This is a genomic window from Streptomyces sp. JLSY215, from assembly GCF_059682825.1.
In genome coordinates this window covers 3,041,367-3,959,094 of record NZ_CM185022.1, presented here as the reverse complement: position 1 = coordinate 3,959,094, position 917,728 = coordinate 3,041,367, and the positions used below count along the sequence as shown (strand labels likewise).

Below are 917,728 nucleotides of genomic sequence, written 5' to 3'. Positions count from 1 at the left end.
CCTGGATCGACTTCCTGACCGGCATCGTCCCCACCGACATCATCACGCCGTTCACCGAGCTGAACGTCCTGCAGATCGTCTTCATGGCGGCCGTCGCCGGTATCGCGGCCCTCCAGCTCGGCGAGAAGGCCGACCCGGTCCTGAAGATCAGCCGCTCGGCCCTCGAACTGCTCCAGAAGGCCCTGTGGTGGGTCATCCGCCTCGCCCCGATCGGCACCGTCGGCCTCATCGGCAACGCCATCGCCACGTACGGCTGGAACCTCATCGGCAAGTACGCGACCTTCACCGTCGACGTCTACGTCGGCTGCGCGATCGTCCTCTTCGGCGTCTACCCGCTGCTGCTCGCGACCGTCGCCAAGGTCAACCCGCTGCAGTTCTTCCGCGGCGCCTGGCCCGCCATCCAGCTGGCCTTCGTCTCCCGCTCCTCGGTCGGCACCATGCCGGTCACCCAGAAGGTCACCGAGCGCCTCGGCGTGCCGCGCGAGTACACCTCCTTCGCGGTGCCGTTCGGCTCGACGACCAAGATGGACGGCTGCGCCTCCATCTACCCGGCGATCGCCGCGATCTTCATCGCCCAGATCTTCGACGTCCACCTGAGCATCGCCGACTACGTCCTCATCGCCTTCGTCTCCGTCATCGGCTCCGCCGCCACCGCCGGCCTGACCGGCGCGACGGTCATGCTGACGCTGACCCTCTCCACCCTGGGCCTGCCCCTGGAGGGCGTCGGCCTGCTGATGGCCATCGACCCGATCCTGGACATGATGCGCACGGCGACGAACGTGGCCGGCCAGTCGGTGGTCCCCGTGCTCGTGGCCGCGCGTGAGCGCATCCTCGACCGGGACGCGTTCAACAGCGCCAAGAGCATCAGCCTGGACGCGGCCGCTGCCGACGACGCGGAGGCGAAGGTCCCGGCGGCTGCTGCTGCCTGACCCGAGCTACGCCCACGGATGAGCCCCGACCTTCATCACAAGGTCGGGGCTTTCCCGTGCGATCTGCGTGGGGCGCGATCGGATCGGGATCGGTGAGTCGACTGGGCCTGCTCGACGGTGATGTCCGCTACGGTGCGCGGGACCAACCGTGGGGCGGCTCGTGCCGGTCGGTGTCACGGTGCACCATCAGCGGCGTTTCTGACCGGAGTACCGGCCGGGCGCTCCGCGTGCTGGTCGCGCCCGCGCGGCCGAGCCGCACACGGACAGTGCCCTCGCGCCCCGTACGGAGCGCGAGGGCACTGGTCAGGTGGTCAGCACTTCGGCATATGGACCACGGAGTTGAAGTGCTGCGCTTGCGCCCAGATGGGATTCCGGCCCGCGTCGGCGATCTTGTACCACCCGGTCGTGGACATGCAGATGACCGGGGCGCTCTCGCCCTTCCGTATGCCGTTGCCCACCTTCGGGGAATGGGTGGTGGCCTCCTGTAGGTCTGGGCATGCTCGAAGGCGCTCACCCTCTCCCCCTGCACCTTGGGGGCCGGGGAACGGTCGGCCGCGTGGGTCACCGGCGACAGCACCGCCGCCAGCGCGAACCCCGCGCCGGCGGATGTCCCCCCGGGCGCCGTGATCACCTGCGCCCTCCACTCTGTTGCCCCGCCGGATCTTGGGGCATCGACCCCCGGAACGACCGAGGATCCATCGAAGGAAGTGGATCGCCGAGACCGTCTCCTCCGTGGGGTCCAGCCAGGTGTGTGCTGCTCGAGGCGGCGGACCTGCAAAGCACCGTTATCCGGTTGTCGCCAGGGCAGCGGCTCTTGCAGGCTTGCAGCTCAGGTGCGCGCGCAGGGTGCACACAGAGGGCTCTGGAGGGCGCGATCGTGATCCGGCGGATGGGAACAACAGCGGCGGATGGCGACAGCGGGTCGGTGAGCAGGGCGGACGGCCGCGCGCTTGCCGCAGCCTCCGTCACCGTGCTCCTGTGGGCATCCTCGTTCATCGCAATCCGCAGCTCCGGTGCGCATTTCGGGCCGGGCGCGCTCGCCTTCGGCAGGCTCGCGGTGGCGTCTGTCGTGTTGAGCGCGATCCTGCTGGCGAGGCGTGGTGGATTCCCGCCCCGCGAGGCCTGGCCCGGCATCATCGCCTCAGGAGTCCTGTGGTTCGGCGCGTACACGGTCGCGTTGAACTGGGGTGAGCACCATGTGGACGCCGGAACGGCTTCCCTGATCGTCAATGTCGGGCCGATCCTGATGGCGATCCTGGGCGGGTGGCTGCTGAAGGAGGGCTTCCCGCCCAGGCTGATGGCGGGCGTGGCGGTGTCGTTCGCCGGGGCCGTGGTGGTCGGACTGTCCATGTCCGGCGGCGGCGAATCGTCTCTTGCCGGTGTACTGCTGTGCCTGTTCGCGGCGGTGGTGTACGCGGTGGGTGTGGTGGTGCAGAAGCCGACGTTGAAGCACGCCACACCGATGCAGGTCACGACGTTCGGTGCGCTCGCCGGCGCGGTGGCATGCCTGCCGTTCGCCGGCCAGTTGGTGTCGCAGGTGAGCCGGGCTCCGGTGTCGGCGACGTTGCAGATGGTGTACCTGGGCGTCTTTCCGACGGCCCTTGCCTTCACGACGTGGGCCTACGCGCTGTCGCGTACGACCGCCGGGAAGATGGGTGCCACGACCTACGCGGTACCGGTGCTCGTCGTCTTCATGTCGTGGCTGTTCCTGGGTGAGGTACCCGGCTGGCTGACGCTCCTCGGCGGCATCCTCTGCCTGTCCGGGGTCGCGGTGTCGCGGATACGGGGGAAGGCGCAAGGGCAGGCACAGGGGCAGGTCCTGGAGGACCCGCGACGGAGCCGCGCGGCTGCGGAGCCCGACGTGTCGGCGGATTCTGCGGGGTAGGCGGCTGTCGCGCCGGCGCCGCGGCGCGGCGCGGACGACGCTTGTGGGCCACGCTCGGCCTCGGACGCCACGCGGGGAGGTGCCCCGACCTTTCTTTCCGCAAGGTCGGGGCACCTCTGTGTCTGCTGGGCCGGGGCTCAAGCCCTGGGCCGGTCGCCGGGGCGTGCCCGGGGGGTGGGGGCCGTCGTACGTCGTCGTCGACGCGTCCGGCGCCGAGGCGCAGCCGGTCGGATCCCCGGGCGGCGGATGGGACTTCCCCGCGCCAGAACTGACGAATCGCTCGACATCATATGTCGGTCGCCGATATATATAGGTGGCATGAGTGATCGACCGCTTCAGGAGCCGACGCTGCTCCTGCTCACCGCCCTGGCCGACGAGCCCAGGCACGGTTATGGACTGATCCAGGAGATCGACGCGATCTCCCAGGGCCGCGTGCGGATGCGCACCGGCACCCTCTACGGCGCGCTGGACCGGCTGCTTCAGCAGGGCCTGATCCGGGTCGAGCGCGAGGAGATCGTGGACGGCCGGGCGCGAAAGGTCTACGCCCTCGCCGAGGCCGGCCGGTCCGTGCTGGCCGCCGAGACGGAGCGGCTGCGCGCCGTCGTCGCCGAGGCGGAACGCCGGATGGCCGTCCGTCGCTCCCACACCCTCCGTACGAAGGGGGCTCCGGCATGACGCAGCAGGACGGCTCACGGGCCCTCCGCTGGGCGCTGCGCCTGCATCCGGCCGCCTACCGGGCCGAGCACGCAGCCGAGTTGACCGCCATCTACACCCAGGCGACGCAGGACGCCGGCCCGCTCGGTCGGCTGCGCGAGGCACTCGACGTCGCCGGCCACGGCCTGCGCCGGCGTACCGGCCTGGGCTCCGACCGGACCGCGGGCCGAGTCCTGGCGCAGGCGGCCCCGCTCACCGTCGCCGTCGCGACAGGCGTCGGCGTCGCCAACCTGCTGTGGCTTTCCGCGCCCGGCAGCCGGACCCTGCCGGCGTCGTCGCTTCCGGGTGCGCTCGTCCTGGCCAACCAGGTCCTCGTGCCGCTGCTCTGGCTGTTGACGCTCGCGGCCGTCTGGTCCGGGCGCTGGACCGCGGCCCGTGCACTGGTCGTGCCGGCGACGGTGCTGCGGATGGCCGACGTCCCGCTGCTCCTGCTCGCTCGCGACGTCCACGGCACCTACACGGGCGCCGCGTTGAACCTGGCCGTGCCGCTGCTCACCGGCGCCGTCATCCTCGCGGCCCCCAGGGACCTGCTCGGCTCCTCCCCGTCGCAGCGCGCCGCGATCGCGGGCACCACCGTCCTGGCCGTCCTCCTGCTGGGGGCACAGCTCGTCAACATGTACTACCCCCAGCCGCTGGGCGGCCCCCGCACCACCCAGGCGCTCTGGGCCGGGGCCCTCGCGATCGCCCTGCTCTTCAGTACGCGTGGCCGGTTGGTCGCCGCGGGCCTGGCGTTGGCCGTGTTCCCCAGCGCGCTCCAGGCAACGGTGCCGCTGCTGCACCCGCTCACCCCCGCCGGCGCGGTCGCCCTGCTCCTGGTCCTGCTCGGCAGCGCGGCACCCTTCCTCCGCGCGCGCCGGCGCCACCCGGAGAAAGCCCCGCCGAGCGCGGCATAGCCAACTCCGGGGCCCGGGGCGGCACGCCGTATCGGCCCGGGGCCGCTGCCGGCCGGGCTGAGGGGCGCCGTCGACCTGCGCCGCATCGGCATGTTCGGCTGGTCGAAGGGCGGGACGGCGACCACTCTCGTCATGAGCGAGGACCGGCGGGTCCGGGCCGGGCTGAGCCTCGACGGCCCGATGCAACCGGCGGTCACCACCGAGCTGGACCGGCCGTTCATGATGATGACCGCCGAGTTGACGCGGGCCAAGGAGCCGAGCGTCGCCGAGTTCTGGTCGCGTCTTCGGGGATGGCGGCTCAACGTTCAGGCCGAGGGCGCGGTCCACTCGTCGTACGGCGACAACCAGGTGCTGATCCCGCAGCTGGCGAAGGCGGCCGGGATGAGCGACGAGGAGCTTCGGGGCTGGGTCGGCACCCTCGATCCGGTTCGGGCGGTGCGGATCCAACAGGCGTACCCGCGCGCTTTCTTCGACCTGCAACTACGCCACCGGGGCCACCTGCTCGACGGCCCGAGCCCGGCCTTCCCGGAGGTGAAGTTCCTTCCCTGAAGCGATGGACCGGAATGTCGGCGCGATGGACCGGAGCGCCGGAGCGATGGACCGGAGCGCTCAACTCCGGCGCTGCGGTCGGCGCGCTCCGGGCGACGGTGAACGTGGCCGGTCGGTCGCGGATGCGCCCCGACCTGGACGAAACGGTCGGGGCGCATTCGTGCGCTCGGCTTCCATGACGGAAGGGGGAGCGGGGGCAATTCCGCGTCGGCGCCCGTTCGTGGCGGCGGGGCAGGAATCGGCGCGTCGCTAATTGACTGCTGGAGCTTTCATATTACCCTCCCGTAACTGTATGAAGTTGATCTGTTACAGATCGCATCCATCCACTTCAGGGAGAAGAAATGAACAAGCTTCGCAAGGCTGCCGTCGTCGTCGCCGTCCTCGGCAGCGTCGGGCTCCTCGGCGTCGGCCCCGCCTACGCCGGCGGCGGCATGGGTGACGACTACACCCAGCAGAGCAAGTCGAGCGACGACAACTACGGCAAGTCGAGCGACGACAGCTACGGCAAGTCGGACGGCGACAGCTACGGCAAGTCCGGCGGCTACGGCCACGGCAAGTCGGCCGGATCCAAGATCGACATCCGTCAGGGCTCGTCCTGCAGATCCGAGGACGTGAACGTCGACGTGCTCGGCGAGGTCGGCATCGCGAACGGCCTGGCGGGCAACCTGGGCGGCGGCGAGGGTCACCCGGGATCGCAGCACACCGCGATCGGCTCGTCCGTGGGGTGCAACAACAGCATCGGCTAGTGGCGGGAATCGGTCCCGGCGTCCGACTTGCAGGCCCGGCGCCGGGGCCGTCGCGCTGCGGGGCGTCAACTCACCGCATGGCGCGGCCGCTTACTTGACGGGGCCGATGAAGTTGTTGCACCCCATGCTCGAACCCAGCGCGGTGAGCTGCGCACCACTGCCGACCCCGATCGCGCCGAGGGCGTCGACGTTCAGATCGTGCGACCGGCACGAGCTGCCCGATCTGACGTTCCACGTGTCGCCGCCCTTCTCGCCGTAGGCGTGTGCGGTGCCGGCGCCAAGGAGGGCGACGCTGCCGAGAGCGGCGACCGTGACGGCGGTCCTGCCAAACTTGCGCATTTCATCTCCGGTAGATCGATCGGATGCGATCGGTAATTGATCGACTCCGTACAGGTATCAAATATTAAAGCGAAATATCCCATAATCGCTTGGCGGCGCGCCGGGCCCTCCTTCCTCGCGAATTCCTGCTGCCGGGAATCCCCCTGACGGCATGGCGGTGCTGCGCGTATGCGTCACTTCGTCGTCGGGGCAACAGGCTTACCGTGCCAGCGAGTTGACCCTTCCGCGTCGTCGAGTCGACCCGTCCGCTTCGTCCGGTGCGGTGTCACGGCGCCATCGCTCCCGTATGCGCGAGGATCGCGTCGGCCAGTGGGGCGTGGACGGCCGGCGGGAGGGCGTGGCCCATGCCCGGGATCTCGACGAGGCGGGAGTTGCCGACGGTCTGGGCGAGGTGCTGGGGGTGCGGGGGCGGGAAGACCGGCTCGGCGGGCGCGGCGATGACGAGGGCGGGGACCTGGTTCTTGGCGAGCTCGTCGGTGCGGAGCAGGTCGTTGTGGTCGGCGCGGCCGTGTGCGGTGCTGACGCGGTAGTGGCCGGTGTGGTCGATGATGCGTCGCTCAAGGGCGCGGAAGTGGTCGGCGTCGAAGGGGAGCTGGTCACCGGCGAGTACCCGCCAGTGTGCGACACGGCGTTCCACTTCGGCCGTCAACCCGTGGTCCTCGACCGGGCGGGCCCACAGCTCCAGGACCTCCGGCGAAATCCCGGGCAGCTCGTCGACCGGGACCGCGGTGCCGTCGGGGCGGGTGTAGGGGGTGGTGCTGAGGGAGCTGGTGCCCATGAGGGTGGCGCTGATCCATCGGTCGGGGTGGTCGGCGATGGCCAACTGGGCCAGCATGCCGCCGAGGGAGAGCCCGACGATGTGCGCCCGCTCGATGTCGAGTCCGTCCAGGACGGCGACCACGTCCGCGGCGAGGTCGGCGATGCGATACGGCTGCTCCTCGAACGGCCAGCTGGAGCGGCCGGTGTCGCGGTGGTCGTAGCGGATGACCCGGTGGTGTGCGGCAAGCGCGTCCACCAGGGGGTCGGGCCAGCCGACGCCGCTCGCCTGGGCGCCCATGACCAGCAGCAAGGGGGGTGCGTCCGCGGGCCCGCGCTGCTCGGCCCACAGGCGGATGCCGGGGGTGGAGGCGTCGATGAACTGCTGCATGTCGGGTCCTGTTCGTAGGGGGTGGAGGGGAAGGGCGGGGAGGTGAGGGGGCTGATGGGTGAGATGGCGTGATGAAGGAAGTGAGGTGGATGGGGCGCGATGGGTGGGGCGCGGTGAGTGATGCGCGATGAGGCGATCGAAGCGCGACGAGACGTATCGTCTCGTCTTGCGGTGATCGTGTCAAGGAACGGGGAGTGGAGGGCGAAGATCGTAAACTTACTTTGCGGTAAAAGGGGCGGGATGGAAGGGCATTCAGCGTGGGCGCTGTGAAGAGCAAGCGGGTTCCGCGGGCGATCCGGGAGCGGGAGATGCTGGATGCGGCGGTACGCACGTTCGCCCGGCGCGGCTACCGGGCGGCTTCGATGGACGAGATCGCCGAGGCCGCCGGGGTCTCCAAGCCGCTGGTCTATCTCTATCTGCATTCCAAGGACGAGCTGTTCGGCGCGGTCATCCGGCGGGAGTCGGCGGCGCTGGTGGAGGCCGTGACGGCGGCCGTCGAGCCGGAGGCGCCGGCCGACCGGCAGCTGTGGAGCGGGCTGAAGGCGTTCTTCGCGCACACCGCCGCGCATCCGGAGGGGTGGGCGGTGCTGCATCAGCAGGCCCGTATGTACGGTGAGCCGTTCGCGCCGGAAGTGGCCGCGATGCGGGCCGAGATCGTGGCGTTCGTTACGGGACTGATCGGCGCGGCCGCCAAGGAGGCGGGCTGCGTCGGGGAACTGGCCGACCGCGAGGTGGCCGGCCTCGCGCATGCGCTGGTCGGCGCGGCCGAGTCGCTCGCGGAGTGGGCCAACGTCCATACGGATGACGGCGCGCCGGGGGAACGGGAGCGCCCGGCGGCGAAGGACACGGCGGCCACGCTGATGCACTTCGCCTGGGCCGGGCTGGGGCGCATGATGGCCGGCGAGCGCTGGGCTCCGGAGAGCTGACGCGGGCGGCCCGCCGCCGCCTCGCCCGACGGGCGCGTCCGTTGCGGGCGCGCCCCCGACGGGCAGGCGCCAGTTAGACGGTCACCTTCAGGCGATCACCTTTTAGACGGTCACCTTTCCGGAGAGATGGACCCGCCCGGCCGTCCCGTCCCGCAGTTCGAAGGCGCAGCCCGCGCCGTCCCCCGCGGCCTGCTGCGCGTACGAGACGGTGGCGGGCAGCAGCACCGGGGCGTGGAATGTGGCCGTGAGGCGTACGGATTGGGCCCCGGCGGGTACGGCCTCCGCGGCGCAGCGGGCCGCCGTCCACATGCCGTGCGCGATGGCGCGGCGGAAGCCGAGCGGGCGGGCGGTGAGCGGGTGGAGGTGGATGGGGTTGTAGTCCCCTGAGACGGCCGCGTGGCGGCGGCCGAGGTCGGCGGGGAGCGGCCATTCGGTCCGTAGGGGGAGGGGGTGGTCGGCCTCGGGGCGGCCGGACGGGTCCCCTGCTCCTTGGTGTCCGTCTGAAGCCCGGCGTTCGTCTGCGCCCCGCCGCTCGTCTGCGACGCGGTGCCGCGCCAGATAGCCGCTGCGGTCCGCCCACACCAGTCGCCCCGCGCGCCGTACCTCCGTCGTCATCACGACTTCGGTGCCGCGTCGATGGGCGCGCAACCCTTCGGCGTACACGGACAGTTCGAGCACGTCGCCGACATCCAGCGCCGCGTACTGCTCGATCTCAAGGGTCGTATGCACCAGCCCGAGCAGCGGCAACGGGAAGGCGCGGGCGCTCATCAGGCGGGCGGCGAGCGGGAAGCCGAGGATGTGCGGGTAGGTGAGCGGCAGCGGTCCGGTGGTGGGAAACCCGCAGACCTGGGCGTATGCGGCGACCTTTGCCGGGTCGATCCGGGCGGCGGGCAGGATCAGGCGGGTGGGTGGCAGTGCGGCGTCCGGATGCGGGCGTTTGCCGATGCCGGTCAGTACGCCCTTGCCCAGGGCGGGCATCAGGCGCGGGGCCCGGCGCAGCAGGGTGGGCTGCGGCGGGCGGAGGCGACGGGCGAGGTGACGGGCGAGGAGGCGGGCGGGGCCGGAATTGGTGCGGCGAAGGTGGCGATCGGGCATTGGCCAACTCCTGGTCCTCGCGTAAATTTACTTCGAAGTAAGGTTACCGGCGGGTCAGGGGTTGGTCGAGGGTGAACGCTGCCGACGTGCCGAGGGCGGGACCGGCTGCGGGCCGACGTCCGAAGATCCAACTTGCTTACACATCAGGGGTGTTACACCCCTAGGCGGCAGCCGCATCCCCCGTCACCCGCTCACCCGCCCGCCCCCCGGCCTGGCCCGCAACTCTCACCCCTCACCCCTCACCCCTCACCCCTCACGCCCGACCCCTCACGCCCGACCCCTCAGCGCACATCCCTTAGCCCTCAGCTTCGTGAGCCCCCCCACGCGCCCCCTCAGCAAGAACGCGCCGCCAACTCGCCCCGATTTCGCGGAAGAATTGAGGAGCCGCCCGTGTTCAGCCAGGAAAGCGCCGCCCCCGGAACGACCACCGCCGACACCCCCGCCCCCACCCTCACAGCGCCGCAGAAGACCCTCCTCGACGGCACCGTCCGCGAGGTCTTCGTCCCCGCCCTCGCCCCGCCCGTCCCCACCGGCTCCCTGGGCGACATCCCCTTCACCAACGCCGCCGAGGCCCCCGCCGACGTCGTCCTGGCCCGGAAGCAGCCGAGCGGCGCCTGGCGCGACATCACCGCCGCGGAATTCGCCACCGAGGTCCGGGCGGTGGCCAAGGGCCTTATCGCGCACGGCCTTTGCCCCGGCGACCGGCTCGCGATCATGGCCCGTACGACCTACGAGTGGACCCTGATCGACTTCGCCGCCTGGGCCGCCGGCCTGGTCACCGTCCCCCTCTACCCGACCTCCTCCGCCCACCAGGCCCGGTGGATCCTGCACGACTCCGCCGCCCGCGCCTGCGTCGTCGAGAACGTCGACGAAACCCGCCTGATCAGCGGCATCCGCGCCGAACTCCCCACCCTCGACCACCTCTGGCAGTTCAATACGGGTGCCGTCTCCCAGCTCGTCTCCGCCGGGCGCGACCTCCCGGACGAGGTCGTCGACGAGCGGCGCGCCACCGTCGGCCCCGCCTCCCTCGCCACCCTCATCTACACCTCCGGCACCACCGGCCGCCCGAAGGGCTGCGCGCTCACCCACGCCAACTTCTTCGCCGAGGTCGACAACTCCGTCGAACTCCTCCACCCGGTCTTCAAGTCCGTCAGCGCCGAACCCGCCGCCACCCTCCTCTTCCTCCCCCTCTCCCACGTCTTCGGCCGCATGGTCGCCATCGGCTGTCTCCGCGCCCGCGTCCGCCTCGGCCACGCCCCCAGCATCCAGACCGACGACCTGCTGGCGGACCTCGCGGCCTTCCGGCCGACGTTCCTCCTGGCCATCCCCTACGTCCTGGAGAAGGTCTTCAACACCGGCCGCGCCACCGCCGAGAAGATGGGCCGCGCCGCCTCCTTCGACCGCGCGGCCCGCATAGCCCGCTCCTACGGCGAGGCCGTCGAGGCCCAGGAACACGGCACCGGCCCCGGCCCCGGTCTCGCCCTCAAAGCCGCCCGCAAGCTCTACGACCCCCTCGTCTACCGCCGCATCCGGTCCGCCCTGGGCGGCAAGGTCCGCTACGCCATCTGCGGCGGCTCGCCATTGGGCCACCGCCTCGCCGCCTTCTACTCCGGCGCCGGCATCGAGATCTTCGAGGGATACGGCCTGACGGAGACCACCGCCGCCGCGACCGTCACCCCGCCCCTCCGCCCCCGTATCGGCACGGTCGGCTGGCCGCTCCCCGGGGGCGCGGTCCGGATCGCCGACGACGGCGAGATCCTCCTCCGGGGCGGCCATGTCTTCACCGGCTACTGGGACGCGGCCACCGGCACGGCCGTCCCGGTCACCGATCAGGACGGCTGGCTGCCCACCGGCGACCTGGGAGCCCTCGACGCGGACGGCTATCTGACGATCACCGGCCGCAAGAAGGAGATCATCGTGACGACGGGCGGCAAGAACATCGCCCCCGCCCCGCTGGAGGACCGCCTCCGCTCACACCCCCTCATCGGTCAGTGCATCGTCCTCGGCGACAACCGCCCCTACGTCACCGCCCTGATCACCCTCGACCCCGACGGCCTCTCCCACTGGCGCCAGATGACCAAGAAACGGGACACCCCGCTCCCCGAACTCGTCCACGACGAGCGCCTCCTGGCCGACCTCCAGCACGCCGTCGACGACGCGAACAGCCTCGTGTCCCGCGCCGAGTCCATCCGCCGCTTCGCCGTGCTCCCGGTCGAATTCACGGAGCAGACCGGCCATCTCACACCGTCGCTGAAGCTGCGACGGGCGGCGGTCGCCCGCGACTTCGCGCACGAGATCGACGGGCTGTACGAGGCGCGTTGACCTCTGGCTCCGGTCGTCCGACCGGTGGTCCGACCGGTGGATCGGCTCAGCCATCCGGTCGGTCCACCCCGGGGCAAACCTGACGCGCCCTCGACACGCCCCTGACGAATGGCCGACGCGCCCCTGATGAATCCCTGAGCCGTTGCCCCCAGTTGACCCGTTTCTCATCAGGGAGACCTCAGGGTCGAACACCCTCCCTTGTGGTGATCCGCGGCGAGGCTGCGCTCCGCAGCATAGAAACCGCACGAACCGGTCGTTCACCCCACGGAGTACGTCTTGCCCTTCCGCAGCCGCCGCCCCATCCATACGGCCCTCGCCGCCGCCCTCGTCCTCACCCTGTCCGCCGCCGCGTCGGCCCCCGCCCTGGCCGCCACATCCGCCACCAACACCGGCACGACAACGCCCCACACGCAGGCCACACCAGCCGCCGGTCCGAACGTCCCGGCCCTGGAAAAGGCCCTCCGCGGCCTCCCTGACAAGGACGCCACCGCAGCCCTCGTGCGCGTCGGCGGCAAGGGCAGCTGGCACGGAAGCGTCGGCGTCCACGACCTCCGCACCCACCGCAAGGCCGTGGAGAACGCCCGCTTCCGCGCGGGCTCCACCACCAAGGTGGTCACCTCGGCCCTCGTACTCCAACTCGCCGCCGAGGGAAAGATCGACCTCAACGGGACGGTGCAGCACTATCTGCCCGGTCTGCTGACCGACGCCTTCCAGCCCATCACCGTCCGGCAGTTGCTCACCTTCACCAGCGGACTCCAGCCCGGTGCGTCCCTCGGCCCGGAGAACGGCGCGGGTTACGAGAACCGCTTCAAGACCCTGACCCCGGAAGCCGTTGTCGCGTCCTCCGTCGCCAAGGGCCCCTACCGCGGCGACGGGGAAGGGCCGGGCAAGAAGCAGCGCTACGACAACATCGACTACACCGTCCTCGGCATGCTGATCGAGAAGGTCACCGGTGACTCGTACGAGCACCAGGCCGCGGTGCGCATCTTCCGCCCGACCGGCATGCGGCACACCTCGTTCCCCGGCGGCCCCGACCCACGGATCCACGGCCCGCACAACCGCGGCTACCAGAAGCTGGTGGACGGCCGGGTCGCGGACGCGACGGAGTGGAACATGTCCGACCGCTGGGCGGCAGGCGACATGATCTCCACCACCGCCGACCTGGAGAAATTCCTCTTCGCGCTCTTCCGCGGAAAGATCGTCCCACAGCCGCTTCTGGAGCGGGAGATGTTCACGGTCCCGCACATCAAGGGCGCCTCGATGAGCGCCGGACTCCAGCGCTTCGACGCCGGCGGAGGAAAGATCATCTGGGCGAAGTCCGGTGCCCGCCCCGGCTACAACACGCTCATAGCCGCGACCAAGGACCTGTCCCGGACCCTCGTCTACTCGATCAACGCCACCGATGCCAAGGGCGAGGAGATGAACCCCGTCGCCCAGCGCATAGTGACGGCAGCGTTCGCGCTGCCCACGCGCCAGCCGTAGCCGGTGCCGGTGCCGGTGTCGTACGCCGACGGACACGGCATCTGCGCCCCTCGCCCGACCGCCCCTCGCCTCACCGCCGCCCGCCTCCGCCGGACGACCACCGGTTCAGCCGGCGCAGGCTCTCCTGCAACGCCGCGCGCCGCCCGTCACCATCCGGTTCCTGCGGTTCCAGGGGCCTTTTCTCCGGCGCCTTCTCGCTCACCGAGTCGGCACCTCCACCCCGTGGATCCACCGCGGCCCGATCCCGACGCCATCGACACCATCGACGGCGAACCAGGGATCCCGCCGCCCCCGTTGTGCCCGCCGCTGCCGCCACTCCTCGCCGGCCAGCAGGTACGGCCTGACCAGGCAACTGTCCTCGCCGCGCAGCGGGACCTCGGCGGGGCGGCGGAATCTGCGTACCGGGGGCACCGAGGGGGCGGCGTGGCGCGGACCGGTGTACGGGGCGCCGCCGCGTGCTGCCCGGCGCTGTCCACGTGCCGGAAGTAACCAACTCAGTACCATCAGCAACATCATTCGGATAAGGTCAGACATGCTTGTCAGCCTCCAGGGGGTTGATGGCCATGCCCCCGGACCGGTCGCACGGTCGCGGGGGTGATTTCCGGATGTCGCGTGAAAGAAGCGGCCCTGCTCTGGAGCCGGGGCGCTCGGCGCGTCAGACTGGAACCCCCGTGTCACCTCTGTGGGGGAGGTGGCACGGGGCCTTTCATTGCGCGGCCGCCTTACGGAGCGCAGCCGTCAGCTTGCGGGCCGTGGCGGTGTTGCAGTTCCCGAGCGCGATGAGCGAGAGCCGGTAGTTGCCCGCGTAGGCCGGCAGCTCGATCCCGAGTGACGGCAGGGTGATCCCGTTGGCCGCGAGCGCGGCGCGGAGGGCTTCGGTGCAGTCGTCCACGTTGTCGTCGTGGTGGTGGCTGTGGTTGAGCATGGGCGTTAGCTCCCTGTGCGCATCGTGACGATCCGCTTACAGAATGACGTGGTGCGGCGTAGCGTGGAAAGGGATTCAAGGCGACGGCGCGACCTGTGAAACGGTGAAAAATGCCTGCACGCAAAGAAGTTGACGGATCCACCAGCGTCCCGGCCTTCTACGGCTCCGAGCTGCGCTGGAAGCGGGAGAACGCGGGCCTCACCCTCCAGGCGACCGTCGACGGCATCTACTACTCACCGAGCTACCTCAGCGAGATCGAACGCGGGCAGCGGCGCATGCCGTTGGATATGGCTGTCCATGTGGACCGGGTGCTGAAGACCGACGGGTTCTTCGAGCGGCGTTGTGAGGACGTGCGGAAGGCGCGGATGGCCGGCCACGCCAAGTACTTCGAGAAGGTCTTGGAGGCGGAGAAGCACGCGGAGGCCATTGAGGAGTGGTGCCCCACGCTCATTCCCGGTCTGCTGCAGACCGCAGCGTGCGCGCGGACGGTGGTCCTGGCGGCCCATCCACAGGCGTCCGACGAGGAGGTGGCGGAGAAGGTCAACGCACGGCTGGCGCGAGCACGCCTCTTCGAGGACGACCACAAGAAGCCGGAGTACTGGGCGATCCTGCACCAGTCGCTGTTGCGCTACCCCATCCTGCCGTCAGAGGACATGGCCGAACAGCTGGACCGTATCGTGGCGTTGGTGCGACGCCGTCGGATCGTTACGCAGGTCGTTCCGTGGAATGGCGGGCCGTATCCGCTGATGCTCGGCATGGCCAAGATCATGACCTTCCCCGACGCGCCGCCCCTGGTCTACACGGAGTCTTCGTACAGCGGCGTCACCATCGACGATCCAGCGCTCGTGCACCAGTACCACAAGGCATACGATCGGCTCAGGGCCGCCGCACTGCCGCCTGAGGTGTCCCTGGCCATGATCGAGGCAGCGGCAGAGGATTACCGAAATGGCAAGCAACCAGATTGACTTGAGCGCCGCCGTCTGGCGTACGAGCAGCTACACCAACGGAGACGGCGGCGACTGCGTCGAGGTGGCTGACGACCTCCCCGGCCTCGTCCCCGTCCGCGACACCAAGACCGCTCCCCACGGCCCGACCGTCATCATCCCGGCCGCCGCCTGGCGCCGTTTTGTCACGGCCGTCAAGGACGAGACCTTCACTGCCACCGCCTAGCCTCGCGGCATGTCGTACGAGGAGCCCTTCACCTACGCGTGGTAGGAACCGCCGGGGAATCGCGTTTCGACCCTCGGTGTGCTGTACGAGCAGGGTGAGGCCGGGCGACGGTGGCAGCTGTACGCGGCCAGCTCGATGGGCGGCGGCCATGTGGTGTGGTTTGACGACGCCGCGCACGTCAGAGCATTCGTCCAGGCGGTGCTGGACATGCTGACGGCGGCCGAGCCGTACGAGCGGGTGTTGGAGTTCGCGGACCCTGCGGACGACACGTGGTTCGCCGAGCTGACGGTCGGTCGGGACCCGTTCGACGGGCTCACTCCATACCTGCACTTCCAGGTGTGCGTCCACTTTCCTGGTCCGCGGCCCTGGACGGACGTGGGGCTGGAGGTCTGCTGCCCCGAGGTCGACGTCGACCGCCTGCATGCCGAAGCGAGGGCCCTCTCCGCGGCGCTGGACGCCGGCGCCTGAGCCCCGTTCCCGGACCGTTGTCAGACCCTCGCGTTACCGTCGAGAACATCGCGAAGCTCATGAACTTCACGGGGGAAACAGCGAAATGGGCACCAACGCAATCACCACCACCACCGCCAGCCATCACCGCCAACACGCTCCGCATCGTCAGCGGCACGATGGCCGAGGTCCGGTAGGTCTCCTCCGGTGCGGCCGGCCGAACCCTGCCGCTTAAGGTGCCGGAGGGCACGCACGGAATTCCGGGGGTGGGGGAGCGATGGGCGGGACCTGGGCAGGGGTGCGCGAGCGCGTGCTCGCGCTGCGGAAGGCGCCGCGCGGGTGGACGGTGTTCGGCGCCGAATGGGGCAACAGCGGCCACCATTTCGAGCTGCTGCCCGTCCTCACCGAGGAGCAATTGCGCGCGGTGGAGCGGCGGCTCGGGACCGAACTGCCCGAGGAGTACCGCATGTTCCTCCTGGAGGTGGGGGCGGGCGGCGCGGGCCCCGGTTACGGGCTCTTCCCGATGAAGCCGCCCGGCCCCGACACCCCGCCCGCCACCGGTCACTGCGCGCTGCCCTTCCGCCCCGAGCTCACCGCCGAGCACGACGAGCACCAGTGCGCGGAGCCCCGGCGGACCGACCACCCGGACGACGAGGTCTTCGCCGCCGCATACGCGGCCTGGGACGCCCGGGACGACGAGCTGCGCGCCGCCCTGACCGAGGGCACCCTCTGCATCAGCGACCAGGGCTGCTCGTACTACTACGTCCTGGTGGTCACAGGCCCCCATCGCGGCACCGTGTGGGAAGACGTAACGGCCGTCGGCGAGGGCGTGGTCCCGGTCGGACTACGGGGCGAAACGGGACCCCCGCCGTTCGCCGAGTGGTACCTGAACTGGCTCGACCACGCGGAGCGGAAGGCCTGGGACGAGACAACAGAACCCCCACCCCGCCAACGGTTCACCACCGACGGCTGACTGCCGATATCGCCTCGTCGGCCGGCAATCCGCTCTCCGTCCTCACCGACAGCTCCTGTTCTCGCGTTCTCGCGTTCTCCCGTTCATCCGGGATGCCGGATTCCACTTCCTCGTCGCCCGCACCACCGCCGGGGTTTCCCGGGCCCTGTTCGCACCATTCCTCCAGCAGATTGAGGAACTCGGGGCCCAGGGGCTGATTCTCTCGGGCGACCCTCATGAAGACGACATTCCCGGGACCACCCGTGATTCTCGGGACCACCCGCGCCCGGCCCATGCCCACGGGCCGCGGTCGTTTCGTTTCGCGTAAGCGGGGCACGCCGTTGCTGCAGCTGGGATGGCCGCCGGGGGAGTAGTGGCGGGTGGGCGGGGCGATACGCTCCGCGCCGCGACGCGCTGCGCTGCTCCTGGGAAATGCCGACTGGGTGTTTTCCGGTTTGCCGTGGCGTGCGTACGGGTTCCCTTCTTGTTTCCCTTGCCGCCGCCTTCTCGTCCCCTTCTCGTCCCCTTCTCGTCCCCTTCTCTTCCCCTTCCCGCCCCCTTCCCGGGCCCTTCTCGGCCCTCTTCTTCCGGTCCGTTCTTCCGGGCGGCGGGGGAATTCGTGCGGCCGGTGCCCGCAGGGGCGCGGTGGTGCGGCGGCGTCGTGGCGCAGGGGCGCACGGGAAAAGGCAGGAGCCCCTCTCCCCACCGAAGTGGAGGAGCGGGGCTCCTTGGGTTTTGCTAAGTCGACCTAACGATTAAAGGTCGGACCGGGCAACTCAGACCGGCGTAACGTTCTCCGCCTGCGGGCCCTTCGGACCCTGCGTGACGTCGAAGTTGACCTGCTGGTTCTCCTCGAGGGAGCGGAAACCAGAGGCGTTGATCGCCGAGTAGTGGACGAAGACATCCGGGCCGCCGCCGTCCTGGGCGATGAAGCCGAAGCCCTTTTCAGCGTTGAACCACTTGACGGTTCCGGTAGCCATAAGCCCTCCTTGGGCCAAAGGGTTGCCCTGCTCCAGAACCTGCAAACAAGTCTGAAAACTACAAAAGCCTGCGGGTCACATGCTCCGCAGGCTCTGTACTGCAAGGGAAACCAAACTGCAACTTGCGCTGAGCCTAGCACGGTGCGCTCGTGAGGCGGAAGAGCCAAAGATCACGTTTACCGGGGGGCCGTCGCGGCCATACGGAGCCCCCGCCGCGTTGCCCCGAGGGAGGCGGGTCTAGCCTCCGGCATGTGGACAATTCAACCTTTGGAGACGCACCCGCAGGCGCACCGGCCGACTACCGTCGGAGCCGGCCGCGGGTGGGCCACATCCAGTTCCTGAACTGCCTGCCCCTCTACTGGGGCCTTGCCCGTACGGGCACCCTGCTCGACCTGGACCTCACCAAGGACACCCCGGAGAAGCTCAGCGAGCAGCTGGTCCGCGGTGAGCTGGACATCGCGCCGGTGACTCTCGTGGAGTTCCTGCGGGCCGCCGATGATCTTGTCGCGTTCCCCGATCTTGCCGTCGGGTGCGACGGGCCCGTGATGTCCTGCGTGATCGTCTCCCAAAAGCCGCTGGAGAAGCTGGACGGCGCCCGGGTCGCCCTCGGGTCGACCTCGCGGACCTCCGTACGGCTGGCCCAGCTGCTGCTGGCCGAGAAGATCGGCGTGCGGCCCGAGTACTACAGCTGCCCGCCCGACCTCGGCCTGATGATGCAGGAGGCGGACGCCGCGGTGCTGATCGGCGATGCCGCGCTGCGCGCCAATCTGCACGACGCGCCCCGGCTCGGCCTCGAGGTGCACGACCTCGGGCAGATGTGGAAGGACTGGACGGGGCTGCCGTTCGTCTTCGCCGTCTGGGCGACCCGGCGCGACTACCTGGAGCGCGAGCCCCTCGTCGTACAGAAGGTGCACGAGGCGTTCCTGGCCTCGCGCGATCTGTCGCTGGAGGAGGTCGGCAAGGTCGCCGAGCAGGCCGCCCGCTGGGAGACCTTCGACGAGCCGGTGCTGGAGCGCTACTTCACGACGCTGGACTTCCGGTTCGGGGCCGACCAGCTGCGCGGCGTGACGGAATTCGCGCGGCGGGTCGGGCCGACGACCGGATTCGCGGCCGATGTGAAGGTCGAACTGCTGGGGAGCTAGCTCCCGGACGCCGGTGTGGGCCCGCGCAGCACCTTGCTGATCGCCTCCAGGGTGGCTTCCCGCATGCCCTGGACGTAGCTCTTGGCGTCGTGGCCGCCACCCTGGATGACGTGGAGACGGGCCGTGATCGGGCCCGTTCCCTCTCCGTACTTCCGGACGAAGCGTTCGAGAGCGGCGCGGCCGCCTTCCTCGGTGCCGATCTGGAACTCGATACGGACCGGGGGAGCGCCGGGGCGGGCGGCGAGCCGCTCGGCCAGGCGCTCGGGGTCGTTGGCCCGCATCTCCTTCTCGTGGCCGCGCCAGAGGGGGGAGTCCGGGCGGGTGTCCGGGCCGGAGGCGATGACCGCCGCGAAGCGGTCCGGGTGCTGGAGGACCTGCTTGAGGCCGACGAAACCGCCGGACGAGGAGCCCATGAAGGCCCAGCCGGCGCGGTCGGCGTAGGTCCGGAAGTTGGCCCTGACCAGGTCGGGGACGTCGTCGGACATCCAGGTGCCCATTTTCGGCTGCCCGGGTATGTCGCTGCCGTCGTAGTAGTGGTCGGCGTCCGGGTTCAGGACGGGCATGACGACGAGGAAGGGTCTGCTCCGGCCCGCCGTCACCATGTCGCTGATGGTGCTCTGGAGTTTCAGGTCGGTGCCCATCCAGTAGTTCATGGGGTAGCCGGGGCCGCCGGGAAGGGCGATCAGCACCGGGAAGGCGCTGTTGCGGTAGCGGTCCTCGTAGTACTCCTTGGGCGCCCAGACCCAGACCTTGCCGGTGACGCCGGATTTCTTGCCGTGCAGCGTCGTGACGCCGATCTTGGTGCCGTCGTCGAGGGTGTTGGCCGTGCGGAATTCCGACCGGGGGCCGGTGGGCATGCGGACCGTGGGGTCGGCGGGCGCGGATGCCGGGGCGGGCCGGTCGGCGGCGTCGAAGGACAGCGGCTCGCCCTCGTCGGAGAACGCACCGAGGTGGATCAGTACGGGGAGGAGCGCGGCGAGGCCGACGGCCGCGATGACGGCGCCGGTGAGGAGCGGCCGCCTTCGGTGCGGGCGGTGCGAGGGGGGCGAGGGGTGCGAGGGGTGCGGGGAGTGCACGGACGTACTCCGGACGGTCGCGCTGCCGCGTGGGGCAGATGGGGCAGGTGGGGGAGTTGAGGTGACTTACGCCCTGTTTGATGCGGAAAGTGGAGTGGGGGTTTCCGGTGACCACGCATGACATGGGTCATAAGCTGAAGGGCGCCATACGCAGGGGGAGGGCAAGCCATGGAGCCGCTGGCGGCGGACGATCCACGCGTCCTGGGCGGATACCGGCTGCTGGGCCGGCTCGGCGCCGGCGGCATGGGGCGGGTCTACCTCGGGCGCAGCGAGGGCGGCCGGACGGTCGCGGTGAAGGTCGTCCATGCGCAGTTCGCGGTCGACGACCAGTTCCGGGCGCGCTTCCGGCGGGAGATCGAGTCGGCGCGACGGGTGGGCGGCGCCTGGACCCCGCCGGTCCTGGATGCCGACCCGGACGCGTCCGTTCCCTGGATCGCCACCGGATACGTCGCGGGCCCCTCGCTCGCGCAGGCCGTCACCGATGTCGGGCCGCTGGCGGAGCACTCCGTACGGGCCCTGGGGGCGGGGCTGGCCGAGGCGCTCGTCGCCGTCCACGCGCTCGGGCTGGTGCACCGGGACGTCAAGCCGTCCAATGTGCTGCTGACCCTCGACGGGCCGCTGCTGATCGACTTCGGGATCGCCCGCGCCACGGAGGCGACGGCCTCGCTGACCTCCACCGGGGTCTCGGTCGGATCGCCCGGATACATGGCGCCCGAGCAGATCGTGGGGAAGGGCGCGACGGGGGCCGCGGACGTCTTCTCGCTGGGGGCGGTGCTGGCCTACGCGGCGACCGGGGTCAGCCCCTTCTCCGGGGACTCGTCGGCCGCGCTGCTCTACAAGGTGGTGCACGAGGAGCCGGAGCTGGGTTCCCAGCTCACCGGTGAGCTGCGGGAGTTGGTGGCGTCCTGCCTGGTCAAGGACCCCGCGGAGCGGCCCGCCCCGGAGGCGCTCGCGGCCCGGCTCGCGGGGGAGGGGAGCGGCGGGGCCGCCGGACTGGTGCGCGCCGGATGGCTGCCGGGCGCGGTCGTGGAGCAGGTCAGCCGCCGGGCGGTGGAGCTGCTGAATCTGGAGGCCGGCGCGGCCGCTCCGGATGCGGCCGCGCCGAGTGGGGCGTTCGGGCCGCCGGACCCTTCGTACGGGGCGGGGGCGGATCCCTCGTACGGGCAGCCCTCCGGCCTGGTGCCGTTCGAGGCGGTGGCCACCGGCCCCGGTGCCGGTGGCGCGCCCACGCAGGCCCCCGGTGCGCCGGGCCGGCCGCCCGGCCCGCCCGCGGCCCCCTGGCCGGTCGCCGGGGCGGCGGTCGCCGACGCCCCGACCGCGGATCCGTCGCCCACCGCCTCCAAGGAGCGCCGGATCGCGCTGCGCGGGGAGGTCGGCGGCAAGGGGCGGCCGCGCCGGGTGAGCTGCGCGCTGGTGCTGTCGGTGGCCGGTGCGCTGGCCGCCGTGACGACCGCGACGTTCGTGTTCGGTCTGCTGCCGGGCATCTCCGGGAACAGGGACATGGCCGGGGCCGAACCGTCGTCCAAGGGAACGCCGACGGCCGGGCCCTCCACCCCGGGCGACGCATCCGGCGGCCCGGCCGTCGCCAAGGGCTTCCTCGGCACCTGGACCGGCAGTGTGACGACGGCCCGCGGTATGCCCAACGGCAAGATGACCAGCGTCATCAAGCCCGGCGGCAAGGGGGACTACGTCATCCACACCGTGTACGACGTGGTGCTGGTGCAGTGCGACGCCAAGGCGAAGCTGGAGTCGGCCACCAAGGACAAACTGGTCCTCATGGAGCGCCCGGACGGCAAGCAGGGACCGGGCTGTACGGGCAACAAATCCCGTGTCACCTACACGCTCGGCAAGGACGGCCGCACGCTCGAATTCGCCTCGGACGACGACGCGGGCGGGACGCCGGGGGCGACACTGACCCGGGTGTCCGGGCCGTGACGCGGCGGCCGGGGACGACGTGTGGCCGGCTCCCCGTCCGGCCGCCAGCGAGGCTGTCGGACCCCTGACGTACGCTGGGTCAGTCGTGATGCCAGCCCGCGAAAGGAACGCCCGGTGACCGAGAACGCCGACCTCCAGTCCGTACTCGACCGCGCCGCGCAGGGCGGCCGCATCACGCCGGAGGAAGCCCTCGACCTGTACCGCTCCGCGCCGCTGCACGCACTGGGCAAGGCCGCCGACGCCGTGCGCCGCCGCCGCTACGCCGGCACCGAGCACATCGCGACGTACATCATCGAGCGCAACATCAACTACACCAACGTCTGCGTGACGGCCTGCAAGTTCTGCGCCTTCTACGCCGCGCCCAAGGACACCGCCAAGGGCTGGACCCGCGACCTCGACGACATCCTGCGCCGCTGCGCGGAGACCGTCGAACTGGGCGGCACCCAGATCATGTTCCAGGGCGGCCACCACCCCGACTACGGCGTCGAGTACTACGAAGAGCACTTCTCGGCCATCAAGAAGGCCTACCCGCAGCTGGTGATCCACTCCCTCGGCGCGTCCGAGGTCGAGCACATGGCGCGGATCTCCAAGGTGCCCGTCGAGGAGGCGATCTCGCGCATTCACGCCGCGGGGCTGGACTCCTTCGCGGGCGCGGGCGCCGAGCTGCTGCCCGCCCGCCCCCGTAAGGCCATCGCGCCGCTGAAGGAGTCCGGCGAGCGCTGGCTGGAGATCATGGAGGCGGCGCACAACCTGGGCGTGGAGTCGACGTCCACGATGCTGATGGGCACCGGCGAGACCAACGCCGAGCGCATCGAGCACCTGCGGATGATCCGGGACGTCCAGGACCGTACGGGCGGCTTCCGCGCCTTCATCCCGTACACCTACCAGCCCGAGAACAACCACCTCAAGGGCCAGACGCAGGCCACCCTCTTCGAGTACCTGCGGATGATCGCCATCGCCCGGATCTTCCTCGACAACGTCGCCCACATCCAGGGCTCGTGGCTCACCACGGGCAAGGAGATCGGCCAGCTGACCCTGCACTACGGCGCGGACGACCTGGGCTCGATCATGCTGGAGGAGAACGTCGTCTCCTCGGCGGGCGCCAAGCACCGCTCCAACCTGCGCGAGATGATCGACATGATCCGCACGGCGGACCGCGTCCCGGCGCAGCGCACCACGACCTACGAGCACATCGTGGTCCACGACGACCCGGCGAACGACCCGGTCGACGAGCGGGTGGTCTCGCATCTGTCGTCGACGGCCATCGAGGGCGGGACGGCGCACCCGGAGCTGAAGCTCGTCGAGGCCAACTGACGCGCCCGGACCGAGCGTCCTGATCAACTGAGCTTCCGATGCTGACACTTCACCGCGTGCGCGGTGTCCGGCTCGCCCACGACGGAGCGCCGGCCGCCGGGCACGCGGTCGTCGTCGACGGCGCCCGGATCGCCGCCATCGGCCCGTACGAGGAGCTGCTCGCGGCATACGGCGGCGCGCGCGTACGGGAGTGGGACGGCGTCCTGACGCCGGGGCGCTACGAGCCGGACGGGGCCGCGCTGCTGGAGGCCGCCTACCATCCCGATCCCCGCGAGGCCGACGAGCTGGGCGGCGAGCCCCTCACAGGCGAGGCGCTCGCCGCGCTCGGCATGACCGAGACGCGGTGGGGAGCCAGCGCCCGGCGGGGGCTGCAGCGCCTGCTGGCGGCCGGGACGACGGCGCTGACCGGGCCGTTCACCCGGCCCGCGGTCCGTACGGCCGTGCAGCGTTCCGGTCTTGTGGAGCTGCCGGGCCCGGCCCCGCGGGTGCTGGCCGTCGGGGGGCCGGCCCACTTCGCGGTGTTCGCCGAGGACGGGACGTGCCTGGTCACCGTGCTGGCCGGCCGGCTCGTCCACCGGCGGCGCTGACGATCCGCCCGCCCCTGAGCGGCCCGACCCGGGGACCGGGAAACCGGCCTCGGTGATCTTCGTCAAGGAACCGTCAACGCGTCCCCGGTGCACGTCAGGGCGGCGTCAACGGAAACGGAATGGCGAATTCTGCCCGGCAGGATCGCTGACGCGGGGACGGCCGGCGCCCGGCCGCTCACGATGCACTGCGCACCGTTGGACGGCCGGCTGTTCCGAGGGGGTATGCCGGCCGTCCCCGACCAGCGCTCCGGCGCGGGGCGGTGCGCGGTGCGGGCGCCGGCTCCGGCGGGCCGCCGCGGGGAGGCGTGCCCGGTGCACGTGACGGCCCCGGTGGGCTGCCGCAGATAGGCGTGCCCGGTGCACGTGACGGCCCCGGCACGGTGGACAATGGCCGGGTGACCCGAGCATCCCTGGACAAGCAGCCGCACGAAGTCGCCGCGATGTTCGACGACGTGGCGGCGCGGTACGACCTCACCAACGACGTGCTCTCCCTCGGGCAGGCGCGGCTGTGGCGCAAGGAGGTGGACCGCGCGGTGGCCGCCCGGCCCGCCGAGCGGGTGCTCGACCTCGCGGCCGGCACCGGCACCTCCTCACTGCCGTTCGCCCGGACCGGCGCGTACGTCGTGCCGTGCGACTTCTCCGTCGGCATGCTGCAGGAGGGCAAGAAGCGGCACCCGTGGCTGCCCTTCACGGCCGGTGACGGCACCCGGCTGCCGTTCGCGGACGGGGTCTTCGACGCCGTCACCATCTCCTTCGGGCTGCGCAACATCCAGGACACGGACGCCGCGCTGGCCGAGCTGTACCGGGTCACCAAGCCGGGCGGCCGGGTCGTGATCTGCGAGTTCAGCGAGCCGACCTGGGCGCCGTTCCGGACCGTCTACACCGAGTACCTGATGCGCGCGCTGCCGCCGGTCGCCCGCGCGGTCAGCAGCAACCCGGACGCGTACGTCTACCTCGCCGAGTCCATTCGCACCTGGCCCAACCAGCCCGAACTCGCCGCCAAGTTGCAGGGCGCGGGCTGGACGAAGGTCGCCTGGCGCAATCTGACCGGTGGCGTGGTCGCGCTCCACCGGGGGACCAAGCCGGCCGGCTGAGCGGAACCGCTGTGGCCGGGGCCGCGGCTGCGGCCGGGCCCCCGCCGACGGACTCGCTTGGATAACGTCGCTTCACAGGGCGTGAATTGGCGGGAACCATGCGTAGGGCAGCCATGTCCCTACGTTCGCGAGTGGTAGCTGTTCGCGCTGCCCGTGAGTTCCCGGAGTCCGATTTGTCCGAGCGTTCCGCCTCCTGCCCGGAATGTGGTTCCGCCTCGCCGCCCGAGGCGCGCTTTTGTATGGAGTGCGGCCGGGAGCGGCAGGCCGCCGTGCCGCCCGCGCCCGGCGCGCCCCCGCCGCCCCCGGTGCGGCCGCCCGTCCCGGCGGCGCCGCCCGGCCGTCCGCCGTCCGCCGCCCCCGCCGTCCCGTCGACCCTCGGTGCCTTCCTCGGCCGCACGATGAGGGGCGACTGGCTTGCGGCGCTGAAGATCGCGGCCTGGCCGACGCTGATGCTGCTGGTCCTCGCGTGTGTGCTCGGCATCTTCTCGTCGGAGGACACGGACCACGCCGGGCTCGGCTGGGGCACCCGGATGCGGTGCTTCCTCGCCCTGCTGCTCCAGGGTGTGGGCGGCGGGGTCACCCTCTCCGGCAGCGCCACCGGACCCCTGGGCGGGTTCGGCGAGGGCCTCGACGGCGAGATGTCGGTGTCGCTGGTGCCGCTGGTGATCACGGGGCTGTGGGTGACGCTGCTGGCCGTTGCCGCCCGTAAGGCCCGTCGCGCGGCCGCCGTGGCCGGGGCGCCGGGCGCTTCCGTACCGGCCGCGATACCCGGTACGGCCGTCTCGGGGGCGGCCGTACTGGAGGCGGTGCTGCGGATCGCCGTACTGTGCGGCGCCGGCACCCTGGCGCTCGGCCTGCTGGCCCAGCCGTCCTACGACGGACTGGAGTTGTCCTCGTCCGCCTGGCGCGCGCTGCTGTGCTCCTTCCTGCTGGCGGCCGTGGTGAGCGGTTCGGTGCTGGCGCGCGACGAGGCGCGGGGCTGGCTCGCGCTCCGGCCCGGGTGGCGGGTCACCCTCAACGCCCTGCGGACCGCGCTGATCGCGCTGGTCACCGTCGTCCTGGTGGCAGGTCTGGTCGCCTTCGTGACCCTCCTCGCCACGGCGGACGACATCGAGGGCGGCGATGTGGTCGCCCTGCTGGTGATGCTGCCCAACCTCGGCGCGATCGCGCTGGCGATGGCCTGGGGCGCACCGGTGAACGTCGAGTGGAATGTGCCCAACCTTCCGTTCCTGGAGTCCGGCCGGCAGTCGATCGGCTATGCCGAGCTGGGCCGGTTCGGCGGCGACTGGGCGCTGTTCGGCGTCATCGTCGGCGGCCTGGCCTGCGCGCTGCTGGTCGGTTTCCTGACCGTCCGGCGCAGCGCCGACCGGCGCGAACAGCTGCTGGCCGCGGGTTTCTTCGTGGTCGCACTGGTGCTGGTGGTGTGGGCGGCGGGGGCCAACGTGTCGGCGTCCTTCCAGGAGGCGAGCTCCGGCGGCGGCCTCGGTGGCGACTACGGAGGCCGGTACGGCGGCGGTTCCGGGGGCGGCTACGGGGGTGACTACGGCGGCGACGGCGGTGAGTACGGCGGGTACGGCGGCGACGGCGGCTCCCGCTACGCGGCACACGGCGAACTGGCCGCGGGCGGCGCCGAAACGCTGCTGTTCGCGCTGCTGTGGACGTTCGGCGCGGCGCTGATCGCTCCGTATCTCCGGATGATGGTCGGCCGCCGCAACGCGGCCGTGCCCGCCGCCCCGGCCGCCCCGTACGGCGCTCCCGCGGCGCCCACGGCGCCTCCCGGTATGCCGGCCGCGCCGCCCGCCGGGGCCCCGGCGCACGGGCCCGCGGTCCCGCCCGCTCCGGCGGCGACGTCCGCCCCCGAGGCCGCACCCACGCCTCCGTCCACACCTCAGGCCACGCCTGCGGCCACGCCCCAAGCCACCCCCGAGGCCGCGCCCGCCGTCCCCGAGGAGCCCCGCCCCGCCCGGCGGCGCGCCGTGAAGTGGGTGTCGATGGCCCTCATCGCGTTCCTGATCGGCGGCGGAGCCACGGCCGGCGCGCTGTACTACAAGAACCACCAGGCGGGCACCGGCGACCACAAGGCGACCGAGAAGCCCGCCGCCGAGAAGAGCGACGTCCCCACCGCCACCCCTGCCCCCTCCACCACCCCGACCCCCACCGACTCGCCCTCCGCGTCCGCCTCGCCGTCCTCGTCGTCCTCCTCCGACGCGGGCCTGCCCGCCGGCTTCGAGCGGAAGCACGACGAGTACGGCTTCTCCCTCGGCGTGACGAAGGACTGGCAGCGCTCGGTGAAGGGCACCCAGGTCGACTACAAGGCGCCGACCGGCAGGTCGTATCTGCGCATCGGCGTCATCGCCCACGCCCCGCAGTCCTCGTACGACAACTTCCTCAGCATGGAGAAGGGCGCCAAGAAGCGCACGGACTACCAGCGGACGGAGCTGAAGCGGAACACCTTCCGGAACAGCGAGGGTGCCCGCTGGGAGTTCACCTACGTCAACGAGGAGGGTCTCCGCATCCACGCCCTCGACCAGGCGTATGTCGCCGCCGACGGCACCGAGTACAGCATCTATTACGAGTGCCTGGACACCCTCTACGACCCGGCGAACGACAAGGTGTTCAGCACGGCGCTCAGCACCTGGGAGGTGTCCGCAACGGACGTCGACTAGCGGGACGAGGCGGGCCGCCCCGCGCGCTCGTGCCGTCGGGCCCCTCGCCCGGCGGCACACCCGCGCGGGGCGGCAGGCGCACGGCCCCAACCCTTCAGTTTCCGATCGCCGAGGCCCCCATAGACTGCACCTGCCCCGCCGGTCGACACCCAGAGCCCGAGATCCAGAGCCCGAGAGGTCGACCGCATCCATCGACTTCGGGAGACCCCCCGTGACCGAGTCCGCGTCCGTGACCGAGTCCGTGACCGCACCCCGCTCCGAGTACAGCGCGGACGTGATCGTCGTCGGCGCCGGGCCCGCCGGCTCGGCCACCGCCTACCACCTGGCCAAGTCCGGCCTGGACGTGCTCCTCCTGGAGAAGACCGCGTTCCCGCGCGAGAAGGTCTGCGGCGACGGTCTGACCCCGCGCGCGACCAAGCAGCTGGTCGCCATGGGCATCGACATCTCCGAGGAAGCGGGCTGGCTGCGCAACAAGGGCCTGCGCATCATCGGCGGCGGCTCCCGCCTCCAGCTCGACTGGCCGGACCTCGCCTCGTACCCCGACTACGGACTGGTCCGTAAGCGCGACGACTTCGACGAGCAGCTGGCCCGCCAGGCCCAGAAGGCCGGCGCCCGCCTCTACGAGCGCTGCAACGTCGGCGCGCCCATCATCAACGACCTCACCGGCCACATCACCGGCGTGCACGCCAAGCTCGGTGAGGAGAAGACCCCGGTCACCTTCCACGCCCCGCTCGTGGTCGCCGCCGACGGCAACTCCACCCGGCTCTCGCTGGCCATGGGCCTGCACCGCCGCGAGGACCGCCCGATGGGCGTCGCCGTCCGCACGTACTTCACCTCCCCCCGCCACGACGACGACTACCTCGAGTCCTGGCTGGAGCTGTGGGACCGGCGCGGCGCCCAGGACCGGCTGCTGCCCGGCTACGGCTGGATCTTCGGCATGGGCGACGGCACGAGCAACGTCGGCCTCGGCATCCTCAACTCCAGCTCCGCCTTCCGGGAGCTGGACTGGCGCGAGGTCCTCAAGGCCTGGTGCGCGTCGATGCCCGCCGACTGGGGCTACACCCCCGAGAACATGACCGGCCCGATCCGCGGCGCGGCCCTCCCCATGGCCTTCAACCGCCAGCCCCACTACACCAAGGGCCTCCTCCTGGTCGGCGACGCCGGCGGCCTGGTCAACCCCTTCAACGGCGAGGGCATCGCGTACGCCATGGAGTCCGGCTCCATCGCCGCCGAGGTCATCGTCCAGGCCCAGGCCCGCGCCACCTACGCCCAGCGCGAGCTGGCCCTCAACCGCTACCCCAAGATCCTCAAGGAGACCTACGGCGGCTACTACTCCCTGGGCCGCGCCTTTGTGAAGCTCATCGGCAACCCCAAGGTCATGAAGATCGCTACCCAGCGCGGTCTGACCCACCCCCTCCTGATGCGCTTCACCCTGAAGATGCTCGCGAACCTCACGGACCCGACGGGCGGGGACGCGATGGACCGGATCATCAACGGGCTGAGCAAGGTGGCCCCGAAGGCGTGAGCCCGTGCGCGGGTCCGCCGAGCCTCGTGCGGGGCTCGGCGGGCGCGTCGGGCAGGGCGCCGCGCCCCGGCCGGTCGTGCGGGCCCCGCGCCAACTCCCCGCTCTCCGTGGCTCATCGGACCATGACCTCCCACGTAATTGAGCCACCCGCCGTCTCCCGGCAATCTTGAGCACATCGCGAACGGCTCGCGGTGAAGGCACCGCAGCAGACTGCAACGGGAGGAATCGCCATGTTCTTCGAGACCCACGACGGTACCCGCCTCGCCTACGAGGACTACGGCCACGGCGACCCGATCGTCTTTGTCTCGAGTGCGATGCTCAGCACCGAGATGTGGGAGTACCAGCTTCCCTTCTTCGCCGAGAGCGGCTTCCGCTGCATCGCCTTCGACCGGCGCGGGCACGGCCGCTCGGACCGGCCCTCCACCGGCTACGACATCGACTCGACGGCCGACGACCTGGCCGCGCTGCTGGAGCACCTCGATCTGCGGGGCGTGACCCTGGTCGGGCACTCGCTGGGCGGCGCCGAGATCGCGCGCTACCTGGCGCGGCACGGCTCGGGACGGGTGGCGCGGGCGGCGTTCATCGCGGCGATGCTGCCGTTCCTGATGCGTACGGAGGACAACCCGGAGGGTCTGCCGGAGGCCGCCGTCGCCGCGTCGATGGCGGCGCTGCGGGCGGACCGGCCCAAGTGGCTGGCGCGCCAGCAGGAGGCGTTCTTCGCCACCCACCTGGGCAATGACGTCTCGCCCGCCCTCATCGAGCACACCATGGCGCAGTGTCTGTCGGCCTCGCCCTGGGCGACCCTCCAGGCGCAGCAGGCGGCGCTGAGCACCGACAGCCGTGCCGGGCTCCGCGAGATCGACATCCCGACGCTGATCGTCCACGGCGCCGCCGACTTCTCGGCGCCGGTGGACGTCACCGGGCGGCGCACCGCCAAGCTGATCCCGGGCACGACGTACAAGGAGTACCCGACCGCCGGGCACGGGATCTACGCCAGCCACCACGCCCAGCTCAATGCCGACGTGCTGGCGTTCATCGAGGAGGACCGGGCCGCTACGAGGTGACCGGGCCGCTACGAGGTGATCCCGGGGACCCCTGAGGACAGCAGTGCGCCCACCGGGACCGGCAGCCGGCGGACCGGCGCGGTCAGCCGCTCGGCGCCGGCCGGCACCGGCACCGCCGCGAAGATCGCGTTCTGCTGCTCCTGGAGCTCGCGCACCCTCTCGGGCGGGGTGCCGGGCAGCCGCTGCTCCTCGTACAGCTTGTGGGTCTCCAGCTGTGCCGCCTTGCTCTCCGGAGTGTGGAACTGCACCTCGAAGTGCTGGCCGGAGAGGGGCGCGCGCCAGGCGGAGTTGATCGCCTTGTAGCCGGCGGCCCGGTGCCAGGTGTTGGACCAGCGGGTGGAGTCGTTGCCCCAGGAGGACAGCAGCCCGGCGGCGGTGGCGACGCCCCGGGAGTACCGACCGGACGGCCACTGCAGGGTGAAGCGGACCGCGTCATTGATCTGGGCGAGCGAATCGTCGACGGTCTGCCCCGGGGTCTCCTGCATCCGCGTGGCGACCTTCCGCTTGAGCGAGTCCGGGGACTTCAGCCGCTGGTCGAAGCCGATCAGTTCGGCGTGGCTGAGTACGGCCGCGGCGCGCACCTGGGGGCTGATGGAGCGCTCGGCGCGCCGGGCGCGGGCGACGAAGGCGTCGACGGTCTTGTTGTCGGCGGCGTTGAGGGAGAGGCCGTCCTGGTTCCAGCCGCCGGCGGGCGCATCGGCCCGGGTCTGCGTGGCGGACGGCGCCGAGGCGGTCGCGGTGTGGACGGCGCCCAGGGCGAGCGCGGAGGCGAGGGCGGCGGCGGTGGCGGCCCGGGTGACGGTGCCCCGGGCGGTGCGCAGGGCGGAGCGATCGGTGTGCATCGGAGCGCGGTGTCCTCTCTACGGATGCCGCACGGCGCCCAAGTGGCATATGTGCGACATGTGACGAGAGATGCAACGGCGCGCGGAGCTCATCGGTAGCGGTGAGAATCGGCCGCTCTCCGGGGGCCCGTACGGCGAAGGGCCGCCCCTGGGGAGGGGCGGCCCTGCACGGGAACCGTGGATGCGGCGGTCTCAGAGGACGCGCACCGCACCGGTGGGCATGTCGTAGCTGAGCGGGCGCTCGACGATGCCGGTGCTCGGGTTCTGGGCGCCGATGAACTTGCCGTCGCCGACATAGACGGCGACGTGGTAGGCGCTGCCCGCGCTGCCCCAGTACAGGATGTCGCCGACCTGGAGGTTGTCGAGGCCGACCTGGGTGCCCTGGGTGGACTGGTCCTGCGAGACGCGCGGCAGGTCGATACCGATCTGCTTGAACGCGGCCTGGGTCAGGCCGGAGCAGTCGTACGCGGAGGAGCCGGTGGCGCCGAGGACGTACGCCTTGCCGAGCTGCGCCTTGAGGAAGGAGACCAGGGTGGCGGAGGAGCCGGTGGCGGGGGAGACGGACAGCGAGGTGCGGTCGTCGGAGCGCGAGGCGCGGGCCTGGGCCGCTTCCTTGGCCTTACGGGCCTCGGCGGCCTTCTTCTTGGCCTCGGCCTCGGCCTTGGCCTTCTTCACGGCGGCGGCCTTGTGCTTCTCCGCGGCCTCGGCGGCCCGGGCGAGGGCACTGTCCTGGAGGGCCTGGCGCTCGTAGTCGAAGGCGACCTGCTGAGCGGTGTCCGCGCTCTGGGCGGCGCTGGTGGCCAGCGCCGTCGTGATCGTGGGCATCTCCTGCGTTTCGGAGACGGGCTTTTCCGCGGCGTTGGCCGGCACGGTCGCGCCGGTCACCGCGAGGGTGAGGAAGCCACCGGTCACGCCCGCACGCAGTGCCCGCGAGGACGCGGAACGGCGGGGCTTCCGGTGGCTGGGTATGAGTGCGTTCGGGGACATGGCACCACGGCTATCAGGAGCCGCAGGTTGCTGCCAACAAAGGTGGGGTGCGCCACATTTGACGCGTACGCGACGAATAAAACGGACTTTTTTCCGCGCGCCTTACCGGAAGCGCGATGTCCGGATTTCGCGATCATGTTCCTACGCATGGCATTTGCTGCCCGTTGCGGAGGTCGGAAGGGCTTATCACCTCCACATCCGCCACGCCAAGGCTTCCCGGCCGTCAAGGACTTATCGCTTGAAAAGGCGTGGGATAGGTCACTCTTGAGTGTCCGTTATGTTCCCGTGATCTGACGGCGGAGGCCGCTCGGCGATGCCGCCCGGCCGCCCCCCTGTCGCCCCCTCGGCCGACCGCTCGTGAATGCGGGCACGCGCCGACGATCACGAGCGCATCACGGACGGATCACCCAACGGCGTCCGCCTCGTATAGCAGTTGGCCTCGTCCAGCACCAATTTGCTTGCAAAGGGCATCACTTGATAGGGCGACGACGTCCTGACCAGCGGTAACCCCGCTGAATGTCACCTCTCGTGATCACTCGGGCGCTTCGCGTACGAAGATCAACGCTCATCCGGCTTCATGATCCTTCGTCAGGTGGTGAAGATCACAAAGTCGTTGCCGCACCCCGTGTCGCAGATCACAGACCGGCGGGCATAAGATGCAGGCGTTCGGGCTTGTGAACTGCCTCACATATGCACGATCTCTCCGGGGCAGCCCAGCCGGCCCGAGCGGACCGCCATCCAGTCATCGTCGACTGAAGGGAGCGAGGACGGTGAACGCTTACGCGCCCATCCTCGTACTGGGAGCCCTCGGGGCAGGCTTTGCGATCTTCTCTGTCGTGATGGCCACGCTCGTCGGACCCAGGCGCTACAACCGGGCGAAGCTTGAGGCGTACGAATGCGGAATCGAGCCGACCCCGCAGCCGTCCGGCGGCGGTCGCTTTCCGATCAAGTACTACCTGACGGCGATGCTCTTCATCGTTTTCGATATCGAGATCGTCTTCCTCTACCCCTGGGCCGTCACCTTCGACGCCCTCGGGATCTTCGGGCTCGTCGAGATGCTCCTCTTCGCGCTCACCGTCTTCGTCGCCTACGCCTATGTCTGGCGTCGTGGCGGCCTGGAATGGGACTAGGGGTCACCCATGGGACTTGAAGAGAAGCTGCCGAGCGGCTTTCTGCTGACCACTGTCGAACAGGCCGCGGGCTGGGTACGCAAATCATCGGTCTTCCCCGCGACCTTCGGGCTGGCCTGCTGCGCCATCGAGATGATGACGACCGGCGCCGGGCGCTACGACCTGGCCCGCTTCGGCATGGAGGTCTTCCGCGGCTCCCCGCGGCAGGCGGATCTGATGATCGTGGCCGGCCGGGTGAGCCAGAAGATGGCGCCCGTTCTGCGGCAGGTCTACGACCAGATGCCGAACCCGAAATGGGTGATCTCCATGGGCGTGTGCGCCTCATCGGGCGGCATGTTCAACAACTACGCGATTGTGCAGGGCGTTGATCACATCGTTCCCGTTGACATCTATTTGCCGGGCTGCCCGCCGCGTCCCGAAATGCTGATGGACGCCATTCTCAAGCTGCACCGCAAGATCCAGGACACCAAGCTCGGGGTCAACCAGCAGCAGGCGGCCCGCGAGGCGGAGGAAGCGGCGCTCAAGGCACTCCCGCTGATCGAGATGAAGGGACTGCTGCGGTGAGTGAGCCGAAGAACCCCGAGAGCGACCAGGGGAACCACAACGGCAACGGCGTCCCCGTCCAGCGCGACGACACCGGCGAGGTCATCGGCACCCGCCGCGGCATGTTCGGCGCCAACAACGGCGGCGACACCACCGGTTACGGCGGCCTGGTCAGGTCCGTAAGGCTGCCCGGGGCGGCCCAGCGGCCCTACGGAGGATGGTTCGACGAGGTCGCCGACGAGCTGGAGGGCGCACTCGACGAGCAGGGCCTGGTCCCGGAGAACGTGATCTCCAGGACCGTCGTCGACCGCGACGAGCTGACCTTCCACATCGAGCGGGAGTACCTGCCCGCCGTCGCCAGGACGCTGCGCGACGATCCGGCGCTGCGCTTCGAGCTCTGTACGGGCGTGAGCGGGGTGCACTTCCCCGGCGACAAGGGGCGCGAGCTGCACGCCGTCTACCACCTGCGCTCGATCACCCACAACCGGCTCATCCGGCTGGAGGTCTCCGCGCCCGACGCCGACCCACACGTGCCCTCGATCGTCAGCGTCTATCCGACCAACGACTGGCACGAGCGCGAGACCTATGACTTCTTCGGGCTCGTCTTCGACGGCCACCCGGCGCTGACGCGGATCATGATGCCCGACGACTGGCAGGGCTTCCCGCAGCGCAAGGACTACCCGCTCGGCGGCATCCCCGTCGAGTACAAGGGCGCGCAGATCCCGGCTCCCGACCAGCGGAGGTCGTACAGCTGATGACCACTCCTCCTGTAACCCCGCGCGACACGACGGAAGGCACGGTCTACACCGTCACCGGCGGCGACTGGGACGAGATCGCGGCGCGTGCCGTCCAGGCCGACGACGAGCGGATCATCGTCAACATGGGGCCGCAGCACCCCTCCACGCACGGCGTGCTCCGGCTGATCCTGGAGATCGACGGCGAGACCGTCACCGAGGCCCGCTGCGGCATCGGCTATCTGCACACCGGCATCGAGAAGAACCTCGAATACCGGACCTGGACGCAGGGCACCACCTTCGTCACGCGGATGGACTACCTCACCCCCTTCTTCAACGAGACCGCCTACTGCCTGGCCGTCGAGAAGCTGCTGGGCATCACCGACCAGGTCCCCGACCGGGCCTCGGTCATCCGCGTGATGCTGATGGAGCTCAACCGGATGTCCTCCCACCTGGTGGCCATCGCCACCGGCGGCATGGAGCTGGGCGCCACGACGATCATGATCTACGGCTTCCGCGACCGGGAACTCATCCTCGACATCTACGAGCTGATCACCGGCCTGCGGATGAACCACGCCTACATCCGGCCCGGCGGCCTCGCCCAGGACCTGCCCCCCGGCGCCGTCGACCAGGTGCGTGCCTTCGTGAAGAAGATGCGCAAGAACATCCCCGAGTACGACAAGCTCGCCACCGGCAACCCGGTCTTCAAGGGCCGGATGGAGGGCATCGGCTACCTCGACCTGGCCGGCTGCCTGGCCACCGGCGCCACCGGCCCCATCGTGCGGTCCGCCGGACTCCCCCACGACCTGCGTAAATCGCAGCCGTACTGTGGATACGAGAACTACGACTTCGAGGTGCCGACCGCGGACACCTGCGACTCCTACGGCCGCTTCCTGATCCGGCTGGAGGAGATGCGCCAGTCGCTGCGCATCGTCGAGCAGTGCCTGGACCGGCTGGAGCCGGGGCCGGTCATGGTCGAGGACAAGAAGATCGCCTGGCCGGCGCAGCTGGCCCTGGGCCCGGACGGCCTCGGCAACTCCCTGGACCACATCAAGAAGATCATGGGCACCTCGATGGAGGCCCTGATCCACCACTTCAAGCTGGTGACGGAGGGCTTCCGCGTCCCGCCCGGACAGGCCTACGCGGCCGTGGAATCCCCCAAGGGCGAGCTGGGCGTCCACGCCGTCAGCGACGGCGGCACCCGCCCCTACCGCGTGCACTTCCGCGACCCGTCCTTCACCAACCTGCAGGCCATGGCGGCGATGTGCGAAGGCGGCCAGGTCGCCGACGTCATCGTCGCCGTCGCGTCCATCGACCCCGTGATGGGAGGCGTCGACCGGTGAACGACGTCCAGCTGGGCATGCCCCAACTCCCCGCCCCCGACTACCCGGCCGATGTCCGGGCCCGGCTGGCGGCCGACGCCAAGGAGGTGATCGCCCGCTACCCCGGCTCCCGCTCCGCGCTGCTGCCGCTGCTGCACCTCGTACAGGCCGAGGAAGGGCACGTCACCCGCACCGGCATCCGCTTCTGCGCCGAGATGCTCGACCTCACCACCGCCGAGGTCACCGCGGTCTCGACCTTCTACTCCATGTACCGCCGCAAGCCGAGCGGCGACTACCAGGTCGGGGTCTGCACCAACACCCTCTGCGCGGTGATGGGCGGCGACGCCATCTTCGACGAGCTGAAGCGGCACCTCGGCGTCGAGAACGGCGAGACCACCGAGGACGGCGCCGTCACCCTCGAACACATCGAGTGCAACGCCGCCTGCGACTTCGCCCCCGTCGTGATGGTCAACTGGGAGTTCTTCGACAACCAGACGCCCGAGACCGCCAAACGGCTGGTGGACGACCTGAGGGCCGGACGGTCCGTCGAACCCACCCGCGGCGCCCCCCTGTGCACCTACAAGGAGACCGCCCGGATCCTCGCCGGCTTCCCCGACGAGCGGCCGGGCGCCGTCGAGGCCACCGGCGGCGCGGGCCCCGCCTCGCTGATCGGGCTGCGGCTGGCCAAGGGCGAGCCGGCCCCGGGCCGCGGCACGGACCACGTCATCGCACCCCGCACCCCCGCGGCCACGCCCGCGGAAGAACCCCCCAGCGGCCACCCCGACGAACCGCCCCCCTCGGGCCATCCGAGTTCGCACGACGCGCCACAGCAGACCGCGGCCTCCGATCCCCAGCATCCGGCCGGACCGATCGCAGAGGAGGGGGAGTGATGACCGTGGCAGCCGAATACGGGGGCACCCGGCCCGAGGCCGGCAGCGACCCCGAGAAGATCCTCGAGCCCGTTCTGTCCGCCTTCTGGGACGAGCCCGAATCCTGGACGCTGGAGACCTACCGACGCCACCAGGGCTACGAGGGCATGCGCAAGGCCCTCGCCATGGCCCCCGACGACGTCATCGCGTACATCAAGGACTCCGGACTCCGCGGCCGCGGCGGCGCCGGCTTCCCGACCGGCATGAAGTGGCAGTTCATCCCGCAGGGCGACGGCAAACCGCACTATCTAGTTGTCAACGCCGACGAATCGGAGCCCGGGACCTGCAAGGACATCCCGCTCCTCTTCGCGAACCCGCACTCCCTCATCGAGGGGATCGTGATCGCCTGCCATGCGATCCGGTCGAACCACGCCTTCATCTACCTGCGCGGCGAGGTCGTCCCCGTACTGCGCCGGCTGCACGAGGCCGTGCGCGAGGCGCATGCGGCGGGCTTCCTCGGAAAGGACATCCTCGGCTCGGGACTCGACCTGGATGTGATCGTGCACGCGGGCGCCGGCGCGTACATCTGCGGTGAGGAAACCGCGCTGCTCGACTCCTTGGAAGGCCGTCGCGGACAGCCCCGGCTGCGTCCTCCTTTCCCGGCGGTGGCGGGCCTCTACGCCTGCCCCACTGTGGTGAACAACGTCGAATCCATCGCGTCGGTTCCCGCCATCATGAACAAAGGAAAAGACTGGTTCAGGTCGATGGGCAGCGAGAAGTCCCCGGGCTTCACGCTCTACTCGCTCAGCGGCCATGTCACCAACCCCGGCCAGTACGAAGCCCCGTTGGGCATCACCCTGCGCCAGCTGCTCGACATGAGCGGCGGCATCCGCCCCGGCCACCGGCTGAAGTTCTGGACACCGGGCGGATCGTCCACACCGATGTTCACCGACGAGCACCTCGACGTCCCCCTCGACTACGAGGGCGTCGGCGCGGCCGGCTCGATGCTCGGCACCAAGGCGCTCCAGTGCTTCGACGAGACCACCTGCGTCGTACGGGCCGTCACCCGCTGGACCGAGTTCTACGCGCATGAATCCTGCGGCAAGTGCACACCCTGCCGTGAAGGCACCTACTGGCTGGTGCAGTTGCTGCGCGACATCGAGGCCGGCAAGGGCGTGATGGACGACCTCGACAAGCTCAACGACATCGCCGACAACATCAACGGCAAGTCCTTCTGCGCCCTCGGCGACGGCGCCGCCTCGCCGATCTTCTCCTCGCTCAAGTACTTCCGCGAGGAATACGAGCAGCACATCACCGGCAAGGGCTGCCCCTTCGACCCCGCCAAGTCGACCCTGTGGGCCGACAACGACGCTCACCTGGGGGTGAATGCATGACCGTCACCACAAGTGCTCCCTCGGGAGGCGGCGAGGCGGCGATCCCGCCGGAGGACCTCGTCACCCTGACGATCGACGGCATCGAGATCTCCGTCCCCAAGGGGACGCTGGTCATCCGCGCCGCCGAACTCCTCGGCATCGAGATCCCGCGCTTCTGCGACCACCCGCTGCTGGACCCGGCGGGCGCCTGCCGGCAGTGCATCGTCGAGGTCGAGGGCCAGCGCAAGCCGATGGCCTCGTGCACCATCACCTGCACCGACGGCATGGTCGTCAAGTCGCAGCTGACCTCCCCGGTGGCCGAGAAGGCCCAGCGCGGGGTGATGGAGCTGCTGCTGATCAACCACCCGCTGGACTGCCCGGTCTGCGACAAGGGCGGCGAATGCCCGCTGCAGAACCAGGCGATGCAGGTCGGCGACCCGGAATCGCGCTTCGAGGGCAAGAAGCGCACCTTCGCCAAGCCGGTGCCGATCTCCACCCAGGTGCTGCTGGACCGCGAGCGCTGCGTCCTGTGCGCACGCTGCACCCGCTTCAGCAACCAGATCGCCGGCGACCCGATGATCGAGCTCGTCGAACGCGGCGCCCTCCAGCAGGTCGGCACCGGAGAGGGCGACCCCTTCCAGTCGTACTTCTCCGGCAACACCATCCAGATCTGCCCGGTCGGCGCCCTCACCTCCGCCGCCTACCGCTTCCGCTCCCGCCCCTTCGACCTGGTCTCCTCGCCGTCGGTCTGCGAACACTGCGCGGGCGGCTGCGCGACCCGTACGGATCACCGGCGCGGCAAGGTCATGCGGCGGCTGGCCGCCAACGACCCCGAGGTCAACGAGGAGTGGATCTGCGACAAGGGGCGGTTCGGCTTCCGCTACGCCCAGCAGCGGGACCGGCTGGAGCGGCCCCTCGTCCGCAACGCCGAGGGCGAACTGGAACCCGCGAGCTGGCCGGAGGCGCTCGAAGCGGCGGCCCGCGGGCTGGCCGCGGCCAAGGGGCGCACCGGCGTCCTGACCGGCGGCCGGCTGACCGTCGAAGACGCCTACGCCTACGCCAAGTTCGCCCGGATCGCCCTGGACACCAACGACATCGACTTCCGGGCGCGGGCACACAGCGCCGAGGAAGCCGACTTCCTGGCGGCGAAGGTCGCCGGCCGCGGCCGCGACCTGGACGGCACGGGCCTCAGCTACACCGCCCTGGAGAAGGCCCCGGCCGTCCTCCTGGCCGGCATCGAGGCGGAAGAGGAGGCGCCCGGCGTCTTCCTGCGACTGCGCAAGGCGCACCGCAAGAGCGGCCAGCGCACGTACGGGCTCGCCACCCACGCCTCCCGCGGCCTGATCAAGGCGGGCGGCACACTGCTCCCGGCCGCGCCCGGCACCGAGACCGAATGGCTGGACGCCCTTTCGGGCGGCGTCGGCCTGGAGGGCGAGGGGCACACCGCGGCCGAGGCACTGCGCGCCGACGGGGCGGTGATCCTCGTCGGCGAGCGGCTCGCCACGGTGCCCGGCGCCCTGACCGCCGCGGTCCGCGCCGCCGCCGCCACCGGCGCCCAGCTGATGTGGGTCCCGCGGCGGGCCGGCGAACGCGGCGCCCTCGAGGCGGGCGCGCTGCCGGGGCTGCTGCCCGGTGGCCGCCCCGCCACCGACCCCCGGGCCCGCGACGAGGTCGCCGCCGCCTGGGGCGTGGCCGAACTCCCGCACCGGCACGGCCGCGACACCGGTCAGATCATCGAGGCCGCGGCGACCGGCGAACTGGGCGCGCTCCTGGTGGCCGGCGTCGAGGTCGCCGACCTGCCCGACCCGGCCCGCGCACTGACCGCCCTGGACGAGGTCGGCTTCCTGGTCAGCCTGGAACTGCGGCCCTCGCAGGTCACCGACCGGGCCGATGTGGTCCTCCCGGTGGCGGCCGTCGTCGAGAAAGCCGGAACGTTCCTCAACTGGGAGGGCCGGGCCAGGCCGTTCGAGGCCGCGCTCAAGCCCGACCAGATGACCCGCCGGCATCTGCTCCCCGACTCCCGGGTGCTGCACATGCTCGCGGACGCCCTCGACGTCCACCTGGCGCTGCCGGACTTGCGCTCCGTACGCCGTGAACTGGACCGGCTCGGCGGCTGGGACGGACCGTACGCCGGGGAGCCTCTGGGTACCGGGCGCCCGATGCCCCGACCCGACAGCGGCGAGGCCGTACTGGCCGGACACCGGCTCCTCCTGGACCAGGGGCTGCTCCAGGAGGGCGACGACGCGCTGGCCGGCACCCGGCACGCCGCGGTCGCCCGGCTCTCGGCGGCCACCGCCGAGGAGGCCGGCGTCAAGGACGGCGACCTGCTGGCGGTCACCGGACCGGCCGGATCGGTCCGGCTGCCGCTCCAGGTGACGCCGATGCCCGACCGGGTCGTGTGGCTGCCGCTGAATTCGGTGGGCGGCGGAGTCGCCGCCGACACCGGGGCGCACCCCGGTGAGCTGGTGAAGGTCTCCGCCGTACCCGGTACGCCGGAGCCCGCCAAGGAGGAGGCCTGATGCAGCGGCTCGATCAACTGGCAGCCGTGGGAACCACGCTGGCGCAGGAAGACCTGTCGATGTTCGGCCGCGACCCCTGGTGGCTGGTCGTCATCAAGGCGGTCTTCTGCTTCGCGTTCCTCATGCTGACCGTGCTGTTCTCCATCGTCTGGGAGCGCAAGGTCGTCGCGTGGATGCAGCTGCGCATCGGCCCCAACCGGCACGGCCCCTGGGGCATGCTCCAGTCCCTCGCCGACGGCATCAAGCTGATGCTGAAGGAGGACCTGGTCGTCAAGCGGGCCGACAAGGCGGTCTACATCCTCGCGCCGATCGTCGCGGCCATCCCGGCCTTCATGGCGATCGCCGTGATCCCCTTCGGGCCCGCCGACAACGAGGTCTCGATCTTCGGCGTCCGCACCCCGATGCAGCTCACCGACCTCCCGATCGGCATCCTCTACATCCTGGCCACGGCCTCCGTCGGCATCTACGGCATCGTCCTGGCGGGCTGGTCCTCCGGCTCGACCTACCCGCTGCTCGGCGGCCTCCGCTCCTGCGCCCAGATGATCTCGTACGAGATCGCGATGGGCGCCGCCTTCGCGTCGGTCTTCCTCTACTCCGGGTCGATGTCGACCTCCACGATCGTGGAGTCGCAGCAGAGCAAGTGGTACATCCTGCTGCTGCCGGTGTCCTTCCTCATCTACATCGCGACGATGGTCGGCGAGACCAACCGCGCGCCGTTCGACATGCCGGAGTCCGAGGGCGACCTCGTCGGCGGCTTCAACACCGAGTACTCGTCCATCAAGTTCGCGATGTTCATGCTCGCCGAGTACGTGAACATGGTCACGGTCTCGGCGGTCGCGACCACGCTGTTCCTGGGCGGCTGGCGGGCCCCGTACCCCATCTCCAGCTTCTGGGAGGGCGCGAACCACGGCTGGTGGCCGATGCTCTGGTTCACGATCAAGGTGCAGCTGCTGCTGTTCTTCTTCATCTGGCTGCGCGGCACGCTCCCGCGGGTGCGCTACGACCAGCTGATGAAGTTCGGCTGGAAGGTCCTCATCCCGGTCTCGCTGGTCTGGCTGATGCTGGTCGCCACCGTCCGGGCGCTGAAGAACGAGGGCTACAACTTCCAGCAGATCGTGCTCTACGTCGCCGGGGGCGCCATCACCCTGCTGCTGATCTCGCTCGTCGTGGACTTCTTCCGGCGCGGGGAACGGGAGGAAGAGCCGGACGGCGAGACGGAGTTCGACCCGATGGCCGGCGGCTTCCCCGTACCGCCGCTGCCCGGACAGAGCCTGCCGCCGGTGCCGCGGCGGAGCCCTCGATGGGGCGACCGGGAGTTGATTGTCAGTGGTCGGGTGGACACTGTCAGTGACGGAAATGAGACCGACGGAAAGGGGGGCGACGGTGCCTGACTTCCAGAACCCGGTGGCCGGCTTCGGCGTGACCTTCAAGGCCATGTTCAAGAAGCGGCTGACCGAGCAGTACCCGGAGGAAAAGAAGCCGACGGCCCCGCGTTTCCACGGTCGCCATCAGCTCAACCGCCATCCGGACGGCCTGGAGAAGTGCATCGGCTGCGAGCTGTGCGCCTGGGCCTGCCCGGCCGACGCGATCTATGTCGAGGGCGCGGACAACACCGACGAGGAGCGCTACTCCCCGGGCGAGCGGTACGGCCGCGTCTACCAGATCAACTACCTGCGCTGCATTCTGTGCGGCCTGTGCGTGGAGGCTTGCCCCACCCGCGCGCTGACCATGACCAATGAGTACGAACTCGCCGACCGGTCCCGCGAATCGCTCATCTACACGAAAGAAGAGCTGCTCGCCGGCCTGGAAGAGACCATGGTCGATTCGCCGCATGCGATCTACCCCGGCATGACGGAGAAGGACTACTACAACGGGCTGGTGACCGAGGCCGCGCCCGGCGCGGTCCGTCAGGTCGCCGTCTCCAAGGGGGAGCGTCCTCCGTCGGAGTCTCCGGACCCGGCCGAGGGTGCGGACTCCGCCCAGGGGAAGCCCGACGACGCCTCTCAGGGGAAGGAGGCACACGCATGACCGGCCTCGCCGCCGCGGCCTCCACGACGTCCTCCGGGGAGGCCGTGCAGTTCTGGATCCTGGGCATCGTCGCCGTCATCGGCGCCTTGTGCACGATCATGATGAAGCGTGCCGTACACAGCGCCCTTTCACTCGCCGGGACCATGATCGTCCTGGCGATCTTCTATCTGGCCAACGGTGCGTACTTCCTCGGCGTCGTCCAGATCGTCGTCTACACGGGCGCGATCATGATGCTGTTCCTCTTCGTCGTCATGCTGGTCGGCGTCACCGCGGCGGACTCCCTCAAGGAGACCCTCAAGGGCCAGCGCTGGCTCGCCGCGGGCCTCGGCATCGGGTTCGGCATCCTGCTCATCGCCGGCATCGGCAACGCCTCGCTCAAGGAGTTCAACGGCCTGGGCGAGGCCAACGCCGGCGGCAATGTGCAGGGCCTGGCCGCGCTCATCTTCACCAAGTACGTCTTCGCCTTCGAAATCACCGGCGCGCTGCTGATCACGGCGGTCGTCGGCGCGATGGTGCTCACCCACCGGGAGCGTACGGAGCGCGCCAGCAGCCAGCGCGAGCGGTCCATCGCGCGGGTCAAGGAAGGCAAGCAGGTCCCGCCGCTGCCCGCCCCCGGTGTCTACGCCCGGCACAACGCCGTGGACATCCCGGGCCTGCTGCCCGACGGCACCCCGTCCGAACTCACCGTCAACCCGACGCTGCGCGGCCGCGGCCAGATCCGCGATGTCTCCCGCGAGTCGCTCGCCGAGCTCAAGGCGCTGGAGCAGCGCTCGGAGGAATGGCTGGAGCGCGGCTCCGAACATCCCGAGACACCACCGTCCTCGCCGTCCGGTGGCGTCTCGCCGAAGGAGCACAAGGAGGAGGCCAAGAAATGAACCCGGTCTACTACCTCTATCTGGCCGCCCTGTTGTTCACCATCGGCGCGGCCGGGGTGCTGATCAGGCGGAACGCCATCGTGGTGTTCATGTGCATCGAGCTGATGCTCAACGCCTGCAATCTCGCCTTCGTGACCTTCTCGCGGATGCACGGGAATCTCGACGGCCAGATCATCGCCTTCTTCACGATGGTCGTCGCCGCGGCCGAGGTCGTGGTCGGCCTGGCGATCATCGTGTCGATCTTCCGCACCCGTCATACGGCCTCGGTCGACGACGCCAGCCTGATGAAGCTGTAAGGGGTCGCACAAAGTGGAGAACTTGATCGCGCTGCTTGTCGCGGCACCGCTGGTCGGTGCGGCCCTGCTGCTGTGTGGCGGAAAACGACTGGACCGCACCGGCCACTTGATCGGCTCGCTGTTCGCGGTGGCCTCGTTCGCCGTCGCCGTCGCGCTCTTCGCCGACATGCTCGGCAAGAGCCCCGAGCACCGTGCGCTGCATCAGCATCTGTTCAGCTGGATCCCGGTCGGCGGCTTCCGGGCCGACATCGCCTTCCAGCTCGACCAGCTGTCCATGACCTTCGTCCTGCTGATCACCGGTGTCGGATCGCTGATCCACATCTACTCGATCGGCTATATGGAGCACGACGAGCGGCGCCGCCGCTTCTTCGGCTATCTCAATCTCTTCCTGGCGGCGATGCTGCTGCTCGTCCTCGCCGACAACTACCTCCTGCTGTACGTCGGCTGGGAGGGCGTCGGCCTCGCCTCGTACCTCCTGATCGGCTTCTGGCAGCACAAGCCCAGCGCGGCCACCGCCGCCAAGAAGGCGTTCCTGGTCAACCGCGTCGGCGATATGGGCCTGTCGATCGCGATCATGCTGATGTTCACGACGTTCGGGACGTTCGCCTTCGGCCCCGTGCTCGCCGCGACCGGTGAGACCGGCGAAGGCAAGCTGACGGCCATCGGGCTGATGCTGCTCCTGGCCGCCTGCGGCAAGTCGGCACAGGTGCCGCTGCAGTCCTGGCTGGGCGATGCGATGGAGGGCCCGACCCCGGTCTCGGCCCTGATCCACGCCGCCACCATGGTCACCGCCGGCGTGTATCTGATCACCCGCTCCGGGGCGATCTTCAATGCCGCGCCGGATGCCCAGGCCGCCGTCGTCGCGGTCGGCGCGGTCACGCTCCTCTTCGGTGCGATCGTCGGTTGCGCCAAGGACGACATCAAGAAGGCGCTGGCCGGGTCGACGATGTCGCAGATCGGCTACATGATCATGGCCGCCGGTCTCGGCCCGATCGGCTACGCCTTCGCGATCATGCATCTGGTCACCCACGGCTTCTTCAAGGCGGGCCTCTTCCTCGGCGCCGGTTCCGTGATGCACGGCATGAACGACGAGGTGGACATGCGCCGTTACGGCGGTCTGCGGAAGTACATGCCGGTCACCTTCATCACCTTCGGCCTCGGCTATCTGGCGATCATCGGCTTCCCCGGACTGTCCGGTTTCTTCTCCAAGGACAAGATCATCGAGGCGGCGTTCGCCAAGGGCGGCACCGAGGGCTGGATCCTCGGCGGCGCGGCCCTGCTCGGCGCCGCGATCACCGCGTTCTACATGACCCGGGTGATGCTGATGACGTTCTTCGGCGAGAAGCGCTGGGATCCGGAGGAGACCCATCCGCACGAATCCCCGAAGTCCATGACGCTCCCGATGATCGTGCTGGCCTTCGGCTCGGTCTTCGCGGGCGGGCTCTTCAGCCTCAACGAGTCGTTCGTGAAGTGGCTGGAGCCCGTCACCTCCTTCGCACACGGCCACTCACCGCTCAGCGCCACCACCGTCACCGCCGCGACCATGGTCGTCCTGGTCATCGGCGTCGGCATCGCCTGGGCGATGTACGGCCGCCGGCCCGTACCGGTCACCGCCCCGCGCGGCTCGGTGCTCACCCGGGCCGCCCGCCGCGATCTGCTCCAGGACGACTTCAACCACGTTGTCCTGGTGCGCGGCGGCGAACACCTCACCCGCACGCTCGTCTATCTCGACCACTCCCTGGTGGACGGCGCGGTCAATGGCACGGCGGCCTCGATGGGCGGACTCTCCGGCCGGCTACGTCAGTTGCAGAGCGGCTTCGTCCGCTCGTACGCGGTCCAGATGCTGGGCGGGGCCGCCGTTCTCGTCGCCGCGACCCTGCTGATGAGGGGTGTCTGAGCCATGGCGGACTTTTCCTTCCCCCTGCTGACGGCCACCGCCGCGGTCCCGGCGATCGGCGCGATCGCCACCGCCGCGGTGCCCGCCGCCAAGCGCACCGCCGCCAAATGGCTGGCGCTGGCGTTCTCGCTGGTCACTTTCGCCCTGGCCCTGGTGATCGCGTTCCGCTTCGAGCCGGGCGCCAAGGGCCCGTACCAGCTCACCGAATCGCACGCCTGGATCCGGGACTTCGGGGTCCGCTATGAGCTGGGTGTGGACGGCATCGCGGTCGCCCTGATCGCGCTGACCGCCCTGCTGATCCCGTTCGTGATCCTGGCGGGCTGGCACGACGCCGACCCCCTGGAGGACTCCGCCGCGGCCAACCGCCGCTGGCGGCCCACCCAGGGCTTCTTCGCCCTGATCCTGGCCGTCGAGGCCATGGTGGTCATCTCGTTCGAGGCCACCGACGTCTTCCTCTTCTACATCTTCTTCGAAGCCATGCTCATCCCGATGTACTTCCTCATCGGCGGCTTCGGGGACCGTGCCCATGCGCACGGCGAGGAGCAGGCGTCGACCCAGCGCTCCTACGCCGCGGTGAAGTTCCTGCTCTACAACCTCGTCGGCGGCCTGATCATGCTGGCCGCGGTGATCGGGCTGTACGCCGTCACCGCCGACCAGCTCGGCACGGGCACCTTCTCGCTCCAGCAGATCGTCGAGGCACGGGCATCCGGCAAGCTGGACATCGCCACCGGCACGGAACGCCTCCTCTTCCTCGGCTTCTTCTTCGCCTTCGCGGTGAAGGCCCCGCTGTGGCCGCTGCACACCTGGCTGCCCAACGCCATGGGCGAGGCGACCTCCCCGGTGGCGGTGCTGATCACGGCCGTCGTCGACAAGGTCGGCACCTTCGCGATGCTCCGCTTCTGCCTCCAGCTCTTCCCGGAGGCCAGCAGCTGGGCGACCCCGGCCATCGTGGTCCTGGCACTGATCAGCATCGTCTACGGCGCGCTGCTCGCCGTCGGCCAACGCGACATCAAGCGCCTGATCGCCTACGCCTCGATCTCCCACTTCGGCTTCATCATCCTGGGCATCTTCGCCATGACGACCCAGGGCCAGGGCGGCGCGACGCTCTACATGGTCAACCACGGCATCTCGACCGCCGCGCTGATGCTGGTGGCCGGCTTCCTGATCAGCCGCCGCGGCTCGCGCCTGATCGGGGACTACGGCGGCGTCCAGAAGGTCGCCCCGATTCTCGCCGGCACCTTCCTGATCGGCGGTCTGGCGACCCTGTCGCTGCCCGGACTGGCTCCGTTCGTCAGCGAATTCCTGGTGCTGGTCGGCACGTTCAGCCGCTATCCGGTCATCGGCATCATCGCCACCCTCGGCATCGTCCTCGCCGCGCTCTACGTCCTCGTCCTCTACCAGCGGACGATGACCGGCCCGGTGAAGGACGAGGTGCGCGGCATGCCCGACCTGCGGGCCCGGGAGCTGGTCGTGGTCGCGCCGCTCATCGCGCTGCTGCTCTTCCTGGGGGTGTATCCCAAGCCGCTCACCGACATCGTCAACCCCGCGGTGGACCACACCCTGTCCGTCGTGGACAAGAAGGACCCCAAGCCCACTGTGCAGGTGGACGCCGTGCCCGGTGGAGCCCGGCACGGCCACGCCGCGCGTGATCAAGACGTGGAGGCCGCGAAGTGAGTTCCGTGGCAAGTGTCCACAGCCTGTGGACGGTGGCGGCCGAGGTGCCGGGCCGGATCCCGGCGCCGCATATCGAGTACGCCCAGCTGTCGCCGACGCTGATCGTCATCGGTGCCGCGGTGATCGGCGTCCTGATCGAGGCGCTGCTGCCCCGCCGCAGCCGCTACTACGCCCAGCTGGGGCTGTCCGTGGTGGCGCTGGCCGCCGCGTTCGCCGCCGTGATCGGCCTGGCCGCCGGCGGCTTCGGCTCGTCCAAGGCCCGGATCGCCGCGATGGGCGCCATCGCCGTGGACGGCCCCGCCCTGTTCCTCCAGGGCACGATCCTGCTGGTGTCGCTGGTCGCCGTCTTCACCTTCGCCGAACGCCGGCTCGACCCGGCGGCACACGGCAAGAAGGTGGACTCCTTCGCCGCCCAGGCCGCCGCCGTCCCCGGCGGGGCCGCCGAACAGGCCGCGGTCAAGGCCGGGTTCACCACCACCGAGGTCTTCCCGATCGTCCTCTTCGCGATCGGCGGCATGCTGGTCTTCCCGGCGGCCAACGACCTGCTGACCCTCTTCGTCGCCCTGGAGGTCTTCTCCCTCCCCCTCTACATCCTGTGCGCCCTGGCCCGCCGCCAGCGCCTCCTCTCCCAGGAAGCCGCGGTCAAGTACTTCCTCCTCGGCGCCTTCTCCTCCGCCTTCCTCCTGTTCGGCATCGCCCTGCTGTACGGCTACGCGGGCACGGTCACCTACGCCGGTATCGCCGAGGTCATCTCGGACGGCGCCAAGCAGATCGACCCGGCCCTGGCCGGCACGATGGGCAATGACGCCCTGCTGCTGATCGGCGCAGCGCTGGTGCTGATGGGCCTGCTGTTCAAGGTCGGCGCGGTCCCCTTCCACATGTGGACCCCGGACGTCTACCAAGGCGCCCCGACCCCGGTCACCGGCTTCATGGCGGCCGCCACCAAGGTCGCCGCCTTCGGTGCGCTGCTGCGCCTGCTGTATGTCGTTCTCCCGGGCATGCGCTGGGACTGGCGGCCGGTGATGTGGGGCGTAGCGATCATCACGATGCTCGGCGGTGCGATCGTCGCCATCACCCAGACCGACATCAAGCGGCTGCTGGCCTACTCCTCCATCGCGCACGCCGGCTTCATCCTCGCCGGTGTCATCGCCACCAGCGAGGACGGCATCTCTTCGGTGCTCTTCTACCTCGGTGCCTACTCCTTTGTGACGCTCGGCGCGTTCGCCGTCGTCACCCTGGTACGGGACGCGGGCGGGGAGGCCACCCATCTGTCCAAGTGGGCGGGGCTCGGCCGCCGCTCGCCCCTGGTGGCCGCGGTCTTCGCCGTCTTCCTGCTGGCCTTCGCGGGCATCCCGCTGACCTCCGGCTTCGCCGGAAAGTTCGCGGTCTTCAAGGCGGCGGCCCAGAGCGGCGCGGGCTGGCTGGTGGTCGTCGGTGTCATCTCGTCCGCCATCGCCGCCTTCTTCTACATCCGCGTCATCGTGCTGATGTTCTTCAGCGAGCCGAAGGCGGACGGCCCGACCGTCGCGGTCCCCAGCCCGCTGACCACCACCGCCATCGCGATCGGTGTCGCGGTCACGTTGGTACTGGGTCTGGCGCCGCAGTACTTCCTCGACCTGGCGGGCCAAGCGGGGGTATTCATCCGCTGAGCGGACGCCGCAACGCCGTATCTGCCACACGGCCGCCGCCCGGGACCCCAAAAGGGTTCCGGGCGGCGGCCGTTGTGCGGGGAGTGTCAGGGGAACGTCAGCTGCTGGGCATGCTCGGCATATCGGGCAGCTTCGGCATGTCCGGGATCTTCACGCTGCCATCGGTGGACTTGGTGAACTTCTCGGTGGGGCCGTTCTTCCAGTCCACCGTCAGGGTCTTGCCGTCCGAGCCGGGTTTGAGGGTGCCCGTGGTACGGGTGTTGTCGCCCTTGGTGCACTTCAGGGCGGCCACCGTCATCCCGGCCATCTCCTGGACCTTGCCCATACAGGCCGTCTTCTGCCCCTCGGCGAGTGCAACGGTGCCGTGCGCGACGACGAGCACCAGCGGACTGTCGGCCGCCCCGGCCGTCCAGGCTCCCTCGAACGCCTTGGCGTCCGTGGGCTTGTCGCCACCCCCACTCGGCGTCGACGGCCCGCTCTCCGGCGCCTTGCTCGGCGCGCTGTCGCTGCCCTTGTCGCCGCTGCTTCCGCAACCACTGAGCAACATCGCGGCAATCGCGGCCGCCCCGGCGATCTGCGCTGCCTTGCGCACGTACGTCTCCTCCGTTGTGGGACAGGGAGGGGTGAGGGTAGCAGCCGGGGGTTGGTGGGGCGGTGACGCCGCTCTGCGGCCGGCACCGGGGGGCTCCCCCCGCCCCCGCCCCCGCCCCCACCCCACCCCGTCTCTCAGCCGTAAGTCTGCGCGCACACGCACACCGTCGCGCCACGCATACGCACACCGCCACGCACATGTACACCGTCGCGCGCACGCCGTCGAACGCGCTCCGGACCCCACGTGCCAGGGCTTCATGCGCATTGGCCTCACGTGCACTGGCCTTGTGCGCACGTGCCTACGGACGTTGGCGCCAACACCCATCAGCCTCATGTACGCGGGTGTTGCCACCCTGGCGTCACGCGCTTTGCCGCGAAGCGAGTTGGCTGCACAGGCGCAACCTCACGCCCGCAGGTGTCTCGACCTTCGGTCTCGTACCCTTCGGCTTCGTGCCCTCCGGTCTCCCCCCGTTTCTTCCCACGGCTGTCGCTCTCACGGCTGTTGCTCTCCGGACTGTGGTTCTCTCGACCGTGGTTCTCTCGACCGCGGATGCCGCCCCACTCAGACCTGGCCATTCGGCCCGCGGGTATCTCCGGCCCGACCCGGCCCCGCAGACCGCGGTATCTGCCGCTGCCCCGCAGCGCCGACGCGCCGGCGGCTGCTCGGGCGCTGCTCTGTGCCTGTGCTCCCCCCTAAATCGGCTAATTCGCTGCTGAGTTCTTCTCGATCTGTACGGCGCGGTGGGCCGCGCCGGCGGTCCACTCCTGTTTCATGAGGCGTTTGAGGTCACGGCGTTGGGAGCGGAAGGAACTGCCGGGCAGGAGTTTGGTGTCCAGGTCGGTGGCTGAGGCGTAGGCGGCCAGGAGACGGCCGCGCCGGTCAGGAAGGCGGGCGTCGATTGCGGACCGGAAGCGGGCGCGGGCCGGGCCGGTCAGATCGACCGAGCCGACGGGGAATCGGGTGTACGGGAAGAGGCCCAGGGCGCGGCGGGTCTCTCGGCGTACCGCGCCGCGCCCCTCCAGCCGGTGCAGGCACAGCTCCTGCACCGGCCGGGCAGCCGTGCGTACCCAGCGGTGGGCCTTGACGCTCGCGCTGCGGTTCTTGCCCGGGTCGGGCAGCGCGGCGAGTGCGCCGTCCAGCACCGGATCGCCCGTCGGCAGCGGATTGGTCACCGAGACCCGGTCGCCGCGCTCGACGGCGATCCGCCCGGCCGCCTCCAGGTCGGCCAGCGCCGCGCCCGCCAGGCCGTACCGCAGAAACTTGGGGTTGTTCATGGGACGGCCGCGGACCGGATCAAGGGCGAGCAACAGCAGCTCCTCGGGAAGAGTGAGCGCTGCCGCAACGGGCCCTTGCGCGTCGGTCATGGGGCGTCCTGGGGCGTGTCCCCGGGTGTGCCGGCGCCGGCGCTCGCACCTGCCGCGACCGGGACCGCACCCAGCTCCGGTGCGGGCAGGACGCGTCCGGTGACCTCGCCCAGGCCGATCCGGGCGCCATCGGGGCCAGGGGCCCAGGCGGAGAGAGTGACCTCGTCGCCGTCCTGGAGGTAGGGACCCTTGCCCTGGGTGATTTCGAGGAGGCAGCCGAGCTGGTCGGGCTCGGGGCCCGAGACCGTACCGGAGGCGAACAGATCGCCGGTGCGCAGCGAGGCGCCGTTGACCGTCATATGGGCGAGCTGCTGGGCGGCCGTCCAGTACATCGCGGAGAACGGCGGGGAGGAGAGGCGCTCGCCGTTGAGGGTCACCTCGATGCGGATGTCGATGCCGCCCGGCTCCACGTCCGAGTCGTCGAGGTAGGGGAGCAGCGGGAAGTCGCGGGTGGGCGGTGGAGTGCGTGCCTCGTCGAAGGCGTCGACCGAGGTGATCCAGGCGGAGACGGAGGTGGCGAAGGACTTGCCCAGGAAGGGGCCGAGCGGCTGATACTCCCAGGCCTGGATGTCACGTGCGGACCAGTCGTTGACGAGGCAGATGCCGAAGACGTGGTCGCGGAAGGCGTCCTGGCCCACTGGTTCGGCCTGTGCGGAGGGGGCGCCGACGACGAAGCCGACCTCGGCCTCGATGTCCAGGCGGGCGGACGGGCCGAAGGTCGGGACGGCGTCGGTCGGCGTCTTGCGCTGGCCGTTGGGGCGGACCACCGGTGTGCCGGTGACGACAACGGTGCCGGCCCGGCCGTGGTAACCGATCGGCAAATGCTTCCAGTTGGGGGGAAGAGCCGCGCCGTTGGGGCGGAAGATCCGGCCGACGTTGGTGGCGTGGTGCTCGCTGGAGTAGAAGTCGACGTAGTCGGCGACCTCGAAGGGGAGGTGCAGGGTCACCGCGTCCAGAGGGAGAAGGAGCGGCGTCACCGCGGGGCGGTGCTCGGGGACCGTTACGGCGGCGCGGACGGCCGCGCGCACCTCTTGCCAGACGGCGCGTCCGGCGGCCAGCAGGGGGTTGAGGGACGGTGCGGTGAGCAGCTCGGCGTGCGATGCACGGACGAGGGCGGGCAGCGCGCCGGGCAGTGCGCTCAGATCGAGGACATGGCGGCCGAAGCGGACGCCGAGTCTGCGCCGGTCGGGCGCGTCGGCGGTGCTGAAGACGCCGTAGGGGAGGGTGTGCGGGCCGAAGGGATCGCCTTCCGCAAGGTCGAACGGGCTCTGCTCGGGCATGGACAGCTCCTCGCTTCGTCGTCGCCGGTGGGCGGCCGGACCGGCCTGGCATCGGATGGCCGGGCCGGTCGGTCGACGGGCCGTCCGGTCTGTGGCCGGTCGGTCCGAAGATCAGGGTACGGCGGGGCGCATCGCGGCGGGGGAGCCTGTGGATAACCTTCGGTCCGGCGTCACGTCGGTCCGCCGGCCGGTCCTCGGTCTGGGGCCCGCCACCCTCCTCGCGAGCCCATGCGGATGCCGGTTGCCCATTCGCCGATTCGGTCCGCGCCATGTCCCTTCCCCATGACCCTTCCCTATGTCCCTTCCCCCTTCTCCCTGCCCTGCGCACCCGGCGCACGCATGCCCCACCCCGCGCCGTAGAAGCCCCCACTCGCACCGTCCCACCACCCCCCAATGTCCGGAGACTCTTGCCGCACTGCGCAATTCGGGCCTAGCGTCCTTTGCTGGTACGAGCCGGGGGCACCCGGACGGGGCCGTTTCCGTAGGGGGACCGCTGGACGCCCGCCGCGGCGTCCCGGTAGGGCTCCGGCGGGATGTCCGTCGGGCCGCCGGGACGGTCGATGCGGTGCACCGTCCACAGGAGAGGCGGCCGATGTGACTGATTCCAGGACTCCGGTGGCGGTCATAGGGGCGGGCCCGTACGGCCTGTCGACGGCTGCGCATCTCAAGGCGTGTGGCCTGCCGGTGCGGGTGTTCGGGGAGCCCATGGTGAGTTGGCGGGCGCAGATGCCCATGGGCATGCTGCTCCAGTCGGCCCCGAGGGCGTCCGGCATCGATGTCCCGCAGGCCGGGCACGCGCTCGCCGACTTCTGCGCGGCCACGGGGGAGACGCGCTACGCCTCCGACTGGGACGTCATCCCCGTGGAGACGTTCATTCGGTACGGGGAGTGGCTGCAGCGGCGGCTGGTGCCGGAGGTGGAGCGGGTCCGCGTGGTGTCGGTGGACCGGGCGGGCGACGGCTTCGAGCTGAAGCTGGACAGCGGTGAGCAGGTGGGGGCGCGGGCGGTGGTGGTTGCCACTGGGCTGAGCGGCGTCGCCTACCTGCCGCCGGAGTTGGCCGCCGCCGTCCCGGCGGGGCCGTCCGCCGCGGGGCCTGTCTCGCACAGCTCCCAGCACCATGATCTTTCGGCGCTGGCCGGCCGGGACGTGGTGGTGGTCGGCGCCGGGCAGTCGGCCCTGGAGAGCGCGGTGCTTCTGGTGGAGGGTGGCGCTGCGTCCGTACGGGTGGTGGCGCGCGGGCGCGCGGCGGTGGGCTTCGGCGCGCCGCCGGACCATCAGCCCCGGTTGCGGCCGCGGACGCCGTTCGGGAATGCCTGGGGGCTGTACGCGTTCTCGTACCACGCGGGTGCCTTCCGCCATCTGCCGGTTCCCGCGCGGCGGTTCCTGGTGGGTCGGGTCCTGGGACCGCTGGGCGCCTGGTGGCTGCGGGACCGCTTCTTGGGGCGGGTGCCGGTCACCCAGGGGCGGCGGATCGTACGGGCCCGGGTCCGTGACGGACGCCCGGTGCTGGCGCTGCGCGGCGCGGACGGCCACGGCGGCGAAGTCACCGCCGACCATGTGCTGGCCGCCACCGGCTATCGGATGCGGCTGGCGGCGCTGGACTTCCTGGGGCAGGGGCTGCGCACCGAGATCGCGGTGCGCGCGGGCGGCCCCCTCTTGGACCGCGGGTTCGGCTCGTCCGTACCCGGGCTGTACTTCACGGGGCCGCCGGCTGCCGCCTCGTTCGGCCCGGTGATGCGCTTTGTGTGCGGCACGGAATTCGCCTCGCCGCGGCTCGCGCGGGCGGTGGCGCGGGCGTACGGGTGAGAGAGGAACGCGGCCCGCGGCGCAACCGTCTCCCCTTCTCCGGTGTTTCAGTGGAGGAACAGCAGCCTCAGCCGCATGGGAGGCATGGCTTTGGAGGCATGTAGGGGAATTGCCGCACCCGACTCAGTGATCACGTATGCCACACGTCCCGTCGCCGAGAGCGGCCCGCCGTCCGCCTGGCCGGGGCGATGGGCCGGCGGCAGCGCCCGTCCCGCGACTCGGCGGTTCCTGATAGGCGGCGGCTCGTTCTGACCCGGACGGCGTGACGACCCGAGCGAGCAGCACCTCCGCCGGTCGGAGCACGGAGCACTGAGCCGAGCACGGAGTCGCATTGCGGCCGGTGAGCCCGCGCCGCTCTGCATGTACCGGAGCGGACCGAGTGCGCTGCCGAGGGAGGCGGCCGAAAAGCTCAGGTGCAGGTCCGCTTTCCGGCCGGGCCCGCCGGTGACCGGCGGGCCGTAGATGGCCTTGGTGCTGTTGCCCGGGTGGGAGGGGGCGAGGGCGGCGTCCGCGGTGCTTGCGGTCGGTCGCAGAGAGCTTGCCGACCCTCGCGTACGCCTTCGGGCCGGGCGGGTCGCTAGCCGCGGTGATCGGGTCCAGGTCGGGCCGGGGTATGCCCCTGGTGGGCATGGACCTGGGCATGGACCTGGACCTGGACCTGGACGTGGCGCCCGCAGGTACGGGGAATGCCGCCCCACAAGGCCGCGCGGTGGCTGCCGGGGATCCGGTCGGGAAGAGGGGCGCCGGCGACGAGGACGAAGGGGAGCGGCGTGCCGTAGGCGGCGGTCGCCGAGGCGGAAAAATTCCGGGTCGTACACGGCCGTACCCGGCCGTCCCCGGGCCGCCGTGGGTGACCCGGTCAACTGCGTAGTGGACCGGAACGGCCGGTGTGCCGCGGGCGGAGAGCGCTTCCGCAACTCCAGGGAGAAGCGGGCGAGCAGACCACGAGGAGCGGGCGAGCAGACCACGAGGATGGCCGAAGAGCCTAGGGTCCTGGCGAGTATTCGGTTCCGCGGTCGTGGCTGTTGCTCCAGAGGCTTCCGGGAATTCGCTTGCCCCTGCTGTCCCCTGTTTCGCGGCGCAAAACCCGAACAAATGGTGATCCAGGACATACCGGCCGGCGGGTCGGTGTGCTGCCCGGGTGGTTCGAGGGGCGGGCGCTCACAGTGATCGAACTGCGACCGGATACGCTGGCCAGTGGTGGAGACAGCGACAGATCGACATTCCGTTTGATCGTCAGCAGACAGGAGTACCCCTCGTGACCGTCGTCGGGCCTTTTGGGCTGAGCGTGCGGGACCAGGCTCTTGAGGCCGATGTCCAGGCCGGGTTGGCCGCTGTCGAGGAGGGCCTGCTGGAGGCCACCAAAAGCGACGTGCCGTTCATCACCGAGGCCGCGCAGCATCTGGTGCGCGCCGGAGGCAAGCGGTTCCGGCCGCTGCTGGTGATGCTGGCCGCGCAATTCGGCGACCCGTACAGCCCCGGCGTGGTGCCCTCGGCAGTCGTCGTGGAGCTGACGCATCTGGCGACGCTCTACCACGACGACGTGATGGACGAGGCCGATGTGCGCCGCGGCGTGGCCAGCGCGAATACCCGCTGGGGCAACTCCGTCGCCGTACTGACCGGTGACTTCCTCTTCGCGCGCGCCTCGCACATCCTGGCCGACCTGGGCCCGGAGGCGGTGCGGATCCAGGCCGAGGCGTTCGAGCGCCTGGTGACCGGCCAGATCCTGGAAACCGCCGGGCCGCGCGACGGCCGCGACCCCGTCGACCACTATCTGGACGTCCTCGCGGGCAAGACCGGCTCGCTGGTCGCCGTCGCGGGCCGCTTCGGCGCGATGATGTCCGGCGCCGATGAGTCGGTCGTCAACATCCTCACCCAGTACGGCGAGCGGCTCGGCACGGCCTTCCAGCTCGCGGACGACGTCCTGGACATCGCCAGCGACTCCCACGAGTCGGGCAAGACGCCGGGCACGGACCTGCGCGAGGGCATCCCGACGCTGCCGGTGCTGCATCTGCGGGCGCAGGCCGAGGGCGAATCCGGTACGGCCGAGGACCGGGCGCTGTGCGAGCTGCTGGCCGGGGACCTCACCGACGACGCCCGGCATGCCGAGGCGCTGGCCGGGCTGCGCGCCCACCCGGCGCTGGAGCAGGCCCGCCGGGACACCGTGCGCTACGCCGAGCAGGCCCGCGCGACGCTGGCGCCGCTGCCGTCGTGCACGGCCAAGGCGGCGCTGGAGGGGCTGTGCGATGCGGTGGTGCACCGGGCCGGCTGAGGTCCGGGCCCGCCCGGAGGCGGGTCGGCGAGGCCACGGGCGGCCCGAGGCGTTGGGGTCCGTTCGGGGTCCGTTCGCGGCCGGGGCTTCCGGTATGACGCTCTGTGATGCCGTCGGCGGCCGCTCGGCCGCCGCTGGGCGCACCTGAACATCCCCGGCCGTCCCTCTTCCCCGGCCGTCCCCGTCCCCGGCCTTCCCCGGCCGTCCCGGGTCGTCCCCTAGGGACCCATCAGCCTTGCGTCGTACACGAGCCCCCGTGTGGTGGGCCGGTCTCATCCCTCAGCAGTACGACGAGTTGGCCCCGCGGGCTGACGCCATGTCTGCGGCGATTTGGTGGGATGGGAAGCACCACAACACGGCGGACGGGCCACAATGAGCCCCAAGGGGTGGACGAGTGCATCGCGCGGAAACCGCCGTAACGACGGAGGTAGGGCACATGCCACGGAACGAACCGACTGAGGTCACCGACGGATGGGACGGGGGGCGCTCCCCGAAGCGCCGCAAGGCGGTGCGGTACGCCGTACCGGTCGCGGTGGCGGGGGTGGCGGCGGCCACGATCGGGCTGGTCCCGGCGTTCGCCGGCTCCGGTTCTCCCGACCTGCCCAAGATCTCGGCGCAGGACCTGATAGCGAAAATCGCCAAGTCCGATGTCCAGCGGCTGTCCGGCACGGTCCGGGTCACCACCGACCTCGGCCTGCCGTCCCTGCCGGGCGGCGGCAGCGTCGGAGGCTTCGGCGGCGAGCGCGGGAGCGAAGGCGCCAAGGACAACGACGGGGCGTCCGCGTCCCCGCAGAACAAGCTCATGGAGCTGGCGTCCGGTGCGCACACGCTGCGCGTCGCCGCCGACGGCCCCGACAAGCAGCGGGTGTCCATCGTCGACAAGGCCGCCGAGTACAGCATCATCCACAACGGCGACCAGGTCTGGGCGTACGACAGCGGCAGCAACACCGCCGTACACAGCAAGGCCGAGGCGCACGACCGGACCGGCGGTCGGCACCACGAGCCCAAGGACCTGCCCAAGGACCTGCCCAAGGGCCTGAAGAACGCCACTCCTCAGGACCTCGCCAAGGAGGCCTTGAAGGCGGCGGGCGACACCACCTCGGTCACGGTCGACGGCACGGCCAGGGTCGCCGGGCGGGACGCCTACCAGCTCCTCATCAAGCCGAAGCAGTCCGCCTCCACGGTCGGCTCGATCCGGATAGCGGTGGACGCCGCCAACGGCGTCCCGCTGAAGTTCACCCTGACGCCCAAGAGCGGTGGCGCGGCCGCGGTCGACATCGGCTACACCAACGTCGACTTCGCCAAGCCCGCCGCGAGCTCGTTCGCCTTCACACCTCCCAAGGGCGCGAAGGTCGTCGATGCCGACAAGGAGCGCGCAAAGGCGGAGCGGCAGCACGGCAAGGACTTCAAGGGCCGTAAGGGCCTGGAGGACTTCAAGGCCGGCGGCGGGCTGAACGTCATCGGCAAGGGCTGGACGTCCATCGCCACGATCAAGGGCTCCGGCTCCGGCCTGCCCGCGGGCAAGGACAAGGGCGCCGCCGGCGAGGCGGGCAAGTTCCTGGACAGCATCGGCGACAAGGTGACCGGGTCCTTCGGCTCCGGCCGCATCTTCAGCACCCGCCTGGTCAATGCCCTGATCACGGACAACGGCACGGTGTACGTCGGTGCCGTCGACAAGCAGGCCCTGATCGACGCGGCCAACGCCGCCAAGTAACGGGCCACGGAACGCCGCGCCTCCCGCCGGGGGCGCGGCGCAGCCCGTACGCCGCACGACACGCCGTACGTCACGCCGTACGTCACGCCGTACGTCATGAGTTGGGGGAGCCGATGCCACCGCCACCCGCCGCGGATTCTGCGCGCGCGGTCCCGCCCGACGGGGACCGGGTGATCGAGACCCATGGGCTGACCAAGGCGTACCGCGGCGGCCAGCTCGCCGTCGACGGCCTGGATCTGGCCGTGCCGCGCGGCAGCGTCTTCGGCTTCCTCGGCCCCAACGGCTCCGGCAAGACCACCACCATCCGCATGCTGATGGGCCTGATCGAACCGACCGCCGGCAGTGCCCGGTTGCTGGGCGAGCCCATGCCCGGCGCGGGCCGGCGGGTACTGCCCCGTGTCGGCGCCTTGATCGAGGGCCCGGCCCTCTACGGCTTCCTCAGCGGCCGGGACAATCTGCTGCGCTTCGACGCGGCCGATCCGACCGCCGATCCCCGTACGCGTGCCGAGCGGGTCGGGCGCGCGCTGGAGCGGGTGGGGCTGGCCGCCGCGGCCGGCAAGAAGGCGCGCGCCTACTCCCTCGGTATGAAACAGCGCCTCGGGTTGGCCTCGGCCCTTCTCCAGCCCCGCGAGCTGCTGGTTCTCGACGAGCCGACCAATGGCCTCGACCCTCAGGGCATGCGGGAGATCCGTACCCTGGTCCGCGAGCTGGCGGCGGACGGCACCACGGTCTTCCTCTCCTCGCACCTCCTCGACGAGATCGAGCAGGTCTGCACGCATGCCGCGGTCATGGCCCGCGGCCGGCTGATCACCCAGGGCACGGTCGCCGACCTGTCCGCCACGGTCCTCGACTCGCGCGGCCGCGGCCGGCTGACGGTGACGACACCGGATACGGCGGATGCGGCGCGCGTCCTGAAGGAGCGGGGCGTGCTGGATCTCCAGGTCGCCAACGGCCGGGTGACCGGTGAACTGCCCCCGGCGGCCGAGCCCGACAGCCAGGAGCCCTGGGAGCCGGCGGATTTGAACGCCGCGCTCGTCCACGCCGGCATCCGCGTCCGTGGCTTCGGCACCGAGCGCGCTTCGCTGGAGGACGTCTTCGTGCATCTGACCGGGGAGGGCTTCGATGTCGCAGGCTGAGGCGGGGCTGCGTGGTCCCCGGGTGCTGTGGTCGCTGGGGCTGCTGCGCAACGAGATCGGTATGACGTTCCGGCGCTGGCGCACCCTCGCGTTGCTGGCGGTGCTCGCGGGCGTACCGGTCCTGGTCGGTATCGCCGTGAGAATCGAGACCGGCGGCGGACCGTCGGGCGGTCGGGGCGGCGGCGAAGGGGGCCCGGCTTTCATCTCCCAGGTCACCAACAACGGCCTCTTCCTGGTCTTCACCTCGCTCGCCGTGACGCTGCCGTTCTTCCTCCCGATGGCCATCGGTGTGATCGCGGGGGACTCCCTGGCGGGCGAGTCCAGCGCCGGGACGCTGCGCTACCTCCTCGTCGCCCCCGCGGGCCGTACCCGGCTGCTGCTCGTCAAATACGCCACGACCCTGACGTTCTGCCTGGTGGCGACGCTGGTGGTGGCGCTCTCGGCGCTGGTGACCGGTGCGCTGCTCTTCCCTCTCGGCGATGTCACCCTGCTGTCCGGCACGGCGGTCCCGTTCGGGGAGGGGCTGTTGCGCGCGCTGGCCATCGCTTGCGTGGTGGCGCTCTCACTCATCGGCGTGGCGGCCGTCGGCCTGTTCATATCGACGCTCACCTCCAGCGGTATCGCCGCGATGGCGACCACGGTCGGTCTGCTGATCACCGTGCAGATCCTGGACACCATCCCGCAGCTGAGCGCCATCCAGCCGTACCTCTTCCCGCACTACTGGCTGTCCTTCGCGGACCTGCTGCGCGACCCCGTCTACTGGGATCAGCTGCAGAAGAACATAGGCCTGCAGGCGCTGTACGCGGCCGTGTTCGGCTCGGCGGCGTGGGCGCGGTTCACCACACGGGACATCACGGCGTGATGCGGGGGGCCGGGTCGGCGCTGGCCGGCTCCGTCTCCGCCGGTGCGGGCTCGGTCAGTGCCGCCTCGGCCAGCGCCGCCTGCGCGGCCGCGTCGCCCGCCCGTGCCCCCGCGTCGGCCAGCGCGGTCCGCGCCCGCCGCACCGTGCGCAGCGCATCCCACGTCAGGAGGCACAGGGCCAGCCAGACCAGCGCGAAGCCGGCCCAGCGCTCGGGCGGCATCTCCTCGTGGAAGACCGTCAGACCCAGCACGAACTGAAATGTCGGCGCCAGATACTGCATCATCCCGATGGTCACCAGCGGCAGCCGGACCGCCGCCGCGCCGAAGCAGATCAGCGGCACCGCGGTCGCGATCCCGCACCCCGCGAGCAGCAACGCCTGGCCCGGCCCGCCGGTCGTGAAGCTGGATTCGCCGCGGGCGCCGAGAAAGACCAGGAAGCCCAGCGCGGGCAGCAGCTGTATCGCCGTCTCGGCGCTGAAGCCCTCGATGCCATCGAGCTTGATGCCCTTCTTGACCAGGCCGTAGGTCGCGAAGGAGAAGGCCAGCCCGAGCGCGATCCAGGGCATCTTGCCGTAGGCGACCGTCATCACGACGACCGACAGGGCGCCGACGCCCACCGCCGTCCACTGCAACGGCCGCAGCCGCTCGCGCAGCACCAGAACGCCGAAAGCGATGCTGACCAGCGGGTTGATGAAGTAGCCCAAGGAGGCTTCGAGGACGTGCCCGGCGTTGACGGCCCAGATGTAGAGGAACCAGTTCACCGAGATCACCAGGGCACAGACAAAGACCAGTCCGAGCCGCTTGGGCTGCCGCAGCAGCGGGGGTATCCAGGCCCAGCGGCGCAGCACGGCCAGGATGATCACGGCGACGGGCAGCGACCACGCCATGCGGTGGGCCAGGATCTCGGACGGCGTGGCGGCGTCCAGCAGATGCCAGTACAGGGGTAGCAGACCCCACATCGTGTACGCGGCGAGGCCGAAGGCGAGTCCTGTGCGTTGGTCGTTTCGAGGCTGCAAGGACCCTCCCGGTGATGGCGCGCCGACTCAGTGAAGGTAACGCCGCGCGAGGCCCTTGTCATGCCCGTATCGCCATACAGTCATGACAGGGGCAGCTCCTTGAGGGCGTCGGCGATCGCGTCGGCAATGGGGGAGGTCGGGCGGCCGAGGAGACGGGCCAGGTCACCGGGGGTGGAGGCCAGCTCGCCCCGCGCGATCGCGGCGTCCGCGTCGGCGACCAGCCGTGCGCCCGGCGCCGGTACCCCCGCCTCGACCATCAGCGCCACGTACTGCTCCTGCGGCAGATCGCGGTAGGGGATCGGCCGGCCGGTCTGCCGGGACACCTCGGCCGCGTACTCGGCCATCGTCCATGCGGTGTCGCCGCTCAGTTCGTACACGGAGTTCTCGTGGCCGCCGCCGGTCAGGACCTCGGCGGCCGCCTCGGCGTACTCCCGGCGCGCGGCGCTGGCCACCCGGCCGCCGTCCGCGCTGCCGATCACCGCGCCGGTCCTCAGGGCCGTGGCCAGCGCGCCGGTGTAGTTCTCGTGGTACCAGCCGTTGCGCAGCAGGCAGTACGGCACACCGGATGCCAGCAGCGCCTGCTCGGTGCCGATGTGTTCCTCGGCGATGGCGAAGGTGGCGGCGGGTCCGCCCAGCACGCTGGTGTAGGCGAGCAGCGCGACGCCCGCCTCCCGTGCGGCGTCGATGACCGCGCGGTGCTGGGTGAGGCGCCGCCCGGCCTCGTTCCCCGAGACGAACAGCACCCGGTCGCCGGGCGCGAAGACGCCTTCGAGGGTCTCGGGCCGGCCGTAGTCGGCGATCCGCACCTCGATGCCGCGCGCCGCGAGATCCGCCGCCCTGGCCTCGTCGCGGGCCACCGCGACGATCTCGCGCGGTGCGGTACGCGCCAGCAGCGCGTCGATGACGAGCCGGCCGAGCGCTCCGGTGGCGCCGGTGATCACGAAGCTCATGGGCTACCCCCTGTGGGCTGTGGGCGTCGCTGAAGGATGGCATGACCGTACATCCGTCATAAACAAATGTCTATGACGGTTGTATAGATGAGAGGGGCGCGCCGCCGTGGCGGCGGGAGGGCAAACGTATGCCCCCGGGGGCGCCGTAAGGCACCCCCGGGGGCATACGCGGGTCCGGGGCGGTCAGCCGACGACCGTCCAGGTGTCGTTACCGGACAGCAGGGCGGCGAGGTCGCCCTTGCCCTTCTGCTCGATGGCGGCGTCGAGCTGGTCGGCCATCATCGTGTCGTAGACCGGGCGCTCGACATTGCGCAGCACTCCGATGGGGGTGCGGTGCAGCGTGTCCGGGTCGGCGAGCCGGGAGAGCGCGAAGGCCGTGGTGGGCGACGGGCTGTGCGCGTCGTGCACCAGCACGCCGTCGGCGCCCTGCTCGGTGACGTCGATGACCTTGAGGTCGCCGGTGGCCGGGTCGCGGACCACGCCCTTGGAGCCGAGGCCGTCGGGCGCCAGGGCCCCGAACCGGATGGGCTGCCCGTGCTCCAGGCGGATGACCGCCTCCTGGGCCTGCTCCTTGTCCTTGAGGACCTCGAAGGCGCCGTCGTTGAAGATGTTGCAGTTCTGGTAGATCTCCACCAGCGCCGTGCCCGGGTGCGCGGCGGCCTCGCGCAGCACCGAGGTGAGGTGCTTGCGGTCGGAGTCGACCGTGCGGGCCACGAAGGACGCCTCGGCGCCGAGCGCCAGCGAGACCGGGTTGAACGGCGCGTCCAGCGAACCCATCGGCGTCGACTTGGTGATCTTGCCGATCTCGGAGGTGGGGCTGTACTGCCCCTTGGTCAGCCCGTAGATCCGGTTGTTGAACAGCAGGATCTTGAGGTTGACGTTGCGCCGCAGGGCGTGGATGAGGTGGTTGCCGCCGATGGACAGCGCATCGCCGTCACCGGTGACGACCCACACCGACAGGTCGCGCCGCGAGGAGGCCAGGCCCGTGGCGATGGCCGGGGCGCGGCCGTGGATGGAGTGCATCCCGTAGGTGTTCATGTAGTACGGGAAGCGGGAGGAGCAGCCGATGCCGGAGACGAAGACGATGTTTTCCTTCGCCAGGCCGAGCTCGGGCATGAAGCCCTGCACGGCGGCGAGGACCGCGTAGTCACCGCAGCCGGGGCACCAGCGCACTTCCTGATCGGACTTGAAGTCCTTCATGGACTGCTTGGCCTCGGCCTTGGGGACCAGGGAGAGCGCCTCGATCCCTGCGGGCTTCTCCTCCGAGATCGTCTCAGTCATTGATGGCCTCCTTAAAGACCTCCGCGAGTTGCTCGGCCTTGAACGGCATTCCGCTGACCTGGGTGTGCGAGCGCGCGTCGACGAGGTACTTGGCGCGCAGCAGGGTGCTGAGCTGGCCGAGGTTCATCTCCGGCACGATCACGTTGTCGTAATGCCTGAGGATCTCGCCGAGATTCCTCGGGAAGGGGTTGAGATGGCGCAGATGCACCTGCGCGATGTGCTCCCCTGCGCCCCGCACGCGCCGTACCGCCGCGGTGATGGGGCCGAACGTCGAACCCCAGCCCACGACAAGGGTGCGGGCCTCGCCGGACGGGTCGTCGACCTCGAGGTCGGGGACCTCGATGCCGTCGATCTTCGCCTGACGGGTGCGCACCATGAAGTCGTGGTTGGCGGGGTCGTAGGAGATGTTGCCCGTGCCGTCCTGCTTCTCGATGCCGCCGATGCGGTGCTCCAGGCCCGGCGTGCCGGGAATGGCCCAGGGGCGCGCCAGGGTCTGCTCATCGCGCTGGTAGGGCCAGAACACCTCGGTGCCGTCCGCCAGCTGGTGGTTGGGACCGGAGGCGAACTGCACGCGCAGATCGGGGAGTTCATTGACGTCCGGGATCCGCCAGGGCTCGGAGCCGTTGGCCAGATAGCCGTCGGAGAGCAGGAAGACGGGCGTGCGGTAGGTCAGCGCGATACGGGCCGCTTCCAGCGCCGCGTCGAAGCAGTCGGCGGGCGTCTTGGGGGCCACGATCGGCACCGGGGCCTCGCCGTTGCGCCCGTACATCGCCTGCAGCAGGTCGGCCTGCTCGGTTTTGGTGGGCAGGCCCGTCGAGGGGCCGCCGCGCTGGATGTCCACGATCAGCAGCGGGAGTTCCACGCTGACCGCGAGGCCGATGGTCTCCGACTTCAGCGCCACACCGGGGCCCGAGGTCGTGGTCACCGCGAGCGCACCGCCGAACGCCGCGCCCAGCGCCGCGCCGATACCGGCGATCTCGTCCTCCGCCTGGAACGTCCGCACGCCGAAGTTCTTGTGCTTGGACAGCTCGTGCAGGATGTCGGAGGCCGGGGTGATCGGGTACGAGCCCAGGTAGAGCGGCAGATCGGCCTGGCGGCCCGCGGCGATCAGCCCGTAGGAGAGCGCGAGGTTGCCGGAGATGCTGCGGTAGGTGCCGGTCGGGAAGGCCTTGGTGGCCGGGGCGACCTCGTACGACGTCGCGAAGTCCTCGGTGGTCTCGCCGAAGTTCCAGCCCGCCCGGAAGGCCGTGACATTCGCCTCCGCGATATCCGGCTTCTTGGCGAACTTCGACCGCAGGAACTTCTCGGTGCCCTCCGTCGGCCGGTGGTACATCCACGACAGCAGGCCCAGCGCGAACATGTTCTTGCTGCGCTCGGCCTCCTTGCGGGAGAGCCCGAACTCCTTGAGCGCCTCGATCGTCAGCGTCGTCAGCGGCACCGGATGGACGTTGTACGCCTCCAGCGAGCCGTCCTCCAGCGGGCTGGTCGCATAGCCGACCTTGGCCATCGGGCGCTTGGTGAACTCGTCGGTGTTGACGATGATCTCCGCGCCCCGCGGCACATCCGCGAGGTTCGCCTTGAGGGCGGCGGGGTTCATCGCCACCAGGACGTTCGGGGCGTCACCGGGGGTGAGGATGTCGTGGTCGGCGAAGTGCAGCTGGAAGCTGGAGACGCCCGGCAGCGTGCCGGCAGGGGCCCGGATCTCGGCGGGGAAATTCGGCAGCGTCGACAGGTCGTTGCCGAACGACGCCGTCTCGGAGGTGAACCGGTCGCCGGTGAGCTGCATGCCGTCACCGGAGTCGCCGGCGAACCGGATGATCACCCGGTCCAGTCGCTGGACTTCCTTGCCTCCGCCGCCGTCACCGGGCGCGCGCTGTTCCCCGACGAGCGCGCCGTCGGTCTTCTCGGCTGGGCTACTGACCTGGCTGGTCACTGCTTCGGACCTCCCTCGAGGGGTGCGGCGTCCCCGCCTGAGGCAGGGCTCGGGACGTGTCGTACCGACTGGTTGTCCCATATCCATCGTACGTGGGTAAGGGTCGCCTTCCCTGGGTCGATCACATTGTGGACGCCGGGATGAGACACCGTACTGGCATGGTTTGTCATGAAATCACCGCCCCCGTCACCCCTTCTTCATGACGCTCCGGACTTCGTCCAATAGTTCTAGGTCCAAGGTCCTGGGTCTCGGCGGCCGCCTGTCCGGCCTGCGTATCTGACACCCTGTCAGGCGCTCAGGAGTTGAGATAGGTCAGCACCGCCAGCACCCGGCGGTGATCCCCGTCACTCTGCGAGAGGCCCAGCTTCAGAAAGATGTTGCTGACGTGCTTCTCGACCGCGCCGTCGCTGACCACCAGCTGCCGTGCGACCGCCGAGTTCGTCCGGCCCTCGGCCATCAGCCCCAGCACCTCCCGCTCCCTCGGCGTCAGATTGGCCAGGACGTCCTGCTTGCGGCTGCGGCCCAGCAGCTGCGCCACCACCTCCGGGTCCAGCGCCGTGCCGCCCCCGGCGACCCGGACCACGGCGTCGACGAATTCCCGCACCTCGGCCACCCGGTCCTTCAGCAGATAGCCGATGCCCCGGCTGGAGTCGGCCAGCAGCTCCGTCGCGTACTGCTCCTCGACGTACTGCGACAGCACCAGCACGCCCAGCTCCGGGTGGTCCCGGCGCAGCCGGATCGCCGCCCGCACCCCTTCGTCGGTATGCGTCGGAGGCATCCGTACGTCCGCCACCACCACATCCGGCAGCGCTCCCTCGGCCGCCAGCTCGCCGATCACCTTGAGGAGCGCCTCGGCGTCCCCCACCCCCGCCACGACGTCGTGCCCGCGGTCCGTGAGCAACCGCGTCAGCCCCTCCCGCAGCAGCACCGAATCCTCGGCGATGACGACCCGCACCCTGTCCTCCACCGTTCCGCTTCCCCCCACGACTCGTACAACCCCGCCTGCGGTCCCAGCATTCCAGCATCCGGGACGCGGTGCGGCGGGAGCCGCGGATTCGGCGCGGGGGAGGGATCGCGGCGAGGGCGGGGGCGGGAACGCACGGCGGCGGCCGGGGCCACGTCCCGGCCCCGGCCGTCGGTCAACCGGCCGCTACTGGCTTCGCCACGGCAGCTCGGCGGACACGGAGGTCGGGCCACCCTGCGGGGATTTCACGACCAGCAGGCCGTCCACGGAGCCCAGCCGCTCGGCCAGGCCCGCCAGACCGCTGCCCGTGCCGGTGCTCGCGCCGCCCCGGCCGTCGTCCGTCACCTGCAGCATGATCCGGTCCGCCGAGCGCCAGACATCGACCGTGGCGCGGGTGGCACGGGCGTGCTTGGAGACGTTCTGCAGCAGCTCGGACACGGTGAAGTACGCAATGCCCTCGATCGCCGCGGCGGGCCGGCGCTCCAGATCGACGGTCACCGTCACCGGCACCGTGCACCGCGCGGCCAGCGCCGACAGCGCCGGGCCGAGCCCCCGGTCGGTCAGGATCGCCGGATGGATACCGCGGGCCAGATCCCGCAGCTCCTGCAGCGCGATCTTCACCTCGCCGTGCGCCTCGTCCACCATCTGTACGGCCGCGTCCGGGTCCTCCGCCAGCTTCTCCTTGGCCAGGCCCAGGTCCATGGCCAGCGAGACCAGCCGGGCCTGCGCGCCGTCGTGCAGATCCCGCTCGATACGCCGCAGATCGGCCGCCGCGGTGTCGACCACCACCCCGCGGTCCGACTCCAGCTCCGAGACCCGGCCGGCGAGGGAGGACGGGCCCAGCAGCCCGAGGACCATCACCCGGTCCACCTGCGTCAGCCCGTGGATCAGCCACGGCCCGGCCAGCACCAGCAGCAGGCCGACGGCGCCGATGACCCCGATTTCCACGGGAGTGTCGAGGTAGAAGCTGTTGCCGTCGCCGTCGCCCCACATCAGGATGCCCGGCGCGTCGACGTACGCGGGGAACGTCCACCGCCACAGCGGATAGGTCAGCAGGCTCCAGCCGACGGCCCAGAAGGTCGTCGCGAAGATGAAGGAGAACAGCGCCCACGGGAAGTGGAAGAGGGAGTAGAGGAGGTGCCGCCAGGACACCCCGCTCTTCAGAACGGCCCCGATCCACCCCATCAGGCCCGGCTTCGCGGCGCGGACCGGCTCCGGCTCGGCCACCTCCAGCCCCAGCAGCGCGCGGGCCCGCCCGCGCTCGATGATGCCCAGCGCGCGGCAGCCTGCCAGCCCGCCCGCCAGCACCGGGATGCCCAGGAACGTGACCAGCAGGCCGGCGCCGAGCGAGATCACCACGATCGCGTAGCTGAACATCACCGACGCGATCGGGAGGCTGAGGAAGAGATACAGGAATGCGCGCCAGGTGCGCCCGGAGAACGGGGCGCGCAGTCCCACAGGTACCCGGGAGCCGCGGGGCGGGGAGGGTGCGTATGCGGTGTCCATCGTCTCGTCGTCCGTCCGTCCGTCGTGCCGCCGTATGCGGGAGGTCTCGCTCGTTCCGGCTGCGATACCGGCTGCCGTACCGGCCGTTTTCCGCCAGGACAAGCGTCCGCGTCCGGCGCCGCCCGCACCATGAGGCCCAGTGCACTCTTCTCCTGGGGTTTTCCCCACCCCCGGACCGGCGGCCCGCCCCGCGGCGCCGTCAGCGCCTTCCCGTACGCGACGCCCCCGCGCGGGCCCGCCACGGCAGCTCCGCCGTCACCCGCGTCGGCCCGCCGGCCGGCGAATCCAGTACGAACAGCCCGTCCACCGACCCCAGCCGCTCGGCGAGCCCGGCCATCCCGCTGCCGCCGTCCAGCCGGGCCCCGCCCCGGCCGTCGTCCTCCACCTGGATCAGCAGCCGGTCCTTGACCCGCCACACCTCCACGGACGCCCGCCGCGCCGCACTGTGCTTGGAGATGTTCTGCAGCAGCTCGGAGACGGTGAAGTAGACGATGCCCTCGATGGCGGGCGCGGGCCGCTCGGGCAGGTCCACGGAGGTCGAGGCGGGCACCGTGCAGCGCCCGGCCAAAGAGGCCAGCGCCGGCCCCAGCCCGCGGTCCGTCAAGATCGCCGGATGGATGCCCCGGGCCAGATCCCGCAGCTCCTGCAGCGCCAGCTTCACCTCGCCGTGCGCCTCGTCCACCATCGCGGCCGCCGCATCCGGGTCCTCCAACAGCTTCTCCTTCGCCAGCCCGAGCCCCATGGCGAGCGCCACCAGCCGGGCCTGCGCCCCGTCGTGCAGATCCCGCTCGATGCGCCGCAGATCGGCCGCGGCGGTGTCGGTGACCGTCATCCGGTCCGACTCCAGCTCGGCGATCCGCCGCTCCAGCTCGTCGGAGGGCGAGAGCAGCCCGCGCACCATCGCCCGGTCCACGTTCGACAGCCAGCGCGTCAGCCACGGCAGCACCGGCCACGCCGCGAAGAGCGCGGCGAGCGTGACGGCGAACGTGAGGACGGCCCAGGGCAGCCGGATGAACGCGAACAGCGCATGCCGCCAGGCGACCGGATCCTTCAGGCGCGTCCACACCCAGGGGAAGAGCCCCCGCTCCGGGGCGCGCAACGGGCTCGGCTCTTCCACCTTCAGCCCGAGCAGGGCCCGCGCCCGCGCCCGTTCCAACTTCCCGTACTTCCGGCACGCCACCAGGCCCGTCGCCAGCAGCGGCAGCCCGATCACCGTGACGGACAGCGCGATGCCGAGCAACAGCCAGACCATCAGCACCACGAACGCGAGGACGTCCAGCGGGAAATTGGACAGCAGATAGCCGATCTCCCGCCAGGTCCAGCCGCTGAGCGGCGCCCGGGGCGGCGGTGGTGAGGTGCCGTCAACGGCTCCATCGGCGGCACTGGTCAGGGAACTCTCCGTCATACGCCCCAGATTGCCCGGCGGCGGCCTCCGGTGCCATGGGGTTCGCGGGGGAGCGGGGGTGGGGTTTCCCCCACCCCCGCTCCCCGTCTTCCGCCGCATCGGTGCAGGTTGGTGGCTATCTCGTTATCGCCGGTGGTGACACGGCGCGGCGACGGGACCGTATGGTGATGCGGTGCAGAGCGGGAGAGGCGGGGCGATGGCGCGGGGTCATGACAGCCAGGTGCTGGTGCCGGATCCCGTGGGCGGGGACCTCACCGACGAGGCGGCCGGTCCCCTCGACGTCCGCGGCTGGGGCTGGGGGGAACGCACCAGGGCCTGGACGGCGGTGACGGCCGGTGTGCTGCTCGCGGCGCTCGCCGGGGTCTGTGCGGTCATCTGGTACGGCGGCGGTGCCGCCCTTTGGCTCGCGGGTGCCGCCGTGCTCGTCGCGGGCGCCGGAGCGGGAACGTCCCTGGTCGCCGGGCGGCCGGACCACCGCGCACCGGGTGTCGCCCTGTTGCTGCTCGGCGGCGCGCTCGGGGTGGTCGCCTCCTGGTACGCGGTCTCCGGCGGCGCCGCCCGGCTGGCCGCCGTGGGCCTGACCGTCGCCGCGGTGTGCGCGCTCCTCGGGCTCTGTACGCCACTGGGGCGCGGCGGCCTGACCGGCGCCGCCTCGATCGCGCTCGCGGTGGGCGCCTGGGAGCTCGGCCTCGCGCTGACCACCCCCGCCCGCACGGGAGTTGCCCTCGGCTTCGGCTCCGTCCTCGTCCTCGGATATCTGCCCCGGTACGCGCTGACGACCGCCGGACTGACCCGGCTGGACGACCGGCGCTCCGGTGGTACGCCGGTCAGCAGGCACCAGGTCGCGGCCGCGCTGGACGCCACCCATCGGGGACTGGCCCTGGCCACGGTCGCGATGGCGGCCTCGGCCGGCGCGGCGGGGGTGCTGGCGGTGGACACACCCGGCCTGTGGACCGTGCTCGCCGCGCTGCTGCTGTGCGTCGTACTGCTCTCGCGGGCCCGCGCCTACCCGCTGGCGGTGGAGGTCGTCGCGCTGCTGGCGGCCGGAACCGCCGTCTGCGTACGGCTCGTTCTGCTCTGGGCGACGACGGGCGGGGGCGGGCCGGCCGGCGCCCTGGTCCTGCTGGGCGTGCTGGCGGCGCTGCCGGTGGTGATGCTCGCGGTACGGGTGCCCGAGCTCCTCCGCGTGCGGCTGCGGCGATGGCTGGATCTGGTCGAGTCGGCCGGCGTGGTGGCGCTGATCCCGGTGGCCCTGGGGGCCTTCGGGGGCTACACCTTGCTGCTGGGCACGTCCTGACCCGCAAGGCTTCGGAGGGAACATGTCAGCGGAAGCGAGCCCTGGAGTGCAGACGCCCGGGGGAGCGGAACCGGGGCGACCGGGCCCGTCGTTGGTCAAGCGGGCGGGAGGTGTGGGCTCGGTGAGTACGGGTTCGAGTGCGAGTGCGAGTACGAGTACGGGCGCGATGACGCGTACGGGTGAAGGGGCTGGGCCGATGCCTGCGCCGGCTGCGGAGGGAGCGGCTGCTCCGGCCGCTCCGGCTGCTCCGGCTGCTCCGGAGGCTCCGGCGGCGTCCGCTGCTCCGGCTGCTGGGCGCAGGGCGCCCGGCGGTCTGCCTGCCCCCGCCGCTGGGCCTGTTCCTGCTGCTGTCGCTGTCTCTGCGCCCGCCCCTGCCGCTGCGCCTGTGCCTGCTCCTGCGCCCGCCCCTGCCGCTGCGCCTGTCGCTGTTGAGGCTCCCGCCGCGGTGGAGACCCCGGCCACGTCCCTTGCGCAGGCACCCACGTCGGCGTCCGCCGCGCCGAGCTCGACGTCGGTGTCCGCCGCGCCGAGCCCCACGCCGACGCCCCTGCCGTCGCGGGCCACTGACACGCCGCCGGACGCCGCGTCGGCCCCCGCCCCGTCGGCTCCCATGCCGTCGGATCCCGCCCCATCGGCCGCTGCCCCGTCGGCTCCCATGCCGTCGGCTGTTGCTCCGTCGACCGCTGCTCCGTCGGCTCCCGCACCGTCAGCTGCCGCCCCATCGGCCGCCATGCCGTCGGCCCCCGCACCGTCGGCCCCCACACCGTCCGCCCCCATGCCATCCGCTCCCGCCCCGTCGGCCCAGGCCCAGGCCCAGGTCCCGGCCCCTGCCCCAGTCGCGGCCCCGGCCCCCGGAAGCTACGGCCGTTCCGGCCTGCCCGCCCGGACTCCGGTCTCCGTTCCCCTCCTGCCGCCCGAGCTGGCCGGCGGGCAGCCCAAGCCGCGCCGCGGTGACCCGCTGGCCAGGCGGGCCGGACGGGCGCTGCGGCGGGTGTTCGCGTCGTCCCCGGCCGCCGAGACGGCCGCCCTCACCCAGGCCGCGCACGCCATCCAGCAGCCCGTGACCACCGGCCGGCAGATCGCCGTCTCCAGCATCCGCGGCGGTGCGGGCAAGTCCACCGTCGCCGCCCTGCTGGCGCTCACCTACGCGCACTACCGCCCCGACCCGGTGCTCGCCGTGGAGGCCGATCCGGCGCTCGGTACGCTGCCGCACCGCCTCGGCGCGCGCGAGGTGCGCTGGTCGGGCAGCGATCTTGCGGAGATCGTCGATCCCTCGATGCTGATCACCGACCTGACCGGCTATCTCCTGCCGTTCGCGGGCGGCGGCTGGCTGCTGCCCGGCAGCCAGGGGTCCATCGGGACCCGGCTGGACCTCGACACCTACCGGGTCGTGATGACCTCCTTGCGCCGCCACTTCGCCACCACCGTGGTCGACTGCGAGACGCTGCCCGCCGAGGTGGCGCGCACGGCCCTGGTGACGACCCAGGCGCGGGTGCTGGTCAGCCCCGCGACCCCGGAGGGCGTGGCGGCCACCCGCTCCGTACTGAACTGGGTCGGCGGACTGCACCCCGGCCTGCTGCCGACCACGGTCGTCGTGCTCACGCACTCCTCGCCCGATGCCGCCCTCGATGTGCGCAAGGCGGCCGAGCATCTGGGCGCCGGGGGAGCGGCCGTGCTCCCGTTGCCGTACGACCGCCATCTGGCGGCGGGCGGCGCCATCCGGACGGAGCTGCTGGGCGAGCGGACGCGGGAGGCGGCGGCCCGGATCGCGGCCGAGGTGATGGACCGCGCCGTCTCGCGGGGATCCAGCAGGCGAGACGCCCACCCCGAGCAGGCCCAGTCCCTGCACGCAGCCCAGTCCCTGCAGGCCGCGCAGACCCCGCCGGGGTATCCCCAGCAGGCTCATCCGCAGCAGATGCATGCCCAGCAGATGCATCCCCGGCAGGTGCATGCCCAGCAGCCTCATCCCCACCAGACGTATCCCCCGCAGGTGGTTCACGCCCCGGGGCAGGCGCCCTTCATCCCGCAGCCGGCCGCCCCCGGGACCGCACCCGCAGGGTCGTACGCGGGCCAGGGGCCCGCCCCCGTGCCGCCGCAGCCGATGCCGCAGCCGGCCCCGGACCCCCGCCCCGCCCCGCAGCAGACGTCGCAGCCCCTGCCGCAAGCGGAGGCCCAGCCCCGTCCGCAGCCCGCACAGGCGCCCTCCGCGCACCCGCCCCGGCCGCCGGCCGCCACCGACCCCGGCGCCCCCGACAACCGCAGTCCGTTCGACGGAGGCCCCCTGCGCTGATCCGGAGCCGAATCGTCCGGTCTGTGAGACAGATCCTGAGACAACCGTGCGCGCCGTCTACGCTGCCGCCCGCCCAGGTAGGGCGAAGTAGGGACAAGCCCACCGTCCGCGACGACGCGGCTGCTCAGCGCGGCCGGGGCAGGGCCTAGACTCCGGTCCGTACAGATCGTCGAAGTCGTTGAACAAGCGCAGTCAGGGAGCGAGGGGCGGACGTGCCGGACGCGACCGTACGCACCACCATCGCCGCGGAGTATTTCCAGGGCTATTCGGTCGTGGGGCTCATCGCCGTGATCGGCGTGATCTTCGTGGCCGTGGCCTTCGGGGCCGGGCGGTTGCTGCGGCCTGTGGTGCCGACGCCCGAGAAGCTGCTGACGTACGAGTGCGGCGTCGACCCGGTCGGCGAGGGCTGGGCGCACACCCAGGTCCGCTACTACGTCTACGCATTCCTCTATGTCATCTTCGCCGTCGACTCGATCTTCCTGTTCCCTTGGGCGACGGTCTTCGCCGCCCCTGGTTTCGGCGGTGTGACGCTGGTGGAAATGTTCATCTTCCTCGGCTTTCTCACCGTCGGCCTGCTCTACGCATGGAAGAAGGGCGTCCTGGAATGGACGTGAACCCCGTCTCCAACGGACCCGCCGCCGCGGCCGAGGACGCTGCCCCCCAGTTCCTGCCGGCGCCCCGGCGCCTGGGCACGCTGGCCCGGCTCGCGCCCGAGCCGATGAAGGTGGTCCTCAACTGGGGCCGCCGCTACAGCCTGTGGGTCTTCAACTTCGGCCTGGCCTGCTGCGCCATCGAGTTCATCGCCGCGTCCATGGCCCGGCACGACTTCATCCGCCTCGGCGTGATCCCGTTCGCGCCCGGCCCGCGCCAGGCCGACCTGATGGTCGTCTCCGGCACGGTCACCGACAAGATGGCGCCCGCGGTCAAGCGGCTCTACGAGCAGATGCCCGAGCCGAAGTACGTCATCTCCTTCGGCGCTTGCTCCAACTGCGGCGGCCCCTACTGGGACTCGTACTCCGTCACCAAGGGCGTCGACCAGATCATCCCGGTCGATGTGTACGTACCGGGCTGCCCGCCGCGGCCGGAGGCGCTGCTGCAGGGCATCCTCAAGCTCCAGGAGAAGATCGCGCGCGAGTCGCTGGGGGAGCGGTACGGACACGGCGGCGGCGCCCGGCCCTCGGCGGCCGCGCTGCGCAGCGGGCTGGTTGCGCCGCCCGCGCCCAAGACGGCGGGCGAGGAGTCCCGATGAGCGAGCAGCAGCCCGAGCAGGCGGCCGAGCAGCAGACGGCTGAGCAGCCGCCCGAGCAGCCCGCCGAGCCCGTTGCCGAGCCGGTCGTCGGCTGGCTGCCGCGGCCCGCGAGCGAGATCTTCGGCGCCGGTGCCGCGGCGGAGCTGGCGTACGACCTGCTGACGGTCGACGTCCCGGTGGACGCCTGGCTCACCGCCCTGACGGCAGCCCGCGACGACCTCGGCTGCACCTACTTCGACTGGCTGAGCGCCGTCGACGAGCCCGGCACCGGCTTCCGGATCTGTGCGCACCTCGCGGAGGTGGCGCACCCCGGGACCGTCCGCCGGCTGATCGTCCGTACCACCGTGCCGCACGACGCCGCCGTGCTGCCCACCGCCGTGGGCGTGTACGCGGGCGCGGCCTGGCACGAGCGCGAGACCCACGAGATGTTCGGCGTCGACTTCACCGGCCATCCGCACCTCGTACCGCTGCTGCTCCCGGAGACCTTCGAGGGCCATCCGCTGCGCAAGGACTTCGTGCTCGCGGCGCGGGTCGCCAAGGCGTGGCCGGGCGCGAAGGAGCCAGGGGAGCCTGCGGCGGGTGCGGCGCACGGCGGGCCCAAGCGGCGTCAGATGCTGCCGCCGGGCGTGCCCGACCCGAACGACTGGGGCCCGCTGAAGGGCCAGCTGCCGCCTGCACCCGCGCGTCCCGCGCGGGGTGCGCGGGCGGCCGGTGCCGCTGCGGGCGAGCGCCCGGCGCGGCGTACGCGGACGGCGAGCGCGGGCTCGGCGACCCAGCAGACGGCGGGTGCGGCGGGCGAGACCGCCGCGGCTCCGGCGGCGGGGGCGGGCACCGAGCGTCCGGCGCGTCCGGCGCGGCGTACCCGGTCCGTGAGCGAGGGCTCGGCGAGCCAGCAGGCGGCGGAGGCGGCCCCGGCGGAGGCGGCCCCCGCGGAGACGGCTCCGGCGACGGAGGCCCCGGCCAAGGAGGCCCCGGCCAAGGAGGCCCCGGCCAAGGAGGCCGCGCCCCGCTCGTCCGACGCTCCCTGGCACCACGCCCGCCCGGCCTTCGACGAGCCGGCGAAGCAGCCCGCGGCCGCGGACAAGCCCGCAGCGAAGCCCGAGCCCGCAGCGAAGCCCGAGCCCGAAGCGAAGCCCGCGCCCGAAGCGAAGCCCGGCGCCGACCACAGCAACGGCACCGACGACGCCACCGACAACGGCACCGACACCACCCGCAACGAGGCAGGAGGCGACGACACCCCATGAGCGACACCCTGGACATCGCCCTGCGCCTCATCGCCGTCTTCCTCGTCTTCCTCGTCCTTCCCCTGGTCGTCGGGCAGACCGAGCACAAGGTCATGGCCCATATGCAGGGCCGCCTCGGCCCCATGTACGCGGGCGGCTTCCACGGCTGGGCGCAGCTGGTCGCGGACGGCGTCAAGTTCGCGCAGAAGGAGGACGTCGTCCCGGCGGGCGCCGACCGGCGGATCTTCCAGCTCGCGCCGGCCGTCGCGCTGCTCCCGTACCTCCTGGTCCTGGTCGCCATCCCGATCGGCCCGCACAACGCCGTGGGACAGGCCCTGGACGCCGGCATCTTCTTCGTGCTGGCCGTCATGGGCGTCGGTGTGCTCGGCTCGCTGATGGCGGGCTGGGCGTCGGCCAACAAGTTCTCGCTGCTCGGCGGCCTGCGGACGGCCGCGCAGCTGCTCGCGTACGAACTGCCGATGCTGCTCGCCGCCGCGTCCGTGGCGATGGCGGCCGGCACGCTCTCCCTGCCGGGGATCCTGGACGCCTTCCACTGGTGGTGGGTGCCGTGGCAGATCGTCGGCGGGGTGGTCTTCTTCACCGCCGGGCTCGCCGAGCTGCAGCGGCCGCCGTTCGATATGCCGATCGCCGACTCGGAGATCATCTTCGGCGCGTACACCGAGTACACCGGACTGCGCTTCGCGCTCTTCCTCCTGGCCGAGTACGCCGGCATCGTCGTCCTCTGCGCGCTGACCTCCGTCCTTTTCCTCGGCGGCTGGCACGGCCCGTTCGGCCTCGACGGCCTGGGCTGGCTGTGGACGCTGCTGAAGACCGCGATCCTCGCCTTCGGCGTCATCTGGCTGCGGGTCACCTACCCGCGCCTCCGTGAGGACCAGCTGCAGAAGCTCGCGTGGACGGTCCTCATCCCGCTCGCCCTCGCCCAGATCGCCCTCACCGGCGTCGTCAAGGTGGTGATCTCGTCATGAGCTTCCCTGGTTCCGGCCTCGCCAAGGGGCTGGCCGTCACCCTGCGCACGATGACGAGGAAGTCCGTCACCGCTCAGTACCCGGACGTCCAGCCCGACCTCGCGCCGCGCACCCGCGGCGTCATCGGGCTGTTCGAGGAGAACTGCACGGTCTGCATGCTGTGCGCCCGCGAGTGCCCGGACTGGTGCATCTACATCGACTCCCACAAGGAGACGGTGCCGGCCGCCGCGCCCGGCGGCCGCGAGCGCAGCCGCAATGTGCTGGACCGCTTCGCCATCGACTTCGCGCTGTGCATGTACTGCGGTATCTGCATCGAGGTCTGCCCCTTCGACGCGCTCTTCTGGTCACCGGAATTCGAGTACGCCGAGACGGACATCCGCGAGCTCACGCATGAGCGCGACCGGCTCCGCGAATGGATGTGGACGGTGCCCGAGCCGCCCGCGCTCGACCCGGCGGCCGAGGAGCCCAAGGAGATCGCCGCTGCCCGCAAGGCCGCGGACAAGCTCGCCGCCCAGCAGGCCGCCGAAGCCCAGCAGGCAGCGGAGGCCCAGGAACAGGCCCAGGACACCAAGGAGGAGGGAACGTGACGCTCGCCGCCACCGCGCTCGGCCACGGCTTCCTGTCGCCCACCGGCGTCGAGATCGCCTTCCTCCTGGTCGGCATCGCGACCCTCGGCGCGGCCGTCGTCACGGTCACCACCAAGCAGCTGGTGCACGCCGCCCTCTGGCTGGTGGTCGCCCTCGGCGGGGTCGCCGTCGAGTACCTCCTGCTCACCGCCGAGTTCATCGCCTGGGTGCAGGTGCTGATCTACGTCGGTTCCGTGGTCGTCCTCCTTCTCTTCGGGCTGATGCTGACGAAGGCGCCCATCGGCCGTTCCCCGGACGCCGACTCCGGCAACCGCTGGGCCGCGCTCGTGGTGGCCGTCGCCGCGGCCGGCGCACTGGTCTGGGTCGTCGTCGATGCCTTCCGGGCCACCTGGATCAACCTCGGCGGCGCCGTCCAGGGCTCCGCCGAGGCCTCCGGGCGCACCCTCTTCCAGTACTGGGTGCTGCCCTTCGAAGCGCTGTCCGTGCTGCTGCTCGCCGCGCTCGTCGGCGCGATCGTGCTGTCCCGCAGGACCGGCGAGGGCAAGGCCCCGGCCGCGGCCCTCAGGAACAGCGCCTCCCGTGCCCCCGCCCCACGAGAGGACCAGCGCTGATGCATCTCGCCTATCCGGCGGTCCTCGCCGTCCTCCTCTTCTGCACCGGTCTGTACGGCGTGCTCGCCCGCCGCAATGCGATCCTGGTGCTGATGTCCGTCGAGCTGATGCTCAACGCCGTCAACCTCAACCTCGTCGCCTTCGACGTCTGGCTGCGCGACACGCTGCACGCCGGCCAGGCGCTGACCCTGTTCACCATCGCCATCGCCGCCGCCGAGATCGGCATCGGCCTGGCGATCGTGCTGCTCGTCTACCGCAACCGCGGCAGCTCCGACATCGACCGGCTCCGCGACCTCGCGGAGCGGCCGGACGGCGGCGACGCCACGGACCACGGCGCGCAGCCGCAGCCGGAAACCCAGGCGGAGGCCACCGCGTGACGCTCACGACCACCGCCGTCCTCGTCCCCCTCCTGCCCTTCCTCGGGGCCGTCGCCGGCTTCCTCCTGGGGCGGCGCACGCCCGGATTCGTCCGGCCGCTGGCCGTCCTGCCGACGCTCGCCGCGGCCGCGCTCGCGGTGTCCGTCGCCCTCGAGCAGGGCGGCGGCCCGGCCACCGACGTCGCCACCGAACTCACCCCGACCGGCTCGATCCCCATCGACCTGGCCCTGCACATCGACGGCTTCGCCGCGCTGATCGCCGTCCTGGTCGGTGTCGTGGCGACCTGCGTGCAGATCTACTCCACCGGCTATCTGCGCGACGATCCGCGCTACCCCTCCTACGCCGCGCTGGTCTCGCTCTTCACCTCCGCGATGCTGCTCGTCGTCTACACCGGCGACCTGATGGTGCTGCTGGTCGGCTGGGAAGTCATGGGCATCTGCTCCTACTTCCTCGTCGGCCACTACTGGGAGACCGAGGCCGCCCGCGCCGCCTCCCTCAAGGCCTTCCTCGTCACCAAGCTCGGCGATGTCCCCTTCCTCTTCGGCATCTTCGCGCTGGCCGCCGACGCCGGGACCTTCCGGATCACCGGCATCCTCGGCCAGGTCGCCGACGGCGGCCTGGACCACCCGACGCTGATCGCGCTGCTGCTGCTGGGCGGCGTCGCGGGCAAGTCGGCGCAGTTCCCGCTGCACACCTGGCTCCCGGACGCGATGGCCGGCCCGACGCCCGTCTCGGCGCTGATCCACGCCGCGACGATGGTCGCCGCCGGTGTCTATGTCGTGGCCCGGCTCCTCCCCGTCTTCGCCGCCTCCGCGGCGGCCCTGGTCGTGCTCGCCGTCATGGCCGCGATCACCATGGTCGGCTCCGGTCTGGCCGCGCTGGCCCAGGACGACATCAAGCGCGTCCTGGCCTATTCGACGGTCGGCCAGCTCGGCTACATGCTGGGCGCGCTGGCCGTCGGCGACCGCGGCGCCGCCGTCTTCCACCTCCTGACGCACGGTGCGTTCAAGGCCCTGCTCTTCCTCGGCGCGGGCGTGATCATCCACGCCGCCGGTACGAACTCGCTGGCCGCCATGTCCCGGATGAGCGGGCTGTCCCGGCGCATCCCGGACGCCTACTGGACCGTGAGCGTGGCGCTGCTCGCGCTCGCCGCGATCCCGCCGTTCGCCGGCTTCTTCTCCAAGGAAGCCGTCCTCGGTGCCGCCGAGCACGCCGCCACCGGAGGCGCGCACGGAATTCCCGACGCGGCCGGCTGGACCGTACTGATCTCCGGACTGCTCACCGCCCTCCTCACCGCGGCCTACGCCACCCGTCTGTGGCTGCTCGCCTTCAAGGGCAAGGGCGCCGAGGTCCCCGACCACGGCCCCCAGCCGGTCGTCATGAACGCCATGCTCTGGGTGCTGTTCCTCCCCACCGTCGCGCTCGGCCTGGCAGGCCCCTATCTGCCCGAGTGGTTCGACGGGCGCTCGCTCACCCCCACGCTCAACACCTCCGTCCTGGGCACCGGTGTCGCCCTCGTCGGCGGCCTGGTCACCTACGCCGCCTGGCGGCACACCAGCGCCCTCGCCGCCCGCGCCCCCCTCGGCGCCGTCGCCGTGGCACCCGAAGCCGCCCCCGGCCTCGCCGAGGAGCTGGCCATCGAGAGCCACGCCCCCGCCTACGGCGGTGTCGCCGGCGCCCCGGACCCGGCCGACCCCGGCCGTCTCCTCCTCGGCCCGCTCCACCGCCATGCGGCCGTCGGCTTCCATCTCGACGCCGTCTACTCCGCGCTGTTCGTGCGGCCCGTACGCGCCGCCGCCACGCTCGTCGCCTTCCTCGACCGCGAGGTCGTCGACACCTATGTGCGCGGTGCGGGCGCCGCCCCCCGCTGGCTGGGCGCCGCCGTCCGCCGTGCCCAGACCGGCAACGTGCAGACCTACCTCGGCGCTCTGCTGGCGGGCTCGCTCGTCCTGGCCGTCGCCGCCGTCCTCGTCGCTACGGGCACGGGAGCCTGACCGTGCTGCAATCCTCCGGGGGACGACCCCCGCACCCCCAGCCGACAGACCTCGTGGCCTGCCTCGTCGGAGCCGAAACCCTGAGGAGGGCCTGACCCGTGAATCACACCGCCATGCAGATCCTCCTCGCGGGCGTCGTCGTCCTCCCCCTCATCGGTGCGCTCGCCGCACTGCTCCCGGCCCCGCCCGGCCTCCGGGGCCGCAACCCCGACCAGGCCGTACTGCGCCACGGAGTGACCGTCACCGGAGTCGTCCTCGCCGCCACCGTCGCGCTGGCCATCGGCTTCGACCACGACAACCCGGCCCGTATGCAGGCCACCACCGACATCAGCTGGATCCCGGCGCTCGGCATCCGTATCCATCTCGGCGTCGACGGCATCTCGCTCCCCCTCGTCGTCCTGACCGCGCTGCTGACCTTCCTCTGCGCGCTCTACAGCTACTTCAAAATGCCGACGGGCCCGTCACCCAAGGCATTTGTGGCCCTGCTGCTCACCCTCGAGGCCGGCACCCTCGCCACCTTCGCCGTCCTCGACCTGATGCTCTTCTTCCTCGCCTTCGAGATGGTCCTCATCCCGATGTACTTCCTCATCGCCCGCTGGGGCGGTGCCGGAAAGCAGGCGGCGGCCTGGAAGTTCATCCTCTACACGCTGCTCGGCTCGGTCGTCATGCTGCTCGGCCTCCTCCTCATCGGCGTGAAATCCGGCACGTTCGACATGGTCGCACTCGCCACTGACAACGGCCCGAAAGCCCAGCTCAGCCACACAGTTCAGCTTCTGGCCGTGCTCGCGATCGGCATCGGACTGGCCGTCAAGGCCCCCATGTGGCCGCTGCACAGCTGGCTGCCGGACGCGCACACCGCGGCCCCCACCGTCGGCTCCGTGCTGCTGGCCGGCGTCCTGCTGAAGATGGGCACGTACGGGTTCGTCCGCATCGCGCTGCCGATCACGCCCGAGGGCATGCACACCTTCGCGCCGTACCTCGCCGCCCTCGCCGCCATCGGCATCATCTACGGATCCCTCGCCTGCCTCGCCCTCGTCCGCAAGGGCGCCAAGGGCGACCTCAAGCGCCTGATCGCGTACAGCTCCGTCGGCCACATGGGATTCGTCCTGCTCGGCATCGCGAGCATGACCCCCACCGGCGTCAACGGCGCGCTGTTCGCCAACATCGCCCACGGCCTGATCACCGGCCTGCTGTTCTTCCTCGTCGGCGCCCTCAAGGACCGCTACGGCAGCACCGACCTCGACAGCCTCGCAGGCAGCACCGGCGCCGCCCTGTACGGCAGGGCCCCGCGCTTCGGCGGACTGCTCGCCTTCGCGGCCGTCGCCTCGCTGGGCATCCCGGGCCTCGCCGGTTTCTGGGGCGAGATGCTCTCGATGTTCGGCGCCTTCCGCCCGGCCGCGGGCCTCAGCCGCCCCGCCTTCCTGACGTTCATGGTCCTGGCCGGCCTCGGCACCCTGCTGACCGCCGCCTACCTGCTGCTCGTCGTCCGCCGCGTCTGCATGGGCGGCCACCTGGCGGCCGAGGCGGCACCCGGTGAGGAGCCGGTGTCCCTGGACACGCCCGCGCCCGTCATCCCCGACATCGCGCGCTACGAATACGCGTCCTGGACCCCCCTCGCCGTCCTCACCGTCCTCGCCGGACTGTGGCCCGCGGCCCTCCTCGGCCTCACGAACCCGGCCGTCCAGCAGCTCCTCGGAGGCGGTAAGTGATGAGCTCGGTCACCTCTCTGGTCCAGTCGGTCGACTGGCTCGCCGTCGCGCCACCCACCATCGCCGCGGCCGTCGCCCTGGTGGTGCTCGTCGCCGACCTCTTCCTGCCCGCCGCCCGGAAGCCGCTGCTCGGCTGGGTGGCGACCGCGGGCCTCGCCCTGGCCGCGCTCTCCCTGCTGCCCCTCCTGGGCGGCGACCGCCGCACCTTCTGCCTCACCGGCCACCCGGACGTGTGCAGTTACGTGGCCGACCCGTTCGCCCTCGTCATCCAGTTCCTGGTGCTGGCCGGGGCGCTGCTGACCGCCCTGCTGTCCATCGACACCGTCAAGGACCACGACCTGCCCGCCGGCGAGTACTGGTTCCTGCTGCTCTCCTCCGCGGCCGGTGCCGCCCTGCTGCCCGCCTCCCGGGACCTGGCCACCCTGGTCATTGCCCTCGAAGTGGCCTCGCTGCCCGCCTTCGCCCTGGTCGGCCTGCGCCGCGGCGACCGGCTCTCCTCCGAGGCGGCCCTGAAGTTCTTCCTCTCCTCGGTGGCCGCCACCGCCGTGATGCTGATGGGCGTCAGCTTCCTGTACGCCGCCACCGGGAGCCTCCACCTCTCCCGGGTGGCGCACACCCTCACGGACCTCCCCGACCCCCGGCTGGCCACCCTCGCCACCGCGGGCGTCGCGCTCACCCTCGTCGGCTTCGCCTTCAAGACCGCGGCCGTCCCCTTCCACTTCTGGGTGCCCGACACCTACGTCGGCGCGCCGCTGCCCATCGCCGCCTATCTCTCCGTGATCGGCAAGGCCGTCGGCTTCTCCGGCCTGATCCTGGTCACGGTCCAGGGTTTCCCCTCGTACGCGGACGTCTGGGGCCCGGCGCTGGCCGTCCTGGCCGCGCTCACCATGACCGTCGGCAATGTCGCCGCGCTCCGCCAGGACCCGCGCCGCGCGCACAGCGCGGTACGCCTGCTCGCCTGGTCCTCGGTCGGCCAGGCCGGCTACCTCCTGGTCCCCATCGCGGCGGCCGGTTACGCCGACGACCCGGCGCGCGCCATCGGCTCCACCGTCGCCTACGCCCTGATGTACGGCGCGGTGAACCTCGGCGCCTTCGCCATCGCCGCCCTGGTGGCGCGTACCTCCCCGGCCAACCGCATCACCGACTACCGGGGCCTGTACGCCCGGCGCCCCCTGGTGGCGCTCGCCCTCGGCTTCTTCCTGCTCTGCCTCGCCGGTCTGCCCCCGGGCATCATCGGCCTCTTCGCCAAGGTGACGGTGTTCTCGGCGGCCGTCGACGCGGGCCTGGCCTGGCTCGCCGTCGTCATGGCCGTCAATGTCGTGATCGCGCTCTACTACTACCTCCAGTGGACCGCGATCCTCTTCCGGGGCGCCGAGGCCACCGGGACCACAGAGACCACCGAGACCGCTCCCGTGAACCACCCCGCCGCCTCGCGCGCCAAGATCCCGGCCGCCCTGACCGCCGCCATCACCCTCGCCACGGCCCTCGGCATCGCCCTCTCCGGCGCCCCGCAGCTCGTCCTGCGCTTCGCCTCGGAGGCGCTCCTCTAGAGCCTTGTCCGTTCGTGGGGCGCCGCCCGGCGCCCCACCCGAACGGCCGCAAGCCGGACACACCCCGCCGACCGCCGCCCGGCACCGCGCCACGCGAGCCGGGGAACCACCCCTCCCCATCTCGCGTTGACCAGTGAGTAAGGGTCCACTGGAGAAGTGGAGACAAGCAGCAAGGGTTCCCCTGCCGCACCGCTTGGAGGGCGTACCGTGCACCGCCGGCACAACGGGCTCAGGACCGCCGTACTCCTCGGGGGACTGTCCGCACTCATCATCGTCATCGGCAGCCTCTTCGGCCGTACGGGCCTGATCATCGCCGTCCTCGTCGCCCTGGGCACCAACGCCTACGCGTACTGGAACAGCGACAAACTGGCCCTCAGGGCCATGCGGGCCCGCCCCGTCAGCGAATTCGAGGCCCCCGGGCTCTACCGCATGGTCCGCGAGCTCTCCACGGCCGCCCGTCAGCCCATGCCGCGCCTGTACATCTCCCCGACCCAGGCTCCCAACGCCTTCGCCACCGGCCGCAACCCGCGCAACGCCGCGGTCTGCTGCACGGACGGCATCCTCCAGCTCCTCGACGAACGCGAACTGCGCGGCGTCATCGGCCATGAGCTCAGCCATGTCTACAACCGCGACATCCTCATCTCGTCCGTCGCGGGCGCCCTCGCCTCCGTCGTGATGTTCCTCGTCAACTTCGCCTGGCTGATCCCGATAGGCAGAAGCGATGACGACGAGGGCCCCGGCCTCCTGGGCATGCTCCTGATCATGATCCTCGGCCCGGTGGCGGCCGCGCTCATCCAGCTGGCCGTCAGCCGCTCCCGCGAGTACCAGGCGGACGCCTCGGGCGCCCAGCTCACCGGCGACCCACTGGCCCTTGCCTCCGCCCTGCGCAAGCTGGAGGCCGGCACCCAGCAGCTGCCGCTCCCGCCCGAGCCGCGCCTGGAGACCGCCGGCCACATGATGATCGCCAACCCGTTCCGGGCGGGCGACGGCATGTCCAAGCTCTTCTCCACCCACCCCCCGATGCGCGAACGCATCACCCGCTTGGAGGAGATGGCCGGCCACCGGCCCTGACCGTCCCCACCGATTGCGGCGCCATCATCGCAACGGTTCCCGCCGGAAGGCGCGTCTACCGGGTCAGACAGATTCTCCGAAGCGCCCGTGGAAGGCTGCCGATCATGAAGCTCATCCTCAACCTCATCTGGCTCGTCCTCAGCGGCTTCTGGCTGGCGATCGGCTATGTCATCGCAGGCATCATCTGCTGCGTATTGATCATCACGATCCCGTTCGGCATCGCGTCGTTCCGTATCGCCGGCTACGCCCTGTGGCCCTTCGGCCGCACCACCGTGGAGCGCCGGGACGCCGGAGCCGGCTCATTGATCGGCAACATCATCTGGATCATCTTCGCGGGCTGGTGGCTGGCCCTCGGGCACATCATCACCGGTATCGCGCTGTGCGTGACGATCATCGGGATCCCGTTCGGCATCGCCAACTTCAAGATGATCCCGATCTCCCTGATGCCGCTCGGCCGCGAGATCGTCCCCACGGACCAGCCGTTCGCCACCCGGTGACGGCCCTTCCCGCCCTCACGCCCGTACGAGCCCCCGAGGCCCCGCGAACCGCTTGAACCCCAGCGGCTCCACGCCCTCCAGACCCGCGATGAAGCCCATCACCGCCCCGCCGTCCTGCACGGCGGTCTCGACCATGCGGTGATGGGCTTCCGCGGCCGTCCACTCGCTGTGATCGACGACCCGCCGGCCGTCCTCGCCGATGTGGAAGTGCGCGGCGAGCGCGCCCGCGCCGCCGGCCGCCGACCCGTACGACGCAGCCCACGGCCCCCGGAGCGTCCTCGGCCGGCAGACAGACTGCGCTACAGCTCGAAACCGCCGGGGCCGCTATTGCCGACGCCCTCGACGCCCTCGACGCCCGCGACGTCCTCGACGCCCCTGACGCCCTCCAGGGCCGCCGCGATCCGCCCGCGCAGCCCGCCCCGCCCTCGGCGGTCCGTACGCACTCCTGGCGCGCCGCACGGCCCGTCCACTGGCCGTAATGGAGCACACTCCTGCCGTCCGTCCCGGTGAACAGCACCCACGACAGCGGGCTCGCCGGCAGCGGCGCCGCCTCCCACCGGCGGACCACGCCGTCCACGAGCCTCCGCTGCCCCTCGGGACCGCCCGCGTCCCACTCGCTGATCAGTACGGCACCGGCATCCGGCCGCCGGATCTCGGGAAAGACGTCCGCCAGAAGGGCGCCCGTGCGAACCGGAACGGGCGCCCTGCCGAGCTATGTCCGGCTGCGAAGTGCTCCGCTACGAGGCCATGACAACACCGTGGAACCTCGCCCGTCATTGAGGTCAAGCGCCGCCGGAGAAACCCGGAAACACCGGTGGGGCGGCACGCCGAAGCGCGCCGCCCCATCCCTGGCACCCGGAATGCGGGTTCCTACCGGTAGTTCACGAACTGAAGCGCGAAGTCCAGGTCCTTCCCCTTCAGCAGCTGCTGCACCGCCTGCAGGTCGTCCCGGCTCTTCGAGCTGACCCGCAGTTCATCGCCCTGCACCTGCGCCTTGACGCCCTTGGGGCCCTCGTCGCGGATGATCTTGGCGACCTTCTTGGCGTTCTCCTGCGAGATCCCCTCCTCGATCGAGGCGACGATCTTGTACTCCTTGCCCGAGGCCTGCGGCTCGCCGGCGTCCAGCGCCTTCAGCGAGATCCCGCGCTTGACCAGCTTGGTCTCGAAGATGTCGAGTACGGCCTTCACACGCTCCTCGGCGTTCGCCCGCATCTCGATCTTCTCGCCCGACCACTCGATCGAGGCGCCCACGCCCTTGAAGTCGTAGCGCTGCGAGATCTCCTTGGCGGCCTGGTTGAGGGCGTTGTCGACCTCCTGCCGCTCGACCTTCGAGACGATGTCGAAACTGGAGTCGGCCATGTTGAGTTGGCTCCTCATACGTAGATCTGTCAGGGGTGCGGACCGTCCCCGGGCCGCCCGCCAAGCCTAGCCACCCGGCCAAGATCCAGCGCTGTGGAATCGAGTGGCGGACCACCCCCAGCCATCGGGTATGGTTTACGTCGTTGCCACAGAGCACCGCCTCACAGCGGGTCTCCCGGCAGCAAACCCTGGCGGTGTGCCCGAGCGGCCAAAGGGAGCAGACTGTAAATCTGCCGGCTTCGCCTTCCCAGGTTCGAATCCTGGCGCCGCCACAGGTAGTGGAACGGCCCCTGATCTACGGAAACGTCGATCAGGGGCCGTTTCCGTTGCGCTCCGGCAGCGGCGAGGTCCCGCCGCTGCCGTACGCAGGGTGACGCACCTCGTAGGTCGCACCCTGCAGATCGCCATGCCGCTGACGCGGCGCCCAGGGCCTGCCGGCCTTACGGGCCGGTCCGCCGCCCTCCGGTCCGGCCGGCGGTTGAGCCCCGCGTGGCTGCCGCTCGGCCCGAGCTTCCGTGTCACGCTCTGCGCGGTGCCCACGGCGCGCCCCGGCCGCACCGCCACCTGGCAGCGGTACTGCACGACCCTCACCGGCCGGGACCTCGCCGACCGGCCGAGACCTCGCCGACCGGCAGTGACGAGGCCTCAGTGCGCCGCCACGTTCCGCACCGCCTCCGCCACCGGCACATCGCCCCCGATGAGCTCCAACGTCCGGCCCGCGGTGGCCGGTTGGCCGAGCAGCTCCGCCAGGACCGCCGCCACATCGTCGCGGGACACATCGCCGCGGCCGGTCGCATCGGCCAGCGTCACCTGGCCCGTCCCGGGCTCGTTCGTCAGCCGGCCCGGCCGCAGGATCGTCCAGTCGAGCCCGGCCCGCGCCCGTACGTCCGCGTCCGCCGCGCCCTTGGCCCGCAGATACGCCGCGAAGACCGGATCGGTGCCCTCCGGCGGCTCGCGGTCCGCGCCCATCGAGGAGACGACGAGGAGGCGCCGTACGCCCGCCGCCTCGGCCGCGTCCGCGAAGAGCGCCGCGGCGCCGCGGTCCACGGTGTCCTTCCGCTCGGCGCCGCTGCCCGGACCGGCACCCGCCGCGAAGACGGCCGCATCGGCGTCCTGCAGATGCCGCGCCACATCCTCCACCGACGCCGACTCCAGGTCGCAGACCACCGGTTCGGCGCCCGCCGCCAGCAAATCGCCGGCCTGTTCCGGCCGGCGGACGATGCCCGCGACCTCGTCCCCGCGCCCGGCGAGCAACCGCTCCAGCCGCAGCGCGATCTGACCATGTCCACCTGCGATGACAATGCGCATGATCCCGACCGTACGCCGAAGAGCCCCCGCACACCGCGGGACCCGGCGGCGCCACCTCGGTGCTTCAGCGCTGCGACTGCCGCGGCAGCTCCAGCGCCACCTCCGCCGCCGAGTCGCAGTACTCGCGCACCGCGCTGGTACGGGCGACCACCCGGCCGCGGTGCACCACGACCCGGCTGTACGCGAGCGAGAGCACCCCGGCGATCCGCTCGCCCCGCACGGCCAGCAGCTCCGCCGGGAAGCCCGCCTCGACCCGTACCTCCGGCAGTCCCAGCGTCGCCCGCGCCGCCGCGCTCACCGTCTCGTACGCGGCCTCGGGCGTGGCCTCCCCGAGGGACGCCAGCAGATACGCGGCCTCCAGGGGGTCGCCGCGCCCCACCGGGTTCGCCACGTCCCGCAGCGCCCCGCTGCCCGCCGCGACCCGTACCCCGGCCGCGCGCAGCAGCCGTACGGGCGCGGGCCGGGCCACCCGGGAGCCGTGGCGTTCCAGGCCGGTGCAGTCGCCCTGCGGCAGGCAGACGACCGCGACATCCGCGGCGGCGAGCTGTTCGGCGACCCGGGCCGCCACGCTGCGCGGCATCCGCGCCATCCCGGCGCACGGCCCGAGCGCCACGCCCGGCCGCAGCCCGCCGGCCATCGCCGCGAAGCGGGACAGCCGCGCCGGATCGTCACCGTCCGTGTGGAGATCCACCGGGCAGCCGTGCTCGCCCGCCACGTCCAGCACCGTCTCGACGTACCCCGCCGGATCGGGGTCGAGGTCCGGGCAGCCGCCGATGACCGACGCACCCATCTTGACGGCGTCCCGCAGCATCGCCAGCCCGTCCGCACCGGCCACCCCGGTCAGTACGCGCGGCACCGCGACCGCGGCCAGATCGGCCAGCCCGCGCAGCGACCGGCGGGCCCGCAGTACGGCCTGCAGCGAGCGAAGCCCCTGCACATCGCCGATCCGGACATGGCTGCGGGAGGCGGTCGCACCGTGCCCGAGCTGCAGCAGCGCGGCCTCCGTCGTACGCCGCTGGACGTCCTCGGGGGAGTCGGAGGCGGGGCCGTCGGTGTCGGCGGTCAGCGCGGTGTCACAGTGCGCGTGCGGTTCGGCGGGAGCGGGGAGCAGCAGATAGCCCGCGAGATCGACGCGGGAGCCCTGCGGGGCGAGGCTGCCGGCCGTCCCCACGGCCTCGATACGCCCGCCGCCGAGCCGTACGTCCACCGTCCGGCCGTCGGCCAACCGGGCGCCGCACAGGACCAACGCGCCCGCGTCCGACCTGGCGTGCCGGCCGCCGTTCGGCTTTCCCCGCTTACCCGGCTGTGGCTGCTGCGGTGAACTGCTGTCGGACATCGCGCTCCTCGAAGGCACGGGCGTGCAAGATCACGCAGCGGTGTGTCCGAGAGTAGGGCGCCGCCGGGAGAGCGTCGCGCAGGCGCGAAATAGTCGTACCGGTGTGGTGCGGGGGGCGGTTGGTGCGCGGCCCGGATACGGATTTCACCTTTGGCTGCGGGCCGTGTAATGTCTTCATCGCTCGCCCCAATAGCTCAGTCGGCAGAGCGTCTCCATGGTAAGGAGAAGGTCTACGGTTCGATTCCGTATTGGGGCTCTGATGTGTGAGGTACCCGCCTTCGGGCGGGTCCCCCTCGCATCACAGCGGTGTAGCTCAGTCGGTAGAGCAAGCGGCTCATAATCGCTGTGTCACCGGTTCAAGTCCGGTCACCGCTACTGACAGTAGCCGATTGTGGGGTCGGTCCTCCGATCGGCTACTCTTTTATGCGTTCAGTCCGACCATCCGTCCGTCAAGGAGCACTCACGTGGCTGCCACCGACGTCCGCCCGAAGATCACGCTGGCCTGCGTGGAGTGCAAGGAGCGGAACTACATCACCAAGAAGAACCGGCGTAACAACCCGGACCGTCTTGAGATGAAGAAGCACTGCCCTCGTTGCAACTCGCACACCGCGCACCGCGAGACGCGATAACCAAGGCTCGTCCGTGAGGCCGTCCCCAATTCTGGGGGCGGCCTCACGGCGTTGAATCACCGCATCAGTACAGGGAGGTTGCGAGCCATGGCGCTCGATCCGTCTTTTGTCGGACGCACGTACCCGCCCACCGACCCGTACGAGGTCGGCCGGGAAAAGATCCGCGAATTCGCGGAGGCGATCGGGGACACCAACCCGGCATACACCGATACCGAAGCCGCCAAAGCGCTCGGGCATCTCGATGTGATCGCCCCGCCGACATTTGTGTTTGCGATCACATTCAAGGCCGCGGGGCAGGTGATCGAGGACCCGCAACTGGGCCTGGATTACAGCCGGGTGGTGCACGGCGACCAGAAGTTCGCCTACACCCGGCCGGTGCGCAGTGGTGACCGGCTGACCGTCACCTCCACCATCGAGGCCATCAAGTCCATGGCGGGCAACGACATCATCGACATCCGCGGCGAGGTCCACGACGAGGCCGGCGAGCATGTGGTGACGGCCTTCACCAAGCTGGTGGCCCGCGCCGCCCAGGAGGCCTGAGATGACCGCCAAGATTTCCTACGACGACGTCGAGGTCGGCACCGAACTCCCGGCGTGCTCCTTCCCCGTGAGCCGCGCCGCGCTCGTCCAGTACGCGGGCGCCTCCGGCGACTTCAACCCGATCCACTGGAACGAGAAGTTCGCCAAGGAGGTCGGCCTGCCGGACGTCATCGCGCACGGCATGTTCACCATGGCCGAGGCGATCCGGGTGGTCACCGACTGGGCCGGTGACCCGGGAGCGGTCGCCGAGTACGGCGTGCGCTTCACCAAGCCCGTCATCGTCCCCAACGACGAGACCGGCGCGCTCATCGAGGTCAGCGCCAAGGTGGCCGCCAAGCTGGACGACGAGGCCCGTACGGTGCGGGTCGACCTCACCGCGACGAGCGCCGGGCAGAAGGTGCTGGGCATGTCCCGCGCCGTGGTCCGCCTGGCCTGACCCGCACAGGGCACGAGCGGGGGCGGCCGGACAGGCATTGTCGGACCGCCCCCGTACCCTTGGGCGCGTGCAGGAACGACACGTGGCAACCGTAGAAGACAACGCCCCCCTCGCCCCGCTGACCACCTTCCGCCTCGGCGGCCCGGCGAGGCGCCTCGTCACGGCCACCACCGACGACGAGGTGATCGCGGCCGTCCGCGCGGCCGACGACGCCGGCATCCCGCTGCTGATCATCGGCGGCGGCTCCAACCTCGTCATCGGCGACAAGGGCTTCGACGGCACGGCCCTGCGCATCGCCACCAGCGGCTGCACGCTGGACGGCACGGCCCTGGAGCTGGCCGCCGGCGAGAACTGGTCCGACGCGGTCGCCCACACCGTCGAGGCCGGGCTGGCCGGCGTCGAGTGCCTGGCCGGCATCCCCGGCTCGGCGGGCGCGACCCCGATCCAGAACGTCGGCGCGTACGGCCAGGAGGTCTCCGCCACGATCACCGAGGTCGTCGCCTACGACCGCCGGGCCGGCGAGACCGTCACCCTCGCCAACGAGGAGTGCGGCTTCGCCTACCGCCACAGCCGCTTCAAGCAGCACCCCGACCGGTTCGTGGTCCTGCGGGTGCGCTTCGCCTTGGAGAACGCCGGAGGCCTCTCCGCGCCCCTGAAGTACCCCGAGACGGCCCGCGCCCTCGGCGTCGAGGCCGGAGACCGGGTCCCGGTGGCCGTCGCCCGCAAGACCGTGCTGGCCCTGCGCGCGGGCAAGGGCATGGTGCTGGACGCCGACGACCACGACACCTGGTCGGCCGGGTCCTTCTTCACCAACCCGATCCTCACCGAGGCCGAGCACGCCGCCTTCCTGGAGCGCGTCCGCGACCGGCTCGGCCCCGATGTCGCGCCCCCCGCCTTCCCGGCGGGCGACGGCCTGGTGAAGACCTCCGCGGCCTGGCTCATCGACCGGGCCGGCTTCACCAAGGGCTACGGCAGCGGCCCGGCCCGTATCTCCACCAAGCACACCCTCGCGCTCACCAACCGCGGCGAGGCCACCACCGAGGACCTCCTTGCGCTGGCCCGCGAGGTCCGCGACGGCGTACGGGCGGCCTTCGGCGTCACCCTCGTCAATGAGCCGGTGACGGTGGGCGTCAGCCTCTAGAGGGCCGCGTAGGGGCCCCTGGCGGCCGCTACGCCGCCAGCCAGGCGTCGATGCCCGTCAGGAGCCGCTGCCGCTCGTCCGCGGGCGCCTGCGAGCCGCGGACCGACTGACGGGCCAGCTCGGCCAGCTCCGCGTCCGAGAAGCCGTGTGCGGTGCGGGCGATCTCGTACTGGGCGGCCAGTCGCGCGCCGAACAGCAGCGGGTCGTCCGCGCCCAGCGCCATCGGCACCCCGGCCTCGAAGAACGTCCGCAACGGTACGTCCTCCGGCTTCTCGTACACCCCCAGCGCCACATTCGACGCCGGGCAGACCTCGCAGGTCACGCCGCGCTCGGCCAGCCGCCGTAGCAGCGCGGGATCCTCCGCCGCCCGTACGCCGTGCCCGACCCGGCCCGCATGCAGATCGTCGAGGCAGTCCCGCACGCTCGACGGGCCCGACAACTCGCCGCCGTGCGGCGCCGCCAGCAGACCGCCGTCCCGGGCGATGGCGAAGGCCCGGTCGAAGTCCCGGGCGAAACCGCGGCGTTCGTCGTTGGACAGTCCGAAACCCACGACGCCCTGGTCCGCGTAGCGCACCGCGAGGCGCGCCAGCGTCCGGGCGTCCAGGGGGTGCTTCATACGGTTCGCGGCCACCAGGACGCGGATGCCCAGCCCGGTGTCCCGGGAGGCCCGCTGCACCGCGTCCAGGATGATCTCCAGCGCCGGGATCAGCCCGCCCAGCCGCGGCGCGTACGAGGTCGGGTCGACCTGGATCTCCAGCCACCCCGAACCGTCCCGGACGTCCTCCTCGGCGGCCTCGCGCACCAGCCGCTGGATGTCCTCCGGCGAGCGCAGACACGACCGGGCGATGTCGTACAGCCGCTGGAAACGGAACCAGCCCCGCTCGTCGGTGGCCCGCAGCCGGGGCGGCTCGCCGCCCTTGAGCGCGTCCGGCAGATGGACGCCGTACTTGTCGGCGAGCTCCAGCAGGGTCGTGGCCCGCATCGAACCGGTGAAGTGCAGGTGCAGGTGGGCCTTCGGCAATTGATGCAGATCACGAATGCGCTCCATCTGGAGATCCTGCCGCATGCAGCCGGTACGCCGGTAGGCCCCGCCCCGAACGAAGGGACCGCCGCAAAAGCGTGCGGGGTCCGGAACATGTTCCGGACCCCGCACTTTCAGCCGTGGGTGACTACTTCGCCTCGGCCAGCAGCTTCTGGATGCGCGAGACGCCCTCGACCAGGTCCTCGTCGCCCAGCGCGTACGAAAGACGCAGGTAGCCGGGGGTGCCGAAGGCCTCACCCGGGACGACCGCGACCTCGGCCTCCTCCAGGATCAGCTCGGCCAGCTCGACGCTGGACTGCGGGCGCTTGCCGCGGATCTCCTTGCCCAGGAGCTCCTTCACCGACGGGTACGCGTAGAACGCGCCCTCCGGCTCCGGGCAGAGCACGCCGTCGATCTCGTTGAGCATCTGCACGATCTTGCGACGGCGACGGTCGAAGGCGACCTTCATCTCCTCGACGGCCGTCAGATCGCCCGACACGGCGGCGATGGCGGCGGCCTGCGCGACGTTGGAGACGTTGGAGGTGGCGTGCGACTGGAGGTTCGTGGCGGCCTTGATGACGTCCTTGGGGCCGATCGCCCAGCCCACCCGCCAGCCCGTCATGGCGTACGTCTTGGCCACGCCGTTGACGATGATGCACTTCTCGCGCAGCTCGGGCACGACCACCGGCAGCGAGGAGAACTCCGCGTCGCCGTAGACCAGGTGCTCGTAGATCTCGTCGGTCAGCACCCACAGGCCATGCTCGGCGGCCCAGCGGCCGACCGCCTCGACCTGCTCGCGGGTGTAGACCGCGCCGGTCGGGTTCGACGGCGAGACGAACAGCAGGACCTTGGTCTTCTCCGTACGGGCGGCCTCCAGCTGCTCCACGGTCACGCGGTAGCCGGTCGTCTCGTCGGCGATCACATCGACCGGCACACCGCCCGCGAGCCGGATCGACTCGGGGTAGGTGGTCCAGTACGGCGCCGGCACGATGACCTCGTCGCCCGGGTCCAGGATGGCCGCGAACGCCTCGTAGATGGCCTGCTTGCCGCCGTTGGTGATCAGGACGTTGGCGGCCTCGATCTCGTAACCGGAGTCGCGACGGGTCTTCTCGACGATCGCGGACTTCAGCTCCGGGAGGCCGCCGGCCGGGGTGTAGCGGTGGAACTTCGGGTTGCGGCAGGCCTCGACCGCCGCCTCGACGATGTAGCCGGGCGTGGGGAAGTCGGGCTCACCGGCGCCGAAGCCGATCACCGGGCGCCCGGCGGCCTTGAGGGCCTTGGCCTTGGCGTCGACGGCGAGGGTGGCGGACTCGGAGATCGAACCGATGCGGGCGGAGACCCGGCGCTCGGTGGGGGACGATGCGGAAGGAGTGGCAGCGCTCATACAGGCATCGTCGCAGACCGCCCGGGAGCCCGGCACAGCGGTTTGCGGGCACCGCCCCGGGGGTTTCTGTTCGACGCCCGGCGCGGAAGCACGTACACTCGCTGACCGTTGGCCTTCAACGGGCCGCCGCGACTGACGCACATAGTGCAGTCAGTCGTATGCGGTAGGTTGGGGGAACCACAAAGGGTCGTAGCTCAATTGGTAGAGCACTGGTCTCCAAAACCAGCGGTTGGGGGTTCAAGTCCCTCCGGCCCTGCTACACGCACTTCTTCACCACAGTGCGTGCACGCGTACGTATGAAATGCACCGCCGTGCGGCTCAACCGGGCGCGGCACGGCCACGACCCGGATTCAGGTGAGGACGAGTGACGGACGCCCTGGGCTCCATCGACATGCCTGAGCGCGGTCGTTCCGAGGACGAGATCGCGGAATCCCAGAAGAAGCCCCGTCGCGGCGGTAAGCGCGGCAAGAAGGGGCCTTTTGCGCGTCTTGCGCTCTTCTACCGCCAGGTCGTGGCAGAGCTCCGCAAGGTCGTCTGGCCCTCGCGCAGCCAGCTGTCGACGTACACCAGCGTGGTGATCGTCTTCGTAGTCATCATCATTGGTCTCGTAACCGTGATTGACTTGGGAATCAACCGAGTCGTCGGGTACGTCTTCGGCTGATCCCGCGGAGGGTGCCTCAGTGGGCGGCCTTTCGCACGTTCAACCCCTTGAAGCAAGGAAGAAGCAGCCACGTGTCTGACCCGAACCTGAACGACGCCGCCAAGCCCGTCGCGGCTGCAGAGGCCGAGGTTGACGAGGCCGTCTCGGCCGAGGTCGAGGGCGACGACACCGCTCTGGAGATCGTCGCGAACGCCGATGGTGCCGACGAGATCGATGCCGAGGACGCTGCTGCCGGCGAGCCCGCCGAAGAAGCCGCGGTGCACGTCGAGGACGACGCCGAGGCCACCGCCGAGGTCGCCGAGGACGAGTCCGACGAGGAGCAGGAGCCGGTCGACCCGGTGGCCGCCCTCCGCGACGAGCTGCGCACCCTCCCCGGCGAGTGGTACGTCATCCACACCTACGCGGGCTACGAGAACCGCGTGAAGACCAACCTTGAGCAGCGCGCCGTCTCGCTGAACGTCGAGGACTACATCTTCCAGGCCGAGGTGCCGCAGGAAGAGGTCGCCCAGATCAAGAACGGCGAGCGCAAGACCATCCGCCAGAACAAGCTCCCGGGCTATGTGCTGGTGCGGATGGACCTGACGAACGAGTCCTGGGGCGTCGTCCGTAACACCCCGGGTGTCACCGGCTTCGTCGGCAACGCCTACGACCCGTACCCGCTGACCCTGGACGAGATCGTCAAGATGCTCGCCCCGGAGGCCGAGGAGAAGGCTGCCAAGGAGGCCGCCGCGGCCGAGGGCAAGCCGGCGCCGTCCCGCAAGCTCGAGGTCCAGGTGCTGGACTTCGAGGTGGGCGACTCCGTCACCGTCACCGACGGTCCGTTCGCGACGCTGCAGGCGACGATCAACGAGATCAACGCCGACTCGAAGAAGGTCAAGGGCCTGGTCGAGATCTTCGGCCGGGAGACCCCGGTCGAGCTCAGCTTCGACCAGATCCAGAAGAACTAGTTTCTTCCGGAACACCAGCCACCGATCAGGTCAGACGGGCGTTCACCGCCTGTCTGACCTGTCGGTTTTTGGCCGCGCGACCATACCCGTTATCGTTGTGCGGTATGCCTCCATCCGGATGACCGGATTGCGGGGCGAACCACCTCTCACTAGGACCCGGAGAGAGCATGCCTCCCAAGAAGAAGAAGGTCACGGGGCTTATCAAGCTCCAGATCCAGGCCGGTGCCGCCAACCCGGCTCCGCCGGTCGGCCCCGCGCTGGGTCAGCACGGCGTCAACATCATGGAGTTCTGCAAGGCCTACAACGCCGCGACCGAGTCGCAGCGTGGCATGGTCGTGCCGGTGGAGATCACGGTCTACGAAGACCGTTCCTTCACCTTCGTCACCAAGACTCCGCCGGCCGCGAAGCTCATCCTGAAGGCCGCGGGCGTGGAGAAGGGCTCCGGCGAGCCGCACAAGACCAAGGTCGCCAAGATCACCGAGGCGCAGGTCCGCGAGATCGCCACCACCAAGATGCCCGACCTGAACGCCAACGACCTGGACGCCGCGTCGAAGATCATCGCCGGCACCGCCCGTTCCATGGGCATCACGGTCGAGGGCTGATCCCAGCCCTTACAGGCACATCCGTGGCAGGACCAGGCGCTGGTCCGCACCACGACTCCACCCCACTGCATCAGGAGCAGAAGTGAAGCGCAGCAAGACTCTTCGCAACGCGGACGCGAAGATCGACCGGGAGCGTCAGTACGCCCCGCTCGAGGCCGTCCGCCTCGCCAAGGACACCTCGCCCGTCAAGTTCGACGCGACCGTCGAGGTCGCCATGCGTCTGGGTGTCGACCCGCGCAAGGCCGACCAGATGGTCCGTGGCACCGTGAACCTCCCGCACGGCACCGGTAAGACCGCCCGGGTCCTGGTCTTCGCGACCGGTGACCGTGCTGCGGCCGCGGAAGCCGCCGGCGCCGACATCGTCGGCTCCGACGAACTGATCGACGAGGTCTCCAAGGGCCGTCTGGACTTCGACGCCGTCGTCGCCACCCCGGACCTCATGGGCAAGGTCGGCCGCCTCGGCCGCGTGCTCGGTCCGCGTGGTCTGATGCCGAACCCGAAGACCGGCACCGTCACCCCGGATGTCGCCAAGGCTGTCACCGACATCAAGGGCGGCAAGATCGAGTTCCGCGTGGACAAGCACGCGAACCTCCACTTCATCATCGGCAAGGTGTCCTTCGACGACGCCAAGCTGGTGGAGAACTACGCCGCGGCGCTTGAGGAGATCAACCGTCTCAAGCCGTCCGCCGCGAAGGGCCGCTACATCAAGAAGGCCACCATCACCACCACGATGGGCCCCGGCATCCCGCTGGACGCCAACCGCACCCGTAACCTCCTGGTGGAGGACGAGGCTGTCTGAGCCTCGTAGCGAGTGATCCGTCGTAGCGCGTGATCCTTGTCGTCAGGCCCTGCTTTCCCTAGGGAAAGCAGGGCCTGACGCGTTCGGTGTCGGTGCCCTGCACTAAAGTCACCCCGAGGTCCATAAGGAGAACTAAGGGGGAGCCTCAAGTGCGCAGCACGCGTATGACCGCCATCGCGGCGGGGGTTGTCATCATGGTGGCCGGTCTGAGCGCCTGTAACGACAAGGGTGGCGACGGCGACAAGGCCGGCGGCAGCACCGGCGGTAGCAGCAGCACCGGCGGCAGCACCGGTGGCAGCACCGGCGGGAACGACTCGGCCGGTGGCCCGCTGGCCGCGCTGAACGCCGCGAAGACGGCGACCGAGGCCAAGAAGACCGTGCAGATCGACGGCACCACCAAGGCCGCCTCCGGCACCCAGAACACCAAGGGCGGGGTGGACTGGACCGACGGCACGCAGATGCGCGTCGAGGTGTCGTCGCCGAGCGACAAGGCCGGCGCCATGAAGGCGCTGTACACCAAGGACGCGGTGTACATGAACCTCGGTCTGCCCGGCGGCAAGCCCTGGATCAAGTACCCGTACGAGTCCCTGTCGAAGCAGCCGGGCGGCGGCTCCATGCTCAAGGAACTGATCTCGACCGCCAACCCGAGCCAGCCGATCGAGTGGATGACCGCCGCGAAGGACATCAAGGTGGTCGGCAAGGAAGACGTCCGCGGCGTCCAGGCGACCCACTACAGCGGCACGATCACGATCGACGTGCAGGGCAAGAACCTCAGCCCGGCATCCCAGGAAGCACTGAAGAAGCAGCTGGAGAAGTCCAAGACGAAGAGCGAGAAGCTCGACATCTGGATCGACTCGAACAACCTGCTGGTCAAGAAGCGCGAGCAGGTCGGTACCGAGCAGGACGGCACCATCTTCTACACCGGCTACGGCACCAAGGTCGATGTGGCCCCGCCGCCGGCGAGCCAGGTCCAGGAGCGTCCCGGCAGCTGACCGGCACGCCGGAAGTGAGCTGAGGCGGGAGCGGGGGCGTCACCGATGTCCCCGCTCCCGCCGATTTGCCTGACGGCAGGCCGTTCCCGTACCGTACCCAGGAAGCCAAAGACCGCTGGTTGTCTCTGCGCGTCCGATTCCGGGCGTGTGGTGGCCGAAGGATCCGCTAGCTGCGGACGGCCTGCGCAGGTGTGTATGGATGAACTCCCGGACGATTGCTGTTCGGTCGAGTACGCCCCGTGCGCCTGCGCCGGGGCGTTTGTTTTGCCCAGCCCCTTCTGCGCGGTCCTCATCACCCGGAAGGAGGCCGAGGCTCATGGCGACGTCCGACAAGATCGCAGCCGTTGCGGAGATCACGGAGAAGCTCCGTGGTTCCAACGCAGCTGTTGTGACCTCTTACACCGGACTTTCCGTGGCGCAGCTCAAGGAGCTGCGCCGATCGCTCGGTGACAACGCTCAGTACCGTGTGGTGAAGAACACGCTGACCAAGATCGCGGCCGAGGAGGCCGGGATTCAGCTGGACGAGCACCTCAAGGGCTCGACCGCTGTTGCCTTCGTGACCGGTGACCCGGTCACGGCGGCGAAGGGTCTTCGTGACTTCGCCAAGGAGAACCCGAATCTCGTCATCAAGGGCGGTGTCCTTGAGGGTAAGGCGCTGACCGCCGACGAGATCAAGAAGCTTGCGGACCTCGAGTCCCGCGAGGTTCTGCTCGCCAAGCTGGCGGGTGGCATGAAGGCGTCCATGGCCAAGGCCGCGGCGACCTTCCAGGCCCCGCTCACGAAGTTCGTCCGCACCGCGGAGGCGCTTCGCAGCAAGGTCGAGCAGGGCGGTGCCGGTACGCCGGCTCCCGCCGAGGCTGCCGAATAGCCACACACATGCCCCTGCCGGGGCGTGGCACTCGTAGGCCCAGCGGGCCCGTACGCCCGCCATTCATGTACATCCGGCACCAGCCGAATTAGTGGAAGGACCGCCACCATGGCGAAGCTCAGCCAGGAAGACCTGCTCGCGCAGTTCGAGGAGATGACCCTCATCGAGCTCTCCGAGTTCGTGAAGGCGTTCGAGGACAAGTTCGACGTCGAGGCTGCCGCCCCGGCCGCCGTCGCCGTTGCCGGCCCGGGTGCCCCGGCCGCCGAGGCTGCTGAGGAGCAGGACGAGTTCGACGTCATCCTCACCGGCGCCGGCGACAAGAAGATCCAGGTCATCAAGGTCGTGCGTGAGCTGACCTCCCTGGGTCTGAAGGAGGCCAAGGACCTCGTCGACGGCACCCCGAAGCCGGTCCTCGAGAAGGTCGCCAAGGACGCCGCGGAGAAGGCCGCCGAGGCCCTCAAGGGCGCCGGTGCCTCCGTCGAGGTCAAGTGACCCCAGTGAGTCTCTGACTCACGTCCTGAGCACCTGAGGTGTAACGGACACCATGCCAAGGGCGATCACCCATGCGGGTGGTCGCCCTTCGGCGTGCTCGCCACGGCTGCATTGCCTCGCGCCGGAGTGCGAGTATGGTGATCTTCGTTGTCCGGACCTGCCCGCATGTGACGATCTCCCTGGGGTGCGGGGCCTTGACGAACCGCACGCGGCGCGCAATTCTCGGGACGCGACGCAGAAGCGATCCAGGGTTCGAGGCATGGATCGCCGAGGAAGAGGGAAGCATCGGTGTGCGCCACTGGCGCAAGGGCTTTCGGCAGGCGCAGGGCATTGGGCGAAGTGAAGAACAACGAGGGGCCCCTCCGGCGAGGAGGACGCGCCCTCCCGGAGGGAGAAGATCGGTATCACAGCGATGAACCGGTCTCCGGAAACTCGCTCTGGACATCAGTGTGCCAAGTGGCTACACTGACCCTTTGCGCTGCCTGTTAGCTGCTCCCTGCCCGTCACCAGGGGCATACCCGAGCCCGAGCATTGCTGAATGATACGCCCTGACCTGGGCTTTCTCTCACTCTGTTCGTTCGGGACCGGTACGCGCGTAGTGAGTCCGAGCCCTCGGAAGGACCCCCTCTTGGCCGCCTCGCGCAACGCCTCGACTGCCAATACGAACAACGGCGACAGCACTGCCCCGCTGCGCATCTCTTTTGCGAAGATCAAGGAGCCCCTCGGGGTTCCGAACCTCCTTGCGCTGCAGACCGAAAGCTTCGACTGGCTGCTCGGCAATGCCGCATGGAAGGGTCGCGTCGAGGCTGCGCTGGAGAGTGGGCAGGAAGTTCCCACCAAGTCCGGTCTCGAAGAGATCTTTGAAGAGATCTCGCCGATCGAAGACTTCTCCGGGTCGATGTCGCTGACGTTCCGCGACCACCGCTTCGAGCCCCCGAAGAACTCCATCGACGAGTGCAAGGAGCGCGACTTCACGTACGCGGCTCCGCTGTTCGTCACCGCCGAGTTCACCAACAACGAGACCGGCGAGATCAAGTCTCAGACGGTCTTCATGGGCGACTTCCCGCTCATGACGAACAAGGGCACCTTCTGCATCAACGGCACCGAGCGTGTCGTCGTCTCGCAGCTGGTCCGCTCGCCGGGTGTCTACTTCGACAGCTCCATCGACAAGACGTCCGACAAGGACATCTTCTCCGCCAAGATCATCCCGTCCCGGGGTGCCTGGCTGGAGATGGAGATCGACAAGCGCGACATGGTCGGTGTGCGCATCGACCGCAAGCGCAAGCAGTCCGTGACCGTCCTGCTCAAGGCGCTCGGGTGGACCACCGAGCAGATCCTCGAGGAGTTCGGCGAGTACGAGTCCATGCGCGCCACCCTGGAGAAGGACCACACCCAGGGCCAGGACGACGCGCTGCTCGACATCTACCGCAAGCTGCGTCCGGGCGAGCCGCCGACCCGCGAGGCCGCGCAGACGCTGCTCGAGAACCTCTACTTCAACCCCAAGCGCTACGACCTCGCCAAGGTCGGCCGCTACAAGGTCAACAAGAAGCTCGGCGGCGACGAGCCGCTCGACGCCGGGGTGCTGACCACCGACGACGTCATCGCCACCATCAAGTACCTGGTCAAGCTGCACGCGGGCGAGACCGAGACGATGGGCGAGTCCGGCCGTTCGATCGTCGTCGAGACCGACGACATCGACCACTTCGGCAACCGTCGTCTGCGTAACGTCGGCGAGCTCATCCAGAACCAGGTCCGTACGGGTCTGGCGCGTATGGAGCGCGTCGTGCGTGAGCGCATGACCACCCAGGACGTCGAGGCGATCACGCCGCAGACCCTGATCAACATCCGGCCGGTCGTCGCCTCCATCAAGGAGTTCTTCGGCACCAGCCAGCTGTCGCAGTTCATGGACCAGACCAACCCGCTGTCGGGTCTGACCCACAAGCGTCGTCTGTCGGCGCTGGGTCCGGGTGGTCTCTCCCGTGAGCGGGCCGGCCTGGACGTCCGTGACGTGCACCCCTCGCACTACGGCCGCATGTGCCCGATCGAGACCCCTGAAGGTCCCAACATCGGTCTGATCGGCTCGCTGGCCTCCTACGGCCGGGTCAACGTCTTCGGCTTCATCGAGACCCCGTACCGCAAGGTCGTCGACGGCCAGGTCACCGAGGAGGTGGACTACCTCACCGCCGATGAGGAGGACCGCTTCCTGATCGCGCAGGCCAACGCCAAGCTGACCGACGACATGCGCTTCGCCGAGGCGCGTGTGCTGGTCCGCCGCCGTGGCGGCGAGGTCGACCTCGTCCCCGCCGACGAGGTGGACTTCATGGACGTCTCGCCGCGCCAGATGGTGTCGGCCGCGACCGCCATGATCCCGTTCCTCGAGCACGACGACGCCAACCGCGCGCTCATGGGATCGAACATGATGCGCCAGGCCGTTCCGCTGATCAAGGCGGAGTCGCCGCTGGTCGGCACCGGCATGGAGTACCGCTGCGCGGTCGACGCCGGTGACGTCATCAAGGCGGAGAAGGACGGTGTGGTCCAGGAGGTCTCCGCGGACTACATCACCGTCGCCAACGACGACGGCACGTACACCACGTACCGCGTCGCCAAGTTCACCCGCTCCAACCAGGGCACCTCCTTCAACCAGAAGGTCGTCGTGGACGAGGGCGCGCGGGTCATCGAGGGCCAGGTCCTCGCCGACGGTCCGTCCACGGACGAAGGCGAGATGGCGCTCGGCAAGAACCTGCTCGTCGCGTTCATGCCGTGGGAGGGCCACAACTACGAGGACGCGATCATCCTGTCGCAGCGCCTCGTGCAGGACGACGTCCTCTCCTCGATCCACATCGAGGAGCATGAGGTCGACGCCCGTGACACCAAGCTGGGCCCCGAGGAGATCACCCGGGACATCCCGAACGTCTCCGAGGAGGTCCTCTCCGACCTCGACGAGCGCGGCATCATCCGGATCGGTGCCGAGGTCGTCGCCGGCGACATCCTCGTCGGCAAGGTCACGCCCAAGGGTGAGACCGAGCTGACCCCCGAGGAGCGCCTGCTCCGCGCGATCTTCGGTGAGAAGGCGCGCGAGGTGCGCGACACCTCGCTGAAGGTGCCGCACGGTGAGATCGGCAAGGTCATCGGCGTCCGCGTCTTCGACCGCGAAGAGGGCGACGAGCTGCCCCCGGGCGTGAACCAGCTGGTCCGCGTCTACGTTGCCCAGAAGCGCAAGATCACCGACGGTGACAAGCTCGCCGGCCGGCACGGCAACAAGGGTGTCATCTCCAAGATCCTGCCGGTCGAGGACATGCCGTTCCTTGAGGACGGCACCCCGGTCGACATCATCCTCAACCCCCTGGGTGTCCCGTCCCGAATGAACCCGGGACAGGTCCTGGAGATCCACCTCGGCTGGCTCGCCAGCCAGGGCTGGAAGGTCGAGGGTGTGGACGAGGAGTGGAAGAAGCGCCTCCACGCCATCGCCGCCGACGAGGTCGCCCCCGGCTCCAACGTCGCCACCCCGGTGTTCGACGGCGCCCGCGAGGACGAGATCTCCGGTCTCTTCGAGTCGACGATCCCGAACCGCGACGGCGAGCGCATGGTCAAGGGCTCCGGCAAGGCGCGGCTGTTCGACGGCCGCTCCGGTGAGCCGTTCCCGGACCCGATCTCGGTCGGGTACATGTACATCCTCAAGCTGCACCACCTGGTCGACGACAAGCTGCACGCGCGTTCGACCGGTCCGTACTCGATGATCACCCAGCAGCCGCTGGGTGGTAAGGCTCAGTTCGGTGGCCAGCGGTTCGGTGAGATGGAGGTGTGGGCGCTGGAGGCTTACGGCGCCGCGTACGCCCTCCAGGAGCTGCTGACCATCAAGTCCGACGACGTGACCGGCCGCGTGAAGGTCTACGAGGCCATCGTCAAGGGCGAGAACATCCCCGAGCCCGGCATTCCCGAGTCCTTCAAGGTGCTCATCAAGGAAATGCAGTCCCTGTGCCTCAACGTGGAGGTGCTGTCCTCGGACGGCATGTCCATCGAGATGCGCGACACCGACGAGGACGTCTTCCGCGCTGCGGAGGAGCTCGGCATCGACCTGTCCCGGCGCGAGCCGAGCAGCGTCGAAGAGGTCTGACGGGAGTTCGGCCGGGGAGCCAGTGATGGTTTCCCGGCCGGCCCCAGGACCCCCGTTTCAGACCCCAAGACTTACAACCCTGAGAGGGATTGACGCATAGTGCTCGACGTCAACTTCTTCGATGAGCTCCGGATCGGTCTGGCCACCGCTGACGACATCCGTCAGTGGAGCCACGGCGAGGTCAAGAAGCCCGAGACCATCAACTACCGCACCCTCAAGCCCGAAAAGGACGGACTCTTCTGCGAGAAGATCTTCGGTCCGACCCGGGACTGGGAGTGCTACTGCGGTAAGTACAAGCGCGTCCGCTTCAAGGGCATCATCTGCGAGCGCTGCGGCGTCGAGGTCACTCGCGCCAAGGTGCGTCGTGAGCGGATGGGCCACATCGAGCTGGCCGCTCCCGTTACCCACATCTGGTACTTCAAGGGTGTGCCGAGCCGGCTGGGCTACCTGCTGGACCTCGCACCCAAGGACCTCGAGAAGGTCATCTACTTCGCCGCGTACATGATCACGTACGTGGACGAGGAGCGCCGCACGCGCGACCTGCCCTCGCTGGAGGCGCACGTCTCCGTCGAGCGCCAGCAGATCGAGCAGCGCCGTGACTCCGACCTGGAGACCCGCGCCAAGAAGCTCGAGACCGACCTGGCCGAGCTGGAGGCCGAGGGCGCCAAGGCGGACGTCCGCCGCAAGGTGCGCGAGGGTGCCGAGCGCGAGATGAAGCAGCTGCGCGACCGTGCGCAGCGCGAGATCGACCGTCTCGACGAGGTCTGGAACCGCTTCAAGAACCTCAAGGTCCAGGACCTGGAGGGCGACGAGCTCCTCTACCGCGAGCTGCGTGACCGCTTCGGCACGTACTTCGACGGCTCCATGGGTGCCGCTGCCCTGCAGAAGCGCCTGGAGACCTTCGACCTCGACGAGGAGGCCGAGCGCCTCCGCGAGATCATCCGGACCGGCAAGGGCCAGAAGAAGACCCGTGCGCTCAAGCGCCTCAAGGTCGTCTCCGCCTTCCTGCAGACCCGCAACAGCCCCAAGGGCATGGTGCTGGACTGCATCCCGGTGATCCCGCCGGACCTGCGTCCGATGGTGCAGCTGGACGGTGGCCGCTTCGCGACCTCCGACCTGAACGACCTGTACCGCCGTGTGATCAACCGCAACAACCGCCTGAAGCGGCTTCTCGACCTCGGCGCGCCCGAGATCATCGTGAACAACGAGAAGCGCATGCTCCAGGAGGCCGTGGACGCCCTCTTCGACAACGGTCGTCGTGGTCGCCCGGTCACCGGCCCCGGTAACCGTCCCCTGAAGTCCCTCAGCGACATGCTGAAGGGTAAGCAGGGTCGCTTCCGTCAGAACCTGCTCGGTAAGCGAGTCGACTACTCGGCGCGTTCCGTCATCGTCGTCGGCCCGCAGCTGAAGCTGCACCAGTGTGGTCTGCCCAAGGCCATGGCGCTGGAGCTCTTCAAGCCGTTCGTGATGAAGCGCCTGGTGGACCTGAACCACGCGCAGAACATCAAGTCGGCCAAGCGCATGGTCGAGCGCGGCCGCACCGTCGTGTACGACGTCCTCGAAGAGGTCATCGCCGAGCACCCGGTGCTGCTGAACCGTGCGCCCACCCTGCACCGCCTCGGCATCCAGGCCTTCGAGCCGCAGCTGGTCGAGGGCAAGGCCATTCAGATTCACCCGCTCGTCTGCACCGCGTTCAACGCGGACTTCGACGGTGACCAGATGGCCGTCCACCTCCCGCTGTCCGCGGAGGCGCAGGCCGAGGCCCGCATCCTGATGCTGTCCTCGAACAACATCCTCAAGCCGGCCGACGGCCGTCCGGTCACCATGCCGACCCAGGACATGGTGCTCGGCCTCTTCTTCCTCACCACGGATGAAGAGGAGCGCAAGGTCATCGGCGAGGGCCGGGCGTTCGGCTCGACCGCCGAGGCGATCATGGCGTTCGACGCCAAGGAGCTCTCGCTCCAGGCGAAGGTCGACATCCGCTTCCCGATCGGCACGGTCCCGCCCCGCGGCTGGACCCCGCCGGCTCCGGAGGAGGGCGAGCCCGAGTGGCAGCAGGGTGACAGCTTCCGGCTGCGTACGACCCTGGGCCGCGCGCTCTTCAACGAGCTGCTGCCCGAGGACTACCCGTTCGTCGACTACTCGGTGGGCAAGAAGCAGCTCTCCGCGATCGTCAACGACCTGGCCGAGCGCTACCCCAAGGTCATCGTGGCGGCGACGCTCGACAACCTGAAGGCGGCCGGTTTCCACTGGGCGACCCGTTCCGGCGTCACCGTCGCCGTCTCGGACATCGTCGTGCCGGAGGCCAAGAAGGGCATCGTCGCGGGCTACGAGGCCCAGGACGAGAAGGTCCAGAAGCAGTACGAGCGCGGTCTGATCACCAAGGACGAGCGCACTCAGGAACTGATCAACATCTGGACCAAGGCGACCAACGAGGTCGCCGAGGCGATGAACGAGAACTTCCCCAAGACGAACCCCATCTTCATGATGGTTGACTCGGGTGCCCGAGGAAACATGATGCAGATGCGGCAGATCGCCGGTATGCGTGGTCTGGTGTCGAACGCGAAGAACGAGACCATCCCGCGTCCGATCAAGGCGTCCTTCCGCGAGGGTCTGTCCGTGCTGGAGTACTTCATCTCCACGCACGGTGCCCGTAAGGGTCTGGCGGACACCGCCCTTCGTACCGCCGACTCCGGTTACCTCACCCGTCGTCTGGTGGACGTCTCCCAGGACGTCATCATCCGCGAGGAGGACTGCGGCACCGAGCGCGGCCTCAAGCTGCGGATCGCCTCGAAGGACGCTTCCGGTGTCCTGCGCAAGGCGGACGACGTCGAGTCCAGCGTGTACGCGCGGATGCTCGCTGAGGACGTCGTGGTGGACGGCAAGGTCGTCGCCCCGGCCAACGTCGACCTCGGTGACGTGCTCATCGACGCGCTGGTCGCCAACGGCGTCGAGGAGGTCAAGACCCGTTCGGTCCTGACCTGTGAGTCGGCGGTCGGCACCTGTGCCTTCTGCTACGGCCGCTCGCTGGCCACCGGCAAGCTGGTCGACATCGGTGAGGCGGTCGGCATCATCGCCGCCCAGTCCATCGGTGAGCCCGGCACCCAGCTGACGATGCGTACCTTCCACACCGGTGGTGTGGCCGGTGACGACATCACCCTGGGTCTGCCGCGTGTCGTCGAGCTCTTCGAGGCCCGTACGCCCAAGGGTGTCGCCCCGATCTCGGAGGCGGCCGGCCGCGTCCGGATCGAGGAGACCGAGAAGACCAAGAAGGTCGTCGTCACCCCGGACGACGGCAGCGACGAGACCGCCTACGGCGTCTCGAAGCGTGCCCGTCTCCTGGTCGGCGAGGGCGACCACGTCACGGTCGGCCAGCCGCTGACCGTGGGTGCCGTCAACCCGCACGACGTGCTGCGGATCCTCGGCCAGCGTGCCGTCCAGGTCCACCTGGTCGGCGAGGTTCAGAAGGTCTACAACAGCCAGGGCGTGGCGATCCACGACAAGCACATCGAGATCATCATCCGGCAGATGCTGCGCCGTGTGACGATCATCGAGTCCGGCGACGCGGAGCTGCTGCCGGGCGAGCTCGTGGAGCGCACGAAGTTCGAGGGTGAGAACCGTCGGGTCGTGGCGGAGGGTGGCCACCCGGCCTCCGGCCGTCCGCAGCTGATGGGTATCACCAAGGCTTCGCTGGCCACCGAGTCCTGGCTGTCGGCGGCGTCCTTCCAGGAGACGACCCGGGTTCTGACCGACGCGGCGATCAACGCCAAGTCGGACTCCCTGATCGGCCTCAAGGAGAACGTCATCATCGGTAAGCTCATCCCGGCCGGTACGGGCCTGTCCCGCTACCGCAACATCCGGGTCGAGCCCACCGAGGAGGCCAAGGCCGCGATGTACTCGGCCGTCGGTTACGACGACATCGACTACTCGCCCTTCGGCACCGGCTCCGGCCAGGCGGTCCCGCTGGAGGACTACGACTACGGTCCGTACAACCAGTAAGTCCGGGCAACCGGCGAGCCGGGTTGCTGCGACAGCCACAGGGCGGTCACCCCAATGGGGTGGCCGCCCTGCGGCGTTCGGGCGGGACATGCAACGGCGGCGTTCGGCCGTGACGTTCGGCCGGGTGAGGGAACTTGTTCTCCCATTGCTGCGTCTGTGATGAGAGGATGGGGAGAACTGTCGAGCGGGGGGAGGTTCGCGAGTGGCATTCCAACCGTGGCAGGGTGGGCAGCCGGTCCAGCCGGCGCATCAGATGCCGGCGATGCGTGCCTCGCATGCGGATCGTGAGCGTGCGGTCGATGTACTGAAGGCCGGTTTCGCCGAGGGGCGGCTTCAGCAGACCGAGTACGAACAGCGGATTTCCCGCGCCTATCAGGCGCAGACCCACCACGAGCTGCAGATGCTGGTCGCGGACCTGCCGCAGGGTCCGGTGCCGCAGGCACACTTCGCGCCGCGGCCCGTGCCGGCGACGTTCATGCCGATGCCCATGCCGATGCCGGTCCCGGTGCACACCAACGGCGCGGCGACGGGGGCGTTGGTCTGCGGGATCCTGACGCCGATGACCTGGGGCGCGACGGCGATTCCGGCGGTCATTCTCGGCCATAAGGCGCGGGCGGAGATTCGCCGGACGGGCGAGCGGGGCGACGGTCAGGCCATTGCGGGCCTTGTGCTGGGCTGGCTGGGGATCGGCGGCTGGACGCTGTTCCTGCTGCTGATGGTGCTGCTGGGCATCGCCGGGCACTGAGTGCCGTACGGCGGAGCGGCCGGCGGGGGCGTCCGCGGAGGGCGTGACGCCTTCTTCCCCCTCGCCATCGATGCCACTACGGTGGCCGCAACGCCGTGAGGAGTCCGGCGTGTCCTTCGCGTGTGCATTTGTTTTGACCGTAGCCCATGCGGTAGGTACGCTCTGACCTTGTGCCTGGGGTGTCCCTGGGCTGCCGTGCCCGCAATCTCTTCCAGCCTCGGCCGGGGAGTGCACAGGAGCGCGGAAGCCGGGTCTCGACACCGCAATCTGTCGCCACCTTCGTTCGCGAGGGGCCGGTCTACAGCATTCGACACACCCGACCGCGTGGGTCGGTGACGTTCCAGGTTAGTTGTACCGAGACAAGAAACCGGAGAAACGGTGCCTACGATCCAGCAGCTGGTCCGAAAGGGCCGCCAGGACAAGGTCGAGAAGAACAAGACACCCGCACTGGCGGGGTCGCCTCAGCGTCGTGGTACGTGCACGCGTGTCTTCACGACCACCCCGAAGAAGCCGAACTCGGCCCTCCGCAAGGTTGCGCGAGTCAAGCTGAGCAGTGGGATCGAGGTTACTGCCTACGTCCCGGGTGAGGGGCACAACCTGCAGGAGCACTCGATCGTGCTCGTGCGTGGTGGTCGTGTGAAGGACCTGCCGGGTGTTCGCTACAAGATCATCCGCGGCTCCCTCGACACGCAGGGCGTCAAGAACCGCAAGCAGGCTCGCAGCCGCTACGGCGCCAAGAAGGAGAAGTAAGAATGCCTCGTAAGGGCCCCGCCCCGAAGCGCCCGGTCATCATCGACCCGGTCTACGGCTCTCCTCTGGTGACCTCCCTCATCAACAAGGTGCTGCTGAACGGAAAGCGCTCCACCGCCGAGCGCATCGTTTACGGCGCCATGGAGGGTCTGCGCGAGAAGACCGGTAACGACCCGGTCATCACGCTCAAGCGCGCGCTCGAGAACATCAAGCCGACCCTTGAGGTCAAGTCCCGCCGTGTCGGTGGCGCGACCTACCAGGTGCCGGTCGAGGTCAAGCCCGGCCGCGCCGCCACCCTCTCCCTCCGCTGGCTCGTGGGCTACTCCCGCGCCCGCCGTGAGAAGACCATGACCGAGCGCCTCATGAACGAACTGCTCGACGCCTCCAACGGCCTCGGCGCTTCGGTCAAGAAGCGTGAGGACACGCACAAGATGGCCGAGTCCAACAAGGCCTTCGCGCACTACCGCTGGTAGTCGCAACCCACATCGAGACCGAGAGAAGATTGAGCCGATATGGCCACCACTTCGCTTGACCTGGCCAAGGTCCGCAACATCGGGATCATGGCCCACATCGACGCGGGCAAGACGACCACCACCGAGCGGATCCTGTTCTACACCGGTGTCTCTTACAAGATCGGTGAAGTCCACGACGGCGCTGCCACGATGGACTGGATGGAGCAGGAGCAGGAGCGCGGCATCACGATCACGTCTGCCGCGACGACCTGCCACTGGCCGCTGGAAGACGTCGATCACACCATCAACATCATCGACACCCCGGGTCACGTCGACTTCACCGTCGAGGTGGAGCGCTCCCTGCGCGTGCTCGACGGTGCCGTGACGGTGTTCGACGGCGTCGCCGGTGTCGAGCCCCAGTCGGAAACCGTCTGGCGTCAGGCGGACCGCTACGGCGTTCCCCGCATCTGCTTCGTCAACAAGCTCGACCGGACCGGCGCGGAGTTCCACCGCTGCGTCGACATGATCACGGACCGCCTCGGCGCGGTGCCGCTGGTCATGCAGCTGCCGATCGGCACCGAGATGGACTTCAAGGGCGTCGTCGACCTCGTGAAGATGAAGGCCCTGGTCTGGTCCGCCGAGGCCGCCAAGGGTGAGATGTACGACGTCGTCGACATCCCCGACACTCACCTCGAGGCCGCCGACGAGTGGCGCGGCAAGCTGCTCGAGGCCGTCGCGGAGAACGACGAGGCCATGATGGAGCTCTACCTCGAGGGCCAGGAGCCCACCGAGGAGCAGCTCTACGCGGCCATCCGTCGGATCACCCTCGCCTCCGGCAAGGCCGACGTCACCACCGTCACTCCGGTGTTCTGCGGTACCGCGTTCAAGAACAAGGGCGTCCAGCCCCTGCTCGACGCGGTCGTGCGCTACCTCCCCTCCCCGCTTGACGTCGAGGCCATCGAGGGCCACGCCGTCAACAACCCGGACGAGGTCGTCACCCGCAAGCCCTCCGACGACGAGCCCCTGTCGGCTCTGGCGTTCAAGATTGCGAGCGACCCCCACCTGGGCAAGCTCACCTTCATCCGCGTGTACTCGGGTCGCCTTGAGGCCGGCTCGCAGGTGCAGAACTCGGTGAAGGGCAAGAAGGAGCGCATCGGCAAGATCTACCGGATGCACGCGAACAAGCGTGAGGAGATCGAGTCGGTGGGTGCCGGTGACATCGTCGCCGTCATGGGTCTGAAGCAGACCACCACCGGTGAGACCCTCTGCGACGCGGGCAAGCCCGTGATCCTGGAGTCGATGGAGTTCCCGGCCCCGGTCATCCAGGTCGCCATCGAGCCCAAGTCGAAGGGCGACCAGGAGAAGCTGGCGGTCGCGATCCAGCGCCTCGCCGAAGAGGACCCCTCGTTCCAGGTTCACACCGACGAGGAGACCGGTCAGACGATCATCGCGGGTATGGGCGAGCTGCACCTCGACGTGCTGGTCGACCGTATGCGCCGTGAGTTCCGCGTCGAGGCCAACGTCGGCAAGCCGCAGGTCGCCTACCGCGAGACCCTGCGCAAGGCGGTCGAGCGTCTCGACTACACGCACAAGAAGCAGACTGGTGGTTCCGGCCAGTTCGCGAAGGTGCAGATCGCCCTCGCGCCCCTCGAGGGCGACGGGTACGAGTTCGAGAACAAGGTCACCGGTGGCCGTATCCCGCGGGAGTACATCCCGTCCGTGGACGCGGGCTGCCAGGAGGCCATGGAGTTCGGCGTTCTCGCCGGCTACCCGCTGACCGGCGTCAAGGTCACCCTGCTCGACGGTGCCTTCCACGAGGTCGACTCCTCGGAAATGGCCTTCAAGATCGCCGGTTCGATGGCCTTCAAGGAGGCCGCCCGCAAGGCCTCCCCGGCCCTGCTCGAGCCGATGATGAAGGTCGAGGTCACCACGCCCGAGGACTACATGGGCGATGTGATCGGCGACATCAACTCTCGCCGTGGTCAGATCCAGTCCATGGAGGACCGCAGCGGCGCCAAGCTCGTCACGGGCCTGGTCCCCCTGTCGGAGATGTTCGGCTACGTCGGAGACCTCCGCAGCAAGACCTCGGGTCGCGCAAGCTACTCGATGCAGTTCGACTCCTACGCCGAGGTTCCCCGGAACGTCGCCGAGGAGATCATCGCGAAGGCCAAGGGCGAATAGTTCCGTCTCCCGAGAGTCGGAACACGCTTTAGGCTTGACACCGTCTGCCGGGGTAATCCCCGCAATCCGTGAGGAATGCCCCGGCAGCCGGCATCCCAGCAAAGATCACCTGGCGCCGATGAGTAAGGCGTACAGAACCACTTCAGGAGGAACCAGTGGCGAAGGCGAAGTTCGAGCGGACTAAGCCGCACGTCAACATCGGCACCATCGGTCACATTGACCACGGTAAGACGACCCTCACGGCCGCCATTACCAAGGTGCTGCACGACGCGTACCCGGACCTGAACGAGGCCTCGGCCTTCGACCAGATCGACAAGGCTCCTGAGGAGCGCCAGCGCGGTATCACGATCTCCATCGCGCACGTCGAGTACCAGACCGAGTCGCGTCACTACGCGCACGTCGACTGCCCCGGTCACGCGGACTACATCAAGAACATGATCACGGGTGCGGCGCAGATGGACGGCGCCATCCTCGTGGTTGCCGCCACCGACGGCCCGATGCCGCAGACCAAGGAGCACGTGCTCCTGGCCCGCCAGGTCGGCGTTCCCTACATCGTTGTCGCCCTGAACAAGGCCGACATGGTGGACGACGAGGAGATCCTGGAGCTCGTCGAGCTCGAGGTCCGTGAGCTCCTCTCCGAGTACGAGTTCCCCGGCGACGACGTTCCGGTCGTCAAGGTCTCGGCGCTCAAGGCGCTCGAGGGCGACAAGGAGTGGGGCAACTCCGTCCTCGAGCTGATGAAGGCCGTCGACGAGGCCATCCCGCAGCCCGAGCGTGACGTTGACAAGCCGTTCCTGATGCCGATCGAGGACGTCTTCACGATCACCGGCCGTGGCACCGTTGTCACCGGTCGTATCGAGCGTGGTGTCCTCAAGGTCAACGAGACCGTCGACATCATCGGCATCAAGACCGAGAAGACCACCACCACGGTCACCGGCATCGAGATGTTCCGGAAGCTCCTCGACGAGGGCCAGGCCGGTGAGAACGTCGGTCTGCTGCTTCGCGGTATCAAGCGCGAGGACGTCGAGCGCGGCCAGGTCATCATCAAGCCGGGCTCGGTCACCCCGCACACCGAGTTCGAGGCGCAGGCCTACATCCTCTCCAAGGACGAGGGTGGCCGCCACACGCCGTTCTTCAACAACTACCGTCCGCAGTTCTACTTCCGTACGACTGACGTGACCGGTGTTGTGACCCTCCCCGAGGGCACCGAGATGGTCATGCCGGGCGACAACACCGAGATGTCGGTCAGCCTGATCCAGCCGGTCGCCATGGAGGAAGGCCTGAAGTTCGCCATCCGTGAGGGTGGCCGGACCGTCGGCGCCGGCCAGGTCACCAAGATCAACAAGTAATTGTTGATCGGGGAGACCCGGTAGCAGCTCATCAGGGAGCCCCGTCCACCACTAGGTGGGCGGGGCTCCTTGACAGTTGGGCCCCGATTGGCCTTACGCATCCCGGGTATGGCACACTGTCCAGGTTGCTCGGTTGAGTGCCGATGCTGCGCGCCTCCCGCCGGGAGGACCGGAAGCGAGTCCCAGGTATTCGTCGTCCCTTCTCAGGGCCGGAAATACGGGAATCTTCCGGGAAGCGTCAGCGGGGTGCCTCGGCCAGGCGCCCGGTGGGTGTTCTTCCCCCACTTTCTCCTTCTTGAAGGATCTCCCTTGTGGAGATTTACGGGAAGGGGCGCGACACGCCCGACCGCGTGGGTCGGAGAAGAACGCGAACCTGCCGGGTCCCAGAGCGTTACGAGAGACAGGACTACGAAGTAGCCATGGCGGGACAGAAGATCCGCATCCGGCTCAAGGCCTACGACCACGAGGTCATCGACACGTCGGCGAAGAAGATCGTCGAGACGGTGACCCGTACTGGTGCGTCGGTCGCGGGCCCGGTGCCGCTGCCCACTGAGAAGAACGTGTACTGCGTCATCAAGTCGCCGCACAAGTACAAGGACTCGCGCGAGCACTTCGAGATGCGCACGCACAAGCGCCTGATCGACATCCTCGACCCGACGCCCAAGACCGTTGACTCGCTGATGCGCCTGGACCTTCCGGCCGGCGTTGACATCGAGATCAAGCTCTGAGAGGCGCGGAAGAGATGGCTAAGCAGATCAAGGGCATCCTGGGCGAGAAGCTCGGCATGACCCAGGTCTGGGACGAGAACAACCGTGTCGTCCCGGTCACTGTGGTCAAGGCCGGCCCCTGTGTCGTTACCCAGGTGCGCACCAATGACCAGGACGGTTACGACTCCGTCCAGATCGCCTTCGGCGAGATCGACCCGCGCAAGGTGAACAAGCCCCTCAAGGGCCACTTCGCCAAGGCCGACGTCACCCCGCGCCGTCACCTCGTCGAGGTCCGTACCGCTGACGCCAGCGAGTACACCCTCGGCCAGGAGCTGACCGCCGAGACCTTCGAGTCCGGTGTCAAGGTCGACGTGACCGGCAAGAGCAAGGGCAAGGGCTTCGCCGGCGTCATGAAGCGTCACGGCTTCCACGGCGGCAAGGCCTCCCACGGTGCCCACCGCGTGCACCGCAAGCCGGGCTCCATCGGTGGCTGCGCCACCCCGGGCCGCGTGTTCAAGGGCATGCGGATGGCCGGCCGTATGGGCAATGAGCGGGTCACCACCCAGAACCTGACCGTCCACGCCGTTGACGCGGAGAAGGGCCTGCTGCTCATCAAGGGCGCAGTTCCTGGTCCGAACGGCGGCCTCGTCCTGGTCCGTACCGCGGCCAAGGGGGCCTGAGGTAACCGATGAGCACCATTGACATCCTTTCGCCGGCAGGCGACAAGGCCGGGACCGTCGAGCTCCCCACGGAGATCTTCGACGCGAAGGTCAGCGTTCCGCTGATCCACCAGGTCGTTGTCGCGCAGCTGGCCGCGGCCCGTCAGGGCACGCACAAGACCAAGACTCGCGGCGAGGTCCGCGGCGGTGGCAAGAAGCCGTACCGCCAGAAGGGCACCGGCCGCGCGCGCCAGGGTTCGACCCGTGCGCCGCAGTTCGCCGGCGGTGGCGTCGTCCACGGCCCCGTGCCGCGTGACTACTCGCAGCGGACGCCCAAGAAGATGAAGGTTGCCGCCCTGCGCGGTGCCCTCACCGACCGGGCCCGCAACAGCCGCATCCACGTCGTTTCCGGCGTGGTCGAGGGCGCGGTTTCCACCAAGGCCGCCAAGGCGCTCCTCGGCAAGGTCAGCGAGCGCAAGAACGTGCTCCTGGTCGCCGAGCGCAGTGACGAGGCCGCGTGGCTGTCCGCCCGCAACCTGCCCCAGGTTCACATCCTGGAGCCGGGCCAGCTGAACACGTACGACGTGCTCGTCTCCGACGACGTGGTCTTCACCAAGGCCGCCTTCGAGTCCTTCGTGTCTGGCCCCAAGGCCGCTGAGACCGAAGGGAGCGACGCCTGATGTCTGAGGCGACCGTTACCAGCAAGACCTTCTCGGACCCGCGCGACATTCTCGTCAAGCCGGTTGTCTCGGAGAAGAGCTACGCGCTGCTGGACGAGAACAAGTACACGTTCATCGTCGCGCCTGGCGCCAACAAGACTCAGATCAAGCAGGCCGTCGAGGCGGTCTTCTCGGTCAAGGTCACCGGGGTCAACACGATCAACCGCCAGGGCAAGCGCAAGCGCACCCGCACCGGTTTCGGAAAGCGCGCGAACACCAAGCGCGCCATCGTGACCCTCGCCGAGGGCGACCGTATCGACATCTTCGGCGGCCCGACCTCCTGACGGAGGTCGAGTCGTCCGGAATCGGACGAGGACTGAGAAATGGGTATCCGCAAGTACAAGCCGACGACCCCGGGCCGTCGTGGCTCCAGCGTCGCCGACTTTGTCGAGATCACGCGGTCCACGCCGGAGAAGTCGCTGGTCCGCCCCCTGCACAGCAAGGGCGGCCGTAACAACGCCGGTCGTGTGACCGTTCGCCACCAGGGCGGTGGCCACAAGCGCGCCTACCGAGTGATCGACTTCCGTCGTCACGACAAGGACGGCGTGCCGGCCAAGGTCGCGCACATCGAGTACGACCCGAACCGCACCGCGCGCATCGCGCTGCTGCACTACGCAGACGGCGAGAAGCGCTACATCATCGCGCCCCGTGGCCTGGCCCAGGGTGCCCGGATTGAGAACGGCCCTGGCGCCGACATCAAGCCGGGTAACAACCTGCCGCTGCGCCACATCCCCGTGGGTACGACGATCCACGCGATCGAGCTGCGTCCGGGCGGCGGTGCGAAGTTCGCCCGCTCGGCCGGTGCCTCCGTGCAGCTGCTGGCGAAGGAGGGCCGCATGGCTCACCTTCGTATGCCGTCCGGTGAAATCCGCCTGGTCGACGTGCGCTGCCGCGCCACCGTCGGCGAGGTCGGCAACGCCGAGCAGTCGAACATCAACTGGGGTAAGGCCGGCCGTATGCGCTGGAAGGGCGTCCGCCCGACCGTGCGTGGTGTCGTGATGAACCCGGTTGACCACCCGCACGGTGGTGGTGAGGGCAAGACTTCCGGTGGTCGCCACCCGGTCTCGCCCTGGGGCCAGAAGGAGGGTCGTACTCGCTCGCCGAAGAAGGCCAGCAACAAGTACATCGTCCGCCGCCGCAAGACGAACAAGAAGCGCTAGGAGCGGGTTTAGATGCCGCGCAGTCTCAAGAAGGGGCCCTTCGTCGACGACCACCTCGCCAAGAAGGTGGACGTACAGAACGATGCAGGCACCAAGAACGTCATCAAGACCTGGTCCCGCCGCTCCATGATCGTCCCGGCCATGCTCGGCCACACGATCGCGGTGCACGACGGCCGCAAGCACGTCCCGGTGTTCGTCACCGAGTCGATGGTCGGCCACAAGCTCGGCGAGTTTGCGCCGACCCGCACCTTCCGCGGCCACGAGAAGGACGACCGCAAGTCGCGTCGTCGCTGATCGACCGGAGTGCGAAGACTATGACTGACACCGAAGGGACAACCATGGAAGCCAGGGCCCAGGCGCGGTACATCCGCGTCACGCCCATGAAGGCCCGCCGCGTGGTGGACCTTATCCGTGGCATGAATGCCACGGAGGCTCAGGCGGTCCTGCGTTTCGCCCCGCAGGCCGCGAGCGTGCCGGTTGGCAAGGTGCTGGACAGCGCCATTGCCAACGCCGCGCACAACTACGACCACACCGACGCCGGCAGCCTCGTCATTTCCGAGGCGTACGTCGACGAGGGCCCGACCCTGAAGCGGTTCCGTCCGCGCGCCCAGGGCCGTGCCTACCGGATCCGCAAGCGGACCAGCCACATCACCGTGGTCGTCAGCAGCAAGGAAGGAACCCGGTAATGGGCCAGAAGGTAAACCCGCACGGGTTCCGGCTCGGCATTACCACCGACTTCAAGTCGCGTTGGTACGCCGACAAGCTGTACAAGGACTACGTCAAGGAAGACGTCGCCATTCGTCGCATGATGACGAAGGGCATGGAGCGCGCCGGTATCTCCAAGGTGGAGATCGAGCGCACCCGTGAGCGCGTCCGCGTTGACATCCACACCGCTCGTCCGGGCATCGTCATCGGCCGCCGCGGCGCCGAGGCGGACCGCATCCGCGGCGAGCTGGAGAAGCTGACCGGCAAGCAGGTTCAGCTGAACATCCTCGAGGTCAAGAACCCCGAGACCGACGCTCAGCTGGTGGCCCAGGCCGTCGCCGAGCAGCTGTCCTCCCGCGTCTCCTTCCGTCGCGCCATGCGTAAGAGCATGCAGTCGACGATGAAGGCCGGCGCCAAGGGCATCAAGATCCAGTGCGGTGGCCGTCTCGGCGGCGCCGAGATGTCCCGCTCGGAGTTCTACCGCGAGGGCCGTGTGCCCCTGCACACGCTCCGTGCGAACGTCGACTACGGCTTCTTCGAGGCCAAGACCACCTTCGGCCGCATCGGCGTGAAGGTCTGGATCTACAAGGGCGACGTCAAGAACATCGCCGAGGTTCGCGCCGAGAACGCTGCCGCCCGTGCGGGTAACCGCCCGGCTCGTGGTGGCGGCAACGACCGCCCGCGTCGCGGTGGCGAGCGCGGTGGCCGCGGCGGCCGCAAGCCGCAGCAGAGCGCCGCTGCCGAGGCCCCCAAGGCCGAGGCCGCTGCCGCTGCTCCGGCGGAGACCCCCGGAACGGAGGCCTGACCGACATGCTGATCCCTCGCAGGGTCAAGCACCGCAAGCAGCACCACCCGAAGCGCAGTGGTATGGCCAAGGGTGGCACCGAGCTGGCCTTCGGTGAGTACGGAATCCAGGCTGTCACCCCGGCCTACGTGACGAACCGGCAGATCGAGTCCGCTCGTATCGCCATGACCCGTCACATCAAGCGTGGCGGCAAGGTCTGGATCAACATCTACCCGGACCGCCCGCTCACGAAGAAGCCGGCCGAAACCCGCATGGGTTCCGGTAAGGGTTCTCCGGAGTGGTGGGTCGCGAACGTCAAGCCCGGTCGGGTGATGTTCGAGCTGTCCTTCCCGAACGAAAAGGTTGCCAAGGAGGCGCTGACCCGCGCCGCCCACAAGCTTCCGATGAAGTGCCGCATCGTTCGGCGCGAGGCAGGTGAGTCGTGATGTCGGCCGTTACCAAGGCGTCCGAGCTGCGCGAGCTGAACGACGAGGACCTCGTCGCGAAGCTCCGTGAGGCCAAGGAGGAGCTGTTCAACCTCCGCTTCCAGGCGGCGACCGGACAGCTCGAGAACCACGGTCGGCTCAAGTCCGTCCGTAAGGACATCGCCCGGATCTACACCCTGATGCGTGAGCGCGAGCTGGGCATCGAGACGGTGGAGAGCGCCTGATGAGCGAGAAGAATGTGACTGAGACGAACGAGCGCGGTTTCCGCAAGACCCGTGAGGGTCTCGTCGTCAGCGACAAGATGGACAAGACCGTCGTCGTCGCTGTCGAGGACCGCGTCAAGCACGCGCTGTACGGCAAGGTCATCCGCCGTACCAACAAGCTCAAGGCGCACGACGAGCAGAACGCTGCCGGCGTCGGCGACCGCGTCCTCCTGATGGAGACCCGGCCGCTGTCCGCCACCAAGCGCTGGCGCATCGTCGAGATCCTCGAGAAGGCCAAGTAATCCCTCCTGGGGGGACCCCCCAGGAACAGTTCCGCCAGGCTCGGCAGGGGTTTCACGTGAAACCCCTGCCGGGAACCGGCAGACAATCAGGAGATAGACGTGATCCAGCAGGAGTCGCGACTGCGCGTCGCCGACAACACTGGTGCGAAGGAAATCCTTTGCATCCGTGTTCTCGGTGGCTCCGGTCGCCGCTACGCGGGCATCGGTGACGTCATCGTCGCCACCGTCAAGGACGCGATCCCCGGTGGCAACGTGAAGAAGGGTGACGTCGTCAAGGCCGTCATCGTTCGCACCGTCAAGGAGCGCCGCCGTCCGGACGGCTCGTACATCCGCTTCGACGAGAACGCGGCCGTCATCCTCAAGAACGATGGCGACCCCCGCGGCACCCGTATCTTCGGCCCCGTGGGCCGTGAGCTGCGCGAGAAGAAGTTCATGAAGATCATCTCGCTCGCGCCGGAGGTGCTGTAACCGATGAAGATCAAGAAGGGCGACCTGGTCCAGGTCATCACCGGTAAGGACAAGGGCAAGCAGGGCAAGGTCATTCAGGCCTTCCCCCGCGAGGACCGTGTCCTGGTCGAGGGTGTCAACCGGGTCAAGAAGCACACCAAGGCCGGTCAGACGGCTCGTGGTTCGAAGACCGGCGGCATCGTGACGACCGAGGCCCCTGTCCACATCAGCAACGTTCAGCTGGTCGTGGAGAAGGACGGCAAGAAGGTCGTCACCCGCGTCGGATACCGCTTCGACGACGAAGGCAACAAGATCCGCGTTGCCAAGCGGACCGGTGAGGACATCTGATGACTGCCACCACCAACGCGCCGCGTCTGAAGCTGCGCTACCGCGAAGAGATCGCCGGGAAGCTGAAGGACGAGTTCTCGTACGAGAACGTCATGCAGATCCCCGGTCTGACCAAGATCGTGGTCAACATGGGTGTGGGCGACGCCGCCCGCGACTCCAAGCTGATCGAGGGTGCCATCAAGGACCTCACCACGATCACCGGTCAGAAGCCGGCCGTCACCAAGGCCCGTAAGTCCATCGCGCAGTTCAAGCTGCGTGAGGGCCAGCCGATCGGTGCCCACGTCACCCTCCGCGGTGACCGCATGTGGGAGTTCCTGGACCGCCTGCTGTCGCTCGCGCTCCCGCGCATCCGCGACTTCCGTGGTCTGTCCCCCAAGCAGTTCGACGGTCGGGGCAACTACACCTTCGGTCTCACGGAGCAGGTCATGTTCCACGAGATCGACCAGGACAAGATCGACCGTACCCGGGGTATGGACATCACCGTGGTCACCACGGCGACCAACGACGATGAGGGCCGCGCTCTCCTTCGTCACCTCGGCTTCCCGTTCAAGGAGGCGTGAGCGAGATGGCGAAGAAGGCTCTGATTGCCAAGGCTGCTCGCAAGCCGAAGTTCGGTGTGCGCGCGTACACCCGCTGCCAGCGCTGCGGCCGTCCGCACTCCGTGTACCGCAAGTTCGGCCTGTGCCGCGTGTGCCTTCGTGAGATGGCTCACCGTGGCGAGCTGCCGGGCGTGACCAAGAGCTCCTGGTAATCCCTTAGTTGGGAATACCCGGAGACTCTCGGTAAGCACCCGGTCGGCGGGCGCCCGTCCCTTTTTCCCGTAGGGTAGAAGGGTTTGGGCGCCCCGCCGCCCGAGACCGACCGCGGGCAAGGCCCGCATAACGTCGCTTACTACGCCGTAGGTCCCCGCACCGCACCCGTCCCGACTCTGCTCGGGGAGAGGGATGGTGCACATAGGAAACCCCGGCGAGAGAGGCCGAAGGCCAATTCATGACCATGACTGATCCCATCGCAGACATGCTGACCCGTCTGCGTAACGCGAACTCGGCGTACCACGACACCGTCGTGATGCCGCACAGCAAGATCAAGTCGCACATCGCGGAGATCCTCCAGCAGGAGGGTTACATCACCGGCTGGCGCGTCGAGGACGCTGAGGTCGGCAAGAACCTCACCCTCGAGCTGAAGTTCGGCCCGAACCGCGAGCGCTCGATCGCCGGCATCAAGCGGATCTCGAAGCCGGGCCTGCGGGTCTACGCAAAGTCCACCAACCTGCCGAAGGTCCTCGGCGGCCTGGGCGTGGCGATCATCTCCACGTCCCACGGTCTCCTGACCGGTCAGCAGGCCAGCAAGAAGGGCGTGGGTGGGGAAGTCCTCGCCTACGTCTGGTAACCAGGGAACGGAGGAATAGCTAATGTCGCGTATTGGCAAGCTGCCCATCCAGGTTCCTGCTGGTGTGGACGTCACCATCGAGGGCCGCACGGTTTCGGTGAAGGGTCCCAAGGGCTCCCTTTCCCACACCGTCGCCGCGCCCATCGAGGTCGCCAAGGGTGAGGACGGTGTCATCGCCGTCACCCGCCCGAACGACGAGCGTCAGAACAAGGCCCTGCACGGCCTGTCCCGCACGCTGGTGGCGAACATGATCACCGGCGTGACCCAGGGCTACAGCAAGGCGCTCGAGATCAGCGGTGTCGGCTACCGCGTCCAGGCGAAGGGCTCCAACCTGGAGTTCGCGCTGGGCTACAGCCACCCCATCGTCGTCGAGGCTCCTGAGGGCATCTCCTTCAAGGTCGAGTCCCCGACCAAGCTCAGCGTCGAGGGCATCGACAAGCAGAAGGTCGGCGAGGTTGCGGCGAACATCCGCAAGCTGCGCAAGCCTGACCCGTACAAGGCCAAGGGCGTCAAGTACGCCGGCGAGGTCATCCGCCGCAAGGTCGGAAAGGCTGGTAAGTAAGCCATGGCATACGGTGTGAAGATCGCTAAGGGCAACGCCTACAAGCGCGCTGCCGCTAAGCGTCGCCACATCCGCATCCGTAAGCGGATTTCGGGTACGCCGGCGCGTCCGCGCCTGGTCGTGACGCGTTCCAACCGCGGTATCACCGCGCAGGTCATCGACGACATCGCGGGCCACACGCTGGCCTCCGCGTCGACCCTGGACGCGTCCATCCGTGGCGGCGAGGGCGACAAGAGCGCTCAGGCCAAGAAGGTTGGCGCCCTGGTTGCCGAGCGTGCCAAGGCCGCCGGTGTCGAGGCCGTCGTGTTCGACCGTGGTGGCAAGCAGTACGCCGGGCGGATTGCCGCTCTGGCCGACGCCGCCCGCGAAGCCGGGCTGAAGTTCTAAGCCCCGGTTCCGGAGCTAGCGGACGTAACAGAGAGAGGTAAATCCAATGGCTGGACCCCAGCGCCGCGGAAGCGGTGCCGGTGGCGGCGAGCGGCGGGACCGGAAGGGTCGCGACGGTGGCGCTGCCGCCGAGAAGACCGCGTACGTTGAGCGCGTTGTCGCGATCAACCGCGTCGCCAAGGTTGTCAAGGGTGGTCGCCGTTTCAGCTTCACCGCGCTGGTCGTGGTGGGCGACGGTGACGGCACCGTAGGTGTCGGTTACGGCAAGGCCAAGGAAGTTCCGGCTGCCATCGCCAAGGGCGTGGAAGAGGCCAAGAAGAACTTCTTCAAGGTCCCCCGTATCCAGGGCACCATCCCGCACCCCATCCAGGGCGAGAAGGCTGCGGGCGTCGTCCTGCTCAAGCCGGCTTCCCCCGGTACCGGTGTGATCGCCGGTGGTCCCGTGCGCGCCGTCCTGGAGTGCGCGGGCATCCACGACGTGCTGAGCAAGTCGCTCGGTTCGTCGAACCCGATCAACATCGTGCACGCCACGGTGGAGGCCCTCCAGGGACTGCAGCGTCCCGAGGAGATCGCCGCCCGTCGTGGTCTGCCGCTCGAGGACGTTGCTCCCGCCGCTCTGCTGCGGGCGCGTGCCGGGGTGACCGCGTAATGGCGCACCTCAAGATCACGCAGACGAAGTCCTACATCGGCAGCAAGCAGAACCACCGCGACACCCTCCGTTCGCTGGGCCTCAAGCGGCTCAACGACGTGGTTGTCAAGGAGGACCGCCCCGAGTTCCGCGGCATGGTGCACACCGTCCGCCACCTCGTGACGGTCGAGGAGGTCGACTGACATGGCGGAGAACAACCCGCTGAAGGTCCACAACCTCCGGCCCGCCCCGGGTGCCAAGACCGCCAAGACCCGTGTCGGTCGTGGTGAGGCGTCCAAGGGTAAGACCGCCGGTCGTGGTACCAAGGGCACCAAGGCCCGATACCAGGTTCCGGAGCGCTTCGAGGGTGGGCAGATGCCCCTCCACATGCGCCTCCCGAAGCTGAAGGGCTTCAAGAACCCCGCGCACAAGCAGTTCCAGGTCGTGAACCTGGACAAGCTGGCCGAGCTCTACCCGCAGGGTGGCGAGGTCACGGTGGCCGACCTGGTCGCCAAGGGCGCGGTGCGCAAGAACGAGCTCGTCAAGGTCCTGGGCCAGGGCGAGATCTCCGTGGCGCTGCAGGTTTCGGTTGACGCCGTTTCCGGCTCCGCCAAGGAGAAGATTGCCGCCGCCGGCGGCACCGTCACCGAGCTCATCTGAGCTCGTTGATTCAACTGACCGGGGATGCCCATTGATTGGGCATCCCCGGTTGGTCGTTCCACGGGGGTACGGTCGCCGGTAAGGTGGCAGGCACTGTTATTTATCGGGGCATGGCCCCGAAACCCCTCCGTACGGGACCCGTCCGTACGGTTCTGGCCGCCAAGTATTCGTCGATCCTCAAGACCGTCACCTCTCGCACTTGAGGCGGGAGGCGCAGGAGGCACCGTGCTCACCGCGTTCGCCCGAGCGTTCAAGACGCCCGACCTGCGCAAGAAGCTGCTGTTCACGTTGGGCATCGTGGTGCTCTACCGGATCGGGGCGCACGTCCCGGTCCCCGGGGTGAACTACGCGAACGTCGAGACCTGCATGAAGGTTGCCGGCGGCAACAGCGGGTTGTTCGCCCTGGTGAACATGTTCAGCGGTGGTGCGCTGCTGCAGATCACGATCTTCGCGCTGGGGATCATGCCGTACATCACGGCGAGCATCATCCTCCAGCTCCTGACCGTGGTGATTCCCCGGCTGGAGGCCCTCAAGAAAGAGGGACAGACCGGCCAGGCGAAGATCACCCAGTACACCCGCTACCTGACCGTGGCGCTCGCCATCATGCAGGGCACCGGCCTGGTGGCCACGGCCCGCAGCGGTGCGCTCTTCCAGAACTGCCCGGTCGCCAGCGAGATCGTGCCCAGCGACTCCATCTTCACCACCATCACGATGGTCATCACCATGACCGCCGGTACGGGCCTGATCATGTGGCTCGGTGAGCTCGTCACCGACCGCGGTATCGGCAACGGCATGTCCATCCTGATGTTCATCTCGATCGCCGCCGGCTTCCCGGGCGCCCTGTGGCAGATCAAGCTCACCGGCAAGCTGGCCGACGGCTGGATCGAGTTCTTCGGCGTTATCGTGGTGGGCCTGGCGATGGTGGCCCTGGTGGTCTTCGTCGAGCAGGCGCAGCGGCGCATTCCGGTGCAGTACGCGAAGCGGATGATCGGCCGTCGGTCCTATGGCGGTACGTCCACTTACATCCCGCTCAAGGTGAACCAGGCGGGTGTGATTCCCGTCATCTTCGCGTCGTCGCTGCTCTACATTCCCGCGCTGATCGCACAGTTCAGCGGGTCGAAGGCGGGGTGGGCGACCTGGATCGCCACCAACTTCACCAAGGGAAATCACCCCGTTTACATCGTTACGTACTTCCTTCTGATCGTCTTCTTCGCCTTCTTCTACGTGGCCATCAGCTTCAACCCCGAAGAAGTTGCCGACAACATGAAGAAGTATGGTGGCTTCATCCCGGGTATCCGGGCTGGTCGCCCGACGGCCGAGTACCTCAGCTACGTGCTCAACCGGATCACGTGGCCGGGCTCGCTGTACCTGGGGCTGATCGCACTCGTGCCAACAGTGGCGTTGGTGCTGTTCAACGCGAACCAGAACTTCCCGTTCGGCGGGACGAGCATCCTGATCATCGTGGGTGTGGGTCTGGAGACCGTGAAGCAGATCGAGAGTCAGCTTCAGCAGCGCAATTACGAAGGGTTCCTCCGCTGATGCGAATCGTCCTCGTCGGACCTCCGGGGGCCGGTAAGGGTACGCAGGCCGCGTACCTTGCCAAGAACCTCGGTATCCCGCACATTTCCACGGGGGACCTGTTCCGCGCGAACATCAGCCAGGGCACGCCATTGGGTGTCGAGGCGAAGTCGTACATGGACGCGGGAAACCTCGTACCGGATTCGGTGACCATCGGCATGGCCGAGGACCGGATGGCGCAGGACGATGCGGCCGGGGGCTTCCTCCTCGACGGCTTCCCGCGCAACCTGGGCCAGGCCCAGGCGCTGGACGACTACCTCAAGGCCAAGAGCCTGAAGCTGGACGCCGTCCTGGACCTGGAGGTCCCCGAGGACGAGGTCGTCAAGCGGATCGCGGGCCGGCGGATCTGCCGCAAGGACAGCAGCCACGTCTTCCACGCGGAGTACAACAAGCCCAAGACCGAGGGTGTCTGTGACGCCTGCGGCGGCGAGCTGTACCAGCGCGACGACGACCGCGAGGAGACCGTCCGCAAGCGGCTGGAGGTCTACCACACGGAGACCGAGCCGATCATCGACTACTACAAGGCCCAGGATCTGGTCGTCACGATCCCGGCGCTCGGCAAGGTCGCCGAGGTCACGCAGCGGGCGATGGCCGCGCTGCAGGCCGGCGAGTAGCCGACAGCTCTGTACACATACGGCCGCGGTGCCCACTGGGCGCCGCGGCCGTATTGTGTACGGGGCGGTTTCGGCCGCCGGACATCCACGGAACCCGTACTCAGGAAGGCGTCAGCCGCCATGGTGGAGATCAAGAACCCCGAGCAGATCGCGAAGATGCGCGAGGCGGGGCTGGTGGTCGCCGCCATTCACGCGGCGACCCGGAAGGTCGCGGTGCCGGGTGCCACGACCAAGGACCTGGACGACGCGGCGCGCAAGGTGCTGGCCGAGCACGGAGCGAAGTCGAACTTCCTGGGCTACGGCGGATTCCCCGCGACGATCTGCACCTCGGTGAACGACGTCGTGGTGCACGGCATCCCCGACACCGAGACGGTGCTCGCGGACGGGGACATCATCTCCATCGACTGCGGCGCGATCGTCGACGGCTGGCACGGCGACGCGGCGTACACCGCCTTCGTCGGCTCCGGTCACTCCGAGGAGCTGGTCGAGCTCAGCCGGGTCACCGAGGAGTCGATGTGGGCGGGCATCGCGGCCGTCGCCAAGGGCAACCGCCTGGTCGACATCTCCAAGGCGATCGAGGGCTACATCCGCCGCCAGCCGCGCCCGTCGAGCGGGAAGTACGGCATCGTCGAGGACTACGGCGGCCACGGCATCGGCTCCCAGATGCACATGGACCCGCATCTGCTGAACTACGTCGACCGCAAGCGCGGCCGCGGCCCCAAGCTGGTGCCCGGCTTCTGCATCGCGATCGAGCCGATGATCAATCTCGGTACGGCCAAGACGCACGTCCTGGACGACGACTGGACGGTCAAGACCAACGACGGCAGCTGGTCCTCGCACTGGGAGCACTCCGTCGCGCTGACCGAGGACGGTCCGCTGGTGCTGACCGCGCCGGACGCGGGCAAGGCCAAGCTGGCCGAGCTGGGGATCACGGCGGCGCCGGACCCCCTCGCGTAGGCAGCCCCTGGCGGACCCCTCCGGCGTAAGGATCACCGCCGGTGGGCAATAATCCTGGATTCGTCTTTTCACAGGCACTGACGTAGACTGACGCGTCGGCTCTCGTGCATCCGTATGCCTGCCTCCAAGGCGGGAGACATTCCCGGAATGCCGCACGGACACCACGAGAGTTGATCAAGGTAGCCGATTCGAAAGGCGAAGCGTGGCCAAGAAGCAAGGTGCCATCGAGATCGAGGGCACCGTGATCGAGTCTCTGCCGAACGCGATGTTCCGTGTAGAGCTCCAGAACGGTCACAAGGTCCTCGCGCACATCAGCGGCAAGATGCGGATGCACTACATCCGTATCCTCCCGGATGACCGGGTCGTGGTGGAGCTCTCTCCGTACGACCTGACGCGTGGCCGGATCGTCTACCGCTACAAGTAGATCTTGTCGGCGCCCCGCTCCCGTGGGGTGACGGCACTGACCCGGAGAACCTCACATCCCATGAAGGTCAAGCCGAGCGTCAAGAAGATCTGCGACAAGTGCAAGGTGATCCGCCGCCACGGCCGGGTCATGGTCATCTGCGACAACCTGCGCCACAAGCAGCGCCAGGGCTGACGCACGCCGACCACCTGCATTTCGCAGTTTTTCGCGCGACGCACGTAAATACGTACATACGCAGTCACCCGACCCCCGCATTTCTCGCGTGGGACGACACCCCCGGCTCGGAGGCCGGGGACCCGGCTCGTAATTCTGAAGAGTCTTACGGGAACGGTGCTGCGGAAGACCTCCGAATAGCCATCAGGAGCCACATCAATGGCACGCCTCGCAGGCGTTGATCTCCCGCGCGAAAAGCGCGTCGAGGTCGCCCTCACCTACGTCTTCGGTATCGGGCGCACGCTGTCGCAGCAGACCCTCGCCGCCACCGGCGTGAACCCGGACACCCGTGTTCGCGACCTGGCCGAGGAAGACCTGGTCAAGATCCGCGAGTACGTGGACAACAACCTCAAGACCGAGGGTGACCTCCGTCGCGAGATTCAGGCCGACATCCGCCGCAAGGTCGAGATCGGCTGCTACCAGGGTCTGCGTCACCGTCGCGGTCTGCCGGTGCACGGTCAGCGCACCAGCACGAACGCCCGTACCCGCAAGGGTCCGCGTCGCGCGATCGCCGGCAAGAAGAAGCCGGGCAAGAAGTAGTCCTCAGCAGGACGCTTACCAGCGGTCTTCGCTGTAGGACCGACCACCTCCACGGGAGTAATGAATGCCTCCGAAGGGCCGTACGGCCGGCGCCAAGAAGGTGCGCCGCAAGGAGAAGAAGAACGTCGCCCACGGGCACGCTCACATCAAGAGCACGTTCAACAACACGATCGTCTCGATCACGGACCCCACGGGCAACGTGATCTCTTGGGCCTCTGCCGGCCACGTCGGCTTCAAGGGCTCGCGCAAGTCCACCCCCTTCGCCGCGCAGATGGCTGCCGAGTCGGCCGCCCGCCGCGCGCAGGAGCACGGCATGCGCAAGGTCGACGTCTTCGTCAAGGGTCCCGGCTCCGGCCGTGAGACCGCGATCCGCTCCCTCCAGGCCACCGGCCTCGAGGTCGGCTCGATCCAGGACGTCACCCCCACCCCGCACAACGGATGCCGCCCGCCCAAGCGTCGCCGCGTCTGACCACCTGAAGTAGGAGAAAACTAGACAATGGCGCGTTACACCGGGGCCGACTGCAAGCGTTGCCGTCGGGAGAAGCAGAAGCTGTTCCTCAAGGGCAGCAAGTGCGAGAGCGCAAAGTGCCCGATCGAGATCCGTCCTTACCCCCCGGGTGAGCACGGTCGCGGGCGCACCAAGGACAGCGAGTACCTGCTCCAGCTTCGCGAGAAGCAGAAGTGCAGCCGTATCTACGGTGTCCTTGAGAAGCAGTTCGTGAACTACTACAAGGAAGCGAACCAGAAGACCGGCAAGACCGGTGAGAACCTTCTGCGCATCCTTGAGACCCGCCTCGACAACGTGGTCTACCGGGCCGGCTTCGCCAAGTCCCGTGACCACGCCCGTCAGCTGGTCCGTCACGGACACATCAACGTGAACGGCCGCAAGACCGACATCCCGTCGGCTCGCGTCTCCGTGAACGACATCATCGAGGTCCGCGAGGGCTCTCGGAACCTGACCCCCTTCGAGGTGGCCAAGGCCGAGGCCGGCGAGAAGACCGTTCCGGCCTGGCTGGAAGCGATCCCGTCGAACCTCCGGATTCTGGTGCACAGCCTGCCCGAGCGCCAGGTGATCGACACCCAGGTGCAGGAGCAGCTGATCGTTGAGCTCTACTCCAAGTAAGAGCTGAGCGGAACGGTCTGGGCGGTACGGAGCCAATGGCGTCGTACCGCCCGTACCCTTTGAAGTACAGCGGGCGTCAAATAGCGGGCGTCCACGACTGAAGGATCGAACATGCTGATTGCTCAGCGTCCCTCTTTGACCGAAGAGGTCGTCGACGAATACCGCTCCCGGTTCGTGATCGAGCCGCTGGAGCCGGGCTTCGGCTACACCCTCGGTAACTCCCTGCGGCGGACCCTTCTGTCGTCGATCCCGGGTGCGGCGGTCACGTCCATCCGTATCGACGGTGTCCTGCACGAGTTCACCACCGTGCCGGGCGTCAAGGAAGACGTCACCGACCTGATCCTCAACATCAAGCAGCTGGTCGTCAGCAGCGAGCACGACGAGCCCGTCGTGATGTACCTGCGCAAGCAGGGCCCGGGTCTGGTGACCGCCGCCGACATCGCGCCGCCGGCCGGTGTCGAGGTGCACAACCCGGACCTGGTCCTCGCCACGCTCAACGGCAAGGGCAAGCTGGAGATGGAGCTGACCGTCGAGCGCGGTCGCGGCTACGTCTCCGCCGTCCAGAACAAGCAGGTGGGCCAGGAGATCGGCCGTATCCCGGTCGACTCCATCTACTCGCCGGTGCTCAAGGTCACGTACAAGGTCGAGGCGACCCGTGTCGAGCAGCGCACCGACTTCGACAAGCTGATCGTCGACGTCGAGACCAAGCAGGCCATGCGTCCCCGCGACGCCATGGCGTCGGCCGGTAAGACCCTGGTCGAGCTGTTCGGTCTGGCCCGTGAGCTGAACATCGACGCCGAGGGCATCGACATGGGCCCGTCCCCCACGGACGCCGCCCTGGCCGCCGACCTGGCGCTGCCGATCGAGGAGCTCGAGCTCACCGTTCGCTCGTACAACTGCCTCAAGCGTGAGGGCATCCACTCCGTGGGTGAGCTCGTTGCCCGCTCCGAGGCCGACCTGCTCGACATCCGCAACTTCGGTGCGAAGTCGATCGACGAGGTCAAGGCGAAGCTGGCCGGCATGGGCCTGGCGCTCAAGGACAGCCCGCCCGGATTCGACCCGACCGCCGCCGCCGACGCCTTCGGCGCCGACGACGACTCGGACGCCGGGTTCGTGGAGACCGAGCAGTACTGAGTTCGACCGGCAGGGGTCCGGGAAGCGATTCCCGGGCCCTTGCCGTGTGCGTCTTCCGCGGGGCGACCGCCTCGTGGGAACTGACACCGGTACCTGATACGGCCGGTGCAGCAATGAAGGAGATACACCATGCCGAAGCCCACCAAGGGTGCCCGTCTGGGCGGCAGCGCTGCGCACGAGCGTCTGATGCTGCGCAACCTGGCCACCGCGCTCTTCGAGCACGGCCGCATCACGACGACCGAGGCCAAGGCCCGTCGTCTGCGTCCGTACGCGGAGCGTCTGGTGACCAAGGCGAAGAAGGGCGACCTTCACAACCGCCGTCAGGTCATGCAGCTGATCTCGGACAAGAGCGTCGTCCACACGCTCTTCACCGAGATCGCCCCGCGGTTCGAGAACCGCCCGGGTGGCTACACCCGCATCACCAAGATCGGTAACCGCCGTGGCGACAACGCTCCCATGGCCGTCATCGAGCTGGTGGAGGCGCTGACCGTGGCCCAGCAGGCCACCGGTGAGGCCGAGGCGGCGACGAAGCGTGCCGCCAAGGACGCCGAGGCGAAGGCCGCGGAGGCCACCGAGGCTCCGGCCGAGGAGTCGAAGGACGCCTGAGGCTCTGCCTGGCTGTGAGCGGGTCCGTCCCCTTCGGGGGGCGGGCCCGTTCGGCGTTGTGGCGCGGTGAGGGAGGATTGCTGGCGTGAGTGATGAAGTGGAGCCCGGTTTTGTACGGGTGCGGATGGACCTGTCGTACGACGGCCGGGACTTTTCGGGGTGGGCGAAGCAGGCCGGCGGCCGGCGCACCGTGCAGTCGGAGATCGAGGACGCGCTGCGGACCGTGACGCGGTCGGCCGAGACCTATGAGCTGACCGTCGCGGGGCGCACGGACGCGGGCGTGCATGCGCGGGGGCAGGTGGCGCATGTCGATCTCCCGTCCGAGGTGTGGGCCGAGCACGAGGAGAAGCTGCTGCGGCGACTGGCCGGGCGGCTGCCGAAGGACGTCCGGGTGTGGCGGCTCGCGGAGGCGCCGTACGGGTTCAATGCGCGCTTCTCGGCGATCTGGCGGCGGTATGCGTACCGCGTCACGGATCACCACGGCGGCGTCGACCCGCTGCTGCGCGGGCATGTGCTCTGGCACGACTGGGATCTGGACGTCGAGGTGATGAACGCCGCCTCGCGGCCGCTGCTGGGCGAGCACGACTTCGCGGCGTACTGCAAGCGGCGGGAGGGCGCGACGACGATCCGTACGCTCCAGGAGCTGAGCTGGGTACGGGGGGCGGACGGGATCATCACCGCGACCGTCAAGGCCGATGCGTTCTGCCACAACATGGTGCGGTCGCTGGTGGGCGCGATGCTGTTCGTGGGGGACGGGCACCGGCCGGTGGAGTGGCCGGGGAAGGTGCTGGCGGCGGGGGTGCGGGACTCCGCGGTGCATGTGGTGCGGCCGCACGGGCTGACGCTGGAAGAGGTCGGCTATCCGGCGGACGAGCTGCTGATGGCCCGGAACAAAGAGGCGCGGAACAAGCGCTCGCTGCCGGGCGCCGGCTGCTGCTGAGCGCGCGGGACGGTGGCGCCGCCGGGCCGGGGCGGCGCCACCCGGGCGTCAGGACTGCTGCTTCGCCTTCTCGCGGGCTTCCTCGGCCTGCCGCTCGGCCACCTTCGCGGCCTGGTCCTTGCCGCGCTGGGTGATCCGGGTGAAGGCGTACGCGGCGCCGTCCCGGCCGATCTGCTGGGCCTTGGTCTCGGAGACCTCGGTCGCCTTGCCGTTGTTGTAGCCGGCGATGGTGAAGTACGCGTACCGGCCGGTGGCGTTGGTCAGCGTGCGGCACCTGGTGGCCTGGCAGAACGTGGACGGGACGCCGCCGCCGGCGAGCGGTGCGATGTTGCTGCCGTCCTTCAGCTGCTGCAGGACCTTGTTGGCCTTGGCCGGGGAGTCGAAGAGCGCGACGCCGACCGTGACCGAGACGCCGCCCTTGGTGTAGGTGGCGCGCAGCAGCTTGCGGCAGCCGTTGTGCGAGAGCAGCGAGCCGAGCGGGCCCTGGCTGGCGGCGGTGCAGTCGTTGGTGGTGGCGGTGTTCGTCCGCGGGTAGGTGTGCTCGCCGACGACCATGGACTTGTCGGGGAAGAGCGTGGCGGGGGTGAGCGGCGCCCTGTCCTTCTTGGGGTCGGTGATGTAGTCCCGCGGGTTCGGCGGCGGGGGGACCGAGACATCGGGGAAGGACGGCTTGTCGTCCGGCTCGGTGACCTGGCCGGATGCCGTGGGCTGGGCGGTCGGGTTGTCGTCCGGCGAGCCACCGCTGTTGACGACGGCGGCGGTGACGATGCCGGCCACGGCGAGCGCGGCGAGCACGCCGCCGCCGATCAGCATCCAGCGTTTGCGACGGGATGCCGCCTCGCTCTCCTCGGCGAGCGCGTCCCAGTTCGGAGTACCGGATCCCCCGGGGCCGCCGAACGGCCCACCTTGCCCAAAGCTCATGCCGCGCATCCTAACGACCCATGGGGCACGGAAAGGCGGCGCTCCGGTGCCCCTTTCATAAACCCGGTTGGTGGAATACGCGGCGTGCCGTGACAATCCACCCCATGGGACATCTGGAAGCCGGGCACCTGGAGTACGACCTGCCGGACGGGAGGACCCTGCTGGGAGATGTCTCCTTCCGGGTGGGGGAGGGGGCCTCCGTCGCGCTGGTCGGGGCCAACGGCGCGGGCAAGACCACGCTGCTCCGGCTGATCGCGGGGGAGCTGCAGCCACACGGCGGGGCGGTGACGGTCAGCGGGGGGCTGGGCGTGATGCCACAGTTCGTGGGCTCCGTACGGGACGACCGTACGGTGCGTGACCTGCTGGTTTCCGTGGCGCAGCCGCGGATCCGGGAGGCTGCGGCGGCGGTGGACGCCGCCGAGCTGGCCATCATGAGCGCCGAGGACGACGACGAGGCCGCGCAGATGGCGTACGCGCAGGCGCTCAGCGACTGGGCGGAGGCGCGCGGCTACGAGGCCGAGACGGTCTGGGACATCTGCACCATGGCGGCGCTGGGGATGCCGTACGAGAAGGCTCAGTGGCGTCAGGTGCGCACGCTGTCCGGGGGTGAGCAGAAGCGGCTGGTGCTGGAGTCGCTGCTGCGGGGCACGGACGAGGTGCTGCTGCTGGACGAGCCGGACAACTATCTGGACGTGCCGGGCAAGCGGTGGCTGGAGGAGCAGCTGCGGGAGACCCGTAAGACGGTGCTGTTCGTCTCGCACGACCGGGAGCTGCTCGCCTCGGCGGCGGAGAAGATCATCAGCGTCGAGCCGGGTCCGGCGGGCTCCGACGTGTGGGTGCACGGCGGCGGCTTCGGCACGTACCACGCGGCCCGCAAGGAGCGCTTCGCCCGCTTCGAGGAGCTGCGGCGGCGCTGGGACGAGAAGCACGCCCAGCTCAAGAAGCTGGTGATCTCGCTGCGGCAGGCGGCGTCCGTCAGCCATGAGCTGGCCTCGCGGTACGCCGCCGCGCAGACCCGGCTGCGGAAGTTCGAGGAGGCCGGGCCGCCGCCGGAGCCGCCGCGCGAGCAGGAGATCACGATGCGGCTGCGCGGCGGGCGGACCGGCGTACGGGCGGTGACCTGCGAGGGCCTGGAGCTCACGGGGCTGATGAAGCCCTTCTCGCTGGAGATCTTCTACGGCGAGCGGGTGGCCGTCCTGGGCTCGAACGGCTCCGGCAAGTCCCATTTCCTGCGGCTGCTGGCGGGCGACGCCGAGAATCCCGTGCCGCACACCGGCGACTGGAAGCTGGGCGCCCGCGTGGTCCCCGGTCACTTCGCCCAGACCCATGCGCACCCCGAGCTGCTGGGCCGCACGCTGCTCGACATCCTGTGGACCGAGCACGCCAGGGACCGGGGCCAGGCGATGTCCGCGCTGCGCCGCTACGAGCTGGAGCGGCAGGCCGAGCAGCGCTTCGAGCGGCTGTCGGGCGGCCAGCAGGCGCGCTTCCAGATCCTGCTCCTGGAGCTGGCGGGCACCACGGCGCTGCTCCTGGACGAGCCGACCGACAACCTGGACCTGGAGTCGGCGGAGGCGCTTCAGGAGGGGCTGGAGGCGTACGAGGGGACGGTGGTGGCCGTGACGCACGACCGGTGGTTTGCGAAGTCGTTCGACCGGTACCTGGTCTTCGGGTCCGACGGGGTGGTGCGGGAGACCGCGGAGCCGGTGTGGGACGAGCGCCGGGTGGAGCGGAAACGGTAGCCGTGGGGCCGGTTCGCGGGCCGGTTCGGGGCCTGTTTTGACCCGTACGGGGTCAGGTCAGTATTCTGTTGGTTCGTTATGCGTATTGGCTTGCTCTATCTCACGTGAGGGGCCCTTACGCCGGTCCACCGGGCAGATAACCGGCGACGGACGATCGGGTTGCGTCACCCGTAGTGCCGTCCTGCTGTGTGATCAGCCTTGGTGACCAGTACAGGACCCATCACTTTCGAAGCGAAGGCTAAGACGTGCGTACGTTCAGCCCCAAGCCCGGCGATGTCCAGCGCCAGTGGCACATCATTGACGCGCAGGACGTTGTCCTGGGCCGTCTGGCCTCTCAGGCCGCGTCCCTCCTGCGGGGCAAGCACAAGCCGGTTTACGCCCCTCACGTTGACACCGGTGACTTCGTCATCATCATCAACGCCGACAAGGTGCACCTCTCCGGCAACAAGCGGACCCAGAAGCTGGCCTACCGCCACTCGGGCTTCCCGGGTGGTCTGCGCTCGGTCCGCTACGACGACCTGCTCGACAAGAACCCCGAGAAGGCCGTCGAGAAGGCCATCAAGGGCATGCTCCCCAAGAACACCCTGGGCCGTCAGATGCTCTCGAAGCTGAAGGTCTACGCGGGCGCCCAGCACCCGCACGCTGCGCAGCAGCCGGTCCCGTTCGAGATCACCCAGGTCGCGCAGTAAGTCCGGCCACACCCCCAAAGACGAAGAGAATCTGAGGATCATCGTGGCCGAGACCACTCCCGAGACCCCCGTCATCGACGACGAGACGGCCGTCGAGGAATACACCACCGAGACCGAGGTCGTGGAGTCGGAGTACACCTCCGAGTCCCTCGCCTCCCGCTTCGGCGACCCGCAGCCGGCCGCCGGCCTGGGCCGTCGCAAGAACGCCATTGCCCGCGTCCGGATCGTTCCGGGCACCGGCCAGTGGAAGATCAACGGCCGCACCCTCGAGGGTTACTTCCCCAACAAGGTGCACCAGCAGGAAGTCAACGAGCCCTTCAAGGTGCTCGAGCTCGACAACCGCTACGACGTCATCGCCCGCATCGCCGGCGGCGGCATCTCCGGCCAGGCCGGTGCGCTGCGTCTGGGCGTTGCCCGTGCGCTGAACGAGGCGGACGTGGACAACAACCGCGCCCCGCTGAAGAAGGCCGGGTTCCTCAAGCGTGACGACCGTGCGGTCGAGCGCAAGAAGGCCGGTCTCAAGAAGGCCCGTAAGGCGCCGCAGTACAGCAAGCGCTAATCGCGCTCGCTGCACGAGCAGCACCTGGCGAACGCCCCGGTGGCACTTTCCGTGCAGCCGGGGCGTTCGGCTTATCCGGACCGGACGCGTATACCTGCGGCCAGGGCATATACCTGCGGCCAGGGGCGTATACCTGGATTTGAAGCTCTGGTCCAAGCTCAGAAACTCGGAGGACACCAGTGGGACGACTCTTCGGCACGGACGGTGTGCGCGGCGTCGCCAATGCGGACCTGACGGCGGAGCTCGCGCTCGGTCTGTCGGTCGCTGCGGCGCATGTGCTCGCGGAAGCCGGCACCTTCGAGGGGCATCGGCCCGTTGCGGTCGTCGGACGCGATCCACGCGCGTCCGGGGAGTTCCTGGAGGCCGCGGTCGTCGCCGGCCTGGCCAGCGCCGGTGTCGACGTCGTACGGGTAGGGGTCCTGCCGACGCCGGCCGTCGCGCATCTGACCAGCGCGTTCGACGCGGACCTCGGCGTGATGCTCTCCGCCAGCCACAACCCGATGCCCGACAACGGCATCAAGTTCTTCGCGCGCGGCGGCCACAAGCTCGCCGACGAGCTGGAGGACCGGATCGAGCAGACCTACCGCGCGCACCGCACCGGCGAGCCGTGGGAGCGGCCGACCGGCGACGGCGTGGGCCGGGTCACCGTCCACGACGAGGGCCTCGACACCTATGTCGCCCATCTGGTCGGCGTGCTGCCCAACCGCCTCGACGGGCTGAAGGTCGTCATCGACGGGGCGCACGGCGCGGCGGCGCGGGTCTCGCCCGAGGCGTTCGCGCGGGCCGGCGCCGAGGTCGTCACGATCGGCACCGCCCCCGACGGCCTCAACATCAACGACGGCTGCGGCTCCACGCATCTGTCGCTGCTGCGCGCGGCGGTCGTCGAGCACGGCGCCGACCTCGGTGTGGCGCACGACGGCGACGCGGACCGCTGCCTGGCCGTGGACGCCGAGGGCAACGAGGTCGACGGCGACCAGATCCTGGCCGTCCTCGCGCTCGGCATGCGCGAGGCGGGCGTGCTGCGCAAGAACACCGTCGTCGCCACGGTCATGTCCAACCTGGGCTTCAAGCTCGCCATGGAGCGCGAGGGCATCGATTTCGTCCAGACGGCGGTCGGCGACCGTTACGTCCTGGAGGAGATGAAGGCGAACGGCTTCGCGCTGGGCGGCGAGCAGTCCGGGCACGTCATCGTGCTGGACCATGCCACCACCGGCGACGGCACGCTGACCGGTCTGATGCTGGCGGCCCGGGTCGCGGCCACCGGCCGCTCGCTCGCTGACCTGGCCGGCGTCATGGAGCGCCTGCCGCAGATCCTCATCAACGTCCCCGACGTCGACAAGTCGCGGGTGGCCACCTCGCCCGAGCTGACCAGCGCCGTCGCCGAGGCGGAGCGCGACCTGGGCAGCACCGGCCGGGTACTGCTCCGTCCGTCCGGCACCGAGCCGCTCGTACGGGTGATGGTCGAGGCCGCGGACATCGAGCAGGCGCGGGCGGTCGCCGAGCGGCTGGCCGACGTGGTCAAGTCCGCGCTGGGCTAGCCGCTGCGCTGTGCTTGGGCCCCACGTTTTCGGCTGTCTCGCCGTAGGGGTTTCTCCGGGTGCGCCTGCGGCGGGCTGGTTGCCGCTGCGCGGGGCTGGTGGGCAGCGGCGCCGGGCTTACACGGCTCCGCCGCTACAGCCCGGCGCCTCCCCGTTGTGGGGGGAAGACTGGTGGGGGTGGCCGTAAGCCCGTACGCGCGCGCAGTGGGAGTGGGACGCTCGCCCCCACCGGCCTCCTCACCTCCCACCGTCGGGAGGGGACGGACCGCAGGACGGAGTCCGGAGGGCCGGCACCGCGGCCGACAAACCACCCCCGCCCGCCGCAGGCGCAACGAGAAGACACCGCGGCGCCGCAGACGACGACGTGGGGCCAGGCCGAGCGCAGCGTCACAGCTTCCGTAGCGACAGCCGCTGCACCTTGTGGTCCGGGCCCTTGCGCAGCACCAGGTTGGCGCGGCCGCGGGTCGGCGCGACGTTCTGCTGCAGATTGGGCTTGTTGATGGTGCGCCACATCATCCGGGCGTAGTCCAGCGCCTCGTCCTCGGAGACCTGGGTGTACTTGCGGAAGTACGAGAACGGGTTCTGGAACGCCGTCTCGCGCAGCTTCCGGAAGCGGCCCAGGTACCACTGCTCGATGTCCTCCGTCCGGGCGTCCACGTAGACGGAGAAGTCGAAGAAGTCGGCGAGACCGAGGCGGGTGCGGCCGTCCTTGCCGGGGAGGGCGGGCTGAAGGACGTTGAGGCCCTCGACGATGAGGATGTCCGGGCGGTGCACGGTCAGCCGTTCGCCCGGGACGATGTCGTAGATGAGGTGGGAGTAGACCGGGGCGGTGACCTCGCTCTTTCCCGACTTCACATCCGCCACGAAGCGGGTCAGCGCCCGGCGGTCGTACGACTCGGGGAAGCCCTTGCGGGACATCAGCCCGCGCCGGTGCAGCTCGGCGTTCGGGAAGAGGAAGCCGTCCGTGGTTACCAGTTCCACCCGCGGATGCTCCGGCCATCGGGCCAGCAGGGCCTGCAACAGCCGCGCGGTGGTGGACTTGCCGACCGCGACGCTGCCCGCGACCCCTATGACGAACGGGGTGCCCGGCTGGGAACCGTGGCCGTCGCCCGCGTCGCCCAGGAAGGTGTTCAGGGCGCCGCGCAGGTTGCTCGTCGCGCCGACGTAGAGGTTGAGGAGGCGGGAGAGCGGGAGGTAGACGTCGCGGACCTCGTCGAGGTCGATGACGTCGCCCAGGCCGCGCAGCCGTTCGAGCTCGGCGGCGGTCAGGGGCAGCGGGGTTTTCTCCCGTAGAGCACTCCACTGAGCGCGCGTCAGGTCGACGTACGGCGAGCTGTCGGCGCGGCGTCGTTGCTGCGGGTCCGTCGTGAGGGGCACGCGCCCATTGTGCGCAGCCGCGCCCGAGGGCTCCGCCCGGGGGGCCGGGTGGGGGTGTCGCGAAGGGGTTGGGGACGGTTCGTCCTGAGGTTGCCCGGAGCGCCTGTACCCGGCGGATATTCCCGGTACGGTCGCCGAAGGACGAGACGGGTGAGACAGGGGGTGGGCGTGCGCACGCGCCTGTTGGGACTGCTGCTACGGCGAGCCGAGGACAAGCGCCGGGTAGGTGCCGGCGATGTCGCCACACCGGACGGCGCCGCGCCGGACTTCGCCACACCGGATGTCGCGATGCTGGACTTCGCCGCCCGGGTGCGCGCGGAACTGGCCGAGGAACTCCCCGATGAGGACCTGGGCGAGGACCTCGCCGACATCCTGGCGAACTACGAGCGGGGCAGCAGGCCCGGTACGGACGAGGACGAGGACGAGGAGTTCCTGGAGACGGTGCGGGAGGCGCTGGAGCGGATAGAGCGGGGGTATTGAGCCGCGGCGGGGGAGGAGTTGCGCGGGGCGCGGCGAGCGGCAGCGCCCGCCGTGGCGCCTGAGCGTCGTACCGAACGGCCCCCGTCGTAGGCTGCCTCCATGTGCGGAATCGTGGGCTATGTGGGCGGGCAGTCCGCCCTGGACGTTGTGCTGGCCGGGCTGAAGCGGCTGGAGTACCGCGGCTATGACTCCGCGGGGGTTGCCGTGCTGGCCGACGGGGGCCTGGCCGCGGCCAAGAAGGCCGGGAAACTGGCCAATCTGGAGAAGGAACTGGCGGACCGGCCGCTGCCCACGGGGACGACGGGGATCGGGCATACGCGGTGGGCCACGCACGGCGGGCCGACGGACGAGAACGCGCATCCGCATCTGGACAACGCCGGTCGGGTGTCCGTCGTGCACAACGGCATCATCGAGAACTTCGCCGCGCTACGGGCCGAACTCGCGGACCGTGGCCATGAGTTGCTCTCCGAGACGGACACCGAGGTCGTCGCGCATCTGATCGCCGAGGCGTATTCGTCGTGCGGTGAGCTGCCGGAGGCGATGCGGCAGGTGTGCCGGCGGCTGGAGGGGGCGTTCACGCTGGTGGCGGTGCATGCGGATGCGCCGGATCTGGTGGTCGGGGCGCGCCGGAACTCGCCGCTGGTGGTGGGGATCGGGGAGGACGAGGCGTTCCTCGCGTCGGATGTCGCGGCGTTCATCGCGCACACCCGGGAGGCCGTGGAACTCGGCCAGGACCAGGTCGTCGAGCTGCGCCGGGACGGGGTCACGGTGACGGACTTCGAGGGGGCGCCGGCGCCGGTGCGGGCGTATCACGTCGACTGGGATGCGTCGGCGGCCGAGAAGGACGGCTACGACTACTTCATGCTGAAGGAGATCGCCGAGCAGCCGAAGGCCGTGGCCGACACCCTGCTCGGGCGGATCGACGGCTCCGGTGTGCTCTCCCTCGACGAGGTCCGCATTCCCGAGGAAGTGCTGCGGGAGGTCGACAAGGTCGTCATCGTGGCGTGCGGGACGGCCTATCACGCGGGAATGATCGCGAAATACGCCATCGAGCACTGGACCCGAATTCCCTGCGAGACGGAGCTGGCGAGCGAGTTCCGCTACCGCGATCCGATTCTTGACCGGCGGACGCTGGTGATTGCCATCAGCCAGTCCGGCGAGACGATGGACACGCTGATGGCATTGCGGCATGCGCGGGAACAGGGCGCCAAGGTGCTCGCCATCTGCAATACGAACGGCTCGACGATTCCGCGGGAATCGGATGCCGTTCTGTATACGCATGCCGGGCCCGAGGTCGCGGTGGCGTCGACCAAGGCGTTTTTGACGCAATTGGTGGCGTGCTATCTCGTCGCGCTCTATCTCGCGCAGGTGCGGGGGACCAAATGGGGCGACGAGATTCAGGACGTGGTGCGCGAGCTGGCGGCCATGGGGACCCAGGTGCAGAAGGTGCTGGGGACGATGGAGCCGGTGCGGGAGCTGGCGCGTGGCCTCGCCGACAAGAACACCGTGCTTTTCCTGGGGCGGCACGTCGGATATCCGGTGGCGCTGGAGGGCGCGCTGAAGCTCAAGGAACTCGCGTACATGCATGCGGAGGGCTTTGCGGCGGGTGAGCTCAAGCACGGACCGATCGCGCTGATCGAGAAGGATCTGCCGGTGGTCGTCGTCGTGCCGTCGCCGCGCGGACGGTCCGTACTCCACGACAAGATCGTGTCGAACATTCAGGAGATCCGGGCGCGTGGCGCGCGCACGATCGTGATTGCGGAGGAAGGCGACGAGGCGGTGGTTCCGTACGCCGATCACCTCGTGCGGATTCCCCGGACGCCGGTGTTGCTGCAGCCGCTGGTCTCCGCCGTGCCCTTGCAGGTCTTTGCGTGTGAGCTGGCCACCGCGCGCGGCAATGAGGTCGATCAGCCGCGTAATCTCGCCAAGTCGGTGACGGTGGAATGAACGGGCGAGCGAGCGAACAGCGGGTGAGCGGGTGATTATCGGGGTCGGGATCGATGTCGCCGAGATCGATCGGTTCGGGGCGGCGCTGGAGCGTACGCCGGAACTGGCGCAGCGGCTCTTCATCGAGACGGAGTTGATGCTCCCCAGCGGAGAGCGGCGCGGGATCGCCTCCTTGGCGGCACGGTTCGCGGCCAAGGAGGCGGTGGCCAAGGCGCTCGGCGCGCCGGGCGGGCTGCACTGGACGGACGCGGAGGTCTATGTCGAGGACAGCGGGCGGCCGCGGCTGCGGGTGCGCGGCACGGTCGCGGCGTGTGCCGCCGAACTCGGTGTGCGGTCCTGGCATGTGTCGCTCAGTCATGATGCGGGCGTGGCGTCCGCGGTGGTGATCGCCGAGGGGTAGGGCCGCTCCCGGGCCCGGGTGGCGGTCCGGTACGGCGGGGGTCTCGCGTGTGGCGGGGCCCCCGTTGCCGTTGCGGTGTGAGACTGGGCGCCATGAGGACTGCCTACAGCGTGGAGAGCGTACGGGCCGCCGAGCGGGAGCTGATGGCGCGGCTGCCGGAGGGTGCCCTGATGCAGCGGGCGGCGGCCGGACTGGCCGTGGCCTGCGGGGAGTTGCTGGGGCGGGTGTACGGCAGCCGGGTGACGCTGCTCGTCGGCAGCGGCGACAACGGCGGGGACGCGCTGTATGCCGGCGCCCGGCTGGCGCGGCGCGGGGCCGGGGTCGTCGCCGTGCTGCTGTCGCCCGAACGGGCCCATCAGGGGGGTCTGGCCGCGCTGCGGGCGGCCGGCGGGCGGGTCTCGGACGATCCGCGGCGCGATGTGGCGTGGGCCGATCTGGTGGTCGACGGGATCGTCGGGATCGGGGGGAAGGGCGGGCTCCGTCCGGCGGCCGCTCAACTCCTGGGCGCGGTGCGGGAATCGGCGATGGTGGTGGCCGTCGACCTGCCCAGCGGGGTGGACGCGGACAGCGGCGAGGTGGCCGGGGACGCCGTGTACGCCGATGCGACGGTGACGTTCGGGGCGTACAAGCCGGGACTGCTGATCGATCCGGCGCGGGAGCGGGCGGGGGCGCTGCGGCTGGTGGACATCGGGCTGGCGCTGCCGCGTCAGGCCGAGGTGGCGGCGTTGCAGCACGCGGATGTGGCGGAGCTGCTGCCGCGTCCGGGGGCTGAGAGCGACAAGTACCGGCGGGGGGTGGTGGGCGTCGTCGCCGGGTCCGCGCGGTATCCGGGGGCGGCGGTGCTGGCGGTGGCGGGTGCGCTGCGGGGCGGTGCGGGGGCCGTGCGGTACGTCGGGCCGGCCGCGGATGCGGTGCTGGCGCGGTTCCCGGAGACGCTGGTGCACGCCGGGCCGCCGGACAAGGCGGGGCGGGTGCAGGCGTGGGTGGTCGGGCCGGGCATGGGGGACGAGTCGGCGGCGTTGGACGAGGTGCTGGCGGCGGATGTGCCGGTGCTGGTGGACGCGGATGGGCTGCGGTTCCTGACGCCGGAGCGGGTCCGGCGCCGGACGGCCGGCACGCTGCTGACGCCGCACGCCGGGGAGGCCGCGGCGCTCCTGGGGCGCGGCCGCGAGGACATCGAGGCGGCGCGGCTGCGGTCCGTACGGGAGCTGGCCGGGCGCTACGGGGCAACGGTGCTGCTCAAGGGGTCGACGACCCTGGTGGCGGGCGAGACCGGGCCCGTACGGGTCAATCCCACCGGCACGAGCTGGCTCGCGACGGCGGGGAGCGGCGATGTGCTCTCGGGGCTGACGGGCTCGCTGCTGGCCGCCGGGCTGCCGCCGCTCGACGCCGGCTCCGTGGGGGCGTATCTGCACGGCCTGGCGGCCCGGCGCGCGGCCGGACCGCAGGGGGCGCCGATCCATGCCACGGAGGTCGCCGACTGCCTGGGCGAGGCCTGGCGCGACGTCCTGGACTGAGGCGCGGTGCGGTGCACGCCGCGCCGGGGCGGCGCCCCGCCCGGCCCCGCGCCGTTACGCCCCGCGAGGGAACGCCACGGGCCACCAGGGCGAACCTGGCGTGCGGAAGGCCGTGCGGCCGCCCGCTCACGGCATGGGTGAGTGCATGAATCGCACCCTCCCGGCGCTGTTGATCGGCGCCTCGCTGTTCACCTTCGTCGGAGTGCCCGCGGCCGCCGCCGGGCCGATCCCCGTCGTGCACCCGGCCGCCGACCCCCGGCCCGTGGCTTCCCCGGCCCCGGCCGCCGAGCGGGCGTCCGCCGCGCGTCCGGCAGCCCCCGTACCGAACGAGATCGTCGCGGCGGAGGCGGCGCAGCCCCTGCCGCAGCCGCCCGGCACCGAGCGCAAGCCGGGCCCCCATGACGGCGACTCGTCCGGGCTGGTCCCCGGCATCACGCTCCCGACACCCTTCCCGGGGGAGCAGGAGCAGCAGCGGCTGCCCGACCAGGCGCTGCCGCCGAACATCCCGCAGGGCCGCGCCCCCGCGGGCCCGGAGCCGGATCGGCCCATCGGCCCGATCCGGCACATCGAGATGGTGCCGCGGTCCGATGTACAGGGGGAGGGCGAGGCGGCGCCGAAGTGCAGCAAGTCCGCCGGCCCCGCGCAGCGGGCGATCGAGGAGTACCTGGGGCGGGAGGTGGACGGGCGCCAGTCGGCCGGTGACTGTGCCGCGATCCAGAAGTTCCAGCGCGCGCACAAGATCGAGCCCGCCGTCGGGTTCGCGGGGCCGGTCACCGGTGCCGTGGTGCGGCTGCTCCAGGCCCAGAAGGACCCGAACCGCGACGGGCGGTGCCCGAACCGTAACGAGCGCGTGGTCTGCGTCGACCTGTCCCGGCAGCTCGTCTGGGTCCAGCAGGACGGCGAGGTGCTCTACCAGCCGGTGGCGATGCGTTCCGGCCGTCCGACGATGGAGACCCGGACCGGCATGTACAAGGTCTACTGGAAGAACAAGAACCACATCTCTTCGCTGTACCACACACCTATGCCGTTCGCGCAGTTCTTCGACGGTGGCGAGGCGCTGCACGGCGTCTACGACGACGTCTACCAAGGCGCCGGCTCGCACGGCTGCGTCAACCTCCTCTGGGAGGACGCACAGAGGCTGTGGAACGTCCTGCAGAAGAACGACCTCGTGTATGTCTGGGGCCGTAAGACCGGCGTGTGACGGCCGCGTGACAGCTGTTTTCCCGCCGGTGCCCCGGGGTGTCGTGGCCCCGCCTGCGACACTGAGGGGGATGAACGAGACAGCGAAGCGGGCCCGCGCCACGATCGACGTCGCCGCCGTGCGGTCGAATGTGCGCGTGCTGCGAGGCCGCGCACCCCGGGCAGAGCTGATGGCCGTGGTCAAGTCCGACGGCTATGGACACGGTGCCGTGCCCTGCGCCCGCGCCGCCCGCGAGGGCGGCGCGAGCTGGCTGGGCACGGCGCTGCCCGAGGAGGCGTTCGCGCTGCGGGCGGCCGGGGACACCGGGCGGCTGCTGTGCTGGCTGTGGACGCCGGGCGGTCCCTGGCGCAAGGCCGTCGAGCAGAACGTCGACGTCGGGGTGAGCGCCTTGTGGGCGCTGCGCGAGGTGAGCGAGGCGGCGCGGGCGTGCGGGCGCACGGCCCGCGTCCAGCTCAAGATCGACACGGGGCTGGGCCGCAACGGCTGCCAGCCCGCCGACTGGGTGGAGCTGACCGCGGCGGCCGCCAAGGCCGAGGCCGACGGCGTCGTCAAGGTCACCGGCCTGTGGTCGCACTTCGCCTGCGCCGACGAGCCCGGACACCCCTCCATCCCGCTCCAGATGGCGGCCTTCGAAGAGGCGCTGGCGGTCGCCGGGGCCGCCGGGCTGCGCCCCGAGGTACGGCATATCGCCAACACCCCGGCGCTGCTCACCCTCCCCGAGGCCCACTTCGACCTGGTACGTACCGGTATCGGCATCTACGGTGTCTCGCCCAGTCCCGAGCTCGGCACGCCCCAGGACTTCGGGCTGCGGCCCGCGATGACCCTTGAGGCATCGCTGGCGTCCGTGAAACCGGTCCCGGCCGGCCATGGCGTCTCGTACGGGCACCACTACACGACAGCCGCTGACACCACCCTCGCGCTGGTCCCGCTCGGCTACGCCGACGGCATCCCGCGGCACGCCTCCGGCAAGGGACCGGTGCTGGTGGGAGGCAAGTGGCGAACGGTCGCCGGGCGGGTCGCCATGGACCAGTTCGTGGTCGACCTGGACGGGGACAGCGCGCAGCCGGGCGATACGGCGGTGCTGTTCGGGCCGGGCGACCGCGGCGAGCCGATCGCGGAGGACTGGGCCATGGCGGCCGGAACGATCGGGTACGAAATCGTCACGCGGATCGGGGCGAGAGTGCCGCGCGTCTATGTGGACAGCGATATCGCGGACGCGGATGGCGCGCCGGGCGACGTCGTGGATGCGGATGTCGTGGATTCGGGTGTCGTGGGTACCCATGGTGTGGATGCGGCGGAAGTGGTGGGTGCTGGTGCCGTGAGCGCCGGTGCCGCCGATGCGGAAGCCGCGGATGCAGGTTGTGAAGGTGATCCGACGCGTACGGGGGGTGCGGTATGAGCGACAGCCAGGAGGTGGCCGCCAAGGCGGTCGAGACGGCCGCCGACTCGGTGAACAACTGGGCGCGGGCCGGGCGGCACGCGGGGATCGCGAGCGCCGCCATCGGCGTGATCGCGGCGGGCGCGGCGGCCGGCGTGGCGATAGAGCGGATGACGGTCGGCCGCGGAATGCGGCGCCGCGCCCGGCTGGCGCTGGACGCGGAGGGGCCGTACGGCACGCTGCGCGGCACCCCGGGCGCGGCGGTCGCCGAGGACGGCACCACGCTGTACTACGAGGTGGACGAGCCGGGCGTGGCGCCGGGGAAGGCGGCGGCGAACGGCGGGAACGGCGCCAAGGCGGCCAAGGACACCAAGGCGGCCAGGGACGGCAAGGCGGCCAAGGACGGCAAGGCCGCCAGGAGCGGCAAGGACGCCGCCCGCGCCGCGCTGGACGGTCAGGGTGCCCAGGGCGTGCGTAAGCGGCTGCTGGCGGCGCTGGGGCGCCGCTCCGTGGCCCCCACCGTCGTCTTCAGCCACGGCTACTGCCTCAGCCAGGACTCCTGGCACTTCCAGCGCGCGGCGCTGCGCGGCATCGTGCGCACCGTCCACTGGGACCAGCGCAGCCACGGCCGCTCGGCCCGCGGCCACGGCCAGATCGAGGGTACGGATCCGGTCACCATCGATCTGCTGGGCCGGGATCTGAAGGCGGTACTGGACGCCGCCGTGCCGGAGGGGCCGATCGTGCTGGTCGGGCACTCCATGGGCGGGATGACCGTCATGGCGCTGGCCGACCAGTTCCCCGAGTACGTCGCGGAGCGGGTGGTCGGCGTGGCGCTGATCGGCACCTCGGCGGGCAAGCTCAGCGAGGTCGCGTTCGGGCTGCCGTCGATGGGGGTGAAGGCGTTCCACGCCGTCGCGCCGGGGCTGCTCAAGGCGCTGGGGTCGCAGAGCGAGATCGTCGAGCGGGGGCGGCGGGCCACCGCGGATCTGTTCGCTGGGCTGATCAAGCGGTATTCGTTCGGGACGCCGGAGGACGTGGACTCGGGCATCGCGCGTTTCGCGGAGCGGCTGATCGAGGCGACCCCGATCGATGTGGTCGCCGAGTTCTATCCGGCCTTCGCGGTGCATGACAAGGCCGAGGCGGTGGCGGCGTTCGACGCGAAGCCGGCGCTGGTGCTCGCCGGGGAGAAGGACCTGATCACCCCCGCCGATCACAGCCGGACCATCGCCGATCTGCTGCCGCACGCCGATCTGCTGTGCGTCCCGGGCGCCGGGCATCTGGTGATGCTGGAGCGGCCCGAGCTGGTCAATGACCAGCTGGTCTCGCTGGTGGAGCGGGCCAGCGCGGTGGCCCGCGGTGCGCGCTCGGCCAGGGCCTGAAGCGGGGCGGGGCCGGGCGCCGGTCCGGGACCGCGCCCGGCGGTGTGCCGGGTTGCGGTACTCCGTCCACCCCGACCGGCAACGGCTCCTGCCCCGCGTCACCCCGACACAGGGTGCCGTCCGGGCCCGTACCATTTGCGGCATGAGTGAGCGCAGCGAGCGAATCATCCGGAGGTGCGCGCTGAGCGAATGCGAGGCCGAGCGAAGCGAGGTTTCGGCATGAGCACCACCGGCGCGACCGCCCATGTCACCGTCAAATCCCCCGACCACATGCAGGAGTTGGGCCGCAAACTGGCCTCCCTGCTGCGCCCCGGCGACCTGGTGCTGCTCACCGGTGAGCTGGGCGCCGGCAAGACCACTCTCACCCGGGGCCTGGGCGAGGGGCTGGGCGTACGCGGCGCCGTGACCTCGCCCACCTTCGTCATCGCCCGGGTGCACCCGTCCCTGACCGGCGGCCCCGCGCTGGTGCACGTCGATGCCTATCGCCTGGGCGGCGGCCTCGACGAGATGGAGGACCTGGACCTCGATGTCTCGCTGCCGGAGTCGGTGGTGGTCGTGGAGTGGGGCGACGGCAAGGTCGAGGAGCTGTCCGAGGACCGGCTGCACGTCGTGATCGGGCGGGCCGTCGGGGCCGATGCGCCGGGGGGCGCGGACGCCGTCCTGGAGGGTGCGCTGCACGGCGATACGGACGACGTCCGCGAGGTGACGGTCACCGGCCTCGGGCCGCGCTGGACGGCTGCCGGGCTCGACCGGCTGGAGAACCGCTGAGGTCCAGGCGCACCCGCCCGGTTCCGGCCCGTACCGGCCAACCCCGTACCAACCCGCACCAGCGCGTAACTCGCACCGCCCCGTACCGACCGGTGCTCTGATGCCGGTCTCCCGCTCCCGTAGGGGACCGCTGCTCGCGCGCGAGATCACCGCTCTCGTATGCGACTCGTGCTCTCCCGGGAGCCTCCCGCTCTCCCGCGGCCCCGGCGTCCCGTAGTTTCCGACAATGCGTCGGTAAGGTGTTGCGTACGCGGTACCGCGCGTGGTCACATGGGTGAGGAGAGTCCGGGTTAGGTCAGCCTAACTAGGCGGCCTGGCCTCCGTCGCTTGCCCCAGGAGCCCGGGAGGCGTCCATGTCGGCCCAGCAGCCCTCCCCCACGCCTGAAAGGCGCAGGGGCGCCCCCGTCGCGGCGGCCCGGCGCGCCGGACACGATGCGCCCGAGCAGCCACCGACGATGCGCGAACTCCTGGCGGCGTGCGCCGCGGCCAGCGCCGTCTCCACACCGCCGAACGCCATCGCCGAGCCCCGGACGGACAGCCCCGCCGAGGAAGAGGCCCCCGCGTCCACCAAAGGGTGCGACGCCGCGTAACCCATAGGGACGAACGCGGCGGCGCCCGCGCCGGCCGGGCGGACGGGCGAGGAGACCGGGCGTCAGAGGAGACCGGGCGTCAGAGGACCACGACGACCTTGGTGCCGATCAGCGCAAAGTCCCACATTGCCTTGCCGTCGCCGCGCGACTCCCGGATGCCGCCGGTCTTCTTCGTCGCGCCCGGGTCCGGCTGCGGAGTGGAGCCGTCGACCGCGGCGCTGAATCCGACCGGGACGCCATTGACGCTGCCGAACAGCACGACGTGCTCGACCGGGCGGCCATCGGAGCCCGTCAGGCTCACCGAACGCCCGGTGACCTGGTACGCCCCGGCCACCGGGCTGACGGTGCTCGGCACCACCTTGTACGTACGCAGCGCCTTGTCCTGGGCATCGACCAGCCAGACGCGCTTGGCGCCGAGGGAGTAGACGACCCGCTTGCCGGTGCCGGACGCCTGGGGGACGGCGGCGGGGCGCGGCGCCTTGTCCTTCGGTGCAGGGCGGCCGTGGTGCGCGCGGCTCTTGGTGTGGTGGCCCTCGCCACGGGCCGCGAGGTGGTCCGGGGCGGACGCCGAGGCCTGGTAGCCGAGCACGCCGACCGCCACCAGGGCGGCCGCGGTCAGAGCGGTGACGATCGTGCTGCTCTTAGCGGGCACCGCTGTGCCACCTTTCCGCTGCGCCGGATCCGTACAGACTTGTTGACCATGTACCTATGTACCGGGCCGACGGTAGCACCGGAACGGGCACCATCGGCCGAGCCGTAGTCTTGAGGGCGTGCTGCTGCTAGCTCTTGACACCGCCACCCCCGCCGTCACGGTCGCCCTGCACGACGGCTCCCGGATCCTCGCCGAGTCCCGCCAAGTGGACGCCCGCCGGCACGGCGAGCTGCTGCTGCCCGCCGTCGACCGGGTGCTGGCCGAGGCCGGCCGCAAGCTCGACGCGGTCAGCGACATCGTGGTCGGCGTCGGACCGGGCCCGTACACGGGGCTGCGCGTCGGACTGGTCACCGCGGCGACCTTCGGGGCCGTCCTGGGCGTCCCGGTGCACGGCCTGTGCTCGCTGGACGGGATCGCCTACGCCAGCGGCCTGGACGAGCCCTTCGTCGTGGCGACGGACGCCCGCCGCAAGGAGGTCTACTGGGCGCGGTACGACAACGCCCGGACCCGCGTGACCGAGCCCGCCGTCGACCGTCCCGCGGACCTCGCCGACCAGGTGGCCGGGGTCCCTGCCGTCGGCGCGGGCGCGCTGCTGTACGACGAGGTGTTCACCGGCGTACGGCGCGAGGGCCCCGAGCACCAGTCCGCGGCGGCGCTCGCCGCGCTGGCCGCCGAGAAGCTCGCCGCCGGCGAGGAATTCCTGCCCGACCGGCCGCTGTATCTGCGCCGCCCCGACGCGCAGGTCCCGGCCAACTACAAGGTGGTCACCCCCAAGTGACCGCCCGTCCGTCGCCCGGCCACCGCCCCTCGACGACGCCGCCGCCCCGCGGTGCCTCCGAGGCCGTCGTGCTGCGCGAGATGCGCTGGTGGGACATCGAGCCGGTGCTGGCGCTGGAGCACGAGCTGTTCCCCGAGGACGCCTGGTCGGAGGGGATGTTCTGGTCCGAGCTGGCCCATGCGCGCGGCGCCGCCGCCACCCGCCGCTACCTCGTCGCCGAACTGGACGGCCGCCTCGTCGGCTACGGCGGCCTGTGCGCCATCGGAGCCACCGGCGACATCCAGACCATCGCCACCGCCCGCGACCAGTGGGGCACCGGCCTCGGCGCCCGCCTGCTGACCGAACTGCTCTCGGCCGCCACCGCCTTCGAGTGCCGCGAGGTGCTGCTGGAGGTACGGGTCGACAACCTCCGCGCGCAGCGCCTGTACGAGCGCTTCGGCTTCGAGCCGATCGGCTTCCGCCGCGGCTACTACCAGCCGGGCAATGTCGACGCGCTGGTCATGCGCCTGAGCACGGAATCCCCCGCACCCGCATCCCCCGTACCTGGAACCCAAGGAAACCCGACCCATGGCTGACGAACCGCTCGTCCTCGGCATCGAGACCTCCTGCGACGAGACCGGAGTGGGCATCGTCCGCGGCCATACGCTGCTGGCCGACGCGGTCGCCTCCAGCGTCGACGAACACGCCCGCTTCGGCGGCGTCGTCCCGGAGGTCGCCTCGCGGGCGCACCTGGAGGCGATGGTCCCCACCATCCAGCGCGCCCTGAAGGACGCCGGGGTCGCGGCGAGCGACCTCGACGGCATCGCGGTCACCGCGGGCCCCGGTCTCGCGGGCGCGCTGCTGGTCGGTGTCTCGGCCGCGAAGGCGTACGCCTACGCCCTCGGCAAGCCGCTCTACGGCGTCAACCACCTGGCCTCGCACATCTGCGTCGACCAGCTGGAGCACGGCGCGCTGCCGGAGCCGACGATGGCGCTGCTGGTGTCCGGCGGCCACTCCTCGCTCCTCCTCGCGCCCGACATCACCTCCGATGTGCGGCCGCTGGGCTCGACCATCGACGACGCGGCGGGCGAGGCGTTCGACAAGATCGCGCGGGTGCTGCAGCTCGGCTTCCCCGGCGGCCCGGTCATCGACCGCTACGCCCGCGAGGGCAACCCCGACGCGATCCGCTTCCCGCGCGGGCTGACCGGCCCCCGCGACCCGGTCTACGACTTCTCCTTCTCCGGCCTGAAGACGGCGGTCGCACGCTGGATCGAGGCCAAGCGGGCGGCCGGTGAGGACGTCCCGGTGGCGGATGTCTCGGCGTCCTTCCAGGAGGCCGTGGTGGACGTGCTGACCCGTAAGGCCGTACGGGCCTGCAAGGACAACGGCGTCGACCACCTGATGATCGGCGGCGGGGTGGCGGCCAACTCCCGGCTGCGGGCGCTCGCCCAGCAGCGCTGCGAGAAGGCGGGCATCACCCTGCGGGTGCCGCGGCCCAAGCTGTGCACGGACAACGGCGCGATGGTGGCGGCGCTGGGGGCGGAGATGGTGGCGCGTAACCGGCCAGCCTCGAACTGGGCCCTCTCGGCGGATTCGTCGCTGCCGGTGACGGAGCCGCATGTGCCGGATCCGGATCATGTCCATGAGCACGGTCACGGCCACACCCACGATCACGTGCATGAGCTGAGCAAGCGGAACCTGTACGCCTGAGGGTCCGGGCTCAGTCCTCCGGGCCCTCCAGCAGGAAGGCCGTCTCCAGGGCGGGGTAGGGGGCGGGGAGGGGCAGGGGGTGGCCGAGGCTTACCCGGACCTTGGTGGTGTACTCGCCTTCCTCGGGGCGGGAGAAGGCGTACGCCTTGCCTGCCTGACGGTGGATCAGTACGTAGACCGGCACTCCGGCTGCTGCGTAGCTGCGGTACTTGGCGCCGGAGTCCGTGTGGTGGTTCGTTGACGTCACCTCGCCGACGAGGCCGAGCAGATCGGCCGGGTACCAGCCCTCGTGGGCCTGGTAGTGCGCTTCGTCCTCGTCGGTGGGCCTGCGGCTCAGCACGTAGAAGTCGGGGACGACCAACGCACCCGACCGGTCTCCCCGTGATCCGATACGAAAGCCGTTGCCCGCTCCCGCCCGGCCGCCTGCGGCGCGGAGCTGAAACGTCAGCTCCGACGCGCAGTCGTTGTGCCGGTCCTCGCGCGGTGGCATCAGGATCGGGAGCGTTTCGACGTACTCGGCCCGGACCGGAATTCCGTACGCCTTCTCCAGAGCGACCAGCAGATCGGCCGGGTCCTCCCACTCGACGGCCGGCTCGACGAGCGGTTCGCTGCTCATCCTTGGTCTCCTTCGTCGCCTACGGGGGCTACGCCCTGACCGGCCTCCCCAGCAGCATGCTCGGCTTTCCCGCCACCCGCGTGAGGATGATCGTGCAGGAGTTCACCCCTTCGAGGCGGAGCTTCTTGCGCAGCTCCTCGGGGGAGACCGCCGACCCCCGCTTCTTGATCTCCGCGATGCCGATCCCGCGCTCGCGCAGCAGCGCCCGCAGCTTCTTGACGTTGAAGGGCAGGACGTCGGTGATCTCGTAGGCGGTGGCGTACGGGGTCGGGGTCAGCTCGTCGGCGGTGAGGTACGCGATGGTCGGGTCGATGAGCCGGCCGCCGATCTGCCGGGCGACATCGGCCACCAGGTGCGCCCGGATGACGGCGCCGTCCGGCTCGTACAGCCAGCGGCCGACGGGGCCCGGCTCGGGGTCGGGCAGGCCCGCGCCGAGCAGGGTGGCGCCGCCGGGGAGGAGGGTCGCGCGGCGGCCGCCGGGGGCCGCGGTGGTGCCGAACCACACCACCGCCTCCTTCACCTCGCCGCCGTCGGAGATCCACTCCGTCTCGGCGTCCTCCGGCAGCGCCTCGTGCGGTACGCCGGGTGCGATCTTCAGCGCCGCGCGGGGGGCCTTGCGGGCCGCCTCGACGGCCCAGGACAGCGGGGGCGAGTACGCCTCCGGGTCGAAGATCCTGCCGCCCCGCGCCTTCGTCCGCCGCGCCGGGTCCACGAACACCGCGTCGAACCCGGCCGTGTCCACCTCCGCCACATCCGCGCAGCGCACCTCGATCAGACCGGCCAGCCCCAGCGCCTCGGCGTTCGCGCGCGCGGCGGCGCAGGCCAGCGGGTCGCGGTCGACGGCCAGGACGCGGATTCCGGCGCGGGCCAGGGCGATGGCGTCGCCGCCGATACCGGAGCAGAGGTCGGCCAGCGTACGGACGCCCAGCGCGGCGAGCCGGGCGGCGCGGTGGGTGGCGACGGTGGCGCGGGTGGACTGCTCGACGCCGTTCGGGGTGAAGTACATCCGCTGGGCGTCCGCCCCGAACTTCGCTGCCGCGCGCTGCCGCAGCCGGGCCTGCCCGAGGGCGGCGGACACCAGCGGCGCGGGGTGGGTGCGGCGCAGCCGGGTGGCGACGGCCAGGTCGTCGGCCGGATCGTGGTCCCGCAGTGCGGCCAGCAGCTCCTGTCCCTCGGGGGTGAGCAGTGCGCAGAACGTGTCGAGGTCGGTCACCTGCCCCATTGTGGGCCAGTCGGCTGACCGCTTCGGCGTGGTGGGTTGTGTCGCCGTGGCGAGGGGGCGGGGCGCTGCCAGACTCCCGGTTATGAAGATTGTCGGACTTTTCCGAACTGTCCGGGTACGGGATGAGGGCGAGGGCGTGGCCACGGGTGCCGCCGCCAGGGCTCGGGGCCTGGCGGCCCTCTCCGTACTCGGGCTGCTGGCGGCCGGCTGCGGTGTGGTGCGCGGTGAGGACCTGCTCGACAACGCTCCGGCGGCCGGGCCGACCGTCGTCGCGCCGGATGCCGGCGCGCTGCTCTCCCAGGCGCGGATGGTGCACCGGGCGCAGGCGCGCCAGGCGGTGGCGGCCAAGCGGTACGGACTGGCCGGGCTGCCGCTCAGCCCGCCGCGGCCGCCGGCCTTCAAGCCGTTCCTGACGACCGAGCCGCGCCTCTCCAGGGGCCGCGGCACGGGTCTGCCCGCCGTGATCGCCCGGGTGCCGACCCGCGCCAAGGTCGTGTTCCTGACGGTCGACGACGCCGATGCGACGGACGCCGACTTCATCCGGATGATGCGCGAACTCGACGTCCCCTTCAGCGCGTTCCCCATGGCGCACCAGCGCGTGCTGCCACGGCTTCCCGCGGCGGCGCAGCGCGACGCGATCTGCGAGCAGCAGGATCTGCGCAAGCGCCGGAGCGGCCGGTGGCCGGTGCTCTTCAGGCCGCCGCAGGGCGCGTACACGCTGGAGACGCTGCGGATGGCGGCCGCCTGCGGCGTCCGGGCCGTACCGCTCTGGAACGAGGAGGTCTTCCCCGGCCGGATCGCCTACCGCGAGCGGGACCACCGGCTGCACCCCGGCGATATCGTCCTGGCCCGCACCGACCTCCGCCGGGACCGGCACGGGGCGTTGCCGGAGGCCGCGCGCAACCTGCTGCGCACGGCCCGCGAACAGGGCTTCGCCGTCGGGCTGCTGGAGGACTATGTGTGAGCGGGTGCCGGGGCCGGGTGCCGGGTGCCGGGTGCGGGACGGCTCGCCCTACGGCCGCGGCGGCGGGCCCACCGGCTCGCGGCGGCGCTGGGCGGTGTCGCTGATCCGCAGCAGCAGCCCGACCATCACCCAGTTCGCGACGAGTGACGAGCCGCCCTTGGCGAGGAAGGGCAGCGCCTTGCCGGTGAGGGGGATCAGCCCGGTGACGCCGCCGGCGACGACGAAGACCTGGAGGATCAGCGCGCTGGAGAGCCCGACGGCGAGCAGTTTGCCGAACGGGTCGCGGGAGCTGAACGCCACCCGCAGCCCACGCTGCGCCAGGAGGACGTACAGCAGGAGCACGGCCATCACCCCGGCCAGGCCCAGCTCCTCGCCGACGGTGGTCAGGATGAAGTCGCTGTTGCCGGCGAAGCCGATCAGCTCGGGATGGCCCTGCCCCAGCCCGGTACCGCCGATCCCGCCGCTGCCGAAGCTGAAGAGCGCCTCGGCGAGCTGCCGGGACATGCCCTCGGCCTCGCCCTGCTTGGTGTACGCCCGCATGGGGTCCAGCCAGGCGGTGACCCGGCCGTGGACATGCGGCTCCAGGGAGCCGACGACCGCCGCGCCGATGACGGCCATCAGTAGGCCGAACGCCACCCAACTGGTGCGCTGGGTGGCCATGTAGAGCATGATCACAAAGACGCCGAAGAAGATCAGCGAGGTGCCGAGGTCGCGTTCGAAGACCAGCACCAGCAGGCTGATCGCCCAGATCGTGAAGATCGGCCCGAGCTGGCGCGCCACGGGCAGCTGCACCCCGAGGAAGCGCCGTCCGGTCAGCGCCAGCGCATCGCGCTTGACGGTCAGGTAACCCGCGAAGAACACCGCGATCATGACCTTGACGAATTCGCCGGGCTGAACGGACAGCGGACCCAGCAGAATCCAGCGCTTGGCCCCGAACTGGTCGGCGCCGAAGAAGGCCGGTGCCATCAGCAGCACCAGCGCACCCGCCATCGTCAGATAGATATAGCGCTGCAGCGTGCGGTGATCGCGCAGCGTCAGCAGCACGCCCATGCAGACCGCCACCCCGATCGCCGTCCACAGCAGCTGGCCGTCCGCGGCCTGGCCCATCATCCGCAGCAGCAGGGGGCTGGCCTTGTAGGAGATGTCCAGCCGGTGCAGCAGCACCAGGCCGATGCCCGTCAGCAGCGTCGCCAGCGGCAGGATCAGCGGATCGGCGCGCGGTGCGAAGCGGCGTACCAGCAGATGCGGGACCAGTGCGATGGCGGTGAAGACGGCGCTGAAGACGATCAGGCCGCGGGAGACCCCGCCCTTCATCGACAGCTCGGTGCAGACATAGCCGAAGACGGTGATCCCGACGGTGAGGAGCAGCAGCCACGCCTCGGTCCGGCGGCGGTCGGGGGCCTGGGCGAGGGCGGCGAACGTCATCGTGCGTTCGACGTCGCTCTCCTGCCTCTGCCTCCTCCGGGCCGCGCGGGGAGCGCTGGTCGGTCCGTGCACGCGGGTCCTCCGCCTTGGGGTGTCCCCCCTGGTCTTCAAGACCTTGGGGGAGGGTCGTACGCCGGAAGCCCGGTCGTCGGGGTCGGTCGTCGGTTCGGTCGTTGGTTCGGGAGTCGGTTCGGTGGTCGGTTCGGTGGTCGGGAAGGGAGACGAGGAAGCGGTGAGTGTGGTTGCGGCCGATGCGGGAGGTGTGTCCGAATTCAGCTGCCCGGTGGCCGCCGCCGAACCCGCACGGGCGACAGGCCGCGCCTCGATTGGCACTCCGCTTGACCGAGTGCTAACCGCGTCATAGTGTCAGCGTTGGCACTCTCCACCGGGGAGTGCCAAGTATGCGCGACGGGCAGGTCCGGCACCCGCGACGACGGATCCACCTGGTCGCCACCTCAGACAGTTAACCCCGTGAGATCTCCGAAGGGGGAGGTCGGATCGTGACGACCACCAGCTCCAAGGTTGCCATCAAGCCGCTCGAGGACCGCATTGTGGTCCAGCCGCTCGACGCCGAGCAGACCACGGCTTCGGGCCTGGTCATTCCGGACACTGCCAAGGAGAAGCCCCAGGAGGGCGCTGTCCTGGCCGTGGGTCCCGGCCGTTTCGAGAACGGCGAGCGCCTGCCGCTCGACGTCAAGGTCGGCGATGTCGTGCTCTACAGCAAGTACGGCGGCACCGAGGTGAAGTACAGCGGCGACGAGTACCTCGTCCTCTCGGCTCGCGACGTGCTCGCGATCATCGAGAAGTAAGTCACCCACGTTTTGCCTTGATCTGCGCCCCTGGTTCCCGCGTCTAAACAACCCGGGGCAGGGGCGCAGTTTCGTATGAGCGATATGAGCGACAGCGGTCACGGCGGCGAGGCCGAAGATCGCAACGAGAGGACTTGAAGCAACTCATGGCGAAGATCCTGAAGTTCGACGAGGACGCCCGTCGCGCCCTTGAGCGCGGCGTCAACAAGCTTGCCGACACGGTCAAGGTGACGATCGGCCCCAAGGGCCGCAACGTCGTCATCGACAAGAAGTTCGGCGCCCCGACCATCACCAACGACGGTGTCACCATCGCGCGTGAGGTCGAGGTCGAGGACCCGTACGAGAACCTGGGCGCCCAGCTCGTCAAGGAGGTGGCGACCAAGACCAACGACATCGCGGGTGACGGCACCACCACCGCCACCGTGCTGGCCCAGGCGCTGGTCCGCGAGGGTCTGCGCAACGTCGCCGCGGGTGCCTCCCCGGCCGCCCTGAAGAAGGGCATCGACGCGGCGGTCAAGGCCGTCTCCGACGAGCTGCTGGCCACCGCCCGCCCGATCGACGACAAGTCCGACATCGCCGCCGTGGCCGGCCTGTCCGCGCAGGACAAGCAGGTCGGCGAGCTGATCGCCGAGGCGATGGACAAGGTCGGCAAGGACGGTGTGATCACCGTCGAGGAGTCCAACACCTTCGGTCTGGAGCTGGACTTCACCGAGGGCATGGCCTTCGACAAGGGCTACCTCTCGCCGTACATGGTCACCGACCAGGAGCGGATGGAGGCCGTCCTCGACGACCCGTACATCCTCATCCACCAGGGCAAGATCGCCTCGATCCAGGACCTGCTGCCGCTGCTGGAGAAGGTCATCCAGGCCGGTGCCTCCAAGCCGCTGCTGATCATCGCCGAGGATGTCGAGGGCGAGGCGCTCTCCACCCTCGTCGTCAACAAGATCCGTGGCACCTTCAACGCCGTGGCCGTCAAGGCCCCCGGCTTCGGTGACCGCCGCAAGGCGATGCTCGGCGACATGGCCACCCTCACCGGTGCCACCGTCATCGCCGAGGAGGTCGGCCTCAAGCTCGACCAGGCCGGTCTGGACGTGCTGGGCACCGCCCGCCGCGTGACCGTGACCAAGGACGACACCACCATCGTCGACGGCGGCGGCAACAGCGCCGACGTCGAGGGCCGCGTCGCCCAGATCAAGGCCGAGATCGAGACCACCGACTCGGACTGGGACCGCGAGAAGCTCCAGGAGCGCCTCGCCAAGCTCGCCGGTGGCGTCTGCGTCATCCGCGTGGGTGCGGCCACCGAGGTCGAGCTCAAGGAGAAGAAGCACCGTCTGGAGGACGCCATCTCCGCGACCCGCGCCGCGGTCGAGGAGGGCATCGTCTCCGGTGGTGGCTCTGCGCTGGTCCACGCCGTCAAGGTGCTCGAGGGCAACCTCGGCAAGGAGGGCGACGAGGCCACCGGTGTCGCCGTCGTCCGTCGCGCCGCCGTCGAGCCGCTGCGCTGGATCGCCGAGAACGCGGGCCTCGAGGGCTACGTGATCACCGCCAAGGTCGCCGAGCAGGACAAGGGCCAGGGCTTCAACGCCGCCACCGGCGAGTACGGCGACCTGGTCAAGGCCGGCGTCATCGACCCGGTCAAGGTCACCCGCTCCGCCCTGGAGAACGCCGCCTCCATCGCTTCGCTGCTGCTGACGACCGAGACCCTGGTCGTCGAGAAGCCGGCGGAGGAGGAGGCCGAGGCCGGTCACGGTCACGGCCACGGCCACTCGCACTGACCTGTGCAGTAGTCCGGTACGGCTTCGAGGCCCGGTCCCCGCTCATGCGGGGGCCGGGCCTCGGCGTTGGGGCCATGATGCCGTGCGGCTTTCGGGGGCGCCGCCGGGCCTCCTTGGATACGCTTCCCTTCATGTCCATGCCGATCAGCCGCTCTCCGGCGCCCGACGCCACGGTCATCCACACCGGCCGCCGAAATCTCCTGAGGGGCAGCCGCGTCTGCGCCCTCGCCCTCGTGATCGGCCTGCTCGGCCCCCTCGCCGCCCTCGTGAAAGACCACCGCGGACACGGCCTCGTTGCGGATGAACTGGCCGGAGGAATCGTCTGGTTGCTGATCTGCGGCGGCCTCGCCACTCTCCTCTTCCTCGCCCTCTGGAAGGGCCGCCACGCCGAGGTGGCCGTCGACCACACCGGCCTCTGGTACGTCAACGGGCCGGCCCGGAACGTCATCCCTTGGCACACGCTCGCCGGCGTCGGCCTCTACTGGTGCCATGCTGGTGGGCGGCGCTACCGCACCAAGGAGTACTCCCTCGAACTGTGCCCCAACCGGCCCATCGACCGCGACGACCCGGTGCTGTGGCCCCTGGTCCGCGACGAGGAGCCGCTGAGCCCCACGCTCCCCCGCCTGCGCTACCGCCTCGCCCTCAGCAAAGCGACCTATCGCCCGGTGGTGGCTGCCGTCCGGCCGTACGTGCCTCAGCTGTGGCTCGGTGAGTCCGAGCGCGAGCGGGGCTACCGGGGCCTGCCCGATATCAAGGGCCATCGGGAACGCACCGGCGGCCGGACCCGCTGAGCCGGTCCGGCGGGGCCGCGGCAACCCTCGCGGCGACCGGGTGTCTTCCCGCCGACGGCGGCGGACGGGTCAGGCCGAGCGGTCCAGCCCCTCCGGCCGTACGGGATCGCTGAAGGGCAGTCCCCGGGTGTAGCGCTCCAGTTCGTCCAGGGCCAGGTCGGCCAGGCGGTGGAGTTCGCCGCCCAGGGAGCCGGCGATGTGCGGGGTCAGCAGGACGTTGGGGAGGTCGTACAACGGCGAGTCGGGGGGCGGGAGTTCGGGCTCGGTGACGTCGAGGACGGCGTTCAGGCGGCCGGTCAGCAGCTCGGGGAGGAGGGCCGCTTCGTCGACGAGGGAGCCGCGGGCGGTGTTGATCAGGGTGGCGCCGTCGGGCATCAGGGCCAGTTCGCGGGCGCCGAGCATGTGGTGGGTGGCGGGCAGCTGGGGGGCGTGGACGGTGACGACGTCGGCGGCGGCGCAGAGCGTGTCGAGGGGGACGGGGGTGGCGCCCAGGTCGGCGGCCTCGGCGGGGTCGAGGTACGGGTCGTGGAGGAGGACCCGCAGGTCGAAGGGGTGCAGCAGCGCGATCACGCGACGGCCGATGCGGGAGGCGCCGATGATGCCGACGGTGCGGCCGTGGTTGCCGGCGCCGCCGAGTTCGTGCAGCCAGTCGTGCGGGGCGCGCAGCGTGCGGTAGCGGTGGGCGGAATGCAGGACGCGCTTCCCCGCGAACAGGATCGCGGCGAGGGTGTATTCGGCGACCGGCAGCGCGTTGGCGGCGGCGGCCGAGGTGACGGCGAGGCCGCGCTGCCAGCAGGCCTCGGTGATGTGGTGTTTGACGGAGCCGGCGGCGTGGACGACGGCGCGCAGGCGGGGGGCGGCCGCCAGGACCCGGTCGGTGAGCGGCGGGGCGCCCCAGCAGGTGAGGAGCACCTCGGCGCGGGCGAGGGCGGCGGCGACCTGCGGCGTGGGGTCGGCCAGGTCGTGTGCGACGAGCCCGGGATCGGTGCGGGCGAGGGACGCGAGGCGGGTGTGGTGGCGGGCGGTGAGCAGCCGGTCGGCGATGCCGGGGCCCATGGACAGCAGCAGTTCGGGCCGTTGGGGTGGGCTGGACGGCATTTCCGCAGGTCCGGGGGGATTGTCAGCGGTGGGGTGCATAGTGGGGAACGGTCCTCCTTCGCGGTCGCCCGTGTGGTGCCCGTGCGTGGTCCGTGCGTCGCCCGGTGTCGTGCGTTGTCGTCGGTCATCCCCGGCTATCGGACGGTGCCGGCGGTGAGACCGGCCTTCCAGTGCCGCTGGAGGGCGACGAAGGCGACGATCAGGGGGACGACGGCGAGGAGCGAGCCGGTGACGACGAGCGGGTAGTAGGAAGGCTCGGCACGGGTGTTGCTGTTCCATGCGTACAGGCCGAGGCTCAGCGGGAAGAGTCGCTGGTCGGAAAGCATGACCAGGGGGAGGAAGAAGTTGTTCCAGATGGCGGTGAACTGGAAGAGGAAGACGGTCACCAGGCCCGGCATGACCATGCGCAGGCCGATGGACCAGAAGATCCGCAGCTCGCTCGCGCCGTCCATACGGGCCGCCTCGATCGCCTCGCCCGGTATGTAGCCGGCGCTGAAGACCCGGGCCAGATAGACCCCGAAGGGGTGCGCGAGGACGGGGATCAGCACCGCCCAGTAGGTGTTGACCAGGCCGGTCTGCGCGGCGAGCAGATACAGCGGCAGCGCGAGCGCCGTCGTGGGGACGAGCACGCCGAGCAGGACGAGGCCGAACAGCCGCTCCTTGCCGGGGAACGCGTAGGTGTGGAAGGCGTATCCGGCGGCCACGGACACCAGGGCGGAGAGCGCGGCGCCGCCGCCCGCGTAGAGCAGGCTGTTGGCGTACCAGCGGAAGTAGATGCCGTCGTTGAAGGACGCCAGGCGGGAGAGGTTGCCGCCGAGGTCGAAGCCGTCGAAGGAGAGCGCGTCGCCGGCCAGCAGGCCGCCGGCGTCCTTGGTGGCGGCGGTGAGCAGCCAGACGAGGGGGAAGAGCATGTAGAGGGCGGCGAGGACGAGGGCGCCGTTGACGGCCGCCCGGGAGAGCCAGCGGCCGCGGGGCGGCCGGGCGGCGGCGCGGACGATGCCGCGGGGGATCCGGCGGGCCGGTGCACGGTCCGTGGGGGCAGGGGCGGCCGCCGCGGTACGGGCCGTCGGGGTGGGGGCCATTACGCGGTCCTGCCCTTCTGCCGGGTGCCGGGTGCGCGGCGCGCGAAGCGGGTGACGGCGAAGGACAGCGCCGCCGCGGCGAGCGCGAGGAGCACGGAGGCGGCGGCCGCCAGCCCGTAGTCGTTGCGGGTGAAGGCCGCGGCGTAGGCGTACATGTTCGGGGTCCAGGAGGAGTTCAGCGCGGACGCGGAGGCCTGGTTGACGATCAGCGGTTCGGTGAAGAGCTGGAGCGAGCCGATCATGGTGAAGAGCGCGACCATGACGACCGAGGACCGGATCAGCGGGATCTTGATGCCGGTCGCGATGCGCCAGGCGCCCGCGCCGTCCACGGTCGCGGCCTCGATCACCGACCGGTCGATGGCCTGGAGGGCGGCGTAGAAGATCACCATGTTGTAGCCGAGCCACTCCCACAGCGCGATATTGACGACGCCGGGCAGCGCGCCGGAGGGGGAGAGGAAGGCGAAATCCAGGCCGCCGGAGCGCAACGCTCCCACCACCGGGCTGAGTTGCGGGGTGTAGAGGTAAACCCAGACGAGCGCGGCGATGATGCCGGGCACGGCGTGCGGCAGGAAGAGCGCGAGCTGGAAGAAGCGCCGGGCCCGCGCCAGCGCCGAGTCCAGCAGCAGCGCCAGCGCCAGGCCGCCCGCCAGCAGCAGCGGGATGTAGCACGCGCAGTAGCCGGCCAGGACGAGGAAGCCGGCACGGAAGGCGTGGTCGCCCAGCGCGGAGAGGTAGTTACCCAGGCCGGTGAAGACCGTCTGCGTACCGCCGAAGCCGAGCCCGGACTGCCGCTCGGTGAAGAGGCTGAGCCAGAGCGCGTAGCCGATGGGCAGCACCATCGCGACGGTGAACAGCGCGAAGAACGGCGTCAGCAGGACGGAGACGGCGCGGGCCTTGGCGCTCACCGGCCGGCGACCTTCAGACCGCGCCTGTGCAGCTCCCGCACGGTCGCGTCCCGGGCGGCCCGTACGGCGTCGGCGAGGGTGCCGTTGCCGTCGGCGGCCTTGCCGAACGCGTCCTTGAGGGTGGCGTTGGTGGCGCCGCCGGTCGGGCCCCAGACCCAGTGCTGCCCGATCGAGGCGGCGGCGTCGTCGAAGAGCCGGTAGACGTCCTGACCGCCGTAGAAGCCGGTGTCGAAGGCTTTCCTGGCGACGGGGCGGAGCGCCGCGGCGGCCGGATAGGCGCTGGACTCGCCGGAGGAGAGCCGCGCCCGGACGGCCTGGGGCGAGGTGGACATCCAGGTCGCGAACTTCACCGCCGCCGCGGCGTGTTCGCTGTCCTTGGTGACCGCCGAGGTGGAGCCGCCGAGCATGCCGCTGGCCGGCCTGCCGTCCCAGGTGGGCATCGGAGCGGCCGCCCATTTGCCGCTCTGCTCGGGGACGAGTCCCTTCAGTACGCCCGCGCCCCAGGAGGCGCCGAGGTAGCCGACCGTGTCGCCGTTCTTGAGGGCGCTGGTCCAGGCGGGGCTGAAGGAGGTGGCGCTGTTGACCAGCCCGTCGTCGAGCAGGCCCTGCCAGTAGGCGGTGACCTTCTTGGTGCCGGGGTCGTCGGTGTTCACCTTCCAGGCGTCGCCGCGGGTGGCGAACCACCGTCCGCCCGCCTGCCAGGCCATCGCCTCGAACGTCGTCGGGTCGTCCGCGAAGAACGTGCCGATCCGTGCCCGGGGGTCGGCCTTCTTGGCGGCGGCGGCCGTGGCCCGGAACTCCTCCCAGGTCCTGGGCACCTTGAGGTGATGCTCGGCGAAGAAGTCCTTGCGGTAGTAGTACGTCTGCGGCGCGGCGTCGAAGGGCACCGCCCAGGTCCTGCCGCCGAGCGTGGTCAGCTCCACGGCCTGCGGCAGCAGCCGCTTCTTCAGGTCGTCGGTGACGTACCGGCCGATGTCCTGCAGCGCCCCCTGGCTGACGAACTCCGGCAGCGACGGGTATTCGATGCTGACGACGTCGGGGGCGTTGCCGGCCTTGACCGCGTTGGAGATCTTCGCGTAGCCGCCGGCGTTGCCCGAGGGGATCTCCTCGTACCGGACCTTGATGTCCCGGTGGCTCGCGTTGTACGCGTCCACGGTCTGCTGAGTGCCCTTGGTCCAGCCCCAGTACGTGATCGTCACCGGCCCGCCGTCGCCGTCGGCGTGGTCCCCGCCCCCGCCGCCGCAGGCCGCGAGCAGGGCGAGGGCGAGGACGGTGGCGGCGGTCGGGACGGTGTTTCTGCTCCAACTGATGCTCATGGCAAGGCTCCTGAGTGGATGGCCTGACAGGCAGAAGGGAAGCGCGAAGCGATGGCGGCGATCCTTGAGCCCGCCCTGAGCGAAGTCAAGAGCGAATGACCGAACGATCGAAAAACGAACAAACTAGGAGTGGTCGCGGGTGCGGTCCTGCGCGACGACGGTGGCGGCGGTGGCGGTGGTGGCGTCCGGGGCGGTGGTGGCATGCGGGGTGGAGGTGGTGTCCGTGGCGTCCGCGGCCTCCGCGAGCGCCCCGCAGGAGGCCCGTACATGCAGCCGGGGCAGCAGCGTCAGATGCCGCCGCGGCGCGTCCGCCGCCCCGCCGCCGCCCTGCGCCCGGCCCGCCGTCCCGGCCGGCCCCCGCCCCAGCCGCTCCAGCAGCAACTCCGCCGCCAGCCGCCCCACTTCGCGCTTCGGCGGGGCCACCGCCGTCAGCGGGGTGTCCGCCAGCGCCGCCACCTCGTCGTCGTACGCAATCAGCGCCAGCTCCCCGGGGACCCGTATCCCCAGCTCGGCCAGCCGCTGCACCAGCCGGATCGCATCCACGTCGTTGTGCACCAGCGCGGCCGACGCCCGCCCCGACGTCACCGCCGTCCACAGCGCCTGGACGCCGCGCTCGAACCCTTCCGGGTCGCGGTGGGCCGGTGCGTCGATCACCGGATGCGGCCGCTCCAGCCCCAGGGCGCGCAGCCCCCGGTCGTAACCGGCGCGCACCGCCAGCGCCGTCGGACTGTCCGTCCGCGCCACCAGCAGCGGCGCCGGATGCCCCTGTCCGACCAGATGCCGCAGCGCCAGCAGCACCCCGTGCGCATGGTCGGACGACACCCGGTCCAGCCCCGCCAGCGGGCCGCCCGGATCCGCCGCACGCTCCAACAGCACGACGGGCACCGGGAGTTCGGCGAGCCACCCGCCGTGCTCGGACGGGTCCGCGCGCCCGCGCCAGCCCGGCGCGATCAGCAGCCCCTCGGCCCCGGCCGCCAGCAGCCCCTCGGCGCGCGCCCGGTCCTCCTCGGGCCGGTAGTCGGAGATCCGCAGGATCAGCCGCGCCCCGGCCCGCGCCGCCGCCTCGTGCGCACCATGGATGACCTCGGAGAAGTAGTACGTGGCCGACGGCGCGAGCAGCCCGAGCACGGGGCCCGCGCCACCGGAGGCCGCCGCCCCGTTACGCGGCCGGGGCCAGGACACCGCCCCGTGCGCCCGGTCGACCAGCCCCTTGCGGGTGAGCGCCTCGACGTCCCGCCGTACGGTCACCGGGGAGACCCCCAGCCGTGCGGCGAGGTCGCTGATCCGGGCCGTGCCGCCCTCCCGTACGAGCGTCAGCAGGCGGTCGTGGCGTTGCGCTGCACTTTCGCGCACGGCGGCATTCCCCCTCGCGGATGGCGGCCGGGACGGCCGGGTCGGCCCACACGGTCAAGACGCCCGAGCCTCTGGACGGTGCCCGGACGGCGGCCGGGAGGTCCGGATGGCGGCCGAGCCTAGAGGAGCGGCCCCGCACGAGCCACCCCCGTCCGATCGTTCGCACACAACCCGCTCAATCGCTCACTCGATCACGTTCTCGCACCGTTCGGTCCCTTGACGCCCCCGCACCCGCGGCTGAAGGATTCCCGCGTCGCCCGGCACGCCGCCCATCGCCCAGGGGAAGCCCATGCCCGATCCGACGCACTCCGCCGCCGCGCCCGGCCCCCGTTTCCCCCTCCCGCCCGAGGACCGTTTCTCCCTCCCGCCCGGCCCCTGTGTCCCCCTCCCGTCCGAGGACCGCCGCCGCAGCCCGTACACCGGCTGGACCCGCGCCCACTGGGAGGCCACGGCCGACGCCCTGCTCGACGCCACCGTCCCGTACGCCTCCCCGCACCACGCCCTGATCTCCCTCCCCGGCGCCCGCCCCAGCTCGTCCGGCCCCCGGTCGGACGGCCTGGAAGGCTTCGCCCGCACCTTCCTGCTCGCCGCCCTGCGCACGGCCGGCAGCACCGACCACGCCTCCCGGGCCCGCCTCGCCCGCTACGCCGAGGGACTCGCCGCCGGCACCCGAAGCCCCACCACCGAACGGCAGTTGACGCGCGGCGGCCCCGACTCCTGGCCGGAGATCGCAGCCGTCCGCCAGGCCCGCGTCGAAGCCGCCTCCCTCGCCCTGGGCCTCCGCCTGACCCGCCGCCGGCTCTGGGACACCCTCGACGACGGGGTCCGCGCCCGCCTCGCCGACTGGCTGCTGCCCGCGCTCACCCCGTCCCCCGTGGACAACAACTGGTGGCTCTTCGGCCTCACCGTGGGCGGCTTCCTGCTGGACGCGGGCATCGAGCCGCTACGCGCCCAGGCCGCCATCGACCGCGCGCTGACCCGCATCGAGGACTGGTACCTGGGCGACGGCTGGTACTCCGACGGCGACAACCGCGCCTTCGACCACTACAACGCCTGGGCGCTGCACTTCTATCCCGTCCTGCACGCCCACCTGGCCGCCGACGCACCCCTCCTGGCCACCTACGGCGACCGTCTGCGCGCCCATCTGACCCACTACACCCGCCTCTTCGACGCCAACGGCGCGCCGGTCCCCTTCGGCCGCTCCCTCACCTACCGCTTCGCCGCCACCGCCGCCCCCTGGCTGGGCGCCCTCACCGGCCACACCCCGCTCACCCCCGGCGCCACCCGCCGCCTCGCCTCCGGCGCCCTGCGCCACTTCCTCGACCGCGGCGCCATGACCGGGAGCGGCCTGCTGTCCCTCGGCTGGTACGGGCCCTACGCCCCCATGCTCCAGAGCTATTCGGGCCCGGCGTCCCCCTACTGGGCGGCCAAGGGATTCCTCGGCCTGCTGCTGTCCCCCGACCACCCGGCCTGGACGGCCCCCGAGGAACCCCTCCCCGCCGAAACCGAGGACACCGCCCAACCCCTGGGCCCCACCGGGCTGCTCCTGCACTCCACCGCCTCCGACGGCCTGGTCCGCCTCCACAACCACGGCAGCAACGCCGTCCACCCCGGCCCCGACCCCTACTACGCGCGCTACGCCTACTCCACCCGCACCGGCCCCACCGGCGAGCACGCGCCCGACAACCACTTCGCCCTGCTCATCGACGGCCGCCCCACCACCCGCGGCCCCGCCACACCCCACGGCCGGGGGCCCGACTGGGCCGCCTCCACCCACATCCCGCGCACCCCCGACGGCGCCGAACTCCCCGGCGTCCGGGTCCTGTCCGCCACCGCCGTCCACGGCCGTACCGAACTCCGCGCCCACCTGGTCACCGGCGCCCCGCCCGGCACCCCCGTACGCCAGACCGGCTGGGCCGTCCCCCGCCACAGTCCCGACAACCCCGCCCTCAACGGCCCCGCCCCCGAAGGCCCCACCGCCCAGCTCCACCCGGTCCACGGCTACGAGCCGCCCCCCGGTCACACCCCCACGGGAAGCACCCTCGTCGCCCCCGACACCCACGTCGCCGTCCTGGACGGCACCACCACGGCAGACCCCCAAGGCACGCTCTTCGTGGCCCTGGCCTCCCTGACCGGAGACCCGACCCCCGCCCCCGTGAGCGAACTGGCCACAACCGCCATCACAGGCACCACGATCCACATCACCTGGCAGGACGGCACCAGCACCCACCTGCCTCTCACCCCCCACCCACGGGAGGCCCCGGGCCGTAGCGGCGAAGCCGTGCAGGACCGGGGCCGCGGCGGGAAAAGCCACGCCCGCCGCAGGAGGGACGGCGAATAACCCCTACGGCGGGAAGCCGGAAACGTACGGCTATCGGGGCCCGTATTTGCGGCCGGTCCGAGAGGACAGGCCGCCCAGCACGCCCCGAGGCGCCAGCTTCACGGCCCCCATCAGCGCCTTGTACCGCGGGTCCGGAATCGAAAGGGACTTCCCCCGCGTCAGATCCTTCATCGCCGCATCCACCAGCTTGTCCGCGTCCAGCCACATCCACGAGGGGATGTTGTCCGTCCCCATCCCGGCCCGCTGATGGAACTCGGTCCGTACGAACCCGGGGCACAGCGCCATCAACCGCACGCCGCTGCCCGCCAGGTCACGCGCCGCCCCCTGCGTGAACTGCACGACCCACGCCTTGCTCGCCCCGTACGTGCCCCGCGGCACGAACGCCGCCACCGACGCCACATTGACCACCGCGCCCCGCCGCCGGTCCCGCATCCCGCGCACCGCCGCCGAGGTCAGCCGCAGCACCGCCTCGCAGTGCACCTTCAGCATCATCAGCTCGTCGGCCATCGGCACTTCGAGGTACTCGCCCTTGTTGCCGAAGCCGGCGTTGTTCACCAGCACATCCACCGGATGCTTGGACTCCGCGAGCCGCGCCTCGACGGCACCGATGCCGTCCTCGGTGGCCAGATCGGCGACCAGCACCTCGGCCTCGATGCCGTGCCGGTCGTGCAGCTCGGTGGCCTGTTCGCGCAGCCGCTTCTCGTCGCGCGCCACCAGCACCACGTTGTGTCCGTCGCTCGCGAGCCGCCGGGCGAACGCCGCCCCGATGCCCGCCGTCGATCCCGTGATCAATGCAGTCGTCATACGGGCACGCTATCCGCCCGGGTTGGACAACCCCCACCCGGAACGGATGCTCAATTCCCTGCCTGCTCCACCTGCTTCATCCGCTCCACGCGCCGGAGTGCCTTGGCCCGCGCCTCCGGATGCAGCGCGTCGCCCGCATCGAGGATCCGCGGCAGCAGCTCCGGCCGCGTGGTCAGGGACCGGAACATCAGCGCGATGGTGACCTCGTGCTCCGGGCGGTGCACCAGCTCAACGGCGTCGCCCGCGCGGATCTCGCCCGCCTCGAGCACCCGCAGATACGCGCCGGGCGCCGCGGCCCGGGTGAACCGCTTGATCCAACCGGGTTCGCCGAGCCACTCCTGGAACGTCCGGCACGGGATGCGCGGCGAGGTCACCTCCAGCAGCAGCCGCGGGCCGATGCGCCAACGCTCGCCGATCCGGGCGCCGGTGATGTCGGCGCCGCGGGTGGTGAGGTTCTCGCCGAAGGCACCGTTGGCCAGCGCGCGGCCCAGTTCCCGCTCCCAGTCGTCGAGGTCCTCGCGGGCGTAGGCGTACACGGCCTGGTCGTTCCCGCCGTGATGGCGGATGTTGACCACGGCGTCCCCCGCGAGCCCGCTCGCCCCGATGCCCTTGGGCCCCGGGGCGGCGACCGCAACCGGGCCGTCCACCGGACGCTTGTCGATGCCCGTTCCGGCGCCCGCGGCCCCGGACGGCCCGGCCCGTCCCACATTCACGGTCAGCAGCTGCACACCGCGCTCCCTACACCGCACCATCCGTGCTCAATATCGTCACGCTAAGCCCTCGCGCCGTCCCCGGCGCGGCCTGGTACGCCGCCCAGGACGCCGTGCGACACGTCTCCCGATGCACCGCAGGCAGCGTCGCCCCAGCCGCCGCCCGAAGTGCCGGCCCAGCCACCATCCCCAGCGCCACCCACGCCGCCACCCCAAGCGCCGACCGATCCGCCGCGCCAGCCACCACCCCAGGGACAGCCCCCACCGACACCCCTGGCCACCCCTCCGCAATCCACCCAAAGACCACAACCGATTTTTCACGATCTATCCAAGATTCGCTTATGCTTGAACCATGATCGAGGCCCGCCATCTCCGCGTACTGCGCGCCGTCGCCAGGACCGGTTCCTTCTCCGCCGCCGCGCGGGAGCTGGGCTGCACACAGCCCGCCGTCAGCCAGCAGATGAAGGCCCTGGAGCAGGCCACGGGCACCCCGCTCCTGGTCCGTACGGGCCGCGAGACGCGGCTGACACAGGCGGGCGAGGCGCTCGTGCGGCACGCCGTCGGCATCCTGGCGGGGCTGACCGCCGCCGAGGAGGAGGTCGCGGCCATCGCGGGCCTGCGCGCGGGGCGGGTGCGGCTGGTGTCGTTCCCCTCGGGCAGCTCGACGCTGGTGCCGACCGCGCTCGCCAAGATGCGCGCCGCGCACCCCGGCACCCGGGTCTCGCTGGTCGAGGCCGAGCCGCCGCGCTCGATCGAGATGCTGCGCAACGGCGACTGCGAGATCGCGCTGGCCTTCCGTTACCCGGAGGTGCGCGGGGCGGACCCGGCGGCCGGGGCGGAGTGGGACGACCTGGTGGCCCGGCCGATCCTGCAGGATCGGCTGATCGGGTTGGTTCCGGACGGCCACCGGCTGGCGAAGGCCGGGACGGCGGGCTTCGCCGAGCTGGCCGACGAGCCGTGGATCGCGGGCTGCCCGCGCTGCCGCCGGCATCTCGTCGAGGTCTGTGAGAGCGCGGGCTTCACGCCGCGTATCGACTTTGCGACGGACGACTATCCGGCGGTGATCGGGCTGGTCGGCGCGGGCCTCGGGGTCGCCGCGCTGCCGGAGCTCACCTTGGCGTCGGTGCGTCCCAAGGGGGCCACGCCGGTACGGATGGAGCCGGCCGTGCACCGGGAGATCGTTGCGCTGACGCTGCCGGATCTGGCGCGGGTCCCGGCCGTCGAGGCCATGCTCGACCAGCTGGTGGACGCCGCGGGCCGCGGACGGTGAGGGCGCCGGGGCGCCGGGGGCGGGGACGCTGACGGATGCGGGCGCTGCCGGGCCGTACGGAGCGGGAGCGCGCAGACGGGAACGGCGCCGACGGGGCGCCCTGGGGTCCGCCGGTTGAACTGCGGGGTCTCGGGTCGTTCTGCGGGAAAGTGTCCTGGTGGCCGGTCCGCTCCGGATGATCAGGCGCCGCTCATGCCTGCTTGGCCGGTCAGTGAGGTCGCGGGGATCAGCCGGTGGCGGGCCCGGCCCATGAGTTCCTCGCGTTCGTCCTCGGTCAGTCCGCCCCAGACCCCGTAGGGCTCGCGGACAGCCAGGGCATGCGCCGCGCACTCGGCCCGCACCGGGCAGCGCATGCACACCTCCTTCGCCGATGTCTCACGCGCGCTGCGGGCCGCTCCGCGCTCACCTTCGGGGTGGAAGAAGAGCGAGCTGTCCACGCCGCGGCAGGCGGCGAGGAGCTGCCAGTCCCAGAGGTCTGCGTTCGGGCCCGGGAGGCGGGAGAAATCTGCCATTGCTTGTCCCCTCGAAGCGATGCTGATTCGGGCTCGGTGCTCAGAACGTACATCTACCGTCTAAGTAGATGTAAATATGACTCATTGCGAATCTAGTCGCAGACTCCGCGAAAATGGAAGCAAGAGAGCCAAATAGGGCATAGGGTGCACGCGCGGATGCCGGTCGCCCACGATGCCGTCTGCGTATCCGGCTCCTCACGGAGCGTGCTGAAGGCGGTCCTCGAAGCCGTAACTCTTTCGAGTGACCGTCGTTGAGTGTGCGGAGGCGGTTGGCAGAGGTAGCCGTCGGGCAGGTGTCCGAGGGCCGTCAATCGCACAGGTGACGATACGTACCAGCCTGGAGGCTCAAGGTGACGCGCATCAGCTGGGGAGGACGGTCATGACATCCGTCCTCGTCTGCGACGACTCCCCGCTTGCCCGAGAGGCGCTCCGTCGGGCGGTTGCGACCGTGCCCGGCGTCGAGCGTGTGACGACCGCGGCCAACGGCGAGGAAGTCCTCCGCCGCTGGGGTGCCGATCGTTCGGACCTGATTTTGATGGACGTACGGATGCCCGGTCTCGGCGGTGTCGAGACCGTGCGCCGGCTGCTGTCCGCCGACCCCGGCGCCCGGATCATCATGCTCACGGTGGCCGAGGACCTCGACGGCGTCGCGCTCGCGGTCGCCGCCGGGGCCCGCGGCTATCTGCACAAGGACGCCTCGCGCGCCGAGCTGCGGGCGACGGTGACCCAGGCGCTGGCCGACCCGACGTGGCGGCTCGCCCCGCGCCGGCTGCGGTCCGCCGAGATGGGCGCCGCGCCGACGCTCACCGCGCGCGAGATCCAGGTGCTGGAGGGCATGAGTCACGGCCGCTCCAACGCCGAGATCGGCCGCGAGCTGTTCCTGTCCGAGGACACGGTCAAGACCCACGCCCGGCGTCTGTTCAAGAAGCTCGGCGCCTCGGACCGCGCGCATGCGGTGGCGCTCGGTTTCCGCTGGGGACTCGTCCGCTGAATCTGCTGTGCAAACGGGGTTACGGCACCCGCCCGCTGACCGGGTGGCGACCGTCGTAACCCCGCCGCGTCGACGCCCGGCGCCGAAACCTCGCGGGATGCCGCATCCTTGAGGTGTGACTCCTCCCCGGCGGAGGCCGGGGCTTCTCACTCGGCCAGAAGAGACCTCATGACGGACAAGGCCTGCCCGGCGCCGTACGGCTCGCAGACAAGCTACCGGCGAGGGCTCGCGGTCGGTATGGGTACAACCCGAACGGGGGAGGCGTGGAACGTGAGTGCTAGCGCGACGGCTCGTAACGGTTCGGGGCACAACGACGGGGGTGGTGCCACAGATCGTCTGGCATCAAGGCACCATGGACCGATGCGCGATGACGGGAATCAGGAGATCGGCGATCTCGTCGCACGCGCCGTCGAGGGTGACCAGCGGGCCACGCACGACCTCTTGGCCCACGTCCATCCGCTCGCCCTGCGCTACTGCCGCACCCGGCTGTCGCGGCTGCCCGGCGATGCCCGGCATTTCGTCGAAGACCTGGCGCAGGAGGTCTGTGTCGCGGTGCTCTGCGCGCTGCCGCGCTACCGCGACACCGGAAAGCCCTTCGAGGCGTTCGTCTTCGCCATCGCCGGCCACAAGGTCGCCGATCTGCAGCGGGCCGCGATGCGGCATCCGGGCAGTACGGCCGTGCCGTCCGACGAGATGCCCGAGCAGCCGGACAATTCCCTCGGCCCCGAGGAGCGGGCGCTGCTGAGCAGCGATGCCGAGTGGGCCAAGAAGCTGCTGGCCAATCTGCCGGAGAACCAGCGGGAGCTGGTCCTGCTGCGGGTCGCCGTCGGGCTCACCGCCGAGGAGACCGGGCAGATGCTGGGGATGTCGCCCGGCGCGGTACGGGTCGCCCAGCACCGCGCGCTGAGCCGGCTGCGGGCGCTCGCCGAGCAGTAGGCCGTATTCGCCGCCTGGCGCGATACCTCCGTAGGAAGCCACAAGTGACGAGCCCCTCATCCGCCGTGGAATTGGACACCCCTCCAGGCCGTTAGCATGGGAGTCCGCGCTGAGGCAAGAGCATTGGGGAAGGTGTCATGAGTGACAACGTCGACGGTATGCCCGCCAAATTCGCCATGCTCGGGCTGACATACGACGATGTCCTGCTGCTGCCCGGTGCGTCGGAGGTGCTGCCGAACACGGTGAACACCGCCTCCCGGGTCTCGCGGAACGTCTCGGTGAACATCCCGCTGCTGTCGGCCGCGATGGACAAGGTCACCGAGGCGCGGATGGCCATCGCCATGGCGCGCCAGGGCGGCGCCGGTGTGCTGCACCGCAATCTCTCCATCGAGGACCAGGCCAACCAGGTCGATCTGGTCAAGCGCTCCGAGTCCGGCATGGTCACCGACCCGATCACGGTCCGCCCGGACGCCACGCTCGCCGAGGCCGACGCGCTGTGTGCGAAGTTCCGCATCAGCGGCGTCCCGGTGACGGATGCGGCCGGCAAGCTGCTGGGCATCGTCACCAACCGCGACATGGCCTTCGAGATGGACCGCGCCCGTCAGGTCCGCGAGGTCATGACGCCGATGCCGCTGGTCACCGGCAAGGTCGGGATCTCCGGCGACGACGCCATCCAGCTGCTGCGCCGTCACAAGATCGAGAAGCTGCCGCTGGTCGATGACGCGGGCGTGCTCAAGGGCCTGATCACGGTCAAGGACTTCGTCAAGGCGGAGAAGTACCCGAACGCCGCCAAGGACGCCGAGGGCCGCCTGGTCGTCGGCGCGGCGGTGGGCGTCGGCGACGCGGCGTACGACCGGGCGCAGGCGCTGGTCGAGGCCGGTGCGGACTTCCTCGTCATCGACAGCGCGCACGGCCACAGCCGCGGCATCCTCGACATGATCGCCAAGGTCAAGTCCAACATCACCGTCGATGTCGTGGGCGGCAACGTCGCCACCCGGGACGGCGCGCAGGCGCTGATCGACGCGGGTGTGGACGGCATCAAGGTCGGCGTCGGCCCCGGCTCCATCTGCACCACCCGCGTCGTCGCCGGTGTCGGCGTGCCGCAGGTCACCGCGATCTACGAGGCCGCGCAGGCCGCGCACGCCGCGGGCGTCCCGCTGATCGGCGACGGTGGCCTGCAGTTCTCCGGCGACATCGCCAAGGCCATCGCGGCCGGTGCGGACACCGTCATGCTGGGCTCGCTGCTGGCCGGCTGCGAGGAGTCGCCGGGCGAGATGGTCTTCATCAACGGCAAGCAGTTCAAGTCGTACCGCGGCATGGGCTCGCTGGGCGCGATGCAGTCCCGCGGCCAGGCGCGTTCCTTCTCCAAGGACCGCTACTTCCAGGACAACGTCCTGTCCGAGGACAAGCTCGTCCCCGAGGGCATCGAGGGGCAGGTCCCCTACCGCGGGCCGCTGGCCTCGGTCGCCCACCAGCTCGTCGGCGGTCTGCGGGCCTCCATGGGCTACGTCGGCTCCGCCGACATCCCCGAGCTCAAGGAGAAGGGCCGCTTCGTGCGCATCACCACGGCGGGCCTGAAGGAGAGCCACCCGCACGACGTCCAGATGATCACCGAGGCGCCGAACTACGCGCGGGGCTGAGGGCCACCGCGACGAAAGGTTTTCGGGACCCGCGACCGGGGAGGTCGCGGGTCCTGGCGCGTCAGGGATACTGGTGGGCGTATTCCGTAGGAAGGGCCAATCACAGTGACTGAGATCGAGATCGGACGCGGCAAGCGCGGCCGCCGGGCGTATGCCTTCGACGACATTGCCGTCGTACCGAGTCGCCGCACCCGCGACCCGAAGGAGGTCTCGATCGCCTGGCAGATCGACGCCTACCGCTTCGAGCTGCCGTTCCTGGCGGCTCCCATGGACTCGGTGGTCTCCCCGCAGACCGCCATCCGCATCGGTGAACTGGGCGGCCTGGGCGTCCTGAACCTCGAGGGTCTGTGGACCCGGTACGAGGACCCGGAGCCGCTGCTCGCGGAGATCGCGGAGCTGGACGGCGAGGCGGCCACCAAGCGCCTCCAGGAGATCTACGCCGCGCCGATCAAGGAAGAGCTTATCGGGCAGCGGATCAAGGAGGTGCGCGACTCGGGTGTCGTCACCGCCGCCGCGCTCTCTCCGCAGCGCACCGCACAGTTCTCCAAGGCCGTGGTGGACGCGGGTGTGGACATCTTCGTCATCCGCGGGACGACGGTGTCGGCGGAGCACGTCTCCTCCGCCGCCGAGCCGCTGAACCTCAAGCAGTTCATCTACGAGCTGGACGTCCCCGTCATCGTCGGCGGCTGCGCCACCTACACCGCGGCGCTGCACCTGATGCGTACCGGCGCGGCCGGTGTGCTGGTCGGCTTCGGCGGCGGCGCCGCGCACACCACCCGTAACGTCCTCGGCATCCAGGTGCCGATGGCGACCGCGGTGGCCGATGTCGCGGCCGCGCGCCGGGACTACATGGACGAGTCCGGTGGTCGGTATGTGCATGTCATCGCGGATGGCGGCGTCGGCTGGTCCGGCGACCTGCCCAAGGCGATCGCCTGCGGTGCGGACGCGGTGATGATGGGCTCGCCGCTCGCCCGCGCGACGGACGCGCCGGGCCGCGGTCACCACTGGGGCATGGAGGCCGTCCACGAGGACGTGCCGCGCGGCAAGCGGATGGACCTGGGCGCGGTCGGCACCACCGAGGAGATCCTGTGCGGTCCCTCGACCCGTCCCGACGGGTCGATGAACTTCTTCGGCGCGCTGCGCCGGGCGATGGCCACCACCGGGTACTCCGAGCTGAAGGAGTTCCAGCGGGTGGAGGTCACGGTCGCGCCGTCGCAGCACGACAACCGCTGAGGCGAAGCGCACGCAGCACGACGAAGGGCCCGGACCGCGGTGGCGGTCCGGGCCCTTCGGGGTGTACGGCCGAGGGTCAGCGGCCCAGCTTCTTGGCGGTGGAGAAGCCACCGGCCGCGGCCAGGACGAAGAAGAGCACCTCGATCGGCTCGAAGTTCTGCGCGTAGGCCTCGTTGAGTTCGCCGAAGTGCTGGAAGAAGAGCCCGAAGTCGTCGATGACGAAGGCGACGCCGAACATCACGCCGAGGTAGTAGGCGAGCAGGCCGAGCACCGCGGCCAGCACGGGGACGGCGGCGTTGCGCCCGCCGATCTTGCCCATGACGGCGCCGATCGCCGCGCCGAGGGCAAGCGCCGCGTAGCCGATCGAGGCGCCGTCGGTGGCCTTGAGGATCGCGCCGTAGATGGCCGCCACGATCAGCATGACGACGACGCCCACGACGATGGCGAGGCCCGGGTTTCCGCTGGACACCGGCACCGGCGCGTAGCCCCCGGGAGCGGCCGGGTAGCCGCCCGGCGCGGGCGCGCCGTACTGGGGCTGCTGGGGCTGCTGGGGCTGGCCGGGTGGCGGCGGATAGGACTGGCTCATGGTGGTCCCCCGTAAAGGTTCGTAATGGAGAGACCAAAATAACAGCGCAGTCTGACATGCTCACAAAAACTTTAATTCGTGATCCGTTCGATGCCGCCGCGTGCCGCGGGCGTCACAGCCGGTGCGCCGCCCCCGTAGGCGTCGCCCCGCGGGTGTCCAGGAGGAGCTGGGCCTTCACGGCCAGGCCCTGGAGGTCGTAGACGCGGTGGGGCTGGAGCAGCACCGTCAGATCGGCGGCGGCCGCGGCCTCGTAGAGGGAGTCGGCGCGGGGGATGGGGCGGTCGAGGACGTTCCACTGGGGGACGTAGGGGTCGTGGTAGGTGAGGCCGGCGCCCAGTTCCATCAGGCGGGAGGCGATTTCGCGGGCCGGGGCGGCTTCCTGGTCGCCGATGTCCGGCTTGTAGGTGACGCCGAGGAGCAGGATGCGGGCGCCGCGGGCGGACTTGCCGTGTTCGTTGAGGAGGGTGGCGCAGCGCTGGATGACGTAGCGGGGCATCCGGCCGTTGACCTCTTGGGCGAGTTCGACCATGCGGAGCGGGTAGCCCAGCGAACGGCCCTTGTAGGAAAGGTAGTTGGGGTCGATGGGGGTGGCGTGGCCGCCGACCCCCGGGCCGGGGCGGAAGGCCTGGAAGCCGAACGGCTTGGTCTCGGCGCAGCGGATGACGTCCCAGAGGTCGACGCCGATGTCGTGGCAGAAGACCGCCATCTCGTTCATCAGGGCGATGTTGATGTGGCGGTAGTTGGTCTCCAGGAGCTTGGACGCCTCGGCCTCGCGGGGGCCGCGGGCGCGGACGACCTTGTCGGTGATCCGGCCGTAGAACGCCGCGGCGGCCTCGGTGCAGGCGGGGGTGAGGCCGCCGATGACCTTGGGGGTGTTGCGGTAGGGGTGGGTGCGGTTGCCGGGGTCGTGGCGGCTGGGGGAGCAGGCGAGATGGAAGTCGCGGCCCGCGGTCAGTCCGGAGCCCTCTTCGAGGAGGGGGCGCACGAATTCCTCGGTGGTGCCCGGGTAGGCGGTGGATTCGAGGATGACGGTGGTGTGCGGGCGCAGCCGCGCGGCGAGCGCGCGGGCCGCGTCCGCGATGCCGGTCAGGTCCAGGGCGCGGTCCGCGCCGAGCGGGGTGGCCGCGCAGATGACGGCCGTACGGACCTTGCCGAGGGCGGCGGGGTCGGCGGTGGTGCGGAAACCGGCCGCGAGCAGGCGGCGGATCTCGGTTGCCGACAGCGGCCCGTCGGCGCCTGAGGGGGCGGCGGCGTGCGGGTCGGGGTCGTAACCGATGGTGCCGATGCCGGCGGCGGTGGCGGCTTGGGCGAGGGGGAGGCCGAGGTGGCCGAGTCCGATGACGGCGAGGTCCGCGGGCATGTCTGCTGCCGTCCTTCCCGAGCGACTGCGAATAACGCATAAGTAGACTAAGCCGACATTTGACCCAGAATAGGGATTGGTGGATCAAGGGGGCGGGGTGTTGCCGTAACGGGCGGAGCGGGGATACCGGCATGGAGCACGGCCAGAACGACGAACGATTGGTACGGCACCGATCACAGCGGGAGGCAGTGGTGAAAACAGCGACACTGGGACCGGCCCAGCGTGCCGAGGCGCTCGCCCGAATGGCGGAGCAGGAGTTGGACATTCTGGTGGTCGGGGGCGGGGTCGTCGGCGCCGGCACGGCCCTGGACGCGGCGACCCGCGGACTGGCCACCGGTCTGGTCGAGGCCCGCGACTGGGCCTCGGGCACCTCCAGCCGGTCGAGCAAGCTCATCCACGGCGGCCTGCGCTATCTGGAGATGCTGGACTTCGCGCTCGTACGGGAGGCGCTCAAGGAGCGCGGGCTGCTGCTGCAGCGGCTGGCGCCGCATCTGGTCAAACCCGTGCCGTTCCTCTATCCGTTGCAGCACCGCGGCTGGGAGCGCTGGTACGCGGGCTCCGGCGTGGCGCTCTACGACGCGATGTCGGTGTCCTCGGGACACGGCCGCGGGCTCCCCGTACACCGCCACCTCTCCCACAAGCGGGCCCTGAGGGTGGCGCCCTGCCTCAAGGGGGACGCGCTGGTCGGCGCGCTCCAGTATTACGACGCGCAGATGGACGACGCGCGGTATGTGGCGACGATGGTGCGCACCGCCGCCGCCTACGGTGCGCAGACCGCCAACCGGGCGCGGGTGGTGGGCTTTCTGCGCGAGGGCGAGCGGGTGGTCGGCGCGCGGGTGCAGGACGTGGAGACCGGCGGCGAGTACGCGATCCGGGCCCGGCAGATCGTCAATGCCACCGGCGTGTGGACCGACGACACCCAGGCCCTGATCGGCGAGCGCGGGCAGTTCCATGTCCGCGCCTCGAAGGGAATTCACCTGGTTGTCCCAAAGGACCGCATCCATTCGACGACCGGACTCATCCTCCGTACGGAGAAGAGCGTGCTGTTCGTCATCCCGTGGGGACGGCACTGGATCATCGGGACGACGGACACCGACTGGGACCTCGACAAGGCCCACCCCGCGGCCTCCAGCGCGGACATCGACTATCTGCTGGAGCATGTGAACTCCGTCCTCGCCATACCGCTGACCAGGGACGACGTGGAAGGCGTCTACGCCGGTCTGCGGCCGTTGCTGGCCGGGGAGTCGGATGCGACCAGCAAGCTCTCGCGCGAGCACACCGTCGCGCATCCGGTGCCGGGGCTGGTCGTGGTCGCCGGCGGCAAGTACACGACGTACCGGGTGATGGCCAAGGACGCCGTCGACGAGGCCGTCCACGGGCTGGACCGCAGGGTCGCGGAGTGCGTGACGGAGGACGTGCCGCTGGTCGGCGCCGAGGGCTACCGGGCGCTGTGGAACGCGCGGGCCCGGATCGCGGCGCGCACCGGCCTCCATGTCGCCCGGATCGAGCACCTCTTGAACCGCTACGGCTCGCTCACCGAGGAGCTGCTGGAGCTGGTGGTGGCCGATCCTTCACTGGGCGAACCGCTCGCGGCCGCGGACGACTATCTGCGCGCCGAGGCCGTCTACGCCTGCACGCACGAGGGCGCCCGGCATCTCGACGACGTCCTCACCCGCCGTACCCGCATCTCCATCGAGACCTTCGACCGCGGCACCCGCAGCGCCCGCGAGGTCGCCGAACTGATCGCGCCCGCGCTGGGCTGGGACAGCGCCCAGATCGAGAAGGAGGTCGCACACTACGAGAAGCGGGTCGAGGCGGAACGCGAGTCGCAGCGGCAGCCGGACGATCTGACGGCGGACGCGGCCCGTCTGGGCGCGCCCGACATCGTGCCGCTGTAGCCGCCGCTCCCGCCCCTGCCCCTGCCGCTACGAACGGGAACGCCGCTGCGGGCAGAATTCCGCCGTCAGCACGGCCGTCCCGTCCGCCGGCCGGGCCGGTGTGTCGAGGTTCACCCGGTAGCTGACGAGGTGCCGGCCGCCGGCGGTGCCGGCGGCCTCCACGTACGAGCCGTTGATATCGCCGCTGTGGCCCCAGACCGTGATGCCGCACGGCAGCCTGGTCGCGTACAGGCCGAGGCCGTAGGCGCCGCCGGTGTCCCGTTCGTTGCGCAGCTGCGCCATCTGGCGCGGGGCCAGGAACTTGCCGCTGAGCAGGGCGGACAGGAAGCGGTTCAGGTCGCCGAGGGTGGTGACCATCTCGCCCGCGGCACCGGCCCGGCTGGGGTCCAGGAAGGTGGCGTCCACCCGCCGGCCGCCGATCAGGGAGTAGGCGCGGCCGTGCGGCTCCGGCAGCGACGGGTCGGTGCCGGGGAAGGAGGTGTTGCTGAGCCCGGCGGGCACGAGGATGCGCCTGCGGATCTCCGTGGCGTACGAGTGGCCGGTCACCCGCCGGATGATCTGGCCGAGCACCAGGTAGTTGGTGTTGGCGTACGCGTACCGGGCGCCGGGCGCGGCCACCGGACGGTGGCGGAGGGCGATCCGCAGGAGCTGGACCGGAGTGTGGGTGTCATAGCGGTGGGCGGCGAAGCCCCTGCCGTACAGCTGTCCGCCGAGCCGGTGGTCCCGGGGGTAGTCGAATAAACCACTCGTATGGGCCAACAGCTGGCGGATTGTCACCTTTCGTAGATCGCTGCCGTCGCTCTTTCCCGTGGCGGGCCAGCGGACCGGCACCCCCGCGGGAAGGTGCGCGGCCGCGGTGTCGTGCAGGGTCAGTTTCCGCTCGGCGACGAGTTGCAGGATCACCGTCGCGACCAGAGTCTTGGTGAGACTGCCGGCCCGGAAGTGGTCGGACTCCTCCATCGCACGGCCGGTGCGCAGATCGGCGACGCCGGCCGTGGAGAAACGCGAACCCCAGAAACGGCCGTCGCGGGTGATGAGGGAGGCGGCGCCGGGCGCCCCGTCGTCCACCAGGTGGCGCAGCGCCCCGGCCGTCGTGGCGGGCGGTCGGCGGATTTCCGCAGGCGGGACGGGGGCGGTATGCGTCTGACCAGTACACCCCGTCAGAACCGGCACGATCAGCGCGAGCAGGGCGGCCGGCACGGCCCGGCGAGGCGAGCGCATCGTCATGGAGACTCCCGTTCGTCCCGGCCATCATGACGGGTACGCGCCCCCCTCCCGGAACGACCCGGGCCTTCCGCACGGCCGCGGATGAGAGAGAATGAAGGCTCCGCCAGGGTGGGTTGTCCGAGTTGGGTCAGTTTGGCGATCGCCAGGGGATCGTCATGCGGTCGCATGCGGTCTCATGGCATCGCGATGTCAACTCGGCTGGATTGCAGAGGGGTTTCCGTGGGCGACGAGGTCGAGATGGACGGCAAGGAGGGCAGGCTGCTCGCCGGCCGGTACCGGCTCGCCGATGTTCTCGGCCGGGGCGGCATGGGCACCGTCTGGCGGGCACGCGACGAGGTCCTGGGCCGTACGGTCGCAGTCAAGGAACTGCGCTTCCCCGGCGGGGTCGAGGAGGACGAGAAGCGCCGTCTGATCACGCGTACGCTGCGCGAGGCCAAGGCGATCGCCCGGATCCGCAACAACGGCGCGGTGACGGTCTACGACGTGGTCGACGAGGACGACCGGCCGTGGATCGTCATGGAGCTGGTCGAGGGCCGCTCGCTCGCCGAGGTCGTACGGGACGACGGCGCGCTCACCCCGCGCCGCGCCGCCGAGGTCGGCCTCGCCGTCCTGGACGTGTTGCGCGCCGCGCACCGCGAGGGCATTCTGCACCGCGATGTGAAGCCGTCCAATGTGCTGATGTCCGACGACGGCCGCGTCGTGCTCACCGACTTCGGCATCGCCCAGGTCGAGGGCGACCCCTCCGTGACCTCCACGGGCATGCTCGTCGGCGCCCCCTCCTACATCTCCCCGGAACGCGCCCGCGGCCAGAAGCCGGGCCCGCCGGCCGACATGTGGTCCCTGGGCGGCCTGCTCTACGCCTGCGTCGAGGGCCACCCCCCATACGACAAGGGCTCGGCGATCGCCACCCTGACGGCGGTGATGACCGAGCCGGTCGAGCCGCCGAAGAGCGCCGGTGTGCTGGAAGACGTCATCTACGGCCTGCTGGTGAAGGACCCGGCGGCCCGCCTGGACGACGCGGGCGCGCGGGCGCTGCTGCTGGAGATCGTCAACGGCCCCGAGAAGACCGAAGCCGAGCCGCCGATGGACGCCACGCGGGCGATGGCGCTGCCCACGGCGCCCGCCGAGCGCGGCGCCAAGCCGAAAGCAGCCGCGCCCAAGACCAAGCCCGAACCGAAGCCGAAGGCCGCGCCGAAGCCGAAGACCGCGCGGAAGCCGAAGGCGAAGCCCGCGGCCGGGGCCGCCGGTGCCGTCGCCGGGGAAGCGGCGGCGGCCGCCGCCCCGGCGAGCGCACCGGAGAAGACGGACACGCCCGGCACGCCGGCCGCCCCGGACCGCAAGGAATCGGCCGCCGCAAAGAGCGACGCGGCCGACCGGGACGCGGGCGCCACGCCCGCCGCCCGCCCCGCGAACCGCCCCTCTCTCGACACCGACGCAGCCAAGGAGCGGGTGCGCGGCGCCCTGCAGTCCGTACGCAACGCCGCCGCGGCGGCCCGCAGCGAGTCCAGACCCGGCGGCGACGGGAGCCGGCCCGCCCCGCGCGCCTCGCTGACCGATGTCGTGCCGCGCCGCACGCTGATCACCGCGGCCGTGATCGTGGCACTGCTGGTCCTGGGAACGATCCTGGCGTTCGCGCTCAGCGGCGGCGACAAGACGAACGGCGCCTCGGGCGGCAAGGACGGCAAGTCCTCCGGCCACGCCAAGCCCTCGAAGGACGCCAAGGACGACGCGGACTCGCCCGCCGCGAGCAAGCCCTCGGACGGCGGGAGCGACCCGTCGGGCCCGCAGTCACCGGACCCCGGCCAGGGCGACGACGACAAGGGCGGCAAGGACGGCAAGGACGGCAAGGCCCTGCCGGGCGGCTTCGCGCCGGTCTCCAACGGCCGGTTCCACTTCACCGTGGCCATGCCCAAGGGCTTCAAGCAGACCGCCACCGCGGGCCAGGGCTCCGGCGCCATATACAGCGCCTCGGGCGGGTTCCCGCGCATCCAGATCGACTACAACGCCAAGCCGGGCAACGACGCCGCGGCCTCTTGGCGCGACCTGGAGCCGGCGGTCCGCAGCTCCACCCCCGGCTACCACCTCCTCGGCATCAAGACGGTCAGCTGGCGGGACTATCCGACCGTCGCGGACTGGTCGTTCACCCGTCGGCAGGACGGCCAGAAGGTCCGCGTCCTCGACCGCGGCTTCCGGGCCGACGACAACCACGGCTACGCGATCATGATCACGTGCAAGGCCGACGCCTGGTCGGACAAGGAATGCGTCCAGCTGCGCGAGACGGCGTTCCGGACATTCGCCGTGAAGGACTGACGCGTACCGGACTCGCGCCGTGAACGACCGTCGCGGCGCGGGCCGGTACCGGTCCGGGCACGTATCGTGAGAGCCAACAGGTCGTACGCATGAACGCCGTACGCCTGAGCGCGCTGTTGGGGAGGCGTCGTGGACGAGTACGCGGGGAGAGTGCTCGCCGAGCGCTACCGCCTGCCGCTGCGCCCCTCCGGCGAGGAGTACGTCGCCGAGACCCGCGCGTTCGACACGTACAGCGGGCAGGAAGTGCTGCTCCGTCAGGTGCCGCTGCCGGAGGTCGTGGAGGCCGAGGTCGTCGGCGAACCCGGCGTTCCGGACGACGGATACGCCGGCGGCCGCGGCACGGCGACGGCCGACCGCAGCCCCCGGGACCCGGTCGTACGCCGTGCGCTGGAGGCCGTGACGGCGGCCGCGCAGATCCCCGACCACCCCCTCCTCGACCAGGTCTTCGACGTCTTCGCCCAGGACGGCAGCCTCTGGATCGTCGGCGAGGTCATCCCCGCCCGCCCGCTGTCCGCGTTCCTCGCCGAGCGGCCCCTGAGCCCGCATCGCGCCGCGGAAATCGCCGCCGACGTCCTCACCGCACTGCGCGCCCTGCACGCACACGGCCGCCTCCACCGGAACATCACCGCCCGCACGGTCCTGGTCTGCGACGACGGCCGGGCCATCCTCACCGGCCTGGCGGTGGGCGTGGCCCAGGAAGCGCTGTGCGGGGACGCGTCCGCCCCGGGGGAGGGCACGCCGGCGCCGGACTCGCCGGTGCCGGACGCCTCCGCCGCGGCGCGCCCCGAGCCGGCCCGGGTGTCCGGCGCCCGCCAAGAGGAAGCCGCGGGGACGCGGTTCGGCCCGTACGGCGATCACGTCGGCGGGCCTGCCGATGCGCACGGCGGCGTGGACGCCGACCCGCACACCACCGTGGACGCCGATACGGGCGAGCTCCCCGCCCCGCGCCGCGAGCCGGCCCCGGAGGCCGCGCCCGAGCCCCGGGTCCCCCTCACCAAACCGCCCACGACCGCGCCGCCGTCCCCGTACGGGCGCCCCGGCGCCGCCCTCGCCGCCGAGCGCGCATGGCAGGCCCGGCTCCAGATCGTCGGCCCCGTCACCGAACGCTGGGCCCCCGAACAAGCCGAACGGCCCGAGGACGCCACCGAGCTGACGGCCCGGCTCGGCCCGGCCACCGACCTCTGGGCGGTCGGCGCGCTGCTCTTCCGCGCCGTCCAGGGGCATCCCCCCTTCCCGGAGGAGAGCGCCGCCGAACTGACGCAACTGGTCCGCTCGCAGCCGCCCGCCGCGGCCGGCGAGTGCGGCGAGGACCTGGGCGCCCTCATCGCCTCCCTCCTCAGCCAGGACCCCGCCGGCCGGCCGGACTTCGAGGAGCTCCGCGGCCGGCTGCGCGCGCTGATCCGTACGGCACCGGAGCCGCAGGTCGGCCGCCGCCTCGTCGCGATGCCGGCGCTGGAAGGGGGCGCGGACCCCCGCCGGCTGCCGATCGTGCGGCGCCGCGGCGAACTCGTCCGCAAGGAGCGCAGGAAGCGCCAGAAGGACCGGGCCCGCCGGGAGCGCGGCCCGCAGGCGCCGCCCGCCGGCCCGCTGCTGTCCGAGTCCGCGCCGAGGGTGGCGCCCGTACCCCGCCCCGCGCGCCCGCCGCGCCCCCCGAAGCAGCCCAAGCCCCTCCGGCAGCCCCGGTCGGCCCGTTCCCCGCGGGGCTCCGGGCCGTCGGTCGGGGATCTGTACGAGGAGCAGCAGCTGCTGGTACGGGTCGGCCTGGAGACGGCGCCGAAGCAGCCGCGCAGGAGCCGGGACGAGGACGACGCACGGCCCCCGCGCGGCCGCGGCCCGCGCCATCTCGGCCGCCTCCTCCTCGCCCTGATCCTGCTGCTGCTCGTGGGTGCCGTCGCCTACGCCATGGTCTTCCTGCCGAAGTCCGGCGAGGAGGCGCAGGGCGGGGCGGGCGGCGCGGACGGCACGGGCGTATCGGGCGCGGTGTCCGGCGGCAGCCCCGCGCCGCCCACCGGCCAGGGCGGCAGCCAGGACCAGGGCGAGGGCCAGGGCGGCGCCTCGGGCGGCAGTCAGGCCCCGTCGCAGCCCGACCCGCCCGTGAACGTCGCACGGGGCTACGCGCTCCGCACCGACCCCGAGGGCTTCCAGGTCGCGGTCCGCAAGGGCTGGCAGCGCCGCGCCAAGAACGCCCAGGGCCAGATCCGTTACCTCGGCGGCGACTACGAGCTGCTGATCGTGCCCGGCCGCGACACCACCGCTCACTTCGGCACCGACCCGATGGCCTACCAGCAGGACAAGGAGGGCGAACTGGCCCCGTACCGCGGCTCCGGCTGGTCCTCGGCCTCCGGTCTGCGGCGCACCGACGTCGGCGGCACGGCGATGGCCGAGGGCACGTTCACCTGGAAGGACTCCAGCGGCCGCGCGGTCTACGTCCGTAACCTCGCCATGATCCACAACGGCCGCTACCACCTCGTCCTGGTCATCGGCCCCGACAGCGGCCGCCGCCAGGTGGACAGCCTGTACGAGCAGGCGACGAGCACCTACCTGCCGCGCTAGCCCGACCGGCCTCGCCCGCGCCGACTCGGGCCGCTCGCCTGCGTGTTCGTCCGCAGCTTGCCTGTTCGCCCACCCGATGTCAGTGGCCGCCACTACGGTGCGCTCATGACCGACATCTCCTTCTGGGAGCGCCCGCCGGAGACGGCCATCCGCGGTTCGTCTTCCTACGAGTACACCGTCACCCTCCTGGACCCGCCGCTGCCCGGGAGCGCCGCCGAGTTGCCGCCCCACGACCCCGTCCGGGCGCGCGCATTCGCCGCAGCGTTTCCCACGGTCGACGCGGTGCTGGAGGAACTCCCTCCCATGCCCGCGGCCGAGTTCCTGCAGGCGGAGACGCTCGCGGACCTGGACCTGATCACGGTCGGCTGCTGGGGCAGGGCGACCTGCATATCCGATCCGGCGCTCACCACGTACGACGCCGGCAACGATCCGGTCGGGCGTCAGGTCGCCGCACTTCACGCGCGCTACCCCGGCGCGCTCATCGTGGGCTCCGCCCAGGCCGATTTCGGCGAGACCTACACGGACGACGCGATCTGTCTGCCCGACGGCCGGACGTTCTCCGCATCCGGCTTCCCCTGTTACGAGGACTCGTGGCATGCCGACGGTGACCCCCACGCCCTGCTGAACGCTCTCGGCATCGACCTGGCCGACCTGGACGACACCTACCGCGAATGCCTTCACCTGGACGGCGAACCCCACCACACCAACTGGGAAATGCTGGGCGGCCTGGCCCTCAGCCACTGCGGCTTCGGGCCTCCCACCGGCCTGGAGAAGTCCGTCTTCCGCGTCCGCCACACCGAGGAGTACACCTGGGTCATGGAGGAAATGAGCGAATGGTGAACGGCTCGGCGGCCCCGCTGGGGTAGCCGCCCGGTGGAGAGCCGGCCACCCGGTGCCCCGGGGCGTCGCGCCGTCCCCTACTTGCTCAGCTCCCGCTCCAGCGGGGTCCGGAAGCGCGGGGTGATCCGTACGTCGCCCACCCATCCCGCCAGCCGGGCCGCCTCGGCCTCCACCGCCGAGGCGGCCTCGGGTCCTCCCCCAAGCTCTCGGCTCCGCTCGAGCAGGGAGGTACCCCCACCGTCCGTGAGCAGCCGCCAGACGATCTCGCCGTCGGGGCGCTGGGCCCAGCCGCCGATGATGCAGCCGTTCCACCACACCGTCGGGCCGATGTTGCCGCTGCGGTCGAAGAGGTGGGGGAGATGGTCCGGGGCGAGGTACCAGTCGCGGGACTTCCAGCCCATGGCGGTGGGGTCGAGGGCGGGGAGGAGGGCGGCCCAGGGCTCGGGCGGGGCGACCGCTTCGACGTCGTCGGGCAGTGCCCAGGCAGCCACGCCGCCATCGAGTGTCACCTCGACCGCATCGGTCGCGGCCACCGCCCGCCGGGTGTCGGTCAGGGTCCAGCCCGTCCACCACTTGAGGTCCTCGACGGTCGCCGGGCCGTACGCGGCGAGCCAGCGGCGGGCGAGATCGGCGCGTGCTTCGGGGGCCGGTGGGGCGGGCAGGTCGGCGAAGGCGGTGCCGGGGGTCCAGCGGAAGGAACTGCTGGTCCAGCCGCCGCGCGGCCGGCCGCGGCGGATCGTTCCCTCGGCGGCCAGTACGCGCAGGATCCGGCTGGAGACGGCGACGGTGGCCTCGTACGGTTTGCCGGGGGAGACGACGATGGTGTCGCGCAGGTCGGGCACATCGGCGGCGAGTTCGCCGGCCGTCGCCTCGCCGCGGGTGGCCAGCGCGGCGAGGGTCTTCGCCTCCACCTCCGCGAGGCGCCGTTCGTCCCACCCCGGGGCGCCGCCGAGCACCCGCCGGGTCATCTCCCGCCGCTCCTTGGCGGCGATGGCCCGCGCCGTGGAGGAGGCGACGACCGGTGCGAGACCGGCACCGACCGCGAAGAGCGTGCGGCGCATGCACAGCAGCCGGACCAGCGAACGGTCGTCGTAGAGCGCCCGCTCGACGTCCGAGGGGCCGGGCGTGGTCAGCCGGGCGCCGGCCGCCAGGTGGACGGTCGCCGGGTCGGAGGCGTGCAGCCCCAGGACCGCGTCGGCGACCTCTTCGGTACGGGCCGACCGGTACGCGGGCGCCAGCAGATGGCGCCGCCCGAGGCGGGCCCGGCGTCCGGCGGCGTCGATGTGGGGGCGGGGGCGGCTCATGCGGCGTCGATGTGGGTGCGGGGGCGGGCGTGGCTCATGCGGGGACCGTACGCGGTGGGTAGGACGGATCGCGTCCTACACGCCCGTCCCCTTCGCGGCCCCGAAGCGCTCCCGCAGCTCCTGTTTGAGGACCTTGCGCAGGGTCGCGCCCCGTGGCAGCGCCGTCAGCACCTCCAGCTGTTCGGGGAGCTTGTGCGGCGCCAGGCCCTGGGAGCGGAGAAACGCGCACAGCGCGGACAGATCCAACTCCCTTGCTCCTGGCGGCCGTTCGACCACGGCGCAGACCCGCTCGCCCCGTTCCGGGTCCGGCAGGCCGATCACCGCCGCATCGGCCACGTCCGGGTGCCGGTGCAGCAGGTCCTCGATCTCCCGGGCGGAGATGTTCTCGCCCTTGCGGATGATGATGTCCTTGAGGCGCCCGGTGACGACGAGGTGCCCGGTGGGGGTGAGGTGGCCGAGGTCGCCGGTGGGCAGGAAGCCGTCGGCGTCGAAGGGGGCGGGCTCGTCGAGGTAGCCGCGGCAGACGGCCGGGCCGCGCAGCCGTATCTCCCCGCTGTCGGGCGCGATACGGATCTCCATCTCGGCGGGCGGCCGGCCGTCGGTGGCGGCGAGGTGCTCGGGGCTGTCGTACGGGTCGCCCATGGTGACCATCGGGGCCTCGGTCATGGCGTAGCCGTGGGTCAGCTGACAGCCCAGCTCGGCGGTGACCTCGTGGTAGAGCGAGGGGGGTTTGGGCGCGCCGCCGCCCGCCAGCAGCCGGAGGGCGGGCAGGAGCCGGCGGCCGCGCGGCAGCTTGCGCTGTTCGGCGAGGAAGAGGGCGTAGAAGGCGGTCGATCCGCCGGCGAGGGTGACGCGGTGGCGGCGGTAGGCGGCCAGCGAGCCGGGGAGGGCGAAGTGCTCCAGGAGGACGGCGGGGATGCCGTGCCGCAGGAGCATGACGGTGTAGTCGGGGCCGGCGACATGGGCGTACGGGAAGGCCATCGAGCCGATGTCGGACGGGCCGATGCGCAGCGCGTCGGCCAGGCAGCGGCCGGCGGCCAGCAGGCTGCGGTCGGTGTGCAGCACGCCCTTGGGGCCGGCGGTGGTGCCGGACGTCCAGTAGATCCAGCGCGTCTCGTCGGCGTCGGCGGGTGGCGGCGGCAGTACGGCCGGGTTCCCGTCCGGAAGGGTCCGGTACGCCTCGATGACCGCCGGCGGTTCGGGCAGCGAGGCCGCCAGGCGGCGGGCCATCGCGGTGTGATCGAAGCCGCGCCAGGTGCCGGGGACGGCGAAGAAGGCGGCACCGGTGCGGCGCAGCACCTGGCCGACCTCGTGGTCGCGGTAGAGCGGGACGACCGGGCTCTGGACGGCGCCGATCCGGGCCAGCGCGAGACTGAACAGCACGGTCTCGATGCGGGTCGGCAGCTGCCAGACGACGCGGCTGCCGGGCCGTACGCCGCGCTCGTACAGGCCGGCGGCGACCCGTTCGGCGCGCCGGTGCAGCGCTCCGAAGGTGATCCGGCGCTCGTGGCGGGCGGACTCGGCGCCCTGGATGAGGGCGGGCGCATCGGGGCTGCGGTCGGCGCGCCAGGCGACCAGGTCCCAGAACGTGGTGCCGGTCATCGTCATCCGGATCCGCCTCCCCTGCGCCCCAGTTGCCTGACGGCGCGTCAGATTTCTCGGCGAGGGTAGAGGTCGGCGCCTTGTCGGTCCAGAGCGCCGGGGCTAGCCTGATTCTGACGGGTCATCAGATAGCCGCCCGGATGCGGCCGCTTCACGGGGTGAGGGGACACGATGGGGAATCCGGCAGGGCCACCGCGCATCATCGGCATCGACGACCGTGCGACCGGGCCCGCGCAGGGCGGCGAGGCCCGGCCGCCGGGCACGGCGCTCCGCATGCTCCCCTCGGGCCCCGACGCCCGCCCCGGTAAGTAGCCGCCCCATGGACCTCACCTACACAGCGGAAGAGGAAGAGTTCCGGGCGCGGCTGCGGGCGTGGCTCGGCGAGGTACTCCCCAAGCTTCCCGCCAAGCCCGCCGCGACCGACTGGCCCGGCCGCCGGACGTACGACGCGGCCTGGCAGCGGATGCTGTACGACGCCGGATACGCGGGGCTGCACTGGCCCCGGGACGCCGGCGGACAGGGCGCCACCCCCACCCAGCACCTGATCTTCCTGGAGGAGACCGAGCTGGCGGGCGCGCCCTACGTCGGTGCGGGCTTCGTCGGGCTGCTGCACGCCGGGCCCACCATCGCCGCCGAGGGCGCCCCCGAACAGCGCGCCCGCTGGCTGCCGCCGATCCTGCGCGGCGAGGAGATCTGGTGCCAGGGCTTCAGCGAACCGGACGCCGGGTCGGACCTCGCGGCGCTGCGGACGAAGGCGGTGCGCGACGGCGACGCGTATGTCGTTACCGGCGCCAAGATCTGGACCTCGCACGCCGAGGTCGCCGACTGGTGCGAGCTGCTGGTCCGCACCGACCCGCAGGCGCCCAAACACCGCGGCATCAGCTGGCTGGCGATGCCGATGGACGCGCCCGGTGTCACGGTCCGGCCGCTGCGCACGCTCGCCGGGTCGACGGAGTTCGCCGAGATGTTCCTCGACGAGGTACGGGTGCCGGTCGGCAACCGCGTCGGGGCGGAGAACGACGGCTGGCGGGTGACCATGGTGACCCTCTCCTTCGAGCGCGGCACCGCCTTCGTCGGCGAGGTGGTGGCCTGTCGCCGGGTGCTCGGCGCGCTCGCCCGTACGGCGCGGGCCAACGGCCGCTGGGACGATGCGGCGCTGCGCCGCAGGCTCGGCCGGCTGAACGCGGAGTTCGCGGCGCTGTGGCGGCTGACCCAGTGGAACGTCAGCGAGGCGCAGCGCAGCGGAGGCGTCCCCGGGGCCGGCGGTTCGGTCTTCAAACTGCGCTATTCGCACGCCCGGCAGGAGCTGTACGACGCGGCGGCGGAGGTGCTGGGCGCCGGGTCGCTGGACGCGGACCAGGAGTGGATCGCGGACCGGCTGTCCTCCCTCTCGTACACGATCGCGGCGGGCACCTCCCAGATCCAGCAGAACATCGTCGCCGAGCGCATCCTCGGCCTGCCGAAGGGGCGGTGAGCGGGCCGGTGGACTTCCAACTCACCTCGGACCAGAGGGCGTTGAAGGAAGGTACGCGCGAGCTGCTGGCCGGGCGGTTCGGCCGGGACCGGCTGCGGGCGGCCGTGAACGAGCCCGCGCTGGACCGCGCGCTGTGGCGCGAGCTGGCCGAGGCCGGATTCTTTGCCCTGCGGCTGCCGGAGGCGGACGGCGGCGTGGGGCTCGGCCTGCCGGAGGCGGTGCTGGTCTTCGAGGAGGCGGGGCGGGCGTTGCTGCCGGGGCCGCTGGTCGCCTGCCAGCTGCTGGCCGGCGCGGTGGACGGCGTCGCCACCGGCGAACGGATCGTCGCCCTGGCCGATGCGCCGGCCGGTCTGCCGACGGACCCGGCCGCCCCCGTGCTGTGGGAACACCCGGCCGACTGCGACGCGTTGATCTTGCTGGGGGATGCACCGGGGGCGGATCCGGTGCATCAGGGGCGCGAATCCGGGGCGTACCGGAGCGCGGCCACCTCGGTGACCTGCGCCCCTTTCGCCTCAGTTGACCCGCTGACCCCGTTCGCCCGCGTAACGGACATCTCGGACGCGTCCTCCCTCGCTCTCGACGCGCCCCGGCTGCGCCGCGAGGCGGCCCTGCTCACCGCCGCCCAGCAGCTGGGCAGCGCGGTCCGCACGGTCGAGATGGCAGTGACGTATGCGACCGAACGCGAACAATTCGGCGCGCCCATTGGATCCTTTCAAGCCATCAAGCATCTGTGCGCGCAGATGCTCGTGCGAGCCGAAATCGCCCGAAGTGCGGTGTATGCGGCGGCGGTCACGGAGGGTGTTCTCGACGCGACGGGCGCGAAACTGCTCGCCGATACGGCTGCGGTGCGTAACGCCCGGGACTGCCTGCAGGTTCATGGCGGCATGGGGTTCACCTGGGAGGCCGATGTGCATCTGCATCTCAAGCGGGCCTGGCTGCGCGCCGAGTGCTGGGGCCGCGCCGTCGAGGCGGAGGAAGCGCTGGCGGAGGCCTTGCCGGGCTGACGGAGGTGGACGCGATGGGCCGTCCCGAGGGCCGTGATGTCAGACTCTGGCATCCCGTGTGCGGAATGTCGGATAACGCACGCATAAGCGGTCACGGAGGGTCGATATCGGGTTGTGTCCTAGGCGTGACTCGTCACAGGCGGGAGTCGGCGTTCCGCTCGGGTACGCTCCCTTGGGTGCGAGTGGTTCTGTGGCGCAACGTCCACGGTGCCGTCGGAAGGACGGCTCCGGGGTACGGACTGCGCGCCGCTCGCCTCGGGCTGGGGCCCGAGAATCCCCCTTGTTCGACTCCCCGCAAAGTGCGTCGCACAGTATGCAGCACGCATACTCCCTTGCGCTGGAATATGCCCGAAGCGCTTGTTGGGGTGACTGAACGTCAACCATGCTGTGCTTCACCGGGGTCACGCACCGTGATCTCGTGGAGGCGCGAGGCGATGTTTCCGCCGGTTCGGATGGTGTGAGCGGTGCAGGTGCTTCAGGTTCAGTTGGAGGTACGGCCCGACCCCGCAGAGGTGGGGCGGGCCAGGCGATGGGCCCGATCGAGGCTGATGGGGTCCGGCATAGGGGCCGATGAGCCGCTGGCCGAGACGTTGATCTTGCTGATCTCCGAGCTCGTCACCAATGCCGTGGTGCACACCGGCTCGGCGGCGAAGCTGCGGATGTGCTTCTCGGGGTCGGGTGCGGTGGTGGGGACCGTACGCGTCGAAGTGGTGGACGCCAGCGCCCGCCCGCCGCGGCAGCGGCACGCGGACGGCGAGGACACCAATGGGCGCGGCCTGGAGCTGGTCGACGGTCTGGCGGACCGCTGGGGCTGGCAGCAGGAAGGCGCCGGCAAGCGGATCTGGTGCGAGGTGGACCGCGGTCAGTCGCTGTTGATGGCGGCGGGGGGCGAACTGGGGGCGTACGAGGCTCCTTGCGCCGTGACCGCCGTGACCGCTGTGACCCACCGGGCGTAATTACATCGCGCGGGCGCGGGGCGCGGGCCGTTGCTTCGTGTGGCACCGCATCGTGCGTCAGTGCATGGCGCGTCAGTGCATCGCGCCTCAGCAGATCGCGCGGCAGTGCATCGGACCCGAGTAAATCGGGCGCAACGGAATTAGTCCAGACCAGCTGTTGACGTGGCGTGCTGCGCTGATCAACCTTGGGTTGAGCGATTCGCCGCGAGGGGACGCCGAGGCCATGGGGGGAGCCGGCCATCCGGTCCGGGATCTCGGCGAGTGCGGGTCGCGGCCCGGCCCCCTGGCGGTAGCCGGGGGAGGTGGCGGTCCGCGGTGCCGCGCTCGGGGCGCGCATGAGCGCACCGCCACCAGGCCGGGCCGGACAGGGCCGGTCGCTCAGAGGATCGCCACGGGTGCCACCGGCGTCCCGGTCCCGCCGACGAACGGCTCGGCCATCGCCGACAGCAGGAACGTCCAGCGGTCCGCCGCCGCGCACGCCGCGCTCAGCTCCTCCAGATTCCAGTTCTGGCCCTGCAGCATGCCCATCTCCACCAGGTGGAGGGCGTGCACCGGCAGCCACAGGTTTTCGATCTCCGGCGGGAAGATCTCGAAGGTGAGGGTGTCGTTGGCGACGGCGGCGACATCGCGGGCGTGGAACCACTCGGGGGTGCGGACCGACAGCCCGGGGGAGGGGAAGGCGTACGCCTGCCGGTCGCCCGCGAGGTAGTGCTGGATCTGGCCGGTCCGGATGAGGACGATGTCGCCCGCGCGGACCTTGGTGCCCGCCAACTCCTCGGCGGCGTCGAGGTCTTCGGGGGTGACGGCGTGTTCGCCCGGCAGCCGGTCGGTGCCGTGGGCGCGGGCGACGTCCAGGAGGACGCCGCGGGAGACGATCGGGGTGGCCTTCTCGATGCCGAGGCTGGTGGCGCCGTGGTGGGCGGTGATGGAGCCGGCGGGGCGGTTGTTGTAGAGCCGCCCGGAGTGTGAGACATGGGTGAGGCCGTCCCAGTGGGTGGCGGCCTGGAGGCCCATGGTGACCGCGTCGTCGGAGGTGGCGACCGTACCGGGGCCGAAGATCTCCTGGTTGATCGCCACCATGGTGTGCAGCGGATTGACCCGGCCGGGGATCATGCCGGTCTGCACGCCGTCCTGTTGGAGGGGCAGCGCGAGGGGGATGCGGCGGCCGGTGCGGATGCCGGCGGCGGCCGCGCGGACCACCTCGTCGGTGATCAGGTTGAGGGTGCCGATCTCGTCGTCCGCGCCCCAGCGCCCCCAGTTGTTGACGCGTTTGGCGATGTCGTGGAACTCCTGCGGCAGTGCCATGAGGTCTCCTCGGGGCGGTTCGGCTCGGGGTCTTGTGTTCGTACCGCGTCTGCTCAAAAATCTAACGGTCCGTCAGAAAGTGCGGGAAGGGGTGCGGCATGGGGAACTTCTTGACCGGCAAGGTGGTCGCCGTCACGGGCGCCGGACGAGGCATCGGGCGCGCGGTCGCCCTCGCCTGCGCCGAGCACGGCGCCAAGGTGATCGTCAATGACTACGGGGTCTCCATCGCGGGCGGCGAGCCGAGCAGTGAGGTCGCCGAGTCCGTGGTGAAGGAGATCGAGGCGGCGGGGGGCGTGGCGACGGCCGTTGCCGACGACGTTTCCACGATGGCTGGCGGGCAGCGGATCGTGGATACCGCGCTGGCCCAGTACGGGCGTATCGACGGCGTGGTGTGCGTCGCCGGAATTCTGCGGGAGCGAATGCTCTTCAATATGTCCGAGGAGGAGTGGGATCCGGTTGTCGCCACTCATCTCAAGGGGACGTTCACGCTTTTCCGGGCGGCCGCTTCCGTGATGCGGAGGCAAGGGTCGGGCACCCTTGTGGGATTCACCAGCGGGAATCACCAGGGGTCCGTTTCCCAGGCCAATTACTCCGCCGCCAAGGGCGGAATCATTTCGCTGGTGCGGAGTGCCGCGCTCGGCCTGCACAAGTACGGGGTGACCGCCAATGCGGTGGCGCCGGTCGCGCGGACGCGAATGTCGGCGAATGTGCCGATGGAGCTGACGGAGATCGGGGAGCCGGAGGATGTGGCGGCTTTCGTGGTCTATTTGCTGAGCGAACGGGCGCGGGAGATCACCGGGCAGGTTTATACGGTGGCCGGGCCGAAGGTCGCGGTCTGGGCGCAGCCGAGGGAGCTGCGGTCCGCCTATGTCGACGGAGGGTGGACGCCGGAGAAGGCCGCCGAGGTGGTGGCGGGTCCGGTCGGCACGGATCCGATGCCGATGCTGGCGCAGCTGACCGCCATGGCCGATGCGGCGCGGAGCAAGGCGCGGCCCAACCAGTAAGACCCTGCCGTGCATTCCGTGCATTCCGTGCATTCCGTGCGTTGCCGGGTGCGGCGCCCCGTTGTTCGCTCCGCTGCGCGGGGCCTGGGAGGTTGGCGTGGATTTTGAATTCGGGAGTGCGGACGGCGCATTCCGCGATGAGGTGCGGGACTGGCTTTCCCGCCATCTCGTGGATTCCTATGCCGCCTGGGGCGGACGGGGCGGTCCCGGCAGCGAGCACGAGGGATTCCCGGTGCGGCGCGAGTGGGAGCGGGAACTCGGGGCCGCCGGATGGATCGGACTCGGATGGGACCGGGCGCACGGCTCGTACGGAAATCGTTCGGCGACGCTGACCCAGCAGGTGGTGTGGGCCGAGGAATACGCGCGGGCGCGGGCGCCCGGCCGGGTGGGGCACATCGGGGAGAACCTGCTGGCGCCGACGCTGATCGCTTATGGGGACCAGGCGCAGCGGGAGCGGTTTTTGCCGGGTATCGCGCGGGGGGAGGAACTGTGGTGCCAGGGGTACAGCGAGCCGGACGCGGGATCGGATCTGGCGGGGGTGCGGACGGTCGCCGTACGGGACGGGGGAGCGTACCGGGTCAGCGGGCAGAAGGTCTGGACGTCGCTGGCCAGGGAAGCCGACTGGTGTTTTGTGCTGGCGCGGACGGATCCGGAGCAGCGGCGGCACCGGGGGCTGTCCTTTCTGCTGGTGCCGATGGACCAGCCGGGCCGGATCGAGGTGCGGCCGATCCGGCAGATGTCGGGGACCTCGGAATTCAACGAGGTGTTCTTCGACGGGGCGGTGGCGCGGGTCGAGCATGTGGTGGGCGGGGAGGGCGCCGGCTGGCAAGTGGCGATGGGGCTGCTGGGGTGGGAGCGGGGCGTTTCGACGCTGGTCCAGCAGATCGGGTTCGCGGCGGAGCTGAGTGACGTGGTCGGCGAGGCGGTCGCCCGTGGAGCGGTACGGGACCCCGTCCTTCGCGATCAACTCATCGCCCAATGGGCCGAGTTGAAGGTCATGCGGTGGAACGCGCTGCGGACCCTGGGTGCGTCCGGGGACGCGGCGGCGCCCAGCGTGGCGAAGCTGCTGTGGGGCGGCTGGCACCGGCGGCTGGGGGAGCTGGCCATGCGGGTGCGGGGAGCCGCGGCGGCGGTGGCGCCCGGCGACTGGTCCGCGCGGGCGCCGTACGAACTGGATGCACCGCAGCGGCTGTTCCTGTTCAGCCGGGCCGACACCCTGTATGGCGGTTCGGACGAGATTCAGCGCAACATCCTCGCCGAGCGCGTGCTCGGCCTGCCCAGAGGGGAGCGGCGATGAGGGGCGTCATTTTCGACGGTGAGCAGACCCGGGTCGTGGACGATCTGGAGGTGCGGGATCCGGGGCCGGGAGAGGTGCTGGTCGCGATCCGGGCCGCCGGGCTGTGCCACAGCGATCTGTCGGTCGTCGACGGGACCATTCCGTTTCCGGTGCCGGTGGTGCTGGGACACGAAGGGGCCGGGGTGGTCGAGGCCATAGGGGCGGGCGTTGAGCATGTGGCGCCCGGTGATCATGTTGCCCTGTCGACGCTGGCCAACTGCGGGGCCTGCGCGGAGTGTGACCGGGGACGGCCGACGATGTGCCGCAAGGCGATCGGGATGCCGGCGAAGCCGTTCCGGCGGGGCGGCACGGAGCTGTTCAACTTCGCCTCGAACTCGGCGTTCGCGGAGCGTACGGTCGTCAAGGCGGTGCAGGCCGTGAAGATCGCCGAGGATATTCCGATGACGTCCGCCGCACTGATCGGGTGTGGGGTGCTGACGGGCGTCGGGGCCGTGCTCAACCGCGCGAAGGTGGACCGAGGGGATTCGGTCGTGGTCATCGGCGCCGGCGGCATCGGGCTCAATGTGCTGCAGGGGGCCCGGATCGCGGGGGCGTCGACGATCGTCGCGGTGGACGCCAATCCGGCCAAGGAGGCGGTGGCGCGGCAGTTCGGGGCGACCCACTTCATCGATGCGTCGGCGGTGACGGACGGCGTCAAGGCGGTCAAGGAGATCCTGCCGACCGGTGCCGATCACGCCTTTGAGTGTGTGGGCAGTACGCGGTTGATCCGGCAGGCGATCGAGCTGCTGGACCGGCACGGGCAGGCGGTGCTGCTCGGGGTGCCGCCGGCCGGTGCGGAGGCGTCGTTCGTGGTGTCGTCGATGTACCTGGACAAGTCGATCCTGGGATGCCGGTACGGATCGTCCCGGCCGCAGCGGGACATCGCGCTCTACGCCCGGATGTACCGGGAAGGGCGTCTGCTGCTGGACGAGTTGGTCAGCGAGACCTATCCGGTGGAGGACTTCGCCAAGGCGGCGGACGATGCGCACCATGGGCGGGTGGCCCGGGGGGTGCTGACCTTCGGGTAGGGGCGCGAGGCCGATGGCCGGATCCTGGTGACACGAGGCCGGTGGCCGGATCCTGGTGACACGAGGCCGGTGGCCCGATCCTGGTGGCACGAGGCCGGTGGCCCGATCCTGGTGAAGCGTGACCCTTCGGCCACTCGTTCCCCGGCGTCCGGGCGAGGATGCTGCTCCGGTGAGCCAGATATCCGACCTGTCCCCGGCGGTTACGGACCCCGCCCCCGCACCCGGCCGCCGCCGGCGGCCCCACCGGGCGTGGTCCGTCGCCGCCGTCACCTTCCTCACCATCATCGGCGCGGCCGGCTTCGCTTCGCTGCCCGGCCTGCTCATCGATCCGCTGCACACCGAGTTCCACTGGTCGCGCGCCACCATCGGATTCGCGGTGTCCGTCAATCTCGCGCTGTACGGGCTGACGGCGCCGTTCGCCGCCGCACTGATGGACCGCTTCGGGATCCGCCGGGTGGTCGCCGCCGCCCTGACGCTGATCGCGGTCGGCGCCGGACTGACCGTCTTCATGACCAGCAGCTGGCAACTCGTCCTCCTGTGGGGCGTGTTGGTGGGCCTGGGCAGCGGCTCGATGGCGCTGGCGTTCGCCGCCACGGTCACCGGGCGCTGGTTCGTCGCGCGCCGCGGGCTGGTCACCGGCATCCTCACCGCGGCCGGCGCCTCCGGGCAGCTGGTCTTTCTCCCGCTGCTGTCCTGGATCGTGGACCGGCACGGCTGGCGGCCCGCCACCGTCACCGTGGCGCTCGCCGCGCTCGCGGTCGTCCCCCTGGTGTGGCTGCTGCTGCGCGACCACCCGGCGGACGTGGGCCTGGCCCCCTACGGGGCGACGGAGTTCGTGGCCAAGCCGCCGCCGCAGCGGGGCGCGGCCCGGCGCGCGGTGCGGGCCCTGGTCTCGGCGGCCTCCACGGGCCCGTTCTGGCTGCTGGCGGGCACCTTCGCGATCTGCGGCGCCACGACGAACGGCCTGGTCAAGACGCACTTCGTGCCCGCCGCGCACGACCACGGGATGCCGATGACGGCCGCCGCTTCGCTGCTCGCGGTGATCGGTGTCTTCGACATCGTCGGGACCGTCGCCTCGGGCTGGTTCACCGACCGCTTCGACACCCGACGGCTGCTCGCCGTGTACTACGGCCTGCGCGGCGTCTCGCTGATGTTCCTGCCGCTGCTGCTCGCGGACACCGTCCACCCGCCCATGGTCTTCTTCATCGTCTTCTACGGCCTGGACTGGGTCGCGACCGTGCCGCCGACCATCGCGCTGTGCCGGGAGTACTACGGCGAGGACGGCGCGATCGTCTTCGGCTGGGTGCTGGCCGCCCACCAGGTGGGTGCCGCGCTGATCGCCTTCCTGGGCGGCCTGGCGCGGGACGCCTTCGGTACGTACAACCCGGTCTGGTACGCCTCCGGGGCGCTGTGCGCGGTCGCGGCGCTGATGGCGCTGGTCATCCGGCGGCGGAAGGCGGCTTAGGGGGACCTGAAGGCGGGGGCGGGGTGCGCCGGGTGCATGATCCCGGTGGGGAGAGGTGATGCGGGATGAGCATGGCCGGAAGCGGGCGTACCGGCGGGGTGTTCTGGAGCTGGCCGGCGGTGGTGGTCTCGATGGCCGCGCTGCTGGGCGAGGTGCTGGTGGTGGGCGCCGCGCTGGTGATGTACGGCTTCACACAGGAGGGGACGATCGGCAACGTCTTCCTGTCGCTGTTCGTCCTGCCCTTCGCGTTCCTGGCCGGTGCGGTACCCGGCTTCGTGGTGACGGTCACGCTGACCCTGCCGACCCTCTGGCTGGCGGGATGGGCGACCCGGTGGGCAGGCATGCAGGGGCGGCCAGCCTGGTGGTGGACGGCGGCCGCGGCGCCCTTCTCGACGGCCGGCGCGATCCTGGTGTACGGGGCGATCACCACGATGCTCACCCGTGACGTGGCGCCGCCGGTGTATCTGGTGCTCTGGCTGATGCTCACGGTGGCCACCGTCCCCGCCGCGCTGGTGGCCGCGCACGCCGCCCGGGACACCGATGCCCGGCGCGCCCTGCGGCTGACCCTCACCGTCGTGAGCGGCGCCGTCGCGGCCGCCGTCGTGGTGTGCCTGCTGTTCGTGATGGCCTTCGCCACGGGGCTGCTGCACCCGTACGAGCCCCCGCGCCTGGCGCGTTCCGCCCTCGTCGGCGTCTGGGAGGACGGCTCCGGCGGCACACTGCGGCTGGGCTCCGACGGGGTGGCGGCCACGTCGGGTCTGGGCGAACCGGGCGCACGCTGCTACGGCGCCGGAGTGTGGGAGCTGGACGAGACCATGCCGTCCGAACAGGCGGTGGACGTGCGCGATGCCTGCGCGCACCGGTGGTCCATCGGCGGTACCGAGGAGCAGCCGACCCTGTACTACTTCGTGGGCGATCCGGACGAGGGCAATCGCCAGTTGCTGACGCGACGGGGCGGGGCCGGGCGGTGAACCGGACGTCCGCCGTCAGCCGCTGAAACGCCCGAACGCGCCCCGGTGGAAGAGCAGCGGTCCGGCCTCGGCGGCGGCCGGGTCCGCGGCGAGGGCGTCCACCCGGCCGACCACGATCAGATGGTCGCCACCGGTGTGCACCGCGTGGATGGTGCAGTCGATCCAGGCGGGCACGTCCGCCAGCCGCGGCGAGCCGCTCGCCGGAGCCGCCGTGTACCGGACGCCCGCGAACTTGTCGGCGCCGCTGACCGCGAACCCGCGGCACAGTTCGCCCTGTTCGGCGCCGAGGATGTTGACGCAGAAGACCCCGGCGCGGGCGATCACCGGCCAGGTGGTCGACGTACGCGCCACCATGAAGGTGACCAGCGGCGGGTCGAGGGAGAGCGACGCGAACGACTGACAGGCGAAGCCGGCCGGACCGGCCTCGCCCGGTGCCGTGATGACCGTGACGCCACTGGCGAAGTTCCCCAGGACGGAACGGAATTCGGCCGGGTCCAGAGGGGCGCGCTCATCCTCCCGTACGGCGCGCAGTGCGGGGCGCCGGTGGGGGTGTGGGGCGGGGGCGGCCGTGGCCCCTGTGTCCGGTGGGGAGGCCGTGGTCGGCGCGCCGACCGAGCGGAGATATCGCACGGCCGTGGCTGCCATTCCCGCGTGTCCCATCATGCATTCATTGAATCTGATGCTGCGTCAGATGGGAAGTCCCCGGAAGGGTGCCGGAAGGGTGCCGGAAGGGTGCCGGAAGGGTGCCCGATGGGTGCCGGGTCGATGGCGGGCCGCCGTCGGGTGGGTGCCGGGGACTGCCACTCGCGGGGGTGGTTTGGGGCAACTCAGGGGTGATGTAGCCGGTATTCGGGGGAGATCGGAAGGTGGCGCCTGGTTGGCTACGGACTGCACGGGTAGCTTCCGCCTCGGTCGTCACCCGTACCCGGCACGGGGGAGTTCCACCACATGGCAGATGCGACGTCGTCGTCACCTTCGTCTGCCGTGTCAGCCACCTTCGACGAGGTCTTCTGCGGGTTGCTGCCCCGGCTCTACCGGCGCGCGGTGCTGCTGGCCGGATCGAGACAGTCCGCGGAGGACGTGGTGCATGAGGCCTACCTCAAGCTCGCCGCCCGGCCTCAGCGCTTCCTCGCCCATCCGGAGCCGTACGCCTACGCCTTCACCGTGGTGCTCAACATCGCCCGCGACGCCCACCGCAAGGACCGCCGCCAGGTGCTGCTCGATGCGGTGGAGGGACTCGATGAGGTAGGTGCGGCGGGCACGGGCGGCGCGGCCGGGCCCGGCGGCTTCGGGGCGGGGGCCGGCGGGGCGGCCGGGGGCTGGGACGGCGGGGTGGAGTGGCGGAATGCCGAGCTCGACGCGGTGCGTCTGCTGGGGCGGTTGTCGCAGCGCCAGGCCGGCATCGTCATCCTCGTCGACCTCGACGGCTACACCATCGACCAGGCCGCGCGGATCATGAAGGTGCACCGCGGTACGGCCGCCCGGCACCGCGCCCGTGCGCTGGACAGGCTGCGTGCGCACCTCGTTGCCTCGCAGCACGGACGGGCCGGGAGGTGAGCGGCGCGGTGGAGGCGGGGGACGGCGCCGAGGCGCTGCTGCGCGAGCGGCTGCGGCGCGCGGACGAGCGGATCGAGGTACCGGCCGGGCTGTGGTCCCGCATCAAGGGGCCCGGCCCCGGATCCGCCCGTGGGCCTCGTGGTGCGCATGAGGTGCCCGTGTCGCCGCTGCCGCCGCGCCGGAGGACGTACGCCCTCGCGCTCGCCGTCGCTGCCACGGTGGCTGCCGTGGCGCTGGGGGCGTGGTGGCTGGTGCGTCCGGGCGCCGTCGGGCGGCAGCCGGCCGCCGGCGTCCGCGCGGTGCCGGTCACCGTCTACAACAGCGAGTCGGCCTGCCGCCACATCCGCTCCCTGGAGTGCGGGCTGCGGCTGGCCAAGGACCCGCACGTCAGATACGCCGCGCGGGACAACTCCGCGGGCCGGGTGTGGCACGGCGATGTGCTGGCCGCGCACTGCGTGGTCGCCGATGGGCAGCTGGTCCGCGACGAGGCGGGGGTGACGTCCACCCGCTGGTATCTGGTGACCGGCAAGCGGGGTGTGACGGGCTGGCTGCCGGGCGCGCGGACCCGTAATACGCGTGAGGTGCCGTACTGCTAGGGCGATGCGCCGTGGCGTTGTCAGAGGTGATGCGGCGTGATACGCCGTGAAGTGGCGTGATGCGCCGTGAGGTGACGTGAGGCGACGGGGCGTGGCGGGAGACGACGAGACGTGGCGTCAGGCGACGCGATGACGTGGCACGGCCTGGCATTGCGTGATGCAGATCACGTCGAGGTGTGTCATACGGGGCGGGGGTGCCGCGCGTGTGCCAAGTGGGGGGCCGGCCGCGGGGCCGGCCCTACGGGCTTACAGGGAGTCGGCGATGGTGGCGGCGGCAGGAGGCAGGCTCGGTGGTGCCGTATGGGCCGGGATGCTCGCGGCCGGTCTGCTGTGGGTGGCGGGCGCGGTCACCGGGGGATCGGGCCGGACGGCGGATGCCGGGGGTGCGGCGGGGCGCGATCCGGACGTCAGCGTGGACGACCGCCCCGGGCCGGTGCGGCGGGCGGCGTCCGTGCCGCCCGCCGTCCTGTCACCGGCCCCGGTACGTCGGCTTGCGGCGCGCCACGAAGGACGCGACCCCTTCCTGGGCGTCGGCGGTGGTCATGTTGATCTCCTGGGCGGTGGCCTCGGCGGCGAAGGCCGCGGCCCGGTCGGCGTCGAGCGAGGCGTTGACCAGCTGTTTGGTGAGGGCCAGCGCCCGGGTCGGGCCGGCCGCCAGCCGCTCGGCCCACTCCCGCGCCACCTTCGCCAGCTCGCCGTCCGGGACGACCCGGTTGACCAGGCCCAGCCGCTCGGCCTCGGCGGCCGGGACGGCGTCGCCGAAGAACATCAGCTCCTTGGCGCGCTGTGGGCCGATCAGCCGTGGCAGGAGGTAGGCGCCACCGCCGTCGGGGACCAGTCCGCGGCGTACGAACACCTCGATGAAACGGGCCGATTCGGCGGCCAGGACCAGGTCGCAGGCGAGCGCGAGATGCGCGCCGATGCCGGCCGCGGTGCCGTTGACGGCGGCGATCACGGGCTTCTCGCAGTCCAGCACGGCGCCGATGAAGCGCTGCGCGCCGCGCCGGATCATCCGCGCGACATCGCCCGCGACCCGCTCGTCGCCCGCTGACGGCGCACCACGCAGATCCGCCCCGGCGCAGAAACCCTTGCCGGTCGCGGTGATCACCACGGCCCGTACGTCGGGGTCGGCCGAGGCGTCCGCGAGCAGCTCGATGAGGCGTTCGCGCTGGTCCCAGGTGAGGGCGTTCATCGCGGCGGGGCGGTTGAGGGTGATCCACGAGACGCCGTTGTCAGTGGCGTGGAGTATCAAGGAGTCAACGGAAAGTGAGGGGTCGTCGTGAGACGCGGCGGATCCGGCGGATTCGGCCGGCGGGGCGGAATCGGCTGATCCGGCGGAGGCGGTGGCGCCGGGGGATGCGGGGGAGGGCGTCATGAGGGAGCGGCTCCAGGGGGTGCGGTGGGGGTGCCTGCGGTCCAGGTGCGTGCCGCCGGGGTGGCGGTCGCGGATCCGGTGGTGGGGCAGGTGGCGGGGCCGGTGGTGGTGTCGGCGCTCACGAGGCGTGGACCCCGTGGGGGCCATGACACACGGCGAGCGCATCGAGGGCCACGGCCCCCTGTCCCCGCGGCAGGACGACCAGCGGATTGATGTCCAACTCGGCCAGGTCGTCGCCCAGTTCGAGCGCCATCCGCTGCACGCGCAGGACGACCTCGACCAGCGCGTCGACATCCGCGGGCGGCGCGCCCCGCACGCCGTCGAGGAGGGCGTGGCCGCGCAGCTCGCCGAGCATGGCGCGCGCCTGGTCCTCGCCGAACGGCGGCACACCCACCGCGACATCCCGCAGCACCTCGACGAGGACCCCGCCCAGGCCGACCGTCACCGTCGGCCCGAAGAGGCTGTCGTGGGTGACCCCGACGACCATCTCCACGCCCCGCTCGATCATCTGGCAGACCAGCACCCCGTCGAGGGGGACGTCCTCGTAGCGGGCGATGTCCGTGAGCTCGCGGTAGGCGTCCCGCACCTGGCTGGCGGAGGTCAGCCCGACCTTCACCAGGCCGAGTTCGGTCTTATGGGCAAGTTGCGGCCCGGAGGCCTTCATGACCACGGGATAGCCGACCTGGCTCGCCGCCCGTACGGCCGCCGCCGCGCTGGTCACCAGCTGTTCGCGCGGCACGCGGATGCCGTAGGCGCGCAGCAGCTGCTTGGCCGCGTGTTCGCTGAGCTGCTGGCCCGGACGGATCAGCGCCTGCGCCTTGCGGGCGGAGGGGGAGAGTACGCGCGGGGCGTCGTCGAAGGGCGAGCGGTAGTCGGCGGCGAACCGATGGTGGTCGAGATAGGCGCGTACGGCGGTGATGCAGTTGGCGAAGGTGCGGAACGTCGCCACGCGGGAGGAGCCGAGGAGGGTGTGCCGATAGGCGTCCTCGGTGCCGACCGGCGACCCCCACACCACACACACCAGCTTGTCCGTCTGCTCCGCCGCGTCCACCAGATCCTGCGCGAGCTTGTCGCTCATGGGCGGGAAGGGCCCGGTGATCGGGCAGATGAGAACGCCGATCGACGGGTCGGCGAGGATCGCGTCGATGATCTTGCGGCCGCGCCAGTCCCCGACCGGATGCCCGCCGTTGTCGATCGGATTGGCGACGTTCAGATAGTCCGGTATCCATTGGTGCAGCTCGGACTGCTTCGCGGCGTCGAGGGTGGGCAGTCGCAGTCCCGCCGCGGTCGCCAGGTCCGAGAAGTGCGCGCCGGTGCCGCCGGAGATCGAATACACCGCGATGCCCTCGGCCGTGGGCCGTTTGGCGCGGGCCAGCAGCGCGGCGGTGTCCTGCAGTTCGTCGAGCCCGTCCACCCGGATCACGCCGAACTGCCGCATCGCGGCGTCCACGACCTCGTCCGCGCCGGTGAGCTTGCCGGTGTGCGAGGCGGCCATCCGGGCGCCGGTCTCGGTACGGCCGACCTTGACGGCGACGACCGGCACCTTGTTGCGGGCGGCGCGGTCGGCGGCGAGCAGGAAGCTGCGGCCGTCCTTGAGGCCTTCCACATAGGCGGCGATCGCGCCGACCTCGGGGCGGGAGGCGAAGTAGGAGACGAAGTCGGCGGTCTCCAGATCGGCCTCGTTGCCGGTGGGGGCCCAGTGGGAGAGGCGGATGCCCAGCTCCTGGAGGGTGAAGACGGGGCGGCCCTGGTGGCCCGACTGCGTGATGAGCGCGATGGCCGGGCCGTCGAGGTCCTCGCGGAAGTGCTCGAAGGCGTTGAGGTTGGTGTTCGGGCCGAGCAGCCGCAGGCCGGAGCGTTCGACGGCCTCGGCCAGCCGGGCCTGCGCCGCCGCGCCGTCCGCGCCCGTCTCGGCGAACCCGGAGGCGAACGCCACCGCGAACTTCACCTTGGCATCGCCCAGTTGCTCGATGACCGGGACCGGGTCGGCGACCAGCAGGACGGCGAGGTCGACGCGTTCGGGGAGGTCGGCGACGGAGGCGTGGCAGAGACGTCCGAAGACCCGCTCGCGCCCCGGGTTGACGGGATGGAGCCGCGCGCCGACCCGCTCGGCCCAGGCGATCAGCTGGCGGGTGATGCCGGTGTTCGGGCGGCCCTCGCTGTCCGAGGCGCCGATCACCGCCACGGCCTCCGGCCGGAAGAACCGGTCCAGGTCGGGGACCGGAGCGTGCAGCGGCCGCCCGCTGACGTCCAGGTCGACCGCCCCGCCGGAGCGTGGCCCGACGCCGCCCTCGCATGCCTCGGGCACGCCGTGGACGGTGTGCGGTGGTTGCTCCCCGCAGGCCACGACGCGGGCCGGCCGGGAGTGAGTGGTGAGGGTGCCGTGAGTCGATCCAAGCATCGCAGACGCCCGCTCCTGTGTGACGGCTCTCATTACCTGACGCATAGTCAGATTACTGAACTGACGTCGTGTCAGGAATGGGGCTGCACGGTAAAGCTTCGCCGCGGCGCCCCCGTGGGGCAATGGCGCCGCGCGCGGGGCGGCGGCTCCATGTGCGGGGCCGGCGGCTCCGCGCGCGGCGGCCCATGGCGTACGACCCCTTGCGCACCCCGCCCGCATCCGCTGAACTGACGTATCGGATACACCTGACGTACCGTCAGATCAGTCCGTCGGAAACATACCCCGCACCCACCAGGAGGGCATCCGGAATGCACACGATCTGGCTCGGCGGGGCCGAGCGGCCGGTCGCGCGTCGTGGCGGCGCCCCGATATCCCTGGCTGCCCCGTTCGCGAGGAGCCGGCGGATGCGGTCGCTCGACGAGGCGACGGGGGTGTTGCGGTGAGGGCCGGAGCCGGGGCGGCGCGCAGTGCGCCGCGCAGCGATCTGCCGGAGGTGGACGCCTTCACCCGGCCGTACTGGGACGCCGCCGCGGAGGGGCGGCTGCTGCTGCGGCGCTGCCGGACCGAAGGCGGCGGGTGCGGGGCCGCCCATCACTACCCGCGCGAGTTCTGCCCGTACTGCTGGGGCGAGGACGTCGTGTGGGAGCCGGCCGGCGGCCGCGCCACCCTGTACACGTGGTCCGTCGTGCACCGCAATGACCTCCCGCCCTTCGGTGCCCGGGTGCCGTATGTGGCGGCCGTGGTCGACCTCGCCGAGGGGCCCCGGATGATGACCGAGGTCATCGGCTGTGCGGAAGGTGACCTGCGGATCGGGATGCCGCTGGTGGTGGACTTCCGGCAGGAAACGATCTCCGTGGACGGCGCAGGCGCAGGCGCAGGCGCAGGCGGTGGCGGGGACGGTGGCGGGGACGGCGGCGGGGCCACGATCGCGGTACCCGTCTTCCGGCCCGCTTGACGTCGCCGCCGCGACGGAATCGGGTGGCGCGCCGTACGCCCCCGAGTCATCCTTCCCTTGTGCTGATTCGCGAAGCGACCGCGGCCGACTGGCCCGCCATCTGGCCGTTCTTCCATGCCATCGTCGAGGCCGGGGAGACCTATCCGTACCCCGCCGACCTCGATGAAGCGGCCGGCCGGGAGACGTGGCTGCTCCGGCCGCCGGGCCGTACGGTCGTGGCCGTCGACGCGGACGGCGCGGTGCTGGGCACGGCCAAGATGAACCCCAACCAGACGGGCGGCGGCGCGCATATCGCCAGCGCCAGCTTCATGGTCGATCCGCGGTACGGCCGCCGTGGTGTCGGGCGGGCGCTGGGGGAGCATGTGCTGGACTGGGCTCGCGCCGAGGGCTATCGCGGCATCCAGTTCAACTCGGTCGTCGAGACCAATACCGTCGCCGTCGCTCTCTGGCAGTCCCTCGGCTTCGCCATCATGACCACCATCCCGGAGGGTTTCCGGCACCCCACCCGGGGCTATGTGGGGTTCCACATCATGTATCGGCCGCTCTGAGGGCGTCGCCTATCGGCCGCCCTGAAGGTGTCGCCCGCGCCACCGCACCCCACATCCGTGTCCGGCGGCCGGTCCGTGCGCCTGTAACACCGTTACGGCCAGAGCAGTTCCTGTTCCCAATGCCCCGCCTCGTAGCGGTAGTTGAGCCGCAGATGGCGGCGCTGCGCATCGCCCTGGAAGAACTCGACCTCCTCGGCCCGGAGCACATACAGCGTCCAGCTCGGGACCGGGGCGTCCGGCTCGCGCCGGGCTCGTTCCCAGGCGGCCTCCGAGGCGCGGGCCAGCTCCTCGACGGAGCCGAGAACCTCGCTCTGCCGGCCGACCAGCGCGGCGGCCAGTGCGCCCGGGGAGCGGCGGTGCAGATCGGCCGCGCTCTCCTCGGGATCCGCCGCCGTCACCGGCCCGCTGACCCGGACCTGACGGCCGACCGCCGGCCAGTAGAACCCGAGCGCCGCCCGCGGCCGGGCGGCCAGCTCGCGGCCCTTGCGGCTGCCGCGGTGCGAGCCGAAGTGCCAGCCGCGCTCGTCGGCGTCGTGCAGCATCACCGTCCGCAGGGAAGGGGTGCCCGCCGCGTCCGCCGTGGCCAGCGTCATGGTGTGCGGCTCGGGCACACCGGCCTCGGCGGCCTCGCGCAGCCACTGCCGGAAGAGCGGCAGCGGTTCGGCCGGGGCGCGCGCCGGGTCGAAGGAGGGCAGTTCGCTCTCCCAGACCCGCAGCCCGCGCAGCAGCTCGCGGAACGCGCGGGCCGCCGCGTCCTCCGAGGAGTGGCGTCCGGCGGCGCCGGTGGCGTGGTCGTCCGGGGAGTCCTGGTGGGCAGCGAGTTCGGCCATGTCAGGCAGCGTACGGGGGAAGGGCCGCGGCCGCCGGGCCGGCCGCGCGCCGTCCGTACCGTCGGGCCGCCGAGACGGGGCGGACCGCGCCGTAGTCCTTGAGCGTGAGGGCGTTGGCCCCTCGCTGCACATCCTCGGCGACCTTCTTCGCGACCAGGTTCTTCCACGGCATGTGCGGCAGGATCCGCAGCATCAGGTGCCGCAACCGGATCGCCCGCCGCGTCGCCGGAGTCATCTCCGTCACGAACTTCTTCGCCAGCCGGTGGTTGACCTCGACGTAGCCGCGCATCTCCCGCTCGTAGCCGGCGAAGGCCACCGCCGGATCGCCGCCCGCGGCCGCGAGCTCCCCGGCCAGGACGTACGCGCCGACCAGCGCCATCCCCGTCCCCTGCCCCGACGCCGGCGAGGCGCAGTGCGCGGCATCGCCGAGCAGCACCACCCGGCCGCTCGACCAGCGGTCCATCTCGATCAGATGCATCCCGTCGAAGTAGAGGTCGGACGCCTCGCGGGCCGCCCGGAGCAGCCGTGGGGTGCGCCCGCCATCACCCTCGAACGCGGCTTCCAGCAGGGAGAGTTGCTGCTCGGTGTCCCGGTGGCCGTAGGTCAGCCGGGGGGAGCGGAAGGTCAGCATGCCCTTGGCCGCCGGGTCCCCGGCCGAGCTGTATTCGCAGAGCAGCTTGTTGGGCAGCGCGTAGTACAGCTCCTCGCGGTCCAGGTTCAGTTCATTGGGCATGGAGAAGACGGCGACGTAGGACCCGAGATGGCGTGCGAACCGCTCCTCCGGGCCGAAGGCCAGCCGCCGTACGGTCGAGTGCACCCCGTCCGCGCCGACGACGATGTCGAAGCGGCGCGGCGCGCCCCGCTCGAAGGTGACCTCGACGCCCTCGTCGACCGTGGTGAGAGTGGCGATGGATTCGCCGAAGACGTACTCGACGTCCGCGCGGGTGCGGTCGTGGAGGATGCGGGCCAGGTCGCCGCGCATGATCTCGTCGTCGCGGCCGATCCGGGCGCCGAAGATCGCGGCGGGGAGCGTGGCGACGCGCTTGCCGTCGTCATCGACGTAGGCGCCGGTCTGCATGTCCGTACTCGCGCGCTGGATGTCCTCCAGGATTCCCATCCGCTCGGCGACCTCGATCGCCACGCCCCGGATGTCGACCTTGTAGCCGCCGGTCCGCAGCTCGGGGGCGCGCTCGACGACGGTGACGGCGAAGCCGTAGCGGTGCAGCCAGTAGGCGAGCGCCGGTCCGGCGATGCTCGCGCCGGAGATCAGCACGGTCGGGGTGGGGCGGGGGCGCGATCCGGTGCCGGGCATGGCGGGGTTTCCCTTCGGGGCCGTGGTGCGGTGGGCGAGCGGTGCGCTCGATTGCGTACGGCCACGACTATACGAGCGTCTTAAACAGTTGTCTATGACGTTTGTTTAAGACGCTTGTCAGGTGAGCTTGTCCGGCGAGCCTGGCTGGCGAGCTCTCCGGGGCGGTCCGCCCTACCCCCTCCCCAGCACCACCGTCCCCGACGAGCAGAACCAGCCGCCCGTACCGGAAGCGACCGCGAGCTGTGGGAGCCGGCCGTCCGGTTTGTGGACCTGGCGACCGGGGCCGGCCTCGCCACGGAGTTGCCGTACGGCCTCGACCAGCAGGAACAGGCCGCGCATGCCCGGGTGACAGGCGGCCAGACCGCCGCCGTCGGTGTTGACCGGCAGCCCGCCGTCCCGCAGCAGCCGGCCCTTCTCCACGAACGCGCCGCCCTCGCCCTTGGCGCAGAAGCCCAGGTCCTCCAGCGTCACCAGGGTCATGTAGGTGAAGGCGTCGTAGATCTCGGCGAGATCGATCTCGTCGGGGCGGACACCGGCCCGCTCGAAGGCCAGGCGGCCGGAGACCGCGGCCGGTGAGACGGTGAAGTCCGCCCACTCCGACATGGTGGTGTGGGAGACGGAAGTGCCGGAACCGAGCACCCAGACAGGGGGTTTGGCCAGGTCGGCGACGTAGTCCTCGGCGACCAGCAGGACCGCGCAGCCGCCGTCGGAGCGGATGCAGCAGTGCAGTTTGGTGAACGGGTCGGCGATCATCGGGCCGGAGAGGACGTCGTCGACGGTGATCGGGTCGCGGTACATGGCGTCCGGGTTGGCCGCCGCGTTGGCCCGCGCCTGGACGGCGACCTCGGCCAGCTGCTCCAGCGTGGTGCCGTACTGGTGCATGTGCCGGCGGGCGGCCATGGCGTATTTGGCTATCAGGGTGTGCCCGTAGGGGACCTCGAACTGGAGCGGGCCGCGGGCTCCGAAGGACAGGTTGGAGGTGCGGCGCCGGGCCTTGATGTCGGCGCGCGCGGTGGAGCCGTAGACGAGGAGCACGGCGCGGGCGTGACCCGCGGCGATCGCATCGGCGGCGTGGGCGGCCAGGACCTCCCAGGTGGCGCCCCCGACGGAGGTGGAGTCGACCCAGGTGGGCCGCAGGCCCAGATATTCGGCGACCTCCACGGGCGCCAGGGTGCCCAGGCCGGCCGAGGCGAAGCCGTCGATCACTGACCGGTCCAGCCCGCTGTCGGCGAGCGCCCGGCGGGCGGCCTGGGCGTGCAGGGCGTAAGGGGTGGCCTCGTCCACGCGTCCGCAGTCGGACAGGGCGACTCCGGCGACGGCGACCTTGCGATGGCGATTCCCGGAAGGGGTCCCTGAAGTCATGAATCTGACGGTACATCAGATATCTCGGGGTGGGCAGGGTGGCGGGTGGCATGACAGGTGGTGCGGTGCGCGGGGGGCGCCCCAGGCCGTGACGGGGCACGACCCTAGGAAAGTCCGCCCCCCGTCCCTACTATGACGGCCCGTCAGATCGGATGCCGGGGCCCGTCGTACCCCGATGGGCGTTGTCGCACGGCCGGGAGGAGCCCGCCGATGGATGCCGCGTTCACCGAGGAGCAGGACGAGATCCGCCGCACTCTGCGCGAACTGCTGCACAAGCGCTGCGGACCGGACGAGGTCAAATCGGCGGTGCGCACCCCACCCGGGTACGACCAGGCGCTGTGGCGGCAGCTCGCCCGGCAGCTCGGGCTGCCGGGCCTCGCGCTGCCCGCGGCCTACGGCGGCGCGGACTGCGGGCCCACCGAACTCGCCCTGGCCTGCGAGGAGACCGGCCGGGTGCTGCTCCCCTCGCCGCTGATCGCCACCGCCGCGCTCGCCGCGCCGCTGATCCTGTCCCTGGGCAGCGAGCCGCAGCGCGCCGAGCTGCTGCCGGCCCTCGCCGCCGGGGAGCTGACCGCGACCCTCGCCGTACCGGGCGGACGGCTGGCCACCGCGCTGGCGCTGACCGGGCCGAACGCCGGGGACTGGGCGGGCGGCGGCCGCGCGGGCGGCATCCAGGCGCGGCAGCTGTCACCGCAGCGCGAAGCGCTTCCGGCGAAGGGTGGTGGGCCACGGGCGGGCGGGTGGCGGCTGTACGGGGAGGCCGCGCAGGTTCTCGACGGCCATACCGCGGAGGTACTCCTGGTGGCCGCGCACACCGGCGGCTTCGCGCGCAGCCGCACCCTGCTCTTTCTCGTCCGGGCCGACGCCCCCGGCCTGGTGCGGACCCGGCAGACCGCGATGGACGAGACCCGGCCGCAGGCGCGCATCGAACTGCGCGATGTGGCGGCCGAGTTGCTGGGGGAGGGCGACGGCGACGAGGCGGCCGTCGCGGGCGCGCTCGCCGCCGCCGGGGTCGAGGCGGCCGCGGTACTGGCCGCCGAGGCGGTCGGTGCGGCCGATGCGGCGCTCGCCCGTACCGTCGAATACGTCCGCACCCGCGAGCAGTTCGGCCGGCCCATCGGCTCCTTCCAGGCGGTGCAGCACCGCCTCGCCGACCTGTACGTGGCGGTGCAGGCGGCGCGCTCGGCGGCGTACTACGCGGCCTGGTCGGCGGGCGGTGCCCGGACCGGGGACCGGCGCGCGGCCGAGTCGGGGGTGGCCGGGCTGGCGCTCGCGCAGGCGCTGGAGGCGCTGCGCAAGGTGGCGGCCGAGGCGGTGCAGCTGCACGGCGGCATCGGCTTCACCTGGGAGCACGATGCGCACCTCTACTTCAAGCGCGCCGCCTGCGACGAACTGCTGCTGGGGCCCGTGCACCGGCTGCGGGCGCGGGCCGCGGAGGAGGCCGGGCTGTTCGCGGGAGGGGACGAGGGGACGGCGGCCGGGGCGGCCGGGGCGGCCGATGCGCGAGAGGCGGTCGATGCGTGATGCCACCTGGCGAGCGGCTGGTGCAGAAGGTCTCCTCGACCCGTGCGTTCGCGCGGATCGCCCCGCATGTCATCCCCGCGCTGGACCGCGCCGTACACCGGGTGACCCGAGGAAAGGTGCTGCTCAGCGCGCGGATGCTGCCCGGAGTGATCCTCACCGTGACCGGGGCGAAAAGCGGGGTGCCGCGGCGTACCCCGCTGGCGTGCATGCCGGAGGAGGGCGGCAGCTGGCTGCTGATCGGCAGCAACTTCGGGCGGCCGGGACACCCCGCCTGGACCGGGAATCTGCTCAAGCATCCGGACGCGGAGGTGAGTTGGCGCGGCCGGGACATTCCCGTGCGGGCCCGGCTGCTCAAGGGGGCGGAGCGGGAGCGGGCCTGGCAGGCGGCGCTCGCCTTCTGGCCGCCGTATGCGACGTATCAGGCGCGGGTGGAGCGGGAGATCCGGCTGTTCCGGATCGAACGGCGCTGAGTGCACAGACAGCGGGTGCCGTATGAACCCCTCGGGGTCCTACGGCACCCGCTGCGTGTGCAGCTGTGCTGCTATGGCAGGACGGATACAGGACGGATGCGGGTCGTATGCAGGGCCGGTCGCGAACCGGTCCGGCGGCTGCGGTGCCGACCGCTTGCGCGCACTGCGCGGGCCGCGCGACATCACGACTGCGCAGACGGCGCCGGCTGCTTCATCGGCTACTTCGTCGGCTTCTTGCCGGTGATGCCGAAGTGGACCAGCAGCGCCAGATTGGGCTTGAGCTCGGCCTGCTTGACGCCCCAGCTCTGGAAACCCTTCTGGTGCCCGGCGACCGCCGCCAGCATCGCGACGATGGAGCCTGCCATGGCCGGCGCGCTCACGTCCTTGTCGACCTTGTTCTTGCTCTGGAGCTCCTGGATGGAGTCCGTAAGGGAGTTGGTGACGGCATTGAGGATCTTCATGCGGATCTTGTAGAACCGCTTGTCGCCCTCGGCCGCGCCCAGATCCACGACGCGCAGAATCGCATCGTTCTTGCGCCAGAAGGAGAGAAAGCCGTCGACGAGCTCCTCTGCCGTTGCCCAGCCGGACTTGCCCACCCAGGAGCGTCCGGCGACAAGATCGGTCAGACTTGCGCCTTCTTTGGCCATCTCCTCGGCGATTTCGAGGACGGCGCCCTCTACGTCCGGGAAGTACTGATAGAACGTTGCGGGTGAAGTCCCCGCTTTTCGGGCCACATCGATGACTTTGACGTCCCGGTAGGGGGACGAACTGAGCATTTCGCTGAGGCAGTCGAGCAGCTTCTGCCGCGTTGCCTGCCCGCGGCGGCCGGCAACTCTGCCGTCGACGGTTCGCACTTGTCCTGTCATGCCGTCAGCTTACCGAGGGGTGATCGGAGCGCGATTTGGCTGCCTGCAAATGGGGATGGGGGAGTTAGTGGCCCTTGGGGCCGGTTGCCGCCCTTGTCGCGGCCTCCCGCGTGGCCGGGGATCCGTTTGGCGGCGCTTGATCCAAACCGGTGAATGGTCTTATCAACAGGCTGTGGACAACTTTGGTGGACAAGTGCGCGAGGCGATGAGGGCAAGTGCGGCCAGCGGGTGGCCTGTTGTGCGCCGGTCCGGGGATGACCTGCGTCAACCCCGAAATGAATCGACCACACGTTCGAGTGCTCGCCGGGCGGGGCGCCCGTACCGCCGCTAGCGTTGACACATGACTGCACTCGCGGACGGCGCCCCCTGCTGGGCGGACGTGATGCTGCCCGACCCCGAGCGGGGCAAGCGCTTCTACGGTGACCTCCTGGGCTGGACGTTCTCCGGGGGCGCCGCCGAGTCCGGCGGGTACGTCCAGGCCTTCCGCGGCGGCAAGAAGGCCGCCGGGCTGATGCCCCGGCGGGATGGGGCGGCCCCCACCGCCTGGGGGCTCTACTTCGCGACCGGCGACATCCAGCGCACCGAATCCCTGATCCGGGACGCCGGCGGGCGGATCCTCGCGGCGCCCAGGGAAGTCGGCGTGCTGGGCTCCATGCTGATCGCCGTCGACCCGACCGGCGCGGTGTTCGGCGCCTGGCAGGCCGGTACGCACCAGGGCTTCGAGACGGGTCAGGAGCCCGGCGGTTACATCTGGATGGGGCTGCACACGCGCGACGCCGAGGCGGCCGACGCCTTCTACGGAAAGGTCTTCGGCTTCCAGGGCGTCGCCGACAGCCCGATGGCGCGCCCCGGCTTCCTGCCGTGGCGGCTGCCCGGCCGGTCCCGCGAGATCGGCTGCCGGATCGCGATGGACGCGACGTTCCCGCCGCAGGCGCCGGCGCACTTCCTCGTCTGCTTCCTCGTCGACGAGATGGACACCGCGGTGCGCACCGCCACCGCCCTCGGCGGCAGTGTCGTCGTCCGCCCGAAACAGACCCCCGGCGGTCCGTTCGCGGTCTTCAGTGACAACCAAGGTGCCACCTTTGGCGTCATAGGGCTGAAGTAACAGCCGGGGCCGGAGAATTGAGTCCACGGGAGAGCGGCGGAGAACTGCTGAGAGGGTGGCGGAGCGGGTCGTGCGGAGGGCGGAAAAAGTGCGGGACCGGGGGAATGGGCGGGATGCGGGCGGTGCTGCACGAGGTACGGGACAGCAGCGGCACGGGCGGGGCGGGGATGGCATGACCTTCAGGGAATGCGCGCGTGGGCGGACGGCGGCGCGGCGGTGGACGGGCGTCGGCGGTGGCGTGCTGCGCCGCGGCGGGCCGGAGAGCCGAATACCGGAGACCGGCGTGCCGAATAGCGGAATACCCGAGTCCGGCATACGGCCAACCGGCCGGTAACCCCACGGCAACCCTTCTTCGCCGGACGTATCGGAGCACGTCAGACGGACGTGGATGACGCCTGGTAACGGCCGCACGGGGTGTGACGGGGCGTGATCCGTGACACGACGCATGGCCCCGGGTTCGCAACCATCGGCCGGGCCAGGAAGAATCACCACGCGTACGGCCGTTTCGACAGTCCTCGCCGAAGGCGGGGAGACGCTGCACGGGGCAGTGGCTCTCGGCGGCTCGTGGCTTTTGAGAGTCTCTTTTTTCAGCCCCACGGGGAGGTGGCAGGCAAGTGGTGGAGCAGCTGACGCAGCTGACGCAGCACGATCCCCGGCGGATCGGGCCGTTCGAGGTGCTCGGCCGTCTCGGGGCCGGCGGCATGGGACTGGTCTATCTGGCGCGTTCGGCGTCCGGCCGTCGCGTGGCGATCAAGACCGTGCGTACCGAGCTCGCCGAGGACCAGCTGTTCCGGGTCCGCTTCACACGCGAGGTCGAGGCGGCCCGCGCGGTCAGCGGCTTCTACACCGCGGCGGTGGTGGACGCCGATCCGCGGGCGGCGGTGCCGTGGCTGGCGACGGCCTACGTCCCCGCCCCCTCCCTCGAGGAAATAGTCAATGAGTGCGGGCCGCTGCCGGCCCAGGCGGTGCGCTGGCTGGCGGCCGGTATCGCCGAGGCGCTGCAGTCCATCCACGGCGCGGGCCTGGTGCACCGCGACCTGAAGCCGTCGAACGTCCTGGTGGTCGAGGACGGCCCCCGGGTCATCGACTTCGGCATCGCCTCCGGCGTGTCCAACACCCGCCTGACGATGACCAACGTGGCCGTGGGGACCCCGGCCTACATGTCGCCCGAGCAGGCCCGCGACTCGCGCAGCGTGACGGGCGCCAGCGATGTCTTCTCCCTCGGCTCGACGCTGGTCTTCGCCGCCACCGGGCACGCCCCCTTCCACGGCGCCAACCCCGTCGAGACCGTCTTCATGCTGCTGCGCGAGGGCCCCGACCTGGCCGGGCTGCCGGACGAGCTGCGCCCGCTGATGGAGTCCTGTATGCAGATGGAGGCGGCCCACCGGCCGTCCCCCGCCGATCTGCAGTCCCAGCTGGCGCCGCATCTGTTCGGCTCCGGCAGCGACGACAGCGGTACGGCCTCGGCCTGGCTGCCGCCCGGCGCGGTGGCGCTCATCGAGCAGCGCCGCGGCGGCCGCTCCACCGTGCCCAAGAGCGCACAGCGCGCCTCCACCGGTCGCAGCTCCGGCCGCCAGGCGCCCGCCGCGCCGCCGGCCCCGCCGCAGCCCGTACAGGCGCCGCCGCGTCCCGAGAGCGCCCCCGCGGCCGAGACGGGCTGGCCCGGCCAGATCGGCGCGGGCCCCGGCGCGCACCGCGGCGGCGACCCGCGTTCCGCCGGCCCCGGCCCGATGCCGCAGCCCGCGGCGCTCGGCCCGGACGCCTCGACGGCCCGCGTGACCCCGGTGTCCGCGGCGCCGCCGCCCGCCGCGCCCCCGGAGGCCGGCCCGGTGCGCCTCGGTGGCTCGCCCGCCGCCATAGGGCCGGGGCTGCGTGCCGCCGATGCGCGCGATCCGCAGCCGCGCGGGCAGGCCGGTGCCGCGACGAACTGGGTACGGCCGCCCGGTGGCGGACCGGCCGCCGGTGTGCCGCAGCAGGGCGCGGCCCATGGCGGCCCCGCACAGGCCGCGCCGCCCCCGCCGCCCGAGCAGCCGCCCGCCGAGCCGGGCCGCTGGCGCCCCTGGCGGTTCCGGATGTCGAACGACGTGTGGGGCACCCCCACCGTCTCCGGCGACCTGCTCTACGTCACCTCCTTCGAGGTGCACGCCCTCGATGTGGCCAGCGGACGGCGGAAGTTCAAGACCCGCGATGTGGCGTGGGCGATGGCCGTCGCCGACGGCCGTATACACGCCTCGGACGGCCCGAGCCTGTACGCCCTGGACTCCGATGACGGCACCGAGCTGTGGCGGCTGAACACCGAGGGGTGGGTCTACGCCCTGAAGGCGGACCGCGGCACGGTCGTCACCAGCACGCGTGGCGGCGGCGTCCAGGCGTGGGAGGCCGCCAATGGCGAGCTGCTGTGGGAGATCAGCGGCGTCCAGACCGACTTCGAGACCGATGAGACCGGTCCGGTGGTGCACGACGGCACGGTCTTCGTCTGGGCCGACGCGCGGCTGAAGGCGCTGGAGGCACGTACCGGCGCCGAGCGCTGGTCGTACCCGGTGGGCGACACGGCGTCCTGCGGCGGAGTGCCGATGCGGCTGCTGCCCGCGTCCGACGGCGTGGTCTATGTCGTGGCCGGGACGCGGGTGCTGGCGCTCGACATCGCGCGCGGCGATGTGCGCTGGCACTTCGAGGCGCCCGCGGTGTTCGTCAGCCCGCCCGCCTTCGCCCCCGGCCCCGCGGTCACCGGCGGTGGCGTCTATCTGGCGGACTACCTCGGCACGGTCTACGCCCTGGACGCGGCGGACGGCCGCGACCGCTGGCGGATCGCCACCGAAGCGCGCCAGTCCACCCAGCCGGTGCTGGTCGCGCACGGTGCGGTCCACCTGGGCAGCGGCAAGGCGCTCTACACCCTGGACGCGGTCACCGGCACGCCGCGCTGGCGGTTCCAGGCCGGCGCGGACGTGGTCGGCGCACCGGTCGCCGCCGAGGGCCGGGTGCACTTCGGCTCCGCCGACCACTGCCTCTACACCCTGGATGCGATGGGCGGCCAGCTGCGCTGGAAGCTGGAGACCGGCGGCGAGATCACGGGGTCGCCGGTGGCGGTCGGCGGCGTGGTCTATGCGTGCAGCAAGGACCGCTGTGTGTACGCGCTGGACGCGGCGAAGGGGACGGGCCAGGCCCGGCGCTCGTAACGGCACACGGCGCACGGCACACGGCACACGGCCGTCGCGCCGGGCCGCCGGGGTGGCTACTCCCCTTCCTCCGGCGGGCGTTGGGGGCTTTGCCGCCGTTCCTTGCCCCACTCCACCGGGGGCGTGGGCGGCTGCTGGTGCCCCGGTTGGGTCGGCGGCGGAGGAGGAGGGGGCGGCGGTGCCGCCGGGCGGGGCCAGGGCTCGGCGTACGGCTCGTGGGGCGGGCGCCGGCCGCCTTCGGTGCCGACGCCGTCCGGGTCGAAACCGGGACGGGTCAGCGGACGGGTGGCGGGCCCCTCGTCCGGCAGCTCACCCTCATTGCCGTACTGCTCCGGCGTCCACTCCTGGGTCGCCGGGTCGTGCGTCACCGGGCGGCCCGGGTCCCATGGTTCGGGCGCCATCGGGGGCGGTGCCGCGCGCTCGTCGTAACGGCCGTACCCGTCGTCATACCGCTCCTCGTCCCGACGGCGGGCCACCCGGGGCTCGCGGCCGCTCATCACCAGGGCGCCGAACACCATCAGCGCACCGCCACCGAGGGCATTGGCCACGCCCACACCGAGGCCGTGGGCGCCCGCCGTGAGCTCGCCGGCCGACTGCCCCTGGCGGACCATCCACAAGATGGTGAAGCCCAGCACGATCACGCCCGCGAACGCGACGAGCACCCGGGAGCGCAGCACGACGCCGATCAGGGTCATCGCCCCCGCGACCGCCAGCGGCAGAAAGACCGAGCCGTAGACGGAGGCCCTGCTGTCGGTGATGCCGTTGAAGAGGTCTTCGATACGGAAGTCGCTTCCGTGACGGCCGTCGTACCAGGGACGGAAGGGGCTCCAGACGGCGGCCGTCGCTCCGATGAGGGCAATCAGGGATCCGATGACGTTGCGCACCACTGGCGTCGCCTCGCTTCGGGTCGTCCTGACGTCCTCCGTGACCGACGCTACGCCTGACCGTCCTCACCCGCTATTTCTCCGGGGTTTCCGGGCCCCGTCCGGGTTGTCATTGGTGCTTGCTAGGGTGCCGTGCACGCGTCAGCCAACGCATGACGCGGTTCGGACGTCTTCAGGGGGATGGGCAGCGGCATGAAGCAGGGCACGCGCACACGTATAGGCCGGCGCAGGGGCACCCGGGCGGTTGCGGCGGCGGGGCTCGCGCTGGGGGTCATGACGACGGTCGGCGGCTGCGGCGCCCTGCTCCCCGGCTCCGCGCCGAGCATCTCCGCAAGCCCGTCGTCGAGCGGCTACAACCCGAACGACCCGACCCCGTCCGGGGACGCGACGCCCGAGGACACGTACACCCCCGAGGACACCTACTCTCCCTCGCCGACCGAGGAGACGTTCAACCCGGACGGGATCGCCGATGTCGACGGCACCAACTGCAACTTCTCCGCGCCGCGCCGCACGCTCACGTACACGGTCAGCGTCACCAACCCGTCGATGAGCGACACCTACTCCTACGACATCAGCGTCGTCTGGCTGAAGGACAAGCCAGCCGACGGGAACAACTACGGCTCGCACCGGCGCTCCGTCACCGTGGGGCCCGGCGACACCAAGACCTATGACGCCGAGTACACCATCAATATGTCCAGCTGGAAGCAGTTCTGGTTCAAGTGCCACTTCTACTCGGTCGTCAAGTCCCGGGCGTGACCGCATCCGGTCCGTTTCCGGTCACCGCACCCGGTGGTCCCGTTTCCGGGCCGCGAACAGCTCCGTCTGGAGTTCCGGCGCCGCGTTGCCGAGCGTGATCAGATGCGGCGCGCCCGCCATTGCCTGCGTACGCGCCGCCTCGCGCGCCGACCAGACCGCCCGTACGGTCCCCTGTACGGCCGCCGTCGGGTACGACGCGATCACCGCGGCCGCCCGCAGCGCCGCCGCGACCGCCTCCCCGTCCGGTACGACCTCCGACAGCAGTCCGGTCTCGTACGCCCGCGCGGCCGAGAGCCGCTCCGCCGTCCCCATCAGCGCCATCCGCGCGATCTCGCCGAACGGCATCCGCTGCGCCATCCCGATCGCCTCGTACGCGCTGACCATGCCGTACGTCGTGTGCGGGTCGAAGAAGGTGGCCGATGCGGCGCCGATGAGGAATTCGCACTCGCCCAGCAGGTAGAACGCGCCGCCGCAGGCCATGCCGTTGACGGCCCCGATGACCGGCTTCCACAGGTCGTTCGCCTTCGGGCCGATGGTCAGCAGCGGATCGTCCATCGAGTACGGGGAGGAGGGCTGCGGGACGCTGACGGACCGGTCGATGCCGGTGCAGAAGGCGCGGTCGCCCGTTCCGGTGAGGACCACGGCCCGGATCCGGTCGTCGCCGCGGATCGCCCGCCAGGTGGCCGCCAGTTCCGCGGCCGTCTCCAGGTCGATCGCGTTGTGCCGCGCGGGCCGGTCGATCGTGACCAGCGCGACGCCGTCGTCGCCGGGGCGCTCGACGCGGATCGTACGGCCGGTCGCGGTGTCCGTGGCGGTCGCGGTGTCCGTGCCGGTCATGGCCGCTCCAGGAGCCAGCGGGGTACGGTCACGCCTCCGGGCATGGTGTGGAAGGCGACCTTCACCGGCGCGCCGATGCGCAGCCGGGCCGGGTCGACGGAGTTGAGCGGGGCGTCGGCGGCGGTGACGAGGTTGCCGACGAGGCGGATGTGCGGGGCCTCCGCCAGCTCCACGATGACGGCGTTGTAGCCGGGCTGGGCGGCGTACGCGGGCAGCAGCGGCGGATGCGGCAGCACATACGACCAGATGCGGCCGCGGCCGCTCATCTTCCGCCAGTGGGCGGCGAAGGACTGGCAGTGCGGGCAGCAGGGGCGGGGCGGGAAGCGCAGCTCGTCGCAGTCGGTGCAGGCCTGGATGCGCAGCTCGCCGCGCGCGGTGTGGTCCCAGAACGGGGCGCCGTCGTCGTCCGGGACCGGAAGCAGCAGGCCGGCGCCGGGATCGGGCCGATTGTCAGTGGGGGGTGTCACGCTTGAGGACATGACGTCACGAACCGGCTCGGATGCACGAGCGGACTCGGATGTGCGAACGGACTCACGCGAACTCATTGACCGTCAACTCCTCAGCAGCAGGGCCGAAGTAGGGACTCCCTCGCCCGCGGTGACCAGGCAGGTGGCGGCGTCCGGGACCTGTGCGGTGCTGGTGCCGCGCAGCTGCTTGACGCCTTCGTTGATGAGGTTGAAACCGTGCACGTACGCCTCGGAGAGACCGCCGCCGCCGGTGTTGAGGGGGAGCCGGCCGCCGATCTCCAGCGCGCCGCCCTCGGTGAAGGCCGCGCCCTCGCCGCGTCCGCAGAAGCCGTAGCCCTCCAGGGAGAGGGGGATCAGGGGGGTGAACGCGTCATAGATCTGTGCCACGTCGACGTCCTGCGGTCCGAGGTCGGCGCCCTTCCACAGGTGGCGGGCGGCGGTCCAGGCGGGCCCGGTGAGCGGGTCGTCGTTCCAGTAGTTGACCATGCCGTGGTGCTGGGCGGGCAGGCCCTGCGCGGCGGAGTGCACATACACGGGCCGCTGCCGGCAGTCGCGGGCCCGCTCGGCGGAGACCACGACGCAGGCCAGCGCGCCGTCCGTCTCCAGGCAGTTGTCGAAGAGGCAGAGCGGTTCGCTGATCCAGCGTGCGGTCATGTACATCTCGCGGGTCAGCGGGCGGTCGTACATGATCGCGGCCGGGTTCTGGTTGGCCCGGTTGCGGCAGGCGAGCGCGACATTGAAGAGGTGATCGCGGGTGGCGCCGTACTCGTGCATATAGCGGCGGGCCAGCATGCCGATCTCGTCGGCGGGGCGCAGCAGTCCGAAGGGGCGGGTCCACTGCCCGGGGGTCGGCAGCTGGACCTGGGTGTTCTTCCAGGGCCGCGGTCCCGAGCCGCGTTTGCGCGAGCGCCAGGCGACGCCGACGTTCGCCTGCCCGGTGGCGATGGCGGCCGCCAGATGGGCCACCGTCGCGCACGAACCCCCGCCGCCGTAGCCGACTTTGGAGAAGTGGGTGACATCGCCCGCGCCGATCGCCTTGGCTATCTCGACCTCGTCCGTCTCCTCCATGGTGTACGAGGCGAAGGCGTCCACCTCCGACGGCGCGATCCCGGCGTCGTCCAGCGCCGCCACGATCGCCCGGCAGGCCAAGGTCTTTTCGGATTCGGGGAGTTGTTTGGCAAAAGGAGTCTGCCCGATGCCGGCAATCGCCGTAGCGTCCTTGAGGGTCGCCCCCATCGCCACCTCCGTGGTCGGCCGTCAGTACTGACAGCCGAGGAGGCTACCGCTAATCTGACGGACAGTCAGCTATGAAGTCATGCTCTTGTTTCGGCCGGCTCTTTCGCGGGAGGCAGTGCGATGCGCGATGATCTGGAACTGCGGGCGGACCTGGAGTACGGCTCCATCCCCCGGCTGGTGCGCGTGGCCGCGGAGCGGTACGGCCCCCAGGAGGCCGTGGTCGAGGGCCGCACCCGGCTCTCGTACGCCGAGCTGGGCGAGCGGGTGGAGCGGGCCGCCGCCGCCTGTATCGCCTCCGGCGTCGCGCCCGGCGACCGCGTCGCCGTCTGGGCGCCCAACACCCTCGACTGGATCGTCTCCGCCCTCGGTGCGGTGACGGCCGGCGCCGTCCTCGTCCCCGTCAACACCCGCTTCAAGGGCGCCGAGACCGCCTATGTCCTGCGCCGCACCCGCGCCAAGCTCCTCTTCATCACCGGCACCTTCCTCGGCACGTCCTACGTCGCCTCGCTCCGCCGCGCCGCCCAGGAGGGCACCGGCCCGGGACCGCTCCCCGGCCTGCCCCACCTGGAAAAGGTCGTGGTGCTGTCCGACGACGCCCCCGCCGACTTCACCACCTGGAAGGACTTCCTCGCCGCCGGCGCCTCCGTCGACGCCGCGACGGTCACCACCCGCGCCGACAGCCTCCGCCCGGACGTCCCCTCCGACATCGTCTTCACCTCGGGCACCACCGGCCACCCCAAAGGCGCGGTCATCACCCACGCCCAGACCCTGCGCGCCTACGCCGTCTGGAGCGAACTGGCCGGCCTCCAGCAAGGCGACCGCTACCTGATCGTCAACCCGTTCTTCCATACCTTCGGCTACAAGGCCGGCATCATCGCCTGCCTGCTGCGCGGCGCGACGATGATCCCCCAGCCGGTCTTCAGCGTGGAGACCGCCCTCGCCAACATCGCCGCCGAACGGATCTCCGTACTCCCCGGCCCGCCCACCCTCCACCAGCAGATCCTCGACCACCCGGCCCGTGGCCTGCACGATCTCTCCGCGCTCCGCCTCGTCGTCACGGGCGCGGCGGTCGTCCCCCTGGAGCTCGTCGAGCGGCTGCGCAGCGAGTTGAAGATCTCCACGGTCCTGACGGCATACGGCCTTTCGGAGAGCTCCGGCATCGTCACGATGTGCCGCCGCGGCGATCCGCCCGACGTCATCGCCGCGACCTCGGGCCGCGCCATACCCGGCACCGAGGTCCGCGTCGTCGACGCGGCGGGCCGCCCGCTGCCGCCCGGCGCCCCCGGCGAGGTCCTGGTCCGCGGCTACCACGTCATGTCCGGCTATTTCGAGGACCCGGCCGGTACGGCCCGCGCCCGCACCCCCGACGGCTGGCTGCGCACGGGCGACGTCGGCATCCTCGACGCCGACGGCAACCTCCGTATCACCGACCGCATCAAGGACATGTTCATCGTCGGCGGGTTCAACGCCTACCCCGCCGAAATAGAGCAGCTCCTGGTCCGCCATCCGGATGTCGCCGACATCGCCGTCGTAGGCATCCCCGACCCCCGCCTCGGTGAGGTCGGCAAGGCCTTTGCGGTCCGCCGTCCCGGCTCGTCCCTCACCGCCGATGACCTGATCGCCTGGTCGCGCCGCGAGATGGCCAATTACAAGGTGCCGCGCGAGGTCGAGTTCGTCGCGGAGCTGCCGCGCAATGCGAGCGGCAAGGTGATCAAACGGCGACTGCGGGAGGGGGAAGGCGCGGCGGCCGGGTGACGAGGCGGGGGTTCCGGCTCCCGGGGTTTCTTGCGTCTGGGCGGGGTTCCGGCTTCCGGGGGGCGTGCGGCCGGGCAACGCGACCGGGTACGCCCCCGGGGTGCCGGGGCCGCGGAGGCGCATGCCCACGTGACGCCCCGCAGCTACCGAGCCGCCGTCACCCTGCCACCGGCCACCCCCACCCCCTCCGCCAACGCCCGCATCCGTTCCCCGAACCCGTCCTCCACCGGCCCGAACCACACCGCCAGATCCTCCGCGCCCGCCGCCTCCCAGGCGGCCACCTCGGCCCGGACGTCCGCGAGCGGGCGGTCCGCCGAGGACCACTCCGTACGGCTCCCCGCCACGACACGAGGCGCACCCCCGGCCCCCTCGGAGCCGCCTGCGAGGACCTTCCGCCGCGCCGCGAACTCCTGCGGCGAAAGCCCCACCGCCTGCCAGTACCCGCCGAATTCCGCCGCCCGCCGCAGCGCCGCGCCCGAATTCCCGCCGATCAGGAACGGCACCGGCACCTCGGGTACGGGCTCGAACACCGCCCGCTCGTCGAACGCCACCGCCCCGTCCCGGTACGGCCCCCCGAGCCCCGAGTGCAGCCGCCGGATCAGCCGCAGCGTGTCGTCCGTCCGGGCACCCCGCGTCCCGAAGTCCACACCCGCCGCCTCGAACTCGTACCGCTGCCACCCGACCCCGACGCCGAGCACGAACCGCCCGCCGCTGAGCCGCGCCAGGGTCGCCGTCTGCCGGGCGAGGATCAGCGGATCGCGCAGCGGGGCGATGAGCACGGACGTGCCGAGGGTGATCCGTTCCGTGAGCGCCGCGATATAGCCGAGCGTGGTCAGGGCCTCGTACACCCCGCCGTATCCCGGCAGCGGCGTCCCGTACGGGCCCGGCGGCAGCACATGATCAGGCAGCCAGACCCCGGCGTACCCCAGTGCCTCCGCCTCCTGCGCCAGCTCCGCGACGGTCCGGACGTCCATCGCCGCGGACTCGTCCGGCAGGACGACATGCAGCCGCATCCGGGCGCCCGCACCCTCGGTCCCCGGCCCCGTGTCCGGCTTCCTCTCCCTCTCCCTCTGCGTCATGTCCTGTCCCCTTCTCCCCTGGACGCCTCGTTCCCGAGGCATGCGGCCGAGGCGCCGTCGCAGGCCGCGTGGCTCCGGCGCGGCTCCTGCGGCACCTTCGGCGGCACTTCGCTACGGCATTTCTACGGCCTCACACCGGTGTGAAGGTCAAGCGCCGCAGGACAGGGGCGCGGCAGGGACAGGGGCAGGGACAGGGGGGCAGGAGCGGGGCGTGGCAGGCGGCAGAAGAGGCAGCAGCACAGGCCGCACCCAGGAGCTGCTTCGCCGGCGTCCAGTCCGGTCGGCGGCCGCTGTGGCGGCCCGCTCAGGGCTTGGCGCCTCTCACGGTGTGCCGCCCGCCCCGTCCTCCGCACCCCGCTCCGCCTCGGCGTAGCGCTCCCGCAGCGCGGACTTGAGCACCTTGTTCAGCGGCCCCCCGCGCGGCAGTTCCTCCGCGATCTCCAGCTGCTCCGGCAGCTTCTGCGTCATCAGCCCGGCGGCCCGCAGATGCGAGGTCAGGGCGGAGAGCGTCAGCGGGACGGAAGGCGGCCCGGCGGCGGAAGCGGGGGCGGGCTCCGCAAGCGTGACGACCGCGCACACCCGCTCCCCCCGCTCCCGGTCCGGCAGCCCGATGACCGCGACATCGGCCACCGCCGGATGCGTGCGCACCAGGTCCTCGACCTCCTGGGCGGAGATGTTCTCGCCCTTGCGGATGATGATGTCCTTGAGCCGCCCGGTGAGCACGAGATGCCCGTCGGGCCGCAGATGTCCCAGGTCGCCGGTGTGGAAATAGCCGTCCGCGTCGAACGCCTCCGCCGTCAGCGCCGGATCGGTGTACCGCCGGAAGAGCATCGTCCCCTTGAGCGTGACCTCCCCCGACTCCTCGGCGCCGGCGGCGCTCCCGTCCGCCCGTACGATCCGCACCTCGGCGCCCACCACGGGACGGCCCGCCGTCCGCGCCAGCTGTTCATCGTTGTCGTACGGCGTCCCCATCGCGATCATCGGGCACTCCGTCATCCCGTACCCGTGCACGATCGCGCAGTCCAGCTCCCGCCCGGCCGCCGCGTACAGCTCCGGCGGCAGCGGCGCCCCGCCGCCGGACAGCAGCCGCAGCGACGGAATCAGCCGGTCCGCCCCCGGTGACCCTCCCCGGTACCGCCGCGACTCGTCCAGGAACGCCTGGTAGAAGGCCGTGCTCCCGCCCGCCATCGTCACCCCGCGCCGCCGGTAGACGGCCGCCGCCCGCCCCGCCTCGAACGTTTCGAGCACCACCGCGGGAAAGCCGCTGACCAGCATCGCGATGACGTAATCCGGCCCGGCGATATGCGCGTACGGGAACGCGATCGAGCCGATGTCCTCCCCCGACATCCCCAGCGCGGTGGCCAGTCCCACGCCGCCGGCGATCAGCGAGGCATCCGTGTGTTCAACGCCCTTGGGGGACGCGGTCGTCCCGGAGGTGTAGTAGATCCAGGTGGTACGCCCGTCCCCGCCGTCGGCCACGGGACCGGCCGCATCGCCCGGGTCACCCACCGGCAACCCGTCCGCCACCGAAACGACCCGCACCCCGTCCCCGGCCAGCTTCCGCGCCATTGCCCCGTAGTCGAACCCCCGCCATACGCCGGGTACGAGCACGAACTCCGCCGCCGACTCGGCCAGGATGAACCCGACCTCGCGCTCCCGGTGCAGAGGGATGATCGGGGTCTGTACGGCCCCGATCCGCGCCAGCGCCAGCGACGCCACCACCGTCTCCACCCGCGTCGGCAACTGCCAGGCCACGCGCGTCCCGGCCCCGATCCCCAGCTCCCGGAAACCGGCGGCCACGCGCACCGCCTCGTCCCGCACCTCGTCGAAGGTGACGGTCCGCCCGTCCTCGTCGAAGAACATGGGCGCCCCGGCGGAGGCCCGCGCTCGGTACTCGACCAAGTCCCAGAGGTTGTGGATGCGGGCGGGGTCGAACATGTCGCCTCCTCGCGGCTCGCGGGTGGCGTGACTGTAGCAGCGAATCTGACGATGCGTCAGCAGCCGTGCGGGGTGCGCTGCCTCAGCGACGGCGCCCGCTCACGGCTGGTGCCGGTCCAGGGCTCCGAGGGCCGCGGTGAGAGGCATATGGCGGTCGATGGGAGCGATCTGCGCCGAGGAGCGCCGGGGCTGGGCAGCGGTTGCGGCAGGCGCGGCGACGGTGCCGACGATCGCGACGGCCAGCGCGACGGAGGCTATGACGTGTTTGGTGCGGTGCATGTCGTCTCCTCGGTGAAGGCGGATGAGTGGTTGTCGGATTAGTTCGGTCACAGCCATACAACCGTCCCGATCATGTACAGGAAAGCCACATGGGAAGTTTGGCCGGATGCGGCGCGAACAAGCCGCAGGGGCCGGTTTCGATGGCTCCCCCTCCAAGCCATCGAAACCGGCCCCTGCGATCCCCCGGGTACGGCGCCTTACTTCGGCTCGCCGATGGGCATGTGCTTGTCCCCGGCGCTCACCGCAGGCGCGCTTCCCTCTGCGGTAGTTGGATTGGTGGGCTTCTTCTTGGGGACGCCGGGTGCACCGATGGGCATGTGCTTGTCCAGCGGCTTGATGATGTCGCGGTCGCTTGCCGGCGGTACCTGCTCGTTGCTCATGCTGATCAACTCCTGAGTGTGGGCGCTGTGGGAAGCCCGGCCAGCGACTCCCCCGTGGGTCGCCGGACGGGCGTTCCAGAGCCGCTCACCCTAGCGGTGGGGCCTGGCTGCCGAGCCGCTTGCCCCCCGAGGCGACGGTTCGGCAATAGAGAGACTGGACTCCCGCGATGAACGATCGATAAACGCCGACGGTTCGGGCTGTGACCTGCGCGAACGTGGCGGCTGTTGGCTCAGGACACATGCACCGGGCTGAGCAGGGCCTGCACTGCGCGGCCCTCCGGCGAGCCCAGCTGCTCATAGATGGGCAGGGCTTCCTGCCAGCACACCCGTGCGCGGCCGGTGTGCCCGATGGCGTGGAGCGCGCGTCCCAGCAGCGTCAAGGTGTCTGCTCGCCACCGCTCGCCCCCGACGACGCGGAGGGCCTTGAGCGCCTGCTCCGCGTGTTCGGCGGCCTGGGCCGGGCGGCCGTCACCGAGTTCGATCTCGCCCAGCCTGAGCAACGTCATCCCTTCCCAGAATCCCTGGCGGTTCTCCTGGAAAATGACCAGGGCCTCGGTCAGTTGCTGACGGGCGTCGTTGAGCCGTCCGGCGCGAGTGAGGGCCAGCCCGAGCGAGTACATGCCGTTGGCGAGACGGCGTGTGGCGCCGAGCCTCCGGTAGATGCCGATGCCCTCCTGGGCGAGCTTGATGGCGCTCTCGACGCGTCCCGTGCCCAGGTGGACGCGGGCCAGGTTGCAGAGCGCGCTGGCCTCGGACTGCTCGTTCCGGTCGTCGCGGAAGGCGGCGCGGGCCTGACTCAGGTACAGCTCGGCGTCCTCGTAGCGCTGCTGGATGCCGGCGATGATGCCCCGGTCGTTGGGCGCGTTCGACGACGCGAACGCGTCCTCCGTCGCCAGCCCCAGCAGCATCGCCGACTGCGCGTGGGTGTCCGCCTCGTCGAGCCGGCCCGCCAGCGTGTGGACGTTCGTCAGTGAGGTGTGCAACCGCGCCTCGGCGCGCTGGTCGCTCAGTTCGCGGGCGGCCGCCAGCAGGCTCATATTGGCCTGCTCGTACTGGTGCGAGTCGGCGCTCGACTCGGCGAGGTCCAGGGTGAGCAGGAGCAGATCGACGGCCCGGCGGAGGGTCTGTGGCGTGGTGGACTGCTGGGCGCAGGCGAGGAGGCAGCGGGCCTCCCCGAAGAGCCACTGCAGGGCCTCCGGGCGGTCGGTGAACTGCAGGCCCGGGTAGCCGGTGGGCTCCATGTGATCGACGAGGCGGTCGCCGGGCCGTTCCAGCGCGTACATGCGGGCCGCCGTCGCCAGATAGAAGTCCAGCAGCCGCGACAGCGCGGTCTCCCGCTCGGACGGCGGTTGTTCGTCGCGTTCGGCGCAATCGCGGGCGTAGAGGCGGACCAGGTCGTGGAAGCGGTAGCGGCCCGGGGCGGCGGATTCCAGGAGAGAGGCGTCCACGAGGGACTCGATGAGCTCCTCCGCCGACTCGATGTCCAGATCCAGCATCGCCGCGGCCGCCGCCAGGGAGATGTCCGGGCCGTCGGCCAGGCCCAGGAGGCGGAAGGCGCGGGCCTGTAGCGGCTCCAACTGGCCGTATCCCAGCTCGAAGGTCGCTTTGACGGCCAGGTCGCCGGCCCGCAGTTCGTCCAGGCGGCGGCGTTCGTCGGCGAGTTTGCGGGCCAGGGTGGAGACGGTCCAGGTGCGGCGGGCGGCCAGGCGGGAGGCGGCGATGCGGATGGCGAGGGGCAGGAAGCCGCAGGCGCCGACGACGGCCATGGCGGCCTGGCGTTCGGAGGTGACGCGTTCCTCGCCGACGATGCGGGTGAAGAGGGCCAGCGCCTCCTCCGGGCTCATCACGTCCAGGTCGATGAGGTGCGCGCCCGCCAGGTCGATCATCCGGGCGCGGCTGGTGATGAGGGCGGCGCAGCCCTCCGTGCCGGGCAGCAGCGGCCGGACCTGCGCGGCGTCACGTGCGTTGTCCAGCAGGGCCAGGACGCGGCGGCCGGCGAGCGTGGAGCGGTAGAGGGCGGAGCGCTCGGCCAGGCCGTCGGGGATGGCGGAGTCCGGTGTGCCCAGCGAGCGCAGGAAGGCGCCGAGGACGGCCTCGGGCTCGGAGGGGGTGTGGCCGGCGCCCTGGAGGTCGACGTAGAGCTGTCCGTCGGGGAAGTGCTCGCGGGCGGCGTGCGCGACATGGACGGCGAGGGTCGTCTTGCCGACGCCGCCGATGCCGGTGAGCGCGGAGACCGCCATCACGCTGCCCTCGGCGGTGGCGAGCTGATCGCCCAGCTCGTCGACGAATGAGGCGCGGCCGGTGAAGTCCGCGACGGTGGCGGGGAGTTGCTGGGGCCGTACGGCGACCCGCCCGGTGGCGTCCCGGCCGTCGCCGGCGACGGGCGGCGCGTCCAGGTCGGCGTCGGCACGCAGGATGCGCTGCTGGAGCTCGGAGAGCGAGGCGCAGGGATCGACGCCCAGTTCGTCGTCCAGCAATTTGCGGGTGTCGGTGTAGACCGCCAGCGCTTCCGCCTGCCGCCCGCTTCGGTACAGCGCCAGCATCAGCAGTTCGCGCAGCCGTTCGCGCAGCGGGTGAGCGGCGGTGAGGGCGGTCAGTTCGGAGACGGCTTCGGCATGGCTGCCGAGTTCCAGGTCGAGTTCGAGCAGGGTCTCCATCAGGGACAGCCGCCACTCGTTGAGGCGGGTGCGCTGGGTTTCGGCGTACGGGCCGGGGAGGCCGGCCAGTGGTTCGCCGTCCCATAGGTCGAGCGCCCGGTCGAGGAGTTCGCGGGCGCGGCTGAGGTCGCCGGCGGTCCTGGCCTTCTCGGCCTCGGCGGCGTACTGCTCGGCGTGATCGTGGTCGAGGTCGAGCGGCCGACCATCGGTCGACCGGATCGCATACCCACCGGACTCGCTGACCAGCGCATCGGCATCCGGGCCGAGCGCCTTGCGGAATCGGGAGGCATAGGTGCGCAGCGCGGCGAGCGCGGCGTGCGGCGGTTCGTCGCCCCACAGGGCGTCGACCAGCTCGGCCGCGGTGGCGGTGCGGCCGCCGCGCAGCAGCAGTGCGGCGAGCAGCGCCCGTTGCTGCGGGGAGCCCGCTGCCAGCGCCGTCTCCCCGCGCCATGCCCGTACGGGACCGAGCACGGTGAAGCGGAGCCGCTCCTGCCCCTGCCCCGTACCGTCGTCCATCATCTCTCCCTGCCCCGTCCCGGTCGTATACGCGCTGTTCGCACGTATCCGCTGTGCGCAACGGTCAGTCTGCCTTGTCGAGCCCCTTTACGTCAGTAGGGGTCTGGAGCGTCCACAAAGCCTCCTCGGCTGCCGGGTGGGCGTTGTGGGGCAGGCGCACGGAGGGGCGCGGACGCGCGGGTTCCGTGCGCCCCCTGTGCATCTCCCCTGGGTCTGGTACGCGAAGAGGCCCCCGGTCGGTTCCCGTATTGCGCGGGTCGGTGGCCGCGCGGTTACTGACGGACCGTCAGATCGGCGCTACCGTAGCGATATGGAGACCATGGAGACCAAGGGCACCTTTCCCAAGATCATCTCGGTGGACGACCACACGGTGGAACCGCCCACCGTCTGGCGGGACCGGCTCCCGTCGAAGTACCACGACATCGGCCCGCGCATCGTCCGCGCACCCCTGAAGGAAATGACCTTCGTGGGCGGCAAGTTCGCCCCCACGATGGGCGCCCCGGGCGACGACGGCCCGATAGCCGACTGGTGGGTGTACGAGGATCTGCACCGGCCGCTGACCCGGCTCGACACCGCCGTCGGCTACGCCCGCGACGACATCAAGCTGGAGGGGATCACCTACGAGCAGATGCGCCCCGGGTCCTTCAGCGTCCCCGAACGCTTGGCCGATATGGACGTCAACCATGTCCAGTCGGCGCTCTGCTTCCCCACCTTCCCCCGCTTCTGCGGCCAGACCTTCACCGAGGCCAAGGACCGCGACCTGGGGCTGCTGGGGGTGCGCGCGTACAACGACTGGATGGTGGAGGAGTGGTGCGGCCCCCAGGCGCAGGGGCGGCTCATCCCGCTCACCCTCATCCCCCTCTGGGACGCCGAACTCGCCGCCGCGGAGGTGCGGCGCAACGCGGCCCGCGGCGTCCGAGCCGTCTGCTTCAGCGAGATCCCGCCGCATCTGGGCCTGCCCAGCATCCACACCGACTACTGGGACCCCTTCCTGCGCGCCTGCGACGAGACCGGCACCGTCATCGCCATGCACATCGGCTCGTCCAGCAAAATGCCGTCCACCTCGGCCGACGCACCGCCCGCCGTCGGCTCCACCATCACCTTCGCCAACTGCTGTTTCTCGATGGTCGACTGGCTGATGAGCGGCAAGTTCGACCGCTTCCCCGACCTCAAGATCATGTATGCCGAGGGCCAGATCGGCTGGATCCCGTACATCCTGGAGCGCGCCGATGTCGTCTGGGAGGAGAACCGCGGGTGGGGAGGCGTCGCCGACAAGGTCCTGCGGCCGCCGAGCGAACTCTTTGCGGAGCATGTGTACGGATGCTTCTTCGACGACGCCTTCGGCCTGAAGAATCTTGAGGCGATCGGGGCGGGAAACGTGCTCTACGAGACCGACTATCCGCACTCCGACTCGACCTGGCCCAAGTCGCGGGAGGTCGGGGAGGCGCAGATGGGGCATCTGGCGCCGGATGTGGTGGAGCGGATCGTGCGGGGGAACGCGATCGAGCTGCTGGGACTGACGGCGGACGGGCTCTGGGAGGCGGGAACGTCCGCCGCCCGGTAGGCGGTCACCCCGTAACGGCCGGCCGGCGGCTGCCCGAAGGCGACCGGAGCCGACCGGAGCCGACCGGACGTACCGCCGGCCGCGTCGTACAGTCGTGCCGACGTCATGGCTGTACGGGGGCGGCAGCTGACCGGCCGTTCCCGTTTCGGGGAGAGGCTGGTCGGTTCGTTGAGGTACGCGACGGCGGCGATGGCCGCGGCGACGGTGGCGGCGCTGCTGACACTCACGGGCTGCGGGGGTGACGCGGGCGGCGGCGATGACGCGGGGGACGCCGCCCCGGGCGGCAGCGGCCGGCCGGCGCTGACGGTGAAGGCACCGGTTCCGCCGGCGTTCGACAACACCAAGGGCTGGCAGGACGCCCTTCCCTGGGTGCCGGAGGACGCCACCAGCCGGCCCTTCGCCGCCGCGCCCCGGGCCGGGATCGTCGCGCTCCTCAAGAAGAAGGGCGGCTCGTACGTCCTGGAGGCCCGCGACGAGGCGACCGGCGCGCTGCGCTTCAGCAGCAGGCCCTGGCAGCCGCCGGAGCCGCAGCAGGTCGCGGGCGGGCACGTCGAGACACCGGGTGTGGAGGCCGTCGAGCGGGGCGGCCGGGAATACCTTGCCGTCTGGGCGCACGGCCTGGACGGCAAGGACGCGCTCGGCAAGGGCAAGGAGGTCGTCGCGGTGGCCCTCTACCCGGCCGGGACCTCGGGCACGTCCGCCGCCCCCGCCCGGGTGGTGAAGGTACCGGTCGACAGCGTCTCCGGCGCGGCGTGGGTGCGCGACGCCGGAGCGGGACTGCTGATCACCACGAAGGGCGGCGACGAGTCCGTCTCCCTCGACCCCCGGACCGGCCGGACCAAGCGCTACCCGCACAGCATGCAGCTCGGCGAACCCACGTGCGGGGCGATCGGCTGTGTCAGCAGCGAGGTCGAGGCGCTGACCCGGCGCGGGCCGGTGCTGGCCGGTTCCGTGGGCGGTTTCGGCGTCCCCGGGGTCTGGAACTCCAGCCGTGCCGTGCCGTCCGGTGCCAAGACGGAGGACTTCGAGAAGTACAAGAGCAGGGCCCAGCTGGCCGTATCGGGCCATGTCCTCGCGTCCTGGACGGCCAAGGACGACGGGGACGACATATGGGCGGTGCACAACGCCGAGACCGGCAAGGTCGAGGCCACCGTGCGCTGCGCGCTGGACAGCCTGACGGACCAGGGGTCGGGGCAGGACTACCCGAGCGCCCTGTCGCTGAACGGCCGCTATCTCACCGCCGGGCCGCTCGCGTTCGACCTCAAGGAGCGCAAGGGCTACTGCTTCGCGGAGGGCGAGGAACAGCGGCAGATCCTGCTGCTGTCCGTCGGCGACGACGGGCAGGCGTACGGCATGACCCAGGGCGACACCGCCGGAACCGTCGGAACCGCCGTGGCCGTACCGCTGACCACGGGCCGCCCGAAGGCCCTGCCCAGGGGGACGCAGCCGCCGCTCCTCTCGCTCCGTACGGCCGGGGCCTTCGCGCCGCCCGCGGACGGACCCGGCGTGCTGTTCGCCTTCTATCGCCGTCGCTGAGGCGGGGTGGCCGGGTGGGGCGGGCGGACCGCGTTCAGTCGCGGTGCGCGGTGTCGCCGGCGCCGCGGCCGGTTCCGCCCAGCATCCCGACCGCCGTCGCCACCAGCTCCGCGTCGGTCTCCTCCGAGCGGTGATCCGCGATGCCGGAGCGGAACAGCGCCGCCCCCTCGATGAGCATCGTGAACACCCCCGCCCGTGCCCGGCACTGCGCGGTGGTCAGGCCGGGCCGCTGCGCGTGGAGGAAGGCGGCGACCTGGTCCCGGTAGTCGCGGTAGAAGGCGCGTACGGCGGCCGCGACGGCCTCGTCCAGTGCGGCCATGGCCCAGAGTTCGGCGTACAGCCGGACCAGGCGTGGATCGTCCTGTTCGGCCAGCAGGGCGCGGACGACCCGCTCCGGATCGGGGGCCGCGGGGGATCCGGGGGATTCAGGGGATTCGGGCGAGGACAGGAGCGGACGGAGGCGTTCCAGGGAGTGGGACAGGGCGCGGTCGAGGACGGCGGCCACCAGGTCGGCGCGGGTGGGGAAGTAGTACTGGAGGTTGCCCAGGCGGATGCCGGCGGCCGTGGCGACGGCGCGCATGGAGAGTTCGGCGTGCCCGGAGGCGAGCAGGAGCTCCTCGGCGGTGTCGAGGAGCTGGGCGCGTTTGCGGGCGCCCTTGGTGGTGGGGGTGTCGGTCATGCGGCTCTCGTGACGGGTGGGGTGACGGGGACGGTGGCGTCGGAGATCTCCAGTGTCACCCCGTACTCCGCGAGCAGGTCCGGGACCCGGGCCGGGATCGGGGTCATCTCCGGGAAGAGCACGCCGCGCGGCGCCTCGGCGCCGTCCGCGCCCAGGACCCGGCGCAGCCCCAGGGCCGCGCCGACGGCCGTGAGGTGGGCCTGACCCGCCTCGTCGGTGACGGTCGCGGTACGGGTGCGGCCGGCGTGCGTGACGTCGATACGGAGCTGCGCGAGGCCGCCCTCGCCGGGGGCGTACAGCAGTGCGCGCCGGGCGGAGGCGAAGCGTTCACCGCGCCCCCAGCGGAAGAAGCCGAGCCGCTTGACGGCCAGCAGCGAGGAGGTGGAGGCCGCGGAGCTGAAGCCGATGCGAGTGGTGGCGGTGGCGGTGCCCAGGGCGAGGGGCAGGGTGAACTGTTCCGGGGTGTCGATCCGGGCCACCTTGGTGGTGTGGGCCCCGATGCGGACCCGGCGGACATCGCTGAGCGGCATGACCGTGTGCCGCCGCCCGTCCTCGGTGATCTCGTAGTCCAGGCCGAGCCGGTCCATGAACTCCACGGAATCCGCGCCGGCGCGGTCCTTGAGGTCCCAGCGGATGGCGACGTCGACGCCGTCCGCGCCGCCCAGGCCGTCGGCCAGGGCCGCCGCCACCAGGCTGGTCACGCCGCCCATCCAGGCCGAGGACAGCAGAACGGGCGCGGTCGGGCCGTACAGCGCGGCGACGGTCGCGGCCCGTTGGAGGCGTGCGGTCCAGCGGGTGATGTCCACATACGGCACCCGGCCGCGCAGCGCCGCCCGCAGCACCCGGTCGTCGGGATCGTTCACCACCCCGACCACCGCCCGCACTTCGGCCCGGAACGGCGCGGGACCGGCCAGGTCCCAGCGCTCGACCCGCGCCCCGGTCTCCTCGGCCACCGCCTCGCCCCGCGCCACGGTGCGCCCGGTCAGCAGCAGCGGCCAGCTCGGCGCCACCAGCCGGGCCAGCTCGGCGCCGACCGTTCCGTAACCGCCCACCAGCAGGACCGGACCGGCCGCGTCGTACCGGAGTTCGTCGGATATCCCCGTCGTGTGGTTCATGACAGCAATATAGGTCAGGTGACCTAATTTTGGGAGGCGTGGGTCCGATGGCGGTGGTCGTGCACTGGGCCGTCGGCGTCGACCGGTCGCCGGTCCTGCCGCGCCTCTTGTCTGATGGTCCGTCAGCCGTGACGATGGCCTCCGCGTTGCATGACGGCCCGTCAGATCGGGCGTCGGGTGAGGCCGTCCAGTTGGTCGTCGGATCGGCCGCCGGATCCGTCGTCGGATCCGACGACGGGCGGTCGTCGGACGACCGTGTTCAGAGGCATGCCGGATATCGACCGCATATCCACCAAGAGGAGCCATCCAGATGGTGCGGATACTGCCCGAGGGGCAACTGGCGTACGGAATGCAGCTTCCGGTGCAGTCGCAGAGCACCCTGTACGCGGAGAGCTGGGAGGCGGCGGCCGGTCCGGCCGATCTGGTGGAGATCGCGCGGGACGCCGACCGGCACGGCTTTGCGTACATCGCCTGCTGCGAGCACCTCGCGATTCCGCGGCGGCTGGCCGGGGCGATGGGCACGACCTGGTACGACCCGGTGGCCACCCTCGCCCATCTGGCGGCCGTGACGGAGCGGGTGCGGCTGCTCAGCCACGTTGCGGTGGTGGGACTCAAACATCCGCTGGTGAGCGCCAAGCAGTACGCGACGCTGGACCACCTCTCCGGCGGACGGCTGATTCTGGGCGTCGGCGCGGGACATGTGCCCGAGGAGTTCGAGGCGCTGGGGGTGGACTTCGCGCGGCGGGGCGCGGTGCTGGACGAGACCGTCGATGCGCTGAAGGCGGCGCTCGGGCCGGAGGAATTCCCCGAGTTCAAGGGGGCGCGGTACGCGTTCTCGGGGCTGGGGCAGGCGCCGCGGCCCGCGCAGACGCCGCGGCCGCCGATCTGGGTGGGCGGCTCCTCGCCCGCCGCCGTCCGCCGGGCCGCGGTCCGCGGTGACGGATGGCTGCCGCAGGGCGACCGCAGGGATCAGCTGCCCGGCCAGATAGCCATGTTGCTGGCCCTCAGGGAAGCGGCCGGGATCGCGGAGCCGATCGCGATCGGGACCATCGCCGAGCCGCTGTATGTGGGCGAGCCGGGGTGGGAGGTCGGGCGGTGGACGCTGTCGGGGGCGCCGGAGCGGATCGCGGCGTCGCTGCGCGAGTACCGGGCGATGGGTGTGGCCCAGATACAGGTGCGGTTCCGCAGCCGGAGCCGCAGTGAACTGACGGATCAGATGGCCGCGTTCGCCACGGAGGTCGCGACGCAGCTCAACGACTGAACGAGTGGGGCCGAGGCGGGTGCGGCGCCGATCGCCGCACTCCACGGGAACGCTGGGAGGCGGGCATGGGAAAGCTGGCAGACCGGGTTGTCCTCATCACGGGCGCGGCGCGTGGGCAGGGGGAGCAGGAGGCGCGGCTCTTTGTGGCGGAAGGGGCGCGGGTGGTCCTTGGTGATGTGCTGGACGGACCGGGGGAGGCGCTCGCCAAGGAACTGGGGGAGGAGCGGGCCCGGTACGTCCATCTGGACGTGAGCCAGGAGGCGGACTGGGAGGCGGCGGTCGCGGCGGCCAAGGCGGCGTTCGGGAAGATCGACGGGCTGGTCAACAACGCCGGGATACTGCGCTTCAACGAGCTGGTGAACACGCCGCTGGCGGAGTTCCAGCAGGTGGTGCAGGTCAATCAGGTCGGCGCGTTCCTGGGGATGAAGGCGGTGACGCCCGAGCTGGCGGCGGCCGGCGGCGGGACGATCGTGAACACCGCCTCGTACACGGCGCTGACCGGGATGGCGTTCCTGACCTCGTACGCCGCCACCAAGGCGGCCATCGTCGGGATGACGCGGGTGGCGGCGATGGAGCTGGCGGGCAAGGGGATCCGGGTCAATGCGATGTGCCCGGGGGCGGTCGATACGCCGATGACCAACCCGGACCGGGTGGCGGCGGACGGCGGGCCGAAGGCGGCCGACGAGACGGGCAGTGCGGCGTTGGACGAGTTCTACGGGAAGGTCGTCCCGATGGGGCGGATCGGGCAGCCGGAGGAGGTGGCCCGGCTCGCCCTCTTCCTTTCGTGCGAGGACTCGTCGTACATCACCGGACAGCCGTTCGTCATCGACGGGGGGTGGCTGGCGGGGGTCTCGGTGTTCTGACGCCCTCGGCCTGCCCGGTGACCGGCCCTGCGGTCAGCCCCTGCGACCGGCCCTCATGCGCCTGGCCGTGCCTGGTGGTCGCCGTGCGTCCGCGGGCGGGCACGAGCGCGCCGCGGGCCTCCCGCGAGCGTTGACTGACGATGCATCAGCTATTGACGATGGCTGCGGGCGATGCCAGAGTCTGCCTCGATCGTCATCTGACGGTCCGTCAGTTAGAGCCGTGGGCCCCGGGCTCCGGGTCGCCGGGGCGGTCGGGCGGGTCTCGTCGGCTCGGCCGGGCGGATTGTCAGAGGGGCCGGGTACCGTCGAAGGCGTGACGGAATGTGTGATGAGCATCGACGGAAAGTAAGCAAACGAACGTCATCTTCCGGGGGGCGACCCCCGCACCCCGAAGGAGTGAACTCCCTTGGAATTCGGGCTCTTTGTGCAGGGATATGTGCCGGCGGCGAGGGCGAAGGTCGACCCCGAGGCCGAGCATCACGCGCTGATGGAGGAGACCGAGTACGTCATCCAGGCGGACAGGTCCGGCTTCAAATACGCCTGGGCCTCCGAGCACCACTTCCTGGAGGAGTACTCCCACATCTCCGCGAACGACGTGTTCCTCGGCTACCTCGCACACGCCACCGAACGCATCCACCTCGGCTCCGGAATCTTCAACCCGCTCGCCCCCGTCAACCACCCGGTGAAGGTCGCCGAGAAGGTCGCCATGCTCGACCATCTCTCCGGCGGACGCTTCGAGTTCGGCTCCGGGCGGGGCGCCGGCAGCCACGAAATACTCGGCTTCATGCCGGGCGTGACCGACATGAACCACACCAAGGAAATCTGGGAAGAGACCATCGCGGAATTCCCCAAGATGTGGCTCCAGGACGAGTACGTCGGCTTCCAGGGCAAGCACTGGCAGCTGCCGCCGCGCAAGGTCCTGCCCAAGCCGTACGGAAAGTCGCATCCGGCGATGTGGTACGCCGCCGGCTCCCCGTCCTCGTACGCGATGGCGGGCAAGAAGGGGCTGGGAGTGCTCGGCTTCAGCGTGCAGAAGGTCTCCGACATGGAGTGGGTCGTCGAGTCGTACAAGACGGCCGTGAAGGAGGCGGAGGCGGTCGGCGACTTCGTCAACGACAACGTCATGGTGACCTCGACGGCGATCTGTGCGGAGACCCACCAGAAGGCGGTGGAGATCGCGGTCAGCGGCGGGCTCAACTACCTCCAGTCGCTGCTCTTCCGCTACCACGACACCTTCCCGCGGCCCGAAGGCATACCGGAGTGGCCCGAGCTCCTGCCCGAGTACACCGAGGAGATCATCGAGCTGCTGATCGCCGAGGAGCTGATGATCTGCGGTGACCCGGACGAGGTGCTGCGACAGTGCAAGAGGTGGGAGCAGGCCGGCGCCGACCAGCTCTCCTTCGGGCTGCCCATCGGGGTGAGCTCCGAGGACACCCTCAACACCATCAAGCTGATCGGCGAGCACGTCATCCCCAAGATCGACACCGATCCGGTGCACCGGACCACACGATTCCGTCAGGCGGCGGGCAGCTAGGGCCGTCCGGCCGGTCCGGACGGTCCGTCTGCGCTGGAAGGAGCGGCGCCTTGGCCGGGCGCCGCCCCGCAAACCGCACCGAGAAAGGGATCCCCGCCATGCTCGACCACCTGATCAAGGGCGCGACCGTCGTGGACGGGACCGGCGCGCCCTCCTACACCGCCGACCTCGGCATCCGGGACGGGCGGATCGCGATCATCGCGGAGCCCGGGACGGTCACCGAGGAGGCCCGTACGAGCGAGGACGCCCAGGGCCTCGTCCTCGCGCCCGGCTTCGTCGACCCCCATACCCACTACGACGCCCAGCTGTTCTGGGACCCGTACGCCACGCCCTCGCTCAACCACGGCGTGACCACCGTCGCCGGCGGCAACTGCGGATTCACCCTTGCCCCGCTGCACCCCGACCGCCCCGAGGACGCCGACTACACCCGGCGGATGATGAGCAAGGTCGAGGGCATGTCGCTGGTGGCGCTGGAGGAGGGCGCGCCCTGGAACTGGCACACGTTCGGGGAGTATCTGGACGCGCTGGAGGGCCGGATCGCGGTCAACGCGGGCTTCATGGTGGGCCATTGCGCGCTCCGGCGGCATGTGATGGGCGCGGACGCGGTGGGCGGGCAACCGACGCCCGACCAGATGCGCGAGATGCTGCGGCTGTTCCATGACGCGATGGACGCCGGCGCCTGGGGGCTGTCCACGACCCAGTCGTCCACGCACTCCGACGGCGACGGCAAACCGGTCGCCTCGCGGCACGCCCGCCCCGACGAACTCCTCGCCCTCTCCCGCGCGGTGGCCGACCACGAAGGCACCCAGCTCGAAGCCATCGTCGCGGGCTGCCTCGACCAGTTCGACGACGACGAGATCGATCTGTTCGTGGAGATGTCCGCGGCCGCCGGGCGCCCGCTCAACTGGAACGTGCTCACCATCGACGCCGCGGTGCCCGAGCGGGTGCCCCGCCAGCTGGTCCCCAGCGAACGGGCCCGCAAGGCGGGCGGCCGGATCGTGGCGCTGACCATGCCCATCCTCACCCCCATGAACATGTCGCTGGGCACCTTCTGCGCCCTGAACCTCATCCCCGGCTGGGGCGAGATCCTCGGCCTGCCGGTGCCCGAGCGAATGGCCAGGCTCCGGGACGCCGACGTACGCGCCGAGATGCTGCGCCGGGCGGACAGCAAGGAGGCCGGGGTCTTCCGCCGGCTGGCCCGCTTCGACCGCTACGTCATCGGGGACACCTACTCCGCGGCGAACGAAGGGCTCAGCGGCCGGGTGGTCCGCGACATCGCCGCCGAGCGCGGTCAGGACGCCTTCCACTGCCTGGTGGAGATCTGCGCCAACGACGATCTCCGTACGGTCCTGTGGCCGATGCCCACCGACAACGACCCCGACAGCTGGGCGCTGCGGCAGGAGACCTGGCAGCACGAGGACGTGCTCCTGGGCGGCTCGGACGCCGGCGCCCACCTGGACCGGATGTGCGGCGCCCCGTACACCACCCGCTTCATCGGGGACTGTCTGCGCGGCCGCAAGCTCGTCGGGCTGGAGCGGGCCGTGCAGATGCTGACCGATGACCCGGCGCGGCTGTTCGGGCTGCGCGAGCGGGGCCGGATAGCCGAGGGCTACTACGCGGACCTGGTGCTGTTCGACCCGGAGCGGATCGACGCGGGGCCCGCGACCCTGGTGCACGACCTGCCGGGCGACAGCCCGCGGCTGGATTCGAAGGCGCTCGGGGTGGTGAGCGTACGGGTCAACGGCGTGGAGACGATCCGCGACGACGTGGTGACCGGGGCGGTGCCGGGGACGGTGCTGCGGTCGGGCCGGGACACGAGGACGGTGAGCACCAGGTGAGCGGACCGGATGCGGCGTCGGGTGCGGGGCGGCTGTTCATCGGCGGGGGGTGGGTCGAGCCGGATGGCGGTCATTACGACGTGATCAACCCGGCGACCGAGGACGTCGTCGGGCGCGCCCCGGAGGCGAGCCGGGCGCAGGTGGAGGCGGCGGTCGAGGCGGCCCGCGAGGCGTTCGGGGGCTGGTCGCGCACCGCGCCCGAGGAGCGCTCGGCGATCTTGGACCGAGCCGCGGAGGTGATGCGCCGCGAGCTCGTTCCGTACGCGGAGCTGGCGCGGGCGGAGAGCGGCGCGACGGTCGGCACGGCGCGCGCGATGCAGGTCGGGGTGTCCGTGGCCCGCTTCAAGCGCTATGCGCGCGGCGCCCTGGAGCCGGTCGAGACGGGCCTGCCGCCGCAGGTCACCGAAGCCGGGCCGATGGGGAGGGCGGGCGTCGTCGGCGCGCTCGCGGTGCGCCGCCCGGTCGGCGTCGTCACCTGCATCACCTCGTACAACAACCCCTGGGCGAACGCCGCGGGCAAGGTGGCGCCGGCGCTGGCGATGGGCAATACGGTCGTGGTCAAACCGGCGCCGCAGGATCCGCTGTCGGTGTACCGGATGGCCGAGGCGCTGGCGGAGGCCGGGGTGCCGCCGGGCGTGGTCAATGTTGTCACCGGGGCGCGGCCGGCCGTAGGCGAGGCGGCGGTCGCCGCGGCCGGCGTGGACATGGTCAGCTTCACGGGCTCCACGGCCGTCGGCCAGAAGATCGCCGAGGAGTGCGGCCGCGGCATGAAGCGCCAGCTGATGGAGCTGGGCGGCAAGGGCGCGGCGCTGGTCTTCGACGACGCCGACCTGGAGAGCGCGGTGGCCGGGATCGGCACGACCTTCTCCTTCTACAGCGGCCAGATCTGCACGGCGCCGACGCGGGTGCTGGCACAGCGCGGCATCTACGAGCGCCTGGTGGCCGGGCTCGCCCGGTACGCGGAACGTCTGCCGCTGGGCGATCCGGGCGACCCCGGCACGGTCGTCGGCCCGGTGATCTCCGCCGCGCACCGGGACCGTATCGAGTCGTACATCGAGCTGGCCGGGAAGGAGGGCGCGCGGCTGGTCGCCGGCGGCGAGCGTCCCGCGCGGGAACGCGGCTTCTATGTGGCGCCGACGCTCTTCGCGGACTGCACGAACGAGATGCGGGTGGTGCGCGAGGAGATCTTCGGCCCCGTTGTCGTGGTGGTCCCCTTCGACGACGAGGAGGAGGGCATCGCGCTGGCCAACGACAGCGATTACGGGTTGCTGGACTACGTCTGGTCCGGCGATGTGGCCCGCGCCTTCCGGGTGGCGGGCAGGCTGCGGGCGGGCGGGGTCGGCATCAATACGGTCGGCCGCAACATGGAGGCGCCGTTCGGCGGCTTCAAGCACAGCGGGGTCGGCCGCGATGTCGGTTCCTATGCCCTGCACGCCTACAGCGAGCTGCAATCGATCGTGTGGCCGGGCTGAGAGGCCGGTCACACCGCCGGGGCGGGGGGCCGGTCGTGGAGCGGCGGACGCGGCCCCCTTGCACGAGCGGGCGAAAATTTCCAGACACCGGATGGGAAAATTTTGAACTACCCCAAAACGGACACTGCTGCGGTTCCCGCATCGCGGAAGACCTGAGTCAATGCCGTGAAGTCAAAGGTGAAGTGCACGTTTTCCTTGCGATCACGCGGGCGTCACGTCTGATTTACCTACATAGGGAAGGCATCCGCGACGGAAGATCATCTTCCGGATACGGAAACAGCAGGCCTTAACGTCCTGTTCATGGTTCAGGTAGACCCCCGGCCGAAGACCGGAGACACGGTAACGAGCGTCGGCGGAAGCGGCAGTGACACCCGCAGCAAAGGCCTCAGCGGCAACTCCGTCGGCCTGCTCGGCAGCGCGGTCATCGGCATATCGACCGTCGCACCGGTCTACTGCCTCACCTCCACGCTCGGCCCGACCGTGGGTGAGGTCGGGGTGCAGATGCCCGCGGTCTTCCTCGCGGGCTTCCTGCCGATGCTGCTCGTCGCCTTCGCGTACCGCGAGCTCAACAAGGCCGTCCCGGACTGCGGCACGTCCTTCACCTGGACGGTCAAGGCCTTCGGCCCTCGCGTCGGCTGGATGTGCGGCTGGGGCCTGGTGATCGCGACGATCATCGTGCTCTCCAACCTCGCCGGCGTCGCCACCTCGTTCTTCTATCTGCTGCTCGGCGAACTCACCGGCAGCCAGACCATCGCCGACCTGGACGGAAACAAATTCGCCCACGTCGCGACCTGCCTGATCTTCATCGCCGCCGCCACGGCCATCAGCTACCGCGGGATGACCGCCACCAAGGGCGTCCAGTACACCCTGGTCGGCCTGCAGCTGGCCGTACTGGCCGTCTTCGTCGCGATGGCCATCACCAAGGCGCAGTCCGGCGACCTCGCCGGCTCCCTCCACTTCTCCCTGACCTGGCTCGACCCCTTCGCGGTCCGGTCCTTCTCCGCCTTCACGGCCGGCCTCTCCCTCTCGATCTTCATGTTCTGGGGCTGGGACACCTGCCTGACCGTGAACGAGGAGACCGCCGGCAGCGAGAAGACGCCCGGCCGTGCCGCCCTGCTGGCCATGGTCGTGCTGATCGGCTCCTACCTGCTGACCGCCGTCGCCGCGCAGATGTTCTCCGGCGTAGGCCACAAGGGCCTGGGCCTCGGCAACCCCGGCACCGCCGACAATGTCTTCGCCGCCCTCGCCAACCCCGTCATGGGCACCGTGCTCGGCGTACTGCTCTTCGTCGCGGTCCTCGCCTCGGCCGCGGCCAGCCTCCAGACCACCTTCATCCCGGTGGCCCGGACGGTCCTCGCGATGAGCACCTACGAGGCCCTCCCGGCCTCCTTCGCCAAGATCCACCCGCGCTTCCGCTCCCCGGGCAAGGCGACCGTCGCGGCGGGCACGGCGACCGGCGTCTTCTACGCGGTCATGAGCTTCCTGAGCGAGAACGTCCTTATCGACACCATCTACGCGCTCGGCCTCATGATCTGCTTCTACTATTCGATCACCGCCTTCGCCTGCGCCTGGTTCTTCCGCCGCGATCTGCGCAACTCCGTCCGCGATCTGCTGTTCAAGGGCGTCTTCCCGGTCCTGGGCGGCGTCCTGCTCGCGGCCGTCTTCTTCAAGACCCTGATCGACATGTGGAACCCCCACTACGGTTCCGGCAGCTCGGTCTTCGGTGTCGGCTCGGTCTTCGTCATCGGCGTGGGCCTGCTGCTGATCGGAGTGGTCATCATGCTGGTGATGCAGCGGCGCAGCCCGGCGTTCTTCCGGGGTGACGTACTGACCCGCAGCACGCCGGCCATGGTCGTGGAGGACTGACCCGGTAGGGAGCGGAGCCCGGCCCGCTGTCGGCGGGCGAGGCTCGCCGTCGTCCGTCGGCCGGGCCCCGCATCCTCCGGGGTCCGGCCTGGCCTGTCCGCGGGTGGGCGCCGTACCGCGCCGTACCGCGCCGTACCGCGCCGCGCCGCGCCGGGCCGGGCGACGGAGCCCCTCACCCCCTCCCCAGGAACACCGGATTGGTCATCGCCGCCATCGGCCCCGGAAGCCCCGCCGTGGTGGACGGATGGCGGACCTCGGCGCGTATGTAGGCGGCGTGGTCGGGGGTGGTCTGCCAGGTCACGGTCCCTGCGCCGGAGGGCGGGAGAGGGGCCGTGAACAGGCGTCCCTGGTCGGTGACGAAGGAGACCGTGCAGCCCGGGGCGCCGGAGACCTTCAGCTCGGCGGTGGCCTTGGCCGTACGGGAGACGTCGAGGCGTTCGGCGATACCGGCGTGTTCGCCGCGCTCGCCGGTGACCGCGAAGGCGAGGTCGATCTTCGCGGACTCGGCGATCCAGACCCGGCCGGCCCGGATGCCGTCCTGGACGGCCTGCCGTGAGAGGTCCTCGGCCAGTACGACGGTCTGTGGCAGGCCCACGACATCGGGGTCGCGGTGTGCGTCGCTGTGCCCGACGGCCGGCAGCCAGGCCGTGCGGCCGCGGGTGTGCGCGACCAGGGTGTTGTCCCATTCGGCGAGGGTGACCTCGTCATCCGGGGTGTACGGGCCGTTCCAGACCTCCACCGCATCGGCGTCGTTCAGGCCGAACTTCCAGTTGCAGCCGATGCAGGTGGCGTGCGGATGCGCGGGAATGACCAGTCCGCCGGCCTCGCGGATGGCGCGTGCGTACTTGCCGAAGGCGTTGTCGCGGGCCCGGTAGCGCCAGTCGATGAAGACGCCGGGGTCGGTGCCCATCGCCACCACGTGGCCGTTGCGGGTGGTGACCTCCTCGCCGGTCAGGATGAGCAGGTCATCGCCCCACAGCCCGTCCCATGCGTGATGCGACGAGGTGGTGTTGTGCTCGGAGGTGGTGATGAAGTCCAGCCCGGCGGCGCGGGCCAGCGCCGCGATCTGGGCGGGCGTGCGCTTGCCGTCGGAGTGGACCGAGTGCAGATGGTTGTCGCCCCGGTACCAGGCGCGGCCGCGGCCCCGGGCACGTTCGGGCGGGTGGACCGGGGTGGGGGTGCGCCCCGGCGGGCCGTACCGGAGGGTGATGGTGACGTCGTAGGTCAGGCCTTGGGGTGCGACGGTGTACGGGCCGAGGGCGATATGCCAGGTCCCGGCGTTGACGGGGCCCGGGAGGTAGCCGGGGGTGGCATCGTCGGCGCGCAGGAAAAACTCCGTGCGGGCGCCGCCCGACCAGCCGCGGAATCCGGCGCCGCCGAGGGCCGTACCCCGCTCATCGAAGATGCCGATGTCGCAGGCGTTGCCGGCCGTGCCCTCGGGGACGGTGGGCCGGTCATAGCTGTACGCGACGGCGATCTCCCGTACGCCGTGGGGTACTTCGACCGGAAGGTAGACGAAATCCGGCGCACCGGTGGGCAGATGGCCGGTGACTCTGCGCGTCTGTTCGGAACCTTCGGCCCGCGCGGCCCCTTCGCCGCCCCCGGTCCCGGGCGCGGCGTCGGCGAAGCTCACCGTGCCCAGTGTCAGCGCGCCCGCCGCGCCCGCAGCCGCCGAAAGCCTCAGAACACTGCGTCGTTCCATCCTCGCCCCCGTGTCGTCCCGTCGGTTACCGCTTCACATTCCGCCACTCGTACCGCTGTGTATCGCCGCGCTGTCGCCTCGTGTCGCGCCGTGTCGCGCCGTGTCGTCTCGTGTCGCCTCATGTCGCCGTGTGAAAACTGTTGTACGCGGGTGTGACACGGAGGGAAAGGCCTGTGGATAACCCGCGGACGGTAGGGCAACATGCGGTCACCACACGCCTGACGGAGGTGTCCTCAGCATGCGGATCGCGACCACGATCTTCCTGACCGACGAGACGATCCGGCCGGACCGGCTGGCCCGTGAGCTGGAACAACGCGGGTTCGCGGGGCTCTACCTGCCCGAGCACACGCACATCCCCGCCAGCCGGGACACCCCGGCGCCCATGGGGGAACCGCTGCCCCGCGAGTACGGCCGCACCCTCGACCCGTTCGTCGCGCTCGGCCAGGCCGCCGCCGTCACCGAGCGGCTGGGCCTGGGCACCGGCATCACCCTGGTCGCCCAGCACGACCCGGTCGGCCTCGCCAAGCAGATCGCGACCCTCGACTTCCTCTCCGGCGGCCGTTTCACCTTCGGCGTCGGCTACGGCTGGAACGTCGAGGAGGCCGCCGACCACGGGGTGGAATGGTCGACGCGGCGCGAGCTGACGCGCGACCGGGTGGCGCTGATGCGGGCGCTGTGGGCCGAGGAACCGACCGCCTACAAGGGTGAGTTCGCCTCCGTACGGGCGTCCCTGGCGTATCCCAAGCCGGCGCACGGCGCGCCGCGCACCCTGATCGGCGGGGCGGCCGGACCCAAGCTCTTCGAGCAGATCGCGGAGTACGCGGACGGCTGGCTGCCGATCGGCGGGCGGGGGCTGACCGAAGCCGTTCCGGTGCTGCGGCAGGCCTGGGCGGACGCCGGGCGTGCGGGCGAGCCCGTGGTGGTGCCGTATGCGGTCCGCCCCTCGGCCGGGAAGCTGGCGCACTACCGCGAGCTGGGCCTCCAGGAGGTGGTGCTGCAACTGCCGCCGGCCGGGGAGGCGGAGGTGCTGCGCACGCTGGACGACTTCGCACAGTATTTGTGAGGGCAGCGCAGCGTGACCCCGCACGCCGCGGGGCGCGACCGGTGCGGCATGGCGCGGCTGCCTAGGACCATCGGCCTACGGCCGGCGGGCGCGGGACGGTACCGGGGACCGATCCGTTTCCGCCCCCGAAGGTCCTAGCGTGGAAAGCGACGGACCCGCCGCGCGCCGCGGGCCGGTGGCGATACCCCGTGCCCGCGGCGTTCACGGGAGGGCCCGCCGCAGAGCCGTATTCGCAGATCAACGGTCCAAGGAGAGTCAGATGCCCAGCCTCGACCACACGATCGTGCACAGCACCGACCGCTTCGCCTCCGCGCAGTTCCTGGCCGACCTCCTGGACGCCCCCGCGCCCAAGGCCTTCGGTCCGTTCGCCGTCGTCAAGATGGACAACGGCGTGAGCCTCGACTACGCCGAGCACGTCGCCGCCGACCGGAAGTTCGTTCCGACGCACTACGCGATCCTGGTGACGGAGGAGGAGTTCGACGGGATCCTGGCGCGGATAGAGGGGCGGCAGCTGCCCTACTGGGCCGACCCCATGCACCACCAGGCCCAGCAGATCAACCACCACGACGGCGGCCGGGGCCTGTATCTCGACGACCCGGACGGACACAACTTGGAGTTCCTGACCCGGACGTACTCGGACGAGCTGCTGGCCGGCCTGTAGGCGGGCCTCGCCGGTGTGGTTCGCGCGCCCCCGGGAAGTGCCCCGCGGGCGCACGGAGGGAACCTCCGCCTGACGTGATCAGGGGCACACCGGCGGCCGGTTGTCCGGCGGCGGCAGTGTCGGTGGGCGCTCGTATCCTCGGAGGATGACTTCCAGCGCGCAGGGACCTGACCAGGGATCTGAACGGCGACACGACCAGGGATCCGACCAGGGCTTCGACCAGGGATCCGACCGGGGGCCCGGCCAGGGGGACGGCCAGGATTCCGGCGGGTCGGCGGGCCGGGCGGCCGACGGGGAGACGGGCGCAGCCGGCCGCCCGGAGCGCCCGACGGCGAACGCCATGCGTCGCGCGCTCAAGCGGGCCCGCGACGGCGTGGCGCTGGATGCCGCCGAGGCCGCGGTGCTGCTGCAGGCCCGCGGCGAGGACCTGCGGGATCTGTGTGCCTCGGCGGCCCGGGTGCGGGACGCGGGCCTGGAGGCCGCCGGGCGCCCCGGGATCATCACGTACTCGCGCGGCGTGTTCATCCCCCTCACCCGCCTGTGCCGGGACAAATGCCACTACTGCACCTTCGTCACCGTCCCCGGCAAGCTGCGCCGCGCCGGCCACGGGATGTTCATGTCGCCCGACGAGGTGCTCGACATCGCCCGCCGCGGCGCCGAACTGGGCTGCAAGGAAGCCCTGTTCACACTCGGCGACAAGCCGGAGGACCGCTGGCCCGAGGCCCGCGAATGGCTGGAGGCGCACGGCTACGACGACACGCTCTCCTACGTACGGGCCATGGCCATCCGCGTCCTGGAAGAGACCGGGCTGCTGCCGCACCTCAACCCAGGGGTGCTGTCCTGGACGGACTTCCAGCGCCTCAAGCCCGTCGCCCCGTCCCTGGGGATGATGTTGGAGACCACCGCCGAGCGGCTGTGGAGCGAGCCCGGCGGCCCGCACCACGGCTCGCCCGACAAGGAGCCCGCCGTCCGGCTGCGCGTCCTGGAGGACGCCGGCCGCTCCAACGTCCCCTTCACCACCGGGCTGCTCATCGGGATCGGCGAGACCTACGAGGAGCGCGCCGATTCCCTCTTCGCGCTGCGCCGCATCCAGCGGACCTACCACGGCATCCAGGAACTGATCATGCAGAACTTCCGCGCCAAGCCGGACACGGCCATGCGCGGAATGCCGGACGCCGAACTGGAAGAGCTGGCCGCCACGATCGCGGTGGCCCGGCACATCATGGGCCCGTCCACCCGTATCCAGGCGCCGCCCAACCTGGTCGACGGGGAGTACGCGCTGCTCATCGACGCCGGGATCGACGACTGGGGCGGCGTCTCGCCGCTGACCCTCGATCACGTCAACCCCGAGCGCCCCTGGCCGCAGATCGAGGAGCTGACCGAGCGCTGCGCGGCCGCCGGCTTCCAGCTGCGCGAACGGCTGCCCATCTACCCGGAGTTCCTCCAGCGCGGCGAGCCCTGGCTCGACCCCCGGCTGCTGCCGCACGTCCGCGCGCTCGCCGACCCGGAGACGGGCCTGGCGATCGAGGACGCCCCCGTGGTGGGCCGCCCCTGGCAGGAGCCCGACGAGGGCTTCTCGCTGCACTCCACGGGCCGTACGGACCTGCACCACACCATCGACACCGAAGGCCGCACGGCCGACCGGCGCGACGACTTCGACGAGGTCTACGGCGACTGGGAGGCGCTGCGCGAGGCCGCCGCCCCGGGGATGGTCCCCGAGCGCATCGACACGGACGTACGCCAGGCCCTCTCGCAGGCCGCCGACGACCCCACCAAGCTCACCGACGCCGAGGCGCTGTCACTGCTGCACGCCGACGGCCCCGCCCTCGACGCCCTCTGCGGCATCGCCGACGACCTGCGCCGCGCCACGGTGGGCGACGACGTCACCTACATCGTCACCAGGAACATCAACTTCACCAACGTCTGCTACACCGGCTGCCGCTTCTGCGCCTTCGCCCAGCGCCGCACCGACGCCGACGCCTACACCCTCTCCCTCTCCCAGGTGGCCGACCGCGCCCAACAGGCCTGGGACGTCGGCGCGGTGGAGGTCTGCATGCAGGGCGGCATCCACCCCGACCTGCCCGGCACGGCGTACTTCGACATCGCGCGCGCCGTCAAGGAACGCGTCCCCGGCATGCATGTCCACGCCTTCTCCCCGATGGAGGTCGTCAACGGCGCGACCCGTACCGGCCTGTCCATCAGGGAGTGGCTCACCGAGGCCAAGGCCGCCGGTCTGGACACCATCCCCGGCACCGCCGCCGAGATCCTCGACGACGAGGTCCGCTGGGTCCTGACCAAGGGCAAGCTCCCCACGGCCACCTGGGTCGAGGTCATCAAGACCGCCCACGACCTGGGCATCCGCTCCTCGTCGACGATGATGTACGGCCATGTCGACCAGCCCCGCCACTGGCTCGGCCACCTCCGCCTGCTGGCCGAGATCCAGCAGGAGACGGGCGGCTTCACCGAATTCGTCACCCTCCCCTTCATCCACACCAACGCCCCCGTCTATCTCGCCGGCATCGCCCGCCCCGGCCCCACCACCCGCGACAACCGCGCGGTGACGGCCATGGCCCGGGTCCTGCTCCACCCGGGCATCACGAACATCCAGACCAGCTGGGTCAAGCTGGGGGCGGAGGGCGCCGCCGAGATGCTCCGCTCGGGCGCCAACGACCTGGGCGGCACCCTGATGGAGGAGACCATCTCCCGGATGGCGGGCTCCAGCTACGGCTCGTACCGCTCCATCCAGGACCTGGTCGCCATAGCCGACGCCGCCGGCCGCCCGTCCCGGCCCCGTACGACGACCTATGGCCCCGTGCCGGAGGAACGGCAGGCCGCCGCGCTGGCGTCGGACGGGCATCTGCCGGAGCTGCTGCCGGTGGTGGAGTAGCGGCGGGGGCCCTGGCCGGGCCCCGCTCGCTCCCCACCCGCCCGGGTCAGTCCCCGTCGTACTCCCACTCGTGCTGCAGGATGCACTGCTGCCACTGCGACAGGGCTTCCTCGCGGTCGCCTCCGGTGTCCTGGGCGGCGGCGATCAGCGCATCGGCGGCCATGGCGGCCAGCCGTACGGCGATATGGCAGACGTCGCGCTGGGGGAGCGGCCGGAGGAGTTCCACCGCGCCGTCGCTGTCGCCGGAGAGTGCGGAGGCGACGACGGCCATGGTGGTGCGATCCCACTCGTACTCGGACATGGGGGGAGCATGCCCAGCAAGCGCCGCAGCCATGGTCGAACGGGTGAGCGTGACGGGGCGGGCAGGCGACCTCCCCTCACGTCAGCTCCCGCACCACCTTCCCGTCGAGGAAGCCCACGATGTTCTCCACCGCGTGCCGGAAGTAGACCTCGTAGTTCCGGCGGGTGACATAGCCGAGATGGGGCACGGCGAGGACGTTGGGGAGGGTGCGCAGGGGGTGGTCGGCGGGCAGCGGCTCCTGGTCGAAGACGTCGAGGCCGGCGCCGGCGATGCGTTCCTCGCGCAGCGCCTCGATCAGGGCGGGCTGGTCGACGATGGCGGCGCGCGAGGTGTTGACGAGGTAGGCGGTGGGCCGCATCCGGCGGAGTTCGGCGGCGCCGAGCAGGCCGCGGGTGCGGTCGCCGAGGACGAGGTGGACGGAGACGAAGTCGCTGGTCTCCAGGAGCTCTTCCTTGGTGGCGAGGCGGCCCACCCCCGCCTCCGCGGCGCGCTCGGCGGTCAGGTTCTGGCTCCAGGCGACGACGTCCATGCCGAAGGCCTGGCCGACCCGGGCGACCCGCGTCCCGATCTTGCCCAGGCCGAGCAGGCCCAGCCGGCGGCCGTGCAGATCGGCGCCGAGCGTGCTCAGCCAGGGGCCGCCTGCGCGCATCGCGGTGCTCTCGGTGACCACGTTGCGGGCCAGGCCCAGGATCAGCGCCCAGGTCAGCTCGACGGGCGGTTCGATGTTGCTGGCCGTACCGCAGACCGTGACGCCGTGCCGGGCGGCGGCCGCCAGGTCGATGGACGCGTTGCGCATACCGGAGGTGATCAGGAGCCGCAGGCGCGGCAGCCGGGCGAGGAGCGAGGCGGGGAACGGGGTGCGTTCGCGCATCGCGACGACGATCTCGCAGTCGCCGATCGCCTCGACCACCTCGTCCTCGGAGGCGAAGGGCTGCCGCAGGACGCGGACGTCCACCGCGCCCTCCAAGGGGGACCAGTCGGCCATGGAGAGGGCGACGCCCTGGTAGTCGTCGAGTACGGCACAGCGCGGAGTCATCGGGGGCATCTCCTGGCGTGGTCGGGAGCGGTCGAGGAGCGGTCGAGGAGTGGTCGGGGTGCGGTCGGGGAGTGGTCGGGCAGGCACGACGGCGCGGCCGGGGGCGCGGACGACGGTGACGATCGAGGTCGCGATCGACACACGACCGGCACATCATCTGCACATGTCCGGGGGCCAATCCCGGCAATCGTCACGAGCGGCCACAGCGGTCATGGGTGACAGCTCACATTACGATCCTGGGCTCAAAGTGATCATTCCTGGTCGATTACAGTGCTGCGCCGGGGAGCCTGCAAGGCCCCGGGATGCGGTGAGTTTCTGGAGGCGCGCAGTGAGTCAGCGCAGCGTGGGGGCACCCCCGGCCGATGGCCGGGCGAGAGCCGTCGAGAGGTGCGCGCCGCGCCGATGCAAGGCCGGGCGGAACGAGGTTTCGGCATGAGTGCAGGGGTAGGCGGCGCCCCCATCTGGGGCCGCACCGAGCAGCAGGACTTCCGCAGCCGGGTGCGCGGCTGTCTGCTCGGCGGAGCCATCGGGGATGCGCTCGGCGCCGGCATCGAATTCGACGCACTGGACGCGATCCGCGCGGCGCACGGGCAGGAAGGCGTGACGGACTTCGTGCCCGCCTACGGGCGGCGCGGCGCGGTCACCGACGACACCCAGATGACGCTCTTCACCGTGGACGGCCTGATACGGGCCCAGGTGCGCCGCGACACCGGGGCCTGGCATCCGCCCACCGACGTCCACCGCGCCTATCTGCGCTGGGCCGCCACCCAGCGCGACTGGGGCCCCGACGAGCGCAAGAAGGACGACGGCTGGCTCGCCCGCGAGGAGTGGCTCTACGCCCGGCGGGCACCCGGCCGGGCCTGCCTGAGCGGCCTGGGCGACGAGGTGATGGGCACCGTGGACAAGCCCAAGAACCCCGACTCCAAGGGCTGCGGCGCGGTGATGCGCTCCGCGCCGTTCGGGCTGCTGGTCGGCTGGGAGCCGCAGCTGGTCTTCCAGCTGGCAGTCGAGTGCGCGGCGCAGACCCACGGCCACCCCACCGGCTATCTGGCGGCCGGCGCGTTCGCCGTCATCAGCCATTCCCTGGCCCGCGGCGAGGACCTCGACGGCGCCGTCCAGAAGGCGCTGGCCCATCTGGCCACCCGCCCCGGCCACGAGGAGACCACCGACGCCCTCAAGCGTGCGCTCGGCGCCGTACGGCAGGGCATGCCGACGCCCGCCCGGGTGGAGTCGCTCGGCGAGGGCTGGACCGGCGAGGAGGCGCTGGCGATCGGCGTGTACTGCGCGCTGGTCGCCGAGGACATCCGGCACGGGCTGCTGCTCGCCGTCAACCACGGCGGCGACAGCGACTCGACCGGCGCCATCTGCGGAAACCTGCTGGGAACCCTGCACGGCGAGACGGCGCTGCCGCCGGACTGGCTGGTCGAGCTGGAGGGCCGGGAGACGATCCTGCAGCTCGCCGACGACTTCTCGATGGAGATGACGCAGGGCCCCGCGCTGCACGGACCGGGCGGCTCGGCGCCGGGCTGGCTCGCCCGCTACCCGCGCGCCTGATCCGCCCCGGCAGCCGCCGCCTCGGCGGTGGTGATGGTCCGCCGCAGGTCATCCCGGGCCGCGGTGCGATCCCGTGCTCGCCCGCCTCACCGTCGAACGGGCCACCCCTCCCGGTGAGGTACGTGACCGAGTGCTCGGCGGGACCCTGGGACAGCTGCTGGGCATCCTGTGACACGCCACCCCGAAGGCGACCGCCCGGCGCGGCCGGAACACTGCCTCAGCTCCTCTTGGACGCATCCCCCTCCTCCGCGACCGGCGCCCCTTGCCCCGGGACCGACGGCGCCCCGGCTCCGGCCCCGTCCCCCTCACCCCCGGCATTGATCCGCGCCAGCAGCGCATCCCGCGCCGCCGTCCGCTCCGGCCTGATGAGCCCCACCAGAAGGAACAACACCAGCGAGGTGGCGACCGGCGACACGATCCGTACCTGCAACTGCACCTCGCCCAGCCCGTAGTTGGTCAGCCAGAAGGCGAACAGACCCGCCGCCCACGCGGTCAGCGCCGCGGTCGGCCCCGACCTGCGGCAGGCCGGCAGCATGCCGAGCAGGAACGGGATCGAGACCGGCCCGACGAGCCCGGCCACCCATTGGATGACGACGGTGATGATGTCCTTGAACGTCGGCGAATTGATCTGCGTGGCGATCGCCATCGACAGGGCGAGGAACGACACCGTGGACAGCCGCGCCGCCAGCAGCCCGGCCCGGTGGCTCCAGCCCCGTGCCCTGGCCGACAGCGCCGGGGCGATATCGCGGGTGAAGACCGCGGAGATGGCATTGGCGTCCGAGGAGCACATGGCCATCGTGTGCGAGAAGAAGCCCACGATGACGAGCCCCAGCAGGCCGTGCGGCAGGAGGCGCTCGGTCAGCAGCGCATAGGCGTCCGACGCATCCGGTTTCCGGGCCTTGACCAGCAGCGGCGCGACCCACATCGGGAAGAAGAGGACGGCGGGCCAGACGAACCACAGCGCCGCCGACAGCCGCGCCGAGCGCCGGGCCTGCCGGGCGCTGCCGGTGGCCATGAAGCGCTGGGCCTGGTTCCACATCCCGCCGCTGTACTCGAAGGTCTTGATGAAGAGATAGGCGAGCAGGAAGGTGAGGGTGTACGGGCCGGCGGTCGGCCGGGTGTGGCCGTCGGGCAGTCGGTCCCATACGTCCCACAGCGCGCTGACGCCGCCCAGTTCACCCAGGACGGTGACCAGCATGGCGACACCGGCCAGCAGCTGGATGACGAATTGCCCCAGCTCGGTGAGCGCGTCCGCCCACAGCCCGCCGACCGTGCAGTAGATGCCGGTGATCACACCCGTGAGGAGGATCCCCTGGTTGAGCGAGATACCGGTGAAAACGGACAACAGGGTGGCGATCGCGGCCCATTTGGCGCCCACGTCCACGATCTTCAGCAGCACCCCGGACCAGGCGAGCGCCTGTTGCGTCGGCAGGTTGTAGCGGCTCTTGAGGTACTCCAGCGGCGAGGCGACCCCGAGCCGCGACCGCAGCCGGTTGAGCCGCCCCGCGAACAGCCGGGCCCCGATGGCGATACCGATGGCGATGGGGAAGGACCAGGTGACGTAGGACGTGATGCCGTACTGGTACGCGATACCGGCGTACCCGGTGAACATCACGGCGCTGTAGCCGGACATGTGGTGGGAGATGCCGGACAGCCACCACGGCATCCTGCCGCCCGCGGTGAAGAAGTCCCCGACGTCCGCCACCCGTTTGTGGGACCAGACACCGATCGCGACCATCACGCCGAAGTAGCCGATGAGCACGGCCCGGTCGAGACTGTTCATGCCCCCTCCAGGGGTCCGCCTTGTGAACGTTGGTCACTTCGCCGTGACGTCCTACGGGGCGGTGTCCCCGTGCGGGAGCGGGGACTGGAGGGGATTGAACCGTCCCCCGAGAGGGCCGGTCAAGACCACAAGCGGTCACGGATATGAACGGCGGTCACCAAAACGAACGTCTTTACCTCTCCTTGACCCTCGCGGGCGTTGTCCGTACCGGGGCGCCGAACCCACGATGAACGGACACTTCGCCGGGCTCCACGGGCCCGTACACGCCGGCGCGCGGGAGCGGGATCCCGCACGTCCGCAGCCGACCGACAGGAGGGGAAGAGGGGGAGGGTGAGCCGGGACGGCCGGCTACCGCATCAGCTCGCCCGCGTTGACCAGCAGCGACTGGCCCGTGATGGCGCGGGCGCGGTCGGAGGCGAGGAAGACCGCGGTGTCGGCCACATCGGCGTCCGTCGCCAGGTCGGGCAGCGCCATCCGGTCGGTGAGCCGGGCCAGCACCTCGGACTCCGGTACGCCCTCGGTGTGCGCCGTGAACCGTACGTACGCCTGAACCGGCGGGCCCCACATCCAGCCGGGCTGCACGGTGTTGACCCGTATCCGGTCCGGCCCCAGCTCGCGCGCCAGCGAGTACATCGCCGAGACCAGCCCGCCCTTGGACGCCGCGTACGCGGCCTGCTGCACCTGCGAGGGCGCGGCCACCGACGACTGCGTGCCGATCATCACCACCGACCCGCCGCCGCGCGCCGTGAGCGAGGGCAGGCAGGCGCGGGTCATCCGCAGGGTGCCGAAGAGGTTGACGTCGACGACATCGCGCCAGGACGCGAAATCGGCGTCGCGCAGGCCGCCGAAGAGCGAGTCGAGGGCCGCGACGTGGATCACCGCGTCGATGCCCCCGAACCGCTCCACGGCGAGCGCCGCCAGCGCCTCGCACTGCGCCTCGTCGCCGATGTCCGTCGCCCGCCAGGCCGTTCGCTCCCCCGAAGGGTCGATGGCCGCGGCCGACGCCGCCAGATTCTTCTCCGTACGGGCACCCAGGACCACCGAGGCGCCGTCCCGTACGCAGGCCGCCGCGACCTGATGGCCGAGCCCGGCCCCGACGCCGGAGACGATCACGGTCTTGTCGCGGAGCAGCATGGGCGCGCCTCCCGGGCCGGATTCTGACGATGTGTCAGGTGAGCCGTCAGGGTAGGGCCGGGGGGCCGCGATGACCAGAGGGGAGCGGCAGACGGTTGGCCGGAGGGGGCCGCCGACGCCGCTCCGGGGGCTCGGTCAGTCCCACTCCGCGCGTTCGGTCGCCTCGAAGCAGTACTTCACCCAGGTGCCCGTGTGGCCCGGGGTGCTGCCGGGCACCGCGCAGAACCGGACCCGGAAGGTATCGCCGACCCATGCCATGGTCGTGTACTTGTCGTGGTTGGTGTCGATGGAGGCGCTGTGGGACGAGCCGCCCGCCACGCTGACCGTCACCGTGTCGCCGGGCTCGCCGTTGACGATCCGGCCCCACACGACGCCGCACCTCTTGCTGTAACGCAGCTGTACACGCGCCACGTTGCCCTCCACGGGCTCCCACGTGACGAGGTCCGCGGCGCACCCGCTGTCCTTGGGGCTCTTGCCGTCGCAGCCGGGGCCGGGGCAGGGCGGCGGCGGGGGCGGCGGGTCCTCGAAGAGCTTCGGCACCAGGTAGGTGGCGAGCGGGCCCAGGACCGCCGTGACGACACCCACGACCAGGGCGTGCCGGGCGTGCGCGCGCAGCCAGCGGCCGACGGCCCGCATCCGGGCGCCGCCGCGTTGCAGGAGGGAGGAGGGGCCGCCGGTGTTCCGATCGGGGGCGGGTTCGGGACCGGGATCCGGCTCGGGGTCAGGCTCTGGATCTGGATCTGTACGGGGATCGGGATCGGGGTGGGTGCCGCCGCCAGGGCCCGTCGGCGCATCCGGCTCATCCGGCGCATCGGGCTCGTCCACGTGATTGCTCAATCCGGCCTCCTGGGAGGTCCACGTGTCGTAGACATTCCAGTTTCCGGCACCGCAACGCGCCTCCGGTAGCGCATTTTCCGCCCTTGACGGCGACGAGGGGCGCGCGTACCGCCGCGCGCCCGCCGCCCGTCATCGCGCTCCTCAGGCGGCCCGGTGCGCGCCCTCCAGCGCCTTCTTCAGCCGGTCCAGGCCGGTACGGATCTCGTCCGGCGCATGCGTGACGAAGGACAGCCGCATGGCCGCGGGGTCCGGTGTCCCGGCGAAGAACGGCGCCCCGGGGACATACGCCACGTCATGCCGTACGACCTCCGGCAGCAGCGCCGTCGCGTCGTACCCGGCGGGCAGTGTCGCCCACACGAACATCCCGCCCGCCGGACGGTTCCACCGCGACCCCGCCGGCAGCGCGTCGGAGAGCCCGTCCACCAGCGCGTTCCGCCGCTCACGGTAGGCGCCGCGGACCCGCTCCAGATGCGCGTCGAGGTCGGCGTCCGCCAAGTACCGTGCGGCGGCGGCCTGATCGATGGTCGAGGTGTGCAGATCGGCGGCCTGCTTGGCGATGGTGCAGGCCCGCCGCAGCGCCGCCGGCGCGCGGAGCCAGCCCAGCCGCAGACCCGGCGCCATCACCTTGGAGAACGAGCCGAGCAGCGCCGTACGGTCCTCGGCGCCCGGGAAGGACGCGACCCACGCCTGCGGCGCGCCCTCGAAACGCAGCTCGCTGTACGGGTCGTCCTCGGCGATCCACAGCCCGCGCCGGGCGGCGACCCGCGCGACCGCGGCCCGCCGCTCGGCGGACAGGGTGCGGCCGGTCGGGTTCTGGAACGTCGGGATGACGTAGAGCAGCTTGGGGTTCTCGCGGGCGGCGATCTCGTCGAGCGCGGCCGGGTCCAGGCCCCCCTCGTCGGTCGGCACGGGCACCACCCGGGCGCCGGCGAAGGAGAAGATCTGCAGCGCCGCGAGATAGCAGGGATCCTCGACGAGCACCACATCACCCGGCTCCAGAAGGGCCGTGGCCAGCAGCGACAGGCCCTGCTGGGAACCGGTGGTCACCAGCACGTCGTCGGCGTCGGTGGGCAGCCCGCGCGCGGTGGTGCGCGCCGCGACGGCCGCCCGCAGCGCCGGGTCGCCCTCGCTGGTGGAGTACTGCAACGCCCGCCGGGGCGTCTCGCCGAGCACCTGCCGGAAGGCCGCCGCTATGCCCTCCGCGTCGAACAGCTCCGGTGCGGGCAGCCCGCCGGCGAACGAGACGACCTCGGGGCGGGCGGTGAGCGCCAGGATGTCGCGTACGGGAGAGCTGCCGGTCCGCGCCGCGCGGGCCGCGAGCTCGGGGACGGGGGTGACGGTGGCGGTATCGGCAAGGATCGCGTCCGACATGACGGCTCCAATCGCTCGGTTCGCGGGCACCGCCGGGCACGCACGGGGCGTTAACCGGCGTTAGCTGCACAGGGCAGCGAGCTTAGGCGGCTGGGGGACTTGTGCGCAGATCTGCCCGCATGGTGGGCGGCCCGGCCGCGCGGCGCCGCGTTCCGCCACCCGCCGCCGTCCGTACCGTTCCGCCCCCGCACCCTCCCCTTCTGACGGCATGTCAGCTACACCTGTCTGTCATGACCGAGGACACGGAACGCACCACCACGGACTCCGCCCCCTCCAGCGCCGCCTATGCCGAACTGGCCGCCACCGGCCCCTATGGCGTGCACCCCGGGCATGCGCTGATCACCATGGTCGAGCCGCATCCGGGCCATGAGTACGCCTACAACCGCTGGTACGAGGACGACCACTACATCGCGGGCGCGATGGCGATGCCCTGGATGTTCGCCGGCCGCCGCTGGGTCGCCACCCGCGAGCTGCAACTGCTGCGCCGCCCCGAGAAGTCCGCCGTCGCCCAGCCGGTCACCGCGGGCTGCTACCTCTCCACGTACTGGCTCACCGAGGGCCGCTACGACGAGCACATGAAGTGGACCGTCGGCATCAACAAGCGCCTCAACCGGGACGGCCGCGTCTATCAGGACCGTACGCATGTCTTCACGGCCTTCCAGGACCATGCGGCGACGGTCTACCGGGACGGGGCCGCGGGCCCGCGTGACTTCCATGCGCTGGACCACCCGTACGCGGGGCTGGTGCTGGAAGTGATCGACGCGGACGGCCCGGAGCGGCGGGCCGAGCTGCTGGAGTGGCTGCGCGCCCGGCATCTGCCGCGGCGGCTGGCGGGCTCACCGGCCGCGATGGTCACGATCTTCCGGCCGACGCCGCTGCCGGGGGACCGGATGGCGTATGTGAAGCAGGTCGAGGGCGTCGACACCCGGCTGACGCTGCTGTGGTTCCTCCAGCGGGACCCGCGCGAGGTCTGGGCGGAGCACTTCGCCGAGCGGGAGGCAGCGGTCGCGGAGTCGGGGCTGGGGCGGGTGGAGCTGGTCGCGCCGTTCCTGCCGACCGTGCCCGGGACCGACCGGTACGTGGCCGAACTGCGCTGAAGGGAAGCGGGGCCCGTGCCCGAGGGGGTGTGGCGGAGGGGCCTGGTGGAGGGGGCTTGCCGGGGAGGCATGGCCGAGCCCCCTCGGCCGGGACGGCGATCCAGTCGAGAGGGCTCACTGTCCGCGCGCGGCCGCGCGAACCGGGGTGGGTGACGCTCAGTTCACGCCAGGTCGAACGAGCCGCCGGCCACGTCCGACACGAAGGTGCTCCAGGCGGCGTTGTCGAACGTGAGGCGCGGGCCCTCGGGGTCCTTGGAGTCGCGTACGGCGATGGCCTCCGAGGTCGGCACGGCCATCTCGACGCAGGCGCCGTTGCCGCCGGAGTACGAGGACTTCGTCCAGGAGAACGCGGAATTGGGCTGGAAAGCCATTTTCACTCCAACTCACTCTGTGTTACCGGGGATTCGGTACTGCTGACGCTACGCGCCAACATCACGAGCCGCAGGAGTCGTTCACCCTTCCGAATGTCATATTCCTTGATCTCTTTTCATGTCGCCGGGCGCCGGTGTACCGTGCGATCCCGCTTTTCGGAAGACGCTATTCCGTACCGCACTGTCCCATTTCTCCCATGACTTCCCCGCGCCCCATTCATCCCATGGCGTCCGCGTGCCCCTTGGCCGCCTTGGCGATGAACTCCCGGCTCTGATCGGCGTTCAGCGCCTGTGCGCGCAGATGCTCATACATGATCGTGTATTTGTGCACATCGTTGGTCTTCTCCAGATACAGATCGCTGGTGACGCCTTCGATGTACACCACGCTCGAATCCGAGGCGTCGTCGAATTCCAGGATCGAAAACGTCCCCGACATTCCGGCGTGCGCACCCGTGTCGTACGGCAGCACCTGCACCGTCACATGCGGCAGATTGCTCATCTCGACGAGATGGTCCAGCTGCTCGCGCATGATCAGATGGCTGCCGACCACCCGGCGCAGCGCGCTCTCGTCCAGCACCACCCACAGCCGCAGCGGGCGCTTGGGGTCGTTGACCCGCTCCTGTCGGCGCATCCGTACCTGGATGCGCTTCTCCAGATTCTCGGGTGCGAGCTCGGGGACCGCGCCGGGAATGACCGCCTCGGCGTAACCGGGGGTCTGCAGCAGGCCCGGCACCAGCAGGGACTCATAGACCCGCAGCGAGGCCGCCTCGGTCTCCAGGCCGATGTAGACGCTGTACGGGATGTCGCCGAAGGCGTGCCACCAGCCTTGCTGGCGCGAATCCTTGGCCATCTGCATCAGCGAATCCACTATGCGGTGATCGTCCACTTCGTAGACCCCGCACAGGTCGCGGACATCACGCTGGCTGATGCTGCGGCGGCCGTTCTCGAGTCTGCTGATCTTCGATTGGGAGACCAGCAGCCGCTCGGCCACCTGTTCCGCCGTCATGCCCTTGTCCTCGCGGAGCCTGCGCAGCTCCTGGCCCAACCGGCGTCGTCTGACGGTGGGGTTGATGTTGGACGCCACGGGTAGTGCACCTCCGGCTCCGTACAGCTGTCGTGTTCTGTCCAGAAGGGTGCCACTCCCGGACCACGCCGCGCAGTCGAATGGACACAGAAGGCGAGCGGACATGCGCGTGGGGTGGCGGTCCGGCCGTCGTCCAGAACGGCCGGACCGCCACCCCACGCCTTCTTGCTGCGGCTCCCGAACGGATCTGCGGGATATGGGAAGTCGGTGTTGAGGGGTAGTGGTGCGCGAGTGGTGAGGGTGTCCTGCTGCCTACCGCGTCAGCGGGCGCCGACGCGGGCCATGCTGCCGTGACCGTGCCGCGACTGCACCGGCACGCCGGCCGGCTCCGTGGCGCGGGCCGCGGTCTGCCGTACCGGTCCCGCTCCCGCGGGCTGGGCCCGCCGGGGCTGCGCCGCGGCGCCGTTCTGCACATCCATCACGGCGTGTGCGACCAGGCCGCCCATCGGGTCGTGCCGGATCAGATCCCGGAGACGGGAGCGTGATGAGCGCCCTTCGTTCCCTGGATAGAGATGCTTGCCGAGACCGACCGCGTGGGCCAGCGCGGCGAGCGCCGCGGTCCGCGGGTCCGGGGGTACGCCGGTGCGGATCGCGTTGTCCAGCCGGGCCCTGATTTCCCGGCTGATGGCCGTCTCCGTCGCCTGGTAGCGCGTCGTCGGCAGCACCCCGCACATCTGGCCCGCCACGGCATGGACCATGCCGCACCGTTCGAGATGCGTGAGATACGTCTGGCGCAGCCCCAGCCGGGGCCCGCCGATCCAGTGGACCGCACGCACCGGACTGCCGCGTCGGCGCAGCAGTTCGAGCGCGGAGTCCAGAGTCGGATCTCCTGTCGGCCGTGCCATCACCACGGCGATACGATCCCCATCTGGGGCTATCCGTCCTGCCAGAGCCAGCTCTACTAGCTGGGCCCCGGCCAGGCCGAGGTCGAGCGACTGCGGCTGCGCTGTGGTGCCCGTGGTCGGGTCCAAAGCGAGCAGCAGAAGCTCCTCCGGAATTGTTCTGCGGCTCCTGCCCATCCATGCCTCCCCGCGTGGATGAATGACAGGGTGACCCCTCTCACATTCATCTGTCGAGGGTGCCTGGTGGGTTCGGTAGGGAACCGGTAGGTATGTCGTTCTCGTCTTGCGCGTCGGCGACATCTTCGGCGGGGTGCGGCGCGTACTGGTTCGCGTGGCGGCGGGAAGGTGCCGTGCGGACACAGGACACTGGGAAACACTGGCGTGGTGGAGCGGGCGACGTGGTGAAGGAGACATCGGTGGCGGGCGAGTCCCCCGACAAGTCGGACACGAAGAAGTCGGACAAGGAGCGGTCGTCGGGGGAGGCGGCGCGGAGCGAACGCGATCCGCGCCTGACGGTCTTCCGCGGGGAATCGGATGTGAAGGCGGCGGAGGCGTCCGAGGAGTCTTCGGGGGAGTCGGCGGGGGAGCCGTCGGCGAAGTCTTCGGGGAAGTCTTCGGGGAAGTCGGCGGAGGGTTCGTCGGGGAAGCCTTCGGAGAAGCCGTCGGGGGAGTCGGGCGAGCCGGAGGCGTCCGGGGAGCCCGACGCGTCGGATGAGCCCGATACGTCGGATGAGCCGGAGGGGGACGCGGCGGAGGCCGAGCCCGTCGCCGAGGTTGCGCCCGAGAAGGGCTCTGAGGCGTCGCAGGACGCCGAGGTGGACGAGGAAGGCGCCGGGGGCGGCGGGGACCGCCTGCGGGCCGCTGTGGCCGCCTGGGTCGCCGGTGCGGACGGTGAGGGCGGTGAGGGCGGGGACGGCGCCGGGGATGCGGCGGCGGACTCGGGCGACGATGCCGATGGCGACGTCGATGACGCGGATGCCCGTGATGCCGGCGATGGCGCCGATGATGACGACAGCGACGCTGATGGCGATGGCGCGAAGGCGGCGGTGAAGCCGGCGGCGAAGGCCGGGGCGAAAGCTGAGGCGAAGGCTGAGGCGAAGGCTGAGGTGGCCTCGGAGCCTGACGCCGACGGTGACTCGAAGTCCGGAGCCAAGGACGCAAAGGGCGCCAAGGGCGCGAAGGGCGTAAAGAGCGCCGACGTGTCCGAGTCCGAAGCGGACGCCGGGTCCAAGGCTGACTCCGACCCCGACTCCGAGCCCAAGGTCGACCAGGCCACGGCCGTGTTCAAGACGGTCGGCCTCCAGAAGGGCAAGGGCAAGGGCAAGGGCGACGACGAGGCGGCCGACGAGGCGTCGGCCGATGACGCGACCCGCGTGTTTGCCATCGCGAAGCCCAAGGCGGGGGCGGACAGCCGACCCGTCGACCAGCCGACCACGGCTTTCAAGATCACGCCGCCCAGCGACGCCAAGGCCAAGGGCAAGGACAAGGCCAAGGACAAGGCCAAGGAAGAAGAGGCCGAGGGCAAGGCCGAGGAGAAGGCCGAGGGCAAGGCGAAGGGCGACGCAAAGAACGAGGCCAAGCCCGACGGCAAGGACGGCAAGGACGGCAAGGACAACGCCAAGGCGGCCGGCAAGGCCCGGCCCGCCGAGCGTGACCCCGAGCGGACCAGCCAGTTCGTGGCGCTGAAGTCGACGGACGACGGTGCGGCGGAGAAGTCCCTCGGCAAGACGGCGGACCGTACTCCCACCCGCGCGCCCGGCAAGGCCCTCGACAAGGCGGCTGCCGCGAAGGGTCCCGGCGCGCTGCCCCCCGAGGCACCCGCGGCGCCGCCCGCCCCCGCCCCGGCCGCCGCCGAGTCCGCTCCGCCGCGGCAGGAGCCCGAGGCGCTGCCCGAGTCCGAGCGGACCCGGCAGCAGCCGCTGCCGCCGCTCGACCTCCTGGCGCGGCTCACCAACACCCCGCCGCCGCCCGAGACCACGCTGCGCACGATCGTCCGCCGGTTCAAGATCTGGACCCCGCTGGTGATCCTGCTGGCGATCATCTTTGTGATCGTCCAGTCGGTCCGGTCGCTGCCCACGCCCACGCTCGCCGTCGACTCCTCGACCGCGTTCACGTTCAAGGGCGGCAAGCTCTCCGTGCCGTGGCCGGCGCAGGGCCAGTCCGCGGCGGAGGTCGTCGGCGTCGGCAGCCTCGGCGCGTCGGGCCGGGCCAAGCCGGTGCCGACCGCGAGCGTCGCCAAGGTGATGACCGCGTATGTGATCCTGCGTGACCACCCGCTCAAGAAGGGCGGGAAGGGGGACACGATCACGATCGACGCGCAGGGCGAGGCGGACTCGAAGAAGAAGGACGAGTCCCGGGTGCCCCTGAAGGAGGGGCAGAAGTTCACCGAGTACCAGATGCTGCAAATGCTGATGATCCCCTCGGGGAACAACGCCGCGCGCCAGCTGGCCCGTTGGGACTCCCAGTCCGAGGCGGCGTTCGCGAAGAAGATGCAGGCCGCCGCCAAGAAGCTGGGGATGTCGCAGACCACGTACACGGACCCCAGCGGGCTGGACAAGTCGACCGTCAGCACGGCCGTCGACCAGCTGAAGCTGGCCGAAGAGGTCATGAAGAACGACGCGTTCCGCGAGATTGTGGCCATGGAGAACGCCCAGATCCCGGGTCTGCCGGAGCGGATCTACGCGAACAACACGCTGCTCACGACGATGGCCGGCCAGGTCAGCGGCATCAAGACCGGGTCGAGCTCGGCGGCCGGCGGCGCCTTCATGTGGGCGAGCTACCGCATCGTCGACGGCAAGCAGCAGCTGCTGCTGGGCGTCACGATGGATCAGCACACCAGCAGCCCCGACCCCAACGCCCACCTCCAGTTCGCCCTGGAGAACAGCGCCAAGGTCATCACGGCGGCCCGGGACGCGCTGGTCTCCGACACCGTGGTGAAGAAGGGCCAGGTCGTCGGGTATGTGGACGACGGTCTCGGCGGTCAGACCCCGGTGGTCGCGACCAAGGACCTGACGGCGATCGGCTGGTCCGGGCTGAAGGCGACGTTCTCGATCGACGGCGGCGGCAAGTCCGTACCGCACGCCGCCAAGGCCGGGACGACGGTCGGCATGCTGACGGTCGGCAACGGCGCGAGCGAGCAGAAGGTTCCGGTGGCCCTGCAGAAGGACCTCGTCGAGCCGACGTTCGGGGCGAAGCTGACGCGCCTGGGCTGAGCGCGTAACGGGGCCGACGGGGCTCCCGGATCCGGCGTTGCGGATCCGGGAGCCCCGCGCGTCGTGCGGGCCCCGCCGCTGCCGTCTCCTTACGATCCGGTGCGTCCGTACCAACGACCGGAGCCCGTCATCGACGCAGCGCAAGCACAGAAGACGACGTTCGCGTCCTCCCTGGCCGCCCGCGGTACCCGGGTGGCACAGGGGGCGGTGGTGGCGACGCCCGCCGGGCTGATGCTGCTCCTGGGGGCCTGGGGCATCCGCCGCCAGGAGGCCATATGGCGCGACGAGGCGGTCACCTACGACATGGCGCACCGCGCCCTGGCCGACCTCTGGCCGACGCTGTGGCACGTCGATGTCGTCCACGGCCTCTACTACGCGCTGATACACCTCTGGTTCGCCGGCTACGACGCCGTCCTCGGTCCCGCCCTCGGTGAGGTGATCGGCCTGCGGCTGCCGTCCGTCGTCGCCATGACCGCCGCCGCTGCCGGTGTCGCCCTGCTGGGGGAGCGCCTGGTGGGGCGGCGCGCGGGCCTGTTCGCCGGCGTGGTCTTCGCGCTGGTCCCCGTCGTGCAGCAGTACGCGCAGGAGGGCCGCTCGTACGCGATGGTCTGCGCGCTGGTCGTCTGGGCGACCTACGCCCTGGTGGCCGCCGCCGCCCGCCCGCGCCGCGGGCTGTGGTGCGGCTATGCGGCCCTGATGCTGGTCGCCTGCCTGCTGCACGAGTTCGCCGCGCTGGCGCTGCCCGCGCACGGCGCCGCCGTCGTCCTGACGCACCGGCCCCGCCGGGTGCGGCGGGCCTGGGCGCTGGCCGCCGCGTCCGTCCTCGCCGGCCTCGCCCCCCTCGCGGTCTTCAGCACCCGGCAGTCGGCCCAGATCGGCTGGCTCATGTGGCCGGACCCCGTCCAGCTGCTGACGTTCGGGGTGCTGGCGGTGCTGGGCGGCGGCTGCGCCCGCATCCGGGTGCCCTCCCGCGGCCCGATCGGCGTGCGCGCCCTCGCGCTCCCGCTGCTCCTGCTGCCCACCGTCTTCCTCTTCCTCCTGTCCTACGCGGAGCCGGCCTATGTCGACCGCTACGTCCTGTACTACGTCGCCGGCTTCGCCCTGCTCGCCGGCGCCGCGCTGGCCCGGCTGCTGCGGCCGGCCGGCGAAGGCGGCCAGACCCGGGCGCGAGGGCGGCGCCGGGCGGCGGCCCTGGTGCTCGTGGCGGTGGCGCTGCTGCCCGTCGACATCCATCTGCGCAGCCCGGACAGCCGGGTCGACGACGCCACCGGGGTCGCCCGTGCGGTACGCGAGTTGGCCGCCCCTGGTGACGGGCTGCTGTTCCTGCCCGCCCGGCGCCGTATCTGGATGGCGCCGCATCCGCACGACTTCCGTGGCCTGACCGATCTCGCGCTGGCCAAGAGCCCGGTGGCCTCGCACACCCTCTACGGCACCGAACGCTCCGGTGACGCGATCACCGGCCGGATGCTGGCCACCCGCCGGATCGTCGTCGCGGGCGACCCGCCCGGCCAGCCGGTCGACGTCAGCGACCAGGAAACCGCCAAACGCACCACCCTGCGCGACGCGTTCGAGGTCTGCGCCAGTACCGACGTCCGCGGCGCCCGGACGACGCTCTATGCGCGACCGGGGGAGTGCGCGCGGTAGCCGGGGGCGGCGCGGCCGGGCGCCGGAACGGCAAGCGGCCGGGGACGGGCCTGCGCCGCCCTGGGGGACGGGCCTGCGTCGCCCTACCCGTGGCGCAGGAAGCGGCGGTCGCCGTCGACGACCCGCTCGTACGGGCCCGCCGCGCGCAGCACGACATCCAGTACGCCGTCCGGATCGGCGGCGTAACTGTGCGCGAACCACGGCATGTTGGCCTCCACGACCGCCCACCGGCCGTCGTCCAGCAGGCCCACATCGACCGCCGCCGCGCTGGGCAGCGGGGCGAGGGCGGACAGCCGCGCGGCGAAGGCGCGGACGGCGGGCGCGTGCGGATCCCCGGCGAGCGGCGCGGGGTCCAGACGGCCGTGGACGGCGTAGCGGGTGGCGGCGGCGAGGGCGCCGTCCAGGAGGAACAGCCGGTACTCGGCGGCGAAGGAGACGACGTCCGAGATCAGGACGGGGGTCTGCGGGGCGGCCTTCGGCAGCCGCCGGCCGTCGGCATACACGCCCGGCGGGAAGGACTTGTCGCTCGGCGGCTTGGCGAAGAACGGACGGCCGCGGCGGCGGACCGCTTCGGCGTGCGTCGTCAGCTCGATGTCCCGGCGGATGAGCGGGCGGGGCAGCTCGGCCAGCCAGCGGTCGGGCGGTTCCAGCAGGCCCAGCCGCAGCGGTGCGGCGATGCGGTCGGCGAGGCGCGGGCCGCCGTGCCAGTGGACGGCCCGCCCGGCCAGGGCGCGCACGGTGTCCGGGCCGGTCAGCGTCGCCGTCTCCAGGCCGCGCCGGGCGGCCGCCCCGGTCAGCAGCAGGGCGGTGCTGGTGCGCTGCGCCGAGATCAGCAGGACCGGGGCGGGGCCGGGGGCGTTCACGGCCGGGGTGCCGGCTGCGGACGGAAGGTGTGGACGAGGGAGATACGGCCGACGATGTGCCGGTTGAACTCCGTCAGCTCCTCGGCGGGCACCCAGAGTTCGAGGATCGTCTCGCCGCCCGCCTGGCGCACCGGATAGCGCGCGACGAACGCCGCCTCGACCTCGAAGCGGGTGACGTGGCCGATCCCGGAGGCCGGGACGTTCCAGTCGCGGGCGATCCGTATCGCGTAGTCCTCGTTGAGCACCGGATAGAAGATCGGCTGGTCGGGCAGCCGCGGCGGCCAGGCGCGCCATCCGGAGGCCTCCACCAGGGCCAGCTCCTCGGGGCCGGTGGGGCGCCAGAGGGTACGGGTGGGCGGCGGCACGGGTATGGCGGTCATGGCCGTACGGTACGGGGCGGGTGGTGCGGGCGCGCGGGGTTATCGGCCGGGCGGCCCGCTTCACCTGATTCCTCCGAGGGTGCCTCGGCCCCCAGGCGGGGGTGGGGGTACCTCCCGCAGGCGGGGGAGAACCGGACTCCTGCGGGGCAGGGCAAGGAGGGCCGCACCGCTGAACATCCTCTTCGCCCCCGGCCGGCACACCGTCAGCCGTCTGGCGGATCTCGGCGTACGGCGCATCAGCACCGGCTCGCTGCTCTTCCGTACGGCGCTGGGGGCCGCGCTGGCGTCGGCGGACGGCATCCGTACGGGGCGGCCGCCGGGCGGCGAGGGCGTCCCGGGGTATGCGGAGGTGCAGCGGCTGATGGGTTAGGGCGCGTCAGGAACCGTGCGCGGCGGGCTCGGGCGTCGCGCTCAGGCGCGCTGTGCGCGGCGGCTTCGGCGCGGGCCGGCGGTCCGCGCCGGGTGGCCTCCGTGGCGCCGGCGGAGCGCGGCGATGCCCTCGCCCGCGACGCCGAGCGCACCCGCGGCGCCGATGAGCGCGGCCTGGGGCAGATTGCCGACCTTCTCGGCCACTCCGGCCAGACCGCCGTCCGGCAGCACGACCTCGGCCCGGTGTCCCGCGGACGCGGTGGCGTCGGCGGCGAAGGCGGTCCCGGCGGGAAGCAGCAGGACGGCCAGCGCGCCGGTCGCGACGGCGGCGGTACGGAACACGGAGCGGCGCTGGGCCGGCATGGGTACTCCTCGTCGTGGGCGGCTCGGGCCGCCATGGGCGTAAGGCGTGAGTCAGCAGACTACGGAGCGTCCTTAACGGTGACCCATACGTTGTGTAACAGTCACCAAGATCTCTGCTGTAGTTCGTGTGACGGAGCGGCCGACAGATGGCCCTCCTGGGAAGTCCCCGCCTCGCCGCGTTGGGTAGTTTGATCTAGATGTGCCCCGATATCTACCGAATTCGAGGTGTCTGAGGTGTCCGATTTCGGGGAATCCGGCCGTCCGGAGCATCTGGACGTGCATGCCGGTGCGTTCGGTCGTACATAAAGACGAAGGGTGGTGGTGACATGCCGTGGTTGCCGTGCCGGACCCGCGTCGCCCTGGCCGCCCTCGCCGTGCAGGTCCCGCTGCTCGCCCTGCTCGCCGGCTGTGCGGGGCTCGAAGGGCTCCAGAGCGAGGGCAAGGCGCGGGACGTGAAGGCGCCGCTCGCGCTGTGGCCGGAGTATTCGCCCGCCCCGCTCCGCCGCGAGGAGAATCCGACCGCGCGCCGGCCCGTACCGGGTGTCGCCCGCATCCCCGGCGGCAGCATGGCGGCCGCGGACCCGCTCACCGTCCTCGACGCCGACATCACGTCCGGCGGTGCCGCCGCGCCCGCCCCGAAGGCCGTCCGCCGTCCCGTCCTGCGCGACCTCACCGGCGACGGCAAACCCGACCTGATCATGGTCGTCGACCTCGACCGCCGCACCAGCGAGCTGCGCGTCTACACCGTCCGGAAGCGGATCGTCACCCGCGTCCTGGTGCTGCGCGGGGTGCTGGCCGGGGTCGAGCTGGCGGCCGGACATCTCGTCATCCGCGAGCCCACCAAGGACCCGCGCTATGTCAGCGTCACCGACTACACCTGGGGCAACGGCGAGATGGAGCTGTGGGACCTCACCCTCGACGACGCCCGTACGCCGCAGACGCCCTCGCAGACCCCGGCTCCGCTGCCGATCCCGACGCCGACGGCCGGGGACGTGCTGTGAGGCGTCCCGCGGTCTCCCTCCGCTGGAAGATCGCGCTGACCGTGACGGCGGTGTGCTGTGCGGTCGCCGCCGTCCTGGGCGTACTCGTCCACAACGCGGTGGCGCATCAGACCGTCGGGCAGGTCCGCAAGGAGACGCGTGCGGACCTCGACACCGCCCTGGTCCTCTTCGAGTACGGCACCTCGCGCGAAGGCATCAACTCCGTGATCGACCCGCCCGAACTCCCCGCGGAACTCCGTGCGTTGGCGCGCGGCGGCGACCGCGGCAGCATGGTCGGGACGTATCGCGGGCGGCCGGTGATGTGGGCGGCGGCGCCCGCGGGCGCCCACATCATGGCGGTGTGGTCGCCGTACGGGAGCACCCGGCACTCGCTGGAGGACTTCGATACGGCGATCCTCGGCTCGGCCGTCCTCGCCGCCGCGGCCGTCGCGCTCGCCGGACTGTTCGTCGCCCACCGCATCAGCCGCCGGCTCGGCACCACCGCGGCGGTCGCCCGCCGGATCACCGCGGGCGATCTCGATGCGCGGGTCGGCAACGGCGACGACGGCACGCCCGGCGGGGGCCGGGCCGGGCACGACGAGGTGGCGGCAGTGGCCGCGGCGCTGGATTCCGTGGCCGGTTCCCTGCAGAGCCGCCTCCAGGCCGAACAGCGCTTCACCGCCGATGTCGCCCATGAACTCCGTACGCCGCTGACCGGCATCCTCGCCTCGGCCGATCTGCTCCCGGAGGGCCGCCCCAAGGAGATGATCAACGACCGGTTGCGGGCGCTGCACCGGCTCACCGAGGACCTGCTGGAGATCTCCCGGCTGGACTCCGGCGCCGAGCACGCCGACCTCGCCGCGTACGCCCTCGGCCCGCTGGTCGAACGCTCGGTGCAGGCCACCCGGACCGACACCGAGGTGCGAATCATCGCGGACACGGTCGTCGAGACCGACCGGCGCCGCCTCGACCGCATCGTCGGCAACCTCGTCATCAACGCCCACCGGCACGGCCGGCCCCCGGTCCGGGTCACCGTCGACGCACCCCCCGACGGCGTCCCGACCGTGGAGGTACGCGACCGCGGTCCGGGCTATCCCGACGAGCTGCTGCGCCACGGTCCGCAGCGCTTCCGCACCGACGCGCCCGGCCGCGGCAAGGGCCACGGGCTCGGCCTGACCATCGCGGTCGGCCAGGCCGCCGTCCTCGGCATCGACCTACGCTTCGGCAACGCACCCGACGGCGGCGCCCGCGCAAAACTCCGGCTGCCGCGATATCCGGAGGACGGCCACTGACGCCCGCTCCGGCACCCTCCTGTGCACGGCTCCCCCTCGCTCCCTCACCGGGAGCCCCCGACGGACGGGTCCCTCGCGGGCCGCGCTCTCGTCGGGCGCTCGCTTGCCGGCCGTTCTCTCGCCGGCCGCCCTCCGGCTCGCCCGCTCACCAATCGATCTCGGCGTACTCGTCGGCGTCCGGCGCCGGGGCCTCCCGGTCCTCCGCGGACGGCTCCTCCGCCGGCGCGTCCTCCGGCGGCACCTCCGCCTGCGCCGCCCCGCCCGCGCCCGCGCCCGCACCCGCCGGACCGTCCCCGGCCGGCTCCGCGCCGTCCCGGCCCGCCAGCACATCGAGAATCTGCGCGCCGTACTTCGCGAGCTTGTTCTCGCCGACTCCGTTGACCGCGCCCAGCGCGGAGGTCGTCGCCGGGCGGGCGGTGGCGATCTCCCGCAGCGTGGCGTCGTGGAAGATCACATACGCGGGCACGCCCTGCTCCTTGGCCGTACGGCCCCGCCAGGCGCGCAGCGCCTCGAACACCGGCAGCGCCTCCGCGGGCAGATCCACCGGCGCCCGCTTGCCCTTGGGCTTGGCCTTCGCCGCCGCCCGCGCCTTCTCCGGCTCCCGGCGCATCGGCACCTCGCGCTGCCCGCGCAGCACCTCGCCGCTCGCGTCCGTCAGCACCAGCGTGCCGTAGTCCCCCTCGACGGCCAGCAGCCCCTGCGCCAGCAACTGCCGTACGACGCCCCGCCATTCGGCCTCGCGGAGGTCGGCGCCCACCCCGAAGACGCTCAGCCCGTCATGGTCGAACTGAATCACCTTGGCGGTCTTGCGCCCCATCAGGATGTCGATGATCTGCCCCGCCCCGAACTTCTGCCGCCGCTCGCGCTGCAACCGCACGATCGTCGACATCAGCTTCTGCGCCGGCACCGTGCCGTCCCAGGTCTCCGGCGGGGTGAGGCAGGTGTCGCAGTTGCCGCACGCCGTGCTCTCCTGCCCGAAGTACGCCAGCAGCCGGACCCGACGGCACTGCACCGACTCGCAGAGCGCGAGCATCGCATCGAGATGGACGGACAGCCGGCGCCGGTGGGCGTCGTCGCCCTCCGACCCGTCGATCATCTTGCGCTGCTGCACCACATCCTGCAGCCCGTACGCCAGCCAGGCCGTCGACGGCTGCCCGTCCCGCCCGGCACGCCCCGTCTCCTGGTAGTAGCCCTCCACCGACTTCGGCAGATCCAGATGCGCCACGAACCGCACGTCCGGCTTGTCGATGCCCATGCCGAACGCGATGGTGGCGACGACCACCAGCCCGTCCTCCCGCAGGAACCGCGCCTGATTCGCCGCACGCGTACGGGCGTCCAGCCCCGCGTGGTACGGCACCGCCTCGATGCCGTTGTCCACCAGGAACTGCGCCGTCTTCTCCACCGAGGCCCGCGAGAGGCAGTACACGATGCCCGCGTCCCCGGCGTGCTCGCTGCGCAGCAGCTCCAGCAGCTGCCGCTTCGGCTCGCTCTTCGCCGCGATCCGGTACTGGATGTTGGGCCGGTCGAAGCTCGCGACGAAGTGCCGGGCGCCCTCCATCCGCAGCCGTGACGTGATCTCCTGGTGGGTGGCTTCGGTGGCCGTCGCCGTCAGCGCGATCCGCGGTACCTCGGGCCACCGCTCGTGCAGCATCGACAGCGCCAGGTAGTCCGGCCGGAAGTCGTGTCCCCACTGCGCGACACAGTGCGCCTCATCGATCGCGAAGAGCGAGATCTTCCCCCGGTCCAGCAGATTCAGCGTCTGCTCCACCCGCAGCCGCTCCGGCGCCAGGTACAGCAGATCCAGCTGCCCGGCGAGGAACTCCGCCTCGACCAGCCGCCGCTCCTCCAGATCCTGTGTGGAATTGAGGAACCCGGCCCGTACGCCCAGCGCCCGCAGCGCATCGACCTGGTCCTGCATCAAGGCGATCAGCGGCGAGACGACGACCCCCACCCCGCTCCTGACCAGCGAGGGAATCTGATAGCAGAGCGACTTTCCGCCGCCGGTCGGCATCAGGACAACCGCGTCCCCGCCCCCTATGACGTGCTCGATGATCTCCTGCTGACTGCCGCGGAACGCGTCATAGCCGAACACGCGGCGCAGCACCTGCACCGCCTCGCTCACGTCCGAAACGCCTTCCGCATCCATGTCCACGACCACTTCCACGTCCGCCAGTGCCATCCCTGAAGCGTACGAGTTCGGCGGGCGCGGCCGCTGAGCCTGTGGATAACTCGGACCGACGGGGCCCCGGCGCCCGCCGTCCCGGCCCGCCCGCCCCACGTCAGGGCAGGGTCACGACCTGCGCCGCGTACGACAGCCCGGCCCCGAAGCCGACCAGCAGCGCATGGCCGCCGCCGGTCACCGAGCCCTGTGCCAGCAGGCTGTCCAGGGCGAGCGGAATGGATGCCGCCGAGGCATTGCCCGATTCCACGATGTCCCTGGCCACGACGGTGCCCGGCGGCAGCTCCAGCGCTCTGGCCGCCGCGTCGACGATCCGGGCGTTGGCCTGGTGGGGGATGAACGCCGCGAGGTCCCCGGCCGTGATGCCCGCCGCGTCCAGCGCCTGCCGGGCGATCTCCGGCACCGCCCGGGTCGCCCAGCGGAACACCTCGGGCCCGGACATCCGCATGGCGGGCCGGGCCTCGGCTCGCCCGCGGGTGGTCGGCCACGGGTGGTCGTGCGCGATGAGCCCGTGGCGGGCGCCTTCGGCCCCCCAGACCACCGGTCCGATGCCGGCGGTCCGGCTCGGGCCGACGACGACGGCACCGGCCCCGTCGCCGAACAGGAACGCCGTGCCCCGGTCCGCCGGGTCGATGATGTCGCTCATCCGCTCGGAGCCGATCACCACGACATGGCGGGCCGTCCCGGACCGTACGAGGGAGTCGGCGAGCGCCAGCGCATGGCTGAAGCCCGCGCAGGCCGCGCCGATGTCCACGGCCGCGGCCGCCCGCGCGCCGATCAGGTCGGCGACCTGCGGGGCCGCCGGAGGGGACTGCTCGAGGTGCGACATCGATGCGAGCAGCACCATGCCGACGTCCGAGGGGGCGACGCCCGCCTGTGCGAGGGCCTTGGACCCCGCTGCCGCCGCCATGCCGATGACCGTTTCCCCGTCACCGGCGAACCGGCGCGTGACGATCCCGGAGCGCTTGCGGATCCATTCGTCGCTCGAATCGATCGGGCCGGACACTTCCTCGTTGCCGACCACCCGGGCCGGCCGGTGCGCGCCGACACCGAGGATGCGGGCGCCGCCGGGACCGACCGGGGAGCGCAGGTCCTTCATGGCCCGGTTGACGGCCGCGTTCGTGGCCTCGTTCATGGGCTCGCTCATCGCCCCTCCCTCAGCCTTCCTGGGCGGGCGCCGCCGAGCCCACCGTCAGGGCCGAGAGCTCGCCGTCCTCGTAGCGCTTACGGCACGCACGGCGCTGGACCTTGCCGCTGGAGGTCTTGGACAGCGCGCCCCTGCGGACGAGGAGGACCGTGTCGGCGCTCAGCCGGTGGTTGGCGTGGATCGCCTCCGCTATGCGCCGGCGCAGCCCCTCCGCCCCATGGGCCTTGAGCACCCGCCCGTCCGCCTCCACCGCGACCACGAGCCGCTCCGCGCCGCCGTCGTCGACGGAGAACGCCGCCGCGCAGTTGGGGTGCAGGCCCGGTACGGCGGATTCCGCGGACAGCTCGATGTCCTGGGGGTAGTGGTTGCGGCCCTGGTGGATGATCACGTCCTTGAGGCGGCCGGTGACGTGGAGTTCGCCGTTGTGCAGGAAGCCCAGATCGCCGGTGCGCAGATAGACCTTCCCGGTCTCCGGTTCGCCGTCGGCGCCGCGGACCCGGGCGCGGAACGTCTCCTCGCTCGCTTCCGGCCTGCCCCGGTAACCGGCGGCCACACAGGGGCCGTTGATCCAGATCTCGCCGACCCCGCCGGGTGCGCAGGCCCGCAGCGAACCGGGGTCCACGATCCGCACCTCGGTACCGGGGACGGTGACTCCGCTGCCGGCGATCGGTATCGCGCCGTCCACGGTCTCGCCCCAGGGGGCCTCACCGACGACCTCGACCCGGTCCTCGCGCAGGGCACCGGCGGACAGCCACAGCGCGGTGGGCTCCCGGTCCTGCCGGCTGCCGGTGGCCTTGAGGGTGTTCTCCGCGAGGCCGTACCCGGGGCACATCGCCCGGGGGGCGAAGCCGTACGGCGCGAAGGCCTCGGTGAAGGCCAGGACGGTCCCCCAGCGGACCGGCTCGGCACCGTTGGCCGCGACCCGCCAGGAGGACAGGTCGCCGACGTCGCCGGCCTTGCCCTCGGCGGCGGCGCGGGCGCACAGCTCGTACGCGAAGCTGGGCGCGGCGGCGTGGGTGCCGCGGAAGCGGGAGATCGCCTCCAGCCAGCGCGCGGGACGGCGGATGAAGGCGTCCGGGGCCATCAGGTACGACGGAATGCCCGCCCACAGGGGCATCACGACGCCGAACAGCATGCCCATGTCGTGGAAGAGGGGGAGCCAGTTCACGACCGTGCCGTCGGGTTCGCACGGCCACAGCTCATCGGTTTCCGCCACATTGGCCAGAAAGTTGGCGTGGGTGACGACGACGCCCTTGGGGTCGCCGGTGGAGCCCGAGGTGTACTGGAGCAGGGCGATGTCGTCGGGGCCCGGTTCCTCTTCGGGCGCCCCCGCGGCCGGGCCGAGCGTCTCGGTGTCGATCAGCGTGAGCCCGGCGAGCGCCGCCGTGTCACCGAACCGTTCCTCCAGGTCCTGCTTCACCGCGGCCGTGGTGAGCACCGTGGCGGTGCCCGCGTCGTCGGCGATCCGGCGCAGCCGCTCCACGCCCTGCAGACGCCGCGGCACCTGCACGGGGGCGCCGGCGACCCGCCCGTATATGCAGCCCAGCAGCGTGCGGATGAACTCCAGGCCGGACGGATAGAGCAGTACCGCGGTCCCTCCGGCGAGGCCGCGGGCGGCGAGCGCGTCCGCCCGGTCGCGCGCGGCGTCGTGGAGCTCGCGGTAGGTCACGGTCTCCGCCGGCTCCTCGCCGTTGCGGAGAAAGACATAGGCGGTCTCGTCGGGCTGCTTCTCGCTGCGCAGCCGCAGGGCATCGGGAAGAGTGCGGACGAGTCCCACAGGCCGTCGCGATTCGATGGTGCCGGACATGTTTCCACGCTCCTTGCGCAACTGGCTTTTCACAGCGACCTCGCGCTGCAGGGAATGTCGGGGCAGGCTCCCGGCCGTACCCGTGCTGCGGGCATCGGAATGCGGCGCCGGCGGAATTGCGCGGTGCGGCGTGTGGTATTTCGGGTCGCGGTCGCGTCGATTGACGGATTCCTCGACGGCCCTGCCGGAAGTCCCCTAATGGCCGAAAAGCTACCCGCCGAACCCCGGTGGAGGAACTACTCAAACGGGTAGGGCGGCGGCTGCCGGTGCCTACTCGATTGAGTAGTTCCGCAGGTGAGCCGGTGCGAACTAGCATCGACGGACGTGGGCCGACCGCCGGGGAGCATCCACAAGTCCCTTGCCGCAGAGTCGTCTTTACGTCATCGAAGAATCACCTTTCATTCGGCGGCAACGGTCATGGAAAGTCGCATTCCGCTTCCTGGGCCGCCGTTCCGCCGCGGCCGGCGCAGCCGGTCGCATCGCCGGAGTGGCCGCTTCATGAACAGTCACCGCAGGAAAGGAAAGGAAAGGGGGACATCCGTGATCGCCGATGCGTTCTACGAGCGCCTGGACAAGGCGACGTTCGCCAGCAGTCCGTCGACGGCGGGCCCTTGGGGACCGCAGGCGCAACACGCCGGGCCGCCCTCGGCGTTGCTGTCGATGCAGATGCTGAACGACCACCCTCGTCCGGGCTTTCATCCGGCGCGTATGACATTCGAAATACTGGGCCAGATCCCGGTGGACGAGCTGACGCTGCAGACGTCGGTGGTGCATACGACCCAGCGGACCGATCTGCTGTCCGGGACGCTGCTGTACCGCGACCATCCCGTGGCGCTGGCCCGCATGTGGAGATACAGATCCGCGGCCGACTCATTGGACACCGTTCGCGCACCCGAACCCCGGCGCCGGCCGCTGGACTTCGAGAATTCCACGGCTCCGGACGGCCCCTTGATCCTGGCCTTCGACGACTCCGTCACCCCGCCCGTCCCGCTGCAACTGACCAGCCATACGGACGGATATCTCGCCGCCGTCGAATGGCGATTCGCCGAGGAACGGCCCTTCGCCAAGTACGGCCCCGGGCAGGCCTGGGCCCGGCCCCGTATTCCGCTCGTCCTGAATGAGCCCGACACGCCTTTCGGCCGCCTGATGCTCATCGCCGACAGCTGCTGGTCGGTAGGACGCCGGATCGACATGATGAAGCATTTCGCGATCAATACGGAGATCACCGTGCACTGCCACCGCCTGCCCGAAGGCGACTGGCTGCGGCTGGACGGAACAACGGTGACGACACCGGGCGGGGCCGCGGTGAGCCATTCGACCATGGGCGACCGCGAGGACGACTGCGCCTATGTGCTCCAGTCCATGTTTGTTGCATGACGTACTACCGCAATCTCCTGGGAGGAGCGGGGATATTCCATGACCACAGGTGACAGGGGTCGAGGCTTTTCCTTCGCGGTGATCCTGGTCAGCGTCGTCGCCATCATGGTGCACACCGCCATGCCCACCCCGATCTACGCCATCTACAGCAGAGAGCTGGGGCTGACGACACTTCAGGTGACCGAGGTGTACGCGATCTATGCCCTGGGTGTGATTGCGGCGCTGGTGATGTTCAACTCGCTTTCCAATACGCTCGGCAGACGTCCGCTGCTGCTGATCGGACTGCTCTGCAGCGTCGCCTCGAACGTCGTCTACCTCAATGCCGACTCGATCGCCCATCTCTTCGCCGCCCGGCTGCTGACCGGACTCGCGGCGGGCGCATTCATGGGCACGGCCACCGTGGCGGCCGTGGAGGTGGCACCCGGGAAGTTCACCAAGCATGCCGCGGTATGGGCCACGGCCGGCAACATTCTGGGCCTGGGGCTCGGTCCGGTGATCGGGGGACTCGGTACGCAATTCCTCGGGGAGCCCGAACACGAGCTGTTCCTGGCCCACTTGGCCGTGACGGGCATCCTCATCGTTCTCCTGCTGACCACCCAGGAACCACTGGACAGGTCCGACCGCGTCCCCTTTTCCTGGTCGGCGCCGAAACCGCCGTCCGCCAGTCGGCGTTCCTATGCCGGGCTGACGCTGATCGGCGTCTCCGGGATGGCCACGCTGGGCATGCTGGCGGGCCTCACGCCGCATTTCCTGACCGATTTCTCGCCGGATGCGAGCGGTCTTTCCGCCGGGCTCATCGTCGGCGCCGGCTTCGGCGGATCCGCACTGGCCCAACTGGCGTTCCGGCGGGTCACCATCACCCGCGGCCTGGCGTCCGGAGCCGCCGTCATGGGCCTGGGCCTGCTGATTCTGATCGCCGCCATTTACTTCGGCAGCATCCTTCTCTACACCGCCGCCGCCGTATTCAGCGGACTCGGCCAGGGCCTGGCCATCGGAAGGTCCATCCAGGAGATATCGGCCCGCACCTCGCTGTCGGAGCGGGTGAGCGCGGTGAATCTGTACTACGTGGCGCTCTACACCGGCGCGGCGATACCCGTCATAGCCCTGGCCTTCATCGAAAAATCCTTCGGCCTGTCGGTCGCCGGTTTCGCGTTCTGCCTCTTTGCGCTGGTATTCGCCGCGATCGGCATCGTCCAGCTGATCAGGGCCGGCACATGGCGCACGGAACCGGCCGCCGACCACCCCGAGGCCGTGCCGTCAGAAGCCTGAGACCTCCGGACACGCCGGGACCTCCGGGACCTCCGGAAACCACGAACACGCAATACGACGGGGAAGAACACATGAGAGGCGACGAGATGTCGAATTCTGAGCGACCCGGCCACCTTCTCGGTGGCACCAGCATCCTGGTCCAGGACGACCGGGCGTTCGCATCGGAAGTTTCGGACTGGTTCCGCCATATCGGACGGGACAAGGTGCTGCGGCAGGAGATCGACCGGGAATTTCCGGCTGAGTATCTGTACTTCCTGGAATCCACCAGGCTGCTCGAACGGTCCCTGGTCCCGGCCTGGCTCGGCGACACCTCGGCCGGCTGGACGCCGTACCGCGTCACGGGGCTGAGCGAGCACCTCGCATTCCACAGTTTCACCCACTGGCTGATGTGGCACGTGAGTTCCCTGTCGGCCACCCCGGTGTGGATGTCGAAGAACACCACGGTCCAGCGCACCTACCGGGAGCAGTTCCGCTCCGGCATGGTCGGATCCTTCGGCATGTCCGAGCGCGGGGCCGGCGCGGACTGGCGCACCACCGCAACGTCCGTGAAGCAGATCGCCGACCGGTACGTGGCGAGCGGTGGCAAGGACTACACCGGCAACGGCAATGTGTCGAGCCTGATCACGACCTTCGCCCGCAGGCCCGACGGCGGCGACCGGGACTATCTGCTGTTCCGGGTCGACTCGCATCGCAACGGCTTCGAACTGGTCCGTAACGCGGTTCCGGAGCAGATGTACGTCAGCGAGTTCCGGCTCTCGGACTACGAATTCGACGAGGACGACGTCATCTCGGCCGGGCCCCAGGCATTCGCCGACGCGGTCAACACCATCAACGTCGGCAAGTTCAATCTGGCGACGGCGGCCACCGGTCTGGTGTCCCGGGCGCTGGTGGAGACCTTCCACCACACCTCGAACCGCTCGATATTCGGGCGGACGGCGAGCTCGTTCGGCCAGAACCAGGATGCGCTGTGCCGCGCGACGCTGCGGCTGATCGGTATGAAGGCGTTCACCGCACGGTGCGTCGACCATATGCATGCGGCCGGCGAGGACGACAACCGCTATGTCGTCCTGAATGCCGTGGCCAAGGCCAAGGTGACCCATGACGCGACGGAGGTCATCCACTCGCTCTGCGATGTCATCTCCGCCAAGGCCTTCGAGGCGGATTCGGCATTCCGGCCGCTCCAGAAGTACGTCGAGTACCTGCCCCGGCTGGAGGGGACGAAGTACGTCAATCTGATGCAGGCGATCCGCGCGGCCCCGAATTTCTTCGATTTCGCGGGCAACACCGCGCAGTCGCCGGACACCGCGGGCGATTCCTCGGAAGCGCCGCGCTATCTGATGTCCCAGCGCAGGCTCGGCGGCCTGGAAAAGCTGGTGTTCAGCGACCGCGCCCCGGCGAAGGAACAGCTGGGACATCTCCCCTCCGCCGCGCTGTTCTTCGATGCGGTCGAGCGCCTGGGGGCGTCGGTCTTCACCAGCCCGCTGGACCAGGGCGATCAGCGGAAGGTCCTGGCCGTCGGTGAGCTCTTCGCGATCGCGGTCTACGGCACCGTCGTTGCCGAGTACGCCCGGCAGCGGCCCGACGACGAGGTCTGGGAATCCGTCTTCAGCCTGATACTCGAAGATCTGGCGCTGACCCTCGTGCGCTCGCGGCTGGATCTGACGGACCACCGCGAGGTGGCGGACGCGCTTCTCACGTCCGTCCAGTCCACCGCCACCGAATGGCCCGTCGCCCGGATTCTCGACCACCTTCAGGCGGCCACCGCGCATTCGCAGGGACTTCTGTGAGGTGACGGCCGATCCGGCCCGGCCCGCACCCGGACATTGCGGGTGCGCCGGTCCGGAACGGCCGGGGCGGGCGGCCGCGCCGGCGAAAGGCCGGCCGTGGCCGTCCCCCGAATCACCACCGCAACACCCACCAATCCATAACCGAAACGGGGGTTGAGCAATGCTGAACATCGCCATCATCGGCGGGGGTGTCGGCGGTCTGACGGCTGCCATCGCACTGCGGGAAAAGGGCCATCGGGTCAGCGTCTACGAGCAGACGGCCGAGCTGAAGGCGATCGGTGCGGGCTTCGGGGTCCTGCCGAACGCCATGCATCTGCTGGCCACCGTCGGCCTGGACGACGAGGTGAAAAGGATCGGCTATTCGGCCGACGATTCGATCGTCCGGGATTCCGACGGCAACACGCTCCCGGTAGCGGACTGGCCGCAGAAGCGCAGCCCGCTCGGCAGCACCTACGCCGTGCACCGCGGCGAGTTCCAGCAGGTACTCGTGTCGAAACTCCCCGCGGAGGTCCTGCACCTGGGCAAGAAGGCGGTGAAGGTCCGCCAGCGCGACGGTTACGCCGGCGTCCGGTTCGCCGACGGCTCGACGGTCTCGGCCGATCTGGTGATCGGCGCGGACGGAATCCGTACCGCGGTCCAGGAAGCGCTGGGCCTGGAAGTGCGCGCCACCGGTGAGGGCATCATGGCGTACCGGGCCCTGGTCCCGATCGAAAAGCTGAGCTGGGCGCTGGAGGACAAAAGGCTCGCCATTTGGTTCGGCGAGGGACGCACGTTCCTGTGCTACCTGGTCTCGGCCGGCCGGATCATGAATGTGGTCGGCTATGTGCCGAGCGACCGCGATGCGGCCGAATCGTGGTCTGCGGCAGGAGACCTCGACGAACTGCGGACCGCATTCAAAGGCTGGGAACCGAGGGTCCTCGAAACCATCGACGCCGCCGAATCGACCTTCAAATGGGGCGTGTTCGACCGTCCGGCGCTCGCCAAGTGGTCGACGGAATCGATCACGCTGCTGGGCGACGCCGCGCATGCGATGGTTCCGCACCTCGGCCAGGGCGCGAACCAGGCGATCGAGGACGCTTTCTCCCTGGCCACCCTTCTCGACGGCGCGGACCGGGACTCACTCGCCCGCCTGCTGAAAATCTACGAGCGCCTGCGGATCGACCGTACGTCGCTGGTGCAGAGCGTTTCCCGCGAGGCGGGCCGCCTCTACCGGGATTTCAGCAACGACGACATGACCAAGAAGGCGGAGGCGATATCCGATCTCATCGCCAGAAACCGCATTTCCGGCTATGACGCCATCGCCGAGGCGAAACTCGCCGTCACCCAGGGATAGCGCCGGACCGCCGCGACGCCCGACGGTCACCCGCCCGCGCCCGGCCGGGCGTCGCGGTCCGGGGCCTCGTCCCCTCCGGCATGAAAGCGCCGGGCCAGCTCCACCCGGGAGCTGACCTGGAGCTTTCGGAAGATCTGCCGTAAGTGGTAGTTGACGGTGTGAGGGGAGCGGGAAATCCACCGGGCCACCTGCTGATTGGTCATGCCCTCCGCCACCAGGAGCGCGACACGGTGTTCCGCCTCGGTGAGCGCGGCGGCGGGCGCCTCGGGGGCCTCCGCCGCCGCAGAAGCCGTAGGGGCGGCAGGCGCGGCAGGTGGGACGGGTTCGGCAGGTGCGGCAGGTGTGACGGGCGAGCCGGCGGCAAGGGGCGACGCCGACGCCACCCGCGGCACCTCCGCCACCTGTGTCACCACACGCGAAGGCCCCACAGACCCCGCAGGCCCTACGGACCCCACCGCACCCCCGCCCCCCTCCCGCCCACCATCCATCTCCCGCAACCACCCCTCCACCCGAGCGGCTTCGGCCCGCGCCCCGATGGCGGCGTACCGCTCCCTCGCGTCCCGCAGATGCCGGTGCGCCAGGTCGCGGTCCCGGCCCTGCCGGCTCAGCAGCACCCCCAGGTCCTCCCCGGCCGCCGCGGCGGCCCACGGTTCGCGGTGCTCCCGGGCCGCATACGCCAGCGCCTCCGCGTCGTCACGCAGCAGGCCCCGGGCGTGCTCCGCCGTCGCCGCCAGGGCCGGCTGCGCCGCGTTGTGTGCCACGAGCCGCTCCAGCGTCCGTACCACCGCCCCCGCGATCGACGGCTCACCGGCCGTCCGCGCCAGCCGCACCAGCCGGGCCGCCGCGCCGTTGTCCCGTACGAACAGCAAGGGGGCGGTCAGCAGATCGGCGTAGCGCCCGGCGAGCAGCGCCACGGCGCTGCGCGGATCCATCGGGGCCGACGCCACGAGGAAGTCGACCCACCGCTGCCCGATCCACGGAAACGCGGACTGCTCCACGGCGTTCTCCCGGCGCGCGCGCCACATGAGTCCGGCCGCCTTCTCCCGCTCGCCGCGTCGCAGCGCCGTCACCGCGAGCAGTGAAGTCCCTTGCGCCACCGTGGTGTTGGCGCCGATCCGGTCGGCCAGGGACACCCCCGCCGCCAGCTCCGCATCGGCCTCCGCCGTACGGCCCGCACCGATCAGCAGGCGGCCGTGCGCGACCATGGCGTCGGCGATCGCCCGCCGATGGCCCAGCCGCTGTGCCTCCTCGTGTATCCGGGCGAGCTCCGCGCCGCCCTCGGCGAGGTCCCCCAGGTGGATCAGCTTGTGGGCCAGCGCGAGCGCCGGATACGGCCGCCACGCCTCCGGCAGCGAACCATCGGCCCTGCGCAGCGCCTCGCGTCCCCACTGCAGGCCTTCGTCGAGATGCCCCGCCGCCCATTCGAGGTTGGACAGCACCACGGCCGCAACCACGGCCGGGGGCCCGGCGTCCCCCGCCGCGACAAGGGCGCAGGCCCGGTCCCGCTGCCCCCGCTCGTCATCCCGGAAGAGCCCGAGCACCCGAACCGCCGCCGCCTCGGCCTCCGTGTCGCCGCCCGCCGCCAGGACGCCCACCAGGGCGCTCCGCAACATCCCCAGCGCCTGCCCGGACAGCGGCCGGCGGAGACCGCCCTGCGCCAGAAGGAGCGAGGCCATCATGTGTTCGGCGATGGCCCTGGGCCCGGCGCCCGGCGCCGTCCCCCGCCGGGCGCCCACCACGCCGTGCCGCAGCATCCGCCGCACCGGTGCGGGAATGTTCTCCCCGAGCGCCTGACGGACCTGCGGCGAGCGAAAGGTCAGCCGGTCCTCGTGGAACCGGATCAGCGAGGCCGCGACGACCTCGTCGAGCGCGGGCAGCAGCGACATGGTCGTGACCGACTGGACCTGCGCCACGTCCTGCAGCACGAAGGTCTCCCCGAGAACGGCTGCCGCCTGCACGAACTGCCGTGCCTGCTCGGACAGTTCGCTCAGCCGTGCCTGTACGCCGGCTCGGGCGTGCGCGGGCGCCGGTCTCGCCGCCCCCTCCGAGCAGCCGCGCACGCGCGACAGCGGCGCCGGCCCTCCTCCGTCCGTGCAGCGCGTTTCCTCGTCAAACATAAGCACCCATCAGCGTCGACCGTCTGACAGCGGGACCGGGGCCGGGGCGTCCGGGGCCGGGATCCGGCCCCCGATATCCCGGCGTGCGGACATCGCGCGGAGGGCGGGACCGCACGCCGCACCTCCGGGCGGTCCCGGCGTGACGGTCTGCCCTCCGGAGTGTGGCGCCATCCCGGGCGCCGGCGATGTCGCGGGCGCCGAACCGACCGAGCGCGGGGACAGGGGGCGGTTGCGCGGGGATGCGGAGCGGCTCCGGCCCGGGTTCCCGGGCTCCGCCGCGCCACACTGGCAACATCCGTCACAGGTCCCCCTCCCGTCTCTGGCTTAACGCGCCCAGTGAAAGGAGTGTTCCCCCGTACCGAGGAATGCGTCAAGAATTTTTCGAATGATGGAATTGAACTTTCGAGATGCAAGAAAACTGCCAGGTGAACGGCCATGGAGGGAGTCGTGGAGCCGAACCGGCACCCGTACCGACGCGCGTCTGACCAGGTGTCAATTCAGCTCCCTTCCCACGCCGTCGGGCGCTCGTGCCCCGGCGCGCCCCGGCAACAGACGGCGCTCAGCCGCGCGGGCGGACGTGTATCTCCAGTCCGCTCGTCCCCGGTTCCTCCACGCCCGGCAGCAGCCGCATGCCGTGGTCGTAGTCGCCGCCGACGAGCGTCCGGAACGCGACCGGCTCGTCCGTGAAGAGCCCGTCGAGCCGTCGCCCGTACTCCCGCTGCGCCGCCGCGAACCGTTCCTGAGGCAGCTCGTTCGAGCCGTACACCGCGAACGGATCGAGCGGCGCCATGCCGGTGAACCAGAACAGGCCGTGCTGCAACGGGTGGAGGACGTCCGCCAGCCGCCCGTGGATGCCCCGGTCGGAGAAGGCCGACTCCCGGGCGCCGATCGTCACCGACACCAGCGCACGCCGCCCCGCCAGGGTGCCCTCGCTGTAGGGCGGAGGGACTTTGGGGCCGTAGCCGAATCCGGCGGTGAACACCCGGTCGATCCAGCCCTTCAGGATCGCGGGCACCGAGAACCACCACATCGGGAACTGCAGGATCACCGCGTCCGACCAGCGCACCTTCTCCTGCTCCGCCGCGATGTCCGGCGACAGCCGCCCGGCCAGCGTGGCCCGTTCCGAGGCGGCCATCACGCCCAGCCGCCGGTCCGCGGCGTGTTCGGGGAAGTCGTCGGCGTCCACCGTCGCCTTCCACTTCATCGCGTAGAGGTCGGACACCCGCACCTCGTGCCCTGCCGCGCGCAAGCGCTCGACCGCGAAGGCGGTCAGGGCGGCGTTGAGCGAACGGGGTTCCGGGTGGGCGCTGACGACGAGGATGTTCTTCTTCTGCTGCTGCGGCGTGGCTTCGGTCATGCCACCACGCTCTCCCGGGCGCGGCCGGGCAGCCAGCACCCTGTCAACCGGAGGAACGAAGATCCTGGTACTGCGAGGGCCACGCATACTTGAACGCATGGACGGGGTGGACCACATCGAGCGCACCGACGACATCGAGCGCACGGACAACATCGAGCGCACGGACGACGCAGAGACCCGCATCGAGCACGGCATCGGCGACACCCGACGGGCCCTCGGCGGCTTTCTGCGCGCCCGCCGGGGGCGCGTCGCGCCGGAGCAGGTCGGGCTCGCCGGCGGCCGTCGCCGCAGGGTGCGAGGGCTGCGCCGCGAGGAGCTGGCCCAGCTCGCCGGGATCAGCGTGGACTACTACGTACGTCTTGAGCAGGGCCGGGCCACCCAGCCGTCCCCCGAGGTGCTCGATGCGCTCGCGCGGGCGCTCGGCCTCGACGGCGCGGAGCGCAGCCACCTCACCACCCTGGCGGCCGCCCGGCGCGGCCCCGCGCCCACGGCCCGGGTCAGCCCCGTGCTCCAGCGGACCCTGGACGTCATGGCCCCCCACCTTCCGGCCTTCGCGACGGATCACCGCCTGGACGTGGTGGCCTGGAACGGCCTGGGCGCCGAACTGATCGGCGGCGCGGCCGACCCGAGCCGGCGCGAGCGGAACAACGCCCGGTACCTCTTCCTCGACCCCGCCGCCCGGCTCGTCCACCCCGAGTGGGAGGACCGGGCGGCGGAGACCGTCGGCCAGCTGAGGGTCGCCGCGGGGCGTTACCCCGACGACGCCGAACTGACCGCGCTCATCGGCGAACTCTCCGCGCACAGCCCCGAGTTCCGGCGGATCTGGGCCACCGGCGAGGTCGTGATGTGCGCGGCGGGACGCAAGCGGCTGCGACACCCGTCGGAGGGCCTGCTGACCTTGGACTACGAGACGCTGCACGTACCGGCCGCGCCCGGCGAAACGGGCCTGGTGGTGCATGTGTTCAGCGCCGCGGAGGGCAGCCAGGAGGCCGCCGCCCTCGCCCGCCTGGCCGCGACCGTAACGAAGGCGCCCGACCCTCGGCGGCCGGGCGACCGCCAACCCGCCGGCCCGCCCCGCGTCGACTCAGCGCCACCCACGTCCTGAGACCTCACGGCCGGGTACCACTCCGGAAAGGGCGCCCCGGCCCCCGAACTCCCTCGACGTCCGCCCGTCGCCCTCACCGCCGACCGGGCCCGGGGACGACGGCCTCGCCGCCCTGCCCCACGGCCCGTACGACGGCGGCATGCAGAACGTCCAGGCCGCCTGGCGCCACGGGGACCGGGCTGCCGCTGAGCGTGTACCACTCCTCGGCGCCGGTGTACTGGATGTGCACCACCGCCCGGCCGTCGGGCCGGAGGGCGGTGACGACGGTGAGGTCGCCGGTGATGACGCCGACCTCATCGGTCATCGCCCCGCCCGGTCCGGCGGTCACGGTGCCGAGGCAGCGCCGGGGTGCGTCGGGCATCAGGCGCAGGTGTTGAGCATCGTCACGAGCTGGTCCGCCTCGGGCTGCGTCACCGTCAGCTGATAGAGGTGCTTGACGTCCGTCCAGGCCCGCGCGTACGTGCACCAGTAGTCGTGATCCGGCGGGCTCCACTGGTCGGGCGACTGATCGCCCTTGCTCCTGTTGGAGCCGGCGGACACCGCGATCAGCTGCGAGTGCTGCAGGTCATTGGCGAACTCCTTGCGCCGCTCCGTCGTCCAGCTGTCGGCCCCCGACCGCCAGGCGTTGGCCAGCGGCACCATGTGGTCGATGTCCACCTGCGACGCCGACGTCAGGGTCTTGTCGTCGTAATGGCTGTGCCACGTGCCGGAGACGGCCCGGCACTGGGCGTCCTGGGTGACGTCCTGACCGTCCCGCTTCAGCACGACCTCGCGGGTGTCGCAGTTGTTGCCCTGCTGGATCCAGTGCGGGAACTTCGCGCGCGAGTAACCGTCCATCGAGTGCGGTGCCTCAACGGTCAGGTCCGCGAGCTCGGTACGGGCGGCATCCGCCGAAGGCGGCTCCGGCATCTCGACGGGCGCCGCAGCGGCGGGAGTGGTGGCGACCGGCCCGAGAACTGCAGCCAGAGCAAGAGCGGCGACAGCAGTCAACCGCCGGGCACGTGTACGGATCATGCGCCAGAAATAACGGAAATAACGCATGAAACTGCGCATCATCGTCCGGACGGTGGCGTGTCCCCCGGCGGTCGTCCCCAACCAAGACTGCGACCTGCACAAATACAGGCCTCGATACGCAGCTGCGCGCTGTGCGCGCTGTGCGCGCTGTGCGCCCTGTGCCCCGCGCCGCGAGCCGCTCATGCGGTCATCCAGCGATGAGGGCGCGCTGAAGCCCTCCCGGGAGCGGATGCGCCGCACACGGGTTGGGCCATCAAGTGGCCGGGAAGGGCGCGGCATTGTCGATCCACAGCACTCCGGACAGCAGAGCGGACGGCCGCCAGGGCGCGCGTTCTCGTGGCTCATGACGCGGCGCGTCGGCATAGAAGTCGGTCACATCGAGGTTGACGACAAGACTCGGTGCACCGGACAGCAGGCCGCCCAGATGCCCGAAGCTCACGCCCGTCCACGGATGCGCCGCGACGGCCACGACGAAGGGCACCTTTGCCGCGATGTCCTTGTAGGAGCTGACCTTGGCGTCGGTGATCCCGGGCAAGCGGCTGTTGTCGACGGGGCCGGCGCAAGGGCGAGGGATCTTCAGATGCGCCCTGACGTCTCCTCCCCAGCGCCCGTCGCCGCCGTGGTCGAGGAGCAGGAACCGATGTCCACCAGCGGTGAACTCGGGGCCGCGGTGCAGGGGGGACGACACCTGCCGATGCAGCTCCCCGGCGATGCTCTTGGCCGTTCCTTCATCGGCCGGCGGCGGTGGCGCTCCCGCAACCCGTAGCGGTGCGAGCAGAACCGGATGCGGGATCTCCCTGGCGATCGCTTCCGCCAGCTGCGTCCACAGTCGTTGGGCTTCCAGTTCCCCATCGTGAGGCATGAGGCAGGCCGCATCGAGAACGAGGGCGGCGCTCCCGTCGGGGTAGCGGCAGGTCCAGTCCGGCGTCACCCGTTTACCGCCCGACCGCTCCCACTCCTCGTCATAGACCGAACGGAGCCCCGTGGTCCGCAACGCCTGCCCGGCGGCGAGCTCGGTGATCCGCGGCCGGTACTCGCTCTCGTCCGCCAAAAGGTTGGCCAGCGGCGCGGCCTTGCCCTCCGGAAGGAGCGCCAGCTGAACGGCCAGCCAGTCCCGCCAAGCCGACCATTCGTCGTCCGTCTCCGGACCGTACAGAGTCGTGCGCCTGTGCCACGGCCGGTGCCCAACCTTCTCTTTGACGGCACGCACGCGCTCCGGGCCGTAGTACGGCGGCCCTGCGTGTTTCGGCAGCTTCAACGGATTGCCCTCCCGCGCAAGGCCGGGCCCACTGCCACACCGGCCGCGCCCTTTGCGAGCATCCCCCGCTGCCTCCCCGCCCTTCGCGCGCCCGTCATGTCCGCCAGATGTACGCCGCGACACCGGAGGCCCTGCCGCCCACTTGGGCGACAGGGCCTCTGACCTGGTGTTTCTCTGTGCCCCCGGCAGGATTCGAACCTGCGACACCCGCTTTAGGAGAGCGGTGCTCTATCCCCTGAGCTACGGAGGCCGGGCCTTGCGCAGAACGTGGATGAATGCTCTGAGCGATGATCCATCTGGTTCCCGCCAAGGAAGCGGACCGTCGCGAACGGCGGTCCCAGACAGGGTAGCGGATGGGGCTGGGGTGCTGTTGGCGCCTCTGCTCGGTTCATGATCGTGAGGGCTGTCGGCGTCGGTCGTTGCTGAGGTCTGTTGGCTCGGTGGGAGCGTCGGAGGCACAGCCGTTGTGCGACGCGCGGCACGGCCTGGGCGGGGCGGTCAGTTGCTGCCGCAGGCGCAACCGGAAGCGGAAGCGGGCTCGGCGGGCTCGGCGGGATCGGCGGTGGTGGATTGGCTGCTGTGGCAGGGGGCGACGGTGAGGACTTCACTCTTGCCCATCTCGTCGGCGTCGGCCTTGACGACGTAGACCTCCCAGGGCTCCGCGCCGGGGCCGTGGATCCAGACCTTGTCCTGGAGGGCGTAGCAGCAGGACGTGTCGTTCTCCTCGAAGGTCGCGAGTCCCGCTTTCTTGAGGCGGTCGGTGGCGGCGGTGACCTGTTCGGTGGAGGCGACCTCGATGCCTAGGTGGTCGAGGCGGGTTTCCCGGCCTGCCTCGCCTTCGATGAGGACGAGCTTCAGCGGCGGCTCGGTAAGGGCGAAGTTCGCGTATCCAGGGCGGCGCTTGGCCGGCTGGACGCCGAACAGCTTGGAGTAGAACTCCACCGATTTTTCGAGGTCGGCGACGTTGAGGGCGAGCTGAACGCGGGACATGGCGGTCTCCCGTCGCGTTGTATTGATGTCTTTCGATGCAAGCTTGCGACTTGGATCGAGGTTCGTCAATATAGATATGTGTCGAAACAAGAGCTTGAGGTGATCGGCCGGACCGACGCCTGCTGTCCGGGGCTGCTGGCTGCGCCGCTGGACGAAGGTCAGGCCACCGAGCTGGCGAAGGTCTTCAAGGCCCTGGGCGATCCGGTGCGGCTACGGCTGCTGTCGATGATCGCGTCCCGGGCCGGCGGCGAGGTGTGCGTGTGTGACCTGACGCCGGCCTTCGACCTGTCCCAGCCGACGATCTCCCACCACCTCAAGCTCTTGAAGCAGGCCGGGCTGATCGATTCCGAACGCCGCGGGACATGGGTGTATTACCGGCTGCTGCCGGAGATGACCGACCGGTTGGCCGGCATCCTGACCCGGCCCGCCGGACCGCCTCTCCCCCTGCCTGTCGGGACGCCCGCGGGGGATGCCTCATGACCACCGATGCATCGGCTGAGCCTGAGGCCGAGCTTGCGGCTGCGGGGCCGGTCGCGGCTCGCTTGTCGTTCCTGGACCGCTTCCTTGCCGTGTGGATCCTGCTGGCCATGGGCGCCGGTCTCGGCCTGGGGCGACTGGTGCCCGGCCTGGGGGACGCGCTGGCGAAGGTGACCGTCACCGGTGTCTCGCTGCCGATCGCGCTCGGGCTGCTGGTGATGATGTATCCGGTGCTGGCCAAGGTCCGCTACGACCGCCTGGACACCGTCACCCGGGACCGGCGCCTGCTGATCCCCTCGCTGGTGATCAACTGGATCCTCGGCCCGGCCGTGATGTTCGCGCTCGCGTGGCTCTTCCTGCCCGACCTGCCGGAGTACCGGACCGGGCTGATCATCGTCGGGCTGGCCCGCTGCATCGCCATGGTCATCATCTGGAACGACCTGGCCTGCGGCGACCGCGAAGCCGCCGCCGTCCTGGTCGCCCTGAACTCCGTCTTCCAGGTCCTCGCCTTCAGCCTGCTGGGCTGGTTCTACCTCTCCGTCCTGCCCGGCTGGCTGGGCCTGCAACAGGCCGGGCTGAATGTCTCGGTGTGGGAGATCGCCCGCAGCGTGCTGATCTTCCTCGGCATCCCCCTGGCCGCAGGCTTCCTCACCCGCCGCCTGGGCGAGAAGGCCAAGGGCCGCACCTGGTACGAGACGGAGCTGATCCCCCGCATCGGTCCGTTCGCCCTGTGGGGGCTGCTGTTCACCATCGTCGTGCTCTTCGCCCTCCAGGGCGACGCCATCACCTCCAAGCCTCTCGACGTCGCCCGGATCGCGCTGCCCCTGCTGGTGTACTTCGCTCTCCTGTGGGTCGGCTCCATGGCCCTGGGCAAGGCGGTCGGCCTGAACTACCCACGGACCACGACGCTGGCCTTCACCGCGGCCGGCAACAACTTCGAACTCGCCATCGCCGTCGCCATCGCGACCTTCGGCGCGACATCCGGACAGGCCCTGGCCGGCGTCGTCGGCCCCCTCATCGAGGTGCCGGTGCTGATCGGCCTGGTCTACGTCGCCCTCGCCGCCCGCCGCCTCTTCCCCGACAGCGCCCCGACCGCCGAGCCGGCCGGCCTCCAGGAGCCCGCCCGTGACTGACCCCCGCAAACCGTCGGTGCTGTTCGTCTGCGTCCACAACGCCGGACGCTCCCAGATGGCCGCCGCCTTCCTCGCTCACCTCGCTCACGACAAGGTGGAGGTCCGCTCGGCGGGTTCCGCCCCCGCTGACGCCGTGAACCCGGCAGTCGTGGAGGCGATGGCCGAAGCCGGCGTCGACATCTCCGCCCGGACCCCGAAGGTCCTGACCACCGAGGCCGTCCAGGCGTCCGACTACGTCATCACCATGGGCTGCGGCGACGCCTGCCCGGTCTTCCCCGGCAAGAAGTACCTCGACTGGGCCCTGGAAGACCCCGCGGGCAAGGGTGTCGAGGCCGTCCGCCCGATCCGCGACCAGATCAAGATCCGCATCGAAGCCCTGATCGCCGAAATCGACGCCAACGCATAGCAGGATCAGCCGCGTTCCCGATCGGAGCGGCCGCGGAACTTGTGCCGCACGCCCACAGCGTTGCATCGCCTCATGCCTCGTGGTCAACGGCTCTTCGCCCCGGCCCGCCGCCCCTCCGCTCTGCGCTGCGGGTCTACCGGGGCGGCGACAGGACCTGGATCACGGCGCGCAGCGGCTCCGGCGACGTCGAGAACTCGCCCAGGAAGGGATACGACAGTTCCGTGACCAGGAACAGGTTGGCGGCCACGAGGACGCTCACCGCCCCGACCATCCCGTAGTGGATCAGGGCACGCTCGGAGCCGAAAACGACGGAGAACCCGAGGATCAGTCCACTGGTCAAAAGGACCGCCATCCACAAGGACGGGGGCGGACCGCTGTCGGTGCGCGCCTCCAGCAGCCGTTCCGTGCGTGCGCTGCCCAATTCCCTCAACGACGACAGCGAGCTGGCGAGAAAGGCGCGCTGGGCGTCATTGCGGGGCCTGAGGGTCCCGTAGGTGTTGTGCAGGCGGTCCAGTGCCCGCTCGGCCTCGGGCGCGGTACGGCCGGCCGCGGCGCCGTACCACTCGGCCTCCGCCGCGCGTCCGTAGGCCAACAGGCCCTGCCGGATCCGTGCACCCTCTTCCTTGCCGAACACATCGAGGCCCCTGGCCATCTGCACCGCCGTGGCACCCTCGGTCCGCGTCGTCTGATCCGCCGTGTTCACCTGGCCCCAGAGCGCCAGGACGATGAAGCCGATGAGGAACCCGTAGACGACCGCGACAACGGGGAACAGGAACGTTGCGACCTCGTTCTGCTCGCCCCGCACAACGCTGGGGAAACGGCGCCGCACCAACGCCTGGACGGTTGCCGTCCCGCCGGCGACACCGATGACGAGCCCTGCCAGCAGCAACCAGGAAGGGACGTGGATCACGATCCAACGGGTCACGGTCACTGACTCACGGTAACAGTGATGATGCCGAGCGTAGCGGGAGGCCCGAGTGCCCGATCCGCGTCCCTCGGTCGTCGGAGCGTGGAGGTACGCGCCCTGCGTGGGGAGCCGGGGCTCTGCGTGATCAAGGGGATCCGGGCGTACGGAGGAGGTCAGGGGCGCCTCGGCCCGTCACGCAGACACGCCGACGGCCCGCGCGCCCGCTCCGCAGGGAGGAGGGATTCTCTGGGAGGGGGCGGCGGGCCGTCGTCCGGTGGGGGTGGAGGCTACTGGGGGGTGCGGATCGCGCGCTCCGGCGCGGGGGTGTGCCGGGCGGTGTTCCGCTGGTGCTGGGGGTTGAGGAACCACTTGCGGGCGGAGACGAGCCACCACGTGCCGGCGAAGAGCAGCACCACGCCCACGGTGATGGGGGCGTAGTTGAACGTCTCAATGGTCACCGGGGCGGCCTGGGGCAGCATGAACAGGACGGTGATGATCGCGACCCACGCCACCGCGATGACACCCACCGGCGCCGACCAGCGTCCCAGATGCCAGGGGCCGCGCCGGAAGTTCTCTCCCTGGCGCAGGCGCAGCAGGGTGGGGACGACGTAGGCGATGTAGAGGCCGATCGTCGCGATGGAGGTGACGGCGGCGTACGCGGTCGTGTTGAACAGGTAGGGCAGGCCCAGGACGAAGGCGCCGCCGGCGGCGAGCCATACGGCGTTGGTCGGCGTGCGGGTTCCCGGGTGGAGCTTGTGCCACACGTGGGAGAAGGGGAGCGCGCCGTCGCGCGAGAAGGCGTAGATCATGCGGGAGTTGGCGGTGACGGATGCCATGCCGCAGAACAGCTGGGCGCCGATGATGATGAGCAGCATCAGCTTGCCCGTGCTCTCGCCGAGCGCGTCCATGAAGATCTGCGCCGGCGGAACGCCGGTCCCGGACTCCAGGGCGCCGCTGTAGGACTGGATGGCGAAGGTCAGGCCGAAGAGCAGCACGAAGCCGGCCACCCAGGACACGACGATCGACCGGACGATGCCCTTGGGCCCTTCGACGGACGCGTTCTTGGTCTCCTCGGTCATATGGGCGGACGCGTCGTAGCCGGTGAAGGTGTACTGCGCCATCAGAAGGCCGATGAGCGCGACGTAAACGGCGGAGCCCCAGCCGGTGTTGTTGACGAACTCGGTGAAGACGTATCCGGGCGACTGGTGCTTGTCGGGGACGATGAGCAGAGCGCCGACGATCACCACGACGCCGATCAGATGCCACCACACCGAGACGGTGTTGAAGAAGCCGACGATGCGTACGCGGAAGGTGTTGACCACGGCGTGCAGCAGGAGGATGAGGCCGAACAGCGTGATCGTGTGGCCGGGGGTGGCGGCGTAGCCGAACTCGAGCTTCAGATAGGCGTTGAGGAACGATGCCGCGCCGAAGTCGATGCCCGCGGTGACGGCCACCTGCCCGAGCGTGTTGAACCAGCCCGTGAACCAGGCCCAGGCCGCGGCGGACTTCTCAGGGGCGAGCTTGTGCGCCCAGAAGTAGAGGCCGGCGGAGGTCGGGTAGGAGGAGCAGACCTCGGCCATGGCCAGGCCGACGAACAGGGTCATCAGGCCGACGAGGACCCAGCCCCACATGATCAGGGCGGGCCCGCCCGTGTTCATGCCGAACCCGTACATCGTCAGGCAGCCGGACAGGATGCTGATGATCGTGAAGGAGACGGCGAAGTTCTGCCGCCCGGACATGGAGCGGTCCAGTGTCTGGGTGATGCCGAGCTCGGCGAGCCGCTCCTCTTCCGACTGCGTGACGCTTGGTATGTCCAACGGCATAGCGAGAGCCTCTCCTGTTGATTGCAGGGTGAATTGCGGAACAACATGGCGCTGGTCGGTCTCGAAGAGGCGTTAGGGTGCGGACGCCTTGACCGCCCAGGTTCGATGGCGGGTGAACAGCTGTTGGGCGTCTCCGCAGTAGCTCCACGGCACATCCGTGGCGTACGGGCCGATGGCGTCGAACACCTCGGCCGCTGTCCGGTGCTGATTCGCGAAGGACAGCGCGTGGGCGAGGTAGTTGGCGTCCTCGTGGAAGGAGGCATGGGGGTGGCCGGGGGCCCGGTACGTCCACCAGTTGTCCCAGGCCTGCCGGGTCGACGGATTGTCCGTCCACGGATGCACCGTGAGTCCGTACCGGTGGCCTTCTTTTTCCATCCGCCGGCGGTGCGACTCGGCGAGCGCGACCAGGGGCAGGGTGTGCAGCGGCATCCCGAGGGGGACATGGGCGCAACGCTCCTGCGCCCAGTGGAACATCTCGCCCGCCACCCCGTGCCAGTCGGGGAACATGTAGGTGAGGATCTCGTGGTGCGCCTCCCTGTTCCACGGGTCGCGCTCCTCCACCTCCTGCCACACCTTCTGCACCGTGTCGCGCCACTGCCGGTCGCGGTCCGGGGAGTGGTAGCGCAGCAGGGCGAGCATGACGACGTACGGCGTCGGGTCCTCCGGCAGGGCGTCACCCGTGGCATGGCACAGGTCCCATGCCTGCTCCATCTCCGCGCCGCTGCCCTGACCCCGCGGGCCCGCCATCGACCGCAGGGCCTGGACCGTGGCAAGGAGCGCCAGGGCATGCGGGGAACGGGGTTCGGCCTGCGCCCAGGTGTCGGCGAAGGTGAGCCGGGCCCCGGCGCGGGCGAGCACCTGGAGGCGGAAGATGCGGCGGTCCCAGTCGGTGCCGGTCGCGGCCAGCAGTTCGCGGACCCCTTCCCATCTGCCCATCGCGGCGTCCTCCAGCACCGCCCGCAGCGGGGTGTCGTCACGCGCCGGATGTCGGTCGAATGCCGGTTGGCGTCTCACAGCCATCCCGCTACGGCCGGCTCGGACGAGCGGAGCAGTTCCTCGTGTTGCGCCGGGGCGGCGTCAACGGGCACCTTTCAGGCCTCCGGGGGTGCGTCCGCCGCGGCGGAGTCTGCGTCTGGCGTACGGGCGGGCGTGACGTGCCGGCCGGGTGGCGGCCGTGCGGGAGATGCGGCTCGTCGCGAGCCGGTAAGCCTGGGGTGGGGCGCGCGCGCAGGGCACATCGGTCGCGTGGGTCGCGAAGGCCTCGGGGATCGTGCCGGTCGCGTCGAACGTGCAGGTCACGTCCGTCGCGTCGGATGCCGCCCGTGGGTCCGGGTACCGGAGTGTGCTGTGGTGATCCCTCTTGCGAAGGCGAGAGCCCGACTCGACATGGAAGGGCTATCACCGGAATCTCCTGTACGTCTGGACGCATGCACTGTGCGACTCGAACCGTCAACTTCCTGCACCAAGTGGTGACTTGCGAAAGCAGACTATTCACAGATGCGCGGTTCCGCACATTCCTTTGGTGATAAAGCTCTCACGATTCGTCGTCAGAGAGCGCGAGTTGAGGTTGCATGCGCTACTGACCTGCGTACATAACGCGAGGTGGCGCCGGGTGCCAAGAGGCACTCGACGCCTTCCCTTCGCTCCGTACGGGGCGCGGCGATCTTCTTCGTTGGACTCGCGCATGCGCCGGTGTCCTGCGTCGCAGGGAGCGGCGGGGCCGCCGTCAGCCTCCGATGTGCCAGCTGACCGTGCCGTCGGTGGTGACGAGGGTGGCGAGGAGGATCAGGTCGGCGGCGCCGAGGGCCAGGCCGAGGAGGGCGCGGCCGCGGCGGTTGGTGCGGCGGACGAGGGCCAGGCCGCCGAGGATCAGGGCGCAGGGGCCGAGGACCACGTTGAGGACCAGGGTGCCGAGCAGGCCGAGGACGAAGGAGGCCACGGCCATGCCGTCGGCGTGCGACCGCGGCGCGGTGTTCCGGGCGGCCTTCGGTGCGCTCTTCGGGGCGGCTTCGGTGAGCGTGGTCATCGGGGGGTCCCCTCGTGGTGGCGGCGTTCGCGGAGCGTGAAGACGAGCAGCCAGCCGGCGATGACGGCGGCCGCGACGAGGGTGACGGGGAGGGGGAGGTGTGCCGCGGTGCCCAGCATGATCCCCATCAGGAGAAGGGCTGCGACGAGGAAGAGCATGTTCCTGCCTTTCCGGCTCGGACGTCGGACGCGGGGTGCGCCGGACGTGAAGTCTGCACTCAGAGGACAGTTGTTCACTGAGTTCCTTCAGTCTAGGGGCACCTCCGGGTGGAGGAGTTCGGAGAACGGTTGTTTACTGGATGACATGAGTCACACCGTTGGGGTCCGGCAGGCCCAGAAGCAGAAGACCCGCCAGGCGCTGCTCGACGCGGCGCTCGGTCTGCTGACCGAGCAGAGCCTGAGCAGCCTGGGGTTGCGGGAGGTCACGCGGGTGGTGGGGATCGCCCCGACCGCGTTCTACCGGCACTTCAAGGACCTGGGGGAGCTGGGCGTCGCCCTGGTGGAGGAGGCGCTGGGGAGCCTGCATGCGATGGTCCGGGCGATCCTCGCCGAGCAGGCCGCGGCGGAGGAGCGGATCGACAGCACGATCGCGGTGGTCGAGCGGCATGTGCGCGAACACCCCGCACACGTACGGTTCGTGGCGCGCGAACGGCACGGCGGCGTACGGGCCGTGCGGCAGGCCATCGCCGGTGAACTGGACCGGTTCGCCCAGGAGGTCGCGGAGGCGCTCGCCTCCCAGCCGGTGTCCGAGGGGTGGCGTACCGAGGACGTGCGGATGGTGGCGGAGCTGTACGTGGACCGGCTGGTGACCACGGCCGCGGAGCTGATCGACGCCGAGGACGGCGGGCCGGACGAGGCCGCGCGGGTGGTGCGCACCGCACGGTGCCAGCTGCGGCTCATCGCCATCGGGCGGCGCCACTGGGTGGCGGAGGGCGGAATGGGCTAGGGCGTGTCCCGTCGGACAGGCCCCGGGCGGGCGCGGGCCGCGGCTATCCCCGCTGCGCCGGTGTGGCCCGGATCCGGTACGTGCCGTCCCGGTTCTCGCCGAGGACGGTGACCGCGGCGCCGCTCCGGCGGTCGGTGTAGGTGGCGCCGGGGCGGAGGGTGGCGTCGGTCAGTTCCGGTTCGACGTACTTGTCGGCATTGAAGCAGCCGCCGCTGTCAGGGGTGGCATCGACGACGCGCAGCGGCCCGCGGCCCGAGGTCACATGGGTGGTGACGCGGTAGACCAGGACGCCGGGGCGGCAGAGCGTGGGGTCGAGCGGGCCGCGGGTGCGGGCCTCGGCCACCAGGGCGGTGCGGGGGGAGGTGGGTATGACGACGATCTTGGTGCCGCCGCGGGCCGGGACCGGGGTCAGGGTGTGTTCGGCGGGCGTCCCGTGGCGCGGCGCGCAGTGCACCTGTCCGGCGGCCAGCCAGCCGAGCTTCCATTTGTGCCAGCCGAGGAAATCGCTGCGCGGCCCCCAGTCCTCGTCCATCGGATCCCAGTGGCCGACCGGGGTCACCGCGCGGCGGCCGTCGGTGTAGTAGAGGTCCGGGAGCCCGAAGGCATGGCCGTTCTCGTGATTGAGGACGCGGTAGGCGCTGTCGCCGGTCTGCCGGCTCCATATGAACGAGGCATTCCGGAACGGCACCCGGTCCGCCGTCGACAGCCCCATGTCCCCGCCGCTGAAGGTGACCGACAGGACCTTACGGGCCGCGGGCGGGCCCGCGTTGGGGGCGGCCAGGACGTTGATGACGTCGTACGCGCGGAAGTCGACCGCATCGTCGACGGCGCGGACGATCTCCCTGGAGAGCGCGTGATAGCCGGTCTTCGACCGCGGGTCGAAGGTGGCGTCGCGCTCGATGCGGTACGCCGCCAGCGGCCGCGACATATGTATCCACTTCAGCAGCGGCACCGGACGGTAGTCGAGCCTGCCGTACGAGCTGGCGCGGAAGAAGCGCGTGGCGGCCGGGAAGAACTCGGCGAACCGGGCCCGCGGGGTGATCGTGGCGCGGGCGTCGGGAAAGTCGATGAAGAGGGTCAGCGCCCGGACCGTGCCGTGGGAGCGGGCGTATCCCGCGGGGGTGGTCGCGGATTCGGCGACGTCGTCCGTGCTGCCGCGCAGCGCGCACGGGCCGCTCGGCGGAGCGCCGGCCGGGGCGACGAGGGCCGCGGCGGTGGGGGAGGCGTCCATGCTCACGGCGACGGCCGCGGTGGCCGCGCCCGCGATCAGGACCGCGGATATTTTCTGCCTCATGGTGATCACCCTGAGCGGCGGGGCGGTTGCCCGCGCGCCGGATTACGTCATCCGGAGTGCGGGCGATGCCGTGCGTGTGGGTGACACGGCGCGGATGGCTCGATGTGTGTGACCCAGGTCATGTCCCGGCGCGAAATATCCGGGGAGGGGGTCCCCGTTTAACCAGGCGTACGGGTGAAACGGGGAGTGCTTCCCCGGTTCGTCGCTCCGGCAGCCGGGGCGATTCGTCTCGTGAAGGTGAATCGAACACCTAACACCGAAGACAACCGAACACGGAACACCGAAGACCGAAGGCCGGCAAGCGACGGCCGGAACCGAGAGCGAAGAGAGGAGTGTGCCGCTGTGACCGCCATGGGTTGCGCCGCCGGTGCCGGGACCGGCACTGCCACTGCCACTGTCCCTGCCACCGCCGGCCGCGCGCAGTCGGCGCGGCCGCGCCTGCGGGCCGATGCGCTGCGCAACCGCGAACGGATCATCGCGGCCGCCCGCGAAACCATGGTCGAGTTCGGGGACGAGGTCCCGCTCGATGAAATCGCTCGACGCGCAGGGGTCGGCAATGCGACGCTTTATCGTCACTTTGCGGATCGGCAGGAGTTGATCCACCACGTCACGCTCTCCGTCATGGCCCGTACCGCGGACCGCGCCGAGAGCGCCCTTGCCGAGGAGTCCGATGCTTTCCAGGCGCTGCGGCGCTTTGTCCACGCTGCGGTGGAGGAGCGGATCGGGGCGCTGTGCCCGCTGCTCTCGGACAGCATCGATCTGAACCACCCCGATCTGCTCGCCGCGCGCGAGCGCCTGGAGGCGGCCGTCGAGGCCGTCATGGGTGCCGCGCGCGACAGCGGCCAGCTGCGCACCGACATCGCCGTCGGTGACCTGATGGTCGCGATCACCCAGCTCACCCGGCCGTTGCCCGGCAGTGGGTGTATCGACTTCGACCACTTCGTGCACCGGCATCTGCAGCTGTTCCTGGACGGTCTGCTGGCGCCCGCACGGTCCGAACTTCCCGGCACCGCCGCCACGCTGGATGACCTGAGGCGGCGCCGGCCATAAACGCGGGGTGTCGGCGCGGACGCCCGCCCGCCGATGTGCAGTACGCGTCCCGCATCCGCCCGAACACGCCCTGACCCGAACACGCCCCGAACACGTACGGACCCCTCCGGAACACGTCCTGAGCACGTCGTCCCGAGCACGTCCCACGTCCTGAACACATCCCGAACACGCCCCGAACACGTCCCGTTATTCGCTCACCGCACCACTAGGTGGACCTCTCCATGCCTGAAACGCCCGCAACCGTCGATCCCCGGCGCTGGAAAGCGCTGATATTCATCGCTCTCGCCCAGCTGATGGTCGTCCTCGACGCGACCATCGTGAACATCGCGCTGCCCTCCGCCCAGGCGGACCTCGGCATCACCGACGCCAACCGGCAGTGGGTGATCACCGCCTACGCGCTGGCCTTCGGCGGCCTGCTGCTCTTCGGCGGACGGGTCGCGGACCTGTGGGGCCGCCGGCGGACCTTCGTCATCGGACTCGTCGGCTTCGCGCTCGCCTCGGCGCTCGGCGGGGCCGCGGCCAACCAGGGGATGCTGCTGGGCGCGCGGGCGCTGCAGGGTGTCTTCGGTGCGCTGCTGGCGCCGGCCGCGCTGTCGCTGCTGGCGGTGACGTTCACCGAGGCCAGGGAGCGGGCCAAGGCGTTCGGCATCTTCGGTGCGATCGCCGGTGGCGGTGGCGCCGTGGGCCTGATCCTCGGCGGCGTGCTGACCGAGTACATGAACTGGCGCTGGACCTTCTTCGTCAACATCCCGTTCGCCGTGGTCGCCGCGACCGGCGCCATCCTGGTCATCCGTGAGCCCGCGGAGGGCCGTAACCCCTCGCGACTGGACATCCCCGGCGTCTTCCTGGCCACGCTCGGCCTGGTCTCGCTGGTGTACGGGTTCACCCGCGCCGAGTCGGACGGCTGGCTGGCCGGCCCGACGCTGGGCCTGTTCGGCGCGGCCGCCGTGCTGCTGCTGGCGTTCGTGCTGGTCGAGTCCAAGGTGAAGGCCCCGCTGCTGCCGCTGCGGGTGGTCGCCGAGCGGAACCGCGGCGGGGTCTACGCCTCGCTCGGTCTGGCCGTCATCGGCATGTTCGGTCTCTTCCTCTTCCTGACCTACTACCTGCAGATCGTCAAGGGATACAGCCCGGTCACGACCGGTCTGGCCTTCCTGCCGATGATCGTCGGCATGATCACCGGCTCGACGCAGATCGGCGCCCGGCTGATGACCCGGGTCCGGCCGCGGCTGCTGATGGCGCCCGGCTTCGTGGTCGCCGCCACCGGCATGCTGGTGCTGACCCAGATCGATCTGGACACGTCCTACCCGGCACTGATCCTGCCCGCGTTCCTGCTGCTGGGGCTCGGCATGGGGACGGCGTTCATGCCGGCCATGTCGCTGGCCACGCACGGTGTCCAGCCGCGCGACGCCGGTGTCGCCTCCGCGATGGTCAACACCTCGCAGCAGGTGGGCGGCGCGATCGGTACGGCGCTGCTGAACACCATCGCGGCCAGCGCCACCACCGCGTACGCCACCTCGCACGCGGCCGGTGCGACCTCGCGGAAGCTGCTGAAGCTGGAGTCGATGGTGCACGGCTACACCGCCGCGATCTGGTGGGCGGTCGGCATCCTGCTGCTGGCGGCGGCGATCGCTCTGATCTTCGTCAACACCGGGCATCAGGGCGGCGCTTCGCCGGCGGCCTCGTCCGATGAGGACGCCGCCGCGGGCGAGGGCGCGGACGCGGATGTCCAGGTTCCGGTCATGGTGCACTGAGGGACCTCGGTGCTGAGGGTCTTGGTGCACTGAGGGTCTTGGTGCACCGAGGATCCTCGGCGCACTGAGGATCATGGTGCGCCGAGAGACGTCTCGTCCGGCCGGTGAAGGCGCCGGCCTCCCCCGCCCGTCAGCGGAGCCAGGGGAGGTCGGCGCCTTCCGGCTGCAGTCCGTCGGCCATCACGCGGCAGATGTCGGCGAGTTGGGCGATCTGCTCGGGGGAGAGCCGGTCGAAGATCGCGGCGCGGACGGCGGCGACATGTCCGGGCGCGGCCTTCTCCAGGACCCGCATGCCCTCGTCCGTGAGGTAGGCGTTCTGGCCTCGTTTGTCGGACGGGCAGTCCTCGCGGTGCACCCAGCCGTACTTCTCCAGGCGGGCGATGGCGTGCGAGAGGCGGGATCGGGTGATCTTGGCGTTCTGGGCCAGCTCGGTCATCCGCAACCGGCGCCGGGGCGCACGGGAGAGCTGGACGAGCAGGCCGTAATAGACGTGCGGCATCCCGGCGTCACGCTGCAGCTGGCGGTCCAGGTGATCCTCCAGGAGCGTGGTGGCATGGAGGTAGCACTGCCAGGCGTATTGCTCCTCGTCGGTGAGCCAGTGCGGCTCGGCTGCGGATTCCGTGCTCATACCATCCACTGTCTCACCACTGAGCATGTTATTGAAGATTTAACAATGGAAAGTTAGGCCGGAAAGCGATGGGCGTCGATCCCTCATCCGCCGGAGAGCGCCGAGCGCGTCGATGACGGCCCGATGAGCGGGCCCGGTCGGCGGTGTGCGTGACCCGCGGCCACCGCCCCGTCCCCCGGGGTGAGCACGGGGCGCGACCCCCGGGGTTGTGGCCCCCGGGGGTGCGGCGCGACTCAGATTCCCGGCGGGATCAGTTCCAGCGCGCGCAGGGCCGCGGACAGGGCGCGGTCGTCGCCGGACGGGGTCCAGGAGGCCACGTCCAGGGCCGTGTCGGTCAGCTTGATCACGTGCTCGTCGCCGTGTGCGGTGGCGCGGGCGAAGACCTCCTCCGGGGTGAGCGGTCCGGTCGCCAGCGGCGGCAGCGGCTCGGCGGGCGAATAGAGGGAGGTCAGCGCGGCGCTGGCGGCCCAGGCGGCGCGCAGGGAAGGGGCCCAGAGGTCGCGGGGGAGGGCGGGCAGCGTGCGCAGGACGGCGTTCGGTGCGGTGGCGGCGTGGACGAGGAGAACCGCGTCGCCGTGCCCGTAGCCGAGATAGCGGTGGGTGGCCGCCCGGACGACGGCGGCCAGCTGGTCGCGGGCGGCTTCGGCCTCCTGGGGGGCGTGCACCGCCTCGGCGGCCGCCAGCCAGCCGTCCGTGCCGGGCAGTTGGGCCAGTCCGTCGAGCGGGCGGACCTGCTGGTCGGCGATGCGGGGGAGGGCGGCCAGCGCGTCGGCGGGGGAGACGGTGCCGCCGGGCCGGACGGTCACGGGCAAAGGGGTGTGACGGGCCGCCCAATAGCCGATGGCATGCGCCAACTCGGCGATCCGCGGCGCCTGTTCCCCCTCCTCCAGAAGGGCGCGTACGGCGTGGCCGACGCGGATCACGGGATGTGTCGCGGCGCCCGCGATGCCCGGGAGCAGCCGCGGCCACCACTCGGCCAGGACCTCGCGCCAGGGGCGTTCGCCGATCTGGCGGGTCAGGTAGGTGGTCCAGTCGGTGACCCGGCGCGGATCGCCCAGCGCCTCCTGCCAGTTGGTGTCGTCGAGGGGGGTCTGCGGGCTCGGGATGTCCTCCAGCTTGGCGGTATAGCCGTCGAGCCAGCGGTGGACGGTGCCGGCCTGCCCGTGCCGGACCAGGGCCTCGACGGCCATCGGGCCGTGATTGGACAGGAAGCCACGGAATTCGGGTCCGGTGGCGTGCAGGCGTTCCAGGGCTTCGTCGAGTGTGCCGCTCGTCGTATCCATGGCCCGAGGCTAGGTCGGCGCGGCGGGCCGGGGTAACGGGCAAAAGCCTTACACCGCTGGTCGTAAGGCCGTGGCTGCGGGCGGGGGAAGGGCCGTGCGGAGGGGGATTGTCAGTGGCGCATGGGACGGTGAAGTCGTGGGTGCGGACGGGGTGGTGGGGCGAGGAGGAGGTGGAGCGAGGAGGAGGTGGGGCGGGGGCGGCGGGCTGAGTGGCGGTACGGCGCGGGTGTGTGAGCGTGGAAGGTGGGGCCGATCGCGAGGAGTCCGTGATGTCGTCCGTGATGTCGCTGTCTGTGGAAGAGCGCGAGCAGTTTCTCGCCGAGCCGCTGGTCGCCGTGCTGTCCGTCGCGGCGGGGAGCGAGCGCGGACCGGTGACGGCGCCGGTCTGGTACGCGTACCGCCCGGGAGGCGAGGTCTTCCTCTTCACGGGCCGTACGTCGCGAAAGGCGCGGCTGATCGAGGCGACCGGCCGGTTCACGCTGACGGTGCAGACCACATCGCCGACGTACCGCTACGCCGCCGTCGAGGGCCCGGCCGCGTTCGTCACGGTGACGCCGGAGCTGGTCGACGAGATCGCGGGCCGCTATCTGCCCGCCGAGAAGGTGTCGGAGTACGCGGCGGGGGTGCTGGAGCACGGCGAGGAGCTGATCGGCGTGCGGCTGCGGCCGGAGCGGTGGAATGCGGCGGATCTGGGCCCGTCGGAATGACGGCGGGTGAGGGACGGCGGACGGCGGAAGTCGGTCGATAAACCGGACAGGGGGTGTCGGGTATTGGGGGGAGGGTCGTCGCATGACGAATACGGGTACGGGCGCGGGCGCGCGGACGGGTACGGGAGCACGCACCACTACGGCGGCGGGTGCGGCGACGGATGCGGCAATGAGTGCGGCAGTGAGCGGGGCCTCGACGTCGACCTCCACCGGGGCGGCGGTCGGCTGGTCGGTGGTCGAGGGGGCCGTGCCGGAGTTCGCCGGGTGGGTGCGGGAGCGCTTCGGGGCGTTCCGGCACCACGTTCTGGCCACGCTCCGCAAGGACGGTGCGCCACGGCTGACCGGCCTGGAGGCGGATTTCCGCTTCGGCGAGCTGTGGCTGGGCATGATGGCGAACTCCCGCAAGGCGCTCGACCTGCGGCGCGACCCCCGCTTCTCGCTGCACGCCAATCCGGGCGAGGGCACGGACATGGCCGATGGCGATGCCCGGCTGTCCGGCCGCGCGATCGAGGTCACCGACCCCGAGCTGATCGCGCGCTACGCGGCAGCGGTGCGGCCTCCGGAGCCGTTCCATCTGTTCCGGGCCGGGCTGACGGAGGTGGTGCGGACGTCCGTCGACGACCCGTGGATGGTGGTGCAGATCTGGCGGCCGGACCGGCCGCTGCGCACGATCCGGCGGCGGAGCGACGACTCGCCGCCGGTGGTCGGCTGAGGTCGGGGGTGGTCGGCTGAGGTCGAGCCGAGGGGGACGGGCTGAGGGGGGCCGGGCCTCGGCCGACGTCACGGGACCGGGCGCGGCCGTCGCCCGGTTCCGGGTGCCGGCTGAAGCTGCGGCGCGGGTGTCAGCGGGCGGCGGGCGCGGGCGCCGGGTCAGCGCGCCGCGTGGGCATGGCGCGGCATGTGGTGAGCGGCGTGGGGACGGTGCAGGCCGTGCGGCTCGCGGGCGCTGTGGCCCCGGAAGATGTACAGCGAGACGACGAACATCACGGCGCCCATGCCCAGCCCGAAGCCGGAGGATTTGAGGACGGACTCCCCGCCGAGGCTGTAGACCCAGCCCATCGAGACCCCGAAGAGCGCGCCGTAGCTCACCGCCCGGGTCTCGGTGATCATGGTCCGCTGGAAGTGCACCAGATACAGCCCCAGCGCCCCGCTGACCACGAACGCGCACAGCCCGTACAGGACCGCCTGGCCGCCCTTGATGCCGGCGGTGTGCGTGCGGAAGATCGTGAAGCAGCCGAAGGCGAGCGCCACGATGATGGGCATCGTCACGGTCGCCGGCACCCGGCGCGTGGTGCCCGGGATCCGGAAGCCCGTGTCCGGGGAGACGGCGCTCGCGCCGCGTTCCGGATCGACGGAGCCGTGTGAGCGGGCCGCCCTTGCGGGTGCCTCGCGCCGCTGGGGGTGCGTTTCCATGACGGGCTCCTCTCGCTTGCCCCGCCCTCCGGGGAGGCAGTCGAAATCGCTCTCCGTCCAGGCGACACCCGCGTAGGGCGTGCGTCAACTGGAGCAGCCGGCGGCGGGCGCCGGCGATCGGCCCGCGGTTCGGTCCGGACCCTTCAGCCCAGGTCCTTCTGGTACCAGGCGACGTCCCAGTAGCGGTCGAACTTGCGGCCCACCTCGGTGTACGTCCCGACGGGCCGGAAGCCGAAGCGGGTGTGCAGCCGGTGCGACGCCTCGTTCGGCTGGGTGATGCCCGCGAAGGCGCGGTGCACGTCCTCGGTGGCCAGCGCCTCGAACAGGGCCCGGTAGAGCAGCGTGCCGATGCCGCGGCCGGCGGCGTGCGGGGCGCAGTAGACGGTGACCTCGACGGACGGGGCGTAGGCGGCCTTCGGCCGGAAGGCGCTGCTGGTCGCGTAACCGAGCAGCGGACCGGCCACGCCGGGAGACCCGCCCGCCGCCCGCGCAACCAGAAGCCGGTGCGGGCCGTCTTTGGGGTGGGAGAGCAACCACGGGCGACGCTGTTCGGGAGTGAAGGGCTCCGTGTCGAACGTGATGGACGTCTCGCGAATGTAGTGGTTGTAGAGCTCCGTGAGCGCCGGGAGATCGGCCTCGACGCCCGCTCTGACCTGCACGTCCCCGCTCGCTGACAGCATCCGGCCCCCTTCGTGGACGGGCAGGGTACTGCATGATCACAAAAATAGGGTCGCGGCATGGGAATTCTGTCCGGATTCCAGCCGTTGTTTCCTTCGGACGGGTCGCTCGATGAATGTCGAGTCTCCCGCCCCACCGTCCCGCGACCGACTCATCGCAAAGGGAGCACACGCATGGCAACCCGTGCCGTCGCCCGTCGTCAGGAAAGCAGCAGCGGTTCCGACGGGGCCAGCAGCGTTCGCGCCGTAGGCGGGGAGATCGCCGACCGCGACCTGGTCGGCATGTACCTCGACGAGATCGCGCGCACGCCTCTGCTCGACGCGGCCAAGGAGGTCGAGCTGTCCCAGACCATCGAGGCGGGCGTCTACGCCCAGCAGATCCTGGACGGCGTGGTCACCGACGGCAATGCCGCAGGTGCCGGCCGCGAGGAGCTCGAGGCGCTGGCCGCCGAGAGTGCCAAGGCCAAGGACATCTTCATCCGTTCCAACCTGCGGCTGGTCGTCGCCGTGGCGCGCCGCTACCCACGCGCCGGTCTGCCGCTGCTGGACCTCATCCAGGAGGGCAACGCCGGCCTGGTGCGCGCCGTGGAGAAGTTCGACTACGCCAAGGGCTTCAAGTTCTCGACGTATGCGACGTGGTGGATCCGTCAGGCCATCACCCGCTCCATAGCCGACCAGTCGCGCACGATCCGGCTGCCCGTCCACCTCGTCGAGGAGCTCGGCCGTATCCGCCGGGTGCAGCGCGAGTTCAACCGCGAGAACGGCCGTGACCCGGAGCCCGAGGAGGTCGCCGGCGAGCTGGGCTCCACGCCCGCCCGTGTCACCGATGTGCTCGACTGGGCGCGCGACCCGGTCAGCCTCAACATGTCGGTGGACGACGACGGCGACACCCAGTTCGGTGATCTGCTGGAGGACACCTCCGCGGCCTCGCCCGAGCAGTCGGTCCTCACGCTGCTGCGCAGCGAGGAGCTGGAGGATCTGATCGACCGCCTCGACCAGCGCACCGCCTCCATCATCAAGGCGCGCTACGGCATCGAGGACGGCCGCGAGCGCACGCTGACCGAGGTCGGCAAGCAGCACGGCCTGACCCGCGAGCGGATCCGCCAGATCGAGAAGCATGCGCTGCTGGAGTTGAAGCGGATGGCGCGGGACACGGGGTTCGACGCGGCGGCGTAGGCCGCGGCGGCGGGTGCGGTCCGGCGGTCCGTGACGCCTGCAACCCCTCCGGTCCCTGCTCCGGATTCCCGAACGACGAGCCCCGGTGCCATGGATGTGGCGTCGGGGCTCTCTGTGTCCGGCGGCGTCCGGCGGCGGCCGGCGGCCACCACGGTCGATGTCCGTTTGAGTCTGCTTGCCGTCCGAGCGCGCGGGCACGGAAGTCGTACGCGCATGACCCCCGAGGCAGCGTCCGGGCGCTGGCGGCGGCGGTGGCGCACGGCGCGGCCGCCGGAGGTGTCCAGCGCGATCCTCAGGCGCCGAACGCGCCTGATGGTGTCCACCCGTAAGCAAGGGAGTCGCGCGATGAGTGAGCTGATCACCGCGGAACTGGTCGACCTCGACCTGTCCGCGGAAACGAAGGACGCGGCCGCACGGGCGCTCGCCGAGCGCATGGTGGCGGCCGGCCGCGTCACCGATCTGGACGGCTTCCTCGCGGATGTGGCCGCCCGCGAGGCCCAGGCTGCCGACCGGTCTGGACGGCGGCATCGGGATTCCGCACTGCCGCAGCGCGCATGTCACCGAGCCGACGCTGGCCTTCGGACGCAGCGCCCGCGGGATCGACTTCGGTGCGGCTGATGGGCCGGCCGACCTGATCTTCCTCATCGCGGCCCCGGCGGGCGGCGACGCCGACCATCTGTCGATCCTCTCCACCCTCGCCCGCCGTCTGATGGACGAGGCGTTCACCGGCGCGCTGCGGTCCGCCGTCGAGCCGGGCCGGGCGGCGGCGCTCATACGGGGGGACGAGCCACCGCGCCCGGACGCCGGCGAAGCGCCGGCCCCGGAACCCGAGCCGGAACCGGCCCGCGCACCTGAACCCGAGCCCGAGCCCGCGTCCGAACCGGAAGCCGCCCCCGAGCCCGAACCGGCGGCCGCCCCGCCCCCTTCCGTATCGTCGCCGTCACCTCCTGCCCCACCGGCATCGCCCACAGCTACATGGCCGCCGAGTCGCTGGAGAAGGCCGGCCGGGCCGCCGGCGTCGAGGTGTTCGTCGAGACGCAGGGCTCGGCCGGATTCCAGCGGCTGGACCCGCGGCTGGTCGCGGCCGCGGACGGCGTGATCCTCGCGCATGACGTCGAGGTACGGGACAAGGACCGCTTCGCCGGGAAGCCGACCGTCGACGTCGGGGTGAAGGCGGGCATCAACCGCCCCGCCGAACTCATCGCCGAGGTACGGGAGAAGGCCGCGCGCGGGGAGACCGGCGCCCCGGCGCCGGCCGCCGCCCCCATGGACAAGAACGCCGACCGGGCCGACGGCTTCGCCACCCGCCTGCGCAAGTGGCTGATGACCGGCGTCAGGAACTTGCGTCAAGACACTTGGAGAAAGTGCAGGTCAGAGCCATCATGGATGAAATTCTGGAGCGCTGGGCGGCTGAACATGCGGCCAAAGCGCCTGCCATCCCCGTTGAAGATCTCCGAGACCTGGCGGACAGCTTGGGCATCGAATTGCCCGAGTGATCGCCTTCCTGAGCGCATACGCCCCCGGTTCCATGTCGGAATCGGGGGCGTTCCGACCACCGGAACGTTGGCCGGTGTGCGCCGTCAACTGATGGTCAGTGGGGCGCGGGTCGAGCCGTTACCCCCGGACCGGGCACCTGAGCCTAAGGCCCCGCTCCCGCGAGAGTGCGGAGGGCGCACGCCCGCCGGTTTCCCGTACGGCCGTACGGGAAGGTCAGGCGCGGAGGAATTCGAGGACGGAGTCGGTGCGGCCGAGCACTGCGTGCCCCGCCCCGGGCAGTACGTGCACCTCTGCATGCGGCAGGCAGTGCCGTACGCGTCGGGCGGTCTCCTGCGAGTCGAACATGGCGTCGCGGGCGCCGACCGTCACCTGCACCGGGAGCGTCAGGCCCCGCAACGCCACGTCGGAAAAAACGGGCAACTGTTCCCTGCGCGGCTTGAAGTGCGCGAATGTCAGCATCACGCTTTCCAGGACGGATTCGTCCTGCGGTGAGTCCAGACCGGTGAGGGAGCGGACTGAACGGCGCGCGCCCCAGTGGCCGAAGGGCCGCACCAGCAGAGCCCGGAGCACGCTTCCCGTCCGCTGTTTGCCCAGGCCACCGGGGCACAGCAGGGCCAGCCGCATCACCCTGGCCGGGCGGCGAACCGCGTAGTCGACCGCGAGCCAGCCGCCGAACGAGGCCGCGACCACGGCGACGTTCGCGAGGCCGAGGCCGTCCAGTACATCGTCCAGCCACTGGGTCGGGGCTGCGGAGTTCAGGGCGGGCCGGGACGGTGCGCTCAATCCCGGTTCCCCGACGATGTCGACGGCGTAGGTGCGGAAGTGGTCGGCCCAGGAGGTGATGTCCTCGCGCCACATCGACGCGTTCGCGCCCGAGCCGTGCAGCAGGACGAGCGGTGGCGCGTCCGGCGGTCCTGAGACGAGGACGAAGGTTTCCCCCTCGCGGGTCGGCACCCGCACCTGCTGGGCGGGCACGGGCCAATCGTCCAGCGCCCCCTGATACTGCCGGCGGACCTCCGCCGCGCCCTCCTCGGACCTGTAGATCGTGACGCTCATGAGGCCAGCACCTGCTCGATGTGCTCCAGTACCTGGGCCGTGTCCTTCAGGCTGCCCAGGATGACGATCTTCACTCGAGCCCTCTCCTCGTCGTAGACGGTCTGGATCCGCAACTGCCTGCCGCCGTCCCGCTCGCGGCCGGCGACTCCGATGGTGAGCAGTGTCGTCAGGCGGTCGGCCGTCCGACGGGAGACCGCGTCGATCTCCACGATGCTCGACACTTCCGCATGCTGTCGGCCCTGGGGGGACTCGTCCGGAGGCCCGGACAACGGGCGGCCGGTGAAGGCCTCCAGGTCAGAGTGTGCGATCCGGTACTGCTTGCCGATACGCACCGCGGCGAGTCGGCCGTCGCGTACGTAGTTGCGGATGGTTCTCACATGCAGCCCGAGGCGTTCGGCGACCTGCTCTACCGAGTACAGACCTTCACTCATGAAAACTACTCTACTTTCCCATTTTCATGAAGGCAATAGAGCAGTTTGAGGAATTATAGGGAAGGTCAAGAAGTAAGGCCGGACTGCCGCTGGTAACGGGCTGACCCGCGACTGATGATCTCGGTCGCGAGTGGGTGTCCTGCGCCAACTTGGCGCGATGCGAGGGAAGTTGGAGGACGTCGCGCGCGTTGCTGCGAAGGCCGGCGGCGACGTTCATACAGTCACACCAAGGAGCCTCGGTCGGCATGGTCACACCACATGCGGTTGCAGTATTAAGTGCTCCGCTGCACACGCTCGGGGACGCTCACCGTGTGCCCGTGCCCCCGTCTGGGATGCTGTACCGACGTGAGAGGGGCGGCGAGCACGCAGTGGAAGACCTGCGGCGAGCGGCAGATCTACACCAATCCATGGGTGAATCTGTGCCTTGTCGATGTTGAGCAGCCGGACGGCCGGCGCTGGGAGCACCACGTCGTGCGGCTGCGGCACCTCGCCGTGGCGGCCGTGGTGAATGATCAGCGAGAAGTCCTCATGATGTGGCGGCATCGCTTCATCGCCGACTCGTGGGCCTGGGAACTTCCTATGGGGCTGATAGAGGAGGGCGAATCACCCGAGGCGGCTGCGGCCCGTGAGGCGGAGGAAGAGACCCCGGCTGGCGTCCTGGTCCGATGAAGCCGTTGATCTACGCCGAGCCTGCGAACGGCATCACGGATTCGCAGCACTACATTTTCCGGGCGGACGTGCCACCCACATCGGCGCGCCGACCGAGAAGAACGAGTCCGACCGCATCGAGTGGATCCCGCTGGATCGCGTGCGAGCCACGATCGACCGCCGGGAGGTCGTCAGCAGTGGCTCCCTTGTCGGCCTGCTGTACGTGCCTGGCCGACGCCTTGGGCATCGACTTGCCGGAGTGACAGCAGCGTTGAGAGGCCCCCGTCCAGGCTGGCGGGGCCTTTGTGTATGCGGTCACAGCTCTAGCCTGGGTGTCCGGTGGATCACGGCTGCGAGTTTCGGCGGCTTTGTCCAATACCGGACACGGCCAGGGAGTAGCACGGCCGCCCCCGTAGGGGAGTGCACGCGTTGAAGGGGTGGACGTAGCGCCCCTGGGCAACCGCACCCTTGCCTGACGGGCTGCCGGTCAGATAGCCACGTCCTTACTCGAAAGCACATTGAAGATTTACTTTGGAAGGGGTCCGAGCACGGAATGTGCGATGGCGGTGTCGTCGCCGTCTTTCCAGGCCATGTGGAGGAGGCCGCCAAAGCTTGCGATCGCGGGGCTGGCGGTGGTGAGGCCGGGTGCGGGAATCTGGCCTGAGAATTTCTGGCCGTCGAAGAAGGTGAACCACAGGCCGCTGTCGTCGTCCGCCCCCTTCCAGGCCAGCGCGATGAGGTCGCCGTGCCCGGTGGCGGTTGGTCCATGACTGGACCTGATGAGCTGCGGTTCGCTTTTTGGTCCCTCGGTGAACTGGACGGGTTGCTGCTCGCTGAAGGTGCTGGCGATCACGCTGCCGAGCGAGCTGAAGAAGACATTGCTGTGTCCGAGATCGGTGAAAGGTGTGGGCGGTCCGGGGAGTGGGTTGGGGGGTGGCGCCTCTCGCCAGAACAGGAAGAGGCGGTCGCCGAATGTGAGCAGGTAGGGGCTGTCGACGGTTTGGAATGGCAGGGGTTCCTGCTTCTCCCATCCTCCCGGACCGAGTGTGGTGTGCCAGATGATTGCGTCATCGACGCCTTTCCAGGCCAGGTGGACGCGGTCGTTGAAGTAGGCGATGGTGGGACCGCAACTGGTGCCGACATCCGGCACCAGGCTCTGGCTTCGCCATTCAGGGTCATCAGGGAGCTTGACGGTGTAGAAGATTTCGGAACCCGTCGCTCCCTTCCAGGCCATGTAGAGGCCTTCCGCGCCGTCTTTGTGAGGGAACGCTGTGATAGCTGGCCGGTGGGTGGAGCCGAAGTTTGGAGAGTGATTCTGAGGAAAGCCCTGCCCGTCGAACTCGGACGACCAGAGACTGTCTTCGTCGCTTCCCCGCCAGGCCATGAAGAGCCGTTCGGTGGAGGTTGTGAAACCTAGCCTCCTCGTCACAGCTAGGCTTGGCCGGTCGGCTGTGCGGCCAACGACGTGAACGGGCGCGCTCCAGCCGTAGAGGCCGATAAGTGCCCGCTTTGACTCGTCATCGAGCTCAGTCACGGGGACGCTGCGATCCGCGAACATCACGGATTCTTCGGTCGATGAATGGCTCAGGCCGAGTGCGTGGCCGATTTCATGGAGAGCTATGTCAAATAGCTGACCCTCGCTCCAGTGCTCAAGGCTGTCGAAAGAGACGCGGCCCGTCTCAGGTTCCCCGGCGGAACCCAGGATGTCTGCGGCGGGACCGATCGTGTCCAGTGGCTCACCGAACCTCTTGTCGAGTCTTGTGCCGCCGAAGCGAAGCTGGAAGTTGCCGCCGCTCCCCACCTGGCTAAAGTGGAAGAAACGCGATGGTAGTGCCTGCTCCCACTGGGTGAAGGCTCCCGCGATGATGTCCGTCACCTTCTTGTGGTCGTCCAGCAGCGAAACCTCGCCCGAGACCACCGGGTCTGATTCCTCGGGGAAGGAGACCGACCAAGTGAGGTTGCCGCGTGTCCATCGGCCCTTGGTCGGGCCGAACCCCTGAGGAAACAGGCGTCCTTGGCCGTCCAGGTCGTCAGGGACCCCGCAGAATCGACCCTTCAGACTCTCTGCGACCGCGGCCAGTTGATCGGAGAAGGGACGTCCGTCGAGCGGAAGGTTCCAGGCGACCCCGTACCGGCGCAGCAGGGCCGTGATCGTCATGCCATCTGAACCTCCGTACCCGAGGCTTTCCAGGAGAGACGGCACCGTGCGGAGCGCGTCGGCTCGATGGCCCACGGTGCGGGCCTCCGCGGCGGCCGTGGCGGCCTCGTCCGGGCGGTCGGCGGCCTGCAGAAATCGTGTCAGCGACTGAAGTGTGGAGGCGAGCTGGACCTGGTAGTCGAGGTTGGTGGGGTCGGTGTCGGCCAGGCGCCGCACTAGCGTGACAGCGTCCTGGGTCGGTGCCACCGCCTCCGATGCCGGGAGATGATCTGCCAGCCGCACCACGCGGGAGAGAAACGCCGCTGAGTTCAGCTCCCCGGGTCTCGCCGCCAGCCGAAGAAAGACCTGGATGCTTTCGCGGGCGGCCGTGGGCGCCTCGTCTGGCCGGCCACCGGACTCCAGCCGCAAGGTCAGAGCGAAGAGCGCGAGGGCGAGGTCGATCTGGTGGTCTCGGTTGGCGGGGTCGGCAGCGATCAGGCGCCGCTGGATCGTGACAGCGTCCTGGGTCGGTGCCACCGCCTCCGATGCCGGGAGATGCTCCGCCAACTCCACCACGCGAACAAGGTACGACGCCGGGCTCAGGTTCCCAGGGCTCGTCGCCAGCCGAAGAAGGACTCGGATACTTTCACGAGCCGCTGTCAGCGCCTCGTCCCGTCGGCCAACAGCCTCCAGCCGCGACGTCAGGTCGAAGAGCGCGTAGGCGAACTTGATGAGCGCGTCATAGTCAGCGGGCCTGGGAACCTCGCCGGCCTGAGGGGGCAACAGAGCCCAGTCCGGTAGACCGGAGGACGGACGCACCCGCACCATACGGTCGCTGGGGCGCCAGATGGCGAGGTCCATCTTGCCGTCGCGGTCGAAGTCGCTCGGCACCGGGATATCGCCATCCTGACCGAACTGAACCACGCGCTGCTGCCCACCGGAACTGGGCTGAATAAACCAGTTTCCTTCGGCGGTGCGCCAGAACGCAGTGTCGAGGGTGCCGTCTCCGTCATAGTCGCCGGGGACTGGAACATCGGTCATGGCGATGCACCTCGCTGTGGGACGGGTCGACAGCCTCAATCGACACTGACGTAGCGGAACGCACAGCGCCTCACTGGCCAGCAAGGGGCTCAGCCGTTGCTCTTGGGTTGTGGGCATAAGAGAGCATCGACGCCTTCAACGGCTTCGTGACGCTCAGTCGGAGGCGATATCCGCCTCTGGCGGGCCCCAAGGGTCGCGTCGCATGTCCGCAAGCCTTCTGTTTCAGGCTAGCCGCCTGACGCACTACGTGCTATTTGGGCGACTTGCTGGCCCTGTAGGAGATCCGCGACGGCGAGAGCGGCAAGGAGGTCGACCGCGCGTCAGCAGGGCGGCCCAAAGGGACTGAACCTGACCTCCCGCAACAACCTCGCTTCCGCCTACCGGTCGGCGGGGACCTGCAGCGCGCCATTCGCCTCTCGGCGCCGTCGTGCCCTGGCAGCAAAGGTGGTGATGCTGAAATGTCCCCTGAGATCTCAAGCAACTTAGGGAACCACCTGCGGCGCGTGGGCATGAGCCAAGAGCAACTGGCGGAAGCTGGAGGCGTGTCCGCCGGCACGGTGGCTGAGGCCGAACAAGACGGCAGCGTCCTAATGGAAACGGTCAGCTACATGGTTCCCTTCGTCGCCGCGGGCGGCCTCCTCATCGCCCTCGCCTTCGCCCTCGGCGGCTACACCGTCGACAAGGCGCCGTCCGTCGCCCACCACTTCGTCTGGACCGAGTCCGCCGGCTGGGCGGCCCTGCTCTTCCAGACCGGCAGCGTCGCCTTCGGCTTCCTCGTCCCGGTCCTGGCCGGCTTCATCGCGTACGGAATGGCGGACCGGCCCGGACTCGTCCCCGGCTTCGTCGGCGGCGCGATCGCCCTCACCGTCAACGCGGGCTTCCTCGGCGGGCTGATCGCCGGGCTCCTCGCGGGCGCGGTGGCCGGGGCGGTCCAGCGGAACACCATCCCGCCCGTGCTGCGCGGCATCATGCCGGTCGTCGTCATCCCGCTGCTGTCCTCCGCGGTCGTCGGCTTCCTGATGTTCCTGGTCGTCGGCAAGCCGGTCGCCGCGCTGCAAAAGGGCCTGACCGACTGGCTGTCCGGCCTCACCGGCGCCAATGCCGTCGTCCTGGGCGCCCTGCTGGGCCTGATGATGTGCTTCGACCTCGGCGGCCCGCTGAACAAGGTCGCCTACGCCTTCGCGGTCGGCGGCCTGGCCAACCCCAACGAGGGCAGCCTGAAGGTGATGGCCGCGGTGATGGCGGCCGGGATGGTCCCGCCGCTGGCGATGGCGCTGGCCACGACCGTACGGGGCCGGCTCTTCACCGCGGCCGAGCGGGAGAACGGCAAGGCGGCCTGGGTGCTGGGCGCCTCCTTCATCACCGAGGGCGCCATCCCCTTCGCCGCCGCCGATCCGCTGCGCGTCATCCCCTCCGCGATGGCCGGCGGCGCCGTCACCGGCGCCCTCTCGATGGCCTTCGGCTGCGCCCTCCGCGCCCCGCACGGCGGCATCTTCGTCGTCCCCCTGATCGGGCAGCCACTGCTCTACCTGGTGGCCGTCGCGGCCGGTACGGGCGTCGGCGCGGGCCTGGTGATGCTGCTCAAGGGCCTTCGCAGGTCGCCGGGTGTGGAGGCCTCGGCTACGGTGAGCGCTCCCGACGAACGTGACGTCCGGGCTGCGGCCTGAGCCGTAGCGGGACGCTTGACGGAGGCGTACATGGACCGCGGACGAGGACTTCCCCCACTCGAGCTCGAGGGGGAGCAGCCCAGTCCCGGGGAGGCCTGCCTGCAACGGGAGGTACAGGGCTGGGCGATGGCTCTGCGCGCCTTGCCGGTAGGTCTTCCCTGGGCATGGCTCTATACGGCGTTCACCCACGACGGGCCCAGGATTCCCCCGATACTCGCCGTGGTCCTGACGCACGCCGCGCTGGCGCTGGTCTGGTTCGGCCGCCATCGCTCGCGCCGCGTCCTCACCTGGGTCGGCATCGGCTGCTACGTGCTCGCCATCGCCCTCTGCGTGCTGCTGGCAAAGGTCCTCTGAGGCCCTACTCGGATATCCCGAACCGGCGGTGCAGCGCCCGCAGCGGCCCCGGCGCCCACCAATTCGCCTTTCCGGCGAGCCGCATGAACACCGGTACCAGCACCGCCCGGATCAGCGTGGCGTCGAGGAGAATCACCACCACCATGCCGATGCCCAGCATCTTCAGAAAGACGATTCCGGAGGAGGCATAGGTGGCGAACGAGGCCGCGAGAATGACCGCCGCTGAGGTGATCAGTGGCCCGCTGCGCTCCAGGCCCGCGACCACCGCGCCGGTGGTGTCGCCGCTGCGGTCGTACTGCTCCTTGATCCGCGCCAGCATGAAGACCTCGTAGTCCATGGACAGGCCGAAGGCCGTGCAGAACATCAGGATCGGGATGCTGGGCTCGATGGAGCCGCTCGGGGTGAAGCCCAGCAGCCCGGACAGATGGCCCTCCTGGAACACCCACACCAGGACGCCGGACATCACCGCCATGCTGAGGGTGTTGAGCACCATCGCCTTCGCCGGGAGCAGCACACTGCCGGTCATCAGGAAGAGCAGGACGAAGGTGACGGTCAGGATGAGCCCGAGGACGAGGGGCAGCCGGTCGGTCAACGTGCGGCGGAAGTCGCTCAGTTCGGCCGGATAGCCGCCCAGCCGGACCGTGGCCTCCCCGGCTGCGGTGCCGCCGCCCGCCGTCCTGCGTACGTCCGCGAGGACCCGGTCGGTGTCCCGGTCCAGACCCCGGTGCGTGGCGACGACCGAATACCAGGTGTCGCCGCCTTCGCCGGTGAACCTCCCCGCCGGGCCGTCCGCTGCGGAGATCTTGCGGCCGTCGGCGTAGGAACCGGTGAGCGTGTCCACCTGCAGCACCTCACGGACACGGGAGAGGGCCACGGCCGTCGCCTCGATCGACCGCCGCCCGCCGGCACCGGCTTCTTCCCTGCGCAGGACCTGGATCGCATCCATCTCCTCCCCGGCGAAGTTGTCGCGGATCTGCTGCTGCACCACCCGGCTGGACGCGCTCGCGGGCAGCACCCGCTCGTCCGGCGTACCGAAGGTCAGGCCCAGCGTCGGCGACGCCAGCCCCAGCAGGACGGCCACCGCCGGGATGCCGTACAGCAGGGGCCGGCGCATCATCCGCAGCGCGGTGGCGCGCCACCAGCCGCCGCCACCACTGCCGGCGCCGATGCCCCACCGCCCCGCCGCGCCCCCGCGAACGACCCGCCCGCCCAGCCGGGCCAGCGCCGCGGGCAGCAGCACCAGCGCCGCGAACACCGAGGTCAGTACGGTGCCGATACCGGCGTACGCGAACGACCGGAGGAAGGGGAACGGGAAGAGAAGCAGGCAGGAGAGGGACACCAGTACCGTCAGGCCGCTGAAGGCGACGGTGCGCCCGGCGCGGGCGACCGCGTGCTCGACGGACTCGACGACCGTCCGCCCGGCCGACAGCTCCTCCCCGAAGCGGTTGATGACGAACAGGCTGTAGTCCACGCCGAGCCCGATGCCCATCACGAGCGCCAGATTGGCGGCAAAGGTCGAGACATCGGTGACGTAGGTGACGCCGCGCAGCAGCGCCAGCGTGGTGATCACCGAGAACAGGCCCATGACGAGGGTGAGCACGGCGGCCGAGAACCGGCGGAAGAGGGCGAACAGAAGCACCAGCACCAGCGGGACGGCGATCAGCTCGGCGCGCAGGAAGTCCTGCCGGGACTGCTGCGCCGCCTGCCGGAACACCTCGTCCCCGCCGCCCACCGCGACCGACACCCGCGCCCCTTCCCGGGTGAAGTCCGGGGAGAGAGTGGCGAGCCGGTTACGGGCCTCGGTCACCGTGCCCGCCATCCGCGCGATGATCAGGGCCTGTTTGCCGTCGGCGCCGCGCATGGCGGGCGAGTTGCCCCGCGACCAGTACGAGGCGACCTCCGCCACGCCGTCCCGCCCGGCCAGCTCCCGTTCCACCTTGCGGCCCTCGGCGGCCACCGCGGCGCCGTCCACGGTGCCGTGCCGGGCGGTGACCATCAGCAGAACGCTGGGCGTGCCCGTACCGAACTCCTTCGCCAGAACGGCCCGGGTGCGCACCGATTCGGACCCCGGGCTCTCGAAGCGGCTGAGCACCAGACGGTCCATGACACCTGCGGCGAGCACCAGCCCCACCACGGCCAGCAGGACGCCGACCCAGATCACCGGCCGTGGCCGCCGCGCGACCACCCGCCCCCACCGTCGTATCACTGTCGTTCTCCGCTCTCGTTCAGCTCGCACCCCGGGTGACGGGGATCCGTTCCACCCTGGAGCAGGCCACTTGACGGACCGCTGGTGAAGTCGCTGGCGAATGCGCTGGAGCCGACGCCGGACGAAGGACCGCGGCGGCGCTCTGTAGCCTTACCGCGGGCGTATCCGGGGGGAATCGATGTCAGGTGTGCTGTTGCGCGAACGTGGCTTCGAGGGCGACGGCGAGGACGGCGGGACGCGGCTGCGCTGCCGGCTCTTCGGGCCGCTGCATGTCACCCTCGGCTCGACGGTGCTCGATCTGGGGCCGCCCAAGCAGCGCGCCCTGCTGGCCGTCCTGCTGCTGCGGCCCGGCCTGGAGACCGGCGTACAGCAGCTGACCGAGGCGCTGTGGGGCCAGAACTACCCGGCGTACGCCAAGAACCTGATCCAGAAGTCCGTCTCCGGGCTGCGCGGCCAGGGCGTGTCGGTGGACTGGTCCGGCGCCGGCTACCGGCTGGACATCGGTGCCGCCGAGGTCGATCTGTATGTGTACGAACGGCTGGCGTCGGCGGGTATCACCGCGGCCCGCAAGGGCGACATCCGCGAGGCGGCGCGGCTGCTGGAGAAGGCGCGCACGATGTCCACCGGGCCGCTCGCCGAAGGCCTCGAAGGGCCCATGCTGGAGCGCGAACGGCTCTACCGGCAGGAGCGGTTCCTGACGGACATGGAGATACGCGCCGAGCTGGAACTGGAGCTGGGCGGACACCGCAACGCCATCCCGTATCTGCACTACGCGGTGCACAAGTACCCACTGCGGGAGCGGTTCGTGTGGCTGCTGATGCTGGCGCTCTACCGCTCCGACCGCGGCAACGAGGCGCTGGCAGTGTATGCCGCCCACCGCCGCAGCGTCGTCGACGAACTGGGCGCGGAGCCCGGCCCGGCGCTACGGGCGCTCCACGAGCGGCTGCTGCTCCAGGACCCGCAGCTGATGACGGCGCCGACGCTCCGCCGGGACGAGGGACTGATGGGCGCTCGACTGCTGACCTAGATACGGGGCCACCGGCTCTCACCTGGCCGTAACACGACGGTGGCCGGCCCCCGGGAGGGACCGGCCACCGTCAGTGCCGCTCAGTGCTCGTTCGTTCGTCCTGGTCGGCGATCAGACCGCGCTGCCCGCCTGCCACTCCGACCACGACAGGTTCCAGCCGTTGAGGCCGTTGTCCGGCTTGACGGTCTGGTCGTGGGAGTTCTTCACGATGACGACATCGCCGACCAGCGACTCGTTGAAGAACCACTTGCCCGGGGTGTCGCCACCGCCGCCCTTCTGGTCGCGCAGGCCGACGCAGCCGTGGCTGGTGCCGGAGTTGCCGAAGACGGAGGAGTTGCCCCAGTAGTTGCCGTGGATGAAGGTGCCGGAGGACGACAGGCGCATGGCGTGCGGGACGTCCTTGATGTCGTACTCACCGCCGAAGCCGACCGTGGAGCCGTCCATCCGGGTCTGCTCGAACTTCTCCGAGATCACCATCTGGCCGTTGTAGGTCGGGTGGTCGGGGCTGCCGCCGGAGATCGGGATGTCCTTGAAGGTCTTGCCGTCCCGCTTGACCGTCATGTGCTGGGTGTTCATGTCGACGGTGGAGACCTGCGAGCGGCCGATGGTGAACGTGACCGTCTTGGACTGGACGCCCGTGATGCCCTGGCCGCCCTTCACACCGTCCAGGTCGATCTTCATGGTGACCTTGGAGCCGGCCTTCCAGTAGTCCTGCGGCCGGAAGTCCAGGCGCTGGGTGCCGAACCAGTGGCCGACGACCTGCTGGCCGCTGCTGGAGGTGACCTTGATGTGGGACTGGACGTCCTTCTTGTTCGTGATCACCTTGTCGAAGTTGAAGGACACCGGCATGCCGACGCCGACGGTCTTGCCGTTGTCGGGGGTGTAGGTGCCGATGAAGCTGTTGGCCGAGGAGACGGTGGTGAAGGTCGCGTTCTCGGTGGCCGAGCGGCCCTTGGCGTCCTTGGCGTTCGCCGTGAGCTTGTACTTGGTCCCGCGCTCCAGCTGGACGCCGGGCTTCCAGGAGGCCTTGTCGGGCGATATGGCGCCGGCGACCGGGGCGCCGGTGTCGGCCACGGTGAGCTTCACATCGGTCAACTTGCCGCCGGTGACCGTCACCCCGGTGTCGTTGATGCTGGCGTCGGTGGCGCCGTCCTTCGATGTCACCTTGATCTTGGCGTCCGAGGCGTCCTTGGCGGCCGCGGCGTCCGCGCCGGCCTGGCCGTTCTTGGCGTCATGGCCGCCGGCCTCGGCGTCGCCGCCACAGGCCGACAGGGCCAGCGCGCCCGCCGCGATCAGCGCGGTCACGGCCAGCGTGCGGCGGGTCCGGCGGGCGCGGCGGGAGGTGCCCGCGGCGGACTGCTCGGCCGGATGGAGCGGCTGCTGCGGGGTGCGGGACCAGGCGGGCGCGGGGTTGTCCGGCGATGTCACGAGCTGCTCCATACAGGGGTGTTGTGATTCCGTGCTGGTAAACAGCACCTACGGGCGGATTTGGTTGCGGGTACGGCCATGTTGTGACGAAGGTCACACCCGCGGAGGGAGGGGTCTGTCGGCGGGCCCCGACAACCAGGTTCGCAGCGGGGTGCCGTGTTCGTCCAGGCGGGGTGGCGCCAGGGGGTGGGTCACCGGGGTCTCCGAAAGGCGGAGCGGGCTGGCGACTTGAGGTATCCGGCCCTCGCCGACCGGGGTGACCGGGGCGAGCCCGAGCCGGGCCGCCAGTTCCAGGGCCTCGGAGACCGTATTGACCGGCCCGCACGGCACGGACACGGCGTTCAGCCGCTCGGTCCAGCCGCGTGGGGTGTCCGCCGCCAGCAGCTCCTCCAGTACGGCGACGAGATCCGAGCGGTGGCGCACCCGGTCCTGATTGCGGGCGAACCGCGCGTCCTCGGCCAGTCCCGGCGCCCCCAGCGCCCGCACCAGCGCCCGGAACTGCCGGTCGTTGCCCACCGCCACCGCGAGCAGCCCGCCCCGGCAGGCCAGCGTCTCGTACGGGGCGATGCTCGGGTGACGGTTGCCCATCGGCCCCGGATCGCGCCCGGTGGCCAGATAGCCGGACGCCTGGTTGACCAGCGAGCCGAGCAGCGAGGACAGCAGATTGACCTCCACCAACTGACCCCGGCCGGTGCGGTCGCGGTGCCGCAGCGCCGCGAGGATGCCGGTGGTGGCGTCCTTGGCGGTCAGTACGTCCACCAGCGCGACGCCCGCCTTCAGGGGCGTACCGCCGGCCTCCCCGGTGATGCTCATCAGGCCGCCGACGGCCTGCACCACGAAGTCGTAGCCCGGCAGATGGGCGCCCTCGCCGGAGCCGAAGCCGGTGAGGGTGCAGTGCACCAGGCCCGGGTTGGCGGCCAGGGTGGCCGTGTGGTCCAGGCCGTATTTGGCCAGCGAGCCGGGGCGGAAGTTCTCGATCAGTACGTCGGCCCGGCGCGCGAGTTCGCGGGCGGCGGCCGCATCGTCCGGGTCGGCGAGATCCAGGGCCAGGCCGCGCTTGGAGCGGTTGGCGGCATCGAAGTACGCGGCGGTCCGGCTCCGCTGCGCTCCGCCGTCGCTCATTTCCGATTCCCCGGATGCGAAATCCGGGGCGAACGGCGGGCCCCAGGCGCGGGTGTCGTCGCCGGTTCCGGGCCGCTCCACCTTGATCACCTCGGCGCCCAGGTCCGCGAGCGTGGCGGCGGCCAGCGGCCCGGCCAGCACCCGGCTGAAGTCGGCCACCACAATGCCGTCGAGGGCGGTGGGGGAGGGGGACCGGGGCGGCGGGGGCTGCTGCGGCACGGGCGTACTCCTCACGTCGCGGACAGGGTGCGGCCATGGTCGGGGGCGGTCTTCGGCGGGCGGAAGGCTCCGCGGTGTCCAACGGGAAGGGGCGCACCCTGCCGCGCCGGAGGGTGGCGGCGGGACGCGCCCCGGAGTCGCCACCGGTAAAGGGCCGAAATGTCATAGGAGATACATCACTTAGCGAATTACGGCGCTAGATCCCCTGTTGGAAGCCCGCGGCCGTGGTGTCCAATGGAACGGGCCGGTCCAGTTCTGCCCCCGTCCGGCCCGGTTCCGACCGGCGCCCGCCCGTCCTGGAGGTCCGTATGCTCCCCTCCGTTTCGATTCTGCAGCACGTCATCCTCGCCGTGCTGCTCGTCGCGACCGTCGCCTGGTTCGTCGCACTGGCCAGACTGGTAGGACGGGCTCGTGGCCAGGCACCGGCCGGGCGCGGAGGGCCGCGGCGGCTCGGCTCCGTACCGCGGCAGACGGGGCCCGGCGGGCCGCCGTCGGAGAGCGTGGAGCTGAGCGCCGCGGAGCGGGAGGCGTTCGCGCACCTCGTACGGCAGTTCACCGGCCGCGGCCAGGGCCTGTCCGACGGGCCGGGGCCGGGCAGGCCCTAGCGGACACGCCCCAGCGGACCGCCCTAGCGCACCGGCCCCAGCCGCAGCAGCGCCAGCGCGGCGAGCATCTGCACGGACACCGCGGCCGCCGACTTCAGTGTCGGCAGGTGGTGCTGACCGCGGATCAGCAGCACCGCGAGGACATAGCCGAAGCCCCAGGTCGCATAGGTCGCGGCCTGGACGAAGGTGGCATCGGTCGGCAGCCAGGCCACGATGGCCAGCCGCGGCAGATCCGTCACCCAGAACAGCACGATGAACAGGCTCGCGGTCGGCGCGAAGCGGCCGTTGCCGCCGAGCGTGCGGGCTATGGCGTGGGTGACCGAACCCAGCGCGAGGCTGGCCACCAGGACACCCGCCTCGGCCAGCCCGGCCAGTTGGAGCGCCATGATCCGGCTGACCGACCACTGCTGCCGGAAGGCCTCCACCGACAGCACCCCGATAGCGCCGCTGACCAGCGACAGAAATACCGCCGCACCCCACGCGCCACGGTCCCGCGCCTCGTCCAGCGTCTCCACCGGCCGGTACCAGAGCCCGAAGATCAGCCGGTGCCACCAAAGACGGCGGCGTGGCGCGGGCTGCGGGGGCTCCGGCCGGACGAGCGTGGGGGGAGGCGTGGGGGGAGGTGGTGATGCGGACATACGGCCGTTTCTACCACCGGCGATTTCGCGACGACGCGGGGGCGTCGGGCGCCGGCACCGCGTGACAGATGAGACGCTCGGCAGGTGAGCCCTCAGACACCCGAGCACGACGAGGCCCACGGCGGCGGACTCGGCAGCCGGCTCAACTGGCTCCGGGCCGCGGTTCTCGGCGCCAACGACGGCATCGTCTCCACCGCCGGACTCGTCGTCGGCGTGGCCGGCGCCACCGAGAACCGCGGCGCCCTGCTGACCGCGGGCCTGGCCGGACTGCTGGCCGGATCGATGTCGATGGCCGCGGGCGAATACGTCTCGGTCTCCACCCAGCGCGACTCCGAAAAGGCCGCCCTGGCCCAGGAGAAACGCGAGCTGGCCACCGAACCGCAGGCCGAACTCATCGAACTGACCGAGCTGCTGAAGGGCAAGGGACTCAGCGAGGAGCTGGCCGGGGAGGTCGCCGAACAGCTCACCGAGCACGATGCGCTGCGCGCCCACGCGGAGGTCGAGCTGGGCATCGACCCCGACGAGCTCACCAACCCCTGGCACGCCGCCGGCGCCAGCTTCCTCGCCTTCACCGCGGGCGCGCTGCTGCCGCTGCTGGCGATCGTGCTGCCGCCCGCCGTGCTGCGGCTGCCCGTCACCGTGGTCTCGGTGCTCGCCGCGCTCGCGCTGTGCGGCTGGGGCAGCGCCCGGATGGGTGCTCCGGCCGGTTTTCGAAGTTTGTCCACAGACAGCGACCACCATCGGCTCCTGCCCCGGATCATCAGGCGGCTGGGTGCCGCTCCAGCCTCCCGCGCCGTGCTGCGCAACGCCGGCGGCGGCGCGCTGGCCATGGCGGTGACCTACGCGGCGGGCACGCTGCTCGGGGCCGCGGGGGTGTGACCCGGCCCGCGGCTGCCGCCCCGTCAGCCCCCGTACAGATCCCGGTACGAGGGAAAGCGGCCCCCCGGACCGTCCACCGTCTCCGCCGCCAGCGCCGCCTTGACCACGGCCCGCATCAGCACGTCGGCCCCGGCGGCGAGGATCTCGTTCAGCACCCCGGCCTGCGCATGCACTCCGAACACCGGGTCGGTGTGGGCCTCTTCCGGTACGAGCGGGCGGACGGCGGTGGACAGCGCGAAGACCGTGTCGCCGTCGGAGAGCAGATGCACGGGGCGGACCGCGCGGGCCAGGCCGTCGTGGGCGGTGCCCGCCAGCTTGTGGGCCTGGGAGCCGGTGAGGACCGCGTCGGTGGCCACGACCGCGAGCGTGGTGTTGAGCGGCGGGCGCACCGAGGCCGCCGCCCGGTCCCGTGTGATGCCCCTGGCCTCGGCCAGCCGGCGCTGGGCGGCGGCGTGGACGTCGGGGGAGGGGAAGGCGGCCGGGCCGCCCGCCAGCCGCCCGTAGAGCGCGCCGGTGTCGGGATCGGCGAAGCCGCCCGCAGCGTTCACGGCGGCCAGCGCGGCGACCGTGACGCCCGAGGGCAGCACCACGCTCGCGGTCCCGATGCCGCCCTTGAGACCGCCGGCCACCGCACCCGTACCGGCGCCCGTATTGCCCTGCACCACCGGCGAGAGGGGGTCCGCATGCCCCGCGGCCTCGGCCGCCGCCCGCCCCAGCGCCGCATCCGGCCGGGCCCGCCAGTCGCCGCCGCGCCCCAGGTCGAACAGGGCGGCGGCCGGGACCACCGGGACGACCTGCGCGGGATCGGGGCCGACGCGGAAGCCGCGGCCCCGCTCCTCCAGCCAGGCCGCCACACCGGACGCGGCATCCAGCCCGAAGGCGCTGCCGCCGGTCAGCACCACCGCCTCCACCCGCTGCACGAGATTGCGCGGATCCAGCGCATCCGTCTCGCGGGTGCCGGGCCCGCCGCCCCGTACGTCGACGGCCGCGATCGCGCCGCCCTCGGGGGCGAGCACCACGGTGGTGCCGGTCAGATATCCCTCGCCGGTCCGCTCGGCGTGGCCCACCCGCAGCCCGGTGACATCGGTCAGCGCGTCGTGCGGGCCCGGCAGATGCGGTACGTCCCGTCCTTGCTGTGCGTCAGCCATGGGTCATGGGTACCACGCCCGTGGCCGGCCGGACGGGAGTCAGTAGCCGGCCGGGCCCATCACGACGACCGGGTGCTGGCCGGGGTCCAGGGTGCGCAGCAGCTCCCGCATCGCGTCCGGCTTGAGGCTCACACAGCCCTGGGTGGGGCCGTCGTGGTCGACGTGCAGCCAGACGCCGCCGCCCTTGTACGCGCCGTCCGGCCGCTGCTGGTCCAGCGGGGAAGTGCCCGGCACGCGGTTGTAGTTGATCGCGATGACGTAGTCGAAGGCACCGGCCAGCGGCTCGCCCTCGACGCCGGTGCCGTTGGCGACGAAGCTGCGGTTGTGGTCGTAGGGGAGCTTGGTGCCGTCCGGTGCGGGGAGGCGGCCGCCCGCGTCGGTGAGGGTGTAGACGCCCTGCGGGGAGCGGAGGTCGCCGTAGTGGTGGTCGTCGGTCCAGCCGTGGGCGGCGTTGTGCGCGGCCCAGGTGCGGCCGGGCTGCCAGTCGTCGGAGCCCTTGGCGCGGGTGTAGAGGATGACCCGGGACTCGTAGGAGTCGCCGCCCGCGCCGGTGACGACCAGCACCTGGCGGGTGCCGGACGGTATCTGCTTGCGGACGGCGTCGCTCAGCCCGGGGATCGACCGGGCGGTGCGGCCGGCGCGGCTGACGTTCGGCTCGGTCTCGGGCGCGGGGCGGTTGTGGGGAGTGTCCGGGCCGGCGGCCGTCTTCGCCGCGCCGTTCTTGCCGTCGGCCAGGCTGTTGTGGTCGTCGCCCGAGGCGGGCCAGGCCCACAGGGCCGTGCCGACCAGGGTGGTGAGGGCCAGGCCGCCGACGGCCTTGCTGCGCCGGGAAAGGCTCATGCGCGCGCGGTTCTGTGCGTGGCGGGCCATCGCTGGCGTCTCCTCAGGTGCGGACGGAAGGGTCAGGTTACGGACGGGCGGGCGGCCCCGGAAATGCGGTAACCGGTCTGTTGATACGGAAACCCGCAGGCATAAAAAGGGCAATCTGCACCCTACCGCGTTCCCGTCGCGGCCCCTCCCCCGCCCCCGGTGAAGGGTGGGGAACCAGGGGAAGACGGTAGGAGAAGTGCTTCCCGTTCGCGGCGAATTGGTGGGGAATGAAGCGGCCGTGGCGAGGCCGGAGCGAGGACGGGGCCGAGCGCTCCGCGCGGCCGAAAATGGCCGGATCCGGCAGCAAGTCGACATGGCGTGCGAAGAGTTGGGCGCTCCGGTCGCCGTCCGTACGGGATTCGCCCGGATCGGCGCCCGCGCACGGCCGTTCGGCACGCTTACGGGCGAAGCGGAACCCGGGACCGTAACCACCGGGCCGGCTTCCCGGGCGCCGGACTACGCCTCCAGCGCGGCGCCCTGCCGCGCCGTCAGCGTGGCCCCCACCGCCACCGTGACGGACGCCACCAGCCCGGCCGACAGCACCGCGAACCGCCCCCCGAACGTGCAGGCCAGGATCAGCACCGACGACACCGGCAGCACCAGCTGCTGCGCCGGGCCGCGCTTTTGATGACGCGAATGGATCAGCCACACCGTGAACATGAACAGCGCGGCGGGCACCGTGAAACAGGCCGACGCCGCCACCGGCGACAGATGCGCCTTGCCCACCGACTGCTCCACCGCGATCTCGACCCCGGCGCCGATCGCCGCCGCCGAGGCATACACCAGGTAGTGGCCGTAGCCCCACAGGAACGCCTGGCTGCTGGAGCGCAGATGCAGATGGATGGGGACCGCGAAATAGATCCAGTACGCGGCGAAGACCAGCAGCAGGCCGCCGCCCGCAATTGGCAGCAGGCTGCCCAGCTCGTCGTTCTCGTCGAGCGCCGACTGCACGGCGACGGTGGCCGCCGCGATCGTCTCGCCGAGCACGATGATCGTGAACAGGCCGTAGCGCTCGGCGATGTGATGCGGATGCCAGGCCGTCCGGCAGACCCGCTCGGCGAAGGCGGGCACCGACAGCTCCAGCAGCCCCATCACGACGAACACCCAGGGCGCGGCGGCCGCGGGCACGAAAAGCAGCGCGATCCACCCCACCTGGCAGCAGGACACGCCCAGCGCATAGCGCAGCGCCATGCGCCGCTCGTCCCCCTGACCGCCGTGCGCGGCCCGCAGCCACTGGGAGACCAGGGCCAGCCGCATCACCACATACCCGAACCAGACCACCCCGAAGTCGGCGGCGGTGAAGGCGCGCGGCACCCCCGCGGCCAGGATCAGCACCCCGGCGATCTGGACGAGGGTCACGACCCGGAAGAGCGCATCGTCGGTGTCGTACGCCGAGGCGAACCAGCTGAAGTTGACCCACGCCCACCAGATCGCGAAGAACAGCATCAGGTAGCCGATGACGCCGTGGCCCGGGTGGCCCTCGGCCAGGGCGTGCACCAGCTGGCGGCCGGCCTGCGCGATGGCCACCACGAAGCACAGGTCGAAGAAGAGCTCCAGCGGGGTCGCGGTGCGGTGCGCCTCATCGCGGCTGCGCGCCCGCATGGGGACCGTCACGGGGATCGTCGCCTCGGCCTGAGGTCAGCCGGTGATCCGCATCAGCGCGATGCGGTCGCCCTCGACGGTGAAGGCGAAGTCGGAGGGGCCGGTGTAGCCGTTGCCGCCGACCTGGAGGCTGACCGTGGTGATGTTGCCCTGCGTCCGGACGGCCGTCACTTCGAGGGTGACCTGCCGGCCGATGAACTCGGCGTCGCTCCAGTCGCGGATCGCTTCCTCGCCCCGGAACTCGCGGCCCCAGTCGTTGACCGCCCCGTCGTCGGCGAAGGCGGCGAGGAAGCCGTCGATGTCACCGCCGTTGGCGGCACGCAGGGCACGGTCGACGGGCGCGGGGAGAGGCGGGGTGGGCATGGGGGCTCCTTGGCTCCGGGCGCGGCTTCCGGCCCCGGGCGGGGCGGGGTGGTATCAGTACATCCCGGGCGGGCCGTGGCACCGGCGAGGGAGGCGGGGGCGCGGCGTGTCGTGTCGCGGGAGCCGGGGCGGTCAGGGCCTCTCCGGCCCTGACCCGGCGGACGGGCCCTAGTCCGCCACCGCCTCCACGATCGACGGAAACGCCGCCGTCGGCAGCACCCGCGTCAGCCGGAAGCCGCCGTCCGAGAGCAGCGTCGCGAACTCCTGGGCGGTGCGCTCCTGGCCGTCCATGATGGCCATCATCGCGACGTCCAGCGTCTTGCCGAAGTGCGGCGCATTGCCCTGTGGCAGGACGCTGTCGACGACCAGCAGCCGGCTGCCGCGGGTCATCGCGGCATGGCAGGTGCGCAGGATGCGGCGGCAGTCCGCGTCCGGCCAGTCGTGCAGCACATGCTTGAGGACGTAGACGTCCCCGCCCGTCGGCACGGCCGCGAAGAAATCGCCTTCCTCGGTGCGCCAGCGGCCCTTGACCTCGTCGCCGTCCAGCAGATGGCGGGCCAGCGGGGGCGCCTGGTCGAAGAGGACGCCGGCCAGCTGGGGGTGGCGGCGCAGCACGGCGCGCAGCAGGCCGCCGCGGCCGCCGCCGACGTCCACGATTGTGCCGGTCTCCGGGAACGGATAGGCCGCGACCACCGCCTCGTCCACCGGCCCGGACAGCGCCGACATCCCGCTGTCGAAGAGGTCGCGCCGCTCCGGGGCGGACGACAGATGCGTGAAGAACGGCGCCCCGAAGAGCCGCTCGAAAGCCGCGCCGCCCTCCCGTACCGCCTCCGGCATCAGCGCCGAGGTCCGCAGGAACAGCTCGTCGGTGATCAGCATGATCGCGGGGTGCAGCGAGTCGGGCACGTCGGTGCGCAGCGGTCTGGCGGCCGGGGTCAGCTGGTAGGCGCCGGCGGCGTCCTCGTGGAAGATGCCGCGGGCGGCCAGATAGCGCAGCACCCGGCGCAGATGCGGGGCGTGGGTGTCGGTGGCGACGGCCAGCTGCTCGGCGGTGCGCGGGCCCTCAGCTAGGTGGTCGGCGATGCGGTAGTGGGCCGCGGTGCGCAGCGCGGCGGAGAAGAGGTGGCCCATGGCCTGCTCCGCCAGGTGGGCCGCGAGGTCGTCGGGCGCGCCGTTCGGTGGGGTGGATGCGATCGCCAATGTCAGCCTCCAGTCAACGGCTCGGGCAGGCGGATTCACGGTCGCAGTCGGCGGCCCGGGTGTCACGGGCGGCCGCGGACGACCCGCGAAGTCCGGCCAGCCCGGGGCGCGTACGGACCCATGCCGTCCGGTACGTCCGACGGGGGGTGCGGGCACCGCCGTTCATGGTCGAATGCCCGTATGAGCGACAGTGACCACTCCCGCCCCGTCATCGACTCCGTCCTGGCCCCGCTCGACAACCGTCTCGCGGACCTGGTGGCGCTCTACGAAGATCTGCACCGCCACCCCGAACTCGGCTTCCAGGAAACCCGTACGGCGGCCGAGGCCGCCCGCCGGCTGACCGCGTACGGCTATGACGTCACCACCGGCATCGGCGGCACCGGCGTCACGGGCGTCCTGCGCAACGGCCCCGGCCCGGTGGTCCTCCTGCGCGCCGACATGGACGCCCTCCCCGTCACCGAACGCTCCGGCCTCGACTACGCCTCCACCACTCCCGGCCGGATGCACGCCTGCGGCCACGACGTGCATGTCACCTGCCTGCTGGGCGCCGCCGACCTGCTCGCCGCGGCCCGCGAGCACTGGTCCGGCACCCTGATCGCGCTGTTCCAGCCCGCCGAGGAGGTCGGCAACGGCGCCCAGGCGATGCTGGACGACGGCCTCTACAGCAAGGGCCTGGTGCCCGTCCCCGATGTGGTGCTGGCCCAGCATGTCGCCCCGTTCGGCGCCGGGCTGATCGCCTACTGCCCCGGCGCCTGCATGGCCGCCGCCGACAGCCTGGAGATCACCTTCCACGGCAGCGGCGGACACGGCTCCCGCCCGGAGACCACCGTCGACCCCATCCTGATGGCGGCCGCGTTCGTCCAGCGGGTGCAGTCCGTCGTGGCCCGCGAGGTGGCGCCCAAGGACCAGGCCGTCATCAGCGTCGGCTCCTTCCACGCCGGGGACAGCGCGAACGTCATCCCCGACCAGGCCGTCGTACGGCTCAGCGTCCGCAGCTTCGACGAGACCGTACGGGCCCGCGTCCTGGCCGCCATCGACCGCATCGCCGGCGCCGAGGCCACCGCCTCCGGTGCCGACCGCGCCCCGCAGACGAAGATCCTCGACTCGTTCCCGGTCACCGTCAACGACTCCCGGACCCTGCGCAAGGTCAACGAGGAATTCACCCGGCTCTTCGGCGAACAGCGGCTGTTCGCCTACGACCCGGCATCGGGATCCGAGGACGCCGGAGTGCTGGCGACCGCGGCCGAGGCGCCCCTCTACTACTGGTGGCTGGGCGGCTGGGATCCGGAGGAGTTCCGTACCGCGCTGGCGGCGGGGCGGCTCGCGCAGGACATCCCGTCCAACCACTCGCCGTACTTCGTGCCGGTGGTGCGGCCGACGCTGACGATGGGCGTACAGGCGCTGACGGCCGCGGCGATGAACCGGCTGGAGACGAGCGGCAACTGAGGACCCGGCACGGCCCGCGTCCCGTCCGTTGACCTTTCCCTTGGGGGAAGGCCCAGCATCGGCCGTACCGGGCGAAGGACCCGGTACGAGGAGGGCAGCGGGATGGACGGGAACGGCGCCGGAACCGGCGGCCTGCTGGGCATCGGGGCGTTCGCACGGGCCGCCCGGCTCTCGCCCAAGGCGCTGCGCCTGTACGACGACCTGGGCCTGCTCACCCCGGCCCGGGTCGACCCGTACAACGGCTACCGCCGCTACGCCCCGGCCCAGCTGGAGCGGGCGCACCTGGTCGCTTGGCTGCGCCGGCTCGGCATGCCGCTGGCCCGCATACGCGAGGTGTGCGAGCTGGCGCCCGGCGCGGCGGCCGAGGCGGTCGCCGCGTACTGGGCGACGGTCGAAACCGACACCGCCGCCCGCCGGGACCTGGCCGCCTTCCTCGTCGACCAGCTGAAGAGGAAGGACGACACCGTCATGACCACATCAGACACTCCCGTATCCCCTCACCTGACGATGCGCTGCGCCGCCGGGACCGACCGGGGGCTGATCCGCCCGGCCAACCAGGACGCGGCGTACGCGGGCCCCCGGCTGCTCGCGGTGGCCGACGGCTGCGGCGAGCTGGGCGGCCCGGCCGCGGCCGCCGCGATCGAGGAGCTGAAGCCCCTGGAGGACGCCGATCCCCCGTCCGGTGATCTGCTCGCCGCCCTGGAGGAGGCGGCCCGCCGCGCCAACCGGGCGGCCGCGATGGCCGATGCGGACACCGGCTGCACCCTGACCGCACTGCTCCGTTCCGGCTCGCGGCTGGGGCTGCTGCACGTAGGGGACTCGCGCGCCTACGTCCTGCGCGACTCCGGCCTCTTCCGCATCACCCACGACCACAGCGTGGTGCAGTCCCTGATCGACGAGGGCCGGCTCACCCCGGAGGAGGCGCCGTCGCACCCCGACCGCACGCTGCTGCTGCAGGCCCTCGGCGGCGGCCCGGAATTCACCCCCAGCCTCCAGATCCTGGAGGCCCGGCCCGGTGAGCGCTATCTGCTGTGCACCGACGGACTGTCGGGGGTGGTGGCACCCGAGGCGATGCGGGACGCGCTGACCGCGGCCGACACCCCTGAGGACGCCGTACGGAGCCTGATCGCCCTGGCCCATGAGGCGGGCGCACCCGACAACGTGGGATGCGCGGTGGGGGAGGTGAGGGTGGCGCGGGCGGCTTGACCGAGCGCCCTCGTGGGGGTGCTTGCTCCCGTTGGGGGGCTTGCCCACGAGGGTGGGCGGTTGCTCGCTCCCGTGGGGGGGTGCTTGCCCCCGAGGGCGGGCGGTTGCTTGACCCTGCACGAGGGTGGGCGGTTGCTTGACTCTCCACGAGGGCGGGCCGTTGCTTGATCCTCCACGAGGGTGGGCGGTTGCTTGATCCTCCACGAGGGCGGGCAGGGATACCGCAAGGGGCGCTCACCACCCTTAGGGGCCCACCCCTACGGGAAAGGGGCGCAGCTCGCGAGCTGCGCCCTCTCCCTCATACGCGGCGATCGCCGGCATCGGTCGCCGCGTATGCATCCGCAGGGTCAGCCGATGGTCTTGGCCACCCAGTCCTTGAAGTGGTGGATCTCGGTGTAGACGTCCGGGGATTCACCGCAGACGTGACCCACGCCGCGGCTGTCGACGCCGACGATCTGCCAGCGGCCGGCGACCTTCTTCAGCAGCGGGGAACCGGAGTCGCCGCCGCACGGGCCGAACGTGCCCGAGGGGTTGTCGGCGCACACATCGCCCTTGTGGATGCCCCAGGAGTCGTCGCCGTCCGAGCCCTTGACGCACGCGGGCGTGTCGGCCGGGATGGTCTTGGTGTCGAGCTGCTGGAGGGCCGTGGGGAGCTTGTCCTGTCCCTTGTCGCCCGGCTTGGTGTAGCCCCAGCCGATCTCCCGGACGGCGGTGCCGGCCGGGGTCGCGTCGGAGGACATCGCGACCGGCGCCTGCGACACCTTCTTGCTCAGGTGCAGCAGCGCGAGGTCGTTGCCGGTGTTGCGGTCGTCCGAGGCGACGTAGTCAGGGTGCACCGTGACGCTCTTGACGCCCACGACCGTGCCGCCGGTGGTCCGGTCCTTGGACCCGATGCGTACCGTGAATTCCTTGGCCGGGATGACCTCGGTCTTCCCGTCCGTACCCGGCTTGGAGACGCAGTGTGCCGCGGTGACCACCCAGTCGCCGCGGATCAGCCCGCCGCCGCAGGTGAAGGCCTTGGCGTCGCTCCAGCCGCCGTGGATCGCGGCCATGAACGAGTAGGCGGGCGCGTCGCTGCCGCCGATTATCTTCGGTGAGTTGTCACCGGGCCCGGGGGCGGGAGCCGCACCGGCCGTGCCCGCCATCGCTCCGGCGAGCATGGCCGCGGCGACTGCGACCGGCGCGTAACGCGCGTGCTTGACGGCGCTCTTCAACTTGGTACCGCGTGTCACGTATGAACTGCCCTTTCGAACGTAAGTTCAACTTCAACTTCGGTCCTTCGCCGGCCGCTTGGCTTGGCTTTTGCGCGCGGCCTGAACGGTAGGTGGCCGAGTGGCCGAGTGGCTGAGTAGTCGAGTAGCCGACTGGCTCAGTGGATCGGTGGCCTCAGAAGCAACAGCAGTACCAACAGTCACAGAGAGCACATGAGTTGCGGTATCCGTACTCGTACTCAGATGGCGGATCAGAAGAACTAGGCATCTCCGGCGCGGAGTTGAGGCGAACGGCGGCAGCCTGGAGACCCGTTACGGCGTCCCGCCCTGCCCTACGCCAGCCCCTTCAGCATCCCCTTGAAGTACAGCTGCGGCAGTCCGTAGCGCTTGAGGAACCACATGTCGGTGCGCTCCCGGGTGGTGTCCAGGAAGGGGAAGGAGGGGGCGGGCCGCAGGTCGTAGTCGAATTCGGCGAGGAGCATCTTGTGGCGGGCGGTGACCAAGGGGCAGGAGGTGTAGCCGTCGTAGCGGGCGGTGGCGGGGCGGCCGCGGAGGCCGGCGAGCAGGTTGGCGACGACGACGGGGGCCTGCTTGCGGATGGCCGCGCCGGTCTTCGACGTCGGCAGGTTGGCGATGTCGCCCAGCGCGAACACCTCGGGGAAATCAGGGTGCTGGAGGGTATGCCGGTCCGCCTTGACGTACCCGTAGGGGGAATCGGGGTCGGCGAGCGGGCCGCCCGCCAGCCACTCGGGGGCGCGCTGCGGCGGCACGGCGTGCAGGAAGTCGTAGCGGAGGGTCTCGGTGGCGCCGGTGGTGTGGTCGGTGATCACGGCCTCGCGGGCGGCGCCGTCCAGGGCCGTCATCTCGGACTGGAAACGCACCTCGATGCCGTAGCGCCGGACCGTCTCCTCCAGCGCCCGGGAGAACACCGGCACCTTGAACATCGCGGACTCCGGGAGCACCAGGACCGTGCGGATCGCGCCAAGAACGCCGCGTTTGCGCCAGTGATCGGCCGCCAGGTACGCGATCTTCTGCGGGGCGCCGCCGCACTTCACCGGGCCGGACGGCATGGTGAACACCGCCGTGCCGCGCCGCATCCGGCGGATCAGCTCCCAGGTGTGCGGGGCGAGATCGGGCCGGTAATTGCTGCTGACGCCGCCGTGTCCGAGGGCCGTGGCCAGGCCGGGGATGCCGTCCCAGTCGAGGTGCAGGCCGGGCGCGAGGACCAGCCGCCCGTAGGTGAGGGTCCGGCCGGATGCGGTGGTGACCGTGCGCGTGGCCGGATCGACGGCCGTCGCGCGCTCGCGCAGCCAGCGCACGCCGGGCGGGATCACCTCCGCCTCGGTGCGCAGCGCGGTGCGCAGCGGCGCCTGCCCGCCGCCGACCAGCGTCCACAGCGGCTGGTACCAGTGTGTGTCCGAGGGCTCCAGCAGTGCGATGTCCCGCACACCGGCACGGCGTAACCGGGCGGCGACGGTGATGCCCGCGGTGCCGCCTCCGATGATCAGGATCTGGTGGTGGGGGGTGGCAAGGGGCGTCATGGGGTTCCTCCAGTAGGGGGTCGGTGGTGCGGACCGCGCCGCCACGGGCGCGGGACGGCCGTCACAGGCGGGGCAGGGCGGTGGCCGCCATGGTTATCGCGAGGACGGCGACGAGAGAGGCGAATGACCTGGTCAGGGTCGGTGCCGACAGATGGGCCGCGAGGCGGTTGCCAAGGTAGCTGCCGACCGCCGCACAGGCCGCGAAACCGGCCAGCAGCGGCCAGTCCAGGGCGCCGGTACCGGCCCTGATGGCCAGCGCCGTGGTCGAGTTGATGAGAATGACGAGAAGCGAGGTGCCGATGGCGACCGGCATCTCCAGGCCCAGGACGAGCGTGAGGGCCGGGACGACGACGAAGCCGCCGCCGACGCCGAAGAAGCCGGTGAGCAGGCCGACGGCCGAGGCGGTGACGGCGATGTGGGCGGGGCGGCGACGGGTACCTGACGGCTGCGGCTCCCGCTGTTCCTGCCGCTCCTGCTGTTCCCGCCGCTTCTGCGCCTGCTGCGGTGTCTGCGTCTGCTGTGGTGTCTGCGGCGTCTGCGGCTCCTGGGCCTTCGGTGGCTCCTCGGCCTTTCGCCGTCCTCGCCTGCCCTGTAACAGCAGTGCCGCCGCCACCGCCAGCATCAGCCCCGCGAACGCCGCCATCAGCGCCGTCGGGTCCAGCGCCGCGCTCCACCGGGTGCCGAGAAAGCTGCCCGCCGTGCCCAGCGCCCCGAAGGCCGCCCCGGCCGCCCAGCGGATCCGGCCCGCGCGGGCATGGCAGACCAGTCCCGTCACCGCGCCGACCGCGACCACGACCAGCGCGCCCGCCGTGGCCTCGTGCGGCGACTGGCCGAGCAGATAGACCAGCGCCGGAACGGCCAGGATCGAACCACCGCCGCCGAGCGCACCCAGCAGCACCCCGATCAGCAACCCGCACGGCAGCGCCGCAACGGCTAAGACGACGGACACGCTACGCGGACGGAGCGGAGGCCGACGACGGCTCGGAGACCGATGACGGCTCGGAGACCGATGACGGCTCGGAGACCGACGACGGAGCCGAGTCCGGGGCCGAGTCCGAGTCCGGGTCCGAGGCCGGAACCGCGGCCCGCGGCTCCAGCGCCACGGCCCCGCTCGCGTCGGACCACTCCGCGACAAACGCGAACCGGTCGCCGCGCACCACCGTCTCGCGCCACTCCACCGGCCGCTCCCCGGCCCGTCCCAGCCGCTCGATCGCGAACGCCGCCTCCCGGTCGGCCAGCCCCAGCAGCCACGCCTGCCGGATGTCCGGCAGGAACGGCTGGATCCGCTCGCGGCCGCCGGTGACCTTCACCCCGCAGCGCCGCGACAGCTCGGCGTAGAGCGAGGTGTGCCCGAAGCCGGCCTCCAGCAGCGGTTCGGCGATCTCCGCGGGCAGATACGCGGTGTCGTGCGCCAGCGGCTCACCGTCCGCCAGCCGCAGCCGCTCCAGTACGACCAGCGGTGCGTCCGGCAGCATCCCCAGCTGCCGCGCGACCGTCGCGTCCACCGTCCGTTCCAGCCGCAGTACCTCGCTGCGCTGCTCCACGCCCTGGCCCTCCAGCTCGCGGAAGAGGCTGTAGAGCGAGCCGAGCGGCTGCTGTATGCGGCGGGTGTCCAGGCGGCTGGCGCGGCCGCGTTCGGCGATCACCAGGCCGTCGGCGCGCAGCGTGCGCAGCGCCTCGCGAACGGTGTGCCGACTGACCTCGTACTCCCCGGTGAGCCGGTGCTCGGCCGGGAACTCCCGGGTGAACGCGCCGGCTTCCATCCGCCGCCGCAGATCCGCGGAGAGCTGCGCCCACAGAGGGAGCGGTGAACTCCGGTCCAGCGGGCGCGGGCCGGGGTCGGGGGAGTCCGGCTGGTGGGTCGTCATGGAGTCCTCCGCGGGCGGGCGTACGGGGATGTGCGTGGCCGGGGGCGGACTTGTTGCCGTCCACCGCGCTGCTTAATGTACGTACATCCGTGCATCCGCACAACGGACCCTGCCCGAGCGGGCCTTGGGCACACCCCCTGGAGGCCAGCGTGCATTTCGCGCAGTACTACCTCGACTGCCTCTCCCAGGCGTCGTACCTCATCGGCGACCAGCGCACCGGACGCGCCGTCCTGGTCGACCCCCGCCGCGACATCGACGACTACCTGCGTGACGCGGACGAGGTCGGCCTGCGCATCGAACTCGTCATTGAGACGCACATTCACGCCGACTTCCTCTCCGGCCATCTCGAACTGGCGCGCGCGACCGGCGCCACCATCGCCTTCGGCGAGGCCGCCGCGACCGGCTTCCCCATCCGGCGGTTACGGGACGGCGAACGGATACCACTGGGGCCCTCCGACGACGAGGGCGTCACCCTCACCGTCCTCGCCACCCCCGGCCACACCCTCGAGTCCATCTGCCTGGTCATCCATGAAAACCCGCACGACGACGTGCCGTTCGGCGTCCTGACCGGCGACACCCTCTTCGTCGGCGACGTCGGCCGCCCCGACCTGCTCTCCGCCGCCGGGCACTCCCCGCACGAGATGGCCGTACGACTGCATCGCTCCCTGCACACCAAACTCATGGCACTCCCGGACGCGACCCGGGTCTTTCCCGCACACGGCGCCGGCTCGGCCTGCGGCCGCAACCTCTCGACCGAGACCAGCTCCACCATCGGCGACCAGCGGCGCCTGAATTACGCCCTGCAGCCCATGCGGGAGAGCGAATTCGTCCGGCTGGTCACCGCGAGCCAGCCCGCCACACCCGGCTACTTCGCGCACGACGCCGCCCTCAACCGCGACGGACATCCCCTCCTGGACGCCGCGCCCCTGGCGGCCCTCACCCTGGACGAGGCCCGCACCGCCCGCGACGAGCACGGCGCCGCCCTCCTGGACTGCCGCCCCCTCGCCGCCTACACCCACGCCCACCTCACCGGCTCCCTGCACGCCGGCCTCGACACCCGCTTCGCCGAGTACGCCGGCAGTGTGGTGGCGCCCGGCACTCCCATCGTGCTGCTCGCCGACCCCGGCACGGAGGACGAGGCCCGCCTCCGCCTCGCCCGCATCGGCTATGACCGCGTCCTCGGCCATGTCCCCGACCCGGCGGCCGCCCTCGCCCAACGGCCGGCCCTGGCCACCCGCAGCCATCGGATCGACGGGGGCCAGCTCCCTGCCGTGCGAGTCCCCGCCAACCAACTCCCCTCCGAGCAACACCAGTTGATCGACGTCCGCAATGCGGCCGAATTCGAGGCGGGTGCGCTTCCCGGCGCCCGCAACATCCCCCTGGCCGCCCTCCGCGACCAGAGCGACCACCTCGACCGCGACCGGCCGGTCGTCCTCTACTGCCAGAGCGGCAACCGGTCGGTGATCGCAGCGGCACTGCTGGAGGAGCGGGGGTTCGGGGATGTGCGGGATGTGGTGGGGGGATACCAGGCGGCGGTGAAGGAGGCGGCGGCCAAGGCGGGGTGAGCGGATCGGCCGGTTCCGGGCAAGGCCCCGGCTCCGGCCCCGGACAAGGGGGGCCTCGTACACGCACGCAAGAAATCGGGGAAACCTCAGAGGCGCGAGGGGATTGGAGGCGCCCGAGGCCGGGCAGAAAGGGCCGGGTGGCCGCAGGAAGGCGGCGACGGGCGTGCGAGACGGCCGGCGCAGGGGCGTCAGGGACCGTCGGGTACCGAACACCCGTACAACGGACGTTCAGCGATCGTTGATCGCTCATCTTCATGCTGAATCGCATGTTGCGCCGTGTGACGACAGAGCATGCAGATGACGCCCGGGAAGAACGCGAGCCGCAGGCGTCGCGGATCGCCCTCACCTGGACCGGGGAGCCGGGCCGGATGGAGGAGCTGACGCATGGCATGCTCCTCGACCAGGCCGACCGCGCCGCGGCGGCGCTCGCACGGCTCGGTGTGCGGGCCGGCGACAAGGTGGCCGTGCATCTGCCGCTGGTGCCCGAATCGGTGATCGCCACCCTCGCCTGCGGGCGCCTTGACGCGCTGCGCACCACGCTGCCCGTCTCGCTCACCGTGCCCGAACTGGCCGCGCGGACCCGGGAGTCGGGGGCGCGGGTGCTGATCACCGCGGACGCGGCGTTCTGGGACGGGGCCATACGGCCGGTGAAGGCGGTACTCGACCATGCGCTGGCGCGGGCCTGTGCCGTGGAGGGCGGCCGTACCGTCCTGGTGGTGAACCGGTGCGCGCGGCCGGTCTCCTGGACACCGGGGCGCGACCGGTGGTGGCACGAGGTCCTCGACGAGGCATGACCCGCGGGCCGGCCGGGCCCGGCGGCAACCGCACCCGCGTCGACCTGGGCCTGCGGTCGCCCGACGAGAAGGACCGCCGCCCCGCGCCTCAGCCCGAGGGAACGGCCGGGGCGTCGACCGGACGCCTTTTGCTGCGCACCACGTCGAGGTACTCGGCCACCGCGTCCCTGTTCCGGATCAGGCACTCTATGCGCTCCGTCATACGGTCGCGTTCGAGCTCCAGTGTGGCGAGCATCTCCGATGTCGCATCGGCGAAGTGGATGATCCGCGGCTTGTCCAGGCAGGGCAGGATCTGCTTGATGATCCTTGTGGGCAGTCCGGCATCGAGCAGCCCTCTGATCTGCATGACCCGGTCCACGAAGCGCTCGTCGTACTCGCGATAGCCGTTCGCGGAGCGATCGGCGGCGATCAGGCCCTGCTCCTCGTAATAGCGCAACAGCCGACGGGGCGTGCCGGTCCGCTCCGAGAGCTCTCCGATCCGCATGTGCTCCCCTCCCCTTTGCCCCATCGAACCATCGCAGCGACGGCAGCGACGGCAGCGACCGCATCAAGGCGACGGTCCGACGGTACGCGGCGCCGTACGCGGCGCCCACCCCCTCACGCACGCCCCCACCAGGCTCCGGGCCCTCGCCCCCGTACCCTGAAGAGGTGAGCACCATCCCCGAACCCGAACCGGCCGACGAGGCGCCCGCCGCCCGGCCCGCCGCGAGTGGGACCCCCGAGACGGCCCGGCCCGCCGCCCGGCCCGCCGCGCTGATCTTCGACGATCCGCTGGACCGGCAGTCCTCGGACGACACCGACCGCGGCTGGGGCGAGCGGCCCACGGCCTCCGGCAGCGCCGCCGATCTCGCCCGCTTCCTCGACGAAAAGCCGCCCCACCACCTCTGAGCGAGGCGATGAGGCGGCGGGCGCCGGTCGCGGGGGCGCGCTCCGGCTACTGCTGCGTCTTCTGCGTGATGACGGTGGCCGACGTGCCGGACATCGGGAGCGAGCCATTGCGCTGCGCGATGAGCGCGTCGCGGATCTCGGTGAGCAGCTCGATCTCGGTCGGGTCGGCGGGGGCGTCGTCGACCGGCTTCTTCGCGTCCTGGCGGGCCTTCCACTTGTTCATCGGAAGGATCATGAGGAAGTAGACGACCGCGGCGGTGATCAGGAACGTCAGCGCGGCGCTGAGCACCGAGCCCCACAGGATGTAGATCCCGTCGGTGAACTCGCCCGTCTTCTTGTCCGGGTGGCAGCTGGTGCTCAGGCAGGCCTTGTAGTTGTCGAGGTTCTGCGAGCCGAGGGCGCCGATGATCGGGTTGATCACGCCCTTGACCACGGCATTGACGATGTTGGTGAATGCCGCACCGACGACGACCGCGACCGCGAGCTCGATGACGTTTCCGCGCATCAGGAATTCCTTGAATCCCTGCAGGACGCCCTTGTTCTCGCTCACCTGACAGCCTCTTTCCACGCTCGGTACGGATGGTGCAGCAACAATCAGCACCGCAACTTACGGCAGGGCGGGGCGGCGGTGTCCAGTCGTCCGACACGAACCGGCGATCGACCAGAGCGTCAGTGCGGATCTGGCGGACCGGCCTCTCCCAAGCCCTTGAAGGGCAGGGGGCACCCCCACCCGGAGAAGCTTTGCGTGCGAGCGGAGCGGACGCCACTCGATCTTGGGGCATGACTACCGCCCTCCGGAGAGCGCCGCCGCCGGGCATCCGGTCGCCGGAGCCGTTCGTACGGCGCCGTACGAGACGCCCGTGGCCAGTGCTGCGGCGGTCATCGCCAGTGCGGCGGCGATCAGGCGCCGTCGCGTCGTCCGCCGCCATCGGTGTCGTCCACCACCGGCCCGTACCGGTGCGAAGTGGGGCACTTCACACGTTGGCGGAGTCGGGAGCGGCGGGTCGGGGAGCGGATCCGGCGGGAGCCGTAAGGCGGCGGGAAGGCCGAGGGAGGCGTCGGGAGGGGAGTCGAGGGAGGGACGGGGCATCGTCGTCACCGCCTGTCGCGGGATTGCGGAACGGGTCACCGGCGGTCACCGGCGATCACCACCGTGCCGGAATTCCCCACGGCCCGCTTCGGCCTGTGGATGAACCCGCACCTGTGGACAACTCGCTCACCCGCAGAAGCCCCTGGCGGCCCTGGCGCCCCTGATCTCCCCGAGATCCTGCCGGCCCCGGCAAACCGCGCCGCCGAGCCCGCGATGCCCCGCGACGCCCGGCACCGCCGCTACGGCAGCTCGATCCCCAGATCCCAGCCCTCGAGGGAACTGGCGCAGGGACAGTCGCGCGCCGCGGAGTCGGGGAGGGCGGCCACCGCGTCGAAAAGGACCTCGCGCAGTCGGCCGACGTTCTGGCCGAAGACCTTGAGGACCTCCTCGTGGGAGACACCGTCGCCCGTCTCGGTGCCCGCGTCCAGGTCGGTGACCAGGGTCAATGAGGTGTAGCAGAGGCCGAGTTCCCGGGCGAGTACGGCCTCGGGGTGGCCGGTCATGCCGACCACCGACCAGCCCTGCGCGGCGTGCCAGCGGGACTCGGCGCGGGTGGAGAAGCGGGGGCCTTCGATGACGACGAGGGTGCCGCCGTCGACCGGCTCCCAGTTGCGGCCGCGGGCCGCCGCCACCGCGGTCCGGCGCCCGGTGGGGCAGTAGGGGTCGGCGAAGGAGACGTGGACGATGTTCGGGACGGCGCCGCCCGGCAGCGGTTCGCCGTCGAAATACGACTGGGCGCGGGACTTGGTGCGGTCGACGAGCTGGTCGGGGACGAGCAGCGTGCCGGGGCCGTACTCGGGGCGCAGGCCGCCGACGGCACACGGCCCGAGGACCTGGCGCACGCCGACCGAGCGCAGCGCCCACAGGTTGGCGCGGTAGTTGATGCGGTGCGGCGCGAGGTGGTGCCCCCGGCCGTGCCGGGGCAGGAAGGCGACCCGGCGGCCGGCCACCTCGCCCAGGAAGAGGGAGTCGCTGGGCGGCCCGTAGGGGGTGTCCACTGTGATCTCGGTCACGTCGTCGAGGAAGGAATAGAACCCCGAGCCGCCGATAACGCCAATCTCCGCGTCAGACATGCCGGTCACACTATCGGGGCGGCCCGCCGCGCCGCGGGGCCGGGCCGGAAAAGCCGCGGACCCCGCCGTCGGCGACGGCGGGGTCCGGGGGAAGCGTGGGTCAGGCGGCGGAGCTGCTGCTCGTGGACGACGAGGACGTCGAGGACGACGCCGTCGAGGACGAGGAGGAGGCCGTGGACGACGAGGTCGTCGACTTGGCGTCCGAGCTGCCGGCCGAGTCCGAGGAGGACGAGCCGCTCGTGCTGGAGGAGCTCTTCGCCGGGCTGCTGCTGGACGACGAGCCGCGGCTGTCGTTGCGGTAGAACCCGGAGCCCTTGAAGACGATGCCGACCGCGGAGAACACCTTCTTGAGGCGTCCGTTGCAGCTGGGGCACTCGGTGAGCGCGTCGTCGGTGAACTTCTGCACGGCCTCAAGGCCCTCGCCGCACGCGGTGCACTGGTACTGGTAGGTCGGCACTTGACTTCCTCCTGGCACTCTCACTCGATGAGTGCTAACGACGATCCATAGTGCAGTATTCCGGCCCGTCAGTCCACTGTGACCGGCGTACGGTGACCGACTCCACGTTCGGCAGGGCGCGCGTCCCGCGTCCTGTCAGGCGTTCGCCAGCGCCCGCTCCCGGCCCTCGGAAACGGCGTCGACCTGCTGGTTCGCAGCGTCCGTGCCGTCCGTGCTGTCCGTACCGTCCGTACCGTTCGTGGCGTCCGTGCCGTGCGCGGCGCCGCCGGCGACCACGGTCGACGACCGCGGCAGCAGATGCGCGCGCAGCGTCAGCAGCACCGTCAGCGCCAGCGCCGTACCGGCCAGCGGCACCAGGAAGCCGGCGCTCGGGCCGAAGCGGTCCGTGAGCTGGCCGGCCGAGGAGGCTGCGGCCGCCTGGCCCAGTGCCACCGCACCGGTCAGCCAGGTGAAGGCCTCCGTACGGGCGGCGGCCGGCACCAGCGTCTCGACCAGGGTGTAGCCGGAGATCAGGGCCGGGGCGATGCACAGGCCGATCACCAGGCCGACGGCGGCCAGCAGCGGCACCGCGGTCACGGACCACAGCGGGGTGGTGGCCAGGGCCAGCAGACCGTAGGCGACCAGCAGGCGGCGGCGCGGGCCGACCTTCCAGCTGATGGCGCCGCAGGCGATACCCGCGAGCATGTTGCCGGCCGCGAAGATCCCGTAGAGGACGCCGTTGATGCCCGGGTGCCCGATGTGCTCGGTGAAGGCGGTCAGCGAGACCTGCATACCGCCGAAGACGGTGCCGATGCCCAGGAACGCCACGATCAGGACGCGTACGCCGGGCACGGACAGCGCCGAGACGCGCGGGCGGCCGAGGTCCTGCGCCCGGTGGACGGGCGGCTGGGTGCGCCGCTGCGCGGCGAACAGCAGACCGCCGGCCAGGCTGAGGACGGCCTCGGTGATCAGGCCGGCGGCCGGGTGGATGCCGGTGCACAGGGCGGTCGCCAGCACCGGGCCGACGACGAAGGTGAACTCGTCGGTCACCGACTCGAACGCGGCGGCCGTCGGCATCAGCGGGCTGCCGCCGAGCGTCGCCGCCCAGCGGGCCCGGACCATCGGGCCGACCTGCGGCGTCGAGGCGCCGGTGGGAACGGCCACCGCGAGCAGCGCCCACAGGGGGGCGTGCGCGAGGGCGAGGGTGATCAGCGCGGCGACGCCGGCGACATGCACCGCGACACCGGGGAGCAGCACCGCGCGCTGACCGAAGCGGTCGGCGAGCTTGCCGCTCTGGGGGGCGAACAGCGCCATCGAGACGCCGGTGGCGGCGGTGACCGCGCCGGCGGTGCCGAAGGAGCCGGTGGTGGACTGGACGAGCAGGGTGATGCCGATCGTCAGCATCGCGAACGGCTGCCGGGCCAGAAAGCCGGGCAGTACGAATGTCCATGCACCAGGGGTGCGCAGCAGTTGTCCGTATCCGGGACGGGAGTCCTTGACCGCGGGTGCCACGGCCGGGCCTTTCTGCTGCCTGGTAGCGCGTGGCCGCGAGGTCGTCACGGAACGCGCCGAGAGCTGTCCTCTCGCGCAGGACCGAGTGATACCGCGTGGTCCGCACCGGAGAAGTGGCTGCGCTTGTGGCAGAGGACCGCGGCCGCCGAGCGGTCGCGCCAGCTCTGCTTCAGGCAGAGTTGGTTCGTTTATTGCCTCTTCATACTACAGGTTGAAGCGCGTGAAGCCCTGGGATTAACCAGGGCTTCACGTGAAATTCCTTGGGATCCGTGGAGAGATGCGGCACATACCGGCCGGTCGGAGTCGCAAGGGCCCGCTCGGTGCCGTACGGGCCTCCAAGGGGGCGCATGCCCCTCGGCTCAGCCGGCTCCTCGGCTCACCCGGCCCCGCGCCGCCTGCCCCGTCGCTCCCTGGACTCGCCGTGCCGCGGCTCGCCGTGTCCGCCCGTTCCCAGCCAGCCGGCCAGCTTGCCGCCCTGGGAGACGGCCTGCAGCCGTCGCTCGGCGGCGTCCCGTACCGGGTCCGTGGCCACCACCAGCAGCTCGTCGCCGTGCCGCAGCACGGTCGTGGGCGACGGCACGAAGCTGGAGCCGTCCCGGACGACGAGGGTGACCGCGGCGCCGGCGGGCATCCGCAGCTCGCCGACCTCGACGCCGTGCATCCGCGAGCCGGGCCCGATGGACGTGGACAGCAGATGGCCGCGCAGCCGCTCCAGCGGGGCCGACTCGATGCCCAGGTCGGCGGCCTCCTCGCCGTCGCCGAGCTGCAGCCGCCGCGCCAGCCAGGGCAGCGTCGGGCCCTGGATGAGGGTGTAGACCACGACGAGCACGAAGACGATGTTGAAGACGCGTTCGCTGCCGGGGATGTCGGTGACCATCGGGATGGTGGCCAGGACGATGGGCACCGCGCCGCGCAGGCCGGCCCACGACAGCAGGGTCTTCTCCTGCCAGGGCATGCGGAACGGCAGCAGGCTCACGAACACCGACAGCGGGCGGGCCACGATCGTCAGGATCATGCCGATGACCAGCGCCGGGACGATGTCGTCGAGGAGGTTGTGCGGGGTGACCAGCAGGCCCAGCAGGACGAACATGCCGATCTGGCCGATCCAGCCGAGCCCCTCGGCGAAGCCGCGGGTGGCCGGGGCGTGCGGGAGTTTGGCGTTACCGAGGATCACCGCGGCCAGATAGACGGCGAGGAATCCGGAGCCGTGTGCCAGGGCGCCGGCCGCGTAGGCGGAGACCGCGATGGCCATGACGGCGATCGGGTAGAGGCCGGAGGCGGGCAGCGCCACATGCCGCATGCCGTAGGAGCCGAGCCAGCCGATCGCCAGCCCGATCGCGGCGCCGATGGCCAGCTCCAGGGCTATCTCGCCGAGCAGGGCGTACCAGTGCTCGACCGGCCCGGCCGTGGAGAAGGCGACGACGAGGATGACCACCGGGGCGTCGTTGAAGCCCGATTCGGCCTCCAGAACACCCGTCAGGCGGGCGGGCAGCGGGACGTTGCGCAGTACGGAGAAGACCGCGGCCGCGTCCGTCGAGGAGACCACGGCGCCGATCAGCAGCGCCTGGCGCCATTCGAGCCCGGCCAGATAGTGCGCTCCGGCCGCGGTGACCCCCACGCTCACCGCGACGCCGACCGTCGAAAGCAGTGCCGCCCGGGGCAGCGCCGGCCTGATTTCCTTCCACTTCGTGCCCAGTCCGCCCTCCGCGAGGATCACGACCAGGGCCGCATAGCCGAGGAGTTGGGTCAGCCCGGCGTTGTCGAAGACAACGCCGCCGAGGCCGTCCTGCCCTATGGCGACGCCTATCCCCAGGTAGATGAGCAGGCTGGGGAGTCCGCTGCGCGAGGAGAGTCGTACCGCGGCCACGGCGATGAGCAGCACGAGCGAGCAGACCAGCAGGAGTTCGTTGAGGTAGTCGACAGTCAGGAGCTGGTCCTTTCTCGCACGCGGGCCGGAGGGGGCGGGTTCCCTGGGGCCCTTTACAGGCCGTTCGGGACCTACGATCCTTACCGTATCTAGTTACTAAGTCTAACAATTTACCATTACTTGAAAGTTCGATGTGCTGGCGGTGACTCCGCGTAGGGCTCGCCGGACCCGTGCGCCTATGGTTGCTCCCAGCACTCCCACCCTGCCCCTCGAAGGACAGAGATGCCCGCCAACAAGTCCGGCCCTGCCCCAAAGAAGAAAAAGGGGCGGCGCGGCCGCCTCGTCGCCATCACGGTCGTGCTGCTGCTCGTGGCGGGCATCGGCTTCGGCGCGTACTGGAGCGTCAGTACCGTGCGCGCCTCGTTCCCGGAGACGACCGGATCGCTCAACCTCCCGGGGCTGACGAACCCGGTGACCGTCGCGCGCGACGGCAACGGCATCCCGCAGATCTACGCCGACACCGACGCGGACCTCTTCCGCGCCCAGGGCTACGTCCAGGCGCAGGACCGCTTCTGGGAGATGGACGTCCGCCGCCACATGACGGCCGGCCGCCTGTCGGAAATGTTCGGCAAGAGCCAGGTCAAGTCCGATGAATTCCTGCGCACGCTGGGCTGGCACCACGTGGCGCAGAAGGAGTACGACACCAAGCTGTCGCCGGAGACCAAGAAATATCTCCAGGCCTACTCCGACGGCGTCAACGCCTACCTCAAGGAACACCAGGGCTCGGCGCTGTCCCTGGAGTACGCGGCGCTGGACCTCGAGAACGACTACACGCCCCAGAAGTGGACGCCGGTCGACTCGGTCGCCTGGCTCAAGGCGATGGCCTGGGACCTGCGCGGCAACATGCAGGAAGAGATCGACCGCTCCCTGATGACCAGCCGCTTCACCCCGGAGCAGATCGCCCAGCTGTACCCGAAGTACCCGTACCAGCGGAACAAGCCGATCGTCGAGGGCGGTTCGGTCGACCCGGCCACCAAGACCTACCGGCCCAAGGGCTCGGCCAACGCCGCCCCGGCCGGCACCGCCACCGTGGGCCTGCAGTCGCAGCTCTCCGCGCTGTCCAAGACCCTCGACAAGGTCCCCGCGCTGCTCGGCCCCAACGGCAACGGCATCGGCTCCAACTCCTGGGTCGTCTCCGGTGAGCACACCGCCACCGGCAAGCCGCTGCTGGCCAACGACCCGCACCTGGCGCCGCAGATGCCCTCGCTCTGGTACCAGATGGGCCTGCACTGCCGCACCACCGGCCCCAAGTGCAACTACGACGTCTCCGGCTTCACCTTCTCCGGCATGCCCGGCGTCGTCATCGGCCACAACCAGAACATCGCCTGGGGCATGACCAACCTGGGCGCCGACGTCTCCGACCTCTACCTGGAGAAGATCAGCGCCGACGGGTACCTCTACGACAACAAGCAGCGCCCGTTCGTCACGCGCAAGGAGATCATCAAGGTCGCCGGCGGCGAGAGCCACAAGATCACCGTCCGGTCCACCAACAACGGACCGATCGTCTCCGACCGCGACGACGAACTGACCGGCGTCGGCAAGGACGCACCCGTACGCAACGCCGCCCCCGACCGCGGCGACGGCTACGCCGTATCGCTGCGCTGGACCGCCCTGGACCCCGGCAAGTCCATGGACGCCGTCTTCGAGCTCGACCGCGCCAAGGACTGGAGCGGCTTCCGCAAGGCCGCCGCACACTTCGAGGTCCCCTCGCAGAACCTCATCTACGCCGACACCAAGGGCAACATCGGCTACCAGGCGCCCGGCCGGATCCCGGTCCGCGGCGCCGGCGACGGCACCTACCCGGCGCCCGGCTGGGACCCGAAGTACGGCTGGAAGAGCTACATCCCGCAGCAGGCCCTGCCGTACGAGTACAACCCCAAGCGCGGCTACATCGTCACCGCCAACCAGGCCGTCATCGACGAGGGCAAGTACCCCTACCTCCTCACCAAGGACTGGGGCTACGGCGCCCGGAGCCAGCGGATCAACGACCTCATCGAGTCGAAGATCAAGGGCGGCGGCAAGGTCTCCACGGACGACATGCAGGCCTTCCAGAAGGACAACAGCAGCGAGATCGCCCGGCTGCTGACCCCGTACCTCACGAAGATCGACATCAAGGACAAGTACGTCCGCGACGCCCAGCAGCTGCTGGAGGGCTGGGACTTCACCCAGGAGCCCGACTCCGCCGCGGCCGCCTACTTCAACGCCGTCTGGCGCAACACCCTCAAGCTCGCCTTCGGCAACAAGATGCCCAAGGAACTGCGGCTCGAAGGACAGTGCCTCAACGTCCGCCCGGCCGATGAGACCGGCCCCGACGACGACCTGAACAAGCTGGTCCGCGAATGCGGCGAGCGGGCGGCCGACTCGGCGCAGCCCGACGGCGGCGACCGCTGGTACGAGGTCGTCCGCAAGATCCTGGACGACCCCCACAACGCCTGGTGGAAGACCGAGGACCGGCCCGGCCACCCCGGCGACAAGAACCGCGACCAGCTCCTCGCCGAGGCCATGAAGGACGCCCGCTACGAGCTGACCGCCAAGCTCGGCAAGAACATCGACAACTGGAGCTGGGGCCGCCTGCACCAGCTGTACCTGAACAACCAGACCCTGGGCACCGACGGCCCCGGCTTCCTGCAGGGCCTGTTCAACCGCGGCCCGTGGAACGTCGGCGGCGGCGAGGCCGCGGTCGACGCCACCGGCTGGAACGCCGCCGGCGGCTACAAGGTCACCTGGGTCCCGTCGATGCGGATGATCGTCAACCTCGGGGACCTCGACAAGTCCCGCTGGATCAACCTCACCGGCGCCTCCGGGCACGCCTTCAACGCGCACTACTACGACCAGACCGACAAATGGGCCAAGGGTGAACTGCTGCCCTGGGCGTCCGGCGAGGCGGCCGTCAAGAAGAGCACGAAGGAGACGCTGACGCTGTCGCCGTAAGGCCGCGGGCAGCACCGTCACCACCGCCGTCGGGCGGGCCGGGGATCCTCCGGCCCGCCCGACGGCGTTCCCGGCTCATGGCGGCCTCAGGCGGGGCCCCGGAAGCGGTGCACCCCCGACGGCGTCACCGCCGCATGCACCGGCCGGTCGTGCGCCTCGGCCGGTACGGCCTCCAGCACCTCCGAGTCGTACAGCAGCACCACCAGCGACGCGTTCGCCCCGGCCCGTTCCAGCCGCTCCAGCACCCGGTCGTAGGACCCGCCGCCGCGACCCAGCCGCAGCCCCCGCCCGTCCACCGCGAGCCCCGGCAGCAGCACCACACCGGCCTCCGTGACGGCCTCCGGCCCGAGCCGCCCGCCGGCCGGCTCCAGCAGCCCCCAGCCGGCCCGGACGAGCCGCTCGGCGCCCTCGTACACCGCCCAGTCGAGATCGTTGTCCGGCAGCAGCACGGGCAGCAGCACCCGCACGCCCGCCGCCCGCAGCCGGTCCAGCAGCGGCAGCGTGGCGGGCTCGTTACCGATGGACACATACGCGGCAACGGTCGGCCGGACGGCCGGGCCGGAGGACGTGTCCGCCCCCGCGGCCCCCGCCACCGCCCGCAATTCCGTCAGTTCCAGCGTCCTCCGGGCGAGCGCGGTACCCGATGCCGCCACGACATCGGGCGGCAACGCTCTCCTCACCTCCAGGAGGTCTCGCCGCAACCTGCGCTTCCTATCGTGATCGGATTCGTGACCAGAGTTCATTTGTGGCCCCTTGCTCCGCTCTCATGCTCTATTCACCAGACCCTCATCATCGTTCCGATAGGGCCGGTTATGGTGTCGCGCATGACTCCATCGCACACGCGGATCAGCAAGGCTGTCATTCCGGCAGCCGGCCTCGGCACCCGGTTTCTCCCCGCCACGAAGGCCACACCCAAGGAGATGCTCCCGGTCGTCGACAAGCCCGCCATCCAGTACGTGGTGGAGGAGGCCGCCGCCGCCGGACTCTCGGACGTACTCATGGTCACCGGCCGCAACAAGCGCCCCCTCGAGGACCATTTCGACCGCAACTACGAACTCGAAGAGGCGCTGCACCGCAAGGGTGACGAATCCCGGCTGGCGAAGGTCCAGGAATCCAGCGACCTGGCGACCATGCACTACGTACGGCAGGGCGACCCCAGGGGCCTGGGCCACGCCGTCCTGTGCGCCGCCCCGCACGTCGGCGACGAGCCCTTCGCGGTCCTCCTCGGCGACGACCTCATCGACCCCCGCGACCCGCTGCTGCAGCGCATGATCGAGATACAGGCACAGCACGGCGGCTCCGTCATCGCCCTGATGGAGGTCGACCCGGCGCAGATCCACCTCTACGGCTGCGCGGCCGCCACGCCCACCGGCGACGACGACGTGGTCGTGGTCTCCGACCTGGTGGAGAAGCCGGACCCCGCCGAGGCCCCCAGCAACCTCGCCATCATCGGCCGCTATGTCCTCGACCCGGCCGTCTTCGAGGTGCTGCGCAAGACCGAACCGGGCCGCGGCGGCGAGATCCAGCTGACCGACGCCCTCCAGGCACTGGCCGCCGACCCGGCCCTCGGGGGCCCCGTACACGGCGTCGTCTTCAAGGGCCGGCGGTATGACACCGGCGACCGTGGCGATTACCTGCGTGCCATTGTCAGACTGGCATGCGAACGTGAAGACCTGGGCCCGGACTTCAGGGCCTGGCTGCGCAGTTACGTCACCGAGGAGATGTAGGACGTTGAACGGCACCACCGACCAGACCCGCCACCAGGACCGCGTCTGGTCGGTGGCCGAACACCTCGACGACGTCCTGTCGAAAATCCCGCCACTGGAGCCGATCGAGCTGCAACTCCTCGACGCCCAGGGCTGCGTCCTGGTCGAGGACATCACGGTCCCCGTCGCCCTGCCGCCCTTCGACAACAGCTCCATGGACGGCTATGCCGTCCGGGTCGCCGATGTCGCGGGCGCCACCGACGACTTCCCCGCGACCCTCACCGTCATCGGCGATGTCGCGGCGGGCAGCGGCGACCTCCCCGCGGTCGGCCCCGGCGAGGCGGCCCGCATCATGACCGGCGCCCCCGTGCCGCCCGGCGCCGAGGCCGTCGTCCCCGTCGAATGGACCGACGGCGGCAGCGGCCAGGGCCCGGCCGCCGGCATGCGCGCCCACAGCGCCGCCCCCCAGGACGCGACCGGCGAGGTCCGCGTCCACCGCCCCGTGGCGGCCGGCGCCCATATCCGCGCCCAGGGCAGCGACGTCTCCGCGGGCGAGCCGGCCCTGCGCGCCGGTACGGTCCTCGGTCCGTCCCAGATCGGCCTGCTCGCCGCCATCGGCCGCGGCACGGTACGGGTCCGGCCCCGCCCCCGGGTCGTGGTGATGTCCACCGGCAGCGAACTGGTCCAGCCCGGCGAGGCGTTGGGCCCCGGCCAGATCCACGACTCCAACAGCTTCCAGCTCACCGCCGCCGCCCGCGCCGCCGGCGCCATCGCCTACCGCGTCGGCGCCGTCGCCGACGACGCCGAGTCCCTCCGCGCGGCCCTGGAGGACCAGCTCATCCGCGCCGACATCCTCGTCACCAGCGGCGGCGTCAGCGTCGGCGCGTACGACGTGGTCAAGGAGACGCTGACCGACTTCTCCGCCGAGGAGGGCATGGTCGAATTCCGCAAGCTGGCCATGCAGCCCGGCAAGCCCCAGGGCTTCGGCCTCATCGGCCCCGACCGCACCCCCCTCATGGCGCTCCCCGGCAACCCCGTCAGCTCCTACGTCTCCTTCGAACTCTTCGTCCGCCCCGCCATCCGCACCCTGATGGGCCTGCCGGACGTCCACCGCCCCACCGCCCGGGCCGAGTGCACCGAGCCCATCGCCTCCTCGCCCAAGGGAAAGCGGCAGTTCCTGCGCGGCTCCTATGACCCGGAGGCCGGCAAGGTGACCCCGGTGGGCGGCACGGGCTCCCACCTGATCAAGGCCCTCGCCCACGCCAACGCCCTGATCATCGTCCCGGAGGACACCACCGAGGTGGCCGCCGGCGGGGAGGTGGAGGTCGTCCTGCTCGGGTAGCCGCCGACCGGTGCGGGTACGGTGTCGTCCCACAGGCGCGGCACGGCACGGTCCGGACCAGGAGAACGATGAGCAGCGGCCAGCAACACCTCACCCACATCGACGCCGCGGGCGCGGCCCGGATGGTCGACGTATCGGAGAAGGACGTCACCGCCCGCACCGCCCGTGCCCGCGGCCGGGTCCTGGTATCGCCGCGCGTCATCGAACTGCTGCGGGGCGAGGGCATGCCCAAGGGCGACGCCCTCGCCACGGCCCGGATCGCCGGCATCATGGGCGCCAAGCGCACCCCCGACCTGATCCCGCTGTGCCACCCCCTCGCCGTCTCCGGCGTGAAGCTGGATCTGACCGTCACCGACGAAGCGGTCGAGATCGCCGCAACGGTCAAGACCACCGACCGCACCGGCGTCGAGATGGAGGCGCTGACCGCCGTCTCCGTCGCCGCCCTCACCGTCGTCGACATGATCAAGGCCGTCGACAAGGCAGCGGTGATCTCCGACATCCGCGTCGAGGAGAAGACCGGCGGCAAGTCCGGCGACTGGAGCCGGCCGTGAGCTCCCCCCACCCGGATCCGCACCCCGCCGCGGCGCCCCGCCGCGCCCTGGTCGTCACGGCCTCCAACCGCGCCGCCGCCGGCGTCTACCCCGACAAGGGCGGCCCGCTCCTCGCCGAGGGCCTGACCGCCATGGGCTTCGCCGTCGACGGCCCCCAGATCGTCCCCGACGGCGACCCGGTGGAAGCCGCGCTGCGCGCCGCCGTGGACGCCGGTTACGCCGTCGTGCTGACCACCGGCGGTACGGGCATCTCGCCCACCGACCGCACCCCCGAGGCCACCCGCCGGGTCCTTGACCACGAGATCCCCGGCATCCCCGAGGCCATCCGCGCGGCCGGCCGCGAAAAGGTCCCCACCGCGGCGCTCTCCCGAGGCCTGGCGGGCGTGGCCCGCACCACCGTGATCGTCAACCTCCCCGGCTCCACGGGCGGCGTCCGCGACGGCCTGGCCGTCCTCGCCGACCTCCTCCCGCACGCCGTCGACCAGGTCCACGGCGGCGACCACCCCAGACCCACCGGGAGCCCGAGCTGAACGCGTTCTGGCCGGTGGTCCTCGCCGAGGGCGAGGTCACCCTCCGCCCGATAAAGCTGCGCGACCAGCGCCCGTGGCGTGAGGTCAACCGCCGCAACCGCGACTGGCTGCGCCCCTGGGAAGCCACCATCCCGCCGCCCCCGCCCGGCACACCGCCGCCGCACCGCCCCACGTACCGCCAAATGGTGCGCCATCTGCGCGCCGAGGCACAGGCCGGGCGGATGCTGCCGTTCGTCATCGAATACCAGGGCCGCCTCGCCGGACAGCTCACCGTTGCCGGTATTACCTGGGGCTCGATGTGCTCGGGCCATATCGGCTACTGGGTGGACCAGGAAGTCGCCGGCCGCGGTGTCATGCCGACCGCCGTGGCGCTCGCCGTCGACCACTGCTTCCGCGCCGTAGGGCTGCATCGCATCGAGGTCTGTATTCGGCCGGAAAACATCCCCAGCCGGCGCGTGGTGGAAAAGCTCGGCTTCCGCGAGGAGGGCATCCGCCCGCGCTATCTGCACATCGACGGCGCCTGGCGTGACCACGCGGTATTCGCGCTGACCGCGGAAGAAGTACCGGAAGGCATGCTGAACCGCTGGCGGCAGCACCGGCCCAGCACACCCGGCACATCCCATAAATAAAATAAATGTTCGAATAGCATGTCCGGCCTGACCTGATTCACGACCTGGTCGTCCTTACCATCACAAAAAAAGTTCGAGATATCAGCCAGATCGTGCGACACACCGGCCCAATTGGCGGATGGCCCCGCGCAAACCCCTCTACCGTGTGAGTTGTGAGAAGCAGCGGCCTCATCTACGCAGTCATCGTCGGGGCCTGGGCTGCCTATTTGGTGCCGATGTGGCTCCGTAGGCAGGACGAGCTGAATGAGGCCCGTCCGACCGAACGCTTCAGCACTGCCATCCGGCTGCTGTCCGGACGTGCGGCCATGCAACGCCGTTACGACAAGGGGCAGGAGGAGCGTCCCGCCGACGATGCCGGCGACGAGCAGCACCCGGACGCCCCGGCCGAGGAGCCGGACCCCGGGCCCTTCGTCGATCCCGAACCGGCGGCCGAGGCCCCGCTCACCCGGGTGCAGCCGACGCCGCCCCGCCCCTCCCTCTCCGAACGCACCAAGCGCGCCAAGGTCCTCGCCCGGCGCCGGCGCACCATCACCATCCTCTTCCTCGCCTTCACCGTCGGCGCCGTCGCCGCCGCGGTCGGCGGCCTCCCCTTCCTCTGGGCCCCCGCCGCCCCCGCCGCCCTCCTCACCGCGTACATCGTCTACCTCCGCGTCCAGGAGCGGCGCCGCTTCACCTTCACCATGGACCAGCGCAAGGCAGAAGCGGCGGCGCAACGGCTGCGGGAGGGCCGGCCCCGCCCTCAGCAGGCGGCCGACCAGCCGCCCGCCGACGACCACCAGCCCGACGCCCGCGCTGACGCCCCGGCCGAGGCCGCCCCGGAGCCGCCCCGCCCGGCCGCTCCCACGCCCCCGCACACCGCGGGCCGGCGCGCCCTCGTCGAGGAGACCGACCACGCCGAGTGGGTCGACCAGCAGCGCGAGCGCGAGCGTCCCCGCCCCGCCTCCGGCAGCTGGGAGCCGGTCCCGGTACCCCTCCCCACCTACGTCACCGCCCCGGTGGCCCCCCGCGCCACCAGTCACGTCGACCTCGACGCCGACGACGCCTGGAGCTCCGCCCGCTCCAGCGCCGCCCCCGACCACACCCAGACCGACACCCCCACCCGCCGCCCCCGCGGCCGCACCCCCCTCTTCGACCAGTACGAGGACGAGGACCGACCCCGCGCGGCGAACGAGTGACGGCCCTCCGCTGACCAGCACCGGAAGCGATTTCCGAGCACCGCGACCGAGATGCTAGAGTTTCACTCGTCGCAAGGGCCTGTGGCGCAGCTGGTAGCGCACCTCGTTCGCAACGAGGGGGTCAGGGGTTCGAGTCCCCTCAGGTCCACCGCACGTCAAAGCCCCCACCGGGAAGATCCGGTGGGGGCTTTTTCGTGCTGTGCGGCGGCGGGGCACAGCAACCGGGCGGCGCTGCCGCGGGACGGGTCCGTAGGGGGTCGGGTGCGCCGTACGTGCCGTGCGGGCGGGGCGGGCGAGGGGCGGCTGGGGCCGGTTCGATCGCGCTCAACTCGGGTGTCCGGTATGGGGCGGTGACGGTGCCGTGGGTGACGTGCGTGGTCCGAAGGCCCGGAGCGTGGCGGTCGCGGGGTCCGGCCTAACCGGCCAGGCGGTCGACGGTCTTGGTGACCGCGCCGGCGCCGTCCTCGCGGGCGAGGCGCCGGGCGGCGTGGGTGGCACGTTCGCGGAGGGCGGGGTCCGTGGTGGCCCGGGTGAGGGCTTCGGCGAGGCGGCTGACGGCGTTGTCCGCGGCGAGGTCCTGGAAGGGGATCGGGGCGGTGGCGGCGCCGAGGGCGGCCAGACGGGCGGCCCAGAAGGGCTGGTCGGCGGTGACGGGGACGGGGACGGTCGGGGCCCCGGCGCGCAGGCCCGCGGCGGCGGTGCCGGCGCCGCAGTGGTGGACGACGGCGGACACATGGGGGTGGAGGAGGGCGTGGGGGACCTCGCCGATGGTGAGGATGTCGGGGGTGGGGTGGGGCCCGGGGGCGGCGTCGGCGGCGTCGGCGGACAGGTTCGCCCAGCCGGACTGGAGGATGCCGCGGACCTTGGCGCGGCGTAGCGCCCGTACGGCCAGGGCGCTCAGCCGTTCGCCTTCGCCGGCCGCCATGCTGCCGAAGCCGATGAGGACCGGGGGCGGGCCCGAAGCGAGGAAGTCCCGTATCTCGGAAGGGAGTTGGGCGTCCGGGGCGTGCCAGGGCCACCAGTTCCCGACGACGTCCAGGCCGGCGCGCCAGTCGGCGGGGCGGGGTACCAGGACCTCGCTGAAGCCGTACAGAACGGGTGCGTTGGCCGCTTCGGCGCGGCGGCGGACGGTACGGGGTGTGGCGGGCGGCAGGCCGAGGCGGGTGCGCAGGTCGCGGGTGGCGTCGGCGTAGAGGCGGTCGATGACGCGGAGGGAGAGGCGGCCCGCGGCGCGGTTGCCCCAGCGGCCCAGGGAGCGGCCGCCGCTGATGACGGGGGCGAAGTCGCCGGTGGGGGCGTTGGGGACGAGGGGCAGGTCCAGGCAGGGGATGTCCCTCGCCTCGGCGAGGTGCCGGCCGAGGGGGGCCGTGGTGGTGGAGAGCAGGAGGAGTTCGGTGTCCTCGCGCGCGGCTTCGGCGAGGCCGCCGCCCAATTGCCGGATGAAGGCGGTGGCCTGGCGCATCAGGGCCCGGTTGCCGCCGGTCGCGGCGGGCCGCTCCGGCTCGGCGGAAGCGGCGGCGGAAGCGGCGGCCGAAGCGGAAGCGGCGGCGCGGACGGTGCGGGGGTCGGCCGGGAGGCGCCGGAATTCCAGGCCGGCGGCCCGTGCGAGAGGGGCGTAGGCGTCGTGGGTGGCGAGCGCGACCTCGTGGCCGGCGTCCCGGAGACGGGCGCCGACTCCGGTGTACGGGGCGACGTCGCCGTAGGAGCCGGCGGCGGCGATCAGGATCTTCATGGGGTGCAACCCTCGGGTGCTGGTGGGTAGTTGGCGGTTGGCGGGGAGGGTGCGGGGGCGTGCCCGGAGCTCAGGCGTCCCGCTGGGTGTCCGCCTGGCGTACCGCGTTCGCGTGGATGGCCGTGCGCAGGTACGAGGCCAGGCCGGGGCGCTGTTCGCTCGGCGGGACGAGCAGGGCGAAGGCGCGGGGATCGGCGGCGAAGTCGTCGGCGATCCGGCCGTGCATATCGGTGGGGCACGGGGTGAACCAGCGGCTGATGTGCCGGCGGTGTTCCTCGGCGAGGTCCATGGCCCGTTCGCCGTCCGCCGGTTCCTCGGTGTCAAAGGCGGCGGTGAGGCGTTCTCGCCACGCGGCGGCCTCGGCCATGATCTGCGCCCAGTCCTCCTTGGAGTGCGCGTCGGCCCGTGCCATGGAGCGCCGGTGTCCCTCGCTGTCCCGCCACTTCAGCTGCGCCTCGGTGGCGTAACTGAGGTCGAAGGAGACCTCGCCGAAGACCTCGAACCGCTCCTCGGGCGTCAGCCGCACACCGGTCTGCTGGACCTCCATGGCCTGCTCGGCGACCTCGACCAGCCGCTGCAGCTTGGTGATCTCCTCGTTGAGGAGCCGGTGCCGGGCGCGGAGCTGGTCGAGGGCGTTGGCCTGGGGGTCCTCCAGGATGGTGGCGATCTCGTCGAGGGGGAAGCCGAGTTCCCGGTAGAAGAGGATCTGCTGGAGCCGGGCCAGGTCGGCGTCGCCGTAAAGGCGGTAGCCGGCGGGGCTGCGGTCGCTGGGGGAGAGCAGCCCGGTCTTGTCGTAGTGGTGCAGGGTGCGCACCGTCACCCCCGCCAAGCGGGAGACCTGCCCGACCGAGTAGCCCATTCCAGCGCCTTCCGTCCCCTGTGTCTCCGCGTGCCCCGGTGGTGGTCACCCGGTGGCCCGTGCCGTCGATCAGAGTGCGGCCTGACGTCGGGTGAGGGTCAAGCGGGGAGGAGCGAGAGGAGAGGAGGGGAGGGGGACGGGAGGCGGGCCGGGAGGCGGGGCGATGCGTCGGGCCGCTCACTCGTCCGGGTAGCACTCCTGCAGCACGGAGTTCAGCAGCGCCCGTACGTCTTCCCGTTCCAGCCCCTCCGCCCGCGCCCGGTCCATCCAGGCGCGCAGTTCCGCGCGGAGCCGGGCGTCCGCCGCGGAGTCGGGGCGGGCGAGGGTGCGGCTGACGAAGGTGCCGAGGCCGGGGCGGGGTTCGACCAGGCCCTCGCGTTCCAGTTCGCGGTACGCCTTGAGCGTCGTATTGGGATTCACCTTGGTCGTGGCGGCGACCTGCGCGGCCGTCGGCAGGCGGTCGCCCTCCACCAGGATGCCCAGCCGTAGCGCCTGCTGGACCTGCTGGACGATCTGGAGATAGGTGGCGACGCCGCTACGGCGGTCGATCCGGAACTCCACGACGTTCACCGCCTCTCTGCTGCTTCCACCGGGGCCGGCGTCCCCGGCCGCGGACCGGCCCCGCACCGCTTGATGATCGGGTCGCCCGTGCCGGGTGTCAAAGCGCCGCCCGGCGGGTGACCGGCCCCGCCTGACGGCCGCTCACCCCAGGTGCCGTTCAGAGCGGCCGCCTACGGGCCCGCCACACGATCAGCGCGAGCACGATCACGGCCGCGGCCAGCAGGATTCCCGCGCCGAGCCACTGCATCCCCGCCATCTGGCCGTAGTCGAAGTACTGCACGACGCGGTTGACGATGCCCAGCTTCGCCCGGCAGGCCTCGGAATCGTGGGCGCCCGAGCAGGTGCCGAAGCCGTAGAGCCTGCCGTTCGCGGTGGCCACCCACTGGTCGATCTCGACGGCGCCGCGCGGCAGGCCGGGGGAGTGCTCGGACCCCTCGGGGTAGGTCATGCTGCGCAGCGGGGCGAGCCGGTCGCGTACCTTCTGCGACCAGACCATGAGGGTGACGAAGGAGAAGACGGCGGTGGCCGCCATCGCGGGCACCACCCGCTTGATCAGCATGCCGAAGCCGATGCCGCAGGCGGTCAGGAACAGGGTCATGGCCGGCAGGACGGGGCCCGCGCCTTCGAACGCCCCACCGTGGAGCCAGTCGCCGAACGAGGCCAGTTCATGGGCCGGGGACCACAGCCAGTGGAAGACGGCCGCCAGCACGGTGGTGCTCAGCGTCGCGGCGGCCAGCGGCAGACCGAGTGTGGCGGCGAACCAGCGGCCGCGGCCGACCGACTGGGTGGTGACCAGCTTGAGGGTGCCCTGCTCCTGCTCGCTCGCGATGAGCGGTGCGCCCAGGAAGACGGCGACGAGGGCGGGCAGGTACTCCAGGAACCCGGTGTCGCGGTTGAACATCGAGTTGAACTCGTTCTGGAACGTGTTGAGCAGGTCGCCCTCGCTGTCGGGCGTCGCGCCGTGTGCGTGCAGGAAGTCCATCACGCCCGTCCGCTCGTAGGCGAAGAGCGCGCAGGCGCCGATGGTGATCAGCACGCCGGCGATCAGCAGGTTGCGGTGGCGCCGGTAGACCACCCAGGGCAGTCCGCGCAGCAGGCGGCGGCGCGGTGCGCCGGCTTCTGTCGTGCCGTTCGCCGGAGCGGCCGGGGAAGCTGTGCTCGTCGTGCTCATGCCGCAACCTCCTGCGGGTCGTCGATGCGTGCCTCGTCCGCGATCAGGGTCGGCGCGTCGGGCGAGCGGAGATACCCCAGCAGGACCTCCTCCATGCTCGGCGGTACGGCGTCCCAGCTGTCGGCGAGCGGGCCGTTCGGCCGCACCAGGGCGGTGAACTGGCGCCCGCTGACGCGGGATTCGATGACGGTGTGCTCCCAGAACAGCTCCTCGGGAACCCCGCCCCGCCCGCCGTCGGCCACGGTCACGCCGGTCACCAGCAGATGCGCCGGCACCAGCTCCTCGCTCTGCCCCGCCATCCGCAGCCGGCCCTCCGCCAGCACGACGAGGTAGTCACACATGTCCTCGATCTCGGCGAGCATGTGGGACGACATCAGGACGGACGTTCCCTGCTCGGCGGCCTCGGCCATCAGCAGGCCGGACAGCTCGTGCCGGGCGAGCGGGTCGAGGTCGGACATCGGCTCGTCGAGGAGCAGCAGGTCGGGCCGCTTGCCGAAGGCGAGCGCGAAGGCGATACGGGTGCGCTGGCCGCCCGAGAGGGTGCCGACGCGGGCATCGAGGGGCACGTTCCCGGACCGCACGATCCGCTCGGCCAGCGCCTGGTCCCAGCGTGGATTCAGCTCGCGGCCCAGGCGCAGGGTCTCGGCCACCGTGAAGCGCGGGTAGAGGGGCTTGTCCTGGGAGAGGAAGGCGACGCGCTCCAGTACGGCGGGATCGGAGACCGGCACGCCGAACAGCTTCAGGCTCCCGGCCGTCGGCTGCACCAGCCGGGTCGCGACCCCCAGGAGGGTGCTCTTGCCCGCTCCGTTCGGGCCGACCAGGGCGCAGATGCGACCGGCCGGGAGGCGGAAGGAGCAGTCCCGCAGGGCCCAGCCGCGACGGTATTTCTTCCCCAGGCCCGTCGCCTCGATCGCCCATGGGTTCGGCTCGCGCACCCGGATCCCCCCTTTAGCTAGTTGATTAGTGGAATGAGTATGGAGAGCGGCCCGGAGGTGTGTCAACCAAGTGCGGGCGCGCCCCGTGCCGCCTACGGTGCCGTCGCCCTACGGCCCCGTCGTTCCACCGACCCGTCGCCCTACAGCGCCTTCACCAGGCACCGGCTCGTCTCGTACGTCCGGTAGTAGCCGAACTTCTCCCGCTTCTCCACCAGGCGGTAGCCGCTGGAGGCATACAGCGCGAGCGCTTCCTGCTGCTCGGTGCCGGTCTCCAGGACCATGCGGATACGGCCCGCGGCGCGCGCATCCTCCTCCAGGTCGGCGAGGATCCGCCGGGCGAGCCCCCGCCCGCGCGCCTCCGGGATCACGAACATCCGCTTGATCTCGGCGTCGCCCGCCCGGTAGCCCTCCGCGACGTCTTCCTGGAGCCGCCAGCCCCCGGTGGCCAGCGGGCGCCCGTCCTCGTACGCGAGGAGGTAGATGCCGTGCGGCGGGGCGAACATCTTGGGGTCCAGCCGGGTGCGGTCGACGTCGCCGTACCGGCGGATGTATTCCTGCTGGACCTGCTCCTCGAGCGCGACCGCGTCGGGGTGGTCGTAGCGGGTGAGGCGTATCTCCATTTCGCGCATCGTACGGGTGTCCGAGTGGCCGGGGCGAGAAGCCCAGGCGAGCGGCCCGGACGCCCTTCGCGTAGGCTGCGCTGCCGCCAGCGCGATGAGGGAGTTTGTGTTGCTGACTGTGACGACGGTGAATGTGAACGGGCTGCGCGCCGCGGCCAAGAAGGGCTTCGTGCCGTGGCTGGCGGAGACCGCGGCCGATGTGCTGTGCCTCCAGGAGGTGCGCGCCGAGGCCGGCCAGCTGCCGGACGAGGTACGTGACCCCGAGGGCTGGTTCGCCGTGCACGCCCCGGCCGCCGCCAAGGGCCGGGCCGGTGTCGCGCTGTACACGCGGCGGGAGCCGGAGCGGGTGCAGGTGGGCTTCGGTTCGGCGGAATTCGACGACAGCGGCCGCTACATCGAGGCCGATCTCCCCGGCGTGACCGTCGCCAGCCTCTACCTCCCCTCCGGCGAGGTCGGCACCGAGCGCCAGGACGAGAAGGAACGCTTCCTGGCGGAGTTCCTCCCCTACCTCGTCGACCTGCGGGAACGCTCCGCGGCGGACGGCCGCGAGGTCGTGGTCTGCGGCGACTGGAACATCGCCCACCAGGAGGCGGACCTCAAGAACTGGAAGGCCAACCAGAAGAAGTCCGGCTTCCTCCCGGAGGAGCGCGCCTGGCTCACCGACGTCCTGGACGAGACCCGCGGCGGCTACGTGGACGTCGTCCGCAGCCTGCACCCGGACACCGAGGGCCCGTACTCGTGGTGGTCGTACCGGGGCCGCGCCTTCGACAACGACTCGGGCTGGCGGATCGACTACCAGATGGCCACGCCCGGCCTGGCGCGGCGGGCGGCGAAGGCGTATGTGGAGCGGGCGGCCAGCTATGACCAGCGGTGGAGCGATCACGCTCCGGTGACGGTGGCGTACGAGGGCTGAGCGGCGGCCGAGGAGCGGCGGCCGCCGGCCGGCCGCTCGGGCGCCGCTGCTCGGCGCCCCGCTCGCGGCAGGAGCCCCACGGTGAACGACTCCCCACCCAACCCGCCGGGCCTGCGTCCGTAGGGCGCCGGCCACGCGTACCCCGGCCAGGAGGAGTCGCTGAGACCCTGTCCCATCACGTCCAGCACGTACGGATTGCGGCGTTCACTGGCGTTGGCGGGCGGCGTAGCGGCGGGCTTTGGTCCGGTTGCCACACAGGCGCATGGAGCACCAGCGGCGACTGTGGTTCTTGGACGAGTCCCAGAAGGCGCCGCGGCAGGTGTGCTCGGCGCATCTCTTGAGCCGGTGAATCTGGCCCGTGAGGACGAGGGTGGTCCAGGCGATGGCCTGGTTGTTGCCGGGTTGCTCGCCCTGGCCGCCGGTAACGCCGTCACCATCCCGGCCCTCTATGCCGCGGGCCTCGCGCTCGGTGTCGCCGAGGTGGTCGCGCTGACCTCGGCGGCCACGCTCGTCCCGTCCGCCGTCGCTCCGGCGGGCCGGGAGCGGGCCAATGCCTGGCTGGCGGGAGCCGAAACCGTCTGCAACGAGTTCTGCGGCCCCTTTGTGGGCGGACTTCTCATCGCCGCCGGTGTCGGTGCCGCGCTGGGCTGGACCGGTGCCGGCTATCTGCTCGGCACGCTGATCCTGGTCTTCCTCGTGGGCCGCTTCGACCCGGCCCCCGGGACCACCCGTCCTTCTGGCTCGGTCAACCAGAGCATCGCCGAGGGACTCCGCTGCCTGTGGCAGCAGCCCCTGCTCCGCCTGATGGCGCTCGCCCTGACCGTTCTGTGCGCCTGCTGGGGCGCTTGGCTCGCCCTCATCCCCCTGGTCGCCACCCACCTGATGGGTCTGAAACCCGGCCAGTACGGCATCCTGCTGAGCGCGCTCGGCGCCGGTGGCCTGGTCGGCGCGCTCACCGTCACCACCGTCAACCGCCTGCTTGGCCGCCGCTGGTCGATGCTCGCCGACCTCATCGGCACGGCCGCCATGGTCGCCGCACCCGTGTTCACCACCAACCTGTGGATCGTAGGCACCGGCGCCTTCCTCGGCGGCATGGGCGGCATCCTGTGGACCGTCAACTCCCGCACCATCAGCCAACGCCTCGTCCACCCAGGCATGCTCGGCCGCTACAACGCCGCCGCACGCCTGTTCAGTTGGGGCGCCATGCCCCTGGGAGCTGCCCTCGTCGGCGTCCTCGCCCAATGGAGGGGAATGCGCACCGCCTTCGCGCTCTTCGCCGTCGCGGCCCTGGTCACCGTCGTGCCGTTCCTCAAAACAGCGACCCCCGCCGCCCTGGCGGCAGCCGACCCACCCGAAACGACCGCCTGACCACGGCCTGTCGGCAAACGATGGCGAGCCCTTGTGCCCCCAGGGGCGGATTGCCGGGCGGGTTTGCCCGGGACGGCCGTGACGAGCCCGAGGCCGCCGCGGGCCGCGCCGTCTGCCGCAACAGCAGGCAGCGCGGCATCCGCGGGGCGCGGGTTCATCGGGTGATCGGCGTGGCGCCGGTCGCGGCAAGAGACAGGTCCCAGAGGCGGGCTGCCTCGTCGGGGTCGACGGCGTAGGCGCGGACGCCACCGTCGTCCATGGGGGTGCCGGGGGCGGAGACGCGGGCGACGTCGCAGTCTTCCAGGTAGAGCCCGCCGCGGCCGCCGAGGAGCGGGGACGTGGCGGCCCACAGGCCGGTAGCGGCCCCCTGGGAGGCGGTCTTGAAACCCTCGCCGATGACGTTGCCGTGCTCGTCCACCCAGCCGCGGTCGATCTGCTCCTGCAGCGCCATCTCCCGCTGGAGCCCGGTGATGATCTTGCCGGGGTGGAGGGTGAACGCGCGGACGCCGTCGCCTTGCCCAAGGGCGTCGAGATGTACCGCGAACAGGGCGTTGGCAGTCTTGGCCTGGCCGTAGGCCAGCCACTTGTCGTAGCCGGTGCGGAAGTGCGGATCGTGCCAGCGGATGCCGGTCAGAGTGTGTCCGGCGGAGCTGTTGACGACGACGCGCGCGCCGTCTGCGGCGGCCAGGAGCGGGTAGAGCTCGCAGGCGAGGGCGAAGTGCCCGAAGTGGTTGGCGGTGAGCTGGCCTTCCCAGCCGGGCCCGACGCGCCGCTCCGGAGTGGCCATGACTCCGGCGACGGCCATCAGGAGCTCGAGCCGGTCGAGACGGTCGCTGATGTGCGCGGCGGCCGTGCGCACGCTGTCGAGGTCGGCCAGGTCCATGGGGATGACCTCGCAGTTCTTCACCTCCTTCAGAGCGGCACGAGCGACGTCGGGGCGGCGGGCGGGAACGATGACCCGGGCTCCGGCGGCCGTCAGAGCCCGAGTCGTCGCCAGGCCGAGCCCGGAGTAGCCCCCGGTCACCACGGCAGTCCTGCCGAAAAGGTCATGACCCGCCACGACGTCCTCGGCGGTGGTGGCAGCGGAGAAGGGAGAACCGAGCGGCTGCTGATCAGTAATGGTCATGCCGCTGACGCTACGATCTAGAGCGAGGTCTAGATCAAGTCCAGGAGTGAGCGGCATGACGACCACCGAGGATGCCGTGCAGTCGCTGAGCATCGGCGAGGTGGCCGGGCGGACCGGGCTGAGCGTGCATGCCCTGCGTTTCTACGAGCGCGAGGGCCTGCTCGTCGGACCGGTCCAGCGCACGTCGGGCGGCCGACGGCGCTACACCTCCTTCGATGTCGAATGGCTGCTGATCTGCGTCAAGCTCCGCGAATCCGGCATGCCGCTCGCCGACCTCAAGCGCTTCGCCGAACTGGTACGCCACGGACCGGGCAACGAGGCGGAACGCCTACGGCTGCTCGATGCCCATCGACAGCGCGTCGACGCACAGATCCAGGCGCTGGAGGAGTGCCGGTCCGTCATCGCCTGGAAGGTCGGCGTCTACGCCGAGCACCTCGCCCGCGGGGAAGCCGGCGGACTCTGGGACCCGACACCCTGACGCAAGCCCGGACAGCCGCATCGTGTGCGCTGCGCCGGCGGATGGGACCACGACCAGGCGGATGGGTCAGGCGTCGATTGCCTGGTAGAGGGTGGTCCAGAAGTCCTGCATGGCCCGCGCCGAATCCGGGGTGGACATCCCGGTCTGGGTGAGCAGGATGCCGACGAGCTGGTTGTCCGGGTCGGCGTAGGTCGTGGTGCCGGCTCCGCCGTCCCAGCCGAACTGGCCGATGGGCGCGTAGTCGCCGCGGTAGGTGCGCACCGTCATCCCGAAGCCCCAGCCGCCGGTCTGTCCCTGACCGTGTGACAGGTGGACGACGCTGCGCGCCCAGGCCTGCAGGGCGGCTGTCTGCTCGGGCGTGAGGCGGTTGGTGGTCATCAGCTCGACGGCGGGCCGGGACAGGATCCGCTGGGTGCCGTGCATCCCGTGGTGGAGCAGCATCCGGAAGTAGGCGTGGTAGTCGTCGACGGTGGAGTCGAGTCCGCCGCCGCCGGACTGGAACGCCGGAGGCTTGCTGTGGTGTCCCCCCTCGGCCGGGTCCTCCACGGTGAACTCTCCGGTCCCCGGATCGGGGGCGTACAGGGGCGGCAGCCGGTCGATCTTGTCGGCGGGCACGTGGAAACCGGTGTCCTTCATGCCCAGCGGATCGAAGATGCGCTCGCGCAGGAACGCCTCGAACGACCGGCCGGTGACCCTGGCGACGAGCACGCCGAGCACGTCGTCGCTGACGTTGTACAGCCACCGCTCCCCGGGCTGGTACATCAGCGGAAGCGTGCCCAGGCGGCGCATCCACTCATCCGGCTCCACCGCCGGCAGCAGCCATCCGTTTTCGCCGTAGACCCTCTGCGCGAAGAACGCGCCCATCATCGGGGAGCCCGTCGCCGTCATGTCCAGCCCGAGTCCGCAGGTGGAGCTGAGCAGGTCCCGTACGGTGATCGGGCGCCGCGCCGGCACGGTGTCGTCCAGCGGGCCGTCGGGCCTCTTCAGCACCTGTCGGTCGGCCAGTTCCGGCAGCCACTGATCTATCGGGTCGTCAAGTCGCAGTCGGCACTCGTCCAACAGGACCATCGTCGCCGCGACCGCGACCGGCTTGGTCGTCGAGGCCATCCGGAAGATGGTGTCCCGGCGCATCGGCGCGCCGCCGTCATGGCGCATCGTCCCGATCGCTTCGACATGCGTCTCCTCGCCCCGGCCGACCAGGGCGACGAGTCCGGGGAGCTTCTTGGACTCGACATGCGCTTCCAGTACCTCGCGCAGTCGGCGCAGCCCTGCTTCGGACAAGCCGTTGTTGCCGTTTCTCATCGTGAATCTCCTTGTGCGCAGTGGTCGGTCCCGACGGTGCCGCGGGCATGCGGCGAGAGGCGGCCGGCCGGGGACGGTCCCGCGGTCGCGTGGTGCGGACAGGCGATGAAATGGGTGCTCGTCCCCTGGGGGGCGATGTGCTGAGGCGCGATCAGACCGTCTTGTCTTCGTTTCCGGTCTCGCTACCGGCGGCGCGCTCGATGTCGTCGGTCAGCCGCTTCCGCGCACGCGCGGGGACGTAGCCACCCTCCGAGTAGTTCTGGGCGAACGCCTCGGCGAACTCCACCGGGTCCTCCCCGACGATCTCGCGGATCGGCGTTCCGTCCGCCGCGCCCTGTTCAAGCAGGTCGGCGAGGTCTTCGAACATCGACGCATTGCTGTCGCCGTCGATCGGCACGAAGTTCATCAGGTACCGCTCGATGGCTTCGGCCGCCGTGCGGTAGTTCTCGGGAAGCTCCTTGACGCGCGCCCTGTACGCCCGCCAGCGCTTCTTGGGGCCGATCACCTTCGAGAGGATGCCGCTCTTTTCGCCATCGGACATGGCTACTTTCCCCCTTCGCGGAGCTGGTCCAGTCGTTCCGCGAGGAAGCTCCACGTCCTCCAGAACTCTTCGAGGTACTCCCGCCCCTGAGCGTTGAGGGAGTGCACCTTGCGTGGTGGTCCCTTCTCGGAGGGGACCTTCTCCACGTCGACGAGGCCGCGCTTCTCCATCCTGATGAGCAGCGCGTAGATGGTTCCTTCGGCGATGTCCGAGAAGCCCTGCTCCCGCAGCCGTGCCGTGATCTCGTAGCCGTAGGCGGGCCGGCCGGACAGGGACGCGAGGATGATGCCCTCCAGCGTGCCCTTGAGCATCTCCGTCAGCAGCTTGGCCATGGAACACCTCCTCCCTGTGCTAGTCAGCGTCATTGAGTACCGGTATACCGTAACGCTGACTACCGGTACTTAGCAAGACGGATTAGCGGGAGGGGGTGGTGCCGCGAGCGCTCGGTTCGGCGGCGCACCCGGAGAACTTCATGATCCTGAAGGCGGCGGGATGAGCGGGCGGGGCATCCTCACGCCCGCCCGGCCTCCGGTCCGTCCCCCTCGCCCCCGCCGCATGCCCGCAGCCACTGCTCGATCTCGGCGCGTACGCGGCGGTCCATGGCCATGGACAGTTCGGCCTCGACGACGCCCTTGGTGAGGGGGCGGAGTTTGTCGATGAGTTCGGCGATGCCGTCGACCTCCTGGGCGGTGGGGGTGTGGTCCAGGACGTCGGCGAGGAGGTGGGTGCGGATGAGGTTGCTGAAGAGGAGGGCCAGGGCGTCGGCGTGGACGCGGACCTGGCGGGCGGATTCCAGGACGGCGGCCAGCGGGATGCCCTTGTCGACGAGCTCGGTGGAGGCGTCCAGGAGGCGGCGGCTGATGTGGACGAACTCGTCGCCGTCGACGGCGAGATAGCCCATGTCGAGGGAGGTGGTGAGGTTCTCGGGGGTGACGTCGTCGCTGAAGTGGTCGGCCAGTTCCTCGGGGGTCAGCCGGACCGGGGTCTCCTCGGACCACGGGGTGACGAGCGTGGCGTCCAGGCCGAGGAGTTCGCCGACGTCGCGGCCGCTTTCGAAGGCGGTGAGGAGTTCGCCGATGCCGCCGAGGGTGTGGCCGCGTTCCAGGAGTGCGCCGATGGTGCGCAGGCGGGCGAGGTGGTGTTCGTTGTACCAGGCGATCCGGCCCTCGCGGCGCGGTGCGGGGATGAGCTTGCGCTCGCGGTAGAAGCGCAGCGTGCGGACCGTGATGCCGGCTTCCTTGGCGAGGTCGGCCATGCGGAATTCGCGGGAAGGGGACGGCGCGCGGGGCGGCGAGGGGGACGGCGCGGAGGGAGCGCCGTGCCCGGTTGCGTCGGCGTCCGGGCGTGCCGGCCCGTTCCCGTGCCCCTTCGCGGTCTCGTTCTCGTTCGCTGCCACCCGTTCACCCTATGCCGGGGCCGGTCCCGCCGGGGCGGAGTGCAACCGGCGGTAACTTCCTGGCGCCCGACCCCTACCGCTCGGTACGGAGCTGCCTTACGCTCCCCTCAGTCAATCGTGCCAGTGATTGCTGGCACGGTTGGGCGAAGGCTGGTGAAGGTGGCGTCGAACTCGGGAGGCGGCGGGATGGCCGAGCACGAGCAGGAGCGGGAGCACGTGCGGGTGGCGGTGATCGGATCGGGATTCGGTGGCCTGGGCGCGGCCGTACGGCTGCGCCGGCAGGGAATCACCGACTTCGTGGTCCTGGAACGGGCCGATGCGGTGGGCGGCACCTGGCGGGACAACAGCTACCCGGGGTGCGCCTGCGATGTGCCCTCGCATCTGTACTCGTTCTCCTTCGCGCCGAACCCGGAGTGGCCGCGGAACTTCTCCGGGCAGGCACACATCCGCGCGTACCTGGAGCGGGTGACGGACACCTTCGGCCTGCGCCCGCACATCCGCTTCAACTCCGAGGTGCGCAGCCTGCGGTGGAGCAACGAGGAACTGCACTGGGAGATCGACACGCCCCAGGGGGCGCTCACCGCGGACGTGGTGGTCTCGGCCACCGGGCCGCTGTCCGACCCCAAGCTGCCGGACGTGCCGGGGCTGGACTCCTTCCCGGGCAAGGTCTTCCACTCCGCGCGCTGGGACCACGACTACGACCTGCGCGGCAAGCGGGTCGCGATGATCGGCACCGGGGCGTCGGCGATCCAGATCGTGCCGGCCATCCAGCCCGAGGTCGGCCGGCTCACCGTCTTCCAGCGCACGCCCCCCTGGGTCATGCCGCGCGCCGACCGCAGGATCACCGGAGTGGAGCGCTGGCTGCACACCAAGGTCCCCGCGACCCGGGCGCTGCGCCGCCGGCTGCTGTGGGGCATCCGCGAACTGCAGGTCAGCGCGTTCACCAAGCGGCCCAACGAGCTCGGCCTGATCGAGAACCTCGCCGCGGCCCATATGCGCAAGGTCATCAAGGACCCGGCGATGCGCGCCCGGCTCACCCCCGACTACCGCATCGGCTGCAAGCGCATCCTGCTGTCCAACAGCTGGTACCCGGCGCTGGCCAAGCCCAATGTCGACCTGGTGTCGTCCGGGCTCAAGGAAATCCGCGGCAACACGCTCGTCGCCGCCGACGGTACGGAGACCGAGGCCGACGCGATCATCTTCGGCACCGGCTTCCACGTCACCGATATGCCGATCGCCCAGCGGGTCACCGGCGCCTACGGCACCACCCTCGCCGAGGAGTGGAAGGACGGCATGGAGGCGCTGCGCGGCTCCAGCGCCGCCGGCTTCCCCAACTTCCTCACCATCATCGGGCCCAACACCGGCCTCGGGAACAGCTCGATGATCCTGATGATCGAGGCCCAGCTGAACTACATGGCCGACTTCCTGCGCCAGCTCGACATCCTCGGCGGCCGGATCGCGCTCGGCGCCCGGCCGTCCGCGGTGCAGGAGTGGACCCGGACCATCCAGCAGCGCATGCAGCGCACGGTGTGGAACACCGGCGGCTGCGACAGCTGGTACCTGGACGCCAGCGGGCGCAACACGACCGCATGGCCGGGGACGACGGCGGAGTTCCGGCGGGTGACCCAGCAGGTGGATCTCGCGGAGTACGAGGTGCTGCGGCCCCCGGCCGCACCGTCCGGGGACGCGGAACCGGCCGCGCCGCTCACCAAGGAGGTGGCCGCATGAGCCGCCCCGCGCACCTGACCACCGGTCCGTACGCGCCGCCCGTGCCGCGCGGCACGACCACCGTCACCTCCGCCGACGGAGCCCGCCTCTACGCCGAGGTCCACGGGCCCGAGGACGCCCCCGCCGTCGTCCTCGCCCACGGCTGGACCTGCTCGACCGCCTTCTGGGCCCCGGTCGTCCGCGACCTCGCCGCCGACCACAAGGTGGTCGTCTACGACCAGCGCGGGCACGGGCGCAGCCCTGCGGTGAGCGCCGCGGGGTACAGCACCCGGGCCCTCGCCGACGACCTCGTCGCCGTACTGGAGGCGACGCTGGAGACGGGCGAACGCGCCGTCGTCGGCGGGCACTCCATGGGCGGCATGACGATCATGGCCGCCGCGGAGCGCCCGGAGCTGCGCGAGCGGGCCGCCGCGGCCCTGCTGTGCAGCACCGGAAGCGCCGGACTGCCCACGGAATCGCGGGTGTTCCCGCTGCGCACCCCGCAGGGCCGGCGCCGCGCACACCGGCTGCTGCTGCACTCGCGCGCCCCGCTCGGCCCCGTCTCGCCGCCCGCCAAATGGGCCCTGCGGTACGCCACCATGGGCGCCGGCGCCACCGCCGAGCAGATCGAGGCCTGCGCGCGGATCGTGCACGCCTGCCCGCCGCGCGTACGGGCCCGCTGGGGCAAGGTGCTGGCCGGGCTCGAACTGACCGGCGGGGTGGCCCGGCTGGAGATGCCGACCACCGTCCTCGCCGGCACCGCCGACCGCCTCACCCCCTTCGTGCACGCCCGCCGGCTGGCCTCCGTGCTCCCCGACTGCCGGGGCGTGACCGAGCTGCCCGGCCTGGGCCATATGACCCCCATCGAGGACCCCGGCGCGGTCGGCGGCCGCCTCCGGGAACTCGTACGCGATCACCTGACCACCACCGATGCCGAGGCCGGGCGGGCCGCGGCGGCCACCGCCCCCCGCGGCAAGCGGCAGAAGAAGGAGAAGACGGCGTGAGCACGAGCAGGAGCAGGAGCCTGGACGGGCAGGTCGTGGTGGTGACCGGCGCGGCGCGGGGCGTCGGCGCGCTGCTGGCACGCAAGCTGTCGGCCCGCGGGGCGACGCTGGCGCTGGTCGGCCTGGAGCCGGAGGAGCTGCAGAAGGTGGCCGCCTCGCTGCACGGCGCGGCGCACCACTGGTACGCCGATGTCACCGACCACGAGGCGATGGCCCGGGTCGCGGACGAGGTCAAGGACCGCTTCGGCAAGGTCGACGTGGTCGTCGCCAACGCCGGAGTGGCCACCGGCGGGCCGTTCGTCGACTCCGACCCGGTGGCGTGGAAGCGGGTCATCGAGGTCAACCTGATAGGCGGCGCGGTCACCGGCCGGGCCTTCCTGCCCGTACTGATGGCGTCCCGCGGCTACTTCCTTCAAATTGCCTCGCTCGCCGCGATCACCCCGGCGCCGATGATGACCGCGTACTGCGCCTCCAAGTCGGGCGTCGAGGCGTTCGCGCACAGCCTGCGCGCGGAGGTCGGCCACAAGGGCGTACGGGTCGGCGTCGGCTATCTGAGCTGGACCGACACCGACATGGTGCGCGGCGCCGACCGGGACGACATCATGCGCGAGCTGCGCTCCCGGCTGCCCTGGCCGTCGAACAAGACCTATCCGCTGGGCCCCGCCGTCGACCGGATCGTGGCGGGCATCGAGCGCCGCTCGCCGCATGTCTACGGGCAGTGGTGGCTGCGCGGGATGCAGTCGCTGCGCGGCTATCTGCCGTCGGTCATCGGGTCGGTGGGCCAGCGGGAGGTACGCCGCTTCGGGGACCGGCTGGACGGGATGCGGATCGGGCTGGTCGGCGCGGGCGGGGAGGCGGACGAGAAGGCGCGCGCGGACCGGTAGGAAAGGGTGCGGGCGGGGGCGCGCGTCGCGGCCGAAATGCGGTGAATGTCCCCTCGTGCAAGGCTGGTCGGACCCTATTCCCCCGCACTCACCCAGGAGTGACCAGCATGGGTCTCAAGGAGCAGTTCCAGGCCAAGGCCGAGCGGCTCGAGAAGCAGGCGCAGAAGGCGAAGGAGGCCGCCGGGCACGAGGCCGCCGAACGCGGCGGGCCGGACCGGCAGCCCACACCGGAAGCGGTGGAGGACACTCGCGACGGCTTCCAGGACTGACGCCGCAGCACCACGCGCAGGGGCGCACCCGAAGCACCGGGTGCGCCCCGCTCGTCATGCCGCGGTCAGTTCACGACCTTGAGCCTCTTCGGCCAGCCGTAGTGCCCGGCCTTGGCGAAGAGGTTCTTGATGTGCGCCGGCGTCAGCTTGATGCAGCCCAGCGAGTAGTAGTCGCGGGTGCCGTCCCAGCGGTAGGGGTTGTCGCGGCCCGGCTGCCGGGCGCCCTGGGTGCCGTTGGACTTCATCTCGCTGTGCACGAACAGGGCGGTGCGCTTGGTGTGGCGGTTCTTGCACACCTTGTCCTGGACCTGAATGGCTTGACCTCCTCCCTCACGTGAACGTGGGGGATTCTCTCCCTGGCGTCCGTGGCTACGGTTCGCCTTGAGTCGGGTTCCTGGTTCCTCCCCACTTCAGGTGGGGGTTGTGCGCTCTGCCGGGACGGACCCTGGTCTTACGTGCGCTCCGCAGGCGTTTACCTTGCTCGTTGCCGGGCGAGGGCCCCCGGTCCGGGGGTGGGTGGTGCTGTCTCAGGAGGCCGCCGCTCGTATGCGGCGGCCTTCGCGTTTGATGTTCTTGCCTGCGTTGTGGTCGCGGTCGTGGCGGGTGCCGCACGCATTGCAGGTCCAGGTGCGGATGTGCAGGGGTTTGGGTCCGTCACGGTGTCCGCAGGCGGAGCAGATCTGGGAGGACGGGAAGGACCGGTCCACTCTGGTCAGCCTACGGCCGTACCGTTCGGCCTTGTACTCCAGCATGCTGACGAAGGCTGACCATCCGGCGTCATGAATGGACTTGGCGAGGGAGGTGCGGGCGAGGCCCCTCACGCTCAAGCTCTCCACGCTGATGGCTTGGTTCTCGCGGATCAGCTTCGTGGACAGCTTGTGGTGAAAGTCCTTACGAGCGTCGGCCACCCTGGCATGCGCGCGGGCGACTTTGACCCGCTGCTTGCCACGGTTCCTCGACCCCTTGGCCTTGTGGGAGAGGCGGCGCTGCTCACGGCGGAGTTTCTTCTCGGCCCTGCGCAGGAAACGCGGGGACCTGACGCGGGAGCCGTCCGCCATGACAGCGAAGTGGGTGAGGCCCAGGTCGATGCCCTGGTCGGTGTCGAGCGGGGGCAGAAATTCGTTCGTCGGGTCGGTCTCCACGACGAAGCTGGCGAAGTACCTCCCCGCCGCATCTTTGATCACGGTCACTGTGGAAGGCACCGAGGGCAGGGGCCGCGACCAGCGCACCCGCACCGGGCCGATCTTGGGAAGGTGTAGTTTCCCGTCGGGCGTGATCGACCAGCGGGCATTGGCAGTGAAGCGCACGGCCTGGCGGGTGCCGCGCTTCGACCTCATCCGCGGCTCGCCGATCTTCGTCCCCTTGCGGGTGCCCTTGAGGCTGGCGAAGAAGTTGGTGTACGCGGTGTCCAGGTCCCTTAGGGCTTGCTGCAACACGACGGCGGACACCTCACCCAGCCATGCCCGCTCGGGGGTCTTCTTCGCCTCAGTGATGAACCGCTTCGACAGCTCAATCGACCGCGGAAACGGGAGACCCGCCGCGTGTGCGTCCCGCCGCGCCCGCAGGCAGTCGTTGAACACCACCCGCGCACACCCGAACGCCCGCCCCAGCGCAAGACGCTGACCGGGCCCCGGCTCGATGCGGAAGGCGTAACGAAGCTGCATAGTGCGACTGTACGATCGTTCGCGCAGGTCACCTGCGCGCAGACCAGAACCGACAATTATCCGACTCCGGCTGTTCACATCGGTGGCTTTCTTGACGAATAACGTCACAGCGTGCTCCTTGATGCCCAACTGAGGCACAGGGAAGAGAACGTGCGCATCTACCAATGAACCTCCGACCGTTCGCCGGTCCGCAGGCGCAGCCACCAGCCGATCCCCCACCAGTGCGTCAGACGACAAACCGTCTGCTCCGGAACACCGTCAGGCCACTTCTCACGCCACTGGGCTGAAGCCAGGCGCCCTACGATGAATTCCCGGCAGCGCGGGGCTCAGTCCCCCCGGGGCGGCAGCGGCGGCCGCGCCCGGTCCGGCACCTCCGACAGATCCGGCGGCGTCGCGGCCGGATGCCGCTCCAGCAGCTCCAGCGCCGTCCGCACCGCGACGCCCAGCTGCGGATGCCGTCCCTCCGCCCAGTGCACCGGGGACCGCAGGGCCTCGATATCGACCTCTACGCCGTGGTTCTCCACGCCCCACCCGTGCAGCTGGAACCACGCGGCATTCATCGGCACGGTGATCGTGGTGCCATCGGCGAGCCGGTGCCGGCCGGTCATGCCGACCACCCCGCCCCAGGTGCGCATGCCCACCACCGGACCGATGCCCATGAGCTTGAAGGCCGCGGTGATCATGTCGCCGTCGGACGAGGTCATCTCGTCGGCGACCGCGACCACCGGGCCGCGCGGCGCGTTGCCGGTGTACGACACGGGCTGCGCGCCGCGGGTCAGGTCCCAGCCGATGATGGTGCGGGTCAGCTTCTCGACGACCAGCTCGGAGATGTTGCCGCCCGCGTTGCCCCGTACGTCCACGATCAGCGCGGGCATCGACATCTCCCGCCGCAGATCGCGGTTGAACTGCGCCCAGCCGGAGCCGCCCATGTCGGGGATGTGGAGATAGCCGCACCGGTCGCCGCTCAGCTTCCGGACGACGGCGCGGCGTTTGGCGACCCAGTCCTGGTAGCGCAGCGGCCGCTCGTCGATCAGCGGGACGACGGCGATACGGCGCGCGGGCCCCGCACCCTCGGCATCCGAGGCGCCCTGTGGGCCTTCCTCTGAAGGGGGGTGGGCGACGGGTTGGGAGAAGGTCAGCTCGACGGTGGTGCCCCCGGCCGCCGCGAGCAGCGGATACGGGCCGGCCACCGCGTCGACCGGGCGGCCGTCGACATGGGTGAGCGCGGCGCCCTCGCGGATGCCCGTACCGGCCAGCGGGGAACGCGCCTTGGGGTCGGAGGACTCGCCGGGCAGGATCCGCTGCACCACCCAACGCCCGTCCCGCGGATAGAAGTTGGCGCCCAGCAGGCCGATGGGGCGCTGGTAGTGCGGCGGCCCCTCATTGCGCCGGGCACCGGCGACATAGGCGTGCGAGGTGCCCAGTTCCCCCAGCACCTCCCGCAGCAGATCGGCGAACTCGTCGGGGGAGGCGACACGTTCGACCAGCGGCCGGTACTGCGCCAGCACCGCGTCCCAGTCGATGCCGCACATCCCCGGATCCCAGAAGTACGACCGGATGATCCGGCCCGCCTCGTCGAAGGCCTGGCGCCACTCCCACTCCGGTTCGACGTCGTGCAGGATGCGCCGCAGATCCAGGAAGACCGTCGAATCGGGGTCGGGCGGCTCGGTCGCGGGGACGGCCCGCAGATCGCCCTCGTCGTTGAGGACCAGCCGGGTGCCGTCGCCGCTGAGCGCGAACGAGTCCAGGGAACCGGAGAGTTCGGTGCGCCGCGCCTTGGTGAGATCGAAGTGTTCGAGGGTGGGCCGCCCCGACGTCTCGGCCGGGTTGGCGAAGGTCTCGCCCAGCGCCCCGGAGATCGGCCAGCGCAGCCACACCAGCCCGCCCCCGGCGACCGGCTCCAGCGCCGAGTACTTGGACGCGGCGACGGGGAACGGCGTGACCCGGTTCTCCAGCCCCTCCACCTCCACCATCACCGGACCCTCACCCGGCGGCGGGTTCTCCGCCGGGTCCAGCCCGCCCGCCGCGGGCCGCCCCTCCGGGGACAGCGCGAAGGGGGAGGGGGTGGCGGAGGACAGCGGGACGAGGTGGGGCCGGCAGCCCAGGGGGAAGGACAGGTCGCCGGTGTGCACGTCGTAGACCGGGTCGAAGCCGCGCCACGACAGAAACGCGAGATAGCGCCCGTCGCGGGTGAACACCGGCTGCTCGTCCTCGAAGCGGCCGTTGGTGACGTCCACGACGGTACGGTCGGCCAGCCGGGCCATCTTGATCAGCCGCAGCGAACGGCCGATGCCGGGATGCGACCAGGTCAGCCAGCGGGAGTCAGGGGAGAAGGAGAGGTCGCGCACGGGACCGTTGTCGGAGGCGATCAGCTCGGTGACCTCGCCGGGCCGGCCCGGCTCGTCCTCGGCCGTCTCCTCCGGCGCACGCGTGTCCACCAGCAGCAGCCGGCCGTCGTGCGAGGCCACCGCCACCCGTTCGCCGTCCGGGGACGAGACCATCTCGTGCACCCGGCCCAGCCGGCCCGCCGCCAGCCGCAGCGGAGTGTGCGCGGCGCTGGCCCGCGGCAGATCGGCGATCTCGATGGCGTCGTCGCCCTCGGCGTCGGTGACATACGCGATCCGGCCGGTCGAACCCAGCATCTCGGGCAGCCGGACCCGTACGCCCGGCACGTCGTGGATCGTCCGGGCCGGGCCGTCGCGGTGGGTGAGCCAGTACAGGCTGCCGCGGACACCGACCGCACTGGCCCGCCCGGTGGCGTCCACCGCGAGTGAGGTCACATGCGAGGCGGCCGGGACCTGGTACGGACGCCGGCCGGTCCGCGGCCCGCCCAGCTTGACCGCCAGTTTGCGCGGTACGGCGCCCTCGGTGAGGTCATCGATCAGCCAGATGTCGCCCGCGCATTGGTAGACGATGCGCGAACCGTCCGTCGAGGCGTGCCGGGCGTAGAAGTCCGCATGGTCCGTGTGCCGCCGCAGATCCGTACCGTCCGGCAGGCAGGAGTAGACGTTGGCGATGCCTTCGTGGTCGGAGAGGAACGCGATCCGGCCGCCGGTGAACATCACCGAGTCCAGATGCCCGTACAGCTCCGGCAGCAGCCGCTGCCCGTGCAGCCACAGGCGGCCCATCGCGCCGCCCCGGTAGCGCTTCCAGGAGGCGGGCTCGTGCGGGGGCTTGCCGGTCAGCAGCAGCGTGCGGTGTTCCCCGTCGACATCGGCGACCGCGATGTCGGAGACCGGCCCCCACGGCAGCTGACCACCGGGGCTGCCGTCCGTGGGCAGGCTGTACGACCACGAGTAGTACGAGAACGGCTGACCGTGCGAGGAGACGGCCAGGACGTGCGGGTTGCCGTCCTGGTCGGGCGGCGTCCAGCCGCAGACCCGGGCGTCCGTGCTGCCCCAGTACGTCAGCCGCCGGGCGGGGCCGCCGTCGACCGGCGCGAGATGCACCTCCGGGTCGAGGCTGCGCCAGGTGGTGAACGCGATCTGGCGGCCGTCGGGGGAGAACCGGGGGTGGCCGACGCGGGTGCGGTCGGCGGTCAGCCGCCAGGCGCGGCCGGGCTCCTCGCCCGCCGGTGCGATCGGGGCCACCCACAGGTCGTCCTCGGCGGTGAAGCACATCAGATCGCCGTGCAGATGGGGATACCGCAGGTAGGAGGCGGCGGGCGGATCCGGTGCGGCCGGTGTGTGGCGCAGCCGGCCGCGAGGCTTGGCGGGGTGCGTCTCCGGGGGCGGCCCGACGGACTCGCGTGCGTCGCTCACGCCACCATGGTTTCGGGGGAGTGGGAGGGCGGCAACTCGGCGCCGGACGCGCGGGCGTCACCGGCGGCCGTCCGACGGGTGCGTCACGACGGGAAGGTGCCGGGCGAAGAAGGAGTGCACACACCCCCGGACCATCGGCACCGAACGGGCCGGGTCGACCGCGCCGACCAGGGCGTTCCGGTCGTGCGCCGGCATCAGCCCGGCGGCCTGGAGCTGCGGCGCCAGAGCGGCGTAGTCCGTGAAGACCCAGTGGCCGGCGCGGTCGATCCCGCGGCGCTGTACGCGGCCCCGGGAGCGGGCGAGCAGGGCCGACCAGGAACGGTCCCGCTCCTTGCCGCCGGGGAAGTCCGCGCTCGCCACCAGGAGCAGCGGCCGGTCCACGCCGTACCGGGCGACCGGGTACCGCTCGCCCTCCGCGCCGGGCCGCTCCGGCGGATGGTCCAGATAGCCCTCCAGGTTGACCGCCGCGCCGATGCGCCGGTCCTCGTACAGCGCCTGGGCCGCCGCGGTGCCGCCCGCGCTGTGGCCGTAGACGCCGACCCGCCGCAGGTCCAGCGCACGCCCCAGATCCCGGGGCAGCGCCCGACCGGTCGGGTCCGGGTTCCGCCCGGCGGCCAGCACCGCCAGCCGGTCCAGCACGAAGCGGAGGTCCGCGATCCGGGTGTCGATCAGCGTGCGGAACCGCCGCGGATCGGCCCGGGGATCTCCCCGCAGGACGGTCGCCCGGACCCTTTCCCGCCCCGCCCGCGCCACCGGGAAGCCGACTTCACCGGCGTCACCCGGATGGTCGACCGCCACCACCACGTACCCGCGGCTCGCCAGCTCCTCGGCGACCCCGGTGCCCAGGGTCCGCGCATCACCGCCGCCCGGACTGTAGAGCAGCACCGGCCGCCGTACGGGCTGCGCGGGCGCACCCGTGCGGGAGTGGGTCCGGGTCGCCGCCCAGTCCACTCCCTTCGCCGGAAGGCGGTGCACGCGGACGTCGATCACCTCGAACAACTCCACGGCATCCCCGGTCATCTGCGGTGCGAGCGGGTACCCGCGGACGGCACGGGCCGGATAGAACACCGTGACCATCACCTCCCGTACCGCGATCTCCGGCTCCCAGGGATCGCGCCTCGACCGGTCGACCAGGTAGAGCGTGGTGGACCCGATCGGGTGCGGGCCGGTGGGCGCGGGGAGACGGAGGGTGAGAGCGGTCGCGCCGCTCCCGGATCGGTTGCTCCCGGATCCGTTGCTCCCGGATCCATTGCTCCCGGATCCGTTGCTCCCCGCCCCCGCCCCGTGTCCCGCCGCCGGTTTGCCCGCCGTCGGCTCGCCGGCCGCCGCACCGCAGCCGGTGAGCAGCGCCCCGGCGCCCAGCGCGGCGGCGGCCGCCGCCGCTGACCTGGTGACCGTCCGGCGGTCCAGCTCGCCGCGGCCGATCGCTCCTGCCAACATCGTTCCCCCTCGGGCCTCTTGGGCCTTCCCATGACGCCCCATGGCGCCCTACGGCGACTTGTGACGTCCCGTGACATCGGTCCCGACATCGGTCCTGACGCCGGTCCTGACACCGGTCCTGACGTCGGTCCTGACGCCGGTCCTGACGTCGGTCCTTGCGCTCTCCGGCGTCCCCCTGAGTGAATGAAATGAAGGGGGCCGACCGATGCCCCGAATGCTCGCCCCGGTGAGGATGACGGGCGAACGTTCAGGCCCTGCCCGAAACGCTGGCGCGGCGCCGGGAGGGGGGAGTAAGGGGGAGTAGTGGCCATCCGGATCCACTTCACGGCCGAGGACTTCGGCCGCGTCCGCTTCGCGCCCCGGCCGGCCCCGCTGCAAGAGCTGAACGTGACCCTGATGAAGATGTGCCTCCCCGATCAGGAGCTCCTCTTCGGCCACTGGCGGCGCCGGCTGCTCCACTCCCTGCCGGCCGCCGTCCGCCCGCTGCGCGACGTGGTTCCCGCGGGCGTGGCCCCGCTCTTCCTCGACGTCTTCAGTGACAGCCTGCGGGACGGGCTGGACACCGTACGGGCCTCGCCCCCCGGCCTGGTGCGCTCCGAAATCGAGCGCGCCTACGCACCCCACCCGGCCCCGGCACCCCTGTGGATCCGCGGCCTGCACCGCGGCGACGCCGACGCCTGGCTGCTTCTCCGCCGCGCCCAGCGAGCCGCCTTCGATACGGCACTGCGCCCCGTCTGGCCCCTGATCCAGGACCTGCACCGGACGGAGTTCACCCGCCATGCCCTGACGGCGGCCGAGCACGGCATCGCTGCCGCGCTGACCGAACTCGCCCCCACCTCCCAACTCCTTGGCAACACATGGGAGTTCGCGTCCCCCTCCGGCGACCGTGACATCGCCCTGGAGGGCCGCGGCCTGGTCCTCGTCCCCACCTTCCACTGGACCGCCCACCCCCTCCTCTCCGACCTGCCCGGCCGCCCCGTGTACCTGACCTACCCGGCCGGTACGGGCCTGCCCCCCACCCCGGCGGCGACCGGCGGCACGGATGACGCGCTCTCCGCCGTCCTCGGCCGCACCCGCCTCGACATCCTCGACCGCCTCGCCGACGAGCACACCACCAGCCGGCTCGCCCGCCGCCTGGGTGTCAGCAACGCCACCGTCTCCGCCCATACGGCCGCGCTGCGCGGCGCGGGCCTGATCACGACGGTCCGCGCGGGGCGGGCGGTCCTGCACCGGCGCACGGCCCTGGGGAGCCTGCTGGTTCAGCGGGAGGGCCGGATGCGCGGGTGACCGAAGGCGTGGGTGAGCGGGCGGCGGGCGCCCGCACCGCATGCAACCCGCCCCGCCCTCGCGGTGTTCTTATCTCTGCAAGGGCGAGGTGGACGAGCTGACCGAGCCGGCCGAGCTGACTGCGCCGGCCGAGCTGACCGAGCTGACCGAGCCGGCCGAGCTGGACTCTTCGCGGAGCGGAGCACGAGGGAGGTCTCGACATGACACAGGGCATCACCCGGCGGAAGTCCCGTCCCTCCGGCGGCGGACACCCCTCCGGCTGCGCCGAACTCACCGCGCCCATACGTCACATACGGGCCACGGCACCCGGCCGCGCCTGACCGCACGCCCTTACGCCGACCCTCCCGTTTCCGTTCCCGTAACAGAGCAGGAGGCAGCAGACGATGCGCATCGTCATCTTCCGCAAGGGCGTCTACCGCGACAAGTTCCACCATGACGGGGAGTGCCCGTACCTGGTCGGCAAGCAGGAGACCTGCGACGAGTGGGAGGCGACGCCGGAGGAGAAGGCGCGGGAGTTGGGCCTCACGCCGTGTTCGCGATGCTGCGCCTGACCGTGGACGACTCATCCGGCGACCGCTGAACGGTCGGCCCGCCGGGCGCGGAAGTAGGCATGGGCGGCGGGGAGGAACATCAGGGCCGTGGCGGTGAGCACGGCGGCCACGTGCAGCACCCGGCTGGCCCCGAAGACGAGGTCCATGGCGTCGGCCGCCTCGAATGCCGCAACGGGGGAGCGGCCCTGCGCCAGGTCCCGCACGGGCTCGATCACCATCGACGCCGTACCTCCGATGCCGAGGCCGACTGCCAGCGTGATCCGGGCCCAGCCGCGCCCGCGGCGCATCCGGAGGGCGATCAGCAGCGCGGCGGCGAAGACGGCGATCCGGACCGTCAGGCCCATGGCGATCTCGGGGGCGGAGCCCGAGCCGTCGGCGACCATCCCGCCGACGGCCAGCACGGTCTCGAACGCGCCGGCGGCGACGGCCGTCACCCAAAGGGCGAATGCGGCACGTACGGCCGCGGGGGGTGAGGGCTCAGGGCGGGCCGGAGCGGCGGACGGGGGTTGCTGCGCGGTGCGTGTCATGGAGGTCTCGATTCGGGATGGAGGCCGGGGACCAGGCGCGGCATACGAGGCCGGGGCGCGGCGTGGGCGTTGGGGCAGTGCCGATCCTTCCGACGGTGCGCGCTCATGGCCCGCCCGCTACCTGGTGGATCTCTGCGCGGGTTAACCCCACCGCGCCCCACCGCCCTGCGCCCTGCCCCAGGGCACCGCGCCCCACCGCCTCGCGTCGCCCCGCGCCCCGCCCCACCGCCTCGCGCCGCACCCCACCCCACCGCGCCCCATCGCACCCCACCGCGCCGCCGCGCCGCCCTACCCCCAACCCACCCCCGTCGACCAGCCAGGCGTGCGCTGCGTTACGGCGTGACAACAGCACGCTGTGGCGTTTCGCACTGTGGGCGCTCTTGCAACAACTTTGCAGGAGGCCTCACCATTGGCAGGTTGCAGAGCCCGAAGCGGAGACAGCCTGAGATGCACGTACCTGATGGATTCATCAATGCGCCGGTGTCGGTGGCGACCGGTGTGGTCGCCGCGGTCGCGGTAGCGGTCAGCCTGCGCGGTGCCCGGCGTGAGCTGGCGGGTGCGGTGCCGGGCGGCAGCGGGGCGGGGGCGGAGCGTACGGCGCCGCTCGCCGGGCTGGTGGCGGCCTTCATCTTCGCGGTGCAGATGCTGAATTTCCCGGTCGCGGCCGGGACCAGCGGGCATCTGCTGGGCGGTGCGCTCGCCGCGATACTCGTGGGGCCGTACACGGGCGTGCTGTGCGTGTCGGTGGTGCTGCTGATGCAGGGGGTGCTGTTCGCCGATGGCGGGCTGACGGCGCTGGGCGTGAACATCAGCGATATGGCGATCGTGACGACGGTCGTCGCCTATGCCGTTTTCCGCGGCCTGGTGAAGGTGCTGCCGCGGAAGCGGCGTTCGGTCACGATCGCCTCGTTCGTATCGGCCCTGCTCTCGGTGCCGGCCGCGGCGGTCGCCTTCACCGGCATCTACGCGCTGGGCGGGACGACGGATGTGCCGATCGGCAAGGTGTTCACCGCCATGGTCGGGGTGCATGCGCTGATCGGCCTGGGTGAGGCCGCCATCACGGCGCTGACGGTGGGCGCGGTGATCGCCGTACGGCCGGACCTGGTGTACGGGGCGCGCGGGCTGACCAAGCCGCTGGAGCTGCGCACGTCGCCGCTCGATGCCCCGGCCCCGGCGGCCGACGACGTCACGACGGCCGCCCGCGAGACCGCACCCGCCGCGTCGGCCCCGTCCGCACCGGCCCCCCGCCGCTCCGTTCGCCGGGTCTGGTGGGCCGGGCTGGCCGCCGCGCTGCTGTGCGCGGGCGGTATCAGCTACTACGCGTCCGCCAGCCCGGACGGCCTGGAGAAGGTCGCCCACGATCAGGGGATCGACGCGAAGACCAAGGACCACGCCACCAAGGACTCGCCGCTCGCCGACTACAGCGTCAAGGACATCGGCAATGCGCGGCTGTCGGGCGGGCTCGCCGGAGTCATCGGGGTGGGCGCCACGCTGGCCGTCGGCACCGGGGTCTTCGTGGTGCTGCGGCGGCGCAAGGCCATCGAGCCCGCCGGGCAGGCCGGGACCGCCGCGGCCGCCGGGGCTTCGGGCGAGCGTCTCTGATGGGAGCCGGGCACGCCCATAAGCTCTACCGGCACGGGCATTCGCCGGTGCACGCGCTGCCCCCGCACTGCAAAATCGCCGCCGTTTTCTGCTTCGTGCTCATCGTGGTGTCCACGCCCCGGGAGTCGATCTGGGCATTCGCGCTGTACGCGGTACTGATCGCGGCGGTTGCGGCGGTGGCCCGGATTCCGGCCGGGTTCCTGCTCAAGCGGCTGCTGATCGAGGTGCCGTTCGTGGCGTTCGCGGTGCTGATGCCCTTTGTGGCGGAGGGGCCACGGGTCCATGTGGGGTGGCTGAGCCTGAGCGTGTCCGGGCTGTGGGGGGCCTGGAACATTCTGGCCAAGGGCACGCTGGGAGTGGCGGCTTCCGTGCTGCTCGCCTCGACGACCGAGCTGCGGGAACTCCTGCTGGGGCTGCAGCGGCTGCGGATGCCGCCGATGCTCGTACAGATCGCCTCGTTCATGATCCGCTACGGCGATGTGATCACCGATGAGATGCGGCGGATGCGGATCGCCCGGCTCTCGCGCGGCTTCGAGGCCCGCGGCGTACGGCACTGGGGCGTGCTCGCCAAGTCCGCCGGCGCGCTGTTCATCCGCTCCTACGAGCGAGGGGAGCGCGTGCACCTCGCCATGGTCAGCCGCGGCTACACCGGCACCATGCCCGTCCTGACCGACACCGCCGCCACCCGCACACAATGGACCCACGCCGCCGCGCTGCCGACGGCCGCCCTTGCCGTATGCCTTCTGGGATGGACGCTGTGAGTACGACGACGCCGACCACCACGCCCCCCTCGCTCGAGGTGTCCGGGCTCGCCTACGCCTACCCCGACGGCCATCAGGCGCTCTTCGGGGTCAATCTGTCCGTCGGCCGCGGTGAGCGCGTGGCGCTGCTCGGGCCCAACGGCGCCGGCAAGACCACGCTCGTCCTGCATCTGAACGGCATCCTCGAAGCGGGGGCCGGATCCGTGGCCGTCGCCGGGCTGCCGGTGGGCAAGACGCACCTGGCCGAGATCCGGCGGCGGGTGGGGATCGTCTTCCAGGATCCCGATGACCAGCTGTTCATGCCGACCGTCCGGGAGGATGTCGCCTTCGGCCCGGCCGCGGCGGGGCTGCGCGGGGCCGAGCTGGAGGAGCGGGTGACGGAGGCGCTCGAACGGGTCGGCATGGCCGGGTTCGCGGACCGGCCGCCGCATCATCTGTCGTTCGGGCAGCGGCGGCGGGTTGCCGTGGCCACGGTGCTCGCCATGCGGCCGGAGATTCTCGTACTGGACGAGCCGTCGTCGAATCTCGATCCGGCCTCGCGGCGTGAACTCGCGGATATTCTGCGTTCGTTGGATGTGACCGTATTGATGGTCACCCATGATTTGCCCTATGCGCTGGAGCTGTGTCCGCGTTCCGTTGTCCTGTCGGGCGGCGTGATGGTCGCGGACGGGACCACCCAGGAATTGCTGTGTGACGACGAGCTGATGCGGACCCATCGGCTGGAATTGCCGTTCGGGTTCGACCCCCGGTCGGTGACGCTGCCCGTGTGAACCAACCCCCGGCCGGCATCCTGTGACGAATCCCACTGGCCCGTGACCTGGTCATCAGCACTGATCTGCGCGTTGCACCATTGATGGGTCACCAATGCGGCGGATGAATGGGAAGCGGGAATCAGTGGTGGACGTCCAGGGCACGGTCGAGGACGGCTTCGAGCCGGTCCGGGACGCCTTCGCGGACAACTTTGCGCGGCGCGGGGAGCGGGGGGCGGCGGTCGCCGTCTACCTGCACGGGCGCAAGGTCGTGGACCTGTGGGGCGGCGCCAAGGACGCGGACGGCGCCTCGCCGGAGCCCTGGGAGGCGGGGACGGCGCAGGTCGTCCGGTCCGCGACCAAGGGCGTGGCGGCGATCGTCCCGCTGCTGCTGCATCAGCGGGGGCTGCTGGATCTGGACGCGCCCGTCGGCACGTACTGGCCCGAATTCAAGGCGGCGGGCAAGGAGCGGGTGCTCGTACGGCATCTGCTGTCGCATCGGGCCGGGCTGCCGGTGCTGGATACGCCGCTGACGCCGGCGCAGGCCGTCGACGGGGTCAGCGGGCCGGCGGCGCTGGCCGCGCAGGCGCCCGTCTGGGAGCCGGGGACCGAGCACGGCTACCACGCCCAGACCTACAGCTGGCTGCTGGCCGAGCTGGTGCTGCGGGTGACGGGGCGGTCGCTCGGCAGCTGGGTGGCGGAGGAGATAGCGGGGCCGCTGGGGCTGGATCTGTGGATAGGGCTGCCGGCCGGGATGCAGTCCCGGGTGGGGCGGCTCGCCGACATCGAGGCGCCGGCCGGGACCGGGGCCGCCGGGCTGCGGGTGCGGCCCAAGCGGGCGGTCGCCGAGGCGTATGCGGATCCTTCGTCGCTCACCCGGCGGGCATTCGGCGCGATAGCGCCCGCCGCCGACGAGAATTCCGCGGAATACCGGGCCGCCGAGCTTCCGGCATCGGCCGGAATTGCCACGGCGCGTGCCCTGGCGCGGTGTTATGCCGCGTTGATAGGGCCCGTTGACGGACATCAGCGGATGTTTGCGCCGGCCACCTTGACGCTTGCCCGTACCGAGGAATCCGCCGGACTCGACCGTACGTTGCTGGTCCATACGCGATTCGGTCTCGGCTTTATGCTGCACGGCGCGGCTTCGCCGCTTTTGGGGCCGGGTTCATTCGGCCACCCGGGGCGGGGCGGCGCCCTTGCCTTCGCGGATCCCGAAAGCGGCCTCGCATTCGGCTACATCACGAATGGAATGCAGCAGAACGTCACGGCGGACCCGCGAGCCCAGGCCCTGGTGCGCGCCGTCGCTTCCCGCATCGCCGGATGACCCGGCCCCGCCGCGCCGGCTGACCGGCCGACAGCGGCCGCTCGCCCGACGGCTCCCGACCGCCTCGCACCCGACGGCCGCTCACCCCGAGTGCAGCATCAGCCCGATGCCCACCACCATCAGGCCCGCCGCCGCGATGCGGGGCGCGCCGAAGCGTTCCTTGAAGAACAGGGCGCCGATGGCGGCGCCGACGATGATCGAGGACTCGCGCAGGGCGGCGATGGGCGCCAGGGGCGCGCGGGTCTGGGCCCAGAGGACGAGGCCGTAGGCGGCGACGGAGAGGAAGCCGCCGGCCAGGCCGCGCAGGGCCAGCGGGCGGAGCTCGGTGAGCAGTTCGCCGCGGCGGGTGGCGAGGGCGTAGGCGGGGATGGCCAGGCCTTCGAGGATCATCAGCCAGGCGATATAGCCGAGGGGCGTGCCGGAGGCGCGTACGCCCAGGCCGTCGACGGTGGTGTAGGAGGCGATGGACAGGCCGGTGGCGAGGGCGGCGATGATGGCCGGCCAGTGGGGCTTGGTCTCCGCGCCGCGGATGCCCCAGAGCGCCACCCCCACCAGCCCGGCGGAGGCTATGGCGACGCCTGCCAGGGCCCAGGCGTCGGGGATCTCGTGGACGAAGACGGCGGCGAGGACGGTGACCACCAGGGGAGCCGTGCCGCGCGCTATCGGGTACATCTGCCCGAAGTCGCCCAGCCGGAACGACTGCATCAGCAGGAGCTGGTAGACGACGTGCAGGACGGCGGACACCAGGAGGTAGGGCCAGGCGGCCGCCGCGGGAAGCGGGGTGAAGGCCGCCATGGCGAGGCCGCACAGGGCGCCGCCGCCACCGACCAGGGTGAAGGCGAGGAGCTGGTCGCGGATGCCGTGGGCGATGGCGTTCCAGCTGGCGTGCGTGACGGCGGCTATCAGGACGGCCGCGACGACGAGCGGGGTCACGCGGTGCGCTCGCGCACGTCCGTGAGGGCCGGGGCGACGCCGCCGGCCTCACGGGCCGGGCCCGGTGCGGTGAGCGCCCCGGCGAAGCGGGCGCGCGCCCGGGAGCTGCGGTTTCGGTACGTGGGGAGGCTGGGCGCGGAATCGCTCATGGCCCGCACGCTAGCGAAAGCTGTACGGGCCATGCGAACGAAATCCGGCCGGTGAGACGAGGAGCACGGGGCGGCGCCCCGCCGCCTCAGCCCGCGGTGAGGATGGCGCGGACCACCGGGCCCGCGTTGGCGCCGCCGTGGCCGCTCGCCGGGACGACAGCCGCCGCGGCGAGGTCGTCACGGTAGGCGGTGAACCAGGCGTTGGGCTTCTTCTGGTTGTCGACCTCGGCCGAGCCCGTCTTGGCGCCGATGTCACCGCTGACCCCGGCCATCGCCTCGGCGGCCGTACCGCCGGTCGCGGTCGCCTTCATCAGGTACTTCAGGCCGGACTGGGTGGACGGCTTCATGGCGCGGGGGGCCTTGGCGAGGGTCCGGTTGTCCAGCGACGGCGAGACGATGTACGGCTGGTGGAATCCACCGGCGTGGACCGTGGCGGCGAACGTGGCGACGTTGAGCGGGTTCATCCGCACCCCGCCCTGTCCGATCAGCGACGCCGCCATCTGCGCGTCCGACTGCACCGGCACCGCGCCGTCGAAGGTGGGGATGCCGGTCTGCCAGTTCAGGCCGATGCCGAAGACGTCCCGGGCCTCGTTCGTCAGGTCGTCGTCCTTCAGCTTCGGCGCCAGCGAGATGAAGGCGTTGTTGCAGGACGCGGCGAAGCTCTGCGCGAAGGTGCCGTCCTTGATCTCGGACTTGCCGTCGTTCTGGAACTTCCAGCCGCCGACCGTGAAGTACTTGGGGCACGGGTGCTTCTTGGTCGGCGAGGTCAGGCCCTTGTCCAGGAACATCGCCGAGGTGACGATCTTCATCGTCGAGCCGGGGGCCAGCGAGCCCTGGGTGGCCAGGTTGAAGCCCTTGGCCGGGGAGTTGGCGAGCGCCAGGATCTCACCGGTGCTGGGCTTGACGGCCGCCGCCGAGGCGGACTTCTTGCCCGCGATCGCCTTCTCGGCCGCCGCCTGGAGCTTGGCGTCCAAGGTGGTCTTCAGGGTGCCCGGGGTGCCCTTGGAGAGCACCTTCAGCGTCTTGTCCGGCAGCTGGTCGGCGGGCTTGGCGGCGGTGGCCCGCTTGATGAACAGCTCCACACCGGGCTTGCCGTCGGTCTTGTCGCCGTACCTGTCGCGCAGGCTGTCGAGGATGCCGGCCAGCGACGGGTGCGCCTCGGCGGTCAGCTCGTGGCCGTCGCGGTCCACGGCCTTGATCGGCGGTGCCTCGGCCTCGCCGGTCCGCAGCTCGTCGCCCTTGGCCAGGCCCGGGTGCAGCACCGAGGGCTGCCAGGCGACCCGCGGCTTTCCGGTGGTCTTGTCCCGGTGCAGGGTGGCGGTCGCGCGGTAGGAGTACGGGACCTTGGTGCCCTGGTAGTCGATCTGCGTGGTGACCGTGTACGGCACCTTGTCCCCGGTGGGTGTGCCCGGGGTCACCGTCACCTTGGAGAACCGCGCCCGCTTGCTGAAGGAGGTCAGCGCGGTCTGCGCGGCGGCGGGGTCGTCGGTCATCCCGGCGGCCTTGGCGGCGTCACCGCCTTGCCAGGCGTCCAGGAACTGCTGCGACGTCGTGCGCACCTCCGCCGCGCTGAGCGGGCCGGTCTTCACGCCGGGCGCGTTGCCGCCCGGCTTGCCGTCGGCGGCGGTCACCTGCTGCGGCGACTTGTCGTCGTCCGAGTCGCCGAACAGCGTGAAGCCGCCGACGATTCCCGCCACCAGCGCCACCGATCCGCCGATCAGTCCGTACTTCACCTCGCGGCGCATGCCACCGATCCCCTCCCAGAGAGCTTGTCCTTGGATACGCACACAAGAACGTGCGTCGCACTCTAAGGGACACGGGGAAGCGATCGCGTCCCGATCAGTCTCGATCAGGGCACGGTCCGGTGACGCGCTGTGGTGCAGCTGTCATGAACCTGTGATCCGGCTGGCCGGTGCCCGGGGCCGGACGGCCGCCGCCCCGGCCTCACACCCAGCTGTCCAGCCACATCCGCGCGTGCCAGGCCGACTTCGGGATCGTCATGCCCGTGTACAGCGGATAGAAGTAGATGAAGTTCCAGATGATGAGGAGGACGAGGACCCCGGCGCCCACCGCCCCGATCGTGTGACGGCGTTCGCTCGCGCCCGGCGGCCCGATGATCGCGCCGATCATCATGGCCAGCGCCAGGCACAGGAACGGCACGAAGACGACGGCGTAGAAGAGGAAGATCGTCCGCTCCTGGTAGAGGAACCAGGGCAGATAGCCGGCCGCGACGCCGCAGGCGATGGCGCCCGCCCGCCAGTCACGCTTGAAGAGCCAGCGGTAGAGGGCGTAGAGCAGGGCGAAACAGGCGGCCCACCACAGGAGCGGGGTGCCCAGGGCCAGGACCTCGCGGGCGCAGCCCTCGGCCGCCGTGCAGCCCTGTTCGCCGGCGGCGGGGTCCTTGTAGAAGTACGAGACGGGGCGGCCCAGGACCAGCCAGCTCCAGGGGTTGGACTGGTAGGTGTGCGGGGTGGTCAGGCCGGTGTGGAAGGCATACACCTCGGTCTGGTAGTGCCACAGGCTGCGCAGCCAGTCGGGCAGCCAGGTCCAGGAGCCGGTGCGGCCCTCGGGGGAGGTGGCCCAGTCGCGGTAGTAGCCGCCCTTGGTGGCGATCCAGCCGGACCAGGACGCGAGGTAGGCGGCGAGCGCGACGACGACGGTGGCGCCGAAGGCGGGCAGGACGTCGCGGCGCAGGGCGGCGCGGAAGGGGCGACGGGCGCCGGCGGTGCGGCGGGCCGCGACGTCCCACAGGACGGCCATCAGCGCGAACGCGGCGAGGTAGTAGAGGCCGTTCCATTTCGTGGCGGAGGCCAGGCCCAGGCAGAGGCCGGCCGCGATCCGCCAGGGGCGCCATCCCAGCCGGAGCCGGTCGCCGACCGTGTCGTCGGGGCGGGCCACCCCGTCCGGCCCCACGGGCAGCGCCGCCGCCAGCCGGGCCCTGGTGCGGTCGCGGTCCACCAGGAGGCAGCCGAACGCGGCGACCACCCAGAACATCACGATCAGGTCGAGCAGGGCGGTGCGGCTCATGACGAAGTGCAGGCCGTCGACCGCCAGCAGGGCCCCGGCGAGGCAGCCCAGGGCGGTGGAGCGCATCAGGCGGCGGCCGATGCGGCAGATCAGCAGGACGGACAGGGTGCCCAGCAGGGCGACCATGAACCGCCAGCCGAAGGGGTTCATGCCGAACGCCCACTCGCCGAGCGCGATCAGCCATTTGCCCATCGGCGGATGCACGACGTACGAGGCCTGCGGCGAGAGCAGGATGTGCGGGTGCTTCCCGACGAGCGCCGCGTTGGCGTCCTTGTCCCAGGTGCCCTCGTAGCCGTACTGGAGCAGCGACCAGGCGTCCTTGGGGTAGTACGTCTCGTCGAATATCACGTCGTGCGGGCTGCCCAGGTGCCAGAAGCGCAGGACTCCCGCGACCAGCGCCACCAGCAGCGGACCGCCCCAGGCCGCCCAGCGCGACAGCCGCACGGCGGCGTCCGGGCCCACGCCGAACACCGCCCACAGCCGGATGCCCGGCGGCGGGAAGGCGGGCACCAGCCGCGCGCGGACGTCGCCTTGCGGGCGGGCCGGGTAACCGAAGCGGCGCAGCCGCTGCTGCCACACGGGGGGCTGCCGGTCCGGATACCCGACACGGTGCGCGCCGGTCTCGGTCGCGGTGGTGTCACTCGTCACCCGGCCCATCGTAGGGAAGCAGTCTGTGGAGCGGCGTTCAGCGCCGCGGACCGGGGCGCCGCGCCGTCGAGGTCGTGGCCAAACGGTTCTGCGCAACCGGCGACGGCTGCTGCCTCGCCCCCGCCCGCCGCGGGGCCCCGTGCGGTCCTGGGAGGATGGGGGCGTGACTGGAACGCTGGTACTTGCAGGGACGCCCATCGGCGAGATCGCGGACGCGCCGCCGCGGCTGGCCACCGAGCTCGCGGCCGCCGATGTGATCGCCGCCGAGGACACCCGTCGGCTGCGCCGGCTGACCCAGGCGCTGGAGGTGCAGCCGGCCGGGCGGATCGTGTCGTACTTCGAGGGGAACGAAGCGGCGCGGACGCCGGAGCTGGCGGAGGCGCTGGTGGGCGGTGCGCGGGTGCTGCTGGTCACCGACGCCGGGATGCCGTCCGTCTCCGACCCCGGCTACCGGCTGGTGGCGGCGGCGGTGGAGCGCGGGGTGAAGGTGACGGCCGTACCGGGCCCGTCCGCCGTCCTCACCGCCCTCGCGGTGTCCGGTCTGCCGGTGGACCGCTTCTGCTTCGAGGGGTTCTTGCCCCGCAAGGCCGGCGAGCGGCTCTCGCGGCTGCGCGACGTGGCGGGCGAGCGCCGGACCCTGGTCTATTTCGAGGCGCCCCACCGGCTGGACGACACCCTCGCCGCGATGGCCGAGGCGTTCGGCGCCGAGCGGCGGGCGGCCGTCTGCCGCGAGCTGACCAAGACCTACGAGGAGGTCAAGCGGGGCGCGCTGGGGGAGCTGGCGGCCTGGGCGGCGGAGGGCGTACGGGGTGAGATCACCATCGTCGTCGAGGGCGCGCCGGAGAGCGGTCCGGCGGAGCTGGGGCCCGAGGAGCTGGTGCGCCGGGTGCGGGTGCGCGAGGAGGCGGGGGAGCGGCGCAAGGAGGCCATTGCGGCGGTTGCGGCGGATGCGGGGCTGCCCAAGCGCCAGGTCTTCGACGCCGTGGTCGCCGACAAGAACGCCTCTCGGCCAGAACCGACCCACGGGAAGGTAAATGGCTAGCCTGGAAGGTAAAGGCAGAGGTCGCGCAGTGGGGTGTTTTCCCTGCCACCTGTCAAATCTGGGCCAATAGGCAGCAGCTCAGCTGCGCATCCGGCCGAAAAAGGCGTCCACTGGGGGTGGGACGTACGGTCCCGGAAACCTTGCCTTGTCCTGTGGACAAGAGGGAGCGCACATGAGCGACATCGCCAAGACCAGCCGCACGACTTCCCCACGCGGAGTTTCCCCTTTTCCCCGATCCGCCGAGCCCGCGGCGCATGAGGCCTACGCCTTCGCCTGCATGAGGTGCGGGCACGGCTGGGAGCAGGCGTACGAGATAGACCACCAGGTGGACGCCAAGGGCGACCTGCACGTCATCTACTACGCGGACGGCGAGCGTGTGCCGTCCCCGTTGACCCGGCCCACGTGCCTGAACTGCGGCAGTAACGTCGTCAGGATCATGCGCTCGGGCCAGGTCTCGATGGTCTCCGACGCGATAGCGAACATGCACCAGCGTCCGGGAAACAACGCGAAGAAGAAGGCTGCGGCCCCCAAGGCGGCCGAGGACCGTACGGACAGCGGCGCCGAGCGCCACCACTGGCACCTCTCCGACCTGCTGCATCCTTTCCAGCATCACCGTAAGTGACCTCTGCGGGTGAGGCCCTGGCCGCGGTCCTCATAGGATCGCGGCCATGGCACCGCAGGACGACAAGAACACTCCGCCGCCGCTGCCCGAACCCCTTCGGGTACCGGTCGCGGACTCCCACACCCACCTCGACATGCAGGAAACCACCGTCGAAGAGGCGCTCGCCAAGGCCGCCTCGGTCGGGGTGACCACCCTGGTGCAGGTGGGCTGCGACCTGGCCGGTTCGCGCTGGGCCGCGGACACCGCCGCCGCGTACGAGCACGTGCACGCCGCCGTCGCGCTGCATCCGAACGAAGCACCGCGCATCGTGCTCGGCGATCCCGACGGATGGTCCCGGCAGGGCGCGCGGGAGCCCGGCGGCGACGCCGCCCTGGACGCGGCGCTCGCCGAGATCGACGCGCTCGCCGCCCGCCCCGAGGTCCGCGGCGTCGGCGAGACCGGCCTGGACTACTTCCGTACCGGCCCCGACGGCATGGCCGCCCAGCAGCGGTCCTTCCGCGCCCATATCGAGATCGCCAAACGGCACGGCAAGGCCCTGGTCATCCACGACCGTGAGGCCCACGAGGACGTCCTGCGGATCCTGCGCGAGGAGGGCGCGCCCGAGCGCACCGTCTTCCACTGCTACTCCGGCGACGCCGCGATGGCCAAGATCTGTGCCGAGGCCGGCTACTTCATGTCCTTCGCTGGCAACGTCACCTTCAAGAACGCCCAGCCGCTGCGCGACGCCCTCGCCGTCGCCCCGCCCGAACTGGTGCTCGTCGAGACCGACGCCCCCTTCCTCACCCCCGCGCCGTACCGCGGACGAGCGAACGCGCCCTATCTGATTCCGCACACCCTGCGCGCGATGGCCGAGGTCAAGGGGATGACCGAGGACGCGCTGGCCTCGGCCGTCGCGGCGAACACGGCGCGCGCCTTCGCCTACTGACCCACATCGCACGCTCCATCGCGGGCACGCTGCGTAGCGGTTCGACTTTGGAGAGTGACCGTCGCTCCGCTACCCTCCGGCCGTCAACCGGATCTGTGGCATCTGGAGCGTCGTGAGTCCTTCGCAGAGCAGCCACCGCGCCGCGCGCGGCCGTCGCAGGCGCGTCCCCCAGCGCCCGGAAACCCTGCGGCGGCTGCTGCCCCGGGCCCTGGTCGTGGCCTTCCTGGCCGGTGGCACCACCGCCTTCATCGCGCACGACAAGGCCATCCGGCTCAGCGTCGACGGCAAACCGCGCACCCTGCACACCTTCGCCGAAGGCGTCGACGACCTCCTCGCCGACGAGCACCTGGACATCGCCCGGCACGACATCGTCGCCCCCGCCCCCGGCGCCGAACTCCGCAGCGGCGACGAGGTCGTCGTCCGGCACGGCCGCCCGGTCGTCCTCACCCTCGACGGACAGCGCCGCCAGGTGTGGACCACCGCCGACACCGTGGACGGCGCGCTGCACCAGCTCGGCGTGCGCGCCGAGGGCGCCGCCCTCTCCAGCTCCCGCTCCCGCCGCATCGAACGGCACGGCCTGGAGCTGGCGGTCCGCACCGAACGCTCCGTGGTCTTCGTCGCCGACGGCCGCGACCACCACATCCGCACCAACGCCGCCACGGTCCGCGAGGCCCTCGCCGACGCCGGGCTCACGCTGCGCGACGAGGACACCGCCTCGGTGCCGCTGGAGAGCTTCCCCCGCGAGGGCCAGACCATCTCGGTGCTGCGGATCACCGGCTCGAAGGAGGTACGGGAGGAGCCGATTCCGTTCCGTACCGTCAAGCGGCACAACGCCCAGCTGGCCCGCGGCACCGAGTCCGTCGTCCAGCAGGGACGCCCCGGCGTGCGGCGGGTCACCTACCGCCTGCGCACCGTCAACGGCGTCCGGCAGAAGCCGCAGCGGGTGCACACCCACGTGCTGCACGCGCCGCGCCCGCAGATCGTGCACATCGGCACCAGGGCGCTGCCCACCTCCGTCGCGGGCGCCGACCACCTCGCCTGGGACGCGCTGGCGCAGTGCGAGGCGGGCGGGCGGCCGGACGCGGTCGATGCGTCGGGCGCGTACGGCGGGCTCTACCAGTTCGACGTCGGCACCTGGCACGCCCTGGGCGGCCGCGGCCGCCCGCAGGACGCTCCCGCCCAGGAGCAGACCTTCCGCGCCAAGAAGCTGTATCTGACCCGGGGGGCGAGCCCCTGGCCGGTCTGCGGCGGCCGGCTCCACGGGTGACGGCGACGGGCTTCACGAGCGCGGGCCGTAAGCTTCACGGGTGAGCAAGAGCAGCAGTAGCAGCGACGATTCCGGTGCCCTCCTCGGGCCCGCCGACATCCGGGAGCTGGCCGCCGCGCTGGGCGTACGTCCCACCAAGCAGCGCGGCCAGAACTTCGTCATCGACGCCAATACGGTCCGCCGCATCGTGCGGACCGCCGGAGTGCGTCCCGACGACGTGGTGGTCGAGGTCGGGCCCGGCCTCGGGTCGCTGACCCTGGCGCTGCTGGAGGCCGCCGACCGGGTCACCGCCGTGGAGATCGACGAGGTGCTGGCGGCCGCGCTGCCGGACACCGTCGCCGCCCGGCTGCCCGAGCGCGCCGACCGCTTCGCGCTGGTGCACAGCGACGCCATGCACGTCACCGAGCTGCCCGGCGCCGCGCCCACCGCCCTGGTCGCCAACCTCCCCTACAACGTCGCGGTCCCCGTACTGCTGCACATGCTCGCGACCTTCCCCACCATCGACCGCACCCTGGTCATGGTCCAGGCCGAGGTCGCCGACCGCCTCGCGGCCCGCCCCGGCAACAAGGTCTACGGCGTGCCGTCGGTCAAGGCCAACTGGTACGCCGAGGTCAAGCGGGCCGGCGCCATCGGCCGCAACGTCTTCTGGCCCGCGCCGAACGTCGACTCCGGGCTGGTCTCTCTCGTACGGCGGGAGAAGCCGCTGGAGACGACCGCCAGCCGGGAAGAGGTCTTCGCGGTCGTGGACGCCGCCTTCGCACAGCGGCGCAAGACGCTGCGGGCGGCGCTGGCGGGCTGGGCCGGGTCGGCCGCCGCGGCGGAGGACGCGCTGGTCGCGGCGGGTATTTCCCCCAAGGCGCGCGGTGAGGCGCTTACCGTCGAGGAGTTCGCGCGGATCGCCGAGCACAAGGGGCAGAAAGAGGGAGATGCGGCATGAGGGCATGCGGGACGAGCGGCGCATCGGTCACCGTACGGGTACCGGCCAAGGTCAATGTCCAGCTGGCGGTCGGCGCCGCCCGGCCCGACGGCTTCCACGACCTGGCCAACGTCTTCCTCGCCGTCGGCCTCTACGACGAGGTCACCGCCGTCCCCGCCGACTCCCTGCGGATCACCGCCGAGGGGCATGACGTCGACCAGATCCCGCTGGACCGCACGAACCTGGCGGCCCGCGCCGCCGAGCTCCTGGCGGCCCGGCACGGCATCGAGCCGAACGTCCACCTCCACATCACCAAGGACATCCCCGTCGCGGGCGGTATGGCGGGCGGCAGCGCGGACGCCGCGGGCGCCCTGCTCGCCTGCGACACCCTCTGGGCCACCGGCGCCGACCGCACCGAACTCCTCGACATCTGCGCCGAGTTGGGCAGCGATGTGCCCTTCAGTCTCGTCGGCGGCGCGGCGCTGGGCCGCGGCCGGGGCGAACTGCTGACGCCGCTGCCCGTCGGCGACGCCTTCCACTGGGTCTTCGCGGTCGCCGACGGCGGACTGTCCACCCCGGCCGTCTACCGCGAATTCGACCGCCTGACGCAGGACACCCACGTCCCCGAGCCGGAGGCCGCCCCCGAACTCCTGGCCGCCCTGGAGGCCGGTGACGCCACCGCCCTCGCCGCGGCCCTCGCCAACGACCTCCAGCCCGCCGCGCTCTCCCTGCGGCCCGCCCTGGCCGACACCCTGGCCGCCGGCACCGCCGCCGGTGCGCTGGCCGCGCTGGTCTCCGGCTCCGGACCCACCACCGCCTTCCTGGTCAAGGACGCACCGGCGGCCCAGCAGGTCGCGGCGGCGCTGGCGGAGTCGGGCACCTGCCGCGAGGTACGGGTGGCGGATTCGCCCGCCCCGGGCGCGACCCTGCGCTGACCGGGCGCCTCAGAACGCCGGGGCGCCGTCCGCCAGCACCTCGGCCACCAGGCGCCCGGCCCGTACGGCGTGCTCCGCCGTCGTCGGGAGGCAGCGGTTCGCGGCGGGATCGAACGCGGTCATGATGACGCCCGCATGATCGGTCGCCGGCTCCTGGAGCGTCACCGGCCGGCCCGCGGAACGCAGCGCGGCGGCCAGATCCCGGGAGTGCCGCGCCTGAACGACCGTGTCGCGGGCGCCGTGCACGAGGTGCACCGGCACCGCCGGGTCCAGGCCCGCGGCGAGGTCGGCCAGCGGCACCGTGCCGGTGGTGCGGGCCGGCAGGTCGTAGCGGCCGGCTACTCCGACCACCGCCGCCGGCCGCGGCCCGTCCGCCCCCTGCGGCCGCAGCGCGACGCCCAGCGCCGCCGGGGCGCCGGCCGACCACCCGGCGAGGACGCACGACTCCCCGTCGCCGCCCAGCCCGGCCGCCTCCTCGCCCACGAACGCCAGCGACTCCAGCAGCTGCGCCCGGCCGCCGTCCGCGGCGTCCGACCGCCAGTCCGGCACCAGGACCAGCAGGCCGCGCGCCGCCGCGGCCCGCGCCAGCGGCGCAAGGACGTCCCGCTCGTCCGGCCCGATCCCGTGCCAGAGCAGCACGGTCGGCACCGGCCCGCTCACCCCCGCCGGACGGTGGACGTCCAGCAGCTTGCCGCTCGGGCCGTACACCGCCCCGCGTTCCGTCTCCACTGCCCACTCCGTTCGCATGACGGGCACGCTATCCAACGGGGGACCCGGGGCCATTCGGGCGGCGACTAGGCTGGGGAGATCGATCCACGCGAAGCGCAGGAGTGAGATGGCCGTCAACCTCGTCAATCTGGAAGCCGTCGGCAAGGTCTACGGAACCCGTGCCCTGCTCGACGGTGTCTCCCTCGGTGTCAACGAGGGGGACCGGATCGGCGTCGTCGGACGCAACGGTGACGGCAAGACCACCCTGATCCGCATCCTCGCCAAGCTGGAGGACGCGGACGACGGCCGGGTCACCCACAGCGGCGGCCTGCGGCTGGGCGTCCTGACCCAGCACGACTCCCTCGACCCGGCCGCCACCATCCGGCACGAGGTCATCGGGGATCTGGCCGACCACGAATGGGCCGGCAACGCCAAGATCCGCGACGTACTGACCGGACTCTTCGGCGATCTGCACCTGCCCGGCTTCGACAAGGGCCTGGACACCGTCATCGGCCCGCTCTCCGGCGGCGAGCGCCGCCGCATCGCCCTGGCCAAGCTGCTGATCGCCGAACAGGACCTGATCGTCCTGGACGAGCCCACCAACCACCTCGACGTGGAAGGCATTTCCTGGCTCGCCGGCCATCTGCGGGCGCGCCGCAGCGCCCTGGTCGTCGTCACCCACGACCGCTGGTTCCTCGACCAGGTCTGCACGCGGATGTGGGACGTCCAGCGCGGCGCGATCCACGAGTACGAGGGCGGCTACAGCGACTACGTCTTCGCGCGGGCCGAGCGCGAGCGCATCGCGGCCACCGAAGAGGCCAAGCGGCAGAACCTCATGCGCAAGGAGCTGGCGTGGCTGCGGCGCGGCGCCCCCGCCCGCACCAGCAAGCCCCGCTTCCGCATCGAGGCCGCCAACGAGCTGATCGCCGACGTCCCCCCGCCGCGCGACACCGCCGAGCTGATGAAGTTCGCCAACTCCCGCCTCGGCAGGACCGTCTTCGAGCTGGAGAACGTCACCGTCCAGGCGGGGCCGAAGGAACTCCTCAAGCATCTGACCTGGCAGCTCGGCCCCGGCGACCGGATCGGCCTGGTCGGCGTGAACGGCGCCGGCAAGACCTCGCTGCTGCGGGCGCTGGCCGTGGCGGCCCGTACGCAGGGCGAGACGCAGCCCGCGGCCGGCACGATCACCGTCGGCAAGACCGTCAAGCTGGCGTACCTCTCGCAGGAGGTCGCCGAGCTGGACCCGTCCTGGCGGGTGCTGGAGGCCGTACAGAAGGTGCGCGAGCGCGTCGACCTCGGCAAGGGCCGGGAAATGACCGCCGGGCAGCTCTGCGAGAAGTTCGGCTTCACCAAGGAGAAGCAGTGGACGCCGGTCGGCGACCTCTCCGGTGGTGAGCGGCGGCGCCTGCAGATCCTCCGCCTCCTCATGGACGAGCCCAATGTCCTCTTCCTCGACGAGCCGACCAACGACCTCGACATCCAGACCCTGACCCAGCTGGAGGACCTGCTCGACGGCTGGCCCGGCTCGCTGATCGTCATCAGCCACGACCGGTACTTCATAGAGCGCACGACGGACCGGGTCTTCGCGCTCCTCGGCGACGCCGCGCTGCGGATGCTGCCGCGCGGTATCGACGAGTACCTGGAGCGCCGCCGGAAGGTCATCGAGGCCGCGGTGCCCGCCCCCGCGCCGGCGGCCGCCGCGCCCAAGAAGGCCGCCGCCGTCAACCGCGCGGCACAGAAGGAACTCCAGAAGATCGAGCGGCAGCTGGACAAGATCGGCGACAAGGAGAGCACGCTGCACGCGCAGATCGCCGAACACGCCACCGACTTCGAGAAGGTCGCCGGCCTCGACGCCCAGCTGCGTGAACTGATCGGCGAGCGCGAGGAGTTGGAAATGCGCTGGCTGGAGCTGGCCGAGGACGCGTAGCGGCGGCGGGCGGCCGGTGCGACGGAGGTCCCCCCGGACGGAGTCCGGGGGAGGCTATCGGCCCCGATTGGCCAAGAAGGCCGCTTTCCGGCGGTCTTCTCCCCGGTAGGGGGCGCGCGAGACCGGCCGAGCGTGTAGCTTCCCGGGGACACATTCCGGGCACCATTTCCGGGCACACCACCCGGGCTCAAGGCGCCCGGTGGGGGGTCGGGGGCGGGGGCCCGCCGGGAGGTGAGGGGGTTCTCGATGGTCGTGCGGCTCATGGTGGTCGACGATCACCGTCTGCTCGCCGAGGCGCTCGCCTCGGCCCTGAAACTACGCGGACACCGCGTCCTGGCGGCGGCCGCGCCGAGCGCCGGGGCCGCGGACCTGGTGGTGAGCCGGGCGCCCGAGGTGTGCCTGCTGGGCACCGCCGCACCCGCCGCGCCGGGCGTCTTCGACCCGGTCGTACGGATCAAGAAGGAGCGGCCCCAGATCGCGGTGGTGGTCATGGGCCCGGTGCCCAGCCCCCGCGGGATCGCGGCGGCCTTCGCCGCCGGGGCGTCCGGCTACGTCCGCAACGACGAGCGCATCGAGGGCGTCGAGCGCGCCATGATGAAGGCCCGCGCGGGCGAGTCCGCCATCGCGCCGCAGCTGCTCCAGCAGGCCTTCGAGGAACTGCTGCACCCGGCGGCCCAGCCCGACGACGAGGGCGCCCGGCTGCACCAACTCCTCACCCCCCGCGAGGTCGAGGTCCTGATGCGGGTCGCCGACGGCGAGGACACCCGCCGCATCGCCGCCGGCATGGACATCGCCCCCAGCACCGCCCGTACCCACGTCCAGCGGGTACTGATGAAGCTGGAGGTCGGCTCCCGCCTGGAGGCCGCCGCACTGGCGGCCCGCACGGGCCTGCTGGAACGGGCCTCGCGCGGCGGGGCCGTACGCACCAGGGACGCGGGGGAGCCGGAACCGGGGCGCGAGTAGCGGGGGTACGCGGCCCTTCCGCGGAAAGGGGACAGCCGACCGGCTGTCCCCTTCCCCCACGCCAGGTGGTGTCTGCTCCCTCCCGGGTCAGACGGTCAGCCGATCGAGGATCCCCGCCACCTCCGCCGCCCTGAGCAGGAACCCGACGTGGCTGGTGGCCAGGGTGTGCACGTCGTACGGATTGCCGGGCGTCAAGGCGTCACCTTCGGCGATCAGGCGGTCCTGCATGGCCACCGGAAGCGTCCGGTCGTCGGTGAGACGGATGTAGGTGCGGGCGATGGTGCCCCAGGTGTCGGCGTGGCCGCGGGCGTCGGACATCATCACCGCCAGGGACTCGTCCGGCTGCAGGGTGTTGAGGAAGGCCCGGAACTGGTCATCGGTGCCGTCCGCCATCATCGCCGCCTTGAGCGCGGCCAGCATGACCGGGTCGGCGGTGCGGTAGTTGGCCCGGCCGACACCGAGTGCGGCGGGGTCGCCGACGTTCAGCGCGTACAGCGGGGCCAGCAGGTTGTCGCCGAACTCGGGCTCCTGCATGTACTCGACGGGGTTGGCGCGTTGCACGCACGACCAGGCGGAGATGTAGACGAGCCGGCTCACCAGATCGGGGATCGTGTTGCCCACCCCGGTGATGGTGGTGCCGCCGAGACTGGCGCCCACCAGGACCACCGGCCCGTGCTCGGCCACCCGCCGGACGACGTCGACTACCGCGTCGATGTTGTCCTGCAAGGTGACCCCGGCCAGTTCGGACGGTTCGGCCGCCCACGCGTCGAGGTCCTGCGGGGCCAGGTACGCGGCGGAGTACTGCGCGTCGAAGCCGTGCCCCGGCAGGTCCACGGCGAAGCTGCGGTGGCCGAGCAGCGCCAGCTCGCGCTGGACGGGAGCCCACATCAACGAACTGGAGCAGGAGCCGTGCACGAGCACGAACGTCGGGTTCGCGTCACGGGCCGGGCGCGGACGGGGGGAGTTGCCGGGTACGGATGTCATAGATCGGTCCAATGTTCAATGTCCGGTGGGCGGCGCGGTCGGGCCTGCCGGAGAGGCCGGTGCCCGCGCGGCGCGCCGCCGCAGCTGAAGGGAATCGGGCGCGCCCGTCACCAGGCGCGACGCGGTTCGGTCGCCGGGCGCACACAAGCCGATGGCAGCGCTCAACCAGCGCGTACCGGCCCGCTCGGGGCAGCACACGACATAGAGGTGCTCACCGGCGACGGTGCACGTCGACGGTCAATGCCGAGTCAGACCCGCAGGGCAGTGCCGTGAGACCACCGTGGTCTCCTGCGGGTTCCTCGGTCTGCGCCGGTCGCTGAGCGACTGCGGCGGCAGAGTGACTCAGGCGGTCCGCTGGCGGACGAACATGTAGGACATGACGGGGACCCTAGCTGATCATGGATCACCGCCGAAACCGATTTATGCCGGCGGCGCAGACCGGCCTCGGGCGGGGGCAACTGCGGCGTCTTCGGCACCGCTGCCTCGGAAGATGCGGTCCAAGTGGTGGTCCAGCACCGCGACGGCCGCCTCCGGGCCGCGCTGGCCGACGAGAATGCTGGTGCCGAGTCCCGCGGAGAGGGCGAGCAGGCTGACGGCTTCCAGCCTCGCGTCCACGCCCGGCCGCATGAGATCGCTCTCCTCCGCCTGCCGGAGGAGTTCGACGAGGGCGCTCTCGGCGGCATCCGGGTTCGTGATGAAGGGCTGGGCGGCGAGCGCCTGGTCCGTGACGGACAGCACGGCGTACGAGGTGTAGACGAGGTGGAAGACGCGGCCCTCCTCGTCGACCGGCAAGGCCGCCATCAGCATCGCCTCGATCATCGCGCGCGGTCCCGCATCTTGGCCGGCGGCCCGGACCCGGGCGGTGACCCGCTCCCCGAATCGCTCGGCCAGCTGCTGCAGCCCGTAGAGCAGCAGTTTCTCCTTGGTCTCGAAGTAGTACTGCACCAGTCGCAGCGAGACGCCCGCCTCCGCTGCGACATCGCGCATGCCCACGGCGTGCAGTCCGCGCCGCGCCGCCACCCGAAGGAGCGCCTCGGCGATCTCGGTACGCCGCTCCGCATGGTCCACGCGCTTGGGCATCGACCGCTCCTCCACTCGCCGTTTTCCGCCGGACGGGTTCGCCCGTATCACCTTGATGATACAGCCGTACCATCAAGGTGATACGTTCGTACCATAAAAATCGACACCCGGAGGTGGCCATGTCTCAGACTGCGACCCGAACCCAGGCCGATGTCGGCCGCTATGCGAGCGATGCCTGGCGCGACCGCTACTTCGCGGCCTGCGATGCGGTCTATGCGCTGGGAGCACCCACGCACGCGGAAACGGACGTGGAGACGTCCTTCGGCACCACGCACGTCTACACGTACGACCCCATCGACCCGGCCGCCCGGTCACGCACCCCCGTCGTCCTGGTGCACGGAGCGGGCTCCTGCGCCGCCATGTGGTACCCGAACACCCCCGCCCTCAGTGCCGCCCGCCCGGTCTACGCGATCGACACCCCGGGTGATCCCGGACGCAGCGTCCAGAGCGAACCCATCCATCAACCCGAACGCGCCGCACAGTGGCTGGACGAGACACTCGCCCAGCTCGGGCTCGAACGCGTGCACCTGGTCGGATCCTCGTACGGCGGATGGCTCTCGCTGAACCAGGCGCACCGCAGGCCCGACCGCCTCGCCTCGGTCACCCTCCTCGACCCCGGCGGCCTGGAGAAAGTGGGCCTGCGCTTCTTCGTCTGGATCTTCGTCAGCCTGTTCGCGACTTCCGCGCCCAAGGCTCTCCGCCCACGACTGGCGGCGTGGCTGGAACAGCCGGTCCTCATCGAGCCGGAGCTACGCACCATGATCAGGCTGGGCGTCCGCGCCTACCGCATACGCCGCCCCGCCCCGCTGCCGCTGTCCGAGGGTGAACTGTCCACCATCCGCACCCCGCTCTACCTGGCGCTCGGTAAGCGAAGCCTGCTCGTGCACCCGCGCAGGCAGGTCGAGCGCGTCCCACGCCTGATCCCAGGGGCCCGGGCCGAAATCATCTCCGACACCGGCCACGGACCCCAGATCGACCATGCGGACGAGCTCAACCGCCGGATGCTGAGCTTCATGGACTCCACCGACTGACGCGCCACGGCGGGTGGTCACCCGGGGCCGCCGTTGCCTGCGGCCCCTTCGGCCTTCCCGGCCCGAGCCTGGGCCCGCCTCGACGTCACTGCTCGCCGACCGGTGGCTGTCGGGCAAGGAACTCTTCGAACGCCGCTGCCTGCTTGGGATCCATGTATCCCTGGCGGTTGTGCATGGCTTTGTTCTCAAGCCACGCCGCCTCGTCGGCGGTCAGCTGCACGGCCACCACCATCCCGCCCCGGGCGAAGCTCACGCGCCTGCCATCGGCGCGCACGTACCGCGTGTAGGGCCCGTACTCCTGCGGCCTGGCCAACGGCTCGATCCGAAGCCGGCCGACGTCCCACGTCATCTCGTCCGCGTGGCCCTCTCCCTCTTCCGCTTCCTCGCCCTGCGGTATCGGTGCGGGCGCGGGCGTGGGGCCGTCGACACGGGCCCAGTGCTCCAGCTGGACCACCACCTCCGCCGGGAACAGCACACTCACCGGCACGTCGCCCTCGGCGAGCACCACGCGTTCGCCGGTGGACTCGGCCAGCGAGACGAGGCGCTCGTAGTCGATCGGGTCAGGGGCGTACCGACGCTCAACAACGATCTTCACGGCATCATCCATGGAGCCGGACGCTACCGGCGGGGTCGGCAGGAGGGTCTGGATGAGCACTATCACCTGGGGCGTGCTGGGGCATTGGCCAACTGTGGAGCCACGAGCCGAGCACGTTCGTAGAGTTCCCGTGCCGCATGATTCTTGAGATGGGGGCGGATGAGCTTGAACATTGTTTGCATGCGTTGATCCGCCCGCCCTGACTGGATCAACGGGTAGTCATCCAGAGCGAGATTCCACGTTGCGCATGCCGCTTCGAGGTGGCCGATTGTGAATTGGCGCTCGGCGAGCATGGAACGTTCTTTTACGCGCGTTCGCCGGTAAACGTCATGGCGTAGCTTGTCCGACTGCTGCATCGCTTCAACGGCGCCGCGCATGTCGCCCAATTCGTAACGCACTTGACTGGTGTGGTAATTCAGGGACGCCGGGTCGTAGGAGCCGAATGCCTTCTCCCTGGACTCGGCTTTGTCCATCGCTACTTCGGCTTCTCGTAGGTACATCAACGCAGTGCTGCGGTCGCCGATTTGCGCGGCGGAGTGCGCCTGCTGACCGACGAGGAACGCGCGCATCCGCGGACCGGCTTGGGGGGACGCGGCTGCAGCGGCATCAGCAAGCCGCATGGCCTGCCTCCCGTGCCCCAGGTCGGCGGCTTGAAGGCTCATTCCCCGCAGCGTCGTGCAGTACGTCAGGTGGTCCTCCGCCGCTCCGGCAAGCTCCAACGCCTTGAGGTAATACTGCTGCGCGAGTCCGTGACCGCATTCGTCCACCGCCATGTACCCGGTGAGATAGCACAGATCGGCGGCAGCCGACGTCATCGCTTTGCGCACCGACTCGGAGGCATCCGCCCGCAGGTACGGGGCCACTGTGTTCACCAAGAAAGCCGCCGCCATAGGTCGGGCGTGGCGCCCTCCGAATTGGTCATCGAGTTCCGATACTCGTTCGGTCATGGCAATGACCATGTCGACTTCCGACATTCCGATGCGCTGAGTACGTCCGGTCTGAGCGGCTTCCATTCGGCCTACCACGTCCGGCCAATTGGGCACGGTCAGCGCAACGGAGAAGAGGCTTATACCTAGGATGCTGCGGCGCGACGGGTCCATGTCTCCGCTACCGAGATCGATCAGCCCTTCGACCGTGCTCGGAGCGGCGCCCGAGCTACCGTCAGGGGCCGGGAACCCGGCCTCGGCATGCGTGACCGGACGTCCCAGCTTCCGTGTCAGGGCCTCCAGGATCAGCGGTCTGGCCGTCTCCTTGGGCAGGTGCCCGTGACGCCACTGATGGGCCGATGGTTCGCGGTACTTGAGCGGGGTTCCTCGTTCGGTGCCGATGCGGTTCACGGCCTGGACGAACTGCCGCAGCGTCCAGCCGGTCTCCCGGTAGAGGCGTTCAAGGCGCCGGTTCGGTTCCCGAGTGGCCACTTAGCTCTCAACTCCCCGGTGTGCACGAGCGCTTAAAGCTTTTAAAAGCCGCTGCTGCCGCAACGGTACCGCCGGCTGTAGTCAAGCGGTTGCCTAGAGCGAGGACAGATCCTCCTCTCGCGATCGACTCTGCGACATCGCCAAGACGACGAGAGGACCCCCGCGACCGTGGTGGACGGCCCGGGGGCATGGCCATCAACTACAAGGGAGTTGACAACATGACCCACGCTACAGCGAGGCTCTTAATTACGCTGCTGCGGCTGATGCTTCCCGCGCGGGGCCGCCACCGACAGGCGGGCGCACTGCCCGTTGCGCGGTGCGCGGGTGTGGCGACGCGCGTGTCTCCCTGCGCGCCCGTTCGGCAGGAGCGGCGGGAACGCCGGGCTCAGCGTGGTCGGCGGCAGGCGTTGTGGCTTGCCGTGCACGGGTACGACGCGGGGCCACGCTGGATTCACGGTGTGGAGGTGCGGACCTGATGGCCCGCATGTGCCGCCCCGTTCAGCTGAGGGAACCGGTGCCGGAGCCGGTGCCGGTTGCGGGGTGTGACGTGTGCGGCGCGCTGGCCGAGCAGCGCGCGAGGGCGTACGCGGCGGGGGACAGGTCGAAGGTGACGGACTGCAACGTCGAGATGCGTCGCCACGCCCATCCGCAGGTGGTGCGGGGATGAGCGAGGGCAGCGGTGGTGCGCGCCGCAGGAACAGGAACGTGTCGTATCAGGATCCGCTCGCCGTGCCGCGTTCCGGACTCGCGGATCCCAGTTGCTGCCCGGGGTGCGCTCTGCTGAAAGAGCAACTGCGCGAAGTCCTTTGGACGCAGAACGGCCTGGCCCTGTGGGAGGTGCTCGACAACATGACGCGGCACAAGGAATACGGGCATCCGGACGAGTCAGCGCCGTCCCCGTAGACCGGAGCACCAACTAGAGACTCCCGCCCGTTCCGGCGGGGCACGGTGGCACCGAAGTCAGCGAAGGAAGAGTGAGGAAGAGACATGATGAATCAGGCATCGCGCATCGGCGGAGGGGACGGCGAAGGCGGCGACAAGGTGCCGGGCGAGCCCTGGCCGGTACCCGACGAGAAGCCGTATCCCGACGGTGGCCCGCGTGTGGGCGCCTGACCGATGACCACAAGTGAGCATGAGGGGGACCGGTCCGCGCTGGGCCGGTCCCTGCTCGCATCGGAGGCGCTTTCCACGGATTGGGTGCCGGCATTCGAGCGGGTGCCCCGTTCCGCGTTTCTGCCCGACCTGATGTGGCCGTTCGACATGCGGGCAGGGCGGAGCCGCGCTGTCTCCAAGACGGACGATCCGGCTGCGTGGCAGAGGTACGCGGATGCGGACGTGCCCGTCGTCACGCAGTGGGACGAGGGGAATCACCGTGGCAGGGAACCGGGCACGGAATCCACCAGCTCGGCCTCCATGCCCAGTGTGGTGTCGCGCATGCTCCGGGACCTGGGGGTGCGGCCCGGGGCGCGGGTAATGGAGATCGGGACCGGTACGGGCTGGAATGCCGCCTTGCTGGCGTACCGGTTGGGTGCCGGGAACGTCGTCACGGTGGAAGTGGACGACGCCGTTGCGGCTGCCGCGCGGGCGGCTCTCAAGCGGTTCGGGCTGCCGGTCCGTGTCGTTCGTGGTGATGGGTTCCTGGGGCATCCCCAGGGCGCGCCGTACGACCGGATCATCGCGACCTGCGGTCTGCGGACCGTTCCGTTCGCCTGGGTGCAGCAGAGCCGGCCGGGCGGGGTCATCGTGGTCCCCTGGGGGACGCACTACGGCAACGGGGACGCGGTCGCTCGGCTGGTCGTTGCGGAGGACGGACAGAGCGCGTCGGGTGCCTTCACCGGGCCCGTGGAGTTCATGAAGCTACGGGCGCAGCGCGGCGCGCCCGTGGTGCACTCCGAGTACGTCACGGGCAGCGTGGCCGAGGGCGACGAATCCTCGACGGTGATCACGGAAGCCGAGTTCGTAGGGGAGAGATTCGGTGCGGGACGCTTCGCCGTGGGGCTTCGGGTCCGCGACTGCCGGCACGCCGTTGCCGGCAAACGCGACGGGGCCCGGCCCGTGTGGTTCTACGGGCTGAAGGACCGCTCATGGGCGTGCGTCATGTTCCGCGACGGGGCCACGGCGCGCGTATGGCAATCGGGCCCCCGTCGGCTCTGGAACGAGGCGGAGACCGCATACCGGTGGTGGGCGGCCCACGGGCATCCCGGCTTCACGCGCTTCGGTCTGACCGTGGACAGGGACAGCCAACGCGCATGGCTGGACGATCCGGAGGACTCCTGGTGCGTCTAGGTGCCGGGTCTCGGATTCCGTAACCGGCTGCATTCAGCCAGGTTGGAAGAATGCGAGCATTTTCCGGGCGGCGTCCGGCGACGTCAGCAATTCCTGCATGTCCGTGGACATCCGGGCGGCAGCGCCGGTGCGTTCGAACATTTCGCGTTCGTATTCCTTGACGGCGGTGGGAAAGTCGTCCGGGTGCGCGGCCAGCGCGAGACCGAGCAGGGCGCCGTCCAGCAGCGCCATGTTGGCGCCCTCGCCCACCGGCGGCATCAGGTGCGCGGCATCGCCGAGCAGGGTGACGCCCGGCGTCGACGGCCAGGTCAGGCCGACCGGGAGAGTGGTGATCGACCGCGGCACGACCGTGTCGTCGCAGGCCGCGATCAGCGCGGTGAACCGCGAGTCCCAGCCGGGGAGCAGGTCGATCAGCCGCGCCCGGGCGGCGGCCGGGTCGTCGAACGGGATGCCGCTGGTGGCGAACCAGTCCTCGGCGGTGTTGTAGAAGCTGAGGCCGATGCGGACGCGGCCGTCGCCGTTGCGCTGCGCCGCCAGGGATATTCCGTTGCCGAGCACCCAGTAGGTGCCGCGCCCGACCATTGCCGCGAGGTCGGGGTGCGTGCGGTCGATATCGGGAATGCCGATCTCGACGACGTTATGGCCGGTATGCGCCGGGCGGGCGTCGGTGAGCAGCGCGCGGACCCGGGAGTTCGCGCCGTCCGCGCCGACCAGCAGGTCGTATGTCGCACTGCTGCCGTCGGCGAAGTGCAGCAGGCCGTTGTCGGCGGATGTGAACGCGTGCCCCCAGCGCACCGCGTCTTCGGGGAGGGAATCCAGCAGCAGGTTGCGCAGATCGGCGCGGTCGACCTCGGGTCGATCGAGCGGGGCGTCGTCGGGCGTGTCCTCCTGGAGCAGCAGGGTGCCGTCCGGCTCGAGGAGACGCATGTCCTGGCCTTCACCTCGGGCGATCGCGAGGAACCGGTCGAACAGGCCGGCCTCGTGCAGCGCCCGCTGGCCGGAGTGGATGTCCAGCATGCCGCCCTGACCGCGCGCGCCGCGTGACGATTCACGTTCGTACACGACGGCGTCGATGCCGTGCACGTGCAGCACGCGGGCGAGGGCCAGGCCGCCGAGGCCGGCTCCGACGATGGCGATGGTCATGGTTGCCTCCGCTTCGATACACCGTACTGGTCGATACACTGTATCGCGATGCGATGTACTGTGAGCGGCATGTTGGTGTGGGAGAGGCCGGAGCCGCCGAATCGACCGGTGCCGGCCCCGCTGAACCGGGAGCGGATCGTGCAAGCGGCGATCCAGCTGGCCGACGCGGACGGCCTGGAGGCGGTGTCGCTACGCAAGGTCGCCGCCGCGCTGGGCGTCGGGCCGATGCGGCTGTACGGCTACATCGCCAGTAAGGAGGAGTTGCTCGACCTGATGGTCGACGCCATCCACGCCGAGATCCGGCCGGTCGGAGACGGCTGGCGGGAGGTGCTGCGGTCTCTTGCCGAAACCACGCGGCAGGCCGCTCACGAGCACGAATGGCTCGCCGATCTGCTCGGTGGGCGACCGCAGCTCGGGCCGCACGCGCTGGCCAGGGGGGAGGCCGTGGTGGCCGCGCTGGACGGCGTTGATGTGGACGCCGTCATGCCGGTGGTCGCCGCGGTCGACGCGTACGTGATCGGTGCGGTGCGCCGGGAGATCGCCGAGCGGCGTGCCGAGCGGGCCACCGGGATGGACGAGAAGCGGTGGCAGGCCTCACTCGGGCCCTATCTGGAGCGGACCTTCGCCACCGGCCGATTCCCCGCGCTGGCCACGGTGGTGCGCGACGCCGCCCATCTGGACGCCGACCACACCTTCCGGATCGGCCTCGACTGCCTGCTCGACGGCATCGGAGCCCGCATTTCGAGGTGACGCGCGGACATGTCACGCGAGCTTCGCCGCGTGACGGGCGCGCAAGAGGGGCACCGCGCCCGCGGTGCCCCTCGGTTCAGTGCGCCGGCGGGCCGTCGGCCGCCTCGATCTCCTCCGCCGTGGGCGGTACCACCGGCCGCAGCTTCAGCCACACCAGGAAGAAAAGCCCCAGGACGAGCATGCCCAGGCCCGTCCAGAGGTTGATGTTGATGTGCTCGGCCTTCTTCAGGTCGGCGTCGGAGGCGGTGACGCCGGCCACGGTGACGATCACGCCGTAGACGACGAACAGGCCGCCGATGATGCGCCGGATGTCGAAGAGCCGGGCCGCGGTCGCGGATGTGCGCTCCAGCTCGGAGACTTCGTTCTGCAGGTCGGACATGGGAGTTCGCGCCTCCGATCAGAGGGAGTAGGGCAGGTAGCAGGCGGCGGCGAGCACGATCGCACCCCAGCCGAGCAGCGCCGGCCTGCGGTACCAGGCGTCGTCGCCCTCGGCGGGCGGCTCCTCCAGGCCGGGCGCGGTCGTCCCGTAGACCAGGCCCGCCAGCTCGGCCTCCGGCTTGGGCGCGGTGAAGAGCGTGACGACGACCATGACGACGGCGCCGGCGACGAAGCCGACGATCGCGGAGACGAAGTTGGCGCCCTGGTCGGTGGGGATCGAGATGATGCCCTGCTTGTAGATCCAGAAGTAGTTGACCATCGCGGCCGTGGTGCCCGCGACGAGGCCCCATACGCCGGACTTCATCGAGGCGCGCTTCCAGAACATGCCGATGATGAAGACCACGAACATCGGGACGTTGAAGAAGGAGAACAACGTCTGGAGGTAGCCCATGACGTTCGAGAAGGAGGAGGCGATGAACGCCGTGCCGATGGAGGCGAGGACGCCGAGCGCGGTGATGAGGCGACCGAACTTCAGGTAGTGGCCGTCGGGCTTGCCGGGCTTCACGTACTTGGCCCAGATGTCGTACGTGAAGACGGTGTTGAAGGACGAGACGTTGGCCGCCATGCCCGCCATGAAGGCCGCGAGCAGGCCGGTGACGGCGATGCCGAGTACGCCGTTGGGCAGCAGCTCCTGCATGAGGTACGGGATCGCGTCGTTGTAGGTGAGGCCGGAGCCGCCGGTGCCGATCTTCGGGACGAGGACGGCGGCGACCAGGCCCGGGATCATCACCAGGAAGACGATGAACATCTTCGGGAAGGCGCCGATCAGCGGGGTGCGCCGGGCGGCGGAGAGGTTCTTCGCGGACAGGGCGCGCTGCACCTCGGCGAAGTTCGTCGTCCAGTAGCCGAAGGAGAGCACGAAGCCCAGGCCGAGGACGATCGTCAGCCAGTTCGCGCCGAGCGGGTTGGCGTCGCCGATGCCCGTACCGCCCCAGGCGGTGAGGAAGTTGTGGCCGTGCGAGGACTCCAGGGAGTCGGTCAGACCGCCCCAGCCGCCGACGCGCTTGAGGCCGATGATGCAGATGGGTATCAGCGCGGCGAGGATGACGAAGAACTGGAGCACTTCGTTGTAGATCGCCGAGGACAGGCCGCCGATGGTGATGTACGCGAGGACGAACAGGCCCGCGACGACGATCGCCACCCACTGCGGCCAGCCCAGCAGCGCCTCGACGACGATCGACAGGGCGTAGAGGTTCACGCCGGCGATCAATATCGCGGCGAACGCGAACAGCACCGAGCTGAGCAGATGCGCGGACCTGTCGAACCGCTGGAGCAGGAACTCCGGCACCGAGCGGACCTTGGAGCGGTAGTAGAACGGCATCATGACCAGGCCCAGGAAGACCATGGCCGGGATGGCGCCGATCCAGTACCAGTGCACCACCGCGACGCCGTACTGGGCGCCGGTCGCCGCCATCCCGAGGATCTCGGTGGCGCCGAGGTTGGCGGCGACGAACGCGAGGCCGGTCACCCAGGCGGGCAGCGACCGGCCGGAGAGAAAGAAGTCCAGGCTCGTCTTCACGCTGCGCCTGGCCGCGAATCCGATGCCTAGGACGATGACGAAGTAGATGGCCAGGATCGTGTAGTCGAGCCCGTTGGTGGGCAGCCGGAGGCCTTCGGCCAGGGTGGTCATGGGGGCACTCGCTTCTTCGGGAGCGATCTGAACGCACAGAAAGCTACGCGCGAGCCTTCAGAAACTGAACACTTTTGTTGGTTTTATTTGTTGGATCGTGATCGACCTGGGGTGTTTCGGTCGGTATGTCGGGGTGCGTGCCCCGCTGTGATCACGTCTTGTCCCCGCTCTGCCCCCGCTCTGTCCCTGCCGTGACCCCGCCTTGTCCGGCGTTGACGCGACTGTTTAGTTGTGCTTCATTGTGTTTGTTTGTGTTTGATCGACGTGATGATGCGGTGAGGAGCCCCCGGTGAAGAAGACGACGACCCGGCTCGCGGACGGCCGGGAGTTGATCTACTACGACTCACGCGACGACGCCGTACGCGACGCAAGCGACCCCCGCCCCCTCGACCCGGTCGCCACCGCCTCCCGAATCCGCCACGACCGCCTCCTGGGCGACCACGTCGCCATCGCCTCGCACCGCCAGGGCCGCACCTACCACCCCCCGGCCGACGAATGCCCGCTGTGCCCCTCCCGCGAAGGCCGGCACTCCGAGATCCCCGCCGCCGACTACGACGTCGCCGTCTTCGAGAACCGCTTCCCCTCCCTCGCCGGGGACAGCGGCCGCTGCGAGGTCGTCTGCTTCACCTCCGACCACGACGCCTCCTTCGCCGACCTCACCGAAGAACAGGCCGCCCTGGTCCTCGAAGCCTGGACCGACCGCACCGCCGAACTGTCCCAACTCCCGGGCGTGGAGCAGGTGTTCTGCTTCGAGAACCGCGGCGCCGAGATCGGCGTCACCCTCGCCCACCCGCACGGTCAGATCTACGCCTACCCCTTCACCACCCCCCGCACCGAGCGGATGCTGCGCTCCCTCGCCGCCCACCGCGAGGCCACCGGCGGCGGCAACCTCTTCGACGACGTCCTGGCCGACGAGATCGCCGACGGCAGCCGCATCGTCCTGGAGGGCGAGCACTGGCTGGCCTTCGTCCCCTACGCCGCCCACTGGCCCTACGAGGTGCACCTCTACCCCCGGCGCCGGGTCCCCGACCTGCTCGCCCTCGACGAGGCGGCCCGCACAGAGTTCCCACAGCTCTATCTGGAAGTCTTGCGGCGGTTCGACCGGATCTTCGGGCCGGACGCGCCCCCGACGCCGTACATCGCCGCCTGGCACCAGGCGCCGCTGCACGCCGCGGACCGCTCCGAATTCGCACTTCACCTCGAGCTTTTCACCATTCGCCGGACTTCCGGCAAGCTGAAGTTCCTCGCGGGTTCCGAATCCGGCATGAACGTGTTCATCAACGATGTGCCGCCGGAGGCCGCGGCCGAGCGACTGCGAGAGGTAGCGAGCGAGTGAGCAAGCCTGTGACTGCGAAATACCTGGTGACCGGCGGGGCCGGATACGTGGGCAGTGTCGTCGCCCAGCACCTCCTGGAGGCGGGCCACGAGGTCACCGTCCTCGACAACCTCTCGACCGGCTTCCGTGCGGGCGTCCCGGCCGGCGCCGAATTCATCGAGGGCGACATCCGCGACGCCGGCAAGTGGCTGGACCCCTCGTACGACGCAGTCCTGCACTTCGCCGCGTTCTCGCAGGTCGGCGAGTCCGTCGTCAAGCCCGAGAAGTACTGGGACAACAACGTCGGCGGCACCATGGAGCTGCTGGCCGCCATGCGCACGGCGGGCGTCCGCAAGCTCGTCTTCTCCTCCACCGCGGCGACCTACGGCGAGCCCGAGCAGATCCCGATCGTGGAGTCCGCGCCGACCGCGCCGACCAACCCCTACGGCGCCAGCAAGCTCGCCGTCGACCACATGATCAGCGGCGAGGCCGCCGCCCACGGCCTGGCCGCCGTCTCGCTGCGCTACTTCAACGTCGCCGGCGCCTACGGCAGCTGCGGCGAGCGTCACCAGCCCGAATCGCACCTGATCCCGCTGGTCCTCCAGGTCGCCCAGGGCAAGCGCGAGGCGATCTCCGTCTTCGGCGACGACTACCCCACCGCCGACGGCACCTGCGTCCGCGACTACATCCACGTCGCCGACCTCGCCGAGGCCCACCTCCTCGCCCTCGACGCGGCGACCGCGGGCGAGCACCTGATCTGCAACCTCGGCAACGGCAACGGCTTCTCCGTCCGCGAGGTCATCGAGACCGTCCGCAAGGTCACCGGGCACCCGATCCCCGAGGTCGTCGCCCCGCGCCGCGGCGGCGACCCCGCCGTCCTGGTGGCGTCCGCCCGGACCGCCATCGACCGGCTCGGCTGGCGCCCCGCCCGCGCCGACCTCGCCGGCATCGTCGCCGACGCCTGGGAGTTCGCCCAGCGACTCGACGGCCGGCAGTCCGACGGCCCGCAGTCCGACGGCCGGCAGCCACAGGGGACGAAGGAGTCCTGATGCGCGATCACGAAGCCGCGACCCGGACGGCCGAGGCGTTCGGCGCCGTCTACGGGGCCGCCCCCACCGGGATCTGGGCAGCCCCGGGCCGGGTCAACCTGATCGGTGAACACACCGACTACAACGACGGCTTCGTGATGCCGCTGGCCCTCCCGCACACCACCGTCGCCGCCGCCTCGGCCCGCCCGGACGGCGTGCTGCGCCTGCACTCCGCCGGCGCCGACGGCGGCACCGTCGAGCTGGTCATCGACGAGCTGCGGCCGGCACCCGAGGGAGGGTGGGCCGCCTACCCCGCGGGCATCGTCTGGGCGATGCGGGAGGCCGGACTGCCGGTGGGCGGCGCCGATCTGCACTACGAGAGCACCGTGCCCACCGGCGCCGGACTCTCCTCCTCCGCCGCCCTGGAGGTCGTCACCGCGCTCGCCCTCAACGACCTCTACGGCCTCGGCCTCGCCCCCCAGCGCCTGGCCCGGCTCGCCCAGCGCGCCGAGAACGCCTTCGTCGGCGTGCCCTGCGGAATCATGGACCAGACCGCCGCCGCCTGCTGCACCGACGGCCACGCCCTGTTCCTGGACACCCGCGACCTCACCCGGCGTCAAGTACCGTTCGATTTGGCGGCGGAGGGGCTGCAACTCCTCGTCGTCGACACCCGCGTGCAGCACGAACTCGGCGACGGCGCATACGCACAGCGGCGCGCCGGCTGCGAGCGCGGCGCGCGGGCGCTCGGCGTACGCGCCCTGCGCGATGTGCCCTATGCGCATCTGCCCGAAGCGCTCGACAAGCTTGCCGACCAGCCCGACGTCCGCGACCTCGTACGGCACATCGTCACCGAGAACCACCGGGTCGAAGAGGTCATCGCCCGCCTCGACGCCGGCGAGACCCGCGCGATCGGCCCGCTGCTGACCGCCGGACACGCCTCGCTCCGCGACGACTTCAAGATCTCCTGTGCCGAGCTGGACCTCGCCGTCGACACCGCCGTCGCGGCGGGCGCGGTCGGGGCCCGGATGACCGGCGGCGGCTTCGGCGGCTCGGCCGTCGTCCTCGTCGAGGAAGCCGACGCGAAGGCGGTCACCACCGCCGTCACCGACGCCTTCGCGGCGGCCGGATTCGTTCCCCCGCGCGTCTTCACCGTCGTGCCCGGCGCCGGAGCCCGCCGCCTGCTGTAACGGGAGACGTCCCGCGGCGGCGCGGACGGAACAGCCACGGAGCCGCCGCACATCGTCCACCGGACCGTCGCAAAAGCGCCCCGAGGTACGGACCAGTTCGGCCATTCGGCTTCACTTGCCGCTCCCCGTCCGTACTCTGAGATCAGCACCGGTGGGGGCCGGTGCGCATCAGGGGGCGAGACCGTCGGGTACGGCGCCCGGGGCGGGGTAGTCATTGCGGCACGGCGGCGGCCGTGCGGTCGAGGCGATCTTCAATCCGGGCGTCGTGCCCGCTATGGTCCGTTCACCGAGACAGGGGGTCTCCGTGCAACGCATCCGGGTTCTGGTGGTCGACGACCACCGCATCTTCGCCGAATCCCTGGCGGCCGCGCTCGCGGCGGAACAGGACGTGGACGTGGCGGCGGCGGGCAGCGCCCCGGCCGCGCTGCGCAGCCTGGAGCGGGCGGCCGCCGAGGGCCGTCGCTTCGATGTGCTGCTCGCCGACGCCGAGCTGGCCGCCGTCGCGCCGCTGGCAGCGGTGCCGCCGCAGCCGTCCGCCGCGCAGCAGGGCGCGCCGCGCGCCGCCGCCTCGGCCGGTATCGCGCTCGTCTCCGGCCTGCGCACCAGCCACCCGTATCTGCGGACGGTCGTCCTCGCCGAGCGCGACGACCCGCGCCGCGCGGCCGTCGCCCTCCAGGCCGGCGCCTCGGGCTGGGTCGCCAAGGACTGTTCGCTGTCCCGGCTGCTCGCCGTCATCCGCGGCGTACTGCGTGATGAAACGCATCTGCCGCCCGCCCTGCTGACCGGTGTGCTGCGCGAGCTGACGGCGGCCCGCAAGCACCGCAGCGAGAGCGAGCGGCTGGTGGAGTCGCTGACGCCGCGCGAGCGTGAGGTGCTGCGCTGCATGGTCGCGGGCCTGGGCCGCAAGGCGGTCGCCGAGCGGCTGTTCCTCTCCCCGCACACCGTCCGTACCCATATGCAGAACGTCCTGGGCAAGCTCGGGGTGCACTCCACCCTCGCGGCGGTGGCGCTGGCCCGCCGGGCCGGGGTGGGCCCGGCGGAGGTCGGGACGACGGCGGCCGCGGCCGCCCCGGTGGGCGCCGGCTAGGGCCTGTCCCATCGGACAGGCCCTAGGCGCGCGCCCCGGCCCCGGTCAGCACGGCCACGCCCCGTCCCGGCAGGGTGATCCGGTCCGTGGGCGCGGCCGCCTCCGGCGTCGCCGCCAGCGCGTCCGTCATCGGCTCGGGAAGCGCCACCTCGACCGGCTCGGCGCGGTGGTTGAGCAGGAACGTGAACTGCCCGTAGCGCCCCTCGGGGTCCTCGCGCACGGTCGCCTGGACCCCGTCCGGCAGCCCCGGCAGCACGGGCGCCACCCCGGCCGCCTCCCGTACGTCGTCCACCAGCGCCCGCATCAGGCCCGCCTCCAGGCGGGTACCGACGTACCAGACGGTGCCGCGCCCGTAGGCGTGCCGGGTCACCGCGGGCCGCCCCGCCAGCTCCCCGTCCGCGAAGTACGCCAGCGCCTCGGCCCCTTCGAGGTCGATCGCCTCCGACCACAGGTCCGCCGACCCCGTGTACGTCCCCTCGTCGCCGCCGATCGCGACCGCATGGCCCGCGTCCAGCGGCCAGAACTCCTCCACCCGCAGCCCCAGAAGCTCCCGCAGCGGCGCCGGATAGCCGCCCGGATGCACCCGGTCGTGCTCGTCGACGATCCCCGAGAAGAACGACACCAGCAGCCGCCCGCCGCCGCGCACATAGGCCGCCAGCCGCGCCGCGTCCCGCTCGGTGAGCAGATAGAGGTTGGGGACGACCACGAGGCGGTAGCCCGTCAGCTCGCGCTGCGGCGGCACCACGTCGCACGCCACGCTCGCCTCGAAGAACGGCCGGTAGTGGTCGAGCGCGAGCCGCGAATGGTCCAGCGCGGTCGACGGTTTGGAGTCCACCTCCAGCGCCCACCAGCTGTGCCAGTCCGCCAGCAGCGCCACCGAGGCCCGCGACCGCGACCCCGCGATCTCCGGGACCGATGCCAACTCCCGCCCCAGCTCCTGCACTTCACGGAAGATCCGGGTGTCCGTCCCGCCGTGCGGCAGCATCGCGGAGTGGAACTTCTCCGCCCCGCCCAGCGACTGCCGCCACTGGAAGTACAGCACCGCATCCGCCCCCTGGGCGACGGCCTGCCAGCTCCACAGCCGCATCGCGCCCGGCGGCTTGGGTCCGTTGCGCGGCCGCCAGTTGACCGCACTCGGCGCCTGCTCCAGCAGCAGCCAGGGCTGCCCGGAACGGGCGGAGCGCATCAGGTCGAAGACGTACCCGGCCCGGATGTGGTCGTCGGCCGCGTAGGGATCCTGGTACATGTCCAGCGCCATGGCGTCCATGTGCGGCGACCAGGCGAACGCGTCCACGGGCTTGTGCTGCGGCATCAGATTGGTGGTGACCGGCACCGCGGGCGTGAGCCGCGTCAGCACCTCCTTCTCGGCCAGATAGCAGGCCCGTAGCGCCGCATCGCCGAACCGCAGATAGTCCAGCTGCTGGGCGGGGTTGGGGAAGGTGGGCGCGGTGCGCGGTGGCAGCACCTCGTCGAAATCCCCGTACGCCTGCGACCAGAACGCCGTCGACCAGGCGTCGTTCAGCGCCTCGACGCTCTCGTACCGCTCCCGCAGCCAGCCCCGGAAGTCCTCGGCCGACACCTCGCAGAAGCACTGCCGGGTGTGGCACCCGTACTCATTGCCCACATGCCACATCGCCAGCGCCGGATGGCCGGCGTAGCGGGTGGCGAGCTGCTCGACGAGGCGTACGGCGTGGGCGCGGTAGACGGGGCTGGAGGGGCAGTAGTGCTGCCGGCCGCCGGGCCAGCGGCGTTGCCCGTCGGGGCCCTCGGGAAGGATCTCGGGGTGCGCGCGGGAGAGCCAGGGCGGGGGAGAGGCGGTCATCGTCGCCAGACAGACCGCGATATCCGCCCCCGCGAGGCCGTCCATCACCTTGTCGAACCAACCGAAGTCCCATTCCCCGGGCCGGGGTTCGACCTTGGCCCAGGAGAAGATCCCGGCCGTGACCATGGTGACATGGGCCGCTTTCATCAGCTTCAGATCCTCGGCCCACACCTCCTCGGGCCACTGCTCGGGGTTGTAGTCGCCGCCGAAGTGAATGCCGCCCATCGGACCCCCAGGGTCGAAGTTCAGATTCTCGCTGTCCCGCTTCAACTCGAGTTCTTGTACACGCTCCAGCCGCCGTCGACGACGAGGCTCGCCCCCGTGACGAAGGATGCCTCCGGAGAGAGCAGAAAGGCGATGGCCGCGGCGACCTCCTCGGGCCGCCCCAGCCGCCGCGCCACGGTCTCCTCGGCGCTGGCCTGCCGCTCCGCCTCGCCGATGCCGTCCCAGGCGGCGGTCAGCACCGGCCCCGGCAGCACGCTGTTGACCCGCACCTCGGGCCCGTACTCCACGGCCAGCTGCCGCCCCAGCCCTGTCAGTCCGGCCTTGGCCGCGGCGTACGCGGGGCGCCCCGGCAGCCCGATCAGTGCATGGACGGACGAGGTCAGCACCACGGCGCCGTGCCGCCGCCGCAGATCCTCCAGCGCGGCGCGCACGCCGAGGAAGGAGCCGGTGAGGTTGACCGCGATCTGCCGCTCCCAGTCGGCGAGCGAGGTGCGGTCGGCGGCCGCCACATAGGGCAGGAAGGCGTTGCTGACCAGCCCGTCGACCGGCCCGTAACGCCGCCGCGCCGCCTCGACCGCCCGCCGCCAGTCGTCCTCCGACGCCACATCGCACGGCTCGTACGAGGCCTGGCCGCCGGCCGCCCGGATGCGCCGCGCGGTGTGCTCGCCGCGTTCGACATCGATGTCCAGCAGGAGTACGGCGGCCCCTTCGGCCGCCAGCCGGTCGGCGGTCGCCGCCCCGATCCCGGCCGCGGCGCCGGTCACCAGCACCGTACGGCCCGCGAACCGCCTGCCGTACGGGCCGCCGTCGCCGCCGTTCGCCGAGTGCGGTGCGCGCTGCTGGCTCATGGCGCGATCCAAGCCGACGGGACGGCTGCGGGGCAAGGGGACGTACGCAGGGAGCCGCGGCCGTCACCCCGCGGAGGGCGTGCCGACCCGGCCGGACGCGCCGGTCCGGCGCGCCGGCCCCGTCAGCCCGGAATATTGTCGAAAGGACCCGTCAACCTGCGCAGCAGACCGGCCAATTCATGGCGCTGCTGGCGGGACAGCTCGGCGAGGATGGCGCGCTCCTGGGCCAGCAGCCCGGCCAGCGACTGATCCGCCTTGTCGCGGCCCTCGGCGGTCAGCCGGACGAGGACTCCGCGCCGGTCGCTGGGGTCGGGCAGCCGCTCGACGAGGTCCTTCTTGGCGAGCCGGTCGATGCGGTTGGTCATCGTGCCGGAGGTGACCAGTGTCTGCGTCAGCAGGGCGCCGGGTGAGAGCTGATACGGCGCGCCGGCCCGCCGCAGGGCGGTCAGCACATCGAATTCCCAGGGCTCGAGCCCCACCTCGGCGAACGCGATCCGCCGGGCCCGGTCGAGGTGTCTGGCCAGTCTGGACACCCGGCTGAGGACCTCCAGCGGTTCCACGTCGAGGTCCGGGCGCTCGCGGCGCCATGCTGCAACCAGTCGGTCGACCTCGTCCTCCATGACGATCAGTGTAAAGGGTCCCTCGACATGAAGTCTCTTGACGTCGAGATATATTTCGATGGACTATTGGGCATCGTCGGCGGGAAGCTCGCTTCACCAGCGTTGGCCAAAACCAACCGGTTCGTGAGCCCAGATCAGCCCTGTATCAGCGAAGGGGTTTCGAACATGCACGACGCACCAACCTGGGATCCGCAGCAGTATCTCCACCACTCCGGGCACCGCACCCGGCCGTTCCACGACCTGCTCAACCGCATACCCGAGCTGCCCCGGCACGCGGCCCCCACCCGCATCGCCGACCTCGGATGCGGTCCCGGGAACGTCACCGTCCAGCTCGCCGACCGCTGGCCCGACGCCCACATCACCGGCCTCGACAACTCCCCCGAGATGCTCAGCGAGGCCAAGACCTACGCCGGCCCCACACCCGGCGGCGGCCTCCTCGACTTCGCGCCCGCCGACGCCGCCGACTGGACCCCCGACGAGCAGTACGACCTGATCGTCTCCAACGCGGCGCTCCAATGGGTCCCCAACCACCCGGAGTCGTTCCCCCGCTGGATCGACGCCCTCACCCCCGGCGGCACCCTCGCCTTCCAGGTCCCCGGCAACTTCACCTCACCCAGCCACGCCCTCCTCGGCGAGCTGTGCGACGCCCCCCAATGGCGCGAGCGCCTCACCACCCACGGCCGCCGCTTCATCCACATCCTCGAACCGGCCGGATACCTCGAACGCCTCACCGACCTCGGCTGCACCGCAGACGTATGGGAAACCACCTACGTCCAGCTCCTCCAGGGCGACGACCCCGTCCTGGACTGGGTCAAGGGCACCGCCCTGCGCCCCGTCCTGACCGCCCTGGGGGACGACCCCGCAGCACGCGACGCCTTCCTCGCCGAATTCCGCGACCTCCTCCGGCAGGCCTACCCCACCGGCCCCCACGGCACGGTCTTCCCCTTCCGCCGCATCTTCGCCGTCGCCCACAAACCCCCGCACTGACCGAACCCCGGAGGCACCCCGCCGTGATCACCGGCCTCGACCACATCCAGCTCGCCGCACCCCCCGGCACCGAGGACACCCTGCGCGCCTTCTACGCGGACACCCTCGGCATGACGGAAGTCCCCAAACCCCCGTCGCTCGCCACCCGCGGCGGATGCTGGTTCGAGGCCGGCACGGCCCGTCTCCACCTGGGCATCACCGCGGACCACCACCCCTCACCCAAGTCCCACCCCGGCATCCGGGTCAGCGGCATCGACACCGTCGCCGCCCGCCTCACCGCCGCCGGCGCCCCCGTCACCTGGGACGACAAGCTGCCGGGCCACCGGCGCTTCTACTCGGCCGACCCGGTCGGCAACCGGCTGGAGTTCCTGGAGCCGACGCCCTGAAGCCGGCCCGCCGAGCGCCCGCCGACACAGGGCGAGCCGCACCTCGCCGGCCCCGCGCTCACGCCTTCCGGTGCCCGATCAGCCGCGGCTTCGCCTCCAGGCCGTCCAGGCCGTGCCACGCCAGATTCACCAGATGGGCCGCCACCTCGGCCTTCTTCGGCTTGCGGACGTTCAGCCACCACTGCCCGGTCAGCGCGACCATGCCGACCAGCGCCTGGGCATACAGCGGGGCCAGCTTGGCGTCGAAGCCGCGGGCCTTGAACTCCAGGCCGAGGATGTCTTCCACCTGGGTGGCGATATCGCTGATCAGGGACGCGAACGTGCCCGTGGACTGGGCGACGGGCGAATCCCTCACGAGGATGCGGAAGCCGTCCGTGAACGTCTCGATGTAATCGAGCAGCGCGAACGCGGCCTGTTCGAGGAGCTCGCGGGGATGGCCGGCGGTCAGCGCACCGGTCACCATGTCGAGCAGCTGGCGCATCTCGCGGTCCACGACCACCGCGTACAGGCCTTCCTTGCCGCCGAAGTGCTCGTAGACCACCGGCTTGGACACGCCCGCCTTCGCCGCGATCTCCTCGACCGACGTGCCCTCGAAACCGCGCTCCGCGAAGAGCGTGCGACCGATGTCCAGCAGCTGCTCACGGCGCTCGGCGCCGGTCATCCGGACCCTGCGGGTCCGCCGGGTACCCGCACCGGGAGGAGTCTTGTCCTTGCCGTTGTTCACGCTGCTGCCGTCGATCGCCACCCGTCAATCATGCCTCCCCCGGCTACCGCTGGGAGGTACCCCCATCGCGCCCTTCCTCACTCACCCGCCGGGCGTCGATCCGCGAGGCGTTCGGCCAGCGGACGTCATACGCCCAGCCCGCCCTCTCGAACCAGCGGATGAGGCGGGCGCTGGAGTCCAGCTGCCCCTTCAGCACACCGTGCCGGGCGCACGTCGGGTCCGCGTGGTGGAGGTTGTGCCAGGACTCACCGCAGGACAGCACCGCCAGCCACCACACGTTCCCGGAGCGGTCACGGGACTTGAAGGGGCGCTTGCCGACCGCATGACAGATGGAGTTGATCGACCACGTGACGTGGTGCAGCAGCGCCACACGGACCAGCGAGCCCCAGAAGAACGCCGTCAAAGCCCCCTGCCACGACCAGGTCACCAGGCCGCCGACCAGCGGCGGGATCAGCAGCGACACCGTCGTCCAGAGGATGAACTGGCGGGAGACCGCGCGGATCGCACCGTCCTTGATCAGGTCCGGGGCGTACTTGTGCTGCGGGGTCTGCTCCTCGTCGAACATCCAGCCGACATGCGCCCACCACAGGCCCTTCATCAGCGCGGGCACCGATTCGCCGTAACGCCACGGCGAGTGCGGGTCGCCCTCGGCGTCGGAGAACTTGTGGTGCTTACGGTGATCGGCGACCCAGCGCACCAGCGGGCCCTCCACCGCCAGCGACCCCATGATCGCCAAGGCGATGCGCAGCGGACGCCGCGCCTTGAAGGCGCCGTGCGTGAAGTAACGGTGGAAGCCGATGGTGATGCCGTGGCAGCCGATGAAGTACATCGCCGTCATCAACGCAAGATCCAGCCAGCTCACCCCCCAGCCCCACGCCAGCGGCACCGCGGCCAGCAGTGCCACGAACGGAACGGTGATGAAGGCCAGCAACGTGATCTGCTCGAGCGAACGCTTGCTGTCACCGCCCAGCGTCGCCGACGGCAGCGGCGAATCGGTAGAAATCGGTGACTCTTCGATGGCTTCTGGACCAGCGGTCATGTGATGTCCCTCGGGCGGGGGTCTCGGGGGTATCGAACCCGGGGAGCAAGATCACTCCCGGGTGCGGCGCCGCAGCGGCTACGGGACCGTAACCTACGGTTTCGTAAGTATGGCAGTGCCGCCGTCCCCGGCAAGGCCGTGACAGGCGCCACACCCCCACTCACCGCACTGCCCAGCAGTCGGACGGTGTGATCCGCCGATTTCGGGGAGACCTATCCTGGGGACGTCGGACAGCGCGGTCCGCAACCCGCCACAAGCCCAGACGGCACCCGTCGCCCCGCCACCGCCTACCGGACACCCCGCGGTGCGACACCCCTCCGAGAACGTTGCAAGGAGCCGCACCTGTGAGCAGTGCCGACAACACCGCCGAGACCACGCCCGCCGTGACCACGGACACCACCGAGGGCGCGGCCCGCGACAACACCGCCCTGCGCGCCGACATCCGCCGCCTCGGCGACCTCCTCGGCGAAACCCTCGTCCGCCAGGAAGGCCAGGAGCTCCTCGACCTCGTCGAGCGCGTACGAGCCCTGACCCGCTCCGACGGCGAAGCGGCCGCCCGGCTCCTGGGCGACACCGACCTGGCCACCGCCGCCAAGCTGGTCCGCGCCTTCTCCACCTACTTCCACCTCGCCAACGTCACCGAGCAGGTCCACCGCGGCCGCGAGCTGCGCGCCCGGCGCGCCGCCGAAGGCGGCATCCTCGCCCGCACCGCCGACATGCTCAAGGACGCCGACCCCGAGCACCTGCGCGAGACCGCCCGCAACCTCGGCGTACGCCCCGTCTTCACCGCACACCCCACCGAGGCCGCCCGCCGCTCCGTCCTCACCAAGCTCCGCAGGGTCGCCGAGCTCCTGGACCACCCGGACACCACCGAACGCCGCCGCACCGACCTCCGCCTCGCCGAGAACATCGACCTCATCTGGCAGACCGACGAGCTGCGAGTGGCCCGGCCCGAGCCGACGGACGAGGCCCGCAACGCCATCTACTACCTCGACGAACTGAGCCGTGGCGCCGTCGGCGACGTCCTCGAAGACCTCGCCGCCGAACTGGAGCGGGCCGGCACCGAACTGCCCGCCGGCACCCGCCCCCTCACCTTCGGCACCTGGATCGGCGGCGACCGCGACGGCAACCCCAACGTCACCCCCCAGGTCACCTGGGACGTCCTGATCCTCCAGCACGAACACGGCATCACCGACGCCCTGGAACACGTCGACGAGCTGCGCAACGCCCTGTCGAACTCCATCCGCAACTGCGGAGCCACCGACGAACTGCTGGACTCCCTCAAGCGCGACCTGGAACTCCTCCCCGAATTCAGCCCCCGCTACAAGCGGCTGAACGCCGAGGAGCCCTACCGCCTCAAGGCCACCTGCATCCGCCAGAAGCTCCTCAACACCCGCGACCGGCTCGCCGCCGACACCACCCACGTCCCCGGCCGCGACTACCTCGGCACCGCCGAACTCCTCGACGACCTCGCCCTCATCCAGACCTCACTGCGCGCACACCGCGGCGGCCTGGTCGCCGACGGCCGCCTGGAACGCGCCCTGCGCACCATCGCCGCGTTCGGCCTCCAGCTCGCCACCATGGACATCCGCGAGCACGCCGACGCCCACCACCAGGCCCTCGGCCAGCTCTTCGACCGCCTCGGCGAAGAATCCTGGCGCTACGTCGACATGCCACGCGACTACCGCCGCAAGCTCCTCGCCAAGGAACTGCGCTCCCGCCGCCCCCTGGCCCCCCACCCCGCCCCCCTCGACGAGGCCGGCGCCAAGACCCTCGGCGTCTTCCGCACGATCCTCAAGGCCAAGGACACCTTCGGCCCCGAGGTCATCGAGTCCTACATCATCTCCATGTGCCAGGGCTCCGACGACGTCTTCGCCGCCGCCGTACTCGCCCGCGAAGCCGGCCTCATCGACCTCCACGCCGGCTGGGCCAAGATCGGCATCGTCCCCCTCCTCGAAACCACCGACGAGCTGAAGATCGCCGACCAGCTCCTCGACGAGATGCTCTCCGACCCCTCCTACCGACGCCTCGTCGCCCTGCGCGGCGACGTCCAGGAGGTCATGCTCGGCTACTCCGACTCCTCGAAGTTCGGCGGCATCACCACCAGCCAGTGGGAAATCCACCGCGCCCAGCGCCTGCTGCGCGACGTCGCCCACCGGCACGGCGTACGCCTGCGCCTCTTCCACGGCCGCGGCGGCACCGTCGGCCGCGGCGGCGGCCCCTCCCACGACGCCATCCTCGCCCAGCCCTACGGCACCCTCGAAGGCGAAATCAAGGTCACCGAACAGGGCGAGGTCATCTCCGACAAGTACCTCGTGCCGTCCCTGGCCCGGGAAAACCTCGAACTGACCGTCGCGGCAACCCTGCAGGCCTCCGCCCTGCACACCGCACCCCGCCAGTCCGACGAAGCCCTCGCCCGCTGGGACGCCGCCATGGAGACCGTCTCCGAGGCCGCCCACGGCTCCTACCGCCGGCTCGTCGAAGACCCCGACCTGCCGACGTACTTCCTCGCCTCCACGCCGGTCGACCAGCTCGCCGACCTGCACCTGGGCTCGCGGCCCTCCCGCCGCCCCGGCTCGGGCGTCTCGCTCGACGGACTGCGTGCCATCCCCTGGGTCTTCGGCTGGACCCAGTCCCGCCAGATCGTCCCCGGCTGGTTCGGCGTCGGCACCGGCCTCAAGGCCGCCCGCGAAGCCGGACTCGGCGCCGTCCTCGACGAAATGCACGAACACTGGCACTTCTTCCGCAACTTCCTCTCCAACGTCGAAATGACGCTGGCCAAGACCGACCTGCGGATCGCCCAGCACTACGTCGACACCCTCGTCCCCGACGAGCTCAAGCACGTCTTCGACGTCATCAAGGCCGAACACGAACTCACCGTCGCCGAAGTCCTGCGCATCACCGGAGAAACCGAACTCCTCGACTCCAACCCGGCCCTCAAGCAGACCTTCCACATCCGCGACGCCTACCTCGACCCGATCTCCTACCTCCAGGTCTCCCTGCTGCACCGCCAGCGCGCGGCCGCGGAACGCGGAGAAGAGGCCGACCCGGTACTCGCCCGCGCACTCCTGCTCACCGTCAACGGCGTCGCGGCCGGCCTGCGCAACACCGGCTGACCCACCCCGCCCCGGCCGGTCGATCCGGGGCCCGATGTGACGCAGTGCTTCCGCTTCAAGACGCGGTGTGTACAGCACGTGAAGGGAGGGGCGTTCTTCTCACCACGCCCCTCCCGAGCGGGCAATCTGACGCATGGCGGGAGCCGGCCAAGAGGCTCCCGCTCCAGTGCGTCACGCATTGCGACACACCACTAGTGGAAAAGGACGCTCACCACCATGAGCAACACCTCCCGCATCGAGACCCGCGAGATAGCCGACGACGACCTCGACAACGTCGCCGGTGGCCTCTCCGTCAGCGGCTCCCTGAACGGCCTGACCGCCCACTTCGCCCCGGGCCCGAACGGCATCCCCGTCCTGACCGGCGGCTCCATCAAGTCCGTCAGCCTCACCGTCTCGGACATCCCGCTGGGCCCGATCGGCGGCTGACACACCGCCTCGCCACGGCGCTCAACCACCGAGCCCCAGAGCCACCCGGGCCCGCCGTGGAACAAACGGAGCCCCGTGCGACGCCGGCCTTCACGACCCCGTCATGGTCCTGAAGGCCGGCGTTTTCCGCTGCACAGGCGGGCCGCGTCACACCCGCCTACAACGCGGCGAACGCCGCCCCCAACAACACCGCCCCGAACAACCCCATCACCCACGCCGTACGCCGCAACCGCATACCCCCGGCCACCACCAACGCCGCCAGCAACAACGACCCCGCAAACGGCACCCACGCATGCAACATCCCAGCCGGCCCCGTCCGCACCGCACGCGTCGTACCCGGCTTCACCGTCACATCGATCCGCTCGCCCAGATCCGGCGCCGCCGCCTGCGCAACCGACACCTTCGGCCGCGCCCGGCCCGCCCCCTCCGTCGGCACATACGGCCCCGTACACCGCTTGTCCTGGCACGACTTCACCACCATCGTGCCGCGCTCCCGCGCCTTGACGAGCATCGCGTACTGCGCCGTATCCCACGACGTCCACACACCCGCCACCAACAACAGCAACGCCAGCAGACCCATCAACCCCGTCCGGGCGACGAGCAACGCCCCATAGGCGCTCTCACCCGCCCGACGGGCGCGACTACGTCTGACCGAACTGGTGCGCGTACTGCTTCTGGGCATGGCGGCGATCCTTGGCCATCAACCGCCCCCGGTCAACCTCGGACAACCGGTTCGTCAGACCATGCCCCACGCTGTCCCCTTCACGAACCGGCTCACGAGTTGTACGAACTCTGCGCCCGCTCCAAACCATCCGCCATCAACGACTCCACCGCATCCGCCGCACGGTCCACGAAGTAATCCAGCTCCTTACGCTCCGCCGACGAAAAGTCCTTCAGCACAAAATCCGCCACCGGCATACGACCCGGCGGACGACCGATCCCGAACCGCACCCGGTGATACTCCGCACCCAACGACTTCGTGATCGACTTCAAACCGTTATGGCCGTTGTCCCCGCCACCCAACTTCACCCGCAGCGCACCGTAATCAATATCCAACTCATCGTGAATCGCGACGACATTGGCCACCGGCACCTTGTAGAAATCCCGCAACGCGGTCGTCGGACCACCCGACAGATTCATGAACGACATCGGCTTCGCCACCACCACACGGCGACTCCCCGGCCCCGGCGCACCCAGCCGCCCCTCCACCACCTGCGCCCGCGCCTTGTGCGCCTTGAAACGGCCACCCATACGCTCCGCCAACAGGTCGGCCACCATGAAACCGACATTGTGCCGATTCGCGGCGTACTCGGGGCCAGGATTACCCAGACCCACGATCAGCCAAGGACTGCCCGCATCCGTCATCTGCATACTCCTTCAACGACGCGACCGCCGCCCCGCGCCAGCGGCACGGAACGACGGTCACAAAAACAATGCCCGGGGCACGCCGACACCGGCGCCCTCCCCGGAAGGGGATCAGGCCTCGGCGGACCCTTCGCCCTCACCCTCGGCGGCCTCCTCGGCCGGCGCCTCGGCCTGCGCCGCGACGACCTGCAGCACCACGGCGTCGTCCTCGACGGCCAGCGAAGCACCCGACGGCAGCGTGATGTCCTTGGCCAGCACCGAGGAACCGGCGTCCAGACCCGCGATGGAGACGGTCACCGACTCCGGAAGGTGGGTCGCCTCGGCCTCGATCGGCAGCGTGTTCAGCACGTGCTCGAGCAGGTTGCCGCCCGGCGCCAGGTCACCCTCGGTCTGGATCGGCACCTCGACGGTGACCTTCTCGCCCTTCTTCACGGCCAGGAAGTCCACGTGCACCAGGAAGCCACGGATGGCCTCACGCTGCACCGCCTTGGGGATGACCAGCGCGCTCTTGCCGTCCACGTCCAGGTTCAGCAGAACGTTCGGGGTCTTGAGGGCCATCATCAGCGCGTGGCTGTCGACCGCAACGTGCTGCGGCTCGGCACCGTGACCGTAAATGACGCCCGGAACCTTGTTCTCACGACGGGTACGGCGCGCGGCACCCTTACCAAAGTCGGAACGAACCTCAGCGGCGAGCTTGACCTCAGCCATGACTGCACTCCTCGTATCTCAGAAAACGTCTGACGGGCGTCACCCGGCCCACGACAGACCTGCTACGAAGAGCGCGTCGATAACGGACAGCCACCACAAAAAGGCGGCCTCCCTCGCCGAGCAACTCGTTGAGTCTACCCGGCGCGGAGGCCGCCCCAAAATGGATCTATAGCGTCCACCGGACGCGAGCGATCCACCACGTCCCTGCGAACGCGGAGGATCTACCGCATCACACTCACTGCTCCTCGAAGAGGCTCGTCACCGAACCGTCCTCGAACACCTCACGGAGCGCCCGCGCAATCGTCGGCGCCATCGACAGCACCGTGATCTTGTCCAGCTCCAGCTCCGAAGGCGTCGGCAGCGTATTCGTGAACACGAACTCGCTCACCTTCGAATTCTTCAGCCGGTCCGCGGCCGGACCCGACAGCACACCATGCGTCGCCGTCACGATCACATCCGCCGCACCATTCGCGAACAGCGCATCCGCCGCCGCGCAAATCGTGCCACCGGTGTCGATCATGTCGTCGACCAGGACACACACCCGGCCCTTCACATCACCGACGACCTCATGCACCGTGACCTGATTCGCCACGTCCTTGTCACGCCGCTTGTGCACAATCGCCAGCGGCGCACCCAGACGGTCACACCAACGGTCGGCAACCCGCACCCGGCCCGCATCCGGCGAAACCACCGTCAGCTTGTCCCGGTCCACCTTCGCACCGACATAATCCGCCAGCACCGGCAGCGCAAAAAGGTGATCCACCGGACCGTCGAAGAAGCCCATGATCTGATCCGTGTGCAGATCCACCGTCACCACACGGTCCGCACCCGCGGTCTTCATCAAATCCGCGATCAGACGGGCCGAAATCGGCTCCCGCCCACGGTGCTTCTTGTCCTGACGCGCATACCCATAGAACGGCACCACCACAGTGATGCTCCGGGCCGAAGCCCGCTTCAGCGCATCAATCATGATCAGCTGTTCCATGATCCACTTATTGATCGGAGCCGTGTGGCTCTGAATCAAAAAGCAGTCCGCGCCACGCGCCGACTCCTGATAGCGCACATAGATCTCACCATTGGCGAAGTCGAACGCCTTCGTCGGGACCAGGCCCACACCCAGCTGGTGCGCGACCTCCTCGGCCAGCTCGGGGTGGGCGCGGCCGGAGAAGAGCATCAGTTTCTTCTCGCCGGTCGTCTTGATCCCGGTCACAGCAAATCTCCTCGAATTCCTGTTTGCGTGCGCTCAACACGGTACGCCCCGCACGGCGCACCCCTGTGCACGATCACCGCTCGCCCTCGGACTCCTGGCGAGCGGCCGAAGCGGCCTGCGCGGCGGCGCTTCCGGGCCGCTTACGCGCGACCCAACCCTCGATATTCCGCTGCTGGCCACGCGCGACCGCCAGCGAACCCGGGGGCACATCCTTGGTAATGACCGAGCCGGCCGCCGTATAAGCGCCGTCCCCGATCGTGACGGGAGCCACAAACATGTTGTCCGAACCCGTCTTGCAATGTGAACCCACCGTGGTGTGGTGCTTCGCCTCACCGTCGTAATTCACAAAAACACTCGCCGCGCCGATGTTGGTGTACTCACCAATGGTCGCATCCCCCACGTACGACAGATGCGGCACCTTCGTGCCCTCACCGATCGACGCGTTCTTCATCTCCACGTACGTACCGGCCTTGGCCTTCGTACCAAGATCCGTCCCCGGCCGCAGATACGCATAAGGACCGACACTCGCCCCGTCCCCGATACGCGCACCCTCCGCCACCGTGAAAGACGCCACAGCGCCCTCCCCGACAACCGTGTCGGTGAGCCGGGAATTCGGCCCGACCTCCGCACCGCCCCCGATACGCGTCGCCCCCAGCAACTGCGTACCCGGATGCACCACCGAATCCGGCGCGAACTCCACCATCACATCGACCCACGTCGACGCCGGATCCACCACCGTCACACCGGCCAGCATCGCCCGCTCCAGCAACCGCTCGTTCAGCAGCCGACGGGCCTGGGCCAGCTGCACCCGGTTGTTGATCCCCAGGATCTCGCGGTGATCACCCGCCACCGCCGCACCGACCCGGTGCCCCGCCTCGCGCACGATCCCCAGCACATCCGTCAGGTACTCCTCGCCCTGACTGTTGTCCGTACGCACCTTGCCCAGCGCATCCACGAGCAGCCGCCCGTCGAAGGCGAACACCCCGGAATTGATCTCCCGGATCGCGCGCTGCTGCTCGCTGGCGTCCTTGTGCTCGACGATCGCGGTGACGGCGCCGGTGGACTCGTCCCGCACGATCCGGCCGTAGCCCGTCGAATCCGGAACCTCCGCCGACAGGACGGTGACGGCGTTCTTGTCGGCGGCGTGGGTGTCGCTGAGCCGCTTGAGGGTCTCGCCGGTCAGCAGCGGAGTGTCACCGCAGACCACGATCACGGTGCCGTCGAGGGCGACACCGTCGTTGCTCAGCTCCTCCAGGGCCGTACGGACGGCGTGGCCGGTGCCGTTCTGCTCGTGCTGCACGGCGGTGCGCACGGCCGGGTCGGCCTCGGCGAGATGGGCCCGTACCTGCTCCCGGGCATGGCCGACGACCACGACGAGGTGTTCGGGGTCCAGCTCACGGGAGGCGGCGACGACGTGTCCTACGAGGGAGCGACCACAGATCGCGTGCAGGACCTTGGGGGTCGCCGACTTCATGCGGGTGCCCTCACCCGCTGCGAGAACGACGACGGCTGCCGGGCGGTTGGCGCTCACGGGGATGCCCTTCGGCTTCTTGGCTACTTCGGGTGGTGGTCATCCGAAGGATACCGGGGCGTATGACAGATGAAACGACAGCGGGTCCTGACCCGCGTGGTCAGGACCCGAACTGTGCTTCGTTGTAGCAGTCGCTCCCCCACGAGGATTCGAACCTCGACCGACGACACCAAAAGACGTTGTGCTGCCCTTACACCATGGGGGAGGGTACTGTCAAGCGGGCTGGTCGTTTCCGCCCGCCCGCTTGGCACCCAACACTATGCCGTACCACCAGCCCTCAATGCGACGGTATAGCTCTGCACTTTGTAGCACTCGGACCACTAGGCAGCCGTGGTAGGCATCTCCGACGTTCTTGCGGATGGTCTTGGGGTTGTGTTTTTTGATGGTGGGCTTCTGGAACGTGGCGACGTCGACGCCAACGAGGTCGGCCCAGTAGCGCTCGGCCGCAGCCACGTCGGCCGTTTCGTGGATCATCACGCGGTAGCCCACTCGCTCCGGTTCCACCTCGAGCAGGCGCAGCCATGCGAGATAGAGCTGGATGATGCCTGGGTCGCTATTGACGAAGAGGGCGTACTCCCGCCGGTCGTAGGGCTTGTCCTTCGAGCCCTCGGCCCAGTAGAGAGCGGCTCCGACGAGGAGGAGCTCTCGGTCGGACAGTGCGCCGACTTCTTGGGCTGCTGCGGTCTTTGTCCGCTGGCGTTCCTCGTCTCGCACCGCCAGTTCGTGCTCCCACCGCTTTCGGACGGCGAGCCGCGCCTGCTCCGAAGGTGTACGGCGCGGCGCCGGCTTCGGCAGATCCCGTACCCAGAGCGAGATCGAGCTCTTCGAGCAGCCCAGCTCGACCTGGATCTGGTCGTAGGTCATGCCCTGGGTGCGCAGCTCGCGGGCCTTGGCGCGCAGGTCGTCCTTGGCGTTGGGGCGCTTGGTCCACTCCGGTACCGGTACGCCCTCCAGGAGGCGGTTGAGGATGTCGTTGTTGTGGACGTGGAGGCGGTCGCGGATCTGCCGCCGGCTGAGCCCTGCGCGGCGCAGGGCCACGGCCTGTGGTCGTAAGGCTTCGAAGTCGGGGTGGTCCCGACGTGTGTGCGTCATGGGAACAGGGTGTCGTCGCTCACACCTGCCATGAGTCGAAAATGCGGGCGATTCGCCAGTTCGAGCGATATATGGCGGTAGTGGCACGTAATGGGCCTGGGGTGTGCTGGCGCACGCGTCGGGAGGTCCGGGCCGGACGCCCGTACGCTGGTCGGTATGAGCGTGACGGGGGCAAGGGAAAGTGCGGGGGCGCGGGGCGCGCCGAGAGGTGGGCCGTGGTGGTGGGCGCGGCGGCGTAGTGCCGTGCTGGATGTGGCGCTGGCGCTGGCTTCGACGGTGGAGTGTGTCTTCGAGGGCATTCCGTTTGCGCACGAGGCGGGGCTGCCGGTGCCGGTCGGCATGTTGCTGGGGCTGGTGGTGGGGCCGGTGCTGCTGTTGCGGCGGCGGTGGCCGGTCGTGGTGGTGCTGGTGTCGATCGCGGTGATGCCGGCGGAGATGGGTGCGCTGCTGGGGATCGTGGGGCTGTACACGCTGGCGGCGTCGGATGTGCCGCGGCGGATCACGGCGTTGCTGGCCGGTATGACGGTGGTCGGGACGCTGACCACGACGTACTTCAGCATGCAGCAGGACGTGGTGTCGGAGAACGACTTCAATCCGCCGGTGTGGTTCGTGCCGGTGATGGCGGTCGCGGTGGGGCTGGTGATGACGGCGCCGCCGGTGTTGTGGGGTTTGTATGTGGGGGCGCGTCGGCGGCTCGTGGAGAGTTTGCGGGAGCGGGCGGACGGGCTGGAGCGTGAGCTGTCGCTGTTGGCGGACCGTGCCGAGGAGCGGGCGGAGTGGGCCCGTAATGAGGAGCGGACGCGGATTGCGCGGGAGATGCACGATGTGGTCGCGCATCGGGTGAGTCTGATGGTGGTGCATGCGGCGGCGTTGCAGGCGGTGGCGCTGAAGGATCCGGAGAAGGCGTCGAAGAATGCCGCGCTGGTGGGGGACATGGGGCGGCAGGCGCTGACGGAGCTGCGGGAGATGCTGGGGGTGTTGCGTACGGCTGAGGGGGCGGCGGTGCGGGGTGCCGAGGGGGCGGCGCCGACGGCGTCGGAGCGGTTGGCGGAGGTGGCGTCGCAGGCGAGTGTGCCGGCGGCGGACGGGCCGTCCGTGGAGGTGGATGAGGGTCCTTCGCTGGCGGAGCTGGGGGATCTGGTGGGGCAGTCCCGGGCGGCCGGGATGGTGGTGGAGCTTTCGGTGCAGGGAGCCCACGATGGCGCCGGTGCTGCCGGGCGTCGGTATGCGGCGCGGGTGGAGCAGGCCGTGTACCGGGTGGTCCAGGAGGCGCTGACGAATGTGCACAAGCATGCGCCGGGGGCGCGGGCGCGGGTGCGGCTGGCGCATCGGGGCGATGAGGTGGCGGTGCAGGTGGAGAACGGTCCGTCGGAGCGGGGGGCGACGGATGCGGGGTTGCCCAGTGGGGGCAATGGTCTGGTGGGGATGCGGGAGCGGGTGACGGCTCTGGGGGGCGTTTTTGTGTCGGGGCCTACGGAGGCAGGGGGCTTCCGGGTGTCGGCGGTGGTGCCGGTGGGGGTGGCCGGAGCCGGCGGGTGAGGCGGCGCCGGTCCCGGGGGGTGGTGTGGTGGTGGGGGGAAGGGCCGGTTCGCGTGGCGTCCCGGCGCTACGGTCATGGTCATGACCGAACTTTCGTTCCTGGCCGACACCCGGGCGGGCTATGACGCCATCGCCGCGGAGTACATCGAGAATTTCCGCGGTGAGCTCGAGAGCAACACGCTGGGGCTGGCGATGCTCGGTGCGTTTGCCGCGTATGTGCGGGCGGACGGCGGGGGGCGGGTGCTCGATGTCGGGGCCGGGCCGGGGTGGGTGACGGCGCATCTGGCCGGGCTGGGGCTGGAGGTGTCCGGGGTCGATCTGTCGGCCGAGATGGTGGCGCGGGCGCGTCGGATGCATCCGGGGGTGCGGTTCGAGGAGGGGTCGATGACCGCTCTGGAGGTGCCGGACGGTGCGCTCGGTGGTGTCAGTGCCTGGTATTCGCTGATCCACATTGCGCCGGAGGCGGTTGCGGGGGTGCTGGCCGAGTTCTACCGGGTGCTGGCGCCGGGTGGTCGTCTGTTGCTCGGGTTTCAGGTGGGCGAGGAGCCGTCGCGTTATACGGAGGCGTTCGGGCATCGGGTGTCGCTGGTGTTCCACCGGCTGTTGCCCGACCGTGTTGCCGGGCAGCTGCGCGCGGCCGGGTTCGATGTGGTGGCCCGGCTGGAGCGGGAGGCGGCGGTGGGGGAGCTGACGCCGCAGGCGTATCTGCTGGCCACGAAGCCCGGTGCGCCGGCTGGGCCGGGTGAGTCCGGTGAGCCCGGTGAGTCCGCGCGGTAAGGCCCGTCGTGTCCGTGGGCCCGTCCCCTGGGGCGGTCTACGGCTGAGGTCCGACCTCCAGCCTCGGCGGCCGTGTGCCCAGGACGAGGGTGCCGAGGGCGTGGTCGATGCCGGGGCCGAGGTACCAGTCGCCGGTGTGGTCGAGGCTGTAGATGCGGCCCTGGGCGTCGATGGCGAGGACGGCCTGGCCGGTGGGGGTGCCGTTGGCGTCGGGGATTTCTTCCTGGCCGAGGGGGGCGACGTCGGTGTCGAGGGCGCGGCCGAGGTCGCCGAGGGTGCGGGCGAGGTGGAGGCCGTGGAGGGGGTTGACGGTGAAGGGGGTGGGGGCGATGTGGCGGCCGGGGCCGTTGCCGGTGATGGTCAGGCCGCCGAATTCGGCCCAGGCTTCGACGGCGGCGGGGAAGACGCTGTGGCGGTGGCCGGCGGGGGAGGCGTGGGCGCGGAGGGTGTCGGCCCAGTGTTCGGCCTGCTTTATGTCCCAGCGGCCGGGCTGCCAGCCGGCCTGTTGGAGGGCGACGTCGACGGCGGGGGGAAAGCGGGTGGAGTCGGCGTGTTCGCGGGCCGGGGGTACGGCGGTGCGAGGGGTGATGGGTGGCATGGTGGCGGTCAGCTCCCGTTGGGCGTGGTGCCCTCGATGGGCATGACGCCGAAGTGGGCGAGGAGTGCGTCGCAGGAGCGGCAGGGCGGGGCGTAGCCGCCGTGCCGGGGGTCGCCGTCCTCGCGGATGTGGCGTGCGGTGATCTTGGAGTGTCTCAGGGAGCGGCGGGCTTCGCCGTTGGTGAGGGGTTTGCGGGCGGCGCGCTTGCTGCGGCCCGCCTCGACCGCGGTGAGGTGGCGGGAGAGCAGGACGGCTTCGGGGCAGCGTCCGGTGAAGCGTTCGCGTTGTGCGGTGCCGAGGGTGTCGAGGAAGTCCTGGACTAGGGGGTGCAGGGCGGGGGGCTGTTCCGCCTTGCTTGCCGTGCAGGTGAGGGTTTGTCCGCGTACGGACAAGGCGGCGCCGACGGTGGGGAGGATGCCGTCGCGGCGGAAGGCAAGGGCGGGCGCGCGGTCGGTGTCGGCGGTGGCGCTCCAGCCGATGCGGGGGTCGCCGGTGGCGGCGGTGTGCTGGTGTGCGGTGGTGCTCATTGTCGGTGCTTTCCCTCCCTGCAAACCCCCCGGTTGCGGGGTCAGCCTGCCAAATGTGCTGGGTGTTGCGGTAGTCGGGCGGGCTGTCGGTGATGTCACTGGAGCCTGACGGTCCGTCGGCCGGAGGGAATCAGGGCTGGTGGGCGGGGTGGCTTACGGCGGTCGGGGGACATCGCTGAAGGGGGTGTGGGTGGCGTATCGGCGGGCTGACGTGGGGTGGCCGGGGGCGGCGGGAGGGTGTTGCGGCACGGCATAGGCTGTGCCTCAAACCCAGATCCAGCCAGGGGGCAACCGCGATGACGACAGGTCGGCTCGGGCAGCAGCATGCCGCGCCACCGAACACGGCCTATGCCGGGCAGGTCGTGCATTTCCCGGATCCGGTGCGGGCCGCCCGGTATCCCGCGGGGGTGCGGGTGGATGCGCATGGTTTCCCGGAGTTCTCGCCGTATGCGCGGGCGGCGGCGGAGATCGCCGAGCCGCCGGAGGGCTTCGGGGTCGATGAGCTGCGGTTGACGGACTATGTGTCGGCGAATGCGGCGCTGCATGCGCAGGGGCACGAGCTGTGGATAGATGTGCCGGCGGTGGCGACGCCGCACGGCTGGACCTGGCATCACGTCCCCGGTACGCGGCGGATGGAGCTGATCCCCGTCGAGGTGAAGGCGCTGCTGCGGCATCACGGGGGGCTGGCGACGGCGGCGGTGGAGCACGGGAAGCGGGGTACCCGCCCGTTGCAGGAGACCCGGCCGGCGCATTTCGGGCTGCCGCGGCGGGAGCTGGCGGTGGCCGAGGAGCAGGTGGCGCAGGCGGAGGAGACGCTGGGCTATCGGCTGCCGGGCGCGTACCGGTCGTTCCTGAAGGCGGCGGGCGGGTGTGCGCCGGTGGGGGTGGCGCTGGATGCGGAGCTGGGGCTGCTGGTGGACCAGCCGTTCTTCACGGTGCGGGACGATGCGGCGGTCAATGACCTGGTCTATGTGAACAAGTGCCTGCGGGACCACTTCACCAAGGACTATCTGGGTGTGGCGTTCGTGCAGGGCGGTGTGGTCGCGGTGAAGGTGCGCGGCGAGGCGCTGGGCACGGTGTGGTTCTGTCCGTACGACGATGCCCGGGACCGGGACGGTCTGTCGGTGCAGGAGCGGGTGGCGCAGCTGCTGCTGCCGTGCGGTGCGGATTTCGACGATTTCCTGCAGCGGCTGGCGGGGAATCCGCCGGAGCTGGAGACCGTGGCGAACCTGATGGTGGACGGCGGCTTTGCGCATGCCGTTCCGGTGGAGGGGTGAGCGCGCGATGGTGACGTTCGCGCAGGCACAGGAGCGTGCGGAGCGCTGGGTCAATGGCGATCTGCCGGCGATGCAGCAGCGTGAGGTGCGGGTGCGGGAGTTCGACCTGGGCTTTGTGGCCTGGGCGGAGGACCGTGAGGGTGGTCCGGTGACGGACGGTGGCCGGGCCCGGCTGGTGATCGCTCGGGACAGCGGGGAGACGACGCTGTGGCCGGGGCTGCCGGTGGGTGAGGTGATCCGGCGGTACGAGGAGGAGTACGGCGCTCCGGTGGACGGCGGGCAGGGGGCCGCGGAGTCGCCGCCGCAGCGGGTGGATCTGGAGGCGACGTCGTTTTTGCTGACGCCGCCGGAGTGGCTGCAGGAGGCGGCGGACGCGATCGGGATTCCGGACCGGCGGCGGGACGGCGGGGGCGGGAGCGCGGCTTCGGCGCCCGCTGCGCCGCCTGCGGCGGCCCCGGCTCCTTCGGCTCCCGCGGCCCCCTCGGCTCCCGCGACCCCTTCGACCCCCCCGACCCCGTGGGCCGATGCGGACACGACGGGCGGGCAGGGCTCCGAGGACCTGTCGGTGGGGCTGCCCGACACGGTGTTCTCGGCGCCGCTGACCGAGCACGACGAGTCGGAGGACACCCCGCCGTCGACGCCGCGGGCCCGGCCCGAGGCCAAGACGGAGCTGCTGCAGGGCGGCAGTCAGCTGCCGCCGACGCAGGTGGCGCAGCCGGCGCTGTCGGCGCCGGAGGGCGGTCGGCCCGGCGGGCTGCCCACGCCGCCGCCGATGCCGCCCGCGGCGCCGGCGCTGGCGGACATGCCGCCGCCGGCCGGGCCGCCGGTCGCCGATGTACCGCCGCCGCCGGGTATGGGGACGCCCGGCCCGGGGGCGCCGCCGCCCCCGCCGCCCGTGGGGGGTGGGGTGCATGCGGCGGCGACGATGCTCGCCGACGGCTCCTCGCTGCCCGGAAGCGCCGGAAACAGGGGCAACGCCGGGAACACCGGTAACGCCGGTGGCCCGCCGCCGCCCGGCGCGCCCGGTACGCCCGGTGCGGGCCGGAACGGTGCCGGGGCGGACCCGGCGAAGGGCGCGGATGCCGAGACCGGCAAGGCCGAGGCGCGGCCGCGCGGCGGCGCCGCGCCGGCCGGCGGCTATGTGCCGACGCAGCTGGTCTCGCAGCTGGATGCGGCGGATCTGGACCTGAGCGCGGTGGACGGACCGTCCGGTGCGGCGTCCGGTGGCGGAGCGGAAGGGCCCGGCCAGGGGACGCCGCCCGCTCCGCCCGCGGCCGGCGGGGTGCATGCCGCCGCGACGATGCTCGCCGACGGTGCGTCCTTGCAGGCCGCCATGGGGGGCGCGGGCGGACCCGGCGTGCCGCCGCCGCCCTCGCCGCCCGGTGCGCCGAAGCCGCCCGGCCCGCCCGGCCCGCCCGGCGCCCCGAAGCCGCCGGGCCCGCCCGGTAAGCCGGGTGCGGGTGGCCGTGGCGCGAGTGGCCAGGGAAGTCAGGGCGGCCAGGGCAGTCAGGGCGGCCAGGGCAGTCAGGGCGGTCAGGGCGGTCAGGGCGGCCCGCCCCCGCCGCCGCCCGCCCCGCCCGCCCCGGGCGGTGGGGTGCACGCCGCGGCGACGATGCTCGCCGGTGGCGCGGCTCTCGGTGGACCCGGTGGCCCCGGCGGCCCGCTGCCCGCACCGGGGATGCCTCCGGCGGCGCCGCCGTCGGGCGGCCCCGCCATGCCTCCGCCCGCCGGCCCCACCGCCCCGCCTCCCGGCGTCCCCGCGGCCCCGCCCGGCCCCGGTGCGTACGGCTACCCCCAGGCGCCGGGCGGCGTGCCGACCGTGGGCCCCGGCTACATGGCGGTGCTCAGCTATCGCGCACCGGACGGCTCCGAGCAGAAGATCGTGCGCCGTTCCGCGCCCGGTACCCCGCATCCGGAGTGGCAGCTGCTGCACGAGCTGCGCGGGATGAACATTCCGCCGCAGCAGGTGCTGGAGCTGCACACCGAGCTGGAGTGCTGCGATCTGCCGGGCGGCTACTGCGCGCGGATGATCCGCGACAACTGGCCGCAGGTGCGCATCAGCCACACCGCCGCCTACGGCAGGGACCATGCCTCGCGGCAGCAGGGCGTACGGCATCTCGTCGAGCATCAGGGCGAGTTGCACCAGGTGGCGGACGGTCCGGCGCGGCCGGCGCCGGTCCGGGTGCCGTTGCCGCATCCCTCGCAGGTGCCCCCGGCGCCGCCGGTGCCGCCGCAGGCGATCGGGCAGGAGCTGGAGCAGGCCTTCGGGCCGCAGGGCATCTTCCGGTTCGATCAGCGGGCGGTGTCCCGGCAGGGCGTGCCCGACGCGGTGGCGCAGACGCTGGTGTGGGCCGGGCTGCCGGTGGACTTCGGGCCGTTCTTCTGGGCGCAGGCGCAGCCGGGCCGTCCGGTGCCGACGCTGGCGGAGCTGGCGGCGGAGCGGATGGTGCAGCCGGCGCCGGATGCCGGTTCGTATCTCGTCATGGGCAATGACTTCGGCCGTCAGCTGTGTGTCCAGTTCGGGACGGCGAACATCGTGGCGGTTCCGGTGGAGGCCGGTCCGGGCGGGCAGGCGGCCGTGCCGCAGTTCGTCAACAGCGGGCTGCCGGAGTTTGTGCGCTGTCTGGCGATGCTGGGGCGGATGTGGCGGCTGCGGTTCGGGCTGACGCCGGAGCAGGCGGGCCGCTGGACCGTCGACTTCCAGGCGCAGCTGGTCGCGCTGGACCCGCCGGCGCTGGGGTCGCCGGAGACCTGGTGGTCGGTGCTGCTGGAGCAGATGTGGGACGGGCTCCTGTAGCAGGTGTGGGACGGGCTCCTGTAGCGGGAGTGCGGTAGTCGGCGATACGCCGGGACATGGCGCTCGACCTGCGGAACGGGTCGGGCGCCATGACCATGCCTGTATGGGTCAGTTGTTCTCGTCGTCGGCGTCCGTCCACCGGGGGCGCCGGGCGTCCCGTGGGCGCCGCGGGCCGTGGCGCCGCCGGATCCTGGTGGTGCTGCTGACGTTGCTCGTGCTGGTGGTGGCGTGCGGCGCCGCCCTGTACGGGTTCGCGAGTGAACGGGTGCGGCATGTGGGCGCGCTGGCGGACTATGCCGGGCGGCCGCCCGCGGGCAAGGGGACGAACTGGCTGCTGGTCGGCTCCGACAGCCGCGCCGGGCTGACGTCCCGGCAGCGCGAGGACCTGCATGTCGGTCATGACGAGGTGCGCAACACCGACACGATCATGGTGCTGCACTCCGGCCGGCACGGCCCGTATCTGGTCAGTCTGCCCCGCGACAGTTATGTCCCGGTGCCGGGGCACGGCCGGGCGAAGATCAATGAGGCGTATGCGGACGGTGGGCCGCGGCTGTTGACCCGGACGGTCGAGCGGGCGACGGGTTTGCGTATCGACCGTTATGCCGAGGTCAGTTTCCTGGGTGTGGTGCGGCTCGTGGACGAGCTGGGCGGGGTGCGACTGTGCCTGCGCGGGCCGCTGCGGGACGCACGGTCGGGGGCGGATTTCGCGGCGGGGTGTCATCGGATGGACGGGCGGCGGGCGCTGGCGTTCGTACGGGCCCGTTACGCCGACCCGCAGGGTGACCTCGGACGGGTGAAGCGGCAGCGTCAGCTGATCGGTGCGGTCGCGGACAAGATGCTGGGGCCCGGGGTGCTGTTCGATCCGTTCCGGCTGCTGCCGGTGACCGGCGCCGGGCTGGCCGCGCTCGCCGTGGACAACGGGTCGGGGACGCCGGAACTGCTGGCCATGGCGCGGTCGATGAAGGAGATCGCCGGGGGCGGCGGCGCGACGGTCACGGTTCCGGTGGCCGATCCCGGTGTGTCGATGGGCGAGGCCGGTGACGTGCTGCTGTGGGACGCAAATGGGGCACAACGATTGTTCGGCGCTTTGCGCGTCGATGCGGTGATTCAGACTTCTGGGACCGATTGACGCATCCTTGTGCGGGAGAGGGGTGAAGTGTCGCAATAGGGCGGCTTCGGACTGATCCAGAAAAGGGGCTTTAAGGGATGAGTGCACCGGTTTCGCCGCACGGGTTCGAGACCGTACGGGGACGCGGTTACCGGCCGGACGACGTCGATCGGCGCGTCGAGGAGGTCTCGGCAGATCGCGATGCCTGCTGGGAGCGGGCGGCGCGGCTGACCGTGCTCGCCAACGAGATGGACGCGGAGCTGGCGGAACTGCAGGAACATGTGGCGCAGCTGCCGCCGCAGACGTATGAGTCCCTGGGCGAGCCGGCCCGGCTGATCCTGACGACCGCTCAGTCGGAGGCGGAGCGGCTGTGGATCGCGGCGCAGGAGGCGGCCGAGCAGATCCGCGAGGAGGCGATGGGGCACGCCGACCAGATCCGCGATGCGGCGGACGCGGCGGCGCGGGAGCTGCGGGCCGAGGTGGAGGAGTGGGCGCGGCGCGCCGAGGAGGCGGCGCGGGCGGAGGCCACCGAGGTGGTGGCGGCGGCGTCCGCGGAGGCGGAGCAGTGGCGCGGCGAGGCGGCCACGGTGCTGACCGAGACCCGGCAGCGCGCCGATGAGATGTGGCGTGACCAGGAGCAGCGGCAGGCCGAGGAGTGGGATGCGGCCGGGCGTGAGCTGGCGGATCTGGAGGCGGAGACGGACCGGCTGGTCGCCGAGCGGGAGGCGCACGGCCATGCGGTGCTCGCCGAACCGCGCCGCAAACACGCGGAGGCCGAGGAGGCCGCCCGGCACAGCGACGAGGACGCGGCCGACCGTGCCACGGCGATCGTGGCACGGGCCAGGGTGGAGGCGGAGCGCATCGAACGCAGTACGGCGCGGGTGCTGCGGGAGCACGAGGAGGAGCGCGCGGAGGTGCAGGCGCACATGTCCCATGTGCGCAACAGCCTGGCGGCGCTGACGGGCAAGGATCCGGACGAGCTGGAGGAGCTGACGGGCGAGCCGGAGCCGGAGGCCGGAGCCGCCGCCGAGGCCGAGGGGGCGGGCCGCGACCCCGAAGGCCGCCATCCGGACGGCCTCATTCCGGGCGACCGCAATCCTGAGGACGGCAGTCCCGACACCCGTCATCCCGACGCCCGCCAACCGGACGCGCGTCATCCAGGCGGCCATATCCCGGGCGACCGCCATCCCGACGGCCTCGTTCCCGGCATTCCCGGCGACCGCGATCCCGACGGCTGCGACCCCGACAACGAGGACACCCTGGAGACCGAGCTGCCCCGGCTGGACGACGGGAAGGACGGCTGAGCCCGGCGCCGCCGCGGACCCTGACCCATCGGACAGGCCCTAGTCCGCGGCGGCCCCGGCGTCGCCCGCCTCTCGCGGTGTACGGGCATCCGTGTGCACCGGGAAGCGCCGGGGCGCCAGCAGGAGCAGGGCGAGCAGGGCGAGGGCCGCGGCCGCGGCGGCGCCGAGGTAGACGTGTTCGACGCTGGTGTCGACGGCGCGCCGCAGGTAGTCGGTGGCGCGGGCGGTGAGGGCGCCGGCGTGTTCCAGGGCGTGGGAGACGGCGTCGAGGTCGTCGGGCAGGCCGGGGCGGATATCGGCCGGGGCGTGCGCGAGGCGGTCGTTGAGGGTGGCGTTGGCGATGGCGCCGAAGAGGGCCGCGCCGAGGGACTGGCCGACCTGGCGGCAGAAGAGGACGGAGGCGGTGGTGGTGCCGCGCTCGGCGTAGCCGACGGACGACTGGACGCCGATGATCAGCGGCAGCTGGAAGAGGCCGAGGGCCGCGCCGAGCGCCAGCATGATCAGGGCGGGCTGCCAGGCCGCGCCCGGATAGGGCAGCAGTGGGAAGGACAGCAGGACCAGGGCGGCCGCGCCGATGCCGACGAGGGCGCAGTTGCGGATGCCGATGCGGTTGTAGACGTGGCTGCTGAAGGCCGCCGAGACCGGCCAGCTCAGGGTCATCATGGACAGGACGAAGCCGGCGGCGGTCGGGCTCAGGCCCAAGACCGCCTGCGCGTAGGTGGGCAGGAAGACGGTCGGGGCGACCATCAGCAGGCCCAGCGCGCCGAGGGCGAGGTTGACGGCGGAGATCGTGCGGCGGCGCCAGACCCAGCCGGGGATGACCGGCTCGGCGGCGCGCCGCTCGATCAGTACGGTGGCCGCCGCGCACACCGCCGTCCCCGCGAAGAGCAGCAGCGACGGGGCGGAGAGCCAGGGCCAGGCGACGCCGCCCTGGACGAGCGCGGTCAGCAGCAGCCCGCCGGTGGCGAAGACGGCGAGCGCGCCGGGCCAGTCGATGCGGCGGCGGGCGGGGGCGGGGTCTGCGGGGCCACGGGCGCCCTTGTCCTCGAAGAAGTGCCTGATGATCAGCCACAGCGCGATCGCCCCGACCGGCACGTTGACCAGGAAGATCCACCGCCAGTCGGCGTAGGTGGCGAGCAGCCCGCCGGCCGCGGGCCCGGCGACCGAGGAGGTGGCCCACACCGAGGAGAGCTTCGCCTGGATCTTGGGGCGTTCCTTCATCGGGTAGAGGTCGGCGGCGATGGTCTGGACGGTGCCCTGGAGGGCGCCGCCGCCCAGGCCCTGGAGCACCCGGAAGGCGATCAGGGAGGCCATGTTCCAGGCGCCGGCGCAGGCCAGCGAGCCGACGAGGAAGAGCACGATCCCGGCGATCAGGATGGGCTTGCGGCCGAAGGTGTCGGAGAGCTTGCCGTAGACGGGCAGGGTGACGGTGACGGCCAGCAGATAGCCGGAGAAGAGCCAGGAGAAGACCGCGAAGCCGCCGAGGTCGCCGACGATCTGCGGGATGGCGGTGGCGATGATCGTGGAGTCGAGGGCGGCCAGCGCCATGGCGAGCATCAGGGCGGCGACGACGGGGCCGCGCCGGGAGCCGGGAGCGCGGCCCGAGGCTATGTCCGTGTCGTCGGCGCTGCCACGGTCGCTGTCCCTCGTGGTGCCGCTCACCGGGCCCCCGCCTCTCCTCCGGTCCGTTGCATGTAGCGCACACCATTCCATGCGGGGCCGGTATGCGGAACGGGGCTCTCGCGTGCTGGACGGCCGGGGGCGGGGGAGCCGGGGTACCGGCTCGGGCGGTCGGTTGTCGGCGGGCGGGCGTATCGTGGGCAGCCCGGCCCGTCCGGGCCCCTTGGGCTGCGAGGGGAGTGTCGGGCCGCTCGCGTTGTTCACCGCGCGTTGATCTTCCGCGATCTCCTGCGCTGTCGCCTTCTGGGACGGAAGCCTTTCATGAGCCTGACTGGTCTGCTCGACGCCGTCGTACGGGACCCGGCGCTCGCCGAAGCGGTCAAGGCCGCGGCCGATGGCCACCGGCCGCATGTGGACCTGGTGGGGCCGCCGGCCGCCCGTCCGTTCACGGTGGCGGCGCTGGCCCGGTCCGGCCGCCCGGTCCTCGCGGTGACCGCGACGGGGCGCGAGGCCGAGGACCTGGCCGCGGCGGTGCGCACGCTGATGCCGGCCGACGAGGCCCACTCCGTCGTCGAGTTCCCCTCCTGGGAGACGCTGCCGCACGAGCGGCTCTCGCCGCGCTCGGACACCGTCGGCCGCCGCCTCGCCGTACTGCGCCGGCTGGCCCACCCGCGGCCGGACGACCCGACGGCCGGCCCCGTCTCGGTCGTCGTCGCGCCCATCCGCTCCGTGCTCCAGCCGCAGGTCAAGGGGCTGGGCGACCTGGAGCCGGTGAGCCTGCGCACGGGCTCGACCGCCGACCTGGAAGAGGTCGTCGAGGGGCTGGCGGCGGCCGCGTACGCGCGCGTCGAACTGGTCGAGAAGCGCGGCGAGTTCGCGGTCCGCGGCGGCATCCTGGACGTCTTCCCGCCCACCGAGGAGCACCCCCTGCGGGTCGAGTTCTGGGGCGACGACGTCGAGGAGATCCGCTACTTCAAGGTGGCCGACCAGCGGTCCCTGGAGGTGGCCGAGCACGGCCTGTGGGCGCCGCCGTGCCGTGAGCTGCTGCTGACCGACGAGGTGCGGGAGCGGGCCGCGGTGCTCGCCGAGCGCCACCCGGAGCTGGGCGAACTCCTCGGCAAGATCGCCGAGGGGATCGCCGTCGAGGGCATGGAGTCCCTGGCTCCCGTCCTGGTCGACGACATGGAACTGCTGCTGGACGTGCTGCCGAAGGGCTCCATGGCCGTGGTCTGCGACCCGGAGCGGGTGCGTACCCGGGCCGCGGACCTGGTGGCGACCAGCCAGGAGTTCCTTCAGGCGTCGTGGGCGGCCAGTGCGATGTCCAGCGCGGGCGAAGCCCGCTCCGGCGAGGGTGGTGGTGGGCGACGGGTGGGCGAGGCCCCGATCGACGTCGGTGCGGCGTCCCTGTGGGGCATCGCGGACGTCCGCGACCGGGCCCGCGAGCTGGGCATGCCGTGGTGGTCGGTCAGTCCGTTCGCGGCCGACGAGGAACTGGTGCTGAACGGCGACACCCTCAAGCTCGGGATGCACGCGCCGGAGACCTACCGCGGCGACACCCAGCGGGCGCTGTCCGACACCAAGCAGTGGCTCGCCGACGGCTGGCGCACGGTGTTCGTCACCGAGGCGCACGGCCCCGCGGCCCGTACGGTCGAGGTGCTCGGCGGCGAGGGCATCCCGGCCCGCCTGACCGGGCTGGACGGTGCGCCGGGCGCCGCGCCGGAGATCTCCGCCGCCCTCGTCCACGTCGCGTGCGGCTCCCTCGACAACGGCTTCATCGCCCCGGACCTCAAGCTGGCCGTCCTGACGGAGACCGACCTCTCCGGCCAGAAGGCCGCCGGCAAGGACGCGGCCCGGATGCCGGCCCGCCGCCGCAAGACCATCGACCCGCTGACCCTGCAGGCCGGCGACTTCATCGTCCACGAACAGCACGGCGTCGGCCGCTACATCGAGATGGTGCAGCGCACGGTCCAGGGCGCCACCCGCGAGTACCTCCTCGTCGAGTACGCCCCCGCCAAGCGCGGCCAGCCCGGCGACCGCCTCTACATCCCCACCGACCAGCTGGAGCAGGTCACCAAGTACGTGGGCGGCGAGGCCCCGACCCTGCACCGCCTCGGCGGCGCCGACTGGACGAAGACCAAGGCGCGCGCCAAGAAGGCCGTCAAGGAGATCGCCGCCGACCTGATCAAGCTGTACTCGGCCCGGATGGCGGCGCCCGGCCACACCTTCGGCCCGGACACGCCCTGGCAGCGCGAACTGGAGGACGCCTTCCCGTACGCGGAGACGCCCGACCAGCTCACGACCATCGCCGAGGTCAAGGAGGACATGGAGAAGTCGGTCCCGATGGACCGCCTGATCTGCGGCGATGTCGGCTACGGCAAAACCGAGATCGCCGTCCGCGCCGCCTTCAAGGCCGTCCAGGACGGTAAGCAGGTCGCCGTCCTGGTCCCGACCACCCTCCTCGTCCAGCAGCACTACGGCACCTTCACCGAGCGGTACGGGCAGTTCCCCGTCAACGTCAAGGCGCTGTCCCGCTTCCAGACCGACACCGAGGCCAAGGCGACGCTGGAGGGCCTCAAGGACGGCTCCGTCGACCTCGTCATCGGCACCCACCGGCTCTTCTCCGCCGAGACCAAGTTCAAGGACCTGGGCCTGGTCATCGTCGACGAGGAGCAGCGCTTCGGCGTCGAGCACAAGGAGCAGCTGAAGAAGCTGCGCGCCAACGTCGACGTGCTGACCATGTCCGCGACGCCCATCCCCCGCACGCTCGAAATGGCGGTCACGGGCATCCGCGAGATGTCCACGATCACCACCCCGCCCGAGGAGCGGCACCCGGTCCTGACCTTCGTCGGCCCCTACGAGCAGAAGCAGATCGGCGCCGCCATCCGCCGTGAACTCCTGCGCGAGGGCCAGGTCTTCTACATCCACAACCGCGTCGAGTCCATCGACCGCGCGGCCGCCCGCCTGCGCGAGATCGTCCCCGAGGCCCGTATCCAGACCGCGCACGGCCAGATGGGCGAGTCCCAGCTGGAGCAGGTCGTCGTCGACTTCTGGGAGAAGAAGTTCGACGTCCTGGTCTCCACCACCATCGTCGAATCGGGCATCGACATCTCCAACGCCAACACCCTCATCGTCGAGCGCGGCGACAACTTCGGCCTCTCCCAGCTCCATCAGCTGCGCGGCCGCGTCGGCCGGGGCCGCGACCGCGGCTACGCCTACTTCCTCTACCCGCCGGAGAAGCCGCTCACGGAGACCGCGCACGAGCGGCTGGCGACCATCGCCCAGCACACCGAGATGGGCGCGGGCATGTACGTCGCCATGAAGGACCTGGAGATCCGCGGCGCCGGAAACCTCCTCGGCGGCGAGCAGTCCGGCCATATCGCGGGCGTCGGCTTCGACCTCTACGTACGGATGGTGGGTGAGGCGGTCGCCGACTATCGGGCGTCTCTGGAGGGCGGTGTCGAGGAGGAGCCGCCGCTGGAGGTCAAGATCGAGCTCCCCGTCGACGCGCATGTCCCGCACGACTACGCGCCCGGCGAGCGGCTGCGGCTGGCGGCCTACCGCGCCATCGCCTCCGCCGCCACGGAGGAGGACATCGCCGCGGTCCGCGAGGAGCTGACCGACCGCTACGGCAAGCTGCCCGAGCCCGTCGAGAACCTCCTCCTGGTCGCCGGTCTGCGCATGCTGGCCCGCGCCTGCGGCGTCTCGGACATCACGCTCCAGGGCTCCAACGTCCGCTTCGGACCGGTGGAGTTGCGGGAGTCGCAGGAGCTGCGGCTGAAGCGGCTGTATCCGCGTACGGTCCTCAAGCCGGCCACCAAGCAGGTGCTGGTGCCACGGCCCACCACCGGCAAGATCGGCGGGAAGCCGCTGGTGGGGCGGGAGCTGCTGGCGTGGGTGGGGGAGTTCCTGACGACGGTCCTGGGGTCTTAGGCGGCAAGGCGTGGCCCACGGCGGGGGTCGCCCCCGCCGTGGGCGTCAGCGCGCGGAAGTCCGCTGGAAGACGAGGAGGTTGCCGGCGTCGCCCAGGACGGCGTAGGTGGACCCGGGGTGGCGGGCGGACGCGTCGGCGAGCGCCTGGCTCGGGCTGCGGTCGTCGGGCCGCTGGACGGCGATGTAGTCGGGGGACAGCCCACGGGTGTCGCCGGTCCAGAAGACCCGGGTGCGGCCCGTCAGGCGGGACAGCGGGCGGATGTCGGACTCGACGGTCGCGCCGTCGGGTATCCGCTCCAACAGCCGCTCGGCGGCGGTGACATCCGGCGGTATGCGATAGGTGCCGGCCTCGGTGAGCCGGGACAGCGGAAGCGTGGTGCTCAGCGCGAGCGCGGTGGCCAGTGCGGCGGCCGGCAGGTGATGGGCGTAGGAGCGCAGCCAGGGGCGGGCGGAGACGCGGGCGCGTGGCAGGGCGTCGACGAGTGCGAGCAGGGCCACCGGCATCAGAACGGCGTTGTAGTGCCAGTCGATGCCCCAGTAGTGCGGCTCGTGGGAGAGGAACCGCCAGCCGAGGGTCGGCAGCGCCACCAGGAGGACGGGGGAGCGCAGGGCGAGCAGCCCGGTGGTGGGCAGCAGCACCCACAGCGTGGTGCGGACGGCGGTGTCGAGGGGAATGGTGGGGTCCGCCCCGCCGTCGGCGCCGAGCTTGCTCCAGTAGTCGTACGAGCCGGAGGTGTTGAAGCTGGGAATGATGACGCCGAGGGTGAGGGCGGTGGCGGTGAGTCCGAAGACGACCAGGGCGATGGGCAGCGGCGCCGCCCGCCGCGTCCGGATCAGGATGAGCGCCCCGATCGCGGCGGCGGTGACGCCCAGGTCCTCCTTGACCAGCACCAGCGGCGCGGCCCAGCACACCGCCGCGGTCCAGCGTTCGCGCAGCACGGCCTCCAGCGCGAAGGCGATCAACGGCAGCGCGAAGGCTATTTCGTGGAAGTCGAAGTCGACGGCCTTCTGCACCCCCCAGGACGCGCCGTACGCGATGCCGATGGCCAGCCCCGGGAGGCGTCCCAGGTGACGGGCGGCGGCGCGGGTCACCGGGATCGCGGACAGCGCGAACAACGCCGCCTGCGCCAGGAGCAGGGTGAGCGGCGAGGGGAGGAGCCGGTAGAGCGGGGCGAGCACGATCAGGACGGGGCTGAAGTGGTCGCCGAGGATGTTGGTGCCGGGGCCCTTGAGGTCGACTATCGGCGCCCCGAGGTGGGCGTAGCCGCGGACGGCCTGCTCGAAGATGCCCAGGTCCCAGGACGAGTTGCCCATCGTCCGGAAGCGGCAGAGGGACAGCGTGGCGAACGCGACGAAGAAGAACGCGCCCGTCCAGTACGGGTCGAGGCGGGGCGCGCGCAGCGGGGCGCTCGCCTCGCGCAGCCGGTGCGTGGCGCGTCGCAGGCGGCCGGGGGCGGCGGGCGGTGCGTCGGCGGTCGCGGGGCCGGTGCCGGCGACCTGCGGCGGGGGCCCGCTGCCGCCCGCGGCCGTTGCTGCGGCCGTGTCCATGGGGGTCCTCACTCTCGATTTCCGAAAAGATACTCGAAACGGCGGACCGGACCGTCCCGGGCGCCCGCCCCCGCCCGCACCCCCGGATTGGACCGCCGTGATACCCACCACCCGCCGCGCACTGCCGTCTCCCGCCCGCCCGGCCGTGCCGTCTCCCGCCCGCCCGGCCGCGCCGTCTCCCGCCCGCCGCGCACTGCCGTCTCCCGCCCGCCCAGCCCTGTTTCCCCTTGCCACCACCGCCACCGCCACCGCCACCGCCACCGCACTGGCCGCCCTGCTGACCCTCACCGGCTGCACCCCGGACAAAACACGCGACGGGCGGGATACGGACACCACGGCGGGCCCGGCGGCGGCGGGCAGCGCGCTGCGGGCGGTGGCCGCCCTGGACGTCAAGGGCCGCGCCCCGAAGACCGGTTACGCCCGCGGCCGCTTCGGCTCCGCCTGGGCGGACACCGACGGCAACGGCTGCGACACCCGGGACGACATCCTCCGGCGCGATCTGCGGGCCACGGCCTTCCGCGACGGCGACTGCATCGTCGTCTCGGGCACGCTGGCCAAGGATCCGTACACCGGCGGGACGATTCGCTATACGCGCGGCCGCAGCAAGGTCGACATCGACCATGTGGTCGCGCTGTCCGACGCCTGGCAGAAGGGAGCGGGGCAGTGGCCGGCCCGTAAGCGGATCGCGCTGGCCAACGATCCGCTGAATCTGATCGCGGTCGACGCCTCGGCGAACCGGCGCAAGAGCGACGGGGACGCGGCGACCTGGCTTCCCGCCTACCGGCCGTACCGCTGCACCTATGTCGCCCACCAGGTGGCGGTGAAGAAGAAGTACGGGCTGTGGGTGACCCGGGCGGAGAAGGACGCGATGGTGCGGGTGCTGCGCTCCTGCCCCCAGGAGCGGCTGCCGGGCGGCGGCAATCCCACCCAGGCGCCGGCCCGTTTCTCGGCGAACTAGCGAAGAGGTGAAGTAGCGGGCCCGGCACCGTACATACGGCCGTCGGCCCGGGACCGCGTGGGTGCGGTTCCGGGCCGACGGCTTGTGCGGGGGAGGGGGAAGGGGGTCAGAGGGCCAGCTTCCAGTTCGCCGGGTCGAGCATGATGTCCGGCGTGATCTCGACGTTGAGCTCCTTGGCGGCCGGCGGCGTGTCGAACACGATCTCCGCGGTGTCGGACTCACCGGGGCCGAGGTTGGTCTCCCAGTCGTGGTGGAGGATGCCGACCTTGTCGTCGGCGAACTCCTCGGTCTTCTTGCCGTCGGCCTCCGCCTCGATCAGCATGGCGGGATTCTTGATGGCCTGCTTGCCGGTGTTCTTGATCGTGACGGTGAACTTGTACGCCTTGTCGCCGTCCTTGTGCGTGATGACGGTGCTCGGGTCGATGGTGTACGGGCTCGCCTTCGTGACGGTGACCTGGAGACCGTTGTTGTACTTCGCGGTGGCGCTGGGGGCGAGGTCCTTGATCGAGGAGTCGCTGCCGTAATCCTTGTCGAGCTGCTTCTGGGCCTCGTCGACCGCACCCTTGACCACCAGCACGGAGACGATGACGCCGACGATCGCCAGGATGATCGAGAGGGCGCCCAGGATCGTGCCGGTCACCGCCACGCCCTTGTTCGTGGCCTGACCCTTCTTGGCGCGGCCCATGCCCACGATGCCGAAGATCAGGGCCAGGATGCCGAGCGGCCCGGCGAGCCAGAACAAGAACATCGGGATGCCGCTGAGCGCGCCGATGATGCCGAGGATCAGGGCGGCGACGCCGAGGCCGTTACGGGCCGCCTGGGGCGCCGGAGCCTGCGGTGCCGACGGGTAGTGCATCTGCTGAGACATGCGGGAGTGGCCCCTTCCGGGCGCTGAATCGAGTCCGCTGAAGCGATGGGTCAATAACAACAGAGGCTGTGAATCGAGTCAACACGAATGCATCGGATTCAAGGATTCACGATGTGAAGGGGGTGAGTCACGAGGGGATGGGTATGCTGCTGACACAGTGGTCACGCATCGGGACAGGAGCCAGCCAGGTGCCGGACATCGCACCAACGGAGAACGCGACGGACGACGGCGCCGCAGGTGAGGGCGTGGTGGACGGCGGCGTGGCCGTCGGTATTTCCCCCGCAGACCGCCCCGTCGGTCAGGTCGCGGACCGCCCCACGGACCGTCCCACCGAAGTGACCGCCGCCGGTATCGCGCGGCTCGCCGGGGTCGGCCGGGCCGCCGTCAGCAACTGGCGCCGCCGGCATGCCGACTTCCCCAAACCGGTCGGCGGCACGGAGACCAGCCCCGCCTTCGCCCTCCGCGACATCGAGCAGTGGCTGCGCGACCAGGGCAAGCTCGCCGAGGTGCCACTGCGTGAACGCGTCTGGCAGCGGCTCGTCGGGCATCCGGCCGGCGCCGCGGCCGCGCTCCGGCAGGCCGGCGCCGTGCTGCTCCTCGTCCGCGACCGCCCCGCGGCCTGGAAGCAGCTGCGCGGCGCCTCCGACGACGCCGATCTCACCGGCGTACTGCCCCTGATGCTCGACTCCGTCCTCACCGCCCGGCTCGGCGACGGCCACCCCGTACACGGCCTGACCAGGGAGGCGCTCGCCCCCTCCGCCGCGCTGGTCCGCGCCACCGCCGACCTCGCGGCCCTGGACGGCGCCGCCGAGGCGTATGCGTTCCTGCTCGGCCGCCATCTGGACGCCAACCCGCGCCAGTACACCCTCACGCCGCCCGGCCCGGCCGCCCTGATGGCCGAACTCGCCGCTCCCGACGGCCCGTTGCGCTCCGTACTCGACCCGGCCTGTGGCGCCGGCGGTCTGCTGACCGCCGCCCAGGAACGGGCCGCCGCGCAGCCGGACGCGGCCCCCCTCGCCCTCCACGCCCAGGAGGCCGACCCCGACCTCGCCGCGCTCACCGCGCTCCGCCTCGCCCTCAGCGTCCCCGACGCCGAGGTCCGGGTGCGGGCCGCCGACACCCTGCGCGCCGACGCCTTCCCGGAGCTGGCCGTCGACGCCGTCCTCGTCCACCCGCCGTTCAACGAACGCAACTGGGGCCACGACGAACTGGCCTACGACCCCCGCTGGGAGTACGGCTTCCCGGCCCGCACCGAATCCGAACTCGCCTGGGTCCAGCACGCACTGGCCCGGCTGCGCCCCGGCGGCACCGCCGTGCTCCTCATGCCGCCCGCCGCCGCCTCCCGCCGCTCCGGCCGCCGGATCCGCGCCGATCTGCTGCGCCGCGGCGCCCTGCGCGCCGTCATCGCGCTGCCCGCCGGCGCCGCCCCGCCCAACGGCATCCCCCTGCACCTGTGGGTGCTGCGCAAGCCCGACGGCAGCGCACAGCTCACCCCGCAGCTCCTCGTCGTCGACACCGCGGGCCTGGCCCCCGCCGCCCCCGGCGGCCGCGACAAGCTCGACTGGGCGGCCGTCCGCGCCACCGCCGTCGACGCCTGGCGGTCCTTCGACCGCGAGGGCGGCGTCGAGGAGATGCCCGGCGTACGGCGCTCGCTGGCCGCCATCGACCTCCTCGGCGACGATGTCGACCTCGCCCCGGCCCGCCATCTCCCGCCGCCCGCGGCGGCCGGCGGCCCCGCCGAACTGGCCCAGGTGCGCGACCGGCTGACCGACACCCTCGCCCGCACCACCGCGCTCACCCCCCGCACCGCACCCCAGGACACCGCCGCGGACACCGTCCCGGCCCGCTGGCCGCTGACCACCATCGGCGAACTCGCCCGCTCCGGCGCCCTCACCCTGCGCGCCGGGGGCCCCGGCGCCGCGGCCCCCGGCGCACCGCTCGCGGTCCTCACCGACCACGACGTCATCGCCGCCACCGAACCCACCGGCACCCTCCCCGAAGCCGCCCCCTCCGGCCCCGTGGAGGAACCGGTCCTCGTCCAGGAAGGCGATGTGGTCGTGCCCGTCCTCGGCGGCGGCGCCATCGCCCGGGTCGTCGACGCCGCCACCGCCGGCGCCGCCCTCGGCCGCAACCTCACCCTGCTGCGCCCCGACCCGGCCGCCCTCGACCCGTGGTTCCTCGCCGGCTTCCTGCGGGGCACCGCCAACAACCGCCAGGCCAGCAGCTACGCCTCCACGGCCACCCGCCTCGACGTCCGCCGCCTCCAGCTGCCCCGCCTGCCCCTCGCCGAACAGCGGCGCTACGGCGCGCGCTTCCGCGACCTGGCCGCCTTCGAGGAGGCCCTGCGCCTGGCCTCCCGGCTCGGCGAACAGCTGGTGCAGGGGATGTACGACGGCTTCACCGACGGGTCGGTCGCGCCGGACTGACGGGCAGGGCAGGGTAGTTGGGGAGAAACGGCCGAAGCGGGGTGGTCGGGGAGAAACGGCCGGGGCGGGGCAGTTGGGGAGAAGCGGGGCGGTGCTTCGTTCAAAGGAACACCGCCGCCGCCCCCGCGGTTGCACACGCACGGGAGAACGCCCGCCGCTTTCCGTACAACTCCGGACGCGGCGGCGCCGTCATATATACGCTCGCAGATCCCTGCGCGTCACAGCGAGCACCGCCCATGCGCCCGACCAACCACCCGTGATCCCCCGCGGCCCACCCGTGGTCCCCGTGATCCATCAGGAGCAGCAATGCACGGCCCCGCCCCGGCACTCCCGCCGCACCGTCCCCCGGCGAGGGGAGTGGTGGTCCTGCTGCGGGTGGTCTTCGTGGCCACCACGGTAGGCAGCCTGGGCCTGCTGGCCTGGGTGGCGATGCTGCGGGCCGCGATCGTGCAGCGGCGGCCGCTGGGCTGGTGGCTGTTCGGTGCCGACCTGATCGCGATGATCGGCGCCTGCGTGCTGATCGTCTCCTTTCCCGAGACGGACTGGCGCCCGAACATCGGGGTGGCGCTGCTGCTGCTCCAGATAGCCGGCGCGATCGCGTACTACCTCGTCGTCGACATCCGCGCGGCCGCGAAGCCCGGCTACGGCCCCGCCGCGGCCGCCTTCCCCCCGGCCTCCCCGAGCGCCCATCCCTACGCCCCGCCGCGCCCGCCCGCCCCGGAGACCCTCCCGTACGCCCACGGCGCCCACCCGAACCCGTACCCCTACCCGTACGCGACCCCGACCCCAACCCCCAACCCGTACAGCGCACCCGTGCCGCCGGCCGGCCCGCCCCAGGACCGCCCGCAGCCCCAGCGCATCAGCCGGGTCCGGGCCGAACTCGACGAACTCAGCGACTACCTCCGTCAGGAGGACCAACGTTGAACGGCCGGGTCATCGCCGGACGCTACGAACTCTCCGCGCTGCTCGGCCAGGGCGGTATGGGCCAGGTCTGGATCGGCTACGACCGCCGCCTGGACCGCCGGGTCGGCGTCAAACTGCTGCGCCCGGACAAGGTGGCGGGCACCCCCGGCGGCGAGGAGATGCGCCGCCGCTTCGTGCGCGAGTGCCGGGTCACCGCGCAGGTCGACCACCCCGGACTGGTCACGGTCCACGACGCGGGCAGCGACGGCGAGGACCTCTTCCTGGTGATGCAGTACGTCGAGGGCGCCGACCTCGCCGACCACCTCGCCGAACACGACCCCTACCCATGGCAGTGGGCGGCCAGCGCCGCCGCCCAGCTCTGCGCCGTACTGGCGTCCGTCCACGCGGTGCCGATCGTCCACCGCGACCTCAAGCCCCGCAACGTCATGGTCCGCCCGGACGGCACCCTGCTCGTCCTCGACCTCGGCATCGCCTCGGCCCTCGACACGGACACCACCCGCCTCACCCACACCGGATCCCCCATCGGCAGCCCCGCCTATATGGCACCCGAACAGGCCATGGGCGGCACCGTCGGCCCGCACACCGACCTCTACGCCCTCGGGATCCTGCTGCACGAACTCCTCAGCGGCCAGGTCCCGTTCGCCGGTTCCACGGCGCTCGGCGTACTGCACCGCCATCTCTACGAGGACCCGGTCCCGGTGCGCCGCCTGCGCCCCGACGTCCCGGAGGCCCTCGAAGCGCTGGTTCTCCGCCTGCTGCGCAAGGACCCGGCGGACCGCCCCGCCGACGCCCAGGAGGTCTACCGGGCGCTGGCCCCCCTCCTCCCGGCCTCCGAATCCGGCGCCCCCGCGGCCCACCACCCGCCCACTCCGATCGCCCCGATGGACCCCACCCGCCCCTTCCGCCAGCCACTCGCCCCCTGGCCCATCCGCACCACGTCCCCCGCGCCTGCCTCGTCCACCCCCTCTCCCCCCTCCGGCCCTTCCGCTCCCTCCCTCCCTCCCATCCCTTCCATCCCCTCGGTCCCTTCCGGCCCGGAACCCGCGCTCGCCCGCGCCGCAGCCGACAGCGCCCCGCCGGCCCCCGACCCCCGCTCCTCCCTCGCCGCACCGTCCGCCCCATCCGCCCCATCCGCGCCGCCCGTCCCGTCCCGTCCGGCAGAGCCGTCCCGTTCAACCGGCCCGTCCTCCTCGGGACCTGACGTCGCGGCCGCCGTCGACGAGGTCAAAAGCCTCCTCGACCAGGGCCGGATCACCCGCGCCGTGGACATCCTCGGCGGCATCCTCCCGGCCGCCTCCGCCCGGCACGGCCAGAACTCCCCGGTGGTCCGCACCCTGCGCAAGCAGTACGCCGCCACCCTCATGGACGACGGCCAGTACCGCCGCGCCCTGCCCGAACTCCGCCTCCTGGCCGAGGAGTTCGGCAAGGAATCGGGCCCGGGGGCCACCCGTCAGGCCCTCCAGTTCCACTACGAGGCGGCCCAGTGCCTGGAGCAGCTCGGCGAGGTCACCCAGGCGCTGGAGGAGTACCGGGCCCTCCTCCCGTACTTCGAGCGCTACCCGGACGATCCCGCCCGCCCCCTCGAAATCCGCCGCTCCATAGGCCACCTGCTCCTCGCCCAGGGCGAACGCGGCGCCGCCCAGGACTGCCTGGCGCGCCTCCTCTACGACGCGGAGCGGCTGCACGGCCCGCATCACGCCTTCCCTCAGGAGGTACGTCGGACGTTGCAGTGGCTGGGGCAGATGCGGGGGTGAGGGCCCCGCCGGGTGCGGGGCGGCGCTCGCGTTGCCGCCCGCCCCGGCCTACTCCCAGCCGAGGGAATCCGAATCCGACGTGTACGCCGTCGCTGCCGTCGCCTCGGGCGCCGTCGTGTCTGCGTTCCACCCCATGTTCCGCCGCATGAGACCTCCCCGTTCCGTGTGTCCGCGTCCGACTGTGACCCTCAGTCTTGCCTGCCGACGGGGCGGCGCCAAGCAGTTGGCGCTGGCAGCATCTTGCTTCTGGCCTAAGGCGGCCAGGACCCCCGTGCCTGGCACTCTCCTGCCAATGTCAGCAACCTGAACTCGAAGCTTCTCGACAGGGTTCCGAGGAGTCCGGCAGAGTCATCGCCGAACCGAATTCCGGGCAAAGCGTTTGTGGTCACGACCGCCTCGATCGAGGCGAGCCGTACACATTGTCGCGCCTCGATTCGGTCGAAATGGTGGGTCCTCCATTGATGAATGGATGCCTTAGTTGACTCAGTCCGACAAGAACCCGAAGCTGATCTCCCAGGCGCAGGTCTGTGAGGACGGAAAGGCGTGGCACCGTGCCGCTTTCGCCGATATTGAATCCCGGCTCGTCGACCCAGGCTTTCCGTGTGTCTTCTCGAAGAATGCCGTGCGGAAGCAGCTGCTGAAGTTCATTTTCGTGGAAAACGGCGAGAGCGACGGCATCCGGCACCTGGCGGCCGGCCTCGAGGAGTACGTCGAGCTCTCCAGGGACTGGGACGGGCGGCTGGACACGGCGTACCCGCTGGTCGTGGCGTTCTCGCTGGATGCCGTGGGCGCGCACTCCGTCGAGGACTATCACGCGTTCGGCTGGCAGGTCCTCCAGGGCCTGCACGAGATCGATCCCGCGCCGTGGCCGGAGGACGTGGGCAAGGATCCCGACACCGAGGGCTGGTCCATGTGTTTCAACGGTATGCCGCTCTTCTGCAATATGAGCACGCCGGCTCACCGGAACCGCCGCAGTCGCAATCTTGGTGAGCATTTCGTTCTTGTCATCAACCCGCGCGAACGGTTCGATGTGTTCGCCGGTGACACGCCCAGCGGCCGTAAAGTCCGCTCGAACATCCGCAACCGGATCGGTCACTATGACGGCATATCGCACGCCGTGCAGCTGGGCTCTTATGGCGCCGGTGCGCTCGAATGGTTTCAGTACGGCCTGGTGGAAGACAACGTGGACCGAACGGACAGCTGTCCTTTCGCGTTCCGAAATCTCTAGAACCGGGAAAGAACCGGGAAAGGGCTTGACCCAATGATTGATCTTATTGTTTCCCAGGGGCGGGTGGCCGACCGGGAGGCGCGCATGATCGAGGGCGCGGCGCGCGTCGCACGGGCGCTGGAACGGCGTCACGGCGTCACGGGCAATTTCATCGGAGAGCCCGCGCCGCCCGCCGATGACGACTGGAGCGTCAGCCTTCCCCAGGCCAAGGAGACGCTCGTCGGGCTCGGGCAGGCACTCACCGCGAGCTTCCAGGGCGGCAATCTCCCGGTCATGGTCGCCAACACCTGTTCGGCGAGTCTCGCCACGCTCCCCGTGGTGGCGCGGGAACATCCGGACGCCGTCGTGCTCTACATCGACGCGCACGGCGATTTCCACACACCGGAGACGACCGACAGCGGCTATCTCGGCGGCATGGTGCTGTCGGGCGCGTGCGGCCTCTGGGACAGCGGTCATGGCGCCGGTCTCCGGCCCGAGCAGGCCGTTCTCGTCGGGGCGCGCGACATCGACGCGGCCGAGGGCGAGCTGGTGCAGGCGGCCGGCGTCCGGGTCATCCCGCCGAGGGAGGCGACGGCGGAAAACATCCTGAAGGCCGTCGGCGGATCTCCCGTGTGGATCCACATCGATTGGGATGTGCTGGACCCGGGGTCCGTACCGGCCGATTACACGGTCCCGGACGGAATGCTGCCGGCGCAGATCCGGGCGATATTCGAGGCGATTCCCGCGGAGCAGCTGCTCGGCGTCGAGGTGGCGGAGTTCAACGCGCCGACGGACGAGGAAAGCACCGAGGCGGCGGTCTCCGTCATTCTCGACATGGTGGCCCCCGTGTTCGAGGGCGTACGGGCCGCATAGCGCGATCGAGTGCGCGGCCGGCCCGGGCGACGGACCTCGTCCCCGCCGCCCGGGTCGCCGGCCGCACGGAACCCGGATCTCCGGCTGCATTCGCTCACGGCGCGCACGCCAGTCACGCCACTCACCACGCTCACGGCGCTCACGAAGGACAGATCCGTCATGCCTCTCTACGACAGCATTCTCGACACCATCGGTCGTACGCCCATCGTCAAACTGCACCGGCTGGCGCCCGAGCACGTCTCGGTCTACGTCAAGGTGGAGTCGTTCAACCCCGGTGGCTCGGTCAAGGACCGCCTCGCGCTCTCCGTCATCCTCGACGCCGAGGCGAAGGGCCTGCTCAAGCCCGGTGACACCATCGCGGAATGCACCTCGGGCAATGTCGGCATCGCGTTGGCGATGGTGGCCGCCGCCCGCGGCTACAAATTCGTGGCGGTGATGGGCGACACCTATTCGCTGGAGCGACGCAAGCTGATCCGTGCCTACGGCGGCAAGGTCATCCTCTTCCCCGGAGCCCTGGGCAGCAGCGGCGGCAACCGCATAGCCGACGAACTGGCCGCGAAGCACGGATGGTTCCGGGCCCACCAGTTCGACAATCCGGCCAATCCCGCATACCACCGCGAGACCACGGCGTCGGAAATCCTCGGCGACTTCGCCGGAAAGCGGCTGGATTACTTCGTCACCGGATTCGGCACCAGCGGCACCCTCACCGGCGTCGGCCAGATGCTGAAGCGCGCGCGTCCCGAGGTACGCATCGTCGCCGCCGAACCGGACAACGCCGCCGTACTGGCCGGCCAGGAGTGGAACGTCCATCGCATCCAGGGCTGGTCCCCCAATTTCATACCCGGCGTGCTCGACGAGAGCGTCATCGACGAGCTCGTGACCATCGATGAAGTGGTGGGGCGCGACACCGCCCGCCGGCTCGCCGCCGAAGAAGGCATCTTCACGGGGATTTCTGCGGGCGCCACCCTGGCGACGGCGCTGCGCGTCGCGGAAGACGCACCGGCGGGTTCGGTACTGCTGGCAATGCTGCCGGACACCGGCGAGCGCTATCTCTCCACCTTCCTGCTCGACGGTATGAACGAAGGCTCGGACGACGACTGGCTGGCCTCGCTGGACGCCGGCCCCTCCGACGCCGAACGGGGGTAGGCGGATGAGGGAATTCATCCGCACGGCAACGCGCTTCATCGAGCTGCCGGCCGGCTTCGCGATGAAACGCGGCGGTGTGCTGAACGGCGCACGCATCGCCTACGAAACCTTCGGCCGGCCGAACACGGCGCGCGATAACGTCATCCTGCTCCTCACCGGCCTTTCCCCCGACGCGCATGCCGCCGCGCACGCGGACGATCCCACTCCCGGTTGGTGGGAGGCCATGCTGGGGCCGGGGAAGCCCATCGACACCGATCGCTGGCATGTGATCTGCGTGAATGCGCTGGGCAGTTGCAAAGGCTCGACCGGGCCGGCCTCCATCGATCCGCGAAGCGGCGAACCCTATCGGCTGGAATTTCCGGATCTGTCCATGGAGGACATCGCCGACGCGGCGGCCTTCACCGTACGCGAGTTGGGCTTTGCGCGGCTGGCCTGTGTGATCGGCGCGTCCATGGGCGGAATGAGTGCGCTGGCCCTGCTGGCTCGCCACCCCGACCTGGCGCGGAGTCACATCAATATCTCCGGAGCGGTGCACTCGCTGCCGTTCTCGATCGCCGTCCGTTCGTTGCAGCGCGAGGCGATCCGGTGCGATCCGCAGTGGAACCAGGGCCGGTACGACACGGAGCATTATCCGCGACGCGGCATGCTCACGGCACGCAAGCTGGGCATGATGACCTATCGCTCGGCACAGGAATGGGAAAACCGCTTCGGCCGGACATCCTTGCCGTCGGATCGTCGCACGGAGGAGAATCCCTTCGGCATCGAATTCGCGGTGGAGGGCTATCTGGAAGCCCATGCCCACCGCTTCCTGCGCTGCTTCGACCCCAACAGCTATCTCTACCTCAGCCGCTGCATAGACCGTTTCGACCTCGGCGAATCCTGCCGCAACACCGCCGACGAGGCTCTGTCCCGGCTGTGCCTGGAGAAGGCGCTCGTGCTGGGCGCGCAGACCGACATCCTCTTCCCCCTGCACCAGCAGCGGCAGATCGCCGAGGGGTTGAGTGCCGGCGGCACCGACGTCGAGTTCCTGTCACTGGAATCTCCGGAGGGGCACGACGCCTTCCTGGTCGACATCGACCGATTCGGGCCGCCGGTGGCGAAGTTCTTGTCGGTGGGTTGGTGAAGAGAACCCGGAACCGGCACGGCAACTGAACGTGCAACTGCACTGCAATCCATTATCCTCACTGTTCGAGACGGCGGGTTTTGCTTTGCCTACACATCCCTTCAGAACAGCCCTGGTCACCGGCGCCAATCGCGGTATCGGCTTTGAAATAGCACGCCAGCTCGCCGAAAAAGGCGTGCGTGTCCTGCTCACCGGCCGCAGGCGTGCGGCGGCCGTCGAAGCGGCGCAGACGCTGCGGAGCGCGGGGCTCGACGTCGAAGCCCTGGAACTCGACGTCACAAACACCGGCAGCATTGCCGCTGCCGCCACCGAAGTCGAAAGCAGGTACGGCCACCTCGACATCCTGGTCAACAACGCAGGCATCCGCACCGAGGAATACGGCAAACAGCCGTCGGAGCAGCCGCTGCGGCAATGGCGCGCGACATTCGACACCAACCTGTTCGGCGTCGTGGAGGTGACCACGGCTTTCCTGCCGCTGATCCGTCGGTCCCCGGCCGGCCGCATCGTCAACGTCTCCAGCCTGCTCGGTTCGCTCGGCACGCACAGCGACCCGGACTCGTACGCCTACAGCCCCATGTTCAAATCCCTCCCGGCCTACAGCGCCTCCAAGAGCGCGGTGAATTCCTGGACCGTGCACCTGGCGTACGAATTGCGCGATACGCCGGTCAAGGTGAACGCCGTGCACCCGGGCTACACCAAGACCGATTTGAACGACGGCGCCGGCGAGCTCGACATCGCGGACGGCGCCACCACAAGCGTCGGCATGGCCCTGCTCGGCAGCGACGGCCCCAGCGGCAGCTACGTGCACAGGGGCGAGGTCGTGCCGTGGTAACGCCTCTCACTCCGCCTCGCATTAGGGGATTCGCGCCATGAGCATTCTCGCCCTGGTCACCGATGAAGCCAGCCTGCCCATCGATTTCGACATGCCGCTGCTGATTGACGCCTGCGAAGCGGTCGGCCTCCCCGTCGAGGTGTGTTCCTGGGAAGACCCGGCCATTGACTGGTCGCGTTTCGACGCCGTCCTGCTGCGGTCGCCCTGGACCTATGTCGAGCGATTTCCGGAATTCCTCGCCTGGTGCGAGCACATCACCGCCGTGTCGATCCTATTCAACCCTTTGCCGGCGGTGCGCTGGAGTCTCAACAAGACGTATCTGGGGGACCTCGCCGCCCGCGGCGTGCCGGTCGTGCCGAGCACATTCGTCGCACCCGGAGCCGATCCCCTGCTGACCGTGCGGGAATTTCTCGCGACGCATCCACAGGCCACGGAAATAGTGGTGAAGCCGACAGTTGGTGCCTACTCCAAGGATGTGCAACGCTACGCCCGGCCACTGGAGGCGGAGGCGGCTGAACACATCTCCCGACTGCTCGCAAAAGGTTGCCATGTCATAGTGCAGCCCTATATGGAGTCAGTGGACAGTGCCGGCGAAACCGACTTGATCTATTTTGACGGTGTTTATAGCCATGCCATCCGCAAGAGCGCGTTGCTCGCGCCGGATGGCACGGTAAATGTCCCCACGCAGGAATGCCGCACGGCGCGGGACGCCGACGAGGACGAGCGCGCGGTCGCGTCGTCGGTGCTCGAAGCCGCCGCCTCGTACCTGGGCCTCGAACGTCCTCTGCTCTACGGGCGCGTCGATCTGATCCGTGACAACGACGACAAACCGATGGTGCTGGAAATGGAAGTGTGTGAACCCTCGCTGAGCCTACCTTTTGCCGAGGGCGGTGCGCTGCGTTTCGCGCAGGCGCTCGCCAGACGGCTGCCGACCCACGACAAAGGGACGGAAATGCTGAACACCACACCCGCGGTTATCGGAGAGTAAGTCATGGCTACAGAACGCACCGCCGTCGCCCCCACGCGAATATCGTTCCTGTCGAACGGCACCATTTTCGCCGCACTCGGCGTCATGAGTTTCTCCCTCAGCTTCCCGGGAACCGAGTGGGCACTCGACGGATTCGGCCCGTGGAGCGCCACCGGCGTCCGCGGCGTCCTGGCCGCCGTCATCGCGCTCACCGCCCTCCTGGTGACCCGGGCACCGCTCCCGGCCCGCGCCGACTGGCCCGCACTCGCCGTCGTCGCCGGCGGCTGTGCGCTCGGGTTCCCGTTGCTGACGACGTTCGCCCTGCAGACCTCGTCCACGGCGCATTCGGCGGTCGTCATCGGGGCGTTGCCGATGGCCACGGCGACGATCTCCGCGTTCCTCACAAAGCGTCATCCCTCGAAGCTGTTCTGGGCCGCGGCCGGCACCGGTGCCATCACCGTCATCGCGTTCACCCTTCTGCAGAACCACGGTCAGCCGACCGTCGCGGACCTCTACCTCTTCGGCGCCCTGCTCGTCTGCGCGGCCGGCTACGCCGAGGGCGGCCGGCTCTCGGCGCACATGCCGGGGTGGCGCGTCATCGCCTGGGGTGTCGTGCTCGCCGCACCCGTCAACATCCTCGTGACGGCCCTGGCGCTGCCGCAGGAGCCCGTACACCTCACGGCCAAGGCCGTCGTCGGCATGGCGTACATCGCCGGCATCTCGCAGTTCGGCGGGTTCGTCGTCTGGTACCGCGGCATGGGCCTCATCGGGGTGGCGAGGGCCAGTCAGCTCCAGCTCGCCCAGCCGCTGCTGACGCTCGTGTGGGCGGTGTTCCTGCTCGGCGAACACCTCAGCCCCGCCGTCCCGCTCACGGCCGTCGTCGTGATCGCCTGCATCGTCGTCACCCAACGCGCCAGGGCCTCGTAACCCTCGGCACCCCGGGAGGTGCCGACTCGACGGCCGGTGCACGTACGCGGGGCGTACGTGCACCGGCGCGGCTCCGAGCGCACCGCACCCCGCCCCCGGACGCCCGACGCCTCGAAGAGGGACCACACCCCTGAGGACCGCACCCATGAAGACCGCAAGGAACGGAAGACCACAAGGAACGAGGGGGCCACTCATGACAACCGCACGGATGGCAACCGCACCCCTCACGACCGCACGCATCGGATAGCCCCGTGTACCTGATCCACGCCCGGCTGCGACGCCGCCCGGGCCCCGCCGACCCGGCCGACGTGGGCCGGGCCGCCGCCCGTCACGCCGGCCAGATGTCCGGCGTCGAGCACACCTGTGTGCACCTCACCCGCGACGTCGATTCGGTCGTCCTCAGCGTCTTCGTCCGCTCCCCCACCATCGAGACCGCCGAGTCGCGTACCCGCGAGCTGTGCGCGCGCCTGCTGCGGGACGGGGCGGTCGGCGACGGCTGGGAAGCCGCCACCTGCTGGGCGGGCATGGTGGATGAGTACTACGAGCGCCTTGCATCACCGGAGTGATCCGTTCCATCGCCGGAAGGTATGGGTTGGCCGCCGCCACCTTGCCGCTCTGGCGCATAGGCAGTGGCCGCCACTCCGGGATACAAGATCGTTTACGGCTGACCACAGGGAGTGTGCGTGCTCAAAGCGCTAGGGCTGGACGAACTGGCGGAAAACACGTATCGGTTGATGCTGAGAACGCCGGACCTCGGAGTGGACGGGATGGCGGCCACGCTGGGGGCGGAGCCGGACGACGTGCGGGCGGCCATGGACCGCCTCGCCGAGCTGTCCCTGCTGCGCAGGCAGGCGGACCCCGGTCCCGCCCGGGCCGTCAGCCCGGACATCGGGATGGAGATCCTGCTGGCGCGCCAGCAGGCCGAACTGCTGGAGCGTCAGCAGGGAGTCGAGCGCAGCCGCGCCGCCGCCGCGGCCCTCATCGCCGAGTACGCGCACGTCCACACGGCCCGGAGCCATCCGCACTTCGAACACCTCGCGGGCCTGGACGCGGTGCGCGCCCGACTCCGTCAGCTCACCGAGGAAGTACGCGAGGAAGTGCTGGCCCTGTGCCCCGGAGGCGGCCAGAGTCCGGAGAACCTCGCGGCCAGCAAACCGCTCGACCAGCGGTTGCTCGACAGGGGCGTACGGATGCGCACCCTCTACGTGGACAGCATCCGCCACGACCCGGCGACGGTCGCCTACGCCAACTGGCTCGCCTCACGGGGCGGTCAGGCCCGCACCGTCCCGGCTCTTCCGCTGCGCCTGATCGTCGTCGACCGGGAGGCCGCGATGGTGCCGATCGATCCCGACCGCAGCGACGAGGGCGCCGTCCTGCTGCGCGGACCGGGGACGGTGGCGGCGCTGTCCGCGCTCTTCGACCACATGTGGGCCGCCGGGATCCCCCTGGGTGAGCCCGCCCAGTCCGCGGAGGAGGACCTCGGCCGCCAGGAGCAGGCCGTCCTCAAGCTCCTCGCCCAGGGGCTCACCGACGAGGCCGTCGCCAAGAGACTGGGCGTATCCATCCGCACCTCCAGGCGCATCACCGCCAAGCTGCTGGAGCGCCTGGACGCCAAGAGCCGCTTCCAGGCCGGCGTGCGGGCCCGCGAACGGGGCTGGCTCTGAGGCGACGCTCGGCGTGGGACGGCGCCCGCCGCCCACCGGCACGGCGCCCACCCGCCGTTGCCCCGCTGGCCGACGCCGAGCGTGAGCCGGAGCGCGTCGAGCACGGAGGCCGCCGCGCGCTGCGGACACGGCGTGCGCCTGCCCGAAGCCGGCGCCCAGCAAAGCGAGACACGCCGGGAACGGTCCGGCGCCGAACTCGCCGAGCGTCTCGGCGTAACCGGCCGCACCGGCCGCCGCGACGTGGACCGGCTCCATGAGCGGGGCCACCCCAGCCAGGGCACCACCGGTCACGCGGGCGGCTACCGGAGTACCGCGCCCTCCTCCCGCACTTCGTGCGCTACCCGGACGATGCCGCCCGCCCCGTTGAAATCCGCCGCTCCATAGGCCACCTGCTCCTCGCCCAGGGCGACCGCGCCGCCGCCCAGGACTCCCTTGCCAGGCTGCTCTACGACGCGGAGCGGCGACACCACCCACCCGCCACCGCCTGTGGTCCCGTCATCACGCGGGGCCAGGGCTTGCGAACTCCTTTTCCGGGGTGGGCAGAACGAGGGCGGACGGGTGGTGGAGCGTGACGTTGGACGGTATGAGTCGGGTGGCCGTCGCCAGGGGCTCATCGGTGCCGGTGTTGCGGGCGAAGCGCGGGTGGGCGCCACCGCTGACCTGCAGGCGGATCCGGTGTCCGGCGGGGAAACAGTAGGCGGCGGAGCTCATCGTCACCGTGACGGCGGCCGGGGAGGTTCCGGTGGCGTCGGTGGGGTGCAGTCGTCGCAGCCCGTCGCAGACATTGGTCGAACGGCCCCGGTCGTCGACGTCGCAGAGCCGGGCGAAGACGTCGGCGTGTCCGGTGTCCGTGCTGACCCGCAGGTCCGCGCTGACCGGTCCGAGGATCTGGACCGGCTCGGTCAGTGGTGCGGTGGTGAAGGTCAGCACGTCGTCCCTGGCCTCCAGGGCGGCGTTGTCCTGATATCCGGACTTGCTGGACAGCAGGGGACCGCCGATCGAGGGGGTCGGATCGGCCGGGTCGTAGCGGAAGGAGAGCGGTGCCGATGTGAGCTCGGGGGCCTGGGTGCTCAGTGTGCCGTCGCCATCGAGGTACCAGCGGTGGCTTGCCGCGGCGGGGGACCAGTCCGGAAGGTCGCGCCATGGGTCGTGGCGCGTCTGCCGGCCGCCGACGTGGACGCGCACCCTGGCCTCACGCAGGCCGGAGGGATCGTCGCACAGATGGGCCCGCAGCCAGGCGAGGCTTTCGGCGAAGACCTCCGGCCAGCCTTGCTGCATCGCGGAATTGTGCGTCCAGGGGCCGACGAGCAGGGCGGTGTCGCAGCCGGCGCGCCGCAGTCTGTCGTACTGCTCCAAGGTCTGGTCGAGGGCCACGTCCATCCAGCCGGTGATCAGGCTGGTCGGGACGGTCAGGTGGTCGGCCGCGTACCCCACGTCCTTGCCTGTCCAGTGCGGGTTCTGCGGGTCGGGGTGGGCCATCGCCTCCTCCAGGAGCGGCACGCGTTCGCCCATGCCGGGCACGTATGCCTCGCCGAGGGGGAGGGCTCGCGCGATCTTCCGGGCGTGGCGTTGCAGCCGCAGAACGGCCCGCATGAAGCTCGGCAGGCCTCGGTGCTGATATGTCATTCCCATGGTGCTGGCCAGGGCGTTCTCCAGGGCGAACGTGCCTGCGGGGTAGAAGTAGCCCTGCAGGTTGTGCAGGCCCATGTGGACCACCATCGCGCGCAGTTCCGGGGGCGGGTCCAGGGCGAGCGCCCACTGGACGTAGCCGAGGTAGCTGGCGCCGATCGTCCCCAGTACGCCGGAGAACCACGGCTGTTGGCGCAGCCAGGCGACGGTGGCCTGGCCGTCGACGTCCTCGTTGTGCCACGGGGTGGCCTCGCCGCCGGATCCTCCGGTGCCTCGGCAGCTCTGGAGGGCGACGTGGAAGCCCTGTTCGGCGAAGAGGACGCCGTACATCGGTGACCAGGGGAAGCCCCGGCCGTAGGGCGAGCGGACCAGGAGCGTGGGGAAGTCTCCGTCGGCCAGGGGGAAGTAATGGTCGGTCAGTAGCGTGCTGCCGTCGGCGCCGGGTACCGCGAGTCCGGGCTCGTAGCCGACGTCGTGGAGCTTGGGAGGCAGGCCCCGGAAGGTGCGTCGCATGGCCCGGGAGAACAGGGGTGGCTTCTTCACGGATGCGTGGTGCGTCGCCGTGGTCATGGTGCCTCGATTCCTGGAGCAGGATCAGCAGGATCCGTCGCTATTCTCGTACGTAGTACGAGAATAGCGGGTGATTGGATGGGGCCGGAGTAAGGAGAGGTTGCCGTGACCCGTACAGGCCCGTCCGGCCGCAGTGCCGGTGTGGATCCAGAGCTGCTCTGGTCGCCGGCCGAACGCCCGCGCCGTGGGCGGCCACCGGCGCACAGTCGCTCCGCGATTACCGCCGAGGCCGTCGCCATCGCCGACGCCGAAGGGCTCGCCGCGGTCACCATGCGCGCGGTCGCGGCCCGGGTCGGGGCCGGAACGATGTCCCTCTACAGCTACGTCCCCAACAAGGAGACGCTGCTGGAGCTCATGATCGACCAGGTGAGCGGCGACCACCGACTGCCGCCAGAGCCCTCCGGTGACTGGCATGCCAACCTTCGGCGGCTCGCTCACGAGCAACGTGCGATCATGCGGCGCCACCCTTGGCTGCCTGCGGCACTGCCCGCACGGCAGACGCTCGGGCCGAACACCCTCGCAGTTTTGGAGTACGCGCTCGCCGTACTCGAATCCGCCGGCTTGGATGCCCAAGACGGTCTGGAGACCTTCAGTCTGCTCACCGGTTTCGTGACCAGCCACGTTTCGTACGAACTCGCCCAGGAGCAGGCGACCGAGGCCGTCGGCCGCACCTCCGCCGAGATCCTCGACGCACAGGCCCGCTACCTTCGGTCCATTGCCGCCGGAGGCACGTATCCCAAGCTTGCTCAAGCCCTGACGGTGCCGAGCGGCGACCCGGCACCCCACGCCGTTTTCGACCGTCTTCTCGACCGCATGATCAACGGGCTGACCGCAGCGGTGTGACTGGGGCGGATGTAGGGCTGAGGTCGCATCGAAGAGTTATCTAATCAAGTTTGACTAATAGCCCCGCAGGGTCTACTTTCCCCTGTGGCGCAAGGTGGTCAAATTTGATGAGTATCTGCGTGTGCGCTCGAAGACCTCGAAGATCCCGAAGACCGTGAGGAGCCCGCGTGACCGTTCTGCCCGACACCGGATACGTCCCGACCGACGAGGACCGCGAGAGCCTGGACCGCTGGTTCGCGGAGTACGACGCGCAGAGCGCGCAGCGCAACGTTGCGCGCATGGCCGATATGGCGGTGTTCCCCCTCAACCTCGTCAGCGACGACGCGGCCGGCAACGGCCGTTCGGCGCAGTGGGACCGCGAACGGTTCCTCGCGACGATGACGCAGGTGATGGGCGAAGGGAGCGAGGACATCACGTTCACGTCCACGCGGACGCCCGTCTTCCTCTCGCCCGCCATGGCCGTGGTCTTCACGGACTCGGCCATGACGGCGGAGGGACGGACCCGGCAGCTGCGCTATGCCGACATCCTGGTGCGGCGGGACGGGGAGTGGGCGTTCCAGACCATGATCCAGAGCGGCTGGGGTGACAGCCTCTAGCCCGTCCCCGTGAGGGGAAACCGTCCCTCCGGTAGATCGTTGGCCGAAGCAGTGGCCTGGGCCACGTCGACTCCTTAGCATCGGTCTCGATCACGCAAGGTCGAGACTCCGTCGCACGATCTGCCGGGAGGCCAAGTGTTCCGCCGTAGGACAGCGCTCTCCGTTTCCGCCACCGCCGCCGTGCTGGCCGCGGCCCCCCTACTGGCCGCCTGCGGCAGCGGCGCGCATCCCGGTGCCGCGGCCGTCGTGGACGGGAAGCGGATCACCGTCGCGCAGCTGCAGGCGAAGGTGAAGGATGTGCGTGAGGCGCAGGGCAAGTCCCCGCAGGGCGCCCAGCTGATCATGAACACCGGCCGGCTGAGCCTGGCCACCCTCAACGGCATGATCTTCGACGAGGTGCTGGCGCGCAGCGCCGCCGACGCCGGGGTCACGATCACCCGGGACGACATCCAGAAGTGGCGGTCGACGGCGGAGCAGCGGGCCGGCGGCGCCGAGCGGCTGAAGGCGATGTGGCTCCAGCAGGGCATCGCCCCCGACGAGATCGACGCCATGGTGCGCAACCAGCTGCTGCTGGACGGGCTGGCCAAGCACCTCGGCGCGGACCGCGGTCAGCCGCAGGGCCAGCAGCAGCTGGCCAAGGCGCTGTCCAGCACCTCGCGGTCGATGGGGATCGACGTCAATCCGCGCTTCGGCAAGTGGGACGACAAGCAGGTCATCCTGGGGGAGACCAAGGAGCCGTGGATCACCGGCGCCGCCGCGAAGCAGCAGGCCTGAGCGGGTCCCGGAAGACCGGCGCCGGGCGTTGTCAGTGCGGTGCGTTACGTTCGATGCGTGAACGCTGACGCCTCTGCTGCCGACACCGGCGCCGACGCCCGCCCCGAGGGCGGCGGCACCGGACGCCTGATCCTGCTCACCACCAGCCATCGGGTCGCCCCCGGCCTGCTGTCCTGGCCCGCCTGGCAGGCCCTGCGCGCGGCCGACCGGGTGCTGTGCGCCGACGCGGAGCATCCGCAGCTGCCGTATCTGAGGGAGGCGGGCATCGTCCTGGAGGCCGCCGCCCCCACCGCCCGCGAGCTGGTCGACTTCTGCCGGGACGGCTCCCGTACGGCCGTCGTCCTGACCTCCGCCGACGGCGAGAGCGCGCTCACCGACGGCCTGGCCCGGCTGGCCGGATCCGGCCGCGAGTCGATGCCGGACCTGGAGTTGCTGCCCGGCTCCTACGACCTCCCCGGCGCCCGGCTGCTCGACCTCGTCCAGGTGATGGACCGGATCCGCGCCGAATGCCCCTGGAGCAGCATCCGTACGCACGAGGACCTCGCCAAGTACGGCCTGGAGGAGGCGTACGAAATGGTCGAGGCGATCGAGGCGGGCGACCGCGAGGAGCTGCGGGAGGAGCTGGGCGACGTCCTGCTGCAGGTCGTCTTCCACGCCCGCATCGCGCAGGACGACCCTGAGGAACCGTTCTCGATCGACGACGTCGCGGGCACGATCGTCGAAAAGCTCCTCCACCGCCACCCGCACGTCTTCGGGGACGAGTCCGCCGAGACCCCCGAGGAGGTCAAGGCGCACTGGATGCGCACGAAGGCGGAGGAGAAGCAGCGGGAGTCCGTGACGGAGGGCGTCCCCCTGGGCCAGCCGGGCCTGGCCCTGGCGGCCAAGCTCGGCTCGCGGGTGCGGACGGCGGGCCTGGACGTCCCCCTGCCGACGGGCGAGGGCATCGGCTACGAACTCCTGGCGCTGGCCGTACGCGCCGAGGCGGACGGCACCGACCCGGAGGCGGCGCTGCGGGCGGCGGCGCGGGCGTATCGCGATGCGGTGATAGCGGCCGAGCGGCGGTAGGCCGGGGCGGTTCGAGGTTCACCCCGGCCTGGGGGCGAGGGGCAGGGCAGGCGGTCTGCCTTGCCTGCCTACGCGTCGCACACCATGGCCATGGCGATTCGGTCAGCGTTGCGCACGTTGTCGATGAACGCCGCGAATGCCGTCGTGCTGAAGGCCGGCGCCGGGCCGTCCGGGTTCTTCGAGTCGCGGACGGCGATCCGGCCGGGGAGGTCCGCGACCTCCACGCACGCGTTGCCTTCGCCGCCGCTGTAGCTGCTCTTGAACCAGACGGCATCGTCCTGGGAGGTCTTCGCGGTCACGGTTTCTCCTCGATGAGGTGGCCGGTGCTGGTTACAGCAGGTGGTCTGCCTTGCCTGCCTTGACGTCACGGATGAGGGTGCGGAGGGCTTCTATGGAGTCGGTGAGGTAGTGGTCTTCTTGGCCGTTGATGGCGATGTAGGCGTTTCCGTCGGCGTCGGCTCCGACGCGGAAGCAGTTGTTGCCTTCCGCGCAGAACGGTGCTTCCCAGGTGATGTCTGGCATCCGGTCTCCTGGATTTGGCGCGCGATCTTGCGGATGCCGCTGCGGGGGCGACGTCACGTGGCGCTCATTCATCCAGTCAGTGTGAGCGCCCCTGATGCCTCACGCACCGTGGCAATTCAGTCAGCGTTGCGTACGTTGTAGATGAACGCCGCGAACGCCGTGGCCGGGAAGGCCAGCACCGGTCCGTCCGGGTTCTTCGAGTCCCGGATGGCGATCCGGCCGGGGAGGTCTGCGACCTCGACGCACTCGTTGCCTTCGCCGCCGCTGTAGCTGCTCTTGAACCAAACGGTGAGCGGCACGTCGATCCCGGACAGCGGGCGGCGATCGGTCATGGGGACAGCTCCTGTCGTGCTTTGGCCAGCAGGCGCAACGACACCGAGGTGTCGGCTGCCTGCGAACGAAGGTAGTCGAAGGTGAGCTTATAAGCGGACACGTCTTCGGCTTCGTCGAGATACAGCCCGCGACGACGCATTTCGATGTAGACCACAGCCATAGAGTTGAGCGGATTGCGTTCATCGTTCCTGCCGACGATGACGAAGTGGCCGGCGCCCGCGGCATGAGCGCCCGCGCTGAACGGCAGGATCTGGATCTCGACCGAAGGGCTCTGCGCCATCTCGTGCAGGTGCTCCAACTGTCGTGACATCACCGCAGAGTTTCCGATGGTGCGGCGAATCACGGCTTCGTCCAGCACCGCCCACAAATGGAGCGGGGGTTCCCGCCGAAGGATGCTTTGGCGCTGGATTCGGGCCTCCACCATCTGCTCGATCACGTCGTTCGGGCTGCGGACTTCGCGCGCCTGATGAATGGCGAGGGCGTACTCCCGTGTCTGGAGCAGGCCCGGAATCACGGTGTTGGCATAGAGGTGCTCGTACTCGGCCTCGTGCTCGAAGGACACCAATGGATCCATCCACTCCGGGACCGCGCCGTTCCCGACCCACCATCCGTCGGCCTGCGTCCGCGCCACTCGCACCAGAGCCTCACGTTCACTCGCGGAAGCGTCACACGCGTCGGCGATCGCTTTGACGGTTGCCCACCGGATGCGGGCCCGGTCCTGCCACATCTCGTAGCGGCTCACCGTCGTTTTGCTGACGCCAGCGCGCTCGGCAACCTGTGACTGGGTCAGCCCGCACCGCTCGCGCAACGCGACCAAGCCACGTGCGATCTGCATGCGCCCCGCAGGTCCCGTGAGTGTCGCTGTCATCCCCGCCTCTTTCTTCCGACGTCGTCGCCGATTGGCCAACAGCGCGAGAGTACGGAGCAATTGACCGGCGCCTGGGGCTCTCGGCTATAGGTCACCCACACTAGTGAAGTTCATTCATCGTTGAGCCCGTCATGGGAATCCCATGGAATGCTTCCCGTGTAGCTGAGTCCGGCACCACAAACGGGAGTTGAGACGTGACCGACCTCTTCAGCCGCACCCGCGCCCGCCTCCGCGCGCTCTTCGCGCCGTGCGGTCGTCATCGCGCCAAATCGTCCACTCATCCGCCCGGTTCGGGCGGCGGTGCCCCGACGCGCAGTGCTGTCACCGCGCCGTCCAGGCGGCGCCGCCCCGGCCCCTACGCCGCTGACGCGCCCCTCGACGGGTGGGCGACGCCCCTGGTCCGGCCCTATCTGCTCACCCGTCAGGAGTGGCGGGCGCGGTGCCTTCAAGTGACGGGGGCAGCGCGGTGAACAGCGACGACCCGGGGATGCGATTGCTGCCGCGGACGTGTGCGGACGGTCGGCCCGCGTACGTCTCGACGGACGGGAGTGGTCCGGTGTCCCGGATTGCGGATCGGATCGAGGCCATTCAACTGGCGCTCGCCGGGCGGCTGTTGGGGCAGGTGCGGGGCATGTTGGAGGAGGGGGGTCCAGGGGTGCGGTCGGGGTTCGGGCTGCTGGCCGGGCAGTTGGCGGATGCGTTGGGTGACGCGTTGGTCATTGCCGAGAGCCGGGGGGTCCGCCTCGCCCCGGCGGACGGTGACGATGAGCGCGAGGGTGCGGGCGTTACCAGAGGGGTGAGCGTGCTGTCCGTTCCCGGGAATGACCTCGCCTCTGGGGGTGTCGCCCGGCGGTTCGTGCGGGAGGTGGCGCGGGCGTGGGGGTTGCCCGCGGAGGCGGCGGAGGCGCTGGAGGCGGTCGCGGGGGAGCTGGTGGCCAATGCGTTGGAGCACACCGTGAGCCGGTTCGTCGTCGTGGGGTTGACGCGGTCCGACGATGGCCGGACGGCCGGGGTCAGGGTGACGGATGAGGGCCGGGGCGAGGCGGCCGTTCAGGCGAAGCCGGACGAGGAGTGCGGGCGGGGGCTGGTGATGGTGGAGGCGCTGACGAAGCGGTGGGGGTGGTTGCGGTCCGGCAAGGGGTACACCGTGTGGGGCCAGGTCACTGCTCGGTGACCGGGTCGGCGGTCGTCGCCGGTGCGGCCGCGGAACCGGCCACCACACCCCCGTCAGCCGACGGGCGCCCGGCGCGCATCCACATCCGCTCGCCGACCCACACCAGCACAAGGGCCCCCGCCAGCCCGGCGCCCAGGATGCACACCGTGTCCCAGCCTCCGGCCGCCCACACCACCGACGTCAGCGCCGACCCCGCCGCACCGCCCGCGAAGTAGCTGGTCATATAGGCCGAGTTGAGGCGGTTACGGGCCTCGGGCCGCACCCCGTACACCACGTTCTGGTTGCTGACGTGGAGCCCCTGCGCGGCCAGGTCCAGGACGACGACCCCGGCCAGCAGCGCCGCCAGCGACCACGCTCCGCCCGCTCCGCCGGCCGCCAGCAGCCCCCACGATCCCAGGAGCAGAACGGCCATCGCGCCCGTGACCCGGTGCACCAGCCCGCGGTCCGCCAGCCGACCCGCTATCGACGCCGACAGCGAACCGGCCGCCCCGACCAGCCCCAGCAGTCCGATGGCCGACTCCTGCCAGCCGTAGGCCGGGCCGGACATCAGGAAGGCCATGGCGGTCCACAGGACGGAGAAGCCCGCGAAGGCCAGCGCCCCCAGCGCGGCCCGCCACCGCAGGACCGGCTCGCGGGCGAAGAGCCCCAGCGTCGAGCCGAGCAGGGCGGGATAGCGGAGTCCGGACGGCGTGCGCAGGGTGGGCAGCCGGAACCGCAGCAGTACGGCCATCAAGAGCATCAGGGCGGCGTTGACCCAGTAGACGGTGCGCCACCCGCCGAGTTCGGCCAGCAGCCCGGCGGCGGTACGGGCGAGGAGAATGCCCAGGAGGATTCCGGTCATCACGGTGCCGACGGTGCGGCCGCGTTCGGCGGGGGCGGCCAGGGTTGCGGCGAACGGGGTGATGACCTGCGCGGCGGCGGAGGTCAGGCCGGTCAGCGCGGTGCCCGCCAACAGGACGGCGGCGTTGGGGGCGCTCGCCGTCACGGTGAGGAAGACGGCGGTGAGCGCGCACAGGATGACCGCGAGCCGGCGCCGTTCCAGCAGGTCGCCCAGGGGGACGAGGAGCAGCAGGCCCAGGCCGTAGCCGACCTGGGCGACGGTCACCACCAGGGCGGCGGTGGACGAGGACAGCTGGAGATTGCGGCCGATGAGGTCCAGCAGCGGCTGGGCGAAGTAGTTACCGGCGACGGACAGGCCGGCGACGGTGGACATCAGCAGCAGCGTGCCGTGCCCCAGTCCGGCTCGGGGTTCGGGTGTTGGCTTTCCTGCGGGTCCTGGCTTCATTGCGGGTCCTCCCCCTGACGTACCGGAAACCGCCCGAGGCCATGGAAGCGGCGGGCAGGACCCACCCTCCGCCCTCGCACATCAATCAGTCCAACGCATAGTTTTCATCCCATCCATCGTGGAATGCGATCGATGGGGCCTACCATCGGGCCCATGGAGCTCCAGCAGATGCGCTATGTCGTCGCCGTCGCCGAGACGGGCGGCTTCACCCGCGCCGCCGAGCGCTGCCATGTCGTCCAGTCCGCCCTCAGTCATCAGGTCGCCCGGCTGGAGAAGGAACTCGGCGCGCGGCTCTTCGACCGGACCAGCCGGAGCGTCCGGCTGACCGCCGCGGGCGAGGCGTTCGTGCCCGTCGCCCGGCAGGCGCTGCAGGCGGCCGAGCGGGCCCGCGCGGAGGTGGAGGCGGCGACCGGGGAGGTGCGCGGGCGGCTGGCGGTGGGCGCGATCTCGACCGTCGCGGCCGTCGACCTCGCGCAGGAACTGGGCGCCTTCCGGGCCCGCTACCCCCAGGTGCGGATCAGCCTCCAGATGGAGATCAGCGACCGGCTCATCGAGATGGTGCGGGACGGGGCGCTGGACGTCGCCTTCGTCGGGCTGGTGCCCGGCGCCCGTATCGCGGGGGTACGGGAGAAGGAACTGGCCCGCGGCGAACTGGTCGCGATGGTGCCGCCGGGGCATCCGCTGGCCGAGCAGGAGTGGACCACCTTGTCGCGGCTGGCCCGGGAGTCGTTCGTCGACTACGCGGCGGGGTCGCAGGCCCGGCGCCAGCGGGAGGACGCGTTCCGGGCGGCGGGGTTGACGTCGGAGGTGGCGTTCGAGGTGACCACCGTCGAATTCCAGGCCAAGCTGGTGCGGGCGGGGCTGGGCGTCGGCATGGTTCCCGAGGCGATCGCCTCCGGGCTGCCGGGGCTGGCCATGGTGCGCGTACGGCCGGCGCCGGAGCGTAGCGAGCGGGTGGTGTGGAGCGGCCTGGGGCCGTCGCCGGCGGCCGCGGCGTTCCTGGAGGGGCTGGGTGTGCCGCCGGGGTGAAACCGGGGGCTTACGGGACGGCATCCGCCGTATGGGGCACGGGTTACGGTCGGGATGTGCACGACACGCCAGACACCACCGCCCCCGTCACCCCGGCCACCGGCTGCCCCGCCGCCCGGCCCGAGCTGTTCACCTGGGAGTTCGCCGCCGACCCGTACCCCGCGTACGCCTGGCTGCGCGAGCATGCGCCGGTGCACCGGACCGCGCTCCCCAGCGGCGTCGAGGCCTGGCTGGTGACCCGCTACGGGGACGCGCGCCAGGCGCTGGCCGATGCCCGGCTCTCCAAGAACCCGGTCCACCACAGCGAGTCGGCACACGGCAAGGGCAAGGTCGGCATCCCCGGCGAGCGCAGCGCCAACCTCATGACGCATCTGCTCAACATCGATCCTCCGGACCACACCCGCCTGCGCCGTCTCGTCTCCAAGGCGTTCACCCCGCGCCGGGTCGCGGCCTTCGCCCCGCGCGTACAGGAGCTGACCGACCGCCTCATCGATGCCATGGTCGAAAAACAGCACGGCGCCGAGCGCGGGGCGGCGGACCTGATCCATGAATTCGCGTTCCCGCTCCCCATCTACGCGATCTGCGATCTGCTGGGCGTACCGCGTGAGGACCAGGACGACTTCCGCGACTGGGCGGGCATGATGATCCGGCACGGCGGGGGACCGCGGGGCGGAGTCGCGCGTTCCGTGAAGAAGATGCGGGGCTATCTCGCCGAGCTGATCCATCGCAAGCGCGAGGTCCTCGGGGAGCGGCCGGACCCGGACGAGGACCTGATCTCCGCGCTGATCCGGGCCTCCGACCACGGCGAGCACCTCACCGAGAACGAGGTCGCCGCGATGGCGTTCATCCTGCTCTTCGCCGGTTTCGAGACGACCGTGAACCTCATCGGCAACGGCATCTACCAGCTGCTGCGCCACCCCGCCCAGCGCGAGCTGCTGCAGAAGTCGATCGCGGCGGGCGACAGCGATCTGCTCGCCACCGGCATCGAGGAACTGCTGCGGTACGACGGTCCGGTGGAGCTGGCGACCTGGCGGTTCGCGACCGAGGAGCTGACGCTGGGCGGGCAGCGGATCGCCGAGGGGGACCCGGTCCTGGTGGTGCTGGCCGCCGCCGACCGCGATCCCGCCCGCTTCGCCGACCCGGACGTCCTCGACCTCACCCGGCGCGACAACCAGCACCTCGGCTACGGGCACGGCATCCACTACTGCCTGGGCGCGCCGCTCGCCCGGCTGGAGGGGCAGACCGCCCTCGCGACGCTGCTGACCCGGCTGCCGGACATCCGGCTCGCCGCGGAACCGGACGATCTGCGCTGGCGCGGCGGGCTCATCATGCGCGGACTGCGGTCGCTGCCGGTGGAGTTCACGCCGGAGGGATCCGCGGACCGGTCCTGACCGGGGGAGCCGGGGCGGCGGGCGGGACCGGAGGCCCTTGGCGACGGACCCCAGGCCGGTCCGTGCGGAACCGGCGGCTCCGGCCTGCGATGACCGCGAAGTGACGGAACGTCAGGCACGTGACCTCTGCGTGATCTCGACTACACCGACTTGTGACTACCCGTGACCCCGGCTACCTTTCGACCCACCGAATCGGCCACGGGTTCGACTGGCCGCACGGGTTCGACGCGCCACTGGGCTGCGTCGCCTCCGTTCGCCTCACCGGGCCGGCTCGGCAGACAACTCCAGCACGTCCACCGCCGCTCGAAAGGCAACCGCATGCGCTCCGGGAACGGCCGACACCGTCGCCCCCGTCAGGCACCGGCCATCTTTGTCACGGCGGGAGTGACCGGCGCCGGGCTCGCACTGCCGCTGTTCGCCGCGAGCGGTGCGCAGGCCGCCGACACCGCGACCTGGGACAAGGTCGCGCAGTGCGAGAGCGGCGGAATGTGGAGCGCGGCCTCCGGCAACGGCTTCTACGGCGGCCTCCAGCTGACCCAGGAGATGTGGGAGCAGTACGGCGGCACCTCGTACGCCTCGCGCCCCGACCTCGCCAGCCGCTCCGAGCAGATCGCCGTCGCCGAATCCATCCTCGACGACCGCGGCCCGGACGCCTGGCCGAGCTGCGCGGTGAACGCCGGGCTGACCAAGGACGGCCGCGCGCCGGAGGTCGACCCGGGCAGTACGAGCACCCCGCGGCCCGGCCCGTCGCACACCGCGGACCCGGCCGATCCGTCCGGCCCGGCCGACGACTCCTCCGACGGTCCCGAGGACGGGCCCTTCGGTGACGACGGCCCCTTCGGCGGCTCCTCCGACGAGGCGACGCCGACGCCGTCCCCGTCGGCCCCCGACGCCTCGGACCCCGCGGACCCGTCCGCCCCCTCCCACGAGGGCGAGGACGGCAGCGGTGCGGACGACCGCGGTGCCCCCGCGACGCCGGAGACCCCCGCCAAGGGCAAGCACCGCGGCGGCGCCGACGAGGGCCAGGGGGGCGGGGGCGGCAAGGACGGCAAGAGCGGCAGGAGCGGCGCCGACGACGGCAAGGGCGCGGACCGTGACGACCGGCCCGCCGGCCGCCACGCCTCCCGCGGCGGCGAGGAGCAGCGTACGGACCCCGGTACGCGCCCCGGAGCCGACCCGTCCGCCCCCGCCGACGGCTACACGGTGCGCTCCGGTGACACCCTGTCAGGCATCGCGGAGGCCCATGATCTGCCGGGCGGCTGGCCCGCGCTCTACGACCGCAACGAGAAGGTCGTGGGGGCCGACGCGGACCTGATCCACCCAGGTCAGCTGCTCGATCTCGGGCACGCGGCAGGGTAGTTACCGCCAGTTCGTCCCTTTTGGCGAAAGTGAGACAAGCGTCTCGTTCCGGGGTGTGGCGTCCGGCTCGTCGGCCGGATTCCGCACCCCGGCCCACCTGCGGAAATATGAGCCGCCGATGATCAAAAACGGTCAACTTGGTTCAGATAGTGGGGTTTGAACACCAAGGGGATTACTGATTACGGTCTGGACCGCTCGCCAAAGCGGGCCCTTCGATCACATGCCGAATCCTGCCGGTGATCGCAGGCAGTCGACGCGCAAGCGCCGAAGGCAGGAGCGGGGGACCCAAGGTAAGTGCCGGCCCCGCCCGTGAAAGCGGGTCAACCGGCTTGGGGTGAAGCCGCGTGTCCAGTGCACGCGGCCGGGTACTCACACGGCCCGAACCCGACAGCTCACCTCGTAGGCATCGGTGAGGAAACGAACGAACCATGCTGAACAAGGGCAAGCACCGTCGTCCGTCCAAGGCCGTCCGCATCGCCACCCTCGCCGGTGTCGCCGGTGCCGCCGTCGCCGTCCCGCTGATGGGCGCCACCTCCGCCTCCGCCGCGTCCGTCGCCACCTGGGACAAGGTCGCCCAGTGCGAGTCCGGCGGCAACTGGTCGATCAACACCGGTAACGGCTACTACGGCGGCCTCCAGTTCTCGAACTCCAGCTGGGCCGCCGCCGGTGGCACCCAGTACGCGGCCCGCGCCGACCTGGCCACCAAGGCCCAGCAGATCGCCGCCGCCGAGAAGCTCCTCGCCATCCAGGGTCCGGGCGCCTGGTCCTGCGCCGGTGCCGGCAACCTGACCGCCGGTGGCCCGTCCCCCGACCTCGACACCTCCGCCAAGGCCGAGGTCAAGAAGGCCCAGCCCGCGCCGAAGAAGGCTGCCCCGCAGCAGGCCGCCCCGAAGCAGAAGCAGGCCCAGCCGGCCCCGCAGAAGCCGCAGGGCAAGGGCAACTACACCGTCAAGGCCGGTGACACCCTCGCCAAGATCGCCAAGGCGCACGGCACCACCTGGAAGACGGTCTACGCCCACAACAAGTCCGTCATCGGCGGCAACCCGAACCTGATCTTCCCGGGCCAGAAGCTCAGCATCTGAGCCGTCCCCGCACCGGGACTCCCGCGGGCCTGAGTCATGGGCCCGCATCCTCCCCGAGCAGGCCCCGCCCGGCGCGCTACTCCCCCCAGCGCGCCGCGGCGGGGCTTCTCCATTCCATGTGCCGCCGCGTACGCCATTCCGCGCACCCCGCCGTACGCCAGCCCACCGGCACCCCGCCACCAGTGGCTTCCCGCGATTTTCCCCGTTCAGCGAACAATGCGCCCAAACCTCCCGGGAAATGGGCATCTGGGCCTCTTTTCGTCCCACGGAGCGGGCCAACGGCGAGCGGATCTCCCCGGGGCCGTTAGGCTCGTGCTGCAGAACTCCAGACACCCATGAAGGAGACAACGTGCCGTCCATCGACGTCGTCGTAGCCCGCGAAATTCTCGACTCGCGAGGTAATCCCACGGTCGAGGTCGAGGTCGGCCTCGACGATGGCAGCACGGGCCGTGCCGCCGTGCCGTCCGGCGCCTCCACCGGAGCCTTCGAGGCCATCGAGCTTCGCGACGGCGACCCGAACCGCTACCTGGGCAAGGGCGTGGAGAAGGCCGTCCTGGCCGTCATCGAGCAGATCGGCCCGGAGCTCGTCGGCTACGACGCGACCGAGCAGCGGCTGATCGACCAGGCGATGTTCGACCTGGACGCCACCGACAACAAGGGCTCGCTCGGCGCCAACGCCATCCTCGGCGTCTCCCTCGCCGTCGCGCACGCCGCCTCCGAGGCCAGCGACCTGCCGCTGTTCCGCTACCTCGGTGGCCCGAACGCGCACGTCCTGCCCGTCCCGATGATGAACATCCTGAACGGCGGCTCGCACGCCGACTCCAACGTGGACATCCAGGAGTTCATGATCGCCCCGATCGGCGCGGAGTCCTTCTCCGAGGCGCTGCGCTGGGGCGCCGAGGTCTACCACACCCTCAAGAAGGTCCTGAAGGCCAAGGGCCTGGCCACCGGCCTCGGCGACGAGGGCGGCTTCGCCCCGAACCTGGGCTCCAACCGCGAGGCCCTGGACCTCATCCTCGAGGCCATCAAGGAAGCCGGTTACGCCCCCGGCCAGGACATCGCGCTGGCGCTGGACGTCGCCGCCTCCGAGTTCTACAAGGACGGCAAGTACCAGTTCGAGGGCAAGGACCGCTCGGCCGCCGAGATGACCGAGTACTACGAGGAGCTGGTGGCGGCCTACCCGCTGGTCTCCATCGAGGACCCGCTGTTCGAGGACGACTGGGCCGGCTGGAACGTCATCACCGAGAAGCTCGGCTCCAAGGTCCAGCTCGTCGGCGACGACCTCTTCGTCACCAACCCCGAGCGCCTCGCCCGCGGCATCGAGGAGAACTCCGCCAACGCCCTCCTGGTCAAGGTCAACCAGATCGGCTCGCTGACCGAGACCCTCGACGCCGTCGAGCTGGCCCAGCGCAACGGCTTCAAGTGCATGATGTCGCACCGCTCCGGTGAGACCGAGGACGTCACCATCGCCGACCTCGCCGTCGCCACCAACTGCGGCCAGATCAAGACCGGCGCCCCGGCCCGCTCCGAGCGCGTCGCCAAGTACAACCAGCTGCTGCGCATCGAGGAGATCCTCGACGACGCCGCGGTGTACGCGGGCCGCTCGGCCTTCCCGCGTTTCAAGGGCTAGGGCTCGGGCGCCCGGCCAACGGCCGAGTGCCGCACTCTTCCCCGCGTCCCCGGCGACGGTCCCGTACCGTTGCCGGGGACGTACGTGGTTACGGCGTCCGGACGACGGAAGGGGAGGCGACGTGCCCGCGGACCGGTTCTCGACCGCGACCCGGCTCAAGGCGCTCGGCACTGCACTTGTCGAGTCCGGGGCGGCCGCCCGCGTCTACCGCGCCCGCCGGCCCCGCCGCAACCGCCTCACCGGCCGCGCCGCGCTGCTGGCCCTCGTGATGTGCTCGCTGGTCGTCGCGCTCGCCTACCCGATACGGCAGTACGTCTCCCAGCGCTCGGACATCGCCGATCAGCGCCGCAAGGCCGACCACGCGGCCCGGACGCTCGACGGCCTGCGCGACCAGAAGGCCCGCTGGCAGGACCCGGCCTACGTCGAACAGCAGGCCCGCCGCCATCTGCACTTCGTCATGCCCGGCGAAACCGGCTACATCGTGCAGGACGGCTCCGGCGCCGGCCCGGCCAAGAAGGCGCCCCGGGCGGACCGGCGCCCCTGGTACGAGAACCTGTGGGCCGCCGTCGATGCCGCGGACAGGCGGTAGCCGGTACGGTCACGGAGCCCTGGCCCGTACGGCCGGGCGGCGGCAGCCCGTACTGTCATAAGGGGGAGTCCACACCCCCTTGCCGCCCGCCCCACTCGCCCCACCCACCTCACTTTCTCCCCACCGAAAGCGCACATGGACACCGCCCCGCCCCAGACCGAGCCCACCGAGCCCACCGCCGCGGACATCGCCGCCTTCAAGGAGCAGCTCGGCCGCCCGCCGCGCGGCCTGCGCACCATCGCGCACCGCTGTCCCTGCGGGCAGCCGGACGTCGTCGAGACGGCGCCCCGCCTGGAGGACGGCACGCCCTTCCCCACGCTCTACTACCTCACCTGCCCGCGCGCGGCCTCCGCGATCGGCACGCTGGAGGCCAACGGCGTGATGAAGGAGATGAGCGAGCGGCTGAAGACCGACCCGGAGCTGGCCGCCGCCTACCGCGCCGCCCACGAGGACTACATCCGGCGCCGGGACGCCATCGAGGTGCTGCAGGGGTTCCCGAGCGCGGGCGGCATGCCCGACCGGGTCAAGTGCCTGCACGTCCTCGTCGGCCACTCGCTCGCGGCCGGTCCCGGGGTCAATCCGCTGGGCGACGAGGCCATCGCCATGCTGCCGGAATGGTGGAAGAAGGGCCCGTGCGTCAGCCCGTGCCAGGACACCCCCGAAGCCCAGGACGCCCCTGAAGGAGACGCCAAGTGAAGCGGGTCGCCGCCATCGACTGCGGTACGAACTCCATCCGGCTCCTGGTCGCCGACCTGGACCCCGCCACCGGCGAGCTGACCGACCTGGACCGCCGGATGCAGATCGTCCGGCTGGGCCAGGGCGTCGACCGGACCGGCCGGCTGGCCCCGGAGGCGCTGGAGCGCACCTTCGCCGCCTGCCGCGAATACGCCGCGGTGATCAAGGAGCTGGGCGCCGAGCGCCTCCGCTTCGTCGCCACCTCCGCCTCCCGCGACGCCGAGAACCGCGATGACTTCGTCCGCGGCGTGGTCGACATCCTGGGCGTCGAGCCCGAGGTGATCACCGGCGACCAGGAAGCCGAGTTCTCCTACAACGGCGCGACGAAGGAACTGGCGGGCCGCGACGATGTGCCGCCGCCCTACCTCGTCGTGGACATCGGCGGCGGCTCCACCGAATTCGTCCTCGGCAACGACGAGGTACGCGCCGCCCGCTCCGTCGACATCGGCTGCGTCCGCATGACCGAGCGCCACCTCGTCCACGAGGGCACGATCAGCGACCCGCCGACCCCCGACGAGACCGCCGCCATCAAGGCCGACATCGCCAAGGCCCTCGACCACGCCGAGGAAGCGGTCCCCCTCACCGAGGCCGCCACCCTCGTCGGCCTGGCCGGCTCCGTCACCACCGTCGCCGCCATCGCCCTGGGCCTCGACGACTACGACTCCGCGGCCATCCACCACTCCCGGATCCCCCTCGCCAAGGTCCGCGAGATCACCGGCGACCTGCTGACCTCCACCCACGCGGAGCGCGCGGCGAACCCCGTCATCCACCCGGGCCGGGTCGATGTGATCGCCGCGGGCGCGCTCGTGCTGCTCTCGATCATGGAACGGGTGGGCGCCAAGGAGGTCGTGGTCAGCGAGCACGACATTCTGGACGGCATCGCCTGGAAGGTGGCAGAGGAGCTGGGGTAGCACCTTCGGTGCAGTGACCGACCCGCTACCGGACGCCCTCGGTGGGAGCCTTCCCGCCGAGGGCGTCGGCGTGCCGCCGCCTGCCGCCGGAGCTTCCCTTACCGACGGGCCGCGGCCCCAAGCGTTCCGGCCGTTGCCGAAACACCGCAGGATCAGCCCTGGCAGAGCATGGCCGCCAGGCCGCACTCGGTGTCCAGGAAGACCGTGAAGTAGCAGGACCCGTAGTCGTAGGCGTCGAGATCGCCCAGGTCGAGCTGGGCGATATACGTCATGACCTTGGCGCACCTGGGACACGTCGGGTATTTGGAGTCGTCCCGCCACCGGGGGTGGCCGCCGATCGCGGAGTTGTGAGGGTGGCGGTCCGCGTGGTCGGTGGGGACCAGTCGCACGGTGGGCACCTCGTCCATCTCCGGTGTGCGGCTGCCGGGCTGCGGGGGATCCGTCAGACGGTTGCTGCCGTCGGGGCCGACCTCGATGAAGGTGGGGTGGGCGTCGATGTCGCAGGCGTAACAGAAGACCAGCCGCAGCCGGCCCGACCAGCCCGTATGCGCCAGCGCCTCGGCGACCCGCGCATCGGCCGTGTCCAGATCCAGCGCGACCCACAGCGCGCTGCCGCATCCCTGGCAGCGGCCCTGCGGCGGTTCGTCCGCCGCGTCCCGGGGCTGTTCCCCGGCCGTCGCCGCTGCCTCCGCCGGCTCCTCGGGATCCTCCTCCGGCTCCTCGGGATCCAGGGAATAGCCGACGGGCCCGCACAGCTCCCGGACCCGGTCCCCCTCCAGCATCCAGCCGCCCTCCGGCATGTAGTCGGCCGGGCCGATGCGCAGCTCCTCCGCGCCCGGCGGCGGCTGATCCCGCCAGCGCCGGAAGGCGGCCTCGGGGACGGGGCCGCGGGTCCGGGCCAGGGCGAGCAAAAGGTGGTTGAGATTGCCGCCGCCCGCGTCCACCTTCGCCACCAGGGCGCGCTGTATCTCGCTGCCGGCCGCGCGGTACATCTCCGTCGGGTACACGATGTCCGCGGCGAGCAGCCGGGGGAGGTAGGGAGCCAGCCTCTCCGGCTCGTCCTCCGCCAGGCTTTCCAGCTCGTAGTCGTCGACCTCGCCCTTGGCGATGGCGCGGTCGATGAGCGCTTCGAGGTCCCCCGTCGTGTCCGTCATTCCGATGACGCTAGCAACCGCCTCTGACAACGCGGCTTTTGAGCGGGTCGGACGTCGTCTGAGGGCGGTTCGGGGCCTTTGGGAGGGGGTGCCGAGAGGGTCCGCGAAAAAAGTTCGTGAAATCCTTCACATGAAAAAACCGCCCGAGGGCTGAAGATTTTGGCCGCATGGCCCTCATTCGAAGGTCCTAGGACCCGTCGACCCGGACGATGCGCGGTTTCGAGGGCGTTGCGGTCATGCTTCGTCGGGGTGTGCTCATCCCTGGTCGAGAGCCCGCAATCCCTGATCAGCAGGGGTCTCAACGCCTCGCCGTACACGGTGGTTCCCCACTCACGCTATGGCGTCGGTCACGAAGCCGGCGGAGTGTAGCAGATACCCCGTAGGTGCTTGTGAAGGGGCTCACGAGCGACCCCCCATGTGGGGGTGGATACTCGATTGCATGAGCACCACGGAGCGTCCCAGGATCCTCGTAGTAGGCGGTGGGTACGTAGGCCTGTACGCAGCTCGGCGCATCCTCAAGAAGATGCGCTACGGCGAGGCGACCGTCACGGTCGTCGACCCGCGGTCGTACATGACCTATCAGCCCTTCCTCCCCGAAGCCGCCGCCGGCAGCATCTCCCCTCGGCACGTCGTCGTCCCGCTGCGACGCGTCCTGCCCAAGGCGGAGGTCCTCACCGGCCGGGTCACCACCATCGATCAGGACCGCAAGGTCGCCACGATCGCCCCGCTGGTCGGCGAGGCGTACGAGCTGCCCTTCGACTACCTGGTCATCGCGATGGGTGCGGTCTCCCGCACCTTCCCGATTCCCGGTCTGGCCGAGAACGGCATCGGCATGAAGGGCGTGGAAGAGGCCATCGGCCTGCGCAACCACGTTCTGGAGCAGCTGGACAAGGCCGACTCCACGACCGACGAGGATGTCCGCCGCAAGGCGCTGACCTTCGTCTTCGTCGGCGGTGGCTTCGCGGGTGCGGAGTCCATCGGTGAGGTCGAGGACATGGCCCGCGATGCCGCGAAGTACTACAAGAACGTCAAGCGCGAAGACATGCGCTTCCTGCTGGTCGACGTCGCCGACAAGATCCTCCCCGAGGTGGGCCCCAAGCTCGGCGCCTACGGCAAGGAGCACCTTGAGGGCCGCGGTGTCGAGATCTACCTCAAGACCGGTATGGACTCCTGCGTCGACGGTCACGTCGTGCTGAACAACGGGCTCGAGGTCGACTCCAACACCATCGTGTGGACCGCCGGCGTCAAGCCGAACCCGGCGCTGGCCCGCTTCGGCCTGCCGCTGGGCCCGCGCGGCCACGTCGACACCCAGGCGACGCTCCAGGTGCAGGGCACCGACTACATCTGGGCCGCGGGCGACAACGCCCAGGTTCCGGACATGGTCGGCCGCCGGGCCGGCAACGAGAACGCCTGGTGCCCGCCGAACGCGCAGCACGCGCTGCGGCAGTCCAAGGTCCTCGGCGACAACGTGATCTCCGGTATGCGGGGCTTCCCGCAGAAGGAGTACAGCCACGCCAACAAGGGTGCGGTCGCCGGTCTGGGCCTGCACAAGGGCGTCGCGATGATCGTCATGGGCAAGATGAAGATCAAGCTCAAGGGCCGTCTCGCCTGGTACATGCACCGCGCGTACCACGGCATGGCGATGCCGACGTTCAACCGCAAGATCCGGGTCTTCGCCGACTGGACGCTGGCCATGTTCCTCAAGCGCGAGGTCGTCTCGCTCGGCGCCATGGAGAACCCCCGCGAGGAGTTCTACGAGGCTGCCAAGCCGGCCCCCGCCCCGGCGGCCGCCGACTCCGGCGACAAGCCGAAGGCCAAGGCCTCCTAGCACCCCGGTCGGTACTCCGACCAGCCCGAAGGGCGTCCGCCATCCGTGGGGCGGGCGCCCTTTGGCGTGCTCCGGGGCGTGCCACCCTGGCGAAAAGCGGGCCGTTTGCGGTTCTCTTGCGTGTGAACGGGACTAACTGGGCGCCCACTTGGCGTTTACGTGGTGGGTGAATCTTCTTTGCCCGACTCGTCAACACGGAGGTGTGCGACATGGCCGACGCCGCTGGACGGCTCACCCGGCTCGCCGAGGAGGTGCTGGGGGCCCCGCTCCCGGTCCGCATCCGCGCCTGGGACCGTAGCGAGTCGGGCCCGCCGGGGGCACCCACGCTCGTCATCCGTAACCGCCGGGCGCTGCGCCGCCTGCTGTTCAAGCCGGGCGAGCTGGGCCTGGCCCGCGCCTGGGTGGCGGGCGACATAGACGTCGAGGGCGACCTCTACCAGGCGCTGGACCTGCTCGCCGGGATGATCTGGGAGCGGCCCGCTCCCGCCGACAAACCGCAGCGGGCCGCCGCCCTGCGGGCCCTGGCCCGCCCGGAGGTCCGCGCCGCCGCCAAGGAGCTGCTGTCCCTGGCCGGCGCCCCCGTACCGCCCGCGCCGCCCGCCGAGGAGGCCCGACGCCGCCGCGGCCCGCTGCACACCCTGCTCAGCGACCGGGCCGCCATCAGCCATCACTACGACGTCGGCAACGACTTCTACGAGCTGGTGCTGGGCCCCTCGATGGTCTACTCCTGCGCCTACTGGGGGACCGCCGACGAGGCCGTCGGCAGTCTGGAGGACGCGCAGCGCGACAAGCTCGACCTGATCTGCCGCAAACTCGGCCTGAAGGAGGGGCAGCGGCTGCTGGACGTGGGCTGCGGCTGGGGCTCGATGGTGCTGCACGCCGCCCGCGAGTACGGCGTCCGGGCGGTCGGGATCACGCTCTCCGAGGAGCAGGCGGCCTACGCCCGTAAGCGGGTCGCCGATGCCGGGCTCGCCGACCGGGTCGAGATCCGGGTGCAGGACTACCGGGAGATCCACGACGAGCCGTTCGACGCGATCTCCTCGATCGGGATGGCCGAGCATGTCGGCCAGGCCCGGTACGCGGAGTATGCGAGCGCCCTGTACGCGCTGCTGCGGCCCGGTGGACGGCTGCTGAACCACCAGATCGCGCGGCGGCCGCTGCCCGATGAGGAGGCGTATCGCGTCGATGAGTTCATCGACCGGTACGTGTTCCCGGACGGCGAGCTGGCGCCCGTGGGCCGGACCACCGGTGCGCTGGAGGACGCGGGCTTCGAGGTACGCGATGTGGAGGCGATCCGGGAGCACTACGCGCTGACGCTCCGCGAGTGGGTCGCCAATCTGGAGCGGCACTGGGGCGAGGCGGTGCGGCTCACGTCGCCGGGGCGGGCGCGGGTGTGGCGGCTGTACATGGCCGCCTGCGCGTTGTCGTTCGAGCGCAACCGCATAGGGGTCAACCAGGTGCTGGCGGTGCGGACGCCGGAGTCCGGGGCGTCCGGGATGCCGTTGCGGGCGCGCGTCTGGCGGGGCTGAGGCGGCGCGCCGCAGGACGTCCGAGGGCCCCGGGGACCATGTCCCCGGGGCCCTCGGACGTCCGGCTGCCACCGGGCGGAACCATCAACGGCTCCTGCCCCGGCCCACCCCGCCGTACGGGATCATGAGGCCTTGATCGCCGTGAGCATGTTCAGCTTCGCCGCCCGCCGCGCCGGCCACAGCGCGGCCAGGACGCCGACCAGTGCGGCCAGGCCGAGGAAGAGGCCCATCCGGCCCCACGGCAGCACCAGTTGGTAGGTCGCCAGCGAGCCGGCGATCAGCTCACCGGCCGCCCAGCCGAAGAACACGCCCAGGCCGATGCCGAGCACCCCGCCGAAGAGGGAGATCACCAGCGACTCCAGGCGCACCATGCGCTTGATGCCGCGGCGGTCCAGGCCGATGGCGCGCAGCATGCCGATCTCCTGCTGCCGTTCGAAGACCGACATCGCCAGGGTGTTGATCACGCCCAGCACGGCGACGATCACGGCCATGGCCAGCAGGCCGTAGAGCATGTTCAGCATCAGGCTGAACATCTGGGCGATGCCGTCGGAGACGTCCTTCTTGTCCGCGACCGAGATCGCCGGGTTCTTGCCGAGCGCCTCGACCAGCGCGTCCTTGGTCGCGTCGGTCGCGCCGTCCTGCGTCTTGACCATCACCTGCATATCGGTGATCTGACGCTGGTGCGGGGCGAGCGTGGCGTTGTCCAGGACGATGCCGTTGATCATCTCGTTGCCCTGGTAGACACCCGAGACGGTCAGCGTGCCCTTCTTGCCGTCCTCGTACGTCACCGGGATCCGCGCGCCGGCCCGCCAGCCCTTCTCCTTGGCGAGGGCGTCGTCCACGATCGCCTTGCCGCCGCGCAGCTCGCCGAGCGAGCCCTGGGTGAAGTCGAGCCGGGTGAGCTTGCCGAAGTCCTTGCCGTTGACGCCGGTCAGGTACGTGGTGGTGGCGCCGGAGCCGCTGCCGGTCCGGGCCGGGGAGTTGCGCATCGGGCTGGCGGCGGTGACCTCGTCCAGGCCGCTCAGCTTCTTCGCCACGTCGGGGGAGAGGGGCGACCGGCTGGCCATGGAGACGACGTAGTCGGCCCGGAGCGAGTCGGTGGCCATCTTGTCGATGCCCTTCTGCACGCTGCCCGCGATGACCGTCAGGCCGGTGATCAGGGTGAGCCCGACCATCAGGGCGGAGGCGGTGGCGGCCGTACGGCGCGGATTGCGGACGGCGTTCTGCCGGGCGAGCTTGCCGGAGATGCTGAACATCCGCAGTACCGGCGCGGCCAGCGCGATCAGCGGGCGGGACAGCAGCGGCGTCAGGATGAACACGCCGATCAGCAGCAGGGCCGCCCCGCCGCCCATCATGGCCTTGCCGTCGTCCATGCCGGTGGCGACCAGGACGGCGGCCGCACCGGCGCCCCCGAAGAGCGCGCCTATGGAGTTGCGGACCACCAGCGACTTGGTGGTGGCGGCGGCGTGCACGCTGTTCATCGCGGCGACCGGCGGGATCTTCGCGGCGCGACGGCCCGGCAGCCAGGCGGCCAGCACGGTCACGACGATGCCGACGGCGAGGGAGGCCAGGACCGTGGACGGCGAGATGACCAGCGGGCCGTCGGGGACCGTGGCGCCGAAGCCGCCCATCAGCGCGCGCAGTCCGGCGCCGATGCCGACACCGGCCGCCAGGCCCGCGACCGCGGCGACCGCGCCCACCAGGAGGGCCTCGGTCAGCACCGCGCGGGTCACCTGGCGGCGGCTGGCGCCGACCGCGCGCAGCAGCGCCAGCTCCTTGGTGCGCTGGGCGACGAGCATGGTGAAGGTGTTGGCGATGATGAAGATGCCGACGAAGAGCGCGATCCCGGCGAAGGCCAGCAGGCCGGTCTTCATGCCGTCCATGCTCTCGGCGATCGTCCTGGCCTGGTCGTCGGCGAGCTTCTTGCCGGTGGTGGCCTCGGCGGCGTCCCGGGGCAGCACCTTGTCGAGGGCGGCCTTCAGGGCGGTCTGGGACGTGCCCGGCGCGGCCTTGACGTCGATCTCGCTGAATGCGCCGGGCGTGCCGAACAGCTTCTGCGCGGTCGCGGTGTCGAACAGCGCGAGACTGCCGCCGGCCGCGACGGTGCCGTCGTCGGTGGTGTAGATGCCGGTCAGCCGCTGCCGGCGGACCGGTCCGTCGACGGAGATCCGGACGGTGTCGCCGACCTTGTAGCCGGCCTTGTCGGCGGTGCCCGCGTCCAGCGCGAACTCGTGCGGGCCCTTGGGGGCGGCGCCGTCCCGCAGGGGGTAGCGGGCGTCCTTGCCGTCCTTGCCGGGGAAGTAGTTGCCGCCGCGGGTGGAGAACCCGTTGCCGAGCAGCTCGCCCTTCTTGTCGGCGATGGCGGTGAAGCCGGAGACGGTGCCGGTGGCGGAGGCGGCGCCGGGCACCCGGGCGGCGGCGTCGAGGAGCCGCTGATCGAGCCTGGGGGTGTCGCCGGGCTTGCCGGTGGGGTGGTCGCCCCGCTTCGGCTCGATCGCGACGTCGACGTTGCGGTAGCCCTTCTGGGAGCTGTTCTGGAAGGCGTCGGAGAGGGTCGAGGTGAAGACCAGGGTGCCGGAGACGAAGGCCACGCCGAGCATCACGGCGAGGACGGTCATCAGCAGCCGGGCCTTGTGCGCAAGCACATTGCGCAAGGCGGTACGGAACATGAGTGGGTCAGTCCTGAGGACGAGGCCCGAAGGGGCCGGGAGGTCTGGAGGGCGGGTGGCGGCTGCCGGGCGTCGTCAGGTCGTACGGCCCTTGGCGTCGAAGCCGGAGGTCCGGGGGGAACCCCCGGAGAAGCGCAGCATCCGTTCCAGCACCATGTCGGCGGTCGGATCGGGCATGTCGTCGACTATCCGGCCGTCGGCCAGGAAGACCACGCGGTCCGCGTAGGAGGCGGCGACCGGGTCGTGGGTCACCATCACCACGGTCTGGCCCAGTTCGCGTACGGAGTTGCGGAGGAAGCCCAGGACCTCGGCGCCGGAGCGGGAGTCGAGGTTGCCGGTGGGCTCGTCGGCGAAGATGATCTCGGGCCGGGAGGCGAGCGCGCGGGCCACCGCGACGCGCTGCTGCTGGCCGCCGGAGAGCTGGCTGGGGCGGTGCTTGAGGCGGCCGCCCAGGCCGACGGTCTCCACCACACGGTCGAGCCAGGCGCGGTCCGGCTTACGGCCCGCGATGTCCATCGGAAGGGTGATGTTCTCCAGGGCGGTCAGCGTGGGCAGCAGATTGAACGCCTGGAAGACGAAGCCGATCTTGTCGCGCCGCAGCTGGGTGAGCTTCTTGTCCTTCAGACCGGTCAGCTCCACCTCGCCGATCCGGGCGGAACCGCCGGAGATCGCGTCGAGGCCGGCCATGCAGTGCATCAGGGTCGACTTGCCGGACCCCGAGGGGCCCATGATCGCCGTGAACTGGGCCTGGTGGAAGTCGACGGAGACGGCGTCCAGGGCGACCACCTGGGTCTCGCCCTGCCCGTAGACCTTGGTCAGATCCGTGGCGCGGGCGGCCACCGCGGTGGCGCGGAGGGCGGTGGAGACGCCGGAGTGGGTGGTGGTCACGGGGTGGAGCTCCTGTCGGGACGAGGGACCTTCTGATCCGCGGCGGCCGGGCGGGCGGGCCTTCCGGCGTGGGCTGCGGACCTTTCCATCGTGGGACAGGAAAAGGGGTCGGGGCGTCAGCCCCTGTGACCGTCCTGAGCGACCCCTCGGGCGTATCTGCCGGCCCTGCCGGTCATACCTGGGGAGGAGACGGACCCTGATGCCGTCGAGCGGCCGGCCGCGATGCGGCGGCCCTCTCACGCGCCTCCGGCGGGCCGGTGACGCGGGCATGACCGGTGCCGCGGGGCAGACGTCGAGTTTCCGTCAATTCGGGCGTGAATTCCGTTGCGCCGGTACATCGGCAAAGCTGGCCTTCAGGCATGTGCCGAAGGCCTGTACCGGTCGCTGATGCACCCTCAGTTGCCAATAAAATAAGACAACCTCGGGGTGAGCGGCCGAACTGTCAGGTGCGCTGCGGGCTACGCTCGTGCTGCCCTCTTTGAGGTGGCATGGGGGATCCCAGGCCCGGATGGTGGAATGCAGACACGGCGAGCTTAAACCTCGCTGGCCTACGGGCCGTGCCGGTTCAAGTCCGGCTCCGGGCACGAAATGGTATTGATTCCGGCCGAAAGCCTGGATGCCGCGCAAATTCCCGCGGACGCAGCCGACTTCGGGCCGATGGCGTGGCCGTGTGGCGGCGCGGCCGCGAAGGGGCGGAACTTCCCGCGTACATGCCAGTCTACCGTGCAGTCTTCAACTACCTTGCCGGAGTGCGGCACTGAGCCGTTCGGCGTCAATGGGCGGGCCCCACCGGTCACCACCGGCGGGGCCCGCCCATTGAGCGCCGCGCCGGATCACCGTTCGATGAGCGCGAACAGGCTCTCCCAGCGGCCGATGACCTCCTCGGCCGAGAAACGCTGGATGTTCTCGCGGCCGGATTCGCCCATCGTGTCCCGGAGTTCCCGGTCGGACATCAGGGTGTCGAGATGGCGGGCGAATTCGGTGATGTTTCCCGGAGGCGCGAGGAGCCCGTCCTCGCCGTCCGTGATGATCTCGCGCACGCCCGGGGCGACGTCGAATGCCACACACGGCACGCCGGTGGCCATCGCCTCCATCGGTGCCAGCGGGAATCCCTCACCGCGCGAACTCAGCGCGAACACCGAGCTCTCCCGCAGCGCCCCGGGCACATCGGCGGTCCGCCCCATCCACATGACGGAGGCGGCCACCCCGAGCTCGGCGGCCAGCTTGCGCAGCTCTTCCTCCTCCTCGCCCGAGCCGTAGATCCGCAGCGCCCAGTCCGGGTGCTGCGGCGCGACCCGCGCCCAGGCCTCCAGGAGGAGGTCGACGCCCTTTTCCTCGTGCAGCCGGCCGATGCTCACCACGCACTTGGCGGTGCGGTCGGAGGGCACTTCGGGGAAGAAGGGGAGCGGGTTCGGCATGAAGCCGACGTTGTCCATGTGCTGGCGGATCCAGCGGTCGGCGTCCTCGCGGGTGAGGGTGAGCATCCGGTCGACGTTCTTGTAGAACCGCTTCACCCGGCCGAAACGGGACGACTTGCGGCAGGTCGCGAACGACTCATGGCTCATTCCGATCACCGTCAGCCCGGTGGTATCGGCCAGCGCCACCCACTCCATCGCCCACACCTGGGTGACGATCACCACCCCGCCCGGCCGGGCCGCCCGGAACAGTGCGCTCATCTTGGCCGCCTGCTCCTGCATCGCGGCGTCCCGGGCGGCCCGGCGGCGCTGCTCGGCGACGTTCAGCTTGCCCTTGATGCCGCGTGCCGGGCGCACGGTCGGCGGGTGCTCGTCGTAGAGCGTGGTGGTCGCGAACGGCAGGTCCTCGGCCAGCTCGTGCACCCGCCCCTCGGGCGGCGGAACGACACCGATGATGTGCACCCGATGGCCCCGTTCACTGAACAGGGACGCCATCTGGTGCGACCAACTCGTGATGCCGCCCATCTCATTGACGCTGTTGGAGACGAAGAAGATGTCCCGCGGCCGGGCGGCGGACGACCCGGCGACGGACCGTCCGGCAGCGGACGGCTCGTCCGCGCGCGGCGTGTCTGGATACGGATTGTTCATCAACGGCTCCACTAACGAATCCACTGCGCGAAGAACTGGTCGACGATGCTCTTGGCGGCGTCGCCGCGGTCGTATTCGCCGAACTCGGCGACGAAATCCGCACGGGCCGCCGCATATTCCAGGGCCTGCGTGTCGAACGATTTGAGGGTTTCGAAGAACTCGTCCTCGGTGCGGACCACGGGACCCGGCGCGTGCTCCAGCAGATCGAAGTAGGTGCCGCGGCCCTCGTGCACATACTCGTCGTAGTCGTAGGTGAAGAACACCAGCGGCCGGTCGAGCAGCGCATAGTCGAACATCACCGAGGAGTAGTCGGTGATCAGCCCGTCGGCCAGCTCCAGTACCGGCGTCACATCGTGGCGTGCGGAGACGTCGATGACCCGGCCCTCCACGGTCGGCGGCAGCACCACGTGATTGAGATAGTGCGAGCGGACCAGAAGGACATAGCGGTCGCCGAACTGCTCCGCGAAGCGCTCCACGTCGAAGGGGAGGGTGAAGCGGCCGTGCCGGCCCCCCGCCTTGCGGAACGTCGGCGCGTACAGCAGCACGGTCTTGTCGCTCGGAATTCCCAACTCCGCGGCCAGCGCACCGCGTTCGCGGCGCCCCAGCTCCGCCTCCCGCTGCCGGGACCTGACCAGCGCGTCATTGCGCGGATATCCCACCCGCAGCAGCGTCTTCTCCTTGAGCCGGAACGCCTTGGCCAGGGTCCGCACATCGTGCTCGGACCGGCACAGAAAACGGTCGAAACGGTCCAGGGAGCGCTGCTGTTCGGCCTGCTGCCGCCGGGTCTGCGCCTTCAGTGCCGGCTGGTCGAAGCCCATGTTCTTGAGCGCCGAGCCGTGCCAGGTCTGGAGGTAGGTGGTCTCCGGGCGCTTGACGAGCTTGAGCGGGTAACTCTGGTTGTCCACCCAGAATTCGGCCTGCGCCAGCGCCTTGAGATAGGGCAGCGACCAGCGCCGTACGAGGGTGACGTCCTGCGGGAATTCCTTCGGGGACCCGGTGTAGGACCAGATCGCCTCGAAGTCCAGGCCCTGCCGGCGCATCTCCTCGTAGATGGCGCGCGGGCTGTCGCTGTACTGCTTGCCCAGATGGCTTTCGAAGACGACGGTGCGCTTCTTGATGGGCAGCCGGCTGAACACCTCGTGATAGGCGCGGAGTTTGTTGTCGCCGGAGGTGACCTTCTTGCGCAGCGCCTTCGCCTTGCGATAGCCGTTCTTGGCCAGCGCCCCCGGCCTTCCGCGCACCCCGCGCGCGATCAGTTCCTGCACCCGCTCGCTGTTGTGGTTCTCGCTGACCAGCTGGAAGGCGAGATGCCCGCGGGCCGAGATGTGCGGCTCGATGTGGTCGGCGACCATCCGCGTCAGCCACGGGCGCACCGGCAGCGGCGCCCCGGACAGCTCGGTGTCGGCGACGGTGAGGCGGGTCGTGGTGCGTACGCCGTCCACGTCCAGGGCCAGCCGTACGTCCCAGATGGTGTCGACGATGCCCAGCGGGCGCAGCTTCGCGGTGAGGTCCGCGGTGGCCTCCCAGTGGATGGCGTCGCCCTCGTGGCGCAGCTCCTGCACCGGGAAGCGGAAGGACTGCAGGCTGCGGCGGCGGGCGCTGAACTCCAGCCGGCCGGCCAGCCGCGCGCCCGCGGGGATGATCCCGAGCGGATTGGTGATCCGGCCGGCCAGCGATACGGCCCGGCCGGACTCATGGAAGCGGGTGAGCTGATTGCGCAGGAAGAGCTTGTCGACCGGCTTCTCGTGGTATCCGGCGTCGGTCACGTCCAGGACGCCGCGGCCGAGCTCGTCGTCGGCGTACCCCTCGCACCAGTAGATCCGCCCGTCGCGCTCGGCGAGCGGCGAGGAGAGCTTGTCGCGGTTGATGAGGGTGTCGACCGCGGGGATCAGGTTGTCCCAGTCGCCCTGCTGGAGCAGATAGGCGCAGATGGCCTGTATCGGCTGCACCCGCTCATAGGCCTCGGGGGCGATGCCGGCGAGGTATTCCCGGGAGAGTTCGGCGAATTCCCGGCGGTAGGACTCGTCCCGGAAGGGCAGGTCCCGCAGATGCAGGACGAGGTCGTGCTTGAGGAATTTGACGTCCTTGGCGAGCTTCATTTCGGTCAGCCCGCGCTCGGCCAGCAACGCGTCGATACGGCGGTGGATCTCCAGCCGGTGCGCGTAGTTGGTCATTTCGTGCCGCCGGTTCGTCACCGACTTCACGGCGGCCCGCTCGTAGACGTGCCAGAAGTAGACCTGATTGGGGATCAGCGTGATGCGGTCGGCCTTGAGGTAGGCCTCCGCGATGAACATCAGGTCCTCGTAGAACATCCCCTTGGGGAACCGGAGGTCGTTGTCGACGAGGAAGCCGCGGCGATAGCACTTGTTGGTGGACAGGGTGTCCCACACGAAAAGGTCGGGTAGCTCGGTGACCGACTCCAGGGTCCGCGTGGTGGAATACATCCAGGCGTACCACTCGTCGCGCTTTTGATTGCGAGTGTCCTTGTGGAGCCTTACGCACAGCCCGGAAACAATGTCCGAACCCGTTTCTTCGGCGGCTTCCAGCATATTCCGGCAGGCATTCGGCTCCAGTACGTCGTCACTGTCCAGGAACATGACGTACTTACCGGTGGTGTGCTGGATTCCGGCGTTACGCGGTTCGCCTCCGGCACCGCTGTTCTCGGGCAGCTGAAAGGCTCTTACCCGCTCGGGGTGTGTGGCCGCGAGATTCCGCGCCACATCGAAAGAACGGTCGGTGCTGCAATCGTCGACGATCACCACCTCGACGTCCCGGAGCGTTTGATCCAGTACGGACTGGACAGCGGTCGGCAACCGGTCGGCGTCGTTGTAGACGATGACGACTACTGAGACGTCAGGCACAGGCACCTCAACCCTCTTTCACTACTGTTTCCCGCCAGAATAGACCTATTTGCACCCTGGATCCGCAGACTTTCCGCACCTGGCCGGATACGGACAGTGATCACTACGACGCGCGACTGATCCACCTGTCAGGGCAGGTCCTGGCTGCCAGGGAAGACGGTCGCCTCCGCGAATCGGTTGCCTCTCAAGGCGTAACGCTCGTCTCATCGAGTCGTCACTTCGCCCCGCTGATCGGGCCGTTCATCGACCGTTCATCGGGTGGCTCATTGGGCCGTTCGGATCAGACATCCATCGGATTCCATGGAGGTGTCGGGCGGAATTTATCCCCGGCATATGTGGACCGTTCGTGTGGCCGTCCACATGGCTACTCGACATGGCTCCTCGGATCACTGCTCGACATGGCTCCTCGGCATACCTGACCGCGTACCTGATCGAGATACCGGATCGACCTGCCCGGTCGGCATGTCAGGTCGACATGCCCGCCCGGCATCCTTGCGTGACGAACCTGACCGGTACCTGAACACCGATATCCGAACAGCGGAGCCGAGTGGCGTGGAGCACAGACGACCGGTCCCCGGAACCGGGCACCCCGGCGGGCTCCCGTACGTCATCCCTGCAGAAGGCGTCGCAGTCGATGTCACCGGAGGATGTCTCAGGCCAAGTTCAGGGAAAGATCCTGCTCAAGAACTAGCGACGTTCCTTTGCCAGACCATTACGCTTGCCGTCAAGGCCGCGCAGGGCGGCCATGAAGGAGTGAGATGAGGAGCAGCAACCCGGTCTTCTCGCGACGGGGGTTCAGCCGCGACACCGGCTACGCGGGCTTCAACGCACCGCCGCAGGCCGGGGGCGCCGCCAACCCGTACGCCGGAACGAACCCTTACGCGCAGAACGCCACCCAGGCGCCACCGCAGTACGTTCCCCAGACCCGCCCGATGACGATGGACGACGTCGTCACGCGCACCGGCATGACGCTCGGCACGGTCGTCGCCGGCGCCACGGTCGGCTGGCTCTTCCTGACCGAGCAGCTCGGCTTCGCCATCGGCGCCGGCCTGGTCGCGATGGTGCTGGGCTTCGCCCAGTCGTTCATGCGCAAGCCCGTCCCCGCGCTGATCCTGGCGTACGCGGCCCTCGAGGGCGTCTTCCTCGGCGCGCTCAGCGGCTTCATCAACGACCTGCCGAAGATGAACGGCGCCCCCATGCAGGCGGTGCTGGGCACGATGGCGGTGTTCGTCGCCATGCTGGTCGCCTACAAGACGCGGATCGTGCGGGTCACCGCCCGCTTCACCCGTTTCGTGATCATCGCGGCGCTGGGCTTCGTCCTGCTGTCGCTGGTCAACACCCTGTTCATGGTGTTCGGTGGGGGTGACGGCCTCGGCTTCCGCAGCGGCGGCCTGGGCATCCTCTTCGGCGTGGTGGGCGTGGTCCTCGGCGCGCTGTTCCTCGCCCTGGACTTCAAGCAGGTCGAGGACGGCATCCAGTACGGCGCGCCGCGCGAGGAGTCCTGGCTGGCCGCGTTCGGCCTGACCCTGACGCTGGTGTGGATCTACATGGAGATGCTGCGGCTGATCTCGATCCTCCGGGGCGACTGACGCCGCACGGCGCGGGTGTCCGCGCCGAGGCGTACGAAGGGCCCGCAGGCGACTGCCTGCGGGCCCTTCGTGTCGCTGATCGGTCGTCCGCGGGGGCAGACGGGGGCAACGTGGGTCATACGGGGGCTGCCGTGATCCCGTCATGCCGGGGCCGCTGCACAGGTTCCGCCGCGCAGGTTCCGCTGCACAGCGTCCGCCGTGCGGCTTCCGCTCACAGCTTCCGTGCGGCGCGCCTGAGGTCGTGTTCGTGGACGATCGCTTTGGCGTGCCCGTAGGCGAGGTTGTGCTCGCCGCGGAGCCAGCTGACTTTTTCCTCGAAGCGGAAGAGGGACGGGCCTTCGTCAACGGTACGGAGCCAGTCGGAGATTTCCCGGCCGGTGCAGTGCGGGATACGGGAGAGCAGATTCCGGTGGGTCTCTTCGGAGAAGAGCTGAGACATCGGCGCCTCCGGACGCGGTCGATGCTGGTTCTTCAGCACACCGTGCCTGAGCGTTCGGGTGTTGGCAACCACCCGGGAGTGGCGCATAGGCTCACCGCGTGCTTGACGTGATGCCTTTGCAGACTGCCGTGGACGCCTTCGCCGACCGCCTCAGGTCGCTGCCGCAGACCGCCCTGGGCCGCGGTGCCGCGGCCGAAGGGCTCGCGCTGGCCCGGGAATTGGCGCTGCGTGCGCAGCGGATCGAGGCCCCCGGGCGGGTGCCGCACGCGCTGCCGGACGCCGGGATGTTCGCGGCCGGCGACCAGCTGGCGGTGGCCGGCCACGATCTTGTCGAAGCGCTGCGGGGCGCGGCGGCGGATCCCGCCCCTGACGCGAATGTGGCCCCCGCCGAAGAGCTGGCGGAGGCCGTGCGATTGGTCAAGGAGGCGGCGGGCCGCAGTTAGCGGCCGCCCCGCCCCGTGCGGCGTCGGGTCACAGGGAGGCGATGACCCGGTCGGCCAGGATGTAGACGCTCTCCTGGCGGTGCTCGCCCCAGGAGAAGGTCAGGGCGTACGCGCCGGAGATACCGGAGCCGCCCAGCAGCACCGGGGTGTGGCCCTCGGCCAGCGCGCCCGCGATGCGTTCGGCGGTGGCGCGGTCGCCGGGGGTCAGGCAGAGCGTGGTGCCGTCGGCGAAGACATAGACGTCCAGGGTGCCCAGCGGGCCGGGGCGTACGTCCGCGAGCGGGACGGACTGCTGCGCCAGCTCCTCCAGGTGCGCGACCGTGCGCTCGTGATCGCTGATCACCGGGGAGGGCGAGAAGTCCGGGTGCGAGGGGTGCCGTCGGCGGGCTGCGGCCAGCTCGGCCGACTCGGCCTCCTCGACGTGCTCCAACTCGGGTGCGTCGAGCGCCTCCACGGACTCCAGCGCGTCGAACGGCTCCAGGACGTCCGGGCCGAGCAGCGGCTCCAGCCCGGCCAGATCCGCCTGGCGCGGCAGGAAGGGCTGTACGTCGAGCCGCTCCCGCTCGATCCGCTCGGCCGGTTCGCGCTGCCCGGCGCGGGCGTCGGCCGGGCCCTCGTCACCGAGACCGGACGGCCCGCCCAGCAGCGGCGGGGCGTCGGCGGCGTCCCGGGCCTCCTGGGCGGCCCAGAAGGCGCGGGCCTCGGCCAGCTCCCGCTCGCGCTCCTCGGCCAGCGCATCGGCGACCGCGGCGCGTATGTCCGCGAGCGGCGTCTCGCCGGCCGAGGTGGTACGGGCGGCCGGGATGCCCGCGCGGCCCGCCGCGGCGGCGTCCGTACGGGCGGCCGCGAGCTCGGCGTGCAGTGCGGCGACCTGGCGGCGCAGGCCCCGGGCGGTGTGCAGGGCCGCGGCGCCCAGCACCACGGCCGCGGCCGCGCCCGGCAGCACGATGAGGGTGATGACGCTCATGCCGAATCCTCGCTTCGCTCGGCCTCGCATTCGCGAGGCGCGCACCTCCTGATGATTCGCTCGCTGCGCTCGCTCATGCCGAATCCTCGCTTCGCTCGGTTCCGCCTTCGCGAGGCGCGCACCTCTCGATGATTCGCTCGCTCATGCGTACTCCCGATAGCAGAATGTCCCCCGACTTCCTACATCAGGGTGCCGGGGGACGGCGACCGCTCCCAGTGCACTATGTCCCGAAATGCAGGGGGCTTTGGGCTTCGTGCATTCGGGTACCCCCGGGGTGACCTGCAAGAACTCTCTGGCGAGGGGGCGTTGGTCACAATCCTGGCGGCTATTGGGTCGCGATCTTGTTAACGGGTGACGCAGGCCACGCCCCATCGCCGTAGGTGCCCGTGTGACAACGAAGGGTGCGCGGGAAGCGGGAGTTGATCCCTGCTCCGCGCGCACCCTTGGCGAAGCGCCGCCCCGGCGGGCCCGAAAGCCCGCCGGGGCGGCGCCGTCCGGCCCGGCTCAGCCGCTCGTGCCGGCGGTTGTGCTGTGCTGCGCTTCCGCTGCGGGCAGGTGCCGGGCCACTCGTTCCTCGCGCCCGACTCCTACCCTCCGCTGCAGCTCAGCTCAGCTCAGCCGCTCGATGACCATCGCCATGCCCTGGCCGCCGCCGACGCACATGGTCTCCAGGCCGAACTGCTTGTCGTGGAACTGGAGGCTGTTGATCAGCGTGCCGGTGATCCGGGCGCCGGTCATGCCGAAGGGGTGGCCGACGGCGATGGCGCCACCGTTCACGTTCAGCTTGTCCTCGTCGATGCCGAGGTCGCGGGCCGACGGGATGACCTGCGCGGCGAACGCCTCGTTGATCTCGAACAGGTCGATGTCGCCGACGCCCAGACCCGCGCGCTTGAGGGCCTGCTTGCTGGCCTCCACCGGGCCGAGGCCCATGATCTCCGGGGACAGGCCGGAGACGCCGGTCGAGACGACGCGGGCGAGCGGGGTCAGGCCCAGCTCACGGGCCTTCGTGTCGGACATGATCACGAGGGCGGCGGCGCCGTCATTCAGCGGGCAGCAGTTGCCGGCCGTGACCAGGCCGTCGGGGCGGAAGACGGGCTTGAGGCCCGAGACGCCCTCCAGGGTGACGCCGGCGCGCGGGCCGTCGTCCTGGCTCACGACCGTGCCGTCGGGGGTCGTCACCGGGGTGATCTCGCGCGCCCAGAAGCCGTTCTTGATGGCTTCCTCGGCGCGGTTCTGCGAGCGCACGCCGAAGGCGTCCATGTCCGCGCGGGTGACGCCCTTCAGGCGTGCCAGGTTCTCGGCGGTCTGGCCCATCGCGATGTACGCATCGGGGACCAGGCCGTCCTCGCGCGGGTCGTGCCAGGTGGTGTTCTCCTGCGTGGCGACCTCGGCGGTGCGGGCCTCGGCCTCGGCGAAGAACGGGTTGTGCGTGTCGGGCAGCGAGTCCGAGTTGCCCTTGGCGAAGCGGGAGACCATCTCGACGCCGGCCGAGATGAAGACGTCGCCCTCGCCCGCCTTGATGGCGTGCAGGGCCATCCGCGTCGTCTGCAGCGAGCTGGAGCAGTAGCGGGTGATGGTGCAGCCGGGCAGGTGGTCCATGCCCATCTCCACGGCCACGATGCGGCCGAGGTTGTTGCCCTGCTCGCCGCCGGGCAGGCCGCAGCCGAGCATCAGGTCGTCGATGTCGCGTGGGTCCAGCTCGGGGACCTTGGCGAGCGCGGCCTCGATGATCCTCGCGGTCAGGTCGTCGGGGCGCAGATCCTTGAGCGAGCCCTTGAAGGCGCGGCCGATCGGGGAGCGGGCGGCTGAGACGATCACGGCTTCGGGCATCACACGGCTCCAAGTAACTAGAAATGCGGCGCCCGGCGCCTCGTTGAGGGTTGGTGGTCGGGCGACGGGCGGGCAAAGGGGCGGACTGTGTGGGAAGTTACCTGCACGTAGTGCCGAGGTCACGGGGTGCGTGCTGTGATGCGGGCCTCTTTTCTAAGCGGCCGCTTATGGCGCGGTGTCCGGGGAACGGCGAAGGACCGCGGGGTATTCCCCCCCGTACGGACGCCGGGCAGTCCCGTACGGACGCCGGGCAGCCGTGTACGACCGCCCGGCACTCCCGTACGACCGCAGGGCTTCCCGTACGGACCCTTCGCGCGGGCCGGCCGTCACCACCCGATGCCCGGTACCTCCGACGACTCCGGGGCCGGCAGCTGCCGCCGCCTGCGGTGCTTGAGCAGGGCCCAGGGTGCGCGCCGGCCGCTGACCTCCGTGCCGCCCTCGGCCGCCGCCTCGGCCGCCGCCTGCGCGACCGGCAGAATCCCCTCGCCGCGGCCCGGCTCCGGCCGCTCCTCCTCCGGCCACAGCCCCAGCGAGGCGCACAGCGTCGGCAGGACGGCCATCGCGGCCGTGGCGTACCCCTCCGCCGACGGGTGGTAGTTGTCCGGCCCGAACAGCTCCCGCGGATGCGCCTCGAACTCCGGGCCGAGGAGGTCGCCGAGCGAGACCGTACGCCCGCCGTTCTCGACCACGCCGATGGTCTGGGCCGCGGCGAGCTGCCGGGAGAGCCGCCGGGCCACCCAGCGCAGCGGCTGGTAGACCGGCTCGATGGTGCCCAGATCAGGGCAGGTGCCGACGACCACCTCGCAGCCCGCGGCGCGCAGCCGGCGCACCGCCTCGGACAGATGCCGTACGGAGTGGGACAGCGGCATCCGGTGGGTGACATCGTTGGCGCCGATCATGATGACGCAGACGTCCGGGGGCTCGGCGCCGTCCGCCAGCAGCAGCTCCACCTGGCGTTCGAGGTCGTCGGACTGGGCGCCGGGCAGTGCCACATTGCGGAAGTCGACGGGAAGTTCGGAGAACGCGGCAAGGCCCGAGGCGAGCAGCGCGCCCGGGGTCTGGCGGGCGCGGTGCACGCCCTGCCCGGCGGCGGTGGAGTCGCCCAGGAAGCCGAGCCGCAGCGGCGGCCGGCGGTCGTCGCTGTGCCGGAACGGGGCGCCGTAGCGGCCGTCCGCGCAGGGCGGGGTGTCGCTGGAGCCGCCGACCGTACGACGGGCCAGCCGGACCTCGGTCAGCAGCACCCCGACGGCGGCGACCCCCAGCAGGCCGATCCCGCCGCCGCCGACCGCCGCGGCGGTCGCGATCCGGCGCGCCACGCGCGCCCTGGACATCGTCATCGGCATAGGCCGGGCACCTCCCCGTGCAAGTGCGTGCGCGCCGCGGCCCCGGGGGCCGGACGCGCTTCCTGGGCGAGACTTCCGTAGCAGTAACAACTTCGTACACCAGGTTGTTGCCCGTTCCCGCGCGGAACGCAACGCACCTGCCCGCCAACGGAACGCAGTCGATCCCGCCGCGCGGCGCCGCGCGGGTCGTGATCGTGGACCGGGGCGTTCGTGGCCGGGTGCCGGGTGCCGGGTGCCGGGTGCCGGGTGCCGGTGGCCGGGCCGCCGACGCCGGATCCTGTCGGGAAGCCGGGGCGGTATGGCGCCCGCCCCGGACGACAGCGCAGGCCCCGCAGAAAGCCGAGGTCAGGGCGGTCGAGGGCGGCCGGGGACAGCGGAGAGCGGCGATTCCCTTACCGGCTGCGGCCGGTGGCCCCTGTGCGGGACCCCGCTCGGGCCGGACCCCGGAAGGCCCCGGCGCATAGGCTGGCCGTACGGGCGCAGGAGAGCGTGCCCCCGACCGCGGAGACCACCGTGCAGTTTTACGATTCGATGATTGAGCTCGTCGGCAACACCCCGCTTGTACGGCTCAACAGCGTGACCAAGGGAATCCAGGCCACCGTCCTGGCGAAGGTCGAGTACTTCAACCCCGGCGGCTCGGTCAAGGACCGGATCGCGGTGCGGATGATCGAGGCCGCGGAGGAGTCCGGCGCATTGCAGCCGGGCGGCACGATCGTCGAGCCGACCTCCGGGAACACCGGCGTCGGCCTGGCGATCGTGGCCCAGCAAAAGGGCTACAAGTGCATCTTCGTCTGCCCGGACAAGGTGTCGACGGACAAGATCAATGTGCTGCGGGCGTACGGCGCGGAGGTGGTCGTCTGCCCGACCGCGGTCGACCCCGAGCACCCGGACTCGTACTACAACGTCTCCGACCGGCTGGTGCGCGAGACGCCCGGCGCCTGGAAGCCCGACCAGTACAGCAACCCCAACAACCCGCGGTCGCACTACGAGAGCACCGGCCCGGAGCTGTGGGCGCAGACCGACGGGCGGATCACCCACTTCGTGGCGGGCGTCGGCACCGGCGGCACGATCAGCGGCACCGGCCGCTATCTGAAGGACGCCAGCGAGGGCCGGGTCAAGGTCATCGGCGCGGACCCGGAGGGCTCCGTCTACAGCGGGGGTTCGGGGCGGCCGTATCTGATCGAGGGCGTCGGTGAGGACTTCTGGCCGACCGCCTACGACCGCACCGTCGCGGACGAGATCGTGGCGGTCTCGGACAAGGACGCCTTCCAGATGACCCGCCGGCTCGCCAAGGAGGAGGGCCTGCTGGTCGGCGGCTCCTGCGGGATGGCCGTGGTGGCCGCGCTGGAGGTCGCCTCGCGGCTCGGGCCGGACGATGTCGTCGTCGTGCTCCTTCCGGACAGCGGCCGCGGCTATCTCTCCAAGATCTTCAACGACGAGTGGATGGCCGACTACGGCTTCCTGGAGGAGAGCGGCACCGCGGCGCGGGTCGGCGAGGTCCTCGCGCACAAGGAGGGCGCCCTGCCCTCGCTCGTCCACATGCACCCCGAGGAGACCGTCGGCGAGGCGATCGACGTGCTGCGCGAGTACGGCGTCTCGCAGATGCCGATCGTCAAGCCGGGCGCCGGGCACCCGGACGTGATGGCGGCGGAGGTCATCGGCTCGGTCGTGGAGCGGGAGCTGCTGGACGCGCTGTTCAGCCAGCGGGCCTCGCTCTCGGACCCGCTGGAGAAGCACATGTGCCCGCCGCTGCCGCAGGTCGGTTCCGGCGAGGCCGTCGCCGATCTGATGGCGGTCCTGGAGAACGCGGACGCGGCGATCGTCCTCGTCGAGGGCAAGCCGAAGGGTGTGGTGAGCCGGCAGGACCTGCTGGCCTATCTGGCGCGCGGGGTCGCCAAGTAGTCCTTCTCAGGGTGCCGGTTCCCCTACGGGTGCTCCGCTTCGCTCCGCCTCCGCTCATCGTCGAGTTCCCGGAAGCGGAGCTAAGTGGCCGTTAGGAAACGGGCCGGCACCGCAAGGAGTACGTATGCGTCACGTGTTCGCAGCACGGACTTAACACTCGTCAGGCACATTGATGACTACGGCGATACGGACCTCCGGAGCGGCTCCCGGACCTCCACGATCGCCGCGACGCGAAGCCCGGCCCTGACCCGGTCCGCGTCCCTTGCGGGGACCGCCGTCGTCCCGCCCCCGGCTCGGCCGGGGTGCGGCGGTCCCCGCAACAGTCTTTTCGCGGTGCGCTATCCGGCCAGTCCGGCCGGGGTCCCCTCGTCGTCGTGCGCCTCCGGGGCCACGACGCGGGCGGTGTCGCGGCGGGCGACGGCCGCGTACAGGACGGCGGGTACGGCGAGTCCGACGAGCCAGGAGATGTCGGCGCCGCCGAGGGGTGCCACGAGGGGCCCCGTGTAGAAGTGCGTGGCGAGGAAGGGCAGCTGGGCGAGCACGCCGAGGGCGTACACCGTCAGCGCCCGGACGTTCCAGGCGCCGTAGCGGCCATCAGGATCGCTGAGTGCCGGAATGTCGTACCGCTCCTTCGAGATCAGGTAGTAGTCGACCAGGTTGATCGCCGACCACGGCGTGAAGAAGGTCAGCAGGAAGAGCAGGAAGTCCTTGAAGGAGGTCAGGAAGGAGTCCTTGCCCAGGAGGGCGACGGCGGTGCCGGCCACCATGATTCCGGCGATATAGGCGGCGCGGCCGCGCGGCGAGAGGGTCCGCTGCCCGCGGAAGCCGCTCACGCTGGTCACCAACGACATGAAGCCGCCATAGGTGTTGAGGATGTTGATGGTGAGCTTGCCGAGGGCGATGACGAAGTAGAGCAACGACGCGATCAGCCCCGCGCCGCCCAGGCCCACGATGTAGGTGACCTCGTGCCCCACGAATGCGGCCGGCGCCGCGGCCGCGGCCAGCGCCCCGAAGGTCATCGACCACTGCGATCCGAGGACCGAGCCCGACAGCGTCCACCAGAACGTGGCGCGCGCCGAGGTGTGCCGGGGCAGATAGCGCGAGTAGTCCGCGACATACGGCCCGAACGCCAGCTGCCAGGAGGCCGACAGCGAGACGGCTAGCAGGAAGAGCGGCAGCGAGAAGCGGTGGTCGTGGAGGAGGGCGGCGAGGTCGGCGCGCTGGAGGAGCCGCACGCCCAGATAGACGAAGGCCAGCGCGCAGACCAGACCGGCGATCCGCCCGAGGGCGTGGATCAGCCGGTAGCCGACGGCCGCGGCGACGGCGGTGACCGCGGCGAAGATCACGATGCCGGGCGTGCCGCCCAGATGCGTCAGCTCACCCACCGCCTGCCCCGCCAGTACGCTCCCGCTCGCGAAGAACCCGATGTACATCACGATCACCAGCGCCAGCGGCACCACCGCGCCCCGCACCCCGAACTGCGCCCGCGAGGTGATCATTTGCGGCAGTCCCAGCTTCGGCCCCTGCGCGGAGTGCAGCGCCATCACCGCGCCGCCCAGCAGGTTGCCCAGCAGCAGCCCGATCAGCGACCAGAAGGCATTGGCCCCGAAGACGACGGCCAGCGCACCGGTGATCACGGCGGTGATCTGAAGGTTCGCACCCAGCCAGAGGGTGAACTGGCTGACCGCGCTGCCGTGCCGTTCGTCGTCGGGGACGACGTCGATCGAGCGCTGTTCCACCACGCCTGCCATGTGCGCCTCCCGCGCCGTGCCTGAATAGATTCATGCAGCATCCAGGTAGGTGAATGGCAGGTCAATAGGTGGGAGGGAATTACCGCTGCCCGCGGCTCCGGGTGCGGGGGATTTCCGGCTCTTTGGGGGCACTGGCCCTTTGTGGCCGCTGGCGCTGTGCGGCTACCGGGTCCGCGCGGCTGCCGGGTCCGCGTGGCTACACGGGCCCGCGTGACGGCTGGGCCCCTGCGACTGCTGGGTCACTGCGACTACTGGGCCACTGCGACTGCTGGGGCCGCGCGATTACCGGCCGCCGGTGATCACCGGCGACCGCCGGCGACCACCGGCCGTTCGCGCCGACGGGCCGGGGCTCAGGCGGCCGGCGCGTCCAGGGGCGGCCCGGCCGGTGCGTCCATCGGCCGCAGCTCATCCGCGTACGAGACCGACACCCGCCGCATCAGGCCGTCCTCGGTGATGTCGTACTGGCCCAGGCGCCACAGCGGCGGCGAGTAGGCGTGCACCGACACCGCGTCGTCGGTGGCCCCGGTGAGCCGGTGGATGTGGTCCGGCCCAAAGCAGAACGACTCCCCGGCGCCGACGGCGGTGGCCAGGTGCTCCCCGCCGATCCGGGGGTTGGACTCGGTCAGTACGCCCTGGACGACGCGGACCGCCCCCGAGGAGATGTCGTGGTCGTGCCAGCCGGTGTCGTTCTGCCGGGTCCAGCACAGCAGCCAGACGTCGACGAACTCGTCGCGGTGCAGGGACGCGTAGTGCCGCTCGCTGTCGGAGAAGGCGACCTGCTCGCGCCACAGGTCCGGGCGGGCCGCGAGCTCGTCGACCAGGGCCCGCAGCTCGCGCCTGTCGAGATTACGCTCGGGCAGTGCGGTGAACGGCCGGTCGCCGTCGGGGACCTCACGGGCGGCGTCGGCCTGGGAGGCGGTGTGCGTCATGGACGGACTCCTCGTGTCGGGCCCAGCAGGCGGGCCGGGTTGGTGGTGCGCAGGGCGTGTACGGCCGCCGCCGCGCCCAGGTCGGGGATGGCGGGTTCGGCATAGGGGCGGTCGCTGCCGCTGACGATCACGTCGATGCCGACGGCCCGTACGAGCGCGTCCACGGCGCGGGTCCCGTACGAGGACGTCTCGTAGAAGGCGTCGTGGTCCACCCGTCCGCGCTCCTGGCCGCCGCCGCGCGCCACCAGCCGCTCGCCGTGCAGCGGCGCGAGGCCGGCCAGCGCGGCGAAGCAGACCCGCAGGCCGGGGTGGCGGGCCCGGCCGAAGGCGCGGAAGGCGAACCAGGAGGCGTGCATCTGCTGGAGGTAGGGGACCATGGCCGGCCACCAGGCGGGCGCGCCGTCGGGGGCGGGAGGCGCGGCACCGGGGTGGACGAACACCGGCTTGCCGCTCTCCGCGGCGACGTCCAGCAGGGGTGCGCACCGGGCCCACCCGGCCGCGTCCAGCAGTGCGGTGGCCGGAAGCTGGAGCCCCGCGCAGCCGCGCGCCAGCTCCCGCCGCAGCGCCCTGGGGTCCGGCTCCGGCGCGGACAGGCACGGGGAGGCCCAGACGCCGAAGGGGGCGGGCAGCTCCAGCGCGCCGTCATGGAAGGCGGCGAGCAGCGGTGCGGCCTCCTCGGGCGGCAGATATTCGATGCCGAGCGGGCTGGAGAGCGACACCAGCGCCAGATCGAGGCCGTCGGCGCGGGCGAGCCGGGCGCGGGCGGCGAGGTCGTGGTCGGCGGGGTCGACCGCGTACGGCGGCTCGCCGGGCAGGTGCAGCGTCCAGCCGTCCAGCCGCGGCGGCGCCGTACGGGCGCGCAGCAGCGCGATGAACTCCCGCGGCCAGATGTGCTGGTGCACGTCGGTGGGCACGGCGCCCCTCCCGTCTCCCTCTTCCGCAGCCGGTCCGGTCACGTCCCTGGAAACCGCACGTCGCAGATCCCCCGGAAACCGGACCGGCGACCGGCCCCATCCCTCAACCGGTTCACTTAACCGCTTAACTGATGCGCTTAAGTGAACCGGTTAACACGGGAGCCTGTCAAGGGCGGGCCGGTTCGCCGGAGGGGGCGGGTGCTTCCCGGTAGGCTTCTCGGCATGGCCAGGCCCAATAAGCGCACCACCCTCCGCGAGGTGGCCGAGGCCACCGGACTCTCCACCGCGGCCGTCTCCTACGCGCTGCGCGGCAAGCACGTCTCCAAGGAGACCGAGGAGCGGGTGCGCAAGGCGGCCGCCGAGCTCGGCTACGAGGCCGACCCCATCGCCCGCGCCCTGGCCAGCGGCCGCACGAGCATGGTCGGCGTGCTGGCCGGCGACCTCCAGGACCTGTGGCAGCAGCAGCTGATGGCGGCGATAGGGCGCGAGCTCCTGGCCGGCGACCGCTACGCCCTCATCCTCGACGCCGGCGGCGACCCGGCCCGCGAGCTGACCCTCGCCAAACAACTCCGCGACCAGCGCGTCGACGGCCTTCTCGTCTCGCCCGTCGACCCCTCGGCCGAGGGCTGGGAGAAGATCGCCGATGCGGTCCCCGTCGTCTCCATCGGCGACGCCCTCAGCCGCGCCCGTACGGTCGGCGAGGTCCTCTTCGACAACCGCGCCGGGATCGACGCCGTCCTCGACTACCTCCGCGGCCTGGGGCATCGCCAGGTCACGGTCCTCACTCCCACCGGCCCCTCCACCCCCGACCGTCCCGCCGACGTCTATGTCCGCGAAGCCGCCGACCGCCTCGGCATCGAGGTGGAGGTCCTGCCCTGCGCCCAGGAGCTGAGCGAGGCCACGGCCGTCGCCCGCCGCGTGCTGACCAACACCCCCAACGGCCGCCCCCGCACCGACTCTCCCGGCCTCACCCCGACCACCGCCGTCTTCTGCTTCTCCGACTCCATCGCCTACGGCGTCTACGCGGCCGCCGCCGAGGCCTCCCTCACGGTGGGCCGCGACCTCTCCGTGGTCGGCTTCGACGACCACCCCGTCTCCCGGGTCCTCACCCCGCCCCTGACCACCGTCGACTGGGGCCTCACGGACATCGCCAAGGAAGCCGCCCGCCTCGCGGTGGCCGCCATCGAGGGCCGCCGGGTCCGCCGGAAGCGCATCCTGTGCGCGCCCCGGCTGTCGGAACGCGGTTCGGCGGCGGCCGTGCGCCCCTGACGGCGGCCCCCGCGACCGCCGCCCGGAGCGCGCGGCCCCGCGCTGCGCCCCCGGCGTCCGGGGAGCAGACTGGTGCCCGGTGCTCCGGTACCGTCGTCGCACGCGTGCCGGTGGTCGGCCGATGGGTGAATGGCGGTCCTCATGGAACCCTCGATCAATTCCACGACGAGCGACGTCGCACCGGATGCGAAGTACCGACAGGCCGACTCGCAAGGTGAGTTGGCGGACCGGCTGGAGGCGCACCGCACCGAGCTGACCGGCTACTGCTACCGCATGCTGGGGTCCGCGTTCGAGGCCGAGGACGCCGTGCAGGAGACCATGGTGCGGGCCTGGCGGAGCTATGAGCGGTTCGAGGGGCGGTCCTCGCTGCGGTCCTGGCTCTACCGGATCGCGACGAACGTATGCCTCGACCTGCTCAAGGGGAGTCAGCGGCGGGCGCGGCCGATGGATCTCGCGTCGCCGTCGAGTGTGGACACCCCGGTGGGGAACGGGCTGGCCGAGGCCACCTGGATCGGGCCGGTGCCGGACGGGCGGGTGCTGGCGCAGGTCGCGGATCCGGCGGAGGCCGCTCTCGCCCGGGAATCGATCCGGCTCGCCTTCATCTCCGCGCTGCAGCGGCTGGCGCCCCGGCAGCGCGCGGTGCTGATGCTGCGGGAGGTGCTGAGCTGGTCGGCGAGCGAGGTGGCGGAGCTGCTCGGAAGCTCCGTGGCCGCGGTCAACAGCGCGCTCCAGCGGGCGCGGGCGACACTTGACGCGGCCCGGGGCGCGGACCAGGACATGGACCGGGCCCCGGCCGCCCAGCCGTTGGACGACGATCAGCAGGCGCTGCTGAAGCGATACGTCGACGCCTTTGAAAGCTTCGACATGGACGCGCTGACGGCCCTGTTGCACGAGGACTCGACGCTGTCGATGCCGCCGTACGAGCTGTGGCTGCGCGGCCGCGCGGACATCATCCGCTGGATGCTCGGGCCGGGCTGCGGCTGCGAAGGCTCGCATCTGGTGCCGCTGACGGCCAACGGACGGCCGGCGTTCGGGCAGTACCGCGCGGACGGCCGGCCGTGGGCGATCCAGGTGATAGAGACGGCCGACGGACGGATCACCGGGCTCAACTCCTTCCTGGACACCGAACGGCTGTTTCCGCTGTTCGGGCTGCCGATGCGGTACGCGGGGCAGCCGGGGCGGCACGCCTAGGGAATCTCCGGCGGCCGGCACCCGGGCGAGGACGGCCCGGAAGGCTCAGACCTGCGGCCCGGATGCCGACGGAGGGAGTGTCCGGCGTGTCAGAGCGGGACGCCGAGGAGGCGCCAGTCAACCGGCAGGGCGCCGCGGTCCGTGAGGAGGCCGCTCAGGGGAACCTTGATGTGGGGCGTGACCGGGGTGTCGTCCTTGGGGGCGGCCACCGCCTGGGCCGACACGGGGCCGAAAAGCACAGTCGCCAGCGCGAGACAGGCGAGCGTACGACGCGTGTTTGTCATGTCGTGCCAACGAGTGGGCGGCAGCGGCGTCACCGCACGGTGGCCGCCGTTGGGCCGGTTGGACGGCCCCGGAAGAAATTCCGAGGGATTTCGGCGTCGGCCGATGAGTTCCCGCCGGGCGGCAGGTCTGATCCCGTGAAGGGCCGTCGCAGTGGCGGCCGCCGCCACGAATACCGGAGGACCGGAGTCATGAGGAAGATCACCGCGGGCATTTTTCTGTCGCTGGACGGCGTCGCCGAGGCGCCGGACACCTGGCACTTCCCCTATTTCAACGACGAGATGGGGGCCGTGGTGCAGCAGCAGATGGACGCCGCGGACACCATGCTGCTGGGGCGGCACACCTACGAGATGTTCGCCGCGTACTGGCCCGAGAGCGACGAGGAGATCGCGGACCACATGAACGGCACGCCCAAGCTCGTGGTCTCGCGGACGCTGGAGCGGGCGGAGTGGGAGAACTCCACGGTGGTGGGCGGGCCGGACCCGCTCGCCGAGCTGGCCCGGATCAAGGAGGGGCCGGGGAAGAACCTCGGGGTGGTCGGAAGCATCGGGCTGGTGCGGTCGCTGCTGCGGGCGGGGCTGCTGGACGAGCTCCATCTGCTGGTCCATCCGATCGTGGTCGGCAAGGGCGAGCGGCTGTTCGACGAAGGCGAGAGCATCCCGCTCCGGCTGGCCGAGTCGACGACCCTGAGCACCGGCGTGCTGTCGCTCGTCTACACACCGGACGCGAAGTAGCCGACGGCCGCCCCGCCGCCTCAGCTTCCGAGCTTGTGCTTGGCCAGCCAGGCGGCGGCCACCCGGTCCGGGTCCTGCTTCTCCTTGTCGACGAGGCGGTTGAGCTCGGTGAGCTGCGTGGTGGTGAGGGTGTTGCCGAGGCGGGCGAGGGCCTTGCGGACCTTGGAGTCGGCCTTGCGGGAGGCGATCAGCGGGACGATGTGCTGGGCCGGGATGAGGTGCTTGGGGTCGGCGAGGAGGACCCAGCCGTTCGCGGCGGTGTCGACGTCGGTGGTGAAGACGTTGGCGATGTCGATGTCGCCCTTCTTCAGGGCGCCCTTGACGAGCGGGCCGGAGGAGTCGAGGGCCTTGAACTCCTTGAATTCGACGCCGTACTGGTCCTTGAGGCCGACGACCCCGACCACCCGCTTCTTCATCTCTGCGGCCGCGCCGAACACCAGCTTGCCGTTCACCTTGCGCAGATCCGCGAGGGACTTCAGGCCGTAGCGGTCGGCGGTCTCCCGGGTGACGGCGAAGGTGTCGCGGTCCTCGGCGGCGGCGTAGGGGAGGACTTCGAGGCCGTCGGGCAGGACCGTGGCCAGGGCGTTCTGCATGGCGCCCGCCTCGGTCTCGGTGGCCTTCTTGTCGAGGTAGAGCAGGAGGCTGCCCTGGTATTCGGGGAGCAGGTCGATATCGCCGGAGCGCAGCGCGGGGACGACGATCTCGCGGGAGCCGAGGTTGGGCTTGACGGTGGTCCTGACGCCGGCGGCGTTCAGGACGCCCGCGTAGAGGTAGCCGAGGATCTGGTTCTCGGTGAAGTTGGCCGTGCCGATGACGAGGCCGCCGCTGCTGCTGCCGCTGTCGCCGCCGGCGCCGTCGCCCTTGAGCGAGGTGATGCCGGAGGAACAGGCGGCCAGCAGCGGGGCCGAGGCGCCGGCGAGCAGGGTGGTCAGGACGGTCCGACGGTTCATGAGCGGGGCTCCTCGGTGCGTGCGTACGGAGGCAGGCAGGGGCGGCGGGCAGGGGCGGCGGGGCGCTCAGCGGGCGGCGGCCGGGCGGCCGCGGAACAGCAGCCGCTGCACGCCGCCCAGCGCCAGGTCGGCGGCGACGGCGAGGACGGCGACCAGGGCCGCGCCGCCCAGCACCTGCACCAGGTCGCGCTGCGCCAGCCCGTCGAAGACATAGCGGCCCAGCCCGCCGAAGCTGACGTAGGCGGCGATGGTGGCGGTGGCGACGACCTGCACGGTCGCGAGCCGTACGCCGGTCATGATCAGCGGCAGCGCGAGGGGGAGTTCGACCTGCCAGAGGATCTGGTGGCCGCGCAGCCCCACGCCCTTGGCGGCGTCCTTGACCTCGGGGTCGACCGCGGCCATCCCCGCGTAGGTGTTGGTGATGATGACGGGGACGGCGAGGGCGACCAGCGATACATACACCGGCCAGACGCTGAGCCCGCCGGCGAGGAAGACCAGGGTGACGAGTCCGACGGTGGGCAGCGCCCGGCCGAACGAGGAGAGGTTGACGGCGAGGAAGGCGCCGCGGCCGGTGTGCCCGATGAGCAGGCCGATCGGCAGCGCGATCACGGCCGCGGCGAGGGTGGCGAGCACCGAGTATTCGAGGTGCTCCAGGATGCGGGTGGCGATGCCCTCGGGGCCGGACCACTGGGCCGGACTGGTCAGCCAGGAGGCGAGGTTCTTCAGGAGTTCGAGCATCGTCGGGTCACGCTCGCTTCCACAGCTTGAGGGCGGACGGCCGGGAGGCGCGGCCGCGCCGCCAGGGGGTGCACAGCCACTGGACGGTCACCAGCAGCGCGTCGGCCACCAGGGCGAGCAGCAGGGTCAGGGCGACCCCGGCGATGACCGGGGTGGGGTAGTTGCGCTGGAAGCCGTCGGTGAAGAGCTGGCCGAGGCCGCCGTAGCCGATGTAACTCGCCACGCTGACAAGGGAGATGGACATGACGGTGGCGACCCGTACACCCGCCATGATCACGGGGAGGGCGAGCGGCAGCTCGACGGTGAGCAGGGTGCGCAGGGGCTTGGTCCCCATCGCCTTGGATGCCTCGCGGGCCTTGGCGGGGACGGCGTCCAGGCCCTCGACCGTATTCCGTACGAGCACCACCAGGGTGTACGCGGTGAGGCCGACGACGGCCGTGGTGCGGGTGAGGCCGGTGACCGGCAGGAGGAGGACGAAGAAGGCGAGGGAGGGGATGGTGTAGAGGATGTTGGAGGCGCCGAGGACGAAGCCGCGCAGCGGGCGCACGCGGTGCGCGAGGACCGCCAGCGGCAGCGCGATCAGCAGGCCGAACAGGACGGCGGGGACGGCGGTGGCGAGGTGGTCCGCGGTCAGGCGGGCCATCTCGTCGGCGTGGTCGGGGAACCAGCCCCATTCGATGGTCATGCGGGGCGCTCCGAGGTGGCGGCGGCCTCGGTGTCCTGGCGCGCGGCGGCCTGCTGCGGGGCCGCGGGCCGCCGTCCCGCCTCCGCGTGGCTGCGGCCCGCCCGCTCGTGGATCGCCTCGCGGGAGGTGAGCCCCACCAGCACGCCGTCGGCGTCGACCCGGGCGACCGCGCCGGCCGGTGCGGACACCGCCTCGTTGAGCGCCGAGAGCAGCGAGTCCTCGTCGCGCAGCGGCCGTACGGCCTCCAGCGCGGCCTCGCCCGCCGTACCGCCGCCCGGCAGTCCGTCGGTGTCCAGCCAGCCCAGCGGTTCGCCGCCCGGGGAGGTCACCAGCCGCCAGCGGTCCCCGTCGCGGGCTATCTTGCCGACCGGCTCGTCCGCCCGTATCGCCCGGCCGGGCGCGTACGGAACGTCCGCGAGCGTGGTGAGCGAGAGCAGCTTGAGCCCGCGCTCGGCGCCCAGGAAGTCGGCGACGAAGCCGTCGGCGGGGCGGGCGAGCAGTTCGGCGGGCGGGGCGCACTGGACGAGCCGGCCGCCGGTGCGGAAGACCGCGATCCGGTCGCCCAGGCGGACCGCCTCGTCGATGTCGTGGGTGACGAAGACGACGGTCTTGCGCAGCTCACCCTGGAGGCGCAGCAGCTCGTTCTGGAGCTGGGTGCGCACGACCGGGTCGACCGCGCCGAACGGCTCGTCCATCAGCAGGACGGGCGGGTCGGCGGCGAGCGCGCGGGCCACGCCGACGCGCTGCTGCTGGCCGCCGGAGAGCTGGTGCGGATAGCGCTTGCCGGCGTCGGCGGGCAGGCCCACCAGCTCCAGCAGCTCGGCGGCGCGGGCGCGGGCCTTGCGCCGGCCCCAGCCGAGCAGGAGCGGCACGGTCGCGATGTTGTCGAGGATCGTACGGTGGGGGAAGAGGCCGGACTGCTGGATGACGTATCCGATGCCGCGGCGCAGCTCGGCCGCGTCCGCCTCCAGGATGTCGCGGCCGCCGACGCTGATGGTGCCGGCGGTGGGTTCGACCATCCGGTTGATCATCCGCAGGGTGGTGGTCTTTCCGCACCCGGAGGAACCGACGAGGACGGTGACGCCGCCTTCGGGGAATTCCAGCGACAGATCGTCCACCGCTGTTGTGCCGTTCGGGTATCGCTTGCTGACTGCGTCGAACTTGATCATCCGCTGCCCCTTGCCCGGCCTGCATAGTGTCATGCAGAGTCTTAGGCACGTGAATAGAAGTCAATAGGCGGGCGTAAATCCCTCGTTACATCGCGGACCGGGTGACCGGACCGCGCCGCCGATATGCCGCCTGTTTGCTTCGGTTCACCGTACGGAACGAGGTGTCGGACTTCCGTCCACAAAAGGCCTTATAAGAGGGAGTTGAGCCCCTTGGTTTCCCACATGCTGGACAATGGCCGACGGGCCGGCCGGCGCATCACGCTCGACGGCAGCGCGCTGGGCACCGCCGATATCGCCGCCCTCGCGGAGCGCACCGCACACACCACGACCCCCGACCCCAAGGCCCTCGCACGCGCCGAGGAATCCTGGGACACCGCCCGCCGCCTCGCCGCCACCGGCCGGGTCTACGGACGCAGCACCGGCGTCGGCGCCAACCGCACGGAAGAGGTCGGGGCCGACGCCGAACACGGGCTGCGCCTGCTGCGCAGCCACGCCGGCGCGATCGGCGACCCGCTGCCGGCCGGCGAGGTACGCGCCATGCTCGCCGTACGGGCCAACCAGCTGCTGGCGGGCGGCGCCGGACTGAACCCCGCCGTGATCACCTCCCTGCTCGCCGCCCTGGAGTCCGGCGCGCACCCCGTCATCAACGAACACGGCGCCGTCGGCACCGGCGACCTCGCCGCCCTCGCCCAGACGGGCCTCGCACTGGCCGGCGAGCACCCCTGGCACTGCACGCCGGGAGCCCGGCCCCCGGCCCCCATCGCCCTCGACAACAACGACGCCCTCGCCCTGATCAGCAGCAACGCCCTCACCCTGGGCCAGTCCGCGCTCGCCCTCGACGAACTGCGCCGCCTGCTGGCCGCCTCCCTGCCCGTCGCCGCGCTCTCCCTCCTCGCGGTCGGCGGCTCCTACGAACCCTTCGCCGACCCCGTGATGCGGGCCCGCCCGCACCCCGGCTCCGCGGCCGCCGCGGCCCGGCTGCGCGGCCTCTCCGGCGTCCCGGACCGCCCCGCCCCACCCCTGGGCCGCATCCAGGACCCGTACGGCTTCCGCTGCCTCCCCCAGATCCACGGTCCGGCACTCGACGCCGCCGACGCCCTGGACGCGGTCCTGGCCGTCGAGGTGAACGCCGCCTCCGAAAACCCCCTCATCAGCATCGAGGACCAGGCCGCCTACCACCACGGCAACTTCTACGCCGCGCACACCGTCCTCGCCCTCGACGCCTTCCGCCTCGCCGTCCTCCAGACCGCCCGGCTCTCCACCGCCCGCCTCGCCGCCCTCTCCGAGCCTGACTTCACCCGGCTGCGGCCCTTCCTGGGCGACGCCGCCCCCGCCAGCTCCGGCGTCATGATCCTCGAATACGCGGCCGGCGCGGCCCTCGGCGAAATGCGCGCCGTCTCCCACCCGGCCTCCCTCGGCCACGCCGTCCTCTCCCGCGGCGTGGAGGAACAGGCCAGCTTCGCCTCCCTCGGCGCCCGCCAGACCCTGCGCGCCGCCACGTACTACCGTCAGGTCCTGGCCTGCGAACTGGTCGCCGCCGTACGGGCCTTGCGGATGCGCTCGCTGGAACCGGAGCCCGGTCTGCCGCTCGCCACCGCCTATGCGCTCGCCGCCGAGGCGCTCGACCCGCGCATGGAGGACCGCCCGCTGACCGATGATGTGGCGGTGGCGGCGGGGCTGCTGGACGGGCTGGCGGGAATGTGAGGCGTAGCGGCGGCCGGGGCGGGCCAGGGATTACCTGCCGTCCGCCGGTCCGTACCGCCGGCCCGTTCCGTACAGTCGGTCAGCCTGTGCGCGGGCCGGCAACGGTTCCTCCGACACATGACACGCACGCACATGACACGCACGCACATGACACGCACGCACATGACACGCACGCACACGACACGCACGCACACGACGCGGCACACGCGACACGGCACAAGTCACAAGGCCCCTCCCGGGGCGGGAAGAAGAGGCGATGAGCGGGGACGGGGACAACGGCGGCGCGGCCGAGGGCACGCGTACGGGCACGGGCACGGCCGACGCGGGCACCGCCGCCCGCCTGCAGAAGCTCTTCGAGGGCCATCGGCTGACGCCCACCCAGCGGCGGATCGCGCACTGCATGGTGCGGCAGGCCGCCGAGGCGCCCTTCCTCTCCAGCGTCGAGCTGGCCGAACTGGCCGGCGTCAGCCAGCCCTCCGTCACCCGCTTCGCCGTCGCGCTCGGCTTCGACGGCTACCCGGCGCTCCGCCGCCACCTCCGCGAGGTCGCACCCGCCGAAAAGCCCGACGACACCGGCTCGTACAACGAGTACCAGCAGGCCGTCCAGGCGGAGATCGACAACCTCCGCCACCTGGCCGCCGCCCTCGCCGACCCGTCCCCGGTGATCGAGGCCGGCCGCGTCCTCGCCACCTCCCGCCCGCTGCCCGTCCTCGGCCTGCGCGCGGCCGGCGCCCAGGCCGCCGGCTTCACCTACTTCGCCCGCAAGGTCCACCCCGACGTCCGGCTCCTGGACGAGGGCGGCACCATGCTCACCGACCGCATCGACGCCGCCGTCCGCGCCGGCGCGAGCGCCCTGCTCTGCTTCGCCCTGCCCCGCCACCCCCGCGAGGTCGTCGACGCCCTGGAATACGCCCGCACCGCCGGCCTGACCGTCGTCACCGTCGCCGACAGCGCCTTCGCCCCCGTCGCCCACCACACCGACCTCCTCCTCCCCGCCGCCGTCGGCACCGGCCTCGCCTTCGACACGGCCTGCGCCCCCATGCTGCTGGGCCGCGTCCTCCTGGAGGCGATGTGCGACGCCCTGCCGGACGCGCAGGCGCGGCTGGAGGAGTTCGACGCCAAGGCGGTGGCCAGGGGGTTGTTCGTGGAGTGAGGGGGCCATCCGTTCGGAGGATGATGTGCGGAGTGGCTCGTCGGGGGGTGGCGGGCCGCCCTAGTCTCGGCCCATGACCGCAACGTACGACTATGAGCATCTGCACCATCTCGTCGACCAGATGCCCCCTGAAAAGGCGCGACACCTGGAGCTGCTCCTGGAGTCGGACTCGCCGTTACCCCCGTTCGCGACCGAGCCGGACGATGCTCAGGCCGCGGAGGCGGAGCAGTCCCGGGGCCGCGGCCTGTCGTTCGCCGGGATCGGCGACTCCGGCCGCTCCGATCTCTCCGAGCGGCACCGTGAGCTGATCCAGGACGCAATGAGGGCGGGCGAATGAGGGAGGCCCTGCTCGACACCGGCGTACTGGTGGCCATCGCCGACCGGAGGGACGCGCATCACTCCGAGTGCATCCGGTTCGCCGAGCAGTACCGGGGCCGCCTTCGGGTGCCGCCGACGGTGGTGACCGAGACCGCGTGGATACTGGAGAAGTATCTGGGGCCCGAAGCGGAAGCCGCCTTCGTCTCGTCGATCGCGCGGGGTGAACTCGAGCTGGTCCGGATGGAGCGCCAGGATTTCGGCCGGACGGCCGAGCTGGTGCGCAAATACGCCGACTTCCCCCTCGGAACCGTCGACGCCTCGCTCGTCGCCGTCGCCGAACGGCTGAAGCTGACCGAGATCGCCACCATCGACCGCCGCCACTTCACCGCCGTCCGCCCCGAGCACGTCACCTCCTTCGCCCTCTTCCCCTGACGGGCGGCACGGGCAGGCCAGAGGGCTGGTCCGGTCTCAGGGAATCCTCATCCGCGCTGGCTACGATCCGCCGCCGGAACACATGTGACGGGCATGAGGAGGTCTGCCGTGGGGCGCGGGGCGTATGCGCTGGCGCGGGTGGCGGTGATCGTGCGGGCGCCGGCCGGGTGGCTGTGGTGGCCCGGACTGCTGGCCGCGGGGATCGGTGCGCTGGTACCGGGGCTGACCGGGCGGAGGATCGGCGTGCTGACGGGGGTCGCGCTGGGGGTGATCGCGGCGTTCGTGGTGTTCGCCGTGCGGCGCGGGCGGTATACGGCCCTGGCCGGTGGGGCCTCCCGCGCCGGCAAGGCCGTCATCCTCCAGGACCGGGCGGTCACCCTCCGCGTCTGGCGCCGGGCGCATCGCTGGTGGCTGCTGCTCGCCTTCCTGACGGCGGTCGGGTCGTCGTTCGTGCTGCCCGCCGCCGGTGGGCTGCTGATGGCCGGGGCCGCACTGGGGCTGTGGGGCAAGGCGCTGTGGCTGGGCCGTTGGGAGCGGGAGCGGGACGCGTTGCTGTGGGTGCGTACGGAGGCGGCCGGGCGCGGCGGCGCCGCGGGCAAGGCCGTGCGGGGGTATCTGACGACGGGTACGGCGGCGGGGGACGCGGCGCCGGGCGGGGCGCGCGGCGGACGTGGTGCCGCCCGGTCGGCGGGGGCAGGTGCCGGGACCGGGCGGCGGTAGGCGCGAGCTGCGGACCGCCCGCTAGCCGAGGCCGCGGAGCGCGTGGGGGTGGGCCCCGCCGCTCTCCGCGGTGAGCTCGTCCAGGGTCTGCGGGGCGCGTACGGTCGCGAAGCGGACGGTGCCGTCGGGGGCGGCCGCATAGCCGTGAACGCCGGGGCGGGGGAGGGAGTTGTAGGCGAAGTGGGTGGAGAAGTAGTAGGCGCCGGTGTCCAGGAGGGCGACGTGGTCGCCGGACTGCAGGAGGGGGAGCGGGCGGTTCTCGGCGACCAGGTCGCCGGCGAAGCAGCACGGCCCCGCGATGTCCTGGGCGACCGCCGGGCCGGACTTGGGCAGGCCCTGCTCGTCGTAGGCGGCGACCCGGATCGGCCAGGCGTCGGGGACGAAGACCGTACGGGTGGCGACCTGGGCGCCGGCGTGGGTGACCGCGATGGGACGGCCGCCCGCCGACTTCGCGTATTCGACGCGGGCGACGACCGTGCCGTGCTTGGCCAGCAGCGAGCGGCCGAATTCCGTGACGAGCCCGTAGCGTCCGGACAGCAGGCCCGGGACGGTCGAGCGGAGCAGCGCGGCGTACTCCCGGAAGGTGGGGGTGGTCTCGTCCGAGGTGAAGTTGACCGGGAGGCCGCCGCCGATGTCGAGGGTGTCGATCTGCCGCCGGCCGGCCCTCTCGTTGATCTCCTCGGCCAGGTGGAACAGCGCCGCCACCCCCGAGGCCATCAGCTCCAGCGGCATGCCCTGGGAGCCGACGTGGGCGTGCAGCCGGGTCAGCCACGGGCGCTCCAGGCAGGCCCGTACGACCCAGTCGCGGGCGCCCTCGTCGCGTAGCCCCACACCGAATTTGGAGGTGTCGGTTGCGGTGCTCATCGCGCCGATGCTGCCGCCGCCGATCTGCGGATTGATGCGGAGGCCTATCGGCGCGGAGGACGGCGCGGACGCCATCAGGGCATCGATACGGGACAGCTCTTCGGGGTTGTCGGCGTTGACCGCGATGCCGAGCGCCAGCGCCTCGCGCAGCTCGGCGCGGGTCTTGGCGGGGGAGTCGAGCACCGTACGCGTGGCCGGTACCCGTGCGGCGCGGGCCAGCGCCAGCTCTCCGGGGCTGGCCACCTCGCAGCCGAGCCCTTCCTCGGCGAGCAGCCGCAGCACCGGCACCAGCGAGGCGGCCTTCACCGCGAAGGCGTGCAGCACCGGCGTGCCGGGTGCGGTGAACTCCTCGAAGGCGGCGCGGAGTTCGGCCGCCGAACGGCGGATCCCGGCGATGTCGAGCAGCCCGGCGACGGGCTCCGCGGGACCGACCAGCCCTTGGGCGACGGCCGCCTGTACGGCACGGTCCCGGCCGGTGGGGTACGCACCACCGGTGAAGCCGGTGTCCTGCGTCGGACCCGTGCGGTCCCTGAAGCCGTTGCCGCCCGTCGGACCCGTGCGGGCCCTGAGGGCGGAGACGTCCGTGCCGTGTGCCGGGCCGGGAACGGGCCCGGTCACGGGGCTGGTCGCGGAGCCGGGCAGGTGTCCTGGCACGGGGCCGTGGAGGGGGCCTGCCGCGGGCTCGTCCTTGGGGCCAATCATGAGGCAACTTCACCATTGGGTGGGGCGTCGCGCCATCGGATACGGCCCGACGCCCCGGACCTTTACACCCCTCGTACCGTCACACCCCCGGACCGTCACACCCTGGTGCCATTACCCCGTCCGTGCCGTTACGCCGCCGCCCCGCTCAGCCCCGCCTTGCGGTGCCGCTCGGTCATCCGGGAGCCGGACTCGCGGCGGGCGGCGCGGCGCAGCAGGGGTATGGCGAGGAGGAAGCCGAGGACGGCCCAGGCGGTCAGGACCAGGGCGACCGTCGGCAGCTCCCAGGAGCCGGCCGGTTCCGCGAGGCGGGCGGCGTCCGGCAGCAGCGCCGAGCGCACTCCCTGCGCCATCCACTTGAGCGGGAACACGGACGCTATGTTCTGGACCACCACCGGAAGCGAGGCGAACGGGAACATCGCTCCCGAGGTGAACAGCAGCGCCATCACCGGCAGCATGATCAACGCCAGGGCCTCGCGCGGATTGGGCAGTACGGCCCCGATGGCCGCACCCAGCGGCACCACGGCGAACAGCCCGAGCCCGGCGACCCACAGCAGCGTCAGCCAGCTGCCGGGATCGCGCGGCAGCGGTCCGTCCACCAGCAGCGCACCGGCCCCCAGCAGGACGACGAGGGTGCCGAGTGCCATGGCGACCACGAGCAGCGACTTGGCGACGAGGTAGGCGGGTATGCCGCCGGGCGTGGCCCGCAGGCGCAGCAGGGCGCCCTCCTCCCGTTCGGTCACCAGGATCTGCGGGAGATTGACCAGCCCGATCTGGAACAGCAGATAGGCGGCGAAACCCGCCAGGGTCAGATGGGCCATCGGGATGTGGGTGCCGGGCACGCTCTTGCCGAGGTTGCCCGCCACCACCAGCGCGACAACCACGTTCGCCAGCTGGCCGGACACTTCTTTGGGGTTGCGGAGGAAGTGGCGCAGCTCGATGCCGCCGCGCAGGAAGCCGGCGCGCCAGAAGCGGCGGCGGTGGTTCTCGGTCATGCGGCGTGCTTCTCCCCGTTGTCGTTCCGGTCCTCGGACCTCTCGGCCTCGGCGTGCACCATGTGCAGATAGGTGTCCTCCAGCGTCGGGCGGCGGACCTCCAGGCTGGGGATCGGCCCGCCGGCGTCCTGGTGGAGGTCCCAGACCAGCCGGGAGGGGTCTTCGGTGCGCTCGTGGCGAGCCGTGCCGTCGGCGGCAGTCCAGCGCACCTCGGCCCGCGCGGCGGCCTGGCGGGCAAGCTCCGCAGGCGTGCCGGAGGCCCGGATCCGGCCGCCGACCAGCACGGCTATGCGGTCGGCCAGCCGCTCGGCCTCCACCAGGTCGTGGGTGGTGAGCAGGACCGTGACGCCCTCCTCGCGGGCGAGCCGTTCGACCAGTACGTGGAAGTCGTGCCGCGCCTCGGGGTCGAAGCCGGTGGTCGGCTCGTCCAGGAAGAGGAGTTCGGGGCGGCCGATGATGGCGAGCGCGACGTCCAGGCGGCGGCGCTGGCCGCCGGACAGCTGGTCCACCTGCCGGCCGGCCCGGTCCGTGAGGCCGACCAGCGCCAGGGCCTCGTCCGGGTCGCGCGGGTGGGGGTAGTACGTGGCGAAGTGGCTCAGGAGCTCCGCGACCCGCCAGCGGCGGTGGTCGCGCCAGGACTGCAGGACCAGTCCGATCCGGCCGCGCCAGGCGTCGCCGCCGCGCGCCGGGTCCGTACCCAGGACCTGGACCTCACCCGCGGAGCGCTGCCGGAAGCCCTCCAGGATTTCCACGGTGGTGGTCTTCCCGGCGCCGTTGGGTCCGAGCAGGGCGAAGATCTCGCCGCGGCCGATGTCCAGGTCGATGCCGTGCAGGACGTCGGCGCTGCCGTACGCCATGCGCAGATCGCGCACCTCGATGACGGGCCGGGCGCCGGCGGCGGGGCCGGCCGGCCGGATGGATGCTTCCGGGCCCGTGGGGCGTGCGGTCGTGTGCTCGGTCGTTGTCATCGTCCCGCCTCCGCGTGGTGCTGCTGCCGCTCCTGCGCCACCGTGGCGGGTCCCGCGCCGTCGACGATCGCCCGCAGCGCCGCCACATGTCCCTCGAAGGCGGTCCGCCCGCGCGCCGTCAGCCGTACCTTCGTGCGCCGCTTGCGGCCGCCGCCCTCCTTGTGGATCTCCAGATATCCGGCCTCTTCCAGGGTGTGCAGCTGCTTGGAGAGCGCGGAGTCGCTGAGCGAGAGGCTTTCGCGGATGAACGAGAAGTCGGCCCATTCGGTGGCAGCGAGCAGCGCGACCACCGACAGCCGGGTGGCCGGGTGGATCAGTTCGTCGAAACCGGAGGGGGTGCTCATTGCTGCGCCCCCAGACGGCCTCGGACCGAGCAGGCCGCCCAGCGGTTGGCCGGGCGCATGAACAGGACGAAGGCGGCCGCCGAGATCGTGGCCTGGATGACGCTGCCGAGGGGCAGCTGGAGCCACTCGACGAGCCAACCGGAGAGCAGGATCGTCCCGCCGGTCACCAGCGCGCCCCCGAAGAAGGGGAGGCAGGACCGCCAGTCGTAGACGGAGCGGTGCGCCCGCAGACGGGTCTTGCGGTGGGAGGCGAAGGCCAGCGTCAGCAGCACGCCGACGTATGCGGCGAGTATCAGGTAGAAGGCCCACTCGGGTGGCTTCAGCCCGAGGCTGGCGAGGAACACCCACATGATCGCGGCTGTGGTGTAGGCCGCGCCGTCCCCGCCGAACGCGTGCCGCTCCATCTCGTCGTAGACCCGCTCCTGCGGTACTCGGATGCGCTGTAGATCTGCCCAGGCCTGCTCGGCATCCACCGGTGTGCTCATGGTCATCGCCTCCCCGTGACGGTTCCGTGCGCACACGGCCGGCTCGGCCGTGCACCCACTTTTACTTGCCCACCAGGAAAGTTAGCGCTGACTTTCCGAGTAGGCAAGTCGTATTCGGCGCCTGTGGATAACTCTGTGTGTGCGTGCGCGCATGCGTGGGTGCGGCTGCGGATGCGGGCGCGATGGCCGGTTCACGCGCCTCGCGGCGCCCGGCTGCCGCGCCCTGTTGACTGACGCTATTCAGCGACTCCAATATGTGAATAGCTCGATCCATTCGACGACGTCAGGGAGGCACGGCCCATGTCGGGACCGCGACCCGTGCGGGCAGCGCGCGGTACGGAGCTCAGTGCTCGGGGATGGCAGCAGGAAGCCGCGCTGCGCATGCTGCAGAACAACCTCGATCCGGAGGTGGCCGAGCATCCGGACAAGCTCGTCGTCTACGGCGGTACGGGCAAGGCCGCCCGTGACTGGCGCTCCTTCGACGCGATGGTGCGCACGCTCACCACGCTCAAGCAGGACGAGACGATGCTCGTTCAGTCCGGCAAGCCGGTCGGCGTGATGCAGACGCACGAATGGGCGCCGCGGGTGCTCATCGCCAACTCCAACCTCGTCGGCGACTGGGCCAACTGGGAGGAGTTCCGCCGCCTGGAGGCCCTCGGGCTGACCATGTACGGGCAGATGACGGCCGGTTCGTGGATCTACATCGGGACGCAGGGGATCCTGCAGGGCACGTACGAGACCTTCGCGGCCGTCGCGGCGAAGAAGTTCAACGGCACCCTGGCCGGGACGATCACGCTCACCGCCGGTCTCGGCGGCATGGGCGGCGCCCAGCCGCTCGCCGTCACCATGAACGACGGCGTCGCCATCTGCATCGACTGCGACCCGCGGGCCATCGAGCGGCGGATCGAGCACCGCTACCTGGACGTGAAGGCGGACAGCCTCAAGCACGCCCTCGAACTCGCCGTGGAGGCCCGTGACCAGCGCAAGCCGCTGTCCATCGGGCTGCTCGGCAACGCCGCGGAACTCCTGCCGCAGATGCTCGCCGAGGGCGCGCCGATCGACATCGTCACCGACCAGACCAGCGCCCACGACCCGCTGGCCTACCTTCCCGTCGGCATCGACTTCGCCGATATGGCCGCCTACGCGGCGGAGAAGCCCGCCGACTTCACCCAGCGGGCGCGCGAGTCGATGGCCCGCCACGTCGAGGCCATGGTCGGCTTCATGGACGCCGGCGCCGAGGTCTTCGACTACGGCAACTCCATCCGCGGCGAGGCCCAACTCGCCGGATATGAGCGGGCGTTCGCCTTCCCCGGCTTCGTTCCGGCCTACATCCGGCCGCTGTTCGCCGAGGGCAAGGGGCCGTTCCGCTGGGCCGCGCTCTCCGGTGACGCCCGCGACATCGCCGCCACCGACAAGGCGATCCTGGACCTCTTCCCGGAGAACGAGTCGCTGGCCCGCTGGATCAAGATGGCGGGGGAGCGGGTCCACTTCCAGGGGCTGCCCGCCCGCATCTGCTGGCTCGGCTACGGCGAGCGCGACAAGGCCGGTGAGCGCTTCAACGAGATGGTCGCCGACGGCACCCTGCGCGCGCCGCTGGCCATCGGCCGCGACCACCTCGACTGCGGCTCCGTCGCCTCGCCGTACCGCGAGACCGAGGCGATGAAGGACGGCTCGGACGCCATCGCCGACTGGCCGCTGCTCAACGCCATGGTCAATGTCGCCTCCGGCGCCTCCTGGGTCTCGCTGCACCACGGTGGCGGCGTCGGCATGGGCCGCTCGATCCACGCGGGCCAGGTCACGGTCGCCGACGGCACCCCGCTGGCGGGCGAGAAGATCCGCCGGGTGCTGACCAACGACCCGGGCATGGGCGTCATCCGGCACGTCGACGCGGGCTATGAGCGCGCCGACGAGGTCGCCGCCGAGCGCGGCGTCCGTATCCCGATGCGCGAGGGCGAAGGCGAGGGAGCGTGACCGCCTCGTTCCACGAGATGTGGGAGGAGCTGCGGCCGATCGGGCGCAACTCCTCCTCCGGGGGCTACCGCCGCTACGCCTGGACCGCCGCCGACGCCGACTGCCGCGCGTGGTTCCAGGCGCAGGCCGAGGCCCGCGGGCTCGCCTACGAGCTGGACCGCAACGGCAACCAGTGGGCATGGCTGGGGGCGGCGACCTACCAGGACGTGGCCCCCGGCGACGCCGTCGTCACCGGCTCGCACCTGGACTCCGTACCGGACGGCGGCGCCTTCGACGGGCCGCTGGGCGTGGTCTCCTCCTTCGCCGCGCTGGACGAACTCCGGCGGCGCGGCGCGCGGCTCGACAAGCCGCTGGCCCTCGTCAACTTCGGCGACGAGGAAGGCGCCCGCTTCGGCCTGGCCTGCGTCGGCTCCCGGCTCACCGCCGGCGCACTGGGCGTCGAGGCCGCGCACCAGCTGCGCGACGGCGACGGCGTCACCCTGCCGCAGGCCATGGAGCGCGCCGGATACGACCCGGACGCCATCGGCCCGGACCCCGAACGGCTCGCCAGGATCGGCGCATTCGTCGAGCTCCACGTCGAGCAGGGCCGCGCCCTCGACCTCTCCGGCGACCCGGTCGGCATCGCCTCGGCCATCTGGCCGCACGGCCGCTGGCGGTTCGACTTCCACGGCGAGGCCAACCACGCCGGCACGACCCGCCTCGAGGACCGCCGTGACCCGATGCTCACCTACGCCGCGACCGTGCTCGCCGCCCGCGAGCAGGCGAGACTGGCCGGCGCCCTGGCCACCTTCGGGAAGATCAGCGTGGAGCCGAACGGCGTCAACGCCATTCCCTCGCTGGTCAGAGGCTGGCTGGACTCCCGCGCCGCCGATCAGGACACCCTGGACACCGTGATCGACGGGATCGAGCGGGCGGCCGCCGAACGCGCCGAGCGCGACGGAGTGGACCTGACCGTCGTCCGGGAATCCTTCACCCCCGTAGTGGAGTTCCAGCACGCCCTGCGCGACGAGCTGGGCGCGATCCTCGGCAAGGCGGGGGAGCGGGCCGTGCCCGTCCTGGGCACCGGCGCGGGACACGACGCCGGTATTTTGTCCGGAACCATCCCCACGGCCATGCTATTCGTACGCAACCCCACCGGCGTCTCGCACTCGCCCGCCGAAACGGCGTCCGAGGACGACTGCGTCGCCGGGGTCACCGCACTCGCCGACGTACTGGAGGGGCTGGCGTGCCGCTGACACCGCAGGCAGCACCGGTCACGTATTGGCTCGAACACGCCTGGCTGGGCACCCATGTCGAGCCCGGCGTCGCCGTGGACGTGGCGGACGGGCGGATCGCGGCCGTCCGGACCGGGGCCGGGAGCCCGCCGCCCGGCGCCGTCGCGCTGCGCGGCCTGACCCTCCCCGGCCTCGCCAACGCCCACTCGCACGCCTTCCACCGCGCCCTGCGCGGCACCGTCCAGGTGGGCAGCGGCACCTTCTGGACCTGGCGCGAGGTGATGTACAGCGTCGCCGACCGGCTCACCCCCGACACCTATTACGCCCTCGCCACCGCCGTCTACGCCGAGATGGCGCTGGCCGGCATCACCTGCGTCGGCGAATTCCACTACCTGCACCACGCGCCCGGCGGCGCCCGCTACAACGACCCCAACGCCATGGGCGAGGCGCTGATCGCGGCCGCCGCCGACGCCGGCATCCGCATCACCCTGCTCGACACCGCCTACCTCTCGGCCGGCTTCGGCGCCCTGCCCGACCAGCACCAGCTGCGTTTCTCCGACGGCACGGCCGAGCACTGGGCACAGCGCGCCGACGCGCTCAAGGACGGCAACGAGCACGCCCGGATCGGCGCCGCCATCCACTCCGTGCGCGCCGTGCCCGCCGGACAGCTGGGCACCGTCGCCGAATGGGCCCGCGCCCGGCAGGCCCCCCTGCACCTCCACCTCTCCGAGCAGACCGCCGAGAACGACGCCTGCCGCGACGCACACGGCCGCACCCCCACCCAGCTGCTGTCCGACCACGGCGTCCTGGGCCCGCGTACCACCGCCGTGCACGCCACCCACCTCACCCCCGAGGACATCGGCCTGCTCGGCGGCACCAGCACCGGCGTATGCATGTGCCCGACCACCGAACGCGACCTCGCCGACGGCATCGGCCCGGCCGTCCAGCTCCAGTCCCACGGCAGCCCGCTGTCCCTCGGCAGCGACAGCCACGCCGTCATCGACCTGCTCGAAGAGGCCCGCGCCATGGAACTCGACGAGCGGCTGCGCACCCGCACCCGCGGGCACTGGACGGCCGCCGCGCTGCTGCGCGCCGCGACCGCCGACGGTCACGCCGCCCTGGGCTGGGACGACGCCGGCGCCATCGAGACCGGCGCGCTCGCCGACCTCACCACGATCGCGCTGGATTCCGTACGCACCGCAGGGCCCCAGCCCCGGCTGGGCGCCGAGACGGCCGTATTCGCCGCCTCCGCGGCGGATGTGCGGCACACGGTCGTGGGCGGCCGCCAGATCGTCCGGGACGGCGCCCACACCCTGGTGCCGGATGTGCCCGGCGCGCTAGCCGCATCCATCGCCGCCGTACGCGGCTGACCACCGCCCGCCCGATGCCCGTCCCGCGGCCGAAGGAGAACACCCCCGCGATGACCACCGACACCACGGCCTCCGCGCCCAGCACCGCCATCACCCACATCGGCCAGCTCGTCACCAACGACCCCTCCCTCGGCGAAGGCCCCCTCGGTCTGATCCAGGACGCGGCGGTCGTCTTCGACGGCGACCGCATCGCCTGGGTCGGTGAATCAAGCAAAGCACCCGCCACTGACAACGCCGTCGACGCGGCCGGCCGCGCCGGTATCCCCGGCTTCGTGGACTCCCACTCCCACCTCGTCTTCGCCGGCGACCGCACCGCAGAGTTCAACGCCCGGATGTCCGGCCGCGCTTACTCCGCCGGCGGCATCCGCACCACCGTCGCCGCCACCCGCGCAGCCACCGACGAGGCGCTGCACGCCAACGTCGCCCGCTACCTCGCCGAGGCCCTCCGCCAGGGCACCACCACCCAGGAGACCAAGTCCGGCTACGGCCTCACCGTCGAGGACGAGGCCCGTGCGCTGCGCATCGCGGCCGAGCACACCGACGAGGTCACCTTCCTCGGCGCCCATATCGTCTCGCCCGACTACGCCGACGACCCGGCCGGCTACGTCGACCTCGTCACCGGCCCGATGCTGGACGCCTGCGCCCCGCACGCCCGCTGGGTCGACGTCTTCTGCGAGAAGGGCGCCTTCGACGGCGACCAGGCCCGCGCCATCCTCACCGCCGGCAAGGCCAAGGGCCTGATGCCGCGCGTGCACGCCAACCAGCTCGGCCACGGCCCCGGAGTCCAGCTCGCCGTCGAGCTCGGCGCCGCCTCCGCCGACCACTGCACCCACCTCAGCTACGCCGACATCGACGCCCTCGCCCAGTCCGACACCGTCGCCACCCTCCTCCCGGGCGCCGAGTTCTCCACCCGCGCCCAGTGGCCCGACGCCCGCCCGCTGCTCGACGCCGGCGCCACCGTCGCCCTGTCCACCGACTGCAACCCCGGCTCGTCCTTCACCAGTTCCATGCCGTTCTGCATCGCACTGGCCGTCCGCGACATGGGCATGACCCCCGACGAGGCCGTCTGGTCCGCCACCGAGGGCGGCGCCCGCGCCCTGCGCCGCACGGACGTCGGCCGGATCACCCCCGGCGCCCGCGCCGACCTCGCCCTGCTCGACGCGCCCTCGCACGTCCACCTCGCCTACCGGCCGGGCGTGCCGCTGGTATCTGCCGTGTGGCACAAGGGAGTTCTCGTCTGAACGGCCCGGGGAGCCGTACGCCGGGACCGCGATTGTCAGACCCCGCTGCCACCATGGATGCATGAGCACGGGGACCGGTGAGCTGACGGATGACCTGCTGGACGACCCGGCGCGGCTGCCGGCCGCCGACCGGGCCGCGGTACGGGCGCACATCGAGGGCATGAGCGCCGCCCCGCATATCGGCCGCGAGGTCTTCCAGCAGGCCGAGGCCATATTCGGCGGTGCGGAGGTGCCGCGCGCCGAGTTCGCGTCGTGGCTGCGGTTCGTCCCCGGCATCACCCACCTGAACGAGGACGGCTTCTGGCCCCGCAAGAGAACGGGCCCAGCAGAGGAGGGCCCGTCCCGAAAACCTCCGGGGCAGGCCCTCCTCTGCGCGGGCGGCTACCGGTCACGGCGGACCGGCGGTGCGACCGCGGGCAGTCACTCCTCGACCATCAGCCCCTTGCGGAGCCGGCCGAGTGTGCGCGAGAGCAGCCGGGAGACGTGCATCTGGGAGATGTTCAGCTCCTCGCCGATCTCGGACTGCGTCATATTGGCCACGAAACGCAGCGAAAGGATCTTGCGGTCGCGCGGCGGGAGTTCGGCGATCAGCGGCTTGAGCGATTCGACGTACTCAATGCCTTCGAGGCCGTTGTCCTCGTAGCCGATGCGGTCCGCCAGCGCACCTTCGCTGTCGTCCTCCTCGGGCTGGGCGTCCAGCGAGCTCGCGGTGTAGGCGTTGCTCGCGGCCATCCCTTCCACGACCTCGTCCTTGGTGATGCCGAGGCGTTCGGCGAGCTCGCTCACCGTGGGGGCGCGGTCCAGCTTCTGCGCCAGTTCGTCGCCGGCCTTGGCGAGATCCAGCCGCAGTTCCTGCAGACGCCTCGGTACGCGCACCGACCAGCTGGTGTCGCGGAAGAAGCGCTTGATCTCGCCGACAATGGTCGGCATCGCAAACGTCGGGAACTCGACGCCGCGGCTCAGCTCGAAGCGGTCTATCGCCTTGATCAGGCCAATCGTGCCGACCTGGACGATGTCCTCCATGGGCTCGCTGCGGGAGCGGAACCGGGAGGCCGCGAACTTCACCAGGGCGAGATTGAGCTCGACCAGAGTGTTACGGACGTATGCGAATTCATGCGTGCCTTCCTCGAGCGTTTCCAGCCGCTCGAAGAGGGTCTTGGACAGCGCCCGCGCATCTACCGGACCCACCTCGTCGAACGGGGGGATCTCCGGCAGGCCGTCGATCTCGGGAATGCCCGCCGTGTCGGATTCGGCAGGGATCGACTGGGCAGGGGGCGTCTGGGAAGGGATGTGCCCCGTCGGGTCGGACAGGGGTGTCGACGAGGTGTGCTGCCGGGTGTCGTCGGTGCGCAGTTCGTCGAGCCGGGGTGACATGTGTCCTCCATCGTTCTCGGCATATGGCTGCCGAAGCCTCTACGTGAAGCTGCGGTGTGCGGCGCCTCCAAAGCCGGTCGTTTCGAATGTCTGCCTCTACGCCTACCTGGCTTTGCATGAAGATGGCAAGTGCGTGTTGTCCATATCTCGGGCTATATGGCGATTGTTCGGCTACCCCTGTGGGGAGTGAGGGCGTAGTGTTCGACAAGCGCAGTCATAAGCAATGAGTAGCCGAGACAGCAAGAGGGGTGCGCGCGCATGGACCGCGGGACGGTCGGCAGTGCAAGCCGGGGCCGGTTGCATATCGCGATCCGGCATCACGGTGCCAGCGCGGTCGTGACCGCTGCCGGTGAGCTCGATCACCACACCGCCGATCTGTTGCGTGAGTCACTGGAGGGGTGCGTGGACGATGGATATGCACGCCTGGTGGTGGACTGCTCACCCCTTGAATTCATGGACTCCACCGGACTCAATGTGCTGCTCGGTGCCCGCCTGAAAGCGGAGGCCGCAGGGGGCGGGGTCCATCTGGCCGGAATGCAGCCGGTCGTTGCCCGGGTCTTCGAGATCACCGGTGCGGAAGCGGTCTTCACCGTGCATGACTCGCTCGACGCGGCACTGGCCGACTGACGTGACGACGGTGCCCGGATGGTGGCAATCCCGGCACGTAGTACGAGTCACAACTTCCGTACCAAAGAAGTGGGTGTTCTCGCGGCCCGGTCGGGCAGGAGACATCTGAATCCGTAACCAGTCAGTTATCTGTTGTCCGCAAGAAGGCGAATCGGTGAGGTGAAGCGCTGATGAGCACCACCCGGCCGTACCCGCCGGGCGATCTTGGCCCGGAGCCGGGAGGCGCCGGTGCTTCCGCCGCCCAGACCACCGCGCAGACCGCCGCCCCGGTGGGTCAGGTGCGTCGGCTGCGCCTGGCGGGCACCCGGGGCGCCGTGGCGCGCGGCCGTGACTTCGCCCGGGAGGCCCTGCACGACTGGGGCTGGCTGCCGGCCGCCAACGCCGACCAGCGGGCCGCCGCGGAGGACGTGCTGCTCGTCGTCTCCGAGCTGGTCACCAACGCCTGTCTGCACGCCGAGGGGCCGGAGGAGCTGCGGCTGCGGTGCACGCGCAAGGTGCTGCGCCTGGAGGTCACCGACCTCGGTGCCGGTTCGCCCGCGCCGCGCAGTCCGCACCGTCCGGGCCGCCCCGGCGGGCACGGCATGTTCATCGTGCAGCGCCTGTGCCTGGACTGGGGCGTGGTACGCAACGCCGACGGTGCGGGTAAGACCGTCTGGGCGGAGCTCGCCGCGCCGTCCTGAAGGGCGGCCGTGACACGAAGAGTTGAGCGCGGGCCCACGGGTCCGCGCTTTGTCGTATACCCGTCGTATGCCCACCCCTCCGCTCCGATCGGGGCTGCGCTGTGCCTTCCCTCGGCAGGGCCCCGGGCGTACCTTGAGCGCCCAATCTGATGTGCCGTCAGTAACATTCGGCGGTGCGCTACCCGGGAGAAGGGGAGTTCGAGGTGGCCCGCTTCTGTGAACCACACGCCAGGCGACCACGCCGTACGGCCGCTCTGGCCGCAGCCGTGGCGATGACGGCGGGATCCGCGGTGCTGCTCGCCGCGCCGGCCGCACACGCCGAGGTCGTCGACGTCAACTACCAGTGCAAGACCCCGATCGGCAACAAGGGCGCGGTATCGCCCATCGACATCAAGTCCACCCCCAGTGGCAGTGCGTACAAGCTCGTGATGTCCTTCCAGAAGGGCGTCTCCTCCAGCCCCGTCGAGCTGGGCAAGGGCGCCATGAAGCCGAGCGCGCTGATCAAGCTGGGTGGCGCGGACAGCGGCACGGTGCCGGTCGCCGGGCCGGCCAACGACCAGGCGATACCGGCCAACACCCCCATCAAGATCAGCGACCTCAGCGGTACGTATACCCCCAAGGCCAGCGGCAAGGTCACCTTCACGGCCTCCACCCTCACCATCAAGGCCCTGGGCACCACGACCACCTGCACCCCCAGCAACAACCCCAAGCCCTCGCTCTCCCTGGACGTCAAGGGCTCCGGCGGTTCGGGCGGTGCATCGGGCGGCTCCTCGGGCGGCACCGGCGGCTCCTCCGGCGGGCAGCTGCCGCAAACCGGTCCCGCGGACTCCGCGATCGCCTTGGGCACCCTCGGCGGCACGGTCCTGCTGGCCGGGGCGGCCGGTGCGCTCTGGCTGACCCGGCGCAACCAGCGGGCGTGACACGGGGCGCGCCCCCGCCTTCTGCACGAGTGCGAGCACGAGCAGCAGTACCAGTACGAGCAGCAGTACGAGCCTGAGCACGAGCCTGAGCACGAGCACCAGGAGCCGCCGATGCCGTTCCGTCCTCGCGCAGCGGTCGGTGGTGTGGTCCTTTCGACCGCCGCCGTACTGCTGTGCCCCGCCGCGGCCGTGGCCCGGCCCGCCGCACCGGGCTGGTCCGCCGCGCCCGCGCCGGGCGGCGGCGCCCGGCCGAGCGCGCAGGACCGCCCGTACTTCTATCTGGAGGGCGCCCCCGGCACCGTGATGACGGACCGGCTGTCCCTCGGCAACCCTTCCGGCCGGGCCGTCACCGTGCGGCTGCGTGCCGTCGGCACCGGCTCGGGCCCCGGCGTCGGATCCTGGCTCGCGCTCGCGGCGAAGGAGGTGACGATTCCGCCCCGTACGCGCGCCGCCGTGCCGTTCGCGGTGACCGTGCCGCGCGGCACGGGGCCCGGCAGCCACTCCGGCACGATCGTCGCGACCGGCGGCGGCAAGGCCGGCGGGCAGGCCAAGGTGCCGGTTCACCTCCGGGTGACCGGGCCGGCGCTGTCCGCGCTGACCGTCGAGAACGTGTCCGTGCGCGGGGCAGGCGACGGACGCGACTCGGCGGTCATCCGGTATGCGCTGGTCAATAGAGGAAACACCGCGCTCCGGCCGCGGGTTGCCGTGCGCGCCGAAGGCGTCCTCGGCGGGGTGCTGCGGCGTACGGCCGGCTCCCTGCCGCGCGAACTGCTGCCCGGCCGACGTATCGACCGCACCGAGGAATGGCCGGATCCGCCCGGCCTGGACTCGGTGGACGTCCGGGTGACGGCGACGGCGGAGGGCGGGGCGCGGGGGACCGCGACGGCGACGTATACGGCGGTGCCCTGGGGCGGGGCAGTGGGGGCGGCCCTCGTCCTGGCGGCGGGAGCGGGCGGCTGGGTGGTCGTCCGCAGACGGCGCACCGGACGGACGGGCGGCGCGGAAACGGCTGCCGGGAGCGGCCGTGACGTCCATCAAGTGGCCGACGAGGAAAGGGAATTGGCGAGGAGCGGAGCGGGGACGGCGGCAGGTGCGGGAACGGCGACAGGCACGGGATCGGTGACCCGAGCGGGATCGGTAACAGGCGCGGGATCGGGATCGGTACCGGGATCAGGAGCGAGAACGTGAACGGCGAGACGGATACGGCCACGGCCCCCACCCCTACGCCCCCAACCACAGCCACCACAACCGCCACCGGCGCAGCCACCCTCCTCCGGCGGGCCGCGGCCGCGCTCGCCCTCGGTGCCGCCCTCGCGCTGGCCCTGCTCCCCGCCGCCTCCGCGAACGCCGGGCCCACCGCCGCGGCCGACGCCCGGCCGTCCGTACACGTCTCCAAGAAGGAGGCGGGCAAGGGCGGCACCATCACCGTCACCGGCCGCGGTTGGCGCCCCAAGGCGCTGCTCACGCTGCTGATCTGCGGGCAGAACATGATCGGCGGCACCAACGCCTGCGCCAACGGCGACGGGCGGGCCGTCACCACCGACGCACACGGTGCCTTCCGCCGGAGCCTCCCGGTCGCCGAACCGCCCAAACCGTGCCCTTGTGTGGTGCATGTGGCGACGGTGACCGGTGCGGCGGCCGCAGCGGACGCCGCGTTCAAAGTGGCGGGCCACCCCGTGGCGCCGCTGCCCAAGGAGAGCACCGGTGGACGGCTGACCGTGCTGGCCGCGCCGCGGCTGTCGGGCAGCAGCGGACTGCTGACCTGGTTCGGCGCCCCGCCGCAGCGCGACCTGGTTCTCACCGTCGGCAACGTGGGCTCGACGCCGGCCCGGAACCCCGTCTTCCAGATCGGCACCTCGCACGGCGTCTTCGCGCCCAAGTGGGAGGACCAGCAGTGGCGGGGAACCGTACCCGCCGGGAAGAAGGCCGAGGTCAAGCTGCCGGTGGAGCTGGCCGCCGGCGCGCATGGGGACTATCTGGTCTCCCTCAAGTACGGCGGCAAGGTCCTGGTGGAGCAGCCGTGGGGGGTGGGCCGGCCGTGGGGCGTGACGCTGTTCTGGGTGCTGCTGTGCCTGGTGATCCCGACCGCGGTGTTCCGCATCGGGATGGCGATCGTGGACCGGGTACGCCCCCGCCGGCCGGCCGCCGCCCGTCGCCACCGACGCAGGACCGCCCCACCACACGTGACCAGGGACGCCGGCGAGAGCGCCGCGCTGCCGTGGTTCACCTCGGACACCGCACCGTCCACCACCACATCAACCGAACGACCGACGTCGAAAGGTTCCGCGTGATGACGCTGATGAGGCCGATGACGCTGATGAGGCAACGGAGGAGAGCGGGCGTGGCCTCGGCGGCCGCTCTGGTGCTCGCCGGGGCGGGTGTCCTGGCCGTGGCCGGTCCCGCCCAGGCGGCGGAGGTGTCGTACAAGACGGAGTGTCTGCCGCCGCCGATATCCGGGCTGCCGCCGATCGAGGGCACCACGAAGGTGGAGGTCAGCGCGCCCGCCACGGCCAAGGTGGGCGAGGAGATCGAGGTGGTCTGGAAGACCGTCGAGGGGGCGTCCAAGAACCCCGACATCCTCGACCTGGGGGAGAACACCGTCCAGCCGACCGGCACGATCAAGGTGGCGGGGGCGCAGACCGGCGATCTGCCGATGGAGGGGCCGCGGCAGAATCCGCCGATCCCCAAGGGCGCCCCGATGAAGCTGTCGGACATGAAGGGCAAGCTGAAGCTGGAGAAGCCGGGTGAGGTGACCTTGTCGCCCGGCTTCTACAACATCAACGTCAACAAGCCGATCTCCACGGACACCAAGTGCTCGCCCAAGGAGACGGTGCCGCCCGCGGTCACCATCAAGGTGACGGACGGCGGGGGCGGCTCCGGCGGGACGACGAGCGGCGGCACGACCAGCGGCGGCACGGCGAACGGCGGCAGCGACAACGGCGGCACCTCCGCCGGTACGGACTCCGGCGGCAGCACCAGCGGCGGTACCAGCGCCGGAACCTCCGGGACGACCTCCGGATCCTCCGGCTCCACCGGCTCGTCCGGCGCCACCGGAGGCTCCGGCGGAGACCCCGACGGCACCGCGTACCAGGGCAAGGAAATACAGGTCCCCTACGCCTGCAAGACCCCCATCGGGGACAAGAAGGCGACCTCGCCGGTGCAGATCAACGCCGTGAAGAAAGGCGGCAGTTACGACCTGACGGTGCAGTTCAAGAAGTCCGTCATGGACAGCCCGGCGGACATCCCCAAGGACTCGGTCAAGCCGTCGATGGACGTCAAGGTGGGCGGCGCGGACAAGGGGTCGGTCAAGGTGGAGGGCCCGACCAACGCCCAGCCCATCAAGTCGGGCGAACCGATCGAGATCCCCGATCTGAAGGGCACCTACAAGCCGGGCGCCACCGGCAAGACGACGCTGACGCCGGGCGTGCTCACCGTCAACGCCCTGGGGACGACCACGACCTGCACCCCGGAGAAGGACCCGGGCGCCTCGCTCACGCTGGACACCTCGGCGCAGCCGGGCGGTACGTCCGGCGGTAGCTCCGGCGGCACGTCGGGCGGTGCCTCGGGCGGCGCGTCGAGCGGCGCGGACGGATCCGCCACCGCCTCCGGCGGCAGCGGCAGCGCCGGCGGCCTCGCCAACACCGGCGCCGCCGACCACGACAGCCTGACCGCCCTCGGGCTGGTCGCCGGCACCGCCATCCTGCTCGGCGGTGCGGTCTTCACCTTCACCCCGTGGCGGCGACTGCGCCGCTAGTCCTGGCACGGCCGGGGGCCGGTCCACGGTGGTTCAACACCGTGGACCGGCCCCCTTGTCGTGGCCGCCGTGCCTGCTGTGGCCGTCGTAGCCGCTGTAGCCGTTGTGGCTGCTGTGCCCATGGGTCGTCATGACACCTGGGGTGAACGCAGGTTGGGCGCGCGTGGAGAGGCGTGCGCCCCCTCCGTGCCCCGATGCCTCGTTGCGTAATGGATGACTACGAAGTAACTCAGAGATAGTTTGTAATGGCTCGTTACTCGTAGCAGATCGTAAGGAGTGCTGCCCCATGGGATTGATCAACCTGGAGCGCCAGTCCGGGCGCCCCGTAGAGCCGGATCTCGTGTTCTTCCTGATGCCGTACGACAAGAAGCCCGTCCCCGACGGCGCCGAGCTGGACTTCGACTTCGTCTACCAGAGGCTGAAGAAGGTGGTGACCGGTCTGGGGATGCGGGGGGACCGGGCCGACGAGAACGCCGACACCAGGCTGGGGGTGCTCGAGGCCGCCTGGGACGGTGTGGACCGGGCCGGCGTCGTGGTCGTGGACCTGTCCGTCCCGTCGACGTCCGTGGCCATGGAGCTGGGCTGGGCGATGTGCCTGCACAAGCGGATGGTCGTGATCGCATACGAGGGGGCGGAGGTGCCGACCAACCTGCGCGGGCAGCTCCGGCCGCTGTTCTACACCCGGGATCTGGAGAGCTTCGCCCAGCTCGAGATCGACCTCGAGGCACGCATCGAGGCCGAGCGGGCGCGGACCGACCCGGAGATGGACCTGACGGAACGCACCACCGATTCCGGGGCCTTCGCGGCCACCGCGGTCGTGGAGGTCGCGTACCCGGACCGGGTCTTCGTACGGGACGTCCAGGACCCGCTGCGCTGCGCGGAGATGCGCCGGGAGGACGTGGGGTACGAGGAAATGGTCCCGGACGACATGGCCGCCGCCAAGAACTACCGTCAGGGCAGCATGGTGTCCGGTCACTTCGTGGTGGACCAGGGGCGGGTGACCTTCACCCGGCGCCACCGTCAGGACAACCCCTGGCCGCGACGGGTGGCCGGCTATCCACCGCGGCAGAACTGCGCCGCCCGGGTCACCAGCGTCAGCCACGCGGGGGCCTTCATCGAGCTGCTCGCGTTCGGCGGAAAATCCTTCATCCCGCCGTACCAGGCACGGGCTGTGGGTCTGAGCGAAGGCGACGAGATCCAGGTCCGGGTCTCCAAGGTCGATCCGCAGCAGCGGCGCATCGAAGTGACACTGACCGAGGCGCCGCAGGCGAATCCGGCGGAACCGCCCGAGGGGGAATACCCGAAGGTGGGGGAGCGGTTCGTCGGAACGCTCTTCGATGTGAATCTGAAGGGCGGCTATGTACGGGTGCGGCTCGCCGGATATCGCAGGCTGGGACTTTTGCACGTATCGAACATGCGCGAGGAGCTCTGGCAGGACATTCGCGCAGGTGCGGTGACCACCGGCGGCGAACTACAGGTCGCTGTCACCAAGGTCGTGCCGTCGCGGGGGCGGATCGCGCAGTGGGACATCGGCCTGGAGCAGGTGGCCGATCCGGCCGGGTTGCTGGTGGTGGGCGAGCCGGATGCGGTGGTTCTGCCCGAGCAGGTACAGCCGGCGGCCGGGGCCGGCGAGGTGGCGAGGACCGAGGGAGATCCGGTCGCATGACCGGTCTCCCAGGCGGCTCTCCGGGCACCGCCCCTCGCCTGTGGAACGGCGCGGTCACCCCGCAGGACTACGCCACGGCCGGTGGCGAGAAATACCGGACGGCCGTGATGGAGCAGTACAAGCTCTATGTGGAGATGGCGGACCGGATCAGCGCGCGCCGCAGCCTGACGAACACCTTCTTCCTCACGGTGAATGCCGCGCTGCTCACCACCGCGGGTGCCGTCAGCCGCTCGTTCCTCAAGGAACTGCCGGTCTGGGGACTGCTGCTCGCCGCGCTGGTCGCGTGCTGCCAGTGCGCGGTGTGGCTGCTGCTGATCCGCTCGTACAAGCAGCTCAACGCGGCGAAGTACCGGGTCATCGGTGAGCTGGAGAAGCGGCTGCCCGCGCGGCTCTACCTGGAGGCCGAGTGGTCGGAGCTGGGCGAAGGGAAGTCGTGGAAGGAGTATGTGCCGCTCACCCGGGTGGAGTTGGCGGTACCCGTCACCTTCGCGGTGCTCTATGCGGTGGCGTTGGGGGTGGCGCTGATCGCGCGATGACGGAATGACGGATGCGGCGGCGGCCGCGAACGGGGCCGGGACCACAGCGTGTTCCCGGCCCCGCCGCTCCGCGCCTGCTCAGGACGGCCTACAGTCGGCACGGGGCCACCGCAAGACCGGGAAAGGGCTGGGCAGAGTGAGTGCAGCAACCCGACGTGACCGCCTGCGCATCCAGATGTCGCAGGAGGTCCGGGCCAGCGCGCGGGACATCATCACCAGCCAGGGTGTGGAAGCGCTCACCCTGGCGGAGATCGCCCGCCGGGTCGGCGTCACCCCCGCCGCGCTGTACCGGCATTTCCCGGCCGGCCTGGAAGACATCGTCCGGCACACCGCCCGGGACATCGTCGACGAGCTGGCGGATGCGATGAGGGGCGCGGTCGAGGGGGAGCGGGAAGCGGACTACGCGGCCCGCCTGATTGCCCCGACCCGGGTGTTCCGGAAGTGGGCCCTGGCCCATCGCCAGGAGTTCAGCCTGCTGTTCGGCACGCCGACCAAGGCGGCCGGTGACGCACAGGCGGAACTGACCAGCCAGTGGGTGCGGGAGCTCGCCGGGGTCTGGGGCGTGGTGTTCATGCAGCTCTGGGCCGACCGCCCCTATGCCATCCGTGCCGATGAGGAGCTCGATCCGCGGCTGGCGGCGCAGATGGCGCAGTATCGCGAGGCCACCGGTGTGACCATGCCGCTCGGTGCGCTCGTCGTCATGCTCTCCTGCTGGCGGGCGATCTACGGCCAGGTGGCGCTGGAGGTCTTCGACCACTTCACGCCGCTGATGGACGCCGATCAGGAGCCGATGTTCGAGATGCTGATGCTGGAGCTGATGACCGGCATGGGGCTGGCCGAGGAGTACCGGCCCCCGGAGTCGGGCTCCTGACGCACCGGACCGTACGGACATCCTCCGCCACGGCCGCCGCAGCACGCAGCCACACAACCGGAAGGGCCCGGCACGCAGTCGCGTACCGGGCCCTTCCGTAACGGCGATGACGTCAGCGGACGTCGCCCATGAGCGCGATGATCTTCTTGCGGCTCAGCCACACCGCGACGCCGGCCAGCACCGCCATGCCGGCCTCGACGGCCAGCACCGGGGGACCGCTCAGGTCCGCGCCGCCGGTGGACAGCAGGGTGACGATGCAGTCGCCCGCGGTAACGGCCAGGAACCACACGCCCAGCATCTGGCTGGCGTACTTCTGCGGTGCCATCTTGGTGGTCACCGACAGGCCGACCGGGGACAGGCACAGCTCGCCGATGGTCTGGATCATGTAGATGGACAGCAGCCACATCGGGCTGACCTTCGAGCCGTCCGAGGCCATCAACATCGGGATGATGAAGACGACGAACGAGGCGCCGATGAGGAACATCGCCATGGAGAACTTCACCGTGGTGCTCGGCTCGCGGTCGCGGCGCGCCAGCCGCAGCCACAGCCAGGCCATGACCGGGGCGAGGGCCATGACCCACAGCGGGTTCACGGACTGGAACCACGAGGACGGGAAGTCCAGCCCGAAGACCTGGCCGTTCGTCTTCTTCTCCGCGAAGACGGACATCGTCGAGCCCGCCTGGTCGAAGATCATCCAGAAGAGCGCGGCGGCCACGAAGAACCAGATGTAGCCGCTGACCTTGGTCTGCTCGGTGTCGGTCAGCTCCTTGTCGCGCTTGATGCGCGCCAGGACCGTGATCGGAATGATCAGGCCGAGCAGTGCGAGCGGGACCACCGCCCAGTTCAGGGTGAAGTGACCGGTGAAGGCGACCACGCCGTAGAAGACCGCGGCGACGGCGACCCAGATCAGGCCCTTGCGCAGCCACATGGTGCGCTCCTCCGCCTGGAGCGGGCTCGGCACGACGCTGGACTGCGGGCTGAGGTGGCGGGTGCCGATCAGGAACGACACCAGGCCCAGGCCCATACCGAGCGCGGCGAGCGCGAAGCCCAGGTGCCAGTTGACGCTCTGGCCGACGGTGCCGATGACCAGCGGAGCCGCGAAGGCACCGATGTTGATGCCCATGTAGAAGAGGGTGAAGCCGCCGTCCCGGCGCGGGTCCTGAGGACCGTCGTAGAGGTGGCCGACCATCGTCGAGATATTGGCCTTCAGCAGACCCGAGCCCACCGCGACCAGCGCCAGACCCGCGAAGAACCCGCCCTGGCCCGGTATGGCCAGCGCCAGGTGGCCGGTCATGATGACTCCCGCCGCGATGGCGACGGTCTTGCGCGGGCCCCAGATCCGGTCGCCGATCCAGCCGCCGGGCATGGCCAGCAGATAGACCATCGCGACATAGATGGAGTAGATGGCCGAGGCGGTGGCCACGTTCATGGCCAGACCGCCGCCCTGGGCGCCCTTTTCGGCGTCCGGACCACCGGAGATCAGGTAGACCACGAGCAGGGCGCGCATGCCGTAATAGCTGAAGCGCTCCCACATCTCGGTCATGAAGAGCGGGGCCAGTCCGCGCGGGTGGCCGAAGAAGGTTTTGCCGCCGTCTGCAGGGTTTGCCTGCCGGGCGGCGTCCTTCGTCTGGCTGGACGCCATGATGAGTCCTTGGTCTGCTCGGGACGCGCTCGAGGATTCGTTGCGCGCCCGGGTGGGGGGTGACCGGCACCGGTGCAGACATACCCGCCCCCACGTCCGGGGGTTCGGCGCCACCCAAGGCGGCGTCGGCAGGACGGTCTAGCACCGGGATCCACGCCCCCCGTGCTGCTGCGCGGTGGACCCGGTCGACAGGTCAGTCACTGTGTACCGGGGCTGGTGGTTCCAACCCCGCACACAACAGGGACCGATGACACCAGTTGAGCGTCAGCGGCCCGAAGGTTGTGCGATGTGCGTCCCGACACCATACGTCTCGTTCCGCCACCATTGGGAGTCGTTGAGATAACGGTCACACTGCCGCCGGGAACCGTCCGGCGGCGCCCCGCCGCGGGTGCCCAGGTCACGGCCGTCGCCCGGCGGGAATCGGCCGCTCGTCGCCCGTCCGTGCTGGTCCGCCCCTCGGCCCCCGCACCTCGGACTACCATCGGCCCATGACCCGTGTACTGCTCGCCGAGGATGACGCGTCCATCTCGGAGCCGCTCGCCCGCGCACTGCGCCGCGAGGGTTACGAAGTCGAAGTGCGCGAGGACGGCCCCACGGCGCTCGACGCCGGTCTCCAGGGCAATATCGACCTGCTCGTGCTCGACCTGGGGCTGCCCGGTATGGACGGCCTCGAGGTCGCCCGCCGGCTCCGCAACGAAGGCCACTCCTTCCCGATCCTGGTGCTGACCGCCCGCGCCGACGAGGTGGACACCGTCGTCGGCCTGGACGCCGGCGCCGACGACTACGTCACCAAGCCGTTCCGGCTCGCCGAACTCCTGGCCCGGGTGCGGGCCCTGCTGCGCCGCGGCTCCACCGCCGAGCCCCAGCAGCCGCCCGCCACCCACGGCGTACGGATCGATGTCGAGTCGCACCGCGCGTGGATGGGCGACGATGAACTCCAGCTGACGGCAAAGGAGTTCGACCTGCTGCGGGTCCTGGTACGGGACGCCGGCCGGGTCGTCACCCGTGACCAGCTGATGCGCGAGGTCTGGGACACCACCTGGTGGTCGTCCACCAAGACGCTGGACATGCACATCTCCTGGCTCCGCAAGAAGCTCGGTGACGACGCCGCCAACCCGCGCTACATCGCCACCGTCCGCGGTGTCGGCTTCCGGTTCGAGAAAAGCTGAAAAGGGCCAGGAGTCTGTGCGCCGCCGCCTGATCAACTCCACGCTCGCCGTGGTGCTCGTCGTCATCGCCGTCTTCGGCGTCTCGCTGGTCATCGTCGAGACCCGCACGATCCAGTCGGGTGCGCAGGAGAGCGTGGCGTCCGAGGCGGTCCGGCTGGTGGGGATAGTCGAGAGCCGGCTGGGCAGCGGCGAGAAGATCACCCCGGACGTCCTCTCCGAGCAGATCACGGCCAAGCGGTACGCCGAGATCCGGGTGCCGGGCAAGGCCGCCCCGATCCAGATCGGGCACCGCCCGTCGGGCGATGTGATCGAGTCGGAGGTCAAGGGCGACCGCGGCGAATCCGTCATGGTCCAGGAGTCCCGCTCGACGGTCAGCGCGGAGATCGGCCGGACCCTGCTGGTCATCGCGGCCGTCGCGCTGCTGGCGATCATCGCCGCCGTCATCCTGGCCGTACGCCAGGCCCGCCGGCTGACCGCGCCGCTCACCGACCTCGCGGAGACCGCCGAGCGCCTGGGCTCCGGCGACCCCCGCCCCCGTCACCGCCGCTACGGCGTCCAGGAGCTCGACCGGGTCGCCGATGTGCTGGACGCCAGCGCCGAACGCATCGCCCGGATGCTGACCGCCGAACGCCGGCTCGCCGCCGACGCCTCCCACCAGCTGCGCACCCCGCTGACCGCGCTGTCCATGCGGCTGGAGGAGATCACCGTCACCGACGACCCGGACACCGTGAAGGAAGAGGCCACCATCGCGCTGGCCCAGGTGGAGCGGCTGACCGATGTCGTCCAGCGGCTGCTGACCAATTCCCGCGATCCGCGCACCGGCTCGGCGGTGGCCTTCGATCTGGACGAGGTGGTCAAGCAGCAGATCGAGGAGTGGCGCCCGGCCTACCGCAGCGCCGGACGGGCCATCGTCCGCTCCGGCAAGAAGGGGCTGCGGGCCGTGGGCACCCCGGGCGCGGTCGCCCAGGTGCTGGCCACGCTGATCGAGAACTCCCTGATGCACGGTGCCGGAACGGTCGCGCTGCGTACCCGCGTCACCGGCAACCAGGCGGTCGTCGAGGTCACCGACGCCGGTCCCGGAGTCCCGCCCGACCTCGGTTCGCGGGTCTTCGAGCGGACCGTCTCCGGCCGTAACTCCACGGGGCTGGGCCTGGCCGTCGCCCGCGATCTGGCGGAGGCGGACGGCGGGCGGCTGGAGCTGCTCCAGCAGCATCCGCCGGTGTTCGCGCTCTTCCTGGCCCGGGAGGCGGAGCCCGCCGAGGAGTGAGCGGCGACGGCCCCGCCGCCCTTGTGGGCGCCGCTACTTGTGGGCGCCGCTGCGGGCGGCCCGCGCCGGGCCGCCGACGCTCTCCGGGCCGCCGACGCCGTCGGTGAGGAAGGACTCCGCGGTCTCCACGGCCTCCCTGGCGGGCAGCGTCCGGAACACCCAGGTGCGGTACGACCAGAAGCGGAAGAGCGTCGCGACGCCGATGCCGACGAACTTGAAGATGTTGCTCTGCAGCGGGCTGTCCCAGCCGAAGCCGTACGTCGCGGCGTAGAGCAGGCCGTTCTCGATGACCAGACCGACCACGCTGAACAGCAGGAAGAGCGTGAGCTCCTTGGTGCGGCCCTGCTTGTCCCGGTCGCGGTAGGTGAAGTAGCGGTAACCGAGGTAGTTGGTGCCGGTGGCCACGACCGTGGCGACGATGCTGGCCCGGACGACGGGGATCTCGGTCAGTTGCCGTACGAGGTTGAACACCACGAAGTTCACGACGACACCGGCGCCGCCGACCGCCCCGAACTTCACCACTTCCCGGGTGAGCGCCTGAAGCCTCGACCGCAGCGCGCTCCGTTCACTCATGGTGATCGTTCAGCTCCCGTCGTGGGCGGATGTCGGCGGCCGTCAACCCTGGTCCGCTCCCTCATGCTAACCACGGGTACCAGGCGATGCCCGCCGCCTGTCGACTCCGGCACCCAACGCCCGCGGGCCCGGTGCACTTCAGCCGACCGTGATACGGAAATCGATGCTGCGGCCGCCGTCCGCGCCGCCCGCGCCGGCGTCCCCGCCGGTGCACCGCCGGCAGTGCACCAGCCGCAGATCCGTGCGGCCCGCGCCGACCGCCTCGAAGTCGAAGTAGCGGGTGCCGCCCTTGCCGGAGGGCGCCGGCTCGTCCGTTTCGAGGTGATTTCCGGCGGGCTTGAGAACGGCCGGATCGGGACGCGGGGCGGCGATGACCCAGCGGAAGCCGTCGGCGGCGCCGTCCGCGACCCGTATCTCGAAGCGCTCGCCGGCCTCGACGGATATCTCGGTGCTGTCCGGGCCGTAGACCTTCGGCCCGGACAGCTGGCTGATGACGGAATGGACCGCGATCAGCAGTGTGACGATCGCGACGCCGATCACCAGCAGCCGGGAGTTCCTCGCTATGCCACCGGTCCCCATCCGGACTCTCCTTCTTCTCGCCGCTCGCGGCCCCGGCAGGTCTCCGGGCCCGTCCGGCCCCAGCCTCGCCGATCCCGGCACCGCCGTCCCGCGACCGGGCCGATCTTCGCCGGCCGGTCTTCCGAGGTGATTCTCGGACGTCTGTATTCGGAGGATCATCCAAGAAGGGGTCGGGGCAGAGCTGATGTGCGGATACCCTGGGGAGCGTGACGTTCCCGGTAGTCGGCATGGTCGGCGGCGGTCAGCTCGCCCGTATGACCCACGAGGCGGGTATCCCCCTCGGCATCAAGTTCAAGCTCCTCAGTGACACTCCGCAGGACTCGGCGGCCCAGGTGGTGAGCGACGTCGTCATCGGCGACTACCGCGACCTGGAGACCCTGCGCGCCTTCGCCCGCGGCTGCGATGTGATCACGTTCGATCATGAGCATGTGCCCACGGAGCACTTGCGGGCACTGGAGGCCGACGGCATTCCCGTACGCCCCGGACCCGAGGCGCTGGTGCACGCCCAGGACAAGGGGGTGATGCGCGCGAAGCTGGACGCGATCGGTGCGCCCTGTCCGCGTCACCGCATCGTCTCCGGTCCCGAGGACGTGGTGCGGTTCGCCGAGGAGGGCGAGGGCTTTCCGGTGATCCTCAAGACGGTCCGAGGGGGGTATGACGGCAAGGGAGTCTGGCTCGTGCGATCCTCCAAGGAGGCGGCCGAGCCGTTCCGCGCGGGAGTGCCCGTTCTGGCCGAGGAGAAGGTCGATTTCGTCCGGGAACTGGCCGCCAACGTCGTCCGCTCGCCGCACGGCCAGGCCGTCGCCTACCCCGTCGTGGAGTCGATCCAGGTCGACGGCGTCTGCGACACCGTGATCGCCCCGGCGCCCGGACTGTCCGCCTCCCTCGCGGCGCGCGCCCAGCAGCTCGCCCTGCGCATCGCCGACGAGCTCGATGTCACCGGCCATCTCGCGGTCGAGCTGTTCGAGGTCAGGGACGCCGACGGCGAGCCCGCGATCCTCGTCAACGAACTCGCGATGCGCCCGCACAACTCCGGCCACTGGACCCAGGACGGCGCGATCACCTCGCAGTTCGCCAACCACGTCCGTGCCGTACTCGACCTCCCGCTGGGTGATCCGCGCCCGCGCGCCACCTGGACGGTGATGGCCAATGTCCTCGGCGGCGACTATCCCGACATGTATGCGGCGTATCTGCATTGCATGGCACGCGATCCCCAGCTGAAGATCCATATGTACGGCAAGGACGTGAAGCCCGGCCGCAAGGTCGGTCACGTCAACACCTACGGCGACGATCTGGCCGACGTGCGCGAGCGCGCCGCGCACGCCGCCGGCTATCTGCGAGGAACGATCACCGAATGACCTCCAGCTCTTCAGCACCCCAGGTCGGCGTCGTCATGGGCTCCGACTCCGACTGGCCCGTCATGGAGGCCGCCGCCCAGGCCCTCGCCGAGTTCGAGATCCCCTACGAGGTCGATGTCGTCTCGGCGCACCGGATGCCGCGCGAGATGATCGCGTACGGCGAGGAGGCCGCCGAGCGCGGTCTGAAGGCGATCATCGCGGGCGCCGGGGGAGCCGCCCACCTCCCGGGGATGCTCGCTTCGGTCACCCCGCTGCCGGTCATCGGCGTCCCCGTCCCGCTGAAGTACCTGGACGGCATGGACTCCCTCCTGTCCATCGTCCAGATGCCCGCCGGGGTGCCGGTCGCCACGGTCTCGGTCGGCGGCGCCCGTAACGCCGGACTGCTCGCCGCCCGGATCCTCGCCGCCCACGACCCCGAACTCCTCGGCCGTATGCGGGAGTTCCAGCAGGAGCTGAACGACCAGGCCACCGAGAAGGGCAAGCGGCTGCGCAACAAGGTCGCGACCCCCAACGGCTTCGGCTTCGGCGGCGGCAAGTGACCACGTCCCGGGACGACGTACGGGACCTGCTCGCCCGGTGGCCCGTCGTCGACGGCCACAACGACCTGCCCTGGGCGCTGCGCGAACAGGTCCGCTACGACCTCGACCGCCGCGATATCGCCGGTGACCAGTCCGCCCATCTGCACACGGACATCCCGCGGCTGCGGGCCGGCGGCGTCGGCGCCCAGTTCTGGTCCGTCTACGTACGGTCCGACTACGCGGGCGACAACGCCGTCAGCGCCACCCTCGAACAGATCGACGTCGTACGGCAGCTGATCGCCCGCTACCCCGACGACCTGCGGGCGGCGCACACCTCCGGCGATATGGAGGCGGCCCGCGCACAGGGCCGGATCGCGTCCCTGATGGGCGCCGAGGGCGGCCACTCCATCAACAACTCCCTCGCCACGCTGCGCGCGCTCCATGAGCTGGGCGTGCGCTATATGACGCTCACCCACAACGACTCGCTGGCATGGGCCGACTCGGCGACCGACGAACCGCGGGCCGGCGGGCTCAGCGCCTTCGGCGAGGAGGTGGTGCGCGAGATGAACCGCCTCGGCATGCTCGTCGACCTCTCCCATGTCGCCGCCACGACCATGCGCGACGCGCTGCGGGTCAGCCGGGCGCCGGTGATCTTCTCGCACTCCTCCGCGCGTGCCGTCTGCGACCACCCGCGCAACATCCCCGACGACGTCCTGGCCCAGCTGCCCGCCAACGGCGGCGTCGCGATGGCCACCTTCGTGCCGAAGTTCGTGCTGCCGGCCGCGGTGGAATGGACCCGGCGCGCCGACGAGAACATGCGCGCGCACGGTCTGCACCACCTCGACACCACCGAGGCGGGCATGACGGTCCAGCGGGCCTTCGAGGCCGCCCACCCGCGCCCGATGGCCACCGCCGCCACCATCGCCGACCACCTCGACCATATGCGTGAGGTCGCGGGCATCGACCACCTCGGCATCGGCGGCGACTACGACGGCACCGCCTTCACCCCCGCCGACCTGGCCGATGTCGCCGGCTACCCGAACCTCCTCGCCGAGCTGCTGGACCGCAAGTGGTCCACGGCCGACCTCGCCAAGCTCACCTGGCAGAACGCGGTGCGGGTGCTGCGCGCCGCCGAGGACGTGGCGCGCGAGGAGCAGGGCCGGCGCGGTCCCTCCCACGCGACGATCGAGCAACTGGACGGCTGACCGGCCCGGCCCGGCCGGCGCCGAGCGGGCAACCAGGGCACCCCCTTCCGCAACCCACAACGGCTCCTGCCCCGGTCGACCACGACGCGGGGTGCATAACCCGTACGCATCGCTCACCGCGAACCGTACGGGGCCGCGTGCGACGGTGGCGTCACCACCGTCCGCCCGCCGCCCGCCTGCCGCTCCGCAAGGAGGGCCGGCGCGCGGCCCTCCCTCCAGGAAGAACGCCATGGCCGATCTCGCCCCTGCCGAGCTGACCGACCCCACCGGCGTCCCGGAGATATCCGACGTCCTGGACCCCGACGCCGACCCCGATGCCGTCCCCGACCCCGATGCCGGGGCCGAGTCCGGCGGCCCGCTGCCGCTCGCTCTGCGCGGCCCGCTGGCCCGCGCCCGCGCCCTGCTCGCCACGCACCCCGTCGTCGACGGCTGCAACGGCCTGCCCTGGGAACTGCGCCAGCGCACCGGCCACGACCTGACCCCCGGCCACCGCTTCGACCTCGACTACGGCGAGACCGGCGTCCGCACCGACATCCCGCGGCTGCGGGCCGGCGGCGTCGGCGGCCAGTTCTGGTCCCTGCAGGTGCCGACCGAGCTGACCGGCGACGCGGCCGTCGGCGCGACGCTCGAACAGATCGACTTCGTGCACGCACTGGTCCGCACCTACCCCGACGCGCTGCACCTCGCGCTGTCCGCGGACGATATGACCGAGGCCCGCAACCACGGCCGGATAGCCTCGCTGCTCGGCTCCGCCGGCGGTCACGCCATCGACAGCTCGCTGGGCATCCTGCGGTCCTTCTACCAGCTCGGCGTACGCTCCCTGGCGCTCACCGCCGACCGCAACACCCCCTGGGCGGACTCCGCCACCGACGCGCCGCAGGCCCGCGGGCTGACGCTGTTCGGCGAGGAGGTGGTGCGCGAGATGAACCGCCTCGGCATGCTCATCGACCTCTCCTGGTGCTCCGCCGACACCATGCGGCACACCCTTGAGATCACCAAGTCCCCGGTGCTGCTGTGCCATACGGCGGCCCGCGCGGTCGCCTGCCACGCCCGGAACGTCCCCGACGAGGTGCTCACGCTGCTGCCCCACAACGGCGGGGTCTGCATGGTCACCTTCACCCCGGAACACCTCACGCAGGGCAGCGTCCCCGCCTCCGTCCAGGACGTCGCCGACCACCTCGACCACATCCGGACGGTGGCCGGACCCGATCACGTCGGCCTCGGCGCCGGCTTCGACACCGATCCGGCCAGTACGCACCGCAGCCCGGTCCCGGACGTCGCGGGCTATCCGCTGGTGCTCGCCGAACTCATCGACCGGGGCTGGTCGTTCCGCGATCTGGCCGCTCTGACCTGGGGCAATGCGCTACGGGCGGTGCGCGGCGCGGAGCTCGTCGCGCGCGCGGTACGGGGCCGCCGGGTGCCGTCCACCGCCACCATCGAGCGGCTGGACGGGCCACGGAGGTGACCGCGCCGGGCGGCCGCGCCACTCACTTCATGCAGAGGCAGAAGGGGTGCCCCGCCGGATCCAGATAGACCCGGAAGTCCCGCTTGCCGTCATCGGGCTGGACCAGCGTCGCGCCCAGCCTGATGACCTTGGCCTCCGCCTCGTCGATATCGGCGAGGCGGACATCGAAGTCGAGATGGAGCTGCTGCGGCTGCTCCTGGCCGGGCCAGCGCGGTGCCCGGTAGCCGCTCGCCACCTCCTGGAAGGCGAGCGTCCGGCCGCCGGGGCCCGCGACCTCGACCCAGTCCGGTGCGTCCGGGTCCTCGATCACCCGCCAGCCGAGCATCTCGGCGTAGAAGTCGGCGAGCGCCCGCGGGTCGGGACAGTCCAGCACCGTGACGCCGAGTTCGATCAGAGCCATGGCGTTACCTCCTCATCGCATCAACCGGTAACTTCGTTACTGCATCATGGCGGTCCACCGGTAACGTGGCAAGGGTGAGCGACCGAACGGCCCCGGATGCCCTGCTTCTGGTGCAGGACCTGGTGAACACCCTCGACGTCGAAACGGGCGAGGACGCGCTGGCGGCGGAAGGCGGCACGGCGGCCTTCCTGCGCGCCCATGGCGTGCCAGAGAACGCCCTGGGGCGGAGGGATGTGGCGGCCGCTCCGGACCAGCTGCGGGAGCTGCGGGAGGCGCTGCGCGCGGTCTGCACGGCCCATACGACCCGCGCCGAGGTGGCCGCCGGCACCACCGCGACGCTGGACCGGCTGCTGGCCGGCGCGCCGCTGGTCCTGTCCGTCGGCGCCGACGGCGGCGCGGCGCTGCGCCCGGCCGCCGCGCTCCGCGGCGCCGCCCACCTGACCGCCCGGATAGCCGCCGGTATCGCCACCGCGGCCGCCGACGGCACCTGGACCCGGCTCAAGGCCTGTGAGGCCCATGACTGCCGCTGGGTCTTCTACGACAAGAGCCCGGCCGGCCGCAGCCGCTGGTGCACCATGGCGGTCTGCGGCAGCCGGGCGAAGATGCGGACCTACCGCGCCCGACGCGCGGAGTCCTCGTAAGGGAGTCCTTGTAGAGGGAGTTCTTGTAGGGCGAGGGCCAGGCCTGGGGGAGGGCTACGCCTGGGGGCGGCCCAGCGCCCGGTACGTCCAGCCGGCCTTCCGCCACAGCTCCGGGTCGAGGGCGTTGCGCCCGTCCAGAATGCGGCGCTCGGACGCCACATCCCCCAGCGCCGCCGGATCCAGCTCGCGGAACTCGCTCCACTCCGTCAGGTGCAGCACCACATCGGCGCCCCGCACCGCCTCCAGCGCGCTGTCCGCATACGCCAGGGTCGGGAAGAGCCGCCGCGCGTTCTCCATCCCCTTCGGGTCGTACACCGTCACCTGGCCGCCCTGGAGATGGATCTGCCCCGCGACATTCAGCGCCGGCGAATCCCGTACGTCGTCCGAGTCCGGCTTGAAGGTGGCCCCCAGCACGGCGACCCGCTTGCCCAGGAAGCCGCCGCCCACCGCGTCCCGGGTCAGCTCGACCATATGGCCGCGGCGCCGCATGTTGATCGAGTCGACCTCGCGCAGGAAGGTCAGCGCCTGGTCCGCGCCCAGCTCACCCGCGCGTGCCATGAACGCCCGGATGTCCTTCGGCAGACACCCGCCGCCGAAGCCGATCCCGGCCCGCAGGAACTTCTTCCCGATCCGCTCGTCGTACCCGATGGCCTCGGCCAGCTTCACCACATCGCCGTCGGCCGCCTCGCACACCTCCGCCATGGCGTTGATGAACGAGATCTTCGTCGCCAGGAACGAATTCGCGGAGGTCTTCACCAGCTCGGCGGTCGGGTAGTCCATCACCACGAACGGCGACCCCTCGCCGATGGGCGTGGCGTACACCTGCCGCAGCAGCTCCTCGGCCCGCTCGCTGGCCACGCCCGCCACGATCCGGTCCGGGTGCAGGGTGTCCTGGACGGCGAACCCCTCGCGCAGGAACTCCGGGTTCCAGGCCAGCTCGGCGGCCTCCCCGGCCGGGGCCCGCTCCGCAAGCCGCACCGCGAGCCGGGCCGCGCTGCCCACCGGCACCGTCGACTTGCCGACGACGAGCGCGGGCCGGGTCAGATGCGGCGCCAGCGCATCGAAGGCGCTCTCCACATACGACATGTCGCACGCGTACTCACCGTGCTTCTGCGGAGTGTTCACGCACACGAAGTGCACATCACCGAAGGCCGCGGCCTCTTCGTACGAGGTCGTGAAGCGCAGCCGCCCGCTGGCCCCCTCGATCCCGGCGACATGCCGGCGCAGCAGCTCCTCCAGCCCCGGCTCGTACATCGGGACCCGGCCGCGCTGGAGCATCTCGATCTTCTCCGGCACCACGTCCAGGCCCAGCACCTCGAAACCCAGCTCGGCCATGGCGGCGGCGTGGGTGGCACCGAGGTATCCGGTGCCGATCACGGTGATCTTGAGGGCCATGGATGCTGCTCCAGACGCTTCCGGGGGAAATGGTGCTGACCGAGCATAGTCGCGACCCCCGCGCCCGGACCCGGTCGTGCGCCCTCACCAGGAAGCTGTCGGGAACCTCACGTATCCGTAGCCCCGACGGAGGCCTAGAATCCGAAGATGTAACGGGTTACTTAACGGTAGTTAGCATCAGCTCACAGGGGAGTGAGAAACCTTGGCGGGAACCGCTGATTTCGATCTGTACCGGCCCTCGGAGGAGCACGACATGCTCCGCGAGTCGGTCCGTGCGCTCGCCGAGGCGAAGATCGCGCCGTTCGCGGCCGCGGTGGACGAGGAAGCGCGCTTCCCCCAGGAGGCGCTGGACGCGCTGGTCGCCAACGACCTGCACGCCGTGCACGTACCGGAGGCCTACGGCGGTGCCGGTGCCGACGCGCTGGCCACCGTCATCGTCATCGAAGAGGTCGCGCGGGTCTGCGCCTCCTCCTCCCTCATCCCGGCCGTCAACAAGCTCGGCTCCCTCCCGGTGATCCTCTCCGGCTCCGAGGAGCTGAAGAAGAAGTACCTGGGCCCGCTCGCCAAGGGCGACGCGATGTTCTCGTACTGCCTGAGCGAGCCGGACGCGGGCTCGGACGCGGCCGGTATGAAGACCAAGGCCGTACGCGACGGTGACTTCTGGGTGCTCAACGGCGTCAAGCGCTGGATCACCAACGCCGGCGTCTCCGAGTACTACACGGTCATGGCCGTCACCGACCCCGAGAAGCGCTCCAAGGGCATCTCGGCCTTCGTCGTCGAGAAGGGCGACGAGGGCGTCTCCTTCGGCGCCCCGGAGAAGAAGCTCGGCATCAAGGGCTCGCCGACCCGCGAGGTCTACCTCGACAACGTCCGCATCCCCGCCGACCGCATGATCGGCGCCGAGGGCACCGGCTTCGCCACCGCCATGAAGACCCTGGACCACACCCGCATCACCATCGCGGCCCAGGCGCTCGGCATCGCCCAGGGCGCCCTGGACTACGCCAAGGGCTACGTCCAGGAGCGCAAGCAGTTCGGCAAGCCGATCGGTGACTTCCAGGGCGTGCAGTTCATGCTGGCCGACATGGCCATGAAGGTGGAGGCGGCCCGCCAGCTGACCTACGCCGCGGCCGCCAAGTCCGAGCGCATCTCGGCCGGCGGCAAGGACGAGGACCTCACCTTCTTCGGCGCCGCCGCCAAGTGCTACGCCTCGGACGCCGCCATGGAGATCACCACGGACGCCGTCCAGCTCCTCGGCGGCTACGGCTACACCCGCGACTACCCGGTCGAGCGGATGATGCGCGACGCCAAGATCACGCAGATCTATGAGGGCACGAACCAGGTCCAGCGGATCGTGATGGCGAGGAACCTTCCGTAGGACGCGTCACACGCCCGCCATCGGGCAGCGCAACGCCGAAGGGCCCGTACCGCAGCGGTACGGGCCCTTCGGCGTTCGGTTGCCGCCGCCGGTCAGTTGCCGCTGACCGTGACCTTCTCGTCGTTGTTCAGCTGCTGCACCAGCTGCTGCAGCTTGGCCTTGTCCCAGACCAGGTTGCCGCCGGTGGAGCCGTTGATCGGCATGTTCAGCGACTTGCCGTCACCGCCCATGACGCCCTTCATCGCGAAGAACATCTGGCCCAGGTCCCACAGGCTCATGTCCTTGTCGACGATGAGGGTGTCCAGGCCGGCGCTCATGGTCGGGTAGAGCTTGAAGGGGTTGAGGACCGTGCTCGGGGTCGCGACCTGACCGGCCAGCGTGCCCAGGAACTTCTGCTGGTTCTTCGTACGGTCCAGGTCGCTGCCGGCGAAGGCGTGCCGGGTGCGGACGAAGGCGAGGGCCTGCTGGCCGTTGAGGGTCTGCTTGCCCGCGGGGAAGTCGGCGCCCGACCACTTGTCCTTGAACGCCTTGGGGATGTCCATCTCGACCCCGCCGATCGAGTCGACGATGTTGGCGAAGCCGGCGAAGCCGATCTCGACGTAGTGGTCGATGTGCAGCTTGGTGTTGTACTCGACGGTGCGCACCAGCAGCTCGGGGCCGTCCTCGGCGTAGGCCGCGTTCAGCTTGGTGTGCCGGCCGGTGCCCGGGTACTTCTTGCCGGAGTCCGAGCCGACGAAGGTGGGTATCTCGACGTCCGAGTCGCGCGGAAGGGAGATCAGCGTCGGGCCGTTGGAGCCGTCGTGCAGGATCATCATCGAGTCGGTGCGCTTGCCCTCGGCGGAGCCCGTGTGCAGTTTCTTCTTCTGCTCGGAGGTCATGCCCTCGCGGCTGTCCGAGCCCACGATCAGGTAGTTCGTGCCGTCCCCGGCCTCCGGCCGGTCGATGACCTTGCTCAGGTCCACCTTGCGGCGCAGCTTGCCGTCGGCCCAGAAGTAGGTGGCGACGGAGGTGACGGCCAGCACCACGACCAGGGTCAGGACGGTCCACTTGATGCGGCGGCCCCAGTTGGCGCGCGGCCGGGCGCCGCCGTGGTCGTACGGGCCGTCGTCATAGCCGTCGCCGCCGCGGCCGCCACCGCCGCCGTAGACCTGGCCGGTGTTGTAGCCGCTGTCGTAGTCGTCGTAGCCGTCGTAGCCCTGGGACTGCTGCGGCACGGAGCCGCGGCGCGGGGGCGTCTGCGGGGGTTCGCTGCGGGGGTAGCCGGACCCTGTACCGGGCCGCACCTGCCGCATGGCACGCGCACCCTCCGGATCGGCGCTGTTGCTGCCGCGTCCGTACCGGTTGCCGTTCTGGTCCCCGGACCACCCATTGGGCCACTCATTCATACCCGGCAGTGTGCACGCCAAGAGGGACCGCCCAATAGGGCGGGTGCCGGATCGGGCCAGGGCTGTTGCAGACCTGATGCAAAGCGACAGGGCCCTTCCGGCCCATACCGCACGGGGCCGTGACCATTCCGGCGCGGCTAGCGGAGGCAACCATTCCGGATGGTTTCCGGCGGCGCCCGGGAGACGAGCGTCACGTACCGAGAGAGCCGTCACGAGACGGGCGTCACGTACGGCCCCGGGCCCGTGCGGCGGCCCCCCGCTTAGGCTGGCCCCATGACCGAACTCGTCACCAACAGCCAGGAGGGCGAGCTCGCGGGCAAGCCCACTTCCGTCTCCCGTACGACGCTGTCGCACATCATGACCGCGGCCGACACCAATCTCCTGGGGACGGTGCACGGTGGCGTGATCATGAAACTCGTCGACGACGCGGCGGGCGCGGTGGCCGGCCGGCACTCCGGCGGCCCCGCGGTGACGGCCTCGATGGACGAGATGGCCTTTCTGGAGCCGGTCCGGGTGGGCGACCTGGTGCATGTGAAGGCCCAGGTGAACTGGACCGGCCGCTCCTCCATCGAGGTCGGCGTACGGGTCCTGGCCGAGCGCTGGAACGAATCCACCCCGGCCCAGCAGGTCGGCTCCGCCTACCTCGTCTTCGCCGCCGTCGACGAACAGGGCAAGCCGCGCCGGGTGCCGCCGGTGCTCCCGGAGACCGAGCGCGACAAGCGCCGCTATCAGGAGGCCCAGATCCGCCGCACCCACCGCCTCGCCCGGCGCCGGGCGATCATGGAGCTGCGGGAGCGGCGGGCGGCCTCGGGCCTGGACGAGGGGTAGGGCCGGGTCCCGGCAAAGGGAGCCGTGGCGCCCTTGCCGGGCGGGGCGGTAACGGCCAGTCTGGTCGGGAATGGCCGCCGGTGGCCGGCCGTACGCGTTCCGTCACACCTCTTGGAGTGAGCGTGGCTTCCTTCGTCCTGCCCCATGCCCTGCACGGCCGGGGAACGCACAAGGTCATCGCGGTGCACGGCTGGTTCGCCGACCGCTCCGCCTTCGATCCGGTGCTGCCGGACCTCGACCGGGACACCTTCCAGTATGCGCTGGTCGACCTCCGCGGCTACGGCGAGGCGAAGACGACGGCCGGCGACTACTCGACGGGCGAGGGCGCGGCCGATGTGCTGGCGCTCGCCGACCGGCTGGGCTGGGACCGGTTCTCGCTGATCGGCCACTCGATGGGCGGCAGCGTCATCCAGCGGGTGCTGGCCGCGGCGCCGCAGCGGGTACGCCGCCTCGTCGGCATCTCCCCGGTCCCCGCCTCGGGGCTGCCGCTGCCGCCGGAGCAGTGGGAGCTGTTCGCCGGCGCGGCCCACACCCCGGACAACCGGCGGGTCATCCTCGACCTCACGACGGGCGGGCAGCGCCCCGCGGCCTGGCTGGACCGGATGGTGCGCCGCTCCCTGGAGTGCAGCGACCCCAAGGCCTTCCGCGCCTGGCTGGACTCCTGGGCCACCGAGGGCTTCGCCGCCGAGGTCGAGGGCTCGGCGGTGCCGGCGCTGGCGGTGACCGGGACGCTGGACCCCGCGCTGAACGCCGAACTGGCGCGGCAGACGTGGCTGCGCTGGTACGCCAACAGCGAGCTGGTCGAGCTGCCGTCGGCCGGGCACTACGCCATGGACGAGACGCCGCTGGAGCTGATCCGGGCCGTGGAGGACTTTCTGCGCGCCGACGGTGACGGCGACCGGCCGCACGCTTGATGGCCGTACCGGAGATACCGGACGTGCCGGATGCGATGGACGCGGCGGATGTGCTGGATGTACCGGATGTGCCGGACGTCTTCGATCCGCGGCGTTACACGGACGGCCTGCCGCACACCGCCTACCGGCTGCTGCGCGACCGGCACCCGGTCGCCTGGCAGGAAGAGACCGAGGTGCTCGGCTGGCCCGCCGGCCCCGGCTTCTGGGCGGTCACCCGGCACGAGGACGTCGTACGGGTCCTCAAGGACGCCCGCACCTTCTCCTCCCATCTGGGCGCCACCCAGATCCGCGACCCCGACCCCGCCGACCTGCCGTTCATCCGCCGCATGATGCTCAACCAGGACGTTCCGCATCACGGCCGGCTGCGCCGTCTGGTCAGCCGCGCCTTCACCCCGCGCCGGGTCGACCGCTTCGAGGGCGCGGTGCGCGAGCGGGCCCGCTCCCTGCTGACCTCGGCGGTCGCGGCGGCGCGGGCCGCGGACGGCACCTGCGACCTCGTCACCCACGTCACCGACGACTACGCCCTGCTCAACCTCTCCGACCTCCTCGGCATCCCGCCCGGCGAGCGCGGGCTGCTCCTCGACTGGACCCGGCGCGTCATCGGCTACCAGGACCCGGACGAAGCGGGCCCGGCCGCGGCCGGCGCGGACGGCCGCCCCGCCGACCCGCGCTCCCCGGCCATGCTCCAGGACATGTTCGCCTTCGCGCGGAAGCTGGCCGCCCACAAACGCCGCCACCCGGGCGACGACGTCATGACCGTCCTCGCCACCGACCCCGAACTGACCACGCCCGAGCTGGAGATGTTCTTCTTCCTGCTGACCATCGCGGGCAACGACACCGTCCGCAGCGCGGCCCCCGGCGGGCTGCTGGCCCTGGCCACGCACCCGGACGCGTACCGCGCGCTGCGCACCGGCACGGTGGCGACGGCGGCCTGTGCGGAGGAGCTGCTGCGCTGGCATCCGCCCGTGCTCAGCTTCCGCCGCACCGCCGCACACGACACCGAACTGGCCGGCCGCCCGATCCGCGCCGGCGACAAGGTCGTCGTCTTCCACGGCTCCGCCAACTACGACGAACGCGTCTTCGCCGCCCCGCACCGCCTGGACCCGGCCCGCACCCCCAACCCCCACGTCTCCTTCGGCGACGGCCCGCACGTCTGCCTCGGCGCCCATCTCGCCCGCCTGCAGCTCCGCGTCCTGTACGAGGAGACCCGCGACCTGCTGCCCGCGCTGTCCCTCGCGGCGCCCCCGCGGCGGCTGGTGTCCAACTTCATCCACGGTCTGAAGTCGCTGCATCTGCGGCTGGAGGACGCGCCGGCTGCCTAGCGGCGGCGCCGCCCACCCTGGCCACCACCGGCCGGGCCAGCAGGCCCAGGCCCGCCCCGATCACCGTTCCGGCCGCCGCGCACAGGACGTCGTCGACATCGGCGATCCGCCCGGCCCGCATCAGCAGCTGGGCCGTCTCGACCGCCACGCACAGGCCCACCCCGAGCAGGAACGCGGCGGCGGCCGACCAGCGGGGCGCCGCGAAGCGCAGCAGCAACGGGCCCGGCACATAGAGGGCGGCATAGGCGATGTGCTGGCGGATCAGCATCGCCAGCTCCTCGGGCGGCGGCTGGGCGCCGGGGCTGAAGAGGCCCTCGCCCGGCCGCCACCACACGGTCGCGTCGGCGGAACCGATGGGCTGGGTGGGGGACAGGGTCGTGACGAGGAGCAGGAGGAGCCAACCGGCCAGCAGGGCGGCGGCCGTGGTGCGGGGGGCGGCGGGGGCGCGGGCGGCCCAGGTGGCGAGGGACAGGGCCAGCGCCGTCATGGCCGTCAGGAAGAGCGCGACGCTGGTGGGGGAGACGGCCAGTACTGCTGTCTGCCACATGGTGTGCTCCTTGCGCGGGTGGTGCGAGGGGCTCTGGACCGGGGGGACCGCCACCGGGGGACCGCCACCGGGGGACCGCCACCGGCGGTCAGGCGCAGCTCCACTTGGTGACGAACACGGTCTTGGCGTGCTCCATGACGCCCCGGATACATTCGCCCGCCGGCATCTCCACCCGGCCGCCGAGGGCCGCGGAGCCGTGCCGCAGGCGGCGGGTGCCGAACCAGCCGGGGAAGGCGGTGATCCTCGCGTTCTTGCGCTGGTAGCCCAGGCGTACGGGGAAAGGGGACGCGGGCCCGGCGTCCTGCCGCCGGTAGGCCGTGGTGTATCTGCCCGTCGCGCCCACGGGGCCGTGCAGGCACAGCCGGCCCTGGGACAGATCGCCGCAGCCGGTCGGCGCGGCGGGCGCCGGCGGGGCGGCGGCCGCGCTGGCGGCGACCAGACACAGGGCGGCGAGGGTGGCGCCGGCCCGGGGGCCGTAGCGGTGACCGGCCGGCCGGCCGGCGGCCGGCCGGGGCTCGGTGCGGCGGGGCGCGGGCACCGTCATGGGCACACCGCCTCGTCGCCGGTGATCGCCCCCACGCCGCCCGGCGTCTGCGGCGGCTGCTCCGCCTTGACCGGCGTCACCGCCTTGAAGTCGTCGCCGACCGTCAGCTGGAGCACCGGGCCGCGCCCCGGCATCGGCCGCAGCTGGGCACCGGGCAGCGCGGCGGCCAGCGAGCGGGCCGAACGGTTCCAGCGGGGGTCGTAGTCGATGACCGTGCGGGGGGCCGCGCCGTGTGCCGTGGTGCCGGGCACTCCGGCGGTGACGAAGCCGGTGGCGCGCAGCGCCTTGGCGACGGTGTCGCCGAGGCCGGGCCGGGCGGTGCCGTTGTCGACATGGACCTTGACCGCCGACGGCGGCACGTCGACGACCGTGGCCCGCGGCTGCTTCTTGTCCTTGCCCGGATGCTTGGCGATCGGCTGGTCGTCGCGGATGGCCTGGAAGAGCTGCTGGGACGCCGCCGGGTCCCAGCGGACGGCCTCGCCGCCGCCCGGCAGCCGCAGATTCTCCTTGGTCAGGGGGACGGAGACGAACTCCGACGAGGACGGGGTGAAGCCCCGCATGGCCTGGCCGAGGTCGACCAGGTCGTTGGCCTCGAAGCCGGAGTCGGCGCGGACGGACTCCAGCATCGTCTCGGCGACGTCCTTGAAGCGGATGGGGTTCATCAGGACGCCGGAGGAGGTGATCTTGTGGATGAGGGAGGCCAGGAAGCGCTGCTGGCGGTGCATGCGGCCGAGGTCGGCGGAGGCGTCGATATGGCGGGAGCGGACGTACTGGAGGGCCTGCCCGCCGCCGAGCAGCGTCTTGCCGGCGGGCAGGTCGAGGCCGGTGAAGCTGTCCTTGAGCGGGCGCGGGGTGCAGATCTCCACCCCGCCGACCGCGTCCACGCTCCGCATGAAGCTGGTGAAGTCGACCTCCAGGTAGTGGTCGATGTGCACGCCGGTCATGTGCTCGACGGTCCGTACGGTGAGGTTGGGGCCGCCCTCCGCGTAGGCGGCGTTCAGCTTCACGGCGTGCTTGCGGTGCCGGCGGCCGGTCGCGGCGTCCTGGTGGTCGGGGACCTCGGCGTAGGAGTCGCGCGGCAGGCTGACGATGCTGGCGCGGTCCCGCTCGGCGGACAGGTGCACCAGCATCAGGGTGTCGGTGCAGTGACAGGGCGCCCCGCCCAGGTGGTACGTCCGCTTCTCGTCCTTGGTGAGGTTGTCGCGGCCGTCCGTGCCGACGACCAGGAAGTTCAGGCCGCTGCCGCCGCCGGGCCGCTCGTCGGTCGGCATGCCCCGGAAGGCGTCCACCCGGCCGATCCGCGTCTCCACGCCGGTGACCATGGCGTGGCCCACACCGCTGGCGCCCAGCAGCAGCGCGGCGGCGACGGTGCTGGTCCGCAGCCCCCAGCGCTTGCGCGGCGGGTGCCGGCGCCCCGTGGGCCCGGTGGTCCGGCGCTGCGTGGGGCGGGTCGAGCGGGACGGGGCGGTCACGGGGACACCTCCGCGGCAGGACGGACGGCGAGTCGGGTGAAGCCGGCGGGAACACCGTAGGCCTATACGATCGGATGCAAAGCGTCACACGCCGGGCACCGGCCGTCCGGCCACCCGTCCGACGTCCGCCGCTGTCCCCCGTTCGCGGTAACGTGAGGCGCGATACCGCAGTCTCCCGGCGGGCGCTGCCGCCCCATGGCGGCTCGCCGCGGGCCGTACCCCCGAGGAACCATGCCGCAGCAGCAGCCCCCGGCCGTCTCCGTGATCATGCCGGTGCTCAATGAGGAACGTCACCTGCGCAATTCGGTCCGGCACATCCTGGAGCAGGAGTACGCCGGCGAAATGGAGGTGGTGATCGCTCTCGGCCCGTCCACGGACCGTACGGACGAGATCGCCGCCGAGCTGGTCGCCGAAGACGCCCGGGTGCACACCGTCCCCAATCCGACCGGCCGCACCCCCGCCGCGCTCAATGCCGCGATCAAGGCCTCCCGGCATCCCGTCGTGGTGCGCGTCGACGGGCACGGCATGCTCTCGCCGAACTACATCGCCACCGCCGTGCGCCTCCTGGAGGAGACCGGCGCGCAGAACGTCGGCGGCATCATGCACGCCGAGGGCGAGAACGCCTGGGAGGACGCGGTCGCCGCCGCGATGACCTCCAAGATCGGCGTGGGCAACGCCGCCTTCCACACCGGCGGCCAGGCGGGGCCCGCCGACACCGTCTACCTCGGGGTGTTCCGGCGCGAGGCACTGGAGCAACAGGGCGGCTACAACGAGGAGTTCATCCGCGCGCAGGACTGGGAGCTGAACTTCCGGATCCGCGAGGCGGGCGGCGCGATCTGGTTCTCGCCGGAGCTGAAGGTGCAGTACCGGCCGCGGCCGAGCATCAAGGCGCTGGCCAAGCAGTACAAGGACTACGGCAAGTGGCGCCATGTCGTGGCGCGCTACCACGCCGGGTCGATCAACCTGCGCTATCTGGCGCCGCCGACCGCGGTGTGCGCCATCGCGGCGGGCGTCGTCGTCGGTGCGGCCGTCACGCCCTGGGGCTTCGTCGTCCCGGCCGGCTATCTGGCGGCCATCGCGGCGGGCTCGCTCCCGGCCGGCAAGGGGCTGCCGCTCAAGGCCCGCGCCCAGATCCCCGTCGCGCTCGCCACGATGCACATGTCGTGGGGCTACGGCTTCCTCACCAGCCCGCGCGCACTGGCGCGGAAGGTCATCGCCAGCCGGCGGCCGGCGGTGCTCGCGCCCGCGGCCGACTAGTCCCCGCCCCAACTGCCGTACGCGATACGGCAGTTCATCCGCCGGCCGCGGCGCCCAGCAGTACGTGCCTGGGCGCCGGGCCCGGCGCCGCGGCTCAGAAGGTGTAGTCCGGGTTCACCTTCATGCAGCCCTTGTCGGTCCCGTGGAGCGCGTCCGCGCTGTCCGGTGCCTTGTCCGGGGCCTCGTCCCCGCCCTGCTTCTTCGGGTAGTCCGTCCCCGTACGCCAGTCGTTGCCGACCACCAGCCGCATCTCCGTGGCCGAGCTGGACTCCTTCACCGCGCCCTTGGGCAGGCCGAGCGCCTTGGCCAGCGCCAGCGCGTCGCCGCGCTGGGCCTTGTCCTTGTACGTGATGGTGGTGTCGGCCTGGGTGGTGAGGGAGGAGTCGGTCCCGGCGGCGGCGTAGCCGAGCTGCGCGAGCCGCTGCTGGACGACGCCGGCGCGGCCGGAGACCGGGCCCGTCACCGTGCTGTTGGTGCCGTTCTGCACGACAACCTTCAGCTCTTCCTTGGGAGTTGACGGCTTGGGGTCGGGCGTCGGCTTCTTCTTGGCGCCCTTGCCGTCCAGCGCGGTGTCATTGCGCATCATCGCGAAGGTCTGGTCCGCGTCGCCGGGCTTGGGCAGCACATACGCCTCGCCGGGGCCGTACACCCAGGGCATGGTGACCATCGTGATGCGTTTGGTCGGCACCCGGTTGAGGTCGCCGCCCAGGTCGTAGAGCTTCTTGACGGTGTCGAGCCCGTCGTCGACGGTCAGTGCCTTGGTGGCGGCCTCGGCCAGGTCGCGCAGCTGGCCGGGGTTGGTGAGCTTGGCGCCCTTCTTGAGCTGGCGCACCATGGAGTTCATGTACATGTGCTGGGCCTTGGCCCGGCCGATGTCGGTGTTGTCCTCGAAGCCGTAGCGGGTGCGCAGCCACTGCAGGGCCTGGACGCCCTTGACGGAGTGGGTGCCCTTGGTGAGCTTGAGCCCGCTGCCGTGGCCCTTGCTGTCGTGCGAGTAGACGTTGGCGTTGACGCAGACCGGGACCCCGCCGATGGCGTCGGCCATGTCCACCACGCCGGAGAAGTCGACCATCATGAAGTGGTCGATGTAGATGCCGGTCAGCTCCTGCCAGGTGGCGAGCGTGCAGCCCGGACCGCCGTGCTGGAGCGACTGGTTGATGGCGGCGGTGGTCTGCGGGTAGTTCTCGTGGGTCTTGGGGTCCGTGCACTTGGGGATGGTGACGCGGGTGTCCCGGGGTATGGAGATCACCGACATGTTGCTGCGGTCGGCGGAGACGTGCAGCAGCATCTGGACGTCGGCCAGCGGCTTGCGGTCCGCGTCCTGGCGGGCGCCGCCCAGCTCGATGTTCTTCTTGCTGTTGCGGCCGTCGGAGCCCAGCAGCAGGATGTTGAGCGGCGTCTGCCCGAACGCATTGGGATCGGGCTTCTTCAGATCGCCGCCGCCCAGCATCCGCGGCGCCTTGCGGAGGTTGGCATTGAGGTGCTCGTAGTACCAGTAGCCGGCCCCCGCCCCCGCGACCAGCAGGAAGCCGAGGCCGAGCGCCGTCCATTTCAGCGCCCGGCGGCCCTTGCCGCCCTTCGTGCCGTTCTGGCGCCGTCCGCGGCGACCGCCCTCGTCGGGCGCGGACGGCGGCTCGCCGTCGCCGTCCTCCGGCGTCCAGCCGGGCGCGTCCGGTGGCAGCCCGCCCGAGGCCTCCTCGTCGAGGCCGGCATCGAAGCCCAGCCTCTGTGGTGCTCCGGGCTCCCGACGCCCGGGTGATCGCTCACCGCGCACACTGCTCTGCCGCATTGGGCCCTCTCCCCGTTGTCAATTCGGTGGTGCGCTCGGCGCCTTCGCAGGCGGCCGGACCCCGCTCAGGTCACTTGGCGCAGATGTTCTTGTCATCCGCATTGACGTTCTGGACCCCGTCGGGGGTTTCGGTCGGCGCGTCGATCGGTTCGCCCGCCGCCTGGAAGTCGTGACCGAGGGTCAGCTTCATCGGTACGCGGTCGCCCGCGTCCTGCGCGGACTTCTTCAGCGCGCTCTTGGGCAAGCCCATCCAGTCCGCCAGCGTGGCGGCCTGGTCGGCCTGGTTGGGGCCGTACTCCAGGACGGTCTTGGCCATCTTCTGCGGGGCGTTGCCGGCGTTGGTGGACAGCCGGGCGGCCTTGGTGTTCTGCAGCCAGTCGACGGTCTCCTGGGCGGAGCCGATCGGCCCGCCGCCGTTGAAGACATCGACCCGTACGAGCTCCGGCGGGGCCTTCTTGACCGGCGCCTTCTTGCCCTTGGACTTCTTTCCCTTGGCCAAGGTGTGGTCCGCCTGCACCATCCGGAACAGCGGATCGGCCTTGGCCTTGTCAAGTATGACGGTGGCCGGGTCCTTGGGGTTGTCCAGCACCGGCACCGTCGCGAAGGTGATCTTGTTGATGTTCACCTTCTTCATGTCGGTGCCGAAGTCCATGAGCTTGCTCGCGCTGCCGATACCGGTGTCGACGGTCAGCGCCTTGGTCGCCGCCTGGGCGACATCCAGCAGCTTGCTCGGGCTGCTGAACGCGCTGGACTTCAGCTTGCGGATCAGCGAGCCGAGGAACTGCTGCTGGAGCTGGATCCGGCTCAGGTCGCTGCCGGTGCCGACGGCGTGCCGGGTACGCACGAACGCCAGCGCCTGCTCGCCCTTGACGATGTGCCGGCCGGCCTTCAGATGCAGATGCGACCCGGGGTCGTTGATGTCCTTGCCGGCGCACACCTCGACGCCGTCCACCGCGTTGGACAGCTCCTTGACCGCGTTGAAGTCGGCCATCATGAAGTGGTTGATCTTCAGGCCGGTCAGCTTCTCGACGGTGCGCCAGGTGCAGCCGGGGTCGCGGCCCTCCTGGCCGAGGCTGGTGTTGAAGCGCACCTGCTGCTCGCCGGGAATGTTCTTGACCGAGCCGTCCTCGCGCTTGGTCCGGCAGTTGGGGATGTCGGTGATCAGGTCGCGCGGAATGCTCAGCGCGGTCGCGTTCGACCGGTCCTTGGAGATGTGCATCAGGAGCGTGGTGTCCGCGTGCCCGACGCTGCCGGCATCGCCGTAGCCCGAGTTGCCCTTGCCGGAGCGGGCGTCCGTCCCGATGATCAGGAGGTTGACCGGGCCGTCGGAGACCGCGTCGTTCTCGACGCCGACGTCGACCTTTCTGATGTTGCCGTCCAGCTGCTGGTAGATGACGTACGCCGTGGTGGCGGCGGCCACCAGGACGAACCCCAGCACACCCGACGTCCAGTACAGCGCCTTCTTCTTCCCGGACTTCTTCGGCTTGGGCCGGCGGCGGCTCGCGGCGCCCGAGGCCATCGCGCTCGCCGTGCCCCGGGAGGCGGCGCGGCGCTCCGCCCGGCCACCGGTACGCCGCTCCTGCGCACCGCCGTCGCGCGCATCGCCGCGGCGGTCGCGCTGGGTCGGCAGCGGACGGGTGTCGCTGTCGCCGCCGCGGTCCACCGGATTCCTCCGGTCGCGTCTGGAGCCGGGGGCCTTGCGGCCGGAGGGCCGGTCCGCCGCTTGACCGGAAGGGTCGAGCCGCAGCTCGTAGCTTCCGGTGTCCGGATCGAACACCCACTGATCGGCGGGGTCGACGTTGTCGTCGCCCGCCCGCCCACGGCCTTGCGCGTCCACGGTGCCTTGAATCCTCCGTCGGTGGCGCGGCGCCTCCCCCTCAAGGCGCTCGATCGGTCGATCGTGCACATAGCTGACCTACATGGTCATCGGCCCGCTGGTCGGGCGGGCCGGGTCGCTCACACTATCCGCCCAGTTCAGCGCCCGGCGACGCCGGTGACAAATTCCACTTCCCTACAACTGGGCAATCCGCCCAATCCATTCGCGACGCCGCGGGTTCCTTTGCGGCATCTTTATTCGCAGCTACCGCGTTCCGCCGTGGTTCCGGGAAAGGCCGGGTGCGGATCGGCGGGCGGGGAGGGCGGGTCCGCGGGTTTTCCGCCGGCGGCGGTGGTGGGCTCATCGGGGCCGCCGGCCGGCGTCACCACCACCGAGCGGTCCCTGCGCAGCTCAGCGAAGAGACGGTCCGCGTCGGGCTGCACCAGCTCGTCGCGATTGGCGTCGTAGCGGTACTCCTGGCGCGGCACCGTCAGGAACTGCACCCGGCCCGTCGGAATGCTGCGCATGCTGCGCACCAATTCGTACAGCCCGGTGAGGGAAGCCAGATCCCCATCGGTGGTCAGGGAACTCGTCGCGGCATCCAACACCGGATACAGACGGGTGGGATTGAGCAGCACACCATTGCTTTGCACTTTCTTCACGAGCGCGCCAAGAAATTGCTGTTGGCGTTCCATACGCTGCGTGTCGCTGCCGTCACCCAGGCTTTTCCGCACCCGGACAAAGCCGAGAGCTTCCTCCCCGCGCAGCGTCTGCCGCCCGGCGGGCAGCACCAGATGCGCCTTGTCGTCGTTGATGGGCCGGCGCAGACAGACCTCGACGCCGTCCACCGCGTCCACCATCTTCTTGAACCCGACGAAATCGATGATCATGTGGTGGGTGATCCGGATCCCGGTCATCTTCTCGACCGTGCGGATCGTGCAGGCGGCGCCGGCGAACTGGAACGCCCAGTTGAACTGCGCCGTCTGCTCGGCGATCTCCTTGCCGTCGGAGCGCTTGCAGTGCGGCACCGTCACCATCAGGTCGCGCGGGATGCTGACCGCGGTGGCGCTCTTCCGGTCCGCCGCCAGGTGCAGCAGGATCGTGGTGTCCGAGCGCTGGGTGCCGTTGTCGGTGCCGTACTCCTCGTTGCCGTTGCCGCGGTTGTCGGAGCCGACCAGCAGGATGTTCTCGGCGTTCGGCGGGCCCGGGTCGGGCCGCTCCGACTCGTACTTCTCCAGCTCGTTCTGGGTGTCGCTGTCGAACCGGATATTGCCGTTGAGCTTGGTGTACAGACCCCAGCCGGTGCCGGCCGTCACCAGGACGGCGGCGGCGGTACCGAGCGCGGCGCGGCGCATCCAGTGCAGCGGGGAGGGCGGGGTGCGCGCCGGGCCCGGCCCGTCGCCCGCGGCGCCCGAGCGCAGCGGCCGCGGGCCCCAGCCGGGAAACCTCGCCGCGCGACCGGGCCCCGCCCTCGCCCGGCCGGTGCCCGCGGCGGGGCCCTGGCGGCCGGACGGGGTCCCGGGGCTCTCGGTCACGTGTGCGTCCCTCCCTGGCGGAGTCGGCGTCGCGCCCGCACACGGCGCCCGGCCGGCGGTGGGACGGACGGGCCCGCGCATGGTTGTCCGTACGCAAATTTCTGGTGTACGTACGAAAAATCCTGGACCACAACGGACGGACCGGCCCGCCCCGAGGCGGGTCCGGTCCGCCGGACGGGGGAGGCGGGCGTCAGGAACGCGGGTCCGGCGCCCGGAACGTGATCTTCTCGGCCGCCTCCCGGGCGGCGATGCCGTCCGCGCCCAGCCGATCCAGATGGCGGCACAGCACCACCGAGCCGCCGGCGGCCAGCGGCGCGTAGAGCCCGTACGAGAGCCCCTGCCAGGTGTCGTACGGCAGACCCGACAGGATGCGCGGCCGGCCCGGCATCTGGTCGGAGTCGGCATCGGCCAGGGCCTTCATGCCGACCTGGAAGCCGGTGAACTCGCGGCCGTCGACGACCAGCGCGGGCGCCCGCGGGGCGACCGGCGCGAACGGCACGAAGCGGTCGCCCTGGCCCGGCACCTCGACGGCGTAGTCCGCGAAACCCGCCGGCGGCTGCGGGAAGCGGCCGCCCAGCGGACGCAGCGCCAGCGCCACCCGCTCCCCGGAACAGGCGCGCGCCGCCTCCAGGGTGTCCGGACCGCTGACGACGAGGTCGGCCGCGGCGGGATCGCCGCCCACGTCCGCGACCACGCCCACCGACGAGCAGGCCAGCAGCCAGACGGCGGTCTGCCAGTGGGCGGGCAGCAGCAGCGCGAGCCGGTCGCCGGGCTCGGCGGCCAGATCGCCCTGGAGATAGTTGGCGGTCTTCGCCACCCAATTGGCGAAGGTGGCGACGGACAGTTCCACGCGTTCGCCGGTGGCGTCGTCGTAGAAGGTCACCAGCGGGCGGGCCGGGTCCGCGGCGAGCGCGGAACCCAGCAGGTTGGCGGGGGTGCGGTCGGTGGCGTTCATCGCCGCCAGAGTACGCGCGGCGGTGGCCGGCGGTCGGCCGGGCGGGGAGGTCCCGGCCACCGGTTCGGCCCAGGCGCCGCCCACCGTTCGGCCGATGCCCCGTCAGATCAGCGATGGCGCCCGCCACGGACCGCGCCAACGATGGGGGCCATGCGCCTTTTTCCCGCTTCCGCCCGCTCCTTCCGCACGACGTCCCGCACGATGCCCCTCGGCGTCCTCTGCGCGGCCGGCCTGGTGCTGTCGCTCTCCTCGCTCCCGCCACCGGCCGCCGCGGCCCCCGCCGAACGCCCCCCTGCCGTCCCCTCGCCCGCCGATGACGCCTCGGGCAGCACCCAGTCCCTGCCGCTGGCCGACCTCGGCGCGCCCGCCCCGCGCGCCACCGAGCCCGAGGCCGAGACCGCACCCGTCCCCGGTACGCGGGTCATGCCGGTCCGGGAGGTGCGGCCGTTCTCGCTCCTGGGGGTGGTGTGGGACGACCCCGCCGTCGAGCTGCCCGGCCAGGTCCAGGTCCGCACCCGCGCCACCGGCTCGCACACCTGGTCCGGCTGGCAGGACGTCCAGACCCACAACGACGACCTGCCCGACCAGGAGTCCGCCGAACGCCGCAACAGCCGGGTGCGCGGTAGCACCGCGCCCCTGTGGGTCGGCGCCTCCGACGCCGTACAGCTGCGCATCGCCCCCGAGAACGCCGACCGCGCCCCGGCCCCCTTCCCGGGCGGGCTGCGGCTGGAACTCGTCGACCCGGGTGCCGGGCAACGCACCCAGAGCGGCACGCCCGCCGAACTCCGGCCGCTCGGCCGGTCCGAGGCGCAGGCCGAAGCCCTGGCCGAGGCCCGGACGCAGCCCCCGGACCCTGGAGGCGACCGCACCGCCGGCAAGACGTACATCGGGCCCCGCCCGCGGATCGTCACCCGGGCCGGCTGGGGCGCCGACGAAACGCTGCGCGAGCCCATCGGCCCCTACACCGGCCCCGTCCGCGCCGCGTTCGTCCACCACACCGCGACCGGCAACAACTACAGCTGCACAGAGGCCCCTTCGGTGATCCGCGGCATCTACCGCTACCACGTCAAGAGCAGCGGCTGGCGGGACATCGGCTACAACTTCCTGATCGACAAGTGCGGCGTCATCTACGAAGGCCGCGCGGGCGGCGCCTCCAAGGCGGTGCTGGGCGCCCACACCCTCGGCTTCAACACCGACACCACCGGCATCGCCGTCCTCGGCAGCTTCAACGACACCGAACCGTCGAGGGCCGCCGTCGAGGGCGTCGCCGCCCTGACGGCCTGGAAACTCGGCCTGTCCGGTGCCGATCCGCGCGGCATGGTCAGCCTCATCTCCGACGGCAGCAACCTCTTCGAGCGGGACGAGATCGCCCATCTGCACGTCATCTCCGGCCACCGGGACGGCTACCGGTCCGCCTGTCCCGGCGACCGCCTCTACGACCAGCTCGACGCCGTCGCCGACGCCGCGGCCAAGCTTCAGGGGCGCTGACCGGCCCCCGACAGTTACCGTCCGGTACCGTCCGGTTGTGCCACCAATGAACCATCCCCGCGCTCGCCGCGTCCTACCGGCCGCGGCAGCGCACCCACCCGTACCCGCGCACGTCCCGAGGAGCACGACCGCGCAGCCCGTCTGCCTAGACTGGTCGGCCGTTCGCCGACCCCAGCAGGAAGCAGAGAAGACAAGGTGACCGAAGCGATCCTCCTGGTCGGCGGCAAGGGCAGCAGGCTGCGCCCGCTGACGGTGCATACGCCCAAGCCCATGGTCCCGGCGGCCGGTGTGCCCTTTCTCACCCACCAGCTGGCGCGGGCCCGCGCCGCGGGTGTGACCCACATCGTCATGGCCACCTCCTACCTCGCCGAGGTCTTCGAGCCGTACTTCGGCGACGGGTCGGAGCTCGGCCTGCACTTGGAGTACGTCACCGAGGACGAGCCGCTGGGGACCGGCGGCGCCATCCGCAATGTCGCCGGGCGGCTGCACTCCGCCCCCGGCGACCCGGTGCTGATCTTCAACGGCGACATCCTCACCGGCCTCGACATCAAGGCCCTGGTGGCCACCCACCGCACCTCCGGGGCGGACGTCTCCCTGCACCTCACCCGCGTCGAGGACCCCCGCGCCTTCGGCCTGGTCCCCACCGACGGCACCGGACGGGTCACCGCCTTCCTGGAGAAGCCGCAGACCCCCGAGGAGATCGTCACCGACCAGATCAACGCGGGCGCCTACGTCTTCAACCGCTCCGTCATCGACACCATCCCCACCGGCCGCCCGGTCTCCGTCGAACGCGAGACCTTCCCCGGACTGCTCGCCGACGGCGCCCACCTCCAGGGCATGGTCGACTCCACCTACTGGCTCGACCTCGGCACCCCGCAGGCCTTCGTCCGCGGCTCCGCCGACCTGGTCCTGGGCCGCGCCCCGTCCCCGGCCGTGCCCGGCCGCTGCGGCGACCGCCTCGTCCTGGAGACCGCCGAGGTCGCCCCGGACGCCAAGCTCACCGGCGGCACGGTCGTCGGCCCGCGCGCCGTCATCGGCGCCGGCGCCCGGATCGAGGGCAGCGCCGTCCTCGACGGCGCGGTGGTCGAAGCGGGCGCCCAGATCCAGGACTCGCTGATCGGCGCCGGCGCGCGCATCGGGGCCCGTACGGTCCTGGACGGCGCGGTCATCGGCGACGGCGCCCGGATCGGCGCCGACAACGAGCTGCGCGACGGGATCCGCATCTGGTGCGGCGCCGACATCCCGGCGGGATCGGTGCGCTTCTCCTCCGACCAGTAACGGCGGACCGTTCCCCGAGCTCCCGGCCCCGCTCGATCAGGGGAGAACCCAATCCGCGGCGTCGCCTAACCTGGCGGTATGCCCGCCCGCAGCTGGGTCCCGCCCGGCCCGTACGACCTGCACCGCACCCTGTGCGTCCTGCAACGCGGCCCCGGCGACCCCGCCTTCGCACTGCGCGGCCAGGAGGTGTGGCGGGCCTGCCGTACGCCCCAGGGCCCCGGCACGCTGCGCCTCGCGGCCCGCCCCGCCGCGGGCACGGTCGACGCGGAGGCCTGGGGCCCCGGCGCCGACTGGCTGCTGGAGCGGCTGCCCGAGCTGCTGGGGGAGTCCGACGAACCGGACCGGCTCACCGCCCGGCACCGCATCGTCCACGAAGCGCGCCGCCGCCATCCCGGCGTCCGGCTCGCCCGGACCGGCCTGGTCCTGGAGTCGCTGATCCCCTCGGTCCTGGAGCAGAAGGTCACCGCCGACGAGGCCTACCGCGCCTGGCGGCTCCTCCTCCAGCGGCACGGCGAGCCCGCCCCCGGCCCGTGGGAGCGGATGCGGGTGATGCCGGACGCCCGTACCTGGGCGCTGATCCCCTCCTGGGAGTGGCACCGCGCCGGCGTCGATGGCAAGCGCTCCGCGGCGATCCTGCGCGCCGTACGCGCCGCCCGCCGCATGGAGGAGGCCGCGGGCATGGAGCTGGCCGACGCCACCCGCCGCCTGACGGCGATCCCCGGCATCGGCCCCTGGACCGCCGCCGAGACGCTCCAGCGCGCCCTCGGCGCCCCGGACGCCCTGACCGTCGGCGACCTCCACCTGCCGAAGATCATCGGCTATGCCCTCACCGGCCGCCGCGGCACCACCGACGAGCAGATGCTCGAACTCCTCGCCCCCTACGAGGGCCAGCGGCACCGCGCGGCCCGGCTGATCCTGCTGTCCGGCATCACCCCGCCCCGCCGCGCGCCGCGCTTCCCCGTGGGCGACATCGCCCGCCTGTGAGCGGGCCCGGCCCGGTGAGCGGGCTCAGCGCACGACGATGAAGTCCGCACCGTCCCGCGCCGGCCGCTCCTTCGGCGCCTGCGCGGGACGCCCGATGGCGACGGTCCCCATCGGCTCCCAGTCGTCGGGCAGCCCGAGCACCTCCCGTACGACATCCCGGCAGAACATCGTCGACGAGATCCAGGCCGAGCCCAGCCGCTCGCCCGCCAGCGCCACCAGGAAGTTCTGGATCCCGGCGCCATGGGCGATCACGAACATCTCCCGCTCGGCGGCGTTGCGCCGGGCGTCGGGATAGGTGTGCGAGCCGTCCGTCACCATGCACGGGACCGCCAGATACGGCGCGTTGCGCAGCACGTCGCCGCGCCGCACCCGCTTGGCGATCGACTCCTCCGACTTCCCGTCGCCGCGCAGATCCGCGATCCAGGCGTCCCGCATCGCATCCAGCAGCCGCGTCCGGGACTCCGGCGACTCCAGCAGCACGAACCGCCAGGGCGTGGTGTGGTGGGGGGCGGGCGCCGTCAGCGCCGCGGCCACCGCACGGCGCACCGCGCCGCCGTCCACCGGTTCGTCCGTGAAGGCGCGGACCGTACGCCGCCCCGTCATCGCCTCCCGCACGGCCTCCGACGTCCCCAGCCGGAACATGTCGCTCTCGGCGTCACGCACCAGGGCCCGCGCCCCGTCGCCGTCGCCCGCCGCCTCGACGACGTGGGGGAGCCCGCGCACCACCGCGACCGGCAGCGCGGCCGCCTTGCCCTTGACGAGGTCACCGGCGGCGGCCAGTTCATCGGCGGTGGCCACGACCGTGGCGCTGAGCGGATTGCCGTACGCGTCCGTGCCGCCGCGCAGATCGTCCAGTACGCGCACCCCGGCCGCCCCGATGGCGACGTCGGTGAGCCCGGCGCGCCACGGCCGCCCGAAGGTGTCGCTGATGACGACGCCGACGTCGACGCCCAGCTCGGTGCGGATGCCCGCCCGGATGGCGCGGGCCGAGGCATCCGGGTCCTCCGGCAGCAGCAGCACCGTCCCCGCGGGGGTGTTGGAGGCGTCGACCCCGGCCGCGGCCATCACCAGGCCCTGCCGGTTCTGCACGATCCGCAGCGTTCCGCGGCGCGCCACCACCCGTACGGTCTCCTGGTCGATCGCCGCCTCGCGGTCGGTGGCCTCGATCACCCGGCCCTCGGCCTTGCTGACGATCTTCGAGGTCACCAACAGGACGTCCCCGTCGGCCAGTTGGGGTATCCCGTCGCCCGACACCGCCGCGGCGATCAGCTTGACGAGGTTGTCCCCGGGCCGCACCTCCGGAATCCCCGGCAGCGCCCACACCCGGTACGCGGGTACCTCGCCGCCGGTCACGCCCGTACCGCCTCGGCCAGCGCCAGCGCCTCGCGCACCATCGCGGCCGTCGCGTCCACGTCCGTCATCATCAGCGGTACGGCCCGGCAGCGGATCCCGGCCGCCTCGACCTCGGCCACCGCACCCTCGTCGACGGAGTCGACCAGCCACCCGTCCAGCAGCCCCGAGCCGTAATGCCGGGCCACGGCCGCGGCGGTCGCCTCGACGCCCACCGCAGCGAGCACCTTGTCGGCCATCCCGCGGACGGGCGCGTCCCCGACGATCGGCGAGAGGCCGACGACCGGCACCCCGGCGTCCGCGATGGCCTCCCGGATGCCGGGCACGGCCAGGATCGTGCCGATGCTGACGACCGGGTTGGACGGCGGGAAGAGCACCACATCCGCCTCGGCGATGGCCTCCAGGACGCCCGGCGCGGGCTTGGCCTGGTCGGCGCCGACCGGCACCACGGCGTGCGCGGGCACCGAGGCGCGCAGCCGCACCCAGTACTCCTGGAAATGCACCGCCTTGCGCTCGCCGTCCTCGTCGATGGCGACATGGGTCTCGATGCGGTCGTCGGACATCGGCAGCAGCCGCACGCCGGGCTGCCAGCGGGCGCACAGCGCCTCGGTGACGGCGCTGAGCGGATAGCCGGCGCCCAGCATCTGGGTGCGCACGATGTGCGTGGCGAAGTCCCGGTCACCGAGGCCGAACCACTCGGGCCCGACGCCGTAGGCCGCCAACTCCTCCTTCACCCGGAAGGTTTCGTCGGTGCGGCCCCAGCCCTGCTCCTCGTTGATGCCGCCGCCGAGCGTGTACATCACGGTGTCGAGGTCGGGACACACCTTGAGCCCGAACAGATGGATGTCGTCGCCGGTGTTCCCGATGACGGTGATCTCCGCGTCCGGAACCGCTGCCTTCAGTCCCCGCAGAAAGCGGGCGCCGCCGATACCGCCGGCCAGAACCACAATGCGCATAGAGACAGTCTGTCAGCCGCAGGCTGTCGGTGAGGGGTGGTGGTCGGGAGACGGGTGGGACTGTCAGGGGTGGGGGCGTCAGTGGGCCACGGTCTCCTGGGCCGACGGCGCGCACCGGGCGCTGTGCATCGGCATCTCGGTCAGGCCGGGGAAGTAGACGTGCAGGCTGACCGCGGGGGCGAGCGAGTCGTTGACGACCTCATGGACGTACCCGGGAGCGAAGACCCGCTGGTCCCCGGCCCGGAGCGTGTGCGGGACGTCCCCGCCGCGTTCGGTCAACTCGCCCTCCAGGAGCGTCAGCACACCGGAGGAGCGCCCGTGGTCGTGCCGGCCGCTGCCCTGGCCGGGCACCCAGCTCAGCAGCCACACCTCGTAGCCGGGGCCGGTGCGCAGCCGGTGGTACCAGCGGGTGGTGGCGTCGTAGCGCACGAGCGGGGCCCAGCTGTCGCGGTCGGCGGCGATGGAGCGGGCCAGGCCCACGAAGCCGGCGACGGTGGCGGGGTGGGCGGGGACGGGCGGCAGCAGGTGGGGGATGGCGAGCGGGTCGCCGGCGATCTGGACGTCGCTGTTCATGGGGTTACGGGTTCCTCGGCGCAAGAGCTGGGAGAGGGTGCGGCGCGGCGCCGGCATGCCCTGTGGGGAGCACGGCGCGGGCTCGCGGGAGAGGCAGGGGCGCTGCGGGGTGTGCGAGCGGGGCGGCTGGAGCTCAGTGGCTACGACAGCTGGAACAGCGACAGCGAGCCTGCGCAGCGCAGAGCGACCCGTAAGCACGGGTCAGTCGGGGCGCGGGAGTCACTGGCATGCGGTCAAGGAGACCGGGTTCCCGGCGCGATGTCAACCGGATGTCGGGTTTGCCACGGATGTTTCACCTCATCCGGTTGCAGGGCCCGGCGAAAGGTTTGTGCACATGCCGACCAGGAGATGTCGCCCATCAACCGCGCATCCAAACGCCGTTGTGATCTCGTGATCCGTCTGTGATCTTCCATGCTTCGGTGTGCGAGGTGCAACGCGAATGCCGTCCGATCACGTCTCAGGTAGCGAGAGGGGAGATCCGGGCGGCACGCCTTGGGGAAGTGTCCGGGTTTTTGATGATTTGAACACTTTCTGCACACGCTTGGTTCCACAGAGTGAATAAGAGGCCCAATAGCAGATCTCGGCTTGACTGGCCCGGATCAGCACACTTGTAATTTCACTCGTGTCGTTCAGCCAAAAACGATCACGGCTGGATCACGGGGACGTAAAGACAGACGAGGGGCGCACATGACCGAGCTGTTCCAGGAATTGCTGGTCGAGGAGGCGGACGAGGAGCTCGGCTGGCAGGAGCGCGCACTGTGCGCCCAGACCGACCCCGAATCCTTCTTCCCGGAGAAGGGGGGCTCCACCCGCGAGGCCAAGAAGGTCTGCCTCGCCTGTGAGGTCCGCTCCGAGTGCCTTGAATACGCGCTTGCCAACGACGAACGCTTCGGCATCTGGGGCGGTCTGTCCGAGCGCGAGAGGCGCCGGCTGAAGAAGGCCGCCGTCTGACGATGTCACGGCAGCCCGTAACGCCCAGGGCGCGCGGCTGCACCACGCCCGCCGCCGTGCCGCGCCAACTCCCCATATCCCCCTATAGCGAACCCTCCGCCTCCCGCGCACCGGCCGCCGGAGGCGGACTGCTGTCTCCCACAGCACACGGGCCCGGTCGGGACTCCGGCGCGAACCATTAGTGTGGGGCACCGTCCGAGATGCGCCGCCGCCCCACGGGTCGCGCGCGTCGCCTCGTAGTCCGTCGCAGTGTCTGCCGGGGGCGGGGGCCTTGAGCGACTTCGCCGCGGGCCCCGGACTCCCGGGTCCGGAGGGCCCGTACCTCGATGTCCGTGCACAGTCAGTCGGCGGCCCAGGCCGCCCCATACGCAGCTGACACCCCAGAGTTCCCGCGGCATGTCGTCACCGCCGTGATCGTCTCCCATGACGGCGCCCGCTGGCTGCCCGACGCGCTCGCCGGGCTGCTCGGCCAGGAGCGCCCGGTGCAGAACGTCATCGGCGCCGACACCGGCAGCGCGGACGAATCCGCCAAGCTGCTCGCCGACGCCATCGGGGACGAGCGGGTGCTGCACCTCGCCCGCCGCTCCGGATTCGGCACCGCGGTGGACGAGGCGGTCCGAACGGCCCCCGTGCTCACCCCGGACGATCTGGCCTATCTGCGCCGCCCCAGCGGCTGGGACCCCGTCAGCAGGACGTGGCGTGACGAGGCCTACGACATGCCCGAACTCCCGCACGGCGAGCCGGTCCAGTGGCTGTGGCTGCTGCACGACGACTGCGCCCCCGCGCCCACCGCGCTCGCCGAACTGCTGCGGGTCGCCGACGCCAGCCCCTCCACCGCCATCGTCGGCCCCAAGCTGCGCAGCTGGTACGACCGGCGGCAGCTGCTCGAAGCCGGCGTCAGCATCGCCCGCAGCGGCCGCCGTTGGACCGGCCTGGACCGCCGCGAACAGGACCAGGGCCAGCACGACCAGATCCGTCCCGTGCTCTCCGTCTCCACCGCCGGCATGCTCATCCGCCGCGACGTCTACGAGCAGTTGGGCGGCTTCGACCGCCGGCTGCCGCTGATGCGCGACGACGTCGATCTGTGCTGGCGCGCCCAGGCGGCCGGCCACCAGGTGCTCATCGCGCCGGACGCGGTCCTGCGGCACGCCGAGGCCGCCGCCCGCGAACGCCGCCCCATCGACTGCGTCGGCCGCTTCGTCGCCAACCCGCACCGCGTCGACAAGTCCGGCGCCGTCTACACCCTGCTCGCCAACACCCGCGGCGGGCTGCTCCCGTACGTGCTGCTGCGGCTGGTGCTCGGTACCTTCCTGCGCGTTCTGGCCTACCTCGTCGGCAAGGTCCCCGGCCAGGCGCTCGACGAACTCGCCGGGCTCTTCGGCACCCTGCTGCGGCCCGGCAAGATCCTCGCCGCCCGCAAACGCAGAGGCCGGCCGGCGGTGGACGCGAGCGAGCTGCGGCCGCTCTTCCCGCCGCCCGGCGCGACCGTGCGCGCCACCGTCGAACAGGTCGCGGGCAACCTCGCGGGCCGCGCCGCGCCCGATGTCGCCTCGGCCGGCCGGCACGGCGCCGTGGAATCCGGGCCCGGCGGCGACGACGCCGACTTCCTGGAGGTCGAGCAGTTCGCGCGGCTCAAGCGGATCGCCCGCAAGCCGGGTCCGTTGCTCTTCCTGCTGCTGCTGGTGGTCTCGCTGATCGCCTGCCGCGGGCTGCTCGGCACCGGCGCGCTCACCGGCGGTGCGATGCTCCCCGCACCGGGCAGCGTCTCCGACCTGTGGTCGGCGTACCTCGACAGCTGGCACGCCGTCGGCACCGGCGACGCCGCATCCGCGCCGCCCTACCTGGCGGTCGTCGCCCTGGTCTCCACGATCTTCGTCGGCAGCACCGGCTTCACCCTCACCCTGCTGCTGGTGTGCTCCGTCCCGCTGGCCGGACTCACCGCCTACTTCGCCTCCCGCCCGCTGGTCACCTCCCGGCTGCTGCGGGCCTGGGGGAGCATCGCGTACGCCTTCCTGCCCGCCGCCACCGGCGCGCTGGCAGGCGGCCGCCTGGGCACCGCCGTACTCGCCATCCTGCTGCCGCTGATGGCCCGCGCCGCGGTCGCCGCCGCCGGACTGCGCCTGAGCCCCGGCACCCGCCCCAGCTGGCGCGCCACCTGGGCGTACACCCTGCTGGTCACCTTCACCATGGCCTTCACCCCCGTCGTCTGGCCGATGGCGGTGCTGCTCGGCATCGGGCTGCTGGTGCGGAGTGCCCTGACGAGCCGTGACCTGCTGGTCGGCCACGTCCTGCGCTTCCTGGCCGTGGCCGTCGTGCCGGTCGTGGTGCTCGCCCCCTGGTCGCTGTCGCTCTTCGGCAACCCCGCCCGCTTCTTCCAGGAGGCCGGGCTCGACTACGGCACCGGATCGGCCTCCGTACTGGACCTGATCGGCCTGAGCCCCGGCGGCCCCAAGGCGGCCGGCGGGCTGCTGCTGATCGGTATCGTCCTGGCCGCACTGGCGGCGACGCTGCGCGACGAGCGGCAGACCGCGATCCGCACCGCCTGGGTGGTGGCGGTGGCCGGGCTGCTGTGCGCGGCGCTGGGCAACGCCTCCGGCTGGACCGGGCCCGCGATGCTCGTCTACGGCCTGGCCCTGCTGTGCGCCGCGGCGATCGGCGCCGAGGGCATCCGCACCCGGATGACCGCCATGGGCTTCGGCTGGAAGCAGCCGGTCGCCGTGCTGATCGCGCTGGCATCCGTCCTCGCCCCGCTCTACGCCGCCGTCAGCTGGATGATCACCGGCGCGGCCGGCCCCCTGGAACGGCGCGACCCCGCGCAGGTCCCGGCGTTCGTCGCCGAGGAGTCAGGCACCGACGACCGCGCCCGCACCCTCGTCCTCGACGGCCGCACCGGCCATGTCGACTACACCCTGGTCCGCGGCTCCGGCGCCCGGCTCGGCGACGCCGACCTGGCCGCCACGGCCGGCGAGGACAAGCGTTTCGGCGGCATCGTCGCCAACCTCGTGGCCGGCTCCGGCGCCGACCAGACCAGCCAGCTCGGCGGCTACGCCGTCCGCTACATCCTGGTGCGCAACGGCGCGCCCCGCACGATGGGCCGGGTGCTGGACGCGACGCCGGGGCTGACCCGGCTCAGCCAGGACGACGGCAGCGCCCTGTGGCGGGTCGACCGCCGGGTCTCGCGGGTCTCCATCGTCCAGGGCGGGACGACCGACGGCACCCGCGCCGGCGAGGCCGCCGCGCCGGTCCCCGTACCGTCCGGCCCCGTCGAGGCGCACACCGGCAAGGTGCCCGCCGGCCCCGCCGGCCGGGTGCTGCGCATCGCGGACACCGCCGACCCGGGCTGGCAGGCCACCCTGAACGGCAAGCCGCTCAAGCCCGTGACGGTCGACGGCTGGGCGCAGGGCTTCACGCTCCCCTCGGACGGCGGCCGGCTCGACCTCACCTACGAGAACCCGACCGGCCACACCGTCTGGCTGTGGACCCAGGGATTCCTCGCCGTCGTCCTGGTGGTGATGGCGCTGCCGGGCCGCCGCCGGGAGATCGACGACGACCTGCCCGAGGACGACGCCGTGCTGGCCGCCGCCCAGGCGGCCACCGGCGACGGCCGCCGGGCGCGCAGGCTGCGGGCCGCCGCGGAGGCGGCCGGGCACCAGGCCGCGCCGGAGCCGGCCGGGGAGGAGCCCGCCGCCGTTCCGGTCCAGGAGGCCGAGGCGACCGGCGACCCGTACGCGGCGGTGCCGCAACAGCAGTCGTACGAGCAGTGGGCAACGGCCCAGCAGGCGGACCCGGCCGCGCCGGGACAGCCCGCCGACCAGCCCTACGCTCCCGCCGACCAGCCCTACGCTCCCGCCGACCAGTCCTACGCTCCCGCCGACCCGTACCAGGCAGGCGACGGCGGTCAGTACGCGCAGGCCGGTCCGTACGCGCCGCAGCAGCCGCCCTACCCCCAGGCCGACCCGTACCAGGCCACCGACCCCTACGCGGCGGACCCCTACCAGGCGGGCACCTACGACCCGTACGGCTACGCCCAGCAGCCCCAGCAGCCCCAGCAGCCCTACGACGACGGCACGACGTACCCCGGCTCCTTCCCCGAGCAGCCGCGCCGTGACGGGAGCGACCAGCAGTGAAGCGCACGATGATGTCCCTGATCGGCGCGGCGGCCGGGCTGGCCGCCGTCACCGGTGTCGCCGCCGTCGCCGCCCCGGACGGCGCGGCCAAGGCGGCGCCACAGGGCGGCACCCGGCTGCCCGTCCAGCGCTCCGCGCTGCTCTGCCCGGCCCCGACGTCCTCGGAGGTCGGCGACACCACGTACACGTCCTTCGTCCCCAAGGGCGCGGCGGCCGGTGCGGACGCGAAGAAGGGCACCGCGAAGCTGGTGCCCGCCGGGACCGTCGAGGACGGCAGCGGGGCCGGCGACACGTCGAAGAAGGGCGGCAAGGGCAAGAGCAAGGGCAAGGACAGCGGCGCGGACACCGGCAGCACGGTCGTGCCGCCGCGCGACACCAAGCCCGTGGCGCCCCTCGACCAGGCGGGCCGGCCGGTCACCGCGCGGACCGACGCGGCCGATGCGCCCGCCCTGGTGGGCGACGCCGACGGCACTCTCGCCCCCGGCTGGACCGCTCAGCAGACCACCTCCGTCGCCGCCGGCAACGGCCGCGGACTGTTCGGGCTGAGCTGCACCGCCCCGGACACGACGTTCTGGTTCCCCGGTGTCAGCACCGACAAGGACCGCCAGGACTTCGTCCATCTGACCAACCCCGGGCCGACCGACGCCGAGGTCGACCTCGAACTGCGGGGCAAGGACGGGGCGTTGAGCGGCGCCACGGCCGAGGGCATCACCGTTCCAGCGCACACCACGGTCTCGCGGCTGCTGTCCACCCTGACCGGCAGCCCGGCCACCAACGCCGCGCTGCATGTCGTCGTCCGCCAGGGCCGGGTCGGCGCCGCCGTCCAGGCCTCCGACGCCAAGCTGGGCGGCGACTGGCTGCCGCCCGCCGCCGACCCGGCCGACAGCCTGGTGCTGCCCGGCATCCCCAAGGACGCCACCTCCGTGCGCCTGGTGGCCGTCGCACCCGGTGCGGCGGACGCCGACCTCAAGGTGCAGCTGGCCACCCCGAGCGGCCTGATCACCCCGGCTGGAGCGGAGACGCTGCACGTCAAGAGCGGGATGACGACGGCGATCGACCTCCGGGACCTGACCAAGGGCGAGGCCGGATCGCTGGTGCTCACGCCCGCCGACGGCGGCTCCAAGGCCCCGGTCACGGCCGCGCTGCGGGTGACCCGGGGCAAGGGCGCCGACCAGGAGATGGCCTTCATCCCGGCGACCCTCCCGGTGGACAAGCGCGCCACGGTCGCCGACAACCGCTCCAAGGGCAGCACCCTGTCCCTCGTCGCGCCGGAGAAGGGCAAGGACGCGAAGGTCAAGGTCACCGCGTCGGCGGGCAGCGACGGCGGCACGCCGGTCTCCAAGACGTACACGGTCAAGGGCGGCAGCACCCTCGCCATCGACCCCCCGCGCCCCTCGGGCCTCAAGGGCACCTACGCGCTGACGGTGGAGCCCCAGCCGGGCAGCGGCCCGGTCTACGCGGCGCGCACGCTGGTGCAGCCGCTGGGCGGCATCCCGGCCTTCACCGTGCAGACCCTGCCCGACGACCGGGGCACGGTCGTCGTCCCCACGGCGGGCCAGGACCTGTCGCTGCTGAACGACTGAGCGCTCCCGTACCGACCCGCGCCAGGACCTGCCCCACGGGACAGGTCCTGGCGCCACCGCACGTTTCCGTCGGCGTCCCACCGCCGCCACGACGTGAACCGCAACCGGCAACGGCTCCCGCCCCGGGCCGCCACGCCGTACGGCTCATTCCTGGCGCCACCGCACGTTTCCGTCGGCGTCCCACCGCCGCCACGACGTGAACCGCAACCGGCAACGGCTCCCGCCCCGGGCCGCCACGCCGTACGGCTCATTCCTGGCGCCACCCCACGTTTCCGTCGGCGTCCCACCGCCACCACGACGTGAACCGCAACCGGCAACGGCTCCCGCCCCGGGTGACCACGCCGTACGGCCTACTCCTGGCCATAGCGCGGGTCCACCGACTCCGGGGCCAGCCCCAGCAGTTCGGCGACCTGCTCGACGACCACCTCGTGGACCAGCAGCGCGCGCTCGTCGCGGCTCTTGGTGCGGATCTCCACCGGCCTGCGGTAGATCACGATCCGGTCGCGATGTCCGCCGCCGGCCGGTACCACCCTGCCCAGCGGTACGGTCTCGCCGTCCGCCTCCGCGTCCGGCCAGGCGTCGGGGCCGGAACCGGGCACGTCCAGGACCATGAAGTCGACCTCCGCGAGCTGCGGCCAGCGCCGCTCCAGGCGGTCGCGGGAGTCATAGACGAGGTCCACGAAGGCGTCGGCGCGGCTCACCGACAGCGGCACCTGAGGAGGCGCGATCGGGCCGCGCATACCGCGGCCGTGCCGGTCGCGGCGGCGGAGTCGCGGCTCCGACGGTCGGGGAGGTACGGGGCTGTCCATCAGCATCGAGCGTAACCGTCGCGGGGCGGGCGGTACCGCGAAGCGCGACAAGACGCATGATGTCGCCGAGTGACCGGTCCGCTCCGCGTTCCGTTCGTTTCCATCCCCCTATGAGATCGCGGATCCCCCGCGGAATGACATGAATTGCGCCGACTGGTGACGGCTTTCCGTGCGCCGCGCCGTCCGCTCCGAGCTGCCCGGACCGGCGATGCCGCGGCGGCGCGCACCGTTTCCATCTGGAGCGGTGGCGGACGACGGGAGGGTGGGTGCAGGTCAGACGCATCGGGCGAAGCGGGACGACACGGTCGGGTGAGCCGGGGGAGAGTCGTCGCGGCCCGCTCAAGAGTGCGGTACCGTCCAACGTCGTGAGCCCTGTACGTCGCTGTTCGCGCACTGCGTGCGGCCGCCCCGCCGTCGCAACGCTGACGTACGTCTATGCGGATTCGACCGCCGTGCTCGGACCGCTCGCCACCTACGCCGAGCCACACTGCTACGACCTGTGCGCCGAGCACTCCGAGCGCCTGACCGCGCCCCGTGGCTGGGAAGTCGTCCGCCTCGCCATCGACGCGGGCCCCGCCCGGCCCAGCGGCGACGACCTCGAAGCGCTCGCCAATGCCGTACGCGAGGCGGCCCGCCCGCAGGAGCGTGCCGCGGGCGGCGACGGAAGCCAGGCGGGCGACGGGCCCGCCGGCCGCGACGGCCGGCCCATGGAGGTGGCCCGCCGCGGCCATCTGCGGGTCCTGCGGTCCCCCGACTCCTGACCGGCTGACCCGGCGCGCCCGCTCCTCCCTCTGCCCGGAAACCCCGGAATGCCCCGGAAGCTCCTTCCTGCCTGCCGGGAATCTCCTCACGATCAATCGACCGCCGACCATTGACGCCAACTTGGCCGAGACCTGAGCATGATTTTCCGCTCTCGCGTAATTTAATTTCGCAGTACGGAATTACGGCGAGAGGTCGCTCACGTCGGAGGTCCCGTGTACGTCCAACAGCTGGAGCCCATAGCCGACTCGCTCGCCCTGTCCGCCTTAGTTGCCGCACTGCCCCTGCTCACCGTCCTCGTCCTGCTCGGGGCCGTGCGCATGCGCGCCCACTTAGCCGGCCTGATCGGCCTCGGCGTCGCGTTCGTCGTCGCCGCCCTCGGCTACGGCATGCCCGTCGGCCAGACCCTCTCCGGCGCCGCCCAAGGCGCCCTTTTCGGCCTCTTTCCCATCATCTGGATCGTCGCCAACGCCCTCTGGGTCTACCGGATGACGGTCCGCACCCAGCACTTCGACGTGCTGCGCCGCTCCTTCTCCCGGCTCTCCGCCGACCCCCGCATCCAGGCCCTGGTCATCGCCTTCTGCTTCGGCGGCCTCCTGGAGGCACTGGCCGGATTCGGCGCCCCGGTCGCCATCAGCGCGGTGATGCTCGTCGCGCTCGGCTTCGCCCCGGCCAAGGCCGCGATCGTCGCCCTGGTCGCCAACACCGCCCCCGTCGCCTTCGGCGGCATGGGCACCCCCGTCGCCACCCTCGCCCAGGTCACCGGCCTGCCGTTGACCTCCGTCGCCTCCGTGGTGGGCCGTCAGACCCCGCTGCTGGCGCTGGTCGTACCGCTGCTGCTGGTCGTCCTCGTCGACGGCCGGCGCGGCCTGCGCGAGACCTGGGTGCCCGCGCTCGCCTGCGGATCCGCCTTCGCCGTCGTCCAGTTCGCCGCCTCCAACTTCGTCTCGGTGCAGCTCGCGGACATCGGCGCGGCGCTGGCCGGCACCATCGCCCTGGTGGCCGTCCCCAGCGCCCGCAAACCCGCCGCGGAGCCGGTACGCGACGCGATCCTCACCGGCGTCCGCAACCAGGACCTCGACGTACGCGACGAGCGCCGCGAGGTCGTCCGCGCCTACGCGCCCTACGTCCTGATCATCGTGATCTTCTCGGCCGCCCAACTCCCGCCGGTCAAGGACCTGCTGGCCAGGGCGAACCAGACCTTCGACTGGCCGTTCCTGAACGTCGCGGGCCCGGACGGCAGGCCCGTCGGCGGCAATGTCTTCTCCCTGCCGCTGATCGAGGCCGGCGGCACACTGGTGCTGCTGGCCGGCCTCATCACCGCCGCGATCCTCGGCGTCACGGCGAAGGACGCCGCACGGGAATGGCTCGCCACCGTCCACGAACTGCGCCGCACCATCGTCACCGTCACCTCCGTACTCGCCCTCGCCTACGTCATGAACCTCTCCGGACAGGCAGGCACCATCGGCCACTTCGTCGCCGCGGCCGGCGCCGGACTGGCCTTCCTCTCGCCCGTCCTGGGCTGGTTCGGCGTCGCCGTCTCCGGCTCCGACACCTCCGCCAACGCCCTCTTCGGCGCCCTCCAGGTCACCGCCGCCCGGCAGTCCGGCCTCTCGCCCGAACTCCTCGCCGCCGCCAACAGCTCCGGCGGGGTCCTCGGCAAGATGATCTCGCCGCAGAACCTGACCATCGCCTGCGCCGCCGTCGGCCTCGCCGGAAAGGAGGGGGACCTGCTGCGCAAGCTGCTGTGGTGGAGCCTGGGCCTCCTGCTGGTGATGTGCCTGCTCGTGGTCGCCCAGAGCAGCGCCGTACTCGGCTGGATGCTGCCCTAGCTGGACCGGCCGCACCGTCCACCGGACACGCAGGTCCGCCGCCCGTGCGGGGACCGGGACCGGCGCCGTGGCGCGCACGGCCGGTTCACGGCCCCCGCACAGGGCGGGCGGGTAGGTTTGGGGCTCCGTAGCGACTCAGCGACTCCAGGAGGCCCGGCAGTGACCGATCTGTCGCAGCTCGTCAAGGCGTACGACGTGCGCGGTGTGGTCCCCGACCAGTGGGACGAGACGCTCGCCGAGCTGTTCGGCGCGGCCTTCGTCCAGATCACCGACGCGGACGCGATCGTGACCGGGCACGACATGCGGCCCTCCTCACCCGGCCTGTCCAGGGCCTTCGCCCGGGGCGCGGCGGCCCGCGGCGCCGACGTCACCGAGATCGGGCTCTGCTCGACCGACGAGCTCTACTACGCCAGCGGCGCGCTCGGCCTGCCCGGCGCGATGTTCACCGCCTCGCACAACCCCGCCCAGTACAACGGCATCAAGATGTGCCGGGCGGGCGCCTCCCCGGTCGGCCAGGACACCGGCCTCGCCGAGATCCGTGCCCTCGTCGAGGACTGGTCCGAAGGCGGCGCCCCCGAACCGGTCGCCGCCACCGGCTCCGTCACCCAGCGCGATGTGCTCGAGGACTACGCCGACCACCTGCGCAACCTCGTGGACCTGACTGGCATCCGCCCCCTGAAGGTCGTCGTCGACGCGGGCAACGGCATGGGCGGCTACACCGTGCCCACCGTCTTCGAGGGCCTGCCCCTCCAACTCGACGCCATGTACTTCGACCTGGACGGCTCCTTCCCGAACCACGAGGCCAACCCCCTCGACCCCAAGAACATCGTCGACCTCCAGGCCCGGGTCCGCGAGACCGGCGCCGACCTCGGCCTCGCCTTCGACGGCGACGCCGACCGCTGCTTCGTCGTCGACGAGAACGGCGACCCGGTCTCCCCCTCCGCGATCACCGCACTGGTCGCCGCCCGCGAACTCGCCAAGCACCCCGGCGGAACGATCATCCACAACTGCATCACCTCCTGGTCGGTCCCCGAGGTCGTCAAGGAGAACGGCGGCAAGGCGGTCCGCACCCGCGTCGGCCACTCCTTCATCAAGGCGGAGATGGCCGAGAGCGGCGCCATCTTCGGCGGCGAGCACTCCGCGCACTACTACTTCCGCGACTTCTGGAACGCCGACACCGGCATGCTCGCCGCCCTGCACGTCCTCGCCGCCCTCGGCGGCCAGCAGGGCCCGCTCTCGCAGCTCGTCGCCCAGTACGACCGCTACGCCGCCTCCGGCGAGATCAACAGCACCGTCGACGACCAGAACGGCCGCCTCGCCGCCATCAAGGCCGCCTACCAGGGCCGCGAAGGCGTCACCATCGACGAACTGGACGGCCTGACCGTCACCGCCGCCGACTGGTGGTTCAACGTCCGCCCCTCCAACACCGAGCCCCTGCTCCGGCTGAACGCCGAGGCCCGCGACACGGCCACCGTCGACCGGGTACGGGACGAGGCGCTCGCCATCATCCGCGGCTAGCCGCCCGGGAGGGGCGGCGGCCCCCGGCAGCCACCCCTCCCACCTCCGCACATCCCCTCCGAGCAGGACCCGGCCCCCGGTACGGCGGTACGCTGGCCAAGCCGCAATCACCCCGAAGGAGCAGCCTCCATGCCGGTCGAAGCCAGCTTGATCGAGATCCTCGCCTGCCCGGCGTGCCACGCCCCGCTCGAGGACCACACCGCGGCTGACCCCGCCACGCTGGCCTGCACCTCCGCCGACTGCGGTCTCGCCTACCCCGTCCGGGACGGCATCCCCGTACTCCTCGTCGACGAGGCCAGCCGCCCCGCCTGACCGGGCAGCGCCGGGCCCGACCCGGCGCCACCCGGTGATCCCCCGCCCGTACCGGCGAACGGAGGCCGCGCCCACCATGCTCGACGAGTCACTCCTCGATGCCCCTGAGGCGCTGGCCGGCGCCGACCGATACGGACTGCTGCGCGGCGTGGCCGAATCCGGCGCCCGGGTGCGCTCAGCCGCCCGCAGCGCCGCCGAGGCCGGCATCCCCGACCTCACGCCCGATGGACGGCCACGCGCCGTCCTCGTCGCGGGTCCCGGCCCCGCCGCACCGGCGATCGCCGAACTCCTCGCCGCCCTGGGCGGCGGCAGCTGCCCGGTCACCCACATCCCGCCCACCGGCGTCGCCCCGCTGCCCGGTGCCATGCGCTGGACACTGCCCGGCTGGACCGGCCCCCTGGACCTGCTGCTGCTCGCCGGACCCGACGGTTCCGACTCCGGCCTGGCCGAGCTGGTCGAGCAGGCCTACCGCCGCGGCTGCGCGGTCGTCGCCGTCACCCCGGCCGGCGGCGCGCTCGCCGACGCCGTCGTCCAGGCCCGCGGCCTCACCGTCCCGCTGCCGACCACGTCCTACGACGCCGAATTCGACGTCGAAGGCGCGCCCCCGGCCGCCCCCGGCACCCTCTGGTCGCTGCTCATCCCGCTGCTCGCGCTCGCCGACCGCATCGGCCTGCTCACCGCGCCGCCGGAGGCGCTCGGCCACCTCGCCGACCACCTCGACCAGCTCGCCGAGCGCTGCGGCCCGGCCGTCGCCACCTACACCAACCCGGCCAAGACCCTGGCCGCCGACCTCGCCGACGCCCTGCCGCTCATCTGGACCGAGGGCACCATCGCCGGCGCCGTCGGCCGGCACTTCGCCACCACACTCGCCGGGCTCGCCGGCCGCCCCGCGCTCGCCGCCGCGCTGCCCGAGGCGCTCACCACCCACCGCCCGCTGCTGGCCGGCACGCTGGCCGCCGGCGCCGACCCGGACGACTTCTTCCGTGACCGCGTCGAGGACCAGGCCGCACTGCGCGCCCGGGTCCTGCTGCTGCGCGAGGGGGAGCCGGGGCCGCACTCCGCCGCCCGCGCCGCCAACGCACTCGCCGACGAGTGCGAGACGGCCCTCAGCGAGCTCGAACCGCAGAGCGGCAGCGAGCTGGAGAGCGCCACGGAACTGCTTGCCATCACGGATTTCGCCGCCGTTTACCTGGCGCTCACCGACACCGAGTGATCATTGGGCGGGCCCACCCGGGACGCACGTGGGTCGCATGCGGGTCGCACGTGGCTCGCATGCGGATTCTCTCCGGCCCACGCCGCCCCACGCGGACCCGCCCGCTCACCGGACGTACGACGCCGACCGGACGTACGACGCCCAACGGTACGAACGACGACGACCACCCCGCAGGAAGCAGCTGCCCCATGGACCGCCTCGCCAACACCGTGCGCCCCTACGCCTGGGGCTCCACCACCGCCATCCCGGAGCTCCTCGGGGTCGAGCCGACCGGCGCACCGCAGGCCGAGCTGTGGATGGGCGCCCATCCCGGCACCCCCTCCCGGATAGACCGCGGCGCGGGCCCCGTCTCGCTGGCCGAGGTGATCGACGCCGCCCCCGAGGCCGAACTCGGCGAGCCCACCGTCCGTGCCTTCGGACTCCGGCTGCCGTTCCTCCTCAAGCTGCTCGCGGCCGGCTCCCCGCTCTCCCTCCAGGTCCACCCCGACCTGACCCAGGCGAAGGAAGGTTTCGCCGACGAGGAGCGACGCGGCATCCCGCTGGACGCCGCCCACCGCAACTACAAGGACGCCAACCACAAGCCCGAGCTGATCTGCGCGCTCACCCCCTTCGACGGCCTGTGCGGCTTCCGGCACCCGGACCGGTCCGCCGACCTCCTGGAAGGCCTCGGCGTCGACGACCTCAAGCCGTATGTCGACATCCTGCGCGCCAGCCCCGAGGAATCCGCCCTGCGCGAGGTGCTGACCGCCGTCCTGAGCGCCGAGCCCGACGCGATGGCCGACACCGTCGCACGCGCCGCCGCCGCGGCCGGCCGGCTGGCCGCCCAGCCGGGGGAGTACGCCGACGACTACGCCGCGTACGCCGCCATCGCCCACCACTACCCGGGCGACCCCGGCGTGATCGCCGCCATGCTCCTCAACCACGTCCGGCTCCAGCCCGGCGAGGCGCTCTTCCTCGGCGCCGGCATCCCGCACGCCTACCTCAGCGGCCTCGGCGTCGAGCTGATGGCCAACTCCGACAACGTCCTGCGCTGCGGCCTCACCCCCAAGCACGTCGACGTCCCCGAGCTGCTGCGCATCGTCCGCTTCGAGGCCGGCGACCCCGGCGTGATGCGCCCCGAGGCGGTCGACGGCGAGGAGATCTACGAGACCCCCATCGACGAATTCCGGCTCTCCCGCTTCGCCCTCGCCCCGGGGGCCGCGCCGCACCCGCTGGATGCCCGTACGCCGCAGGTCCTGCTGTGCACGGCAGGCACGGTCCGGCTGACGGGCGACGTCCCGGCCGCCCTGACCCTCACCCCCGGCGAATCGGCCTTCGTCCCGGCCGGCGAACGGATCACCCTCTCCGGAGACGGCACCCTCTTCCGCGCCACGGTCGTCGCGTAGGCGAGGGCTCGCCGATCACCTGGTGACCGCCGGGGGCACCGCTCCGGCCCTGCCGGGACACTGCCGTGTTCCTGCCGTGTCTACCATTCCGCCCCTGCCAGGAGCACCGGCCCACCCCCACCGGGGACACTCCCGAATCCCCGCCGTGTCCACCGCTCCGCCCTGCCGAGAGCACCGTCCCGCCCCTGCCGAGAGCACCGTCCCGCCCCTGCCAGGGACACCGTCCCGCCCCCGCCGGGGGTACTGCTCCGCCCCTGCCGTGTCTACCGCCCCGGCCCGTTGGGAGCACCGTCCCGCCCCCGCCGGGACACTGCCGTGTCCTCGCCGTGTCCACCGCTCCGCCCTGCCGGGAACACCGTCCCGCCCCGCCGGGGGTACTGCTCCGCCCCTCCCGGGGACACGCTGTGCCCCTGCCGCGTCTGCCGCCTCGCCCCTGCCGGGGACACCGCCCCACCCTCACCGGGAATACCGCCCGCCCCCACCGGGGACACCGCCCCACCCCCACCGGGAATACCGCCCGCCCCCGCCGCGTTACGGCCCGCAAGGGGCGCTCACAACCCCTACGGGATCTGTTCCCCCACCCCCTAAGGCCCCCCACCCAGATGGCCGCATGCTGGCCTCATGCCGCCGCCCCGGCGCCGGGCTGCAACAATGACCGCCGCACGGCATTAAAGGGGCGGTAAAGCCCGGTCGAGGGAAGGGACATGCGGCACACATGAGCGCATCAGGCGGGACAAAGGCCATCGTCGCGGCGCTGGGCGCCAACCTGGCGATCGCCGCAGCGAAGTTCGTGGCCTTCGCCTTCAGCGGCTCGTCCTCGATGCTGGCCGAGGGGGTGCACTCCGTCGCGGACTCCGGCAACCAGGGCCTGCTGCTGCTCGGCGGCAAGAAGGCCAAGCGCGAGGCGACCGCCGAACACCCCTTCGGTTACGGCCGCGAGCGGTACATCTACGGCTTCCTGGTCTCCATCGTCCTGTTCACCATCGGCGGCGTCTTCGCGCTCTACGAGGGCTACGAGAAGATCCACGACCCGCATCCGCTGGACAACTGGTTCTGGCCGGTCGGCGTCCTGGTCTTCGCGATCATTGCCGAGGGCTTCTCGTTCCGTACGGCCATCAAGGAGTCCAACGAGCTGCGCGGCAAGCAGACCTGGGGCCAGTTCATCCGCCGCGCCAAGGCACCCGAGCTGCCGGTCGTCCTCCTGGAGGACTTCGGCGCGCTGATCGGCCTGGTCCTCGCCCTGGGCGGCGTCGGCCTCACCCTCCTGACCGGCGACGGCATCTGGGACGGCATCGGCACCATGTGCATCGGCACGCTGCTGGTGGTGATCGCCCTGGTCCTGGCCGCCGAGACCAAGTCGCTGCTGCTGGGCGAGGCGGCGGGCCCCGAGGAGGTCGCCAAGATCCGCGAGGCGATCGTCGACGGTGATGTCGTCACCCGCGTCATCCACATGCGCACCCTCCACCTCGGCCCCGAGGAACTGCTGGTCGCCGCCAAGATCGCGGTCGAGCACGACGACACGGCCGCCCAGGTCGCAAAGGCCATCGACGCTGCCGAGGTACGCATCCGCGAGGCCGTGCCGATCGCCCGGGTCATCTACCTCGAGCCCGACATCTACAACGAGGCCGCGGCGGCCGCTGGCAACGACCCGGAGGCGACGCCGGGCGGCCGCTGAGCCGTCGTCCCGCAGGCGTGACGGCCCCCGCACTCACCGAGTGCGGGGGCCGTCGCCATGTGCGCCCGACCGGCACCCGGCAACGACAACCGGTGCCCAGCAACGCCCGTCAAGGGCCGACACCCGCTGCACGAGAACACCCGCTGCACGACAGCACCCGCCCCGCGACAGCACCCGCCCCGCGACAGCGCTCACCATGCGCGACGCGACAGCGCCGACCGCCGACCACCGCCCCTGACCTCAGCTACCCCAGCTACCCGATCTCCCCGAGCACCCGCAGCACCCCCGCCGCATCCTCCGCGCCCTGCAACCGCGCCCGGAAGTCCGTATCCATCAGCTTCCGCGACAGCAGCGCCAGAATCCGCAGATGCTCATCCCCGGCCGCCGCCTCCGGCACCGCGATCATGAACACCAGCTTGGCGAGCGTCCCGTCCAGCGACCCCCACTCGATGCCCTCCGGCGACCGCGCGAAGGCGACTACCGGCGCGGTCACCGCATCCGTCTTGGCATGCGGAATGGCGATCTCCTCGCCGAGCCCGGTGGTGCCCTGCGCCTCCCGGGCCAGCGCCACCCGTACGAGTTCCGCGACGTCCGCCACCTTGCCGCCGGCCGCCGCCAACTCGGCCAGCTCACGGATGGCCGCCTCCTTGCCGTCGGCCGTGAGGCGCGTCGTCACGGTCTGCGGGGTGAGATAGCCGGAGAGCACCTCGGGAAGCTCACCGTCCCCTGTACGGGAGCCCGCCCCTGTACGGGAGACCGCCCCCTCACCCGAAGCCCCGGCGACACCGACCGCCCCGCCCCCTACCGGCTCCAGCTCCGCCTCCGGCACGGCCTCCAGCCCCGGCACGACCTCCGGCACCGGCGCGCCCGGGACCCCCGCCATGGCCCGCCCCTTCCGCCGCTCCGCGACATCCACCAGCGTCACCGTCGACAGCGCCGTGACCACCGCCCCGGCCACCACCGCGACAAAGAACATCGGCACCCCGCCGACCGCCCCCAGCACCGCCACGATCGGCCCGCCGTGCGGCACCGCGTCCGACACCCCGGCCATCCCCGCGACCGCCCCGGCCACCGCCCCACCCAGCATGTTCGCCGGAATGACCTGCGCCGGCCGCGCCGCCGCGAACGGAATCGCCCCCTCGGAGATCCCGAACAACCCCATGAACAGCGAGGCCATCCCGGTCTCCCGCTCCTGCTCGGAGTACAGCCGTCGGCGCACCAGCGTGGCCAGCCCCTGCCCCAGCGGCATGACCGGAATGGCTGCGGCGCACATCCCCATCACGGTCTGATTGCCGGACGCGATCAGCCCCGAGCCGAACAGGAACGCCGTCTTGTTGACCGGCCCGCCCATATCGAACGCGATCATCAGCCCGAGGATCGCCCCGAGTGCGATCGCGCTGGTCCCGGTCATCCCGCTGAGCCAGCCCGTGAGATGCGTGAAGACCCACGAGATCGGTTTGCCGAGTACGGAGATGAAGAACAGCCCGAGCGCCGTCGTCGCCACGATCGGGATCACGATGATCGGCATGATCGGCCGGACGAAGCGGGGGACCCTGACCTTCTTGATCCACACGACCAGATAGCCGGCGAGGAACCCGGTGACGATCCCGCCGATGAAGCCGGCGCTCGCGTCCTTCATGCCGTACAGCTCGCCGTGGGTGGCGATCCAGCCGCCGATCACGCCGGGAACGAGGGCCGGCCGGTCCCCGATCGCGTACGCGATATAGCCGGACAGCATCGGGACCATCAGCTGGAACCCGATGGTCCCGATGCTGTTGACGTCCGCCCAGAACGACCCCGCCGGGATCTTCAGCCCCTCCGGCGTCGCATGGCCCCCGAGCGCCAGCGATATCGCGATCAGCAGCCCCCCGACCACCACGAACGGGATCATGTAGCTGACACCGTTCATCAGCGCCTTGTACCCGGCACTCCGCTCCTTGCCGCCCCCGATCCCCGGGGCCGCCGCGCCCCCGCTGCCCTCGTGCACCGGCGCGCTCCGCACCCGCTCGATCAGCCGCTCAGGATGATGGATGCCCTCCGCGACCCCGACGGCCAGCACCTTCTTGCCGGCGAACCGCCCGAGGTCGACATCCTTGTCCGCGGCGATGATCACCCCGTCCGCGTCCCTGACATCGTTGTCAGACAGTACGTTCTCGGCCCCGATGGAGCCCTGCGTCTCCACCTTGATCTCATGCCCGAGCGACCGGGCGGCCTGCGTCAGCTTCTCCGCGGCCATGTACGTGTGGGCGATACCGGTGGGGCAGGCGGTCACTGCGAGCAGTTTCAGCCCCCGCCCCGCGCCCTTGCGGGGATCGGCTGGACTCGTTGTCACGTGGTTCTCCTCACGACCCTGCGCGCGGCCGGACAGATGTTCTGGTGCTCCCGCGCTCCGGGCATCCTGCAGCACCCGGCACCGCAGTCAAAGCCCCCAGGTCCCGCCGCCCCACCGCGGGACACCCCGCCCGACATCCGCGCCGGCATCCGTTTGCGCCCTCCGTCGACGGCCGTCCATGGCCGGGACCGTACGGAATCGGCCCATCCGGACTGGGGCTCGCTGGGCCGATCGGTGTAGATTCGTGCCCAGTGCCAGACGTCGCTGCTGATGGCGGTCGGGCGGCCCGCCCCGCGGACCGGCCGAGGGAGAGAGGGCCTCCGACGGACTGCGCTGCGGCCAGGGGAGAGGTGTGTCCGCTTCCGCGTACGCCCCTGCTTCCCAGCTACGACTGGGGACACCCCCAGCCCGCGCCGCAGACTGCCCAGCCCTGAACACCACGCGACGCTCGAGGAGCAGCCCGCATGACGACAGCAGCCACCGGCCAGGACTTCAAGGTCGCCGACCTGTCCCTCGCCGCCTTCGGCCGCAAGGAGATCACCCTCGCCGAGCACGAGATGCCCGGCCTGATGGCGATCCGCAAGGAGTACGCCGCCGCCCAGCCGCTGGCCGGCGCCCGGGTGACCGGCTCGCTGCACATGACCGTGCAGACCGCCGTCCTGATCGAGACCCTCGTCGCGCTCGGCGCCGAGGTCCGCTGGGCGTCCTGCAACATCTTCTCCACCCAGGACCACGCCGCCGCGGCCATCGCCGTCGGCCCCAACGGCACCCCGGACAACCCCCAGGGCGTCCCGGTCTTCGCCTGGAAGGGCGAGAGCCTGGAGGAGTACTGGTGGTGCACCGAGCAGGCCCTGACCTGGCCGAACTCGCCCACCGGCGGCCCGAACATGATCCTCGACGACGGTGGTGACGCCACCCTCCTCGTCCACAAGGGCGTCGAGTACGAGAAGGCCGGCAAGGTCCCCGCCATCGAGACCGCCGAGAGCGACGAGCACCGCGCCATCCTCGAACTGCTCACCCGCACGGTCGCCGAGGCCCCCCAGAAGTGGACGAACCTGGCCTCCGAGATCCGCGGTGTCACCGAGGAGACCACCACCGGCGTGCACCGTCTCTACGAGATGCACCGCGACGGCGACCTCCTCTTCCCGGCGATCAACGTCAACGACGCCGTCACCAAGTCGAAGTTCGACAACAAGTACGGCTGCCGCCACTCCCTGATCGACGGCATCAACCGCGCCACCGACGTCCTCATCGGCGGCAAGACCGCCGTGGTCTGCGGCTACGGCGATGTCGGCAAGGGCTGCGCGGAGTCCCTGCGCGGCCAGGGCGCCCGAGTGATCATCACCGAGATCGACCCGATCTGCGCCCTGCAGGCGGCGATGGACGGCTACCAGGTCACCACCCTCGACGAGGTCGTCGAGACCGCCGACATCTTCGTCACCACCACGGGCAACAAGGACATCATCATGGCCTCGGACATGGCCCGGATGAAGCACCAGGCGATCGTCGGCAACATCGGTCACTTCGACAACGAGATCGACATGGCCGGCCTCGCCAAGCTCCCCGGCATCGTCAAGGACGAGGTCAAGCCCCAGGTCCACACCTGGACCCACCCGGACGGCAAGGTCCTGATCGTCCTGTCCGAGGGCCGCCTCCTGAACCTGGGCAACGCCACCGGCCACCCCAGCTTCGTGATGTCCAACTCCTTCGCGGACCAGACCCTGGCCCAGATCGAGCTGTTCACCAAGCCCGAGGAGTACCCGACCGACGTCTACGTGCTCCCCAAGCACCTCGACGAGAAGGTCGCCCGCCTCCACCTCGACTCCCTCGGCGTCAAGCTCACCGAGCTGCGCCCGGAGCAGGCCGCCTACATCGGCGTCCAGGTCGAGGGCCCGTACAAGCCCGACCACTACCGCTACTGAGCCACCCCTGATCCCGGCGCCCCTGCCGGCTCCGGCGATCAGCAACCGGCAACCACCAGCAGCCGGTGAACCCGGAAAGCCAGGCCCTCGCCCCTCACGGCGGGGGCCTGGCCCATGAGGCCCCACCCCGGGGCCCACCGAGCTCATCCCCACCGGCCCGCCCGAAGGACGGCAAGCCCCATGCCCCGCGGCCACTACTCGCTCCACGACCCGCACGATCACACCCCCCTCGGTGAAGAGCACTTCCACTGCGCCACCGGCCCCTCCGGCTGGCGCTACGTCTCGCAGATCACCACCCCCTCCGGCGATCACGCCGGCTCCGTCGACCTCACCCTCGACGAACTCGGCCGCCCCATCCGCCTGGAACTCCACGCCTCCGCCTGGCAGGTCCGCGGCGCCGCCCTCGACGGCGTCACCTGGGTACGCACCGACCCGACCGGCGAGCACGCCACCGAAGGCAACGTCCCCGCCCACGCCTTCACCGGCGCGTCCCCCGCCTTCCTCATCGCCACCGCCCGGCTGCTGCGCCCCACCCTCGGCGCCGGCGCCGTCCGCACCCGCCTCGTGGCCTTCACACCCCCCGTCCTCGCCCCCCGCACGCTCGACCAGTCCTGGGCCCTGGTCTCCAGCACACCACACGCCACTGACAACGCCCCGCTGATCGCGGACGAATACCAGGTCAACGACCTGGAAACCGGCGAACAGCACGCCGTCCACATCGCCGGCGACGTCGTCCTGTCCGCCCCCGGCATCGAACTCGAATCCCTCGAATCCCCTCCGTCGACGTTCACATAAGGCCGCCGTACGTCCCTCCGCGCACCCCGCGCCGACGCGTCGCCCCGCCCGCCCCGGCCCTGTCTCAGGCAGGCGGCGCAAACCCCGTACGCGACTCCCCACCGGCCGCGCCGTCGCCCTGCCGCTCCGCCACCGCCCCCGTGGCCCGGAACCCATCCCCGGCCACCGAAGGCCCCCCGGCCACCGGCGCGCTCCCTCCGGGCGCCGCCCACCGCCCACCGGCACCAGGACTCACCACACCCGCACCCGCATCCACGCCCCCCGGCCCCGACGGAACCCGCGCCGCGCCCTCCGCCGCAGCCCCCGGAGCCACAGGAGCCACAGGAGCGACCGAGACCACCGGGGCACCACCCGAGGCCGCCCCCGGCCCCCCGAATGCCCGCCGCGCCTCGCGCGCCTGCCGCTCACCCACCACAGCGGCCAGATAGGCCGCCGGATGCACCCCCGCAGGCGCCATCGCGCCCGTGAACCCCCGCAAGTCCGCCGCGAACCGCCCTGCCATCGCCTCGCCGACCTGCGGATCCAGCTGCTGCATCCGCCCGAAGAACTGCCGCACGGTCAGCCACCACCGGTCCGGCACCCGCGACAGGTCCAGCCCCGCGACCTCCGCCGCCAGCCAAGGATCCGGAGCCGGCCACTCCGCCGCAGCCTCCTCCACCGGAATCCGCTCCCGGACGACGAGCGTCCCGGCGAACACATCCCCCACCCGCCGCCCCCTCGCCGACACCAGCGACGCAATGGATGCCACGACCCCCATCGTCAGCACGATCTCCATCGCACCGATGGCACCCCGCACCAGCGCATGCCGGAACCGGATCGGCCCCCCGTCTTCCCGCACCACCCGCAGCCCGCAGATCACCTTCCCCAGCGACCGCCCCTGGCTCAGCGTCTCGACCACGATCGGTATCCCGACCTGCACCAGCACGAACGCCGCCACCGAAGCCGCCGCCAGCGCGGCGCTGTCCATCGATGACATCGTGCTCGCCAGCACCAGCGACACCGCGAGATACGTCCCCCAGGCGACGGCCAGATCCACCAGCACCGCCAGCCCCCGGCTCGGCAGCCGCGCCGGCCGCAGTCCCAGCACCACCGCTTCACCCGTGACGAGCTCACTCACCGCGCCCACTCCGCTCCACTCCCGCTCCCTCAACTCCCGACCACCCCACCCGGATCGTCCCCAGTCTGCCAAGCTGACCCGGAACCACCCCCCGGCGCTACGAGGAGCGACCCCGCATGGACCTCGATGTCTTCGTCACGGCCCACAGCGCCGAATGGGACCGCCTCGAGTCCCTCCTCCGCCGCAAACGCCGCCTCACCGGCGCCGAGGCCGACGAACTCGTGGCCCTCTACCAACGCACCACCACCCACCTCTCCCTCGTCGTCTCCAGCGCCCCCGACCCCGCGCTGACCGGCCGCCTCACCTCCCTGGTGGCCCGAGCCCGCAGCGCGGTAACAGGCGCCCGCAAGGCCTCCTGGCGCGACGCGGCCCGCTTCTTCACCACGTCCTTCCCCGCGGCGGTCTACCGCCTCCGCCACTGGTGGATCCCCACCGCGATCCTCTCCACCGCCGTCGCAGCCGTCCTCGGCTGGTGGATCGCCGCCCACCCCGAGGTGCAGGCCACCATCGGCGCCCCGGAGGACCTCCGCGCCATGACCCGCCCCGGCGGCGAGTACGAGACGTATTACTCCAGCCATCCCGCCGCGTCCTTCGCCGCGCAGGTGTGGACGAACAACGCCCAGGCCGTCGCTCTCTGCCTGGTCCTCGGCGCTTTCGCCGCCGTCCCCGTCCTCTGGGTCCTCTTCCAGAACATGCTCAACCTGGGCATCGGCATCGGCCTGATGTCCTCGGCAGGCCGCCTCGACACCTTCCTCGGCCTGATCCTCCCGCACGGCCTCCTGGAACTGACCGCCGTCTTCGTCGCAGCGGGCATCGGCCTCCGCCTCGGCTGGACCCTCATCGACCCGGGCCCCCGCACCCGCCGCACGGCCCTGGCCCAGGAAGGCCGATCCGCCCTCGGCGTCGCCATCGGCCTTGCCGCCGTCCTCTTCATATCCGGCGCCCTGGAAGGCTTCGTCACCCCCTCCGGCCTGCCCACCTGGGCCCGAATCACCATCGGCGCCGCCGCCGAGCTGGCGTTCCTCCTGTACGTCTACGTACTGGGCGGCCGCGCCGTACGCGCAGGTGAAGCGGGCGACATCGCCCTCGCCGACCGCGAGGCCCTCCTCCCGACCGCCGCCTGATGTGCATCCGACCCCGCTGACCTGCTAGTCTCCTCACCTCCCAGCAAACCCATTGACACGGGTGGCGTGGGGAGGTAGATTCAAACGGTTGCGGCGAGTTAGACAGACTCGATCGCGACGGTTAGTCTCTTCTCCGCTTCGGCCGGAAATTCAATTCGGCGAGGCACATCCGACCACTTACCGGAAGCCCGGTCGATTAATTCGACCGTCCAACTTCTGATAAAGTCGGAAACAGCCGAAAGGCAAACCCCTCCGACAGGGAAAGCTGAATCCCGTACGAGCCGGTAACGGCAGGCCGCGGATCTGCTAAAGTCGGAAAGGCCGAAAAGCGAAAGCGAAGCGGCCGACCCCGCTCCAACAGGGGGCCGGAGACGGAAACGGATCTGGTAAGGTTGGAAACGCGAAGAAGCCGAAAGGCGGAAACGCACCGGCGAAAATCGGAGCCGCAAGGATCTGATAGAGTCGGAAACGCAAGACCGAAGGGAAGCGCCCGGAGAGCCTGGTGAAACAGGCACAAAGGAAGCGTCCGTTCCTTGAGAACTCAACAGCGTGCCAAAAGTCAACGCCAGATATGTTGATACCCCGTCGACCGGAAACATCCGGGAGATGAGGTTCCTTTGAAAGTCCTGCCGACACCTTGTGTGACGGTAGGCAATACACAGCGAGGACGCTGTGAACGAGCAGGCTTATTCCGCCCGCTCGTTCCGCTCAACGCGAGTGTCACCCGATTACGGGTAAACATTCACGGAGAGTTTGATCCTGGCTCAGGACGAACGCTGGCGGCGTGCTTAACACATGCAAGTCGAACGATGAAGCCGCTTCGGTGGTGGATTAGTGGCGAACGGGTGAGTAACACGTGGGCAATCTGCCCTTCACTCTGGGACAAGCCCTGGAAACGGGGTCTAATACCGGATACGACACGGGGTCGCATGACCTCCGTGTGGAAAGCTCCGGCGGTGAAGGATGAGCCCGCGGCCTATCAGCTTGTTGGTGGGGTGATGGCCTACCAAGGCGACGACGGGTAGCCGGCCTGAGAGGGCGACCGGCCACACTGGGACTGAGACACGGCCCAGACTCCTACGGGAGGCAGCAGTGGGGAATATTGCACAATGGGCGAAAGCCTGATGCAGCGACGCCGCGTGAGGGATGACGGCCTTCGGGTTGTAAACCTCTTTCAGCAGGGAAGAAGCGAGAGTGACGGTACCTGCAGAAGAAGCGCCGGCTAACTACGTGCCAGCAGCCGCGGTAATACGTAGGGCGCAAGCGTTGTCCGGAATTATTGGGCGTAAAGAGCTCGTAGGCGGCTTGTCGCGTCGGATGTGAAAGCCCGGGGCTTAACCCCGGGTCTGCATTCGATACGGGCAGGCTAGAGTTCGGTAGGGGAGATCGGAATTCCTGGTGTAGCGGTGAAATGCGCAGATATCAGGAGGAACACCGGTGGCGAAGGCGGATCTCTGGGCCGATACTGACGCTGAGGAGCGAAAGCGTGGGGAGCGAACAGGATTAGATACCCTGGTAGTCCACGCCGTAAACGTTGGGAACTAGGTGTGGGCGACATTCCACGTCGTCCGTGCCGCAGCTAACGCATTAAGTTCCCCGCCTGGGGAGTACGGCCGCAAGGCTAAAACTCAAAGGAATTGACGGGGGCCCGCACAAGCAGCGGAGCATGTGGCTTAATTCGACGCAACGCGAAGAACCTTACCAAGGCTTGACATACACCGGAAAACCCTGGAGACAGGGTCCCCCTTGTGGTCGGTGTACAGGTGGTGCATGGCTGTCGTCAGCTCGTGTCGTGAGATGTTGGGTTAAGTCCCGCAACGAGCGCAACCCTTGTTCTGTGTTGCCAGCATGCCTTTCGGGGTGATGGGGACTCACAGGAGACTGCCGGGGTCAACTCGGAGGAAGGTGGGGACGACGTCAAGTCATCATGCCCCTTATGTCTTGGGCTGCACACGTGCTACAATGGCCGGTACAATGAGCTGCGATACCGCGAGGTGGAGCGAATCTCAAAAAGCCGGTCTCAGTTCGGATTGGGGTCTGCAACTCGACCCCATGAAGTCGGAGTTGCTAGTAATCGCAGATCAGCATTGCTGCGGTGAATACGTTCCCGGGCCTTGTACACACCGCCCGTCACGTCACGAAAGTCGGTAACACCCGAAGCCGGTGGCCCAACCCCTTGTGGGAGGGAATCGTCGAAGGTGGGACTGGCGATTGGGACGAAGTCGTAACAAGGTAGCCGTACCGGAAGGTGCGGCTGGATCACCTCCTTTCTAAGGAGCACTTCTTACCGGGCTTTGCCTGGTCAGAGGCCAGTACATCAGCGAATGTCTGATGCTGGTTGCTCATGGGTGGAACGTTGACTATTCGGCACGGTTTCTGAGGGTTCATTAGTACTGCTTCGGCGTGGAACGTGAGCTTGATGGGGTCGTGTCGGGCACGTTGTTGGGTATCTGAGGGTACGGACTGTGAGTCTGGACCTTCGCGATGCCGGCCCCAGTGAACTCAGCCTTCGGGTTGGGGTGGTGGGTGGCTGGTCGTTGCTTGAGAACTGCACAGTGGACGCGAGCATCTGTGGCCAAGTTTTTAAGGGCGCACGGTGGATGCCTTGGCACCAGGAACCGATGAAGGACGTGGGAGGCCGCGATAGGCCCCGGGGAGCTGTCAACCGAGCTTTGATCCGGGGGTGTCCGAATGGGGAAACCCGGCAGTCGTCATGGGCTGTCACCCGCTGCTGAACACATAGGCAGTGTGGAGGGAACGCGGGGAAGTGAAACATCTCAGTACCCGCAGGAAGAGAAAACAACCGTGATTCCGGGAGTAGTGGCGAGCGAAACCGGATGAGGCCAAACCAGTCACGTGTGATACCCGGCAGGGGTTGCGTGGTTGGGGTTGTGGGATCTCTCTTTCACAGTCTGCCGGCTGTGAGACGAGTCAGAAACCGTTGATGTAGGCGAAGGACATGCGAAAGGTCCGGCGTAGAGGGTAAGACCCCCGTAGCTGAAACATTGACGGCTCGTTTGAGAGACACCCAAGTAGCACGGGGCCCGAGAAATCCCGTGTGAATCTGGCGGGACCACCCGTTAAGCCTAAATATTCCCTGGTGACCGATAGCGGATAGTACCGTGAGGGAATGGTGAAAAGTACCGCGGGAGCGGAGTGAAATAGTACCTGAAACCGTGTGCCTACAAGCCGTGGGAGCGTCGCACAAGGAACTTGTTCCTTGTGTCGTGACTGCGTGCCTTTTGAAGAATGAGCCTGCGAGTTTGCGGTATGTTGCGAGGTTAACCCGTGTGGGGAAGCCGTAGCGAAAGCGAGTCCGAATAGGGCGTTGAGTAGCGTGCCCAAGACCCGAAGCGGAGTGATCTAGCCATGGGCAGGTTGAAGCGGAGGTAAGACTTCGTGGAGGACCGAACCCACCAGGGTTGAAAACCTGGGGGATGACCTGTGGTTAGGGGTGAAAGGCCAATCAAACTCCGTGATAGCTGGTTCTCCCCGAAATGCATTTAGGTGCAGCGTCGTGTGTTTCTTGCCGGAGGTAGAGCACTGGATAGGCGATGGGCCCTACCGGGTTACTGACCTTAGCCAAACTCCGAATGCCGGTAAGTGAGAGCGCGGCAGTGAGACTGTGGGGGATAAGCTCCATGGTCGAGAGGGAAACAGCCCAGAGCATCGACTAAGGCCCCTAAGCGTGTGCTAAGTGGGAAAGGATGTGGAGTCGCAGAGACAACCAGGAGGTTGGCTTAGAAGCAGCCACCCTTGAAAGAGTGCGTAATAGCTCACTGGTCAAGTGATTCCGCGCCGACAATGTAGCGGGGCTCAAGCACACCGCCGAAGTCGTGTCATTGCGATATTACCTCTAACGGGGATCGTGATGGGTAGGGGAGCGTCGTGTGCCGGGTGAAGCAGCCGTGGAAACGAGTTGTGGACGGTTCACGAGTGAGAATGCAGGCATGAGTAGCGATACACACGTGGGAAACGTGTGCGCCGATTGACTAAGGGTTCCTGGGTCAAGCTGATCTGCCCAGGGTAAGTCGGGACCTAAGGCGAGGCCGACAGGCGTAGTCGATGGACAACCGGTTGATATTCCGGTACCCGCTTTGAAACGCCCAATATCGAATCCATTAATGCTAAGGCCGTGAAGCCGGCCTGGAGTCTTCGGACGAAGGGACGTGGTGGAGCCGCTGACCCAAGGTGGTAGTAGGTAAGCGATGGGGTGACGCAGGAAGGTAGTCCAGCCCGGGCGGTGGTTGTCCCGGGGTAAGGGTGTAGGCCGTGTGGTAGGCAAATCCGTCACACGTTAAGGCTGAGACCTGATGCCGAGCCGATTGTGGTGAAGTGGATGATCCTATGCTGTCGAGAAAAGCCTCTAGCGAGTTTCATGGCGGCCCGTACCCTAAACCGACTCAGGTGGTCAGGTAGAGAATACCGAGGCGTTCGGGTGAACTATGGTTAAGGAACTCGGCAAAATGCCCCCGTAACTTCGGGAGAAGGGGGGCCATTGCTGGTGATCCGATTTACTCGGTGAGCTGGTGGTGGCCGCAGAGACCAGCGAGAAGCGACTGTTTACTAAAAACACAGGTCCGTGCGAAGCCGTAAGGCGATGTATACGGACTGACGCCTGCCCGGTGCTGGAACGTTAAGGGGACCGGTTAGTCACATTTCGGTGTGGCGAAGCTGAGAACTTAAGCGCCAGTAAACGGCGGTGGTAACTATAACCATCCTAAGGTAGCGAAATTCCTTGTCGGGTAAGTTCCGACCTGCACGAATGGCGTAACGACTTCTCGACTGTCTCAACCATAGGCCCGGTGAAATTGCATTACGAGTAAAGATGCTCGTTTCGCGCAGCAGGACGGAAAGACCCCGGGACCTTTACTATAGCTTGATATTGGTGTTCGGTTCGGCTTGTGTAGGATAGGTGGGAGACTTTGAAGCAGCCACGCCAGTGGTTGTGGAGTCATTGTTGAAATACCACTCTGGTCGTGCTGGATGTCTAACCTGGGTCCGTGATCCGGATCAGGGACAGTGTCTGGTGGGTAGTTTAACTGGGGCGGTTGCCTCCTAAAGAGTAACGGAGGCGCCCAAAGGTTCCCTCAGCCTGGTTGGCAATCAGGTGTTGAGTGTAAGTGCACAAGGGAGCTTGACTGTGAGACTGACGGGTCGAGCAGGTACGAAAGTAGGGACTAGTGATCCGGCGGTGGCTTGTGGAAGCGCCGTCGCTCAACGGATAAAAGGTACCCCGGGGATAACAGGCTGATCTTCCCCAAGAGTCCATATCGACGGGATGGTTTGGCACCTCGATGTCGGCTCGTCGCATCCTGGGGCTGGAGTCGGTCCCAAGGGTTGGGCTGTTCGCCCATTAAAGCGGTACGCGAGCTGGGTTTAGAACGTCGTGAGACAGTTCGGTCCCTATCCGCTGTGCGCGTAGGAGTCTTGAGAAGGGCTGTCCCTAGTACGAGAGGACCGGGACGGACGAACCTCTGGTGTGCCAGTTGTCCTGCCAAGGGCATGGCTGGTTGGCTACGTTCGGAAAGGATAACCGCTGAAAGCATCTAAGCGGGAAGCCTGCTTCGAGATGAGGGCTCCCACCCCCTTGAGGGGTTAAGGCTCCCAGTAGACGACTGGGTTGATAGGCCAGATATGGAAGCGCCGTAAGGTGTGGAGTTGACTGGTACTAATAGGCCGAGGGCTTGTCCTCAGTTGCTCGCGTCCACTGTGTAGGTTCTGAAGTAACGAACTCGCCTTGTCGGCTGGAGTTCAACTTCATAGTGTTTCGGTGGTCATTGCGTTAGGGAAACGCCCGGTTACATTCCGAACCCGGAAGCTAAGCCTTTCAGCGCCGATGGTACTGCAGGGGGGACCCTGTGGGAGAGTAGGACGCCGCCGAACAAATTTTGTGGGAAGCCCCGCACCGTATGGTGCGGGGCTTTTCTGCGTTCACCGCGTCGGGGCAGATGTTGGTGGACGATAGGGCGCGGATCCGGGGCGAGCCGTTAACGCGCCGCTTGGACCGGTGAAGTCTTTTGGTGTGGGGGAGTCGAGACGGCAAGGCCGCGCCCTGGCTCTTGGGATGGGGCAGCAAGAGCTGTCGGGGGATCCGAAAGGTGCTCCTTGCCCAGTGTGTGTTCTGGGCGTGTTCTGGGTGGGCTCTCTCAGAGGCGACCGGAGGACTTCAGGGTGAGGTAGGCGTCGGCCAGGTCAGGGGCGAGCTGCGCGGGCGTGGAGTCGATGACCGTGATGCCCTGGTGGCGGAGACGGTCTGCGGTGTTGCGGCGGGCGGCGCGGGTTTGTTCTGCGGCAGCGGCCGCGTAAACGGCCTCGGGTGTGTGTCGGCCGGCGGCCATTTCTTCTATGCGGGGGTCGGCGACGGCGGCGACGATGAGTTCGTTGCGCTGGGTGAGGCTGGGGAGGACCGGCAGTAGGGCCTCCTCCACGGGAGCCGTGTCGAGGCCGGTGAAGAGCACGATGAGGGACCGTCGCTGGGTGCGTTGGTGGATTGCGGCGGCCAGGCCGCGCGCGTCCGCCTCGACGAGTTCGGATTCGAGGGGGGCCAGGGCATCGGTCAGGGCCGGAAGCAGATCCAGTGCGGTTCGGCCTTGTACGGAAGCCCGTACGCGGCGGTCGTACGCGAGGAGGTCCACGCGGTCGCCGGCTCGGGATGCGAGCGCGGCGAGGAGGAGGGCGGCGTCCATGGAGGCGTCGAGGCGGGGAATGTCGCCGACGCGGCCGGCTGAGGTGCGGCCGGTTTCCAGGGCGAGCAGGATGCGGCGGTCGCGTTCGGGGCGCCAGGTGCGGACGGCGAGGGTTTGCTGGCGGGCGGTGGCGCGCCAGTCGATGGAGCGGGTGTCGTCGCCGGGGGTGTAGTCGCGGAGGCTGTCGAATTCGGTGCCCTCGCCGCGGGTCAGGATGCTCGTGCGGCCGTCGAGTTCGCGGAGTCTGGCGAGCTTGGCGGGGAGGTGCTTGCGGCTGGCGAAGGGCGGCATGACGCGCAGGGTCCAGGGGACATGGTGCGTCCCTTGGCGGGCTGCCAGGCCCAGTGGGCCGTAAGAGCGGACCGTGACGCGGACCGCGTGGTGGTCGCCGCGGCGCGTGGGGTGAAGCGTGGTGGTGAGGCGCCTGCGTTCGGCGCCGGGGATGTGCGCGGTGTGGCGTGACGCGGGGATGTCCGTGCCCGGCTGGAAGGAGCTCGGGGGCCAGGCGTCGCGGATCTGCGCGCGCAGGGTGCGGCGGTCCGGGTTGGTGAGGGTGAGGTGTGTGTGGGCTTCGCCTGTTAGTCGAACTGTTGTGTCACCGGTACGGGTGAAATGGAGCTTTCGCACTGGCGCGGCGAGCGCGAGATCGCACAAGATTGCTATCGGCAGGGCGAGTTGGAAGGTGACGATACCGAGCCAGCTAGGGAGCACGAAGCCGACGAAGAGAGCTCCGACTGCGGCGATGAGGGCAGTGCGTCCGGTGAGGGCCACGGTGTCGCCTCAGCGGGGGACGGGGAGGTGGGCGAGGACGGCGTTGATCACGGAGTCTGCGGAGACTCCCTCCATCTCCGCCTCGGGGCGGAGCCGGATGCGGTGGCGGAGGGTGGGGAGAGCAAGGGCCTTGACGTCGTCCGGGGTGACATAGTCGCGGCCGGTGAGCCAGGCCCAGGCTCGGGAAGTGGAGAGCAGGGCGGTGGCGCCTCGGGGGGATACACCGAGGGAGAGCGAGGGGGATTCACGAGTGGCACGGCAGATATCGACGATATAGCCGGCGACTTCGGGGGAGACGGCGGTCTTGGCGACCGCGGCTCGGGCTGCTTCGAGGTCGGCGGCGGAGGCTACGGGGCGTAGGCCGGCGGCGTCGAGGTCGTGGGGACTGAAGCCGTCCGCGTGGCGGGTGAGGATGTCTATCTCGTCCTGGCGGGCGGGCAGCGGGACCGTCAGTTTCAGCAAGAACCGGTCGAGTTGGGCCTCGGGGAGCGGGTAGGTGCCCTCGTATTCCACGGGGTTCTGGGTGGCGGCCACGAGGAACGGTTCAGGGAGGGGCCGGGCGGTGCCGTCGACGGTGACCTGGCGCTCCTCCATGGCTTCGAGGAGGGACGCCTGGGACTTGGGAGGGGTGCGGTTGATCTCGTCGGCGATCAGGAGGTTGGTGAAGACGGGGCCGGGCTGGAAGGAGAACTCGGCGCTGCGGGCGTCGTAGACCAGGGAGCCGGTGACGTCGCTCGGCATCAGGTCGGGGGTGAACTGGACGCGCTTGGTGTCGAGTTCGAGGGTGGCCGACAGGGCTCGTACGAGCAGGGTCTTGGCGACGCCGGGGACGCCTTCGAGGAGCACATGGCCGCGGCAGAGCAGCGCGACGACCAAGCCGGTGACGGCGGGGTCCTGGCCGACGACGGCCTTGGCTATCTCGGTGCGGACAGCTTCTAGGGAGGCTCGGGCGCTGTCAGCGGTCGGGGTGCTCACGGGGGGCGTGCCTCTCTTGGGAAACGATCGAGATTTCGAGTTCATCGAGTTGGTCGGCCAGCTGCACCAGGGCCTTGTCATCCGCGGGTGCGGGGCCGAAGAGCACGGTGTGAAGCGCGGCTTCGGCTGCGGGTGCAGCGGCCAAGTGGGCGTGGACGGCCGGGAGAAGGATGTCGGGGGTGTGGGCGTGCGTGGGGGGCACGCCAATGAGGGGGGCGAGCCGGGTGCGGGTGGCGGCGCGTAGGACGGCTGCGGCGCGGTCGCGGGCGTTGGCCTGCTCGTAGAGGCGGGCGTGGCCTTCGGTGGTCTCGGCGGCCGGAACGGTGACCGGAAGCCGTTCGGGAATCAGGGGGCCGAGTCGGCGGGCGCGCCAGAGGGCCGCGAAGACGCCGGCGAAGGCGAGTTGGAGCAGGCCCCAGCTCCAGCCGGAGGGGATGAGGTCGAGGAAACCGCGTTGGTCGTCCTGGGTGGACGACAGGTCGCTCACGGAGGGGAGGTACCAGATCAGATGCTTGTGCGCGCCGAGGAGTTGAAGGGCCAGCGAGGCGTTGCCGCGCTCGGCGAGGTGGTGGTTGTAGAGGAAGTCGGGGGAACCGAGGAGCACGGTGTCGCGGCCGGTGTCGTGGGCCGGCAAACGCAGCAGGGTGGGCAGGCCGCCGCTGGGGTAGCAGCGGTCGGCGGTGCCGTCGGGGGCGATGTAGCGCACACCGCCCAGGAGGGCATCGCCCGCGCGGTGGGCGGCGGGCAGCGAACAGACAGGCCGGCGCGCCGTGTTAGCGGCCTCGGCGGCCGCCTTGATGCGGGGAGTGAAGACATCGAGGGCGGTCTGGCCGGGGGCGAGCAGGACGATGCGGCCGGAGGTGTGCGCGATTGCGGTGCGCAGGCCGGTCAGCTGCCGTGTGGTGAGAACGTCGGGGTCGGTGACGAGGAGCGTGGTGCCGGGACCGGCCGCGGCGGCGGCCTCCTCGGAGGTGGTCACGACCTGGGTGGTGACGCCTTGGGCGGCCAGGAGTTGGGCGAGGGCCCGGCTTCCGGCGCGGTCCGCCGAGCGGGGATCGAGTTTGCCGTGCTGTTCACCGGACTGCAGGGCCGCCAGTATCACCCCGGTGACGACGAGCAGGAGGAGCGCGACCAGCAGCCCTCGCGTCCGTCGCCACAGGTGGCGGGCGAGGGCGGGGGACGGCGTGACGGTGTCCGTTGTGGCCGTGGTCATCCGTGGCTCCCGGCCGGGGCGGCGAGCTGGGGCTTGGCGTGCCGCAGGTCGCTGTCGAGGGCGGTCAAGAGGGCGTACTCCCGCTCCGTTCCGGGGCGGCCGCCGTATGTGACGTCGTCAAAGGTACGGGCCGCGGCGCTCAGTTGGCCGGTGTGTGCGGGGAAGGCACGGCCGGCTGCGGCGGCGGCCTCGTCGGCGGTGCGGCCCGGACCGGGTGTGAGCAGCGCGCGCTCCTCGAGGGAGAGGACGATGGCGCGCATGCGTTCCTGGATCGCCTGGCTCCAGTGGCTCTGGGCGGCGTGCCGGTCGGCGGCCGAACGGTGCTCGGCGGCGGTCCGCAGGGTGTCGGCGAAGAGTGCGCCGCCGGTGGTCGGGGTGCGGCGCAGCGCGCCGAGCCGCAGTCGAAGCGCGACGAGCAGCAGCAGAACTGCCGCGAGGACGGTGAGCAACCCGATCCAGCCGCCAGGGGTGGCGCCGGCGGCCGTCTTGAACAGGTCGTCGATGCCGTTCCCCAACCAAGTCAGGAACTGTTGGACCGGGTTGGGGTCGTTCTGGTGGTACCGGGGATCGGACAGCTCGCGCTCAGCCGCTTCGCGTGCGGGCATGCGCGGAGTCCGGACCGGTATGTCATCGCCGGCGCGCGCCATGAGCTGTCCCAGCGCGGCCGTCATCCCCCCTGTTGTCACCGCATCAGCTTCCCGGAGTGGGGCCGGTGGGGGCATCTGCGGGGACGGCGGCGTCGGCCGTACCCGCGGCGGCGGTGTCGTAGCCGGGGAGGCCCGCGGCGCGGGCGAGTTCGAGGTCGAGCGCCTCGCGGCGGATGCGCTGGTCCATGTAGAGGAGTGCGGTCACGCCCGCGCTGAGCGGGAAGGTGATGGTGGAGCTGATGACGGCTCCGACTCCCATCACGGTGAGGAAGGTCCAACCGGTGGTGTCGTTGGTGCCGGCCGCCCAGTCCATCAGGCTCTCGCCGCCGGCGACGAAAGCGATGAGGGTGGTCGGGATCTGGATGATGAACTCGACGAGGGCGACCATGAGGTAGGCGAGGAGCTGGATGCCCAGCACCCGCCACCACGAGCCCCGTACGAGCTTGGCGGAGCGGCGCATGGAGGCGATGACGCCCTGCTTCTCCAGCATCAGCGCGGGCGAGGCGAGGCTGTAGCGGACCGCCAGCCAGACGCTCACGACGGTGACGGCCAGTCCGCCGAACAGGATGAGTGCCAGGCCCACCCCCGGCGCTCCTGTGGAGACGAGGAGGATGCCGGGGGCCAGGCCGGCCGCCGCGATGGCCAAGAGGATGACGGGGAGCAGGAGCAGCAGGCCGAGCAGGCGCGGGAGTTGTCCGCGGGCGTCCTGCCAGGCCTGCGCGGTGGTGACCGAGCGGCCGAGGACGGCGCGGCTGGTGACCATGGTCAGCAGGCCCGTGGCGATGAGGGTGGCGAGGAGACCGATCACTGCGGTGGCGCCGCTCGCGGCGAGCGACTTGAGGATGTCGCGCATGGTCTCCACCAGGGCCGAGCGCGAGCCTTGGCCGAGGGCGGGCGTCCGGCCGGGGCTCTGGAACCACAGCCCGGTGACGACCGTGATCAGGGTCTGCGAGACAACCGCGACGATCAGCGATATGCCAAGGACGGTGCGCCAGTGGGCGCGCATCGTCGAGACTGCGCCGTCGAGTATTTCGCCGACACCGAGTGGGCGCAGCGGAATGACGCCCGGCTTGGCGGCCGGTGGCGGCGGGGCCCAGCCGGCCACCCATCCGGGCCCGCCGGCCGGCGGGCCGTTCCAGCTGCCTTGGGTGGGGAGGGGGGTGCCGGCGCGGGCGCGGGTGCCGGTCGCGGTGTTCTGGTCGGCGGGGCCGCCCTGGGCGGGGATCCCGGTGGGCGAGGACCATTGGCCGGCGGGCGGCTGCTGCTTGGACCAGTTCGGCGGGGATGGCTGCTCGGCGGCGGGTTCGTCCGTGGCGGATTGCTCGGCGGATTGCTGGGCGGGCTCCTGGGTGCCGCGGTCCGGCTCGTCGGAGGGGGCGGATCCGGGCGAGGCCCAGCCCGGAGAGTCGTTCATCTTCGCTCCTTCTTGCTGCCCGTAATCCGCCGGGGCGGCCGGGGTCCGGGGTCCGCGGTGTCAGTCATCGTGTCATGGCGGACGGCTCTGTGTACCGGAGCCCTGAGCAGTGAAGGACCTTCTGTTCGGAGCGGTGTCGGCGGCAGACTGAACCAATGGCCGATCAGTACGAGGTATCCGAGGCGGGCGCTCAGGCGCTCGCAATCCCGTCGTTGCGCTGGGAGGAGCCGCCTGAGGGGCCCGTTGTGGTCCTCCTTGATCAGACCCGCTTGCCCGGGGAGGAGGCCGAGCTGGTCTGCACGGACGTACCGGCGCTGGTTCAGGCGATCCGGACGCTGGCGGTGCGCGGTGCGCCGCTGCTGGGCATTGCGGGTGCGTACGGTGTCGCGCTGGCCGCGGCGCGTGGGTTCGATGTGGACGAAGCCGCGGAGATGCTGGCGCACGCCCGCCCGACCGCGGTCAATCTTGGGTACGGCGTGCGGCGGGCGGCCGCCGCCTACCGTGCGGCCGCCGGTCGCGGGGCCGGTCCGGAGGCGGCCGGGGCGGCGGCGCTGGCCGAGGCGCGGGCCGTACACGCGGAGGACATCGAGGCCAGCGCGCGGATGGCCGAGCACGGGCTGGCGCTGCTGGGAGAGCTGCTCCCGGGCGGCGGCCACCGGATACTCACCCACTGCAATTCGGGCGCGCTGGTGTCCGGAGGGGAGGGGACCGCCCTGGCGGTGGCGCGCGCGGCGCACCGGGCGGGTGAGCTGCAACGGCTGTGGGTGGACGAGACGCGGCCGCTGTTGCAGGGGGCGCGGCTGACGGCCTACGAGGCGGCGCGCGCGGGCATGGCGTACAGCGTGCTGGTGGACGGGGCGGCAGGGTCGCTGTTCGCTGCCGGCGAGGTGGACGCGGTGCTGATCGGGGCGGACCGTATTGCGGCGGACGGCTCGGTGGCCAACAAGGTCGGCAGCTATCCGCTGGCGGTGCTGGCCCGCTATCACCACGTTCCGTTCGTGGTGGTGGCGCCGACCAGCACGGTGGATCTTCGGACGGAGCAGGGGGCGGATATCGAGGTGGAGCAGCGGCCGGGCAGTGAGGTGACGGAGCTCTCGTTGGCGCCCGGACAGGGTGCCGGGGCGGGAGCCGGCGCCGGAATCGCGGTGGCGCCGGTGGGCGCGCAGGCCTACAACCCGGCGTTCGATGTGACTCCTCCGGAGCTGGTGACGGCGATCGTGACGGAGTCCGGAGTGGTGTCGCCGGTCACTCGGGACGGGCTCGCCGAGGTGTGTTCCACATCACGATGGAGTAAGTCACGATCAGGTAATGGGATGATGGCCGAATGAAGGGACGCGTCCTGGTCGTCGACGACGACACCGCACTGGCAGAGATGCTCGGCATCGTGCTGCGTGGCGAAGGCTTTGAACCGTCGTTCGTGTCGGACGGTGACAAGGCCCTTGCCGCCTTCCGCGAGACCAAGCCCGATCTTGTGCTGCTCGACCTGATGCTGCCCGGACGGGACGGTATCGAGGTGTGCCGGCTGATCCGGGCCGAGTCCGGGGTGCCGATCGTCATGCTGACCGCCAAGAGCGACACCGTGGATGTGGTGGTCGGGCTCGAGTCGGGTGCGGACGACTACATCGTCAAGCCGTTCAAGCCCAAGGAGCTGGTGGCCCGGATCCGGGCGCGGCTGCGGCGCTCGGAGGAGCCCGCGCCCGAGCAGCTGGCGATCGGTGACCTGGTCATCGATGTGGCGGGCCACTCGGTGAAGCGGGACGGGCAGTCGATCGCGCTGACCCCGTTGGAGTTCGATCTGCTGGTGGCGCTGGCGCGTAAGCCGTGGCAGGTGTTCACGCGTGAGGTGCTGCTGGAGCAGGTCTGGGGCTATCGGCACGCCGCCGATACCCGGCTGGTCAATGTCCATGTGCAGCGGCTGCGTTCCAAGGTCGAGCGGGATCCGGAGCGTCCGGAGATCGTGGTGACCGTGCGTGGGGTCGGCTACAAGGCCGGGCCCAGCTGAGATGACCCGGGACGGTGCGGCCCCGGAGGGAAAGCGGGGGCGTTCCGTCGACCCGTCGGGTGAAATGTCCTTTTCGGGAAAGTTGTCCTCCTGGTTGCTGCGCGGCGGGCAGCTGCTGCCCGACGGCGCGGTGAGTGGGCCGGTCCACCCGCTGCTGAGACTCTTCAGCCGGTGGGTGCGGAGGCCGCTGCTGCCCGCCCTGCGGCTGTGGCGGCGCAACATCCAGCTGCGCGTGGTGGCGACCACCTTGCTGATGTCGCTCGCGGTGGTGCTGCTGCTCGGTGTCGTGGTCGTGGGACAGGTCCGTAACGGCCTGCTCACCGCCAAGGCACAGGCCGCGCAGAGCCAGGCCGTGGGCGGCTTCAGCGTCGCTCAGAAAATGGCCGACGGCGCCGACGACACCCGGCCCGACGACGCCGCCCGCACCGGCAACCGCGGCACGCAGGACTCCGCGACCTGGCTGACCGGCCTGGTCGAGCAGCTCGCCAGCGGCGGTCAGGGCGTCTTCTCCGTCGTGGCGCTCAGCTCCGACTCCGAGGAACCGTTCGGCGACTCCAGCCCCGGCACCCGCGGACCGCGCGCCTCCGGGGACGTCGACCCCGAGCGCAGCGTGCCCGCCGAGCTGCGGCGGAAGCTGGACACCAAGTCCGGGACGTTCCGCCAGTACACCCAGATCAAACGCATCGGGTCGGACGACGGCGTGCCGGCGCTGATCATCGGCAAGCGCCTCAACGACATCAACAGCAACCAGTACCAGCTCTACTACCTCTTTCCGTTCAGCCAGGAAGAGGAGTCGCTGAAGCTGGTGACGGGGACGCTCGCGACGGCCGGAGTGTTCGTCGTGATCCTGCTCGGCGCCATTGCCTGGCTTGTGGTGCGGCAGGTCGTCACGCCCGTACGGATGGCCGCGGGGATCTCCGAGCGGCTGGCCGCGGGCCTGCTCCAGGAGCGGATGAAGGTCACCGGCGAGGACGACATCGCCCGGCTCGGCGAGTCCTTCAACAAGATGGCGCAGAACCTCCAGGTCAAGATCCAGCAGCTGGAGGAGCTGTCCCGGATGCAGCGCCGGTTCGTCTCCGATGTCTCGCACGAGCTGCGGACGCCGCTGACGACCGTACGGATGGCCGCGGATGTCATCCATGAGGTGCGGGACGAGTTCGACCCCGCCACCGCCCGCTCCGCGGAGCTGCTGCGCGGACAGCTCGACCGCTTCGAGTCGCTGCTCGCGGAGCTGCTGGAGATCAGCCGGTTCGACGCGGGCGCGGCCGCGCTGGAGGCCGAGCCGATCGATCTGCGCGATGTCGTCCACCGTGTCCTCGAGGGCGCCGAGCCGCTCGCCGAGGCCAAGGGCACACGTTTCGTGGTGCGCGGTGCCGAGCGTCCCGTGATCGCCGAGGCGGACACCCGACGGGTGGAACGGGTCCTGCGCAACCTCGTCGTCAATGCTGTCGAGCACGGCGAGGGCCGGGACGTCGTGGTGCGGCTGGCGTCCGGCGGCGGCCGGAGCGGTGGCGCGGTGGCCGTCGCGGTGCGTGACTACGGCGTCGGTCTCAAGCCCGGCGAGGCGACCCGGGTCTTCAACCGCTTCTGGCGCGCGGATCCGGCGCGGGCGCGGACGACGGGCGGTACGGGCCTGGGGCTGTCCATCGCCGTCGAGGACGCCAGGCTGCACGGCGGCTGGCTGCAGGCCTGGGGCGAGCCGGGCGGCGGCTCGCAGTTCCGTCTGACGCTGCCCCGTACGGCCGGGGAGTCGCTGCGTGGCTCCCCGATACCGCTGGAACCGGAGGACTCGCGACGCAACCGCGGCCCGGCCGAGGCGGCGCAGCCGAGCGCCGGTGCGAGCCGCAAGGCATCCACGATCCCGGTGCAGCCGGGCGCCGCGGAGTCGCGCGCCGGGGCACGCCCCGCGGCCGATCCGGCGGCGCTGCCGGGCGACGGCACCCGCGTGGTGCCGGGTGCCGGGGGCGCACGGAGCGGGGCGACGGCGCACGACACGCCGGCCGTCGACGGGCGGGAGCGGGAAGCCGGGCGTGACGTGGAGCGGGAGGGCGGGCTGCGTGGACACTGAGCGCGGAGACGAGGGTCAGGTGGTGCGGACGTCCCGCCCCCGTAGGAGAGCCGGGCGGGCGCGGAAGGCGGCGCTGCTCGGCTGCGCCGGCGTGCTGCTCGCCGGGTGCGCCTCGATGCCGGACAGCGGCGATGTCAAGGCCGTCGATCAGTCGCCGCGCGCCGACGGGGACTCCCAGGTGCGGGTCTACGGCGTGCCCCCGCAGGACGGCGCACAGCCGACGAACATCGTCCGCAGCTTCCTCGACGCGACGACCAGCGACGAGGCGGATTTCCGTACGGCAGGCCAGTATCTGGCCAAGTCGGCCAGGCGGAAGTGGCAGCCCTTCCGGGTCACCGATGTGCTCCAGGAGCGCCCCAAGCCCGAGCCGCAGGCGCAGCACAACCGCGAGGACGGCAACGGCTACACGGTCGTGCTCTCCGGCAGCCAGGTGGCGAAGGTGGACGCCAATCACGCCTACACGCCGGAGGAGAAGAAGTACCGCCAGACCATCCACCTCATCAAGGAGGACGGGCAGTGGCGCATCGACCGGCTGCCCAACGGCCTGGTGCTCGGGCAGTCCGATTTTCAGCGGATCTACCGTTCCGTCAACAAGTACTACTTCGCGTCCTACGAGTCGGAGTCGGCGGATCCGAAGGCGAGCCGGAACGTCCTGGTCGCCGACCCGGTGTATCTGCGTCAGCGGATAGAACCGATCACGGCCAGCGTGGAGGCGCTGCTGTCCGGGCCCACGGACTGGCTGAGCCAGGTGACGTCGTCGGAGTTCCCGCCCGGTACGCGCCTCGCCGCGCGTGATCTGTCGCTGGACGACTCCAACGCGCTGCGGGTCAAGCTGAGCAAGCAGGCCGTCAGCACCGACACCGGCCAGTGCAAGCGGATGGCGGCCCAACTCTTCTTCACCGTCCAGGACATGACGCGCGCATCGAAGGTCAGTGAGGTGCAGCTGGAGGACGGCGCCGGCAACTCCCTGTGCGCACTGACCCAGGAGCAGGCCGAACGCGACTTCTCGCCCACCCGGCTCGCCGGGCACTCCGCGCAGGAGTACTTCATCGACGCCGACCACAAGGTCGTCGCCATGTCCGACGCGGCCAACGAACCGACGCCGGTGCGCGGGCCGTTGGGCACGGGCAAGACCTCGCTGCGCTCGGTCGCCATCTCGCGCGATGAGTCCACCGCGGCCGCGGTGTCGAGCGATGGCCGGTCGTTGTACGTGGCCGGCCTGGAGGACGGCGTCCAGCGCGGTGCCCCGCTGCTGACCAGCATGGGCTCGGCGAAGGACCCGGACGAGGGGCTGACCGCGCCGAGCTGGGACGGCCTCGGCGACCTGTGGATCGCCGACCGCAACTCCCACGGCTCGCGGCTGCTGCGGCTGCGCGAGGGCAAGGGGGCCCCCGAAGAGGTCGCGGTGCCGGGCCTGGGGGAGCGGCGGATCAAGGCGATCCGGGTGGCCTCGGACGGCATCCGGATCGCGGTGCTGGTGGAGGACAAGGGCCGTACGACGCTCCAGCTGGGCCGGGTGGAGCGCGGCGGTTCGTCGGCGCACCCGGTGCTCTCGGTGCAGGAACTGCGGCCGATCGCTCCGCAGTTGGAGGATGTGGTGGCCGCATCGTGGGCGGGCGGCAGCCGCCTGGTGGTCGTCGGACGGGAGTCCGGCGGGGTGCAGCAGATGCAGTTCATGGAGACCGACGGCTCGGCGTCCAACGCGCAGACGCTGCCCGGCGTCAACGGCGTCAAGGCGGTGGCGGCCTCGGAGGACGAGACCCGGCCGTTGATCGCCGACGCCACCGAGGGCATTGTGCGGCTGCCTCCGGACGCGAACTGGAAAACGGTGGCCAAGGAAGGGACCGCGCCGGTCTATCCGGGGTGACGTCCCAGGTCACGGCGCTGGGCGCCGCGGTTTTCCACAGGGGTGGTGGCCGGGCGCCGTCGGCGCGACCCTGGAGTTATGCAGGGTATGTGGCGGGAGCTGGCCGGTCTGGTACTGCCGGTCGACTGTGCGGGGTGCGGCCGGCCGCGTACGGAACTGTGTGCGCGGTGCCGCCGCGCGCTGTCGGGCGACGGGCGCGGTGCGCGACGGGTGACACCGCGGCCGGGGCCGGCCGGGCTGCCCCGGGTGTGGGCGGGTGCGCCGTACGCCGATGAGGTGCGGGCCGTACTGCTGGCGCACAAGGAGCGCGGCGCGCTGCGGCTGGCGCCGCCACTGGGCGCGGCGCTGGCCGGGGCGGTGCGACGGGTGCAGGCCGGTTGCGGACCGGCGGGTGAGCGGCAGGCCGGGGGCGTGGCGCCGGTGCTGGTGCCGGTGCCGTCGGCCCGAAGATCGGTGGCCGGCCGGGGCCATGATCCGGTACGCAGAATCGCGCTGGCGGCGGCGGCCGACCTGCGGCGCGGCGGCGCCGGTGCGCGGGTGCTCGCGGTGTTGCGGCAGCGCCGTGCGGTGGCCGACCAGGCGGGGCTGAGCGCTCCGCAGCGGCTGACGAATGTGGCCGGTGCACTGGAGGTGCCGGGCGGGGCCGGGAGGCTCCTGACGGGGGCGCCAGTGGTGCTGGTGGACGACCTGGTGACAACGGGGGCCACGCTCGCCGAGGCGGCGCGGGCGATCGGCGCGGCGGGCGGCCGGGTAGCCGGCGCGGCGGTCGTCGCGGCGCCCCGCAGGGCCTTCGAAAGGAACTGGAACTGACCAAGGAAATTCATCGGTGCAGGTAATGGGGGACAAATTTCACCCAAACGGAGCTGGTGGTCGCAAGGGGGTGCCGACACGCATCCAGGAGAGCTATGTTCGGTTGTGAGGACTTGGTGGCCGCTTTGCCTTGGTTGTCCCGATGGGTGCGCTTGGGGGCTATTGAGGCGAACCTGAAAACGTTGGAGTGGAGAGCTCGCCCTTGGGGGAGGAGGAGGTGAAAGTCGCCAAGTCCGAGGCTTCGGCACTTACCGGAGCCTGGTGCAAGAAGGAGTCGCTCCCTCTGCGTAGTGGAGCGATCCGGGAACGGAGTTCTGCGTGGACATCGTCGTCAAGGGCCGCAAGACCGAGGTGCCCGAGCGGTTCCGCAAGCACGTGGCCGAGAAGCTGAAGCTGGACAAAGTCCAGAAGCTCGACGGCAAGGTGATCAGCCTGGACGTCGAGGTGTCCAAGGAGCCCAACCCGCGGCAGGCCGACCGTTCCGACCGAGTGGAGATCACCCTCCGCTCCCGTGGCCCGGTGGTCCGGGCCGAGGCGGCCGCAGCCGACCCGTACGCCGCGCTGGACCTGGCTACCGCCAAGCTGGAGGCGCGGCTGCGGAAGCAGCACGACAAGCGCTTCTCGCGTCGCGGCAACGGCCGCATCCCGGCGAGTGATGTCGCCGTCAGCGTCCCCGACGCCGCGCGCCTGAACACCAATGGCGAGCTCGCCGCCGCGAGCGAGACCGAGCCGACGGTTCCGACCACGAAGATGGGTTCGGTGGACGTCCTGGGTGAAGGTCCCCTGGTCGTCCGCGAGAAGACCCACTCGGCAGCGCCGATGACGCTCACCCAGGCGCTGTACGAGATGGAGTTGGTCGGCCATGACTTCTATCTCTTCGTCGACGCCGAGACCAAGCAGCCGAGTGTCGTCTACCGGAGGCATGCGTACGACTACGGCGTCATCCACTTGAACCCCGACTCGTTCGGGGAGGAAGAGCCGGGGGGCGCGGGCGGCGCGCTCGGCGGCTGACACTCACCCGCTCGGTGCCCCCGGCGTACGCCGGGGGCACCATCGTGCCCGAAGAAAGCAGGAGTTGAAGCCGTATAGTGTTTGTGCCAGCCAGGGAGTATGTGGACACGAAACGGCTACTCGCCGGGGAGACGGTCGTATGGCATTGATCAGGCTGGCCGCGCGGGGCTGTTGTCAACCAGCCTTATATCGAAGCTCTGGCCCTTCGGCCGAGTAGTTGACGGGGAGGAACAATGGGGGACAGTTTCGGGCCCGTGAGTGACGGCGCGGACGACGAGGGAAGCGGTATCGGGGACGGCGCCGCCGCGGGTATTGCCGCGAGCGTGCCGCGTAAGGAGCCGATCCGGGTCCTGGTTGTGGACGATCACGCGCTTTTCCGGCGGGGTCTGGAGATCGTTCTGGCCCAGGAAGAGGACATCCAGGTCATCGGCGAGGCCGGGGACGGCGCAGAGGCCTGCGACAAGGCCGCGGATCTGCTGCCCGACATCGTGCTGATGGACGTACGGATGCCCAAGCGGGGCGGTATCGAGGCCTGCACCTCCATTAAGGAGGTGGCCCCCAGCGCGAAGATCATCATGCTGACGATCAGCGACGAAGAGGCCGACCTCTACGACGCGATCAAGGCCGGTGCCACCGGATATCTCCTCAAGGAGATCTCCACGGACGAGGTGGCCACCGCAATCCGTGCCGTCGCGGACGGTCAGTCGCAGATCAGCCCGTCGATGGCGTCCAAGCTCCTGACGGAGTTCAAGTCGATGATCCAGCGCACGGACGAGCGCCGACTGGTGCCCGCACCGCGGCTCACCGACCGCGAGCTCGAGGTCCTCAAGCTCGTTGCCACCGGCATGAACAATCGCGATATCGCCAAAGAGCTCTTCATTTCCGAAAACACCGTGAAAAACCATGTGCGGAACATCTTGGAGAAGCTGCAGTTGCACTCCCGGATGGAGGCAGTGGTGTATGCGATGCGGGAGAAGATTCTCGAGATCCGCTGACCGTACGGTCGCGCCCGTCGGTCCGGGGGCCGCACAAGCCCCCGGAGAAGCCGGACCGGGGTGACGGACTCAGCCGGGCTGCTCACTCATGTGAGTGAGTTCCGCGCGGAGGGCTCCGGCCAGTACGGGGTCGGCGCAGCGCTCCAGGCGTACGGAATCGCAGCCGACCCAGGCGGCGGCCTCATGGAGGGCCTGGGCCATGGGGCGGACGGCCTTGGGGCCCTGCAGTGAGACCTGACGGGCGATGAGGGTGGCGCCCTCACGAGCCGGATCGGCGCGGCCCACCAGGCGGCCGCCGGACAGCAGGGGCATCGCGAAGTAGCCGTGTATCCGCTTGGGGCGCGGGACGTATGCCTCCAGGCGGTGGGTGAAGCCGAAGATCCGCTCCGTACGCGGGCGGTCCCAGATGAGGGAGTCGAACGGCGAGAGCAGGGTCGTGCGGTGCCGGCCACGGGGCGGGGCGGCCAGGGCGGCGGGATCGGCCCAGGCGGGCTTCCCCCAGCCCTCGACCTCGACCGGCACCAGCCCCGAGCCCTCGATCGCGGCGTCCACCTGCTCGCCCTTGAGGCGGTGGTAGTCGGCGAGATCCGCGCGGGTGGCCACGCCCATCGCGGCGCCCGCCTGGGCGACCAGGCGGCGGATGCACTCGGCGTCGTCCAGATCGTCATGCAGCAGGGCATCGGGGACGGCGCGCTCGGCGAGGTCGTACACCCGCTTCCAGCCGCGGCGCTCCGTGCAGACCACCTGGCCGGTGTCCAGCAGCCACTCCACCGCGATCTTGGTCTCGGACCAGTCCCACCACTCCCCTCCCTTCCGGCCGCCGCCCAGCTCGGACGTGGTCAGCGGGCCGTCCGCGATGAGGCGCTCGAGGACCGCGGCACAGGAGCGCTCGGAGTCCTTCATGATGTGCCAGCGGTGGCCCCTGGCGCGGTAGGCCCGGCGGCGGAAGGCGAAGTGCGGCCATTCCTCGATGGGCAGGATGCAGGCGGCGTGCGACCAGTACTCGAAGCTGCGGGTGCCGCTCCAGTAGGCCGCCTCGACGGCGCTGCGGCCCACCGCGCCGAGGCGGGCGTACGGCACCAGCTCGTGCGAGCGCGCCAGCACCGAGATCGTGTCCAGCTGCACCGCGCCCAGATGCCGCAGCACCCCGGGCACCCCGGCCCGCCGGTCCGGTGCGCCCAGCAGGCCCTGGGCCCGCAGCGCCAGACGCCGGGCGTCGTCCCGGGAGAGCGCGGTCACGGGCGGAGGCTGGGTCTGTGTCGCTGCGGTCATGCGGAAAAGGGTAGGGGCGGGCACTGACAACGGGCATCGGCCGCGGCCCGGCGTTCAGTCCTGGTACGGGAGGTAGGGCGTGGTGTCCGGGACCGGGACGCCGGTGGAGCCGGGCGGCTCCGGGGCCCGGGGCAGGTCCGACGGGAGCAGGGAGCCGATCCAGACGTCCCGCCGGGTGGCCTCGTGGATGAGCTTGGCGCGCAGGGTGCCCTCCAATTGGAAGCCGACCTTGCGGGCCACCGCCCGGGAGCCTTCGTTGCCCGCCTCGGCGAGCCACTCCATCCGCTCCACCCCGAGATCGTCGAAGGCCCAGCGCACCACCGCGCGGGCCGCCTCGGCGGTGTACCCCTTGCCGCGGTGCTCCTTGGCCGTCCAGTAGCCGAGCTCCGCCTGTCGCTCCGGGGTGCGCAGCAGGTCGAGCCGTACCAGGCCGATGGAGCCGATCAGGGAGCCGTCGGCCCGGGAGAGCACCGCGAAGGCGTAGCTGGTGTCGGTGCGCCAGCCCTCCGGGGCGGTGGTGCCGGTGAACAGTTCCGCGTCCTGAAGGCTGTACGGCGAGGGGACGCTCGTCCAGCGCGGAATGTCGGGTTCCTGACAGGCGGCGTGCACGGCGTCGGCGTCCGACGGCTCGAAGGGACGCAGGAAAAGACGCTCGGTGGTGAGAATGACGGGCTCCATGGTGCGAGTCTGCGGCGTGGCGGGGGCGGCCGCGAAGGGATTTCGCGGTGATTCCCGGCACCTTCTCGCCCGCTCACGCGTTCACCTGAGGAGGGCAGGCCTGCCGTTGCTGCGGCGGACCTCCCCTGCCCGACAGCGTCCTCCCTTACGATGGCCGTTGCGGCGGGGCCTGCCCCTGGATAAATGCCGCGCCCCGCGCACCCGACCGTGCCAGGCCCGACCGGCAAGGAGACCAGCCCAAGTGTCCGTCTTCAACAAGCTCATGCGTGCAGGCGAAGGAAAGATCCTGCGCAAACTGCACCGCATCGCGGGCCAGGTCAACTCCATCGAAGAGGACTTCGCGGCCCTCTCCGACGCCGAGCTGCGGGCGCTCACCGATGAGTACAAAGAGCGGTTCGCGGACGGTGAGAGCCTGGACGATCTGCTGCCCGAGGCGTTCGCCACGGTCCGTGAGGCCGCCAAGCGCGTGCTCGGCCAGCGCCACTACGACGTCCAGCTGATGGGTGGCGCGGCCCTTCACCTCGGATACGTTGCCGAGATGAAGACCGGTGAGGGGAAGACCCTCGTCGGTACCCTCCCGGCGTATCTCAATGCCCTCTCCGGCGAGGGCGTCCATCTGATCACGGTCAACGACTATCTGGCCGAGCGTGACTCCGAGATGATGGGCCGGGTCCACAAGTTCCTCGGGCTGACGGTCGGTTGCATTCTCGCCGACATGACGCCCGCGCAGCGCCGCGAGCAGTACGGCTGCGACATCACCTACGGCACGAACAATGAGTTCGGCTTCGACTATCTGCGCGACAACATGGCCTGGTCGCAGGACGAACTCGTCCAGCGTGGCCACAACTTCGCGATCGTCGACGAGGTCGACTCCATCCTCGTGGACGAGGCCCGTACGCCGCTGATCATCTCCGGCCCGGCGGACTCCGCGACCAAGTGGTACGGCGACTTCGCCAAGTTGGTGGTGCGCCTCAAGAGGGGCGAGGCCGCCAACCCGCAGCGCGGCATCGAGGAGACCGGCGACTACGACGTCGACGAGAAGAAGCGCACGGTCGGTATCCACGAGTCCGGTGTCAGCAAGGTCGAGGACTGGCTGGGCATCGACAACCTCTACGAGTCGGTGAACACCCCGCTCGTCGGGTACCTCAACAACGCGATCAAGGCCAAGGAGCTGTTCAAGAACGACAAGGACTACGTCGTCATCGACGGCGAAGTCATGATCGTCGACGAGCACACCGGCCGTATCCTCGCAGGCCGCCGCTACAACGAGGGCATGCACCAGGCCATCGAGGCGAAGGAAGGGGTGGAGATCAAGGACGAGAACCAGACGCTCGCCACGATCACCCTCCAGAACTTCTTCCGCCTCTACGACAAGCTCTCCGGCATGACCGGTACGGCCATGACCGAGGCCGCCGAATTCCACCAGATCTACAAGCTCGGCGTCGTCCCGATCCCGACGAACCGCCCGATGGTCCGGATGGACCAGGCCGACCTGATCTACCGCACCGAGCCCGCGAAGTTCGACGCGGTCGTCGAGGACATCGTCGAGAAGCACGAGAAGGGCCAGCCGATCCTGGTCGGCACCACCTCGGTCGAGAAGTCCGAGTACCTCTCGCAGCAGCTCAACAAGCGCGGCGTGGCCCATGAGGTGCTCAACGCCAAGCAGCACGACCGGGAGGCGTCGATCGTCGCCCAGGCGGGCCGCAAGGGCGCCGTGACGGTCGCCACCAACATGGCCGGCCGTGGTACGGACATCAAGCTCGGCGGCAACCCCGACGACCTCGCCGAGGCGGAGCTGCGCCAGCACGGCCTGGACCCGGTCGAGCACGCCGAGGAGTGGGCGGCCGCGCTGCCCGCCGCCCTGGAGCGGGCCGAGGCCGCGGTCAAGGCGGAGTTCGAGGAGGTCAAGCAGCTCGGCGGGCTGTATGTGCTGGGCACCGAGCGGCATGAGTCGCGCCGTATCGACAACCAGCTGCGCGGTCGCTCTGGCCGTCAGGGCGACCCGGGCGAATCGCGGTTCTACCTCTCCCTCGGTGACGACCTGATGCGGCTGTTCAAGGCCCAGATGGTCGAGCGGGTCATGGCGATGGCCAACGTGCCCGACGACGTGCCGATCGAGAACAAGATGGTGACGCGGGCGATCGCGTCCGCGCAGTCGCAGGTCGAGCAGCAGAACTTCGAGACCCGCAAGAACGTCCTGAAGTACGACGAGGTCCTCAACCGCCAGCGCGAGGTCATCTACGGCGAGCGCCGCCGTGTCCTGGAGGGCGAGGACCTCCAGGACCAGATCAAGCACTTCATGGAAGACACCATCGACGCCTACATCCAGGCGGAGACGGTCGAGGGCTTCGCCGAGGAGTGGGACCTGGACCGGCTGTGGGGTGCCTTCAAGCAGCTCTACCCGGTCAAGGTGACCGTCGAGGAGCTCGAGGAGGAGGCCGGTGACCGCGCCGGCATGACCGCCGAGTTCATCGCCGACGCGATCAAGGACGACGTCCACGAGCAGTACGCCGCCCGCGAGGAGCAGCTGGGCTCGGACATCATGCGTGAGCTGGAGCGCCGGGTCGTGCTGTCCGTCCTGGACCGCAAGTGGCGTGAGCACCTCTACGAGATGGACTACCTCCAGGAGGGCATCGGCCTGCGGGCGATGGCCCAGAAGGACCCGCTGGTCGAGTACCAGCGCGAGGGCTTCGACATGTTCACCGCGATGATGGAGGGCATCAAGGAGGAGTCCGTCGGCTATCTGTTCAACCTGGAGGTCCAGGTGGAGCAGCAGGTCGAGGAGGTCCCGGTCCAGGAGGCGGCCGAGCAGCCCTCGCTCGAGAAGGTTGCGCAGGACGTCGTCCCGGCCGGTGCGGGCCGTCCCGAGATCCACGCCAAGGGCCTGGAGGCCCCGCAGCGTCCGGACCGGCTGCACTTCACCGCGCCCAAGGTGGACGGCGACGGCAGCGTCATCGAGGGCGACTTCGTCAGCGACGAGGACGGCGAGGGCCCGGCCCGGTCCGAGGCCGACGGGCTGACGCGGGCGGAGCGCCGCAAGGCGCAGAAGGGCGGCGGACGCCGCCGTAAGAAGTAAGCGCGCAGGACCAGGCGCCCCGGCCGTGATGACGGCCGGGGCGCTTCTGCGTGCCGGGGCGCCTTTGCCCGGACGCGGTGCCGGGCGGCGCCGGCTCAGGAGCGGGGTGCCGGAAGCCATGGAGCGGGTGTCGGGCCGATGTCGAAGGTGGCGCAGCGCCAGCGGGTGTCGGCGCCGAGTTCCAGGCGGAAGGCGAGGGCCCGGAGGCGGTCGCCGGACGCGATGCGGGCGAAGGCCTCGATGACGCCCGTGCGCGGCCGGCACAGCCCGCATTCGCGGAGGGCGGGGAGGGGCGCGCGGCGGCCTCCGGGCGTGAGGGGCCGCAGGGGGGCCTGTGGGGCGAGTTCGACCAGCCGGTCGTAGGCGACGGGCAGGGCGTGGCCGAGCAGGGCGTGTACGGGGCTCTGGCCGCTGAGCGTGAGCAGCAGCTGACGGGCGAACCAGTGGTGCGGCCGCCGCTCGCGCGCGCGGTGCTGGGCGCCGGCGGTCGGCAGGCGGGCGGCGAGGGTGGCCGCGGCGGTGGAGCCGCTCAGGGAGGGGCCGGTGGGGAGCGGGCGCCCCGGGGTGGTGCGCGTGGCGGTCGAGGGGGCGCCGGGGCGGGTGCGGGCGGTGCCGCGGCCGGGTCCGGTACCCGGGCCGCGGGTGGTGCCTCCGGGGCGGCGGGGGGAGGGGGCGCGGCGAGCGGCGGGCGGGGGCGGAACGGGCTCGGCGGGCCGGGCGGCGGGGGTGGCGGGTTCGGGGCGGGAGCGAGGCCGGGGGACGCGGCCGCCGGGTGCAGGGGGTGCAGGGGGTGCAGGAGGTGCAGGGGGTGTGGCGTGGGTGGTGGCGGCGTCGTGGGGTGTGCGGCCGCGGACCGGCTCGGTCGTGGCGTCGGAGGAGGTTCGGTTCCGGTGGGTGTCCTTCATGGTGGTGCCCCCCTTGTGCTTCGGTCGGTCGATTACCGGGCGGTAGCTTCGGGGGATCTTCTATCGGCGGGCCGGGGCGGGCGGCAAGGCGGGAGCGGGCGGGTGAGCGGGCGTCGCAGAGTTCACCCGTCCGTGGTGCCGCCTTGGGAAATGGCCTCGGGAAAGCGGTCCGGCGGGGGTGTGCGGCGGGCGGCGCGGGGGTGCCGCGGACGCCCCGATGGGGGACTCTCGCCCGTATGCTGGCTGGACAATCTTCAGAGTCGAGCGAATTGAGCGGAAGCGGCTGCCATGCGCGTCTATGTCCCCCTGACCCTTTCCGGTCTCGCAGAGGCGCACAAGAACGGTGAGCTGGGCCCCGGCCCCCTGGACGCGTACGCCGTCACGCCCGCGCTGCGCGAGTGGTACGTCTCGGACGACATCGAGGAGCTGGAGTACGCGGCGCTGAACCGTGCGGCCCAGGCCTCGCTGCGGCAGCTCGCCGGGAATCCGCAGGTCGCGCGCCGACGGGTCGTGGTGGCCGTGGACGTGCCGGACGGCGCGGCGGTGGCGGATCCGGACCGGGGGCTCGACGAGTCGGCGCTGGGCGAGGTGCGGCTGGCCGGCCCGGTGCCGCTGACGAAGGCGGCGGCGGTGCATGTGGATGCCGCCGACGCGGAGGCGGACGTCACGGCGGCCGCGGCGGCGCTCGGCGCGGCGGACCAGGGCGATGACGACGCCCGGTTCGTGGTGGACGGGGTGCAGGACCACGACCTGATGTGGTTCGGGGTGCAGGAGATTCCGCAGGTGATCGGCTGAGGCGGCGGGCGGTCGCCGCGGTCCGTTCTGCGGCGTTGTCAGTGGGTGCGGGTACTTTTTCTTCATGGGTCGTGCAAGGGGGCGTACATGAAGATCGACGGGGCACACCGCGCATCGCACATCGTGTGGGACTGGAACGGCACGCTGTTCCACGACACCGACGCGGTGATCGGGGCGACCAATTCCGCGTTCGCGGAGATCGGGCTCGAACCGATTTCGCTCGAGCGGTATCGGGAGCTGTACTGCGTGCCCATTCCGCGGTTCTACGAGCGACTGCTGGGGCGGCTGCCGACCGAGGCCGAGTGGCTGACGATGGACGATGCCTTCCACCGGCATTACAGCGAGCACCGGCTGCGGTGCGGGCTGGCCGAGGGCGTGGATCTGCTGCTGGAGGGGTGGCAGGCGGCCGGGCACAGCCAGTCGATTCTCAGCATGTACGGGCATGACGAGCTGATACCGCTGGTGCGCGGCTTCGGGATCGAGGCGCGCTTCGTCCGGGTCGACGGCAGGACCGGCCCCTCGGGCGGCGGCAAGAGCACGCACATGGTGCGGCATCTGGCGGCGCTGAAGGGCGTGGATCCGGGACGGACGGTCGTGATCGGTGACGCGGTGGACGATGCGGTGGCCGCGCGGGACGCCGGGGCGCATGCGGTGCTCTACACCGGCGGCTCGCACAGCCGGGCCAGTCTGCAGGCCGCCGGGGTGCCGGTCGTGGACTCGCTCGCCGAGGCGGTCGAGGTGGCCGGGCAGATGGCGCGGGACGCGGCCGCCGGGTAGCCGGCAGGGCGGCCGGGCGCCGCGCTCCGCGCGTCGTGCCATCGCACATCCGAACCGGCCGGACGTTGTCCGGATGGTCTAAGTTCGTAGTGGGGTTTTGTACGTAGACGGCCCATGACGACACCCCTGCCGGGAGCGATAGCCTTGCACCGTGATCAGCGCGATAACCCGCGGGGGCATCGAGGCCCCCGCCGTGCGCCCGGGACACCACCGTGACCGGGCGGTCGCTGGTCTTTGCGGCCAAGGGCCCATGTCGACTACGTCAAAACTCGTCGAACACGGCACGGCCATCTCCCATCGCGGCATAGCGTCGACATCGACAGGACACCCCGCGTCACGGCGGCGTTGTGCGGCTTCCACAAAGTTCTTCCACGACGTCACGCAATGGCGCGCGACAGGAGCCAGAGGACATGCAGACCAAGCTGGACGAAGCCAAGACCGAGCTGCTCGCCAGGGCCGCCCGGGTCGCTGAAAACAGCCCTGCCGGGGGGCATCTCCCGGTACGCGGCCTCGACCCGGAGACCCTGACGGGGTACCTCCAGCGCTACTACCTGCACACCGCCCCCGAGGACCTCGCCGACCGCGACCCGGTGGACGTCTTCGGTGCCGCGCTCTCGCACTACCGCCTCGCGGAGATGCGCCCGCAGGGCACCGCGAACGTCCGGGTACACACCCCGACCGTCGAGGAGAACGGCTGGACCTGCAGCCACTCCGTCGTCGAGGTCGTGACGGACGACATGCCGTTCCTGGTCGACTCGGTGACCAACGAGCTCTCGCGGCAGGGGCGGGGCATCCATGTCGTGATCCACCCGCAGGTGATCGTCCGCCGGGACGTCACGGGCAAGCTCATCGAGGTCATCGACGCCAACGGCGACAAGCGTGGCAACGGCGCCAACGGCAAGCGCGCCGCGCTGCCGCACGACGCCGTGACCGAGTCCTGGATCCATGTCGAGATGGACCGCGAGACCGACCGCGAGGACCTCAAGCAGATCACCGCCGATCTGCTGCGGGTGCTGTCCGACGTCCGCGAGGCCGTCGAGGACTGGGACAAGATGCGCGCCGCCGCGCTGCGTATCGGCACGGAGCTGCCCGACGAGCCGGTCGCCGACGACCTGCGGGAAGAGGAGATCGAGGAGGCCCAGGAGCTGCTGCGCTGGCTGGCCGACGATCACTTCACCTTCCTTGGCTACCGCGAGTACGAGCTGGCCTCCGCGCCCGGTGAGGGCGGCGCCGACGAGGACGTCCTGACCGCCGTGCCCGGCACGGGCCTGGGCATTCTGCGCGCCGACCCCAAGCACCGCGAGAGCGACATCGGCCACCCCGTCTCGCCGTCCTTCAACCGGCTTCCCGCCGACGCCCGCGCCAAGGCGCGTGAGCACAAGCTGCTGATCCTGACCAAGGCCAACAGCCGGGCCACCGTCCACCGCCCCTCGTACCTGGACTACGTCGGCGTCAAGAAGTTCGACAAGGACGGCAACGTCGTCGGCGAGCGGCGCTTCCTGGGCCTGTTCTCGTCGGCCGCCTACACCGAGTCCGTGCGCCGGGTCCCGGTCATCCGCCGGAAGGTCACCGAGGTCCTCGAGGGCGCCGGGTTCACCCCGAACAGCCACGACGGCCGCGACCTGCTCCAGATCCTGGAGACCTACCCGCGCGACGAGCTCTTCCAGACCCCGGTCGACCAGCTCCGGGCCATCGCCACCAGCGTGCTCTACCTCCAAGAGCGCCGCCGGCTGCGGCTCTACCTCCGCCAGGACGAGTACGGCCGCTACTACTCCGCGCTGGTCTACCTCCCGCGCGACCGCTACACCACCGGCGTCCGGCTGCGCCTGATCGACATCCTCAAGGAGGAGCTGGGCGGCACCAGCGTCGACTTCACGGCCTGGAACACCGAGTCGATCCTCTCCCGGCTGCACTTCGTCATCCGCGTCGAGCCGGGCGCCAGCCTGCCCGACCTCACCGATGCCGATGCGGACCGCATCGAGGGCCGCCTGGTGGAGGCCGCCCGCTCCTGGGCCGACGGCTTCGCCGAGGCGCTGACCGCCGAATGCGGTGAGGAGCGCGCCGCCGAGCTGCTGCGCCGCTACCCCGGCCACGCCTTCCCCGAGGGCTACAAGGCCGACAACTCCCCGCGCAGCGCGGTCGCCGACCTCCAGCACCTGGAAAAGCTCACCGGCGAGCCCGGCCACGACTTCTCGGTCAGCCTGTACGAGCCGGTCGGCGCCGGCCCCGGCGAGCGCCGCTTCAAGATCTACCGCACGGGCGAGCCGGTCTCGCTGTCGCGGGTGCTGCCGGGCCTGAACCGCCTGGGCGTCGAGGTCATCGACGAGCGCCCGCACGAGCTGCGCCGCGCCGACGGCACCGTCGCCTGGATCTACGACTTCGGTCTGCGGATGCCGGAGCACGTCTCCGGTGACGACGCCCGCGAGCGCTTCCAGGAAGCGTTCACCGCGGTGTGGACGGGCGCCGCCGAGAGCGACAACTTCAACAAGCTGGTGCTCCAGGCCGGCCTCAACTGGCGCCAGGCGATGGTGCTGCGCGCGTACGCCAAGTACCTGCGGCAGGCCGGGGCGACCTTCAGCCAGACGTACATGGAGGACACCCTCTCCAACAACGTCCACACCACCCGGCTGCTGGTCTCGCTCTTCGAGGCGCGGATGTCCCCGGAGCGCCAGCGGGCCGGCACGGAGCTGACCGACGCCCTGCTGGAGGAGCTGGAGGCCGCGCTCGACGAGGTCGCCTCCCTGGACGAGGACCGCATCCTGCGTTCCTTCCTCACCGTCATCAAGGCGACGCTGCGCACCAACCACTACCAGAAGGACAGCACGGGCACGCCGCACGCCTACCTGTCCATGAAGCTGGACCCGCAGGCGATCCCCGATCTGCCGGCGCCCCGCCCGGCCTACGAGATCTGGGTGTACTCGCCGCGCGTCGAGGGCGTCCACCTGCGCTTCGGCAAGGTCGCCCGCGGTGGTCTGCGCTGGTCGGACCGCCGTGAGGACTTCCGTACGGAGATCCTCGGCCTGGTCAAGGCGCAGATGGTCAAGAACACCGTCATCGTGCCGGTCGGCGCCAAGGGCGGCTTCGTCGGCAAGCAGCTGCCGGACCCGTCCGTGGACCGGGACGCCTGGCTGGCCGAGGGCATCGCCAGCTACAAGACCTTCATCTCCGGTCTGCTGGACATCACCGACAACCTCGTCGGCGGCGAGGTCGTGCCGCCGAAGAACGTCGTGCGCCACGACGAGGACGACACCTACCTGGTGGTCGCGGCCGACAAGGGCACGGCGACGTTCTCGGACATCGCCAACGAGGTCGCCGAGTCGTACGGCTTCTGGCTCGGTGACGCCTTCGCCTCCGGCGGCAGCGCCGGCTACGACCACAAGGGCATGGGCATCACCGCCCGTGGCGCCTGGGAGTCGGTCAAGCGGCACTTCCGCGAGCTGGGCCACGACACCCAGACCCAGGACTTCACCGTGGTCGGCGTCGGCGACATGTCCGGTGACGTCTTCGGCAACGGCATGCTGCTCAGCGAGCACATCCGCCTGGTCGCCGCCTTCGACCACCGGCACATCTTCCTCGACCCGAACCCGGACGCGGCGACCTCGTACGCCGAGCGCCGCCGGCTCTTCGAGCTGCCCCGCTCGTCCTGGGCGGACTACAACACCGAGCTGCTCTCGCAGGGCGGCGGCATCCACCCGCGCTCGGCCAAGTCCATCCCGATCAACGCGCAGGTGCGGGCCGCCCTCGGCATCGAGGCCGGCGTGAAGAAGATGACGCCGGCCGATCTGATGCGGGCCATCCTCAAGGCGCCGGTCGATCTGCTGTGGAACGGCGGCATCGGCACGTATGTGAAGTCCTCCGCGGAGTCCAACGCCGAGGTGGGCGACAAGGCCAACGACGCCATCCGCGTCAACGGCGAGGACCTGCGGGTCAAGGTCGTGGGCGAGGGCGGCAACCTCGGCCTGACCCAGCTGGGCCGGATCGAGTTCGCCGCGGACGGCGGGAAGATCAACACCGATGCGATCGACAACAGCGCCGGTGTGGACACCTCCGACCACGAGGTCAACATCAAGATCCTGCTCAACGCCGTCGTCGCCGAAGGCGATATGACGGTCAAGCAGCGCAACAAGCTGCTGGCCGAAATGACCGACGAGGTCGGCGAGCTGGTGCTGCGCAACAACTACGCGCAGAACACCGCGCTGGCGCTGGCGCTGGCCCAGTCCTCCAGCATGCTGCACGCCCAGCAGCGCTTCATGCGCCGCCTGGTGCGCGACGGCGACCTCGACCGGGCGCTGGAGTTCCTGCCCACCGACCGGCAGATCCGCGAGCGGCTGAACGCCGGGCGCGGCCTGACCCAGCCCGAGACCGCCGTGCTCCTGGCCTACACCAAGATCACGGTGGCCGAGGCGCTGATCCAGACCGGGCTGCCGGACGACGCCTACCTCCAGCGGCTGCTGCACGCCTACTTCCCCTCGGCGCTCTACGACCGCTTCCCCGAGCAGGTCGACGGCCACGCGCTGCGCCGCGAGATCGTGACGACGGTGCTGGTCAACGACACCGTCAACACCGGCGGTACGAGCTTCCTGCACCGCATGCGGGAAGAGACCGGCGCCTCCCTCGAAGAGGTCGTGCGGGCACACACCGCGGCTCGCGCGATCTTCCGGCTCAACCAGGTCTGGGACGACGTCGAGGCCCTCGACAACACCGTCGCGGCCGATGTCCAGACCCGGATCCGGCTGCACTCCCGGCGGCTGGTCGAGCGCGGCACCCGCTGGCTGCTCAACAACCGCCCGCAGCCGCTGGAGCTGTCCGGGACCATCGACTTCTTCAGCGAGCGGGTCGCCCAGGTGTGGGCAGAGCTGCCGAAGCTGCTCCAGGGCAGCGACGTCGAGTGGTACCAGACGATCCTGGAGGAGCTGACGGGCAGCGGAGTGCCCGAGGCGCTGGCCGTCCAGGTGGCCGGTTTCTCCTCGGTCTTCCCGGCGCTGGACATCGTCGCGATCGCCGACCGTACGGGCAAGGAGCCGCTGGACGTCGCCGAGGCCTACTACGACCTGGGCGACCGGCTGCGGATCAACCAGCTCCTGGACCGCATCCTGGAGCTGCCGCGCAACGACCGCTGGCAGTCGATGGCCCGCGCCTCCATCCGCGAGGACCTCTTCGCGGCGCATGCGGCGCTGACCTCGGACGTGCTGTCGGTGGGCAACGGCACCTCGACGCCCGAGCAGCGCTTCAAGGCCTGGGAGGAGGCCAACGCGGCGATCCTCAGCCGGGCCCGCGCCACGCTGGAGGAGATCTACGGGTCGGAGGGCTTCGACCTGGCGAATCTGTCGGTGGCCATGCGGACCATGCGTACGCTGCTGCGCACGCACAGCTGACGCCCGTCATCACGCGGACGGCCCCGGAGCGGATGCTCCGGGGCCGTCCCCGTTTCCGTGTGCCGCCGGGCACGGCGTCCTAGCGGTGCGCCTCGTACGCCTTGATCACTTCGTCCGTCGGGCCGTCCATCAGCAGCTCGCCGTGCTCCAGCCACAGCACCCGGTCACAGGTGTCCCGGATCGACTTGTTGTTGTGGCTGACCAGGAAGACCGTGCCGGCCTCCTTGCGCAGCTCGCGGATGCGGGCCTCGGAGCGCTTCTGGAACTTCCGGTCGCCGGTGGCCAGCGCCTCGTCGATCATCAGCACGTCGTGGTCCTTGGCCGCCGCGATGGAGAACCGCAGCCGCGCCGCCATGCCGGAGGAGTAGGTGCGCATCGGCAGCGAGATGAAGTCGCCCTTCTCGTTGATGCCGGAGAAGTCGACGATGCCGTCGTAGCGCTCGCGTACCTGCTCGCGGGACATGCCCATGGCCAGGCCGCCGAGGAGGACGTTCTTCTCGCCGGTCAGGTCGTTCATCAGCGCCGCGTTCACGCCCAGCAGCGAGGGCTGGCCGTGCGTGTAGACCTTGCCGCGCTCGGCCGGCAGCAGGCCCGCCACCGCCTTGAGCAGCGTCGACTTGCCCGAGCCGTTGGAGCCGATCAGACCGATCGACTCGCCCCGGTAGGCGGTGAAGGAGACGCCCTTGACCGCGTGCACCTCGCGCACACCCGTGGAGGGCTTGCGGCGGATGATGCGGTTGAGCGCCGCGGTGGCGCTGCCCTTGCCCGCCCCGGTGCCGTAGACCCGGTAGACGATGTGCAGATCGTCCGCGATCACCGTCGGCACGCGCTCCTGCGCCGCCGCCGTCGGCCGAACGCCGTTGTTGTCCTCAGCCACGTCAGCCACGTCCGTACCGCTCCTCAGCCTTCCAGAAGTACACAAAGCCGATCACGCCGGCCAGCAGCGCCCAGCCTCCTGCGAACGCCCACACATGCGGCGGCAGCTGCTTCGAGGTGAAGCTGTCGATCAGCGCGAAGCGCATCAGGTCGATGTAGACGGCGGCCGGGTTGGCGTTGAGCAGGATCACCACGATCTGCGGGAGGTGCTTGCCCTGGAGGATCACGCTGATGCTGAACATCACGCCGGACGCGTACATCCAGGTCCGCATGATGAAGGGCATCAGCTGCGCCAGGTCCGGGGTGCGCGCGCCGAGCCGCGCCATGATCATCGCGAGGCCGGTGTTGAAGACGAACTGCAGCGTCAGCGCCGGGAAGACCAGCAGCCACGACCAGGTCGGCAGCTGTCCGAAGCACAGCAGGATGACGACCAGCACGCCCATGGAGTAGAGCAGCTGCTGGAGCTGTGCCAGACAGAACGAGATCGGCAGGCAGGCCCGCGGGAAGTGCAGCGCCCGCACCAGGCCCAGGTTGCCGGAGATCGCCCGCGTTCCCGCCATCACCGAGTTCTGGAGGAACGTGAAGATGAAGACGCCGGTGACCAGGAACGGGATGTAGTCGTCGACGCCCCGCTTCGTGTTGAGCAGCACGCCGAAGATCAAGTAGTAGACACCGGCGTTGAGCAGCGGGGTGATCACCTGCCACAGCTGGCCGAGCTTGGCGGTGGTGTACATCGCGGTGAGCTTGGCGGTGGCGAACGAGGTGATGAAGTGCCGCCGGCGCCACAGCTGGCGGGTGTACTCCGGCAGCGAGGGGCGGACGCCGCTCACCGAGAGGCCGTGGAGTTCGGCCAGGGCGCGCAGCTCGGGATCGGGGGAGGCGCCGGATCCGGACTTCCGGGCGGGAGCCGGGGGAGCGAGGGTCTGAGGCATGGAGGCGCTTTCGCTTGCGTACGGGGGCGGCGGAACGAGTCCTCCGACGACGGAACGGGTCCGTATCGTCGCGACGCTGTCGACATTAAAGGGATTTCACGTCGAGACGCAACCGTAGCGTCGTGACGCTATGCTCAAGCCATGGCAAAAGACGGGGCACAGGAGACCAACGGGACGGAGCCGGCGGCGGCTCGCCGGGTACCGGCCGGCGCCGCCGTACTGAGGGAGGACAAGACGGCGGCGATCCGCGCCGCGGTCTTCGCGGAGCTGGCCGCGGTCGGATTCGCCCGGATGTCCATCGAGGGCATCGCGCGGCGCGCGGGCGTCGGCAAGACCGCGGTCTACCGGCGGTGGCGCTCCAAGCTGCATCTCGTCCTGGACGTGGTCTCCGCGGTGGCCGCCGCGGGCCTGCCGTCGCCGGACACCGGCTCGCTGCGCGGCGATGTCCGGATGCTGCTGGAGGTCGCGGCCCGCGCGCTGCGGCATCCGATGGCCTCGCAGATCCTCCCGGACCTGCTGGCCGAGGCGGCCCGCAGCCCGGAGCTGGCCGAGGCGCTCAAGGCGGCCCTGCACGACAGCCAGGAGGGCGTCGCCGCGGCCATGGTGGCGCGGGCCGTCGAGCGCGGGGAGATCCCCGCCGGTGTCGACGGCGGACTGGCGCTGGATCTGCTGACCGGGCCGCTGTACTGGCGGCTGGTGGTCGTCCGTGACGACCTGCCCGAGGGGTACCTCGACGCGCTGGCGCAGTCGGTGGCGGCCGCCCTCGGGGCGGAGTGAGGACGTACGGCCGGGAGGCGGGCGCCCCGGGCGTCCGCCATGTCGTCGTACCGGTCCGCTACTTCTTCCGGACCGTCAGCTTCGTGGCGTGAACGAGGAATTGGCTCTGGTCGCCGGGCGTCGACCCCGTGATCTCCGGCGGCGGGCGCAGCGCGTCCGGGGCCGCCGAGGCCGGCGGGCCGGCGCTCGGTGCCGGTGATCCGCGCGGCCGCCTCCCGCGGGTCCTCGGCCCGCAGCGGCAGGGAAGCATCCGCTTGACGAGGGAGACCGATCCCCCGGTCGTGTGCCGACCGGGGGATCGTATGCGTCTGCGGATCAACGACCGCCGTCAGCCGGCCAGTTCGACGCCGGAGGCGTCCGCGGCGTCCGTGCCCGTCCGGTCGTCCCCCGCCTTCCGCGGCGCGGGCAGCTTGATCAGCCCCGCCGCGGCCGCCGCCGCACGGGGCCGGGGCGCCACGGTCCGCTCGTCCATCGGCTCAGGCTCGGGGCCCGCCTCCTGGCCGAGGAAGACCTGCCGCACCACGCGCTCCGCGGCGTGCCCGTCGTCCCACTGGCAGAACCGCTCGCGGAAGGCGGCTCGCAGCGCGGTGGCCTTCTCGTCGTTCCAGCGGCCGCTGCGGAACGCCTCGATCAGCTCGTCCTCGGTCGTGGCGATCACGCCCGGGGTGTCGCCCGGCTTGCCCGAGAGCAGGTCGAAGGTGACGCCGCGGGAGCGGACGTAGGTGTCCCAGTCGTCGGCGTAGTTGATGATCGGCCGGTCGAGGTTGGCGTAGTCGAACATGATCGACGAGTAGTCCGTGATCAGCGCGTCGGCGGCCAGGCACAGCTCCTCGACGACCGGGTGGTCCGAGACGTCGATCAGCGCGCCGCGCTCCTGGAGCTCCTGCAGGACCGGGTCCTGGTCGTAGAAGTAGTGGGTGCGCACCAGCAGCACGAAGTCCTGGCCGTCCGAGCCCAGCTCGCGGGAGATCTTCTCCAGGTCCAGCCGGGGGACATAGCCGACCTGGTAGTCGCGCATGGTGGGCGCGTACAGGACGGCGGTCTTGTCGGGGGCGATGCCCAGGCGCTCGCGGATGGCGAGGACGTCCTCCGCGGTGGCGCGGTAGTAGACGTCGTTACGGGGGTAGCCGGCGTCCAGCGACTGGAAGTTGCAGGGGTAGACGCGCTCCCACTGCTCGGTGGTGTGCTGGTTGGCGGAGACCGAGAAGTCCCAGCGGTCGGCGCGGGCGAGCAGCTTGCGGAAGCTCATGCCCTTGGCGGCGGCCGGGTAGCGCTTCTGGTCGACGCCCATCGACTTCAGCGGGGTGCCGTGGTGGGTCTGGACGTGGACCTGGCCCTCGCGCTTGACCACGTTGTCCGCGAAGTTGACGTTGTTGACCAGGTACTTGGCGCGGGCCATGACCTCCCAGTAGCGCGGGGAGTTCAGGACGACATGATCGACGCCGGCCGGGACCTGGTCGGCCAGGGACTGCTTGACCACCCAGACGCCGTGCACCTGCGGCGCCAGCTCCTTGGCCTTCTCGTAGATCGCGAGGGGATTGCAGGCGGGCAGGCGGTTCCAGTACGCGGAGTAGACCGCGAGATTCTCGTCCAGCGGCTGCCGCAGCAGCGCCTGGTAGCGCAGGTCCATGGCCTTCTTCTTGGCCTGCTTGACGCGCTTGCCCGCGTGCTTGCGGACCGTGCGCTGCACCTTGCCGGCGACCTTGAGGCCGGCCAGCGCCGGGTAGGCGTCCTTGGCGAGCAGCGCGTACTTGCCGCCGATGACGCCCGTGGGGCGCAGGAAACCGGCCGGTATGCGCCTGCGGTAGTCGCGGGAGGCGCGGTGGAAGAACTCGGCCGTGGCGTTCTGCGGGAGGCGGCCGGGCTTGTCCAGGATGGTCAGGTAGTGGTCGACCATCTTGCGGAACATGTGCGGGCGCCAGCGGGAGAGCTCGGGGTGCGCGTCGAGATAGGCGAAGACCCGGCCGTACTGATCGAAGACATCGAAGTGCTTACGGCTGGTGGTGCGCAGGATGTTGCCGCCCTGGCGGCGCTGACGGTAGTGCAGGCACACCCGGTCCAGAACGGCGATCCGCTCGGCGGTGATCAGTGTGCAGAACGTCCAGGGGGCGTCCTCGTAATAGCCGACCGGGAATTCGAATCCGTGTTCTTCGATGAAGTCGCGGCGGTAGGCCTTGTTCCAGACGATCTGCAGCAGATCGAGGATCTCGGGACGCTGGGCGAGCGAGAAGGAAGGCGCGCCGGATTCGCTGAGCAGCTCGGCGAGCGCATTGCGCCGGGCCGAGCCGTCCCAATAGGTCCGCGCGTAATCGAAGATCAGGATCTCCGGTTCCTCGGTGGCGGTCAGCCGCTCGGCCAGGGCGCTCAGCGCGCCCGGCACGAGGGTGTCGTCGCTGTCGAGGAAGAGGACGTAGTCGCCGGTGACCTTCTCCAGACCGGCGTTGCGGGCCAGGCCCAGGCCGACGTTCTCCGGCAGGTGCAGGACCTGGACGCGGTCGTCGAGCGCGGCGTACTCGTCCAGGATGGCGCCGCTGGCGTCGGGCGAGCAGTCATCGACGGCGATCAGTTCGAAGTCCGGGAAGTCCTGTGTCAGCACGGAGTCCAGGCATTCACGCAGATACCCCTGGACTCTGAAGCACGGGACGATGACGCTGAAGCGCGGTGCGGCGGCGTCGTGGACTATCTCGGACATGCGGTGCTACTCCTCGTGACGAGCCGAGTACAGAACGCAAAAAAGCCCTAAAGGGCGTGTTCCATTGTCAGCCATCCGACTCGCGTTCACCCGAAAAGGTTGGTCTTCGTAACCTGAAAGTTCTGTAGAACACATCACGGCCCAAGGAAAGTGACGATTTTCCGAACGCGCGGGATTTTCGAGGCAACCAAATACTGGGTGAGTGCCATCTTCCCTAGATGGGGTTCGATGAGGAGACCGGATATTGCCCGACCACCTGCCCGTCGTTTCCCGCCGCCGGCTGCTCCGTGCGACCGGCGGTGGAGTGCTGGCGGTGACGGCCGGTGCGGGCGTCTGGGCCCGGCTCTCCTCCGAGGAGCCACCCACCCGAGCGGCCGCACCCGCCCGCCCCGCACGCTCCCCCGTGGCCGTCGCGGACCAGACATTTCTCCACGTCATCGCCCATGCGGACGATGCGCTCTATTTCATGAACCCGAACCTGGAGCAGTCCATCCGCAGCGGGGCGCGCTCGGTCACCGTCTGCCTCACCGGCGGCGAGTCCGACGGGCGCAACGCCGGCCGGGACACCCCCGACCCCGACCGCATCCCGCACGACCGGGCGGCCTTCGCGCGCGCCCGCACCAACGGGCTGCGCGCCGCGCACGCCCTGATGGCCACCGGGGACGCCGCCAGCCCCTGGGACCTCGCGGCGCTGTCGCTCCTCCCCGGCTTCGAGGTGGAGCTGCACACCCTGCGCGCGGCCCCGCAGAACCAGCTGATCTTCCTGGAACTCGTCGAGGCCAGGACCGTCTCGGCGCCCCGCGCGCGCAGCCTGCGCGGCCTCTGGCTGGGGGCGGCCGACGTCCTGCCCACCCTGCGCCCCGCGGGCACGCCCGTACCGGCGGTCTACCGCTACACCCGTGACCAGGTCGTCCGCACCCTGAGCGCGGCACTCGACCGGGTGCGGCCCACGGTGGTGCGCACCCTGGACCCGAACGCCGTGCACTGCTCCACGACCCCGCTCGGCGCCCGGAACCCCCGGCTGGCCGGGCTGCGCTACTTCGACCACCAGGACCACACGGCCGCCGCCTACTTCGCGCAGGCGGCGCTGGCCGACCACTGGCGCCGCGCCCATGGCCCCCCGGCCGTGGTGGAGAACTACCTGGGCTACGAGCTCGAAGTGCTGCCCAACAACCTCGACCCCGGTGCCGCCCGCCGCAAGGCCCTGCTGCTCTCCGTCTACGGCTGGTCCGGCGGCCGCCGCTGCGGCGATCCCGCGGGCTGCGGCGACCGCAAGGTGGGCGACAGCGCCTACCGCGGCGGCTCCCGGAACTGGATCCGCAGCACCCGGCTGCGCGCGCCCGGCTCCAACGCCTGGCTCCGGCCCCTGGCGGACGGCCGGCTCGCCGCCTTCGCGGTCCTGGCCGGCCGGGCGTACTGCTGGACGGAGACCCGGCCGGGCAGCGGCCGCTTCACCGCCCCCGCGGTGCTCGGCGGCGATCTGCTGCAGGGCCAGATCCACGCCGTACGGCATCCCGACGGCACCCTCCAGCTGTTCGCCGCCCGCACCCTGCTGCCCGGCCGCGGCACCGCGCACCGCCGCGAGCTGCTGACCGCCCGCCAGGCCGGTACCGCCCGCGGCGGCACGCCCCTCTTCCCGCACTGGGAGCGGCTGGGGTCCCCCGACCCGGACCCGGTCCGCTCGCTGGAGACCGGTTTCCCGGCGGCGGTGGCGGCCCCGGACGGCACGGTGCATGTCTTCGTCCGGACCTGGGACGGCTCGCTCGCGCACCGCGGCGGCCGCCGCGGCGGGCCGTGGACGCCGTGGCGGCGGCTGGAGGGCCCGGTCGGCGCCCTCCAGGCCTCGCCGCGCATCGTCGACGGCATCGACGCCTGCGTGGACTCCGCGGGCATGGTCCATGTGGCCGCGCCGAGCGGCCGGACCGTCCATCACTGGGTGTCCAAGGAGGCCGGGCAACCGCCGCAGCCGGGCGCCGCCACCGGGCTGCCGGAGGCGGCCGGGCCGGTCAGCCTCGTCCCCCTGGCGGACGGCGCGGTGCGGATGCTCTTTCGCCGGGCGGGCACCGCGCAGGTGCTGATCGCCGAGCGGCGGCGGCCGATCGGCAGCTGGCGGGTGGCGGCGCAGTGCGCGCCGGTCGGCGGCTACGGGCGGGTGGCCGCGGCGCCGGCCGGCTCCGGCGCGTGGATGGTGCTCGCGGCGCGGGACGAGGCGGGCGGGGTTCGGGCCGCGATCGCGCAGGACGTCCCGGGGCCCTGGCACACGGGGTGGGTGCCGCATTCAGGGGCGGCCGGGGTCGCCGAGGACGCCGCGGGCCGCGCGGTGGTGGCGGCGCTCGGCAACGACGGCCGGCTGTACACGGCCCGGCAGCTGGCGGCCGGGCCGGGTGCGCCGTTCGGGGCCTGGGCTCAGGCCGGTTCGCGGGGGCGCGGCGCGGGCTGACCGGACCGGCGGCCCGGAAGCAGTATCCGCCGCGAGACCAGGAAGGTGAACGGGATCGCCAGCCCCGCCGCCGCCAGCGGCGCCACCTTGCTGTTCACCCCGCACCAGCTCACCAGCACCACCAGCCCCACGCTCTGCGTCACGTAATTGGTGACCTGGGTCAGTGGGAAGAGCAGGAACTTCTTCCAGGTCGGCCGGGTGCGGTAGGTGAAGGAGGTGTTGAGGAAGAACGAGCAGGTCATGGCGGCCAGGAAGCCGATGGTGTAGGCCGCGAAGTACGGCAGCACCCGGTGCAGTGGCAGATAACAGGCGTAGAAGGTGACGGTGTTGACCCCGCCGACGACGGTGAAGCGGACTATCTGGCCCCATTCGGGGAGCGTCGGGAGCAGCCGTCGCCGGCGCGGCGGCATCAGCCGGCCTGGGAGGGGGCGGCGACGGTGGCGGCGTCCGGCGGGGTGCGGGGGTGCGCCGTGCCGTGGGCCCGGATGCGCGGGCGCGCCGCCCCGTTGGCCTCCTTGACCAGGAAGTGCGGCCGCCGCTTGGTCTCGTAGTAGATCCGCCCGATGTACTCGCCGATCAGCCCGAGCATCACCATCTGCAGTCCGCCCAGGCCCACGATGATCGCCACCAGCGTCACATAGCCCGGTGCGGTGATGCCGCCGACGACGGCGGCGCCGATCACCCACAGCGTGTAGAGCGTGGCGAGCGAGGCCAGGCTCAGGCCGGTGTAGATGGCCGCGCGCAGCGGACGGCAGTTGAACGACAGCATGCCGTCGATGCCGTAGTTGACCAGGCTGCCCAGACGCCACTTGGTCTCCCCGGCCTCCCGGGCGGCATTGCGGTAGTCGAAGGTGACGGTGTCGAAGCCGATCCAGGAGAACAGGCCCTTGGAGAAGCGGTTGTACTCCGGCAGCGAGACCAGCGCGTCCACGGCGGTGCGCGACAGCAGCCGGAAGTCGCCCACGCCGTCGGCGAGTTCGACGTCCACCCAGGTGTTGACGGCGCGGTAGTAGAAGCGGCTGAGCGCGGTCCGCAGCCGCTTGTCGCCGTCCCGGCTGCGCCGGGCGATGACCTGGTCGTGGCCCAGCTGGTAGAGGTCGAGCATCTTCTCGATCAGCTCGGGCGGATGCTGGAGGTCGGCATCCATGATGATCACCGCGTCGCCGGTGGCCTCCTTGAGGCCTGCCAGCATGGCGGGTTCCTTGCCGAAGTTACGGCTGAAGGAGAGGTAGCGGGTGGTGCTGGGGTGCCGCTGGGCGAGGTCGCGGAGCCGGGGCAGGGTGCCGTCCACGCTGCCGTCGTCCACGTAGCACAGCTCGTACTCGACGGCGAGTCCACCGAGGACCGAGCGGACCTGCTCGTCGAACCGGCTTATGACGGCCTCTTCGTTGTAGCAGGGGACGACGAGGGAGAGCTTCATGGTCGCGCCTTTTCGCCGGTGTTCCGCCGGGGGTCAGGGGACGACTCGGTCACCGTCCCCCGAGGGGCAATTCTGGCAAATTTGGTGGAATGTCACGATTTGGGGCGACGCGGCGAACGAGGGGTTGCGGCGTCGGAACAGGGGAGTGCCGAGGGCCACCGAGGCCAGCGCCAGCGCGCCCGCACCACTCGCCGCCAGCCCCGGTACCAGGCCCGGAGGGGCGTACGCACACGACAGCCGCGCGGCGCCGGAGCCCAGCGGCACGGCCAGCAGACCGGCGAACGAACCCGCGGCGCGCGACGGCCCGCCGTCCACCGAACAGCCCCACCCGGGCACCGCCGGAAGAGCGAACAGCGCGCTGCCGGAGCTGCCCGGCGGCAGCTCGGCAACCAGTTCATGGCCGCCGGTGTTCCACTTGACGGGACCGCCCGCGCGCCGGGCGGCCACCGCGACGGAAAGCGCCCGAGGGGGGAGGCAGCCGATGGGGTGTGCGGGGATATGTTGCCGGCCGGGTCCGGCGAAGCGGACCGACAGTGTGCCGTCGGCGGGTACGGCGCCCAGTGTGCGGACGGGGTTCGCGGTGGTGCCGTCGCGCCGCCCGATCGCCCAGCTCCACTCGCCCAGGGCGCTGACCTTTCCGTAGAACCGCGGGGCGTACCAGACGGCGGTTCCGCCCGGGGTGCAGCGAGCGGTGAAGGTGGTGCCGGGGCCGTAGGGGTCTTCGCCGTCATCGGGGTCGTCGCCGTCGTGCTCGTTGCGCATGTCGTGTTCGCCGCGCTCGCCGGGGCCGGCGGGATCCCCGGGTTCGCCGGGACCGGCGACGACGGCGTCCGTGGCGGGGTGGTCGTCGGCGGGCAGCGTCCAGCCGTCGGCGGTGCGCACGGGGGCGGGGCCGGCGGCCGGGGTCAGGGTGGGGACCTCGTAGACCCTGGCGCCCAGGGCACGCTCCTGGCGGGCGAAGACGGTCGCCGCGCGGGGCGTTGGGGGCCGGGTGCCGGGTGCGGCCGTCCGGCGCGCGCCCGCCCCGGTGGTCCCCAGGTCGCGGCGCACGGTCACCAGCGGGCCCGCGGCGGCCGGCCGCACGGCGAACCGTCCGCCGCCGCGCGGCTCCAGCGAGCTGCTGACGCCCATCAGGGCGCGCCCCACCGGGTCCTCGAGGCTGAGCGTGTGCCGCCCGTTGATGTACCAGCCGGCGCCCAGGCCGTGCAGCGTCCGGGCGGTCGCGGCCGGCACGAAGCTGCTGTAGTACGAGCCGCCCTGGCCGCCGATCAGCAGCGGATCGTTGTTGGCGAATTCGTGCGGGCCGGGATCGGTGCGCGAACGGGGCCAGTCGTCGCGGGCCGCGAGCCCCTGCTGGGCGGCGAGCGCCCGCGGGCTCAGTGTGGTCTTCGGCCGGAACCACGCGATGTCGTCCCGCTGGGCCGCGGCGGAGTACGCCGAGTAGGCCGAGCCGAGCAGAACGGCACCGGCCAGCACGGCGGTACGCACGCCCCGCACCGTGCCCGAGGCGGCGCGGCGGCGGGCGCCCGCCGGGGTGAGCAGCGCGCCCAGGACGACGCCCCCGCCGCCCGCCAGCAGGATCCAGGTGGTGTCACCGACCGCGGTCCGGTCCCGGCACACCCAGGCCAGCAGTGCCACCAGCGCCGCGCCCCCGGCCAGTTCACGGGCCCGCGGCCGGTGTGCCAGCGCCAGCCAGGCGATCATGACGAGGATCCCGCTGAGGACGAACGCGGCCCGGAACGGACTCCCGTTCGGCAGCGCGAAGCCGTGCCACAGCAAGATCGTCGGCTCCCACGCGAACGAACCGGCCACCGCAGCCGCCAGGACGCACCACCCCACCCGCACCCTGACCGGCACGGCCCGCACCATCGGGAACGCCGCCACCAGCAGCAGCCCCAGCATCCCGACGAAAATGTCCGGGGCCTCCGCCGTGCCCCGCCCGCCCGGCAGCAGCTGCGCCAACTGATCGAGCAGCGGCGGCGGTCCGGGGTAGGGCACCGCGGGCGCGGGCTGCGCCGCCCGGCTCGCTTCGAGGGTGACGGTCAGTGTGGGGGCCGCCAGTGCGATGCCCACCGCCATCATCGAGGCGGCCCGCCCCAGCGACCGCAGCCGGTCCCGGACCGGCATCCCGGAGGCAAGCGCCAGCCGCAGCAGCAGCACCAGCGCCGTCGCCAGGCTCGCCATCGCCGCCGTATAGAAGTTCCCCGCCCAGGCGAGCGCGATGAGCAGCGTGCCGGTCACCCACCGCCGTCGGCGCAGACACCAGTCCGCAGCGATCCCGGTCAGCGGCAGGGAGACCAGGCCCCACATCCACATCGGATCGGCGAACCCGTCGCGCAGCACCCAGGCGCACAGCCCATAGCCCGCCGCGAGCAGCGCCCGCAGCGGCGCGGGGCCCGGCCGCAGCCGCCCCAGGAAGACGGTCATCAGCGCCGCGCCGAGCCCGATGCTCAGCAACGTCACCAAAAAGACCGGGAATTCGACCAGCCGGCGGGGGAAGAGCCCCACCAGCCACGAAAAGGGGTTCATCAGATACGCGAAGAAGTCGGCCAGGAAGGGGACGCCGTACCCGCTGCTCCAGTTGAAGAACAGGTCGCCGCTGGTGGCGCCGTGCAGCAGATCCCACAGCCGGGCGTGGAAGGGGATGAACTGATTGCCCAGGTCGTTGACGGCGCGCGAGCGCCCCCCGAACGGGTAGCCGCCGTGGACCGCCAGCGCCAGGGAGTACGCCCCCATCGACAGCAGCGCCGCGAGCCCGGGGGCGGCCGCGCGCCTGATGATCGGTCTCACGGTTCCCGCGGTCTCCAGCTTCAAGATCAAGATCGCCGGGGACTCACTGTAGGGGATATGACGTAAATGGTCGTTTTGCTATGCCGAAGTGCGGGATAGTTTCCCCTGATTCCCGTGGGTGCGGGTGGATCCCCGGGCGCCATGAGAGAAGAAACGGAGTGCAGGTGGCCGCAACAGACAGTCCCCCGCCCGGTCGCGCCGTGCCGTCGGCCCCCTCCGCGGCCGTCTCGGTGATCGTCCCCGTCCACAACACCCGCCGCTACCTGGACCGCAGCCTCGGCTCGGTCTTCGCCCAGACCCTGCCCCAGCACCGCATCGAGGTGATCGCCGTCGACGACGGCTCCACCGACGGCAGCGGCCGGTGGCTCTCCGAAGCCGCCCGCCGCCACCCCAACCTGACGGTCCTTCACCGCCCCGCATCGGGCGGCGCCGGCCGCCCCCGCAACACCGGCCTGGCCCACGCCACCGGCGACTACGTCTTCTTCCTCGACTCCGACGACCGCCTCGGCCCCGAAGCCCTGGCCCGCCTCCTCCACATGGCCCAGGCCCACGGCTCGGACATCGTCTACGGCCGCATAGTCGGCGCCGACGGCCGCGCCGCCCCCGTGGACCTGCGCACCACCAGCCCTCGCGTCTCCCCGTTCGACTCCCCGGTCTACTGGAGCCTGGCCGCCTACAAACTCTTCCGCCGCTCCTTCCTCGACCGCCACCGCCTCCGCTTCGTCGAAGGCCGCCTCCTGGCCGAGGACCTCCCGTTCGGCATCGCGGCGCTGCTGCGCGCCGAGACCGTCTCCGTCCTCGCCGACTACGACTGCTACTACCTCCACGGCCGCGACGACGACAGCAACGCCACCCGCCAGGACGCCGACTGGCCCGAATACCTCGCCTATATCGCCACCGTCCTCGCCGCCGTCGCGGCTGAGGTCCCGCCCGGCGAGGAGCGCGACACCCTCATGGTCCGGCACTTCCACGGCGAGATCCTCATGCCCTTCGCCGCCCCCTACCTCGCCCGCGCCCCGGCCGGCCGCCGCGACATGGCGAACGCCGCCCGCCCCCTCGTCGCCCGCTACCTCACCGACCGCGTCCTGGCGGCCCTGCCGCCCCGCCTCCGGCTGCGCGCCCACTGCCTGCGCGCCGGCCTCGACGACGAGCTGACCGCCATCGTCCGCGCCGATACGGACGCCCGCCCCGGACCGCCCCATGTGGACCCCGACGGCCGCGTCTACGCCGCCTACCCCTACTTCCGCGACCCCGTCCGCCCGCTGCCCGACGCCTGCTACGACCTCACCCACCGCCTTGCCCTCCGCCAGCGTCTGACCGGCTACCACTGGAGGGACGGCGCCCTCCACCTCCACGGCGCGGCGGAGCTGCCCGGCCTCATCGCCCACGCCGCCGAGCTGGTACTCCGCGGCCGGGGCGCCGAATACCGCCTCCCCGCCCGCCACGCCGGCGGCATCTGGCACGCCACCCTCGACCCGGCGACCGCCGCGGACGGCGCGCCCCTGGCCGACGGCGTCTGGGGCCTGAAGGTCGCGGTCACCGCGCGCGGTGCCACGGGCCCGGCGGTCCGCCGCGCCGCCTGGCTGCAACCGGAGACCGAAGACCCCACGGCCCTCGCCCCGCGCATCCTCGGCCGCGGCCCGGCCACCCCCACCGTCGCCGCCCTCTTCCTCTCCCACCCCCACGGCCATCTCCACCTCGACCTCGACGGCCGCGGCGCCCGCCGGCCTGTGGGCGGCGACCTGCGGGGGAGGATCACCGGCAGGCCCACCGGCCGCACCGTCAGCGCCGGTCGTGCCGGTCGTGCCGGTCGTGCCGGTCTCACCGGCCGCACCGGCCGAACGGGCCTCACCGCATGCCTCACCCTCCCGGGGTGCCCCGCCGACGCCGAGCTCCAGCTGATCCTCGTGGACGCGACCCGTATGGCGGGACTGCGTACGACGGTGGAGCGGGGCGCGGGGGACCGGCTCACGCTGCGCGCCCGGCTGCGCGGCGCGCCACGGGGGACATGGCAGGTGGCGGTCCGGTTCGCCGACGGGGCGCTGCGGCTCCGCCTGCCGGTGGATTCCTCCGAGGGGCGGGGACCGTTGACGGTCACGGTGCCGCCGCGCCGTCCCCTGGGGGGCTGAACGACGGCGACCCAGAGGAGGGGTCGAACGGCGGCGACGCCCTGCACTCAGGGAATGTGCAGGGCGCCGCCGGTACGTACGCCGGGAGCCCGGCGCAGGTGCGTCAAAGGCGCCGCACCCACGCCGCGGCGCCGTGGCCCACCGCCAGGTAGATCAGCGCGGGCAGGCCGAAGTTGAAGAAGACGCGCAGCCCTTCCGTGTCCATCGTGAAGATGTCCTGCGACCAGCCGGCGAGCCAGCCGGCCAGGCCGTGCACGAAGTCGACGAAGACATTCGCCTGATTCGCGTCGAGCAGGTACAGGAGGATCCACAGGCCGAGAAAGCCCGCGGCGATGTCCGCGACGGTGTGGATGATCAGGGCGGTTCTGTCCGCCCCGAGGCCCCTCCCGCTGCTCGCGGGCCTCGGGTTGGGTGCGTACGGGGCGTTTCTCCCGTCGTCGTACGGAGGGTTGGCGTTGCCGTTGTATGGGTCGTTTTCAGCCGGGCGGCCGTGGGTATAAGTCACGGCCGACGCTTTGCCTGCGGCATCCCTTTGAAACGTTCTCCACGCCCCATTCACAGAGGCTTCCGCGACTCGCCACCCCGCCTCGACCGGCCGTCCACACCCGCGCGGCCGCCGGGGAGCAATGGCGGCGCATGCCGTCCCATGGCGGCCGATACCGCGTTATTCCGGCCTCTTGCGGCGCATGCCGCCCCGCGCAGAGCGCGGCCGTAACGGAGCGGTACCCCGCCGCCGCAGTGCCCCGGCCGCTACTCCCCGCGGAGCCGCTCCCACCCAGCCCAGGCCGACGCGATCATGTCGCGGACGTCATGGCGGGCCTTCCACCCCAGCTCCGAGGCGATCCGGTCGGCGGCCGCGACCACCCGCGCGGGATCGCCGGGCCGGCGCGGCGTGACCTTGGGGGTGACGCCCTCATGCCCGGTGACCTCGCAGATCAGGTCGATCAGCTCCCGTACGGAGACGCCTTCGCCGCGGCCGATGTTGAGGGTCAGCGCGCGCACCGGGCCGGGCTCGGCGAGCTTGCGGGCGGCGGCGAGGTGGGCGTCGGCGAGGTCGGCGACGTGAATGTAGTCGCGGATGCACGTGCCGTCGGGCGTGTCGTAGTCGTCGCCGAAGATGCGGGGAGCGGCGCCCTCGGTGAGCTTCTCGAACACCATCGGGACGATGTTGAAGACGCCGGTGTCGGCCAGTTCGGGGGTGGCCGCGCCGGCGACGTTGAAGTAGCGCAGGCAGGCGGTGCTGATGCCGTGCGCCTTGCCCACCGCGCGGGCCATCCACTCACCGGCGAGCTTGGTCTCGCCGTACGGGTTGATCGGCGCGCACGGCGTGTCCTCGGTGACCAGATCGACGTCCGGCATGCCGTAGACGGCGGCCGAGGAGGAGAAGACGAAGCGGCCGACGCCGGCGGCGGCCATGGCCTCCAGGAGGGTCTGCAGGCCGTGGATGTTCTCGCGGTAGTAGACGAGCGGCATCTCCACCGATTCACCGACCTGCTTCTTGGCGGCCAGGTGGATCACATCGGTGATGTCGTGGGCGGCGAAGGTGCGGTCCAGCAGCGCCCGGTCGAGGGTCGAACCGACGACCAGGGGGACGTCCTTGGGGAGCCGGTCGACGATGCCGGTCGTCAGATTGTCGAGCACGACGACCGGCTCGCCCGCCTGACGCAAGGCCCGTACGACATGGGCGCCGATGTAGCCGGCACCACCCGTGATCAAGTAAGACATAGCGCCAATCCTAGGACGGGGGCGGAACAGGGAGAGGGAACGGCTCAGCGGCGGAGCTTGCCCGCCGCGATCCGCCATACGCTGCGCAGTCCGGCGGCGACCCGCAGCGAGAGCGCGCCGCCGGTCGTCGCGTACGGCTGGGCCAGGAGCAGGCCGTGGCGGCGGCTGGGCAGTGCGCGGCGGCGCAGCCCGGGACCGGTCGCGCGGAGCGAGGCGCGGAAGCTGGAGGCATCGGCGCAGCGGACCTCGGCCATCAGGTCCCACGGCTCGGGGTCGGCCGCGTGGCCGTTGCCCCGGTCGACCAGGGTCGCCAGGTCCAGGACCACCTCGGCGGTCCAGCAGGCCTCGCTCCCGGTGGCGGCGGGGGCGGGGGTGAGCGCGGCGGTGTGGACCGGGCCGCGCCGGTCGTCCCGGCGGCGGCGCAGCTCTATGTCGATGCTGACCGGGCCCGCCGCGGCCAGCCGCCCGTACAGGTCATGGACGCGCAGGCGGAGCCGGCTGCGGGCGCCGATGACGGGTTCCGCGTCGATGGTCACCGGGAGGCGGTGCATCGGCTTGGTGCCCAGCGCGTCCAGTTCGACCTGGGGCAGATCGGGGGACCACACGGCGTGGCCGTCGGCCTCGGCGTACGGGGGCAGCAGCCGCCCCGGACGGGCCGCCAGCTGGGTGAGGCGCTCCAGGTCGCGCGGGGCCGGGGAGGCCAGGACGACGCGGGCCAGCCAGCGGGCCGGGGCGCGGGCGGCGCGCAGATCCGCCTCGTCGAAACCGGCCAGATACTCGCGGGTCAGCCGCCACCACTCGGTGCGGTAGTCGGCCCCACGGGTGTGCAGCTCGCGGAGGTACAGGCGCAGATCGTGGTCGAGGAACTTGGTGTCCGCGGCATGGGCGAGGGCCTTGTGCCCGGCGTCCTGGAAGATCTGCACGCTGGCGCGGTGGGCGTCGATCCGGGCCTGCCAGTTGGCGACGCTCTTGCGGTCGAGGGAGATCGACTGCTTGGCGGCGCCGCGGCGGACATGCCAGATGTAGACGCGGTCGGGGATGGTGGCGATGCGGGGCGCGGCGGCCAGCACCCGGGCGGTGAAGACGAAGTCCTCGTAGGTGTAGCGGCCCTCCGGGAAGGTGATGCCGTGCGCGGAGAGGAACGTTCGCTCATAGAGCTTGTTGACGCAGAGGGTGTCGCGGACCAGATGGGGGCCGGCGGCGGACTCGTGCACGGCCGGCTCGCGGTAGAGGGCGGGCTGCCAGGGGACGTCGCGCTTCGCGGGGAGCTCGCGGCGCACGCAGGCGCCCGCCGCCACCGGGACGTCGTGGCGCAGCGCGGCGGTCAGCAGCGCCTGGGCCGCACCCGGGGGCAGCACATCGTCACTGTCCAGGAACATCACGAAGCGGCCGGTGGCGGCCCGCAGCCCGTCGTTGCGCGGGGTGCCGCAGCCGCCGCTGTTCTCGGTGCGGTGCAGCACCCGCAGCCGGGGATCGGTTCGGGCGAGGGCGTCCAGGACGTCGCCGGTGCCGTCGGTGGAGGCGTCGTTCACCGCGATCACCTCGGCGACGGTTTCCCCGGGCGCCCCCTGAGCGAGGGCCGAGCGCACGGCATCGCCGACATGGGCGGCATCGTTGAAGGCGATGACGACGATGCTGACCTGCGCGGTTGGCGTGATGGTGGGCCCAGGCAGCGGCTCGAGGGCTTCTTTCACAGTCACTACATCTACATTTCGTGTCGACAGCATCTTCGGGTGCGAGCGGGATCCGGTCCTTTTGTCTGATGGGTCAGAGGAGGATTCCCGCCACACGGTTGCACCCGTCGCCGCGGATTTCCCGCCTTCTTGCCGTCTTCTTACTGGCTGCAAAACCGGGCTGGGGTGCGCAAAGGTCCGTAAGGGCTTCTGCACATGCTGTAACGACGAGAAGCCCGCACGATGCCGACATGGGCGCCATCACCTTCCCGCCGCGCCCCGCCCGCCGCCGCTTCCACGGCTCACCCCCCAAGCAGATCGGCCACCCGGGCCGCCGCACCCCCGTCGTCCCGGTGGCAGAAGGACCGCCGGAAGTCCGCATACGCCTCCGCGCCGGCCCGCGTGATGGCCGCCAGGTCACCCAGCGCATCGATCAGCTCACCGGTGGAGGTGAGCAGCGGACCGGGCACCCGCGCCTCGAAGTCCAGGGTGAAACCGCGCAGGGTGTCGCGGTAGTGCGGCAGATCGGGGGTCAGGAACAGCATCGGGCGGCCGGTGTTGGCGAAGTCGACGGCCAGCGACGAGTAGTCGGTGACCAGCACATCGGCGGCCAGAAGGAGCTCGGTGGCGTCGGGGTGGTCGGAGACATCGCGCGCGAAGGGGGCGAGGGCCGGCAGCCGGTCGGCCACCAGGGGATGGCTGCGCACCAGCAGGACGTGATCGTCGGCGAGGGCGCGGCGGGCCAGGCCGAGGTCGAGGGGGAGATGCAGGCGGTGGTGCGCGGCGTCGTAGGCGAGATCGTCGCGGAGGGTCGGGGCGTAGAGCACGACCGTGCGGCCCGGCTCGATACCCAGGCGCTCGCGTACGGCGGCGGCCCTTCGGTCGCGGTCCGGCGCCACCAGGGCGTCCGTCCGCGGCAGGCCGGACTCCAGGAGCTCGCCGCGGTAGCCGAGGGCGGAGCGCAGCACGGCGGTGCTGTGGGCGTTGGGGGACAGCAGAACGCTCCACTGGCGGCCCAGGCGCGGACGGGGCGCCAGATGGGCGAGCCCGCCGCAGACGGTGCCCGCCAGCCCCGCGCCGATCTGCTTGAGCGGGGTGCCGTGCCAGGTCTGGATGACGCGCTGGCCGTCGCGGCGCAGGAACCACCGCGGCAGATGGGTGTTGGTGACGATCCAGCGGCTGTGGGCCAGCGCACCGTGCCATTCGGCGCTGCCGACGACCACGGCGCGGGCCGAGTCCGGCACCGCGGCCTGCGCATCGCGCACCGCCCACAGATGCCGGACGTCCGCTCCCCGGCGCACCAGCTCCTCGTGCACCGCCCGCGGCGAGTCCCCGTACGCCCGGCCCCCGAAGCTGCTGTAGAGGACGGCCTCGCGCAGCGGGCGGCCCCGGTGCAGCGGGTAGTGCAGCTCGCGCAGCACCCGGCGGCGGTAGGGGCCGCGGTCGGTGGCGGGCAGCGCCGGACCCGCGGTCACGATCGCCTCGTCGTGGCGGTGCCGGTCGAGGGCGAGCGGCTTGCCGGCGACCGTACGGGAGGCGGGCAGACCCTCGAAGACCGAGGGCGCGAGGCGGACCGGGGCATCCAGCGGCGCGCCCTCCCCCGAACGGGACGGACCCCCCTCGCCCGGCTCGCGCAGATGCAGCGTCCAGCGGCCCTCGCGCAGCGGCCGCACGCCCGCGAGGGACGGCAGGGCGCCCAGCGGCAGCGCGCAGTGGAAGCGGTCCCCGTCGCGGGCGGCGGGGAACGCCGCCTCCCGCGCATGCGCCTCGTGCTTGAGGACCACCTCGGTGGCCGGCGGCGCGGCATCCGGCATCCGGCCCGCCACCAGCAGGGTGCCGTCCGCCCGCCACAGGACACGGTCCACATACGGCTGCGGGGTGCGGTCGTGGAGGACGAGGTTGCCGGCGGCGGTGGCCGCGACGACCAGCTCGCGGCCCTGCGGCAGCGGATGGCTCACCGGGGACAGGCAGGGCGAGCAGGCGATCGCGTCGGTGGTGCCGTCCGGCAGCACCAGCTCCGGGATCCAGGTCTCGGTGTGTACGGGCGCGACCGCCCGCGGCGCACCGTCCCGTCCCGGACGCGCGGCGGCCAGCGCATCGAGGTGTACGCGCAGGGTCAGGACGTCCTCGGACCGCGGCGCCTCCGACGGAGCCGCCTCATCCGACCGCGCATCCTCCGACCGCGCCGCCTCCACCGCCATGTCCGGCTCCCCGGCCCGGCCCGGCTCCACCGGAAACGTCACCACCGTGCCCGTCACCTGGTGCGTCAGCCGCAGCGCCACCGGCCGCGGACCGGGCGCCGACACGGTCAGGTCCAGGGCCTTGGCCGACGCGGCGGGCTGTCCGGCGAGCCGGCGCGTCCGGCGTTCGACCGACAGCCGCAGCCGCTCGCCGGCGTAGCGGGGAGCCACCCATACGCCGTCGGCGCCCGCCTCGTACGCGAGCGGCGCGGCACCCGAGCCGGTCTCCGCCGCCCGCAGCGCCGCCGCCCGCACCACACCCGCCGACGCGACGATCACCCCGACCGACCAGTCCCCCTCCTCCCAGCGCCCGCCCCGGCGCAGCCGGGCCGGATCGAGCGTGACCTCGAACCCCGCCCAGTCGTAACAGTGCTGCTCCTGGCCGGATTCGGCGGTCGCCTGCGGCATCGCCACCTGCCGCAGCGGCAGCAGGATCCGGCGCCGCCCCTGAGCGAGCACCATCGTCCGGAGATAGCTGCCCCGGGCGGCCGCCTCCAGGTTGCGGATGTACGCATAGCCGCGCAGCACCAGCGACCCCGCCCGCCACACCGCCTCCTGGACCCGGGCCCGTACGGGAAGATCCGTGCGGTCCAGCCGGGTCACGCCCGGCGGCAGCTCCAGCGGCGGGGTGAACGGCAGCACCGCCCGCTTGCGCAGCGGCGGGCCCGCCACCTCGAACCCGGCCGGATTACGGACCTCGTGCGCGAGCAGCGCCAGCAGATCCGCCAGCCGGCCGGCGCGGACCAGATACCAGCGCATCCGCAGCTCCACCGGGAGCGTGGGGAACAGCCGGGGATCGACCTGGGAGAGAAGGTCCCGGGCATCCTCCAGAAACGCGGTACGGCACTCCGGCGCGGCCGCCGGCAACGCCGCCACGAGGTCGAGCAGACCGTCCGTCAGCATCCACCGGTCGTACTCGCCCCGGTAGCCGTGCCGGCGGGGATGCGCCGGATCGGCGAGGAAGCGCCGGATTCCGGCCACCGCCGCGAACCGGTCTCGCACCTCCGCCACATCGAGCCGCCGGTGCCGCTGCGGACCCTCCGCGAGACGGTGGTGGACGACGTGTTCGCGACGGACGTCCACCGCCTCGGCCAGGAAATGCGCGGGCAGCGTCACCGCGGCGTCCTCGCACAACTCCCCTTCCGGGAAAGCGAAGGCATGGCGGTCCCAGAAGCTGCGACGGAAGACCTTGTTCCGGGCCAGGTGGTCGAAGAGCAGGGTGCGGTCCTCGGTGATGTGGGTGCGCAGCGCCGTGTCCCGCGCGGCCGGGTGAAGCCGGCACTGACTGCGGCCCGCCGCGCCCAGCCGGTAGACATTGCCGGTCGAGAAGTCGGCGCCGGACGTCTCCAGCACACCGGTCAGATCCTCGTACGCACGCGGCAGCAGCACATCGTCGGCGTCGACGAACGCCAGGTACTCGGTGCCCGGAAAGGCGTGCCGGGCACCGGCGTTGCGCGCCGCGCCGAGCGTGAGGACACCCCCCGGACGACGGACGGGAGGGCGGACGATCCGGAATCTGGGGTCCCGGTCGGCAATGGCACGGGCGACGGCGACGGGCTCCGCGGCGGTCTCCTCCACCAGCACCACATCCAGCTCGGTCAGCGTCTGGGCCGCCACCGACTCCAGGCACTCCTCCACATTCCGCTCCGGCCCCTCACTGCAAAGGACCGGGACGACCACGGTGAGCCGAGGCTTCATACGCGCGGACCTGCCTTTCCGAACACGTGCCGATCAGGCGAATCACGGGATTGCGGCGTTCAACTCGCCCGTCGGCGGCACGGTCACCGGATCTGCGCTGAAAGGGTGAGACGGCCGGGGCCCGCGCAGGGGCGGCGCGCCGCGCGGCACCCCGCAGCCTCCATGCCGTAGACCGTTGGGCAGCGTCATGGCGCCCCACGCGCCGTGTCCCCAGGGAAAGGTGACCGCGACCCGATGCCCGGCCGAACCGACAGCTCCGCCGCCACCGGCACGCCCGATGTACCCGCTCCCCAGGCGCGCGGTACCCGGCCCGCCAAAGGCGCCGGCACCGCACCACACGCCTCCACCGCACGCTTCCCGGCCGGGGAACGCACCGGCGCCGTACGGCCGTTGCCCTCCCCCGCTCATGGGCGACCCCCATGGCCCCGCTACCGTTGGCGGCTGCGCCGGACCGGCACCGGGCGGGTGCTGGACATCGGCTGCGGCGCGGGCGACACGCTCGCCGACTGTGCGCCCGGCAGCGTCGGCATCGACCACGACCCGCGCTCCGTCCACAAGTGCCGGGCCCGCGGGCTCACCGCCTACACGGCCGACACCTTCCTCGCGAGCCCGCACGCCCGACTCGGCTCCTTCGACGCGCTGCTGTGCGCACATGTGCTGGAGCATCTGGACGACGAGCAGGTCGAGGGCCTGCTGCGGGCCTACCTCCCCTACGTACGGCCGGGCGGCGGCGTCCTGTTGATCACCCCGCAGGAGGCCGGTCACCGCGCCGAGCCGGCCCCGGTCCGCTTCACCGACTTCACGCTGCTGCGCGCCTTCGCCGAGACGGCGGGGCTGGCCGTACGGCGCACGTACTCCTACCCGCTGCCGCGCGCCGCCGGGAAGCTGCTGCGGCGCAATGTGTTCGCGCTGGTGGGGCAGGTGCCGCGGTAGGGCGTACGGGCCGGGGCGGGGTGCTGCGCGGCACCCCGCCCCGGCCCGTACGCCCGTCGCTCAGCGGGTACGGGCCTTCCGGCGGGCGGAGACGATCGCCCGGGTGACGATCGGCGGCAGCACATCCAGCGCGACCTGGCGCAGCGCGCTGCGCCGCGGCCGGGGCGCCGGGCGGCTCGCGGACGCCTTCGGCGCCTGGGCGGCCGGACGCTCGGCCGGGCGCGGCACGGCCTTCGCCCGGTGCCGGGAGGCCGGCTGCGCGGGCTCCTTGGCGCCCTTGGCGCTCAGCCGGATCAGCGGGGCGTCATTGACGTACTGCACCTCGTGCCAGATGTCCTTACGGGACTGCAGCCACTCCAGCAGCGCCTTCTGCAGCGGCTCCGGGTCGCCCCACGTCCCGTAGAACTTGGTGCCGGTGATGCAGATGGGGCGCAGCCCCTCGTTCGCGACGGCCTGCCAGGTGGCGGCGGCCACCCCCGGGCAGTGCTCGGCGCGGTAGTCGTCCATGACGACCACGCCCTCCTCGGTGAGCAGCGACCGGACCGACAGGATGTCGCCGTGCACATGCTCGTACAGATGCGAGGCGTCGATATGGGCGAAGCGCACCGACTCGTCGGCGACATGGTCGCGGACGACGGAGCTGAGGCCCTGCACGATGGTGGGCAGCTCGTCATGGAACGAGAGGTAGTTGGCCTCGAAGGCACGGCGGGTCAAGGTCGCGTAGGACTTCTTCATCTCCTTGGAGTTGGAGGTGTCCTCGGCGGGTGAATCGAAGAGGTCGCAGACCGTGAAGCGCTCGTCGGCGCGCATCCGAGCGCCGATGAAAATGGCGCTCTTGCCCATGTACGCTCCCAGCTCGAGCAGGTCGCCCGAGACCGACCGGTCCCGCTGATGTGCGAGGAACCAGTCGAAGAGCAGCTGGTCGGCGGTGAAGAACCAGCCCTTCACGTCGGACAGCCGGGTGGGGCAGGGGAGTTGTTCGGCGCTCTTGTCTGCGGTGGGGGCAGTCATGTGCGGTCCGTCTCCAGACGGTCGGGAATCGATGGCGATGTGCGACACGTATGTGGATGTGCTTGGGGAGTATGTGCCGGCTTGTTCTGCCGTGGATGTGATGCCGGTGTGACGTCGATCTCAGCAAATCTGAACGAATTTGAACAGATCTGAGCGAATTTTGCTGGATCTTGGATCTTGCTTGACCTGGGCGGATCTGGGCTGATCGAGGCGGATCTGATGTGGGAGATGTCTGTTGTTATCGAAACGTCGGCCGCGGCCGCCGCTTCTCCTGTTGTAGATGCGGTCGGCGTGGGGGCCGGTTCCGCCTGGCACAACCCGAGCAGGGGTCGGGGCGCCGCCGCCCGGTACGCAAACCGCCCGAGCACGTCTACGCAGTGTCCACGACAAGGCCCCGGCACACCATGCGTTTCGCGGCACCGGCCGTCATCGGCCGTCATCCGCCGTCATGGTAGGGGGAAGGAAATGAACGGAAGATGGCGCGGGCCGCCCCGGCGCCGGACCGCCTATTTCACCGCGCCGGCCATCACACCGGAGACGAACTGCCGCTGGAAGGCGAAGAAGACGATCAGCGGCACCACCATCGACACGAACGCGCCCGGAGCGAGCACATCGATGTTGTTGCCGAACTGCCGCACCTCCTGCTGCAGCGCGACGGTGACCGGCGGATTCCCGCTGTCCGCGAAGATCAGCGCGATCAGCATGTCGTTCCACACCCACAGGAACTGAAAGATCCCCAACGAGGCGATCGCCGGCCCGCCCAGCGGCATCACGACCCGGGTGAACAGCCGCAGCTCGCCCGCCCCGTCCAGCCGCGCCGCCTCCAGCAGCTCGCGCGGGATCTCCGCGAAGAAATTCCGCAGCAGGAACACCGCGAACGGCAGCCCGAAGGCCGTATGGAAGAGGATCACCCCGGCCGTGGTCTCGAACAGCCCCACCGCGCCGAAGAGTTCGGCCACCGGAATCAGCGCCACCTGCACGGGCACGACCAGCAGCCCGACGACCACCATGAACCAGCCGTCCCGCCCGCGGAAGTCCATCCACGCGAAGGCATAACCGGCCAGCGACCCGATCACCACCACCAGCACCGTGGCCGGCACGGTGATCGCCGCGGTGGTCAGCAGCGAGCCCATCACCTTCTCGTTGCCCAGCAGCCGGCTGTAGTTGTCGAAGGTGATCTGGGCAGGCTTGGCGAAGACCTCCCACCACCCGGACTCGGCGATCTGCTGCGGGCTGCGCAGCGAGGACAGCAGCAGCCCGACGGTCGGCATCAGCCAGAACAGCGCGACCAGGATCAAGAAGATGCGCAGCGCGCCGCCACCGGTCCGGGCCGCGATACGGGTCGCCAGCGGCGCTTTGGCCGGTACGCGGCCGGCGCGGACCGGACGCTCGGCGGGGAGGGCCCCCTGCGTGGTCGTCATCGGCGACGCTCCTTCCGGATGCGCCGGAGATTGACGTACATCACCGGCAGCACGAGCAGCAGCAGGAATACGGCGATCGCGCTGCCCAGCCCCTCGTCGACGTCCGTACCGAACGACGACTGGAAGAGCTGAAGGGCAAGCACATTGGCGGACCGGATGCTGGAGCCCGGCGCAATGATGTAGACCAGGTCGAAGATCTTCAGCACATTGATCATGAGGGTGACCAGCACCACCACCAGGACGGGCGCCAGCAGCGGCACGGTGATCCGGCGGAAGACCTGCCATTCGCCCGCGCCGTCCACCCGCGCCGCCTCCAGCAGCTCGCGCGGCACCGCCGCCAGCCCCGCCGCGATCAGCACCATCGCGAAACCGGCCCACATCCAGACGTAGGAGCCGATGATGGCGGGGGTGACCAGCGTCGGGCCGAGCCAGTCGACGCCGCCGTAGGCCTCCGCGAAATTGGCCGCGGGCAGCCGCAGCCGGGCGCCGTCGGCCGCCTCCGCGGGCAGCGCGTACGTCCCGTCGGCGGCCGTCGTCGCCGAGGCGACCACCCTGCCGCCCTTGACCGCCTCGACCGTCAGGCCCGCCAGCGCCCGCTCCCGGCCGTCGATGACATTCGGCCGCCCGCCGCCACCGCGGGTGAAATCCAGCCAGACCGTGCCGGTGACCTTGCCCGGCCGCGGCTTCGCTGCGACGGCCGGTTTCGCGTCCCGCACATCGGCCTGCTGCACGGCCACCAGCGGCAGATCCACCGGCGCCGCGCCCGCCCCGGCGCGGACCACCGACCTGGTGGTGAACGCGCCGCCGCCGGACGGCCGCAGATCCGCGTTCGGCCGGGGCTTGGCGCCCGGGAACGGCGCGGGCTCGGCAAAGGTGTCATGCACCCCCACCCACACCGCATTGGCCACCCCGCGCTCCGGGTTCTGGTCGTAGACCAGCCGGAAGATGATGCCCGCCGCCAGCATGGAGATCGCCATCGGCATGAAGACGACCAGCTTGAAGGCGGTGCCCCAGCGGATCCGCTCGGTGAGCACCGCGAAGATCAGCCCCAGCGCCGTGGAGACGGTCGGCGCGACCACGACCCAGATGACGTTGTTCCGCAGCGCGGTACGGATCCCGTCGTCCGAGAACATCTCGCCGTAATTGCCCAGCCCCACAAAGCCGTTGCCGGACGCGTCGAAGAGGCTGCGGTAGACGGAGAAAACGATGGGATAGACGACCAGCGCGCCGAGCAGCACCAGCGCCGGCAGCAGAAAGGCGACCGCCATCCAGGAACGCGTCCCCGTGACGCTCCTCCGCTTACCGCCCGGCTTTTGCGCACTGCCAGGCGTACGTGTACCGGCAGGCGTATGCGTACTGCCCGAGGCCGCGGTGGCTGGTAACTCGCTCATCGTGACGGTCCCCCCGTCCGGTCGAGGCGGTCGGCGTCAGTGCCCGGACGGCGATCAGCGCCCGAACGATTTCGCGGCGTCCTTCTCCAGCTGCGCCTGCGTCCCCGCGACGTCCCCGGGATTCTTGAGGAAGTCCTGCAGGTCCTTCCACTCGCCCTGGCCCGGCTTGCCGCCGAAGGAGGCCGGCGCCTGGTCCGACATGTCGAACCGGAAGTCGTCGCCCGCCGCGATCAGCGCGCCCGCGATCTTGCGCATCACGCCATTGGCGTACGCCGCCTGGTCGAGCTCCTTGTTGGGCGAGATGAACCCGCCCGCCTGCGCCCAGATCTTGGCCGCGTCCGTCGACGCCAGGAACGTCAGCAGCGCCTGCGAGGCCTTGCTGTCCTTGAGCGCCACCGCCACATCGCCGCCGGTCACCACCGGGGACTTCGCGCCCACCGCAGGGAACGCGAAGACCTTGGCGTCGGTGCCGACCTTGGACTTGGTCTGGGAGATATTGGCCGCGGCGAAGTCGGCCGAGGAGACCATCGCGGCCTTGGGGGCGTCGCCGCCGCTGAACGTCTGCGTCACCGACGTCGGGAAGTCGGTCGCCAGGGCGCCGGAGCTGCCGCCCGCCAGCAGGTCCTTACGTCCGAAGAGCTGGCCCAGGGTGGTCAGCGCCTGCTTGACCGAGGGGTCCGTCCACTTGAGCTTGTGCTGTGCCAGCCGGTCGTACTTCTCGGGCCCCGCCTGCGAGAGATAGACGTTCTCGAACCAGTCGGTCAGCGTCCAGCCGTCCGCACCTCCCACCGAGACCGGCTCCACACCCGACTCGGAAAGCGTCTGCGCGGCCTTGAGGAAGCCCTTCCAGTCCTTGGGCTCCGCGACCCCCGCATTGTCGAACGCCTTGGCGTTGTACCAGACCAGCGACTTGTTGCTGGCCTTGAAATAGACGCCGTACGGGGTGCCCTTGTGGGCGCCCAGATCCCGCCAGCCCTTGGTGTAGTTCTTCGCGAGCTGCGCCCTGGCGGTGGCGCCGAGCGGCTTGAGCCAGCCCTTCTGCGCGAACTCGTTGAGCACGCCGACCTGCTGGAGCATCGCAATGTCCGGCGGACCGCCACCGGCGATCTTGGAACCGATGAAACCGGCCATGTCGTCGCCGCTCGGCACGAAGTCGACCTTGGCGCCGGTGCGCTTTTCGAACTCGTCCAGCACCTTGACGAAATTCTCCCGCTCCGGGCCCGTCCAGACCGCGGTGACCTGGAGTTTCTGGCCGTTGAGCCGGGGGAGCCGGACCGTGGGGGCAGTGCTTTTGCCCGTGCCGCCGCCGCCCGCGTCGTCCTTCGTCCCGCCGCTGCAGCCGGCCAGTGCGAGGGCGAGGGCCGCGGCCGCCGCCAGGGCGGTCGTGGCGCGTCCGGCCGTGCCGTCGAATCGTCTGCGCATCCCCGTAGCCCCTTATCGCTGCGCCTGCCGTGCGTGCGGTGGTGCCGTGCGGTGGTGGTGCGTGGTGCGGTGGTGCCGGTGCGCTGCCGCTCTCGCGGTGTGCCCGCGGCGTGCGACAGGTCTACGCCCGGATCTCCGGCGCCGCAATACCGCATCCGGCCTCAACTGACCTTTTGTGATGGGGCCGTTACGGGCGGGAGCGCCGGCGGGGGGCGTTACGGGCGGTGGGGCGGCCGCCCGTGCCGCCCACCGGCGGCGTGCCTCACACCAGGGGCGGCGCGGCGGGCGCCCCCAGGGACTGCCCGGCCCGCTGCAGCGCGCTGGCCAACAGGGCCAGGTCCGTGGGGCCGTTGCCCAGCTCGCGCAGCGGACGCCGGGCCGGCGGGTCTCCCATCCGCTGCCACTCCAGCGGGACGACCGTCGGCCGCAGGGTGGACGTACGGGGTATCCGGCCGGTCACCCGGCCCGCCTGGAACGGCGTCGAGGAGCCGTCCTCCGCCCGGTCCAGCCACCCGCGGCCCGGCGGCACCGGCTCGGACGGATCGGCCGGGACGCCCAGCCGGATGCGCAGACCGGCGCGTTCGCCGGTCGCGGTCTCCGCCGTGCGGTCCGGATGGCCGCTCGCGGCTATCAGATGGACGCCCAGCGCCGCACCGTCCCGGGCGACCGCCTCCAGGGCGCGCACCACGGAACCGGCGGCCGGCCGGCCCGTACTGCCCAGCGCCGGGGCCACCAGCGCATCGAAGTCGTCGACCAGCACGAACAGCCGCGGCATCGGCGGCACCTGCGGCTCGGTGTCCGGCGCCCCGCCGCGCGCCCGCAGGCGCAGGGTGCCCGTGCCGGACGGATCCGCCGGAGTGCCGCCGCCTCCTTCTTCCTTGCCGCGGCCGCGATTGCGGAGGGAGATCAGCTCCGGTGGTGTGTGACCGGGGGTGTCGCCGCCCTCGGCCGAGCGGCGCGGAGCGATGATCCGCGGCGCCGGGAGGTGCTTGGCGCGCCACTCGGCGAACGGCGTGCCGGCCAGTATTTCCGCGCGCCGTTTCAGCTCCGAGGACAGCGCCTGCGCGAACTCCCGCATCCGGACCGGGTCCGAGGCGGCCAGATACGTCGTGACATGCGGCAGGTCCGTACACATCCGCAGCCCCTCGCCGCGCTCGCTGCCGCCGCCGTCCACCAGGACCAGCGACAGCAGATCCGGGCGGTCCGCGGCGGCCAGCGAGGCGGCCAGCGAACGCATCAGCTCGGTCTTGCCGCTGGCCGCCGCGCCCTCCAGGAGGAGATGCGTGCCATCGGCGGCGAGGTCGGCGGCCAGCGGGCCGTGCGGGCCCGCGCCCAGCACCGCCGGGGCGGTGGGCCGGTCGGTGTCCAGGGCGGCGGCCCAGCGCGCCATCAGCGACGCGGGTGTGGCGCGGGCCAGCCCCAGCTCGTCCAGCAGCCGGGTCGCCTCGGGCAGCGGAACGGCCGCGCGGTGCACCTGGTGGCCGCCGGCCGTGGCCGTCGCCTCGGCCTCGCGCAGCGGCGCCAGCGCGCGGGCGAACCGCTCGGCCCAGGCGGCGGAGACCGCGTCCACCGCCGCCACCGTGCCGTTCGGTCCCGTACCGGGCTGCACGACCCGCAGCGCCGTGGCCACATCGCCGCTGAGCACCGCGACCGCCCCGCACTCGCCGAAGGCGGGCGACGCCTTCCGGGCGGCGTCGTACGTCGCGGCCAGCGGGAAGGCGGGGGACGCGGCGGGCGTCTCGGCCAGGCAGATCAGATGGATGCCGGCCGCCGGGCCGCCCGCCGCGAGCCGGGCCGCACTCTCGCGCAGCTCCGACGAGCCGAGATCGCCGTCCACGATCACGACGGTGAACGGGCCCTGGTGGCGGGCCGCGGCCGCGGCCACCTCGGCGCGGTCGGCGCTGGCCCAGTTGGGTCCGAGCGGGCCGTCGTCCAGGCGGCGCACCAGCTCGGCCGTACGGGCCGCGGCCTGCTCCTTGTCATAGGCGAGCAGCAGCCGGCAGTCCTGGCCGTGGGCCGGGCGGACATGCGGCAGCCAGCCGAGCCAGGACCAGTCGGCCACCCGCTCCTCGGCGCCGCGCCCCCGGTCCGTGGAGATCAGCACGATCTCGAGGGTGCCGGGGGAGTGCAGGGCGGCGAGCTGGGCGACGGCGGCGCGGGCCAGCCCGGCCAGCCGCTCGCGCGGCCCGGCCAGGCCCAGGGACCCCGCCCGGCGCAGCGCGACGGTGACCGGCACGGCGATCCGGCCGCCGCCCCTGCTGGTCGTGCCCAGCCGGACGGTCAGCGCATCGGCGTGCTCCTGGCCGCGCTCCCACAGGCGGGGGCCCGGCCCGAGCGCCGTCAAGAGGACGGCGGCGGCATCCGGCCAGCGTTCATGGGCGTCGGGCCCCTCCGCGCCCGACGGGCCCGGCCCGTACGCCGCGTCCGCCGCCTCGTCCGCCGGCTCCGGCGCCGCCTCGGCGTCGTCCGGCAGCTCGACGGCGGAGCGGCCGCCGGCCAGCCGTCGCGCCCAGGCGCCGATGCCGCCGCGGCGACCCGCCCTGGCGGTGTCGGCGGGCGCCAGCTGCTGCTGGCCGGCGTGCGTGCCGTCCGGTCCGTACTCCTGGTGGCCGTAGGCATCCGGGGCGGGCGCCTGCGCCGCGGCGGCCCACGGCCCGTCATCGGGTGCCGTACCGCGCAGCGGTGTGTCCCGGCGGTCCGGTCCGCTCTGCGGAGCGCGGGCCGCGGCGGGCGGAGCCGGGAAGGGCACGGCGACCGGGCTCTGGGCGCCGTACGGGACCTCCCGTGCGCCCGCCTCCCCGGACGGGCCCGGCGAGAACCGCGCCGCCGCCGTGACGGCCGCCGCCGCGTCCCTCGGGAGCCCCGCCGACGGCCCCGCCGCCACCCGCAGATGCCCCTCGCCGTCGGGGGTGGCGGGCAGCGCCGGATCCGGGGTGCCGGGGGAGGACTGCAGCCGCAGGGCGGACTCGCCGACCCGCAGCAGGGCGCCGGGGCGCAGCGGGGCGGGCCGTTCGCCGAGGTCGGTGCCGTCGACGGCGGTGCCGTTGGTGGAACGCAGGTCGGCGACGTACACCGAACCGTCCGGCTCGACCGTCACCGCGCAGTGCAGCCGGGAGACGTCCGGGTCGTCGAGGGGGACGTCCGCGTCGGCGGAGCGGCCGATGCGGATCTGGCCGCCGTGCAGCAGATGGACGCCGCCGGCATCCGGCCCCGAGACCACGCGCAGCCGGGCCGGGCCGTGCGGCAGGCCGTGCGCCGGGGCGGGGCCGGGGCCCTGGAGGGCGAGCACCGCGCCGTCGATCAGCGGCGGCTCGCCGATCGCCGCACGCTGCGGATCGAGGCGTTCGTTGCCCGCGTAGAGCACAACGGGGCCGCCGCCCGCGCCGCCGCCCACATCCGCGCCCGAGCCGGCCACGGACGCCGCGAGGGAGCCCGCCACCGAGGCCAGCGCGGTCCCGGCGGGAGCCGTCACGAGCACGTCGCAGGCGCGTGTGGTGTGGCCGCTGCGCGGCCCGAGGACGGTCAGCCGGATCTGCATCGCCGTCAACGGTCCCTTCTGCCGGGAATCCGGCAGGGGCTCGTTCACCCCCCGCCGCGCCCGAGCACGTCGGCACGTACAAGTCCCAAGCGCACGTCGCGACGGAGAGCGCGCGCCCCCACCACAATGCGTGCTGGGGGCATCCTCGCACCTGCCACTGACAACACGCCCGCCGACCGCCGCTTGGTGATCTTGATTGGTCTTCTAAGGGCGAAAAAGTGCCGGCTTGCGCGCGCTGAACGGCCTGAATTCGACCGCCGTGGTCAGCCTCCGCAGCCGCCGGGACGGCCGTGACAGGGCCGCCGCGCACCTCCGCGGACGGCCGGTGGCAACCATCCGGCCGGATCCCGCGTCTTCCCCACAAGCCTCCACCGGCCTGGTCCGGCGCCGGGCCGCGGATTTTGCCCGACGGCCTACAGTGGGTCGGACGGCCGTGAGGTTGGCCATGATCGCCCACAAGCGCCTGACCCGGCGGGCCAGGCAGAAGATCCACGACAGGGAGCGCATGACGTGCGGCCGGTAGGCAGCAAGTACCTGCTCGAGGAGCCGCTGGGACGCGGCGCCACGGGCACCGTCTGGCGTGCCCGCCAGCGGGAGACGGCGGGCGCGGAAGCCGCCGTGGCCGGCGAGCCCGGCGAGACCGTCGCGATCAAGGTCCTCAAGGAGGAGCTGGCGAACGACGCGGACGTGGTGATGCGCTTCCTGCGGGAGCGCTCCGTCCTGCTGCGGCTCACCCACCCCAACATCGTCCGCACCCGCGACCTCGTTGTGGAGGGCGATCTGCTCGCCCTGGTCATGGACCTGGTCGACGGCCCCGACCTGCACCGCTACCTCCGCGACAACGGCCCCTTCAGCCCGGTCGCGGCCTCCCTGCTCACCGCGCAGATCGCCGACGCCCTGGCGGCCAGCCATGCCGACGGCGTCGTCCACCGCGACCTCAAGCCCGCCAACGTCCTGCTCGCCGGCTCCGACGGCAGCAGCGAGATGCACCCGATGCTGACCGACTTCGGCATCGCCCGCCTCGCCGACTCCCCGGGCCTGACCCGCACCCATGAATTCGTCGGCACCCCCGCCTATGTGGCGCCGGAGTCAGCCGAGGGCCGCCCGCAGACCTCCGCCGTGGACATCTACGGCGCCGGAATCCTGCTCTACGAGCTGGTCACCGGCCGCCCGCCGTTCGCCGGGCAGACCGCCCTGGAGGTGCTGCACCGCCACCTGAGCGAGGAGCCGCGCCGCCCCAGCACGGTGCCCGAGCCGCTGTGGACGGTGATAGAGCGCTGTCTGCGCAAGCGCCCGGAGGAGCGCCCCAGCGCCGAGAACCTCGCCCGCGCGCTGCGCACCGTCGCGGCCGGCGTCGGCGTGCACGCCACCCCGGCGGAGGCCGAGGCCGCCCTCGGTGTCGCCGCGCTGCTCGCCCCCGACCCGGCGCCCGCCCCCGTCCCCGGTACGGCCCCCGACGGCGGCCAGGGCACCGGCGACGCCGACCCCACCCAGGTGCTGCCCTCCAACGCCGCCTCGTACGACCCGGCCGCCGCCACCAGCGTGCTGCCCTCCACTGGCGCACCCGGCGCCCAGGGCTACGGCCAGGGAGGCGCCGACCCCACGCGGGCGATGCCCCCGATGCCCATGGGCGCCCCCGGCGGCCCCCAGGAGCCCGAGGGTCCGCACCCTTGGGAGTCCCAGCTGCGCGCCGCCCGCGACCGCAACGAACAGACCCAGGTGCAGTACCTGGACCCGAACGACGACCCGCTGCGCCGACGCCCCCAGCGCCGCCCGGCGGGCCCCCAGCAGCCCCCGCCGCCGCAGTACCGCCAGCAGCAGCCGCCGCCGTACGAGCGGCAGCAGCGCCAGGCACCGCAGCGCCGGCAGGAGCCGCCGCCGCAGCGCTACGAGCCGCAGCGCCCGCCCGCCCCGGAGCCCCGGCCCCGCCGCGAGCCCCGCCCGCGCAGCGCCAACCCCATGAAGATCCCGGGCCTGGGCTGCCTCAAGGGCTGCCTGTTCACCCTGCTCATCCTGTTCGTGGCGAGCTGGCTGATCTGGGAGCTGACCCCGCTCCAGGAGTGGATCGGCACGACCAAGGGCTTCTTCGCCCAGATCGGGGAAATCTTCACCACCGTGAAGGACTTCGTCGACGGGCTGGGCGGCAACGGCAGCGGGGCCTGACCCCGGCCGGGCCGCCGCGCCCGCCGGCGCCCCCGCTGCCGATCATGTTGTTGATTTGTCGATTTCTGATGGGCGATTTCGCGCACATAGGTGAAGGATGCGGCTGTCGGGGGCACTGAACCCCTCGGCATCCGCGTAGCTTTGACGCCAACTTCAGCCCCCGCGGGACGCTCGGGGGCCCGACACGTCGGAGCAGTCTTGGCACGGAAGATCGGCAGCCGGTACACCGCTCACCAGATCCTGGGGCGCGGCAGTGCGGGCACGGTATGGCTGGGCGAGGGTCCCGAAGGGGCCGTGGCCATCAAGCTGTTGCGTGAGGATCTCGCCTCCGACCAGGAGCTCGTCGGCCGCTTCGTGCAGGAGCGTACGGCGCTGCTGAGCCTGGAGCACCCGCATGTCGTCGGAGTCCGCGATCTCGTCGTCGACGGCAACGACCTGGCACTGGTCATGGACCTCGTACGGGGCACGGACCTGCGCACCCGCCTGGAGCGCGAGCGACGGCTGGCCCCGGAGGCCGCCGTCGCCATCGTCGCCGACGTCGCCGACGGCCTCGCCGCCGCGCACGCCGAACGCATCGTGCACCGCGACGTCAAGCCCGAGAACGTCCTCCTGGACATGCAGGGCCCGCTCGGCCCCGGTGGTGCGCACCCCGCGCTGCTCACCGACTTCGGCATCGCCCGCCTGGTGGACTCGCCGCGCACCACCCGCACCACCAAGGTCATCGGCACCCCCGACTACCTCGCCCCCGAAATCATCGAGGGCCTGCCGCCGCGCGCCTCCGTGGACGTCTACGCGCTGGCCACCGTCCTGTACGAGCTGCTCGCCGGCTTCACCCCCTTCGGCGGCGGGCACCCCGGCGCCGTACTGCGCCGCCATGTCACCGAGAGCGTCGCCCCGCTGCCCGGCATCCCCGACGAACTGTGGCAGCTGCTGCTCCAGTGCCTGGCCAAGGCCCCCGCCTCCCGGCTGCGCGCCCCCGAGCTCGCCGCCCGGCTGCGCGAGCTGCTCCCGGGCCTGGCCGGCATCCCGCCGCTGGACATCGACGAGCCCGAGGGCGAGCAGCCGGAGCACGACCCGGAGGGCGCCCCCGCCACCGCGTCCCGCGACTATCCGCCGCCGGCCCAGGCCGAGGACACCCCGCCGCGCGGCGCGGTCCCGCTGGTCCAGGGCGCGGCGCCGGACTCCAACCGCGACACGCACACCAGCATGCGCGTCCCCGGCCCCGACGAGCTCGCGGGCGGCGCGCACGGCACCGCCCGTACGCCCAGGGTCGCCGGCCAGCGCCGGGCCGGCTCGGCGCGGAACCGCTCGGCCCCGGAGGCGGTGCGCCGCCGCCGGATCAGGCTCGGCGCGGCGGCCGCGGCGGTGCTCGCCGCGGCCGGCCTCGGCGGCTGGCTGGCCTCGGGCGACGACGACCCGGGCGACGCCCGGCCCGGCGTCCACCAGCCCGACGCGCCCTGAGCGCCCCATGATCGCCACCGGACCCTCCGGGCCCCGCGACCGCGGGCCCGGAGGTCCGACCGCCCCGGCCGGGACACACTGTCGGCGGTAGCCGTTAGGCTGGGTGCGTGGCAGTCGTCGATGTATCCGAAGAGCTGAAGTCCCTCTCCTCGACCATGGGGTCGATCGAGGCCGTCCTGGACCTCGACAAGATGAGGGCCGATATCGCCGTGCTCGAGGAGCAGGCCGCGGCGCCGTCCCTGTGGGACGACGTGGAGAACGCACAGAAGATCACCAGCCAGCTGTCCTACCTCCAGGGCCAGCTGCGCCGGGCCGATGAGCTGCGGACCCGGGTCGACGATCTCGAGGTGCTCTTCGAGCTGGCCGAGGCCGAGGACGACGAGGACGCCCGCGGCGAGGCCGAGGCGGAGCTCGAGGCCGTCCGCAAGGCGGTCGACGAGCTCGAGGTCCGCACGCTGCTGTCGGGCGAGTACGACGCCCGCGAGGCGCTGGTCAACATCCGCGCCGAGGCCGGTGGCGTGGACGCCGCCGACTTCGCCGAGAAGCTCCAGCGGATGTATCTGCGCTGGGCCGAGCGCCACGGCTACAAGACCGAGCTGTACGAGACCTCGTACGCGGAAGAGGCCGGCATCAAGTCGACCACCTTCGCCGTCCAGGTTCCCTACGCCTACGGCACCCTCTCCGTCGAGCAGGGCACGCACCGCCTGGTGCGGATCTCGCCGTTCGACAACCAGGGCCGCCGCCAGACCTCCTTCGCGGGCGTCGAGGTGCTGCCCGTCGTCGAGAAGACCGACCACGTCGAAATCGACGAGTCCGATCTACGGGTGGACGTCTACCGTTCCTCCGGCCCCGGCGGCCAGGGCGTGAACACCACGGACTCCGCGGTCCGGCTGACGCACCTTCCCACCGGCATCGTCGTCTCCTGCCAGAACGAACGCTCGCAGATCCAGAACAAGGCCTCGGCGATGAACGTCCTCCAGGCCAAGCTGCTGGAGCGCCGCCGCCAGGAGGAGCAGGCCAAGATGGACGCCCTCAAGGGCGACGGCGGCAACTCCTGGGGCAACCAGATGCGTTCGTACGTCCTGCACCCCTACCAGATGGTCAAGGACCTGCGCACGGAGTTCGAGGTCGGCAACCCCTCCGCGGTTCTGGACGGCGACATCGACGGGTTCCTGGAAGCCGGCATCCGCTGGCGCAAGCAGCAGGAGAAGTAGCCGCCCGGCCCCCAGGTGCCGGATCCGAGCCCGGATACACGGCGGACCTGATGCCCGGACAACTGTCTTCCTCGGGGAGGCAGTTGTTTCGCTTCGGCGGTTTGGTCACAGTCGTATGTCCATGTACCACCCAACACCCAGCAATTCGGGCATCCGGACTTTATTCGACCTTGACGATGTTGGCCGAACTGGGAAGGCTGGACGCGGCATGCGTATGTCTGGGGCGCGTGTATGAACGGGGAGATGAGTGGCCCGCCCACTGTGCGGGGCCGTGACTCGCGTACCCCCATCGGAACTCGCCCCGTACAGCGGTGCTCCAATGACGAGTTCAGCTACTGGGGGTAGCAGTACATGACGAAGAAGACGCGGCTGCGCGTAGCGCGCATTGCAGCCGGTGCGGTGATCGCGGCGGGTGCGTCGCTCACCGCGGCCGGCGTCGCCTCCGCGGCGCCGACGGACCAGAGCCAGAGCGCTGGCGACAACTGCAGCCCGCTCGACCCGCTGCACTGGTTCTGCGACGACACCGGCGGCGGTGACTCCACCGGCGGTGACACCGGCGGCGACACCGGTGGTGACACGGGCGGCTCCGACGACGGCGGCCTGATCACCGGCGGCACCGACACCGGCGGCACGGACGACGGCGGCACCGACAACGGTGGCACCATCGACGGCGGCACCGACAACGGCGGCCAGGACAACGGCGGCCAGGACGGCGGCCAGGACAACGGCGGCCAGGACAACGGTGGCCAGACCGGCGGTCACGACAACGGCGGTCAGAACGGCGGCCAGGACAACGGCGGCCAGGACGGCGGCCACGACAACGGCGGCCAGAACGGCGGCCAGACCGGCGGTCACAGCACCGGTGGTCAGAACGGCGGCCAGGACGGCGGTCAGAACGGCGGTCAGAACGGCGGCCAGAACGGCGGCCAGACCGGCGGTCACAGCACCGGCGGCGGCGACAACGGTGGTGGCGACAGCACCGGCACCGGCACCGACAACGAGGGCTCCAAGCCCATCGAGCAGCCGGGCCAGGGCAAGGAGGGGATGTCCAACACCCCCGGCCAGGCCAAGCAGCAGGCCAAGGGCGGCGAGCTGGCGGAGACCGGTTCCTCCGGTACCACCTTCCTGCTCATCGGCGCGGCGACGATGATCGCGGGCGGTGTCGGCTTCCGTATGCTGCCCCGTCTGATCAACAAGAACGACGGCGGCGCGGCCGCGGCCTGACGCTGACAGGCGCACAACGAAGGGCCCGGGGTGCATCGGCACCCCGGGCCCTTCCGTGTCCACCCCGGCATACCCGCCGGTACGTATGCAACTCGTCGCACTGGGTGACGTCACGCGATCCGCCCGACGCCCCCGGCGACCCGCCGCCCTTGCCGCGTACCGGCCCCGGCGGGTCCGGACGGATCAGACGGCCTGGTGGAGCAGCACCGCGACCGCGATCAGCGCGATCAGCAGGGCCACCAGCGCCACGGGGCTGAGCTGGCCGAATATGCCCTCTTGCTGCTGGAGCCGTTCCCTGCTGGCCCGGCACACAGGGCAGCGGCCCTCGCTCACAGGGGCCGCGCAATTGGCGCACACCAATCGGTCGTACGTCATGCGACCTCCTTCTTCACTGCGTCAACGCACCGGAGGGCGCATTGGTTCCCTCTACCACTGTGCCAGCTTCCGGCCGGAACGGCGCGCCCCGCGAAATTGTGCGCCTTTTGCCCGCTCCCGTTACCGCGGCGGGCCACCCGGATGCCGAGATTGTCCGGCTAGATGCCGTGAATAAACGCACCAACCCCCGGCGGCGACTACGCCGCAACACCAGGTTCGCGTATGGTCACGCACACCGACGGGAGCCGCAACACGGCAAACCGTGCCCCTACCCAGTCGACCGTGGTGCATCAGTGATCCGATTCGACAACGTCTCCAAGACCTACCCGAAGCAGAGTCGCCCCGCCCTCAGGGATGTCTCCCTGGAGATCGAACGTGGCGAGTTCGTCTTCCTGGTGGGTTCCTCGGGCTCCGGTAAGTCCACCTTCCTGCGGCTGCTCCTGCGCGAGGAGCGCGCCAGCCATGGCGCCGTGCACGTACTGGGGAAGGACCTCGCGAAGCTGTCCAACTGGAAGGTCCCGCAGATGCGGCGCCAGGTGGGCACCGTCTTCCAGGACTTCCGGCTGCTCCCCAACAAGACGGTGGGGCAGAACGTTGCCTTCGCCCTCGAGGTCATCGGCAAGCCGCGCGGCCAGATCCGCAAGACGGTGCCCGAGGTCCTCGAACTCGTCGGCCTCGGCGGCAAAGAGGACCGGATGCCCGGTGAACTCTCCGGCGGTGAGCAGCAGCGCGTCGCCATCGCGCGGGCCTTCGTCAACCGCCCGATGCTGCTCATCGCGGACGAGCCCACCGGCAACCTCGACCCGCAGACCTCGGTCGGCATCATGAAGCTGCTGGACCGGATCAACCGGACCGGTACGACGGTGGTCATGGCCACCCACGACCAGCAGATCGTCGACCAGATGCGCAAGCGGGTCATGGAACTCGAAAAGGGCCGGCTCGTACGCGACCAGTCGCGTGGCGTGTACGGCTACCAGCACTAAGCGTGTACGGCCCCCAGCACTGAAAGGACGCCATGCGCGCCCAGTTCGTCCTGTCGGAGATCGGAGTCGGTCTCCGCAGAAACCTCACGATGACCTTTGCCGTCATTGTCTCCGTGGCCCTCTCGCTGGGCCTGTTCGGCGCCTCCCTGCTGATGCGCGACCAGGTCAGCACGATGAAGGGCTACTGGTACGACAAGGTCAACGTCTCCATCTTCTTCTGCAACAAGAACGACGCCGAGACCGGCGCCAACTGCGCCAAGGGCGCGGCCACCCAGCAGCAGAAGAATGACATCCTGACCGAACTGAACAATCTGACGATCGTGCAGAAGGTGCAGCACGAGACCAGCGACCAGGCGTACAAGCACTACAAGGAGCAGTTCGGCGACACGCCCGTCGCCGGACTGGTCACGCCCGACCAGCTGCCGGAGTCCTACCGGGTCAAGCTCAAGGACCCCACGAAGTACGACGTCATCAAGTCGGCGTTCTCCGAGCGGCCCGGCGTCCAGGAGGTGCAGGACCAACGCGACACCGTTGAGCCGCTGTTCAACCTCCTCAACGGCATGAACATCGCCGCGCTGTGTGTGATGGGCCTGATGCTCGTCGTTGCGCTGATGCTGATCGTCAACACCGTCCGGGTGTCGGCGTTCAGCAGGCGGCGGGAGACCGGGATCATGCGGCTGGTGGGCGCCTCCAGCTTCTACATCCAGATGCCGTTCATCCTGGAGGCCGCCATCGCGGGCCTGCTCGGCGCCGCCTTCGCGTGTGTGCTGATCGTCGGCGGCAAGGCCATCCTCATCAACAACTGGCTGGCCCAGAAGATTCAGGTGATCAACTTCATCGGCTGGGACTCGGTGGTGCAGGTGCTGCCGCTGGTCCTGCTGATCGGGCTGCTGATGCCCGCGCTCGCCGCGTTCTTCGCGCTGCGCAAGTACCTCAAGGTGTGAGGTTTGCCAAGGGGCGCCGTACGGTCAACTCACCGTACGGCGCCTCTTTGTCCCCTAGACTCACCGGCATGTCGGGCCCGTGTTCGTACGACCGGCCCCGCCGCATTTGCCGCGGGGCGGCCCTGACGTTGATCTTCGCGAGTGTGCTCGCCACGGGTGTGGCGACCGGCACTTGGGGCGACCGGGCCGAAGGCGCGCCGGGATCCGCCGGTGCGGTGCCCGCCGCGGCGGCCGCCGGCAAGAGCCGCACCGCCGACCGCGCGGCCGTCGAACGCGCCGCGGCCGAGGCCATGGCGGACGGCAAGTCCGGCTCACAGGCCGCCGCCGAGGTGGTCAGCCGCAGCGGCGACCGCTGGTCGACGATCTACACCCCCGGCGAGTTCAAGGACTTCCAGCAGCAGTTGGGCGGCTCCTACGTCGGCGTCGGCCTGTGGGTACGCCAGGCCGACGGTGGCCGGATCAAGGTGGGGCGGGTCCAGCCGGGCAGTCCCGCGGAGCGCGCCGGGATCGCCGTCGGCGACGGTCTGCGCGCCATCGACGGCCGGGCCGTCAGGGGCCGGCCGGTCACCGAGATCGTCGCCCGGCTGCGCGGCGAACCCACCGAGGGCGCCGGCACCCCCGTGGAGCTGGACCTCGAGCGCGGCCTCCGCCACTGGCGTACGACCCTGCACCGCACCCGTCTGAGCAGCCAGAACGTCACCGTTGTGCGTCCCGCCGGGCCACATGGCCCCACGCGTGTCAAGGTCGCCGCGTTCTCCCAGGGCACCGGCGAGGCGGTCCGCCGGGCGGTGCGCGGTGCCGCGCCGCGCGGCGGCCTGATCCTCGATCTGCGGGGCAACACCGGCGGCCTGGTCACCGAGGCCGTCTCCGCCGCCTCCGCTTTTCTGGACGGCGGACTGGTCGCCACCTACGACGTCCGCGGCAGCCAGCGCGCCCTGTACGCCGACGGCGGCGGCAACACCCGCATCCCCCTGGTCGTGCTCGTCGACGGCGGCACGATGAGCGCCGGCGAACTGCTGGCCGGTGCCCTCCAGGACCGCGGCCGGGCGATCGTCGTCGGTTCCCCGACCTTCGGCAAGGGGTCGGTCCAGATGCCCAGCCGCCTCCCCGACGGCTCGGTCGCCGAGCTCACCGTCGGCCATTACCGCACCCCGTCGGGCCGGGCCGTCGACGGCCGGGGCATCAGCCCCGACCTGATCGCCGAGGACGGTGCCGAGAGTCGGGCCAAGACAGTATTGACTGGCCTCGGACCCCCCTCGTAGTGCGAAAATGGCCGCACTATGGCGAAGGAAAAGGTAAAGCGCAAGGCCGCCAAGGCCAACGAGAAGGCCCCGGCCCGGAAGATGGTCGCGCAGAACAAGAAGGCGCGGCACGACTACCACATCCTGGACACGTACGAGTGCGGCCTGGTGCTGATGGGCACCGAGGTCAAGTCGCTGCGTCTGGGCAGGGCCTCCCTGGTGGACGGCTTCGTGCACATCGACCACGGCGAGGCGTGGCTGCACAACATCCACGTCCCCGAGTACGTGCAGGGCACCTGGACCAACCACTCGGCCACGCGGAAGCGCAAGCTCCTGCTGCACCGGGCCGAGATCGACAAGCTGGAGTCGAAGTCCCAGGAGACGGGTCACACGATCGTGCCCCTCTCCCTGTACTTCAAGGACAGCCGGGTCAAGGTCGAGATCGCCCTGGCCAAGGGCAAGAAGGAGTACGACAAGAGGCAGACGCTGCGCGAGAAGCAGGACACGCGTGAGACGAACCGCGCGATCTCGGCGGCACGACGGCGGCAGCGGATCGCCTAGGTCGCGTGGCCCCCAGCTCGCGCGGCCGCCGGAATAGGCTGGCACCCTCGTGCGTTGGTCACGTACGATGGGTCGTGCTCCTCACAGCAGGGGCATATGGGCCGAAAGGCCCGGCTTGAAAAATCAACATGGGGATGATCGGTTTCGACAGCGGATGTCGAAGCAGGGGAAGCGTGTCGAGGAAGCGGCAATGATCTCGTAAACCATATGTCGCAACCAATAATCGCCAACACCAAGCGCGATTCCTTCGCCCTCGCTGCCTAAGTAGCGACTTTGCGAAGTGTCAGCCCGGGGGTGTTCCCGACCCGGATCCTGGCATCATTTAGGGAACTAAACTTCTAGACCCGGTCACGGGGCCTAGGAGGAAATCAAACAGTGACTGGGCCCGTCGGAGACTTGTTCGCGAGATCACCGGGGCCGAGAAAAGCGCAGCGAACTGCACACGGAGAAGCCCTGATTCTGCACCGTTGGACGCGGGTTCGATTCCCGCCATCTCCACTCATCCCATGTAAGCCGCTGCCCCGCGAGGATCCTCGCGGGGCAGCGGCTTTTTGTCTGCCTGCCCGCCCGTCATCGCCGGGGCCGGTCACGTCGGGTCCGCGGACGGGACGGACCGGCCGGTGCGGGCGGTGATCACGGTGATGACCAGGGCCAGGGCGGCGGCCGCCGCGGGAACGGCGTAGGCGGCAGCGGTGCCCGGGGCCGGTGCGGCGAGGTGGTCCACGGCCCAGCCGCCCGCCGCGGAGCCGGTGGCGATGCCGCTCAGCAGGGCGGTCACGGACAGCGTCATGCCCTCGTTCAACCGGTCCGCGGGGGTGCGGGACTGGATCAGGCCCATGCCGGTGACCATGGTCGGGGCGGTGGCCATCCCGGCCAGCAGCAGCGCGCAGGCCAGCGCCGTCAGGCTCCCGGTCGAGGCGGCGAGGAGCGGCAGCAGCATCAGGGCGGCCATGGCGCCCACGCACCGACGGAAGCGGTGCGGCGGGTGCCCGGCCCGGCCGGCCGGGCGCAGCAGGCCGTAGAGGAGACCGGCGGCGCAGGAGCCGGCTGCCTGGAGGGCGAGCAGGGCGCCCGCGGCCGGGCGTACGCCGTGGTCTTCGGCGTACGCGAGGGTGACGACCTCGAGGGAGCCGAAGATCGCGCCGGTGGCGAGGAAGGTGAGCAGGAGGGGCGGCAGTCCGGGCAGGCGCAGCGGTGAGCGGGGGCGGGAGGAGGCGGGGGACGGGGCGCGGGGCGCGACGGGCGGTTCGGTGTCGCGCCGGGCGGCGAAGAGGAGGACGCCGGTGAGCAGGAGCGTGAGCGCCACGGCGGTGCCCGCCTCGGGGAAGAGGGCGGTGCACAGGAAGGTGGCGAGGACGGGGCCGAGCATGAAGCAGAGCTCGTCCGCGGACTGTTCGAAGGAGTTGGCGGTGTGCAGGGCGGCGGGGTCGTCGCGGAAGAGGTGGGCCCAGCGGGCGCGGGACATACCGCCGGTGTTGGGGGTGGTGGCGGTGGCGGCGTAGGAGGCGAAGAGGGTCCAGTCGGGGGCGTCGAAGTGGACGCACAGGAGGAGGGAGAGGGAACCCAGGACGGCGAGGGCGGTGGCCGGGACGGCGATCCGGGCCTGGCCGTGCCGGTCGACGAGGCGGGCGGTCAGCGGGCCGGCCACCGCCGTCGCGGCCAGGCCGGTTGCGGTGACCGCCCCGGCCAGCGCGTAGGAGCCGCGGGTGCCGGCGATCATCAGGACCGCGCTGACGCTGAGCATGCCCATGGGAAGGCGGGCCAGCAGGTTGGCGGCGGTGAAGGCGCGGGTGCCGGGGAGGGAGAAGATCCGGCGGTACGGGGCGAGGGCGCGGAGGCCGGGCCTGCGGCGGCGGGCGCGGGGCCGTGCGCCGGGCGCGGGGGCCGTCGGCCGAACCGGAGGGGCGGTCACGGGGCGGGCGGCGAGGAAGAGGATCATGCCTCTACCGTGGCGGAGGGCGCCGAGGGCGTCCAACACCTGGTGAGAGCCTATTCACGCACCTGGGTTGTGAGTTGGCGGAGCGGCTGGGAGGCTGACGCGATGGCGTACGACGTGGAGCCCCGGCTGTTGCGGGCGTTCGCTGCCGTTGCCGATGAGCTCCACTTCACCCGGGCCGCGGCCCGCCTCTACGTCGCCCAGCAGGCGCTGAGCCGCGATATCCGGCGCCTGGAGCGGGAGTTGGGGACCGATCTGTTCGTGCGGACCACGCGGCAGGTGGCGTTGACGGCGGAGGGGGAGCGGCTGCTCCCCTATGCGCGGCGGGTGTTGAGCGCGCAGGACGAGCTGGCCGCCGCGTTCCGGGGCGCCGCCGAGCGGCCGTTGCTGGTGGATGTCGGGGCGCCGGTGGGGACCGCGCACCGGGTGCTGACGGAGGCGCGGGAGCGGGTGCCGGACAGCTGTGAGCTGGTCGCCCGCTTCCACAGCGGGCTGACCGGGGCGGCGGGGGAGCTGGCGGCGGGGCGGCTGGATGTGTCGTTCGGCCGGTTCGCGGGGCTCCCGCCGGGGGTACGCGCCGAGCTGGTCCATCAGCCGGTACGGCTGGAGCCGATGGCGGTGCTGCTGCGGGCGGGCCATCCGCTGGCCGCGCGGTCCGCGGTACCGCTCGCGGAGCTTGCCGGCGAGACGCTCTACGCGGGCGCCGGGAACGCGGGGACCGCCGAATGGACGGGCCTGGCGGCGCGGCTGTTCGAGGGGCGGGGCATCGCGATGGCCGAGCCGTTCCCGGAGATCGAGGGGCCCGAGGAGTTCGTGCGGGTGGTGCGCAAGCGGGGGTGGTCGGTCCTGGCGAGCGTGGAGTTCCTGGAGGTGCCGGGGATGGTGTTGCGGCCGGTGGTGGATCCGGTCCCGTTGTCGCCGGTGTCGATGGTGTGGCGGCGGGGGCTGCGCCATCCGGGGCTGGAGGCGTTGCGGGCCGTGGCGCGGGAGCTGGGGGAGCGGGACGGGTGGCTGTCGCCTCCGGGGCGGGCGTGGTGGCTCCCGGAGGAGGATGTTGCTGCGATGGGGCGTTTCTCCGGTACGTCCGCGGGCTGACCCGCCCTCACGGGCTGCCGCCCCGCCCCGTGAGTGCAAGGTTTCGCCGGTGTCACCGGGCGGCATCGGGGGGAAACCCGCCGTCCCTAGCTTCGGATGCAGAAGCCAGGGACATGGGAGGCGGGATGACGGCCGAGGTTGGCACGGACGCGGCGGGCGGTGCCCTCAGCGGGAGCCGTGGTCGTACACGGCAGGGGCGGCGCTGGATCGAGCGGTGGGAGCCGGAGGACGCACGGTTCTGGGCGGAGACCGGGGAGCGGGTGGCGCGCCGGAATCTGATTTTCTCCGTCTTCTCCGAGCACATCGGTTTCTCCATTTGGAGCCTGTGGTCGGTGATGGTGCTGTTCATGGGGCCGGAATACGGGGTGGATCCGGCCGGGAAATTCTTCCTCGTGGCGGTGCCGACGCTGGTGGGCGGTGTGCTGCGGGTGCCGTACACCTTTGCGGTGGCGCGGTTCGGGGGGCGTAACTGGACGGTGGTCAGCGCGCTGTTGTTGCTGGTGCCGACGGGTGCGACGGCGCTGGCGATGACGCCGGGGACGTCGTACGGCACCTTCCTCGCGGTGGCGGCGCTGGCGGGTGTGGGCGGGGGGAATTTCGCCTCGTCGATGACGAACATCAACTCTTTCTATCCGCTGCGGAAGAAAGGGTGGGCGCTGGGGCTGAATGCCGGCGGCGGGAATATCGGGGTGCCGGTGATCCAGTTGCTGGGGCTGCTGGTGATCGGTACGGCGGGGGCCGCCCAGCCCCGGCTGGTGCTGGGGGTGTATGTGCCGCTGATCGTGGCCGCGGCGGTTCTGGCGGCGCTGTTCATGGACAATCTGGCGCCGGTCACCAACGACACCGGGGCCGTGGTGGAGGCGGCCAAGGAGCGGCACACCTGGGTGATGGCGCTGCTGTACGTCGGCAGCTTCGGGTCGTTCATCGGCTACAGCTTCGCGTTCGGGCTCGTGCTGCAGAGTCAGTTCGCGCGCACGCCCCTGCAGGCGGCGTCGCTGACGTTCATCGGGCCGCTGCTGGGGTCGCTGATGCGGCCGGTCGGCGGGCGGCTGGCGGACCGGTTCGGGGGCGCGCGGATCACGCTCGGGAATTTCGCCGCCATGGGTGCGGCCACCGGCGTGGTGATCCATGCGTCGGCGCAGCGGTCGCTGCCGGTGTTTCTCGTCGGGTTCATCACGCTGTTCGTGCTGACGGGGCTCGGCAACGGGTCGACGTACAAGATGATCCCGGGGATCTTCCAGGCCCAGGCGCTGCGGCGGGGGCTGGCGGGGGAGGCGGCCGCGGCCTACGGGCGGCGGCTGTCGGGGGCCGCGATGGGGCTGATCGGGGCGGTGGGGGCGCTCGGCGGGCTGGGCATCAATCTCGCCTTCCGGCAGTCGTTCCTGGCGACGGGCTCGGGGACGCCGGCCTTCGTGGCGTTCCTGGCCTGTTACGTGGTGTGCGGCGCGGTGACCTGGGCCGTATACCTGCGGCCGGTGGCGCGGGGGCGGGCCGCGGCGCAGCCGGAAGCGGGCGAGGGGGCCGCGCGGCCGGTGTACGCCGAGGTCTGAGCCGTCCCGCCGGCCACCGGAGCCCAGGGGTCACGGTGGCCGGCGGGTGGGGTCTGAGGGGCGGCCGTAACAGACGGGAAATACTGGGGGACCGGGCCTGTCATCAGCCGTTGGCAGGCTTGCCAGGCATCCCGTGCCGCCCGAGCCGCGGCGGCAGGGCGACGACGCAGCACACCTTCGCGTGCGGAGCGGGACGGACGACCATGCACGAGCAGCAGCAAGACCATGAGGGCCAGGCCGCCGTGCGGGCGCTGGAGGGGTTCACGGTAGGGGTCACCGCAGCCCGGCGGGCGCAGGAGCTGGGCGCCCTGCTGGAGCGGCGCGGCGCCCAGGTCGTGCACGCGCCCGCGCTGCGCATCGTCCCGCTGCCGGACGACACCGAACTGCTCGCCGCGACCCGGGACCTGATCGACAGCGCGCCGGATGTGGTCGTGGCCACCACCGCCATCGGATTCCGCGGCTGGGTGGAGGCCGCCGAGGGCTGGGGGCTGGGCGAGGCGCTGCTGGACCGGCTGGCCGGCGTGGAGCTGCTGGCCCGCGGTCCCAAGGTGCGCGGCGCGATCCGGGCCGCCGGGCTGCGCGAGAAGTGGTCACCGGCCTCCGAGTCGATGGCGGAAGTCCTCGACCGGCTGCTGGCGGAGGGCGTCTCGGGCCGCCGGGTGGCCATCCAGCTGCACGGGGAGCTGCTGCCGGGGTTCGTCGAGGCGCTGCGGGACGGCGGCGCCGAGGTCGTCGGCGTCCCCGTGTACCGCTGGATGCCGCCGGAGGACATCGGCCCGGTGGACCGCCTGCTGGACGCGGTCATCGGCCACGGCGTGGACGCGGTGACCTTCACCAGCGCCCCGGCCGCCGCCTCCCTGCTGCGCCGCGCCGGGGAGCGCGGCATCCAGGAGGAGGTGCTGGCGGCGCTGCGGCAGGAGGTGCCGGCGGTGTGCGTGGGGCCGGTCACCGCGCTGCCGCTCCAGGCGCAGGACGTCCCCACCCTCCAGCCCGAGCGGTTCCGGCTGGGGCCGCTGGTGCAGCTGCTGTGCCAGGAACTGCCGGGCCGGGTGCGGCCGTTGCGGATCGCCGGTCACCGCGTCGAGATCCGCGGGCACGCCGTCGTGGTGGACGGCGTGCTGCGCCCGGTGCCGCCCGCCGGGATGGCGCTGCTGCGCGCCCTGGCCCGCCGCCCCGGCTGGGTGGTCTCCCGCGCGGATCTGCTGCGGGCGCTGCCGGGCGCGGGCCGGGACGAGCATGCGGTGGAGACGGCGATGGCCCGGCTGCGGGTGGCGCTGGGGGCGCCCCAGCTGATCCAGACGGTGGTCAAGCGCGGGTACCGGCTGTCGCTCGATCCGCATGCGGAGACCGGGAAGTACGACGGGAGCTGACGCGGCGGGGCGGGGGACCGGGCGGGTCCGGGCGAGGCCGGGCGGTGGGCCTCAGACCGGGTTGTTGACGCGGATCTTGGACTGGCCGTGCTTGCGGGTCTCCCAGTCCTCCATGAAGCGCGCCTGAAGACCGTGCTTGCGGGCCAGCCGCAGCAGCGTCTCGGTGCGGTAGTAGAAGTCCTCGCGCAGCACCTGGTGCTCGGTGCCCTCGGTGCGGTCGAAGGTGAAGTCGAAGAAGCCGCCGGGCGCGAGGATCCGGCCGACGTGCGCGAGGCACTCGTCGATGACGTCGACCGGGGAGTGCGAGAAGACGCTGTGCGCGTGGACGACGTCGAAGTGGGCGGCCGGAAGGAAGTCCAGCGTGAGGTTCCGGGTGATCGTCAAGTGCGGGAGTTTGGCCTGGAGTTCGTAGGTCGTCAGGGTCTGCTTCGCGGATATCAGGATGTCCGGGGAGATGTCGATGCCGTAGTAGTTGCCGGTGTCGAGGTGGTCGATGAAGCGCCAGCCGGCCCGTAGGTTGCCGCAGCCGATGTCGAGCATCCGGTGGCCGGGCCGCAGACCGTGCTCCATCAGGTAGTCGAACTGCATCTCGCCCAGCGCCAGCCAGCGTTCATGGGTGCGGCTGCCGACCGCGGCCTCCGGGTTGCGGCCGGTGTCCGAGGCCATCACCGCGCGGTAGTAGTCCACGTGCTGCGGGTGCTTGAGGCGCAGCCAGGTGTCACGGGCGGTGCGTTTGACGTACGGGGCGATGCGGGCCGGGTTCCGTACCGCGTAACCGATCTTGTGCGTGAGGCTGGCACGGTTCTTGCGCAGGGATGTGGGCGACATGCCGACGGACTATACATGAGATGTATACGCGCGATGTCTACATGAAGTGTCTACGTGGAGCGTCTTCGGGAACGCCTCCGTCGCGGGCCTCCCCGCGGTGCCTGCGCACCGGCCGTGACCGTCCCGACCGCAGCCTTCCGGCGGCCGCCCCCGCCGGGCACTCTGGGAGTCCACGCGTGTGTTCCGCGGTGGTTCTCTAAGGAGTGACAGGCACATGGCGGCGCGTTACGACCTGCGGTTCGACTGCGGGCGGATCTGCCTGGATCTGGTGGCCACGACCGGCGAGGACGCCGAACGGCTCACCGGCCCCGAGCATCTGACGGCCTGGCTGACCGGCACCGGAGTGGTGCCCCGCGGCGTCCCGCTGGACGGCGTCGACGGGCAGTGGGTCGCCCGCTTCCGGGCGCTGCGCGAGCTGCTGCGCCGGGTCGTGCACGACGAACTGCGCGGCGCGGCGGCCGACGCCGACCTGGCGCTGCTCAACGCCGCGGCCGCGGCCGCCGGCCCGCCCGCCGTCCACGCCGTACGGACCGAGGACGGCACGCTGGCCCGCACCTTCCCCGGGCCGCCGGACTGCACCGGGCTGCTGGCCGCGGTGGCCCGCGACGCCGTGGGCCTGCTGACCGACGCCCCGGCCCGCGGGCAGCTGCGGCAGTGCGCCGGCGAGGGCTGCTCGCTGGTCTATCTGGACACCTCCCGCGGGCGGCGCCGCCGCTGGTGCTCCAGCGAGGTGTGCGGCAACCGGGAGCGGGTGGCGCGGCACCGCAGGCGGACGACGGCCCGCAGCGGGGCCGTCACCCAGGACGCCGGGCCGGGCGGGCGGTAACGCCGGGGCGGGCCCCGTACTTGGCCGATTTTTTTCGCCAACCTCTGAGTGCACCGCCCGTCCCGTCCGTATCCCTCCCCACAAGGCCGATTCATGGCATGGTCCCGGGCGCCCTCCGGTGATCCGCGCTATCGACCCGGGAGTTGGAGTGCGCAAGGATGCCGCCGTGGCAGACCGGACGACACCTGACGAGGTGCTCATGAGAGCCCTCTACGACGAGCATGCGGGGCCGCTTCTCGCCTTCGTCCTGCGCCTGGTGGCGGGCGACCGACACCGCGCGGAGGACGTGGTGCAGGAGACGCTGGTGCGCGCCTGGCGCAACGCCGAGCAGCTGCAGAGCGCGACCGGCTCCATCCGGCCATGGCTGGTGACCGTCGCCCGGCGGATCGTCATCGATGGCCACCGCAGCCGCCAGGCCCGGCCCCAGGAGGTCGATCCGACGCCCCTGGAGACGATGCCGGCGGTCGATGTGATCGACCGGGCGCTGCGCACGATGACGATCTCCGAGGCGCTGCGCGATCTGAGCCCGGCCCACCGGGACGTCCTTGTCGAGACGTACTTCAAGGAGCGCACGGTCAGCGAGGCGGCGGAGGTGCTGCGCGTACCGGCGGGGACCGTACGGTCCCGGGTCTTCTACGCGCTGCGCTCCCTGAAGCTCTCGCTGGAAGAAAGAGGAGTGACGGAGTGACCCCGCCCACGCAGCCGGACCGGCACACCGACGTCGGCGCCTATGCGCTGGGCGTCCTGGACGCGGCCGACGCGGAACGGTTCGAGTGGCATCTGGCCGGCTGCGACCGGTGTGCGGCCGAACTCGAGGAACTGCTCGCGCTGTCCCCGCTGCTGGCCGAGTTCAAGGAGACCGCGCCCACGCCCGACACGGTCACCGCCGTACCGGGGCCCGGCGTCCTGGACGGTCTGCTCGACGAGGTGGCGGCGGCCCGGCGCGGCCGCGGCCGGCGCCGGCTGTACCTCGTCGCCGCGGCCGCCGCGCTGATCATCGGCGGACCGCTCGCCACCCTCGCCCTGACCGGCGCGGGACCGGAGCGGGAGCCCGCCGCGCCGCCGCTCGCCCGTGCCGTCCGCGCGCAGTACGCCGCGGGCGAGAAGGCGACCGCCGTCGATCCCGTCACCAAGGTCTCGGCGGGCGTCTCGATGACCGCCAAGCCCTGGGGAACCCAGGTCGTCCTCCAGCTCGCCGGCGTCAAAGGGCCGCTGACCTGCGACCTCGTCGCCGTCGGCAAGGACGGGAGCCGCCAGACCGTCACCACCTGGGCGGTCCCCAGGAGCGGCTACGGCATCAAGGGCAGCACCGCCAAATGGAACAGCGAGCCGCTGTTCGCCACCGGCGGGGCGGCCCTCAACCGCGCCGACATCGACCGCTTCGAAATCCGTACGCTCGACGGCGACCGGCTGGCCAGCGTGGATGTCTGAAACCCGCTGGAGCCGCCCGCCGGGCCCCCGCGGAGGCCGCCGGACGGGCGGCGGATAGGGTCCCGGAGCGATCCGGGACCCTCATCGGCCACCACCACGACTTCTGCCGAAGTTAAGGTCTAGGTCAACATCCGACCGGACACGCCCTTTTTTGTCCGTATGGCCAGATGCGTACGGTGCCCTGTTCGCGTACGGTTGACGGCTGCCCTACGCACAGCAGAAGGGGGCCTGGGTGGCCGCGCAGAACGCCACGCACGCACCGGATCACGCATCGGACGCCGTCCGTCACGCAGCGGATTCCGTTCGCGACCGCGAGATCGAGGCCGAGCAGACGCATCTCGACAGCGTCTACCGGCGCCTTGAGGAGAAGATCCACGAGGCAGAGTTCCTGATGGACGACGCCGCCAAACGTGGCCAGGTCGGCACGCCCGGCGCACTCGCCGAACGCGACGCCCAGGTCTTCCAGGCCGGCGTCCATCTCCACCGCCTGAACTCCGAGTACGAGGACTTCCTCTTCGGCCGGATCGACCTGCTCCTCGGCAAGGACGGCAAGAAGGGCCCGGACGGCGCCTACACCTCCGTCGAGCCCGCCGACGGCGCCATCGTGGACAACCGAGCCGAGATCGCCGAGACGCTGCACATCGGCCGCCTCGGCGTGCTCGACGCCGACTACACCCCGCTGGTCATCGACTGGCGGGCACCGGCCGCCGCGCCCTTCTACCGCGCCACCCCGGTCGCCCCCGGCCGGGTCGTCCGCCGCCGCGTCATCCGCTCCAAGGGCCGCAAGGTCCTCGGCGTCGAGGACGACCTGATGCGCCCGGAGGTCACCGCCACCCTGGACGGCGTGGAGCTGCCCGCGATCGGCGACGGCGCGCTGATGGCCGCGCTGGGCCGGGCCCGCAGCCACACCATGCGCGACATCGTCGCCTCCATCCAGGCCGAGCAGGACATGGTCATCCGGGCCCCCGCCGCCTCCGTCACCGAGGTCGAGGGCGGCCCCGGCACGGGCAAGACCGCGGTGGCGCTGCACCGCGCCGCCTACCTCCTCTACCAGGACCGCCGCCGCTACGCCGGCGGCATCCTGGTCGTCTCCCCGACCCCGCTGCTGGTCGCCTACACCGAAGGCGTACTGCCCTCGCTCGGCGAGGAGGGCCAGGTCGCCATCCGCGCGCTCGGCTCGCTGGTGGACGGCGCCGAGGCGACCGCGTACGACCCGCCGGCCGTCTCCCGCATCAAGGGCTCCTCGCGCATGCAGAAACTGCTGCGCAAGGCCGCCCGCGGCGCGCTGGACCTGCCGCGGGACCGCCGGCGGGACACCACCCGGCTGCGCGTCGTCGCCTTCGGCGGACGCCTGGAGCTGGACGCCGACGAGCTGCGCGGCATCCGGCTGGCCGCGCTCGGCGGGACCGCCCCGGTCAACCTGCTGCGCCCGCGCGCCCGCAGGCTGATCCTCGACGCCCTGTGGACCCGGTCGGGCGCCGCCCGCCGCTACACGGACCCCGAGCTGGCCGCCGAGGTCCGCCAGGGCTTCGACGAGGACCTCAGCACCGAGCCGGACTTCCAGGAGTTCCTGGACGCCTGGTGGCCCGAACTCACCCCGCGCGGGGTGCTCGCCGCAATGGCCGACGAGCGCCTGCTGGGCCGCTGGGCCCGCCGGATCCTCAACCCGCGCGAGGCCCGGCAGCTGGCCCGCTCGCTGCGCCGGGTGGGCCCGGACGGCCGCGGCCCGCTGTCGGTGCACGATGTCGCGCTGCTGGACGAGCTCCAGCAGATCCTGGGCGCCCCGGCGCGCCCGGCCCGCCCGCGCGAGGCCGACCCGCTGGACCAGCTGACCGGTCTGGAGGAGCTGTCGACCTTTGCGGACCGCAACTCCGGCGGCCGCAGCCGGCGCGAGCGCCTGGAGGAGGAACGCACCGACTACGCCCATGTCATCGTCGACGAGGCACAGGACCTGACGCCGATGCAGTGGCGCATGGTCGGCCGCCGCGGCCGGCACGCCACCTGGACGGTGGTCGGCGACCCGGCGCAGTCGTCCTGGTCCGACCCGGACGAGGCCGCGCTCGCCCGCGACGAGGCCCTCGGCACCCGCCCGCGCCGCCGCTTCACGCTCACCGTGAACTACCGCAACCCGGCGGAGATCGCCGAGCTGGCGGCGAAGGTGCTGGCGCTGGCGATGCCCGGGAAGCGCTCGCCGGACGCGGTCCGCTCGACGGGCCTGGAGCCGCGCTTCGCGGTGACGTCACCGGAGGGGGCCGGCGGCCCCGACGGCGCCACCGACGAGGAGCTGGCGGCGGCCACGGTCGCCGAGGCCACGCGCCTGCTGGGCGAGGTGGACGGCACGGTCGGCGTCGTGGTGGCCATGAACCGCCGCGAGCAGGCCCGCCGTTGGCTGGCCGGGCTCGGCGACCGGGTGGTGGCGCTGGGCTCGCTGGAGGCCAAGGGGCTGGAGTACGACGCGACCTTGGTGGTCTCGCCCGCCGAGATCGCCGACGAGTCCCCGGCCGGGCTGCGGGTGCTCTATGTCGCACTGACCCGCGCCACCCAGCAGCTGACGGTGCTCTCCACCGGACGCGACGAGCCGGACGCGGTGGGGGTGCCCGACCTGCTGCGCGACTGACCGCCGCCGTATGCGTGGCCGGCCGCCGCCGTACGAGGGAGGGCACCGGCCGCCGTACGAGGGGTCTTGAAAATCGGCTGCCCGGGACGGGATTCGCTTCCGGGGATGGTTTGTTAGCCTGGGTGACGGCACCGGCTCGATCCAAGCCCCCGGGCCCAACCATCGTCGCTACGAGCGACCACTTGCCGCGAGGCGAGCATGGCGGGCCGGTGTCATCAAGCAGTCTGCGGGCGTCTCTCCTCCGGGAGGGGCGCCCGCAGTCGTTTCGCCGCCGAGGCTTCTCGGCCGCCGGGTCCTTGCCGAAAAGTGCCTTGCCGCGATCGGGGAGGGGGGTTCCGCTCACCCCATGCTCTCTCGTATGGTGGAAATGTCTTTCCGAATTTTGTAGCTGGTTACCGTGTACCGGCTGGTAGGTGGGACGATCGGACAACGCGCTCCGTACTTGGGCATCCCCGGGTCACGGAGCCGCATAGAGAGAAAACAAGGGAAAGCAGAGGAAGTCGGCCATGGCAACGGCGCCCAGCGTCTCGTACTCGATGACGGTTCGGCTGGAGGTCCCGGCCAGCGGGACCGCGGTCAGCCAGCTCACCACGGCCGTGGAGTCCTCCGGCGGGTCCGTCATCGGCCTCGACGTGACCGCCTCGGGTCACGAAAAGCTCCGGATCGACGTCACCATCGCCGCCACCTCGACGGCGCACGCGGACGAGATCGTCTCCCAGCTGCGCGAGATCGTCGGCGTCACGCTCGGCAAGGTCTCCGACCGTACGTTCCTGATGCACCTCGGCGGCAAGATCGAGATGTCGTCGAAGCACCCCATCCGCAGCCGTGACGACCTCTCGATGATCTACACCCCCGGGGTCGCCCGGGTCTGCCAGGCGATCGCCGACAACCCCGAGGACGCCCGCCGCCTGACCATCAAGCGCAACAGCGTCGCGGTCGTCACCGACGGCTCCGCCGTCCTCGGCCTCGGCAACATCGGCCCCAAGGCCGCCCTGCCCGTCATGGAGGGCAAGGCGGCCCTCTTCAAGCGCTTCGCGGGCATCGACGCCTGGCCGCTGTGCCTGGACACCCAGGACACCGACGCCATCGTCGAGATCGTCAAGGCCATCGCCCCCGGCTTCGCCGGCATCAACCTCGAGGACATCTCCGCCCCCCGCTGCTTCGAGATCGAGGCCCGGCTGCGCGAGGCCCTGGACATCCCCGTCTTCCACGACGACCAGCACGGCACCGCCATCGTCGTGCTCGCCGCCCTCACCAACGCGCTGCGCGTCGTCGGCAAGAAGATCGAGGACGTACGGGTCGTGATGTCCGGTGCGGGCGCCGCCGGCACGGCCATCCTCAAGCTGCTGATCGCGGCCGGCGTCCAGCACGCCGTCGTCGCCGACATCCACGGTGTGGTGCACGCCGGCCGCCCCGACCTGGTCGACGCCGACCCGGACTCGCCGCTGCGCTGGATCGCCGACAACACCAACCCCGAGGGCATCACCGGCACCCTCAAGGAGGCCGTGGTCGGCGCGGACGTCTTCATCGGCGTCTCCGCCCCCAACGTCCTGGACGGCGACGACGTCGCGAAGATGGCCGAGGGCGCGATCGTGTTCGCACTCGCCAACCCCGACCCGGAGGTCGACCCGGCCATCGCCCGGCAGACCGCCGCCGTCGTGGCCACCGGCCGCTCCGACTTCCCGAACCAGATCAACAACGTCCTGGTCTTCCCCGGCGTCTTCCGCGGCCTGCTCGACGCGCAGTCCCGCACGGTCAACACCGAGATGATGCTGGCCGCGGCCGGCGCCCTCGCGGACGTCGTCCTGGACGACGAGGTCAACCCGAACTACATCATCCCCAGCGTCTTCAACGACAAGGTTGCGGGCGCGGTGGCCGGTGCGGTACGGGAAGCGGCCAAGGCCGCCGACCCCGATGTGACAGCCGCCACGGCCCTCTGAGTACGGCGCGTCGCGTGACTTGCCGTCCCTGGGCCCCCCATAGGCTGGCGGTCGGCAAATGACCGCCACCCTGTGGGGCGGCCCGGAGCGGCGCGCTACGGAGCGTCACCATGACGCGGCAGTGGGGCTTTCGTGTGACCCTCCAGGGTTCCGGATTGGCTTTAGTCCCGCAGGTAGGGGCAGGATGCGTAATCGGGCGCGAGGGTCTGGCAGCAGACCCGGGTCCGGGGACTGTCCGAGGGCCCTGGCAGCATCGGCTTCGCTGTGCCTGATACGCGGCACGCCGCAGGGCACGCCCATTGGCAAGAAGAACACGGGAGTACAAACATGAACCGCAGTGAGCTGGTGGCCGCTCTGGCCGATCGCGCCGAGGTGACCCGCAAGGACGCCGACGCCGTTCTGGCCGCCCTCGCCGAGGTGACCGGCGAGATCGTCGCCAAGGGCGACGAGAAGGTCACCATCCCCGGCTTCCTCACCTTCGAGCGCACCCACCGTGCCGCTCGCACCGCGCGGAACCCGCAGACCGGCGACCCGATCCAGATCCCGGCCGGCTACAGCGTGAAGGTCTCCGCGGGCTCCAAGCTCAAGGAAGCCGCCAAGGGTAAGTAAGACCCTCGGCAGCACCGCACGAAGCCATGAAGGGCGGCCATCCCACTCCGGGGTGGCCGCCCTTTTGGCTGCGGTGGCCGGCCGTCGGACCGCGTCACGTTCTCCCAGGGGCCGGGCCGTAGGCCGGACACCGCCCGTACGGGCCCTGTGGCCGCCTCTGCGGCGCCTCCTCAGGCCGCCGGGGTGAACGGGAAGTCCGACAGGTCAATGTCCTCCAGAGAGGCCACCACGGCCGCACGGGGACCGGGCACGATGCCCGGCATGCTCGGTACGGCCGGCAGCCGGCAGCCCGCGGTTGGGGCGGCGGCCGCGCCGGTGGGGGTGTCCTCGACGGCCAGGCAGTGCGCCGGATCGACGCCGAGGCGGGCCGCCGCGGCCGGACAGGGGTCGGGGTACGGCTTGCCGCGCGGCCAAGGCTCGTCACCCGTTCCCCGCCGCCGCCCCGGGAATACCTCTCCGCGCCCCCGAGTTGTGGCCCCGCAGGGGGCCCTCGCACCCCCTAGGGGGTCTGTTCGACCACACCGTAGGGGCCCGCAACGGCCGGTGACGCACCGTCAGACCACGGGCGGGCGGGTGCGGTTCTGCGGAGGGGGCGCGGGGGAGTTGCGTACGTGCCGGGGACGCGCAGCGGCGGGCCGTTCCGTCGCACTCGCAACTCCCGGCGCTCCTCGGCCTGGCGACGGCGCCGCCGCTGCGTGCAGCCGGGCCACCGGCCGTTCGCCGTCCGGCGAGGGCGGCCGTCGGTGCCGTCGCCGCGCCGTCCGGACCGTACGGCTGTGGGCCGGGCCCCCGGCGGCGGCCCGGCCCACAGTGCGGCCTCGGTGTGGTGCGGGGCTCAGCCCGCCGCACGGGCGGGCTCGGCCCGCGGCGCTCCGTTCGGCAGTTCCACATGGGCGCCCAGCTCGACGAGCTTCTCCATGAAGTTCTCGTAGCCGCGGTTGATCAGGTCGATGCCGTGGACGCGGGACGTGCCCTGCGCCGCCAGCGCGGCGATGAGGTACGAGAAGCCGCCACGCAGGTCGGGGATGACCAGGTCGGAGCCCTGGAGCTTGGTGGGCCCGGAGACGACCGCGGAGTGCAGGAAGTTGCGCTGCCCGAAGCGGCAGGCGGAGCCGCCCAGGCACTCGCGGTAGAGCTGGATGTGCGCGCCCATCTGGTTGAGGGCGGAGGTGAAGCCGAGGCGGGACTCGTACACGGTCTCGTGGACGATCGACAGGCCCGACGCCTGCGTCAGCGCGACGACCAGCGGCTGCTGCCAGTCGGTCTGGAAACCGGGGTGGACGTCGGTCTCCAGGGCGATGGCGTTGAGCGAGCCGCCCGGGTGCCAGAAGCGGATGCCCTCGTCGTCGATCTCGAAGGCGCCGCCGACCCTGCGGAAGGTGTTCAGGAACGTCATCATGGAGCGCTGCTGGGCGCCCCGGACGTAGATGTTGCCCTCGGTGGCCAGCGCGGCGGACGCCCAGGAGGCGGCCTCCAGGCGGTCCGGGAGGGCGCGGTGGGTGTAGCCGTCGAGCTTGTCGACACCGGTGATCCGGATCGTCCGGTCGGTGTCCATGGAGATGATCGCGCCCATCTTCTGCAGTACGCAGATGAGGTCCTCGATCTCCGGCTCCACGGCGGCGTTCGACAGCTCGGTGACGCCCTCGGCCAGAACGGCGGTCAGCAGCACCTGCTCGGTCGAGCCGACCGACGGGTACGGCAGCCGGATCTTGGTGCCGCGCAGCCGCTGCGGGGCCTCCAGGTACTGGCCGTCGGCGCGCTTCTCGATCGTCGCACCGAACTGGCGCAGCACGTCGAAGTGGAAGTCGACCGGGCGGCCGCCGATGTCGCAGCCGCCCAGGCCCGGGATGAAGGCGTGGCCGAGGCGGTGCAGCAGCGGGCCGCAGAAGAGGATCGGGATCCGCGAGGAGCCGGCGTGCGCGTCGATGTCCGCGACGTTGGCGCTCTCCACGTGCGACGGGTCGAGGATCAGCTCGCCGGCCTCGTCACCCGGCCGGACCGTGACGCCGTGCAGCTGCAGCAGGCCGCGCACGACGCGGACGTCGCGGATGTCGGGCACATTGCGCAGCCGGCTCGGGCCGCTGCCCAGGAGGGCGGCGACCATGGCCTTCGGCACGAGGTTCTTCGCACCGCGAACCCGGATCTCGCCCTCGAGCGGGGTGCCGCCGTGGACAAGCAGTACGTCGTCAGTAGAGACGGTCATGGATCTCGCGTTCCTGGAGACGGGCAGGGCCAAGCAGAAATGGTAAGGGCGCCGGAGGGCGGGTCCGTAGGGCCGTGCACCGATTAGGCAGGTAATGGCCTTGTCACAACACGCTCCGCCACGATCCGGCTTTGATGCGTAATCGCCTTTTGGCCGAAAATGCCGCCGAATGTCTCGAATGGGCCATCTGTTCTTTGCCTCGTGCGCCGGGGCTGCCGCCGTACGCCCTGCCCTGCTCTGTCGCCGTTCGGGCCGTTGACTCCCCGCTCCGGGCCGAATTGCGGGATCATGTGGCCATGACCGAGGTGTCCTCGCTCACAGGGCGGCTGCTCGTCGCCACACCCGCGCTCGCCGACCCCAACTTCGACCGCGCGGTCGTGCTGCTCCTCGACCACGACGAGGAGGGGTCCCTCGGCGTGGTCCTGAACCGCCCCACACCGGTCGGTGTGGCGGACATCCTTGCACCCTGGGCCGAGCTCGCCGGTGAGCCGGGGGTGGTCTTCCAGGGCGGCCCGGTCTCGCTGGACTCGGCGCTGGGCGTCGCGGTGGTGCCCGGCGGGCCGTCCAGTGAGGGCGGCGTCGCCTCCGCGCAGAGCGGTGCGCGGGCCGGCGGCGGCGATGCGGAGGTCGGGGGCGCGGCCGCCGCGGACACGGACGACCTGCCGCCCGGCGACGAGCCGCTGGGATGGCGCAGGGTGCACGGCGCGATCGGCCTGGTCGATCTGGAGGCCCCGCCGGAGCTGCTCGCGGCCGTCCTCGGCAGCCTGCGGATCTTCGCCGGATACGCGGGCTGGGGCCCCGGCCAGCTGGAGGACGAGCTGGTGGAGGGCGCGTGGTACGTCGTCGAATCCGAGCCGGGCGACGTCTCCTCGCCCGATCCGGAGCATCTGTGGCGCGCGGTGCTGCGGCGCCAGCGCAATGAACTGGCGATGGTCGCCACCTATCCGGACGACCCCTCGCTGAACTGAGCCCGGCCCTGGGTCCGGTCCCCGGGGCCGGTCCCCGCCCGGCCCGTCGCCCGCGCCGTCCGCGCCGGACGGGGCATCCGCAGCCTTGTTACGGGTTCGTCATGGGGAATTGTCGGACCCCGTCGCTATGGTTCGGGATACAGGGGACGGTGCGCGGGCGCGACGGCGCGGCCGCGCGGAGACGAACGGGGGAGCGCCATGCACAGGCCGAGCGTGCCCGAGGATCTGGACCATCCGGAGCGGCTGTGGGCGCGCGCCGCGACGCTGTCCGTGGTGGCCGCGGCCATGGACGACTGGGACGACTTCTCCTGGGGACCGCTGGGGCTGGAGTGCACGAACGGCGGCGGTGCCTACTGGTGGCGCCTGAAGCTGTACGACGGCGGGCGCGCCCTGCTGTGCGGCCAGGATGCGGACGGCAGCTACACGCACAACGGCAAGCGGCAGATCGACTTTCTGGCCGGCGGCCCCCAGTGGCTGCCCTGGAAGCGGATGCGCTACGACGCCGAGGGCAATCTCTTCGGCTTCGTCTACTGGTGGCAGGACGGCGCCTGGTCCCGCGCCCCGTACCCCGAGTCGATGCCGGACGACGGTCTGGAGATGGCCCTGAGCTGGGCCGGGACGGGTGACGACGCGATCGAGCGGATCGTCGAGGACCTGGTGGCCGTCACGGAGACCGAGGTCGATCCGGTGGCCGCGGTCCGCGCGTTCATAGCGGCCGCCGAGGCCCGTACGGTCGGTGCGGCGGACATCGCCGCGCTGCTGGACGCGGTCTGCGATCAGGATTCCTGGTACGCGGTGCGTCCGGAGGCGGCGCTGGCGTTCGCGGTGGAGCTGGGCCTGACGGCGGGGGACCGCGGCGGGGTGCCGGTGGCGTTCTAGGGCTTGCCCGATGGGTCATGGCCGGGCCCGCGGCCCCATCGGCCTTAGGGCTTGCCCTGGGCCGCGGGCCGTGGCGCCGGTGGCCGTCGCGCCACGGCGAGGAAGCGCTCGGCCAGCGGATGGGCGTCGCGGCCGGGCAGGACCAGATGCACGGGCACCGGCGGCGCGTTCTTCAGCCGTACGTACCGGATCCCGGGGTGGGTGTGCCGCCGGGCCACGGGCTCCGGGGCCACCCCGATGCCGTGCCCGGCGGCCACCGCCTCCAGCCATTCGTCGAAGTTCCCAGCGGTGCAGGCGAGTCGGGGGCGCCGTCCCTCGGGCCACAGCTGGGGCCGGGTGCTGCCGGTGACGGTGTTGACCACCAGTGGCAGCCCGGCCAGCTCGGACCAGTCCAGCACCCGGCGACGGGCCACGGCGCGCACGGCGTCCGCCGACGCTGTCCGCAGCGGCGTACGCGCCAGGGCGGCCACCCGCGGCTCGCGCAACAGGACCGTGGCGCGCAGCCCGGCGTCCTGGGGGACCTCGCCGCGCAGTACCGCGACATCGCACTCCCCGCTCTCCAGGCCGGCCAGCGGGGTGTCCCGGCGCACCAGCCGCACGCCGGCGCCGGTCGCCGCCGTGAAGTCCGCGGTGAGCGCCGTGCAGACGTCGGGCAGCAGCGAGGTGAAGCCCAGCCGCAGGGTCGCCTGTCCGGCGGGCGAGCGGAGCGCGGCGGCCAGCCGGGGGAGCAGCGGGGCGAGATCGGCGTAGAGCCGGCGGCCCGCGTCGGTGAGCTCGACGCGCCGGGTCGTACGGTCCAGCAGCCGGACGCCGAGTGCGCCCTCCAGCGCCCGGACGGCCCGGGTCAGCGTGGGCTGGCCGGTCCGCAGCCGGTCGGCGGCATGGGTGAAGCTGCGCTCCTCTGCGACGGCCAGAAAGCCACGCAGATGGCGTAGCTCGATGCCGTCGAGGTCGTGCCCGTACCAGCTGTCGAGGGGGCTGCCGGCATTCATGCTGCCCCAGCATAAATGCACCCCACGGGCATTTCACCGACCATCCGGAGACTTCCTACGTTTCCCGTGTTCGGTTCACCCCGGGGCCGGGGCTTCCCCGCCGCCCCGGACGATCAGGGGAGTTGAGTGCGGTGCGCAAGGTGTGGCTGCTGACGCTGGGGGCTTTCACCCTCGGCCTGGACGCGTATGTGATGGCGGGGTTGCTGCCGGCCATCGCGCACGACATCGGCACCCGGGTCGCGTCGGCGGGCCAGCTGGTCACGGCCTTCACCCTGGCGTATGCGATCGCCGCACCGCTGGTCGCCGGGCTGCTGTCGGCCGCCCGGCCCCGCGCGCTGCTCCTGGCCGCGCTCGCGGTCTTCACCCTCGGCAACGCCGTCACCGCTCTCGCGCCCTCGTTGGCGGCGCTGCTGGCCGCCCGGGTGATCGCCGGCGCCGGGGCCGGCGTCTACTCGGCCCTGTCCACGGCGGCCGCCGCCGCGCTCGCCCCGGACGGGCGGCGCGGGCGGGCGCTGGCCCTGGTGATGGGCGGGATGAGTGCGGGCACCGTACTGGGCGTGCCGATCGGGGTGCTGCTGGCCGAGCACACCGGCTGGCGCGCCACGCTGTGGCTGGTGACCGCGCTGGGCGCCCTCGCGCTCGGCGGACTCGCGGCCCTGCTGCCGCAGATACCCGCCGCCCCCGCCGTGCCGCTCCGCGCCCGGCTGGCGGCCGTCACGGACCGCGCCGTGGCCCCCGTGGTCGTGGTGTCCTTCCTGGCCGCCGTCGCCAGCCTCGGCCTGTACACCTACCTCGCGCCCGTACTGTCCGCCGCGGGCGGCGTCGGCGAGGTGACCCCGTATCTGTGGGCCTGGGGCGCCGGCGGGGTGCTGGGCAGTGTGCTGGCCGGGCCGCTGGTGGACCGTACGGGCCGGGTCCGGGCGCTGGTCGGCGGGGTGCTCGTGGTGATCGTCGCGGCACAGGCGCTGCTGCCCACGCTGGCCGCCGCGGCGCTGCCCGGTGCGGTGGTCGCGCTGGTGGCGTGGGGTGCGGCGGGCTGGGCGTTGCAGGTGCCCCAGCAGCACCGGCTGCTGGCGCTGAGCGCGGACCGCGGCACCATCGCGCTCGCCCTGAACAATTCGGCGCTCTATCTGGGCAGCGCCGTCGGCTCGGCGCTGGGCGGACTCGCGCTGGCCACGGGCATGCCGCCGTCCGTGCTCCCCTGGGCGACGGCCGGCGTGGCGGCCCTCGGATGCGTCCTCCATACGGGGACAGGCCGACGCTCCCGGGTTGCGGCGGGCGTGGGTACCCTTGGCAGTTATGAGCACTCTTGAGCCCGAGCGCGGGGCAGGTACGGGGACCCTCGTAGAGCCGACACCGCAGGTGTCGCACGGCGACGGCGACCACGAGCGCTTCGCCCACTACGTCCAGAAGGACAAGATCATGGCGAGCGCGCTCGACGGCACGCCCGTCGTCGCGCTGTGCGGGAAGGTCTGGGTGCCGGGGCGCGACCCCAAGAAGTACCCGGTCTGCCCGATGTGCAAGGAGATCTTCGAGTCCATGGGCGCCGGTGGCGACAAGGACAAGGGCGGCAAGGACGGCGGCAAGAAGTAGCCGGTCCGCTCCCGCGGTCCTGCCATACGGCTCCGGTGCGCACATCCGCGCATACCGGGGCCGTAGGCGTCTGTGTCATGGCAGGTTCGGAGCCATGACACAGAGCGCCACGCCAGACGGAGCCACGTCACATCGAGCCACATCGCATCGAGCCACGTCACATCGAGCCACGCCCGATACGGCACACACGGCAGACCCGGCACACCCGCCACGCACGGCACCTGCGGACCTGCTTCCCGCGCCGCGGCGCCTGAACTGGACGCCGCCCGCCCGGCAGCTCTTCCCCCTCGACCACGAGACGCTGCTCGATGCCCGGCCCGGCACCGAGGGCACCGCACGCTGGATGCGGTCCACGATCGGCGCGGCCACCGGGCTGCCGCTCGCGCCGGGCGCGGACGACGACAACCGCATCGTGCTCGCCATCGACCGGACACTGGCGCCCGAGGGTTACCGCATCACCGTGGACGGCCTGGCGGTCCGGATCGACGGCGGCGGCGCGGCCGGGGTCTTCTGGGGCGCGCAGACCTTCCGGCAGCTGCTGGGACCCGAGGCGTTCCGCAGGGCGCCGGTCGTGGAGCGGGACGCGTGGTACCTGCCGATGGTCGTCGTCGAGGACGCGCCGCGGTTCGCCTGGCGCGGCATGATGCTCGACGTCGCCCGCCACTTCCTGCCCAAGGACGGCGTGCTGCGCTACCTCGACCTGCTCGCCGCCCACAAGCTCAACGTCCTGCACCTCCACCTCACCGACGACCAGGGCTGGCGCATCGAGATCCGGCGCTACCCCGAACTCACCCGGACCGGCGGCTGGCGCGCACGCACCAAACTCGGGCACCGGGCCTCACCGCTGTGGGACGACCGCCCGCACGGCGGTTACTACACCCAGGACGACCTCCGCGAGATCGTCGCCTACGCCGCCGCGCGGCATATCACCGTCGTCCCCGAGATCGATATCCCCGGGCACTCGCAGGCCGCCATCGCCGCGTATCCGGAACTCGGCAACGCCGACGTCATCGACACCACCTCCCTGCAGGTCTGGGACACCTGGGGCGTCAATCCCAACGTACTGGCCCCCACTGACAACGCCCTGCGCTTCTACGAGCATGTGCTGGAGGAGGTCCTGGACCTCTTCCCCTCCCCGTTCGTCCACATCGGCGGCGACGAGTGCCCCAAGGACCAGTGGCGGGCCTCGGCCACCGCACAGGCCCGCATCGCCCAACTGGGCCTGTCCGGCGAGGACGCGCTGCAGAGCTGGTTCATCCGGCACTTCGACCGCTGGCTCGCCGACCGCGGCAGGCGGCTGATCGGATGGGACGAGATCCTCGAGGGCGGCCTCGCCGAGGGAGCCGCCGTCTCCTCCTGGCGCGGCTACGCGGGCGGGATCGCCGCCGCCCGCGCCGGCCACGACGTCGTCATGTGCCCCGAGCAGCAGGTGTACCTGGACCACCGTCAGCATGCCTGCCCCGACGAGCCGGTGCCGATCGGCTACGTCCGCACCCTGGAGGACGTCTACCGCTTCGAGCCGGTACCACCGGAGCTGACGGACGAGGAGGCCGCCCGCATCCTGGGCACTCAGGCCAACGTCTGGACCGAGGTCATGGACAGTCAGCAGCGCCTCGACTACCAGGTCTTCCCGCGGCTCGCGGCGTTCGCCGAGGTCGCCTGGGCGCGGCTGCCGCGGCCCGCCGACCGCGACTACCAGGACTTCAGCCGCCGGATGACCGCCCATTACGCCCGCCTCGACGCCCTCGGCGTCGACTACCGCCCGCCCGGCGGCCCGCACCCCTGGCAGCGGCGCCCCGGTGTGCTCGGACGCCCGATCGACGGGGCGCCCCCAAACGTGTGAGCCCGCGCCCGAGAAGGCGACCGCGCGGCCGGGGCCTGGGAGCGTGGTTGCCCCGCACCGCCGTACGGGCGATGGGCGCCCGCAAGGCGCGCACCGTACCCCGTGCGCCGCCCGCCGCACCCCGAGTGGCGGACGAATCGGACCACCGCGCCGCATGGGGACGGAACGCCGCTTCGCGGACCCTCCCGCCGTGGGGCCGGGAAGATGTGCCAGAGTTGCCACGTCCGGGCCGTGAGCACGTACCGTACGGCGGAGCGGAACTGCCGGGACACCGGGGAAGGGGCAGCTGGCTTGACCACCCATGCACCGCAGGCGTCACCAACGGTGACATTGCCGGCCTCGCTCGACGAGGCGGTGGCGGCGCTCACCGCCATGCCCGCCGCCGTTCCGGTCGCGGGCGGTACGGACCTCATGGCGGCCGTCAACGCCGGACTCCTCAGACCCGCAGCCCTGGTGGGCCTCGGCCGGATCAGCGAGATCCGCGGCTGGCAGTACCAGGACGGCCATGCGCTGCTCGGCGCCGGCCTCACCCTCGCCCGTATGGGGCGCCCCGACTTCGCCGCGCTGATCCCCGGCCTGGCCGCCGCCGCCCGCGCCGCCGGACCCCCGCAGATCCGCAACGCCGGGACGCTCGGCGGCAATATCGTCACCTCCGCACCCACCGGCGACACGCTGCCGGTGCTCGCCGCCCTCGAGGCGACCGTGATCATCGCCGGACCGGGCGGTGCGCGCCGCGAGATGCCCGTCAGCCACCTCCTGGCGGGCCGGGAGATGCTGCATCCCGGTGAACTCGTCGGCTTCGTACGGGTGCCGCTGCTGCACGCCCCGCAGACCTTCCTCAAGGCCACCGGCCGGACGGGCCCCGGGCGGGCCACCGCCTCGGTGGCGCTGGTCCTGGACCCGGCCCGGCGCGGCGTGCGCTGCGCCGTGGGCGCGGTCGCCGCGATGCCGCTGCGTCCCCTGGAGGCCGAGCAGTGGGTGGCCTCGCTCATCGACTGGGACGGCGAACGCGGCCTGGTGCCCGAGGCCCTGGCGGCCTTCGGCGACTACGTGGCAGCTGCATGTATTCCCGACCCGGTGCCGCCGCAGGACGGTTCGGAACCCGTGCCCCTGCCGCCCGCCGCGCTGCACCTGCGCCGTACGGTGGCGGCCCTGGCCCGCCGCGCACTTGGGAGGGCGCTCTCGTGAGCGAGCGTAGTGAGCGAACCATCAGGAGGTGCGCGCCTCGCGAATGCGGGGCCGCGCGAAGCGAGGTCTCGGCATGAGTGACGACAACCGCCCCCCGCAGCAGCCGCACCCCGAACAGGGCTGGCAACCACTCCCGCAGGGCGGCGAGTACGAGTCGGAGGCCACCGCCTTCGTCCAGCTCCCGGAAGGCTTCACCACCGGCGTCTACGGCGGCGTGCCCGGCCGCTACGGAAATGGTTACGGCAACCCGGGCGCCGACCCGCTCGCCGCGCCCGGCCACGGCTACACCCCGCCGTCCTCCTTCACCCAGCACGCCGCCACGCCACCGGTCCCGGACGCGGGCACCGACCCGTCGTCCACCGGCCAGTGGACGATGCCGTTCGCGGACCCCTCGGCCGGATACGTCGACCCGTCCGCCGGATACCCGGCCCACTCCGGTCACTCGGGCCACTCCGGTCAGTCCGGCCACCAGGATTCCGCCGCGATCTATCAGGGCGGCGCGCCCTCGGCGGCGGAGTCGTGGGGCGGCGACCACGTGGACTGGCCGGTCGCGGGCAGCGCGGAGGCCGCCGGAGCATGGTCGGTTCCGGCCGCGGCGGACGACGGCCTGGAGGAGTCCGGCGAGTATCTGGTCGGCGATGACGGCCTCACGGGCTACCAGGGGCTGCAGGGGCAGCCGGGGCACCACCCGGAGCCCCCGGGCGCCGCCGCCTACCAGGGCGGCTACCAGGACACCTACGGCGGCCACGAGGCCCCGGCGGACGCCGGCGAGACCGGCCGCACCGGCCACTGGAACTTCTCGGCCGGGCTGAGCGCCACGACCGGCGTGCCCGCGCAGGGCGAGACCGCCGCGGACGGCCCGTTCCACGCCCCCGCCGACGATCCCTACGCGGCGGAGGGCGCCCCGGCCGACGGCCTGACGGGCGGCGGTGAAGCGGTTGACGGCGGTCCGTACGGGACGGACGCGGGCCGGGTGGACGCGCCGGCAGCTGGTGCGACCGGTCACTGGTCGCTGCCCGCCGACGCGCTGGCCCAGTGGCCGCCCGCGCAGCAGCAGGAGGCGGCTCCCCGGCCGGAGGAGGCGGCGCCGAGCATAGGTGCCGGTTCCGACGCCGATCGCTGGTCGGTCCCGGCCGCCGAAGGGGAACAGCCCGACCACTCCGGGGAATTCGCGGTCGGCCCGGCGACCGCTCCCGACGAGGGAACCGGCACCGGGGATGCGTACGGGGCCTACGAGCCCTACGGGACATACGAGGAGCCCCGGGCGGCGGCCGGCGAGGACCGCCTCGCCGAACCGGACGAGCGGACGGCCGGTGAGGCCGGCCCAAGCGCCGCCACGGAGCCGGAGCCGACGCCCGGCCCGGTGCCCGCCGAGCCCCGGCCCGAGGCCGTCACCGCACCCGCCGAAGGCCACGACGCGCCCCTGGAGGCGTCCGCACCGGCCGAACCGGCGGACATGGCCGGCCCCGCCGAGCCGGCCGACCTCACCGGCGATCCCACCGCCCCCGCCGCTCCCGCCCACGACGCTGCCGTCCCCGACACCCCCGTCCCCGACGGCGCCGCCACCCCCGACGAGCACCACCACCCCCACGACGAACACCCCGCCGCCTCCTACGTCCTGCGCGTGAACGGCACCGACCGGCCCGTCACGGACTCCTGGATCGGCGAGTCGCTGCTCTACGTGCTGCGCGAGCGGCTCGGCCTCGCCGGGGCCAAGGACGGCTGCTCACAGGGCGAGTGCGGGGCCTGTTCCGTCCAGGTGGACGGGCGGCTCGTCGCGTCCTGCCTGGTGCCCGCCGCCACCGCGGCGGGCAGCGAGGTCCGTACCGTCGAGGGGCTCGCGCAGGACGGCGTCCCTTCCGACGTGCAGCAGGCGCTGGCCGCGTCCGGCGCCGTGCAGTGCGGCTTCTGCATCCCGGGCATGGCGATGACCGTGCACGACCTCCTGGAGGGCAACCACGCCCCCAGCGAGCTGGAGACCCGTAAGGCGCTGTGCGGCAACCTCTGCCGCTGCTCCGGCTACCGCGGTGTGCTGGACGCCGTCGAGGAGGTCGTCAAGTCCCGTGCGGAGGCCGCCGAGGCCGCGCACGCCGCGGCGGAGACCGCGGCCGACGCCCCGGCGGACAAGCCCCGGATCCCCCACCAGGCGGGCCCCTCGGACCCCACCGATCCGCAGACGGGAGGCGCCGCATGAGCGGGCGCAGCACGGGGATCCCCCCGGCCGAAGTCGCCCGGCAGCAGCCGGGTGCGGGTGCCCCCGGCGTCAGCTGGAGGAATGCCCTCAGGGGCACAGTCATCGAGAGGTGCGCGCCGAGCGAGGGCGAGGCCGGGCGGAGCGAGGTTTCGGCATGAGTGGCACGACAGACGGCGCCGGCGCCGCCACCGCGACCCCCGCGGCGAGCGTCCCGATCCCGCCGGTGGAGCCGCCGCCGCGCGGCCTGGGCGTCTCGCTGCCGCCCGCGGACGCGCCGGCCAAGACCGAGGGCACCTTCCCGTACGCCGCCGATCTGTGGGCCGAGGGGCTGCTGTGGGCCGCGGTGCTGCGCTCGCCGCACCCCCGCGCGCGGATCCTGTCGATCGACACCAAGCACGCGGCCGAGATGCCGGGCGTCCGCGCCGTCGTCACCCATGAGGACGTCCCCGGTGACGCGGGGCACGGCCGGGGCGTCGCCGACCGCCCGGTCTTCGCCAAGGATGAGGTCCGCCACCACGGCGAGCCGATCGCCGCGGTGGCCGCCGACCACCCCGACACCGCCCGTCTGGCCGCCGCCGCCATCACCGTCGAGTACGAGCTCCTGGACGCCGTCACCGACCCCCAGCTGGCCTTCGAGGCCGAGCCGCTGCACCCCGACGGCAACCTCATCCGGCACATCCCGCTCCACTTCGGCGACGCCGAAGCGGTCGGCGAGGTGATGGTCGAGGGGCTCTACCGGATCGGCCGCCAGGACCCCGCCCCCATCGGGGCCGAGGCCGGACTCGCGGTGCCGCGCCCCGACGGCGGTGTGGAGATCTACACGGCCTCCACCGACCCGCACACCGACCGCGATCTGGCCGCCGCCTCCTTCGGCCTCGAACCGGACCGCGTCAAGGTGGTGGTCACCGGCGTCCCCGGTGCCACCGCCGACCGCGAGGACCCCGGCATCCAGCTCTCGCTCGGCCTGCTGGCGCTGCGTACGGGCTGCCCGGTCAAGCTCGCCGCCACCCGCGAGGAGTCCTTCCTCGCGCACGCCCACCGCCACCCCACGCTGCTGCGCTACCGCCACCACGCCGACGCCGACGGCAAGCTCGTCAAGGTGGAGGCGCAGATCCTGATGGACGCCGGTGCCTACGCGGACACCTCCGCCGAGGCCCTGGCCGCCGCCGTGTCCTTCTCCTGCGGCCCGTACGTCGTCCCGCACGCCGTGATCGAGGGCTGGGCGGTACGAACCAACAACCCGCCCTCCGGCCATATGCGCGGCGAGGGCGCCATGCAGGTCTGCGCGGCCTACGAGGGCCAGATGGACAAGCTGGCCGCGCAGCTGGGGCTGGAACCGGACGAGATCCGGATGCGCAATGTGATGGCCACCGGCGATCTGCTGCCGACCGGCCAGACCGTCACCTGCCCGGCCCCGGTCGCCGAGCTGCTGCACGCCGTCAAGGACGCACCGCTGCCCGAACTCCCCAAGGACGCCCCCGAAGCGGAATGGCTGCTGCCGGGCGGACCCGAGGGCGCGGGCGAGCCGGGCGCGGTACGCCGCGGCGTCGGCTATGCGCTGGGCATGGTGCACATGCTCGGCGCCGAGGGCACCGACGAGGTCTCCACGGCCACCGTCAAGGTCAGCGGCTCGGTCGCCACCGTCATCTGCGCGGCCGTCGAGACCGGTTCCGGCTTCTCCACCCTGGCGCGGCAGATCGTCCAGGAGACCCTCGGGGTCGACGAGGTCCATGTCGCGGGCGTCGACACCGACCAGCCCCCGGCCGGACCCGCCTGCCACGGCCGGCACACCTGGGTCTCCGGCGGCGCCGTCGAACGCGCCGCCAAGATGGTCCGTACCCAGCTCCTGCAGCCGCTGGCCCACAAGTTCGGGATGTCCACCGAGCTGCTCAGCATCACCGACGGCAAGATCACCTCCTACGACGGGGTGCTCAGCACGACCGTCGCGGAGGCGCTGGACGGCAAGGAACTGTGGGCCACCGCCCAGTGCCGGCCGCACCCCACGGAACCGCTCGACGACAACGGTCAGGGCGACGCCTTCGTCGGCCTCGCCTTCTGCGCCATCCGCTGCGTCGCCGACGTCGACATCGAGCTCGGCACGATCCGGGTCGTGGAGATGACGGTCGCCCAGGATGTGGGCCGGGTGCTCAATCCGGCCCAGCTGCGGGCCCGTATCGAGGCCGGCGTCACGCAGGGGCTGGGCGCCGCCCTGATGGAGAACCTGCGTACCACCCGGGGCCAGGTCCGCCACCCCGACTTCACCGGATACTCCCTGCCGACCGCCCTCGACGCCCCCGACATCCGCATCGTCGAACTCGTCGAGGAACGCGATGTGGTCGCCCCCTTCGGCGCCAAGCCCGCCAGCGCCGTCCCGGTCGTCACCTCCCCGGCCGCCGTCGCCTCCGCCGTCCGCGCCGCCACCGGCCGCCCCATCGGCCGGCTCCCGATCCGCCCGCAGGCGGCGGTGGCACAGGCCGTGCAGATGTAGCGCGGGGGAGCGGCCGCCCCTTGATCACCCCCTCCGCACCCCCTTCGGGGGATCGGGGAGGGGGTATTCGTGATCTGCCCGCCTTTGTGCGGAGGATTTCTGAGCGGCGGCGGCCCGTGGAAACCCGATGACCTGCAACGCAATTCGGTTTTCCCGTGACCGTGCGATACTTGAGACCGCGTTTCACGGGAGCGGCACGGTAATTCCGTGATGCGGCGCCGACTTCACCGGCCGGAGTGGCGGGCCCTTCGGGCGAGGTAACTCTGCCTACATCGCCGTCGGTTGATTTACCTCTTGTTTTCCCGAAGTGGAAGATTGACGCTGGATCCATGGTCTGCGTGGGGTCGCTGATACCCGACGCTGTTCGCTATTCAGGGGTGCGGCTCCAGATCAGGGGGCGGAGGCATTACGCGCAGTTGCTGCCGTTTCTGTCGTTGCGTCAGCGTTACGCCCTGCTTTTGGCCAGCTGCTCACGATCGCACGCGGGCGACATCGTAAGCACTGTGCTGAAAGGGGAATCCCGTGAGAAAGAAAATCGCGCTGAGCTTCGCCGCGGCGATTGCGCTGGCCGGAGGGGTGTCCGCCATTTCCACTACGCCGGCTTCTGCCGCTGCCCCGGAACAGAGTTGCCGGGTGTCAGGAAATACTCTGACGGGCTCGAACTTTGCACCCAATGGATCGTTCACCGTTTCTCCCGGTGGGGCGGCCGCGAAATCCTCCGCCAACGGCAGCCTCGGGCCCGCCACAGTTTCGGGCACAGGGCCGTTCTCCGTAGGTGGCACGGCCTGCACCGGTGGGGCGTCATCGGGATCGTCCGGAAGTGGCGGAGCTGCTGCCGCCGTAGCTGCCGGAGCGAGTGCGGCGCAAGCGGCGCGGAGCAAAGGCGCCTCCCCGGCGGCGGCGAAGGCGCAGGGCGTAGCGGCGTCGCAGGCCAAGGCGGCCAGCCTCGGACTGTCGCAGACAGTGATAAACCAAGTGACCAATCAGACGAATGCCACTTTGAATCAGATTGTTAATTCGCCCGGTTCGAGCATTACCAGCGCTACGGGCCAGTCGTCCGCCAGCTCGGGCACCACTCCCAGCAAGCCGACGACGCCGACTTCGCCGACCACACCGACGACGCCGACCACGCCGACCACACCGACGACGCCGACGACGCCGACGACGCCGACCACTCCGGGCACCACACCCACCACACCCACCACCCCAGGCACCACGCCGACCACGCCGACCACGCCGACGACCACGGGCACCACGCCCACGACGACGGGTACGACCGGAAACCCTCCTACAACAACGGGGAACCCGCCCACCACCACGGGCACCACGAGCACCACGCCCACCACCACGAGCACCACGCCCACCACAGGTAAGGAGTCCACGACGACGGGCACCACGGGCACCACCACGCCCACCACCACGGGCACGACCACGCCCACCACGACGACCAAGCCGGCCGGCGAGTAGTGGGCTCGTCCGAAACGGAAACCGGGACGCGAACGGCCGAGGGGCCGGCTTCCCCAGGGGAAGCCGGCCCCTCACACGCTCCTGCTCTCAGTCGCTCCTGATCGAAGCCATGGAGGCCGTGGCGGGATTCGAACCCACGTAACTCGCTTTGCAGGCGAGCCCCTGAACCACTCGGGCACACGGCCGGGTTGATGCGGTGTGTCATGACAGTACGGCGGGAGACCGGGGGTGGAGCAAGGGTTTCGGGCCGGCTGCCATGAGGCTGCAACACGGGGTTCATGAAGGGGGGGACGGCCCCTCCATGAGGCGGGGGGCTCAGGATTCCGGCGGGGTGTCCCGGACCGCGACCAGGCCGTTGAAGACGCCGACATAGGCGGTGCCGTCGGGGCCGAGGGTGATCGGGGCCCAGTTGTTGTCGTAGAGCGGCCCGGTGCCGGTCAGGCGCTTGAAGCGGGTGTGGCCGGTGCGGAAGTCGACGGCGGTCAGGTACCAGGCGTCGATGCCCAGGCGGTTGGGGTCCTTTGTGTAGAAGTAGAGGAGGCCGTTGGCGGTGGAGAGCTTGGCGACGCTGGAGGGAGCGCGTTCCTTGCTCTCCCAGACGGTGTCGCAGCCGCTGCCGTCCGGCCGGATGTCGACCCTGGTGATGCCGCCGACCACCGACTTGCCCAGGAGGAGCGAGGTGACGTTCTCGTAGCCGTAGTTGTTCTCGACGACCAGGCTGTTGCCGTAGCCGATGAGGGAGTTGTCGGTGGTGGAGGCGCCGGCGCCGAAGACCGGAACGGTGCAGACCAGACGGCCGGCGTCGGGGCCGGTGCGGCCGTAGACCAGGACGTTCATCCGGTCGTCGGCGTTGTCGGTGATGGCCACGTAGGGGTGGGCGGCGTCGCCGAGGAGGGTGGGGGTGGTGCCGGAGCCCTGGTTGATGGAGCCCGGTTTGCCGCCCGTGCCGCGGTCGTAGGTCCGGCGCCACTGGACGCGCGGGGTGCCGTCGGCGTCCGCGCGCAGGCTGTAGAGGGCGTGGTCGGAGACGATGGAGACCCCGTCCTCGGCCGCCGAGAAGCTGTTCTGGATCTCCTCGCCGGGCAGCTGGGTGGTGCGTACCGCGCCGCTGTCCGGAGCGATGGTGCCGATCCGGCCCTTACGGGTCACCCACCAGATCCGGCCGTCCCAGTCGGGCTGGACGGAGGTGACCGGATCGCATTCCCCGCGCGGGTAGAGGTTGGTCCAGCCGACGCAGTCGTGCGGGACGTACGGGGTGAGGTCCCAGTCGTCGTCGAGGGTGAAGTGCCAGGATCCGTCGGCCGCCCGGGAGTGGGACAGGCGCAGGACGTGCTGGCGGGAGTCGGCGAGAACGACCCGGTCCTTGTTGTCGAGGTAGAAGTAGGCGCCGCCCGAGGTGTCCTTGAAGATCTTGGAGAAGTCGAGGCGGGTGATGGCCTCGATGGTGGACGGGCGCTGCGGCAGTTTGTACTCGGCGAGGGTGGCCAGGCTCGTCGGGTCCAGCAGCTTGAGCCGGAAGCCCTGGAAGGTGCCGCAGACGGTCAGTATCCGGCCCGCGGAGTCGAAGGTGACGGTGGCGCACTCACCGCCCAGCGCCGCCATCTTCTCGCTGGTCACGGCCGGGTTGGCGCCGAGCGGCCCGGGGAAGGGGTGGGTGTCGCTGCTCGCACCGTCGCCGTGCATCCCGGCCCGCCCGTTGGGCGCCAGGTAGGGGTGCTGCGGCAGGGCCTGGCCGGCCGGGAGCGGGTCGGCGGTGGCCGGGGCGCCCTCGTACTGCGGGACCAGCCGGTGGCCGGGGGCGGGCGGTATCGGCGCCGCCTGCGCGGCGGGCGCGAGCGCCAGGGAGGCGGGGAGGGCGAGGAGCAGGGCGGTCAGGCCCGCACCGGCGCGCGCCCCGAGCCGCCGTCCGCGGCGTCCGCCGCGCGGTCTGCCGGGCGCCCCAAAGAGCCTTGTCTGCACAGGAGTTACCTCGTCTTCCTTCGATTGTCGGCAACGGCGGACGAGGCTAAGGCGGGCGGGCCGAGGAGTCCATGACTTCCCGGGCCCTGGCATGGAGCGTTCACACGGCTGTCATCGGCGGCCGTACGGTTTCGAGCCATCGCGCGGGAGGCCCGCCGCGCACCCCATGACCGACCGGCCGCGACTACGACCAAAGCCCGACCTCATCCCCGCCCCCGGACAGGGGCGCAGCCGGTCTACGGCTCTTACGCTTGCCCGATGACCGCTGACCACCCCCACCCGGGCGACCGCGCGGACCCCCACCCGGGCGACACCGACGTCGCCGCCCCCGGCGACCGCCCCGCCCTGCCCCGCCCCCGCCGGGACCGGGACCGTGCCGAGGACGGCGGGGTCCTGTCCCGCCCCTACCGCGCGCTGACCCTCGGCATCATCTCCGTCATCTCGCTCGTCGCCTTCGAGGCGAGCGCGGTGAACACCGCGATGCCGGTCGCCGCCCGCGCCCTCGACGGCATCGGCCTCTACGCCTTCGGCTTCTCCGCCTTCTTCACGGCGAGCCTTTTCGCCATGGCGCTGTCGGGCGAGTGGAGCGACCGGCGCGGGCCGCTCGCCCCCCTGTTCACCGGGATCGCCGCGTTCGGCGCGGGGCTGCTGATCGCGGGCGGCGCGGGAACCATGGGGATGTTCATCGCGGGCCGCGGCGTGCAGGGCATCGGCGGCGGACTGGTGATCGTCTCGCTGTACGTCGTGGTCGGCCGCGCCTACCCCGAACGGCTGCGCCCCGCGGTCATGGCCTCGTTCTCGGCCGCCTGGGTGGTGCCGGTGATCGTCGGCCCGCTGGTCTCCGGCACCGTCACCGAACACCTCGGCTGGCGCTGGGTCTTCCTCTCCATCCCCGTCCTGATACTGCTGCCGCTCGCGGTGATGCTCCCGGCGCTGCGCAAGCTGCCCCGTACGGAGCCGGGCGCGGGCCACGGCGCGCGGCAGATCCTGGGCAGCCGGCGCTGTCTGCTCGCGCTGGCCGTCGCGGCCGGCGCCTGTCTGCTCCAGTACGCGGGCCAGCACCCGTCCTGGCCCGCGCTGCTGCCCGCCGCCGCGGGGGCGGCGCTGCTGGTGCCGGCCATCGTCCGCCTGCTGCCGCGCGGCACCTTCCGGGCGGCGCGCGGTCTGCCGTCCGTGATCCTGCTGCGCGGCCTGGCCGCCGGGTCGCTGGTGGCGGCCGAGAGCTTCATCCCGCTGATGCTGGTCACCCAGCGCGGCCTGTCCGCCACCCTCGCCGGCCTCTCCCTCACCGGCGGCGGCCTGACCTGGGCACTCGGCTCGTACGTACAGAGCCGCCCCCGCCTGGAACCGCACCGCGAGCGACTGATGGCCCTGGGCATGGCCTTCCTGGCCGCCGCCATCCTCATGGTTCCCCTGGCGCTGCTCGACGGGGTCCCGGTCTGGATCGTCGCGGTGGCCTGGACGCTCGGCGGCTTCGGCATGGGGCTCAACATCTCCAGCGGCGGCGTCCTGCTGCTGAAGCTGTCCCGCCCCGAGGACGCGGGCAGCCATTCCGCTTCGCTGCAGATGGCCGACGCGCTGGGCAACGTCACGTTCGTCGGCGTGAGCGGCGTGCTGTTCGTGGCGTGCGGCGGCGGCCACATCGCGACGAGTGCGGCCCAGGCCTCGGCCGCCGCCCCGGGACACCCGGTGGCCTTCGTCGCCGTGTTCGCGGCGATGGCCGTGGTCGCGACGGTGGGTGCCTTCGCTGCGCTTCGTCTGCGCCCCACGTAGTCGGCTTGCCCGCCGTGGGGGTTTCTCTGGGTTCGCCTGCGGCGGGCTGTGGTCGCTGCGCGAGGCTGTTCGGCTGCGGGGCCGGGCCTCCGGACTCCGTCCTGCGGCCCGGCCCCTCCCCGTTGGGGGTGGGGGGAAGACGGTGGGGGTGGATGTCGATGGTCAGGTGCGGCCTGTGGATTCCGTCACAGTGAGCCGACGCGAAAGGGCCGCCCCCACCGGCCTTTTCCACCCACTCACGGGAGGGGCCACCCCGCAGGACGAAGTCCGGAGGGGTGGCACCGCACCCGACAAACCCACGCCCGCCGCAGGCGCAACGGCGACCAACCACCACGGCGGGAAAGCCAAAACTTCGGCCCAAGCAAAGCGCAGCGGAGCGGCGGGACGGCCGACAACGTGGGAGAGACCAGCCGCTAGGCTGGGCCGGTTGCCGATCGCCGACTGAGCCCGACGGAGACCGTGACTACCACCACCAGCGCCACCAACAGCCACCACCTGTCCCCGGCCTTCCCGGGGCGGGCACCCTGGGGTACCGCGAACAAGCTGCGCGCATGGCAGCAGGCGGCCATGGACCGGTACATCCAGACGCAGCCCAGAGATTTCCTCGCCGTCGCGACGCCCGGCGCCGGTAAGACGACCTTCGCGCTCACCCTCGCGTCGTGGCTGCTGCACCACCACGTCGTACAGCAGGTGACGGTCGTCGCGCCGACCGAACACCTCAAGAAGCAGTGGGCGGAGGCGGCGGCCCGGATCGGCATCAAGCTCGATCCGGAGTACAGCGCGGGCCCGTTGGGCCGCGAGTACCACGGCATCGCGATCACCTACGCCGGTGTCGGCGTCCGCCCGATGCTGCACCGCAACCGCATCGAGCAGCGCAAGACCCTGGTCATCCTGGACGAGATCCACCACGCCGGTGACTCGAAGTCCTGGGGTGAGGCGTGTCTGGAGGCGTTCGAGCCGGCCACCCGGCGCCTGGCGCTGACCGGTACGCCGTTCCGTTCCGACACCAACCCGATCCCGTTCGTGACGTACGAGGAGGGGAACGACGGCATCCGCCGTTCCTCCGCCGACTACACCTACGGCTACGGGAACGCGCTGGGCGACGGCGTCGTCCGGCCGGTCATCTTCCTCTCCTACAGCGGCAACATGCGCTGGCGGACGAAGGCCGGTGACGAGATAGCGGCCCGGCTCGGCGAGCCGATGACCAAGGACGCCATCTCGCAGGCATGGCGTACCGCCCTCGACCCGCGCGGCGACTGGATGCCCAATGTGCTGCGCGCCGCCGACCAGCGGCTGACCGAGGTCCGTAAGTCCATTCCGGACGCGGGTGCCCTCGTCATCGCCTCCGACCAGGAGCAGGCCCGCGCCTACGCCAAGCTGATCCGGGAGATCACCGGGCAGGGCGCCACCCTGGTGCTGTCCGACGACTCCGGCGCCTCGCAGCGCATCGACGACTTCTCGGGGTCCGAGGACCGGTGGATGGTCGCGGTGCGGATGGTGTCGGAGGGCGTCGACGTACCGCGGCTGGCGGTCGGGGTGTATGCGACGACCATCTCCACGCCGCTGTTCTTCGCGCAGGCCGTGGGCCGTTTCGTACGGTCGAGGCGGCGCGGCGAGACCGCCTCCGTCTTCCTGCCGACCGTCCCGATGCTGCTCGGCTTCGCCAACGAGATGGAGGTCGAGCGCGATCATGTGCTCGACAAGCCCAAGAAGGACGGGGAGGAAGACCCCTACGCCGAGTCCGAGAAGGAAATGGACGAGGCGAACAAGGAGCAGGACGAGGACACCGGGGAGCAGGAGCAGTTCTCGTTCGAGGCGCTGGAGTCGGAGGCGGTCTTCGACCGGGTCCTCTACGACGGCGCCGAATTCGGCATGCAGGCGCACGCCGGCAGCGAGGAGGAGCAGGACTACCTCGGCATTCCGGGGCTCCTGGAGCCCGACCAGGTGCAGATGCTGCTGCAGAAGCGGCAGGCCCGGCAGATCGCGCACAGCCGGAAGAAGCCGGACGCCGAGGCCGATCTGCTGGAGCTGCCCGCCGAGCGGCGGCCGGTGGTCAGCCACAAGGAGATGCTGGAGCTCAGGAAGCAGCTGAACACGCTGGTCGGGGCGTATGTGCACCAGAGCGGTAAGCCGCACGGCGTGATCCACACCGAGCTGCGGCGGGTGTGCGGCGGGCCGCCGAGCGCGGAGGCCACCGCCGGGCAGCTGAACGAGCGGATCAAGAAGGTACGGGAGTGGGCCACGCGGATGCGGTGAGCCGGCCGCTCCTCGTCTCACCCAGTGGGCGGTGCACCTGAAGACGGTGCGCCGCCCTCCGTCATTCCCGGGATCATCCGGGATGTTCCGGGCGCCCGAGCCCGGATTCTGGACGGACTCTTCCGCTGACCGGACTTGCTCGCTACTGTCCCGGTCACGCACACGCCCCGTGGCAGCGCCGCCGCGGAGCGCAGCCGGTGCCATGCGGCCGGCGGCCTCTGGGCGCACTGCATCGGGACATGCAGCGCGTCGCGCAGGAGCGCCGCCACTGAAACCAGGAGGGGGCGTCGTGACCGCGGAGACCTCCCAGACGCTTGACCGGGGACTGCGGGTCCTCAAACTTCTCGCCGACACCGACCACGGGCTGACCGTCACCGAGCTGTCCAACAAGCTCGGCGTCAACCGCACCGTCGTCTACCGGCTGCTGGCGACCCTGGAGCAGCACGCTCTGGTGCGCCGCGACATCGGTGGCCGGGCCAGAGTCGGCCTGGGAGTGCTGCGCCTGGGCCGCCAGGTGCATCCGCTGGTCAGAGAGGCGGCGCTGCCCGCCCTGCGCTCGCTCGCCGAGGACATAGGGGCCACCGCGCACCTCACCCTCGTCGACGGCACCGAGGCGCTGGCCGTCGCCGTGGTCGAGCCCACCTGGACGGACTACCACGTCGCCTACCGCGCCGGCTTCCGTCATCCGCTGGACCGCGGCGCGGCCGGCCGGGCCATCCTCAAGGCCCGCCAGGGTCACACCCAGGACGCCGGACTCGCCCTGACCCACGGGGAGCTGGAGGCCGGTGCGAGCGGGGCGGCGGCGCCGCTGCTCGGGGTGAGCGGCATCGAGGGCAGCGTGGGCGTGGTGATGCTCGCCGACACCGTCTCGGAGCGGATCGGGCCACGGGTGGTCGAGGCGGCCCGGGAGGTGTCCGAGGCCCTGCGGTGACGCCGGGGTGCCCGGGACTGCGCCGACCTGTGAAGGCGCCGTGGCCGAGTGGTGAGGCCGTAGCGCCGTAAGGGGCCGGTGGGGCTGGGGTCATTTAGGCTGGCGGGGTGTCTGCACGCGTCCGGGCCCTGGTGCTCTGCACCGCCCTCGTTCTCGCCCTCCTCCTCACCGCGGCCCTCGCCCCGCTGCCGTATTCGGTCGCCTATCCGGGAATGACGGCCGATGTGCTCGGCGCGGACAAGGGCAAACCGGTGATCACCGTCACGGGTGCCGGCACCCGCAGCACGAAGGGGCAGCTGCGGATGACCACCATCGTCGCCACCGGCCCGGACGCCTCCGTCCATCTCTCGGACGTCCTGCGCGCATGGTGGCGTCCGGACGAGGCGGCGATGCCGCGCGAGGCGGTCTATCCGGTGGGCAGCAACACCGAGGAGATCGCGGAGCACAACGCCCGGCAGATGCGGCAGTCGCAGGACACCGCCACCGCCGCGGCGCTGGGCCGGCTGGGCAAATCGCCCAAGGACATCAAGGTCAAGCTGAGCCTGGCGGACGTCGGCGGGCCCAGCGCCGGGCTGATGTTCGCCCTCGGCATCGTCGACAAGCTGGCCGGCGACGGCAAGGGCGGCGATCTGACCGGCGGCCGGATCATCGCGGGCACCGGCACCATCACCAAGGGCGGCAAGGTCGGCGCGGTCGGCGGCGTCCCGCTCAAGACCCAGGCGGCGCACCGCGACGGCGCCACCGTCTTCCTGGTCCCCCGGCAGGAGTGCGCGGACGCCCGCGCCGAGCTGCCCCGGGGCATGCGGCTGATTCCCGTCACCACTCTGGGGGGCGCGCTCGACGCCCTGAAGGCCCTCAACTCCGGGGTCAGCGTGCCGAGTTGCCCCACATAGCGGAGTTGAGGGCCCGGGTGGCGGGCGCGGTGCCCGCAGGGCCGCCGCTCAGAGAACCGCGGTGGCTTCCTCGCTGGCGCTGAAGGCCCCGTTGTTGTCGAAGTAGAAGACGGTGACCTTCACCTTGTCGCCCTTCACGAAGCCCTTGTCGACCGGGTTCAGCTTCAGCTGCACCTTGCGGCTGTCGTAATCGCAGGTGAGCGTGCCGGCCTTGAGGGCTCCCGTGGCGTTGCGCTGCTGGGGAGCCGACGTGGTGACCTTGGAGGCGTAGCCGACCATCTGCAGGTCGACGCCCGTGTCGCAGGAGTACGTGAGGTTCAGCTGCAGGCCCGGCTTGGCGAGCGAGACCTTGTCGATGGCCAGCAGATTGGCCTTGGCCGAGGCCGTGGGTGCGGCGGCCAGGGTGCCGGCGACGGCCAGCGCGGCGACGGTGGCGGCACCGGCGAGGCGGCGCCGGACTATCCGGGATGCCTTCATGGAGTTTTCCTTCCCCCTGTGTGGTCACTGCTGCGGTCTTTGCTGTGGCGATGCCACAGATGTTCGTTTTGAGCAGCATGAACCATACGTGATCTTGGGGGTGCCCGGACTCTTTTGGTGTTATCCGCCGCCTTCCTTGATGAACCCCTCCCTGATCAGCCAGTCCTTGGCGACCTCGTGCGGATCCTCGCCGTCCACATCCACCTTGCGGTTGAGCTCCTGGGCGACGCGGTTGTTCAGCGCCTTGGTGACCGGCGCCAACAGCCGGGCGATCTGGGGGTACTTCTTCATCGTTCCGGCGTTCATCTCGGGTGCCGCGTTGTAGTTCGGGAAGAAGTGCTTGTCGTCCGCGAGGACCTTCAGGCCCATCGCCCCGATCCGTCCGTCGGTGGTGAAGACCTCGCCGAAGATGCAGGACGTGCCCTGTGCGGTCTCGGTGTAGACGACGCCGCCGGTCATCTTGCGGATGTTGCCGGAGGGGATGTTCATGCCGTAGGTCTTCGCCATACCGGGCAGCCCGTCGTTGCGGGTGGCGAATTCGTTCTCGACGCACAGCCGGACCGCGCCGGGGTCCTTCTTCAGCAGCGCCGCGACGTCCGAGAGGTTCTTGACCGGGTACTTCTTGAGGTTGGCGGCGTTCAGCGCCAGCGCGTAGGTGTTGTTGAGGCTGGACTGCGGCAGCCACACGATGCCGTTCTGGCGGTCCGCGTCGCGCACCGCCACCCACTGCCGGTGGATGTCGGGGATCGGTTTGGTGTGGCCGAGGTGGGTGATCCAGCCCGTGCCGGTGTATTCGTACATGCCGTCCGCGGTGCCGGTGCGTACGGCCTCGCGGGCGCCGATGGTGCCCTGGATGTTGGTCTTGTCGATGACGGTGGCGCCGGCCGCCTTGAAAACCAGGCCCATGATCTGGCCGAGGATGATGTTCTCGGTGAACTCCTTGGACGTCACGGTGAGGGTGGCGCCCTTGAGCGGCAGGCCCCGGCCGACCGTGCCGGGCTTGACGTCGTCGGTCATCGGGCTGCCGCTGACCAGCCCGCAGCCGCTCAGCGCGGCCGCGCAGAGCAGCAGACCGGCCAGCGCGACGGCGGCCGTACGGGCGCGCGGGCCGGGGGCACCGCCCAGCGGTGGCTGGGGGAGGGTCGTTCGGCGCAGCGCCATCAGTTCGTCCCCTCCAGGCCGCGCGGCCGCAGCAGCAGTTCGGCCAGCGAGGCCAGCCATTCGACGAGCAGCGCCAGCGCCACGGTCAGCACCGAGCCCAGGATCAGTACGGGCATCCGCTGGGTGATGATGCCCGCCGAGATCAGGTCGCCCAGGCCGCCGCCACCGCCGAAGGTGGCCAGCGTCGCGGTGCCGACGTTCAGGACGAGCGCGGTGCGCACACCCGCCAGGATCAGCGGTACGGCCAGGGGGAGTTCGACCTTGGTCAGGACGCCGGTGGGGGACATGCCGATGCCGCGGGCCGCCTCCGTCAGCGTCGGGTCGATACCGCGCAGCCCGGTGATGGTGTTGGCCAGCACCGGCAGCACGGCGTAGATCACCATGCCGACGATGGCGGAGCGCGCGCCGATGCCGAGCCAGATGACCAGCAGGATCAGCAGACCCAGCGCGGGAATGGCCTGGCCGAGGTTGGCGAAGGCCATCGCGAGGGGGGCGAGCCGGCGCAGTTTGGCGCGGGTCAGCGCGATGCCCAGCGGGATGGCGATGATCAGTACGAAGAAGGTGGAGATGACGGTCAGCTGGATGTGCTGGCGCAGCGCCAGCCACACCTTGCCGTTGTCCACCGCCTGGTGGGCGATGGAGTCCAGCCGGGCGCCGCGGAACCACAGCCAGGTGGTGAGCAGCGCGGCCACCAGGAACACCGGCATGAAGGTCCACTTCTGCCAGCTGATCCGGCGGGCTCCGGTGGCCGGGGCCCGTACGGGGGCCTCCCCGGTGGCCGTCTCCCGCTCCTGCATGTCGGTGTCGTCGAGGTGGGCGAGCCCGTCCACGTCGTGCCGGCCCGGCGGCCGCTCGGGTCCGCCGCCCGGCGAGCCGGCGCTGCCGCGGGAGGTCATGCCTTGACCCCCGAGGCGCCGTCCGCACCGCCGTCCAGGCCTTCCTGGGCCAGCTGCGTCTCGTGGTGGCGGCGTTCCTGGAGTTCGTGCTGGTGCTCCAGGGCCTCCAGCCGGTCCGCCTCCAGCAGTTCATGGACGTTGTTCATCAGCGTCTCCATGTCGACCACGCCGGTGTACTCCCCGCGCCGCCCGGTGACCGCGACCCGCCCGGCGTTGTCGGTGAGCACCGCCTCCAGGGCGTCGCGCAGCGTGGCGTCCCGGGTGACGGTGTCGGTGACCAGCGTCCCGGCCCGCGCCAGCGACTGCTTGGCGCGGGCGAGGTCGCCGCGGCGCAGCCATTTGTACGGGCGGCGGCTGCGGTCGAGCAGCAGCAGTTCGTTGGTGGAGCCGTTGCGCAGCAGGTCGAAGATGTCCTGGAGGGGGTCGTCGACGGAGGCGGTCGGGAAGTCGACCACGCCCACGTCCCGGACGCGGGTGAGATTGAGGCGCTTGAGTGCGGCGCCGGCGCCGACGAAACCGGAGACGAAATCGTCCGCGGGGTTGGTGAGGATCGCTTCGGGGGTGTCGAACTGCGCGATGTGCGAGCGCTCGCGCAGCACCGCGATGCGGTCGCCGAGCTTGATGGCCTCGTCGAAGTCGTGGGTGACGAAGCAGATGGTCTTGTGGAGCTCGTGCTGGAGCCGGATCAGCTCGTCCTGGAGGTGGTCGCGGGTGATCGGGTCGACCGCGCCGAACGGCTCGTCCATCAGCAGGACCGGCGGATCGGCGGCGAGCGCGCGGGCCACGCCGACGCGCTGCTGCTGGCCGCCGGAGAGCTGGCGGGGGTAGCGGCCGTGGAATTCGCCGGGGTCCAGGCCGACCAGGTCGAGCATCTCCTCGACCCGGGCGTCGACCTTGCTTCTGGACCAGCCGATCATCTTCGGTACGAGGGCGATGTTCTGGGCCACCGTCATGTGCGGGAAGAGGCCGGAGGCCTGGATGGCGTAGCCGACCTTGCGGCGCAGTTTGACCGGGTCGATGTCGGTGACGTCCTCGTCGCCGATCCGGATCCGTCCGGACGTCGGCTCGATCAGCCGGTTGATCATCTTCAGGGTGGTGGACTTGCCGCATCCGGAGGGCCCGACGAAGACCACGATCTCGCCGGCCTTGATCTCCATGTCGACGTTGTCGACCGCGGGGCCGGGGGTGCCCGGATAGATCTTCGTCAGGCTCTCCAGCTGGATGCGGGCGCCGGTGGTGGTCGCCTCCGCGGTGTTCTTCGCGCTGGGCCGGCCCCTCTCCCGACCACCACCCCTCAACGAGCCGCTTCGCGGCGTCTCATTCCCGGACGGTTCAGGCACGGATCCCCCTGGAAATGGTCAGACGTCCGAGCAGGACGTATGCGGCGTCGAAGAGGAGGGCGAGGATGACGATCCCGACGGTGCCGGCGAGCACCTGGTTGAGGGAGTTGGCGCTGCCCAGTGAGGCGATGCCGCGGAAGATCTCGTTGCCCAGGCCGGGGCCGGAGGCGAAGGCGGCGATGGCGGCGATGCCCATCAGCATCTGGGTGGCGACCCGGATGCCGGTCAGGATCGGCGGCCAGGCCAGCGGCAGTTCGACGCGGACGAGCCGGGCGAGGCGCGACATCCCGATCCCCTTGGCCGCGTCCACCAGCGCCGGATCCACCCCGCGCAGCCCGACGATGGCGTTGCGGACCACCGGCAGCAGGCCGTACAGGGTCAGCGCGATCACCGTCGGGGGGACGCCGAGGCCGACGACGGGGATCAGCAGACCGATCAGGGCGAGGGACGGGATCGTCAGGATGGTGGCGGTCGATGTGGTGGCGAGACTGCCCGCCCATTCGCTGCGGTACGTGACGACGCCGATGAACACTCCCAGCAGGGTGGCGAGCACCATGCACTGGAAGACCGCGCTGGCGTGCTGATACGTATCCGTCAGCAGCTGGGCGTGCCGGGTGCCGACATACTCCCAGAAGCTCACTCGGCGCTCTCCTCGGTCAGTCCCCCGATGCTTGCTTCACCAGGGGGATGATGCGCAACGGAACCGGGTTTTCCATAACAATTGCCGTCGAAGCCCGCACAATGCCATCAAAACCCACAACGAGGTCGATCACACGCTGCAGATCCGCGTTCGAACGCGCAACGAGCCTGCAGAGCATGTCCCCATGTCCCGTCGTTGTATGCAGCTCCAGCACCTCGGGAACGGTCGCCAAATGGGCGCGGATGGCGCTTCCTTGCCCTTGTTTGATCTCCAGCGTGGCGAATGCGGTCACCGGATAGCCCAGCGCGGCCGGGTCCACATCCGGACCGAAGCCCCTGATCACTCCATTCGACTGAAGCCGGTCCAGGCGCGCCTGCACCGTCCCGCGCGCCACCCCCAGCCGCCGCGACGCCTCCAGGACCCCGATCCGCGGTTCGAGCGCCAGCAGCTCCAGCAGCGCCCCGTCCAAATGATCGATCGCCATCGCCGGCTCCTCCGATTTCGATGGTCATCATGTACAGATAGCCCGGCAAAACCGCCCGGCCGCTATACGTAATGCCCAGTAGATACGGAAACTATTGCGCACCTTGTGGATCGGAGGGACTCTTCCGCCATGGCAGACACCACGATGCACACAAAGCCCACCATCCCCGCCGCGGCCCGAAAGGCGGACCCCTTCCCGGTCAAGGGGATGGACGCGGTCGTCTTCGCCGTGGGCAATGCCAAGCAGGCCGCCCACTACTACTCCACCGCCTTCGGCATGACCCGCGTCGCCTACAGCGGCCCGGAGAACGGCAGCCGCGAGACCGCCAGTTACGTCCTCGAATCCGGCGGCGCCCGCTTCGTGTTCACCTCTGTCATCAAGCCCGCCACCGACTGGGGCCGCTTCCTCGCCGACCATGTCGCCGCCCACGGCGACGGCGTCATCGACCTGGCCATCGAGGTCCCCGACGCCCGCGCCGCCTACGCCTACGCCGTCGAACACGGCGCCACCGGCCTCACGGAGCCCTACGAGGAGAAGGACGAGCACGGCACCGTCGTCCGCGCCGTCATCGCCACCTACGGCCAGACCCGCCACACCCTCGTCGAGCGCACCGGCTACGACGGCCCCTACCTGCCCGGCTTCGTCGCCGCCGAGCCGATCATCGACCCCGTGCCCCGCCGCTTCCAGGCCATCGACCACTGCGTCGGCAACGTCGAACTCGGCAAGATGGACGAGTGGGTCGCCTTCTACAACAACGTCATGGGCTTCACCAACATGAAGGAGTTCGTCGGCGACGACATCGCCACCGAATACTCCGCCCTGATGTCGAAGGTCGTCGCCGACGGCACCCGCAAGGTGAAGTTCCCGCTCAACGAGCCTGCCATCGCCAAGAAGAAGTCGCAGATCGACGAGTACCTGGAGTTCTACGGCGGCCCCGGCGTCCAGCACATCGCCCTGGCCACCAACGACATCGTCGCCACCGTACGGGCCATGCGCGCGGCCGGCGTCCAGTTCCTCGACACCCCCGACTCCTACTACGACACCCTCGGCGACTGGGCCGGCGAGACCCGCGTCCCCGTCGAGACGCTGCGCGAACTGAAGATCCTGGTCGACCGCGACGAGGACGGCTACCTGCTCCAGATCTTCACCAAGCCGGTCCAGGACCGCCCGACCGTCTTCTTCGAGATGATCGAACGGCACGGCTCCATGGGCTTCGGCAAGGGCAACTTCAAGGCCCTCTTCGAAGCCATCGAGCGCGAGCAGGAGCGCCGCGGAAACCTCTGAGGCACCCCAAGGCCGTGGGGGCCGTCGGCGGCCCCCACGGCCCCAACGACGGCCCCCGACGGGCCCCGCTACGGCGTCAGCCCGTACAGCCGCGCGGCCGTCCGCCGCGCCTCCTCCCGCGACGGCCCGCGCTCGCGCCCCGCGAAACCGTGCGCGCCCCAGTCGCCGGTCAGCAGCGAGACCGCCACCTCGTTACGGGCCAGCGCCGCGGTGTCCGCATCCGGCACGCTCTCCGGCGCCTGCGGGTCCAGGCCCAGCCGCACCTTGTAGCAGGTCGGGCAACTCGCCGGGTCCGGGTCGTAGTTGGCCGTGACGGTGCGCGCCCGGCCCATATTGGTGAACGCCACCTTGCCGCCCGGATGCGCCGGATAGTTGATGTTCAGCGCGGTGCCCTCCGGCAGCAGCGGCCCGCCCCGCGCCGTCGCCGCCAGCCGCTCGACCGTCCGCACCGTGAACGCCGCCGCCTGCGCCACGGACGGGAACGGATTCCGCGGATCGCTCAGGTCGTAGCCCGCGCTCACCGCGATGGCCGGCACCTCCGCGTCGGCGGCCGCCAGCGTCGCCCCCACCGTCCCCGAATGCCCCGCCGTCGGACCCGCGTTGGGCCCCGCATTGACCCCGGAGACCACCAGGTCCGGCGGCCGGTCCGTGAAGACGCGCTGCAACCCGAACGCCACCGTATCGCCCGGCGAACCGCTCACCGCCCACACATCCGGCGCGGTCCGCTCGGCGCGCAGCGTCGCCCCCGGCGAGAACGTCATGCCGGTCCCGCGCCCCGACATGTCCTCCGCCGGCGCCACCACCACCGCACGATGCCCCGCCTTGACCAGCGCGGCCCGCAGCGCCTCCAGATACGGATGCCGGTAGCCGTCGTCATTGCTGATCAGAATGGTGAGCGACCGCCCCGCCGTGCCGCGCCCGCCGTCCGCCGCGGGCTGCCCCAGCGCCGTCGGGCCGCCGCCCGCGACCAGCAACCCCGCCGCGAGCACCGCACCGCACAGCCCCGCCCGCCTCCTTCCGCTCCCCGACGTCCGCGAGGGACCTGAGCGCATACGCATGGGCCGCCTTTCCCGTGCTTCCTCGTACGGATCGCCGACGTCCTCATACGGACCGCCGACCTCCGCGTACGGACCGCCGACCTCCGCGTACGGACCGCTGACCTCCGCATACGGACCACCGGCCCGCGTTCACCGGCTGCGGAGGCGCGCACCGTAGCCGCCCCGCCCGCACAAGGGAAGAGACGCGCCGCCACCGCCACCCGGCGTGATCTTCCGCCCGGCGCCCGCGGATGCGACGCTGGCCGTATGGACCTCAAGGACCTCACCGCGCGACTGCGCGCCGGCCTCCCCGCGGACGCCGTGCTCACCGACCCCGATGTCACCGGCTCCTACGCCCACGACATGGCGAGCTTCTGCGAAGCCGGCACGCCCGCCGTCGTCGTCCTGCCGCGCACCGTGGAACAGGTCCAGCACGTCATGCGCACCGCCACCGCGCTGCGCGTCCCCGTCGTCCCCCAGGGAGCCCGTACGGGCCTGTCGGGCGCCGCCAACGCCTCCGACGGCTGCATCGTGCTCTCCCTGGTCAAGATGGACCGCATCCTCGAGATCAACCCGGTCGACCGGATAGCGGTGGTCGAGCCCGGCGTCGTCAACGCCACCCTCTCCCGCGCCGTCAACGAACACGGCCTCTACTACCCGCCGGACCCCTCCAGTTGGGAGGAATGCTCCATCGGCGGCAACATCGGCACCGCCTCCGGCGGCCTGTGCTGCGTCAAATACGGGGTCACCGCCGAATACGTCCTCGGCCTCGACGTCGTCCTCGCCGACGGACGGCTGCTGACCTGCGGCCGCCGCACCGCCAAGGGCGTCGCCGGCTACGACCTCACCCGCCTCTTCGTCGGCTCCGAGGGCAGCCTCGGCATCGTCGTACGCGCCGTCCTCGCCCTCAAGCCCGAACCGCCCCAACAGCTCGCACTGGCCGCCGAGTTCCCCTCCGTCGCCGCCGCCTGCGAGGCCGTCTGCGAGATCATGGCCCGCGGCCACGCCCCCTCCCTGCTGGAGCTCATGGACCGTACGAGCATCCGCGCGGTCAACGCCATGGCCCGGATGGGCCTCCCGGACACCACCGAAGCGCTCCTGCTGGCCGCCTTCGACACCCCCGAGCCCGCCGCCGACCTCGCCGCCGTCGGCGCCCTGTGCACGGCCGCCGGCGCCACCGACGTCGTCCCGGCCCAGACCGCCGCCGAATCCGACCTGCTGCTGCAGGCCCGGCGCCTGACCCTCACCGCACTGGAACGGGTCAAATCCGCCACCATGATCGACGACGTCTGCGTACCGCGCTCCCGGCTCGCGGAAATGCTCGACGGCACCGCCGCCATCGCCGCGAAATACGACCTCACCATCGGCGTCTGTGCCCACGCCGGCGACGGCAACACCCACCCCACCGTCTGCTTCGACGCCGCCGACCCCGACGAATCCCGCCGCGCCCGCGAATCGTTCGACGAGATCATGGCCCTCGGCCTCCAACTGGGCGGCACCATCACCGGCGAACACGGCGTGGGCCTCCTGAAGAAGGACTGGCTGGCCCGCGAACTGGGCCCGGTCGGCCTGGAGTTGCAGCGCGGCATCAAGGACGTCTTCGACCCCCTGGGCATCCTCAACCCGGGCAAGCTGTTCTGAGGGCGCGTCCGATGCGGTCCGGGCCGCCCCGGCGATCATGACCCGCCCGCCGCCGTAGACTTTCCTGCATGGAAACTCTGATTCCCGGGATAGCCCTCGCCGTCATCGCCATCACCAGCACCGTCGGCATGGCCACCTCCCGCAACGACCGCCGCGTCAAGGCCATGGACCGCAGGCTCCAGCTGCTGGAGCGGAAGGTGGACCTCCTGCTGGCGCACCACGGCGTCGAGGGGCCGCCCGAGGACCCCGCCTTCCAGGAGATCGACGCGCTGCTGGCACAGGGCAAGACCATCCAGGCGATCAAGGTGCACCGCGAAGCGACCGGCTCCGGGCTCGCCGAGGCCAAGGAAGCGGTCGAACGCCGGATGCGCTGACGGCTCCCGGGGCCGAGGATGTCCCCAAGGGCCCGCCGGGCCACCCCGCCCACGCAGGGAGAGCGACGAGCCGATGGCAGCCACCGAAGCCCCCCGGGCGTCCGAAGCCGCAGCTGACACGTACGACGTCCTGGTGCTGGGTGCCGGGCCCACCGGCGAGAACCTCGCCGACCGCGCCCACGCCGCCGGACTGAGCGTGGCGATCATGGAGAGCGAACTGGTCGGCGGTGAATGCTCCTACTGGGCCTGCATGCCCAGCAAGGCCCTGCTGCGCCCGGTCACCGCCCGCTCCGAGGCGAGCCGCGTCCCCGGCCTCGCGGACGCCGCGGCCGGCCCCCTCCACGCACCCGACGTCCTCGCCCACCGCAACGCCATCGCCGCGCACTGGAAGGACGACGGGCAGGTCCGCTGGCTCGACTCGGTCGGCATCGACCTCGTACGGGGGCACGCCCGGCTGGCCGGGCCCCGCCGGGTGTCCGTCGACGGCAGGATCCTCACCGCCCGGCACGCGGTCGCGGTGTGCACCGGCAGCCGCGCCGTCGTCCCGGACATCCCCGGCCTGGCCGAAGCCAAGCCCTGGACCAGCCGCGACGCCACCAGCGCACAGAGCGTCCCGGGCCGCCTCGTGGTCGTCGGCGGCGGCGTCGTCGGCGTCGAAATGGCCACCGCCTGGCGCGCCCTGGGCGCCTCGGTGACCCTCCTCGTCCGCGGCGACGGACTGCTGCCCCGCATGGAGCCGTTCGCCGGACACCTCGTCGCCGAATCCCTCGCCGAGGCCGGAGTGTTCCTGCGCACCGGCGTCGAGGTGCGCGAGGTCCGCCGCGAGGCACCGGGCGGCCCGGTCACCATCGTCCTGGACGCCGACGACGAGATCATCGCCGACGAGCTGCTGATCGCCACCGGCCGCGGCCCGCGCACCGACGACCTGGGCCTGGAGACCGTCGGCCTCGTACCCGGCTCCTGGCTGCAGGTCGACGAGACCTGCCGGGTGACCGACGTACCGGGCGACTGGCTCTACGCCGCCGGCGACGTCAACCGCCGCGCCCTCCTGACCCATCAGGGCAAATACCAGGCCCGCATCGCGGGCGCCGCCCTCGCCGCCCGTGCCCGCCAGGTCCCCCTCCTCGACAACGGCCCCTGGGGCGCCCACGCCGCCACCGCCGACACCGCCGCCGTCCCCCAGGTCGTCTTCAGCGACCCCGAAGCCGCGTCCGTCGGCCTGACCGCCGTCGCGGCCGAACGCGCCGGCCACCGCATCCGCGTCGTCGACCACGACCTCGGCGCGGTCGCCGGCGCCTCCCTGTACGCCGACGGCTACCGCGGCCGCGCCCGCATGATCGTCGACCTGGACCGCGAGGTCCTGCTCGGCGTCACCTTCGTCGGCCCCGGCGTCGGCGAACTCCTGCACTCGGCGACGATCGCGGTCGCCGCCGAGGTCCCCATCGAGCGGCTCTGGCACGCGGTGCCCGCATACCCGACCATCAGCGAGGTGTGGCTGCGGCTGCTGGAGACGTACCGGGGTTGAGGGCCTGTCCGGTGGGTCGTGGCCGGGCCCGCCCCTGACCCACCGGACCGACCCCAGGGCCCGTCCTAAGGCCGCCACCGCCGCGCCCACCGGCCCTACGCCCCGGCCTCGGGAAACTCCTCCGGCGACCAGGAATCACCCGTCCGCCCCTCGTCCCGCGGCGCCATTGCCAGCAGCTCGCTCAGCCCTTTGTCGATGCCCAGATGCCCCTGCTCCGAGCCCGGAGGCACGACCCGCAGCGTGCGCTCCAGCCAGGCCGAGACCGCCGCGGCCGACGCCTCCAGCAGCGCGTCCCCGTCCGGGGAGGACAGCGCCATGCAGACCACGCTGCGCCCCGCGGCCTTCGTCGGCCACACCCGCACGTCCCCCTCGCCGCACGGCCGGAAGACGCCCTCGACCAGCAGCTCCCGGGCGAAGGTCCAGTGCACGGGGGCATCCGAACCGACGTGAAAGGTGACATGGACGGCGTACGGGTCATCCGTCCGGTACGTCAGCCTGGCCGGCACCGGAATACTGCGCTCCGGCGACAGCACCAGGCCCAGTTCGAGTTCTCGTTCCACCACGGTCTGCATCGCGTCCGCCTCTCTTCGCTTCCTGCTTCTGTACGGCACCCATGACGGGCCCGTACAAGGAGAGAGGCGCCACCCGCCGGACTCTTACACGACTTCGCACAACTTTTTTCCCGGGCCTCTTCCAGGTGTTCGTGGCCGGGCATCCGCACAGATGCAACCCGGGGTCTGATAGATGTGGACGCTGCGTTGCGGCAGACTGCACCCCAACACCCACCAGGCCGAGTACAGATACGGGACTTCGGACATGAGCGCCCCTACCTCAGGATCCGCCGGCGACAGCCCCACGCCAGGCTTCTACCCGGACCCGTCGATTCCCGGCTACATCCGGTACTGGAACGGTGCCGCATGGGTGCCGGGCACCAGCCGGCCCGCCCCGGCCGAGGGCGAGGCGATGCCCGCCCCACCGCCCGGCGCGGCCCCGGCACCCGCTCTTGAGGAGACCGGTCCGGTCTTCCTGGACGAGGACACCGGCGGCGCCCAGCTGCCCGCCGTGCGCCAGGGCGGCGAGGTCGGGGCGCAGCCCGCCGTCGCGAGCTGGGACGATCCGGCCCGGCTGCACGGCACCAGCCCGGAACCGGCCTCCGCCTGGCAGGCCGACGCCTCCCGGCAGGGCGGCTTCGGCGCCGAGAGCGACCACCGGGTCTCCTGGGGTTCGCCCGAGTCCGGCCAGGCACCCGCCGGTACGCCGTCCGGCGCGCCCTCCTGGGGCGCGGTGCCGGGGCAGCGCGAGGAGCAGACCGCCGCGGAGTCCGGCGATCCGGCCGGTACGCCGTCGTCCACCGGGCCCTCGCTCAGCAAGCCCGGGGTACCCGCCGACGGGACGGTCGCCATCCGCGCGGTCAAGCCGGGCCGTGACGCCGGGCGGGGGTCCGCCCCCGACCAGGGCACCACCGCGATCCGCGCCGTCAAGCCCAACCGCGGGGCCCCCGCCGACCACGGCACCACCGCGATCCGCGCGGTCCGTCCGGGCCCCGGCGGCACCGCCGAACCCGGCGGCTCCGACGCGCCCGCCAAGGGCAACCAGACGATGGCGTTCCGTCTGCCGCGGGGCGGCGCCGCCCCGCAGTCCGCCCAGCAGCCCGCGCCGCAGCAGGCCCCGCCCGGGAACGCCGCTCCGCAGTCCCTGCCGTCCGTCGGCGCCCCGCAGCAGGCCGCCCCGCAGCAGGCCGCCCCACAGCAGGGTCCGCCGCAGCACGGCGGCCCGGCCCAGCAGCCCCCCGGTATGCAGGGCTTCCCGGGCCGGGCCGGACAGCCCCCGCAGGCGTCCGCCCCGCCCGCCGGCTTCCCGGCGCAGGGCGGTGCCGCCCCCGGGGCCGACGGCGTCATCCCCTGGAAGCCGCCGTCCGCCGATGTCTTCTTCGCGGCCGCGCAGGCCGCCCAGGGCCATCCGGCCGGTCTCGGCCGGCGCCTCGCGGCCCGCCTGATCGACTCCGCGGTGCTCGGTGCGATCACGGCCGCGGTCGCCGTCCCGCAGTGGGGCACGGTCACGGACCACATCGACGCCAAGGTGGAGGCGGCCAAGCAGTCCGGCCGTCAGGTGACGGTCTATCTGCTCGACGGTACGACCACCCCGATCTTCGCCATCGTGCTGGCCGTCCTGCTGATCGGCGGCGGCCTCTACGAGGTCCTGCCGACCCTCAAGTGGGGCCGTACGCTCGGCAAGAAGCTGTGCGGGGTACGGGTGCTGGACATCGAGGGCCATGACACCCCGGCCCTCGGCGCGGCCCTCAAGCGCTGGTTCTGCTACAGCGTGCTGGGGGTCCTGGCCATCGGGATCGTCAACGTCGTGTGGTGCGTGTTCGACCAGCCGTGGCGGCAGTGCTGGCACGACAAGCTCGCGCGGACCTTCGTGGCCTCGGACGCGGCGAGCGCCTCGGACTGACGGAGCCTCACCTGAGGCGAACGCGGGGGCGTGTCCGGCGAACGGACGCGCCCCCGTGGCCCGTTTGAGGTCTGTTCGCCGAGGGCGTCCCCCGAACGGACTTCGCCGGATGCGGCGGGCCGCCCGAGGCGTTCGACTCGGGCCATGAGCAGCGATCAGCCTCCGGGCCCCGGCTCCGGTGAACCGCCGGAGAACGATCCGTTCCGGAAGAATCCACCTCCGCCGGCGTCGTCGGCGGCCGGCGGCGGTCCCGCCAACGGCTCCCCGCAGGCCGGTGGCCCCCCGCAGGGCGGTACGGGTGACGAGGGCGGCGGCCGGCAGTCCGGGCGGCCGTACTCCGAGAGCCCCTACGCCCAGAACCCCTACGGCGGCGATTACGGTGCGGCCGATCCGCTGGCCGGGATGCCGCCGCTGGCCAACCGCGGCCGCCGGCTGGTCGCGCGGATCATCGACGCGATCATCATCGGCGTACCGGTCACCGTGATCATGAACCTGATCGTCGGCTGGGTGAACTACACCAGCACCAGCAGCGTCGAGACCAGCAAGCAGGCCACCGTCTCGGGTGTGACGATGCTGGTGTATCTCCTCTACGAGGGGCTGATGCTCACCAGCCGCGGGCAGACCGTCGGCAAGATGGCGATGAAGATCCGGGTCGCGATGCTCTCGAACGGCGCGGTACCGGCCGGGCAGGCGGGCTGGATCCGGGCCGCGGTCTATACGCTGCCGGAGATCGTGCCGTGCTGCGGCTTCATCTTCTGGCTGGTCAACGTCCTGTGGTGCACCTGGGACAAGCCGTATCAGCAGTGTCTGCACGACAAGGCCGCCAAGACGGTGGTCGTCTCGACGGCCTGAGGAACGAACCGCCCGGGGCCGAGGGGCCCGCGGCTCGCGCGGCCTCAGCCCGAGTGCTCGTGGACCCGGGACTCGAAGGGGGCCGGCACCGCCCGCAACGGAGCGGGCGCGGCGGGCGACTTGCCCCGCCGGGCGGGGCGGCGGACCACCCGGGCGAACCCCGGCATCGGGACCGTCATGGCCACCAGGAGCCCGAGCCCGAGCCCGGCGATGGCGATGACCGCGACCCCGATACCCGTCTCCGTCTGCGAGAGCAGCAGCATCGCGAGGGTGGAGAGAAAAACGGTGGCCGAACCGTAGACGAGCTGGGTGGCGGTCGGACGAGGCATGGCGGAATCCGTCCTCGGAGGGTCGGCGGAGGGTGGAGGTCAAGGGCGCGCCATCACACGAGCCTACGGTCCTTATTGCCCGAGCGGAACGCGAGGTAAGCGTGACCTAACCCACGGGCCAGGAGCACGGGGGCGCACACAGGGGGTGGGAGTGCGACCGGGGAGGGACGGGAACAAGTGTCCGGCCTGACCGGGGCGGGGGCGCATGCCTGAGAGGCATATGCATCGACGAGTGGAGGGAGGCGGAAATGGCCGGAACGGCTCCCCGTACGGCGATACGGCCCGGCCGCCGCTCTGCGTCCGATAACCGCAACTCGCAAGCCGGTTAACGTACTTCCCTGAACATGACAAAGTCAAGATCTGTCTTTTTCACCGCGCTTCCGGTCGAATGCCGTCGAACAGTGACCGCTCGAAGGGGAGGAGAGCGCCAAGTGAGAGACCACAGAACGGTGTTCAGACCGGCCGCCCTGGCCACGGCAATCGCCGCGATCGGGGCGGCCGTTCTGTCGTCGGGGGTCGCCACGGCCGGCACACCGGCACCGTCACCCCGCGCCATCAGCCACGACCCGGCCCCCGAACGGGCCGTCGACCACGACCTCAAGGGCCCGTTCAGCGACAAGCAGGCGGCGCAGCGCAAGGACGCGCTGGAACAGGTCATCGCCGGCTCCGCGCACCTGACCGACCGCGGCGGCTCGAAGGTCGTCCGGCTCGACCGCGGCAAGTACGTGGAGCTGGCCCGGCAGAAGACCGACAAGATCTTCACGATCCTGGTGGACTTCGGTGACACGGTCGACAACACCACGATGTTCGACCCGGACGGCGACGGCCCCCTGCCGCCGGTGAAGAAATACGGCGGCGACCCCGGCCCGGCACACAACCGCATAGCCGAACCGGACCGCCGCAAGGACAACAGCACGGCCTGGCAGAAGGACTTCAGCCGCGGGCACTTCCAGGACCTCTACTTCTCGCACGACAAGAAGAAGCCGTCGCTGGCCCAGTACTACGAGAAGCAGTCCTCGGGCCGCTACTCCGTCGAGGGCGAGGTCTCCGACTGGGTCAAGGTCGACGCGAACGAGGCCCGATACGGCTCCAACTACTGCGGCCAGACCAACTGCTCCAACGCCTGGGACCTGATCCGCGACGGCGTCAACCAGTGGGTCAAGGACCAGCGCGCCAAGGGCCGTACCGACGCCGAGATCCGGACCGACCTGGCCAAGTACGACCAGTGGGACCGCTACGACCACGACCACGACGGCAACTTCAACGAGCCCGACGGCTATATCGACCACTTCCAGATCGTGCACGCCGGCGAGGACGAGTCGGCGGGCGGCGGCGCCCAGAAGACCAACGCCATCTGGGCGCACCGCTGGTACGCCTACGGCACCGACGCCGGCAAGAGCGGCCCGGACGGCAACAAGGCGGGCGGCACCCAGATCGGCGACACCGGCGTCTGGGTCGGCGACTACACCATGCAGCCGGAGAACGGCGGACTCGGCGTCTTCGCCCATGAGTACGGCCATGACCTGGGCCTGCCGGACGAGTACGACACCACCGGCACCGGCGAGTCCTCCGTGGACTTCTGGTCGCTGATGTCGGGCGGCTCCTGGCTGGGCACGGGCAAGAACGCCATCGGCAACCTGCCCGGCGACATGAGCGCCTGGGACAAGCTCCAGCTGGGCTGGCTCAACTACGACAAGGCCAAGGCCGCGACCAAGTCGTACCACCGGCTGGGCGTCGCCGAATACAACACCCGGCACAAGCAGGCGGTGGTCGTCGAACTGCCCGCCAAACCGGTCACGACCGAGATCGTCCAGCCCGTCGAAGGCACCCGCCAGTGGTGGAGCGGCATGGGCAACGACCTCAAGAACACCCTGACCCGGTCCGTGGACCTCACCGGCAAGTCCAAGGCGTTCTTCCACCTCAAGGGCTGGTGGGACATCGAAAAGGACTACGACTACCTCTACGCCGAGGTCTCCACCGACGGCGGCACCGACTGGACGCCCCTCGACGGCACCGCGAACGGCAAGCCCATCCCCCGCGACGGCAGCGACAAGCCCGCCCTGACCGGCACCGTCGGCGCCTACCAGGACCTCTTCTACCCGCTGGACGCCTACGCGGGGAAGAAGATCGACCTCCGCTTCCGCTACCAGACCGACGGCGGCGCGGCCCAGAAGGGCTTCGCGGCCGACACGCTCAGCGTGGTCGCCGACGGCGCGCCGCTGTTCACCGACAACGCCGAGGACGGCGACAACGGCTGGAGCGCCACCGGCTTTTCGCACGTCGGCGCGTCCTTCACCAAGGACTACCCGCAGTACTACATCGCCGAGAACCGCCAGTACGTGTCGTACGACAAGACCCTCAAGTCCGGCCCGTACAACTTCGGTTGGCTCACGGAGAAGCCGGGCTGGGTGGAGCACTTCCCGTACCAGAACGGCGTGCTGATCTGGCTCTGGGACACCTCGCAGCCCGACAACAACGTCGGCAAGCACCCCGGTTACGGGCAGATCCTTCCCGTCGACGCCCATCCCAAGGCCGAGAAGTGGGCCGACGGCAAGCTGATGCGCAACCGCTTCCAGTCCTACGACTCGACCTTCACCCGCTACCGCACGGATGCCCTCACCCTCCACAAGGACGGCAAGGTCACCAAGATCAAGTCCAAGCACGGAGTGACGGTCTTCGACGACCGGCACGGCGTCTACTACGACAAAGCGAACCCGACCGGCGGGGTCATCGTTCCTGACACCAACACCCGGATCCGGATCGCCAAGGAGGCCCACAACGGCTCCGTGGTGATCGTTGTGGTCGGCCCCGCAGGTAAGTAAACAATAAAACCGCAGGTCAGAGGCGAATCGGCCGTTACCCCTTGGCGGGTGGCGGCCGTTCGCGTTTAGATGCGTCTACGAGTTCCTTGTTGACGAGAAGTCTCACGGGGGAGATATGACATTGACCGGCGGCGGCTTCATCAGGCTTCCTGGCGGAAGCGTGGTGGTCGCCCTCTCGCTGCCCAGACCGCCCCACGGCGCGCGCTCGGGCCCCTACGACTGCGGCTGCCGCGTCCGGGTCCTGGTCCACGCCGCCAACCGCCAGCGCGCCCTGACCAGGCTGCGCAACCACGGACTGCGGGCCGTCTACCTGCGCGGCAATTCCGAACCACCGACGCCGGACGAGGTGACGGCCGTACTGCACCACCCGGATGGCCTGGTCTGGCGCGAGACGCCGGACGACGACACCGAGTCCTGGCACCCGATACGGGCCCTCCTGAGGGCCCCGGTGGCCCCAGTGGCGCCGGCGGCGCCGGTGCGGGCGGCCGGCTGAGCTCTCCGGGCGGCGCGGCCGGCACCGGCCCCGCCGCCCGCGGCGCTCAGCCGCCGACGACCACCGGCTTCCCGGTCAGCTCCGCGCCCGCCGCCCGCAGCTCCTCCAGCGCCCGCTCGGTGGTCGTCGCGGCCACCCCCGCGGTCAGATCCAGCAGGACACGGGTGCGCAGCCCGGCGCGCAGCGCGTCCAGGGCGGTGGCCCGGACGCAGTGGTCGGTGGCGATGCCGACCACATCGACCTCGGTGACCGCGCGCTCGCGCAGCCAGTCCGCCAGCGAGGTGCCGTTCTCGTCCGAGCCCTCGAAGCCGCTGTACGCGCCGGAATAGGCGCCCTTGTCGAAGACCGCGTCGACCGCGCCCGAGGCGACGGCCGGCGCGAAGTTCGGGTGGAAACTGCTGCCCTCGGTGCCCGCGACGCAGTGCACCGGCCAGGTGTGCTCGTAATCCGGGGTCCGGGAGAAATGGTCCCCCGGGTCTATGTGGTGGTCCCGGCTCGCCACCACATGGCGGTAGCAGCCGCCGGCCGCCTGGCCCACCAGATCGGTGATGGCCGCCGCGACGTCCGCACCTCCCGCCACCGCGAGGCTGCCGCCCTCACAGAAGTCGTTCTGTATGTCGACGACGATCAATGCCCGGTGCATGGTGCGTGCCTTCCGGCTGGGAATCGGGGAGGGGCGCGGAACGGTGATGTGACCGAGGGTAGCCACTCGACGCCGAATGCGGGAGTGGCTGACCGCGACCCTGTGGGTCAGACGTACTCGGTGGGCAGCACGGGTTCGCCGCGGGAGAGCTGCATCGCCGAGAGCGGCAGTGCGGCGCGGGCGGCGATATGCCGTGCGCGGGCGGCGTCCAGCGGCTCCCGGGCCACCACCTCGCCCCCACGCACCAGCGGCACCAGCAGCTCGTGCCCGCCGAGCTCGTCCGGCACCGGCCCGGTGCCGATGACCTCCGCCTCCGCCACCCCCTCCTCGTCCGGCCGCCGGGCCGCCCACTTCCGGCCGCCCACGGAGGTCTTGCCGCCCATCGACTTCTTCGCCACCGGCCGCAGCGGGGCATCGGGCGCATCGCTGTCGGCGCGCGCGACGAGCTTGTAGACCATCGAACAGGTCGGGTGGCCGCTGCCGGTCACCAGCTGGGTGCCGACGCCGTACGCGTCCACCGGCGCGGCGGCCAGCGAGGCGATGGCGTACTCGTCCAGATCGCTGGTCACCACGATCTTGGTCTCCTTGGCGCCCAGCTCGTCCAGCTGGTGGCGCACCCGGTGGGCGACCAGCAGCAGGTCCCCGGAGTCGATGCGTACGGCGCCGAGGCCGGGCCCCGCCACCTCCACGGCCGTACGGACCGCCTCGGCGACGTCGAAGGTGTCCACCAGCAGCGTCGTGCCCTGGCCCAGGGTGTCCACCTGGGCGGTGAAGGCGTCGCGTTCGGTGTCGTGCAGCAGGGTGAAGGCGTGCGCGCTGGTGCCGACGGTGGGGATGTTGTAGCGGAAGCCGGCCGCCAGGTCGGAGGTGGCGTGGAAGCCGCCGATGTACGCGGCGCGGGAGGCGGCCACCGCCGACAGCTCGTGCGTGCGGCGGGCACCCATCTCCATCAGCGGCCGGTCGCCGGCCGCCACCGCCATCCGGGACGCCGCCGCGGCCACCGCCGAGTCGTGGTTGAGGATCGAGAGGATCACCGTCTCCAGCAGCACCGCCTCGGCGAAGGTGCCCTCGACCCGCATGATCGGGGAGCCGGGGAAGTAGACCTCGCCCTCCGGGTAGCCCCAGATGTCGCCGCGGAAGCGGTAGTCGGCCAGCCAGGCGAGTGTCGGCTCGTCCAGGATGCGGCGGTCGCGCAGAAAGCCGAGGATGGTCTCGTCGAAGCGGAAATTCTCCACCGCGTCCAGTACGCGGCCGGTGCCGGCGACCACGCCGTAGCGGCGGCCCTCGGGCAGCCGGCGGGTGAAGACCTCGAAGACGGAGCGCCGGTCCCCGGTCCCGGACCGCAACGCCGCCTGCAGCATGGTGAGTTCGTACTGGTCGGTGAAGAGCGCAGTCGACGGCACGGCCACCGGCAGCCCCAGGTCTGCTGTGTTCATGGGAGCGATGCTACCCCCAATACTCGTCACATTGACGATTTCGGTGGCGGGCTCCCATCGCGACCCGCGCGAGGGGCGTTTGTGCGCCGGGAGCCCTCGGGTGGCAGCATGGGGCGTGTGAGTGTCCCAGTGGAGATCGAGCGTCCCGAGTCGAGCGAGGCACCGTTCGAGGTTCCCGAACCCGATGTCCCGTGGGTGACGATCGTTCACAACGATCCCGTGAACCTCATGAGCTACGTCTCCTACGTCTTCCAGTCGTACTTCGGCTACTCCAAGGACAAGGCCCATCAGCTGATGCTCGACGTTCACCACAAGGGCCGCGCGGTCGTCTCCAGCGGCAGCCGCGAGGAAATGGAGCGCGACGTGCAGGCCATGCACGGCTACGGCCTGTGGGCGACCCTTCAGCAGGACCGCTGATGGCCGGCCACTTCGAGCCCCTGCCCGACGGCGGAGCCGCCGTCGCCCTCGACGAGGTCGAGATCTCCATCCTGCGCAGCCTCGCCGTCCAGCTGATGGAACTGATCGGCCCGGGGGAGGAGAGCGGCGAGGCCGACGACCCGCTCGCCGCCATCTTCAACGACGGCCCCAGCGAACCGCCCGCCGATCCGGTCCTGGCCCGCCTCTTCCCCGACGCCTACGGCGGCCCCGACCTCGTCCCCGACGACGACGTCCGCGCCGCGGCCGCCGAATTCCGCCGCTACACCGAGAACGACCTGCGCGCCCGCAAGCGCGAGGACGCCCTCGCGCTGGTCCGCGCGCTGGACGCGCTGAGCCCCGGCATCGACCAGGGCGCCGTGCTGCGCCTGAAGCCCGACGAGTGCCGCCAGTGGCTCGGCGCCCTCAACGACCTCCGGCTCGCCATCGGCACCCGCCTGGAGGTCACCGACGAGGAGGACGGCGGCGAACTGCTCCGGCTGCCCGACACCGATCCGCGCAAGCCGATGGTGATGGCCTACCTCTGGCTCGGCGGTCTGCAGGAGACCCTCGTCGAGTCCTTGATGGGCTGACGGGCGTCGAAGGGGCGTCGGCGGGAGCGTCCCCGGCGCTCTCCCGGCGTTCTTCGTACCCTCTCCGGACCTTCTTCGGGCCTTCTTCGGGCCTTCTTCGCGGGGGCGGCGGACGTTCGCCGAGTGTTCGCTCAGCGGAACCTCAAGTCCGGATAACGATCGCGTCACCGCACCCACATGCTTTGTTGATTCACGTGACCTTTGTCCTAGTTTTCCTGTGGTATGGCTCTCCGTGCCTCTAGTTGATCTCCGTACGACCGTGATAAATCTTCACGACCTGCCGTGAGTGACGCCACCCCTGTCGCTGCGGGAGCGCTTAGCCGGCCGACCGTCGGCGTGCAGGAACTCCATCCGGGGGGTCGGGACCCGACCCGGACAGACCGGGTCGGAATGGAGAAAGGCGCACCACTCATGACCTCTGTGCAGGTCGACACGCAGCACGACGGCAACGAGGCCGCTGGAACCGAACCCGAAGAGGGCTATCAGCGGGGTCTGGGAAACCGCCAGATCCAGATGATCGCCATTGGTGGCGCCATCGGTACCGGCCTGTTCCTCGGCGCGGGCAAGGCCATCTCCATGGCCGGGCCGAGCATCATCCTGGCCTACGCCATCGTCGGGCTGGTCATCTTCTTCATCATGCGGGCCCTGGGCGAACTGCTCATGTACCGGCCCGTCTCCGGTTCCTTCTCCGAGTACGGCCGCGAATTCCTCGGCCCGTTCATCGGCTTCGTGACGGGCTGGACGTACTGGCTTTTCTGGGTCGTCACCGGCATCACGGAAGTGACCGCCGCGGCCACCTATGTGCAGTACTGGAACGAGGGCATACCGCAATGGGCCTCGGCACTCGTCTTCACGTGTGCGCTCTTCGGTATCAACCTGATCTCCGTGAAGATCTTCGGTGAGCTGGAATTCTGGTTCTCGATGGTCAAGGTCACCGCGATCATCGGCATGATCCTGATCGGCCTCGGCGTGATCACCCTCGGCTTCTCCAACGCCGGTGACACCGCCTCCTTCACCAACCTGTGGTCCCACGGCGGCTTCTTCCCCAAGGGCATCGGCGGCACGCTGATGACGCTGCAGATCGTGATGTTCGCCTTCCTCGCCGTCGAGCTCGTCGGCGTCACCGCGGGCGAGGCGACCAACCCCAAGAAGGTCCTGCCCCAGGCGATCAACACCGTGCCGTGGCGGATCGGCCTCTTCTACATCGGCGCGCTGATCATCATCCTGTCCGTCGTCAGCTGGACGGTCTTCAAGCCGGGCGTCAGCCCCTTCGTCGCCGCCTTCCAGCAGATCGGCCTGCCCGCCGGTGCCGGCATCGTCAACTTCGTCGTGCTGACCGCCGCGCTCTCCTCGGCCAACTCCGGCATGTACTCCACCGGCCGGATGCTGCGCGACCTCGCGCTCAACGGCCAGGGCCCGAAGTTCTTCACCAAGCTGAGCAAGAACGGCCTGCCCACCTGGGGCACCGGCGTCTCGGTCGCGATGATGCTGTTCGGCGTCTACATCAACTACCAGTGGCCCGGTGAAGCGTTCAACTACGTCGTCTCCTTCGCCACCATCTCCGGTATGTGGGCCTGGATCGTCATCCTGCTCTCGCAGCTGCGCTACCGCGCCAAGGCCAATCGCGGCGAGCTGCCGGAGTCCGGGTTCAAGGCGCCCGGCAGCCCCTACACCTCGGTCTTCGCCCTGGCCTTCATCGCCATGGTGATCGTGATGATGGGCGTCGACCCGGACGCCCGGGTCTCGCTCTACGCGGCGCCCGTCTGGGCGCTCATCCTGGGCGTCGGCTACCTGAGCATCAAGCGCCGGGAGTCGGCGGCCGGCCTCGCCAAGAAGGACTGACCTCCCAGCCGGTCCAGCATGCGGGCCCGTGCGTACCACCCCTCGGTACGCGCGGGCCCGCATGCCTATTCTTGGCCCCATGCTGACCCTCACCAAGGCCCTTTTCGACCAGATCGTCGAGCACGCCCGCCAGGATCACCCCGACGAGGCCTGCGGCGTCGTCGCGGGCCCGGCCGGCAGCGGCCGCCCCGAGCGGTTCATCCCGATGCTGAACGCCGCCCGCTCGCCCACCTTCTACGAATTCGACTCCTCCGACCTGCTCAAGCTCTACCGCGAGATGGACGACCGGGACGAGGAGCCGGTGATCATCTACCACTCGCACACCGCCACCGAGGCCTACCCGTCCCGGACGGACATCTCGTACGCCAACGAGCCCGGCGCCCACTACGTCCTGGTCTCCACCGCCGACACCGACGACGCCGGACCCTTCCAGTTCCGCTCCTTCCGGATCGTCGACGGCCAGGTCACCGAGGAAGAGGTCGAGGTCGTCGCGGCGTACTCCTGACCGTCCGACCGGCCCCGCTCATGATCGCGTCCCACCTGGCGTACACCGACCGTCCGCATCATGGGACGAGGTTCCAATACCCGGACCGGGAATCGATACGATGACCGCATGGTTGACCACGACGTGAGCGAGAAGAAGAGGCCGGGCATGCTGCTGCTCGCTCCGCTCGCCACGCGTCGCTCCGCATCCGCCCTGCTGGGCGCGTTCGGCTGCGGAGCCGCACGGCTGCACGTCGATCTGTGCCGCCTTTCCAGCGCCATCTGTCCGCGCTGCGCCGCCGCCTGACCCGGCCCCGCCGGGCGCGCGGCGCGCACCGCCCGCCGCTCCCGCACCTCCCGCGTCACCCGACGCCCCCGGCACGCCGTACGGCCCCAGCGCCGCCCTGCATCCGGACGCACCGCACCCGCCACTCCACTCCCACAGGAGCACTCCCATGGCCATCGAGGTCCGAATCCCGACCATCCTGCGCACCTACACCGACGGCGAGAAGGCCGTCGAGGGCAGCGGCGCGACCCTCGCCGACCTCTTCACCGACCTGGAGACCCGGCACGCCGGCATCCGCGAGCGCCTGGTCGACGGCGAGCAGCTGCGCCGCTTCGTGAACGTCTACCTCAACGACGAGGACGTCCGCTTCCTCGAAGGCATCTCCACCAAGCTGGCCGACGGCGACAGCGTCACGATCCTCCCGGCCGTGGCCGGCGGAATGGTCTGAGACGTGCGGTACGACTCCCCGCTGGCGGCGGTCGGGAACACCCCTCTCGTCCGCCTGCCGCGCCTCTCGCCCTCCGACGACGTCCGCATCTGGGCCAAGCTGGAGGACCGCAACCCCACGGGCTCGGTCAAGGACCGCCCCGCGCTGCACATGATCGAACAGGCCGAGAAGGACGGCCGGCTCACCCCCGGCTGCACGATCCTCGAGCCCACCAGCGGCAACACCGGCATCTCGCTCGCCATGGCGGCCAAGCTCAAGGGCTACCGCATGGTGTGCGTCATGCCGGAGAACACCTCCTCCGAGCGCCGCGAACTGCTCGCCATGTGGGGAGCCGAGATCATCTCCTCGCCCGCGGCCGGCGGCTCCAACACCGCCGTCCGCGTCGCCAAGGAACTCGCCGCCGAGCACCCCGACTGGGTGATGCTCTACCAGTACGGCAACCCCGACAACGCCGGTGCGCACTACGCCACCACCGGCCCCGAGATCCTCGCCGACCTGCCCTCCGTCACCCACTTCGTGGCGGGCCTGGGCACCACCGGCACCCTGATGGGCGTCGGCCGCTATCTGCGCGAGCAGGTCCCCGGCGTCCAGATCGTCGCCGCCGAGCCCCGCTACGACGACGTCGTCTACGGTCTGCGCAACCTCGACGAGGGCTTCATCCCCGAGCTCTACGACGAGACCGTCCTGACCACCCGCTTCTCGGTCGGCTCCGAGGACGCGGTCCGCCGCACCCGCGAACTCCTCGCCGAGGAAGGCATCTTCGCGGGCATCTCCACGGGCGCGGCGCTGCATGCCGCGATCGGCGTCGCCAAGAAGGCGGTGAAGGCGGGGGAGAGCGCCGACATCGTCTTCGTCGTCGCCGACGGCGGCTGGAAGTACCTCTCGACCGGCGTCTACACCGCCGAGTCGACGGAGGCGGCGATCGCCACCCTGCACGGCCAGCTCTGGGCCTAGGCCCGCACGTACGACCGGTTCCGGCCGGACCCCGCCGCCGTGGCCCCGCGCCACGGCGGCGACGCATTTCCGGGGCCGCGCCGCAACGGCTGCCGACCCCCGCGGTGGTGGAGGGGCGGCCTCCCCGACGGGCGCCCCGCGCCCCCGCGCCCCACGGCACCGCACATACGTTCCGGCACCGCACCGCGAGCCACCGCACGCCCCGCGCGTCCGGCGGAATCGAAGACGGGGAAAAGCCGGACGTACGGCCCCACCCGGACTGGTGATTCCGCCCACAGCTCGCCCCGCTGGAGGCGCCACAGGACCTTTTGCGCCTTACGCTCGTGGGCACCGCACAGACCGTTCAAGACCTGTCAGGCACCGGCAAGGACCCGCCGAGACACCCCGCATGGAGCCTTCCCCACGCTCTCAACGGCTCCCCCAAGCTCTCGACCTCGTGTGAGCAGGGGGAACCCCATGAGGAGGGGGGACCTCCATCCCGCCGCCCTCAGCCCACGGAGGTTCACGCCCGCATGAAGCTCACTGTCGTCGGATGCTCGGGGTCGTTCCCTTCCACGGAATCGGCCTGCTCGAGCTACCTCGTGGAGGCCGACGGCTTCAGGCTGCTCATCGACATGGGCAATGGCGCCCTCGGCGAGATGCAGCGCCACATCGGTCTCTACGACCTGGACGCCATACTCCTGTCGCATCTGCACGCGGACCACTGCATCGACCTCTGCGGCTATTTCGTGGTGCGCTACTACCGTCCGGACGGCGGCCGTTGCGCGCCGCTCCCGGTCTACGGCCCGGTCGGCACCGAGCGCCGGCTGACCGTCGCCCACGCCGATCTGCCGTACGACGGGGCGATGAGCGAGGTCTTCGACTTCCGCACGCTCGAGCCCGGCACGCAGACCATCGGGCCGTTCATGATCCGTACGGAACGGGTCAGCCACCCCGTGGAGGCGTTCGGCTTCCGTATCGAACACGAGGGCCGGTCCCTGACGTACTCCGGCGACACCGGGCCCTGCGAGGCGCTGGACACCCTCGCCGCGGGCACCGACTTCTTCCTGTGCGAGGCGTCCTTCACGCACGGCAAGGAAGACATTCCGAACCTGCACCTCAACGGCCGGGAGGCCGGCGAACACGCCCGCCGGGCCGGCGCCGGCCGCCTGGTGCTGACCCATATCCCGCCGTGGACCGACCCGGACATCAGCATCCGCGACGCGCAGAAGGTCTACGACGGCCCGGTCGAGGTGGCCAAGGCGGGCGCGACGTACGAGATCTGAAGGCGCGCGGCCGGGGCTGGTAGCTCTACGGCCCACCGCGTCCCGGGAACGCCGACGGCCTCCCCGCTGCTGTGCGGGGAGGCCGTCGCGCTGTCCGTGGTCCGGGGCTACTTGGCCACGGCCGGCTGGTCCTTGGCTGCCGGGTCCTTGGTCTGCTGGTCCTTGGCCGGCTCGGGCTCGGCCTGCTCGGCCTTGAACTTGGTCCTGGACTTGGCCCGCTCGGGCTCGGGCAGCTCCTCGTCGGGTTCGCGGCCCGGTGTGGGGAGGTTGAACTTGGTGATGGCGAAGCGGAAGACCGCGTAGTAGAGGGCGCCGAAGCAGAGCCCCACCAGCGCCAGCATCCAGGGCTTGGACGCGATGCCCAGGTTGAGCAGGAAGTCGATGGCGCCGGCCGAGAAGCCGAAGCCGTCCTTCATGCCCAGGGCCCAGGTCAGCGCCATCGACACACCGGTGAGCACCGCATGGATCGCGTACAGCACCGGCGCGATGAACATGAAGGTGAACTCGATCGGCTCGGTGACGCCGGTGACGAAGGCCGTCATGGCGAGGGAGAGCATCATGCCGCCGACGACCTTGCGGCGTTCCGGGCGGGCGCAGTGCGTGATCGCGAGGCAGGCCGCGGGCAGCGCGAACATCATGATCGGGAAGAAGCCGGTGGTGAACTGCCCGGCGCTCGGGTCGCCGGCCAGGAAGCGGGCGATGTCGCCGTGCTTGCCGTGGAAGTCGCCGGCCTGGAGCCAGGGGAAGGAGTTCAGCAGGTGGTGCATGCCGACCGGGATCAGCGCGCGGTTGGCGACACCGAAGATGCCGGCGCCCACGGCGCCCGAGCCGACCAGCCACTCGCCGAAGTTGTGCAGTCCGGCGCCGAGCACCGGCCAGATGTAGCCGAAGACGATGCCGATGACCAGGCCGGCGAACGAGGCGAGGATCGGGACGAGCCTGCGGCCGCTGAAGAAGCCGAGCCAGTCGGGGAGCTTCTTGCGGCTGTAACGCTGATACAGGAGGGCGACCACGATGCCGATCACGACGCCGCCGAGCACACCCGCGTTCACCGGCGGTGCGACATGGACTATCTTCCCGTCGACCACCTGGTCGACCTTGGGCAGATTGCCGTCGGTGAAGGTGCCCAGCACCTTGCTGAAGACCAGGTAGCCGACCACGGCGGCCAGCGCGGTGGAGCCGTCCGCCTTCTTGGCGAACCCGATGGCGATACCCACGGCGAACAGCAGCGGCATGTTGTCGAGCAGGGCGCCGCCGCCCGCCGCCATGAATCCCGCGAGCTTGTTCAGGAAGCCCGGGAACGACTCCCGGCCGAGCATGTCGGGCTGGCCCAGGCGGACCATCAGCGCGGCGGCGGGCAGCGTGGCGATCGGCAGCATGAGGCTGCGGCCGATCCGCTGCCCCACTGCCATGACGCTGGAGCCGCGCCCCTTCTTGCCGGGGGCCGCCTTCGCGGCAGTGTCCGAACTCATCGGATTCCTCCTGGTGAGGCGGGCACTCGGAAGAGGGGGACGGCCCGCTGAAAATGTGGTCTACCCTTGGCTTTTGACCCCACCCTGGTCTACACCACTGGTGGTTTAGACCATTCTTAGCACGCCGTCCCGGCACAACGGAATCCGTCGTTCCCAGTGGTGTGGACCACAAGGCGACGGCCCCCGGGTCCGAAGACCCGAGGACCGCCTCGTACGGCGCGTTCCGCCGCCTACTTGATGTTCTCCGCCTCCATGGCGTCCCCCACCTCGTCCGGCTCGCGGCCCGGCGTCGGCAGATCGAATTTCGTGATCACGAAGCGGAAGACGACGTAATACACGACCGCGAAACACGCCCCGATCGGAATGATCAGCCAGGGCTTGGTCGCCAGCCCCCAGTTGATGACGTAATCGATCAGCCCCGCCGAGAAACTGAAGCTGTCGTGCACGCCCAGCGCCCAGCTCACCGCCATCGACACACCGGTCAGCAGCGCATGGAGCACGTACAGCACCGGCGCGACGAAGAGGAACGAATACTCGATGGGCTCGGTGATGCCGGTCACGAAAGAGGTCAGCCCGACCGACAGCATCATTCCGGCGATCTCTTTACGGCGATGCGGCTTGGCGCAGTGCGCGATGGCCAGCCCCGCCGCCGGCAGCGCGAACATCATGATCGGGAAAAACCCCGTGGTGAACTGACCCGCGGTCGGATCGCCCGCGAAGAACCGGCCGATGTCACCATGCACGACCGTGCCGTCCGGCTCCGTATAACTGCCGAACTGGAACCACATGAAGGTGTTCAGGAACTGGTGCAGCCCGATCACCAGCAGCGCACGGTTGGCGACACCGAAAAGCCCCGAGCCCAGCCAGTCCAGATCCGTCAGCCATTTGCTGAAGCCGGTCAGCGCGTCACCGATCGGCGGCCAGATCCACAGGCACACCACCGCGAAGGCCAGGCCGATGAAGGCCATCACGATCGGCACCAGCCGGCGCCCGTTGAAGAAGCCCAGCCAGTCGACCAGCCTCACCCGGTGCAGCCGCTGCCAGAACCAGGCGGCGAGAAAGCCCATGACGATGCCGCCGAAAACCCCCGGATTCTGGAACGTCGCCTGCGTGGCGGTCCCGCCCTTCTCGACGCACACCCCGCCCCACGGCCCCGCCTGCGCAAAGGTCTGCCCCGGGGCGCAGATCACCGGGAACTGGTGCAGCACCGAGAAATAGACGAGAAAGCCCGCCACCGCGGCCAGCGCCGTCGAGCCGTCCGCCTTCTTCGCCATACCGATCGCGACGCCGATGCAGAACAGCAGCGGCAGCCCCAGCCCCGAATCCAGCAGCGCACCGCCCGCCCCCGCGAACACCTTGGCGACGTTGTCCCAGCCCAGGCCCTTGTCGCCGAAGACATCCGGCTGGCCGAGCCGGTTGAGGATGCCCGCGGCGGGCAGCACGGCAATCGGCAACTGGAGGCTGCGGCCCAGCTTCTGCATGCCCTGGAAGACGGCCGACGCCCGCGATTTCGCCGGTCTCTTCCTCGGCGCCGCCGCCGCTGCGTCCGAACTCATCCGCTTCCTCCCTTCGGCCCGTCCACCACCGCCGGGCGCTTGCCGCATACTGGTGGTGTAGACCACTTGGGGTACGCGTCGGTGCCGCCCGCACGCACTCCGGTGATCGCCATCCTTCGCCAGATGGCACACAACCGCCCACAGAGTTGGGCTGAACGTGCACAGCTGCACACAGACGCCTCATCTGCGTGCATTACGGTGGAAAAACCGCTCGGCGGAGCCGCCGGCGGCCGAGACAAGCAGGAGTGGACATGGCCAGCAAGGCTGAGAAGATCGTCGCCGGGCTCGGCGGACTCGACAACATCGAAGAGGTCGAGGGCTGCATCACCCGCCTCCGCACCGAAGTCGTCGACGCCGACCTGGTCGACGAGGCCGCCCTCAAGGCCGCCGGCGCCCACGGCGTCGTCAAGATGGGCACCGCGATCCAGGTCGTCATCGGCACCGACGCCGACCCCATCGCCGCCGAGATCGAAGACATGATGTGAGCTGAGCCCACGGCTCACCACGGCTCACCACCGCGCACCGGCGCGCGACGCAGGGCCCCGTACCGGCCGCCTCACCGCCACCGGAACGGGGCCCCGCGCACAACCGCTAGGCTCATCGCCATGTCTCGCATCGACGGCCGCACCCCCGAACAGCTCCGCCCGGTCACCATCGAACGCGGCTGGAGCAAGCACGCCGAAGGATCCGTCCTGATCTCCTTCGGCGACACCAAGGTCTTCTGCACCGCCTCCGTCACCGAAGGCGTCCCGCGCTGGCGCAAGGGCAGCGGCGAAGGCTGGGTCACCGCCGAGTACTCGATGCTGCCCCGCTCCACCAACACCCGCGGCGACCGCGAATCCGTACGCGGCAAGATCGGCGGCCGCACCCACGAGATCTCCCGCCTCATCGGCCGCTCCCTCCGCGCGGTCATCGACTTCAAGGCCCTCGGCGAGAACACCATCGTCCTCGACTGCGACGTCCTCCAGGCCGACGGCGGCACCCGCACCGCCGCCATCACCGGCGCCTACGTCGCCCTCGCCGACGCCATCACCTGGGCCCAGGGCAAGAAGCTCATCAAGCACGGCCGCCAGCCCCTGACCGGCACCGTCTCCGCCGTCAGCGTCGGCATCGTGGGCGGCCTCCCCCTCCTCGACCTCTGCTATGAGGAAGACGTCCGCGCCGACACCGACATGAACGTCGTCTGCACCGGCGACGGCCGCTTCGTCGAGGTCCAGGGCACCGCCGAGGCCGAACCCTTCGCCCGCGACGAACTCAACGCCCTCCTCGACCTCGCCGTCACCGGCTGCAAGGACCTGGACGCCGCACAGCGGGAGGCGCTGGCGCGGACCCTCTGAACGGGACCGCTGCCGGGCTGCAACGGGGCACCCCTCGCCCTCGCCCGCCCTTCCCACCCATTTCCGGACGTTCCTGGCGCCCCGTCAACCAAAGCGGGGCGCCAAGCGTTTCTCCCATTACCCGCTCATGACTCAAGGGAGGACCCGTCCCATGTCCCCGCGCACGCCCCGCCGCCCCCGCCCCGCCCTCACCGCCCTCGCCGCGCTGACCGTCGCCACCCTCGCGATACCGCTGCTCTCCGCCTGCGACGCGGTCAACAAGGCCATGGACTGCGGCCGCACCGCCACCGCCGTCGTCGACGCCGTCGACAAGCTCCAGCAGGCCGTGGGGAACTCCCTCGACGACCCCCAGAAGGCCGAGCAGGCCCTCGACGACATCGACCAGAACCTCAAGAAGGTCAGGGACTCGTCGAGCGACCCCGACCTCTCCGCCGCCATCGACAAGATGAACACCGGCATCAAGAACGCCCGCAAGGACATCAAGAACACCAAGGCCCCGGACATCCAGCCCATCACCGACGCGGCGGGCGACATGACCAAGATCTGCACACCGGGCTGACCACCCCACCACCCCGGGACAACCACACCCGCACCCCGGGATAATCACTCCCCATGCAGCCTCAAACCGGCGGGCACCCCGCATCCCGCACCCGCCTCATCCTCGCCACCCGCAACGCCGGCAAGATCACCGAACTCCGGGCCATCCTGGCCGCCGCCGACCTCGACGTGGAACTCGTCGGGGCCGACGCGTACCCCGACGTCCCCGACGTCAAGGAAACCGGCGTCACCTTCGCCGAGAACGCCCTCCTCAAGGCCCACGCCCTGGCCCAGGCCACCGGCCACCCGGCCGTCGCCGACGACTCCGGCCTCTGCGTCGACGTCCTCGGCGGCGCCCCGGGCATCTTCTCCGCCCGCTGGGCCGGCCGCCACGGCGACGACCAGGCCAACCTCGACCTCCTGCTGGCCCAGCTCGGCGACATCTCCGACGCCCACCGCGCCGCCCACTTCGCCTGCGCCGCGGCCCTCGCCCTCCCCGACGGCACCGAACGAGTCGTCGAGGGCACCCTCGAAGGCACCCTCCGCCACGCCCCCTCGGGCACCGGCGGCTTCGGCTACGACCCCGTCCTCCAGCCGCTGGGCGAGACCCGCACCTGCGCCGAACTGACCGCCGACGAGAAGAACGCGATCAGCCATCGGGGGAAGGCGTTCCGGGCGTTGGTGCCGGTGGTTCGGGAGTTGTTGGGCTGACGTTGTGGCCGCGCCGTAGGCACGGAAACGGCCTCCCTCGTCCGATGACGGGGAGGCCGTACGCAGAGGTGGGCCCGGTCGGACTCGAACCGACGACACACCGGACCTAAACCGGCGCCCTCTAGCCAGCTGGGGTACGGGCCCGCGCGCCGCCTACTTTACTGTGCCCGAACGCGCCCCTGCGGGGGGATGGACGGACGTGCTGACCGGCCGGAGAAATTCCCGGTCTGGCTGTGACAAGAGGGGCACAGATAACGCAGATTCTCCCGCCTGTTGTCGAGCCGGTCGCCATTGATGTGATCGATCTCCAGGACGAGTCGTTTGCCCTGCCAGGAGTCCCCGAGGCCGCACTCTGCGCACTGATGAGGCACGCCCTTCTCATGGAGAGCGCGGCGCAGCAGTGCGGTCTTTTCCCGCCGAGCGCCGGGCGGCAGCCGTCGCAGGATGTCGTCGGCCGACTTGCGGTGCGGAGAGGGCAGACCGCGCCCGTGCCCCTGGCCGGTGAAATGCGTGGTGGACAGCCCGTAGGCCGCGATGCTGCGCTGCACGGCGCTCCGGGACGTGCTCGTCCCGGCTTGCCCGAGGCGCCGGAGGACTTCGGCGACGCTCCGCGAGGTGGCGACGAGGGGCGCCAATTCCGCGTGCGCGAGCAACTGAGCGCCGTTTCTGTGGCCTGTGAAGTGTGAGGTGTCGATGCCGAATTGGCGAAGTCTCTTGCTGAGGTGGCTGTAGGCGCTGTCGTACGGCGGAACCTCCATGTAGTCCAGCATGTCGCGAATGCTGTGGGACTGGGCGGCGGCTTCTCTCAGCAGCGCTTCGGTATAGGAACGCGGCCGGCTTTGCGGTAGCGGCTCGTCCGCGAAATGCGTGGTGTCGATGCCGTAGTGCTTCAGCCGGGCGCCTACATACCGATAGGGACCGCTGCCCAGCGGCGCGTCGAGTCGGCGCAGCAGGTCGACCAGACTGCTGGATGCGGCTGCTGCACGGGTGAGCAGATCACGGGGGTAGGAGGCGCGCCGGACCATATCGGACCCGTCACCTCCGCCGCGGCCTGCGGCCGCGGTACGTGTCCGTGACGGCGTGGCAGTTGGGGCACAGCAGTCGTAAGTTGTCGGGGCGGTTGTCCCACCACTCGCCATTGCGATGGTCGACTTCGAGGCGTAGCGGTCTGCCGTTCCATTCCGTGCCCGTGTGACACATCGCGCACCGCTCTGGAACCCCTCGCCGCAGTAATTCCCGGCACAAGCGCTCTCCTCCGACACGGCCATCGGCCGGTGACCCCAGAACAAGTCGATGCTGCGTGGCGACCTTGGGCCGCAGGCTGGGCGTGGCGGTGAAATGGGAGGTGTCCAGGTCCAGTTTGGCGATCCGTCGGCCGACGTGCGCCTGATTCCCGCCCACCGGGCTGATGCCGAGACGCCGCACGACCTCGGCGACGCTGTATGAGCAGGCGACCAGTTCACGGAGCCTGGCATTCGTATGGCGTACGCCGCACGGCTCGAAGTGAGAGGTGTCGATTCCTTCCGCGGCCATCCTGGCGCGTACATACCGCCGCCGCCCCGGCGTCGCCGCCCCGCCGAGCCACCGCACCGCTTCGTCGTACGACGATGATGCGCGCGCGGCCTCCGTGAGCTGCGCGCGGGTGTATTTGACCGGCATGATTCCCCCGTTCCGTGAACCGAGCCCACCCCCGCGGGCTCCCGAACACATCAACGATCGAACATCGAGCCGGTTACGCCGGTTACGCCAGAAACTGGGAAAGGGGACGGGGCCCCGGGGCGGAAAACCCCAGGGCCCCCTCAGCCCCAGCCGTCTCTCAGAACCGCGGTTCCGCCGACTGGGCCTCGATCATTTCGACGGCCTCTTCCTTGGTGGCCACCGAAGGCGGCGAGCCCTCCAGGGGCTGCTGGGCCGTTTCCTTCATGCAGGCCACGGCGATGACGCCCACCAGGGCGGCGCCCATCGTGTAGTAGGCGGGGACCATGACGTTCTTGTCGAAGGCGTCCATCAGCGCGGTGATCACCAGGGGGGTGGTGCCGCCGAAGAGGGATACGGCGAGGTTGTAGCCGATGGAGAGGGAGCCGTAGCGGACGTTGGTGGGGAAGAGGGCCGGGAGGGCGGCGGACATGGTGCCCAGGAGGCAGACGAGGGAGAGGCCGAGGAGGGCCATGCCGCCGATGACCGAGGGGACGCTGCCCTGTTTGACCAGGAGGAACGCGGGGATGGCGGTGATGAAGAAGCCGAGCATGCCGGTCATGAGGAGGGGCTTGCGGCCGTAGCGGTCGTTGAGTTTGCCGATGGTGCTGAGGATGCACATCAGCACGATCATCGTGCCGAGGAGGATCAGCAGGCCGTGCGATTCCTTGTATTTGAGGGTTTCGGTCAAATACGTCGGCATGTAGGAGAGCAGCATGTAGTCGGTGATGTTGTAGGCACCGACCAGGGCGATACAGAGGATGAGCGTGGGCCACTGCTCGGCGAAGATTTCGCTCAGCTTTTTCTTCGGGGCGTTTTCGGAGAGGTGGGAGAATTCCGATTCCGCCTCGACGACGGAGCCCGTTGCGGAGTGGGTCTGGGAGGCCTCCAGCTTCTGGAAGGCCGGGGTCTCGTCGAGCTTGACCCGGAGGTAGAGGCCGACCAGGCCCAGCGGGCCGGCGATCAGGAACGGCAGGCGCCAGCCCCAGGAGGACATGGCGTCGGAGCCCAGGACGGTGTTCAGGAGCAGAACGATGCCGGCCGCTCCCGTGTAGCCGATGAGGGTGCCCATTTCCAGGAAGCTGCCGAAATAGCCGCGCTTTTTGTCGGGGGCGTATTCGGCGATGAAGGTGGAGGCGCCGCCGTATTCGCCGCCGGTGGAGAAGCCCTGGACGAGGCGGAAGAGGATGAGCAGGGCCGGGGACCAGAAGCCGATGGTGGCGTAGGAGGGGATGAGGCCGATGCAGAGGGTGCCCAGCGCCATCATGATCATGGTGAGGGCCAGGACCTTCTTGCGGCCGATGCGGTCGCCGAGCGGGCCGAAGTAGGCGCCGCCGAGGGGTCGTACGAGAAAGGCCACGGCGAAGGTCGCGAAGGAGGACAGCAGGCTCGTCGTGTCGCTGCCGCCGGGGAAGAAGACCTTGCCGATGGTGACCGCGAGATAGCTGTAGATCCCGAAGTCGAACCATTCCATGGCGTTACCGAGCGCGGCCGCCTTCACGGCGCGCTTGACCACCTTTTCGTCGGTGATGGTGATATCGGTGCGCCGCAGCTTGGGGTTCTTGCGCCGGGCGATGGCGCGGAAGAGGACGCGGTGCCGGCGGAGCGCCTCTTTGTCCTCGAATGGTTGTTCCGCTGCGGTGCTCCCGTTGGCCACGAGGCGGTCCTCTCGGTCGGTCGGCGCGTGATGCGCGGTGGGGAATGACGACAGATACGACAGGTGCGCCTGCGCAGTGGAGCGCGGGTCCAAACCACTCTGGCCGAAATCAGTGGGATTCGCGATGCGGGTCAGATGGGTCAGGTGGGTCAGGAGCGTCGGACGGGTCGGGTGGGCCGGGTGCACGGTCGGTGGGGTCGTTGGAGCGTTCGAGTCATCAGGTTGTGCGGGGGTGAGGGGAACGTGGCGGTCCGGAAACCGCTCTTCCGTAGCGTGAGGCGCTTATCTGTGGGGTCGGATCGGGTCGGGCTTCCGGCGCGCCGCGTGTTTGCTGGTGGGGGTACGGGGCGCGAGCCCCGGGAGGAGAACGTGATGACCGAGCGCGCAGGGTCCCTCTGGGCTCGTGGGCGTACCGCTGTGCCGGCGTTCGTCCTGGTGACGGCGCTGGCGGCCGCCGGGGTGTGGTGCAGCCGGTCCGCCGGCCACGCGTCGGCGGTGGACACGGCGCCGAAGACCGCGGCGGTGCAGGACGTCAAGGAGGACGTCCAGGAGTCCGGCGGTCTGCCGGGGGTGCGGGACTGCGGGATCGGGTCTCCGGCGGTCAAGCCGCCGGTCATCACGCTGGCCTGCGCGGATGCGGGGATGGTGGCGACCGCGATCACCTGGGACCGGTACGGCCCCGGTGAGGCGGAGGGCACCGGTGTGGTGCAGGTGGGGGAGAAGGCCGCGAGGGTAGCGACGGATTCCGGGTTCCCGGCGACCTTCCGGCTCTACGGCGTCAAGACCATCCACGGGGCGCGGGCCTTCACGGAGCTCGAGGTGACGTACGAGGGCTCGACGCCGTTCGGCGACATGACGGAGAAGTACGACCTCGCGTGATGGGCATTCGAGGCCGGATCGCTCTGGCCATTTCCTGTGTGACGGCGCTGGCTGTGGTGGTGCTCGGGTTCGCCGTGCACCACATAGCGGAGGCGGAGCGGGAACGGTCCGCGCGGGCCTTTCAGGACGCCCGGCTCAGTTCGGCGCTGCAGCTCTACGAGCGGGACGGGACGCTGGCGCTCGGCGCGCGGCTGGACGATGCGAACGTGCCGTTGCCGCTGCGCGAGGCGGTGTTCAAGAACCGGTCGGGGACGTATGTCAGCGGCGGTGAGGATCCGCGGGTGTGGGCGGCGACCGGCGTCGGTGACGGCGGCGGGAACCGTCCGGCGCGGTCGTTGTCGGTGTCGGCGGTGTTTCCGGACGACGATCCGGTGCTGCTGGCGCTGGACCGGGCGCTGCTGATCGCGGGGTGCGGCACGGTCACGCTGATGGCGGTGGTGTCGTGGTTCGTGGCGCAGCGGCTGTCGCGGCGGCTGCGGCTGAGCGCGGCGGCGGCGCGGCGGATCGCGGCGGGTGCGCCGCCGGATGCGGATGCGCTGGCCAGCAAGGGCCGGGACGAGGTGGCGGAACTGGGCCGCAGCGTTCATCACATGGCGATGTCGTTGGCGGCGCGGGTGGAGGCGGAGCGGGAGTTCACCGCGGATGTGGCGCATGAGCTGCGCACTCCGGTGGCCGGGCTGGTGGCGGCGGCGGGGTTGCTGCCGCAGCCGCGGGCGGTGGAGTTGGTGCAGGACCGGGCGCAGGCGATGCGGCGGCTGGTCGAGGACCTGCTGGAGGTGTCGCGGCTGGACTCGGGGGTGGAGCGGGCGGATCTGGACGCCTGTGAGTTGCCGTCACTGGTGCGCGGGATCGTCCGGCGGGCGCAGCGGCAGTGGGGTGTCGACGAGGTGTCGGTGGCCGTCGAGGGCGAACCGCGGATCGTGGAGACGGACCGGCGTCGGGTGGAGCGGGTGCTGGTGAATCTGCTGGCGAACGCGGCGAAGCACGGGAAGCCGCCGATCGAGGTGGTGGTGGAGGGCACGCGGATCGTGGTGCGGGATCACGGTCCCGGGTATCCGGCGGAGTTGTGCGCGGAGGGGCCGCGGCGGTTCCGTACGGCGGCGCCGGAGCGGGGCACGGGGCACGGTCTGGGGCTGACGATCGCGGCGGGGCAGGCGGATGTGCTGGGGGCGCGGCTGGACTTCGGCGCCGCCGCGGAGGGCGGCGCCGAAGCGGTGCTGGAGTTGCCGGACCGTACGGCGGCGGTGCCCGGTGTCGGTGTTCCGCATGCGGCAACCGGCGACGGCTCCTGCCCCGGGCGACCGTGATGCGGGGTGTCGGCGGTGCCGGGCGGGGTGCCCGGACCGGGCCGGCGGGTGGAGCCGGGGAGGTTACAGCCCCAGGTCCTTGATGATCTTGGCGACGTGGCCGGTGGCCTTGACGTTGTAGAGGGCCCGCTCGACCTTGCCGTCCTCGTCGAGGATGACGGTGGAGCGGATGACGCCCGTGACGACCTTGCCGTAGAGCTTCTTCTCGCCGAAGGCGCCGTAGGCCTCCAGGACCTTCTTGTCGGGGTCGCCGAGCAGCGTGACCTTGAGGTCTTCCTTCTCGCGGAACTTGGCGAGCTTCTCCGGCTTGTCGGGGGAGATGCCGATGACGTCGTAGCCGTGGCCGGCGAGGAAGTCGAGGTTGTCGGTGAAGTCGCAGGCCTGCTTGGTGCAGCCGGGGGTCAGGGCTGCGGGGTAAAAGTAGACGATGACTTTGCGGCCCTTGCGGTCGGCGAGCGAGACCTGCTTGCCGTCGGCGTCGGGCAGGGTGAAGGCGGGGGCGGTGTCGCCGGGCTGCAGTCGCTCGCTCATGGTTCTCCTCGGGCTGGTTCGGATGCCCCCGACATTAGCCAGCTGGGCCGGGCGATGGGTGCGGGGGCGCCTCGGCTGCGCGAAACGGGGGTGCTGTGGGGCGGGTACGGGTGTGAGCTGACAGACTGTCCATCACGGATGGCGCGAGACGACGGAGGCAGCGCGGTGGCGGAGGCCAGGACCCCGGCGCAGATCGAGGCGGACATCGTCCGCAGGCGGCAGGAGCTCGCCGTGACGCTCGATGAGATCGGTGTGCGGCTGCACCCGAAGACGATCATCGGCGATGCCAAGGCGGCGACCGCGGCGGCGGTGGACCGTACGGCGGGGCGGGCGTATGTGGCCGCGCACCGCGCGGTGTCGGATGTGCGGGCCCAGCTGGTGTCGGAGGACGGGGCGCCGCGGCTGGAGCGGATCGTTCCGGTGGCCCTGATCGGCGTCGCGGTGGTGGGTCTGCTGGCGCTGGGCGCCAGGCGGCGCCGCGGCTGATGTGTTTTCACTGACCGCAACCGATCTCGGCCCCCGCCCTGGCCCACCACGACGCGGGGTGCCGCGCGGGGCATGTACGGTCATGCCGTGAGCCCGAATAACACCAAGGACACCCACGACAAGCTGCCGATCCGGATGCTGCACGACCGTGTGCTGGTCCGGACGGACATCCCCGAGGGCGAGCGGCGCTCGACCGGGGGCATCGTCATTCCGGCGACCGCGGCGGTCGGCCGCCGCCTGGCCTGGGCCGAGGTGGTCGCGGTCGGGCAGAACGTGCGGACCGTCGAGGTGGGGGACCGGGTGCTGTACGACCCGGAGGACCGCGCCGAGGTCGAGGTGCGCGGCGTGGCGTACGTGCTGATGCGGGAGCGCGATCTGCATGCGGTGGCCGCGGAGCGGCTGGAGGGCGCGGACGATTCGACGGGCCTGTACCTGTAGGCGATCGGGCCGTAGCCGTAAGCGAGCGGCCGGTGCCCGTGGCTGACGGGCCGGTGCCCGTGGCCTTCTCCTGTAGTCCCTGGCGGGCGGTGACCGAGGTCACCGCCCGTTCCGTCTGTCGCTTGCTAGCCTCGTAAGCACCCGACGAGACGCGCCGTACCGGGTCACGACAAGACGACGCACCCCTGTTGAAGCTGTTGCAGCGTGTTCACGGAGGTGCCGTCATGGCATGGGTCCTGCTTGTCGTCGCCGGTCTGCTGGAGGTCGGCTGGTCGATCGGGATGAAGTTCACCGAGGGTTTCACCCGGCTGTGGCCGAGTGTGTTCACCGGCGCGGGCATCGTCGTCAGCATGCTGCTGCTCTCGTACGCGGCCCGGACGCTGCCGATCGGTACGGCGTACGGCGTCTGGGTCGGTATCGGTGCGGCCGGTGCGGCGGTGGTGGGGATGCTGGTGCTCGGGGAGCCGATGACCGCGGCCCGGATCTTCTTCATCGCTCTGCTGCTGGTGGCGGTGGTGGGGCTCAAGGCGACGTCGGGTCACTGAGCGGGCCGCGGCCCGGCGGTCATGGCCCGGCCGCGAGGCCTTCCCACAGGGCCCGCCGCCCCGTGTACGCCTCCGCGCCCTCCCCGCCCTCCGGGCCCACGGTCGGCCAGTCCTCCGTGGGCTCGGTGGTGGGCGGCTCGGTCGGGAAGGTGGGGGTGGGCGGTTCGACGGTCGGCGCGGTGGGGACGCCGGTGGTCGGGAGGCCGGAGGAGGTGCCGGGCGCGGTCGGTTCGCTGCTGGTGGGCGGGGCGGATTCGCCGGGCGGTGCGGGGGGCGTGGTCGTCGGCGCGGGGGGCGGGGAACCGGCGCCCTCTTCCAGCTGGAGGTCGAACTCGCTGATGGGCTGCCCTTCGAGGGCGGCGGCGGTGTAGTCGGCCCAGATCTCTGCGGGGAAGCCGCCGCCGTTGATGCGGGGCAGGCCCGCCGCGCCGTAGAGCGGCTCCTGGACGGCGCTCTCCGGGTTCTGGCCCAACACGGAGACCACGGTGGCGAGTTCGGGGGTGTAGCCGGCGAACCAGGCGGCCTTGTCCTTCTCCGCGGTGCCGGTCTTGCCGGCCGCTGGGCGGCCGGCGGCCTGCGCGGCGGTGCCGGTGCCGCCGTCGACGACGCTCTGCAGGATCGAGGTGGTGGTGTCGGCGGCGCCGCGGTCGATGGCCTGGCGCTCGGGGCGTGCGGGCAGCGGGAGCTCCTCGCCGCTCTTGGCGACCTTGTCGACGAGGGTGTACGGGCGCTGCGTGCCGTGGTGGGCGAAGCCCGCGTAGACCTGCGCCATCTCCAGGGCGCTGGGGGTGGCGGTGCCCAGCGAGATGGCGCCCTGGGACGAGGCGAGGCTGGGGGTGTCGGCGGGGATGCCCAGGGCCTCGGCGGTCTTCCTGACCTTGGCGGGGCCGACGTCGATGCCCATCTGGGCGTAGACGGCGTTGACGGACTTGTCGGTGGCTTCGGTGACGGTGATCGGGCCGTAGGAGCGGTCGTCCTCGTTGGCCGGGGCGAAGCCGGTGGGGGAGCCGTTGCTGAGGGTCATGCGTTTGTTGGTGCCGTCGTAGAGGGTGTCGGGGGTGATGGGGACGCCGTCCTGGGTGGTGGAGCGGTTCTGTACGGCGGAGGCGAAGACGATCGGCTTGAAGGTGGAGCCGACCTGGTAGTCGCGGCGGGTGGCGCTGTTGACGTACTGCTTGGCGTAGTCGATGCCGCCGTACATGGCGACGACCCGGCCGGTGGCGGGGTCGATGGAGGCGCCGCCGGCCCGGACGTAGGTGTCGACCTTGCGGGAGCGGTCGAGATTGTCCATCAGGCGGTTGTCGACGGCGTCGACGAAGGCGTTCTGGCGTTTCTTGGAGAGGGTGGTGGTGATGCGGTAGCCGCCGGCCCGCAGGGTGGCCTCGTCGAGGATTTTGTTTCCGATCAGGTAGTCCTTGACCGCTTCGACGAGATAGCCGCGCTGGCCGGAGAGGCCGGCGGAGGCCTTGACGGGGCCCGGTTCGGGGAATTTCATGGCGTCGCGCTCGGCGCGGCTCAGCCACTTCTTCTTGACCATGCCGTCCAGGACGTAGTTCCAGCGTGCCAGGGCCCGTTGCCTGTTCTCGGGGTGGGCGGTGATGTCGTAGGCGCTGGGGGCGTTGAGGAGGGTGGCGAGATAGGCGCCCTCGGCGGTGGTGAGCCGTTCGGAGTTCTTGCCGTAGTAGGCCTGGGCGGCGGCCTGGATGCCGTAGGCGTTGCGGCCGTAGTAGCTGGAGTTGAGGTAGCCCTCCAGGATTTCGGCCTTGGTCTCCTCACGGTCGAGCTTGATGGCGATGAAGAATTCCTTGGCCTTGCGGGTGAGGGTCTGTTCCTGGCCGAGGTAGTAGTTCTTGACGTACTGCTGGGTGATGGTCGAACCGGACTGCTTGCCCTTGCCGGTGACGGTGTTCCAGGCGGCGCGGACCATGGCGGCGGGGTCGACGGCGGACTCGGAGTAGAAGTCGCGGTCCTCGGCGGCCAGTACGGCCTGCTGGGTGGATCTGGGGATCTGGCTGAGCCTGACGTTCTCGCGGTTGATGTCGCCGTCGCGGGCCAGGAACGTGCCGTCGGAGTAGAGATAGACGCTGCTCTGGGCCTGGGCGGCGCTGTTGGCCGGGGGGATGTCCACGAGGAGATATCCGGCGACGAGGCCGCCCACGATCACCAGCAGGAACAGCAGCACGGAGCCCAGCGCCATCCGCCAGGTGGGGACGGCGCGGCGCCAGCCGGTGCGCCGGGGGCGTGAGGTGGAGTCCCGGGCGGGCGTCCTGTCCTCCGGATCGTCACTCATGTCTGTATGGACTCCTCGGCGGCCGCCGAAGGTTGTGCTGCGGCGGATCGGTATGACGTCGGGGAATCGCGCGCGATGCCCAGAAAGGTGCGCTCGCCCGATAAGGAACTGAAAGCCCTGTTGGAGAACTGTCGCATCATGTGTCCCGGTCGCGTGGGGTGGCGCGCACCGTTGACCGCTCCGTGACCGGCCGGATGGCGTCCCGGACTCACCCGAACCGGTGATAAAGCGTTGGTGCGGTCCGCGTCTGCCCAACTAGGCTCCGATGCTTTGCCGCGCGCTGACAAGAGGCACGGCACGAGGGTGTACGAGGGACAACCCCAGGGGGCGCGCGGAGGTGTGGTACACGGCCGTGGCGGCCGGCGGCTTCCGCCGGTACGCCACCTATCGGGTCGCGACGGTGGCGGGCGTCTTCACCAACACCGTCTTCGGTTTCATCGTCGCCTACACCTACCTCGCCCTGTGGACCGAGCGCCCGCATCTGGGCGGCTACGACCAGGCGCAGGCGCTGACGTTCGTCTGGACCGCGCAGGCCCTGCTGGCGGCGTCGGCGCTGCTGCTGGGCGGCGGACTGGACGAGCTCCAGGCCCGGATCCGCAGCGGCGACATCGCGGTCGACCTCTACCGCCCCGCCGACCTCCAGCTGTGGTGGCTGTCCGCGGATCTGGGACGGGCCGCGTTCCAGCTGATCGGGCGCGGGGTGGTGCCGATGGCGGTGGGCGCCGTCTTCTTTCCGCTGGCGCTGCCCCACGAGGCGCTGACCTGGCTGACGTTCCTGCTCTCGGTGCTGCTCGGGCTGCTGGTCAGCTTCGCGCTGCGCTATCTCGTCTCCCTGGCGTCCTTCTGGCTGCTCGACGGCGCGGGCCTGGCCCTGATCAGCGGTCTGGCGTGCATGTTCTTCTCGGGGATGGTGCTGCCGCTGCGGGCCTTTCCCGGTGCCTTCGCCGAGGTGGCGCAGCTGCTGCCGTGGGCGGCGATCCTCCAGGTGCCGGTCGATGTGCTGATCGGCGCGCGGACCGGCGGATCGCTGCTGCAGGGGCTGGTGTTCCAGGCGGCGTGGGGCGTGGCGCTGCTGGCGCTGGGGCGGCTGGTGCAGCGGGCCGCCACGCGCAAGGTGGTGGTGCAGGGTGGCTAGCGGGGCCGTCGGGGAACGCACCGGACGGGCGGCGGCATGGGCGTACGGCCTGCGCGCGTACGCCCTGATCGTCGGGATGTGGATCCGCTCCACCCTCGCCTACCGCACCTCGTTCGTGCTGATGGCCGTCGGCAACTTCGCCGCCAGCGGCCTCGACTTCCTCGCCATCATGCTGATGTTCGCCCAGATCGACGCCCTGGGCGGCTTCTCGCTGCCCGAAGTCGCCTTCCTCTACGGCACCTCCTGTCTCTCGCTGGGCCTGGCGGACATGGCGCTCGGCAGCATGGACCGGCTCGGGGCGCGGGTGCGCGACGGCACCATGGACATCCTGCTGCTGCGTCCCGTGCCGGTCTTCGCGCAGGTCGCCGCCGACCGTTTCGCGCTGCGCCGGCTGGGCCGGATCGCGCAGTCACTGCTGGTGCTGGGCTGGTCTCTGAGTCGGCTGGAGGTGGACTGGACGGCGGGCCGGGTGCTGCTGGTGCCGGTGATGGCGGTGTGCGGTGCGGTCATCTTCGCGGCGGTGTTCACGGCCGGCGCGGCCTTCCAGTTCTGGGCGCAGGACGCGGCCGAGGTGCAGAACTCCTTCACCTACGGCGGCAGCACGATGCTCCAGTACCCGCCCACCGTCTTCGCCAAGGACCTGGTGCGCGGGGTCACCTTCATCGTCCCGCTGGCCTTTGTGAACTGGCTGCCCGCGCTGCGCCTGCTGGGCCGTCCCGACCCGCTGGGGCTGCCGGGCTGGGTGGATTTCCTGGGGCCCGCGGTGGCCGCGCTGATGGCCGCGGGCGCGGGGCTGGCGTGGCGCTGCGGGCTGCGTGCGTACCGGAGTACGGGGAGCTGAGGAGGCGTGATGGAGGACGGGGCGACGGAGCCGCTCATCGAGGTGGACGGCGTCGAGAAGGTCTTCTCGGTACGGCGCAGGGCGGGCCGGCTGCGGAGGGTACGGCACGAGGTACGGGCCGTGGACGGCATCACCTTCCAGGTGCCGCGCGGCGAAATGGTGGGCTACATCGGGCCGAACGGCGCCGGCAAGTCCACCACCATCAAGATGCTGACGGGCATTCTGACCCCCAGCGGCGGCCGGCTGCGGGTCGCCGGCATCGACCCCGCGCGCGAACGGACCCGGCTGGCCCGCCGGATCGGGGTGGTCTTCGGCCAGCGCACCACCTTGTGGTGGGACCTGCCGCTGAAGGACTCCTACGAACTGGTCCGCCGCATGTACCGGGTCCCCGGGCCGGTCTACCGCGCCAACTTCGCCCGCTGCGTCGAACTTCTCGACCTGGGCCCCCTGCTGGACGTCCCGGTACGCCAGCTGTCGCTCGGCCAGCGGATGCGCGGCGACATCGCGGCGGCGCTGCTGCACGACCCCGAGGTGCTCTATCTGGACGAGCCGACCATCGGCCTCGACGTCATCAGCAAGGCGAAGGTCCGGCAGTTCCTGCGCGAGATCAACGCCGAGCGGGGCACCACCGTGCTGCTGACCACCCATGACCTGACCGACATCGAGCAGCTGTGCCGCCGGGTGATGGTCATCGACCACGGGCATCTGGTGTACGACGGCGGGCTGGCGGGGCTGCGGGCGGCCGGGGACGGCGAGCGGACGCTGGTGGTGGATCTGGAGCGGGAACTGCCGCCGATCGAGGGCGTGCCCGGGGCCCGTACGGTCAAGGTGGACGGGCCGCGGCAGTGGCTGGCGTTCCCGGCGGCGCAGAGCGCGGCGCCGCTGGTCGCGGCCATCGCCGCACGCTGTCCGCTGGTGGATCTGTCGGTGCGGGAGCCGGACATCGAGGAAGTGATCGCGAAGCTGTACGCGGGCGGCGGCGGGCGCGCCGATCGCGCCGTCACGGCCGCGGACACGCCGTAATCTGTCCATATGACAGACAGACTCCCCGAGTTGCGCGCCGCCGACAGCGACCGCGAGCGGGTCGCCGAGATCCTCCGGGACGCCCTCGCCGAGGGGCGGCTCGACATGCCGGAGTTCGAGGAGCGGCTGGATGCCGCGTACAAGGCGCGTACGTATGGGGAGTTGGCGCCGCTGACCGCCGATCTGCCGGTGACGCCGCAGGGTTCGGCGACCGCGCGGCCCGCCGCGGCGCAGGTGCCGGCCGGCTGGGCGCAGCGGATCGGCGGCACGGTCACCTCGCGGCGCGCGTTCGCGATGTGGAGCGGGTTCCGGCGCAAGGGGCGGTGGACCGTGCCGCGGCGGTTCACGGCGATCACCTTCCAGGGCGGCGGCAAGATCGATCTGCGCGAGGCGGACTTCGAGGCGCCGGAGATCACCATCCGCTGCATAGCCGTGCAGGGCGGCATCGAGGTCGTGGTGCCGCCCGGCGTCCAGGTACGCGTCAAGGGCTTCGCCCTGATGGGCGGCTTCGACCGTAAGGAGGACGGCACCGGCGACCCGGGCGCCCCGGTGGTGAACGTCACCGGGTTCGCCTTCCAGGGAGCTGTGGACACCCAGCGCAAGGTCACCAAGGCCGAGCGGCAGCGGCTCGAGGAGGGCGAGCGGCGCGCGACGCCGGAGAAGCAGCCGCGCAAGGAGCTGGGCTGACGGTCCCGGCCTCAGAGCTGGGCCGGCGCCGACCGCTTGAGGTGGTCCAGGTTCAGCGCATTGGCCATCGCCCGGTATCCCTCGTCGCTCGGGTGCAGATGATCGCCGGAGTCGTAGACGGGCCGCAGCCGCACCGGCGACGCCGGGTCGCGCAGCGTCTTGTCCCAGTCCACGACCTCGTCGTAGACCGAACCGGACCGGATGATGCGGTTGACCTGTTCGCGTACCTGGTTCATCCGCGTGGAGTAGCCGCGGTGCCCGCCGAACGGCGTCAGGGTCGAGCCGGTCACCCGCAGACCGCGGGCGTGCGCCTCGCGCACCAGTGACCGCATGCCCGCGACGATCTTCTGCGGGTCCCACTGCCGCGGCGACTTGAACAGGTCGTTCAGCCCTATCTCGACCACGACCGCCTTCACGCCGGTCCGCGAGAGCGCATCGCGGTCCAGGCGGGACAGCACGCTGGGTCCGTTGTTGGGGGAGAAGCGGCTGCCGTTGACCAGCAGGCGGTTGCCGCTGATGCCCTGGTTGATGATGCCGTAGCGGGGCGCACCGCGCTCGTAGCGCAGCCGCTCGGCCAGGAAGTCCGTCCAGCGGTGGTTGGCGCCCGCCGTTGAGGTGATGCCGTCGGTGATCGAGTCGCCGATGGCCACGATCGTCCCCTCGGCCTCGGTGCTCCATACGTCCACGCCGGTCAGATAGCGCCAGTACGGGCTCTGCTCCGTATAGGCGGCACCGGTGGCGTCCTCGGCCCGGTCGCCGCGCGCAAGGTAGGAGGTCTGGCGGGCGTAGGGGTGGTACGTGGCCGGGCCCGAGGGGGACGGGGAGTAGGTGGTGACCAGGAGGTCCGCATTGTCGGGGACCGTGAGCCGTGCGGGGTCGCTGGTGACCGCGCCGCCCGCCGGGATGGTGACGGCGGGCTTGCCGGCGAACGTCAGCCGCCGCATGGTGCCGGCCGCGGCCGTCGGGTTGCTGGGGGCGCCGGCCACCGCCAGTGAGGCATGGCTGACGACCAGGGGCCGGGTGCCGTAGAGGTTGGAGAGCTGGATGCGGGCGCCGGAGCCGCCGACGCTGGTGTGCACGACGTTGCGTATGGACATCCCGGCGTAGCCGTCCAGGGTGCCGGGCTCCGCGGCCGCGGCCGCCGCCGACCAGCTGCCGACCCACTGCCCCGAGACCGCAGGGGCCGCCGGATCGCGCGGCTTGCGCCCGTCGCCGCCCAGGCCGCCGTGCCCGCCCCGTCCGCCGAAGCCGACGAATATGGCGGTCGAGACCAGCACCACCACTGCCGCCAGACCGGCGAGCAGGGCGTAACCCACACTTTTGTTCATGCGGGGGGTGTCTCCTGTGGAAGGCGGAGCGCGGCGCTCCGGGCGGGCAAAGGGCAGCGAGTGACCAGCGGCACCGTTGCGGTCCGATCGTTTCTTCATGATCCCACGGACCTCCCGGACGCCGCCCGGCGCCCTGTCGATGCCCCCTCATGACGTGGACGCAGGGAACTCGTGGTTCGTTCCGGGAGTAGGTCACAGTTGGACATACAGGCCGGAGATCCGGACCGGGCACCCGGTCCGGGCGGACGGGCGTACGGATGGGGGCGGGGGCACGGTGGGAACGGTGGAGCGGATGGCACACTCAAAGGCGGATACGGTGCAGGCGGACCCGATGACGGGCGCGGCGCCGGCCGGCCGGGTCGCACCCCTGGGCGGCTTCGGCAGCAGCGCCGCCGACGAGGAGAAGCGGCGCGGCGTACGGCGGATGAAGACGCTGGCCACCGGCCTGCTGCTGACCGTGGCGCTGGTCTACGTCCTGGCGAAATGGGCTCAGTCCTCCGGGGCGGGTGGCTGGGCCGGCTTCGTCGCCGCGGCGGCCGAGGCCGGCATGGTCGGTGCGCTGGCCGACTGGTTCGCGGTCACTGCGCTGTTCAAGCGTCCGATGGGCCTGCCGATCCCGCACACCGCCATCATTCCTACCAAAAAGGATCAGCTGGGTCAGAGTCTGGGTGATTTCGTCGGTGAGAACTTTCTCTCCAGCGACGTCGTCCGCCGCCGGCTGCGCTCCGTCGGCATCGGCAGCCGGCTCGGCGGCTGGCTCGGCGAACCCAAGAACGCCGACCGGGTCACCGCCGAGCTGTCCACCGCGCTGCGCGGCGCGCTGACCGTGCTGCGCGACTCCGACGTCCAGGCCGTCGTCGGCGAGGCCATCACCCGCCGGGCGGACGCCCAGGAGATCGCGCCCGGCATCGGCACCATGCTCGAGAAGATCGTCGCGGAGGGCGGCCACACCCGGGTGGTGGACCTGGTGTGCGTCCGCGCCCACGACTGGCTGGTCGAGCACGGCGACTCCGTCATGGAGGCGGTCTCCGGCGGCGCCCCCGGCTGGACCCCCCGCTTCGTCGACCGCAAGGTGGGCGACCGCGTCTACAAGGAACTGCTCCGTTTCGTCACGGAGATGCGCGATATGCCCGGACATCCCGCCCGCGGCGCCGTCGACCGCTTCCTGGCCGACTTCGCGGCCGATCTGCAGTCCGACCCGGAGACCCGCGCCAAGGTGGAACGCCTCAAGTCCGAGGTGCTGGGCCGCGGCGAGGTGCAGGACCTGATCGCCTCGGCCTGGGGTTCGGTACGCGCCATGATCGTGGCCGCCGCCGAGGACGAACGCAGCCAGCTGCGGCTGCGGGTACGCGCCTCCCTGCTCTCCCTGGGCCGCCGGATGGCCACCGACGAGCGCCTACGGGGCAAGGTGGACGGCTGGCTGGAGGGCGCGGCCGTCTATGTGGTGACGACGTATCAGGGCGAGATCACCTCCCTGATCACCGACACCATCGCCGGCTGGGACGCGGAGCACACCTCGAAGAAGATCGAGGCGCACATCGGCCGTGACCTGCAGTTCATTCGCATCAACGGCACGGTGGTCGGTGCGTTGGCGGGGCTGTGCATTTATGCGGTGACGCAGGCGCTTGGCTAAGCCCCACGTTTTCGGCTTTCCCGCCGCTCCGCTGCGCTTTGCCTGGGCCGACGTTTTCGGCTTGCCCGCCGCTCCGCTGCGCTTTGCCTGGGCCGACGTTTTCGGCTTGCCCGCCGCTCCGCTGCGCTTTGCCTGGGCCGACGTTTTCGGCTTGCCCGCCGCGGGGGTTCTTCGCCGTTGCGCCTGCGGCGGGCTGTGGTCGCTGCGCGGGGCTGTTCGGCTGCGGGACCGGGCCTCCGGACTCCGTCCTGCGGCCCGGCCCCTCCCCGTTGGGGAGGGGAGAAGACGGTGGGGGTGTGCGTCGGCGGTCAGGTGCGGCCTGTGGATCCCGTCACAGTGAGCCGACGTGAAAGGCCCGCCCCCACCGGCCTTTCCCACCCACCCACGGGAGGGGCCACCCCGCAGGACGAAGTCCGGAGGGGTGGCACCGCACCCGACAAACCCACGCCCGCCGCGCAGGCGCAACGGCGACAAACCCCCATGGCGGGACAGCCGAAAACGTACGGCCAAAGCCAAGCGCAGCGTAGTGTCGGGCGACGTGCGAATTCAGAAAAGACGCCCGGCATTGCTATGGCTATTGCTGCCCTACGTGCTGTTCCTCGTGGTGCTGCCGCTGGTGAACCGGGTGACGCCGACCGTGGCCGGGCTGCCGTTCCTGTTCTTCTGGATGCTGCTGGCGACGCTCGCCACTCCGCTCGCGGTGTGGCTGGCGCGGCGCGGTGACCGTGAGCGGGGACGGTCATGAACGCCACCGTCGCCACCGCCGTGTTCGGCGGTTTCATGGCGCTGACCGTGGCGCTGGGGCTGCTCGCGGTGCGGGGCCGCGGCTCCGGTGGGGGGCTCACGGAGTGGTCCGTCGGCGGCCGCAGCCTGGGCACGGCCTTCATCTGGGTGCTGATGGCCGGCGAGAGCTACACCAGCTTCAGCTACCTCGGCGCGGCCGGCTGGGGCTACAACTTCGGTGCCCCGGTCCTCTATGTCGTGGCCTATATGTCCTGCGGCTATGCGCTCGGCTACGTCGTCGGCCCGATGCTGTGGGCCTACGCCCGCCGGCACGGCCTGGTGGGCATCACCGACATCGTCGCCCACCGCTACCGGCGGCCCTGGCTCGGCGCCGCCGTCGCCGTTCTCGCCACCGTCTGTCTGCTGCCGTACATCCAGCTCCAGATCACCGGCATGGGCGTGGTCGTCTCCACCATCTCCTACGGTGCCATCAGCCTCAACTGGGCCTATTTCCTGGCGTTCGCGGTCAGTACCGGCTTCGTCGTGGTCAGCGGACTGCGCGGCAGCGCCTGGGTGTCCGTGCTGAAGGACATCCTGGTCATCGGGACTCTGGGCTTCCTCGCGATCTACGTCCCGGTGCACTACTTCGACGGCTACGGCCCGCTCCTGCACCGCCTCGTCGCCGAGAAGCCGCAGTGGCTGACCTTCCCCGGACACGAGTCCGGCGGCCTCGGCCAGGTCTGGTTCACCACCACCACGGTCATCAACTCCCTCACGGTGGTGATCTTCCCGACGACCGTCGCCGGCTACCTCGGCGCCCGCAACGCCGAAGCGCTGCGCCGCAACGCCATGTACCTCCCCTTCTACAACGTGCTGTTGTTCGTACCGATGCTGCTCGGACTCGCGGCGCTGTTCGTGGTGCCGGGGCTGGCCGGCGCGGACTCCAACCTCGCGCTGTTCAAGATGGTCGTGGACTCCCTCCCGGCCTGGGCCGTGGGGCTGATCGGGGCCGCCGCCGCGCTCTCCTCCATCGTGCCGATGGCCGTGTTCATGCTGGTCATCGGCACGATGTGGGGGAGGAGCGTACTGGGCGCGCTACCGCGGCTGGCGGGCCGGCAGAAGCTGTCGTCCCAGCTGGTCGTGGTGGCCGCCGGAACGCTCGCGCTGCTGCTGACCTACACCGCCCCCAACACCCTCGTCCGGCTGTCCCTGATTTCGTACGAGGGCATGGCGCAGCTCGTGCCGATGCTGCTGCTGGGGCTGGTGTGGCGGCGGCTGACGGTGCACGCCGCGGTGAGCGGCCTGGTGGTGGGCTTCACGCTGGTGTGTGCGCTGGTGTTCACCGGGCACGACCCGCTGTGGGGGATGAATGCGGGGATCATCGGGCTCGCCGTGAATACGGCGGTGGCGCTGGCGGTCGCCTGGCTGGGGCCGCGGGACGAGCGGGCGGACGCCGAAGTACCGGCGCCGGACGACGCGTTCCCCAGGGAGGAAGCGGTCAGCCGGCCGGAGCCGTCGTGATCTTCTTGCCGTTCTCGGAGACCGCGAACCACAGGCCCATCTTGCCCTGGCCGTTGATGTCGCCGGGCTGCTTGTCGCCGGTGAACCAGTAGACCGGCCAGCAGTCGACGGCCAGCTGGCGGGTGCCGTCGGGGCGGGTGACGGTGGAGATCAGCTTGGGGGCGATGCCGTTCAGCTTGGAGCGGTCGGCGGGCTTGGCGGGCTTCCAGGTCTCCAGGCAGGCGTCGTTGCAGCCGAACTTCATCGGCCAGGCGCTGTCCTTGTTGAAGCGGTAGAGGGTCATGCCCTTGCCGTTGACGAGGATCTTCCCGAGCGCGGGCTGGTTGAGGACCGAGACATCGCCGGTCTGCTGGGCGGCGGCCTTCGTGCCGTCGGCGGCCAGCGCGTTCCAGGTGCCGCCGACGCCCTGGCCCTTGGTGTCGCCGGCCTTGGTGTCCTTGGCGTAGCGGTAGGCGGGCCAGCCGCCGATGGTGAGCTGCTTGGTGCCGTCGGCGCGGGTGACCGAGCCGAGCGCGTTCTTGTCGATCCCGGCGGGCGCCTCGGCGCCGTCGGCGGGGACCGGCGGCCAGGTGGTGGCGCAGGAGCCGGAGCAGTTGGACTTGGGCGGCTTCGCGGTGTCGTTATCGAAGCGGTAGAGGGTCATGCCCTTGGAGTCGGTGACGACGGGGCCGAGTTCGGCGGCCTCGCGCAGCGCGAGCTTGCCCGCGCTCGGCCACTCCTTCGCCGCCTTGCCGTCGTCCCCGCCCGCCTGCCCGCCGTAGCCGTCGTCGCCCTGGCCGGAGCCGCTGGAGCCGTAGCCGTAGTCGGTGGTGCCCTGGCCCGCGGGCTGGACGGTATCGGTGGTGGGGGTGCCGGCGCCCTGGTTGTTGCTGCTGCCGCAGGCGGCGGTGAGGGCCAGGGTGGCGAGCGCGGTGGCGGCAAGTCCGGCACGACGTCGGGTGATGGTCATGGTCTCTCCTCTGTCGGTGGTGGCTTGGCTCGGTTGAAGGGGAAGCGGCTGTTGTGTGGGGGGATACGCGGCGGTGGGGGCGCCGCGTTCAGCGGCCGGGAAAATTGCTCCCGGCTGACAAAAACGGAACGGGCGCGGTCAGTTGCCGTCCTGGACGCGCAGCGCCAGCGCCGGGCAGCGCCGTACCGCCAGCTGCGCCCGGCGCCGCATCCGGGCCGGCATCGGCATGCTGGCCTGCTGCGGATAGCCGTCCGGGCCGAGCTTGACGATGCCGGGTACGACATCGGCGCACAGGCCGTGGCCGCGGCACAGCGTCCAGTCGACCAGCAGCCGTTCCTGCGGCGGTGCCGGTGACCGCGACGGGACGGGTGTGGTGGCGGGCAGCGGCTGGTGCCCGGTGACCGGCAGCGCCCCGGTCACCGGGCGGCCGCACCCGAACCCCCGCGCATGGCGCTCGAACTCCTCGGGGAAGGCGGCGAGGGCCGAGGCCACGAAGCGCGCGGTGCCGTCCGGGTGGCTGCAGGCGCCGCGTTTCTCCACGGCGCGCATCCGGGCCTGCACGGCTTCCAGGGCGGCGTCCCCGCCGCCCCGCACGGCGCGGTCGAGCTGGTCGGCGAGCGCGGGCAGGCCCAGGACGCACGGCCCGCACTGCCCCGCCGATTCGGCGGCCATCCAGCGCGCGACCCGTACGGTCTCGCCCGCCGGGCAGGTGTCGTGCGGCAGCGGCAGCACGGCCCCGGCGCCCAGCACCGCGTCATGGGCGGCCAGCGCATCCCGAGACAGGGTCGCGGTCGCCGCGTCGGCCGGGGAGATGAACGTGCCGTGGTAGCCGCCGATCAGCACGCCCTGCCCCTGGTCCAGCCCGCACAGCGCGAGGACCCGGGCGAGCGGGACGCCGTAGGGGGCCTCCACGACCCGGTTGCCGGCGACGGTGAGCATCAGCGTCCCGGGCTCGGCGGGCAGGCCGGTGGTGCGGTAGCCGAGCGCGCCGAGCCGGGCGGCGACCGCGAGCTGGGCGTAGGTCTCGGTGTTGGACAGCAGGGTCGGCAGGCCGTTGAGGCCGCGTTCGCTGGAGCGGATCTTGCGGCCCGACGGCAGGCCGGGCCCGCCGCCCAGTCCGTTCGTCATGGCGGACCCCTCGCCGGTGACGAACCGCTCCGTCAGCAGGGTGACCCGTAACGCCGGGCGCACCGGGCCGCGTTCGTCGATGGCGCGCTGCACCGAATCGGCCACGTCCGCCCGGGTCACCCCGATCGCGACCTCCTGTGCGCCGAGCGCCTCGGCGGCGAGCAGGGCGCCGTCCAGCACCAGATGCGGTACGTGCAGCAGCAGCGCGGTGTCCTTGAGGCAACTGGGCTCGCCCTCGCTGCCGTTGACGACCACCGCGGCCCTGCCGTCGGAGCGTCGCATCCCGTCCAGGACGGCGGTCAGCTTGCGGGCGAAGGGGAAGCCGGCGCCGCCGCGGCCGCGCAGATCGGTGTCCTCGGCCAGCGCCACCAGCTCCTGCGAGGTGAGGGTGGGCAGTCCGCCGTGCCGGGAAAGGTGTGCCACCCGGTCCAGGCGCGGCGCCTCGTCGAGCCCGGCCAGCAGCCGCGGCGGCCCCAAGGAGGCCAGCGTCGGCAGGGGTTCGGGCGTGGGGACGACGGGCAGCGGGCGGGTGGGGGCGGGGGCGGTCATGGGGTTCTCCTGAGTTTCCTGCTCTTGGTGCCTGTGTGTCCCGGGCGGTCAGCCGCGGCGTGCGGCGCGCAGCCGCAGGGCGAGCCGTACGGCCACCGCGGCCAGGCACAGGGCGTATCCGGCGGTCGCCCAGCCGGCGGCCTGACGGCCGGACTTGAGGCCGTGGACCAGGGCCAGCGCCCAGGCGGCGTAGGCGCTCATGTGCAGCGCCCGCCACCAGCGGGAGCCGGCGATGCCGGTGAACGCGCCGCGCACCGCGCCCGTCACCGCGACCGCGATGAAGACATACGCGGCGAGGGTGCCCAGGCCGATGAGGAAGGGCCGGGCGCCGTCGGTGAAGGGCACCGCGGCGGACAGTGCGCCGGTGTGGCCCTCGGCGATCTTCACCCAGATGTGCAGGCCGAGAAAGCCGAGGCCGGCGATGCCGGTGCCGCGGTGCACGGCCTGGGCGAGCAGCCGGTGGCCCGAGTGCAGCACCATCCGGTCGGTGGCGGCCAGTCCCCACAGCACCGTGACGGACAGCGAGACCAGGGCGAGCACCCCGGCGCCGAAGTCCAGGAACCGCACCGCGGTGTCCATCGCACCGGAGTGCACGGTGACGGCGAGGAAGAGCAGCAGCGCGGCCGGAAGTGCGGGGCGCAGTACGGCCGTTGTGGCGGCGGTGGTGGCGAAGTTGCCGCCGGCCGCGGCGCCGCGCCGCCGCGGCGGCGCGGGTTCTCCGGGCGGCCGCCGGGGGCGGGGTGGAGCCGGCGAGGAACGCGGACGGCGCGCATGACGGCTCGTAAGTCCGTCTGGGATCTGCTGACTTGATCCGCTCCGGCGACTTGACCGGCTCTGCCGGCTCTGCAGACGAGGCGCGGGCATCGGACCTCCCGGTGGCGAGGCAGGGTTGCGGGCGCAAATGTTGACGAAATCTCCTGACGGCGGTATTGCGCGGGCATTTGCGCCGTGGCTTTTGTTCCGGTGACCCCCGGTAACACTTTTACGTAACCCCCGGTAACACTGAACATTCAGTGATCGGGTGAATACACAGGGCCGTAATCCGGATGTGCAAAAGCATCTCCGAACGGCGTTGGGCTTTCGTAAGCTTTATCGTGCTGTGACAAATTCCGGCACCGGCATCGCGGTCGCGCGCGCAGAGTCCCGATGATGCCGACTCAGGCGTACGGGGGAGTTCAGCGCCTGCCCCAGCCGCATCCCCGCCAGGATCGAGGTAGCGATGTGTGATCTCCTCAACCACATCTGGTCACGCCCCCAGGGCGAGTGGACCCACGTGGTGAGAAGGGAAATCCCGGACTTTGCGGAGAAGGTCGTCGCGGAGCTGCAGCGAGGATTTCCCGCAATGGCGGCACTTCTCGGTAATACGCCCGTAGAAGACGCACAATGGGCACTTGAACAGGCCCTGCTGACATGTCTCGGGTACCAAAAAGAGTCGCGAAGTAAACCTCCGGCCGTATCGTCGGTGGTCACACCGATGCCTGTCGCAAAGGCCCGGCAGGACCTGTTCGACGTCCTCGCCGGGCGACGAGAGGTACCGGAAGGGGGCCTGGACGACCTTGCCCGCGCGGCCGGTTGGCCGGTTCCGGACACCGTCCAGGCCGTCGTCCTCGCGACGCCGGCCGAGGCGCCCCAGCTGGCCGCCGCCCTGGGCCATGCGCTCATCGGCACCGTGGCGGGCGACACCTGCCTCTTCGTCCCCGACCCGGCCACCCAGACCCGGGCCCGCCTCGAGGCGGCACTCAAGGGCCGGGCCGCATCCGTCGGGCACGTCGTACCGGCCACCGAGGCCGCGTCGTCGCTGCGTTGGGCCCGCTATCTGCTGACCCTGGCCCCGAGCCGGGTCGGCCCCGAGTCGCGGGCGGCCTTCGTCGACGACCACCTGTCCGCGCTGCTCCTCCTCCAGGACGAGTCCCTCGCCGACGCCCTGACCTCCCGTTGGCTCGGCCCGCTGGAGGAACTCACACCGCGTCAGAGCGAACGCCTGGAAGTGACGTTGCTGGCCTGGCTGGAGGGGGGCGGCGCGCCCGAAGCCGCCAAACTCCTCCATGTGCACCCGCAGACGGTCCGCTACCGCCTGCGCCAGATCGAGAAGCTCTTCGGCCCGGTCCTCCGCGACCCCCGCTCCCGCTTCGAGCTGGAAATGGCGCTCCGCAGCCGCCGCCTGATGGCCCATGTCCGCAGCTACCGCGCCCGCGTCGGCCGCCGCGCCCGTACCGTGGCCTCAGCCATCCGACCATTGGGAATGGCGAGGGAGGCCCGGGTGAACGGCCTTTGACGGGCGGCGGGTAATCGGTTCCACGGCTGGTACGGCCGGCGTAACCGATACGGGCGGCCCAACCGGCGCAGGCGAGACGGCCCGCGCATCCGGCGCAAGCGAGACGGCCCGCGCATCCGGCACAACCGGCACGGTCAGCGCAACCGGCACGGTCGGCACAACCGACACAGCCGGCGCAGGCGATACGGCCCGCACCACCTGAGCGGCTCGCACCACCTCAGCGGCCCCCACAACCTGAGCGGCCCCCACGACCTGAGCGGCTCGCACCACCTCAGCGGCCCCCACGACCTGAGCGGCCCGCACCACCGACAAGCCAACGGCGGCCCCGAGCCCGGGAATACCGGCTCGGGGCCGCCGCGTTGTGGCCCAGCAGGGGGCCCGCGCAGCCCCTACGGGATCTGTTCCCCTCTCCCGTAGGGGCTGCGGAGCGTACGGTCAGCGGTTCAGCGGTTCAGCGGTTCAGCGCCTCACGCGTCCGTCCGGCCTCACGTGCACTTCTGCCCCCGGTTGATGCAGTCGACGGCCTTGTTCATCAGGTCGTCCGGCATCACATTGATGAAGTCGCCGTGGTCGGTCACCGGCTTGTGCAGCTGCTCGGGGAAGCTGTCCACCGCGAAGCTGTTGCCCTGCGGCACGTCGTAGGTGAGGCGTTCCACCAGCTGGGGTATGGCCGTGAAGCCTTGCGGGCAGTTGCCGTTGCGGTCCGAGAAGGTCACGTGGGTGCGATGGTTGGCGCTGTCGGTGCTACGGCCGTCCCAGCAGTTCTGGAAGGCGAAGGTACGGACCACCTGCGAACCCTGGGGGCAGAGCGGGTACTTGTCCTTCAGCTGCCGGTCCTCGAAACCGGTGCAGCTCCAGGAGGCGTTGGCGTTGGCCGTCCCGTTGGTGAAGGCCTTGGCGTCGCCGGTGATGATGCGCAGGAAGCGCGGCATCGCCCGGACCTGGCCGGCCTGGCTGCCGCGGTAGGTGAGGGTGACGGTGGCCGGGGTCAGCACCGAGCCGACGTTGGCGTCCTGTGCGGCGCCCGGCTTCTGCTCCGCCTGGCCGTCGAGCTTGCGCAGCACCGGCCAGTAGTAGGTGGACAGATCACCGTTGTTGCAGGTGGTGTCGGAGGCCGCGAGGGACTCGTCGGTGGAGGAGCCGTCGGTGGATTTGTTCCCGACGTAGTCGTGGGTGTGGTGGGCGCCGTTGCTGACGCCCGGGGTGACGATGACGTTGTCGGGGTTGAAATGGCCGTCCTCATTGCGGCCGCATTCGGTGGTGAACGTACCGGTCGTCGCGTTGCCCCCGTTGGGGGCGGCGAACGGCGGGGCGTCCGCGTTCGGCTGGACGTTGTTGATGTCGACGAAGTCGTCGGGGGAGGGGCCGCCGGGCTGGCCCTGCTGCTGCCCCTGGCCCTGCTGCTGGCCCTGGTCCTGGCCCTGCTGGCCTTGGTTCTGGCCCTGCTGGCTTTGGTCCTGGCCCTGTTGCGGCTGCTGGCCCTGCTGCGGACTCTGCCCCTGGTACCAGCCGTTCGCGGTGGATTTCGTGGAGTCGAAACCGCCGGCGCCCGCACCCTCGTCGACCGGCTTGGTGGTGCAGCCGCTCATCTTCATCAGGTAGTCCGGTCGTTGTGCCCTCTTGTCGATCGCGCTGACCATCGTGCCGATGGTGTGCCACCGCTGCCGCTTGAGCGTGACGAGGACGGTGTTGTCGCCGCCCGCCATCCACTTGTGGTACGCGTCGTGGACCTGGCGGTCGAGGGTGGCCAGGCCCCTGGAGACCTGGAGCTGGGCGCTGTGCGGTACCTGCCGCAGCTTCTCGCCGACGTCGGGACACGAGATGGTCGTGGCCACGACGGTGTGCTGATGGCCGGCGGCCGAGTCGGGCTCGGCGTTGCCGGCCAGCGCCGTGGTGGCGACCGCCGCCAGCCCGCCGCCGCCCAGCAGGAGCGCGGCGGCCCCCACCATCATTCTGGTCGTCAGGCGTGAGCGTTTGTGGCCCTGTTGGCCTTGACGTTGCTTCATGAGATCACTTCGCTTCGTCCGGTGTGAGGGGGGTAACGGGCGGCTCAGCTGCTGTGCAGCGTGTTGAAGTCGACCTGGCCGGTCTTCTCCAGAACCGTGATGTGGTCCAGCACGGTGGAGTTGGTCTTGTCCGCCAGGGCGCGCACCATCGAGTTGCGGGTCTGGTCGCGGACCAGCGCGATCAGCCCGAAGACCTTGCCGTGGGACCGGCGCAGCAGCTCGGCGAAGAGGGCGGGGTACTCCGCATCCGAGGCGGAGTTGAGCTGCGCGAGCCAGCCCTGCTGCTCGGGGGTGGGCTGGTTGGGCAGCGCGATGCCCAGCGCCCGCCCGGCCTCCACCGACCGTCGGTCGAGTTCGGTGTGGCCGGCCACGAGGTGGTTGCCCGCGGTACGTATCGCGGCGGTCTTTCCGCGTTCCTGGGCCTGCCGGCCCGCGGGCATCTCCCACAGCCCGGCCAGCCTGACCTTGCGCACGAAGTCCCGGTCCATGGGGCTGAGCGGCCCGAAGCGGGTGGTGACCGTGCCGCCGCCGTCGTCGTCGTACGAGACGGTGTTGGTGGCCGCGGCGGCCGTCTCACCGAAGAGCTGTACGGGCAGCAGCAGCGCCGCGAGCGTGGCCACGAGCGCCGCTACGACCAGTCCGGTGGCGATGGTCCGCCCGGATGCTGCGGAGTTGCTGATGATCGACCGCACATGGCCTCCCGGTTTCGTCTCCGTGGTGGGCCCCCGGCTGGGGCCCACCGGAATGCCACCGGACGCTAAGTGCCGGGCCGGGCCCATGGCCCGGGGTCCTCACCCCTGGACAAATAACGGCCGGGCCCGGCGCGGCGCTGCTACGGTCCGCGTGCGGGCCCGGTCATCGGAGCGGCGGGGGCTTCAGCGTGCGTACGGTCCCGCGGCCGCCGCCCGGCGCCGCTGCGCGCGCGAGGTGCGCACCTCGCGCTCGCCCTGCAGGCGCGCTGCGCGCACCTCGCGCTCCCCCTGCGCGTACATGGCGTCGATCTCCGCCGCATACGCCCGGACGATCGCCGCCCGGCGCAGCTTCAGCGACGGGGTCATCAGCCCGTCCTCCTCGCTGAACTCGCCCGGCAGGATGCGGAACGCGCGGATCGACTCGCCGCGCGAGACCGCGCTGTTCGCCCGCGCCACCGCCCGCCGGACCTCGGCCCGTACCTGCGCCTCCGGCGACGGGTCCGGGCCGTCCGGGGCCCGGCCGCCGGCGCCCCGGCCGTACGCGCCGTCGCCGTACGCATCCCCCTGGCCGTACGCATCGCCCAGGCCGTACGCGTCGTCCGGACCCTGCGCGTCGTCCGCGCCCTGCGCCGCGTCCCGTCCGGCGTCGAGCCGCCGCCAGTGCGCCAGCGCCTCCGGATCCAGGGTGATCAGCGCCGTCACATACGGCCGGTTGTCGCCCACCACCACGCACTGCGAGATCAGCGGATGGCTGCGCAGCCGCTCCTCCAGTCCCTGCGGGGCCACGCTGTTGCCGCCGCTGGTGATGATCATGTCCTTCTTACGGCCGGTGATGACCAGATAGCCGTCGTCGTCCAGATGGCCGAGGTCACCGGTCGGCAGCCAGCCGTCGTACAGCCCGCCGCCCGGCGCGTCCCCCTCGTCCAGATAGCCCGCGAACACCACCGGGCCGCGCACCCACACCTCGCCGTCCAGCGCCAGATGCACCGCGCTCCCCGGCAGCGGCAGCCCCACCGTCCCGAACCGCACCCGTCCCGGCGGCTGCACGGTGATCGCCCCGGTGGTCTCCGTCAGGCCGTATCCGTCGTAGACGGTGATCCCGGCGCCCGCGTAGCACAGACCCAGCTCCCGCAGCAGCGGCGAGCCCCCGGAGACCCCGGTGCGCACCCGCCCGCCCAGCAGCTCCCGGATACGGGAGTACACCAGCCGGTCGTAGACCGCGTGCCGCGCCCGCAGGAACGGGTCGGGGCCGCGCCCGCCCTGCGCCTGCGCCGCGACCGCCTCCGCGTACCGCACCGCCACCGCCATCGCCGCGTCGAACATCCGCCGCCGTCCGGCCTGTTCGGCGGCCATACGGGCGCGGTCGCAGATCTTCTCGTAGATGTACGGCACCGCGAACAGGAACGTCGGCCGGAACGACGCCAGCGCCGCCAGCAGCGCGTCCGACGTCAGATCCGGCTGGTGGCCGAGCAGCACCCCGCCGCGCAGACAGGCCACCTGGACCATCAGCCCGTAGATGTGCGCCAGGGGCAGGAACGCCAGCAGCGAGGGGCGTTTCCCCGGGGCGGCGAGGAGGCCGCCCCAGCCCGCGTAGAGGGTGTCGCACTCGGCGGCGAGGTTCGCGTGGGTGATCACGCAGCCGCGGGGGATCCCCGTGGTCCCCGAGGTGTGCACGATCGCGGCGACGGAGCCGGGGGTGACCGCGCGGCGCAGCCGGTGCACATCCGCGTCGGTCAGCCGGGTGCCCTCCTCCGTCAGCCGCCGGACGCAGTCCCGGTCCAGCTGCCACAGCCGCCGCAGCCCCGACGTCTCGTCGCAGGCCGCGGCCACGGTCATGGCCCCCACCTCGTTCTCGACGACGATCGCGGAGACCCGCGCGCCCGCGAGGATGCAGCGCAACTGCTCGGCGGAGGCGGTCGCATAGACCGGTACGAGCTCCGCGCCGATCGCCCAGAGGGCATAGCTGAACAGCGTCCACTCGTAGCGGGTACGGGACATCACCGCGACCCGGGCGCCCGGCCGGACCCCGTCCGTCAGCAGCCCCTTGGCCAGCGCCATGACCTCGTCGCGGAATTGTGCCGCCGTCACATCCCGCCAGATCCCGGGGGCTCTGGCGTCGCGGCGGGCGAGTTGCACGAAGTCCGGCTGATAGGCGGCGGTGTCGAAGACGGAGTCGGCCAGGCCGCCGGTCCGGAGCGGCGCCGCCAGGGCCGGAACGCTGATGTCGCGCACAGCACCTCCTAGGTGTTCCCCCTTGATTCCCCCTGCTCCGCCGCCCGTCCCTGGCGGCAGGGAGGGCAAGTTACCGGCCGGTCTCCCGGCTGCCCAGATCCCGGGCTACTCTTGAGCGGAAGACGACAAGGACCGTGCGCGAGGAGGGGCAGGGATGTACCGCATCGCCGACGCCTGGCGCCTGTACACCACTGCCCTCTTCTTCCTGCTCGCCGGACTCCTGCTGGCCCAGACGGGCCTGACGTCGGCTCTGACGGCCGCCGCCACCACCGCCGCGGTCCTGCTGCTGTGCAGCGCCTTCCTGCTCGCCGTGTGCGCCCGGCCGTTGCCGCCGGGCCGGATCCGTACGGCCATCCGCGACCGCGAGCGCCGTACGGCATTCCTGCCGCAACGCGATCCCGACGCGGCCGGCCGCCCGCGTCCCCGGGCACCGGGCCGTTCCCTCCCGACGGCCGCGTAGACGCCGGGTTCGTACCGCGCCTCCCGCAGTTCCCCCTGCGTCCACGCCGCTCGTCACGCCGCTTCCGCACCATCTCCCGGCACGACGAGACCCGTGGAGGGCTCATCCATGTCCGTTTTCGACTTCCTCGGTGAGGGGCTGGCGCGCGGCGCCGACGCCCTCACCCCGCTGTTCGGTACCGCGGCCACGGCCGCCGCCATCGTTCTGTTCACCCTCGCCGTACGCGCCGCGCTGCACCCGCTCGCCCGCGCCGCGGCCCGCGGCGAGAAGGCCCGCGCCGCCCTCGCCCCGCAGCTTGCCGCCCTCCAGCGCAAGCACAAGGGCAACCCGGAGCGCCTGCAGAAGGCGATGGCCGACCTCTATGCCAAGACCGGCGCCTCACCCCTCGCCGGCTGCCTGCCCACCCTCCTCCAGCTCCCCGTCTTCTTCGTCATGTACCACCTCTTCTCCACCGGGGGCGGCGCCCTGCTCGGCCACACCCTGCTGGGCGCCCCGCTCGGCGGGCACTGGAGCGACGCGCTCGCCGACGGCGGGCCGTTCGGGCCGCACGGCCGGGTCTATCTCGCGCTGTTCGTCCTGATCGCCGCGGTCGCCACCTGGAACTTCCGCCGCGCACGGGCCGCGACGGCCGCCGCCCCAGCACCGGTCCCCGGAGGCGCCCCCGCGCTGCCCGGCCTGGGCGGGATGGCGAAGGTGATGCCGCTGCTGTCGTTCGGCACGCTGATCACCGTGGCCGTGGTGCCGCTGGCCGCCGGGCTCTACATGGTGACGACGACGACCTGGACGGCCTGTGAGCGGGCGCTGCTGCACCGGAAGCGGGACCCGAAGCGGGCCGACGGCGAGAAGCCGGAGCCGGCGGACGCCGCGGCCCGGACCAAGACCGGCGCCCTCCCCGCCAAGGATGCCGCCACCCCCGGCACGGACCGGAAGACACCGCCGCACAACGGCCCGGCGAAGCGGCGCACCCCCAAGACCCGCGCCGCACGGAAGCGGGCGGCCGGCGCCCAGCACCACGCCAAGCGGGCGGAGAACGGCACCCGGACCGCGGAACCCACCCCACCGGAAACCGTTACTACCCCTCAGTAACGGTCCACTCCCTGAACGGGGTCTTGCGGACTGGACCCCGTTCTTGGACGATCGACCAAATCGCCCGATGGCCGTCCCCCATCGGCCGGCCCAGGAAGACCTTTCCCGGGCCGACCCTTCGACCACGGGAGTTGTACCGATGAAGCTGCTGCGTGTCGGAACGGTGGGGGCGGAACGCCCGGCGCTGCTCGACGAGGCCGGGGTCCTGCGGGACCTTTCCGGCCTGGTCCCGGACATCAACGGGGCACTGCTCGCGGACGACGGGGCGCTGGCGCGGATCCGCGCCGCCGCCGCGTCCGGCGAGCTGCCCGCACTCGACGCCGCCGGGCTGCGCACCGGCGCCCCGGTGGCCGGGATCGGCAAGGTCGTGTGCATCGGGCTGAACTACCACGACCACGCCCGGGAGACGGGGGCCGCGACCCCCGAGGAGCCGATCATCTTCATGAAGGCCCCGGACACGGTCGTCGGCCCCGATGACACGGTGCTCGTACCCCGGGGCAGCGAGAAGACCGACTGGGAGGTCGAGCTGGCGGTCGTCATCGGCCGCACCGCCCGCTACCTGGAGAGCGACGAGGAGGCGCTCGCCGCGGTCGCCGGATACGCGGTGGCGCACGATGTCTCCGAGCGCGCGTTCCAGATAGAGCGCGGCGGCCAGTGGGACAAGGGCAAGAACTGCGAGACGTTCAACCCGCTGGGCCCCTGGCTGGTGACCGCCGACGAGGTCCCCGACCCGCAGGCGCTCGGCATCCGCCTCTGGGTCAACGGCGAACTCAAACAGGACGGCACCACCGCCGAGCAGATCTTCCCGGTGGCGGAGGTGGTCCGCTACGTCAGCCAGTTCATGACCCTCTACCCCGGCGACGTCATCAACACCGGCACCCCGGCGGGCGTCGCCATGGGCCAGCCCGAACCCAAGCCGTATCTGCGGGCCGGCGACGTGGTGGAACTGGAAATCGACGGCTTGGGCCGCCAGCGGCAGGCGCTGCGCTCGGCCTGATTCCCACGTTGTCGGCTGCGGCGCCGCGGTGGTTGTTCGCCGTTGCGCCTGCGGCGGGCGTGGGTTTGTCGGGTGCGGTGCCACCCCTCCGGACTTCGTCCTGCGGGGTGGCCCCTCCCGTGGGTGGGTGGGAAGAGCCGGTGGGGGCGGGCGTTCCGTGTCGGGTGCAGGTGGTCGTGTCCACCAGGCACACCTGACCACCGACGTCCGCCCCCGCCGTCCTTCTCTCCACCCCCAACGGGGAGGGGGCGGGCCGCAGGACGGAGTCCGGAGGCCCGGTCCCGCGGCCGAACAGCCCCGCGCAAGCGGCACCGCCCGCCGCAGGCGCAACGGCGAGACAGCCCCACGGCGGGCAAGCTGGAAACGTCGGCCCAGGCAAAGCGCAGCGGAGGGGCCGAAAACGTGGGGCGCAGGCTACGCGCAGCGCACCGTACGGCCCTCGGCCGCCGACAACTTCGCCGCCTCCAACACCCGCAGCGCGGCCGCAGCTTCCAGGGCGGTGACCGGCGGATCACCGCCCTCCCGCAGGGCGCGCGCGATCGCGGCGTAGTACGCGGGGTAGTCGCCGGGCAGGGTCGGTACGGGCTCGCCGCCGCCGGACCGCGGGGAGGCCCCCGCGCCGAGCCGGCCCCAGCCGGACTTCGGCTCCACGCCCCACTCCACGCCCTCGGTGCCGGGCCGCAGCCCCTCGCGCAGCGCGGCCTCCTGCGGGTCCAGGCCGTGCTTGGTGTAGCCCGCCTTGCTGCCCAGCACCCGGAAACGGGGCCCCAGCAGGGGGGTGGTGGCGCTCACCCACAGATGGGAGCGGACGCCGTTGGCGTGGGTGAGCGCGATGAACGTGTCGTCGTCGGCCTCCGCGCCCGGACGGCGGATGTCGGCCTCGGCGTATACGGAGACGACCGGGCCGAAGAGGGTCAGCGCCTGGTCGGCGAGGTGGCTGCCGAGGTCGTAGAGCAGCCCGCCGATCTCCGCCGGGTCGCCGGACTCGCGCCAGCCGCCCTTGGGCTGCGGCCGCCAGCGTTCGAAACGGGACTCGAAGCGCCGGATGTCGCCGAGCGCGCCGTCCTCGATGAGCTTGCGGACGGTGCGGAAGTCGTTGTCCCAGCGGCGGTTCTGGAAGACCGAGAGCAGCAGGCCGCGGTCGGCGGCGAGCGCGGCGAGCTCCTCGGCCTCGGCGGCGGTCGCGGCGAGCGGCTTGTCGACGACCACCGGGAGCCCGGCCTTCAGGGCGGCGGTGGCGAGCGGGACATGCGTCTTGTTCGGGCTGGCCAGGACGATCAGGTCGAGGTCGGCGGCGCGGCCGAGGACGGCCTCGGGGCTGTCGACCGTACGGACCTGCGGGTGTTCGGCGCGGGCCTGCGCCTGGCGCTCCGGGTTGGAGGTCGAGACGGTGTCGAGGACCAGGCCGTCGGTGGCGGCGATCAGGGGGGCATGGAAGACCGAGCCGGCCAGGCCGTAGCCGATGAGGCCGACGCGGAGCGGTGGGTGGGGGGCGCCGTGGGGGTCCCCGGCGGCTCGCGGCTCGCTCATCTCACTCATTTCGCTCAAGTCGCTCAACTTGCTCATGGGACTCCACTTAAGCAACGCTGTTGCCAAAGCGCAAGTGGTGGGGACAATGGGTGGGTGACGAGTAACGAAACGGTGGGCCACCCGGGCGCCAACCTCCCCGCGCTGCGCGGGCACAACGCCGCGCTGGTGCTCGGGCTGCTGCGGGCGGCGGGGGAGCAGGGCGTGAGCCGTCTGGAGCTTGCCGCGGCCACGGGGCTGACCCCGCAGGCCGTCAGCAAGATCACCGCGCGGCTGCGGGACGACGGCCTGGCGGGCGAGGCGGGCCGCCGCGCCTCCACGGGCGGCAAGCCCCGCACGGTCCTGCGGCTGGTCCCCGGTGCCCGGCACGCCATCGGGCTCCACCTGGATCGCGATGAGCTCACCACCGTGCTCGCCGATCTCGCGGGCGAGCCGGTCGCCGTGCGCCGCGCCCCGCTCGCCTTCGAGGCGGGCGCCGAGCAGGTGTTGACCGCCGTCGAACGAGAGGTCGCCGCGCTACGGGCCGGGGCCGGCGACCCGCTCGTCCTGGGGGTGGGCGTCGCCTGCCCCGGCCCGCTGGACCACACCGCCGGGGTGCTGCACCGGGTCACCGGCGCGCCCCAGTGGGACGGCTTTCCCCTGCGGGACGCGCTCGCCGAACGGCTCGGCCTGCCCGTCGTGCTCGACAAGGACACCAATGCGGCGGCCCTCGGCCTGGCGCAGGGGATATCGGAGGGGGCCGGGTCGTTCGCGTATCTGCATCTGGGGACCGGGCTGGGCGCCGGGCTGGTGCTGGGCGGCGGGCTGTACCGCGGGACGCGCACCGGGGCCGGGGAATTCGGTCACCAGGTGGTGCAGTTGGACGGCCCGGTGTGCGGGTGCGGTAAGCGCGGCTGTGTGGAGGCGCTGTGCCTGGCGGCGGTGGCGTGCGGCGATCTGGCGGAGGCCGCGCGGGTGCTGGGAGTGGGCGCGGCCAATCTGGTGGAACTGCTCGACGTGGACCGCGTGCTGCTCGGCGGGCGCACCGTATGGGAAAAGCCGGAGGGGTTCGTGGCGGGCGTGGCCGAAGTGCTCGGCGAGCGGGCCCGTACCCGGGGCGGGGCCGCGGCCGCGGTGCCGGTCGCGCTCGCCCGGGGCGGCGCACGGACGGTCGTGGACGGGGCGGCGCAGCTGGTGCTGGCGCCGCTGTTCGGGCCGCGGCATCCCGCCCTCGCGGCGAGCCGGGATCTCGTATAGCGGGAGCTCGTGCAGCGGGATATTCGCGCGTCCGCTTCCCGCGTCCGCTTTCCGCGACCTCTTCCCGCGTCCTCTTCCCGCGTCCTCGTCCGGGAGGCGTCGGGGTCCGCCTGACGGCGGCCAACCGTGATCGACGGAAAGTCAGCTGATAAGGCGGGATCCGTCGGCCGGTCGGGCGCAAGCGCCGTCGCGCTCGTCCGGTGCCGCGGGGCGGGCATGGCAGCCTCTTGTGAGGGGCCCGGCCTCGGCCCCGAGCCCCGCGCCCCCGAGCCCCTGGAGCACCCGCGGCCCCGAGCCCTTCGAGCAGCGGAGGAACGCCATGCACCCGCCCGGCGCACGACGTCCGCGCACCGTACGCCAGATGCTCGTCTCCGGTACGGCGCACCGCACCGCCCGTACCGCGCTCGCGGCGGGTCTGCTCTCGGGCGTACTGGGCACCACCACCGCCCTCGCCAGCGCCCAGCCGGCCGGGCCCGTCCCCACCCTCTCCTGCGGCCGCCCGGACAGCCCGAGCTTCCCCATCGACTCCCGGGTCCAGGGCGGCCCGTCCGTCTACACGGCGGGCGGCGCCTGGGGGACCTGGCAGCTGGAACTGCGCAACACGACGGACGCGGTCTGCGAGGACGTCCACCCCATCGTCGTCCTGAGCGCGGCCCGTCACGGCCTGCGGCCCGAGCGGATCCGGCTGGAGTACCGCGACCCGGCCGGCGGCGACTGGCGCCCGGTCCCCTTCGAGGCCACCGATCACGAGGAACAGATCGGGGTGTTCGCCAAGTCCGCCGAGTCCGCCAAGTCCGCCAAGTCCGCCAAGACTGGCCAGTCCGCGGAGAGCGGCGAGCCGGGCAGCGGAGGGCGGGGCCGCGCCCCCGGTGGCGGGCTGACGGTACCGGCCATGGGGAGGGTGACCGTCCCGATCCGGCTGCGGTTCGCCGCCGACACCGTCCCGGGCCCGGTCACCGCCAACGTCACCACCGTCCAGCGCCGCGGCAGCGACGGCGAATGGATCGGCCAGTCCGGCGACTACCGCTTCGCCGTCCGGCCGGGCGCCTCCGCGGCACCCGGCTCCCCGGAGTCCGCCGCGCCCGATGACTCCGCCGCGCCCCCGGAATCCCTCCCGCCCCCGGAATCCCTCCCGCCCGGGGAATCCGCCCCGCTCCCGGAAGCGGCCCCACCCCCGGATTCCGCCCCGCCGCCCGAACTCGCCGCCACCGCCCAGGGGCCGGTGCGGGCGCTCGCCGTGGCGGCCGGCGGCCTGTTCGTCGCCGGGGCCCTCCTGCTGGCCGGGGCCCGCCGCCTGCGCCGTTGATCCTTCGTGATGCGAGGATCACGAGGTGGAGTACCAGTACGGCCAGGAACCTGGCGCACCCATCCGGTCCGGCATCCCCGAGCACGGACGCATTCCCAAGTACTACGCGGCAAAGGTCGAAATCGCCGCGCTGCTCAAGGAGTTGGGGGAGGGAGAGCCGCTGCCGGCCGAGCGGGATCTGGCGCTGCGCTTCGAGGTGTCCCGCGAGACCCTGCGCCAGGCCCTGCGGGAACTGATCCTGGAGGGACGGCTGCGGCGCCTGGGGCGCGGCACGGTCGTCGCGGGCCCCAAGATGGAGCAGCCCCTCTCGCTGGCCAGTTACACCGAGGGCGTACGCCGCCAGGGCCGCACGCCCGGCCGTCATCTCGTCGGCCTCGACCGCTTCCCGTGCCCGGCGCCGCTCGCCGAGGACCTCGGGCTCCAAGTGGGCGATTTCGTATGGCACATGGAGCGGGTGCTGCTCGCCGACGAGGAGCGGGTCGGCCTGGAGAGCACCTACGTCGCGGCCGACCGGGTCCCGCACCTGGATACCGACTTCACCCCCGACTCCTCCTTCTACGCCTACCTCCACGACCGGCTCGGCATCGGCTTCGGCGACGCGGACGAGCGGCTGGAGACCGTACTGGCCACCCCGCGCGAGGCGCTACTGATCGGTACGCCGGGCGCGCTGCCGATGCTGCTGATCCACCGGCTGTCCCGGGACACGGAAGGCCGCCCGCTGGAACGGGTGCGCTCGCTCTTCCGAGGCGACCGCTTCTCGTTCACCACGCATTTGGGGACGGCGGCGCCGACGCCGCACTGAGGCGCACGGCGGCGGGGGGAGGGAGGGACGGGGGAGGGGGCGGGGACGGGCCGCGGCACCCCTGAACTCCCGACCCCCCTGAACTCCCGACCCCCCCCTGAACTCCCGACCCCCCCTGATCACGAAAAGATAACGGGTCTAGGCCAAACTTGAGGCCTTGTTCACCGTCGCGTCGCCGAACGTCCCCCGACGGGTCACCCTCCGCCACGACCGTCTGGGGCATGCGAGTCATAGTTGTCGGAGCCGGTGTGCTGGGGACCATGCACGCCTGGCACGCAGTCGAACGGGGCCATGAAGTCCTGCACATCGAGCGGGAGGCCGAGGCCCGCGGCGCCTCGGTGCGTAACTTCGGGCAGATCTGGGTCAGCGGCCGGGCGGGCGGCGCGGAGCTGGACACCGCGCTGCGGGCCCGCGAACTCTGGGAGGGCATCGGCGCCCAGGTCCCCGAGCTGGGCTTCCGTGCCATCGGCTCGCTGACCGTCGTCAAGAACGCGGCGGAGAAGGCCGTGGCCGAGGCCGCCACCCGCCGCCCCGACGCCGCCGCCCGCGGCTACAAGCTGCTCTCCGCCGACGAGGCCCGCGAGCTCAACCCCGCACTGCGCGGCGAGTTCACCGGCGCCCTGTGGTGCGAGCGGGACGGCGCCGTCGAGCCACGCATCGCCCAGCGCGCCCTGAAGGCCAAGCTGCTGGAGTCCGGCCGGTACACCTACTTGGGCGGCCGCGAGGTCCGCGCGGTGGTGGGCGAGCGCGCCGTACGCGACGACCACGGCGACACTCACCACGGCGACGCCGTCATCCTGTGCACCGGCGCCTGGCTCGGCGGCCTGGTCCGCGAGCTGATCCCGGACCTGCCGGTGCGCCGCGTACGCCTCCAGATGATGCAGACCGACCCGCTCGGCGAGCCGCTGACCACCTCCGTCGCCGACGCCGACAGCTTCCGCTACTACCCGGCGTACCGCGGCGACGCCCTGGACGCGCTCAACACCGGCCAGGCGCAGGCGCCGACCGCTGCCGCACACAAGATGCAGCTGCTGATGGTGCAGCGCGCCGACGGCGGACTGACCATCGGCGACACCCATGAGTACGAGTCGCCGTTCGCCTTCGACACCGTCGAGGAGCCGTACGAGCACCTGACCGGCGTCGTCGAATCGATCCTGGGCCGCCCACTGCCGCGCATCCGCCACCGCTGGGCCGGGGTGTACGCGCAGTGCACCGACACCAGCCGGGTGGTCCACCGCCAGCAGGTCCGGGACGGCGTCTGGCTGGTCACCGGCCCCGGCGGGCGCGGGATGACCTGCTCCCCGGCGATCGCCGAAACCACGGCGAACGACCTGGGCTGGTGAGCGAGTTGACCGAGGCAAGCGAACGGAACGAAATGAACGAGAACACCGCACGGGACGCGAACACCGCAGCCAACGAGAAGATCTCCCTGATGGTGCTCGACATGGCCGGCACCACCGTCGCCGACGGCGGCCTCGTCGAGCGGGCTTTTGATGCGGCGGCGCAGCGCCTGGGCGTCGAGCCGGGCAGTGCCGACCACGCCGAGAAGCTGGCCTATGTCCGCGCCACCATGGGCGAGTCCAAGATCTCCGTCTTCCGGCACCTGTTCGGCGACGAGGACGCGGCCCAGCGCGCGAACAAGGCCTTCGAGGAGGCGTACGGGGAGCTGGTGGACGGCGGGCTGATCGCGCCGGTCCCCGGTGCCCGCGAGGCGATCGAGGCGCTCCAGGACGCCGGCCGCACGGTCGTGCTCACCACCGGTTTCGCACGCGTCACCCAGAACGCGATCCTCGACGCGCTCGGCTGGCGCGACCTCGTCGGCCTGACGCTGTGCCCGGCCGACGCGGGCGGCCGGGGGCGCCCCTACCCCGACATGGTGCTGGCCGCGCTGCTGCGCACCGGCGCCGCCGATGACGTACGCCAGGTCGCGGTCGCCGGCGACACCTCGTACGACATGCTCAGCGGGCGGCGGGCGGGCGCAGGGATCGTGGCCGGGGTGCTCACCGGGGCACACGACGCGGCACAGCTGACCGCGGCGGGCGCCACCCACATCCTCGGCTCGGTCGCCGAACTGCCCGCCCTGGCAGGGGTGATCTGACATGGCCGCCGCCCCGGAGGCCGGGATCCGCTTCGACAACGTGTCCGTCGTCTACGGCAGGAACGCCAAGAACGGCAGGAACGGCAAGAACGGAAACAAGGGCAGCGACGGAAGCAGCGACGGAAGAAACGGCACCAGCGGCAAGGCAGGCGGGGCCGGCGGCGCGAACACCGTCCTGGACTCCTTCTCGCTGACCGTCGAACCGGGCGAGGTGATGGCCCTGCTCGGCCCGTCCGGCTCCGGCAAGACCACCGCATTGCGAACGGTCGCCGGTTTCGTCCAGCCGTCCTCGGGGCGGGTGCTGATCGGCGGCCGGGACGTCACCGGGCTGCCGCCGTACAAGCGCGGGATCGGCATGGTCGTCCAGCAGTACGCGCTGTTCCCGCACATGAAGGTCGCCGAGAACGTCGCCTTCGGCCTCAAGGCGCAGAAGGTACCGCGCGCCGAGATCGCCGGCCGGGTCGCCGAGGCGCTGGAGATGACCGGCATGGCCGCCTACGCCGCCCGGCATCCCAGGGAGCTGTCCGGCGGCCAGCAGCAGCGTGTCGCCATCGCCCGCGCACTGGCCATCCGCCCCGGTGTCCTCCTGCTGGACGAACCGCTCTCCGCCCTCGACGCCCAGCTCCGCTCCGGCATGCTCGCCGAACTCGCGCGCCTGCACCGGGAGCTGCCGGACGTCACCATCCTGTACGTCACCCATGACCAGGTCGAGGCGCTGACGCTGGCCGACCGGATCGCCGTACTGGACCAGGCCCGGCTGCGCGACTGCGGCACCCCGCAGCAGCTCTACCGGCGACCACGCACCGAATTCACCGCGTCGTTCGTCGGCACCGCGAATCTGCTGCCGGTCACGGTGGCCGGCGACGGCGTCCACTTCGCCGGCCGCAGGCTGACCGTGCCCGTGGACGGCGTGGCCGCGGGCGCCGCCGCCACCTTGTGCGTACGCCCCCATCTCGTCGGACTCGGCGAGAGCCCGGACAAGGGCGGCAACACCCTCCGCGGCACGATCACCGAGGTGCAGTGGCGCGGCTCGACGCACCGCCTGTACGCGGACGTCGACGGCCACCGCATCACGGCCGACCTGCGGGAACTGCGCGAGACCCCGGCCTTGGGGGAGCGGATCGCACTGCACTTCGCCCCCGAGGACGCCGTCCTCGTCCCGGCGGGGATCGGCGCGGACGGAGGCCAGGATGGCTAGCGCACCGGCCCGTCCGGCGGCGCCCCCGGCAACGGCCGCCGCACCGGCCCGGCCGCCCCGCATCCCCGCGGCCCTCTGGGCCCTCCCGCCCCTCACCGCCCTCGGCCTGGCCTTCCTCTACCCCCTCTCGCTGGTGGTGTGGCAGTCCTTCACCCCCGACGAGGGCGGCCACTCCCTGGCCCCCTACACCGCGGTCCTCGCCGAGGCCTCCTTCCGCGAGGCCCTCACCAACACCGTCCTGATAGCCGTCGGTGCGACCGTCGGTGCTCTCCTCCTCGGCCTGGTGCTCGCCCTGGTGATCGCCTTTGTGCCGTTCCCCGGCGGCAAGGCCCTCGCCCGCTTCATCGACATCTTCCTCGCCTTCCCCTCCTTCCTGATCACCCTCGCCCTGCTGTTCCTCTACGGCACCATGGGCGTGGCCAACGGCCTGTGGACGGACGCCACGGGCGCCGCCGCCGGCCCGCTGAACTTCCTGCACACCCCCTGGGGCGTACTGCTGGCCGAGGTCACCTACTTCACCCCGTTCGTGATGCGGCCCCTGCTGGCCGCCTTCTCGCAGGTGGAGACCGGGCAGCTGGAGGCCGCCGCGTCCCTGGGCGCCCGGCCGTGGCGGATCGTGCGGAGGGTGATCCTGCCCGAGGCGCTGCCCTCGCTGGCCGCGGGCGGCGCGCTCGTTCTCGTCCTGTGCCTCAACGAGTTCGGCATCGTGCTGTTCACCGGCGCCAAGGACGTCGTCACGCTGCCGATGCTCGTCTACACCAAGGCCATCCTCGACGGCGATTACACCGGCGCCTGCGTCGTAGCCGTCATCAACATCGCACTGTCCGTCGCTCTCTACGCCCTCTACCGGACCGTGGCGTCCCGCACGGGCCTGCGGCCCGGATCCCGCTCAGGAGGTGCGCCGCGTCATGCTGGTGCATAGCAAGGCCGCCCGCCGGGCCGCCCACACCCTCTTCTTCCTCCTCTTCGTCCCCGTCTTCGCGCTGCCGCTGCTGGTCATCGTCGCGGCGTCCTTCGCCACCAGCTGGAGCGGCGCCCTTCCCTCCGGCGCGACCCTGACCCACTATCAGGACATCGCGCGGGGAGACTCGGTGGCCGCCCTGACCACCAGCGTCCTGACCGCACTGGCCGCCAGCGCGGCCGCCCTCACCGTCGGCACCTGGGCCGCCCTGGCGGCGGAAAGGCTCGGCCGCCGCACGCGCCGCCTCCTCGACGCCCTGTTCGTCCTCCCGGTGGCCGTCCCCTCCGTCGTGGTCGGCCTCTCCCTCCTCGTCGCCTTCTCCCGGCCCCCGTTCCTCCTCAACGGCACCCCGGCGATCGTGATCACCGCCCATACGGTCCTGGTCACCGCGTTCGCCTATCAGTCCGTCACGGCCGCCCTCGCCCGCCTCGACCCGGCCTACGAACAGAGCGCCGCCGGCCTCGGTGCCCGCCCCGCCTACGTCCTGTGGCGGGTCAAGCTCCCCCTGCTGCTGCCGTCGCTGACCGCCGCCGTGGGCCTGTGCTTCGCGCTCTCGATGGGGGAGCTGAGCGCCACGATGATGATCTACCCCCCGGACTGGCTGCCCCTCCCGGTCCAGATCTTCGCCGCCACCGACCGAGGCTCCCTCTTCACCGGCGCCGCGCTGGCCGTGGCCTTGATGGCCACCACGCTCCTCGTCCTCCTCGCCGTCTCCCGCATCCGCACCAGGGCCTCCTACCGCTAGCCCGCTCCCGCTCCCGCCGTCCCCTTCCCGCTCCCGTCGTCCCTCTCCACCGCCTCTGCCTCGGCCTTCCCTCCACCGTCTCCGCCGTCCCCCGTCTCCACCGTCCCCCTCCACCCTTTTGAACACCATGAACGTCTGAGGAGTTGCACCGACATGTCCCGCCCCCTCCGCGTACCGCTCACCGCCGGTCTCGGCGCCCTCACCCTCGCCGCCGCCCTCACCGCCTGCGGCACCTCCTCCGCCGACCCCAACGCCAAGGAGATCACCGTCTACAGCGCCGACGGCCTCAAGAGCGAGAAGGGCGACGGCTTCTACGACAAGGTCTTCAAGGACTTCGAGAAGAAGACCGGCATCAAGGTCAACTACGTCGAGTCCGGCTCCGGGGCCGCCGTCCAGCGCCTGGCCCGCGAACGCGCCAACACCAAGGCCGACATCGTGGTCACCCTCCCGCCCTTCATCCAGCAGGCCGACGGCAAGGGTCTGCTGGACACCTACCGCCCCAAGGGCTCGGACCGGGTCGCCGCCGCCGACAAGGACCCGAACGGCAAGTGGACCTCCGTGGTCAACAACTACTTCTGCTTCATCTACAACAAGAAGGAGCTGAAGGAAGCGCCCAAGACCTGGGCCGATCTGACGGACGGCAGGTTCAAGGACAAGCTCCAGTACTCCACCCCCGGTGTCGCCGGCGACGGCACCGCCGTACTCATCAAGGCCATGCACGACTTCGGCGGCCAGGGCCCCGCCATGGCGTTCCTCAAGAAACTGCAGGCCAACAACGTCGGCCCGTCCTCCTCCACCGGCCAGCTCGCCCCCAAGACCGACAAGGGCGAACTCCTGGTCGCCAACGGCGACGTGCAAATGAACTACGCCAACATGAAGTCGATGCCCGACCAGGGCATCTTCTTCCCCGCCGCGAAGCCCGGCGGCAAGCCCTCCACCTTCGCCCTCCCCTACGCCGCGGGCCTGGTCAAGAACGCCCCGCACAGCGCCAACGCCAAGAAGTTCCTGGACTACCTGCTGTCCGAGGACGTCCAGAAGGAGGTCTCCTCGATCGGCGGCGGCTTCACCGCCCGCCAGGACATCAAGGCCACCGACACCAACGCCACCGCCCTCGCCAAGATCATGGACGGGGTAGAGGTCTTCCGCCCCGACTGGAGCGACATCGACAAGAACCTCGACACCTACGTCACCGCCTGGAAGACGGCCACCGGCAGCTGACAAGGACCACCATCAGCTGACCGCTCCCAGGACCACCGACAGCTGTCCGCTCCCCAATCCGCCATCAGCTGACCGCTCCCAGGGCCACCGGCAGCTGTCCGCTTCCCAATCCGCCATCAGCTGCCCGCTCCCAGGACCACCGACAGCTGTCCGCTCCCCAATCCGCCATCAGCTGACCGCTCCCAGGACCACCGACAGCCGCCCACTCCCCAATCCGCCAACATCTGACCCCGCCCAGGCCACCGAATCCCCGCCGAATCCCCTACGCGCCAACTCCCCTCCCTGGCAGGGGAGTTGGCCGCCCCGCCATCGCACGAACAGCGCAGCCCTCCCCACCCCACCCCCAGAGGACTCCCATGTCGTCAGCGATATCCCGCAGGGCCTGGCTCACCGGCGCAACCGGTGGCCTGGCGCTCGCCGCCCTCGCCACCGGGCCCCTCGCCGGCCTCTCCCGAGCCGCCGCCCGACGCTCGGGCACCCCGAAGGTCCTGGTCATCGGCCTGGACGGAGCCGGCCGCCTGGATCGCGTCCAGGACGCCGACACCCCCACCCTCGACCGCCTGATGGCCGCCGGTGTCACCGCCCCCACCAGCCTCTACGCCGCCCCCATGGCCCGTACGGAATCCGCCCCCGGCTGGTCGACGATCATCACTGGCGTCTGGCCCGACAAACACGGCGTCAAGGACAACAGCTTCACCGGCGCCGACTACACCACCTACCCCGACTTCCTCACCCGCATCGAGCGAGCCCGCCCGGCGCTGCGCACCTACGCCATCGCCTCCTGGGCCCCCATCCCCGACCGGATCTTCTCCGCCGAGGTCGACACCCGCATCGCCACCCCCGAGGCGGAGTACGACAAGGGCACCACCGCACGCGCCGTGGCCCAGCTGAGGGACGGCGACCCCGACGCGGTCTTCGTCCAGCTCGACAACGTCGACCACGCGGGCCACTCCTCGGGCGCCGCCTCCCAGGCCTACCTGGACGCCCTCCACACCGTCGACGCCCAGGTCGGCGAACTGCTCGCGGCCCTCGCGTCCCGCCCCGACCACGCCGCCGAGGACTGGCTCGTCCTCATCACCGCCGACCACGGCCACACCGACCCCGGCGGACACGGCGGCGCCACCTGGAACGAACGCCGCACCTTCGTCATCGCCACCGGATCCGGCCTCCCCGCCGGCACCCTCCGCCACGACGTCAAGATCGTCGACATCGCCGCCACCGCCCTGCACCACCTGGGCATCCCCGCAGACCCCGCCTGGCATCTGGACGGCCACCCCCTCCAGGCCCCTTCCGGCGACGACTTCGACGCCCTGCGCCCGGAACTGGGCACCGCCGTGGACGAGACCGGTGTGGGCGGTTCCGTACGGGGCTTCACCCACACCCCGCCCGCCGGCTGGTCGGTCGACAACCGCACCATGGGCGGCGGAGGCGTCACCGAATGGCGCGGCTGGTCCTTCACCACCGACGAGTTCTGGACCAAGGCCGCCCCCGGCCAGCAACGCGAGTCCAACGTCCGCGCCCGCGGCGTCTTCGCGGTCGCCGACGGCGACGAATGGTCCGACAAGGCCGTTACCGGCACCTTCGACTCCACCCTCAGCACCCCGGCCTGGCCGCTCGCCGACGCCACCACGGCCACCCTCACCTACGCCACCCACTACCTCCAGGAAGGCACCCAGAAAGCCGAGGTCCTGGTCTCCTACGACGACGGCCCCGCAACCTCCGTCAAGACCTACACCGCCGACGCCGTCGCCCGGACCGAGACGCTCGCCCTCACGGTCCCGGCCGGAGCGCGCCACGCCCGGTTCCACTTCCGCTACACCGGCGGCAACGACTGGTACTGGGCGCTCGACGGCATCACGCTCACCACGGGCCGATCCGGATCCTGACCCCGCTCCTGCCCCCTGCCCCTGCCCCGATCCGGATTCCCCCTGATCGGCAGGGGCAACGCGGTGCCCCCTGACTTAGGGTGGGCACGTCGGCCGCATGTACGAACCGCGGGTCACCCGGCTGACCCGCGGTGGGCGGCGGACGAATCGGGTCTACACGTACGGCAGGAGTCCGGCAGTGGCAGAGCGCAAGCCGATCGAGTCATGGCTCACCGACATGGACGGCGTCCTGATGCACGAGGGGGTCCCGGTCCCCGGGGCGGACGCCTTCATCAAGCGGCTGCGCGAATCGGGCAAGCCCTTCCTCGTCCTGACCAACAACTCCATCTACACGCCGCGTGACCTGCACGCCCGGCTGAGCCGGATCGGGCTCGACGTGCCCTGGGAGTCGATCTGGACGTCCGCGCTGGCCACCGCGAAGTTCCTGGACGAGCAGCGGCCCGGCGGCACGGCCTACGTCATCGGGGAGGCGGGTCTGACCACCGCCCTGCACGACATCGGCTACGTCCTGACCGACCACGCCCCCGATTACGTGGTGCTGGGCGAAACGCGCACGTACTCCTTCGAGGCGCTGACCAAGGCGATCCGGCTGATCGACGGCGGCGCCCGTTTCATCGCCACCAACCCCGACGAGACGGGCCCCTCGCCCCAGGGGGCGCTGCCCGCGACCGGATCGGTTGCCGCGTTGATCACCAAGGCGACGGGCGTCGAACCGTACTTCGTGGGCAAGCCCAACCCGCTGATGATGCGGCACGGGCTGAACGTCATCGGCGCGCACTCCGAGACCTCCGCCATGATCGGCGACCGGATGGACACCGATGTGCTGGCCGGTCTGGAGGCGGGGATGGAAACGTTCCTGGTGCTGACCGGGCTGACCCGCCCCGAGGAAGTCGAACGGCACCCGTTCCGCCCCTCCCGGGTCGTCGACTCCATCGCGGACCTGGTCGAACTCGTCTGATCGGCCCGCCGCGACGGGAGCCGAGCCGGTCCGACCGGCCCGCCGCGACGGGATCCGCCCGGCACTCACCGGAACGGTGCAGCGCCGGGCCGTACCGGATGCGGACTGCTCCGCGCGGGTGGACCTTCGAAGTATTCGGAGGTTCACCATGGGCTCACCGCACCTGACTCTCTGCGCGGCCGTCGCGGCGTGCGTGGTGACGACCGCACCCGCGTACGCCGCCGACGACCGCGGCGCCGCAACCGTCTCCGTCACTCCCGCCGCGGCCGCCCCCGGAGCCGCGGTCACCCTGCACCTCACCGGCTGCGACGCCACGCGGGCCACCGCCGAGTCCTCGGTGTTCGCCGGTACGGTGCCGCTGGCCCGCAGCGCCAAGAGGGACGGCCATGCGCTGACCGGCGGCGCCCGGATCCGTCATGCGGCCGCCCCGGGGGCGTATCCCGTCACCGTCACCTGTCCGGCGCCGGCCGGCCGGGCGGTGTCCCCCCGCGTCACCGGGACGGTCCGGGTCACCATGGCCGCCTCCCACCGGCCCGCACCGGCCGACGACGGAGCCGGCGGCGACCACCGCGCACCACGGCCGACCTCCTCCGAACAGGCCGAAGCCAACCGCGAACTGAGCAGCACCTCGGCCGTCGGCCTGGTCCTGTCCGGGGGCGCGCTCCTGGTCGTCGCCGGGCAGCTGCTGCGGCTACGGCTGCGGATCCGGCGCGAACGGGACGGAGGCGGGAGCGGGGACGCGAGCTGACGGGGGAGGGGCGGCGGACGGCTGCCGCCGTGTTCGTAAAGGACCGTGTTCGTCAGGGACCGCGTTCGTCAGGGACTGAGGGCACACGACAGAGGCCCCTCGCTCAGGCGAGGGGCCTCTGTCCTACGTGCGCCGCCAGGGACTCGAACCCCGGACCCGCTGATTAAGAGTCAGCTGCTCTAACCAACTGAGCTAGCGGCGCGCGCTGACCTGAAGAACTTTACACGAACTTCGAGGGTGGTCCGTACCCACGTCCGAACCACCCACACGCACGACCCATGTGATCCGCGTCACTTGCTCGGTCGTGTCCCGCCCCCGCCGGGCCGAAAGTCCCGTCATCCCGGGACCTCCGGCCAGTGGGCCGCCCGCCTTGGCCGGGGGAAACCGCGCCCATGGCCGTACATCGCCACTTGTCCGTCAACATGCGCCGTGCACCGCCCGTTGAGAGGCTGAGGCCGACGCCGGGACGAGCGTTCCCCGGCCCGACCGAGAGCGGTACGCAAAGCCCGAACGAAGCCGGAGGGAACTGGTGATGGCAGCGTTGGGAAGTGCCACGGACGGCCGCGGACGCGGCTGCCGGGACGTGTGCCGGCCGCACTCCTCGGCGGCCGGCGCCACGCCCACTTCCGGCGGAATCACCGGTCACGAATCTCCCGGACCGCACGGCACGGGCCCGCGCCCCGCTCTCCCGCGGCCGCCCCGAACGCCGCCCGCGGATGGCGTCCGTCACTCCTTCCCCCTCTCCAGCAACCCCACCGCGCGCGTCGGCGTCTGCCAGGACGCGCGCCCCGGAAACGGGTCTCCCGGGACTCGCCCCTCCTCGGAAAGGTTGATCGTCGTGGTGTCGACAGCCAAGCGCACCCTTGAGATGCAGCTCCTCATAGGACCGCACGACGCGGTCCCGGTGGCCGGCCGGTTCAGCTACCGCAGTGACCGGCCCTATGAGGTCGAGGTCGACTTCATAACCCGCGGCCGGTCGGTCGCCACCTGGCTGTTCGCCCGCGATCTGCTGCTGGGCGGCCTGCGCGACGAGACCGGAGAAGGAGACGTACGGGTGTGGCCGTTCCGGGAGCCGGGCGGGCAGCGCCTCATCCACATCGAACTGTCCACCGACGACAGCGTCTGCGAGCTGTCGGTACGCGCAACGGAGCTGACCGCATGGCTGGAGCAGACGGCGGCCATCGTGCCGCCCGGCCGGGAGGACGAATACCTCGACATGGACACCCATCTGGCCCGGCTCCTCGCGGGAAAGCACTGATGACGACCACGCCGACCACCACCCACCCCGACGCGATGACGCCGGCCGCTCCCGACGGCAGGACCGCCCCCGGCCCCCGCCTCGGATCCCCGCCCGCGCCGCGCACCCCGCTGTGCCACCCCGCGGACGCCGCCACCGTCCCGGACCCCGGCGCCGCCCCCTCCCTGCCGTCCCCCTCGCCCTCTCCTTCCCCGTGCGGGTCGGCACCGTACGAGGCCCGGGTGCACGGCTTCCTCCCCGAGCGCCCCCCGGTCCGTTCCATGATCGGAACCTGGACCCGGCTGGACGCCATGGCCCATGACGCGGCCGCCGCCCCCTGCCGGGAGGCCGCCATCGCCGTCGTGGGACGCGCCCACCACGCCGACGAGTTGAGCGCCCTGCGGCAACGCGTCTCCCGTCTCTCGCCACGCAACGCGGAGGCCGCGGCGACACGGATCGCGGTGATCGCCGTCTCCTGCGGCTGGAACGGCCTCGACCCGCAGGCCCCCGCCGCCCGCCGGATCGCCGACGAGGCGTTCCTCGACCTGTGGGCGGCCGTCGGCCACCGCATCGACCACGACCAGTTCGTCGCGCTGCCCACCCTCGCGCTGCGCAACTGGGCCCCCGAACGCAAACCGCGCAAGCACATCCCCATCGATCAACTGGCCCGCACGGAACCGCTCGTACCCATCGTGCGCTGGGCCCCGCAGGGCCAGCCGCTCAGCCGCCTCGACCGCCTGATGCTGGCCGCGACCCGTCTGGAGGCCCACGGCATCTGGCTCTTCCGGCTCGCCGAGACCCTCGCGGGCCGCGCCCCCGACGACTCCTCCACCCCGACGGCCCTGCGCCGCCTGGTCCGCGTCCAGCTCGCCCTGCGCGCCCAACTCCGTTCCGAGGCCGTGGCACTGACCGCCGCCCCGACCACCCCGCAACAGCGCGCGGTCCTCGCCGCCCTCGCCGAGCAGGGCGCCCTGGAGCCACCCGTCCTCCAGGCCGCGGACGCGGTCCTCGGCGTCGGCGGCCGCCGGCCGGGCGACGGCCGGCGGCAGCTCCTGCGCCGCCACCTTCCCGCACCCCAGCGCGCCTGGCTGAACGCGATGGAACGTCACTGCGCCCCGGTGCGCACCCTCGCCCACCGCGGCGGCCCCGACGCCGCCGTCTACCGCGAGGCCCAGGAGTCCCTCATCGCCCTCCGCCGCGCCTACACCTCCCTGGTCCACGCCGCCGCCGACCCCGCAGCGTCCCCCGTGCCGGTGGCGGCCTGACCCCACGGCCCAACTCCCGTGAGGGGCGGGGGCGTCATCGTCGCGCCGCCGGGCCCGGCGGCGGCGCACGGCCGGGGAAGCGGATGCCATGGGATCTCGGGATGTCGGGGCATGTCATTGGTCTGGACATGCCCCGCCTCCCTGATTAGTCTGCCGTTTGGTCTAGACCGCACAGCACCAGCTCATGGAACTCCCCCCACGTTCTTCAGGAGCGAAGCATGCGCAAACGGATCAGTGCTGCCGTGATCGGCCTCGGCGTCCTCGGTGTCTCCTTCCTCGCGACCGGCAGCGCCTCCAGTCACGGCTACAGCGATGCACCGCCCAGCCGTCAGGCCCTCTGCGCCAACGGAACGGTCAAGGACTGCGGTGCGATTCAGTACGAACCACAGAGCGTCGAGGCGCCCAAGGGCTTCCCGGCCGCCGGGCCCGCCGACGGGAAGATCTGCTCCGGCGGGCACGACAACTTCGCCGAACTCGACGACCCCCGCGGCGGAAAGTGGCCCGCCACCTCACTCACCCCGGGCCAGGGCTACACCTTCACCTGGCGGCTGACCGCACGTCACGCCACCACGGACTTCGAGTACTTCATCACCAAGGACGGCTACGACCCCACCAAGCCGCTCACCCGCGCCGACCTCGAACCCGAACCGTTCATGACCGTCCCGATGGGCGGCGCGCAACCGGGCGAAACGGTGCAGCACCAGGGCACCGTGCCCACCCAGAAGTCGGGGCGCCACATCATCCTGGGCGTCTGGAACATCGCCGACACGGGCAATGCGTTCTACGCCTGCTCGGACGTCGACCTCTCCTGATCCCGCACCGTCGGCCTCCCCGCCTTCCCCCGGGGAGGCCCCGGCGCGCCCGCCGCCCGCACGGGCGGCGAAGGACTCCACATCTGACGAGGCGTCAACTACCCTCCGGCGCCATGGCAGCCCACCGCACCAGCGACCGGAACACCCCCGGCGCGCACGTCGGCCCCCCGACCGTCGCGGAACTCGTACGAGCACAGTGGGGGGACCACCGCACCGGCGTGAAGTCCGACGCGGGCGCGCTCACACACCACGAGACGGCCGCCGGGGCGGCCGCACGGGCGGCGCTGTTCCAGGAGCTGCTGCCACGCGGGGCCGAGCCGCACATCGGGGTGCTGCTCGACAACGTCCCCGACTACCCGCTGTGGCTCGGCGCCGCGGCGCTCGCCGGAGCCGCCGTCGCCGGCATCAACCCCACCCGCCGCGGCCCCGAGCTCGCCCGCGACATCGCCCACACCGACTGCGCGCTGCTGATCACCGAACGCACCCACCTGCCCCTGCTGGCGGACCTGGAACTGCCGATCCCGCCCGAGCGCGTCCTCGTCGTGGACGACCCGGCCTACCGCGAGCTGCTCACGCCGTACGAGAACGTCCACCCCGACGAGATCACCGGCAGCCGCGCCCCCACCCCCGCCTCCCGGATGCTCCTCTACTTCACCTCCGGCTCCACCGGCGCGCCCAAGGCGGCCATCTGCACCCAGGGACGGCTGGCGGCGGCCGGGCACTCGCTCGTCGGGTACTTCGGAGTGCGGCCGGACGATGTGCACTACCTCTGTATGCCGATGTTCCACGGGAACGCCGTGATCGCCGGCTGGGCACCGGCGCTGGCCGGCGGCGCGGCCGTCGCGCTGCGCCGTCGCTTTTCGGCCTCCGCCTTCCTCCCGGACGTCCGCCGCTACGGCGCCACGTACTTCACCTATGTCGGCCGCGCCGTGCAGTATCTGCTCGCCACCCCGCCCGCCCCCGACGACCGCGACAACCCGCTGCGTACGGGATTCGGCACCGAGGCGGGAACGGTCGACGCCGCCCGTTTCGCCGACCGGTTCGGCGTGCGCCTGATAGAGGGCTACGGCTCCTCCGAGGGCGGCGCCGCCCTCCAGCGCTCACCGGACACCCCGCCCGGCGCCATCGGGCGGCCCGCACCCGGCGACGATCTCGCCGTCGTTGACCCGGAAACCGGCGCCGAGCTGCCCCGCGCCCGCCTCGACGCCGACGGCCGGCTGCTGAACGGCGACGAGTCCATCGGCGAGCTGGTCAACCGCGGCCGCAGCTCCTTCGAGGGCTACTGGCGCAACCCCGAGGCCACCGCCGCGCGCACCCGCGGCCCGGCCGGCGCCGGCTGGTACTGGACCGGCGATCTGTTCTTCCGGGACACCGAGGGGTTCTTCCACTTCGCCGGCCGTACGGACGACCGGCTGCGGGTCGACAGCGAGAATCTCGCCGCCGCGATGATCGAGAACATCCTCGCCCGCTTCCCCGTGGCCGCCGCCGTCGCCGTGTACGCCGTGCCCGACCCGGTCGCCGGCGACCAGGTCATGGCGACCCTTGCGGTGCGGGACGGCGCGGCATTCGACCCCGAGGACTTCGTGGCCTTCCTCGCGGCGCAGCCCGATCTCGGCACGAAGATGGCGCCCCGCTTCGTACGGACCGTGGCCGCGCTCCCGGTGACCGCGACCAACAAGGTGCACCGGGTCGCCCTGCGCCGGACCGGATTCCGCTGTCCCGAACCGGTCTGGTGGACGCCCATGGGGGCGGGGCAGCCCGGCGCACCGGGACCGGCCGCCCCGGCCGGGAGCGCGTACCGGCGCTTCACCGACGAGGACCGCGCCGCGCTGCTGGCCCACTACCGCGATCACGACCGCGGGCATCTGCTGGAGCGGTGAGAACGCCGAAGTGGGCGTCCCCGGAAAACCGGGAACGCCCACTTCACAGGTGCGCCGCCAGGGACTCGAACCCCGGACCCGCTGATTAAGAGTCAGCTGCTCTAACCAACTGAGCTAGCGGCGCGCGCTGACAAAAGAAATACTACCTGGTCCGAAGGGGTGCTTCCGACCACGCCCGTACGGCCCGGCGGAGGGCCGGGGGCCGGCCGCCCCGCGCCCGCTCAGATCGCCAGCGACAGCAGGACCGGAGCGGCCTTGCGGTTGAGGGCATCGGCGGCCTGGCGCAGACGGTGGGCGTGCTCCAGCGGCATGGACAGCGCGAGGCAGCCGACCGCCGAACCGGCCGTGATCGGTACGGCCGCGCAGACCGTGCCGACGGCGTACTCCTGGAGGTCGAGCACCGGGACCGTCGGCGGCTGACTGTCGAGCTTGTGGAAGAGGACCTTCTCGTTGGTGATCGTCCGGGAGGTGAGCCGGGCGGTCTTGTGGCGCGAGAGGTGGTCTTTTCGGCCATCGTGGTCGAGCTGCGCCAGGAGACACTTGCCCACCGCACTGGCGTGGGCGGTGCGGCGGAATTCGGCCCACTCGTTGACCTTCGGCGCCAGCGGCCCGTCGGCGTAGTGCAGGATCTTGACCTCGCCGTCGATGTACCGGCTGATGTAGACCGCCGCACCCACGGAATCACGCAGTTCATCGAGGGTGACCTGCAGCTTGTCCCGCAGGGCGTGGTGCCGGTCGCCGCCGGAGCCCAGTAGGAGCAGCGATTCACCGACGACATACGCACCGTCCGAGACCTGCTCCACATAGCCCTCGCGCCGCAGCATCGACAGCATGTGGGCGAGGTGGCCCGTGGGCAGGCCGGTTTCGCGTGCGATCTGGACATCGGTCACGCCGCCGGCGTGCCTGGAGATCGTTTCGAGCACGCGAAGGGCGTATTGCACCGAATGGAACGGCGCGGTCGGCTCGGGCTTCAGCGCCACGGTGTCCCCCTAGCAGGTTGTTACCGCTTGCGTCGTCACCTCGTTGGCGGTTGCGGCAGCGCCTGATGCATACCGCTCCCGGACAACGGGGCTCGTATCACGATAGCGGTCAACGGCCCTCGATGGAGGGGGTCTTGACCGAAAGACGATGCCGTTCACGCGTCTACGCAGGAGAGAGTTTCCCTGGCATATGCCGATGGAATGATATGGAGCCGCCGGTGCGCCGGGTCGGTACCCCATGACGTGCCGAAGCCCGGCCCTTCGGTGAGGGCCGGGCTCCGTTTTACGTGGCACGGGGGCGCATATGAAGGCGCTTGGGCGTGCGCCGGGGGCGCATCGGTGGCAACGGCGGGGGCAGTGGTCACGCGTGTCGCACGAGTCCCAGTTGCCCCATCCCGCCATCTGCGCGCAGCACCGCGGCCGCTAGGACATCGCTACGGCACCCGCCGCCACGGCACCGCTCTACAGCACCGCGCTCAGGAACTCCCGCGTCCGCTCGTGCTCCGGGTCCGTGAAGATCTGCTCCGGCGGGCCGAACTCGATGACCCGGCCGGCGTCGAACATCATCACGCAGTCGGAGATGTCCCGGGCGAAGTTCATCTCGTGCGTGACGCAGAGCATCGTGATGTCCGTGGTGTGCGCGATGTCCCGCAGGACGTCCAGCACACCGGCCACCAGCTCCGGGTCGAGCGCGGACGTCACCTCGTCCAGCAGCAGCACCTGCGGCCGCATCGCCAGTGCCCGCGCGATGGCGACCCGCTGCTGCTGGCCGCCGGAGAGCTGGGTGGGGTACTTGTCGAGGTGCTCGGTCAGGCCCACCAGGTCCAGCAGTTCGCGGGCCCGCTCCTCCGCGGCGTCCTTGTCCAGCCCCAGGACATGGACCGGCGCCTCGGTGATGTTCCGCAGCACCTTCATGTTGGGGAAGAGGTTGAACTGCTGGAAGACCATGCCGATGTTCTTGCGCACCTGGCGGCTGTACTTGTCGCTCGCCGGGACGAGCTTGTCGCCCTTCTTCTCGTGCGTGAGGTATTCACCGTTGAGCGTGATGGTGCCCTCGTCCGGCTTCAGCAGCGTCATCATCAGCCGCAGGATCGTGGTCTTGCCGGAGCCGGAGGGGCCGATCAGCGTGACGTGCTTGCCGGAGTAGACCTTCATGTCCAGCGAGTCGAGGACGGTGTGTGAACCGAAGCGCTTGGTGACCTTGTCGAAGCGGATCAGCTCGCTGCCGTCGACCGCCGGGTTGGCGCTCTCGCCCGAGGTGGCTCCGGAAGCGGCCGTGGACGCAACGTCCTGTCCGCTCGCGGTGTTCTTGGGAGTGGGGGAAGTGCTGTCAGCGGACAAGGCGACGCTCCAGGGCTCGCAGGAGAAGAGAAGCGGGGTAGGCGATGAGGATGAAGGCGATACCGACGACGGTGTAGGGCTCGGTGGTCTGGAAGGTCTGGGCGGAGAACTGCTTTGCCTCGCCCAGCATTTCCAGCACACCGATGCCGATGAGCATCGGTGAGTCCTTCAGCATCGCGATGACGTAATTGCCCAGCGCCGGAGCGACCCGGCGGACCGCCTGCGGCAGGATCACCGCGATCCAGGTGCGGCTGCGCGGCAGGCTCAGCGCGGTCGCGGCCTCCCACTGGCCGACCGGCACGCCGTCGATGCCGGCGCGGTAGACCTCGGCGGTGTACGTCGAGTAGTGCAGGCCCAGCCCGATCACGCCGGTGACCATGGCGGTCAGCGTGATGCCCCACTCGGGCATGACGTAGTAGAGGAAGAACAGCTGCACCAGCAGCGGGGTGTTGCGGACGAACTCGGTGATCGCGACCACCGGGAGGCGTACCGCCTTGAGAGAGGAGCGCTGCGCCAGTGCCCATACGAGACCGAGCGCGAAGGCCATCAGCGACCCGAGCGCCAGCACCTCAAGGGTGACCAGTACGCCCTTCCAGAACATCGGCATGAAGTCGCCGACCGCGGACCAGTCGAACTTCATCGGACGTCACCCTCCGCTGCGGTACCGGTCGCCGGGCTGGTGGCCGTACGGGCCACCGGGCCGATCGGGCTCGACTGCTTGCCGACGCTCAACTTCGATGTCAGACCGGCCCGCTTCGGCGGGGCCTGGCCGATACCTGCCTTGGCGTGCCGCTCCACCACGCGCATGCCCCGGGTCAGCACAAAGGCCAGGACGAAGTACATGACGAGGATGATCGTGTAGACGGGCGCGCTCTGCGCGGTCGCATTGCGCACCAGCTGCGCGCCGAAGGTGATGTCCGGGACGCCCAGGAGTGACACCAGCGCGGTGCCCTTGAGCAGCTCGATCAGGAGGTTGTTGAACGGCGGGACCATCTCCGGCCAGGCCTGCGGCAGGATGATCTTCCGCAGCTGCTGAGTCGGCGAGAAGCTGAGCGCGATGCCTGCCTCGCGCTGTCCGGGGGAGACCGCCGCAATGGCTCCGCGGACGATCTCGGAGCCGTACGCGCCGTAGGTCAGGCCCAGCGTCAGGACCGCCGCCCACATCTGGACGAGCTGCCAGCCGAAGGCCACCGGCACCACGAAGAACACCCAGAACATCAGGATCAACGCGGAGGTACCACGGAAGATCTCGAAATAGGCGCCGGAGAGGAACCGCACGATCCGCAGCCGGTGGGTGCGCGCGATACCGATCACGAAGGCCACCACCACGCCGAGTGCCGCGCTGTAGACGGTCAACTGGACGGTGACCCATACGCCGTTGAGGAGGAGTTTCCACAAACCCCAGGTGATATCGCTCATGGCCGGCACTTCTCCTTGGCGGTGATCTTCGTCATCTGTTCCTTCGTGAAACCGAAGGGCCGCATGAGCTCCAGGAGTTCGCCGGACTTCTTCATCTTGTGCAGCTCGCGGTTGAACGCATCGCGCAGATTCGTCTCCGGCGTGCGGAACGCGAAGGCGCCGACATCGATGATCGGCTTGCCCTTCACGTACGGGGTGACCTCGGGGGTCGCCTCCGCCTTGGTGGTCTTCGAGTCCCGCACGACGTTCCGCACGGTCACGGCCGTACCGACGAACACATCCACCCGGCCCTGCTCCACGGCGAGCAGACCCGCCAGCTGGTCCGGCAGCGTGGTGATGTTCTTGACGCCGGCTTCCTTGGCGTATTCGATTTCGGCGTATCCGACGCCCGTGGCCATCTTTGCCCCGGTCCGGGCGATGTCCTTGTAGGTGCGGAGCTTGAGCGGATTTCCCTTGCGGACGATGAACGCGTCCAGCATCTGGTATTCGGGATCGGCGAAGATGACCTGTTCGCAGCGGTCCGGTTTGATGTACATCCCGGCCGCGACCACATCGAACTGCTGGGAACGCAACCCGGCGATCAGCGAGCCGAAATCGGTCGGAAAAGGCTCGACCTTGGGCACACCGAGCCGTTTGAAGATTGTCTTGGCGATAACGGGTGCCGAACCGGTCATCTTGCCGTCCGTGCCGATGTAGCCGTACGGTTTCTCGCCCGCCAGCCCCAGCGTCACCGAGCCCTTCGCGCGCAGCCGCTCCAGCAGATGCCCGCCGTCGCTGGCCTGGGTCGTCGACACCCGACTGCAGGCACTGGTCGCCCCTATCGCACCCACTGCGCCGAGCGCCGCTACCCCCGCGAGCAGCGAGCGGCGACGGATGCCGCTTGTTGATCGTTCTTCGGTTTTTGAGGTCTTCCCCTGTGGTGGAGCCATGGGCGCGCGACTACCCGAAACCCTTTGCATATATGCCGATCGTTTCCGGCCCTTGATGTAAGCGGGGCAATACAAGTACTGCTGATACGAGCGGTGAGAGTTGTTCCGTTGGCCGGTATTGCCCCCCTACGATCGGGGCATGACCGATCGCTTCATCGAAGTCTCCCTGGACAAGCGCGGCGTCAGCTGCACGGCCAAGTTGCTCGACGACCGCGCGCCGATCACCTGCAACGCCGTCTGGGACGCGCTCCCGCTCGGCGGCGACGTCTACCACGCCAAGTACGCCCGGAACGAGATCTACACCCTCGTTCCGCCCTTCGCTCCGCAGGAGCCGCCGCTGGAGAATCCGACGATCACCCCGATCCCCGGCGATCTGTGCTATTTCACCTTCAGCGACACCCAATTGGGCACCGCTTCCTACGGCTACGAGCAGGAAGCCAAACACCAGGGCCGCGCCACCGTCGTGGACCTCGCACTCTTCTACGAGCGCAACAACCTGCTGATCAACGGCGACGCGGGCTGGGTGCCGGGCATCGTCTGGGGCGCGGTCGTCGACGGCCTGGACCGGATGGCCGACGCCTGCCAGGACCTGTGGCGGGCCGGAGCCCTGGGCGAGACCCTCAACTTCCGCCGGGCGTAGGGCGCGCCCTAGGGGCGCGGCGAACGGATCCCCTAGGGGACGCGCGCGCCCCTTGCGGGCCTCAACGTGGCGGGGGCGGGGCGGTATTCCCGGGGTGCATCACGGGAGGGGGGGGCGACCCCGTCCGCCATGGAGCCGACTCGGTTTCGCCACGAGATCGACCCGTTCGCCACGAGGTCGCTCCGTTCGCCACGGAGCACCCCGCTCCGCCACGGGACCGACCCGTCCGCCATGGGACCGATCGGCCCACCGCGGGACCGAGTGCCCCACCGCGGGACCGAGCGGTGCGTCAGTGATCGACCCGGCGCATCACGCGATCGACCCGGCGCGCCGGGCGAGAGCCGGCGCGCCGCGGTTGACCGGTGCGTCACGTAGTCGGCCGGTGCGCCACGCAATCGAGCGGCTCACCGCATGCTCGAGCAGGTCATTCACCGCGGGCCCGGCCGGCCCACCGGGTGATCGCACGGCGCGCCACGCCATCGGCTCGCGCACCGCGGGATCGGCCGGTCCATCAGGTGGTCAGTCGTTGCCCCACGCTGATCGGCTCGCTCCCCCCCCGTGACCGACGAGCCGCCACCTAGGAAGCAGAGCCCGGTCCAGGGGGCGCAGGGATCGCGGCGGCCCCCGCCTCGTAGAGCGCGTGGGCGGCGCGCAACACCAGCGCGTCCGCGTGTCGCGCGCCCACCAGCTGCACGCCGATCGGCAGTCCGTCGCCGTCCACCCCGCAGGGCAGGGTCGCGGCGGGTTGCTGCGTCATGTTGAACGGATAGGTGAACGGCGTCCAGCCGGTCCAGCGGGCATGGCCGGATCCCTTCGGTACCTCCGCGCCCGCCTCGAAGGCCGTGATCGGCTCGGTCGGCGTCACCAGCAGGTCGTACGCGCTGTGGAAGCGCCCCATCGCCTGGCCGAGCGCCATCCGCGCGTCGACCGCCGCCAGATAGTCCAGCGCGCTGTAGCCCGCGCCCTGCTCGCAGATCTCCCGCAGCCCCGGGTCCAGCAGCTCGCGCCCGGCGTCGTCCAGGTGCTGCACGACCCGCGCCGCCCCGCTGAACCACAGCGTGTGGAACGCCGCCACGGGGTCCGCGATGCCCGGGTCGATCTCCTCGATCACCGCGCCCAGCCCGGCGAGCGTCCCGACGGCCGTACGGACCGCCGCCGCGACCTCCGGGGCCACCGGCACATCCCAGCCCAGCGACGGACTGAACGCCACCCGCAGCCCCGCGATCGGCTCGTCCAGCGCCGCGCGGAAGGACCCGGCCACCGGCCCCAGCTGCGACCAGTCCCGCCAGTCCGGCCCGCAGATCACATCCATCATCAGCGCCGCGTCCGCCGCGTCCCGGGTCATCGGCCCGACATGGGCCAGCGTCCCGAAGGGGCTTGCCGGGTAGTGCGGGACCCGCCCGTACGTGGCCTTGAGGGCGAAGATCCCGCAGAAGGAGGCCGGGATCCGGACCGAGCCGCCGCCGTCCGTCCCCAGGCTCAGTGGGCCCGCGCCCAGCGCCACCGCCGCCGCACTGCCGCCGCTGGAGCCGCCCGCGGTGCGCTCCGGGTCGTAGGGATTGCCCGTCACCCCGTGCCGCGGGCTGTCCGTGACGCCCTTCCAGCCGAACTCCGGGGTGGTGGTCTTGCCCACGAACACCGCGCCGGCCTCCCGCAGCCGGGCCACCGACGGCGCGTCCTCGTCCCACGCCGCGCCCTCCTCGTCCACCGTCCGCGACCCGCGCAGCGTCGGCGTACCGCGGGTCAGCAGGACGTCCTTGACGGTGACCGGCACCCCGTCCACCGGACCCGCGGGCGTCCCCGACCGCCAGCGCTCCGCCGACTCCGCGGCCTCGGCCAGCGCCGCATCGGCGGTGATCCGGGTGAAGCAGTTCGTGCGGGAGTGGGCGGCCGCGGCGCGCTCCAGGACGGCCCGGGTGGCCTCGACGGGGGAGAACTCACCGGCCGCGTACCCGGCGGTGAGCTGTGCGGCGGTGAGGTCGGCGAGGTGGGTGGGGGCCGGTCCGTTCGTCATGCGTCCTCCGAGCGTTGGCCGCCCCGGGACGAGGCGGCGGGCGGGGCGGAACCGACGGCCGCGCCGTCAGCGGTACGTCACTGCGATCCGGGCCGGTCCCCCTCCGGCCCGTGGTGATCGCGTAGGGCCCGGCGGCCCGCTGGGTCACCGGGCGGCGTGCGTCGGAAATCCCCCTTGCCGACGAGGGGGAGGGGCGTCGCGGGGGTCACCGCACCGGTACGTACCCCAGCCGCTTGTCGACGACGTTGCGGAGCGGCCGGCCGGCCGCCCACAGATCGAAGTTGTCCTGGAACTGCTCGGCGAGCGCGTCCCGCCAGCCCAGCGTGTCCCCGCTCATGTGCGGCGAGACGATCAGGTGCGGGACGTCCCACAGGGAGCTGTCGGCGGCCAGCGGCTCCTGCTCGAAGACGTCCAGCGCGGCGGCCGCGATCCGCCAGCCGCGCAGCGCCGCCACCAGCTCGTCCTCGACGACCAGGGGGCCGCGCCCGATGTTGATGAACCGCGCCCGCGGCGGCATCAGGGCGAACGCCTCCTTGCCGAACATCCCGCGGGTGGCCTCCGTCAGGGGCGCCGCGCAGACCACCCAATCGGCGTGGGGCAGCAGGCCGTTCAGCGCCTCACCCGGGTGGACGAGGCCGAATTCCGGATCGTCCGGGCGCGCCCGGCGGCCGACCAGGTCGACCTTGACACCCAGTGCCATCAGGGTGCTGCCGATGGCCCGGCCGATCGGTCCGGAGCCCACCACGACCGCTCGGGTGCCCGCCACCCGGATGGTTTCGCGGTGCTGCCACCGCCGCTGCCGCTGGAGCTCCCAACTTCCATAGAAATCTTTGGCCATGGCGATCACCAGGCCGGCGACGTACTCGGCGATCGGCTGCTCGAAGACGCCCCGCGCATTGGTCACCAGCGTGTCGTCGGCGATCAGCGCCGGGCACAGCAGCTGGTCCACGCCGGCGCTGGCGGTGTGCACCCACCCGGGCCTGGGGCCCTCCTCCGGCCAGGCCTCGCGGATCGCGTCGGAGGTGAAATCCCAGGCCAACAGCACATCGGCGGAGGGGAGTAGGCCGGCGAGCGAGGCCTCGTCGGTATAGATCACCCGGGTCCGGCCGGTCAGGCGGTCCAGCTTCGGCGCCGGGTCGGAACCAAGGACAAGTACGGTGCTTTCGGACATAGGCCAGAAACCGTTCTGAAACGTGTGCCCAGTATTAAGGAAAAGGGCGCCGACAGATGCCTGAGATGCGAGGATTGACCACGCTAAGAAGTCGTATCTACCGTGTCAACAACGGCTCTGTCCCGACGTCCCGGCACGCACCGGCTGCACCACTTCCCCCGGCCACTGGCCTGGCCACTCCACCCCCTTCGTTTCTAGGGGCCTTCATGGACGTCTCTTTTCTCGGAGGCCCACAGCCGCAGCTCGGCGTGGGCGTCGTCGCACCCTTCGACTTCGCGCTCGACCGCGAGCTCTGGCGTTGGGTGCCCGACGATGTGTCCCTCCACCTCACCCGGACTCCCTTCGTGCCCGTCGAGGTCAGCCTCGATCTGGCCCGTATGGTCAGCGAGCACGAAACCCTGCAGGCCGCCGTGCAGGCACTCTGCGCGATCTCCCCGCAGGTCATCTCCTATGCCTGCACCTCCGGCAGCTTCGTCGGAGGTGTGGCGGGCGAGCGGGCCATGTGTGCCGCCATGGCCCAGGCGGGGGAGGTGCCCTCCCTCACCACATCGGGCGCCCTCCTCGAAGCGCTGCGCGAGATCGACGCACGGCGCATCGCGGTGGTGACCCCGTACACCAAATCGGTCACCGACTCCCTGGAGGACTATCTCGGCGAGGCGGGCATCACGGTCACCGGCCGCGCCTACCTCGGACTGACCCGGCACATCTGGAAGGTTCCCTACCGCGACGTCGTCGACATGGCCCGCACCGCCGTGGTCGGCGCGGCCGACGCGCTGTTCATCAGCTGCACGAACCTGCCGACCTACGACGTCATCCCGCAGCTGGAGGCCGAGCTGCGGATGCCCGTACTGTCCGCCAACCAGGTCACGATGTGGGCCGCGCTGCGCGCCATCGGCGCCTATGCGGTGGGCCCGTATCAGGCGCTGCTCGACCCGGTGGCGCGGCGCGGCCCCGCCGCGATGACCGGGTCGGGGGCCGCCGTCCCGGAGAGCAGGCCCGGGGCGACGCCCGAGGCCGCGTTCGCCGTGCCGGTCGCGCCTCTTGACGGGGAGGTGGGTGACGGCGCCGAGCCGCCGCCCTTCCTGCCCGAGGACCCCGGACCCCAGCCTCCGGTCTGAGGCCGGTCCGGACCGGTCCCCTCCCCGCACCCGCCCCGGGCTGCCGGCGGCCCCACCGCCGGCAGCCCTCATCCGGACACCCGCACCCACCGCCCTACACGAAAGAGAGACCTGAATGGCATCGGTCGGCTTCCTCTACCCGGGTCACTCCGCGGAGGACGACTACCCCCGGCTGGAAGCGCTGCTCGGCGGCGCGGTCCGGCTCCCGCTCGTCCACACCGATATCGGCGAGGACGCCCACCGGGTCGACGCGCTCCTGGAGATGGGCACCGCCGCCCGGCTCGCGGCCGGCGTCGACGAGCTCCGCGAACGCGGCGCCGAAGCCGTCGTCTGGGCCTGTACGAGCGCCAGCTTCGTCTTCGGCTGGGAAGGCGCCCACGAACAGGTGCGGGAGCTGTCGGCCACCGCCGGCCTGCCCGCCTCCAGTACGTCCTTCGCCTTCGCGCACGCCGTCCAGGCGCTCGGCGCGCACCGGGTCGCGATCGCCGCCACGTACCCCGAGGACGTGGCCGAGCACTTCCGCGCGTTCCTGAAGTCCGCCGGCACGGAGGTCGTCTCGACCCGCGGCAGCGGCATCATCACCGCAGCCGAGGTCGGCACCTGGGGCCGCGCGGAGGTGCTGGCGCTCGCGCGGGCCGGCGATCATCCCGATGCCGAGGCGGTGCTGCTCCCGGACACCGCCCTGCACACCGCGGCGTATCTGCCCGACCTCGAAGCCGAGCTGGGCAAACCGGTCCTCACCGCCAATCAGGTCACGGTCTGGGAAGGGCTGCGGCTGCTCGACCGCGAGATCTCCTGCCCGCCACTGGGCACGCTCTTCGCACGGGCCGCGCACGCCTAGCCGTACGGAACCCCGGCCCGGCGCCGGAATAATCGGAGAAGCGCTCCGGTTGACCCCCTCGCAGACCAGCACGACGCGAGGAGGACCAGACCGTGAGTGGCGCAGCGGACCGCACCCCGGGCAGCGACGACGGCATCCGGGGCACCGCCCGGGGCACCGCCCCCGTCCCCCTGTCCGTACTCGACCTGGTGACCGTCGGCGCCGGCAACACCGCCACCGGCGCCGTACACACCGCCGTCGACATTGCCCGTACGGCAGAGCGCCGCGGCTTCCACCGCTACTGGGTCGCCGAGCACCACTCCATGCCCGGCGTCGCGTCCTCCTCGCCCGCCGTGCTGCTCGCCCACCTCGCCGCGCACACCTCCGCCATCCGGCTCGGCTCCGGCGGCGTCATGCTCCCCAACCACGCGCCGCTGGTCATCGCCGAGCAGTTCGGCACCCTGGAGGCGATGGCCCCCGGCCGGATCGACCTGGGCCTGGGCCGGGCGCCGGGCACGGACGGCGCCACCGCGGCCGCACTCCGGCGGACCGAGCGGCTGCACGAAGGCGCCGATGAGTTCCCCCAGCAGCTCCTGGAGTTGACCCGCTTCCTGGACGACTCCTTCCCCGACGGCCATCCGTACGCCAAGATCCACGCCGTCCCCGGCCCGGTGCAGGCCACCTCGCCCGGCGGCGTCCAGTCCCCGCACCGCCCGCCGCTGTGGCTGCTCGGCTCCTCCGGCTTCAGCGCCCAGCTCGCCGGCGCCCTCGGCCTGCCGTTCGCCTTCGCGCACCACTTCTCCGCTGCCAACACCGTCCCCGCCCTCGACCTCTACCGCTCCTCCTTCCGCCCCTCCGAGGTGCTCGCCGAGCCGTACGCCCTCATCGGCGTCGCGGCCCTGGCCGCCGAGGACGAGCGCGAGGCCCGCCGCCAGGTCATGACCGGCGCCCTGTCGATGCTCCGCCTCCGCACGGGCCGCCCGGGGCTGGTCCCCACCCCCGAGGAAGCCGCCGCCCACGACTTCAGCGACCGCGAGCGCGACTTCGTCGACAGCTGGCTCGGCAACGTCATCCACGGCACCCCCGACACCGTCCGCCAGGGCCTGGACGACCTCGCCAAGCGCACCGGCGCGGACGAGCTGATGATCACCGCCAATGCGCACAGCGGCGCGGCCCGGCTGAGGTCGTACGACCTGATAGCGGATGCGTACGGGCTGCCGCAGGGCTGAGCCGGGCGGCCGCCGCGCTCAGCTCCCCGGCCGCCGCCCCGCGTCCAGCAGGGCCTCCACCCGGTCCGGGGCCACCGGCCGGGAGTAGAGCCAGCCCTGCCCGGTGTCGCAGCCGATCCGCCGCAGCCGCTCCGCCTGTTCGGCGCTCTCCACGCATTCGGCGGTGACGGTGAGGCCGAGGCGGTGGGCGAGGGCGACGAGCGCCTCGACGATCATCTCGTCGGCCGGGTTGGGATGCTCCCGGGAGCGGAAGCCGTGGACGAAGGAGCCGTCCAGTTTGAGGACGGAGACGGGGAGGCGGCTGAGGTAGGCGAGGTTGGAGTAGCCGGTGCCGAAGTCGTCGATGGCGATCCGCACGCCCATGTCGCTGAGCGCCTGAAGGGCCTGCAGGGGCCGTCCGGCCGAGCCCATCACCGCGGACTCGGTCAGCTCCAGCTGGAGCAGATGCGGCGGCAGGCCCGTCTCGGCCAGGATCCCGGCCACGTCCGCGACCAGGTCGGAGTCCCACACCTGACGTACGGCCACATTGACGCTGACGAACAGCGGCTCGCCGCCGGGGTGCGCCAGCTGCCAGGCGCGGGCCTGGTGGCAGGCCCGCTCCAGGACCCAGCGGCCCAGTTCGACGATCGCGCCGTTCTCCTCCGCCAGGGCGATGAACCGATTCGGCGACAGCATCCCGAACTGCGGATGCCGCCAGCGCACCAGCGCCTCGACGCCCTGCGCCCGGCCGTCACCGAGTCCGACCAGCGGCTGGTACTCCAGGGTGAATTCGCCGCGGTCGACGGCCGGGCGGAGCGTGCTGGACAGCGCCTGGCGGGTCATGCGGTGGGCGTTGCGCTCGGGGTCGAAGAGGGTCCAGCGGGCCTTGCCGTCCTCCTTGGCCCAGAACAGCGTGGTGTCCGCGGCCTGCATCAGACCGGTGGCGGTGGTGCCGGCGGCGGCCCGCTCGACGACGCCGATGCTCGCCGAGACCGACAGCCGCTGCCCGGCCAGGTCGAACGGCCGCTGCAGCGCGTCCAGCACACACCGGGCCAGCTCGGCCAGCTGGTCGGTGCCGGTGGAGTCCTCCACCAGAAGGGCGAATTCATCGCCGCCGAGCCGGGCCACCAGATGGCCGCCGTGGCCCGGACCGCGGTCGCCGACCGTCTCCGCGCAGCGGGTCAGCCGCTGGGCGACCGCGCTCAGCAGCCGGTCCCCGACCCGGTGCCCGAGGGTGTCGTTGACGGCCTTGAAACCGTCCAGGTCGAGGTAGCACAGCCCGATCCGCCCGGTGCCGGCCGGCTCGAAGGCGGCCGCCTCCAGGGCGGCGGAGAGCCGTTCGAAGAAGAGCGCGCGGTTGGGCAGCCGGGTCACCGGGTCGTGCATCTGCAGGTGCCGCAGCCGGGCCAGCAGATCGTGCCGGTCGCTGATGTCGGCCACCGACAGCAGCACCCGGTCCTCACCCATCTGCGGTTCGACCGTCACCTCCACCCAGACGGAGTGCCCGTCGCGGTGTTTGAGGCGGCGGGTGCAGCGCATCCGGTCGCTGCGGCCGCACAGCACCTCGCGGTAGGCGGTCCACACCCGCGGGTCCGCCCCGAGGTCGGTGAGGTCCGCGGCGGTGGCGGCGACCAGCTCGTCCGGGTCGGCGCCGACCAGTTCGCCGAAGGCGGGGTTGGCGGCGAGGACCAGGCCGTCGCGGTTGAGGACGGCCATCGGGAGGCGGGCGGCGCGGAAGGCGGCGCGGTAGTCGCCGAGTGCGGCGGCGGTGTCGTTGCAGCGGCCGAGGGGGCCCTGTCGCGTACCGCCGGATCCTTTGGTCCGACCGTCACGTTCCGTCACGGATGGCAGCGTCGCTCCGGGCGTGCGGCCCGTACTGTCGGGGTGTCCGCTCACTGCTCGCTCCCGCATGGCGCTTGTCTCGTGATGGAGGGTGGATCTCGCGCTGGAAAGTGTGGCGATCATAGAGGCTGGTGCAACGGCCGATCCAGCGACGCAGCCGTGATCATCGGCACGCATGACGGAAGTTCAGCCATTTCTGAACGACTCTGTTCGTGCTGCTTGCGCGCTTGGTCGCTTGTCACTTTCCGTTACGGAGTGGTGGAGGCCCGGCCGGTCACTCGTCTGGGCCCCCGAACAGGACGAACGACCGGCGAACGGCACAGGGTGGGTGGCGTCTTCCGATTCCGTCCCTGGAGGTCGATGTGGTGCGCGACCGGACACCCGACGGGGTGGAGCGCCGTCGCCTTCGGCGCCTTGCCGCCGTCGCCACCTCGCTGAGCGCGCTGATCGCGACCTCCATCATCGCGGGGCCCGCCACCGCCTCCGAGGCCGCCGCCGCCTGCGCGCTGGGACGCACCGACGCCCACCACTCCGAGGGCCTGGACAGCTGGAACGGCTCCTACCCCCGCCCCGCCGGCTCCCTCGACGCCGTGATGATCTTTCTGTCCTTCCCGGACTCACGCCCCACCGCCCGGCCGGGCGAGCTGTCCAAGGACTACTTCCCGGCCACTTCCCACTTCTTCGACCGCGCCTCGTACGGCAAGTTCCGGCTGCGTTCGCACCTCCACGGGAAGTGGGTGCAGATGCCGCACCGGTCCTCGGCCTACGGAATACAGCGCGACTGGGCCGCCGGCCGCCGTCTGGCGTATCTGCGCGACGCGGTCGCCGCCGCGGACTCCTCGGTGGACTTCAGCCGCTACGACCTGGTCTATTTCGTCGCGGACCCGGACGCCCCGGGCGTCGACTCGGACGCCACCAAGGTCGTCAATCTGGATGAGCCGATGCACGCCGACCACACCGATCTGCGCCGCTTCGTGACCGTCTTCGAAAAGAGCCCGCCGGACCGCAACGTCCTCGCCCACGAGACCGGCCACGTCTTCGACCTGCCGGACCTCTACCACCGGCCGGGCAACGGCAAGGGCGACTGGGACACCTACGTCGGCGACTGGGACCTCATGGGCAGCCAGTTCGGCCTGGCGCCCGACCCCTTCGCCTGGCACAAGTGGAAACTCGGCTGGCTCGGCGAAGGGCAGGTCGACTGCACGCCGCTGACCCGTGCGCCGTCGCTGCACTCGCTGCGGACCCTGTCCGCCCCCATGGAGCCGGGCGATGACCGCCGCTCGCGGCTGCTGGTGATCCGCACGGGCCCGGAGAGCGCGCTCGCCATCGAGGCCCGCGGCGCCGTCGGCAACGACCGTTCGGTTTGCAGCCAGGGCGTCCTGGTCTACCGCGTGCAGGGCGATAGGGCCTCCGGGTCGGGGCCGGTCCACGTACTGGACGGGCACCCGGGCACCGCGGCCTGCTGGGGCACCTCCGTCTACCCGCCGCTCGCGGACGCGCCGCTGGACGTGGGGGAGAGCCTGCACGACGTGGACGACGGGGTACGGATCCAGGTCGAGGGGCGCGGCGCGGACGGCGACTGGACGGTCAAAGTGGCCCGCGACTGAACGGCGCCCGCGCACGATGCCCGGCCATGACGAAGGCCCCCACCGAGGTGGGGGCCTTCGACTGTCGGTGCGCCGCCAGGGACTCGAACCCCGGACCCGCTGATTAAGAGTCAGCTGCTCTAACCAACTGAGCTAGCGGCGCCTGCTGACGGAGGAAACATTAGCATCCGGTCCGGGGAGGGCAAAAATCGGTTTCCCTCAGCCCGGGGTCAGCGCCGGAACCGGGCCCTGAGGTGCGGCTTCGCGCTCCTCGTCGGCCGCCCAGCGGGCCGCCCGGACGCAGGCCCACAGCAGTACGTCGGGACCGGGCAGCCACGGGGCGCGGACGTCCGGGGCGACCAGCCACCGCGAGGCGGCCGGGGCGGCCATGCTCTCGGCGTCCTCGGCATCCTCGGCGTCCGCACCGGCAGGGGTGACGGGGGTGAGCGGGGCGTGACACGGGTGCAGCGGCGGGACCGTCACCGCGTCCCCGCTGCCGTGGCACAGCAGCGGCGGCACGGCGCGCGCCCATTCCTCCCAGCCGAGCAGCGACGGCAGCCGCTGGGCGGTGCCGGGGGCGGCGAACAGCAGGATGCGGCCGCGGTGCGCCGCCACCGGCCCCGAGCCGGGGCCCGCGGACCATAACCGGTCCACCATGTGGCGGCCGAACAGCGCGGGGGCGTTGATCACATCGAAGACGGTGCCGCACGGCAGCACGCTGGGGGCGGCGGGCTGGGTGGCCCACAGGGCCTGGACGGTGTCCGGATGAGGGCTGGCGGAGGCGAGCCAGTCGGCGCCCGCCAGGGTGACGTACGCCGCTGTGGGGAACGTAAGGGTCCGGGGGGTGTCGGGCAGCCAGTCGCTCATGCCGAGACTCCCCCAGCCTGCGGCCGGGGGTACCCCCACGCTTCGCTCGCCTCGCATTGGCGAGGCGCGCACCTCCTGGTTGTCCGCTCGCTTCGCTCGCTCATGGGACAGGTCTACCCATTTCCCGCGTTGCGGTGACGTGGATTGCCGGAATCCGGGACAGGGTGGCGCGAGGCCGAGTATCTTGCCCGCTTTGCATATGCCAGCGGCCCATGATCATGGACCATGAGCCGTCCTGGGGCGGGTGTGACGAACGGTACGTGCGGGACGTGCCGGCCGGCGCTCAGTCGGCGTCGCCGATGTGGGTGCCGCCGTCCCGCAGCAGACCGCGGCCGAACTCGATCATCTTCTGCGCGTAGTCCTCGGACCAGTCCGCCTGCTCGGCGAGCACGGGCAGCGGCGTCCGGTCGAAACGCCGCGGGTCGGCCAGCTGGGCCGCCGCCATCGCCTGATACTCCGTGGCGCGGTCGGCCGCCACGCGGAAGGCCAGCGCCAGCTCCGTGGAGCGGCGCAGCAGCTCGTGCGGGTCCTCCATCGACTCCAGGTCGAAGAAGTGCTCGGGGTCGGCGACTGCCTCGGGCGGCTCGAAGATCAGCGACGAGGGCCTCCTGCGCCGGGGTGCCGGCGCTGTACCGCGGGAGTCGGCAGCCGGGTGGGGCTCGGGCATGTGTATGAACCTCCAGGATTGTCTGCCGCGTTCCAACAGCCATTGTCTCGCGGGACTCACCCTTTCGGGCAAGGGTGCACGCGAACCACCAGTCGGGCTGTGCCGAGCGCCCTAGAGTCGGACTGTCCCGTAAGGGGATCGGTTCGGGCTGGACCGCAACCCCACAGGTTGGAAGCCCCCTCCCAGGCGTGAGGGGAGCGGAGTCACTGTCCCGCCTTGCGTAAGGCGCAGGCGCCGGGACTTGGCAGTTGAGTTGGTCTGGCGGCCCTCAGGGCCGCCACACCACCCGGTGCTCCGACAGATGCGCCAGCACGGCGTGGTTGGCCTCCCAGCCGTCCGGGAACTTGACCGTGACGCCCAGCTGCACCGGCTCGGTGGAGGGATGCTCGTCCAGCAGCTCGGCGACGCCCTCCCGGCACACCACGATGCAGGCGTGGCGGTGGCGGGAGGCGAGGACGCACAGCCGGCCGGTCTCCAGATGGAAGGCCGTGGCGTCGGGGCGGCCGGAGAGCGGGTGCAGGACGACCGTGACATCGAACTCGCGGCCCTGGAGGCGGTTGGCGGTGTCCACCGTGACGCCGTGCACGCCGAGCTCGGCGAGCGCGGCGCGGACCGCCGCAGCCTGGTCGCGATGGGCCGTGCCGACCGCGATCCGGTCGGCCGTCAGTGGCACCGGACCGGGGGAGTTCTCGCTGGTCGCGGCGCCCCCGCGGTCGAGCAGCCGGCGCGCCACCAGGGCCACCGCGCGCACCGCCTCCGGGTCCGTGCGGGGCGTATGGCGGGCGGGTAGTTCGAGCAGCCCCCAGCCGGACTCGGCGGCCTCGTCCAGCACCCGGTCCACCCCCGAGCCGTCCCCGGCCACCCCGAAGGCCAGCCGGCGGTCGCCGTGGTCCGTGCCGCTGCGGAAGGGGGTGTACGGGTAGAACGCGTCGGAGACCAGGGGCGCGGCGGAGGCGGGCAGCCGCCAGGACACCGGCAGGCGGTGCTGCGGCAGATCGGGGTTGTGGGCCAGGAGCGTGGCGACGGCGCTGGCGGACGGGTCGTACGCCAGCCCCGCCCACTGGTCGGCGCCCACCACGCTGAACGGGTCCAGCTGCCCCGGGTCGCCGACGAACAGGGCCCGCTCGAACAGTCCCGCGACGCTCAGCAGCGCATCGGAGCGCATCTGGTACGCCTCGTCCACGATGGCGTGCTGCCAGGGCGTCTCGACCTTGGTGTAGGCCCACTTGGCGGCCGTCGAGACGACGATGTCCATGCCCGCCAGGTCCGCGACCTTCGCGGACGTACGGACCGAGGGGAGCTCGGCCAGCGCCGGGTCGAAGGCGTTGGCATCGCTGCTGTGGAGGCGGCCGACGGGGAGCTGGGGATCCTTGTCGGCCAGGCGGAGGACGAGGTCGTCCACCTGGGCGTTGGTCTGCGCGACGACCATCAACGGGCGTCCTGCAGCGGCCAGTTCGCGGGCCGCGCGGACCACCAGGGTGGACTTGCCCGCGCCGGGCGGGGAGTCGACGACCACCCCGCGCCGGGTGCCGTGGAGCGTGTTGTGCAAGATCGCGTCCGTCGCGGCGGCGGCCGCGGCCGAGGGGTCGAAGGAGTGGTCGCCCGCGTTCTTGAGGAACAGGGACGCACCCCCGTCGGGCCGGGTCACAGGAAGTCCTCCGGGGTCACGGGGTCGGGGGCGTCCGCGGGCGCCCCCGCGGCGGCGGTGGCCGGCGGCCCGCCGTGCGTCCAGGGGGTGTCCTCGGGATCGGGCAACTCCGGGCCGCCGCGCGGGGAATGCTCGAACAGCGTCCAGGACACCGTCTCGTCCACCTCCGGCACCGAACCGGGCTCCGGCTCCTTGCCGCGCCCCATGCCACCCGTCAGCCGCACCACCAGCGCACCGTGCTCCCCGGCCACGTACGAGACGAACTCGGCCGGCTGGCTCCGTCCGTCGGGCAGCGGACGGTAGAGCTTGGCGTTCTCGGACAGCTGCGGGCGGTCCTCGGTGTGCAGCGTGACCAGCGGGCGCGGCATCGGCCGCCGGCCCTCGGAGAACGCCATCTCGACATGCCGGACCGTGCCGCGCATCGCCTCGCCGGACAGTCGCCGCCCCGCCATCACCAGCGGGTCGTCCAGGGCCTCCTGGGCGTCCAGCTGGGCCTGTGCGGTCTCCCGGGAAGCCAGCTTCTGGGCGGCGGTGATGGCGTCGTCCCGCCTCGGCTGCGGCGGCTCCCCGGCGCGCACCCGGTCGCGGTGCGCGGTGTAGGACCAGCGGTCGCGCTTCCAGCGGTCGGCGACCCGGGTGCCCGGCGGCAGCGCGCGCAGCAGTCCGATGCCCCGCCAGACGGCGTCCCAGGTCGGCCGCAACTGGCCTTCCACCAGCGCGCGGATCTCGTCCTCGGCGCCGGGCAGACCGGCGTCGTAGCGGGCCATCGCGGGGGAGAGCAGGCGGTTGTCGAACGCCGGGTCCGTGGCCGGTCCGGCCGGCGGGCACAGCAGCTGGCCGTCCGCGTCGCGCCCCGTCTCCGCGCGCTCGGCCGCCGCCTGGCCCGACTCGCCCGGCGGCGGGTCGATCCAGGCGAGCAGCGCGCCCAGGTGCTGGTCCTCCAGCATGCTCTGCCCGGTGGCCCAGTGGGCGCTCAGCAGCCCCGTCATGGCCAGCAGCAGACTGGCGCCCGGGACCCGGGCCCGCTCACCGAAATGAGTGAACCAGCGGCCCAGCAGCGGGACATGGGGCGGCGCGGGATACGGCGTCTCCGGCTCCTGCTCGGCCGTCCGCCGAAAGCGCATCGAGCGCCCCAGCAGCCGGACGAAATCGATGCCGGAGGCGCTCGGCACGATCAACTGCGGGGCATCCGCGCACAGTTCGACCTGTACGGGGACCCGCTTGCCGGTCTCCGGGTCGGTCTCCTTGCGCTCCTCCCACTCCACCGCGTCCGCGAAGCCGTCCACGTACGGCAGCACCGACTCGGCCAGCTCCGCCAGGAACGCGAACCGCAACTCGCGGTCGCGAGGCTGCGGTACGAGCAGCAGCTGCGGCTTCTCGTGGTCCGTGCCGACCAGCATGCCCAGCGGGGCACCGGCCTCACCCGCGGTCGTGAGCGGGACGAGGACCAGCGGCCGTTCGGACAGATGGCGGTGGCGCACCGTGGTCAGCGGCGCGGCGCGGCCCGACGCCACCGCCTCCATCCGGGCCAGCGTCCGGATCAGGGACATGCCCGCACCTCCGCCCGTTCGGCGGCCCGCTCCGCCGCCTCGGCCAGCGCCTGGGCGCGCAGCGCGGCCGCCCGGCGCAGGGCGAGCACGGCCGGGTCGTCGGGGCCCTTGGCGGCCTGCGTGCCACCGGGGGCGGCCGCCTCGAGGACGGCCTCGATGGTGCGCAGCCCGCCCAGCTCGCCGCGCACCCCGCGGCCGAGCGTCTCCACGGCCCCCAGCTCACGGGACCGCTTACGGCAGTGGAACGCCAGCTCACAGGAGGCCAGGCACTCCGGGGAGTAGGCCGCGTCGACCGTCTCGACGGCCTCGGACAGCTCCTCGGCCGGTCGCGTCGGCGTCCTGCCGTCCTCCGCGAGCCGCAGATCGAAGGTGGTCCCCGGCGGCAGCGCGGCGGCGATCTCCTCGACGCGGGTGAGGCGGGTCAGCTGCCGGCGGGTCGTCGCCAGCTGCTTGCGGACGTCGACGGCGGCGGCGGTGGGCAGGTTGGAGAAGTCCTTCGGGCACACCAGCAGCACCCGGTCGCGCACCCGCACCGCGCGCCCGGTCCGCGCGGCGACATGCCCGGCGACGGTCTCGAGCGCGAGCACATACACCGCCGCCTGGCGGGCCGCCTCGCCCACCTTGGAGGCGTCCGCGGCCCCGTCGATCATCGGGAAGGACTTGATCTCCACGACCGTCCAGCTGCCGTCCGGATGCACCACCACCGCATCCGGCTCCACATAGACCGGCGAGCCGGCCACCTCGACGGCCAGCATCGGATGATCGAGCAGCGCCCAGCCCCCGGCCGCGGTCGCCTCGCGCAGCGCCAGCGCCGTACGGGCCGCCCGGCCCTCGGGCCCGGCGGCGGACAGATCGGGGACGGATACCTCCTCGGCCTCCGGCGGGGCGGTGTCCGTCCGCAGCCGCTCGTGCAGCAGCCGCATCAGGGCCGCGCCGCCGTCGGCCTTCACCCGCGACTCGAAGGTGATGCCACGCATGATCGCGAACTGGGACTGGCCGTATGTCGAGGGCGAGCCCAGCGCCTGCGCCAGCGCCCCCTTGTCGATCCCCGCGCCGTCCAGCAGGGCACGGCGCCGGCAGCCGGGATTGGCGGCCAGCGCGGCGAGCGCACGGGCGTCGAGCGAACGGGGCCGCACACCGGGTCCGCGCAGCTCGGTGAGCCGGCGGCGCAGGCTCGGTGTCGGCGTCTGCTGCCCTGCCGGCGGTGCGGCCGCCGCGGGTCGACTGTCGCGGGAAACGTTCACCCGCGAAAGTCTCGCATCCGCCACTGACATGCGGGGCAACCACCCGAAGATCCGTGCTCCGGACCGCAATCGGCTGCGGCTCCTGCCCCGGTTGGCCACGGCGGGGCGTGCCATGCGGGGGAACCACCCGAAGATCGCCGCCCGATGAACGGCGTCCCCGGCGGCCCCGGCGGCCCCGGCGGCGAGGTCGTCCCCGGTTACGGACAAATCCACCCCGTGCGCGATGATGGAACCACGTCCCGCGGTCAACGCCGCCCGCGCCGAGAACCCCAGCGACCAGCGATCAACGTCAGTGATCAGCGTTCAAGGATCAACGTCAGCGATCAATGGTCGACGAACGACGATCAACGCACCACCGAGCAATTCGGCGAGAGGCGAGAGGTACGACCATGGCAGCGCGCATACTCCTGGCCAGGCACGGACAGACGGAGTGGTCCCTGTCCGGCAAGCACACCGGACGCACCGACATCCCCCTCCTCGACGAGGGCCGCCGCGGCGCCAAGCTCCTCGGGGAACGCCTGCACCACGCCCCCTGGAACGGCCTGCCCGACGTCGAGGTCCGCACCAGCCCCCTCGTCCGCGCGAAGGAAACCTGCGAACTGGCCGGCTTCGGCGACCGGGCCCAGGACTGGGACGCGCTGATGGAGTTCGACTACGGCGCGTACGAGGGCCTGACCCCGGCCGAGATCAAGGCCACCCGGCCGGACTGGCTCATCTGGCGCGACGGTGTCCCCGAGGGCGAGACCCTCGCCGACGTCACCGCGCGGGCCGACGAGGTCATCGACTGGGCCCGCTCCGCCGACCGCGACGTCCTGGTCTTCGCGCACGGCCACATCCTGCGCGCCCTCGGCGCCCGCTGGCTGGGCCTGGACATCTCCTTCGGCGCCCGCATCCGCCTGGAGCCCACCTCCCTGTCGGTGCTCGGCTGGGCCTACGGGGAACCGGCGATCGAGCGGTGGAACGACACGGGCCATCTGGGCTGACCCGCGCCCGGCAGTGGCTGGGGCGGAGGCCAAGCGCGGCACCGTGCACGTCAGTTGAGACGACGGCGGTCGGCGGACGCATCGAGGTCCATGCGACGGCGAAGCCCCCTGCCCCCGCGCCTGGTTCGCGCCGACCGCGGCGGGCGCCCGCTCAGTGGGCGGGCGCCGCGGCGTCCGCCCTGGCGCCCCCCGATGCCGCGTGCCGCCCCAGGAAGTCCGCGACCGCGCCGATGTCCCGGTGTTCGTGCAGTTTCCGTGCGGTGCGGTCGAGCATGGCGCGGATACGGGCCGAGCGGACCTGGTCCAGCAGGGCCAGGACCCGGGTGCCGGCGGCCGCGGCCTCCTCGGGTGCGCCGCTGTCCGCCAGATCGCCCGCCAGTTCCGCGGTGAACAGGGCGATATTGCGGGTGAAGTGAGGATCCTGCATGCTCACCGCCCGGCGCGCGAGGTCCGCGGCGCGCTCTCCCTCGCCCAGCGCCGCCCAGCACTGCGCCTCCAGGCCCGCCAGCTCGGCCTCGCCGTAAAAGGTCATCCATTCGGGGTCGTTGTCCCGCGACCCGGCCGCGAACAGCCGCTCGGCGCGCGCCAGCGCCTGCTCGCAGCCCGTACGGTCCCCCAGTACCGCCCAGCCGCCCGCCTCCCGCAGCGCCAGCAGCGAGAGCAGCCGGGGCGAGGCGAGATGCCGGGCGGCCTGCTGCGCGGCCTGCGCGGCGCGCACCGCCTCGCGGGGCCGGCCGGCGTCGCGGGCCAGGAAGGCGGTGTTGCAGAAGGCATGCGCCTCCAGGGCGGCGTCGCCGCAGACCCGGGCGGTGGCCAGCGCCTCGGCGTAGTGCGAGCGGGCGTCGTCGAAGCGGCCGGAGTCGTGCGCCAACCAGCCGACGGTGATGGCGAGTTCGCCCGCCCCGGTGTGCAGCCGGTCGGCGACCGAGCGGCGCTGGACGCCCGCGTCCAGCAGTTCGTAGGCGGCCCGCAGCGGCTGGGTGGCGCGGCGGTAGATGTCCTCCGCGCCGTGCCGGTCGTCCAGCAGACGGATCCGGCGGACGGCCTCCTCGACGGCGGTGGCCTCGGCCGCACCGGCCCGGCCGGCGGGCGCCCGTTGGGCGGGCACGGCAGCGGCGGCTTCGGTGGGGTGCAGGGCGGTGATGCCCAGGGCGGCCGCCGGGCCGCCGGTGATGAACGCGCGACGCAGCACGTCGCTCTCCTCGGGGATCTGGATACAGGTATCGCGGTGGGCGGGGTCGGTTGCCAGGGGCGCGGCGATCACCGCCGTACGCGCCCCCCGTCCGCGTACCGTCTCGCGTGGCGCGAAGCCCATGTCCGGCAGCGCCAGCCCGGGAAACATGTGCCGGAACACGCGCTCATAGGCGTAGTTCGGGCAACGGATCTCCCCGGACTCGACGCGGCCCACATAGCGGGCGTCGCACGAGACCTGCTCTCCGATCTCACGGGCGGACCGTCGGACCGCTGCCGCGAACTCGCCCGGGGACAGCCGGCCGCGCAGCTGTCGGAAGGCGGTGTTCGGGCGGGCGGGTACGGTGCGGGACGACGCTGATTTTGCTGCTGGCGACGCCATGGCGGACCCTCTCCGTGGCCTTTCCGTGCCATCTTGTGGCGGTGCCGCTTCCTGGCGGTGCGGCGGGACGACCGTACCGGCTGCCAGGGGCGCGATACCCAGCGTTTGGCAACAAACCACCCATCTCGCCCGCGATCTGCCATGAAGTGCCATCCTTTGCAGCGTTACGCCGCCGTAGCTGTTGACATGCGAAGCCGTTGAACTCGGTGTAAAGGGCGCGGCGCGTGCATGAGGAGGGGTTCTCCGTGTGGGAAACCGGCGTGAGCAGAGGCGTGGGCGGAACCGGAGCGAACGCGCCGCAGGGGGCCGCGGCGCCCTGTGACCTCGTGACGGTGCCCGCCCGGCAGGGGCTGGAGGCCGTCGACATCCTGCGGCTGCGGGACGGCGTCGGGCCGGTCCTGCACGACGGCGCCTGCGACACCCTCGGCTTCCTGGTGCCGCCGGGGACGGCCGACGGCTGGGACGTACCGGGCAGCGCGTGTACCCAGACGTACGGGCGCGGGCTCGCGCTGGGGGCGGTGTCCGGCGAGGACGTCACGGAGCCGCCGGTTTCGGGCACCGGCTGGCTGGTGCCGCCGGAGGGCGCGTACGCCGATGCCACCGACCCCGTCGTACTGCGCGCGGCGCTCGGCGAGGCGGCCCGCACGATCGAGGCCGTCGACCGCTGTCAGTGAATCCGGCCGGACGCGCTCGGGCTCACCGCTTCGAGAGCGAGTGGCCGCCCGGGGACGGCGCGGGCGACCGGGACGGCTCGGGCAGGGAGACCTGCGGCGGGGCCGGCTGCGGTTCGGGTGCGCGCGGCGCGGGGGCTTCCGGCGCGGGCGGCTGCATGGGGGGACCGGCCGGCCGGGGCGTCGGCCGGCCCGGTGCGGCGGCGACGGCCGCCTCGTACACGGACATCAGCGACTCGGCGCTGCGCGCGATGTCATAGCGCGCCACCACCGGCGGGACCGGCAGCCGGCCTGGTCCGCTGCGCCGCAGCTCCCTCAGTGCGGTGGCGAGTTCGTAGACGACGGGACTGATGCGGCGGGCGCCGGGAGTCTGGTCGGCGGGCAGTTCGTCGATGGCCGGGCAGCTTCCGTACAGAACGTGCAGCCCGGCGGCGAGCGCCTCCAGGACGGCCAGCCCGAACGCCTCGTCCTGGGAGGGGGACACGAAGACGTCCATCGCCGCCAGCAGTCCGGGAATGTCCGGCACCTTGTCCGGCCCCCGGTCCGGCTGCCTTTCCGGCCTCCCGGCCGGCGCGGCGGCGCGAGCGCGGTCCGCGCGCCCCACTGCGCCCAGCAGATGGATCCGGTCGCCCGACCCGAACTGCTCGGCCATTTTCCGCAGCATCTCGCGCTCCGGCCCGTCACCCGCCAGCAGCAGATGTACGCCGGACAGCTGGGTGACCGCCCGGACCAGAACCTCGAACCGCTTGGCGGGGACGAGGCGGCCCACCCCGCCCACCACGAAGGCATCGACGGGGATACCGAGCCGGGTGCGGACGGCGGAGCGGACGATCGGGTCGTGCCGGAAGCGGTGCGCCTCGATGCCGTTGGGCACCACGTGGATACGCGGTTCCGGGACGCCCCAGCGGCGCAGCCGGGCGGCGACGGTGTCCGAGACGGCGACGGTGGCCGAGCCGAGCCGCTCGGTGGCCCGGTAGAGGGTGCGCACGCCGCGGGTCAGCCGGCGGCCCTCGATCACCGCGTCCCCCAGGGAGTGTTCGGTGGCGACCACCGCCCGCACGCCGGCCATCCGCGCGGCGATCCGGCCGTAGACGCAGGCGCGGTAGAGGTGGGTGTGCACCAGGTCGTAGCCGCCGTCGCGGATGAGGCGGGTGAGGCGGGGCAGCGCCCGCAGATCGCGCTTGCCGGTCATGCCCAGGTGGATGACGGGGGTGCCGTCGGCCCGGATGCCGTCGGCGACCGGGCCGGATCCGGTGAGCGTGACGACCTCGCACCGGGCCGGCAGCCGCCGCAGCATCAGCCGCAGCTGCTGCTCGGCGCCGCCCGCCTCCAAGCCGGTGATGACATGCAGGACCTTCAACACCTACTGCTCCCCTGATATCCGAGCTGACAGAAATCTCCGCGGGAATTTCCGGGCGACGGTCAGCGCCCGGTGTCGGCCTGGACGAACAGTGCGCCGAGCAGATATCCCGCGTCCTGGGTGGTGAACCGGAAAGCGAGACGGTCGCCGCCGGACCGCAGCGCGGACTTGAGGTCGAATACGTCGGAATCGAATCCGAGAGTATTGCGATAAGCGGGCCGCCGGAAGGTGTCCCGGCCGAAATCGGCGATGGTGGAATTCATCACATCATTAGCCGGGTTGGCGGCATCCCAGAGCGCAATCGGGATCCCTTTGTCGACCGCTGCGGAGAGCGAGTCATTTCCGGTGCCGCGGTCGCCGTTGTATGCCAGCACCCCCGCACTGCCGCGTGCATTCGGTGGAATCCGTAGCCCTTTCAGGTTCACCGAAAGGGCGCGGCGGTTTGCGTTCAGCGGCTGAAATCCGTCCCAGAGAGCGAGTCCGCGCAACGGCTCCCGGGGATTCTCGTACGCGACGACGAGACTCCAGCCGCCCCAGCCGCCGGCCGCGGAATTCCCCCGGGCCGCATTGACCTGGCCCACCGTGTAGGTGCCGGCGCCGCCCTCCCGCACCGCCCCGGTGACGTCCGTCGACGCCTGGAAACCGTCCGTCCTGGTGGTGGTGCGGTGGCCGGTCAGGGTGTCGGCGCGCACCTCCTTGTACGACCCGCCGGGTGCGGCAAGCAGGACCCGGCCGCTGTCGTCGGCCTGTTTCTGCTCGCCGGCCCGCAGATTGCCGCCCCAGTACAGCCGGGCGTAGCTGACGCGGGAGCCGGGCGGCAGCGGGAGCTCCGCCCGGCTGGAGTTGTCGGTCCGGGCGTCGGCGTCGATGTCGATATAGGCCATCTGGTAGCGGCCGTTGGCGCCGGCGCCGCCCTCCTGGACCGCCGCGCACCGTCCGGCGGCGCGGTCGGCCGGTGCACCGCAGGTGACCGAGGAGTTGGCGGCGCGGATGATGCCGCCGTGCTGCGTTGCGTGATAGCGCTCGGTGAACGGAATTCGGGCGGATTCCCCGGGGGACGGTGTGGCCGCGGCCGAGGACAACACCGAGGACAACGCGGTCGGCAATGCCAAAGCCGCCAGAGCGCATACGGCGCCGCGCCCGCTGCGGTCCATCGACTTCCGCATGCCGTCCTCTCCCGACTCAAGTGATCGTGCCGGACTTCAATCAGTCAAACAGGAGAGCACTCTGACAGAAATCATGTTGGAAATCGCGGCAGGCACGCCGGGCACCGGTCCGGCTGTGCCGATCAGCGGAATACCGTGACGTGTCCGGCCGCGAGAAAAGGCCCGTACGGGCGAACGTTTTCCCGAAAGGGCGAACGGCCGCATCCCTGCCGTAATTCGCTCGTTGTGACCGATGCCCCATTAGCGAACTGAAAGGAGAAAGGTGATGAAGCGGTTCGTCAAGACCGCCGTCATGGCCACGGCCAGCTGCGCCATGGTGCTGAGCAGCGCGGGAATCTCCGCTGCGCACTGCGATGGCAGCCACGCTCGCAAGGCTCGCGTCGGCCATGCCGAAAGCTATGTCGTCCAGGCCCGAATGGGCCACCACTACGGCAAGCGCGTCAAGGGCGGCAAGGGCGGCCACCGTGGTCGCGGCGGAGCGACGGCCATCGGTTACGCCAAGCGCTCCCCCGGCGTCCTCAGCGGCAACGTCGTCCAGGTGCCGATCGACATTCCGATCAATGTGTGCGGTAACTCGGTCGGCATCTTCCAGCTGCTGAGCCCGGCCTTCCGGAACATCTGCGTCAACAAGTGACCTGAGCGCCGGCCCGGAAGGCATCGGGGCGGCTCGGTTCACGGTGCGCTGTGGCGGGTCGTCCGGGACGGCTGTCCTGGGTGACCCGCCGCTGCGCTCTCCCGCGGGTGGGGGCCCACGGCCCGGCTGCGGGCCACCCGCCCGATACTTGTGGCATGGCAAAGAGCAGGCGCGGGCGCGGCGGCCCGGAGTCCGTCACCGAGAAGGTGGACGGCGGGGTCGCGGAGCTGCGCCCCGACCGGGACCGGCCGCGCGGCTGGACGCTGCTGATCGACGGCGCCCCGCAGTCGCATGTGGACCTCGACGATCCGGCGTACCTGGAGTTCTCCTACCAGCGCCGTCTCGGCCACATCGCCGATCTGGCCGCGCCGCCCGGCAAGCCGCTCCAGGCCGTCCATCTCGGCGGCGGCGCGCTGACCATGGCGCGCTATGTCGCCGCGACCCGCCCGCGCTCCACCCAGCAGGTCGTCGAGATCGACGCCCCGCTCGTCCAGCTCGTCCGCAGCCGGCTCCCGTGGGAGAGCGGCTGGCGCATCCGGGTGCGCGGCGGGGACGCCCGCGCGGGGCTGGCGAAGATCCCGGACGGCTGGGCGGACCTGATCATCGCGGATGTCTTCGGCGGCGCCCGCACGCCCGCGCATCTGACCAGCACCGAGTTCGTGGGGGAGGTGCGCCGGGCGCTGCGGCCCGGCGGCTGCTACGCGGCCAACCTCGCCGACGGGCCGCCGCTGCGCTTTCTGCGCGGCCAGATCGCCACCGTCCGTACGGTCTTCCCCGAGCTGTGTCTGACCGCCGACCCGGCCGTGCTGCGGGGCAAGCGGTTCGGCAACGCCGTACTGCTCGCCTCCGACCGCGCGCTGCCGGTCGCCGAGCTGACCCGGCGGGCGGCGGGCGACCCGCACGCCGGACGGGTCGAACACGGCCGGGCGCTGCTGGACTTCACCGGCGGCGCGGCGCCGGTCACCGACGCCACGGCGGTGGCGTCACCGGCCCCGCCCGCCGAGGCCTTCGACTGACGGCCCGTCGGCCGGTCCGAACGGGCCCGCCGCCGGTCCGGTGGCGGCGGCTCCGGTGCGCCGGGCGGCCGCGCGCCCGCGTGTGGTAGCACTGCGTACATGACGGGCAAGCCCACCGAACGTGCTGGTTATCACCATGGCGACCTCCCCGCCGCGCTCACCGCGGCGGCGCTGGAGATCCTGGACGAGCGCGGAACGGAGCAGGTGACCGTACGCGAAGTCGCGCGCCGGGCAGGGGTGTCGCCGGGAGCGCCGTTCCGGCATTTCGCCGACCGCCAGGCGCTGCTGACCGCGGTCGCGGACCGCATCCTGGTCGACTTCAGGGAATGGCAGCTCGGCATGCTCGCGGACACCGGCGGTTCCGCGATGCGCGCCTTCGGCCTGGGCTTCGTCCGCTACGCGATCCGCCACCCGCGCCGTTTCGAGCTGATGCGGGGCAGGGTGTTCGGCGAGCGCCGGCCCGACGAACTGCACCAGCGGCTGTCCGACATCGAGCGGCTCCTCGCCGACATCATCGACGCCGAGCAGAAGGCCGGTGTGCTGCGTCCGGGCGATCCCGCGGTCGTGGGGCTCGCGGGTCAGGCGGTGGTCTACGGGCTGTCGCAGATGATCGTCGACGGGTATCTGCCGCCGGACGGGGCGGAGCGGCTGGCCGAGCAGGTGCTGGACACCTTCGGCGCGGGGATCCGCAACTTCCCCGATTCCAAGGGGTCTTGACCGCCCCTCCGCACGCTGATGTAATCACTGATTACATCAGTCGAGGGGGTCCGATGCCCGCACCGCGCCCGTCACGTCTCTCGCCCCTGCCGCGGATACCGCGCTTCCCGGACCCCGCGGCCATCGGCACGGTGGCCGTCAAGGCGACCCCGGCCGAGGCCTACCGGGTCGTCAGCGATCCGCTCGTCATGATCCGTCTCGGCGAAGAGGCCCACCGGGCCCGCTGGCTGGGCGGCGCCACGGCCCCGGCGGTCGGCGCCCGCTTCCGCGGGTACAACCGCAACGGCCTCCGCCGCTGGGTCACCAACTGCCGTATCACGGACGCCGATCCGGGCCGGCGCTTCGCCTACGAGGTCACGGCGCCGCTCAACGTCCCCATCTCCCGCTGGCAGTACGACATCGCGCACGCGGCGGAGGGCTGCACCGTCACCGAGACGAACTGGCTGCGGGTGCCGCTGTGGTTCCTCCCCTTCGCCGTCCTGATCACCGGCGTCTTCGACCGCATCGGCGCCAACCACACCCATATCGGCACCACGCTGGGGCGCCTGAAACGCCATCTGGAGTCACCCCCGCCCGGCGCGACGCCGGACGGCACGCCGGGCGGCCCGGAGCGCGGCGTCCGGCGAGCGGGGTGACGGGGCGGCCCGGACCCCCCGCCCCGGCCGGATCGATCCCGGCAGGTCGAACGGCAGAGGCGGGCGCCAGTGACCACACACCAGGAAAGGAAGGCACGCAGATGCACGAGGCACACGGCACACACGGCATAGGCGATCTCCGCGAGGTGCGCGGCCTGCTCGCTCCCGATGCGTACCGGGGCGTCGTCGCCACGGTCATGGACAACAACCCCGGTATGGACGAGCCCACGGCCGGCCGCGTCGTGGCCGAAGCCCTGAAGTTCGTGGTGACCGCAGTGAAGTTCCCGACGGCGCCCCTCCGGCCTTCGCGCCTGGTCGACGAGGGCTGGCACGCCCTCATCCTGCACACGGCGCTCTACGCCGACCTGTGCGCCCGGCTCGGACAGTTCGTCCACCACCACCCCGACGGACCGGACGCCTCCCGCCGCGGCCCGGACGCGCACCTGGCCACCGTCGCCCTGATCGAAGAGGCGGGATTCAGCGCGGACAAGGACCTGTGGACGGCGCCGGCGGGCGTACCGGTGGCGGCGGGGGCGAACTGCAGGCGGCGCCCCGGCCATCCCGGTGGCGGCTGTTCCACGTCGTCCTGCGGCTCGTCCTGTGGCTCGTCGTGCGGCTCCTCCTGCGGCGGGGGCGGGGGCGACTAGGGAGCCTGGCGGGGCGTCCGTCACCGCACTGAAAAGCGTCAACTCCCCGGCCGGGCACGCCTCGTGTGCCCGGCGTACCACCGCTCCCGCAAGGAAAAGGGCAGCTGGAAGCGGTGCGTGCCCGTCGGGGAAGCCCCGTCGGGGACACCCCGTCGGGCCGGCCCTAGGTGGCGCTGTTGCTGGACACCACCGTCGGCGGATGCCCGTTCCAGGTGCAGATGACCGACGTGTGCGCCGCGCCGCCGGTGAAGTCCACCCGGATCCACTGATTCTGCTTCCACACCTGCATTTCCCACCCCGCGTTCGGCGTCGCCGATACCAGCTCGGCGGACCCGGAGCCCATGGCGAAGACGACCCGCCCGCCCGCCGTCGCATAGCTCTTGATCCGGCCGTCGGCGGTGGCGGAGGGGCCGGCCGGCGGGGCGGGGGAGTGGGAGGTCCCGGCGTTGCCGGAGCGGGCGGGGGCCGACGGGGTGGCGGGCTTCTCGTCCGACGGCGACGGGGTCGGCCCGGCCGGTTTCGGTCGGTGCGTGGAGGAGACGCGGGGCGTGACGGCCACCTGGTCGGAGAGCGGCAGCGCGCGCGGCGCGTCGTAGGCCGTACCGGACAGCACCGTATGCACGCCGAACCACGACAAGGTGACCGCGGCGCCGGTCGCCAGCGTCCAGGCCAGCGCGTGAACCAGTCCTCGTTGCATTTGGCTCATACTGCACCACCGGCCCGCCCTGTTGCAGCCCGTCCCCGACCCCCGCCATGCCCGCCCGGCGTCAACCTCGGACAGGGCACCGCCCCGAATGGCGTACGGTGCCGCCCATGGCACGTGTGCTCGTCGTCGAGGACGATCAGTTCGTACGCTCGGCCCTCATCCGGCATCTGACCGACGCCTCCCACACGGTACGCAGCGTCGGTACCGCCCTGGAGGCGCTGCGCGAGGTCGCGCACGTCGGCTTCGACGTGGTCATCCTCGACCTGGGGCTGCCGGACCTGGACGGATCCGAGGCGCTGAAGATGCTCCGCGGCATCACCGACGTCCCCGTGATCATCGCCACCGCCCGGGACGACGAGGCCGAAATCGTACGGCTGCTGAACGACGGCGCCGACGACTACCTCACCAAGCCGTTCTCCGTGGAACATCTCTCGGCCCGGATGTCGGCCGTACTGCGCCGCTCCCGCGCGAGCGCCACCGGCACGGAACCGCCCTCCCGAGTGATGCGGGTAGGCGGCCTGTCCATCGACCCCCTGCGCCGCCAGGCCGAACTGGACGGCGTCGCCCTCGACCTGACCCGCCGGGAATTCGACCTGCTCGCCTTCCTCGCGGAGCGGCCGGGCGTCGTCGTGGCCCGCAAGGAACTGCTCGCCGAGGTCTGGCAACAGGCGTACGGGGACGACCAGACCATCGACGTCCATCTCTCCTGGCTCCGCCGCAAACTGGGCGAAACCGCGGCGAAGCCCCGGTATCTGCACACCCTGCGGGGTGTCGGCGTGAAGCTGGAGCCACCGCTGTGAGCGACGCACGCGAGGCCGCCGGGCCGCGGACGACGGCGACCGCCGCACCTCCGCGCCTCGCGGGCGGAGCGGCGAAGGATGAGACGCCGTGAGATGGGCGCTGGTCAAGGTGGCACTCGCGGTCACCGTGATGGTCGTGGTCGCCTTCGCGATACCGCTGGGGCTCGTCGTCAAGGAGATGGCCCGCGACCGCGCCTTCTCCAACGCCGAGCGGCAGGCCGCCACCATCGGCCCGGTCCTGGCCATCACCACCGACCGCACCCAGCTCGAACGGGCCGTCGCCAGCGCCGAAACCGGCCCCGGCGGCGGGATCGGCGTCCATGTACCGGCGAGCGGCAGACGGGGCCAACCCGCCCAGATCGGCACGAGGCGGGCCGCGCCCGAGGATGTGGCCGCCGCCGCCAAACTCGGCCGGGCCTCCATCTCACCGGTCCCCGGCGGCTCCTGCCTGCTCCAGCCCACCGCCGTCGCCTCCGGCATCGCCGTCGTCGAGGTCTTCGTCCCCGACGCCGCGCTCACCAACGGGGTCACCACCTCCTGGGTGGTGCTGGCCGGCGTCGGCCTGGCGCTCATCATCGGCTCGGTCGCGGTCGCCGACCGCCTCGGCACCCGGATGGTGCGCCCCGCCGAGCGACTGGCGGGCGCCGCGCACGACCTGGGCAAGGGCAAACTCGGCGTGCGCGTCCCCGAGGACGGCCCCAAGGAACTCCGCTCCGCGGCCAGCGCCTTCAACGCCATGGCCGACCAGGTCGTCCAACTCCTCGCCAACGAACGCGAACTGGCCGCCGACCTCTCGCACCGCCTGCGCACCCCGCTCACCGTCCTGCGCCTCAACGCCGCCTCGCTCGGCGACACCCCCGCAGCCGAACAGACCCGCGCCGCCGTCGCCCAGCTGGAGCGCGAGGTCGACCAGATCATCCGCACCGCCCGCGAGCAGCAGGCACACGCCCAGCAGACGGCCGCCGCGGCGGGCTGCGACGCGGCCGAGGTGATCACCGAACGGATGGCCTTCTGGTCGGCGCTCGCCGAGGACGAGGGCCGAACGGTCCGCATCGCGGGCGCCGACCGCCCCGTACGCATCCCCGTCGCCCGCCCCGAACTCGCCGCCGCCCTGGACGCGATGCTCGGCAACGTCTTCCGTCACACCCCCGAGGGCACCGCCTTCGCGGTCGATGTCCACAACGCCGAGGAGGCGGTGATCGTGCTGGTCTCGGACGCCGGACCGGGGATCGCCGACCCGGACGCGGCGCTGCGCCGCGGTCACTCGGGCGGTGGGGACGGCTCCACCGGGCTCGGCCTGGACATCGTGCGCAGGCTGGCCGAATCCACCGGCGGCGACGTCCGGATCGGCCGCTCGGTCCTGGGCGGCACCGAGGTACGCGTCTGGCTGGCCCTGGCCGACGAACGCGCCGAGCGCGGCGCCCGGCGCGGCCACCGGCTGCGGCGCAGCCTCGGCGCCCGGCGCCGACGGGCCGCCCGTACCGGCTCCTGAGCGCCGCCATCCTGGGAGGCCCCGGGGCTCTTAACCGCCCCCTTCCCCTTCCTTAAGGGACCCATAATTCCGCCAACTGCCGCCCCGATCCCGGCATTTGTCCGTTTCCCGGCCGCTAGCGTGCGGGACGTACCCAAGGCACCCCCCGTGCATGACGGTGCACCCCCTCAGTGCGCCCGGCCCCCCACGCAACGAACAGGCAGGCACCCATGACCCCCTCGGCACACCGCCGCCGCAAGAGCCGCACCACCACCCTCCTCGTGACCGGCGCGGCCGCCGCGGTCGCGGCCGGCGGCGCCTTCGCCATCGCCGGCTCCGCCATGGCCACCAAGACACCGGGGACCGCCAAGGCACCCGCGACCACCAAGGCCGGCGCGGGCTTCGCCCCGTACGTCGACACTTCCCTCACCCCCGCCTACGACCTGGTGGACACCGCCAAGAAGACCGGGGTGAAGACCTTCAACCTCGCCTTTGTCACCTCCGGCGGTGGCTGCGACCCCAAGTGGGGCGGCTCCGGCGAGCTGGGCAACGACCCGGTGGCCAAGCAGATACCCGCTCTGCGGAAGGCCGGCGGCGACGTCCGGGTCTCCTTCGGCGGCGCCAACGGCTCCGAACTCGGCCTGGCCTGCAACTCCGCGGCCGAGCTGGCCGCCGCCTACGGCAAGGTCATCGACCAGTTCCACCTCACCAAGGCCGACTTCGACATCGAGGGCGGCGCGCTGCCCAACACCGAGGCCAACACCCGCCGCGCCCAGGCCATCGCCCAGCTCCAGAAGAAGCACCCGGACCTGAACGTCTCCTTCACCCTCCCCGTCATGCCCGAGGGGCTGACCCAGGACGGCGTGAACCTCCTCGCCAATGCCAAGAAGAACGGCGCCAAGATCTCCGCCGTCAACATCATGGCGATGGACTACGGCGCCTCCTACAACGGCGACATGGGCACCTACGCCACCCAGGCCGCCACCGCCACCAAGGGCCAGATCGAAAAGGCCCTCGGGCTCGGCGACGCGGCCGCCTGGAAGACCGTCGCCGTCACCCCGATGATCGGCGTCAACGACGTCCAGAACGAGGTCTTCAAGGTCGACGACGCCACCGAGCTGGTGAAGTTCGCCCGGGAAAAGCACCTGGGCCAGCTGTCGATGTGGTCCGCCACCCGCGACAAGGCCTGCCCCGGCGGCGGCAACTCCGCCCAGCCCACCTGCAGTTCCATCGACCAGGCCCCGCTGGCCTTCACCAAGGCCTTCGCCGCCTACACCGGCTGACCTCCCCCGGGCGGGGCGCGGCGACCTTCCCCCACTCGCTGCGCCCCGCCGCCTTCTGTGCGTTCCGCAGGACCGAGGCGCGCACCGCCCGCGGCTCCCCTCTACACGGTGACGTCCGGGGCGCCCCGTACGGCCGCCCGGAAGGCGATCGGCGTCGTGCCGGCCCGTCGCTGGAAGAACTTGCTGAAGTTGGTGGCGTCGGCGAAGCCCAGCCGGTCCGCGATCCGGGCCGCCGGCTGATCGCCGTGCGCCAGCAGCCGCTTGGCCTCCAGCACCACCCGGCGGTCGATGAACTCCTTCGCCCCCACCCCGGCCCCGGCCTCGGTGGCCCGGGAGAGCGTACGGGGCGCATAGCCCAGCGACCGGGCGTAGTCGGCGACCCGGCGGCTGCGGGTGAAGTCCCGCTCCACCGCGTCCCGGAAGCGCAGATAGGTCTCGCTCGCCTCGCACGTCCCGTCGTCGCCCGACGGCCCGCCCGGATGCGCGGCCCGCAGCACCAACACGGCCAGCAGATGCCGCAGCACCTCGACGTGCACCTCCAGCGGCAGCCCGCCCAGCTCGCCGAATTCCTCGCTCAGCGCGCTCAGCGCGGCATCCAGGCCCCGGGCCGCCGCGCCCTCCGGATGCCGTACGGCGGGCCCGTACCAGTCCTCGACCCGGGCCGCCGCCGCGGTCGCCGGGTCCAGGAAACCGGCCTCGAAGAGCACCAGCCGCCCCTCGGCCCCGCGCAGATCACCGAAGTGCTGCACCTGCCCCGGGCGCGACCACAGCAGATCGCCCGGGGCCAGGACGTGCTCGCGGAAGTCGACGCTGTGCACCAGCCGGCCGGCGTCCAGGAGCAGCAGATGGTGGAACCCCGGGCGGTGCGGCGTCGACAGCTGACAGGCGTCCGCGCGCCCGCGCAGCTCGTCCAGGGTCAGTACCTCCACCCCCGCGGGCCGCCCGGCCGGGGCGGAGAACGCCACCTCGCGGATCTCCGGGACGCCCTCCGCGTCGTACCGCCGCTCCTCCCGATCCTGTCTCTTTTTGACCATGCCCGGTCCCCTTGCTACCCCGAAATATGCCGCTCTTGCCTCTAGCGTAGAAGGTGTCGGCGCAACCGCTGACGGAAAACGGAAGTCCACAGCGCCCTCCGCAAGGCCGGACTCCACCCCGCACACCACGACAGCTGGGAGACCCCCATGTCCACCACGATCGCTCTCTTCGGGGCCAACGGCACCATCGGCAGCCGCATCCTCCGGGAGGCCCTGAACCGCGGCCACCAGGTCACCGCGGTCGTCCGCGACCCCGCGAAGATCACCGTGAGCGACCCGGGCCTGACCGTGACCACCGGCGACGTCCTCGACCCGGCGTCCGTCGCCGCGGTGGCCAAGGGCCACGACGTGGTGATCAGCGCGGTCGGCGGCGGGGGCGCCGAGGGCCACCTCGCCACCATCGAGCCCGCCGCCAGGTCCCTCGTCGCCGGTCTGCGCACGCTCGGCGCCGAGGCCCCCCGCCTGATCTCCGTCGGCGGCGCCGGCTCGCTGCGTACCCCCGACGGCAAGCAGGTCTGGGACGCCGAGGGCCTGCCCGACTTCCTGCTCCAGATCATGCACGCGCACGGCGATGCGCTGGACTACTACCGCACCGTCTCCGACGTCCGCTGGACGAACCTCAGCCCGGCCGCCACCATCGAGCCCGGCGAGCGCACCGGCAGCTACCGCACCGCCCTCGAGGACCTGATCACCGACGCCGAGGGCAGCAGCCGGATCTCCGCCGAGGACTACGCCGTCGCCGTCCTCGACGAGATCGAGCGGCCGCAGCACATCGGCGAACGCTTCACCATCGGCTACTGAGCGACCGGCTGCCGAGCGCCCGCCCCGAAAACACTCAAGGCCCCCGATCCGAAGATCGGGGGCCTTGACAGTGGGGTGAGTAACGGGACTTGAACCCGCGACATCCTGGACCACAACCAGGTGCTCTACCAGCTGAGCTATACCCACCATGACCGGTGCTGTGTGGTTCTTTTTCCCCACCGGCTGAGAAAAAGTGTACAGGGTCTTGAGGGGTGCTCGCTCCCGGGTTTCGCGGCCCCGGGAGCGAGCTGCGTCACTCCGCCGAGGTCTGCGGTTCGGCGGGCAGGACGTGCTTCGCCGCGATCGCCTTGGCGGTGTCGGAGTCCGGGCCCGGCTGCGGCACGAAGACCGCCTCCCGGTAGTAGCGCAATTCCGCGATGGATTCGCGGATGTCGGCCAGCGCCCGGTGATTGCCGCTCTTGTCGGGACTGTTGAAGTAGGCCCGCGGATACCAGCGCCGGGCCAGCTCCTTCACGGACGACACATCGACGATCCGGTAGTGGAGATAACTCTCCAGCGTCGGCATGTCGCGCAGCAGAAAGCCCCGGTCGGTGCCGACGGAGTTCCCGCACAGCGGGGCCTTCCCCGGCTCCGGGACATGCTGCTTGATGTACGCGAGCACCTGCGCCTCGGCGTCCTCCAGTGTCGTACCGCGGTCGAGCTCCTCCAGCAGCCCGGAGGCGGTGTGCATGGTGCGCACCACCTCCGGCATGGTGGTCAGCGCCTCCGCCGGGGGGCGGATCACCACATCCACCCCGTCGCCCAGCACATTCAGCTCCGAGTCGGTGACCAGCGCGGCCACCTCGATGAGCGCGTCATTCGCCAGCGAGAGTCCGGTCATCTCGCAGTCGATCCACACCATGCGATCGTTCATACGTCTCACCCTACGGGGCGCTCCCGCTGGCTGGGCAGCACGGGACGTCCCGCGCCACGGGAGACGGGTGCCTCCGGGATCCGGGCGGCGAACGCGTCCGACGTCGGTTTCCCGGCCTCGCCCGCCTCCGTCACGGCCAGCGCGGCCGCCGGGCCGTGACCGGCCACCGCCGCGGCGGAGAACCGCTCCGCACCCCCGGGACCCAGCGGCCCCCGCTCCGCCCGCTCCGGCCGCAGCGCGGTCTCGGGCGCGCCGCCTTGCGGACGGCGCGCGCGATAGGCCGCGCGGTAGGCCGCGGGCGAGGCGCCCAGCTGTCGCCGGAAGTGCCCCCGCAGCGCGACCGGCGAACGGAATCCGCAGCGCCCGGCGACCTCGTCCACCGAATAGTCGGAGGTCTCCAGCAGCCGCTGGGCCTGCAGCACCCGCTGGGTGATCAGCCACTGCAGCGGAGCGCTCCCCGTGAGGGAACGGAAGCGCCGGTCGAAGGTGCGACGGCTCATATAGGCGCGCGCGGCCAGCGTCTCCACGTCGAACTGCTCGTGGAGGTGCTCCAGCGCCCAGGCGACGACCTCGGCAAGCGGGTCGGCGCCGATCTCCTCTGGTAACGACCGATCGAGGTAGCGCTGGTGCCCCATGTCGGAGGCGGTGCGGCGGGGCGGTACGACCAGCCGGCGGGCCAGCGCGTTGGCGGCGTCGGCGCCGTGGTCGGTCCGCACGATGTGCAGACACAGGTCGATGCCGGCGGCCGTCCCCGCGGACGTGAGCACATCGCCGTCGTCGACGAAGAGCTCGCGGGGGTCCACATGGACGGACGGATAACGCTTGGCGAGCGTCGGTGCGTACATCCAATGGGTCGTGGCGGGGCGGCCGTCGAGCAGCCCGGCCGCGGCGAGGACGAACGCCCCCGTGCACAACCCGACGATTCTGGCCCCCTCTTCATGCGCGCGGCGCAGCGCATCGAGCGCGGCGGGCGGCGGGGCCTGGGTGATGGAACGCCAGGCCGGAACGACGACCGTCCCGGCACGGGAGATCGCCTCCAGCCCGTAGGGGGCGGAAAGCTCCAGCCCCCCGGTCGTGCGCAAAGGCGCATCTTCGCCCGCGCACACAAGTAGCCGGTACCTCGGAACGCCTGCGTCTTGGCGGTCGATGCCGAAGACCGAGAGCGGAATAGAGCTCTCGAAAATGGGGCCGCCGCTGAAGAGGAGCACCGCGACTATTTCGCGGCGTCGTCGGGCGGCGAGCTTGCGTGCGGCATCTGGTACGGCAGCGGAGTCCTGGCTCATGGCACTTAAGCCCCCCTCGGTCGTCTCGCCCTCTCGGTCCTGCACAGTTCCCCCGCCATCACTACCAAGATCGAATCTACTGTGTCCCGTGAGGATGGATGGCCAAGTTCACCACCCGCTGGTATGTCGATATGGCAACTTGGCGCGAAGCATTCGATCACGAAGCGTTCCACTCGTCGGCCCTGCATGGGAAGTACGCGTCTCGGCTCTGCCCGTTTGCAGTAGGGCACAACCATGCCCAGCGGTCCTTTCCGCCCTGCTCACACCCAGGTTGGGGGGTGCTCCCGGCAAGGGTCGGATCCCGGCTGGAAGTTGGCTGAAAACGTTCGTGCGCAGACTTGCGGGCGCCTTAATCGACCGGCGTACGCCGGTCACAATGCAGGCCGCCCCCGTGCGCTCCCGTCCCGATGTGTCCGCTTCTGTACCGGTGCTGCCCGGCCTGGCGGACCCGGACCCTGGCCGCGGTCCGTTCGGATTGCCGCAGCAGCGCGCGGCAGGCGCAGGTCACCGCCGCCAGGCCGGCGGCGGCGCCGGCCGCGCCGCCGACCGGGGTGCCGCTCACGATCAGCACGAAGGGCACCAGGGCGCAGCTGAATGCGCCCCAGCGCACAACGTCGCTCACTGAGTCGGGTGATCTCTTGGGGCGTGCGGGCATCGGGGGCTCCCTTCCGGCGGGCAGCTACTACAACGCCGCCGACGATCATGGGTCACCGCGATGGGTACGTACGGGGGCAGGCCGGGGCATTGCCATCGGCGCCACGCTCCGGCATGCTCCGGGGAACGTTCGAGGCCCTTGACCCCTCGGTGGGCGTCCCGCGTCCACTGCGGGATCTGGGCAGCGGAGGAGTGGCGCCGTACTCTTGGGGTATCGGGTTGGGAAGATGATTCCCAGTCGTATCGTTCCTCTTTGAACTATGGCTCCCGCTCCGCGATCGAGCCAGCTCAGTCAACTGCCGGATCAAGTCAATCGCCGTTCCCCGTTCGCCCCTCCATAAGAGGACGTCCTCGCCGAGACACCGATGGCCGGTCACGAATTCCCCGAACCCGCGGACCGCAAGCAGGTCGCCGATCCCCTGGCGGACCTGGAAGCGGCGGAAGACACACGCCACTCCTGCGACCCCGCCTTCCAGCACGGCGTGGTGGTCGGCTTCGACGGCTCCATGTCGAGCGAACGCGCATTGGCGTATGCAATCGGTATGGCCCGGCGCTTCGGCTCCGGGCTGATCATCGTCCATGTGGCCAACCGGCTGCCGACGACCGTCTGGGCGGGCTGTGAGCCCCCGGTCTTCGTGGACGTCCCCGATCACCGCACGGAAGTGCTGGGCCTGGAGCTGGCCTGCGCCGACCACCTCACGGAGGTCCCCTGGATCCTCGTCGAGCGCGGCGGCGACATCTGCCATGAGCTGGAGGAGGTCGGCCGGGAGTACGAGGCCGACGCCATCGTGGTCGGGTCCACCCATGGCCTCGTCGGCCGGATCTTCGGGTCGGTGGCGGGGCGGCTGGCGCGGCGCGCGCAGCGGCCGGTGATCGTCATCCCCTGAGGGCCGTCGCGCCTTCCCGTGCCCCGGCGCGCGATCAGTTCTCCCCGGTTTGCGCACAGTTGAGGGGGCGTCATGGGGATTGTGGGCAGCCCGCGCGCACATCGGTCCGCAGAGGTGGATTGTGCCCTTGTGAGGGGTAAAACACCGTCACCTGTTTCGCTGCACCGACGTGCTGCCCACCGGGAGGTGACGGTCTCCGGGCTGGCGGCATCCTGCCGGCGTATGGGCGACGCCGGCACAGGGGAAGCGGCCGTTTCGCGCGTATGGTGGCGCGCGCGAAACGGCCGCTTTTACCTGTTCTACCTGTCACTCCGGTGACGCCGGAGCGGAGCGGACTACTCCACGGTGACCGACTTGGCCAGGTTCCGCGGCTTGTCGATGTCGCGGCCCAGGGCCAGCGCCGTGTGGTACGCGAGGAGCTGGAGCGGAATGCCCATCAGGATCGGGTCCAGCTCGGGCTCGTTCTTCGGTACGACGATGGTGTGGTCGGCCTTCTCCTGCTCCTGGTGGGCGACGGCCAGGATGCGGCCGCTGCGGGCCTTGATCTCCTCCAGCGCGGCGCGGTTCTTCTCCAGCAGGTCGTCGTCCGGGACGATCGCGACCGTCGGCATCGCGGGCTCGATGAGCGCCAGCGGGCCGTGCTTGAGCTCGGAGGCGGGGTAGGCCTCGGCGTGGATGTAGGAGACCTCCTTGAGCTTCAGGGAGGCCTCGCGCGCCACCGGGTAGCCGCGCACCCGGCCGATGAACATCATCGACTTGGCGTCCGCGTACTGGGCCGCCAGCTTCTTGACCTCGTCCTCGGTCTTGAGGATCTCGTCGATCTGGCCGGGCAGCCTGCGCAGGCCCTCGATGATCCGCTTGCCGTCCGCGACGGACAGGTCGCGGATGCGGCCCAGGTGCAGGGCGAGCAGCGCGAAGGAGACCACCATGTTGGTGAAGCACTTGGTGGAGACGACGCAGACCTCGGGGCCGGCGTGGACGTAGATACCGCCGTCGGTCTCGCGGGCGATCGCCGAGCCGACGACGTTCACCAGGCCCAGGACCCGGGCGCCCTTGCGCTTGAGCTCCTGGACGGCCGCCAGCACGTCGTAGGTCTCACCGGACTGGGAGACCGCGACGTACAGGGTGTCGGGGTCCACGACCGGGTTGCGGTAGCGGAACTCGGAGGCCGGCTCGGCGTCCGAGGGGATACGGGCCAGCTCCTCGATCATCTGGGCGCCGATCTGACCGGCGTGGTACGAGGTGCCGCAGCCGAGGATCTTGACCCGGCGCACCCCGCGCGCCTCGCGGGCGTCCAGGTTCAGGCCGCCCAGGTGGACGGTCGAGAAGCGGTCGTCGATCCGGCCGCGCAGCGCCCGGTCCACCGCCTCCGCCTGCTCGGAGATCTCCTTGTGCATGTACGTGTCGTGGCCGCCCATGTCGTACGACTCGGCCGCGTACTCGACGGTCTCCGGCGTCGCCGTCGTACGGGAGCCCTCGGTGGTGTACGTGCGGTAGTCGTCGGCCTTCAGGGTGGCCATCTCGCCGTCGTCCAGGGTGACGACCTGGCGGGTGTGCGAGACCAGGGCCGCGACGTCGGAGGAGACGAACATCTCGTGCTCGCCGATGCCGAGGACGACCGGGGAGCCGTTGCGGGCGACCACGATCCGGTCGGCGAAGTCGGCGTGCAGCACGGCGATGCCGTAGGTGCCCTCGACGTGCCGCAGCGCCTCGCGGACCTTCTCCTCCAGCGTCTCGGCCCCGGAGCGGCCGATGAGGTGGGCGAGGACCTCGGTGTCGGTCTCGGAGGCGAAGTCGACGCCGTCGGCGATCAGCCGGGCGCGCAGCTCGGCGGCGTTGTCGATGATGCCGTTGTGGACCACCGCGACCTTGCCCTCGGCGTCCCGGTGCGGGTGGGCGTTCTCGTCGGTGGGCGCGCCGTGGGTGGCCCAGCGGGTGTGCGCGATACCGGTGGTGCCCGCGAACCGCTTGGGCAGCCGGGACTCCAGCTCCCGCACCCGGCCCTTGGCCTTGGCGGTCTTCAGGCCCCCGGTCCTGCCGCTGCCGCCGGCGTGGATGGCGATGCCCGCCGAGTCGTAGCCGCGGTACTCCAGCCGCTGCAGGCCCTCAAGGAGCAGCGGAGCAACATCGCGCTTGCCGATATATCCGACGATCCCGCACATACAGCGACCTCCGAGTCAATCGTGGTGACGGACGTTCTTGGGTTCTCTTGCGTTCTTGCGTTCTTCTGCGTTCTTGATCTGTTCCGGTGCGATCCGCTCCGGTGAGGTCCGCTCCGGGTGCGCCCGGCGTCGTGCCGGGCGGCTCAGCCGTAGACGAGGCGACGCAGCTGGCGTATCGAGAGCGGCGGCGGGGTCACGGCGCGGTGCGGCAGCTCGTGCGAGATCCGCTCGAAGATCGCTTCGTTCCGCAGCCCCTGGGACTGCAGCTCGCGGTGTCTGCGGCGGACGAACCCCTCGGTGGTCTCGTCGAAGTACGCGAGCACATCCAGGACCACCCGGGCTGCCTCGCCGCGCTGTAGCGGCGTGCTGCGTACCAGGTGGTCGACGAGGTCCTCATGGGACGGGCGGCGATCGAGCACCCGTTGATACTGCGTGGCGGCGCCGGGATTCGCAAGAAATCTGCCCGGTATCGGGCAAGTCCCTGCAATGGCGCTCGGAAACTGGTCTAAACCTTGACCGCGTACGAGGCTCACGGTACGCATGGTCACCGTTCGGTCGCTCCATGCCATGCAGGACATGCCAGGCACATCATGACGATCACACCTGCCATGCACGATGTTCGCGAAGGGACCGTCGATGAGACGACGCAGACTCCTCTTTTCGCTGCTGCTGGTCGCGGCGGCGGGCCTGGGCACCGCCGCCGCGCCGTCCCAGCCGTCCGCCGCCGCCCCCGAGCCGCTCGGCGGGATCATTCCCGCACCCGCCTCCGTACGGCCCGGCGGGGACGCCTACACGCTCGGCGAGGGCACCCGCATCCGCGTCCCCGGCGGATCGGACGAGACCAGACGGATCGCCGACTACCTGGCGGGCATGCTGCGCCCGGCCACCGGCTACCGCCTGCCGGTCACCACCAAGGACGGCCGGGACGGCCTCGTGCTGCGGCTCGGCGGCGCCGATACCAAGTCGCTGGGCGCGGAGGGCTACCGGCTCACCTCCAGCGGCCGCGCGGTGACCATCAGCGCCGGACGGCCCGCCGGCCTCTTCCACGGCATCCAGACGCTGCGCCAGCTGCTCCCCGGAAGGCTGGAGAGGCGTACCGCGCAGCCCGGCCCGTGGACCGTCGCCGGCGGCACCATCGCCGACACGCCGCGCTACGCCTACCGCGGCGCGATGCTCGACGTCTCCCGGCACTTCTTCACCGTCGAGCAGGTCAAGCGCTATATCGACCAGCTGGCGATGTACAAGATCAACAAGCTGCATCTGCATCTCTCGGACGACCAGGGCTGGCGGATCGCCATCGCGTCATGGCCGAAGCTGGCCACGTACGGCGGCTCCACCCAGGTCGGCGGCGGTAAGGGCGGCTACTACACCAAGGACGACTACCGCGAGATCCTGCGGTACGCCGCGAGCCGCTATCTGACCGTCGTCCCCGAGATCGACATGCCCGGCCACACCAACGCCGCGCTGGCCTCGTACGCCGACCTCAACTGCAACGGCCAGGCGCCCCCGCTCTACACCGGCACCAACGTCGGCTTCAGCTCGCTGTGTGTGCCCAAGAAGGTGACCTACGACTTCATCGACGACGTCATCCGCGAGCTCGCGGCGCTCACCCCCGGCCGCTACCTCCACATCGGCGGCGACGAGGCGCACTCCACCAGCCATGAGGACTACGTGACCTTCATGGACAAGGTGCAGCCGGTGGTCGCCAAGTACGGCAAGACCGCGATCGGCTGGCACCAGCTGACCGGCGCCCACCCGGCCAAGGGCACGGTCGCCCAGTACTGGGGCTACGACGCCACCGGTGCGGACGAACGCCGGCAGGTCGCCGACGCCGCCCGGAACGGCACCGGGCTCATCCTCTCGCCCGCCGACCGCGCCTACCTCGACATGAAGTACGACAAGGACACGCCGCTGGGCCTGCACTGGGCCGGCTATGTGGGCGTCCAGCGGTCGTACGCGTGGGATCCGGGGACGTACCTGGACGGCGCGCCCGAGGGCTCGATCCTGGGCGTCGAGGCGCCCCTGTGGTCCGAGACGCTCTCCACCTCCGCGCACATCGAGTACATGGCGTTCCCGCGGCTGCCGGGGATCGCGGAGCTGGGCTGGTCGCCGGCGGACACGCACGACTGGCCGGCGTACCGCGAGCGGCTGGCGGCCCAGGGGCCCCGGTGGGACGCGCTGGACATCAACTACTACCGGTCGCCGGAAGTGCCCTGGCCGGCGAAGTGAGCGCACCGGCCGGGCGTCCGCGGACGCCCGGCCGGACCCGCTGTCAGAACCCCAGCTCGCGCGCGATCAGCATCCGCTGGACCTCGCTGGTGCCCTCGCCGATCTCCAGGATCTTGGCGTCCCGCCACATCCGGGCGACCGGGTACTCGTTCATGAAGCCGTAGCCGCCGTGGATCTGGGTGGCCTCGCGGGCGTTGTCCACCGCGATCTCGGACGAGTAGAGCTTGGCGAGCGCGGCCTCCTTCTTGAAGGGTTCGCCGTGGACGAGGCGGGAGGCGGCGTCGCGCCACGCCAGCCGGGAGGTGTGGGCGCGCATCTCCATGTCGGCGAGCTTGAACTGAATGGCCTGGTTGGTGCCGATCGGGCGGCCGAAGGCGCGGCGCTCCTTGGCGTAGCCGACCGATTCGTCCACACAGCCCTGCGCCAGGCCGGTGGCCAGCGCCGCGATGGCGATCCGGCCCTCGTCGAGGATGCGCAGGAACTGGGCGTAGCCGCGGCCCTCCTCGCCGAGGAGGTTGGCGGCGGGCACCCGGACGTCGGAGAAGGACAGCTCGCGGGTGTCGGAGGCGTTCCAGCCGACCTTGGAGTACGGGGCGCCGACGGTGAAGCCGGGGGTGCCGGACGGCACGATGATCGCGGAGATCAGCGGGGAGCCGTCGGCCTTGCGGCCGGTGACGGCCGTGACCGTGACCAGGCCGGTGATGTCGGTACCGGAGTTGGTGATGAAGCACTTGCTGCCGTTGATCACCCAGGAGTCGCCGTCGCGCACCGCGGTCGTCCGCGTCGCGCCCGCGTCCGAGCCGCCGTCCGGCTCGGTCAGGCCGAAGGCGCCGAGCATCTCGCCGCTGCACAGCTTGGGCAGCCACGCGCGCTTCTGCTCCTCCGTGCCGAAGCGGTAGAGGGGCATGGCGCCGAGCGAGACGCCCGCCTCCAGGGTGATGGCCACCGAGGAGTCGACCCGGGCGAGCTCCTCCAGGGCGATGCCGAGCGCGAGGTAGTCGCCGCCCATCCCGCCGTACTCCTCCGGGAACGGCAGGCCGAACAGGCCCATCTCGCCCATCTGGCGGACGATTTCGTAGGGGAACTCGTGCCGCTCGTAGTAGTCGCCGATCTTGGGGGCGACGACGTCGTGCGCGAACGCCTCGACCGTGCGCCGGAGTTCTTCCAGCTCGGCGGTCAGACGGTGATCCAGGGTCATGGTCACTCCTTGTGGGAGAGGGCGCGAACGGTGCGGGAGGGGCTGGGACGGCCCAGGACCTCGGCCAGCCAGACGCTGGTGGCGGCCAGCCGGCCGAGGTCGACGCCGGTCTCGATGCCGAGGCCGTGCAGCATCCACACGAGGTCTTCGGTGGCGAGGTTGCCGGTGGCGCTCTTGGCGTACGGGCAGCCGCCCAGGCCGCCCGCCGAGGCGTCGACGGTGGTGACGCCGTGCTGGAGCGCGGCGAAGGTGTTGGCGAGCGCCTGTCCGTAGGTGTCGTGGAAGTGGACGCCCAGGCGGGAGGTGGGCACGCCCGCCTCGTTCAGCGCGGCGAGCAGATGCTGGACATGGCCCGGGGTGGCGACGCCGATGGTGTCGCCCAGGCTCAGTTCGTCGCAGCCCATGTCGAGCAGCGCCCGGCAGACCCGAACGGTCCGGGCGACCGGCACCGGGCCCTCCCAGGGGTCGCCGAAGCACATCGAGAGGTAGCCGCGCACCTGCACCTTGGCGTCCTTGGCGCGCGCGATGACCGGCGCGAACATCGCCAGCGCCTCGTCGACGGTGCGGTTGAGGTTGGCCTTGGCGAACGACTCGGTGGCGCTGCCGAACACCGCGATCCGGCGGGCCCCCAGGGCGAGCGCCCGGTCCAGGCCGCGCTCGTTGGGGACCAGCACCGGGAGGCGGTGCGGGTCGAGATCGCCCAGGAGCGGGAACAGGGCTTCCGCATCGGCGAGTTGGGGGACCCATTTGGGGTGGACGAAGCTGGTGGCCTCGACGAGCGGCAGGCCCGCGGCGGCGAGCCGGTGGATGAATTCCGCCTTGATCTCGGTGGGGACGACCGCGCTCTCGTTCTGCAGGCCGTCGCGGGCGCCGACCTCGTGGATCGTCACGCGGGTGGGCAGCCCCTCCGACCGCACCTCCATCGGCAGGCCGGCGGGAAGTCCGGGGGCGGGCGGGCCGGCTGTGGTCATGACGCGGTCTCCTCGGCGGGCTCGTGTGGGGCGACGACGGCCAGGATCTGGTCCATGGCGACGGTCGTGCCCGCGGTGACGTCCAGTTCGGTGACGGTCCCGGCGTGCGGCGCGGCGATGACGTGTTCCATCTTCATCGCCTCCACCACCAGCAGGCCCTGCCCGGCGGTGACCTCGTCGCCGACGGCCACCTTCACGACCGTGACGGTGCCGGGCATCGGGGCGGCGAGGGTGTCCACGCCGTGCCCGCGGGCCGCGCCGCTCAGCGTCGCCGCCACCGGGTCGTAGTCCTGGACGTGCCAGGAGTCGCCGTCCCTGCCGAGCCAGTCGCCGCTGCGGTGGAAGGTGTGCAGGACGCCGTCGACGGTGATCCGTACGAGGTCCGGTGTGACGTCCCCGGGCGCACCGGGCCGGACGTCGTACGCCACCGGGTCATGGCCGGGCACCCGCAGCCAGTGGCGGACCGGAGCCGTCTCGCCGCCCAGCCGGAAACCGTTCGGCACGCCGAACGGGTCGCGCCAGCCACCCGCGGGCGCCTGCGGCTCCAGGGCCGCCTGCCGCACCGCCGCGGCCGCCGCATACACCTCCTCGGGCACCGTGCCGTCCACCAGGGCGGCGGCCTCCCGCTCCACCAGCCCGGTGTCCAGCTCGCCGGAGACCACATCGGGGTGGGCGAGCAGCCGGCGCAGGAAGCCGGCGTTGGTCGTCACGCCCAGGGTGACGGTCTCCGCCAGCGCGGCGCGCAGGCTGCGCAGCGCCGCCGGGCGGTCCGGTCCGTAGGCGATGACCTTGGAGAGCATCGGGTCGTAGCGGCTGCCGACCTCCGCGCCCTGGGAGAGCCCGGAGTCGGTCCGCACTCCGTTGCCCCGCACCTCGCGCAGCGCGAGGACCGTGCCGCCGGTGGGCAGGAAGTCGCGGGACGGGTCCTCGGCGCAGATACGGGCCTCGACGGCGTGCCCGGTGAGGGCGATGTCCTCCTGGGCGAAGCCGAGCCGCTCGCCGGCCGCGATCCGCAGCTGCCACTCCACCAGGTCGTACCCGGTGACGAGTTCGGTGACCGGGTGCTCGACCTGGAGGCGGGTGTTCATCTCCATGAAGAAGTACGCGGCGGGGTCCTTGCCGGGGACGATGAACTCGACCGTGCCCGCGCCGCGGTAGCCGCAGGAGCGGGCCGCCTGGACGGCCGCCTCGCCCATCGCCGCGCGGGTGGCGTCGTCCAGCAGGACCGACGGGGCCTCCTCGATGACCTTCTGGTGGCGCCGCTGGAGGGAGCATTCGCGCTCGCCGAGGTGGACGACGTGTCCGTGGCCGTCCGCCAGCACCTGGATCTCGATGTGCCGGGGGCGGTCGATCCAGCGCTCGACCAGCAGCGTGTCATCGCCGAAGGCGCCCAGGGCCGCGCGCCGGGCGGCGGCGATCTCGTCGCCGAGCAGCGCCTCGTCGCGCACCAGCCGCATGCCCTTGCCGCCGCCGCCCGCGGACGGCTTGAGCAGCACCGGCATGCCGATCTCGCGTGCCGCGGCGGCCAGTTGGGCGTCGTTCAGGCCGCTGCCGGAGGAGCCGGGCACGACCGGTACACCGGCCGCCCGTACCGTCTCCTTGGCGCGGATCTTGTCGCCCATCAGGTCGATGGCCTCGGCGGACGGGCCGATGAAGACCAGCCCGGCGTCCGTGCAGGCGCGGGCGAAGCGGGCGTTCTCGGCGAGGAAGCCGTAGCCGGGGTGGACGGCCTGCGCGCCGGTGCGCGCGGCGGCCTCCAGGATGCGGTCGATGGACAGATAGCTCTCGGCGGCCGGCGCGGGGCCGATCCGTACCGCCGTATCGGCCTCGTGGACGTGCCGGGCGCCGGCGTCCGCATCGCTGAAGACGGCGACCGAGCGGATGCCGAGGGCGCGCAGCGTACGGATGACGCGGACGGCGATCTCGCCGCGGTTGGCGACCAGAACCGTGTCGAACATTCTCTTGGCCATCCCTTTCACATCCGGAAGACGCCGTAGCCGGGCGCCGCGCTGTCCCGGGCGGGAAGCGGTGCGTTGGCACAGGCCGTCAGGGCGAGTCCCAGCACCTGGCGGGTCTCCATGGGGTCGATGACGCCGTCGTCCCACAGCCGCGCGGTCGCGTAGTAGGCGTTGCCCTGCGTCTCGTACTGCTCGCGGATCGGCGCCTTGAAGGCGTCCTCGTCCTCGGCGCTCCACTCCTCGCCGTGCGCCTCCAGCTGATCGCGTTTGACGGTGGCGAGGACCGACGCGGCCTGTTCGCCGCCCATCACGGAGATCTTGGCGTTGGGCCACATCCACAGGAAGCGGGGGGAGTACGCCCGGCCGCACATCGAGTAGTTGCCCGCGCCGTAGGAGCCGCCGATGACGACGGTGAGCTTGGGCACCCTCGTGCAGGCCACCGCCGTCACCATCTTCGCGCCGTGCTTGGCGATCCCGCCCGCCTCGTACGAACGCCCCACCATGAAGCCGGAGATGTTCTGGAGGAACAGCAGCGGAATGCCGCGCTGGTCGCACAGCTCGATGAAGTGGGCGCCCTTCTGGGCGGATTCGGAGAAGAGGATGCCGTTGTTGGCGACGATGCCGACCGGATGGCCGTGGAGGTGCGCGAAGCCGGTGACCAGCGTCGTGCCGTACTCGGCCTTGAACTCCGCGAAGCGGGAGCCGTCGACGATCCGGCCGATCACCTCCCGCACGTCATAGGGCGTACGGGAATCCGCGGGCACCACGCCGTAGAGGCCGGCCGGATCGAGCGTGGGCTCCTCGACGGGCCGCACCGGCCAGGGCAGCGGGGCGCGGTCGCCGAGGGTGGAGACGATGGTCCGCACGATGCGCAGCGCATGGGCGTCGTCCTCGGCGAGGTGGTCGGTGACCCCGGAGGTCCGCGCATGCACCTCGCCGCCGCCCAGCTCCTCGGCGGTGACGACCTCGCCGGTGGCGGCCTTCACCAGCGGCGGCCCGCCCAGGAAGATCGTGCCCTGATTGCGGACGATCACGGCCTCGTCGCTCATCGCCGGGACGTAGGCGCCGCCCGCCGTGCACGATCCGAGGACGGCGGCGATCTGCGGGATGCCCGCTCCCGACATCCGCGCCTGGTTGTAGAAGATCCGCCCGAAGTGCTCCCGGTCGGGGAAGACCTCGTCCTGCATCGGCAGGAAGGCGCCGCCGGAGTCGACGAGGTACAGGCACGGGAGGCGGTTCTCCAGGGCGATCTCCTGGGCCCGCAGATGCTTCTTGACCGTCATCGGGTAGTACGTGCCGCCCTTGACCGTGGCGTCATTGGCGACGATCACCGTCTCGCGGCCGGAGACCCGGCCGATGCCGGCGATCACCCCGGCGGCCGGTGCCGCCCCGCCGTACATCCCGTCGGCGGCCAGCGGCGCCAGCTCCAGGAACGGCGAGCCGGGGTCCAGCAGGGCGTCCACCCGGTCGCGGGGCAGCAGCTTGCCGCGCGCGGTGTGCCGCGCCCTGGCCTTCTCGCCGCCGCCCAGCCGCGCCGCCGCGAGCTTCTCGCGCAGCCGGGCGGTCAGTTCGCGGTGCGCGGCCTCGTTGGCCCGCCAGGAGTCGGACGCGGGATCGTCCGCCGCGCCCGACCGTGTGTGCGCGGGGGGACCCCCGACGCTCCCCAGCACCGGTGCCTGCTCCATCTGTACGAGCCCCCTTGCCCGACGGTGGTGACCGTGGTTAGTGACCGTTAACCTCGTTTCTCCCAGGTTAACGAGCACTAACCCGGCTGTCTACAATTGGCCGTATGAGTAATGCGCATGCGCCCGCCACGCCCAGCCGCCGCGAGCAGATCCTCAAGGAGGCGGCCCGGCTCTTCGCGGAGCGCGGGTTCCACGGCGTCGGGGTGGACGAGATAGGGGCCGCCGTGGGCATCTCCGGCCCCGGCCTCTACCGCCATTTCGCCGGCAAGGACGCGATGCTGGCCGAGCTGCTGGTCGGGATCAGCGAGCGGCTGCTCGACGGCGGCCGGATGCGGATCGCGGAGGGCGGCGAGAGCCCCGAGGCGGTGCTCGACGCGCTGATCGACGGCCATATCGACTTCGCGCTCGACGACCGGCCGCTGATCACCGTGCACGACCGCGAGCTGGACCGGCTGCGCGAGGCCGACCGCAAGCGGGTGCGGCAGCTCCAGCGGCAGTACGTCGAGCTGTGGGTGACGGTCGTCCGCCAGGTGCACCCCGGCCCCTCCGAGTCCCAGGCCCGCGCCGCGGTGCACGCCGTCTTCGGGCTGCTCAACTCCACCCCGCACCTCGGCCGCCCCGGCGCGCTCCCGGGCCGTACGGAGATGGCGGAGCTGCTGCACCGGCTGGCGCTGGGGGCCTTCGGCGCGGTGGCGGCGGTGGAACCGGCGGAGCCGGTGGTGGCGTCGTAGGTCTCGTCGAACTCCTCTGGACAGTTCCGGTGACCGGCCGGTAGCTTTCGCCGGGTACAGAGGCTGAGCAAGCGCTTAGCCAGTGGCGGCGGTCAAGGAGGCGACGTAGCAATGCGCCGTACGGTGTTCAGCGAAGATCACGAGGCGTTCCGCGAGACCATACGCGCCTTCATCGAGGGCGAGGTCGTCCCCGTCTACGACGACTGGTTCGCCGCCGGCCAGGCCCCCCGCGACTTCTACTACAAGCTCGCCGAGCTGGGCGTCTTCGGCATCCGCGTCGACGAGGAGTACGGCGGCGCCGGCATCGACTCGCACAAGTTCGAGGCCGTGATGTACGAGGAGACCGCCCGCGCGGGCGTCACCTTCGGCGGCTCCGGCGTGCATGTGCTGCTCGGCCTGCCCTACATCCAGATGCTCGCCACCGACGAGCAGAAGAAGCGCTACCTGCCGAAGTTCGTCAGCGGCGAGGAGATGTGGGCGCTCGCCATGACCGAGCCGGGCACCGGTTCCGACGTCGCCGGCATGAAGACCACCGCCAAGCTCTCCGAGGACGGCACGCACTACGTCCTCAACGGCGCCAAGACCTTCATCACCGGCGGCGTGCACGCCGACCGCGTCATCGTCTGCGCCCGCACCGCCGCCCCCCGCGAGGACGACCGCCGCTTCGGCATCTCCCTCTTCGCCGTCGACACCACCTCCGCGGGCTACTCCATCGGCCGCAAGCTGGACAAGCTCGGCCTGAAGGTCTCCGACACCGCCGAGCTGGCCTTCGTCGACGTCGAGGTCCCGGTCGAGGACCTGCTCGGCGAGGAGAACAAGGGCTTCGCCTACCTGGGCCACAACCTCGCCTCCGAGCGCTGGGGCATCGCCTTCGGTGCCTACGCGCAGGCCAAGGCCGCCGTCCGGTTCGCCAAGGAGTACGTGCAGGAGCGCACCGTCTTCGGCAAGCCCGTCGCCGCCTTCCAGAACACCAAGTTCGAACTGGCCGCCTGCCAGGCCGAGGTGGACGCCGCCGAGGCCGTCGCCGACCGTGCGCTCGAGGCCCTGGACGCCGGCGAGCTGACCCCGGCCGAGGCCGCCTCCGCCAAGCTGTTCTGCACCGAGGTCGCGCACCGCGTGATCGACCGCTGCCTCCAGCTGCACGGCGGCTACGGCTACATGAACGAGTACCCCATCGCCCGCCTGTACGCCGACAACCGCGTCAACCGCATCTACGGCGGCACCAGCGAGGTCATGAAGTCCATCATCGCCAAGTCCATGGGCCTCTAGGCCGCCGGGCACCACGCACGTGAACGACGCCCTGCAGTCCCTGCTCGATCTGCTCTCCCTGGAGCGGATCGAGCAGGACATCTTCCGCGGCCAGAGCCGCGCCTCGGTCGTCCCCCGGGTCTTCGGCGGACAGGTCGCCGCCCAGGCCCTGGTCGCGGCCGGGCGGACGGTCCCCGCAGATCGCCCGCCCCACTCCCTGCACGCGTACTTCCTGCGCCCCGGCGACCCCGGCGCGCCCATCGTCTACACCGTCGACCGGATCCGCGACGGCCGGTCCTTCACCACCCGCCGCGTCGTCGCCGTCCAGCACGGCCAGCCGATCTTCCACCTCTCCGCGTCCTTCCAGGTCCACGAGGAGGGCCTGGAACACCAGGAGCCGATGCCGCCCGCGCCCGACCCGCTGACCCTGCCCACGGCGGCCGAGATGCTGCCGCGTCACGCCGAACGCTTCCTCACCCCGGACGTCGCCGAGCGGCTGCTGGAGGCCCGTGCCGCGATCGACCTGCGGTACGTGGACGAGCCGCCCTACGTCACCGTCGGCGAACCGCGCGAACCACGCTCCCAGGTCTGGTTCCGCACCCAGGGCAAGCTCGACGACGACGGCGCGATCCCCCGCCCGCTGCTGGACATCTGCCTGGTCACCTACGTCTCCGACATGACCCTGCTGGACTCGATCCTGCTGGCACACGGCCGGGGCGGCTGGGCGGTCGGCGATGTGGTCGGCGCGAGCCTGGACCACGCGATGTGGTTCCACCGGCCGCTGCGCGCCGACGAATGGCTGCTGTACGACCAGGAGTCCCCCACCGCACAGGGCGGCCGGGGCCTGGGCAAGGGCCGCATCTTCACGGAGGACGGGCGGCTGGCGGTGTCGGTGATCCAGGAGGGGGTCATCCGGGTGCCGCGGACGTAGGCAAAGTGCCGCGGCGTGGGCAAGGCGCTGAGGACGTGGGCAAGGCGCCGAGGGCGCGCAGAAAAGGGAAAGCCCCTCATGTATCGCGATCACGAGGGGCTTCTTCTCTTCCGGGGACGGGGTGCGGGCTCTTCTCCGTGCCGTGAGCCTGCTCAGACGTCGTAGTTCGCGTCGAAGGTGTCGCGCCGGTCCTGTTCCTCCTGCTGCTGGCGCAACTTCTCCTTGAACGCCTGGTCGGCGGCGGCAACGCGGTCGGAACGCCGTGCCGTCTTCTCCCTCTCCTCGCGCAGCTTTGCCTCGGCCTGTTCGCGGGCGTCTTGCGCTTTGGAACTGCTACCCATGGTGCTCATCCCCAAGGGCGGGGTGGTGGATCGCTTCGCCCTCAGCCTCGCACGTCCGCGAAAAGCTCGCACAACGGTCGGTTCGGCCGGGGGGAGCCGGGGAAACCCTCAGGCCACCCCGGCGGTGTTCAGCAGGTAGGCGGTCAGCGGGTCGTAGTAGCGCGGGCTGAGGACGTGGTCGTCCAGCGGGATCGTCACCTGGAGCGTGCCCTCGGCCTCGCCCAGGAACAACGCCGGGTCGTTGCAGTCCGCGAAGCCGATGGTGTCGATGCCGCGCTGCGCGGCGCAGCCGGCCCAGCCGTGGTCCGCCATGACCAGGTCGGGGAGCGGGCTGCCGTCCCGCTCCAGCTGGTCCAGGATCGCCGACATCGGCGCGGGGGAGTGGGTGTGCCACAGGCTCGCGCCGCGCTCCAGCACCGCCACGTCCGCGAACTGCACCACCAGGCCGTCCTCCACGGCCACGATGCCCGGCACCGTCATGATCTCGCAGCCCTTGGCGCGCAGCGCCTGCGCCGTCGCGCGGTGCACATCCAGCAGCCCGCCCGGGTGGCCGGTCGCGAACAGCACCCGGTGCCGGCCGGCCGCCGCCTTGCGCAGTACCGCCGCCGCCCGCTCCAGCGCGTCCACCGTCAGCTCGGGGTCGATGGTGTCCTGGCCCTGGCGGTGGTGGGGATCGTCGTTCACTCCGCAGCGCTCCGCCATCACGGCGAGCACATCCTGCTCGTCCGTCCATCGTTCGCCGAGCTCCAGCCCGAGCCAGTAGTGGCGGTCACCGTTGGCGAGCTTGCGGTAGTGGGAGAGGTTGTTCTCGCGGGGGGTGGCGACGTCTCCGGCGATCCGGGTGCGCACCAGATGATCGACAAGCTCGGCGCGCGAGGGGGCGGAGGCTTCTGCGGCTATCGGCATAGCGCCCATTGTGCCCGTACGGATCCTGCGCGGCGGGGGAGTTTCGTACCCCGGACGCCCGCGTCGGCCGCCCCCACCCCTGGCCAAAACGTCCAACGCCCTCGCCCCGTCTTCCGCAAATGTCCATGGGCCGCGCGCGTGGAGGTCCCTAGCCTCACCCTCATGACCACCGCAGCCAGCGCATCGAACGAGCCCGTGGGCCCCGTCGACTCCTCCCGTATCCCGCGTTACGCCGGTCCGGCGACCTTCGCCCGCCTGCCCCGCCTCGACGAGGTGTCCCGGGCCGATGTGGCGGTCGTCGGCGTCCCCTTCGACTCCGGCGTCTCCTACCGCCCCGGCGCCCGCTTCGGCGGCAACGCCATCCGCGAGGCCTCCCGCCTGCTGCGCCCCTACAACCCGGCCCAGGACGCGTCCCCCTTCGCGCTCGCCCAGGTCGCGGACGCCGGCGACATCGCCGCCAACCCCTTCAACATCAACGAGGCCGTCGAGACGGTCGAGGCCGCGGCCGACGACCTGCTGGGCACCGGCGCCCGTCTGATGACCCTCGGCGGCGACCACACCATCGCCCTGCCCCTTCTCCGCTCGGTCGCCAAGAAGCACGGCCCGGTGGCGCTGCTCCACTTCGACGCCCACCTGGACACCTGGGACACCTACTTCGGCGCCGAATACACCCACGGCACCCCCTTCCGCCGCGCCGTCGAGGAAGGCATCCTCGACACCTCCGCGCTCTCCCACGTCGGCACCCGCGGTCCGCTCTACGGCAAGAAGGACCTCACCGACGACGAGAAGATGGGCTTCGGCATCGTCACCTCCGCGGACGTCTACCGCCGCGGCGCCGACGAGGTCGCCGACCAGCTGCGCCAGCGCATCGGCGACCGCCCGCTCTACATCTCCATCGACATCGACGTCCTGGACCCGGCCCACGCACCCGGCACCGGCACCCCCGAGGCCGGCGGTATGACCTCCCGCGAGCTCCTGGAGATCCTGCGCGGGCTGTCCTCGTGCAACCTGGTCTCCGCCGACGTCGTCGAGGTCGCCCCGGCGTACGACCACGCGGAGATCACCGCCGTCGCCGCCTCGCACACCGCGTACGAGCTGACGACGATCATGTCGCGCCAGATCGCGGCGGGGCGGCAGGGCTGACGGTCACCGTGCCGCCGCGTGCGGACACGCATGAGCGCGGCATGACGACGACGGCCCGCCACGGAACCACCGTGGCGGGCCGTCCGCACGGACCGGGCGAGCGCCGTGTCCCCGCGGGCGGTCGCCATCAGGTGCAGCCAGGCCACCCACTCGCCCTGACCGGCCGGCGCCCCCCGCTCAGGTGCGCGAAGAAGGCGTCGGCGGCGAGGCTGCCGTGGGACGGCGGCACGGGCAGGTAGCTCGCCGCGTCGCGCGGTGTGTCCGGGCCGACGGCCCGTCAGTCGTTCTCGAAGACGTACATCCAGGCCTCGGACTCGGAACCGTCCTCGTCGAGCATCCACAGCTCACCGCTGACGTGCTGGCGCAGTGCGTACCGCTCGTCCCTGTTGTCCACGGTCGCGGAGATGCGCAGACCGATCAGCCACTGGCCGACCATGGCGAGGAAGGCCTCCAGCGAGGACGCCACGAGCGCCCCGCCGACCGGATCGCCCTCGTCCCCGGAGACCCGGAACACCTCTCCGCCGGTCCCGTCCAGGACCACGTCCGCGCCCATCCACCGGCCGAGCCGGAGGAACGGGCCCTCGCTCTCCGGTTCTTCGGCCGCGTCCTCCGGCCAGTCGAACTCGGTCAGGAAGTCCTCGTCGTCCGGGGCGAGCCGCAGTCCGCCCTCGTCGAGCACGGGCACGCCGACGTCGGTCAGCACCTGGCGCGCCCCGTCCTCGGCGACAGCCTCCGGCAGTTGCTCCTCCTTGAAGGGGCGGAAGGCGCGCTCGCCCACGACAGCACGCAGGTCCGCGGTCCCGGGCGGTGCCGCCCGCCGCGGGGTGGTCGGGCCCGCCGCCGCGTACGGGCCGGAGAGCGGCGCGCGGTACGGCATGCCGGCCGCCTCCTGCCAGCCCTCGGCGGGTGCCAGGGCGAAGAGCCCGCCGGGGCCGCCCAGGATCGCCAGCTCGCCGACGCTCAGCACCGGGGCGAAGAGCAGGCTCGGATGTGCCGCCGCGGTGCCCGGGACGGCGGCTTCGAGTGCGTCGAGCGTGGTGATCGGACCGTCGGATCCGGAGCCCTCCGGCCGGCTGAGGACGGCGTGGAACTCCTCCGGGACGACGGTGTCCTCCGGCCAGGGCCCGGCCAGCGGATCTCCGGTCCGCGCGTCCCAGATGCTGACGTCCACGTCCGGCGTGCCGAGCGCGGCCACCGCCGGCCGGCCCTGCCAGCGCACCTCGACCGTCTCGCCGACCACGCCCGGCGCCAGGAACGACGCGTGGAACCCGCCCGGCGGGCGCCAGCGGGTCCACACCGCCTTCCAGGGAAGGCCGATCCCCGAGGCGAGGAGCCCGGCCACGAAGTCCTCGTCGCCGCGTGCGGTCGCCATGAGGTGCAGCCACGCGGCCCAGGCTGCCTGCGACTCCGGCACGACCCCGTAGTCCCAGAGGTACGCGGCGTCCGCCGCCGCGGAGTTGCCGCCGATGCCTCCGTAGTGAGCGCAGCGCGCGGCGTCGAGGAGGGCGGTCTGCGGGAGGTGGGCGACCAACTCGCCGCGGGCGGCCAGGTCGTCGAGGGTCTGCGCGGTCCACTTCTGCTCGTGGTCGGCCTGCGCCGCGTGCATGGCCAGGCCGCCGGCTGCGTACCTCCCCAAAGGGCCGCTCGCCACCCACCCGTCGGGGTGGGCCAGTTCCCCTTCGGCGGCGAGGGCCCGCAGCCAGGCCGTCATGTGGCGGTTGACGAGGGTCACGGTCTCCGCGGCGGTCTCCTGCCGCAGCGCCTCGGCCAGCCCCTCGTCGACGAAGCCGACGCCGTCGCCGCGCTCCTCCAGCCACGGGGAGTGCTCCGCCAGCACCGCCCGGAGCGCGTTCTCGTCGACCGGGCGGCCGTCCTCCGTGCCCCCGGTACGCCAGCCCGACACGAGAGCCGCCCAGGCGCGCAGCGGCACCGTGCGGGGCTCGGCGAGCGCCAGGGCCCGCACCGCGTCGGGCCAGGCGGACGGTGTCGCGCCCCCGTCCGCTCCCGCCGGGGTCTCCAGCCGGAGGCCGGCGTCGCCTGAGCGCAACAAGGCCGGCGCGTCGAGGTGGGCGATCACGTGCAGCCCGGTGCGTGCGCACAGCGCCTTCAAGGCGCCGGTCAGCAGCCGTTCCGCCTCGTACGAGCGGCGGGTGCGGCCCATCCGGTGCACGTGCGTGAGCAGCACCAACCGCCGCTCGGGGAGGGCGCGTACCTCGGAGATCCACTGCAGACCGCCGTGGCGCCAGGACTCCAGCCCCAGGGCCGCCAACACCTCGCGCAGCAGGTCCTCAGCGGTGCGCTCCGTGGCGTCGACCACCACGCTCGACGCCACCTGCGCGCCCACGTCCCGCAGCACCCGCCCGCCATCGGCCGCGCCCCCGCCGCCGACCAGGTTCAGCCAGCCCCCCGGCGCCAGCGGATCCGACGAGTCCTGCCACCAACGCAGCAGCCGATCCGTGGCCTCCTGCGCGGGAACGGTCTCCAGCGCCGGGGTGTTACTGGTCATCTGGCTGCTCTCCCTCGACTACTTCTTGGGCAGCATATGGGTGCGGGTGGTCGCCCACAGCTGGCCCACCTTCCGCAGGTGACGGTCCATCTCCTCGTCCATGATCTGCTCCCGCGGCTGCCGGTGGTCCTTGACCCGCTCGTCGATCTTGGAGTCGGACAGCTGGGCCTTGCGGAGCGCTGCCTTCTTGGCGGCGTCAGACTGGCCTTCCATGCTGTCCAGGAGGTCTTGGCGCTCCTTCTGGAGGCGCGCACGTTCCTCATCGCGGCCCGGCTGGCCGTCCGGATCGGTCCGGTAGGTCGTGCTGTAGTAGACGGGGAAGGGCGCACGCTTCTGGATCTCCGTGGTGCAGTGGGCGTGCCCCAGGCCCTCACCGCACGGCTCGCGTTCCGTGTACAAGCCCGCGATCCGGTACGTGCCCTGGCCGCTCGCCTCCTGGCTCGTGTTGAGCCGCTCGACCCATTCCAGCAGGTGCCGCTCGGAATGCCGCGGGGTGTAGCCGGAGGTTCCGGCCGGGACGGAGGAGTCGACCACGTAGGTGCTGTTCCCGTTGCTGTCGACGACCTCGACGACCGCATAGTTCCGGCCCGAGAAGTCAGGCCTGGTGGAACCCGCCTCACGCAGGAGCCGGTTGACGTGTGCGGTCGTCAGAGGGCGGTCGGCCAGGTTCGGGTGTCGGGTGTCGCGAAGGTCCGTCAGCGCCTGGCGCTCCGGTGTGCCGGGCTCCCGGTACGTCTCCGGCCACGACCCCGAGGGCTTCGACTGTTCGCGGGAGTGGGCGGCTGCGGAGACCACGTTCTGCTCGATGGGGTCGGGTTTGCCGTCCTTCTTGCGGGGTGGGGTGCCGTGGTACGGGTTCTCGCCATCGGTGGCCCGCTGCGGGCTCTGGCCGACGCCTTGGTCCTCGTGGAACGCCTGGCTCATCCGGGCGAGAGTGGCTACGACGGCGCCCCGTTGGCCGTCGTTCATGTCGGCGAAGTCCTTGCCGAGCACCTCGCGCAGTTCCCGCTCGGTGAAGGCCGTCGGCGGGACCTCGACGGTGTCGTTGCCGTCCTTGGCGTTGTGCTGCCTGGCGGCGTCGGCCGCGGCCTTGCGGTCGGCGGCCCGCTGGAGCAGATCGGCGAGGCTTCCGTCGTTCGCCCAGTCCTGCATGCGGTCGTGGACCGGATCGAGCCCGATCCGGTGGACGGGATGGTGCTGGGGCGCGTCGGGGTGATTCGGGTCGATCCGGATCCCCTGCTGCTCCGAGTCCGGGGGCAGGGAAGCGTGGTGATCCAGGGCCTTCTCGGGCTCGGGCAGGTCGGAGTTGCGGTGTTCCCGGGTGTTCTCCGCCGACTCGGGGTCGGCGTCCTCCATGTCCACGTCAGAGGATTCGTCGGACGGGTCGTGGTCGGCGTCCTCCATGTCCACGTCCGAGGATCCGTCGTAGCCGGCGGGTTCGGCTGCGGGGCGGCGGTCGCCTTGGGTGTTGCGGTCGTGTTGTGGGGTGTTGTCGTTGACGGGGCGGCGGTTGGGGTCGAGGGGGATGGCGTGGACGCCGTTGGTGCCGTCGTGGAGGGGTTTGTTGCTGCGTTGGCCGGTTTGGGCGTCGACGTAGGTGATTTTGCCGTTGTGGTTGACGGCGTTCCAGGCGTGGGCGCGGCCGTTGGAGTCCTGGGTGATGATGACGGCTTGTGAGCCGTGGCCGGATTCGCGGAGGGTGTTTTCGAGGCGGTTGAAGGCGTCTTTGCCGTTGCCGTAGTCGTTGAAGCGGGCGCCGAGGGTGTTTTCGATGCGGTCGCGGCCGCCTGTTTCGCCGCGGTCGGAGGGGGTGCCGTCGGGGTTGGTGTCGGGGGTGCGGTGGGCGGCGGCGGTGGGGTTGCCGGAGAAGGTGTCGGTGGTGGCGAGGGCGGTGTCGACGCAGTTGTTGTTGCGGCCGGGGGCGTCGGGGCCGGGGTCGTTGATGGAGTTGACCCAGTTGCCGTCGTCGGGGTCGGGGTGGCGCTGCGGCTCGCCGTTGTCGTCCTTGGGGACGCTGTTCTCGACGTTGTTCTGGTGCTCGTCGGTGGGGCCTTCGAGGCCGCCGGGGCGTTCGCGGTTGCGGGTCTCCGAGGCGGGGGTGGGGTCGGAGTCCGGCCGGTGCTCGGGGGCGTGGTCGTCGGGGGAGCGGTCGTCCGGGGAGTGACCCTCGGGGGTGTGATCCGGGGTGTTGTCGTGCTTGGGGGGTGGATCGTCGTTGGAGGGGTGGTCGTCGGTGGTGGGGTGGTCGCCGGTGGGCTGGTCGTTGGTGGGGCGGTCGTTGGCGGGTCCGTCGGTGGTGGGGTGGTCGTCGGTGGGTCGGTTGTCGGTGGGGCGGTCCGTGGTGCCGGGCTGGTTCGACGGGGTGGGACGGTCTGTGCTGGTGGGCCGGTCCGAAGGGTTGGGGCTCGTGTCCGTGGGGCGGTCCGACGGGGTGGGGCGGTCCGTGGCGGTGGGGCGGTTCGTATCCGTGGGTCGGCCCGTGTCCGTGGGCCGGTGCGACGGGTTCGGGCGGTCCGAGCCGGTCGGGCGGTCGGTGGGGCGTGACGGGTCCGCGGGGGTCCCCGGCCGCTGAGCGTCCGGTCGGGGCGTGGTGCGGCCGGGGTCCGGGCGCGTGGCGTCGGGACGAGCCGTGTCGGGGCGCGCCGCGTCAGGGCGTGTGCTGCCGGGGCGCGGCGGTGCGGTGGCGGGCCGCTGCTGCTGGAAGGGCCGGTCGCTTCGGGGGTCGTTCCGCGGGCTGCGCGGGCCCTCCGGGCGACGCGATCCACCGGTGTCGCGGGACGGCTGCGAACCGTCCGGACGGCCCGACGGCGCGGCCCCGGGACGGCCGGTGGGCGACGGGGTGCCGCCGCGTGGCGAACCGGACGGGGACGTCGCCGGGCCGCCCTGCGGGGGCATGGCGCCGGGCATGCCCATCACCGGGCCGGTGGCCTGCGGGGTGCTCTGGGGCGACTGTTGTGGTGTGGAGGGCGTGCCGCTGCCGGGGTCCGCCGTGTGCTGGGTCGGCGGGGGCGCGGTCATGGTGTCCGCGGACTGGAGGTTGGTGCCTTCCTCGTTACCGCGGTCGTGCGGCATGGGGTCGCCGGGCGAGGGGTCGCGCTGGCCGATGGGCGGGCCGGAGGACGTGTGAGGTGCGGGGGCGCCCTGGGACGGCATGCTCATATGCGGTGTGGCGGGCCGGCCGCCACCTGCGCCGGCGTTGTCGCCGTGCTGCGAGCCGTTGCCGTTGCCATTGCCGTCACCGTAGGGCGAACTGTCCGTGTTGCTGGGCGGGTTGCCGGCTATCGGCCCGGGTGACGACTGCTGCGGCTGCCCCCCGACCTCGTGGGACGGGCCGTCGGACGGCGGGGCGGTGTGCTGGCTCGGGGGCGACTGGTCCGGCGACGCATGGTCCGGGGCAGGGCCGGCGTCGGGCACCGGGGACGGGCCCGGGACGGGCGACGGCGCCGAGTCCGGGTGCGCGGACGGGCCCGGGGACGGCTGGGCACTGCCCGAGTCGGAGCCGGGGTCGGGGCGTGCTGCGTCGGGTGTGGTGTCGGGTGTGGGGTGGGTGCTGACTTGGTCGGGGTCGGGGCGTGCTGCGTCGGGTGTGGTGTCGGGTGTGGGGTGGGTGCTGACTTGGTCGGGGTCGGGGTCGGGGCGCGCCGCGTCGGGGGTGGTGTCGGGTGTGGGGTGGGTGCTGACCTGGTCGGAGTCCGGGCGCGCTGCGTCGGGTGTGGTGTCCGGTGTCGGGTGCGTGCTGACTGGGTCCGGGGTGGGGCCACCCTCGTGGGGCGAGCCAGAGTCCGGCGTCGACCCGGAGTCGGGCGTGGAGCCGGAGTCCGGCGTCGAGCCTGAGTCCGGCGTCGAGCCCGAGCCCGGAGTGGATCCCGAGTCGCCGTACGGATTGTGGTTGTTGCCGCCCGTGTAGCCCTCGTCGAAGGCGGTCCGCTGGTCCGGGGGCGGCAGAGGCTGCGCCCGGGGGCCGCTGCGGTCGCCGTCCGGGCCGGAGTTGGCGCCGCCGTCCGAGTTGCCACCGCCGTCGGAGGTGGAACCGGAGCCGGACGAGGGGTTGCTGCCGGAGCCGCCGTCCGCGCCGGTGTCGCTCTGCGGGCGTGGTGTGTGCGAGGGGCCGCCGCCCGATCCGGTGCCTGCGCCGCCGGAGCCGCCGCTCGACTCCCCGGAACCGCTGCCGGACCCCGCGCCGCCGCCGTCGGAACCGCTCCCCGAGCCGCTGCCGTTGGCGCCGTCCCCGGACCCGCTGCCGGTGCCCGTTCCGGAGCCGGTACCGCCACCCGCGGAATCGCTTCCGGAACCGTTCCCCGAGCCGGTCCCGGACCCACCACTGCCCGACCCCGACCCCGACCCGCTGCCGCTCCCGGAACCGCTGCCGCTCCCGGACCCGCTGGTCTCGTTCGACCCACTGCTCTCGTTGGAGCCGCTGCTCTCGTTCGAGCCGCCGCCGTCCCCACCGCCGTCCTCGCCCCCGCCACGTCCCGCGGCGTGGTCCAGCCCGTTGCGGGCGTGGTGTCCCGCCTTGGCGCCGGCGCCGTCGCGCAGCGACTCGGCGAACGTCTGGCCGGAGTTCTTGAGCGCGTCCACGCCCGCGTCGGCGCCGGTCTTGAGGCTACGGTTGACGTCGAAGCCCTGCTGGGCACCGAAGTTCATGTTCATGCCCTGCGCGATGGCGTCGGAGATCATCGCCTCCAGAGCGGAGATCGCCGGCTCCTTGAGCGTCTCCGTGATCGCTTCGACCAGCGCCTCGCGGGCCTCCTTCAGGAGGCGGCGCACGATCAGACGGGTGGCCTGGGTGGCGCCCGCCGCGCCGATCTCGGAGAGTCCCAGGGTGAACGGGGCCGCAGCCTGGGCCGCGATGATTTCCGCCGCGAGGATCGCCAATTGGGCGATCACCGCGACTTTCATCCCGATGATGATTCCCGCGCCCACGTCCATGGCGACGGCGATCATCTCGGCGGCCGTGCGGGCGTCATTGAAATAGCCCGAGCCGTCGGCGAACTTGTCCCAGGTCTTGCTGAAGCCGTCGATGCTGTCGCCGGAGTTGGCGGAGAGGACGTTGCCCGCGGCACTGACGCCGTCCGCCTGGAGCTGTTCGACGGTGGCCGCGAAGTCCCGCCAGTGCTGGGCGGACTCCATCATCTTGTCCTCGTCGCCGGTCGGCCAGTCGTAGCCGAGCATCTCGAGGACCCATTCGAGCCAGTCCGGCAGCATGAGCGACATGGCGGAAATCCCCCCGGATTGCGACGCATTGATGATGGCGGGCGGTGCGGAAAGGAAAAGCGGGTGGTCCCTCAGGTGTTGGGCGACTTGAGGGCGATGATCTGCTGGCTGTTCGCCTCGGCGTTGGCGACGTGCTGCTTCATCAGGGAGTCGTTGAAGTCCTCGTCGGCCTGATGGTTGTCGGCCATGGTGTTCAGGGCGCCGCCGATCTCCTGGAGCTTGGCGGCCAGATGCCCCATGGACTCGTACATGCCGTCGCGCAGACCCTCGTAGACCACACCGAACTTCTCGCCGATGTCGTCATCGCCCCACGGCGGGGTGTCCTGGCCCTCCAGGCCCGTCAGGGCGTTCTTCAGTTTCCCGACCGCGGATTGATACCGCTGCCCGACGCTGGTGAAGTCCTTTCCCCCGGCCTTCAGTGACGGTATGTCGGCCTGTAGTCCGTCTCCGGCCACGGCGCCTCCCCCGGTCCCCTTGTGCGTCGCCACATACAGCAAAATGTTGGGCAAATCTTAGCTCTAGAGGGTCCACTTTGCTCAAGAGGTGGTCTGTCACAACGGTGTTACTGATGCAGGGATGACCGATCCGTCCATACGGCGATGCGCACGGACGGCGTTGTGGAATCTGTTATGCCGGGGCGTCGGTCGCGTCGGTCGCGTCAGTCGTCGTTTCGCGCCGTGCCCTGACCGCCCCTGCCGTGACCGTCTCCCGGCTCCTCGTCCCGGTCCAGGCAGCGCAGCGCGAACCACAGTTCCATCCGGACGTCGGCGTCGGCGAGGTCGGTGTCGAGGAGGGTGGCGATCCGGGCGATGCGCTGGCGGACGGTGTTGCGGTGGATGCCCAGGGCGCTCGCGGTGCGGTCCCAGCTGCCGTGCAGCGAAATCCAGTGGTGGAGGGTGACGAGGAGGGAGGGGGCGTCGGCCAGCGGGGCGAGCAGGGCCTCGGCGTGCTGTCGGGCGTCGTCGGGGGCGATCAGCGAGGTGACGCTGTGCGGGCCGGGGCCGCGGTGGCGTACGAGGGAGGCGCGCTGGGCGAGGGCGCGGCGCAGGGCGGTGGCGGCGTGCCGGTCGGCGGCCGGGAGTTCCTCGACGGGGACGGGGGCGCTGACGCCGAGCGTCCAGCCGGGGTGCGCGGTGATCTCGCGGTCCCCGGGGACCAGGGCCCTCAGCGCGGCGGGACCCGTCGCCTCCTTGCCTGGCGAACCATCCGTGTCCGGGGTGTCCGGGGCCACGAGGGAGGTGCCCAGCGCCGCGGCCAGCGCGGTCGCCGGCTCCGTCGTGTCGCGGCGGCGCCGGGCGTGGACGACGGTCCACCGGGGGTGGCCGAGGAGCGGGGCGACCTCGGCCGGACGGGCGCCGAGGAGGAGTTGGACCAGGGCCGCGGAGTGCCCGGCGGCGACCGGGCCGGTACCGGCGGCGGGGCCGGTGATCAGGGACAGGAGGACGGCGGCGACCCCGGCGATGGTGTGCGCGGGCGGGTCGTGCGGATCGGCGGCGACCACCAGCGCGAGCGGAACGGAGCCTCCCCTGTTCGAGCAGAGCCGAGAACTTGCGGAAGCGTCCGTGGAGCGGCCGGTCAGCGCGTATGCGGACAGGTGGGTGCCCGGCAGGGTGTCGGTGGCCGAGGACGGGCCGGTGGTGGCGGAGCCGGTACGGATTCCGGGCCCGCCGCCCGCAGCACTGCCGGATCCCGCACGACCGCCGCCGCCCGCACGACCGACGGCTCCCGACCCGCCGCCCGGCCCCGCCCCGGCCCCGCCGACGACCCGTGCGAGCCGGTCCGCCGCGGCCCGTACGGCCGGGGTGGGGGCGGGCCCGGCGGTGCCGTGCACCGTGCCGTCCGGCGCCAGCAGCGCGGTCCAGCCGTGGACGTGGCGGGCCAGCGCGCGCAGCACGGCGGGCGCCGGGTCCGGCCGGGCGGCGGCCGCGGCGAGCGCGCGCTGGGCCTCGCTGAGCCGGGTCAGCTCGCGGTGCCTGGCCTCCGTCACGGCCTGCCATACGGCGCTCTCCACGGCGGTGAACGGCGTACCCGCCGGGACCTCGACGAGCGGCAGCCCGTGCCGGTCGCAGGCCGCCACCAGGGCGCGCGGGACCGCATCGTGCACCGGCGCGATCCCGAAGCCGAGCGCGGCGGCGCCGGCGGCCACCGTGCGGGCCGCATAGCCGTCGAGGTACGCCTCCAGCGCGGCGTCGGGGTCCTCGCCCGCGCCCCCGGCCACCTCGGCCAGATGCACCCCCGCCGTCAGCAGCATCTCGCCGCCCAGGAGGTACGGCACCGGGTCGGCCATCTCGGAGGTGTGCACCCAGTGGATCGCGACGCCCTCACGGGGACCGGCGATCTGGCGCAGCCCCAGATCCGTGCGGGCGAGGAGATCCGCCAGCGGGACCGGCGGGGTGGACGGTGCGGGCATGGGGTGCGATGGGTGCGGCATGTACGGACCATCCACATCGGAGGGTTGTGGCAGTCGGAAACGTACACTTCAGCGCCGCTTTCCCGCCTCCTAGGGTCAACCCCGAAGACGAGGCGCCCGGCCGGCTCCCCCCGCTCGCCGGGCGCCCGTCACCCCCACGCCACACACCCCTCTCCCCCTCGGCGCAGCTGGAAGGGATGGCCCATGGCTGTCGACTATGCGGTGATCGTGCTCTATCTGGCCGGAATGCTCGCCATGGGGTGGTGGGGCATGCGACGCGCCACCTCCAAGAGCGACTTCCTGGTCGCCGGGCGCCGCCTCGGCCCCGCGATGTACTCCGGAACCATGGCGGCGATCGTGCTCGGCGGCGCCTCCACCATCGGCGGCGTCGGACTCGGCTACCAGTACGGACTCTCCGGCGCATGGATGGTCTTCACCATCGGCCTCGGACTGCTGGCACTGAGCGTCTTCTTCTCGGCGCGGATCGCGCGGCTGAAGGTCTACACCGTCTCCGAGATGCTGGATCTGCGCTACGGCGGCTCCGCCGGGCTGATCTCCGGCGTGGTCATGTGGGCCTACACGCTGATGCTGGCGGTGACCTCGACGCTCGCCTACGCGACCATCTTCGACGTCCTCTTCGGCCTCGACCGCACCGTGTCGATCGTGCTCGGCGGCGCGATCGTGGTGGCCTACTCGACGCTCGGCGGGATGTGGTCGATCACCCTCACCGACATGGTCCAGTTCGTCGTCAAGACGATCGGCGTGCTGCTGCTCCTGCTGCCCATCGCCGTCATCAAGGCGGGCGGCTTCGCCGAGATGAAGGCGCGGCTGCCGCACGACTACTTCGCGCCGCTGGGCATCGGCGGCCAGACGGTCTTCACCTACGTCCTGATCTACTCCTTCGGCATGCTGATCGGGCAGGACATCTGGCAGCGGGTGTTCACCGCGCGCAACGACAAGGTGGCGCGCCTGGGCGGCGTCGCGGCCGGTACGTACTGTCTGGCGTACGCGCTCGCCGGCGCCGTCATCGGCACCGCGGCGAAGGTCCTCTACCCCCATCTGGGCAGCCCGGACGACGCGTTCGCGACGATCGTCAAGGACGCGCTGCCGGTGGGCGTCCGCGGGCTGGTGCTGGCGGCGGCGCTGTCCGCGGTGATGTCCACCTCCTCGGGCGCGCTGATCGCCTGCGCCACGGTCGCCAACAACGACATCTGGGCGCGCCGGCGCCCCGCGGGCCGACGGACCGGGCATGACGAGGTGGCCGGGAACCGGGCGTTCATCCTGCTGATGGGCGTCCTGGTCATGGGCATCGCGATCTCCCTCAACGATGTCGTCGCGGCGCTCACCGTCGCCTACAACCTGCTGGTCGGCGGGCTGCTGGTGCCGATCCTGGGCGGGCTGCTGTGGAAGCGCGGCACGGGGGCGGGCGCGCTGGCCTCGGTCGCGGCGGGCGGCGTGACCGTCGTCGCCCTGATGCTCTCCCTCGGCGTCCTCGCCAACGAGCCCATCTATTACGGGCTGCTCGCCTCGCTGCTCGCCTACGTGGTCGTCAGCCTGCTCACCAAGCCCACGGACGCGGCGGTCCTGGAGGCCTGGCGGGCTCGGCTGGCCGGGCGGGCGGACGCCGCGCCGCAGCTGTCCGGCGTCTGAGGCGCCGGGGCCGCGCCGCGCCCGAGCGGCGATCGAGAACGGGCGGCCGGCAGGCCGCGTACACGCACCACGGGACGGAGAGTCACCCACCGATGAGCACCACCCCCGACCCGGCGCAGCCGCGGCGCAGCGGCGGCGACCTGGTCGTCGAATCCCTGGCCGCCCTCGGCGCCTGCACCGTCTTCGGGCTCCCCGGACAGCACGCGCTGGGGATCTTCGACGCGCTGCGCCGCTCCCCGTTGCGTTATGTGGGGCTGCGGGTGGAGAACAACGCCGGGTTCGCCGCCGACGCCTACGCCCGCACCACGCACGGTGTCGCGCCGCTGCTGGTCTCCACCGGCCCCGGTGCGCTGATGGCGCTGGCCGCCCTCCAGGAGGCGGCCGCCGCCTCGGCCGCCGTACTGGCCATCGGCAGCCAGGTCCCGCTGGCCGGGATGGGCGGCGGCCGGCACGGCTATCTGCATGAACTCACCGACCAGAGCGCCGCGTTCCGGGGCGTGGTCAAGTCCGTCCACACGGCCCGTACGGCCTCGCAGATCCCCTCCGCGGTGGCCGCCGCCTGGGAGTCGGCGCTGAGCGTCCCGCACGGGCCGGTGTGGCTGGAGATTCCGCAGGACGTGCTGCTGGCCGCCGTCGACGTGCCGCCGGTGACCGCGCCGGAGGTACGGCCCCGGGAGCTGCCGCCGCGCCCGGAGCTGATCGAGGCGGCCGCGGAGCGGCTGACCGGTGCCGGGCGGCCGGTGATCCTGGCCGGTGGCGGCGTCGTGCGCGCCGGAGCCGAGGCGGAGCTGCTGGCGCTCGCCGAGCACCTCCGGGCGCCGGTCGCCACCACCTTCGGCGGCAAGGGGGCCTTCCCCTGGGAGCATCCGCTCTCGCTCCGCTCCTGGCTGGAGGACCGGCACACCACCGACTTCCTGGAGGACGCCGACACCCTCCTGGTCGTCGGCTCCGGGCTGGGCGAACTCTCCTCGAACTACCACACCTTCCGGCCACGCGGCCGGGTCGTGCAGATCGAGGCGGACCTCGGCAAACTGGAGTCCAACCACGCCGCGCTGGGCATCCACGCGGACGCCCGGCTCGCGCTGGGCGCGCTGCTGACGGCGGTGGCCGCGCGGCCGCCCCGCGCGGTGCCCGAAGGCGCCGACCCCGAAGCGGCCGCCGCCGGCCTCCTGGCCCGCGTCCGCGACCGTATCGACGGGCAGGACCTCGAGTTCGAGCAGCGGATCCTCGCCGCTGTCCGGGAGGCGCTCCCCGATGACGCGGTCAGCTGCTGGGACATGACGATCCTGGCCTACTGGGCCTGGTCCGCCTTCGATCCCCGGCGCACGAACGCGCTGCACTCCGCCCAGGGCGCCGGCGGCCTGGGCTATGGCTTCCCGGCGGCGCTCGGTGTGGCCGTCGCCGACCCCGGCCGGCCGGTGCTCGCCGTCTCCGGCGACGGCGGCGCCATGTACTCCGTCGCCGAACTGGCCACCGCCCGGCAGTACGACCTGCCGGTCACCTGGCTCATCGTGGACGACGGCGGCTACGGCATCCTCCGCGAGTACATGACCGACGCGTTCGGCGAGGCCACCGCCACGGAGCTGGCGCGGCCGGATTTCGTCGCCCTCGCGCAGTCCTTCGGGGTGCCGGCGGTGCGTACGAGCCCCGCGCGGCTGCGGACGGACCTGGCGGCGGCGCTGGCCGCGCCCGGCCCCTCCGTGGTCGTCCTCCCGGCCCGGCTGCGGATGTTCGCGCCGACCCATACGGGCGGCAACTAGGGCCTGTCCGATGGGTCAGGGTCGGAAAGGCCCTGGAGGGCCGGCCCCTGCGGGCGGCAACGGGAAGGGGGGCGGCGCCAGGTGTGGCGCCGCCCCCCTCCTGCCGGATGCGGGACGCGGGGCGTCCCGGACACGGCTACCCGGCTACAGGCTGAGCTCCGGGTGCAGGTCCTTCATCCGTACGACCTGCCGGCCGCGCGCCGTCAGCGCGGTGAGCGCCAGCGCGCCGAGGGTGAAGGCGGCAAGCACCGCCGAGCCCTGCCAGACGATGCCGAGGTCGCCGCCGGTGATCAGCCGGCGCAGACCGTCCACGACGTAACTCATCGGCAGGAACGGGTGGATGGCGGCGAAGAAACCGGGGCTGGTCTGCACCGGGTAGGTGCCGCCCGCCGAGGTCAGCTGCAGCATCAGCACGACCAGGGTCAGCACCCGGCCCGCCGGGCCGAACTGCGCGCCGAGGAACTGGATGATCGCGGTGAACGCGGCCGTCGCCAGCAGCAGGAAGCCGATGGTGGCGGCCGAGCGCGCCATCTCCAGGCCGAGACCCCAGTGGAGCACGGCCATCAGGGCCAGCACCTGGACGACGCCGATGGCGAAGGCGGGCAGCCAGGACCCGAGCGCGATCCGCCAGCCCGGCGCACCGGCCGCCAGCGCGCGCTTGCCCAGCGGCTGGAGCAGCATGAACGCGACCATCGCGCCGACCCAGAGGGACAGCGGGATGAAGTACGGCGCCAGACCGGTGCCGTAGTTGGGCGCCTTGTGCATCGACTTGGCGGCCAGCTCCACCGGGTCGGCCATCACCTCGGTGCGGGCGTCGCGGTCCTTCTTGTCGTAGTCCGGGATCTTGGCGACACCGGTGTGCAGCCCGTCGGCCAGCTGGTTGGCGCCGTCCTTGAGCTTGAAGAGGCCGCCGCTGAGCTTGTCGGCGCCTTCCTTGGCGTCACCGAGCCCGCTGTGGACCTTGCCGGCGCCGTCGGCGACCTTGCCGGCCCCGTCCGACAGCTTGCCGGCGCCGTCGGCCAGGTCACCGCTGCCGTTGGCGAGCGCGACGATGCCGTCGGCGAACTGTCCGGCGCCCTGGGAGACCTTGTGGGCACCGTCGTTGAGCCGGTTGATCTGCGCGATCGCGGTGTCCGCGCGGCCGGCGATGCCCGGTGCCTGGTCGGCGACCATCTCGGCACCCCGGTGCAGCTCCCGCAGCTTGGTGCGCAGCTGCCCGAAGTCCGTGTGGGCGATGGTGTCGTTGACCTTCTCCGCCGCGTCGGCGGCCAGCGCGGTGCCGTCCGCGATGCCCTTCAGCTTGGTGCAGTCGGGGTCGGTGCTGAGGGCGCCGCAGCGCTCCTGGTACAGCTTCGCGGCATCGTCGGCGTTCTGCCGTGCCTGGGTGGCGGCCCTGGCGGAGTTGTCCGGCAGCGTGTCCAGGTCATCGTCGAGAGCCTGGGTGAGGTCGGCGACGATGCGTGCCTTGCGGCCGATCTCCGCGCCGTGCTCCCTGAGGAAGGGGAGGTCCTTCCGGGCGATCCCCTGGACCTTCTCGGCCAGCTGCTGGGTTCCGTCCGCGACCTGGCCCGCGCCCTGGCTGAGCTGTCGGGCCTTGCCGACGGCCTGCGAGGCGCCCTTGTTGAGCTTGTCCGCGCCGTTGCTCAGGTCACCGGCGCCCTTGCTGACGTCGCCCGCGCCCTTGCTGACCGCGCCGGAGCCCTGGTCCAGCTTGCCCAGCCCGTCCGCGAGGTCGCCGGACCCCTTCCTGGCCTTCCCCAGGTTCTTGTCGATCTTCCCGGCGCCGTCCGCCGCCTTGGCCGTCTCGTCGTGCAGATCGGAGAACGACACGAAGATCTTGTCGAGGAAGGCCCGCGACGACTTCGCCGAGGTCTTGGCCCGTATCTCGGAGAACACCGTCTTCGAGATGGAGCCGACGATGTAGCTGTTGGCGTCGTTCGTCCGGACCTGGAGCGCGCCGGTCTCCGGGGAGTCGCCGGAACTGGAGGCGATCCGCTCGCTGAAGTTTTTCGGGACGGTCAGCGACAGGTAGTACGTGCCGTTCTCGACGCCCTTGGCGGCGTCCGCGGAGCTGACCTCCTCCCAGTCGAAGGTCTTGCTGTCCTTGACGTTCTCCGCCAGATCGGCGCCCGCGGTGATCTTCTTGCCGTCGGCGGTGGCCCCCCGGTCGTCATTGACGAGGGCCACCGGGATCTTGTCGAGGCGGCTGTAGGGGTCCCAGAAGGAGCACAGGTACAGGGCTCCGTACAGCAGGGGGATCAGCATCAGGGCGACGAGGCCCAGCCGGGGGAGCTTTCCCCTGCCGAAACGCCTGAGTTCAAGCGCGGCCAGTTTCGGCGAACGCATGCGGTGCTTCCTCCTTGTCCTCGTTACCGGAGTTCTGGGGCCGGTCGGCGGCGGCCGGTTCGGCGGCGGTCCGCTCGGCGGGGGCGGTCCGCTCGGCCGCGGTCCTTCCGGTGCCGGTGGCCTGCCCGGTGCCGGTGGTCCGCCCCGTGTCCAGGGGCGCCGTACGGACGATCAGCGCGTCCGCGGGGGCGTCGCTGCCCGCGGCGACGACGGTGGTGCCCGCCCGCGCGAGATCCCGCAACAGCTCCCAGGCCTGGGCGCGTTCGGCCGCCGACAGCTTCAGATCGACGTCATCGACGGCCAGCAGCTGCGGGCCGTGCATCACCGCGAGCGCGAGGGACAGCCGCAGCGCCTCGAGCCGCTCCAGATCGCGGACCGTCGTCCGCAGGCCCTTGGGCAGGGTGTCGGCATCGAGCCCGGCCGCCGCCAGTGCGGCGTCCATCCTGGTCCGGGCGGCCTCCTTGCGGCGCCGTCCCCAGGGCAGCGAGCCCTTGACGCGGTGGCCCAACAGGGCCTGTTCCTGCAGGTGTTCACCGACGGTGAGAGCCGGTTCGAGATCGGCAACGCCGGGTACGTGCGCGATCGCCGTACGGCCGCGCACCGCCCCCATCCGCTTGGGCAGCGGAAACCCGGCGACCGTCGCCTGCCCTTCGGTGATCCGCATCCGCCCGGTGAGCGCGAGCAGCAGACACGTACGGCCGGATCCCGAGGGGCCCAGGACGGCGATCAGCGCGCCCGGGTCCGCGGAGATGTCGACACCTCTGAATGCCCACCCCCGTGGGCCCTCCACTCCGATTCCCCTGGCGTTGACCGCCGCCCCCTGACGGGTGGTGTCCACAACCCCTCCTTTGTTCTGACTGGTCAGTCTAAAAGTGTGCCGTACGTGTGGCCCTATTGACCAATCGGGGTGCTTTGGCGGGTGCGATTCCGGACGAGGGACGGCGTGACCCGGATGGGGGTGAGGTCCTAAGGTGCTCTGAACGTTCGCGAGGTCCGCGGAGCGGCCTGCGTGCCCACGGCCGTGCCGCGGTGGTACCGCGGTGCCGGCGCGGTCGTGCGGTGGCCGTGCCGCGGTCGTGCCGGGGGGCTTTCCGCCCGGCACTCGCGAGATCCGAGGCGGTGTTCAGGGCGTCTGTGCCGGAACATGGGTACGGGCGGCCGCGCACGTACGACGGAGAACCATGGATCACTCCCCCCACCCCGTGAAGGCGTCACCGCAGGCCCCGGTACGGCGGCGGCAGCCCCGGTCCGCGGCCCGACGGACGCGCCACCTGGCCGCTCCGCTGCTCGCCGCAGCGATGGTCGCCGTACTCGCGCCGGCCTCGGCGCCGGCAACGCCACCCACCGCGGCATCGGCCGGGCCGCCGGCACCGTCCCCGGGCTGCACGGACACCGGCTGGACGGCGACCGCCACCCGGATCGACCCCCGGGACACCCACCACGCCTTCCTCGGCAACGGCTACCTCGGGCAGCGGGTGCCGCCCAACGGCACCGGATACGCGGCCCCGGGCGGCGAAACCGGCTGGCCGCTCAAGACCCCCGCATACGACGGATCCTTCGTCTCCGGCCTCTACGCCAAAGGGCCGAAAAGCGTCGCAGGGCGCCAGGCCATCGCCGCGATCCCCACCTGGACGACGCTCGATGTGACCACCGGCGGCCCCCGCCCCGAGACCTTCTCGGCCGCCACCGCACCCGGCCGGATCTCCCACTACCGCCAGACGCTCTCCCTCCGCTGCGGCTTCCTGCGCACCTCGCTGACCTGGAAGGCCGCCGACGGCCGCACCACCGACCTGGTCTACGACGTCCTTGCCGACCGCGACGACCCCCACACCGGCGCCGTACGGCTGACGATGACACCCCACTGGACCGGCGCCGCCACCGTCACCGACATCCTCGACGGCCGGGGGGCCCGCCGGATGACCCGGACCGGCGCCGGCACCGCCGACGGCACCATGGACGTCGCCTTCCGCACCAACGGCACAGGAACCGACGGCGCCGTGGCATCCACGCTGCGCCCCGGCCCCGGCATCCACGCCGCCAGGGCCCCACGGACCTCCCGGCCGGCCCCGCTGAGCAACCGGCAAGGCCTCACCTTCCCCGTGCGCAGCGGCCACTCGTACGAGCTGACCAAGTACGTCGGCGTGGACACCGCGCTCACCGCCCGCTCCCCGCGCGCCGCCGCGCGCGCCGCCTCCCGCCACGTCGCGGACCGCGGCTGGGACGCCCTGTTCGCGCGGCACACCGCGGCCTGGCGGCGGCTGTGGCGCACCGACATCGAGGTGAAGGGGCACCGCGACCTGCAGTCCTGGGTGCGTTCCGCGCAGTACGGCCTCCTCTCCAGCACCCGCGCCGGCAACCGCAACAGCATCGGCCCCACCGGCCTGACCAGCGACAACTACGCCGGCGAGATCTTCTGGGACGCCGAGACCTGGATGTACCCCGGCCTCCTCGCCGGCCACCCCCGGCTCGCCAGGTCGATCGTCGACTACCGCTACCGGACCATGGCCGGCGCCCGCGCCAACGCCCGGAAGCTCGGCTACGACGGCCTCTTCTATTCCTGGACCAGCGGCAGCAAGGGCGATCTGTGGAACGAGTGCCACAGCTGGGACCCGCCGCACTGCAAGACCCAGAACCACCTCATGGGCGACATCTCCCTCGCCACCTGGCAGTACTACTTGGCCACCAAGGACACCGCCTGGCTGCGCTCGCGCGGCTGGCCGGTACTCAAGGGCATCGCCGCCTTCTGGGCCTCGCGCGCCACCCGCAACGCCGACGGCAGCTACTCCGTCAAGAACGTCGCCGGACCCGACGAGTACAGCAACGGCGTCACCGACGGCGTCTTCACTAACGCCGGCGCCGCCACCGCGCTGCGCCACGCCCGCCGCGCCGCCGCACTGCTCGGCGAACACGCCCCGGCCTCCTGGAAGACCATTGCCGACGGGCTCCGCATCCCCTACGACGCCCGCAACAAGGTCTTCCAGCAGTACGCCGGCTACCGCGGCACCACCATCAAACAGGCCGACACCGTGCTGCTGATGTACCCGCTGCACTGGCCCATGTCGCGCCAGCAGGCCGCCGACACCCTCGACTTCTACGCCGCCCACACCGACCCGGACGGCCCGGCCATGACGGACTCGGTGCACGCCATCGACGCCGCCGGCATCGGCGAGGCCGGCTGTTCGACCTACACCTACCTGCTGCGCGCCATCAAACCGTTCGTCCGCGGCCCGTTCGCGCAGTTCTCCGAGGCCCGCGGCAGCAAGGCAGGCGCCGACGACCCGCACGCGGGGCGGCCCGCGCAGGACTTCCTCACCGGCAAGGGCGGCTTCCTGCAGACCTTCACCCACGGATTCACCGGCCTGCGGATGGCGGAGGACCAGCTGCACCTGGACCCGATGCTGCCGCCCCAGCTGTCCGACGGCGTCATCCTGCACGGCCTGCGCTGGCAGGGGCGGACGTACGAGATCGCGATCGGCGCACACCACACCACCGTGCGGCTGACCGCCGGAGCGCCGATGCGGATCGCCACCCCCGAGGGCGAGAAGGTCGTGAGCCGGGGCCTGCCCGCGGTACTCAAGACCCGCCGCCCCGACCTGGCCGCGACCTCCGACGCCGCCCGCTGCGCACCCGCCAGGGCGACCTCCGAGGAACCCGGCCTGTACGCGGCCGCAGCCGTCGACGGCAACGCCGCCACCGCCTGGACCCCGAGCACCCCCACCGCGACCCTCACCGTCGACCTCGGCCGGACCACCACCATCGGCCAGATCACCCCGCACTGGACCGCGACCCGCCCGAAGTCCTACGTCGCACAGGTCTCGGCGGACGGCCGGCACTGGACGGGAACGGGCTATGGAGGACGGACCCCGGCCCGCTACGTGCGGATCGTGCTGCACGCCGGGAAGACCGGATCGGGCGGCGCGCACGCGTCACCCCACCCGGGCATCACGGAGCTGACCGTCCACCGTGCCCCCGTGGGCGACCCGTAGGCCACAGCCCGTGGTCTCATCCGGCCCTCCGGACGGACCGACCTGGCCCGGGAAGACCTAGCCCACCGGCTGCTTCGCGTACGAGCGGAAGGTGTAGACCGCGGTCGCGGATATCTCGTTGCTGCCGGAGGGCGCCGGCAGGCCGAGCCGTCTGTCGAGCGCCGTGCCGAGCGGACCGCAGCCGTGGGTGCGTGGTGCAGCGAACGTGTTGTCGTGGATCGAGAACTTCAGGACCGGCGGCTCCTTGGAGACCCACTCCGTGCTGCCTTCCTGCAGGAACCGGAGCGCCATCGGGTCGGTGTCCGCACCTATCGTGCAGTGCTCGCCGAGCAGCGGGTGCAGCACGCGGAATTTCATGTCGAGCGCGCCTCTGTGCACCCCGTCGGAGTAGAAGTCGGAGAACCCGGCGTACCGCGGCTGTATGCGCAGCTGCCCGCCGGCCCGCGTCGCCGCGGAGCGTATCCCGCCGAAGACCTGGCCCCGGCTGCCGTCCGGCATCGGGCCTTCGGCGTTCGTGGCGGTCATGGGGGCGAGCTCCGGCACGTGGAGCGCGCCGACCGTGAGGCTGCTCTTCATGACGAAGACCTCGCACCGCCACTTCGCGGCGTCGACACCGGGCGGCAGCGCGGGGCAGTCCCGGAAGTCGAAGGGGTCGGAGGAGTGGGAGGAGTGGGAGGAGTGGGAAGAATCGGAGGAGCCGGACGGGGTGGCGGGGCGCGGGGTGGGCGGCGCGGCGGCCGCCGCGGGCGTGGCCGCCGCGCCGGCGATCAGGGCCATGGCGGCGGCGCCGCCTGCGAGTGCCGCCGCGAGCCGGCGACGAATCCGTTGCTTCATGTCACTCAGCGTGACCGACGCGCGGTCGCCGGACCATCAGGGATGACCCGCATCCGACCCTGAGCCGCCCCCGACACCGGATCAGGGACATCCCCCATTCCCGGCCCGGATTGTTGCAGCGGGATGAAATTCGCTGCTTGCGCTGTTGGTGACTGTTGGCAGAGGTCGAGATGCGGGAGGCATCGGTGGCGGGGACGGAAGAGCGACGACAGGGCTGGGCGCGGCGGCTGACGCGCGACTGCTGGCAGTACAAAAAAGACGTGCTGCTCGCGCTGGGCGCCTCCCTCGCGGGGATGGCGGTCATGGCGCTGGTACCGCTCGTGCCGAAGCTGATCATCGACGATGTGATCGTCAAGCACGACCGGTCCATCGGGCCCTGGGCCACCCTGCTCGTCATCGCCGCGGTCGTCGTCTACGTCCTCACCTATGTCCGCCGCTTCTACGGCGGCCGCCTCGCGCTCGATGCCCAGCACGATCTGCGGACCAGGATGTTCGCCGCCATCGCACGGCTCGACGGCCGACGGCAGGACGAGCTGAGCACCGGGCAGGTCGTCGGCCGTGCCACCAGCGACCTTCAGCTGATCCAGGGCCTGCTCTTCATGATCCCGATGATGATCGGGAACGTCTTGCTCTTCCTGATCTCTCTCGTCGTGATGACGATCCTTTCGCCGCTGCTCACCGTCGTCGCGCTGGCCGTCGCCCCGGCCCTGTGGTTCATCGCCAAGCGCAGCCGTGCCCGCCTTTTTCCCGCCACCTGGTACGCCCAGGGCCAGGCGGCCGCGGTGGCCGGCGTGGTGGACGGCGCGGTCACCGGCGTCCGTGTGGTGAAGGGCTTCGGGCAGGAGGAACAGGAGACCGGCAAGCTGCGCGAGGTCAGCCGTCGGCTGTTCGCCGGACGGCTGCGGACGGTCCGCCTCAACGCCCGCTACACCCCCGCCCTGCAGGCCGTACCGGCGCTCGGTCAGGTCGCGATGCTGGCCCTGGGCGGCTGGATGGCCACGCAGGGGCAGGTCACCCTGGGTACCTTCGTCGCCTTCTCCACCTATCTCGCTCAGCTCGTCGGACCGGTCCGGATGCTGGCGATGATGCTGACCATCGGCCAGCAGGCCCGCGCCGGCGTGGAGCGGGTCTACGAACTGATCGACACCGAGCCGTCGATCAAGGAGCGGACGGACGCATACGAGCTGCCCGCCGACGCCCCGGCGACCGTCGAATTCGACGCGGTGACGTTCGGTTACGCACCGGCGCAGTCCGAGAACACCAAGGCGGCGGAGAGCGCCGAGAGCGAGGAAACCGCCGAGAGCGCGGACAAGGCCGTGGCCCCCGCCGCCCTCCGTCCCGTCCTCGACGGCTTCTCGCTGCGGATCGAAGCCGGTGAGACGGTCGCCGTCGTCGGCACCTCCGGCAGCGGCAAGTCCACGGTCTCGCTGCTGCTGCCCCGCTTCTACGACGTTTCCGCGGGCCGGGTCCTGGTCGGCGGCCACGACGTGCGCGATCTGACCCTGGAATCGCTGCGGGCCGCCATCGGCCTCGTCCCCGAGAGCAGCTTCCTGTTCTCCGATTCCGTACGCGACAACATCGCCTACGGCCACCCGGACGCCACCGACGAGCAGGTGCGCGCCGCCGCCCGCGCCGCGCAGGCCGACGGCTTCATCTCCGAGCTGCCCGAGGGGTACGACACCAAGGTCGGCGAGCAGGGGCTGACCCTCTCCGGCGGCCAGCGGCAGCGCGTCGCCCTGGCCCGTGCCATCCTCACCGACCCCCGGCTGCTGGTCCTGGACGATGCCACCTCTGCGGTCGACGCCCGCGTCGAGCACGAGATCCACGAGGCGCTGCACAGCGTCATGCAGGGCCGTACGACCCTGCTCATCGCGCACCGCGTCTCCACCCTGGCGCTCGCCGACCGGGTCGCCGTTCTCGACGGCGGCCGGCTGGTCGACATCGGCACCCAGGAGGAGCTGGAGCTCCGCTGTCCGCTCTACCGCAGGCTGCTGACCGATCCGGATGAGCTGGGTGGCATCGAGGCCGATCCGGCGGGCGAGCTGGCCGGCGCCTTCGGCGGCGAGTACGTGGCCACCGGCCTGCTGAAGTTCGAGGCGGACGCGCTGGGCGTCGACGAGCTCGAGGCCGACGCGGTCGCGGCGGACCCGGCCGAGCGCGCCGCGGCCGACCGTGCGTCCGCCGGCACCATAACCCCCGAGCTGTGGGTCCGCCGCGCGCCGGTCACCGCGGCGCACACCGCCGGACAGGGCCCCGCGGCACCCCCGGCAGGCGGCCCCGGCTTCGGGGCCGTGCTGGCCGGTCTGCCCGCCACACCCGAGCTGCTCGCCAAGGTCGAGGCGCTGCCGCCGGCCACCGACGAACCGGACATCGATGAGCACCTGGCCGTGCGCCCCGAGCGCTCCTACGGGCTGCGCCGGCTGCTGCACGGCTTCGGCGGGCCACTGCTCATCGCCCTCACCCTGGTCGGGGTGGACGCCCTCGCGGGTCTGCTCGTCCCGATCCTCATCCGGCAGGGCATCGACGAGGGCGTCCGCCGTGGTGCGCTGGCCGGTGTCTGGACGGCCGCGGTGCTCGCACTGATCGTCGTGGTCGCCCAGTGGGCGGCCCAGATCGGCTCCAACCGCATGACCGGACGCACCGGCGAGCGGGTCCTCTACTCCCTCCGCCTCAAGATCTTCGCCCAGCTCCAGCGCCTCGGGCTCGACTACTACGAGCGCGAGCTGAGCGGCAAGATCATGACCCGGATGACCACGGACGTGGACGCCCTGTCCACCTTCCTCCAGACCGGCCTGGTCACCGCAGTGGTGTCGCTGCTCACCTTCTTCGGGATACTCGTCGCCCTGCTCGCCATCGACATCCAGCTGGCCCTGGTCGTCTTCGCCACCCTCCCGCCGCTGATCATCGGCACGTACTTCTTCCGCAGGCAGAGCGTCAAGGCCTACGAACTCGCCCGCGAGCGGATCAGCGTCGTCAACGGCGACCTCCAGGAGAGCGTCGCCGGACTGCGGATCGTCCAGGCGTTCCGGCGCGAGAGGCGCGGCGCCGAGCGGTTCGCCTCCCGCAGTGCCGCCTACCGCCAGGCCCGGATACGCGGGCAGTTCCTGATATCCCTTTACTTCCCGTTCGTCCAGCTGCTGTCGTCCGTCGCCGCGGCCCTGGTGCTGATCGTGGGCGCCGACCGGGTGGGCTCCCACACGCTCACCGCCGGAGCCCTCGTCGCCTACCTGCTCTACATCGACCTGTTCTTCGCCCCCGTACAGCAGCTCTCCCAGGTCTTCGACGGCTACCAGCAGGCGTCCGTCTCCCTCGGCCGCATACAGGAACTGCTGCGCGAGCCGACCACCACCCCGGCCGCCGAGCGGCCGCGCGAGGTGCCGGCGCTGCGCGGCGACATCACCTTCGACGCCGTGCACTTCCACTACGGCACGCACGACGACCAGGCCGAGCAGGCGCTGGCCGGTATAGACCTGGCCATCCCCGCAGGTCAGACGGTGGCCTTCGTCGGTGAGACGGGCGCGGGGAAATCCACCCTGGTCAAACTGGTCGCGCGGTTCTACGACCCGTCCTCGGGCGCCGTCCGCGTCGACGGCACCGATCTGCGCGACCTGGACCTGACCGACTACCGCCGTCGGCTCGGCGTCGTGCCCCAGGAGTCGTATCTCTTCGCCGGGACGGTCCGCGACGCCATCGCCTACGGCCGCCCGGACGCCACCGACGCCGAGGTGGAGGCCGCCGCCCGCGCCGTCGGCGCGCACGCCATGATCGCCACCCTCGACGGCGGCTACCTCCACGAGGTCGCCGAGCGCGGCCGCAACCTCTCCGCGGGCCAGCGCCAGCTGCTCGCCCTGGCCCGCGCCGAACTCGTCGACCCCGACGTGCTGTTGCTGGACGAGGCCACCGCCGCCCTCGACCTCGCCACGGAAGCCGTCGTCAACCACGCCACCGACCGCCTCGTCGGCCGCCGTACGACGCTCGTCGTCGCCCACCGTCTGACCACCGCGGCCCGCGCCGACCGCGTCGTGGTCATGGACCAGGGCCGGGTCGCCGAGGACGGCACCCACGCCCAACTCCTCGACCGGGACGGCCGGTACGCCGAGCTGTGGCGCGCCTTCACCGGCGGGGCCGGGGCGCCCCCGTCGAAGGCAGGGGAAGAATCGGTCGCTGTCTGACCGCGTCCGCCACCGGCCCCCCATGAGCAGACAAAGGGGGCTGGTGGTGGCCCCGTTGCGCCGATAAGTTCAGCCCGACCTTTGCTATCCCAAGGGGAGGGTGTATGCGCAAGGCCTTCAGATGGGTGCTGTCACTCGTCGTGCTCATAGGCACGGCAGGAGCCGGCAGCGCCACGGCAGGGGCGGCCACCGCCGCCGAGCCGAAGAGCGCAACCGTCAATGAAGACAAGGACATCAAGGACCGGATCCTTGCGATTCCGGGGATGAGCCTCATCGAGGAGAAGCCGGTCGACGGCTATCGCTATTTCGTCCTGAACTACACCCAGTGGACCGACCACCGGGACCACTCCAAGGGCACGTTCCAGCAGCGACTGACCCTGCTGCACAAGTCCGTGGACCGCCCGACGGTCTTCTTCACCTCCGGCTACAACGTCAGCACCACGCCGACCCGTAGCGAGCCGACGAAAATCATCGACGGCAATCAGATATCCCTGGAATACCGCTACTTCACACCGTCCCGACCGCAGCCCACGGACTGGAAGAAGCTGGACATCCGGCAGGCGGCCACCGATCAGCACCGCCTTTTCACCGCGCTGCACCGCATTTACCGCAAGAACTGGATCGCCACCGGCGGCAGCAAGGGCGGTATGACCGCCACGTATTACCGCCGTTTCTTCCCGCACGACATGAACGGCACCGTCGCCTATGTCGCGCCCAATGACGTGAACAACGACGAGGACTCGGCGTACGACCGGTTCTTCACGACCGTCGGGACCGCGCAGTGCCGCACGGACCTCGCCGCCATCGAGCGCGAGGCGCTGGTACGGCGGACGGAGATGGTCAAGCGGTTCGAGGCGTGGGCGGCGAAGGAGAAGCAGACCTTCAAGACCGTCGGCAGCGCCGACCGGGCCTATGAGGTCATGGTCACGGACCTGGTGTTCGGGTTCTGGCAGTACCAGCCGGCCGAGACCGCCTGCGCCAAGGTTCCCAAGCCGACCGTTTCCACGGACGAGCTGTGGAAGTGGATGGACGAGGTCGGCGGCTTCGGCAGCTACACGGACCAGGGCATGGAGCCGTACCTCCCGTACTACTACCAGGCGGGCACCCAGCTCGGAGAGCCCGGTTACGGCTATCCGCAGCTCAAGGATCTGCTGAAGTACCCGGGGATCAACAATTCCCGGACGTTTGTGCCGAAGGACATTCCGATGCGTTTCGACGGTCGCGCGATGCCCGATGTCGACCGCTGGGTGCGTCATCACGCGACGCGCATGATGTTCGTCAACGGCCAGTACGACCCGTGGAGTTCGGAGCACTTCCGGCTCGGCAAGGGCGCCCGGGATTCCTATGTCTTCACCGTGCCCGGCGGAAACCACGGCTCGAACATCGCCAAGCTGAAGGACGCCGACCGGACGAAGGCCACCGCCGAACTCCTCGACTGGGCGGGCGTGGGGACCCCGGGCGCAAAGCCCACCGCACAGGCTCCCTACGACAGGAAGCTGGACCGGCAGGAAATCCGCCGGATGCCGATGCTGCAGCCGTAAGCGCGTAAGCGCATCGGCGGCACGGCCCGGAATTTCGGTCCGGAATTACGGCCCGGAATTCTGGCCCGTCGGTACGGACCGACAGTACGGACAGGGCGCGCTCCCGCGTGGGGCGCGCCCTTTCCGTATCGCCACACCTCGCTAGCCGCGCATCAGTACGTCAGCCCATGCCCTATCGGGTACAGCACCGTGCCCGGGGCATCCGCCCGCATCACCGGAACCGGGAGCTTCCCCGTCGGCTTCTGCCGGCCGGAGATCACCCGCGCCGCGGCCCGTAGCTCCACATCCGTCCACGAATAGCTCGCCAGGGCCGCCGTGATGCCGTCCAGCTGCGCGATGTCGTACGGATTACGGACCGCCAGCTGCACCACCGGCTTCCCGGTCTCCAGCAGCGCCGTGACCAGCTGCCGCTGGGGCGAGTCCGCGGTGACGTTGTAGGTGGCGACCACGGCCGCGTCCCGGTCGCGCAGCTCCGCCACCGCCTGGTCGATCAGCGTCTGCGTCGGCGTCAGCCCCGTGGAGAGCGCGGTGGCCGTGAAGCCGAGCCCGCCGAGCGTGTTCGCCAGGACCGTCGTCGGGGGTCCTCCGGTGCCCGAGGGCGGGGCCGCGTCCACGCCCACCACCAGCACCTTGTTCTCGCGGAGCCGGGACAGCGGGAGCACCCCGCCCTCGTTGCGCAGCAGGGTGGTGGTGTGGTCCGCGATACGGTCCGCGGTTTCGAGATGACGGCGTATCCCGACGGCCCGGTCCACCGCCTCGTGCGTGGTGAACGGGTTGGTGAACAGGCCGCGCCGGTCCTTCAGCAGCAGGATGCGCAGCAGCTTGGCGTCGATATCGGGCCAGGACAGCTCGCCCTCCTCCAGCGCCTTGAGGACGGCGCCGTGCGCGACGGAGAGGTCCGGTGGGTTGAGGAGCTGGTCGACGCCGGCCTTGAGGGCCAGAACCGGCGCGCGGGCATCGCCGTATTTCACCCGTACGCCCTCCATGCCGAGCGAGTCCGTCACCACCACACCGTTGTAGCCGAGGTGTTCGCGCAGGATGCCCGTGAGGATCGGGCGGGAGAGCGTCGCCGGGTCCTCGTCGGCGTCGAAGGCGGGGACGACGATATGCGCCGTCATGATCGAATCGATGCCGGCGGCGATCGCGGCCCTGAACGGCGGCGCGTCCAGCCGCTCCCATTCCTCGGCGGTGTGGCGGATGTACGGCAGCCCCACATGGCTGTCGGTGTCGGTGTCGCCGTGCCCGGGGAAATGCTTGGCGCAGGCCGCGATCCCGGCGCTCTGATAGCCCCTCACCTCCGCGGCGACCATCCGCGCCACGGCCTGCGGGTCGGCGCCGAAGGAACGCACCCCGATGACCGGGTTGGCGGCATTGACATTGACGTCCGCGTCCGGCGCGTAGTCCTGCCGGATGCCCATCGCGTACAGCTCCTCGCCGGCGATCCGCGCCGCCGTACGGGCATCGTCGCGGGACCCGGCCGCGCCCAGTGCCATCGCCCCGGGGAAGAGCGTGGCGGGCGCGCCGATCCGGGCCACTATGCCGTGTTCCTGGTCCGTGGAGATCAGCAGCGGTACGGGCACGGGCTGGTCGGCGCCGGCCTTCTGGATGCCGTTGGAGAGGTCGGCGATCTGGTGCGGCTCGCGGGTGTTGTGCGCCCAGCCGAAGTAGATGATGCCGCCGACGTGGTACTTGGCGATCAGCTCGGCGGCGTTGGCGACCCCGATCTCCTGCTGGTTCAGGGCGACGTCGGCCGGGTCGGGGTCGGTCGCGGAGTGCCCGTAGACGCGCATCACGAAGAGCTGGCCGACCTTTTCCTCCGGCGTCATACGGGAGATGAGCCGGCGCAGCCGGGCCTCGGTGGCCGTGGCGGGTGTGCCGGAGGCGGGGGAGTCCGGCTGGCGTCCGATGCCGGCGCCGGCGGCCGTGGCGGGGGCGGCACCGGTGGCACAGGCGGCGGCCGCGGCGGCCGCGGCGGTGGTCAGGACGGTACGTCTGGAGTGCATGTGCGCTCCTTCCGGAGGGCTTCCTCGGCGAAGTGAAGGAAACTTCCAAGGAGACACGGATAGCCGGAAAACTATTGCCGGTCAATGACTGGGGTATGTGGTGGCGCCCAGGGTTTGCGGGGCGGCGGGGGATATGTGAGGGGTGCCCATGGGGCGGCCGGGCGGGTGAAGGCGGTCGGGGGCGTGCGGACCGGGCGGGTGATGGCGGTCGGGGCCGAGCGGACCGGGCGGCGGGCCGGGTCAGCGGGCCGGTGCGGCGTCGAGGAGGCCCTGGAGGTGGGCGCGGCCCGGGGCCAGGAGGGCGGGCAGCTCGGCCGCCTCGGGGTACCAGCGCTTTTCGTACTCCCAGCAGAGCCAGCCGCCGGCGCGGCCGCGGCCGACGCCGGGCCCGAGCGCGGCCAGGGCGTCCGCGAGCGGCAGCCGGCCGGCGCCGAGGGGCAGGGGAGTGGTGTCCTGGGCCGAGGCGACGTCCTTGACCTGGACATAGCCCAGATGCGGGGCGAGCGCGGCACAGGAGTCGGCGGGCCGCTCGCCGCCGAGCCAGCTGTGCAGCACATCCCACAGCGCGCCGATCCCGGGATGCCGCACCCGGTCCAGGATGCGGGCGGCGGCCGCGCCCGTACGGTGCGAGTCATGGGTCTCCAGCAGGACGCGGACACCCCGGCCGGCGGCGAGCGGCGCCACCGCGGCCAGCCGGCGCGCGGCATCCGCCTCCGCCGCGGCCGCCGGACGGTCGCCGCCACCGGGGAAGACCCGGACGTACGGCGCCCCCAGGTCGGCGGCGAGCAGCACCAGCCCGGTCAGCTCCCGGGCCAGCTCCTCCTCGCCCGCCCCGTCCCGCTCGGCGGCGACCTTCGGGTATCCGGCGACGCCCAGAATCTCCACGCCCGCCGCCGCGAACTGCCGCCGCACCGCGAACCGTTCCGGCACTCCGAGGCGCGGATGCACCGGCTCCTCGGGATGGGCGCGAAGCTCCACGCCCTGATACCCGGAGCCGGTGGCCAGCCGCAGTACCTCGGCCACCGGCATCCCCGGTACCCCGAGCGTCGAGAACGCGAATCGCACCGCGGTGCCCGTCTCACCCATCGCGCTTGCCCGCCGTCCCTTGTGTCGTCCCACGGGCCCGCCCCCGCCGGTCCCGGGCATCAGAGCGTCAGACGCCAGTCCTGGCCTATCAGGTCCTGCCCGAAGCTGTGGTGCTCCGACTCGCCGACCAGCTCGAAGCCGACCCGCTGATAGATGCTCCGGGCCGCGCCGAGCACGGAGTTGGTCCACAGCACCATGTCGTCGTACCCGGCGTCACGGGCGAACGCCACACAGGTGTCGACGAGCATGCGGCCCACGCCGTGCCCCCGCGCACCGGGCTCGACCAGCAGCAGCCGCAGCCGCGCCGTCCCGGGCCGCGTGTCCCGTACACACATCACGGCGCCCACCCGCTCGCCCCCCAGCTCCGCTGTCCAGGTGCGGTCCCATCGGGGGTCGAAGCCCTCGGCGTACTCCGCGACGATCCGGGCCACCAGCGCCTCGTAACTCAGATCGAAGCCGTACTCGGCGGCGTAGAGAGCGGCGTTGCGCTCCACCATCCAGCCCAGGTCGCCCGGCCCGGCGGTGCGCAGCGTGACCTCGGGAGCCGGGTCGCCGCCCGGCGTGCCCTCCTCCAGCAGCTCACGGATCGTTCGCATGGCGGCCACCAGACGCGCCCGGTCCGCCGCCGGGAGCCCCCGCAGCAGCGACGCCGCGGCGTCCTGGGAACGCACCTCCAGCAGCCCGGCCGCCTCCTGGCCGTCCTCGGTCAGGGTGATCCGCTGGCGCCGCGGATCCCGCTCCGACCTGCCGCGGGTGATCAGCTCACGGTCCTCGAACTTGCCGAGCAGCCGGCTCAGATACCCCGCGTCCAGCGACAGCGACACGCGGAGATCGGCGGCATCCACCCGCTCCTGATGCGCGAGCTCGTAGAGCACCCGGGCCTCGGTGAGGGTGTACGGGGTGTAGAGATGGCGGCCGTAGTCCAGCGCGCCGATGAGATTGGTGTAGAAGCGGTTGAATCCGCGCAGCTCGCGGACGGCAGGATCGCCCGGCGCCGGCTGTGATGTCTGTGCGGCCGCGCCCTCGGACGCGCTCTGCGCCGTCGTCGTGGTCCCGGTCCTGGTCGTGCTTCCGGCCGTCATCGGCAACCCCCGCTCACCCTTGACTGAGTCAAGGATACGCGGAGACGTGGATCCGCGCACCATCGATTTCGCGTGCCGCCCCGCCCCGCCCGCGGGCCGCATTCCGCGGCTTCCCGCCCCCTGTTGGTGCGCCGCCACGCGGGCTAGCGTCCCTCGCGGTAGAAAGCGCTTGCCAGGCCATCGCGGACGCTCCAGCACGCAGCACGCAGCACGCAGCACGCAGCACGCAGCACGCAGCACCCCCGCACCCCGTCCCGCACCGCGCGAGAGAGGCCGGACCGTGACACGCACGACCGTACGCATCGCCATGAACGGCGTGACCGGACGCATGGGCCACCGCCAGCATCTGGTCCGCTCCCTCCTCGCCCTGCGCGAACAGGGCGGCCTCGACCTCGGGGACGGGACGGTCATCTGGCCCGAACCCGTGCTCGTCGGCCGCTCCGAACACAAGCTGCGGGCCCTGGCCGAACGGCACGGCCTGCCGGACTTCACCTGCGACCTCGACGCAGTCCTGGCCGACGACGGCATCGACATCTACTTCGACGCCCAGGTCACCGCCGCCCGCGCGGAGGCGGTGAAGAAAGCGATCGCCGCCGGAAAGCACGTGTACGTCGAAAAGCCCACCGCCACCGGCCTGTCCGGCGCCCTGGAACTGGCCCGGATGGCCCGCGAGGCGGGCATCAAGCACGGCGTCGTCCAGGACAAGCTCTTCCTGCCCGGACTGCGCAAACTCCGCCGCCTGGTGGAGGGCGGCTTCTTCGGCCGCATCCTGTCCGTACGGGGCGAGTTCGGCTACTGGGTCTTCGAGGGCGACCGGCAGTCCGCGCAGCGCCCCTCCTGGAACTACCGCGCCGAGGACGGCGGCGGCATCGCGGCCGATATGTTCCCGCACTGGGAATACGTCCTGCACGAGCTGTTCGGGCCGGTCAGGACCGTACAGGCGCAGATCACCACGCACATCCCGCGCCGCTGGGACGAGTCCGGCGCGCCCTATGACGCCACCGCCGACGACGCCGCCTACGGTATCTTCGAGCTGGCCGACGGGATCGTCGCGCAGATCAACTCCTCCTGGGCGGTGCGGGTGCACCGCGACGAACTGGTCGAGTTCCAGGTGGACGGCACCGAGGGCTCGGCCGTCGCCGGGCTGCGCGGCTGCCGCGTCCAGCACCGCTCCACCACCCCCAAACCGGTCTGGAATCCGGACATCGCGGCGGACGGAGGCTTCCGCGAGCAGTGGCAGGAGGTCCCCGACAACGCGGAGTTCGACAACGCCTTCAAGGCGCAGTGGGAGCTTTTCCTGCGGCATGTCGTACGCGATGAGCCCTGGCACTGGGACCTGGCGGCGGGCGCCCGCGGCGTCCAGCTCGCCGAACTCGGCCTGAAATCGTCGGCCGAGGGCCGCCGCCTGAACGTTCCGGAATTGGCGCTGTGACGCCGCCCGCCGCCTCCCGCACCGTCTTCGCCGCCGCCCATGTGGTGCCCGACCCGCACGCCGACACCACCCCCGACGGCCCGGCCGCCCTCGACTGGGACGCCACCCTCGCCTTCCGCCACCACCTCTGGTCGCACGGCCTGGGAGTGGCCGAGGCCATGGACACCGCACAGCGCGGTATGGGCCTGGACTGGCCGGCCGCCGCCGAGCTGATCCGCCGTACCGCCGCCGAGGCCCGCACCGTCGGCGGCCTGCTGGCCTGCGGCGTCGGCACCGACCAACTTCCGCCGCACGGCGCCTCGCTGGCGGATGTCCGGACCGCCTACGAGGAACAGCTCGGCCTCGTCGAGGACGCCGGCGGGCGCCCGGTCCTGATGGCGTCCCGGCAGCTCGCCGCGGCCGCCACGGGCCCCGACGACTACCTGGACCTCTACGGCCACCTGCTGCGCCAGGCCACCGGACCGGTCATCCTGCACTGGCTCGGCCCGATGTTCGACCCGGCGCTGGAGGGCTACTGGGGCGGCACGGATCTCGACACCGCCACCGAGACGTTCCTGGAGATCACCGCCGGGCACCCCGGCAAGGTGGACGGCGTCAAGGTCTCCCTCCTGGACGCCGGCCGGGAGGTGCGGCTGCGCCGTCGGCTGCCGAAGGGAGTGCGCTGCTACACCGGCGACGACTTCCACTACCCCGAGCTGATCGCGGGCGACGAACACGGCTTCAGCGACGCCCTGCTGGGCGTCTTCGACCCGCTGGCCCCTCTGGCCGCCGACGCCGTACGCCTCCTGGATGCCGGGGACCGGGCCGGTTTCCGGGCCGTCCTGGACCCGACCGTCGCCCTCGCCCGGCACCTCTTCCGGGCACCCACCCGCTACTACAAGACAGGCGTGGTCCTGCTGGCCTGGCTCGCCGGGCACCAGTCCCACTTCAGCATGGTCGGCGGCCTCCAGTCGGCCCGCTCGCTGCCACACCTTCGCCGCGCCCATCAACTGGCCGTCGGACTGGGCCTGTTCCCCGACCCGGAGCTCGCCGCTGCCCGGATGCGCAAGCTGCTCGCGGTGTACGGGACGGAGGGCGCATGACGGACGAGAAAGCCCCTTCCCTCCCGCAGCCCGGCCTGCTCTCCCGGCTGAGCCTCAATCAGGAGACCCTCAGGCAGTGGTCCCTTCCGGAGCTGGCGGACGGGTGTGCGCGGGCGGGCGTGCCGGGCGTGGGCCTGTGGCGCGCGCCGGTGCAGCACTACGGGGTGGCGGCGGCCGCCCGGCTGGTCCGGGATGCCGGGCTGGAGGTGACGAGCCTGTGCCGGGGCGGCTTCTTCACCGCCGAGGACCCCGGGGAGCGCGCGGCCGCCCTGAAGGACAACCGGGCCGCCATCGAGGAGGCCGCGACGCTCGGCACCGGCACCCTGGTCCTGGTCTCCGGCGGGCTGCCGCCCGGCAGCCGCGATCTGCCCGGCGCCCGGGAGCGGATCGCGGACGCGCTCGGGGAGCTGGCGCCGTACGCCGCGGAGCGGGGCGTACGGCTGGCCGTCGAACCGCTGCACCCGATGTACGCGGCGGACCGCTGTGTGGTCTCCACGCTCGCCCAGGCCCTCGACCTCGCCGAGCGGTTCCCCGCTGACCAGGTAGGGGTCGTGGTCGACACCTACCACCTCTGGTGGGACGACACGGTCGGCGCGGCGATCGCCCGCGCGGGCGGGACCGGCGGGGGCGGATCGCGGATCGCCGCCTTCCAACTGGCCGACTGGGTCACCCCGTTGCCCGAGGGAGTCCTCCTGGGACGCGGGCAGCTCGGCGACGGGTCGGTGGATCTGCGGTGGTTCCGGGAGCGGGTGGACGCGGCCGGCTACCAGGGACCCATCGAGGTGGAGATCTTCAGCCCGGCCCTGTGGGCACGGGACGGGACTCAGGTGCTGGCCGAGATCGTGGACCGCTTCGTCGCGCATGTCGGATGACCCGCCGCGCAAGTCGGAGGGGCTCGGGCCGCCTTCGACGGCACCACCACCGCCCGCCGCCCGCCCATGTCACCCAGGGCAGCCGGAAAACAACTCGGCGGATGCACAACCGTTGACGGCCCACAGAGGTCATAGCGGGCGTCGGCCTCGACGGGGGAGGAACCGGGGGGATCCGGAGGCCGACGAGAAGGGGAGGGAGCCGAGGGGCCCGGCCATCGGACGGGCCCCTCGGCCGCGCCCGGCGGAGCGGCCGGGCCGAACGCGTTGTCAGACCCCGGCGGTACGGTCGGGACATGGTCAACGCATCGGTGGTGGAAGGGGTCCTCGAGCGGATCACCTACGCCAATGAGGAGAACGGCTACACGGTCGCGCGGGTCGACACCGGCCGCGGCGCGGGCGATCTCCTCACGGTGGTCGGGGCGTTGCTGGGCGCGCAGCCGGGGGAGTCGCTGCGGATGGAGGGGCGCTGGGGCTCCCATCCGCAGTACGGCAAGCAGTTCACCGTCGAGAACTACACCACCATCCTCCCGGCCACGATCCAGGGCATTCGCCGCTATCTGGGCTCCGGCCTGATCAAGGGCATCGGCCCGCGGATCGCCGACCGCATCGTCGAGCACTTCGGCACCGACACCCTGGACGTCATCGAGGAGAGTCCCGGGCGGCTGATCGAGGTGCCGGGCCTGGGCCCCAAGCGGACGAAGATGATCGGCGCGGCATGGGAGGAGCAGAAGGCCATCAAGGAGGTGATGGTCTTCCTCCAGGGCGTCGGCGTCTCGACGTCCATCGCCGTGCGGATCTACAAGAAGTACGGCGACGCCTCCATCTCCGTCGTCCGCAACGAGCCCTACCGCCTGGCCGCCGACGTCTGGGGCATCGGCTTCCTGACGGCCGACCGCATCGCGCAGTCCGTGGGCATTCCGCACGACAGCCCGGAGCGGGTCAAGGCCGGCCTGCAGTACGCGCTGTCGCAGTCGACGGACCAGGGGCACTGCTTCCTGCCCGAGGAGCGCCTCATCGCGGACGCGGTCAAGCTGCTCCAGGTGGACACCGGCCTGGTCATCGACTGCCTGGGGGAGCTGGCCGACGACCCCGAGGGGGTGGTGCGCGAGCAGGTCCCGGACAAGGACGGCGAGCCGGTCACCGCCGTCTATCTGGTCCCGTTCCACCGCGCGGAGCTCTCGCTGGCCGGGCGGCTGACCAGGTTGCTGCGCACCGACGAGGACCGGATGCCGGCGTTCGGGGACGTGGACTGGGACAAGGCGCTGGCCTGGCTCGCCCGGCGTACGGGGGCCGAGCTGGCGCCGGAGCAGCAGGCGGCGGTGCGGCTGGCGCTGACGCGGAAGGTGGCGGTGCTGACCGGCGGGCCCGGCTGCGGCAAGTCCTTCACGGTCCGCTCCGTGGTGGAGCTGGCCCGCGCCAAGAAGGCCAAGGTGGTGCTGGCGGCGCCCACCGGCCGCGCGGCCAAGCGGCTCTCGGTGCTGACCGGCGCGGAGGCCTCCACGGTCCACCGCCTCCTGGAGCTCAAGCCGGGCGGGGACGCCGCCTATGACGCCGAGCGGCCGCTGGACGCCGATCTGGTGGTCGTCGACGAGGCATCGATGCTCGATCTGCTGCTGGCCAACAAGCTCATCAAGGCGGTGCCGCCGGGCGCCCATCTGCTGCTTGTCGGGGATGTGGACCAGCTGCCGTCGGTGGGCGCGGGTGAGGTACTGCGGGATCTGCTCGCCGAGTCGGGCCCAGTGCCGTGCGTGCGCCTGACCAGGATTTTCCGTCAGGCGCAGCAGTCCGGGGTGGTGACCAATGCGCACCGCATCAACTCCGGCGTCCCGCCGCTGACGACCGGCCTGAAGGACTTCTTCCTGTTCGCGGAGGAGGACACCGAGGCGGCCGGCCGGCTGACCGTCGAGGTGGTGGCCCAGCGGATCCCGCAGAAGTTCGGCCTCGACCCCCGCCGGGACGTCCAGGTGCTGGCTCCGATGCACCGTGGCCCGGCCGGTGCGGGCGCGCTGAACGCCCTGCTCCAGCAGGCCGTCACGCCCGCCCGGCCCGATCTGCCCGAGCGCCGGTTCGGCGGCCGGGTCTTCCGGGTGGGCGACAAGGTAACCCAGATCAGGAACAACTACGACAAGGGCCGCAACGGCGTCTTCAACGGCACGGTGGGGGTGGTCACGGACCTCAGTCTCGACGACCAGCGGCTGACCGTGCGCACCGACGAGGACGAGGAGGTCCCCTACGATTTCGATGAATTGGACGAATTGGCACACGCCTATGCCGTGACGATCCACCGTTCGCAGGGTAGTGAGTATCCAGCGGTGGTGATTCCGGTCACGACCGGAGCGTGGATGATGCTCCAGCGCAATCTGCTGTATACCGCCGTGACCCGGGCGAAACGCCTGGTGGTGCTGGTCGGCTCCCGGAAGGCCCTGGGGCAGGCCGTGCGCACCGTATCCGCCGGTCGGCGCTGTACAGCGCTTGATCACCGCCTCGCCGGTGCGAGGTGAGGTCACCCCTCTTTCCCAATCGGGGCGAAGGGGAGCAGGATGGACAGCGGCGCGGCACTGAGTGCCGCGATAGGGCCCTATGGCCGACCCCGAGTGCACATCCAAGGTCCAAATGGGGGAAGGTATAGGCAGTCAGGGCACCTCGAAGAAGAGGCACAACGTCGGTGAGGGATGACGTGAGCGACAACTCTGTAGTACTGCGTTACGGGGACGGCGAATACAGCTACCCGGTCGTCGACAGCAGTGTCGGCGACAAGGGCTTCGACATCTCGAAGCTGCGCGCCCAGACCGGTCTGGTGACCCTGGATTCCGGTTACGGCAACACCGCGGCATACAAATCCGCGATCACCTATCTCGATGGTGAACAGGGAATTCTTCGTTACCGTGGGTACCCGATCGAGCAGCTCGCAGAGCGCAGCACGTTCGTCGAGACCGCGTATCTCCTGATCAACGGCGAGTTGCCCACCGTCGATGAGCTGGCGGGCTTCAAGCAGGACATCACGTACCACACCCTGCTCCACGAGGACGTCAAGCGTTTCTACGACGGCTTCCCCCGGGACGCCCACCCGATGGCGATGCTGTCGTCGGTCGTCAGCGCGCTGTCGACCTTCTACCAGGACAGCCACAACCCGTTCGACGAGCGGCAGCGGCACATCTCCACGATCCGCCTGCTGGCCAAGCTCCCGACGATTGCGGCGTACGCCTACAAGAAGTCGGTCGGCCACCCGGTCGTCTACCCGAGCAACGACCTCGGTTATGTCGAGAACTTCCTCCGGATGACCTTCTCGGTGCCCGCCGCCGACTATGAACTCGACCCGGTTGTGGTCAGCGCCCTGGACAAGCTGCTGATCCTGCACGCGGACCACGAGCAGAACTGCTCGACCTCGACGGTCCGCCTGGTCGGCTCCTCGCAGGCGAACCTCTTCGCCTCGATCTCGGCGGGCATCAATGCCCTGTGGGGTCCCCTGCACGGCGGCGCCAACCAGTCCGTGCTGGAGATGCTCGAGGGCATCCAGCGCGACGGCGGCGACGTCGACTCCTTCATCCGCAAGGTGAAGAACAAGGAAGACGGCGTGAAGCTCATGGGCTTCGGGCACCGCGTCTACAAGAACTTCGACCCCCGGGCGAAGATCATCAAGGCGGCGGCGCACGACGTCCTCTCGGCGCTCGGCAAGTCCGACGAGCTGCTGGACATCGCCCTCAAGCTGGAGGAGCACGCGCTCTCCGACGACTACTTCGTCTCGCGCAAGCTCTACCCGAACGTCGACTTCTACACCGGCCTGATCTACCGGGCCATGGGCTTCCCGACCGAGATGTTCACGGTGCTCTTCGCGCTCGGCCGGCTGCCCGGCTGGATCGCCCAGTGGCACGAGATGATCAAGGAGCCCGGCTCCCGCATCGGTCGCCCGCGGCAGATCTACACCGGAGTCGTCGAGCGCGACTTCGTGCCGGTCGAGCAGCGCTGACGGTCGCGCCCTGACGGCAGGCCGCTGAGCGCCCTGACGGCCGCTGAGCGCAGAAAAGCGCCCCGCCTCCAGATCCCCCCACGGGTCCGGAGTGCGGGGCGCTTCCCATATCCCGGGTCGGATTCCCCCCACGGGATCCGTCCGGGCGTTTCGGGTTGCACCGCGATCTGCCGGGACGCGCACATTCGGGAGGGCCGCTCAAGCTCCCCGGGCGCGTCGCCCCGGCCACGCGTAGCCGGGCACGATCCCCCAAGATCTGCACGGCTTGTGCGGTGCAAGCGCCGCCGGGGTGCTTGCACTGCACGGTTAGACTCACGACCCCCCTCAATGGTTACGTTCCCCTCGGTGTGATCTGGGTCTCTTGCCATAAAGGGCGAATGTGGTCAAGGGGAATGAGTTGGGGATCGATGCGCTGACGTATGGGTGTTGTGTGAGTTGTGAGCGCTATGTGAAAGTTCGTGGCCCCGGGCTGCTGGTGGCCATGAAAGCCGACGCGAAGGCCGTCGCGGCGGAGCGGATTCCCCGTGATCGTCGCGGGCGTGGCGCGGGTCGACCGGGCGGCATCCGCGGCCGCATCCGCTCGCTGGTGTGCGCGCGACGCACGAAGCGCAGGCCATCCCGCCGATGGCGAGTTCGACCTGCGCTGTGCGGTGGAGCGGCTGTCAGGGTCAGGCCTGGCCCACGAGTTCGTAGCCGGCCTCGTCTACGGCCGCGCGCACGGCCTCCTCGTCGAGCGGGGCGGCGGAGGTGACGGTCACCAGTCCGGTGGCCGCGACCGCCTCCACCGAGCTCACCCCGGCGATCTCGGCGATCTCGGACCGGACGGCGCCCTCGCAATGCCCACAGGTCATGCCGGTGACCTTGTACGTGGTGGTCACCTCGCCGGCCTGGGTGGCGCCGGAGTCCGAGTGGCAGGAGCCCTCGGGGGTGCAGCAGGAGCCGTTCGTCGACGTGGCGGCTGCGGCGGAGGTGGCAGACGTGGCGGTCATGGGTTTCTCCTCGTGGTGCCGGTGTGTGCGGTGTGTTCTGCGTGTTCCGTGTGTTCCGTGTGTTCTGTTATGTGCTGCGTGTCCGCGCGGTCCGTGCGGTTCGCGCGGCACGGGTGGTGCCGGAATGCCGGGAGGGGCGTCGATGGTGACCGGCGCCTTCCCGTGCCCTCACTGTATACCCCTAGGGGGTATCAATCCAACCTCGATGCGCCACGCGTTGCCGTGCGCCCCGCCACGCGTCAGCCTTGGGGTACGGACTCGGGGCGGATCCGAGGAGGCGGCCGGATGGACGTATTCGCCTACGGCCTGCTGGCGCTGACCAGCCTGCCACCGCTGGTCCCCAATTCCGCGCTGCTTGTCACGGCCGGAGTACTCGCCTCGCAGGGCGATGCGTTCCTGCCCCTGATCCTGCTGGTCGTCGCCGGCAGCGCGCTGCTGGGGGACGTCCTGATGTATCTCGTCGCGCGGCGGTTCGGCGGCCCCGTACGGAAGTGGATGCAGCGCCGGCCGCGCCGACGGGCGCTGCTGGAGTGGACCTCCGCCCATATCCAGCGCTACGGCCTGCCCTTTGTGATCGGCGTGCGGTTCCTGCCCAGCGGACGGATCGCCGGTGCGCTGGCGTCCGGGGTCGTGCGCTACCCCCGGCGCACATACGTGATCGGCGCGGCCTGCGCCGAGGCGCTGTGGGCGACGTATTCGGTCGGCCTCGGCTACATGGGCAGCGCCGCGGCAGGCGACCCGTTCTACGCCGTGGGCATCGGCATCGGCGTCTCCTGTGCGATCGCCGCGGTGGGTTCGGGCATCCAGTGGGCCGCCCGCCGCCGCGCCCTGCGGGTGCCGGCGGACGGCGGCGGAGGGGCGGAGCCAGGCGGGGCGCACAAGCGTGCCGGGGAAGGCGAAGGGGGCGGGACCGGGACGACCGGGCCCGGCCGTCGGAACCCCTCAAGTACCGCGCTGACCAGGGATTTCGACACACCCGAAGGGCACGGAGGGCGGACTCGCAGCCCGCTGTCCTAGTGGCGGCCGATTGTCAGTGGCAGGTCCTACCGTTGACTGCATGACGAGGGGAACAGGCGCACCTCGGGTGCGGATCGAGGAGTGGACGGCGCACGACATCGACCTACTGCACAGGCTCAACACGCCGGAGATGACCGAGCACCTCGGCGGTCCGGAAACCGAGGCGCAGGTGGCCGCCCGGCACGGGCGGTATCTCGGGCTCGACGGGGCGGGGCAGATGTTCCGGGTGGTGCTGACGGCTGGGGGCGAGACGCAGGGCGACGGGCGCAAGGGCCACTCCGGGGAGGTGGTGGTGGGTTCGGTCGGCTACTGGGAGCTCACCTGGCGGGGCGCGCGGGCGTATGAGACGGGGTGGGGAGTGCTGCCGGAGTTCCAGGGGCGCGGTATCGCGGCGGCCGCGGCACGGGAGGTCATAGCGGCGGCCGGAGCCGCGGGGCGGCATCGGTATCTGCATGCCTTCCCCTCGGTGGAGCAATACGCGTCCAACGCCGTATGCCGGAAAGCGGGATTCGGCTTCCGAGGGGAATGCGAAATCGAATTCCCCAAGGGGCGCCGGATGCGGGCCAACAACTGGCGGGTCAAGCTGAATCGGTGACGGGTGACGGGTGACGGGTGACGGGTGACGCGGTGCGTACGGGTGCCGTCCCGCAACTGCCCTATTGAAGAAGCAGGTTGAGGCTGGAAAGGGTGGTGAACGCCAGCACCAGCCGTTCGAAGAGGGCCTGGTCGATGCGGTGCACGCACGCGCGCCCGATGAGGGCGCCGACGAGCACGGCCAGGGCGAGCGCCGCGTCCAGTGCCAGGGCGCGGGGCGTGAGCAGTCCCAGCGCGACGCTGAACGGCAGCTTGAAGAGATTGACGATCAGGAAGAACCAGGCACCGGTGCCCAGGAACCCGAGCACGGACAGGCCGGAGGTGAGCAGATAGAGGGACATGGCGGGGCCGCCGGCGTTGGCGACCATGGTGGCGAAACCTGCGACCAGACCAAAGAACAGCGCCTGCACATGCCGTTGGCGACGGGCGGGCGCGGGCTGCGCGCCCTCCGTCGGCGTGACCGCGCGCCGCTCCCGCGTCCGCCGCCACAGGTGATGCAGCACGATCGTCAGCAGCAGCCCACCGATGGTGCGGCGGACGACGGCGTCATCGGTGCCGGCGACGAAGGCGGCGCCCATCAGGACGCCGGCCGCGACCGAGGGCAACAGCCGCAGCAGAGCGGGCCGGTCGGCATGCCGGCGGTAGGCGCGGACCGCCACCACATCGCCGACGAGGAGCAGCGGCAGCAGCGCGCCGGTGGACTCCTTGGCGGGCAGTACGGCGGCGAACAGCGCGACGCTGAGCGCTCCCACGCCGCTGACGGCGGTCTTGGAGACCCCCACCAGCAGCGCGGCGAGCATCAGCACGCCCAGGCCCGTCAGCCCGAGATCGGTCACGCGCCGGGCGCCGTACCGCCGTTGCCGTCCGCGGCCGCGCGGGCCGGCCCGCCGGTGGTGGCGCGGATGTCCGCGAGGGTGACCGGTTCGCCGGTCCGGCGCGAGCGCTCGCACGCCTCGGCGATATACAGCGCCTCCAGCGCCTCGGCGGGCGAGCACGGGTTCGCCGCCCGGCCCGCCGCGACCTCGGTGAAGACGCCCAGCTCCGTGACGTACGCATCGTGGAAGCGCTCCATGAAGGTGGCGTACGGGGTGGCCGACCGCTGCCAGGACAGCTTCGCCTCCGCCGACGGCAGCGGCGCGCGGTCGTCCAACCCGACGAAGCGCGCGTCCTCGGAGCCGCAGACCTCCAACCGGACGTCGTGCCCCGCGCCGTTGTAACGGGTCGCGGTGACGGTGGCCAGGGTGTCGTCGTCGAACCGCAGCAGCGCCGCGCAGGTATCGACGTCATCGCCGTCGATGAAGAAGGCCGCGCCGCGAGCGGACCCCTGGGCGTAGACGGAGACCACCTCGCGGCCGGTCAGCCAGCGCAGGATGTCGAAGTCATGGATGCTGCAGTCCCGGAACAGCCCGCCGGAGGTGGGGATGTAACCGGCCGGCGGCGGCGACTGATCGCTGGTGCAGGCGCGCAGGGTGTGCAGCCGGCCCAGCGCGCCGGAGCGCAGTGCCTCGCGGGCGGCGCGGTAGCCCGCGTCGAAGCGCCGCTGGAAACCGATCTGCACGGGCACGGACCCGGCCTGCGCCCGTTCCACGACGCCGATGGTGCCGGGCACGTCCGGCGCCACCGGCTTCTCGCAGAACACCGGCACCCCCACGTCCAGCGCCTGATGGATGAGCTGGGCGTGCGCGCTGGTCGCGGCGGCGATCACCACGCCGTCCAGACCGTCCGCGTACATCTCCTCGATGCCCGCGGCGGCCCGCACGCCGAGCGATGCCGCCAGCGATGCGGCGCGAGCGGTGTCCACGTCCGCGACCACGAGTTCGGTGACGCCGGGGACGTTCTGGAGGGTCGCGGCGTGGAACGCGCCGATGCGCCCGGTGCCGATCAGCCCGATCTTCATGCGTCGGTTCCTTTCCAGGGAGCTTTCGGGAGGCAGGGATTCAGGGGCCAGGAGGGGAGGGGGAGAAGGGAGGGGGAGGCGCAGAGGTTCAGGGCGTTCGAGGTCATGGCCACCGATGCGGGGGCATTCGGCGCTGAGCACTGAGTACTGGGCACTGGGCGCGAGGCACGGGGCGTGCGGCACCGCCCGTATCCATTCGGCACCGGCCGTCATCGGGCATCGAGTACGAGCGATCGGCACACGATTGGAACGGTCCAATACCTGACCGCCCTGGCACCCTGCATGTCCGGTTGTCCGCATGTCAACCCTTGCGGGCCGAGTCGACGAGGCAATCGGCGCTGGGGCACTGCAGTACCCGGGCGCCGGGGCGCCGAGGCACACGGAGCCGATGCGGCGACCGAAACGGCGGCCGTTGACGTCGACGTGGCCCGATGGAAGGATCCCGCTCATGGAACGGTCCAATCCCCACCCCGTGGACCGGCCCCCGACCATCCGCGGCGTGGCCGAGCGCGCCGGTGTCTCCAAATCCCTGGTCTCCCTCGTCCTGCAGGGGTCGCCCCGGGTCAGTGACGTCAAGCGGCGGGCCGTCCTCGACGCGATCGAGGAGCTCGGCTACCGGCCCAACGCCGCCGCGCGCAGCCTGGTCGCGCGCCGTACCCACACCGTGGGCGTGCTGCTGAACGACATGCGCAACCCCTGGTTCGTCGAGCTGCTTGACGGCCTGAACTCCGTACTGCACGCGCATGGCCTGCGGATGCTGATGGCCGACAGCAGGCTGGGCCGCCGAACCGGTGAGGACTTCACCCGCGCGTTCCTGGAACTGCGGGTGGACGGGCTGGTCGCGGTGGGCACGCTGCCCGACACCGCCGCGCTCGCCGAGGTGGCCGAGCGGCTGCCGACGGTTGTCGCGGGCAGCCACGATCCGCGGCTGCCGCGGGTGGACACCGTCGCCAACGACGACGAGCGCGGTGCCCGGCTCGCCACCGAGCACCTCATCGGCCTCGGCCATCGCCGGATCGCCCATATCGCCGGCCCCGGAAGCGTCGGCGAGCTGCGGCGACGTGGCTTCGAGGCGGCGATGCGCGCGCACGGCCTCGGCGCGGAGCCGGCGGTCGAACCGAGCGATGCCACCGAAGAGGGCGGCTACCGGGCGGCCGTCCGGATGCTGGGCGGTCAGGCAGCCGGGGACCGCGAACGCCCCACCGCCGTCTTCGCCTTCAACGACATCTGCGCCGTGGGCGCGCTCTCGGCGGCGCAGGAGCTGGGCCTGGAAGTGCCCCGCGACCTCTCCCTCATCGGCTGCGACAACACCTACCTCGCCCGCATCCGGCACCTGTGGCTGAGCACCGTCGACAATGCCAGTTACGACGTCGGACGCCGGGCCGCGCAGTGCCTGCTGGACCGAATGGAGCGCCCCGACCGGCCCGCCGAGCGCCGGCTGGTCGTCCCGTCCTTGGAGATCCGCGGCTCCGCGGCACCGCTCCCTGAGCGGCGCTGACGGAACGGACCAGGCTCCCGCTCGGCACGGAACGGCGCGAGAAGAGGGGAGAACGGGCAGGTCATCGGCGCACGCGGGTGCTGTCGTACGACGGGTCGCCCCGCCGGAGCGAGGGTGCCCAGCGGGCCCCGGAGGAGTGGCATACCGGAACGTCATGCCGGAGCGTCATACCGTGATCGTGGGCCCCGCGCCGGACGGGGCCCACGCGTTGCGGTTCCGTGGCGGACCCGCCGTCACCGCAGATGGTGGCAGGGGCGGTTCACTACGCCCGTTCGCGTCGTCCCCGGTGGCCGGGCCGGCGCGCCACCCAGGCTCTGACCGTATCGGCGAACCAGTAGGGCTTGCCGCCCTCCACCAGATCCGGTTCCGGCAGCAGTCCGTGCTTGCGGTACGAGCGCACGGTGTCCGGCTGCACCTGGATATGTGCGGCGATCTCCTTGTACGACCAGAGCCTTCGGTCGGTCATCTCTGCGCACCTCCTTGGCGCCGTGTGCAGGGTCGGCCCGGAAGCCGGCGAGGGGCTGCGTACGGCGTGAAGAACACTCAGCCTGTGCCCGGTCAACGACGCTCGGTGAGCGGCGGGGAGGGGCTGTTGAACGGCTGTGACGGAAGACCTGCGGAACGGTGACAGCCGTGACGGTGGCGGAACGCCTGTGACACGGGTGTGGTGGGGCGCACGTGTGGTGCGGCACAAGGTCAGCGGGCCGTCGCGGCCTTCCGCAGCTCCTCCTCCAGGTCCTCCAGGGCCAGCCCCTTGGTCTCCGGCGCGTACCGCTTGCAGAAGAGCAGGGACAGTACGCACAGCGCCCCGAAGCACCAGAACGTGGTGCCCGCGCCGACCGCGTCGAGCAGCACCGGGAAGGCCAGCGCGACCGCGAAGTTGACCAGCCACATCATGAACACCGCGCTGCCCATGGCCAGTCCGCGTACCTTCAGCGGGAACATCTCGGCGAGCAGCAGCCAGACGCCGGTGTTCAAGGTGGCCTGCATGAAGGCCATGTAGAGGATCATCAGGGCGAGGACGAGCCAGCTGACGGCGGGGGAAGGCGGGAGCCGGAAGGCCGCGCCGAGCAGCGCGAGCGCCAGCGCCATGCCGGCCAGGCCGGTGATCAGCAGGGGGCGGCGGCCCACCCGGTCGATCAGGGACATGCCGATCGCGGTGGCGAGTACGGAGATCGCGCCGACGGCGATGGTGGCGGTGATCGCGGCGTTGGTGCCGAGGCCGGTGGCGGCGAGGATCTTGGGCGCGAAGTAGATGACGGCATTGACGCCGGTGATCTGCTGGACGATCGCCAGCCCGACGCCCACCAGGAGGAGCCGCCGCACCCAGGGGGTGCGCAGTTCCTGCCAGGCGCCCCGCCGGGCATCGGTCTCCAGGTTGCGGGCCCGTTCGATACGGACCAGTTCGGCGGCGATGTCGTCGGCGGGCAGCGTACGGCGCAGCACCTCGGCCGCCCGGTCGCGCCGGCCCTGGCCGATGTACCAGCGGGGGGTGTCCGGCAGGAAGAACAGACCGGCGAACAGGGCCACCGCGGGCAGCGCGGCCAGGCCCAGCATCCAGCGCCAGGCCTCCCAGTGCGCGAGGACGGCGTTGACGAGGTAGGCGAGCAGCTGGCCGCCGACGATCATCAGGGAGTTGAAGGAGACCAGCCGGCCGCGGATGCCCGGCGGTGCGATCTCCGACAGATACAGCGGGGTGATGACCGAGGCGCTGCCGACGGCGAGACCGAGGACGAAGCGGGCCGCGGCCATGACGGTCACGGTGGGGGCGAGCGCAACGGCCAGCGCCCCGCCGAGGAACACCGCGCCCGCCCACAGCAGGGAGGTGCGCCGCCCGAGCGCATCGGACATCCGGCCGCCGGCCAGCGAGCCGAAGGCGGCGCCGATCAGCAGCGCGCTGGTGATGAGGCCCTCGCCCAGGGAGCTGAGGCCGAAGTGGCGCTGCATGAAGGGGAGGGCGCCGGAGACGACTCCGGTGTCGTAGCCGAAGAGGGCGCCGCCGAGGGCGGCTATGGCGGCGATGCCGACGAGGAAGCGCTGGGCGTTGCGGGCCGGGGCGCCGGTGCGCGCCCCGGCGGACGCCACCTGGCGGGTCGGGGTCGTCATCGTCAGCGGTACAGCTCCGGCCGTTCGACGAGCTCCACGGGCACGCGCTCGCCGGTCTCCTGGGCGCGCACGCCCGCCGCGCACACCGCGGCCGCCGCATAGCCGTCCCAGCAGCTGGGTCCCTCGACCTCGCCGCGGCGGGTGGCGTTGACCCACCGCTGCACCTGCCGGTCGTACGCCTCCTCGAAGCGTTCCACGAAGCCGGGGGTGATGGTGCCGCCCCAGTGGCCCGCGGTGTTGGTGAACACACCGTGGTCGTCGCCGATCCTGGCGGTGCCGCTCTCGCAGACCGCCTCGCAGCTGACCTGGTAGCCGAAGCCGCAGTTGACGAAGAGTTCGGTGTCGACGACCTGGCCGCCGGCCGTCTCGAAGAGGATCAGCTGCGGGTCGCCGAGCCCTTCGGGGGCGTTGCCGGAGGGCGTCGGGCGCATCACGCGCACCGCGCTGATCTCGTCGTCCAGGAGCCAGCGGGTCACATCGATCTCGTGCACCACGGAGTCGTGGATCATCATCGCGTTGGTGAAGCCGGGCGGGGTGTCGGCGTTGCGGTGCTTGTTGTGCAGCATCAGCGGGCGGCCGTATGTCCCCTTGTCCAGGAGGGACTTGAGGGCGCGGTAGTCGGCGTCGTAACGGCGCATGAAGCCCACCTGGACGCGGCGGTGGCCCAGCGCCTGTTCGGCCCGGACGACCCGCAGCGCGGAGTCCGGGTCCGGGGTCAGCGGCTTCTCGCACAGGACGGGCAGATCGCGGGCGAAGGCGTCGAGCAGCGCCGCCTCATGGGCCGGGCCGGGGGAGGCGATCAGCACGGCGTCCACCGCGGGGTCGGCCATGGCGGCGGCGGGGTCGGTGTAGGCGGTACACCCCTCGATGCCGTCGGCGAGATGTTTGGCCCGGTCGGCGTCGAGGTCGGCCACGGCCGCCACCCGGGCGCCGCTGATCACCTCATTGATGCGGCGTACGTGGTCGGCGCCCATCCGGCCGGTGCCGATGACCGCCACGCCCAGGGTGGTGTGCGAAGTCGTGTCGTCCGTCATGTCGTCCTCGAGTTCTCACGGGCTTCGGGTGTTTCGCGGAAGGGGCGGGTCGCGGCTCAGGCGCCGCAGGAGCGCAGAAAGCGCCGGGTGCGCTCGGCGATCGGGAAGGGCCGGTCGGGCGGGCAGGGGTACATGTCCTGCTCGACGATGGCGAAGAGGTCGACGTCGAGTTCCTGGGCGGCCTCCAGGACGGGCGGCAGCGCGGGCACGCCGAGCGGCGGCTCGCACATCACGCCCTGTTGGACGGCCGGCCCGAAGGGCGTGCCCTTGGCGACGACGTCGGCGAGGATGTCCGGGTCCACCTGCTTGAGGTGGAGGTAGCCGATCCGCTCGCCGTAGGTGCGGATCAGCTTGACGCTGTCGCCCCCGCAGTACGCGTAATGGCCGGTGTCCAGACAGAGGTTGACCAGGTCGGAGTCGGTGCCGTCCAGGAAGCGTGCGACGTGTTCCTCGGTGTCGATGTGGGTGTCGGCATGCGGGTGCACGACGATGTCGAGGCCGAATTCGTCCCGTACCCGCTTGCCCAGCCGCTGCATGCCGGTGGTCAGGTGCTTCCACTGCTCCGGGGTCAGTTCGCGCGGCTCCAGCTCCTCGGCGGTCTTGTCGTCCCGCCAGAAGGAGGGGATGACGACGAGGTGCTTCGCGTCCATCGCCCGGGTGAGGGTGGCGACCTCGCTGACATGCGCCCAGGTCCTGTCCCAGACCTCGGGGCCGTGGTGGAGCGAGGTGAAGATCGTGCCGGCCGAGACGCTGAGGGCGCGCCGGGCGATCTCGTCGCGGAGGACGGCGGGGTCGGTGGGCAGGTAGCCGTACGGGCCGAGTTCGATCCAGTCGTAGCCGGCCTCGGAGACCTCGTCCAGGAAGCGCTGCCAGGGGACCTGCTGGTCGTCGTCGGGGAACCAGACGCCCCAGGAGTCGGGGGCGGAACCGACGCGGATGCGGTCCAGGACGGGCGAGGCGGCACGGGGTGTGGACATGCTGCGGCTCTCCTCTCGCCGGTCGGCGGTGACCGGGAGGCGCTGGGGTGGTCGGGGGTGTGGGGCACAGCCTCTCTGGCGTCCCCAGGAGTGTCAAGACTTCGTCCTGACATAAGGACTTAAGGACTTTGTGGCCCCGGAGGTAAGCCGGGGGCGCGCGCCGGGCGCGTGTTCCGGTGGGGCCCGCGCCCCGGCCGGCTCCTCGTTCCTCCCTCCCGTTGGCGGGTTCCGGTCCGTCCGCATGCTGCTCGGCGGTCGCCGCTCCCTGGCTCCGGTCCTGATCCCGGCCATCTTGCTCCTCGACGTCAGAATGTAAGGACAAATTGTTGACAGGGTCTGATGCGCACCGTTAGACCTTTCCTCAGAGCCCGACCGCCCAACCCGCCGCGCCGGCCGACCCGAAGGGGCGCTCATGACCGAGCCGTACGACCTGATCACGATGGGCCGCATCGGGGTCGACATCTATCCGCTGCAGACCGGCGTGCCGCTGGCCCAGGTGGAGACCTTCGGGAAGTTCCTGGGCGGCTCGGCCACCAACGTCGCGGTCGCCGCCGCCCGCCTCGGCCGCCGCAGCGCCGTCATCAGTCGTACCGGGCGCGACCCGTTCGGCGACTACGTCCACCAGGCGCTGCGCGACTTCGGTGTGGACGACCGGTGGGTGAGCCCGGTGGCGGCCTACCCGACGCCCGTCACCTTCTGCGAGATCTTCCCGCCGGACGACTTCCCGCTCTACTTCTACCGTCGCCCCAAGGCCCCCGACCTGGTCATGCACCCCGAGGAGCTGGACCTGGACGCCATCGCGGCGGCCCGGATCTTCTGGATCACCGGTACCGGACTGTGCGAGGAGCCCAGCCGCGGCGCCACCCTCGCCGCGCTGGAGGCACGCGCCGGGGCGGGCGGCCACACCGTCTTCGACCTCGACTGGCGGCCGATGTTCTGGGGCGGCGAGGGCGGCGCCTCCGGGGACGGCGGCGCGCGCGGCGCCGCGGCGATGGCCGCCGCCCGCCCGTACTACGAAGCCGCCCTGCGGCACGTCACCGTGGCGGTCGGCAATCTCGACGAGGCCGAGGTCGCCACCGGGCTGCGCGACCCCAAGGCCTGCGCCCGGGCGCTGCTGGACAAGGGCGTGGAGCTGGCCGTCATCAAGCAGGGACCCAAGGGCGTGCTGGCCGCGCACCGCGACGGCCGCACCGCCGAGGTCCCGCCCACCCCCGTCGAGGTCGTCAACGGCCTGGGCGCCGGCGACTCCTTCGGCGGCGCGCTCTGCCACGGCCTGCTGGCCGGCTGGGACCTGGAGCCGATGATGCGCTACGCCAATGCGGCCGGCGCCATCGTCGCCTCCCGCCTCGCCTGCTCCTCCGCGATGCCGACGGCCGACGAGGTCGACGCGTTCCTCGCCGGGAGATGACCCCCACGGCCGCGCCCGCCCCGCGGCCACCCTGTCCCACCTGTGCACTCAAGAAGGTGAGTTGAGCCTTGACCCCTCGGATCAGCGACCTCCCGGCGCTGCGGGCCCGGCACCCCGAAGCCGTCGCCGAGGCCGCCGCCCGCCGCGCCCGCCGCCCGCTCCTCGGCGACAGCGGCCGGCTGATGATCGTCGCCGCCGACCACCCCGCCCGTGGCGCGCTCGCCGTCGGCGACCGGCAGCTCGCCATGGCCAACCGCCTCGACCTGCTCGAACGCCTCGTCCTCGCGCTCTCGCGGCCCGGCGTGGACGGCGTCCTCGGCACCGCCGACATCCTCGAGGACCTGCTGCTCCTCGGCGCCCTCGAAGGCAAGGTCGTGATGGGGTCGATGAACCGCGGCGGTATCGCGGGCGCCTCGTTCGAGATGGACGACCGGTTCACCGGACACCGCCCCGAGGACCTCGCCCGGCTCCGCTTCGACGCCGGCAAGCTGCTGCTGCGCATCGACTACAGCGACCCCGGCTCGCTGACCACCCTGGAGTCCACCGCCCGCGCCATCGACGCGATGGCCGCGCGCGAACTGCCCACCTTCGTCGAGCCGTTCCTCTCCCACCGGATCGACGGCGCGGTCCGCAACGACCTGAGCCCCGAGGCGGTCACCAAGTCCGTCGCCATCGCCTCCGGCCTCGGCGGCACCTCCGCCTACACCTGGCTCAAGCTCCCGGTCACCGACGACCCCGAAGCGATGGCCCGGGTCTGCGAGACCTCGACGCTGCCCACCGTCCTGCTGGGCGGCGACATCGGCCGCACCGTGCAGGACCAGGAGGCCGCGTACGAGAAGTGGCGCAAGGCGCTGCGGCTGCCGACCGTGCAGGGGCTGGTCGTGGGCCGCTCGCTGCTCTACCCGGCCGACGGGGATGTGGCGGCGGCCGTCGACACCGCCGTCGGACTGCTGTAACGGCTGGTCAGGGCCGGAATCGAGGTAACTGTCAGTGGCGAGGAGGAGACTTGCAGTCATGAGCGACGAGTGCACGGATGACGCGGAGACGACGGACCGCCCGGCCCGCCCGGGTGCCACGGAATTCCATCTCGCGGCGGGGCGCGCGGCCAACGGCCCGTACGCCCTGGACGTCGATCCGCAGCGGGCCGGCTGGGGCTATTCCTCGCTGCGGATCCTGGAACTGCCGCCCGGCGGCCGGCACTCCTTCGCCACCGGCGACAGCGAGTGGATCGTGCTGCCGCTGTCCGGCGGCTGCGCGGTCGCCACGGACACGGCCGAGACCTTCGAACTGACCGGCCGCCGGAGCGTGTTCAGCGGCGTCACGGACTTCGCGTATGTGCCCCGCGACGCACAGGTGCGGATCGCCAGTGGGGCGGGCGGCCGTTTCGCGCTCACCGGCGCCCGCTGCACACGCCGCCTGCCGGCACGCTACGGTCCCGCCTCGGCCGTCCCCGTGGAACTGCGCGGCACCGGCAACTGCTCCCGCCAGGTCAACAACTTCGGCGCCGCGGGGACGTTCGCCTGCGACCGGCTGATCGCGGTGGAAGTGCTCACACCCGGCGGCAACTGGTCCTCCTATCCGCCGCACAAACACGATGAATGCCGCCCGGGGCAGGAGTCGGAGCTCGAGGAGATCTACTACTACGAGATCGCGACCGCGCACGGCAAGGAGGGTGTCGGCTATCAGCGCGTCACACCCTCGGGCCACGGCCGCGGCACGGACGTCCTCGCCGAGGTCCGCAGCGGTGACGCCGTCCTGATCCCCGACGGCTGGCACGGCCCCTCCATCGCCGCCCCCGGACACGCCATGTACTACCTCAACGTCATGGCCGGGCCCGGCGAGACGCGCGAATGGCTGATCTGCGACCACCCCGACCACGGCTGGATCCGCGACACCTGGCCCGACCAGCCCGTCGACCCCCGCCTCCCCCTCTACGAAGCACCCGCAGGAGACGCCCGATGAACGCTCCGACGACCCGCCGCCGCACGGTCGCGCAGGCCCTGGTCGAGTTCCTCGCCCACCAGTACACGGAGCGGGACGGCCGCCGGCAGCGGCTGATCCACTCCTGCTGGGGCATCTTCGGCCACGGCAACGTCGCCGGTATCGGCCAGGCCCTCCTCGAATCCGGCGACGCGCTGCCCTACCTCCAGGGGCGCAACGAACAGGCCATGGTGCACGCCGCCGTGGGCTACGCCCGCCAGTGCGACCGGCTCTCCGCACAGGCCGTCACGACCTCCATCGGGCCCGGCGCCACCAACCTCGTCACCGGCGCCGCCCTCGCCACGATCAACCGCCTGCCGGTCCTGCTGCTGCCCGGCGACAGCTTCGCGACCCGCCCCGCCGACCCCGTCCTCCAGCAGCTCGAAGTCCCCTCCGCGGGCGATGTGTCCGTCAACGACGCGCTGCGCCCGGTCTCCCGCTACTTCGACCGGGTCACCCGCCCCGAGGCGCTGATCCCCGCCGCCCTCCAGGCCATGCGGGTCCTCGCCGACCCGGTGGAGACCGGCGCGGTCACCCTCGCCCTGCCGCAGGACGTCCAGGCCGAGGCGTACGACTGGCCGGAGGAGTTCTTCGCCGACCGGGTCTGGCGGGTCGCCCGGCCCGCCCCCGACACCGGCGCCCTCGCCGAGGCGGTGCACGCCATCCGCACGGCCCGCCGCCCCCTGCTGATCGCGGGCGGCGGCGTCCACCACAGCCAGGCCGAGGACGCGCTGCGCGCTTTCGCCGACGCCACCGGCATCCCCGTCGCCTCCACCCAGGCCGGCAAGGGCTCACTGCGCCACGACCACCCCGCCGACATCGGCGGCATCGGCCACACCGGCACGGCCACCGCCGACACCCTGGCCCGCGAGGCCGATCTGGTCATCGGCGTCGGCACCCGCTACACCGACTTCACCACCGCCTCCGCCACCCTCTTCGCCGACCCCGGGGTCCGCTTCCTCAACCTCAACATCGCCTCCTTCGACTCCCACAAGCTCGGCGCCACCCCCCTGGTCGCCGACGCCCGCACCGGACTCGAGGCCCTCGCCGGGGCGCTTTCCGGACACCGCGTCGAGAAGGAGTACGAAGCGGCCTACGGCGCGGCGAAGGCGGCATGGGAGCGGCGCGTCGATGCGGCGTACGGCGCCGCGGACGCCTCCGTACGGCCGTCCCAGACGCAGGTCCTCGGCGCCCTGGACGCCCTCGTCGACGACACCGACATCGTGATCAACGCCGCCGGGTCCCTCCCCGGTGACCTGCACAAACTCTGGCGTGCCCGGTCCCGCCGGCAGTATCACCTCGAATACGGCTACTCCTGCATGGGCTATGAGATCCCCGCCGCCATCGGCGTCCGGCTCGCCGCTCCGGACCGCCCGGTGTGGGCGCTCGTCGGTGACGGTACATATCTGATGAACCCCACCGAGATCGTCACCGCGGTCCAGGAGGGCATCCCCATCAATGTCGTCCTCATCCAGAACCATGGCTATGCCTCCATCGGCGGCCTGTCGGAGGCGACGGGCGGCGAGCGCTTCGGCACGGCGTACCGCTACAGGGCCGACGACCGGACCTACACCGGCGCGCCGCTGCCCGTGGATCTGGCCGCCAATGCCGCCTCGCTCGGCATGCACGTCATCCGCGCCGCCACGGTCGCCGAACTACGCGCTGCGCTGGCCGAGGCGCGTGGCGCGAACCGGCCCACATGTGTCTATGTCGAGACCGAAACGGCCGACACTGTGCCGGGCGCGCCCGAGGCCCAGGCCTGGTGGGATGTACCCGTTGCCGAGACCGCGACGCGTCCGGCGGCGGTCGCCGCCCGCGCGGCGTACGACCGTCACGCCGCCGGCCGCCGTCGTCACCTCTGACATCCGCTCGCCGCTTCACGTACGAAAGGCCCTCCCCATGAAGACCATCAACCACTGGATCGGCGGCAAGGCCGTCGAGGGCGTTTCCGGCAACTACGGTCCGGTCTACAACCCGGCCACCGGCGCCCAGGAGAAGCAGGTCGCCTTCGCCTCCGTGGACGAGGTCGATGCCGCGGTCACGGCCGCCAAGGAAGCGTTCCAGAGCTGGGGCACCAGCTCCCTGGCCAAGCGCACCTCGGTGCTGTTCAAGTACCGCGAGCTGATCGACGCGCACCGCGACGAGATCGCCGCCCTGATCACCGCCGAGCACGGCAAGGTGCACTCCGACGCGCTCGGTGAGGTCGCCCGCGGTCTGGAGATCGTCGAGCTGGCCTGCGGCATCCCGGAGAAGCTCAAGGGCGAGCTGTCCACCCAGGTGTCGACGCGGGTGGACGTGGCCGCCATCCGCCAGTCCCTCGGAGTCGTCGCCGGCATCACGCCGTTCAACTTCCCCGCCATGGTGCCGATGTGGATGTTCCCGCTGGCCATCGCCTGCGGCAACACCTTCGTCCTCAAGCCGAGCGAGAAGGTGCCCAGCGCCGCCTTCAAGCTGGCCGAGCTGGCCGCCGAGGCGGGCCTGCCCGATGGCGTGCTGAACATCGTCAACGGCGACAAGGTGGCCGTCGACGCCATCCTGGCGCACCCGGACATCGCCGCCGTCTCCTTCGTCGGCTCCACCCCGATCGCCAAGTACATCCACACCACCGGCACCGCCAACGGCAAGCGTGTCCAGGCGCTGGGCGGCGCCAAGAACCACATGCTGGTCCTCCCGGACGCCGACCTCGACCTGGCCGCGGACTCCGCGATCAACGCCGCGTACGGCTCCGCGGGCGAGCGCTGCATGGCGATCTCCGTCGTCGTCGCCGTCGGTGACACCGCCGACCCGCTGATCGGCAAGATCAAGGAGCGCGCCGACAAGCTGCGCATCGGCCCCGGCGACGACCCGGCCTCCGAGATGGGCCCGCTGATCACCAAGGTCCACCGCGACAAGGTCGCCTCGTACGTCTCCGGCGCCGCGGCCCAGGGTGCCGATGTCGTCATCGACGGCACGGGCTACACCGTCGAGGGCTACGAGGACGGCCACTGGATCGGCGTTTCCCTGCTGGACAACGTCACGCCCGAGATGGACGCCTACCGCGACGAGATCTTCGGCCCGGTGCTGTCCGTGGTCCGCGTCGACACCTACGACGAGGCCATCGCCCTGATGAACAACTCGCCGTGGGGCAACGGCACCGCGATCTTCACCCGGGACGGCGGCGCGGCCCGCCGCTTCCAGCTGGAGGTCGAGGCCGGCATGGTCGGCGTCAACGTCCCGATCCCGGTCCCCGTCGGCTACCACTCCTTCGGCGGCTGGAAGGACTCGCTCTTCGGCGACCACCACATCTACGGCAACGACGGCGTGCACTTCTACACCCGCGGCAAGGTCGTCACCACCCGCTGGCCGGACCCGTCCGACGGCGGCATCAACCTGGGCTTCCCCAGCAACCACTGACGGACCGCCCGGCCCCGCCCGGACCCCCTGCCGGCCCTCACCGGCAGGGGGTCCGCGCGTCCGCCGACCGGGGGGAAGACCGCGGAGGCACGCGTTGCTACCGTGCTCCCTTGGCAGAGCACCGACATCCGCGGGGGAACCACATGCAGCAACCCATGGCGCTCGCCAAGGGCGCCCGCATCGCCGGCGGAGTCTTCTGCCTGCTGTTCTTCCTCTGGACCGCGTACTGGCTGGCCGTCGACATCGGCGAGTTCGGCATCGACGGCCTCTGGAACGCCTGGACCGGTAAGGCCCCCGTCGGCAAGGACCAGGTCACCAACCCCGTCCAGCTCGGCCTCGCCGTCCTGGAACTGACGGCGGTCTTCGCGGCCTTCGCCGGGCAGCGGTCGGCCGGCGGACTGCTCGCCGTCGCCACCACGCTCACCTTCGCGACCGCCCTGCAGACCCTCATCAGCACCGGCCAGCACACCAGCGACGACCGCTGGTTCGCGAACGCCGACAACACCACGCCGACGTTCGAGGGCGTTTTCGTCGGCAGCCTGGGGCTGATCCTGTTCGCCGTCATCGCCGGGATCGTGCTGCTGAGCGGGATGCGCGGCTGGCCCCGGCAGAAGCCCAGCGACCCGCCCAAGCGCCCCGTCAAGGCGGCGGGCGTGGTCGGCGGCCTGGTGCTCGCCGCAATGGCGCTGTGCTACCTCATCTGGCACATCTACGTGCTGGTGCAGTTCGGCAGCGACAGCCTGACCCCGCTCTACCTCGGCCGGGGCGCGCTCTCCTCTCTCACGCAGATGGCCGGCGGCTGGCAGTCGGTGGTCTTCCTCCTGCTGACCGCCGTGGCCGGCCTCAACTGCCTGATGCGGGGCGGCGCGGCCCGCGGTCTCGGCATCGGCCTGGGCATCGTGCTGCTGCCCGGCGCCGTACTGACGCTGATCGCGTTGATCAGTCACGATGCGCTGTTCGAACTCAGCGGCCCGATGCCGGGCATGGCCCTGCTCAGCACCATCCAGGTCCTGCTGGACCTGATCGGCTCGCTGCTCCTGCTCGCCGTCCTGGGCCGCGGCGAGCCCGTCGCACCCGCCTGGTACCCGCCCGCCCCGGCCCCGCAGTTCGCCGCCCCCGGCTTCGTACCGCCCGGCCCCCAGGGCCCGCCCCCGGCCGGCTGGCAGCCGCCCGGTCCGCCCATGGCCCCGCCGCCCGGCCCGCCGATGCCGCAGCAGGCCCCGCCGATGCCGCCGCCGCCCCAGGGCCCGCCGCCCCAGGGAGGCTTCGGCCCGCCGCAGTTCTGAGCCGCCCGAGGCCGATCGCCTCGCCCGGCGCACGGGGCCCGTACCGCAACCGCGGTACGGGCCCCGACCTGTCTACTTCCCTGGGAGGGCACGGGGTTCCGCCCGGCGGACGGGGCGCCCGGCGGGGGCCCGTGCCTAGGATTCGACCATGGATCTTCGACTGCGCGGGCGGCGCCTGTACGCGGCCGCGGGCGCCCTGGCCGTCCTCATAGGAGGCGGCACCTGGGCGGCCGCGTCCTCCGGAGCCGCACCCGCCGTGCACCGCGAGGACCGGTTCCTGACGGTGCACGGCGCGCCGGGCAGCGGGGCGAAGCGGGAGCGGATCGACACCTCCTTCTTCACGGCCGGCGCCTCGTCCGGCCGTCGCCCCGCGGTCCTGCTCGGCCACGGCTTCGGCGGCAGCAAGGCCGATGTCCGCGCGCAGGCCGAGCAACTGGCCCGGGACGGCTACGCGGTGATGACCTGGTCGGCCCGCGGCTTCGGCAAATCCACCGGGAAGATCGGGCTGAACGCCCCGGACCGCGAGGTCGCCGATGTCAGCCGGCTGATCGACTGGCTGGCGAAGCGTCCCGAGGTCCGGCTCGACAAGGCGGGCGATCCCCGCGTCGGCGTCGCCGGGGCCTCGTACGGCGGCGCGATCGCCCTGCTCGCGGCCGGACACGACCGGCGGGTGGACGCCATCGTCCCGGGGATCACCTACTGGAACCTCGCCGACGCCCTCTTCCCCAACGGCGTGTTCAAGAAGCTGTGGGCCGGCATCTTCTTCACCACGGGCGCGGCCGGCGCCCCCACCGGCACACCCGGCAAGGCTCCCGGTGCGTCCGGCGGCTGCGGAAAGTTCGACGCGCAACTGTGCGCGATGTACGAGCGGGTCGCCGTCGCGGGCAAGCCGGACGCCGCCGCCCGCAAACTCCTCGCCGACCGCAGCCCCTCCGCCGTGGCCGGCCACATCAAGGTGCCGGCCCTGATCTTCCAGGGCCGGCAGGACTCCCTCTTCCCGCTCGGCCAGGCCGACGCCATGGCGAAGGCGATCCGCACGAACGGCGCGCCGGTGGACGTCGACTGGATCGCCGGCGGGCACGACGGCGGCGACCGCGAGACCGCGCGGGTCGCGGCCCGCACGAAGGCCTGGTTCGACCGCTATCTGAAGGGCGACAAGGGCGCCGACACCGGGCCCGCGTTCCGCATCAGCCGCACCGGAGGCGTGGACTCCACCAAGGGGACGCTGCGGCTGCGCGGCGCGAGCGGCGACCGCTACCCCGGCCTGGACAACGACCCCCGGCGCGTCCCACTGGCCGGCCGCACCCAGCGCTTCGCCAACCCGGCCGGCGCCGGACCGCCCGCAATCTCCACCGTGCCGGGCATCGGCTCGCTCGGCGGCCTGTCCTCCGCGGGCGTCGGACTCTCCCTCGACTTCCCCGGCCAGTACGCCCACTTCGACTCGGAGCGGCTGCCGGCCCCGGTCCATCTCACCGGCAGCCCCACCGCCACCGTCCGGGTCCGGTCCACCGCACCGGACGCGGTGTTCTTCGCCAAGGTCTACGACGTGGGCCCCGACGGCCGCCGCCAGGTGCTGCCGTCCCAGCTGGTCACCCCGTACCGCATCGAGGACGCCCGGGACGGCAGGACCGTACGCCTGCGACTCCCCGCCGTCGACCACGAGTTCGCCGCCGGGCACCGGATGCGGCTGGTGCTGGCCGCCACCGACCTCGGCTACGCCTCACCCGCCCGGCCCGCCACCTACACCGTCTCCCTCAAGAGCGCGCTCAGTGTGCCCACCGCCCCCCAGGCACGCGGCGCCGCCGCGCCCCTGCCCGCCTGGACCTGGGAGCTGCCCGCCGCGGCCGCGGTCCTCGCCGCGCTGCTGCTGCTCACCGCCCGCCGCCGGACCGCCGCACCCGCCCCCGACCCGGCGCTCGCCGATGTCCCGCTGCAGATCAGCGGCCTGAGCAAGCGCTACGCCACATCCACCGACAGATATGCGGTCCGCGAGCTGTCCTTCCGCGTGGAGCGGGGGCAGGTCCTGGGCCTGCTGGGGCCCAACGGCGCCGGCAAGACCACCACACTGCGGATGCTGATGGGTCTGATCCGGCCCGACGACGGCGAGATCCGGGTCTTCGGGCAGGCCATCCGGCCCGGTGCGCCGGTGCTCTCCCGGGTCGGCGCGTTCGTCGAGGGCGCCGGATTCCTGCCGCATCTCTCCGGCCGCGCCAACCTCGAGCTGTACTGGCAGGCCACCGGCCGCCCCGCCGCCGACGCCCGCCTCGACGAGGCGCTGGAGATCGCCGGCCTCGGCGACGCCCTGCAGCGCGCGGTGCGCACGTACTCCCAGGGCATGCGGCAGCGCCTGGCCATCGCCCAGGCCATGCTGGGCCTGCCGGATCTGCTGATCCTCGACGAACCCACCAACGGCCTGGACCCGCCGCAGATCCGCGAGATGCGCGACGTGATGATCCGTTACGCCGCGGCCGGCCGCACGGTGATCGTCTCCAGCCATCTGCTGTCCGAGGTCGAACAGAGCTGTACGCATCTGGTCGTCATGGACCGTGGGCGGCTCGTCCAGGCCGGGCCGGTCGCCGAGATCATCGGCTCGGGGGACACCCTGCTGGTCGGCGTCGCGGGGACCCTGCCGCTCTCCGACGCCCTGGTGGACAAGGCCGCGGCGCTGCCCGGCGTCGCCTCCGCCGTCCACGCCGACGAGGGCCTGCTGATCCGTCTCACCGACCCGGACGGCACCCCCGCGCTCCTCGCCGGCCTCATCGAGCTGGAGATCCCGGTGAACCGCATCGGCCCGCACCGCCGCCTGGAGGACGCCTTCCTCACCCTGATCGGAGACGACGCCCGATGACCGCGACTCCCACGGCCGCGGCGCCCGGCTACCGTCCGCGCCACACCCTCCCGCTACGGGTCGAGGCCCGGCGCCAGCTGCGCCGCCGCCGCACGCTGGTGATCGCCGCGATCCTGACGCTGCTGCCGTTCGTGCTGGTCGCCGCGTTCGCGATCGGCGGCGACCCGGAAGGCCGCGGCAACGGCCGGATCTCCCTGATGGACACCGCGACCGCCTCCGGCGGGAACTTCGCCGCCACCGTCCTGTTCGTCTCCGTGGGCTTCCTCCTCGTCGTCCCGGTGGCGCTGTTCTGCGGCGACACCATCGCCTCCGAGGCGAGCTGGTCCTCGCTGCGCTATCTGCTCGCCGCGCCCGTCCCGCGCGCCCGGCTGCTGCTGAGCAAGCTCACCATCGGGCTGGTGTTCAGCGCCGCCGCGATGGTGCTGCTGCCGCTGGTCGCGCTCGGGGTGGGCACCGCCGCGTACGGCTGGGGCCCGCTCCAACTGCCTGCCGGCGGGGCCCTGCCGGCGGCGGATGCGGTGCCGCGGCTGGCGGTCGTGGTCGGTTATGTCTTCGTCAGCCAGCTGGTCACCGCGGGCCTCGCCTTCTGGCTGTCGACGGTGACCGATGCGCCGCTGGGGGCGGTCGGCGGCGCCGTCGGACTGACCATCGTCGGCAATGTCCTGGACCAGGTCACGGCGCTGGGCTCCTGGCGCGAGGTGCTGCCCGCCCACTGGCAGTACTCCTGGGCCGATGCCCTGCAGCCCCAGATGGAGTGGTCGGGGATGGTGCAGGGGGCGTCGGTCTCGGTGGCGTATGCGCTGGTGCTGGTGGCGGTGGCGTTCCGGGGGTTCGCGCGCAAGGACGTGGTGTCGTAGAGGCGTACGGAGGGGCGTAGGGAGCGGTGAACGTCCCTCCCCAGGCCGGGCGTTGCAACCTTTCGGCGGGTACCGGTGTCTAACGTACACAGCGTTCAAACAGCGGTAATTCCGGAAGTTGAGGACATCACATGCTCCGTACCGTTTCGCGTGGTGCCGCCGCCGCGGCCCTCGGGGTGGCCCTGCCCCTGACCCTCGCCGCCGTCCCGGCGACCGCCGCTCCCGCCGCCGGACCGGCCGCCGCCCACCGGTCAGCGGGCCCGGCCGCGGCCACCGTCCGTACGGACCCCAACGGCCGGCACGACGCCACCGACATCCGCCGCTTCCTGAGCACCTTCTACGGCCACCACGGCCCCACCGACTGGGCGCGCGAGCATCAGGTCTCGGACTACCTCAAGGACCGCGCCGCCCACACCGAGGGCTACGACCTGCTGCTCTGCGCCCAGAACACCCCCCGCGAGATCTCCATAGGCAAGGTGACCACGGCCCAGTCCGCCGGTGTCGGCTGGGCGACCGTCACCACCATCTGGGACGGCGGGACCCGCGGCAGCTTCACCGCCTACGTGGGCCTCGACTCGCAGCCGATCGAGCTCCAGGACGTCGACTGCGCGCCGTAGAGGCGGCCCGGTGGATCGTGGCCCGGCACCGGGCGCCAGGTGCCGGGGCCCCGGCTCTCAGGCGGTCGGCCCCTGCATCCGTGCACTGACCCACTTCATCGTGCCCTCGCCCAGCCCCTGCACATAGGTGGCGGCGCTGTGCGTACCGTTCGGCACGACCTGCAGCCGCGTCCTTATCGGCCCGTGCCCGTACTGCGCGATGAACTTCCGCACCTTGGGCAGCACGGTGTTCTCCTTCGAGCCGTCCTGGAAGGCCAGGAAGACCTCCGGTCCGCCGCGCGCCATCAGCCGCCGGGCGAGCACCTCGGGGTTGTTCGCCCGTTCCTCCCGGGCGTGGCCGTTCCACAGCGGTGAGTCGGGCACGATGTCCGGCCCGTTGGGGATCGCGACCTTGAACGTCCCCGGGTTCTGCAGCACATTCTTCAGCGCCGCGAACCCACCCGACGAAGAACCCATGATCGCCCAGGCGTTGCGGGTGTTGAGGGTACGGAAGTTCTGCCGTACGAGATCGGGCACGTCCTTGCTCAGCCAGGTGCCGATCTTCGGCTGGCCGGGGATGTCGCTGCCGTCGTAGTACTGCTTGTCATTGGGATTGAGCACGGGCATGACGAGGATGAACGGCAGGCTGGTGCCGTTCTTGGACCACTGCGCGAGGCTCTCCTCCAGCTTCAGGTCCGAGCCGATCCAGTAGTTGACCGGGTAGCCGTAGGAGCCGGGCAGGGCCTCCATCACCGGGAAGCCCTTGTTCGCGTTGCGCTTGTCGTAGTACTCCGGCGGCGCCCACACCCACACCTTCCCGGTGAAGCCCGACTTCCGGCCGTGCAGGGTGGTCACGCCTATCGGGGTGTTCTCCCCGGCCCCGCCGACCCGGCTCTCCTCCGTGAAGCTGATCGGATGCGTGGGGAAGCGCACCAGCGACCGCTTCCCCTTCTCCGGCGCCGAGGCGTGCGAGGCGGTGCCCGGCCCGGGGGCGGCGAACCGTACGGGCCCCGCCTTGGTGGCCGCGCTCGTGCCGCAGCCGGCCGTAAGGGCGAGCGAGGTCAGGGTGAACAGGGTGATCACCGGGGTGAACAGGGCTTTGCGCACGACGCTTTCTCCTTGCCGGACAAACCGGGAAGGCCCCGGCCTGTCCGCCAAGAGGGGACGGCCCCACGGGACGGTTTCCCGTGTGACGTGTCGGATTCGTCGCACCGGATATCCGGAATCCGGGCACACCGCCCTGACCTGGGATGTTTACGTACAGCGGAACCCGGGTTTACCGTCATTTTCCCGGCGCGGGGGCGGCGCGTACGGGCGCGCGCCTGCGCCCCGGGATGCGCGCGACCGGCTCGGCGACACTCCCGCCGAGCCCCGGCGGCAACCGGCGCCAACCCTTCCGGAAGCCCGTCCCTCTTGACCGTATTCTCTCGATATGACCTGGCCGCGCGCCCTGAAGCAGACCGCCCGCTCCGGGCTGACCATCGAGCGGGCCAAGCTCACTCCGGTGATCGCGGTGCGCGGCGCGGTCGGTGTCGCCCTCGTCATCGGCCTGTGCCTGTGGCGCGGCGACCCCGCCCTCGCGGTCTCCTCCGCATTCGGCGCGTTCGCCTCCGGCCTCGTCACCTTCCAGCGCAGCATGCGGCCCCGCCCCGTCCTGGCCCTCGGCGTCGCCGCCGCGCTCGCCGTCTCCACCTTCCTCGGCTACCTGGCCGCCTCCCGCCTCCCGGTCTTCGTCCTGCTCCTCGCCGGCTGGACTTTGCTCGCCGGGATGGCCTGGGCGATCGGCCCGGTCTCCGGCCTGGCCGGCACCCAGACCGTGGCGATCATGCTGGTCACCGTCACCCTGCCGACCTCGGTCCTCAGCGCCCTGGAGCACGCCGCCCTGATCTTCTGCGGCGGCCTCGTCCAGGCCGCCCTGATCATCGCCTTCCCGGTACGCCCCTGGGGAGTGCAGCGCGACGCCCTCGCGGACGCGCTGGCCGCCGAGGCCGACTGCGCCCGCCGCCTCCGCCACGACCCGGTGGCGCCCTTCGACCCGGCGCCCCTCATGGACGCCCGCCTCGCCTCCGAGGTGACGCCGCGTCAGGCCAGGCGCCGCCCCGTGCAGCTGCACGGCCCCCGGGGCCTGGCCGAACGCGTCAGACCCGTCCTCGCCTCACTCGCCGACCCCGTCGTCGGCGCCCCGCTCGAAGGCCCCGAACGCGACCGCGCCCGCGACCTCCTCCAGGCCGCGGGCGCAGTCCTGGACGCCGTCGCCCACGCCGTACGGCACGCCGGCCCCGTCCGCCTGCCGCCCGAGGCGATGGCCACCCTGGAGGTCCCCGCCTCCGGCCCGATGCTCAAGGGCGCCGCCCGCCGCTCCGCCTACCGCCTGATCTCCCTGCTCGCCGACGCCGTCGAACTCACCGACGAGCCCGTCCGGGCCACCCGCCCCACCACCGCAGCCGAACGCGGCCATCTGCTGCGCCCCAGCGTCCCCCGGCTCGTCCCCGTGGCCCTGCGTGCCCTGCGCCGCGAGGCCCGCTGGTCCTCCCGCATCTTCCGGCACGCCCTGCGCGTCAGCGCCGTCGCCTGCCTCGGCTATCTCCTGGGCACCGCCCTCCCGTTCGGCCACGGCTACTGGGCGCCGCTCACCTCCGTCATGGTGATGCGCCCCGACTTCGGCCAGACCTACTCCCGCGGTGTGGCTCGCTTCAGCGGCACGCTCGTCGGCGTCGCCGTCAGCGGAGGCCTGATGGCGCTCGCCCATCCCGGCCGCTATGTCTGCGCCGGGCTCGCCGTCCTCTTCGTCTTCCTCATGTATCTGCTGATGCGCACCGGCGTCTCGGTCACCTCGGCCTGCGTGGCCGGCTATGTCATCTTCCTGCTGGGCATCGCCGGCGAGGGCTGGACCCAGACCGTGGAGGAGCGCGTGGTGCTCACCCTTCTGGGCGGACTGCTCGCCATGCTCTCGTACGCCCTGTTCCCCGCCTGGGAAACCCCCAAGCTGCGCGACCGCCTCGCCGAATGGCTGGAGGCCAACGGGCGTTATGCGCTGGCCGTCCTGGACCGCTACGCCCGCCCCGCCGAACGCCGCCCCCGGCACGTCCGCGAGGCCCTCCTGGACGCCCGCGCCGCCCGCGCCGCCTGGGAGGAGAGCGAGGCCCGCGCCGAAAAGGAACCCGTACGCCACCGCGGCCTCTCCCGCACCGCGGCCACCGCCGCCGGCGCCGCCCTCGCCACCATGGGCCGGGTCACGATGATCATGGAGGCCCATCTCCCCGACAAGGACGCCGAACCGTCCCCCGGCGCCGCCGCCTTCGCCGCCGAACTGCGCCCCGCCCTGGAACGCGCCGCGCGCGCCGTACGGCAACGCGACCGGCTGGAGTGGCGCGCGCTGCGCGCGGTGTGGAACCGGTGGGACGCCGAATCCGCAAGCCAGGGCGTCGCGCTGCGCGCCGCTGACCTGCTGCTGGACGCGCTGGACGAGTTCGCCGAGGCGCTCTCCAAAGGGCGGGGCGGCCGCAACCGTGCGGCCCGCCGGGGCGCGGAGGGAACCATTCCGCCCGCCCAGTAGTCTTGTTGAGTGCCCGCAATGCACGTGGATGGACGTCTTTGCCTCAGGTGAGACAATGGTTACTTCTGCTCCACAATGCCCGAAGCCCGTCATCCGTCGATCGTGACCCCCGTCGATCGTCAGCCCGTCGATCGTGACCCCGTCGATCGTCAGCCGGCCGATCGTCATCCAGTCGAGAGAGAGCACCCGATCTCCCCATGGCGTCCAGCACTTCCACGAGAGCGTCGTCCGGCAAGACCGCCGACAGGTCCGCCTCCTCCTCCGGCACCTACGACATCGGTATCGACCTCGGCACCGCCAACACCCTGGTGTACGCCCGCGGCAAGGGCGTGGTGCTGAACGAACCGTCCGTGGTCGCCGTCAACGGCACCGGCGAGGTCATCGCCGTCGGCGCGGAGGCCAAACGCACCATCGGCCGCACCCCCTCCGGGATCACCGCGATGCGTCCCCTGCGGGAAGGCGTCATCGCCGACTTCGACGCGGCCGAGCAGATGCTCCGCGCCCTGATGAAAAAGGCCCTGCCCAGCCGCCGGTTCGCCCGGCCGCGGGTCGTCATCTGTGTGCCCTCCGGCATCACCGGCGTCGAGCGCCGCGCCGTCGTCGACTCCGCCCGCGGCGCCGGCGCCCGCGAAGTCCACCTCATCGAGGAGCCGATGGCCGCCGCGATCGGCGCCGGCCTCCCCGTCGACGAACCCGTGGGCTGCATGGTGGTGGACATCGGCGGCGGCACCACCGAGGTCGCCGTCGTCTCCATGGGCGGCTTGGTCACCGCCCGGTCCGTACGGATCGCCGGCGACGCCCTGGACGCCGCCATCGCCGCCTACATCAAGAAGAAGCACACCCTGGCCATCGGCGAACGCACCGCCGAGGACATCAAGATCGCCATCGGCTCGGCGGCCTGGACCCCGGTGGTCACCGACGAGGACGGCGAACCGCAGCGCCGCACCTCCTTCACCGTCCGCGGCCGCGACCACGTCAGCGGCCTGCCCCGCATCCAGGAGATCACCGAGGAAGAAATCCGCGAGGCCCTCACCGAGCCCGTCGACGCCATCATCCGAGCCGTCCACCACACCCTCGACGCCTGCCCGCCGGAACTCTCCGGCGACATCATCGAGCGCGGCATCGCCCTGACCGGCGGCGGCGCCCTGCTGCGCGGCCTGGACCTGCGGCTCGCGGAGGAAATGGGCGTCCCGGTGACCGTCGCCGACCAGCCGCTGGACTGCGTCGTCAACGGCACCGCCAAGTGCGTCGACGAATTCGCCTCGCTGCACGGCCTGCTGACGGGCGCAAAGGAACGGCCGCGCAGGACCGTGCGGCTGTAGGAGGCCGCGGCCGTGGGGAGGGGGACGGCGGGGAATCCGTGGCCATGTGCCCCCGCACGGACCGCATTCCCCGCCCTGTTCCCCGGCACGGACTCCTCGTACGATCTCAGGCCTGCCGAGGTACGGGGGAGGACGGGTATGCCCGTTGAGGAGTTGGCCGCACTGGCGGTCCAGGTGCTGACCGCAGAAGTACCGCTTCCGGCCGAACAGCAGTCGGTGGTACGCGAACTGGTCTGGGGACGGCTGGGCAGGACCACCCTGGGGGCCGCCGCGCTGGCCCGCCTGCACGAGCAGCCCGGCGAGGGATCGGCGAGCATCGTCGGCTCCGTGATCGCCGACGAACTGCGGTCGGACCCGGACTTCGCCGATCTGCTGCACAGAGCCCTCCCTCCGCTTCCTGCCCGAGGGGTAAACACCGCCATTCCCGAGATGGTTGCCGCGGGTCCCCCGCCCCCGGCGGTCCCGCCCCGCAAGCGGGCCGCCGCGCAGGCTTCCGTCGCCCCGGCCCCCGCCGCCCCGGATCCGGCCGAGGTGCGGAAGATAGTCCTCCTGGGGGTGCCACAGGCGTTAGTGACGTACACCGTCCTCTACATCGCGGTGCAGTCGGGCATGAGGGTGCCGCCCCTGACGACCGCACTCCTGCTCGCTTCGGCCGGGCTGGCGGCCTACGGGATCTGGCGCGGCATCCGCCTTTTCCAGCGCCACAGAGACAGCCCGCTGCTCACCATCGGACCGGTGGCGCTCAACGCGCTCGTGCTGATCAGGCTGGTTCTTTGGCTGGTGGCGGGCTGAGCCCTCGCCCTCGGTGAAGGCGCGGGGTCAGCGCGCGGGGGCGTCCCCGGGGGTGAGGGCGTCCCCGGGAGCGAAGTCCGCCTCGATGCCCAGCCGCCTGGCCGCCGCGGCAACGGTCTGTTCCAGCAGCACGGCAATGGTCATCGGCCCGACCCCGCCCGGCACCGGAGTGATCAGGCTCGCCCGCGCGCGGGCCGACTCGAAGTCGACATCGCCCACATTCCCGGGGTTGTAGCCGGCATCGATCACCACCGCGCCCGGCTTGATGTCCGTGCCCTGGATGAATCGCGCCCGCCCGACCGCCGCGACCAGTACATCCGCCTCCCGCACGACCGAGGCCAGGTCGGCGGTGCGCGAATGGCAGTACGTCACCGTCGCATCGCGCCCGAGCAGCAGCATTCCCACCGGCTTGCCGAGAATGGCGCTCCGCCCGACGACCACCGCCCGCTTCCCCGCGAGCTCCACCCCGTACTCGTCCAGCAGCCGCATGATGCCCTCGGGCGTGCAGGACGCAAAGCCGCCGGGCAGCCCGAAACCCATCGCGGCGAACGAGTGGGTCGTCACGCCGTCGACGTCCTTCTCCGGTGCGATGGCCTCGAAGGCGGCCCGCTCGTCGATGCCCGGCGGTACCGGATGCTGCAACAGGATGCCGTGCACCTCGGGGTCCTGGGACAGTTCCCCGATGACGGCGACCAGTTCATCGGTGGTGGTCGCGGCCGGCAGCTCGATGTGCCGCGACCGGATCCCGGCCTTCGCACACCGGGAACGCTTCATCCGGACGTACGTCACCGAGGCGGGATCCTCGCCCACCAGCACGGTCGCCAAGCACGGTGTCACGCCGCTCCGCGCCGCGACGGCCGCCGCGACGGTGGCGCTCCGGTCGACGATCCGGCGGGCGAGGTGACGGCCGTCCATGAGACGGGCGGTAGGCGTCCGGGCCTGGGACATGGGCTGCTCCTGCGTCATGGCTGCGGGTCGCCCAGGCGCACGGCACTGACGAGATGCGTCGGGCCGCTCCCCGGTGGTACTCCACCTCACGCGCCAGTCACGGCCTGCGGCAAGGGTAGCGGACGGGACGGGACCGGGTGGGATCTGACGGGGTGGAGGCTCCCTCTGCTCATGCCCACCTCCCTTTCCCCCTACCGTCGTTGCCCCGTCTCGGCCTCCGCGTCCGTCTCCATCCCCATCTCCGTCTCCACCTCCACCTCCGCCTTCGTCCCCGCCCGCCGTGCGATATGTGCCTCCAAGCCGTCCAGGATGCGCTCCAGCCCGAACTCCAGGGACTGGTCGCGGGAGTCGGTCTCCTCCGCGGACGCTAGGGCGGCGGTCAGGGCCGGGAACCTGTCGGAGCGCCCGACGAGCAGTTCGTTCAGGGCCGCGCTCATCACCTGCTCCGGCTCCTTGGCCTGCGCGCTTCCCAGGCCCATCGACGCCGACACCTGCGCGATGGCCCGGACATGGCCGGTCACGACGACCACGGCGTCCAGCTGTTCGCCGCCGTTGAGGCCGGTGTCCGCCAGTGCGCTGACGGCGCGTTCGGTCCAGCCGAGCTCGTTGGGGCCCATGACGCGCGGGCCGGTGGCCGCGTCCAGGAGCCAGGGGTGGCGCTCGAAGGCCGCCGCGAGCTGCCCGGCCCAATCGCGCAGCGCGGCCCGCCAGCCGCCGTCGTCGCCCTCGGCCGGGGCCGGCGGCTCACCCATGGCCGTGTCGATCATGAGCGCCACCAGCGCCGTCTTGCCCGGGACATAGCGGTACAAGGACATTTTGGTGAAGTCCAGTTCGCCCGCGACCCGCTGCATGGACACCGCCCCCAGCCCGCCGGTATCGGCGAGGGCCATGGCCGTACGAGTGATCCGCTCCAGGCTCAGGGCAGGTTTGGGGCCGCGGCTGGGCCGCTCCCGCCGGCCCCACAGCAGCTCCACGCTGCCCGCCTGGGCCCCGAACACGCTGCGCTTCTCGTCGTCTCCAGCCACCCCCGCATAGTAAATCCGCCCCGAAAACTGTCTCCGGGGTACACTAATTAGTGTCCATCAGATACAGTTTTTCTTGCCGGTGTCATGCACGACGGTCGACCGCTGACGGTTGGCCGCTACACGGGGGAGTAGGCAATGACGCAGCGAACGATCCTGATCTCGGGTGCCAGCGTGGCGGGCCCGGCCCTGGCCTACTGGCTCGCGCGCTACGGCTACCGGCCGACTGTGATTGAAGTGGCCCCGGCCCTGCGCGGCGGCGGGTTCGCGGTCGACTTCCGTGGGGCGGTGCAGGTGTCCGTACTGCAGCGAATGGGTGTCCTCGATGCCATCAAGTGCCGGGCCGCCGGCGGCAGCCCCATGACCTTCATCGACGCACAGGGCCGCCAACTCTCCGCACTGCCACCGGAGTTCGCGGGCGGTGAGCTCGAGATCCTCCGCTCGGACCTCTCACGCATCCTCTATGAGCACAGCCTCCACGGGCAGGGCCTCCACGGGCAGGGTCTCCGCGGCCGCAGCCTGCACACCCCGGCCGACGAGGTCGCACTCCCCGGAAGCGGGGCCGCGGCCGCCACCGAGTACGTCTTCGGCGACTCCATCGCGTCCCTGACCGAGGGCGACGACGGCGTGCAGGTCACCTTCGAGCACGGCGCCCCGCGCACCTTCGATCTCGTGGTCGGCGCGGACGGCCTGCGCTCCGCGGTCCGCCGACTGGCCTTCGGCCCGGAGAAGGACTTCGTCAGCCACCTCGGCTACTACGTGGCCGGCTGGGACCTGCCCGCCGACGCCCCCGACCTCGGCGCCGAACAGGTCGGCTACTCCGAGCCCGGCCGGCTGGCGACCGTCGGCCGTACTCCCCGGCGCGCGGGCGACCCGGGCTACACGGGCGAGATCTTCTGCGTCTTCGCATCCGGCGAAGAGCTGTCCTACGACCGACGTGATCCGCACTCCCAGAAGAAGGCGATAGCCGAGGCATACGCCGGGTCCGGCTGGCGGACGCCGGAACTCATCGACACCCTGTGGGCCGCGGACGATCTCTACTTCGACTCCATCAGCCGGGTCGATGCACCGCACTGGTCGACCGGCCGCACGGTCCTTCTCGGCGACGCCGCCTACGGCGCCACATTGGGCGGCATGGGCACCGGCTCCGCGCTGGTCGGCGCCTATGTCCTGGCGGGCGAACTGGCCCTGGCGGACGGCGACCACACCCAGGCGTTCGCCCGCTACGAACAACTGCTGCGCCCATACGTCACCCCCTGCCAGGAAGGCGGCCGAGGAACGGGCGAATTCCTGGCCCCGACGACCCAGGAGGCAATCGACGCACGCAACGCGGCCCTGAACGACCCCGCCACCGTCCAGGCCATGCTCGACCAGGGCAACACCCTCTCCGCCGCCATAACCCTCCCCGACTACCCGTGCCTGCTTGCCGCCTCCTCCGGGCTCAGCGAGCCCCGGTAACCGCTCGCCTCTGGTCGCGCCCTGGCCCGTACCGGCCCGGTCACCGACCTCATCGACACGGCCGCCCGGCGACGTCGTCGGGACGCGAAGGGAGCGATAGCGTTGCCCGCGACGGCGGGGGAGACGGCGGGGCAGGGGTCCGGGTGACCGGACAGCAGTCGAGCAGGCCGGGCTGCCGGCAGGCCGGCGGTCGGGCCCGAGCCAGGGGGGAGCGGCGACATGGTGGATCCCATATCGGTGGGGGCGGTTACGGCGGTTCTCGGGGCGGTGACGGCTTCGATGGCCAACGAGGCCGGGAAACGGGCCTGGGAATCGCTGGGGGCGCTGGCGCGCCGGGTCGCCGGGCGGGAAGTGCCGGCGCCTGTCGGGAGCACCGAGCGTGAGGCGTTGGCCGCGCTGCTGGTCGACGGCGCCCGGCGCGACGAGGTGCATGCCCGAGCGCTGGACGCCTGGGTGCGCAGCGCCCCGAGACTCGGCGGCGGCGTTGCGGTCCCGCGTCGGCTGCCCAGTTCCGTACGGTTTTTCACGGACCGTCAGAGCCTGATGAAGCGTCTCGACCGCGAGGCGGGGCGGAAGGCCGACGGGCGTCCGCGGGTGGTGGTGATTCACGGCCCCGAGGGGATCGGGACCAGCGCGCTGGCCGTCCACTGGGGCAGTGCGCATGCCGACCGGTTCCCGGACGGGCAGCTGTATGTGGACCTGCGCGGCGCCTCGGCGGTCGGCACGCTGGACCAGGGCACCGTACTGTGCCGCCTTCTCCAGCAGTTGGGATTCGCGAACGAGGAGGTTCCGCCGGCCGTCGAGGACCGCGTCGATCGGTATCGCACCAGCATCGCCGACCGCCGGCTGCTCGTCGTCCTCGACCATGCCCGGTCCGCGGCGCAGGTGCAGTCGCTGCTGACGTCGGCGCCCGGGGTGTTCACGGTCGTGGTCG

At 71.3% G+C, this 917,728-nt stretch carries 784 protein-coding genes, 14 tRNA genes, 3 rRNA genes, 1 other RNA gene, 6 pseudogenes and 3 riboswitches (2 of these 811 only partly in view); of the genes and pseudogenes, 484 read left to right on the top strand and 324 right to left on the bottom strand.

Going from position 1 to position 917,728, the window contains the following annotated elements:
* From AC5677_RS17635 to AC5677_RS17610, 6 genes are all read left to right on the top strand, one after another.
* On the top strand, window positions 1-929 hold the 3' portion of the coding sequence (locus tag AC5677_RS17635) for a dicarboxylate/amino acid:cation symporter (protein ID WP_497195971.1). It extends 424 nt beyond the left edge of the window; 929 of the gene's 1,353 nt are visible here — the last part of the coding sequence; its start codon lies off the left edge, out of view; its stop codon occupies window positions 927-929.
* A gap of 889 nt (window positions 930-1,818) precedes the next feature.
* Window positions 1,819-2,814: a DMT family transporter gene (locus AC5677_RS17630; protein ID WP_497196663.1), complete on the top strand. Its 996-nt coding sequence runs from the start codon at window positions 1,819-1,821 to the stop codon at window positions 2,812-2,814.
* A 318-nt stretch (window positions 2,815-3,132) separates the two neighbouring features.
* Window positions 3,133-3,489: a PadR family transcriptional regulator gene (locus AC5677_RS17625; protein WP_497195970.1), complete on the top strand. Its 357-nt coding sequence runs from the start codon at window positions 3,133-3,135 to the stop codon at window positions 3,487-3,489.
* Complete coding sequence (locus AC5677_RS17620; RefSeq protein ID WP_497195969.1) at window positions 3,486-4,421, top strand: hypothetical protein; 936 nt, start codon at window positions 3,486-3,488, stop codon at window positions 4,419-4,421. Before AC5677_RS17625 ends, AC5677_RS17620 begins: the two co-directional genes overlap by 4 nt.
* 30 nt (window positions 4,422-4,451) lie before the next feature.
* Window positions 4,452-4,970 (top strand): alpha/beta hydrolase, encoded by a 519-nt coding sequence (locus AC5677_RS17615; protein WP_497196662.1) that lies wholly within the window; start codon window positions 4,452-4,454, stop codon window positions 4,968-4,970.
* Window positions 4,971-5,311: 341 nt separating this feature from the next.
* Window positions 5,312-5,716: a hypothetical protein gene (locus AC5677_RS17610; RefSeq protein WP_497195968.1), complete on the top strand. Its 405-nt coding sequence runs from the start codon at window positions 5,312-5,314 to the stop codon at window positions 5,714-5,716.
* 90 nt (window positions 5,717-5,806) lie between these two features.
* On the opposite strand, the gene AC5677_RS17605 is transcribed toward AC5677_RS17610, so the two are convergent.
* Both AC5677_RS17605 and AC5677_RS17600 read right to left on the bottom strand, forming a co-directional pair.
* Window positions 5,807-6,055: a hypothetical protein gene (locus AC5677_RS17605; RefSeq protein WP_497195967.1), complete on the bottom strand. Its 249-nt coding sequence runs from the start codon at window positions 6,053-6,055 to the stop codon at window positions 5,807-5,809.
* Window positions 6,056-6,320: 265 nt separating this feature from the next.
* The gene (locus AC5677_RS17600; protein WP_497195966.1) at window positions 6,321-7,202 is read right to left on the bottom strand and encodes an alpha/beta fold hydrolase; all 882 of its coding nucleotides are present in this window, start codon (window positions 7,200-7,202) and stop codon (window positions 6,321-6,323) included.
* A gap of 257 nt (window positions 7,203-7,459) precedes the next feature.
* On the opposite strand from AC5677_RS17600, the gene AC5677_RS17595 reads away from it, so the two are divergent.
* Window positions 7,460-8,128, top strand: coding sequence for a TetR/AcrR family transcriptional regulator (locus tag AC5677_RS17595; protein ID WP_497195965.1), 669 nt, complete (start codon window positions 7,460-7,462; stop codon window positions 8,126-8,128).
* Window positions 8,129-8,230: 102 nt separating this feature from the next.
* Here AC5677_RS17595 and AC5677_RS17590 read toward each other — a convergent pair whose 3' ends face one another.
* On the bottom strand, window positions 8,231-9,106 hold the full coding sequence (locus tag AC5677_RS17590; protein ID WP_497196661.1) for a MaoC/PaaZ C-terminal domain-containing protein: 876 nt from the start codon (window positions 9,104-9,106) through the stop codon (window positions 8,231-8,233).
* Between the two features lie 507 nt (window positions 9,107-9,613).
* Here AC5677_RS17590 and AC5677_RS17585 point away from each other — a divergent pair.
* Window positions 9,614-11,545 (top strand): AMP-dependent synthetase/ligase, encoded by a 1,932-nt coding sequence (locus tag AC5677_RS17585; protein ID WP_497195964.1) that lies wholly within the window; start codon window positions 9,614-9,616, stop codon window positions 11,543-11,545.
* 276 nt (window positions 11,546-11,821) lie between these two features.
* Window positions 11,822-13,027: a serine hydrolase domain-containing protein gene (locus tag AC5677_RS17580; RefSeq protein WP_497195963.1), complete on the top strand. Its 1,206-nt coding sequence runs from the start codon at window positions 11,822-11,824 to the stop codon at window positions 13,025-13,027.
* A gap of 706 nt (window positions 13,028-13,733) precedes the next feature.
* Here the strand turns inward: AC5677_RS17580 and AC5677_RS17575 are convergent.
* Window positions 13,734-13,952 (bottom strand): hypothetical protein, encoded by a 219-nt coding sequence (locus AC5677_RS17575; protein ID WP_497195962.1) that lies wholly within the window; start codon window positions 13,950-13,952, stop codon window positions 13,734-13,736.
* A gap of 110 nt (window positions 13,953-14,062) precedes the next feature.
* Between AC5677_RS17575 and AC5677_RS17570 the strand changes: the two genes are divergently transcribed.
* The 5 genes and pseudogenes from AC5677_RS17570 to AC5677_RS17550 form a co-directional block, all read left to right on the top strand.
* Window positions 14,063-14,917 carry a helix-turn-helix domain-containing protein gene (locus AC5677_RS17570; RefSeq protein ID WP_497195961.1) on the top strand — a complete coding sequence of 285 codons (855 nt, stop codon included), beginning with the start codon at window positions 14,063-14,065 and terminating at the stop codon, window positions 14,915-14,917.
* The gene (locus AC5677_RS17565) at window positions 14,898-15,122 is read left to right on the top strand and encodes a DUF397 domain-containing protein (RefSeq protein ID WP_497195960.1); all 225 of its coding nucleotides are present in this window, start codon (window positions 14,898-14,900) and stop codon (window positions 15,120-15,122) included. Before AC5677_RS17570 ends, AC5677_RS17565 begins: the two co-directional genes overlap by 20 nt.
* A gap of 78 nt (window positions 15,123-15,200) precedes the next feature.
* On the top strand, window positions 15,201-15,590 hold the full coding sequence (locus tag AC5677_RS17560; RefSeq protein WP_497195959.1) for a hypothetical protein: 390 nt from the start codon (window positions 15,201-15,203) through the stop codon (window positions 15,588-15,590).
* Between the two features lie 256 nt (window positions 15,591-15,846).
* Window positions 15,847-16,542 carry an SMI1/KNR4 family protein gene (locus tag AC5677_RS17555; protein WP_497195958.1) on the top strand — a complete coding sequence of 232 codons (696 nt, stop codon included), beginning with the start codon at window positions 15,847-15,849 and terminating at the stop codon, window positions 16,540-16,542.
* Window positions 16,543-16,550: 8 nt separating this feature from the next.
* Window positions 16,551-16,895: pseudogene (locus tag AC5677_RS17550) on the top strand (hypothetical protein); the annotation flags it as partial.
* Window positions 16,896-17,297: 402 nt separating this feature from the next.
* On the opposite strand, the gene AC5677_RS17545 reads toward AC5677_RS17550, so the two are convergent.
* Window positions 17,298-17,501 carry a cold-shock protein gene (locus tag AC5677_RS17545; protein WP_003984261.1) on the bottom strand — a complete coding sequence of 68 codons (204 nt, stop codon included), beginning with the start codon at window positions 17,499-17,501 and terminating at the stop codon, window positions 17,298-17,300.
* A 251-nt stretch (window positions 17,502-17,752) separates the two neighbouring features.
* On the opposite strand from AC5677_RS17545, the gene AC5677_RS17540 reads away from it, so the two are divergent.
* On the top strand, window positions 17,753-18,643 hold the full coding sequence (locus tag AC5677_RS17540; RefSeq protein ID WP_497195957.1) for a menaquinone biosynthetic enzyme MqnA/MqnD family protein: 891 nt from the start codon (window positions 17,753-17,755) through the stop codon (window positions 18,641-18,643).
* Here AC5677_RS17540 and AC5677_RS17535 read toward each other — a convergent pair.
* Window positions 18,640-19,719 carry an alpha/beta hydrolase gene (locus tag AC5677_RS17535; RefSeq protein WP_497195956.1) on the bottom strand — a complete coding sequence of 360 codons (1,080 nt, stop codon included), beginning with the start codon at window positions 19,717-19,719 and terminating at the stop codon, window positions 18,640-18,642. The genes AC5677_RS17540 and AC5677_RS17535 overlap by 4 nt on opposite strands.
* A gap of 168 nt (window positions 19,720-19,887) precedes the next feature.
* Between AC5677_RS17535 and AC5677_RS17530 the strand changes: the two genes are divergently transcribed.
* From AC5677_RS17530 to AC5677_RS17500, 7 genes are all read left to right on the top strand, one after another.
* A complete protein-coding gene (locus tag AC5677_RS17530) occupies window positions 19,888-21,654 on the top strand; it encodes a serine/threonine-protein kinase (RefSeq protein WP_497195955.1) in 1,767 nt (588 codons plus the stop codon).
* 114 nt (window positions 21,655-21,768) lie between these two features.
* On the top strand, window positions 21,769-22,968 hold the full coding sequence (gene mqnC / locus AC5677_RS17525; RefSeq protein WP_497195954.1) for a cyclic dehypoxanthinyl futalosine synthase: 1,200 nt from the start codon (window positions 21,769-21,771) through the stop codon (window positions 22,966-22,968).
* Between the two features lie 38 nt (window positions 22,969-23,006).
* Window positions 23,007-23,555, top strand: coding sequence for an imidazolonepropionase-like domain-containing protein (locus AC5677_RS17520; protein ID WP_497195953.1), 549 nt, complete (start codon window positions 23,007-23,009; stop codon window positions 23,553-23,555).
* A gap of 395 nt (window positions 23,556-23,950) precedes the next feature.
* The gene (locus AC5677_RS17515) at window positions 23,951-24,649 is read left to right on the top strand and encodes a demethylmenaquinone methyltransferase (protein ID WP_497195952.1); all 699 of its coding nucleotides are present in this window, start codon (window positions 23,951-23,953) and stop codon (window positions 24,647-24,649) included.
* A gap of 239 nt (window positions 24,650-24,888) precedes the next feature.
* Entirely contained in the window at window positions 24,889-27,315 is a 2,427-nt protein-coding gene (locus AC5677_RS17510) for a serine/threonine kinase C-terminal domain-containing protein (RefSeq protein ID WP_497195951.1), read from the top strand.
* A 241-nt stretch (window positions 27,316-27,556) separates the two neighbouring features.
* On the top strand, window positions 27,557-28,840 hold the full coding sequence (locus tag AC5677_RS17505) for a geranylgeranyl reductase family protein (RefSeq protein WP_497196660.1): 1,284 nt from the start codon (window positions 27,557-27,559) through the stop codon (window positions 28,838-28,840).
* A gap of 230 nt (window positions 28,841-29,070) precedes the next feature.
* On the top strand, window positions 29,071-29,904 hold the full coding sequence (locus tag AC5677_RS17500; protein ID WP_497195950.1) for an alpha/beta fold hydrolase: 834 nt from the start codon (window positions 29,071-29,073) through the stop codon (window positions 29,902-29,904).
* An 8-nt stretch (window positions 29,905-29,912) separates the two neighbouring features.
* Here AC5677_RS17500 and AC5677_RS17495 read toward each other — a convergent pair whose 3' ends face one another.
* Together AC5677_RS17495 and AC5677_RS17490 are read right to left on the bottom strand one after the other, a co-directional pair.
* Entirely contained in the window at window positions 29,913-30,746 is an 834-nt protein-coding gene (locus AC5677_RS17495) for an ATP nucleotide 3'-pyrophosphokinase (protein ID WP_497195949.1), read from the bottom strand.
* Window positions 30,747-30,938: 192 nt separating this feature from the next.
* Window positions 30,939-31,733 (bottom strand): C40 family peptidase, encoded by a 795-nt coding sequence (locus tag AC5677_RS17490; protein ID WP_497195948.1) that lies wholly within the window; start codon window positions 31,731-31,733, stop codon window positions 30,939-30,941.
* Window positions 31,734-32,503: 770 nt separating this feature from the next.
* On the opposite strand from AC5677_RS17490, the gene AC5677_RS17485 reads away from it, so the two are divergent.
* From AC5677_RS17485 to nuoN, 14 genes are read left to right on the top strand one after another with little or no spacing between them, the layout of a single operon-like run.
* Window positions 32,504-32,863 (top strand): NADH-quinone oxidoreductase subunit A, encoded by a 360-nt coding sequence (locus AC5677_RS17485; RefSeq protein ID WP_385590571.1) that lies wholly within the window; start codon window positions 32,504-32,506, stop codon window positions 32,861-32,863.
* A 9-nt stretch (window positions 32,864-32,872) separates the two neighbouring features.
* Window positions 32,873-33,427, top strand: coding sequence for a NuoB/complex I 20 kDa subunit family protein (locus AC5677_RS17480; RefSeq protein ID WP_497195947.1), 555 nt, complete (start codon window positions 32,873-32,875; stop codon window positions 33,425-33,427).
* Window positions 33,424-34,161, top strand: coding sequence for an NADH-quinone oxidoreductase subunit C (locus AC5677_RS17475; protein WP_497195946.1), 738 nt, complete (start codon window positions 33,424-33,426; stop codon window positions 34,159-34,161). Before AC5677_RS17480 ends, AC5677_RS17475 begins: the two co-directional genes overlap by 4 nt.
* On the top strand, window positions 34,161-35,483 hold the full coding sequence (locus AC5677_RS17470) for an NADH-quinone oxidoreductase subunit D (RefSeq protein ID WP_497195945.1): 1,323 nt from the start codon (window positions 34,161-34,163) through the stop codon (window positions 35,481-35,483). The genes AC5677_RS17475 and AC5677_RS17470 overlap by 1 nt, the downstream gene beginning before the upstream one ends.
* Window positions 35,484-35,500: 17 nt before the next feature.
* On the top strand, window positions 35,501-36,352 hold the full coding sequence (nuoE, locus tag AC5677_RS17465; protein WP_497196659.1) for an NADH-quinone oxidoreductase subunit NuoE: 852 nt from the start codon (window positions 35,501-35,503) through the stop codon (window positions 36,350-36,352).
* Window positions 36,352-37,725 (top strand): NADH-quinone oxidoreductase subunit NuoF, encoded by a 1,374-nt coding sequence (gene nuoF / locus AC5677_RS17460; RefSeq protein ID WP_497195944.1) that lies wholly within the window; start codon window positions 36,352-36,354, stop codon window positions 37,723-37,725. The genes nuoE and nuoF overlap by 1 nt, the downstream gene beginning before the upstream one ends.
* Window positions 37,722-40,223 carry an NADH-quinone oxidoreductase subunit G gene (locus AC5677_RS17455; protein WP_497195943.1) on the top strand — a complete coding sequence of 834 codons (2,502 nt, stop codon included), beginning with the start codon at window positions 37,722-37,724 and terminating at the stop codon, window positions 40,221-40,223. The genes nuoF and AC5677_RS17455 overlap by 4 nt, the downstream gene beginning before the upstream one ends.
* Window positions 40,223-41,614: an NADH-quinone oxidoreductase subunit NuoH gene (nuoH, locus tag AC5677_RS17450; protein ID WP_497195942.1), complete on the top strand. Its 1,392-nt coding sequence runs from the start codon at window positions 40,223-40,225 to the stop codon at window positions 41,612-41,614. Before AC5677_RS17455 ends, nuoH begins: the two co-directional genes overlap by 1 nt.
* Window positions 41,607-42,251 carry an NADH-quinone oxidoreductase subunit NuoI gene (nuoI, locus tag AC5677_RS17445; protein ID WP_497195941.1) on the top strand — a complete coding sequence of 215 codons (645 nt, stop codon included), beginning with the start codon at window positions 41,607-41,609 and terminating at the stop codon, window positions 42,249-42,251. Before nuoH ends, nuoI begins: the two co-directional genes overlap by 8 nt.
* Complete coding sequence (locus tag AC5677_RS17440) at window positions 42,248-43,126, top strand: NADH-quinone oxidoreductase subunit J (RefSeq protein ID WP_497195940.1); 879 nt, start codon at window positions 42,248-42,250, stop codon at window positions 43,124-43,126. Before nuoI ends, AC5677_RS17440 begins: the two co-directional genes overlap by 4 nt.
* Window positions 43,123-43,422, top strand: coding sequence for an NADH-quinone oxidoreductase subunit NuoK (gene nuoK / locus AC5677_RS17435; protein WP_018090964.1), 300 nt, complete (start codon window positions 43,123-43,125; stop codon window positions 43,420-43,422). Before AC5677_RS17440 ends, nuoK (AC5677_RS17435) begins: the two co-directional genes overlap by 4 nt.
* Before the next feature lie 13 nt (window positions 43,423-43,435).
* A complete protein-coding gene (gene nuoL / locus AC5677_RS17430; RefSeq protein ID WP_497195939.1) occupies window positions 43,436-45,319 on the top strand; it encodes an NADH-quinone oxidoreductase subunit L in 1,884 nt (627 codons plus the stop codon).
* A 3-nt stretch (window positions 45,320-45,322) separates the two neighbouring features.
* On the top strand, window positions 45,323-46,993 hold the full coding sequence (locus tag AC5677_RS17425) for an NADH-quinone oxidoreductase subunit M (RefSeq protein ID WP_497195938.1): 1,671 nt from the start codon (window positions 45,323-45,325) through the stop codon (window positions 46,991-46,993).
* On the top strand, window positions 46,990-48,642 hold the full coding sequence (gene nuoN, locus AC5677_RS17420) for an NADH-quinone oxidoreductase subunit NuoN (protein ID WP_497195937.1): 1,653 nt from the start codon (window positions 46,990-46,992) through the stop codon (window positions 48,640-48,642). The genes AC5677_RS17425 and nuoN overlap by 4 nt, the downstream gene beginning before the upstream one ends.
* Before the next feature lie 97 nt (window positions 48,643-48,739).
* Here nuoN and AC5677_RS17415 read toward each other — a convergent pair whose 3' ends face one another.
* The 3 genes from AC5677_RS17415 to fahA all read right to left on the bottom strand — a co-directional run bounded on the left by AC5677_RS17415 (window position 48,740) and on the right by fahA (window position 51,878).
* Complete coding sequence (locus tag AC5677_RS17415; RefSeq protein WP_497195936.1) at window positions 48,740-49,234, bottom strand: hypothetical protein; 495 nt, start codon at window positions 49,232-49,234, stop codon at window positions 48,740-48,742.
* 701 nt (window positions 49,235-49,935) lie between these two features.
* Window positions 49,936-50,598 (bottom strand): GOLPH3/VPS74 family protein, encoded by a 663-nt coding sequence (locus AC5677_RS17410; protein ID WP_497195935.1) that lies wholly within the window; start codon window positions 50,596-50,598, stop codon window positions 49,936-49,938.
* Entirely contained in the window at window positions 50,595-51,878 is a 1,284-nt protein-coding gene (gene fahA / locus AC5677_RS17405) for a fumarylacetoacetase (protein ID WP_497195934.1), read from the bottom strand. Before fahA ends, AC5677_RS17410 begins: the two co-directional genes overlap by 4 nt.
* A gap of 594 nt (window positions 51,879-52,472) precedes the next feature.
* On the opposite strand from fahA, the gene AC5677_RS17400 reads away from it, so the two are divergent.
* The 5 genes from AC5677_RS17400 (at window position 52,473) to AC5677_RS17380 (ending at window position 59,668) form a co-directional block, all read left to right on the top strand.
* A complete protein-coding gene (locus tag AC5677_RS17400; protein ID WP_497195933.1) occupies window positions 52,473-53,684 on the top strand; it encodes an NAD(P)-binding domain-containing protein in 1,212 nt (403 codons plus the stop codon).
* A gap of 1,258 nt (window positions 53,685-54,942) precedes the next feature.
* On the top strand, window positions 54,943-55,956 hold the full coding sequence (locus AC5677_RS17395; protein ID WP_497195932.1) for a polyprenyl synthetase family protein: 1,014 nt from the start codon (window positions 54,943-54,945) through the stop codon (window positions 55,954-55,956).
* Window positions 55,957-56,392: 436 nt separating this feature from the next.
* The gene (locus AC5677_RS17390; RefSeq protein ID WP_497195931.1) at window positions 56,393-57,670 is read left to right on the top strand and encodes a LolA family protein; all 1,278 of its coding nucleotides are present in this window, start codon (window positions 56,393-56,395) and stop codon (window positions 57,668-57,670) included.
* A gap of 113 nt (window positions 57,671-57,783) precedes the next feature.
* A complete protein-coding gene (locus AC5677_RS17385; protein WP_497195930.1) occupies window positions 57,784-58,806 on the top strand; it encodes an ABC transporter ATP-binding protein in 1,023 nt (340 codons plus the stop codon).
* Window positions 58,793-59,668, top strand: a complete 876-nt coding sequence (locus AC5677_RS17380) for an ABC transporter permease (RefSeq protein ID WP_497195929.1) — start codon at window positions 58,793-58,795, stop codon at window positions 59,666-59,668. Before AC5677_RS17385 ends, AC5677_RS17380 begins: the two co-directional genes overlap by 14 nt.
* Here the strand turns inward: AC5677_RS17380 and rarD are convergent.
* The 7 genes from rarD to AC5677_RS17345 all read right to left on the bottom strand — a co-directional run bounded on the left by rarD (window position 59,658) and on the right by AC5677_RS17345 (window position 68,722).
* Window positions 59,658-60,683, bottom strand: coding sequence for an EamA family transporter RarD (rarD, locus tag AC5677_RS17375; protein ID WP_497195928.1), 1,026 nt, complete (start codon window positions 60,681-60,683; stop codon window positions 59,658-59,660). The genes AC5677_RS17380 and rarD overlap by 11 nt on opposite strands.
* 80 nt (window positions 60,684-60,763) lie before the next feature.
* Window positions 60,764-61,633, bottom strand: coding sequence for an SDR family oxidoreductase (locus AC5677_RS17370; protein WP_497195927.1), 870 nt, complete (start codon window positions 61,631-61,633; stop codon window positions 60,764-60,766).
* Between the two features lie 183 nt (window positions 61,634-61,816).
* On the bottom strand, window positions 61,817-62,914 hold the full coding sequence (locus tag AC5677_RS17365; protein WP_497195926.1) for a 2-oxoacid:ferredoxin oxidoreductase subunit beta: 1,098 nt from the start codon (window positions 62,912-62,914) through the stop codon (window positions 61,817-61,819).
* Entirely contained in the window at window positions 62,907-64,847 is a 1,941-nt protein-coding gene (locus tag AC5677_RS17360) for a 2-oxoacid:acceptor oxidoreductase subunit alpha (RefSeq protein ID WP_497195925.1), read from the bottom strand. Before AC5677_RS17360 ends, AC5677_RS17365 begins: the two co-directional genes overlap by 8 nt.
* Before the next feature lie 295 nt (window positions 64,848-65,142).
* Window positions 65,143-65,802 (bottom strand): LuxR C-terminal-related transcriptional regulator, encoded by a 660-nt coding sequence (locus tag AC5677_RS17355; RefSeq protein ID WP_497196658.1) that lies wholly within the window; start codon window positions 65,800-65,802, stop codon window positions 65,143-65,145.
* Window positions 65,803-65,997: 195 nt separating this feature from the next.
* On the bottom strand, window positions 65,998-67,317 hold the full coding sequence (locus AC5677_RS17350; RefSeq protein WP_497195924.1) for a sensor histidine kinase: 1,320 nt from the start codon (window positions 67,315-67,317) through the stop codon (window positions 65,998-66,000).
* 199 nt (window positions 67,318-67,516) lie between these two features.
* On the bottom strand, window positions 67,517-68,722 hold the full coding sequence (locus tag AC5677_RS17345; protein WP_497195923.1) for a sensor histidine kinase: 1,206 nt from the start codon (window positions 68,720-68,722) through the stop codon (window positions 67,517-67,519).
* 172 nt (window positions 68,723-68,894) lie between these two features.
* Here AC5677_RS17345 and AC5677_RS17340 point away from each other — a divergent pair, with 172 nt between their 5' ends.
* The 14 genes from AC5677_RS17340 to AC5677_RS17275 all read left to right on the top strand — a co-directional run bounded on the left by AC5677_RS17340 (window position 68,895) and on the right by AC5677_RS17275 (window position 84,163).
* A complete protein-coding gene (locus AC5677_RS17340) occupies window positions 68,895-70,019 on the top strand; it encodes a secretion protein snm4 (RefSeq protein ID WP_497195922.1) in 1,125 nt (374 codons plus the stop codon).
* Between the two features lie 775 nt (window positions 70,020-70,794).
* The gene (locus tag AC5677_RS17335; protein ID WP_497195921.1) at window positions 70,795-72,309 is read left to right on the top strand and encodes a CpaE/TadZ family protein; all 1,515 of its coding nucleotides are present in this window, start codon (window positions 70,795-70,797) and stop codon (window positions 72,307-72,309) included.
* Between the two features lie 212 nt (window positions 72,310-72,521).
* Complete coding sequence (locus AC5677_RS17330; RefSeq protein WP_497195920.1) at window positions 72,522-72,923, top strand: NADH-quinone oxidoreductase subunit A; 402 nt, start codon at window positions 72,522-72,524, stop codon at window positions 72,921-72,923.
* Window positions 72,914-73,558 carry an NADH-quinone oxidoreductase subunit B gene (locus tag AC5677_RS17325; RefSeq protein WP_497195919.1) on the top strand — a complete coding sequence of 215 codons (645 nt, stop codon included), beginning with the start codon at window positions 72,914-72,916 and terminating at the stop codon, window positions 73,556-73,558. Before AC5677_RS17330 ends, AC5677_RS17325 begins: the two co-directional genes overlap by 10 nt.
* Window positions 73,555-74,802, top strand: a complete 1,248-nt coding sequence (locus AC5677_RS17320; protein WP_497195918.1) for an NADH-quinone oxidoreductase subunit C — start codon at window positions 73,555-73,557, stop codon at window positions 74,800-74,802. The genes AC5677_RS17325 and AC5677_RS17320 overlap by 4 nt, the downstream gene beginning before the upstream one ends.
* Window positions 74,799-75,767, top strand: coding sequence for a complex I subunit 1/NuoH family protein (locus tag AC5677_RS17315; protein WP_497195917.1), 969 nt, complete (start codon window positions 74,799-74,801; stop codon window positions 75,765-75,767). Before AC5677_RS17320 ends, AC5677_RS17315 begins: the two co-directional genes overlap by 4 nt.
* Window positions 75,764-76,354 (top strand): NuoI/complex I 23 kDa subunit family protein, encoded by a 591-nt coding sequence (locus AC5677_RS17310; protein WP_497195916.1) that lies wholly within the window; start codon window positions 75,764-75,766, stop codon window positions 76,352-76,354. Before AC5677_RS17315 ends, AC5677_RS17310 begins: the two co-directional genes overlap by 4 nt.
* Complete coding sequence (locus AC5677_RS17305; RefSeq protein ID WP_497195915.1) at window positions 76,351-76,965, top strand: NADH-quinone oxidoreductase subunit J family protein; 615 nt, start codon at window positions 76,351-76,353, stop codon at window positions 76,963-76,965. Before AC5677_RS17310 ends, AC5677_RS17305 begins: the two co-directional genes overlap by 4 nt.
* Window positions 76,965-77,342: an NADH-quinone oxidoreductase subunit NuoK gene (gene nuoK / locus AC5677_RS17300; protein WP_403505746.1), complete on the top strand. Its 378-nt coding sequence runs from the start codon at window positions 76,965-76,967 to the stop codon at window positions 77,340-77,342. The genes AC5677_RS17305 and nuoK (AC5677_RS17300) overlap by 1 nt, the downstream gene beginning before the upstream one ends.
* Complete coding sequence (locus AC5677_RS17295) at window positions 77,339-79,336, top strand: NADH-quinone oxidoreductase subunit 5 family protein (protein ID WP_497195914.1); 1,998 nt, start codon at window positions 77,339-77,341, stop codon at window positions 79,334-79,336. Before nuoK (AC5677_RS17300) ends, AC5677_RS17295 begins: the two co-directional genes overlap by 4 nt.
* A gap of 113 nt (window positions 79,337-79,449) precedes the next feature.
* Entirely contained in the window at window positions 79,450-81,045 is a 1,596-nt protein-coding gene (locus tag AC5677_RS17290; protein WP_497196657.1) for a complex I subunit 4 family protein, read from the top strand.
* On the top strand, window positions 81,045-82,595 hold the full coding sequence (locus AC5677_RS17285; protein WP_497195913.1) for an NADH-quinone oxidoreductase subunit N: 1,551 nt from the start codon (window positions 81,045-81,047) through the stop codon (window positions 82,593-82,595). Before AC5677_RS17290 ends, AC5677_RS17285 begins: the two co-directional genes overlap by 1 nt.
* A gap of 207 nt (window positions 82,596-82,802) precedes the next feature.
* Entirely contained in the window at window positions 82,803-83,666 is an 864-nt protein-coding gene (htpX, locus tag AC5677_RS17280; protein WP_497195912.1) for a zinc metalloprotease HtpX, read from the top strand.
* A 104-nt stretch (window positions 83,667-83,770) separates the two neighbouring features.
* Window positions 83,771-84,163, top strand: coding sequence for a YccF domain-containing protein (locus tag AC5677_RS17275; protein ID WP_497195911.1), 393 nt, complete (start codon window positions 83,771-83,773; stop codon window positions 84,161-84,163).
* A gap of 299 nt (window positions 84,164-84,462) precedes the next feature.
* Here the strand turns inward: AC5677_RS17275 and AC5677_RS17270 are convergent, their stop codons facing one another.
* Window positions 84,463-84,606, bottom strand: a complete 144-nt coding sequence (locus AC5677_RS17270; RefSeq protein WP_497195910.1) for a hypothetical protein — start codon at window positions 84,604-84,606, stop codon at window positions 84,463-84,465.
* Between the two features lie 427 nt (window positions 84,607-85,033).
* Complete coding sequence (locus AC5677_RS17265; protein ID WP_497195909.1) at window positions 85,034-85,522, bottom strand: YajQ family cyclic di-GMP-binding protein; 489 nt, start codon at window positions 85,520-85,522, stop codon at window positions 85,034-85,036.
* A 190-nt stretch (window positions 85,523-85,712) separates the two neighbouring features.
* On the opposite strand from AC5677_RS17265, the gene AC5677_RS17260 reads away from it, so the two are divergent.
* Window positions 85,713-85,794: transfer RNA gene (locus tag AC5677_RS17260), tRNA-Tyr, on the top strand.
* A gap of 373 nt (window positions 85,795-86,167) precedes the next feature.
* Here the strand turns inward: AC5677_RS17260 and AC5677_RS17255 are convergent.
* Complete coding sequence (locus AC5677_RS17255) at window positions 86,168-86,830, bottom strand: NAD(P)H-binding protein (protein ID WP_497195908.1); 663 nt, start codon at window positions 86,828-86,830, stop codon at window positions 86,168-86,170.
* Between the two features lie 64 nt (window positions 86,831-86,894).
* Window positions 86,895-88,166 (bottom strand): amidohydrolase family protein, encoded by a 1,272-nt coding sequence (locus AC5677_RS17250; protein ID WP_497195907.1) that lies wholly within the window; start codon window positions 88,164-88,166, stop codon window positions 86,895-86,897.
* Window positions 88,167-88,349: 183 nt separating this feature from the next.
* On the opposite strand from AC5677_RS17250, the gene AC5677_RS17245 reads away from it, so the two are divergent.
* The 6 genes from AC5677_RS17245 to AC5677_RS17220 all read left to right on the top strand — a co-directional run bounded on the left by AC5677_RS17245 (window position 88,350) and on the right by AC5677_RS17220 (window position 90,912).
* Window positions 88,350-88,422, top strand: a tRNA-Thr gene (locus AC5677_RS17245).
* 46 nt (window positions 88,423-88,468) lie between these two features.
* Window positions 88,469-88,541: transfer RNA gene (locus AC5677_RS17240), tRNA-Met, on the top strand.
* An 89-nt stretch (window positions 88,542-88,630) separates the two neighbouring features.
* The gene (rpmG, locus tag AC5677_RS17235; protein WP_003956487.1) at window positions 88,631-88,795 is read left to right on the top strand and encodes a 50S ribosomal protein L33; all 165 of its coding nucleotides are present in this window, start codon (window positions 88,631-88,633) and stop codon (window positions 88,793-88,795) included.
* Window positions 88,796-88,882: 87 nt separating this feature from the next.
* Window positions 88,883-89,335, top strand: coding sequence for an FAS1-like dehydratase domain-containing protein (locus AC5677_RS17230; RefSeq protein ID WP_497195906.1), 453 nt, complete (start codon window positions 88,883-88,885; stop codon window positions 89,333-89,335).
* Window position 89,336: 1 nt separating this feature from the next.
* Window positions 89,337-89,771 (top strand): MaoC family dehydratase, encoded by a 435-nt coding sequence (locus AC5677_RS17225; protein ID WP_497195905.1) that lies wholly within the window; start codon window positions 89,337-89,339, stop codon window positions 89,769-89,771.
* Between the two features lie 67 nt (window positions 89,772-89,838).
* Entirely contained in the window at window positions 89,839-90,912 is a 1,074-nt protein-coding gene (locus AC5677_RS17220; RefSeq protein ID WP_497195904.1) for a UDP-N-acetylmuramate dehydrogenase, read from the top strand.
* 28 nt (window positions 90,913-90,940) lie between these two features.
* Here the strand turns inward: AC5677_RS17220 and AC5677_RS17215 are convergent, their stop codons facing one another.
* Window positions 90,941-91,960 (bottom strand): adenosine deaminase, encoded by a 1,020-nt coding sequence (locus tag AC5677_RS17215; protein WP_497195903.1) that lies wholly within the window; start codon window positions 91,958-91,960, stop codon window positions 90,941-90,943.
* A 121-nt stretch (window positions 91,961-92,081) separates the two neighbouring features.
* Window positions 92,082-93,317, bottom strand: coding sequence for a pyridoxal phosphate-dependent aminotransferase (locus AC5677_RS17210; protein WP_497195902.1), 1,236 nt, complete (start codon window positions 93,315-93,317; stop codon window positions 92,082-92,084).
* A 183-nt stretch (window positions 93,318-93,500) separates the two neighbouring features.
* On the opposite strand from AC5677_RS17210, the gene AC5677_RS17205 reads away from it, so the two are divergent.
* The 47 genes from AC5677_RS17205 (at window position 93,501) to truA (ending at window position 130,503) form a co-directional block, all read left to right on the top strand.
* Window positions 93,501-93,573 (top strand) — tRNA-Trp (locus tag AC5677_RS17205).
* A gap of 108 nt (window positions 93,574-93,681) precedes the next feature.
* A complete protein-coding gene (gene secE / locus AC5677_RS17200) occupies window positions 93,682-93,978 on the top strand; it encodes a preprotein translocase subunit SecE (protein ID WP_497195901.1) in 297 nt (98 codons plus the stop codon).
* Between the two features lie 71 nt (window positions 93,979-94,049).
* On the top strand, window positions 94,050-94,925 hold the full coding sequence (gene nusG / locus AC5677_RS17195; protein ID WP_497195900.1) for a transcription termination/antitermination protein NusG: 876 nt from the start codon (window positions 94,050-94,052) through the stop codon (window positions 94,923-94,925).
* Between the two features lie 167 nt (window positions 94,926-95,092).
* Window positions 95,093-95,527: a 50S ribosomal protein L11 gene (gene rplK / locus AC5677_RS17190; RefSeq protein ID WP_016571043.1), complete on the top strand. Its 435-nt coding sequence runs from the start codon at window positions 95,093-95,095 to the stop codon at window positions 95,525-95,527.
* Between the two features lie 82 nt (window positions 95,528-95,609).
* Window positions 95,610-96,326, top strand: coding sequence for a 50S ribosomal protein L1 (gene rplA, locus AC5677_RS17185; RefSeq protein ID WP_400066988.1), 717 nt, complete (start codon window positions 95,610-95,612; stop codon window positions 96,324-96,326).
* 149 nt (window positions 96,327-96,475) lie between these two features.
* Window positions 96,476-97,318: an SCO4651 family lipoprotein gene (locus AC5677_RS17180; protein WP_497195899.1), complete on the top strand. Its 843-nt coding sequence runs from the start codon at window positions 96,476-96,478 to the stop codon at window positions 97,316-97,318.
* 316 nt (window positions 97,319-97,634) lie between these two features.
* Window positions 97,635-98,186: a 50S ribosomal protein L10 gene (rplJ, locus tag AC5677_RS17175; RefSeq protein ID WP_400066984.1), complete on the top strand. Its 552-nt coding sequence runs from the start codon at window positions 97,635-97,637 to the stop codon at window positions 98,184-98,186.
* Window positions 98,187-98,294: 108 nt separating this feature from the next.
* Entirely contained in the window at window positions 98,295-98,678 is a 384-nt protein-coding gene (gene rplL / locus AC5677_RS17170) for a 50S ribosomal protein L7/L12 (protein WP_497195898.1), read from the top strand.
* A gap of 628 nt (window positions 98,679-99,306) precedes the next feature.
* Window positions 99,307-102,792: a DNA-directed RNA polymerase subunit beta gene (gene rpoB, locus AC5677_RS17165; RefSeq protein ID WP_497195897.1), complete on the top strand. Its 3,486-nt coding sequence runs from the start codon at window positions 99,307-99,309 to the stop codon at window positions 102,790-102,792.
* A gap of 99 nt (window positions 102,793-102,891) precedes the next feature.
* A complete protein-coding gene (locus AC5677_RS17160) occupies window positions 102,892-106,791 on the top strand; it encodes a DNA-directed RNA polymerase subunit beta' (protein ID WP_497195896.1) in 3,900 nt (1,299 codons plus the stop codon).
* 262 nt (window positions 106,792-107,053) lie between these two features.
* The gene (locus tag AC5677_RS17155; RefSeq protein WP_497196656.1) at window positions 107,054-107,536 is read left to right on the top strand and encodes a DUF1707 and DUF4190 domain-containing protein; all 483 of its coding nucleotides are present in this window, start codon (window positions 107,054-107,056) and stop codon (window positions 107,534-107,536) included.
* Between the two features lie 378 nt (window positions 107,537-107,914).
* Window positions 107,915-108,286: a 30S ribosomal protein S12 gene (rpsL, locus tag AC5677_RS17150; protein ID WP_030062899.1), complete on the top strand. Its 372-nt coding sequence runs from the start codon at window positions 107,915-107,917 to the stop codon at window positions 108,284-108,286.
* 2 nt (window positions 108,287-108,288) lie between these two features.
* Window positions 108,289-108,759 carry a 30S ribosomal protein S7 gene (gene rpsG, locus AC5677_RS17145; protein WP_004571813.1) on the top strand — a complete coding sequence of 157 codons (471 nt, stop codon included), beginning with the start codon at window positions 108,289-108,291 and terminating at the stop codon, window positions 108,757-108,759.
* A 39-nt stretch (window positions 108,760-108,798) separates the two neighbouring features.
* Window positions 108,799-110,919, top strand: coding sequence for an elongation factor G (fusA, locus tag AC5677_RS17140; protein ID WP_497195895.1), 2,121 nt, complete (start codon window positions 108,799-108,801; stop codon window positions 110,917-110,919).
* Between the two features lie 155 nt (window positions 110,920-111,074).
* On the top strand, window positions 111,075-112,268 hold the full coding sequence (tuf, locus tag AC5677_RS17135) for an elongation factor Tu (protein WP_466813969.1): 1,194 nt from the start codon (window positions 111,075-111,077) through the stop codon (window positions 112,266-112,268).
* A gap of 419 nt (window positions 112,269-112,687) precedes the next feature.
* Complete coding sequence (gene rpsJ / locus AC5677_RS17130) at window positions 112,688-112,996, top strand: 30S ribosomal protein S10 (protein ID WP_004571821.1); 309 nt, start codon at window positions 112,688-112,690, stop codon at window positions 112,994-112,996.
* A gap of 14 nt (window positions 112,997-113,010) precedes the next feature.
* Window positions 113,011-113,655: a 50S ribosomal protein L3 gene (gene rplC, locus AC5677_RS17125; RefSeq protein ID WP_031003040.1), complete on the top strand. Its 645-nt coding sequence runs from the start codon at window positions 113,011-113,013 to the stop codon at window positions 113,653-113,655.
* 8 nt (window positions 113,656-113,663) lie between these two features.
* Entirely contained in the window at window positions 113,664-114,314 is a 651-nt protein-coding gene (gene rplD, locus AC5677_RS17120) for a 50S ribosomal protein L4 (protein ID WP_497195894.1), read from the top strand.
* Window positions 114,314-114,637, top strand: coding sequence for a 50S ribosomal protein L23 (gene rplW, locus AC5677_RS17115; RefSeq protein WP_497195893.1), 324 nt, complete (start codon window positions 114,314-114,316; stop codon window positions 114,635-114,637). The genes rplD and rplW overlap by 1 nt, the downstream gene beginning before the upstream one ends.
* A gap of 39 nt (window positions 114,638-114,676) precedes the next feature.
* Window positions 114,677-115,513, top strand: a complete 837-nt coding sequence (gene rplB / locus AC5677_RS17110; RefSeq protein WP_018090900.1) for a 50S ribosomal protein L2 — start codon at window positions 114,677-114,679, stop codon at window positions 115,511-115,513.
* A 12-nt stretch (window positions 115,514-115,525) separates the two neighbouring features.
* Window positions 115,526-115,807, top strand: a complete 282-nt coding sequence (gene rpsS / locus AC5677_RS17105; RefSeq protein WP_016571057.1) for a 30S ribosomal protein S19 — start codon at window positions 115,526-115,528, stop codon at window positions 115,805-115,807.
* Between the two features lie 44 nt (window positions 115,808-115,851).
* A complete protein-coding gene (gene rplV / locus AC5677_RS17100; protein ID WP_037839423.1) occupies window positions 115,852-116,199 on the top strand; it encodes a 50S ribosomal protein L22 in 348 nt (115 codons plus the stop codon).
* The gene (gene rpsC / locus AC5677_RS17095) at window positions 116,199-117,023 is read left to right on the top strand and encodes a 30S ribosomal protein S3 (RefSeq protein WP_128507204.1); all 825 of its coding nucleotides are present in this window, start codon (window positions 116,199-116,201) and stop codon (window positions 117,021-117,023) included. Before rplV ends, rpsC begins: the two co-directional genes overlap by 1 nt.
* Window positions 117,024-117,028: 5 nt before the next feature.
* Window positions 117,029-117,448, top strand: a complete 420-nt coding sequence (rplP, locus tag AC5677_RS17090; protein ID WP_006604880.1) for a 50S ribosomal protein L16 — start codon at window positions 117,029-117,031, stop codon at window positions 117,446-117,448.
* Window positions 117,448-117,672 (top strand): 50S ribosomal protein L29, encoded by a 225-nt coding sequence (rpmC, locus tag AC5677_RS17085; RefSeq protein ID WP_397843743.1) that lies wholly within the window; start codon window positions 117,448-117,450, stop codon window positions 117,670-117,672. The genes rplP and rpmC overlap by 1 nt, the downstream gene beginning before the upstream one ends.
* Complete coding sequence (gene rpsQ, locus AC5677_RS17080) at window positions 117,672-117,953, top strand: 30S ribosomal protein S17 (protein WP_006604882.1); 282 nt, start codon at window positions 117,672-117,674, stop codon at window positions 117,951-117,953. The genes rpmC and rpsQ overlap by 1 nt, the downstream gene beginning before the upstream one ends.
* 99 nt (window positions 117,954-118,052) lie before the next feature.
* Window positions 118,053-118,421 carry a 50S ribosomal protein L14 gene (rplN, locus tag AC5677_RS17075; RefSeq protein WP_003998823.1) on the top strand — a complete coding sequence of 123 codons (369 nt, stop codon included), beginning with the start codon at window positions 118,053-118,055 and terminating at the stop codon, window positions 118,419-118,421.
* A 3-nt stretch (window positions 118,422-118,424) separates the two neighbouring features.
* Complete coding sequence (gene rplX / locus AC5677_RS17070) at window positions 118,425-118,748, top strand: 50S ribosomal protein L24 (RefSeq protein WP_497195892.1); 324 nt, start codon at window positions 118,425-118,427, stop codon at window positions 118,746-118,748.
* Window positions 118,748-119,308, top strand: a complete 561-nt coding sequence (gene rplE, locus AC5677_RS17065; RefSeq protein WP_046927447.1) for a 50S ribosomal protein L5 — start codon at window positions 118,748-118,750, stop codon at window positions 119,306-119,308. Before rplX ends, rplE begins: the two co-directional genes overlap by 1 nt.
* 5 nt (window positions 119,309-119,313) lie before the next feature.
* Window positions 119,314-119,499 (top strand): type Z 30S ribosomal protein S14, encoded by a 186-nt coding sequence (locus AC5677_RS17060; protein WP_003956452.1) that lies wholly within the window; start codon window positions 119,314-119,316, stop codon window positions 119,497-119,499.
* Between the two features lie 239 nt (window positions 119,500-119,738).
* Window positions 119,739-120,137, top strand: a complete 399-nt coding sequence (gene rpsH / locus AC5677_RS17055) for a 30S ribosomal protein S8 (RefSeq protein ID WP_403505674.1) — start codon at window positions 119,739-119,741, stop codon at window positions 120,135-120,137.
* 22 nt (window positions 120,138-120,159) lie between these two features.
* The gene (rplF, locus tag AC5677_RS17050) at window positions 120,160-120,699 is read left to right on the top strand and encodes a 50S ribosomal protein L6 (RefSeq protein ID WP_136741299.1); all 540 of its coding nucleotides are present in this window, start codon (window positions 120,160-120,162) and stop codon (window positions 120,697-120,699) included.
* Between the two features lie 3 nt (window positions 120,700-120,702).
* A complete protein-coding gene (gene rplR / locus AC5677_RS17045) occupies window positions 120,703-121,086 on the top strand; it encodes a 50S ribosomal protein L18 (RefSeq protein ID WP_046927450.1) in 384 nt (127 codons plus the stop codon).
* A gap of 46 nt (window positions 121,087-121,132) precedes the next feature.
* Window positions 121,133-121,735, top strand: coding sequence for a 30S ribosomal protein S5 (rpsE, locus tag AC5677_RS17040; RefSeq protein ID WP_042155878.1), 603 nt, complete (start codon window positions 121,133-121,135; stop codon window positions 121,733-121,735).
* The gene (gene rpmD, locus AC5677_RS17035; protein ID WP_006604889.1) at window positions 121,735-121,917 is read left to right on the top strand and encodes a 50S ribosomal protein L30; all 183 of its coding nucleotides are present in this window, start codon (window positions 121,735-121,737) and stop codon (window positions 121,915-121,917) included. The genes rpsE and rpmD overlap by 1 nt, the downstream gene beginning before the upstream one ends.
* A 1-nt stretch (window position 121,918) precedes the next feature.
* Window positions 121,919-122,374, top strand: a complete 456-nt coding sequence (rplO, locus tag AC5677_RS17030; RefSeq protein WP_497195891.1) for a 50S ribosomal protein L15 — start codon at window positions 121,919-121,921, stop codon at window positions 122,372-122,374.
* A 225-nt stretch (window positions 122,375-122,599) separates the two neighbouring features.
* Complete coding sequence (secY, locus tag AC5677_RS17025) at window positions 122,600-123,913, top strand: preprotein translocase subunit SecY (protein WP_497195890.1); 1,314 nt, start codon at window positions 122,600-122,602, stop codon at window positions 123,911-123,913.
* Window positions 123,913-124,566 (top strand): adenylate kinase, encoded by a 654-nt coding sequence (locus AC5677_RS17020; RefSeq protein ID WP_497195889.1) that lies wholly within the window; start codon window positions 123,913-123,915, stop codon window positions 124,564-124,566. The genes secY and AC5677_RS17020 overlap by 1 nt, the downstream gene beginning before the upstream one ends.
* 120 nt (window positions 124,567-124,686) lie before the next feature.
* Window positions 124,687-125,523 carry a type I methionyl aminopeptidase gene (map, locus tag AC5677_RS17015; RefSeq protein ID WP_497195888.1) on the top strand — a complete coding sequence of 279 codons (837 nt, stop codon included), beginning with the start codon at window positions 124,687-124,689 and terminating at the stop codon, window positions 125,521-125,523.
* 202 nt (window positions 125,524-125,725) lie between these two features.
* A complete protein-coding gene (infA, locus tag AC5677_RS17010; protein WP_014047798.1) occupies window positions 125,726-125,947 on the top strand; it encodes a translation initiation factor IF-1 in 222 nt (73 codons plus the stop codon).
* Window positions 125,948-126,007: 60 nt separating this feature from the next.
* Entirely contained in the window at window positions 126,008-126,121 is a 114-nt protein-coding gene (gene rpmJ, locus AC5677_RS17005) for a 50S ribosomal protein L36 (protein ID WP_003956441.1), read from the top strand.
* A gap of 198 nt (window positions 126,122-126,319) precedes the next feature.
* On the top strand, window positions 126,320-126,700 hold the full coding sequence (gene rpsM, locus AC5677_RS17000) for a 30S ribosomal protein S13 (protein WP_006604894.1): 381 nt from the start codon (window positions 126,320-126,322) through the stop codon (window positions 126,698-126,700).
* A gap of 64 nt (window positions 126,701-126,764) precedes the next feature.
* Window positions 126,765-127,169: a 30S ribosomal protein S11 gene (rpsK, locus tag AC5677_RS16995; protein WP_004571845.1), complete on the top strand. Its 405-nt coding sequence runs from the start codon at window positions 126,765-126,767 to the stop codon at window positions 127,167-127,169.
* Between the two features lie 27 nt (window positions 127,170-127,196).
* Window positions 127,197-127,823 (top strand): 30S ribosomal protein S4, encoded by a 627-nt coding sequence (gene rpsD / locus AC5677_RS16990; protein WP_136741304.1) that lies wholly within the window; start codon window positions 127,197-127,199, stop codon window positions 127,821-127,823.
* Window positions 127,824-127,934: 111 nt separating this feature from the next.
* Window positions 127,935-128,957 (top strand): DNA-directed RNA polymerase subunit alpha, encoded by a 1,023-nt coding sequence (locus AC5677_RS16985; RefSeq protein WP_497195887.1) that lies wholly within the window; start codon window positions 127,935-127,937, stop codon window positions 128,955-128,957.
* A 129-nt stretch (window positions 128,958-129,086) separates the two neighbouring features.
* Complete coding sequence (gene rplQ, locus AC5677_RS16980; protein WP_497195886.1) at window positions 129,087-129,563, top strand: 50S ribosomal protein L17; 477 nt, start codon at window positions 129,087-129,089, stop codon at window positions 129,561-129,563.
* Window positions 129,564-129,648: 85 nt separating this feature from the next.
* Complete coding sequence (gene truA / locus AC5677_RS16975) at window positions 129,649-130,503, top strand: tRNA pseudouridine(38-40) synthase TruA (RefSeq protein ID WP_497195885.1); 855 nt, start codon at window positions 129,649-129,651, stop codon at window positions 130,501-130,503.
* 48 nt (window positions 130,504-130,551) lie between these two features.
* Here truA and AC5677_RS16970 read toward each other — a convergent pair whose 3' ends face one another.
* Window positions 130,552-131,424 carry a hypothetical protein gene (locus tag AC5677_RS16970; protein WP_497195884.1) on the bottom strand — a complete coding sequence of 291 codons (873 nt, stop codon included), beginning with the start codon at window positions 131,422-131,424 and terminating at the stop codon, window positions 130,552-130,554.
* Window positions 131,425-131,528: 104 nt separating this feature from the next.
* Here AC5677_RS16970 and AC5677_RS16965 point away from each other — a divergent pair, with 104 nt between their 5' ends.
* The 4 genes from AC5677_RS16965 (at window position 131,529) to glmM (ending at window position 135,949) form a co-directional block, all read left to right on the top strand.
* Window positions 131,529-133,163, top strand: coding sequence for an ABC-F family ATP-binding cassette domain-containing protein (locus AC5677_RS16965; RefSeq protein ID WP_497195883.1), 1,635 nt, complete (start codon window positions 131,529-131,531; stop codon window positions 133,161-133,163).
* Window positions 133,164-133,408: 245 nt separating this feature from the next.
* Window positions 133,409-133,852 (top strand): 50S ribosomal protein L13, encoded by a 444-nt coding sequence (rplM, locus tag AC5677_RS16960; protein WP_497195882.1) that lies wholly within the window; start codon window positions 133,409-133,411, stop codon window positions 133,850-133,852.
* Window positions 133,853-133,895: 43 nt separating this feature from the next.
* Complete coding sequence (gene rpsI / locus AC5677_RS16955) at window positions 133,896-134,411, top strand: 30S ribosomal protein S9 (protein WP_497195881.1); 516 nt, start codon at window positions 133,896-133,898, stop codon at window positions 134,409-134,411.
* A gap of 179 nt (window positions 134,412-134,590) precedes the next feature.
* Entirely contained in the window at window positions 134,591-135,949 is a 1,359-nt protein-coding gene (glmM, locus tag AC5677_RS16950) for a phosphoglucosamine mutase (protein ID WP_497195880.1), read from the top strand.
* A gap of 387 nt (window positions 135,950-136,336) precedes the next feature.
* On the opposite strand, the gene coaA is transcribed toward glmM, so the two are convergent.
* Window positions 136,337-137,326: a type I pantothenate kinase gene (gene coaA, locus AC5677_RS16945; protein WP_497195879.1), complete on the bottom strand. Its 990-nt coding sequence runs from the start codon at window positions 137,324-137,326 to the stop codon at window positions 136,337-136,339.
* A 168-nt stretch (window positions 137,327-137,494) separates the two neighbouring features.
* On the opposite strand from coaA, the gene AC5677_RS16940 reads away from it, so the two are divergent.
* The 9 genes from AC5677_RS16940 to AC5677_RS16900 all read left to right on the top strand — a co-directional run bounded on the left by AC5677_RS16940 (window position 137,495) and on the right by AC5677_RS16900 (window position 146,986).
* Window positions 137,495-137,806: a hypothetical protein gene (locus AC5677_RS16940; RefSeq protein ID WP_497195878.1), complete on the top strand. Its 312-nt coding sequence runs from the start codon at window positions 137,495-137,497 to the stop codon at window positions 137,804-137,806.
* Between the two features lie 99 nt (window positions 137,807-137,905).
* Window positions 137,906-139,753 carry a glutamine--fructose-6-phosphate transaminase (isomerizing) gene (gene glmS, locus AC5677_RS16935; RefSeq protein ID WP_497195877.1) on the top strand — a complete coding sequence of 616 codons (1,848 nt, stop codon included), beginning with the start codon at window positions 137,906-137,908 and terminating at the stop codon, window positions 139,751-139,753.
* A 31-nt stretch (window positions 139,754-139,784) separates the two neighbouring features.
* The gene (locus AC5677_RS16930) at window positions 139,785-140,153 is read left to right on the top strand and encodes a holo-ACP synthase (protein ID WP_400066929.1); all 369 of its coding nucleotides are present in this window, start codon (window positions 139,785-139,787) and stop codon (window positions 140,151-140,153) included.
* Window positions 140,154-140,245: 92 nt separating this feature from the next.
* A complete protein-coding gene (locus AC5677_RS16925) occupies window positions 140,246-141,670 on the top strand; it encodes an NAD(P)H-hydrate dehydratase (RefSeq protein ID WP_497195876.1) in 1,425 nt (474 codons plus the stop codon).
* A gap of 145 nt (window positions 141,671-141,815) precedes the next feature.
* A complete protein-coding gene (locus AC5677_RS16920) occupies window positions 141,816-142,871 on the top strand; it encodes a L,D-transpeptidase (protein WP_497195875.1) in 1,056 nt (351 codons plus the stop codon).
* A gap of 70 nt (window positions 142,872-142,941) precedes the next feature.
* Window positions 142,942-144,270 (top strand): alanine racemase, encoded by a 1,329-nt coding sequence (alr, locus tag AC5677_RS16915; RefSeq protein ID WP_497195874.1) that lies wholly within the window; start codon window positions 142,942-142,944, stop codon window positions 144,268-144,270.
* A complete protein-coding gene (locus AC5677_RS16910; protein ID WP_497195873.1) occupies window positions 144,267-145,628 on the top strand; it encodes an alpha/beta fold hydrolase in 1,362 nt (453 codons plus the stop codon). Before alr ends, AC5677_RS16910 begins: the two co-directional genes overlap by 4 nt.
* Before the next feature lie 219 nt (window positions 145,629-145,847).
* Window positions 145,848-146,396 carry a tRNA (adenosine(37)-N6)-threonylcarbamoyltransferase complex ATPase subunit type 1 TsaE gene (gene tsaE, locus AC5677_RS16905; RefSeq protein ID WP_497195872.1) on the top strand — a complete coding sequence of 183 codons (549 nt, stop codon included), beginning with the start codon at window positions 145,848-145,850 and terminating at the stop codon, window positions 146,394-146,396.
* A 353-nt stretch (window positions 146,397-146,749) separates the two neighbouring features.
* Entirely contained in the window at window positions 146,750-146,986 is a 237-nt protein-coding gene (locus tag AC5677_RS16900; protein ID WP_497195871.1) for a hypothetical protein, read from the top strand.
* Between the two features lie 79 nt (window positions 146,987-147,065).
* On the opposite strand, the gene AC5677_RS16895 is transcribed toward AC5677_RS16900, so the two are convergent.
* Window positions 147,066-147,638 carry a L,D-transpeptidase gene (locus AC5677_RS16895; RefSeq protein WP_497195870.1) on the bottom strand — a complete coding sequence of 191 codons (573 nt, stop codon included), beginning with the start codon at window positions 147,636-147,638 and terminating at the stop codon, window positions 147,066-147,068.
* Between the two features lie 118 nt (window positions 147,639-147,756).
* On the opposite strand from AC5677_RS16895, the gene tsaB reads away from it, so the two are divergent.
* From tsaB to tsaD, 3 genes are read left to right on the top strand one after another with little or no spacing between them, the layout of a single operon-like run.
* Window positions 147,757-148,416 (top strand): tRNA (adenosine(37)-N6)-threonylcarbamoyltransferase complex dimerization subunit type 1 TsaB, encoded by a 660-nt coding sequence (tsaB, locus tag AC5677_RS16890; protein WP_497195869.1) that lies wholly within the window; start codon window positions 147,757-147,759, stop codon window positions 148,414-148,416.
* Window positions 148,413-148,991 carry a ribosomal protein S18-alanine N-acetyltransferase gene (rimI, locus tag AC5677_RS16885; RefSeq protein WP_497195868.1) on the top strand — a complete coding sequence of 193 codons (579 nt, stop codon included), beginning with the start codon at window positions 148,413-148,415 and terminating at the stop codon, window positions 148,989-148,991. The genes tsaB and rimI overlap by 4 nt, the downstream gene beginning before the upstream one ends.
* Window positions 148,984-150,105 carry a tRNA (adenosine(37)-N6)-threonylcarbamoyltransferase complex transferase subunit TsaD gene (gene tsaD / locus AC5677_RS16880; RefSeq protein WP_497195867.1) on the top strand — a complete coding sequence of 374 codons (1,122 nt, stop codon included), beginning with the start codon at window positions 148,984-148,986 and terminating at the stop codon, window positions 150,103-150,105. The genes rimI and tsaD overlap by 8 nt, the downstream gene beginning before the upstream one ends.
* A gap of 10 nt (window positions 150,106-150,115) precedes the next feature.
* Here the strand turns inward: tsaD and AC5677_RS16875 are convergent, their stop codons facing one another.
* Together AC5677_RS16875 and AC5677_RS16870 are read right to left on the bottom strand one after the other, a co-directional pair.
* On the bottom strand, window positions 150,116-150,721 hold the full coding sequence (locus tag AC5677_RS16875; RefSeq protein ID WP_497195866.1) for a Uma2 family endonuclease: 606 nt from the start codon (window positions 150,719-150,721) through the stop codon (window positions 150,116-150,118).
* Between the two features lie 28 nt (window positions 150,722-150,749).
* Window positions 150,750-151,943, bottom strand: coding sequence for a THUMP-like domain-containing protein (locus AC5677_RS16870; protein WP_497195865.1), 1,194 nt, complete (start codon window positions 151,941-151,943; stop codon window positions 150,750-150,752).
* 82 nt (window positions 151,944-152,025) lie between these two features.
* Between AC5677_RS16870 and AC5677_RS16865 the strand changes: the two genes are divergently transcribed.
* On the top strand, window positions 152,026-152,907 hold the full coding sequence (locus tag AC5677_RS16865) for a polysaccharide deacetylase family protein (protein ID WP_497195864.1): 882 nt from the start codon (window positions 152,026-152,028) through the stop codon (window positions 152,905-152,907).
* Between the two features lie 48 nt (window positions 152,908-152,955).
* On the opposite strand, the gene AC5677_RS16860 is transcribed toward AC5677_RS16865, so the two are convergent.
* Window positions 152,956-154,332: an FtsW/RodA/SpoVE family cell cycle protein gene (locus tag AC5677_RS16860; protein ID WP_497196655.1), complete on the bottom strand. Its 1,377-nt coding sequence runs from the start codon at window positions 154,330-154,332 to the stop codon at window positions 152,956-152,958.
* Window positions 154,333-154,832: 500 nt separating this feature from the next.
* On the opposite strand from AC5677_RS16860, the gene groES reads away from it, so the two are divergent.
* The 3 genes from groES to AC5677_RS16845 all read left to right on the top strand — a co-directional run bounded on the left by groES (window position 154,833) and on the right by AC5677_RS16845 (window position 157,707).
* A complete protein-coding gene (gene groES / locus AC5677_RS16855; protein WP_248865594.1) occupies window positions 154,833-155,141 on the top strand; it encodes a co-chaperone GroES in 309 nt (102 codons plus the stop codon).
* A gap of 146 nt (window positions 155,142-155,287) precedes the next feature.
* A complete protein-coding gene (gene groL / locus AC5677_RS16850; RefSeq protein ID WP_497196654.1) occupies window positions 155,288-156,916 on the top strand; it encodes a chaperonin GroEL in 1,629 nt (542 codons plus the stop codon).
* A gap of 131 nt (window positions 156,917-157,047) precedes the next feature.
* On the top strand, window positions 157,048-157,707 hold the full coding sequence (locus AC5677_RS16845) for a hypothetical protein (RefSeq protein WP_497195863.1): 660 nt from the start codon (window positions 157,048-157,050) through the stop codon (window positions 157,705-157,707).
* Window positions 157,708-157,776: 69 nt separating this feature from the next.
* Here AC5677_RS16845 and AC5677_RS16840 read toward each other — a convergent pair whose 3' ends face one another.
* The 5 genes from AC5677_RS16840 to AC5677_RS16820 form a co-directional block, all read right to left on the bottom strand.
* Entirely contained in the window at window positions 157,777-158,805 is a 1,029-nt protein-coding gene (locus tag AC5677_RS16840; RefSeq protein ID WP_497195862.1) for a hydroxyacid dehydrogenase, read from the bottom strand.
* Between the two features lie 134 nt (window positions 158,806-158,939).
* Window positions 158,940-159,887 (bottom strand): carbohydrate ABC transporter permease, encoded by a 948-nt coding sequence (locus AC5677_RS16835; protein WP_497195861.1) that lies wholly within the window; start codon window positions 159,885-159,887, stop codon window positions 158,940-158,942.
* Window positions 159,887-160,792 carry a carbohydrate ABC transporter permease gene (locus tag AC5677_RS16830; RefSeq protein ID WP_497195860.1) on the bottom strand — a complete coding sequence of 302 codons (906 nt, stop codon included), beginning with the start codon at window positions 160,790-160,792 and terminating at the stop codon, window positions 159,887-159,889. The genes AC5677_RS16835 and AC5677_RS16830 overlap by 1 nt, the downstream gene beginning before the upstream one ends.
* Window positions 160,789-162,108, bottom strand: a complete 1,320-nt coding sequence (locus tag AC5677_RS16825; RefSeq protein ID WP_497195859.1) for an ABC transporter substrate-binding protein — start codon at window positions 162,106-162,108, stop codon at window positions 160,789-160,791. Before AC5677_RS16825 ends, AC5677_RS16830 begins: the two co-directional genes overlap by 4 nt.
* A 123-nt stretch (window positions 162,109-162,231) precedes the next feature.
* A complete protein-coding gene (locus AC5677_RS16820) occupies window positions 162,232-163,461 on the bottom strand; it encodes a substrate-binding domain-containing protein (protein ID WP_497195858.1) in 1,230 nt (409 codons plus the stop codon).
* 289 nt (window positions 163,462-163,750) lie between these two features.
* On the opposite strand from AC5677_RS16820, the gene AC5677_RS16815 reads away from it, so the two are divergent.
* Window positions 163,751-165,802, top strand: a complete 2,052-nt coding sequence (locus AC5677_RS16815; RefSeq protein WP_497195857.1) for a DUF2264 domain-containing protein — start codon at window positions 163,751-163,753, stop codon at window positions 165,800-165,802.
* Window positions 165,803-165,832: 30 nt separating this feature from the next.
* Here the strand turns inward: AC5677_RS16815 and AC5677_RS16810 are convergent, their stop codons facing one another.
* Both AC5677_RS16810 and AC5677_RS16805 read right to left on the bottom strand, forming a co-directional pair.
* Window positions 165,833-166,606, bottom strand: coding sequence for an SDR family NAD(P)-dependent oxidoreductase (locus tag AC5677_RS16810; protein WP_497195856.1), 774 nt, complete (start codon window positions 166,604-166,606; stop codon window positions 165,833-165,835).
* 50 nt (window positions 166,607-166,656) lie between these two features.
* Window positions 166,657-167,334 carry an MOSC domain-containing protein gene (locus AC5677_RS16805; protein WP_497195855.1) on the bottom strand — a complete coding sequence of 226 codons (678 nt, stop codon included), beginning with the start codon at window positions 167,332-167,334 and terminating at the stop codon, window positions 166,657-166,659.
* A 334-nt stretch (window positions 167,335-167,668) separates the two neighbouring features.
* On the opposite strand from AC5677_RS16805, the gene AC5677_RS16800 reads away from it, so the two are divergent.
* Entirely contained in the window at window positions 167,669-168,586 is a 918-nt protein-coding gene (locus AC5677_RS16800; RefSeq protein ID WP_497195854.1) for a LysR family transcriptional regulator, read from the top strand.
* 179 nt (window positions 168,587-168,765) lie between these two features.
* Here the strand turns inward: AC5677_RS16800 and AC5677_RS16795 are convergent, their stop codons facing one another.
* The gene (locus AC5677_RS16795) at window positions 168,766-169,098 is read right to left on the bottom strand and encodes a WhiB family transcriptional regulator (protein WP_403505550.1); all 333 of its coding nucleotides are present in this window, start codon (window positions 169,096-169,098) and stop codon (window positions 168,766-168,768) included.
* Window positions 169,099-169,477: 379 nt separating this feature from the next.
* Here AC5677_RS16795 and AC5677_RS16790 point away from each other — a divergent pair, with 379 nt between their 5' ends.
* From AC5677_RS16790 to AC5677_RS16775, 4 genes are all read left to right on the top strand, one after another.
* The gene (locus tag AC5677_RS16790) at window positions 169,478-170,089 is read left to right on the top strand and encodes a response regulator transcription factor (protein WP_003948568.1); all 612 of its coding nucleotides are present in this window, start codon (window positions 169,478-169,480) and stop codon (window positions 170,087-170,089) included.
* 360 nt (window positions 170,090-170,449) lie between these two features.
* A complete protein-coding gene (locus AC5677_RS16785; RefSeq protein ID WP_393545966.1) occupies window positions 170,450-171,025 on the top strand; it encodes a sigma-70 family RNA polymerase sigma factor in 576 nt (191 codons plus the stop codon).
* Window positions 171,026-171,162: 137 nt separating this feature from the next.
* Window positions 171,163-172,665 (top strand): IMP dehydrogenase, encoded by a 1,503-nt coding sequence (gene guaB / locus AC5677_RS16780; protein WP_403505544.1) that lies wholly within the window; start codon window positions 171,163-171,165, stop codon window positions 172,663-172,665.
* A gap of 105 nt (window positions 172,666-172,770) precedes the next feature.
* The gene (locus AC5677_RS16775) at window positions 172,771-173,898 is read left to right on the top strand and encodes a GuaB3 family IMP dehydrogenase-related protein (RefSeq protein WP_403505541.1); all 1,128 of its coding nucleotides are present in this window, start codon (window positions 172,771-172,773) and stop codon (window positions 173,896-173,898) included.
* Window positions 173,899-173,974: 76 nt separating this feature from the next.
* Here AC5677_RS16775 and AC5677_RS16770 read toward each other — a convergent pair whose 3' ends face one another.
* Both AC5677_RS16770 and AC5677_RS16765 read right to left on the bottom strand, forming a co-directional pair.
* Complete coding sequence (locus AC5677_RS16770) at window positions 173,975-174,484, bottom strand: hypothetical protein (protein WP_497195853.1); 510 nt, start codon at window positions 174,482-174,484, stop codon at window positions 173,975-173,977.
* 112 nt (window positions 174,485-174,596) lie between these two features.
* Entirely contained in the window at window positions 174,597-175,844 is a 1,248-nt protein-coding gene (locus tag AC5677_RS16765; RefSeq protein ID WP_497195852.1) for a nucleotide sugar dehydrogenase, read from the bottom strand.
* A gap of 191 nt (window positions 175,845-176,035) precedes the next feature.
* Between AC5677_RS16765 and AC5677_RS16760 the strand changes: the two genes are divergently transcribed.
* Entirely contained in the window at window positions 176,036-177,742 is a 1,707-nt protein-coding gene (locus AC5677_RS16760) for a glycerol-3-phosphate dehydrogenase/oxidase (protein WP_497195851.1), read from the top strand.
* A 27-nt stretch (window positions 177,743-177,769) separates the two neighbouring features.
* Here AC5677_RS16760 and AC5677_RS16755 read toward each other — a convergent pair whose 3' ends face one another.
* Window positions 177,770-178,969, bottom strand: a complete 1,200-nt coding sequence (locus tag AC5677_RS16755; RefSeq protein WP_497195850.1) for a serine hydrolase domain-containing protein — start codon at window positions 178,967-178,969, stop codon at window positions 177,770-177,772.
* Window positions 178,970-179,206: 237 nt separating this feature from the next.
* On the opposite strand from AC5677_RS16755, the gene AC5677_RS16750 reads away from it, so the two are divergent.
* The 3 genes from AC5677_RS16750 to AC5677_RS16740 all read left to right on the top strand — a co-directional run bounded on the left by AC5677_RS16750 (window position 179,207) and on the right by AC5677_RS16740 (window position 184,672).
* Window positions 179,207-181,279 carry a serine/threonine-protein kinase gene (locus AC5677_RS16750; RefSeq protein WP_497196653.1) on the top strand — a complete coding sequence of 691 codons (2,073 nt, stop codon included), beginning with the start codon at window positions 179,207-179,209 and terminating at the stop codon, window positions 181,277-181,279.
* A 129-nt stretch (window positions 181,280-181,408) separates the two neighbouring features.
* Entirely contained in the window at window positions 181,409-183,832 is a 2,424-nt protein-coding gene (locus AC5677_RS16745) for a serine/threonine kinase C-terminal domain-containing protein (RefSeq protein ID WP_497195849.1), read from the top strand.
* Between the two features lie 105 nt (window positions 183,833-183,937).
* Window positions 183,938-184,672, top strand: coding sequence for a DUF6333 family protein (locus tag AC5677_RS16740; RefSeq protein WP_497195848.1), 735 nt, complete (start codon window positions 183,938-183,940; stop codon window positions 184,670-184,672).
* Window positions 184,673-184,749: 77 nt separating this feature from the next.
* Here the strand turns inward: AC5677_RS16740 and AC5677_RS16735 are convergent, their stop codons facing one another.
* Both AC5677_RS16735 and AC5677_RS16730 read right to left on the bottom strand, forming a co-directional pair.
* Window positions 184,750-185,976 (bottom strand): winged helix DNA-binding domain-containing protein, encoded by a 1,227-nt coding sequence (locus AC5677_RS16735; protein WP_497195847.1) that lies wholly within the window; start codon window positions 185,974-185,976, stop codon window positions 184,750-184,752.
* Between the two features lie 75 nt (window positions 185,977-186,051).
* Window positions 186,052-187,578: a class I adenylate-forming enzyme family protein gene (locus tag AC5677_RS16730; protein ID WP_497196652.1), complete on the bottom strand. Its 1,527-nt coding sequence runs from the start codon at window positions 187,576-187,578 to the stop codon at window positions 186,052-186,054.
* 171 nt (window positions 187,579-187,749) lie between these two features.
* Between AC5677_RS16730 and AC5677_RS16725 the strand changes: the two genes are divergently transcribed.
* From AC5677_RS16725 to AC5677_RS16710, 4 genes are all read left to right on the top strand, one after another.
* Window positions 187,750-187,890 carry a hypothetical protein gene (locus tag AC5677_RS16725; protein WP_497195846.1) on the top strand — a complete coding sequence of 47 codons (141 nt, stop codon included), beginning with the start codon at window positions 187,750-187,752 and terminating at the stop codon, window positions 187,888-187,890.
* Between the two features lie 7 nt (window positions 187,891-187,897).
* On the top strand, window positions 187,898-189,052 hold the full coding sequence (locus AC5677_RS16720; protein WP_497195845.1) for an acyl-CoA dehydrogenase: 1,155 nt from the start codon (window positions 187,898-187,900) through the stop codon (window positions 189,050-189,052).
* Window positions 189,053-189,060: 8 nt separating this feature from the next.
* Window positions 189,061-190,056, top strand: coding sequence for an acyl-CoA dehydrogenase family protein (locus AC5677_RS16715; RefSeq protein ID WP_497196651.1), 996 nt, complete (start codon window positions 189,061-189,063; stop codon window positions 190,054-190,056).
* A 464-nt stretch (window positions 190,057-190,520) separates the two neighbouring features.
* A complete protein-coding gene (locus AC5677_RS16710) occupies window positions 190,521-191,012 on the top strand; it encodes an ATP-binding protein (RefSeq protein ID WP_497195844.1) in 492 nt (163 codons plus the stop codon).
* 378 nt (window positions 191,013-191,390) lie between these two features.
* Here the strand turns inward: AC5677_RS16710 and AC5677_RS16705 are convergent, their stop codons facing one another.
* Window positions 191,391-192,317, bottom strand: coding sequence for a cyclase family protein (locus AC5677_RS16705; protein ID WP_497195843.1), 927 nt, complete (start codon window positions 192,315-192,317; stop codon window positions 191,391-191,393).
* Between the two features lie 98 nt (window positions 192,318-192,415).
* Here AC5677_RS16705 and AC5677_RS16700 point away from each other — a divergent pair, with 98 nt between their 5' ends.
* From AC5677_RS16700 to AC5677_RS16680, 5 genes are all read left to right on the top strand, one after another.
* Window positions 192,416-193,321, top strand: coding sequence for an SDR family oxidoreductase (locus AC5677_RS16700; RefSeq protein WP_497195842.1), 906 nt, complete (start codon window positions 192,416-192,418; stop codon window positions 193,319-193,321).
* 97 nt (window positions 193,322-193,418) lie between these two features.
* On the top strand, window positions 193,419-194,618 hold the full coding sequence (locus tag AC5677_RS16695; protein ID WP_497195841.1) for an acyl-CoA dehydrogenase family protein: 1,200 nt from the start codon (window positions 193,419-193,421) through the stop codon (window positions 194,616-194,618).
* On the top strand, window positions 194,615-195,685 hold the full coding sequence (locus AC5677_RS16690) for a Zn-dependent alcohol dehydrogenase (protein WP_497195840.1): 1,071 nt from the start codon (window positions 194,615-194,617) through the stop codon (window positions 195,683-195,685). The genes AC5677_RS16695 and AC5677_RS16690 overlap by 4 nt, the downstream gene beginning before the upstream one ends.
* Window positions 195,686-195,854: 169 nt before the next feature.
* Window positions 195,855-197,150: an MFS transporter gene (locus AC5677_RS16685; RefSeq protein ID WP_497195839.1), complete on the top strand. Its 1,296-nt coding sequence runs from the start codon at window positions 195,855-195,857 to the stop codon at window positions 197,148-197,150.
* A 65-nt stretch (window positions 197,151-197,215) separates the two neighbouring features.
* The gene (locus AC5677_RS16680) at window positions 197,216-198,121 is read left to right on the top strand and encodes a hypothetical protein (RefSeq protein ID WP_497195838.1); all 906 of its coding nucleotides are present in this window, start codon (window positions 197,216-197,218) and stop codon (window positions 198,119-198,121) included.
* Between the two features lie 15 nt (window positions 198,122-198,136).
* Here the strand turns inward: AC5677_RS16680 and AC5677_RS16675 are convergent, their stop codons facing one another.
* Window positions 198,137-198,766, bottom strand: a complete 630-nt coding sequence (locus tag AC5677_RS16675) for a flavin reductase family protein (RefSeq protein ID WP_497195837.1) — start codon at window positions 198,764-198,766, stop codon at window positions 198,137-198,139.
* A 339-nt stretch (window positions 198,767-199,105) separates the two neighbouring features.
* On the opposite strand from AC5677_RS16675, the gene AC5677_RS16670 reads away from it, so the two are divergent.
* The gene (locus AC5677_RS16670; RefSeq protein WP_497195836.1) at window positions 199,106-199,678 is read left to right on the top strand and encodes an RNA polymerase sigma factor; all 573 of its coding nucleotides are present in this window, start codon (window positions 199,106-199,108) and stop codon (window positions 199,676-199,678) included.
* Window positions 199,675-200,274 (top strand): hypothetical protein, encoded by a 600-nt coding sequence (locus tag AC5677_RS16665; protein ID WP_497195835.1) that lies wholly within the window; start codon window positions 199,675-199,677, stop codon window positions 200,272-200,274. Before AC5677_RS16670 ends, AC5677_RS16665 begins: the two co-directional genes overlap by 4 nt.
* 469 nt (window positions 200,275-200,743) lie before the next feature.
* Here the strand turns inward: AC5677_RS16665 and AC5677_RS16660 are convergent, their stop codons facing one another.
* Together AC5677_RS16660 and AC5677_RS16655 are read right to left on the bottom strand one after the other, a co-directional pair.
* The gene (locus tag AC5677_RS16660) at window positions 200,744-201,649 is read right to left on the bottom strand and encodes an enoyl-CoA hydratase/isomerase family protein (protein WP_497195834.1); all 906 of its coding nucleotides are present in this window, start codon (window positions 201,647-201,649) and stop codon (window positions 200,744-200,746) included.
* Between the two features lie 118 nt (window positions 201,650-201,767).
* Complete coding sequence (locus tag AC5677_RS16655) at window positions 201,768-204,050, bottom strand: acetate--CoA ligase family protein (RefSeq protein WP_497195833.1); 2,283 nt, start codon at window positions 204,048-204,050, stop codon at window positions 201,768-201,770.
* A gap of 308 nt (window positions 204,051-204,358) precedes the next feature.
* On the opposite strand from AC5677_RS16655, the gene AC5677_RS16650 reads away from it, so the two are divergent.
* From AC5677_RS16650 to AC5677_RS16640, 3 genes are read left to right on the top strand one after another with little or no spacing between them, the layout of a single operon-like run.
* Window positions 204,359-204,493, top strand: a complete 135-nt coding sequence (locus tag AC5677_RS16650) for a hypothetical protein (protein ID WP_497195832.1) — start codon at window positions 204,359-204,361, stop codon at window positions 204,491-204,493.
* A complete protein-coding gene (locus AC5677_RS16645) occupies window positions 204,490-205,005 on the top strand; it encodes a Zn-ribbon domain-containing OB-fold protein (protein WP_497195831.1) in 516 nt (171 codons plus the stop codon). Before AC5677_RS16650 ends, AC5677_RS16645 begins: the two co-directional genes overlap by 4 nt.
* A 59-nt stretch (window positions 205,006-205,064) precedes the next feature.
* Complete coding sequence (locus tag AC5677_RS16640) at window positions 205,065-205,553, top strand: GNAT family N-acetyltransferase (protein ID WP_497195830.1); 489 nt, start codon at window positions 205,065-205,067, stop codon at window positions 205,551-205,553.
* Window positions 205,554-205,645: 92 nt separating this feature from the next.
* On the opposite strand, the gene AC5677_RS16635 is transcribed toward AC5677_RS16640, so the two are convergent.
* The 3 genes from AC5677_RS16635 to AC5677_RS16625 all read right to left on the bottom strand — a co-directional run bounded on the left by AC5677_RS16635 (window position 205,646) and on the right by AC5677_RS16625 (window position 209,057).
* Window positions 205,646-206,383: a pyridoxine/pyridoxamine 5'-phosphate oxidase gene (locus AC5677_RS16635; RefSeq protein ID WP_497195829.1), complete on the bottom strand. Its 738-nt coding sequence runs from the start codon at window positions 206,381-206,383 to the stop codon at window positions 205,646-205,648.
* 1 nt (window position 206,384) lies between these two features.
* Window positions 206,385-207,695, bottom strand: a complete 1,311-nt coding sequence (locus tag AC5677_RS16630; RefSeq protein WP_497195828.1) for an FAD-dependent monooxygenase — start codon at window positions 207,693-207,695, stop codon at window positions 206,385-206,387.
* Between the two features lie 171 nt (window positions 207,696-207,866).
* On the bottom strand, window positions 207,867-209,057 hold the full coding sequence (locus tag AC5677_RS16625) for a thiolase C-terminal domain-containing protein (protein ID WP_497195827.1): 1,191 nt from the start codon (window positions 209,055-209,057) through the stop codon (window positions 207,867-207,869).
* A 210-nt stretch (window positions 209,058-209,267) separates the two neighbouring features.
* Between AC5677_RS16625 and AC5677_RS16620 the strand changes: the two genes are divergently transcribed.
* Window positions 209,268-210,581: an acyl-CoA dehydrogenase family protein gene (locus AC5677_RS16620; protein ID WP_497195826.1), complete on the top strand. Its 1,314-nt coding sequence runs from the start codon at window positions 209,268-209,270 to the stop codon at window positions 210,579-210,581.
* Entirely contained in the window at window positions 210,581-211,051 is a 471-nt protein-coding gene (locus AC5677_RS16615; protein ID WP_497196650.1) for a nitroreductase family deazaflavin-dependent oxidoreductase, read from the top strand. Before AC5677_RS16620 ends, AC5677_RS16615 begins: the two co-directional genes overlap by 1 nt.
* Window positions 211,052-211,269: 218 nt before the next feature.
* Here AC5677_RS16615 and AC5677_RS16610 read toward each other — a convergent pair whose 3' ends face one another.
* Window positions 211,270-211,917, bottom strand: a complete 648-nt coding sequence (locus AC5677_RS16610) for a TetR family transcriptional regulator (protein ID WP_497195825.1) — start codon at window positions 211,915-211,917, stop codon at window positions 211,270-211,272.
* Between the two features lie 340 nt (window positions 211,918-212,257).
* Here AC5677_RS16610 and AC5677_RS16605 point away from each other — a divergent pair, with 340 nt between their 5' ends.
* Window positions 212,258-213,022 carry a VOC family protein gene (locus AC5677_RS16605; RefSeq protein ID WP_497195824.1) on the top strand — a complete coding sequence of 255 codons (765 nt, stop codon included), beginning with the start codon at window positions 212,258-212,260 and terminating at the stop codon, window positions 213,020-213,022.
* 614 nt (window positions 213,023-213,636) lie between these two features.
* Window positions 213,637-216,198 carry a protein serine/threonine kinase AfsK gene (gene afsK / locus AC5677_RS16600; protein ID WP_497195823.1) on the top strand — a complete coding sequence of 854 codons (2,562 nt, stop codon included), beginning with the start codon at window positions 213,637-213,639 and terminating at the stop codon, window positions 216,196-216,198.
* A 56-nt stretch (window positions 216,199-216,254) separates the two neighbouring features.
* Here afsK and AC5677_RS16595 read toward each other — a convergent pair whose 3' ends face one another.
* Window positions 216,255-217,085: a hypothetical protein gene (locus AC5677_RS16595; protein WP_497195822.1), complete on the bottom strand. Its 831-nt coding sequence runs from the start codon at window positions 217,083-217,085 to the stop codon at window positions 216,255-216,257.
* Between the two features lie 270 nt (window positions 217,086-217,355).
* Here AC5677_RS16595 and AC5677_RS16590 point away from each other — a divergent pair, with 270 nt between their 5' ends.
* The gene (locus tag AC5677_RS16590; protein ID WP_497195821.1) at window positions 217,356-217,838 is read left to right on the top strand and encodes a hypothetical protein; all 483 of its coding nucleotides are present in this window, start codon (window positions 217,356-217,358) and stop codon (window positions 217,836-217,838) included.
* A gap of 21 nt (window positions 217,839-217,859) precedes the next feature.
* On the opposite strand, the gene AC5677_RS16585 is transcribed toward AC5677_RS16590, so the two are convergent.
* The 3 genes from AC5677_RS16585 to AC5677_RS16575 all read right to left on the bottom strand — a co-directional run bounded on the left by AC5677_RS16585 (window position 217,860) and on the right by AC5677_RS16575 (window position 220,378).
* Window positions 217,860-218,675, bottom strand: a complete 816-nt coding sequence (locus tag AC5677_RS16585) for an enoyl-CoA hydratase/isomerase family protein (RefSeq protein WP_497195820.1) — start codon at window positions 218,673-218,675, stop codon at window positions 217,860-217,862.
* The gene (locus AC5677_RS16580) at window positions 218,672-219,154 is read right to left on the bottom strand and encodes a Zn-ribbon domain-containing OB-fold protein (protein ID WP_497195819.1); all 483 of its coding nucleotides are present in this window, start codon (window positions 219,152-219,154) and stop codon (window positions 218,672-218,674) included. The genes AC5677_RS16585 and AC5677_RS16580 overlap by 4 nt, the downstream gene beginning before the upstream one ends.
* Before the next feature lie 72 nt (window positions 219,155-219,226).
* Window positions 219,227-220,378 carry a lipid-transfer protein gene (locus tag AC5677_RS16575; protein WP_497195818.1) on the bottom strand — a complete coding sequence of 384 codons (1,152 nt, stop codon included), beginning with the start codon at window positions 220,376-220,378 and terminating at the stop codon, window positions 219,227-219,229.
* Window positions 220,379-220,498: 120 nt separating this feature from the next.
* Between AC5677_RS16575 and AC5677_RS16570 the strand changes: the two genes are divergently transcribed.
* Window positions 220,499-222,133 carry a FadD3 family acyl-CoA ligase gene (locus AC5677_RS16570; protein WP_497195817.1) on the top strand — a complete coding sequence of 545 codons (1,635 nt, stop codon included), beginning with the start codon at window positions 220,499-220,501 and terminating at the stop codon, window positions 222,131-222,133.
* 143 nt (window positions 222,134-222,276) lie between these two features.
* Here the strand turns inward: AC5677_RS16570 and AC5677_RS16565 are convergent, their stop codons facing one another.
* From AC5677_RS16565 to afsR, 5 genes are all read right to left on the bottom strand, one after another.
* Window positions 222,277-223,212 carry a TIGR03619 family F420-dependent LLM class oxidoreductase gene (locus AC5677_RS16565; RefSeq protein WP_497195816.1) on the bottom strand — a complete coding sequence of 312 codons (936 nt, stop codon included), beginning with the start codon at window positions 223,210-223,212 and terminating at the stop codon, window positions 222,277-222,279.
* Between the two features lie 321 nt (window positions 223,213-223,533).
* The gene (locus tag AC5677_RS16560) at window positions 223,534-225,150 is read right to left on the bottom strand and encodes a class I adenylate-forming enzyme family protein (RefSeq protein ID WP_497195815.1); all 1,617 of its coding nucleotides are present in this window, start codon (window positions 225,148-225,150) and stop codon (window positions 223,534-223,536) included.
* 99 nt (window positions 225,151-225,249) lie between these two features.
* The gene (locus AC5677_RS16555) at window positions 225,250-225,429 is read right to left on the bottom strand and encodes a hypothetical protein (RefSeq protein ID WP_497195814.1); all 180 of its coding nucleotides are present in this window, start codon (window positions 225,427-225,429) and stop codon (window positions 225,250-225,252) included.
* Window positions 225,430-225,626: 197 nt separating this feature from the next.
* Window positions 225,627-225,809: a hypothetical protein gene (locus AC5677_RS16550; RefSeq protein ID WP_497195813.1), complete on the bottom strand. Its 183-nt coding sequence runs from the start codon at window positions 225,807-225,809 to the stop codon at window positions 225,627-225,629.
* A 230-nt stretch (window positions 225,810-226,039) separates the two neighbouring features.
* A complete protein-coding gene (gene afsR / locus AC5677_RS16545; RefSeq protein ID WP_497196649.1) occupies window positions 226,040-228,982 on the bottom strand; it encodes an SARP-family global regulator AfsR in 2,943 nt (980 codons plus the stop codon).
* A 319-nt stretch (window positions 228,983-229,301) separates the two neighbouring features.
* Between afsR and AC5677_RS16540 the strand changes: the two genes are divergently transcribed.
* Together AC5677_RS16540 and AC5677_RS16535 are read left to right on the top strand one after the other, a co-directional pair.
* The gene (locus AC5677_RS16540; RefSeq protein WP_497196648.1) at window positions 229,302-230,546 is read left to right on the top strand and encodes an amidohydrolase family protein; all 1,245 of its coding nucleotides are present in this window, start codon (window positions 229,302-229,304) and stop codon (window positions 230,544-230,546) included.
* A gap of 105 nt (window positions 230,547-230,651) precedes the next feature.
* On the top strand, window positions 230,652-232,082 hold the full coding sequence (locus tag AC5677_RS16535; RefSeq protein ID WP_497195812.1) for a hypothetical protein: 1,431 nt from the start codon (window positions 230,652-230,654) through the stop codon (window positions 232,080-232,082).
* 34 nt (window positions 232,083-232,116) lie between these two features.
* Here AC5677_RS16535 and AC5677_RS16530 read toward each other — a convergent pair whose 3' ends face one another.
* Entirely contained in the window at window positions 232,117-232,761 is a 645-nt protein-coding gene (locus AC5677_RS16530) for a TetR/AcrR family transcriptional regulator (RefSeq protein ID WP_497195811.1), read from the bottom strand.
* Window positions 232,758-233,876: a saccharopine dehydrogenase family protein gene (locus AC5677_RS16525; RefSeq protein ID WP_497195810.1), complete on the bottom strand. Its 1,119-nt coding sequence runs from the start codon at window positions 233,874-233,876 to the stop codon at window positions 232,758-232,760. The genes AC5677_RS16530 and AC5677_RS16525 overlap by 4 nt, the downstream gene beginning before the upstream one ends.
* Window positions 233,877-234,186: 310 nt before the next feature.
* Here AC5677_RS16525 and AC5677_RS16520 point away from each other — a divergent pair, with 310 nt between their 5' ends.
* From AC5677_RS16520 to AC5677_RS16495, 6 genes are all read left to right on the top strand, one after another.
* Complete coding sequence (locus AC5677_RS16520; protein ID WP_497195809.1) at window positions 234,187-235,137, top strand: TIGR03619 family F420-dependent LLM class oxidoreductase; 951 nt, start codon at window positions 234,187-234,189, stop codon at window positions 235,135-235,137.
* Window positions 235,138-235,202: 65 nt separating this feature from the next.
* A complete protein-coding gene (locus tag AC5677_RS16515) occupies window positions 235,203-236,000 on the top strand; it encodes an SDR family NAD(P)-dependent oxidoreductase (RefSeq protein WP_497195808.1) in 798 nt (265 codons plus the stop codon).
* Between the two features lie 406 nt (window positions 236,001-236,406).
* The gene (locus AC5677_RS16510) at window positions 236,407-237,534 is read left to right on the top strand and encodes an LLM class flavin-dependent oxidoreductase (RefSeq protein ID WP_497195807.1); all 1,128 of its coding nucleotides are present in this window, start codon (window positions 236,407-236,409) and stop codon (window positions 237,532-237,534) included.
* A 98-nt stretch (window positions 237,535-237,632) separates the two neighbouring features.
* Complete coding sequence (locus AC5677_RS16505; protein ID WP_497195806.1) at window positions 237,633-239,372, top strand: N-acyl-D-amino-acid deacylase family protein; 1,740 nt, start codon at window positions 237,633-237,635, stop codon at window positions 239,370-239,372.
* Window positions 239,369-240,844, top strand: coding sequence for an aldehyde dehydrogenase family protein (locus AC5677_RS16500; protein ID WP_497195805.1), 1,476 nt, complete (start codon window positions 239,369-239,371; stop codon window positions 240,842-240,844). The genes AC5677_RS16505 and AC5677_RS16500 overlap by 4 nt, the downstream gene beginning before the upstream one ends.
* Window positions 240,845-241,144: 300 nt before the next feature.
* Window positions 241,145-242,710, top strand: coding sequence for an APC family permease (locus tag AC5677_RS16495; protein ID WP_497195804.1), 1,566 nt, complete (start codon window positions 241,145-241,147; stop codon window positions 242,708-242,710).
* Window positions 242,711-242,882: 172 nt separating this feature from the next.
* Here AC5677_RS16495 and AC5677_RS16490 read toward each other — a convergent pair whose 3' ends face one another.
* On the bottom strand, window positions 242,883-244,412 hold the full coding sequence (locus AC5677_RS16490) for a CehA/McbA family metallohydrolase (RefSeq protein WP_497195803.1): 1,530 nt from the start codon (window positions 244,410-244,412) through the stop codon (window positions 242,883-242,885).
* 238 nt (window positions 244,413-244,650) lie between these two features.
* On the opposite strand from AC5677_RS16490, the gene AC5677_RS16485 reads away from it, so the two are divergent.
* From AC5677_RS16485 to AC5677_RS16475, 3 genes are all read left to right on the top strand, one after another.
* On the top strand, window positions 244,651-245,475 hold the full coding sequence (locus tag AC5677_RS16485) for a TIGR03619 family F420-dependent LLM class oxidoreductase (RefSeq protein WP_497195802.1): 825 nt from the start codon (window positions 244,651-244,653) through the stop codon (window positions 245,473-245,475).
* Between the two features lie 259 nt (window positions 245,476-245,734).
* On the top strand, window positions 245,735-246,136 hold the full coding sequence (locus AC5677_RS16480; protein WP_497195801.1) for a VOC family protein: 402 nt from the start codon (window positions 245,735-245,737) through the stop codon (window positions 246,134-246,136).
* Between the two features lie 145 nt (window positions 246,137-246,281).
* Window positions 246,282-249,023 (top strand): bifunctional FO biosynthesis protein CofGH, encoded by a 2,742-nt coding sequence (locus AC5677_RS16475; RefSeq protein WP_497195800.1) that lies wholly within the window; start codon window positions 246,282-246,284, stop codon window positions 249,021-249,023.
* A 46-nt stretch (window positions 249,024-249,069) separates the two neighbouring features.
* Here AC5677_RS16475 and AC5677_RS16470 read toward each other — a convergent pair whose 3' ends face one another.
* Together AC5677_RS16470 and AC5677_RS16465 are read right to left on the bottom strand one after the other, a co-directional pair.
* Window positions 249,070-249,324: a hypothetical protein gene (locus AC5677_RS16470; protein WP_403505380.1), complete on the bottom strand. Its 255-nt coding sequence runs from the start codon at window positions 249,322-249,324 to the stop codon at window positions 249,070-249,072.
* Between the two features lie 76 nt (window positions 249,325-249,400).
* Complete coding sequence (locus AC5677_RS16465; protein WP_497196647.1) at window positions 249,401-250,360, bottom strand: D-2-hydroxyacid dehydrogenase family protein; 960 nt, start codon at window positions 250,358-250,360, stop codon at window positions 249,401-249,403.
* Between the two features lie 432 nt (window positions 250,361-250,792).
* Here AC5677_RS16465 and AC5677_RS16460 point away from each other — a divergent pair, with 432 nt between their 5' ends.
* A complete protein-coding gene (locus AC5677_RS16460; protein ID WP_497195799.1) occupies window positions 250,793-251,914 on the top strand; it encodes an ADP-ribosylglycohydrolase family protein in 1,122 nt (373 codons plus the stop codon).
* A gap of 217 nt (window positions 251,915-252,131) precedes the next feature.
* Here the strand turns inward: AC5677_RS16460 and AC5677_RS16455 are convergent, their stop codons facing one another.
* The 4 genes from AC5677_RS16455 to AC5677_RS16440 all read right to left on the bottom strand — a co-directional run bounded on the left by AC5677_RS16455 (window position 252,132) and on the right by AC5677_RS16440 (window position 257,039).
* Entirely contained in the window at window positions 252,132-253,697 is a 1,566-nt protein-coding gene (locus AC5677_RS16455) for a sodium:solute symporter family protein (protein ID WP_497195798.1), read from the bottom strand.
* A 348-nt stretch (window positions 253,698-254,045) separates the two neighbouring features.
* The gene (locus AC5677_RS16450; RefSeq protein WP_497195797.1) at window positions 254,046-254,831 is read right to left on the bottom strand and encodes an SDR family oxidoreductase; all 786 of its coding nucleotides are present in this window, start codon (window positions 254,829-254,831) and stop codon (window positions 254,046-254,048) included.
* 135 nt (window positions 254,832-254,966) lie between these two features.
* On the bottom strand, window positions 254,967-255,668 hold the full coding sequence (locus AC5677_RS16445; protein ID WP_497195796.1) for a DUF2690 domain-containing protein: 702 nt from the start codon (window positions 255,666-255,668) through the stop codon (window positions 254,967-254,969).
* Window positions 255,669-255,809: 141 nt separating this feature from the next.
* A complete protein-coding gene (locus AC5677_RS16440; protein ID WP_497195795.1) occupies window positions 255,810-257,039 on the bottom strand; it encodes an aminotransferase-like domain-containing protein in 1,230 nt (409 codons plus the stop codon).
* Between the two features lie 230 nt (window positions 257,040-257,269).
* Between AC5677_RS16440 and AC5677_RS16435 the strand changes: the two genes are divergently transcribed.
* Window positions 257,270-258,136 carry a hypothetical protein gene (locus tag AC5677_RS16435; RefSeq protein ID WP_497195794.1) on the top strand — a complete coding sequence of 289 codons (867 nt, stop codon included), beginning with the start codon at window positions 257,270-257,272 and terminating at the stop codon, window positions 258,134-258,136.
* 161 nt (window positions 258,137-258,297) lie between these two features.
* Here AC5677_RS16435 and AC5677_RS16430 read toward each other — a convergent pair whose 3' ends face one another.
* The 3 genes from AC5677_RS16430 to AC5677_RS16420 form a co-directional block, all read right to left on the bottom strand.
* A complete protein-coding gene (locus tag AC5677_RS16430) occupies window positions 258,298-258,507 on the bottom strand; it encodes a DUF397 domain-containing protein (RefSeq protein ID WP_497195793.1) in 210 nt (69 codons plus the stop codon).
* 217 nt (window positions 258,508-258,724) lie between these two features.
* On the bottom strand, window positions 258,725-259,591 hold the full coding sequence (locus AC5677_RS16425; protein WP_497195792.1) for a helix-turn-helix domain-containing protein: 867 nt from the start codon (window positions 259,589-259,591) through the stop codon (window positions 258,725-258,727).
* 260 nt (window positions 259,592-259,851) lie between these two features.
* Complete coding sequence (locus AC5677_RS16420; RefSeq protein WP_497195791.1) at window positions 259,852-260,610, bottom strand: GOLPH3/VPS74 family protein; 759 nt, start codon at window positions 260,608-260,610, stop codon at window positions 259,852-259,854.
* 221 nt (window positions 260,611-260,831) lie between these two features.
* Between AC5677_RS16420 and AC5677_RS16415 the strand changes: the two genes are divergently transcribed.
* Together AC5677_RS16415 and AC5677_RS16410 are read left to right on the top strand one after the other, a co-directional pair.
* Window positions 260,832-263,645, top strand: coding sequence for a D-alanyl-D-alanine carboxypeptidase (locus AC5677_RS16415; RefSeq protein ID WP_497195790.1), 2,814 nt, complete (start codon window positions 260,832-260,834; stop codon window positions 263,643-263,645).
* A gap of 231 nt (window positions 263,646-263,876) precedes the next feature.
* A complete protein-coding gene (locus AC5677_RS16410; RefSeq protein ID WP_497196646.1) occupies window positions 263,877-265,289 on the top strand; it encodes a glycosyltransferase family 39 protein in 1,413 nt (470 codons plus the stop codon).
* A gap of 83 nt (window positions 265,290-265,372) precedes the next feature.
* Here AC5677_RS16410 and AC5677_RS16405 read toward each other — a convergent pair whose 3' ends face one another.
* Both AC5677_RS16405 and AC5677_RS16400 read right to left on the bottom strand, forming a co-directional pair.
* Window positions 265,373-266,152, bottom strand: coding sequence for an ATP-grasp domain-containing protein (locus AC5677_RS16405; RefSeq protein ID WP_497195789.1), 780 nt, complete (start codon window positions 266,150-266,152; stop codon window positions 265,373-265,375).
* Entirely contained in the window at window positions 266,149-266,532 is a 384-nt protein-coding gene (locus AC5677_RS16400; RefSeq protein WP_497195788.1) for an ADP-ribosylation/crystallin J1, read from the bottom strand. Before AC5677_RS16400 ends, AC5677_RS16405 begins: the two co-directional genes overlap by 4 nt.
* A gap of 79 nt (window positions 266,533-266,611) precedes the next feature.
* On the opposite strand from AC5677_RS16400, the gene AC5677_RS16395 reads away from it, so the two are divergent.
* The gene (locus AC5677_RS16395) at window positions 266,612-266,902 is read left to right on the top strand and encodes an isocitrate lyase/phosphoenolpyruvate mutase family protein (protein ID WP_497195787.1); all 291 of its coding nucleotides are present in this window, start codon (window positions 266,612-266,614) and stop codon (window positions 266,900-266,902) included.
* Between the two features lie 41 nt (window positions 266,903-266,943).
* On the opposite strand, the gene AC5677_RS16390 is transcribed toward AC5677_RS16395, so the two are convergent.
* Complete coding sequence (locus AC5677_RS16390) at window positions 266,944-267,264, bottom strand: hypothetical protein (protein ID WP_497195786.1); 321 nt, start codon at window positions 267,262-267,264, stop codon at window positions 266,944-266,946.
* Window positions 267,265-267,590: 326 nt separating this feature from the next.
* On the opposite strand from AC5677_RS16390, the gene AC5677_RS16385 reads away from it, so the two are divergent.
* Window positions 267,591-268,265: a hypothetical protein gene (locus tag AC5677_RS16385; protein ID WP_497195785.1), complete on the top strand. Its 675-nt coding sequence runs from the start codon at window positions 267,591-267,593 to the stop codon at window positions 268,263-268,265.
* Window positions 268,262-269,536, top strand: coding sequence for a sensor histidine kinase (locus tag AC5677_RS16380; protein ID WP_497195784.1), 1,275 nt, complete (start codon window positions 268,262-268,264; stop codon window positions 269,534-269,536). Before AC5677_RS16385 ends, AC5677_RS16380 begins: the two co-directional genes overlap by 4 nt.
* Window positions 269,537-269,681: 145 nt before the next feature.
* Here AC5677_RS16380 and recQ read toward each other — a convergent pair whose 3' ends face one another.
* The 3 genes from recQ to AC5677_RS16365 form a co-directional block, all read right to left on the bottom strand.
* Window positions 269,682-271,715, bottom strand: coding sequence for a DNA helicase RecQ (gene recQ / locus AC5677_RS16375; protein WP_497195783.1), 2,034 nt, complete (start codon window positions 271,713-271,715; stop codon window positions 269,682-269,684).
* A 100-nt stretch (window positions 271,716-271,815) separates the two neighbouring features.
* Window positions 271,816-272,814, bottom strand: a complete 999-nt coding sequence (locus AC5677_RS16370; RefSeq protein WP_497196645.1) for a beta-ketoacyl-ACP synthase 3 — start codon at window positions 272,812-272,814, stop codon at window positions 271,816-271,818.
* A 58-nt stretch (window positions 272,815-272,872) separates the two neighbouring features.
* A complete protein-coding gene (locus AC5677_RS16365; protein WP_497195782.1) occupies window positions 272,873-274,669 on the bottom strand; it encodes a fatty acyl-AMP ligase in 1,797 nt (598 codons plus the stop codon).
* Window positions 274,670-274,993: 324 nt separating this feature from the next.
* On the opposite strand from AC5677_RS16365, the gene AC5677_RS16360 reads away from it, so the two are divergent.
* The 4 genes from AC5677_RS16360 (at window position 274,994) to AC5677_RS16345 (ending at window position 280,435) form a co-directional block, all read left to right on the top strand.
* Complete coding sequence (locus AC5677_RS16360) at window positions 274,994-276,046, top strand: thioesterase family protein (RefSeq protein ID WP_497195781.1); 1,053 nt, start codon at window positions 274,994-274,996, stop codon at window positions 276,044-276,046.
* Between the two features lie 39 nt (window positions 276,047-276,085).
* On the top strand, window positions 276,086-277,315 hold the full coding sequence (locus AC5677_RS16355) for an MFS transporter (protein ID WP_497195780.1): 1,230 nt from the start codon (window positions 276,086-276,088) through the stop codon (window positions 277,313-277,315).
* A gap of 86 nt (window positions 277,316-277,401) precedes the next feature.
* The gene (locus AC5677_RS16350) at window positions 277,402-279,102 is read left to right on the top strand and encodes an acyl-CoA dehydrogenase family protein (RefSeq protein WP_497195779.1); all 1,701 of its coding nucleotides are present in this window, start codon (window positions 277,402-277,404) and stop codon (window positions 279,100-279,102) included.
* A 160-nt stretch (window positions 279,103-279,262) separates the two neighbouring features.
* On the top strand, window positions 279,263-280,435 hold the full coding sequence (locus tag AC5677_RS16345; protein WP_497195778.1) for an FAD-dependent monooxygenase: 1,173 nt from the start codon (window positions 279,263-279,265) through the stop codon (window positions 280,433-280,435).
* Window positions 280,436-280,461: 26 nt separating this feature from the next.
* Here the strand turns inward: AC5677_RS16345 and AC5677_RS16340 are convergent, their stop codons facing one another.
* On the bottom strand, window positions 280,462-282,495 hold the full coding sequence (locus AC5677_RS16340) for a helix-turn-helix transcriptional regulator (protein ID WP_497195777.1): 2,034 nt from the start codon (window positions 282,493-282,495) through the stop codon (window positions 280,462-280,464).
* Between the two features lie 616 nt (window positions 282,496-283,111).
* Entirely contained in the window at window positions 283,112-283,909 is a 798-nt protein-coding gene (locus tag AC5677_RS16335; RefSeq protein ID WP_497195776.1) for an NAD(P)H-dependent oxidoreductase, read from the bottom strand.
* A gap of 97 nt (window positions 283,910-284,006) precedes the next feature.
* Here AC5677_RS16335 and AC5677_RS16330 point away from each other — a divergent pair, with 97 nt between their 5' ends.
* Window positions 284,007-285,014 (top strand): helix-turn-helix transcriptional regulator, encoded by a 1,008-nt coding sequence (locus AC5677_RS16330; RefSeq protein ID WP_497195775.1) that lies wholly within the window; start codon window positions 284,007-284,009, stop codon window positions 285,012-285,014.
* Between the two features lie 73 nt (window positions 285,015-285,087).
* Here the strand turns inward: AC5677_RS16330 and AC5677_RS16325 are convergent, their stop codons facing one another.
* From AC5677_RS16325 to AC5677_RS16305, 5 genes are all read right to left on the bottom strand, one after another.
* On the bottom strand, window positions 285,088-285,375 hold the full coding sequence (locus AC5677_RS16325; RefSeq protein ID WP_497195774.1) for a hypothetical protein: 288 nt from the start codon (window positions 285,373-285,375) through the stop codon (window positions 285,088-285,090).
* Window positions 285,375-286,028 (bottom strand): HNH endonuclease family protein, encoded by a 654-nt coding sequence (locus tag AC5677_RS16320; RefSeq protein WP_497195773.1) that lies wholly within the window; start codon window positions 286,026-286,028, stop codon window positions 285,375-285,377. Before AC5677_RS16320 ends, AC5677_RS16325 begins: the two co-directional genes overlap by 1 nt.
* A gap of 253 nt (window positions 286,029-286,281) precedes the next feature.
* On the bottom strand, window positions 286,282-287,286 hold the full coding sequence (locus AC5677_RS16315; RefSeq protein WP_497195772.1) for a hypothetical protein: 1,005 nt from the start codon (window positions 287,284-287,286) through the stop codon (window positions 286,282-286,284).
* A gap of 177 nt (window positions 287,287-287,463) precedes the next feature.
* Window positions 287,464-287,536, bottom strand: a tRNA-Arg gene (locus AC5677_RS16310).
* 248 nt (window positions 287,537-287,784) lie between these two features.
* Window positions 287,785-288,276 carry an ArsI/CadI family heavy metal resistance metalloenzyme gene (locus AC5677_RS16305; protein ID WP_497195771.1) on the bottom strand — a complete coding sequence of 164 codons (492 nt, stop codon included), beginning with the start codon at window positions 288,274-288,276 and terminating at the stop codon, window positions 287,785-287,787.
* 78 nt (window positions 288,277-288,354) lie between these two features.
* On the opposite strand from AC5677_RS16305, the gene AC5677_RS16300 reads away from it, so the two are divergent.
* Genes AC5677_RS16300 through AC5677_RS16290 form a run of 3 tightly spaced genes read left to right on the top strand, consistent with a single transcriptional unit; the run spans window position 288,355 to window position 290,292 of the window.
* Window positions 288,355-288,756: an ArsR/SmtB family transcription factor gene (locus tag AC5677_RS16300; protein ID WP_497195770.1), complete on the top strand. Its 402-nt coding sequence runs from the start codon at window positions 288,355-288,357 to the stop codon at window positions 288,754-288,756.
* On the top strand, window positions 288,753-289,886 hold the full coding sequence (arsB, locus tag AC5677_RS16295; RefSeq protein WP_497195769.1) for an ACR3 family arsenite efflux transporter: 1,134 nt from the start codon (window positions 288,753-288,755) through the stop codon (window positions 289,884-289,886). The genes AC5677_RS16300 and arsB overlap by 4 nt, the downstream gene beginning before the upstream one ends.
* Entirely contained in the window at window positions 289,879-290,292 is a 414-nt protein-coding gene (locus AC5677_RS16290; RefSeq protein ID WP_497195768.1) for an arsenate reductase ArsC, read from the top strand. The genes arsB and AC5677_RS16290 overlap by 8 nt, the downstream gene beginning before the upstream one ends.
* Before the next feature lie 133 nt (window positions 290,293-290,425).
* Here the strand turns inward: AC5677_RS16290 and AC5677_RS16285 are convergent, their stop codons facing one another.
* The 5 genes from AC5677_RS16285 to AC5677_RS16265 form a co-directional block, all read right to left on the bottom strand.
* Entirely contained in the window at window positions 290,426-291,223 is a 798-nt protein-coding gene (locus tag AC5677_RS16285) for a bestrophin-like domain (RefSeq protein ID WP_497195767.1), read from the bottom strand.
* 263 nt (window positions 291,224-291,486) lie between these two features.
* Window positions 291,487-293,022 carry an amino acid permease gene (locus AC5677_RS16280; RefSeq protein ID WP_497195766.1) on the bottom strand — a complete coding sequence of 512 codons (1,536 nt, stop codon included), beginning with the start codon at window positions 293,020-293,022 and terminating at the stop codon, window positions 291,487-291,489.
* A 72-nt stretch (window positions 293,023-293,094) separates the two neighbouring features.
* Window positions 293,095-294,042 (bottom strand): hypothetical protein, encoded by a 948-nt coding sequence (locus tag AC5677_RS16275; RefSeq protein ID WP_497195765.1) that lies wholly within the window; start codon window positions 294,040-294,042, stop codon window positions 293,095-293,097.
* Between the two features lie 706 nt (window positions 294,043-294,748).
* Window positions 294,749-295,048: a hypothetical protein gene (locus AC5677_RS16270; RefSeq protein ID WP_497195764.1), complete on the bottom strand. Its 300-nt coding sequence runs from the start codon at window positions 295,046-295,048 to the stop codon at window positions 294,749-294,751.
* On the bottom strand, window positions 295,045-295,206 hold the full coding sequence (locus AC5677_RS16265; protein ID WP_497195763.1) for a hypothetical protein: 162 nt from the start codon (window positions 295,204-295,206) through the stop codon (window positions 295,045-295,047). The genes AC5677_RS16270 and AC5677_RS16265 overlap by 4 nt, the downstream gene beginning before the upstream one ends.
* A gap of 145 nt (window positions 295,207-295,351) precedes the next feature.
* On the opposite strand from AC5677_RS16265, the gene AC5677_RS16260 reads away from it, so the two are divergent.
* Window positions 295,352-295,993, top strand: a complete 642-nt coding sequence (locus AC5677_RS16260) for a TetR family transcriptional regulator (protein ID WP_497195762.1) — start codon at window positions 295,352-295,354, stop codon at window positions 295,991-295,993.
* Window positions 295,994-296,036: 43 nt separating this feature from the next.
* On the opposite strand, the gene AC5677_RS16255 is transcribed toward AC5677_RS16260, so the two are convergent.
* Window positions 296,037-297,287, bottom strand: coding sequence for a M6 family metalloprotease domain-containing protein (locus AC5677_RS16255; RefSeq protein WP_497195761.1), 1,251 nt, complete (start codon window positions 297,285-297,287; stop codon window positions 296,037-296,039).
* A gap of 351 nt (window positions 297,288-297,638) precedes the next feature.
* On the opposite strand from AC5677_RS16255, the gene AC5677_RS16250 reads away from it, so the two are divergent.
* Together AC5677_RS16250 and AC5677_RS16245 are read left to right on the top strand one after the other, a co-directional pair.
* Entirely contained in the window at window positions 297,639-298,337 is a 699-nt protein-coding gene (locus AC5677_RS16250) for a TetR/AcrR family transcriptional regulator (protein ID WP_497196644.1), read from the top strand.
* Window positions 298,338-298,558: 221 nt separating this feature from the next.
* Entirely contained in the window at window positions 298,559-300,088 is a 1,530-nt protein-coding gene (locus AC5677_RS16245) for an MFS transporter (RefSeq protein WP_497195760.1), read from the top strand.
* A 130-nt stretch (window positions 300,089-300,218) separates the two neighbouring features.
* On the opposite strand, the gene AC5677_RS16240 is transcribed toward AC5677_RS16245, so the two are convergent.
* On the bottom strand, window positions 300,219-300,716 hold the full coding sequence (locus AC5677_RS16240; RefSeq protein ID WP_497195759.1) for a MarR family winged helix-turn-helix transcriptional regulator: 498 nt from the start codon (window positions 300,714-300,716) through the stop codon (window positions 300,219-300,221).
* A gap of 233 nt (window positions 300,717-300,949) precedes the next feature.
* Complete coding sequence (locus AC5677_RS16235) at window positions 300,950-301,999, bottom strand: questin oxidase family protein (RefSeq protein ID WP_497195758.1); 1,050 nt, start codon at window positions 301,997-301,999, stop codon at window positions 300,950-300,952.
* Window positions 302,000-302,280: 281 nt separating this feature from the next.
* Between AC5677_RS16235 and AC5677_RS16230 the strand changes: the two genes are divergently transcribed.
* Both AC5677_RS16230 and AC5677_RS16225 read left to right on the top strand, forming a co-directional pair.
* A complete protein-coding gene (locus AC5677_RS16230; RefSeq protein WP_497196643.1) occupies window positions 302,281-302,706 on the top strand; it encodes a pyridoxamine 5'-phosphate oxidase family protein in 426 nt (141 codons plus the stop codon).
* Between the two features lie 169 nt (window positions 302,707-302,875).
* On the top strand, window positions 302,876-303,418 hold the full coding sequence (locus AC5677_RS16225; RefSeq protein WP_497195757.1) for a pyridoxamine 5'-phosphate oxidase family protein: 543 nt from the start codon (window positions 302,876-302,878) through the stop codon (window positions 303,416-303,418).
* Window positions 303,419-303,576: 158 nt separating this feature from the next.
* Here AC5677_RS16225 and AC5677_RS16220 read toward each other — a convergent pair whose 3' ends face one another.
* Window positions 303,577-304,119, bottom strand: coding sequence for a hypothetical protein (locus AC5677_RS16220; RefSeq protein WP_497195756.1), 543 nt, complete (start codon window positions 304,117-304,119; stop codon window positions 303,577-303,579).
* Between the two features lie 143 nt (window positions 304,120-304,262).
* The gene (locus tag AC5677_RS16215; protein ID WP_497195755.1) at window positions 304,263-304,799 is read right to left on the bottom strand and encodes a GNAT family N-acetyltransferase; all 537 of its coding nucleotides are present in this window, start codon (window positions 304,797-304,799) and stop codon (window positions 304,263-304,265) included.
* A 171-nt stretch (window positions 304,800-304,970) separates the two neighbouring features.
* Between AC5677_RS16215 and AC5677_RS16210 the strand changes: the two genes are divergently transcribed.
* Together AC5677_RS16210 and AC5677_RS16205 are read left to right on the top strand one after the other, a co-directional pair.
* The gene (locus AC5677_RS16210) at window positions 304,971-305,972 is read left to right on the top strand and encodes a sigma-70 family RNA polymerase sigma factor (RefSeq protein WP_497195754.1); all 1,002 of its coding nucleotides are present in this window, start codon (window positions 304,971-304,973) and stop codon (window positions 305,970-305,972) included.
* 345 nt (window positions 305,973-306,317) lie between these two features.
* Window positions 306,318-307,307 (top strand): annotated as a pseudogene (locus AC5677_RS16205) (fructose PTS transporter subunit IIA); the annotation flags it as partial.
* A gap of 375 nt (window positions 307,308-307,682) precedes the next feature.
* Here the strand turns inward: AC5677_RS16205 and AC5677_RS16200 are convergent.
* Both AC5677_RS16200 and AC5677_RS16195 read right to left on the bottom strand, forming a co-directional pair.
* Window positions 307,683-308,525, bottom strand: a complete 843-nt coding sequence (locus AC5677_RS16200) for an alpha/beta fold hydrolase (RefSeq protein WP_497195753.1) — start codon at window positions 308,523-308,525, stop codon at window positions 307,683-307,685.
* Window positions 308,522-308,956 carry a helix-turn-helix domain-containing protein gene (locus AC5677_RS16195; RefSeq protein WP_497195752.1) on the bottom strand — a complete coding sequence of 145 codons (435 nt, stop codon included), beginning with the start codon at window positions 308,954-308,956 and terminating at the stop codon, window positions 308,522-308,524. The genes AC5677_RS16200 and AC5677_RS16195 overlap by 4 nt, the downstream gene beginning before the upstream one ends.
* A 345-nt stretch (window positions 308,957-309,301) precedes the next feature.
* Between AC5677_RS16195 and AC5677_RS16190 the strand changes: the two are divergent.
* Window positions 309,302-309,830, top strand: a pseudogene (locus AC5677_RS16190) (NUDIX hydrolase); the annotation flags it as partial.
* Between the two features lie 300 nt (window positions 309,831-310,130).
* On the opposite strand, the gene AC5677_RS16185 reads toward AC5677_RS16190, so the two are convergent.
* Window positions 310,131-312,782, bottom strand: coding sequence for a matrixin family metalloprotease (locus tag AC5677_RS16185; protein ID WP_497195751.1), 2,652 nt, complete (start codon window positions 312,780-312,782; stop codon window positions 310,131-310,133).
* A gap of 587 nt (window positions 312,783-313,369) precedes the next feature.
* On the opposite strand from AC5677_RS16185, the pseudogene AC5677_RS16180 reads away from it, so the two are divergent.
* Both AC5677_RS16180 and AC5677_RS16175 read left to right on the top strand, forming a co-directional pair.
* A pseudogene (locus AC5677_RS16180) lies at window positions 313,370-314,449 on the top strand (PTS fructose transporter subunit IIC); the annotation flags it as partial.
* A gap of 30 nt (window positions 314,450-314,479) precedes the next feature.
* Entirely contained in the window at window positions 314,480-314,803 is a 324-nt protein-coding gene (locus AC5677_RS16175; RefSeq protein ID WP_497195750.1) for a hypothetical protein, read from the top strand.
* A 4-nt stretch (window positions 314,804-314,807) separates the two neighbouring features.
* Here the strand turns inward: AC5677_RS16175 and AC5677_RS16170 are convergent, their stop codons facing one another.
* Window positions 314,808-317,009, bottom strand: coding sequence for an MMPL family transporter (locus tag AC5677_RS16170; RefSeq protein ID WP_497195749.1), 2,202 nt, complete (start codon window positions 317,007-317,009; stop codon window positions 314,808-314,810).
* 193 nt (window positions 317,010-317,202) lie between these two features.
* Here AC5677_RS16170 and AC5677_RS16165 point away from each other — a divergent pair, with 193 nt between their 5' ends.
* Window positions 317,203-318,036 (top strand): AfsR/SARP family transcriptional regulator, encoded by an 834-nt coding sequence (locus tag AC5677_RS16165; protein ID WP_497195748.1) that lies wholly within the window; start codon window positions 317,203-317,205, stop codon window positions 318,034-318,036.
* A 111-nt stretch (window positions 318,037-318,147) separates the two neighbouring features.
* Here the strand turns inward: AC5677_RS16165 and AC5677_RS16160 are convergent, their stop codons facing one another.
* Both AC5677_RS16160 and AC5677_RS16155 read right to left on the bottom strand, forming a co-directional pair.
* On the bottom strand, window positions 318,148-319,476 hold the full coding sequence (locus AC5677_RS16160) for a L,D-transpeptidase (protein ID WP_497195747.1): 1,329 nt from the start codon (window positions 319,474-319,476) through the stop codon (window positions 318,148-318,150).
* Between the two features lie 81 nt (window positions 319,477-319,557).
* Window positions 319,558-320,805 carry a CaiB/BaiF CoA transferase family protein gene (locus tag AC5677_RS16155; protein WP_497195746.1) on the bottom strand — a complete coding sequence of 416 codons (1,248 nt, stop codon included), beginning with the start codon at window positions 320,803-320,805 and terminating at the stop codon, window positions 319,558-319,560.
* 308 nt (window positions 320,806-321,113) lie between these two features.
* On the opposite strand from AC5677_RS16155, the gene AC5677_RS16150 reads away from it, so the two are divergent.
* A complete protein-coding gene (locus tag AC5677_RS16150) occupies window positions 321,114-321,410 on the top strand; it encodes a hypothetical protein (RefSeq protein ID WP_497195745.1) in 297 nt (98 codons plus the stop codon).
* A gap of 23 nt (window positions 321,411-321,433) precedes the next feature.
* On the opposite strand, the gene AC5677_RS16145 is transcribed toward AC5677_RS16150, so the two are convergent.
* Complete coding sequence (locus tag AC5677_RS16145) at window positions 321,434-322,048, bottom strand: YIP1 family protein (protein ID WP_497195744.1); 615 nt, start codon at window positions 322,046-322,048, stop codon at window positions 321,434-321,436.
* An 84-nt stretch (window positions 322,049-322,132) separates the two neighbouring features.
* On the opposite strand from AC5677_RS16145, the gene AC5677_RS16140 reads away from it, so the two are divergent.
* Window positions 322,133-322,927, top strand: a complete 795-nt coding sequence (locus AC5677_RS16140) for a VIT1/CCC1 transporter family protein (protein WP_497195743.1) — start codon at window positions 322,133-322,135, stop codon at window positions 322,925-322,927.
* A gap of 23 nt (window positions 322,928-322,950) precedes the next feature.
* Here AC5677_RS16140 and AC5677_RS16135 read toward each other — a convergent pair whose 3' ends face one another.
* The 5 genes from AC5677_RS16135 to AC5677_RS16115 all read right to left on the bottom strand — a co-directional run bounded on the left by AC5677_RS16135 (window position 322,951) and on the right by AC5677_RS16115 (window position 328,110).
* Complete coding sequence (locus tag AC5677_RS16135) at window positions 322,951-324,075, bottom strand: P1 family peptidase (RefSeq protein ID WP_497195742.1); 1,125 nt, start codon at window positions 324,073-324,075, stop codon at window positions 322,951-322,953.
* A 39-nt stretch (window positions 324,076-324,114) separates the two neighbouring features.
* Window positions 324,115-324,945, bottom strand: coding sequence for a L,D-transpeptidase family protein (locus AC5677_RS16130; RefSeq protein ID WP_497195741.1), 831 nt, complete (start codon window positions 324,943-324,945; stop codon window positions 324,115-324,117).
* Between the two features lie 456 nt (window positions 324,946-325,401).
* Window positions 325,402-326,559, bottom strand: coding sequence for a low temperature requirement protein A (locus AC5677_RS16125; protein ID WP_497195740.1), 1,158 nt, complete (start codon window positions 326,557-326,559; stop codon window positions 325,402-325,404).
* A gap of 24 nt (window positions 326,560-326,583) precedes the next feature.
* Window positions 326,584-326,910, bottom strand: a complete 327-nt coding sequence (locus tag AC5677_RS16120; protein WP_497195739.1) for a nuclear transport factor 2 family protein — start codon at window positions 326,908-326,910, stop codon at window positions 326,584-326,586.
* A 168-nt stretch (window positions 326,911-327,078) separates the two neighbouring features.
* A complete protein-coding gene (locus tag AC5677_RS16115) occupies window positions 327,079-328,110 on the bottom strand; it encodes a methyltransferase (protein ID WP_497195738.1) in 1,032 nt (343 codons plus the stop codon).
* Window positions 328,111-328,290: 180 nt separating this feature from the next.
* Here AC5677_RS16115 and AC5677_RS16110 point away from each other — a divergent pair, with 180 nt between their 5' ends.
* A complete protein-coding gene (locus tag AC5677_RS16110; RefSeq protein ID WP_497195737.1) occupies window positions 328,291-329,556 on the top strand; it encodes an amidohydrolase in 1,266 nt (421 codons plus the stop codon).
* A gap of 102 nt (window positions 329,557-329,658) precedes the next feature.
* Window positions 329,659-330,762, top strand: coding sequence for a MerR family transcriptional regulator (locus AC5677_RS16105; RefSeq protein WP_497195736.1), 1,104 nt, complete (start codon window positions 329,659-329,661; stop codon window positions 330,760-330,762).
* 347 nt (window positions 330,763-331,109) lie between these two features.
* Here AC5677_RS16105 and AC5677_RS16100 read toward each other — a convergent pair whose 3' ends face one another.
* The 4 genes from AC5677_RS16100 to AC5677_RS16085 all read right to left on the bottom strand — a co-directional run bounded on the left by AC5677_RS16100 (window position 331,110) and on the right by AC5677_RS16085 (window position 335,382).
* Window positions 331,110-331,994 (bottom strand): S1 family peptidase, encoded by an 885-nt coding sequence (locus AC5677_RS16100; RefSeq protein WP_497195735.1) that lies wholly within the window; start codon window positions 331,992-331,994, stop codon window positions 331,110-331,112.
* 311 nt (window positions 331,995-332,305) lie between these two features.
* Entirely contained in the window at window positions 332,306-333,514 is a 1,209-nt protein-coding gene (locus AC5677_RS16095) for an NAD(P)/FAD-dependent oxidoreductase (RefSeq protein WP_497195734.1), read from the bottom strand.
* A 61-nt stretch (window positions 333,515-333,575) separates the two neighbouring features.
* Window positions 333,576-334,463 carry a sulfite exporter TauE/SafE family protein gene (locus tag AC5677_RS16090; RefSeq protein WP_497195733.1) on the bottom strand — a complete coding sequence of 296 codons (888 nt, stop codon included), beginning with the start codon at window positions 334,461-334,463 and terminating at the stop codon, window positions 333,576-333,578.
* A 1-nt stretch (window position 334,464) separates the two neighbouring features.
* Window positions 334,465-335,382: a GntR family transcriptional regulator gene (locus tag AC5677_RS16085; protein WP_497195732.1), complete on the bottom strand. Its 918-nt coding sequence runs from the start codon at window positions 335,380-335,382 to the stop codon at window positions 334,465-334,467.
* Window positions 335,383-335,531: 149 nt separating this feature from the next.
* On the opposite strand from AC5677_RS16085, the gene AC5677_RS16080 reads away from it, so the two are divergent.
* Complete coding sequence (locus tag AC5677_RS16080) at window positions 335,532-336,947, top strand: rhodanese-like domain-containing protein (RefSeq protein ID WP_497195731.1); 1,416 nt, start codon at window positions 335,532-335,534, stop codon at window positions 336,945-336,947.
* A 278-nt stretch (window positions 336,948-337,225) separates the two neighbouring features.
* Window positions 337,226-337,741 (top strand): AMP-binding protein, encoded by a 516-nt coding sequence (locus AC5677_RS16075; RefSeq protein ID WP_497195730.1) that lies wholly within the window; start codon window positions 337,226-337,228, stop codon window positions 337,739-337,741.
* Between the two features lie 88 nt (window positions 337,742-337,829).
* Here AC5677_RS16075 and AC5677_RS16070 read toward each other — a convergent pair whose 3' ends face one another.
* Window positions 337,830-338,225, bottom strand: a complete 396-nt coding sequence (locus AC5677_RS16070) for a MerR family transcriptional regulator (protein WP_497195729.1) — start codon at window positions 338,223-338,225, stop codon at window positions 337,830-337,832.
* A gap of 164 nt (window positions 338,226-338,389) precedes the next feature.
* On the opposite strand from AC5677_RS16070, the gene AC5677_RS16065 reads away from it, so the two are divergent.
* Window positions 338,390-338,629: a hypothetical protein gene (locus tag AC5677_RS16065; protein ID WP_497195728.1), complete on the top strand. Its 240-nt coding sequence runs from the start codon at window positions 338,390-338,392 to the stop codon at window positions 338,627-338,629.
* Between the two features lie 46 nt (window positions 338,630-338,675).
* Here AC5677_RS16065 and mscL read toward each other — a convergent pair whose 3' ends face one another.
* The 5 genes from mscL to AC5677_RS16040 form a co-directional block, all read right to left on the bottom strand.
* The gene (gene mscL, locus AC5677_RS16060; RefSeq protein ID WP_497195727.1) at window positions 338,676-339,179 is read right to left on the bottom strand and encodes a large conductance mechanosensitive channel protein MscL; all 504 of its coding nucleotides are present in this window, start codon (window positions 339,177-339,179) and stop codon (window positions 338,676-338,678) included.
* Between the two features lie 779 nt (window positions 339,180-339,958).
* Window positions 339,959-340,792 (bottom strand): S-methyl-5'-thioadenosine phosphorylase, encoded by an 834-nt coding sequence (locus tag AC5677_RS16055; RefSeq protein WP_497195726.1) that lies wholly within the window; start codon window positions 340,790-340,792, stop codon window positions 339,959-339,961.
* A gap of 100 nt (window positions 340,793-340,892) precedes the next feature.
* Window positions 340,893-341,249: an FmdB family zinc ribbon protein gene (locus AC5677_RS16050; protein ID WP_497195725.1), complete on the bottom strand. Its 357-nt coding sequence runs from the start codon at window positions 341,247-341,249 to the stop codon at window positions 340,893-340,895.
* A 135-nt stretch (window positions 341,250-341,384) separates the two neighbouring features.
* On the bottom strand, window positions 341,385-342,740 hold the full coding sequence (locus tag AC5677_RS16045) for an MFS transporter (RefSeq protein WP_497195724.1): 1,356 nt from the start codon (window positions 342,738-342,740) through the stop codon (window positions 341,385-341,387).
* Between the two features lie 376 nt (window positions 342,741-343,116).
* Entirely contained in the window at window positions 343,117-344,622 is a 1,506-nt protein-coding gene (locus tag AC5677_RS16040; protein WP_497195723.1) for a potassium/proton antiporter, read from the bottom strand.
* A 267-nt stretch (window positions 344,623-344,889) separates the two neighbouring features.
* Here AC5677_RS16040 and AC5677_RS16035 point away from each other — a divergent pair, with 267 nt between their 5' ends.
* Window positions 344,890-347,598: a penicillin acylase family protein gene (locus tag AC5677_RS16035; protein ID WP_497195722.1), complete on the top strand. Its 2,709-nt coding sequence runs from the start codon at window positions 344,890-344,892 to the stop codon at window positions 347,596-347,598.
* A gap of 86 nt (window positions 347,599-347,684) precedes the next feature.
* Here the strand turns inward: AC5677_RS16035 and AC5677_RS16030 are convergent, their stop codons facing one another.
* On the bottom strand, window positions 347,685-348,341 hold the full coding sequence (locus tag AC5677_RS16030; RefSeq protein ID WP_497195721.1) for a 5-formyltetrahydrofolate cyclo-ligase: 657 nt from the start codon (window positions 348,339-348,341) through the stop codon (window positions 347,685-347,687).
* 81 nt (window positions 348,342-348,422) lie between these two features.
* Between AC5677_RS16030 and galU the strand changes: the two genes are divergently transcribed.
* The 7 genes from galU to AC5677_RS15995 all read left to right on the top strand — a co-directional run bounded on the left by galU (window position 348,423) and on the right by AC5677_RS15995 (window position 353,679).
* Entirely contained in the window at window positions 348,423-349,325 is a 903-nt protein-coding gene (gene galU / locus AC5677_RS16025; protein WP_497195720.1) for a UTP--glucose-1-phosphate uridylyltransferase GalU, read from the top strand.
* A 4-nt stretch (window positions 349,326-349,329) separates the two neighbouring features.
* Entirely contained in the window at window positions 349,330-350,646 is a 1,317-nt protein-coding gene (gene glp, locus AC5677_RS16020; protein ID WP_497195719.1) for a molybdotransferase-like divisome protein Glp, read from the top strand.
* Between the two features lie 68 nt (window positions 350,647-350,714).
* Entirely contained in the window at window positions 350,715-351,197 is a 483-nt protein-coding gene (gene moaC / locus AC5677_RS16015) for a cyclic pyranopterin monophosphate synthase MoaC (RefSeq protein WP_497195718.1), read from the top strand.
* Entirely contained in the window at window positions 351,194-351,727 is a 534-nt protein-coding gene (locus AC5677_RS16010) for a MogA/MoaB family molybdenum cofactor biosynthesis protein (protein ID WP_497195717.1), read from the top strand. Before moaC ends, AC5677_RS16010 begins: the two co-directional genes overlap by 4 nt.
* 14 nt (window positions 351,728-351,741) lie before the next feature.
* Window positions 351,742-352,356 carry a GNAT family N-acetyltransferase gene (locus AC5677_RS16005; RefSeq protein ID WP_497195716.1) on the top strand — a complete coding sequence of 205 codons (615 nt, stop codon included), beginning with the start codon at window positions 351,742-351,744 and terminating at the stop codon, window positions 352,354-352,356.
* Between the two features lie 152 nt (window positions 352,357-352,508).
* Complete coding sequence (gene sepX, locus AC5677_RS16000) at window positions 352,509-353,531, top strand: divisome protein SepX/GlpR (protein ID WP_497195715.1); 1,023 nt, start codon at window positions 352,509-352,511, stop codon at window positions 353,529-353,531.
* A gap of 75 nt (window positions 353,532-353,606) precedes the next feature.
* A tRNA-Ala gene (locus tag AC5677_RS15995) sits at window positions 353,607-353,679 on the top strand.
* A 267-nt stretch (window positions 353,680-353,946) separates the two neighbouring features.
* On the opposite strand, the gene AC5677_RS15990 is transcribed toward AC5677_RS15995, so the two are convergent.
* The 6 genes from AC5677_RS15990 to AC5677_RS15965 all read right to left on the bottom strand — a co-directional run bounded on the left by AC5677_RS15990 (window position 353,947) and on the right by AC5677_RS15965 (window position 359,409).
* Complete coding sequence (locus tag AC5677_RS15990) at window positions 353,947-355,263, bottom strand: glycosyltransferase (RefSeq protein WP_497195714.1); 1,317 nt, start codon at window positions 355,261-355,263, stop codon at window positions 353,947-353,949.
* Window positions 355,264-355,333: 70 nt separating this feature from the next.
* Window positions 355,334-356,122, bottom strand: coding sequence for a MerR family transcriptional regulator (locus AC5677_RS15985; RefSeq protein WP_497195713.1), 789 nt, complete (start codon window positions 356,120-356,122; stop codon window positions 355,334-355,336).
* A gap of 177 nt (window positions 356,123-356,299) precedes the next feature.
* Complete coding sequence (locus tag AC5677_RS15980; protein ID WP_497195712.1) at window positions 356,300-356,692, bottom strand: GntR family transcriptional regulator; 393 nt, start codon at window positions 356,690-356,692, stop codon at window positions 356,300-356,302.
* Window positions 356,693-356,840: 148 nt separating this feature from the next.
* Complete coding sequence (locus AC5677_RS15975) at window positions 356,841-357,854, bottom strand: ABC-2 membrane transporter-related protein (protein ID WP_497195711.1); 1,014 nt, start codon at window positions 357,852-357,854, stop codon at window positions 356,841-356,843.
* A complete protein-coding gene (locus AC5677_RS15970; RefSeq protein ID WP_497195710.1) occupies window positions 357,851-358,789 on the bottom strand; it encodes an ABC transporter ATP-binding protein in 939 nt (312 codons plus the stop codon). Before AC5677_RS15970 ends, AC5677_RS15975 begins: the two co-directional genes overlap by 4 nt.
* 140 nt (window positions 358,790-358,929) lie before the next feature.
* Window positions 358,930-359,409: a GNAT family N-acetyltransferase gene (locus tag AC5677_RS15965; RefSeq protein ID WP_497195709.1), complete on the bottom strand. Its 480-nt coding sequence runs from the start codon at window positions 359,407-359,409 to the stop codon at window positions 358,930-358,932.
* Between the two features lie 109 nt (window positions 359,410-359,518).
* Between AC5677_RS15965 and AC5677_RS15960 the strand changes: the two genes are divergently transcribed.
* Window positions 359,519-360,322, top strand: coding sequence for an exodeoxyribonuclease III (locus AC5677_RS15960; protein WP_497195708.1), 804 nt, complete (start codon window positions 359,519-359,521; stop codon window positions 360,320-360,322).
* A gap of 204 nt (window positions 360,323-360,526) precedes the next feature.
* Here the strand turns inward: AC5677_RS15960 and AC5677_RS15955 are convergent.
* Window positions 360,527-360,709, bottom strand: a pseudogene (locus AC5677_RS15955) (CGNR zinc finger domain-containing protein); the annotation flags it as partial.
* Here AC5677_RS15955 and AC5677_RS15950 point away from each other — a divergent pair.
* Window positions 360,668-361,690, top strand: coding sequence for an MFS transporter (locus tag AC5677_RS15950; RefSeq protein ID WP_497195707.1), 1,023 nt, complete (start codon window positions 360,668-360,670; stop codon window positions 361,688-361,690). The pseudogene AC5677_RS15955 and the gene AC5677_RS15950 sit on opposite strands and share 42 nt — an antisense overlap.
* Window positions 361,691-361,844: 154 nt before the next feature.
* Here the strand turns inward: AC5677_RS15950 and AC5677_RS15945 are convergent, their stop codons facing one another.
* Complete coding sequence (locus AC5677_RS15945; RefSeq protein ID WP_497195706.1) at window positions 361,845-362,816, bottom strand: SDR family NAD(P)-dependent oxidoreductase; 972 nt, start codon at window positions 362,814-362,816, stop codon at window positions 361,845-361,847.
* A 55-nt stretch (window positions 362,817-362,871) separates the two neighbouring features.
* Between AC5677_RS15945 and AC5677_RS15940 the strand changes: the two genes are divergently transcribed.
* Entirely contained in the window at window positions 362,872-363,294 is a 423-nt protein-coding gene (locus tag AC5677_RS15940) for a MerR family transcriptional regulator (protein ID WP_497195705.1), read from the top strand.
* 66 nt (window positions 363,295-363,360) lie between these two features.
* Here the strand turns inward: AC5677_RS15940 and AC5677_RS15935 are convergent, their stop codons facing one another.
* The 4 genes from AC5677_RS15935 to AC5677_RS15920 all read right to left on the bottom strand — a co-directional run bounded on the left by AC5677_RS15935 (window position 363,361) and on the right by AC5677_RS15920 (window position 366,392).
* Window positions 363,361-364,596, bottom strand: a complete 1,236-nt coding sequence (locus AC5677_RS15935) for a serine hydrolase domain-containing protein (RefSeq protein WP_497195704.1) — start codon at window positions 364,594-364,596, stop codon at window positions 363,361-363,363.
* Window positions 364,597-364,747: 151 nt separating this feature from the next.
* Window positions 364,748-365,137, bottom strand: coding sequence for a DUF1048 domain-containing protein (locus AC5677_RS15930; RefSeq protein ID WP_497195703.1), 390 nt, complete (start codon window positions 365,135-365,137; stop codon window positions 364,748-364,750).
* 2 nt (window positions 365,138-365,139) lie between these two features.
* Window positions 365,140-365,469: a PadR family transcriptional regulator gene (locus AC5677_RS15925; protein WP_497195702.1), complete on the bottom strand. Its 330-nt coding sequence runs from the start codon at window positions 365,467-365,469 to the stop codon at window positions 365,140-365,142.
* Between the two features lie 179 nt (window positions 365,470-365,648).
* A complete protein-coding gene (locus tag AC5677_RS15920; RefSeq protein WP_497196642.1) occupies window positions 365,649-366,392 on the bottom strand; it encodes a MerR family transcriptional regulator in 744 nt (247 codons plus the stop codon).
* 327 nt (window positions 366,393-366,719) lie between these two features.
* Between AC5677_RS15920 and AC5677_RS15915 the strand changes: the two genes are divergently transcribed.
* The 4 genes from AC5677_RS15915 (at window position 366,720) to AC5677_RS15900 (ending at window position 370,397) form a co-directional block, all read left to right on the top strand.
* Window positions 366,720-368,261, top strand: a complete 1,542-nt coding sequence (locus AC5677_RS15915) for a flavin-containing monooxygenase (RefSeq protein ID WP_497195701.1) — start codon at window positions 366,720-366,722, stop codon at window positions 368,259-368,261.
* Window positions 368,258-369,244 carry an alpha/beta fold hydrolase gene (locus AC5677_RS15910; RefSeq protein WP_497195700.1) on the top strand — a complete coding sequence of 329 codons (987 nt, stop codon included), beginning with the start codon at window positions 368,258-368,260 and terminating at the stop codon, window positions 369,242-369,244. Before AC5677_RS15915 ends, AC5677_RS15910 begins: the two co-directional genes overlap by 4 nt.
* Window positions 369,241-370,128 carry an SDR family oxidoreductase gene (locus AC5677_RS15905; RefSeq protein ID WP_497195699.1) on the top strand — a complete coding sequence of 296 codons (888 nt, stop codon included), beginning with the start codon at window positions 369,241-369,243 and terminating at the stop codon, window positions 370,126-370,128. The genes AC5677_RS15910 and AC5677_RS15905 overlap by 4 nt, the downstream gene beginning before the upstream one ends.
* Window positions 370,129-370,235: 107 nt before the next feature.
* Entirely contained in the window at window positions 370,236-370,397 is a 162-nt protein-coding gene (locus tag AC5677_RS15900) for a hypothetical protein (protein WP_497195698.1), read from the top strand.
* Window positions 370,398-370,462: 65 nt separating this feature from the next.
* On the opposite strand, the gene AC5677_RS15895 is transcribed toward AC5677_RS15900, so the two are convergent.
* From AC5677_RS15895 to AC5677_RS15880, 4 genes are all read right to left on the bottom strand, one after another.
* Complete coding sequence (locus AC5677_RS15895) at window positions 370,463-370,693, bottom strand: hypothetical protein (RefSeq protein WP_497195697.1); 231 nt, start codon at window positions 370,691-370,693, stop codon at window positions 370,463-370,465.
* Window positions 370,694-370,924: 231 nt separating this feature from the next.
* The gene (locus AC5677_RS15890; RefSeq protein WP_497195696.1) at window positions 370,925-372,061 is read right to left on the bottom strand and encodes an RNA-guided endonuclease InsQ/TnpB family protein; all 1,137 of its coding nucleotides are present in this window, start codon (window positions 372,059-372,061) and stop codon (window positions 370,925-370,927) included.
* 326 nt (window positions 372,062-372,387) lie between these two features.
* Window positions 372,388-375,756 carry a S41 family peptidase gene (locus AC5677_RS15885; protein ID WP_497196641.1) on the bottom strand — a complete coding sequence of 1,123 codons (3,369 nt, stop codon included), beginning with the start codon at window positions 375,754-375,756 and terminating at the stop codon, window positions 372,388-372,390.
* Window positions 375,757-375,879: 123 nt separating this feature from the next.
* The gene (locus AC5677_RS15880) at window positions 375,880-377,262 is read right to left on the bottom strand and encodes an alpha/beta hydrolase family protein (RefSeq protein ID WP_497195695.1); all 1,383 of its coding nucleotides are present in this window, start codon (window positions 377,260-377,262) and stop codon (window positions 375,880-375,882) included.
* Window positions 377,263-377,565: 303 nt separating this feature from the next.
* On the opposite strand from AC5677_RS15880, the gene AC5677_RS15875 reads away from it, so the two are divergent.
* Entirely contained in the window at window positions 377,566-378,549 is a 984-nt protein-coding gene (locus tag AC5677_RS15875) for an ArsR/SmtB family transcription factor (RefSeq protein ID WP_497195694.1), read from the top strand.
* Between the two features lie 383 nt (window positions 378,550-378,932).
* Window positions 378,933-379,100 carry a hypothetical protein gene (locus tag AC5677_RS15870; RefSeq protein ID WP_497195693.1) on the top strand — a complete coding sequence of 56 codons (168 nt, stop codon included), beginning with the start codon at window positions 378,933-378,935 and terminating at the stop codon, window positions 379,098-379,100.
* An 11-nt stretch (window positions 379,101-379,111) separates the two neighbouring features.
* Here AC5677_RS15870 and AC5677_RS15865 read toward each other — a convergent pair whose 3' ends face one another.
* Entirely contained in the window at window positions 379,112-379,627 is a 516-nt protein-coding gene (locus AC5677_RS15865) for a hypothetical protein (RefSeq protein WP_497195692.1), read from the bottom strand.
* 447 nt (window positions 379,628-380,074) lie between these two features.
* On the opposite strand from AC5677_RS15865, the gene AC5677_RS15860 reads away from it, so the two are divergent.
* The 4 genes from AC5677_RS15860 to AC5677_RS15845 all read left to right on the top strand — a co-directional run bounded on the left by AC5677_RS15860 (window position 380,075) and on the right by AC5677_RS15845 (window position 384,063).
* Window positions 380,075-381,229 (top strand): energy-coupling factor ABC transporter permease, encoded by a 1,155-nt coding sequence (locus AC5677_RS15860; protein WP_497195691.1) that lies wholly within the window; start codon window positions 380,075-380,077, stop codon window positions 381,227-381,229.
* Window positions 381,229-381,990 carry a cobalt ECF transporter T component CbiQ gene (gene cbiQ / locus AC5677_RS15855; RefSeq protein ID WP_497195690.1) on the top strand — a complete coding sequence of 254 codons (762 nt, stop codon included), beginning with the start codon at window positions 381,229-381,231 and terminating at the stop codon, window positions 381,988-381,990. Before AC5677_RS15860 ends, cbiQ begins: the two co-directional genes overlap by 1 nt.
* A complete protein-coding gene (locus AC5677_RS15850) occupies window positions 381,966-382,760 on the top strand; it encodes an energy-coupling factor ABC transporter ATP-binding protein (protein ID WP_497196640.1) in 795 nt (264 codons plus the stop codon). Before cbiQ ends, AC5677_RS15850 begins: the two co-directional genes overlap by 25 nt.
* Before the next feature lie 103 nt (window positions 382,761-382,863).
* Entirely contained in the window at window positions 382,864-384,063 is a 1,200-nt protein-coding gene (locus tag AC5677_RS15845; RefSeq protein WP_497195689.1) for a serine hydrolase domain-containing protein, read from the top strand.
* 81 nt (window positions 384,064-384,144) lie between these two features.
* Here the strand turns inward: AC5677_RS15845 and AC5677_RS15840 are convergent, their stop codons facing one another.
* From AC5677_RS15840 to AC5677_RS15825, 4 genes are all read right to left on the bottom strand, one after another.
* The gene (locus tag AC5677_RS15840) at window positions 384,145-384,996 is read right to left on the bottom strand and encodes an EamA family transporter (RefSeq protein ID WP_497195688.1); all 852 of its coding nucleotides are present in this window, start codon (window positions 384,994-384,996) and stop codon (window positions 384,145-384,147) included.
* Window positions 384,993-385,145 carry a hypothetical protein gene (locus AC5677_RS15835; protein WP_497195687.1) on the bottom strand — a complete coding sequence of 51 codons (153 nt, stop codon included), beginning with the start codon at window positions 385,143-385,145 and terminating at the stop codon, window positions 384,993-384,995. The genes AC5677_RS15840 and AC5677_RS15835 overlap by 4 nt, the downstream gene beginning before the upstream one ends.
* An 86-nt stretch (window positions 385,146-385,231) precedes the next feature.
* Window positions 385,232-386,890, bottom strand: a complete 1,659-nt coding sequence (locus AC5677_RS15830) for a penicillin-binding transpeptidase domain-containing protein (RefSeq protein ID WP_497195686.1) — start codon at window positions 386,888-386,890, stop codon at window positions 385,232-385,234.
* A 199-nt stretch (window positions 386,891-387,089) separates the two neighbouring features.
* Entirely contained in the window at window positions 387,090-388,829 is a 1,740-nt protein-coding gene (locus AC5677_RS15825; RefSeq protein WP_497195685.1) for a dolichyl-phosphate-mannose--protein mannosyltransferase, read from the bottom strand.
* Window positions 388,830-388,983: 154 nt separating this feature from the next.
* Between AC5677_RS15825 and rsmI the strand changes: the two genes are divergently transcribed.
* From rsmI to AC5677_RS15795, 6 genes are all read left to right on the top strand, one after another.
* Window positions 388,984-389,862, top strand: a complete 879-nt coding sequence (gene rsmI / locus AC5677_RS15820) for a 16S rRNA (cytidine(1402)-2'-O)-methyltransferase (RefSeq protein ID WP_497195684.1) — start codon at window positions 388,984-388,986, stop codon at window positions 389,860-389,862.
* 172 nt (window positions 389,863-390,034) lie between these two features.
* A complete protein-coding gene (locus tag AC5677_RS15815; RefSeq protein WP_497195683.1) occupies window positions 390,035-390,484 on the top strand; it encodes a hypothetical protein in 450 nt (149 codons plus the stop codon).
* A gap of 46 nt (window positions 390,485-390,530) precedes the next feature.
* Entirely contained in the window at window positions 390,531-391,409 is an 879-nt protein-coding gene (locus tag AC5677_RS15810) for a TatD family hydrolase (protein ID WP_497195682.1), read from the top strand.
* 112 nt (window positions 391,410-391,521) lie between these two features.
* Window positions 391,522-392,676, top strand: a complete 1,155-nt coding sequence (locus tag AC5677_RS15805) for a resuscitation-promoting factor (protein WP_497195681.1) — start codon at window positions 391,522-391,524, stop codon at window positions 392,674-392,676.
* 40 nt (window positions 392,677-392,716) lie between these two features.
* Entirely contained in the window at window positions 392,717-393,613 is an 897-nt protein-coding gene (rsmA, locus tag AC5677_RS15800; RefSeq protein WP_497195680.1) for a 16S rRNA (adenine(1518)-N(6)/adenine(1519)-N(6))-dimethyltransferase RsmA, read from the top strand.
* Complete coding sequence (locus tag AC5677_RS15795; RefSeq protein WP_497195679.1) at window positions 393,610-394,527, top strand: 4-(cytidine 5'-diphospho)-2-C-methyl-D-erythritol kinase; 918 nt, start codon at window positions 393,610-393,612, stop codon at window positions 394,525-394,527. Before rsmA ends, AC5677_RS15795 begins: the two co-directional genes overlap by 4 nt.
* Before the next feature lie 9 nt (window positions 394,528-394,536).
* Here the strand turns inward: AC5677_RS15795 and AC5677_RS15790 are convergent, their stop codons facing one another.
* Window positions 394,537-395,274 carry an alpha/beta hydrolase gene (locus tag AC5677_RS15790; protein WP_497195678.1) on the bottom strand — a complete coding sequence of 246 codons (738 nt, stop codon included), beginning with the start codon at window positions 395,272-395,274 and terminating at the stop codon, window positions 394,537-394,539.
* Window positions 395,275-395,362: 88 nt separating this feature from the next.
* Here AC5677_RS15790 and AC5677_RS15785 point away from each other — a divergent pair, with 88 nt between their 5' ends.
* On the top strand, window positions 395,363-397,162 hold the full coding sequence (locus tag AC5677_RS15785) for an ABC-F family ATP-binding cassette domain-containing protein (protein ID WP_497195677.1): 1,800 nt from the start codon (window positions 395,363-395,365) through the stop codon (window positions 397,160-397,162).
* Between the two features lie 246 nt (window positions 397,163-397,408).
* On the top strand, window positions 397,409-398,125 hold the full coding sequence (locus tag AC5677_RS15780) for a response regulator transcription factor (RefSeq protein WP_497195676.1): 717 nt from the start codon (window positions 397,409-397,411) through the stop codon (window positions 398,123-398,125).
* Window positions 398,126-398,212: 87 nt separating this feature from the next.
* On the opposite strand, the gene AC5677_RS15775 is transcribed toward AC5677_RS15780, so the two are convergent.
* The gene (locus tag AC5677_RS15775) at window positions 398,213-399,109 is read right to left on the bottom strand and encodes an alpha/beta fold hydrolase (protein ID WP_497195675.1); all 897 of its coding nucleotides are present in this window, start codon (window positions 399,107-399,109) and stop codon (window positions 398,213-398,215) included.
* 420 nt (window positions 399,110-399,529) lie between these two features.
* Window positions 399,530-400,189 carry a TetR/AcrR family transcriptional regulator gene (locus tag AC5677_RS15770; protein WP_497195674.1) on the bottom strand — a complete coding sequence of 220 codons (660 nt, stop codon included), beginning with the start codon at window positions 400,187-400,189 and terminating at the stop codon, window positions 399,530-399,532.
* A gap of 119 nt (window positions 400,190-400,308) precedes the next feature.
* Here AC5677_RS15770 and AC5677_RS15765 point away from each other — a divergent pair, with 119 nt between their 5' ends.
* A complete protein-coding gene (locus tag AC5677_RS15765; RefSeq protein WP_497195673.1) occupies window positions 400,309-401,220 on the top strand; it encodes an alpha/beta fold hydrolase in 912 nt (303 codons plus the stop codon).
* 85 nt (window positions 401,221-401,305) lie between these two features.
* Here AC5677_RS15765 and AC5677_RS15760 read toward each other — a convergent pair whose 3' ends face one another.
* Both AC5677_RS15760 and AC5677_RS15755 read right to left on the bottom strand, forming a co-directional pair.
* Complete coding sequence (locus tag AC5677_RS15760) at window positions 401,306-401,827, bottom strand: type II toxin-antitoxin system Phd/YefM family antitoxin (RefSeq protein ID WP_497195672.1); 522 nt, start codon at window positions 401,825-401,827, stop codon at window positions 401,306-401,308.
* Between the two features lie 50 nt (window positions 401,828-401,877).
* Window positions 401,878-403,233: an NsdA family TPR-like regulatory protein gene (locus tag AC5677_RS15755; protein WP_497195671.1), complete on the bottom strand. Its 1,356-nt coding sequence runs from the start codon at window positions 403,231-403,233 to the stop codon at window positions 401,878-401,880.
* Window positions 403,234-403,708: 475 nt separating this feature from the next.
* Between AC5677_RS15755 and AC5677_RS15750 the strand changes: the two genes are divergently transcribed.
* From AC5677_RS15750 to AC5677_RS15735, 4 genes are all read left to right on the top strand, one after another.
* A complete protein-coding gene (locus tag AC5677_RS15750; protein ID WP_497195670.1) occupies window positions 403,709-403,900 on the top strand; it encodes a hypothetical protein in 192 nt (63 codons plus the stop codon).
* Complete coding sequence (locus tag AC5677_RS15745) at window positions 403,897-404,136, top strand: hypothetical protein (RefSeq protein ID WP_497195669.1); 240 nt, start codon at window positions 403,897-403,899, stop codon at window positions 404,134-404,136. The genes AC5677_RS15750 and AC5677_RS15745 overlap by 4 nt, the downstream gene beginning before the upstream one ends.
* 84 nt (window positions 404,137-404,220) lie before the next feature.
* Window positions 404,221-404,346, top strand: coding sequence for a hypothetical protein (locus AC5677_RS15740; protein WP_497195668.1), 126 nt, complete (start codon window positions 404,221-404,223; stop codon window positions 404,344-404,346).
* Between the two features lie 3 nt (window positions 404,347-404,349).
* Window positions 404,350-405,519: a methyltransferase domain-containing protein gene (locus AC5677_RS15735; RefSeq protein ID WP_497195667.1), complete on the top strand. Its 1,170-nt coding sequence runs from the start codon at window positions 404,350-404,352 to the stop codon at window positions 405,517-405,519.
* A 33-nt stretch (window positions 405,520-405,552) separates the two neighbouring features.
* Here the strand turns inward: AC5677_RS15735 and AC5677_RS15730 are convergent, their stop codons facing one another.
* Entirely contained in the window at window positions 405,553-406,662 is a 1,110-nt protein-coding gene (locus AC5677_RS15730) for an FAD-dependent oxidoreductase (protein WP_497195666.1), read from the bottom strand.
* A gap of 69 nt (window positions 406,663-406,731) precedes the next feature.
* Between AC5677_RS15730 and AC5677_RS15725 the strand changes: the two genes are divergently transcribed.
* Complete coding sequence (locus AC5677_RS15725; RefSeq protein ID WP_497195665.1) at window positions 406,732-407,412, top strand: TetR/AcrR family transcriptional regulator; 681 nt, start codon at window positions 406,732-406,734, stop codon at window positions 407,410-407,412.
* 76 nt (window positions 407,413-407,488) lie between these two features.
* On the opposite strand, the gene AC5677_RS15720 is transcribed toward AC5677_RS15725, so the two are convergent.
* Entirely contained in the window at window positions 407,489-407,791 is a 303-nt protein-coding gene (locus AC5677_RS15720; protein WP_497195664.1) for a hypothetical protein, read from the bottom strand.
* A gap of 18 nt (window positions 407,792-407,809) precedes the next feature.
* On the bottom strand, window positions 407,810-409,480 hold the full coding sequence (locus tag AC5677_RS15715) for a sodium:solute symporter family protein (protein ID WP_497195663.1): 1,671 nt from the start codon (window positions 409,478-409,480) through the stop codon (window positions 407,810-407,812).
* A 289-nt stretch (window positions 409,481-409,769) separates the two neighbouring features.
* Between AC5677_RS15715 and galT the strand changes: the two genes are divergently transcribed.
* From galT to AC5677_RS15695, 4 genes are all read left to right on the top strand, one after another.
* On the top strand, window positions 409,770-410,816 hold the full coding sequence (gene galT, locus AC5677_RS15710; protein WP_497195662.1) for a galactose-1-phosphate uridylyltransferase: 1,047 nt from the start codon (window positions 409,770-409,772) through the stop codon (window positions 410,814-410,816).
* An 8-nt stretch (window positions 410,817-410,824) separates the two neighbouring features.
* Window positions 410,825-411,844: a UDP-glucose 4-epimerase GalE gene (gene galE, locus AC5677_RS15705; RefSeq protein WP_497195661.1), complete on the top strand. Its 1,020-nt coding sequence runs from the start codon at window positions 410,825-410,827 to the stop codon at window positions 411,842-411,844.
* Window positions 411,844-413,010: a galactokinase gene (galK, locus tag AC5677_RS15700; RefSeq protein WP_497195660.1), complete on the top strand. Its 1,167-nt coding sequence runs from the start codon at window positions 411,844-411,846 to the stop codon at window positions 413,008-413,010. The genes galE (AC5677_RS15705) and galK overlap by 1 nt, the downstream gene beginning before the upstream one ends.
* Window positions 413,011-413,314: 304 nt before the next feature.
* On the top strand, window positions 413,315-414,097 hold the full coding sequence (locus tag AC5677_RS15695) for a LuxR C-terminal-related transcriptional regulator (protein ID WP_497195659.1): 783 nt from the start codon (window positions 413,315-413,317) through the stop codon (window positions 414,095-414,097).
* 22 nt (window positions 414,098-414,119) lie between these two features.
* Here AC5677_RS15695 and AC5677_RS15690 read toward each other — a convergent pair whose 3' ends face one another.
* The 3 genes from AC5677_RS15690 to AC5677_RS15680 form a co-directional block, all read right to left on the bottom strand.
* Window positions 414,120-416,144 (bottom strand): beta-galactosidase, encoded by a 2,025-nt coding sequence (locus AC5677_RS15690; RefSeq protein ID WP_497196639.1) that lies wholly within the window; start codon window positions 416,142-416,144, stop codon window positions 414,120-414,122.
* Between the two features lie 41 nt (window positions 416,145-416,185).
* Window positions 416,186-416,992, bottom strand: a complete 807-nt coding sequence (locus AC5677_RS15685) for an SDR family NAD(P)-dependent oxidoreductase (protein ID WP_497195658.1) — start codon at window positions 416,990-416,992, stop codon at window positions 416,186-416,188.
* Between the two features lie 122 nt (window positions 416,993-417,114).
* Window positions 417,115-417,612: a MarR family winged helix-turn-helix transcriptional regulator gene (locus tag AC5677_RS15680; RefSeq protein WP_030066914.1), complete on the bottom strand. Its 498-nt coding sequence runs from the start codon at window positions 417,610-417,612 to the stop codon at window positions 417,115-417,117.
* A gap of 165 nt (window positions 417,613-417,777) precedes the next feature.
* On the opposite strand from AC5677_RS15680, the gene AC5677_RS15675 reads away from it, so the two are divergent.
* Both AC5677_RS15675 and AC5677_RS15670 read left to right on the top strand, forming a co-directional pair.
* Window positions 417,778-418,599 (top strand): trans-aconitate 2-methyltransferase, encoded by an 822-nt coding sequence (locus AC5677_RS15675; protein WP_497195657.1) that lies wholly within the window; start codon window positions 417,778-417,780, stop codon window positions 418,597-418,599.
* Between the two features lie 23 nt (window positions 418,600-418,622).
* Window positions 418,623-418,985, top strand: coding sequence for a VOC family protein (locus AC5677_RS15670; RefSeq protein ID WP_497195656.1), 363 nt, complete (start codon window positions 418,623-418,625; stop codon window positions 418,983-418,985).
* Between the two features lie 58 nt (window positions 418,986-419,043).
* Here the strand turns inward: AC5677_RS15670 and AC5677_RS15665 are convergent, their stop codons facing one another.
* Both AC5677_RS15665 and AC5677_RS15660 read right to left on the bottom strand, forming a co-directional pair.
* Entirely contained in the window at window positions 419,044-419,730 is a 687-nt protein-coding gene (locus AC5677_RS15665) for a TetR family transcriptional regulator (protein ID WP_497195655.1), read from the bottom strand.
* Window positions 419,731-419,752: 22 nt separating this feature from the next.
* Window positions 419,753-420,748, bottom strand: a complete 996-nt coding sequence (locus AC5677_RS15660; protein ID WP_497195654.1) for an acyl-CoA desaturase — start codon at window positions 420,746-420,748, stop codon at window positions 419,753-419,755.
* Window positions 420,749-421,092: 344 nt separating this feature from the next.
* Here AC5677_RS15660 and ppc point away from each other — a divergent pair, with 344 nt between their 5' ends.
* A complete protein-coding gene (gene ppc, locus AC5677_RS15655; RefSeq protein ID WP_497195653.1) occupies window positions 421,093-423,864 on the top strand; it encodes a phosphoenolpyruvate carboxylase in 2,772 nt (923 codons plus the stop codon).
* A gap of 216 nt (window positions 423,865-424,080) precedes the next feature.
* Entirely contained in the window at window positions 424,081-424,290 is a 210-nt protein-coding gene (locus AC5677_RS15650; protein WP_497195652.1) for a hypothetical protein, read from the top strand.
* 157 nt (window positions 424,291-424,447) lie between these two features.
* Here AC5677_RS15650 and AC5677_RS15645 read toward each other — a convergent pair whose 3' ends face one another.
* From AC5677_RS15645 to AC5677_RS15615, 7 genes are all read right to left on the bottom strand, one after another.
* Complete coding sequence (locus AC5677_RS15645) at window positions 424,448-424,972, bottom strand: hypothetical protein (RefSeq protein WP_497195651.1); 525 nt, start codon at window positions 424,970-424,972, stop codon at window positions 424,448-424,450.
* 92 nt (window positions 424,973-425,064) lie between these two features.
* Window positions 425,065-425,655, bottom strand: a complete 591-nt coding sequence (gene pth, locus AC5677_RS15640) for an aminoacyl-tRNA hydrolase (protein ID WP_497195650.1) — start codon at window positions 425,653-425,655, stop codon at window positions 425,065-425,067.
* Window positions 425,656-425,766: 111 nt separating this feature from the next.
* Window positions 425,767-426,363 carry a 50S ribosomal protein L25/general stress protein Ctc gene (locus tag AC5677_RS15635; RefSeq protein WP_497195649.1) on the bottom strand — a complete coding sequence of 199 codons (597 nt, stop codon included), beginning with the start codon at window positions 426,361-426,363 and terminating at the stop codon, window positions 425,767-425,769.
* 235 nt (window positions 426,364-426,598) lie between these two features.
* Window positions 426,599-427,573, bottom strand: coding sequence for a ribose-phosphate diphosphokinase (locus AC5677_RS15630; RefSeq protein ID WP_497195648.1), 975 nt, complete (start codon window positions 427,571-427,573; stop codon window positions 426,599-426,601).
* 73 nt (window positions 427,574-427,646) lie between these two features.
* Window positions 427,647-429,104, bottom strand: coding sequence for a bifunctional UDP-N-acetylglucosamine diphosphorylase/glucosamine-1-phosphate N-acetyltransferase GlmU (glmU, locus tag AC5677_RS15625; protein WP_497195647.1), 1,458 nt, complete (start codon window positions 429,102-429,104; stop codon window positions 427,647-427,649).
* Between the two features lie 134 nt (window positions 429,105-429,238).
* Window positions 429,239-429,309, bottom strand: a tRNA-Gln gene (locus tag AC5677_RS15620).
* 8 nt (window positions 429,310-429,317) lie between these two features.
* The gene (locus AC5677_RS15615) at window positions 429,318-430,196 is read right to left on the bottom strand and encodes a hypothetical protein (protein ID WP_497195646.1); all 879 of its coding nucleotides are present in this window, start codon (window positions 430,194-430,196) and stop codon (window positions 429,318-429,320) included.
* A gap of 156 nt (window positions 430,197-430,352) precedes the next feature.
* Here AC5677_RS15615 and AC5677_RS15610 point away from each other — a divergent pair, with 156 nt between their 5' ends.
* Together AC5677_RS15610 and AC5677_RS15605 are read left to right on the top strand one after the other, a co-directional pair.
* Window positions 430,353-431,735, top strand: coding sequence for a sensor histidine kinase (locus tag AC5677_RS15610; RefSeq protein WP_497195645.1), 1,383 nt, complete (start codon window positions 430,353-430,355; stop codon window positions 431,733-431,735).
* A gap of 81 nt (window positions 431,736-431,816) precedes the next feature.
* Window positions 431,817-432,512 (top strand): class I SAM-dependent DNA methyltransferase, encoded by a 696-nt coding sequence (locus AC5677_RS15605; protein WP_497195644.1) that lies wholly within the window; start codon window positions 431,817-431,819, stop codon window positions 432,510-432,512.
* A 37-nt stretch (window positions 432,513-432,549) separates the two neighbouring features.
* Here AC5677_RS15605 and AC5677_RS15600 read toward each other — a convergent pair whose 3' ends face one another.
* Window positions 432,550-433,110, bottom strand: a complete 561-nt coding sequence (locus tag AC5677_RS15600; protein ID WP_497195643.1) for an SUKH-3 domain-containing protein — start codon at window positions 433,108-433,110, stop codon at window positions 432,550-432,552.
* Between the two features lie 8 nt (window positions 433,111-433,118).
* Window positions 433,119-433,637: a YwqJ-related putative deaminase gene (locus AC5677_RS15595; RefSeq protein ID WP_497195642.1), complete on the bottom strand. Its 519-nt coding sequence runs from the start codon at window positions 433,635-433,637 to the stop codon at window positions 433,119-433,121.
* Window positions 433,638-433,933: 296 nt separating this feature from the next.
* Here AC5677_RS15595 and AC5677_RS15590 point away from each other — a divergent pair, with 296 nt between their 5' ends.
* From AC5677_RS15590 to AC5677_RS15575, 4 genes are all read left to right on the top strand, one after another.
* Window positions 433,934-434,914, top strand: coding sequence for an SMI1/KNR4 family protein (locus AC5677_RS15590; protein WP_497195641.1), 981 nt, complete (start codon window positions 433,934-433,936; stop codon window positions 434,912-434,914).
* 7 nt (window positions 434,915-434,921) lie between these two features.
* Window positions 434,922-437,711, top strand: a complete 2,790-nt coding sequence (locus AC5677_RS15585) for an SUKH-4 family immunity protein (protein WP_497195640.1) — start codon at window positions 434,922-434,924, stop codon at window positions 437,709-437,711.
* A 103-nt stretch (window positions 437,712-437,814) separates the two neighbouring features.
* Entirely contained in the window at window positions 437,815-438,840 is a 1,026-nt protein-coding gene (locus AC5677_RS15580) for an LCP family protein (protein ID WP_497195639.1), read from the top strand.
* 77 nt (window positions 438,841-438,917) lie between these two features.
* Window positions 438,918-440,123 carry a cellulose-binding protein gene (locus AC5677_RS15575; RefSeq protein WP_497195638.1) on the top strand — a complete coding sequence of 402 codons (1,206 nt, stop codon included), beginning with the start codon at window positions 438,918-438,920 and terminating at the stop codon, window positions 440,121-440,123.
* A gap of 39 nt (window positions 440,124-440,162) precedes the next feature.
* Here the strand turns inward: AC5677_RS15575 and AC5677_RS15570 are convergent, their stop codons facing one another.
* Entirely contained in the window at window positions 440,163-441,785 is a 1,623-nt protein-coding gene (locus AC5677_RS15570) for an MFS transporter (RefSeq protein ID WP_497195637.1), read from the bottom strand.
* Window positions 441,786-442,064: 279 nt separating this feature from the next.
* Here AC5677_RS15570 and mfd point away from each other — a divergent pair, with 279 nt between their 5' ends.
* Entirely contained in the window at window positions 442,065-445,673 is a 3,609-nt protein-coding gene (gene mfd, locus AC5677_RS15565; RefSeq protein ID WP_497195636.1) for a transcription-repair coupling factor, read from the top strand.
* Window positions 445,674-445,718: 45 nt separating this feature from the next.
* On the opposite strand, the gene AC5677_RS15560 is transcribed toward mfd, so the two are convergent.
* Window positions 445,719-447,221: a DUF2079 domain-containing protein gene (locus tag AC5677_RS15560; RefSeq protein WP_497195635.1), complete on the bottom strand. Its 1,503-nt coding sequence runs from the start codon at window positions 447,219-447,221 to the stop codon at window positions 445,719-445,721.
* 217 nt (window positions 447,222-447,438) lie between these two features.
* Between AC5677_RS15560 and AC5677_RS15555 the strand changes: the two genes are divergently transcribed.
* On the top strand, window positions 447,439-448,179 hold the full coding sequence (locus tag AC5677_RS15555; RefSeq protein ID WP_497196638.1) for an HNH endonuclease family protein: 741 nt from the start codon (window positions 447,439-447,441) through the stop codon (window positions 448,177-448,179).
* A gap of 106 nt (window positions 448,180-448,285) precedes the next feature.
* On the opposite strand, the gene AC5677_RS15550 is transcribed toward AC5677_RS15555, so the two are convergent.
* Window positions 448,286-449,047 carry a DUF4190 domain-containing protein gene (locus AC5677_RS15550; RefSeq protein ID WP_497195634.1) on the bottom strand — a complete coding sequence of 254 codons (762 nt, stop codon included), beginning with the start codon at window positions 449,045-449,047 and terminating at the stop codon, window positions 448,286-448,288.
* Between the two features lie 335 nt (window positions 449,048-449,382).
* Here AC5677_RS15550 and AC5677_RS15545 point away from each other — a divergent pair, with 335 nt between their 5' ends.
* From AC5677_RS15545 to AC5677_RS15485, 13 genes are all read left to right on the top strand, one after another.
* Complete coding sequence (locus tag AC5677_RS15545; protein WP_497196637.1) at window positions 449,383-451,473, top strand: N-6 DNA methylase; 2,091 nt, start codon at window positions 449,383-449,385, stop codon at window positions 451,471-451,473.
* 306 nt (window positions 451,474-451,779) lie between these two features.
* Window positions 451,780-452,397 carry a hypothetical protein gene (locus AC5677_RS15540; RefSeq protein ID WP_497195633.1) on the top strand — a complete coding sequence of 206 codons (618 nt, stop codon included), beginning with the start codon at window positions 451,780-451,782 and terminating at the stop codon, window positions 452,395-452,397.
* On the top strand, window positions 452,394-454,151 hold the full coding sequence (locus tag AC5677_RS15535; RefSeq protein WP_497195632.1) for a protein kinase domain-containing protein: 1,758 nt from the start codon (window positions 452,394-452,396) through the stop codon (window positions 454,149-454,151). Before AC5677_RS15540 ends, AC5677_RS15535 begins: the two co-directional genes overlap by 4 nt.
* Before the next feature lie 478 nt (window positions 454,152-454,629).
* The gene (locus AC5677_RS15530) at window positions 454,630-455,379 is read left to right on the top strand and encodes a YqcI/YcgG family protein (RefSeq protein ID WP_497195631.1); all 750 of its coding nucleotides are present in this window, start codon (window positions 454,630-454,632) and stop codon (window positions 455,377-455,379) included.
* Between the two features lie 33 nt (window positions 455,380-455,412).
* The gene (locus tag AC5677_RS15525; protein ID WP_497195630.1) at window positions 455,413-456,231 is read left to right on the top strand and encodes an arginase family protein; all 819 of its coding nucleotides are present in this window, start codon (window positions 455,413-455,415) and stop codon (window positions 456,229-456,231) included.
* A gap of 159 nt (window positions 456,232-456,390) precedes the next feature.
* Complete coding sequence (gene cysK / locus AC5677_RS15520) at window positions 456,391-457,377, top strand: cysteine synthase A (protein WP_497195629.1); 987 nt, start codon at window positions 456,391-456,393, stop codon at window positions 457,375-457,377.
* A 4-nt stretch (window positions 457,378-457,381) separates the two neighbouring features.
* On the top strand, window positions 457,382-458,500 hold the full coding sequence (metX, locus tag AC5677_RS15515) for a homoserine O-acetyltransferase MetX (protein WP_497195628.1): 1,119 nt from the start codon (window positions 457,382-457,384) through the stop codon (window positions 458,498-458,500).
* 31 nt (window positions 458,501-458,531) lie between these two features.
* Window positions 458,532-459,332, top strand: coding sequence for an SDR family oxidoreductase (locus tag AC5677_RS15510; protein WP_497195627.1), 801 nt, complete (start codon window positions 458,532-458,534; stop codon window positions 459,330-459,332).
* 37 nt (window positions 459,333-459,369) lie between these two features.
* Entirely contained in the window at window positions 459,370-460,320 is a 951-nt protein-coding gene (gene dcsG / locus AC5677_RS15505; RefSeq protein ID WP_497195626.1) for a D-cycloserine synthetase, read from the top strand.
* Between the two features lie 3 nt (window positions 460,321-460,323).
* Window positions 460,324-461,226: a DMT family transporter gene (locus AC5677_RS15500; protein ID WP_497195625.1), complete on the top strand. Its 903-nt coding sequence runs from the start codon at window positions 460,324-460,326 to the stop codon at window positions 461,224-461,226.
* 251 nt (window positions 461,227-461,477) lie between these two features.
* Window positions 461,478-461,792, top strand: a complete 315-nt coding sequence (locus AC5677_RS15495) for a hypothetical protein (RefSeq protein ID WP_497195624.1) — start codon at window positions 461,478-461,480, stop codon at window positions 461,790-461,792.
* Between the two features lie 117 nt (window positions 461,793-461,909).
* Window positions 461,910-462,890 carry a LuxR C-terminal-related transcriptional regulator gene (locus AC5677_RS15490; RefSeq protein WP_497195623.1) on the top strand — a complete coding sequence of 327 codons (981 nt, stop codon included), beginning with the start codon at window positions 461,910-461,912 and terminating at the stop codon, window positions 462,888-462,890.
* Window positions 462,891-462,971: 81 nt separating this feature from the next.
* Entirely contained in the window at window positions 462,972-463,274 is a 303-nt protein-coding gene (locus tag AC5677_RS15485) for an HTH domain-containing protein (protein ID WP_497195622.1), read from the top strand.
* Window positions 463,275-463,388: 114 nt separating this feature from the next.
* On the opposite strand, the gene AC5677_RS15480 is transcribed toward AC5677_RS15485, so the two are convergent.
* A complete protein-coding gene (locus AC5677_RS15480) occupies window positions 463,389-465,089 on the bottom strand; it encodes a CocE/NonD family hydrolase (RefSeq protein WP_497195621.1) in 1,701 nt (566 codons plus the stop codon).
* A 141-nt stretch (window positions 465,090-465,230) separates the two neighbouring features.
* Here AC5677_RS15480 and AC5677_RS15475 point away from each other — a divergent pair, with 141 nt between their 5' ends.
* From AC5677_RS15475 to AC5677_RS15460, 4 genes are all read left to right on the top strand, one after another.
* Entirely contained in the window at window positions 465,231-465,932 is a 702-nt protein-coding gene (locus AC5677_RS15475) for a TetR/AcrR family transcriptional regulator (protein WP_497196636.1), read from the top strand.
* Window positions 465,933-466,099: 167 nt separating this feature from the next.
* Window positions 466,100-466,528, top strand: coding sequence for a DUF4440 domain-containing protein (locus AC5677_RS15470; protein ID WP_497195620.1), 429 nt, complete (start codon window positions 466,100-466,102; stop codon window positions 466,526-466,528).
* Window positions 466,529-466,663: 135 nt separating this feature from the next.
* Entirely contained in the window at window positions 466,664-467,302 is a 639-nt protein-coding gene (locus AC5677_RS15465; RefSeq protein WP_497195619.1) for a SurA N-terminal domain-containing protein, read from the top strand.
* Window positions 467,303-467,359: 57 nt separating this feature from the next.
* On the top strand, window positions 467,360-468,367 hold the full coding sequence (locus AC5677_RS15460) for a nucleoside triphosphate pyrophosphohydrolase (RefSeq protein WP_497195618.1): 1,008 nt from the start codon (window positions 467,360-467,362) through the stop codon (window positions 468,365-468,367).
* Window positions 468,368-468,435: 68 nt separating this feature from the next.
* On the opposite strand, the gene AC5677_RS15455 is transcribed toward AC5677_RS15460, so the two are convergent.
* From AC5677_RS15455 to AC5677_RS15440, 4 genes are all read right to left on the bottom strand, one after another.
* Complete coding sequence (locus tag AC5677_RS15455; protein WP_497195617.1) at window positions 468,436-468,666, bottom strand: DUF397 domain-containing protein; 231 nt, start codon at window positions 468,664-468,666, stop codon at window positions 468,436-468,438.
* Between the two features lie 31 nt (window positions 468,667-468,697).
* Window positions 468,698-468,889: a hypothetical protein gene (locus AC5677_RS15450; RefSeq protein WP_497195616.1), complete on the bottom strand. Its 192-nt coding sequence runs from the start codon at window positions 468,887-468,889 to the stop codon at window positions 468,698-468,700.
* A gap of 116 nt (window positions 468,890-469,005) precedes the next feature.
* On the bottom strand, window positions 469,006-469,221 hold the full coding sequence (locus tag AC5677_RS15445) for a DUF397 domain-containing protein (RefSeq protein ID WP_497195615.1): 216 nt from the start codon (window positions 469,219-469,221) through the stop codon (window positions 469,006-469,008).
* Complete coding sequence (locus AC5677_RS15440; protein WP_497195614.1) at window positions 469,218-470,057, bottom strand: helix-turn-helix domain-containing protein; 840 nt, start codon at window positions 470,055-470,057, stop codon at window positions 469,218-469,220. The genes AC5677_RS15445 and AC5677_RS15440 overlap by 4 nt, the downstream gene beginning before the upstream one ends.
* 589 nt (window positions 470,058-470,646) lie before the next feature.
* Between AC5677_RS15440 and AC5677_RS15435 the strand changes: the two genes are divergently transcribed.
* The gene (locus AC5677_RS15435) at window positions 470,647-471,264 is read left to right on the top strand and encodes an ATP-binding protein (protein ID WP_497195613.1); all 618 of its coding nucleotides are present in this window, start codon (window positions 470,647-470,649) and stop codon (window positions 471,262-471,264) included.
* Here the strand turns inward: AC5677_RS15435 and AC5677_RS15430 are convergent.
* Window positions 471,251-472,549 (bottom strand): MFS transporter, encoded by a 1,299-nt coding sequence (locus tag AC5677_RS15430; RefSeq protein WP_497195612.1) that lies wholly within the window; start codon window positions 472,547-472,549, stop codon window positions 471,251-471,253. The genes AC5677_RS15435 and AC5677_RS15430 overlap by 14 nt on opposite strands.
* Before the next feature lie 153 nt (window positions 472,550-472,702).
* On the opposite strand from AC5677_RS15430, the gene AC5677_RS15425 reads away from it, so the two are divergent.
* From AC5677_RS15425 to AC5677_RS15390, 8 genes are all read left to right on the top strand, one after another.
* The gene (locus AC5677_RS15425) at window positions 472,703-473,578 is read left to right on the top strand and encodes a LysR family transcriptional regulator (RefSeq protein WP_497195611.1); all 876 of its coding nucleotides are present in this window, start codon (window positions 472,703-472,705) and stop codon (window positions 473,576-473,578) included.
* 56 nt (window positions 473,579-473,634) lie between these two features.
* Window positions 473,635-474,969 (top strand): cytochrome P450 family protein, encoded by a 1,335-nt coding sequence (locus AC5677_RS15420; protein WP_497195610.1) that lies wholly within the window; start codon window positions 473,635-473,637, stop codon window positions 474,967-474,969.
* 384 nt (window positions 474,970-475,353) lie between these two features.
* Window positions 475,354-476,328, top strand: a complete 975-nt coding sequence (locus AC5677_RS15415) for a transglycosylase family protein (RefSeq protein ID WP_497195609.1) — start codon at window positions 475,354-475,356, stop codon at window positions 476,326-476,328.
* A gap of 252 nt (window positions 476,329-476,580) precedes the next feature.
* A riboswitch (cyclic di-AMP (ydaO/yuaA leader) is annotated at window positions 476,581-476,749 on the top strand.
* 7 nt (window positions 476,750-476,756) lie between these two features.
* Window positions 476,757-477,410, top strand: coding sequence for a transglycosylase family protein (locus AC5677_RS15410; protein ID WP_497195608.1), 654 nt, complete (start codon window positions 476,757-476,759; stop codon window positions 477,408-477,410).
* A 349-nt stretch (window positions 477,411-477,759) separates the two neighbouring features.
* Complete coding sequence (eno, locus tag AC5677_RS15405; RefSeq protein WP_497195607.1) at window positions 477,760-479,040, top strand: phosphopyruvate hydratase; 1,281 nt, start codon at window positions 477,760-477,762, stop codon at window positions 479,038-479,040.
* A 121-nt stretch (window positions 479,041-479,161) separates the two neighbouring features.
* Complete coding sequence (locus AC5677_RS15400; protein WP_497195606.1) at window positions 479,162-479,629, top strand: FtsB family cell division protein; 468 nt, start codon at window positions 479,162-479,164, stop codon at window positions 479,627-479,629.
* Between the two features lie 135 nt (window positions 479,630-479,764).
* The gene (locus tag AC5677_RS15395) at window positions 479,765-480,325 is read left to right on the top strand and encodes a DUF501 domain-containing protein (protein WP_497195605.1); all 561 of its coding nucleotides are present in this window, start codon (window positions 479,765-479,767) and stop codon (window positions 480,323-480,325) included.
* A complete protein-coding gene (locus AC5677_RS15390; RefSeq protein ID WP_497195604.1) occupies window positions 480,322-481,275 on the top strand; it encodes a Ppx/GppA phosphatase family protein in 954 nt (317 codons plus the stop codon). The genes AC5677_RS15395 and AC5677_RS15390 overlap by 4 nt, the downstream gene beginning before the upstream one ends.
* 152 nt (window positions 481,276-481,427) lie before the next feature.
* Here AC5677_RS15390 and AC5677_RS15385 read toward each other — a convergent pair whose 3' ends face one another.
* Window positions 481,428-482,429: a hypothetical protein gene (locus AC5677_RS15385; protein ID WP_497195603.1), complete on the bottom strand. Its 1,002-nt coding sequence runs from the start codon at window positions 482,427-482,429 to the stop codon at window positions 481,428-481,430.
* A 439-nt stretch (window positions 482,430-482,868) separates the two neighbouring features.
* On the opposite strand from AC5677_RS15385, the gene AC5677_RS15380 reads away from it, so the two are divergent.
* Together AC5677_RS15380 and AC5677_RS15375 are read left to right on the top strand one after the other, a co-directional pair.
* Window positions 482,869-484,257 (top strand): NAD(P)/FAD-dependent oxidoreductase, encoded by a 1,389-nt coding sequence (locus tag AC5677_RS15380; RefSeq protein ID WP_497195602.1) that lies wholly within the window; start codon window positions 482,869-482,871, stop codon window positions 484,255-484,257.
* A 209-nt stretch (window positions 484,258-484,466) separates the two neighbouring features.
* Complete coding sequence (locus AC5677_RS15375) at window positions 484,467-485,786, top strand: class I SAM-dependent methyltransferase (protein WP_497195601.1); 1,320 nt, start codon at window positions 484,467-484,469, stop codon at window positions 485,784-485,786.
* Window positions 485,787-485,908: 122 nt separating this feature from the next.
* Here AC5677_RS15375 and AC5677_RS15370 read toward each other — a convergent pair whose 3' ends face one another.
* Both AC5677_RS15370 and AC5677_RS15365 read right to left on the bottom strand, forming a co-directional pair.
* Window positions 485,909-488,455 (bottom strand): ABC transporter permease, encoded by a 2,547-nt coding sequence (locus tag AC5677_RS15370; RefSeq protein ID WP_497195600.1) that lies wholly within the window; start codon window positions 488,453-488,455, stop codon window positions 485,909-485,911.
* Between the two features lie 75 nt (window positions 488,456-488,530).
* Window positions 488,531-489,343, bottom strand: coding sequence for an ABC transporter ATP-binding protein (locus tag AC5677_RS15365; RefSeq protein ID WP_497195599.1), 813 nt, complete (start codon window positions 489,341-489,343; stop codon window positions 488,531-488,533).
* A 502-nt stretch (window positions 489,344-489,845) separates the two neighbouring features.
* On the opposite strand from AC5677_RS15365, the gene AC5677_RS15360 reads away from it, so the two are divergent.
* Window positions 489,846-489,927 (top strand) — tRNA-Leu (locus tag AC5677_RS15360).
* Window positions 489,928-490,176: 249 nt separating this feature from the next.
* On the opposite strand, the gene AC5677_RS15355 is transcribed toward AC5677_RS15360, so the two are convergent.
* Together AC5677_RS15355 and AC5677_RS15350 are read right to left on the bottom strand one after the other, a co-directional pair.
* Window positions 490,177-491,283 (bottom strand): glycosyltransferase, encoded by a 1,107-nt coding sequence (locus tag AC5677_RS15355; protein WP_497196635.1) that lies wholly within the window; start codon window positions 491,281-491,283, stop codon window positions 490,177-490,179.
* Window positions 491,284-491,417: 134 nt separating this feature from the next.
* The gene (locus AC5677_RS15350; RefSeq protein ID WP_497196634.1) at window positions 491,418-494,267 is read right to left on the bottom strand and encodes a bifunctional glycosyltransferase/CDP-glycerol:glycerophosphate glycerophosphotransferase; all 2,850 of its coding nucleotides are present in this window, start codon (window positions 494,265-494,267) and stop codon (window positions 491,418-491,420) included.
* 758 nt (window positions 494,268-495,025) lie between these two features.
* On the opposite strand from AC5677_RS15350, the gene AC5677_RS15345 reads away from it, so the two are divergent.
* Window positions 495,026-495,856 (top strand): Bax inhibitor-1/YccA family protein, encoded by an 831-nt coding sequence (locus tag AC5677_RS15345; RefSeq protein ID WP_497195598.1) that lies wholly within the window; start codon window positions 495,026-495,028, stop codon window positions 495,854-495,856.
* Between the two features lie 211 nt (window positions 495,857-496,067).
* On the opposite strand, the gene AC5677_RS15340 is transcribed toward AC5677_RS15345, so the two are convergent.
* Window positions 496,068-496,295, bottom strand: coding sequence for a DUF4287 domain-containing protein (locus tag AC5677_RS15340; RefSeq protein WP_400068219.1), 228 nt, complete (start codon window positions 496,293-496,295; stop codon window positions 496,068-496,070).
* Window positions 496,296-496,393: 98 nt separating this feature from the next.
* On the opposite strand from AC5677_RS15340, the gene AC5677_RS15335 reads away from it, so the two are divergent.
* Entirely contained in the window at window positions 496,394-496,738 is a 345-nt protein-coding gene (locus AC5677_RS15335) for a hypothetical protein (protein ID WP_497195597.1), read from the top strand.
* Between the two features lie 28 nt (window positions 496,739-496,766).
* On the opposite strand, the gene AC5677_RS15330 is transcribed toward AC5677_RS15335, so the two are convergent.
* From AC5677_RS15330 to AC5677_RS15320, 3 genes are all read right to left on the bottom strand, one after another.
* Window positions 496,767-497,705, bottom strand: a complete 939-nt coding sequence (locus tag AC5677_RS15330) for a hypothetical protein (RefSeq protein WP_497195596.1) — start codon at window positions 497,703-497,705, stop codon at window positions 496,767-496,769.
* A gap of 609 nt (window positions 497,706-498,314) precedes the next feature.
* Window positions 498,315-499,535, bottom strand: a complete 1,221-nt coding sequence (locus AC5677_RS15325; RefSeq protein ID WP_497195595.1) for an acetyl-CoA C-acetyltransferase — start codon at window positions 499,533-499,535, stop codon at window positions 498,315-498,317.
* A 326-nt stretch (window positions 499,536-499,861) separates the two neighbouring features.
* Window positions 499,862-500,878 (bottom strand): SGNH/GDSL hydrolase family protein, encoded by a 1,017-nt coding sequence (locus tag AC5677_RS15320; protein ID WP_497195594.1) that lies wholly within the window; start codon window positions 500,876-500,878, stop codon window positions 499,862-499,864.
* Between the two features lie 513 nt (window positions 500,879-501,391).
* Between AC5677_RS15320 and AC5677_RS15315 the strand changes: the two genes are divergently transcribed.
* Window positions 501,392-502,780: a cystathionine beta-synthase gene (locus AC5677_RS15315; protein WP_497195593.1), complete on the top strand. Its 1,389-nt coding sequence runs from the start codon at window positions 501,392-501,394 to the stop codon at window positions 502,778-502,780.
* Window positions 502,781-503,118: 338 nt separating this feature from the next.
* Here AC5677_RS15315 and AC5677_RS15310 read toward each other — a convergent pair whose 3' ends face one another.
* From AC5677_RS15310 to AC5677_RS15300, 3 genes are all read right to left on the bottom strand, one after another.
* Complete coding sequence (locus tag AC5677_RS15310; protein WP_497195592.1) at window positions 503,119-504,531, bottom strand: purine-cytosine permease family protein; 1,413 nt, start codon at window positions 504,529-504,531, stop codon at window positions 503,119-503,121.
* A gap of 350 nt (window positions 504,532-504,881) precedes the next feature.
* Window positions 504,882-505,460, bottom strand: a complete 579-nt coding sequence (locus AC5677_RS15305; protein WP_497195591.1) for a cysteine dioxygenase — start codon at window positions 505,458-505,460, stop codon at window positions 504,882-504,884.
* Window positions 505,457-506,374, bottom strand: a complete 918-nt coding sequence (locus AC5677_RS15300) for an amidohydrolase family protein (RefSeq protein WP_497195590.1) — start codon at window positions 506,372-506,374, stop codon at window positions 505,457-505,459. Before AC5677_RS15300 ends, AC5677_RS15305 begins: the two co-directional genes overlap by 4 nt.
* A 222-nt stretch (window positions 506,375-506,596) precedes the next feature.
* Between AC5677_RS15300 and AC5677_RS15295 the strand changes: the two genes are divergently transcribed.
* Window positions 506,597-507,643, top strand: coding sequence for a LacI family DNA-binding transcriptional regulator (locus tag AC5677_RS15295; protein WP_497195589.1), 1,047 nt, complete (start codon window positions 506,597-506,599; stop codon window positions 507,641-507,643).
* Window positions 507,644-507,784: 141 nt separating this feature from the next.
* On the top strand, window positions 507,785-508,834 hold the full coding sequence (locus AC5677_RS15290; RefSeq protein ID WP_497195588.1) for a sigma-70 family RNA polymerase sigma factor: 1,050 nt from the start codon (window positions 507,785-507,787) through the stop codon (window positions 508,832-508,834).
* 89 nt (window positions 508,835-508,923) lie between these two features.
* On the opposite strand, the gene AC5677_RS15285 is transcribed toward AC5677_RS15290, so the two are convergent.
* The gene (locus AC5677_RS15285) at window positions 508,924-509,118 is read right to left on the bottom strand and encodes a hypothetical protein (protein ID WP_497195587.1); all 195 of its coding nucleotides are present in this window, start codon (window positions 509,116-509,118) and stop codon (window positions 508,924-508,926) included.
* Window positions 509,119-509,307: 189 nt separating this feature from the next.
* On the opposite strand from AC5677_RS15285, the gene AC5677_RS15280 reads away from it, so the two are divergent.
* A complete protein-coding gene (locus AC5677_RS15280; protein WP_497195586.1) occupies window positions 509,308-509,850 on the top strand; it encodes a dihydrofolate reductase family protein in 543 nt (180 codons plus the stop codon).
* Between the two features lie 20 nt (window positions 509,851-509,870).
* Here the strand turns inward: AC5677_RS15280 and AC5677_RS15275 are convergent, their stop codons facing one another.
* The 4 genes from AC5677_RS15275 to AC5677_RS15260 form a co-directional block, all read right to left on the bottom strand.
* Window positions 509,871-510,800 (bottom strand): ABC transporter substrate-binding protein, encoded by a 930-nt coding sequence (locus AC5677_RS15275; protein WP_497195585.1) that lies wholly within the window; start codon window positions 510,798-510,800, stop codon window positions 509,871-509,873.
* A gap of 66 nt (window positions 510,801-510,866) precedes the next feature.
* Window positions 510,867-511,538 (bottom strand): ABC transporter permease, encoded by a 672-nt coding sequence (locus AC5677_RS15270; protein WP_497195584.1) that lies wholly within the window; start codon window positions 511,536-511,538, stop codon window positions 510,867-510,869.
* Window positions 511,539-511,545: 7 nt separating this feature from the next.
* Window positions 511,546-512,223, bottom strand: coding sequence for an ABC transporter permease (locus tag AC5677_RS15265; RefSeq protein WP_497195583.1), 678 nt, complete (start codon window positions 512,221-512,223; stop codon window positions 511,546-511,548).
* Window positions 512,220-513,392 (bottom strand): ABC transporter ATP-binding protein, encoded by a 1,173-nt coding sequence (locus AC5677_RS15260; RefSeq protein ID WP_497195582.1) that lies wholly within the window; start codon window positions 513,390-513,392, stop codon window positions 512,220-512,222. Before AC5677_RS15260 ends, AC5677_RS15265 begins: the two co-directional genes overlap by 4 nt.
* Window positions 513,393-513,614: 222 nt before the next feature.
* Here AC5677_RS15260 and AC5677_RS15255 point away from each other — a divergent pair, with 222 nt between their 5' ends.
* The 5 genes from AC5677_RS15255 (at window position 513,615) to AC5677_RS15235 (ending at window position 517,719) form a co-directional block, all read left to right on the top strand.
* A complete protein-coding gene (locus AC5677_RS15255; RefSeq protein ID WP_497195581.1) occupies window positions 513,615-515,096 on the top strand; it encodes an aromatic amino acid ammonia-lyase in 1,482 nt (493 codons plus the stop codon).
* 256 nt (window positions 515,097-515,352) lie between these two features.
* Window positions 515,353-516,249, top strand: a complete 897-nt coding sequence (locus AC5677_RS15250; RefSeq protein ID WP_497195580.1) for a MurR/RpiR family transcriptional regulator — start codon at window positions 515,353-515,355, stop codon at window positions 516,247-516,249.
* Window positions 516,250-516,322: 73 nt separating this feature from the next.
* The gene (locus tag AC5677_RS15245) at window positions 516,323-516,586 is read left to right on the top strand and encodes a hypothetical protein (RefSeq protein WP_497195579.1); all 264 of its coding nucleotides are present in this window, start codon (window positions 516,323-516,325) and stop codon (window positions 516,584-516,586) included.
* On the top strand, window positions 516,583-516,999 hold the full coding sequence (locus AC5677_RS15240; protein ID WP_497195578.1) for a type II toxin-antitoxin system VapC family toxin: 417 nt from the start codon (window positions 516,583-516,585) through the stop codon (window positions 516,997-516,999). The genes AC5677_RS15245 and AC5677_RS15240 overlap by 4 nt, the downstream gene beginning before the upstream one ends.
* Window positions 517,000-517,107: 108 nt before the next feature.
* Window positions 517,108-517,719: a hypothetical protein gene (locus AC5677_RS15235; RefSeq protein WP_497195577.1), complete on the top strand. Its 612-nt coding sequence runs from the start codon at window positions 517,108-517,110 to the stop codon at window positions 517,717-517,719.
* 21 nt (window positions 517,720-517,740) lie between these two features.
* Here AC5677_RS15235 and AC5677_RS15230 read toward each other — a convergent pair whose 3' ends face one another.
* From AC5677_RS15230 to AC5677_RS15210, 5 genes are all read right to left on the bottom strand, one after another.
* A complete protein-coding gene (locus tag AC5677_RS15230) occupies window positions 517,741-519,285 on the bottom strand; it encodes a type III PLP-dependent enzyme domain-containing protein (RefSeq protein WP_497195576.1) in 1,545 nt (514 codons plus the stop codon).
* A gap of 128 nt (window positions 519,286-519,413) precedes the next feature.
* Window positions 519,414-520,277: an ABC transporter permease gene (locus AC5677_RS15225; protein ID WP_497195575.1), complete on the bottom strand. Its 864-nt coding sequence runs from the start codon at window positions 520,275-520,277 to the stop codon at window positions 519,414-519,416.
* Window positions 520,274-521,245 (bottom strand): ABC transporter ATP-binding protein, encoded by a 972-nt coding sequence (locus AC5677_RS15220; RefSeq protein ID WP_497195574.1) that lies wholly within the window; start codon window positions 521,243-521,245, stop codon window positions 520,274-520,276. Before AC5677_RS15220 ends, AC5677_RS15225 begins: the two co-directional genes overlap by 4 nt.
* On the bottom strand, window positions 521,242-521,589 hold the full coding sequence (locus tag AC5677_RS15215) for a transcriptional regulator (RefSeq protein WP_497195573.1): 348 nt from the start codon (window positions 521,587-521,589) through the stop codon (window positions 521,242-521,244). The genes AC5677_RS15220 and AC5677_RS15215 overlap by 4 nt, the downstream gene beginning before the upstream one ends.
* Window positions 521,586-522,074 carry a hypothetical protein gene (locus tag AC5677_RS15210; RefSeq protein WP_497195572.1) on the bottom strand — a complete coding sequence of 163 codons (489 nt, stop codon included), beginning with the start codon at window positions 522,072-522,074 and terminating at the stop codon, window positions 521,586-521,588. The genes AC5677_RS15215 and AC5677_RS15210 overlap by 4 nt, the downstream gene beginning before the upstream one ends.
* Before the next feature lie 300 nt (window positions 522,075-522,374).
* Between AC5677_RS15210 and hutU the strand changes: the two genes are divergently transcribed.
* Genes hutU through hutI form a run of 4 tightly spaced genes read left to right on the top strand, consistent with a single transcriptional unit; the run spans window position 522,375 to window position 527,870 of the window.
* Complete coding sequence (hutU, locus tag AC5677_RS15205; RefSeq protein WP_497195571.1) at window positions 522,375-524,045, top strand: urocanate hydratase; 1,671 nt, start codon at window positions 522,375-522,377, stop codon at window positions 524,043-524,045.
* 17 nt (window positions 524,046-524,062) lie between these two features.
* Complete coding sequence (locus AC5677_RS15200) at window positions 524,063-525,280, top strand: allantoate amidohydrolase (RefSeq protein ID WP_497196633.1); 1,218 nt, start codon at window positions 524,063-524,065, stop codon at window positions 525,278-525,280.
* Window positions 525,271-526,629, top strand: a complete 1,359-nt coding sequence (locus AC5677_RS15195; protein WP_497195570.1) for a formimidoylglutamate deiminase — start codon at window positions 525,271-525,273, stop codon at window positions 526,627-526,629. The genes AC5677_RS15200 and AC5677_RS15195 overlap by 10 nt, the downstream gene beginning before the upstream one ends.
* A 50-nt stretch (window positions 526,630-526,679) precedes the next feature.
* Entirely contained in the window at window positions 526,680-527,870 is a 1,191-nt protein-coding gene (gene hutI / locus AC5677_RS15190) for an imidazolonepropionase (RefSeq protein WP_497195569.1), read from the top strand.
* A gap of 420 nt (window positions 527,871-528,290) precedes the next feature.
* Here the strand turns inward: hutI and AC5677_RS15185 are convergent, their stop codons facing one another.
* Window positions 528,291-529,244, bottom strand: a complete 954-nt coding sequence (locus AC5677_RS15185; RefSeq protein WP_497195568.1) for an RNA polymerase sigma factor SigF — start codon at window positions 529,242-529,244, stop codon at window positions 528,291-528,293.
* A 258-nt stretch (window positions 529,245-529,502) separates the two neighbouring features.
* Between AC5677_RS15185 and AC5677_RS15180 the strand changes: the two genes are divergently transcribed.
* The 9 genes from AC5677_RS15180 (at window position 529,503) to AC5677_RS15140 (ending at window position 538,298) form a co-directional block, all read left to right on the top strand.
* The gene (locus tag AC5677_RS15180; protein WP_403510033.1) at window positions 529,503-529,871 is read left to right on the top strand and encodes an STAS domain-containing protein; all 369 of its coding nucleotides are present in this window, start codon (window positions 529,503-529,505) and stop codon (window positions 529,869-529,871) included.
* 170 nt (window positions 529,872-530,041) lie between these two features.
* A complete protein-coding gene (locus AC5677_RS15175; protein WP_497195567.1) occupies window positions 530,042-530,551 on the top strand; it encodes an ATP-binding protein in 510 nt (169 codons plus the stop codon).
* Between the two features lie 203 nt (window positions 530,552-530,754).
* Window positions 530,755-531,471 (top strand): LPXTG cell wall anchor domain-containing protein, encoded by a 717-nt coding sequence (locus AC5677_RS15170; RefSeq protein WP_497196632.1) that lies wholly within the window; start codon window positions 530,755-530,757, stop codon window positions 531,469-531,471.
* 111 nt (window positions 531,472-531,582) lie between these two features.
* Entirely contained in the window at window positions 531,583-532,659 is a 1,077-nt protein-coding gene (locus AC5677_RS15165) for a COG1470 family protein (RefSeq protein ID WP_497195566.1), read from the top strand.
* Window positions 532,656-533,762, top strand: coding sequence for a hypothetical protein (locus AC5677_RS15160; protein WP_497195565.1), 1,107 nt, complete (start codon window positions 532,656-532,658; stop codon window positions 533,760-533,762). The genes AC5677_RS15165 and AC5677_RS15160 overlap by 4 nt, the downstream gene beginning before the upstream one ends.
* 26 nt (window positions 533,763-533,788) lie before the next feature.
* Window positions 533,789-535,225 carry a hypothetical protein gene (locus AC5677_RS15155; RefSeq protein ID WP_497196631.1) on the top strand — a complete coding sequence of 479 codons (1,437 nt, stop codon included), beginning with the start codon at window positions 533,789-533,791 and terminating at the stop codon, window positions 535,223-535,225.
* Between the two features lie 286 nt (window positions 535,226-535,511).
* Window positions 535,512-536,891 (top strand): hypothetical protein, encoded by a 1,380-nt coding sequence (locus tag AC5677_RS15150; protein WP_497195564.1) that lies wholly within the window; start codon window positions 535,512-535,514, stop codon window positions 536,889-536,891.
* Window positions 536,888-537,427 (top strand): RipA family octameric membrane protein, encoded by a 540-nt coding sequence (locus AC5677_RS15145; protein WP_497195563.1) that lies wholly within the window; start codon window positions 536,888-536,890, stop codon window positions 537,425-537,427. Before AC5677_RS15150 ends, AC5677_RS15145 begins: the two co-directional genes overlap by 4 nt.
* Window positions 537,428-537,563: 136 nt before the next feature.
* Window positions 537,564-538,298, top strand: a complete 735-nt coding sequence (locus AC5677_RS15140) for a TetR/AcrR family transcriptional regulator (RefSeq protein WP_497195562.1) — start codon at window positions 537,564-537,566, stop codon at window positions 538,296-538,298.
* A 112-nt stretch (window positions 538,299-538,410) separates the two neighbouring features.
* On the opposite strand, the gene AC5677_RS15135 is transcribed toward AC5677_RS15140, so the two are convergent.
* Window positions 538,411-539,940: a peptide MFS transporter gene (locus AC5677_RS15135; protein WP_497195561.1), complete on the bottom strand. Its 1,530-nt coding sequence runs from the start codon at window positions 539,938-539,940 to the stop codon at window positions 538,411-538,413.
* Between the two features lie 488 nt (window positions 539,941-540,428).
* Between AC5677_RS15135 and AC5677_RS15130 the strand changes: the two genes are divergently transcribed.
* Window positions 540,429-541,109, top strand: a complete 681-nt coding sequence (locus tag AC5677_RS15130; RefSeq protein WP_046927718.1) for a response regulator transcription factor — start codon at window positions 540,429-540,431, stop codon at window positions 541,107-541,109.
* A 16-nt stretch (window positions 541,110-541,125) separates the two neighbouring features.
* The gene (locus AC5677_RS15125; protein ID WP_497195560.1) at window positions 541,126-542,376 is read left to right on the top strand and encodes a sensor histidine kinase; all 1,251 of its coding nucleotides are present in this window, start codon (window positions 541,126-541,128) and stop codon (window positions 542,374-542,376) included.
* A gap of 33 nt (window positions 542,377-542,409) precedes the next feature.
* On the opposite strand, the gene AC5677_RS15120 is transcribed toward AC5677_RS15125, so the two are convergent.
* Both AC5677_RS15120 and AC5677_RS15115 read right to left on the bottom strand, forming a co-directional pair.
* Window positions 542,410-542,949 carry a GtrA family protein gene (locus AC5677_RS15120; RefSeq protein ID WP_497195559.1) on the bottom strand — a complete coding sequence of 180 codons (540 nt, stop codon included), beginning with the start codon at window positions 542,947-542,949 and terminating at the stop codon, window positions 542,410-542,412.
* Window positions 542,950-543,087: 138 nt separating this feature from the next.
* Complete coding sequence (locus tag AC5677_RS15115) at window positions 543,088-543,528, bottom strand: protease inhibitor I42 family protein (protein ID WP_497195558.1); 441 nt, start codon at window positions 543,526-543,528, stop codon at window positions 543,088-543,090.
* Between the two features lie 206 nt (window positions 543,529-543,734).
* On the opposite strand from AC5677_RS15115, the gene AC5677_RS15110 reads away from it, so the two are divergent.
* From AC5677_RS15110 to AC5677_RS15095, 4 genes are all read left to right on the top strand, one after another.
* Complete coding sequence (locus AC5677_RS15110) at window positions 543,735-544,886, top strand: 5-(carboxyamino)imidazole ribonucleotide synthase (RefSeq protein WP_497195557.1); 1,152 nt, start codon at window positions 543,735-543,737, stop codon at window positions 544,884-544,886.
* Window positions 544,883-545,425 carry a 5-(carboxyamino)imidazole ribonucleotide mutase gene (gene purE, locus AC5677_RS15105; protein WP_497195556.1) on the top strand — a complete coding sequence of 181 codons (543 nt, stop codon included), beginning with the start codon at window positions 544,883-544,885 and terminating at the stop codon, window positions 545,423-545,425. The genes AC5677_RS15110 and purE overlap by 4 nt, the downstream gene beginning before the upstream one ends.
* On the top strand, window positions 545,422-546,609 hold the full coding sequence (locus tag AC5677_RS15100) for a dipeptidase (RefSeq protein WP_497195555.1): 1,188 nt from the start codon (window positions 545,422-545,424) through the stop codon (window positions 546,607-546,609). Before purE ends, AC5677_RS15100 begins: the two co-directional genes overlap by 4 nt.
* A 370-nt stretch (window positions 546,610-546,979) precedes the next feature.
* The gene (locus AC5677_RS15095; RefSeq protein ID WP_497196630.1) at window positions 546,980-548,074 is read left to right on the top strand and encodes a dipeptidase; all 1,095 of its coding nucleotides are present in this window, start codon (window positions 546,980-546,982) and stop codon (window positions 548,072-548,074) included.
* Window positions 548,075-548,096: 22 nt separating this feature from the next.
* Here the strand turns inward: AC5677_RS15095 and AC5677_RS15090 are convergent, their stop codons facing one another.
* Complete coding sequence (locus AC5677_RS15090; RefSeq protein ID WP_497195554.1) at window positions 548,097-548,474, bottom strand: VOC family protein; 378 nt, start codon at window positions 548,472-548,474, stop codon at window positions 548,097-548,099.
* Window positions 548,475-548,548: 74 nt separating this feature from the next.
* Here AC5677_RS15090 and AC5677_RS15085 point away from each other — a divergent pair, with 74 nt between their 5' ends.
* A complete protein-coding gene (locus AC5677_RS15085) occupies window positions 548,549-549,115 on the top strand; it encodes a CGNR zinc finger domain-containing protein (protein WP_497195553.1) in 567 nt (188 codons plus the stop codon).
* A 54-nt stretch (window positions 549,116-549,169) separates the two neighbouring features.
* On the opposite strand, the gene AC5677_RS15080 is transcribed toward AC5677_RS15085, so the two are convergent.
* Window positions 549,170-550,510: a UDP-glucose dehydrogenase family protein gene (locus AC5677_RS15080; protein WP_497195552.1), complete on the bottom strand. Its 1,341-nt coding sequence runs from the start codon at window positions 550,508-550,510 to the stop codon at window positions 549,170-549,172.
* A gap of 202 nt (window positions 550,511-550,712) precedes the next feature.
* Here AC5677_RS15080 and AC5677_RS15075 point away from each other — a divergent pair, with 202 nt between their 5' ends.
* Complete coding sequence (locus tag AC5677_RS15075; RefSeq protein WP_497195551.1) at window positions 550,713-551,885, top strand: acyl-CoA dehydrogenase family protein; 1,173 nt, start codon at window positions 550,713-550,715, stop codon at window positions 551,883-551,885.
* Window positions 551,886-551,977: 92 nt separating this feature from the next.
* On the opposite strand, the gene AC5677_RS15070 is transcribed toward AC5677_RS15075, so the two are convergent.
* Window positions 551,978-553,270 carry an LCP family protein gene (locus tag AC5677_RS15070; protein WP_497195550.1) on the bottom strand — a complete coding sequence of 431 codons (1,293 nt, stop codon included), beginning with the start codon at window positions 553,268-553,270 and terminating at the stop codon, window positions 551,978-551,980.
* A gap of 273 nt (window positions 553,271-553,543) precedes the next feature.
* Between AC5677_RS15070 and AC5677_RS15065 the strand changes: the two genes are divergently transcribed.
* From AC5677_RS15065 to AC5677_RS15055, 3 genes are all read left to right on the top strand, one after another.
* The gene (locus AC5677_RS15065) at window positions 553,544-554,098 is read left to right on the top strand and encodes an acyl-CoA thioesterase (protein ID WP_497195549.1); all 555 of its coding nucleotides are present in this window, start codon (window positions 553,544-553,546) and stop codon (window positions 554,096-554,098) included.
* Between the two features lie 122 nt (window positions 554,099-554,220).
* Complete coding sequence (locus AC5677_RS15060; protein ID WP_497195548.1) at window positions 554,221-555,012, top strand: alpha/beta fold hydrolase; 792 nt, start codon at window positions 554,221-554,223, stop codon at window positions 555,010-555,012.
* Between the two features lie 35 nt (window positions 555,013-555,047).
* On the top strand, window positions 555,048-556,334 hold the full coding sequence (locus AC5677_RS15055) for a cytochrome P450 (RefSeq protein ID WP_497196629.1): 1,287 nt from the start codon (window positions 555,048-555,050) through the stop codon (window positions 556,332-556,334).
* Here the strand turns inward: AC5677_RS15055 and AC5677_RS15050 are convergent.
* From AC5677_RS15050 to AC5677_RS15040, 3 genes are all read right to left on the bottom strand, one after another.
* Complete coding sequence (locus AC5677_RS15050; RefSeq protein ID WP_497195547.1) at window positions 556,279-556,881, bottom strand: VanZ family protein; 603 nt, start codon at window positions 556,879-556,881, stop codon at window positions 556,279-556,281. The genes AC5677_RS15055 and AC5677_RS15050 overlap by 56 nt on opposite strands.
* An 88-nt stretch (window positions 556,882-556,969) precedes the next feature.
* Window positions 556,970-557,425, bottom strand: coding sequence for a hypothetical protein (locus tag AC5677_RS15045; protein WP_497195546.1), 456 nt, complete (start codon window positions 557,423-557,425; stop codon window positions 556,970-556,972).
* The gene (locus AC5677_RS15040) at window positions 557,422-558,897 is read right to left on the bottom strand and encodes an LCP family protein (protein WP_497195545.1); all 1,476 of its coding nucleotides are present in this window, start codon (window positions 558,895-558,897) and stop codon (window positions 557,422-557,424) included. Before AC5677_RS15040 ends, AC5677_RS15045 begins: the two co-directional genes overlap by 4 nt.
* Window positions 558,898-559,128: 231 nt before the next feature.
* Between AC5677_RS15040 and AC5677_RS15035 the strand changes: the two genes are divergently transcribed.
* Window positions 559,129-560,154 (top strand): glycosyltransferase family 2 protein, encoded by a 1,026-nt coding sequence (locus AC5677_RS15035; RefSeq protein ID WP_497195544.1) that lies wholly within the window; start codon window positions 559,129-559,131, stop codon window positions 560,152-560,154.
* A 94-nt stretch (window positions 560,155-560,248) separates the two neighbouring features.
* Here the strand turns inward: AC5677_RS15035 and AC5677_RS15030 are convergent, their stop codons facing one another.
* The 4 genes from AC5677_RS15030 to AC5677_RS15015 form a co-directional block, all read right to left on the bottom strand.
* On the bottom strand, window positions 560,249-561,943 hold the full coding sequence (locus AC5677_RS15030; protein WP_497195543.1) for an LCP family protein: 1,695 nt from the start codon (window positions 561,941-561,943) through the stop codon (window positions 560,249-560,251).
* 70 nt (window positions 561,944-562,013) lie between these two features.
* Complete coding sequence (locus AC5677_RS15025; RefSeq protein ID WP_497195542.1) at window positions 562,014-563,780, bottom strand: LCP family protein; 1,767 nt, start codon at window positions 563,778-563,780, stop codon at window positions 562,014-562,016.
* A gap of 233 nt (window positions 563,781-564,013) precedes the next feature.
* Window positions 564,014-565,294, bottom strand: a complete 1,281-nt coding sequence (locus AC5677_RS15020; protein WP_497195541.1) for an LCP family protein — start codon at window positions 565,292-565,294, stop codon at window positions 564,014-564,016.
* Between the two features lie 190 nt (window positions 565,295-565,484).
* A complete protein-coding gene (locus tag AC5677_RS15015; protein WP_497195540.1) occupies window positions 565,485-566,249 on the bottom strand; it encodes a TIGR03089 family protein in 765 nt (254 codons plus the stop codon).
* A gap of 150 nt (window positions 566,250-566,399) precedes the next feature.
* Between AC5677_RS15015 and AC5677_RS15010 the strand changes: the two genes are divergently transcribed.
* The 3 genes from AC5677_RS15010 to AC5677_RS15000 all read left to right on the top strand — a co-directional run bounded on the left by AC5677_RS15010 (window position 566,400) and on the right by AC5677_RS15000 (window position 569,999).
* Complete coding sequence (locus tag AC5677_RS15010; protein ID WP_497195539.1) at window positions 566,400-567,737, top strand: peptidoglycan recognition protein family protein; 1,338 nt, start codon at window positions 566,400-566,402, stop codon at window positions 567,735-567,737.
* 195 nt (window positions 567,738-567,932) lie between these two features.
* On the top strand, window positions 567,933-569,015 hold the full coding sequence (gene manB, locus AC5677_RS15005) for a mannose-1-phosphate guanylyltransferase (protein ID WP_497195538.1): 1,083 nt from the start codon (window positions 567,933-567,935) through the stop codon (window positions 569,013-569,015).
* 78 nt (window positions 569,016-569,093) lie between these two features.
* Window positions 569,094-569,999 (top strand): DNA-3-methyladenine glycosylase family protein, encoded by a 906-nt coding sequence (locus AC5677_RS15000; protein WP_497195537.1) that lies wholly within the window; start codon window positions 569,094-569,096, stop codon window positions 569,997-569,999.
* Window positions 570,000-570,023: 24 nt separating this feature from the next.
* On the opposite strand, the gene AC5677_RS14995 is transcribed toward AC5677_RS15000, so the two are convergent.
* The 3 genes from AC5677_RS14995 to AC5677_RS14985 form a co-directional block, all read right to left on the bottom strand.
* A complete protein-coding gene (locus AC5677_RS14995; RefSeq protein ID WP_497195536.1) occupies window positions 570,024-571,352 on the bottom strand; it encodes a coenzyme F420-0:L-glutamate ligase in 1,329 nt (442 codons plus the stop codon).
* The gene (gene cofD, locus AC5677_RS14990; protein WP_497195535.1) at window positions 571,349-572,305 is read right to left on the bottom strand and encodes a 2-phospho-L-lactate transferase; all 957 of its coding nucleotides are present in this window, start codon (window positions 572,303-572,305) and stop codon (window positions 571,349-571,351) included. The genes AC5677_RS14995 and cofD overlap by 4 nt, the downstream gene beginning before the upstream one ends.
* A 78-nt stretch (window positions 572,306-572,383) precedes the next feature.
* A complete protein-coding gene (locus AC5677_RS14985; RefSeq protein ID WP_497195534.1) occupies window positions 572,384-572,878 on the bottom strand; it encodes a cysteine dioxygenase in 495 nt (164 codons plus the stop codon).
* Between the two features lie 687 nt (window positions 572,879-573,565).
* On the opposite strand from AC5677_RS14985, the gene AC5677_RS14980 reads away from it, so the two are divergent.
* From AC5677_RS14980 to AC5677_RS14970, 3 genes are all read left to right on the top strand, one after another.
* Complete coding sequence (locus AC5677_RS14980) at window positions 573,566-573,829, top strand: WhiB family transcriptional regulator (RefSeq protein WP_003983763.1); 264 nt, start codon at window positions 573,566-573,568, stop codon at window positions 573,827-573,829.
* Window positions 573,830-574,155: 326 nt separating this feature from the next.
* Window positions 574,156-577,956, top strand: a complete 3,801-nt coding sequence (locus tag AC5677_RS14975; protein ID WP_497195533.1) for a glycosyltransferase family 2 protein — start codon at window positions 574,156-574,158, stop codon at window positions 577,954-577,956.
* A complete protein-coding gene (locus AC5677_RS14970; RefSeq protein WP_497195532.1) occupies window positions 577,953-579,539 on the top strand; it encodes a DUF5719 family protein in 1,587 nt (528 codons plus the stop codon). The genes AC5677_RS14975 and AC5677_RS14970 overlap by 4 nt, the downstream gene beginning before the upstream one ends.
* A 350-nt stretch (window positions 579,540-579,889) precedes the next feature.
* On the opposite strand, the gene AC5677_RS14965 is transcribed toward AC5677_RS14970, so the two are convergent.
* Entirely contained in the window at window positions 579,890-580,348 is a 459-nt protein-coding gene (locus AC5677_RS14965; protein ID WP_497195531.1) for a metallopeptidase family protein, read from the bottom strand.
* Between the two features lie 281 nt (window positions 580,349-580,629).
* Between AC5677_RS14965 and AC5677_RS14960 the strand changes: the two genes are divergently transcribed.
* From AC5677_RS14960 to AC5677_RS14930, 7 genes are all read left to right on the top strand, one after another.
* A complete protein-coding gene (locus tag AC5677_RS14960) occupies window positions 580,630-581,109 on the top strand; it encodes a DUF3499 domain-containing protein (protein ID WP_497196628.1) in 480 nt (159 codons plus the stop codon).
* A 213-nt stretch (window positions 581,110-581,322) separates the two neighbouring features.
* On the top strand, window positions 581,323-582,939 hold the full coding sequence (locus AC5677_RS14955) for an L-lactate permease (RefSeq protein ID WP_497195530.1): 1,617 nt from the start codon (window positions 581,323-581,325) through the stop codon (window positions 582,937-582,939).
* Between the two features lie 159 nt (window positions 582,940-583,098).
* On the top strand, window positions 583,099-584,457 hold the full coding sequence (locus tag AC5677_RS14950) for a phosphomannomutase/phosphoglucomutase (protein WP_497195529.1): 1,359 nt from the start codon (window positions 583,099-583,101) through the stop codon (window positions 584,455-584,457).
* Window positions 584,458-584,586: 129 nt separating this feature from the next.
* Window positions 584,587-584,769, top strand: a complete 183-nt coding sequence (locus AC5677_RS14945; RefSeq protein ID WP_497195528.1) for a Trm112 family protein — start codon at window positions 584,587-584,589, stop codon at window positions 584,767-584,769.
* 76 nt (window positions 584,770-584,845) lie between these two features.
* Window positions 584,846-585,982, top strand: a complete 1,137-nt coding sequence (locus AC5677_RS14940) for an SIS domain-containing protein (protein WP_497195527.1) — start codon at window positions 584,846-584,848, stop codon at window positions 585,980-585,982.
* Window positions 585,983-586,170: 188 nt separating this feature from the next.
* A complete protein-coding gene (gene manA / locus AC5677_RS14935) occupies window positions 586,171-587,367 on the top strand; it encodes a mannose-6-phosphate isomerase, class I (RefSeq protein WP_497195526.1) in 1,197 nt (398 codons plus the stop codon).
* A 715-nt stretch (window positions 587,368-588,082) separates the two neighbouring features.
* Window positions 588,083-589,042 (top strand): cation diffusion facilitator family transporter, encoded by a 960-nt coding sequence (locus AC5677_RS14930; RefSeq protein WP_497195525.1) that lies wholly within the window; start codon window positions 588,083-588,085, stop codon window positions 589,040-589,042.
* 253 nt (window positions 589,043-589,295) lie between these two features.
* Here AC5677_RS14930 and AC5677_RS14925 read toward each other — a convergent pair whose 3' ends face one another.
* Complete coding sequence (locus tag AC5677_RS14925; protein WP_497196627.1) at window positions 589,296-591,314, bottom strand: fructose-specific PTS transporter subunit EIIC; 2,019 nt, start codon at window positions 591,312-591,314, stop codon at window positions 589,296-589,298.
* A 524-nt stretch (window positions 591,315-591,838) separates the two neighbouring features.
* Between AC5677_RS14925 and ahcY the strand changes: the two genes are divergently transcribed.
* Window positions 591,839-593,296 carry an adenosylhomocysteinase gene (ahcY, locus tag AC5677_RS14920; RefSeq protein ID WP_497195524.1) on the top strand — a complete coding sequence of 486 codons (1,458 nt, stop codon included), beginning with the start codon at window positions 591,839-591,841 and terminating at the stop codon, window positions 593,294-593,296.
* Between the two features lie 180 nt (window positions 593,297-593,476).
* On the top strand, window positions 593,477-594,091 hold the full coding sequence (locus AC5677_RS14915) for a hypothetical protein (protein ID WP_497195523.1): 615 nt from the start codon (window positions 593,477-593,479) through the stop codon (window positions 594,089-594,091).
* 64 nt (window positions 594,092-594,155) lie between these two features.
* On the opposite strand, the gene AC5677_RS14910 is transcribed toward AC5677_RS14915, so the two are convergent.
* The gene (locus tag AC5677_RS14910; protein WP_497195522.1) at window positions 594,156-595,208 is read right to left on the bottom strand and encodes an RDD family protein; all 1,053 of its coding nucleotides are present in this window, start codon (window positions 595,206-595,208) and stop codon (window positions 594,156-594,158) included.
* 116 nt (window positions 595,209-595,324) lie between these two features.
* Here AC5677_RS14910 and AC5677_RS14905 point away from each other — a divergent pair, with 116 nt between their 5' ends.
* The 4 genes from AC5677_RS14905 to rrf all read left to right on the top strand — a co-directional run bounded on the left by AC5677_RS14905 (window position 595,325) and on the right by rrf (window position 602,218).
* Window positions 595,325-596,332, top strand: a complete 1,008-nt coding sequence (locus AC5677_RS14905) for a stage II sporulation protein M (protein ID WP_497195521.1) — start codon at window positions 595,325-595,327, stop codon at window positions 596,330-596,332.
* 741 nt (window positions 596,333-597,073) lie between these two features.
* Window positions 597,074-598,602: ribosomal RNA gene (locus tag AC5677_RS14900) — 16S ribosomal RNA — on the top strand.
* Between the two features lie 303 nt (window positions 598,603-598,905).
* Window positions 598,906-602,027: ribosomal RNA gene (locus AC5677_RS14895) — 23S ribosomal RNA — on the top strand.
* Window positions 602,028-602,101: 74 nt separating this feature from the next.
* Window positions 602,102-602,218: ribosomal RNA gene (rrf, locus tag AC5677_RS14890) — 5S ribosomal RNA — on the top strand.
* The 16S, 23S and 5S rRNA genes sit together here, the layout of an rRNA operon.
* A gap of 263 nt (window positions 602,219-602,481) precedes the next feature.
* Here the strand turns inward: rrf and AC5677_RS14885 are convergent.
* Genes AC5677_RS14885 through AC5677_RS14865 form a run of 5 tightly spaced genes read right to left on the bottom strand, consistent with a single transcriptional unit; the run spans window position 602,482 to window position 608,041 of the window.
* Entirely contained in the window at window positions 602,482-603,792 is a 1,311-nt protein-coding gene (locus AC5677_RS14885; RefSeq protein ID WP_497195520.1) for a DUF58 domain-containing protein, read from the bottom strand.
* 9 nt (window positions 603,793-603,801) lie between these two features.
* Window positions 603,802-604,812 (bottom strand): AAA family ATPase, encoded by a 1,011-nt coding sequence (locus AC5677_RS14880; RefSeq protein ID WP_497195519.1) that lies wholly within the window; start codon window positions 604,810-604,812, stop codon window positions 603,802-603,804.
* Window positions 604,748-605,980, bottom strand: coding sequence for a DUF4350 domain-containing protein (locus AC5677_RS14875; RefSeq protein WP_497195518.1), 1,233 nt, complete (start codon window positions 605,978-605,980; stop codon window positions 604,748-604,750). Before AC5677_RS14875 ends, AC5677_RS14880 begins: the two co-directional genes overlap by 65 nt.
* Entirely contained in the window at window positions 605,977-606,651 is a 675-nt protein-coding gene (locus AC5677_RS14870; protein WP_497196626.1) for a DUF4129 domain-containing protein, read from the bottom strand. The genes AC5677_RS14875 and AC5677_RS14870 overlap by 4 nt, the downstream gene beginning before the upstream one ends.
* Before the next feature lie 19 nt (window positions 606,652-606,670).
* On the bottom strand, window positions 606,671-608,041 hold the full coding sequence (locus AC5677_RS14865; protein WP_497195517.1) for a proline-rich domain-containing protein: 1,371 nt from the start codon (window positions 608,039-608,041) through the stop codon (window positions 606,671-606,673).
* Between the two features lie 155 nt (window positions 608,042-608,196).
* Between AC5677_RS14865 and mtnA the strand changes: the two genes are divergently transcribed.
* From mtnA to AC5677_RS14830, 7 genes are all read left to right on the top strand, one after another.
* On the top strand, window positions 608,197-609,369 hold the full coding sequence (gene mtnA / locus AC5677_RS14860; RefSeq protein ID WP_497195516.1) for an S-methyl-5-thioribose-1-phosphate isomerase: 1,173 nt from the start codon (window positions 608,197-608,199) through the stop codon (window positions 609,367-609,369).
* Window positions 609,366-610,043, top strand: a complete 678-nt coding sequence (gene mtrA / locus AC5677_RS14855) for a two-component system response regulator MtrA (RefSeq protein ID WP_030416996.1) — start codon at window positions 609,366-609,368, stop codon at window positions 610,041-610,043. Before mtnA ends, mtrA begins: the two co-directional genes overlap by 4 nt.
* Before the next feature lies 1 nt (window position 610,044).
* Window positions 610,045-612,111, top strand: a complete 2,067-nt coding sequence (gene mtrB / locus AC5677_RS14850; RefSeq protein WP_497195515.1) for an MtrAB system histidine kinase MtrB — start codon at window positions 610,045-610,047, stop codon at window positions 612,109-612,111.
* A complete protein-coding gene (locus tag AC5677_RS14845; protein ID WP_497195514.1) occupies window positions 612,101-613,978 on the top strand; it encodes an LpqB family beta-propeller domain-containing protein in 1,878 nt (625 codons plus the stop codon). The genes mtrB and AC5677_RS14845 overlap by 11 nt, the downstream gene beginning before the upstream one ends.
* A gap of 78 nt (window positions 613,979-614,056) precedes the next feature.
* Entirely contained in the window at window positions 614,057-614,788 is a 732-nt protein-coding gene (locus tag AC5677_RS14840; protein WP_497195513.1) for a ComF family protein, read from the top strand.
* 318 nt (window positions 614,789-615,106) lie between these two features.
* Complete coding sequence (hpf, locus tag AC5677_RS14835) at window positions 615,107-615,799, top strand: ribosome hibernation-promoting factor, HPF/YfiA family (protein ID WP_497195512.1); 693 nt, start codon at window positions 615,107-615,109, stop codon at window positions 615,797-615,799.
* 233 nt (window positions 615,800-616,032) lie between these two features.
* Window positions 616,033-616,794, top strand: coding sequence for a response regulator (locus AC5677_RS14830; protein WP_497195511.1), 762 nt, complete (start codon window positions 616,033-616,035; stop codon window positions 616,792-616,794).
* 69 nt (window positions 616,795-616,863) lie between these two features.
* Here the strand turns inward: AC5677_RS14830 and AC5677_RS14825 are convergent, their stop codons facing one another.
* Both AC5677_RS14825 and AC5677_RS14820 read right to left on the bottom strand, forming a co-directional pair.
* Window positions 616,864-618,066: a winged helix-turn-helix domain-containing protein gene (locus tag AC5677_RS14825; protein ID WP_497195510.1), complete on the bottom strand. Its 1,203-nt coding sequence runs from the start codon at window positions 618,064-618,066 to the stop codon at window positions 616,864-616,866.
* Between the two features lie 54 nt (window positions 618,067-618,120).
* A complete protein-coding gene (locus AC5677_RS14820) occupies window positions 618,121-618,744 on the bottom strand; it encodes a GNAT family N-acetyltransferase (protein WP_497195509.1) in 624 nt (207 codons plus the stop codon).
* A 241-nt stretch (window positions 618,745-618,985) separates the two neighbouring features.
* Between AC5677_RS14820 and secA the strand changes: the two genes are divergently transcribed.
* Window positions 618,986-621,820 carry a preprotein translocase subunit SecA gene (gene secA, locus AC5677_RS14815; RefSeq protein WP_497195508.1) on the top strand — a complete coding sequence of 945 codons (2,835 nt, stop codon included), beginning with the start codon at window positions 618,986-618,988 and terminating at the stop codon, window positions 621,818-621,820.
* Window positions 621,821-621,915: 95 nt separating this feature from the next.
* On the opposite strand, the gene AC5677_RS14810 is transcribed toward secA, so the two are convergent.
* Window positions 621,916-622,725 carry an Rv3235 family protein gene (locus tag AC5677_RS14810; protein ID WP_497195507.1) on the bottom strand — a complete coding sequence of 270 codons (810 nt, stop codon included), beginning with the start codon at window positions 622,723-622,725 and terminating at the stop codon, window positions 621,916-621,918.
* 288 nt (window positions 622,726-623,013) lie between these two features.
* Here AC5677_RS14810 and AC5677_RS14805 point away from each other — a divergent pair, with 288 nt between their 5' ends.
* The 3 genes from AC5677_RS14805 to AC5677_RS14795 all read left to right on the top strand — a co-directional run bounded on the left by AC5677_RS14805 (window position 623,014) and on the right by AC5677_RS14795 (window position 629,672).
* The gene (locus AC5677_RS14805; RefSeq protein WP_497195506.1) at window positions 623,014-623,520 is read left to right on the top strand and encodes a DUF6912 family protein; all 507 of its coding nucleotides are present in this window, start codon (window positions 623,014-623,016) and stop codon (window positions 623,518-623,520) included.
* A gap of 87 nt (window positions 623,521-623,607) precedes the next feature.
* Window positions 623,608-624,297, top strand: a complete 690-nt coding sequence (locus AC5677_RS14800; protein ID WP_497195505.1) for an HAD family hydrolase — start codon at window positions 623,608-623,610, stop codon at window positions 624,295-624,297.
* Between the two features lie 410 nt (window positions 624,298-624,707).
* Window positions 624,708-629,672 carry an NAD-glutamate dehydrogenase gene (locus AC5677_RS14795; protein ID WP_497195504.1) on the top strand — a complete coding sequence of 1,655 codons (4,965 nt, stop codon included), beginning with the start codon at window positions 624,708-624,710 and terminating at the stop codon, window positions 629,670-629,672.
* 79 nt (window positions 629,673-629,751) lie between these two features.
* Here the strand turns inward: AC5677_RS14795 and AC5677_RS14790 are convergent, their stop codons facing one another.
* Window positions 629,752-630,558, bottom strand: coding sequence for an ABC transporter ATP-binding protein (locus AC5677_RS14790; protein WP_497195503.1), 807 nt, complete (start codon window positions 630,556-630,558; stop codon window positions 629,752-629,754).
* Window positions 630,551-631,480, bottom strand: a complete 930-nt coding sequence (locus AC5677_RS14785) for an ABC transporter permease (protein ID WP_497195502.1) — start codon at window positions 631,478-631,480, stop codon at window positions 630,551-630,553. Before AC5677_RS14785 ends, AC5677_RS14790 begins: the two co-directional genes overlap by 8 nt.
* Window positions 631,481-631,621: 141 nt before the next feature.
* Between AC5677_RS14785 and AC5677_RS14780 the strand changes: the two genes are divergently transcribed.
* Window positions 631,622-632,257, top strand: a complete 636-nt coding sequence (locus AC5677_RS14780; RefSeq protein ID WP_497195501.1) for a TetR/AcrR family transcriptional regulator — start codon at window positions 631,622-631,624, stop codon at window positions 632,255-632,257.
* A 328-nt stretch (window positions 632,258-632,585) separates the two neighbouring features.
* Here the strand turns inward: AC5677_RS14780 and AC5677_RS14775 are convergent, their stop codons facing one another.
* Entirely contained in the window at window positions 632,586-634,949 is a 2,364-nt protein-coding gene (locus AC5677_RS14775; RefSeq protein WP_497195500.1) for a bifunctional glycosyltransferase/CDP-glycerol:glycerophosphate glycerophosphotransferase, read from the bottom strand.
* Window positions 634,950-635,193: 244 nt separating this feature from the next.
* Here AC5677_RS14775 and AC5677_RS14770 point away from each other — a divergent pair, with 244 nt between their 5' ends.
* A complete protein-coding gene (locus AC5677_RS14770; protein WP_497195499.1) occupies window positions 635,194-637,389 on the top strand; it encodes a PIG-L family deacetylase in 2,196 nt (731 codons plus the stop codon).
* On the opposite strand, the gene AC5677_RS14765 is transcribed toward AC5677_RS14770, so the two are convergent.
* The 3 genes from AC5677_RS14765 to AC5677_RS14755 are packed head-to-tail and all read right to left on the bottom strand — an operon-like array spanning window position 637,356 to window position 641,599.
* Complete coding sequence (locus AC5677_RS14765; protein WP_497195498.1) at window positions 637,356-637,799, bottom strand: GtrA family protein; 444 nt, start codon at window positions 637,797-637,799, stop codon at window positions 637,356-637,358. The genes AC5677_RS14770 and AC5677_RS14765 overlap by 34 nt on opposite strands.
* Window positions 637,799-638,809 carry a glycosyltransferase family 2 protein gene (locus AC5677_RS14760; RefSeq protein WP_497195497.1) on the bottom strand — a complete coding sequence of 337 codons (1,011 nt, stop codon included), beginning with the start codon at window positions 638,807-638,809 and terminating at the stop codon, window positions 637,799-637,801. Before AC5677_RS14760 ends, AC5677_RS14765 begins: the two co-directional genes overlap by 1 nt.
* Window positions 638,810-638,842: 33 nt before the next feature.
* A complete protein-coding gene (locus tag AC5677_RS14755; RefSeq protein ID WP_497195496.1) occupies window positions 638,843-641,599 on the bottom strand; it encodes a YfhO family protein in 2,757 nt (918 codons plus the stop codon).
* 164 nt (window positions 641,600-641,763) lie between these two features.
* On the opposite strand from AC5677_RS14755, the gene AC5677_RS14750 reads away from it, so the two are divergent.
* Entirely contained in the window at window positions 641,764-643,728 is a 1,965-nt protein-coding gene (locus AC5677_RS14750; protein ID WP_497195495.1) for a glycosyltransferase family 2 protein, read from the top strand.
* A gap of 103 nt (window positions 643,729-643,831) precedes the next feature.
* On the opposite strand, the gene AC5677_RS14745 is transcribed toward AC5677_RS14750, so the two are convergent.
* The 4 genes from AC5677_RS14745 to AC5677_RS14730 all read right to left on the bottom strand — a co-directional run bounded on the left by AC5677_RS14745 (window position 643,832) and on the right by AC5677_RS14730 (window position 651,064).
* Window positions 643,832-644,233 carry a hypothetical protein gene (locus AC5677_RS14745; RefSeq protein ID WP_497195494.1) on the bottom strand — a complete coding sequence of 134 codons (402 nt, stop codon included), beginning with the start codon at window positions 644,231-644,233 and terminating at the stop codon, window positions 643,832-643,834.
* Window positions 644,234-644,478: 245 nt separating this feature from the next.
* Window positions 644,479-645,453 carry a UDP-glucose 4-epimerase GalE gene (gene galE / locus AC5677_RS14740; protein WP_497195493.1) on the bottom strand — a complete coding sequence of 325 codons (975 nt, stop codon included), beginning with the start codon at window positions 645,451-645,453 and terminating at the stop codon, window positions 644,479-644,481.
* A gap of 44 nt (window positions 645,454-645,497) precedes the next feature.
* Entirely contained in the window at window positions 645,498-647,147 is a 1,650-nt protein-coding gene (locus AC5677_RS14735; RefSeq protein WP_497196625.1) for a glycosyltransferase family 2 protein, read from the bottom strand.
* A 281-nt stretch (window positions 647,148-647,428) separates the two neighbouring features.
* Entirely contained in the window at window positions 647,429-651,064 is a 3,636-nt protein-coding gene (locus AC5677_RS14730) for a bifunctional glycosyltransferase/CDP-glycerol:glycerophosphate glycerophosphotransferase (RefSeq protein WP_497195492.1), read from the bottom strand.
* A 234-nt stretch (window positions 651,065-651,298) separates the two neighbouring features.
* Between AC5677_RS14730 and AC5677_RS14725 the strand changes: the two genes are divergently transcribed.
* A complete protein-coding gene (locus AC5677_RS14725) occupies window positions 651,299-651,997 on the top strand; it encodes a class I SAM-dependent methyltransferase (protein WP_497195491.1) in 699 nt (232 codons plus the stop codon).
* 60 nt (window positions 651,998-652,057) lie between these two features.
* Here AC5677_RS14725 and AC5677_RS14720 read toward each other — a convergent pair whose 3' ends face one another.
* From AC5677_RS14720 to AC5677_RS14700, 5 genes are all read right to left on the bottom strand, one after another.
* Window positions 652,058-653,008, bottom strand: coding sequence for a class I SAM-dependent methyltransferase (locus tag AC5677_RS14720; protein ID WP_497195490.1), 951 nt, complete (start codon window positions 653,006-653,008; stop codon window positions 652,058-652,060).
* Window positions 653,009-653,514: 506 nt separating this feature from the next.
* The gene (locus AC5677_RS14715; protein ID WP_497195489.1) at window positions 653,515-654,429 is read right to left on the bottom strand and encodes a carbohydrate ABC transporter permease; all 915 of its coding nucleotides are present in this window, start codon (window positions 654,427-654,429) and stop codon (window positions 653,515-653,517) included.
* Window positions 654,426-655,820: a carbohydrate ABC transporter permease gene (locus tag AC5677_RS14710; RefSeq protein ID WP_497195488.1), complete on the bottom strand. Its 1,395-nt coding sequence runs from the start codon at window positions 655,818-655,820 to the stop codon at window positions 654,426-654,428. Before AC5677_RS14710 ends, AC5677_RS14715 begins: the two co-directional genes overlap by 4 nt.
* 54 nt (window positions 655,821-655,874) lie before the next feature.
* Window positions 655,875-657,242 (bottom strand): ABC transporter substrate-binding protein, encoded by a 1,368-nt coding sequence (locus AC5677_RS14705; protein WP_497195487.1) that lies wholly within the window; start codon window positions 657,240-657,242, stop codon window positions 655,875-655,877.
* Window positions 657,243-657,504: 262 nt separating this feature from the next.
* Complete coding sequence (locus AC5677_RS14700) at window positions 657,505-660,780, bottom strand: FHA domain-containing protein (RefSeq protein WP_497196624.1); 3,276 nt, start codon at window positions 660,778-660,780, stop codon at window positions 657,505-657,507.
* A 510-nt stretch (window positions 660,781-661,290) separates the two neighbouring features.
* On the opposite strand from AC5677_RS14700, the gene AC5677_RS14695 reads away from it, so the two are divergent.
* The 4 genes from AC5677_RS14695 to AC5677_RS14680 all read left to right on the top strand — a co-directional run bounded on the left by AC5677_RS14695 (window position 661,291) and on the right by AC5677_RS14680 (window position 666,842).
* Window positions 661,291-662,943 carry a serine/threonine-protein kinase gene (locus AC5677_RS14695; protein ID WP_497195486.1) on the top strand — a complete coding sequence of 551 codons (1,653 nt, stop codon included), beginning with the start codon at window positions 661,291-661,293 and terminating at the stop codon, window positions 662,941-662,943.
* Window positions 662,944-663,141: 198 nt separating this feature from the next.
* Window positions 663,142-664,404, top strand: a complete 1,263-nt coding sequence (locus tag AC5677_RS14690) for a serine/threonine-protein kinase (RefSeq protein WP_497195485.1) — start codon at window positions 663,142-663,144, stop codon at window positions 664,402-664,404.
* A 107-nt stretch (window positions 664,405-664,511) separates the two neighbouring features.
* Window positions 664,512-665,618 (top strand): peptide chain release factor 2, encoded by a 1,107-nt coding sequence (gene prfB / locus AC5677_RS14685; protein WP_497195484.1) that lies wholly within the window; start codon window positions 664,512-664,514, stop codon window positions 665,616-665,618.
* Window positions 665,619-665,969: 351 nt separating this feature from the next.
* Window positions 665,970-666,842 carry an LPXTG cell wall anchor domain-containing protein gene (locus AC5677_RS14680; RefSeq protein WP_497195483.1) on the top strand — a complete coding sequence of 291 codons (873 nt, stop codon included), beginning with the start codon at window positions 665,970-665,972 and terminating at the stop codon, window positions 666,840-666,842.
* A gap of 183 nt (window positions 666,843-667,025) precedes the next feature.
* Here AC5677_RS14680 and AC5677_RS14675 read toward each other — a convergent pair whose 3' ends face one another.
* Window positions 667,026-667,217 carry a hypothetical protein gene (locus tag AC5677_RS14675; protein WP_403510576.1) on the bottom strand — a complete coding sequence of 64 codons (192 nt, stop codon included), beginning with the start codon at window positions 667,215-667,217 and terminating at the stop codon, window positions 667,026-667,028.
* A 293-nt stretch (window positions 667,218-667,510) separates the two neighbouring features.
* On the opposite strand from AC5677_RS14675, the gene ftsE reads away from it, so the two are divergent.
* From ftsE to ssrA, 5 genes are all read left to right on the top strand, one after another.
* Entirely contained in the window at window positions 667,511-668,200 is a 690-nt protein-coding gene (gene ftsE, locus AC5677_RS14670) for a cell division ATP-binding protein FtsE (RefSeq protein WP_403510579.1), read from the top strand.
* A gap of 32 nt (window positions 668,201-668,232) precedes the next feature.
* Window positions 668,233-669,144 carry a permease-like cell division protein FtsX gene (ftsX, locus tag AC5677_RS14665; RefSeq protein WP_497195482.1) on the top strand — a complete coding sequence of 304 codons (912 nt, stop codon included), beginning with the start codon at window positions 668,233-668,235 and terminating at the stop codon, window positions 669,142-669,144.
* Window positions 669,145-669,212: 68 nt separating this feature from the next.
* On the top strand, window positions 669,213-670,406 hold the full coding sequence (locus tag AC5677_RS14660) for a S41 family peptidase (RefSeq protein WP_497195481.1): 1,194 nt from the start codon (window positions 669,213-669,215) through the stop codon (window positions 670,404-670,406).
* An 18-nt stretch (window positions 670,407-670,424) separates the two neighbouring features.
* A complete protein-coding gene (smpB, locus tag AC5677_RS14655) occupies window positions 670,425-670,946 on the top strand; it encodes an SsrA-binding protein SmpB (RefSeq protein WP_497195480.1) in 522 nt (173 codons plus the stop codon).
* Window positions 670,947-671,076: 130 nt separating this feature from the next.
* Window positions 671,077-671,447: a transfer-messenger RNA gene (gene ssrA / locus AC5677_RS14650) on the top strand.
* An 85-nt stretch (window positions 671,448-671,532) separates the two neighbouring features.
* Here the strand turns inward: ssrA and AC5677_RS14645 are convergent.
* Complete coding sequence (locus tag AC5677_RS14645; protein ID WP_497195479.1) at window positions 671,533-672,885, bottom strand: MFS transporter; 1,353 nt, start codon at window positions 672,883-672,885, stop codon at window positions 671,533-671,535.
* 102 nt (window positions 672,886-672,987) lie between these two features.
* On the opposite strand from AC5677_RS14645, the gene AC5677_RS14640 reads away from it, so the two are divergent.
* The 3 genes from AC5677_RS14640 (at window position 672,988) to AC5677_RS14630 (ending at window position 676,897) form a co-directional block, all read left to right on the top strand.
* Entirely contained in the window at window positions 672,988-673,977 is a 990-nt protein-coding gene (locus tag AC5677_RS14640; protein ID WP_497195478.1) for a LysR family transcriptional regulator, read from the top strand.
* A gap of 125 nt (window positions 673,978-674,102) precedes the next feature.
* The gene (locus AC5677_RS14635; protein ID WP_497195477.1) at window positions 674,103-675,527 is read left to right on the top strand and encodes a nitrate/nitrite transporter; all 1,425 of its coding nucleotides are present in this window, start codon (window positions 674,103-674,105) and stop codon (window positions 675,525-675,527) included.
* A 203-nt stretch (window positions 675,528-675,730) separates the two neighbouring features.
* Window positions 675,731-676,897, top strand: coding sequence for a uroporphyrinogen-III synthase (locus AC5677_RS14630; protein ID WP_497195476.1), 1,167 nt, complete (start codon window positions 675,731-675,733; stop codon window positions 676,895-676,897).
* Window positions 676,898-676,948: 51 nt separating this feature from the next.
* Here AC5677_RS14630 and AC5677_RS14625 read toward each other — a convergent pair whose 3' ends face one another.
* Complete coding sequence (locus AC5677_RS14625; protein WP_497195475.1) at window positions 676,949-677,725, bottom strand: class I SAM-dependent methyltransferase; 777 nt, start codon at window positions 677,723-677,725, stop codon at window positions 676,949-676,951.
* A gap of 214 nt (window positions 677,726-677,939) precedes the next feature.
* Here AC5677_RS14625 and AC5677_RS14620 point away from each other — a divergent pair, with 214 nt between their 5' ends.
* The 6 genes from AC5677_RS14620 (at window position 677,940) to AC5677_RS14595 (ending at window position 685,148) form a co-directional block, all read left to right on the top strand.
* On the top strand, window positions 677,940-678,551 hold the full coding sequence (locus tag AC5677_RS14620; protein WP_497195474.1) for a CGNR zinc finger domain-containing protein: 612 nt from the start codon (window positions 677,940-677,942) through the stop codon (window positions 678,549-678,551).
* 199 nt (window positions 678,552-678,750) lie between these two features.
* Complete coding sequence (locus AC5677_RS14615; protein WP_497196623.1) at window positions 678,751-679,239, top strand: sigma-70 family RNA polymerase sigma factor; 489 nt, start codon at window positions 678,751-678,753, stop codon at window positions 679,237-679,239.
* A complete protein-coding gene (locus AC5677_RS14610) occupies window positions 679,236-679,982 on the top strand; it encodes a zf-HC2 domain-containing protein (RefSeq protein ID WP_497195473.1) in 747 nt (248 codons plus the stop codon). Before AC5677_RS14615 ends, AC5677_RS14610 begins: the two co-directional genes overlap by 4 nt.
* A gap of 232 nt (window positions 679,983-680,214) precedes the next feature.
* A complete protein-coding gene (locus AC5677_RS14605) occupies window positions 680,215-682,599 on the top strand; it encodes a HelD family protein (RefSeq protein WP_497195472.1) in 2,385 nt (794 codons plus the stop codon).
* 506 nt (window positions 682,600-683,105) lie between these two features.
* Window positions 683,106-684,539: an NAD-dependent malic enzyme gene (locus AC5677_RS14600; protein WP_497195471.1), complete on the top strand. Its 1,434-nt coding sequence runs from the start codon at window positions 683,106-683,108 to the stop codon at window positions 684,537-684,539.
* Window positions 684,540-684,866: 327 nt separating this feature from the next.
* Entirely contained in the window at window positions 684,867-685,148 is a 282-nt protein-coding gene (locus AC5677_RS14595; RefSeq protein WP_030069353.1) for an HU family DNA-binding protein, read from the top strand.
* A gap of 170 nt (window positions 685,149-685,318) precedes the next feature.
* On the opposite strand, the pseudogene AC5677_RS14590 reads toward AC5677_RS14595, so the two are convergent.
* Window positions 685,319-685,573: pseudogene (locus AC5677_RS14590) on the bottom strand (HAD-IA family hydrolase); the annotation flags it as partial.
* A gap of 410 nt (window positions 685,574-685,983) precedes the next feature.
* On the bottom strand, window positions 685,984-687,351 hold the full coding sequence (gene murA, locus AC5677_RS14585; RefSeq protein ID WP_497195470.1) for a UDP-N-acetylglucosamine 1-carboxyvinyltransferase: 1,368 nt from the start codon (window positions 687,349-687,351) through the stop codon (window positions 685,984-685,986).
* A gap of 296 nt (window positions 687,352-687,647) precedes the next feature.
* On the opposite strand from murA, the gene AC5677_RS14580 reads away from it, so the two are divergent.
* Window positions 687,648-688,319: a YqgE/AlgH family protein gene (locus AC5677_RS14580; protein ID WP_497195469.1), complete on the top strand. Its 672-nt coding sequence runs from the start codon at window positions 687,648-687,650 to the stop codon at window positions 688,317-688,319.
* Window positions 688,320-688,517: 198 nt separating this feature from the next.
* Window positions 688,518-689,198: a hypothetical protein gene (locus AC5677_RS14575; RefSeq protein ID WP_497195468.1), complete on the top strand. Its 681-nt coding sequence runs from the start codon at window positions 688,518-688,520 to the stop codon at window positions 689,196-689,198.
* 44 nt (window positions 689,199-689,242) lie between these two features.
* On the opposite strand, the gene AC5677_RS14570 is transcribed toward AC5677_RS14575, so the two are convergent.
* The gene (locus AC5677_RS14570; protein WP_497195467.1) at window positions 689,243-690,190 is read right to left on the bottom strand and encodes a LysR family transcriptional regulator; all 948 of its coding nucleotides are present in this window, start codon (window positions 690,188-690,190) and stop codon (window positions 689,243-689,245) included.
* A 131-nt stretch (window positions 690,191-690,321) separates the two neighbouring features.
* Here AC5677_RS14570 and AC5677_RS14565 point away from each other — a divergent pair, with 131 nt between their 5' ends.
* The 6 genes from AC5677_RS14565 (at window position 690,322) to AC5677_RS14540 (ending at window position 699,496) form a co-directional block, all read left to right on the top strand.
* On the top strand, window positions 690,322-691,503 hold the full coding sequence (locus tag AC5677_RS14565; RefSeq protein ID WP_497196622.1) for an MFS transporter: 1,182 nt from the start codon (window positions 690,322-690,324) through the stop codon (window positions 691,501-691,503).
* On the top strand, window positions 691,490-691,783 hold the full coding sequence (locus AC5677_RS14560) for a DUF3039 domain-containing protein (protein WP_026169910.1): 294 nt from the start codon (window positions 691,490-691,492) through the stop codon (window positions 691,781-691,783). Before AC5677_RS14565 ends, AC5677_RS14560 begins: the two co-directional genes overlap by 14 nt.
* A 94-nt stretch (window positions 691,784-691,877) precedes the next feature.
* Entirely contained in the window at window positions 691,878-693,626 is a 1,749-nt protein-coding gene (locus tag AC5677_RS14555) for a beta-N-acetylhexosaminidase (RefSeq protein WP_497195466.1), read from the top strand.
* Window positions 693,627-693,917: 291 nt separating this feature from the next.
* A complete protein-coding gene (locus tag AC5677_RS14550) occupies window positions 693,918-694,814 on the top strand; it encodes an FAD binding domain-containing protein (protein ID WP_497195465.1) in 897 nt (298 codons plus the stop codon).
* Between the two features lie 73 nt (window positions 694,815-694,887).
* Window positions 694,888-697,008, top strand: coding sequence for a 2Fe-2S iron-sulfur cluster-binding protein (locus AC5677_RS14545; RefSeq protein WP_497195464.1), 2,121 nt, complete (start codon window positions 694,888-694,890; stop codon window positions 697,006-697,008).
* 154 nt (window positions 697,009-697,162) lie between these two features.
* The gene (locus AC5677_RS14540) at window positions 697,163-699,496 is read left to right on the top strand and encodes a xanthine dehydrogenase family protein molybdopterin-binding subunit (protein WP_497195463.1); all 2,334 of its coding nucleotides are present in this window, start codon (window positions 697,163-697,165) and stop codon (window positions 699,494-699,496) included.
* Window positions 699,497-699,966: 470 nt separating this feature from the next.
* On the opposite strand, the gene AC5677_RS14535 is transcribed toward AC5677_RS14540, so the two are convergent.
* From AC5677_RS14535 to AC5677_RS14520, 4 genes are all read right to left on the bottom strand, one after another.
* Window positions 699,967-700,254 (bottom strand): hypothetical protein, encoded by a 288-nt coding sequence (locus AC5677_RS14535; RefSeq protein ID WP_497195462.1) that lies wholly within the window; start codon window positions 700,252-700,254, stop codon window positions 699,967-699,969.
* 246 nt (window positions 700,255-700,500) lie between these two features.
* Entirely contained in the window at window positions 700,501-700,947 is a 447-nt protein-coding gene (locus AC5677_RS14530; protein WP_497195461.1) for a hypothetical protein, read from the bottom strand.
* A gap of 126 nt (window positions 700,948-701,073) precedes the next feature.
* Window positions 701,074-701,148: transfer RNA gene (locus AC5677_RS14525), tRNA-Cys, on the bottom strand.
* A 130-nt stretch (window positions 701,149-701,278) separates the two neighbouring features.
* On the bottom strand, window positions 701,279-702,838 hold the full coding sequence (locus AC5677_RS14520; protein ID WP_497196621.1) for a hypothetical protein: 1,560 nt from the start codon (window positions 702,836-702,838) through the stop codon (window positions 701,279-701,281).
* 342 nt (window positions 702,839-703,180) lie between these two features.
* Between AC5677_RS14520 and AC5677_RS14515 the strand changes: the two genes are divergently transcribed.
* The 4 genes from AC5677_RS14515 to AC5677_RS14500 all read left to right on the top strand — a co-directional run bounded on the left by AC5677_RS14515 (window position 703,181) and on the right by AC5677_RS14500 (window position 708,775).
* Entirely contained in the window at window positions 703,181-704,695 is a 1,515-nt protein-coding gene (locus AC5677_RS14515) for an MFS transporter (RefSeq protein ID WP_497195460.1), read from the top strand.
* Between the two features lie 459 nt (window positions 704,696-705,154).
* On the top strand, window positions 705,155-706,951 hold the full coding sequence (locus AC5677_RS14510) for a DEAD/DEAH box helicase (RefSeq protein WP_497195459.1): 1,797 nt from the start codon (window positions 705,155-705,157) through the stop codon (window positions 706,949-706,951).
* Window positions 706,952-707,240: 289 nt separating this feature from the next.
* Complete coding sequence (locus AC5677_RS14505; protein WP_497195458.1) at window positions 707,241-707,882, top strand: IclR family transcriptional regulator; 642 nt, start codon at window positions 707,241-707,243, stop codon at window positions 707,880-707,882.
* Between the two features lie 107 nt (window positions 707,883-707,989).
* Entirely contained in the window at window positions 707,990-708,775 is a 786-nt protein-coding gene (locus tag AC5677_RS14500; protein ID WP_497195457.1) for a S16 family serine protease, read from the top strand.
* Between the two features lie 48 nt (window positions 708,776-708,823).
* On the opposite strand, the gene AC5677_RS14495 is transcribed toward AC5677_RS14500, so the two are convergent.
* From AC5677_RS14495 to AC5677_RS14470, 6 genes are all read right to left on the bottom strand, one after another.
* Entirely contained in the window at window positions 708,824-709,252 is a 429-nt protein-coding gene (locus AC5677_RS14495; protein WP_497195456.1) for a hypothetical protein, read from the bottom strand.
* A gap of 120 nt (window positions 709,253-709,372) precedes the next feature.
* Window positions 709,373-710,413, bottom strand: a complete 1,041-nt coding sequence (locus AC5677_RS14490) for a glycine betaine ABC transporter substrate-binding protein (protein ID WP_497195455.1) — start codon at window positions 710,411-710,413, stop codon at window positions 709,373-709,375.
* Entirely contained in the window at window positions 710,413-711,210 is a 798-nt protein-coding gene (locus tag AC5677_RS14485; RefSeq protein ID WP_497196620.1) for an ABC transporter permease, read from the bottom strand. Before AC5677_RS14485 ends, AC5677_RS14490 begins: the two co-directional genes overlap by 1 nt.
* Window positions 711,211-711,305: 95 nt before the next feature.
* Window positions 711,306-712,607, bottom strand: coding sequence for a betaine/proline/choline family ABC transporter ATP-binding protein (locus tag AC5677_RS14480; RefSeq protein WP_497195454.1), 1,302 nt, complete (start codon window positions 712,605-712,607; stop codon window positions 711,306-711,308).
* 34 nt (window positions 712,608-712,641) lie between these two features.
* On the bottom strand, window positions 712,642-713,289 hold the full coding sequence (locus AC5677_RS14475; RefSeq protein ID WP_400061840.1) for an ABC transporter permease: 648 nt from the start codon (window positions 713,287-713,289) through the stop codon (window positions 712,642-712,644).
* 16 nt (window positions 713,290-713,305) lie between these two features.
* Complete coding sequence (locus AC5677_RS14470; protein WP_497195453.1) at window positions 713,306-713,773, bottom strand: Lrp/AsnC family transcriptional regulator; 468 nt, start codon at window positions 713,771-713,773, stop codon at window positions 713,306-713,308.
* A 129-nt stretch (window positions 713,774-713,902) separates the two neighbouring features.
* Here AC5677_RS14470 and hppD point away from each other — a divergent pair, with 129 nt between their 5' ends.
* Entirely contained in the window at window positions 713,903-715,057 is a 1,155-nt protein-coding gene (hppD, locus tag AC5677_RS14465; protein WP_497195452.1) for a 4-hydroxyphenylpyruvate dioxygenase, read from the top strand.
* A gap of 68 nt (window positions 715,058-715,125) precedes the next feature.
* Here the strand turns inward: hppD and surE are convergent, their stop codons facing one another.
* On the bottom strand, window positions 715,126-716,109 hold the full coding sequence (gene surE, locus AC5677_RS14460; RefSeq protein ID WP_497195451.1) for a 5'/3'-nucleotidase SurE: 984 nt from the start codon (window positions 716,107-716,109) through the stop codon (window positions 715,126-715,128).
* 252 nt (window positions 716,110-716,361) lie between these two features.
* On the opposite strand from surE, the gene AC5677_RS14455 reads away from it, so the two are divergent.
* The 3 genes from AC5677_RS14455 (at window position 716,362) to AC5677_RS14445 (ending at window position 719,634) form a co-directional block, all read left to right on the top strand.
* The gene (locus AC5677_RS14455) at window positions 716,362-717,735 is read left to right on the top strand and encodes an FAD-binding oxidoreductase (protein WP_497195450.1); all 1,374 of its coding nucleotides are present in this window, start codon (window positions 716,362-716,364) and stop codon (window positions 717,733-717,735) included.
* A 68-nt stretch (window positions 717,736-717,803) separates the two neighbouring features.
* Window positions 717,804-718,109 (top strand): hypothetical protein, encoded by a 306-nt coding sequence (locus tag AC5677_RS14450; protein WP_497195449.1) that lies wholly within the window; start codon window positions 717,804-717,806, stop codon window positions 718,107-718,109.
* A 73-nt stretch (window positions 718,110-718,182) separates the two neighbouring features.
* A complete protein-coding gene (locus AC5677_RS14445; protein ID WP_497195448.1) occupies window positions 718,183-719,634 on the top strand; it encodes a dihydrolipoyl dehydrogenase family protein in 1,452 nt (483 codons plus the stop codon).
* Window positions 719,635-719,729: 95 nt separating this feature from the next.
* On the opposite strand, the gene AC5677_RS14440 is transcribed toward AC5677_RS14445, so the two are convergent.
* A complete protein-coding gene (locus AC5677_RS14440; RefSeq protein WP_497195447.1) occupies window positions 719,730-720,206 on the bottom strand; it encodes an SsgA family sporulation/cell division regulator in 477 nt (158 codons plus the stop codon).
* A gap of 244 nt (window positions 720,207-720,450) precedes the next feature.
* On the opposite strand from AC5677_RS14440, the gene AC5677_RS14435 reads away from it, so the two are divergent.
* Window positions 720,451-722,088 carry an RDD family protein gene (locus tag AC5677_RS14435; RefSeq protein ID WP_497195446.1) on the top strand — a complete coding sequence of 546 codons (1,638 nt, stop codon included), beginning with the start codon at window positions 720,451-720,453 and terminating at the stop codon, window positions 722,086-722,088.
* 144 nt (window positions 722,089-722,232) lie between these two features.
* A complete protein-coding gene (locus AC5677_RS14430) occupies window positions 722,233-722,940 on the top strand; it encodes an RDD family protein (protein WP_497195445.1) in 708 nt (235 codons plus the stop codon).
* A gap of 44 nt (window positions 722,941-722,984) precedes the next feature.
* Here the strand turns inward: AC5677_RS14430 and AC5677_RS14425 are convergent, their stop codons facing one another.
* Window positions 722,985-723,269, bottom strand: a complete 285-nt coding sequence (locus AC5677_RS14425; RefSeq protein WP_497195444.1) for a hypothetical protein — start codon at window positions 723,267-723,269, stop codon at window positions 722,985-722,987.
* Window positions 723,270-723,700: 431 nt separating this feature from the next.
* Here AC5677_RS14425 and AC5677_RS14420 point away from each other — a divergent pair, with 431 nt between their 5' ends.
* Together AC5677_RS14420 and AC5677_RS14415 are read left to right on the top strand one after the other, a co-directional pair.
* Window positions 723,701-726,091, top strand: a complete 2,391-nt coding sequence (locus tag AC5677_RS14420) for an immune inhibitor A domain-containing protein (RefSeq protein WP_497195443.1) — start codon at window positions 723,701-723,703, stop codon at window positions 726,089-726,091.
* A gap of 115 nt (window positions 726,092-726,206) precedes the next feature.
* Complete coding sequence (locus AC5677_RS14415) at window positions 726,207-726,584, top strand: hypothetical protein (RefSeq protein ID WP_497195442.1); 378 nt, start codon at window positions 726,207-726,209, stop codon at window positions 726,582-726,584.
* Window positions 726,585-726,630: 46 nt separating this feature from the next.
* On the opposite strand, the gene AC5677_RS14410 is transcribed toward AC5677_RS14415, so the two are convergent.
* Window positions 726,631-727,227: an isochorismatase family protein gene (locus AC5677_RS14410; protein ID WP_497195441.1), complete on the bottom strand. Its 597-nt coding sequence runs from the start codon at window positions 727,225-727,227 to the stop codon at window positions 726,631-726,633.
* Window positions 727,228-727,334: 107 nt separating this feature from the next.
* Entirely contained in the window at window positions 727,335-728,663 is a 1,329-nt protein-coding gene (locus AC5677_RS14405; RefSeq protein ID WP_497195440.1) for a nicotinate phosphoribosyltransferase, read from the bottom strand.
* A 108-nt stretch (window positions 728,664-728,771) separates the two neighbouring features.
* On the opposite strand from AC5677_RS14405, the gene clpS reads away from it, so the two are divergent.
* The 8 genes from clpS (at window position 728,772) to AC5677_RS14365 (ending at window position 734,948) form a co-directional block, all read left to right on the top strand.
* The gene (gene clpS, locus AC5677_RS14400) at window positions 728,772-729,080 is read left to right on the top strand and encodes an ATP-dependent Clp protease adapter ClpS (RefSeq protein WP_403510713.1); all 309 of its coding nucleotides are present in this window, start codon (window positions 728,772-728,774) and stop codon (window positions 729,078-729,080) included.
* Window positions 729,080-729,670 carry a DUF2017 domain-containing protein gene (locus AC5677_RS14395; RefSeq protein WP_497195439.1) on the top strand — a complete coding sequence of 197 codons (591 nt, stop codon included), beginning with the start codon at window positions 729,080-729,082 and terminating at the stop codon, window positions 729,668-729,670. The genes clpS and AC5677_RS14395 overlap by 1 nt, the downstream gene beginning before the upstream one ends.
* A gap of 411 nt (window positions 729,671-730,081) precedes the next feature.
* On the top strand, window positions 730,082-731,512 hold the full coding sequence (locus tag AC5677_RS14390; protein ID WP_497195438.1) for an amino acid permease: 1,431 nt from the start codon (window positions 730,082-730,084) through the stop codon (window positions 731,510-731,512).
* 79 nt (window positions 731,513-731,591) lie between these two features.
* Entirely contained in the window at window positions 731,592-732,017 is a 426-nt protein-coding gene (locus AC5677_RS14385; RefSeq protein WP_497195437.1) for a M67 family metallopeptidase, read from the top strand.
* A gap of 108 nt (window positions 732,018-732,125) precedes the next feature.
* Entirely contained in the window at window positions 732,126-732,302 is a 177-nt protein-coding gene (locus AC5677_RS14380) for a putative leader peptide (RefSeq protein ID WP_400061808.1), read from the top strand.
* A 148-nt stretch (window positions 732,303-732,450) separates the two neighbouring features.
* Window positions 732,451-732,729, top strand: a complete 279-nt coding sequence (locus AC5677_RS14375; protein WP_497195436.1) for a MoaD/ThiS family protein — start codon at window positions 732,451-732,453, stop codon at window positions 732,727-732,729.
* Window positions 732,730-732,732: 3 nt separating this feature from the next.
* Window positions 732,733-733,683 carry a PLP-dependent cysteine synthase family protein gene (locus AC5677_RS14370; RefSeq protein WP_497195435.1) on the top strand — a complete coding sequence of 317 codons (951 nt, stop codon included), beginning with the start codon at window positions 732,733-732,735 and terminating at the stop codon, window positions 733,681-733,683.
* A 512-nt stretch (window positions 733,684-734,195) separates the two neighbouring features.
* On the top strand, window positions 734,196-734,948 hold the full coding sequence (locus AC5677_RS14365) for an MBL fold metallo-hydrolase (RefSeq protein ID WP_497195434.1): 753 nt from the start codon (window positions 734,196-734,198) through the stop codon (window positions 734,946-734,948).
* Between the two features lie 107 nt (window positions 734,949-735,055).
* Here AC5677_RS14365 and AC5677_RS14360 read toward each other — a convergent pair whose 3' ends face one another.
* Window positions 735,056-736,420, bottom strand: a complete 1,365-nt coding sequence (locus AC5677_RS14360) for a PTS transporter subunit EIIC (protein ID WP_497195433.1) — start codon at window positions 736,418-736,420, stop codon at window positions 735,056-735,058.
* Window positions 736,421-736,650: 230 nt separating this feature from the next.
* On the bottom strand, window positions 736,651-737,976 hold the full coding sequence (locus AC5677_RS14355; RefSeq protein ID WP_497196619.1) for a PTS transporter subunit EIIC: 1,326 nt from the start codon (window positions 737,974-737,976) through the stop codon (window positions 736,651-736,653).
* 245 nt (window positions 737,977-738,221) lie between these two features.
* Between AC5677_RS14355 and AC5677_RS14350 the strand changes: the two genes are divergently transcribed.
* The 4 genes from AC5677_RS14350 (at window position 738,222) to rdgB (ending at window position 740,561) form a co-directional block, all read left to right on the top strand.
* The gene (locus AC5677_RS14350) at window positions 738,222-738,461 is read left to right on the top strand and encodes a PTS sugar transporter subunit IIB (RefSeq protein ID WP_497195432.1); all 240 of its coding nucleotides are present in this window, start codon (window positions 738,222-738,224) and stop codon (window positions 738,459-738,461) included.
* Window positions 738,462-738,581: 120 nt separating this feature from the next.
* Complete coding sequence (gene rph / locus AC5677_RS14345) at window positions 738,582-739,313, top strand: ribonuclease PH (RefSeq protein ID WP_497195431.1); 732 nt, start codon at window positions 738,582-738,584, stop codon at window positions 739,311-739,313.
* Window positions 739,314-739,464: 151 nt separating this feature from the next.
* A complete protein-coding gene (locus AC5677_RS14340) occupies window positions 739,465-739,872 on the top strand; it encodes a hypothetical protein (protein WP_497195430.1) in 408 nt (135 codons plus the stop codon).
* Between the two features lie 53 nt (window positions 739,873-739,925).
* The gene (gene rdgB, locus AC5677_RS14335; protein WP_497195429.1) at window positions 739,926-740,561 is read left to right on the top strand and encodes an RdgB/HAM1 family non-canonical purine NTP pyrophosphatase; all 636 of its coding nucleotides are present in this window, start codon (window positions 739,926-739,928) and stop codon (window positions 740,559-740,561) included.
* A 69-nt stretch (window positions 740,562-740,630) separates the two neighbouring features.
* On the opposite strand, the gene AC5677_RS14330 is transcribed toward rdgB, so the two are convergent.
* The 3 genes from AC5677_RS14330 to AC5677_RS14320 form a co-directional block, all read right to left on the bottom strand.
* Window positions 740,631-740,705, bottom strand: a tRNA-Leu gene (locus tag AC5677_RS14330).
* A gap of 14 nt (window positions 740,706-740,719) precedes the next feature.
* Window positions 740,720-741,586: an HNH endonuclease gene (locus AC5677_RS14325; RefSeq protein ID WP_497195428.1), complete on the bottom strand. Its 867-nt coding sequence runs from the start codon at window positions 741,584-741,586 to the stop codon at window positions 740,720-740,722.
* A 791-nt stretch (window positions 741,587-742,377) separates the two neighbouring features.
* Complete coding sequence (locus tag AC5677_RS14320) at window positions 742,378-743,913, bottom strand: MFS transporter (protein ID WP_497195427.1); 1,536 nt, start codon at window positions 743,911-743,913, stop codon at window positions 742,378-742,380.
* A 372-nt stretch (window positions 743,914-744,285) separates the two neighbouring features.
* On the opposite strand from AC5677_RS14320, the gene AC5677_RS14315 reads away from it, so the two are divergent.
* Together AC5677_RS14315 and AC5677_RS14310 are read left to right on the top strand one after the other, a co-directional pair.
* Entirely contained in the window at window positions 744,286-744,792 is a 507-nt protein-coding gene (locus tag AC5677_RS14315; RefSeq protein WP_497195426.1) for a hypothetical protein, read from the top strand.
* A complete protein-coding gene (locus AC5677_RS14310) occupies window positions 744,792-746,099 on the top strand; it encodes a sensor histidine kinase (protein WP_497196618.1) in 1,308 nt (435 codons plus the stop codon). The genes AC5677_RS14315 and AC5677_RS14310 overlap by 1 nt, the downstream gene beginning before the upstream one ends.
* Before the next feature lie 63 nt (window positions 746,100-746,162).
* Here the strand turns inward: AC5677_RS14310 and bcp are convergent, their stop codons facing one another.
* Window positions 746,163-746,630 carry a thioredoxin-dependent thiol peroxidase gene (gene bcp / locus AC5677_RS14305; protein WP_497195425.1) on the bottom strand — a complete coding sequence of 156 codons (468 nt, stop codon included), beginning with the start codon at window positions 746,628-746,630 and terminating at the stop codon, window positions 746,163-746,165.
* Window positions 746,631-746,795: 165 nt separating this feature from the next.
* Here bcp and AC5677_RS14300 point away from each other — a divergent pair, with 165 nt between their 5' ends.
* From AC5677_RS14300 to AC5677_RS14290, 3 genes are all read left to right on the top strand, one after another.
* Entirely contained in the window at window positions 746,796-747,116 is a 321-nt protein-coding gene (locus AC5677_RS14300) for a DUF3618 domain-containing protein (RefSeq protein ID WP_497196617.1), read from the top strand.
* A 135-nt stretch (window positions 747,117-747,251) separates the two neighbouring features.
* Window positions 747,252-747,554, top strand: coding sequence for a GroES family chaperonin (locus tag AC5677_RS14295; RefSeq protein ID WP_362703681.1), 303 nt, complete (start codon window positions 747,252-747,254; stop codon window positions 747,552-747,554).
* A 119-nt stretch (window positions 747,555-747,673) separates the two neighbouring features.
* Window positions 747,674-747,738, top strand: a riboswitch (guanidine-III (ykkC-III) riboswitch).
* 40 nt (window positions 747,739-747,778) lie between these two features.
* Window positions 747,779-748,099 (top strand): DMT family transporter, encoded by a 321-nt coding sequence (locus tag AC5677_RS14290; RefSeq protein WP_497195424.1) that lies wholly within the window; start codon window positions 747,779-747,781, stop codon window positions 748,097-748,099.
* Between the two features lie 19 nt (window positions 748,100-748,118).
* On the opposite strand, the gene AC5677_RS14285 is transcribed toward AC5677_RS14290, so the two are convergent.
* Window positions 748,119-750,389 carry a transglycosylase domain-containing protein gene (locus tag AC5677_RS14285; protein WP_497195423.1) on the bottom strand — a complete coding sequence of 757 codons (2,271 nt, stop codon included), beginning with the start codon at window positions 750,387-750,389 and terminating at the stop codon, window positions 748,119-748,121.
* A gap of 337 nt (window positions 750,390-750,726) precedes the next feature.
* Here AC5677_RS14285 and AC5677_RS14280 point away from each other — a divergent pair, with 337 nt between their 5' ends.
* From AC5677_RS14280 to AC5677_RS14265, 4 genes are all read left to right on the top strand, one after another.
* Complete coding sequence (locus AC5677_RS14280; RefSeq protein ID WP_497195422.1) at window positions 750,727-751,524, top strand: ABC transporter permease; 798 nt, start codon at window positions 750,727-750,729, stop codon at window positions 751,522-751,524.
* A gap of 76 nt (window positions 751,525-751,600) precedes the next feature.
* Window positions 751,601-752,365, top strand: a complete 765-nt coding sequence (locus AC5677_RS14275; protein WP_497196616.1) for an ABC transporter permease — start codon at window positions 751,601-751,603, stop codon at window positions 752,363-752,365.
* Window positions 752,366-752,374: 9 nt separating this feature from the next.
* Window positions 752,375-753,388, top strand: a complete 1,014-nt coding sequence (locus tag AC5677_RS14270; RefSeq protein WP_497195421.1) for an ABC transporter ATP-binding protein — start codon at window positions 752,375-752,377, stop codon at window positions 753,386-753,388.
* Between the two features lie 9 nt (window positions 753,389-753,397).
* A complete protein-coding gene (locus AC5677_RS14265) occupies window positions 753,398-754,075 on the top strand; it encodes a DUF1707 SHOCT-like domain-containing protein (RefSeq protein WP_497195420.1) in 678 nt (225 codons plus the stop codon).
* An 11-nt stretch (window positions 754,076-754,086) separates the two neighbouring features.
* Here AC5677_RS14265 and AC5677_RS14260 read toward each other — a convergent pair whose 3' ends face one another.
* Window positions 754,087-755,403 (bottom strand): SGNH/GDSL hydrolase family protein, encoded by a 1,317-nt coding sequence (locus AC5677_RS14260; protein ID WP_497195419.1) that lies wholly within the window; start codon window positions 755,401-755,403, stop codon window positions 754,087-754,089.
* Window positions 755,404-755,734: 331 nt separating this feature from the next.
* Between AC5677_RS14260 and AC5677_RS14255 the strand changes: the two genes are divergently transcribed.
* From AC5677_RS14255 to AC5677_RS14245, 3 genes are all read left to right on the top strand, one after another.
* Window positions 755,735-757,036: a DUF445 domain-containing protein gene (locus tag AC5677_RS14255; RefSeq protein ID WP_497196615.1), complete on the top strand. Its 1,302-nt coding sequence runs from the start codon at window positions 755,735-755,737 to the stop codon at window positions 757,034-757,036.
* Window positions 757,037-757,580: 544 nt separating this feature from the next.
* The gene (locus tag AC5677_RS14250) at window positions 757,581-757,781 is read left to right on the top strand and encodes a DUF3311 domain-containing protein (protein ID WP_497196614.1); all 201 of its coding nucleotides are present in this window, start codon (window positions 757,581-757,583) and stop codon (window positions 757,779-757,781) included.
* A complete protein-coding gene (locus AC5677_RS14245; RefSeq protein WP_497195418.1) occupies window positions 757,778-759,280 on the top strand; it encodes a sodium:solute symporter family protein in 1,503 nt (500 codons plus the stop codon). Before AC5677_RS14250 ends, AC5677_RS14245 begins: the two co-directional genes overlap by 4 nt.
* On the opposite strand, the gene AC5677_RS14240 is transcribed toward AC5677_RS14245, so the two are convergent.
* The 3 genes from AC5677_RS14240 to AC5677_RS14230 all read right to left on the bottom strand — a co-directional run bounded on the left by AC5677_RS14240 (window position 759,258) and on the right by AC5677_RS14230 (window position 762,770).
* Complete coding sequence (locus AC5677_RS14240; RefSeq protein WP_497195417.1) at window positions 759,258-760,229, bottom strand: SCO0930 family lipoprotein; 972 nt, start codon at window positions 760,227-760,229, stop codon at window positions 759,258-759,260. The genes AC5677_RS14245 and AC5677_RS14240 overlap by 23 nt on opposite strands.
* A 138-nt stretch (window positions 760,230-760,367) precedes the next feature.
* Window positions 760,368-761,906 carry an NADH-ubiquinone oxidoreductase-F iron-sulfur binding region domain-containing protein gene (locus AC5677_RS14235; protein WP_497195416.1) on the bottom strand — a complete coding sequence of 513 codons (1,539 nt, stop codon included), beginning with the start codon at window positions 761,904-761,906 and terminating at the stop codon, window positions 760,368-760,370.
* A 48-nt stretch (window positions 761,907-761,954) separates the two neighbouring features.
* A complete protein-coding gene (locus AC5677_RS14230) occupies window positions 761,955-762,770 on the bottom strand; it encodes a hypothetical protein (RefSeq protein ID WP_497195415.1) in 816 nt (271 codons plus the stop codon).
* A gap of 610 nt (window positions 762,771-763,380) precedes the next feature.
* Between AC5677_RS14230 and AC5677_RS14225 the strand changes: the two genes are divergently transcribed.
* On the top strand, window positions 763,381-764,181 hold the full coding sequence (locus AC5677_RS14225) for a PucR family transcriptional regulator (RefSeq protein ID WP_497195414.1): 801 nt from the start codon (window positions 763,381-763,383) through the stop codon (window positions 764,179-764,181).
* 485 nt (window positions 764,182-764,666) lie between these two features.
* Here the strand turns inward: AC5677_RS14225 and AC5677_RS14220 are convergent, their stop codons facing one another.
* The 3 genes from AC5677_RS14220 to AC5677_RS14210 all read right to left on the bottom strand — a co-directional run bounded on the left by AC5677_RS14220 (window position 764,667) and on the right by AC5677_RS14210 (window position 769,111).
* Window positions 764,667-766,187, bottom strand: a complete 1,521-nt coding sequence (locus tag AC5677_RS14220; RefSeq protein ID WP_497195413.1) for a DUF1996 domain-containing protein — start codon at window positions 766,185-766,187, stop codon at window positions 764,667-764,669.
* A 44-nt stretch (window positions 766,188-766,231) separates the two neighbouring features.
* A complete protein-coding gene (locus tag AC5677_RS14215) occupies window positions 766,232-766,879 on the bottom strand; it encodes a DUF4142 domain-containing protein (RefSeq protein ID WP_497195412.1) in 648 nt (215 codons plus the stop codon).
* 183 nt (window positions 766,880-767,062) lie between these two features.
* Window positions 767,063-769,111, bottom strand: a complete 2,049-nt coding sequence (locus tag AC5677_RS14210) for an AMP-dependent synthetase/ligase (protein ID WP_497195411.1) — start codon at window positions 769,109-769,111, stop codon at window positions 767,063-767,065.
* 154 nt (window positions 769,112-769,265) lie between these two features.
* On the opposite strand from AC5677_RS14210, the gene AC5677_RS14205 reads away from it, so the two are divergent.
* The 3 genes from AC5677_RS14205 (at window position 769,266) to AC5677_RS14195 (ending at window position 771,654) form a co-directional block, all read left to right on the top strand.
* Window positions 769,266-769,571, top strand: a complete 306-nt coding sequence (locus AC5677_RS14205) for a DUF6412 domain-containing protein (protein WP_497195410.1) — start codon at window positions 769,266-769,268, stop codon at window positions 769,569-769,571.
* A gap of 108 nt (window positions 769,572-769,679) precedes the next feature.
* Window positions 769,680-770,657 (top strand): YidC/Oxa1 family membrane protein insertase, encoded by a 978-nt coding sequence (locus AC5677_RS14200; protein WP_497195409.1) that lies wholly within the window; start codon window positions 769,680-769,682, stop codon window positions 770,655-770,657.
* Between the two features lie 139 nt (window positions 770,658-770,796).
* Window positions 770,797-771,654, top strand: coding sequence for a fumarylacetoacetate hydrolase family protein (locus tag AC5677_RS14195; RefSeq protein ID WP_497195408.1), 858 nt, complete (start codon window positions 770,797-770,799; stop codon window positions 771,652-771,654).
* A gap of 414 nt (window positions 771,655-772,068) precedes the next feature.
* On the opposite strand, the gene AC5677_RS14190 is transcribed toward AC5677_RS14195, so the two are convergent.
* On the bottom strand, window positions 772,069-773,184 hold the full coding sequence (locus AC5677_RS14190) for a Gfo/Idh/MocA family oxidoreductase (RefSeq protein WP_497195407.1): 1,116 nt from the start codon (window positions 773,182-773,184) through the stop codon (window positions 772,069-772,071).
* Between the two features lie 93 nt (window positions 773,185-773,277).
* Between AC5677_RS14190 and AC5677_RS14185 the strand changes: the two genes are divergently transcribed.
* The 12 genes from AC5677_RS14185 to AC5677_RS14130 all read left to right on the top strand — a co-directional run bounded on the left by AC5677_RS14185 (window position 773,278) and on the right by AC5677_RS14130 (window position 786,337).
* Window positions 773,278-774,417, top strand: coding sequence for an ROK family transcriptional regulator (locus tag AC5677_RS14185; RefSeq protein WP_497195406.1), 1,140 nt, complete (start codon window positions 773,278-773,280; stop codon window positions 774,415-774,417).
* Between the two features lie 319 nt (window positions 774,418-774,736).
* Window positions 774,737-775,723, top strand: coding sequence for a hypothetical protein (locus AC5677_RS14180; RefSeq protein ID WP_497195405.1), 987 nt, complete (start codon window positions 774,737-774,739; stop codon window positions 775,721-775,723).
* Between the two features lie 25 nt (window positions 775,724-775,748).
* A complete protein-coding gene (locus tag AC5677_RS14175; protein WP_497195404.1) occupies window positions 775,749-776,525 on the top strand; it encodes a GntR family transcriptional regulator in 777 nt (258 codons plus the stop codon).
* Window positions 776,526-776,746: 221 nt separating this feature from the next.
* Window positions 776,747-777,868, top strand: coding sequence for a TIGR03364 family FAD-dependent oxidoreductase (locus AC5677_RS14170; RefSeq protein ID WP_497195403.1), 1,122 nt, complete (start codon window positions 776,747-776,749; stop codon window positions 777,866-777,868).
* Window positions 777,869-777,900: 32 nt separating this feature from the next.
* The gene (locus tag AC5677_RS14165; RefSeq protein ID WP_497195402.1) at window positions 777,901-778,623 is read left to right on the top strand and encodes a phosphonatase-like hydrolase; all 723 of its coding nucleotides are present in this window, start codon (window positions 777,901-777,903) and stop codon (window positions 778,621-778,623) included.
* Between the two features lies 1 nt (window position 778,624).
* Window positions 778,625-779,821 (top strand): ABC transporter ATP-binding protein, encoded by a 1,197-nt coding sequence (locus tag AC5677_RS14160; RefSeq protein WP_497195401.1) that lies wholly within the window; start codon window positions 778,625-778,627, stop codon window positions 779,819-779,821.
* A complete protein-coding gene (locus tag AC5677_RS14155) occupies window positions 779,814-780,743 on the top strand; it encodes a 2-aminoethylphosphonate ABC transporter permease subunit (protein ID WP_497195400.1) in 930 nt (309 codons plus the stop codon). The genes AC5677_RS14160 and AC5677_RS14155 overlap by 8 nt, the downstream gene beginning before the upstream one ends.
* Window positions 780,730-781,527, top strand: coding sequence for an ABC transporter permease (locus tag AC5677_RS14150; protein WP_497195399.1), 798 nt, complete (start codon window positions 780,730-780,732; stop codon window positions 781,525-781,527). The genes AC5677_RS14155 and AC5677_RS14150 overlap by 14 nt, the downstream gene beginning before the upstream one ends.
* Window positions 781,528-781,680: 153 nt before the next feature.
* On the top strand, window positions 781,681-782,745 hold the full coding sequence (locus tag AC5677_RS14145) for a 2-aminoethylphosphonate ABC transporter substrate-binding protein (protein ID WP_497195398.1): 1,065 nt from the start codon (window positions 781,681-781,683) through the stop codon (window positions 782,743-782,745).
* A 356-nt stretch (window positions 782,746-783,101) separates the two neighbouring features.
* A complete protein-coding gene (locus AC5677_RS14140) occupies window positions 783,102-784,631 on the top strand; it encodes an alkaline phosphatase family protein (protein WP_497195397.1) in 1,530 nt (509 codons plus the stop codon).
* Window positions 784,632-784,809: 178 nt separating this feature from the next.
* Window positions 784,810-785,589: an HAD-IIA family hydrolase gene (locus tag AC5677_RS14135; RefSeq protein WP_497195396.1), complete on the top strand. Its 780-nt coding sequence runs from the start codon at window positions 784,810-784,812 to the stop codon at window positions 785,587-785,589.
* Between the two features lie 148 nt (window positions 785,590-785,737).
* On the top strand, window positions 785,738-786,337 hold the full coding sequence (locus AC5677_RS14130; protein ID WP_497195395.1) for a hypothetical protein: 600 nt from the start codon (window positions 785,738-785,740) through the stop codon (window positions 786,335-786,337).
* 128 nt (window positions 786,338-786,465) lie between these two features.
* Here AC5677_RS14130 and AC5677_RS14125 read toward each other — a convergent pair.
* Window positions 786,466-786,539: transfer RNA gene (locus AC5677_RS14125), tRNA-Lys, on the bottom strand.
* A gap of 636 nt (window positions 786,540-787,175) precedes the next feature.
* Here AC5677_RS14125 and AC5677_RS14120 point away from each other — a divergent pair.
* The 4 genes from AC5677_RS14120 to AC5677_RS14105 all read left to right on the top strand — a co-directional run bounded on the left by AC5677_RS14120 (window position 787,176) and on the right by AC5677_RS14105 (window position 791,531).
* Window positions 787,176-787,595 (top strand): SsgA family sporulation/cell division regulator, encoded by a 420-nt coding sequence (locus AC5677_RS14120; protein ID WP_497195394.1) that lies wholly within the window; start codon window positions 787,176-787,178, stop codon window positions 787,593-787,595.
* Entirely contained in the window at window positions 787,595-788,839 is a 1,245-nt protein-coding gene (locus AC5677_RS14115) for a hypothetical protein (protein WP_497195393.1), read from the top strand. Before AC5677_RS14120 ends, AC5677_RS14115 begins: the two co-directional genes overlap by 1 nt.
* A gap of 218 nt (window positions 788,840-789,057) precedes the next feature.
* On the top strand, window positions 789,058-789,651 hold the full coding sequence (locus tag AC5677_RS14110) for a lytic polysaccharide monooxygenase auxiliary activity family 9 protein (protein ID WP_497195392.1): 594 nt from the start codon (window positions 789,058-789,060) through the stop codon (window positions 789,649-789,651).
* Between the two features lie 113 nt (window positions 789,652-789,764).
* On the top strand, window positions 789,765-791,531 hold the full coding sequence (locus AC5677_RS14105; RefSeq protein WP_497195391.1) for an AMP-binding protein: 1,767 nt from the start codon (window positions 789,765-789,767) through the stop codon (window positions 791,529-791,531).
* 50 nt (window positions 791,532-791,581) lie between these two features.
* On the opposite strand, the gene AC5677_RS14100 is transcribed toward AC5677_RS14105, so the two are convergent.
* The 6 genes from AC5677_RS14100 to ehuB form a co-directional block, all read right to left on the bottom strand.
* Window positions 791,582-791,655: transfer RNA gene (locus AC5677_RS14100), tRNA-Lys, on the bottom strand.
* A gap of 97 nt (window positions 791,656-791,752) precedes the next feature.
* The gene (locus AC5677_RS14095; RefSeq protein WP_497195390.1) at window positions 791,753-792,511 is read right to left on the bottom strand and encodes an IclR family transcriptional regulator; all 759 of its coding nucleotides are present in this window, start codon (window positions 792,509-792,511) and stop codon (window positions 791,753-791,755) included.
* Window positions 792,512-792,973: 462 nt separating this feature from the next.
* Window positions 792,974-793,729 (bottom strand): ectoine/hydroxyectoine ABC transporter ATP-binding protein EhuA, encoded by a 756-nt coding sequence (gene ehuA / locus AC5677_RS14090; protein ID WP_497196613.1) that lies wholly within the window; start codon window positions 793,727-793,729, stop codon window positions 792,974-792,976.
* 112 nt (window positions 793,730-793,841) lie between these two features.
* Complete coding sequence (ehuD, locus tag AC5677_RS14085) at window positions 793,842-794,492, bottom strand: ectoine/hydroxyectoine ABC transporter permease subunit EhuD (protein WP_497195389.1); 651 nt, start codon at window positions 794,490-794,492, stop codon at window positions 793,842-793,844.
* Window positions 794,489-795,271 carry an ectoine/hydroxyectoine ABC transporter permease subunit EhuC gene (ehuC, locus tag AC5677_RS14080; RefSeq protein WP_497195388.1) on the bottom strand — a complete coding sequence of 261 codons (783 nt, stop codon included), beginning with the start codon at window positions 795,269-795,271 and terminating at the stop codon, window positions 794,489-794,491. The genes ehuD and ehuC overlap by 4 nt, the downstream gene beginning before the upstream one ends.
* Entirely contained in the window at window positions 795,268-796,200 is a 933-nt protein-coding gene (gene ehuB / locus AC5677_RS14075) for an ectoine/hydroxyectoine ABC transporter substrate-binding protein EhuB (RefSeq protein WP_497195387.1), read from the bottom strand. The genes ehuC and ehuB overlap by 4 nt, the downstream gene beginning before the upstream one ends.
* A gap of 139 nt (window positions 796,201-796,339) precedes the next feature.
* Here ehuB and AC5677_RS14070 point away from each other — a divergent pair, with 139 nt between their 5' ends.
* Complete coding sequence (locus tag AC5677_RS14070) at window positions 796,340-796,840, top strand: DUF3830 family protein (RefSeq protein ID WP_426798156.1); 501 nt, start codon at window positions 796,340-796,342, stop codon at window positions 796,838-796,840.
* A gap of 577 nt (window positions 796,841-797,417) precedes the next feature.
* On the opposite strand, the gene AC5677_RS14065 is transcribed toward AC5677_RS14070, so the two are convergent.
* A complete protein-coding gene (locus AC5677_RS14065) occupies window positions 797,418-798,854 on the bottom strand; it encodes an amidase (protein ID WP_497195386.1) in 1,437 nt (478 codons plus the stop codon).
* Between the two features lie 205 nt (window positions 798,855-799,059).
* Window positions 799,060-800,025 (bottom strand): D-2-hydroxyacid dehydrogenase, encoded by a 966-nt coding sequence (locus AC5677_RS14060; protein WP_497195385.1) that lies wholly within the window; start codon window positions 800,023-800,025, stop codon window positions 799,060-799,062.
* A 206-nt stretch (window positions 800,026-800,231) separates the two neighbouring features.
* Between AC5677_RS14060 and AC5677_RS14055 the strand changes: the two genes are divergently transcribed.
* The 3 genes from AC5677_RS14055 (at window position 800,232) to AC5677_RS14045 (ending at window position 803,192) form a co-directional block, all read left to right on the top strand.
* Window positions 800,232-801,143, top strand: coding sequence for a maleate cis-trans isomerase family protein (locus tag AC5677_RS14055; RefSeq protein WP_497195384.1), 912 nt, complete (start codon window positions 800,232-800,234; stop codon window positions 801,141-801,143).
* Between the two features lie 115 nt (window positions 801,144-801,258).
* On the top strand, window positions 801,259-801,984 hold the full coding sequence (locus tag AC5677_RS14050) for a maleate cis-trans isomerase family protein (RefSeq protein WP_497195383.1): 726 nt from the start codon (window positions 801,259-801,261) through the stop codon (window positions 801,982-801,984).
* A gap of 92 nt (window positions 801,985-802,076) precedes the next feature.
* A complete protein-coding gene (locus tag AC5677_RS14045) occupies window positions 802,077-803,192 on the top strand; it encodes an LLM class flavin-dependent oxidoreductase (protein ID WP_497195382.1) in 1,116 nt (371 codons plus the stop codon).
* Between the two features lie 18 nt (window positions 803,193-803,210).
* Here the strand turns inward: AC5677_RS14045 and AC5677_RS14040 are convergent, their stop codons facing one another.
* Complete coding sequence (locus AC5677_RS14040) at window positions 803,211-805,013, bottom strand: putative bifunctional diguanylate cyclase/phosphodiesterase (protein ID WP_497195381.1); 1,803 nt, start codon at window positions 805,011-805,013, stop codon at window positions 803,211-803,213.
* A gap of 362 nt (window positions 805,014-805,375) precedes the next feature.
* Between AC5677_RS14040 and AC5677_RS14035 the strand changes: the two genes are divergently transcribed.
* Window positions 805,376-806,620, top strand: coding sequence for a M6 family metalloprotease domain-containing protein (locus AC5677_RS14035; RefSeq protein ID WP_497195380.1), 1,245 nt, complete (start codon window positions 805,376-805,378; stop codon window positions 806,618-806,620).
* 68 nt (window positions 806,621-806,688) lie between these two features.
* Here the strand turns inward: AC5677_RS14035 and AC5677_RS14030 are convergent.
* The 6 genes from AC5677_RS14030 to AC5677_RS14005 form a co-directional block, all read right to left on the bottom strand.
* Window positions 806,689-806,762, bottom strand: a tRNA-Lys gene (locus tag AC5677_RS14030).
* Between the two features lie 56 nt (window positions 806,763-806,818).
* A complete protein-coding gene (locus AC5677_RS14025) occupies window positions 806,819-807,466 on the bottom strand; it encodes a bifunctional DNA primase/polymerase (protein ID WP_497195379.1) in 648 nt (215 codons plus the stop codon).
* A gap of 283 nt (window positions 807,467-807,749) precedes the next feature.
* On the bottom strand, window positions 807,750-808,133 hold the full coding sequence (locus tag AC5677_RS14020) for a DUF8844 domain-containing protein (protein WP_497195378.1): 384 nt from the start codon (window positions 808,131-808,133) through the stop codon (window positions 807,750-807,752).
* Window positions 808,134-808,401: 268 nt separating this feature from the next.
* Window positions 808,402-809,781 carry an AAA domain-containing protein gene (locus tag AC5677_RS14015; protein WP_497195377.1) on the bottom strand — a complete coding sequence of 460 codons (1,380 nt, stop codon included), beginning with the start codon at window positions 809,779-809,781 and terminating at the stop codon, window positions 808,402-808,404.
* A complete protein-coding gene (locus tag AC5677_RS14010) occupies window positions 809,778-811,331 on the bottom strand; it encodes a hypothetical protein (RefSeq protein WP_497195376.1) in 1,554 nt (517 codons plus the stop codon). The genes AC5677_RS14015 and AC5677_RS14010 overlap by 4 nt, the downstream gene beginning before the upstream one ends.
* On the bottom strand, window positions 811,322-812,575 hold the full coding sequence (locus tag AC5677_RS14005; protein WP_497195375.1) for a hypothetical protein: 1,254 nt from the start codon (window positions 812,573-812,575) through the stop codon (window positions 811,322-811,324). Before AC5677_RS14005 ends, AC5677_RS14010 begins: the two co-directional genes overlap by 10 nt.
* A 389-nt stretch (window positions 812,576-812,964) precedes the next feature.
* Between AC5677_RS14005 and AC5677_RS14000 the strand changes: the two genes are divergently transcribed.
* Complete coding sequence (locus AC5677_RS14000; protein ID WP_497195374.1) at window positions 812,965-813,558, top strand: histidine phosphatase family protein; 594 nt, start codon at window positions 812,965-812,967, stop codon at window positions 813,556-813,558.
* 151 nt (window positions 813,559-813,709) lie between these two features.
* On the opposite strand, the gene AC5677_RS13995 is transcribed toward AC5677_RS14000, so the two are convergent.
* Complete coding sequence (locus AC5677_RS13995; RefSeq protein WP_497195373.1) at window positions 813,710-815,131, bottom strand: NsdA family TPR-like regulatory protein; 1,422 nt, start codon at window positions 815,129-815,131, stop codon at window positions 813,710-813,712.
* A 260-nt stretch (window positions 815,132-815,391) separates the two neighbouring features.
* Here AC5677_RS13995 and AC5677_RS13990 point away from each other — a divergent pair, with 260 nt between their 5' ends.
* On the top strand, window positions 815,392-815,805 hold the full coding sequence (locus tag AC5677_RS13990; RefSeq protein WP_497195372.1) for a hypothetical protein: 414 nt from the start codon (window positions 815,392-815,394) through the stop codon (window positions 815,803-815,805).
* 22 nt (window positions 815,806-815,827) lie between these two features.
* Here the strand turns inward: AC5677_RS13990 and AC5677_RS13985 are convergent, their stop codons facing one another.
* Complete coding sequence (locus AC5677_RS13985; RefSeq protein ID WP_497196612.1) at window positions 815,828-817,162, bottom strand: glycosyltransferase; 1,335 nt, start codon at window positions 817,160-817,162, stop codon at window positions 815,828-815,830.
* Window positions 817,163-817,224: 62 nt separating this feature from the next.
* Window positions 817,225-818,328: a hypothetical protein gene (locus AC5677_RS13980; RefSeq protein WP_497195371.1), complete on the bottom strand. Its 1,104-nt coding sequence runs from the start codon at window positions 818,326-818,328 to the stop codon at window positions 817,225-817,227.
* A gap of 265 nt (window positions 818,329-818,593) precedes the next feature.
* On the opposite strand from AC5677_RS13980, the gene AC5677_RS13975 reads away from it, so the two are divergent.
* The 5 genes from AC5677_RS13975 (at window position 818,594) to AC5677_RS13955 (ending at window position 821,977) form a co-directional block, all read left to right on the top strand.
* The gene (locus AC5677_RS13975; protein ID WP_497195370.1) at window positions 818,594-818,962 is read left to right on the top strand and encodes a chaplin; all 369 of its coding nucleotides are present in this window, start codon (window positions 818,594-818,596) and stop codon (window positions 818,960-818,962) included.
* A gap of 155 nt (window positions 818,963-819,117) precedes the next feature.
* Window positions 819,118-819,978, top strand: coding sequence for a spermidine synthase (locus AC5677_RS13970; protein WP_497195369.1), 861 nt, complete (start codon window positions 819,118-819,120; stop codon window positions 819,976-819,978).
* 99 nt (window positions 819,979-820,077) lie between these two features.
* A complete protein-coding gene (locus AC5677_RS13965; RefSeq protein ID WP_497195368.1) occupies window positions 820,078-820,695 on the top strand; it encodes a TetR/AcrR family transcriptional regulator in 618 nt (205 codons plus the stop codon).
* Between the two features lie 53 nt (window positions 820,696-820,748).
* Window positions 820,749-821,330: an SRPBCC family protein gene (locus AC5677_RS13960; RefSeq protein ID WP_497195367.1), complete on the top strand. Its 582-nt coding sequence runs from the start codon at window positions 820,749-820,751 to the stop codon at window positions 821,328-821,330.
* A gap of 101 nt (window positions 821,331-821,431) precedes the next feature.
* Window positions 821,432-821,977: a glycine-rich domain-containing protein gene (locus tag AC5677_RS13955; RefSeq protein ID WP_497195366.1), complete on the top strand. Its 546-nt coding sequence runs from the start codon at window positions 821,432-821,434 to the stop codon at window positions 821,975-821,977.
* Between the two features lie 163 nt (window positions 821,978-822,140).
* Here AC5677_RS13955 and AC5677_RS13950 read toward each other — a convergent pair whose 3' ends face one another.
* The gene (locus tag AC5677_RS13950; protein WP_497195365.1) at window positions 822,141-822,674 is read right to left on the bottom strand and encodes a hypothetical protein; all 534 of its coding nucleotides are present in this window, start codon (window positions 822,672-822,674) and stop codon (window positions 822,141-822,143) included.
* 116 nt (window positions 822,675-822,790) lie between these two features.
* Between AC5677_RS13950 and AC5677_RS13945 the strand changes: the two genes are divergently transcribed.
* The 3 genes from AC5677_RS13945 to AC5677_RS13935 all read left to right on the top strand — a co-directional run bounded on the left by AC5677_RS13945 (window position 822,791) and on the right by AC5677_RS13935 (window position 826,237).
* The gene (locus AC5677_RS13945) at window positions 822,791-823,483 is read left to right on the top strand and encodes a response regulator transcription factor (RefSeq protein ID WP_497195364.1); all 693 of its coding nucleotides are present in this window, start codon (window positions 822,791-822,793) and stop codon (window positions 823,481-823,483) included.
* Window positions 823,484-823,571: 88 nt separating this feature from the next.
* Complete coding sequence (locus tag AC5677_RS13940) at window positions 823,572-824,975, top strand: sensor histidine kinase (RefSeq protein WP_497195363.1); 1,404 nt, start codon at window positions 823,572-823,574, stop codon at window positions 824,973-824,975.
* 209 nt (window positions 824,976-825,184) lie between these two features.
* Window positions 825,185-826,237, top strand: coding sequence for a chitinase (locus tag AC5677_RS13935; protein ID WP_497195362.1), 1,053 nt, complete (start codon window positions 825,185-825,187; stop codon window positions 826,235-826,237).
* Between the two features lie 101 nt (window positions 826,238-826,338).
* Here AC5677_RS13935 and AC5677_RS13930 read toward each other — a convergent pair whose 3' ends face one another.
* A complete protein-coding gene (locus AC5677_RS13930) occupies window positions 826,339-827,271 on the bottom strand; it encodes a helix-turn-helix domain-containing protein (RefSeq protein ID WP_497195361.1) in 933 nt (310 codons plus the stop codon).
* 147 nt (window positions 827,272-827,418) lie between these two features.
* Here AC5677_RS13930 and AC5677_RS13925 point away from each other — a divergent pair, with 147 nt between their 5' ends.
* The gene (locus AC5677_RS13925; protein ID WP_497195360.1) at window positions 827,419-828,072 is read left to right on the top strand and encodes an NAD(P)-dependent oxidoreductase; all 654 of its coding nucleotides are present in this window, start codon (window positions 827,419-827,421) and stop codon (window positions 828,070-828,072) included.
* A 71-nt stretch (window positions 828,073-828,143) separates the two neighbouring features.
* On the opposite strand, the gene AC5677_RS13920 is transcribed toward AC5677_RS13925, so the two are convergent.
* The 4 genes from AC5677_RS13920 to AC5677_RS13905 form a co-directional block, all read right to left on the bottom strand.
* Window positions 828,144-828,219, bottom strand: a tRNA-His gene (locus AC5677_RS13920).
* A 106-nt stretch (window positions 828,220-828,325) separates the two neighbouring features.
* Entirely contained in the window at window positions 828,326-828,946 is a 621-nt protein-coding gene (gene orn, locus AC5677_RS13915) for an oligoribonuclease (protein WP_497195359.1), read from the bottom strand.
* A gap of 5 nt (window positions 828,947-828,951) precedes the next feature.
* Entirely contained in the window at window positions 828,952-830,229 is a 1,278-nt protein-coding gene (locus AC5677_RS13910) for a GlxA family transcriptional regulator (protein ID WP_497195358.1), read from the bottom strand.
* 349 nt (window positions 830,230-830,578) lie between these two features.
* The gene (locus AC5677_RS13905; protein ID WP_497195357.1) at window positions 830,579-830,851 is read right to left on the bottom strand and encodes a hypothetical protein; all 273 of its coding nucleotides are present in this window, start codon (window positions 830,849-830,851) and stop codon (window positions 830,579-830,581) included.
* Between the two features lie 397 nt (window positions 830,852-831,248).
* On the opposite strand from AC5677_RS13905, the gene AC5677_RS13900 reads away from it, so the two are divergent.
* Window positions 831,249-831,770, top strand: a complete 522-nt coding sequence (locus AC5677_RS13900) for a universal stress protein (RefSeq protein ID WP_497195356.1) — start codon at window positions 831,249-831,251, stop codon at window positions 831,768-831,770.
* A 335-nt stretch (window positions 831,771-832,105) separates the two neighbouring features.
* Here AC5677_RS13900 and glmS (AC5677_RS13895) read toward each other — a convergent pair whose 3' ends face one another.
* Entirely contained in the window at window positions 832,106-833,932 is a 1,827-nt protein-coding gene (glmS, locus tag AC5677_RS13895; RefSeq protein WP_497195355.1) for a glutamine--fructose-6-phosphate transaminase (isomerizing), read from the bottom strand.
* Between the two features lie 143 nt (window positions 833,933-834,075).
* Window positions 834,076-834,351: a hypothetical protein gene (locus AC5677_RS13890; protein WP_497195354.1), complete on the bottom strand. Its 276-nt coding sequence runs from the start codon at window positions 834,349-834,351 to the stop codon at window positions 834,076-834,078.
* Between the two features lie 217 nt (window positions 834,352-834,568).
* On the opposite strand from AC5677_RS13890, the gene AC5677_RS13885 reads away from it, so the two are divergent.
* Window positions 834,569-836,161 carry a beta-N-acetylhexosaminidase gene (locus AC5677_RS13885; protein ID WP_497195353.1) on the top strand — a complete coding sequence of 531 codons (1,593 nt, stop codon included), beginning with the start codon at window positions 834,569-834,571 and terminating at the stop codon, window positions 836,159-836,161.
* A gap of 43 nt (window positions 836,162-836,204) precedes the next feature.
* On the opposite strand, the gene AC5677_RS13880 is transcribed toward AC5677_RS13885, so the two are convergent.
* Genes AC5677_RS13880 through AC5677_RS13865 form a run of 4 tightly spaced genes read right to left on the bottom strand, consistent with a single transcriptional unit; the run spans window position 836,205 to window position 841,973 of the window.
* Window positions 836,205-837,359, bottom strand: coding sequence for an acyl-CoA dehydrogenase family protein (locus tag AC5677_RS13880; RefSeq protein WP_497195352.1), 1,155 nt, complete (start codon window positions 837,357-837,359; stop codon window positions 836,205-836,207).
* A 2-nt stretch (window positions 837,360-837,361) separates the two neighbouring features.
* Complete coding sequence (locus AC5677_RS13875; RefSeq protein ID WP_497195351.1) at window positions 837,362-838,330, bottom strand: hydroxymethylglutaryl-CoA lyase; 969 nt, start codon at window positions 838,328-838,330, stop codon at window positions 837,362-837,364.
* The gene (locus AC5677_RS13870; protein WP_497195350.1) at window positions 838,327-840,288 is read right to left on the bottom strand and encodes an acetyl/propionyl/methylcrotonyl-CoA carboxylase subunit alpha; all 1,962 of its coding nucleotides are present in this window, start codon (window positions 840,286-840,288) and stop codon (window positions 838,327-838,329) included. The genes AC5677_RS13875 and AC5677_RS13870 overlap by 4 nt, the downstream gene beginning before the upstream one ends.
* A 17-nt stretch (window positions 840,289-840,305) precedes the next feature.
* Window positions 840,306-841,973, bottom strand: coding sequence for a carboxyl transferase domain-containing protein (locus AC5677_RS13865; protein WP_497195349.1), 1,668 nt, complete (start codon window positions 841,971-841,973; stop codon window positions 840,306-840,308).
* A 104-nt stretch (window positions 841,974-842,077) separates the two neighbouring features.
* On the opposite strand from AC5677_RS13865, the gene AC5677_RS13860 reads away from it, so the two are divergent.
* From AC5677_RS13860 to AC5677_RS13850, 3 genes are all read left to right on the top strand, one after another.
* Window positions 842,078-842,704: an SACE_7040 family transcriptional regulator gene (locus AC5677_RS13860; protein WP_497195348.1), complete on the top strand. Its 627-nt coding sequence runs from the start codon at window positions 842,078-842,080 to the stop codon at window positions 842,702-842,704.
* A 111-nt stretch (window positions 842,705-842,815) separates the two neighbouring features.
* Window positions 842,816-843,973, top strand: coding sequence for an acyl-CoA dehydrogenase family protein (locus tag AC5677_RS13855; RefSeq protein ID WP_497195347.1), 1,158 nt, complete (start codon window positions 842,816-842,818; stop codon window positions 843,971-843,973).
* Window positions 843,974-843,992: 19 nt separating this feature from the next.
* Window positions 843,993-844,883 carry an acyl-CoA thioesterase gene (locus AC5677_RS13850; protein WP_497195346.1) on the top strand — a complete coding sequence of 297 codons (891 nt, stop codon included), beginning with the start codon at window positions 843,993-843,995 and terminating at the stop codon, window positions 844,881-844,883.
* Between the two features lie 152 nt (window positions 844,884-845,035).
* On the opposite strand, the gene AC5677_RS13845 is transcribed toward AC5677_RS13850, so the two are convergent.
* A complete protein-coding gene (locus AC5677_RS13845) occupies window positions 845,036-845,224 on the bottom strand; it encodes a hypothetical protein (RefSeq protein ID WP_497195345.1) in 189 nt (62 codons plus the stop codon).
* 108 nt (window positions 845,225-845,332) lie between these two features.
* A complete protein-coding gene (locus tag AC5677_RS13840; RefSeq protein ID WP_497195344.1) occupies window positions 845,333-846,130 on the bottom strand; it encodes a phosphatase in 798 nt (265 codons plus the stop codon).
* A gap of 162 nt (window positions 846,131-846,292) precedes the next feature.
* On the opposite strand from AC5677_RS13840, the gene speB reads away from it, so the two are divergent.
* Window positions 846,293-847,273, top strand: a complete 981-nt coding sequence (speB, locus tag AC5677_RS13835; protein ID WP_497195343.1) for an agmatinase — start codon at window positions 846,293-846,295, stop codon at window positions 847,271-847,273.
* A gap of 277 nt (window positions 847,274-847,550) precedes the next feature.
* Here speB and AC5677_RS13830 read toward each other — a convergent pair whose 3' ends face one another.
* The 4 genes from AC5677_RS13830 to AC5677_RS13815 form a co-directional block, all read right to left on the bottom strand.
* Window positions 847,551-849,779, bottom strand: coding sequence for an SUKH-4 family immunity protein (locus AC5677_RS13830; RefSeq protein WP_497195342.1), 2,229 nt, complete (start codon window positions 849,777-849,779; stop codon window positions 847,551-847,553).
* A gap of 18 nt (window positions 849,780-849,797) precedes the next feature.
* On the bottom strand, window positions 849,798-854,993 hold the full coding sequence (locus AC5677_RS13825) for a toxin glutamine deamidase domain-containing protein (protein ID WP_497195341.1): 5,196 nt from the start codon (window positions 854,991-854,993) through the stop codon (window positions 849,798-849,800).
* 71 nt (window positions 854,994-855,064) lie between these two features.
* Entirely contained in the window at window positions 855,065-855,448 is a 384-nt protein-coding gene (locus tag AC5677_RS13820) for a WXG100 family type VII secretion target (protein WP_497195340.1), read from the bottom strand.
* A gap of 203 nt (window positions 855,449-855,651) precedes the next feature.
* Complete coding sequence (locus AC5677_RS13815; protein ID WP_497195339.1) at window positions 855,652-857,424, bottom strand: helix-turn-helix domain-containing protein; 1,773 nt, start codon at window positions 857,422-857,424, stop codon at window positions 855,652-855,654.
* Window positions 857,425-857,607: 183 nt separating this feature from the next.
* Here AC5677_RS13815 and AC5677_RS13810 point away from each other — a divergent pair, with 183 nt between their 5' ends.
* Both AC5677_RS13810 and AC5677_RS13805 read left to right on the top strand, forming a co-directional pair.
* Window positions 857,608-859,053, top strand: coding sequence for a sodium:solute symporter family protein (locus tag AC5677_RS13810; RefSeq protein WP_497195338.1), 1,446 nt, complete (start codon window positions 857,608-857,610; stop codon window positions 859,051-859,053).
* Between the two features lie 92 nt (window positions 859,054-859,145).
* The gene (locus AC5677_RS13805; protein WP_497195337.1) at window positions 859,146-860,813 is read left to right on the top strand and encodes a thiamine pyrophosphate-binding protein; all 1,668 of its coding nucleotides are present in this window, start codon (window positions 859,146-859,148) and stop codon (window positions 860,811-860,813) included.
* A 144-nt stretch (window positions 860,814-860,957) separates the two neighbouring features.
* Here the strand turns inward: AC5677_RS13805 and AC5677_RS13800 are convergent, their stop codons facing one another.
* Both AC5677_RS13800 and AC5677_RS13795 read right to left on the bottom strand, forming a co-directional pair.
* Complete coding sequence (locus tag AC5677_RS13800; RefSeq protein ID WP_497195336.1) at window positions 860,958-863,159, bottom strand: YhgE/Pip family protein; 2,202 nt, start codon at window positions 863,157-863,159, stop codon at window positions 860,958-860,960.
* Window positions 863,131-863,997, bottom strand: coding sequence for an ATP-binding cassette domain-containing protein (locus AC5677_RS13795; protein WP_497195335.1), 867 nt, complete (start codon window positions 863,995-863,997; stop codon window positions 863,131-863,133). The genes AC5677_RS13800 and AC5677_RS13795 overlap by 29 nt, the downstream gene beginning before the upstream one ends.
* 343 nt (window positions 863,998-864,340) lie before the next feature.
* Here AC5677_RS13795 and AC5677_RS13790 point away from each other — a divergent pair, with 343 nt between their 5' ends.
* Window positions 864,341-867,145 (top strand): discoidin domain-containing protein, encoded by a 2,805-nt coding sequence (locus tag AC5677_RS13790; protein WP_497195334.1) that lies wholly within the window; start codon window positions 864,341-864,343, stop codon window positions 867,143-867,145.
* A 57-nt stretch (window positions 867,146-867,202) separates the two neighbouring features.
* On the opposite strand, the gene AC5677_RS13785 is transcribed toward AC5677_RS13790, so the two are convergent.
* The gene (locus tag AC5677_RS13785) at window positions 867,203-867,979 is read right to left on the bottom strand and encodes a hypothetical protein (RefSeq protein ID WP_497195333.1); all 777 of its coding nucleotides are present in this window, start codon (window positions 867,977-867,979) and stop codon (window positions 867,203-867,205) included.
* 185 nt (window positions 867,980-868,164) lie between these two features.
* Between AC5677_RS13785 and AC5677_RS13780 the strand changes: the two genes are divergently transcribed.
* Entirely contained in the window at window positions 868,165-872,151 is a 3,987-nt protein-coding gene (locus AC5677_RS13780) for an ABC transporter ATP-binding protein (RefSeq protein ID WP_497195332.1), read from the top strand.
* A gap of 104 nt (window positions 872,152-872,255) precedes the next feature.
* Window positions 872,256-873,692: a S28 family serine protease gene (locus tag AC5677_RS13775; RefSeq protein WP_497195331.1), complete on the top strand. Its 1,437-nt coding sequence runs from the start codon at window positions 872,256-872,258 to the stop codon at window positions 873,690-873,692.
* Window positions 873,693-873,844: 152 nt separating this feature from the next.
* On the opposite strand, the gene AC5677_RS13770 is transcribed toward AC5677_RS13775, so the two are convergent.
* The 3 genes from AC5677_RS13770 to AC5677_RS13760 all read right to left on the bottom strand — a co-directional run bounded on the left by AC5677_RS13770 (window position 873,845) and on the right by AC5677_RS13760 (window position 877,863).
* Entirely contained in the window at window positions 873,845-875,695 is a 1,851-nt protein-coding gene (locus AC5677_RS13770) for a glycoside hydrolase family 3 protein (protein ID WP_497195330.1), read from the bottom strand.
* A gap of 240 nt (window positions 875,696-875,935) precedes the next feature.
* Window positions 875,936-876,781 (bottom strand): sugar phosphate isomerase/epimerase family protein, encoded by an 846-nt coding sequence (locus AC5677_RS13765; RefSeq protein WP_497195329.1) that lies wholly within the window; start codon window positions 876,779-876,781, stop codon window positions 875,936-875,938.
* 59 nt (window positions 876,782-876,840) lie between these two features.
* Complete coding sequence (locus tag AC5677_RS13760; protein WP_497195328.1) at window positions 876,841-877,863, bottom strand: bifunctional helix-turn-helix transcriptional regulator/GNAT family N-acetyltransferase; 1,023 nt, start codon at window positions 877,861-877,863, stop codon at window positions 876,841-876,843.
* A 280-nt stretch (window positions 877,864-878,143) separates the two neighbouring features.
* Between AC5677_RS13760 and AC5677_RS13755 the strand changes: the two genes are divergently transcribed.
* The 5 genes from AC5677_RS13755 (at window position 878,144) to AC5677_RS13735 (ending at window position 885,216) form a co-directional block, all read left to right on the top strand.
* A complete protein-coding gene (locus AC5677_RS13755) occupies window positions 878,144-879,295 on the top strand; it encodes a Gfo/Idh/MocA family protein (RefSeq protein ID WP_497195327.1) in 1,152 nt (383 codons plus the stop codon).
* A complete protein-coding gene (locus tag AC5677_RS13750; protein ID WP_497196611.1) occupies window positions 879,247-880,377 on the top strand; it encodes a dihydrodipicolinate synthase family protein in 1,131 nt (376 codons plus the stop codon). Before AC5677_RS13755 ends, AC5677_RS13750 begins: the two co-directional genes overlap by 49 nt.
* Window positions 880,374-881,249: a sugar phosphate isomerase/epimerase family protein gene (locus tag AC5677_RS13745; RefSeq protein WP_497195326.1), complete on the top strand. Its 876-nt coding sequence runs from the start codon at window positions 880,374-880,376 to the stop codon at window positions 881,247-881,249. The genes AC5677_RS13750 and AC5677_RS13745 overlap by 4 nt, the downstream gene beginning before the upstream one ends.
* Before the next feature lie 293 nt (window positions 881,250-881,542).
* On the top strand, window positions 881,543-883,750 hold the full coding sequence (gene recD2 / locus AC5677_RS13740; RefSeq protein ID WP_497195325.1) for an SF1B family DNA helicase RecD2: 2,208 nt from the start codon (window positions 881,543-881,545) through the stop codon (window positions 883,748-883,750).
* A 176-nt stretch (window positions 883,751-883,926) separates the two neighbouring features.
* Window positions 883,927-885,216, top strand: coding sequence for a citrate synthase (locus AC5677_RS13735; RefSeq protein WP_497195324.1), 1,290 nt, complete (start codon window positions 883,927-883,929; stop codon window positions 885,214-885,216).
* A 668-nt stretch (window positions 885,217-885,884) separates the two neighbouring features.
* Here AC5677_RS13735 and AC5677_RS13730 read toward each other — a convergent pair.
* A complete protein-coding gene (locus AC5677_RS13730; protein WP_497195323.1) occupies window positions 885,885-886,205 on the bottom strand; it encodes a heavy-metal-associated domain-containing protein in 321 nt (106 codons plus the stop codon).
* A 285-nt stretch (window positions 886,206-886,490) separates the two neighbouring features.
* On the opposite strand from AC5677_RS13730, the gene AC5677_RS13725 reads away from it, so the two are divergent.
* Together AC5677_RS13725 and AC5677_RS13720 are read left to right on the top strand one after the other, a co-directional pair.
* Window positions 886,491-887,222, top strand: a complete 732-nt coding sequence (locus AC5677_RS13725) for a DedA family protein (RefSeq protein WP_497195322.1) — start codon at window positions 886,491-886,493, stop codon at window positions 887,220-887,222.
* Window positions 887,223-887,262: 40 nt separating this feature from the next.
* Complete coding sequence (locus AC5677_RS13720) at window positions 887,263-887,817, top strand: GNAT family N-acetyltransferase (RefSeq protein WP_497195321.1); 555 nt, start codon at window positions 887,263-887,265, stop codon at window positions 887,815-887,817.
* Window positions 887,818-887,878: 61 nt separating this feature from the next.
* On the opposite strand, the gene AC5677_RS13715 is transcribed toward AC5677_RS13720, so the two are convergent.
* Window positions 887,879-888,652, bottom strand: coding sequence for a sulfite exporter TauE/SafE family protein (locus AC5677_RS13715; protein ID WP_497195320.1), 774 nt, complete (start codon window positions 888,650-888,652; stop codon window positions 887,879-887,881).
* The gene (locus AC5677_RS13710) at window positions 888,649-889,713 is read right to left on the bottom strand and encodes a Gfo/Idh/MocA family protein (protein ID WP_497195319.1); all 1,065 of its coding nucleotides are present in this window, start codon (window positions 889,711-889,713) and stop codon (window positions 888,649-888,651) included. The genes AC5677_RS13715 and AC5677_RS13710 overlap by 4 nt, the downstream gene beginning before the upstream one ends.
* Before the next feature lie 448 nt (window positions 889,714-890,161).
* Between AC5677_RS13710 and AC5677_RS13705 the strand changes: the two genes are divergently transcribed.
* A complete protein-coding gene (locus AC5677_RS13705) occupies window positions 890,162-891,211 on the top strand; it encodes a LacI family DNA-binding transcriptional regulator (RefSeq protein ID WP_497195318.1) in 1,050 nt (349 codons plus the stop codon).
* A 262-nt stretch (window positions 891,212-891,473) separates the two neighbouring features.
* Here AC5677_RS13705 and AC5677_RS13700 read toward each other — a convergent pair whose 3' ends face one another.
* From AC5677_RS13700 to AC5677_RS13685, 4 genes are all read right to left on the bottom strand, one after another.
* A complete protein-coding gene (locus AC5677_RS13700; RefSeq protein ID WP_497195317.1) occupies window positions 891,474-891,677 on the bottom strand; it encodes a helix-turn-helix transcriptional regulator in 204 nt (67 codons plus the stop codon).
* Window positions 891,678-891,907: 230 nt separating this feature from the next.
* Window positions 891,908-893,317, bottom strand: a complete 1,410-nt coding sequence (locus AC5677_RS13695) for a sugar porter family MFS transporter (protein WP_497195316.1) — start codon at window positions 893,315-893,317, stop codon at window positions 891,908-891,910.
* 2 nt (window positions 893,318-893,319) lie between these two features.
* Window positions 893,320-894,351, bottom strand: a complete 1,032-nt coding sequence (locus AC5677_RS13690; RefSeq protein ID WP_497195315.1) for a Gfo/Idh/MocA family protein — start codon at window positions 894,349-894,351, stop codon at window positions 893,320-893,322.
* Window positions 894,352-894,407: 56 nt separating this feature from the next.
* Complete coding sequence (locus AC5677_RS13685; RefSeq protein WP_497195314.1) at window positions 894,408-895,328, bottom strand: sugar phosphate isomerase/epimerase family protein; 921 nt, start codon at window positions 895,326-895,328, stop codon at window positions 894,408-894,410.
* A gap of 412 nt (window positions 895,329-895,740) precedes the next feature.
* On the opposite strand from AC5677_RS13685, the gene iolC reads away from it, so the two are divergent.
* The 9 genes from iolC (at window position 895,741) to AC5677_RS13640 (ending at window position 907,717) form a co-directional block, all read left to right on the top strand.
* The gene (gene iolC, locus AC5677_RS13680) at window positions 895,741-896,736 is read left to right on the top strand and encodes a 5-dehydro-2-deoxygluconokinase (RefSeq protein WP_497195313.1); all 996 of its coding nucleotides are present in this window, start codon (window positions 895,741-895,743) and stop codon (window positions 896,734-896,736) included.
* A gap of 68 nt (window positions 896,737-896,804) precedes the next feature.
* Window positions 896,805-897,692 carry a Cgl0159 family (beta/alpha)8-fold protein gene (locus AC5677_RS13675; RefSeq protein WP_497195312.1) on the top strand — a complete coding sequence of 296 codons (888 nt, stop codon included), beginning with the start codon at window positions 896,805-896,807 and terminating at the stop codon, window positions 897,690-897,692.
* A 58-nt stretch (window positions 897,693-897,750) separates the two neighbouring features.
* The gene (iolB, locus tag AC5677_RS13670; protein ID WP_497195311.1) at window positions 897,751-898,698 is read left to right on the top strand and encodes a 5-deoxy-glucuronate isomerase; all 948 of its coding nucleotides are present in this window, start codon (window positions 897,751-897,753) and stop codon (window positions 898,696-898,698) included.
* A complete protein-coding gene (gene iolD / locus AC5677_RS13665; RefSeq protein ID WP_497195310.1) occupies window positions 898,695-900,578 on the top strand; it encodes a 3D-(3,5/4)-trihydroxycyclohexane-1,2-dione acylhydrolase (decyclizing) in 1,884 nt (627 codons plus the stop codon). Before iolB ends, iolD begins: the two co-directional genes overlap by 4 nt.
* Before the next feature lie 37 nt (window positions 900,579-900,615).
* On the top strand, window positions 900,616-902,109 hold the full coding sequence (locus AC5677_RS13660) for a CoA-acylating methylmalonate-semialdehyde dehydrogenase (RefSeq protein WP_497195309.1): 1,494 nt from the start codon (window positions 900,616-900,618) through the stop codon (window positions 902,107-902,109).
* Window positions 902,110-902,252: 143 nt separating this feature from the next.
* Window positions 902,253-903,395 carry a hypothetical protein gene (locus AC5677_RS13655; RefSeq protein ID WP_497195308.1) on the top strand — a complete coding sequence of 381 codons (1,143 nt, stop codon included), beginning with the start codon at window positions 902,253-902,255 and terminating at the stop codon, window positions 903,393-903,395.
* 148 nt (window positions 903,396-903,543) lie between these two features.
* A complete protein-coding gene (locus tag AC5677_RS13650; protein ID WP_497195307.1) occupies window positions 903,544-906,243 on the top strand; it encodes an alpha/beta fold hydrolase in 2,700 nt (899 codons plus the stop codon).
* Complete coding sequence (locus tag AC5677_RS13645) at window positions 906,240-907,100, top strand: ABC transporter permease (protein WP_497195306.1); 861 nt, start codon at window positions 906,240-906,242, stop codon at window positions 907,098-907,100. Before AC5677_RS13650 ends, AC5677_RS13645 begins: the two co-directional genes overlap by 4 nt.
* Before the next feature lie 131 nt (window positions 907,101-907,231).
* Entirely contained in the window at window positions 907,232-907,717 is a 486-nt protein-coding gene (locus AC5677_RS13640; protein WP_497195305.1) for a hypothetical protein, read from the top strand.
* A gap of 57 nt (window positions 907,718-907,774) precedes the next feature.
* Here AC5677_RS13640 and AC5677_RS13635 read toward each other — a convergent pair whose 3' ends face one another.
* Window positions 907,775-908,803 (bottom strand): alpha/beta hydrolase, encoded by a 1,029-nt coding sequence (locus AC5677_RS13635; RefSeq protein WP_497195304.1) that lies wholly within the window; start codon window positions 908,801-908,803, stop codon window positions 907,775-907,777.
* 325 nt (window positions 908,804-909,128) lie between these two features.
* Between AC5677_RS13635 and AC5677_RS13630 the strand changes: the two genes are divergently transcribed.
* From AC5677_RS13630 to AC5677_RS13620, 3 genes are all read left to right on the top strand, one after another.
* Entirely contained in the window at window positions 909,129-911,252 is a 2,124-nt protein-coding gene (locus tag AC5677_RS13630; protein ID WP_497195303.1) for an FUSC family protein, read from the top strand.
* Window positions 911,253-911,449: 197 nt separating this feature from the next.
* Window positions 911,450-912,574, top strand: a complete 1,125-nt coding sequence (locus AC5677_RS13625; RefSeq protein ID WP_497195302.1) for a rod shape-determining protein — start codon at window positions 911,450-911,452, stop codon at window positions 912,572-912,574.
* A gap of 138 nt (window positions 912,575-912,712) precedes the next feature.
* Complete coding sequence (locus AC5677_RS13620) at window positions 912,713-913,366, top strand: hypothetical protein (protein ID WP_497195301.1); 654 nt, start codon at window positions 912,713-912,715, stop codon at window positions 913,364-913,366.
* 27 nt (window positions 913,367-913,393) lie between these two features.
* Here AC5677_RS13620 and AC5677_RS13615 read toward each other — a convergent pair whose 3' ends face one another.
* Both AC5677_RS13615 and AC5677_RS13610 read right to left on the bottom strand, forming a co-directional pair.
* Complete coding sequence (locus AC5677_RS13615; RefSeq protein ID WP_497195300.1) at window positions 913,394-914,314, bottom strand: bifunctional 5,10-methylenetetrahydrofolate dehydrogenase/5,10-methenyltetrahydrofolate cyclohydrolase; 921 nt, start codon at window positions 914,312-914,314, stop codon at window positions 913,394-913,396.
* A gap of 22 nt (window positions 914,315-914,336) precedes the next feature.
* Window positions 914,337-914,425, bottom strand: a riboswitch (ZMP/ZTP riboswitch).
* Between the two features lie 80 nt (window positions 914,426-914,505).
* The gene (locus tag AC5677_RS13610; protein WP_497195299.1) at window positions 914,506-915,339 is read right to left on the bottom strand and encodes a TetR/AcrR family transcriptional regulator; all 834 of its coding nucleotides are present in this window, start codon (window positions 915,337-915,339) and stop codon (window positions 914,506-914,508) included.
* 135 nt (window positions 915,340-915,474) lie between these two features.
* Between AC5677_RS13610 and AC5677_RS13605 the strand changes: the two genes are divergently transcribed.
* Both AC5677_RS13605 and AC5677_RS13600 read left to right on the top strand, forming a co-directional pair.
* Entirely contained in the window at window positions 915,475-916,794 is a 1,320-nt protein-coding gene (locus tag AC5677_RS13605) for a Rossmann-fold NAD(P)-binding domain-containing protein (protein WP_497195298.1), read from the top strand.
* A gap of 219 nt (window positions 916,795-917,013) precedes the next feature.
* Window positions 917,014-917,728, top strand: the 5' end (the start) of a protein-coding gene (locus AC5677_RS13600) for a tetratricopeptide repeat protein (protein WP_497195297.1). Its footprint extends 1,529 nt past the window's final position; the window shows 715 of its 2,244 coding nt (coding positions 1-715); its start codon is at window positions 917,014-917,016; the stop codon falls past the right edge of the window.

What these genes read in the sequence shown, in the direction of transcription:
- AC5677_RS14265 (WP_497195420.1), top strand. Translation starts at nt 753,398, where the DNA reads ATGACAGACAGACTCCCCGAGTTGCGCGCCGCCGACAGCGACCGCGAG.
- AC5677_RS13650 (WP_497195307.1), top strand. Translation starts at nt 903,544, where the DNA reads ATGGATCTTCGACTGCGCGGGCGGCGCCTGTACGCGGCCGCGGGCGCC.
- AC5677_RS16540 (WP_497196648.1), top strand. Translation starts at nt 229,302, where the DNA reads ATGGAGACCAAGGGCACCTTTCCCAAGATCATCTCGGTGGACGACCAC.
- AC5677_RS13620 (WP_497195301.1), top strand. Translation starts at nt 912,713, where the DNA reads ATGCCCGTTGAGGAGTTGGCCGCACTGGCGGTCCAGGTGCTGACCGCA.
- iolC (WP_497195313.1), top strand. Translation starts at nt 895,741, where the DNA reads ATGACCGAGCCGTACGACCTGATCACGATGGGCCGCATCGGGGTCGAC.
- AC5677_RS17440 (WP_497195940.1), top strand. Translation starts at nt 42,248, where the DNA reads ATGACCGGCCTCGCCGCCGCGGCCTCCACGACGTCCTCCGGGGAGGCC.
- AC5677_RS14295 (WP_362703681.1), top strand. Translation starts at nt 747,252, where the DNA reads ATGCTGCACGACCGTGTGCTGGTCCGGACGGACATCCCCGAGGGCGAG.
- AC5677_RS16750 (WP_497196653.1), top strand. Translation starts at nt 179,207, where the DNA reads ATGGACGGCAAGGAGGGCAGGCTGCTCGCCGGCCGGTACCGGCTCGCC.
- AC5677_RS15830 (WP_497195686.1), bottom strand. Translation starts at nt 386,890, where the DNA reads ATGCGCCGCGAGGTGAAGTACGGACTGATCGGCGGATCGGTGGCGCTG.
- AC5677_RS13725 (WP_497195322.1), top strand. Translation starts at nt 886,491, where the DNA reads ATGGACGTATTCGCCTACGGCCTGCTGGCGCTGACCAGCCTGCCACCG.
- AC5677_RS16550 (WP_497195813.1), bottom strand. Translation starts at nt 225,809, where the DNA reads ATGAGCAACGAGCAGGTACCGCCGGCAAGCGACCGCGACATCATCAAG.
- AC5677_RS16350 (WP_497195779.1), top strand. Translation starts at nt 277,402, where the DNA reads ATGTCGAATTCTGAGCGACCCGGCCACCTTCTCGGTGGCACCAGCATC.
- AC5677_RS15835 (WP_497195687.1), bottom strand. Translation starts at nt 385,145, where the DNA reads ATGAGCGATTCCGCGCCCAGCCTCCCCACGTACCGAAACCGCAGCTCC.
- AC5677_RS16385 (WP_497195785.1), top strand. Translation starts at nt 267,591, where the DNA reads ATGCCGTGGTTGCCGTGCCGGACCCGCGTCGCCCTGGCCGCCCTCGCC.
- AC5677_RS15815 (WP_497195683.1), top strand. Translation starts at nt 390,035, where the DNA reads ATGAGCGACATCGCCAAGACCAGCCGCACGACTTCCCCACGCGGAGTT.
- AC5677_RS16660 (WP_497195834.1), bottom strand. Translation starts at nt 201,649, where the DNA reads ATGACGCCCTCCCCCGCATCCCCCGGCGCCACCGCCTCCGCCGGATCA.
- AC5677_RS14405 (WP_497195440.1), bottom strand. Translation starts at nt 728,663, where the DNA reads ATGAACACAGCAGACCTGGGGCTGCCGGTGGCCGTGCCGTCGACTGCG.
- AC5677_RS13950 (WP_497195365.1), bottom strand. Translation starts at nt 822,674, where the DNA reads ATGCAACGAGGACTGGTTCACGCGCTGGCCTGGACGCTGGCGACCGGC.
- AC5677_RS13640 (WP_497195305.1), top strand. Translation starts at nt 907,232, where the DNA reads ATGCTCCGTACCGTTTCGCGTGGTGCCGCCGCCGCGGCCCTCGGGGTG.
- AC5677_RS15015 (WP_497195540.1), bottom strand. Translation starts at nt 566,249, where the DNA reads ATGAACGCCACCGACCGCACCCCCGCCAACCTGCTGGGTTCCGCGCTC.
- AC5677_RS15090 (WP_497195554.1), bottom strand. Translation starts at nt 548,474, where the DNA reads ATGGCTCTGATCGAACTCGGCGTCACGGTGCTGGACTGTCCCGACCCG.
- AC5677_RS14710 (WP_497195488.1), bottom strand. Translation starts at nt 655,820, where the DNA reads ATGAGCGAGTTACCAGCCACCGCGGCCTCGGGCAGTACGCATACGCCT.
- AC5677_RS16440 (WP_497195795.1), bottom strand. Translation starts at nt 257,039, where the DNA reads ATGTCGGACGCGATCCTTGCCGATACCGCCACCGTCACCCCCGTCCCC.
- AC5677_RS16480 (WP_497195801.1), top strand. Translation starts at nt 245,735, where the DNA reads ATGCCCAGCCTCGACCACACGATCGTGCACAGCACCGACCGCTTCGCC.
- fahA (WP_497195934.1), bottom strand. Translation starts at nt 51,878, where the DNA reads ATGCCCGAGCAGAGCCCGTTCGACCTTGCGGAAGGCGATCCCTTCGGC.
- rplF (WP_136741299.1), top strand. Translation starts at nt 120,160, where the DNA reads ATGTCGCGTATTGGCAAGCTGCCCATCCAGGTTCCTGCTGGTGTGGAC.
- rpsC (WP_128507204.1), top strand. Translation starts at nt 116,199, where the DNA reads ATGGGCCAGAAGGTAAACCCGCACGGGTTCCGGCTCGGCATTACCACC.
- AC5677_RS15965 (WP_497195709.1), bottom strand. Translation starts at nt 359,409, where the DNA reads ATGGAGATACGCCTCACCCGCTACGACCACCCCGACGCGGTCGCGCTC.
- orn (WP_497195359.1), bottom strand. Translation starts at nt 828,946, where the DNA reads ATGAACGATCGCATGGTGTGGATCGACTGCGAGATGACCGGACTCTCG.
- AC5677_RS16795 (WP_403505550.1), bottom strand. Translation starts at nt 169,098, where the DNA reads ATGGCAGATTTCTCCCGCCTCCCGGGCCCGAACGCAGACCTCTGGGAC.
- rplK (WP_016571043.1), top strand. Translation starts at nt 95,093, where the DNA reads ATGCCTCCCAAGAAGAAGAAGGTCACGGGGCTTATCAAGCTCCAGATC.
- AC5677_RS15035 (WP_497195544.1), top strand. Translation starts at nt 559,129, where the DNA reads ATGCCGCAGCAGCAGCCCCCGGCCGTCTCCGTGATCATGCCGGTGCTC.
- AC5677_RS16230 (WP_497196643.1), top strand. Translation starts at nt 302,281, where the DNA reads ATGTCGCTGTCTGTGGAAGAGCGCGAGCAGTTTCTCGCCGAGCCGCTG.
- AC5677_RS16280 (WP_497195766.1), bottom strand. Translation starts at nt 293,022, where the DNA reads ATGCCGTTGGACATACCAAGCGTCACGCAGTCGGAAGAGGAGCGGCTC.
- AC5677_RS15765 (WP_497195673.1), top strand. Translation starts at nt 400,309, where the DNA reads ATGTCTCAGACTGCGACCCGAACCCAGGCCGATGTCGGCCGCTATGCG.
- AC5677_RS17625 (WP_497195970.1), top strand. Translation starts at nt 3,133, where the DNA reads ATGAGTGATCGACCGCTTCAGGAGCCGACGCTGCTCCTGCTCACCGCC.
- hutU (WP_497195571.1), top strand. Translation starts at nt 522,375, where the DNA reads ATGTCGGGACCGCGACCCGTGCGGGCAGCGCGCGGTACGGAGCTCAGT.
- AC5677_RS14915 (WP_497195523.1), top strand. Translation starts at nt 593,477, where the DNA reads ATGCCCCGCGGCCACTACTCGCTCCACGACCCGCACGATCACACCCCC.
- dcsG (WP_497195626.1), top strand. Translation starts at nt 459,370, where the DNA reads ATGAGCATTCTCGCCCTGGTCACCGATGAAGCCAGCCTGCCCATCGAT.
- AC5677_RS15720 (WP_497195664.1), bottom strand. Translation starts at nt 407,791, where the DNA reads ATGTCCGACCTGCAGAACGAAGTCTCCGAGCTGGAGCGCACATCCGCG.
- AC5677_RS17600 (WP_497195966.1), bottom strand. Translation starts at nt 7,202, where the DNA reads ATGCAGCAGTTCATCGACGCCTCCACCCCCGGCATCCGCCTGTGGGCC.
- AC5677_RS15375 (WP_497195601.1), top strand. Translation starts at nt 484,467, where the DNA reads ATGGCCGACGCCGCTGGACGGCTCACCCGGCTCGCCGAGGAGGTGCTG.
- AC5677_RS14245 (WP_497195418.1), top strand. Translation starts at nt 757,778, where the DNA reads ATGAACGCCACCGTCGCCACCGCCGTGTTCGGCGGTTTCATGGCGCTG.
- AC5677_RS14375 (WP_497195436.1), top strand. Translation starts at nt 732,451, where the DNA reads ATGGCCATCGAGGTCCGAATCCCGACCATCCTGCGCACCTACACCGAC.
- AC5677_RS16785 (WP_393545966.1), top strand. Translation starts at nt 170,450, where the DNA reads ATGCGCGATGACGGGAATCAGGAGATCGGCGATCTCGTCGCACGCGCC.
- AC5677_RS13995 (WP_497195373.1), bottom strand. Translation starts at nt 815,131, where the DNA reads ATGGCGTCGCCAGCAGCAAAATCAGCGTCGTCCCGCACCGTACCCGCC.
- AC5677_RS16465 (WP_497196647.1), bottom strand. Translation starts at nt 250,360, where the DNA reads ATGACTCCGCGCTGTGCCGTACTCGACGACTACCAGGGCGTCGCCCTC.
- AC5677_RS16755 (WP_497195850.1), bottom strand. Translation starts at nt 178,969, where the DNA reads ATGACGATGCGCTCGCCTCGCCGGGCCGTGCCGGCCGCCCTGCTCGCG.
- AC5677_RS16825 (WP_497195859.1), bottom strand. Translation starts at nt 162,108, where the DNA reads ATGAGCATCAGTTGGAGCAGAAACACCGTCCCGACCGCCGCCACCGTC.
- AC5677_RS15150 (WP_497195564.1), top strand. Translation starts at nt 535,512, where the DNA reads ATGGGATTGATCAACCTGGAGCGCCAGTCCGGGCGCCCCGTAGAGCCG.
- AC5677_RS16570 (WP_497195817.1), top strand. Translation starts at nt 220,499, where the DNA reads ATGCGCGATGATCTGGAACTGCGGGCGGACCTGGAGTACGGCTCCATC.
- AC5677_RS13840 (WP_497195344.1), bottom strand. Translation starts at nt 846,130, where the DNA reads ATGCCGATAGCCGCAGAAGCCTCCGCCCCCTCGCGCGCCGAGCTTGTC.
- AC5677_RS13700 (WP_497195317.1), bottom strand. Translation starts at nt 891,677, where the DNA reads ATGACCGACCGAAGGCTCTGGTCGTACAAGGAGATCGCCGCACATATC.
- AC5677_RS13770 (WP_497195330.1), bottom strand. Translation starts at nt 875,695, where the DNA reads ATGCACTCCAGACGTACCGTCCTGACCACCGCCGCGGCCGCCGCGGCC.
- AC5677_RS16615 (WP_497196650.1), top strand. Translation starts at nt 210,581, where the DNA reads ATGCCACCTGGCGAGCGGCTGGTGCAGAAGGTCTCCTCGACCCGTGCG.
- AC5677_RS16900 (WP_497195871.1), top strand. Translation starts at nt 146,750, where the DNA reads ATGTCGGCCCAGCAGCCCTCCCCCACGCCTGAAAGGCGCAGGGGCGCC.
- rpsJ (WP_004571821.1), top strand. Translation starts at nt 112,688, where the DNA reads ATGGCGGGACAGAAGATCCGCATCCGGCTCAAGGCCTACGACCACGAG.
- AC5677_RS15115 (WP_497195558.1), bottom strand. Translation starts at nt 543,528, where the DNA reads ATGGGGACCGGTGGCATAGCGAGGAACTCCCGGCTGCTGGTGATCGGC.
- AC5677_RS14115 (WP_497195393.1), top strand. Translation starts at nt 787,595, where the DNA reads ATGACGACCACGCCGACCACCACCCACCCCGACGCGATGACGCCGGCC.
- AC5677_RS13720 (WP_497195321.1), top strand. Translation starts at nt 887,263, where the DNA reads ATGACGAGGGGAACAGGCGCACCTCGGGTGCGGATCGAGGAGTGGACG.
- AC5677_RS15000 (WP_497195537.1), top strand. Translation starts at nt 569,094, where the DNA reads ATGCCCGCCCGCAGCTGGGTCCCGCCCGGCCCGTACGACCTGCACCGC.
- rplB (WP_018090900.1), top strand. Translation starts at nt 114,677, where the DNA reads ATGGGTATCCGCAAGTACAAGCCGACGACCCCGGGCCGTCGTGGCTCC.
- rplV (WP_037839423.1), top strand. Translation starts at nt 115,852, where the DNA reads ATGGAAGCCAGGGCCCAGGCGCGGTACATCCGCGTCACGCCCATGAAG.
- AC5677_RS16870 (WP_497195865.1), bottom strand. Translation starts at nt 151,943, where the DNA reads ATGGGGCAGGTGACCGACCTCGACACGTTCTGCGCACTGCTCACCCCC.
- AC5677_RS15500 (WP_497195625.1), top strand. Translation starts at nt 460,324, where the DNA reads ATGGCTACAGAACGCACCGCCGTCGCCCCCACGCGAATATCGTTCCTG.
- AC5677_RS13935 (WP_497195362.1), top strand. Translation starts at nt 825,185, where the DNA reads ATGACCCCCTCGGCACACCGCCGCCGCAAGAGCCGCACCACCACCCTC.
- AC5677_RS15740 (WP_497195668.1), top strand. Translation starts at nt 404,221, where the DNA reads ATGATGAATCAGGCATCGCGCATCGGCGGAGGGGACGGCGAAGGCGGC.
- AC5677_RS17225 (WP_497195905.1), top strand. Translation starts at nt 89,337, where the DNA reads ATGACCGCCAAGATTTCCTACGACGACGTCGAGGTCGGCACCGAACTC.
- AC5677_RS14490 (WP_497195455.1), bottom strand. Translation starts at nt 710,413, where the DNA reads ATGGCGCTGCGCCGAACGACCCTCCCCCAGCCACCGCTGGGCGGTGCC.
- AC5677_RS16105 (WP_497195736.1), top strand. Translation starts at nt 329,659, where the DNA reads ATGGACGGGAACGGCGCCGGAACCGGCGGCCTGCTGGGCATCGGGGCG.
- AC5677_RS13765 (WP_497195329.1), bottom strand. Translation starts at nt 876,781, where the DNA reads ATGGGTGAGACGGGCACCGCGGTGCGATTCGCGTTCTCGACGCTCGGG.
- AC5677_RS17365 (WP_497195926.1), bottom strand. Translation starts at nt 62,914, where the DNA reads ATGACTGAGACGATCTCGGAGGAGAAGCCCGCAGGGATCGAGGCGCTC.
- AC5677_RS16265 (WP_497195763.1), bottom strand. Translation starts at nt 295,206, where the DNA reads ATGCTCTTCCTCGTCGCAGCCCTTCTCCTGATGGGGATCATGCTGGGC.
- AC5677_RS15795 (WP_497195679.1), top strand. Translation starts at nt 393,610, where the DNA reads ATGAGGGCATGCGGGACGAGCGGCGCATCGGTCACCGTACGGGTACCG.
- AC5677_RS17210 (WP_497195902.1), bottom strand. Translation starts at nt 93,317, where the DNA reads ATGAGCGCTGCCACTCCTTCCGCATCGTCCCCCACCGAGCGCCGGGTC.
- tsaE (WP_497195872.1), top strand. Translation starts at nt 145,848, where the DNA reads ATGAGCACCACCGGCGCGACCGCCCATGTCACCGTCAAATCCCCCGAC.
- AC5677_RS14700 (WP_497196624.1), bottom strand. Translation starts at nt 660,780, where the DNA reads ATGCAGATCCGGCTGACCGTCCTCGGGCCGCGCAGCGGCCACACCACA.
- AC5677_RS16840 (WP_497195862.1), bottom strand. Translation starts at nt 158,805, where the DNA reads ATGCCGTCCAGCCCACCCCAACGGCCCGAACTGCTGCTGTCCATGGGC.
- AC5677_RS16185 (WP_497195751.1), bottom strand. Translation starts at nt 312,782, where the DNA reads ATGACCGATGTTCCAGTCCCCGGCGACTATGACGGAGACGGCACCCTC.
- AC5677_RS14760 (WP_497195497.1), bottom strand. Translation starts at nt 638,809, where the DNA reads ATGAAGCTCTCCCTCGTCGTCCCCTGCTACAACGAAGAGGCCGTCATA.
- AC5677_RS17570 (WP_497195961.1), top strand. Translation starts at nt 14,063, where the DNA reads ATGCCTGCACGCAAAGAAGTTGACGGATCCACCAGCGTCCCGGCCTTC.
- AC5677_RS13605 (WP_497195298.1), top strand. Translation starts at nt 915,475, where the DNA reads ATGACGCAGCGAACGATCCTGATCTCGGGTGCCAGCGTGGCGGGCCCG.
- AC5677_RS14355 (WP_497196619.1), bottom strand. Translation starts at nt 737,976, where the DNA reads ATGAGTTCGGACGCAGCGGCGGCGGCGCCGAGGAAGAGACCGGCGAAA.
- AC5677_RS13875 (WP_497195351.1), bottom strand. Translation starts at nt 838,330, where the DNA reads ATGACCACAGCCGGCCCGCCCGCCCCCGGACTTCCCGCCGGCCTGCCG.
- AC5677_RS17215 (WP_497195903.1), bottom strand. Translation starts at nt 91,960, where the DNA reads ATGGAGCGCATTCGTGATCTGCATCAATTGCCGAAGGCCCACCTGCAC.
- rplL (WP_497195898.1), top strand. Translation starts at nt 98,295, where the DNA reads ATGGCGAAGCTCAGCCAGGAAGACCTGCTCGCGCAGTTCGAGGAGATG.
- AC5677_RS16335 (WP_497195776.1), bottom strand. Translation starts at nt 283,909, where the DNA reads ATGACCGAAGCCACGCCGCAGCAGCAGAAGAAGAACATCCTCGTCGTC.
- rpmC (WP_397843743.1), top strand. Translation starts at nt 117,448, where the DNA reads ATGTCGGCCGTTACCAAGGCGTCCGAGCTGCGCGAGCTGAACGACGAG.
- AC5677_RS14940 (WP_497195527.1), top strand. Translation starts at nt 584,846, where the DNA reads ATGCTCGACGAGTCACTCCTCGATGCCCCTGAGGCGCTGGCCGGCGCC.
- moaC (WP_497195718.1), top strand. Translation starts at nt 350,715, where the DNA reads ATGAGCAGCGGCCAGCAACACCTCACCCACATCGACGCCGCGGGCGCG.
- AC5677_RS14000 (WP_497195374.1), top strand. Translation starts at nt 812,965, where the DNA reads ATGGCAGCGCGCATACTCCTGGCCAGGCACGGACAGACGGAGTGGTCC.
- AC5677_RS16725 (WP_497195846.1), top strand. Translation starts at nt 187,750, where the DNA reads ATGGGGAATCCGGCAGGGCCACCGCGCATCATCGGCATCGACGACCGT.
- AC5677_RS14470 (WP_497195453.1), bottom strand. Translation starts at nt 713,773, where the DNA reads ATGGCGATCGATCATTTGGACGGGGCGCTGCTGGAGCTGCTGGCGCTC.
- AC5677_RS15975 (WP_497195711.1), bottom strand. Translation starts at nt 357,854, where the DNA reads ATGAGCACGACGAGCACAGCTTCCCCGGCCGCTCCGGCGAACGGCACG.
- AC5677_RS14190 (WP_497195407.1), bottom strand. Translation starts at nt 773,184, where the DNA reads ATGAGCGAGCCGCGAGCCGCCGGGGACCCCCACGGCGCCCCCCACCCA.
- AC5677_RS16875 (WP_497195866.1), bottom strand. Translation starts at nt 150,721, where the DNA reads ATGAGCAGCGAACCGCTCGTCGAGCCGGCCGTCGAGTGGGAGGACCCG.
- AC5677_RS13825 (WP_497195341.1), bottom strand. Translation starts at nt 854,993, where the DNA reads ATGTCGCTCATGCTGCCGGACTGGCTCGAATGGGTCCTCGAGATGCTC.
- AC5677_RS13880 (WP_497195352.1), bottom strand. Translation starts at nt 837,359, where the DNA reads ATGACCCTGGATCACCGTCTGACCGCCGAGCTGGAAGAACTCCGGCGC.
- nuoK (WP_018090964.1), top strand. Translation starts at nt 43,123, where the DNA reads ATGAACCCGGTCTACTACCTCTATCTGGCCGCCCTGTTGTTCACCATC.
- AC5677_RS15595 (WP_497195642.1), bottom strand. Translation starts at nt 433,637, where the DNA reads ATGAGCACCACCGCACACCAGCACACCGCCGCCACCGGCGACCCCCGC.
- AC5677_RS14340 (WP_497195430.1), top strand. Translation starts at nt 739,465, where the DNA reads ATGTCCCCGCGCACGCCCCGCCGCCCCCGCCCCGCCCTCACCGCCCTC.
- AC5677_RS16735 (WP_497195847.1), bottom strand. Translation starts at nt 185,976, where the DNA reads ATGAGCCGCCCCCGCCCCCACATCGACGCCGCCGGACGCCGGGCCCGC.
- AC5677_RS15310 (WP_497195592.1), bottom strand. Translation starts at nt 504,531, where the DNA reads ATGGCAGGCGTGGTGGAACAGCGCTCGATCGACGTCGTCCCCGACGAC.
- rplC (WP_031003040.1), top strand. Translation starts at nt 113,011, where the DNA reads ATGGCTAAGCAGATCAAGGGCATCCTGGGCGAGAAGCTCGGCATGACC.
- AC5677_RS15770 (WP_497195674.1), bottom strand. Translation starts at nt 400,189, where the DNA reads ATGCCCAAGCGCGTGGACCATGCGGAGCGGCGTACCGAGATCGCCGAG.
- hppD (WP_497195452.1), top strand. Translation starts at nt 713,903, where the DNA reads ATGGCAGACACCACGATGCACACAAAGCCCACCATCCCCGCCGCGGCC.
- AC5677_RS14705 (WP_497195487.1), bottom strand. Translation starts at nt 657,242, where the DNA reads ATGCGCAGACGATTCGACGGCACGGCCGGACGCGCCACGACCGCCCTG.
- fusA (WP_497195895.1), top strand. Translation starts at nt 108,799, where the DNA reads ATGGCCACCACTTCGCTTGACCTGGCCAAGGTCCGCAACATCGGGATC.
- AC5677_RS13800 (WP_497195336.1), bottom strand. Translation starts at nt 863,159, where the DNA reads ATGCGTTCGCCGAAACTGGCCGCGCTTGAACTCAGGCGTTTCGGCAGG.
- AC5677_RS14430 (WP_497195445.1), top strand. Translation starts at nt 722,233, where the DNA reads ATGAGCAGCGATCAGCCTCCGGGCCCCGGCTCCGGTGAACCGCCGGAG.
- alr (WP_497195874.1), top strand. Translation starts at nt 142,942, where the DNA reads ATGAACGAGACAGCGAAGCGGGCCCGCGCCACGATCGACGTCGCCGCC.
- AC5677_RS14230 (WP_497195415.1), bottom strand. Translation starts at nt 762,770, where the DNA reads ATGCCCGCGCCTCGTCTGCAGAGCCGGCAGAGCCGGTCAAGTCGCCGG.
- AC5677_RS14200 (WP_497195409.1), top strand. Translation starts at nt 769,680, where the DNA reads ATGTCCGTTTTCGACTTCCTCGGTGAGGGGCTGGCGCGCGGCGCCGAC.
- galE (WP_497195493.1), bottom strand. Translation starts at nt 645,453, where the DNA reads ATGTCTTACTTGATCACGGGTGGTGCCGGCTACATCGGCGCCCATGTC.
- AC5677_RS17480 (WP_497195947.1), top strand. Translation starts at nt 32,873, where the DNA reads ATGGGACTTGAAGAGAAGCTGCCGAGCGGCTTTCTGCTGACCACTGTC.
- AC5677_RS15920 (WP_497196642.1), bottom strand. Translation starts at nt 366,392, where the DNA reads ATGGCCGACCTCGCCAAGGAAGCCGGCATCACGGTCCGCACGCTGCGC.
- AC5677_RS16700 (WP_497195842.1), top strand. Translation starts at nt 192,416, where the DNA reads ATGGGGAACTTCTTGACCGGCAAGGTGGTCGCCGTCACGGGCGCCGGA.
- recQ (WP_497195783.1), bottom strand. Translation starts at nt 271,715, where the DNA reads ATGGCACTGGCGGACGTGGAAGTGGTCGTGGACATGGATGCGGAAGGC.
- AC5677_RS17315 (WP_497195917.1), top strand. Translation starts at nt 74,799, where the DNA reads ATGAGCGACACCCTGGACATCGCCCTGCGCCTCATCGCCGTCTTCCTC.
- AC5677_RS16305 (WP_497195771.1), bottom strand. Translation starts at nt 288,276, where the DNA reads ATGTCCCGCGTTCAGCTCGCCCTCAACGTCGCCGACCTCGAAAAATCG.
- AC5677_RS15385 (WP_497195603.1), bottom strand. Translation starts at nt 482,429, where the DNA reads ATGACGGACACGACGGGGGACCTCGAAGCGCTCATCGACCGCGCCATC.
- AC5677_RS15785 (WP_497195677.1), top strand. Translation starts at nt 395,363, where the DNA reads ATGGCCGTCAACCTCGTCAATCTGGAAGCCGTCGGCAAGGTCTACGGA.
- AC5677_RS16985 (WP_497195887.1), top strand. Translation starts at nt 127,935, where the DNA reads ATGCTGATTGCTCAGCGTCCCTCTTTGACCGAAGAGGTCGTCGACGAA.
- AC5677_RS17275 (WP_497195911.1), top strand. Translation starts at nt 83,771, where the DNA reads ATGAAGCTCATCCTCAACCTCATCTGGCTCGTCCTCAGCGGCTTCTGG.
- AC5677_RS15750 (WP_497195670.1), top strand. Translation starts at nt 403,709, where the DNA reads ATGGCCCGCATGTGCCGCCCCGTTCAGCTGAGGGAACCGGTGCCGGAG.
- AC5677_RS15270 (WP_497195584.1), bottom strand. Translation starts at nt 511,538, where the DNA reads ATGCTCGAACTCCTGAAGAACCTCGCCTCCTGGCTGACCAGTCCGGCC.
- iolD (WP_497195310.1), top strand. Translation starts at nt 898,695, where the DNA reads ATGAACGCTCCGACGACCCGCCGCCGCACGGTCGCGCAGGCCCTGGTC.
- glmS (WP_497195877.1), top strand. Translation starts at nt 137,906, where the DNA reads ATGTGCGGAATCGTGGGCTATGTGGGCGGGCAGTCCGCCCTGGACGTT.
- AC5677_RS17350 (WP_497195924.1), bottom strand. Translation starts at nt 67,317, where the DNA reads ATGGACACCGCATACGCACCCTCCCCGCCCCGCGGCTCCCGGGTACCT.
- rpsG (WP_004571813.1), top strand. Translation starts at nt 108,289, where the DNA reads ATGCCTCGTAAGGGCCCCGCCCCGAAGCGCCCGGTCATCATCGACCCG.
- rdgB (WP_497195429.1), top strand. Translation starts at nt 739,926, where the DNA reads ATGCAGCCTCAAACCGGCGGGCACCCCGCATCCCGCACCCGCCTCATC.
- AC5677_RS17590 (WP_497196661.1), bottom strand. Translation starts at nt 9,106, where the DNA reads ATGCCCGCCCTGGGCAAGGGCGTACTGACCGGCATCGGCAAACGCCCG.
- AC5677_RS15585 (WP_497195640.1), top strand. Translation starts at nt 434,922, where the DNA reads ATGGTGACGTTCGCGCAGGCACAGGAGCGTGCGGAGCGCTGGGTCAAT.
- AC5677_RS16705 (WP_497195843.1), bottom strand. Translation starts at nt 192,317, where the DNA reads ATGGCACTGCCGCAGGAGTTCCACGACATCGCCAAACGCGTCAACAAC.
- AC5677_RS16720 (WP_497195845.1), top strand. Translation starts at nt 187,898, where the DNA reads ATGGACCTCACCTACACAGCGGAAGAGGAAGAGTTCCGGGCGCGGCTG.
- rplD (WP_497195894.1), top strand. Translation starts at nt 113,664, where the DNA reads ATGAGCACCATTGACATCCTTTCGCCGGCAGGCGACAAGGCCGGGACC.
- AC5677_RS16325 (WP_497195774.1), bottom strand. Translation starts at nt 285,375, where the DNA reads ATGCCCGACGCACCCCGGCGCTGCCTCGGCACCGTGACCGCCGGACCG.
- AC5677_RS16420 (WP_497195791.1), bottom strand. Translation starts at nt 260,610, where the DNA reads ATGGGCAGGAGCCGCAGAACAATTCCGGAGGAGCTTCTGCTGCTCGCT.
- rplX (WP_497195892.1), top strand. Translation starts at nt 118,425, where the DNA reads ATGAAGATCAAGAAGGGCGACCTGGTCCAGGTCATCACCGGTAAGGAC.
- AC5677_RS16085 (WP_497195732.1), bottom strand. Translation starts at nt 335,382, where the DNA reads ATGACGACCCACCAGCCGGACTCCCCCGACCCCGGCCCGCGCCCGCTG.
- AC5677_RS14055 (WP_497195384.1), top strand. Translation starts at nt 800,232, where the DNA reads ATGGACGTCTCTTTTCTCGGAGGCCCACAGCCGCAGCTCGGCGTGGGC.
- AC5677_RS13970 (WP_497195369.1), top strand. Translation starts at nt 819,118, where the DNA reads ATGGCAAAGAGCAGGCGCGGGCGCGGCGGCCCGGAGTCCGTCACCGAG.
- AC5677_RS15600 (WP_497195643.1), bottom strand. Translation starts at nt 433,110, where the DNA reads ATGCCACCCATCACCCCTCGCACCGCCGTACCCCCGGCCCGCGAACAC.
- AC5677_RS17555 (WP_497195958.1), top strand. Translation starts at nt 15,847, where the DNA reads ATGGGCGGGACCTGGGCAGGGGTGCGCGAGCGCGTGCTCGCGCTGCGG.
- AC5677_RS14515 (WP_497195460.1), top strand. Translation starts at nt 703,181, where the DNA reads ATGACCGCTGACCACCCCCACCCGGGCGACCGCGCGGACCCCCACCCG.
- AC5677_RS15660 (WP_497195654.1), bottom strand. Translation starts at nt 420,748, where the DNA reads ATGACCGCTGGTCCAGAAGCCATCGAAGAGTCACCGATTTCTACCGAT.
- AC5677_RS13845 (WP_497195345.1), bottom strand. Translation starts at nt 845,224, where the DNA reads ATGGGTAGCAGTTCCAAAGCGCAAGACGCCCGCGAACAGGCCGAGGCA.
- AC5677_RS15320 (WP_497195594.1), bottom strand. Translation starts at nt 500,878, where the DNA reads ATGCCGATGACGATGTCCAGGGCGCGCGTGGCGCGCCGGATCGCGACC.
- AC5677_RS16525 (WP_497195810.1), bottom strand. Translation starts at nt 233,876, where the DNA reads ATGAACCACACGACGGGGATATCCGACGAACTCCGGTACGACGCGGCC.
- AC5677_RS15775 (WP_497195675.1), bottom strand. Translation starts at nt 399,109, where the DNA reads ATGACATCCGTACCCGGCAACTCCCCCCGTCCGCGCCCGGCCCGTGAC.
- AC5677_RS13930 (WP_497195361.1), bottom strand. Translation starts at nt 827,271, where the DNA reads ATGGTCAAAAAGAGACAGGATCGGGAGGAGCGGCGGTACGACGCGGAG.
- AC5677_RS14495 (WP_497195456.1), bottom strand. Translation starts at nt 709,252, where the DNA reads ATGAAGGCATCCCGGATAGTCCGGCGCCGCCTCGCCGGTGCCGCCACC.
- AC5677_RS15635 (WP_497195649.1), bottom strand. Translation starts at nt 426,363, where the DNA reads ATGGCTGAGGTCAAGCTCGCCGCTGAGGTTCGTTCCGACTTTGGTAAG.
- AC5677_RS16220 (WP_497195756.1), bottom strand. Translation starts at nt 304,119, where the DNA reads ATGGAAACGCACCCCCAGCGGCGCGAGGCACCCGCAAGGGCGGCCCGC.
- AC5677_RS16680 (WP_497195838.1), top strand. Translation starts at nt 197,216, where the DNA reads ATGAGCATGGCCGGAAGCGGGCGTACCGGCGGGGTGTTCTGGAGCTGG.
- AC5677_RS15650 (WP_497195652.1), top strand. Translation starts at nt 424,081, where the DNA reads ATGAGCAACACCTCCCGCATCGAGACCCGCGAGATAGCCGACGACGAC.
- AC5677_RS15165 (WP_497195566.1), top strand. Translation starts at nt 531,583, where the DNA reads ATGCCGTTCCGTCCTCGCGCAGCGGTCGGTGGTGTGGTCCTTTCGACC.
- AC5677_RS14065 (WP_497195386.1), bottom strand. Translation starts at nt 798,854, where the DNA reads ATGACGAACGGACCGGCCCCCACCCACCTCGCCGACCTCACCGCCGCA.
- AC5677_RS15780 (WP_497195676.1), top strand. Translation starts at nt 397,409, where the DNA reads ATGGTCGTGCGGCTCATGGTGGTCGACGATCACCGTCTGCTCGCCGAG.
- speB (WP_497195343.1), top strand. Translation starts at nt 846,293, where the DNA reads ATGACCACCGCAGCCAGCGCATCGAACGAGCCCGTGGGCCCCGTCGAC.
- rplQ (WP_497195886.1), top strand. Translation starts at nt 129,087, where the DNA reads ATGCCGAAGCCCACCAAGGGTGCCCGTCTGGGCGGCAGCGCTGCGCAC.
- AC5677_RS15370 (WP_497195600.1), bottom strand. Translation starts at nt 488,455, where the DNA reads ATGTTCCGTACCGCCTTGCGCAATGTGCTTGCGCACAAGGCCCGGCTG.
- mtrB (WP_497195515.1), top strand. Translation starts at nt 610,045, where the DNA reads ATGACCCGGGACGGTGCGGCCCCGGAGGGAAAGCGGGGGCGTTCCGTC.
- AC5677_RS17265 (WP_497195909.1), bottom strand. Translation starts at nt 85,522, where the DNA reads ATGGCCGACTCCAGTTTCGACATCGTCTCGAAGGTCGAGCGGCAGGAG.
- AC5677_RS13695 (WP_497195316.1), bottom strand. Translation starts at nt 893,317, where the DNA reads ATGACGACCCCGACCCGCCAGGTGGCGTCCGCCGGGGCGCGCACCGGC.
- AC5677_RS13745 (WP_497195326.1), top strand. Translation starts at nt 880,374, where the DNA reads ATGACGGACGAGAAAGCCCCTTCCCTCCCGCAGCCCGGCCTGCTCTCC.
- AC5677_RS15070 (WP_497195550.1), bottom strand. Translation starts at nt 553,270, where the DNA reads ATGAATGAGTGGCCCAATGGGTGGTCCGGGGACCAGAACGGCAACCGG.
- AC5677_RS13805 (WP_497195337.1), top strand. Translation starts at nt 859,146, where the DNA reads ATGAGCACCACCCCCGACCCGGCGCAGCCGCGGCGCAGCGGCGGCGAC.
- recD2 (WP_497195325.1), top strand. Translation starts at nt 881,543, where the DNA reads ATGGTCAACGCATCGGTGGTGGAAGGGGTCCTCGAGCGGATCACCTAC.
- mtnA (WP_497195516.1), top strand. Translation starts at nt 608,197, where the DNA reads ATGGCCGATCAGTACGAGGTATCCGAGGCGGGCGCTCAGGCGCTCGCA.
- AC5677_RS15290 (WP_497195588.1), top strand. Translation starts at nt 507,785, where the DNA reads ATGGAACCCTCGATCAATTCCACGACGAGCGACGTCGCACCGGATGCG.
- AC5677_RS13645 (WP_497195306.1), top strand. Translation starts at nt 906,240, where the DNA reads ATGACCGCGACTCCCACGGCCGCGGCGCCCGGCTACCGTCCGCGCCAC.
- AC5677_RS16485 (WP_497195802.1), top strand. Translation starts at nt 244,651, where the DNA reads ATGCGGATCGCGACCACGATCTTCCTGACCGACGAGACGATCCGGCCG.
- AC5677_RS13960 (WP_497195367.1), top strand. Translation starts at nt 820,749, where the DNA reads ATGCCCGCACCGCGCCCGTCACGTCTCTCGCCCCTGCCGCGGATACCG.
- AC5677_RS16690 (WP_497195840.1), top strand. Translation starts at nt 194,615, where the DNA reads ATGAGGGGCGTCATTTTCGACGGTGAGCAGACCCGGGTCGTGGACGAT.
- map (WP_497195888.1), top strand. Translation starts at nt 124,687, where the DNA reads ATGGTGGAGATCAAGAACCCCGAGCAGATCGCGAAGATGCGCGAGGCG.
- AC5677_RS15055 (WP_497196629.1), top strand. Translation starts at nt 555,048, where the DNA reads ATGGACGCGGCGGATGTGCTGGATGTACCGGATGTGCCGGACGTCTTC.
- AC5677_RS15280 (WP_497195586.1), top strand. Translation starts at nt 509,308, where the DNA reads ATGAGGAAGATCACCGCGGGCATTTTTCTGTCGCTGGACGGCGTCGCC.
- AC5677_RS13870 (WP_497195350.1), bottom strand. Translation starts at nt 840,288, where the DNA reads ATGTTCGACACGGTTCTGGTCGCCAACCGCGGCGAGATCGCCGTCCGC.
- AC5677_RS15880 (WP_497195695.1), bottom strand. Translation starts at nt 377,262, where the DNA reads ATGTTGGCAGGAGCGATCGGCCGCGGCGAGCTGGACCGCCGGACGGTC.
- AC5677_RS15915 (WP_497195701.1), top strand. Translation starts at nt 366,720, where the DNA reads ATGGCCGAGCACGAGCAGGAGCGGGAGCACGTGCGGGTGGCGGTGATC.
- AC5677_RS16520 (WP_497195809.1), top strand. Translation starts at nt 234,187, where the DNA reads ATGGTGCGGATACTGCCCGAGGGGCAACTGGCGTACGGAATGCAGCTT.
- AC5677_RS16505 (WP_497195806.1), top strand. Translation starts at nt 237,633, where the DNA reads ATGCTCGACCACCTGATCAAGGGCGCGACCGTCGTGGACGGGACCGGC.
- cysK (WP_497195629.1), top strand. Translation starts at nt 456,391, where the DNA reads ATGCCTCTCTACGACAGCATTCTCGACACCATCGGTCGTACGCCCATC.
- AC5677_RS13900 (WP_497195356.1), top strand. Translation starts at nt 831,249, where the DNA reads ATGGCCGGTCACGAATTCCCCGAACCCGCGGACCGCAAGCAGGTCGCC.
- AC5677_RS15445 (WP_497195615.1), bottom strand. Translation starts at nt 469,221, where the DNA reads ATGACCGATCGCCGCCCGCTGTCCGGGATCGACGTGCCGCTCACCGTT.
- AC5677_RS16135 (WP_497195742.1), bottom strand. Translation starts at nt 324,075, where the DNA reads ATGGCTGACGCACAGCAAGGACGGGACGTACCGCATCTGCCGGGCCCG.
- AC5677_RS14395 (WP_497195439.1), top strand. Translation starts at nt 729,080, where the DNA reads ATGGCCGGCCACTTCGAGCCCCTGCCCGACGGCGGAGCCGCCGTCGCC.
- AC5677_RS14840 (WP_497195513.1), top strand. Translation starts at nt 614,057, where the DNA reads ATGCAGGGTATGTGGCGGGAGCTGGCCGGTCTGGTACTGCCGGTCGAC.
- AC5677_RS15010 (WP_497195539.1), top strand. Translation starts at nt 566,400, where the DNA reads ATGCGCCTTTTTCCCGCTTCCGCCCGCTCCTTCCGCACGACGTCCCGC.
- AC5677_RS17610 (WP_497195968.1), top strand. Translation starts at nt 5,312, where the DNA reads ATGAACAAGCTTCGCAAGGCTGCCGTCGTCGTCGCCGTCCTCGGCAGC.
- AC5677_RS14575 (WP_497195468.1), top strand. Translation starts at nt 688,518, where the DNA reads ATGCACAGGCCGAGCGTGCCCGAGGATCTGGACCATCCGGAGCGGCTG.
- rpsH (WP_403505674.1), top strand. Translation starts at nt 119,739, where the DNA reads ATGACCATGACTGATCCCATCGCAGACATGCTGACCCGTCTGCGTAAC.
- AC5677_RS17470 (WP_497195945.1), top strand. Translation starts at nt 34,161, where the DNA reads ATGACCACTCCTCCTGTAACCCCGCGCGACACGACGGAAGGCACGGTC.
- AC5677_RS15065 (WP_497195549.1), top strand. Translation starts at nt 553,544, where the DNA reads ATGACCGAACTCGTCACCAACAGCCAGGAGGGCGAGCTCGCGGGCAAG.
- AC5677_RS13830 (WP_497195342.1), bottom strand. Translation starts at nt 849,779, where the DNA reads ATGACCAGTAACACCCCGGCGCTGGAGACCGTTCCCGCGCAGGAGGCC.
- AC5677_RS14275 (WP_497196616.1), top strand. Translation starts at nt 751,601, where the DNA reads ATGTGGATCCGCTCCACCCTCGCCTACCGCACCTCGTTCGTGCTGATG.
- AC5677_RS15675 (WP_497195657.1), top strand. Translation starts at nt 417,778, where the DNA reads ATGCACGACGCACCAACCTGGGATCCGCAGCAGTATCTCCACCACTCC.
- AC5677_RS15425 (WP_497195611.1), top strand. Translation starts at nt 472,703, where the DNA reads ATGGAGCTCCAGCAGATGCGCTATGTCGTCGCCGTCGCCGAGACGGGC.
- AC5677_RS16655 (WP_497195833.1), bottom strand. Translation starts at nt 204,050, where the DNA reads ATGCTTGGATCGACTCACGGCACCCTCACCACTCACTCCCGGCCGGCC.
- glmS (WP_497195355.1), bottom strand. Translation starts at nt 833,932, where the DNA reads ATGTGCGGGATCGTCGGATATATCGGCAAGCGCGATGTTGCTCCGCTG.
- AC5677_RS14270 (WP_497195421.1), top strand. Translation starts at nt 752,375, where the DNA reads ATGGAGGACGGGGCGACGGAGCCGCTCATCGAGGTGGACGGCGTCGAG.
- AC5677_RS14720 (WP_497195490.1), bottom strand. Translation starts at nt 653,008, where the DNA reads ATGACTGCCCCCACCGCAGACAAGAGCGCCGAACAACTCCCCTGCCCC.
- AC5677_RS16160 (WP_497195747.1), bottom strand. Translation starts at nt 319,476, where the DNA reads ATGGAGCAGCTCGTGACATCGCCGGACAACCCCGCGCCCGCCTGGTCC.
- AC5677_RS16095 (WP_497195734.1), bottom strand. Translation starts at nt 333,514, where the DNA reads ATGACGCCCCTTGCCACCCCCCACCACCAGATCCTGATCATCGGAGGC.
- AC5677_RS15130 (WP_046927718.1), top strand. Translation starts at nt 540,429, where the DNA reads ATGACCCGTGTACTGCTCGCCGAGGATGACGCGTCCATCTCGGAGCCG.
- AC5677_RS15045 (WP_497195546.1), bottom strand. Translation starts at nt 557,425, where the DNA reads ATGACGGTGCCCGCGCCCCGCCGCACCGAGCCCCGGCCGGCCGCCGGC.
- AC5677_RS14240 (WP_497195417.1), bottom strand. Translation starts at nt 760,229, where the DNA reads ATGACCATCACCCGACGTCGTGCCGGACTTGCCGCCACCGCGCTCGCC.
- AC5677_RS16275 (WP_497195765.1), bottom strand. Translation starts at nt 294,042, where the DNA reads ATGGCTGTGAGACGCCAACCGGCATTCGACCGACATCCGGCGCGTGAC.
- AC5677_RS14540 (WP_497195463.1), top strand. Translation starts at nt 697,163, where the DNA reads ATGAGTGGCACGACAGACGGCGCCGGCGCCGCCACCGCGACCCCCGCG.
- AC5677_RS15220 (WP_497195574.1), bottom strand. Translation starts at nt 521,245, where the DNA reads ATGACAACGACCGAGCACACGACCGCACGCCCCACGGGCCCGGAAGCA.
- ftsX (WP_497195482.1), top strand. Translation starts at nt 668,233, where the DNA reads ATGCGCGCCCAGTTCGTCCTGTCGGAGATCGGAGTCGGTCTCCGCAGA.
- surE (WP_497195451.1), bottom strand. Translation starts at nt 716,109, where the DNA reads ATGCGCTCAGGTCCCTCGCGGACGTCGGGGAGCGGAAGGAGGCGGGCG.
- AC5677_RS15155 (WP_497196631.1), top strand. Translation starts at nt 533,789, where the DNA reads ATGAGGCAACGGAGGAGAGCGGGCGTGGCCTCGGCGGCCGCTCTGGTG.
- rpsQ (WP_006604882.1), top strand. Translation starts at nt 117,672, where the DNA reads ATGAGCGAGAAGAATGTGACTGAGACGAACGAGCGCGGTTTCCGCAAG.
- AC5677_RS16245 (WP_497195760.1), top strand. Translation starts at nt 298,559, where the DNA reads ATGCCTGAAACGCCCGCAACCGTCGATCCCCGGCGCTGGAAAGCGCTG.
- AC5677_RS15440 (WP_497195614.1), bottom strand. Translation starts at nt 470,057, where the DNA reads ATGCAGATCGCACGTGGCTTGGTCGCGTTGCGCGAGCGGTGCGGGCTG.
- AC5677_RS15870 (WP_497195693.1), top strand. Translation starts at nt 378,933, where the DNA reads ATGCGCATCGTCATCTTCCGCAAGGGCGTCTACCGCGACAAGTTCCAC.
- AC5677_RS16400 (WP_497195788.1), bottom strand. Translation starts at nt 266,532, where the DNA reads ATGACCGCCATACCCGTGCCGCCGCCCACCCGTACCCTCTGGCGCCCC.
- AC5677_RS16345 (WP_497195778.1), top strand. Translation starts at nt 279,263, where the DNA reads ATGCTGAACATCGCCATCATCGGCGGGGGTGTCGGCGGTCTGACGGCT.
- AC5677_RS15865 (WP_497195692.1), bottom strand. Translation starts at nt 379,627, where the DNA reads ATGACACGCACCGCGCAGCAACCCCCGTCCGCCGCTCCGGCCCGCCCT.
- mtrA (WP_030416996.1), top strand. Translation starts at nt 609,366, where the DNA reads ATGAAGGGACGCGTCCTGGTCGTCGACGACGACACCGCACTGGCAGAG.
- AC5677_RS17310 (WP_497195916.1), top strand. Translation starts at nt 75,764, where the DNA reads ATGAGCTTCCCTGGTTCCGGCCTCGCCAAGGGGCTGGCCGTCACCCTG.
- manA (WP_497195526.1), top strand. Translation starts at nt 586,171, where the DNA reads ATGGACCGCCTCGCCAACACCGTGCGCCCCTACGCCTGGGGCTCCACC.
- AC5677_RS14380 (WP_400061808.1), top strand. Translation starts at nt 732,126, where the DNA reads ATGGTTGACCACGACGTGAGCGAGAAGAAGAGGCCGGGCATGCTGCTG.
- AC5677_RS14010 (WP_497195376.1), bottom strand. Translation starts at nt 811,331, where the DNA reads ATGTCCCTGATCCGGACGCTGGCCCGGATGGAGGCGGTGGCGTCGGGC.
- AC5677_RS15825 (WP_497195685.1), bottom strand. Translation starts at nt 388,829, where the DNA reads ATGGGCCGGGTGACGAGTGACACCACCGCGACCGAGACCGGCGCGCAC.
- AC5677_RS16455 (WP_497195798.1), bottom strand. Translation starts at nt 253,697, where the DNA reads ATGAACAGTCTCGACCGGGCCGTGCTCATCGGCTACTTCGGCGTGATG.
- AC5677_RS17510 (WP_497195951.1), top strand. Translation starts at nt 24,889, where the DNA reads ATGGAGTGCGGCCGGGAGCGGCAGGCCGCCGTGCCGCCCGCGCCCGGC.
- AC5677_RS15410 (WP_497195608.1), top strand. Translation starts at nt 476,757, where the DNA reads ATGCTGAACAAGGGCAAGCACCGTCGTCCGTCCAAGGCCGTCCGCATC.
- AC5677_RS16260 (WP_497195762.1), top strand. Translation starts at nt 295,352, where the DNA reads ATGAGTCACACCGTTGGGGTCCGGCAGGCCCAGAAGCAGAAGACCCGC.
- AC5677_RS16030 (WP_497195721.1), bottom strand. Translation starts at nt 348,341, where the DNA reads ATGAACTCTGGTCACGAATCCGATCACGATAGGAAGCGCAGGTTGCGG.
- AC5677_RS14680 (WP_497195483.1), top strand. Translation starts at nt 665,970, where the DNA reads ATGACGAAGAAGACGCGGCTGCGCGTAGCGCGCATTGCAGCCGGTGCG.
- AC5677_RS14070 (WP_426798156.1), top strand. Translation starts at nt 796,340, where the DNA reads ATGACCGATCGCTTCATCGAAGTCTCCCTGGACAAGCGCGGCGTCAGC.
- AC5677_RS14025 (WP_497195379.1), bottom strand. Translation starts at nt 807,466, where the DNA reads ATGAGCGACTGGCTGCCCGACACCCCCCGGACCCTTACGTTCCCCACA.
- AC5677_RS16770 (WP_497195853.1), bottom strand. Translation starts at nt 174,484, where the DNA reads ATGAGCCAGTCCTATCCGCCGCCACCCGGCCAGCCCCAGCAGCCCCAG.
- AC5677_RS15985 (WP_497195713.1), bottom strand. Translation starts at nt 356,122, where the DNA reads ATGGGCTACTCGGTCGGGCAGGTCTCCCGCTTGGCGGGGGTGACGGTG.
- AC5677_RS15810 (WP_497195682.1), top strand. Translation starts at nt 390,531, where the DNA reads ATGGCACCGCAGGACGACAAGAACACTCCGCCGCCGCTGCCCGAACCC.
- AC5677_RS14730 (WP_497195492.1), bottom strand. Translation starts at nt 651,064, where the DNA reads ATGAAGCCTCGGCTCACCGTGGTCGTCCCGGTCCTTTGCAGTGAGGGG.
- AC5677_RS15260 (WP_497195582.1), bottom strand. Translation starts at nt 513,392, where the DNA reads ATGATCAAGTTCGACGCAGTCAGCAAGCGATACCCGAACGGCACAACA.
- AC5677_RS16620 (WP_497195826.1), top strand. Translation starts at nt 209,268, where the DNA reads ATGGATGCCGCGTTCACCGAGGAGCAGGACGAGATCCGCCGCACTCTG.
- AC5677_RS15690 (WP_497196639.1), bottom strand. Translation starts at nt 416,144, where the DNA reads ATGGGCGGCATTCACTTCGGCGGCGACTACAACCCCGAGCAGTGGCCC.
- AC5677_RS14365 (WP_497195434.1), top strand. Translation starts at nt 734,196, where the DNA reads ATGAAGCTCACTGTCGTCGGATGCTCGGGGTCGTTCCCTTCCACGGAA.
- AC5677_RS14580 (WP_497195469.1), top strand. Translation starts at nt 687,648, where the DNA reads ATGACCGAGGTGTCCTCGCTCACAGGGCGGCTGCTCGTCGCCACACCC.
- AC5677_RS14595 (WP_030069353.1), top strand. Translation starts at nt 684,867, where the DNA reads ATGAACCGCAGTGAGCTGGTGGCCGCTCTGGCCGATCGCGCCGAGGTG.
- AC5677_RS15605 (WP_497195644.1), top strand. Translation starts at nt 431,817, where the DNA reads ATGACCGAACTTTCGTTCCTGGCCGACACCCGGGCGGGCTATGACGCC.
- nuoF (WP_497195944.1), top strand. Translation starts at nt 36,352, where the DNA reads ATGACCGTGGCAGCCGAATACGGGGGCACCCGGCCCGAGGCCGGCAGC.
- AC5677_RS14310 (WP_497196618.1), top strand. Translation starts at nt 744,792, where the DNA reads ATGGGCATTCGAGGCCGGATCGCTCTGGCCATTTCCTGTGTGACGGCG.
- ahcY (WP_497195524.1), top strand. Translation starts at nt 591,839, where the DNA reads ATGACGACAGCAGCCACCGGCCAGGACTTCAAGGTCGCCGACCTGTCC.
- AC5677_RS15250 (WP_497195580.1), top strand. Translation starts at nt 515,353, where the DNA reads ATGAGCGGGGACGGGGACAACGGCGGCGCGGCCGAGGGCACGCGTACG.
- purE (WP_497195556.1), top strand. Translation starts at nt 544,883, where the DNA reads ATGACCTCCAGCTCTTCAGCACCCCAGGTCGGCGTCGTCATGGGCTCC.
- AC5677_RS15200 (WP_497196633.1), top strand. Translation starts at nt 524,063, where the DNA reads ATGTGGGAGGAGCTGCGGCCGATCGGGCGCAACTCCTCCTCCGGGGGC.
- AC5677_RS15175 (WP_497195567.1), top strand. Translation starts at nt 530,042, where the DNA reads ATGAGCACCACCCGGCCGTACCCGCCGGGCGATCTTGGCCCGGAGCCG.
- AC5677_RS15725 (WP_497195665.1), top strand. Translation starts at nt 406,732, where the DNA reads ATGTTGGTGTGGGAGAGGCCGGAGCCGCCGAATCGACCGGTGCCGGCC.
- rplJ (WP_400066984.1), top strand. Translation starts at nt 97,635, where the DNA reads ATGGCGACGTCCGACAAGATCGCAGCCGTTGCGGAGATCACGGAGAAG.
- AC5677_RS16235 (WP_497195758.1), bottom strand. Translation starts at nt 301,999, where the DNA reads ATGGATACGACGAGCGGCACACTCGACGAAGCCCTGGAACGCCTGCAC.
- AC5677_RS15745 (WP_497195669.1), top strand. Translation starts at nt 403,897, where the DNA reads ATGAGCGAGGGCAGCGGTGGTGCGCGCCGCAGGAACAGGAACGTGTCG.
- AC5677_RS15185 (WP_497195568.1), bottom strand. Translation starts at nt 529,244, where the DNA reads ATGTCACCCCGGCTCGACGAACTGCGCACCGACGACACCCGGCAGCAC.
- AC5677_RS14235 (WP_497195416.1), bottom strand. Translation starts at nt 761,906, where the DNA reads ATGACCGCCCCCGCCCCCACCCGCCCGCTGCCCGTCGTCCCCACGCCC.
- mfd (WP_497195636.1), top strand. Translation starts at nt 442,065, where the DNA reads ATGAGCCTGACTGGTCTGCTCGACGCCGTCGTACGGGACCCGGCGCTC.
- AC5677_RS16555 (WP_497195814.1), bottom strand. Translation starts at nt 225,429, where the DNA reads ATGCACCGCACCAAACACGTCATAGCCTCCGTCGCGCTGGCCGTCGCG.
- AC5677_RS14965 (WP_497195531.1), bottom strand. Translation starts at nt 580,348, where the DNA reads ATGGACAGCCCCGTACCTCCCCGACCGTCGGAGCCGCGACTCCGCCGC.
- AC5677_RS16255 (WP_497195761.1), bottom strand. Translation starts at nt 297,287, where the DNA reads ATGAGGCAGAAAATATCCGCGGTCCTGATCGCGGGCGCGGCCACCGCG.
- AC5677_RS16970 (WP_497195884.1), bottom strand. Translation starts at nt 131,424, where the DNA reads ATGAGCTTTGGGCAAGGTGGGCCGTTCGGCGGCCCCGGGGGATCCGGT.
- AC5677_RS14905 (WP_497195521.1), top strand. Translation starts at nt 595,325, where the DNA reads ATGGACCTCGATGTCTTCGTCACGGCCCACAGCGCCGAATGGGACCGC.
- AC5677_RS16450 (WP_497195797.1), bottom strand. Translation starts at nt 254,831, where the DNA reads ATGCTGCTCCGCGACAAGACCGTGATCGTCTCCGGCGTCGGGGCCGGG.
- AC5677_RS13885 (WP_497195353.1), top strand. Translation starts at nt 834,569, where the DNA reads ATGAGACGACGCAGACTCCTCTTTTCGCTGCTGCTGGTCGCGGCGGCG.
- AC5677_RS16390 (WP_497195786.1), bottom strand. Translation starts at nt 267,264, where the DNA reads ATGCCGGCCCAGCGCCGCTCCGTGTTCCGTACCGCCGCCGTCGCGACC.
- AC5677_RS14130 (WP_497195395.1), top strand. Translation starts at nt 785,738, where the DNA reads ATGGGCTCACCGCACCTGACTCTCTGCGCGGCCGTCGCGGCGTGCGTG.
- AC5677_RS14715 (WP_497195489.1), bottom strand. Translation starts at nt 654,429, where the DNA reads ATGACGACCACGCAGGGGGCCCTCCCCGCCGAGCGTCCGGTCCGCGCC.
- AC5677_RS15645 (WP_497195651.1), bottom strand. Translation starts at nt 424,972, where the DNA reads ATGCCCAGAAGCAGTACGCGCACCAGTTCGGTCAGACGTAGTCGCGCC.
- AC5677_RS16120 (WP_497195739.1), bottom strand. Translation starts at nt 326,910, where the DNA reads ATGCCCACCCCGCCTCTCCCCGCGCCCGTCGACCGTGCCCTGCGTGCC.
- AC5677_RS16035 (WP_497195722.1), top strand. Translation starts at nt 344,890, where the DNA reads ATGCCCGCCAACAAGTCCGGCCCTGCCCCAAAGAAGAAAAAGGGGCGG.
- AC5677_RS14195 (WP_497195408.1), top strand. Translation starts at nt 770,797, where the DNA reads ATGAAGCTGCTGCGTGTCGGAACGGTGGGGGCGGAACGCCCGGCGCTG.
- AC5677_RS14485 (WP_497196620.1), bottom strand. Translation starts at nt 711,210, where the DNA reads ATGCAGGAGCGGGAGACGGCCACCGGGGAGGCCCCCGTACGGGCCCCG.
- AC5677_RS14675 (WP_403510576.1), bottom strand. Translation starts at nt 667,217, where the DNA reads ATGACGTACGACCGATTGGTGTGCGCCAATTGCGCGGCCCCTGTGAGC.
- AC5677_RS14440 (WP_497195447.1), bottom strand. Translation starts at nt 720,206, where the DNA reads ATGCAGACCGTGGTGGAACGAGAACTCGAACTGGGCCTGGTGCTGTCG.
- murA (WP_497195470.1), bottom strand. Translation starts at nt 687,351, where the DNA reads ATGACCGTCTCTACTGACGACGTACTGCTTGTCCACGGCGGCACCCCG.
- ehuB (WP_497195387.1), bottom strand. Translation starts at nt 796,200, where the DNA reads ATGGCTCCACCACAGGGGAAGACCTCAAAAACCGAAGAACGATCAACA.
- AC5677_RS16225 (WP_497195757.1), top strand. Translation starts at nt 302,876, where the DNA reads ATGAGTGCGGCAGTGAGCGGGGCCTCGACGTCGACCTCCACCGGGGCG.
- AC5677_RS16815 (WP_497195857.1), top strand. Translation starts at nt 163,751, where the DNA reads ATGCCCGATCCGACGCACTCCGCCGCCGCGCCCGGCCCCCGTTTCCCC.
- rpsE (WP_042155878.1), top strand. Translation starts at nt 121,133, where the DNA reads ATGGCTGGACCCCAGCGCCGCGGAAGCGGTGCCGGTGGCGGCGAGCGG.
- AC5677_RS16630 (WP_497195828.1), bottom strand. Translation starts at nt 207,695, where the DNA reads ATGCCCGGCACCGGATCGCGCCCCCGCCCCACCCCGACCGTGCTGATC.
- AC5677_RS15900 (WP_497195698.1), top strand. Translation starts at nt 370,236, where the DNA reads ATGGGTCTCAAGGAGCAGTTCCAGGCCAAGGCCGAGCGGCTCGAGAAG.
- AC5677_RS14725 (WP_497195491.1), top strand. Translation starts at nt 651,299, where the DNA reads ATGCCCGGCCGAACCGACAGCTCCGCCGCCACCGGCACGCCCGATGTA.
- AC5677_RS14930 (WP_497195525.1), top strand. Translation starts at nt 588,083, where the DNA reads ATGAGCGCATCAGGCGGGACAAAGGCCATCGTCGCGGCGCTGGGCGCC.
- AC5677_RS16355 (WP_497195780.1), top strand. Translation starts at nt 276,086, where the DNA reads ATGACCACAGGTGACAGGGGTCGAGGCTTTTCCTTCGCGGTGATCCTG.
- AC5677_RS14360 (WP_497195433.1), bottom strand. Translation starts at nt 736,420, where the DNA reads ATGAGTTCGGACACTGCCGCGAAGGCGGCCCCCGGCAAGAAGGGGCGC.
- clpS (WP_403510713.1), top strand. Translation starts at nt 728,772, where the DNA reads ATGGGGCGTGTGAGTGTCCCAGTGGAGATCGAGCGTCCCGAGTCGAGC.
- AC5677_RS17370 (WP_497195927.1), bottom strand. Translation starts at nt 61,633, where the DNA reads ATGAGCTTCGTGATCACCGGCGCCACCGGAGCGCTCGGCCGGCTCGTC.
- AC5677_RS13630 (WP_497195303.1), top strand. Translation starts at nt 909,129, where the DNA reads ATGACCTGGCCGCGCGCCCTGAAGCAGACCGCCCGCTCCGGGCTGACC.
- rpmJ (WP_003956441.1), top strand. Translation starts at nt 126,008, where the DNA reads ATGAAGGTCAAGCCGAGCGTCAAGAAGATCTGCGACAAGTGCAAGGTG.
- AC5677_RS15430 (WP_497195612.1), bottom strand. Translation starts at nt 472,549, where the DNA reads ATGAAGCCAGGACCCGCAGGAAAGCCAACACCCGAACCCCGAGCCGGA.
- AC5677_RS15050 (WP_497195547.1), bottom strand. Translation starts at nt 556,881, where the DNA reads ATGTGGCAGACAGCAGTACTGGCCGTCTCCCCCACCAGCGTCGCGCTC.
- AC5677_RS17490 (WP_497195948.1), bottom strand. Translation starts at nt 31,733, where the DNA reads ATGTCCCCGAACGCACTCATACCCAGCCACCGGAAGCCCCGCCGTTCC.
- AC5677_RS16675 (WP_497195837.1), bottom strand. Translation starts at nt 198,766, where the DNA reads ATGGCAGCCACGGCCGTGCGATATCTCCGCTCGGTCGGCGCGCCGACC.
- AC5677_RS16920 (WP_497195875.1), top strand. Translation starts at nt 141,816, where the DNA reads ATGAATCGCACCCTCCCGGCGCTGTTGATCGGCGCCTCGCTGTTCACC.
- rph (WP_497195431.1), top strand. Translation starts at nt 738,582, where the DNA reads ATGTCTCGCATCGACGGCCGCACCCCCGAACAGCTCCGCCCGGTCACC.
- AC5677_RS16765 (WP_497195852.1), bottom strand. Translation starts at nt 175,844, where the DNA reads ATGCCCGCGGACCTCGCCGTCATCGGACTCGGCCACCTCGGCCTCCCC.
- AC5677_RS16605 (WP_497195824.1), top strand. Translation starts at nt 212,258, where the DNA reads ATGACTGCACTCGCGGACGGCGCCCCCTGCTGGGCGGACGTGATGCTG.
- AC5677_RS15990 (WP_497195714.1), bottom strand. Translation starts at nt 355,263, where the DNA reads ATGAAGATCCTGATCGCCGCCGCCGGCTCCTACGGCGACGTCGCCCCG.
- AC5677_RS14545 (WP_497195464.1), top strand. Translation starts at nt 694,888, where the DNA reads ATGAGTGACGACAACCGCCCCCCGCAGCAGCCGCACCCCGAACAGGGC.
- AC5677_RS14865 (WP_497195517.1), bottom strand. Translation starts at nt 608,041, where the DNA reads ATGAACGACTCTCCGGGCTGGGCCTCGCCCGGATCCGCCCCCTCCGAC.
- AC5677_RS14620 (WP_497195474.1), top strand. Translation starts at nt 677,940, where the DNA reads ATGGCGGCGCGTTACGACCTGCGGTTCGACTGCGGGCGGATCTGCCTG.
- AC5677_RS14630 (WP_497195476.1), top strand. Translation starts at nt 675,731, where the DNA reads ATGCACGAGCAGCAGCAAGACCATGAGGGCCAGGCCGCCGTGCGGGCG.
- groL (WP_497196654.1), top strand. Translation starts at nt 155,288, where the DNA reads ATGGCGAAGATCCTGAAGTTCGACGAGGACGCCCGTCGCGCCCTTGAG.
- AC5677_RS16925 (WP_497195876.1), top strand. Translation starts at nt 140,246, where the DNA reads ATGAGGACTGCCTACAGCGTGGAGAGCGTACGGGCCGCCGAGCGGGAG.
- AC5677_RS15380 (WP_497195602.1), top strand. Translation starts at nt 482,869, where the DNA reads ATGAGCACCACGGAGCGTCCCAGGATCCTCGTAGTAGGCGGTGGGTAC.
- AC5677_RS17575 (WP_497195962.1), bottom strand. Translation starts at nt 13,952, where the DNA reads ATGCTCAACCACAGCCACCACCACGACGACAACGTGGACGACTGCACC.
- AC5677_RS13860 (WP_497195348.1), top strand. Translation starts at nt 842,078, where the DNA reads ATGAGTAATGCGCATGCGCCCGCCACGCCCAGCCGCCGCGAGCAGATC.
- AC5677_RS14205 (WP_497195410.1), top strand. Translation starts at nt 769,266, where the DNA reads ATGTACCGCATCGCCGACGCCTGGCGCCTGTACACCACTGCCCTCTTC.
- AC5677_RS15120 (WP_497195559.1), bottom strand. Translation starts at nt 542,949, where the DNA reads ATGAGTGAACGGAGCGCGCTGCGGTCGAGGCTTCAGGCGCTCACCCGG.
- AC5677_RS14140 (WP_497195397.1), top strand. Translation starts at nt 783,102, where the DNA reads ATGTCGTCAGCGATATCCCGCAGGGCCTGGCTCACCGGCGCAACCGGT.
- rpsK (WP_004571845.1), top strand. Translation starts at nt 126,765, where the DNA reads ATGCCTCCGAAGGGCCGTACGGCCGGCGCCAAGAAGGTGCGCCGCAAG.
- AC5677_RS14050 (WP_497195383.1), top strand. Translation starts at nt 801,259, where the DNA reads ATGGCATCGGTCGGCTTCCTCTACCCGGGTCACTCCGCGGAGGACGAC.
- rplO (WP_497195891.1), top strand. Translation starts at nt 121,919, where the DNA reads ATGGCGGAGAACAACCCGCTGAAGGTCCACAACCTCCGGCCCGCCCCG.
- AC5677_RS17255 (WP_497195908.1), bottom strand. Translation starts at nt 86,830, where the DNA reads ATGCGCATTGTCATCGCAGGTGGACATGGTCAGATCGCGCTGCGGCTG.
- AC5677_RS14775 (WP_497195500.1), bottom strand. Translation starts at nt 634,949, where the DNA reads ATGTCCGAGATAGTCCACGACGCCGCCGCACCGCGCTTCAGCGTCATC.
- rplP (WP_006604880.1), top strand. Translation starts at nt 117,029, where the DNA reads ATGCTGATCCCTCGCAGGGTCAAGCACCGCAAGCAGCACCACCCGAAG.
- AC5677_RS16430 (WP_497195793.1), bottom strand. Translation starts at nt 258,507, where the DNA reads ATGGCTTTCCAGCCCAATTCCGCGTTCTCCTGGACGAAGTCCTCGTAC.
- AC5677_RS13710 (WP_497195319.1), bottom strand. Translation starts at nt 889,713, where the DNA reads ATGAAGATCGGGCTGATCGGCACCGGGCGCATCGGCGCGTTCCACGCC.
- AC5677_RS15540 (WP_497195633.1), top strand. Translation starts at nt 451,780, where the DNA reads ATGCACGGCCCCGCCCCGGCACTCCCGCCGCACCGTCCCCCGGCGAGG.
- rpsD (WP_136741304.1), top strand. Translation starts at nt 127,197, where the DNA reads ATGGCGCGTTACACCGGGGCCGACTGCAAGCGTTGCCGTCGGGAGAAG.
- AC5677_RS16320 (WP_497195773.1), bottom strand. Translation starts at nt 286,028, where the DNA reads ATGATCCGTACACGTGCCCGGCGGTTGACTGCTGTCGCCGCTCTTGCT.
- afsR (WP_497196649.1), bottom strand. Translation starts at nt 228,982, where the DNA reads ATGGACGACGGTACGGGGCAGGGGCAGGAGCGGCTCCGCTTCACCGTG.
- AC5677_RS13910 (WP_497195358.1), bottom strand. Translation starts at nt 830,229, where the DNA reads ATGAGCCAGGACTCCGCTGCCGTACCAGATGCCGCACGCAAGCTCGCC.
- AC5677_RS14795 (WP_497195504.1), top strand. Translation starts at nt 624,708, where the DNA reads ATGCAGACCAAGCTGGACGAAGCCAAGACCGAGCTGCTCGCCAGGGCC.
- AC5677_RS16515 (WP_497195808.1), top strand. Translation starts at nt 235,203, where the DNA reads ATGGGAAAGCTGGCAGACCGGGTTGTCCTCATCACGGGCGCGGCGCGT.
- AC5677_RS14425 (WP_497195444.1), bottom strand. Translation starts at nt 723,269, where the DNA reads ATGCCTCGTCCGACCGCCACCCAGCTCGTCTACGGTTCGGCCACCGTT.
- AC5677_RS13785 (WP_497195333.1), bottom strand. Translation starts at nt 867,979, where the DNA reads ATGAAGCAACGGATTCGTCGCCGGCTCGCGGCGGCACTCGCAGGCGGC.
- AC5677_RS13615 (WP_497195300.1), bottom strand. Translation starts at nt 914,314, where the DNA reads ATGTCCCAGGCCCGGACGCCTACCGCCCGTCTCATGGACGGCCGTCAC.
- smpB (WP_497195480.1), top strand. Translation starts at nt 670,425, where the DNA reads ATGGCGAAGGAAAAGGTAAAGCGCAAGGCCGCCAAGGCCAACGAGAAG.
- ehuC (WP_497195388.1), bottom strand. Translation starts at nt 795,271, where the DNA reads ATGAGCGATATCACCTGGGGTTTGTGGAAACTCCTCCTCAACGGCGTA.
- nuoE (WP_497196659.1), top strand. Translation starts at nt 35,501, where the DNA reads ATGCCCCAACTCCCCGCCCCCGACTACCCGGCCGATGTCCGGGCCCGG.
- AC5677_RS15285 (WP_497195587.1), bottom strand. Translation starts at nt 509,118, where the DNA reads ATGACAAACACGCGTCGTACGCTCGCCTGTCTCGCGCTGGCGACTGTG.
- AC5677_RS14660 (WP_497195481.1), top strand. Translation starts at nt 669,213, where the DNA reads ATGTCGGGCCCGTGTTCGTACGACCGGCCCCGCCGCATTTGCCGCGGG.
- AC5677_RS15395 (WP_497195605.1), top strand. Translation starts at nt 479,765, where the DNA reads ATGGACACCGCCCCGCCCCAGACCGAGCCCACCGAGCCCACCGCCGCG.
- AC5677_RS15935 (WP_497195704.1), bottom strand. Translation starts at nt 364,596, where the DNA reads ATGAGAAACGGCAACAACGGCTTGTCCGAAGCAGGGCTGCGCCGACTG.
- AC5677_RS14810 (WP_497195507.1), bottom strand. Translation starts at nt 622,725, where the DNA reads ATGAAGGACACCCACCGGAACCGAACCTCCTCCGACGCCACGACCGAG.
- AC5677_RS16475 (WP_497195800.1), top strand. Translation starts at nt 246,282, where the DNA reads ATGACTTCCAGCGCGCAGGGACCTGACCAGGGATCTGAACGGCGACAC.
- AC5677_RS16470 (WP_403505380.1), bottom strand. Translation starts at nt 249,324, where the DNA reads ATGTCCGAGTACGAGTGGGATCGCACCACCATGGCCGTCGTCGCCTCC.
- AC5677_RS17500 (WP_497195950.1), top strand. Translation starts at nt 29,071, where the DNA reads ATGTTCTTCGAGACCCACGACGGTACCCGCCTCGCCTACGAGGACTAC.
- tsaD (WP_497195867.1), top strand. Translation starts at nt 148,984, where the DNA reads ATGGCTGACGAACCGCTCGTCCTCGGCATCGAGACCTCCTGCGACGAG.
- AC5677_RS15080 (WP_497195552.1), bottom strand. Translation starts at nt 550,510, where the DNA reads ATGGCCCTCAAGATCACCGTGATCGGCACCGGATACCTCGGTGCCACC.
- pth (WP_497195650.1), bottom strand. Translation starts at nt 425,655, where the DNA reads ATGACGGATGCGGGCAGTCCTTGGCTGATCGTGGGTCTGGGTAATCCT.
- AC5677_RS15910 (WP_497195700.1), top strand. Translation starts at nt 368,258, where the DNA reads ATGAGCCGCCCCGCGCACCTGACCACCGGTCCGTACGCGCCGCCCGTG.
- AC5677_RS14165 (WP_497195402.1), top strand. Translation starts at nt 777,901, where the DNA reads ATGAACGAGAACACCGCACGGGACGCGAACACCGCAGCCAACGAGAAG.
- AC5677_RS13655 (WP_497195308.1), top strand. Translation starts at nt 902,253, where the DNA reads ATGCAGCAACCCATGGCGCTCGCCAAGGGCGCCCGCATCGCCGGCGGA.
- cbiQ (WP_497195690.1), top strand. Translation starts at nt 381,229, where the DNA reads ATGGGAGCCGGGCACGCCCATAAGCTCTACCGGCACGGGCATTCGCCG.
- AC5677_RS15550 (WP_497195634.1), bottom strand. Translation starts at nt 449,047, where the DNA reads ATGTCTCAGCAGATGCACTACCCGTCGGCACCGCAGGCTCCGGCGCCC.
- AC5677_RS14260 (WP_497195419.1), bottom strand. Translation starts at nt 755,403, where the DNA reads ATGAACAAAAGTGTGGGTTACGCCCTGCTCGCCGGTCTGGCGGCAGTG.
- AC5677_RS16565 (WP_497195816.1), bottom strand. Translation starts at nt 223,212, where the DNA reads ATGACGCAGAGGGAGAGGGAGAGGAAGCCGGACACGGGGCCGGGGACC.
- AC5677_RS15450 (WP_497195616.1), bottom strand. Translation starts at nt 468,889, where the DNA reads ATGCCAGACATCACCTGGGAAGCACCGTTCTGCGCGGAAGGCAACAAC.
- AC5677_RS14180 (WP_497195405.1), top strand. Translation starts at nt 774,737, where the DNA reads ATGCACCCGCCCGGCGCACGACGTCCGCGCACCGTACGCCAGATGCTC.
- AC5677_RS13625 (WP_497195302.1), top strand. Translation starts at nt 911,450, where the DNA reads ATGGCGTCCAGCACTTCCACGAGAGCGTCGTCCGGCAAGACCGCCGAC.
- AC5677_RS16240 (WP_497195759.1), bottom strand. Translation starts at nt 300,716, where the DNA reads ATGAGCACGGAATCCGCAGCCGAGCCGCACTGGCTCACCGACGAGGAG.
- AC5677_RS15735 (WP_497195667.1), top strand. Translation starts at nt 404,350, where the DNA reads ATGACCACAAGTGAGCATGAGGGGGACCGGTCCGCGCTGGGCCGGTCC.
- AC5677_RS16490 (WP_497195803.1), bottom strand. Translation starts at nt 244,412, where the DNA reads ATGGAACGACGCAGTGTTCTGAGGCTTTCGGCGGCTGCGGGCGCGGCG.
- rplE (WP_046927447.1), top strand. Translation starts at nt 118,748, where the DNA reads ATGACTGCCACCACCAACGCGCCGCGTCTGAAGCTGCGCTACCGCGAA.
- metX (WP_497195628.1), top strand. Translation starts at nt 457,382, where the DNA reads ATGAGGGAATTCATCCGCACGGCAACGCGCTTCATCGAGCTGCCGGCC.
- AC5677_RS17390 (WP_497195931.1), top strand. Translation starts at nt 56,393, where the DNA reads ATGCCACGGAACGAACCGACTGAGGTCACCGACGGATGGGACGGGGGG.
- AC5677_RS17335 (WP_497195921.1), top strand. Translation starts at nt 70,795, where the DNA reads ATGCCATCCGCTCCCGCCCCGTCGGCCCAGGCCCAGGCCCAGGTCCCG.
- AC5677_RS14450 (WP_497195449.1), top strand. Translation starts at nt 717,804, where the DNA reads ATGGAAACTCTGATTCCCGGGATAGCCCTCGCCGTCATCGCCATCACC.
- AC5677_RS13965 (WP_497195368.1), top strand. Translation starts at nt 820,078, where the DNA reads ATGACGGGCAAGCCCACCGAACGTGCTGGTTATCACCATGGCGACCTC.
- AC5677_RS17530 (WP_497195955.1), top strand. Translation starts at nt 19,888, where the DNA reads ATGGAGCCGCTGGCGGCGGACGATCCACGCGTCCTGGGCGGATACCGG.
- AC5677_RS13815 (WP_497195339.1), bottom strand. Translation starts at nt 857,424, where the DNA reads ATGCCGCACCCATCGCACCCCATGCCCGCACCGTCCACCCCGCCGGTC.
- AC5677_RS14145 (WP_497195398.1), top strand. Translation starts at nt 781,681, where the DNA reads ATGTCCCGCCCCCTCCGCGTACCGCTCACCGCCGGTCTCGGCGCCCTC.
- AC5677_RS17385 (WP_497195930.1), top strand. Translation starts at nt 57,784, where the DNA reads ATGCCACCGCCACCCGCCGCGGATTCTGCGCGCGCGGTCCCGCCCGAC.
- AC5677_RS13865 (WP_497195349.1), bottom strand. Translation starts at nt 841,973, where the DNA reads ATGGAGCAGGCACCGGTGCTGGGGAGCGTCGGGGGTCCCCCCGCGCAC.
- AC5677_RS14945 (WP_497195528.1), top strand. Translation starts at nt 584,587, where the DNA reads ATGCCGGTCGAAGCCAGCTTGATCGAGATCCTCGCCTGCCCGGCGTGC.
- AC5677_RS13855 (WP_497195347.1), top strand. Translation starts at nt 842,816, where the DNA reads ATGCGCCGTACGGTGTTCAGCGAAGATCACGAGGCGTTCCGCGAGACC.
- AC5677_RS17620 (WP_497195969.1), top strand. Translation starts at nt 3,486, where the DNA reads ATGACGCAGCAGGACGGCTCACGGGCCCTCCGCTGGGCGCTGCGCCTG.
- AC5677_RS15680 (WP_030066914.1), bottom strand. Translation starts at nt 417,612, where the DNA reads ATGGAGGACGAGGTCGACCGACTGGTTGCAGCATGGCGCCGCGAGCGC.
- AC5677_RS14975 (WP_497195533.1), top strand. Translation starts at nt 574,156, where the DNA reads ATGTCCGTGCACAGTCAGTCGGCGGCCCAGGCCGCCCCATACGCAGCT.
- AC5677_RS15345 (WP_497195598.1), top strand. Translation starts at nt 495,026, where the DNA reads ATGAGGAGCAGCAACCCGGTCTTCTCGCGACGGGGGTTCAGCCGCGAC.
- AC5677_RS14325 (WP_497195428.1), bottom strand. Translation starts at nt 741,586, where the DNA reads ATGGTCCGGCGCGCCTCCTACCCCCGTGATCTGCTCACCCGTGCAGCA.
- AC5677_RS14615 (WP_497196623.1), top strand. Translation starts at nt 678,751, where the DNA reads ATGAGAGCCCTCTACGACGAGCATGCGGGGCCGCTTCTCGCCTTCGTC.
- AC5677_RS16175 (WP_497195750.1), top strand. Translation starts at nt 314,480, where the DNA reads ATGGACCGCGGACGAGGACTTCCCCCACTCGAGCTCGAGGGGGAGCAG.
- AC5677_RS14980 (WP_003983763.1), top strand. Translation starts at nt 573,566, where the DNA reads ATGACCGAGCTGTTCCAGGAATTGCTGGTCGAGGAGGCGGACGAGGAG.
- AC5677_RS15845 (WP_497195689.1), top strand. Translation starts at nt 382,864, where the DNA reads ATGAATGGGAAGCGGGAATCAGTGGTGGACGTCCAGGGCACGGTCGAG.
- AC5677_RS16580 (WP_497195819.1), bottom strand. Translation starts at nt 219,154, where the DNA reads ATGTCCTCAAGCGTGACACCCCCCACTGACAATCGGCCCGATCCCGGC.
- AC5677_RS15715 (WP_497195663.1), bottom strand. Translation starts at nt 409,480, where the DNA reads ATGACCACCCTGGCCGAAGGCCTCCGGCTGCCCACCAACGGGCTCGAC.
- AC5677_RS14445 (WP_497195448.1), top strand. Translation starts at nt 718,183, where the DNA reads ATGGCAGCCACCGAAGCCCCCCGGGCGTCCGAAGCCGCAGCTGACACG.
- cofD (WP_497195535.1), bottom strand. Translation starts at nt 572,305, where the DNA reads ATGCGCATTGTGGTTCTGGCCGGCGGTATCGGCGGCGCCCGCTTTCTG.
- AC5677_RS16460 (WP_497195799.1), top strand. Translation starts at nt 250,793, where the DNA reads ATGAGTGCAGGGGTAGGCGGCGCCCCCATCTGGGGCCGCACCGAGCAG.
- AC5677_RS16365 (WP_497195782.1), bottom strand. Translation starts at nt 274,669, where the DNA reads ATGTCCGGCACCATCGAATCGCGACGGCCTGTGGGACTCGTCCGCACT.
- AC5677_RS16330 (WP_497195775.1), top strand. Translation starts at nt 284,007, where the DNA reads ATGGACGGGGTGGACCACATCGAGCGCACCGACGACATCGAGCGCACG.
- AC5677_RS16195 (WP_497195752.1), bottom strand. Translation starts at nt 308,956, where the DNA reads ATGAGTGAAGGTCTGTACTCGGTAGAGCAGGTCGCCGAACGCCTCGGG.
- AC5677_RS14625 (WP_497195475.1), bottom strand. Translation starts at nt 677,725, where the DNA reads ATGTCGCCCACATCCCTGCGCAAGAACCGTGCCAGCCTCACGCACAAG.
- AC5677_RS14880 (WP_497195519.1), bottom strand. Translation starts at nt 604,812, where the DNA reads ATGAACTCGAAATCTCGATCGTTTCCCAAGAGAGGCACGCCCCCCGTG.
- rpsS (WP_016571057.1), top strand. Translation starts at nt 115,526, where the DNA reads ATGCCGCGCAGTCTCAAGAAGGGGCCCTTCGTCGACGACCACCTCGCC.
- AC5677_RS17155 (WP_497196656.1), top strand. Translation starts at nt 107,054, where the DNA reads ATGCGTGCCTCGCATGCGGATCGTGAGCGTGCGGTCGATGTACTGAAG.
- AC5677_RS14455 (WP_497195450.1), top strand. Translation starts at nt 716,362, where the DNA reads ATGGACCTCAAGGACCTCACCGCGCGACTGCGCGCCGGCCTCCCCGCG.
- AC5677_RS16070 (WP_497195729.1), bottom strand. Translation starts at nt 338,225, where the DNA reads ATGCGGATCGGAGAGCTCTCGGAGCGGACCGGCACGCCCCGTCGGCTG.
- AC5677_RS14635 (WP_497195477.1), top strand. Translation starts at nt 674,103, where the DNA reads ATGACGGCCGAGGTTGGCACGGACGCGGCGGGCGGTGCCCTCAGCGGG.
- AC5677_RS15610 (WP_497195645.1), top strand. Translation starts at nt 430,353, where the DNA reads ATGAGCGTGACGGGGGCAAGGGAAAGTGCGGGGGCGCGGGGCGCGCCG.
- AC5677_RS16210 (WP_497195754.1), top strand. Translation starts at nt 304,971, where the DNA reads ATGGCAACCCGTGCCGTCGCCCGTCGTCAGGAAAGCAGCAGCGGTTCC.
- AC5677_RS14390 (WP_497195438.1), top strand. Translation starts at nt 730,082, where the DNA reads ATGACCTCTGTGCAGGTCGACACGCAGCACGACGGCAACGAGGCCGCT.
- AC5677_RS14150 (WP_497195399.1), top strand. Translation starts at nt 780,730, where the DNA reads ATGCTGGTGCATAGCAAGGCCGCCCGCCGGGCCGCCCACACCCTCTTC.
- AC5677_RS14825 (WP_497195510.1), bottom strand. Translation starts at nt 618,066, where the DNA reads ATGACCGCAGCGACACAGACCCAGCCTCCGCCCGTGACCGCGCTCTCC.
- AC5677_RS15925 (WP_497195702.1), bottom strand. Translation starts at nt 365,469, where the DNA reads ATGGCCAAGCTGCTGACGGAGATGCTCAAGGGCACGCTGGAGGGCATC.
- AC5677_RS13955 (WP_497195366.1), top strand. Translation starts at nt 821,432, where the DNA reads ATGCACGAGGCACACGGCACACACGGCATAGGCGATCTCCGCGAGGTG.
- AC5677_RS15945 (WP_497195706.1), bottom strand. Translation starts at nt 362,816, where the DNA reads ATGACCATTACTGATCAGCAGCCGCTCGGTTCTCCCTTCTCCGCTGCC.
- AC5677_RS16730 (WP_497196652.1), bottom strand. Translation starts at nt 187,578, where the DNA reads ATGACCGGCACCACGTTCTGGGACCTGGTCGCCTGGCGCGCCGACCGC.
- AC5677_RS15295 (WP_497195589.1), top strand. Translation starts at nt 506,597, where the DNA reads ATGGCCAGGCCCAATAAGCGCACCACCCTCCGCGAGGTGGCCGAGGCC.
- AC5677_RS13660 (WP_497195309.1), top strand. Translation starts at nt 900,616, where the DNA reads ATGAAGACCATCAACCACTGGATCGGCGGCAAGGCCGTCGAGGGCGTT.
- AC5677_RS17545 (WP_003984261.1), bottom strand. Translation starts at nt 17,501, where the DNA reads ATGGCTACCGGAACCGTCAAGTGGTTCAACGCTGAAAAGGGCTTCGGC.
- AC5677_RS15340 (WP_400068219.1), bottom strand. Translation starts at nt 496,295, where the DNA reads ATGTCTCAGCTCTTCTCCGAAGAGACCCACCGGAATCTGCTCTCCCGT.
- AC5677_RS15685 (WP_497195658.1), bottom strand. Translation starts at nt 416,992, where the DNA reads ATGAGCCAGCAGCGCGCACCGCACTCGGCGAACGGCGGCGACGGCGGC.
- AC5677_RS17565 (WP_497195960.1), top strand. Translation starts at nt 14,898, where the DNA reads ATGGCAAGCAACCAGATTGACTTGAGCGCCGCCGTCTGGCGTACGAGC.
- AC5677_RS13810 (WP_497195338.1), top strand. Translation starts at nt 857,608, where the DNA reads ATGGCTGTCGACTATGCGGTGATCGTGCTCTATCTGGCCGGAATGCTC.
- AC5677_RS17345 (WP_497195923.1), bottom strand. Translation starts at nt 68,722, where the DNA reads ATGACGGAGAGTTCCCTGACCAGTGCCGCCGATGGAGCCGTTGACGGC.
- AC5677_RS15860 (WP_497195691.1), top strand. Translation starts at nt 380,075, where the DNA reads ATGCACGTACCTGATGGATTCATCAATGCGCCGGTGTCGGTGGCGACC.
- AC5677_RS14555 (WP_497195466.1), top strand. Translation starts at nt 691,878, where the DNA reads ATGACACAGAGCGCCACGCCAGACGGAGCCACGTCACATCGAGCCACA.
- ehuD (WP_497195389.1), bottom strand. Translation starts at nt 794,492, where the DNA reads ATGAAGTTCGACTGGTCCGCGGTCGGCGACTTCATGCCGATGTTCTGG.
- AC5677_RS17230 (WP_497195906.1), top strand. Translation starts at nt 88,883, where the DNA reads ATGGCGCTCGATCCGTCTTTTGTCGGACGCACGTACCCGCCCACCGAC.
- AC5677_RS17495 (WP_497195949.1), bottom strand. Translation starts at nt 30,746, where the DNA reads ATGCACACCGATCGCTCCGCCCTGCGCACCGCCCGGGGCACCGTCACC.
- AC5677_RS15760 (WP_497195672.1), bottom strand. Translation starts at nt 401,827, where the DNA reads ATGGATGATGCCGTGAAGATCGTTGTTGAGCGTCGGTACGCCCCTGAC.
- AC5677_RS13975 (WP_497195370.1), top strand. Translation starts at nt 818,594, where the DNA reads ATGAAGCGGTTCGTCAAGACCGCCGTCATGGCCACGGCCAGCTGCGCC.
- rplW (WP_497195893.1), top strand. Translation starts at nt 114,314, where the DNA reads ATGTCTGAGGCGACCGTTACCAGCAAGACCTTCTCGGACCCGCGCGAC.
- AC5677_RS14560 (WP_026169910.1), top strand. Translation starts at nt 691,490, where the DNA reads ATGAGCACTCTTGAGCCCGAGCGCGGGGCAGGTACGGGGACCCTCGTA.
- AC5677_RS16530 (WP_497195811.1), bottom strand. Translation starts at nt 232,761, where the DNA reads ATGACCGACACCCCCACCACCAAGGGCGCCCGCAAACGCGCCCAGCTC.
- AC5677_RS17455 (WP_497195943.1), top strand. Translation starts at nt 37,722, where the DNA reads ATGACCGTCACCACAAGTGCTCCCTCGGGAGGCGGCGAGGCGGCGATC.
- AC5677_RS17325 (WP_497195919.1), top strand. Translation starts at nt 72,914, where the DNA reads ATGGACGTGAACCCCGTCTCCAACGGACCCGCCGCCGCGGCCGAGGAC.
- AC5677_RS13790 (WP_497195334.1), top strand. Translation starts at nt 864,341, where the DNA reads ATGGATCACTCCCCCCACCCCGTGAAGGCGTCACCGCAGGCCCCGGTA.
- AC5677_RS15210 (WP_497195572.1), bottom strand. Translation starts at nt 522,074, where the DNA reads ATGAGCACACCGGTGGATGCCGAGCAGGCCTGGGCAGATCTACAGCGC.
- AC5677_RS15730 (WP_497195666.1), bottom strand. Translation starts at nt 406,662, where the DNA reads ATGACCATCGCCATCGTCGGAGCCGGCCTCGGCGGCCTGGCCCTCGCC.
- AC5677_RS14830 (WP_497195511.1), top strand. Translation starts at nt 616,033, where the DNA reads ATGGGGGACAGTTTCGGGCCCGTGAGTGACGGCGCGGACGACGAGGGA.
- AC5677_RS14020 (WP_497195378.1), bottom strand. Translation starts at nt 808,133, where the DNA reads ATGCCCGAGCCCCACCCGGCTGCCGACTCCCGCGGTACAGCGCCGGCA.
- AC5677_RS15575 (WP_497195638.1), top strand. Translation starts at nt 438,918, where the DNA reads ATGAGTGCACCGGTTTCGCCGCACGGGTTCGAGACCGTACGGGGACGC.
- AC5677_RS15890 (WP_497195696.1), bottom strand. Translation starts at nt 372,061, where the DNA reads ATGCAGCTTCGTTACGCCTTCCGCATCGAGCCGGGGCCCGGTCAGCGT.
- AC5677_RS15030 (WP_497195543.1), bottom strand. Translation starts at nt 561,943, where the DNA reads ATGCGGCAGAGCAGTGTGCGCGGTGAGCGATCACCCGGGCGTCGGGAG.
- AC5677_RS15215 (WP_497195573.1), bottom strand. Translation starts at nt 521,589, where the DNA reads ATGAGCACCCCCTCCGGTTTCGACGAACTGATCCACCCGGCCACCCGG.
- AC5677_RS13730 (WP_497195323.1), bottom strand. Translation starts at nt 886,205, where the DNA reads ATGACCGCCACGTCTGCCACCTCCGCCGCAGCCGCCACGTCGACGAAC.
- AC5677_RS17020 (WP_497195889.1), top strand. Translation starts at nt 123,913, where the DNA reads ATGCGAATCGTCCTCGTCGGACCTCCGGGGGCCGGTAAGGGTACGCAG.
- AC5677_RS16145 (WP_497195744.1), bottom strand. Translation starts at nt 322,048, where the DNA reads ATGTCCGCATCACCACCTCCCCCCACGCCTCCCCCCACGCTCGTCCGG.
- AC5677_RS16800 (WP_497195854.1), top strand. Translation starts at nt 167,669, where the DNA reads ATGATCGAGGCCCGCCATCTCCGCGTACTGCGCGCCGTCGCCAGGACC.
- AC5677_RS16215 (WP_497195755.1), bottom strand. Translation starts at nt 304,799, where the DNA reads ATGCTGTCAGCGAGCGGGGACGTGCAGGTCAGAGCGGGCGTCGAGGCC.
- AC5677_RS16635 (WP_497195829.1), bottom strand. Translation starts at nt 206,383, where the DNA reads ATGGCCGAACTCGCTGCCCACCAGGACTCCCCGGACGACCACGCCACC.
- AC5677_RS17380 (WP_497195929.1), top strand. Translation starts at nt 58,793, where the DNA reads ATGTCGCAGGCTGAGGCGGGGCTGCGTGGTCCCCGGGTGCTGTGGTCG.
- AC5677_RS16865 (WP_497195864.1), top strand. Translation starts at nt 152,026, where the DNA reads ATGAAGATTGTCGGACTTTTCCGAACTGTCCGGGTACGGGATGAGGGC.
- AC5677_RS17520 (WP_497195953.1), top strand. Translation starts at nt 23,007, where the DNA reads ATGCTGACACTTCACCGCGTGCGCGGTGTCCGGCTCGCCCACGACGGA.
- galU (WP_497195720.1), top strand. Translation starts at nt 348,423, where the DNA reads ATGACTCCATCGCACACGCGGATCAGCAAGGCTGTCATTCCGGCAGCC.
- AC5677_RS15135 (WP_497195561.1), bottom strand. Translation starts at nt 539,940, where the DNA reads ATGGCGTCCAGCCAGACGAAGGACGCCGCCCGGCAGGCAAACCCTGCA.
- AC5677_RS15330 (WP_497195596.1), bottom strand. Translation starts at nt 497,705, where the DNA reads ATGAGCGTCATCACCCTCATCGTGCTGCCGGGCGCGGCCGCGGCCGTG.
- AC5677_RS17425 (WP_497195938.1), top strand. Translation starts at nt 45,323, where the DNA reads ATGGCGGACTTTTCCTTCCCCCTGCTGACGGCCACCGCCGCGGTCCCG.
- AC5677_RS16560 (WP_497195815.1), bottom strand. Translation starts at nt 225,150, where the DNA reads ATGTTCGACCCCGCCCGCATCCACAACCTCTGGGACTTGGTCGAGTAC.
- AC5677_RS15225 (WP_497195575.1), bottom strand. Translation starts at nt 520,277, where the DNA reads ATGACCGAGAACCACCGCCGCCGCTTCTGGCGCGCCGGCTTCCTGCGC.
- AC5677_RS16370 (WP_497196645.1), bottom strand. Translation starts at nt 272,814, where the DNA reads ATGAAGGACCTGCGCTCCCCGGTCGGTCCCGGCGGCGCCCGCATCCTC.
- AC5677_RS14170 (WP_497195403.1), top strand. Translation starts at nt 776,747, where the DNA reads ATGCGAGTCATAGTTGTCGGAGCCGGTGTGCTGGGGACCATGCACGCC.
- AC5677_RS16845 (WP_497195863.1), top strand. Translation starts at nt 157,048, where the DNA reads ATGTCCATGCCGATCAGCCGCTCTCCGGCGCCCGACGCCACGGTCATC.
- AC5677_RS16110 (WP_497195737.1), top strand. Translation starts at nt 328,291, where the DNA reads ATGAGCGACAGTGACCACTCCCGCCCCGTCATCGACTCCGTCCTGGCC.
- AC5677_RS16790 (WP_003948568.1), top strand. Translation starts at nt 169,478, where the DNA reads ATGACATCCGTCCTCGTCTGCGACGACTCCCCGCTTGCCCGAGAGGCG.
- AC5677_RS14985 (WP_497195534.1), bottom strand. Translation starts at nt 572,878, where the DNA reads ATGAACAGCGACGTCCAGATCGCCGGCGACCCGCTCGCCATCCCCCAC.
- AC5677_RS17630 (WP_497196663.1), top strand. Translation starts at nt 1,819, where the DNA reads ATGGGAACAACAGCGGCGGATGGCGACAGCGGGTCGGTGAGCAGGGCG.
- AC5677_RS15580 (WP_497195639.1), top strand. Translation starts at nt 437,815, where the DNA reads ATGGGTCAGTTGTTCTCGTCGTCGGCGTCCGTCCACCGGGGGCGCCGG.
- AC5677_RS16590 (WP_497195821.1), top strand. Translation starts at nt 217,356, where the DNA reads ATGACGACGGTCGGCGGCTGCGGCGCCCTGCTCCCCGGCTCCGCGCCG.
- AC5677_RS14570 (WP_497195467.1), bottom strand. Translation starts at nt 690,190, where the DNA reads ATGAATGCCGGCAGCCCCCTCGACAGCTGGTACGGGCACGACCTCGAC.
- AC5677_RS15275 (WP_497195585.1), bottom strand. Translation starts at nt 510,800, where the DNA reads ATGAACCGTCGGACCGTCCTGACCACCCTGCTCGCCGGCGCCTCGGCC.
- AC5677_RS16270 (WP_497195764.1), bottom strand. Translation starts at nt 295,048, where the DNA reads ATGACCACGCTCACCGAAGCCGCCCCGAAGAGCGCACCGAAGGCCGCC.
- nuoH (WP_497195942.1), top strand. Translation starts at nt 40,223, where the DNA reads ATGCAGCGGCTCGATCAACTGGCAGCCGTGGGAACCACGCTGGCGCAG.
- AC5677_RS14160 (WP_497195401.1), top strand. Translation starts at nt 778,625, where the DNA reads ATGGCCGCCGCCCCGGAGGCCGGGATCCGCTTCGACAACGTGTCCGTC.
- AC5677_RS14785 (WP_497195502.1), bottom strand. Translation starts at nt 631,480, where the DNA reads ATGCCTCAGACCCTCGCTCCCCCGGCTCCCGCCCGGAAGTCCGGATCC.
- AC5677_RS14875 (WP_497195518.1), bottom strand. Translation starts at nt 605,980, where the DNA reads ATGACCACGGCCACAACGGACACCGTCACGCCGTCCCCCGCCCTCGCC.
- AC5677_RS14600 (WP_497195471.1), top strand. Translation starts at nt 683,106, where the DNA reads ATGGCAACGGCGCCCAGCGTCTCGTACTCGATGACGGTTCGGCTGGAG.
- AC5677_RS16150 (WP_497195745.1), top strand. Translation starts at nt 321,114, where the DNA reads ATGCTCCCCTCCGTTTCGATTCTGCAGCACGTCATCCTCGCCGTGCTG.
- AC5677_RS15590 (WP_497195641.1), top strand. Translation starts at nt 433,934, where the DNA reads ATGACGACAGGTCGGCTCGGGCAGCAGCATGCCGCGCCACCGAACACG.
- AC5677_RS15525 (WP_497195630.1), top strand. Translation starts at nt 455,413, where the DNA reads ATGATTGATCTTATTGTTTCCCAGGGGCGGGTGGCCGACCGGGAGGCG.
- AC5677_RS15790 (WP_497195678.1), bottom strand. Translation starts at nt 395,274, where the DNA reads ATGCGAACGGAGTGGGCAGTGGAGACGGAACGCGGGGCGGTGTACGGC.
- AC5677_RS15145 (WP_497195563.1), top strand. Translation starts at nt 536,888, where the DNA reads ATGACCGGTCTCCCAGGCGGCTCTCCGGGCACCGCCCCTCGCCTGTGG.
- AC5677_RS15850 (WP_497196640.1), top strand. Translation starts at nt 381,966, where the DNA reads ATGCCTTCTGGGATGGACGCTGTGAGTACGACGACGCCGACCACCACG.
- AC5677_RS16250 (WP_497196644.1), top strand. Translation starts at nt 297,639, where the DNA reads ATGGGTTGCGCCGCCGGTGCCGGGACCGGCACTGCCACTGCCACTGTC.
- AC5677_RS14435 (WP_497195446.1), top strand. Translation starts at nt 720,451, where the DNA reads ATGAGCGCCCCTACCTCAGGATCCGCCGGCGACAGCCCCACGCCAGGC.
- AC5677_RS16495 (WP_497195804.1), top strand. Translation starts at nt 241,145, where the DNA reads ATGGTTCAGGTAGACCCCCGGCCGAAGACCGGAGACACGGTAACGAGC.
- AC5677_RS17605 (WP_497195967.1), bottom strand. Translation starts at nt 6,055, where the DNA reads ATGCGCAAGTTTGGCAGGACCGCCGTCACGGTCGCCGCTCTCGGCAGC.
- AC5677_RS14415 (WP_497195442.1), top strand. Translation starts at nt 726,207, where the DNA reads ATGACATTGACCGGCGGCGGCTTCATCAGGCTTCCTGGCGGAAGCGTG.
- rpmD (WP_006604889.1), top strand. Translation starts at nt 121,735, where the DNA reads ATGGCGCACCTCAAGATCACGCAGACGAAGTCCTACATCGGCAGCAAG.
- AC5677_RS16585 (WP_497195820.1), bottom strand. Translation starts at nt 218,675, where the DNA reads ATGACCGGCACGGACACCGCGACCGCCACGGACACCGCGACCGGCCGT.
- hutI (WP_497195569.1), top strand. Translation starts at nt 526,680, where the DNA reads ATGACCACCGACACCACGGCCTCCGCGCCCAGCACCGCCATCACCCAC.
- AC5677_RS16435 (WP_497195794.1), top strand. Translation starts at nt 257,270, where the DNA reads ATGACCGAGGACACGGAACGCACCACCACGGACTCCGCCCCCTCCAGC.
- AC5677_RS16130 (WP_497195741.1), bottom strand. Translation starts at nt 324,945, where the DNA reads ATGGCCCGCCACGCACAGAACCGCGCGCGCATGAGCCTTTCCCGGCGC.
- AC5677_RS13685 (WP_497195314.1), bottom strand. Translation starts at nt 895,328, where the DNA reads ATGTCCACACCCCGTGCCGCCTCGCCCGTCCTGGACCGCATCCGCGTC.
- AC5677_RS14285 (WP_497195423.1), bottom strand. Translation starts at nt 750,389, where the DNA reads ATGAGTGACGATCCGGAGGACAGGACGCCCGCCCGGGACTCCACCTCA.
- AC5677_RS15230 (WP_497195576.1), bottom strand. Translation starts at nt 519,285, where the DNA reads ATGATTGGCCCCAAGGACGAGCCCGCGGCAGGCCCCCTCCACGGCCCC.
- AC5677_RS14105 (WP_497195391.1), top strand. Translation starts at nt 789,765, where the DNA reads ATGGCAGCCCACCGCACCAGCGACCGGAACACCCCCGGCGCGCACGTC.
- AC5677_RS16910 (WP_497195873.1), top strand. Translation starts at nt 144,267, where the DNA reads ATGAGCGACAGCCAGGAGGTGGCCGCCAAGGCGGTCGAGACGGCCGCC.
- AC5677_RS14155 (WP_497195400.1), top strand. Translation starts at nt 779,814, where the DNA reads ATGGCTAGCGCACCGGCCCGTCCGGCGGCGCCCCCGGCAACGGCCGCC.
- AC5677_RS14820 (WP_497195509.1), bottom strand. Translation starts at nt 618,744, where the DNA reads ATGGAGCCCGTCATTCTCACCACCGAGCGTCTTTTCCTGCGTCCCTTC.
- AC5677_RS16740 (WP_497195848.1), top strand. Translation starts at nt 183,938, where the DNA reads ATGACCGACATCTCCTTCTGGGAGCGCCCGCCGGAGACGGCCATCCGC.
- AC5677_RS14765 (WP_497195498.1), bottom strand. Translation starts at nt 637,799, where the DNA reads ATGCCGCCGCGCCGGCGACGGCTGCTCCCGACGCTCCCCGAATGGGGC.
- AC5677_RS15355 (WP_497196635.1), bottom strand. Translation starts at nt 491,283, where the DNA reads ATGGGCGGCATCACGAGTTGGTCGCACCAGATGGCGTCCCTGTTCAGT.
- arsB (WP_497195769.1), top strand. Translation starts at nt 288,753, where the DNA reads ATGACCACCGATGCATCGGCTGAGCCTGAGGCCGAGCTTGCGGCTGCG.
- AC5677_RS14255 (WP_497196615.1), top strand. Translation starts at nt 755,735, where the DNA reads ATGACGGGCGCGGCGCCGGCCGGCCGGGTCGCACCCCTGGGCGGCTTC.
- AC5677_RS17320 (WP_497195918.1), top strand. Translation starts at nt 73,555, where the DNA reads ATGAGCGAGCAGCAGCCCGAGCAGGCGGCCGAGCAGCAGACGGCTGAG.
- bcp (WP_497195425.1), bottom strand. Translation starts at nt 746,630, where the DNA reads ATGAGCGAGCGACTGCAGCCCGGCGACACCGCCCCCGCCTTCACCCTG.
- AC5677_RS16535 (WP_497195812.1), top strand. Translation starts at nt 230,652, where the DNA reads ATGGCTGTACGGGGGCGGCAGCTGACCGGCCGTTCCCGTTTCGGGGAG.
- AC5677_RS14225 (WP_497195414.1), top strand. Translation starts at nt 763,381, where the DNA reads ATGCCTGTCGCAAAGGCCCGGCAGGACCTGTTCGACGTCCTCGCCGGG.
- AC5677_RS17410 (WP_497195935.1), bottom strand. Translation starts at nt 50,598, where the DNA reads ATGACCGACGCGCAAGGGCCCGTTGCGGCAGCGCTCACTCTTCCCGAG.
- AC5677_RS14290 (WP_497195424.1), top strand. Translation starts at nt 747,779, where the DNA reads ATGGCATGGGTCCTGCTTGTCGTCGCCGGTCTGCTGGAGGTCGGCTGG.
- AC5677_RS13760 (WP_497195328.1), bottom strand. Translation starts at nt 877,863, where the DNA reads ATGACGGCCGGAAGCACGACCAGGACCGGGACCACGACGACGGCGCAG.
- AC5677_RS17290 (WP_497196657.1), top strand. Translation starts at nt 79,450, where the DNA reads ATGCAGATCCTCCTCGCGGGCGTCGTCGTCCTCCCCCTCATCGGTGCG.
- AC5677_RS15480 (WP_497195621.1), bottom strand. Translation starts at nt 465,089, where the DNA reads ATGACCACGGCGACGCACCACGCATCCGTGAAGAAGCCACCCCTGTTC.
- AC5677_RS14060 (WP_497195385.1), bottom strand. Translation starts at nt 800,025, where the DNA reads ATGTCCGAAAGCACCGTACTTGTCCTTGGTTCCGACCCGGCGCCGAAG.
- AC5677_RS15560 (WP_497195635.1), bottom strand. Translation starts at nt 447,221, where the DNA reads ATGGACACGGCCGCAGCAACGGCCGCGGGCGGCAGCGGGCCCCCGCCG.
- nuoK (WP_403505746.1), top strand. Translation starts at nt 76,965, where the DNA reads ATGCATCTCGCCTATCCGGCGGTCCTCGCCGTCCTCCTCTTCTGCACC.
- AC5677_RS14645 (WP_497195479.1), bottom strand. Translation starts at nt 672,885, where the DNA reads ATGATCCTCTTCCTCGCCGCCCGCCCCGTGACCGCCCCTCCGGTTCGG.
- AC5677_RS14640 (WP_497195478.1), top strand. Translation starts at nt 672,988, where the DNA reads ATGGCGTACGACGTGGAGCCCCGGCTGTTGCGGGCGTTCGCTGCCGTT.
- AC5677_RS15265 (WP_497195583.1), bottom strand. Translation starts at nt 512,223, where the DNA reads ATGACCATCGAATGGGGCTGGTTCCCCGACCACGCCGACGAGATGGCC.
- AC5677_RS16650 (WP_497195832.1), top strand. Translation starts at nt 204,359, where the DNA reads ATGCACACGATCTGGCTCGGCGGGGCCGAGCGGCCGGTCGCGCGTCGT.
- AC5677_RS16625 (WP_497195827.1), bottom strand. Translation starts at nt 209,057, where the DNA reads ATGACTTCAGGGACCCCTTCCGGGAATCGCCATCGCAAGGTCGCCGTC.
- AC5677_RS16835 (WP_497195861.1), bottom strand. Translation starts at nt 159,887, where the DNA reads ATGGCCCCCACCCCGACGGCCCGTACCGCGGCGGCCGCCCCTGCCCCC.
- AC5677_RS14220 (WP_497195413.1), bottom strand. Translation starts at nt 766,187, where the DNA reads ATGAAGCAACGTCAAGGCCAACAGGGCCACAAACGCTCACGCCTGACG.
- AC5677_RS15240 (WP_497195578.1), top strand. Translation starts at nt 516,583, where the DNA reads ATGAGGGAGGCCCTGCTCGACACCGGCGTACTGGTGGCCATCGCCGAC.
- AC5677_RS15325 (WP_497195595.1), bottom strand. Translation starts at nt 499,535, where the DNA reads ATGCCCGAAGCCGTGATCGTCTCAGCCGCCCGCTCCCCGATCGGCCGC.
- AC5677_RS16575 (WP_497195818.1), bottom strand. Translation starts at nt 220,378, where the DNA reads ATGGGGGCGACCCTCAAGGACGCTACGGCGATTGCCGGCATCGGGCAG.
- AC5677_RS17060 (WP_003956452.1), top strand. Translation starts at nt 119,314, where the DNA reads ATGGCGAAGAAGGCTCTGATTGCCAAGGCTGCTCGCAAGCCGAAGTTC.
- AC5677_RS16965 (WP_497195883.1), top strand. Translation starts at nt 131,529, where the DNA reads ATGGGACATCTGGAAGCCGGGCACCTGGAGTACGACCTGCCGGACGGG.
- AC5677_RS16860 (WP_497196655.1), bottom strand. Translation starts at nt 154,332, where the DNA reads ATGACGTTCGCCGCCCTCGCCCAGGCCCCCGACCGCCGCCGGACCGAG.
- AC5677_RS14805 (WP_497195506.1), top strand. Translation starts at nt 623,014, where the DNA reads ATGCGCGTCTATGTCCCCCTGACCCTTTCCGGTCTCGCAGAGGCGCAC.
- AC5677_RS13945 (WP_497195364.1), top strand. Translation starts at nt 822,791, where the DNA reads ATGGCACGTGTGCTCGTCGTCGAGGACGATCAGTTCGTACGCTCGGCC.
- AC5677_RS14780 (WP_497195501.1), top strand. Translation starts at nt 631,622, where the DNA reads ATGGCAAAAGACGGGGCACAGGAGACCAACGGGACGGAGCCGGCGGCG.
- AC5677_RS15615 (WP_497195646.1), bottom strand. Translation starts at nt 430,196, where the DNA reads ATGACGCACACACGTCGGGACCACCCCGACTTCGAAGCCTTACGACCA.
- AC5677_RS14315 (WP_497195426.1), top strand. Translation starts at nt 744,286, where the DNA reads ATGACCGAGCGCGCAGGGTCCCTCTGGGCTCGTGGGCGTACCGCTGTG.
- AC5677_RS14410 (WP_497195441.1), bottom strand. Translation starts at nt 727,227, where the DNA reads ATGCACCGGGCATTGATCGTCGTCGACATACAGAACGACTTCTGTGAG.
- AC5677_RS16810 (WP_497195856.1), bottom strand. Translation starts at nt 166,606, where the DNA reads ATGACGACTGCATTGATCACGGGATCGACGGCGGGCATCGGGGCGGCG.
- AC5677_RS13925 (WP_497195360.1), top strand. Translation starts at nt 827,419, where the DNA reads ATGTCCACCACGATCGCTCTCTTCGGGGCCAACGGCACCATCGGCAGC.
- AC5677_RS13775 (WP_497195331.1), top strand. Translation starts at nt 872,256, where the DNA reads ATGCGCAAGGCCTTCAGATGGGTGCTGTCACTCGTCGTGCTCATAGGC.
- galK (WP_497195660.1), top strand. Translation starts at nt 411,844, where the DNA reads ATGCGCGATCACGAAGCCGCGACCCGGACGGCCGAGGCGTTCGGCGCC.
- AC5677_RS13690 (WP_497195315.1), bottom strand. Translation starts at nt 894,351, where the DNA reads ATGACGGACGACACGACTTCGCACACCACCCTGGGCGTGGCGGTCATC.
- AC5677_RS14800 (WP_497195505.1), top strand. Translation starts at nt 623,608, where the DNA reads ATGAAGATCGACGGGGCACACCGCGCATCGCACATCGTGTGGGACTGG.
- AC5677_RS16610 (WP_497195825.1), bottom strand. Translation starts at nt 211,917, where the DNA reads ATGACAGGACAAGTGCGAACCGTCGACGGCAGAGTTGCCGGCCGCCGC.
- AC5677_RS14870 (WP_497196626.1), bottom strand. Translation starts at nt 606,651, where the DNA reads ATGACGGCCGCGCTGGGACAGCTCATGGCGCGCGCCGGCGATGACATA.
- AC5677_RS15255 (WP_497195581.1), top strand. Translation starts at nt 513,615, where the DNA reads ATGCTGGACAATGGCCGACGGGCCGGCCGGCGCATCACGCTCGACGGC.
- guaB (WP_403505544.1), top strand. Translation starts at nt 171,163, where the DNA reads ATGAGTGACAACGTCGACGGTATGCCCGCCAAATTCGCCATGCTCGGG.
- AC5677_RS16200 (WP_497195753.1), bottom strand. Translation starts at nt 308,525, where the DNA reads ATGAGCGTCACGATCTACAGGTCCGAGGAGGGCGCGGCGGAGGTCCGC.
- AC5677_RS17250 (WP_497195907.1), bottom strand. Translation starts at nt 88,166, where the DNA reads ATGTCCGACAGCAGTTCACCGCAGCAGCCACAGCCGGGTAAGCGGGGA.
- AC5677_RS15245 (WP_497195579.1), top strand. Translation starts at nt 516,323, where the DNA reads ATGACCGCAACGTACGACTATGAGCATCTGCACCATCTCGTCGACCAG.
- rpsM (WP_006604894.1), top strand. Translation starts at nt 126,320, where the DNA reads ATGGCACGCCTCGCAGGCGTTGATCTCCCGCGCGAAAAGCGCGTCGAG.
- AC5677_RS15930 (WP_497195703.1), bottom strand. Translation starts at nt 365,137, where the DNA reads ATGTCCGATGGCGAAAAGAGCGGCATCCTCTCGAAGGTGATCGGCCCC.
- AC5677_RS17285 (WP_497195913.1), top strand. Translation starts at nt 81,045, where the DNA reads ATGAGCTCGGTCACCTCTCTGGTCCAGTCGGTCGACTGGCTCGCCGTC.
- AC5677_RS14385 (WP_497195437.1), top strand. Translation starts at nt 731,592, where the DNA reads ATGCTGACCCTCACCAAGGCCCTTTTCGACCAGATCGTCGAGCACGCC.
- rplR (WP_046927450.1), top strand. Translation starts at nt 120,703, where the DNA reads ATGGCATACGGTGTGAAGATCGCTAAGGGCAACGCCTACAAGCGCGCT.
- AC5677_RS15180 (WP_403510033.1), top strand. Translation starts at nt 529,503, where the DNA reads ATGGACCGCGGGACGGTCGGCAGTGCAAGCCGGGGCCGGTTGCATATC.
- AC5677_RS16055 (WP_497195726.1), bottom strand. Translation starts at nt 340,792, where the DNA reads ATGTCTGACGCGGAGATTGGCGTTATCGGCGGCTCGGGGTTCTATTCC.
- AC5677_RS15940 (WP_497195705.1), top strand. Translation starts at nt 362,872, where the DNA reads ATGACGACCACCGAGGATGCCGTGCAGTCGCTGAGCATCGGCGAGGTG.
- AC5677_RS13980 (WP_497195371.1), bottom strand. Translation starts at nt 818,328, where the DNA reads ATGCGGAAGTCGATGGACCGCAGCGGGCGCGGCGCCGTATGCGCTCTG.
- AC5677_RS14110 (WP_497195392.1), top strand. Translation starts at nt 789,058, where the DNA reads ATGCGCAAACGGATCAGTGCTGCCGTGATCGGCCTCGGCGTCCTCGGT.
- AC5677_RS16410 (WP_497196646.1), top strand. Translation starts at nt 263,877, where the DNA reads ATGCTGCTCCTGGGGGCCTGGGGCATCCGCCGCCAGGAGGCCATATGG.
- AC5677_RS13705 (WP_497195318.1), top strand. Translation starts at nt 890,162, where the DNA reads ATGGAACGGTCCAATCCCCACCCCGTGGACCGGCCCCCGACCATCCGC.
- iolB (WP_497195311.1), top strand. Translation starts at nt 897,751, where the DNA reads ATGAGCGACGAGTGCACGGATGACGCGGAGACGACGGACCGCCCGGCC.
- AC5677_RS15305 (WP_497195591.1), bottom strand. Translation starts at nt 505,460, where the DNA reads ATGACGCACACCGCCTCCCAGGCCGACGCCGCCCGTGAGGTCCCCGAC.